Genomic DNA, 922,746 nt, shown 5'->3' with positions numbered 1-922,746 from the left:
TCACGAATGTCTCGATTTTATAAAAATATGACTGGTTTCTCAAAAGATTAAGGAGAGAACAAGATTTATACTAAAATTAAATATTGAATGATCCAATATAAAAAGGGTATTTTGCCAAAAAGGGATGTGAAGAGTTGTAATGAATAAATATTCGATCGCATTTGATGTCGGAGGATTGTTTATAAAATCAGCTGTTTTAAACGACGATGGGGAAATAGTTCCTAACTCGTATGCCATCTTCCCCTCGAAATCAAAAGAGACTAAAGAAGGTATCATTGAACATTTGGTGTTCATCATTAAGCAGCAAACAAATGGAATTTTGGATAAAGACTTCGAAATAACTGGAGTTGGCTATGCATTTCCAGGTCCATTTGATTATGAAAGCGGGATAAGTTACATCAAAGGTATCGATAAATTTGAAGAGATATACGAAGTGAACCTTCGTGATCTATTAATAAATCGTCTTAAACAAGAAAGTTCTTTTCATTCAAAGACAAGTAATGAGTTTCAGATTGTTTTTGATAATGATGCTAGCCTGTTTGCTTTAGGAGAATATGTATCCGGCAAGGCTGGAGGTTACAACAAATCCATCTTTTTAACGATTGGTACGGGGGCAGGATCGGCATTTATGGAAAATGGAAAATTGGTAAAAGACAGACAAGATATACCGGAAAATGGATGGATCTATAATCAACCATTTAAGCAATCCATAGTCGATGACTATATTTCTAAAAGAGGTATCTTAAAACTGGCGAATGAATTAGGCCTTAGTACATCAGACAACGAAGTGGAAACATTAGCCGCTATGGGCAAAAATGAAGACCAGAGGGCAAAGATGGCATTCCGAATGTTTGGAGAATATATAGGAAAAGCTTTAAATCCATATATAAAAAGTTTTAAACCAGATGCGATCATTCTTGGCGGTCAAATTACAAAAAGTAAAGATTTGTTTATGAATGGGGTTTATGAAACGCTTGAGAACAAAACGGTAAACATTGAATGTTCTGAAGAAACCTCACTGAGTACATTTAAAGGTGTAGCAAATCTATTAAAGCAATCTATTAGAAGGAAGGAATAAAATAATGGCTAATTTTAATATGTACCCAGAGATACTAGTATCCAATTCAAATGATCATGCTTGGCAAGATTACGGAAACATTAAGAATGAGCTTAATGGGGCAATAATCAGACTAGGAAAGCAAAAGACTATCGTTACCGTCGATTGTTATCCTGGCGTAAGAATGGAAGAACTAAAAGCTAATCTTGTTTCAGTAATGGAACCTGCCTATACAATTTTTGCAGATGATTTATATTATTCTAGCGATAAAGTAACGGATATGATTAAATTTCATCTAACAACGGATAGAGTATTTGGGAAGATATCGCTTCATAATTTTGGGGATTTTTTAGATGATGAACGTTTGGAAGAGGCTAGAAGTGCTATTAGTAACATTGATAGCGGTTTAATCATTATTTATGGTTCTGGTGCTACTCTTGTATGTGATCCTGATATTCTCATATATGCTGATTTGGCAAGGTGGGAAATCCAAAAAAGATATAGTAATAATGAAATTTCAAATTGGAGAGCAGACAACCATAATGAGGATGCGGTTAGAAAGATTAAAAGAGGCTATTTCTTTGAATGGCCAGTTGCGGACAGACATAAAAGGAAGTTGTTTGAAAAAATAGATTATCTATTAGATACGAACTGCAGCAATGAACCAAAGCTGGTAGAGGGGGCAACCTACTTAGCTGGATTAAAGCAAACAGTCAGCCAGCCTTTTAGAGTGATTCCTTACTTTGCCCCTGGTGTGTGGGGAGGGCAATGGATGAAAGAAAAGCTTGGTCTTGATCCGTCAGTTGAAAACTATGCTTGGAGCTTTAATGGTGTACCAGAAGAAAATAGTCTTTTTTTAAGATACGGGGACGTAAAAATTGAAGTCCCAGCTATTAATGCTGTTTTTAGACATCCAGTTGATCTTTTGGGTGAAAAGGTATATGGACGTTTTGGCGCGGAGTTCCCGATTCGATTTAACTTTTTAGATACTTTTGGGGGCGGAAATCTTAGTTTACAGGTTCATCCATTGGTTGATTATGCGCAACAAACGTTTGGGGTGCATTATACGCAAGATGAAAGCTATTACATCGTTGATGCAAAAGAAGATGCTATCGTTTATTTGGGTGTCAAGGATGATATAAATTCCAATGAAATGATTCAAGATTTAAAACAATCATATGATGAAGGCAGTAAATTTGACGACCAAAAGTATATTAATCAATTTCCAGCTAAAAAGCATGACCATTTTTTAATACCAGCAGGTACTATTCATTCGCAGGGTAAAGATTCCTTGGTATTAGAAATAAGTGCAACACCCAATTACTTCACGTTTAAATTATGGGATTGGGGACGGTTGGGGATGGATGGGATACCAAGACCTGTCCATCTTGAACACGGAATCAATTCTATTCAATGGGAAAGAGACGAGAAGTGGGTCAGTGAAAATATAATCAATTGTCTAGAACAAATAGGTGAAGGCGATGGATGGATCGAAGAAAAGACAGGCTTACACGACAGGCAGTTTATTGAAACTAGAAGACATTGGTTCTCAGGACCAGTCATCCATAACACTGATGGCGGTGTCAATGTTCTCAATCTAATAGAGGGGGAGGAAGCTATAGTCGAAAGCCCTACAAATGCCTTTGAGCCATTTATAGTTCATTATGCTGAAACATTTATCATTCCTGCAATGGTTGGCAGCTATTCGATACGCCCCCATGGTAATAGCGTAGGAAAAGAAATGGGGACAATCAAGGCCTATGTTAGAACATAGCTGAATTTTCGAATAAAGCTAAAGAAAACGCTGTTCGAATTATTAAAGAAAGAGCATCTCGAGAAGGAACATAAGCTTACCCTTGGTATTATTGCAGATTGCATACGTTTGGGTCGCATTTGATTTTAATCCACATATTTGATAGCTCATAACCCACGTCGAAGAGGACATCATTCAATGATGTCCTCAGGCTGTCGAGAAAGTCTCGACAGCCTGGGATCAACCAGAAAGAACTGGTTGATCTCATAATACGAAAGAGCAGTTTAATTAAACAATTAAATTAGAGTATTAATGACTTTTTCGCGATTGATTTGGTTTTATCAGATTTTATCGTATGAAACAGGTGGTAGACACATTAAAATGTCAGGATTTTATAAAGATGTGTCTTTATAAAATAAATACTAGACGTATGGAGTGATCTATTATTACTTCGAATACCCCACAATATGCGGAGATGTTAAGTGAAATACCAATAGTTAATTATTAAGAGGTTTTTTATGAGAGATCATGATTCAGAGTCCGAATTGGAATGGCCGAACCTTGTAGAAACAAAAGTGGAGTAAAAGCCTGAAATCAATTATTTCACGACGTATTATGACTAAGAAAGGCGTGATTATAGAAATGAAAAAAATCTATGTGGTAAACAAAACTCATTTTGACATTGGTTTTACCGATTTAGCAGAAAATGTCTTGCACAAGTATTGCCATGATTACATTCAAAACGCAATCACTTTAGCTGAAGACTTAAGAAAAGAGGGCAAAGACTTTGTTTGGACAACAGGTAGCTTTATTATTGAATATTACTTCAAAAACATGGATGAAGAAGCTTGTAAAAAGCTAGACGACGCCATAAAGAAAGGTTACATTCGCTGGCACGCAATCCCGTGTACGTTTGAATCTGAAACTATGACACCTCAAACTTTACATTACATGACTTCAATCTCAAAGAAGTTAGATGCTCGTTATGGATACAAAACAACAAGCGCAAAGATGACTGACGTCCCAGGACATACTATCGGGATTGTTGATGAGTTATATCGTCAAGGAATTAAATTCCTACACATTGGTGTAAATGGCTCGAGCTCAATTCCAGAAGTTCCAGATACATTTCTATGGAAGAATGGGGAAAGTGAGATAATTGTCTCTTATTCAGACGACTATGGTGGCGTAATCGGAATTGATTGCATAGATAACAAGCTGGCGTTTATGCATACTCATGATAATAGTGGTCCAGGAACAAAAGAGAAAATAAACGTCTTTTTATCAAAAATGGCGAATGAGTATCCAGACTATGAGCTTGAATTGACTTCAATGGATCAGTTTGCAAATGAAATTTGGGAAGTACGTGACCAACTGCCAGTTATTACAGAGGAGATTGGGGACACATGGATTCATGGAATGATGTCTGATCCGAAAATCATTCGTGATTATCGGATTTTAACTAATTACATGTTTGATAACAAAATAGAAAATGATGATGCTAATTTCTATGCGATGTTAGTTCCAGAGCATACTTGGGGAATGGATATCAAACGCTATTTCAGTGACTATATGAATTATGAAAAGAAAGACTTCCAACGAGCGCGTAGTTTAGACCAAATTACGGATCTTGATTTAACCTACGCTTATGGAATTGTTAAAGATGCAACTGTTGGCGAAATGCAATTCACTTATAATGAGTGGACTGATCGTTCGTACAAATTTTATGAGTCTTCATGGAAAGAACAACGCAAGAACGTTGATCGTGCAATAGCTTGTTTGGAGCCTAAAGATCAAAATAACATTAAAAAACTTATCGAAGTTCCATATCTTATCTTTGAAAACCAAGGTATTGAATGTGGTTTGGAAGAATTGATTTCGGTAAACGGGTATCAAGTTATGTTTGCTAGCGATGGTTCAATTAACCACTTAGAAAAGGATGGAACACTTTACTTTGATCAGGACAACAAACTCGGGGTTCTGAACTATACAATTGCTGGGCAAAATGACTATGATAACCTACGTTACAACTATTTGCGTGAATTACAACATAATTGGTGGGCAATTGACTTCTTAAAGCCAGGAATGGAAATTCAAAAACGAATTCAATTGAATGAAAATTTCACACCACATGTTGTGAAATTAGTTATGGAAAATGATTCGATTATTGCAACTTTAAAGTATAGCCAAAGAGCTGTGGAGGAGTATGGTGCTCCAAGAGTTGTAAAGGTTAAATATCAATTTGGAGATAAAGTTGAAATTGCACTATTATTAAAGGATAAAGATGCAATTCGTTATCCAGAAATTTATTCTTTTGACATTACACCACGTTTGAATTCGCCGTACTTAACTAAGATTCGTAAAATTGATACCGTTATTTCACCTTTTGAAGTGGTAGGTCACGGAAATAAGTTGCAACACATGATTGAAGAGTTAATTTACGATGGCAGCGATAAAAAAATCAATATTAAACCTATGGATGCCCCTCTTTTGGGAATCGGAACAAATAACAATCTAAGTTATAACAACAAATACCATCAAGACAACAATAAATTTACGTTTACACTATTGAACACAACATGGGGAACTAATTTCACGATGTGGTATGAAGAAGATATTTTTGCTCGTTTTGAGTTAGTGTTGGGATAACAATTTCCTGCGAACATAATGGGCATACGCCGATGCCTCTTCATCAAAAAAACAGTTTATTCTCTTATCTTGACTGTTTTTTAGGTACATTTAGACCGTTTAAGCGATATTCCTTCAAGATGTGTTTGATAAAGTATTCTCAGGCTAGGTCATCATCACGCTAACGGGACACGATAGCTCAATAACGACACAAAGGCAATCGATCAGTGGATCGGCTGCCTTTGTTCAGCTAACGGGCAGGATAGTTTAAATAATACGACGAAATACTCTCAGCATAGGTGCTTCCATGAATACAATCAGGAAGAAAGAGCTGAGCTGTTAGCAATCCGAATTCATATCATCGGCGGCTCAGGAAGCGGTAAATCCTACATCGCGGAGTTATTGAGCGATAAACTCCATATCCCGCATTACGATCTAGACAATATTTTCTGGGATCATCAATCGAACGAGTATGGCGTAAAGGCACCGGAGGATGAGCGTGACCGCCGACTCAGAGAAATCATCGGTCTCGATTCATGGATCAAAGAAGGTGTATACAGGTCGTGGGTAGCGCCAAGTTTTGATGCTGTAGATAAGATCGTCGTACTGATGACGCCGTTGTCCGTTCAGGAGGAACGGATCTGGGAGCGTTATGAAGAGCGTATTGCGGACATCGTCCCAAACAAGAAGCGAGAGACGCTCGAAGGCATCCACAACTTGTTGGCATGGAATAAAGACTACAATCTGACGAAGCTGCCTAACTTGATCGACCATTGGGAATATAAGGACAAAATGATCCTCGTTCGCGATAATTTGGATCTTCTTGAACTTCAATTGATGTGACTTGTTTTTTCTTTTTTCTTGTTTAACTAACGGGGAACGTTAGTTGAACGACAACAGCGGCAGTCTAAGACTTTATTTATCAAGTCTTGGTCCGCCGCTGCTTCTATTAATGGATCAGTCTAAAACTCATTTTTCAAAAGCTGACGATTTTTCATTTCAAAAACCGCGTTAAATCAACGACTCCAGTCTAATGCTTTATTTTCACCGAACATAAATAACACTGTGCTGGTCATTTAACAAGTTAATTATGGAAATATATATTAAATAATGCATCCAGACTTGAGTGAACACAAATTGCACTTTGCTGTTCTTTACTAAGCTATAAGATAAAGAGAAGCGTTTATATAAATGATGAATCTTACGCAGGATATTGCTAAGCTGAAGGACAAATTGTCCAAGAATATAGCACAGATGAAATTGAGAAAAAACGAATAGGAACTTAACGTATGAATGAGACAATTGCACCGATGTTTGTGTTCCTGGAAAATCGGGAACGATCGTATTTGGTATGTTTTTTACATCCTATCGTGTCCATAACCTCAAGAAATTCGATAACACTGGGGAAGACATGGAGGATTTAATCTCCATCGGCACGATCGGCCTGATCAAAGTCATTGAGAGCTACCGTCCGAACAAAGGGACAAAACTGGCCACATTTGCGGCTCGTTGTATTGAAAATGAAATCCTGATGTACCTTAGATCCTTGAAGAAAACACGGAAAGACGTATCTCTGCACGATCCAATTGGGACAGACAAGGAAGGAAATGAAATCACGCTGATCGATATCCTTGGCTCCGAGGCTGATGATGTCATTAAAGAGGTCGATCTGAAGATTGAGAAGAGCAAGATTTATCGAAATCTCGATATTTTGGATGACAGGGAAAAAGAAGTTGTCGTTGGGCGATTTGGATTGGATACAGGCGGGGGGGCGAACCCGTACGGTACTCACGTACCGCAAGATTTTAAGTTCTGCGCTTCTACCTACTGCAATTCACCGTGATCCCGATCAGTTTGGTGGTCGGATCAGCCTCCTTTGCCTTCCGGTGGTAGACGCCGGAAAGCAGAACGATAGGCTGCCCGGGTAACACCGTGTAGGTTCGCTCCTCCATCGCAATGGCATATCATAGAGCAGCTCGAAATCGTACAGCCTCCTTCTCGGGAACAAGCAAGGTGCGACCCTCTGGAAATGCGCGTAATGGATGGAGGGAGTTCATTCCTGGAAGGGGACTGGCTTGCGGACCAGTGTTGGAGAGGGGGGGCATAGCGGGACAGCTCCCTTACATAGTATTAGACGGAATAACGGAATCGTGCAAAAAGTAACTTTCTTAGCTAAATAAAACTCTCCATCATTCTTATATAATAAAGGTAACAAGGTATCATAACTAGATAAAAGTTATTCTGTAGTAATCCGGTATAATACAAATGTAAGAGAAGGATATGCATGAAGAATGGTAAGTCATCAATGCCCAAGAAGACTAGACGCAGTAGGGAGACTTCGGATTCTCCCAACAAGGAGCTTGGATTAACATAAAATAACCTCCGCGAGTGAGAAGGATAGGATGGATGCATCATGAAAAGGTACGGGGCGGTCGTGATAGGCTGCGGTTATATGGGCTCTCTCCACTTGGACGCGATATTACGACAGGAGCGGGTCCGGTTGATCGGCGTGGCGGATTGGAACCGGGACAGGGCCTCCTTAGTGGCAAGCCAATACGGAGCCGAGTGTTGGAGCACGGATTACCGGGTCTTGATCGAGCGTGACGATGTGGATCTGGTCATTATCGCCACGTACCCGTCATCCCATCTGGAGATCGCAAAAGATTGTCTCGCTGCAGGGAAGCATATCTTATGCGAGAAGCCGATGGCGGGTAATGCACGGGAAACACAGGAATTCATGAAGCTGGCCCGTGGAGCCAAAACCAAGGTCCTGATCGGTCACATCCTTCGCCATAACACCACGTACCAGGCGGTTATGAAGATGATCCGGGAGGGCGCTATCGGCTTCCCCTTGGTCATCCGGTTATCCCAATTGAAGCCCTCCAAAAATTGGGCTTCCCAATTGTCCCTGCTCCGGGACGTCTCGCCGATCGTGGATTGCGGCGTCCATTATATCGATGTGATGCGTTGGGCTACAGGGGCGGAAGTGGTAAGCGTCAACGGGATAGGGCAGCGTCTCTATGAAGAAGTCCCGCCGTACACTTACAATTACGGACTCATGACCCTCCGTCTGTCGGACGGCTCCATCGGTTACTTTGAGACGGGGTGGGGTAAGGGGCTTCCGACTGATAACCGGAAGGAATTCATCGGACCGGCAGGTCGGATCCGCATCATCTACAAGAACGATCGACCGCGAGAGGATCAGCATCTGGGAAATCTGGTTGAGGTCGAAGACCACCGGAAAGGAACGGTTCGGCAGATCAATATGGACTTCTCCGTGAAGCCTACGGGTGCCCAACTGGACTATTTCCTGTCCATGCTGGAGAACAACTTGCCCGCTATACCGACAATGGAGGATGCATGCCGGGCGATGGATATCGCTCTCCTGGCCGACCGGGCAATCCATGAAGGAATTACGTTACCTTGCGCGAAATAAGGCTGGACCAACATGGTGATGGTAACAGGGGATGACCCGGTGTATGATATACACCTGCTGAAGGACTTTATCGTCCACATCCATGTGAAGGACAGCATCCGACATCAGCCGGTCGATCCGAGGGATGTGTACGGTGCCGTCGGATACCAGCCGCTGGATCATCAACGGATTGCAGAGCTTGTAAGCTCCGGAGTCATATTCCAGGAGGTTCCGTTGGGCGAGGGGAAGGTAGATTTTGACGCCTACTTCGCCGCCTTGCAGGAGAGCGGTTACGGGGGGATGCGCCCGAGAGGGATATAGAGCGGGCGGTCTCCTTCATCCGCCAATACATGTAACGGCAGACGGCCGTGCGAAATCTCGGGGATCGAAACTGCGTATTGGAAAACCGGGGAATCGCGGGTTTAAATAATCAAGTTAATTAATGGGGTTGTTTTGCTGTGTTAGCCCCAGTGGGATTCCGAACAGAAGGGAAAGAACCATGGAAAGAAAATTGGAAACCTTAGTAATTTCCCGCCTGACTAATCAGACGGATGGTTCAGATACAGAAGAAGTCCAGATCATCAAGCAGTATCAATGGCTTAAAGGGTATAACCCGGTCGTTACAGCAAGATTAAATTACAGTCAGGAGGATCTGAAGCTTCAGTTTAAGGTTTATGAAAAGAATCCCATACGAACATATAGAAACATGAATGATCCCGTGTATAAGGATAGCTGCATCGAGTTCTTTTTTCAGCCTACTCCTGATTCGGACCAGCGCTATATGAATTTCGAATTTAATGCGAATGGCGCAATTCTCTTGCAGATAGGAGCGGATCGGTATGATCGCTTCCCAATCACTATCAATCCGGCACTTTTCCACGTCCTATGCACCACGGATCAAATCAATGATAAAGGAGAAGTGTATTGGGAATTAAGCTTTTCGATCTCATGGGCTTGGGTACAATCTTATTTTTCGGATTTTCGGGCAGTACCGGGAAAAAGGATAAGAGGTAACTTTTACAAGTGCGGCGACGATACGACCTATCCGCATTTTGGAACATGGAGCAAAGTTCATTCGAACAAACCAGATTTTCATAGAAGCTGTGATTTTGGGATTCTGTACTTAGAGTAACTGCGAAATGCAGCGTCAATGAATAACTTCCGAAGCCGCATATACGGGGTTGGAGGTTTTTTTAGCGAGCGTAGTCGTGCAATTTTATCAGTACCAAATTTAATTCAGCACTTTGTAAATGAAGGTTGGGATTACGTCGATAGTAAGGGGATTGTTACATTTCTCCCGATAGGTGATGATGATGATTTCAATTGGTTATGTGAAACTATTAATAGAAACAACATCTTGAATATTTTAAAAATTAATCAGGCACAAAAAGAAACAATTGGAATTCAACTGTTACGAAGAGATTCTAAAGCCGGATGCGATTTGCTTATATTTAATACGAATGAGATGGTTTTCAGTTTATCAATATATAGGAATAAAATTGTAGTTGAAAGTGATATTGATATTACCGACTTTACTTGGTATTTGGAAAAAGCCTCTTTCCTAGAATGCTCCCTTCAAATAATGTTCAGTCCGTTGTTTCTGTATTTTTTTTTTTTATCAGGAGAAATGCCGGGAGCTGTGATCTCTGGTTCGTCGCCCTGCAAAGCACCCACTAATTCTTCCAGCTTACCTGTTGCTCCCATATCGCCAGCCAGGCTTGAATCGGGTTCGGTTATGGGTTCAACACCCGGGCCGCGTCCATCAAGCGGAGCTTTCTTGTCGTCCTTCATTTGATCGTTTCCTTTCTGTGTAGTTTTTGTATTTCTTTCCAATCCCAATCAAGAAAATATGATATAATGACGTCGTTATTGTAAGTTGCATTTTTAATATGAAAATAGGATGGACAATATGAGGGGATATATTCATAACGTCGATAAAAAACGATTGCTTATTATGATTATCGGCAATGTATTTCTGGGCATGGGAATTAGTATTTTCAAGCTGTCCGGCATGGGGAATGATCCCTTCAGCGGTATGGCAATGGCACTTGCAGAGAGCGTCGGTATAACATATGCGAATTTTTTGATCTTACTGAACCTGCTATTGTTTGTAATCGAATTCATAACAGGACGAAAGTTTATTGGAGTCGGGACTTTCGTAAACGCAATTCTTTTAGGATATATTGCTACTTTCTTTCATAATAATTGGCTATCTCTGTTCGGCGAACCTCATTTGTTATGGCAGCGAGTGGTTATCGTAGCAATTGGCGTGGTGGTATGCAGTTTTGGGGTATCCCTGTATCAGACATCGAAGGTGGGAGTAGCTCCCTACGACAGCTTGTCCCTGATTATGAGAGAGAACTTCCCTAAAATATCTTATTTTTGGCACCGGATGTTTACGGATGCTCTTTGTGCTCTGATTTGTTTCCTGGCAGGAGGCATTGTAGGCTTAGGAACTTTGGTGTCAGCACTTGGTCTGGGACCCATCATTCATTTTTTTGATGTGAATTTTACGGAGAAGCTTCTGGCAAAAAGGCGTACCAATTAAAAAAAATGAATTGAAGAAAGGCGGGGCAGATCAATCTGCCCCGCCTTTACTGTAATTTGAAGGTCCATTCCTAATGAGCGGATGAACTTTTTATTTTATTATTTTTATGGATATCTTCCGTACCACTATCCAAGGCAGTCTTATAGTAGAAGCATTTGTGTTCTATGACTTCCATCGTTTTTTTCAATTCTTCCATCTGCGCTTCTACGGAAGCTTTCCGCTCCAGAAACATGTCATATCTTTGCTGTAAGGTGGAATCCCCCTCAGAGCACCACTCAATGAAATGTTTTATTTCTTTAATTGGCATCCCGGATGACTTCAGGCATTCAATTACCTTTAAAGCGTCCATATCGGATTGTTTGAATATACGTTTACCGCCGGAGGTTCTTTCTATAGAAGGGAAAAGACCTTCCTTGTCATAGTAACGTAGGGTATGTGGTGTCATGTTAAAGGACTCTGCAACTTCACTTATGGAGTATGTCTTCATCATCTATCTCCAATCTCAAATATATTTTGTGCTTGACTTAGAGTTAACTTTAAGTAATAACATATGTTTTGTAAAGCTGACGTTTTAGATTTTATTATTAACCAGAAGAGAGGTTTCACTATGATAAAAGTTAATGCACACGCTACATTCAGTCAGGAAGGTCCATTTAAGCTAACCACAATCGAACGCCGAGAACTGCAGCAGCACGATGTTCTTATTGAGATTAAATACGCTGGTATTTGCCACTCGGACATTCATACTGCCCGCGGGGAGTGGGGACCGGTCAACTATCCACTCGTTCCGGGACATGAGATCGCCGGAATTGTCAGCCAGATTGGTTCTGAAGTCACAAAGTACTCAGTGGGCGACCGGGTAGGGGTAGGTTGTATGGTTGACTCCTGTGGAGAGTGCAGTAATTGCCATAAAGGTGAGGAGCAGTATTGCCTGAGTGGAAATACGGGCACCTATGGAGCTATCGACCGGTACGGGCAGTATACGCAAGGCGGCTACTCCACTCATATCGTCGTAACCGAGGATTTTGTGGTTCGGATCCCTGACAGTATTCCGCTTGATGCTGCTGCACCGCTTCTGTGTGCAGGAATCACCACCTATTCACCTCTGCGTCATTGGGGAGCAGCTCCCGGTAAAAAAGTAGCTGTAGTGGGTCTTGGTGGGCTTGGACATATGGCTGTGAAGATCGCTCATGCCATGGGGGCTGAGGTTACTGTTTTATCACAGTCCCTGAAGAAGAAGGAAGACGGATTGCAATTAGGGGCGGATCATTATTATGCCACTAGCGATCCGGAGACATTTAAACAGCTTGCCGGTTCGTTCGATCTAATCGTAAATACTGTAAGCGCGCAGATTAATATCGATGCCTATCTTTCGCTCCTGGCGCTGGATGGTACATTAGTCAATGTCGGTGCGCCTGCTGATCCTTTAGCAGTAAACGTATTCTCGCTGATCGGCCACCGCCGCTCGTTTGCCGGATCGATGATTGGCGGAATTCGTGAAACGCAGGAAATGCTTGATTTCTGCGCTGAACATAATATTGCATCTGAAATCGAGGTCATTTCTGCTGACCGGATTGATGAAGCCTGGGAGCGTGTGCTTGCTTCAGATGTCCGTTACCGGTTCGTCATCGACATCAGCACGATGGGGAACAACGAATAAGAGACGCCCTCTTTGTTGACATCACATCGTGCATCGGCTTGATTAATGCCATTAAGAGCTATCGTCCCAATAAAGGGAGTAGACGGTCATTCTTGTAGTCTAACAAACATAAAGAACCCAAGCGATTGAATTTTAAATCGCTTGGGTTCTTTGCTTCATTTTCATAGGTTATTTTTTTATCTCAAAATTATGAATTCATCAACTGATATTAGGTGTAGAGTCTCTTATGATGAGTTTGGTATAAATATGAGAAACCTGATAGGGTTGCTTCGGATCATGAATTCGGGAAAGTAGCATTTCGGCTGCTTTGACACCCATCTCATTACTATAAATATGAACCGTAGTAAGATGGGGTTCTACAATGCTTGATTCAGGACCGTTATCAAAACCACAAATGACGATGTCGTTAGGAATGGAAAGCACATTTTTGAGTGACTTCATAAAGGTAACCGCAATATAATCGTTAGCACACACGAAAGCAGAAGGGAGCTCATTTATTTGACTTAGTCTAGTATCTGCCCACTCTGGACTTGAGAAAAATAGTTGATCGTCATCGAGAATGCATTGTGTGAGATCAAGCTGAATCCCGGATTCTATTAGTGCGCGATTAAAGCCCACCCATCTTTCATTAAAACTCCTACAGTGATTATAATCCCCGATGAACCCCAGTGATTTGTAACCGCCCTCAATTAACTTTTTGGTAAGTTGGTATGTGCTGTGTTCGTTCTCCATGAGAAGTACATCTGCTTGGAATTCAGGGTAACAGACATCTGCAGAGCAGTCGATGAAAATAGTTGGAATACCTAGATTTGTAATCAACTTACTATATTCCGAATTGAACAACTCAATACAAATAATTCCGTCTACATTGGAGACATCAAAATTATTTGGAAGAGACAGGGACTCTTGATCAATGTCTCTAATAATGTGCATGGATAAATTATATCCCTCTGCACTGATTCTTTTTTCCATGCCACTGATCAGTTTCGACCCAAAATGGGAAGTGTTAGGTAAGTTTTCTGTCAATAAAGCGATGTTTCCAGAGTTTCTTGATTGAACACTCTCGGTGTCCATAAAAGCAAATTGTTTATATTTTAACTCTATTGCTTTCTTAATTACTTTGTTTCTGGTTTCATCAGGTATACCGTTCGTTCCATTTAGGGCTTTAGAAGCTGTATTTCTGGAGATTCCTAAAGCATCCGCGATATCTTGTATGGTTACTTTTTCTCTGGCCACCTATGTAATTCACCTCTATATTCTTGTTCTTAATATTCGCCACAAATAGTGTACTATTTGCCATTATTCCAACTCTCTTTAATGTATATTAGTTTGCTAAAAATAGCAACATGATATTTACAAATGCACAATTTAGTTTACATTTTATTAGGTTGAATATGTGCAAAAAAATAGCTTTGTTTTCATATTTTAGAGAAAATCATGAGATTAAAGTATATATCCTTATTTAATTTGGCTGTATTTGTAATTATGTAAAATAGTATACGTCATTTATGAACAGAATAATTTGTCATATGCACATAAATATTTTTACAAAATGTATTGACGAACGATTAAGTGTTTGGTAAATTGTAAAAGCAGCAGGACATAAGTGAGATTGAAAGCCCTTACTGCATCAAGATGTAAACATTGATAAGAACGGAGGTAAAGGCATTGCATAACCCAATAGAAGCCGAACACGGAATAACGGTGACGCGTCATAAGAGTTCCTTAATGGATTATTTAAAGAAGCACTACTTTCTTTATATTTTGCTCGCACCAGCTGTGATTCTGACCCTTATTTTTAAATACGGTCCTATGTATGGTGCGATTATCGCCTTTAAAGATTTCAGCCCAATCAAAGGAATCATGGGGAGTGAATGGGTAGGTTTGTACAACTTCGAGAAATTCCTTTCTTCTCCCAATTTCGAAGTAATCTTTTTGAATACGCTTAAATTAAGTTTCTTCGGATTAATTCTGAGTTTTCCAATTCCGATCCTGCTTGCCTTAATGTTGAATCAAATTCGCCGTGCAGGCGTCAAAAAGAACATTCAATTGTTCTTGTATGCACCTAACTTTATTTCTGTTGTCGTTGTGGTCGGGATGTTGTTTATCTTCTTATCCCCAACGGGACCGATTAACCAGTTTTTTACCTGGCTTACAGGTGAACCAATTATGTTCATGTCTCGTCCCGAGTACTTCCGTTCGATTTACATTTTATCTGATATTTGGACCGGAGCCGGTTGGGCATCCATTATTTATGTAGCAGCGCTTGCTAATGTCGATCCTGAGTTACATAATGCAGCCAATCTCGATGGCGCTAATCTTCTACAAAGAATACGCCATATCGATCTGCCAACCATTCGTCCAATTATGGCTATCGTATTTATCCTTGCAGCTGGTGGGATTATGTCCATTGGCTTCGAAAAAGCCTATCTCATGCAAACGGCGATGAACTTACCAACCTCAGAAATCATTCCGACTTACGTTTATAAAATTGGTTTGCAGTCGGGCGATTATGCCTATTCAGCCGCAGTAGGATTGTTTAACTCTATCATCAACATCGTCTTGCTCCTCACAGTTAACTTCACCGTGAAGAAACTGAATGAGGGTGAAGGTCTTTACTAAGAAAGGAGCAACAAGCTATGCCTATTAAACATTCCGGATTAGATCGCTTTATCGTCGTGCTGAACGCGATCTTCCTGACACTGGCCGTACTTATCATCGTACTTCCTTTGATTTATGTAGTGATTGCTTCTTTTATGGATCCATCTGTGCTGCTCAGTAAAGGATTATCATTCAATCTTTCGGACTGGTCATTAGAAGGGTATAAAAAAATTCTTTCTAATCCGGCCATGATCCGAGGTTTTGGAAACTCTGTTTTATACTCTGTTTCATTTGCTATGATTACCGTTCTCGTCTCAATCTGTGCAGGGTACGCACTGTCCGATGACAGGCTCAAAGGAAAAGGGTTCTTCATGACATTGTTTATTATCACCATGTTCTTTGGGGGTGGACTCATACCTACATATCTGCTCGTTAAGAACCTTGGTCTGCTTGATACAGTATGGGCGGTGATCATTCCAGGGGCAGTCAATGTTTGGAACATTATTCTCTCTAGAACTTTCTTCAAAGGAGTTCCGAATGAAATGAAGGAAGCCGCTAATGTAGATGGAGCTTCGGAGATGCGGATTTTCTTCAGTGTCGTATTACCGCTCTCCAAACCGATTGTTTTTGTGCTCGCTCTTTATGCCTTTGTTGGCCAGTGGAATTCCTACTTTGACGCTATGATCTATTTAGATAATCCTAATCTTCATCCACTGCAGCTCGTGTTGCGTTCCATCTTGATCCAGAATCAGGTAGATCCGGGCATGATCAGCGATCAACTCGCCATGGCGGAAATGAAACGATTGTCTGAAATCATCAAGTATGCTGCCATCGTTGTTTCCAGTTTGCCACTCATTGTTATGTATCCGTTCTTCCAGAAGTACTTTGAAAAAGGTGTTATGGTCGGTTCCCTTAAGTAGGAAACAGGCTGCACATAGATAAAGATTAATTCATTCATATCTAATTTGGAGGTCATACCCTATGAAAAGAATTAAGAAATCAAGAGTTTCGACGAAAGCAGCTTCTGTAACTGTACTTGCTTCACTTATGTTCCTTAGTGCATGCGGTGGAGGAGGAGGGGGAAGTGCAGCTAGTAAAGAACAGGACGCCAGCGGTAAAGTAACTTTGAACTTTATTACGCAAAGCTCTCCACTTGCACCAACTGATCCAAATGAAAAACTGATTAATAAACGTCTTGAAGAAAAGACGAATGTTCATATTAATTGGAAGAATTTCACGAAAGACGTATTTGTTGAAAAAAGAAACTTGGCTGTGGCAAGTGGTGATCTTCCTGATGCAATTTTTAATGCGGACTATAGTGACTATGAGCTGCTCAAGCTTGCTAAAGATGGTGCCATCGTTCCGCTGAATGATCTCATCGAGAACAATATGCCAAACTTCAAAAAGGTGCTGGAAGAAGCACCAGAATATAAGAGTATGATTACGGCACCAGATGGCAATATTTATGCCTTTCCATGGATTGAAGAGCTGGGTAGCGGTAAAGAAAGAATCCAGGCGGTAGATAGTATGCCTTGGATCAATGTGGAATGGCTTAAGAAGCTTGGCCTTGATATGCCTAAAACAACAGAAGAATTAAAGGAAGTATTAATTGCATTCAAGACAAAAGATCCAAATGGCAACGGTAAGGCTGACGAAATTCCATTGTCCTTTATTAACAAGCCGGGAGCAGAAGATCTGGCATTTCTATTTGCTTCGTTTGGATTGGGTGAGAACCCTGACCATGCGGTTGTGAGCAATGATGGGAAAGTGATATTTACGGCGGCACAAGAAGACTACAAGGAAGCAGTTTCTTTTATTAACGAGCTGTATAAAGAAGGACTCATTGATATTGAAGCCTACACACAAGACTGGAGTACTTACCTTGCAAAAGGAAAGGATCAGAAATACGGACTTTACTTCTCATGGGATAAGGCCAACATCACCGGAGATAATGACAGCTACGAAGTTATGCCTCCACTTGCTGGACCCGATGGTGAAGTTAACGTAACAAGAACGAACGCGCTTGGTTTGGGAAGAGGTAAGATGGTTGTCACAAGCGCCAATAAGAACTTGGAAACGACAGCGAAATGGGTTGATCAACTCTTCGATCCGATTCAATCTGTACAGAACAACTGGGGGACGTATGGAGATGAAAAACAGCAGAATATTTTCGAATTTGATAAAGAAAAAGGAATGCTGAAACATTTGCCGCTGGAGGGTGCAGCTCCTGTAGAACTACGTGAGAAAACAAGTGTCGGTGGACCCCTAGCTATTCTTGATTCTTATTATGGGAAATACACAACCATGCCGGATGATGCCAAAAGCAGAATGGATATTATCAAGAATATCATGGCGCCAAATATGAAAGCAGAAAACGTAATGCCGAGTGTATTCCACTCCATTCAAGAGCTTGATCGCCTTACGACAATTGAAACAGATCTTTTTGCCTACGTGCTTAGAATGCGCACGGAATGGTACCAAAACGGTAAAATCGAAGCGCAGTGGGATGAATATCTGAAAGAATTGGACCGTCTGGGCTTGCAAGAATGGCTTCAAATTAAACAAGGCGGATATGATAGAGCAACCCAATAACAAATGATTAATATTGTGGGGTGAAGGCCGTGTTCCATGCAGTTACACTGCTATACACGACCTTCATCTATATAAAGAGAGATGATCTTAGAACTAAGATCTTATTACGGGAGTAAAGGAGAAAACAATAATGTCTACGATTGCGAAACAAAATTACCGAGGTGTGTATCATTTTTCCCCTAAGGAAAAGTGGATGAACGATCCAAACGGAATGGTTTATTTTGAGGGTGAATATCATTTGTTCTTTCAGCACCATCCGGGTGGAATGACCATGGGAGCTATGCACTGGGGCCATGCGGTCAGCAAGGATCTTGTTACATGGGAGGAACTGCCTATCGCTCTCGCTCCAGATGAATTAGGTATGATTTTTTCCGGCAGTGCTGTAGTTGACTGGAATAATACGACTGGATTTTTTGAAGGTAAACCAGGTTTAGTAGCGATTTTTACGCATCATTTGGATATGCCAGAAGGCAAGCCAGCCATTCAGCGTCAAAGCTTGGCCTACAGTAAAGATAACGGAAGAACCTGGACGAAGTATGAAGGAAACCCGGTACTTGAACATGATACATTCATAGATTTCCGTGACCCCAAAGTATTTTGGAATCAAGATACGAATCAATGGGTGATGATTGTAGCTTGTGGTCAAACGGTGTGTTTATATCATTCTCCTGATCTAATTAACTGGACATATGCCAGCGAATTTGGTAACGGAATCGGTTCTCATGACGGGGTATGGGAATGCCCAGACTTGTTCCCACTTGCTATTGATGGCGATCATTCGAACACGAAATGGGTGATGCTTGTGAGCATCGGTGCGGATCCCGCTTTTGTGGAAGGGTCAAGAACTCAGTATTTCACAGGGGATTTTGATGGAGAAGTGTTCACGCCAGATGAAGATTCGATAAAAGTTCGCTGGATTGATTATGGAAGAGATAATTATGCAGGTGTAAGCTGGTCCGATATACCGGCTGAAGATGGAAGACGACTATTTATCGGCTGGATGAGCAACTGGATGTATGCTAACAAGACGCCGGCAGAAGAATTCCGCGGCGCGATGACGATTGCAAGAGAACTTCAACTCGAATCAAGACAAGGGGAGATCTTTCTTGTGCAGAAGCCGGTACAAGAGTTGGAATCTGCTCGTGTACAAGTCCTTTCTGTGAAAGAGGCAACGGTGCAAGAAATCAATACTCTTCTTAAGGTGATTCACTTGGAATCTTATGAGATTATAGCTGAGTTTACTCGAGGTAAATCTGTAGGCTTCAAAGTAAGAGTAGGTGCGGATAGTCAAACAATAATCGGTATTAACGGTGAGACAGAGGAGCTTTATGTAGATCGGATGGCTTCAGGTCAGCATGATTTCCACGAACATTTCGTAGGACATCATTCAGCCAAGCTCGAAGCGCTTGATGAGTCAAATGATCTCCGTATTTTTGTGGATCGCTCTTCAGTTGAGGCGTTCAGTAATGGTGGTCAGGCAGTGATTACGGATCTTATATTCCCTGGACTAGAATCTAAAGGTATAGCTGTGTTTGCAGAAAATGAGAATGACTTGCTGATTTCCCTGGATATCTATGAGCTTACTCCCTCTGCTGAGCAAGACAAGAATTAGTCAACGAGAGGAGTCATGTATATGCGTATAGGAGCGATTGAAGCTGGCGGGACGAAGTTTATATGTGGCATTGGGAATGAAAATGGGGAAATTGAAGATCAGATTAGTTTCCCAACAGAACATCCTGAGGTGACGTTGCCCAAAGTTATTCAATATTTTCAAGGCAAGCAAGTAGAAGCTATCGGAATTGGATCGTTTGGTCCGATTGATATTCACACAGATAGCAGGGCGTATGGTTACGTTACAACAACACCAAAGCCAGGGTGGGGAAATTACGATATGCTGGGCACTTTGAAAAGAAACTTTTCGGTTCCTTTTGGATGGGACACGGATGTCAATGCAGCGGCATTTGGTGAAGCCAAATGGGGCGCTGCTCAAGGGTTATCCAGCTGTTTGTACTATACAGTTGGCACGGGTGTTGGTGTGGGAGTGTATTCAGAAGGTAAACTCATTCATGGTCTTGTACATCCTGAAGGGGGTCATGTTCTTACGAGACGCCATCCTGACGATGTATTCCCAGGGGGATGTCCCTATCATGGGGACTGCCTAGAAGGGATGGCGGCAGGTCCTGCTATTGAAGCAAGGTGGGGGAAGAAGGGCCATGAACTTCCTATGGATCATCTTGCATGGGAAATGGAAGCATTTTATATTGCACAGTCGATTACGGGTGCTATATTGCTTAACTCTCCTCAGAAAATCATTCTGGGTGGTGGTGTTATGCAGCAGTCACAATTGTTTCCACTGATCCGTCAGGCTGTGCTTCAGAACCTGAACGGCTATGTCAGCTCAAGTACTATTTTGGAACACATAGATGAGTATATCGTTCCACCAGGACTAGGCCAACAGGCGGGATTATGCGGTGCTCTGGCTCTTGGACTTACAGCACTGGAAAGTCAGATTTCTGCTCAATTGTAAAAGAATATATAGAGGAGGTCAGTGCAGTAATGAATTGGCCTCCTTCTTGTTTTTCAATATTAATGATAGAAAAAGAGGGCAAAGAAGATGAAAAATAAAGGAAAAGTCGCAATATGCTTTCTTATGGCAACAGGACTTGTAATGACTTCAGCAGGCATTTATGTAGCAAATCCCGGGACTGGATGGGCTGCGCTCGCTGAACAGGAGGTAAGCAAACGAGCTAAGGAGGGACTTTCTATTTTTGAAAGCGTAACCAATACAAATACGAATTTGACAGGTTGGCAAATAAAAGGAAAAGGTAACTTGGTGGATACTCCTGAAGGAATCTTACTGTCTTCCGATCCAAAAGAAAATGTAATGGCAATCTCCGAAACGGTGTCAGAGGATTTTATCTATGAAGCTGACGTCATGATCAAGGATATGCAAGCTGACGCGACCTTATTGTTCCGTTCTAATGAAGATGGCTGGGGTTCCTACATGCTCCAAATCGTACCGAATGCAGGTATGATTCGTTTACAAGACGCAAGTGGTGGTGAAGGGAAATTAAAAGAGGAGCGAAAAGTTACAGTCAAGGCAGGCGAAATCTATCATCTCAAGGTGAAAGCAGTGGGTTCATCGCTGAAAGTATATTGGGACAATGCATATAAACCTGTAATTGAGGTTCAGGATAACGCGTATCGTACAGGTAAGCTAGGACTCAATGTATGGGATGGTTCTGTTTTGTTCCAAAACATAATCGTAAGTGATCTGAAAGGAAATCTTGGTGCTGTGGTTACAAATCAAGGACAATGGCAGCCTAATATCAGCGGCAAAAAAGGAATGGTAGCAAACCAGAGTAAGTCACTGCAAATATATAACAAACAAGCTGCTGATTTTGTATATGAAGGTAATATATCTCTTCGTCCTGATTCTGTTGCAGCGCTCGCCTTTCGTTCATCGGCTGATGGAACAAAGGGATATGAAGCTGCCCTTACGAAGGAAGGAAATCAGGTCCGTGTAAGCTTGACGAAAGCTAACGGAACAACCATTGCAAGTTCACAGCATACCTATCCAAGTCAGACCGGAGCAAAACATCACGTAGAGATAAAGGCAAATGGAAACAGAATTCAGGTCTTCCTAGACGGATACACCCCGGCTGCAATCGATCTAACAGATAAAACCTACACCGATGGATATGCAGGAATCGTCGTTAAACAAGGAACGGCTTACTTCCAGGATACTTATGTGACGGATGCTAGCAGTTATTATAATGAAAAATATCGTCCTCAATATCACTATACGCCAATTCGTGGTTCTGCAAGTGATCCGAATGGACTGGTCTACTTCGAAGGAGAATATCATCTATTCCATCAGGACGGAGGCACATGGGCACATTCTGTCAGTAAAGATATGCTGAACTGGAAGCGGCTTCCGATTGCGCTGCCGTGGAATGATCATGGACATGTCTGGTCTGGGTCGGCTGTGGCAGATTTGACGAATGCATCAGGCTTGTTCGGGGATTCAGGAGGTAAGGGGCTAATTGCCTACTACACTTCCTATAATCCCGATGGCCCGAATGGGAATCAGCGTATCGGTCTTGCATACAGCAAGGACCAAGGTCGTACTTGGGAATATTCCAAGGCGCGTCCAATGGTTATCGAGAATCCAGGCGATAATGGAGGGAAGCCCGGAGGTTGGGATTTCCGTGATCCGAAAGTGATTCGTGATAACGACAATAACAGGTGGGTCATGGTTGTATCCGGTGGAGATCATATTCGTTTCTTTACTTCAACGAATCTACTTGATTGGACCCTAACAGATAGTTGGGGATACGGGGACTATGTTCGCGGCGGTGTATGGGAATGTCCAGATTTGCTTCAGCTTTCGGTAGACGGAACATCACAGAAGAAGTGGATTCTGATGATAAGTACAGGAGCGAATTCAAAAACAGGCGGATCAGATGCTGAATATTTTGTGGGTCATTTAACAGCGGAAGGTAAATTCGTAAATGATAATCTGGCAGGCAAAGTATTGCGAACTGATTTTGGAAAAGAATTCTACGCATCAATGTCTTTTTCGAACATGCCAGATCATCGCAGCGTAATGATGGCTTGGATGACAAACTGGGACTATCCGTTTGCTTTCCCGACGACCCATTGGAAGGGCGTATTGTCAATCCCAAGAGAAGTCTCATTAGTGACGACAAAAGATGGGATTCAGCTCGTTCAAAGCCCAATCAAAGAGTTGGAATCGCTGCGTAGTCAGCTGTATTCTACAGCTAATAAAGTGGTGAGTCCTTCTTCTCAGAACCTACTGAAAGGCGTTACTTCTGGTGCATACGAGATTGAAGCTGAAGTAGAAATTCCTGCAGGCAGTCAGGTAAGTGAATTTGGTTTTAACGTTCGTGTAGGTGGAAGTCAGAAAACGGTAGTTGGATATAAACCTAGTGAGAGTCAGATTTTCGTGGATCGGTCTGCATCTGGTTTGACGGATTTTTCGAGTTTATTTAGTACAAGACATGAAGCGCCAATGCAAACGGAGAATAAGCGTGTTAAGATGCGTATCCTTGTAGATGAATCTTCTGTTGAGGTTTTTGGCAACAACGGTAAAGTCGTTTTCTCTGATGTCATTTTTCCGGATCCAGCCAGCAGAGCTTTGAGCTTTTACACCAATGGAGGCAACGTAAAGGTCGTATCTCTGAAGGTGAATCGGTTAGGCTCTGTATGGAATCAGGAGTCCAATTCCGCTACCAAGATAATGATGGATACAAATGATCGTGAACTGAGCAAGGGGCAAAGCGACGCACTCTTGGCAATGGTAGAGAATGGAACGGGTAATGGTGCACAGCCACTGAAATGGAATTCCAGTAACAAAGATGTAGTTGAACTAAACATGGCAGATAACTCACAGGCAACCATTGTAGGAAAAAAAGAAGGCGAGTCTATCATTACTGTCTCTACTCCAAATGGGAAGGCATCAATAAGCGTTTTAGTTAAGGTAACTGATGGTGAATTTCATACGAACTTAAGTGGGTGGACTAAAGATCTATCTGCAGCTTCTTGGGTCATTAGTGAAAATGGAATTCGTGGAAATTACTTGAGTGACGCGAATTATATCGCAGCGAAGCAGGCTGGAGACTTTACTTATGAAGCAGATATGATGTTAGGGAAATCCGGGGGAGCAGGCTCTATGTTGTTCCGCGCCAGCGAAGATGGACGCAGCGGATACTACTTAAATCTGGATCCGAATATGAAGTCCGTACGTCTCTTTTATAAAATCGAAGGCCGTTTTGAAGAGCGTCAAATACTGGCGAAAGTTCCGACGTTCATTCAGCCAGGTCAAACCTATAAAGTGAAAATCGAAGCGAAGGGCCCGCATATTGTAGTTTATGTGGACGGGCAGAAAGTGATCGACCTCCAGGATGGCACTTTTGCAGAAGGTCGCTTTGGATTACATGTATTTGGCGGATATGTTTCATATCAAAACGTTAACGTGAGCGGAGAAACACCTGCCAACTTGACCACATCCAGTCTAGTAAATGCAAAACTACACAAATCTCTCTATACAGCAAATCTTGCAAATGGTGAAGCTGTTACCCTGAAGGATGCAAATGATTCTACGGATCAGAAGTGGGTAATCGTGCCGACGGGGGATGATGCAGGTTCCTATTCCATTCGTACAACAGCCGGTCAGGCGCTTGATCTCGACACAGGGCAAAATAAAATTCAGTTATACCATTATCTCGGATATAACAATCAGCGTTGGATTTTTCACAAAAATGATGATGGTACCGTAAGTATTATTTCTGCTCATCATAAGAAAGCGCTGGAAGTATCAGCGGATGGAACAACATTGTCTCTAAGCGAGCTTGATCCTACTCTTGATCGACAAAAGTGGGTAATTACGAATTAAGATGAGAATGATGGAACTAATGGAAGAGCGGCTAAAATTGGCGGCTCTTCTTAAGAAGTCGATCTTAAGATTGAAACTACGAGTTTCACTTATCGCATATAGCAGCTTATGTGTAAAAATGCTAAATAAGCAGAGCAGTGCTTCTCCCGTTGGGGTAGGAGTGCGGCTCTGCTTATTAACGTTGCTGCAAGTGAATATTTTGATCCGCTGATTCTGCCGCTATGAAAGAGATGAATCTTTAAAGTTGAAATATTTAAAAATCAGGTTGAAAAATGCTATTTTCCCTAATGGAAAATCATGACACAATATCAATAAAGCGCTTACTTCACAAAAACATCCCAAGTTCATGAATACTCTATACCACTTTTTTTAAAAAAATCACGATATTAAATGTCGTATCAACTGGTCAAAATTTCGGATTCGAAGCAAAGGTTGAAATTATTAAAAAAGTTGGTACTAAACGTTTAACTCAATTACTTAGGGGGTCAAACGGTTAGACATATCTAAGTAATTATGAAGGGGGAGAGGGAATTGAGAGTAGGTAAAGTATTCGGGGTAGGTATTCTTTCAACTGCACTAGCATTAAGTGTCATTGGGTGTGCGAAAGACGAGAAAAACACAGCAACCAAGGCAACTGATGCACCTAAAGCATCCGAGAACGCAACTTCCAAGCCTGAGGAGAAGGTCAAGATTATCTATTCGATGTGGGGAAGTGCGGAAGAGGGAAATGTAACCCAGGGAGTGGCGGATAAGTTTAATGCTTCTCAAGACAGAATTGAAGTAGAAGTACAAGCGATCCCTTGGGAAAACTACATGACCAAGCTGAATACAATGGCAACGGCAGAGCAATTGCCTGATACAGGGATGCTCAGGGAAGATGGTGTCGTTCAGTGGTCTACCCAAGGCATGCTGAATGATGTAAATACAATGTATGAAGGAAGCGACAGCAAACCACTGGATAGCTTAGCCTACAAATATCAAGGGAAAACCGTAGCCTATGCGGCTGCCAATGAAATCTTACTCCTCTATTACAACAAAGACATGTTCGACAAAGCCAATGTACCCTATCCTCCAGCCGTTTTGGATAAAGCGTGGACATGGGACGAATTTGTAACAACAGCGAAGAAGCTGACCATTGATAAAAATGGTAAACATCCTGATGAGAGTGGCTTTAATGAGCAGAGTATTGTTCAGTTTGGCGCATCCGTTGAGAACTTACCATGGCAGCTCGAGACCTGGGCGCTTGGTAATGGCGGGGGGTTCTATTCGGGTGATGGGACTGAGGTGAGAATTGGAGAAGACGCCAGTATAGAGGGAATTCAGAAGGTTGCAGATCTTTACTTGAAGGATCATGTTGCTCCGTTGTCTGTCGGACAGACTGATGATGGTATTCAACGAACCATTATCGCGGGAACTGTCGCCATGGCTACTAACGGTGCGTGGAACGTGGGAACTAGTCTGAATAAGGCCAAGGAAGAAGGCCTGAACTATGGCGTTGCTGTATTGCCTTACATGAAGGATAAGGTTACCCTCAACACGGGTGGAGCCAATGTCGTGTTCTCCCAGACTAAGCATCCAAAAGAAGCGATGGAATGGCTGAAGTGGTACAACTCTGAAGAAAATAACTGGGGACTCATTAGTTCAGGAATCTGGATGCCGACGCTGGAGAAATGGTATACGGATGAAACCCTTACCCGTAAATGGGTAGAGAACCCTAACTTCCCTGCTTATGAAGAATACAAATCTGCAGTAGTTGATTATGCTCAATCTTCTGCTGTAAAACCAGCATCGTGGTTCTATACGAATCATACGACGGAGTTTAACACCTTGCTTGGATCGATTCTAGGGGATGTGTGGACTGGAAAGACGACCGCTAAGGATGCTATCACGAAAAACCTCGATGCTTTGAAAGCTGCGAATAAAGGTAGTAACTAAGGTCAGGAAGGATGGCCGCTGCTATGCTCACACACGCGGCGGCCATATTTTGATCATCAGGTGGGGAGAGAAAAATGGAAACTATTAATAAATCTCCGAAGCGCCGTTCACGCATTAATTCAAGTGAGGCACGCTTTGCGTATATCCTGTTGATTCCTGCCTTCCTCGGGCTGATCTTTCTGACGTATCTGCCTCTTGTTGGGGTGCTAGGAATCAGCTTGACGAATTGGACAGGATTGGCGAAACCCAAATTCGTGGGCATCGAGAATTACATAAATCTATTTACCACCGATCCTTATATTAAAGATTCTATTATAGCGACGATCTACTTTGCCATTTTATCAGTAGTTGGAAGTATGATTTATTCACTTTTTATCGCAATGCTTCTGAATCGTAAAATTCCGGCACGAGGTTTTTTTAGAGCGATTTTCTATGTTCCATACGTTTTGCCGGCAGCTGCAATATACGTAGGATGGTCCTGGCTATACGAGGCTAATTTTGGCTTTTTCAACTTTCTGCTCTCCGAAGTTGGTTTAAACAAAGTTTCTTTTATCGCTGATTCCAGCTATGTAGTTCCTTCTCTATCATTGATATCGATCTGGTTATCAGGAAACTTAATTGTTATTTTCTTAGCTGGACTTCAAAATGTTCCGGGCGTCTATCATGAAGCGGCTGAAATGGATGGTGCCAACGGATGGAAACGATTCTTGCACATCACATTGCCATGCATGTCACCCATTATTTTTTACAATTTGTTAATGAGTTTAATTGCTAATCTCCAGATCGTTACGCCGGCTCTTGCATTAACTAATGGCGGACCGGGTAATTCTTCACGTTTTTTGACTTATCTAATGTATGATCAAGCATTTGTAAATTACAAGTTAGGGTATGCTTGTGCGACAACGTTAGTTATTTTTGTTATTCTTGCAGGCTTTACTGGTGTATTATTTAAAACCTCCAACCTATGGATCTTTAATGAAGGAGGCGATGATAAATGAGTGTAGCCACATACGGAAGATTAAAGAGCAAAAAACGTAATAATCAATGGATGAACCTGATCTCGTTTGTCGCTGTCATTTTCTTTACTATACTCGTGCTCTTTCCGATCTGGTGGATATTTCGCACATCGCTCATGTCGAATGCCGAGATATACAAATATCCACCTTCACTGCTGCCAGGAAATTGGTTATTTTCAAACTATGGAGAAACGCTAGAGATATTTAAGTTTTGGAAATATTTATGGAACACCATGATTATTATTGTACCCGCCTGTTTGGCAGGAACCTTTACAGCCACTTTATGCGGTTATGCCTTTGCAAGGCTGCGCTTTTGGGGCAAGAAATTGATTTGGGCTCTTTGTGTCGGTTCGATGCTTTTACCTGCAATGGTTACGCTCATTCCGCTATATATTGGGTGGACGAGGGGCTTAGGAATCCATGATAGCTATCTACCATTGATTTTGCCTTATTTCTGTGGCGGTGGCGCTTTTAATATCTTTTTGATTAGGCAGTTTATCATGTCTATTCCGAGAGAGCTTGATCAAGCAGCAACGATCGATGGTGCTGGATATTTCCGTATTTTGTTCAGTATTATTATGCCGGCAATTAAATCTGCAATGATCGTCGTCGCATTATTTATCTTTATCGGTTTATGGAACGATCTACTTCAACAGATGATTTACATAAACTCAAGCGATAAGTATACGATAGCCTTGGGACTGACCGCTTTTAGAGGCCAACTCAAGCAGGACTGGTCACTGACGATGGCGGCTACGTGCATGTCCTTTGTGCCGGGCGTCATTTTTTATCTGATTGGTCAGAAATATTTCGTAGAAGGAATCACTTTGACTGGATTGAAGAATTAACTCTAATGGCTAAAGATAGCTAGTAGAAGACATGGAGGATTTAATTTCCATCGGGCGCTATCGTTAATTTAGATGATAATTAGAGATTCACGATAGAGCGTTTTACAAGCAACTTGCCAACAAGGAGGTTGCTTTTTTGTTAATATGGACCCCGAGATATAATAGTTAACACTGTCGTATTTAAGGTATGAAGATGAAAACTAGACGACATTAAGGTACAATCATACTTAAAAGGAATACCTGATGAATTGATCCCTACGTTCATCGAGCAGGGGGGCTTATGAGAACAGCAAACGCCAACTTAATGAAGGAAATTAACCTTAACAACGTTCGTCAAGTGATGAAACGTATAAATACAGCCACCAAACCCCAGCTGGCAGCACTGACCAAACTGAGCGTCGTAACAGTAAACTCATTAGTCAAGGAGCTGCACGAGTTAGGTGAGCTGTTCGAAGACTTGACTGTACCATCAAACGGCGGTAGGCCAGCACAAACTTATCGCTACAATTACAACTTCAGCCTCGGGCTGGTTATTTATCTGAAGGATAAAGAGGGACAGGTACTGATTTCAGCCACCGTTGTGAATTTGGAGAACGAGATTCTGGCGAAGGATGAACATATCATTCCAGTCTTCGAAAGACAATTTTTTTGTGATATTATTGAACACTCTATAGCCTTGTATCCTTCTATCAAGGTTATTGGCATAGGCATTCCGGGACAGGTTGTCAACGGCGAAATTAAAGTCAGCAGCCACCATGAGCTGACTGGCTCACGGATGATTCAAGAGATTGAGCAACAATTTGAGTTGCCTATCTTGGTTGAAAATGACGTTAATGCAGCTATCAGCGGATATTGCATGAACCAGGGAGAGGAAGAAGAACAGTACTTGCTCGGTCTTTACTTTCCAAACAGGTACCCACCTGGCATGGGTATCTATCTGAATGGAAAGATCCTTAAAGGTAATCAGGGTATGTCAGGGGAAATAAAATTCCTGCCCGACATGCCTGACTGGAGTCTCGAGATGGGCAAGGACACGTTCATCGATACTACCTGCCGGATTATCCAAACCCTGAATGCTGTTCTTGCTCCGGACAAAATTGTAATATATCAGGATAAGGTGGAATTAGAAATCTGGACATCTGCTTGGGAAGCTTATCAGCTTCGACATCCAATGCCCATTTATCCACAGATTGTTATGCAAGATACATTTCAAGAAGATTTCGAGGCCGGCCTGCGCTGGTTGACATTGAAGTCATTGGAGCCGGATTTGGTCGAGCTCCATTAAGAGGTTGTCCCATATGTCATGAGATGAATGACTTATGGGACAAGCCTCTTTTTTTTAGGTGATCAATATGAGTATTGATCCAATTGCTGATATGCACTGCACACTGATGATACAGCTCCAGATCAGTGAATGGGTTGCTTGACAAAGAAATGCTTATATCGCATACTTCATATATAGACTTTATAAAGTATATTTATTAAGTGTATAAATGTATTTCTTTACGCGTGCAACGAATCATTTTTATCACGAGGGGGAAGCATGCTTGTCTACCTGGTTTTTGATTATTATATATCTGGCTTTTATCAGTCTAGGACTTCCTGACTCTTTACTCGGCTCGGCATGGCCCGTTATCTGGCCCGAGATTGGTTCATCTCTTGGCTCGGCAGGTATCGTGTCCATGATCATTGCGGGAGGGACCATTGTGTCCAGTCTGTTCAGCAAAAGGATGGTCGAGCGTCTGGGTACGGGTAGAATCACATTGTTCAGTTGTTTCCTTACTGCGGTTGCGCTACTTGGATTTTCCATTGCTCCATCGATGCTCTGGTTCATAGTATTTGCCCTACTAACATTGATGTTTTTGAGTACAGAGACGATTAATAGATTGCTGATAAAACCCACGCAAGGGAGGGGATAAAGAGATGGTTTATATCATTTTATGCGCAATCATCTGGGTAGGAGTGTATTTGAATCTAGCCGCATCGAAGGAATCGATGGATGTGAAGCCTATTCGTTCCGTGAATGATCTGTTTGAATAACCAAGGAGCAACGTAAAAAGCATTTGATCCTAGATCAAATGCTTTTTTGATAGTACAAAGACATTATCGTTTCAATTGCATAGTTATACTAGAATGAGGAAGGTTAGCCTTTTGAAGGTAAGTAGGGGCTAACAAGCTCCCCTTGGTTATATAGATTTATCATACAAGTAATCAACACCCCAAATCATTCCGTTACAGGCGGAATAGCTTGGGGTGTTGCATTTTTTATAGCGCTTATAATTATTAATTAAGTAAAACTATTGGTTTTGTGAAATATAGTGACTTACTGTTACTTTTGAAGCAGGAAAATATACATATATATTGAATACAAAACAACAAAGAGGGAGGATGAAAATGTCATACAGAGCAAATGCATTACGTTCGTCATTAACCCTAGCTGTTCCAATTATTTTAGATAGGCATTATCATTCTATAACTATGAAAAATATCGAATCCGCCTGGTTTATAGAGACGCATAAGGAATTGTTAGATTCAACATTCAGCACGATATTAATCAGTATGATAGAGGCACTGTTCTTGGATTCCTTTGGTTACGACCAATACCTAAACCTACTAGAAAAAGAGGGGGTGGAGCGAGGGATTTATACTGCAGAAATATTCGGTGATCATTTTGATATCTTACTTGAAATGAGCAAGGATTTAAACTTAATCGCTCAGAATATGATGTTTAAGATCATTGAAGAGATGGAAGATGATTCTACGACTCGATTGTTTTTTTATAATCGTTTAATGGAAAGCAACTGGACCGGTTTTACGGGCTTTGCAAAGGGATATTTATCTAATAAAAATCAACAGATTGACAATTTGCATGAACAAAAAATTGCTGTTATGGGACAAATGGCAGCTGGTATGGCACATGAAATACGGAATCCGCTTGCTTCGATTAAAGGGTTTGCCCAGCTTGTAAATAACAGGCTATATGAACCGGTGATCAAGACGGATGAATTGCGTGCGTATCTGGATATAACCATTAAAGAGATTGATGCTCTGAACGGATTAGTAACGGACTTCCTAGTACTGGCTCGAAAAGGAGATAGTTCGAAAAATACCGGCGTAGTATATAACGTTATCGAGGTTATACATAGAGTTAATAACATCGTGAATCAACTCATACTTAGTGATGATATTATTCTTTCCGTGGAGTATTCTCTAGAGAAAGTAATGACGTATGGAAACGCCTCTCAACTAGAACAGGTAATCCTTAACATTTTAAAAAATAGTATCGATTCATTCACAGCGTTTAGAGGTAGAATAGACATTACAGTTAGCACCGCTAATGAGACTAACGAAATTATCCTTATTTTTAAAGACAATGGAGAAGGAATTCCACTGGATAAACTAAATCGAATATTTGACCCTTTCTTTACAACCAAGCAAAAAGGGACAGGAATTGGATTATCAATTTGTAAACAATTAATAGAAATGTATGGGGGACAAATTAAGGTAGACTCAGAAGTTCAGGTAGGTACTAGCGTGATGGTTATTTTGCCTTGGGTAAATGATTATCACATTTGAGGCTACGAACAATTTGAATGATTGAATGAAGGATGATAAATGGATCATCAGCTTCGGAGAGCTGATACAGCAAAAATAAACAAGCCTGGCACAGAAGCTCTTCAGGCTTGTTTGTTTTTTTTCATGCTGAAAAGGATCATCCAAACGATACACAGTATCGCTATTCAAAAATACGCGTTCCTTAGAGGACGGTACAGCCTATTCTACTTAACGCTAAGTTGTATCTCTTTTTCTTTTACAAACTTCTCCAGCACTCTAAAATCCTCGGTAACCTTTTTAAATGGTAAAGATTCCAGCGCCTTATCCCGGTAATCCTTTTTCGCAGCAGCAGACAGACGGGAATCAAGTATGCTGAGTACACCAAGGTCAGTCTCACTACGGATCAGTCGCCCGGTTCCTTGTCTTAACCGAAGCAGCATGTCCGGTACAAAAACGTCATTTAAGGGATCCTTCGTCAAAGATGCCTTATATTCATAGACAGGATCGGAAGGAACAGGGAAGGGCAGACGGAAAATAATTAACTGCGACAAATCAGAACCTTCGATGTTCACGCCTTCCCAGAATACACCGGTACTAAGAAGGACGCCTTTACTGCCACGGAATTCAGCGATCACCCCGTCCTGAGACGATCCTTCTCTTTGAACATGCACCGCCCATGCTAGCTTCTCGGATTTTAACTTATTATGAATGTACTTCATATCTTCCTTCGCTGAAAAAAGAACCAATGTCCGTCCGTCCGTTAAATTACAGAGCCTCAGCATTTCCTTGTATGCCGCTTCAAGATAACCTACCTTGTTCTGATGGTTGTAGTAAGGGATGTCCTTAGCAATATACAGCATGGTGTGGTTGTCATAATCAAACGGCGAAGCCTGGCGCTCCATATAATCTCCCTTGTAACCGAGCGACTGCGTCAGGTATGCATATTGTTCCTCTAGTGTTTCTCCGGTTTGGCACATGGTTGCTGACGTTAAAATAACAGATGTTTTCCCGTTAAATAAGCTATATCTTAGGAACTGGCTTATGCCTTTAGGACAGATACTAATAGTGGCCTCACGCTGGGTATTGCTTCCCCAAATCAGGTAGTTATCCTGGACTCCGGCGAGTACATCAAAGAGATCTATAAGTCCGTTCATGGCTTCAAAAAGATTATCGATCTCTCGCTCATGCTTGGAAGTTAAGACGGATAAGCTGAGGTTAAACTCTTTCAAAACCTGAGCCCCCCGCTTTAACGGAATCCCTGTGATCTCCGACACTTTTATCCGGTCATTATCCTGCTTGGCTGTTTGCAGCAAATCCGCTTCTACCTGTTTGAAAATATGACCCACGCATCTTTTTAAAAATTTAAATTGCGGCAAAAGGCCGTTATCTGCGGATTGCTTGAAGAGAATCTGTAAGGTGTCATCCAGAATACGGCAGGTTCCCCGGTATGTAAACTCGAGCGTTCTAGCATCTCTAACCTTTGCTTCCAGATTATGAGCTTCATCAATTACGATCAGAGCTGGCCGTTCAGTGATTAATCCCTTCGTTCCTTCTTTTTTCTTGATCAAATCACGGATGAGCAGGTCCTGGTTGACGATAATAAAATCCATGTCGCTGGCGTCGGCGTTAATCTTCGCTCTCATCTCGTAAAATGAACATGTACTTTTATAATGGCATCGTTCAAATTTACAATCATTCACACAAACATTAGACCATACTGCATCACTAACTCCGCCCTTAATATCTGCTCTCTCATCAATGTCATAATTTACAATACGCTGGGCAAGCGTAGATAGAGGAGAACTTGAATCATCAGGTTGTAACAGGTCTGTTGCCCTGTATCGGCAAGCATATTGCCCCATGCCTTTTCCGACTACGGAGCGAACCAATGTAAATCCGAGCCGGCTTCCGATGAATCTCAGATCTTTATGAATCTGTTCTGAAAGTTGTATGGAGGATGTTGCAATAATGATCGGTTGTCTTGAGACTTGGTTAATGAGCAGGCTGGGAATGAGGTATGCAAAGGACTTACCGATGCCGACTCCAGCTTCAATCATTGCGTTTCTACCATTAATATAAGCATCAGCGATATCCAGAGACATATCTTGCTGGCCGATCCGCTCTTTAAGTCCAATCCTGGGAAATCTATCATACATCCGAAAGATGGCATTGACTAAAGAGGGTTCGATGTCCTTTTTTAGCTCCCGCTTCTGTAATTTATATAGATCACTTAACCAGCTAATAACGACCGCCTCTTTTCAAAATCAATTTTCTTCCAGTCCCAGTTTTTTGGGTGAGGTTGTAATTATCGTAGATGAAGCGCTAACAGTCAAGTGTCAGAATATAAAATAATGATTTTTAACCCTTGTTCTTCCAATCATTAGAGATAGGAAGTGCGTAGGATCACAAAGCATTTATTGGATACGTTTATACTCAATATATTAATTAAATTTGAAATATAAATTACATAAGAATTTGGAGGCTACGGGCATGGATCATTTTACTTTTACAGATATGAAAAAAATAAAGAGAGAAAATTTGGGTGATGCTGTACCTTTAGAGCTTTTCAGAACGATTAGACTTATTGGATTATACCAAGCGTTACCCATGAATGGTAAGGGCACAACGTTGACCATAGGAAGGAAAATTGGGGAAGAGTTTGGTGTTACCTCAGTTAATGAACTATTCGGGTTATTCGAACAAATGAAGATAGGGATCCCAATAATAACCCATGAAGATGACAAGGGAATGTCAATTGCAGTACACGATTGTTTCTGCGAAGGGTTACCTATTATGGAAGGGAAAATGGTATGTGACCTAGAGGGGGCCATTATCGAAGGAGCACTTAGCAAAATACGTGGGAAACGAGTTTCCGTCCGGGAAGTGAAATGTAATGTTCATGGGGATGAATGTTGTGAATACATAGTCAAATATTAAAATTTACGTGATATTTCGATCATATTACGGATGTTTGAATCAGATCTGTAAATGACAGAAGAACAGCGATTCTCCATCCTTGGAGAATCGCTGTTTTGATTTTTTGTTCAATTGTGATTAAGAAGCTGATTTAGGAGTAAACGCTCTACGAATAACCTTCGTCAATTCCATTAGGATGACGGCGCCGAGTGCCAGACCGCTTGCAATCAGCCAATCGGACATTCCGAATGAAGTTGGAATCGAGAAGATTTCTCTAACTCCTGGCAGAACCGCAATCCCGTAAAAGGCAAAGCAGACCAAAACGGCTCCGATGACGTATTTGTTGCTGAAAAACCCAGCTTCAATAGCTGTTTGACTGTTCGAGCGAGCGGCAAAGGTCTGAAGTGTACGAGACAGAATCAGGGTTGTAAATGCCATAGCCACGCCCATATCAGGGGAATGCTGGAGTCCGATATACAGGGATATAATTACGGCTATACCTATAAGTAGACCACGAGTAATAATAGCCTGCATCATTCCTCCGGCAAATATACCTTCCTTCAGTTCTCTTGGATTTCTATTCATCACGTTAGGTTCAGGTTTCTCCATACCAAGGGCAATGGCGGGCAGTGAATCATTCGCCAGATTGATAAATAGAAGCTGAATCGCTGTGAAGGGATTAATCCAGTCGAAGATCAGGGCAAACAGAATGGCGATAATCGCACCCAGGTTGCCTGAAAATAAATAGGCGATCGCTTTTTTGATATTGTCGAATACCGTTCTGCCTACAGACACAGCATTCACAATGGATACAAAATTATCATCGGTCAAAATCATGGCAGCCGCGTCTTTAGCAACGTCGGTTCCACTACCCATAGCAACACCGATATCTGCTTGCTTCAAGGCAGGCGCGTCATTTACGCCATCACCGGTCATGGCTGTGATTTTGCCTTTTCGCTGCCACGCCCGGACAATTCTGATCTTATTCTCCGGAGAGACTCGGGCGTACACACCAATCTGCTCAAGCTTATTATCCAGTTCTTCATCGGACATGGCATCAAGCTCTTGACCGGTTACGGCAATTTCTTTTTCGGTCATAAGGCCGATATCGCGTCCGATCGCTTGTGCGGTTGTCTTATGATCACCAGTAATCATGATGGTCCGAATTCCAGCCTTCTTGGATTCTGCGATCGCGCCATAGACAGCTTCCCGAGGGGGATCAATCATAGCTGTCAAGCCTACGAGCACCAGATTTTGTTCATCCTCAAGCCCCACTTCAGTGACTGTATTTGGTACAGTTTTGTAAGCATAGGCAAGTACACGTAGTGCTCTGCTGGAGAATTCCTCATTGGCTTCAATGAAACGATCAAGAACTTCCGGTGTCATCGGCACTTCTTGTCCACTTAGTAGTACATGCGTACAAAGACTAAAGAGTACATCTGGTCCGCCTTTAGTAATCATTGCTTTTTGTCCGTTAAAAGTGTGTAAGGTCGTCATTAGCTTGCGATCCGAGTCAAAAGGAAGTTCGGCTTCACGAGGGAAATTGTCGCGTATTTCCTTGTAATCTTTATTCATGCTGTTACTGAAGGCAATAAGTGCCACCTCAGTTGGATCGCCTAGTTCTTTACCATCCTCATTAATGTTAGAGTCGTTACAAAGCACGGCAATGTGTAGGAGGCGCCGGGCTTCCTCAGACCATTCTTCGGGCTCTTGATTGAATTGATCACGATCACCTTCCGGTAAAAAGTAATCTACAACCGTCATTTTATTTTGGGTCAGAGTACCGGTTTTGTCCGTACAGATGACACTGGTTGATCCAAGTGCTTCGACGGCTGGGAGCTTACGAATAATCGCATGTTGCTTAGCCATTTTGTTCGTACCTACGGATAAGACAATCGTTACGATCGAGGATAGAGCTTCTGGAATAGCGGCGACTGCCACAGCAACTGCAAACATTAGGGCATTCAGGATGGCTTCCGTGGTATCCACTGTATCATTCGACAGCCAAACACGTCCGGCTTGGATGGCAAAGATCAAAACGGATAGCACGATAATCGCTACACCCAGCTGCTTGCTAAAGGTTTCGAGCTTACGCTGTAGTGGCGTCTGCTTGGTTTCGGCGCTCTCAATGAGTTCAGCGATTTTGCCGATTTCGGTTGTCAGTGCAGTTCCTGTTACTACAAGAGTTCCACGGCCATATACAACCAAAGAACCGCTAAACGCCATATTACGACGGTCTCCGAGTGGAGATTCCTTCGCGATGGTATCCGTATGCTTCTCTACAGCTTCGGATTCTCCGGTCAGCATGCCTTCATTGATCTTCAAGCTTCCCGATTCTATGATACGGCCGTCGGCAGGTACGAAATCTCCAGCCTCCAGTAATACGATATCACCGCGAACAAGCTCTCTGGCAGGGACGGTTTTTAAGGCTCCATCCCGCAACACTTTAGCCTCGGGTGCCGACATCTGCTGCAGGGCATCAAGTGAACTCTCCGCTTTACGAGTTTGGATGACACTTATAACTGCATTGAGAATCAACACGAGGAAAATGATAAGCGACTCCATAACTTGACCCATAACAATCTGGACAATGGCCGCAATAAGCAGTACGACCACCATAGGGTCCTTGAAATTTTCAAGAAAAAGCTTCCAGAGGGGATCTTTTTTCTTTCCTTTTAATTCATTGTAACCATCACGTTCCAGTCGTTTGTCGACTTCTGCCGACGTAAGCCCGTTAGTTGTACTCTGCACTTCCTGTAAACTGTCTGTTACATTCTTGCGGTAATACTCCACTAATGATAGCTCCTCTCCGCTGTGCTGTGTCTTTTTTTAGGTCTCATAAGCTTCGATTTACTGCATAAGTGCACATAACTGCGTGTTCTACACAAGTATGGTATATCAGTTCGTCAAATCAGTAGACTTCAGGACCTATCTTCAAACTTACGATTCAACTTGACGCAAGTTTCAAAATATGGAGCTTAGTATGCGCATATCTAAAAAAAGATCATTCGTAATCGTCCATATTGTGAAATCTTTTTAATGAATAGTATTGGATTACCTATGAAGAAGTCTTAATACATGGGAAGACATAGGGAATTCCTGGATCTTGCGTGTGTTTTCCTATGATTATGGGGGGTAACATCTTTAGTATCAGTATAGTTGTCAATTGTGTCGGAGTTGTAAAATGGTGTAAGCACATATGTAAGCGGTTACAAAAAAGGGGGGATCTTTAAGGAAAAATCTGGCTATGTCTAAGTTACCAATGCTGTTATCTCATTTTAAAGGGCTGGTTCTAGAAAATTTAGGTGAGTACCTAATTTCCAAAATCACTGGAGGAGGAATGCAACAAATGAGTAGAATGTTTAAACAAGTCATCTCGATCTTACTCGCAGCTGCTTTGCTTATTCCGTCTAGCTGGCTGGCTCCGATTACGGAAGCTGCAGCACCCGATGCGACAGTACCATCAGACTCAGTATTGGTATATCACGAGAATTTTGTGAGTGGCAAAGGCATCGCAGGCCAATCAGGCAGTGCTAGTCTTACGCCTGTCACAGATAAAGCATTTGCTGGCAATGCTGACGGAGCGGCTTTATACGTAGGCAACAGAGCAAATAACTATGACGCGGTTGATTTCAAATTTAGTGACATGGGCCTAGAAAACGGTAAAACCTACATGGTGACCGCATCCGTTTATGTTGACGCTGATGTGACTGTACCTAGCGGCGCACAAGCTTATCTCCAAACCATAAACAGCTATGGTCTTTTGGCAAGTGTAAATTATGAAGCAGGTAAAGCGATCACCTTGACTAAAGAATTCACTGTGGATACGAGTAAAGATACGACGCTACGTATTCTATCGGACGAGATTGGTAAAGCCGTTCCGTTTTACATTGGGGACGTCCTCATCACGGCAAAAAAAGCGGTAACAGAAACGGATAAAGAAATTTATCACGAATCTTTTGTGAGTGGCAAGGGTTTAGCTACACAATCAGGTAGTGCTAATCTAACAGCTGTCACCGGTAAGGTTTTTGCTGGTAATGCTGATGGTGCCGCATTATATGTTAGCAATAGAACAAATGACTGGGACGCGGCTGATTTTACATTTAGCGACATAGGCCTTGAAAATGGTAAAACCTACACGGTGACCGCAACAGTGTACGTTGATCCTGATGTGACTGTACCTAGCGGTGCACAAGCTTATATACAAGCGATAGGCAGTTATGCCCTTTTGGCAAGTGGGGATTATGAAGCTGGCAAAGGGATCACTTTGACGAAAGAATTCATCGTAGATACGAGTAAAGATACGAAACTTCGCGTCCAATCGAACGCGATAGGTAAAGCCGTTCCGTTCTATATCGGCGATGTGTTGGTTACAGAAAAGGTGACAGCAGAGCCGACACCAATACCAACACCAGAACCACCTAGAGATCCAGCGTTACCTTTTACCACGGTTACTTTTGAGGATCAAAAAGCAGGTGGTTTTGAGGGCAGAGCAGGTAGCGAAACGCTTACTATTACCGATGATGAGAATCACACGGATAACGGTTCATATGCTTTAAAGGTAGAGGGCAGAACGAGTACCTGGCATGGGCCTTCATTACGTGTGGAGAAATATGTGGACAAGGGCTACGAATATAAAATTTCGTTATGGGTCAAGCTGATCCAGCCTGCAAGCTCCCAGCTTCAGCTGTCTACCCAGGTTGGCAATGGAAGCAGCGCCAATTATGTACAACTCGCACCTAAAACCATCAGCGCAAACGATGGCTGGGTTCAGTTCGAAGGCACATACCGCTATAACAATGTAAGCAGCGAGTATTTGACCATTTATGTGGAAAGCTCAAGTAACAGTACTGCATCTTTTTATATCGACGACATCAGCTTTGAAAAAACAGGATCGGGTCCGGTTGGTATTCAAAAGGATCTGATTCCGATTAAAAATGCTTATGAAGATCATTTTTTGATCGGAAATGCAATATCTGCGGAGGATTTGGAAGGCGTAAGACTTGAACTTCTGAAAATGCATCATAATGTCGCTACGGCAGGTAATGCCATGAAGCCGGATGCGTTGCAGCCTACAAAGGGCAACTTCACGTTCACTGGTGCAGATGAGCTTGTAGATAAAGTGTTGGATGAGGGAATGCAGATGCATGGCCATGTATTAGTATGGCATCAGCAATCACCAGCATGGATGAATACATCATCAGATGCAGACAACAACACGATCCCCTTGGGACGGGATGAGGCTCTAGATAATTTGAGGGCTCATATCAAAACCGTTATGGAGCATTTTGGCGATAAGGTGATCTCCTGGGATGTTGTCAATGAGGCGATGAGTGATAACCCGTCTAACCCAACGGATTGGAAAACTGCACTGCGATCCGCCCCATGGAAGAGTGCTATCGGCGCAGACTACGTAGAGCAGGCATTCCTGGCGGCAAGAGAAGTTCTAGATGCGAATCCTGATTGGAATATTAAACTCTATTACAATGATTATAACGAAGATAATCAGAATAAAGCGCAGGTCATTTACAGTATGGTCAAAGAAATTAATGATAAATATGCGCTGACTCACCCTGGTAAATTGCTTATTGATGGTGTCGGCATGCAAGCACATTACAGCATCAATACAAACCCGGAAAATGTGGAGCGGTCATTGGAGAAGTTTATTTCCTTGGGCGTCGAAGTTAGCATTACCGAGCTGGACATTCAGGCTGGAAGCAACTATCAGCTTTCTGAGAAGCTCGCTAATGCGCAGGGTTATCTGTATGCGCAGTTGTTAAATATCTTCAGAGCTAACGATGAGCATATCAAACGCGTTACCTTCTGGGGTATGGATGATAACACGAGCTGGAGAGCTTCATCCAATCCACTACTGTTCGATAAGAACTTACAAGCCAAGCCAGCTTACTATGGCGTTATCGATCCTGATACCTTCATTGAAGAGCATGAGCCTGAATCGGTTGAAGCTAATCATTCGACCGCTAAATTCGCTGCACCTGTCATTGATGGAACGGTTGACGAGATCTGGAGCCAGACCGCTGAAATGCCGATCAACCGTTATCAAACAGCTTGGCAGGGTGCGAGCGGAGTGGCAAAAGCACTCTGGGATGATCAAAATCTTTATGTCCTGATCCAGGTTAGCGATACGCAGCTTGATAAGAGCAGTGTGAACGCACATGAACAGGATTCGGTTGAAATCTTCGTGGACCCAAACAATGGGAAAACAACGTTCTATCAAGAGGATGATGGGCAGTACAGAATCAATTTTGACAATGAGACTTCATTTAATCCCACAAGCATCGCAGCTGGTTTCGAATCGGCGACTCACATTTCCGGAACAAACTACACGGTTGAAGTGAAGATTCCGCTTCATGGGATAACTCCGGATGACGATACAAAGCTTGGTTTCGATGTACAGATCAATGATGCTAAAGACGGCTCACGTCAAAGTGTTGCGGCTTGGAACGATACAACCGGTACTGGATATATGGACACATCTGTTTATGGTGTACTTACCCTCAAGGGGAAATCTACCGGTTCGGAACCGACGCCAACACCAACGCCAACACCAACTGGTAGTAGCAACACTGGTAGTGCAGTAACAACTCCACAGCCTGTAGCCATTGCAAACAAAGATGGTGTTGTTACGATTACACTGGAGGTGAAATCCGATAAAGAGCGTGCCATAGGTACGATCTCCAGCGACAACTTGAAAAAGGCGCTTGAACAGGCTACAGCAGCGGCAAACGGCAAGAAACAAATCGTGATCGAAGTACCAAAGCAGACGGATGCGAAAGTGTATGATATACAATTGCCAACCCAAAGCTTGATGGGGAAAGAAAACTTTGAACTATTGCTTAAGACGGAAAATGCTACAATCCAAATTCCAAGCAATATGCTGCCCGACTTAACAGACCATGCTGAGCAAGTGTCCATACGCATAAGTAAAGTCTCAGCGGACAGCCTGAGTGCAGCTACCCGCAATTTGATCGGCAGCCATCCGGTTATTGATCTAAGCGTAGTATCAGGCGATAAAGTCATTCCATGGAATAACCCTAACGCTCCTGTCACGGTATCCATTCCGTATACACCGACAGCGGAGGAACTAAGTAATCCGGATTTAATCGTTGTTTGGTACATCGATGATAACGGCAACGTAGTACCGGTTCCGAACGGCCGATATGATGCTGCAACCCAAACGGTTGTATTTCAAACGACCCACTTCAGCATTTATGCAGTAACCTTTGTAAAGAAAAACTTCGGAGACCTGCAGAACGTATCTTGGGCAAAACAAGCCATAGATGTTATGGCTGCTCGCGATGTCATCCAAGGAACGAGCGTGAATAGCTTCTCACCTGCAGATTCAATGAAGCGAGCGGATTTCATTGCTCTTCTCGTGAGAGCGCTTGAACTGAAGGGAACGGGCAAAAGTGCAGCATTGTTCAGCGATGTCCAAAAGACGGATTATTATTATGATGAACTGGTCATCGCGAAGGAACTGGGAATTGCCACAGGCTTTGAAGATGATACGTTCAAACCACACAGTGATATCTCTCGTCAAGATATGATGGTGCTGACTGCGCGGGCACTGGCGGTATCCGGCAAGCAAATCAAGGCGAGCGGAGCTTTGAGTGCTTATCTGGATGAAGTAAGCATCTCCAGCTATGCGAAAGACAGCGCATTATTGTTGGTCAAATTCGGAGTTGTGAACGGAAAGAACGATAGAATTGCGCCTAACGACACGCTTACCCGTGCTGAAGCAGCAGTTATCTTGTACCGCATCTGGAAGCTGTAGGCTAGCTTTGAGAGAAAGTCTTTATAGGCGGTTACAAGAATTATCAAAAAAAACGTAAACGACAGAAAACAGCGATTCTCCCATCCATGGAGAATCGCTGTTCTTGTTTTTGTATAGGACACAACGGATATGGGCTATGCCAGAAATGAGTTCAAGGGGTGCACGAAAGGAGTGCCGGAGCCCGTGTTTATTTGCTTCATTATAGGAGTTGCTTTTTGTTCCTCTGCTTCAGGGTCAAACCTATAGAATTATGGGGAAATCCTCCCTATAATTCAGCTGAACTCGGTGTATTTTATTGAAATTGATCAATATATAGGGAGAAATTCCGTATAATATGCTCATATAACAGCTGTGAGCTAATATATAGGGAGGGTTTCCCTATAACACGTTCCACCTAAGCAAAATGCTCCTCTACATTGGAGTTTTTCTCGCCAAACCACCGAAAGTCTGTGGAAAGTACAACAAGGTGTGCTCCGTAAGCTACAAATTTAAACTAACAGAAACCAACTCATCCAACAGGGAAATTTGTTCGTCGATCAATATAGAGAAGATTTCTCTGACACAGGAGAACTGCAATGCCTTAAAAAGTAAAGCAGACCCTGCAGGTAGTTCGCAGGGTCATGCTCTTCAAAATTTTGGGAGGACAGTTCAAAGGCTATCCTCTGCTTATTTCTTACCTTCTCCCTTGGCATTAAGCATGGCGATCAGCTTATCGCCCTCGACGTCGAGGTTCGGAAGCAGACGGTCTAGCCATTTCGGAAGCCACCAGGCTTTGTCTCCGAAGACGGCCATTACCGCCGGAACGAGCGTCATTCGGATGATGAAAGCATCGATCAGGATGCCGAAGGCCAGTGCGAATCCGATCTGCTTGATCATCGCATCAGGTGCGAAGATGAAGCCAGCGAAGACGGAAACCATGATTACGCCTGCGGCAAGTACGACGCGGCTGGCGAGATCGTAGCCGTGAACGACACTGTCGTTGCCACGACGTCCATGGACGTAAGCCTCACGCATGGAGCTGACGAGGAATACCTGATAATCCATCGCCAGTCCGTACAGAATGCCGGTGACCAGAATTGGCATAAAGCTGAGCAGTGGGCCTCCTGTGTCAAAACCAAACAGGGAGTGCAGCCATCCCCACTGGTATACGGCCGTGGTTAGACCGAAAGTAGCGAGCACACTGAGAATGAAGCCTACCGTCGCCTTGATCGGAACGATGACCGACCGGAAAACAAGCAGCAGTATAATTAGGGATAGAATTACGATGATGCCGATATACACGGGAAATGCATCGGATAGCTTGGAGGACATATCGATGTTGATCGCAGTGAAGCCGGTCACACCAAGTGTTACATCATTTGATGATGCGAGGCTGGAAGCGGGATCGCGCAGATCCTGTACCAGATCTCTCGTTTTTGTATCTGTAGGGCCGGTTTTAGGGATTAGACTGATAATAGCAATATCTCCGGTCGCGTTGACACCCATCGGGGACACCAGCGTGACGTTATCATGCATTTGCAGCTCTTGAACCAGCTTACCAAGCGTCTCCATGGAAATCTTGTCGGACGGGTTGTTTGGTTGGGCCACCAGTAGTAGCGGACCGTTGAACCCTTCGCCGAAGCCCTTGGAGATGATGTCATAGCTCTGGCGTGCTGGAGTGTCCAGATTTGCCGAAGCGCCAGACGGAATACCTAGCTCCATTTTGGTTACTGGAATCGCCGCTGTACCAAGAACCAAGACCACTAGAACAATGATAGCCCAGCGGTATTTTACCGTTGCGTTCGCCCAGCGGTGTGAGAACCCGTGACGGGCTTTGTTCGCGGAAGCTACGTTCTTTGAACGTGCCTTGGCGGTGCAGATCCGTTCGCCGACGAGACCCAGCAGCGCAGGCAGCAGGGTAAGCGCCAACAGAACAGTGATCAGCACGCTGACAGCAGCAACGAGAGCCATGGTTGACAAGAAGCCGATGCCGATGACCAACATGCCGCAAAGGGCGATGATGACGGTCAGTCCGGCGAAGAATACTGCACTGCCGGCGGTGCCGACCGCTCGGCTTGCCGCTTCCTTGGCACTTAAATTCTCATCGAGAATTAACCGCCGCTGCCGGTTCACGATAAATAAGGAGTAGTCGATACCGACAGCCAGACCGATCATGACTGCGAGAATGGGTGTAATGTCATTCATGTGCACAATATTCGAAAGAGCAAAAGCACCGCCGACGCTAATCGCGACACCAAGGAGCGCTGTGATCAGCGGCAGTCCGGCTGCAACAATCGAACCGAGTGTAATAAACAGCACAACTGCTGCGACGGCTACGCCGATCGCTTCCGTAGATCCGATGGACGGTGTGCTTTTGAGCGAATCACTCGGAATGGCTGTGATCCCGGAGCCTGCCTGCTCGACTTCGGTTACAGCCTTAATCACGTTATCTGGTACAGAAGGGGGGAGTGATGTCTGCTGAACAGTGAACTGGAATTGAAACAGGGCGATGCTACCGTCGGCGGACAGCATGACGCCGGGAACTGGAGCACCATCAACGATTAATGGCCCGTAAGGAGCGGCCTGAGCTGCAGCAGTAGCTTGACCCGACACGTCTGTCTGACTCGCAGCCGCCGAAGGGTCCGAAGTGGCAGTTTGGCCACTGGCAGCTGCTGATGGGTCTGCTTCTGCAGCTTGACCCGCAGCCGCCGCGGCTTGCGCGGCCAGTTCAGCAGGATTGATGATATAGTCCATGCTGTAGACATCATTTATAGCCTTCAGAATCAGTGCTGATCTCTCCGACGTATCTAGCCGTTCTCCATCAGGCGCGGTGAAGGCAACGCTCGCCTGACCGCCAGCAGCTGCTGGAAGTTCCTTGACCAGCATATCCAGTACTTTTTGCGATTCAGTGCCTTCAATTTTCATTTCCGAGCTGGACTGGATGCCATTGACACCAAGCAGGGCGCCTATGACACCGAGAATCAGAATCCAGACGGTAAGGAAATACCAGGGCTTGGTATATGCAGATTTGCCCAATCGGTACAGAAATGTAGACATATTATGGTTTCTCCTTTGTATCTCTAAATTAAAAGCCTTTGCGTAAGTAAGTAAACATGGAATTTAGATATTGATCGAACGATATGGCATCGGAGTGTTCATCCTGCGCTTCACCTGGTAGCATGACATTCAGACGTCCATCCAGAATCGGCACGAACGCTCCGTAAACGGCGCCTGCGAGAAGATGTGTATACCCGTCGGCATAACGTCCATGAGTGAACTGTTCGAGCACTTCCTGTGCGGCAATCTGCAGGCGGCGGAATACGCTGAGAATATAAGGCTCCAGTGACTGATACTGATTAGCCAGCGATACGAACTGCCGCAATTGATACAGAAACTCGGAAGTGAACTGCAGCTTGAACAATTTATACAGAGCATCCAGCGGTGTTGCATCTGGTGGCAGATCCTCGAATAGCTTGCTCTGACCCTCTCTTGAAGAGTTGCTGATAAAATATGCGGCTACCGCCTCCTCTTTGCATGAGAAGTAGTTGGCAAAGGTCCGCCGGGAGTAGCCGGCCTTCTGTACAACGTCGTCGACGATGAAGCCGTCCATCCCTAGTTCAAGCGCAAGCTCGAAGGCAGATTTGGCTAAGGCATAGGCCGTAGCTTCTTTTTTTTTGTCGCGCAGCGTCTGTTTGGGGTTCAAGTTCTATGCGATCTCCTTTCTTAAGTACAGAGGACATTCTGTGCTCTATTTTCTATTTTTATATTATTGCCCAAAGGGCAAAATTGCGCAATGGGCAATTTTTTAGAAGCGAGTGGAGGTTACATTCAGGATACAGGGTAGTGAACCGCCCGAGCTTGTAAGCAGGGTAGTTGTCAGACTAAAAAGAGATCAGCGATGATTTACATCGCTGATCTCTTTTGCAGGTTACTTAAAATAGTACTAATTGCTTCTATATATTAAGCTTCTTTAGCAATAATTTTTTTGAGCTTCACTTCGGGTTCTTGCTCCGGATCAGGCACTTGCCCAACACGTTTAATGAAGAAAGAGAGCAGCAGCCCAAGAATGCCGATACCAACAATAACTAGATAGGAATCATTGATACCTTGAATGGAAGCTTCCATAATCATATGTTCTTGTGTTCCGTTCTGTGTACTGCCCGAGGCCAGCATATCCTTCATATGCGTTGTAGTACGGCTCGTCATTACGGTGACGAGTAAGGAAGTTCCCACTGCGCCAGCCACTTGTCGAATGGTATTCGAAATTGCTGTACCGTGCGCACTAAGCTTGGAGGGCAATTGATTTAGCCCTAAAGTTTGTATTGGCATAAGGAGCAGAGCCATACCGATCCGGCGGCCTGTTGACATATATACCAGATACATGTAACTGGTTGAGTCCGTTAAATTAACAAAGCTTAGCGTAGTTGCAATTGTAATCAGTAGACCGATAATAGCGAGCCACTTTGCCCCGAACCGGTCGAACAGCTTTCCGGTTACCGGCATCAATAAACCCATAATGAGCGCACCAGGAAGCAGCAGTAAGCCGGATTCCATCGCTGTAAAGCCACGGGCATTTTGCAGATACAGAGGCAGCAGCATCATATCTGCATACATCACAATTGTAACTGCGATACTGATGACAGTTGTTAAGGAGAACATACTGTATTTGAAGGCCCGAAGATCAAGCAGCGGGTTTTGGGAAGCTAGTTGCTTCCAAGCGAATAAGCCAAGGGAAAGGACACCCAATCCAAGAGACAACAGTACTTCCGCGCTTGACCAGCCTGCGCTGGCAGCACGGCTGAAGCCATACAGCAAGGTGCCAAAACCGATAGTAGAAAGAACTACACCAACAATATCCAGCTTAGGATAGATGCGCTCCGATACATTTCTCAAATAAATAAATCCACATATGATTACAATGACGGTCAAAGGAATCATGCCATAGAACATAGTCTCCCAAGAATAATGCTCCAAAATATATCCGGCCAGAGTAGGTCCAATCGCAGGTGCAAAAATAATAGCTAACCCTACCATCCCCATGGCAGCCCCTCTTTTTTCAGGAGGGAACAGGGTCAAAATAACATTTGTGAGCAGTGGCATGATAATTCCAGCACCAGCTGCTTGAATCATACGCCCGGTCAGCAGAATAGGGAAGTTAGTTGCGAGAGCCGAGACGATCGTTCCAGCTAAAAATATAAACATGGAAGCTTGAAAAAGCTCTCGCGTCGTAAACCGTTGCATCAAATAAGCTGTAATTGGGATTAGAACACCATTAACCAGCATATAGCCTGTTGTCAGCCACTGAGCGGTAGCAGCCGAGATATTAAAATCATGCATTAACTCGGGAACGGCAACGCTCATTACTGTCTGATTCAGTGTCGCAAGAAAGGCGCCCAAAATCATAATGAATAAGATGGGTCCCTTTTTTACGGAACTGCTTGTTACTTCTGTCTTTGTACTCACTCCACTCCATCCTTTCAAATCGTTGATCATGGACTAAATTTACAGTGTGTTGTATAGTTTACAATGCATGAATTAGATTATAAATGAAATTTTCATGTAATCAAGCAACGATTTGCGAAAAAATGTAAAATAGTTTACATTCGTTTTAAATTTGTAGTGTTTTCTCATTAAAAAACAACAATTATTTAAAAATTGTAGTTTACGATATGAAAGTTAAAGATTGGAGAGAGTAAGATGAATAACACAACGCAACGTACAGATCCCCGGGTACTTCGTACACGTCAATTGCTTAGAGATGCTGTGATTGAATTGCTTGAGGAAATGGATATTGAGAAAATATCAGTAAACCGTATTGCAGAGCGGGCTAAAATCAATCGTGTTACTTTTTATCTGCATTATCGGGATCTCCCGGATATGTTGGAAAAGATGGCGGATGAGATGGTGGAGGACATTTTACAAGTCGTCAACAACGATGACAACCATCACGAATCGGTTGAAGAAGAAAATTTGAGGATACTAGAGAGTCTGCTTAAACATATTGCGGAAAATGCAAAATTCTACAAAGTGATACTCACATCGAAACGAAGCCCGATTTTTACAGATCGTCTGTTCAACTTGATGGCGGAAATCATCTCTGCACACCAGGAGAAAAAGGAGGGGGTTGCTGAGCATTCCAAAATACCCATACAGAAGGACATTGCCGTTTGGTACGGTTCAGCAGCCCTAATTGGCACGGTTATTTCTTGGCTTCGAGATGACATGCCCTATACGCCAGTGTATCTTGCCAGACAAATTAGTATGCTGCGTGCGAACTAGTCAAATAAATACGATCGTAAAGAAAAAGCCGTGCATCGCTGCGCGGCTTTTTCTTTACGATCCTCTACAGAGCGGGTAACTCACTGCACACTGAGATTATCCCAGTTGACTTGGAATTCCTTCAGCATGCCTTCTTTGGTCAGCTTGCCACCGAGATACCCTTGGATGCTGCTGGATAATTCCTGCGGCATCCCGTTCGGTAGACGGGTCCAGTTCCAGGTCAGCGCTTGATCCTTATCGGTATAAGCCAGCACCTCGGCGCCCAGAGCTCCAAGATCTTCTTCGGTGCCCTTAATGCTGTCGAGCGCAGGGATGAACTGGAATTCCTTAGTGATATACTTTTTCCCGGTCTCGGAGGTGACCAGCCAATCCAGGAAGACCTTGGCTTCCTCCTTAACGGGGGAGTTTTTATTGATCACCCAATTGCTTGGCACGCCTACATACAGCTTGTCATTGTCTTCTGGGGTGTCGTCAATGGGCATCGGTAGGATACCCAGATTTAGATTAGGATCGATGCCGTCGATCTGTCCTTGCGTCCAGTTACCCTGCTGCATCATCGCGGCTTCTCCGCTCGCTACCATCGTGACTTGGGTATTATAGTCGGTGGAGAGTGGATTTTTGTTGCCGTACTCTACAGTAAGGTCCAGCAGGTCGATCCATTTGGAGAAAACCGGGTCTCCAGCGAAAGTTTTGGTGCCGTCCGTAAGCCCGGCGATAAATGCTTCGGGATCTGGCTGCTGGGCGAAAGCTACGTTCACATTATGATTGCCGAGCACGAACCATTCCTGATATCCATTTGCAAAAGGTGTGATGCCTGCTGCCTTTAACTTCTCGGAGGCTTCGCGCAGAGCGGTTAGAGTTAAGGGTTTCTCGGTGATGCCTGCTTTCTTAAACAGGTCCTTATTATAGATGAAGCCGTATCCTTCGAGATTCATGGGCATGCCATAGAGCTTGCCATCTGCAGTCATTTGTTCTGCTGCAAGGGGCTTTACATCCTTGGCCCAAGCTTCACCGCTTAAATCCTCCAGATATTCCATCCACATATCACGTTCATTGTTGCCACCAATGGTGAAGATATCCGGTTCATCTCCAGATGAGAACTTGGCGCGTAGGGAGGCACCATAATCGGTCCCGCCACCCACGCTTTGCACCTCCAGCTTAATATCGGGGTGTTCCTTCTCAAACTCAGTCTTAAGCGAAGCTAGCGCTTCAGATATTTCAACCTTGAACTGGTAGATATGCACGGTTTTAACTCCATTCGCATTGTCACTGCCACGTCCGCAGCCGGCTGTCAGAGCAGCCAGCAGCAGGGAGCATGCGAGGAGAATTCCACGTTTGGTTCTCATATTCATTCATCCTCTCTGGCTGAAAATAACATGTATCGTTAGCCCTTTACGGAGCCTTGGGCAATGCCTTCAATAATATATTTTTGCATCGCTAGGAAAAATATGACCACGGGCGTAATCCCGAGCACAAGTCCCGGAAGTGCCAAATCCCACTGTTTCGTATATTGTCCGAAGAAGCTATAAGTGGTGATGGGAATGGTGCGAAGCACCGGGTCCTGCAGAATAAGCGAAGGCATCAGGTAATCGTTCCAGATCCACAGGGTATTCAGAATAATGACAGTGACAATAATCGGCTGCATGAGCGGAAGCACAATCCGGAAAAAGGTACCATAAGGACTGTTGCCATCTACTCTCGAAGCTTCCTCAATATCAAGAGGTACCGATTTGACGAAGCCATGGAACAGAAATACAGTCATCGGGGCGCCAAATCCAAGATACGCTAAAATCAAACCTGCGGTTGAATCCATGACGCCCAGACCGCTAACAACTTGCACCAGCGGGATCATGATCGCCTGAAACGGAATAACCATAGCGGCCACTAAAGCAATATAAAGTATGCGGTTATATAAGCTGTTATTGCGAACCATTTTGTAAGCGCACATAGAGCAGAGGAACGCTAGCAGAATATTACTAATCACCGTGATAATAAAAGAGTTCAGGAAGGCACGAGGAAAATTGATAGCTTTCCAAGCTTCGGCGTAGTTGCTCCACTGGAATACAGAGGGCAGCGCAGCGGAATCCGAAAGAATCTCACTATAGCTTTTAACCGAGTTAGCTAGCAGAAAGTAAAACGGTACTAGGAATAGAAGGCCTAGCAGGATCACAATTACTTCGACGAGAAGCAATGGCACATTGAATTTCTTGGCGGTAGTCTCCATTACAGCTCCACCTCTCTTTTCTTGGTTGCTCTAACCTGTAGCAGGGAGATTACGGCCACAATGACGAAGAAAATCATCGCTTTCGCGGAGCCCATCCCGAATCGGCTAATAGTATAGGCCTCATTGTAAATATTCAACGCTACAGATTCAGTAGCTTTGAAGGGACCACCCTTGGTCAGCGACAGGTTAAGGTCGAACAGCTTAAACGACCAAGAGATAGAAAGGAACAGACAAACGGTTACAGCTGGCATAACCAGCGGAATGGTGACATGGCGTAAAGCCTGAAAGCGTCCGGCACCATCCACTTTTGAGGCTTCAATCAGGCTTTTGGGAACGTTGTTGATTGCAGAAATGTAGATGACCATTAGGTACCCTGCATTTTGCCAGACAAATACGATTACAATCGCCCAGAAGGCTGTCCCTCCGGTGCCCAGCCACGGAAGATTAAAGAAGGACCAGCCCGTAGCCTGTCCAATCGAGGAGAACCCTCTGACAAAAATAAACTGCCAAATGAACCCGAGCAAAAGTCCACCGATAACATGAGGTACAAAAAATACCGTTCTCAGGACATTGCGCGTGAATAGCTTGCGGGTCAGCACATAAGCGAGTGCGAAGCCGAGCAGATTGGTCAGTATCAGACCGAAGAAAGTGAACTTCGCCGTGAACCAGAATGAATGAAGAAAGGAAGGGTCCTTTGTGAAGATATGTAGATAATTCCGGAGTCCGGTCCACTCCACATCACGTGAGATTCCGTTCCAACTGGTAAAAGAATAATAGAGTCCTAAAAAGAAAGGAATCAGCACAATCATAAAGAAAAACAAGGAAGTCGGCCCGACAAAAACAAACTGCTGCATCAGGCGTGATCTTTTTCTATGGTCCATCGTTCCTCACCCCTTTTTGTTAATGTAAACTTTTCATTCTATAACCGGATTGGTGATTAAGCGAAACAAACATACTTGAAATTATCGCTGCTCAGAATGATTTCAACACAGGCTTGACAGCCCTTTCAAAGAATCGGTATGGTGGACTTGTCAGACTAATAGGGGGTTGATGCGCTTGTCAGGATTGCTTGGTAATTTTGTTACGCAGATTGGAATATTGGTGAATGATGTTGAGAAGGTAAGTACGGCATATGCGGAGTTTTTTGGACTCGAAAAGCCGGAAATTATCGTTACAGATACAGAAGATATTGCGCAGACCCGGCATAATGGCGTGGCTACGCAGGCGCGGGCTAAGCTAGCTTTTTTTGATATGGGCTCTTTACAGCTGGAATTGATTGAACCGGATCATGAGCCGAGTACGTGGCGGGATTACTTGAATGAACATGGTGAGGGACCTCATCATATTGCTTTTATAGTTGAAGGAATGAAAGAAAAGATAATGCTGCTAGAAGGCAAAGGCTTCCCACTCCAGCAAAAGGGTGAGTATACCGGGGGGCGTTATGCTTATATGGACACTTTCAAGGAGTTAAAGGTGATTGTAGAGCTGCTAGAGAACGATAAGGATAGCGGGGAGGAATTACTATGAATATTATCATTACAGGTGCTGGACGTGGACTGGGTTATGAACTCGTGGCCGAAGCGCTGAAGCGGGGCTATGGAGTTATTGCTGGGGTTCGCCGGCCCGATCAGGAACAAACAGCGCTATCGAAGCTTGCTGAAACCTATGGAGATAAGCTTACCATCGCTGCGCTGGACGTGACGGATGAGGCGGGAATCGCGGCACTTGCTTCGAGTCTACAAGAACAAGGTCGGACGCTCGGTGCCATTATTAATAATGCGGCGGTGCTCAGCGCCCGTGATACATCGATTGAAGCGTTGGATTTCCAAGATATGCTTACAACGATGGATATTAATCTGTATGGACCAATGCGGGTGGTTAAGCATTTCTTGCCGCTACTCACGGAACCTGAATGCTCGATCATCAATATATCGTCGGAAGCAGGAAGTATCACGAATGCTTATCCGAACGACTATCCTTATGGCATTTCCAAAGCGGCGCTCAATATGTTCACACAGCAGCTGCATGTCTATGTAAAAGAACGTGGGATTCAAGTGCTCAGCGTGCATCCGGGGTGGATGCAAACCGATATGGGCGGGGCAGAGGCACCGACAAATCCAAATCATAGTGCCGAGGGGATCCTAGACCTGATCGAGAAGCGAACTACACCGGAAGGTCATTTCATGTTTGTAGATTATACAGGTAAGGATATGAAGATTTAGGTGATATATAGGCTGAACTAAAGTTGCGAACAAAAGGCTCAGTAGTCACTGCGGTGAATCATTGGACTTCCGGCCGTTGTTGTCCCCAGATTTCTTGATTATATACCGCTCTTCGAGGTGGAAATCTCGGGACAAAGGCGGTCAGTAAAGAGAACCTCGGTAATTATGCCGAGGTTCTCTTTTTTGTTTATAGAACTGCTTATTTCTTAAGCAATAAATAAGCGAAATAAGGTACGCCGATTAGCGACACCATAATCCCTGCCGGGATGCCGTCAGGATCGACAAGATTGCGGCCAAAGGTGTCCGCGATCAGAAGCAACCAGCCGCCCAGCAATACAGCGACGGGAATAAACATCTGATTACGCGGGCCGACTAGCGATTTGGCAATATGTGGAGCCATCAGTCCGATGAAGGCGATCCCGCCTGTGACAGAAACCGCGGAGGCGGAAGCTGCAACTGCCGTGAGAATCAGAACGATACGTTCACGTTCGAGATTCAGCCCGACACCAATGGCAGAGACTTCACTTAGGCTGAGCAGGTTGAGTCGCTGTGATTTGTACAGGGTAAAGGGAACTAGTAAGATCAACCAAGGCAGTAAAGCCCAAATGAATGGCCAATCTGTACCCCATATATTCCCTGCGATCCATTTTGCAATAAAATCTACCTTGGCACGATCCGCGGACGAAATGATCACGATCATAACGCCAGACAACGCTAGGGAGAACCCTACCCCAACGAGCACCAATCGAACAGGATCAAGCCCCTTAGTCCGACTATATGAAAATAGATAGATTAATGCTGCCGTAAGTAATGCCCCTATAAAAGCAACCAGCGGCAGCGCATAAATGAATGATCCAGCGCTAACCGGGAAAAAAAGAAAGAAAACAGCGACAGCCACACCCGCACCAGAGTTGATACCAATAATACCGGGGTCGGCTAGATCGTTTCGTGTAACGCTTTGCAGAATGGAACCGGATAACGCCAAGGCCATGCCTGCCAGCAGTGTAATCAGAATCCTCGGCAATCTTACAGAGAATAATACAAAGTCCTCTTTAAAGGTTCCATGCCCGAACAGAACCGGAAGCAGTCTGTCAAAAGATAGGGAAGAGTATCCGATTCCCATGCTGACGATAGCTGTTAGCAGAATCAAACCGGTGCATACACATAGGATAATACGTTGCTTTCGCACGGGTGCAGAGGAAATCATGAGAGTGTTTTACCTCCTTTCCGAACAACAAACAAGAAGAAAGGTAGCCCAAGCATAGCTACGACGGCGACCACTGGCGTCTCATAAGGTGCATGGATTGTCCGTCCAATTGTATCCGCGAGAAGCATGAACGATGCACCCGTAAAGATCGATATCGGCAAAATATACCGGTAATCGGTACCGACAATCTTACGGACAATATGCGGAATCATCAGCCCTACAAAAGCCATATCCCCAATTAGAGCGACCGATGCTCCAGTCAGCAGAATAATAAGAGTGAATAGAATCCCTTTAACCACAGCAAGATTTTGTCCTAATCCGATGGCTACCTCGTCACTTAAGCTAAGAATGGTTAACTGGTTTGAAAATATTAATGCCACCACGATGCCGATGATGATCACAGGTGCAATAGCCTGAAGCTGGCCCCAGGTTGTGCCGATCAATCCACCCGCTGTCCACATGGATACATCCTTGGATATTTTGAAGGCAATGCTTACACCACTTGCGATAGCATACAGAAAGGCAGATACCGCTGCACCGGCGAGTACGATTCGAATCGGAGAGAAGCCACCTTGGCGCACAGAACCTAGAACAAGCACTAGCACGGCTCCTAGGGCAGCGCCAAAAAAACAAGCGATCATGGTACCAAAATAATTCAGTCCCGGCAGAAATACAAACGTAAGAGCCAGCGCCATATTCGCGCCCGAGGTCAGACCGAGCAGGCCTGGGTCGGCTAATGGATTGCGTGTAACCCCCTGCATGATAGCACCGGATACGGCAAAGGCAGCACCGATCAGCATGGCGGCGAGTTCGCGAGGTAGCCGGATCTCACGCAGAATAAGGACATTGTCTGCCTTTGAATTAGAGGTGATGGCAAGCCACAGATCATTGAAAGTGGTTTCTTTAGCCCCGAATAGCATAGCAATCACGAGGCATATAACCATTACCAGCACGCTACCAAGCAGCTTATATAAAAATGGAATGGAAGTTTGCTTCGTAGTCATTATCTTTATTTTCCAAGAAATTGTTGTTCAAAGAATTCCAACTGGTACTCAAGGCTAAGCGGATCGTTAAAATAGAATGCTTTTGCATCAGCCTCGAAAACACGATTGTTTTTGACGGCAGGGATGCTCTTGTAGATTTCTGTATTCTGGAAGGAATTATCTTCATCCGCATTTTTACTGAAAATAACGTAATCGCCCAGATAATCCTTCAGCACTTCTGTCGAGACAGCAAAGAATCCATCCGTTTTGGTGCTTTCTTTTACTGTTTCTGGCATGCCAAGCTTGAAGTCCCCATAGAGGAGTTCAGTTCCGCGGCCAAAGTTATACCCGTATACATACAATTGCTTATTAAAGGTCTCAATAACAGAGACAGTTGCATTATCACCGATCTTCGCTCTGATTTCTTCACCCGCTTTTTTGGTGCGGGCACTAAAATCATCGACCCAAGCTTGAGCTTCTTTTTCTTTGTTCACCAATTTGCCGACTTCCAGCTGTTGGGTTAAGTAATCCACTTTATTATAAGTATAAGTAACGGTTGGTGCGATTTGCTTGAATTTATCGATATTTTTAATATCGGAGAGCCCAATGATCAGATCCGGCTGCAGTTCAATGATTTTCTCCAGACTTTCATCGCTAACCGCTTCTACGTCTTTTAGTTGCTCTTCAAAGCGTGGGTTAGTTTTGGACATTTCATCTACGCCCACAACAGGTATACCCAGTGCCATGACATTACCTGTTAAAAAACGGGTGAGTACAACAACACGCTGAGGATGTGTTGGAACCTCAACAGGTCCATCTTCGGATTGATACGTAAAAGTCGCACTTTCTGACTCCGCAGCAGGAGTAGAAGATGGGCTGTTTGTAGGACTAGCATCATTCTTCGCCTGATTTCCCCCACAAGCACTAAGTGCAATCCCCATAATAAGTACAAACGGAATAAATATCTTTCTCATTAAATAATTCTCCCCTTTTTTGTATGACAGTGTTACTTTGAACAATTCAAACAGTGTAAATCAATCTTCAGCCTATGCCTTAGAGTGATTATGAGAATCATTCGCATTTGTAATCATTATAGGGATCACTTATGTGCCTAACCATGCCTTTTTGTTGGAAAAAAGACTTGGACTATTATTTGCCTCCGAATAAAGCTACCGCTCGTCCTAGTTGTAAGCGAATCGAAGCCGGGTTATAAGGCACCCAATCATCCAGATCAAGAATATGGACTTTCTTCTGCTGCACTGCGGGAAGCTGGCTCCAATAAGGGGATTGAAAGATCGCTTCAGTATGCGCAGTAGAGCCTTTGGCATCGGGAAATACAATGACTAAAATTCGGTCTCCTGCATAATCTGCAAGATCTGAAACCCCGATCGAAATCGAATGGAACTGATCTCCCAATCTTTTTATCTCGTTGTCAATCAAGGTCGGTGCTCTAAGTCCAAGGGATTGGTACATCACATAACCTACATTCCTTGCTCCGTAAACGAGTAGCTCCTCAGGCTTGATGACCAGAATGGTGATGATATCGTTAGCTACTGTGCTGTGCTGTACTATTTCTCGGGCTTCTAGCTCTTCTTGTTCAAAATCCTTCAGCCACTGCTCCGCCCGTTCACTCCGCTGAATGGCTCGGCCGATTAGGCGTAGCTGATCTTTCCAGCCGATTTCGTTCCAAGAGATCTCCATAATAGGTGCTACAGCTCGCAGCTGCCCGGCCTTCAATCCGTATTCCTCCAGATGTTCTTTGGCCGCAATAATCAGTTCAACGTTGGCATCAATTAATAGCGATCTGATCTGTTCAGCCGAGCTGTTTGTATTGATAAACTTCATCGACTGCGGTGGCTCCTGATCCGAAAGATTCAAATATTCACTACTTTCAGAGATGGTAACCGCAGGTTCTAAGCCAAGTAACAGCAAATGGCTTGCATAAGGGGTGAGCATTACGGCAACTCGCTGGAAAGAGCTTCGGCTGTAACCAGACGGAGATGCGCCTGTCTGCAGCTTAAAACGACGACTGAGATAAAATTCATCCTTGTAGCCTACCTTTAGCGCAATCTCCCTAAGTGTGCCTGAACCGTTAAGCAAAAGCTCCTTGGCACTATGAACCCGTAGCCGCGACAGATATTCGCTCTGGCTGAAGCCTGTCACCTGCTTGAACAGTGTTGAATAATGCGAGCTGCTTACACCCGCAATGGCGGCTAAGTGCTCACGTGTTATTTTTTCGCTAAAGTGATTCTCCAGGTAAGAAATGCTCCGTTCCATCGATGGTTGCTCGTTAACTGTATATCTGGCTTCCTGCTGTTCGAGCAATTGTAGAATAATCTGATGAAAAAGCATTTGATTCTGTACATGGCGTGTTTCTCGATCTGGCAGTCGGTGAAGATACAATTCCTTGATACTGGATACAATGGTAGGCTCATAAGGAAACAACAGTATATTTGAACTCGAAGCCATTTCGCTTTTCCGTATCATCGCACCGCCAGGTATAGCCTGAGTCTGCTCTTGAATCCAGATGGTGAGCTTATAGGCATGAAGCGGCTGCTGGAGATTTGTAATTAAAGAGGCATGAGTATTAGCGGGGAGAAGGATTACGCTTCCTTCCGTAAGCTCATAAGTCAGATTATTAACCTCAAGGCTCCCTGTACCAGCGGCAACGGCCATTAATACGGTTAGATTCTCATGAATCTGAACTCTTGGTAGATTTGAGGTCCCATACATCGATTGAATGCTGCCAGCGCTATATAAAGGAAAATGAGATTCGGCCCATTCCGGGATAACGTTATTCAAAATAAGGCCTCCGTTACTTGAATATATTTTCAAACTATAATGCTATGGATCTATGGATTGAACTGTATTATTGACGTCTGCGGAACTAATTATAACATCTTCCCTTTTTAGATAAGCCTGTTAATTATTTGCCCTATATATTCTTTTTAAAAGATTCGTCTGTCCAAGAGAACGCATATTGGATCGAATATACATACTACCAGGTATTCTTTATCCATTATAAAGAGGTGATTAAGATGAAAAAGCAGATAACCTCCACTAAGAAGCGAGAGCTTCTCTCCAGACCTAAGCCCAAAAGTATTCTGAATCCTAAAGCAGCAGCCCAGACCATCAACTTCGCGGTTATTGGGGATAGTCATGTGGGATATGGGAATAGCTCTAGCATTTTTAGAAATCTTTTGCCTAAAGCAGTAAGCAGCGGGAATAAGAGGTTTGTTATTTTTGGAGGAGATAACACGCAAGCGGGAGCGAATCATGGAAATAATGCAAATGCCTATTACAAGGACTTCAAGGATACAGTAACTAGCACGCTCGGAAGTATCCCCTATAAAGCATCGATAGGAAATTGGGAGGCAAGTACCCAGTCCTTATTCACGCAATATTTAGGTGCAGTAGAAGGGCAAATGAATTTCCCTGGGACACAGGGTAAGGTGAAGTACGTGTGGCTTAATTGTGCTCTGGGTCTGTTCACTCCGGGAAGTATAAATATATTGAAAAATTTAGATGATCAGCATTTTTATATTATTGATTTTCATTGGCCTTTAAAAGTGAGCGGGATCACGGTCGATCCTAGCCATGTATTAAGCGCGGCGGAGACTGCTAAGTTTTTTGCAGCTATTCCTACGAAAGTGAGGGATAAGGTGCTAGCTATTTTCACACATCATGGACATTTGTTTTATCGAAAGCTTACTAATATATATCCAGGTTATACAAATACAAAATTCTTTGTGTGCGGATGTTCGGGTGATTATAAATGTAAGCCGAGTGGTGATCGCGGTTATTACAACGCCACATTAACCATCAATGGTACGGCATTGAATGTCGATGCTTTTAAGGTAGCGGTCACTTAGTGAAGAAGTGGATGCGGTTAAAATAAAACGCTAATTTTCGGGAGATAACCGAGATTAGCGTTTTTCTTTTATTAAGAATAGCCCATTAACCATGGAGTCACAGGTAAATAGTAAGTAAGCAGGATTATTTAATATATTTGTATAATAGTTTATATATGTATTGAATAAATTTATTTAGGAGGGCTACCCATGAAAGAACTATTATTTCATTCTTTAGAACAGGTGGGTGTGTCGGCTTACGGTGTAGAGCGTATACGTATAGCAGCTGCACAAATGGTTGAAGACAACATCACGCCGGCACAAGTTATTGTTGCTGCGAGAAAGGGGACGCTACTGGTCCATCAAGCGAACGGGAAATTCGGTCCGGAGCTAGGCGCAGCGGAATTAACTGTAGATGCTATTTATCCACTGTGTTCCATAACAAAACTGTTTACGGCAACCGCTATAATGATGTTAATGGAACAAGGGAAGATTGGTCTAAACAGACCTGTTTCCGATTACATCCCCGAATTTACAGGTGAAGGCAAAACTAAGGTATGCGTACATCACTTATTGACACATACCTCTGGCCTGGAAGGTGAGGTGATTTGGCAGAACGGACAGTTGAAAAAGGAACAAGGAGAGTACCCTCCACATGAACCTAATCAAGATCCAGATCAGCATAAGTACTTATATGGCGGTTATGATGCACCGCTTAGTAACGAACCTGGTACGGTCATGTCTTATTGCGGGTATGGCTATGAGCTGTTGGGTGAAATCATCCGGCGCGTTAGCGGACAAGCTTATGATGTATTCGTAAAGGAAACTATTTTTCAACCGCTTGGCATGGAAAATACATATTATCGTGTACCCATGGACGTGCGGGACAAAGTAGTAAGACGTGCACCAGAAGCAGCGTGCGCGGAATGGGTGGACAGCGAGTATAATTTGAATTCCGTATCTGCGGGGGGCGGCGCTTACTCGACGGCTATGGATTTGGCTGTCTTTGGCCAGATGTTTCTTAACGGCGGGATATATAACGGAGTACGATTTCTTAGTCCAGTAACCGTAAAAGAAATGACCCGCAACCAAATTCCAGGCGTATCCTCACAATATAGAGACGAGGTTTTTCCAGAAGCGTATTGGGGGTACGGATGGGCGATTAATGGTTCGAAGCGTGACGGTGGAGATTTGTTCTCGCCAGAAGCCTATTCACACTGGGGCGCGGCAGGTCCTTTCCTCTGCGTTGATCCGATTTATCAGACAGTTACGGTGCATTTATCCGTAGAGCTAGATCACCAGAAGCCATTTAAAAATATGTATGTGGATTACTTCAATAATACTGTTCTGGCAGCCATCACTGATCTTTAATCCTCTTTTTAGTTTTTTTGTCGTGTCATCTATACTTAAAGCGTGCTTTCCCAGTTTCTTCTAAATTGTTTAGGGGTGGTGCCAGTATATTTCTTAAACACTTTGGTAAAATAGCTCTGGTCATTGAAATGTAGCCTCGTAGCGATATCAGATAAGCTAATGCCCGGTAATTCGATTAATCGTTTGGCTTCTACAATCCGCTCGAATTGAATAAAATCACTGATCGTGAATCCTGTTTCCTTCTTAAATAATAGGGAGAGATAGCTTCTGTTCAATCCAGCGACTTCAGCCAGCTTATCTAAGGAGAGTTCCTCATATAAGTGATTAAAAATATAGTTCTGACAGAGGGCCACGGTGCGCGAAAGTTTCGCCATCCGGCTCTCTTTGACATGGTCGGCGAAATCGCAAAGCGCATTAAGAATAGCATGATCTACAGCCGGAACATCCTTTAGTTCTTCGATATGCTGGATATGAAAGTCGCTGAGGGTATAAGAAATCTCCCAATACAGTCCTCCATCTATAGCTGCACGAGTAGCGAGCGTAATACAGGAGATCGCCAGATTTTTTTTGTTGCGTAAATGGCTCTTCTTGGAGAGAACTCCATAATTGTCTTCAGAGAAGGTTGCTTGGACACGAAGTAGCTCTGCTTTATTTCCATTTTTGATATGGTGAAATAGAGCTTTTTCCAGCATGGGTTCGTGGTGCAGCCATGTATTCTCACGTCGATAGGAAACATCCAAGTCCAGACTGCCTGCGGGAGGCTGTTTATGCTCAAGAGTTCGGGTGTCGAGTAGCAGTTCGCTAAGAGATAACGTCTTTCCGGTGACGAGCGAGTACATCAGCATAGCGGTATGGTAGACTCTCATTTTATTTAGCACGGTCAAGCTGCGGTAGTATTTCATCCATTGCTCTTGAAGCTTTAATGGAACTTCATGGTCACGCATCAGACTTGTCATATTGTCCTCTGAAAGGTGAGTATAAAGTGTAGGACCGATCACAATGCTTCCCCCGTTACTGCTGCCTGAGGGCAGATGGAGAAGGATGTAATTCTCTAGGAAGTTAGTGGTGCGAATGATCGGTATAGAGGCATTTGAGCTATCGTACTTAGAGTTGTTCTCGCTTTTAGTAGAGTCTGCAATTTCTGAAAGAAGCTCATTGAGGTTATGAACCCACGGGGCGCTCTCTGAAGAGGATGGCAGCGCTAGCTCGATTCTCCGATTGGCGTCTAGCAGAAACACAGGAATCTGCAGCGATTCATACAACACTTTACAAATATATTGAGCTCCTTCATGACCATCCAAATGATTCAACATTCTTTCAACCTCCTCGCCCAACCAGAATACCAAAAATACAATGATAATGCCATAAATCTAACATGAAGTAGATTAAAATGGGGATAGTATACATTCAGAGGAGGTATTTTTATGAAAACCAACATTCATGAACTCATATCACAAATGACCCTTGAGGAGAAAGCAGGACTCTGCTCAGGGCTTGATTTCTGGAATACAAAGGGCATTGAACGACTCGGAATCCCCTCTTTAATGGTAACGGACGGACCGCATGGTTTACGCAAGCAAAAAGAGAGCGCCGATCACCTCGGACTCCATAACAGTGTACCCGCGACTTGTTTTCCTTCGGCAGCAGGGATGGCTTCTTCCTGGGATCGGGAGTTAATCGGTCGTGTAGGTAAAGCACTCGGGAAAGAGTGTCAAGCAGAGAACGTTGCTGTTCTGCTCGGACCGGGAACAAATATTAAGCGCTCTCCACTGAACGGCCGTAACTTTGAATATTTTTCGGAAGACCCTTATCTTTCCTCGGAGATGGGTGGGAATCATATCAAAGGTGTGCAAAGTGAAGGGGTAGGCACCTCGCTTAAGCATTTTGCTGCTAATAATCAGGAACACCGGAGAATGTCTGTAGATGCTGTTATTGATGAGCGGACGCTACGGGAGATTTATCTGGCTAGCTTTGAAGGCGCAGTTAAGCAGAGTCAGCCATGGAGCGTGATGTGCTCTTACAACCGGCTAAATGGTGAATATGCCTCTGAGTGTGAGTTTCTCCTGACAAAGATTCTTAGAGAGGAATGGGGCTACGAGGGATTCGTCGTTTCCGACTGGGGAGCGGTTAATGAACGGGTGAAGGCTCTACAAGCAGGACTGGAGCTGGAAATGCCGTCAACCGGAGGCATTGGTGATGCCAAGATTGTCGCAGCGGTGCAAAGTGGGGAGTTGGCGGAAGAAACGTTAAATCTTGCAGTGGAACGGTTGCTTACCTTTGTTTTTAAAGCGGTGGAGAACCGTAAAGATAATGCTTCATTTAATGCTGATGAGCATCACCGTCTGGCTCGTGAAGTGGCGCGGGAGAGCATGGTTCTCCTTAGAAATGAGGAAGGCATTCTGCCGCTGTCAAAGCAAGGAACGATTGCGGTCATTGGCGAGTTTGCTAGAAATCCGCGTTATCAGGGCGGGGGCAGCTCACATGTGAATCCGACGAAATTGGACGATGCTTTTGAAGAGATGAAGGCCCTTGCAGGTTCTGCCGAGCTGCTATATGCGCAAGGATATGAACTGAATCATGACGGGATTAATGAAGCTTTGTTACAAGAGGCACGGGATACAGCGGCAAAAGGTGATGTAGCCGTATTGTTCCTTGGACTTCCGGATAACTATGAATCAGAGGGTTATGATCGTAGTCATTTGTCGCTTCCAGAGAGCCATAAAGCGTTGATCGAAGCAGTGTCTGAGGTGCAAAGCAATATCGTTGTTGTACTCAGCAATGGTTCACCCATAGAAATGCCTTGGATTCATAAAACTAAGGGGATTCTTGAAGGTTATCTAGGCGGTCAGGCTTTTGGCGGTGCAGTGGCAGATTTACTGTTTGGAGAGGTTAGTCCAAGTGGTAAACTGGCAGAGACCTTTCCGATGAAGCTGAGCGATAATCCATCCTTTCTTAATTTCCCAGGTGAAGGGGATACGGTTGAGTACAAAGAAGGCTTGTTTGTAGGCTATCGTTATTATGATAAAAAAGAGCTTGAACCGCTGTTTCCTTTCGGCTTCGGACTAAGCTACACAGCGTTTCAATACAGCAATTTGAGAATCTCCAAGAGCAGCATAAAAGATACCGAGAACATACAAGTTACGACCACCGTCAAAAACACGGGTACTCGCGCAGGAAAAGAAATCGTTCAGCTCTATGTTAGCGATGTGAAGAGCAGCGTGATCCGTCCACTTAAGGAGCTTAAGGGCTTCCAGAAGCTAGCGCTGCAGCCTGGTGAAGAGCAAGAGGTTTCTTTTGAACTGGATAAACGCTCCTTTGCTTATTACAACGTCAACATTGGTGATTGGCATGTGGAAAGTGGAGTCTTTGAGATTGCTATCGGTTCATCTTCGCGGGATATTCGTCTGACTGCTTCTATTGAAGTGGAATCGACTGCTCCGCTTGCATTAAGTTATCATCGCAACAGTACCGTTGGTGATTTGCTGGACAATCCACGCACGGCAGATAAAGTGAAGAAGTTCAGCAGTATTTTTGGCATGGAAGGTGCGATGGATGATAATCCGGAAATGTTCATGGCGATGATGAAATATATGCCGCTACGGGCGCTGGTTGGGTTCGGTCAAGGGAAATACACAGAAGAAGATTTAGCCAAGGATCTGCAAGAATTTAATGCTTTGGCTGTAGATTAGGAGATCAGAAAAGGCCTAGTCTGATCTTTAATAAAAATCTAATATAAGTAAGCCAGTAGTTCATATTACTCATTTATAATATGCACCACTGGCTTTTTTTATATTTCGTGTTCGGCTACCGTGATCCGTAAACTTGATGATTGTGGCATGATTTCATAGGTGTGCTTCAACGCTTTCTAGAAGGAAATCCGTATTCTTTAGAGCGCCACGCTACTAGTAGCGCAAGAATTAATAGAATAAACAGTACCCACGGGAAGGAGCGGACACCAACTGTTTCAATAAGAATCCCACCCATCACGCCGCCACCGCCGATAGCTAGGTTCCATGCCGTCACTAACATCGACTGGGCCACATCTGCACTTTCGCCAGCTGCTTCAGCAACTGCTGTTTGTAGCAAAGTAGCCGCTCCTCCGAACGTCAACCCCCATACAGCAACCACTAGATAGATCACTATGGGTTGGCTGCTGCTAATGCCCAGTGCAATGGATGACAAGGCGAAAGCAACGAGGCTGTTAAGAACCAATGGACGTAGTTTACGGTCGATCAAAATACCGATGACCCAGATGCCAATAAGCGCAGTAATGCCGAAAATAAGCAGTACCAAGTCAACGCGCTGGGTAAGCCCAGCCTGAGTAAGATAGGGTGCAATGTAGGTATACAGGATGTTATGTGCTAGCACCCATGTCAGAACGACAAACAGTACCGGCCGTACCCCTGGAATAACAAAAACCTTGTAGAGAGGGAGCCGCTTATCAGGAGCCTCCCCTGGATAGTCCGGTAGCTTCCAAAGTACCCAGCCGACCAGCATCAGAGCCAGTAGCGACATGATCCCGAAGATGGAGCGCCAGCCCACAAGAGTGCCAAGAAGTGTTCCAGCAGGGACTCCGAGTGCCAGAGCGAGAGGCGTGCCAACCATCGCTACCGCCATTGCTCGTCCCTTGAGTGACTCCGGCACCATGCGCCGGGCATAACCTGCTATCATGCCCCATAAGACTCCAGCGGATACGCCTGCGAAGAACCGAGCTGCCAGCGTAAGTATATAATTGGAAGAAAAAGTGGTGACGGTGTTGAATACGAGAAAACCAAGGATGCACATTAGTAGCAGTGGTCGCCGCCGCCATCCACGCGTCATGGTGGTTAAGGGAATCGCGGCCAACAGTGAACCAAGGGCGTACAAAGTGACAAGTTGACCCGCAAGGGCCTCGGAGACACCAAGCCCATCACCTATTTGGAGCAACAAGCCGGCCGGAATCGTTTCGGTAAGAATACAGATAAACCCCGTCATAGCAAGGGCGAGTAATCCTGCCCATGGTAAATGTTCAGAAGAGGGAGTACTGGAGGCACTTTGTGTGGCAGAAGTTGTGTTTTGGGTCATTGGAGAAGCACCTCTCTTTTAAATTGTAAAAAACTCAATGATACACACTCGAATAGGATTTACTAGACAGAGAGCCTAGACCGGTTCATTCCGGACCAAGGCTCTTTGTGTTCGTTCTTTATTTATTACGTCTATCATAAATGGCATCACAAAGGTCAACGGTAAACTGACCCGACATACCTTCTAGTGCAGTATTAGTAAATGCCACGACGCTGAGCTGTTGCTCGGGATCGACGAACCACGAATGACCATAGGTGCCACCCATACGCCATGTACCCGGGGATTCCGAAGTGTCTGCGGCGACAGGATCCTTCAGTACCGTAATGCCTAGGCCAAAGCCTCGTCCTGGCCAGAAGGCCATTGGTAGATCACCGATCTGGTTGGTCGTCATATCGTGAACCAGAGACTCTGGTAGCAGCGGTGCTCCGCCCTTACGTAATGTTTCCAGCAGCTGCAAAAAATCCCCAGCACTGCCGACCATGCCAGCTCCTCCAGAATGATAGGCAGTATCGTCAAGTGCTCGACCAGGGGCAAGCAGGAATCCAGCCGTTCCCTCCATAAAGGCAATACTGTCGGGATCATGTAAAGGCCGTGGCTCTGGAGTATCATTGGCATAGGAAGTAGCCAGTCGTTCTCGATTGACTGCAATAAAACCCGTGTCGCTCATGCCAAGCGGTTTTGTCACGAGTGAATGTACGGCCTCATTGAGCGGTGCTTCTGTGACCTTTGCAATTACTGCTCCTAGCACATCTGTCGCGATGGAGTATTTCCACTCGGTACCTGGCGTATAGAGGAGGGGGACAGAGGCAAGACGACGCAAGTTCTCTTCCAATGTGATGCCGGACTGATCCATACCATCTGATACCCCTGCTGACTGATAGGAACCATTCTCTTCTTGGAAAAATCGGTAAGAAAGGCCTGCTGTGTGCGTCATCAAATGACGAATCGTCAATGTCGCGAACTCGCCATTCTGCAAACGTGGCCGAAACTCTGGGAGCCAACGATCAACGCGGTCATCCAGCTGTAGTCGACCTTGCGCAACTAATACTAGGGCTGCCGTTGAAACGATAGGTTTGCTAACTGAGGCGAGCCGGAATAAGGCGTCTTCTTGCATAAGTCTGCTCATCTCGCGGTCGGCAAGACCGGCAGCGCGGCTATAAACCAGTTCCCCATCTATCGCCACTTTAATGACAGCACCGACCAGGCGCTTGTCAGCAAGGGTTCGATCAATTACTTCATCGATGCGACCTGATAACCATTCTGTATTTATTTTGTTTGAATCCAATATACTCAACATTCTTCATCCCTTCGGAATAGTTAAAGCCAGGAACACTTTACTATTGTAGGGTTATTATATATAACAAGTTATCTTGATTACATAAGGCAACTAAGTTAAATTAGCCTTATAACGGTTAATTACAAGCTAGTTTATAGGGGGAACCTTAAATTTAAAGGATGTGATTTTGATGGACCATATTGATAAGCAAATTCTTTTTCATCTTCAAAATCAAGCGAGAATTTCTATGACAGAGCTGGGAAAATGTGTCGGTTTATCGCAACCTGCAGTTACGGAAAGAGTTAGGCGTATGGAGGAGAAAGGCATCATCAGCGAGTATCGCACCATCATTTCCCCTGAAAAGATTGGAAAACATGCTGCTGCCTACATGTTATTTCATTCTAGGGATTGTAACGCATTTCTTGATTTCTGCCGCTCCAGTCCTGATGTCGTCGAATGTTACCGTATAAGTGGGGAACACAACTACTTATTGAAAGTAGTAACCGACTCTACACGAGCCCTCGAGGAGTTCGGTAATCAATGTGACAAATACGGTACCTATACGATTTTAATCGTGATGTCATCGCCAATCGATCATAAATTTCTTATACCTTCGCTTGAAGAAGCAAGCATCAACTTGCTGAGTTAGAATTGAACATTACTTCTGCCAGCCCTTCAACGCAAAAAGACTCTTCTATATAAATAGAGGAGTCTTTTTGATTGGAATATTTTTCAGGATAAATGGTTCCACAAATCGTTGTCGGTCCCCTTTACATTCAAATTAATTAGCTAAGACATTGCCAGTATCGCCTAGTTTCCAACGGCAGGTCATTATCAGTTTCTCACCCTCCAGTTCGGCTGTCAGCGTGCCACCCATTTTATTCATCAGACTTTTGGCGATGGAGAGACCCAGCCCGGAGGCTTGAGAAGATCGGGTACGGTCTGCGGTATAGAATCGGTCGAATAAGAGGTTAACATCGCTTCCGGCTAGTTCCTTCGCATCGTTTACTATCGTTAAATCAGCTGTTTCCTGCCGTCGTTCGAAACGGATTTCCACATACCCGGTCGCATGTTTGACCGTATTGACAAGTAAATTCTCGACAACTCTCCGCACAGCGGATTCATCGGCGTATACGGATACATTTTCCTCAGGTAGCCGTATATCCGGTGTAATATTACGATCGTTGAAGGAATCGTAAAATCCGACCAGAATTTCCGAGAGTAGGGCCGTCATCCCAAGCTTTTCTGTATGTAGAGGATAATCTAGCGATTCGATCAAGGAAAGCTCAAAAAAATCATTCAGCAGTGCCTGCAGCCGTTTCGTCCGATTTTTAACGATGGCAACATATTCAAGTTTTTCATCAGGGGTAGTTGACTCATCCTCCAACAGTTGAATATAACCGAAGATGGAGGTGAGGGGTGTACGGATATCATGTGAAATATTCGCTACAGCCTGACGGAATTCTTGTTCGACACGTTTTCGCTGGGCTTCCGCTTCGACGATTAAATCAGATTGACGATTGATTTGTCCCGCAAGCGCCTCAAGCTTCTGGTCGAATAGAGCCACATCGATTTTTTTACCGGTTGCTCGCTCGTTGTAGGTATGCAATTGCCCTGTTATCCGCCCTAGCTCTCGCCTTAACATCAACAAACGGAAAAGCAGGAGAGCTCCTGCCGCAAACAATATGATTGTCAGAATAAGCAACACTCTCCTGCACCTCCTATTTATTATTTGATTTCTTTTCTGTGGAATACGAGAATACCGAGTACCCCGGAAACGGCTATTGTCAACAACGGTACAAGTAAAAGCGCTGGCCAATCTCCACTGTCGATACTGGGCTTACCGATATCGCTCACCAGTTTGAAGATGGAATAATCGTACAAATTACTAAAGAAAGAGATCTTCGAACCTATACCAGCCAAAACCGTATCGATCATAAGGAAGAAAATCATTGAGAAGCCGATAGTTTTGCCGCTGTCGGTTAGGATTACGGTGAACAGCGCCCCGATGGCTGCGTAACCAGCTGTGTACAACAACGTTAGCCCGAGGGCTCGCGGTATAAAAAGTGTAGTGCTTCCTTCCGGCAGATGACCGAAGCCCGAAAGCAGCGTGACTTCGACTGTGCTGACAATAGGAAAGACGAGAGAAATCGCCATGGCCCCAACTGCGAATACGATTAGTTTTGCCGCGAACAGCCGGCCTCTGGTGTTGCCCGAAGATGCGATCGTCTTCATGACTCCTGTGGAATATTCGTTAGAGATGAAGAATCCAGCCAGAATGGCTACGCCGAATTTAATAATGTAGGCATTGCTTGAAATAAAGGTAGTCAGAAATTCAGCGCCGGTGATCTGAGGTTCCCCATTGGACCGATGATCAAAATAATATAGCAATGGGTAAGCAAGCGAGAGGACGGAAAGTGCCAATAGAAAAGTCCAAAATGATCTATTCTTACGGAGCTTGAAAAACTCAACTCTGATCAGATTATACATTTGGATTCCCCCCAATCCGCTTCGTAAAATAACTTTCCAAGTCTTCACCCATAGGCATAAACTTCTCGATCTCTAGGCCTGCAGAGAATAACGCTGTTGATACTTTACCTGGCTGCTCAATGCGGCTATACAACTTGATGGTTCCATCCTGCATCACTTCGAAATCGGTCGTACCCAGCTCGTTCTGAATGACGGCTGTTGCCTTGCCCGGATCATCCACTTTGATAAACAAATACTGCTGACATTTCTCGTTTAATTCCTCCGCAGTGAGTTGTTCAAGCAACTGACCGCGATGAATAATGCCATAATGACTTGCCATTAAATGCAGCTCACTTAGAATATGACTTGAGATCATTATCGTAATGCCAAGCTCACGGTTTAGTCGCTTGAGCAGTTCGCGCATTTCGACGACACCCATCGGATCTAACCCATTGGTCGGCTCGTCCAGAATCAGAAATTCTGGATCTCCCAGCAAGGCGATGGCAAGACCTAACCGCTGCTTCATTCCAAGTGAGAAATTCTTGGCTTTCTTCTTGCCGGCGCCCTGCAGTCCAACTTGCTCTAGCATTCTAGGAACGCAATCTTTGCCGGGAATACCACGTAGAATCCGGTTTGCTTCTAAATTTTCGCTCGCAGTCATATGGGGGAACAAAGCGGGACTCTCGATAATCGAGCCGATTCGCTTACGAGCCTGGATCAAGGCCTGCTCTTCACTGGCTCCGAACAGCTCGATCGTCCCCTGAGTCGGAAAAGCAAGTCCGGTCACAATCCGGATTAATGTTGATTTTCCAGCTCCGTTTTGCCCAATAAAACCATAAATAGAGCCTTTACGGATTGACAAATTGACTTTGTCCAGCGCTGTATGGCCCTTGAACTTTTTGGATAGCTGATTTGTTTTTAATACATACTCGTACATCTCGTCTTGGCCTCCTTTTCGTGATAGACCAAGTATAGAATTGAAAACATAAGAAGAGCTAAAGCCAAATCTTAAGAATGTCTTAAGGCTTGAGCCGATAACCTATGCCCCATACTGTCTCGATAAATTCGCTTCCTGGTGCGGCCTTGGTTAGCTTGCTGCGCAAATTGCTCATATGGACATTGACCGTATTGTCATCCCCGTAATATGGCTCGTGCCAGACCCTTTCGTACAAATTCGCTTTCGTGAACACCTTCTTAGGGGCCGACAAAAGCAACGAGAGAATCTCAAACTCTAGAGCTGTGAGCGTCAGTTCCGCTCCATTTGCCGTAACCGACATCGCATCTCGATGAAGTACAAGACCCTGATGCTGGAGCACGTTAGGCAAAGCCGATTGCGCAATCCGCGAATACAAACGTAGATGAGAATCGATCCGTGCAGAGACTTCCTCAACGTCGAAGGGTTTCGTAATGAAATCATCCGCCCCCGCCCGCAGGGCAGATACCTTGGTCTGGGGCTCACCCTTGGCTGAAATGATAATTACCGACATATCGTCCCGCCCGGCAATCTTCTCAAGTAGTTCCTCTCCCGACATGCCAGGCAGCATCAGATCCAGTAGCAACATGCTCCATTGACGTTGCTCCAGATAGAGAAGTGCCTCCGTTCCCGAGTAAGCAGGTTGGGGGATGTAGCCGCTTTTCTTAATAATGTTGCACAGCAATCGGTTGATGTCGCTGTCGTCCTCAGCAACGAGAATATGTATCGGGTTATTCATTTAATCTCCTTATTCCACCTAAAATAGGTCATTATTCGGATGAATTCCTATTAAATAGGATAGCAGGTTTTAGATTCTGTATCCAGATCCAGCCAATTTCTGCATTTTGGTTATTCAAATCTATATCACCGATTCTGGTGAGTTCATTTTTATATAACAAAGAGACTCTTCTATATAAATAGAGGAGTCTCTTTGCGGTGTTAAGGTATTTAGATAAATAGATTATGACTAGATTGATCGGCTTGACCGAGGTAATAACCTACGCCGCCAATTCCCACGCCGTCGATCAGTTCTTCACGGGTAATGCCCATAAGATCCATGGACATTTGGCAGGCAACGATCTCGACGCCTTGGTCGACAGCCATTTGAATCAATTCTTCCAAAGAAGAGACATTATTGTTCTTCATTACAGAGCGGATCATTTTGGAGCCCATGCCCATCATGTTCATATTCGAAAGTGTTAGCTTCCGACTGCCGCGCGGCATCATCGCTCCGAACATTTTACCGATAATATTCTTGTTCACAGGCACTTTCTCATCCTTGCGGATAATATTGAGACCCCAAAAGGTAAAGAACATCGTCACTTTTTTGCCGCTGGAGGCAGCTCCGTTGGCAATGATGAAGGAAGCGATCGCTTTATCCAGATCACCGCTGAATACCACCATCGTACTTGCATTACTAGTTTGGACGGGTTGTGCTCCTGCTGGTACGGAATCCGCGGTAATGCCTTTGCGCAGATAAGCTTCAATCATGCCAGTAGGCAGCTTCGTTAATTGCAAAAGCGTGTGCTTCGACATGCGAGCCCATGCCTTAATATCTTCATAGAATCCCGGATCGGAAGCCGTTACCTTTAAGACTTGCCCGTCCAAGAGAGGGTCCATGCTCATCTTGACTTGGATCAGCGGCCCAGGGCAGCATAGTCCGCAAGCATCAAGCACGGAATCAGGTGTTAGATCGGATTCTTGTTTGGCAGGGGTGGATACAGATGCGCTGGAGTTGGCTGCGAAAGCTGTAGCGTTGGCATTGCCTGCAGCTGAAGCAGTGTCAGTTCCCGCCGGTGCTCCCGTTGCTGCGATTTCTTTACGGGCTGCTGAAATACCTGCGTTTGGCGTCAGACTATCTTTTTTTTTAGGCGAGTATTTACTCAGTTGATATGTCTTATAGCCTCCGGTCAGATTCTTCACACGGAAACCTTTTTGCTGCAAAATCCGGGAAGCTGTGTAGCCTCTAAGTCCAACTTGGCAATACACCCAAATTTCTTTACTAGGGTCAAGCTCGCTTAGCCGACCACGCAGATCATCCACAGGGATATTAATGGACCCTTCAATATGACCGTTGGCATGCTCGATTTCCGAACGTACGTCAACTAAAATGGTATTGTTGTTGTCACGACCTTCTAAATCCTTAGGATCGAATACTGTAGTCATGCCTTTCAAAATATTTTCAGCAGCAAAGCCAGCCATATTCACCGGATCTTTAGCGGAAGAATAAGGAGGGGCATAAGATAGCTCCAACTCCGTCAAATCAGTGACCGTACCTCTAAAACGAATAACTGTAGCGATATCGTCGATACGTTTATCTACACCACTATACCCCACGGCTTGTGCACCGAGCACCGTACCTTTTGGATCAAAGATCAGCTTCATTGATATTGGAGTTGCCCCCGGATAATAAGTTGCATGAGAGCTTGGATGAACATAAATCACGTGATACGGTAAGCCCAAACGCTGTAATGTTTTTTCGTTATTGCCGGTAGAAGCACCCGTGACTCCAAAAACCTTAATAATAGAAGTCCCTTGTGATCCTTTGTAAGTAGTGCCTAGACCGCTGACGTTGTCCGCAGCAATCCGTCCTTGCTTATTGGCAGGACCAGCTAGTGGAATAGCAGTTTTAGTTCCGTTCACGAAATCAACCACCTCGACCGCGTCACCTACTGCATAGACCTGATCCAAATTTGTCTCCATACGCTCGTTGACTAAGATATGGCCGCGTGGACCAAACTCTAAGCCACTATCCTTCAGGAAAGAGGTATCCGGCGAAACGCCTATAGCCAGTAGAACCATATCACTTTGAAGCACCGTACCACTTGCCAACTGAACCTCTATTTGTTCACCAACTTCTGCAAACCCTTGGACCATATCGGAAAAAATAAGATTAACGTCATGCTCGTCGAGCTCTTTTGCCAAAATTGAAGACATTTCAGTATCGAACGGAGCTAAGATTTGTGGACCCGCCTCGATCAAGCTTACTTCCAGACCTGCTTCTCTGAGGTTCTCCGCCATCTCAACACCGATAAACCCACCACCGATCACAACGGCGGAACGAGTGCCTTCGGCTGCGACTTTGGTTTTGATTTTGTCGGTGTCGGGAATGTTGCGCAGCATGTGAATTTTGGAACTCTCGATACCAGGTAGATTCGGACGAATCGGTTTAGCGCCGGGCGATAAAATAAGCGCATCATAGCTCTCTTCATAGGAGCCTTTTTCTATACTTTCTACTCTTACTTTCTTGTTCACAGGGTCGATAGACACCACTTCACTTTGAATCCGAACATCGATGTTAAAACGTTTATGCATCGCCTCTGGTGTCTGAACCAGCAGCTTGGAGCGATCCTGAATGGAACCTCCGATATAATAAGGCAGTCCGCAATTGGCAAAAGAAATGTACGGATCACGTTCAAACATGATGATATGAGCCTCTTCATCTAATCTCCGAAGCCTGGCGGCCGCTGATGCGCCTCCTGCAACTCCTCCGACAATCAGTACTTTTTTACTCATGATGATTTATTCCTCCCCTAAAAATAGCTGAATTAGATGTTTGATTTTCTCGTCTTTAACAGAATAGTTAATTTCCAGTCCATTACGTTCGGTTTCGACAATGCCTAAGGATCTAAGCTTCTGCAAATGCTGGGATACCGTAGATTGTGGAAGGTCTAGACAGTCCTGCATGAAGCTAACGTTGCAGCTGCCTTTTTCAAGCAGACCTTTAATGATACACAAGCGAACGGGATGAGCGATAGCCTTTAAGGTTTCGGCGGTTTGATTATAGGCTTTGAAATTTTTGTCCATGGTTATGAACTCCTCGCTTTACAATATCCTTATATCGTAATATTATGATATAGTGATATTAAAATCAAGTTATTTTTTAAAAAAGAGAAGGAGAGATGCTCGATGTCTTTTAAAATTTCAAAGGAAATTACCCCTCAGCAAGTGGCGGAACGTCTGAAGAATGGAGAGGCTCCTACGCTGCTAGATGTACGCGAACCCGCCGAATGGGTGGAGGGACATGTGATCGGTGCGAAGCATATTCCGCTTGGGCAGCTGTTAATGCGTATAGATGAACTAGATCCTAATGGAGAGACGATTGTAATGTGCCTAAGTGGTGGTCGTAGTGGACTGGCGTGTGAGCTGCTGAGCGAAAAAGGATATAACGTTGTGAATATGATGGGCGGATTAAGCGCTTGGACGGATGATTTTTTGGTACGGGGGTAACAGCATGAACATGATGTTTAGGATCCTACTGAGTATATTAATTGCTTTTAGTATTGTAAGGTTCTTACGTTCCGCTTGGCCAGTCCGTTCACTCTCCTATGTAGAAGCCCGTGACATTCGCGAATTAGCAGATCAATCACTGGACATGAAAATGCTCGATGTTAGAGATGCCGTAGATTATGAGAAGGATAGTATCCGTGGCTCGATAAATATATCGATCGGGCGGTTAGCCTATGTCTGGCAACATTGTCTATCTACTGACGATTCGGTTCTAATCCTTGCTGATAGTTACTATAAAAGAAACAAAGCTGCGAGAATTCTGTATAAACAGGGCTTTCGAAAGTTATATGCGGTAAATGGTGATTTTTTAGGAAGTAAAAGAACACTCTCCGACATTTCGGTGAAAGGTTGTTGTGAAGGATAATGGATTTAAGCTCATTAATGTCCCGTCTCGGATTTGGTAAAAGCGCAAGTGTAAGTGTAAGAACGTTGAAGGTGGCAGAGTTTCGGAGCGAAATGGAGCAATCCAAAAATAGGCTGCTGATCGATGTCCGCGAACCGGATGAATACAAGAGTGGATTTATTCCGGGGGCGAAAAACATCCCGCTATCTCAGTTGGAAAAGCGGCTCGGTGAGATCCCTAAGGATCGGGATGTGTTGCTCTACTGCCGCAGCGGTATGCGAAGCAAAAGTGCAGCGCGGATTCTGAGTAAGCAGGGGTATACTCGGCTTGCACATTTGCAGGGTGGGGTAAGTAGCTGGAATGGGAAGTTGAGTGGACGGTAACTGAACTAATTCCTCTGAACAAACTCTAATAGAGCTAACTCCAAATGAGCTTACTAAAGCTGGCCTTGCTTTAACGCAACGTACTTAAACCAACTAGCTTTTTTGATGGATTAGTTAAATTTTGCTGGATCTAGCATTGAATGTAGAGTGTTTATTGACAGCATCAGAAAGCGAATACTATACTTTTGAGTAATAGGACGAAGCACGTCCCGTACCCATATTGGGTGCGGGATTTTTTTATGCCAAGAAGGAGGGTGACGTATGGGATTTACGGAGGAGCATCGTAAGTGGGTAGAGGATCATATTAGTAGAAGAACGGGAGAACGGCGGGGGTGATTGGAGCGTGGACATGGCCATGGTGAGCGGATGTTTTTGGAGAAGGTATGGTGGCCTATGATGGGGCATTTCAATGACCTTCATCCTGAATATGAAGTATTGGATTGGCGTAGCAAGCCCTACTTTGTTGATTTTGTGTGGAAGCCTGGCCAGGTTAAGTTTGCGTTTGAAGTTAAAGGCTACGGTCCACATGTGCAAAATACAGACCGAACACGCTACAGGCAGGAGCTGAATCGAGAGACCTATCTGCAAATCGCGGGTTATCGGGTCGTGGCGATTCCTTATGATGATCTGGATGCGAGTCCTGAACTTACGATTACTTTGTTAAGACCATTGCTGATGCCGTACCTCGCTGTGACGATGGAGGAGCAGGAGGAGTTTAGCCGACTGGAGCGTGATATTTTGCGGATTGCGGTTCGCACGAATGAGTGCATTCGACCGGTTGATTTGGTGAGGGAGCTTGGGATTGATAAGCGTACGGCTCGAAAAGGACTGAGTGCTCTCAGCCAAAAAGGAAAGTTTTCCCCAATAGTTTCTCAGGAGAGCGGTAGAGTCTGCAAATATGAATATATCCATTCCTTAAAGGATATTCAGTTATGGTAAGGCAATTAAAATACCCCAGATCCCACTCAAAAGGCTGGAACTGAGCAAAAGAGGGGTAGAAATACCCCAGATGCGACCCAAAAGGCTGGAAATGAGCAAAAGAGGGGTAAAAATACCCCAGGTGCGACCCAAAAGGCTGGAATTGAGCAAAAGAGGGGTAAAAATACCCCAGATGCGACCCAAAAGGCTGGAAATGAGCAAAAGAGGGGGAAAAATACCCCAGATCCGACCCAAAAGGCTGGAATTTAGCGAAAGAGGGCCGAGAACGCCCCGTTATCATCCGCATCACTTCACCAAGGGAGACGAGCGAGCGAAGCACCCCATAAATCTCTAATTTTGACCTGATTTTCACTTAGATTGTTAAGGTGTTACTTATTGAGCTAATCTTCTATGATTATGTTGATAGACCAGATTTGTGTTAGACACAGACAACTACCTCGAGAACATATGAAACCGCTATCAACTTGAATCGAAGGAGCGATTATGATGGAAACAGTGACATCTAAATATCCATTTCAACAGATTGATTTACCCTTAAATGACCGAGTGCAGGATTTGATCTCCAGATTAACGCTTGATGAAAAAGTAAGCCTGATCCCCCAGTATCAAGCGGCCATAGAGCGTTTGGGCGTTGGAGCCTATAAGCATGGTACAGAAGCGGCGCACGGAATCTCCTGGCTTGGAAAAGCGACCTCTTTTCCTCAGCCAAGCGGACTGGCTTGTACATGGAACCCAGAGCTAATGAAGGAAATCGGCTCGGCCATTGGAGATGAAGCAAGAGCATTTTACAAAAAGAATCCAACGGTGAATGGCCTGACGTTATGGGCACCAACGGTGGATATGGAGCGTGACCCACGTTGGGGTAGAACGGAAGAAGCTTACGGTGAAGATCCAGAGTTAACTGGACAACTCAGCACATCACTTGTGCAAGGAATCCAAGGCGATCACCCGGTCTATTTGAAAGCGGTCGCAACGCTTAAACACTTCCTAGGGAACAACAACGAGATCGAACGCGGGAATTGTTCCGCCAGCATCGATCCAAGAAATATGCGTGAGTATTATCTGGAAGCATTTAAGCCTGCTTTTCAAGAAGGTGGCGCGCAGTCTATGATGACCGCCTATAACTCGGTGAATGGCGTGCCAGTTATTCTTCATCCGGCAGTGATGGATGTTGTCAAAGGCGAATGGGACATGGACGGTTTTATCGTCAGTGATGCTGGTGATTTATTCGGGATTGTGAAGGATCATAAGTATTATGAATCTTTTGCACAGTCGATGGCGGAATCTATCAAAAACGGGATTGACAGCGTAACAGAAGAAACTGAAGAGACGATCAAGGTTCTTCATGAAGCACTAGACCAAGGCCTACTATCAGAGGAAGATCTGGATCGTGCACTAACTAACACATTTAGAGTTCGTTTCCGTCTGGGAGAGTTTGATCCCGCTGAAGGTAATCCATACGTTGCAATCGACGATTCCGTAATTCTTAGCAAAAAACATGCCGCACTTTCCTTGGAAGCTGCCAAACAATCCATTGTGCTGCTGAAGAATGATCAGGCAACATTGCCACTGAGCAAGACTGAATTAAACAAAGTGGCGATTATTGGTCCACTTGGCGATGAAGCTTTCAGAGACTGGTATTCCGGCACATTACCTTATGGAGTGACCCCGCTGCAGGGTGTTAGCAAAAAGCTGCCTGGTAAACAAGTTACTTTTGAGAGCGGCGCAGATCAAATCATTCTTACCTCAGCTGCAAACGGCCAAGCCATCGGAATCACGGGTGAGGACGGAAGGCTGGCTGTACAACATGACATAGCAGAGCACGGAGAATTGTTCCAACATACCGCTTGGGGCTGGACTAACAATACTCTGAAGGCGACAAGTCGTGGACAGTATGTAACTTTAAGCGAAGCGGAGACACTTACAGCATCTGCTGATGAAATCTACGGGTGGTTTGTAAAAGAATCCCTGAACATCGTCCCGGAAGCTGAGGGTAAAGTCTCTTTGCGGACTTGGAATGACAAATTGATCTCTGTGAATGCTGAGGATGGCACGCTGCAGGTTGCAGATCAGGACGCAAGTGCGGACGCTCGTCTTTTCAAAAAGAACATCGTTACAAACGGACTGGACGCTGCGGTAGAAGCTGCCAAAGCAGCTGAAGTAGTAGTGGTTTTTGTCGGTAATCATCCACTCCTGAACGGAAAAGAAGAAATCGACAGACCTGATATTGTACTTCCGGAGGAGCAGGAGCGCCTGGTCAAAGCAGTCTATGAAGCGAATCCAAATACAGTGGTAGTTATTGTCGGCAGTTATCCGATTTCTTCCACTTGGATTGACGAGAATATCCCGGCAGTATTGTATACATCCCACAGTGGACAAGAGCTTGGTAATGCGGTTGCAGAAGTGTTGTTCGGAGATTACAGTCCTTCTGGTAAGCTGAATATGACTTGGTTCCGTTCTGTGGAGCAGCTGCCTGAGCTGATGGATTATGATATTATCAAAGGTAAAAGAACCTATATGTACTTTGACGGTAAGCCATTGTATCCTTTTGGTCACGGCCTAAGTTATGCTGAAGTGAATTACAAGAATCTAAATTTGAGCACAAAGGAACTGCAGCAAGACGATACGCTTAATATTTCCGTTCAAGTGGATAATACTGGAGCAGTCGATGGGGACGAGGTTGTTCAGTTATATGTGCAAGCTTTGAATTCCCGGGTCAAACGTCCGATTAAACAGTTGAAGGGTTTTGAAAAAGTGAGCATCGCCGCAGGTCAATCGAATACTATAGAGTTTGCATTACCAGTTACAGAGTTAGCATTCTGGGATGTTACACGCGAACAATATTGCGTCGAAAATGGAGAATACGCAATTCTGATCGGCCGTTCTTCTGCTGATATTAAATTATCTTCAGTAGTAACGGTGAAAGGGGACATCATTCCTTCCCGTAATTTATATAACAACACCAAAGCAGAGAACTATGATGACTACGAAGGCGTATATCTGGACGAATGCAAAGCAGGCGGGGCTTCGGTACATCCGGTAAAAGAGGGCGCTTGGATCGCTTTTAATGACGTATTGTTCGATCATGGAGCAGTAGCAATTGAAGCTCTGGTCTCATCTGCAAAAGGTGGCAGCATTGAGATCAGAACAGGAAGCGCAACTGGGAAACTGGTTGGAACCGTAACCGTCCCTTCTGGTGGAGTTCTGCAACAGTGGAGCACAATGAAAGGCGAAGTATCCGTGGAGACGGGTACTAGCGATGTTTATGTAGTTTTTAACGGTGAGGTGCTTCTCAGCCGGTTTCAATTTAATCAATAATAGAGATGACCTTTGATTATGGGTTGGAGTGTGCTATATGGAGTGTTTGGGATGTCGGATTGCTAACGGAATTGAGCCTAACGTAAAAGTAGTATATGAGAATGAATTTATTACTTGTGTGCTAGATATCGCTCCGTTTAACGAAGGACATCTCCTGATCCTTCCTAAAAAGCATTATTGGGATCTCGAAGAAATCGATTCAGAGACTTCCTATGCGATAATGGACGCATCAAAGAAGCTGTCAATCGTCTTGAAGGATCTATTCAAACCGGATGGTATAAGCATTTGCCAAAATGGCGGGAAGTTTAACGACCTGACCCATTATCATATGCACCTCATCCCAAGATACGAAGGCGATGGATTCGCTTGGAGTGAATCAATACACCCGCACGGTGCTGAGAATTTTTTAAGTCACACGCAAGCAAAGATTATTGGTGTTTTAAAAAAGTAACAATCATAAAAAGGGCATTCCTGAAGCAATATCAGGGATGCCCTTTTCCTTTTGTTATAGAGTAACGCTCTAATCACATCCGCCACCGCCACCAGCATCTCCGCCACCGAAATCTCCCCCGCTGCTGTGCCCGCTATCCCCGCCCCAGCTATGACCGCTGTCATGTCCAGAATGGTGATGGGAGTCGCTCCCGTGATGGTGTTGATGGTGATGTTGGTGATTAGAATGATTCGGGTTATTTGGATCCATCAGATGTGGATGACTAGCTGCCATAAAAGACATGCTGGCGGCGTCATCTCGTCTATTTCTCTCAAATCTGTTACTGTTCGAGCTTGAACCATTACGAACTACGGACTGTATGATTATAAATACAATAACTCCAATAAACAGTATCCCAAAGACCATTAGATCGCCCTCCTAGTTGTTCATTATAAGCTGTATTCTCTTAAATTGTACCATAATATTGAATAAATGGATTTGAAGAAATAAAATCAACGCTTATCTTTAACCTCTCTTCATAATTGCTATGAGTTTGTTCTTTTTTATTTAGAAAAGGTTGATTTTATCACCCCGATTTGCTACCATACGATGTAACTTAATAGTTATTGTTTTCTAGGGTTCCGCAGCTGGTGCACAGCTGGTCTGGTCCGAGGGAAAACGCACGAACAGCATTGTTCGTGTCTACACGGAGGGATAAAAGCCCGGGAGGTATCGTTATAAATGACGATGACCTTCCGGGCTTATTTGTTTGTTTCGTGGGCAATTATAAAGTTAGTGAATTGAAGGAGGGCTTGGAATGAAGAACAATTCAGAGTGGTTAAAGGTAGTTGGTGCAGCTGTTTTCGAGGTCATGTGGGTCATCGGCTTAAAACATGCCTCCTCGATGTGGGAGTGGCTGATAACTGTGGTAGCTATAATAATAAGCTTCTATGTGATGATTTCAGCGAGTACCAAATTGCCGGTCGGCACGGTATATTCCGTATTTGTTGGTCTAGGAACTGCAGGTACAGTAGTTGCAGACATGGTTTTATTCGGAGAACCGTTCAAGTTGATGAAGCTGGTTCTAGTGGTTATTTTGCTGGCAGGCGTTATAGGGTTGAAAATGGTGACCAAAGAAGCCGAAGTAAAGGGGGAGTCTTAAATGGCATGGGTATTTCTGGTCGTTGCTGGTTTATTTGAAATGTTTGGAGTAGCTATGATTAATAGGTTGAATAAACACCGGAATTTCCTGTCGTTCGCGCTGCTCTTTCTTGGTTTCGGAGCAAGCTTTCTGTTTCTGTCTTTAGCTATGAAGAGTCTGCCGATGGGAACAGCTTATGCGGTATGGACGGGGATCGGCGCATCCGGCGGAGCGATTCTGGGGATGATATTGTATGGAGAGGCCAAAGACTGGCGCCGGATCGTCTGTATTATTATGATTCTGGGGGCCGCTGTGGGACTAAAGCTGATAGCTTAGTTAGGTATTCATTCTTTACTTTTTCTCTTCAAAAGAGAGATTAGTTATAAATTGGACACGATTCAGATGTTTAGAAAGGTTCTTATAGGTCGTATAAAGTAAGTATACAATACTTCAATAAGGGGATTTTTAATATGACTAAGGATTCAATCGAACATTTGGCTGAAATCGCAAGAATGAACCAATCTAACCGCATGCTGCTTCCAGATGGAACGTCACTTCCCAGAATTGGGCAGGGAACTTGGAATATGGGTGACGACAATTCCCGTAGGGAGGAAGAGATTGCTGCCCTGCGATTAGGCGTGGAGCTAGGCATGGATTTAATAGATACGGCTGAGATGTATGGGGACGGACGCTCGGAGCTTTTAGTAGGTGAGGCTATTCAAGGTATTCGGGATCAAGTTTTCTTGGTGTCAAAAGTCTATCCACATAATGCCGGGAATGAGCACCTTATCCGCAGCTGTGAAGAAAGCTTGAAACGCTTGAATACGGATCATCTGGATCTTTATTTGCTGCATTGGCGGGGAGATATTCCACTAGAAGAGACTGTTGTAGGTATGGAGAAACTAGTCTCTCAAGGAAAAATAGCAAGATGGGGTGTATCCAATTTCGATGTCGACGATATGAAAGAACTGCTTGGTATTGCTGGGGGAACTCATTGTTCAACCAATCAGATTCTATATCATTTAGGGTCCAGAGGAATTGAAACTGAACTGCTGCCATGGCAGAGAAGTCACAAGATCCCGGTAATGGCTTACTCACCGCTTGCTCAAGCTGGTTCACTTCGAAAAGGAGTCATCGAGAGTGAAGTCGTTCAGGAAATCGCCAGTGCACATCAGGCAACTCCGCTTCAGATTATGCTAGCTTGGACGATGCGTGAAGAGGATGTTATTTCTATCCCAAAAGCTTCTTCTCGTAAGCACGTCATTGAGAATGCTGCTGCAGGCTTGATTACGCTAAGTGACGATGAAATTTGGAAGCTGGACGAAGCTTTCCCAATACCTTCTTGGAAAGTACCGCTAGATATGATTTAAATCCGTTTTATTCACATAAAGAGAAGCCCTCAATCACTGTAAAAGTGTTTGAGGGCTTCTTCTGTCATTTCTTGTGCGATTAGCTGTTCTCAATAATTGTCTGTAGTGTAGTCCGGTCAAGGCCTTCTACCAGTTTGATCAGAAGCTCTTTAGCAGCATCGTAGTCATCACTGTGAATCACTGATGAAGCGGTGTGTATGTAGCGGGAGCATATTCCGATTACTGCGGAAGGAACGCCAATTCCACTAACATGAACCTGACCTGCATCTGTTCCGCCTTGGGATACAAAATACTGATATTTGATCCGGTGGGTATCCGCTGTATCTTGTACATATTCAATCAGACCGCGATGTGTAACCATCGTAGGATCAAAAATACGCAAGAGAGCTCCTTTGCCCAGATGGCCAAATGCCTGACTGTCACCAGTCATATCGGCAGCAGCGCTCGCGTCCAGACCGAAGAAGATGTCAGGTGACAGGAGATTAGCCGCAGTACGCGCACCCCGAAGACCTACTTCCTCTTGTACAGTGGCACCAGCGAAAACGGTATTCGGCAGCTTTTTACCGTGCAATGCTTTAACTAGTTCAATGGCGAGACCTACGCCGTAACGGTTGTCCCAAGCTTTCGCCAAGATTTTTTTGGGATTAGCAAGGGGAGTAAAAGGACAAATCGGCAGAACTTGTTGGCCTGGTCTAACGCCAAAGCTTTCTGCTTCTTCACGGCTGTCTGCACCGATATCAATATACATTTTGCTGATTTCGCCAGTCTTACCACGTTCTTCATTGCTTAGCAAATGGATAGGCGTACTGCCAACAACTCCGGTCAGTGTTCCTTTAGGTGTAATGATATGTAGGCGCTGGGATGCAACAGCAGAGGCAAGCCAGCCGCCAAGTGGTTGAAAACGGATCATACCGGTGTTAGTAATTCCAGTTACCATGAAACCTACTTCGTCAAAATGGCCAGCGACCATAATCTTTGGCCCGTTCTCTTCGCCGCGCAGTACGCCGAACAAACTACCGAGACGATCCTGTACGAACTCTTCAGTATAAGGAGTCATAGCATCCTTGACGTAAGCGCGGAGTTCGCGCTCAAATCCTGGGGCTGAGGGAAATTCGGTAAGTGTTTTGAACATGTCCAATGTTTCTTGATTCATATGAATTCACTCCTTTATTAAAATATAAGAACTCATTTATACATCATTCTTATATTTCTACGAGAAACGGATGTTATCCATAATGGACCACATCGTTATTTCTTCCTGCAACCTAGTATGAACATTCTGGGCTCACTTGTCCATGACAAGAGACAATGAACACCGGGCACGAGCTCCACGAATACTATGCATTAGAGGCTTTGGTGGCAGGAGCCTTAGAAAGGATGCGAAGACGAATGAGGGTTGCGGGCAGCGTACCCAAAAGAAGGGTGCAGGGAGGATTGTCAAGTAGGAGCCTACAAGTAAACGGAACGCGCAGACGATACTGGCGCCACAATCCAAGGGAAAGAGAAGCAGTACTTATTTTTGTTCTCTTCTTACTGTTGATTGTTGTGTTACTGTATTTTTCCTGAACTGGAGGGACATAACGAAGCGGAGGATGGCAAACAATAAGGAAAACTTCTAAGCGAAGAAAAACTTAAGGGGCTTAAAAGTGAGTACTATGATGCTTGTCAGCCCCCTTCGCCTAACTTTCAGGAGGTGCCTCAATGCCGGCGAAAACTAAGAAATCGGGTGTCAAGCTGAAGCTTGACACCCTGACTCCACAAGATTACGAGAAATTGTCCAAGTCCTTTGTTCCTGCCAGGCCCGTATTCAAAAACTGCATACGAGCGTTTATTGCTGGCGGCATAATCTGTGTTATTGGACAAGGTGTTCAGGAGGCTTTTATGGCAATTTTCGATATGAGCTCCAAGGAAGCCGCCAGTCCGACAGTCGCGGTGATGATCCTACTCTCTGTAATTCTGACCAGCTTTGGCGTGTACGACAAAATGGCTCAATGGGCTGGTGCAGGAACTGCAGTCCCAGTGACCGGGTTCGCAAACAGTATGTGCTCTGCAGCTCTAGAGCACCGCGCTGAGGGCCTTGTACTTGGTGTAGGCGGCAATATGTTTAAGCTTGCAGGTTCGGTTATCGTATTTGGTGCCGTAGCTGCTTTCATTATTGGTATCGTCTATCTCTTTTTGGGCGTAGACGGGGGTGCACATACATGAAACAGCTTGGTAGTCAGACCTGGGAGTTCACGAACCGTCCCGTTATTTTGGGTTCTTCCGCTGTAGTAGGGCCAGAAGAGGGAGAAGGTCCTTTAGCTTCAGACTTTGATTTTATATTTGATTCGCTGGAAATGGACGAGAAGACATGGGAGAAGGCTGAGCGTGCTCTTTTCGAGAAAGCCTCCCTGCTGGCTCTGATTAATGCAAATATCGATAAAGAAAAGCTGGAGTTTTTTGTCGGCGGAGATTTGATGAACCAGATTATCAGCAGCTCCTTCGCGGCAAGAAAATTAGGTGTGCCTTATCTCGGAGTCTTTGGTGCTTGCTCTACTTCTATGGAGAGCCTTGCGATTGCCTCAATGATCGTTGATTCTGGAGGCGGTAAGTATGCGCTAGCGGGAACATCAAGTCATAACTGTACGGTGGAGAAGCAGTTTCGTTATCCAACGGAATATGGTTCGCAGAAACCCCCAACGGCGCAATATACAGTTACAGGTTCGGGTTGTGCTGTAGTGGGTCAGAATGACGGTTCGGGTAACTATCCAGTCGTGGTTTCGGCCACGCTTGGACGTATTATGGATCTTGGTTTGACAGATCCTTTTAATATGGGGACGGCTATGGCACCTGCGGCGGCGGATACCATTACTGCGCATTTTCGGGATACAGGTCTATCGCCCGGGCACTATGATTTAATTGTTACCGGCGACCTGGCATCCGTAGGGTTACCTATAGCCAAGACCCTATTGGCTAAAGAAGGAATTCCTATGGAGCAAACAACCTTTGACGATTGTGGTTTGCTTATCTACGACTTGGAGAAACAGAAATATGTGATCGCTGGAGGAAGCGGCTGCGGGTGCTCAGCGGTTGTAACCTATGGTCATATCCTTAAGCGGTTAAAAAAAGGTGAACTTAAACGGGTGCTTATAGTGGCAACGGGTGCACTTTTATCACCTTTGTCTTATCAGCAGGGAGAGAGTATTCCATGTGTTGCTCATGCCGTAGCCATAGAGAGTGGAGGTGAAGCATAATGATGATTTACTTATGGGCTTTTCTGATTGGAGGAGCCATTTGCGTTATAGGGCAGCTGATGTTCGATGTATTGAAGCTGACACCTGCACATACGATGAGTACCTTAGTTGTAGCCGGAGCGATTGCTGATGCTTTTGGTATCTACGACCCGCTTGTGAAATTTGCGGGTGCTGGTGCAACCATTCCGATCACAAGTTTTGGGAACTCCTTGGTTCACGGGGCATTAACGGAGCTGGAGCGGGATGGCTGGATCGGTGTAGTTACGGGTATTTTTGATATTACAAGTGCCGGCATCTCGTCAGCTATTGTGTTCTCCTTTTTGGCAGCTTTAGTTGTACGGCCGAAGGGGTAAAGTTGATGCTATATGAAAAGGTTGTCGTCAGAAAAAGACGGCAATCTTTTTTTGTTATTTTTAAATTGTAGGATGTTTCATCTTATGGTTTTTTTTGTATCCTCACTTCGTGATCTTCAACAATGTACTTTGGGTCCTCTAATCATGTAAAATATAAATAATACTGCTTATTCTGGCTAGGAGGATTATATATGCCCGTACGTCAAGAATCGATGCACACCATGAATGCTGTACGCACTAATTTGGAATCCTGCATACTTGGAAAATCATTTGAAATACAATTATTGTTAACCGCTCTGCTTGCTGGTGGTCATGTATTGATCGAGGATGTACCGGGAACAGGAAAAACCCAGCTAATTCGCGCACTATCAAGATCAATGTCCGGTGAATATCGCCGTATTCAGTGTAATCCAGATATACTTCCGAGTGATATTACAGGTGTTTCTGTCTATCATCCTAGGGATGAGATGTTTCATTTCCGGCCTGGTCCGGTGATGACGAATATTTTACTAGCCGATGAAATTAACCGTGCTACTACGAAGACACAATCTGCACTTCTGGAAGTGATGGAGGAACGAAACGTTACCGTAGATGGTGAGACGTATCCACTTCCGCACCCTTTCATGTTATGCGCTACCCAGAATCCGATAGACTTTGAGGGAACCTATACACTGCCTGAAGCCCAATTAGATCGATTCATGCTGAGAATTAGCCTTGGATATCCTGATGCAGCGACGGAGAAAAATTTATTGCTGAGCCATCAGGAAGGCCAACCGGTGGACAGGCTTTCGCCCGTAACAAGCATGGAACAAATTGCAGGGATTCAGGAAGAAATTCGCGACATCTTCATGAGTGATCCTGTGCTGAATTACTTGTTAGATATTGTGCGGCAGACAAGAGAACATCCACTTGTAATGCTGGGTGCAAGTCCACGTGCCTCACTATCCTTTATGATGGCTTGTAAAGCTTATGCCTTTTTGCAAGGACGAGATTACGTTCTGCCTGATGACGTGAAGATCCTTACTCCATTTGCCTTGGGTCATCGAATATTGCTGCGTCCAGAGTCGCGCCTAGATAATATTAGCGTAGAATCTTTGCTTCAAAAGCTTCTGCAGAGCATTCATGTGCCTGTTACGATGAGGCAATGATATGAGACGTTATTTGTCGTCGGTGGCAGCCATCATTCAGCCCTCTAAGCTTGCAAGCATCCTTGTAATTTGGAGTATTACACTCTTATATGTACTTTTTCAGGGCGGGAAAACAGCATTTATGTTGTTTATCATGGTCTCTGTACTTATTGCATATTTGATTGCTGGAGGTTTAGGAGGCGTTCGGCGAGCTAAGGGCACTCGCAGTCTTTATTCTGAACAAGACAAGGGAGATTTGCTCTCTGCCGGAGGGCATCTTCGTGTAAAACTAAAGGTTACAATCCCTGGGATTTTGCCCTTGCCTTACGTTGTTGTAAGGGAAGTTCTTAAGCGGCATAATGGAGAATCGTGGGTATTTGAAGAAAGTGTGATCCCAAGCCTCAGAGGCATTGGGGAACTAAAGTTTCAGACACCAGCCTTAGAGCGTGGAACATACACATTCGCTAATACGGATATTATCAGCCAAGATATATTTGGGCTTGTCGAGCATAAGGGAACATTTTTATCGGAAGGACAATTTCAGGTTTTGCCTCGTGCGATCTACGTTCCGCGCTGGCAGTTATATGAGAGAAAATCTCGGCTATCTGGGCCGCAGACATCCGTTGTTCAATCTCGGCGTGAAACCACACAGATTAATGGCGTCCGTGACTATGTATATGGTGATCGCTTGACGCGAATTCACTGGAACGCTACTGCTAAGACAGGCTCTTGGAAATCCAAAGAGTTTGAGCATGAGTCGATTCCCAAAACCATTTTAGTCCTTGATGGAAGCACATCAGCTTATATGAATACGAATCAATTCGAACTAGCAGTTTCAGTGACGGCATCACTACTCGGCTTCGGCATTCGGGAGAGAATTGGAATTGGACTGTGTTGTTTGGATAAGACGACGAAGGTGTTCGCACCAGTTGAAGGTGCTGCTGAGCGTCAGAAGATGATTCAATATTTAATCGATCTAAACGCTGAGGGACGCGGTCCGCTTATCTCCCGATTGGAAAAAGGATACCGTATGTTTCCTAAAGGCTCTTACTTCGTGTTAATTAGTCCACAGCGTGGACAGCCTGTACTTGATGCACTACGTTGGGCTGACAGCAGAGGAATGACTGCTTCTCACATTCATGTGCGAAATTCGGCAGAGGTAAATAGAGGTAACGATTGGATAGACGTCCTTAGATCTCGTGGAATAACCGGTTATGGTATTAGCTCGCTTCAAGAGCTTCCCTCAGTGTTAGGAGGGGAAGGATGATATGAGAACCTGGTGGAATCAGATAAAATTCTCTTGGCACCGTTCCGTCGGCCTATTTTGGCTATTGATTATTGCACAGCAGTGGATTTCTTATACGGAACCCATCTGGTTAAATCAAACCACTGCTTCTGTATGGGCTGCCCTATTAACGATCACCGTCATTGAGATTTTTATCCCTGTTAAAGTTCAATTCAGACTGATTATGGAAGCAGTAGCTATTATCTATATCGTTTATCGCATCATTTCTAATTACGGAATTTATGTTCCTGATCCATGGGCTACAACCCTTCTGGATAAGCTCCAAGATATTAGTGTGTATATGGTGCCGTATATCTGGTTTGCTCTTGGTGCCTCTGCCTTGCTGTTGCTATCGTCTTGGTGGGTATCCTCTAAGAAGCGTATCTTATGGTTTATAGGAATGAACATTGTAGCGCTGGCTGCGCTTGATTCCTTTACATCTATTGTATTGTGGCAGGAAGTGGCTTGGACGGTATTTGCGGGTATGGGATGGCTTGTCAGCCAGCACCTGAGAAGTTTTCAGCTACATTATCCGCGTGGATGGGTACATTTGCTGGAATATCCCTCGAAAATAGTCATGAATATCGCAATCGTCTTCTCTCTGGTTATTTTAATCGGTGTGAATATGCCGGATGTAAGGCCTACTTTGACGGATCCTTATACAGCGTGGCAAGAGTGGAATGGAATTGGGAAATCTTCTGGTAAGAGCACAACTGGAACAACGAATTCCAATACGGGCTCAGGTTCCTCTGTTAACAATACTTCGTCTGGCTATAGTCTGAATGATGACAACCTGGGCGGGGGCTTTAACTTCGATTATACCCCGGTGATGACAGTGGTTTCAGATTTGCGTGTTTATATGCGAGGAGAAACACGCAGAATCTATTCTGGAAGTGGATGGTCGGATAAGGATCGATTGAAGCGAGGACCTATAGAAGAGGTGGAGACGGGGAAATCCTTGGAGCAAAGTGTGGCTTCTAAGGTCACTACCCGCACATTGAAACAGACGGTTAAAGTGCTTAACAATAATGAATTTCCAGTGTTATTCGGTGCTTATTCTGTAACTTCGGTGGATTCATTGAATGGTGAGGCAGCCGGGAAAGGTCTTTTCTGGAGAGACCGTGATAGTGAGCTTCTATGGGATATGGATAAGAAGAAACTAGACTATCCTTCGACCTTCGAGCTGACTTCTGAAGTTCCCGTCATTCCTGTTCAGGAATTGACAGCAAAGACCTATGAGGAGCTATACAAAGGTAATGATCTGGAGGAAAGCTTCCTTCAGCTGCCTGATGACTTCCCTCAACGGGTTCAAGATCTGGCCGAGGAAATTACAGCACAAGGAAAAACACCGTATGAAAAAACAGCACTTTTGCAACAATACTTACAACAAACCTTTCCATATACCAACAAGCCGGATATAGCACGTGTTTCAAGTGAGGATTTTGTAGATGGATTTTTGTTCGAGCTGAAGGAAGGTTACTGTGATTATTATTCTACGGCACTAGTCACTATGGCACGTTCCCTAAACATCCCTGCAAGATGGGTTAAGGGTTATGCACCTGGAGAACAGCCAGAAATGCCTATGAATCTGGCGCAGCAGGTGGGTGCGGCAAATAATAATTACACGATTACCAATGCAGATGCCCATTCCTGGGCTGAGGTCTATTTTGGTGAGTATGGTTGGATTCCTGTTGAAGCTACACCGGGGTTTAATGCTCCTCTCCTGACTAAGAATGAGCAAATACCTGAGACAGACCCGGAAGATCAAGATGAAATGGCAGAACCAACACCTGCACCTGTGACTAATGCACAAGCAGATCAAGGCTTCCATGTGGGTTTATGGGTAATTTTGGTGGCAGTGGTTGTATTATTATCCTGGACTATTTTTAAAGTTTGGCATATTCGCTTTAAGCTTCGCTTCTTCGTTCAACAGATGCGAATGGGCCGGCCTTTAACGCCTGATCAGAAAGTTGTGGCTGAAACTGAGCGTTGGGTAAGGTATTTGCATCGTAAGGGAATGATGAAGGAAGAGCATGAAACATTGCGTGAAGCCGTAGTCCGCTGGAGTCAGGAACGACCTGCTGTGGCCAATCATCTTTCTTCACTGCTAACGATGTTTGAACAAGCGAAGTATAGCCCTGATGTTATTGAAGACAAAGACTGGCAGAGCGTGTATACTGAAGCTTTGCGGCTGCGGAGAACGATAAGATCCAAGAAATAGCGTTTATGCAGTAAATCATTGCTATAGATTTATTTGCGTAGCGCATGGAGTATGTTATAGTTTTTTGTATGAAATCGAGGTGAACGTATTGTTTGAAATGTTAGTTCCCAAACTCCGGGTGAATACGGTATTCGATATTTCTCTAGAAGAGCTGTATCGGCAGGGATACCGTGGAATCATTACGGATCTGGATAACACACTGGTCGGTGCCAAAGCGCCTGTGGCTACTCCGGAGCTGTTGTTATGGTTTGAGAAGGTGAAGGAAGTGGGCTTTAAGCTCATCATCGTATCCAATAACAACATGGAACGGGTGTCACGCTTTGCTACACCGCTTAATATTGAATTTGTGCATCAGGCTCGTAAACCGAGTAATGCTCCTTTTCTCAAAGCGATGAAGCAGATGGAGTTGCCACCGGAGCAGACGATTGTGGTGGGAGACCAAATGCTTACAGATGTATACGGCGGCAATCGGCTTGGCCTGTATACCGTATTGGTGCTGCCAATCTCCGTTAAGGATGAAGGGTTCGGCACAAGATTTAATCGTCGGGTAGAGCGAGTTGCTCTGACACGGCTTCGTAAAAAAGGATTGTGGCACGAGGAGGAAAAATAGTAATGAACGAACAAAGTGAAACACAGCGTCCTGAGAAGTGTAGCGGTTGTGGTATCAAGCTTCAGACGGAGCATAAGGATCAACCAGGATACCTTCCGGAAGTCGCACTAGATCGGGACCCTGTGATTTGCCAACGCTGTTTCCGGATTAAGAATTATAATGAGGCTTCATCTGTTTCTGTGAACCAGGATGAATTTCTTCGCTTGCTGAGTGGAGTAGGGGAGAAGAATGCACTTGTTATTCATATTGTTGACATTTTCGATTTTGAAGGCAGTTTGATTTCCGGCCTTCAGCGGTTTGTCGGTAATAACCCAGTTATTCTTGCAGTGAATAAATGTGATCTGCTGCCTAAGGTTACGAACTGGAATAAACTGCGTAACTGGATGCAACAACGCTGTAAAGAAGAAGGATTGCGGACAGCTGAAATCGTACTTTGTAGTGCGAAACGTAATCAAGGCTTTGACCGTTTACTTGAAGCCGTAACAGAACTGCGTGGTGGGCGTGATGTTTATGTAGTCGGTGCTACGAATGTAGGGAAATCCACGCTTATCAACCGTTTGATTTCGGACTATAGTGATTTGGAGCAGGAGTTAACCACCTCGCGTTACCCTGGTACAACACTCGATACGGTCAAAATCCCACTAGATGATGGCCACTATATTATAGATACGCCAGGAATCGTGTATCCATGGCGTTATAGTGAACTAGTTGAGCGTCAGGATCTGGATGCAGTTATGCCAGCCAATCCGTTGAAGCCTGCTGTCTATCAGTTGAATGAAGGACAGACGCTATTTTTCGGTGGACTGGGACGTTTTGATTTCGTACAAGGTCCGCATCAATCGTTCACTTGCTTTATTAGTGGTACTTTAAAAATCCATCGCACCAAACTGGAACGTGCAGATTCCCTTTATGCGGACCATCGTGGTGAAATGTTGTCTCCTCCAGGAAGTGACCGGATGGACAAGTTGCCACCATGGCAACGGCATGAGTTCCGAATTAATAAAGGCAGTCGGAGCGATCTATATATTTCAGGTTTGGGCTGGATTAAGGTCAACGGGACAGAAGGCGCAGTCGTGGCTATCCACGTTCCGCGTGGTGTGAAGGTGCTTACCCGCCCTTCGATGATCTAACGGGGAGGCTATTACAGTGTCTTTGATAACTGCAACCGAGGGCTACAATACCGGGAATATTTTACTGGGCGTAATGGGAGATCCTATTATACAATCAAAATCTCCTATTATGCATGAAGCAGCACTGCAAGCACTGGGAATTCCGGGTGCTTATGTGCCGCTTCATATCCTTCCAGAGAATCTGGAGGATGCGGTGCAAGCGATTCGCACGCTTGGATTCCGTGGGGTAAATGTGACGATTCCGCATAAGGTTGCGGTGATGGCTTATGTGGATCTATTAGATGAAAGTGCGGTAGCCGTTGGTGCAGTCAATACGATTGTTAATAATAACGGGATACTCACCGGATATAATACGGATGGAATCGGTTATGTACGTTCGCTTAAAGCGGAAGCCATTTCTGATTTGTCAGGTACGAAGATAATGGTGATTGGAGCCGGTGGAGCAGCAAGAGGAATTGTTGCCGCACTGCTTCAGGAGAAGCCTTCTTCTATCCTTATCGCTAATCGCAGTGTTGATAAGGCACAGGACTTGGCTGCAGAATGCCAGAGTAAAGGGAATGTGATCGGGATTAGCATGAACGAAGTAGCGGAAACGTTAGATGGTGTTGATGTACTGATCAATACAACCTCCGTAGGAATGTATCCTCATATGGATGAGACACCGATAGATCCTGAACTGCTTCGTGCAGGGATGGTCGTAAGTGATCTGATTTATAATCCACTGCGCACGCGTCTATTGTTAGAAGGACTTGAACGAGGCTGTACGATTCATGGAGGCCTCGGGATGTTTGTCTATCAGGGAGCCTATGCACTGGAATATTGGACAGGGCAGCCTGCTCCTACGGAAATCATGCGACAGACCATACTCCATTGTCTGGGTGGAAAAGAGTAAGAAATGGATTCATCAATTTAGGGTAATAATATATGTTAATTAAGGAGTTATTCATTTATGTTAACTGGTAAACAAACACGGTATCTTCGTTCATTGGCGCATCACCTCGATCCTATTTTTCAAGTGGGCAAAGGTGGAGTAAACGATCACCTCGTACGCCACATTGAAGAAGCTATTGAGAAGCGTGAGCTTATGAAGATTAGTATACTGAGCAACAATATTGAGAATCCCAAGGAAATCGGTGCTGCATTGGCCGAACAATCGGGTTCTGAGCTTGTACAAGTGATCGGAAAGACCATTGTCCTTTACAAGGAATCGCGTGATAACAAAACTATTGAGCTGCCACGCTAATACCTGAAAGCATACTACTGAGGAGGTCGTCCTCTTGAAAGTTGGAATTATGGGAGGTACCTTTGATCCTCTTCATATTGGTCATATGATGGCAGCGGAAGCAGCTAGAGAAACTTATGGACTTCAAGAAGTATGGTTTATGCCTTCACATATTCCGCCTCATAAACATGAGGCAGGGGTATCTGGAGCAGATCGGCTGGCAATGGTGCAGGAAGCGATACACAATCATGAAGCTTTTCGCACATTAGATTGGGAAGTTGTCAGAGGTGGCGTTTCCTATACGTATGAGACCATAAGACGGCTGCAAGAGGCGTATCCGCATTTCGATCTTTATTTCATCATCGGAGCGGATATGGTCCAGTATTTACCGAAATGGAACGAGATTGAAGAGCTTGTGCAGCGGCTTACATTTATCGGCGTAGGTCGTCCGGGAACACCTCTTGATCTAGACGCATTGCCAACTTATATAGCAGAAAAGGTACTGCTAGCAGATATGCCTCTGGTTGATATTTCGTCAACGATGTTAAGAGAACGGGCTGCAACTGGAAAATCCATTCGTTATATGGTACCTGAGGCAGTGTTCGATTATGTTCAAAGGAGTGGATTGTATGGCATACAGCCGCGAAGCTCTGATTGAGGCGGTCTCGACACAAATGCCTGCTAAACGCTGGAAGCATACACTGGGCGTCATGGAGTCATCCATTCAACTAGCGGAGCAATATGGCGCTGATCCTGAGCGTGCGGAGACAGCGGCAATTCTTCATGATGTGGCCAAGTATTGGCCTGTGGAGAGAATGAAGGAGATTATCGAGCAGAATCATCTGAACTTGAATCTTCTGAAGCATGACAAGCAGCTGTGGCATTCAGAAGTAGGTGCCTTTGTAGCAGAGCACGATTATGGGATCACAGATCCAGATATTCTGAATGCGATCCGTTTTCACACCTCAGGTCGTGAAGACATGAGTTTACTTGAGAAAATTGTCTGTCTCGCCGACTATATCGAGCCTGGCCGAGATTTTCCAGGGGTTGATAAGATACGTAAGCTGGCTAAAGTAAGTTTGGAAGAAGGACTAGTCGCTGGATTTGATTCTACGATTAGTTTGCTACTGGAAAAACGCCGAGTGATCTTTCCGTTAACGGTATTGGCGCGTAATGATTTAGTTAGAATATTGGAGGATAAAATATGAGTGTACAACCAAGCAAGCTGTTAGAACTGGCCCTTAAGGCTGTGGAAGATAAAAAAGCAATGAACGTAGTGGCATTAGATCTGCGTACTGTTTCACCGATTAGTGATTACTTTGTTGTATGTCACGGTAATTCGGATACCCAAGTTCAGTCCATCGCCACCGAAGTCCGCAAAGTGGTCCATGAAGCAGGCGGAGTAATTAAGGGGATCGAAGGAATGGATTCAGCACGCTGGGTGCTGATGGATCTTGGAGATGTTATTGTTCATATTTTCCACCGCGATGAACGTGAATACTACAATATTGAGCGTCTGTGGTCGGATGCGAAGGTAGTGGAGACTGTATGAGCCTGATTGCAGGAACTACAGTTACACTTAATGTAGTAAGAGAGGTATCCCCATACGGATTTTTCCTGAATGCAGGAGATCAGGATGTTATGCTGCATTATACTGAGCTTACCGAGAAGGTTAAGACAGGCGATAAAGTTGAAGTCTTTATCTTCTTCGATACCGAGGATCGTCTAGCAGCAACGATGAAGAAACCGTTTCTGACATTGGGCGAAATGGCCTTATTGGAAGTGGCTGATATCCATCCGCGTCTAGGTTGCTTCTTGGAAATGGGTCTCGGACGGCAGCTGCTGCTGCCCATTCGTGAGCTTCCAGAGCTTCCAGAGCTGCGCCCTCAGATCGGCGACTATGTGTATGCGATTATGGAGCATGATAAACAGGGGCGTCTTCGTGCTAAATTAGCTGGAGAACAGGAACTAGCTCCGCTAGCTCTTCCTGCGCCTGAATCCTGGATGGGACAGACTGTGACAGCCCGGGTGTACAAACCGCTGCAGATGGGGACTTTTGTTCTTGTAGATGCTGGGGTTTTAGGCTTTGGTATTATCGGTATGGTCCATTCCTCTGAACGGAGTCGTCTACTACGTCTTGGAGAGCAGTTCGAAGCACGTGTCTCCCATATTCGCGAGGATGGTCGTGTTAACCTTTCTATGGGTCTCCGTAAAGAAGTAGGCATGGATGTAGACTCTGCCACGATTTTGGAATTCTTGCATGCCCGTCCGGGTGGAGCGATGCCTTATTCGGATGCTACACCACCGGATATTATCAAGCAGCGTTTCGGAATTAGCAAATCAGCCTTTAAGCGTGCGCTTGGAAAGCTGATGAAGGAAGGCCATATTACCCAAAAAGAGAATTGGACGTATCTTGCTCCTAAGGAAGAGGAAGGTTCAACCGAGGGAAATGAAGAAACAACCCAATAATTAAAAATATAAAAGACCTTGTGGGGACGCCTAGAGCGTTTAGGCTTGATGGGTCAATAATAGAATCATATTAAATGTTGTAATAGAAAGCGGTGTACTAGTGTCTTCCTATGGGAAATTTGCTTATGTATACGATGAGCTCATGGCAGATATGCCGTATCCTGATTGGATCTCCTTTGCTGAAACCGCATGGAGCAAATACGGTAAGCCTGTAACCGTGGCTGAGCTTGGCTGCGGCACCGGGAGTATCACTATTCCTTTGGCGGGTTCAGGGTATCATATGACCGGAATCGATCTATCTTCAGATATGCTCTCAGTGGCACAGCGCAAAATGGAAGAGCATCCCCAGGGACGGCGTTTCTTGCGCGAAGGTAGTGTTCGTTGGATTAGACAAAACATGAAGGAATGGGAGCTTCCAGAGCTTGTGGATTCTGTGATTTCTTTCTGTGATTGTCTGAATTATGTGCTGGAAGAAGACGATATCAGAGCTGTCTTTGCTAGTACCTTTGCAGGAATAAAGCAAGGCGGCACCTTTCTGTTCGATGTACATCATCCAAACACACTGATCCGTTATGAAGAAGAGCAGCCCTTTATTCTGGACGAACCATCGGTGTCTTATATTTGGACTTGTGAGATGGATGTTCCTCGCCGCGAAATAGAACATCATCTGTCCATTTTCGCTCGCGAAGAGGGACGGAGTGATGTATATCGCCGTTTCGAAGAGACGCATATTCAGCGTGCCTACGATCCCCAGTGGATGAAGGATGAACTGCTTAAGGCTGGATTTAGTGCTGTGAAGACTTACGCCGATTTCGAGTGGATAGAGGCGGATGATGATGCGGAACGTTTATTTTATATTGCTATAAAATAAATATTCAACATACTAAGAGGGGCTGTCCCAAAAGCTATGAAAATAGCTGATGGGACAGCCCTTCTTTTTATGAGTTTGGTGTGGTTCCTGCTATTGAAAACGAGAGGCTAAAAATAAGCAAATAACGTCATCTGAGTCCGTATGCTTCGGGTATGAAGAAGTAGCTGTAATTGCGCCAATATGTATATCTAAAAAACCGGGTAGTGTTTATGCCACCCGGCATCTTCCAATCCTTACCGATGCTCAAACAGATCAATGGCACCCAATACGACATGAGCCAGACCAAATCCAAGTACGCCTGTTGCTGCCATCTTATACTTGCTTCCAAGAAAAGCGGCGCTAGAAGCGGTTACGACGGTTCCAAGAACAGCGGGAATTAGACCTTCACGCATTCGAAACACTCCTTCTCGGTGGTTTGGGAGACAAGGTTATTATGAGTCAAACTCAAAAAAATATACAAAGAAAAAGAAGACCTTAGACCAGTTATTGCTGGTTCTAAGGTCTTTTTGTTTAGGGAATGTTTTACTCTGATAAGGTAACGGCAGTACGAGAAGCGCCAATTTCAACTTCATGAACATCATATAGTACACGCGCCAGTAAGTCCTGGCTATAGTTGCCGAAATGTTTGCCGTAAATGGTGAGCCCGCGTTTGTTTACAGGCTTGTCCGTTACGGCTATCCGGAAAGTAAGCTCGCTCTTGTAATCAAGCTGAATATCATCCAGGGTCACGTCAGAAATCCGGCAACCGTCAATAAAACTACCTTCATTATTGATACGGATCAGTTTGAGCATACCATATTGGTTTAAATGTGGAGGCCACCAGTCTGGATTAAACGTTCCACGCGTGTCTCCGAAATCTCCAGGACTAGTCCAGTAGCCGATTTCAATTCCATTTAAGTAGAAATAAAGATCGGAGGGATAGTTATCGTTAGATCCAGGGGCCTCAGAGCCAATCTCCATCGAGAATTGGATTTCGCGGAACGTTTGATTAGCTTTAAGATAGTTCGGAATTCTATACTCGAGAAAGCCTTCAGCCATCCAAATGATCTCGGATTCAATCCGCTGAGGATCAGCGAAATAACGGGGTTCGTCGAAGTCGCCGATAATGCTGTCTTTGGTAGCAAGTCCGCAGGTCGGAACAGCCTGATAGTTGCTATAATGTCCTACTTGGATTTCTACTTCGTAGAGATTATCAACATCCTTGCTGCGAAGATCAACAATAAGCTTATCCTTATTTAAATAGCAGACCTTCTGAATACCGTGTTTACCCACGGATGTGTTTATCTCGATGAGACCGCTTTCTTCTAACTTTTTAATATGCATCGTGATTGCGCCATTGCTGAGGTTCAGCTTCTTGGCAATTTCATTCAGATTCAGTGCTTGATTGGTAGCTAAAAGTTCGAGTATGAGGATTCTGATTTCAGAACTAAGCGCCTTGAATATTTCAAGACCACTCATTAAATCTTTAATATAGATCATTTTATCAATACCTTCTTCCACATGGTCATAAATGAATACTGTTTTATGAAATTATAAACTAATATAGCATATAAATAAAGCATCCTCCCTTATTTTGTAGAATGATAAAAATAAGGGAGTTTTTTTCCTGTTTTTGTATTTAATCTAATTTAATTTAAAAATTAATGAAACTAATTCACAAGATAAGATGGTTTTACAACAAAATCATGTTATTTTCACTATTTATTTTATAAAAGTATTAAAAGGTTTAAATATAAGTTTACAAGTCTTTTTGTCTATGCTATTTTTAAACTGAAAGTCTTAGAAAAGGACGTGGAAATCATTATGTTAGCTGCAACGCCCCCGATGGGCTGGAATAGCTGGGACTGTTACGGAGCTAGTGTTAATGAAGAAGAGGTAAGAGGCAACGCCGAATATATGGCTGCTCATTTGAAGGAATTTGGCTGGGAATATGTTGTTGTGGATATTCAGTGGTATGAGCCTGGAGCGAACTCTTCGCAATATCGTAACTTTGTACCGTTGGTCATGGACGAGTATTCCAGACTTCAACCGGCAGAAAATCGTTTTCCTTCCGCAAAGGGAGGCAAAGGATTTGCCCCACTCGCTGAATATGTGCATGGATTAGGGTTGAAATTCGGCATCCATATTATGCGTGGAATCCCTCGACAGGCCGTTCATGCGGCAAGTTCCATTCTAGAATCTGAGCAAACCGCACGTGATATCGCACATCCCAATTCTATATGTCCGTGGAATACAGATATGTATGGAGTAGATGCTTCTAAAGAAGGCAGTCAGGCTTACTATGATTCTCTCTTCCAGCTGTATGCCAGTTGGGGTGTAGATTATGTGAAGGTGGATGATATTGCCGCTTCACGTATTTATGGATACCACAAAGACGAAGTTGCCATGATCCGTAAGGCTATCGACCGCTGTGGTCGTGAAATGGTGCTTAGTCTTTCACCTGGACCTGCTCCGGTAGAAGAGGCTGAACACTTAGCTGAACATGCTAACCTGTGGAGAATGACCGACGATTATTGGGATCATTGGCATTTGCTGCGTGGAATGTTCGAGCGCTGCGAAAAATGGGCTCCTTACGTTCAGCCAGGCCATTGGCCAGACTGTGATATGCTGCCGCTAGGTCATCTTGGGATTCGTTCCGTTGATGGCGGGGGAGACCGATTTACAAGGTTTACTCCTGACGAACAGGTTACCATGATGACGCTCTGGACTATTTTCCGTTCGCCTTTAATGTTCGGGGGAGAGCTTAGAGACAATGATGAGTGGACATTATCTTTGTTAACCAATAGGGAAGTGCTTCATCTGCATCATTTTGGTAAGGGTGGTAGACAAGTAGAGCGGAACGAAGAGTATGCGATCTGGACTTCTGAGGATGAACAAGGTAACCACTATGTAGCGTTGTTTAATCTCAGTGACAAAGAGTCGACACTCCAGGTATCGTTCCAAAAGCTAAATGTTTCAGTTCCAAAAACGATACGTAATCTGTGGCAAAGCCATGACCTGGAAGTTACTAATGAAGGGGTTGCGCAGGTTCTTCCACCGCATGGTTCTGCATTGTTAAAGCTTTTATAGAGGAGAGAGATTATGGATACGAGTAGAGAGTACAACAACCCATTGGTGGAGCAACGTGCTGATCCATGGGTATATAAACATACGGATGGATATTATTATTTCACAGCTTCTGTTCCAGAATACGACCGGATCGAAGTAAGAAGATCGACAACGATCGAAGGATTAACTACTGCAGAACCAGTTGTAGCATGGCGCAAGTATGAGACGGGGCCACTTAGTGCTAACATTTGGGCGCCGGAAATTCATTACATAGACGGAAAATGGTACATTTACTTTGCTGCAGCACGGACTACGGAGACGACGGATGGTTTGTTCGATCACCGTATGTTTGCGCTCGAGAATGCATCTGCTGATCCCTTAGAAGGAACATGGGTAGAAAAAGGTCAAGTGAAGACTGCTTGGGAATCGTTCGCTTTGGATGCGACAACGTTTCAGCATAAAGGAAAACTGTACTACGTATGGGCTCAGAAGGACCTGAATATTGAGGGTAATTCTAATCTGTATATTTCTGAAATGAGCAATCCGTGGACACTCACAGGTCCTCAGACTATGATTGCTACTCCAGAGCATGACTGGGAAATTATTGGGTACAAAGTAAACGAAGGCGCAGCAGTACTGAAACGAAATGGTCGTATCTTTATCAGCTTCTCGGCGAGTGCTACAGACTTCAATTATTGCATGGGACTTTTAGTAGCGGATGAAGACAGCGAACTTCTGGAGGCAGCTTCATGGACTAAACTACCAAATCCAGTATTCCAAACGAATGAAGAAAATGGACAATTCGGTCCAGGCCATAATAGCTTTACAGTCAATGAAAATGGGAAAGATGTGCTCATCTACCACTGCCGCAATTATAAAGAAATTACTGGCGATCCTCTTTATGATCCAAACCGTCATACTCGCGCTCAGGTCTTCCATTGGAATGAAGATGGCACGCCGAATTTTGGAGTTCCTGTTAGGGATGCGCAATAAAAACAATCCGTTTTGCAAAAAAAAGAGGGTTACTCATTAGCCACGTAAATGGCCGCTGGGTAACCCTCTTTTTCATATGTTACGTGTTGCTGCTTAAGGTATATATTGTTGCACGATGGAGGTGATTACGCCGTCCTGAATCGTAAGGTGATAAGGAAACTGGCTTAGATCGAAAATATCCGTTTTATTAAATTGATCGATAAATTGCTGTAAGGTAATGGCTTCGTTCCACTGAATGTCTAAGTCCTCAATGTTACCAGTGTGATCAAAGATCTGCATGGTGACTTTTGCGTTATCCGCGATCGGATAGGTTGTCAGTGTATCAACATCATTAACAACATAATATCCGTCTGGAGCCCCGCCAATTTCTGCTGCACCTTCTGGGTCTCTTTCAGCAAAGACTCGGTCAGCATCAGCACCCTGATACCAGTTTATTTCATCGGCTGTAATGGAAAGCTTGCCATTCTCGGATTGAATAGTATGGATATATACCGTCTGTTGCTGAGTCTTGCCACTATCTTGCGCATCTACTCGTGTTCCAACGGTACTTGCAGTAGTAATTAGGGAAAGAAACAATAGAACAACAACCGGTAAAACATACGCTGACTTTTTCTTAAACATTAGAAATCTCCCCCTTGAGATATGTAAAAAGGTTGTATATATCTTATTACCCGCTACGTTTTTTCCTAAACGGGCTATATACTTCTATTACGTTAAACGAGCAGGTTTTGTTGCAATTATTTTAAAATATTTCTGAAAAACGATGCCGGTCATGAATCCACTAAAAATGATAGTAAAAGTTTGTCTCCTCGGGCATATTAAAATGTCAAAACATACAGATTAGGGGGAGCAACGAATGGGTGGAATACTACGGATTTATAGGAACGACTGGCGCAACGTATTTAAGGTTCCTGTGGCCGTGTTCCTGATCGCTGCTTTGGTGGTGTTACCTTCTGTGTATGATTGGTTTAACGTTGCGGCGGTGTGGGATCCCTACAGTAATACCTCTGGCATTAAGATTGCTGTAACCAGTTTGGATGAAGGGACCACTGTGAAGGATAAGAGCTTCAATATCGGCAATGATGTCATGGAAAGTCTTCGGAATAATAAAAGCTTAGGCTGGACCTTCGTAGATGCAGAAGCTGCGCACAACGGTGTGAAGCGTGGAGATTATTATGCGAGTATTGTTATCCCTGTTGATTTCTCCAAAAGAATGACAGGAATCCTCGAAGGCAGGATCGTGAAACCAGAGATTGAATATACCGTCAATGAGAAGATAAATGCGATTGCCCCTAAAATCACAGATAAAGGTGCCTCTTCAATTACAACACAGATCAGTGAGAATTTTACGGAAACCATTAGCGAAACCGTATTTACGGCTTTAAAGCAAATTGATTCAAAATTCCAATCTGAATTGCCTATTATACGCAAGGTTGAAAAAGGGTTGTTTAAGTTAGAGGCAAGTCTCCCCGAGATTGAAACGGCAGGCCAACATGTATTGAAAATTGAGGAGCAATGGCCGCAAATTCATGCATCGGCAACGCGCATCTCTAAGCTGGAGAATAAGCTGCCTGATGTGGAAAAGGCGGGATTGGCTTTAGAAAAAATAGCTGAACATTGGCCTCAAATTGCCAATGTTGCAGATCATTTAGGGGAGCTGCAGGATAAGCTACCCAAAATTGAACAAGCAGCACAGCTAATCGTTCAACTTGATAATCATTTTGGTGAAGTGGAACAAATCATGGACAAGGCGTCGGAAGGTCTTGCGGAAGCAAATAAAGTTGTTAACACTGCCCTAACTGCGCTACCTAAGGCCGACAAAATTGTAACTGCTGGAAATGATTTTGTTCTAGAGCTTCAACAGTTCTTAGAGAAGAGTAATGCTGCATTTGAAGCGGTACCTGCCGCCCTCAAACAAAATATATACCTGCTGCAAAATACGGAGAACGCAGTAGTTCAGCTTGCTGAACTGCTGCAGGGAGAAGATCTTGACCCGCAAGCGGTACGCGAGCAACTTGAGTCAGTTTCCGCTCAGCTGGTGTCGGGAAGTAACGTGATGGATCATACGCTTTCTTTGTTATCGGCACTGAATACATTCTCACCAGGAACAGTAACTAATGCTGAGATTGGCACCTTGAAGGCTGTAAACAATGCCTTGAGCAGACAGACTTCTTTGGTAAACTCACTGGCGACGGATCTACAAAATGAGGGTCAGCCTGATCCGAGTAATGTTAAGCAATTGGGTCTTAAATCTGGCGAAGGGAACGTAGCCATTTCGAAGCTTATTTCCGAATATGAAGCGGCAACTATCCCTGCTATAAAAAATACATTAGAGCAAATATCCACTGCTGCTGAGACTACAGCCACTGCCCTGGAACAAGTTCCGGATCGTCTATCGGCGCTGGGTACCCTTCTTGAGGAGACTATGGCAGCAATCGAGTTCGGACGATCAAGCTTGGCTAGTCTACAGCAGGACTTACCAGCTATTCGTGAAGCGGTACATACAGCAGCTAGCGGTGTCGCAGATAAGACACAGAGCTTTGGTACTTTTGTTCGCGATACACTTCCACTAATTCAGAGCAGCTTGCCTGTTGCAGGAGAAAAAATACAACAAGCTGCAAATTTCGTCCGTCAGGATCTGCCGGCTGTAGAGGAACGGGTGCACCAGATTTCTGATCTGATACGTACAGGTCTCCCCCGTGCGGATAAGGGAGTGGCGGTCGCAGCGGATATGGTGCGAAATGATCTTCCGATACTGGAAGATTCGATTCGTAAAGCGGCAGCCACCATCCGTCAGATCAAAGATGAGGTGGATCTGGGAGAGATTGCTGAGCTGCTCGGAGGGGATATTAAGAGCAAAAGTGAATTTTTGGCCAATCCGGTAGTATTAAAAGAGAATAAGTTATATCCTATTCCGAATTATGGTTCGGCTATGACTCCTTTTTATGTTGTACTTTCCTTATGGGTAGGTGGCACACTCCTAATCTCACTTCTCCGTACGGGAGTGGATACTGAGGGAATTGTGTACAAGCGGTATCAATTGTATTTTGGACGTTTGCTGACGTTTCTTACGGTTGGGATTCTGCAAGCGTTGGTGGCTGTACTTGGTAATATCTTTATTCTGAAATGTTATGTGGTGGACAAGGTGTGGTTTGTCCTTTTTGCAGTATTAATTAGTATCGTATTCGTGACGATTGTTTTTACACTTGTCTCCGTATTCGGCAATGTTGGGAAGGGGATAGCAATCGTATTCATGGTGCTTCAATTCTCAAGCTCTGGCGGTACGTTTCCAATCAGTACAACAGGCCATTTCTTTCAAATATTGAATCCGTTTATGCCATTTACTTATGCGATTAGTTTGATGCGGGAGGCGGTAGGGGGGATTCTGCCGGAAGTGGCGATTCGCGATTGTCTTTATTTGATCCTATTCGGTGTAATAGCACTCTTACTGGCGCTAACGCTCAAAAAGCCGCTGGAGCGTTATATCGAAAAGGCGGCTGAACAAGCCGAAGAATCCAAATTGATTTCTTAAGAAAAAGAGAGGTTGTATCTAAGCCAATTGCTGTGGCTTTTGGTACAACCTCTTTTAGATTATCTCGCTGGAGCGAAATCGGCTACTGGCTTTAGAATCTCTTCAATTCTCTCCAAAGTATCTAGAGATAGAACGGCATCAACAGCTTGGGCGTTCTCTTCCACCTGTGCTGGCTTACTGGCCCCAATAATTGCAGAACTTACACCAGGTTGCCGTAGGGTCCAAGCTAACGCTAGTTGCGACAGCTTCAAATCAAGACTGTTAGCTAGTTCATCCAGCTGTCCGACAACAGTCAGTACATCATCGCGGAAGTAGCTGCGAATGACGCCATTTACCGAATCATCAGCTGCGCGGGTTCCTGCCGGAGGCTGTTGTCCAGGTTTGTATTTACCTGTCAGAATACCTTGAGCGAGTGGGGAAAAGACCACTTGTCCGAGGCCCTCACGCTGACATACCTCAAGTACCTCATCTTCAATGTAACGTTCGAACATGTTATAGATAGGCTGATTGGAAATAAGCGGACGCAGATTTAGTCTGCGCGAAATGCCGGTGGCGTCAGAAATTTGAGCTGCGCTCCATTCGCTCACTGCCGAATACAGAATCTTACCTTGTGCAGTTAGGTCATCCAGCGCGCGTAAAGTTTCCTCCACAGGCGTCTCTCTGTCAAAGCGATGACAAAAATAAACATCAATATAATCGGTTCCTAAACGGCGAAGGCTAGCTTCGCATTGCTCCATGATGTGCTTACGTGATAAACCACGATTATTCACATCATCCCCCATGGGGAAGAATACCTTTGTACTCAGCACATAAGATGATCTTTCATAAGCACGAAGAGCAGCGCCCATTGCTTTTTCGCCTTCACCACGGTTATAAGCATTAGCAGTATCAAAGAAATTGATACCGCATTCAAAAGCTTTGCTGATGCAGGCGTCTGCTGCCTTTTGCTCTGCTGCTGTTCCATATGTAAGCCAGCTGCCTAAGCCGATTTCACTGACTTTTAGTCCTGAATTGCCTAGTCTTCTGTATTTCATTATTTTCTTCCCTCCTTGAGTTGTATATGTTAACTTTACTTGTATCCTATGGAACATTCAACTTGAATGTTTCATGTAAAAGACGAGATCAAGGAGATGAATCGTAGTAATGACTATTCCAACTTCTAAAGCTAAAAAAGTGATTTTGTTTCAGGGTGATTCTATTACGGATGGAAACCGTGGTCGTGATGAAGATCCCAATCATATTCTAGGACATAGCTATGCATATATCATTGGCGGTAAGCTAGGCAACGAACGGGCTGAGCAGAATCTCGTGTTCTATAACCGTGGAATTAGTGGGGATCGGATCTCCGATTTATATGCACGCTGGAATGAGGATGCGATTTACCTTCAGCCGAATATCATCAGTATTTTAATTGGTGTTAATGATCTTTGGAGAACAATGAAAGGGGAACCAAGTGGTATAACGGACCGTTTTGAACGTGCGTACCGTCATGTGCTTGAAGAAACTGGGGAAGTACTTCCGCAAACGAAGCTGGTCTTGTGTGAGCCTTTTATTCTAAATACCGGAGCTCCGGCAGAACAATGGGACGAATGGAAAGAGCGGATTACTCATTATCAGGGTGTTGTTAAGCAGCTTGCAGAGGAATTTAATGCTGTGTTTGTTCCTTTACAGGAAGCATTTGATGCAGGTACTCGTAGAATAGATGCAGCCTACTGGCTGTGGGACGGCGTTCACCCGACAGCGGCTGGGCATGATCTGATTGCTGGGGAGTGGCTGAAGATCGTAGAGAAAAGTGGTCTTTTAAACGACTAGTGAAATAAAGATGCCCCCTTATCTTTATTTATGCACCTACTGATTACTCAGCGGGTGCATAGATAAGAGATATATGATAGTTATTCAGAAACTCGATCCATTCCTCAGAAGGCTTCTCGTCTGTAACGATATAATCCACTCGATCGAAACTAAATAATTTAATGAACGCAGTCCTGTCGAACTTAGAGTGATCTGCGAGCAGAACTACTTTATTCGCCTGCTGTTGCATGAGAATCTTCAATTCACTTTCTTCTTCATTCGAATCGCTGAGCCCACCAGTCATAGACAACGCTTTACAGCTGAATATGGCTACGTCCACATTATATTTTTGAATAGTCTGTGAGGCGGTATGTCCAACGAAGGAGCTAGTCTCGGGGCCTAGTATTCCACCAGTAGAAATTAGCTTTTGCCCAGAATGTTGAAATTCGGATAATACAACCAAAGAATTCGTAATAATCGTCAGATTGTTTTTCTCCTCTATAATTCTCCGTAAAGCCTCAAAAACTGTTGAACTCGTATCCGTCACCAAACTGTCCCCATCATTAATTAATTGGAGGACATGATCAGCTATCGTACGTTTGGCCTCTATATTTACCTGATGTCTACTCACATAGGGAGGGTCCTCATTCGTGTGGGCATTAAGGATTGCACCGCCATAATTTTTCTTGGCAAGTCCTTCCTTGTCCAGTTTATCCAGATCCCGCCGAATGGTCTCTTCCGAGACATTGAATTTTTGCGCCAGCTGAGCGACATGGACTTTCTTTTGTCTATACAGCTCATTAATGATTAGATCCCGCCGTTCAAATGCTTTCATCCGTTCACTCACCTCTATCATCATCTACTTCCTAGTTTACTACATTGTTGTATAAATCAAAGAAATAACCTCATATTCACATAATACCACAGTATAATAATATCAATACCACATAAAACCACATAATTTATCTATAAATATGTTGTTTTATGTTGACTAAAGCGTTTCCATATTTTATGATGAAGGAGAAATAGGTCCATTACCGATGATACTAAGATGATCTTGAGGAGGAACAGCAGTGATAGAAAACTATCCGAAAATTGGCATCCGCCCGACCATTGATGGCAGAAGAAGAGGGGTTCGCGAATCGTTAGAAGCTCAAACCATGGGTATGGCTCAGCGGGTAGCTAAGTTTATTGAAGAGAACTTATTTTATCCGGATGGCCGCCCCGTAGAGTGCATCATTGCCGATTCTACGATTGGTGGTGTTAAAGAAGCTGCTGCTGCGGCTCAGAAATTTGCTGGGGCTAATGTTGGCGTATCGATTACTGTGACCCCTTGCTGGTGTTATGGTTCTGAAACGATGGATATGGATGCCTCAATCCCACATGCGGTTTGGGGATTTAACGGAACGGAACGCCCAGGTGCGGTATATCTAGCTGCTGTTCTCTCTGCTTATGCACAAAAAGGAATTCCGGCGTTTGGTATCTATGGTGAGGATGTTCAGGAGTCTAGCAGTGAGGAGATTCCAGCGGATGTGCAGACTAAATTGCTGCAGTTCGCCAAAGCTGGGTTGGCTGTCGCTCAAATGAGAGGGAAATCCTATTTATCAATGGGTTCTGTTTCGATGGGGATTGCTGGATCGATTGTGAATGAACAGTTCTTCCAAGAGTATCTGGGAATGCGTAATGAATATATAGATATGTCAGAATATGTACGCCGCTTTGAAGAGGAAATTTATGATAAAGAGGAATATAAGCGAGCACTCGCGTGGACCAAAGAAAACTGCCAAGTTGGTGCCGATAATAATCCGAAGCATCTGCAAATAAGTGATGATGAGAAAGAGAAGCAGTGGGAGACTTGTGTGAAAATGACATTGATCGCCCGTGATCTGATGATCGGAAATCCTGTTCTCGCTGAGCTGGGCTTTGAGGAAGAGGCCAACGGTCATAATGCGATTGTGGGTGGGTTCCAAGGTCAGCGCCAATGGACAGATCATTTTCCTAATGGGGATTTCATGGAAACGATACTGAACTCCTCTTTTGACTGGAATGGCAAACGTACACCTTATATCGTAGCGACAGAGAATGATAGCCTGAACGGAGTAACGATGCTGTTCAATTATTTGCTTACGAATACTGCACAAATTTTTGCGGATGTTCGAACCTTTTGGAGTCCAGATGCAGTTAAGCGAGTAACGGGTCATCAATTGGAAGGTGAGGCAGCACACGGAATACTTCACTTGATCAACTCGGGTTCGGCTGCTCTTGATGGCACGGGTGAGCAGACGATAGACGGTAAACCTGCGATTAAACCTTTTTGGGAAATTTCGGAGGATGAGGTAGAAGCATGTTTGAGCCATACCCAATTCCGCCCGGCTTCTCAAGAATATTTCCGCGGGGGCGGCTTCTCTACGGATTATTTAACTAAAGGCGGGATGCCAGTTACTATGGCACGGATGAACTTGGTTAAAGGGCTTGGACCTGTTCTTCAGCTTGTAGAGGGTCACACGGTTGAGCTGCCTGAAGATGTTCATCATACACTGGATCAAAGAACAGATCCGACTTGGCCAACTACCTGGTTTGCGCCTAAGTTAACCAATAGTGGTTCTTTCCAATCAGTGTATGATGTCATGAATAATTGGGGCGCAAATCATGGAGCGATCAGTTATGGGCATATTGGGGCAGATTTGATTACGCTGGCGTCTATTCTGCGCATTCCGGTCAGCATGCATAATGTTGAGGAATCACGTATTTTTAGACCTCGGGTATGGTCGTTATTTGGTACCGAAGATCTGGAGGGAGCAGATTACAGAGCATGTCAGAACTTTGGACCCCTCTATTAAAATCTTCCTGTGAAGCAGGTGTGGTGAACAATGGGTGATACGATTAAGCTTCTAGCCATAGATCTCGGCGCCAGTTCCGGAAGAGTCATGCTGGGGATATATGATGGCGATAAGCTGCAAATGGAAGAAATTCATCGGTTTGAGAATACGCCTGTACAGGTCAACGGGCATTTATATTGGGATACTCTAAGGCTCTTCCATGAAATGAAGCAAGGGGTTCAAAAAGCCTTTAGGCAACATGGAGAACTGACGTCCTTAAGTGTGGATACATGGGGAGTAGACTATGGGTTTATTGATAAAAGAGGAATGATGCTCTATTCCCCCCATCATTACAGGGACCGGAGGATGGAGGTTCACCGTCTCAAATTGGAAGCGTTACTGTCACCGGCAGAGCAATTCCGTATGACCGGTCTTCAGCCAAGTGTGATTAATACACTTTATCAGCTGTTCTCTGATTTTCAGGATAATGATTCTCTTATGGAGACCGCGGATACGATTTTAATGATGCCAGATCTATTTCATTACCTGTTTTCTGGTATAAAAGCAGCAGAAAGCACGATCTGGAGTACAAGCGGCTTAGTGGATGCTGTAACGGGAGAGCTCTCCTCTGAATTATTTAACAGGCTTGGGATTCCGAGTAGTCTAGTTCCACAACAGGTTCATGCGGGAACAGTTATTGGATCTATCCTTCCGATTATTCAAGAGGAGCTTAATATAGGCCCGATGAAAGTGATAGTCGGCGCTTCACATGACACGGCTTCAGCAGTAGCTTCGATCCCTTATACTCGTAAGGATGAAGCAGCATTTTTAAGCTGTGGTACGTGGTCGTTGGTTGGTATGGAGACGCCTGAGCCGGTCATTTCAGAGAAAAGCTATGAATATGGTTTCACAAATGAACGTTGCTACGGTAATTCTAATCGTTTGCTAAAAAACACAACGGGACTATGGATTCTACAGGAGCTCCAAAGGAATTGGGCGAAAGCAGGAGAGAATTTTAGTCAAAGTGAAATGGTTGAATTAGCCCAAACGATTAATGGGGCGCCAGCGATCATTGACCCGAATGACCAGCTTTTCAGCACACCTGGTGTGATGATGCAGCGGATTCAGGAATATTGTGAGCGAACGGGGCAACAGTCGCCTAATACGAAAGCTGAGTTTATACGCGTTATCCTTGAGAGCCTTGCGCAATCATACTGTAGAACGATTGAAGAAATGGAAGAGATCACCGGCAAGACCATCACTATCATTCATATGGTTGGCGGTGGGATTCAAAATGAGTTATTATGCCAGCTCACCGCTGATGCTACGGGTAGAGAAGTCGTTGCAGGGCCAGTGGAGGCCAGTGGAATTGGCAATATCATTGTCCAGCTGGCTGCCCTGGGAAAATTGGAAGTTTCTAAGGCGAAAGAGTTCGTGGCACGATCTTTTACCTTTAAGACATACCAGCCTTCTTTGGTGAAAAACTCTAAAAAATAGGATACGAGGAGAGAACTTATGGATAACTTGGAACAAAAACTACGTTCGCAGATTTGTGATATTGGCAGAAATTTGTTTAATAAAGATTTCATTGCCGCCAATGATGGGAATATTTCAGCACGGTTATCAGAGAATGAAATTCTCACTACCCCCAGAGCGGTAAGCAAGGGATATTTAGAGCCACATATGATTGTAAAAGTAAACTTGCAAGGTGAAGTTCTTGAAGCGGCGGAAGGATACAGACCTTCAACGGAAATCAAAATGCATTTGAGAATTTATAATGAGCTACCTGAGATGAATGGTGTGGTTCATGCACATCCCCCGTATGCTACCGCTTTTGCCATTAAAGGTGAGGCGCTCGATAAAATGATGATGCCAGAGTCGGTTATCATGATCGGGGATATTCCTTTGGCGGAATACGGAACACCTTCAACAGAAGAAATCCCGGACTCACTGATGCCTTTCCTTGGCAAAAAAACAGCAGTCCTGCTCGAAAATCACGGAGCACTTACTTGGGGAACGGATGTTATGGAGGCTTATCTGAATATGGAGAGACTCGAATATACAGCCAAGATTACCTTTATTACACGTATGATTGACGGAGAGAGAGAGCTGCCACAGCATCGGATTGATGAGCTGGTAGCTTTGAGATCTTTTTATGGGAAGTAATGAGGTGCTTGGATGTTGAAAAAAATTCCTAAGCTACTATCTCCGGAACTGGTACGTGTGATGATGGAAATGGGTCATGGTGATGAGCTTGTACTGGCAGATGCTAATTATCCAGGACACTCCTTAAACTCAAAAGTACTAAGATATGATGGTATTGGGATTCCTGATCTTTTGGATGCAATATTGGAATTGCTGCCCCTTGATCATTATGTGGAACATCAGGTGGCGTTTATGGCTGTGGTTGAGGGAGATCCTACGGTGCCGGTGATCTGGTCCACGTACGAGTCGATAATCGCCAAACATGACGCTGAAGCGACGATTAAATATGAGGAGCGGTTTGATTTCTACAATCGTTCTAAGCAAAGTTATGCTGTTGTAGTCACAGGTGAAGAAGCACTTTATGGAAATATTATTATCAAAAAAGGTGTAATCAAGGCCTGATGATCAGCGATTCTGCTTGCGGTATTGCAGAGGTGAGCATTTCGCGATTTGCTTAAACACCCGCCCAAAGTGGGCGATGCTGTCAAAGCCTGTATTCTCTGCAATGGCAGTGACTTTAGTGTTAGTGCTCTGCAAGAGTCGTTGGGCTTCCTTGATCCGAATGTAGTTTAGATATTCAACAATGGTGAAGCCAGTGGTCTGTTTGAATAAACGGCAAAGATAGGTACTGCTGATGAAAAAAGTTTCGGATAGCTGCTCTAATGTAAGCTTTTCAACATAATGTGCCTGTAAATAATCGATCATTTCGTAGACTTTAAGCTGCTTCTCACTGCTCTCAGGAGCGATGGGCTCGCGGCTTATTTCTTGTACTCTGTTCATTTCAATAAATAACTGGATGAGCAGTGTCTGAAGATAGGGGATTTGCTGTGATCGATGCTCTTCTTGTTCTTTTAGCATGGAGAAGAGGATAGATTCGATGGCTCCTTGTTCATGTACTCCGGGACGCAGAAGTAAGCTTTGTGTAGTTAAAAAAGGAATACTTAGGTCGTAGTTCGCCAACGTTTTTTGCAGAAAGTCCTCCTCAAAGTTAATCAATATTCGCTCATGGCGTACTGAGCCCTTAGAAGTGGTGCGATGGAGTTCATTTTTGTTAATAAATATCAAATCACCTTTGCGTAAGGTATAAATCAGATTGTTGATATAATAGCTGCGCTCACCTGCGAGTAAATAATAAATTTCATATGTATCGTGATAATGGTCGGAATCCATGCTGAAGGGTCCGGCTCTTTTGATTTGTTCAATGATAAATGGAGGTTTTAGCTCCTGTTCCATTTCAGATTTGCTCCTTTCAGATAATGAAGCTAATATATGCAAAGTTTCCGTCATATTTGCTAATAACCGCTTAGATTTCGATGTATTTTATACTATAAACTATAGAAAGAAACGGCATCTAAATCAATAGCGATGGAGTGATTCTTGTGTCGAAGAAGAAATATGTATTCGTAGGTACCGGCGGCAGAGCGGAGTTCTTTTATGGAGAGATTACTACAAATTATCGTGAAACTTCGGAAATCGTAGGCTTTTGCGATGTGAATGGGGTAAGAATGGATTATGCGAACCGATTATTGGAAGGGAAATATCAGTATCATGCGGTTCCTACTTATAAAGCTCATGAATTCGATCGTATGATTGAAGAGACTAAGCCGGATGTAGTTATCGTTACGAGTATTGACCGCACACATCATCGTTACATTATCCGGGCGATGGAGCTTGGCTGTGATGTTATCTCAGAGAAACCAATGACGGTGGATGAAGAGAAATGCCAGGAGATTCTTGAGGCTATTGATCGAACGGGGAAAAAGCTGCGCGTTACGTTCAATTATCGCTATGCCCCGCACAATACCAAAATCCGTGAATTGATCATGGATGGAGCCATTGGCGAAGTACTTTCTGTTAACTTTGAATGGCTGCTAAATACACAGCATGGAGCGGATTACTTCCGCAGATGGCATCGGGATAAACGGAACAGCGGAGGGCTGTTGGTTCATAAATCAACACATCATTTCGATTTGATGAATTTCTGGTTGGGCTCTCGTCCGGATACGGTCTATGCCATGGGAGATTTAAGGTTCTATGGCAGAGAGAATGCGGAGAAGCGCGGGGTGACAGAGTTTTATCAGCGTGCCCATGGTAGTAGTGCAGCGGAAAATGATCCCTTTGCGCTTCATCTAAAAGACAACGAGCAGCTTAAGCAAATGTATCTGGATGCCGAGCATGAAGATGGGTACCTGCGAGATCAAAGTGTATTCGGTGATAATATCAGCATTGAGGATACGATGGCAGTCATGGTCAAATACAAAAACAAGACGATTATGAACTATTCACTTAATGCTTATTTGCCTTGGGAAGGCTTCATTGTAGTATTTAATGGGACGAAGGGGCGGATGGAAGTTAAGGTTGTTGAACAGTCCTATGTAAACGCCGGGGGGAAGAAAGAAGATGAAGGGGCACTAAAGGACAAGCAAATCACTGTATTCCCTCATTTTGCGCCGCCTTATGAAGTTGAAATTGAAGAAGGCGTTGGGGGACATGGGGGTGGAGATCCGGTCATGCTCCGTGATATTTTTGAACGACCTGTGGAGGATCGGTTTAATCGTGCAGCTTCCCATGTGGATGGGGCGTTGTCTATTATGACCGGGATTGCAGCTAATCGTTCGATCGCTACTGGACTTCCGGTGAAGGTGGATCAGTTAATCAAATGGTAGAAAGATTAGCAGTTGAAATTTGTCTCTGTCTTCACGTCAATTTACTACTATTTTTAGAATGAGCTAAAAAAGTAAAAATAAAAGGCTGCCTCCAAAGTCATTGTAGATGACTAAGAGACAGCCTTATTTATTTTGACACTAGTATTTATTGTTTGACGACGTTAAAGCCGTCTTTTTGCAATTGAGTCACAATGCCATCATCACCCAGCATGTGTAGTGCACCAACAACGACAAGATAAGTCGCTTTTTTATCACTATTCAAATACTCTTTTACATGCTTCACCATGTTGGCATTCCGATCCGAAACGAGACCCTTATAGTATTCTGGCTCCTTAGCGACCGCTTGTGTCATAGCTACGAGGGATTGTTCATCCCCCTGCATCCACATTTGGGATAATGCATCCAGCGAAGCCGTTGCTGCAGCATTGTCCGTTTGCTTGAGGCTATCGAGTGTATCAAGGAGAAGCTTTTCTTGCAATCCATCTGAGAATTGATTGAACATGTTCAGCTGCAATTGCATATTTTCCAATTCAATGATAGGTTTATTCAATTTGCCTGCCTTCTGTGTGAAATATAGGTCGATACCTGTATCCGGTGTATAATCTGTTGTTTGCATTTGTAGGCTTGAGATACCTTGAGTAACGACCCATGGCTTATAGGAATCGAATGCATTTCCTGCAAGACCATTCGCTTTCAGAAGCGCAACAACTTTGTTATAGGTATCAGCGGATACGTGATCCTTGAGCTTGGTCCCATCTGTATAAGAACCTTTCTCCGTAAGGAACTTTTGCATCTCCGTTTGATCAACCTTGGTTAAGTCAACCTCGACCCCAAGATACTGAGACGCTTCAAAAGCAGCTTCAATTTCTGGGCGTAGCGGGTACATTTTGTCGTTAGCCACATGGATAGAGCCAAGTAGATAGACGGTATTACCGTTGTTCTCCACTTTCCATAAGAATCCGGTGCTCCCTGCAGCCTCGTTATTAGCTACAAAGGTGATGGTGCGCTGCGCCGCATTCCATTCTACCTTATAGCCGATCGTTTCACCGATAAAGCGGACAGGAACATAGGTGACATTGTTGATGGTTTTAGGAGCCACCTCTAGTTTTTTCTTCTCCCCGTTTACCGTTGCTGTGGTGCTGCCGATAGTCAGTGAGAGAGCTAGTCCATTTTTGGTCCCCGTTACGGTTTGGGTCTTTTTATTCCAATTCATATTTACATTAAGCTTCTCTAGAAGTGGACGCATAGGAACCAAGGTAGTTCCTTTTTCTACAACAGGGTTAGAATTGCCTAACTTTACTTCTGTTCCATCAATCCACACACCGACAGGCTTTTCAGCCGCATGGGCAGTGGTAAAGACAGACATAACCATGAAAATGGATAAAAATAATGCACCTAGCTTTTTCATTAATAGGACACTCCGTTTCTAAAAAAAATGAAAGTTGTAAGTCACTTTCTGATTCTAACGTATTTTTCCATAAATAGTTATACGTTTTGTTACTTCGTACAAAAGTCAAAATAATGCACATCAAAGCAAAAATCGCCCCTATTAGATCCTGTTGACTCTCCTTATCATGAAACATAAGAAACGAAGAGCCCGAAGGGAGCAAGGAACTTATGTGGAGCAATGCGATTGAAGATGCGATAGAGAAGGTACGTAAGAATATAGACCGATTCGGGGGCAGATTCCCTCATGTGAGCATGAATGGAACTTACCAGCTCAATAACAATGACGACTGGACCAATGGATTCTGGAGCGGCATGTTGTGGTTGTGCTATGAATATACGCAGGATGACAGCTTTCGTATCGCGGCATCTCATACCGTAGAGGATTTCCGCCGCCGTTTCGCGGCAAAGACGGTGCTTGATCATCACGACATCGGATTTTTGTATTCGTTATCCTCCAAGGCCCAGTGGATTATAGATAAAGACGAATCCGCGCGTCAGTTGACACTGCAGGCGGCAGACTTATTACTGAAGCGCTGGCGCACAGGCGGCGGTTATATTCAGGCTTGGGGACCTGTGGGAGATGCCCAGGAAGGTGGGCGCATCATTATTGATTGTCTGTTGAATCTCCCTCTTCTGTATTGGGCGGAACAACAGACCGGTGATTCCCTATATCGGCAGGTGGCGGTCATGCAGGCGGATAAAACGAAACGTTATCTGGTGCGGGGAGATGACAGCTCCTACCATACGTTTTTCTTCGACCAGAAGACCGGAGAGCCGATTGGCGGTGCTACACACCAGGGTTATACTAACGGATCGACTTGGACACGCGGGCAAGCCTGGGGCGTCTACGGTTTTGCATTATCTTACCGCTATACTAAGGATCCGTTGTATTTGGAAACATCCAAGCGGATGGCCCGCTATTTTCTGGAGCATTTGCCGCAGGATCATGTCGCTTACTGGGACTTTAATGCTCCAGTGTCTGCGGATACGTACCGGGATAGCTCGGCCTCTGCAATTGTTGCGGCTGGACTACAGGAACTGCTGGAGCTAATGGAGGAGGAAGATCCCGAACGGGCTTATTTTCAGCAGGGGTTAATACAGTCGATGACTTCACTTGTGCAGAACTATTCCACGATCGGTGAAGACGCGGAGGGGCTGCTGAAACACGGCTCTTACCATGTACGCGGCGGTCTGTCTCCGGATGATTTCATGATCTGGGGAGATTATTTCTACCTCGAAGCGTTGCTGCGGCTGCAAAAAGGCACCAGGGGGTACTGGTATGAACGCTGATGGCCGAACAACCTCTCCCTATGCTGTCTTTACGCTACTCGACCTTGAGTTACCTGCTCTAGCGCCCGTGAAGGGTGCGCTGAGCCAAGCACGGCAGGATGATGCGCTGACTGAATTGCATCGGTATTTGACTAGTCGGAGCACGCCGGGCTGGCGGGCAGAGGACAGTCGGAAACAGCAGCATATCGATTATATACAGCAATATTGCGCAGATGAGCTGGAAGTCGTAATAAAGGCGGCGGATGAAGTTATGGAGCAGACGTTTCTTTTTCGGTTTCCCTGGGATATGGAGCGCAGCCGCATTCCGGTTACCTTTGAGGAAGAAATTGACTGGCGTTATATTCCGGATAAGGATGTAGAATGGGCTTATATGCTGAATCGCCACCGCTACTGGGTGGCATTAGGACAAGCGTATGAGATAACAGGTAATGAGGAGTATGCGAGAACATTTTGCTGTCAGCTTGAAGATTGGATGGAGCGTAATCCTGTTCCAGACATGCCTACGAATGATACGTTGACTTGGCGCACCATTGAAGCGGGTCTTCGCTGTGCGAACTGGATCAAAGCGCTGTCCTATATACAGGATAGTCCGCTGCTCACACCGACGCTTCTGGCGAAAGTGATGATATCCCTTCATGAACACAGCGAATATTTAGCTTTATCGTTTACGGGTTGGAAGAATATCAGCAATTGGGGCGTTCTGGAGACTTGTGGTTTATTCCAAACCGCGCTCTACTTCCCTGAGTTCACTAGGGCTAAGATTTGGCGACGGCTCGGTGAGGAGAGATTAGGGGAGACGGCTAGAATCCAGGTCATGGCGGACGGTATCCATTGGGAGCAATCGCCCACCTATCACCATGAGGTTCTGGTATGTTTTCTCGACTGCATCCGCTTGGCTCGGATGAATGGACTGGAGCTACAGGATGAACTTCAGCAAAAAGTTCATCAAATGGCCGTCGCTTCCTTGTATTGGTCCAAACCGAATCATCGGCAGCCAATGCTCGGGGATAGCGATGACAGCGATGTCCGTTCGATTTTGACTTATGCAGGTTGGTTGTTCCAGGATTCTGTGCTCCGCTTTGGCGGATACGATCATATGGATTATGACAATGCCTGGTTGTTCGGAACGAGTGGAGTTGAAGGCTACGAGCAGCTGATTGCGGAGGAACCGCCTTACTTGTCGCGCTCTTTCACACATTCCGGTCATTATGTGATGCGAACGGGTTGGGACGAGCAGGACTTGTACCTATATTTCCACTGCGGACCGCTTGGTGGTGGACATGGTCACGCGGATTTGCTACATTTCGATCTGCATGCATTTGGGCGGGATATGCTTACCGATCTGGGCAGATACAACTATAGTGATCACACACCACTTAGAAAAGCGTTAAAAGAAAGCGCTGCCCATAATACGACTACTGTTGACGGAATTGGATTCACTGAAATCACGGATACATGGTCCTTCTCCCAAATTGCGAAGCCGACAGGCAGCAAATGGATCAGCAATCCGGACTTTGATTATGTTGAGGGCAGCCATGATGGTTACCGTCATTTGGATGATCCGGTACACCTGCTAAGGAGGATCATATTCATCAAGCCTTATTACTGGCTTCTGGTCGACAGCTTTAGCTGCCGTCAGGAGCATACGTTTTCCCAGCATTTTCATTTTGCGCCCGGAGCGGTTCAGATGGAAGACGAGACATTCATTTGCCGTACAAAAAATGAGCGGGAAGCCAATCTTTGCATCATTCCCGTTAATGTTAAAGGACTTCAGGGCAAGATTGATGACGGGGTAATCTCCCGCGAATACAATCTGCTGGAACCCAATCAGCATGCCGTTTACTCCCGAACGGGAAAAGGAACGGTATCGATGATGCAGATGCTGTACCCGCAGCCTTCCGGTGGGCTGTTTTGTCCACTGGTTGAACAGGTGCCGATTTACCGCCATACGGGTGAACCTGTGGATGCAGTGCAGGCGGAGGCATGCCGCATCAGCTTCCCTGAAAGGAATGAGGAGCATATTATCGTGATCAGCCACGAGGTTCCATCCAGTCACTTGGATTCCTATGTAGTGGAAGGTATACAAATATTTGGTGAAGTAGTGTTTATTGTTTTCGCAAACGGTCAAAAGAAAGTCACGGTAATCAGATAATGCATGTATACTGGATAACGGGCTGATAGAATAAAAGAAAAGAGCATGAGAGAGGCGCGGAGAAAACATGTTCAAATTCACTTACTATAGACGTATCCAGGTTTCATTTCTTTTGCTGATTTTTATTCCGCTGATTGCAGTATCGATCATCTCCTTTGTGCTTATTCGGGATACGATGGTAGAGAAGTTGCAGCTCAGCAACGATAACTTTCTGAACGTTATGATTGACGAACTAAACAAGACCATTGATGATGTGACATTTGCATCGCATTTTATTGTAAACGATACCAATTTTCGCGCCAATCTGAAGGTCTTTGCAGATACCGAGCGATTGAACACCTATCAGGATTACGTACATTTTACGCAAATTCAGGATGTGTTTTCGCTCATCAACTCTAAGCCGCTAAATAATAACATTCGCATGTATTTGGTTAACCGGAAACACTTTGTGATCTCCTCTGGGACTGAGAATTTATCCGTGATTAATGCCAACATGGACAAGCTGATGGGACGTGTCAATATTCACGAACCGGAGACCTTGCAATGGCTTGGGATGGCTGACAGCGGTTCCGGTAAAAGCAGTAGCTACTATATTGCCAGAGTAATCTATGATAGCCGGGAGAAACAGCAGGTGTCTGTGCTTCTCATCTCGATTCCCGATGCCTATTTCAACAAATTGTTCGGGCCAGTCGAGTTTGGCAAGCTGGCGTTGTTTGATTCCAGAGGAGGTCTGATCGCCGGGAACTCAGAGCTAGCCCCAGATGGCAAGGAAGCTAGAGGGAGTGTGCGTACGGCCAGAGCCATCGACAAATCCAATTGGGAGCTGGTCTATGAAGCTTCAGAGAAAGAATGGTCGGGCCAGATTTCGCGAACTTTTTATAGTGGCATTGGTTTAGTGCTTCTCTTGTTTATTGTCTTTTCGGCTACTTCCATGCTGATTGCCAAAAGATTGCATAGTCCGATCATGAAGCTGCAGCGCGTTGTGCGCCAGTTCGGGATGGGGAATCTTGATGTCAGGCTGGAGGTCAAGGGCAAGGATGAAATCGCTGAGCTAGGGCAGACATTGAATACTATGCTGGATCAACTGCAAGGATTGATTCACGACATCGAGCTGGAGCAAGAACAGAAGCGAGTGATGGAACTTGAGGCGCTGTTTATGCAGATTCGTCCCCACTTTTTGATCAACACGTTGAATTCGATCAAATGTAGCCTTATTTTGGCTAAAGATAAGCTGCACAGCGGGATCATTGATTCGCTAATGAGTCTTCTCCGTGCCTATCTGAAGGTCAATGAACCGGCTACCTTACGGGAAGAATGCAGACTGCTTAGCCATTATATCGACATCATGAAGATCCGCAACGAAATCCCTCTTGAACTGGAGGTCGATCTGGAAGCGGATACAGAGAAGCTCATCGTTCCTAAACTTATTCTGCAGCCTCTCGTAGAGAATGCCATCGTTCACGGTCTAGTTGACCACCCGGCACCGCGTATTGTCGTCCGTGCCCGAACGATCCCTGATGGGATTATGATTGAAGTCGAAGACAATGGCTGTGGTGCAGGGGCAGAAATTCTGGCAGGACTGAACCGCAGATTGCTCTACAAGGACGATGAACAGGATGGAACTTATCAAAGGGTCGGTTTAATTAACGTGGTTCAAAGGCTGAGGCTGACCTATGGTCAGGATACCCGCTTGTCGCTGCATAATTTGCCGCAAGGTGGGGTGTCCGTTTCTCTGTATTTGCCGCAAGGCAATCATCAGGTTAATCTGTCGGAGAGAGAGGGATATTGATGTATAAAGTGATGCTCATAGATGATGATGTTCCTATGCTCAAGGTGCTTCAGCAGATGATTGACTGGGAAGCACATAGCTTGCAGATTGTCGGCAGCACCTATTCCAGTGCCAAGGCGTTATTAATGTTTGAGGAAGTACAACCCGATATCGTGATCACAGATATTGGCTTGCCGCAAAAGAACGGGATTGAGCTGGCCGATTACTTTACCCGGATGAAGCCGGAGGTCAGAATTATTTTCCTGACCTGTCATGAGGATTTCCATTATGCTCAGCAAGCGGTAAAGCTGAAGGTGGATGATTATTTAATTAAGGACCAGCTTACGGACGAGCAACTGGAGAAAAGCCTTGCCAAGTCTGTACGCTTGCTTAAATCGAAGATCGGGCTAATCAAGCATGGGGAAACGGGATACAATAGCCAGTTATTCCGGCAGAATCTGCTGCAAAGGGTGATTGGCGGCGCTCCGCCCGAAACCACGCTAGCCTATGCGACGCAAATCGGCATATCCTGGACGTATCCGTGGTTCATGCTGGGCACGGTCAGCATTCACTTTTCCAGTTTCGAGAAGAGGTACAAGCAGAGCGAGTATCCACTTATTTTATATGCCATCTACAATATAGCCCTAGAGCTGTCCGAAGCGTGTGAGGGGATTACGCCTTTTTTGGAGCAGAAGAATATTGTGATTCTGTATAATTACCGTGTGAATCTGGCGCAGAATGCCAGTCTTTATTTTCATGATTATTTACAGCGATTGTGTTCCGAGTGCTCCCATCTCCTTAAGATTCAACCGGGCATCATCGCAGTCACTGAGAAAATAGAGCTGCAGGCGATCGGACAGATTCATCGGCAAATTGTCCAGGATAAGTGCGAGTTCTATGCGAGTGCGGAATACACAGTTCTGGATACTCTGCAAATCGCTACCCCTCGCTTCCAGCCTGCTCCTCAAGGATTTCTGGATAGTTATATCCCGCAGATGGAACGGGCCGTGATTAAAAATGATCTTGAAGCCATCCGTGGCACTCTTCAGGAAATCGCTAGGACTGCAAAAGTTATGGCTATCCATCCGGGCGATTTCGTCCGGGATTTATCCTTTATGCTCCGAGGTATCGAGCTGATGTTCACTAGCCTAACATTCGATGAGGATCTGTTCGTCTATCTCGTGCAAACCCGCACACTGGAGGATACGATGGAACTGGTGGAAAGAAAGCTTGTGCAGATTACAGGCAACAAACAGCAGGTGGCGGGAACTCCCCCGCAGGAGCCCAAGCTGCAGCTTATCCAGCAATTTATCGATCAGCATCTTGGCGATAACATCACTTCAATTGATATGGCACGTTATCTCTTTCTGGACCCGAGCTATTTCTCGCGTTATTTCAAACGCATGACAGGTCTGACTTTTACGGACTATGTACATCAGCACAAGATGAAGGTTGCGACCAAAATGCTGAAAATCTCCAGCCAGAACCTGGAATCGCTAGCCGTTGGTTTGGGATATTCGGACAGAACCTATTTTTCAAAAGTGTTTAAAAAATATGTGGGAACAACACCGAGTGAATATAAATCCAAACACTCGGTACGCTGAGAAGCGCAATTCTCAACCTACCGAATAGACCAGCCGCCCATCTAGGGCGGTTTTTTTGATGTCGAAAGACAAAGGTCAAAATCTTGCACATCTCGGGTCATAATCACTCCTTCATGCGGGAGGCGGATATATTACTATAATGACAAATCAAATTGTCGAGGTGATACAACGTGGAGGCTGCAAAACAACCTGTGCCAAAAATTCTGCAGGAGAAGCGGAAGTTCTGGACTCCGCAGCGGAAAGAGGCTTTGACCGGGTGGCTGTTTCTAGCTCCGGAAATTGTCGGAATGCTTTTTCTTAATGTATTTGCACTTGGATTCTCACTTTATTTAAGCTTCTCGAAATGGGATCTATTGTCGGGGGTTCAAGGGATCGAGTTTATCGGATTGGATAACTATATCAAAATGTTCCATGATCCGAGCATCATTCAAGCTTTGAAGAACAATGCTATTTATATGATTATGACCGTGCCGATACCGATTGCGATTGCTTTGGTGCTGGCGGCATTGATTCAAAATAGTGTATTTCTTAAAAATTATTTCAAAGTTGCCTTCTTTATCCCTTATATTTCTTCGATTATTGCAATTGCCGCAGTATGGAGCGCATTGTTCCATCCATCCCTTGGACCGATCAATCAGTTCTTGATGGAGCTTGGAATTTCCAGTCCTCCAAAATGGCTGGTGGATCCAAAGACCTCGCTGTTATCGATTGCCATTATCAGTTCTTGGGCGAGTCTGGGTTACACCATTATTATCTATATGGCCGGCTTGACGAATATTTCCGATGAAATCTACGAAGCCGCCGAAATAGATGGAGCCAGCGCACTGAAGAAATTCTTTGCCATCACGGTTCCGATGCTGCGTCCAACCACGTTCTTCTTGCTTATAACCATGCTGATTGGCTCGTTTAAGGTGTTCGACATCATCGCGTTTTTGACCGAAGGTGGCCCGAACAATTCTTCTACCGTGCTTGTGTTCAGGATCTATGAGGAAGGGTTCAAATACTACAACATGGGCTATGCTTCTGCAATTTCCTGGCTGCTATTCGCCGTCATAGGCTTGATCACCGCAGCTACTTGGAAAATGAGAAATGAAGAATAAAGGGGGGGGATTAACATGCAACTGATTAGAAAAAATATGTCCAGAGTGATCACTACCTGCATCATGGGGGCTTTGTCCATTGTATTTCTTATTCCTCTGATCTGGATGATTTCCGCAGCCTTTAAATATGAGAAAGATGTTATGCGCTTCCCGATCCAATGGATTCCCGAGAAGATCAATGTAGCGTATAATTTCAAGATGGTTTGGATGGGACGAGTACCTTTTTCTCATTTCTATTTAAATTCCTTTAAAGTTGCGATTATTACAACCTTAATTACACTTATCATTTCATCTATGTCGGCGTACGCCTTGACCAAAATCAAGTTCAAAGGACGAAATATGGTGTTTCTGGCGCTGCTGTCATTCATGATTATACCTGACCAGGCCACACTGATTCCGCGCTTTCTGCTGATTCGCTGGTTCGGTCTTTATGATACTCATGCTGCAATTATTTTAATGAGTATGTTCTCCATCTACTTCACGTTCCTGCTGCGGCAATTTATGATTGGTGTCAGCGACGAATACATTGAAGCGGCGCGAATTGACGGTGCAGGCCATTTACGGATATTCTGGTCTATCATTATTCCGCTCTGCAAGCCGGTGCTCGCTACGGTGGCGATCATCAAATTTATCTGGACCTGGAATGATTACCAGAATCCGCTGATCTTCTTACTAAATAAGAATTTGTACACTATCCCACTCGGTATGACCCTGTTCCGGGACGATTATTCGAACAACTATGCGATTATGATGACGGCAGCTGTTTCGGCGATCATCCCGCTCGTCATCGTGTTCATTGCCCTGCAAAAGCAAGTCATTAACGGAATCTCCCTTGGCGGCGTAAAGGGCTGACCTGCGGGTGTACGATAGATAGTAAAAGTCAAAAATGTGATCCTACAACAGCAAAATTGTGCACTTGGCCAGTAAAGCGGATGCCTATAATAAGAAATGAACAAGGCACTATACTTAAAATTCAGTGCGGGGGGAAGTAAAATGAAAACAAAGAGCAAGAAAAGATTATCCGTTGTACTGGGCTCCATGCTGGCGGTTTCCTTAACGCTAAGCGCCTGTGGAAATTCCGGAAACTCGGACAAGAATGGGAATGCTGAAGCTGGTACGAATGCCGGGAACACCAAGGTGGACAAGCAAGTCGCCATCAAGTATTACAACTGGGATAATGAAGCCCAGTCGGCTGGTACCGATGCTATGCTGCAGGAATTTATGGATCAGAACCCAGGCATCAAAGTAGAGCATGTGACACTCGTTCCCGGTGATTCTGTGGAGATGCTGAAGAAACTCGACTTCCTGATATCTTCCGGCGAAGCGATTGATGTTGTTCAGGTGCCAAGCTTGGGAGGCGTGCTTGAACGGGCGACTCGGGGAGCACTTGCCCCGCTTAATGAATTCTATGAGAAAGATAACCTCGTTCCTGAGGATGAATATTATGTGAATGCTAAGGTCGACAACAACTATTATGGGTTGCAATATACGAAGAGCAGCAACTACGTGATGCTGAACAAAGATGCACTGGATGAAGCGGGTCTGCCTGTACCTACTTTTGGCTGGACATGGGATGACTACCGCGACTATGCCAAAAAACTGACCAAAGGCGAAGGCGTGGACAAACGTTACGGCACTTATTTCCACACCTGGGAATTGTACATGAACGCTCCAGCTCAAACGATGATGAAAGACCCGTTCGTATATGATGACGGGACGACAATCTTCGCGGATCCGACATATAAGTATTTCTTCCAGCTGCGTAAAGATATGGAGTCTGCTGATAAATCTGCGAAATCTTATGCAGACGCTCTTGCCGCTAAGCTTAACTATCGTACCGAATTCTTCAATGAAGAAGCTGCTATGATCTTGGCTGGCAACTGGACGATTGCTGATCCAGGTAACACCGAGCAGTATCCGCATGAATTCAAGACAGCCTTTGCTCCGGTACCGGTGCCTCCTGCAGGATCGGAACCGAAAGACTATGAAGGCAAATACTTCACCAGCGGCAACATGCTGGCGATGGGCGCAACTTCAAAGAACAAAGAGGCTTCCTTCAAATTGATGAGATTTATGTCGACGGCTGTTAGTGATAACAGACTGGAATTCTCCGGATATAAAAAAGCTGATAATGAGACCTTGCTGACTAAATTGGTCGCTGGTAAAGAAGATATGTATGATATGGATTCACTCAAATACACACTTTTCGATAAAGAAATTCAGTTCCTTGACGGTGCGCAGGTGATGACGACGGCAACTTCCGAATTGACCAAAATTATCGATGACGGCTTCAGCAGATTCATGCTTGGAAATGAATCGATTGATAAGGTGCAGCAATGGATGGTTGATGAAGCAACGAAAATTATCAACGAAAAAGGTGTCATCAAGTAAATAGGCAATAAGCGAGGTATCCCAAGTTGGGGACGGGGCTTTGGAAGGTCATCAACCGGCTTTCCAAAGCCCTTATTTATACATTGGGCTTACACAAATATACGGGAGAGTATAAAAATGATGGAAAGCATTTCTTCAAAGAACAAGTCCGAAGAGCAAGTAGCTTTGCCTTCTAAGGAACAGATGGAGTGGCAGGATCTGGAGCTGGGGATGTTCTGCCATTTTGGAATGAACACGTTTTGCGATCAGGAGTGGGGAGAAGGTAGCGATTCGCCTACGGTCTTTAACCCGCTTCATCTGGATGCCCGCCAATGGGTTAGTGCAGCTAAAGAAGCTGGATTCCGTTATTTTATACTGACCGCTAAGCATCATGATGGCTTCTGCCTGTGGCCGACTGCAACGAGTACTTATTCTGTTGCCTCCAGCCCATGGAAAGAAGGGCGAGGCGATGTTGTCAAGGAGTGCGAGGAGGCTTGCCGTGAATTTGGACTAGGCTTCGGCATTTATTTGTCTCCATGGGACAGACATGAGCCATGTTATGCGGATCCGCAAGCATATGATGATTTCTATTGCTTGCAATTGCAAGAGCTCCTTACGGGCTACGGCCCACTTACGGAGATTTGGTTCGACGGCGCAGGATCTGAAGGCCGTAATTACGATTGGCGGCGGATTATGGATCTGATTAAGCTCCATCAGCCAAGCGCCATGGTGTTTAATATGGGGGCACCAACGATTCGCTGGGTTGGCAATGAGGATGGCGTTGCTCCTTATCCATGCTGGAACACTGCGGATTCCGCGCGGGGTAGCATGTTCAGTGAAGCTTCATTGAACTGGCTTCCCGGAACGCCAAGCTGGGTGCCTGCGGAATGCGATGTGCCCATCCGTAAAGACCGCTGGTTCTGGCATCCTGAGGAAGAGCACTTGCTGCTGTCCCTAGAGCAGCTAATGGACATATATTATCGTTCGGTTGGGCATGGGGCGACTTTGCTGCTCAATGTGGCGCCTGACAACTACGGGCTGCTTCCGGAGGCCGATGTGCAGCGTCTGCTGGAATTCGGTAAGGAGATTCAACGTAGATTCGGAAAGGCACTAGCCGTAACAGCGGGCACTGGAGATCTTATTGAGCTGGAATTGCCTGTAGCTACTGTGATTGACCACGCCGAGATTATGGAGGACATCGCTTATGGCGAGAGAGTGAGCGAATATGTGCTGGAAGCATTCATTGACGGAGCGTGGCTGGAGTTGAAACGTGGCAGCGCGATTGGCCATAAGAAAATCGACGCCTTCCCTCCGATTTGCACAGAGAAAATACGACTGCGGGTGCTCTTAACTACTGCAAGCCCCAAGATCAGACGGCTTGCCGTCTTTCACTGCGGGGAGTCGTTAGAATAGATGTTAAAAAAGGAGGTTGTAGAGTATGAGCCTACTCACTTGGAACGACGGACAATATTTGCTGGACGGACAGCCTTACCGGATCGTATCGGGAGCTATTCATTATTTTCGGGTTGTGCCTGAATACTGGAAAGACCGGCTACTGAAATTGAAAGCCTGCGGATTCAATACCGTGGAGACCTATATCGCCTGGAATATGCATGAACCCAAGGAAGGGGAGTTCGTATTTGATGGCATGGCCGATGTGGTCTCTTTTATTGAACTGGCCGGAGAGCTTGGGCTTCATGTTATTGTCAGACCGAGTCCATTCATTTGTGCCGAATGGGAATTCGGTGGTCTGCCGGCCTGGCTGCTGGCTTACAGTGAACTTCAGCTTCGCTGCTGTGATCCTCTTTATTTAAGCAAGGTGGACCGGTATTACGATGAGCTGATTCCTCGGCTGGTTCCGCTACTGTCCACACATGGCGGGCCGATTCTGGCCGTCCAGGTAGAGAACGAATATGGCAGCTATGGCAATGACAGTAGTTACCTGAGATATATGCGTAATGGACTCCTCAGCAGAGGGGTCGATGTATTGCTCTTTACCTCCGACGGACCAACCGATGAAATGTTGCTCGGCGGAACACTGGAAGATGTGCATGCTACAGTTAATTTTGGCTCCTGTGCAGAGGAATCCTTCCGCAAATACCGGGAGTACCGATCTGAAGAGCCGCTGATGGTGATGGAATATTGGAACGGCTGGTTCGATCATTGGATGGAGGATCATCATGTGCGCGATGCCGAAGATGTAGCTGGCGTTCTGGATGATATCCTGACGCACGGCTCCTCACTCAATATGTACATGTTCCACGGCGGGACCAATTTTGGCTTCTATAATGGGGCGAATCATATCGTCGCCTACGAGCCGACGACTACAAGCTATGATTATGATGCCCCGCTCACGGAATGGGGAGATACGACGGCGAAATTTGAAGCTGTTCGGTCGGTACTGGGCAAACATGGATTTGCACCGACTTGTCCGCTCCCTGAGCCGATTCCGAAGATCTCCTACGGGAAAGTTGCCTTAATGGAAAGAGCGGAACTATTCACAGCTTCCAATTTGGAGAAGTTATCCGAGCCGGTGAACATTGTGTGTGTGCAGCCGATGGAAAAGCTCGGACAATCCTATGGTTTTATATTGTACAGCACTTATGTGCAGGGACCACGGTCCAGGCAGAAGCTTTACATCGAGGGTGTGCGTGATCGGGCGCAGGTTTTCCTGGATGGACAGGTACTTGGGGTCATTGAACGCTGGAATCCGCAGCCACTTGAACTTTCCATTCCTGCCGGAGGAGCGCAGCTGGATATTCTCGTCGAGAATATGGGTCGGATTAATTATGGTCCGCTCATTCGTGATCCGAAAGGAATTCTGGACGGGGTTCGAATCGATAACCAGCTGCAATATAACTGGACGATCCGTACACTTCCGTTAGAACCGGGAACGCTGGCTTCACTTGAGTACAAGGAGCAGACGGTGGAGAAGCAAGAAGCTGCGGCACTTTCGGGTTTGCCCGGATTCTACCGGGGCTGCTTTGAGGCGGAGGAAATTGGCGATACTTTTCTACGGTTCGATGGATGGAATAAAGGGGTTGCCTGGATCAACGGATTTAATCTGGGCCGCTACTGGAACGCAGGACCGCAAAGGGCCCTATATATCCCCGGTCCATTGCTGCGCAAAGGTCGTAATGAACTGGTTCTTTTGGAACTGCACGGCTGTGCGGAGACTTGCGAAATTGAGCTTGTAAATTGCCCTGATCTGGGAAGAACTTCGGCCGTCGATGATGCCGTGCTGAATTTTGTGCAGGAAGATAACTTGTAGACATTATTAGCGTTGCCGTCATAGAAATCATTCCCCTATCCTCTCAGCCATTAGACACAAGAAACCTGCGTTTTCTTTCATTATTTTACAAAAAAATGAAGACGAGCAGTCAATATAAGGATACCTGAAAGGCACTCCTTCGGGCGTGCCTTTATTTTTCGATGCCACATGGTTTTGTAGTATGATGAACACAAGGGAGTTACATGGTTGTTCATAGGCTGAGAAGAAAGTGGGTGTCGCTATGTGGTTTTGTATGATCGCGATGGTCGTGATCTTGATCGATCAGGTCTCGAAAATTTGGATTCGGATGAAACTGGATATCGGAGATAGCTTGTTCTTTGGACGATGGGAGATTACACATTATGAGAATAGCGGGATGGCATTCAGTTTATTCCAAGGTTATGCGTGGTTATTCGGGGTGATCGCCATCTTGTTCGTCATCGGTGTATTCTATTATCGCAGCATGGGTGCCTGGAAAGGCCGATTGGCGGATATGATAGCTGGTTTCTTAGTCGGCGGTGCGGTTGGCAACGGGATTGATCGACTGGTGTTCGGGCAGGTCACGGATTTTATCATGTTTCGATCGGGAAGAAGCATTCTTAATCTAGCGGATTATGCGATCAACATCGGGATGATCATGCTAGTCTTAAATATGGCAGTGAGATTCGTGAAGAAGCGGGTCTGTCACGCGCATTGAGGAATTATTCTCTTATCTTTATAGATTCCTTAGAAGTTCCTGTTACGATGTCTCTGCATGGTAAGAGAACGACGTAATAACAGATTTCGAAGGAGGAGAACATTCAACATGCAAGCAACGAAACGATTAACAGGTATCATTTCCCTGGGCCTAGCATTTTCACTATTACTATCGCCAGTGAGCGCCTCGGCGACCGCGCAGAAAATTACGGGGTCGAAGGAGAATATTCAAGAGATTAAATCTTTGACGTCATCGGACTATAAAGATTTAGCGTTTCTGAAGCCGATCTTGAAAGATAAGACGGTCATTAGCCTTGGCGAGAACTTTCACCGTGTCGCAGAATACAGCAGCATGAAGACAAGGTTGATCAAATATTTACACGAAGAGCTGGATTTTGACGTGATTGCATTTGAGTCGGGCCTTGGGGATTCATTCATGACGTACGATAATGCAGGAACATGGACATCGCAACAAATGATGGAACGTTCAATTTTTCCCATCTGGCATTCCAAGGAGACTCTGAATTTATTCGATTACATCAAGAAGAAGCAAGGGACGAACGATCCCTTATATCTAGCAGGTTATGACATGCAGTTCACATCAGGGTACTTAACGCAATTTATTGCCGGTTGGATTGCCAAGGTAGACAAGGATCAGGGCGAGAATTATTTCAACTTCGAAATGCAAGCGATGACGGATTTCTATAAGGTGCTCAACCAATATGGCATGGACGATAGTCATCCGGAGGCGAAAGCAGAAATCAAGAAGGTGAAGAATGCGTACGAACCGAAATACAAGGCGTTGATCCAATTCATCCAAGAGAACAAAGAACAACTTGCAGCCGCCTACCCTGCGAACCCGCGGATGGTGGATATCGCTGTCAAGACGTTGGAGGATCGGGTCAAATTCATCGAGATGGGGATGTACGATACGAAGGAAAGCTATGAATTCCGTGATAGAATCATGGCTGACAACGTGGAGTGGTTAATGAAGGTGATGTATCCCGGCAAGAAAGTGATTTTATGGGCGCATAACGATCATCTGGCGAAGAATACGTCCAAAATCGAAACGAAAGAACAAGGGAAATGGATTAACAGCTTTACAAGTATGGGAGAATTGCTACATAAGAAGCTAAAGGATAAGGTCTACGTGTTGGGTCTGTACATGAACAGCGGTAAGGCAAGCACGATTACGACACAGAAGATCTTCGATATTCAGCCGATGCCGAAGGGGAGTCTGGAACAACTGATGATGCAGAGCGGTTATAAGATTGCGTTTGCGGATCTATCCAAGCACAAGTCTCCGAACAAAAATAATGCTTGGATGTTCAAACCGATCTATGCAGCCGAGGATGGCATGACGTCCGAGATCATTATGCCGATGTCGATGCGATTCATTCCAAAAGAGCAATATGACGGGATCATCGTCTTCGATAAAGTCAAAGAACCGACAACGAAGCTCTAACTCGGTTATACCTGAAAATTTAATTGTTCCCCTGTCGTGAACACCGTGTGTGCCGCTGCAGGGGATTTTTGGCGCACAAAAAGGTACAATGAGGGGATAAAGCTGCTAGATTGATAGACGCGAAAGGAAATTCAAGAGATGAGAGAAAAGATATTAATCGCCGATGATGAGCGAGAAATCGTCGGATTTATGCGCGATGCGCTTCAGGATGATGGGTATGAGGTATCAGTGGCTTATGACGGCAAGGAAGTGTTCGATCGACTGGGAGAGACGCCCGACTTAATCATCCTGGATATTATGATGCCGCATCTCGATGGGCTCGAAGTATGCCAAGCGATACGTGACCGGGTCTCGTGTCCGATTCTGTTCTTAAGCGCGCGCTCCAATGAAGCGGATCGGATCCAAGGCCTCGCCGTCGGTGGCGATGACTATATCGTGAAGCCTTTTAGCATGCAAGAATTGAAGGCGAGAATAAGAGCGCATCTTCGTCGGGAGCAGCGGAGCCATCTTGATCATCAACCGAAGCTGCTGCACCATGGCGATCTCACGATGGATCTGGACAGCCATCAGGTATTCTACCAGAACCTTCCGATTCCGCTGACCAGCCGGGAGTTCGAATTGTTCCGGCTTCTCTTCATGCATCCGAATCAAGTATTCTCGCGGGAACAAATCTATGAGAAGATCTGGGGATTCGATGCGGAGGGAGAAGCAGCCACAATTACCGAACATATCAAAAATATCCGGGCGAAGCTGGCGTGCGCAGCACCGGAGAAGACCTTTGTTACAACGGTATGGGGGGTAGGGTACAGATTCGAAAGGAAGTAAAGGCAAGTCGAAAACCGCTGCGCAGACAGTTTATGGGCGCATTTACACTCGTTCTTTTCTATAGCTTCATCGGCTCGATGCTGGTTTGGGGCGGTACGCTTTATGCTTTGATTAATCAAACGGACAAGAGCATTCTACCAGCCAACTATTATGAGCAGCAAATTCCCCAGATTCTAGGTTATGTAGATCAGCAAAAAGACGCCTTATTATCTCCTTCAAAGCAGAATGCGTTGGAACATGTTATTCTGACGAAAGGCATGCAGTATCAAATCGTGAATCTGAAGGGGCAAATCGTCTACGGCTGGAAGGGGCAGACTTTCGTCAACAGCCCGGAGGATGTGCTAAGCAAGCTGAACCGTAGCGAGAAACAGGGCGGGAAATATATCAATTACCACCCGATCCTTGATTCGCAGAAAAAATTAAAGGGGATGCTGGTGCTACGATACAGTTTAAGTGTATCCTCCAACAACCCTGGAAACGGGCTGCTCGTTATGCTTATTTTGTGCAGTTTGATCGCACCGTTCTTCTTCATCGTCTTGTTCTCTTTTATTTTCGCGAGAAAATTGGGTAAACGGCTCGAACCGTCGATCGCACGGATCATCGGGGGAGCTAGACGAATCCAGCAAAATGACCTGAATTTCTCCGTCGCAGGAGCAGGTGGGTCGAAGGAGCTGATCGAGCTCTCCGATGCCTTCGAAGAGATGCGGATCGCGCTGGAGCAATCCTTGAAGTGGGAGTGGAAGCTGGAGCAGGAGAGACGCGACATGATCTCTGCGATTGCCCATGATTTGCGGACGCCGCTGACGATCATTCAAGGTCATGTAGACAATTTAATCGAGAGCGGTGCACGCCGTCCCGAACGGCTGGAGAAGTACTTGTTAACCATTCAGAATAGTACGCAGCGTGCGGACAAAATGCTGACGGAATTGCTGTTCATGAATAAAATCGACACGCCTGATTTTGTCCTCCAGTATACGAGAGCGGATTTACTCGCCTTCTGTGAGCGGAAAAAAGATGAATACGCATTGTTATGCCGTGAGAAGTGGATTGCTTTTGACTTCTCTTATGTGAATAGGCGATGCGACCAAGAACAGCAGTTTCTTGTGGATACATCACGGTTGGAGCAAGTATTCGATAACGTGATTACCAATAGCTTGCGATTTACGCCAGTGGAGGGAAGGATCGAGTGGACGGTCATCGTAGAGGAGACGCAGATTACCTTTGACATGAAGGATACGGGGAAGGGGTTCAGCGCTCTTGATTTGCGGCGGATGTTCGATAAATTCTACACGGGGGATCCGTCTAGATCTCTAGACAAAGGTCATTCCGGGCTTGGATTGTATACAGCACAGTTGCTCATTACAAAGCACGGAGGGCATATCGAAGCAGGAAACCGTGTCGAAGGCGGCGCACAGGTGATCATAACGGTGCCATGTAAAAAAGCCTGAAGAAACTCATCATACGAGTCTTCAGGGTTTTTGCTGCAATAATTCGATAAATTTATGGAACGCGCTTGTCTTGAAATGATCCCGTCGATAGATGAACTGTACGGTCACATGGTGGTAATGATCGGGATGGTACTGCACCGAGCCTTCCGATTCGGAACCAGACGAAGCTGTATGTTTCTGAAGATGCGTATGTCAATGGAGAATCGAAAGCTGCAGTCAATTATAGTTCGGTCAATCTCAAGCCCTTGGACTTATCCCGGGTCGAAGTGACAGGCAATTCGATCCGGGAGGCTCAGCAACTCGAGCTGAAAGCGCAATGATTCTGCACAATCTGCTTGCAATCAAGACTGAAAAATAAGCATTCGTAGCTAGGGCTTTGGGACGGTTCAGTAGAACCATTCCAGAGCCCTTTTGACGTTTACAGAAGTCTCCGGATGACCTCTTAAAATTAAACCGATTGTAATGACGTTTCATTTCACCTTGGTTTGTGAATAATAGGGGATTGAATAGAAAGGAGCATTAGAGATGCAGGCGCATATGGATATTGTTCTTCGTACTGTGGTCGCTATGATCATGCTGCTAGTGATAGCTAAGATATTGGGTAAACAAACGATTTCTAATTTGACGTTTCATGATTTCGTGACAGGCATTATATTAGGATCGCTTGCGGCAAACCTGGCTTTTAATAAAGACCTAAAGTCGTCATATATGATCGTGGCGCTCATTGTTATCACTGCTACGTCTTTTCTACTATCTATCATCGCTATAAAGAGTCGTAGAATGAGAAGCTGGATCTCAGGATCACCTACGGTACTTATTGAAAACGGGAAAATTCTTGAAGGGAATATGAAAAAGGTAAGGTATTCGCTAGACTCCTTGGATCAGGCACTGAGGGAAAAAGAAATTTTTAATCTAGAGGTAGTAGAGTATGCCGTATTAGAAGATAACGGAATGGTATCCGTCTTAAAGAAACAAGAGTATCAATATGTTACTCGAAAAGATTTGAAGCTTCTTTCGGTTCCTCAGAGCTTTCCCGTTGAGTTAATTATGGATGGCGTCCTCATTGAAGAGAATCTTGAGAATAATGGACTGACCAAAGAATGGCTGGAGAACGAATTAAGACGGAAGGGGAAACGGATCTCCGACGTATTTTACGGGGTAAGAGGAACGCAGCGGCAGCTCGTTTTTGATTATTATGAAGACGGGATAAACAAACCGATTGATAAAGAATAGATTCATTCATATTGGAGATTGACGGATCGCTGAGGACCGCTCTATAATATTTGTATAATTATTAATTAGTTAATAAAAATATAAATGTTGAAGGGCGGAGTTTATTCATGGCAGATCGCGCAATCCTTAATACAGACATTCGTAAAGGTACGATAAACAAAAATATTTATGGACACTTCTCTGAGCATCTAGGACGTTGTATTTATGAAGGCATTTGGGTCGGAGAAGATTCACCGATTCCTAACACTAACGGTATTCGTAATGATGTTGTGAAAGCGCTTAAAGAAATACAAATTCCAGTACTTCGCTGGCCGGGTGGATGTTTTGCAGATGAATATCATTGGAAAGATGGTATTGGTGATCGCGAAGCTCGTAAACGTATGATCAATACGCATTGGGGCGGCACGGTTGAGAACAACCATTTTGGTACACATGAATTTATGGAATTATGTGAGATGCTGGAATGTGAACCTTATATCAATGGTAATGTGGGAAGTGGTACGGTTCAAGAGATGTCCGAATGGGTAGAGTATTTAACCTTTGGCGGTGTCTCACCGATGTCTGAGCTTCGCCAGCAGAACGGTCATCAAGAGCCTTGGGCTGTCACTTATTTTGGCGTTGGTAATGAGAATTGGGGCTGCGGCGGGAATATGCGTCCAGAATATTATGCAGATCTTTATCGCCAATATCAGACGTATGTACGTAATTACGGGGAGAATCGTATTCATCGGATCGCTTGTGGTCCTAACGTGGATGATTATCACTGGATGGAAGTTCTAATGCGTGAAGCTACACGCTTTATGGACTCGATTACCCTTCATTATTATACGATTCCTGGTCCAGCATGGGAGAATAAAGGGGCAGCAACAGGCTTTGAAACTAGTGAATGGTTTAGCACTTTGGAGAAGGCCCTTCGCATGGATGAGCTGATTACTAAACATGGCGTTATTATGGACAAATATGACCCAGATAAAAGAGTAGGCCTTATCGTTGACGAATGGGGAACTTGGTATGATGTTGAGCCGGGTACGAATCCAGGATTCCTATATCAACAAAATACAATTCGGGATGCCCTTGTAGCTGGCGTAACCCTGAATATTTTCCATAAACACAGTGACCGGGTACGGATGGCAAATATTGCGCAGACCATTAACGTGCTTCAAGCAGTGATTTTAACCGAAGGAGAAAAAATGCTGCTAACGCCTACCTATCATGTATTCAATATGTTTAAAGTCCATCAGGATGCTGAGTTGTTGGAGTTAACAATCGATAGTGGGACTTACAGCTTTGAGGGCAGCGAGATTCCTGAAGTATCTGCTTCAGCTTCCGTAACAGACGCTGGGATCATTCATGTCAGTCTTTGCAACTTGAATCACGCTGCATCAGCTACTGTACCCCTCGAGCTACGTGGCCTTTCCGGGCAGAAGGTTGAAGTGACAGGCACTACGCTCACAGGTAACAAGATAGATGCTCATAATACATTTATTCAGCCAGATGCTGTCGTACCGCAAGCTTTTACAGCCTTTACACTTGAAGGTGATCTTCTTAATGTAGAGCTGGCTCCAATGTCAGTAACTGTGCTGGAGATTACGCCGAAGGCATAAGGTGGTGTTATCATGTCAACAACATCTGCATGCAAGGGGTGTCGTGACGATTATAAGGTTACCGATGCACAGATAGAGCGTATCTTGTCATCATCCATGTTTAAGACAGAGCTTTGTGTTCCAGATGAGGTTTATGCTGAACGGATTTCTCTTTGCGGGACTTGTCCTAAGCTGCATGAGAGTGTGACTTGCGTAGCTTGTGGATGCATTATTCCTGTTGTAGCTAAGCTTAAGGAACGTGGCTGTCCACTGCCTGGTGGCGGATTATGGGGACCCTTCATTGAACATGAAATAAGGTAAAATAAGAGCCGCATTCGACTCTCCAACGGGAGATGAATGCGGCTTTATTCATGGGTATCCGTGTAGAACAGCTCAACGATTAGATCATCATTATAGTTGCCAAAGCCTTTGCCAAAAAGGGTAATGCCGCCAATATGCTCGGCCTCTTCATCGACGGAAAGCTTGAAAGTCCATTGCTTGTTGCGAATGTTCACTTGATCCAGTGTAACGTCGGACAGTTTCAGGCCGTCCATAAACGTGCCTTTAGATGTAATGCGCAGCTGCTTAAGAAGGCCGTATTGATTCGTGAGTGCTGGCCACCAAGCTGGCGTGTATTTACCACGTCTATCTCCGTAGTCACCCGGACTTGTCCAGAATCCAAGCTGTACTCCGTTCAGTGTGAAAGTGATGTCGGAGGGCCAATTATTATTAATGGAAGGCGCTTCGGAGGCAATCTCCATCGTAATGATTAGCTCCTCGGGCTGTTGACTGGAGAGAAGGAAGTTAGGAATTTTATATTCGATATATCCTTTGCCGAACCAGAGAATACCAGCATTCATACGCTCGAGATCCCAGAAATAACGGGGATCATCAAAGCTGCCAATCACTTGCTCTGTAGTGGCAAGACCGCAGGTAGGCTCGATCATGAAGTCGGAATAATGCCCAACAGGAATCTCCTTGCGGTAGCTTTTGCGCTCATTAATTTGTCTGCCTGGAAAGGTGATCTCGGCACTTTCAGCAGCCAGCGTACAGATCTTTTGCAGACCACTTCGTCCAGGTGCCATATGTGTCTGGATAAGTCCTGCAGCTTCTAGCTTACGCACATGCATTGTCATAATGGCGCTGCTCAAATTTACCGCTGCGGCCAATTCCTTGACATTCATTGGGTTCTCGGCAAGCAAGCGCAGCAGGTGCAGACGAACTGAACTGGCTAAAGCTTCGTAGACGGGAAGAGATTCTTCCGACAGGTCAAGTTTCATAGATGGCCTCCAATTTAGTTCAAGACGTATAGTTAATGATTATATTATTTAAATGCTTGTTTTACAATACGAAGGTGAGAAAATTTCTGGACGCTCATTCACTTTGATCGCGTGATTTAAGATAAAAAGAACGGAGCCTGAGGCTCCGCTCTCTTTCCAAATGATGATTCTCTTAATTTACATTTGAGTTATATTCGGTCAGTATTTCGTCTGATTTGAGTGCTCTGCTGTAAATCTTCAGTTCATCAATCATTCCCTTATAAGGTACGTCCCAATAGTTTACGCCAAGAGCGAACACACCATTCTTGTTCTTAAATACATTCGGGAAGCTCTCACCGGAGAATTGCTCAACTCCGTTGAGGTATACCTTCACGGTACCGTTGTTGACCGCAAATGCTACATGCGTCCATTTATTCTCTGGAATCTTCATAGCGGAAACAGCATCATACCACGCCTCGCCAGACCATAGCAGTGTTTTACCTGCGCCGTTCTGTGGAACGAAGCTAATCCAGCTGTTTATCGAAGCAGCACCGAAGAAGGTTGTTGTTGCATCAGTAAGCTGCTCAGGGTTTAACCACATAGATACGGTATAGGTATTGCTGTCAATTAATCCATTAGGTAACCGGATCCCGGAAACCCCGTCAAATACTGCTGCTTGATTAGTGATACCGTTACCGTAAGTGATGTTACCTACAGTTGGAGCCTCGATTTTTATTCCCGTAACCTGTCCAGTACCGACCAATTGGAGGGAGTCATCAAGGTTTCCATCAAAAGCATAATAGGCTACTTTTCCATCCGTAACGTTTACCTTATAGTCTGCTGAGACACCACTGCCATCAGCCGCAGTGGCTGTAATCACTGCTTCGCCACCTACCGTTAGTGCGGTTACGGTTCCGGTTGTAGCATCAACTGTAACGGCGCTAGGATCACTAGAACTCCAAGTAAGTTTCTTATTTCCGGCATTGGTAGGGAATACTTTTACTTGAGGGGTAAAGGTATTCCCCACAGCCACATCCATTTCAGCATCACGGATGGTTATCGTACTTACTTTAATATTACTGTCAGGCTCACCGTTTACCAGCAAGTCTACAGCTTCAGCGGAAAGTGCACTTTCGTAGATACGCAGGTTATCAATCAAACCTTTGTATGGGATATCCCAGTAGTTTACACCCAGGGCGAATACTGCATCTGCACTGTTAAATACATCTGTAAATCCTTTTCCAGTGTACTTCAATACTCCGTTCACATACAGCTTCACAGTCCCGGCATCGTAAGTGAAAGCTATATGCGACCATTGGTTAACTGGAATCTGCATGCCTGCTTCTGCATCGTGGAAGGTTTGGCTACCAAACCACATCCGGGTAGTAGCTCCACCGTTTCCATAAGGCAAGAGACTAATCCAATTCGTATCTGTTGTAGCACCAAAGAAGGCTGTAGTGAATTGAGTCAGTTCTTGTGGGTTAAGCCACATGCCTATTGTGTAGGTGTTGCCTTTAATCAAACCATTTGGTAGGCGAATACCGGAGCTACCGTCGAATTTAGCTGCAAAACCAACTTCACCTGTCTCATAGGTGATGTTCCCACCAGTATTGTTAATCCGATTGCCGGTAATTGTACCCTTATCAGTACGATCTCCGTTCTCTGAAAGATCTCCTTCAAAATCATACGCTGCCACCAAACCGTCTTCCAGTATATTTCCAGTCAGTTCCATTACAATGATAGTAAAGGTCTTAGTTGCAGTAGACTCACCCAGCGCAATCGTAGCAGTAAGTTCAATCGTTGCGTTTCCGAGTCCTTTTTCAGGACGAACAACTGAACCATCGTTTCCTACTACGGCTTCATTGGAAGACGACCACGTAATGACTGTTCCTCTTACGGCCTCAGTTGGGAGCGTAAGATCTTTGTATACTTTACTTGTGTTGCCCAAGCTTAAACTATCTTTAACATTGGATACAATTTGATCTGTACTCAGCAGTTCAATTTGGCTGCCCCAGACGGTAACACCCTTATTGGACATGGCTGTGAAAGTCATAACATTGCTCTGACGAGTGGAATCCCATTGTTTTACGAATACACCTTTGTAGAGATTTTGTACAGTAGCTCCGTTTTCTATTTCATTGATGAGCAGGTCGGCGTAATACTCTCCTTTTAGCTCCCAAGAACCGGTTACGGACCCTGTAATGGTTCCATCACTTCGCAGTTCGATAGCTGTTGTGGATTTAATTTTAGCAGAAGTATCTTTCCCGTGATTCACGAACTGGTAAGCTCCAATAACATCTTCCTGCATAACAGCTGCGATAGTTTCACCAGTGTAACGATGAGGAGAAGTGAGCGGCCATCCATCTTCGTTGGTGAACATTTGATGCACACGAAGCTCATGTGTTTCACCACGCTGCGGGAAGCGAGTGTGGAAGAAGTTGAATATTTTACCCGTCTCTTCATCATAATTGACTGAATTATGGCCTGATGCAACATAGCCGTAAGTTTGGAATTCTGGATCACTATTCACGTTCGTGAACATGAAATTACCAAGAACTTTGTTGCCAATGGCCGAATGATCATTGGTCGTTGCCAGCACTGCACTTTGTCCGGCAGCATCCACATAAGGACCATCCGGATTCATTGAACGGAATTGACGCATATTGTAACCACCGTCGGACGCAAGTCCTCCATAAGTTACGTATAAGAAGTAGTAACCTGTATTCTTGTCGTAAACGATATACGGACCTTCGCCCGATTTGGTCATACCGCCAGAAATATGGGTACCGAAATACCGGTCGATTAGACGTCCATCAGCGGTCGTTCCATCTTTACCCGGATATTTTGGCTCGCCGGTAGCTGGATCGATTTCTAGAATAAATATGCCGCCTGACCATGATCCATAAGTCATCCACAGCTTGCCATCTTTATCGTAGAATAACGTCGGGTCAATTGCGTTTGTATACGTTTTGTTCTTATATGAACCGCCTGCGTCAAACCAATCTGGGTTGGCATCTTCTAATATTCCGTTATCAATAAGCTTTTGAATATTTGTATTTGTCCATTTTTTATTAATTTTGCTGTTAGTATCGTAATCTTCTTCCTTGGTGAAGCCGGAATAAATTACGGTATTTCCATAGGTATAAGGACCTTCAATATTTTGCGAAGTGGCAAAGCAAATCGCTGAGCGGATGTAAGTGGAAGAAGCACTGTAATACATCATGTAAGCGCCAGTGGTTCCGTCCGCATTCTTATAATCCTCATTCCAGAAAACGTCTGGAGCCCATATGGAGAATCCGCCTTTACTGTCAGAATCGTTCTCTCCAGCCCATTTAAAGGATTCTGCCAGATTCGCGGAAAGATCACCAAAGAGTACGTTGCCCGGTGTTGTATAACCATTTGTGAAACGAGTCCAGTTCAGCAGATCATCCGATTTGGCCGCATCGATATGAGACCCGAACACATAATACGTTCCTTTGTCTACAGCCACCGACGGATCATGTACAGAGACATTGGTGAGTGCTGGTGCTGTAGCTCCCGGACTCGGCGTAGCAGTAGGAGTCACTGTAGCTGTAGGAACCGGAGTAGTAGTAGGTGTAGCAACAGCGCCGCCGTCCGATCCACCAGAACCTGAACTACCAGAACCAGACGTTGCCGTAGCTGTCGGAGTAGGTGTTTCAAATTTGATTAAGTTACTGTATTTACTGTCAAAGCTAACCTTCCCGGTGCCTTGGATAGTAATCATATCGTTTATACCAAGGATAAGATTCTTGATTGCTGCACCAGCATCTACACGCAGCTTGGCTAATTGGTTCAATGTAACTTCAGTAATATTGCCTGCGGCTAGATGTAGTGTAGGCACTCCTACCGCTCGTACCTCAGCAGAATCAAAATTTCCTCTCAGCCTGATGATTGAATCGTTCGGGAGCGTATTCTCTATAACGACCCGGCCGAAGCCTGCTCCCGTCAAAGTAGTATCTTCCTCAAGCATTACACCCGAATGTACACGTACACTTGGTACGGCACTCGTTCCTTTAGTAACGACGCGGAGTTTCCCATTACGCTTATCTACAACCATGTCACCTGCATTAGAGTTACTAAGTACGATACTATTTTCGCCGCCGCCGGATACGAATATTGTTCCTTTAACAGTGACGTTATTCAGCGTGATATCACCTTCTGCAATACCTTCGGTAAGATACAGGTTTCCGGAGATGGTGGAGTTGTTCAACTCAACACCCGGGTTACTAATTACCATATTCTGAGTGGTAATCCCCGTATAACTCCCGCTCTTAGAAGTGATTTCCCCGGCCAACTTCTCAATCATACGCAGTGCTTCCGCTCTTGTTACGGCTTTTGCGCCTTTAAAGCTGCCGTCACTATAACCATTCAAATAACCTTCACCAAATAAAGATAATACAGCTTCTTGGCTCCATGAGGGTAAATCTTCAACATCTTTTGGTGCAGAGGTATTTGCAGAAGAATTGAGCTGGAATAGTCTGTACAGCATAACCGCGGCTTCTTGACGACTTACTACCTGTGTTGGTCGGAAGGTGCCATCGCTATATCCTGATACATATCCTGCAGCCGAAGCTTTCTGGATATCGCTGTAATAAGCACCTGACTCCAGTACATCCGTGAAGGCAATTTCTGATTTTTCCTGCAAATTAAAGACCCGATTGATCAATGTGACCCATTCCGCGCGGGTGATCTCTTGATTAGGTTTGTAAACTCCATTTCCATAGCCTGAAATCAAGCCCTTTTCCACCCAGGATTGAAAATCTTTCTGTGCCCAGTGGCCCGAATAATCGACAGCCTGTTGTTGCGTGGATGGTGCGATTGTTTTGGAATCGCTTGCAGAAGCTGCTGAAATGAATGGTGTAGGTACTAGCAGCGTGAGTGCAAGAAGTGAAGCAGTTAGCTTACGAGTTGTTTTCCTCAAATTCATGATCCTCCGATTCTATTGATTAGAGATTGCGGCGGTACGAAAAATGTAAAACGCTTACAATAGAGCAATTAAAAAAACGTTTTTCACAAACCAAAATGGATTTGTTTTATGTTTATACAAACCATATCGTGGAAAACGTTTTATGTTGTTCTCATTTTAAGCATGATATTAGCATATAGTCAAATAGAAATTTATGAAATTATGAATCTATTTATAATTTTATTAACAAAAGGTAGTTGGGTTTGGATAGCATATGAAAAGTACTGTAGATTGCTACTGGAGTTGTGGAAAGTGAAAGAAGGTGGGAAATGTGGGCGATAAAGAGATGGATAGGGGAAAGTGATAACTGGTTCATATCACAGTACAGATAGGGGGGCTAAGGAAGAATAAATACTAATTAGTTGTTCGCCCCCATGAAAGAACCAACCTTGATACATGTGCATACTAGAAGATTTTAAAGGTAATACATTTTGAACATGATATCTTGATCATGATTTCCGAATTTTTTTCCGAAAATTGTAGCGCCTCCGACGTGTTTTGCATCTTCCTTCACTTCGATCCGGAAAGTCCATCGGTCACAGGTCGTATCTAAATCCTCAATCGAAACGGAAGACATGGGGTCACCGTCAATGTATGTTCCATTGTGATTAGTAATTCTAATCGTTTTTAGTAATCCATACTGGTTAATATTGTGCGGCCACCACTCAGGTGTGAATTTACCTCTTGCATCAGCAAAATCCCCAGGGCTTGTCCAAGTACCTAATTCCAAGCCGTTCAAAGAAAAGGTGATGTCTGAAGGCCATACGTCATTGGCAAATGGAAATTCGGAAGAAAGCTCTAGGCTAATTTCAAATTGCTGTAAGGTTTCATCTTTTTTCAGAAAATTGGCAATGTTGTATTGAACATAACCTTGGGTAAACCATAGAATCTCTGCATCGACTCTTTTAGAATCCATGAAATATTTAGGTTCGTCTACTCTGCCGATAAACTCTTTCTCTGTGGCAAGTCCGCATGTAGGCTTCAGATCATAATCCGTATAATGACCAATCGGCACCGATGTCTCATAGGAGGCAAAGGAATGAAAGATTTTTTTAGGGAAGTTAATCTCAATATGGTCGACTCTAAGAATTGAGATTTTTTGCATTCCGGATTTACCAGGAACTTTTTCTGTTTTTATGATTCCTGCATCTTCTAACTTTTTAATGTGTTTTGTTACGATGGGACTGCTTATTTTAAGTTCTTCTGCCAAATCTTTGATGTTCATCTTATTTTTGGAGAGTAACTGAATGATTTTTATTCGTACTTCACTTGCCAAGGCTTCATAAACAACGAGAGAGGACTTGTCTATTTCCAATTGCATTTTATCCACTTCTTTCAAAGTAATTTCATATACTGTAAAGTTTATTAATCTCTATATAAAGTAACACGAAAGGTAACTGAAGTAAATAATATATCACTTTCATCTCGTCTTAATGAACTAAAAGGTTAACTAAGTTTTAAAAAAAATCTATTAAGTTTATTTAAAAGTTATTGACTACGCTTTCAAAGCGACTGTATACTAAGTTTAAGTTAATCGTTTCCGACAAAGTTAATGTGAATGATTATCTTAACATTACAGCTGCAGGGGGAGAGAGTAATGAAAAAGAAATTTGGAGTAGTATTAGCAACGGTTCTAATGTTAACGACAGTGTTAGCAGGATGTGGTGGTAAAGATGATAGTAAGACGATTACGTTCTGGACACCGCTGACCGGTGATGATGGTGCTTATATGGATCAAATCGTTAAAGAGTACAATGCAACGAATCCAGAGATTAAAGTGAAGCACGTTATTACAGCTGATATGTACACGAAAATTTCTACCGTTTTGGCTTCCAGCAAAGGTGTTCCTGATTTAGCAATTATCCACGCTGACCGTGTTCCTGGGTTTGTTAAGCAAGGTGTCTTAGAACCCATGCAAGATACTGTATTACCGGCACAACCTGAACTAAAAGCTGAAAATTACTTACCACAAGCTTGGAACACTGGTAACATCGACGGAACACAATACACAGTACCTCTTGATATCCACAGTAACGTAATGTATTACAATAAAGATTTGCTCAAGAAATATAATGCTGAATCTTTCTTGGATGATAACGTTGTTACGATTGATGAAATGCTTTCCTTACAAGGTAAATTGGATGAAGGCGACTATGTAGTTAATGATGCCTTGCTCGGATGGGTTATCCTGGCTCAAATTCAAAACTTGGGCGGAGATATTCAGGTGGACGGCAAACCGGCTGTTAACTCCCCAGTATTTAAACAAGCCTTTGAAGATGTTAAGAAAATTGCTGATGCTGGTTTGATGACTCCATTTGGTGAAGACGGTTACTTGATGTTCCAATCCCAAAACGTACTCTTCTCCACAGACGGAACTTGGAGTTCTACCGCACATGCTGGAGTTGAAGGTTTGAACTTTGGTGTGACTAACATTTATTCTCCAACCGCTGATAAATTCACGAATAGATCTTCTTCTCACTTGTTCGCTATGCTTAAGAACGATAAGAGAACAGATGAAAAAGAAGTAGGGATTGCTAACTTCTTAGAATATGTGCGTACAAACTCAATGGAATGGGCAAAAGCTGGTCAAAACGTCGCAAGTAACGTAGTTAACCAAAGTCCGGAATACCAAAACTACATGCAATCCTTCTTTACTTCTAATGAAAAAGAAATTGAATCCCTTTACATTTACACATATGAGTACTACCCATACATTGCAGAAGCAGTAGATACTTATTGCGCAGATATCGTTCGCGGTAACGTTGATCTAGATGAGACCTTGGCAACCATGCAGAAGTTTGTAGAAGATAAGATCGCAGAAAGCAGCAGTGCAGCGAAATAAAGCGAAATAGAATAGATTGTACGAAGTAATGTGCCGTACTGTGGTGCATTACTTTGTGCAAAAGGAGAAATGAAATCCTATGAAAAAGAAAATAAACTGGGCACCTGCCTTCTTTGTAGGTCCGCACGTCATTTTGTTTGCTGTCTTCATTTTATTGCCAACGATTTATGGGATTTATGCTTCATTTACAAAGTGGAATTTAATGAGTGACCCGGTATGGGTAGGCTTTGATAACTATAAGGCCATTCTATTTGATGGCAAATCAACGTTTCATACTCAATTTTTCAGAGGTCTGAAAAATACATTGATCTTTGTGGGTCTCTCTGTTCCATTATTAATAGTTATCCCATTAATGGTTGCTGTTGCACTAGAACATAAAAAAGTTAAAATGAAGAGCTTAATTCAATCTATTCTCTATATTCCGGGCTTGATTTCGATTTCTGCGGCTGCACTAATCTGGCTTTTGATCTTTAATAAGCAATTAGGGATTACTGGTAATCTATTCGGATCACAAATTGCTTGGCCTGCAAATCAGCCGTATGCGTGGATTATCATCATTGTAATCACACTATGGGGCGGTATTGGGGGCAACATGATTATTTATCGTGCTTCATTAAGTGGCGTTGCGCAAGAATTATATGAATCAGCCGAGCTCGATGGTGCGGGTTCAATTAAAAGATTCACAAGTATCACCTTGCCATCTATTCGTTTTCCATTAATCTATACCTTTGTTATGACAACTGCCGGAGCCTTCAATGTATTCGGCCAACCGTTAATGATGACTGATGGCGGGCCTCGACAAAGTACACACGTACTCATGATGTATATTCGTCAATTAGCTTTCGGAAACGGTGAATCCATTGCAGGGATGGCATCGGCGATGGCAGTGTTATTGGGATTAGTAATCTTGGTGATCTCAGCGCTGCAATATTATGTAATGAACCGAAATGCTACATAAGGTTCTAGGGAACTAATTGATTAACAAGGAAATGGAAAAGGTAGGTGTACTATAATGTCAAATCAGGCGGTAAATGGCCTAGATAATCGTCCAGTTGTAAATAGAACAGGCAAAGTAAAAGGATCATCCAATGTTAGCATTTCAAAATATGTATCATATGCTTTTTTGCTTATCCTTTGTGTGATTTGGATTATTCCAGTAATATTCGGGATTTCCACGTCTTTTAGATCACAAACGGAAGTGGTTTCTTCAGGCTTTAGACTATTTCCTGAAACATGGGTCTTTGAGAACTATGTTACGATTCTGAACAATACTTCTACAGCCCCAATTCTACGTTGGCTAGGCAATTCATTGTTTATTGCTACAACCCACACAATCCTGGTGGTTATTGTGATTTCGATTACAGGCTTTGGGTATACCCGTATTAACTTTAAAGGAAGAGACACACTGTTCTTTACTTTGCTAGGGATCTCCTTTTTCCCGGGTGTAGTTAACTTAATTCCTTCTTATAAAATTATCGATTCCTTGGGCTGGGTAAACACTTCTTGGGCAATGATCATTCCCGGTCTTGCGGGTATGGGGAATATCTTCTTGGTCAGACAGTTTATGAACGGTATCCCAAAAGAACTAGATGAGTCTGCAAAAGTTGATGGTGCAAGTGACTTTAGAATTTTCGCGCAAATTATATTGCCGTTAGTTAAGCCGATTCTGATTGTTTGCGGATTGTTCTCCTTTACGGGATCTTGGAATGACTTCCTCTGGCCGGTTATCGTGTACACAGATGTAGACAAAATGCCAGTCACAGCTGGGTTGCTCTTGTTACAAGATATCTACGGAAACTATCGTATGATCGGGCAATTAATGGGGTCGGCAATCTTGGCGATCGTTCCAACCCTGCTGTTATTTATATTTGCTCAAAAATACTTCGTTCAATCTATTAACTTGAATTCAGGTATTAAAGGGTAGATCAAATGAACATAGCTTAAATACACCTTGCCTTCTTATAAGGAAGGGTGTGTTTTGGTGACCCATAAAATTAAAAATAAAGAGAGATATAGGAGTTGTCATCATGAGAGAATTCAATGCGAAAAATCCGCTTATTGAGCAAAGGGCAGATCCATGGATCTATAGACATACTGATGGTTATTATTATTTCATAGCTTCGGTTCCGGAGTTTGATAGAATCGAGCTTCGTCGTTCTGAATCCATTCAGGGATTAGCTGAGGCTGAGGGTAAGACCATTTGGGTTAAGCATGAAACAGGCTTAATGAGTGCCAATATTTGGGCGCCTGAGATTCATTATATTGATGGAAAATGGTACGTGTATTTTGCAGCTGCACATACCTCCGATACGAAAGATGGCTTATTTGATCATCGTATGTTTGCCATACAAAACTCATCCGTAAATCCATTAGAAGGTGAGTGGGTGGAAAAGGGTCAAATCAAAACGAAATGGGAATCCTTTGCCCTGGATGCAACCACTTTTGAACACAGAGGGGTTAGATACTACGTATGGGCACAAAAGGATCCCGATATCCCTGGTAATTCTAATATGTATATCTCTGAAATGGAAAACCCTTGGACGTTAAAAGGAGAGCAGGTGTGCATCACCACGCCTGAATATGATTGGGAAAAAATCGGCTTCCTGGTGAATGAGGGTGCGGCAGTTCTTAAGCGAAATGGACGTATTTTCATGACTTTCTCGGCAAGTGCAACAGATCATAACTACTGTATGGGGTTATTAACCGCTGATGAGGATAGTGATTTAATGGATCCGAAATCATGGGTCAAAACACCAGAACCTGTGTTTACAACTTCTGAAGAAAACGGTCAATTTGGACCGGGACATAATAGCTTTACAGTCTCAGAAGATGGCAAACAGGATATCCTAGTGTTCCATGCTAGAAGCTATAAGGAAATTGTGGGAGACCCATTATATGATCCTAATCGGCACGCGCGTGTGCAAGTGATCCAGTGGAATGAGGATGGAACGCCAAACTTTGGTGTCCCTAGACCGGATACGAAATCTTAAAATAATGCTTCTCTAGTGTGAAGAAGCTTATTATATTCTTCTATATGAAAGAGGGACGCTCCAGTAGCCACATGCTATTGGAGCGTCCCTTAATCTTATAATGGAAGATCCCGTCGTCTGAACAGTTCGATCCCTATGGCAAAAGCGAGAATACCGATCAACAGTAACCAACTAGAAACCTGAATAATCTCCACGTTTCCTTGAACGATTTTACCAGGCTGATAGAAGGAGAACAAGGTCATGTAACGTAATCCCTCCAGTTTATCGCTTATTTTGCCTAGCAGATCCAGAGTGAAGAATCCGAAGGTGATAGCGCCGGAAATTCCAAGCGCTTTTTTCTCATCATTACAAACCGAGGATACGAGGAAAGTGAGTCCCCCCACGGCAAAAAACAATAAAAACGCTACGCTATTCAGCTGAGTGAATCGGCCGCTATTAAATTCATATTCACTGCCGAGGAACCATGCTTTACCTAATAATCCGGCGAGTGTGGTTACGCCCATAATCAGGAGTAATGCTGTTGTGAGTACAAGCGCCTGCGTGGTAGCTACTTTTCTCCGCGTAGTTGGTGCTATCAGAAGATAAGCCATAGAGCCACGATCCACAAGTCGAGCCATGAGCTGCGTCGACATTTGTACACATACGATGGATAGAATCAGTACCAGAATAAGTCCATAATATTCTCCTGAGATAAAAGCCTCAGCACTGGTAAATCCGCTGTTTAATCCAAAGGCTTTACCTACACCTTCCGGCATAGCTTTAATGAGGTCATCAATGGCTTTTGTGCTTCCGGCGATCCCCGGATATAGCCAGATCATAAACAGAATATAGAAGGCAGAACCGAAGGCGTAATTCATAATGCCTTTGAGGTTCACCCTCATCATTTCTTTATAGAGTGGAAGATTCATTGCACGGCCCCCTCACGGTCATAGTAGTCCATGAAAATGTCCTCTAGATTCTGCGTGAACACATCCATACTGCGGATATTATATTTCCCGGTCTCCTGAATGAATCGATCATAATTCCCCTGAACGGCAATGCGGACCATATTCCCTTCACGAGCTTCCACCTGCAGGCCGGAGGCGGCGAATTGTTCTGCATCTTCGCGACTCGCGAAAACAACCTCAAACAGCTTCCGCTGCATCGATTGTAATTCGTGGATATTTTTTATAGTGACAATGTGTCCGTCTTTAATGATTGCAGCTCGGTCACAGGTGCGCTCAATTTCTTGAAAGCTGTGAGAGGACATTAGAAAGGTGGTTCCGGCTGCTTTTTCCTCCAATACGAGATCTATAAATACCTTTTGCATAAGCGGGTCGAGTCCCGAGGTGGGTTCATCCAGAATAATAACTTCAGGATTGTGCATGAAAGCTGCGACAATACCGACTTTTTGCTTCATTCCCTTTGACATTTTGCGGATCGGAGTTGAGGCATCAAATTGCAGTCGTTCAATGAGGCGGTCACGTTTAGTAGTGTTCTTCATCCCTTGCATGCCAGACATAAATTTAAGGAAAGAAATGCCTGTCATCCCGTCAAAAAAGTTGATTTCACCGGGTAGATAGCCGATATGCTTCTGGACTGTACCCTGTGCTTTCCATACATCAAGTCCATGGATGCTCGCATTACCTTTGTCCGGCTTCATAAATCCCATGATATGTCTTATGGTCGTAGATTTACCCGCGCCATTAGGCCCCAGAAACCCAAACACCTCACCTTTATTTACGGTAAACGTAACATCTTCGATTCCCTTGCCATTCGAAAATCGTTTGGTTAAGCCTTCAACTACAAGCATGCCGCCACCCCCGCTGCAAAATAATGAACTATTATTAATTGGATATTTCATATGTTATATTATTCCTAGTGAATAGTGAAGTCAATGGAATTATGAAATAATTGATAATAAATATTTCATTAAATTTAAATAAGCGCACTATATAATGAAGTTAAGGGTGAATAGCATGAATGGATTTGAGAAAAGAGCCGCTCAAATAAAACTCAAAATTATGAAGACTACGATGGAAATGCTCAAGAGCTGTGAGCCCAAACGTCTCCGGATCTCAGACATTGCGAAAGAAGCAGGTGTCTCACAGGTGACGATTTATAATTATTTTGGCAGCAAGGAAGCGCTGCTTGGTGAGTCCTTTAAGGATTTTATAGAGAAGGCGATTCGCGAATTTGAAGATTACATTCATGGAGAGCATTCTCTAAAAGAGATTATTGAATACATTATGACGATGGAGAGAGAAACCTACAGTTCATTGTCTCCCACGACTGTGAAGGAGCTTATGATTGAGGATCAGGACATGTTTCATTATCTTGAAGAACGGTATACAAACGACGTTTTACCATTGATGGTTAAGATGGTGGAGGATGGCAAAGCACGAGGAGAAATTTCAAATAAAGTATCCACCAAAGGGATTCTTTCATTTATGGGAATGTACATGCGAAGTTCGGGAGAAATGCTAGATGAAGCCAGCAAACAAGAAGACATAGATGCCTTCCTGGAGGAAGCCATCCATCTCTTCTTTTATGGGATTTGCGGGCGGGAACAGGAGTAGCGTGAGCTTTGTTGCATTAATAGTTGGAGCACTTACCCAATGCATTTAGATCAGTATTGGTTTAAAAAAACAATGAAGTTGCAGAAAGCTATGTTTACAACGAAATTAAATAATTATCATATTTTAAAATTCCGAAAAATGATCGTAGATTACGCTAACAGTGATTTATTAAAAGATTTTGTTCAAATGCGAATAAATAAAATAGTAGATCCATTGTATACTAACCAAGATACTAAGGAGTTTGCCATTTTTAATGGAAAAGCTTCGGGCACTATTGAAGAAGGAACAACTGACGATTTGAAAGCATTTACTTCTAGTGACTTCTCGGCAGGGTTTCTATGTGAATGCAGAGCAGCGGATGAAGGATGCCCGAGGAGCAGCGAAATACATAGGGGGTTATTTAGCGCGACCGGCGATTGCAGAGTACCGGGTGGTCAGCTACGACCACCACAAGGTGCATTACTGGTACGAAGATCACCGAACGGGGAAACGGGTGGATGTGGTGTCGCCGGTGATGAAGTTTATCTACGATCTCGTGCAGCACATTCCACCGAAGCATTTTCGGATGGTGGGTCGCTATAGTCTATACAGCCGGGGGAAAAACAAAGAGTCACAGAAGGTGTTTAATCTGTGGTGGTACATGATCCATAAACAAATCGAGATGACCTTTCCTGTGAAAGAACGAAAGAAGAAGAACTACCGTCAGCGGATGCTGGAGAGCTATGGGCGAGACCCGATGCTCTGTCCATGCTGCAATCACCGGATGTTGAGCCGTGGGAGGAAGAACCAGAGGTATGGATCGATTATGTTTGCGTAGAATGTGGGACGGTAGATCCTGTCCCTGAATTTATAGTGGGAGAGTGTGCCTACGACCTGGAGTCTGGAGAATCCCCAGAGTTTGTCTCTGTAACGGAACCTTGGTGAATAACTTTCTAGCCAGCGGACAAATAACCGCTGGCTAAAAAGTTATTCACCCGTTAGGGTGATTTTGTTCGTATATGTAATTAATCTCACTGCGTTTGTAGTCCCTAATCTAACTGCATATTAAAAAATAGTGTCACAAAATAGCATTACGAGATTGTTATATAGGTAAACAAGAAAGGAGGTGAGCTCTTGCAGCCAACCATCCCCGGGGAAGAGGAAGGAAAATGGAATGCTATTGAAGCGGTTGTAGAACAGGTCAGAGCAGGAGACAAAGAGGCATACAGTGCGATCATCATCCAGTTTGAACGGCAAATGTATACCTACTGCTATTATATCCTGAAAAATCATGCGGAGACGGAAGATGCCGTACAGGAGATCTTTATTCGCGCCTATCAAAATCTTCACCAGTACAGCAGGCAAGTATCCTTCTCAGCCTGGCTGTATAAGATGGCATACCATCATCTAATCAATTTGAAGAAGAGACAGAGCCGCTGGCTTAAGCTGATCGATCATTATAAAGAGCAGCAGCCTGTGCTGCAAATCTCCCGTCATGAGTCAGAGGTTTATGAGCTTTTGACTTTTCTCACAACTGAAGAGCGTCATATTTTACTCCTTAAGGCAGTAGAGCAGTACACCTTTGAGGAAATAGGCGAAATCATGGGCCTCAAGTCCGCAACCATACGGAAAAAATATGAACGATTGCGCCGCAAACTGATGGAATGTAAAAGCCGAAAAGGAGAGATAGCACATGGGACATTCGCCGGAACAAACGGAATTCGCTGAAATGAATGCCATCGAACAAATGATTCGTGAATCGTCTTTACCAAAGAAAAGTATGAGTTATCAAATTATGAATACGATTGGAGCGAGTGAATTGAAAAGAACATCATCCAAACCTAATTTAATGAAAAGAACAGCAGTAGTGGCCGCAGCAGCAGCCATCCTAGGTGCAGGTGTGGTGGGTACGGGATTTGTATCACCGGCAATGGCTTCAACGTTAAAGCAAATTCCTATTGTTGGAATTCTCTTTGAGGGAACCAGCAACGAAGCTTTGGATACTGCCATTAAACAAGGAATCGTAACAGAACCTAACCTGAGTGTAACCCATGAAGGAATCACGCTGAAGGTAGCTAATTTACTTTATGATGGTACCCGGTTGTCCTTCGTTTTGGAACGTGAAGGCGTAGATTTGCCGAATACAGGCTCTCCATACCTTTTTGAAAAAGATGTTGAGGAAAAGGATCAGCTTAAAGGTTATATTAAAATGCCAACGATCCTCGCTAACGGACAAGCCATTGAATATGGCGGAGGCAGCTTTGGCGACTCGCCTAGGCAGAAGAATGCTTATGTAGTTGAAGTGACTAAGGGTCTAAATTTGCCTGACCAATTCGAGCTGACCATTCAGGCGAATGTCACACAGGTGAAAGAAGCTTTTGAATTCAAGATTCCTGTGAACGTGGAGAATAAATCGATTGTTGTGAAACCAGAGGCCTCCAAATCTGACGGACAGTTCAGTTATACCGTTAAGCAACTGGATATTTCGCCGGTGTCCACCCGTTTCGTTCTGGATAGTAAGGGCCAAGTACCACAATCTCCGGGGCAAACCGGTGATTACAGCGCCAGTATGGTCTATTACGAGCTTGTAGACGACCAAGGAAATGTCGTGAATCCGAGCAGATTCGAGTATTTCAACAGCGAACCCAAGACTGAATATCAGATTGATCAACTGTTTTCTCCTTTTGCTGGCACACCTAAAACGATTACAATCAAGCCATTTACTCTTACTGTGAACAACAAGGATTGGAGCGTTGTCGGCCAAGGAAAGAACAGTGTGGGTGAGAAAACATATCTGAAAGATCTGGAATTGACCATTCCTGTTAAGCCTTAATCCATTAGAGAAGGGGACAGTCCCGCAGGTCATCAATAATGACCTGGGGATAGCTCCCTTTTTCTTTTCATAAAAAATAGGACAGGAGCTAATCCATTGAATTCTATGAAACCTGAATTGAGAAAAAAATTCGCTGGAGCAGCATTGGCAGTAACGTTGGTAATGGCAGTCACAGGCAGCGGGTTCCCTTCAACCGTTAGTGCCGAGACCTCCGGGCAATCTGCCAGTTCCAATCTAGCGATTACCCACGAGGGCGTAACGCTCAGTATATCCAAAGTAATGTTTGACGGGAACCGTCTTGACATGGCATTCCGGCAGGAGGGAGGCACTGTGGGTAAGGGGATCATTATTGATATCGCGCAGATCCCGGTTTTGTCTGTTAATGGGAAAAGGATGTTATATCTTCCCTATGTGACGTCTATGCCGGAAGATGAAAGGGCAGCTTTGCTCTCTTTCAACATCCCCAAAGATGGCAAACCGCAGCTCGCGGATGAATTCAAAATGACGATAGAGGTGTACACCAAGAGCGTCAAGGAGCCATTTACCTTTACCGTCCCGGTGAAAAAGCTGAATAGTCTTGCAACCTTGCAGCCGGGTACAACTCAAAAAAACGGGGATTTTAGCTATACCGTGGACTATTTCCAGATGACGCCGTTAATGATGGAACTCAAGCTGCACAGCAGCGGGAAAGTTCCTGGAGCAGCCAAATCCAAAGGGCGTTCAAGCAAGATGTTGTATGACATTGCCGATGAGAAAGGAAATCTAATTCAGGCAACCGTCAGCGACATCGACATCAAGCGACCGATCACAGCAAACATTAAAGAAGACCTGTTCTATGCAGCCTCCTTCAAAGCAGTGCCGAAAACCATCACAATTAGGCCATTTACGTACACCATAGACGCTAAAGGAGACATTCTGAAAGACTCAGGAAAAAAATGGATCAAGACCTATTACAAGGACTTGGAAATGAAGATTGCAGTTGCTAAATAACAATCTTACAGTTGAGGGGGAATTCACGCTGATACCAGCGCGGGTTCCTTTTTTATGCTTGAGGGATTCCAATATAGGTCAATCTCTGGGTGGTCGGCGAACGCTGGGCTGCTCGCTGCAGTGCTCACCCGTGGCCATTCCTGCCTGCAGGAGTGCCTGCAGTTATTTTCGGGCTCCCTGGCTCAGTGCTGGCTCGCGGATCCGCCGCAGATGCTGCTGCTGCAAGTTGCAGCACAACCAGGTTATCGGGTTTTTGATCCGCAGCATCCGGCGCTCTTCCGGAGGCGGATGCACCAGGACCGGCGAACGCCTGGCAGCTCACTACAGTGCCCACCGGTGGCCATACCCGCCGTCTGCAGGAGTGCCTGCCGCAGTTCCCGGACTACCCGGCACGGTGCCGGCTCAGCGATCGGTAGCAGCCGGCGGCTTCCGGATGTGGATACCGCGAACGGCAAACGCAGGGCTGCTCGTTGCAGCGCTCACCGGTGGCCATACCTGCCGTCTGCAGGAGTGCCTGCTGGTTCAAATAGCAGCGGAGGCCACAGGGAAAGTTGAAGTCCAGGATTGTTTGTGGGACGGAAAATAGTACCCTTAAGTCAAACTACAGGATATGAAAGAGGGTCGTAAGAAAGAAGGATAAATTTCAAGAGGAAATGCAAGAGGAAATGCAAGAGATGAAGAGAGAGTTACAACAGATTAAGGGTGAGGCTGAAAAGAAGGAACAGAACTTTATACGCGAGATTGAAAAGCAGCAGTTAAATGCTGAGATTGATAAAGATCGTGCCATATTTGAGACGCAGCGGAAAATGATGGATAAAGAGACTGAACTGCGTGATAAGGTGTCTGATCTTCGAGAGCAAATCTCGGAATTAAGAAGTGGAAAATAGTTTGGAGTATAGATGGCATCCGGTTTGTTTTCGGGATTTTTGATTCTAGAGAGTCAGGAACTGATGGAAATGGATTTATTGTACTCTAATCATAAACAGTAGGAGTTGGACATGAAATTAAAGTCCTTAACTTCCGCTGTTTTTTTATGGGGGGATGCCTTGGTTAGATTTCTCGCTCGACTTTAGGAGAAGCAAGAGGTACGTAGCATCGGATTAGACTATATGTAGCCGTTCGCATCAATATATTTAATTGCCTAAAAGAATCTAGTATGATTATTGCGATGGTAGTTTCGCGTTATGGGTTTAATGGTTTAAACACATGGAAGGCGAAGAGAATGCTTGTTTAGGCTGATAAGCTAACAGCGAGCATGTGATTGATATCAGATTATACTAATTGCTATGTGTGAAAGTGATTAATACGATACTGGAAGCTGCTGAGTAAAACAGTTAAACTCGCCGAGATATAGTTATTTACATTATAAAGGTTAACAGCATCGTTAACTATTCCGCCTGGGGGAGTAGTAAATTCTACTCCGGCCTGCTGCTTCATAGTGGCCATTCGTACAGATCTGCTTCAGTACAACGTATAACAACAAGGGGTGTGAGCTCTTTGTATCGAAATCATATGCAAAGGAAACCCCTGAAATGATATAGCAAAAACCTTGTAGATGAAGTGACGAACGTGTTCAAGCCGATCGCGCATCTCGAATATCAGTCGATCATGCCAAGCGAATTTTTTCTGCCCTTTGGAGGAAATTGGACGAAGACAATCTTTGGTTTCAGTTAGTGCGGTTGCTAGATGCCGTGAAGAGGACAAAAACATAGTCCCATAGAACCTGCGCCCAGCGCGTTTTCTATTTGAAGGGATGAAATTTATTTACTAGCCTAGTCGACAAACCGTCTGCTGAACTTAAAGTAGGATGAAAAGAAAGGAACAGAGTGAGCACCTCATGTAAGAGCTGCTTGATTAGACTGAATGTTTTTATTTCACGCAGTTTTTCAAATAGTACAGAAAGAAGCCTGCACTAATAAAGAGTACGGGCTTCTTTCTAGCAATTTTATCTCTATTCATATAATAATATAAGTATTCATCTATTAAAATATACATTGTTATACTATTATCTTTCGAAAATATTATTAGATAATCAAGTTATAGGTACCAGAATCATTAATTTATTAATATATATCTGCTATACATTAGCGCTAATACTATTATCTATTTTGATCCAATCATAGTCATTGTTTGGCCATCTCATTTTGATTTGATTCAAATCTTTATCGATCTTCCTACGATCATTATATTCTCAATAGGATCGAACATAGTTAAGTAATAGAACTATGATCCTCAATTGACTTAGCCACCACTTCATGAATTTCATCATGGAAAGAGCGGATTCCCTGTCATCCCTACCCACAGCTCGGATTGTTCAAGATGGGCTGCAAGCTGAAGCAGTAAATCTTCCCGGCCTTTAGCAGCCATTACCTGTACCCCCAACGGTAGACCCTCTTGCGACATATGGACGGGAACGCTCATAGCTGGCTGACCCGTCAAATTGGCGAGCTGGGTGAACGGTGTGTAGGTTAGGCTTGGTTTAAACATAGCGTAAATCATTCGCTCTTGTTCCTCTTTCGGCAACTCATGTACATGCAGCAGTTTTTCGATTTCAGCAGAGCTATGCGTTAACTGGCCAATCTTAGGAGCTGAATCCGCATTTGTTGGTGTGATATACAGATCGTAGCGGTTAAGCAGACCTGCCATTTGTGCGGCTGCAATATCCCATTCATCCAGACTATGCACAAATTCTGCTGCAGAGACTTTTCTTCCGGCTTCCCCAAGGACCCAAGTAACGATATCGACTTCACTGGAAGTAATGGAACGTCCCATCATTTTTTCCAGCGATACGAACATCGCTGCCACTTCGCCAGTATTCATCGTATAGTAATTCTCCATCAGCCTAACACCATTTACTGGACTTAGTTTTTCTTCAACTTCATACCCCTCAGCTTCGAGCCATTTTACAGTTTTGAGCACAGCAATGACTGCTTCATTCGTTACAGAAGTGCCTACTGGAGAAGCTGTTGTGAACGCTATGCGCAGTTTTCGCTGTGCTGGCTTGAATAGATCGTCTAAATAGACGCCCGGATATAGTGGTGTTTGAAAAGCAGCCTCTGGCTGCACAACCTGTAGTAGATCCAGCATGGCAGCACTATCGCGTACGGACCTTGTCAATGCAAAGTCAATAGAAGCGCCTTGCCATTGACGACCGACACCTGGTCCTACTGGAGTACGTCCACGGGTGGGCTTCAGTCCGAACAAGCCGGTGAACGAGGCAGGGATACGGATCGAGCCGCCACCATCACTAGCACCCGCTGCCGGAACAATACCAGAAGCTACAGCTGCAGCTGCACCACCACTTGAACCGCCGGGGGAATATTCGGGATTCCACGGATTACGTGCCGGGCCATGAAGGACGTTCTCGGTAATGTTTTTGAGGCCGAATTCTGGTGTATTCGTATGTCCAAGCGGAATGAATCCGCCGTTTCTGATTCGTGCTACGTAGTTCGAGTCACGTCTGGCAATATTGTCTTTCATAAGCAAGGCACCCGAAGTAAGAGGTTCTCCAGCGATAGCTTGGGAGATATCCTTGAGCAGAAAAGGAACGCCGGCAAACGGGCGAGTGCTATCATGAACAGGCATATCGTCAGCTTCCTTAAGAGCAGCTTCTCTACGAGTACGTACGACCGCATTAAGAACTGGATTAACTTCATCGAGCCGAGCGAAAGCGGCTTCGACAAGCTCACGAGGGGAGACTTCACGTGCTTTGACAAGCGAAGCAAGCCCTAGAGCGTCATATGTAGAATAAGAAAAGGACATGATAGATAACCTCTTTCGAATAGGCGTGAATTGCCAGTATTTTATATATAACAATGTATCATTTATCGTCAGTAAAGGACGACCAAGCCCTTTCTTCTGATCCCATTATACATCTCGATAGTAATGATTTGAAAATGGATATCTGACATCTATCAATTCTTTTTTAAGCCCGATTAGGCTATACTTAGTGTTAAATGGATCTTATGGGGTGTACTGATGAACGAAGATAAATATCAGAATGTTGATGGACTAATGGAAGCTTTCCAGCAATTTGCCAGGATGAATTGGCGTAAAACTACAGTCTGGGGATTGAAGCCAAGTGAGGTTCGGATGTTGGTTTCTTTAAAGCTCGGCAAGGAACGGGAAGGGAAGAAGGGCCAGACAGTATCCGATATCAGCAAGTTTCTTAAAGTCACTTCTCCTACGGTTACACAGATGGTCAATAGTCTGATTGCACAGGGATATGTAGTGCGTTCTGCCGATGCCCAGGATCGCCGAATCAGTGAGATCACGCTTACGGAAAAAGGAGAGCATTTGGCCGAAATGGCTGTGACGAAATCCCGAAATACCTTTAAAGGCATGATTGATTATATGGGTAGAGAAAAGACAGATTCGTTAATGGAGCTGTTAAACGAAGTCTACGATTATTTCGAAGAATTGAACGATCAACCAACCGAATCCTAATCTCCTTCACATAAAAAAGAGATGCCGCACAGCCAAAGCTGTTTACGGACATCTCTAATGTATATTTATTTGTGATTAGTGTACAGCAGGTACTGACTTTTCAAGGTTTTTGCCTTCGCTTTTTCCCTCTGCAGTTACCTCTGTTTTTTTCTCACCACTTCGTAACGGAATCTCTTTAAGGAACAGGACAAGCAATGCTGCAATGACTAACAGTGCCGTGCCGCTTAAGAATACAACCGTCAGGGAATCGCTTAGTGCGTTTCGCAGCATCTCAATCAATTGATTGAAGAGCGGCTGGATTTGCTCTGGCAGCGTTGTATGCAGTTCCTTCAGCTTAGGCTGATCTAGCAGCATTTGCGGATTCATAAATGCGGAAAGTTGTTTAGCGGATTCAGGGTCAAGTTTGGTTAAGTCTGGACCCTTGCCTGAGGACACTGCTGCCTCTAGTTTATTCGTTAATGTAGTGTTCATGATGGTACCCATAATCGCGATACCGATGGTTCCCCCTAAATTACGGAACAATGTATTTGTAGCAGTAGCAACCCCTAGCATGGAGGGAGCTACAGCATTTTGTACGGTTAAGGTAAAGACAGGCATCGATAGTCCTAAACCAATCCCGAAGACAATCATGCTGACTACGGCCATCGCAATGTTGCTCATAAAGGCCATTATGATCATGGCTACAACCATAAATGGCATACCCATCAGGGCATAACGCTTGTATTTACCTGATTTGGAGATCCATCTACCCACGAGCGTACTAAGTACAATCATTGCTAATGACATCGGCATATTAATGAATCCGGAGTTGGTCGGGGAGACACCTTCTACACCTTGGACAAAGAATGGCAGATAGATCATTGCGCCCATCATACCAGCATTCATCAGGAAGCCGACAACCATGGAGATGGTTACGATGGAATTCTTAAATAAGGATAATGGCAATACTGGACTTTTAGCTTTTCGTTCAATCAGAATTAAAATAATAACTCCGAGAATAGATGCCCCGAACAAGCTGAGAATCTCTGGGGAACCCCATTCATATTTTGTACCCGCCCATGAAAAGCCGAGCAAGAGTGCAACAATGGTAAGGGAAAGGAAAATGGAGCCTAAGTAGTCAATGGATTCTGAAGTGGAGCGTGCAGTTTTAGGGAACATTTTCCAAATCATAAAGAAAGCCACGATACCGAAAGGCAAGAAGATCCAGAAGATCCATTTCCAAGCCATGTGATCCACCATGAAGCCCCCAAGGGTAGGACCAATTACACTAGAGAATCCAAATATGGCCATCATAATTCCAGTCCACTTGGCTCTCTCTCTAGGAGCGAACAAATCACCTACAGCGGTTACGGTAGCCGACATTAGAATCCCGCCGCCAAGACCTTGAATCCCGCGATAAGTGATCATTTGGAAAATATTTGTCGACAATCCGGACAGGAAAGCGCCTATAATAAAAATAACGATCCCCGCTAAGAGGAATGGCTTTCTTCCATAGATATCGGATAATTTGCCGACAAGTACGGTAGCGATTGTAGAGGTGAGCATATAGATGGTAATTACCCAAGTATAATGTTCAATGCCTCCTAACATCGCAATAATTCGGGGCATTGCAGTACCCACAATGGTCTGGTTGATTGCTGCGAAAAACATAGCCGCCATTAAAGCAATCATAATTGTAACTTTTTTCTTTTGCGAAAGATGCTCCAGAGCTGTTCCTCTCCTTTAAGTTCTATATATTGTAGTTTGGGATTTCATGTCTTAATAATTAGGTAGCCAAACTATCATTTATGTATAATACACAAATTCATCATTTAGCACAACTGTTTAATTATTTAATTTTTATGGAAACAGAATGTGATTTGGACTTGATTTTTTGGAAATAGGTAAGTAATCTAATTAGATTGAGTTAAATTGGAGGTGCCCTATGGATACTCAAAATAGTCAAGAGCAGAAGCTAATCATTGCCTTTGAAAATATTAAACGTTTGACCTCTCGTCCGTCCTCAAAGGAAGTGATTTCGTATAGAGAATTTATGATGATGTATGTCATAAACAATTTAATGAAGCGAAAGAAGCATTCAGACGAAGTCGAAGAGCAGCGGGGAGTCATGATTTCTAGATTAAGCGACTTGCTCCAAATTAGCAGACCTACTGCGACACAAATGGTTAACAGTTTGGAGGAGAAGGGTTACGTGGTGCGAACAACGTCCGATACCGATCGGCGGGTTGTATATATTGGTCTGACGAATAAAGGGGAGCAGATTTATGATTCCCAGATGGCTACTTTTTCAGGTATTTTAAGTGAAGTTACGGAAAAGGTGGGTAAGAAAGAGATCGACCAGTTGATTTTTCTATGTGATCGTTTTCAAGAAGCGGTGCATGAAGTCAGAAGCCGCCAGCTTTTTACTCAATCCGATGAAGATCCGATCGTTATGGATTCCGTATAGCGACCATTACAAAAAAAAGATATTTCGGTGCCTCTGCCCGGAACGTCTTTTTTTAATTATAAGAAAGTATAAGTTTCGCGATATACTTTATCCTTATAATTCTCGCATAAACGCTCACCGTCCTTTAAAGGACGCCGAAGGCGTTTTAGCTTGCAGCATCCAGAGCAAGGAGGAATTACAATCAGAATATTAGCGATTAGCGACATTCACGGAAGCTATTCCGAATTCAACGCATTATTAAAAAAAATAAACTATCGGCCATCCGAGGACAAGCTCATTCTGATGGGGGATTATGTGGATAGAGGTCTCAATAGTAAAGGAATTGTGGATCAAGTTATGGCCCTAAAGCGGGAATGGGGCGTTACTGTTCTAAAAGGCAATCATGATAAAATGGCCTATGACGCGCTCACCAGCGAGGATGATAAACTGGATACGCATTGGCTAAACAACGGTGGTTTGTATACATTGATGAGCTATTGTGAGGCGGATTCTGACTTTTTTAAAGCGGATTTTGGCTGGCATGATTATATGCTGCTGAAAGAAGAAATTAGACAGAAATACAAACATCATTTGGATTTTCTAAGTTCATTGCCACTTTATCATGAGACGGAAGACCATATCTTTGTCCACGCAGGCATTAATCCATTAATAGCGGATTGGAAGCAGCAGGATCCATATGATTTTATCTGGATCAGAGAGCCATTTTATACGAATCCTGTAGTTAGCACTGACAAAACGGTTATTTTCGGTCATACCTCGACGATGGATCTACATGATTCGGAAGACATCTGGTTTAGTCCGCTGGGCGATAAGATTGGTGTGGATGGTGGATGTGCCTATGGTCAACGTCTGAACTGTTTGGAGATTTCTGGAGGGGCATACAGCACACATTTTGTTCGGAATGGGGAGAAGCCTTGAGCTGTCTCTCTTTTTTTAAAATAATAGAAAGTATAAGTTTTTCACCTATCCTTTGTAGAATAGCACTGTATTTAACGCCAACTATGTATAAAATAAAGAATAGGGGGTGTAATAGATGAATGCAAACAACAAATATCATATCCTCATGCAAGGGACTATCAGCAACAATGTGAGCGAAACCTGCAAGGAGTTTGGCATATCCCGGACGATCTATTATCAGTGGTGTAAAGCTTACCAAGAGCAGGGGATGGATGGACTGGCAGAGAAGGAACGAAAGCCGGTAATGCCTAATAAAGTGGATAAGCGAACGGAAAGATTGATCTTACAATACGTTGCCAAATTCCCTGAAGATGGACCCAAGCGAATCTTTTACGAACTGCAGGATGAGGGTGTGAACATAGGGGAGTCAGGTATTTATAATGTGCTGCGTCGAAATGGACTTAGTAAGAGAATAGAACGGGAGGCTTACGCCAAAGAAGTTAAAGCAAAGAAGCGGGACGGCGCGCAAGCGGCTAACAGCAGAGGGTGTAAAGAGAAATCCAAACCTCTGGACTATAGGATGAAAAATCCGGAAAATGCTCATCCCGGGTATATGTGCCAACAGAGTATTAGCTATATGGGAGTGTTCCCGAGGGTAGGAAAGGTGTATCAATACGTGGTCTACGATGCCTATTCCAGATTAGGCTTAGTTAAGCTATATAATCGGAAGTCCGCCATTCATTTTATCGATTTTATGGATTTGAAGGTCATCCCATTGATGAAGACCTTAGAATTCCAAATTAATAATCTGGTTACGAACAAGAGTCGTGAATTTACTACGAACTGGGATAGAGGTAAACATAAATACAGCGATTTTTTACATAAGAACAACATAAATCAAGTAGCTATTACTGCAGATCAGACAGAAGTATTTCAACCCTTACAGCAATTTGCAGCGGTGTTGACGAAAGAGTTCTATCAGCAGGCTTGGTTGGATGATACGATTGATTCCTTTGAGACTTTAGAAAAGCGCTTACACGAATATTTGAGGATCTATAACTTCAGCAGGGTGATCACAGACGGACCTAATCAAGGTAAAATACCATCGGATGTCGCACTTGAGTATGCAGGTCAGCGTGAGACCTTGCCATTATGGTTATTTACAAGGAGATAACGGATGATGACTAATATGAAGTATGAAGACAGAATAGGGATCATCGGTGCAGGGATTTCTGGGGTTACAGCTGCTTACCAGCTCGCGAAAAAAGGATATAACCATATCACTCTCCTTGAGAAGTCAGACCGAGTAGGTGGCAAGTGTCATTCGATTGAATATAAAGGGAAAACCTATGAAATGGGAACCCTAATCGGCTTGCCAACTTATAAACATACGATTGAACTCATGAGGGAGTTTGATCTTATGGATAAGGGGCCACTCTTGGAACGGGGATTTTTTGATACAAATGGGCGAAAAACTACTCAGATTCCTATGGACCAAATTCAGATGTTTACCCAAGAATTCAAACGGTTGCCGGAAATTTTGAAACGTTATAAGTCACTACAAGAACCGGGTTTTCTACACTTACCGGCAGATCTATGTCAGCCCTTTTCAGATTGGTGTACGGAGAATGAGCTATCTGTAATTGGGCAGGTATATATGCATTACTTCAATACTTTTGGTTTTGGGAGTATTCAGGATGTGCCGGCCGCCTATGTATTGAAATTTCTTACTTATGATAATTTATTATCCTTTATTGAGATCACTCACATGATAACCTGGCCTAAGGGAGTCACTGAACTCATTAGAAGAATGGCCGATCAAGTAGAGGATCTGCGTCTGACTTGTGAAGTGCTACATATGGAGCAAGAGGAAAATGGTCAAGTTCGGGTGGAAACAAACCAGGATATCTTTTATTTTGACAGGGTTATTTATACTGCTTCCTTAGAGCATCTGGGCGATATGATTCACTTATCTTCGGTAGACAGAGCATTATTTGAGTGTATAATCTACGAACGGTTTCGGGTATATGCCTACAGAGTGAAGGGGTTGCCGGAGCTTTCTGGGTATATCCCCTGCAATATGAATCCTGAACGCAAGGGACATATGATGGCATGGTATTACAGGTGGGCAGATATGGGAACAACGGATCTAGTTACGGTTTATGTAGCGGAGAATGATGAGATGACAGATCTCGAGATGAGGGAAAAGGTAGAAAATAAACTTCGCGAGCTTGGCGGCGAGAATATCCGTCTGTATATGATGAAGCGCTGGAAGCAGTTCCCCCATGTAGATTCTAATGCGATTCGTGAAGGCTTCTATGAACGGCTTGATCAAATGCAGGGAAGAGATAAGATCTATTATGCAGGAGAAATTATGAATTTTCCTACACTGGAGAACTGTATCGTATATTCGAAATACTTAGTTGAAAGATTTTTTTGATAATGCGTGAGTAGTAAGCCTTGTCCACAAAGAAATTTGTCGGCAAGGTTTTTTGTATTGCATAAAGTATATATTTTGGGCCCCCCGCAAAGTACCTGAGTAAGCATTAAAGCAAAACTCCACTTTGTGGGGGATATTTTACGTTCGAGTTAGGTTTACAGTTTGTAGTTCTGTAGACATAGTTTCTAATAGATTCCCTTACTTGGGGTAGGACCTTGGATGAATTCCAGTCCTATTGATGTGTAAACTCAACTCGAAATGAGACTATGAAAACCTTGATAAATCAACGTTTTGAGCGGTTTGATCGTTCGAAGGAGGATGGGATATATTGGACTCAAGACATAGCTTATATACAAAATATGAAGGAGGAATACATTATGTTTTTATTCGAATCGATTCCTTGGTACTCTGCTCTAATGTGGTTAGTGGTACTTGCAGGATTAATGATTTTCAACGAAATAGCTCGAAGAAGCAAGTGGTTCTCAATTATTCTGTTTATCGTTGTCCCTATTGTTCTTACCATAGCAGTTTGGCCGAATACGGCAGGCGAAGGCTCCAGTACTGGAACATGGTTTCACTGGGTAAAAGTATATTCTGCCTTGGCAGGATGTATAGGGTTTATGGCTATCCGTTATGTTAAAGGATGGGACAAAAATAAATATATATTAATGTTCCCGGCGATTATCCTTGCAGTTAACATTCTTGAAGCAGTTATCCGTGATTTCCAAGTGTACAGCTTGCAAGGCGTGGTGGATGGCGTAATGATGGTAGGTGGTCCTTGGAACATTATGAACGGGATCGCAGGTATTCTGAACATTATTACGATTTCTGGTTGGATGGGTATTGTTATTAGTAAAGACAAGAGTAAGGATATGTTGTGGCCGGACCAGCTGTGGTTCTGGATCATTGCTTATGACATTTGGAACTTTGCCTATGTATATAACGCAGTTTCTGACCATTCCTTCTATGCAGGTGCAGCTCTTCTGATCTCTTGTACAATTCCAGCATTCTTCTTCAAAAAAGGAGCATGGCTACAGCACCGTGCACAAACCTTGGCGATTTGGATGATGTTTACAATGTCGTTCCCGGCGTTTGTTGGCGATTCAAAGTTCTCCGTACAATCTTCTCACAGCGAAACGGCGCTTTGGGTTGTGAGTGCATTATCTTTAGCAGCTAATATTGCAGTGTTTGTCTATCACTTCTATAAAATTACCAAACATAAACGTAATCCGCTTAAGGTGGAAGTGTATACAGATTTAGCGGCTTATAAGACGATTGCCGAAAGTGCAAAATAATAGAAGGTTTAATAGCTTCTTTAAGAATCCGCGCCTAGCGCGGGTTTTTTTTATGGAATAAAATTTATAAAATTTCGAGATTGCGGAGAAATGTGAAACGAATTTATGGGATGGTCTATATTCAACTGGTGGCCATGGGGAGCCCTGTTTTTAATTAAGCACACGCCTCTTTGGGATGTATAACGGGCCGAGCGGACCTTATATCCTTCGAAATGCATGTTTTAGTACAGCTTACGGACAAATGTATGCGAAAAACTGAACACAATGTGCCGACGGTAACGTAAGCGAGCCGAATGTATGTGAAAAACCGAATACAATGTGCCGACGGTAACGTAAGCGAGCCAAATGTATGCGAAAAATCGAATACAATGTGCCGACGCTAATGTAAACGAGCCAAATGTATGCGAAAAACCAAATACAATGTGCCGACGGTAACGTGAACGAGCTGAATGTATGTGAAAAACTGAACACAATGTGCCGACGGTAACATAAGCGAGCCAAATGTATGCGAAAAACCGAATACAATGTGCCTACGGTAACGTAAGCGAGACAAATGTATGCGAAAAGCCAAATACAATGAGCTGATGGTAACGTAAACGAGCCGAATGTATGCGAAAAACCGAATACAATGTGCCGACGCTAATGTAAGCGAGCCAAATGTATGCGGAAAACCAAATACAATGTGCTGATGGTAACGTAAGCGAGCCAGCGCCGTTATCCGCCCCAAGTCACCCGGGAATAGGTTTATTATTAGGGAATAAGTGCAATATGGTCCGTCTCTCGGAACCTCACTACGAAGGTGTATATAGATACGATTATGGAATTACGGATGTACTCAGCTTGTAACTCTACTCTACCTCCAAGGAAGCCGTCAGGCGTTTTTCTTGCGTAAATGCAAAGATCGATCATGATCATCAAGCATAACGCAATCCGCTTAAAGTCTTTTGCCAATACTTTTGATGAACGAATGATTCTATGGTCTGATGGTCTGAAGCTGCATAATTCTGATGAAGTTTATGTTCTCCAAATATGTGAAGGACAGTTGCTGTTTTTTGACTCCTGATTAAAGACTTAAAAGTGTATCTATAGTAAACTGAATGTAAAGTGCCCACGGTATAATGGGTATAATTTGTTGAAAAGCTCTTCGGATGAAGAGTTTTTTCCATTTTACAGAAAAGAATGTGATATGTTATGCAGCTTCGGGCTAGTCTTCAAAAGAAAAGATTGCTGGAGAAATATCTTTCTGGGGAGGGGATGGATTATCGGCAAATTATAGCTTTATTTATTCCAATTCTGATTGACCAGGCCTTCATTATTGGACTTAATCTGGTAAATACCGCAATGATCAGCTCGTCCGGGATGGCGGCGGTCAGTGCAGTGAATATGGTGGATTCGCTGAATATTTTTCTGATCAATGTGTTCGTGGCGGTTGCAACCGGGGGGACAGTGGTAGTCGCGCAGTATAAAGGGAGCGGAAACGACCGGATGGTGTCCCAGGCTACGGCCGCTTCGGTCGCTTCGGTGTCGCTGATCGCTTTGGGAATCGGTCTGCTCCTGATGGGCTTCCATACTCCTATATTGAACCTTTTGTTCGGAACCGCCTCACCCGAAGTGCTGGACAATGCCCGCATCTACCTGATCGGCAGCAGTATTTCATATCTGGGCATCGCGGTGGTTCAGGCGGTATGCGGAGCTCTGCGAGGTGTGGGCAAGACACGGGCTTCTTTGATGCTGTCGCTCATCATGAACCTACTGTATGTTATCTTGAACGTGGTCTTCATTAACCTGTTGCACATGGGTGTGCTGGGGATGACGCTTGCGATTAATATCGCGCGGTATGCAGGTATGGTTTGTGCCCTGGTGTATCTGTTCAAGATGGATACGGCCCTGCGGGTGCGTTTTCGTGACCTATTCCGAATCCCTCTGACCATGCTGCGGAGAATCATGTTCATCGGCGTGCCGTTCGCGGCAGAGCAGATGTTCTTCAACGGGGGGAAACTGCTCACTCAGGTGTTTATTGTCAGCCTAGGCACTTATGCCATTGCGACCAATGCCATTGCCGGCTCGCTGGCTCTGGTGTTTCAAATTCCAGCCAGCGCGCTGTCGCTAACTATTGTAACAGTGGTCGGCCAATGTATCGGGCGGGGGAATGTCTCTGAAGCCAGAAAGTTCATCAAGTCCTTTCTCTGGATCGGGTCCGGCTCTTTGGCGTTGATCGCCTTGATTCTGATGCCGCTATTCCACCCGCTGGTATCGATCTTTTCCCCACCTTCCGAGATCATTGATGATCTGTTTGTGGTGCTGCTGGTGAATTCCATTGCCCAAGTTCCGCTGTGGGCCGTCAGCTTTATTTTGCCGTCCGCACTGCGGGCAGCAGGAGATTCCCGCTTCACCTCAATTACCTCAATGCTGACGATGTGGCTGTTTCGGGTAATTTTTGGATACATCCTTGGGATCGTACTGGGCTACGGTGTCATGGGTGTCTGGCTGGCGATGAACTGCGAGTGGGCCGTTCGCGGGGGCATTTTTCTTCGGCGCTTCAGGGGCGAAAAGTGGTTTGCACACAAGCTGATTTAGAATTGTTATTAAGGATACGTACTGCCTGCGCCAGCTGACGGAAACGTAGCTCTTTTATATTAAAAACGTAAATATACAGCACAGGGCAGCGATTCTCATATTTACTTGAGAATTGCTGCCCTCCGTTTTAGTTATCGACTGCTTGCTTTAGCTGATTATGTTTACAATTGGGTCAGTCGCGATTCTAGAAAATTCTCCGATTCCATTTATTCAGCTTGGCACTGCCTCTTCTGATTTCTGTGCTCGGAATTCCTTCCTTTTGAAACAAATTAAAAGACAAGTCAGTAACAACAAACAGATTAAAGTTGCTGTATGAGTAAAACTACTATTCCAAAACATAATCTGAACATTCATTAAGGAATGGACGCCAATCACGAAAAATAGATTCTTGGTTAAGACATAGAGTAATGAGAATATGACCCCTAGAATTACTAGTACGATAAAATCATAAACAAAATCCATTCCGACTAATCCTGAATAGATCCGATTTGGGATATGTATAGCGGCAAAGATGGATTGTGAGATAAGCATTGCATAACCGATGCGTGAAGTATGGTTATTGACTTTTTTTAATAAGAGATAGATTTGAACTAGCAGAAAGCCCCGAAACAAAACTTCTTCCAGTAAAGCATTTCCGAAAATCTGACCCAGGAATTCACCAAAGACGACGTTCGAATTCGTGAAAATATCATTATTGAATGTTAAACTTGAGTGAGTCAGTAATGTCATACCTAAATCAACAATGTTAATTGCGAGCCAAAATAGAAAAGTGCCGATAAGTCCTGCTAATAATGTATTCCTTTTTAACCCCAAATCCCTCAGCGATAATTTAGCTATTGTACATAAGAAAATAACCACTTCTAACACAAGACCGAACAGATTTGCAGCTAACGTTTCGTTGATCCATCCATTTGTGCTTTCGGCAATAACGCTTAAAGTTCCATTTGCAAAAAGGACAAGGTTAACCGTTAGAGTGAAGAGAATATGAATAAAAATGAGACTGACGATAAAGCGTATTGATGTAGGCTTAACTTTAACAATCGATAGCTCCTCAGTTACTTTATTGCGCAGCATGATTTGTAATCCTCCTTAGGTTTTACCCGAGCATTGCGTATTCTAGAGTATTATTTATAATACATAATTTTCCAAATACTATCTGAGATTTACTATATTCTTTAAGTGCCCGAGTTCACCATTACAAAAATCATATATTCTCACGTTATCCTTAACTCCTCCTCAGATTGACAGATGAAGGGGCACTGGCTATACTTGAAATGTTAAAATGTAAATCGGATAAAACGTTGATGAAAATGAAGTACGCCGGAGGATGGCTTGATCAGAGAACAGGTTCCTTTACGAAAGCATTTCGTAATGGCTGTGAGAACCTTGAAGACAGGCCGGTGGAAAGCTAATTTCGGAGTGTGAGATCACAAACTCACCGGGGGCACCCGTTATCAGCCGCGACAAGGCGATCGCCCTTTAACTTTCCCGTAAATTGGGTCAAGGCGATAACCAGGGTGGTACCGCGATATTAATCGTCCCTGAATTATTCAGGGGCGTTTTTTTGTTTTTATTTTTTAGAAAATTTGTACAATCTGGCGCATGAGCCGAATTAAAAAGATGAGACGGGAGCTGTAAACAATGAAAGCAAGTGAAATTCGTTCCAAATGGCTTAAGTTTTTTGAAAGTAAAGGTCACAAGATTGAACCTAGTGCATCTCTCGTACCGCATAACGATCCTTCGCTGTTGTGGATCAACGCAGGTATGGCACCGCTGAAAGCATACTTCGATGGCCGTGAGATTCCTGAGAATCCGCGCCTGACGAACTCGCAGAAATGTATTCGTACCAATGATATCGAGAATGTAGGGAAGACACGCCGTCACCATACATTCTTCGAAATGTTAGGTAACTTCTCTATCGGCGATTATTTCAAAGAAGAAGCTATCACATGGGCTTGGGAATTCTTGACTGGCAAGGAGTGGATCGGCTTCGATCCAGAACGTATCTCCGTAACTGTGTATGCTGAGGATGAAGAGGCATTCAAGCTGTGGAATGAAAAAGTGGGCTTGCCAGCAGAACGCATCATTAAGCTGGGAGATGAGAACTTCTGGGATATCGGCGAAGGCCCTTGTGGTCCTTGTTCGGAAATCTTTTATGACCGCGGCGAAGCTTACGGCAGCGACATGAGTGATCCAGAAATGTATCCAGGTGGAGAAAACGAACGTTGGCTCGAAGTATGGAACCTTGTGTTCTCACAATTCAACCATAACAAGGATGGCAGCTATACGCCGCTTCCGAACAAGAACATTGATACCGGTGCTGGACTGGAGCGTTTTGCATCCATTCTTCAAGATGTAGATTCCAACTTCGATACCGATTTGTTCCAACCGATTATTCAAAAAACAGCTGAGCTTGCTGGTGTAACATATAAAGATAATGTTGAGCAGGATATCGCGCTTAAAGTTATCGCTGACCATGTGCGTACCGTTACTTTTGCCGTAGGGGATGGAGTACTTCCTTCTAATGAAGGTCGTGGTTATATTATCCGCCGTTTGCTACGCCGTGCTGTTCGTTACGGAAAGACCCTGGGTCTGGATCGTCCGTTCCTGCATGAGTTGACGGAAACCGTTGGTGAGATTATGGGTGTATATTATCCATCTGTTGTCGAGAATCGGGAATATATCGCCAAGATTATCCGTACAGAAGAAGAACGTTTCCATGAGACATTGTCTGATGGATTGGCTATCTTGGGTGAGATCAGCGCTAAAGCAAAAGCAGATGGGCACAGCACGATTGCTGGCGCTGATGCATTTAAGCTATATGACACTTACGGATTCCCATTTGACCTGACTGAAGATTTCGCAGCAGAGCAAGGATTAACTGTAGACCGTGAAGGCTTCGATGTCGCTATGCAAGAACAGCGTGATCGTGCAAGAGCTGCACGTCATGACGGTGGCAGCATGAAGATCCAAGGTGGCGCATTAGCGGATCTGACGGTTAAAAGTGAATTTGTTGGATATAATGACTCGGTAACAGAGTCGAAAATTATGGCTATTGTTGTGGGTGATGAATTGGTCGATACCGCTGGCGAAGGCGTAGAGTGCCAAGTAATTCTTGAGGCAACACCGTTCTATGCTGAAAGTGGTGGACAAGTGAGTGACACAGGTCTGCTTACTGGCGGTTCAGTTACAGCTAAGGTTAAAGGATTGTTCAAGGCTCCACATGGTCAACATGTACATTTGGTAACTGTCGAAGCTGGAGAATTGAAAGTAGGCGAATCGGTTCGCGCTGAAGTGGATCGTGCACAGCGTGAAGATATCGTGAAGAACCATACAGCTACTCATCTACTGCATAAAGCGCTCAAAGAGGTTCTTGGCGGTCATGTCAACCAAGCAGGATCTCTAGTAGAAGGTGCACGTTTACGGTTTGACTTCTCCCACTTCGGAGCGATTACACCGGAAGAACTAAGCGACATCGAGCATCGTGTGAATGCACAAATTTGGCGTGGCCTTGATGTAGTCATTGAGAACAAGCCAATTGATGAAGCTAAGGCTATGGGCGCCATGGCATTATTTGGTGAAAAATATGGAAATATTGTCCGTGTCGTTCAAGTCGGCGATTACAGCCTTGAGCTTTGTGGTGGATGCCATGTATCCAACACGTCTCAAATTGGAATTTTCAAGCTGCTTAGCGAAAGTGGTATTGGTTCCGGAGTGCGCCGTATCGAAGCAGTGACTGGACGTTACGCTTATCAGTTCACTGAGAGCCAACTGGATCTGCTCAAGCAATCTGCGGGTCTACTGAAGTCTTCTCTGAACGACGTTCCAAAACGGATTGAAGCATTGCATAACCAAGTGCGTGAGCTTTCGCGTGAGAATGAATCCTTGCAATCTAAGCTGAGCGCAACATTTGCCGCTGAACTAACAAGCAGTGTGAAGACGGTTGGTGCAGGTACACAGCTTCTTGCTGTTGCTGTTCAAGCAGGAAATATGGACGCTCTGCGTTCTACTGCAGATGAATTGAAATCCAAGCTCCCGGATGCTGTACTTGTTCTGGGTGCTGCCATGGACGACAAGGTGAACTTTGTTGTAGCTGTACCACAGGATCTGGTGAAGAAGGGCTTCCACGCTGGTAAGATCGTTAAAGAAGTCGCAGCAGTATGCGGTGGCGGCGGTGGCGGACGTCCAGATATGGCACAAGCTGGTGGTAAAGATGCCTCCAAGCTTGGCGAGGCACTGGCTAAAGCAGAAGAATTAGTGGCTTCCCTAGCATAAATAAAAATTACGAAACTATTTCTTATTTTAAACGTATTACGAAAAAACATAGCGGTACTGAGAGTTTGACATCAGTACCGCTACTCTTTATTAACAGGTGGTTAGATTTTCATGAATAGTTGTGCTTGACAATAGCTTAAAAGCCAAAAATATCATTATTTTTGTAGAGGAAATGCCAAAAAAAGCGTTATTCCACGCGCAGGATTTCCTCGTTGGGCTATGAATATGTTATGATAAAGGAAGCAAGTGAGCTGCACAGTAGCAACTTTGCGAAGCCGCCCTTTTAGGGTGATTTTGCAGAAGGAAGGTGTCACAAATGGACTCCATGGACAAAACGGTCAAATTCAATGTGAAGGGCGACGAAAAGGAAGCTTCTCCCCAGGAAATATTGCTCGCTGTATACGATGCACTGGTGGAGAAAGAGTATCATCCGATCAATCAGATCGTAGGGTATCTACTTTCCGGAGACCCAGCTTACATTCCGCGTCATAACAATGCGAGAAGTTTGGTCCGGAGAAAAGAACGTGATGAGCTGATTGAAGAGCTGGTTAGATTCTACCTCGTCAATCACAAGGTGGATAATCCCAGATGATGAAGAAGTTAGGATTGGATTACGGCGACCGTAGAATCGGTGTAGCCACAAGCGATGTTTTTGGATGGACGGCACAAGCTCTTGAAACGATTGAGCGCCGCGGTACTGGTAATGAGTTCGAACGTATTCGTGAACTTGTTACGGAGCACGAAATTGGAGAGATTGTCGTTGGTCTACCGAAGAATATGAACGGCTCAGTAGGACCCCGGGGCGAAATCTGCATAGAGTTCGCTGACAAGCTACGGGAGCAATTTGCAATGCCCGTACACCTTTGGGATGAGCGTCTGACGACGGTATCCGCAGAGCGGGTGCTGATTGAAGGGGACGTCAGCCGGAAGAAACGCAAAGGGATTGTGGACAAAATGGCTGCAGCCCTGATTTTGCAAAATTTTTTGGATGCTAACAGTAAAAGGTGAGGGGTGCGAGGATATGACAAACGAACAGATTGGCCAAGAGGAAGAACCGGAAATTATCTATATTCCTGATGAGGAAGGTAATGAAGAGGAATTCGAGGTCATTATGAAGTTTGAGGTTGATGGCTCGGACGCTAAGTACATGATGGTGGTTCCGCTTGATTCCGAGGACGAGGAAACCGATGAGGTTTATGCGTTCCGTTATGTGGAAGAAGGCGACGATCTTCAATTGTTCATGATCGATAATGACGAGGAGTGGGCGATTGTCGAAGAGACTTTCAACACACTGGTTGACGAGTTGGACGGAGGATCTGAGAATGACTGATTTATCCGCTGATCAAGCGGTATGGACTTCGCGGCTTAAGGAAGCCTATGGAGAAACAGTAGAACTGGAAGATGAGCAGGGCAAGTCTTCCATTTACGATATTATCGCCGAATTTGAAGTCGGTGGTATTGGCTATGCGGTGCTGAAAGGCACCGGTAAAGACGTGGAATATGAAATTCTGCGTATCGTTGTCTCTCCTAACGGACTTCCGGAACTAGAGAACATCGTGGACGATGAAGAGTGGGAAGACATCTCTGAGCTATATGATGAGATGACTTTTCCAGTGGACGATGCAGAATAAGCTTTAAACATGTACGTTACATTTATGATGAGTACGGAAGAGGGCGGAGAATTCCGCGCTCTTTTTGCTTGGAATACGATCAATATAATTAAAACAACAATCATGATCATGAAATATGTATTGAATTTTAAGTAGTACACTTTTATACTTTATAGTCGGAAAGTGAGGAACCTGACTTGAAATCCGCAATCCGTACTGTGCTTATTGTTATTCTTTTGCTGGTAGCAGCAGGAGGCGGAGGCGCTTGGTACATTTGGAACGGGATGCAGCCGGTAGAACCTGCAGGACCTGCCGTGACATTTACGATAGATAAGGGCATGGGCAGCGCTGAAATTGCTGATCTGCTCGAACAAAATGGCATTATTCGGAACAGTCTTTTTTTTAAGGGATATTTGAAATGGACCAAAGAAGGTTCCAGCTTCAAAGCTGGTACTTATGTTGCTAGTCCAGGAGACACCTATGACGAGCTCATCGAGAGGTTAAATGCGGGTGATGTTGTTAAGGAAGAGACCGTAACTTTTACGATTCCGGAAGGATATACTGCTGAGCAGATTGCCAAGAAGCTTGCTGAGGCTTGGAATCAGGATGCTGCTATTTTTCTCGAAATAATGGATACCGGTGCGGGCTTGAAGGGAATTGATGTTCTAGGTATCCCACAGAATAAGAACCTTCGTCATCGGCTTGAAGGGTATTTGTTCCCTGAAACGTATGAACTAGCCAAGGATAGTACGCCGCAGGAAGTTGTAGAGGCATTATTGGATCAGTTCCAGAAGAAACTGGACACGATTCCGAATTGGAAGCAAAAGCTAGAAGCACGTGGAATGACACTTCATGAGCTGTTGACAGTGGCCTCGTTAGTCGAGCGTGAGGTTGTGGTAGATAGTGAACGACCACTAGTTGCTGGCGTGATTTATAACCGCTTAAAGAAAGAGCAGAAGCTGGAGATTGATGCTACGGTTCAATATTTGCTCGACAAACAGAAGGAAAGACTGTTATATAAAGATTTGGAAGTTGACAGTCCTTATAATACGTATAGAAATATTGGGCTTCCTCCGGGACCTATTAGTAATCCGGGGCTGGCCTCCATTCAGGCGGCACTTGAACCTGAGGCATCTGAATACTACTTCTATGTGACTAAGAAAGATGGTACACAGGGCCATTTGTTTGCTAAGACCTACAAGGAACATTTAGCCAATATCGAAAAAAGTAAGCAAGAATCGAAATAAAATATTAAAATGAAGAGTGGTGCGGTTGAAATAACTGTACAAGTAGGAGGTACAACATGATTAACAAACCGGAATTGCTGGCGACAGCAGCATCCTTAGAGGAAGCTGCTGCTTTGCTGGATGCCGGAACAGATGCATTGCTCATCGGGGATGACCGTTTTGGCATGCGTCTTGCCGGACATTTCTCTCTGGAGGATACAGCTGCTGTTGTAGAAATGGCACATGCGCGTGGCTGCAAAGTATATGCTGGACTAGGTGGACTCATGTCCAACCTTCTTCTCGAAGAGCTCCCTGCCTATGTGAAGGCGATAGGTGAACTTGGTGTTGACGGTGTTGAGTTCGGTGATCCTGCTGTGTTAACCACAGTGAAGAAGGAAGCACCGGGCATGAATCTGCATTGGAATGCGGAAATGACCTCTACCAATTACGCAACCGCGAATTATTGGGGGCGTAAAGGTGCTACTCGCGTCGTTCTTGCCCGTGAGCTGAATATGGATGAAATGACGGAAATGGTTCCGCTTTTAGAGGTAGAGGCACAGGTTCAGGTTCATGGCATGACCAATATATACCATTCCAAGCGTAAGCTTGTAGAAAGCTATATGTCACATCAAGGACGTCCAAGCGAGGGCGGCAGTCTTGGTAAGGAACGTGGTCTATTTTTGATCGAGGCAGAACGAGATGACCAAAAGTTCCCAATCTATGAAGACGAGAACGGTACACATATTATGAGTTCGGAAGATATTTGTATTTTGGAGGATCTTCATATCCTTATGGCTGCAGGCGTACAGAGTTTTAAGATTGAAGGATTGTTGAAATCAACAGCGTATAATGTGGCGGTTGTTAAGACTTATCGCAAAGCTATTGATCTCTATGTAGCTGATCCAGAAGCATATTCTTTCCAAGAGGATTGGATGGAAGCTATCAGAACGTTGCAGGATCCAGAACGGGAGCTAAGCTTCGGATTTTTCTATAAAGAGCAAGTATATTAAGTTTAATTTAATGAAAGTTTTTTAGTTCCCCGCAAAGACTAGGTGCAGTAAGCATGCACAGACATCACTTTGTGGGGCGATGGAGGGGAGAACAGGAATGGGAACCATGACAAAGCCGCAATACAAGGGCAAACGTTACCGTCTGGACAAACCGGAGCTCCTAGCTCCGGCCGGTAATTTGGAGAAATTAAAATTCGCAGTACACTATGGTGCGGATGCTGTTTATATCGGAGGGCAGAAATACGGTTTGCGTTCAGGAGCAGACAATTTCAGCTTTGAGGAAATGCGTGAAGGTGTTGAATTCGCCAAGAAATACGGCGCTAAGGTATTTGTTGCAACGAACATTTATGCTCACAATGAAGATGTCGCAGGGATTGAAGAATATCTGCGTAACTTATATGAAGTTGGCATTGCGGCTATTATCGTTGCTGATCCGGTCATTGTAGATACAGCACGCCGTTTAGTACCTGGATTAGAGGTACATTTGAGTACTCAGCAGTCTACACTAAACTGGCAAGCGGTATCCTTCTGGAAAGAAGAGGGTCTGCCACGTGTAGTACTCGGACGTGAGACAAGCCTGGAAGAGATCGCTGAGATTAAGAAGCATGTTGACATTGAAATCGAGAGCTTTATCCATGGTGCGATGTGCTCTTCGTACTCCGGTCGATGTGTATTATCCAATCACTTTACAGATCGTGACTCCAATCGCGGAGGCTGCTGTCAGTCTTGCCGCTGGAAATATGATTTGTTCGAGGATGCGCGTCCTGAAGGCACTTGGGTATCTGAAGAAGATCAAGCTGTAGCACAATCTCCGGCCCCTTTGCTTCCGGGTGTAACTCAGATTCCACTGCATCAGCAAGGAGATAATCCTTTCTCCATGGGATCTAAGGATTTGTGCATGCTGGAAAGTATCCCTGAACTCATTGAAGTAGGCATTGACAGCTTCAAGATCGAGGGACGAATGAAGTCGATTCACTATGTAGCTACTGTAGTTAACGCTTATCGTAAAGCTATTGATGCTTACATGGCTGATCCGGAAGGGTACGAGTTGAAGCAAGAGTGGCTGGATGAGCTGAATAAAGCGGCGAATCGTCCGCTTAACACAGGGTTCTTCTATGATACTCCGGATCATGAAGATCATATCTATGAGCCTGAAGAAAAAGCCGCTCCTTATGATTTTGCCGGACTTGTACTAGAATACGATGCTGAGAGTGGAATGGTGCTCATTCAGCAACGCAATCACTTCAAGCCAGGGCAGGAAGTTGAATTCTTCGGACCCAATGATACATTCTTTAAGCAGACTGTAGCGGAATTGTGGGATGAAGCAGGCAACCCGCTTGACGCAGCTCGTCATCCTCTGCAACGTGTCCGCATGAAGGTAGATCAGCCGGTAGCATACTTTGATATGATGCGTAAGAGAAAATCTTAATAAGATACAGGGATGTTCTTTCTATAAGAGCATCCCTGTTTTTCTTTTGACAAAGCTAACAATAAGATATATATATTAGTAACTAACAAATAAATCCAAAAGGAGGGTAGAACGAAGGGAGTTTTTTTGTTTCAGAATACATAGGTTAAAAGTTATAAAAAAAGTATAGTAAAGCTAAGAAAAAAGGCCTAATAAACCGATATATAATATGGTTAGCGCTTTCATATGTCCTCTAATATTAGCGGGTAGATGATCATGATGGGGATCCTGATCAAAATAGTATTAGTGAAAAGCATAAAGAGAGAAGGTTAGAGAGATGAAGAAGAACAATAAAAAATCCGTAAATGTACAGAGCAATGAAGTAGGTATAGGAAAGACATCAAAGTTAGATGCTAAGAAAATGATGTTGGGTTGGGGAAGCCAAATCAAGAGAGTTAATCCTATCCAATCCGTCGGTGTGAAGTTATTTCTAATATTCTTATGTTCCACTGTAATCGTAGTTATGTCACTTGGACTTATATCTTATTCGAAGGCAAAAACAACGATAAAGAATAACGTATCCGAAGCCTACCGCCAGACTATTGTTCAGACTGCTGAGAAGCTGGATATTACCTTGAAGCAATATGAGAATACGGTATTGCAGCTCTTTTTTGATGTGCAGTTGCAAACGGATCTTAGATCAATGGCTACTGCACAAACTGCTTACGAGAAATTTGAAGCAACAAGCTCAATAAGTAAGAAATTGTCCAATCAGACTACAACAGATTCTAATATTCTCAGTGTCGCATTGATTCCCGAGTCACTTGAACAGGAAATTGTTACATCTGGCAGTGGTGGCATTTATTTTGATGGATTACGAGAACAAGAATGGTTCAAGAAAATTGTGGCCGATTCTAAAGAATATAATTCTTATTATTCAGACGCTAACAATAACGACTCTAAAAATATTTGGTTTTCAACCTCTCTTCAAGGAGCGGAAGAAAAAGATATTGCTTTGGTAAGATCTCTTAAAAGTCTGGGAGCAGATAAAGGATACATGATTATGCTTGTGTTGAAGAATACACTGCTGGAAGAATCTTTCGCAAGTGTGAAGCTGGGAGACGGCTCCCGTATTCAACTTGTGTCTCCGCAAGGTACAGTAGTGGCTTCTTCTAATCCCCTAGACGATGGAAAGTCATCGGAGTTTTCTTTTATCAAAGAGAGTAAGAAAAATAATAATAGCCTAGAAGCTAAAGATCCAAACGGAAAAGAAATTCTGGCGGTCTTTAATCCGATGATGCGGGCAGATTGGAAGCTCGCAGGTGTAGTTCCTACAGAAGAACTAGTGAAGGAAGCCCGTCCGATTCTGTTGACGACGTTCATTACGGCTGCCGGTGCGGCATTGCTTGCGATATTTATTGGGATTTGGATGGTTCGTATGATTGCTCGCCCTCTGGCACGATTGAAGGATCTTATGGTTCAAGGTGCAAGCGGAGATTTAAGTGTACGTACAGAATATGTGTCTAAGGATGAGATTGGACAACTATCAGCCTCCTTTAACTTGATGATGGAGCGTATTACTGAGCTTGTATCGCAAACTAGAGAAACTGCACGAGATGTGCTAGAGACCGCTGGCGAGCTTGGAGAAGCTTCGCGTAAGACAGCTATTTCCGCGAAGGAAATAGCAGCCGCTACGGAAGAAATTGCTGGAGGAGCAGGCAGTCTGGCACTTGAAGCTGAACGTGGTAATGAGCTTACAGATGTGATAGCTACGCAAATGCAGACCGTGATTAGTGCCAATAGTGAGATGGATGAGGCAGCACGCGGGGTTGGAGAAGCTAGTGCTCAAGGTGCCAAGCAATTAACGGATTTACTGGATCAAACTAGCCGTACTGGGGAAAAGACAGGTGCGCTTGTAGAACGTGTTAACAATTTGAAAGAAACAGTATTCTCAGTGATTAAGGTGCTGGATGTGATGAAGAGTATCACACAGCAGACGAATATTTTATCATTGAATGCGACGATAGAAGCCGCACGTGCAGGCGAAGCTGGCAAGGGCTTTATGGTGGTAGCAGGTGAGGTAAGACAGCTTGCCGACCAATCGAAGCAGTCTATTGCTCTTGTAGCCGGAATCACCGACAAGATCATAACGGAAATGAACGAAACGGAAGCTGTATTATCTGAAGTGGCACCTCTCTTTAAAGAGCAAATAAGCTCAGTGAAGAGCACGAGCGATATCTTTGTATCCGTAAAAGGACAGATGGATGAGTTCATTACTAGTCTGGAATCGGTGACAACAGCGATCAGTAGCTTGAATCATTCACAGGTTGTGTTGTCGGAAGCCATGGGTAACGTAAGTGCTGTAGCTGAGCAATCATCAGCGACTTCCGAAGAAGTGGCTTCACTCAGTAATGAACAACAAAGTGTAAGTGATCAACTCGTTTCATTGTCAGGTAAGCTGGAAAGTGCTTCAGGACAGTTAAAGGACAAACTGTCATTATTCACGATAAAATAAGTGGGTCCCTAACAAATTTTTATGATTTACATAACAAAACCGCTTCTTCGTTATGAGGAAGCGGTTTTGTTATTGTGTAAAGAAGGACTTCCCCGTATAATAATTTTGTTAGGTAAATAATAATAACAAGTTAGGTAAAAAAGGGTTAAGGAGAAGGACCGTATGAAAGGTAAACGCATCTTTGGCTGGTGGTCCGTTATCGGGGACATGAGTATGGAACGCAAGCTGCTCCTCGTCTTTTTAATAATTATTACCCTTCCGCTTACCTTCATTAGTGTGTTTACTTATAAGAGTTATTCAGAATCTATTCAGGGCAACACCATTGCTTATTCTGAGAAGTTAATCGATCAAATGATGGATGGAGTAGATGATTATATCGAAGATATGAAGCGTATTTCATCTATGCCAGCCTATGTGAACGATATTAAACAAAATTTAATTCGTTCGAACCACTATCATGAGCAGAAAGAGATCATGGGTGGCGAATCAGGCAGTGCTACATTGTTACCCGGAGATTTTGATTTACTGTTGTCCATTCAGCGGGGCATAGAAGGCAACATTTCATTTATTAATAATATTAAGCGAGGCGCGAACACGGTTTATATTTTTGACGCGCATGGGAATGGTTATTATTCTGCCAAGGATGGTGGAGTACGGCTCGACCTCGATCAAAGCTATAAGTACTGGAGTCAGCAGACGAAGGATTCCAGCGGAGAGGCCCTTTTGTTTGGTACCCAATCATTTACGAGTAATTTGCAGAGCACTCGATATGCTTTTACCGTTGTTCGCAAAATCGTGGATGGTTTGTTAAATCCGATTGGGCTGATCGCGGTTGAAGCGAATATTAGCAATTTGGAGAATCGGGTTACGGAGCTGGATAAAGTAACGCATGGCAAATCTTTGATCGTTGATGAGATGGGGATGGTCGTGTACGACAGTGACAAAAAACTTCTTGCCACGGATGTATCTGATTCAGAGCTATTCAAAAGGGTCGATGGGAAATCCGGGAGTTTCTATGATACAGTCAACGGAAAAGATTTTCTAAATATTTACTCAAGCTCTAACAAGACCAATTGGAAGGCCATTATTTCGATTCCTGTAGATGTGCTAATGCGGGATGTGAAGGTAACCCGTAATACAACGCTCGCTGCTACATTAAGTATCATTGTACTTGCGTTAATTATCTCCATTATTCTTTCCTTTGCACTCACTAAATCACTATCGCAGATGATTCAACTGATGAAAAAGGTTCAGGGTGGCGATCTAGATGTGATGTTTAGGGTTAGACGGCGTGACGAGATTGGTCTGCTCGGGCATCAGTTTAATCGAATGTTGGCTCGGATCAGGCAGTTAATTCAGGATATCTACCGAATTGAAGAACAGAAGAAGGAAGCGGAGCTTCACGCACTGCAGAGTCAGATTAATCCTCATTTTATCTATAATACGCTGGAGTCGATCCGAATGACCGCTGAGCTCAATGATGATATTGAAGCTGCGGACATGATCTCAATTTTAGGTAAACTGCTACGATATAGTACAAGTGATTTGAGTGGCAAAACGACAATGAAGCAAGAGCTTGGATATGTACGCAATTATGTTGAGCTGCTGAACTGTCGCTACCCTAATCGTTTCGTACTCGTGATCGACGTACCGAAGGAGCTAGATAATTACTCTATTATCAAGCTGGTCTTCCAGCCGATCATAGAGAATGCTGCTTATCATGGCTTGGATGATAATAAACCACAAATGCATTTAAGTATCCGTTGTGAGATGACTGAGCAAATGCTGTTCTTTCATATTAAGGACGATGGCTGTGGAATGGATAAGATCACTTTGGAGAGATTGAACGATGGGCTGCAGAAAGAAAGTCCTCCTAAGAAAAGTATCAATGGGGGCATTGGTATGAAAAATATACAGCAGCGAGTGCGCCTTCATTATGGAGCGGCTTTTGGAATTGAGGTATATAGTGAGCTTGGACAAGGGACGGATGTTATTTTGTCGCTACCGTTGCTGGAACCGGAAAGATTATCTGACTGAAATAAGAGGAGGCTGTCCGTTGATGGGGATGAGATTACACTGGACTACGCGTACCATACTGCTGCTTCTCATTTTGTTATCGATTAGTGGCTGTGAGAACAACACCAAACAGACGGAATCTACAGTGCCTCCAGTTGGAAACGAGGTGAAGTCTGACTTATCCGGCACCATAGTCATGATGACCAATCGAATAGATCTGATTGAGAATGGAACCTTTCAAGGGTACGCAGACCAATTTAAGCAAAAGTACCCCGAAGCGAATGTTGAATTTGAAGGTTTATCCAATTACGCAACGGACATTCTGGTAAGACTGTCCACCAAGGACGCCGGAGATGTACTTTTGCTTCCTGTGAATCTTCCATCAAAGGAACTGGATTATTTTTTCGAACCGTTGGATGAAGAAACTTCGGCTAGTGAGCGCTTCACTTCTTTTGCTACTTATGATGGTAAGCGATATGGGCTATCTACGGGAACTACCACGGTAGGGATTGTCTATAATAAAAGGTCCTTCGAAAAAGCAGGAATTACCGCGGTTCCACAGACACTGGATCAATTCTACGAAGCTTGCGCTAAATTAAAAGAGGCTGGAATTATCCCGCTGTATATGAATTATGGAGCCGTCTGGCCACTGCGTGAATGGGGAAATAGTCTGGTCAATTATATGACAGGCAACCCTGAGTATCTAAATAATATGGTAAATGAGGATAGTCCATGGCAGCTTGATAATGAGTGGGGGAAATCCATTTCCATTGCTCGAACCTTAATTGCTAAAGGTTATGTAGAGAATGAACTCTTCTCGAACAATTGGGAGATCTCTAAGACTAGACTCGCTAAAGGTCAAGCTGGCATGTATTTACTTGGAAATTGGGCGGTTGGTCAAGTGCTTGATGTGGGGGCTTCACCAGATGATATCGGATTCTTCCCATTTCCTTATGATAATAGCAGTACTCACTATGCGCCGATCAATCCAGACTGGTTCGTGGGTGTTAGCAAATACAGTAAGAATAAAGAGCTTGCTATGGCTTGGTTGAATTTTTTTGTAAAAGAGACTTCGTATTCAGATGATTGGGGATTCCTTCCTGCTGATTATAGTCTGAACCCTTTTATGCCGCAGTACCGTGAATTTCTATCTTATGAACCTAAGCTGGTTTATGGCACGGTACAAAGTGATGCGTTCATCGATCTGGCAAATGGAGCTAAGCTGTCCTTTTGGTCCGGAGATTATATTCAAGAGTTACTTGCTGCGCCTGATTTACAAAAGTCTTTTGACGAATTAAATGCAAAATGGACGGAAGCGCGGGTAGCTACACAGGTAACTTCTCAGCCTTAACTTTAGTTTAACATTAATTTTATTACAATCTCTGGAGGGTTTAATATGGCTAAAAAGGTCACCATGCAAAAAATAGCTGATCATCTCGGTGTATCCAAATTTGTTGTCTCCAAGTCACTTTCTGGTAAAGCTGGCGTTAATGAGACGACCAGAGAACGAGTGATTCAAGCGGCTTCGCAGTTAGGCTATTTTACGCAAAAAAATGCTTTTGTTCAAGGTGTCAAGCGGACTCCTCCGGTAGGGGGGAGTGATCGGAATAAGCAATCTGTGCTTGTATTAATGCCGAATATCCGCTCGCAAACTCAGGATTCCTTGTATTGGGGAAAAATTGTGGACGGTATTGCCCTTGCGCTGGATCAAGAAGGACTTGGAATGGTGATCATCTCTGAGAATCGTGCGGATAATTTCGTGAATATCCTGAACCCAAGCGGGATTCTTGGTTTGGTAGGTGTGGGCGAAATCTCCACTTCTTTACTACTTGAGGTACATCGCATCGGTCTGCCGATGGTGTTGATTGACCATGAAGATCCATTAATTCCAAGTGATACTGTATTCGCGAACAATGTGGATTCCATGGCTCGACTTACTAATCATTTGATGGGGACAGGCCATACACAAATGCATTTTATCGGGAATATTGGATTTTCACGCAGTTTTCGGGATCGGTGGATTGGCTTCCGGAGTGCGCTGGAGGAGAGTGGGATAAGACTGCCTTTGGAAGATGATGCGAATCTCTTTTTAGAAGGGGTGGAGGAAGATGTATTCCAAGAGGATTTTAAAAATTGGGTCATGAAGCGGAAAAAAGCTAAGACACTCCCAACCGCTTTGGTCTGCGCCAATGACAAAACAGCACTTACGGTCAGTGATTTCCTGAAGGCAGAAGGTCTTAATATTCCAGGGGATATCTCGGTCACGGGCTTTGATAATATTGAGGATGCCTCAAGAGGCGTTCCGCCGCTTACTACTGTACATGTCCCTAAAGAAGCGATGGGCCGGGCGGCAGTGGAGAAACTGCTAAGTCGGATTGGGCATCCCTCTGCACCATTGGAGAAGATCCTGATTGCAGCAGACATAGTGCATCGTGATTCTGTGGATATACCGAGAGAATAGAAATTAGCCGATTAAAAATAATTGAAAGCCATGGAATTTTGGTTAGGGGGACTCAGTTATGTCAGAAGCAGTTGCAATACCAAAGATCGAAGGCGAAAATATTCATCTGCGTGGTGTAGGAGAGTCCGATCTGGAGGCCTATTACAAATTTTTACTTGATGATGAGATGGGTCGTCTAACAGGGTCGCAAGGGGGAATCTCTCGCGAGCAAACATCGGCTTGGATTCGAAAGATTAGTGTTCCAGCTGAGGATCGTGTGGATCTTATGATTATCGTCAAGGAAACGGATGAGCTTATTGGAGAAGTGGTTCTGAACGAAATAGATCCGGACAACCGTAGCGCAAATATTCGAATTGGGATTCGTAGTCATGAACATAGAGGGAAGGGTTACGGTACTGAGGCTATGACTCAAATGCTGCGATATGGCTTTGAAGCCTTGAAGCTGCATCGTATCCATCTGGGTGTATATCCTTTTAATCCAAGAGCCATTCATGTCTATGAGAAGCTTGGTTTCAAGCACGATGGTGTGGAGCGGGATGCTCTTTATGTAGACGGAGAATTTCATAACATGATTCTGATGTCTATGCTGGAGGATGAATATCGGGCTTTGTACAATTAAAAAAAGTGAACCTATGGTGAGGAAGACGCTGCGTAAATTCCTCACCAGATTCACGTTAAATATTATTCTGTAATATTTCCAGCCATTTTGAGGCGTTTGGCAATTTCTTTAAAGTCTTCGGGGGAGATTCCTGGGGCGAACTCCTCTTCGACTGCAGGAGCTACGGGGATCGGGAAGCCTTTAGGTGCTCCCTTAATAACTTCAAGAGGGAGGTTATCCTCTGGGTGGGTTCCCTTCCAAATCTGATCGATGGCGCCGAAGTCACTGTCACTCCAGGTGTACAGCTTTGTATGCACACCTTTCTCCTCATATTTATTCGCTTCACTAAACGATTTGTTATTTAACGAAGGAACAGGCACTAGTTTCGTTACATTAACACCTGTTGCGATTTCGATGGCTTTGGCATAAGCGACCACATGGACGCCACCGCGCACTAAGAGGAATCCGACTACAGCGCGTGCAGCTGGATGGTCCGTCATTTCGTAAACTTTCATTTTATGTGTTCTGGCTCCACATTCGAGGAAGAAGTTATGTAGCAGATCTTCCACTAGGTTGCCGCTATTAAATACATTTGCTCCGGTCCATGGATTCCCCGTTGAATCAAAAGGCATAGCACCTTGAGCCCCCGCCAGAAAGTGATAGGATAAACGCGCATCTTTTACGGAACCTAGAGGGGTGGAATCTGGCTCTTTATAACTTGTTGACCCTCGAAGGCATTTGTTGATGGCATGCGAAACTAGCTCCACATGGCCTAGCTCTTCCGCTGTTATACTCATCACCAAATCATAAAAGGGTTTCAGTTTGTCTTTTGAACGGAAATTAAAGGATTGATAGAGATAATTGTTAAGGGTCGACATTTCTCCAAACTTTCCGCCAAGCAGTTCTTGTACAGCGGCAGCAGCATTGGGATCTGGCTTCTCAACTTCAGGAATCTCGATCATGATCTCATCCATACGTTTGAACATTTATATCTCAGCCTCCTTGGAGTTAGGGGATTACTGAGCTATTTTGAGCTTAAACTATAGGAATTAATCATTAAACGGCTAAAAAGTATGGATATTTATCAACAATAAGGGAGTATCCATGAACAGATTTACAAGTCGAAAGAGCATCAGTAAACACTATCAGATACCCACAGTAACGTGCTAGGGGACACAGAATGATCAAAAACGCAGAGCAGCGACCCCTCCATTAAGGAGAATCGCTGCTCTGTTGATTTTTAAGGACTCTGAACTCTTATTTACAGCGCTAAATTACGATCGATGAGGGCGATACGTTGCTCTACACAAGCATAAGAGCGGAGTGGATCTTCTGGTGTGTTCAGTACGTAATCTAACATTTGTTCAACCGTAGTTGTTGCTACATGGATGCGGGTGTCGGAGGAAGCGTAGTAGATATAGATCTCACCGTTATCGCGTGCAATTACACCGTTACAGAATACAACGTTGGAGACATCACCGACACGTTCTTCACCGTCTGGTGCGATGAAATGACCGCCTGGTGAGTGTGTGACTTTGTTTGGCTCCTCCAGGTCAGATAAAAAGGCATAGAGGACGTATCTAAGCCCAGCGGCAGTGTTTCGCACACCGTGTGCGATATGCAACCAGCCTTTTGGTGTTTTGATTGGAGCTGGACCTTGGCCATTCTTAACTTCCTTGATGGTATGGTAGTGGCGCTCATCCATGATTGTCTCACTTGTAATCACGGCATCCTCAATCGTATCCGAGAGTCCCCAGCCAATACCGCCACCGGAGCCTGCATCAATAAAGCCATCCTGAGGGCGAGTGTAGAAGGCGTATTTTCCATCCACAAATTCAGGGTGGAGCACGACATTGCGCTGTTGAGCAGAACCTGTCTTAAGATCGGCCAGACGTTCCCAGATCTTCAGATCCTTTGTACGGACAATACCACATTGTGCTACTGCGCTGGAAAGGTCACCGTGTGGAGCGTCTGGATCTTTACGTTCTGTACAAAAGAGGCCATAGATCCAGCCATCTTCATGGCTTACTAAGCGCATGTCGTAAACGTTGATGTCCGGAACTTCTGTCTCAGGCAACACGACTGGATGATCCCAGAAGCGGAAGCCATCCACACCATTGTCACTTTCAGCTACAGCAAAAAAAGATTTACGGTCATTACCTTCCACGCGGGCAACAAGATAGAACTTACCGTTAAGTTCTATGGCACCAGGGTTGAAAACGCCGTTGACGCCGATTCTTTCAGCGAAGTAAGGATTGGTGTCAGGGTTGAAGTCGTAACGCCAGATTAGAGGAGCGTGCTCAGCGGTAAGCAGTGGATAAGCATAACGGTTATAAATACCGTTTCCATAAGGAAGCTTTTCATTTTTACGGGTGATCAGCGCTTCATAACGTTCTGTTAATTGTTGTTTGCGTTCATGAAATAACGATGACATTATACAGTCTCCTTTAGGGTTGAATTCAGTCGTGCGATCATTTCGAAGCAGGCTCTGCTGTTATGATAAGGGCATTTCCAGGCACTAACCTTGGTTGCGTGAGGGAGAGGCAGATGCTTCTCGTCCACGCCCCAGTACCATTCGCCTAGTTTGTGATCCACCATATATTTATCGATAAAAGTCCAGGAGGCTTGGGCAGCCTCGTTAAATTTGCTGTCACCGGTCAGCTGATAAGCATTATAGAATCCAACAACCGCCTCCGCTTGCGGCCACCAATCTTTATCTTTGCTTAGCAATCCGCTCGGATCAGCTTCATTCCATATCCCGCCATCGGTATCTATACCTTCTGCAAGAACAGCTTCTGCCATGGAGATAGCGACGGTTCGAACACGCTGTAGCAGCTTTTCTTCGCCAAGTATTTCTGCGGCTTCCACAAGCAGCCAGCTGCCTTCGATATCATGTCCATAGGAGATAATATCTGACTTTACATTCCATGCCTCATCTAAGAAAAGATGAAAATGCTTGCCTTCGTTATCAATGATATGGTCCAGCATCGTTTCGATTAGCTCAGCCAGCGTACTCGCCAACTCCTCTGACTTCCATACTCGATAAAGTCCGGTATACGCTTCCAACACATGTAGATGCGTGTTCATTGATTTTTTCTCATTCAAGTCCTTGCTGCTAAGACTGAGGTTATCCGTAATTTGCCATTCCCGAGATAAAGCTTCAACATAACCTTTATAAGTTGAATCATAGCCATATTTCTCAACAAGCCGGAATATTTGAATAGCCTCATCTAACACCTCAGGCCGTCCAGTCGCGTGGTAGAATTCAGCCAATGCGTAGATAGCAAAAGCTTGGCCATAGATCTGTTTTTTCTCCTGAGAAGGTTTGCCTTCAGTATTCACCATCCAGTATAATCCGCCATACTCCTTATCGATGAAATGATCCATCAAATAGGCATAGGCACGCTCTGCCATGGCCAGATATTCTGTCTTGCCGTAGATCCGGTAAGCGCTGGCAAAGGACCAAAGAATACGGGCATTAAGCACAAGGCTTTTATCCGCGTCAGGTGCAATGTTCAGCTGATTGTCGATTTCACCAACAAAACCGCTATTGATTTCGTCCTTCGTCTGTTTCATCCAAAAACTAAGAATATTACCCTGTAGCTCATCCTCAAGCTGGGTCAACCATAATTCTGGTGAATTAATCATTGGTAAGTAGTCACTCCTCACATTACTTATTGATTTTCGAGGTGAAGTAATCGTTGATGATCCCAGCGGCTTGTTTGCCATACATACAATAATCATCATTGTGTTCTGCTTCATGAATTGGATAAAGATGAGTAGGCCAATCCCAAAGCATAAAGCCCTGAACCCAATCTCTGCGCTCACAGCTTTGAAACATTGCCTGATAGAAGTTGCTTTGTTCTGCTTGACTTGGTTCACCCTTCAAGGTCCAATCATTAGGAATCGCCGCACTCCCGCTTCGGCTTGGGCAACCCGCTTCCATGAAAAAGAATGGCTTATTCTGTGATCTCACCACATGCTCAATCCGGTCGAGCTGAGCTTCCCAATCGTTAGCTGGATAATATCCACTTGAAGAAATCACATCGAGCGCATCCCACCAGGTCACGTTATCCTCCTGATACTTATCGCAATTATAAGTAAGAATTCCTGAGTAAACCTTCCGAACCTCGGCAATAAGCGTACGCCATTCGGTTTCTCGTCTATCCGTTTGTACAAGCTCGCAGCCGATACAGAACATCTCACAGCCTGTTTCTTCAGCAATAGCAGCATAATGCAGAATAAATTTAGTATAAGAGCTGAACCACTCAGACCATTTAGGCTCGCAAGGAACATCCTTATCGAAAAAGTTAATGTGAGCACGCCAAGTTCCGTCCGCGCAATTAACGATCGGCTTCAGGCATACCTTTAGCTGCAGTGACTTCGCTTTACTGATGGACTGTTTCACTTCTTCGTCGGTAACGGTTGGCGCCTCCCCATAGGGAATTTCCGTAGAATGAGCGGTAGCTTGAAGCGCACTAAAGGCAATGGCCGTCCAGTTCGCTCCAGTGACTGAAGACATGAGTTCCATCGAACGTTCCGCTTCTTCCGTTTTCCATGAACCACGTGTACCCGAGAAGCCCCAGGTTATGCCTGCAATGTATTCGTTGTTAAATATCATCGAGAATCCCCACCTTACATTGAAAATAGAAAAGAGAATAATTAGTAAAATAATTTTGTTATATAGTTATTATTAATTTGTTAGTTTATAATAACAACTTAATTTAGTTATATACTTTTTCGAAGATGATTTCAAGGACAATTTATAGTTGCAGCTGGGAAATTAGAATAACTTTCGTTATAGTAAATACAAGACTATAAAAGAGTGTAATCGTACATTGACGTAATACATAGGAAGAATTCTATTCGTGATGATGGAGCAATCATAATAACTGGCAGATACAACTGGAGGGAAGTGCTCAAATGATAAATGTTATGATTGCGGACGACGAGGAGGTCATTCGCAGGGGGCTCGAAAAAATCACATCGAGGATGGAGCTAGATGTACATGTAATTGGATCCTACGGTAACGGGGTGGAAGCCTGGGAGCATTTTGAAAAGTTATCCCGAGATGACATTGATCTGCTTATTACAGATATCAAAATGCCTAGAATGGATGGCTTTATGTTGATTGAACAGGTTAGAGGACATATGGAGGATATACCTATTGCCGTTCTTAGCGGTTTTAGTGAATTTGAATATGCCCGCCGAGCAATCCGCCATGGGGTGATGGATTATTTACTAAAACCTATTGATAAGACTCAGCTATATGAATTGCTCAAGAGAGTAGAGGATACAAAGAAAAAGAACGTCACAGAGCAGGAGGAGATGTTCTCTCAAGCGGCAGATGGTGGAGAGCATTACGTAGTTGAACAGACTAAAAGCATACTGGAGAGGGAGTATGATCAGAACTTCGAACTTGAGCGTTTGGCGGAGACCGTCGGTATGAATGCGAGCTACCTCAGCCGGTTGTTTAAAATAAAGACGGGGCAAACCATCACCGATTATCTAATTCGGATTCGTATTACTAAGGCGAAAGAATTGCTGATCGAGCATCCCGACTTAAAAAATTATGAAATTGCCGATAAGGTTGGCTATAGTGATCCGGTTTATTTTAATAAATTGTTCAAGAAAATGTGTGGTATGACACCTAAGGATTATAAAAGTGGCTGTAAATTACCGAAAATGGAACGTGAGTTTTAGTCCTATATAGGAAGCTATTATTTAGGAGAGCGATAAGCTCTCTTTTTTTGTGGTTATTTTCAATAAATTAGATAATAAAAACACCATAATAAAAACAAAAATAACAAATATAAGACCAGAAAAAGCAATTCAAACCATCGTTTTGCGTTAAAAATAGATCTATAATGAGTTTGTAAGCGATATCATCACTTTTTTTCAAGAGTAATTCAGTGAGTTTGATAATAGTGATTACTCTATTAAATTGATGGTGATGATAAAAGTTATTATTTTTGTTATTAAACCAAATTAGAGTCGAATTGAAGAGAGGGGTCGTAAAAGCATGAAAAAAGGCAAAACAATGATGGGCTTGATGGCACTGACACTTATGGCAGGATTGTTTAGCGGTTGTTCCTCAAACAACAACACCAACAATGAAGGTGCTAAAAACACAGGAAGCAATGGATCCTCAACAGAGGCGACGGCAGCTCCGGCTGATGATGCAGCAGACAAGGATATTAAAGGGGATATCACGGTTATTACGCAAAGAACGGATATTGTTGATACCGTATTCAAAGAGTATGCGGCTAAGTTCAATGAGAAATATCCTGATGTAAAGGTAAACTTTGAAGCGCTTGCTACTTACGAAGATCAAATTAAAATTCGCATGAGCACTAGTGACTATGGCGACGTTCTGTTGTTACCTACAAGCATAGCTATTAAAGATATTCCCGATTTCTTCGAACCACTGGGTACACTCGAAGATATGCAAAAACAATATACAGGTGTGGAAGAACGAGCAGTAGACGGAATGGCTTACGGAATTCCAATGACCATCAACTTTAACGGTATTATTTACAACAAACAAGTCTTTAAAGATGCCGGGATTACAGAGGTTCCAAGAACGCCTGAACAATTCTTAACTGCTCTGCAATCTGTTAAAGACAAAACGAAAGCTGTGCCTCTGTACACGAACTACGCAGCTGGCTGGACATTGACCCAATGGGAAGCGGATCTGGCTACAGTAGCTGGTAACCGTGATTATGTGAACATTGGTCAAGTGGCTAGCGACGATAACTATGTTCCAGGTCAACCTCACTATGAGCTGTACAAAATCCTGTACGATGCAGCACAAAAAGGTTTGATTGAAGAAGATCCGACGACTACAGACTGGGAATCTTCCAAAGCGGATCTTGCTAACGGAAAAATCGGCACGATGGTTCTTGGATCTTGGGCAATCGGTCAAATCAAAGGTTTAGCAACGAATCCAGATGATGTTGGCTTTATGCCATTCCCTACGAATGCAGATAAAATCCTTGTACCACTTGCTGGTGACTACAATCTGGGTGTCAGCGTTCATAGTAAAAACAAAGAAGCTGCTAGAGCTTGGGTGGATTGGTTCATTAACGAATCTGGCTACCCAACGACTGAAGGTGGCGGTATGAGCCCGGCTATCGGTGCAGAGCTTCCAGAAATTCTGAAACAATATGAAGGCACTGAAGTAACCTTTGATACACTTGCAGCTGCTAAAGCCGGTGAAGAAGGCTGGTCTGATGAAATCGACAAACAAGCCGAAATCGGTGCTTGGCAACCAGACTTCAAGAAACGGATTATTGAAGCCGCAATTGGCAACAGAAAAGAATCCTATGATGACATCATGAAGGACCTCAACGACAAGTGGAAAGCCGCTCGCGCTAAAGTCACAGCACAGTAACAACTATAAGCTTTCTTAAATGCTATAGGCGGTAGTGGATGTGGGAGGGGATATGCGAACGGGCATTTCCCCCTTCACATTTAAACGAGTCATAAATAAATGAGGATGCTTTTCTGGAGGTGTATCGGGTGTTCAAGTTTTCGAATTTGAGTTACAAAAATCAACGGATTGCCATCATATGCTTGTTCTCATTAGTGCCGATCGTATTACTACTCACATTTGCTTATTATCCAGTAATCAGTATGTTTCGGTACAGCTTCACCAGCTGGAATGGCCTAAGTAAAAATATGGAGTACGTTGGGTTAGAAAACTACAAAACCATTTTTACGAAACCGGAGTATTTTTCCGTATTTAAGGTCAGCTTGTATTATTTCTTCACTACCTTTATTCAGATGGCACTTGCTTTGTATTTTGCAACCATACTGAGCTTTAGTGTTCGCATGAAAAATTTATTCAAAGGGATTTTGTTCTTCCCAACCTTGCTAAACGGTGTAGCGATCGGCTTTATCTTTCTGTTCTTTTTCAAACCAGATGGCACGCTAGATACGATTCTTAACCTGCTCGGACTCAGCGGTTTACAGCAGAAGTGGCTGCTCAATCCGAACTTGATTAACTTCTCGCTCGCAGGTGCGTCACTGTGGAGATACATGGGGATGAACTTCCTGATCTTCCTTGGGGCTATTTCCTCGATCGGTTCGGATATTTATGAAGCTGCTGAGATTGATGGTGCAAACAGATGGCATCAGTTTATGCATATTATTTTGCCAAGTATTAAACGTATTCTGCAATTGAACCTGATTCTTGCGGTCAGTGGCGCTATTGGTGTGTTTGAAATTCCATACGTCATGACAGGCGGATCTAACGGAAGTAGCACATTTGTTATTCAGACAGTCGATGTAGCGTTCAAATATAGCAAAGTTGGATTGGCTTCAGCGATGGCCGTAGTTTTGCTGGGTATCGTTATTGTAGTTACTATTTTGCAGCGCGTTCTGATCAAGGAGGAGAAATAAACTATGCATTCTGTAAAATATACCACTGCTAGTATATTCAAATATCTCACCTTGATTTTGGGAGCACTTGCAGCATTGATACCTATCGTAGTTGTATTTTTTGCCTCATTAAAAACAGGGCCGGAATACGCTTCAACCGGACCGTTAACGCTGCCAGAGAATTGGCTGAATTTCTCCAACTACACTAAGGCTTTTGTTGATGGCAAAATGCTTCTAGGATTTAAAAACACTGTCATTATCGTTGTGATCTCTATCCTGGGTGCAACGCTGACGGGCTCAATGATGGCTTATATTTTATCCCGGTTTAAATTTAAAGGCAGTAAAGTTCTCATCAGTATGTTTCTGATTGCTACCCTGATTCCGGGTGTTACAACGCAAGTGGCAACCTTCCAAATCATCAATCACTTGGGCCTGTTTAATACCAGATGGGCACCCATCGTGATGTACCTCGGTACCGATATTATCGCTGTATATATTTTCATGCAGTTCCTGGATTCGATTTCCGAGTCACTGGATGAATCCGCGATGCTGGACGGGGCTTCGTATTGGACGATTTATTGGAGAATTATTTTGCCACTACTGAAACCGGCAATTGTAACAGTAATTATTGTGAAGGGCGTAAATATTTATAACGATTTTTACACTCCTTTCCTATATATGCCGAAAACAGATCTCCAAACGATCTCCACAGCACTCTTTAAGTTTAAAGGTCCATACGGATCGCAGTGGGAAGTAATATGTGCGGCGATTATGATCGCGATTATTCCGACATTGGTTGTGTTTACCGCGTTACAAAAGTATATCTACAATGGATTTTCGCAAGGTTCCGTTAAGTAAGCTTAGTAGTAGATTTCATAGCAGCACTAGATAAAGTAGCATACTGAAAAGTTGCATACATTTGGAGGGAATACTAATGAATGAAGTGAAATTGGTAGGAGCGAGTGCAGTGAACATCCCGAACATGCCTTGGCAGGATAAGCCTGCTGGCTACGAGAACCCGATTTGGAGACATAATGATAACCCGGTTATCAAAAGAAATCCTGCAAAAGGAGTAGCCCGTATTTTTAATAGTGCGGTTACTGCGTTTGAAGGTAGTTTTATCGGAGTATTTCGTGTAGAAGATAACACAACGCGTCCGCATTTGCGCATGGGACATAGTGTTGACGGTCTAGATTGGGAAATCGATGATGAGCCGATCCGATTTATAGATGAAGAAGGTAACTCTTATCAGCCGCGTTATGCTTACGATCCACGTCTGGTTAAGGTCGAAGATACATTTTATATTATCTGGTGTACAGATTTTTACGGCGCAGCTATCGGTGTTGCTAAAACGCAAGATTTCAAAACATTTACCAGCTTGGAAAATCCATTCCTGCCCTTCAACCGGAACGGTGTATTGTTCCCTAGAAAAATCAACAATAACTTCGTGATGTTGTCCCGTCCAAGTGACAGCGGACATACACCATTCGGTGATGTATTCCTTAGTGAAAGCCCTGACTTTGTATATTGGGGTAAACACCGCCATGTCATGAGTAAAGGTGGCCAAGGCTGGTGGCAAAGTGTCAAGATTGGCGGCGGACCTGCACCGATTGAAACTACAGAAGGCTGGTTGATGTTCTACCATGGCGTTACTGGTACCTGCAACGGTCTTGTATATAGCATGGGTGCAGTTATTTTGGATATAAACGAGCCTTCGAAAGTAAAATATCGCTCGAAAAATTTTGTGCTAACTCCTGAAGAATGGTATGAGGAAAGAGGTTTTGTGAATAACGTTTTGTTCCCATGTGCCACTCTGCATGATGCAGAGACGGGCCGTATCGCCATCTATTATGGCGCTGCTGATACTTATGTAGGCGTTGCATATACAACCGTTGATGAAATCGTCAACTATGTCATCGACACCCATGAAGAGGTTGGCGACGATGCGGGCTTAGGGAAAATTTAATAGGGTGAACAACCTTTGAGGAACAAGTTTTAGGTAGAGTGAAGTTGGGTAGATATTTGGTGGCTGAGCAGCGTTCGAAAAAAGTGTGCGGCGTGTAGTGTGCTGTATTTTGTGTGCTGGGTTCTGCACGTTGCGCGCTTTGTGTTATGTGTTATGTGGCTTGAGCTTTTCATTGCATTCTCTGCAATAGAAACTCTCGATTTCGTCTGAAAAATAGAATCTATTGCACTCTCTGCAATGGATTTCCGCAAAAATCACTTTTATGCTCATTTTCGCTCGAACTGATTGCACAAAGTGCAATAGAAGAAAGACGGACACTCATATGGAGAGATTCTATTGCACAAATTGCACTTAAACTAACCTGTTTGGTGGTTTTTAGTGTAAATAGATGCACATTGTACACTTATTTCAGGCGAGATGGCTCGGAATCGCCATTGTTAGCAATTTTAGTTGTATAGAGTGCAATTAAATGAACAACACAACATACTTAGCTGTAATAGTTGCACAAAGTGCAACTAGCGAGCTCTTGTTATTAGTAGAAACTAACGGAAAACTCACATAAGCGGGTTTTCCGTTTCCATTGTTTTTTAAGTGGAAAAGCCTTAAGGAGGACCTAAATATGGGAAACGACATGACATTGTCACAATTAAAAAAATATAACGGAAGCAGCCCAAAACCAGTCGACTTTGACGCATTTTGGGAGCGGGCTTTGCATGATCTGGATGCCCAGTCACTAGATTATGAGCTAGAGCCTGCGGAGTTCGTCAGCGAGCTGGCGGAATGTTTTCATCTGTATTTTACCGGCGTTGGTGGAGCAAGAATCCATTGTAAATATGTAAGACCCAAGAAAAGGGGTTCAGAAAAAGGTTCTGGTGTCGTGATGTTTCATGGATATTCCTGTGACAGCGGGGATTGGATGGAGAAGGTGACTTATGCGGCCCATGGGATTAGTGTCCTTGCGATGGATTGCCGGGGACAAGGCGGACTTTCCGAGGATAATCTTACAGTAAAAGGCACAACCATTCGTGGACATATTATTCGCGGCATTGACGATCCTAATCCGCACAACCTTTACTATCGTAATGTGTTTCTGGATACAGCGCAGACTGCTCGAATATTGATGTCTATGGAGGAAGTTGATCCAGCACGAGTAGGTGCTTTTGGTTTATCTCAAGGCGGAGCGCTTACTGTAGCTTGTGCAGCATTAGAGCCGCGTGTGAGCATGGCCGTTCCTGTATATCCGTTTCTTTCAGATTATAGACGGGCTTGGGAGCTTGATATCACTACGTCAGCTTATGAGGAAATTAACTATTATTTCCGCTTTTTTGATCCTCATCATTTACGTGAGGACGAGATTTTTAATAGACTGGGTTACATCGATATTCAGAATCTCGCGGAGCGAATTCAAGCCAAAATGTTATGGGTTACAGGGTTATCCGATGTGATTTGTCCACCTTCAACGCAGTTTGCCGCGTACAACAAAGTACTAGCGCCCAAAGAGCTTATGGTTTATTATGAGTACGGTCATGAGTATTTGCCATATCTTTCCGATCGGGTGTTACAAATGTTCATGACCTTGTAAACGATAAGCCAGTAGGCATAACAGACGACAACGGTGGTGAATGATTAGATGAAAGTACAAGTGAAAAAAGAAAAAAGACGATTCCAGCTGCATCCATCCAAATCCATTGGGGTGCGGCTTTTTCTCATCTTCTTTGTTTCGACGATGGTGCTCGTGCTCTCTCTCGGCTACACTTCCTATTCCGTAGCTGAGCATACGATCGAGACGAATGCGCTGTCAGCCAATCAACAGACAGTCGTTCAAACCGCTGAGAAGTTTGATGTGGAATTGTTACGTTATGAGGATGGTCTAGGAAGAATCTTGTACGACAATGAAATTCAAAGTGCACTCAAACAAGGGAATAATCCCACTACAAGTAATGAGGAACGTAAGGTACTATCTAACCAGATTAGTGCGCAGCTAAATGATTGGCTCACGGCATCAAACGGTGTGGAGGCCGTATACCTTATTCCGATGAATGAAGGTTTTCCGATTTCTTCGGCGGGTACCAAAGATAGCGCTTTTATTGAGAGTTTCAGAGAATCCTCATGGTTTAAGCAGCTAGAAGAGAAGCCACAGAGTATATGGATTCCACGTGAATTACAGGGCCAGGAAGGAAATGCATCAGGTGTTTTCCATTTGGCCAAATCGATTGCCGGTGATTCTAAAAGCTCGGGATACATAGTCATTAACGATATTAGAATTAGCGAATTAGAAAATCAGCTTCGTAAAGTGGATCTTGGAACAAGCTCCTACATGCAATTGCTAACGAATAAGGATGAATTGATAGCCTCCTCCCAGCAAGTGGGGACGGATACATATCTGAATCTGGGAGGGACGCTTCTGGGTGGTCTGCAGAATACAGCAGGCTCATTGCCAACAAAGGATGAGAAGGGGAAATCTATATTAGCTGTATACGGAACACTAGAAACCTCGGGATGGAGGTTACTTGGTGTTGTACCGGCTGAGAACTTGACGAAAGACGCACTGCGTATTCTCAAGACTACTTATATTATTGTTGCTGTAGCAGCTGTTATCGCCATTTTAATAGGGTATTGGATGTTCAGAATGGTGTCTCGACCGCTGACCAGACTTAAGAATTTGATGTCAGAGGGAGCCGAAGGGAATCTAGGGGTGCGTACGAATATCACCTCACGTGATGAGATCGGTCAGTTATCCAGTTCTTTTAACATGATGATGGAACGAATAACAGAGCTGGTTATCCATACTAATGAAACTGCTCGGAAGGTACTGGAAACCGCCGATGAGCTTAGCGGTGTTTCGCGCAAGACAGCTGATGCAGCTATGGATATTGCCGCGGCCACGGAAGAAATTGCGGGTGGTGCTGGCAGTCTAGCCTTGGAAGCTGATCGTGGCAATGAGTTGACGGGGCAAATTTCGGTACAGATGGATTTAGTTAATTCAGCTACTCACGAGATGGATCAAACCGCACATAGCATTGGCGAAATCAGTGAGGAAGGCTTCAACAGGTTGAAAGAATTACTTAATGAGACGAATAGGACGGGCCTGAAGACGAATCAGCTTGTGATGAAGGTTAATGAGCTGACAGAAACGGCATCTTCCGTTATGAAGGTTCTTAATGTGATGCAAAATATTACTCAGCAGACGAATATCTTGTCACTGAATGCCACCATTGAAGCAGCAAGAGCAGGTGAGGCCGGGCGAGGATTCATGGTGGTAGCCGATGAAATACGCCAGCTTGCAGATCAATCGAAAGAGTCTATTGCTGTTGTGGCTGAAATAACAGATACCGTTATGAGAGATATGAACGAGACGGTTGTGGTTTTATCAGAAGTTGCACCGCTCTTTAATCAGCAAATGACTTCCGTGCAGAGCACTAGCGATATCTTCGTATCTGTGCAGGATCAGATGCAGCATTTTATCGCCCGTCTGAATGCTGTAACTGTGTCGATGGACAGCCTGAGTCAATCGCAAAAGGTTCTATCCGATTCGATGAGCAACGTAAGCTCAATAGCTGAGGAATCATCAGCTGCATCTCAAGAAGTTGCCTCACTTAGTGGAGAGCAACAAAGTGTAAGTGATCATTTGGTAGAGCTTTCTTTGAAGCTGGAGGATGCATCCTTGCAGTTAAAGGAGAAATTATCGAAGTTCAGCGTGTAGGGTAGCCGTAACAGAATACTAAATTAAAGAACCGCTTATTCCTTTTGGAGAAGCGGTTCTTTGTTTTGAGCGGCATGTAGCGAGTATAAAATAATCCAGATGCATCTGAAGATAGTCTAGATAAGCCATCCCAAACCTCAAGCTATAATATGTCTATCAAATAGGGGGTGAACTGAAGAGATCTTTTTGTTAAACGGTATTGTTAGCGTTTACATATTTTACTGAGGAGGATGGCATGTTGACAAAATATAAAAACAGTTCAAGCTTAAAAGTTAAGAAAATGCCCATAGCTAGAAAGCTGGCCAGTAGCTTAGCAGTCGCTGCGTTGTTATTCTCATCTGTGAATCCAGGGGCGTTTGCCGCTGAAATTACAAATGTTCAAACGGTTGCGAGTTTTAATGACGTAAACGGGCATTGGGCGCAATCACCAATAGGAAAATGGGCGTCAAGCGGAATTATAAATGGATATACGGATGGAACCTTCCTACCAAACGGAAAAGTAACTAGAGCGGAATTTGTGGCAGTGCTCAACCGATTATTCGGTTTTTCACAGCAAACAAGCAATAGCTTTAACGATGTGCCGAACGGGAAATGGTATGCAGCTGATGTGCTGATCGCACGTCAAGCAGGTTACTTTGAAGGTTTTGCAGGTAATCTTGCGAAACCAGATAACTACTTAACGAGACAGGACGCTGCAACCATGCTGGCTCGTGTGTTCGAATTGAATCAGGCAGGGACGGCTTCCCTATCCTTCTCGGACGCTGCTTCTATAAGTGCTTATGCTGCCTCAGCAGTTGGCATCCTTACTCAAAAAGGGGCTATCAACGGGTATACGGATGGTACATTCAAACCAACGGGGTCCATAACACGTGCTGAGGTCGTTAAGATTATTGATGGTATGGCAAAAGGATATTACAATGCTGCAGGTACTTATGATGCCACGGCGATCGCGGGCTCTGCGCTAATTACTGCTTCAGGAGCAATCCTATCTGGTAGCAAAGTAAGTGGAGATTTATATTTAACCGCAGGTATCGGTAACGGAGAGGCTACACTTGATCAAGTAACCGTATCTGGAACCACGTTTGTAAGCGGCGGAGGAATAGACAGTATTCACTTGAAGAGTAGCACTTTGTCGGGTGTAACCATTAATAAGCAAGGCGGAAAGGTTCGAGTTGTAGCCGAAGGGTCCACTGCAATCCAATCTATGGAAATTTTAGTTCCTACCGTTATTGTAATCAATGATGGGGCGAAGGTGGGAACGATCATTATCCGGCCAGGAGCAGAGGGAACAACCATAACTGGTGGGAAAAATGTGACCAGTATCGTGGTACAAACTTCAGGTGTGATCATTGATGGTAAAGAGGTTGGCCAAGGAACAATTACTAATGATGGTAAAGATACTGCCGCTAAGCCAACCAGCAGTCCTGCTACCGGCGGCGGAGGTTCCGGGTCAGGCTCAAATAATGGAGGCAGTAGCACGAAATGGAGCCAAAGCGTTGTTGGTACGATTGGTACAGTGACCAATCCTGGTGGAGAGACCTTAGGATACTCAACACAATCAGGGGTAGCTCTGTTAACCGTAGATGGGTTAGCATTTAAAGATTTGAATAAAAACGGAAAACTCGACAAATATGAGGATTGGCGTCTTAGCACAGAAGTAAGAGCTACGGATCTTGCTTCGCAAATGTCTGTGGAGCAAATTGCCGGACTTATGCTGTACAGTGGTCATCAATCCATACCAGCAGCCTCAGCTTCGGGATTCCGTGGGGGAACTTATGGTGGAAAACCGCTGGCGGAAAGCGATGCATTGGCATCCGATCTAACAGACCAACAGAAAGTATTCTTGACAGAAGATAACTTGCGGCATGTATTGATTACTACGGTTGAGAGCCCTGAGGTGGCTGCCCGTTGGAACAACAATGCCCAAGCCTTAGTGGAGAAGATTGGGCTTGGTATTCCAGCTAATAACAGCTCGGACCCTCGTCATAGCACTGTAGCTAACGCAGAGTATAACGAAGGATCAGGTGGAGCGATCTCGATGTGGCCGCAGGCACTAGGTCTTGCTGCTTCCTTCGATGCCAATCTGACGAAGCAGTTCGGCGAAATTGCTTCTAAAGAGTACAGGGCGCTTGGCATCGCAACAGCTTTATCCCCTCAGGTGGATATGTCTTCGGAACCGCGCTGGACTCGTTTCAGCGGAACATTTGGTGAGGACTCTAAACTGTCTGCTGATATGGCAAGAGCCTATGTGGATGGTTTTCAGACTACACCGGGCAGCAGCGATGGATGGGGCAATGAGAGTGTGAATGCTATGGTCAAACATTGGCCAGGTGGGGGTTCCGGCGAGAGTGGCCGAGATGCACACTATGGGTATGGAAAGTATGCTGTTTATCCGGGAAATAACTTCGATGAGCATCTGATTCCTTTTACAAAAGGAGCATTTGACCTGGAAGGACCGACTGGAAAAGCCGCTGCAGTTATGCCGTATTATACAATCTCATTTAATCAGGATAAGGCGAATGGAGAGAATGTAGGGAACTCGTATAGTCCTTATGTAATCACCGATCTTTTACGGAATACGTATCATTACGACGGTGTAATCACAACAGACTGGGGAATCACAGGCGATGAAGGACCTGTTGAGTTATTTGGTAACCGCCCATGGGGTGTAGAAGAAAATTACACAGTTGCGGAACGTCATTATCGAATCATCATGGCCGGTGTCGACCAATTCGGTGGAAATAACGATTCCAAACCTATCATTGCAGCGTATCAAATAGGAATTGAGAAACAAGGCGAGAAGGTGATACGTACACGATTTGAAGAGTCAGCAGTACGACTACTTACTAATATTTTTAATGCAGGGCTATTTGAGAATCCATATCTTGATGTAGAGGAAACAAAAGCTACTGTGGGTAACAAGGAGTTTATGACAGAGGGCTATATGGCCCAGTTAAAGTCAGTCATTATGCTGAAAAACAAAGATAACCATGTACTTCCACTTAAAAAAGATGAGAAAGTTTATGTTCCAAAAACTTATGATGCAGCTACCAAAACGTATTCGTACCCTGTCAACATTGACCAGTTAAAGAAATACTTTAATGTGACGGATGATCCGGCTCAAGCGGACAGCGCGATTGTCTTTATCAAGAATCCGCAAACTGGCGCAGGCTACAGCAAAGCTGATGTAGATGCCGGAGGTAATGGGTATATCCCGATCAGCCTGCAGTATCGTCCATATACAGCGGAGTATGCACGTGAGACGAGTTTGGCTGGTGATGCACGAGATGTATTGAACCGTTCTTACAAGGGAAAGAAGACTACGGCATCCAATGAGTCTGATCTTGATCTGGTGCTTAATACCAAAAAAGTAATGGGAGATAAACCGGTAGTCGTTTCCCTAACGATGTCTAATCCGACGATTGTTGCTGAGTTTGAAGATCGTGCAGATGCGATTATTGCGAACTTTGGCATTCAGAATCAAGCGATCTTCGATATTCTGGTAGGTGCATATGAACCATCGGCCCTTCTCCCTATGCAAATGCCTAAAGACATGAAGACGGTAGAAGAGCAGTATGAGGATGTATCCCATGATATGAAAGTCTATGTAGATTCCGAAGGGAATGCTTATGACTTTGCCTTCGGGATGAACTGGAGCGGTGTAATTAAAGATGCCCGGACAGCGAAATACAAAAAAGCTGTTGATCCCGGAACTGACCCTGAAGAAGGACTTGTTGCTGCTCCAACAGCTTCTATCCCGTCAGGAACTTATTATGGAGCTCAGACGGTAATGTTGACCGCTCCGAGTGGCGCAACCATCTTCTATACTACCGATGGATCTACACCTGCAGCATCAGTAATGAATACGACCAAGCAGTATAATTCACGGTCTGGAATCAGTATTACGGCCTCCTCAATAGTAAAGGCATTAACGGTTAAAGACGGCAAGACAAGTAAAGTTGCTGAATTCAATTATGTAATTGGAGCGGCATTGCCTACTGCTTTTCCAGAGCCTGGTGTATATAAGAGTGGCCCTAAGGTTACGCTCACCTCAACATCCGGCGCTACAATTTATTACACACTTGACGGCAGTACACCAACTGAAAACAGTACCGTATATCAAGGACCAATTACGATTGTAGGTGCCGATAAAGAGACGGCTACAATTAAAGCCTTGGCAGTTAAAGCTGGTATCCCATCAAGTCCTATAGCTGAATTAAAATACACTATCGACGCAAGTCTGGTTGTACTGACAGACGAAGCATCCATTGATGCCGTTATTGGTGAAATGACGCTTAAGGAAAAAGCTTCGCTGGTTGTCGGTGCTGGTTCAGGCACGAAGGTAGCCGGAGCTGCTGGTGGTTCTTATGAGTTGCCACGTCTTGGGATTCCCAAGTTAATCATGGCAGATGGACCAGCGGGAGTCCGCATCAACACTAAACAGGGTGAAGATACAACATTTGCTACAGGGTTCCCTATCGCCACTTCCATTGCAGCGACTTGGAATGAAGCCATGGCTAACCAAGTAGGTAATGCGATGGGGAATGAGCTACTGGAGTATGGTGTGGATTTATATCTGGCTCCTGCGCTGAACATTCACCGCAATCCATTGGGGGGCAGAAACTTTGAGTATTATTCCGAAGATCCGCTCATCTCAGGAAAAATGACCGCTGCGATTACGAATGGGGTTCAGGCGAATGGGGTCGGAACGACAATTAAGCATTTTGCCGCGAATAATCAGGAAACGAACCGGATGTCTATCGACACAGTCGTTTCAGAGAGAGCACTGCGCGAAATCTACTTGAAAGGGTTCGAAATCGCAGTGGAAGATTCGCAGCCATGGTCTGTTATGAGCTCTTATAACAAAATCAATGGAACGTTTGCCTCCGAAAATCAAGATCTACTGAGCACAATTCTCCGCGATGAGTGGGGGTTCCAAGGTTTTGTAATGACGGACTGGGGCGGGGGCTCGAACCGGGCACAAAATATGATTGCAGGCAACGACCTCATCATGCCAGGAAATGCGGCAGCCATTTCAGCGATTACTAAAGCTGTGAACGATGGCGATCTGAGCGTAGAACAACTGGATGTTAACGTAAAAAGAATTTTGAAAGTCGTAGTGAAATCTCCATCCTTTAAGGGGATCGGACATAGCAACAAGCCTGATCTTGCTGCAAATGCAGTGACCTCTCGTCAAGCCGCAACAGAAGGTATGGTGCTGCTGGAGAATAAAGCTGAGGCGTTGCCTATCGCAGCAGGTACGAATATTGCCCTCTTCGGAAATGCTCAGATTGAAACCGTCAAAGGCGGAACTGGCAGCGGCGATGTCAATGTCGAGCATACTGTATCCATTGTGGAAGGGTTTAGTGACGCAGGCTACAGCGTATATGAACCTTTAAATGTCAGCTATCAAGAATATATTACAGAGCTAAGAAAGAAGCCGGAATACGGTCCAGTGAGCAGCTTTGGCGGCTTGGCCTATCCACCACTTCCGGAAAAGGTATTATCAGCGGATGAGATTAATTCAGCAGAAGCTTCTTCCGAGACGGGCATTATTGTAATCAGCAGAATATCTGGTGAAGGTGCAGACCGGAAAAATGCTGAGGGTGACTTTTTGTTGACAGCGACAGAGCTGGATATGATTGATAAGGTATCAACTGCTTACCATGAGCAAGGTAAGAAGGTCTCCGTGATTCTGAATATCGGCGGTCCGATTGAAATGATCTCCTGGAAAGATAAAGTGGATGCTATTCTCTTGGCTTGGCAGCCAGGACAGGAAGCAGGCCATGCGATTGCCGATGTATTATCCGGAGCTGTGAACCCATCGGGCAAGCTGCCAATGACTTTTCCTACAAGTTATGGTGTAGTTCCTTCCGCTAATAACTTTCCAGGAAATAGTACGGAAGTGAAGTACGAGGAAGATATTTATGTGGGTTACCGTTACTATAATACGTTTGGCAAAAGCAGTGCGGTTGCCTATCCATTCGGATATGGCCTCTCCTATACAACCTTTGGCTACCGCGATCTTAAGATCAGTTCAGATGCTTTTGATTCTGCAGCAGGAAGTGTGACTGTAACCGTGGATGTATATAACAACGGTACAGTTGCAGGTAAAGAGGTAGTTCAGCTATATCTAAGCGCTCCGGGAGCCAATAAACCGGTTCAGGAATTGAAGGCTTTCCAAAAGACAGCGTTATTGAATGCAGGAGAGCATCAGACCCTAACGTTCACACTAAATAGTCTGGATCTGGCTTCCTTCGATGAGAGCAGCCATGCTTGGGTAGCTGATCCAGGTACTTATGCGGTTCGAATCGGTTCCTCTTCCGCAGGAGAGAAGCTGAATAAGTACTTCCAGTTGGAATCGCCAATGACAGTGAAGACCACCAACAGTGTACTGATTCCAGTCAAACCGCTAAATCTTTTGGTTCATCCGGTCATTGCCGATTACGCGCAAGAGGCTTTAACTGTTGCACCATAGTCTTTTCCCTTCGCAAGCAGGAATGACAAAGCTGCCTCAAGCTATAAGTAGCTTGGGGCAGCTTTTTTTGGAATCGGGAATTGACTATATTTACTATAGTATCTATTATTATTTTAATGTAAGCGCATTCTTATTGGCATAAACAATGCTAGAGGGGGAAGAACACCATAAATATACTTCGCCGACCTTTTTATATTTTCATGCTGCTCTTACTGTCCATTTCCCTATGTTTTACTGGCGTGTTTACTGGAAAAGTGTTGTATTACGATCATTTACTAGCCGAACGAAAGCCCGCGCAAAAGCCACTACTACATCTGGTCTTAATTTCGGAAGAATTGGATAATCCCTATTGGCGTGAAATTGAGAAAGGTGCTCAGAGAGCAGCAGCAGAGGAAGGGATTGCGCTGGAATATCTCGGACCCGTCCAAGCAGATAAGAGAGAGCAAATTCGAATCATAGATAAAGCTATTGCATCGAAGGTAGACGGAATATTGACACAAGGGCTTAACGATAAGGAATTTAATCCCATCATTGCTGAAGCTGTTAAACAAGGTATCCCAGTCATTACTATTGATTCGGATGCACCATCTAGCGGGCGGATTGCCTATGTTGGCACTGATAACTACGCGGCTGGATATTTAGCTGGAACGACACTTGTTCAGCAATCGAAGGGTGTAGGTCAAGTTGGGATTGTGACCGGGAGCTTTACCTCTACGAATCAACAGCAGCGGGTTAAAGGTTTTATGGATGCAATTGATGGAGAGTCTGGTATCCATGTCGTACAAATTGAAGAATCAAACATTAATCGGATTCAGTCAGAAGTCATAGCTTTTAAAATCATGAATCAGCATCCAGAGATAGACACTTTTTTGGGTACAAGTTCTTTGGATGGATTGGGGATTGCCCAAATGCTGAAAGGTAAAATTCAGCAGGCGCGGATCATTGCTTTTGATGACTTACCGGAAACGCTTGAATTCATTGAAGAGGGCATCATAGATGCCTCTATAGTGCAGCAACCGTACATGATGGGACGAAAAAGTGTAGAACTGATGGTGGATTATCTAGCAGGGAAAAAGATTGTTACCATCTTTAATACGGATGCCAATGTGGTCCGCAAAGAGGAAATTTCCCGCGGAAAGGGGGACTTCGGGCCATGATTCGTATTAAAAGCAAACTGATGATCTTTTTTAGTGCTTTTATAGTACTACTTAGTAGTGTCTTCGTCTTTCTTTACATAGATAATATCAATATGGCAAGGACATACGATCAAGTTCTGCACCGATTTTTTCTGCTTAATGAGCTATACCAGGATGCCACTGATGTTAATGATGCTATGAACCGGTATGTGCTCCGGAATCGAAGCGGCGATGAGACCCTGAAGCAGTATGAAACTGCCATTATGAAGCTTAATAACAAACAGGATTTACTAGTAGATATTCTACAAAATGATCATAACCAACTGCTCGTTGATAACTATAGCAATATGATAGACAGCTACATGACAGAGAGCCGGCAAAGCCTTATAGCTTTTGATCTAGGCAACCAGGATGCTTACTACGCACACTTAAAACAATCGGGTGAGATTACCCGATATATTCAAGAGACCACATTGACGATTATTAATAGCGAACTGACGGATTACCGGAATGTGTTTGAGCTGATTAGTCGAAAGAATGAGAACTTTAGATATTTAGGTGTTTTTGTTTTTAGTTCGGTAGCCATTTTGTGTATGATTTTTGCATATTGGTTCTCCAATGGAATTACGAAGCCCATACAGCAATTGACGGCTGCGGCGAATCGGATATCTCGCGGGAATTTCGAGGGGGAGGTTACGGTGAATACGCGTGATGAAATGCGCTTTCTCGCAACAACCTTTAATAATATGCGCTCTAACATTCGCGATCTCGTGGTTGAAATCAAACAGAAATCGGAACTCGATCAATTGGTTAAGAAAATGGAGCTGAAAAGTCTGCAAAATCAAATCAATCCACATTTCCTATTTAATACACTGAACATGGTTTCTAAAATGGCTTATGTCGAGAGCGCAGAAAGAACAAGCGAGTTGGTGGATTCCGTTTCGACCTTGCTGCGTTACAATCTGAAGAAGATGAATTATATTGTTCAACTGCGTGATGAGGTGAATATTGTTAAAGAGTATTTGTTTATTCAAAGGATGCGTTTTGATAATAGAGTTGCGTTTACGGATGACATTGAGGAGCGAGCCTTGGATTGCTTGTTACCACCACTGACTTTGCAGCCCTTTATTGAGAACGCTTTCACCCATGGTGTGGAATCCTATGAACAGGGTGGGAAACTGCATCTGGCCATTTACGAGAGTGGTAATGATGTCATCGTAGAGGTACAGGATAATGGCGTTGGAATAGACCCAGAAACGATTGCTCGCTTGAGCGGAGATATTACTTTTTCCGAACATACGCCCATAGATTCAGAGAAAGAAAGGGAGCCTGTGGGGAGCGCTGATTCGAACTCCAATGGAATTGCAATTCGAAATGTACAACGACGGCTGCAGCTTTTCTATCAAAGGAACGATGTAATCGAGATTATGTCCGAGCAGGGAAAGGGAACGACCATCAAACTGAGGCTAACGCGTGTGAATAATAGCAAGGAGGAGATCCTGCATGCTTAAGCTCCTGATTGTGGATGATGAACGTATTGAACGTAGTGCTCTACGGATGATCATCGAGCGGTTTCTACCAGAGATTCGAGTAGTTGGTGAAGCCGAAAATGGTAGGGTAGCTGTAGAGCTCGCCGAACAACTACGGCCTGATGTCATCACTATGGATATCAAAATGCCGGGAATTGATGGAACGGAAGCTGTGTCCTTGATCCATAATAGGTTTCCAGCGATTCGTTTTATTATGATGTCTGCGTTCGATACGTTTGAATATGCACGTAAAGTCATGCGTTATGGTGTGAGGGAGTATTTGCTCAAGCCATATCGGAAGGATCAGATCGTGGAGGTCATCCGCACGATGTCTCATGAGATTGCACGAGAAAAAGAGGATAAACAAAGAACTAATGAGCTGGAGTCCAAATTTAAAGAGACATTATCACTAGTAGAGTCCGAATGGGTTAGTGCTATTTTGATGGATCGAATACAGGAAGTGCAGGTTAGAGATTGGAGCCATACCCTTGGTGTACCAGAATCTTCAGGATTCGCTATCGTATTTGTGATGTCAACGAAGGAGAAGGCATGGAGTGTTCAGGAACGAAGGGAGATATATTCTTGGCTTAGGCATCAGTGTAAGATTAGTTGCTTCTCTCTTGTAGGTCCGATGACAGGAGCTCGTATCCCGGTCTTCATGTTTCCGGATGCGAAATCCCGTTTGCCAATACAGCATATTCATAATGCTAAGGATTTTGCGTCCAATCTGGCTAAATTTGCTTCCCGGCGTTTCCGTTCATTGCAGCTGTCTGTTGGAATCGGAGGTTTAGCAGCTTCTACTGATCAGTTGATAGGCTCTTATCACGAAGCGCTGTTATCAGCCAGTGCTCTTAATGAGGGGGAAAGCTCACAAACACAAGAGGAATGGCTCTCAAATTCTGGTATGAGAGAGGCGGAACGAAGATTGCTTCGTTCTTTAGGTAGTGGACAGTTCCGAGAGATGGAGGAAGATTTCGAGTTTTGGGTAGCGGAACTTCGTCTCTTCTGTAGTGACGAGATCCAGGATATAAAGAGCGGACTACACCGATTATTTACTTTGGCTGATGAGACGCTTAGGGAGAGCGGGCTTGAGCCTTTACCGCAGCTTAGCTTCGGAGAGGTGGAACAGGTAGAGCTGCTGGTAGAGCAAGCCCATTCAAGACTTTTTCTTCAGGCCCGAATGTTGAAGCATTGGTACGATAACAATTCGGCTAGCGCGATTCGTCGGGCTCAGACGTTTATTTCCGACCATTACAGGCGGGAGCTATCGCTTGAGGAGACGGCTGAACATGTAGGGCTGAACCCAAACTATTTTAGCAAAATATTTAGTGATCGCTGCGGCATAACCTTTATTGATTATTTAACTGGCCTGCGAATCAATAAAGCCAAGGAGCTTCTAGCCGATCCTGCGCAAGTGCTGAAAGAGATCAGTATAAGAATTGGATACCGTGATCCTAACTATTTCAGCAGAGTATTCAAAAAGACAACAGGAATGTCACCGACGGAATTTCGGCAATCCATTGGCAGACTGTAAGCAGAAAATAAACGAATACAGCGGGAACTATAGGAAGGAAGAATCTCAATGAAAAGGTCGCTGATTAGTCTGGTATCCAACACGCTCATTGTCAGCTTGCTTTTATCCTCATGTATGAACTTAAGAGAAAAAGATTTGTCTGCATTTTTTCCTGATGAGGAGGCCATGCGATCTAGTGAACCGGTTAACAACATTCAGGAGGCAATAACGAGAAGCGAGGCGGAGTCGGATCATCCGCAGTTGGAAATCTTTAGCTGGTGGACAGGGGCCGGGGAAGAAGCAGGGTTAAAAGCTTTGATCAAGGTATTCAAAGAAAAGTATCCCGGCATTTATGTCTTTAATGCTGCCGTTGAAGGCGGTGCAGGGGGAAATGCCAAGGAAGTACTTGAACGGCGAATGAAGGAGGGGGAACCGCCGGATACCTTTCAGGGAAGGAATATGCTCTGGGCAGCTGAAGGGCGGGTAGAGCCGTTAAATGATCTGTACAAAGAAGAAGGCTGGTATACAGTATTTCCTCCAGAGATCATCGATATGCTTAGTCTTGGGGATGACATTTATTATGTCCCACTTAACATTCACCGTCAAAATGTGCTCTGGTACAATAAATCCATCTTCGCTGATAACAACCTTCAGGTTCCATCGACATTCGATGAGTTTTTTAAGGTGGCTGATCAATTACAAAGAAAAGGCATCACACCGCTGGCTTTTGGAAACAAGGAACCGTGGATGGTTAGCGCTCTTTACACGAATGTCATGCTCGGAACACTGGGGGCCGAGGATTATAAAAAGCTAAGTAAAGGAGAAATCAATACTGACGATCCTCATGTAAAAGAAGGGATGGAGCGGTTCGCCAAGATGTTGACCTATGTGAATGCTGATCATGCTGAACGAAACTGGCAGGATGCGGCTAAGCTCGTTGCTGAGGGAAAAGCGGCAATGAACATTATGGGCGATTGGGTGAATGGTTTTTTCACACATGATCTGAAGCTGAAGGACGGTGTGCAGTTTGGCTGGAACGCTTCACCAGGTACAGAAGGGATATTTAGATTCCAATTGGATGCTTTTGGATTGTCACGCGGTGCTGAGGATCGAGAGTCAGTTCGTGATTGGTTAAGGGTACTGGGATCTGCCGAAGGTCAGAATGCCTTTAATCCGCTTAAAGGTTCGATTCCAGCTAGGCAGGACGTTTCGATTTCGAATTATGACAGCTATAGCCGACAGGCCATGGAGGCATTCCGAAACAGCGCAAAGAACAAGGAGCTAGTATCTGATAGTAGGCTGCCCGCTTCTTTAGAAGCTGAAGCTTTTAAGAAAGCAAAGGAACTACAGTCTAATCCATAAACAATCCTTATATTTCTCGAGAAACGTTTCACACATACTTAATCCGAATATTTCTCCCACAAACACTTACCGTCCTTATAAGGATGGTAAGTGTTTGTGTTTGGAAAATAAATTATTGATTGTGATGTTGCAATGAACATTTTATGGCGATTCTAATGGATGTAGGTAGGACATAATAGGTGTGGAGTCTGCTCAGGAGGGAAGACATTGCGTAATAACAAACATCGGCGTGTATTCAGCGGTCTTCTTATTTTATCTGCGGCTGTAGCCGTGTTGATCCTTAGGCTGGCATGGGTTCAGCTAATTATGAAGGAACAGACGGTTCCTGGAACAAAATATACACTTGCGAAGATGGCGGAAATTCAAAGTGAACGGGAGACTGTACTGGACAGCGGTCGGGGACGTCTGTATGACCGCAAGAATGAGCCTCTTGCGGGGGAAACCATTTGGACGGCGGCTTTTTTTCCACAAGAGGAGATGGCTAAGAAATCTGTGACGAAGGTTGTTTACGAAGAAGCTAAACCCATGCACCGACTGGCGGAGATTCTGGGTGTCAGCTATGAACAACTGCTGAATAAGCGGTCGTCACTTAAAGAACCTTTGCTATGGCCATCTTCAGTGGGAAAAGGACCACTCGCGTTGTCTCAGGCACAGGCAGAAGAAGTGAGTGCACTGGGGATCGACGGAGTAGGCGTGCTCCCTTTCGCACGCAGATATGATGGGATCTCTTCAGGTCGGCAATGGCTAGGCTATTTATCGGAAGCTACTATGCATGCTGGAGCTAAAGCTTCTCCTACGGGTCTTAGAGTTCCTATGACGGGAACGGACGGTTTAGAGAAGACATTAGAGCCTTTGCTTCAAGGGGTAGGACACACGGAAGCATATGTTCAAGTGGATGCGCGTGGGAATCGCCTTCCAGGCAGTCCCATTCAAGTTAAAGCTCCGGGCAATCCTTATTTCCCTCTGTCTTTATATACAACGATTGATAAGAAGCTTCAGGAGGGAATTGAGGAGCTTGCGCTCAAATCCGGAATGAAGGAAGGAGCCATAGTGGTGTTAGATACCGGGACGGGAGATATTGAAGCCATGGTATCTTTACCCTTCTATAATCCAGAGAAGATATCTCCGCAAGGCGGGGAGTGGAACAATCGGGCACTCCAGGCTGCCGTTCCTGGATCGATCTTCAAAATCGTTACAGCCGCCGCGGCCTTAGAAGCGGGTGTAACCTCCGCTGATGAGCTTTTTTATTGTTCCGGGCAATTTGAGAAATATGGATTGTCTTGTCTGACAGGAAAAGGACACGGACCCCTTACGCTGGCGCAAGGATTCGCCGTGTCCTGTAATACTGTATTTGCTGCTCTGGCAGAGCGCTTAAGCGGTATCCAGCTTCAATCAACTGCACTGGCGCTAGGACTCGGTAGAGATATCAGCTGGCAAGCCGAGAAGACGCTTGGGTTTCCACTTCTAAAACCACTTTCCGGAGAGCAAAAGGGTACCATCTTTACTACCTTACTGCCGGATGACAAGGGAGCCAGGGTACAGACTGCAATTGGACAGCGAGATGTACAAGTCACACCCTTACAAGCAGCTAATCTTATTGTAACGCTACTGCATGGAGGTGAAGTAAGGGCACCAAGGATTCTGCAGCGAATCACATTTGCGAACGGGCAGAAGCTGGAGGAGCTGCCGGGACATCTGTCCCCTTCCTCAGCAGGGAGGATTTCTGAGTCTACAGCCCGCCAGTTACTGTCCATGATGCGCAAAGTTGTAACGGAAGGAACGGGAACCCGTCTACAAAGCACACACTGGCCTGTTGCAGGTAAATCTGGGACGGCACAGACGCTGGTTAAGGGCGTAGCACGCAACAATCAATGGTTTATCGGCTACGGTCCGGTGGATCACCCAAAATATGCTGTATCAGTTGCAGTAGAGAATGTCGCTCCGGATAGTCCGCATCTCGCCATTAAGCTGTTCGGTCAGATATTTGATTTATTATCGTCTTCTACAGAAGCTTGAGGCTCCGGAGGAGTAGCAGTGGCCTTGCTCTTAGATGAAGGGCCATTTGCAGCAAAGGGCGAAACGATAAACTCTTCTTGAGGCAAATAGATCCAGCTCTGAAGATATCCTTGTTGAATTAGTTCTTTGATCAGAATAAGCAGAATCGGCGACAGGATCAGACCGGCCATACCGAAAGCGGATGTGGACAGAATGACGAAGGACAGCATCAGAAAAGCAGACGATACGCCAATCGAATTCCCGGTAATCTTCGGTTCAAGCAGCTGTCTTACAATCAATACAATCGCCAGGAGTACGATTAAACCGATTGCTAATGAGGTATTGCCAACAATGAACAGATAGATGATCCAAGGGACTAAAATCGTCGTTACACCAAGGAGCGGCAAGACATCAAATACAGCACAGATAAGCGCCATAGTGATTTCGTTACCGGTCCTTAGTATGAATAAGCCAACCAGTACGATAACAAAGGTAATGCTGATCAGAATAAGCTGGGCTTTTAAATAAGAGCCGATGGCTTTAAAGACGTTGCCCTGCAAAAAAGCGTAAGCAGTTTTAAATGTTTTTGGCATTTTGTCATGGGCAATCTTGCGCCAATCTTTAATCTCCATACTAAGGAAAAATGCTAAAATAATGGCGATCCCAAAATTTGCCATGAAGGAGGAGAAGGATCCGAGCACACCGACCATATATTTTAGAAAAGAAACAAGCCATCCAGTAAGAACATTCGTGGCATCTTTAAAGTAGCCATTTACTTTATCGGTAATATCCGGCGGCAAGCTTTCGATTTTTTGCTGAAGATAGGTTGTGGATTCCACGAAATGTTGTTGCACCACATATGTATACTTAGGAAGATTATCTTGAAAGTGAAGCGCTTGGATGGTGACCAATAGCCCAGCGCCAAATAACGTACCCAGAAGAACGATTAAGAACAGAAGCACTGAGATCGCTGAAGCGAATGGTTTAGCAAGCCCCCGTCGGTTCAAGAAACGGGCAAGCGGTTCAATAAGCAAAAATACAAAAAAAGATAGGAATACAGGTGCAGCTAACTGATACAATTTACTGAAGGCGAACATAACCAGATAGACCGTGAGGACAATTAATCCAATGTCGAAGAACGTGCGCCAATATTTTTTGTATAACGGCAGCATAGATATAAACAACTCCCTTTTTTAATAAGTTGATAGGTCAGCTTGAATACATTGTACATGATTTTACCTAAAAACCGTCTATTTCTTTGATACATGTGTTAAAATAGGGGGTAACGTATTTTTTATCTAACTTCACTTGGCCGTATCACAGGTTCTGCTTGCAGACGTAAGGCGAGCCAAAGTCAACTCTGGAAAAGCGAGGAATTCATATGCAGACTTTGCTGCTCTGGTTATTTTATATCTCATCTTTTTATGCTTTTATCCCGGGTATGATTAGCCGCATTTTTGGTTACCGTGTCTTTCGTAAAGGAACTGGGCGAAATGAGTTCGCGTTGACCTTTGATGATGGACCTGACCCTCGATTTACACCGTTACTTCTGGATTTATTGAAGAAGTATGATGCAAAAGCAACCTTTTTTGTAGTAGGATCTAACGCTGAACGTTATCCGGATCTTATTAGGCGGATACATGAAGAGGGACATCTTATTGGAATTCATAATTATGTTCACAAGACGAACTGGCTCATGCGGCCCGCAACCGTTCGTCGGCAGATTCAGCGCACGAATGATATTATCTACAACATAATAGGCGAGCGTAGTACTTATTACCGTCCACCTTGGGGGATTGTCAATTTGTTCGATATTTCCAAGCGTCGCCAAGTTGAAATTGTTCTATGGTCGGTAATGTTTGGAGATTGGCGTGAGAAGCTTGGTGCGCAGCGTCTCACTGAGAAGATGCTGGCGCGATTGAATCCCGGTGAAGTGATGCTGCTGCATGATAGTGGCACAACGTTAGGTGCCGATCCGGACGCACCTGAGAATATGCTTGTAGCCCTTGAACTGACGCTGCAGGAGGCCCAAAGAAGAGGACTGCGCAGTATTCGAGTGGATGACATGATCAAGATGGCGGAGAAATCACCGATTCGGCGTTTATCCTTTGGTAAACGAGTACTGGTCGGACTCTGGTTGGCTTGGGAGCAGGTATTCCAAGTAATGTTCCAGATCAAGACGATTAATCCGGCCGATCCATTCATGCATTATCGAATGCGTAAATATCAGGGAGAGCCTGTTGAACTTGGTGATGGAACCTTGCTGAGTAAAGGTGATAAAGTCATTGAGCTGCATATTGATAACAGGCAATTATTCGAGTTAGGTATTCATTCTCGTTCTTCTGCTCAACTTGCGATTCGAATGATCCGGAGAATGGAGAAAGGGTTGCCAATGCTGGCAGAAGTTATTGCCGAAGATGTAAACCTCGCGCAAGCCAAAGCACTCTATGGGGTTAGTATGATTAACCGTGGGCCAGAGAAATTCGGCTTTAGTGTACATGATTTGCCCGATGGCATATTCGCACGCTCCACCAAGTTTTACTTAAAGATCCTGTTAAGTGTGATTCATCCAGATGGTGGTGCTAGGCTCAAGGAGCGTAGTGAGGTCCTTGTACCGAAGCTAATCCTGATGCCTGTCTCAGAATTACTCAAGAAGATGAATAAGCAACTGCCTCATGATGAAAGGTCAGTAAGAAAACGTAAACCGCAGCAAGAAGAAGCGTTGTCACTTAATGATTCACTCACAGAAGTGGAATTGCCAGGAGCAACAGTAACGAATTGATTCATGATATTATTTAGTCTTATATAATGAAACGTAATATAGATGCCTCACAAACCAGAAATGGATTGTGGGGCGTTTTTTCTTGTGCCCAATAAAAAAGAGCAGTCCGACCATAGATTATCTAAGGTAGACTGCTCTTGTATGCTAGGAACAACTAGAACTCGGATTTGCTAATTAAATCTTCAGTACTGCACCGTTACTTGCGTTGGTAACCATTTTGGAATAGCGAGCCAGGTAACCAGTCTTAACTTTAGGCTCAAACTCTTTCCAGCCCGTACGGCGAACCGCTAATACTTCTTCGTCAACCAGGAGTTCAATCTTGCGATTGTTGAGGTCGAGTTCAATGATGTCTCCATCTTCAACAAAAGCGATCGGGCCGCCTTCAGCAGCCTCTGGAGAAATGTGCCCGATGCTAATTCCGCGGGAAGCCCCCGAGAAACGTCCGTCTGTAATCAGACCAACCTTAGCACCAAGACCCATCCCCACGATTTGCGATGTAGGAGCTAGCATTTCCGGCATTCCCGGTCCACCCTTTGGACCCTCATAACGGATAACGACTACATGGCCTTCTTTAACCTTACCGTTAGCGATACCTTCGAGTGCGGATTCTTGGGAATCAAAGCAGATCGCAGGACCTTTGTGATATCCACCAACAGAAGCATCTACTGCACCTACTTTAATGATGGAGCCTTCAGGAGCCAGGTTACCGTATAGGACGGCGAGACCGCCTCTTTCGGAGTAAGGGTTATCGATCTTATGAATAACGGAAGTATCTTGGATCTCATGTCCGATTACGTTTTCGGCTAATGTTTTGCCGGTAACCGTCATGCAGTCTCCGTACAGAGCACCTGGTTTCTTCAGCAATTCATTCAAGACGGCACTAACGCCGCCTGCGCGGTCCACATCTTCGATGAAAATATCGGATGCTGGAGCCAGCTTCGCCAAATAAGGAACCCGGTTAGCCACTTCGTTAATGCGTTCAAGCGGATAATCGATACCAGCTTCTTGAGCCAGTGCAAGGGTGTGTAGCACCGTATTGGTGGAGCCACCCATTGCCATATCCAGTGCAAAAGCGTTATCGAGTGATTCTTTAGTTACGATATCTCTTGGTTTAAGGTCTAACTTAATCAGTTCCATCAGTTGAGTGGCAGATCTGCGTACAAATTCTCTGCGCTCATCAGCTACAGCTAGGATGGTACCATTACCTGGCAATGCCAGTCCAAGTGCCTCTGCCAAACAGTTCATGGAGTTGGCAGTGAACATTCCTGAACAAGATCCACAGGTAGGACAACCGAATTGTTCTAATTCAAGCAACTCAGCATCATTGATTTTTCCGACTTGGTGAGCACCTACGCCCTCGAATACGGAGGTAAGGGAGAGCTTTTTACCTTTACTGTCTACGCCGGCTTTCATTGGACCACCACTTACGAACATCGTTGGGATGTTGACACGCAATGCGCCCATCATCATTCCCGGTGTGATTTTATCGCAGTTAGGGATGCAGACCATGCCATCGAACCAATGCGCGGAAACGACAGTTTCCAAGGCGTCAGCGATGATCTCACGGCTTGGTAGTGAATAACGCATGCCGATATGTCCCATTGCGATACCGTCATCAACACCGATCGTATTGAATTCGAAAGGAACGCCGCCAGCTTCACGAATCGCTTCCTTAACGATCTTACCGAACTCTTGAAGATGCACATGACCGGGAACAATATCAATATAGGAATTGCAGACCGCAATAAACGGCTTTCCGAAATCTTCTTCTTTTACTCCGGCTGCACGCAGGAGACTACGGTGTGGAGCACGGTCAAAGCCTTTTTTAATCATGTCTGAACGCATTTTCTTAGCTGCCATATTGACATTTCCCCCCTAAATAAATTGCAATGAAATATAGTGTCGCATTAACGCAATGAACTCCAAAGACCTGCGTATATACGGTTTATAGAATGAACGGGGACGAGCTTCCTAGAGAAGAAGGCGAAGCCGATTCTATAAAAAATGCCGCTGTTTTGGTATAAACGGTTCCCGCCTATAATGAACGGAGAAGTCATTGTTATTAGTGAGTCTATCACAAAGAGCACGTTTTTTCTACCGGACAATGTGAAGTTTCTCATGAGGAGACCAACCTTAAATAGTATAAAAAAACCTATCCGCAAGGGGATAGGTCACTTATAATGAGCGCCTTAAGGCAACACGCTGCAGGGTGATCATCCAGCCAACGGGGGGCTCAACAATAGGATGCAGCAGCCTTTTTACACTTGGTTGGGCTAAGAGAATGGTCAGTAAGATTGCAGAAAGCACCAATAACATGGCACCTATAGAATGGTTGATATAAGCGTACAGGCCAGAAATAGCAGCAAAACGAACGATAAATCCGTGAAGTAGAAAAACATATAACGTACGGGAACCCCAGTCAGTCAGCCGGCTAAGCGAGTAAGGAATCCACCCCATAAACGCTAGTGCAGCAGTGATTTGTAGCCCGTAAACGCCCAGACGATAAATTCCTGCGTACCATTCTTGAAGCCCAAGCTGCATGTAGGTCATACTTCCATAAAGCCAGCCTATCGGCAAGTCTGATCCCCAAGATGCAAACAGAAGGAATAGAAGGATGGAGACTGCGGCAGCGGTAATTTTAATCCATTTTTGAAAAAAGCGAGAAAAGGACTGGAACGAAAAATGATAACCTAATACGAAGAATGGCAGGTATACAAAAGTGCGGCTAATGCTGAACCATACGCCATCAAGCTGTAGGTACCCAACGGCAATTCCAGCGGCGACAGCAAAAATGAATTGAGTGGCAGGCGCCCATTTACGCATCCCGATCATCAGTATACGCCAGAAGGCATGACTTGCCAGGAACCATAAGAGCAAATAGGGGGCGAAAAAGGAATGATGGATACCCTGCACCTGATATATGGTGGCGTCCAGCACAGAGTAGAGGCTTTGAAAAATAATGTACTGCAATCCGATTTGCATGATAATCCGACGGCCTTGTGTACCCGTAAGGTGTTTATTGGCAAAAAAGCCCGTAACAAGTACGAAGAGCGGCATATGAAAGCTGAAGATCCACATATATAAGCTATGCAAGCTGCTCATTGAGCCTATCAATGGTTCTATGGCGTTTCCAACAATTACAGTAACAATGAGAACAAAACGTAAATTTAGAAAAAAGGTCTTTCCAGGCGTGTCTAGCGAGTTTTCCCCTACCATGACTTCCCCCCAAAGATGCTTGATGCTTTAATTTTAAAATACAAGATTTTCTTCAATTGAATTGTGAATTAACTCACTATTGAAAGCGTTGTCATAAGTGCCAAATGTGGCGATGTGTTGAAGGTTGTTAGAACAGTGGGTTTCTACTATAATTTTCTTATATGCAGTAACATCCGGGAGTGGAGCATGTTGAAGAAAAGAATAACTAAGCGTCGTATTGGTTTAATTGTACTAATCATTCTTGTTGTAGCCGGATTGCTGCTTTGGAAATATTTAACTCCGTATGCACCGGCTGAAGAAGCCGAAACTGCACTGATTTCAAGTGGTGGAGTTACAGTTGAACAGAATGAAAACTGGATTTCGTTCGAACCCTCCATTACTAAGGGGGCCTCGATCATATTTTACCCTGGAGCTCTGGTGAAACCAGAAGCTTACTCCCCACTGGCGAAGGGCATTGCTGCTGCGGGGCATCCATTCTACATCGCTAAAATGCCGCTTAATTTAGCAGTAACAAAGGGCGATGCTGCAGAAGAGATTATTCGTGTGCATCCAAAGCAATCTTTTGTTCTAGGTGGGCATTCGCTTGGGGGTGTCATGGCGTCACGTTATGCGATTGAGCATGCGGACCAGCTGGAAGGTGTGTTTTTCCTGGCTTCTTATCCAGATGAAAAAGGTAGTCTGCGTGAGACTACTTTGTCAGTATTGTCGGTAGTGGGTACAGAGGATCAGGTTATTGACAGAGACAGCTACAACAAAGGACGTTCCTATTTGCCAGATAATACGGTTTATAGTTCAATCGTCGGTGGAAATCACGCTCAGTTTGGAAGTTATGGACCACAAAAAGGAGACGGGAAAGCAACCATTTCCGAAGAAGAACAGCAAAAGGACACTGTGCGAGCCATGCTGGATTGGCTTGGGAATATCAGGTAGTCTTCGGTCTTTCCAACAAAGGGAGGATACTTATGCCAGAATTACAGATTAACGATGAATGCATACCCTGTTCAGGAATATTGTTCGACAAAGATGGCACGTTATTGGATCTATTAGCCACTTGGGGGAATTGGGCCGAGCTTGTACTGTGTGGAATGGAAAATCAGCTTGCGATTATGGGAACTAATTTTATCGTGGATCGGAGTAAAGTGCTAGGTACCCAGCATGATGCTGCAGGAAAGTTGATTGGTTATGATCCAGCAGGGCCGCTCACCATGGCTACAGAAGAAGAAAGTTATGGTGTGCTTGCATGGCAGCTATATGCTGCGGGTGTTCCTTGGAATGAAGCGTTGACCCGTGTAAAGAGTATAGCTAAGGACGCTATGTATGAATTACGTAAACGCCGCACGGCACAACCTCTAGAAGGGCTTCTTCCTTTTCTGGAACAGTGCGCGGCTGCATCACTCAAGCTAGGGGTGGTTACCTCAGATGGCGCAAAGACCACTCAGGAGCATCTGGATTGGCTAGGTATTGCTCATTACTTCCATTCGGTAGTTACAAGAGACAGAGTATTAAACGGAAAACCCGCACCTGAAATGGCTGAATTAGCCTGCCGGGAGCTGGGGCTGTCTCCTGAAGTGACGATTATTATTGGTGACAGTAATGCAGATATGCAATTGGGTAAAGGTGCAGGCTTACGCCTCGCCGTTGGAATCTCCAACATGGGTGATGGAAATCACTTGATTGACGCAGATGTGATTATTTCTAGCTATAATGAGCTAAGGATCACCTACTGATCAGCATACTAATGGAAAGGATGTGCTACAACATATGGATCAATTGCAGACACTTGCTTCTTGGATTAAAGACTGTGACAACATCGTTTTTTTCGGAGGGGCAGGTACGTCAACAGAGAGTGGGATCCCGGATTTCCGCTCGGCAGCAGGATTATACCAGACTCAGCACAATTCACCTTATCCGCCTGAAGTGATGCTGAGCCGAACTTTTTTTATGTCCTCACCGGACATTTTTTTTGATTTTTACCGCAGTAAAATGATTCATCCCGATGCTCGTCCGAATGGCGCACATCTGCTGCTTGCAGAGTTAGAACGGCAGGGCAAGCTTAAAGCAGTTATTACGCAAAATATTGATGGCCTACATCAGCTGGCGGGTAGCCAAAAGGTACTTGAGCTGCATGGTTCCATTCATCGTAACTATTGCATGGACTGCTCACGTTATTACGGGCTGGAGCAGCTCCTAAGTACCACTGAGATCGTCCCTCGCTGCCCCGAATGTGGTGGTATTATTAAGCCGGATGTTGTGCTATATGAAGAAGAATTGGACCATTCGGTGCTGGTGAGTTCTGTCGAAGCGATAGCAGCTGCAGATATGCTTATGATTGGTGGAACCTCTCTTACGGTCCAGCCTGCAGCTAGTCTAGTTACTTATTTCCGGGGCAAACGTACGGTGCTGCTGAATGGCGACCCGACACCTTTTGATGATCAAGCTGATCTTCTGATTACAGATCGGATTGGGAAAGTACTCGGCAGTGTAAAGGATCTGCTTGGTTAGAAGGGATAATCTCATCGCTTGTCGGTTGCCAGATTATTATTGCGCTTAGTAGTTTAAAGATAAGGTAGTACAGAAACAGCGCGTAATGAGAGGCAGGGATAAGCAATGGTATATGTAGCAAATGAAGCACGATATGAAGACATGCGTTATAACCGTTGTGGGAACTCAGGTCTTAAGCTTCCGGCAATCTCATTAGGACTTTGGCAGAATTTTGGTGGAATTGATACTTACGAGAATGGCAGAGAAATGATCACTCGTGCTTTTGATCTTGGAATTACTCATTTTGATCTAGCCAACAACTACGGACCACCAGCGGGTTCAGCAGAAGAGCTCTTTGGGAAAGTGCTTGCAAGTGATATGGCTCCATATCGAGATGAAGTGGTGATTTCTACAAAAGCAGGGTACAACATGTGGCCCGGTCCTTATGGCGAATGGGGTTCGCGTAAATATATGCTGGCTAGTCTGGATCAGAGTCTGAAGCGGCTGGGTATAGATTATGTTGATATCTATTATTCGCATCGGCCGGACCCGGAAACACCTCTTGAAGAAACCATGCAGGCGTTAGACCATGCTGTGCGTTCCGGCAAAGCTCTGTATGTAGGATTATCTAACTATACCGCGGAGCAGACGCTCGAAGCGGTTAGAATCTTGAACAGCTTAGGAACGCCGCTCTTAATTCATCAGCCGAGTTATTCTATGCTCGATCGCTGGATTGAGGGTAGTTTACAGGGTGTGCTGGAACAGAGTGGAGTTGGCAGTATCGCTTTTACACCTCTGGCTCAAGGATTGTTAACCAATAAGTATTTAAATGGAATCCCAGAAGGATCAAGAGCGGCCAAACCCTCTGCTGCGTTAAATGAGAGCCGAATTACACCGGATGTGAAGCGCAAGATCCACGCGTTAAATCAGCTTGCTGTTTCAAGAGGCCAGAGTTTGGCGCAGCTTGCACTAGCTTGGACACTACGTGATGGGAAGATTACTTCTGCATTGATAGGGGCTAGCAGAATTAGTCAAATTGAAGAGAATATAGCTGCACTTCAGCATTTGGAGTTCTCGCAGGCAGAATTGGATCGCATTGAGACTATTCTTCAAACGGAGAATGGAACTGGATGAAGACGTAGGTGAAGGGATGAGCTGCATCGATGGAGTTGCTTCAAGATGAGAACAAGGTGAAAGAGTGGGCCGAAGCCAACTCGGAATCTATAGGCTTAAATAGGTCGAAGATTGAGGCTAAGTATATTTGGAATCCTGGAGGGTTTGTAAACCAATCTTATCGCATAACGGATGGTCAAACCTTTCGTCATTTAAAACTCTCGCAAGAACAAAAAGCAGCAGGACTTAAACAGTGGGTTAAGATCAGTGAACATTTGACTTATAATTACAAGGCACCACGGTTGATTAGGGAGATTACACAAGAAATAACATCTGGTTATTCTTATGGTTTAGTGTTTGATTTTATCGAAGGTAAACCATTAAGCTCCATTTCCGATCCACTGCCAGTGGTTGAAAAGGTTCTGAGGTCCCTTCATCAATTACATGCGGATAAAGGAATTAGGATGGCAGTTGTAAGTGAGGATGAGGACTACAATTATGCCGCCGCATTTACTGACGAATACATCAATCGATTTGAAGAAGATCTGCAAATTATTAGAGCGGAAAAGCATTTGCTGGACTTCGTAACGGCGGACACTTTAGATTGGTTCGATACAGAAGTGGAAGCTTTGAGAATTATGGTTAGTCAGCACCCTTCTTTTCAGAGAAAGGCGTCGGACATCGTACACAATGATGTGAATTGGCAGAATATCTTAGTCAATGATAATAATGAATTTTGGATTATTGATTGGGATGACCTTACGGTTTTTGGAGACGCTGCAATGGATTATTCCGTACTACTTTGGCCGCTCTATAAATCAAAAGATTGGACTTACTGTAGGGATCTAGTTATTGATTTAGCAGGCCTTGCAATATTGGAACGGATTGAGTTTTATTTTAGAGCGAAGCTCCTTGATGATGTGATTGATGTTCTCGCTGACTATGTTGAAGCGGAGCAAGTGCCAGAACTGAAGGAAATGGCTCAGAAAAGGGCAAAAGAGATACATCTTCGTGCTTACCCTGAATATCTGAGTCTATATGCAACATAACCGAAGCTAACTGAAAGATCAGCTTAATAAAGGGATTCACATATTGGACTTGCCTAATATGTGAATCCCTTTTTCAAAGGCTTCCCTTACTGATTTGTCTTTTTTACATGTCTAGTCGTTGTGAGACGGTAAGCGGTGGGTGACTGAGCACAAAACCGTTTGAATTGGCGTGAGAAGTATAAAGCATCGGTGAGCCCCACGGATGCTGCTACCTGTTCCACGGACAGCTCGGGCCGTTCACGCAGCAGCTGTCTGGACTTTTCAATGCGCAGCTTCAGCAAGTAGGTCACCGGAGATAATCCGGTCTCTTGCTTAAATACACGGGATAGATAGGCCCGGTTATAGCCAAGAGTATCACACATTTGTTCAATGGATACTGGATGAGCATATTGGGAGGCCATGTAGTGGATCATTTGCTTCACAGTACGCTTAACCTGCGATTCAGCTCCAGGAAGACGGGAGAAGGAAGAGAGTAAATCTGCGGCTTCACCTACAATGAGATAAAGATACCCTAGAGAAGTTAGGTGTGCACTTTCTTTGTTTGCTTTGAAGGCTTGCATGATACTGGAAAGGGCACCTGGGATGACGCTATCACCCGTTGTAGTCACCACAGGTTTTTGAGGTGTAAAGCCTGTCTGCAGCACGAGGCTATCAGCCTCACTCCCAGTAAAAGCTGCCCAGCGATAGCACCAAGGCTGATCTTTATCCGAAACATAACTGACCAGCTGTCCTGGATGAATAAGGAAGCAGTCACCTTTTCCCAGTGCATATTGATGATGTTCAGTACGGAAAACACCTGAGCCAGACTCTATAAAGTGAAGTAAATAATAATCGTAAATCTTAGGGCCAGCTTGATGCATAGGAATCGTCTGACTTTGACCAGCAAACAGTACATGGAGATTTTGTTTATCGTAATATACGGGATTAGATCCTACGGAATAAGTATGCTCCATTTGAGACAGCCTTTCTTGTGTTATTGTCATTTTATGGCTTATAGTTTAGGGTGTATCAATTATTTGTGTAATTATTATATTATGGGAAGTCACATTTATCCATACATTACACACATGATTGCATTATCAGAGGATGACTGATTCTATTATAATGAATACATAAAGAACGCTTTACTTATTCCCACTGGCTGAAGCAGCGAAAGGATGGAGTGGCATTAATGAGCACACAGGAACTTAAAAAGAAATTCATCGAAAAGTACGGGGTAAGCGAGCAAGAAGCTCAAGTATTTTATGCACCAGGCCGTGTTAATCTCATTGGAGAGCACTTGGATTATAACGGTGGATACGTGCTGCCGGCAGCTTTGGAATTCGGAACAACATTGATTGTTCGTCCACGCAGTGACAGCAAAGTGAATTTTGCATCTACTAATTTTCCTTATGAAGCATCTATTGATTATAGTGAAATTGGCAAGGCCAAAACTGGAGAATGGATCGACTATCCGGTTGGAGTAATGGTTGAATTGGAGAAGAAAAACACTCCAGTATCTAAAGGTTACGATCTGCTGTTCCATGGTGATATTCCGAATGGCGCAGGCTTGTCCTCATCGGCTTCTCTTGAAGTCGTGACTGCTTATGCTTTCCTAACTCTCGAAGGCGGCGACACGGATACCGTTGAGATTGCACTCTTGTCTCAGCGTGCTGAGAACCAGTACGTAGGTGTAAACTCCGGAATTATGGATCAGTTCGCAGTTGCTAATGGCAAACGAGATCATGCAATCCTGTTAATGTGTGATACGCTTGAATATAATCTGGTACCTTTCATCACAGGTGCTTACAAACTGGTTATCGGCAACACGAACAAACGCAGAGGACTTGTAGATTCCAAGTACAATGAGCGTCGTCAGCAGTGTGATGAGGCCTTGTCTATTTTGCAAAAAGAAGTTCCTTCACTAGCTTATCTGGCACAGCTCAATCATGAACAATTCGAAGCACATCAAGATAAAATCACAGATGAAATTGTTAGACGCCGCGCTCGCCATGTTGTGGAAGAGAATCAACGTGTACTAGAATCCGTTGAGGTCTTAAAGAACAATGATCTGAAGCAGTTTGGACAGTTTATGAATGACTCACATACTTCCTTGCGTGATTTGTATGAAGTTAGCTGTGAAGAGCTAGATATTATGGTTGAAGAAGCACAGCGTATTCCCGGTACACTGGGTTCCCGTATGACTGGTGCAGGTTTCGGTGGCTGTACTGTATCCTTGGTACATGAAGATGATGTAGAACGTTTCATTCGTGAAGTAGGCGAGGCATATACCACAAGATCTGGTTTGGTTGGTGAGTTCTACGTTTGCGGCATCGGTAATGGTGTCCAAGAATTGAAGGGAGTGTAATCAAATGGCAATTTTAGTAACAGGTGGAGCGGGGTATATTGGATCTCATACTGTAGCAGAGCTGTTGGATCGCGGCGAAGAAGTGGTTGTCATCGACAATCTGCTAACAGGGCATCGTGAGGCGCTACTGGGTGGCAAGCTGTACGAAGGCGATCTGCGTGATAAGGAGCTGCTTGGCAAGCTGTTCGCCGAGAATGAGATTGATGCGGTTATCCATTTTGCAGCAAGCTCTTTGGTTGGTGAAAGCATGAAGGACCCAGTGAAATATTATGACAACAACGTATACGGTACACAATGCCTTTTGGAAGCTATGCAAAAAGCTGGCGTGAACAAAATCGTATTCTCGTCTACAGCTGCAACTTACGGCGAACCGGAAAAGGTGCCGATTGAAGAAACAGACCGTACCGAGCCAGCAAACGTATATGGCGAAACTAAGCTGACTATGGAACGCATGATGGCTTGGTTTGATAAAGTACTGGGTATCAAATATGTAGCGCTTCGTTACTTTAATGCTGCAGGTGCACATGCTAGTGGGAAAATCGGTGAAGACCATCGTCCGGAAAGTCATTTGGTTCCGCTGGTATTGCAAACCGCTTTGAAGCAACGGGAGAGCATCGCCGTATTCGGAGACGACTATCCTACAGAAGACGGTACTTGTGTGCGTGACTACATTCATGTTAGCGATCTGGCTGACGCCCATGTTCGCGCAGTAACTTATCTGCGTAGCGGAAGCAGCAGTAATATTTTTAACTTGGGAAATGGACTTGGCTTCTCGGTAAAACAGGTTATTGAAACTGCGAAGAAAGTTACAGGACTAGAAATCCCTGTAGTTATTCAAGAACGCCGTGCTGGAGATCCGGCAGTACTGGTAGCTTCCTCCGATAAAGCGCGCTCTATCCTTGGATGGAACCCTCAGCATGCTGACTTAGAGAATATCATTCAAAGCGCCTGGAACTGGCATTCTGCCAATCCGCAGGGATACGGAGAATAAGGGGCTTTAGATAGCTTAACTAGAGCATGAGACCCTACTTAAGGAGAATTGAAAATGCACAACGAGAATAAGGTTACGCCTGCTGGCCAGAAAGCCTTACATGCGATTGAGCAGCTAGTTCTGTTTGCACTACGTGAGCAGCTCATTGCTCCATCAGATGAAGACTATAGCCGTAATGTGCTGCTAGATCAGTTCGGATTTAGTGAGCCGTTCGTCGGCGAGATCGATCAAAGTCCACTTACAGGTCCACAGGTTCCACTGGATGCACTGATTGATTATGGTTTTGAAATCGGATTGATTCCAGAGAATAGCGACACTTACCGTGACTTGCTGGATGCCAAGATTATGGGACTCCTAATGGCCCGTCCATCAGACGTAAATGCGGAGTTCAACCGTTTAGCTGCTGAAAAAGGTATCTCCGCGGCTACAGATCGCTTTTATAAATTAAGCATAGATTCCAACTATATCCGGATGGACCGGATTTCCAAGAATGTCTACTGGCTGCAAGATTCGCCTTACGGTGACATCGAGATGACAATCAATTTGTCCAAGCCTGAGAAGAGTCCGAAGGAAATTGCTATGGCCCGCTTGCTCCCGCCGCCGGTCTATCCAAAATGTCTGCTGTGCCGCGAGAATGTTGGGTATGCTGGTCGGGTTAATCATCCGCCGCGCCAGAACCTGCGTGTCATTCCACTTCAGCTGAATAATGAGAAATGGCTCTTTCAGTATTCGCCATATGTTTACTACAACGAGCACTGTATTGTATTCCATCATGATCATGTGCCAATGAAGCTTACCAAGGATACCTTGAAGCGACTACTTAGCTTCGTGGAATCTTTCCCGCACTATTTTATTGGCTCGAATGCAGACTTGCCGATTGTTGGCGGATCGATTCTGACACATGACCACTTTCAAGGTGGACGTCATACCTTCCCTATTCAGAAAGCGCCTAAGGAAGATTCGTTCACGCATGCATCTTATCCGGGTGTCAGCATTAATATCGTAAAATGGCCTATGTCCGTATTACGTTTAAATGGTGAAGATCCAGCGGTATTGCTGGAGTGTGGCAATGCACTTTATGAAGCTTGGAAGGCGTATAGTGATCCTGATGCAGAAGTGTTGGCGTTCAGCGAAGTTGATGGTGAAGTGCAGCCTCATAATACCGTTACTCCAATCGTTCGTCGGGCGGAAGATGGCAGCTTCGAGATGGATCTCGTGCTGCGTAACAACCGGACTAACGAGCAATATCCTGAAGGGATTTTCCATCCCCATCGGGAGATGCACCATATCAAGAAGGAAAATATCGGCTTGATTGAGGTTATGGGACTCGCAATTCTGCCAGGTCGTCTGAAGGAAGAGCTCGATTCTATTGCGAGCATCCTTACAGGAGATCAAGCACTATTAGAAGCGGTGAAGAATGATCCTAGTCATCCACTTGCGCAGCACGCTGCTTGGGTTCAAGAGCTTGTAGAGCGTTTCGGAACGGCATTACAGCATGAAGAAGCCGTCAAGATTGTGCAGAACGAAGTCGGCATCAAGTTTACACATATTCTTGAACACGCGGGTGTCTATAAACGGACTCCGGAAGGGCAAGCTGCTTTCCGTCGTTTCGTGAAGAGCTTCGGCGCGATCTAAAGTTTGGAAAAAAGATGTCCTTAAGCCTGTAGGCTTAAGGACATCTTTTTTTTAGGTTATATATTTGGGGTCCCCGCAAAGTACCTGAGTTTGCATCGAAGCAAAGCACCACTTTGTGGGGATATTTATGTGGCTTGAAGCTAATCCATTTGAATGCGGCAATTCAGAGGTTTATAATACGAGTGAGCAAAACATTCTGAAATAACTAATGGAGGTTTACACATATGCGTAATTTTGATTTTTATAATCCTACCAAGCTGATTTTTGGACAGGGTACGCTGGAAGCGTTGAAGACTGAGGTTCCTAAGTACGGCAAGAATGTATTGTTGATGTACGGTGGCGGTAGTATCAAGCGTAGCGGTCTGTACGATAAGGTAATGGCTGAGCTGAGTGCAATAGATGCTGTGGTTACTGAACTCTCAGGCGTAGAGCCGAATCCACGCCTTTCCACCGTACATAAAGGTGTAGAGCTGTGTCACGAGCATAATATCGACCTCATCCTCGCTGTAGGCGGCGGTAGCGTGTTGGACTGCGCTAAAGCAGTTGCTGTTGGGGCGAAATATGATGGTGACATGTGGGACTTTGTTGAACGTAAGGCAGCTGCTCAAGACGCTCTCCCACTCGGTACAGTGCTGACGATGGCAGCTACAGGATCAGAAATGAATAGCGGCTCTGTAATCACCAACGAAGTGACCAAGGAAAAAATGGGCTGGGGCAGTATTCATGCATTCCCGGCATTTTCGATTCTTGACCCAGAGAATACCTTCACTCTGCCACGTGATCAGACGGTCTACGGCATGGTAGATATCATGTCTCATGTTCTGGAGCACTATTTCCATACTGATGGCAACACACCGGTACAAGACGGCTTCTGTGAGACTTTGCTACGTACGGTGATCGAAACCGCACCGAAGCTTATTGAAGATTTGAATAATTACGAACTGCGTGAGACGATCATGTATTGCGGCACAATGGCGCTTAACGGTATGGTTAGCATGGGTTTTGCAGGAGATTGGGCGACTCACAACATCGAGCACGCAGTATCAGCTGTATACGATATTCCACACGGTGGAGGCCTGGCCATTCTGTTCCCACAATGGATGAAATATAATATCGATACTGATCCTGCCCGTTTCCGCAAGCTTGCTGTAAACGTGTTTGGAGTTGATCCTGCGGGCAAGAACGATAAGGAAATAGGGCTGGAAGGAATTGAAGCGCTGCGTAGCTTCTGGGATTCCATTGGTGCACCGAAGACACTCGCTGATTATGATATTGATGACAGCGAGATCGGCAGTATGGCTGATAAGGCGGTTCGTTTCGGACCGTTTGGTAATTTCCGCAAGCTTGACCGTGAGGATGTAGTTGAAATTTATAAAATGGCTTTGTAAGTAAATTCTTCTACGAAAGAGACCCTTCGTCTTTAGTCTAGAAGATGTTATAGAACGTCAAAGAAGTGATTCTTCCATAATGGATGAATCGCTTCTTTGCGTTTATGCTCTACTGTGGATCTCTCCTTGACATCGTCGCCGATCTCCGCTGCTGCTGACCGGATTTTTCGTACCTTTATCCTCAGAATGGAACTTTTATGGGTAAATATCCAAAGTTTGTGAAACCAATGACCTACTTTATTCGTTTAAAGTAATATGACAGTCCTGAATGAAGACAGGAGGAAGTAAATATGCAAACGCTGTATTTAGGCTGCTTGGCGCTAGGCGTCATATTTGCCATAGTCAGCGTCCTGGTGGGTGATGTGATCGGAGATGCTTTGCATGGAGTCTTTGATTTCGTATCCGTAGATTTTCTGAATCCCACCGTACTGGCAGGAGGAATAACCGTGTTCGGCGGAGCGGGCATTCTTCTAACCCGGTACAGCGCTCTGGAAGCTGGGGCGATCATTGCTTTATCTTTGTTAGCCGCCGCTTTTTTGGGAGTACTTATGTATCTAGGGGTGGTTAAGCCCATGGAAAAAAGCGAAATGTCCAATGGTTTCTCTATGAATGATCTGCCTGGCAAGATCGGGGAAATCACAATTCCTGTTCCCGCCACGGGTTATGGTGAGATTATGGTAAAGTTTGGCGCCGGCAATAGCCTGCATACGGCAGCAAGCTTTGATCATGAGCTGCTTCCGGCAGGGATTAAAGTTGTTGTAGTGGAGGTTAGAGAAGGCGTTGCATTGGTGTCAGAATTCGAAAAGAGAAGAGGAGTGGATCTTTAATGTTCGGTATTCCTGAGTATTTGTTAGTCCCTGCTGTTGTCGTTGCTGTTTTGTTTGTGCTAGGTATCGCATTCTGGGCACGTTACAAAACTGTTGGACCAGATGAAGGGATGATCGTAACGGGGTCGTTCTTGGGGAAAAATCATATTTCAGACGATGGATCTGGTCGTAAAATAAAGATAGTACGTGGGGGCGGGGCATTTATCCTCCCTATCTTTCAGAAGGCTGAATTTATGTCGCTTCTTTCTCATAAACTCGATGTGACGACCCCGGAAGTATACACCGAACAAGGGGTTCCGGTTATTGCTGACGGTGTAGCGATTATTAAAGTGGGTAGCTCGACTGAAGATGTGGCGACAGCCGCTGAGCAATTTATGGGCAAACCGATTGAAGCGCTGAAGAGCGAAGCACAAGAAGTTCTTGAGGGTCATCTGCGGGCCATTCTCGGTTCGATGACCGTTGAGGAAGTATATCGTAACCGTGACCGTTTTGCGCAAGAGGTTCAAGGCGTGGCGGCACGTGATCTTAAGAAAATGGGTCTGCAAATTGTTTCCTTTACTATCAAGGATGTCCGAGACAAACATGGATATCTTGACGCATTAGGTAAACCGCGGATAGCTGCAGTGAAGCGGGATGCAGAGATCGCTGAAGCAGAAGCAGTGCGGGATGCGAGAATTCAAAAGGCAAACGCTGAAGAGCAAGGGCAAAAAGCAGAACTGCTGCGGGATACGAATATCGCCGAAGCCTCCAAGGAAAACCAGCTTAAGGTGGCTGCGTTTAAACGGGATCAGGATACAGCGAAAGCGGAAGCCGACCAGGCTTATCATATTCAAGAGGCACGTGCAAAGCAGACCGTTGTTGAAGAACAGATGAAGGTTGAGCTGGTACGTAAGGAACGTGAAATCGATTTGCAAGCCAAAGAAATTCAAGTTCGCGAGAAGCAGTACGACGCAGAAGTGAAGAAAAAAGCGGAAGCGGATCGTTACGCAGTAGAGCAAGCGGCGGAAGCTGATAAGGCGAAGAGAATGCGTGAGGCAGATGCCTTGCAATATAGTATTGAAACGCAAGCTAAAGCGACAGCTGAGCAGAAGCGTCTTGAAGGTCAAGCGATGGCGGATGCAGAGCTGGCTAAAGGTACAGCGGATGCTGAGGTTATCCGGTTGCGCGGTCTAGCGGAAGCAGAAGCCAAAGAAAAGCTGGCGGAAGCTTTCCAGAAATTCGGCGAAGCCGCCGTGCTCGATATTATCGTCAAAATGCTGCCTGATTTGGCTGGCCAAATCGCGAAGCCGCTGGCATCCATTGATAAGCTTACGGTTGTAGATACCGGTAATGGTGAAGGTGCGGCACGTGTCAGCAACTATGTAACCCAGTTGATGTCTACGGCTCCTGAGATGTTGAAGAGCGTCTCTGGAATTGACGTAGAGGCCCTGATTAAAGGGCTGACGACTAGATCCTCAGGGTCAACTGGAAGCAAGGCTGTTCCGGTCACACCAGTGACCTCCATACAACCTCCAGCAGCATCGGGGGGAGCGAGCAAAGCTTCAACTTCTGTGGCTGAGCAACCTGAGGACTAGTTAAAGCAATAACTACTATAGAATGATTTAACTTAAGGTAAGCTCGGTGATTGCTACCGGGCTTACTCTATGTTTTGGGTCTTAGCTATAGAATAGGAGAGGTGCGCGAGCGTGCAACTAACTTTAGATCATATCCATAAAAGCTTCGATGGTAAACAGGTGATTAAAGATGCAGACTTCACCTTTGAAAGAGGGAAGATCTACGGGCTGCTTGGACGGAATGGAGCAGGTAAAACTACACTTTTCAATTGTTTGAGTGGTGAGATCCAAATGGATAGCGGAGCTGCCTTTATTGGTGAGAAGGATAGTGCCCGTCCGCTTCGTGACGAGGACATCGGATATGTATTTTCCCTACCCATTTTGCCTGAGTTTCTGACAGGTTATGAGTTCGTAAAGTTTTATATGGACATCAACCGTGAAAAGATCGATCCGAATAAAAGCATTGAAGATTATTTTTCAATTATTAAGTTTGAGGAAGAAGATCGACACCGACTGATTAAGGGTTATTCCCACGGGATGAAGAATAAAATTCAAATGCTCTGCTTTATCATTACTCGTCCGCCTTTGATTTTATTAGATGAGCCTTTAACTTCTTTTGACGTGGTTGTGGCTCTTGAGATCAAGAAATTGCTGCGTGAGATGAAGCAGGATCACATCATTATTTTTTCTACGCATATTTTGCAATTAGCCGCTGATTTATGTGACGAGTTGGTTATTCTAAATCATGGAACCCTTCAAGAAATTCCGCGTGAGACTCTGCAAAGTCCAGAATTTGAGGAGCAAATTATAGCTTTACTTCAGGATGGCAACAATGATTAGCACACTTCGCAGCATTCAGAGGATTAGAGGTTCGTCCGGAGCCAATCGGCTGATTTACTATTTCAAAAAGCTGCCTGTTCTTGGCAAACTTTTAAAAGGGGATATTTACTCTAACATTGCACTAAAACAAGTCTTCGCTGGGATAGTACTTGCATTGAAGGTAGTGTGGGGGTTTTTAGGCAAGTTCGCCTATTTGGGAATTGTGATCTATTTGCCAATCGTCCTTACACACAAAGAATTGCCGCTCGCCGAACAGTATGCATTGTTCTTACATATTTTTATAGTTCTGAGCTTTATAGTGGCTGGGGTTTCGAATGTATTTATATTAGAGCCCAAACGGGATAAATATATCTGTGTGAAGCTGATGAGAATTCCGGCGAAACAGTATATGCATGCTACGCTTTTGATTAAAGGGCTAACGTTCTTTATATATTTTATTCCGGCATTAACCGTGTTTGCGGGGATTTTTGGGGCACCGCTATGGCATGGCGTATGGCTAACACTACTGTTAACGGCCTGGAGAATAGTCACCGAGGCGCTAAATCTTTGGTTTTTTGACAAAAAAGAAATTGTGTTAGTTAAAAAGATGAGCTGGGTGTGGTCGGTGATTGGCCTAGGTGGCCTACTTGCCTATGTGCCTCTTTATCTAGGATATGCTTTTGTAAATGATGCGACAGGATTTAGTGTCCCAGTGAGTTTTGTGATTGTTGTACTTGGAGGAATTGCAGCTGTGTATATTGGGAAATATCCTAACTATCGCAGTGCTGTAGATGTCGTTACCAAGATAGATGATCCATTGCTGGATATGAACCGGATGATGAAAGAAGCGAGGGTGGCAGATGTTCAGACCAAGGAGAAGGACTTTTCGTCGGAAGAACTTAAAGGGAAAGCTTTTCAAGGAAAGACAGGTTACGCCTACCTAAATGCTATTTTTTTCTCCAGGCATAAACGCTTGTTGATTCAACCCATCCAGAGGCGTTTAACGATCATTGGTGTGCTCTTTATAGTGGCTGTCCTAATGATGCTTATTTCGCCGGAGACTTCGTCCGAATTTACAGCATATCTGCTCGGTGGACTTCCCTTTTTTGTATTTATAATGAACTATACCTCTATAGGTGAGCGCGTATGCAAAGCGATGTTTTACAATTGTGATCTAAGCTTGTTGCGCTATGGATTCTATCGTGAACAAGCTGCGATTCTAGACAATTTTAAGATTCGTCTAATTAAATTGAGTGGCCTTAATCTTATTCCTGCTGTCGCCATATGTTTAGCATGTACTCTGCTGTTTCTGCTCTCTGGTGCAGATTGGGGTTTGATGGATGCGCTGATCTTTTGGGTAACGATTCTTTGTCTTTCCTTGTTCTTCTCAGTGCACCATTTGTTCATGTATTATATCTTTCAACCGTACAGCACGGAGCTAAACATGAAAAATCCGTTCTTTTTTATCGTCAACAGCATTGTATTGGGACTAAGCGTCGCTTGTATCGGATTTCCAAAAGCATCGTCACTATTTACGCTAGTTGTTCTTGCGGGAACGATTGCTTATATGGTTATTGCCGTGACGTTGGTATACAAGTTCTCCAGCCGAACCTTCCGGGTAAAATAGAATGCGAGTGTTCTTCTAATATCGGAATGTTGATGATATGATGGTAACGAGAGTTTTTTAATCGTACCGTTTCATGTTGCGTTTGCTGCTTGGAAGTCAGGTGTTTAGAGATAAAAGAGGTGGCAAAAATGAGTAGCATAACTGTAGCAAAGGTGTTAAATAACAACGTTATCATTGCGGACCATCCCCAATATTCCGAGGTTGTAGTAATTGGAAAAGGGATAGGTTTTAATCGAAAATTGCATGATCGGATTAACCTATCCTCTGTGGAGAAGATGTTTATTCTCCGCAGCCAAGAAGAACAGGAACAATATAAACAGCTTCTTCCCCAAGTGGATGAGAAGTTGATTGAGATTGTACATGAAATTTTGTTATATATTATGCATAGCAGTAGTCAACCACTTAATGAGCATGTTCATATTGCACTCACTGATCATATCTCATTTGCTATACGGCGTTATGAACAAGACATCCCAATTCATAATCCGTTTCTGTATGAGACTAAGGAAATTTATCCTGAAGAGTATAAGATGGCAGAGTATGCGATTGAGCGGATTAATGAAGGCATGGGCGTGGAATTGCCTGTAGATGAGGTGGGTTTTGTTGCACTTCATATCGTTAGCGCGCTGAGTAATAGACAAATTTCCGAGGTCAGACAGCATTCTCTTTTGATTGGTGATTTGATCGGAATTGTAGAGAATAATCTCGAATATCGAATTCCACGTGATTCACTTGATTATTCGCGGTTGGTGACTCATCTACGATTTGTTCTAGAAAGACTGCGCCGTGGAGAATCAGTGCGGGAGACTTCTACGCTGGATGGTCTTATGAAACGAGAGTATCCCGAAATGTATACCTTGGCTTGGCAATTAACTAAGGTGATTGAGAACCGAGTGCGAATTCCTGTGTATCCAGCAGAGGTCAGTTATTTGACAGTTCATTTGCAACGTCTTGCCCAGAAGAAAGAGGATGAAGTGGGTATGGAGACGAAGCGAGAAATATAAGGATAATGTATAAAGTGAAACTTATACTTTCTTATATTTAAAAAAAAGCTTGTCACTACAAAAAAACGGTGCTACAATATCGGTGTCCTAATTAAAACAGAATACCAAGCGTGTAACTGATTCGATCAGGCATGAGTGATTTACAGTATTTTGGTTGCTAGTCCCCATCTTGGGGTAATCTAACCTTAGCGTTAGATAACAACCTTTATACTGTGTTGCTCATGCCTTTTTTGGCATCTGTTTTACTGAAAATGTGAATAATGAAAGGAAGTGACCATGATGTTCAAAAAGCTTTTCGGCGTTTTACAAAGAGTCGGTAAAGCGCTGATGCTCCCAGTAGCCATACTGCCAGCAGCCGGTCTGCTCCTTGGAATAGGAAACATGCTGGTAAACCCCGATTTTCTACAATACGTTCCGGCACTTGAGAACGATGTAGTTCAGGCAATTGCGAACGTATTGATGAACTCAGGGCAAATTGTATTTGATAATTTATCCTTACTATTTGCCGTGGGTGTTGCCATCGGTTTATCCGGTGGTGAGGGTGTTGCTGGTCTAGCCGCTATTATTGGTTTCCTCGTAATGAATGTTACGATGGGTACTGTAATTGGCGTCAATGATTATGTCCTGAGCCAAGGCGACTTTTCCTATGCTAGCGTCTTAGGAATTCCAACACTGCAAACGGGGGTATTTGGAGGTATACTCGTCGGTATATTGGCATCGTCCATGTACAAACGATTCTTCAAAATCGAACTTCCATCCTACCTGGGTTTCTTCGCAGGTAAACGTTTCGTTCCGATCATGACTGCGGTAACGTCATTGATTCTTGGTCTGGCATTGACCTTAGTTTGGCCGCCAATTCAACACGGTCTGAATTATGTATCACAAAGTATGATTGATACGAATAAAACGCTCGCAGCGTTTATCTTCGGAACAATCGAACGCTCGCTTATTCCTTTTGGTCTGCATCACATCTTCTATTCTCCGTTCTGGTATGAATTTGGTACCTACGTAGATAAAGCTGGGGAATTGGTTCGTGGTGACCAACGGATCTTCATGCAGCAGCTTCGTGATGGCGTAGAATTCACAGCAGGAACATTTACAACAGGTAAGTATCCTTTCATGATGTTCGGTCTTCCAGCAGCTGCTTTGGCCATTTATCATGAAGCTAAACCTCATAATAAAAAACTTGTCGGAGGTTTGATGCTTTCCGCAGCATTGACTTCATTCCTGACAGGGATTACAGAGCCGCTTGAATTCTCATTCTTGTTCGTAGCTCCATTGCTGTTCGCAGTACATGCTGTTTTTGCAGGTTTGTCTTTTATGACCATGCATATTCTTAATGTCAAGATTGGTATGACCTTCTCTGGAGGTTTTATTGATTACGTGCTCTTTGGTATTATCCCGAACCGTACGGCTTGGTGGCTCGTAATTCCAGTAGGTCTTGCCCTTGCCGTAATTTACTACTTCGGATTCCGCTTTGTTATTCGGAAGTTCAATCTGATGACACCGGGTCGTGAAGAGGATACGGGTGAGGTTGAAGATACTAACACAGAAGCCGTCTCTAAAACGGGTGATGATTTACCACGAAACATCTTGTCTGCGTTGGGTGGTAAAGAGAACATCGCTCATCTGGATGCTTGTATTACCCGCCTTCGTGTGGAGGTTAAAGATAAATCAGGTGTGGATAAGACTCGTCTGAAGAAGTTAGGTGCATCAGGTGTGCTTGAGGTGGGTAATAACATTCAAGCGATCTTCGGCACACGTTCCGATACCATTAAATCTCAGATTCAAGATGTAATTAGCGGGAAGACACCTGCACCAACGCCGGTAGCGGCTACGCCACAGCCTGAAGAAGAACAGCAGGCAGGTGAAGCTGGTGAAGCGATTATCAAAGAAGATATCGTCTCTCCGGTAAATGGTGAACTAGTGGATATCACTGAGGTTCCTGATGCAGTATTCTCCCAAAAAATGACGGGTGATGGTTTTGCTTTCTTATCCGATGATGGAAAGATTGCTTCACCGGTCTACGGTAAAGTGTTTAATGTGTTCCCGAGCAAGCATGCGATCGGCATTATGTCCGATGGAGGTAAGGAAGTGCTCGTTCATATAGGGGTTAATACAGTTAAGCTTAAAGGTCAAGGTTTTACAGTTCTAGTCGAAGAGGGCGACCTTGTAGCTGCTGGACAGCCGATCATGGAAGTGGATTTAGAATATGTAAAAGCACATGCACCATCAGTAATGTCTCCTGTTATTTTCTCCAATTTACCAGAAGGCTCTTCCGTAACCTTGAAGAAGCCAGGTAAGGTATCCATTGGCGATAAGGATATTATTACCATTCAGTAAAAGTGCAAGGGTGGACGCTTCCTTTAAACATTAAAGGGAGCGAAGCCTTCACTATAAATTTAAAAATATTCTATTAAAAGAAAGCGAGTTGGATAATATTATGCAAACAACATTCAGAATTATTGATGAAGATGGAATTCACGCACGTCCGGCAACTGCCTTGGTAAATACAGCTACGAAATTCAAAGGTACAGAAGCTTATGCAGAAGCAAAAGGCAAAAAAGTTACATTGAAATCTATTCTTGGCGTATTGTCATTGGGTCTAGAAGCTGGAGACACTTTGTCTCTGATTACTGAAGGTAGCGAAGAAGCTGAAGCTCTGAGCGCACTTTCTGATGTAATGATTAAAGAAGGGCTAGGGGAAATCCATGAATAAAATTTCAGGAATCGCGGCTTCAGCAGGGATTGCAGTAGCCCGTGCTTTTATCCTGAAACATCCGGATTATACAATTACAAAAACTAGTATCAGTGATCCTGAAGCAGAAGTCGCCAAGTTGAATGACGCACTTGCTAAATCAAGTGCTGAACTGCAGACTATTAAAGAGCGTACTTTAGCAGAACTAGGAGAGAAGAAAGCAGAGATTTTTGCATCCCATCTGCTGATTCTTGAGGACCCTGAGCTGATTAATCCCGTAATTGATAAAATTCGTCAGGAATCGGTTAATGCGGACTATGCACTAAACGAAGTAGCTACACAATTCATTGAAATGTTCGAAAACATGAAGAGTGCTTACTTACAAGAACGTGCAGCTGACATGCGTGATGTGACCAAACGCCTGCTGAACCACTTGCTGGGTATTCATTATGTTAGTCCTGCAGAAATCAATGAAGAGGTTATTGTTATCGCTGAGGATTTAACACCTTCTGACACAGCACAGCTAAATCGCAAGTATGTTAAAGGCTTCACAACAAACATTGGTGGACGTACGTCCCACTCCGCGATTATGGCACGTTCTTTGGAAATTCCAGCGGTAGTTGGAACTAAGAATGTCATGACAGAAGTGAATTCTGGGGATCTAGTGATTGTTGATGGTCTGAACGGAGACGTTCTTATTAATCCTAGTGAAGCAGAAGTGGCAGAGTACGTTCGCAAGCAGGAAGCTTACGACTTGCAAATTGCAGAGTGGAAGAAACTTCGTGATAAACCAACGATTTCTGCAGACGGTAAGCACGTGGAGCTGGCGGCTAATATCGGTACACCAAACGATGTCAATGGTGTAATTGAGAATGGTGGGGAAGGTGTAGGCTTGTATCGTACTGAGTTTCTATACATGGGCCGCGATAAGCTGCCTTCTGAGGAAATTCAATATAACGCCTATCGTACTGTGCTTGAGAATATGAAAGGCAAACCGGTAGTTGTACGTACACTTGATATCGGTGGCGACAAAGAACTTCCGTATCTGGATCTTCCAAAGGAAATGAATCCTTTCTTAGGATTCCGTGCGATTCGTCTTTGTCTGGATCGTCAAGATATTTTCCGTACGCAACTGCGTGCTTTACTGAGAGCAAGTGTTCATGGGGATCTTCGCATTATGTTCCCTATGATCGCAACACTTGGTGAATTCCGTGCAGCTCGTGATCTTCTGCTTGAAGAGAAAGCGAAGCTTCGTGAAGAAGGCAAGGAAGTATCTGACAACATTCAGCTCGGCATTATGGTTGAGATTCCTTCCACTGCTGTACTGGCTGACCAGTTCGCAAAGGAAGTTGATTTCTTCAGTATTGGTACGAATGACCTTATTCAATATACAATGGCTGCTGACCGTATGAATGAACGGGTGTCTTACCTGTATCAGCCATACAATCCGGCCATCCTGCGTCTGGTCAAGAATGTAATTGATGCAGCGCATGCAGAAGGTAAATGGACAGGAATGTGCGGTGAGATGGCTGGGGACGCAACAGCGATTCCACTCTTACTAGGTCTTGGCCTTGATGAATTCAGTATGAGTGCAACGTCAATTCTGCCAGCACGTAGTCAAATTTCTAAATTGTCGGCTGCCGACATGAAGGAACTGGCTGCAAAAGCATTGCAACTTGGCACTGCTGAAGAAGTAGCTGCACTTGTTCAAAGCATCACTAACTAACTATTTCCATATGCATTACTCCGTTAAACGTTTTATAACATTCCAACTACTATTACCGACTTCCGATGTTTGGAGGTCGGTTTTTTTGTGTGTATATCGATAATTTTATTTCTTACGTTGGCTTAAGTTCATACGTGAGCGTTATACTCAATTTAGAATAATTAAATTCACTTTTTATTTGCTTTATTACACAGATGTCTATGCCGATAGTAATAGTGATGAGTATAAAGTCGGTAAGGAACCCAAACCTGTAAATATGTCTTACATATAATAATAGTATGAATCCATAGAAAGTTTATACTCCTTTACAGACTTGCAGAGCTGTGCAAGTATTAATATGATCTAAATTGGAAATATTTGGACTTATAAGCATCCCTATAAGTTAGCCAGGGAGCCATAGGATGGTGTTAACTCATGAGTAAAAATGTTATAAATACAGAATTAATGTTAGAGGTCTATGAAGGTAAAGACCTGGGCTTGACGTACTCGGTGGAGTACAGTGTATTTAAAGTTTGGGCACCTACTGCTTTTGCTGTATCTCTAGTTATGTACGAAACAGATGGAAATCAACGTAACATTGGATTTGATCCGAGCTCTACAGATAGTGGGCGTATTATATATATGCAGCGTCAGAACGGCGGAGTCTGGCAGACTAAGTTATCAGGTGATTTAAAAGGGAAATATTATATGTACCGTGCTGTATTTGCTGATGGAAATGTGACGGAAGCAGTAGATCCTTATGCAACAGCCGTATCGGCAAATGGTTTAAGAACAGCAATCGTTGATTTGCGCAGGACCCATCCTGAGCATTGGGAGAAGGACGTTGCTCCTCCATTGCAGCATCCTGCAGACGCGGTTATTTACGAGCTGCATGTGCGTGACTTCTCCTCACATGAGAGCTCTGGCATGTACTATAAGGGCAAATTCAAAGCATTTACTGAATTTGGCTTAAGAGATTCGGAAGGGAATGCAATAGGTATTGATCATCTGGTTGAATTGGGTATCACTCATGTACATCTGATGCCCGTGTTTGATTTCCAGACCGTAGATGAGTTAAGTGTAATAAAGCGTGGTTCGTCCATTGAACATACCGACTACAATTGGGGATATGATCCTCAGCATTATAATGTACCGGAAGGATCATATAGCACTGATCCTACCGATCCAGGTCTACGAATCCGGGAATTTAAAGAAATGGTTCAGGCTTTGCATAGTCGTGGGATTTCAGTAATTATGGATGTGGTTTACAACCACACGTATGCTGTGCAGAAGGGTCCCTTCGAGCCGCTTGTACCAGATTACTTCTATCGCCGTGACTACTTGGGACGTTTATCTAATGGCTCGGGAGTTGGTAACGAGCTGGCTACAGAGCGTCCGATGGTACGCAAATATATTAAGGATTCGTTGTCCTACTGGGCTACGGAGTATCATATTGATGGCTTCAGATTTGATCTTATGGGTCTGATGGATAGTGTGACCATGCGTGAAATAACGGAAGAGCTTCGACTTGAGGTGAATCCTAATCTGCTGTTATATGGCGAACCTTGGACAGGTGGAGATTCTCCACTGGCAACAAAGACGCTAAAAGGTGTGCAGCGGGGGAAAGGATATGCTGTCTTCAATGATAACTTTCGTTCCGCGATCAAAGGTGATAGTGATGGATGGGGACGGGGCTTCATTACAGGGGAATACGGCAAAGAAGGGGCTATTGCAGCCGGAATCAAAGGAGCCATCCACGAATTTACAGACTCCCCAGTGGAATCGGTGAACTATGTAACGGCCCATGACAATTTGAATTTATGGGATAAGGTGCTTACCGTTCAAGGGGGATTTCAGGATGCCGTTTCACGGGCTAATCCTTACGTGAATGTAGATCTGGAGAATATTCTCAGCAATGAGACCGTGCGCCGATCCCTACTTGCAAATGGAATCATCCTGACCTCGCAAGGGATTCCATTCCTGCATGCCGGTGATGAGCTCCTGCGCAGTAAATTTGGAGATCATAATAGCTATCGTAGCGGTGATACGATTAACGCGATCCGCTGGAACATGAAGAGTATGTTTAAGCCTGTATTTCAATATTATAAAGGTTTGATCGAACTGCGGCGTACACATCCGGCATTTCGTCTACATGGTCGGCAGGAAATTGAGCGTTCGCTGGAATTTCTGCGCTGTGATGGGGGGATCGTGTCGTATCTGCTTAGAAATCATGCAGGAGGCGACCTCTGGAACAATATAACAGTCATCTTTAATGCCAATAATGATCGAGTAAAGCTATCTCTTCCTGAAGCTAATAACGGTTGGAACGTGGTAGTGGATCATACCCGAGCGGGGACAGAAGCATTCCGGAAGGTCGCAGGTAGCGAGGTGGAAATTGAAGGCTTGTCGATGATGGTGCTCTATGATGAATGTGGTGAGCCAGCACCGCGGTCCAAAATTATCGAAGTACACTATGAGCGGCCAGATGGGAAATATCAAGGCTGGAATCTTTGGGTTTGGGATACAGGAATTCAGGACGGACAATGCGACTTTCGGTATATGGAGGATGGGCGTGCAGTTGCACGAATTGAGGTCTTGCCAGATACCGATTCTATCGGGTATATATTACGACTTAATGACTGGGAAGAGAAAGATGGGGATGGCGATCGCTTCATTGATTGTTCCAAGGATGACGAGCTGATCAAGGTCATGGTTATAGATCGTGATCAGGAGAATGATGAGATCTCAGATGATCATTTGCAGTTAACCAGTTAAAAAATAAAAAAGAGCTGCTTCAGGGTTAGTTGTACCCTGGAACAGCTCTTTTTGTTGATCTTATGGTTTTCCGATGATCTGGTTGGATAAACCTACATCTAAAAGCTCGTAGTAGAGATTAGCTTCATTCCCTCCATGGTCTTTGGAAAGGTACATAGCTAGATCAGCGGCACGCAGAAGTTCATTAATACTGCCTCCATGCTCAGGAAATAGGGCTACACCAATACTTGCGGAGGTGTGGAAGCTAGATCCATTGTCAATAGACCAAGATTTGTTGAATAACTTAAGCAACCGTTGTAGCATTTCATCTAACATTTCTGGAGAGGTAAATCGGTGCAGTACCACCGCGAATTCATCACCGCCAATCCGGAACGCCTGGCCTACACCTTTAACCGTTTGCAAAAGCTCTCGAGAGAGCAGTTGGAGAAATTCGTCTCCGGCCAGATGTCCTAAGGTATCGTTTAGCTGCTTGAATCTGTCACAATCCAGCAATGCGAGTGCAATATTCTTTCTCCGTTCCTCGGGTTGGTTGATGAGATTCTCCATGTACATTTTGAAATGAGCACGGTTGGGAATCGCGGTTAAATGATCATAGAAGGCTAGCTTATGTAATCGTTCTTCGTATTGCTTCCGTTGTGTAATTTCACGGGACACTAACATAAATTGTGCTGGGAAATTATTGCTTCCCCGAACAGGCGATACCTTCGTTTCCAGCCATACCCATTGCCCTTCAGCTCCACGCATTCGTAGCTCTGAGATACGAGGGGTTCCTTGAACGACACTCTTTAGTTTAGCCCAAGCAATTTCCGGTTCACGAATGTAGTTGGAGAGTGGGTCACCCTTTTTAGGAACATAGCCGAGAATACTTGAATGTGAAGGGGAGCTATACAGTATCAACCCGTTAGGATCAGTCAAAATAATAAAGTCAGACATGGTTTCGCCGATTAGCTGATAGAGTGTTTGTTCCTCCAGCATTTCATTTTTGAGCCAAATGATTTTGCGACCCAGATAAATAATAACTAGAAGCAGTATAAAGAAGACCAATGAGTATAGCGCAAAGAGTGCACTCTTTTTATCTTGGAACCCATCTGTTACTTGTAAAGCGTAGGTGTCTATCAGGTCTTCTGATTGATCTAGATGAGTTCTGACTTCATTTAACTGCATGTTCAGACTTACAGCATGATATGAAGCAGGGTCCCATCCGATTTGCATCCGTTCAGCTATCAATTTACTTCCTGTACTCTTCCATAGGACTAGGGATGTTTCGAAGGCATGGAGCTCGTTCTCTAATTCAGTAAGTATATTTGCCTGTTTCAAATCACTGTAGGGTTTGTTGATAGATTTGATGTCTGAACTTGCTAGGCCTACCCGTTCTTGTGCTTGTTGATTATTGTCCTTAAATTCCTGAATGAACTGATCACGTTCAGCGTCAGTGAGGTTCGAGCTCATGGAGGAGTGGAGAGCGATTGCGGCTTGATGCAGATCACGATCAGCGCTCAGTATGAGCTCAGAGTTCTCAAATACATCTTCATATAAAGAATCTGACATTCTGTTAATGGTGTGATTTAGATAGAGTAAAGCAGCTACACTAATTCCAACCAGTAGAATGGAGATCGCAGCGAAAATAAAGATTAGTTTGCGTGTTACTTTGATATCGAAAAATCCAGCCACGGTCATCTTCTCCCCGCATAAGATGTTTAACAAATCTTATTGCTGCTAACTATAACCTGCGGAACTTCCATTTGTGGCAGGCGTGTTTTATTTTCAGGCAAAGATGTTGAGAGTAATTATGTAAAAAAAAGAGGTGTTGTAACATAGTGGGAATTGAGGCATGGGAAAGATAAATTGTGTGTGGATCGCAGTTTGTAGTACAACAAGTATATAGGACGTCCTACTTATAGAGCAATCGCTTCCTCAAATAAAAATCAATAATAAAAAATTTAAATGATTATGGTATGGGCCTATTGCCTTATCTATATTCAAATCCATAAATCCTATTACCCAACGCCTTCGTAAATGATACCCAGCTTAGCCCCAAAAATATGCGTTCTGTTATGTTAAAAAAGCTGCCTAGTCATAATAATGACTGTGGCAGCTGACTTGAAGTTACTATTCGTTACGTAGTGCATGAATGGGGCGAAGCCGTGCGGCTTTGTTCGCAGGCATCATTCCGAAAATCACGCCGATAAGCAAGGAGAAAACAAAAGATATCAGTACCATATCCCAAGCAATGGATACTGTAAGTGAAGTGTACTTTCCTAGTAACCAACTACCTGCGACTCCAATGCCAACACCGATCACCCCACCCAATCCGCTAAGCACAATGGATTCGATCATGAATTGAGCGAGAATATCGAACTTTTTGGCGCCGATTGCTTTGCGGATACCAATTTCTCTTGTTCTTTCATTAACGGATACGATCATAATATTCATAATGCCGATCCCCCCGACAAACAGAGAAATTCCGGCAATTCCCGCAAGTGCCATTGAAAGCGTAGCTGTCGTAGAATTTACAGTTTCCAGCATCTCTTGAGAGTCAAAGACACTAAAAGCATTATCCGCATAATTAAATTTAGCATCCAGTGTACTCTCTAGTTTATCTTTTACGGTAGCTACAGTGTCTGCTGAAGTCGTCGCAATTGTGATGGAACGTACGCCTTTGCTTTTTAACTGACGTTCTGCAGTAGCTATAGGAATCAATAAGATATCATCGTTGGAGCCACTTAGACTAGAGCCTTTTGCTTCCAAAAGACCGACGATTTTATAGCTGATCCCGTTTAGCTGTACCTTTTGGCCGACAGGATCATCTGTACCGAATAAATCCTCAGCCGTACCTGTGCCGATTAGCGCTACCTTCTGCCGGTACTCCGTATCAATATCAAGCAGGAAACGTCCTGACTGTACATGAAAATCCTTAACGTCCTCATAAGAAGGTGTAATGCCCTCAACTGTAACGCTAACATTCTCAGTATTATGCTTGGCTGTAACGTTGCCACTGATCACAGGAGCTACATTTTCTATCCCCTCTATATCTCCTAGTGCCAAGGCTTCTTCATAGGTGAGGGAGGTGGTAGCCCCACGGCCAGTGATGTTTACCGTCAGTTGATTTGTTCCGAGTCCATTAAGCTGCTCCGTAATCTGAGAAGTAGTTCCCTGCCCCACAGAAACGAGGATGATAACGGATGATACACCAATAATAATACCCAGCATCGTTAAAAAAGCTCTTACTTTACTGCTGTAAATACTTTTTAGAGCCATCCGCATACTTTGAAATAATTTCACCTCGCATTCCTCCGATCTTCTACGAGGTTGCCATCCTGAATACGAATGATCCGCTTTGCTTGCTTTGCAATTTCGAGGTCATGTGTGATTAGGATGATTGTATGACCCTGCTCATTTAATTCTCGTATCATCTGCATGACCTCTTGTCCAGTTCGCGTATCAAGCGCCCCGGTAGGTTCATCTGCAAGTAGAATCGGGGGAGATCCAGCCATGGCTCGCGCAATCGCTACACGCTGCTGCTGTCCTCCTGAAAGCTCAGAAGGTCGGTGATGCATTCTCTCCTCCAAACCAACTTTAAGGAGTGCTTGCTGCGCTGTTTCTCTGCGTTCTCGATGTGAGAGGCCGCGGTATATTAGCGGAAGCTCCACATTCTCGACAGCAGACAACTTGGGGAGGAGATTGAAGTTTTGAAAGATAAAGCCGATCTTCTCATTCCGGATAACTGCCAGCTTGTTGTCGGATAACTTACGAACCTCTTGTCCGTCTAGGAGATAGCTTCCTTCATCCGATACATCCAGGCATCCGAGCATGTTCATTAGTGTTGATTTACCAGAACCGGAAGGACCTATAATCGCTACGAACTCTCCGAAGTCGATTGTAAAGGAAAGATTTTTTAGAACTGTCATAGTTTCTCCGGCCATAGTATAGCCATGGGTCATATTCTGGACTTGGATCAGTGGTGTTAAAGCACTCATCTACTGCCACCTCCGCCACCACCAGGTGCTCCGCCCGTGCCACCAGTACCACCTCCACTGAAGCCACCACCGCCACTAAAGCCGCTACCGCCGAAACCGGCGCCACCCATACCGCCCATGCCACCTTGCATTTGCATCTCAGTACTAGTTGTACCTGTTTTGGTAGAGATGACAGTAGGGATGATCACTTTGTCTCCTTCATTAAGCCCACTGACAATTTCAATACTGCTCTCATCATGGATGCCCACTTCGACGGAAACTGTTCGCTGATTACTATTTCCACGGTTTCTTGTGCCAGCTGCTCCGTTAGGCATAGTACCGCCGCGAGCATCAGGCGCTCCACTAGGCATAGCGCCATCGCGAGCATCAGGAGCCCCGCTAGGCATCGGTGCTTGGCCCTCGCTAGAGGCTTTTGAGGAATCGGTTGAACCCGCTGAACCCGCTGTTAAAGGGAGAGAAACTGTGTACTTGCCATTTCTTTCTTGAACAGCTTCAATAGGTACGGTTAATACATCTTTTTTCTCAGCTGTTGTAACTGAAACTTCTGCCGACATCCCTACAAGGGCGCCTTCGGAGGTGGTTAAGCCAACGGTAACATCGAAGAGGGAGACTCCGTTCGAGACGGTGCCTTCCTTGGCAATCTTAGTAACACTCCCCTTGAATTCAGTGTCGGGCAGGGCATCCAATGAAATGGTAGCAGGCATCCCTATTTTCACTGTAGGAATATCAAGCTCATCCACCTGCACTATGACGCTTAAATTAGCATAATCGGTGATATCGATAAGCTCAGAGCCATCCATCGCTTTTTCACCGCTGGCTATGTTCACTGTTGTAACAGTTCCGTCAATAGGAGCGGTTAGGGGATCAGGAGGGATCATATCCTCTTGTACAGATGCAATTTTTTCGATTTGAGAAGCGATATCCGTTTTCGCTTTTTCAATCGAACGTTTGGCACTGGCCAATTCATCCTCGGAGGCACCTGCCACGGCAAGCTTCTTATACTGCTCCTGCTTGTCCTGAAGATCTGTTTCAAGCGAGGTAAGAGAGGTTTGTTCCTGCTTGAGATTGTCGCTCAAATCATTGCCTTCGAAGGTAATTAATGTCTGACCTTTTTTCACATTTTCGCCTTCTTTGACAAGCACCTCAGCTACGGTTCCAGCGTCCTTCGTTTTCACTTTTCCTGTTTCAGTGGCCGTGACGGAGCCTGCTCCAGATACATTTACTACGATATCGCCCTTCGTAACCGTGGCTGTATTAACGGGCACTTCAGCAGCCTGACTGCTCTTATCAGGTAAAAATGTATACACCAACAATCCGGCTGTTACTACAGCTACTACTCCGATGGTCCAGAGCAACACTTTTTTCTTCTTCATTTCTTTCCTCCATAGATCATCAAATTTCTTTTAACTTAGGCCACCCCTCGCACGTTTACTAAGTGTCGGATGGATTGTAAGCACTAGAATCGGTGTTTGAAGTGGAATTGTTGTTTGAAGTCGTTGACGCTGTCTGATAAGTGACAACATAGGTCCCAGTTCCCAGCAAATTTCGATGACCTTGGAATTCGTCGTATACATTCAATCGGATCGCGCCGCCACCTAGAGTTTTGTAAAGATTGCTTGTGAATGTTGTGGTGTATGACTTGAAGTTCCCTAATGGTAGGTCTGTGCCCAGTGTTAATGTCTTCTCCATCGTTTGTCCGAAGGGGTCGATCAGCTCTAGTACAAGCTTGTGCTCATAGGTACCCGATTCGTAAAGCGTGCTGCTCGACAGGTTGTAGGTTAGGACAGTGCTTAGTGTATCTTTTCCACCAGTGACGGTGGCGACTGCATTTGTAACGGATAGGTTATAAGGGAACGATTCTACATCCAAAAGATTACTTTTTGACTCCACCGCAACATTATTTAGACCCAGTGACACCGTATTGATATAACCCGTTGATTTCCCGCCAGGAGCCGTAAGTTTTCCTTCGGATACCCCTTCACCGATATAAAGAACAAGCTGAGAAGGATCTACTCCAAGTGGAAGCTTAGTCCAGACGGTAACCAGATTTTTTCCGTTAGGGCTCGTGGAAGTGGTAGACTGGTTGACCTCGGCTTCGTAATATTGATTGTCAGGCGTTTTGTAATAAGCTACGAGTTGAGCCTGCTCCGATTTACGTGTTTCCTCACTGTTCATTTCCAGTTCTGTGTACATGATATTGGAGCTCGCACCCTGATAAACCGTTGTCCGGCGCTCTAACACTTCTGCTTTTTTACTTTCAAGGTCAATTTGGAAGGAACTTAGTGCTGCAACTTCCTGAACACGGCTGTCCAACTGATTTGTACTTAAAGAAAGAAAATTATTTTTGCTTTCGCCGGAGGTTTCTTGCAGCGTTATTTTTAATTGATTGAATTGGTAGGTGTAAGGAACATTGGCCACGACATAAACGTCTGCGGATTCATTTGGCCCGAGTATGGTTTGCGTGCTTTCTGTGACAACTTGGGAAGTGCTGCTAATATCACTCTCACCAGCTTTAATGACACTTGTAAATGCAGGAAGCTGCACAGAGGTCGATTTCGTGTTGCGAATATTGATTTTAGCTACAAGCTGATCTTTGTCTGCCCAAGGTAGCCGCTGGATGTTCTCAAGCTTGACAGCAAATGTGCCGTGACTGTTCTCCACCGCGTATTCTGTATCCTGCCAATTGTTAGTTTGGAGTGTGTAAGGAATCTGATAATAGGCCGTAGGAAAAATGATCTTACCCTCTACAGCGGGTTCAGTCATTTGCAGCTGTAGCGTTCCTTGAGCTATCGTTAGCGGAACTTCTGCACTGAGCTCAATTATTTTTTCTTCAAGGGGTTTGAGTGTAAGGTTTGCGAAAGCCTTCGTGTCCACCGGAAATCTGTATCCTTCAGCGGCTTTAACGGTAAACTCATAAGCAGGCAAAGTAATCGCCTTGTTGCCGCTATTTTTTACTTGGAATTGCAGCGTCCACTTCGCGGTGCCGTTGTCGGCATAGACATTGGCGCTTTTTAACTGCGTCTCGACAGTATTATTGTTGATCGTAAGCTTCTTGATGACATTGCTGGCTACGACAAGATCTGGTGTGGTAGCAGCGGGAAGGTTATAGGTGACGATGGGCAAAGCTATTTTTAATGAGGTATCTTCTCCAGCAAACTGCAGAGTCATATTGTCTGTCTTCATATAAGAGGGAATTTCCGTCATGTAGTAGATCGTCTTTTTTTCCTGTGGCTGTACTTTGTAGTTACTGCTCGCATCATCTAGCGTTAATTCAAATACAGATCCTCCTGCAGATGCGAGGTATCCCTTAAGTCCAGGATCACTTAGCACTTTGGTTCCTTGATTGGTTAAGCTCACACCTACTTTGGCGTATACCTTACCGTTATATTTGTAAATTTGCAGACTTTCCGTTTTGGTTGTTACGGGCTGATTATTCAAGGTTATCTTTTTACTTTGGCCTCTAGCGACCGCTTGTGAAAAAGCCACAGGCAAGGTGAAGGTCCCCAGCTTTTTTTGATAATCAGTACTGCTGAAATCCCAACCGAATACTGAAATCTTCACTCCATTTAAAGATGTGGATTTACCGACGTTTGCGTAATAGGTTACGGATTGACTGCTTTTGGAGGGGATAGATTTGATGGTTGCACTGCTGGTTACTGGGCTTCCTTGGATAACGGTTCCTCCGGCAGTAGTTACTTTAGAGAAATAGTCCACAAGATTGATGCTGCTTCCGCTCCCGTTGTTATAGCTGAGGGTGTATGTAAGAATATTGCCGCCATCCTGAGTCAAAAAGCCAACATCGGTCAGCTTCACACTAAAGTTACTCTTTAAAGCTATCGAGCCGAGTTTATCCAGAGTGGATACAGTAGTGGCAGTTGATGTTTTGGTGGATGAAGTAGTCGTTGATGCCGCGTATGCTCCATACGCTGAAGCTTGACTCAGAACTGCTGCGCTAAGTATGATCACAGCTACTTTTATTCTTCGTGCATGCATGTAATTCCCTCCCGGTATGAAAGTCCTTGTATTATGAAGGTGATTTATGATTGAGTACAACCAAGCCTTCTTAATAATGGAAATTATCAAGCTCCGCTGAACGTTAGCTGAAAAAAAGTCCCCAAAATGGCTCTGAACCTTAAAGCCAGCTTAAAGCCAGATAAAAATTGCCCTAATTATGCTTGAACTTGTCAAAACGACAGATTTTGCATATAATAAACAGACATATCTCTTGCATAAAAGAGATACCTGACAATTAGATTGAATTGTGAAATGCAGTGATGGAGAAGAGTACACAGTGCCTGACTTACAGGGAGGAGACGCCGGTGATTGAGAGCGTTTCTAGGATACAGAGCTGTCGAAGTTCACTCCGGAGCAGTTCCTTGAATTCCTTAAGATTGCCTTGTAAGGAAGCGTAGGGGAAACCGGTCACAGACCGTTATTTCTGTATAAAGTGAGATAGGTATCTGTCCAGCCAAAAGAGGGAATGAAGCTCTTAAGGGGAACAGATCAGCTTGTCTAACAAGGGTGGTACCACGGTCTTTTCGTCCCTTACCGGGAGGAAAGGCCTTTTTTTGTTGAACTAGACAATGATTGAAGGGGGCTGTACACGGCCATGAAAGAGAAGTTGGAAGCATTGAAGGTTGAGGCGCTGGCTAAGTTGCAGGAGGTTATGGATCCACAGGTTTTGAATGACCTAAGAGTGAAATATCTCGGTAAAAAAGGCGAGCTTACAGAAGTTCTACGTGGTATGGGAGGACTTAGTGCTGAGGAGCGTCCGGTTATCGGGCAAGTAGCGAATCAGGTGCGTAGTGCCATTGAGGAGATTATTGGAGCGAAGCAAGAGGCTTTTCAACAGCAAGAGACTCAGCAACGTCTGCAGGCTGAAAAAGTAGACGTAACCCTGCCAGGTCGCCGCATGCAGCAAGGGGGCGTTCACCCGCTTAGCAGAGTGGTTCAGGAAATTGAGGATATTTTCATTGGTATGGGCTACCGTGTGGCTGAAGGTCCGGAAGTGGAGACCGATTATTATAACTTTGAAGCCCTAAATCTGCCTAAAAATCACCCGGCACGCGATATGCAGGATTCCTTTTATTTAACGGATGACCTGCTTATGCGTACTCAAACGTCTCCGGTACAGATTCGTACTATGCAGGCTATGAACGGTGAAGTTCCAGTTAAAATCATTTGCCCGGGTAAAGTATTCCGCCGCGATGATGACGATGCAACGCATTCCTTCCAGTTCCATCAAATTGAAGGTTTGGTTATTGGAAGCAACATTCGGATGAGTGATCTGAAAGGCACCTTGCAGCAATTCGTACAAGAAATGTTCGGCCCGAATACAGACATTCGTCTTCGTCCGAGCTTCTTCCCATTCACCGAGCCAAGCGTTGAAGTGGATGTAAGCTGCTTCAAATGTGGCGGCGATGGCTGCAGACTGTGCAAGCAAAGCGGATGGTTAGAAATCCTTGGCGCCGGCATGGTGCATCCAAATGTTCTGAAAATGGGTGGCTATGATCCTGCTAAGTATAGCGGCTTCGCATTTGGTATGGGTGTTGAGCGGATTGCTATGCTTAAATACGGCATCGATGACATCCGTCATTTCTATAACAATGATATGAGTTTTGTAAAGCAGTTCAAGGGCGTTTAGATTTTTGGTGGGCGAGCTGGCTGACGGGTTAGGAGTAATTAGCAATTGGATTACTGATCTTGCTTAATAAAAGACTATTAATAGAAGGAATGGAGAGAAATTTTGGAACTGTAGAAGCGCCAGCGTTCGCCTTTATCCTCGGATTTCTACCGCGAGAAGCGGTTCTAATCAGGAAATCTGAGGATAACAGCGATCGGAAGTCCAATATTTTTCGTAGTGACTGCTCTAAATAGGACGGGTATGAAGCTTTGATCGAGTAATCCTAAATTGTACTACCCCCACAGGAAGCAGATCGAACGGCAAGTAGATAAATACATCTGAAACATAAAGGAAGTGAGCGGACATGAAAGTATCAACCGGATGGTTGGCTGATTATACATCGATTGAAGGAGTAACCGCCGAAAAGCTAGCGGAGAAGATTACCGCTGCCGGCATTGAAATTGACGGAGTAGAGCGCCGCAATAAAGGGATTTCCGGCATCGTAACCGGCTATGTGAAATCAAAAGAAAAGCATCCTGATGCGGATAAACTGAACGTATGTATCGTGGATGCAGGTCAAGGTGAAGATCTGCAAATCGTCTGTGGCGCAAAGAATGTAGCTGCGGGACAAACCGTTCCTGTAGCTCTTGTTGGCGCTAAGCTGCCAGGGCTGGATATCAAAAAAGCGAAGCTGCGCGGGGTATTATCACAAGGGATGATCTGCTCGGCTAAAGAATTGGGACTCAATGATAAATTGCTTCCTAAAGAGCAGCAAGAAGGAATTCTTGTACTTCCTGAAGGTACAGAGATCGGTCAAGATATTTCAAAGTTGCTGGGTCTAGATGATGAAATTCTGGAATTTGATCTGACTCCGAACCGTTCAGACTGCCTAAGCATGATTGGTGCTGCTTATGAAGTGAGCGCGATTCTTGGACGCGACATCAAATTACCAGATCCTGCGAGTGAAATGATTGAGATCAGCGGAGCAGCTGCTCAATCTATTTCCGTTAAGATTGAGAATGAAGAACATTGCAGTCATTACGCAGTTCGTTATATCTCAGGTGTTAAATCTGCAGCATCCCCGCTGTGGATTCAGAATCGTCTGATGGCGGCAGGGATTCGTCCAATTAACAACATCGTAGACATCACTAACTATGTGATGCTCGAATACGGACAGCCGCTTCATGCTTTTGATGCAGATAAAATAGAAGGCGGAGAACTCGGCGTTCGTCTTGCTCATGAAGGTGAAGTCCTGACTACACTTGATGGCCAAGAACGGAAGCTTGAGCCACATATGCTCGTTATCGCTGATGGAGCTAAAGCAGTAGCTCTGGCTGGAGTAATGGGAGGTCAGGATACGGAAGTTACTGCTGAGACGGTAAATCTCGTTCTGGAATCCGCTAAGTTTGACGGAGGAACCGTTCGTAAAACCTCGCGTCAACTGGGACTTCGCTCGGAAGCATCGCTTCGTTTCGAGAAAGAAGTGGATCCAAATGCAGTGATCCCTGCATTGAATCGCGCTGCAGTACTTATTGCGCGTTATGCTGGCGGATCTGTGCATGAAGGAATTGTGCAAGCAGGAACAGTCGCAGGAGAAGAGAAGGTACTTACTTTGTCCTTGGAGAAGCTGAACCGTTATCTCGGAACAGATCTGTCCTTACTAGAAGTGAAGACATTGTTTGGTCGTCTACATTTCAAATGCGGGGATACCGCACAAGGATTGATCGAAGTTCAGGTGCCAACTAGACGTGGCGATATCAGCTATGATGTTGACCTTATCGAAGAAATTGCTCGTCTGTACGGGTATGACAATATTCCAACGACTCTGATTGAAGGTGTTACAACGCCAGGCGCATTGACGCATAAGCAATCACTCCGCCGTGAACTGCGTCGCCTGTTGTCGCATGGCGGTTATCAGGAAGTGATGGGTTACTCCTTCATCCAGCCGAAACAAAGCAAAATGTTCCCTGAGTTATCAGAAGGCTCACAAGCGGTTAAATTGGCTATGCCAATGAGTGAAGAACGCAGTGTACTGCGTACTAGCCTTCTGCCACAACTATTGGATATTGCTAGCTATAATACCAACCGTCGTCAAAGCGATCTAGCGTTGTTTGAAATCGGCAATGTCTTCTTCACAGATGAGGAACAGTTGACTCGTCAGCCGCGTGAACTGCCGGTGCTGGGGTTGTTGCTTAGCGGTAGCCTAACCGTGAAGCAATGGAACGTTTCTGCACAGCCTGTAGATTTCTTTGATTTGAAGGGTGCGCTGGAATCAGTATTTGCTTATTTGGGTCTTACAGACAGAATTATCTACGAGGGAGATAGTCCAGAAGGGTATCATCCTGGACGTTCCGCGTCGGTATATTTAGTCGGAGATGAGGGTCGTGTGAAGATTGGAACTATGGGCCAGCTTCATCCGGAACTGCAAAGAGAGCTTGATCTAGTGGATACTTATGTAGCTGAGATTCTATTGCAGCCGCTGTATGATAACACGCAAAGCCGTCTGCAATATAATGAGCTTCCACGTTTCCCAGGTATGGAACGGGATATTGCAGTAGTTGTAGATTCAACTGTACCAGCAGGCGATCTGCTAGCTTCCATCCGTGCAAACGGAGGAACTTTGCTGCAATCCGTGCAGGTATTCGACGTGTACACTGGTGGCAAGTTAGAGAGTGGAAAGAAGAGTATTGCGATCTCACTGCTGTATCGTCACGGTGAACATACATTGACAGATGAAGAGGTTGGAGAGGTGCATGATAAGCTATTATCAGTCCTTCAACAAACTTTTGGTGCAGAATTAAGAAAATAGCAGGAATTGTGTAAAGCCGCAGCGAATCCATTTAGAAACTGAGATTCGCTGCGGCTTTTTCTGGGTAGAGTGAAATGCGGAGGATATCAGCGAGAGTCTATTGATTACAAGGGATTTTGCCAAATGCTTAAGAAAAAAGCTACAATAGAAACAGTAAGACTAACTTAGAATCCGCACACATACAAAGGAGGGCACAACTGTGGCTATGGACCGGACACGTGTCGCCGTGGAGATATACGGAACTTCCTATAAACTCGTCGGAAGCAGCACTGAATATATGAAACAAGTGGCCCGTTATGTTGACGAACATATGCGCACGATTTCTAAATCACACAACAGACTGGATACGCCGCGCATAGCGGTGCTTGCAGCAGTACATATGGCGGAGCAGGCTATTCAGGTTCAGGATTTTAAAAATGAACTCAACATGATGACAGGTGAACGCAGTGAACTGCGATTGGAAGTATCTCGCCTGCTGGAGGTTCAGCGGGAGCGACAAGAAGAATATGAACGCCTTGAAGCGGCGGCTAAAGAAGAAGCTACACGACTGATTGCTGCGGTTGAAGAAGAGCGCAAGCGTCATCTGGAAATTCAGGAGAATGAGCGTAAAGTACATGCTAACCAGCTGCAAGAGGCAACCCAAGTGGCTGAAGCCGCACGAGAGAAGCTGGAAGAGGAGCTGCTTGCGCGTGAGCTGGAGTTGCAGGAAATGCGGGCAAGTTATGAGGCTGAACAGTCTGCTATGCGTGAGAATCATCGAGAGGAACTAGCGAATGCAGAAGCCATCCGTCTACAGCAGTTGGAAGAGCAGAAGGCAGCGCATTTGCAAGAGCTGGAGAACATCCGTGAGACGCTGACTAAGGAGAATTCAGACTCCTTGTCTGCTCTGGAGCTTGAGTTAACCGAGACCAGATCAACCTTAGAGAAACAGCTTGAGGAAACCAAATCAACATTAGGTAAGGAACTCGAGAAGACGAAGTTGACACTGGGTAAGGAGCTTGAGAGCACGACAACGAAGCTAAGCAAGGAATTGGCTGATGAACGGGAAGCTTTACAACGGGAGCTTGCTAAGAATAAGGAACTTCGTCAGTCACAAGGTACTCAGGAACATAGACATAAGCAAAACATTCAAGAGCTCGAGAAACAGCTGGCTGAGCTTCGTGGTGGAACAGGACAACTTCAGTCTAGACTCCGTTCGGCTGAAGCCAGTCTTAAGAGTGAACGAGATGCTCGTCAGACGCTGCTCGGACAATATGAAGCGGTGGTTAAACGTGAAGAACAGCTCAGTGAGGAGCTGCGTACTGCTACTGAGCTAGGCACGCTGTTGAATGAAGAGCTGGAAGAATTGCGCCAGCGTTATCAGCAATCTCAGAATGAAGCATCAGAGCTGCGGAAGTCACTACAGGAAACGAATGACAATCTGCACCGTGTTCAGGAAGAACTCGCTGGATCTATGGCGGAGGCAGCAAATTGGCAGGAGCTCTCGGATAAACGGATGGAAGATATTAGTGAGCTTGAAATGAACCTACTGGAGACCGAAGAGAAATCTTTGGCGCTTCAAAAGGAGATTGAGATCCTTCGTGGTCAAGCGGATGGTTTAGTACAACAGTTAGATCGGGAAGCTCAGCTTCGTACAGATGCAGAACACGAAACTGCAGCACTCCGTGAACAAGGTGGACAGGTTCAGAAGGAACTATCTGCACTTCGTGAACGCTATGAGGAACTGATCTCTCAATATGATGAAGTGCTGCAAGATGGAGAACGTCTACAGGAAAGATATCAACTGCTGCAAGAAGAAGGCGAAGAGACAGCTCGACGCTTAGAGGAATTGTCTGAAGCTAGCCTTGAGGCCGCTGCTACGGTTGCAGAGCAGCAGGATGTTCTGAGGGAAGCAGAGGCGTACGGCGCTTCATGGAAGCAAAAGTACGAGGAATTATTCGAGCGACAGCAGCAGTGGAGTGATTTGGAAGCGAAGTTGCGTGAAGAGATAGATATTTGGCAGCAGGAGGCCGGTGAGGCTGAGGCTAAGCAGAAATCTATTGAACGTGAACGCAGTGAGGTGCTTCAGCAGCTTGGTGAAGTCGGCGAGAACTATGAATTGGCCCAAGGACAACTTCGTCTGCTACAGGTCCAGTTTGAGATGCATCAGAATGAGCTACAGAAGATGACGGATGAGCATCGTAATCTTCAAGAGGAATATGCCAAGCTTCAGAATGAATATAATGAATGGATTCAACTGATCGAACAGGACAGTTGAATGTCGGATGCAAGAAAGAGGACTGTACCTGATGTGTAGAGAGATCTATTTCAGGTCAGCCCTCTTTGTTTAATATATTCGAAAGAATAAGTTTCACACCATGTCTTATATTTCTCACTTAAATAAAAAGCCGATCGTCAGGGCAATTCCCTACGATCGGCTTTTTAATGATTCATCTATTCCACAATGATTTTTGCGTTCATGCCGCTATGTCCGGATCCACACATAATCGAACAGGTCATTTCGAATGTGCCGGCTTCCTCTGGAACAATTACTTTCGAGGACTTTTTGCTATTAAGCTGGAGTTCGAATTCAGGGATAAGGATACCGTGATTGCCGCTATCATTTTTAAAAATAATTTTGACGGGTACACCTTTTTTAAGATGATATTCTTCCTGATCAAAGCTGTAATTGGTAGCTGTAATTATAAGTTCTGTTTCTGCCTCGATCTCCGGCTCCGATGTGTTAGCATTGCCAGCAGCACTATCATTGCTGTTTCCACAGGCTGTAAGTGCTATAACGAACACAATTGAAAGTAGAATTGCAAATTTTTTAATGATCCAAACCTCCTCCTAAGAAGTCCAAGCATAGTGAAAATGTGACAATTATGTAGACATCATAACTTAAAATTTAAGTAAGCGCTTTGATTAAATGTGAAAAATCCGTGAACAAGGAAGACTGTTCAAACTTTGTCGTAAATTGCAAATAAATGATGAAAATATAACTAAAATTTATTATAATGAAAGCTATTACATTAACGTACAAAAGTAGGGGATACATATTTCAAGCACTAACGATACGCTAAATACGGAGGTTTGGCACCGTAGAATCTTAAAAGGTTATTGGATGGTAGTTATTCTTTTATTAATCTCACAGTTGCTGTTTTTGTCGAATATTGACCGACTTCAAATAAAAACAACTATGGACACGAATCTATGGCACTTATTTATAGGCTGTAATTTACTAATTGTGGTCCTTATGATTACTGCGGAGCTGTGGCTTCGTTATAGTAAACAATCCCCTAAATATGGGGTGGTTAGTTGTGGATTTTTAGTGTCCTACCTTATGTATTTTGTATTAGAGCCTTTTGTCGATGGTGCTCAGATGACGCTCATGATGCCGATTATGGTCGCTCTTATTTATTTTGATCGTAAGCTCCTGTATCTAATGGGACTATTTAGTATTGTGTTTTATGCGGGAGTATATTTCGGGTTGGAACGGCCATTCCTACATAAACCGTTGCTTGAATTCTTAATAGTAGAGTGTGTGTTTATAATATTTGTAGGGATGGCTCTTGCTGTAATTATTCGTGCGCGGGAAGCGCGTGTAAATCTGGAGAGATTAACGAAGGAAGGCCAAGATCTAATGGTGGAGAGGGCTATTTCGGATAAGCTGCTGAAGATAGATGCACTCACTGGACTATATAATCATAAAACCTTTCATGAATATTTGGATTCATTATTGGAGCAATGTGAAAGCAACAATCTTCAACTACAGCTGGCGCTCTTCGATATAGATAATTTCAAGCAAGTTAATGATACCTACGGACATAGGGTTGGGGACCTTGTTCTTAAGGTAATTGCGGACAAGGTGGGCGGTATGATTGAGTTAAATGATTTTGCGGCTAGGTATGGCGGTGAAGAATTCGCTGTGATTTTTACAGACAAAAGTTTTTCAGAGTCTTATGAGGCTGTAGAGAAACTACGGATCAATATTGCTCAAATCGAGCATTTACAGGCTGGAAATAAGCCGATTACTGTCAGCATTGGAATTTGTGATTATCAGCTTGGGGATGGGAAAGAGCTTCTTTTTCGTAAAACGGACAAAGCGCTCTATACCGCTAAAAAGCAAGGTAAGAACAGAGTGGTCAATTGTGCTGAGAGTCATGAAGCGGAGATTGTGTCATATGGATAAAAACAACACAGAACCCTTATTACCGGAAAAAAACCGGAAATAGGGGTTCTGTGTTGTAAATAGCTTTCGTTACTTTGCTGCCTCAAACGGCGTGGATACCGGCAAAAACAAATCAACAATACCGATGACCAACGCCGCCAGGATAGCTCCTAGAATGGAAACGCTGACTCCACTCACTACGAATTGAGCGACCCAGATGACTAATGCACTAACGATGAAACCGACGATACCGCGCCCGAAGGGCGTTGCTTTTTTGCCGAAGATTCCTTCGACAACCCAGCCGAGTAACGCAATCACCAGTGCAAGGATTAGAGCGCTCCAGAAGCCACCAACCGAGAACTGTGGAACAATCCAACTAACGACCATCAGAACAAGCGCTGCTACAATAAAACGACCCACATGACTCAAGAAATTCACTGTACTAACCTCCTTTGGCCCAAGCTAAGGATATGTGCAGTTCTTATTGTGACCTTAATACTTGTTTTTATGCTTTAACCGATACCAAATAGCGAAATTGGCTTGAATTCTGTATAATGGAAACATCTATGAAGGGAGCTGTGACTGTAATTGGACGACAAAATTTTGCATACGCTTGAATATCGCAAGATTTTAAATAAATTAATGCAATATACGCAAACCTCAATGGGGCGAATGACTGCGGAGCAACTAAGACCATCCGGTGATTTTGAAGGTGTGAAGAAGCTACTTCAAGCCACGGACGAAGCGGCTAATGTAGATCGTCTGAAGGGGATTCCTTCATTCGGCGGGATAAGCGATATTCGAGCAGCACTAAAACGTGCCTCTATAGGTGGAATGTTGGGAACAACTGAACTGTTGGCAGTGGGAACTACCATTGGCGGCGCACGAAGAGTCAAACGATTCCTGGCAGCTATGCATGAGGAGGAGAAGATTGAATTCCTATTTTCACTCAGCGATGTTTTATCGGAGCAAAAACATGTAGAAGATGCCATCCGTTTATGTATAGACGAGAACGCAGATGTACTTGACACAGCTAGCTCTGAATTAGCTACGATTCGCCGTGAATTGCGCGGAGGAGAGACCCGAATTCGTGAGAAGCTGGATTCCATGATTCGTTCTTCTTCCGTTGCTAAAATGCTGCAGGATCAGCTGGTAACCATTCGTGGAGATCGGTTTGTTATTCCTGTAAAAGCGGAGTATCGTGCGCATTTCGGTGGCATTGTACATGATCAGTCCGGATCAGGAGCCACTTTATTTATCGAGCCTGAGTCCATTGTGGCGATGAATAATAAGCTGCGTGAAACACGGCTGCGTGAAGAACGGGAGATTGAGATCATATTGCATAGGTTGACAGCGCTTGTAGCTGATATAGCCGAAGAAATGACTTATGATATCGATATTCTTGGTGAGCTTGACTTTATCTTCTCCAAGGCGCGTCTTGCCCGAGATATGAAGGCTACACAGCCTCGTATGAACGATCGCGGGTATTTGAAGCTGCGCAAAGGACGCCATCCGCTTATTCCCGCGGAGCATGTGGTTCCTCTGGATGTTGAGCTCGGCAACCAATATAGCTCCATTATTGTAACCGGACCGAATACGGGTGGTAAAACCGTTACACTCAAGACCATTGGACTGTTGAGTCTCATGTCGATGTCTGGGTTATTCATCCCTGCAGAAGAAGGCAGTCAAATGTGTGTGTTTGATGCCATTTATGCAGATATTGGGGATGAACAGAGCATTGAGCAGAGTCTGAGTACATTCTCCAGTCATATGACGAATATTATTTCCATTCTGCGGAGAATGACTCCCAAGAGTCTTATTCTGCTTGATGAAGTGGGTGCAGGAACGGATCCGGCAGAAGGGTCCGCGCTGGCGATTGCCATTCTGGAACATATTCACCGGACTGAATGCCGTATGGTCGCTACCACGCATTATAGCGAATTGAAAGCTTACGCTTATGAGCGTAAAGGGGTCATCAATGCCAGCATGGAATTCGATGTCCAAAGTCTCAGTCCTACCTATCGTTTGCTGATTGGTGTTCCTGGACGAAGCAACGCCTTTGCAATTGCAGAGCGGTTAGGTCTGCCAGGTGCGATTCTGGAGCATGCACGCGGCGAAGTGAAGGAAGAGGATCTACGTGTAGAGCATATGATTGCCTCTCTCGAAGAGAATCGACTTGGAGCGGAACAGGAACATGAGCGAGCAGAGAGTATCCGCCGCGAAGTAGAGGAATTACGCAGCAGACAGCAGCAAGAGCTGGAGAAGCTGGAAAGTCAGCGAGATAAACGACTGGAGAAAGCGGAGAAAGATGCCAGCGCAATCTTGGAGAAAGCGCGTAAAGAAGCTGAGGAAATTATCAGTGATTTACGCCGCTTAGCTATGGAAGAAGGCGCTTCAGTCAAAGAGCATAAGCTGATTGAAGCACGGAGACGTCTAGATGAAGCCGAACCTTCACCGCGTAAGAAAGCCGCTACTCGTAAGCCTGCTAAGACTCCGCGGACGATTGGTCCTGGTGACGAAGTGAAAGTAGATAGCTTAAACCAAAAAGGTTTTGTAGTGGAATTAAGCGGATCTAAAGAGGCTTTAGTGCAGTTTGGGATCATGAAGATGAAGGTAAGCCTGGATGATTTAGAACTGCTCTCTTCGAAAGCAGCCTCTGTGCCAACGCCCCTTCGGCAGGCGACAACCGTTAAACGCTCCCGTGATGAGAACATTCGTAGAGAACTGGATTTGCGAGGTACGAATTTGGAAGAAGCGATTATGGAGACGGATCGTTTTATTGATGAAGCCTTCTTAGGAAATCTGGGCCAAATTTCTATTATTCATGGTAAAGGCACAGGTGTGCTCCGCACAGGAATTCAAGAATATTTGCGTAAGCACAGACATGTTAAGAGCTATAGGCTTGGAAATTATAATGAAGGCGGCGCAGGCGTAACCGTGGCTGAGCTGCAATAGCGGGATTGCCCGGCAGAAAGAAGGGAAAAGTGTGCAAGGAGATATTGATCTTTTGCTGGGTCATCCGCTAGGTGCCTTGCTTGGTTACTTTGCAGTAGCAATTCTTGGGCTTGTTGTATTTCTGTCTATTTTTGAAATGGTAACGAAATATAATTGCTGGGAAGAAATTCGCAAGGGGAACTTGGCAGTAGCCATGGCTACTGGTGGCAAAATCTTCGGAATTTGCAACGTACTGCGTTTCAGCATTGAATCAGGTGTCTCCATTTATGAGACGATGAAGTGGTCGGTCGTCGGTTTTTTGCTGCTGCTGCTTGCCTATTTTTTATTTGAATTCCTAACCCCAGTGTTCTCTATTGATGAGGAGATCGCTGCAGATAACCGTGCTGTTGGGCTAATAGCGATGCTGATCTCGGTTTCGTTGTCTTATGTGATCGGTGCAGCTATATTTTAAAAAATAGAAAGTTTTGCACCTCCCTACAAAGGATTCCAGATGAAGCTGGACAAGCTTTGAAATGAGCAGCTCCACTTTGTGGAGTATTAGGAGGATATCATGAAGATTCTTACCCGAGTTCTGTTTGTGTCAGCTATTGCTTTTATAGCAGCCGGTATTATTTATTTAATGATGAACTAAATTTAAACGTGAAGTATGAAGGAGATTATTAAGATGGAAACAACTGTGTGCCCTTGGTGTCATACCGAAATCGTATGGGACGAGGAATTCGGACCCGAGGAAAATTGTCCTCACTGCAACAATGAACTTAACGGATATCGTACAGTTACTGTAGGGATAGACGGCATTGAAGAAGAGGAAGAAGAAGTTGTAGAAGAACCTAAACAAGAGGTTATTAATGATGATGATCTTTGGGGAGACGTCGACAAAGACAGTGTAGTTCCTATTTACAACACGCTCAACCAATTCGGTGACGATTATGATTTGAATAAGTATGAAGAGCGTGTATCGGGCATCTTAGCGATTCAGGAAGAAGCTCCGGAATGTACACAATGCCATGAGTTAACTATCCTTGCTGGTAAACAGCTTGTTAGCAACTTCGAGCCGTCTGCACCGGCTACACTAGGTGGACCTGTACTAACATCTCCATTCTCCCTTAATGTGTATGTGTGCCCGTCTTGTTTCCATGTACAGCACAGTCTAGCGCAGGAAGACCGTATTCAGCTCGTACGTAATCTGAGTACCGATAAAGCATAAGCATCCTCATAAAAAGCTTAGTCCTCTTAATGAACATAAGGGGACTAAGCTTTTTTTAAAAAAACCTCAATATTGCTTATTCACGTCCGTTTTCTAAGAAGGAGAAGGTTTGGCTGATCGTGTCAATGAGAATAGATCAAGCTCCGGCCGATGTTTACCCGCAATCGTATCTGTTAATAACTCTGCAGCAATCATGCTGTACACCGTCCCATTGCCCCCATAACCCTCGATGAAGTAACAATGAGGGTACTTGGGATGAGGGCCGATATAAGGAAGCCCATCACGCGTAGAGCCGAATACAGCACCCCAGGAGTATTCTATCTCAATGCCTTTGATCTCAGGAAATAAAGCTTCCAGCTCTTCCAATAACCTTTGACTTTGTGAAATCACTCTGATATCACGGCGCTCTGGATCCGTCAACGGTTCATCTTTTCCTCCTGCAATAATACGTCCCTCCGGTGTTGTCCGAAAATACAAATACGGACGGGCGGTTTCCCAGAGGAGGCTCCGCTCATGCCACTTGGGGAATTCCTTCAGAGGTTTGGTCATCACTGCATACGTATTGATCAGCTCAGCGCCTCGGTCTTTTTTAAACTCCTGCGTTTCATAACCCATTGCAAAAATAACCTTCTTGGCAATAATACGTCCGTTCTCTGTGTGGCAAATTACTCCATCTTCAGTAAACTCATACTGTTTAGCCTCGGTCTGCTCATAAACGTGTACACCATTCATTGCTGCCTTGGCGATCAGGCTGTGAACTGTCCGGAAAGGGTTCGCTTCTGCATCACTGCGTGAATAAAGTGCAGCAGGTTTAGAAAAAGAATACACCGAAGCAATTTCATCCTCTTCCCAGAAATCAGAATCGAATCCGTGAGCAACAAGATTCTTATATTCTTCTCGCAGAGCAGGTACATCATCTGGTGTACTGGCATATAGAAGGCTGCTGCGAGGAATGATCTGGGGATCGATATCGAGCTTGGCTCGCAGATCTAAAATATTTCTAACCCCTGTTTGGCATAGCTGATAAAAGAGCAAGCCGCTCTTTTCTCCAAACGTGTTCATGCATGAGGTTAACGATTTGTCGTTAGATATCTGAAGTAAACCAGTATTGGCATGTGAGCTTCCGCTTCCGACGCGTCTTTTTTCGATCAGAACAGCCTCAGCTCCGCTTAAAGACAAGCGATAGGATGCCATTGCTCCACCCATTCCAGCCCCTACAACCAGGCAATCACAGTGAATGGTATCCTCTAGCGCAGGATAAGTTGGTGGGTCTTGTAAAGTACTTCTCCAAGGTGGGGTGCCGCTATTTAGTCTCATGAAAATGATCGCTCCTTCATTTGTTCCATAATTTAGTATGGGCGGCATTTTACCGTCTCATTCGCAGCATGTTCTTATTTTTGTCATAACTCTCTAGTGCTGTTGGGCAAATAAATGGTGTGCTTTGGCGGTATACTAAAGCCTGTTTGGATCAACTACAAGGAGGGACTACAACTCATGCAATCAATGCAAATGCAGGCACTAAGTGGAAAAGAATTGGAATATATCGCAGACTCCATCTCTAATGAGGACTTGCTTCTTAAGCAATGTGCGGCTACCGCCGCGACAACGCAGAACGAGCAGGTCCGACAAGTTTGTTTGCAGCATATCCAAAATCACACGCAGCACATGGATACACTTACTCAGTTACTCCAGCAGCATCAACAGTACGCACCAACAAGCCCACAATAATTGCATTATTAATCTTAAGGAGGGTATAAAATGAACGCACAGAATCCAGCAGCATTTATGCCAGATGAGGATTTAATGAACACCATTTTGTGTGATTTGAAGCGGACGGTTCGTGAGTATGCGACAGCTGCTACGGAATCGGCATGTCCAGCGGTTCGCCGGGTCTTTAATGAGATGACTATGAACACGCTTCGACTTCAGGGCGATCTGTATACGCATATGTCCCAAATGAATATGTATCCTGAGCCTTCAAAAGCATTGCGCCAAGATGTGGACAAGCAGCTTCAAACTGCACAGCAATTGCAACAAAAATCAGGTCAGTTCGTGCAGCAAAAAACAGGACAAACTGGATCTATTTCTCACAATGCGAACAGCCACCTTCATTCGAATGGACAACATCAACCGTCTCATTTAATGTAACCAAGATGGTTAGCGGATGAAGCATCCTGCCACATAACCTTAAGGCTGACGCCCGTTTATACCGAGAGCTCCGGTATAAACGGGCGTTTTTTGTATAAAAATCCATTTAGCTGAGTAAACCTAGTCTTCTATGCGGATATCATATGGGGTTATTTTGTTTGCAGAGATGCTCAATTCATGTCATATTAGTATTAAACTCTTTTCGCGGGGCGACGCATGAATAGCGCAACGTCATTTGCGAACTATCCGGAGGGAAGGCATGAAGGAAATGAACGAACTAAAGAGGAAAGTGCTGGAACTGCTTAAAGAGGACGCGAGAAGATCTACTGCACTCTTAGCTACGCTGCTTGGCGAGGAAGAAGAAGACGTAAAGACGGCGATTGGGCAATTAGAGAAGGACCATGTAATTGTTAAGTATGCAGCCGTTGTAAACTGGGATAAAGTCGATGACGAGAAAGTGACAGCGCTGATTGAGGTACAGATTACACCCGAACGGGGTCGCGGATTTGAAGGCATTGCCGAGAGAATCTACCTGTATCCACAAGTGAAATCCGTTTATCTGATGTCAGGTGCTTACGATCTTCTGGTAGAAGTGGAAGGCCGAAACTTACGTGAAGTGGCCAATTTTGTATCCGAGAAGCTGTCTCCAATTGATTCAGTACTCTCAACTAAAACGAATTTTACCCTTAAAAAATACAAACAGGATGGGATCATCTTCGAGGAGCATGAGGAAGACAACCGTCTGATGATCTCTCCATAAAGGAAGTAATCATATGATCACGAATAAAACGCAGCTAACTGGAGAAGACAGCAAATCAATGAATTCTTATTTGGCCCCGCTGGTACAGCAAATTCAGCCTTCGGGTATTCGTAAGTTTTTTGATCTGGCTGCAGGCAGCAAGGATATCATATCACTCGGAGTCGGGGAACCTGATTTCAAGACCCCGTGGCATGTCAGAGAAGCTTGTGTCTATTCGCTGGAAAGAGGATTTACAGGCTATACATCCAACGCAGGAATGCCTGAACTAAGGGAGGGTATTGCGAACTATTTGCACACCCGTTTTGCAGTGGAGTATGATCCTGCCAATCAAATTATAGCAACGGTCGGCGGAAGTGAGGCTATCGATCTGGCTCTGCGCGCTTTGATCACGCCGGGCGATGAGATCCTCATACCAGAACCTTGCTATATTTCTTATTCGCCGATAACGGCTATTGGTGGAGGTATTCCTGTAGGTATCGAAACCATCGGAGAGAATGACTTTAAACTTACTGCAGAGAGTTTGGAAGCAAAGATTACTCCACGCTCCAAAGTTCTAATTCTGTGCTACCCGAGCAACCCAACGGGAAGTGTTATGACCCGAGAGGATTGGGAGCCGATCGCCAAGGTTGTAGAGAAGCATGATCTTATTGTAATTTCGGATGAGATCTATGCGGAATTAACGTATGGAATTAATCATGTCAGCTTTGCCTCATTGCCAGGTATGATGGACCGTACGATTTTGGTCAGCGGTTTCTCCAAGGCTTTTGCCATGACTGGATGGAGAATGGGTTATGCTTGTGGTCACCCTGATTTGATCTCCGCTATGCTTAAGATTCACCAGTACACTGTGATGTGCGCTCCTTCTATGGGCCAAGTGGCTGCACTTGAGGCACTGACCAATGGGATGGAAGAGAAGGATCGAATGGTCGATTCTTATAACCAACGGCGGAGGCTGATTGTTAAGGGTTTGCGTGATGCGGGACTGGAGTGCCATGAACCACAAGGTGCATTCTATGCTTTTCCAAGCGTGCGCAAGACAGGACTGACATCTGATCAGTTTGCACAACGATTATTACTTGAATATAAGGTGGCAGCTGTACCTGGAAGTGTCTTTGGTTTAGGTGGTGAAGGTTACTTACGCTGCTCCTATGCTACATCAGTAGCTCAACTGAATGAAGCTATAGAACGCATTGGTGCTTTTGTCACACAACTGGAACGAGAGAGAATGGAATAGAGAAAATTGGACTATAGCCTATCCTATAATCCTATGGTATTATTTTACTTTGAGAGTAATTAACCCCTATAATAGAACTAACAAGGACGTATTTACTCTGGAATTAAGCGTTGCTTTGAAGTTGCTTTTATTACTTTAATGACATTTTGTGGCACGCGCTCAATAATACTTTTAGGAGGGATGATTGTGCTTAGTGCCGATTATTACTTACCTTCCTATGGAGGGCAGTGTTTTTCTGGAAGTGGGAAACTGTCCCCCAAGGGTGATGCTTCTGCTCGCATACTCTCTCTGGAAGATGAAATTAGAATACTCCGTAGCAAAATGGAGCAGCTTTTTTTGCAGGAAAAATCATTCACTTCAGATAATGTGATTGAAATTAGCAGTTTACTGGATCTCAAGATAAATGAATACATGAAGGGGCGTCCAGTTGGAAAATAACGTCGCTACATGCTGTTGAAGAGGACCCTAGGGTCCTCTTTTTGTTGTTCCTTTAAGCTCACACATCGCAACATTGCAGTCACACTTGGAGAGAATATGCCTATACTCTTCATTTGCCATTTTTATATAAGAAAGCTTAAACTAGCATTATGTGATTTGAAGAATGGATAGGAGGAGTAAGCCATGGTGATCTATACACGCACGGGTGATGCGGGTCAAACTTCAGTGATTGGCGGCCGGGTTGGTAAGGACGATGTCCGAGTTGAAGCTTACGGAACGATCGATGAACTGAATTGCTTTGTAGGTCAGGCAAGGAGCCTGATGGAGGACGATCAGTTTGATGATGTACGCGAGCAGCTGCTGGAAATTCAGCATGAGCTATTCGATTGCGGAACCGATCTGGCTTTTATTAAGCTAGGTGATGGTGGTCAATATATGGTAACAAGTGAGATGGCTAAACGGTTGGAGGGCTGGATTGATGAGCTTCAAGCAGAGAATCCACCACTAGAAAAATTCATCCTCCCTGGGGGCAGTCCGTTGGCTTCGGTTCTACATGTGTGCCGTACGGTTTGCCGCCGGGCGGAACGCCGGGCAGTTACACTTGGACGAAATGCAGACATTAACCCGGAAGCGGTTATTTATTTGAACCGGTTATCCGATTATTTCTTTGCACTGGCTAGGACGGCTAATACACGGGCAGGGATTACTGATGTAGAATACATTCGCAGTAAAAAGGTGTTCCGAGACTAATATGACTAGCTATTATTCACCAATTACTTACATTATACCGCCAGAAGAGGATGACTGGTTGCTGAAGACGATCCTGCATAAACGGATGGATGTCTCACGTAAATTGTTGTCACGCCTTAAGCAAACAGAACAAGGGATTACATTAAATGGAGAGCGTGTTTATATCAGCATACATGTTAAGGCAGGCGATATTGTACAGATTCGCATGGAAACAGAGACTTCGGATGATATTTTACCGCAGCCGATTCCCTTTGAAATTCTATTTGAAGATGAGCATCTGCTCGTAGTAAACAAGGCAGCAGGGATCATCGTGCATCCCACACACGGACATTACACTGATACGCTGGCTAACGGAGTAGTTCATTATTGGGCGCAAAAAAATGAACGTTTCCGCTTTCGACCCGTCCATCGTCTGGACCAGGAAACCTCCGGTGTGTTAGTCATCGCCAAGAATCCGTATAGCCATCAGCATATTTCTGAGCAGATGATTGCGGGTACAGTGGACAAACGTTATTCTGCATTTGTTCATGGGGCTCCTGTGGAGCCTTTCGGCGATATAGACGGACCTATTGACCGTGATCCTGAGGAGCCGCATCGACGTATCGTGACACCGGATGGTTATCCTTCTCTGACTCGGTATGAGGTTAAAACCGTATACGCACAAGGTTCAAAAGTTGAACTGAAGCTGGAGAGTGGTCGTACTCATCAGATTCGGGTCCACATGACCTCTATCGGCTGTCCTTTGATTGGTGACAGCATGTATCGTCATGAGCTGTATAATCTACCGGAATTGACTTTAACTCAAAGTGAACAGTTGGAGTCCGTTGCAGCACTAGATGCCTCCATACCACGTCAAGCACTGCACGCGGTGCGTCTGACGTTCAAGCATCCGGTGCTGCTGCAGGAAATGATCTTTGAAGCTCCTTTGCCGCCTGATATGGCGGCCTTGGAGAATGTATTGGAGCAAGGCCCGAAAGCGAATTTGAGGTAAAAATTATCTTAGTGATGTTAGCGAGAGGGCGAATTGGTTCTGGAGAAACGGAGTGTTCGCCTTTATCCTCGGATTTCATCCGCAACAAGCGGACTAAATCAAGAAATCTGAGGATAACAGCGATCGGAAGAATAATTTGCCAGCGTAGCGCACTCATCACTACCATTAAAGGAGAACAACATGAGCAAACTAAAAGTATATCAATATCCAAAATGCAGCACCTGCCGCAGTGCAGTAAAATGGCTACAAGCTCAAGGTCATGAGCTTGAGCTTCAAAACATCGCAGAACAGCCGCCTACCGTTGAGGAGCTGCGTGAATTGCTGGCCAATAGCGGACTTGAACTGAAAAAGTTTTTTAATACAAGTGGTGAAGTCTATAAAGCATTGGGTCTTAAGGACAAAATGGCACAGCTTAGTGAGCAGGAAAAGCTTGAGCTGCTCGCAAGCCATGGCATGCTAAATAAACGTCCGATTGTCACCGATGGCGTTAAAGTTACGGTAGGCTTTAAAGAAGAGCAATACGGCGAATTCTGGAGCAATGCCTGATTTCAGAGTCTAATCCAATCGATGATTGCAGCGATGTTGGGTGGTTAACCCAATAGCAGATAGAAGAATAAATCCTATCATGCTGACTCATCCTTTTTTCTCTTGCTCTGTTTTATCCAGGATAGGATAAAACAGAGCAAGGGGAAATAATAATTCAAAATAGTACCAACGGTAAAAATAGATATTGTTCAGCACATTATTAAATATCAGGCATATCAGTATACCTGCTGTTGGTAAAGAGATGAAATTGCCATGCGCTGATCCGTGCTGAACCAAAATTTTTCCTTCCTGCATCTTTTTTCAAGCCTAGCCTCGTTTGTACTTGGTTTTTCCTCTAATTTGAATAAGTCCCATTCCTGAAGTACCGATTGTTTGTAGAAATCTGCCAACTTCCGCTGGATCTGTTCGTTATGCATTTTAGTTTCAGTTTCTGCCCCCATCACTAATTCTTCGATCCGAGGCCCATGTAATTTCGATTCCGTGCTTGGCTCAGATATGCTTCGACTAGGAGTTTTTAACGCATCCATGATCAGAATCTTGTTGGTTTCCACAGGGTATACAATTTAATTATCGTTGTTTTTTCGCGTACGCAGGCTCCTTAAATTTAACAATTCCTATTTTAAGTATCCCTGCATGTAAAGTGAGTATGTATTTTATATTAATTTAACTAACACAAATCAAATATCGTTTGAACATGTTACATAACATTTTAGATATATAGTTAATTAAAAACGATGTTGAATGAATGGGGGGAAAATGACAGTCAGCCAATTATTACCCTTGAAAGATACTGCTGAGGTGGAAATAGTTGAGTTTCTGCTCGGTAATAATCTGTATGGGACTTATGTACAAAATGTAAGGGAGGTCATTAACGTACTTCCGATCACTCCGGTTCCATTGACACATCCATGCATGCAAGGATTGATAAAGTTTCGAGAAGAAGTAATGACAGTTATTGACTTGGCTAAATGTCTAGGATACTCGTCTGGAAGAGAGAAACGACAGGTGCCGGACAAATACATCATTGCAGAAATAAGGCCAAAAAGTTTGCTTTTCATGTTCAAGCGGCATCAAGAATTCATCGGTTCAATCAAGCAAAGATTGAAACAACAAACGAGAATGTCCAAGGAATGCGCGGAAATAGTCTGGGTGTTGTCCAAATGAAAGATCAGCTGCTTATTCTTTTGGATCTTGAGGGAATAATTGGGAGGTTGTCTGGATAACTCGCAATCGGAATATGTGGCATTTTGTCGAACGATGTATATTGTTCGACTTTTTTTGCATATAATTATAATTATTTGAAATTTATCAGAATCGAGCCAATTATGTATTATATAAGGTGGTAAAACGATGAATCGGGATCTATTACTCAGCTTTTGTCTATTAACCATTTTCACTTTTCTTTTTGAATATTTTTTGATGAGAGTGAATGTGAATCTGAGAAGTGTAACAGGATACACTTGGAAGGTAGGGATTTATCAAGGGCTAGTAGGTGTTATTTTAGGCTATGTCTTTCAAATTCATTATCATAATTTTTTTATAGCTGACTTGAGTACCATCCCTATCCTTATTTCGGCATATATTGGCGGTCCCTTTGCTTCAGCACTCACGGCTGTGCTGATCATTCTTTACCGTTTTATGGACAAGCCCTCAATGATGACAATGATACTGGGCGTAATAGAGTTTTCCATTATTTATACTGTGAGCAATCTATCGGTGACTCATATTCGAAAGAAACAGTGGATAGTCTCAGTCACCGCTACAAATTTTTTGTTGATATTGTTTAATAATTTTATCGACAGCTCACATCCATTACTCGCTAGTCTGGAATTTTTCGCAGTCTATGAGGTATCCGGATTGTTTATCGCTGCAAAGCTATTTTATATGTACGATGCACAGAAGCTAAAGCAACGATTCGATGAGATGCAAAATGATTTATTCGAGATTCTTCACCTTCAGCCCGGATTAATTTATAAATTGACCAAAAAGGATGAGAAATTCAAATTCAAGATTGCGGGAGGTGCATTATTTGCTGAATTGGGAGTCTCTTACAACGAACTCGCAGGGTTAACCCTTGACCAGGTTGAAATCATTCCAGAAGAACAAAAGCTTTACATGCAAAATCAGATAGAAAGGGCCTGGGCGGGGGAACAGTTATCCTTTGAAATGCCATATAGGGAGCATGCTCTTCTCATCACGCTTAAGCCTTTATTCTATGATCATATTGTCGGCTCTGTCATTGGCTCTGTAACAGATATATCCGGGCGTAAACTATCGGAGAAGCAGCTTAAGGAAAGCGAGGAACTATACCGGTCCCTAGTGGAAAGCTCACAAGATTTCATTATCTGGTTTGATGTGCAGGGGCGTATTACATCTGTTAACAGGAAGGTAGCCGAGACGCTTCGCGTGACGCCCGAAAGTTTGGTCGGAACATGGATAACAGATAAGCTTCCAGCAGGGAGACATGTTGAGGCCTGGCTGTATTACTTCAATCGGGTGATCTCCAGTAGAACCATGGAGAGCTTTGAATACAGCTTCAGCTCAGCCAGGAGAGAACACGAGTATGATGTAACTTTTTCACCATACTACAATATCAACCAGGAGGTCATTGGGGTTGTTAGTACTGCTCATGATATTACTCATCTCAAGAAAAGCATGGCAGCTGACGAAGCCAATAAGGCCAAAAGTGAGTTTCTTGCCCGGATGAGTCATGAAATACGCACGCCTCTTAGCGGCATTATTGGACTCACGGAGCTTTTGACCAGGCAGGAGATGACTCTGGTACAAAAGGATTATTTGGACAAAATCCTTTCCTCCTCTCATACCTTACTTGGCATTATTAATGATGTTCTTGATTTTTCGAAGATTGAGGCGGGGAAAATAGAACTGCAAAAAGTTGATTTTAACCTTCATCATTTAATGCAGGAATTATCGGATATTCTTGCTGTGCTTGTAGGTCAGAAGAAACTGAAATTTATTATTGAGACTTCTGCGGATATTCCGGAAATTGTTTATGGTGATCCATTGCGAATTGAGCAAATTCTCATCAATATGATTAACAATGCCATTAAGTTTACTGATAGCGGGTATGTATATGTCAAAGCTGAGCTCGTAGGATATGAAGAAGATATTATTCGTGTGGAATTTTCTGTAGAGGATACGGGGATCGGACTTACGAATGATCAAATTAATCATCTGTTTGAACCCTTCATGCAGGTCAGACATCATTCCAGACAGAAAGGTGAAGGGACGGGGCTAGGACTTCCGATCTGCAAATACTTTGTGGAGATGATGGAAGGAGATATTGAAATCAGCAGTCAGCCTGGGCGGGGCAGCAAATTCTCGTTTGAGATTCCCTTAGAGTACAGACTGTTGAATGATCTTCCTCAGGGAGAGATGATTGAATTTTCGCAAACAAAGGTACTTGTCATCGAAAGCAATAGGGCAGTTAGAAATGGGTTATGCTCTATGCTGGAATCGATGAACTTTCTTGTCCTCGCTTGTGGAAATTTGGATAGTGCAATTACCCACATGCCTGTGGAAGTGATTATAGCGGATTTAAGCATGGAGGACCAGGAAGGACTGAATGATTGGCTCCGGCTCAAGGAGATATTCGTTATGCAGCCGGTCCGTATCGTCGTTATTTCAATAACAACCGTTCGGGATGAAATTATGAAATTGCCGGAGGAACTGCAGCCAGACGCCATTATTTTGATGCCGGTTAGCCGCAACGGCCTGTACCAGACCATGCTTTCACTTTTTCGAAATGAACCGTATTCGCCTTCGGGGATTTCAGATGCTGAGGTTTTTGCCATACCCCAATGCCAGTGGAACATTATACTGGCTGAAGATAATGAAATTAATCAGCTTGTGGTCACCGAGATTCTGAAATCCTATGGCTTTAACGTTACAGTAGCCAATGATGGTAAGGAGGTGTTTCGTTTGCTGGATCAAGGCCGGTGGGATTTGCTCATATTGGACATCCATATGCCTGAGTTTGATGGTGTGGAGGTAACGAAAAAGCTGCGGCAGGACCGCCGGTTTAATGATTTACTAATCATTGCCTTAACCGCAAATACTGTAAAGGAAGAGCATGAAGAGTATTGTCGTATTGGGATGAATGGAGTGTTAACGAAGCCGTTTCAGATTGGTGATCTAATTTTTTTATTGAATAGACAACAAGATTTACACGACTATGAAAAGTCACTTGGAGACGAAGAGTGTTTAGCAAAGGGGTGGAGGCGACTCAGGGGAATTGATTTTCAGGTTATTCTGCAAAGAGTTGGCGGAAAAGAACATATCATGCGTCATATGTTTATCATGTTCTTGAACGAATACAGACATTTTGCTGAACAACTGCGCGACGCCTTGGCCCGACAGGATTTCTTATACACTCTAAGAATGCTCCATACCCTAAAGGGCGTGGCTGGCAACATAAGTGCTGACCGTCTGCTGGCAGCTGCGGAGAATCTTGAAACGGCTCTGGAACAAGGTGCAGATGTTCAGATTGAAATGTATCATTTGGAACGGGAGCTGAAATGGATCATTTTTACTTTGCATTATTTTTTGGACGGGAACACAGTTGTACATTATTTTGAGAGGATTTCAATATGAAGGTTATTCTAATTGAAGATGACAGTATTATCGGCGATATGATAAAGATGTACCTTACGGAGGAAGGTAACATCGTTGACAGAGTGGATACCGGATCCAGAGGGCTTACCCTGGTTGAAAATTCACAGCCGGATATTGTAATTATTGATTTAATGTTGCCGGATCTAAATGGTATGGAAGTCTGCAGGGAGCTGCGCAAAGATTCCTTGGTGCCGATTGTTATCATCTCTATGAATACGGATGTTCTTTGCCGTGTAGAAGCGTTGAATGCCGGAGCTGATGACTATTTGTGCAAACCCTTCAGCATGAAGGAGCTATTGGCGAGGATGAACGCCATTGTACGCAGAACAAGACAAGGTTCCCGCAGGCAAGAAGATCGCGGCAGTATCGGCGAATACAGAACGAAAAATGAAGGGATTATTATTGAACATGAGTTCCGCACAATCAAAGTTCAGGGAAGAAGGGTGGAGACAACCTTTACCGAATTTGAAATTATGAAACTCCTATATAATCATCCGGAGCGGGTGTTCTCTCGTGAGGAGCTGATTATTTATTTGCGTGGAATTCATACTTTAGTGAATGAGCGTTCCATTGATGTACATGTTATGAAGCTCAGAAACAAAATTGAAGCAGATCCGAAAAATCCGAGGTATATAAAAACCGTGTGGGGAATAGGTTATAAGTTTTCTCCATAGAAATTTGAAGATTATGAAGAAAAAACATAGATTATACATACTTATGTTGTAATTGTTTTAACACCCTTCTTTTATCATAAATAGGAGATGTTATATGGTGAAAAAGGGGGCATTAGAATGCGTAATCTAAAAGTAGCAACAAAACTGTTTCTGTTGATAGGAGTGTTTATTATTGCCTTTGGAGGCCAAAGTGCAATTGGATATTCTGCGTTGACACAAATGAATAATAATTCTCACGATATGTATTATGACCGAATGATGCCTGAAGCTGATTTTCTGATATACCGTAGCAACAACCGGGAGCTGGAGTCCACTATGTTCCAGATGATGCAGGAAACATCGGCGCAGGAGGGAGAAGACTTGCTGAATAGATTTGGAGATTTGAAGGAAGAAAACATTCAACTTCTGAACAGACTGCTCACATCGGGAATTGATGCGGAGGAGAAAAAAATCGTGAGAGAGATCCAGGCACAATTCTCTTCCTATATAGAAGGAATGCAGGCTGTACTTGATATAGGAGCTCTCAACCGCAATGAGGAAGCTTACGATTACTATAAAAAAAATGTTGTAGAAGCCAGAGATACAATTACCTCTTTAGGCGTGAAGCTAAAAGACGATCTCATTGCTGGTGCGGACGCAATCAATGAATCGACCAACAAGCAAGCCAAACAAGGTACTATGTTAACGATTATCATATTTGTAATTGCTATCATTGTGAGTAACGTAATCGGAATCGTGATTATTCGCATGATTGTAAAGCCGATTCAACTCGTTCAGAAGCAGATGAGAGAGATGGAGCAAGGGGATTTCAGTGGCGAGGTTCATTACCGTTCCAAGGATGAACTCGGACAGTTAGCTCAATCTCTCAATGCCATGCTGCAGGTGTTAAGAGATTTGTTCGGCCGGATTGCCGAGACCTCACAGCAGGTTGCGGCATTCTCGGTTGAACTTACAGCAAATGCAGAGCAGACAAGCACGGCCAGCGAGAATATTGCAGAAAACGTCGAGGAGGTTGCTGGAGGCTCGGACCACCAGGTTCAGGTAGTTGAGGAAACAGTCAAAACACTGAGACAGATGAGAGACAGCGTTCAGCATATGGAACAGAACGCACAGACGATGTCCGAGTCAGCTGAACAGGCCTCGAACAAATCTATGGAAGGAAATGAAGCAATTGTTACCGCTGTAAACCAAATGAGTTCAATTCATGAGGCGATCGAGGATTTAAGCCGCATTATCCATGGATTGGAACAGCAGTCCGAAGAGATTGGTCAGATTGTTGACGCCATCACAGACATTGCAGCACAAACCAATCTGCTTGCCCTGAATGCGGCCATTGAAGCGGCAAGGGCTGGTGATCAGGGCAGAGGGTTTGCCGTCGTTGCGCATGAGGTCCGCAAGCTGGCAGAACAATCAACAGGCGCAGCCCAAAAAATATCCGCTCTAATCAGCAACATCCAGTCGGAGACGGGCAAAGCTGTACAGTCCATGGAACGGACGGCCAATGAGGTCTCAAGCGGTATAGAAACGGTTAATTCGGCAGGCCAGTCATTTGCTCAAATAGAGGAGTCTGTGGGCAAGGCGGCTGATCAGATTCAGGCAATCTCTTTTGAAATTCGGGATCTGGCTTTGGGGTCGGATCAGGTGTTTCATTCGGTTGAACAAATAAATGTGGCTGCTCAAACATCTGCCGCCAGCACACAGAATATTGCGGCTGCAACCGAAGAACAACTCGCATCTATGGAGGAAATCTCGGTAGCTTGTACCTCATTGTCCTACATGGCTGAGGAATTGCACGACAAAATAAACGAATTCAAGATTTATAAGAATTAAGGTGAATAAAATGCAAGTTTCGATACTGGAAATGGTTATTTCACTTGGAATTTTAATAAGTATTTATTTAGGTGCATTTATATATAGGGTATTCTTACATACAAAGCGAAATATTCGAATAACACCCAGAGAAACGGGTTATGGCATATTCGGAATATTTCAGTTATTCGGGTACTTTGCAGAACTGGCTGGATTTCCAGACAGACGAATGAACGCTGAACGATGGCAGGAATGGCTTGAGGGTGGAAGATGCAGGGTTGAAAAATGCGCGGTGAGTCTGGCAGGTCAAGACTACTATAGGACCTCTGATCCTTTGGTTCAAGTAGCGGAAGAACGTCTGCCGCTGCTTGAGAAGGATCTTCGCAAAGCATTGGCCAATGAAGAATTCCTACTCGTCTATCAGCCCCAGATTAATGTGCGGACGCGGAAAATAGTTGGAACTGAGGTTCTGTTGCGCTGGGATCATCCCGAATTCGGAAGGATCTCTCCTGAAATTTTTATTCCTATGCTGGAGGAGTCAGGCATGATCTCTCAGGTTGGTGAATGGGTACTCCGCTCAGCCTGTGAGCAGATTAAAAAGTGGGAAAATCATTTAACTTCAGCGATCCGCATTTCAGTAAATCTGTCTGTGAAGCAATTGCTGGAAGATAACATTCTGGGTATTCTTTCCGGAATTATACAGGAAACCGGCATAGATCCCCGAAGGCTGGAGCTAGAAATTACAGAAAGTGTATTTCTTGCGCATACGGAGACCATGATTTCAAGATTACGACAAATCAGAGACACAGGTGTAAGCATCGCAATAGATGATTTTGGTACAGGACAGACCTCAATCAGCTACTTTAAGTACTTCCCTATTCAGACACTCAAGATTGACCGGTTGTTCATTCGTGAAATTGTAAGCGACAAGTATGATCAGGCGATCGTCTCTTTTTTGATACTATTGGCGCATAGTCTGAAGATGAAGGTCATTGCTGAAGGTGTTGAGCATATGAGAGAGTTTGAGATTCTTTCAGGCTATCAATGCGATGAGGTTCAGGGGTACTTGTTCAGCAGACCTTTAACAGCAAGGGATTTTGAAGATCTTATGGCGTCGGAAGGAATCTTTACAATAATGCGGGGGGGTAGCGGTAAACTCTTGTAATGCAAATGTATTCCAGGGATTGGATAATGGAGAAACTTCATACGCTCTTATAAGATTGCAGGTTTTCTGATAGAATACTCCTAGAAGCTAAATGCATTCACAAGGAGAGGTTTATACATGAGAGCAGAAACAACGGGCCGTGTAATGCTTGTAGATGGAATGGCTCTGCTGTTCCGGGCCTTTTATGCGACCTCTTATGGAGGATATATTCGCAAGACAAAAGCTGGATTGCCGACGAATGCGGTGTATGGTTTTTTGCAGTATTTTTTCGATGCGGTAAGCACATTTGAGCCTTCTCACGTCGTATGCTGCTGGGATATGGGCAAAGGAACGTTCCGCACCGAGAAATACGATGGATACAAATCGAATCGGATTGAAGCCCCGTTAGAGCTGATTCCACAGTTCGATCTAGTAAAAGATGTAGTAGCTGAGCTTGGGGTGCCGAATATTGGACTTGCAGGCTATGAAGCGGATGATTGCATTGGTACGCTGGCTTCTTGTTACAGTGAAAACTCTGAGGTATATATTTTGACGGGTGACCATGATATGCTTCAGCTCATTGATGAGAATGTTAAGGTCGTCATTATGAAAAAGGGACGCTCTAACTATAAAGTGTATGACCTTGCAGAATTGCTGGAGGAAAAGGGGCTAACCCCTAGACAAGTGATTGACCTGAAAGGCTTTATGGGCGATACCAGTGATAATTATCCCGGCGTAAAAGGGATTGGTGAGAAGACTGCGCTGAAACTGCTGACCGAATACGGAACAGTTGAAGGTGTAATTGAGAATCTGCATCTGCTCCCTAAAGGTGTGCGTACCAAAATCGAAGCAGATCTGGATATGCTGCATTTATCGCGAGAGCTAGCGGAAATCCGTTGCGATGTACCAGTGGTCTGCGAGCTGACGGAAGCCTTGTGGCAACTACAGCGGGAAACAGCTGCGCGCAAATTTCAGGAGCTAGAGTTCGGCAGCTTGATGCATTTGATTGCTGAGGTGCAGGACGAACGAGGAATTGTACAGATTGAGTTAGGCGATTTGGGTTAAAGAAGACATCCTTCATGCAAAGATGCATGGAGGGTGTTTTGTTAAACTATAAGAACGTATAAGTTTCACACTAAACATTATCCTTATCTTTCTCTCTTAAACGCCTTTTGCGTCCTTATAAGGAAGCAAAAGGCGTTTATACTTGTTGTGATAGCGCTTCATTCGACGTATAATTAGGGCTGGTGATTGCTTTTTTTTATGATATTATTCATTTGTGTATGGGTAGCGTTTCAACTTCTAACTAGAGAAAGGGAGATAATTGCTGTGAAGCTATTGGGAGCGATTGAAGCAGGCGGAACAAAGTTTGTATGTGGGATTGGTTATGAGGACGGTACCATTGTTGACCGAGTTAGCTTTCCGACAACAACACCGGAAGAAACGATGGGACTAGTAATAGACTATTTTAAAGAGAAAAATGTAGAAGCATTCGGAATCGGATCTTTTGGACCAATTGATCCCGTACTGGACAGCCCTACTTATGGTTACATAACAACGACACCAAAACCTCACTGGGGACAATATAATCTGGTAGGCACAATGGCTGAGCAATTTAACGTTCCGATCGGCTTTGACACGGATGTGAATGGTGCAGCGCTTGCGGAGAGTAAATGGGGAGCAGCTAAAGGTCTGGACAGCTGTCTTTATATTACGGTTGGGACAGGCATTGGAGCAGGAGCGGTTGTTGGCGGCCAGATGGTCCATGGATTGTCACATCCTGAGATGGGACATATTCTAGTTCGTAGACATCCAGAGGATACGTTTGAGGGTTACTGTCCTTATCATGGCGATTGTCTTGAAGGATTAGCCGCAGGTCCGGGGATCGGCAAACGCTGGGGACAACCGGCAGGAGAGCTACCAGTGGACCATCCGGCATGGGAAATGGAAGCTCACTATCTTGCACATGCACTCATGAACTATGTGCTGATTCTGTCTCCTCAAAAAATCGTAATGGGCGGTGGTGTTATGAAGCAAAGCCACCTATTCCCGTTGATTCGCACTAAGCTGCAAGAGTTATTGAGCGGATATGTTCAACATCCATCGCTTAATGTCGACATCGATAATTATGTTGTCTCACCAGGTCTTGGAGACAATGCAGGGCTTGCTGGAGCGATTGGATTGGCTACATTAGCTCTAGCTAGAAACTAGTATAAAAAGACATTGACTGTTCGGTAATATATGGTATTCTAGGATCTAACAGTATAGCATTTAATGAGGGAGCACCTCTTTCGCGTTTATCGTGAGAGAGGTGCTTTTTTGCGTTCGGGGTCTGATTGAGAAAGGATTTGTTCGCTCCGAAGGAGGCTCTTCCCGGAAGGTTATTGTGCTTGCTGTAATGTTGAGAAAGGTAGGGATGAATATGCAAATTGTGTTTATGAACCGTTTATCCAGAATATCTGGAGTGGATCAAGAGGTGTACGCCCAGTTGTGGATTGGAGAGGAAGAGGGGATCTGGAGTTTGGGCTGGCGTGATTTTTCAGGTGGGGAGAATTACATTGAGAATTTGTGGTATGAAGGTGGTTCATGGAATGAGATGCTCTGTGTATACAGGCATGAGCTAGCAGTGAAGATGGGAGATGGCTATCGACCCTTAATCGATGGGATATTCCACGAGGAGGATAGTCTTACTGGACGTAATCAGGAGCAGCTGAAGCTTCAATATTACAGCGAACATTATGGGAATGAAGCCATTTATGAAGAGTTATGTGCTTGGCGCCGTGGTAAGGCTTCGAGTGAACGGAAGGCGCCCTATATTCTCGCCAGTAATCGTCTGTTGCGCTTGTTAAGTACATTTCTACCGCATACGCCAGAGGAACTGATGCAAATTCCGGGTGTGGGAGAAGGCAAGATAGCGCAGTTTGGGGCTGATTGGCTGGCTATAACTACTGCGGTGGCAAGGGAACATTCCTTCCCTCTAAATTGGGTGCATGAAGTAATTGAAGAGGAGTCTTTCGTATCTTGGCTTTATAAACAGAAAGAAGTCAAATATAAGAAGCAGCTAGAACGACTGCGCTTGCGGAGGATTTTGCTACAGGGGATCGAGAATGGGTTGGGCTTGGAACAGCTTAAGGTGAATAGTGGAGTGAACCGGCGTGAACTGATTGAAGCGGTAGAGGAGCTAGAAAGAGAAGGTTATTCTGTCGAGAAGCTGATCCATGTAGAGCTTGGCAATATGCCGCAGAGTGAGCAGGATGCGATATGGAATGCCTATGTGGAGCTCGGGGATCTTTTCCTAAAACCGGTGTTACATAAGGTGTATGGTGACGATTTTTCCGCTGCTGAAGGATTGGATATTTATTATGAGCGTCTGCGATTGATACGCATCCGTTTCCGTCGAGAGCAGACGCATAAAGTGGGCATGGCGACCAGCTTTTAAATTTGCGCATACCAAAAAGACGAAGGCTTCCTTATACCTTACGGTTACAGGGCCTTCGTCTTGCTTATTCGTCCGGTTCGTTTCATAGCCATTCCTTCTTGCGGAAAACATAGAGCATCCCACAGCCTAAAGTCAACATGACGCCTATAACGCCATAATAGCCATATTTCGTATGAAGCTCGGGCATATGATCAAAGTTCATACCGTAGATTCCGGTAATTACGGTCAGGGGCATGAATATTGTTGTGATCGCAGTAAAGACTCTCATAATTTCATTCGCGCGGTTGGCGATACTGGATTGGTATGCCTCTCGTAAGTTGCCCATGAGATCGCGATACGTCTCAAAGGTTTCAGATATTTTAACCGCATTTTCATAAATGTCGCTAAAATATTTCTGCAGCTGATCATCAATCAGACGGAGGTCTTTTTTATTTAGGGTATTGATCACTTCTTTTTGTGGCCCCAGCATTTTCTTCAACCATAGAATTTCACTTCGCAGACCGATAATTTCACTGAGATGTGACTTCTTGGTATGCATGAGGATATCTTCTTCCAGCTTCTCAATCCGAGCTTCAATTCGGTCGCCGACGGAGAAATAGTTATCAACGACAAGGTCAATTAGCAAGTAAAGGAACATATCCGGTTCACTTACTTCTTGCTCCCAGAGCATAGGCTTCAGGATTCGTAGTTCATTGATCTTTTGTTTCGTGACAGTGATGATGTAATGTCTTCCAAGGAATACATTGAGTGCCCGTAGGAAAATTTCTTCATCGTCAAAGCGAATGCTATTTACAACAATAAAGTAGTGACTTTCGTATATTTCGATCTTTGGACGCTGATCCTCTTCGCTAAGGCAATCCTCAACAGCAAGATCATGTAGGTTGAACAAGGGCTGAAGCAGCTCCAAATCCTCAACATCGGCGTCAATCCAATAGAACCCTTCCGTTGGGGGTGTTAGTGTTTCATCAATTTCATCAATAGGTGTAAAAACCCCTGCATTTACCAGCCGGATTTTCATCTGATTTCACTCCTCCTATCCCCAGGTCTTCACTAGGGACTGCTAAATTAAGCACAGAGAAAAAAATCAGCTTGGCCGGCGGTACAATCAATACATAGGGCCAAATGAAGTTTCGAGGGCATGAAGAAGAACTGCTCCCGCCGCCGGCAAGCTGATGATTATCCTGTGTGGTTGCTCATTCTGTACACATATTTGCGAGCTCGGGTCGCCTTCCATCCTTCTTCTCACCTCTTCTTTTCGTTCAGGTATGAAATACTTGTCTAGTATAACAACGGAGTATGCCTCTTTCAAGCAAATTTATTGTGATTTTGAGGCTTCTTCAGCATTGTATGGACTTGACGAAAAGGAGGTTCATGATTTAAAGTGAATTTTAAAGTAATTTAATTGAATACAGCTAAATCTTATCAAGAGCAGGTGGAGGGACTAGCCCTATGAAACCCGGCAACCGGCGTGTAAACGCACGGTGCTAATTCTTGCGGAATTTCTGCAGACGTCTAATCGTCTTCAGGAACATTCTGGCAGATGAGAGAGGCGCATATGACTGTAGATATGACCTTTCTCGATTTCCGAGGAAGGTCTTTTTATGTTCAGCAAGCCGCAGTGCGGCAAAATAACTAAATTCAGCTAAGGAGTGGAAAGACAATGCCAATTAAAATTCCCGACAGTTTACCGGCGAAAGAAGTACTATCCGGAGAAAATATTTTTGTGATGGACGAAAGTCAGGCTTTCCATCAGGATATCCGTCCACTACGGATTGCTATTCTGAACCTCATGCCGACTAAAGAGACGACAGAGACTCAATTGCTGCGTTTAATTGGAAATTCGCCACTACAAGTTGATGTTACTTTATTGCATCCGCGTTCCCATATTTCCAAGAATACTTCTGCTGAACATTTGAAGAGCTTTTACAAAACCTTTGACGAGATCAGCCACCGCCGTTTGGATGGTTTAATCGTTACAGGTGCTCCTGTAGAACAAATGGAGTTCGAGGAAGTATCGTATTGGGAAGAACTGAAAGAGATTTTTGAATGGAGCAAGGACAATGTGACTTCAACCATGCATATTTGTTGGGCGGCACAGGCAGGCTTATATCATCATTTTGGTGTTCGTAAAGTGGCATTGCCTGAGAAATGTTTTGGCGTCTTCCCTCATACGATTAATCAAAATAACATTAAACTGTTGCGCGGCTTTGACGAGGTATTCCATGTACCACACTCTCGTCATACCGATGTCTCCCGTGAAGATATTGAGAATAACCCAGATCTGCAGATTCTGGCGGAATCCGAAGAAGCTGGTATGTATCTAGTGGCTACAAACGACGGTAAACAAATATTTGTGACCGGACATTCCGAATATGATCCTCTATCCTTGAAATGGGAATATGACCGTGATGTGTCTAGAGGGATGGAGATGGCTTTGCCGAAACATTACTTCCCTAAAGATGATCCAGAACGTACACCTCCAGCAGTGTGGCGTGCGCATGCCAATTTATTATTCTCTAACTGGCTCAATTACTATGTATATCAAGAAACGCCTTATGATATCGACCCGATTGTTTATTAATAATAGCGCTACAATATAAATTAGGAGGCATTAATCATGGATGACAAACTTAGGATTGAAAGTAGACTGGCTCAAATAGGTTCTCAAGAAGATCCTGCCACAGGAGCAATTAATTTTCCGATTTATAATGCAACGGCATTTCGTCATCCAAAACTCGGTCAAAGCACAGGGTTTGATTATAGCCGCACCAAGAGTCCGACCCGTTCAGTGCTTGAGAATGCAGCTGCGGAACTGGAATCTGGAGATGCAGGATTTGCTTGTAGCTCTGGGATGGCAGCGATACAAACGGTGCTTACCTTGTTCGCTCAAGGCGACCATCTGATCGTTTCGCTGGATCTTTACGGCGGTACCTATCGTTTGTTGGAACGGATTATGTCCAAGTTTGGAATCACTGCTTCTTATGTAGACACGAATGATTTGGATGCACTGGAAGCTTCGCGTTGTCCAAATACGAAAGCTGTATTTATTGAAACGCCAACGAACCCACTTATGATGATCACGGATATTGAAGCCGTGTGCACTTGGGCACGTCACCATGGGTTACTTAGCATTGTAGATAATACGCTGCTGACTCCATTCTTCCAACGGCCTATAGAATTAGGTGCGGATATTGTAGTTCATAGCGCTACTAAGTATTTGGGTGGTCATAATGATGTACTGGCAGGCCTGATTGTATCCAAGGGTGTAGAATTATCAGCTGAATTAGCTATTCTACATAACTCTATTGGCGCCGTGCTCGGACCAACAGACAGTTATCAGTTGATGAGAGGCTTGAAGACATTGGCGCTGCGTATGGAGCGTCACGAAAGCAATGCACTAGCGATCGCTCACTACTTATTAGAGCATCCAGCGATTGCGGAAGTGTTCCATCCAGGATTGCCTGATCATCCAGGACATGAAATCCAGAATCGTCAATCTTCAGGCAATACCGGTATTTTTTCTTTCAAATTAAAAGATGCCAGATACGTAGAGCCGCTTCTTCGTCATATTCGTCTTATTGCATTCGCAGAAAGCTTGGGCGGCGTAGAGTCACTTATGACTTATCCGGCTGTACAAACACATGCTGATATTCCTGTGGAGATTCGAAATGCTGTGGGTGTAGATGATCGTTTGCTGCGCTTCTCCGTCGGTATTGAACATGCAGAGGATTTGATTGCTGATCTTGGCCAAGCACTAGAGGCCGCTAGGGCAGAAATTGAGTCCAAGTAACAGGAAGAAATGTTCAATCGAGTGTTAGTGGAGAAATAGAGTATAACTAGCAGTATCGCTTAGTGCGATGCTGCTTTTCTTCTGGATAGGAATTTGCGAAGAATGTAAAAGCATTTTTCAAGCTGTTCAGATTGTGATACGATGAGGAAATGAACTGTTCAATTGTATGAGAAAGGGTTGTCACCTTGAAAAAGAGACAACGTTTTTTCTTCCTGTAATTTTGTGATTCTACCATACCCCTAAGGGTTTAGAAGGAGGATGCGAACGATGAGTGCGATAGATCTTATTTTGGACAAAGCCCTACGGGGTGAACGTCTCCAATTGGAAGATACCATCCGACTGTTCGAGAGCAACGAAATTGAGAAAATGGGTGCAGCTGCAAACACCATAATGGAACGCTGGCATCCAGACCCGATGGCCACGTTTGTAATTGGTCGTAACATTAACTATACGAATGTATGTGATGTCTACTGCCGTTTCTGCGCATTTTATCGCAGACCGGGCTCTGATGAGGGTTATGTATTGCCGGATGAGACGATTTACCAAAAAATCGCTGAGACTATCGCTGTAAATGGTACAGAAATACTGATGCAAGGCGGTACGAACCCAAATCTTCCTTTCAGCTATTATACCGATATACTTCGCGGAATTAAGCAACGTTTTCCTGAGATTACAATGCATTCCTTCTCTCCTGCTGAGATTATGAAGATGAAAGAAGTATCTGGATTATCGCTCGAGGAAGTTGTGCGTGAAATCCATGCTGCTGGCCTGGATTCACTACCAGGTGGGGGAGCGGAAATTCTCGATGATCGCACACGCCGCAAGATCAGCCGACTTAAAGGCTCATGGCGCGAGTGGATGGACGTAATGCAGACAGCGCATAAGGTCGGTATGAATACGACAGCTACGATGGTCATTGGACTTGGTGAGAGTATGGAAGAACGGGCATTACACTTACTTCGTGTGCGTGAGGCTCAGGACGAGTGTATTGCCAACAAATACGATTCAGAGGGTTTCTTGGCCTTTATTTCTTGGACCTTCCAACCGGACAATACTAACCTGAAGTTGGATAGACAAACGCCTGAAGAATATCTGAAGACGGTAGCCATAAGTCGCCTTGTTCTAGACAACATTAAGAACTTCCAGTCCTCTTGGGTAACAATGGGACCAGAGGTCGGCAAGCTTTCCCTTCAATATGGCTGTAACGATTTCGGCAGTACAATGATTGAAGAAAATGTAGTATCTTCTGCGGGCGCGACCTACAAGGTCAATATCGAATCGATTACTCAGCTGATCCGCGAAGCAGGCAAAATCCCGGCACAGCGGAATACACGCTACGATATTCTGCGCGTGTTCGATGATGCTAATGCGAAGATTGATAATGATTTCATCATGCAGAACTAATATATAAATTAAATCAGCGCTTGTTGCTCGTTAATCCGTTTTGTGGATGATTGAGCAGCAAGCGTTTTTTTGTATGGTTAAGATTTCGAAGGTTTATTTTACCTGTGAACATAAATTCATTATTTTATCACATTTTTGTATACACATTATTATCCAAAAGTGATATCATAATCATATCAAAAGAATATCTTATGGGGGTGCTTTTTATGAAGGAGAAGACGCTTCGTCCTGTCAGCGGATTTTGGGTTATCGCATTAATTGCAGTTTGTTTGGCTGGTGGAATCTATGGTGCTGTTCAGGAGTATATTGCAGTACCGGTCATTCTGTTCGTTGTATCAGCAATACTATGTACGAGTATTACGGTTGTACAACCTAATAAGTCGGTTGTAGTCACCTTTTTCGGCAAATATGTAGGGACTATTGCAACGAGTGGACTGTTCGCAGTTATTCCGTTCAGCGTACGTAAGACGGTTTCCCTACGCGTTCGTAACTTTAACAGTGTGAAGCTCAAGGTCAATGATGTTGAAGGTAATCCGATTGAAATTGCTGCAGTTATCGTCTTTAAGGTGATTAACTCCGCTAAAGCCCTCTTTGATGTAGATAAATACATGGCTTTCGTAGAGATTCAGAGTGAAACGGCGCTGCGTCATGTAGCCAGCAAATACCCTTATGATAACTTCAATGAATCTGGGATGTCCTTACGTGCCAATGCAGATGAAATTGCTAAAGAGTTAGCGACTGAGCTTCAAGAGCGTTTGTCCTTATCTGGTGTAGAAGTCATTGAAGCCCGGCTTACACATTTGGCTTATTCAACAGAAATCGCCAGCACCATGTTGCAGCGGCAGCAAGCTTCTGCCATTCTGTCTGCTCGTCAAATCATTGTTGAAGGTGCAGTTGGCATGGTCGATATGGCGATTAAACAGCTTAAAGAGAGCGGTGTAGTGGAGCTTGATGAAGAACGTAAAGCGGCCATGATTAATAATCTGATGGTGGCGATCGTGTCGGAGCGCGGAGCGAGTCCGGTCATTAACGCCGGCTCGTTGTATTAAGGCGGTGCATCATGGCGGCCAAGAAAAGCTTTCCATTGCGGATCGATCCGGATCTGCATGAGGCGTTGGAACGTTGGGCGGGAGAGGAATTTCGCAGTGTAAACGGACATATCGAATACTTGCTGCGTGAGTCTTTGAAACGTGCAGGCCGCTTACCTGGGAAACGCCGAGAAGAGTAACCTGTTAAGGACAGTTCTAGCGCTATTTCCTGGCTGCAGAACTGTCCGTGTAGGTGACTGTTTCCGCGGTTTACAAAATTTTGCCCCCTCTACAGACTTGACTGTCAGAGAGGACAGATTTATAATTACTCCATAATTCACGTTAACAGCTTTGACAAAGATATGAATGGATTGTTCTGGACCGTATCAGAGAGAGGGAACATAGGCTGTAATTTCCTCCGGTATCCTACTATCGATTTACCCCTTTGTAGCTGCGGTTATGAATTCCCTGAAATGGGATAGTAAGAACCGCCGGTTCATGGTCGTTATTCCATGCTTACGAAGGATTCTGACTCGACTCTGCTTTAAGAGCAGATTGAGAGAATCGAATTTGGGTGGAACCACGGGTGCAATCGCTCGTCCCTTTGCGGGACGGGCGTTTTTTGTATGCGTGGATATTTCCGTTTCGAAAAATTTAAAATTGTTGTTTGGCTTAAGGAAATGAAGGAGGAAATTAAAATGGTAAGTATTAAACTTCCGGACGGTTCCGTTCGGGAATACGCAGAAGGTAGTAATATTGATGATGTAGCGGCTTCTATTAGTAGTGGACTTCGCAAGAATGCGGTGGCAGGGAAATTGAATGGTATTGTCGTGGATCTGTCCACTCCGCTAGAGGAAGGCGCATTGATAGAAATCGTAACTTTGGATTCACCAGAAGGCTTGGAAGTTATGCGTCACAGTACTGCCCACTTGATGGCGCAAGCTGTAAGACGTTTATATGGAACAAAGGAAGTTAAGCTTGGTGTAGGTCCTGTTATCGAAGATGGCTTCTACTACGATATGGATTTGGAACATCCGCTTAATCCTGAGGATCTGCTAAAGATTGAAAAGGAAATGGATCGCATTATCTCTGAGAACCTTCCAATCGTACGTAAGGAAGTTAGCCGTAAGGAAGCGCTCCAAATATTCGGTGAGCTAGGTGATCCTTACAAACTTGAACTAATTGAAGCATTGCCTGAAGATAGTGTGATTTCGATCTATGAACAAGGCGAATTCTTCGACTTGTGCCGGGGACCACACTTACCGTCGACTTCTAAGATCAAAGTCTTTAAATTGATGAATGTAGCTGGTGCTTACTGGCGCGGCGATAGCAAGAATAAAATGCTTCAACGCGTATACGGTACTGCTTGGATTAAAAAAGCGCAGCTCGATGAGCATCTTCGTCTGCTTGAAGAAGCGAAGAAACGCGACCACCGTAAGCTGGGTAAAGAGCTTGAAATCTTCACATTTAATCAATTGGTAGGCCAAGGCTTGCCGATCTGGCTGCCTAAGGGTGCTAAACTGCGCAGTATTCTGGAACGTTACATTGTGGATCTGGAAGCAAGTCTAGGATACCAGCATGTATATACTCCGGTTCTTGGTAATGTTGAACTATATAAAACTTCTGGACACTGGGAGCACTATCAAGAGGACATGTTCCCTAAAATGACTATTGATAATGAAGAATTTGTTCTCCGCCCAATGAACTGCCCGCATCACATGATGATTTATAAGAGCTCCATGCACAGCTATCGTGATCTGCCGATCCGTATTGCTGAACTGGGTATCCAGCACCGTTATGAAATGTCAGGAGCATTGACTGGCTTGCACCGTGTGCGTTCGATGACTCTTAATGACTCCCATATTTTCTGCCGTCTGGATCAAATTAAAGGCGAGTTCATTCGTGTAATCGAGTTGATTAAACAGGTATACAGTGACTTTGGTATTAATGACTACCGTTTCCGGTTGTCTTATCGTGATCCTAAGGATACTGAGAAATATTACGCTAATGACGAAATGTGGGAAACTGCACAGCGTATGTTGCGTGAAGTTGTAGAAGAAGCTGGTCTGCCATTCTACGAAGCAGAAGGCGAAGCTGCTTTCTACGGTCCTAAGCTGGATGTGCAGATCAAGACTGTACTAGGCAAAGAAGAAACTCTCTCCACTGTACAGATCGACTTCTTGCTGCCTGAACGCTTTGAATTGGAATATATCGGTGACGATGGTCAGAAACACCGTCCAGTTGTTCTACACCGCGGTATTTTAGGTACTATGGAGCGCTTTGTTGCTTTCTTGTTAGAGAACTTTGCAGGATCACTGCCGCTTTGGCTGTCTCCACAGCAGGTTAAAGTTATTCCTGTTTCGACTGCCTTCGACGATTATGCTAAGGAAGTTACAGACAAGCTGCGTCGCCGTGGTATCTCTGCTGAGGCAGATTTGCGTAATGAGAAGCTTGGCTATAAGATCCGTGAAGCTCAGCTGGAGAAGCTACCATACATGTTCGTAGTTGGCGAGAATGAGATGAATGCCGAGACAGTTTCCATCCGTAAGCGTGGAGAAGGCGATATGGGAGCTAAGCCGCTTCAAGAAGTTATTGAGCTGCTGGCTCAGGAAATTGCTGACCGTGTAATCTCCTAATTACTTGTAATAATCAACACCAAAAGTACGTCTAATAACGACCTCTGTCATATGCCCGTAAGGATCGAAAATTGATCTTTATGTATAAAATTTTGTGAATCGGGAAACCTTCGCTAATAAGGGGGAGGTTTATCACATGAACAAAATGGGCATATTTCAGAGGTTTTGGTGTCTTTTCGTCACAATAGTCCTACTGTTGACTGCTGCAGGTATCATTCCTGAATCCAAGCATCAAGCAGTTGTGGCCAATGGGACAGAAGACACATTACAGCACACAGATATTAGCAAAACGCTTTCGAACGAATTGCAACATACTCAGGCTAACTCAGGTTCAATGAGAACCAAAGATCAACAAGCTATTCTCACCACTGGCCGTGCTACCTTGTTATCAAACGAGCCATATTCCAGCGTACCGATCGTTCCTGCGACAACAAAAAATAAACCAGTAGCTACAAAGTCACCACAGAGCACTAAAGCTCCAACTACCAAAGGGAGTGGGGGTACAGGCTCTTCAAAATCGCCGAATTCTATTCCCGTAGCTGCGCCAGCTCCTGACCAAATTATTACTTCAATGAAAGTGATGGCGACGGGTTATACTGCGGGTTATGAATCAACAGGTAAAACATCTAAACATCCCGAATACGGAATCACCTATTCAGGTGTTAAAGTACGTAGAGATAAGAATACAGTCTCGACTATTGCTGCTGACCCTAAGGTAATCCCGTTAGGGAGTATACTTTATATACCTGGTTATGGATACGGCATCGTCGCTGATACAGGATCTGCCATTAAAGGGCGGAAGATTGATTTGTATTTTGCTACTACGAAACAGGTGTATAAGGAATGGGGCAAAAAATCAGTTGTAGTTCAGCTCATTAAGCGAGGAAACGGTACATGTACAGAAGTGATGCTGAAGAAGCTCACTCAGGCAATTGAGACTTATAATGCTGTACCGCAATCCCTGCTGGAAGAATCCATTTAAGATCTAGCGGTTATACTTCAATGAATTTGGTGGATTGAACTTAATTTCACTTGGTCATGCATAATAGTGACATCACCTTGCCATAATACGGACTGGGGCAGAGCAATAGCCTCATCCGAGATGTTCTCTTAGTAAGCATTATCTATGCTGCATAAGGGATAAGGGAGGTGAATTCCGTGGCTAATAATAAAAAGTCTAAAGTTCAAGAAAACTACAAAACACCGAATGAAAAATACAATGCTGAGTTTGCTGTTGAGAATGACGGCACAACTAAGCAAAGTGGAAATACTTCTAAACCAGCTCAGAAACCGCAACAATAATGCGCTACTGAAGCAGAAGACTGCTGAATAAAGAGACTGTCCCAAATCAGTTTATAACTGAGGGACAGTCTTTTTTTTATATTTCATATATAATGAAGTGAATGGAATATTAACCCATTCGTCTCGGTCTAGAGACTGAGTGGAAGTTCCTTCTCTCGCCGCTGTTTATGAGCGCTTCCTTCCTGTAGACTAAGGCTATAAGATTGAAGAAGAGAGCGTTCCACTAATTTAAAGGGGAAATGGAATATGAAAAGAAGGTTCACAAGTCAGATTTTTGGCGGCTTGATCCTGATAGGGATTGGAGCCATGTTTCTACTTAGACAGTTGGGTTACACCGATTTCAGCTTAGGTTATTTAATCTCAAATTATTGGCCTGTTATCTTGATCCTCATGGGGATGAAGCGACTCCTGGGTACGGGAGACGAACATCAAAAAGGTGGATCTTCACCTATCGGCGGTTTTTTCTTTCTGGCGATCGGAGTGTTCTTCCTTGGACGAAATTTGGACTGGTTCGATATTTCAGCCGGGGATTTTTTCAAAATGTTCATTCCAATCATGCTTATTGGTGGCGGTCTTTATGTGATTTTTAAACCACGAGGTTCAGTACCACCAGTGCCACCTGCGCCACCATCACCACCTGATTACTTTCCTCCAGGAAAAAGCTCGCTAGATGTGGAGCCGCCAAAACCGCTGGATTCCACGCTAGATGAACAATTCGAGCAGAAATTCGGTAAATCTTCTGGAGGGCGAGACTGGAATATTAATCTGCAAAAAGATGAAGAAGAGGATGAGGACGGAACTGGAGCTTTTAAATCCACCGCTGAATCACGTTGGCAGGAGAAACAGGAGCGTCATGAGCGCAGACGTCAGGAACGTCATGAGCGTCATGCTAGAAGACATGGGGAATGGCATGAGGAGTTCCATAAGACAGAGAGTAACAGCAAGGAGTCAACTAATCGCTCTGCTTTTATTGGGGATGTCCACATGGGTCGCGAGCATTTCCAACTGAAGAATACAAATGTCTCGCAGTTTATAGGTGATACTGTACTGGATCTGACGAACGCGCAGATTGCTTATGGAGAGACGAGGATTAATATCTCCGCTTTTATAGGTGACATCAAGGTATACATTCCGAATGATATGGATCTTGGAATCTCAGTGAACAGTAGTTCATTTATCGGTGATATGGAAGTTCTGGATCAGTCTCGGAGTGGATTTATGAGCAGTGTTCAATGCAAGACGCCTTATTATAAAGAAGCGGGCAAAAAAGTCCGCATTAACGTAAGTGCTTTTATAGGTGACATTAAAGTTAAAACGGTGGGTTAGATGGGAACAATCTTCAGTAATACCAAATGGTTGTTGTTGTTTTACTTTTTGCTCACTGGAGCCGTAAGCGCCGGGTTGATGTATGCAGGCACTTGCCTTGGGTATATCGAAGTAATGGATTATCGCATGTGGCTGTACTTATGTCTTGGGATCGTGTTGTTCACTGTTGTAATTGGCTATATGGCAGGGCAGCGCATTCAGCGCCGGATTGATCATCTGGATCTAAATATGCTGCAGGTGGCAAAAGGGAATCTGTCCGTACGTATGCCAGAGAGTGATGATCAGTCTTTTGCGAGAGTGTACCATGAATTTAATGTCATGATGGATACGGTTGAGAACAAGATGCAGCTTCTGCAGCGATTGGGTGAACAAGAGGTTATTGAGAAGGAACAGGCAGCGGAGAGTGCGGTGTTGGAGGAAAGAAGACGTATGGCCCGGGATTTGCATGATACGGTGAGCCAACAGCTTTTTGCCATCCATATGTCGGCTTCTTCGCTGCCTAAAGTGCTGAAGGTTAATGAAGCTCAAGGTCAATTGGTAATGGATCAGTTAATTGCAATGTCACAGATGGCACAAAAGCAGATGAGAGCACTTATTGCACAGTTGCGACCGGTGGAGCTGGAAGGCAGGAATCTTTTCGAAGCACTGGAAAAATGGTTCCCAGATTATTGCCGCCAAAACGGCTTAAAAGGAATGAAGGAGCTTGAGCTGCAAGGAGAATTATCTGAGGCTATTGAACATCAGCTATTCTTGATTATCCAGGAGGCTATGGCGAATATTGTGAAGCATGCTGAAGCTAGACTGGTCAGTTTATCACTGCGTGAAGGGTCAAGACAGGTTGTGCTGAGTATTAGCGACGATGGTCAAGGTTTTGAACATATACAGCAAAAACAGGGTTCGTATGGTCTTACCACCATGCGCGAACGTGCGGAGAAACTGGGTGGACAAGTGGAGATTATTAGCCGTAAGGGTGCGGGAACGACCATACGCGTACATATCCCTAAGTTTGTGCAAGGGAACTCTGAGTTAGAGGAAAAAAGAGCATTAGGAACAGATACAGAGGACGAGGAGGAATAGAGCATGAGCGTCATAAGAGTGTTGCTCGTGGATGATCATGATATGGTGCGGATGGGTCTTAAAACATATCTGATGCTGGAGCCGACGTTTGAGGTTATAGGAGAAGCAGCAAATGGACAGGAAGCGCTGGAGATGCTGCGTGCTGGCGGACATGAAGGCTTACCCGATCTCGTGCTAATGGATCTGATGATGCCTGTGATGAATGGTGTGGAGACTACTCGTGCAGTGCTATCGGAATTTCCTGGTCTCAAAATCGTTATCTTGACCAGCTTCTTAGAGGATGACCTCGTCGTGGACGCTATAGAAGCTGGAGCAGTCAGCTATGTGCTCAAAACCGTATCGGCAGAGGAACTGATCTACGCACTGCAAGGCGCATTTCGCGGTATGCCAGTTATGACAGGTGATGTATCGCAAGCGCTGACACGTGGCATTCGCCAGCGTACCGTGCAAGGCGATTCCTCCGGCTTGACGGAGCGTGAGAAGGAGGTCTTACTGCTCATTGCTGAGGGCAAGACGAATAAGGATATCGGAGAGGAACTACATATCAGCATCAAGACAGTGAAGACGCATGTCAGTAACCTGCTGATGAAATGCGAGCTGGATGATCGAACCCAGTTGGCTATTTATGCTCATCGGAAGGGTTGGGCTCAGGGTTAGGAATTGGTGTTTAAGATGATTTGGAGTAGTTTATGGGGACTTAAAAGTAAGTTATAGCGAAAACTTCCCTTTAATCTTGAGTTTTACACTTGTATACAGGATTATAGGGAAATCCTCCGTATAAATTCCTTGTTTTTCTCATAAATAGCTATGTTGCTGAGAATTATAGTGAGGTATTCCCTTTAAATCTTGATTTCTTGTGGTTTTTGGTTAATTATAGGGAGTTTTTCCCTATAATTATTGATCGTTGTTTGTTCCTTGTTCTTGGACTTCGTTCATGGACGACGTTCTAGGGTTTTGTTCTAGGTTGTATGTTGGAAGTTCGGGCCGCGTTGTTATCCGCGCCCGAGCTTCTTTTTTACTTCCCTGCCTAGGGATTGGGTATCAGAGCGAAAAGTTTACGACCGCCTTTGAAATCATGTTCTACCCGCAGGGTCAATTCATAGGAACATGATTTCAACAGCGGTGTAGCCTGAAACCCAGTCCTGACCAACAGCGTGCGCCTTTTGAACCAAATCCCATCTATTTGCCTATATCTTTTATCTCCGCTTAAATTGTTTTTAATGTGACCTTAAGGTTTAAAGTACAAAATAAGAAACAAGAAAACAAATTAATCCTTGTCAGGCGACAGGATGCAGGAGGTAAATAAACATGGACGATAACAAAAACAACTTTAATCGAGACAATGGACCAGCACCAGATCGGGATTGGGACAATAATAACCATAATAGCAATAATAATCAGTCATCCGAATCCGGATCATCATACTACTATTCTTATGGACCATTTAAATCATTGAACAAAGATGAAAGTAACGTAGACGGAAGTGCTCAGCATTACAACCGGATGGAGCCGGAGCGGGTCGAGATTACACCTCCACAGCCTGTAAAACAACTCCCATATAACAGTTCATATCGCAGTACAGGCTTCGATGGTAATGGCGGTGGACGTGGAGGAAACGGCGGAGGTGGTTCTGAAGGTGGCGGTGGCTGGCAGTTTAATAAAAAGCCAAAAAGCTCAGTGAAAACTATATTTGTTTCCTTCTTAGCGGGTATGGTCGTTCTCTCAGGTTCTATGTTCATGGCAGATCGAGGCAACTGGTTCACAGGGGATGCAACAACCATTGCAAGCTCAGGATCGAATGGAACGGCGAAGACGACGAATGAGAGTGCTAGTACTACACCTAATACTACCACTACATCATTGGTGAAAGGATCTCGTGATGTGACTGGCGTAGTTGATGCGGTTGGACCAGCAGTCGTCAAGATTGAGACGCTAGTGAAATCCGGTTCACGTAATGGAAGTTCATCCAGTCCGAATTTGAGTGATCCGTTCTCTCAATTTTTCTTTGGGGATCAATACGGTGGAAGTGGTTCTTCACAAAATGAGCAGGACTCGAAGTCAGGTTCAAATTCTTCATCGCAGCTCATCCCTTATGGAATTGGAACAGGCTTCATTTATGAGAAATCCGGATATATTTTGACCAATCAGCACGTCATTGAAAATGCCGATGTCATCCAAGTTACAGTGGATGGTGTGACCAAACCATACGAAGCAAAATTGCTAGGTTCTAGCAAAGATCTGGATTTGGCAGTACTGAAGATTGAAGGAGATACTGATTTCCCTACAGTTGCTCTGGGAGATTCGGATAGCTTGAAAGTAGGCTCAGAAGTGGTTGCTATCGGTAACCCGCAAGGCTTCGACCATACAGTAACCTCTGGTGTTCTTAGTGCAAAAGGACGCAGCATCGATATCAACGAAGAAGACGGTAGTGGAACCCGCAACTACAAAAACCTGCTGCAAACGGATGCTTCTATCAACCCTGGTAACTCCGGTGGTCCGTTGCTCAATATGAATGGACAGGTAATTGGTATGAACGTAGCTGTTAGCACAGATTCCCAAGGTATAGGTTTTGCTATCGCTGTGAATACGATTAAAGAAGTCGTAGATAAACTCGAAGCGAACCAAGCGATTCCAAAAGAACCCGTACCATTCATTGGTGCAACGCTTATGACGATTACAGATGAAGTAGCTAAGCAAATGGGCACGGATATTAAAGAAGGTTCTGTAGTTGCAGACATTATCTTTAAATCGCCAGCATATGCCGCTGACTTGCGCCCTTACGATATCATTACAGGTGCAAATGGTACAAAATATGCAACAAATCAAGATCTGATCGCTTTCATTCAAACGTTAAAAGTCGGTGACAAAGTAACGCTTAATGTGGTGCGCGATGGTAAAAACATGGATCTTTCCGTAACAATCGGCAACAAAAATGATTTTGATACGACTACTGGGCAAAGTCAGCAACAATAACACCGGACGGTGAATAACGCGGAAGGGGCAACCCTTCCGTTTTTTGTCTAAACATGGTGTGACTGCTACAATATAAATAAATAGAAATGAACAATGGGGGCTGCTTGATGCGACCGAATATTCTTATTATTGATGATGATGAAAAAATTATCTCCATGCTGCGCCGGGGGTTAGCTTTTGAAGGCTACGATGTAAAGACAGCGGTGAATGGAGCGGATGGTTTACGAGCAATCCTAAGCAGCGATCCGGATGTGGTGATTTTGGATGTTATGATGCCACAGGTAGACGGATTTGAAGTCTGTCGGCGTTTGCGTGAAGGAGGCAGTAATGTGCCTGTTCTAATGCTTACGGCCAAGGATGAAATTGAGCATCGTGTGAAAGGGCTTGATCTGGGTGCGGACGATTATCTAGTTAAACCATTTGCGCTGGAAGAATTACTTGCACGTGTACGAGCGTTACTACGGCGTAAGAGTGAGCAAAGTGGCGGCAGTGAGCAAGCGGTTACTTACGAGGATATTACCTTGGATGTGGATTCACGTGAAGTGACACGCGCCGGCAAGAGACTGGAGCTGACAGCGAAGGAATTTGAGCTGCTACATCTCTTTATGCAGAATCCGAAACGGGTGCTTTCGCGGGATCTGATCATGGATAAAATATGGGGTTATGATTACAGCGGTGAATCTAATGTACTTGAGGTATACATAGCTATGCTACGCCAAAAGACGGAGGAGCATGGCGGTAAACGCCTCATTCAAACGATCCGGGGTGCCGGTTACATTCTAAGAGGTGACAACTAACATGTCTATAAGATTGCGGCTGACTGCTTGGTATTCAGGGATTTTGGCCGTTATGCTGCTGGCCTTATCAGCCGCAATTTACGGTTTTGTCTATTTTAATACGTATGGGGACTTGAAGGATCGTCTGAAGGTACAATCTGAGCAAACGAAACTTTTATTTAGCGTTGATCGCTACAATGGTGAGCTGAAACTTGGCGGAGTCGGTCCTGAAAACTCCAATTTATATACGCAGATTTATACTTATGGCAGTAAAAGCTTGTCACAATCGACAAATATGATTAACTTTGGCCTACGGTTTGATTATCCTGCTAAAGATAAAATTGCAAAAGGATTTCGTAATGTTGTTGTGGACGGCAATCAGTTTTTGATCTACGAGATGCCTATCGAACTAGAGCATTATAATAATAATCCAGTGGCTGTATTACAAGTCGCTGCCTATGTAAATGAGCAGAATAAGCTATTGGAGCGTTTGAAAAATATATTGCTTGTCGGTTCTTTTGCTACCTTGATCGCGGCATTTACCTTTGGTTTATTCCTGGCACGTAAAGCGATGAGTCCTATTGGGAAAGTGATTGAAGCTGCAAACGGTATCCAGACTGGGACAGACCTAAGCTCCCGTATTGAATATGATGGACCTCCGGACGAAATAGGTCGTTTAATTGAGACTGTCAATAACATGCTTGGGCGGATGGAAGGATTCTACACAGAGTTAGAGGATTCTTATGCAGCTCAGCGTCGATTCGTTTCCGATGCATCACATGAGCTGCGGACTCCACTAACAACCATTCGTGGGAATATCGATCTACTGCAAAAAGTATGGGAGCTGGAACCGGGCGAAGGGAAGATGAGCGAGGCTGAAATTCGCCAGCTCTCGATGGAATCGGTGAAGGATATCGCGGACGAGTCTAAGCGAATGAGTCGACTTGTAGCAGATATGCTCTCGCTCGCTCGTGCTGATACAGGGCGAACCTTCGAGATAGAGCCGGTGGCACTGGAACCAATGATGACTGAGATCGCGCGTAGGGCATCCTTCCTGCCTCGTCAAGCGGAGTGGGTTACAGGGGATATGTCCGTCTTAAATGGAAAATATGTTGTGGGTAATAAGGATTATTTACAACAAATGTTATTTATTTTTATTGATAATGCTTTTAAATACACGCCTTCTGGCGAGGTAAGTTTAGATACGATTTTCTATCAGAATCAGGTTGGTATTCGGATCACCGATACGGGGATAGGTATGGATAAAGATGAGGTTCCATATATTTTCGACCGTTTCTATCGAGCAGATGAATCACGTGGAATTACAGAAGGAATTGGGCTTGGTTTATCCATTGCTAAATGGATTATTGACGAGCATGGTGGGTCTGTGGAAGTTGTTACACGCCAAGGCGAAGGAACTACTTTTGTGATCTGGTTGCCGCTTCTCTTTGCTCCGCCGCTGGAATAGGGTATAATTTAAAGTGTGTCCTATTACAGAAGTCAACGAAAGCAGAAAGTTGGTGAAGTCATGGAAGTCATTAAAATTTCTCCCCGGGGATATTGTTACGGAGTAGTCGATGCTATGGTAATGGCACGGCAGGCTGCGCAAAATCTCGATCTTCCCCGGCCGATTTATATACTGGGCATGATTGTTCATAATAGTCATGTCACGAATTCGTTTGAGGACGATGGCATTATTACCTTGGACGGTCATAACCGTCTGGATATTCTCGATAAAGTAGACAGTGGAACCGTTATATTCACTGCTCACGGAGTTTCACCTGAGGTACGCAAGATGGCTAGGGATAAAGGATTGACTACGGTCGACGCTACCTGTCCTGATGTGACAAAGACGCATGATCTCATTCAGGAGAAAGTCGATGACGGTTATGAGGTTATTTATATCGGCAAGAAAGGCCATCCGGAACCGGAAGGTGCTGTCGGCATTGCGCCAGAGCATGTGCATTTAATTGAAAAAGAAGATGAGATTTCAACTCTATCCATTCCTTCTTCACGGATTGTAATTACGAATCAGACCACTATGAGCCAGTGGGACATTAAAAATATTATGAAAAAGCTACTAGAGACCTTCCCAGGTGCTGAAGTGCATAATGAGATATGTATGGCTACTCAGGTGCGTCAAGAGGCTGTAGCGGAACAGGCGGGTCAATGCGATCTAGTGATTGTCGTTGGCGATCCACGAAGCAACAACTCTAATCGTCTGGCACAGGTGTCGGAAGAGATCGCAGGTGTTCCTGCTCATCGGATTTCTGATATCTCAGAACTAAACACCGACTGGCTGAAGGGTGTAAATATTGTGGGGGTTACCTCTGGCGCGTCTACACCTACACCAATTACCAAAGAAGTTATTAATTATTTGGAGCAGTATGATTCCGAGAATCCCGAGACATGGGAGATCAAACGTACTGTGAATATGGCGAAATTACTTCCTCCGGTTAAGAATAAGAGCGCAAGTACTACTTAAGCGCTGTAAGCGAACTTATATATTTGTGTTAGGACAAAAGCGCGTAACCTCGTCTTTCGAGGTTACGCGCTTTTCTATTTAGAAAAAGCGGTTTCATATTATAAATCAGGAAATAGGATTGACGGTAAAGGATTTTTAGAGTAAAATCGCTTTATCGGTTAAAAGCATAAAAGCTTAAAAGCTTAAAAGCGAACACGCGTCGTAGTGTGAGTGTATTGAGCGAAATTATTATAAATTTTAAGTGTAGAGAGGAAGTTATTAAAATGATCGTCATTACATCCAATCAAACGCCAGAAGAGCAGGTTAAAGATATTATTTCAGTTATCGAAAAAGAGGGTCTGCAGGTACATCTCTCTAAAGGTGCAGATCACACTGTTATCGGTTTAGTAGGAAGTGTCACTCCTAAGCTTGCAGAGCATTTGCGGCAAATGAAGGGTGTGGAGAACGTCGTAAAGATCTCCAAGTCTTATAAGCTAGCTAGCCGTGATTTCCATCCAGAGGATACCATTATCGATATCAAGGGTGTGAAGATTGGTGGAGAGAATCTGGTGATTATGGGCGGACCATGCGCCGTTGAGTCTCCAGAGCAGATTGATGAGATTGCCCGTCTGGTTAAAGCTTCAGGTGCTCAGGTACTGCGTGGAGGCGCGTTTAAGCCCCGTACAGGTCCATACAGCTTCCAAGGCGTAGGTGTAGAAGGGTTGACTATGATGGCTGAAGCAGGAAAGCGTCATGGCCTATTAACCATTACAGAGGTTATGACACCAGAGTATGTGGATATTTGTGCAGAGCATGCTGACATCCTCCAGGTCGGTACACGGAACATGCAGAACTTTGATTTATTGCGCAAGCTGGGTACTTGTGGAAGACCTGTCCTTCTGAAACGCGGCTTCAGTGCAACCTATGATGAATTGCTCAATGCAGCGGAGTACATTTTGGCAGGCGGAAATAAGGATGTAATGCTCTGTGAGCGTGGTATTCGTACATTTGAGACTTACACACGCAATACGCTGGATCTATCGGCTATTCCGGTTCTACAAAGCTTAAGCCACCTTCCGGTAATCTCTGACCCAAGTCACGGCACTGGACGTCGTGAGTTAGTTGAACCTATGGCTAAAGCTTCGGTTGCAGCTGGTGCAAATGGTCTAATCATCGAAATGCACACAGATCCGGACAATTCTATGACAGGTGACGGTGTTCAATCGTTATTCCCTGAGCAGTTCGATAATCTGCTTAAGGATCTCGAAAAGCTTGCTCCAATTGTTGGACGTAAGTTTTCAACTTCACCAGAAACCGTTTCGGCGCTATAATTTTTAAGAATATAACAACCTTGGAAGTCCTCTAAACCCGCGGTACAGCGGGATAGTAGGGCTTCTTTGCTATTGGATAAGTTAGAAATGTTATGAATATTAGCGAAAATAATGGATTTCACGAAAGCGTTAGAATATCTTACATTGCTGAAAGAAATACCTGACATAAGCATTGACGATGTTAGGTATGAGATTTATAATGACGACAGCAAATAAAAATGAAACAAGAACATTTGCATACTGTGAGGGGCTTAATGTTCGGAACTTGGGGGAGGAAAAATTCATGTCGGTTGAAAAAGTGTTGCAAACAATTAAAGAAAACAATATCGAGTGGGTAGATTTTCGATTCGTAGATTTAGGTGGCCGTGCTCACCACATTTCTCTGCCTGCTTCTGAAGTGGAAGATGAAACTTTTGTAAATGGGGTAGCATTCGACGGTTCTTCCATCAAAGGATTCCGTGGTATTGAAGAATCAGACATGGTTATGATGCCTGATCCGAACAGTGTGTTCATTGATCCGTTTACAGCTCATCCAACGCTGAACGTTATGTGCGACATTTTCACTCCTGATGGTGAACGCTATGAGCGCGATCCTCGCGGTATTGCTGTGAAAGCAGAAGAATTCCTTCAGAAGAGCGGAGTTGGAACATCAGCATTCTTCGCACCTGAGTCTGAATTCTTTATCTTTGATGATGTTCGTTACGAGAGCGGTATGAACAGCTCCTCATTCTTCGTAGACTCTGAAGAAGCGGCTTGGAATACGGGTCGTAAAGAAGAGGGCGGCAATCTTGCATTTAAAGTTGGCGTTAAAGGTGGATATGTACCTGTAGCACCTGTGGATTCCCAACAGGATATCCGTAGTGAAATGTGTCGTCTGCTTGCTGAAGTGGGACTACGCATTGAGCGTCATCACCACGAAGTAGCAACTGCAGGACAAGCGGAAATTAACTTCCGTTTTGATACCTTGAAGAAAACTGCTGATAATCTCATGACTTATAAATATATTGTACAAAACACTGCACGTCAGTACGGCAAAGTAGCAACCTTCATGCCAAAACCACTGTTTGGCGATAATGGTAGCGGAATGCACGTACACCAATCGATCTTTGACGGAGACACTCCTTTGTTTTACGAAAAAGGCGCTTATGCTAACTTGAGCGAAATGGCTCTTCACTACATCGGCGGTATTTTGTATCATGCACCAGCTTTGATCGCTTTGACTAACCCAAGCACCAACTCCTTTAAACGTTTGGTTCCTGGTTACGAAGCGCCGGTTAACTTGGTATACTCCAAAGGAAATCGTTCTGCAGCAGTTCGTATTCCAGTAGCGGCTGTGACACCGAAGGGCTGTCGTATCGAGTTCCGTACACCGGACTCCACCGCTAACCCTTACCTGGCATTCTCCGCAATGCTGATGGCAGGTCTGGACGGAATCAAAAACAAGATCAACCCACAAGAACTGGGTTACGGTCCTCTGGATAAGAACATCTACGAATTGTCCGATGCAGACAAAGAAAAGATCCGCAGCGTTCCAGGTAGCCTGAGCGAAGCGCTTGATTCTTTGGAAGCTGATTACGAATTCCTTACAGAAGGCGATGTATTTACTAAGGACTTCATTGATAACTATATTGCTCTGAAACGTTCCGAGGCTCAAGAGGTTGCGATTCGTGTTCATCCACATGAATATTCTCTGTACTTCGATCTGTAAGATTGCTCAAATCATTTAAAGCTTTAACAAATAAAGGTGTTCCTAAGTCATGGAAATGACTTAGGAACACCTTTTGTATTGATCCTAACAAAAATGAGGATATCTTTGGCCATTGATATGGCTAAGGATATCCTCATTTTTGCTTCTATAGTTTAATATTCTGCCCAGTAGTTCCGCTTTAATTAAGTAGAGGTATCACTTAGGGATCTATACTAAACCCCGCTCAGGAGCTCCGCAGGATTCTCTTATGATGAGCTCTGGCTCGACGCTGAAAGAGCTCGTGCCTGATTGATTGTTTATTAGATCATACAGCATTAACGCGGCTAGACGACCGATCTTATCTTTATTTTGCTTAATCGTAGTCAAGAGTGGTGTTGTGTAATTGCAGGCTTCGATATCATCACAGCCAATAATCGCGACGGTTCCAGGAACAGCAATAGCAGATTCCTTTAGGGCACGCATAGCCCCAATAGCAAGCTGATCAGAAGCCGCGAATATCGCTCTGGGCAAGTTTCCATTCGAAATCATTCTACGCATGGTCTCATAACCGCTGGCTTCAAAGAAGTTGCTGCCGTTTAAGAACCAGTTTTCGTTGATCGGTAGTCCTAAATCTTCAAGTGCTTTGCGGAAACCACTTTCACGTATATTGGAGATTTCTGACTCAGAGGAGCTGCCGATATAACCAAGTTCTCGATAGCCTAATAAGTAAAAGTGTTCGACCACCTTGGTAGACAACTTAAAATTATCAGACATGATATAACCCGAATTGTCGCCCGACAGCTTTAAATCTACGCCGATGCATGGGATAGAACTATTATCCAATTCACTGATGGAGGTTTCTAGCTCTTGTCCGGTAATAAGTAGGCAGCCATCCACATTAAAATGCAGACAACGGGCAAGATAATCATTAGTATCGCCACTTTGAAATTTTTCGTTAGAGAAAAAGATCAGGTCATAACCTAACAGTCCCATTTGTTTTTTGAAGGAATTTAGAACTTCGATGAAAAAAGGGTGGGTAAAGTCAACGTTCAGCATTCCTGCAAAAATAACACCAATTAGATTCGATGATTTTGTAGCTAGTGTTTTGGCTGAATTGGAGGGAGTATATCCAGTTTCCTTTATAATTTGTTGTACCCTAGTCTTGGTGTCTTCCGAAATATCGCTGTAGTTATTTATGATTTTAGATACTGTCGAAACAGAAACTCCAGCTATTTTCGCTATGTCTTTAATGTTATAGGCCAACTTTAGTCCTCCTTATAATGCGAAATACTCCGTAATCTATGATAAAAGTATAGTTGAGTTAAACTTTTTATGGATTTCAAATATGAATTACGAAACGTTTTCGTAAATGATTTTATAATTATATAGGTAGATAGTCAATGGGATCTTTGGCGATCAAACACATAGATCCTTGATTTTAAAGGGTTTTGGAGGATTCTAGTTCAAAAATAGTTCAAAGATAGAGAATAAAAAAAGACTTTACAAAGATAAATAACGATGTAATAATAAAAACAACGAAACCGCTTTCTGTATTATAATCGCTAAAGTTTCGTAATTTCAGGAATTAAGATGGTGTTTCGTTAAGAGATCATACAAATCATCTGGGGGGTAACAAAAATGGTAAAGAAGCTTTCTGCGGTATTGTTGAGCTCAGCGCTAGTGCTCTCATTAGCAGCATGTGGAAGCGGCAACAACACAAATGGTGAGGCTACTTCGGGCAACGGAACAAGCAAGCCCGCAAACGGTGAGAAAAAGGTTATTAAAATCTTGCACTGGAAACAAGAAAACATTAACAAGGTCATTACAGACATTAATAAGAAGTTTGAAGAGAAATATCCAGAATACAAGATTGAGTACACGACGACAGGTCCGGACGATGAATTTAAACAAGCACAAAGAGCAAGAATTACAGCTGGTGACGTAGACGTCCTTGCCGATTTGTCCGGTATGAGATTGTCTCCTAAAGATTGGACACCAGGTGCGAAAGTGCCAGACTGGCAACAATGGATTGATTCCGGTTTGATTGCTGATCTGAGCAACGAAGCTTTCGTTAAAAACTACAATGCGAATGATATTGCCAAAGCGGGTACTTACAACGATAAAGTGTATGCGATCCCAACCGGTAAAGTAGCAATGTCAGGTTTCTTCTATAATAAAGAAATTTTTGAACAAAACGGTTTGACTGTTCCAACAACATGGACAGAGTTCATCAGTGTTCTAGATACTTTGAAATCCAAGAGCATTGTACCAATCGTAGTGGCTGGTAAAGACGTATGGCCTTTGAAACTGCCAGTGTTCGGTTTGCAAGCTAAGATTCTAGGTGGCGGCGACCAACAAAAATGGATTGAAGGCGTTTGGAAAGGCACTTCGGCGTTCAACGATGCTGAGGCTGTAGAAGTATTGGATAAAATGAAGACCCTTCAAGATAACTACATCATCGATGGTTTCTTGGGTATTGACTATGCAACAGCACCTTCGTACTTCGCAACAGGTAAAGCAGCTATGATTGCTGACGGAACTTGGGATGCACCTACAATCGCTGCGGCAAATCCTGATGTGAAATTCGGATACTTCCCAATCCCAGCTACTGAAGATGCTGCTAAGAACGCTTCTCTTGTCGGCAAATACGATGTAACTTGGTATGCAGCAGAAAAAGGTCCGAACAAAGAAGGCGCATTGAAATGGTTGGAATTCTTCTCTGAACCAGAAAATTACACGGAATATGTTAAGGCTGCCGGATTCGTACCAACACAAGATAACATCGCAACTGGCAGTGACTTCATTGACAACGAACTTGCCCAATACATGGCAGAAGACTTTGAACTTGCTTATGAAATCATAATGATTAACCGCGACAATGTAGGCGAGCACATTGCTGCTGAAGGCGTTCACACTGAATACCTGGCACCAGGCGGCGAATTCAAATCCGCTAAAGAACTTGCAGATGTACAACAAAAAGAATGGGAAGCGGCAGCTCCTAAATAAGCTGTTATCCTAATAAACAGACATCTACAACATACTGTGCACCATCATGTACTACAACATCGGGGTCTGTTCGTACAGACCCCGATCATTTTATTGAATTAGGATTGGGTAGGTGAGAGAAATGTATCCGTTCGGAAAAGGTATAAAAAGATATTTACCGCTTCTGCTGCTTATGATTCCATTATCGTTGTACGTTATTTTTTATTTTGGACCCTCTATGATGACGGTCATTTATTCATTTACAGATATTACTAACGTTCCAGGAAGCAAATTGAATTTCGTAGGCCTTGACAATTATTACAGTGTTTTTAACTCCGGAAATTCAGGCGAACGATGGGATTCCATTATACGAACCGTTTATTTCATGGTCATTGTTACAATCGTACAAAACGGTGTCGGTCTCCTTATGGCCGTAGTGATTAATCAGAAGCTGAAAGGCGATTATTTTTATCGCGCAGTTTTCTTTTTGCCGGTTGTGCTCGGTGTATCGGTAGTTGCACTGGTATGGGGCTTGATGTTCGATCCGCTAAGTGGTCCCGTAAATCAACTGTATGATTCATTGTTCGGTTATAAAGATATGTTCTTTGGAAGCTTCACCCATGCGTTTGGTTATATAATATTCACGCAAATTTGGATGTATATGGGTTACTCCATGCTGATTTTCCTTGCAGGTCTTCAATCCGTTCCGAAAGATCTGTATGAAGCTGGATATATTGATGGAACCACGAAGTGGCAATCTTTTAAGAACATTACGTTCCCACTTATTGCTCCATCGTTCACCATTAATATTATTTTGTCCATTATCGGTGCGATGTCGACCTTTGATATTATTCTCGCAACTACGGACGGTCGCTTTAACACAAGAACGATGGCTTATGACGTGTATAAAGAGACGTTCCGTGGTTCTCTACAGATGGGACTTCCATCCGCGCTTTCTGTGGTGCAGTTCCTTATGATTCTGGTCTTCGTTGTATTTGCAGTTAAACAAATGCGTAAGAGAGAGGTGGAGTATTAATGAAAGATTCCAAAACCGCCAAAACTCTCTCCTATATTCTGATTGCAGTATTGCTTGTTTTGTATATCATGCCACTATTGTTTGTAATAAACATTTCATTCAAGTCTTTTTCGGACTATTTGCTAGACCCGATCGGACTTGTGAAAAGTATTCAATGGGATAATTACAAGGAAGCTTGGTTAAAAGGTAATTTCTCTAATTATTTCATTAACAGTTTGCTGTACACAGTTGTAGCAACAGTGCTAACACTAATCGTGTCGTTATTCGGAGCTTTCCCGGTGGCGAGAAATTATGTGAAGTGGAGCGGGTTTATTTATTTGTTCTTCTTGATGTCACAGTTCTTGCCTAACCCTATGGTTGCACAGTTCAAATTGATGCTTACCTTGAAACAAGAGCTTGGATTTGTGGGCTATGATACGAAGCTGGGTTATATTCTCCTGAAAACAGGAGGAACAGGGATCGTCTTCATGATGTTCGTAGGTTATATTAAAGGGATCAGCCGTGAGATGGACGAAGCTGCAGGTATGGATGGTGCTGGGTATATGCGGTATTTATTCCAGATCATTATGCCACTGATGAAACCTGTTATCGCAACAGGTGTTATCCTGACGGCGATTACCATTTGGAATGACTTTGTAGGTCCAATCATGTATTTGCCAAGTCCGGAACATTATCCAATTACCTTCGGGCTTAAAGAATTCCGCGGTCAATACGGAAACAACTGGCCTATGTTGGCGTGCGGTATCATGATCGTATCTGCACCACTTATCGTCCTGTACACCTTCATTCAAAAGTATATCGTTGACGGTGCATTGGCAGGTGCGGTTAAAGCTTAAGTAGATGTGTAAATGAGAGGATGGGGACAATGGACCGCAAAAAAATTCAAGGCTTTGAATTCACCGGAAAGGACGGGGAGTTCAAGCTTCAGCAACCGGATCATAGTAGTTTCTTATACTTCCCTCTAGTAAATGAGGGGGGGATGATGTCGACTGTAACCCCGAAGCTTCATGGTCAGGCGACGACAGGTCATAATACATTTTTAACACCGCCATTATCTGTTGAAGATTTGCATAATTCACGCGCCTCACGTAATTTCTGGGTTTACGTCGAAGGCAAGGGTGCTTGGTCTGCAGCTGGAAACTCTGCTAAGCAAAATGCAGCGTTCTACACCCCATCTGCTGATGATGCAGTACTTGAGGCTGGATTCCTATGGCATCGTGTGACTCGCAGCAACTCTGAGATGGGTGTCAAAGCTGAGATTACCAGCTTCGTACCTAGCGGTAACGACAAGGTAGAACTTATGAAAGTTACGTTGACGAATACGGGAACAGATGAGCTTACTCTTACACCAACGGCTGTAGTTCCCTTGTATGCCCGTTCCGCAGATGATCTGCGCGATCACAGACATGTAACCTCCCTGCTGAACCGGATTTACACCTCAGCATATGGTGTTGAGGTTCAACCTGCACTATCTTTCGATGAGCGTGGTCATCGCATTAATCACACTTCTTACGGTGTATTTGGTGCAGAAGGTGATGGTAGACAGCCTGATGGTTTCTTCCCGATTCAAGAAGAATTTATCGGTGAAGGTGGAAGTCTTGACTGGCCAGAAGCTGTTATTCTGAATGCTACGCCAGAGATTGGTAAAGGTGGAGGCGTGGATAGAGAGGGTTATGAAGCCGTTGGTGGTCTTCGTTTTGCTTCAATTACCTTGTCTTCTGGTGCAAGTCATTCTTATGTCGTAGTTATGGCAATTGATAGTGATAGAATTAACGTTGAAGCGTTGATGAGTAAATATGGTACATCTGAAGCTTTTGATCATCTGCTAGAGGATACTAAAGCGTTCTGGGCAGACAAAGTGAATATGGTTGAATTTCATACCGGCGACTCGGATGCAGATCAATGGATGAAATGGGTAACCATCCAACCGGTCCTTAGAAGACTGTATGGTAACTCCTTCTTACCGTATCATGATTATGGAAGAGGCGGACGTGGCTGGCGAGATCTTTGGCAAGACTGTCTGGCACTGCTCATTATGGAGCCTGCCGAAGTTCGTAGCCTACTCTTCAACAATTACGCTGGTGTGAGAATTGATGGCAGTAACGCAACCATTATCGGTCAACAGCCAGGTGAATTTATCGCTGACCGTAACAATATCCCTCGTGTATGGATGGATCATGGGGCATGGCCATTTTTAACAACGATGCTCTATCTGGATCAGAGTGGTGATCTTGATTTCTTGTTGCAAGAACAGACTTATTTCCGGGATACGTTTATGAGTCGTTGTAAGGAACGTGATTCTTCATGGAATACCTCTGTAGGCAGTGATCTTAGAACAGTTTCTGGGGAAATCTACAAAGGTACAATTCTGGAACATATTTTGCTGCAAAATCTAGTTCCGTTCTTTAATGTAGGAGAACATAATAATATCCTGCTCGAAGGCGCGGACTGGAATGATGGCCTCGATATGGGGGCGGATCGCGGAGAGAGTGTAGCATTTACATCTTTCTATGCTAGCAATCTATTGGATATTTCCCGGGTGCTGCGTAACCTTAAGACTTCTAAAGGTCAGGAAACTGTTGAATTAGCCGAAGAAATGCAGCTACTGCTGGATACCCTTAACGAGTCTGTGGATTATGGTTCTGTATCAGGTAAGCATGAGAGATTGGATCGATATTATGCTGCCGCACCAAATAAGGTGAGTGGAGTTCGTGTATCTCTCGATATTGATAAAGTAGCTGATGATCTGGAGCAAAAAGCGGAATGGTTATTTAACCATTTGCGTAGCAACGAGTGGGTACAGAGTGAGAATGGCGATGGCTGGTTTAATGGTTATTATAATAACGATGGTGAACAGGTAGAGGGTGAATTTTCTGAAGGCGTTCGTATGACGCTTACGGGTCAAGTGTTCCCGCTTATGGGTCATGCAGCGGCTCCGGAGCAAATTCCACACATTATAGCAGCTGTAGATCGTAATCTGTTTGATGACAAGATAGGATACAGGCTTAACTCCCGTTTCGGTGGGATTCAGCAAAATCTGGGTCGTGCTTTTGGCTTTGCTTTTGGCCATAAAGAAAATGGGGCCATGTTCAGTCACATGACCATCATGTATGGAAATGCATTGTACAAACGTGGTTATGTAAAAGAAGGTCATAAGGTCCTTGAATCTCTTTACAGCTTGAGTACGGATTTCGAAAAAGCTCGCATCTACCCAGGTATTCCTGAATATATTAACGAGCAAGGCAGAGGGATGTACACGTATCTGACAGGCTCCGCAAGCTGGCTCTTGCTAACCATGGTCACTGAAGTATTTGGTGTGAAGGGCAAGCTGGGAGATCTATTGCTAGAACCTAAATTAGTTAAAGAACAATTTGATTCCGAGGGTAAAGCATCAATTAAGACGATCTTTGCAGATCGTGAGTTTGAAGTGGTCTATAAAGCCACTGGAAGCTTTAACTACGGAGAGTACCAAATACACTCCGTTACGTTGAACGGCAGTGAGGTGGCGCTGCAGCGCGGCTCAGGAAGTGCTATTATTCCACGTGAGGATCTACTTGCTCTGCAGACAGAGAAGCTTCACGTGATTGAAGTGACTCTGGCGTAATCTTAACTGAAATTTTTATAAACGTCTGCACCGTTATGAATAGCGGCTGCAGACGTTTTTTTGAAAATTATAAAAACTAAGGTTCTTCATAAATGATATAATGGGGCTAATTTACTTATTTGTTGAATGATTGAAAGGAGTTTGTGAAGGATGGGTTACAGGCTGTCAAATGGCGTATTATCTGTGGATATCGCTGATATTGGAGAAGATTATAAAGGGACTCGTTTTGACTGGACGGGGTTTATCACACAGGTTACGTTAGAAAAGGGTAACCATACGTTTTGTGTGCCAGAGAGCTTGAAGGAAGGCGAAGGTACTGGCGGAAGTGGACTATGCAACGAGTTTGGCATTTCCCGGGCAATTGGGTATGATGAAGCGCCGATCGGAGGCTGGTTTCCAAAGCCCGGTATCGGATTGTTACAAAAGCTGGATTCGCAGAGCTATAGCTTTCATAATAAATATCCACTAACCCCCTTTGCTGTTGATATGGAGGTTAGGGATGATTCGATTACATATACTGTCCAGCCGATGGAAAGTAATGGATACGCGATGCTTTTGACCAAAACGATCTCTATAAAGGACGACCAATTGAAAATTGCATATGAATTGCATAACAAAGGGGATAAGCCAATCCAAACCGAGGAATACATCCACAATTTCGTAGGAATTGATGGTTTGAATATAGGTTCGGATTTTGAGTTGCGCCTCTCGAATGGGCTCAAAGTAGAAGAGCCAGAATCTCAATACACGAATAATTTGCTAGAGGTATCTGGTAATACCCTTACTTGGTCAGAAGAGCCAGACCGGTCATTTTACTGCAAGCTGAGTGGCTGGGGAGGTCCAGAGGCTGAGTTCAATTGGGAGTTGGTTCATAAGCCTAGTGGAACAGGAGTACGCGAGAGCGGAGATTTCCCAGTAGCACGAATGGCGCTATGGGGAGAACGCCATGTGGTCTCACCTGAAGTTTTTGTGAACATTAGTCTTTTACCGCATGAAAGCAAGTCCTGGAGCCGAACTTATCATTTTTTCACATCATGATAAGCAGTAATCAAAGCTTTTATGTGAATAATTATACTTGCTGGTGTGTGAGATTATTGCTATCATAAGCGATATCCATATTGATAGGAGAGAAAGGGTGGGGAGTAGTTTTGAATAAGAGAGCATACAATTTTAATGCCGGACCGGCAGCATTGCCGCTTACGGTACTGGAACGCGCACAAGCGGAGTTTGTTGATTTCCGAGAAAGTGGAATGTCTATCATGGAGATGTCGCACCGTGGAGCAATCTACGAATCCGTGCATAATGAAGCGCAGGAACGTCTGCTTTCGCTCCTCGGCAATCCGAAGGGCTATAAGGTATTGTTCGTACAAGGTGGAGCAAGCACACAGTTTGCTATGATCCCTATGAACCTGATTTCCGAAGGCCAAGTAGGTAGCTATGTTATGACAGGTAGCTGGGCAGATAAGGCTTATAAAGAAGCTAAATTGGTAGGGGGCGCTCATGTTGCTGCTTCTTCCGAAGACAAGAGATTTTTAGCTATACCTGAATTGAGTTCGATTAAAGCTGCGGAAAATGCTGCCTACCTTCACGTTACTTCCAATGAGACCATTGAAGGAACGCAATATGCAGAATATCCGGATGCTGGCTCGATTCCGCTCATCGCAGATATGTCCAGTGATATCCTTTGCCGGCCTATCGATGTCAACCAATTCGGAATGATCTATGCTGGAGCACAAAAGAACCTTGGTCCTTCCGGTGTGACTGTAGTTATTGCTAAAGAGGAATTGCTCGCAGAATCACCTTCTAACATTCCAACTATCATGCGTTACAGCACTCATTACAAAAATAACTCTCTTTACAATACTCCTCCATCTTTCTCTGTATATATGGTTAACGAAGTATTAAAATGGATTGAGGAGCAAGGTGGTCTTGCTGGTATCCATTCCAAGAACCTTGAAAAAGCGGGTCTATTATATGATCACATCGATGGAAGTGACGGCTTCTACAGTGGCGTTGCTGAGAAGAGCAGTCGCTCTATTATGAACGTTACCTTCCGGATGCAATCGGAAGAACTCGAAAAACGGTTTGTTAAAGCTGCTGAACTGGAAGGTTTTGTCGGCTTAAAGGGACATCGTAGTGTGGGTGGCTTGCGCGCTTCCATTTACAATGCAGTTCCTTACGAAAGTGTTAATGCACTTTCTGATTTCATGAACCATTTCCGGCAAACTCAAGGTTAATGAACTCTATCGTAAACCTTCCGCCTATGGGTGGAAGGTTTTCAGTTTGTTTGGAGAAGCTATGGTTATGCACTAGAGTAAAACATCTGGCTATTAAGCCTTTAGAGAGGAAGGAACCATATAATGGCACTCCATATCGTATTAGTTGAGCCGGAAATACCGGCCAATACTGGAAACATTGCGCGTACCTGCGCAGCAACAGGCACTCATCTTCACCTGGTTCGCCCGCTCGGATTCCGTACAGACGATGCTACATTGAAAAGAGCAGGATTGGATTACTGGCACGCTGTTAACATTGAATACCACGACTCTTTTGCTGAGGTACTTGAGAAGTACAGTGAGGGACGTTTCTTTTACGCAACGACGAAAGCGGAGAAGAGATATAGCGATTTTGATTTTCAAGATGGAGACTTCTTTGTCTTTGGTAAAGAAACGAAGGGGCTTTCTGCTGAAATTCTGGAAGCGGGTAAAGAAACAAAAATGCGCATGCCAATGAGTGATGCCGTGAGATCGCTGAATTTATCGAATTCTGCAGCTATTATTGTATATGAAGCCCTTCGACAGCTGGATTTTCCTAATCTTGTTTAGAAAAAAGACATTTTTTTTGTTTTTTTCAGCAGGATTCGACATTTTAATAACGAAATATAATGAATGAGCCGAAATATATAGTAGCTACAAATTATTAGTTGAACAGGAGAGGTGTACGTTAGATATGAAACCTGCTGGTGTAGTTCGCAAAGTGGATCAGCTGGGTAGAATTGTTCTGCCTAAGTCCCTGCGTAAAAGGTATCAGATGAATGAAGGCGACCCGGTTGAAATTTTAGTACAGGGTGACCATATCATCTTGGAGCGTTACCGTCCAAAATGTGTTTTCTGCGGATCAATGGAAGGTGTGAGTGAATATAAAGATCGTTATATTTGCGCTGCATGCCTATCAGAAATGACGCAATTGCCAAGACACGCCTAGGAAGTACATATTTACACATTTAGAATTCTGACAGCCAATAGTTTTCTAAATAAAGAAACTGTCCCATTCGTAGATTTCTCTACTTATGTGGCAGTTTTTTTGTTTCAGGCTTATAAAAAATGCCTCAGAGCCAAGTGGCTGCTGAGACATTTCTTGCTTATAGACCTTTTGTTTTGTCGTCGTTGTAAGATGAGGTAAGGATGCCGACCATAAATAACACAAATACGATAGTTACGATCCAAAAGGTTAATGAGAACGACATACTGGCACCTCCATTAGCAAATGTATTCGTTATCAAGATTATACCCTGCAAATCAATAAAAATAAACGCAAATGTGATATGTTGCATAGACATTTTACTATAATCATTTAAAAAACAGGAAATTTGTTGGTACAGCTCTAAGATTTCCGTCTGATGGCTTGTTGACTACTCTTCCATTGAAGATGAGTGATGACGATCCTCCACCATCCAGATTATAAGCATCCATGACACCCATGTTATATAGCTTGTTCTGAATTTCCTCTAGTCGGGCACCAGAGCTGCCAAGCTCATTATAGCCATCCGCTACAAAGATGAGAAGCTGATCATCCTTATAATTACCGATTACTGTACGTGGCGCCCGATTGGGGGATGTTTTCCACTTTTCCGGGATCGGTACTTTGACGTTGTTCTTAAGTAGAACAGGCACAAAGGTTGCACCAAATACGGGTTCGAGTTGATCTAACTGTGCGCGACTGTAAAATTTCCCGCCGATTAACTGTCCGGACTTGTTCAGACCTACGAAGCTGAGATCCTTGAATGTCGGCTCGAAACCATTGAGATACTTTCCATCAACCACAGTAGTGCTTAAGGGATAGCGTTTTCCGGCTTTATCCGCAAAACCTCCAGCATTAATACCTGCAATAGCACCATGACTTTGTACAGCGTGCATAGTGGTTTCTGCGCCACCAGTAGCTTCCTTCGCAAGACTCATCTGCATCGCAGTTGGATCCTTCAATTTGATCTTCAAAGCATAGGCCTTATAGTTACCTGGATTCAGCTTATACAGCTCGATTCTAATCCGGTCGCTAGTAAGGACCTCCGAAGGTATTCCAAGCTTGGCAGATATCCGGCGGTTATAGATAAGCTCAGGACGGCTCGCTTGAGTCTTCGCTGTCTCGACTAACTTATTCATAGCAGTAGTGGTTCCTTTATATAGCTTAGCGCTAGCGCTGACTGCATCTATGGTGTAGGATGCAGTGCCTTCGGCTAGGGTTAAATCTTTTTTTAGGATAGCTGTTTCATTCAGAGGCCCTGAGATAGGTGCAAATTGTCCTACATCAAGATCCAGCTCGAGCGGTGGTCGATACCACCACATACATATCAGTAAACCTAAAAAAGGTGCGGTCAGAAGCATAAAGAAACGGTTCACTCTTTTGACTGGCGTCATCATTTGATCAGATCCATTTCTTTCTTCAAAGCTTCTAACTGTTTGCTAACTTCGCTCAATTGCGTATATAGCTTGTTACTATTGTCTGTCTTGGCACTTGCATTATCTTTAGTGAAGGTTAATAGTTCGTTAAAACTTTGCACTGTATTCTGCAATTCCTTCACTTCTTCAGTGAGAACGGCAATTTTCGACTCATAGTCGGTCTTAAGAACGGTTAGCTGCTGCTGGCTCTGATTGCTAAGTTCGCTCAGCACTTGCTGCTTCAAATGGTTTGTGTAGCTGTATACAGCATATACACCAATTCCAATCATCACGATCCAGAACAGTAAAAACCATTTTACGGAAGGGCCGCTTCTCACAGCAGCACGGCGCGAGTGTACCGGGGACGTTTCCGCTAGCGGTTGCATTTGATCACCTCGGGTTGGTCTTTTTTTCAAGTCCCCATTCTATCAGACTTTGACTAGTTTCGCAAAAATGTAAGAGAGTGTGAAAACTAGAAAAAGTAATTGCATCCTATTAAACTACTGCGATACAATTTCTATAGATTGGAATTTCTGATAGACGTACTCAAGGTAACCAGCGAGAGAATAAACGAACAAGTCATCATACTTCCTTGCTTGCGTTTAAACCGGAAACGCTGCGGCGCTTTCCTTTCTGGATGATTATATAAAGCAGGGGGTCTGGGCATTAATGATGAAGGTTTGGCAGGTGGTTATTGTGGGGTGTCATCCTACAAGTATGCTGGGGACAAAATTGATTTTGGAAGAGGGAGGAGAGCTAAAAGTTCTAGGAATGTATTCAACTTGGGACGAAGGCGCTTCCATCGTAAGGGAAAAGAATCCCGAGCTAGTGCTGGCAGATTATCATATGCCTGAAGGTAATATTGAGAGTGTGCTGTTAAATATGAAAAAAAGCTCACCAAACTCACATTTTGTCGTGATGACGGATGAGGACGGCAGGGATCTGCTACAGCCCCTCATAGAGCTGGGAGCCAGCGGGATATTCTCGAAAGGAGCTTCTCCTCATCAGCTTTTACAGCTGATCCTGGGTTTACGTGTGGGTTTTCTTTCAATGCCGCTAGAATGGATAGAAAAAGGATCCTGGCCGATTTCGACTTCTAAAGGACTGGATGATGTTCTTCAATTGACGCAGACAGAGATGTTTATTATGGAGCGAATCGTTCAGGGGATTACTTATGATAAAATAGCGCTTGAAATTGCAGTAAGTCGTCGTTCGATTGACAATTACTTGCGCAAAATTTATGTGAAGCTTGATGTTTCGACGCGAGCGCAGGCCATTGAGAAATTTGCTCTCTTTTCAAGACAAAACAGGCAAATCTACGCATAACCCAAGCTATACGACATAATGACGGGAAAGGCGGAATATTCTTGAAATAGAAGAAAGCATATCACGTTAAATGGATAATCGTCCTCGAAAGAGGATAACTTAGCCATTTCTACTTGGTACTAGGGAAGGGGGATTTCGCATGCTTTACCAATTTTCTGCTCGCGCGCACACACTGCTATCGTCACCGCTTCTAAGTATTCGCACCCAAACACGGAGAAGCTCCATGATATCGCTTGCTGAAGAATTACCAGCGGAAGAACTGTTCCCATTATCGCTGCTTGCCGAAGCAGCCTCTACGGTGATATCTGCAGATGCAGGAGCACTTCAATATGGTGATCCTGCAGGGTATGGTCCACTTCGGGAGTGGCTTGCCGGGGATTGGCTCAGAGAAAAAGGGGTAACTGTTACCGAGGGTGGAGTTTTGCTAACAACGGGGAGCCAGCAAGCAATTGATTTGTTGTCGCGGGTGTATATTGATCCGGGAGATCGTGTATTAGTAGAAAATCCGACATCTCCAGGATTTTTGCAAACTCTTCGGATGCAGGGTGCCATCATTATTCCTGTAGAGGGTGACTTGGACGGGCTTCATCCAGATCATTTGCGGAGGCAAATTGAACTGCATAAGCCTAAGATGTTGTTCGCAACACCAAGCTTTACGAATCCAAGTGGCATCCTATGGAGCTTAGAGAGACGGCGTGAGGTGTTGGATCTTTGCATCGCGTATAACATCCTGATTGTAGAAGATGATTCTTATGGTGATCTACATTTCCAGAAGTATGGTGAACATTGGGCCACAAGATATCCATCCTTGTATGCGCTGGAAAATATAAGTGATGGCGGACACGTATTATATATCGGTTCGTTCAGCAAGACCGTTGCGCCCGCGCTGCGGACGGGTTGGGCTGCAGGTAGCCGGGAAGTGATCGGGATGATGGCTGCTGCCAAGCAGATGGCAGACTGGCAATCGAGCGCATTAAATCAGCGGCTCTTGCATCATTTGTTGGATGTGACCGCTTTTGATCTTCGTGAGCATATTGCGCAGCTGAACCGAGAATATAACACCCGACTGAAGTTAATGGTTGAACTGCTAAAACGTCCAGCTTGGAAAGGAAGCTCCTACGACCTGCCGTCAGGAGGTATGTTTCTATGGGTATCTCCACCGGAGGGAATGGATGTTATGGCACTGCTAAAATGTGCGCTAGGTAAGGGAGTGGCATTTTTGCCAGGACCGTTATGTAGCGTAGATGGAAGCGGAAATCACATTCGTCTTAACTTCAGCCATCCCGGCCGGGATGAGCTGCTACTTGGTATGAATCTGATGAGTGAGGCGGTTAAGGAGTTCACGGCTCGGAGTTAGGTGGCTGATCAAGGAATCTGATGGATCGGACGTATAAAAGTAACGCACAGGTTGATGAGCGGTCATATGCGCAGGTAGATGTGTGGGCAGATGAACTGGCAGAATAATGTATGACACACCCTGGAAGTCATAAGGGACAGAGAGGTGCATTAGGCAAGGAGTAGAGTGCGAGGGAGGTCATTATAGGGGATTTCTCCCTATAACTGGCTGATTTATATTCTGGAATGGAGATTATAGGGAATCTCTCCCTATAAATTTCAGAAAAAGCCCTTTTTATGGAGCAATCTATGCTTTTATAGGGAGGAAATCCCTATATATCGGTTTATAGCGCGTATATTGAGGAATTATAGGGATGATTTCTCCTTAATTCAACTTGTCAGTTTGAGATTAATACTTCGAAGGTTAGTTCTATTTCTATGGCTTAACGGATTGGAACACAAAAAGCATCCCGTCGATGGGATGCTTTTTGGCGTTACCTGAACATCGTTACGTGTGCATTAGAATAATAAGTTTAAAGTCCGAGTAAATGATTAGAACCTAATTCAAAGACGAAAATCGAAGTAAAAGATCAAAATAGAAGTAAAAGATCAAAATCGGATAATGATAAAAGTCAGAGTGAAAGATCAAAAGCAGAGAAAAAGATAAAGGCTCCAGCAAAAATTTGAAATTGAAAGAATTTTTTGTTTAGTATAGGCAAGCTAATTACTGTGATGATTGCTGTCATGGGGTACGCCGCCAGTTATAGCGGCGTATTCTACTAGCGCGGCCTGACCGGCTGGGGTCAGGGTATAGCGCCCACGGCTGACACGGTGGAACCAGCCGTAGTAGTTGTGCTGTAGCATAGCGGCGGCGTTCGGTACGCCGCTACGCTTCCGCAGCTCGGCCGGAGAGATCCCGGCCGAGCGGGCGCTTGAGGCAGCGCTAGGGGCACCGCTTCGCGTGCCAGCCGCCGCTGCCTCCCGTGCTGCCGTGTCCCCGGCAGCACGCCTCTCCGGCGCTGAGCTCAGCGCCGGAGCCTGTGCAGCGGTGCTCGCCGCTGCACGTTTGCCCGCTGCGAGCGAAGCCTTCGCAGCGGCCTTCTCGGCAGCGACGGCGGCCTCCGCCGCCGCTGCCTGCAGAGAAAGCGCGACACGCAGCGCTTTCTCACGGTAGGCCGTCACGAGCTTGACGCGCGTGCTGCCGCCGGTGTTGTAGTCTCCGCTGCGCTCGCGGAACTCATAGAGCAGGCGCTCGCGCCGCCGCTTGTTGCTGCGCTGCGCAGGTGGCGTCTCGTCCGGCTCGACGAGCACCTCGACCAGCGGGGCCTTGGTCTTATAAAAAACAACGGTGATCAGCCCGAGACCAAGGCGGCGGCACAGTCCGCTAATCTCGCCCCAGCGCTGGTTTACCGCTCCTTTTTTATCACGGACACGTTCTACTGCGAGATAGACCGTAGGACTGAGCTTTAGCCGTTCCACGCCTTGCAGGAGCAAGGCGAGGTTGAACGATTTTTTCATCTCTACGATTAGAGGCTGCTCTAAATCCTCACGAATACCCACCAAATCACAAGTCCGAACCTCACCCTTGATGCTGTATCCTTGCTTTTCAAAAAAAACCTTCAAAGGAGCATACAGCTCCGTTTCATGTCGTACCGCCATAGTGTCACTCCCGTAGCTCTTTTTTTCGGGTTCTCATTAAGGTTTTACTGCGATTTTATGATTCTCTATTATAGCACAGCAAAAAAGAGGTCAACTATTCCGCGCTTGCCGCATAGGTATGTAATACACTTTTTAACGCTATAGGAGAGCAAGTAGGAGCGCAAGAGGAGGCAGCGAGCAATGGATATTTTTGAGCGAATAGCTTCGTATCGGGCTGAGAACGACCGTTTGGCGTGGAGCGGGACCTTCAAGCAATATATAGAACTTTTGAAAAAAGACCCCTCTCCCGCAAAAACCGCTCACTCCCGCGTTTATGACATGATCAAGTCGCATGGCGTAGAGGACATAAACGGACGCAAACGTTATAAGTTTTTTGAACAAGAGATTTTTGGACTTGATCGTGCAGTCGAAAAGTTAGTGGAGGAGTATTTTCACTCTGCAGCACGCCGGCTAGATGTTCGTAAACGGATTCTGTTATTGATGGGACCTGTCAGTGGGGGGAAATCGACCCTAGTCACGCTGTTAAAAAGAGGTTTGGAACAATACTCGCGGACGGATGCGGGTGCGGTATATGCGGTTGAGGGCTGCCCGATGCATGAGGATCCACTACATTTGATCCCCCTGGAGCTTCGTCCAGAGATTGAAAAAGAACTCGGTGTGCGTATTGAGGGCAACTTGTGCCCATCCTGCCAGATGCGGCTGAGAAATGATTATGCGGGAGATATTGAGCAGGTTAAAGTGGCTCGTGTCATTTTGTCAGAAGAAGAGCGGGTAGGGATTGGTACTTTTAGTCCATCCGATCCGAAGTCGCAAGATATCGCCGATTTGACAGGAAGTATCGACTTTTCGACCATTACTGAATTTGGTTCGGAATCCGATCCACGCGCTTACCGTTTTGACGGAGAGCTGAACAAAGCTAACCGTGGGCTGATGGAATTTCAAGAAATGCTCAAATGCGACGAAAAGTTTCTATGGAATCTGCTGTCACTGACGCAAGAAGGAAATTTCAAGGCTGGCCGGTTCGCGCTAATCAGTGCGGATGAAATGATCATAGCTCACACCAATGAAACCGAGTATAAGTCGTTTATTTCTAATAAAAAGAATGAAGCGCTCCAGTCCCGTATGATTGTGATGCCTGTTCCGTATAACCTCAGAGTATCGGAAGAGGAAAAAATCTACGCGAAGTTGATCGCCCAGAGTGATATGAACCATGTGCATATTGCGCCACATGCGCTGCGTGCCGCTGCTATTTTCTCGATCCTGACCCGTCTGAAAGAAAGTAAAAAACAAGGCATGGATCTGATCAAAAAGCTTCGCATGTATGATGGTGAAGAGGTCGAAGGCTACAAAGAAGCAGATCTCAAGGAGATGCAAACGGAGTATTTGGATGAAGGCATGTCCGGAATAGATCCGCGGTATGTTATCAACCGGATTTCCAGTGCTTTGATCAAAGGTGATCTGCAGTGCATGAACGCACTGGATGTGTTGCGTGCAATTAAAGACGGCCTGGATCAGCATCCATCGATTACAAAAGAGGAGCGGGAGCGTTATTTGAACTTCATCTCCATTGCCCGCAAAGAATATGACATTTTAGCTAAAAGCGAAGTGCAAAAGGCCTTCGTCTACTCCTTTGAGGAGTCCGCCAAGACATTATTTGAGAATTATCTCGATAATATCGAAGCCTTCTGCAATTGGTCCAAAATCCGCGATCCGCTGACGGATGAGGAGATGGAGCCGGATGAGCGGTTAATGCGTTCGATTGAAGAGCAAATCGGTATCTCTGAGAATGCGAAAAAAGCGTTCCGGGAAGAGATCCTGATCCGGATTTCCGCGTATTCACGCAAAGGGAAGAAATTCGAGTACAACAACCACGACCGCCTACGGGAAGCGATTGAGAAGAAGCTATTCACAGATCTCAAAGATATCGTCAAAATCACCACCTCGTCCAAAACGCCGGATGAAAGTCAGCTTAAACGGATCAATGAGGTGTGCGCTAGACTTATTGATGGGCATCACTATTGCCCAATATGCGCTAATGAGCTGCTGAAGTATGTGGGCAGTCTGCTTAATCGGTAAAAGAATACAAGTGAATTTGCGGACCACCATTTGGTGGTCTTTTTTTATGTGATAGATATTTTTTACGTGTATCAATACGTGAGATTGTGTGGAATTAGGCTTTGGTCGCGCATCCGAAAAGTAATGCATGAACCATGAAAAGTAGCAGGGGGAGCCGCCCTTACAGGAAAAAACTGCAAATGTACATTATTATATATGGCAAAGCTCTTTAAATTAGTAATTCCTGCAAATCTGCAGTTTTTTTGCGGTGTAAGTCACTTTCAAATCCCAAGTAGGGAAAATTCCTGTATTTTTGCAGCTTTTGAGCTAGATGAGGACGATATCAATGTAAAAAGCTGCACATTTGCAGTTTTCTATGACAGCTAACTAAAGAAAGTGTTAGATCATACAGCATCATACAGCTCAGCAAAACAGGAACAATCCTACTCGCTTGCAGTTGGTATAATGAAATCACCGTACGGGGGAAGGCTGGTGCTGCACTTGAATTACAGTAAAGATATAGAGAAATGTGTTGAATATATTGAAGCTCATATCAAAGAAAATATAACAGTGGAAGAAATAGCCGCTGAGGTTGGATATTCGGTGTATCATTTTTGCCGAGTGTTCAGCTTATGCAAGGAAATGTCCGTGATGGAATATGTGCGGAGCCGGAAATTATCTTTAGCGTCCATTGAATTGTTTGCCGGTAGAAGAATCATTGATATCGCGCTGGACTATGGTTTTGAGACACAAAGTGGATTCACTAAGGCCTTTCGCAAGGCTTTTGGCTATAGCCCGACACAGTATGCCGCACGGATGGACGGATTTACTAAAGGAAAAACACTAATTGAAATCGGAGGTTTTATAATGAACCCTGTTATTGTTCGCAAGCCTGCATTTAAGGTCGCTGGGTATGGGATCCAAACTAATGTTGCTGGAAGTATGTACACCAAGGATATTGCATCTTTTTGGAGTCATTATGAGGGTGAGAATCTGGAGTCCAAAATGTATAAAATACTAAACCCGCCTAAACACGGAGAAGTCGGCTTATGTATTCCTTCCTCAGATAATGGTAATGCGACTTATCTTCTAGGTGTTATTGTAGAGGACTACTCCAAGGTGGAAGATGATATGTTGACGATGGATGTGCCAGAAGCCGAATATGCTGTGTTCACAACGCCGCCAGTGGATACATCAACGGATACAGAGCAAATACAGTTTGCACAGGTTATAAAAAGCACATGGAAGTATATCTTCGAAGAATGGTTTAAGGATAGTGGCTACGATTATGATGATAGTAAACTGGATTTCGAATTCTATGATGAACGCTGCCACTCGCGTCCGGATACGGTGATGGAGATTTATGTTCCTGTGAAAAAATCGACTGAATGATATGTAAGGGCAAATGCTGCTCGGTGATGATCGTAACTTCGGGGAATGTTTGGACTTTCGGTCGCTGTTGTCTCTGGATTTATTGATTATTCCTTAGCGGATTAAATCCAGAAACAAAGGCGAACGCTACGCTCCTACAGTTCCAAACTTCCCCTACGTTACTTTTACCTTTGCAGCATTTGCAAAGTTCAATTATTCAGTCGATACGGGGTGTCGACGTAAGAAGGTCCGCAGCGGGTTATACGCTGCGGGCTTTCTCATTTATTGTAGGAGGATTGACGCTTATCCCCTCCCGTAGTCTAATAGATTAAATAGACGTGTAACTTGATAATCTCGGGGAGTGAAACAGATGATTAGAGAAGCAAAAGTAGAGGACTGGAAAGACATATCCGAATTATTAGAGCAGTTGGGTTATCCAGAGACAGAAGCATTCATGCAAGAAAAAATAGAAAAGCTAGTCCTGCATCCGGATGAGGAATTATTAGTTTTCGAGGAAGATCATAAAGTAGTCGCTTGCATTTCCATGCATTACATACCTCAATTAGGGCTCACAGGGGATACTGCAATTATAAGCTATCTTGTGGTAAGTAATGCCATTAGGAGCAAGGGAATTGGACGGATGCTTGAGGAATATTGCACTGATTTAGCTAGAAAAAGAAACTGTGACCGAATTCAAGTTCATTGCCACTCCAGAAGAACTGATGCGCATAGATTTTATGCCCGACAAGGATTTACTGAGGCTCCGAAATATTTTTCAAAGATGTTAAATGAATCCGAATAATCAATAGACCAAATAAAGAGCGGCAGACCAGGGACGTACTACGCGTCCAGTTCTGCCGCTTTGTTTTTCAAGTTATAGAGCCTTATTCTCTTTAAATAAACTTCCGCTGCACCTTTTTGCCATCATACGAGAACCGCGCCTTTTTGTCCTCCACGACGGTCTGCAGATGAACGGTGCGCCCCCATAATGAGTAGATATGCGGGAGTGTGCGCTCCAGGTACTTCAGGTCCAGCTCGATACTTTCATAGCGGTGGGTGATAAATAACTCGCCATTCTTCTCGAAGTCGGCATCCTCTATGACCAAGTAAGGTGACCCGCCATTGACTCGAGCGAGTACCAGTTGATCCCGTACGTTTTCCCATGCTTTGTCGGTGATTTTCCATTCCGGCCCTTTTTTCTCAAAAACATAAAGATCGAGGTCGTTCACCAGTTCTTTGGACAGATAGCTGCGGATAAAAGAAGTATCAGACTCCAACTCGCGAACCTCAAATATTTTCTCGCGGTCCCAGCGGCGTTCGATGTCTTCGAAGATTTTTAGACCAAGATAGTATGGATTCAGGCTTTGCCGTGAAGGCTGCACGACGGAGGAATTTAGTTTAGCGTATTCTACGGTTTCTTCTTCGGTCAGATCCAGTTCACGGACGATGCGCTGATGCCAGTACGAAGCCCAGCCTTCGTTCATGATCTTCGTCTCCATTTGTGGCCAGAAGTAGAGCATTTCATCATGAAGCATCGTCATAATATCGCGCTGCCAATCCTCCAAGACGGTGGAATATTGCTGGATGAACCAGACAATATCTTTTTCCGGCTCAGGTGGGAACGCACGATTTCCGGATGATGCTTCCTGTGGTCCAGAATTGCTCTTGTCTAGATTCCATAACTCGTCGTACGGATTAGCTGGTTTGGAGCCACCCGGAGGGGCATCCTTGAGTTCTTTCATTTTGGCTTCCAGCAGATGGGTCTTACCTAGCTTACGCGGCTGAATCAGGCTGGGATCTATATGCTCTTGAATGGCCAGCACGGAATCGATGAAGCGCTCCACTGCATCGGTACCGTAGATTACTGAATAACCGGCGATCCGATCCGCTGTAGCCGACATGCTCTCGACCATATCCCGGTTGGACATGGAGAAACGCATGTTATTTTTGAAAAAATCGCAGTGCGCCAGCACGTGAGCTACGATCAGCTTGTTCTGAATCAGCGAGTTTCCGTCGAGCAGGAAGGCATAACAAGGGTTGGAGTTAATGACGAGCTCGTATATTTTACTCAGCCCGAAATCGTATTGGGATTTCATTTTGTGAAATGTTTTTCCGAAGCTCCAGTGACCAAATCGTGTCGGCATTCCATAAGCGCCGAATGTATAAATAATATCTGCAGGGCATATTTCATAACGCATGGGATAAAAATCCAAGCCGAAGCCAGTAGCTATTTCCGTAATTTCAGCAATCGCCCGCTCCAACGCATTAATTTCTTCGCTTGGCATGATTCTGTGCTCCCTCCTATAATTCTGTAGATCCAACCTGAATAAACCCTCACGAAATGAGGTTTGGCTTCATATAGATGGGTCGATCAATGTAGTTCATATTATGTATATGGGTAGGGGAGGGGCAATATGACGGGAGGGAGAATCCGTTATATATCTTTATGATTTTCTCAAGGTGATTCGTAAGTAGCTTGCAGTTATCAAAATACCATCATATTAATTATCGTGGAGAATTATTAATTCAATAGAAGAATAGAATGGTTATGGCGCACGAGTAGTGAAAGCTGGCGTATCCAAGGTCTGGGATGTGAGTCTCCTTTGAAGCCTAAAGTCGTGATCGCTTTAGACGTGGGAGGAACCTTTATTAAGTCTGGTTTGGTCGTGGATGGAGAATTGCTACAGGCTAGCTGCAAGCAACATCCTTCCTTCGCTGACCAAGATGCCGATGTGATTATAGACCAATTTATTTCTATATTTGAAGATCAATATCAGTTCTATTCCGTTACACTAGGGAAATCCTCAGACTGTACTTGGCGCATCAGTCTCGCCTTTCCCGGGCCCTTTGATTATCAGCAAGGTATCTGTTATATTCAGGGGCTTAGTAAATATGAGGCATTGTATGGTAAGAATGTACGAGAAGTATTATATACCCGGTTCAATACCTTACAACATAAGGAATGGGCGAAGCACCTGCTGCAGGCAGATATTCGCTTTGAGAATGATGCGAAGCTGTTTGTCTTAGGCGTAAGTAGGTTATTTCCAAATGAACGATATATTTCGTTAACTTTAGGGACAGGGCTAGGCTCCGCATTTATTGATCGTGCATCGATCCTGAACGAAGGACCAGGTGTCCCCAAGGACGGTTGGCTTTTTGATAAACCTTTCATGGAGAGCACCATAGATAATGCCTTCTCACGTCGGGGAATTCTTCGCCTGGCTGAGCAGATGGGAGCTCTAGAAAAAGGAATGGACGTGAAGGAACTCGCAGAACAAGCAAGAAACGGGAATAGCTTGTGCTGCAAGGTGTTTGAAGAATTCGGTACACGATTGGCTAGGATGCTAAAGTCCTATGTTATAGACTATCAGCCAAACCGCATCGTTATTGGCGGACAGATTGCCAAGAGCATCGATTTATTTAGTCCCGCCCTCCAGAAGGGATTGGCTGATTCATCTATTGGTATATTTACTTCAGAAAATGTGTTCGAACACACGCTTATCGGAATATCGAGATTATTTGACGATTCCTTAGGATTCAATTGATAATTCAAAGATAACCAGTTACCGATCGATGTCGGTGACTGGTTATTTTTATGCTCCATCTTCGGCCAGAAATTGAGCATTTCATCAGGGATTATAAATGAACTTGTCGGTTCATTTATAGTTCATATTCCAGTGATAGGATTCACAGTACAATAATAAGCGTTGGAAGGTCGTGCAACATGACAAAAGTAAAACAAACCGTAGATTATCCTTTGTATAATGGACAGCCGTATTTCATGCCTATTGGCAAATGGGTAGTGATCCTTGCAAGTATCGTTGTAGGCTATTTAACAATGACAGTAGAGATTCCTTTTCTGCCTAATGAAGTGCAGAGCAAGATTGCTCCGTTTCTATTCACGCTGTTTCCGTTAATCGCATTAGTGTGGGCAACCAAAGGGAAGTTAGGAATTCTCTTCAAAAAGCCTGAAGTAAGTCATGTATTATACGGGATTTTATTCTTTATTATTAATTTCATCGTAACGTTGGGGGTAGCTGCGCTGCTTTCATCGATGGGAGCTGTAACAGTAAATGCGGTGCTAGGTCATGGGGATACCCTTTCAACAGGTGAGAAGCTCTGGACATTGTTCTTCTCAGGATTTCAATTAATTGGCGAGGAATTGTTAACGATCTTGCCATTCCTGGCGATTATGCAGCTTTGCTTTATTGGCTTTAAAATGTCACGCAAGGCGTCCGTGTTTATTGCATTAATCGTAACAGCGCTCATTTTTGGTGCACTACACTTAAAAACGTACAATTTTAATTTTGCTCAGGCCATTCTGGGAATCGGAATCGCTCGAATTATTCTAACGCTTGCTTACATGAAAACAAAGAATATCTGGACATCGATCATTGCACATATTTTAAATGACTGGGCAATATTTGGGACTAGTATGTTAGGTGGCGCAGTAGCAGCACCGTTCCTGATGCATTTCTTGCATTAAGAGCCGGAGAATTTCCGTAGACTCACAAAGAGGTTAAGCATATAGTGCGATAGATATTGAGGAGATTTCTGAGGTACAAAAGCACAGCTGATTGGATATCCAATCAGCTTTTTTTGCTATCTAGTTTAAATTCCTATCAATCTCTCTATCATCAGATATCCCTCTGAAGGGATACCCAGCCCCCGTTATTATTGGTATACTTTAACAAATGATTCTACTTATGGAGTGTTTAAGGAGGTTATGATCGATGAGATCGAGCGGTATTCTTCTGATTTTTATAGCGCTTATAGTAACCGGTTGCTTTAACCAGCCATCCAATGGAGAAGACAAATTCACAACTACCATTAATGAACAAGAAGATGTGATAAACAGCCATGGAATGATTGTTAAGAATCTTAAGAAGCTGGATGCTTTTATCCAAAATAAAGCGGGTAAGCAGCGTGTGGTTCATTACACAATTGAGGGTGATCCGATCTTTAATGACTTGAAATATACTGACCAAGGGATTGAAATGCGGCATGATAATTCCGAAGATACGTTTGGTAGTCCCCAAGTAACCACATACACTTGTCAGAACCTTGTTAGAAACGAAACGGATAAACTTCTGTCGTATACCTTAACGGGCTGCGAGGGCGAACAAGCAAAGATCGAGCTGCTACAGATTTCTTTTGACGTCACGAAACAAGATAAGTTTGAGTTTGTTTTAAAATATGGTGTGAACCAAAAGAACGAAATTAATACGATAGAGAAGAAGTTGGTCAAAGATCTCCAGAATGGGGAAGTAGTCGAGGTTAGTGATTTTGAGCTTTCTGAACAGGAACGTGGACAAATCTATAAAGAAATGGTTCTAGCGAATTACTTAGATGAAAAAGAGTTATCTACCGAGTGTAATCGGAAACCTGTTGTAAGTTACGATTTATCGGTTCAGATTAATAGTGGAGAGCGTCATTATCAGTGGACGGAATGCAAGAATACTGAGGATGACGGTCAGATGACTGAACTAGCCCAAGCGATCATTAAGATCGTGCAGGCCGGAAGCATTTATAAGGAACTGCCTGAGGTTAAGGGGCATTATGAATAATTTAAATAAGTTGAACTAAAACATTCTAAAAAGGAAGAGTGGCGGAGGGGGATTTTGGAACTGTAGGAGCGATAGCGTTCGCCTGAAAGCTTTCCGTAGGAAAGCTCGCTCCGGAAGCATAGGCTCACCGGATTTCAACCGTGAAACACGGTATATAATCAAGAAATCTGGGGACAACAGCGACCGGAAGTCCAAACATTCACCGCAGTCACGTTTACCTTAAAGAAATACCTTAAGTTTTTAACTAATTTTTATTCTCAGATCATTGGAGGCAGCATTCATGCACCGAATATTGTTAATTGAAGATGACGAAGCAATTAGTGAAATGGTTAGATCCTATTTAGTAAAAGAGGGCTATGAAGTGGAAACGGCGTTTGATGGTGAAGTAGCGGAAAGGACATTTCGTACTAGTAATCCTTTTGATCTTGTATTATTAGATCTCATGCTGCCCAAGCGCAGCGGTACTGATATTCTCCAGACGATCCGTGCGACAAGTCTAGTTCCGGTGTTGATCATGTCAGCCAAGGACAGCGATGTGGATAAAGCGCTTGGACTTGGCTTTGGGGCGGATGATTATATTACCAAGCCATTTTCAATGATCGAATTAGCTGCAAGAGTGAAGGCTGCGATTCGAAGAGCGGGTTATGCTACCCCCACCATCCAACCGGAAGCTCCAATTCCTGCGAAGCAAAAAATTTCCATTGGTGGCCTGACTGTAGATTTGGATAATTTCTCTGCGCTAAAGAACGGGGAAGAGGTGAAGTTAACGTCTAAGGAATTTCATATTCTTAAGCTGTTCGTTACGCATCCGGGCAGGGTCTTCACCAAAGCGCAGATTTATGCTAGCGTATGGGCAGATGATTATTTCGGAGATGAGAACGTTATTAATGTACATATGAGAAGATTACGCGAAAAAATAGAAGATGACCCCTCGCATCCAGAGTACATCAAGACGTTGTGGGGGATCGGATATAAGCTGGGAGAGCAGCTATAATGAGCATGGCGTTTAGTGTGGTCATTGTACTCCTGCTCGTCGTCATTGTATGGCAATATCAGCATTCGCGTAAAGCTTCCAGAGACCTGAAATATATTCATGACAAGCTAAGTAGCATCATGGCTGAAGGTTCACACGAAAGACTGCTGTTATTCAGTAGTAATGTGGAGCTGCAAAGTGTGCTGATTGATCTAAATCGGCTGCTCGACATTAATCATAAAGGAAGCATTGAGCGCGTGAAGCTGGAGAAGTCCATGCGTAATATGCTGTCGAACATTTCCCACGATCTTAAGACTCCGCTAACGGTAGTACTCGGTTATATTGAGACGATTCTTCAGGATGAACATATGCCAGCCGAGGAACGGGAACGTATGATGAATACGATTCACCAAAAAGCAAATGAAGTGATCCATCTGATGAACAAGTTCTTTGACTTGGCTAAGCTGGAATCAGGGGATCGGGAAATCAATCTTACACGTGTTGAGGCAGGTGAGGTGTGCAGACGTAATATTCTCTCTTTCTATGATATCCTTAGCGCCAAGGGCAGTGAGGTGGAGATAGAAATCCCTGATGACTCGCTTTATTTCATGGGAAACGAAGAGGCGCTTGACCGGATATTGACCAATTTGTTATCGAATGCGATTGCTTACGGGGATGCCGGAGGCGTATTAGGTTTGAAACTCTATAGTGATAAGAACAAAGTATACATAGATGTTTGGGACAGGGGAAAAGGCATTAGTGAAGTTCACCAGGATAAAGTATTCGAACGGCTCTATACACTGGAGGATTCGAGAAATCGATCATATCAAGGGAGTGGTCTGGGTCTGACGATCACCAAAAGATTAACGGAGCAGATGAATGGTACCATTACACTGGTTAGTCAACCGTTTGTGAGAACAGTATTTACCCTTTCTTTTCGTAGATTAAGCTTCTAAAGAATGAAATTGTGTACAGCTTAAGATTTTTGTAAGAATCGAGTAATAAAAAAGAAAATTCTGCTGTGTACAATAAGAACTAAGGAAGACGAGACGAAAACAAAGGGGAGCACGGAAATGACTACGATACTTCGAACAAGAAATTTAACGAAAACCTACCAAGGCAAAGAAGCCGTTAGCAATGTGAATATGAATATTAAACAAGGTGAAATTTATGGCTTTCTTGGACCGAACGGTGCCGGAAAAACAACGGTCATGAAAATGATCACGAACCTCGTTAAACCGACGAGTGGTGAGATTGAGTTTTTTAATGAAAAAATGACAAATCATTCGTATGAAATGCTCAAACGGATGGGCTGCATCATTGAATATCCAGTGTTTTATGATAAACTCACAGCCAAGGAAAACCTGATCCTGCATGGAGAATATATGGGCTATTATGATCCGCAAGCGATTGGCGAAGCGCTGGAGCTGGTAAAGCTTACGGGTATCGATAAAAAGCCGGTGAAGCAATTTTCGCTTGGGATGAAGCAGCGTCTTGGTATTGCCAGAGCCTTTATGACGAAACCGGAGCTACTCATTCTGGATGAGCCGATTAATGGACTAGACCCTGTGGGAATCAAAGAGATGCGTGAAGTGTTCCGGATGCTTAGCCGTGAATATGGAATGACGTTACTTGTATCTAGTCATATTCTGGGGGAAATCGAGCAGATTGCTGATACTATCGGTGTGATCCGGCAGGGTGCTCTGGTAGAAGAGGTGGCGATGGATTCCATTCGCGGTCAAAATACAGAATATATCGAAGTGGTTACGAATGAGATTAACAAAGCAGTGTACGTGTTGGAGCACAAGCTTGGCCTCAATAACTTCAAAGTACTTGATCATATTACAGTAAGAATCTATGACGGTGGAATCTCACAACGTGATCTGAATAAGGCGTTAGTGCTAGCAGACGTGGAGATTGAGAGCATCAGCAAGAAACAACATACGCTGGAAGATTATTTTTTACAATTGATTGGGGGTGAAGGCGTTGCTTAAATTAATATCTTTGGAGATTCGGAAGAATAAGCTAAAGACTCTTCTTACAGGGGCAGCAATCGTCAATCTCGCTATTCTTGGGTTTATGATTATGGTTTTATTCGTTGATCGAAATGAGAATGAACCGTCGTTCGCTTCTTACGTAGATATGTTTGAGGGTGTGTTCGTTTTTGTTAAGGCTGCTTATATTATTTTCGCTTCCGTTATTATTAGCAAGCTGGTGATTGATGAGTATAAGAACAACACAATTACTCTTCTCTTCATGTACCCTATCTCACGTAAAAAGCTAATGACTGCGAAAATATTGATAGTGTTCGCCTTCACATTTGTTGCCATCATCGTGTCAGACATTGTGGTTGGCGCTATCCTAATAGGATTCAATTCTTTTGTAGGGCTTATTCCGGGTGAGTTAAACCTTCCCATGATCACTTCAGAGCTGATCAAGTTAGGCGCAAACGCATTTTACGCAGCGGGTATTGCTTTGATTCCTTTGTACTTTGGAATGAAGAAAAAATCAGTCCCTGCCACCATCGTCTCGGCTGTGTTAGTTACGTCCCTAATTTCTGGTGGATTTGATCAAGCGCGCTTAGGTAATTTAGCGGCGGTGTCGATCTCGCTTGGCTTGATAGGAGCAGGTATTGCCTATATGGCCATTCGCAATATTGATCATAAAGATATAGCCTAAGATACTTTCAGAAATCCCTCTTAAGAATCTCAGTACGATGTGTAAATCATCGTGGCTGGGTTCTAAAGGGGGATTTGGTGTTTATCTGCGACTGATTAAAGTATATTTGCTATAATGATCAAAATAGAAGAATTTAAAATTTAAGATGATTTCCGTTCATTTTAGGGTAATGATAATGGATGAGAGAGCCTGAGGTGAAATGAATTGTGGATAAAGACTGGACGTCCATTTTAATACGATTGCTTTCGGAAGAGAGCGCTTATAAATCGTTATATGACCATCATCCTAATTTGATATTTGTGTTGGATCGGCAAGGTCGCTGCGTAGGAACGAATCGTACGTTCTATCTAGAATCCAGTGCAGAAGCATCGTTCCAAGATATAGGTCTGACAGCACTTAAAAGAATATACCTTGTTGATGTAGCAAGTTTTGAGGCTGCCCTGCAAGGGAATCCCTCTAGCTTTGAATTGCAAGATCTGAACAATCCCAAAGCGGACGTTGTGAAGGGAAACTTTATTCCTATAACGATAGACGAGGGAATTGTCGGGGTATTCGCGATCATACAAGTGGATAACAGCAACTATCATCATTATTCGGAAGGGTTACATGACTGGCTAAACGCATTAGCAGATTCTTTTCATGCTAAATTATCGGATAAGGTAGAACTAGAGTCAAACTTCAAATCTACTTTTGCTGCTGAAGTCGAAGATAAACGAGCGAACCTTATTCTGAACTCCGTCTCAGCTGGAATATTCGTACTAGATAATATAGGGCGAACGCTCTTTATTAACCGTGAGGGAGCAGATATGTTAGGTTACCAGCCTACAGAATTGGTTGGCCTGAAGCTGATGGAATATATTCATCAAATCCAAGGCGATGGGTCACGTTATTCAACCCCTGATTGTCAGATTAGTCTTACAATTGCAGATGGAATTATCCGCAGGAAAGACGATGAGATCTTCTGGCGTAAGGATGGAACCAGCTTTTTTGTCAATTATCGGGTGTCGCCTCTTATGGATGGGGGGATGATCTCAGGAGCAGTTATTGCTTTTAGTGATATCACGAATGCGAAAGAAATCGTTCGCGCTAAAGAATCTGCAGAACAGGCGGCGCAAGCCAAATCTGACTTCTTAGCGATGATGAGTCATGAAATTCGGACACCGATGAATGGAATGATAGGGATGTCAGATCTTTTACTTGAAACTGATCTTGGAGAAGAACAGCGGGGGTATGTCGAGATTTTACGAAGCTGTAGTTACACGCTTTTACAGATCTTGAATGACATTCTTGATTTCAGCAAGATGGAAGCGGGTAAAATGCCGCTGCAAACCGAATCGTTTGAACTTCGAGAGATGATATCGGACATCATTGATTTATTTACGCCTAAAGCCGAAGAGAAGAAGCTGGCCTTGCGGTGGTGGGCGGATACGAGTGTTCCAACAACGTTACTGGCTGATCCAATCCGTTTGCGACAGATTATTGTCAATCTGGTAGGCAATGCTCTGAAATTCACAGAACATGGGAGCGTTACACTATCGGTTAAGAACATTCCACTTTCGGATTCAAAAGAATATTTATTGGAATTCTCTGTCCGTGATACAGGTGTTGGGATTGCCGATAATAAACTCAATTTATTATTTCAATCCTTCTCACAGCTGCACCCGATCATCAACCGTAAATATGGCGGTACAGGGTTGGGACTCGCTATTTGTAAGCAGTTGGTTGAGCTGATGGGTGGGACAATCTTTGTAGAAAGTGAAGAGAATAAAGGTTCAACGTTCCGGTTTATGTTACCCTTCATAAAAAAAGAGGTCGAGTTAAATTCAACTTCAAATCAGGAGGGGTAAACGCACAAATCCCCGGTTCATTGACTTACGAAGCAATGACCGGAGATTTGCGTTAGATTATTAATCTTGAAGCATATACATGAGACCTACAGTATGTGGGCCACAATGGCTACCAATAACACAACCTGCGTTGAGGATAGCGATCTCATTCACTTGAGTTTTCTCTCGTATCGCTGTCTCTAGATAGCGAGCATCTTCTTCCGCTAAGGTATGAACAACAATGAGCAGCTCTTTATCCATCCGATCGACGTTAACCAAGGCGTTCTGGAGCATTTGTTCCACGGCTTTTTCTTTTTTGCCACGAATTTTACTAGTAGGTACGATGCTGCCGTCTACAAGTCTAAGAACAGGACGAATTTTTAGCAGACTACCGATGAAATTCTGCATACCTGAACAGCGTCCACCCATATATAAGTAATCTAGCGTATCTACCACGAATTCTGTTTCTACAAGATTACGACTCTGCTTCAGCATAGCTGCAATCTCAATGGCACTGTAACCTTTTTCAGCGGCTCTGACAGCTTTCATAACGAGAAGAGCGATGCCTCCACATAAGGTCTGTGAATCAATAACCTGTACACGCCCCTCTGGGAATTCCCCAGCAGCCAAAAGTGCATTCTGATATGTAGAGGATAGTGATGAGGAGAGACTGATATATACAATATCATCTCCACGGCTAATTACCGGATGAAAAGCGGCGATAAAGTCAGCTGGCGAAGGCGCGGCCGTCTTTGGCAATACTCCGCTTGCTGCGACACGGCGATACACTTCTTCTGGTGTGATATCTTCACCATCTTTGTAGGTTCCTTCTTCAAATACTACGTAAAGGGGAACGATGCCGATATTAAAAGTATCCTTCCAGCCTTGAGGCAAATCGGAAGTGCTGTCTGAAAATATTTTTACAGTAGACATGAATTTCTCCTTCACCGATAATCGGACGACAATAGTCATTATTGAATCACATAATCTATTTATTATACCAAGATTAAGCCGATTCTCAAAATGAAATCGTAGAAATTCTGAAAGAAAGAAAGACTATCCGGAATTCCGAATAGTCTAAGTAAGCATTAATTTTTTTTCATAACCGGTATCCAGATCTCGCAGCGATAATCCTCTGCATCAGGTCTTCCCGGAAGGTATAGCTCAAACTCGGGTCCTCCTGTATGCTCATAGCCTGTTGCAGGGAACCACTCCTGAAAGATCCGTGACCATGCTTGCTGAATAGCATTCGGCATTGGCCCTACTGAGGTGAACACAGCCCAACTCGCAGCTGGTATCGTCGTAGAAGCAAAGCCCTGAGCGTCCGTCTCTGGAGAGGCTTCGACAGCAATCCAATAGGAGAAGGTTTCTTTTTCGTGATTAAAATCTTTACAAATACCAAGGATGTCCTTATCAACACCGATCTCAATCAGCTTATCCGACGTACCATTTTCGTTAGCTTCAATCCACAGCTGGGGGATACGGCGTAAATTCTCCCCATCTTTCGTTGTCATTTCCTCTACTAGTCCGATAACATTAAAAGCGTCTCTTGTCTCAATTCTGTAGTCCATTTCTTTATCTCCCTTCAGTGATAGATGGAAGGAGAGTCTAGGGAAGGCTTTGAGCTGTACCCCTGACTCACGCGCAGCAGAAGGAGTAATTCCATGTGCTTTGCGGAATGCTTTGGCAAACGACTCGGGAGAGTCATATCCGTATTTTAATGAGACATCTAGCACCTTAACTTTAGAAATAGCGAGTTCCTGTGCCGCCAGAGTTAGTTTCCGTTTACGGATATAGTCTTTGACTGATACTCCGGTGAGCATGTAGAACATACGCTGGAAGTGAAAAGGGGAGGAATAAGCAACCTTTGCTATATCTTCTATATTAAAGGTTTCCTCCATTTTGCTCTCCATATAATCTAAAGCTTCTTTCATGCGGATAAGCCATTCCAAGCCTGCCATCTCCCTTTGAGTTCATACTATCATGCCACCATTTGCAAATCCTGTTATTCCTTGCTCTCTAATGACAGGTTGCTGATGGAAGAATGATCTTAACAAAATCATCCTATATAGTATAACTCAGGAAGGTGAAGAGAGTCAGCTTTGTAATCTGTACACTCTTGCTTCGTAAGGACGCAGAATTTCTCGTGTGGGTGATTCATCCGGGTAATTTCCAATGATTAAATCAGTAGCGGTGCTCAGCTCAGCGGAGAGATCAACGGTTTGAGGAGCCTCGTTGAAGTTGAGCAGGATCAGCCATTGTTCATCCTCTAAAGTTCTTGTATAAGCATAAAGGTTCTCATGATCAGGCAGTAGCAGCTTATATTCTCCATATACCATAATCGGATTTTTTTTGCGTAAAGCAATTAATTCCTGGTAGTAGTAGAAGATTGAATCAGAGTCTGCCAATGCTTGCTCCACATTAATTTCCTTGTAAATCGGATTTACTTTGAGCCATGGTTCTCCTTCTGAAAATCCAGCATTAGCAGATGCATCCCATTGCATCGGGGTACGGGCGTTGTCTCGGCCTTTGACATGGATAGCGTTTAGAATCGTTTCATGATCTGCACCACCCTCAGTTACTTTTTCACGGTACATATTCAGAATTTCGATGTCTTTATAATCTTCCAGCGTTGTGAATTTTACATTCGTCATCCCAATTTCTTCACCTTGGTAAATATAAGGGGTGCCTTTAAGTGTATGTAGTAAGGTAGCGAGCATTTTGGCAGATATTACGCGATACTTCCCATCATCACCAAATCGTGAAACCATACGCGGCTGGTCATGATTGTTTAAGTACAGACTATTCCAACCCTTGTCAGCCAGACCGACCTGCCATTTATGAAGTATGTCGCGCAGTTTAGTTAATGTCCATGGGGCTACATCCCATTTGCCTCCTGGGCCGGAATCTACGTCCATATGCTCGAATTGGAATACCATTTGAAGTTCTTCACGATCTTCGTCTGTATAAAGAACGGCATCCTCTACTGAAGCCCCTGGCGTTTCCCCGACGGTCATAATGTCATAGCTTGAAAGAACCTTTTGGTTCATTTCATGTAAAAACTCATGGACTCGGGGGCCATTCATAAAGTAATCGCCACCCCAAGCAAGTTCCTCTGGCGCCTCGCCCTCGATTTGGAAGGAAGGTAGCCCTTCTGCTTTAGAAATCAAATTAATGACGTCCATCCGCAATCCATCCACACCCTTGTCGAGCCAGAAGGTAATCATCTTGTATAATTCATCGCGCAGCTTTGGATTGTCCCAGTTGAGATCCGGTTGCTTGCGTGAGAACAGATGTAGATAGTATTCACCGGTAGTCTCATCTAGTTCCCAAGCCGGACCGCTGAATATGGAACTCCAATTGTTTGGACGTTCGCCATTCGGTCCACCTGGACGCCATATGTAGTAATCACGGTATGGATTATCTTTTGACGAACGGGACTCTACGAACCATTGATGTTCATCAGAAGAGTGGTTGATTACAAGATCCATCATTAGCTTAATGCCACGATCATGCAGTCCAGTCAGTAGTTCCTCCCAGTCTTTTAGCGTGCCGAACTCATCCATAATATCTTCGTAATCGCTGATGTCATAACCATTATCATCATTTGGCGATTTATATACTGGTGACAACCAAACTACATCGACACCGAGCTTCTGCAAATAATCCAGACGTGAAATGATGCCTTGCAGATCTCCAATACCGTCACCATTACTATCTTGAAAGCTGCGTGGATAAATTTGATAAACGACAGCTTCCTTCCAAAAGGTTCTTTTCATTAATAATCACTCCTTATATAAGTTATCCATTTAGGAAAAAAATAAAGAGACCCTAAAAAGCTATTGGCTTCAAAGGGTCTCTTGTGGTGTCGGTTTATACTGTGACGGAATTGCTGTCAGCAGTGATGCTGCTTAGTCCGTTCACAGTATATTCTTTGTCATAGATAGTAATAGAAGCTGGAATATCAGTTTCATTCGTAACCGTAACCTGTGCGTCCGAAACGCTTACTTTTAGACGGGAGCCGCGGAACATGATTTTGAAAGAGTACGCTGTCCAGTGACCTGGGTTCGATGGGCTTAGAGTCAGTCTGCCATCATGAACACGTAATCCGCCGAAGCCATGTACGATTGACATCCAAGTACCGGCCATACTAGTGCTGTGTAAGCCGTCTTCGGTATCATTGTTATAGTTATCAAGATCCAGTCTTGAAGTACGCAAGTACATTTCATAAGCCTTATCCTTATATCCTAGTTCGCTGGCTAGAATAGAGTGGATACAAGGGGATAGGGAGGACTCATGAACAGTGATTGGCTCGTAAAAGTCGAAATTCCGTTTTTTGGTATCCAGATCGTAGCGGTCTCCTAGGAAATATAATCCCTGCAGAACGTCTGCTTGTTTAATGAAGCAAGAACGAAGGATACGATCCCAAGACCATTTTTGGTTTAGTGGCAGGTTCTCAGCTGCCAGATCCTTGACTTGAATAATCTCTTTATCTAGGAAGCCATCTTGTTGCAAGAAGATACCCAGTTCTTCATCTGCAGGATAATACATTTTGGCAATGATATCATTCCATTTTGCAGTTTCGCTCTCTTGGAGTCCTAGTTTGTCAACTAGTTCTGCATAGCGTGTGGATTCGTTCTTTTTCAGATAATCCAGAGCTTCTAAGGTATATTCCATAGTCCAGGAAGCCATCCGGTTGGTGTACCAGTTATTATTTACGTTATTTTCATATTCATTAGGTCCCGTTACGCCAAGCATCACGTATTTGTCTTTACGATTGGCATAGTGAACACGTTCTTCCCAGAAGCGGGAGATTTCCACCAGAACCTCAAGGCCATATTGACCAAGATAAGCTTTGTCTCCTGTGTAGTTCACATAGTTGTAAATCGCATAAGCAATGGCACCGTTACGGTGAATTTCTTCAAATGTAATTTCCCACTCATTGTGACACTCTTCGCCATTCATTGTAACCATTGGGTACAATGCGCCTTTTGCGAAACCAAGCTTACGAGCATTTTCCTTAGCCTTCTCCAAATGCTTGTAACGGTAGATCAACAGGTTGCGAGCAATAGAGGAGTCTGCTGTACTGAGATAGAAGGGAACGCAATACGCCTCTGTATCCCAGTAAGTGCTGCCGCCGTATTTTTCACCTGTAAAGCCTTTAGGTCCAATGTTCAGACGGTCATCTTCACCATTGTAGGTTTGGTTTAGCTGGAAAATATTGAAGCGAATCGCTTGTTGTGCTGAAACGTCACCTTCAATAATGATGTCGCTTTCTTTCCATTTCTCTCTCCAAGCTTCTATTTGTTCTGTCAGAAGGGTTACAAAACCAGCTTCCTTAGCAGCTTGCAAAGCAGTTTGAGCGGCATCGACCAATTGTCCAAGACCGTGATTACGCGAGGTTACGTTAGCAACATATTTATAAATGACGACTTGATCGCCAGATTGTACGGATACATTCATTTTGCTGGCTACATATTTCTCTTGTTCAATGGCTTCAGCATCAGCGTTGACTTTCTCACCGTTGATAAGGATATCAAAAGCCATAGCAGAGGTTACATGGAAATCGAGCTTTTTAGTCTTAAGGGTGAGGTGTCCACCTTCAGTGCCTGCTTGCTTCTCAACTTCATTCCAGAATTTCTCGTCGTAGTTGGAATCCTTGTTCTTCACGTCACCGTCGAGATAAGGAGTGATCGTAATCTTGCCTGAGAAATTCACAGGAATGATGGAGTAACGAATAGCACCGATTTCTTGACGAGTCATGCTGACGAATCGGATACTCTCAACTTTAACTTCCTTACCATCTTCGAGTGTGGCAGTGAAACAACGGGAAAGCGTACCTTCCTTCATGTTAAGAACACGACGGAAATCGGAAACCGTACATTTTGCCAGGTCTAAAGGAGTTCCTTCAATGTCGATGTTAATACCGATCCAGTTTGTGCTGTTCAGTACTTTAGCAAAATATTCAGGATAGCCGTTCTTCCACCAGCCGACCCGTGTTTTGTCAGGATAGTAAACGCCAGCCATGTAGCTGCCTTGTAGGCTACTTCCACTATATTGCTCTTCAAAATTAGCTCGACCACCCATAAATCCGTTGCCAAGGCTAAATACACTTTCAGAGATTTCTTGTGTCTGTGGATCAAAGGATTCTTCAATAATGGACCATTCATCAATTGTTAAATATTGTTTCACGATAACCGGCTCCTTTAAATATGTTGTGGGGATATATAATGAACTATATCTCTACTTTGGTGCTTGTGAGTCGCTCCGCTGGCGAAAGGTTGTTCCGATCGCTGTTGTCCCCAGATGCTTAAATTTGAAGAATTAAAGGTGAGCATCTGGGGACAAAGGCGAACGCTAGCGCTTCTACACAATCCTTTCGCCATCTCCACTTCAAGCGTACCTCTAGATATACATATTTCATTTATAAGTGGAATGCAGCAGGGCGAATCACATTAACACTTTCAGTTGATTAATGTTCGTTAGACTTTAAGCAAAAGATTTTTTGAGTTGTGACACACTCATATGAGCGAGCGATGGAACGACGATGTTCGCCGCATTGAGCGTTTCCGGTGAACCAATACCAACGCTGAACATTCCAGCACGCGACGCAGCTTCAATTCCTGCTTCTGCATCTTCGAAGACAACACAGTGTCTAGGATCAGCGCCAAGTGCTTTAGCTCCTAAAAGAAAAACTTCCGGATCAGGTTTAGCAGCACTTGTGTGTGTGCCATCGATGATTGCATCAAAGTAAGGGGTCAATCCGGTATTATTTAATATCGTCATTGCGTTCTTACTAGCAGACCCGAGGGCAACTTTGATGCCATTCTCACGGCACTCTTTCAGAAAATCAAGTGCACCTGGCAAAATCTCTGAGCTGTCCATTTTCGCAATATATTCGACATATCGATTATTCTTTTGTTCCGCAAGCTTAGCTTTCTCTTCTTCATCGATAGTTAGTCCGCCGATTTCCAGCAAAATATTTAGCGAGGCAGTTCTGCTGACTCCTTTAAGACGTTCGTTATCTTGTTCTGTGAAGAGAAACCCTAATCCATCTGCAAGCTCTTTCCATGCGATATAATGGTATTTGGCAGTATCAACGATAACACCATCCAAATCGAACAAGCAGGCTTTAATTTCCGTCATTGTAGTACCTCCTAAAATTTGTGACAGTATCGTGATCCATTGGGTAATCGTATCTGAATTTGCTTTCAATTCGTATAAGCTTTGCTAAAGATGTTAAGTTTATCTTAACCTCAGATTCGAATATTCACCCTGAAAAGAACTGGATCAAGAAGTTTTAGTAATTTAGCGCAAACGTTTGTACAGATTTTCAAAAAATAAATGAAGCGTTGATCGCTTCACTTATTCATTCGGTTTTGTTCTTAGCATGAGAGTACATGGATGACTCTCTCACGATCAAGCGATGTGGAATAACAAATCGGTTTGTATAACCAGCATCGTGATTCGGACTCTTGATATTCTGGATAAGTACCTGAGATGCAGTGTAGCCAAGATGATAAATTCCAATATCAATACTACTGATCGGAGGGCTGGATAATTCAGATAATGGAATATTGTTAAAGCTCACAATAGCGAGATCGTCAGGCACTTTGTATTTCAGCTCATTCAATCCGCGTAAAATTCCGAACGATACCATATCATCCACTGCAACTAGAGCAGTAGGCCGATTAGGCAAATTCATGAAAAAAGACATCGCTCTATATCCGCTATCCTGTAGAAATTCACCTTCTACAATCCATTCATCACGCATTTCAAGACCGCTATTCAGCAGTGCTTTACGGTATCCTGCGAGACGATCGCGAGAAACAATTAGATTAGGCGGTCCACTTACGAAGCCAATACGTTCATGACCCATTGAAATGAGGTGGTTTGTAGCATCATATGCTGCCATCACATTATCGTTATCGACAGATAAAATATTCTCATATCGATCACTTCGGCCTACCAGTACGAATGGATAATCGTTACTCTCTAGAAAATCAATAACAGCATCATCTGTACGAGAGTAAAGTAGAATAACACCATCTACTCGACGACCCTTTAGAAGTCTTGAAACGGCTTCCAATTCTTCCTTCTCGTTTGCTCCGGAGCTAATTAACACGTCGTAGCCGGAACGGCTAGCTTGTGTGACGATCCCTCGGATTAATTCCATAAAAAATAGATTTGAGAACAGCTCTTCAGCTGGTTTAGGAAGACTGAAGCATATACTATTTGTAGTTTTCGACACTAGACTCTTAGCCATCATGTTAGGTGTATAGCCCATATCTTCCATAATAGCTTTGACCTTGCGGGAAGTTTCCAGGCTGATTCTGGGGTGATTGGACAATACCCGGGATACCGTGGAGGGAGATACTCCCGCTTTCTTGGCCACATCCTTAATGGTAACTGTCATAGAAACCTCCTTATGGAACCGTTTGCTTTACACAGTAATATTAATCTAAGAGTTCTAAATTGTAAATAGATAAAGTCATTTGGAAGGGCAATATTGCTACTTTTGGAAAGAGTATTAGAAATTTATGTGTAAAATTGTTTGTTTTCACCAAAAAAGTATGAATGATTTAGCAAGATTGATCTTAATATGTATAAAAGATATCCGATTTCTTTGAGAGGAGCATTTCGTAAATGCAAACGTGTGGCTTAAATTTTTTGGAACAATTTGATTCGAGGAATGGAATTAGAGAGACATTCAAAAAAAAGGACAAATCTTAAATGGGATTATCAGGTTTACTTTTCTTTATTTTTACTTTTATGATAATTTGAGTTCGTTAAACACATAAAAATACTGGTTGACAATACCATAAATACAGCATTAGTATGTAAATCAAAATATAGCAAGCGTTTACATTGGGCGATTTTGGATCGATATCAGTTGTGTTAAGGAATGAATTTTATGTACTTAGGTTTGTGCACGACTTATTGCAAACGTTTGCACTGATTTCATGATTTTTGTGATGTTCTTTTACTTTGATAAGGATGGTGATGCTGTTAATCCGGTTTGACGAGCCGCACACATAGACCTTCTCCAACCACAGAAGGAAGACGCATGATTTCATAACCTCAGAATAATTGGCGGGGTTTGAGAAATTATGTATCCGCTTGCACAAAGAGAATTCATAATTATGGGAGGTTTTACAAAAATGAAAATAAATTTATGGGGTAAGAGGACGTTCGCGATCTTCATGATCGTTGCTCTTGTGTTCTCCAGTCTCGGCTTACACCCAGTTAAGGTTTCAGCAGAAACGACAAAGGTAGTTTTGGTCGGTGATTTGCAATCACAGTTTATTTCTACTGGGGCGGAAAATCCCGGCAAGGATTGGGATGAGACATCAGTAGTCACCCAAATGACTTACTCAGACAATGGGTTGTATTCTTTTACTGGGACTCTGCCAGCAGGAGAATATAATTATAAGGTTGCTCTGAACGATAGTTTTGATGAGAGTTATGGCTACGGAAATTACACCAATCCTAATGGAGTTAATAATAAAGGCGATATCCACATCAAGCTAGAAACAGAAACGACTGTAACCTTTTATTATAATGACATCACTCATAAAATAGCTGATTCTACGTATTACACGCCAATTACGCCTAAATTGACAGGAAACCTGCCAGCAGAGGCGTTGTCCACATTAACAGATCCGGATTTTGATGGTGTGTACAGTAGAGTTGTTACTGTGCCGCAGGGAGATTACACATATAAGGTTTCTGTTCCAGGAGCCACAGAAGCAGAGGATATGTCTTATCCAGAAAGCGATCTAGCGTTGAGCCTACCGTTAGATCTTAAGGTAACCTTCAAGTACAATACTGTAGATCACAGTGTGACCGCAGAATATAAAATCCCTACTGAACCTGTAGAGGTTACACCTGTTCCAGCAGGGCACATTCGTGTTCACTACAAAGCTAGTGATTACACCGATAAGGGATTGTGGTTATGGGGTGATGTTGTAAGCCCTTCTGTTGATTGGGCTATGGGTGCGACCCCTTTTCCTGATGGACAAATGGATTCCTATGGTGCATATGTTGATGTGCCGATTAAGGATGGGGCTAAGAAAATCTCATTCATCGCACTTCAGCGTGCAAGTGGTGCTAAAGATGGAGGAGATAAGAACTTCTCGATTAATACTCCACAAACTAATGAAGTATGGATCACAGAAGGCTCTGATGTAGTTACGCCTTATGAACCGGTTAAGCTTCCGGCAAATACCGTTCGGATCCATTATATGAGATCAGATTCCAATCAAAGTCAGTATGGATTGTGGTTGTGGGAAGATGTAGCAGTTTCACTTAAGGATTGGCCTAAAGATGCAATTCCATTCCAAGCCGATCAAGTAGGTCGCTTTGGTGCTTATATTGATATTCCATTGAAAGAAGCTGCAAAAAAAATTGGGTTTCTCGTAGTGAACCCGTTGAATGGCGATAATAAAGACGGCGGTGACAAAGGATTTACTCTACTGGATCGTTACAACCAGCTGTGGATAAAAGAAGGAGACAACAATGTATATGTTTCACCATTTGGTGAAACACCTATCGGTTTAGTATCTGCTGAAGTGTTGTCGACGAGCAAAATCCTTCTTGGTTTCACGTTAACTGACGGCTTGGATGCAGCAGCATTGAAGAATGAGATTACCGTTAAAGATAAAGACGGTGTTGCTATTCCTGTATCGGCTGTAACCATTACTAGCAAAACTTCAATTGAAGTTGATACAAAAGCCTTTGATCTGGATAAAGTTCCGCTTAGCGTTACTTATTCAGGCAAAACGGTCTCTGCGGCTAGTGGTTGGAGAATGCTTGATGAAATGTACAATTATACAGGAGATGATCTAGGGGCTACGTACAACGCTGACAAAACAGCCACGTTAAAATTGTGGGCTCCTAAAGCTAGCTCGGTTGTCGTAAATGTGTACGATAAGAATGACTCCAACGTGCTTGTGGGCAGTGTTGACTTAACGAGTGGAGATCAAGGGGTCTGGTCGGTTGATTTGAAGCCGACTGATTTGACAGGCACGACTACTAACGATGTAAGAGGATTCTTTTATCAATATGAAGTGACGAATGACGGTGTAACCAATAAGGTCCTTGATCCTTATGCTAAATCAATGGCGGTATTTACTATGGATACCACAGGTGCAGCTGGTGCTGGCGGGGATACAGTCGGTAAAGCGGCTATCGTTGATTTAAGACTGACGAACCCGGATACCTTTGGTTATGCTGATATTAAAGGCTACGAAAAACGCGAGGACGCAATCATTTATGAAGTCCACGTCAGAGACTTTACATCCGATGTATCGATCGAAGATAGTCTGAGTGGCGAAAGATGGGGCTCTTATAGCGCTTTTGAAAAGAAGCTCGATTATATTAAATCTCTCGGTGTAACTCATATTCAATTACTTCCTGTAATGGCTTGGTATTACGGGGATGAGACGAAGATGGGGACTAGAGAAACAGAATATTCCGCTAAAAACAATGAATACAACTGGGGATATGATCCTCACAACTACTTCTCTCCAGATGGTGCTTATTCGCAGAAACCTGCTGATCCTGAGGCACGGATTAAAGAATTAAAAGGTTTGATTGACGCCGTACATGAAGCTGGAATGGGTGTCATTCTGGATGTAGTGTACACACATATGGCTAAAAAAGAATTCTTAAACGACATCGTACCTAATTACTACGCGTTCCAAGATGCAAATGGCAACTTTATCGGAGGTTTCGGAAACAATCTGGCCACTAACCATAAAATGGCTGAGAAGTTGATGGTTGATTCCGTGAAATACTGGTTTGAAGAGTACAAGATAGATGGAATGCGCTGGGATATGATGGGCGATGCGACAGCGGAGGCTGTTCAGAATGCTTATGATGCCGCGGCAGAAATTAATCCGAAGGCACTTTTTATCGGTGAAGGCTGGAGAACATTCGGCGGTGCCGCAGCTGATCCTTCCCTTGCTGGAAAAGGGGCAGATCAGGACTGGATGGATAAAACGGATAGCGTCGGTGTTTTCTCTGACGAATTCCGCAATGAATTGAAATCTGGTTATGGTTCCGAAGGTCAACCTAGATTTATTACAGGCGGAGCGCGTCCAATAGCGACAATCTTTAACAATATTAAGGCGGAGCCCTCAAATACGCCTGCTGATGATCCAGGTGATATCGTTCCGTACATCGAAGCGCATGATAACCTGACGCTGCACGATGTTATTGCACAAACGATCAAGAAAGATCCTGCCATTGAGAAGAATGAGCTTGAAATCCAGAAACGGATTAGACTTGGAAACATGCTTGTTCTAACCTCCCAAGGCACTGCCTTCATTCATGCAGGCCAGGAATATGGGCGTACCAAGCAATGGAATAGCACTTCGGTTCCTCAGGATAAATACACTGAAATGTTTGATAGTGAAGGCAAATCCTTTGGTTATTTTATTCATGATTCGTATGATTCTTCGGATGCTGTCAACATGTTTGATTGGACCAAAGCAACGGATGAATCACAATTCCCAGTACAGAATACGACAAGAAAATATACGTCAGGTCTGATGGAATTAAGAAAGTCTACCGATGCATTCCGATTGGGCGACAAGGATCTGGTTGATTCCAATGTTAACCTAATTCCTGCACCAGAAATGAAGACCGATGATCTTGTCATTGGCTATTCGAACAAAGCTACTGATGGCACAGGTATCTATTATGTCTTCATGAATGGCGATAGCACAGCTAGAACTCTGACTTTATCGGAGGATTTGACGAGTGGTCAGGTGCTTGTTGACAATGATGAAGCTGGTGTTACTGCGGTTAGTCAACAGAGTGGTTTCATTTTAAATGCGAGTTCAATCAAGCTTGATCCTTTGACTGCAGTGATTATCAAAATGGAAGCTGAAGCCGCTACGCTTACTTCTATAGAGACCGATAGTGCAAGCTACACGCTGGCAGCAGGCAATACGCATCAAACAGCTGTTTTTGCGAAGTACGACGACAACAGCAGAAGAAATGTTACGCAATTGGCTACTTATACTTCCAATAAGCCTGAAGTGGCTACAGTAACCAATAAAGGTCAAGTGAAGGCAATTGGTAATGGAACAGCTGTAATTACCATTACTTATGGCGGTATTTCTACAACCGTTACAGTTAAGGTTACGGATAAGAGATATGTTCTGTTTACTTATACCCGTAGTGATAAGGATTATAAGGATTGGAACATCTGGGTCTGGAATACAGGAGTTAAAAATGATCAGATTGATTTTACAACCTTTAAGAATGGCACAGCGAGTGTTTTGATTGAGGTTGCTGAGAATGCGACAAGTGTAGGGTTCGTCATTCGTAAAGGTACCGATTGGTCGATTAAGGACCCCTACGGAGATGACCGTATCATTCCGCTGACGCCTGGTGAATTATTCACTAAAGTGAATGTAACTAGCGGGGTGAAGGAGTTTGATATCAAACCAAGTATTAGCGGTCCTATCCTTAAGGATGGAACGATTACTTTTAGATATCGCGATGATGCCTTGTTCCGTAATGGAAATATGGATGCGATCACAGCTGCAAAAGTAAAAGTGAATGGAAAAACATATCCAATGGTTTATGATTCCGCTAACGAGTGGTTCACTTACACGTTGACTGATTTAGTAGAAGGTACGTATAAGTATACGTTCTTGATCACGAAAAACGGAATCACTACTGAATTTACAGATCCTAAGAATACAGTGAATGATGAATCTATTGTTGTGTATCATATTCCTGACGTTAAGATTACGACATCCGTGAATCCGGAAGCAGTTACATCTAATCAGAATGCGGTTGTAACCATCAATGTAGTGACTTCAGAGGAGGTAACATATTCAGAGGGATACATGGATTTAACCAATCTTGGTGGACCAAGCAAAGTTAAGCTGGATACGGGGCTGATGAAACAGACAGTTGCTGTGAAGGACACGGTGTCAGCGGGGATCAAAAATATTCCGATTACGCTCGTGGATCAGTACGGAAATTCACATAAAGAAAATGCTAAACTCGAGGTAAAAGCGAGAACCTACACAGGTGATAAGCTGGATTTTGATTGGGATGAGGCTCGTATATACTTCGCGCTTACAGACCGCTTCAAAGACGGAGATCCAACAAATAATGAGAATGTAGATAAAGATCAACTGGAAGCATACCACGGTGGTGATTTCCGAGGAATGATCGACAATCTCGATTATTTGCAAGAACTTGGTATTAACACGCTTTGGATTACGCCAATTGTAGATAATATTGATTTTAATAAAGGTGATGGCTTCAAACAATACGGATATCATGGCTATTGGGCCAAGGACTTTACAAAGCTCGACGAGCATCTTGGTGATATGGAGACTTTCAAGGAATTGATCGAAAAGGCACATGACAAGGGCATCAAGATCATGGTCGACGTTGTACTCAATCATACGGGCTACGGTTTAAAGGTTGAGGATAAAGAGCCGACGATTACAGCTGAGGATAAAGCACGTTTTGAAGGAATGCTTCGTACGGATGGTGTATCCGCGGATACAGATCCAATCAAAGGCGAGCTTGCAGGATTGCCGGATTTCAAAACGGAAGATCCAGCCGTTCGTGAAAAAATTATCGCTTGGCAAACAGGGTGGTTAGATAACGCTCGGACGGAACGTGGAGATACGATTGACTATTTCCGTGTGGATACAGTCAAACATGTAGAAGATACAACTTGGAAAGCATTTAAAAATGCACTGACTTCAATTGATCCAAACTTCAAAATGACCGGTGAATACTTTGGCGGAACCATTGATAGCAATGGTGGAATGCTCGAAACAGGCCAGATGGACGGACTGCTTGATTTTGGATTTAATGATGCTGCGAAAGACTTTACTGATGGTAAAGTTAACAGTGTTGATTCCTATTTGCAGGAACGAGAGTTAAAGATTGATAACACGAAGATGATGGCTCAATTCCTGAGTAGTCATGATGAGGATGGCTTCTTGTCTAATTATGTGGATGGAGATAAAGGCAAGCTGAAAATCGCAGCCGCTCTGCAAATCACAGCCAAGGGACAGCCAGTCATTTACTACGGAGAAGAACTGGGGAAATCGGGCAAAAATGCAGGAGACATGTCTAAAGGTGAGTTCAGCGAGAACCGTAAAGATATGCCTTGGGATCAGTTGACTGCAGAAAAGCCACTTCATGATCATTATCAGAAGCTGTTGAATATCCGTGCAAAATACTCCAAAGTGTATTCCAAAGGTACGCGCACGAAGCTGGCAGGTTCAGATGATTTAGGTTATTTAGCCTTCAATAAGTCTTACGATAATGAGAACGTCGTGACGGTTATTAACACTAAGACAAGTGAGGAATCCGTAACGATTCCGGTACCGTTTGCTGCCAATTCATCTGTGAAGGATGAGTACAGCGGTAAAACATACACGGTATCCGAAGATCAAAAAGTAATCATTGATCTACCAGGTAGAGATGATGGGGGTACGGTTATTCTGGTAGAGGCATCGGATGTAACGCCGACACCAACACCAACGGCGTCACCAGAGGCAACACCGACACCAACAGTGTCGCCAGAAGCAACGCCAACACCAACGAAGAGACCAGAAACAACACCAACACCAACAGTGTCGCCAGAAGCAACACCGACACCAACAGTGTCGCCAGAAGCAACACCGACACCAACAGTGTCGCCAGAAGCAACACCGACACCAACAGTGTCGCCAGAAGTAACACCAACACCAACGCCGTCGCCTGAAGTGACAAATTCACCAACTTCTGGAAGCGTGGCAGTTAGCCCAACAACTCCTGCTGATATGCAAGTTGTCAGTGAGGATAGCTTAAAGAACGTGAAAGAGGGTAAGGTAGAGATTGTTATTGCTGCAGGTAAGACAGCGGTATTGTTACCGTTGCAAGCAGCAAAAACATTGGGATCTAATGACCTAGTATTTAAAGTGGGGGATCTATTGGTTACTATCCCTAACAAACTGTTAAGCACAATACCAAGTTTAGCTTCAGGTGTGGATGCGGAAGGTGCTCATATCCTGTTGGAGCTGAAACCATTGGTCCAGTCTGCTACAAAAGCATTAGTCGATGGTTTAAACAAAGAGGTGGGGACCGTAACTTCGCTTTCCGATGTGTTTGAACTGAGACTTAGCATTCTGAAGAAAGATGGTACCCGGATTGTAGTTAAGAAGTTCGATGAGCCAATCACAATATCGTTTAAGATTAAAGGTCAATCGAATAAAGATCTATTGGGGATTTACTATTTAGGCGATAATGGCGAGCTTGAGTACGTAGGTGGACAGCTGAAGGGAGACGTGATATCCACACAAGTCACGCACTTTAGTAAATATGCCGTACTTGAGATTGTGAAGTCGTTTAAGGATGTTCCAACTACTTATTGGGCATTCCATGCCATTCAGTCTCTTGCTGCAAAACAAATTGTTTCAGGGGTTATGACAACCGAATTTAATCCGAAGAGCAATGTTAGTCGTGCGGAATTTACCGCATTACTAGTTCGTGCACTTGGTTTAAATGCGGAAGGGCCGGTTCAATTTACTGATATCAAGTCAGATGCATGGTATTCATCATACGTAGCAACAGCGTCTAAGCTGGGCATTGTTAGTGGTCGAAGCAAGGATAATTTTGCGCCGAATGCATCCATTACCCGTGAGGAAATGGCTATCATGGTGATCCGTGCGCTTGAAGTGAAGTCTGGTAAGAAGATCGAACCAGCAGTGGGTGTCACGACATTTGCAGATGCATCTAGCATTAGCAAGTGGGCAGATAGCTACGTGAAGACAGCAGCAGGTCTAGGGCTTCTGCAAGGCAGAGAGAACAATCAATTTGCTCCAAAAGGGTGGATGACCCGCGCCGAAAGCGCACAGATTATTTATACACTACTGAGCAAGTAAACTGTACTTCGGTGTGCTGATTGATAGTGCACCGAAGTATTAGTAATTGGCTAGTAATGTGACAGTCATTCTTAGTCATCTCTAATAGAAAACAGGGTATCCCACAGCTATCATAGCTAGTGAGATACCCTGTTTTGTTATGTTTTATACGGCCAAAGGCATTTAAATCTAGTTGATTGCTTTAAGTATAGCGAAACCATAAGCAGGCATCTTCACGTTCAGCTTGCCACGCTCAGCACGCACTGTATCGGCCGTGAACAAGTTCTCCCAATTTCGCTCGTCTACGTCAATACGGAACGTTTGAGCGGTCTCTTCGCTATTGATCAGTACAACTATAGTCTCAAGATCCAATCGGCGCTCGTAGGCTATCTTACTGCCTTGTCGACCTGCCTCTAAGAAAGTAAATGTCCCCGTACGAAGTGCAGGTTGTTCATTGCGGATTTGAATGAGCTGACGATAGAATTCGAATAGATCACGATCCTGCTTCTCAGGGTTCCACTCCATGCATTTACGACAACCTGGGTCACCCTCACCGTCCATTCCGAACTCGTCGCCATAATAGATACAAGGAGTACCCATAAAGGTGAACTGGAATAGTGCAGCTAATCGCATTTTATTTTTGTCGCCCTCAGCCAGCGTAAGTAAGCGTGGAGTGTCATGACTATCTAACAGATTGAAGGCAACTTCACTTGCTTGCAGTGGGTAACGCGATAACTGCCGGCCAATAGAGTTGGCAAATCCCTCTGCATCAAGGTTACCGTGAACAAAAAAGTCTAAGACGGCATCAGTGAAGGGATAGTTCATGACAGCATCGAATTTATCACCCTCCAGCCACGGAGCAGACTCATGCCAGATTTCTCCAAGGATGTAAGCCTCAGGATTAGCGCGCTTTACCACCTTGCGGAATTCACGCCAGAAATCATGATCTACTTCATTGGCGACGTCAAGGCGCCAACCATCGATTCCAACTTCTGTAATCCAGAATTCAGCGACCTTCAGTAAGTACTCTTTAACTTCAGGATGTTCGGTATTAAGCTTTGGCATATGTGGTTCAAAGGCAAAAGTATCATAAGTAGGAATCCCCTTTACAACCTGAAGTGGAAACTCGCGAATATGGAACCAGTCTTTGTAAATGGAGTCTTCTCCCTTTTCCTGAACATCTAAAAATGGAGCGAAGGTTCCACCGGAGTGGTTGAATACTGCGTCTAACAGCACACGAATACCACGTTTATGGCAGAGTTCGACGAGTTTTTTTAACGTTGCAATATCCCCGAAATGCGGATCAACTTTCATGTAATCTTCTGTATCGTATTTATGATTAGTAGTTGCAGTGAAGAGTGGTGTGAAATAAATAGCATTGATGCCAAGCTCGTTAAGATGATCCAGATGATCAATAACCCCTTGCAGATCGCCGCCAAAAAAGTTGGTTGGTGTTGGCTCTGCTCCCCATGGCTGAACATCTTTTGGATCAAGGCTAGGGTCGCCATTTGCAAAGCGTTCAGGGAAGATCTGATAGAAAACAGCATCCTTTACCCAGGCAGGTGGAGTGAACACATCAACAGGGTTAATAAATGGGAACTCGAAAAGCTTGTTTGGATTTTCTGGCCGGTTCGTTTGAAAATCATTTTCGGTCATCCAAACCTTCTCGTTATCCTTTTGCAGTAAGAATCCGTATTTCAATCGGCGATAGATGGGAACTGAAGCACATTCCCAATAATCGAACATCGCATCAGAGGTGAAGAGGGTCATGGGAATTAGCTCTTTCGTGGTATCCCAAGTGTACTTATCCCCTGCAAAAGCAAATACTTCTGTTAAATCCCCTTTTTTAGCGCGGAGACGCAAGTGAATCGTACTCTCATTATAGGCATAAGACCAATTTAACCGCGGGCGATGGTACACAGCTTCCAGTAACATGAATAAGTCCTCCTAAAGTTTTGTAAGACCAGCTTCGGCAAAACTACCTCAAAAGCATACGCTTAAGTTTTGTAAGCGATACTTTCCCGAACCATTCACCACAGCGCGTGGGGTTTAGAATGTCGCTATTGTTATTGGTTGCACAATTTTTTATGCAACATGCGCAAATGATGAGGCAAACTTGCACATAACAAAGAGGCACAACCGCCGCGAAGTAGCTTGTCCGAGGTTGTACCTTTCATAAGTAACATTGCCTTTTAGTTATATAGAACAGGAGGCAGACAATAGATGAAATGATTCATGTTGGGTTGCCTCTTAACGATTTGGATTATAGCATGGAATAAAAGGGCTTTCAATACTCTTGTTCAAACCATTGCACAAATTTTCACTTGAGTATATGAGCGTTTCTACTCTCAGATAATTGTAAATCTATAGGAAAAGTGAATTTGTGGGATATGAGGGGCAAATAAAATAACAATTCCATTTTTAAACACATGAATTATCGATTAATTAAAAGATATCATGTGAAAAATGGAGATAAATGCCTATAGTGTTTATAAATTAATGGAAAATGGTCAAATATGGTATGTGCAAACGTTTTTAAAAACAAACGATACTGTTGTATGATGTATTCATGAATGAAGCGCTTTCTTGCACTGCGAATTGCATCTCAAGAAGGAGCGAGCTAAAAGAATAACTTTTTTTTTAGCTTTTCTGAAATCGTTTGCGCAAATTTCTAGCTCTACTATTTTATCATCTTATGCTTTTTTAAAATTGGGAGGGGTTAAAGTAATGAAGTTAAAAAAAGTGATGGTTATCACCGCTGCTGTCTCTATGGCACTGTCCGTTACAGCGTGTGGTTCGAGCAACAATGGGAATGCCGGGGGAAACAATGCAGCAAAAGCTACTAATGCTGCTAACAACACTACAGAGACTGCAGCGCCAGAGACCACAGATGCAGCAGCAACAGAAGAAATTGTACCTGAAGATGGAGCGACACTAGTTGTATGGGAAAGTAAGGAAGAAAGACCATTCGCAGATGAAATTGCTAAGCAGTTCACAGCAAAATATAACGTTCCAGTCAAGATTGAAGAGTTGGCACCACCAGATCAAGTAACTAAACTTACGCAAGATGGTCCTTCAGGATTAGCAGCAGACGTTGTTCTTATCCCTCACGACAACTTAGGTAAAGCGGCAAGTGCGAGCTTGGTTCTTCCTAATGACGTCTTCGGTGAAGAAACAAAAGCTAGCAATACTGAAGCTTCAATTATCGGGTCTTCGTACGATGGCGAATTGTATGGCTACCCAAGAGCAGCAGAAACTTATGCATTGTTCTACAATAAATCACTTGTTAAAGAAGCACCTAAGTCTTTCGACGATGTTCTTGCTTTCAGCAAAACATTCACAGATAAATCCAAGAACAGATACGGAATTATGTGGGAAGTAGGAAACCTGTACTTCAACTACATGTTTATCGCTTCTGATGGTGGATATCTATTCGGTAAGGACGGTACAGATAAAGATGACATCGGACTTGCTAATGAAGGAGCTGTTGCAGGACTTAAAGAATTTGTGAAAATGAAAGAAGCATTGCCAATTAAGAGCGGAGATATCAATAGTGATATCAAACGCAGCTTGTTCAACTCAGGTGATGTAGCGATGGATATCACTGGTCCTTGGGAGCTTGGAGGATACAAAGCAGCTCTTGGAGATAACCTTGGTATCGCACCGATCCCTACAGTAAATGGCAAAACAGCTATTACATTCTCTGGTATCAAAATTTTCGCAGTTAACTCGTTTACTCAATATCCGAATGCTGCTAAATTGTACGCTCATTTTGCTTCAAGCAAAGACGCTCAATTGTTACTGAACAAAACGATCGGTTCTGTTCCTACAAACAACGAGGCGCTTCTTGATCCACAAATCGTTAATGATCCATTCGTGTCCGCTTTTGCAGCACAAGCTAAGAGTTCCCAACCAATGCCTTCTATCCCTGAAATGGGTAACGTTTGGAGCCCTGTAAATGCAGCGCTTCCAGAAATTTGGGATAAGGGTGTAGATCCAAAAGCAGCAATGGACAAAGCCGTTCAACAAATCAAAGATTTGAACAACAGTTCATCGCAATAAGGATCATAAATCACAGTCTTAACAGCATACAGTGAATCAAGCTGCCCGTCGCATGTTTAGCGGAGGGCAGCTTCTTATTTTCACTCGGAGAGGAGAACGGAAGCGAAATGCAGCGACATCGCACGAGGGCCGCAGTACTGTCGACGATTTTCATGGGATTGGGACAAATATATAACCGCCAATTCATCAAAGGAATCATGTTTTTAGTTGTAGAAGCCGCCGCTGTTTATTATTTTATTCAGAATCTTGCTACTGCTCTATGGGGTTTTGTTACACTAGGAGAAAACCCTAGCCGTTTGGTAAAAGTAAAAGGCATCGCTAAGATGGTAGCTGGGGATCACTCGATTTATATTTTGATTCAAAGCTTGATCACCATTTTAATGCTTATCATCATAATCCTCGCTTGGTATTTGAACATTAAAGATGCTTATAAGACTGGAGAGAAACGCGATAACGGTCTTCAGGCAAACACCTTTAAACAAAGTGTTCGCTATATACTGGATTATAAGTTCGCTCAGACGTTCTTGGTCTTGCCGGGTATTGGTGTTTTATTCTTTACGATCATGCCAATCATCTTCATGATCCTGCTGGCGTTTACGAACTATTCCGCACCTGATCATCTTCCACCCGCTAAATTGGTTGACTGGGTTGGATTTCAGACTTTCCGAAATTTATTAGTTCTCAAAACATGGAGCCACACTTTTTATGGTGTATTAACATGGACGATTATATGGGCAGTTCTTTCGACGATCACTACATATTTCGGAGGACTATTGGTAGCCTTATTGGTGAGCCAAAAAGGTATTCGTTTCAAAGGAATGTGGAGAGTTATTCTGATTGTACCTTACGCAGTACCGCAGTTAATCTCTTTGCTGCTCATGCGCAATTTATTTAACGGTCAATTCGGTCCGATCAACCAATACCTTGGGTATTTTGGAATGGGTGGATTACCATGGTTGACAGATCCATTCTGGGCTAAGGTTACCGTAATTATTGTTAACATGTGGGTTGGTATTCCAGTCTCGATGTTACTTATTATGGGCGTACTGACTACAATTCCTCGGGATATGTATGAAGCCGCTGAGGTGGATGGAGCATCAGGTTATCAGAAGTTCCGTATCGTTACGTTACCAATGGTATTGTTCTCCACAGCGCCTACTTTAATTACGCAATTCGCAGGTAACATTAACAACTTTAATGCGATCTTCCTATTGACAGGCGGTAGTCCTGTAAATGGTGATTATCAATATGCCGGTTCCACGGACTTGCTAGTAACCTGGCTATACAAATTAACACTTGATCAGAATAAAAACAACATGGCTTCGGCAATAGGGATTATTATCTTTATCATTGTTGCTTCATTCTCCCTGTACAATTACCGCCGGACGAAATCATTCAAAGAGGAGGATATGATCCAATGAGCAGAAAGATCGCGAACTTTATTCGCTTAAGTGGTAGTTACATCATCTTGATTGCTTTGTCGATAGCGGCACTCTATCCGGCCCTCTGGATTCTGTTTGCTTCCTTCCGGCCTGGTAAATCACTGTACAGTAAATCGTTTATCCCTGAGCAATTCACCTTTGATCACTACAGAGAATTGTTCACGTCACCAAGCTATATGTTTGGAACTTGGTATGCGAATACATTGAAGATAGCTATATTCTCCATGCTTATCGGTGTAGTTCTTACCTTATTAACCAGTTATGCAGTATCCAGATTCCGTTTTAAAGCGCGTAAAACAGCGTTATCTACGGTTCTGATTCTTGGTATGTTCCCTGGTTTTATGAGTATGATTGCCATTTATATGCTCCTTAAGGAGTTTAATTTGCTGGATACGCATATTGCCTTGATTATCGTCTATGCAGCCGGGGCGCCGCTGGGGGGAACCTTTATCGCCAAAGGCTTCCTCGACACGATTCCTCGTTCTTTGGATGAGGCGGCTCGAATAGACGGGGCGAGTAATTTCGGGATCTTTATGCGAGTGATTCTTCCCTTGTCACGTCCTATGATCACTTACATGGCACTGACTCAGTTTGTTGGTCCTTGGGTCGATTTCATTTTCGCCAGACTTATTTTGCGGACAAAGGAGAACTGGACCGTCGCAGTCGGAATGTGGGATATGGTTAACACGAACCAAAACACTAACTTCACCTTATTCTCTGCCGGTGCTGTTCTGATCTCTATCCCGATTATGATTTTGTTTGTATTCTTGCAACGTCTGCTTGTTGATGGATTGACTGCAGGAGCTAGTAAGGGGTAACAATTTCGCTTCATACTAAAGAATGAACTGGGTACAGCCTTTGTACAGAAATGGAAGGCTGTACCCTTTTTCCATCATAGGGAGTGAACTTAATGAAAAAGCTATGGACCCTACAGTTTAGATCAGTTGGGATAAAATTGTTCGTTATTCTTTTCAGCTCCATAGTGCTCTTATCCTCTGTTCTAGGATTGACTTCATATTTTGCTGCCAAAGATATCATTACAGATGAGGTTGCCGCGGCCTCCTCACAGTCTATAGTTCAAGCAGCGGACAAGCTGGATTTTGTCCTAACAGAATACGAAGCGCTCTCAAGGCAGTTTGCCCTCGACTCCACATTAAAAGGTGATTTGGAAAACATAAAAAGTGGAGAACTTACAACGGTAGCCAAAGTTTCCGCAGAAGATCGGATTCGTAGAAAGCTAGACTTAGTTAAAGGATCAGATGAGCGGATGTATGGCGTCAGACTGGTATCTAAGAGCTTGGAAGAAACAGAATCGTATAAATCTACAGGAATTAGTGGCCTTCGTAGTGATGAAGGTATTGCTGAAAGACTGAAACAAATTGCAGATGCTAAAGGGGAGCCAGTGTGGTTTCCGGTTCGTGAGAAGGGCTTCTTTGATTCTTATACTGAACCTACTTTAACTATGGGGAGATTGCTTCGCAATCTTGTACATCCTGAAGCGGAGTATTACATGCTGATCGAAGTTAAAGGCAAGGCAATGACCGAAATGTTGTCTAATCTTCAGATTGGAATTACAGGTGAGATTCGAATTTTGAGCTCAGAAGGTAACATAGTTTATGGTGCGGATCATGCTAAACTGGGTCAACCCTCTTACATAAAAGTATCAGAAGGGCAAGATGTAGAAAAGAAACATTCATTTACAGCAGCCGATGAGAACGGAAGTCCGCAGCTTGTCGTGTATCAGCCTTTAAAGACTGCAAAGTGGACGCTCATGGGATATGCACCCGTTAGTGATTTTACGAAGTCGGCAGATAAGCTTCTTTATATCACGTTCTCTGTGGTGCTGGTAGCTGCCGTGATAGCTCTGCTAATTGGTTATGTTCTTGTTCGTTTGGTTGGGCGTCCACTAGGTAAACTGGCGACCTTAATGGAAGAAGGTGAGCGAGGAAACCTTCGTGTACGAACGAATTTTAAGGGTAAGGATGAGATTGGTCGGCTCGGGCATAGCTTTAACAAAATGATGGAGCAAATTTCTCTGCTTGCAAGCCAGAGTGAAATGTCAGCGGATGAAGTGCTTGGTACTTCAGAGCAATTAGTCAAAGCGTCAGGTACAACATCACTTCATGCCAGAGAGGTTGCATCTGCTACGGGTGAGATTGCACTTGGAGCAGCAAGCCTTGCTGTCGAAGCAGAAAAAAGCCATGCTAATGTCGAAATCATTGGCAGTAAGATGAGTGAAGTAACTGAACTAAATACAGTAATGGACGCTTCGGCGGAACGAGTTATTGAGGTTAGTGATCAGGGGACAGAGCTGATGAAGCTGCTGGTAGAGCAGAGTGAATCTACGGTGGAGATGTTCAATCGAATACAAGAGAACTCCAATAAGCTAAGAGAGAGTACTCATTTAATTCGTAGTATTCTTAGTCCTATGATTGCCGTAAATAAGCAGACCAATATTTTGGCGCTAAATGCCACTATAGAGGCGGTAAGAGCCGGTGCAGCAGGCAGAGGCTTTATAGTGATTGCTGATGAAATCAGACAGCTCGCTAACCAATCGAATGAGTCGATCCAATCGGTCTCCAAGATTACGGAAGAGATTGGTCTACACATTGAGAACACGGTTAAAGATATCAATGAGACCGCTCCAAAGTTCCGTGAGCAGATTTCTTCCGTGCGTGAGTCGTCAACGATTTTTGCGAGTGTCAAAGAGGAAATGGAACACTTCATGGGACATCTTAGTGAATCCTCTGCTTCTATTCATGAACTGATAGAGTTTCAGCGTCAATTAGGTGAATCCATGGCGAGTGTCAGTTCCATTGTACAGCAGACGACGGCTTCGACGCAGGAGGTAGCTTCTATGTCTTCACAGCAATTTACTGTAAGTGAGGAGCTAGTTTCCTTATCCCAAAAGCTGGAGAGCTTAGCAGCAGATCTTAAGCAATCTATGGTTTCTTTTCAAGTATGAGAATTAAATCTTATTAGTAAAAACAATAAAACGAGCAACTCTCCTGTGTAATGGAGTTTTGCTCGTTTTTTTCTAACTTAATGACTTCAAGTAGCTCTTCTTGTCTTAGAAGTAGTTTGAGAGATACACTTGGGTTAACATTTTAATAGAAGAAAGGAGTGATCGATTGACGGATTTTCCTCTAAATCTTAGTGGGAGTCTTTTTCAGCAGGCATTAATTGAAAGAGATTATAGTCCTCATTTTTTTGCTTACTATTATAAACAGTGGAACAACTACAGTATGTCTTACCATCAGCATAATTCAACCGAAATCATGTATTTGATCTCAGGAAGCTGTGTTGTGGATGTCCGTTCAAAAACAGGTGAAGAAGAGAGATTTAGGTTAAAGCGGGGAGAACTGATCATCCTCGATGCAAATGTACCGCACAGACTGATTGTCGAGGATGGGACGCCTTGCCGAATGCTGAATGTGGAGTTTGGATTTATGGAATATACAGGGGTTGCTCCATCTATCGGCAAGCTCGCTCGGAAAGAAGCGGCACTTGCTGAATGGTTACAGATGCCCTTTTCCAGTCTAGTCATGCCTGATCCGGAGGAAATTTATCATGTTCTAAAAGGACTTGTACTAGAGCTTGATCAAAGTGGCGGGAAAGGCGGAAGTATGGTCGACTTATTGTTCTGTGAGCTTCTGCTTCGAGTATCAAGCTTGCGACAGGATCAGCTTCATGCCAGTCAACAGCCTTCGCAGCTCTATGTGCGGCGCAGTATCGAATTCCTGCATCAGAATTACGACCAGAGTATTCAGGTTAAGGATATCGCTGCCGCGGTCAATCTGCATCCCGGATATCTGCATCGTATTTTTAAGTCACATACAGGTAGGACACTCAGTGATTATTTGAATATGCTGCGAATGGAGAAAGCAAAGATGCTGCTGGGACAGAGTGATATTCCAATTGCTGAAATTGCCGATTATGTAGGGATTAGTAGCAGACAATATTTTCATCTCCTCTTCAAAAAATATACTGACAACACGCCCATAGAATATCGTAATTCCATTGAGCGTCATGCTTGGAGTTATGAAGAGATGGATGTTCAATAGATAAGTTAGGATTTTTGACACCTTCCTTCAAAAGAGGTCATGATATTGGTTACGCTTTCTCTAGCGCCCTTGCTACAATGGACAGGAACAATCAATTCATTACCGGAGGCTGATAAGGATGTCATTTAAAGTGTCTTTTATAGGGGCAGGCAGCATTGGATTTACCCGTGGATTGTTGCGGGACTTACTAACCGTGCCGGAATTTAATAATATTGAAGTCTCATTTATGGATATTAATAGCCACAACTTGGAGATGGTTACCGAGCTGTGCCAACGTGATATTAAAGAGAATGGATTAAATATTCAAATCCAGGCAACGACGGATCGAAGAGAAGCCCTGAAGGATGCGAAGTATGTATTTTGTACTATTCGTATGGGTGGACTGGAAGCATTTGCTACAGATGTGGATATTCCATTGAAATACGGAGTCGATCAGTGCGTAGGGGATACCCTTTGTGCAGGAGGCATCATGTATGGTCAGCGCGGGATTGCGGAAATGCTGAATATTTGCAGTGATATTAGGGAAATGGCTGCGCCGGATGTACTCCTACTTAACTATTCGAATCCTATGGCTATGCTGACTTGGGCTTGCAACAAATACGGTGGTGTACGGACGATTGGTCTGTGTCATGGGGTGCAGCATGGGCATGGGCAAATTGCAGATGTGTATGGGCTGAAAAAGTCGGAAGTCGATATTATTTGTGCGGGTATCAATCACCAGACTTGGTATATTTCGGCGAGTCATAAGGGTAAAGATTTGACCGAAGGTCTTTTAGAAGCTTTTGAGAGTCATCCAGAATTCAGCCGCACAGAAAAAGTTCGGATCGACATGCTGCGCCGCTTTGGATATTATAGTACAGAATCCAATGGTCACCTAAGTGAATATGTGCCATGGTATCGTAAACGCAGCGATGAAATTATGGATTGGATCGACCTGGGAAGCTGGATTAACGGTGAGACGGGTGGATATCTACGTGTCTGCACCGAAGGGCGGAATTGGTTCGAAACGGATTTTCCGAATTGGATGAAGGACTCGGCACTGGAGTATACAGTGGAGAATCGCGGAGAAGAACATGGTTCATTTATTATTGAAGGCTTGGAAACGGGCAGAGTGTATAGAGGTCACTTTAATACTGTGAACAATGGCGTGATCTCTAATTTGCCAGATGATGCGATTATCGAAGCACCAGGGTATGTGGATCGGAATGGTATATCGATGCCGCTTGTAGGTGAATTGCCTTTAGGAGCAGCCGCAGTGTGCAACGTTAGTATCTCAGTGCAACGTTTAGCTGTTGAAGCTGCTGTGCACGGCGATGACAAGCTGCTACGTCAAGCATTTATGATGGATCCGTTGGTAGGCGCCGTATGTAACCCGAAAGAAATCTGGCAGATGGTCGATGAGATGCTCGTAGCTGGGGAGCAGTGGCTGCCACAATATAGCGAGGCCATTGCAAAAGCGAAGGAACGCTTAGCTTCAGGAGATCTTATTCCAACGAATGCCAGCAATGAAGGCGCAGCTCGCCTGAAGGTAAAGACGGTGGACGAGATGATGGAGGACCGGGAAGCAGCGAATAGAAATGCCGGTGAATCTGATAAAGGCAAGGATAGAGAGAAGGTTCAATAGGTTGTAGAGTTTACAACTCATTTGGAATATGACTCTTGCCATCTATTTTCTGAGTGGTAATAAAAGTATTGTGGAACGGTTTAGGACAGTTGAATAGATTTCCGTTATGAAAAAAAACCTCCCCTCCCAAGCTCTGGAATGGAGGTTTTTTTATATGGGTAGGACAATAAAACAGGTAGTCTAGCTGTGGGCTATAATCAAACGTAGGAATTATGAATTAACAGTGCCCTTTTGACTGAAGAAGGTCTTTAGCGCCTGGTACACTTCTTTTTTATCTTTAATGACATAATGCATGAATTGCTCGTGCTTCAGATGACGATAAGCGGACATTAGTGTGCTGCTGCGGTTGTACTGATTCACTTCCCCGTAACCAAACATATTGCTTCGTTTTAGCAGTTCTCCAATTAGCTTTACACAGCGTTCGTTGTCGGAGGTGAGGTTATCGCCATCAGAGAAGTGAAACGGATAAATGTTGTACTGCGCTGGCGGGTATCGGCTGTCGATAATCTCAATCGCTTTTTGATAAGCTGAGGAACAGATGGTTCCTCCACTCTCTCCGCGGGTGAAGAAATCATGCTCGCTGACCTCTTTAGCCTCCGTATGGTGGGCGAGAAAGACAATCTCCACCTTCTCATACTGGCGGCGTAGAAAGCGGGTCATCCAGAAGAAGAAGCTGCGAGCGCAGTATTTTTCAAAAGAACCCATCGAACCTGACGTATCCATCATCGCAATAATGACCGCATTGGAGTGAGGCGTTCGAATGTCATCCCATGTTTTGTAGCGCAGATCATCAGGACTTATGCTGTGAATGCCGGGATTACCTCTGCTTGCATTACGCCGAAGGTTCTCCAGCAGGGTACGTTTCTTATCGATGTTGGACATCATGCCTTTTTTACGAATATCGTTGAAGATGATGGATTTAACCTCGATCTCTTCCTTATTCTTGGGCTTCAGATGTGGCAACTCCATATCCTGAAACAAGATGTCCTCCAGATCCTCCAGATTGACCTCTGCTTCCACGGTGTCCTGACCGGGTTGATCGCCTGCTTTTTCCCCTTTGCCGGGCTGTGCCGACTGTGAATCCCGCCCAAGTACATCACCGACCTGACTTTCCCCGTCGCCCTGTCCTACATGCTTTTGCTTACGAAAGTTATAGATAATTCGATATTCATCCAGACTGCGAATCGGAACCTTTACAATCTGCTTACCGCCTGACAAAATAATATTTTCTTCGGTCACGAGATCCGGCAAATTATCCTTGATAGCTTCTCTGACCTTTTGCTGATGACGTTCCTGATCCTGATGGCCTTTGCGATGAAGGGACCAGTCTTCTTTTGAGACTACAAAGGAAAAGGGACCAGATGATTGCGACAGGATGACCACCTCCCATGGAATATAAATATTTATGTTTTGGGGTTGTAACTAAAGTATATTCATGGGGATGGGGGATATGTGATTTCTTATTCACTGATCTCTTCCACAGTCAATATATAACTGTTCGACTGGCTCTCGCCAGTGTATTCACGTCCATCCAGATTGAAGAAGTATGGAGCGGTTACTAGGCCTTTAAGGAAACGACCCAGTACATGTTCACTAACCCTGACAAAATAATGGATGTTTACAGTGGTAGCAGCTTTGACTGTCCCTAGCGACAAGATACCGTTAAATGAAGATTGTGGATTTGGAATCCCATCAATCACAATGCTGCTAGGATCAATAAGACATTCCTCCGGTGTGAGCCGATCAAGGGATACTTCTGCTGGCCAATTCCCACTATTCGTTAGGGAGATCCAGCATTGGACATGTTCTCCTTCTTCGACAAGGGTAGGCTTTGCATGAGTTTCGAGAGAAATGATAGGCAAGACTATTAAGGTAGTAACGATATTGGAACGAGAGGTTTGTCTTACTGTCCGTCCGTCCGGGAGCACAAAAGTATACTGAACACTGCCATGATTTTGGACAGCTGCGTGGGCATGAATGTTTATAGCTGCAGGAATGCTCACTTGAAAGACCACGACCGCTGAAGTTCCGCCTCTTAATGTGCCTAGCTGAATGCCATCAGCAGGACGGGCGCCTTTTTGCATCACTCCGTTTAAGAGAACACTATCCCATACGAAAAGAGTGCCCGAAGGGATAGCATCGGTCAGAACCGCATTTACGGCCAAGTTCCCGCTGTTGGTTACCGTTAGTTCATATCTTAGGTTGTCACCTGGAGCTGCTGTAACATGATCTACTCTCTTGCTGATGGTGACGCCTGCCAAAACAAGTGAGACAACGACGGTGTTACTCTCGGTGGTATTGGGATCGTCGTCGACGGTATAAGTGACAGCTGCATGGTTAGTCAGGTCCAAGGATGAGGGGATCTCAGTAACTCGAACGCGAAAGGTAATATCAATGCTTAGGTCTTTATCAAGTTGACCAATTAATATTCCTTGCGTAGGCTCTGATTCTGGATAATAGACGCCACCTGCAATGACACTCCCTGGAATGAACACAGATCCGTTAGGAATAGAAATCGTTGTGATGATTTGGTTTAATAGGCTGCTACATTCGTTCGTAAGCCGTAATGTATAGGTAATTACATCACCTATAAAAGAGGTCGGAGTGCTTGCAGACAACAAGGTAGAGAGCTGGTAGGAGCGTAAAGAAACTAGTACGGAATTAGAATATAAATCTCCATTAACGATTCTTCCCTCGGGTGTGGCAAAAGAAAAACGGCCCAGTGCTTTATTTTGCAGCACTAGTGAAGAGGGAAGTGAAATGATAACCACTTGAAAGGCGATGCTCACTTGACTCTGCGGAGCAATAGAACCTAGCGGTATGCCCGAAGACGGTGTAGCCCCTGGGAGAGGCACACCGTCTCTAAGCACGCTGTTGGAAATAAAGGATACACCCTCTGGAAGAATGTCATACACGGTTAGCGAAGCATCTGTGTTTCCATTATTAGAAGCTTTAATGGTATACACCAGAGTGTCACCTAAAGAGGCATGGAGTTTGTCTGTACTCTTCAGCAATGAAAGCACGGGGCCCACGACCGGGGTGTTAACGGTATTGGAATAGACAATGCCGTCAACACCCGCTGCCGAGTTGAAGAGTACCATAGATTGATTGGTTACGACAGGTTGGGTACGTGAGCCGGGAATCATAACGCTACTACCTGAACCTGGAAGGTGATGGTTGAGGAAGCGCCAGCAGCAATCGTTCCGATGGCAATGCCGGAAGCCGGGCTGCCATTAGGTCGTGGGGTTCCGTCTACAGTGATGCTGCCTGTTACAAACTGGCTGCCTGCTGGAATAGGGTCAACCATGATGACGTTATTGACTGGTGAAATCCCTAAGTTGGTAACAACAATCGTATAGGTGATGATATCGCCGACAACGGCATCAATAGAAGTAGTGCTCTTAACGACACTTACATCCGGAGAAGAGACAGGGATAATTAGGACATTTGAAAGTGAAGTTCCGGTGAGCAGACGGCCATCTGGTGGTGTGAATGAGAAAGTTGCTGAAGCCTGATTGACTAACTGCTGCGGCGACGGGAGGGAGGCTACTGTAACCTGCAGGGTTATGGTCACTGTTACCGTGCTTCCCGGCGCAACTGCTCCAATATTTAATCCAGTAGACGGGTCGGAGCCTGGTTGTGGCACACCATTAACGAGCACGCTGTTTGGAACGAAAATAGCTCCGCTAGGAATCGTGTCAGTTATGACTACATTTGCTATGAGGTTACCAGTATTAGTCACATTTAAGGAGTAAGTAATCGTATCTCCGACAGTTGCGGCGGTTCTGTCTCCCCCTTTGACTACAACGATGATAGGCTGATACACCGGAATAACAAGTGTATTAGAGAATGAGGATCCCGAGAATGCTCCAGATGTAAAGCTGACGGAAGCTTGATCGGTGAGCGTGGCAGGATTAGGCAGTACATTGACGATAGTGTTGAACGAAATATTGACCGAAACGCCCGGTGCAATTGTGCCGAGCGAGATGCCATTCGCTGGATTGGCATTAGGACGTGGAGTGCCATCAACGATCACACTGCCAGCAACAAACGAAGAACCTGCTGGTATTGGATCACTGATGTTTACGTTGCTGATATTGGCGATTCCGCTATTGGTAACTGTAAGGTTGTAGGTAATTGTATCGCCAACAACGGCATCTGTTGCTGGTGATGACTTAGTTACGATCACATTCGGTGAGGATACCGAAATCGTTGTCGAATTGGAATTGATCGAACTGTTAAACGTCCGCCCATCAGGCAAGGTGTAAGCAAATGCTACCGATGCTTGGTTAATTAGTTGCTGGCTTGCTGGCAGTGTTGAAATGAGTACTGAGAACATAACAGATAGTGTTGCACCTGCGGATATAACACCGAGTGGAATGCCAGCCGCTGGATCTGCTCCCGGAGCTGGGGCACCTTGAATGAGCACACTGTTTGGCACAAATGTTGTTCCAGATGGGATAGTATCACTCAGAGTAGCCAAAGCCCCGTAATTCCCTGAATTGGTTACATTAATCGTGTAGGTAATCGTATCTCCGACGGTCGCTTGAATTGAATTCGAGCTTTTTGCTGCGGCTAGAATCGGTAAGTAAATAGGCGTTGATACAATATTAGAGAAGGCAACATTCGAGAGAACTCCAGAGGTGAAGCTCACCGTTGACTGGTTATTTAGGAGGCCTGAAGGTGGCAATGAGACTGTATTCACTGTGAATGCCACAGTTACAGTTACACCTGGTGCAATACTGCCCAAGGTTACCCCGGTGGAAGGGCTACCCCCTGGACGAGGCACACCATCTACTAATACACTGCCAGATACAAATGTGGTACCCGCAGGAAGTGCGTCTGTGAAGACTGCGTTATTTACCGTTTCGATTCCGTTATTGGTAATTGTAACTGAATAGGTGATCGTGTCTCCAACTGTAGTTGATGTGGTAGGCGTAGATTTTACTACAGCCAGATTTGGTGAAGAGACAGGGATAGTAATTGTATTGGATAGGACGGAACCGCCAAGTGTGCGGCCGTCAGGCAAAGTGAAGCTATACGCTACGGTACCCTGATTGACCAACTGCTGAGGATTGGGCAGTGAGGTGATATCAACAGTGAATATTACTGCAGTAGTAGCACCGGGTGCAATAACTCCAGCTGGAATCCCCGTAGATGGATCTGCTTGCGCTAAGGGCAGTCCATTAATGAGCACACTATTCGGAACGAAGGTGGTACCCGCAGGAATATTGTCCGTAATGATTAAGCTTGCCGGATAGTTTCCTGTGTTACTCACGGTCAGGGTATAGCTGACAGCGTCACCTGTTGTAGCGTTATTCGTACTTGCTGTTTTGACGACCGAGATGTTCGGCTGGTAAACAGGGATGGTAACGGTATTGGAGAAAGTCGAACCGGAAAAAACGCCTGATGTAAAGGTTACGGATGCCTTATTGATAAGTGTAGCAGTAGGAGGAACAGAGGTCACGGTAACACTGTAAGCAACCAGAGCTGAAGCTCCAGGCGCTAAGGTACCAATTGATATCCCCGAAGAAGGATTCAGGTTGGGGAAAGGTACTCCGTTCACGGATACGCTACCCGTTACAAAAGCAGCACCTGCTGGTGTTGGATCATTAAGGATTATGCTATTGACAGCTTCTATACCGTTATTTGAAATATTTACGTTATAAGTGACCGTATCTCCGATCGCTACGGAAGTTGAGGTGGAGCTTTTGACTACCACGATATTAGGAGCTGAGACCTGTAGTGTGACGGTATTAGATACAGCAGTTCCGCTTAAGGGTCTACCGTCAGGCGGAGTAAAGGTGAAGCTTGCAGAAGCCTGATTGCTGATTTGTTGTGGTGATGGCAAGGAAACGATATTAACAGAGAAGCTAACAGGGACACTGGTACCCGGCGCGACATTTCCTACAGCTATGCCGGTATTGGGTGCTGCACCTGGTTGCGGCATGCCTCCTACAATAACACTGTTAGGATTGAAGACAGTTCCAGTAGGAATGTTGTCGGTTAAGGTTACATTTGCAGCAAGATTACCTGCATTACTTACAACCACTGTGTAGATGACGGTATCACCTACAACAAGAGCATCGGCATCACCATCTCCATCGACGGCACTTTTTAATAAGGAGATCTGTGGCTGAATGACTGGTGTGCTAGTAATGTTGGATGAAGAAGAACCGGAGAATACACCGGATGTAAAACTGACGGATGACTGATTATTAATTTGTGATGGTATCGGCATCGTTATCCTCACCTCGAATGTTACGGTAGCTGTGGCGCCTGGACCCAGACTACCGATTGGAATGCCGGCGGACGGAACTGCTAGCGGCTGAGTAATGCCGCCTACAATTACGGTTCCGGGAATAAAAGCTACATTCTCAGGCAGAGGATCGCTGAGAATGATGTTGCTTACAGTAGCTATGCTGTTGTTCGTCAATACTGAGGTGAATGTAAGGATATCGCCCGTAACGGCAGTAGCTGCATTCACACTTTTTACGACACTGACGTTAGGTGCGGATACAGGGACAGAGAGCGTATTTGATACTACATTTCCTCCGAGTTGACGCCCGTCCGGGAGGGTGAAGCTATATGTTGCCGAAGCGGAGTTCAGTAACATCTGTGAAGGAGGTAACGCTGTTATCGTGACCAGAAAGCTTACAGATACGCTGTCACCTGGTGCCAATGGGCCTACAGGGATTCCGGTTACTGGATTATATCCGGGTAAAGGTGTTCCCCCGATGATTACACTGTTCGCGTTAAATAAAGCTTGGGGTGGAAGATTATCAGTTAATAGTAGAGTGGTTGCAATATTCCCGGTATTGCTGATAAGAATCGAGAAAGACAAAGATCCTCCTACGGATGCCTGAGCGGTATTCGCGCTTTTGACCATACTAATAATAGGTTGATACACAGGGGTTACTACCGTGTTCGAAAGTGAAGAACCAGTGAAGGCACCGGATGAGAAAGACGCACTAGCTCTGTTTGTAAATTGTGATGGATTTGGTAAAGAAGAAACATTCACTCTAAAAGAGACAGTAATAGAGCTGCCAGCCGCAATACTACCGATAGATATTCCTGTACCTGGATTTGCGGCTGGTACCGATGAACCGCCAACAATAACGCTGCCTGCTACAAAAGTGCCTCCCGTAGGAATGGGGTCAGAGACGACAACGTTATTCACAGCTACGCTGCTTGTGTTGGACACTTGGACTGTGTAAGTCAGATTCTCGCCGACTGTGACATCAGCAAGGCTTGCGGATTTGGTTAGCGTAATATTTGGAGCGGAGACTGGGATGCTAACGGTGTTTGATTGGCTAGTTCCGGATAAGGATCTACCGCTTGGTAGTTGGTAGGTGTAGCTGCTGCTGCCTTGATTGTTCAGAACAGGTGGTGAAGGCAAAGATTGCACAGAGACAAGAAAGGTTACAGGAACACTAGCCCCTGAAGCTACAGTTCCTAAGTTAATTCCTGTAAGTGGAGAGTCTGTTGGTCTAGCAACTCCATTAACTGTGACACTCCCCGAGACAAAGGAACTCCCTGAAGGAATATTGTCACTGAGGACTACAGATGCCCCGATATTTCCAGAATTCTGAACATTCAACGTGTAGAGAATATTGCCCCCTACAGTGGCACTGGAAACGTTCGAACTTTTGACAATCTGGATTACAGGTTGATATACAGGAGTTGTAGTCGTGTTGGAAAGTGAAATGCCAGTAAAGGCTCCTGAGCTGAAGGATGTAGAGGATCTGTTTAATAGTTGAGCGGGAGTTGGCAATGAGATCACGTTGACCTGAAAGGTGACCGCAACGGAAACTCCAGGCGTGATGGTTCCAATAGAAATTCCTGTACCGGGATTAGCAGATGGCTGTGCCGTTCCACCTACCGTAACACTACCTGAGACTAGTGAAGTCCCAGCAGGGATAATGTCTGAAAGCGATACGTTGGTAACTGCTGCAATTCCATTATTGCTGATAACGGAGGTGTAGAGCAGTGTATCTCCTACAGCGACGTCAGCAAATCCAGCGCTTTTGAGCACTGTTACGTTGGGAGTTGTAACTGGAATAGACAATGAATTAGATGAGGCTGATCCAGCTACGGTTCGCCCATCTGGAACTTGAAAGGTGTAAGTGGTGCTCGCTTGGTCGACCAGTTGTGGCGGTGAAGGGAGACTGTTCACCACTACGCGGAATTGAACGGTAGAGCTGCCTCCAGCAGCTATCGTTCCAATAGCAATACCTGTAGCAGGATTTCCAGCGACAGGTGTTCCATTGACGGTAAAGCTACCCGCAATATATGAGCTGCCTGAAGGAATATTGTCGGTAAGGGTTGTTATAGCACCAATATTTCCAGTGTTGGTGATTTGAAGGGAATAGGTGATCTGATCTCCGACCGTCGCATTTGCAGTATTGGCAGTTTTTACAATGTTAAGAATAGGGGAATATACGGGTAAAGTTACCGTATTGGATGGAATAACCCCGGTCATGATAGGGCCTCCTGCTACACTTTGAAACGTAAAAGCAGCATTGGCGGTATTGGCTATATTTTGTGGACTTGGTGGTAATGAAGTGACTTTAGCTTGATATGTAACCGTTATTGAAGAGTTCAAAGCTAATGACCCCAAGGAGATGCCTGCTGTAATATCAAAGGTGGGTCTTACAACACCGGCTACTACTACACTTCCAGTGACAAAGGTTGAGCCTGCTGGCAGAGCATCTGATAAAACGACGCTAGCTGCACTCGCTGTACCAGTGTTACTGACAGTTACAGTATAAGTTACCGTATCCCCGACTATAGGGCCGGACACATTGGCACTTTTAGTAAGGTTTATTTTGGGTGCATTTATATCTACTTGTATGGCATTTCCATTAAGCACATAAGCGTCACCAGAGGTAGTTAATTGTAAAATCGCTGAAGACTGATTATTTGCAAGTCTGGCTGACACGTCAACATTAGTAATGTCCCAGCCTTGTCGGCCACCGATGATGTTGGTTCCTGGATTCCCGTTCGTCTGATTGCGTGTTCCAAATGTTCCAGTTGTATTGAGATTACCTGTATCATTGTTGATTTGTGATGCGAAAAAGTTGTTAGCAAAGTTATTGGGGCCAGATAACGCTACGAGTGTAGCAGCAGTTGGACCAAACAAGGCCTGGTCGCCTGAACGGTTTGCATCTCCCTCCTGTGCGCTGAATAATGCTCTGCCTCCAAGCGCACCTGTTATTGGTGTTGCGAACCCAGTTATCGTAGTTGAAACCGGGGCTGATGTTGCCTGTACTAGTATTGCACCTGCCCGAAGGGACATATTGCGGAATGGGAGGGCTGTATTCTGGTAGATAACACCTAAAGTCCAGCCGGCATGGTTGGCTGTCGAGTCTCCTGGAATTACAATTGTGCCTACAACGCCGCCTGTAGTATAGGTACCGGCACCACCTTGTTGTATAATGCTGGTTACATTGGCGGAACGGACATATGCAGAAGCACCACCTCCCAAATCGACTACGTTACTCGTTGCAGAATCAGGTGTAACGCTAAATGAAGTCCCGGCAGGGGTAATGAAGGTGACTGGGTTGTTTATCGCCGAACTGAGGTTTACGGTTCCATTTATATAGGTGCCACCCCATATCAGCTCTGCATACAGCACTGTGCTACCTGAAGGAAGGACCAGTATGGCTGCTGAACTATTGCTTGTATAAAGACTAGTCGTTCCGTTAGGGTAAGTTCCAAAAATAGACGATGTATTGACAGTGGTAAAGCCACCGATGCTGTCCTGTGTCCCAGGTACTCCGACTGTATCAGAGCGACTAAGTCCAAGTGTGTTGCCCGTAAATGTGATAGCACCGGTCGCATTGATCGTTGCCCGTACGACTAGTGGAATGATTCTCACCTCCTTCGAGGTTAATTTTCTTTTAAAAAAGTGAACCGTCCCATAGTCAGGACGGCACAGTTAATACCTGTATGTTAGCCTATGATGTAATTCGGGTATAATTGTATGTCCCATCAATAAATTATAGGAAATTTTGTCTATCGTGTGATTTTAGCCTGCGTTTCATAAGAACACGCGGTTCAGCGTAAAGCCCTCTACTCATCAATTCCAGCTCATGAATAGAAATATTTTCTTTGATTACGGTGAAATGGTACATGATTTCATGCACAACATTGGCTTGAAGCGTCTTTAGTATTTCTAGTTCTTCTGTTTCATAAAGAGGATCTTCATAAGGGTATTGATAGAAAAGCTCCATCCGCAGCAATCGATAATCGAACGGCGGCACCGGGATGGGATAGTCAGGAATCGATGGGCATACTGGACCGGACGGGGGCTGGAAAAAGGATCCTGTGAAATACCTCGGAGTATATTCATCAAACTTCTGCTTAAAGGAAGGATTGGACATATGAACAAAACTGTGGGCATACGGGGCCAGTATACAAACAATGGCTTTGTGGGTGCTAATTCTGTGAATTTCCGACATAACCGCGGATAAATCGTCGATATAAGGTAATACACGACTAGCCATTACAAACTCGGCGGTATTGTCCGGCAAAGGGATGCCTTGGCTAATGTCACAGACAATATCTACGTTGGGACCCGCGATGCGATCGATCCCGAGATAACCTGCTTCTTTACTGGATCCGCAGCCGATATCGATTCTCAAGGGGACCACTCCTTAGGGATAAATCAGGCTCAACACTATTGTATTAATCTCGCTTAAGCCTGCATCCGGCGGATGCCTATTAAAGATTGGAAGTTACTAAAAATAACGTATTATGAAACCTTAGCAGAGTTGATACGTTTATAGGAGTAGGCTTATAGAAAATGACTTTGCAAACAACCGCTAAACATAGAGGAGGCAGTCAACATGAAAAAACAACGTTCCTTACCCGCTATAGCTGCAATCGCAGCATTAACGCTAGCCCTAACCGCTTGCGGTGCTACTAATAATTCAGCACAGCCATCTGCAGAACCAAGTGCAACAGCTTCTCCAGTGCCAACAGAGGAGACCACAAGCACACCCGTACCTACAGAAGGTACAAGTACCACTGCACCAACAGAGAATCCAAGTACTCCCGCACCCAAACCTACTGCAAATCCAGAAGCTAAAATTCTTAAAGGAACAGGCGTTTACGTCGGCCAAATAGATAGTCATTCTGTTGAGATTGAGACCAAAGAAGGTCCTACGGCTTTTGAGATCACAGCAGGTATGGAGAGCGTTATTGAGAAGTTAAATACGGATGATCCTGTAGCTTTTGAATATGTTGAAAAAGCAGTGGAAGGCGATGCTACAGTTAAACAGCGTGTACTTTCGAAGCTGTCACTTGCAAAATAAAGAAACGCTATCATTTATGAATAACAAAAGGGCTGCTCCTGATTGATTTCAGGAACAGTCCTTTTGTCTTGGAATTAGAAGTGAACGTTATAGCGTCCCGGCATTGACTAAGAAAATAGTAATAAGCAGCATAAAGAGTAGGATAATCACACCGTTGATGATAGTGCCTATAACGCCGAAAACCTTACGTCTCTTCCGGATGGAAAGCCCAATAATGCCGATGACAACACCAATTACATTAAGAGCTGAAAGAATAATAACAGTCATTCCAAGAAGCATGATGGACTGCGATGATTCGGCTAATAGATTCGAGTTCTCGTTAACCATGGAAGAAGCCTTCATAATAATGAAAACGAAGAGAGCTGCATAACCCATTATGGTCACGAGGCTGATGATGAAAGAAGCAATACCAGGTCCAGAGTGTTGCAGGTCATGATCTACTTTCTGGTACGAATACGACGAACCAGCACTTGGCTGACTCAGATCAGGTTGGGTATTTCCTACCTCTGCTGTAGGCGCGTCAGATTTTGAGAGAGAATTAAGGTCCATAGGTTGCACTCCTTGAGAGATAAGAATGAAATGTTGTTAATATCCACTTTTTCATATTGATGCTAAAAAAGCAACCCCTGATTGTGGCTAATTCGTAAATGGCTGCTGGAAAAAGCAATCGGTAATCGTTTATGATAGAAGAAGTCTAATATTAAGGAGTTGTAATCGCATGCAACGGAAACTTATGGCCTGGGGGGCTGTGCTAGCAATGCTGGCAGTAGGAGTAGGCGCTTTTGGCGCTCATTTATTAAAACCTGTTATTAGCGAAGAATATATGAAGGTATATGAGACGGGTGTACAGTATCATTTGGTACATGCGCTGGGTGTAATTCTGATAGCACTGGCTGTAGGTCAATGGGGAGAAAGTACCCGGTTACGCTGGGCAGGAAGGCTATTAATAGCAGGGACGATTTTGTTCTCTGGTAGCTTATATGTACTGAGCATCTCCGGAATTAAGGTGCTTGGAGCGATTACACCTATTGGTGGTGTATGCTTCATAGCAGGCTGGTTATGTCTGGCTGTGGAAGCATTCTCACGCAGCAAAGAGGCATCCTAAGCAATCAAGTTACAGAAGTTGATAAATAAGCATCCGTTCCATAAAGGGGCGGATGCTTATTTATCTGTAACGTATACGTTTACAGAAATTCGTCGATCTCATTTAAATTAAAGCTGTATACCTGTTTCTCATCCACGTGATAGACACTAATAGAGTTGGCTGCTTCATCAAAATTTAAAATACGACAGGGCATGGACACTTGTTTTCCGTACCGATTCGCTCGTAAACGTACTAATTGGTTGTTCTGAATATACTGTCGAATTTTCCCGTATGCATCAGCTGGCGTCTCAATAGCTGACTGTTGTGCAGGCAATATTGCCTGTTTATCAATCGGTTTATCGAGCTGCTTTTTAGTGGTCTTTGGTGGCAGCTTAAATGAAGTTGGAGGAGCAGAGCTTTGATTCAAAGCTAGTTTGGCAGAACGAAGCAAGCTGTCAATGGTTCTCCCCAATTCAAGACCGGAGTTAATGTTGAAATCTGTGATTTTGTCATTATTGTTCAACATTTCAAGCAGATATTGCAATGCAAGCGGGTTGGTACGGGCATTAATCAGGATGTCGACATTAAATAAATAGTTGCCGTCTGTGTGTTGTAGTTTCTCGTCCATAGATCCCCCAGCTTTTCGTTTGAACATTTCTTTACAATTATAAGAATGTAAATAAACTATAACATTAAACAAGTAATAATCATATACCTGACACTAGAGAAAATGGGACCAAGGTACTGTGTTTTTTACGAAAAGCCTAGGACTACCAACTGCACATCAGCAGGGGGTGAAGCATACATATACATCGTGGTTGGTGAATAAAGGAGGTGCTGCTATTGGTTACTATGGAGCCCATTACCGTAGGTGAACATACGCTGATCGGGGTAGAAGTTAAGCTTCCGAAAACAACGCTGCTCTCAATCAGCACAAGCCGAGGGTATATTATGTGTGGTGCGCTGGATGTTGGTTTGCTCAATGAGAAGCTCAGTGATCGGCATATTATCGCAGCCCGGGCGGTTGGTGTACGTACGCTGTCACAGCTGTTAGCTGCCCCATTGGAGTCTGTAACCATAGAAGCGGAGCGTCTAGGTATCGTACCCGGCATGACGGGTGCGGATGCATTACTTCTCATGGTCTGACTGAACAATCTTACAAAATCCAAAACACAAGAGGCCAATGGCCTCTTGTGTTTTTTTGCAAGAATCAGAATTTGAACATTATAGAGAGCGTCTTTAGTGTAAATAATTTAAACAGTGATTTTATGGAAGTGTTCTCCTTGTTTCGTCTTACATGCTAAGGGGTAAATTAAGAATAGACAAGTTGCTGCCGGATGAAGGATTAAGTAGCCCGGTAAATATAAAGGATAAGGATGGGATCATCTCATGGCTAAAGCATCTAATAAAGTAAATACAACATCACTGGAACAAATTTTGAATCGTCAGGTTGCTAACTTGAATGTATTGTATGTTAAAATCCATAATTTTCATTGGTACGTAAAAGGAGAACAATTCTTCTCTCTTCACGTGAAATTTGAGGATCTATATAATGAAGTGACGCTTCAAATGGATGAAGTTGCAGAGCGTCTGCTAAGCATCAAAGGAAGTCCCGCTGCAACGATGAAAGAATATCTGGAATTGGCAACGATTCAAGAAGCTACTGGTAAAGAGGACACACGTGGTATGGTCCAGTCTCTGATTGAAGACTTCGCTACTATTTCTGAAGAGTTGACAGAAGGCATTGAGCTTGCTGAGGAAATTAAGGACCAGCCTACCTCTGACATGTTTATTAAAATTCGTGGTGATCTTGAGAAACATCAATGGATGCTGCGTTCCTACCTTAGCTAAACGATAAAGTATATGAAATAAGGCTTCCTGCGGGAGGTCTTATTTTTTGCGTTAGGTGGTTACGGAAAATAGCGAAACATGCGGTGCATTAAAGGATAAATAAAAAGAGATATTTGTAAAAAGACAGGGTTTGTTATAAAATTGTTGAGAATCATTGATAATCATTGTGATTCAATTTATAATAATTATAATGTGATATAAAATCTAATTGTGCTGGGAATCAGGATCATCCTGTTTCAATACAACTTTTGATTTCGCAAATCGATCAATGGAGGGAATAATATTATGGCAGCAGATTTTGTCATTGAGGGACTTAAAGCGACGATTGAGGGAAAAGAGATTTTGAAGGGGATTAACCTTCAAATGAAAGGTGGCGAAATTCACGCCATCATGGGACCAAACGGTACAGGTAAAAGTACCTTGGCGTCAGCTCTTATGGGTCACCCTAAATATGAAGTAACTGAAGGAACAGCAACACTTGAAGGTGAAGATCTTCTGGAGATGGCGGTTGATGAACGCGCACGTGCAGGTCTTTTCCTTGCTATGCAGTACCCAAGTGAAATTTCCGGAGTAACAAACTCCGATTTCTTGCGCTCTGCCATTAATGCCCGTCGTGAAGAGGGAAGCGAAATTTCTTTGATTCGTTTTATCCGTCTTATGGAAGCGAAGATGAAAGAACTGGACATGAATCCTGAGTTCCTACACCGTTACCTGAACGAAGGCTTCTCCGGTGGTGAGAAGAAACGTAACGAAATTCTACAAATGATGATGCTAGATCCAAAAATCGTGATTCTGGACGAAATTGACTCTGGTCTTGATATTGATGCTTTGAAAATTGTTGCCGAAGGCGTAAACTCCATGCGGAGTGAAGATCGCGGTTTCCTGGTTATTACCCACTATCAACGTCTCTTGAACTACATCAAGCCTGATTTTGTACATGTTATGATGCAGGGCAGAATTGTAAAATCCGGTGGTCCTGAGCTTGCACAACGTCTGGAAGCAGAAGGCTACGAATGGATTAAAGAAGAACTTGGAATTGAAGACGAAACAGTAGGGCAAGACGCGTAAGAAACGCCAGGAAGGAGGAGAACACTTATGACGACACAGACCATTCTTCCGGTGGATGCCGAGCGCTTGAGCGAATTATCGCATAGTAGCGGCGAACCGGGTTGGCTGAAAGAAAGCCGCTTGAAAGCACTTGAACTGGCAGCTACTCTGACACTGCCTAAATTAGAGAAGACACGGATTGATCGTTGGAATGTGAATAATTATGGTAGCTACAAAGCAAGCGAAACCATTGCTTCACTGAAGGATGCACCTGCTTCCATTTCCTCCTTGATCAAGGATCAGGAAGAAGGCAGTCTGATTATTCAACGTAACTCTGGTGCAGTATATACACGACTAGCTCCTGAACTTGCAGCACAAGGTGTTATTTTTACCGATCTGCAAACGGCTGTTAAAGAGCACGGAGATTTGGTACAACGTTACCTTCATAAGGCGATTCAGCCTGACGAGCATTCTATCGCTGCGCTTCATGCAGCACTATGGAACGGGGGAGTATTCCTCTATGTTCCTAAGAATGTAGTGGTTGAAACTCCACTTCAGGCGGTGCTGTTAACAGATGATGCGGAAGCTTCATTTGTTCCTCACATTCTGATTGTAGCGGATACTAACAGCTCCCTGACATACGTAGACAACTACGTGTCGGATAAAGAGGAAGCTGGCTTGCACAATGGTGCTGTAGAAGTATTCGTGGGTGCAGGTGCTAAAGTACGTTATGCTACAGTGCATCAGCTGGGCGTGGATACAACAGATGTGACTTACCGCCGCGCTGTTGTTGAGAATGACGGAACGATCGAATGGATTGTTGGAGAGATGAACTATGGTGATACAGCAAGTGATACCAAATCTGTGCTCAAAGGTAATGGCTCTAGCTCGGATGCTAAAGTAATTGCTGTAGGTACGGGATCACAGAAACTGAATTACACTACTCAAGCTCAGCATTTCGGCAAAAATACCCCAAGTGACATGATCACTCGTGCGGTTATGCGTGATAATGCTACTTCTATCATCAACGGAATTACCAAGATCGAGAAAGGTGCTACAAGAGCCGACGGTCAGCAAACAGAGAAAGTATTGATGCTGAGTCCAAAAGCCCGTGGTGACGCCAATCCGATCCTGCTGATCGATGAAGATGATGTTACAGCAGGCCATGCCGCTTCCGTAGGACAGGTCAATCACGAGCAAGTCTTTTACCTGATGTCCCGCGGAATTACACGGCATGATGCAGAAACTCTGATCATCTATGGCTTCTTGGCTCCTGTTGTGTCGCAAATTCCACTAGAGGGACTGCGCAATCAGCTCCAATCTCTTGTGGAAAGGAAGTTAGGTCAATGATTAGCAACGCCATCCGGGAGCAATTTCCCATACTGAACCAGAATGTGAACGGCCATCCACTGGTCTATCTTGACAGTGCTGCTACTTCACAGAAGCCTCGTCAAGTGATTGAGGCGGTCAAGTCGTATTATGAGTGGGATAACGCCAACGTACACCGTGGCGTCCATACTCTAGGCAGCCGTGCAACAGATGCCTACGAGGGAGCCCGGGAGAAGCTAGCTAAGTTTATTAACGCCCGCAGCACTAAAGAAATCATCTTTACGCGCGGCACAACCACTGCCCTAAATCTTGTTGCCTCTTCTTACGGGCCATCTGCAGTGGGTGAAGGCGATGAAATTGTCATCACCCTGATGGAGCATCATAGTAATTTGATCCCCTGGCAGCAGCTAGCTAAGAAGACAGGTGCTACTTTAAAATATATACCGTTGCAACCTGACGGAACGATTACGCTTGAAGATGCTGAGAAGACGATTACGGATAAAACCAAGATCGTTGCTATCGCTTATGTGTCTAATGTTATGGGAGTAACTCATCCGATTAAAGAGCTTGCAGCGATTGCTCATCGAAACGGTGCGGTAATTGTCGTAGACGGCGCACAGAGCACACCTCATGTGAAGGTCGATATGCAGGATCTGGATTGTGATTTCTATGCACTTTCCGGACATAAAATGCTAGCACCGACTGGAATTGGGGCTTTGTACGGGAAAAGAGCACTCCTTGAAGCCATGGAACCTATTGAGTTCGGTGGCGAAATGATCGATGATGTGGGTCTCTATGAATCGACATGGAAAGAACTTCCTTGGAAGTTTGAGGGCGGTACGCCGATCATTGCAGGAGCTGTTGGATTAGGTGCAGCCGTAGATTTCTTACAAGAAATCGGCATGGATGAGATTCACAGCCATGAGAAGCAGCTTGCCGCATACGCAGAACAGCGTTTATCTGAAATTGATGGCTTGACCATTTATGGTCCGCGCAATCGTGAAGTTGGCGTTGTGACTTTTAATCTGGGTGACGTTCACCCGCATGATGTCGCTACAGTACTAGATGCGGAGGGAATTGCTATCCGTGCTGGTCATCACTGCTGTCAGCCGCTGATGCGCTGGCTGGAAGCCAGCTCAACAGCACGTGCGAGCTTTTACCTGTATAACACCGAGCAGGATGTAGATCGACTGGTGGACGCTTTAATCAAGACAAAGGAGTACTTCGGCTATGAACTTGGATGACTTGTACAGACGCGTAATTATGGATCATTATAAAAGTCCTAGGAATCGTGGTTCATTTGAAGATGATGCTCTGAAAATTGAACTGAATAACCCAACTTGTGGTGACCGTATTACACTTCAGCTTAAGGTAGAGGATGGAATCGTCAAGGATGCCCGTTATAACGGTGAAGGTTGCTCGATCAGTATGTCATCGGCTTCGATGATGACTGAGGCGATCAAAGGTCAAACGGTTGAACGAGCACTTGAACTAGCTGATAACTTCTCCTTACTGATGAAGGGTGAAGACGTGGATTTTGGAGATTATGAAGACATTGAAGCCCTATCGGGTGTGAATAAATTCCCTGCGCGGATCAAATGTGCAACACTGGCTTGGAACGCGCTTCGTAAAGGAATTGACGAAGAAGAGCAACATAAATAACAGTAGAACAAGGAGGCTGACACCATGGCTAAGAAAGCGCCTGATATGGAAGAGTACCAATACGGGTTCCGTGATGAGCATAAGTCGATATTCCAGTCTGGTAAAGGTTTGACGGCCGAAATTGTTAAAGAAATTTCAGCAATCAAAAATGAACCACAGTGGATGCTTGATTTCCGCTTAAAATCCCTTGAACAGTTCCGTAAAATGCCGATGCCTACATGGGGCGGCAATATGGATGATTTAGATTTTGAGGATATTCAATATTATGTAAGACCTTCCGAGAAACAAGGGAAGACTTGGGAAGAAGTTCCTTCCGAAATCAAGGAAACCTTTGATAAGCTGGGTATTCCTGAAGCGGAACAGAAGTTCCTCGCCGGCGTATCGGCACAATATGAATCTGAGGTTGTATACCACAGCATGCAGAAGAGCCTTGAAGATCAAGGGGTTATTTTTACAGATACCGATACTGCACTGCGTGAACATCCAGAACTTCTTAAGAAGTTCTTCGGGACGATCATCCCTCCAACCGATAATAAATTTGCAGCACTTAACAGTGCAGTTTGGTCAGGCGGAAGCTTCATCTACGTTCCTAAAGGTGTGAAATGTGAAGTTCCTTTGCAGGCTTACTTCCGTATTAACTCCGAGAACATGGGACAATTTGAGCGTACCTTGATCCTCGCTGACGAAGATAGCTTCGTGCATTATGTAGAAGGCTGTACAGCGCCAATCTACAGCACGAATTCTCTGCACAGTGCAGTTGTTGAAATCTTGTGTATGAAGAACTCACGCGTTCGTTATACTACGATTCAGAACTGGGCTCCAAACATCTACAACCTCGTTACTAAACGTGCGGTTGCAGAAGAGAATGCAACGATGGAATGGGTCGATGGCAACATCGGTTCCAAGCTGACTATGAAATACCCTGCGGTTGTTCTTAAAGGCCGTGGAGCTAAAGGTTCAGTACTGTCCATCGCGGTAGCGGGTAAAGGCCAGCATCAGGATGCGGGTGCCAAGATGATCCATTTGGCTCCAGACACAACATCCACCATTGTATCGAAATCGATCAGTAAGCACGGTGGTAAAGTAACTTATCGTGGTCTTGCTTCCTTTGGCCGTCAGGCAGAAGGTGCGAAATCGAACATCAAATGTGATACGCTCATTTTGGATAACGAATCCACTTCGGATACGATTCCTTACAATGAAATCATGAACGATAACATCGTGCTTGAGCACGAAGCAACGGTATCCAAAGTTTCTGAGGAGCAGCTGTTCTATCTAATGAGCCGCGGCCTAACAGAAGCTGAGGCAACTCAAATGATCGTTATGGGCTTCATCGAGCCGTTCACCAAAGAACTGCCGATGGAATATGCGGTCGAAATGAACCGTTTGATAAAATTCGAAATGGAAGGAAGTATCGGTTAACCTTGATCTTCAAGGTTCCGGCTTCATTCTAATAAGTAATACAAAATACGTATTCGCAGTGATCTTGATGCTTTTATGCTCAAGTCACTCGAATACGTATTTTTTATTGGAAATTGAAGTGGGGTTTTCATTCTAGAGGGTTAAATCCAAATTTTATGCAAAAAAGCTTGATAAAAGTTTATTTTGGAGGGGGCGATCACATCAAGGATCATGATGTTTCTTAATTCAACAGCATTAAGGAGGAAACTCGAGTATTTTAAGACAATGATGGTCGTTTATCACCTATATATGGGTCTTTTTTCCGAAATAACAGGATAAACGCTCAATTCTACCCTTTGCCGCTTTAAATTAGGGATGATACACTGCTTAAAGTCACTAAAATTGAAAGCGCTAAAAAATAGCTTTATTTTGTAAAGCTAAGCTAAGTCTATGCTTACGAAGCAGCTTTACTTCGTAAAGCTTTAAGGAGGAGAGATATGGATGTTCTCAGGCAACTGCGAGGCTATTACCGAGAGAAGCTACATTATTTGATTCTTTCGATTGTATGCTTGGCCGCCGCAACTGCAGTGGGGCTAATTACCCCGAATTTGTTAAGGAAGCTCATCGATGAAGTAATTGTTCCACTCAAGTTTAAAGAGGTGCCCGTGTTGGCTCTCAGTGTGTTAGCTGTAGTAATCGTAAAAGCATGCCTGCAATTTGCACATGGTTTTTTTGGAGGGCGGTTAGGTAATTTTCTAGCATATCGGCTACGTAACGCTTGTTATGAGAAATTACAATTTCTATCTTTCCGTTATTATGATACCGCGAAAACAGGAGATCTGATGTCCCGGCTGACCGGGGATTTGGAAGCGATTCGGAACTTTATCGGTTTTGGTTTTGCTCAGTTGCTAAATGTGTTTTTTATGGTGCTCTTTGGTTCTATCATGATGTTCACCATTAATTGGCAGCTAACATTGGTTACTTTGATTACTATGCCATTTCTGGCAGCAGTAGCTTTAAGATTTGAGTCCAAGATTCATCCGGCCTTCCAAGAGATGCGCCTTGCGCTGAGTTCTCTGACAACGGCTGTACAGGAGAATATCACGGGTGTGCGAACTGTCAAATCGTTTGCTAGAGAGGCTCACGAAGTTGAAAAGTTCTCACACCGTAATGAACGTTATAAGAATAATCAGATTTTTGCCGCTGAGCTCTGGAGTAAGTTTTTTCCTGTCATGGAGCTTTTAGCATCGGTAAGTATAGCTATCCTGTTAGGCGTAGGTGGTACACTCGTCATTAACGGGAAAATGTCACTAGGTGAATTGGTTGCCTTCTTCAGTTTGATTTGGTACATCATTGGACCGGTATGGGGTCTAGGCTTTCATATTAATAACTATACACAGTCCAAAGCTTCGGGAGAACGTGTACTTGAAGTACTTAATCAAAAAATTGATGTCAAGGATAAAGAGGATGCCCGTGAACTGGTGCCTTCCGAGGTTAAGGGGGACGTTGCCTTTAATCATGTCACCTTTGCGTACGGGAACAAAATGCCTGCTGTTACTGACATCCATTTTGAAGCTAAATCAGGTGAAATTATCGGATTTCTTGGAGGCACAGGTTCAGGTAAATCCACTATTACTCAACTGATGATGCGTGCTTATGATGTCAATGAAGGGAGTATTACGCTGGATGGCATTGATATTAGAGAGTACAGTGTGCGCAGCCTGCGGTCACAGATTGCCACCGTATTCCAGGAAACATTCCTGTTCTCCTCATCCATCCGCAACAATATTTCGTATGGCTTGAAAAATGTAAGCATGGAGGAGATTATCCGTGCTGCACAGCTGGCAAAGGCGCATGATTTCATTATGGAGATGGCAGACGGATATGACACTGTAGTGGGTGAACGCGGGATGGGTCTCTCTGGCGGACAAAAGCAGCGGATTGCGATCGCAAGAGCCCTGCTTAAGAATCCGCGTATCCTCATCCTCGACGATGCGACCAGTGCGGTCGATATGGAAACGGAACATGAGATTCAAGCGGGATTCCAGGAGGTCATGAATGGGCGTACAACACTTATAATTGCCCATCGGATATCCTCCTTGCGACATGCGGATCAGATCATTGTTATGAACGAAGGTCATGTTCAGCAGCGTGGTACTCATCAGGAGCTAATTGAAGTTCCGGGTCCATACCAAGATGTATACCGGATACAATATGCTGACTATCTGGCCAGAGCTACCGGAAGAGGGGAGGAGTGAGGCATATGAAACTTGAAGCCAAACAGAACACCGCTTCGGGAGCAAAGCGTAAAGCAGCCGAGCAGAAGACACTTGACGAACGTTTCGTGTACAAAGATGATGATGTGATCGACAAAGCGTTTGACTGGAAGCAGTTCACCAGATTATTCAGCTATATGAAGCCTTACGCCAAACAGATGCTTCCACTGGTTTCTATCATGATGATTCTGGGAACCATTACGAAGCTGACCGTTCCTTTCTTGACAAGTTTAGCTATCGACCGTGCTATAGCGCCTAAGGTTGGGAATCCAAGCTTAACACTTCTTTATTCGCTTACGGCAGGTGTCATTGTCTTATATCTCATTCAATGGATTGCAGGTGTGTACCGGATTAAGTACACGAACATCATTGGACAAAGAGTCATTTATGACTTGCGTTCTGACTTGTTCAAGCATATTCAGAAGCTCTCTTTTAACTTCTTCGATAAACGCCCAGCAGGTTCGGTATTAGTACGTGTGACGAATGATATCAACTCACTGCAGGATTTGTTCACGAACGGGGTAGTCAATCTGATGATTGACTGTGTACAGCTTTTAGGGATTACCATTATTCTGTTATTGATCAACTGGAAACTTGGTCTTGCAGTAATGGTTACGGTTCCGATCATGTTCTTTATTTCTACTAAGCTACGGCAGAAGATTCGGATCGCTTGGCAGGATGTGCGGATGAAGAACTCTAGAATTAATTCTCACTTGAACGAATCGATTCAGGGGATCAGAGTCACACAGGCCTATACACAAGAACGTGAAAACATGAATTATTTCGATTTTATGAATACAGATAGTAAAAAGTCCTGGAATAAAGCATCTGCGATGAACCAAGCTTTCGGGCCGATGATCGAGATCACTGGTGGTTTTGGAACGATGATCCTCTTTTGGTTAGGGGCGTATCTCATCCAATCTGGCGAGCTTACTGTCGGTTTGCTGGTAGCGTTCAGTTCTTATGTCAGCAACTTCTGGGACCCGATCAACCGTCTGGGGCAGATGTATAACCAGCTGCTGGTAGCGATGGCCTCCTCAGAACGGATCTTTGAATATTTGGATGAGCAGCCTTCGGTTCAAGATAATCCAGGGGCTAAACCACTAGGAACGATTCGTGGAGATATTAACTTTAATAAGGTTGTTTTTGAATATGAAAAAGGTCGGGCGGCTTTAAAGGGCATCGATCTGGATGTAAAAGCTGGGCAATCGATCGCGCTGGTGGGTCATACTGGCTCGGGGAAAAGTACGATTATTAACCTGATTGGCCGGTTCTATGATATTAAGAGCGGAAGAATTACGATTGACGGTGAAGATATCCGTGAAGTTACTCTAGATAGTCTGAGAAGGCAGATCGGAATCGTGCTGCAGGACACCTTCATTTTCTCAGGAACGATTCGCGATAATATCCGATTTGGTCGACTGGATGCTACCGATGAAGAAGTGGAAAATGCCGCGAAAGCAGTAGATGCCCATGACTTTATTATGAAGCTTCATGGAGGGTATGAGACAGAGGTAGAAGAGCGTGGTAGTGCCTTGTCCATGGGACAGCGTCAGCTGCTCTCCTTTGCCCGCGCACTATTGGCGAATCCACGGATTCTGATCCTTGATGAAGCTACGGCAAGTATTGATACAGAGACGGAGCTGAAGATTCAAGAGGCACTCAAAATCTTACTTCAGGGCCGGACCTCCTTTATCGTCGCTCATAGACTATCTACCATTCGCCATGCGGATAAAATAGTCGTTCTGGACCATGGTGAGATTAAAGAAGAAGGAACCCACCGAGAACTGACATCACGTGATGGTGTGTATAACGGATTAATAGAAGCGCAGTTCCGCTTTCTATAGCAAAGAACAACAGCCCATTCCCCTTGCGAAAGCAAATGAGGAGTGGGCTGTTTTATATCGTACGTCCAATTATTTCGGGCGTTTAGGTAATCTACCCGTTATACGTAGCTCAAACATTTGGGCACAAATATCCTGATGCCACTGTGTATCCGTTGTTTGTTCCGCTAACAGTATTTCATTCTGTAGTCGTGCCATCTCCCAACAGTAAGTGGCATTCACCTGTAGGCATTGCTGTTGTTCCGTTTCTTCGGAGGCTGTAAGCTGGCGTAGACGACTTAGAGTGAACAGCTCGGCAAGACGTTCATGGACTGGAAGCATACTTTTTACCTCCTGGAAATATTTAAACCACATATTAGTCTCGCCAAGAAATTAGTAATTCAATCATCAAGAGATTAATGATAGGAGGGGTACAACTGACTAAGGGTTATGGGCAATGGGAGGATCTGTTGGGGATTTGTAGGAAGGAAGAATTTAGGTAGGTACAGATTAAAGAAGGTAAGGAATTAGGAACCTGGATTCGGAGCTTTCTATTGCATTATTTACAATAGAAAGCACCTTATCCACTCATAAAATAACATCTACTGCACTTTGTGCAACAGTATTAGGAAAATATGCTTATAAAAGACGTTTTCTTTATTTTTGATTGCACAAAATACAACAGAACTACAATCCAGCTCTACGTACAAGAATTCTGTTGCACATAATACAACAGAAAAAATCCCCCGAAAGAAAACGAAGGATCATGGATTTCGAAAGATAGCTTTGAGGCCCCGATTCTTGCGAAGCAAAGAAGGAGCCTCAAAGCGAGGTTACACAAGGCGTTCCTTCTATCCACCACCGCCACAAGTTTACACTAAACTTCTGGTTGTCCAGAGATCGGAACCCTAGGGGCCCTCCCTTTGAAGAAAGGGTTTGGGAAGGGCGAAGCGCCCTAGTCCATGTAAATTTCTACAATGGCAACGTTCCGTTCGCGGGAAAGATCCACGAACATTCCGTCAACCTTTACCAGTGGTCGGAAAATATCGACCAGATTGTTCATAATAATTACGCCAATATCACCTGTGTTTAGCAACACACGCTTGCCGATGAAGTTGGGCATTAAATGCTGGATAAAGGCTTGAACGGTTTTAGCGTTCAGTTTGCCGAAACTTAGATTGTTTATTTCACGCAGGACGGAAATAAGCTCCTGCTTCGACTGATAGACTCGTTTAGAAGTCATCGCACTATAAATGTCAGCTACAGCTGCAATTTGTGCATAAGGATGAATATCAGTTTTGGTTAGACCGCTCGGATAGCCAGAGCCGTCCTCACGCTCATGATGTTGGAGAGCAGCCAAAGCTGTGTAAGAATCGTCCATGGAATTACGTATAATTTCGTAGCCGTACTTAGTATGTAGTTTAATTTCCTCGAACTCATCTGGCGTTAGCTTCCCTGGTTTATTCAAGAGAGAGGGTGAAATTCGGCATTTTCCAATATCAATCAAATAGCCTGCACGACCAATTTCATAGCATTCTTGTTTGGAATAACCAAGCCATATCGCAATATAATAAGAGAGCATGCCCACCTGAAGGGAATGATTGTAGGTATAGTTATCTTCCCGATCTAGCAAAAGCAGGAGGGACACTACATCTTTATGCTTGTCCAAAGTTTGAAGCGAAGGCTGAAGAATGTCGTTTACCACAGATTGGTTGAAGCTTCCTTTTAATAACGCTTCCATATAAAGAGACTCGAAGCCGTCAATCATGGTATCAAAACTAGTGGTCACCGTCTGAATGATTGAAGGTCTGCTGAGGGGGGATACCTCTTCCTCTAACGTCTCGATATCAACATAATCAACTCCAAGCTGCATCAGCTTGGCGATATCATTTATTTGGAGCAGTGATCCTTTTGGTAGTACATGTAAACCCCTAGAACTATACGCGTCCGCGTTAAGGTGATTACCAGGTTTTAGATCCGAGACGTGTACTCTCAATGCCTATGCCACCTTTTATCCGATTTTATCCAGAATATCAACAAAGTTCAGATTTTTCAATCAAAAAGGAGAAAAGATTATTTGTGGATTGTATCGCTAGCTTTTTGATCAGAGTTCACCCAATGTTGGCCCGATTCATTAATGTCTTTTTTCCAAACGGGAACCGTCTGTTTCAATCGTTCAATGGCAAAGCGACTGGCTTCGTAGCAGGTATTGCGATGGGGTGTGGAGACGGCAATGATAACACTTGCTTCCTTTAAACCTACAAGCCCAATGCGGTGAGATATGGCGCAGTTTGCGTTCCAGCGGTTCTTCACTTCTTTACCAATCTCCTCTAGTTTACTTAAGGCCATAGGAATATAGGCATCATAATGAAGTGCGGTTGTACGTTGTTCTCCGGTCATTTCACGTGTAGTGCCGATAAATAATAAGGATGCTCCGTGATTGACGTCAAGAACGGCATTTAGAAGCTTCTCTGCATTTAAAGGCTGGTCCGTTATGCTATAGAGACCATCAGTAGTAGTTTCATATATAGTGCCATTCTCTCCCCCGGAAACTGGAGGAATAAGTGCGACTTCGGAAGACGCTGTGATGATAGAATCATCAGGAGCATACTCCCGGTCAATGGCAATTAAAGAAGCCCCAATTTGGGATGCTGCATTCGGATAAGAGGCAGATAGAAGCTCCTTCAGCTTGCCAGCTGTTAAGGGAATCTCAGTCGCTTGGAAGGACAGAGAAGAAGAGCCGATTGTCTCAGCCAGACCCGCGAATAGTCGGATAGTAATATGCATTTTTATTCTCCTCTGATGTATGATCTGATGTCTTCAATATACCATAATGTGTCTGAAAATGTTATGCTAGGCTCTATAAGATCACGCACCGACTGCTTCATTAAAGAGCAGCCCAAGGGTAGGAGGAATGTTGCTTATGGGGCATGTGCCACAAAGACTGACCATACTTCATACCAATGATATACATAGCCATTTTGAAATGGTAAGTCCGGTGGCAGCGGAAATCGCCGCACAAAGGGCTGCAGCGGGAGAAGAGCCTGTACTGCTGCTGGATATTGGTGATCATATGGATCGTGCAGCTGTTGAGACAGAAGGCACTATGGGTCAGGCTAACATCGACGTATTAAACTTAACAGGATATGATGCTGTAACCATTGGCAATAATGAGGGGCTCACCTTCTCTCAGGAGATGTTGTCATCTATTTTTTCCGGGTTACAGTGTCCGGTAGTATGCTGTAATTTTGTAGAGTCTTCGACAGGAGAGCCACCAAGCTGGATGAAGCGTCATGCAGTTTTGGAGAAGGATGGAATTAGAATTGGAGTGACCGGAGCAACAGCGGCATTTACTTCGTTCTATTCCCTTTTGGGCTGGGATGCTTTAGATCCTGAGACAGCACTCCGGGAACAATGCCTACTTTTAGCGCCACAGGTGGATATTTTAATCGTTCTATCTCATCTCGGACTTCCTACGGATAAAATTCTGGCAGAACGGTTAGAGGGCGTACATGCCATTCTTGGTGGACATACGCATCATCTGTTAGAAGAGCCTATTATGATTAATGGTACTGCCGTATGCGGTGCTGGGAAATTCGGTCGGTATCTCGGGCGTCTACAATTTGAGCGACTAGATCCTCAGTCTGATTTCAGCTTAGTGACGGGTGGATGTATTCCTATTGACCCCCTTCTAAAGGAGGAGGTTATAGGTCCTGCAGTCGCTATTCATTTGAAGCATGGCCAAGAATCTCTTCAGACGATCGCTGCGATTACTGACCGTGAGCTTCCTTTGAACTTACGGGGAGAGTCCCCCTTTGGCAATCTTTTGGCACAAGCAGTACGTAGATTTACAGGAACTAGTATGTCATTAGTTAACACGGGTCAGCTGCTAGGACCATTGCCCGAAGGCGAGGTTACGACAGGGATGCTGCACGCACTTTGTCCTTCTCCCATCAATACTTGCATCATTAAGCTGAAGGGTATAGATATTCGCACAGCTTTGGAACAGAGCCTTACAGAGGAGTTTTATAGTAAAGTCATTTACGGGTACGGTTTCCGCGGGAATCATCTGGGCAGCTTGGCGGTAGATGGATTAAAAATCTTGTACGACCCACTAATGATACCGTATGATAAGAGTGTTGCAGTTTTTGTCGAAGGAAACCCACTGGAGGATGAAAGAGAGTATAATGTTGGTACGCTGGACATGTTTACTTTCAGGGCCGGCTATGAGACGATCGCGAATGGGAAGGATGCTTTGTTTCTATTGCCACATTTTTTGCGCGATCTTTTGCGGATGGAGTTACAGCGTCCAAACAGCCTCGATGAATGCATGCTCACTCGCTGGGAGGCTAAGTCTGAATAAGGCCGACAGCTCATAATCTACACTTATAGACTCCATTTAACAGTGCTAGATTCCCAAAAATAGGAGGACATTATGGACACGATTACAGCTATTATTTTAGCAATTGTCGAAGGAATCACTGAATTTATTCCTGTATCTTCGACCGGACACATGATCTTGACCACGAAGCTATTAGGCTTCGCTGAGCAAGATTCGATTATGAAGACTTATGAAATTGTAATTCAACTAGGGGCGATTTTGGCGATTGCACTTGTTTACCGCAAGCGAGTACTCAATTTGCTAGGGATTGGACGTAGTAGTTCAGGTAGAGGAGGCGTTATACCGGCATCCCGTCTGAACTTAATTCATGTGATTCTCGGGATTGCCCCAGCACTTGCTGTGGCATTTTTTGCCCGCGATTTTATCAAAAGTCTTTTTGGAGCTTCGACTGTACTCTGGGCACTTGTGGCCGGAGGGATTCTAATGATTGTTGCAGAATGGGTGAACAGACGCAAAATACGAATTACTGCTCACGAACTGGATGATTTGTCTTACGGACAGGCGCTCGCGATTGGATTGTATCAGATTATTTCGGTACTTTGGCCGGGCTTCTCCCGTTCCGGGTCTACTATTTCCGGGGGGATGTTAAGCGGGGTCAGCTATAAGGCTTCTGCGGATTTCTCCTTCCTCATAGCCATTCCTATTATGTGTGCGGCTTCCGGGTATGAACTGCTGGATTCGTATAAAAACTTCACAAGTGAGACGATTGGTTATTTTGTAATTGGTTTTCTGATTTCTTTTGTAGTGGCATATTTAGTGGTCATTTTGTTTATGAAATGGATTCAAAAGATTCGATTAACGCATTTCGCGATCTATCGATTTATTCTTGCTGCTGTATTCTGGTTGTTTATTATGCGTTAATGCCCGTTGGCATAGACCTAGACACATCTGATTTTCTTTAAGGTACACCTGTCTGAATTTCCATAGAAACGGTATAGACAAAGCGTGTGACCCAAGGATTTCAATACAGAATAGCATTTTACCGTTAAAGGCAGGAGTGAGTTTAGTGCGTTTAGTATCCGTGAATCAGCTTCAAGCAGGCATGAAATTAGGTAAAAAAATATATAATGATGAAGGTCTAACTCTACTCGCGGACGGGGTAGAGCTTACGGATGCATTGATCAAGCGTCTTGCAAGAATTGATATCGGCTATATCTACATAGAGGATTCTGTCACGGACGATATTGTGATTACTGGTATTCTACAGGATGAGACGCGCAATCAGGCCCTAAAGGTGATTCGTAATCAATTTCAGCAAATGTCTGGGGCTTCAGGAATTACCAAGGGTCTGTATCATCTGGACAAAAAATTTTCTAAGATCATGGATAACATTTTAGACGATATGTCTTTACAAGAAGATCCGATGATCATGCTGATGGATATGCACACTGCTGATAACTATTTATATGTCCATTCCCTGAATGTCTGCTTGTACACTTTAGTGCTAGGTATTGCTCACGGGTATAGTAAAGAGGAACTTCGAGTGATTGGGCTAGGCGCGCTGCTGCATGATATTGGGAAGACACAAATCCCGATAAAAATCGTACAGAAACCCGGCAGGCTCAGTGATGAAGAATTCCGCCACATGCAGGCTCATACCGAGATTGGGTTTCAGATTCTAAAGGAGGAGCCGAATATCCCGCTGCTCGCAGCACATTGTGCCTTGCAGCATCATGAACGCATTGACGGTTCCGGATATCCTCGCGGATTAACAGGGCCCCAAATCCATGAATATGCCAAGTGGCTGGGTGTAGCGGACTCCTACGATGCCATGACCTCCAATAGAGTCTACAAAAAGGCTATGCTGCCACATCAAGCCGTTGAGGCCCTCTATGTTGGTTCCGGTACTTTATATGAGCAGAAGCATTTAGAGTTGTTTAGAGATCGCGTAGCTATCTATCCGCTGGGGCTTACGGTGAAGCTCAGTACGGGGGAGAGCGGGGTTGTGGTCAAAATAGATCCAAGTACGCCTCACAGACCCACCGTACGTGTGCTTACGGGTCCTGAAGGAGAGAAAGTCGTACCGTTTGAACGAAATCTTAGTAAAGCCCTCTCCGTTGTTATTATTGACGTCGCAGAACAAGGCGGTTCTCTGGAAACGCCAAATTGATTATTTATAGCAGCGTGGAGAGAAGATTAGGCTTGTCCGAAGATATGTCGGAAGCCTATTTTTCGTCTCGCTGCTTTTATTTTTTTGAAATGTAGGGCAAGTATAGAAGGCCAGAAAGACATCATAAGTGCAGTTTTTTTGACTAACGTGGTATGATATAGGGTAAGTCATCGTTCTTTCTTCATGATTTTGGGTTAATAATAGGAATAAGATTTAAAGGAGCTAGTGCAAATGAATGTTTTAAGACCATTAACATCTTCACCGAGGGAGCTGTCGCCAAGTTACGATCCATGGGATCCAATCACTTCTCTACGTAAGCATGGCCGCCATGTGCTAACGAGTGTGGAATTCACTGTAACCAATTTATGCAATATGCGGTGTGAGCACTGTGCTGTTGGTGATAGTCTAACCTCCAAAGAAGGAGATATGCTACCGCTTAAAAATATGCTAGACCGTTTAGAGGAAGTTGAGCATCTAGAAACTATTAGTATTACGGGCGGAGAGCCCATGTTCCGCGCGGGAACGGTGGATAATATCATTGTGCCATTGTTGAAATACGCCAAAGAGCGGGGAATCAGATCCCAAATTAATTCTAATCTGACGATGCCGTATTCCCGTTATGAGAAGCTGCTTCCATATCTGGACGTTATGCATATTTCATTTAATTATGTGAACGGTGACGATTTTCATGAAGTCGGTTTTGCGAACAGTGGTCATGCGGTTGCCAAGGAAGCCGCTTACCGGCTATATAATACAATGATTGAGAACTCTCGCCAACTAAGTGAGGATGGTATGTTAATTTCTGCGGAAACTATGATTAATTACCGTACCCACACTAAGCTGCCTGAAATTCATAAGCTGATTCTCGACATGGGAGCAAAACGCCATGAAGTTCATCCGATGTACAATTCGAGCTTTGCTTCCGCTTTGCCAGTGTTATCTTTAAATGAAATGCGGACAGCGATCCATTCGTTACTGGACCAGCGTGATCCAGAGGTATGGATGTTGTTCGGCACGCTTCCGTTTTTTGCTTGCAGCTTCCTTGAAGAAGATCAGAAATTGCTAAGTAGAATGCGTGCAGAGAAGAATGTTACGCTTCGTAACGATCCGGATGGTCGGAATCGTGTGAACGTAAATATGTTTACTGGAGATGTTTTCGTTACAGATTTCGCTGATATCGCAGCCTTTGGTAACATAGACAACCAAAAACTGGATGATATATTTATCGATTGGCAGACGAAGCATCCGCTGAACCAGAAGGTGAATTGTTACTGCGATGCAGCAGGTTGTTGCGGACCTAACCTGTTAGTAGCGGATATGTATTATCCGGAAGTTGATTTCAAAACTAGAAAAGCGATCAATCTGTAGAAATGAGGCGTTGTTAAAGTGGCGCATACGGAATTTGAAGTAGGGAGATTAATGCTTAATCTTTTGCTTGTTCTGGTGCTCGTATTATTGAACGGTATTTTTGTAGCAGCGGAGTTCTCATTAGTTAAGGTCAGGCAGTCTCGTCTGACCCAACTTGTCAGTGAAGGTAATAAAATGGCTGGATATGCACTCAAGGTAAATAAGAGACTGGATTCTTACTTATCTGCCACCCAGTTTGGGATTACACTCGCGTCACTGGGATTAGGCTGGGTCGGTGAGCCGGCCATTTCAGAGCTGCTCGTTGAACCGTTAATGTATAAAATGGGGATTACCGACGGTACTCTGATTTCTACTGTTTCTGTTGTTATCGGATTTTCGATTATTACATTTTTACATATTGTACTTGGTGAGCTTGCACCGAAATCGCTTGCGATTCAAAGAACAGAAGGATCTGCGCTACTACTCTCGGCACCGCTGATGTTCTTCTATAATCTCTTTATGCCTTTTATCTGGATACTGAATGCATCGGCGAACGCATTGCTTCGTTTAGTGGGTGTTGAGCCCGCAAATGAGAGTGAGGCAGCCCACTCGGAAGAGGAAATTCGTATTCTTATGAATCAGAGTGCTAAGAGTGGTGTCATTGATAAAGATGAGATGAAGCTGATGGATAACATCTTTGAATTCTCTGATCTTCTCGCTCGTGAAGTCATGTTGCCTCGTACGGATATGGATGTGCTGTACAGCAATCTTTCGCTCGAAGAAAATATGAAGATTATTACAGAAACAAGACATTCACGTTATCCGGTTGCTTTTGAAGACAAGGACCGTATTATTGGTTTTATTCATATTACCGACCTGCTGTTTGCTCCACCTGAGCAGCAGAATGATCTTACGACGCTGGTTCGACCAATCCTTAACGTGCCGGAATCGATGGAGATTAGCCATACGCTTCGTTTTATGCAGAAGAATAAAGCTCAGCTAACGCTAGTTGTCGATGAATACGGCGGTACAGCCGGGCTACTGACAGCAGAAGAAATTCTGGAAGAAATCGTAGGCGATCTGCATGACGAATTCGAAGATGAGCGTCCGAGTGTGGAACGCAATGGAGATTATATTTCCGTTGAAGGCCGGATGTTGATTGAAGATGTCAATGATCTTACGGGTGTAGTGATCGAGGATGATGAAGTGGATTCCATTGGTGGCTGGTTGTTTAAGGAGCTGGAGGGGAATCCAACCAAAGGAAAACGGGTTAAAGTAGAAGATGTGATATTTGAAGTCGAGGAATCGACAAGATTGCGGATTACTCGAATTAATATCCATCGGGAACCCCCTGTTGAGAACGAAGAAAATCCATCAGAGCCGGACGGAAATAAAGAATAACCTATTGAAAATAGTAAAGTATTGTTCCGGATGTTCAGGGATAAAATGAACTCCTCCTGCTAGAGCTGCATGGCTCATGACAGGAGGAGTTTTTTGTGGACACATAAAGGACATAGCGTTCGACTATGCTAATATTTATAAATGGTTTGAAAGCGGGGTCTAGATTGAAAAAGAAGCTTCTTCTCGTTGAGGATGAAATTCGTATTCGTGAACTGGTGTCTGATTATTTCATACAGAATGATTGGGAAGTACTCGAAGCCGATAATGGAATAGATGCATTGGTTTGGTTTGACTCACTGCTGCCGGATCTGCTGATTTTGGATATCATGATGCCTGCTATGAATGGCTTTGAAGTATGCCGTGAAGTTCGTGAAAAATCAGCGGTACCTATCATTTTGTTAACCGCCAAGTCTACGGATGACGACAAAATCTACGGCTTTGAATTAGGAGCCGATGATTATGTTACAAAGCCATTTAGTCCAAAGGTGCTGGTAGCCCGGGCAAATGCACTTATGAAGCGTGTTGAAGGCTCTCATCAGCCTGAATCCAGCATAATAAAATTTGGTTCCGCGATGTTTAACACCTTAGCTCATCGCTTAGAGGTAGAAGATGCGGAAGTGGAGCTTACCCCTAAGGAATATGATCTTTTATGGCTTTTAATACGAAACAAAGGGATTGTCATTTCAAGGGATACGATCCTTAGTCGGATCTGGGGAATTGAATTTGAAGGAGATTCTAGAGTTGTGGACAGTCATATTAAAAAGCTGCGAAGTAAATTGGGTTATGAATCTCGGTTTATTCGTACGGTGATTGGTACAGGGTACATGTTCGAGGAAGAGGCATGAGAAGACGGGGAATTACATTTAAACTGTTTGTGATGACCGTTATCTTTTTCCTCTGCTTTTATGGCATGGTCATTCTAAGCCAATTGCTGTTGTTTGACAATTTCTATCAGAAGCAAAAAGAGAACCGCGTGGAGAAACATCTTAAGAGCTTTGCTGCAAGATATATAAGCGAGCCGTGGGGAAGCACTCGAACCTCCCAGGAGCTCGTTCGGTTTATGCTGCGGAATAAAACACAAATGGTTATTTTGAAGCTGGATGGAAAAATGAATTCGGAAGATCCATTTCATATAAAGTTAATTGATGATGACGGAAAGAGTATGGTTGTTTCTTTATCCCTATTCATGAATCAGTACGGAGATGCGCTTAGAGCAGCGAACATTAAAGTAGATGATCAGCTCAGCATCGAAGGCGAACTACTGGATGAAGACAGTTCTTCACCCGCTATAATCTACCCTATAAGTATTACAAAAAAAGAGACCGGAACAATAGGGGATACGGAAGAGACTGGGATGATTCACGCTTCAGGTACTGTTACAGAAATTGTATTGCCTGATTTGAAAATATGGAATCCACGCCAGGGAATACTGTTTGAAGCTCTAGAGGAATGGTTTCCTTTGACACCGGCGCAGATAAACGACTTCAAGAATTTGAAAATACAGAAGCAAGACTGGATTGCTCCCTGGAGTGGGAGTCGCAATTCGGTGATTATTTTACCTCTTAAACAAAGTACCGGAGAAATTGAACTACTATTCACAGTCACCTCATTACAGGAAGTCAAGGATTCGAACGAGGCGTTGCGTTGGTTCTTTTTATATCTGGGAATAGGCGGCATTGTTCTGATTTTGGTTCTTTCTCTCTTTTTTTCGAAAATGGTAACACGTCCGCTAATTAAGTTAAACAACATAGCCAAACGGATGGTTTCTCTGGACTTTACAGGGGACACATCGATTCGGCAGAAGGATGAGCTAGGCAGTCTTTCTAATAGCATGTTCACCTTATCACTAAGTCTGGATTCTGCTTTACGAGAGTTAAGAGAGGCCAATCAGCAGCTAGTTGAGGATATGGAGCAGAAACAAAGAATGGAGATCATGCAGCAGGACTTTTTTGCCAATGCCTCCCATGAATTGAAGACACCGCTCAGTATTATCAAAGGTTTTGCCGAGGGACTAGAAGACGGCGTTAGCGCCGGCAAGCAGGATCACTACATTAAGGTGATTATTGAGGAAGCAGATAAAATGGAGTTTCTTGTTAAAAATATGCTAGATCTAGCGCGGTTGGAGTCGGGCACGATTAAACTTCGGAAAACTTCCTTTATGTTAAGTGAACTGACGGAAAAGGTGACGGACAAGCTGGTTCACTTGCTGAGTGAAAAACATTTGGAGGTCATCATTATTCCTGCAAACGAATTACCGATATATGCTGATGTGAACTGGATCGAACAAGTTCTGCTGAATTTTATGACCAATGCTATCAGACATGCGGAAGAAAGAAGTTCTATCACCGTCAATATTGAGAGTCATGCCCAGACTATTGTATTCACTGTTCAAAATATAGGAGAATCCATCCCCGAAGATCAGCTAGAGCAAATCTGGGAACGGTTCTATCGGTCTGAGCCATCTCGCAGTCGAATGACGGGCGGTACAGGTCTGGGGCTTTCCATTGCGAAGCGAATATTAGATATGCACGCTTGTCTTTATTCTGTGAAAAATACGGAGAACGGCGTCAGCTTTACTGTGACCTTTGAAGGTTAAACGGATCAACAAAAATACTACAATGAAAGGGGTGAAATCGTATGAAATTGAATTGGTTGCCTTCAATGTGCACACTTGCAAACTTGGGGCTCGGATCACTATCTTTGTATTTCACGATTCAAGAACGATACAGCCTGGCTTTATTAATGATATTGCTTGCGGCAATTTGCGATGTACTCGATGGATTACTGGCAAGAATACTGCAATGTACCAGTGAATTCGGTAAACAATTGGACTCATTGGCGGATATTATATCATTTGGTTTAGCGCCAACCTTCCTTATCTTATTGTACAGGTTAGAAGATGCTCACTGGATTGGACCTGCAGCTTCAGTTTTCTTTTTGATCTGTGGTGCACTTCGTTTGGCCAGGTTTAATCTATCGGCGCCTTCCAAAGGGTTCGTGGGGATGCCCATTACTGCTGCTGGAGTCATTCTGTCGATGATTTCTTTACTAGATGAACGCATGAAACCAGGACTGGTCATCGTATTAATGGCAATACTGTCTGTAATGATGGTCAGTCGTATTCCATTTCCGTCACTTAAAAAATCCTTCAACAGGAAGTGATACACCCATGCCTTGGATTATTGAGATCATTTCGCAGTACGGATATTTAGCCATATTTGCCCTTATGGCACTTGGGATTATCGGACTTCCTATACCGGATGAGGTATTAATGCTGTTTGTGGGCTATTTATCCTCCGTTATGGTTTTGGATTTTTCACTTTCGGTATTGGTTTGTTTCATGGGATCTATCACAGGAATGCTTATCAGCTATACCATTGGTTTAAGACTAGGGCAACCTGTGGTAGAAAAATTCGGCAAGTGGGTTGGCCTTACACCCAAGCGTTTTGCCAGTATGAAAAGATGGTTTTTGCGGTTCGGCAACTGGGCGATTTTCATTGCCTATTTCATTCCCGGTTTGAGGCATGTATCAAGCTATATCTCTGGAATCAGTGCTATGTCTTTCAAAAAATATATACTCATAACGACTGCAGGAGCGCTAACCTGGTCACTCCTTTTTGTTTCCATCGGCTTTTTTGTGGGGGCTAAGTTTTCCTTTTTATAGCCAGTGGATGATCAGCAATATTAATCGCAATCGAATGGAGCAAGATTTATGAATGTATTGAAGCGATTCTACGCGAATATAACCACCAGGCGTTTTTTTATTCTCGCACTTATCGGGTTGCTGCTGTTCAGTATTCGAGGGATGCTTAATCTGGTGTTGCTGACGTTTTTGATTGCTTTTGTCATGAACAGCTTTCAGACATTGCTTAGTAAACGAATTGGTAAATTTATGAAGGTTAACAGTAAGGTGATTATTGTCATTTTATACCTCGCTTTAATCGCAGTGATTGTACTGGCCCTTGCTAAATATCTCCCTAAAGTATTGGAACAGATTAAGCAATTAACCATCTTCCTTACCAATCTCAAACCAGAAGATCTCCCGCAGAACAAGATTACATTGTATTTGTATGATATGCTCAGGGACCTTAACTATCAGTCCTACATCAAAAGAGGCATCGATTATGTGTTGAAGGTTAGCAACTGGGGTGCGACTTTCGTTATATCGACCATTCTAAGTTTTGTGTTTATTCTGGAGAAGAACCGGGTTGTCAGTTTCACTTCTAGAATGAGAGAGAGCCGAATTGCCTGGTTTTATATAGATCTGGAGTATTTCAGCCGAAAATTCATCGTTTCCTTTGGGAAAGTAATTGAAGCGCAAATTCTCATTGCCTTGTTCAACACCTGTCTTACCATTATTGGCTTGTGGCTGCTTAACTTCCCATATTTATTTGCCTTATCGATCTTGATTTTTCTGCTCAGTCTCATTCCGGTGGTTGGTTTTTTGATTTCGCTCATTCCGCTCCTAATCATCGGCTACAACATCGGCGGTCTGACAACAGTCACTTATGTGCTGGCGATTATTGCGGTATTACATTTTATCGAAGGCTATTTCTTGAATCCCAAGTTGATGTCCACAAAAATGAATTTGCCGATGTTCTACACCTTTATCGTGTTGTTGTTTTCTGAGCATTATATAGGTGTCTGGGGACTTCTTCTTGGCATTCCCATCTTTGTTTTTATGTTGGATATCCTTGAGATTACCCACGAAGATTCGTCAAAAAAGTGAAGTCTAGATCTTAATATTCAATAAGATCCAAGTTATAAGCTGTTTTCGGCACTTTTCCGAAGGCAGCTTATTTGTTGTGCAATTGTATGACAATCTTGCTCCAGTGCTTTTTTTATAAATAACGTTTTATAATGTGTCCTGCTGTCATAAGTTAGCTAAGGGAGTAATAAACAAGGAACAGGAACAAAGGAGGTACGAAAAATGGAATCACAGCTACGGAGGTATACCCCGTTTAGGGGCCCGTTTGATCCTTGCCCACCGGTACCATTCAAGACATATGTAGTTCCACCGAATCAGTTCATTAACTTTCAGCCACCCGATCTTCCGCAGTTTAGTTTACAGGAAGCTTTGAAGTATGGCACGCTCTGGCCAGCACTGTTCAGCCCGTATGAATCTAAGTGCAAAGGAGGAGGAAAGTAGACTATGGAGGCAAACCCTTGCGATCAACGATATTATGAAATGCTTGAACAGCTGCAGACTCTTGATTTTGCCTTGGTGGAGTTAAACTTATATCTGAACACTCATCCAGATGATTTAAGAAGTATTGAACAATTTAATCAGCTGACTCAGGAACGTACCAAGCTAGCGAATCAATTTCAGGAATTATATGGTCCGCTGCAGAATTTTGGTCGCGCTTATTCGAAATGTCCGTGGGAATGGAATCAGGCTCCTTGGCCTTGGCAGGTGTAAGAAGTGTGTACTGTAAGGAACTAAGTTTCTAGAGGAGGGGAAGTTCCCGAATGTGGATATATGAGAAGAAGCTGCAATATCCGGTACGGGTCGGTAAATGTGATATCCGGATGGCGCGTTATTTAAGTGAGCAATACGGAGGAGCCGACGGTGAGCTCGCCGCAGCCCTGCGCTATATGAATCAAAGATACACGATTCCGGATAAAGTTATTGGCGTTTTGAACGATATTTCTACAGAAGAATTCGCCCACCTCGAAATGATTGCCACGATGATCTACAAGCTGACAAAGGATGCGTCGGTATGCGAATTAGAGGAAGCTGGATTAGGACCGCATTTTGCAGCACATGATCATGCCTTGTTCTACAATAATGCCTCAGGCGTACCGTTTACAACAGCTTATATTCAAGCTAAGGGTGACCCGCTGGCAGATTTGTATGAGGACATTGCAGCGGAGGAAAAAGCTCGGGCTACATACCAGTGGCTGATTGATATGACGGATGATGTGGATCTGCAGGATAGCCTTAAGTTCCTGCGGGAGCGGGAAATTATTCATGCGATTCGGTTTAAAGAAGCCGTCCAGATTATTATTGATGACCGGAATCAGAAGCGGGTATTCTGAGGGATACTAAAAAAGAGTAAAGCGACCAATAGGTCACTTTACTCTTTTTAAATTTATACGTCTGCATGTAGTTAAGAGTATAAGGACAGCCTATTGGAGTGTGAGTAAAATCCAGAAGGTGAGCTTATATCTTCTTTACAAAAGGACTGAATTCTTTGAACCAAGCTTCTACTAATTCAAAAAGTGAAAAGAAATTGAAATGGTGGCAGTTAAGCTTATTAGGCGTTGCAGGTACAATTGGAACCGGGTATTTCTTAGGTTCAGGCTTAGCGATTTCTATAGGCGGGCCTGCAGTACTGATCGCTTACATCTTGGCTGCTATTGGAACGTATATAGTATTTGATGCTCTTTCACGCATGTCAGCAGAGCAACCAGAGCAAGGATCTTTTCGTTCCTATGCAAAAAAAGCGTTTGGCAGCTGGGCGGGTTTCTGCAGTGGCTGGGTTTATTGGTTCTCGGAGTTGTTAATCATGGGTAGTCAACTATCTGCTTTATCTATTTTTTCGCGCTTTTGGTTCCCAGCGGTACCTATGTGGATTTTTGCTGCTGGGTTTGCTTTATTGGGCCTTGTCATTGTCTTTTTTGGGAATAAGGGGTTTGACCGGGTTGAGAATGTGTTGGCTGTAATAAAAATAGCTGCTATTCTCATGTTCTTAATCATTGCAGCTTCTCTATTGGTTGGTTGGATAGGCGGAGGGAAGTATACACCGAAGATTCCATTAAACTACTCCGCGCTATTTCCTAAAGGAGGGGTGGGGTTGTGGTCTGCCTTTCTGTTCGCTTTTTATGCTTACGGAGGGATTGAGGTACTCGGAATTATGTCCAATAGACTACAAAAGCCGGAGGATGCACCAAAGGCAGGAAAGGTTATGCTGATCGCCTTGGTTATTGTATACATCTTGTCTATTGGTCTAGCTGTAATCATGGTGCCGTTTAGTGCGTTTAACTCGAAAGAAAGTCCGTTTGTTCTAGCGCTAAGTAGTGATCATTTGGCTTTCGTGCCTCATTTATTTAACGGAGTGTTGATTGTCGCTGGATTCTCTACAATGACTGCTTCACTCTACGCTGTAACTTCAATGATGATTACCCTGGCTCAAGAGGGAGATGCGCCGAAGTTATTTTCTCGGAAGTGGAAGGATAAATATCCTTTTTATGCCCTTACTTTGATCACCGTTGGGATTACGGCGGCAGTGGTGATGTCACTATTGTTACCAGGAAAAGTGTATGAGTATATCACTACTGCGGCCGGTTTAATGCTGCTGTATAATTGGTCGTTTATCCTGCTGTCTTCTGGAAAACTGTTAAAAGGAAGTCGGTTTAGCACGATTAAACGTTGGCTTGGATTGCTACTCATTGGGCTCGCGGTCACAGGTACTCTTTTTCATTCACTCAGCCGCCCAGGGTTATATATTAGTCTGTTGCTTGTCACACTGATCGCCGTTTGTGATTGGATCGTGATACGTGTTCGTAAGAAACGTACAGTTGATACGGATAAGGAACCGAGTAAAGGAAACTTATTGTTAGAAATTCAGGGAATAATAGATTACTCAAAGGGTCTGACAAAAATCATTCGACCCAAAAAAAACAAAACTTAATGAAAAAACAATAACTGAGCGGCTTGTACACCAAAATAAAGCCCAAAGCCAACAAGCGAAAGGCCTGACAGCACGGAAATCGATTTTAAAACACCGGTTGTCAGGACTTTTCGAAACATGCTTGAAGCAGCAGCCATAGATACATCCCAAATCAAAATCCCGAGTACAATAGCTCCGCTATAAATCAACAACTGCTGCATTGGATACTCCATGGCCGCTTTGGCTAAAATGGAACCGTATATCCCTAGCCAAAATAATATAGAAAGCGGATTGAATAAAGACATCAGTAAACCGGACCAATAAGACTTCGTTAAGGATGAATCACTGCTTCTCATACCGGGTTCTGAAAGCACTCCAGCATTTTTTATGCTCTCTATACCCGTATACACCAGCACAAAGAAACCAAATAACCACAAGAATGCCTTAATAAAAGGGGATTCGAGCAGATGGATTACCCCAAAGTAAACTAATAACATGAAAATGATATCTGCACTTATGGCTCCAAGCCCCACTACCCAAGCATGCCAGAAGCCCTTACGAATTCCATTATCCAGTTGAGCGGCATTAATAGGGCCAATAGGTGCGGATAGCGAAAGACCAAGAAAAATATATCCTATGAAAGTATTGATAGCATTCCCTCCTCTCTAATGTTTGTGTGTAGTACTAGCCTATTCAAAAGAAACATTTTGTAGGACAACCAAAAAAGGCCTCCGATTTATCGAAGGTCTTTTCAGGGTATAATCAAATCATGAGAAATGGCTTTATTCACTGTGTTGTAGTAGCTGTTTCAATGATTCCAATCGCATAGCTGTAAAATAGAAGCTCCGCCCCAACAACGGAGCGGAGTTAAACACTTTTTAAGACTTATTCAGACTCTGGTCTTTTTACCTGAAGTGGTGGAGGAATTAACCAGCCTTTTTTCTTGCTCAAATTGAGAATTTTAACGCCTATTGCTGCTTTAGTTAGGTGATATTTTGCAAATAATGCACCGATATCTTCTCTGATAGAAAGACCCATAACCTGGCTACAAGCTACCAATCCTGTAGCAGTGTCAGCAGCAATTTTAGCAGCAATCTCGGGATCTGTGAATCGTGCACCTACAGGAATATCTTCAAGCTTGGCTTCGGGTCTATTCGGCATCGCTGGTACGGAAGCAATCCCGTTATCTGCCAGCAGCGTATCACACTCACTAACTTCAAGCTCAGCTTGATCAATTAATGCGCCTAATACTTTTTTGAGATCATTGTCACCGGCATGATATAAGTAAGCTCGGTAACACGAAAGGGCGCCCTTTGCTACCATCGAAGCTTGCCATACACTAAAGATCTCTCCATAATGCATCGGTTCATCCTTGGGGTTGCCACCTAAAATTCCTGTCATAAGAAAGCTCCTTTATATTTAAATTTAAACGTATGTAGTATGCCCATAAAGGTTCAGATATTGCGGTCGTCTGCTTCAAAAAAATATGAGTTATCCCAAAGCTGAAAAAATTATACAGAAACCTGCTCAGCTGAACAAAATGATATAATTAAGAAACGTGGTTAATGGCAGAAATGATCAGATCTTTGATCAGAAAAGGAGAGAGAGAGTTGAAGAATAACATCATCGAATATTGTTTGAAAAAGAAAGGGGCGACTCAGGAGCATCCGTTTGGGCCTACTCCATTGGTCATCAAAGTGGCTGATAAAATGTTCGCACTTATTTTTGAGGAAACAGGGAGGGTTGTTCGCTTAAATCTAAAATGTGACCCGATCATTGCGGAGAACTTAAGAGAGCAACATGATTGCGTTCGACCGGGATTTCATATGAACAAAAAGCACTGGAATTCAATCATGATCGATGGTTCCTTGCCAGCGTCGGATGTCTTTGACATGATAGACCATTCCTACGATATGGTTGTCAAAAAGCTTCCTAAAAGCCTCCGTGAAGCTATATTGGAAATGAATAAATGAATAATCAAATGAAGGATCGTTTTGCCAACCAAAGTATACCCAAGCTTATTTTCTTATTGGCTATTCCTGCCGTTATAGCTCAGCTAATCAATGCCATGTACAGTGTAGTTGACCGGATGTTTCTTGGAAGAATGGAGGAGGGGGGAACGCTTGCCTTATCCGCTATAGGGATATCTTTTCCGATTATTATGTTGATTTCAGCATTTGCAGCTCTAATCGGAGCTGGTGGGGCACCCCTAGCTTCCATAAAGATGGGCGAAGGAGAACATAAAAAAGCAGAAGAATTACTGGGAAGTTGTTTTACTATGCTGCTGATGGCATCCATAATCCTAACCGCTTTGTTTCTTATCTTTAAGTCGCCATTCTTAACGTTATTCGGGGCGAGTCACGATACATTGCCGCTAGCCGACGATTTTTTAAGCATTTACCTTCTAGGAACTGTGGCTGTGCTCATTTCTTTAGGATTGAATCCGTTCATTGCAGCACAAGGATACGCCAAAACAGCCATGCTCACGGTATGTATTGGAGCGGTTGTGAATATCGTCCTTGACGCCATTTTTATTTTTGAGATGAATATGGGCATTAAGGGTGCAGCGTTGGCAACTGTAATTGCCCAATTTATTTCGGCTATTTGGGTATTAGGGTTCTTAATCTCTAAACGAGCTCATCTGCGCTTGCGTCTATCGAATATGCGCATTAAACCTAAAGAAGCGGCAAGTGTACTTGCATTGGGGCTTTCTCCGTTTATTATGATGTCGACCGAAAGTTTAATTCAAATTGTATTTAACACGTCCTTAGCTAAATTTGGAGGCGATATGTACGTTGCTGCCATGGGGATTATGGGCACGCTGATGCAAATATTTGGGACGTTGTTATCTGGTTTTGCACAAGGGGCACAGCCTATTATTAGCTATAATTATGGAGCTCGCGATTTCGCACGTGTAAAATCTACCATTTTATATTGCAGTGTTTTTTGCGCAGCTTTCGGATTGTCGATGTGGGGCGTGGCCATTTTTGTTCCGAAGCTGCCCATTATCATTTTTACCAATAATCCTGAGCTTGTGGCTCTGACCGCTAGATTAATGAAGATATTTTTCCTTGGCACTTGTATTTTTGGTATTCAATTAGCGTTTCAACAAGTATTTATTGCTTTGGGACAAGCACGAGTTTCTATTTTTATCGCGATCTTGCGTAAGATTATCTTGCTTATTCCATTAGTACTTTTGCTCCCGACATTTATTAGCCCGAAAACAGATGCAGTGATTATTGCTGAGCCTATTGCTGATTTTTGTGCGGCACTGACTTGCTGTGTTTTATTTGGACTCACTATAAAGAAGCTTTTTAAAGATAGGTCTGATAAAGTCGGAATACTGTGAGGATGCCCGCAATGGCGAATAGAAGTCGGTGTTCTGAGGATGAAACTAAAGATTAAGGTTCTTGCTAGCTTCGGCTAGCAAGAACCTTTTTATTTGTGATGCATGAATTCACTCGTTAATCCACCTAAAATAATACTGTTTATACTAATTTATTCATACTGTTTCCAAATAATAGTATTGATAAAATGTAATCAAGAAACATTTTAAATACTAAGGGGAACTTTATGTAATGAGAACAAAATCATTAACCTCCACTTGGACCAGCATTCGCTATGTCCTCTCCACATCATGGATTAACAGTAGACGTTCCATTATTTATTACTCTACTGTAACGCTTCTTTTAGCTGTGCAGCCCTTCCTTTTAATCCTATTCCCAAAATTTATTATAGATGAACTGACGGGACAGCAAAGACCTCAACATTTTATCTTCCTAATTTCACTGATGTTTTTAATACTGACTATCACTAGCTATTTTACAGGATATCTACAAAATTTGGGTTTAACTCAATTAATGAAAGTTGTATTTAAACAGATCCACGCCCACACTGCACAAAATATGAATGTTGATTTCAAAAATACAGAAGATCCCGGTTATCTTAATCAGATGGAGCAGGCCAAGCGTTCTCTACAAAGTGTGCAGAATGGGTTTCAGGGATTTTTTCATACATTTTTTTCATGTCTGGCTGGATTTCTTGCTTTTGCGGGCTATATCACTGTAATTGGAGGATTAAATTTTGCTGTTATTGTTTTTCTAATTGTAAGTATTGGGTGTTCTTATGTGTTTTCCCTACGTGCTAAACGTTATGAGTATGAACATGAACAACAACTTTCGGAATTGGAGAGGAAGAGAAAGTATTATTCGGATATTATGCAAGACTTTACTTTTGGTAAGGAAATTCGGATTAATTCCTTTAACAATACATTGGTCTCCCTATACCATTCAAGTGTTCAAAATAGACAGAAAATTCAGTCCTCAATCAGCAGCTCTTATTTTCAAAGTGAAATATTAGATATTTTGATCCGGTTATTCCGTGAGGGGATTGTATATGGTTATTTGGCGTATCTTTACCTTCATCAGAGGATAACTATAGGTGATTTTGTGATGTACACAACTGCTGTCGCTGGATTTTCTGGCGTTCTTCAGGGATTTATGAAAGATTTAGCCCATCTGCGCACACAGAATTTATACATAGAGGAACTCCGTAACTTTTTAGAGATACCGCAAGATAAGCAGGGGGAAGGAGGTATGCATACACTCCCAACTGGCCCTTATTCGATAGAATTTAAAGAAGTTTCCTTTACTTATCCTGGTACTAGCCAGCCTGTGTTTAATAAAATATCCTTCATCATCCCTCCACATCAACGACTTGCTATTGTGGGTCATAATGGTGCTGGCAAGACAACGCTTATCAAATTGTTATGCAGGTTGTATGAACCCGATGGTGGAGAGATTACGCTGAATGGAATCAATATCAAACATTTTGCTAAAACGGATTACTGGAGATTATTTTCTACGGTATTTCAAGAAATTCGCGTACTCGCTTTCTCATTAGCAGAGAATATTTCTCTAAAAGAACATAGAGAGTCTGACGCTTTAAGAATTCATGACAGTCTTGAAAAAGCGGGACTAAGCGAAAAAGTCGCCTCATTGAAATCAGGTATTCTCACCCCAATGCAAAAGTTTTTAGATGATCAAGGCGTTGAGTTCTCTGGAGGGGAGAATCAAAGAATGATGTTGGCAAGGGCGCTTTATAAGAATGGAGATTTGATTATTTTGGATGAGCCGACTGCAGCAGTTGATGCAATTGCAGAATTCAATCTGTATACAAGATTTAATGAAATGATCGGAGAGAGAACAGCATTATATATTTCCCATCGCTTGTCCAGCACACGGTTCTGTGATCAGATACTGTATATGGAGCAAGGAGAAATTGCCGAAGCGGGTTCTCACAGTGAATTAATGAAACAAAATGGAAGATACAATCAAATGTATCAGATTCAAGCACAATATTATAAAGGGAGTGAATCCTAGCTGATGAATCCATTCCCTGCACTGAAAAAGGATTGGAATGTGACCCTTTACTTTTGCAAGTTAGTACATACCATGTCTAAATCGTACATTCCGCTAATGGTGGTTTCTTCATTATGCAGTGCAATCTTCCCGTTTATAAACATCATTCTTCCCAAATATTTGATTGATGAAATGATGGGAGCCGGCCGCGAAATGTATATTATCCTCTGGATAGGAATTTTGGTGGCAGGTAATGCTGTCTTGGGGCTGCTCCAAAGTTATCTTAATAAACAAATTGAACTGTTTAATTTAGTGGTCATGGATAGTTTAGAGCTACATATTGGAAATCATATTATGGACCTGGATTATGAGAGTTTAGAGAATTCCAAAGTGCTAGATCTTAAAGAACAGGCGCTTGCTCCCATAAGACAGCAGGATGTTATACGTAAAATGTTGGATAGTATGAAGACTTTACTGCAAACAATGCTCTCCCTTTTGGGGCTAACGGCCTTAATCTTTACGCTAAACATTGGAATCATCGTGCTGATTATTGGGATGATTGCACTTAATACCTTTATCTTTAAAAAGTCGCAACAAGCTCAATTCAATTTTCATAAATTATTAGCTCCTCTGAATCGGAAATTTGGTTATTATTCTAAACTGGCCGTTGATTTTTCCATGGCTAAAGATGTCCGTTTGTTTGGGATGGCTCCTTATTTACTGAATAAAGTGGATGCATATCATAATGAAAGCGTTCGTGGTTTTGGAGGGCTTTACGAAAAAGTAGGGAGATATAAGGGACTGGCTAGTGCTAATCTTCAATTGCAAATGGTCATTATCTACGCCTACATGGTTGTGAAAGTAGTTACGGGGAAAATTCAAATTAGTGGTTTTGTTATGTATATCTCCGCCGCCAATAGCTTTTCTACGCAAGTGTCTCTGGGAATGAATGCTTATGTTGATTTTCGCCAAATGTGTAAGTACATTGAGGTGTTTAGAGAATTTGAAAGTCTAAGTCCAACAATGAAAAGCGGAGAAGAGCGTCTTGAGAAACTCATGAATGTTGAGATTGAATTTTGTAATGTGTCTTTTAAATATGCGGGAAGTGAGACCTATTCATTGAAAAATGTGTCAATGACCATAAAAAATGGAGAGAAATTAGCCATAGTAGGTCAAAATGGCGCGGGTAAAACGACTTTTATTAAACTGCTTTGCCGATTGTATGAACCTGATCAAGGAGAGATTCTTCTGAATGGAAGATCTATTCAAGATTATCGATACGATGAATATATGAAAATCTTAGGTGTTGTGTTTCAGGATTATAAATTATTTTCATTTTCTATCAAAGACAACTTATGCGCGAAGGATAGCGAAACATCGGATAAGGAAATGGAAGAAGTGCTTAATCAAGTAGGAGTGGGAGCAAAAATGAAATATTTAGAAAGAGGACTAGATACACAGGTGTTTAAAATCTTTGATGATAGAGGCACAGACTTTTCGGGTGGTGAAAGTCAGAAGATAGCAATTGCTAGGGCTATACTCAAAAAGTCACCTATTCTTATTCTGGATGAGCCTACAGCTGCGTTGGACCCTTATGCGGAGTTTGAGATGTACAACAACTTTAATCTTTTGGCAGCAAATCATACTGTTATTTATATCTCACATCGTTTATCTGCTTGTAAATTCTGCGATAAAATCGCACTTTTTAACAATGGTGAATTGCGCGAATACGGTCCACATGATCAATTGTTGAAAGACAAACAAGAGTATAGTTCGATGTGGAAAGCGCAAGCACAATATTATCAATAGGTTATTGATGATCGAAATCAGAAGCGGCTGTTCTGAAAAGCATATTTCAAACAAAAGCCGGCAAGCTTTCCTTAGGAGCTTGCCGGCTTAGTTCGTGACTTACATATATTGAGACTGGGATACCCAATTATTTAGTTACTCTATTCTTATTACCGAATTGCTGGTTAGCTCGGAGTAGTTAAGTTCAGCAGTGTGGTTCAAGTTCATATCAGCGATGGACAAGCTCTCCTGTAAGGAGATATATACAGCGAACATACCGGCCGCTTTGATCGCTTCTACCCCGGCGACTGCGTCTTCGACCCCGACGCAAAATTGCGGATCTACATCAAGCGCATCGGCGGCGGTCAGGAACACTTCCGGGTCTGGTTTGTTGCGGGCAAGCTTGGCTGCATCTACAATAACTCCGAAGTCATTCTCCATACCTAGAAGGCGGATAACTGTAAAGGCATTTTTGCTAGCGGAGGCAATGCCAGTCTTCACTCCGTGGTCCTTCAGCTCGGCGAGCAATTCAGAAATGCCAGGCAGCACATCGGCCGGGGTTACCTGCTGAATGAGCTGCTGATAAAACTCATTTTTGCGGGCCGCCATCTCCTCCATCTCTTCGGGAGAGTAAGTGTGCGGAATTGCTGCTTGTCCAAGCAGCAATTCCAGTGAAGCTATGCGTGATACACCTTTCAGATTCTCATTGAACTCTCGGGTGAACGGAAGTCCCAGTTCTTTCGCGATCATGCCCCAAGCCTGATAATGATATTCTGCGGTATCGGTAATAACGCCGTCTAGATCAAAGATTACGGCTTGAATTTGAGATGTTGCATTCATTGTGTTTCGCTCCTTATGATTAGGCTTGCAGCGCCTGAGTTACCGGCTTCTCGTTGCCCAGAGTTACCGATTGGCCGTAGAGCGTAAGTTCAAGGGCTTCACCCTCTAGCAATTCAAGCTCCACACCTTCCTCGCGAATGGTTACAGCAATGAGGCGGCCGCGGAAGGTGAGGCGGAAGTTATATTTCTGCCAGCCCGCAGGTAGGGACGGAGCGAGTGACAGGCCATTTTCCTTGAGACGTGTTCCGGCAAAACCGTACACAATGGCCATCCACGTTCCACCCATATTGGCGAGATGTAATCCGTCTTTAGTGTTTCCGTGCGTATTGTCGAGATCGAGCCGCGCCGTCTCGATAAAATAGTTATACGCTTTGTCCTTATACCCGATCTTCGAAGCCATAATGCTGAATATGCAAGAGGACAAGGAGGAATCATGGGTAGTGATTTGTTCATAATAATCGTACGATTTGCGAATAGTTTCTTGTGACTGCTCATCTTCCAGTAAGTAATGAGCGAGTACAGTATCGGCTTGCTTGCAGACCTGATAACGGTACAGCGTGAGTGGATGGTAATGCAGCAACAATGGATGTTTCTCTGGTGGTGTATTCTCGAAATCCCAGACCGCTTTGCGTAAAAAAGTATCATCCTGCGGATTAATGCCCAGCTTCTCGTCGTAAGGAAGCAGTATAGCATTCGCCGCCTTCAGCCAGCTGTCTGCTTCTGGTCCAGTTACATGCAGGCGCACACACAAAGCTTGGAATGCAGCCTCGTCATATTCTTGAAGCCGCGCAAAACTGCGTGCGGCCCATTTTAAATTATGTTTGGCCATTACATTGGTGTAATAGTTGTTGTTCACAAGACATGTGTATTCGTCCGGTCCAGTCACTTCATCGATGTGAAACTTACCTTCGTAGTAATGACCGATCTCCATCCAAAGCCGTGCTGTCTCAAATAGCACCTCGGCGCCGTATTGGAGCAAGAAGGTGTCATCTTCTTCCGCTAGATGGTATTGGATATAGCTGTAGGCTACATCGGCGCTGATATGATATTGAGCTGTGCCGGAGGGGAAGAAGGAGGAACATTCCGTACCTGAAATCGTTCGCCATGGGAACAATGCACCTTGGGCGTGGCCCATCTCTTTAGCACGTTCCCTTGCCTCCTCCAGCTTGGAATACCGGTACAATAGGAGCTGCCGGGCCAAGTCAGGCGAAGTCATCAGGAACACAGGGAACATATAAATCTCCGTGTCCCAGAAATAATGGCCTTCGTACCCTTCACCGGATAAGCCTTTAGCGGAGATGTTGCTATGCGCGTCTCGTCCGGCTGATTGCAGCAGCTGATAAAGGTTGAAACGTATACCTTCCTGAAGCGACAAGTCGTTCTCAATGACTACATCGGAACGCTTCCAGAAGTCAGCCAAATAATGCTCCTGCTGTTCCAGCATATCTTCAAAGGAGAGGTGCTTCAATGATTCCTGTACCTGAATACCGGTATCTACAAGCATTTGTTCATGTCGTAGTGTATCGGTATAGACATTCCATTTGGTCAGCGATAGTGGCCCAGACAAGGAGGCGGTTGCCGTCACTGTAGCGTCGGTTTCTCCAGCCTGAGTTTCAACCTGCCAGTCACCTTCCCATTCATTCCGGGTAACACAGGAGGTCCGCAGGGCCGAAGCCATTGTCTCGTTCTCCAGGCATACATATTCACCCCGAGCTTCGCAAGATACTACGCTCAGGCGTTTGGAATGTCCTGCAGCTACACGCGGGTCATTCGGGTTAGTATAGTTACTAACATCGCCATTTACACGAGAGACAACCCGGATTGGACCGGTGAAATTGACAGGCTCAACAGTCAGATGAATGGCAAAGAGTTCACGGGTAGTGAAAGAAACGAGTCTACGGAAATGCAGCTTGAGTTCTTTACCGGAGGGGGATTTCCAGTGGATTTTACGCTCCGAGTATCCCTTGTCCAGATGGAGTTTACGCTCATAGGCGAGGACATTCTCTGCTGTAAGTGCAAATGGCTCCATATCTTCGCCTATATAAATATTTATCCCTTGGGAATCTATAATATTAACCAGTTTTTGCTGGGTACCTGGAAAGGCGAATAGCTTCTCCCCATAGGGAATGTCAATCACATCGTGAAAGGCGTTCAAATATGTTCCGCGGATACTGCGGATTTCTTTATCGGAATACCCTTCTTCAAAATTGCCACGCACGCCCAAATATCCATTCCCCAGCGCAAAAATACTTTCCAAATTCAGTAGGGTATCTGCCGACAATCCCTGATTGGCAATGCTCCAGCTCATGCTTATGTTTCCTCCCTTGATGGTTATGAATTGAATTTTAAGTCCGAAAGAGCTAGAATTATACTAAATTATTTAGGATATTATCAAAATTTTTAGGTGAGGTTAACAAGTATGGGTCAACTTAAAGGACAACATAAACTGCCGGAATATTGGTCCACACGTTCTGTGGATCTGTCAGAGGGATTTGTCCATCCTCCGCTGGATTATGAACATGAGCTTTTGGAAGCTATCCGACTTGGTGACGAGAACCGGGCACTGGAAGCACTGCATAGAATTAACGCAATGGAAGCTGCTACGCTAGCCCGATATCCGCTGCGCTCCAAGAAAAACGCTATGATTGCATCCTGCACCTTGTTTACACGTGCGATTATCCGGGGTGGTGTTGACCCTGAGACCGCTTTTCAGCTGAGTGATACGTTCATCCGTTCGGTGGAAGCTACGACGGAGCTTGAGGCACTTCATCGATACGAATATGAAATGGTCCTGCAATTCATTACAGTGATGCGCCAGCAGAAGGAGAACCTTCACTATTCACATATTGTCAATTTATCCGTATATTTTATACGCGAGCATCTGTTTCAAGATTTGAACCTTAGCCTGATCTCCCGGCATGTTGGTGTGCATCCCAGTTATTTGTCCGACCGCTTCAAGCGTGAAACGGGTATGCCGCTCACGGAATTTATCAACCGGCGTAGAATTGAGGAATCGCAGTCGATCCTCATTCACACGAATCAGTCTATTTCCGAAATCGCTTTGATGTTTAAATTTTGCAGCCAAAGTTACTATACACAGTTATTTAAAAAATACACTGGCTTGACCCCCAAGCAGTTTCGTCGGGACGGTGGCGCAATTACGAAATGAGAGAAATTGAATCATTAACGATCCCTAAAATTTGCTGTCCATGCTCCCTGGTTGGGTAATGGATAGCTCTTTTTACGTTTCAGCTTCAATAGCCAAACTCGCCTTTGTCCGCTATAAATGAGATTATAAATCCACTAAATAAGTAAGAGAGACGATCAGATGGCCATTTATTTGGAATTCCCACGACTGGATAAAGCCTTTCCTTACCGCTGTATTGAGAACGATGGCAGTATATTAACTACACCACATTGGCATAAGGAAATGGAAATTATCTGGATTGTTAAAGGGAAAGCTTGAAAATAAACGTTTTAAGGCTCTTCCAAATGGTTTGACGCTTAGAATGAAAAGGGGACCAAACGGTTGGAGTGTCCCATATTACGATGTAAGGGATATTTTTGCAGACATTCAAAATTCATTTAGGAATAATCCTGAAATAATGCGGATTAATAGAGAACAAGGGTATGCTAAAGTAAACGATATGTTGATAGAAGAAATAGCTAATAAAATTGGAGGAATCTATAGTGTTTTCAAATAATGATGAAATCGGCCTAAAAAGAGATTTATACGAACAATCAAAACCTGGGATGATCGATACTTCATCGCTAAGCCCTAATTGGTTTACTTTTATTGATCATGAATGGGATGCACTACAAAAAGATTTCTTTGAAAAGCCTCTCGATGGTTTGTTAGTTGATCTAATCTTGATATTTAGAAAAGGGAATCCCAATTACATCAATTTAGGCAGTCTATTCGGCATTGAAAAAAAGAGAGTTGAAGACAAGAAAAAGATTATCTACAGTGTTAATCAGGTGAATCGGAAGGGAAATGACATTACTAATGTTACAATGTTTCTTGATCCTGATATCCATAAAATCACAGAGATTTATATATATGTACAAGTATTACCTCAAATGAATGAACTCAAATGTAGATTAGAGGAGAGTTATTCTGATTTACTTGTTAATGTTAGCAATGAGTTTGTGGTTATTGATAATGATTTTAAATTAATAATTAAAAGTGATTAAGTAAAAATAAATCACAATGCGAGCTAACCACTGTGTTGTGATTATTTTTTTATTAACAGATACATAGGAGGTTATAAAATAACCCGTTATCAAAGATATGGGCATTTGTTATTCAAGATCCCACCCAGTGCCGAAGGAACCCATTATTCAACCGGTAACACACTTAACCTATGTAATACCCGTATAGAGATTTAGTCATTTCCTTTGTACGCACATCAACTCTTGAATTTTATAACTTAAATAATGCAATAGCGTTACGTCTAGCAGGTTGATTATGGTCAGATACCACCATAGTTAACCTGTTTTTTATTATGTTCGCTTTCTTGCGGTTACTTCAAATTTATCGCAATTGTAGATTAACCTGCAGCGATTGATTAAAAAGAACGGAGGGTCAAGCAAAACCCGAGGATTCTAAAAATGCCTTTTATAAATCGATAGACAGTTTTAAAGAGATTGGACGGGTAAAGTTCAGACAGGTGGGAAATCTGATATTTTTGACCCGGATGAATATTTAAGAAATCTTGATAAAGCCGATGAAATGTACGATACTTTTAGGAGTTCAACCACGGATGTAGCATCAATAACAAGAAATACTGGTATGAAGGATAGTAGGGTTCAGAGAATAAAGGAGCATTTGTTTATCAAAGAACATATAAAAGACCATGGTGTTGGGCGCTTTGATGCTGATTATGATATTGCTCAAGCTTGGGAACGACTACAAAAAGGGACGTACAATCAAAGTGATATAGATTTACTAAATCATGAATTGTTTGAGTCGAGATTCGAAGGAATCTTCAAAACAAATTATAGGACAGCACATGATAAAACTTTAGAATCAGGTCGTCCGTGGAATCCATAATAAGGAGGAGACATATATTGGCTTCATTCGTTTTGTTACTTAAGGAAATGGAAGATGAGGAAAAGGTTATTTATAAATTTGGTCCGAATGAGATTGTTATGGGGAGAATTGAATTAAATAAAATAACAAGGAAGTTTGCCGAATTAGACCCGATTCCTGACCCGAACATTTCAACGAAATTTTATTTCGATAGAGCAGCACAAAAGTTATCAGTTTGTTTCATTAGGGAAAATGGACATTTCCCCGATAGAACTACATTTGAATCTTAATGTTAATGAAAACCTTGATTGGCTTCGTGCGTTTCAAGGTTTTTTTCATTGGTGGGACTACCCAGTGCCGAATGAACTTATCATCCACCCAATAACACAAATAACCCATGTAATACCTGTTTGAAGATTTCTCCCTTTCGGTTGTACGCACATAAGATGCTTTAATTTTATAACTTAATAACGCTATTCCGTTGCAATGAACAGGTTGATTATGGTCAGATATCACCATGATTGACCTGTTTTTTATTATGTTCGCTTTCGTACCTTTAAAGAAGGATAGTACGACAACTATAGCAAAGGTGAAAGCAAAGAATAGGACTTTGTCCGCAACTTAATGGACACGTGTAACGATGATTACGATGCAGAAAAGAAGTCTGGTGACGACCAGTCAACATATACAGGTAAGGTAACTAATTTGTTCTTCGATCACGTTTTGTGCGATGGATGCTTTTTAACGACAAGAGGCTCAAACTACCATAGACAGTCTCGAGGGATAACGATTTCCTGCTCTCCATACTCACTGACTACCGTTTTCCGACTCTTTCCGTGGAGACTGTTTGGTGTGAGCTTCGCCCTGACTTCATGCTTGCCATAGCCCAAATGAGTATCCATTTCGGCTTCTAACATCTCCTGAATCGTTTCGGTAAAATAGATCCTTTAAGGCATTCTGCTCATTTTTTGCAGAAACCAAATTACTCTCCTTGATAAACTCCCGCAATTGTTGTTTTGTCCAAAGTCACATGTGTTTCCCCAACCCTTCAATTATTTTCATTTTAAGTACTTCGAAGAATTTCTAACAATGTTAATTGAATAATATAAAGTATCAGATACAAGAATCAATCCTATGGGGGCTATAACAGAACGCTATAGCGTTCAGTTAAACAGGTTGATTATAGGGAGCTACCACAATAATCAACCTGTTTTTGTGCTGTCTACTTATTCTTATAGCAGTAATTAGAATTAAAAAAATTAAAAGAAAGGATTTAAAGTAAAATAATGGGAAGTTAAGCCGATATATTGGTTAGGTGTGCGCTCCAAATACTTAAGTTTTTAAAAATGAAGTAGTACATAAAGACCTGTGGGGTCGAAGAAAGTAGTGCATTGGATGGTCTAAGTGTAAGAACTGGAGGTCATAAATGGCATTGGACAAAATGGTATTTAAAGAAGATGAAGTCGAACGCCTGCAGACAAAAATCAGACAGGTAAGCCAAGATACCAACCGGCTGTACTTGCAGCTGAGAGGTCAGACCAATAACTGGGGTGGTATTCCGCTAGGTTCAGATTTGATACGAGCTCAGACGCTTATCAATGAACTGACGGTAGAAGCTGAAAAGCTTGAAGATATTATTCGTCTTGCACTAAAAGGTGTTCAAGGCGCACAGGATGAGAACAAGAGGCAGGCTAATCAACTTTTCCAGCAGTTTAGCACTCTTGGAAGGATGTTCGGAAAACTTGGGGGAGGCAGTGCAAGTGGGCAGTTTCCGATCCCAACGTATGCCCAGAAGATGGTCACGAAACTGATCACCTCGGTTGCTGCTCTAATGGGACGGGATGAGTTGAATAGCGATCCTTTGGTGCAGAAACTCCAAACAACGGTTAAGAATTCCGAACTGGGAACGATCGACTCTATTGCAGCCCATAGCAAGCTGAAGGATATCTACCAGGCACGGGATCAAATTGCAAAAGCGCAGACCGCATATAAAGTCTATCAAGCGTTTGGAAACAAGGCTCAAATGGACGCAATGCATAAGCTGGCGGAAGACGCACGCCAAAATCTGAAATATCTAGGCATAGACGACGTCCATTACCAAGCAGGTAAGGATCTAAGTGGGTATTTCAAGAAACCAGCGGTTAAGGCGTGTGATTATGATCCGTCAATTACTACCAGCAGCGTACCATTAGTTCAGAATGAATCGTATCTGCTGATGCTCCGAATGGCGATGGAACCAGGAGATCAGGGAGCCTGGGCTAAGCGCCAACTCGTAGGGGAACGACTGAATATTCCGCCGATGGAGCTTCCAGATGGGACACCGATTACCGCATATAACAATGAAAATGAGATAACACTCAACTATTTTAATGCGCATGTATTAAAACCTAACGAGACCAATTCGTTATCGGCATATTATTTGTGGTTGGAATCAACCTACGGAATGACAGAATGGCGGAAAAAAGTGGTACAAGCGGATGCGGTTACGCGGGCATTTGTAGGATCTCTTATCGAGGAAACCGTTATGGGTGTTGTGGATACGGTGACGTTTACATTCCATTTTGTCATAGACCCGGAGAAGACGACACAGGAAATGGCAGATACAGCATCTTATCTCATGCAACATCCAGAAGTATTGGCAGAAGCAGCGAAGAAGATGTATCATAACTTTAATGAGGGAACGCCGGAGGAAAAGGCTTCCATGCTGGGTGCAGCGGCTTCTGTATTGGTACCGGGGCTATCTGTGACTAAGGGTACAAAGGTAGGAAAAGTGGCCGATGGGGTACAAGATTTTGCCACTAAAGCGATGGAAGGCGTGAAAGACCTTAATAAAGTCCTTCAGAATTCCGGACACTTGGCTGAACTCCCGAAATTCAAGCCATTTTTAAGCACGCCAGAAGGTGTGCCTTTCAGTGTAGGAAAGATCCCCCTGGATTCGAATCCACTGCCTAAAACATTTGTGCAGGAGCATTATATAAATGAGATGAATGGGTTTAGGGATGTGAAAGGTGGTAAGATTGAGGGGACGGGACATCCTAATGGAACTCCAAACCCTACACATAATGCTAATGGAGATAGAATTGATAATGTTGATGTTCCAAAAGTAAAAGAACCTTCTTCTGTCTCTGAGTTTATGAGGCAGGAGGATTTGGCGTTTGATATGTATGGGGCATTTAAAAAACTAAAAAATGATACGAGCGACATTACTAGGAATACAGGTTGGAAGGAATCTGATATTCAACAAATTAAGGATCATTTGTTATTTGAAAAGCACAAATTTGATAGTGGAGAAATTAAATCATTTGATCCGAACTATCAACAGGCTTTGGCCTGGGAACGATTAATGAAAGGTAATTATAACAAAAACGATATTTTATTTCTCAATCATGAATTATTTGAATCCAAATATATGAAAAAATATGGGGTAACTTATGAAAAAGCACATGCAGAAGCGCAAAAGAAGTATAATTGGTCAGATAGCGTATATGAATGATTAGGGAGGTGGAATTTTGGCTACTTATGTTCTGTTAGTTAAGGAAGAAGAGACTAAAGATTTTGTAGTGTATAAATTTGGTCCTGATGAAGATTCATTAGGGAAGATAAAGCTAAGTAAATCAGATGGGGAATGTGAGGAAATCGAAAATGTTCCGGGTTCAACTACAAATTTCTATTATTTACGTGCAGCTTCAAAATTAATTAGAATCTTAAAAGAGAGTAACGGTGTTTTTCCAGATAGAACGTCCTATGCTTCTTAAGAATCTGTAGATAACTTGCATAAGCTCCTTTACAACCCTAACAACAAGATCGTACAATACAACCAACAAACCAAACACTAAACAATTCAAACACTTGATAAACTTTCAAAAGCTCTTTCCAACTTGAATCAAGACTAGGAATGAGCTTTTTTTGCATGTCCAAAATCAAAGGATGAAGAAACGAATGGAAAAACATGAACAGTTTGATAGGTATAACTTAATTTAACTAAAGCATTACATAAACAGGTCGATTATGGTCAGATACCACCATGATTGACCTGTTTTTTGTTATTTTCGCTCTCTTGCGGTTTTTTCACATTTACTCGTAAATGTAGATTACTCTGTAGCGGTAGTGAGGGGGAGAAAGACAGAATCACACCTTTCAAGATGGATAGCACGACAACTATAGTAATGTTGTTATGCAAAGAGTAGCACTTTGTCCGTAACATAACGGACACTTGCAACGATGATGACGGTGCAGGAAAGAAATCTGGTGGCAACGAGTCAACATATACAGGTAAGGTAACTAATTACAATTCCGAGGACTTGACTGAATTCCCGAAATTCAAGCCGTTTTTAAGCACGCCAGAAGGTGTGCCTTTCAGTGTAGGGAAGATCCCCATGGATTCGAACCCACTGCCCAAAACATTTGTGCAGGAGCATTATTTAAATGAGATGAATGGGTTTGGGGATGCCAAAGGTGGTAAGATTGAGGGGACGGGTAAAGGTCAGTTAGGGTACACAGGAGGAAGAACTCAAAAGGAACTGGACGATTTAGCAGGCGACCCTTCACATGGTGGTGAGATTAGGGATCAAGGTTTGAAAGAAAGAGAGATAGGAATAGATTTGGAACAACAAGGTAAACTAGGGAAAATAGTACGTGACCCACAAGGAAATGGTGGAACGGAATTTATTGATACAACAAATAACGTTAAATGGGACGTTAAAAGTTTCGTATCTTATCCAAATGGTCATACTTCACCCAAAAAAGGCGCATTCACAGTAAATAACGGGATGAAGGCAATTAATAAAGAACTAGATAAAAGTTACAATGTAATTCTGGATAAAAGAGACATGATTCCTGAACATGTTGAACAGTTAAAAGAGGCAATAGAGAAAGCTGGAATATCAGATAGGATTATTTGGTATCCATAGGAGGGTTAGGTATGACAACTGATATAAAAGAAATTATGATTCGATTAGAATCACACCGTCTTTGGATCGAAACTATTGGAGAACAAGGCGAGAAACTAGGTATAGATGAAATTGATTTGCGAAATGTAGATATGTCACAATATCCATTAGACCAAGCATATATTACAGCTTGTATCTTTGATGGAATGAACTTAAATCACAAAGATTTCTCTTCATCTTTACTAAGTTCATCAACTTTTATATCTACAAATTTAGAAGGGGCAGACTTTTGTAAATCTAATGTCTCGTATGTGAACTTCACAAATGCCAATGTAAAAGCTGCTAGACTTGCTGATAGTGAATGTATTGAGACGGTGTTTGTTCAAGCTGATTTATCAGATGCTAATTTAGTAGCTGGTCTTTTTGATGAGACGGATTTTCGCAATGCAATATTATTTAATGCTGATGTGCGGTTAGCTACGTTTGAAAGAGTATTGCTAAAAGGAGCTAAATTAACTGGGGTTTGTGGGCTAGAAGAGGCTTTTATAAAAAGCATCAATATTGGGACGCCAGAACAACCCAATATTCTAGCAGGTGAAGAAGCTAGAAAATGGTTAGAAGATAATAAGTAGACCCTTTACATCAGTAAGAAAGTAGGTCGTATAATACAACCAACAAACCAAACACTTGATAAACTTTCAAAGCTCTTTCCAACTTGTTTTATGAGTAGGAATGAGCTTTTTTTGCATGCCCAATCTTAGGGGACGGGTAAGATTGATGACATTCCACCTGCCTTCAAGCAAAATGAATTTTCCAGTGCATATGTGGTCGATGGGGTACAAGATTTTGCCACTAAAGCGATGGAAGGGGTGAAGGACCTTAATAAAGTCCTTCAGAATTCCGGTCACTTGGCTGAACTCCCGAAATTCAAGCCATTTTTAAGCACGCCAGAAGGTGTGCCTTTCAGTGTAGGGAAGATTCCCCTGGATTCAAATCCACTGCCCAAAACATTTGTGCAGGAGCACTATATAAATGAGATGAATGGGTTTGGGGATGTGAAAGGTGGTAAGATTGAGGGGACGGGTAATGTTCGTTCTTCTGTAATTAGTTCAGAAATGGAAAAGAAAATATTAGATGGGCAAAGAAAACTTCCTACGAAGAATGAGTTGATCGGTGGCCATTCTCCGCAAATCAATAATGTAAATCCTAATTATGCAGTTCAAGAAATAACAGTTAATGCAGATGGAACAAGAAAAGTTAAGTTTACTACTCAATTTCCTGATGGTAACTTATCTAATATTAAAACGAGTACTTTATTCCCGGATTCATGGAGTGATTCGCAAATTATTAATGGTATAAAAGATACTGGTAATACAGCATCCATTGGAGTTCGTGCCTCGGATGGTGCAACTCTTCATAGAGGAACTGTTAATGGTGTTCAAGTTGAAGTTATTAAAATAGGTGACAATGTTGTATCTGGCTATCCAACAGGTGGGGGAGCTACACAACTTCTAAGTGGTTTTACAGCACCTTAACTTGTAATCTGATCCAAAGGAGTTTTTTAATGTTTACAGAATTTGATGACTATCTTTCAGGATATTTCTCAGATGATTATTGGTATGATGAAGGTTTTTCAATTGCACAGGCGATGCTGTTAAAATTCTCCCCACGGGATTGGGAAGAATTATCAAACGGAGTGTTAAATAAGCCAATAGAGTGGCAAAGAAAGTTAGCATATTGTTTGCATAATGAATCTAGCATGGATGAATTGAATATGTTGTTGAAACTGCTAAGTACTGAAGATGAAGAGTTATTCGAAATATGTATTGATGCATTAAGAAGTTTTACTAGTACTGAAAGTAAAAAACGGATATTAAAAAATCCTTCAATTCTACAGAGGATTTATGAGTTAATCCCCAATTCAGGGGACGCGACAAAAAAAGTATTTGAAGCTTTTCTGGAGAAGATACAAAGCCGATGACGATATTATTGGTGGGGGCTACCCAGTGACGAAAGAATCCATTATTTAATCAATAACACATTTAACCCATGTAATACCCGTATAAAGATTTCACCACTTTATTTGTACGCACATCAGATGCTTTAAAAGTATAACCTAAATAACGCTATTGCGTTACATTGAACAGGTCGATTATGGTCAGATACCACCATGATTGACCTGTTTTTTGTTATCTTCGTTTTCTCTCGGTTTTCTAAATCAAATACATCTGATTACTTTGCTAATGGGTGGTGAAACATAGATCGCAACGATCACGATAGATAGAATGACTACTGATAGTGAGGGGGGCAGAAAAAAGTAGGATGTCGACCGCAACTTTACTGACCGTCGTTACGATAGCTATCTTGTAAATACAATCTGGTGACGACCAGTCAACATATACAGTTGAGGTAACTAATTTGTTCTTCGATCACGTTTTGTTCGATGGATACTTCTTAACGACAAGAGGCTCAAACTAACATAGACAGTCTCGAGGGATAACGATTTCCTGCTCTCCATACTCACTGACTACCATTTTCCGACTCTTTCCGTTGAGACTGTTTGGTGTGGGTTTCGCCCTGACTTCATGCTTGCCATAGCCCAAATGAGTATCCATTTCGGCTTCTAACATCTCTTGAATCGTTTCGGTAAAATAGATCCTTTAAGGCATTCTGCTCATTTTTTGTAGAAACCAAATTACTTTCCTTGAAAAACTCCCGCAATTGTTGTTTTGTCCAAAGTCACATGTGTTTCCCCAACCCTTCTATTATTTTCATTTTAAGTACTTCGAAGAATTTCTATCAATGTTAATTGAATAATATAAAGCATCAGATACAAGAATCAATCCTATGGGGGCTATAACAGAACGCTATAGCGTTCTGTTAAGCAGGTTGATTATAGGGAGCTACCACAATAATCAACCTGTTTTTGTGCTGTCTACTTATTCTTATAGCAGTAATTAGAATTAAAAAAATTAAAAGAAAGGATTTAAAGTAAAATAATGGGAAGTTAAGCCGATATATTGGTTAGGTGTGCGCTCCAAATACTTAAGTTTTTAAAAATGAAGTAGTACATAAAGACCTGTGGGGTCGAAGAAAGTAGTGCATTGGATGGTCTAAGTGTAAGAACTGGAGGTCATAAATGGCATTGGACAAAATGGTATTTAAAGAAGATGAAGTCGAACGCCTGCAGACAAAAATCAGACAGGTAAGCCAAGATACCAACCGGCTGTACTTGCAGCTGAGAGGTCAGACCAATAACTGGGGTGGTATTCCGCTGGGTTCAGATTTGATACGAGCTCAGACACTTATCAATGAACTGACGGTAGAAGCTGAAAAGCTTGAAGATATTATTCGTCTTGCAATAAAAGGAGTTCAAGGTGCACAGGATGAGAATAAGAGGCAGGCTAATTAACTTTTTCAGCAGCTTGGTACTCTTGGAGGGATGTTCGGAAAACTTGGGGGAGGCAGTGCAAATGGACAGTTTCCGATCCCAACGTATGCCCAGAAGATGGTCACGAAACTGATCACCTCGATTGCTGCTTTAATGGGACGGGATGAGTTGAATAGCGATCCTTTGGTGCAGAAACTCCAAACAACGGTTAAGAATTCCGGACTGGGAACGATCGACTCTATTGCAGCCCATAGCAAGCTGAAGGATATCTACCAGGCACGGGATCAAATTGCAAAAGCGCAGACCGCATATAAAGTCTATCAAGCGTTTGAAAACAAGACCCAAATGGACGCAATGCATAAGCTGGCGGAAGACGCACGCCAAAAGCTGAAATATCTAGGTATAGACGAAGTCCATTACCAAGCAGGTAAGGATCTAAGTGGGTATTTCAAGAAACCAGCGGTTAAGGCGTGTGATTATGATCCGTCAATTACTACCAGCAGCGTACCATTAGTTCAGAATGAATCGTATCTGCTGATGCTCCGAATGGCGATGGAACCAGGAGATCAGGGAGCCTGGGCTAAGCGCCAACTCGTAGGGGAACGACTGAATATTCCGCCGATGGAGCTTCCAGATGGGACACCGATTACCGCATATAACAATGAAAATGAGATAACACTCAACTATTTTAATGCGCATGTATTAAAACCTAACGAGACCAATTCGTTATCGGCATATTATTTGTGGTTGGAATCAACCTACGGAATGACAGAATGGCGGAAAAAAGTGGTACAAGCGGATGCGGTTACGCGGGCATTTGTAGGATCTCTTATCGAGGAAACCGTTATGGGTGTAGTGGATACAGTGACGTTTACATTCCATTTTGTCATAGACCCGGAGAAGACGACACAGGAAATGGCAGATACAGCATCTTATATCATGCAACATCCAGAAGTATTGGCAGAAGCAGCGAAGAAGATGTATCATAACTTTAATGAAGGAACGCCGGAGGAAAAGGCTTCCATGCTGGGTGCAGCTGCTTCTGTATTGGTACCGGGGCTATCTGTGACTAAGGGTATAAAGGTAGGAAAAGTGGCCGATGGGGTACAAGATTTTGCCACTAAAGCGATGGAAGGCGTGAAAGACCTTAATAAAGTCCTTCAGAATTCCGGTCACTTGGCTGAACTCCCGAGATTCAAACCATTTTTAAGCACGCCAGAAGGTGTGCCTTTCAGTGTAGGAAAGATCCCCATGGATTCGAATCCACTGCCCAAAACATTTGTGCAGGAGCATTATATAAATGAGATGAATGGGTTAGGGGATGTGAAAGGTGGTAAGATTGAAGTTCCTTATGGAACACAAATTGATAAAGTCGGTAACAAAAAAACACTAAAACCGAATGCAAAGTACACAACACCAGAAGGATATACTTATGAGACAAATGAATTTGGTCGTATTGATAGTGTCGAGGCTGACTTACAACTAGGCAAAGGAACAAGAAATAAATACGCTCAAAGTAATGTGGGAGAAACAGACAGAATCCGAGGTGATTATCCAGAGAGAGATGATGGTGGTCATTTAATAGGTAGTCAATTTAAAGGTTCTGGGGACATTGATAACTTAGTTCCAATGAATTCCCAAATTAATGAAGCCGGTGGGAAATGGCATCAGATGGAACAAGAATGGGCATCAGCGTTAGAAAGAAAAGAAAACGTAAAAGTAAAGATAACCCCCCAATACACTAGTAATGCTGCTAGACCTGATAGTTTTACAGTGGAGTACTCGATAGATGGTGGTAGGACAAAAAAAATTACAATAGAGAATCAAATTGGAGGTTAGTGGAATTATGGAGCAACAGATGGAGCAACTTTATCCCTTGATAGCAGAGCATGTTATAGGTATGATACCTGATGACAGATGGAACGAGATTTACTTGTATGCCGAAATACTGGATGGCTCTAGAGAGGTATTCTTTTATTTCAATACTTCTGAGAATGAGGATTTTATATACTCTCATGATATTCCAGAAAAATATAGCGTGAGTGAAAAAACTTACGATAACTTATTATTAGAATTACAAACAAAATTTAAAGGGTTAAGACAAATATTTATTGATAACGACCAAGAGGCATGGACAAATTTAACCTTAACCTTGAAGTATCCTGGTAAGTTAAAGATTCATTACGATTATGAAGATATAATAGCTTCAAAAGTAACCCCAACTCAAAGACAAATGATTTTTGAGTACCGTTATTTAGGTTTGCTTCCTGAAAAAGAGAAGAATAGACAGTTTGTAGAAAACTATGTTAATAGTCAAGATAAATAGCTGTAGAACCAATCTCACTTTGACAGACTCAAAATATGGGCGGAAATTATAAATATGTCATGTCTAAACATCTTTCTATTAAAGTCCTGACTTCCATCTGGAATCATGATGAGAAGATTTGTAGATTTGGTGGGGGCTACCCAGTGCCGAATAAACCTATCATTCAACCAGTAACACACTTAACCTATGTAATACCCATATAAAGATTTCATTATTTCGTTTGTACGCTCATCAACTCTTGAATTTTATAACTTAAATAATGCAATAGCGTTACGTCTAGCAGGTTGATTATGGTCAGATACCACTATAATCAACCTGTTTTTGTGCTGTCTACTTATTCTTATAGCAGTAATTAGAATTAAAAAAATTTAAAGAAAGGATTTAAAGTAAAATAATGGGAAGTTAAGCCGATATATAGGTGTGCGCTCCAAATACTTAAGTTTTTAAAGATGAAGTAGTACATAAAGACCTGTGGGGTCGAAGAAAGTAGTGCATTGGATGGTCTAAGTGTAAGAACTGGAGGTCATAAATGGCATTGGACAAAATGGTATTTAAAGAAGATGAAGTCGAACGCCTGCAGACAAAAATCAGACAGGTAAGCCAAGATACCAACCGGCTGTACTTGCAGCTGAGAGGTCAGACCAATAACTGGGGTGGTATTCCGCTAGGTTCAGATTTGATACGAGCTCAGACGCTTATCAATGAACTGACGGTAGAAGCTGAAAAGCTTGAAGATATTATTCGTCTTGTAGTAAAAGGTGTTCAAGGCGCACAGGATGAGAACAAGAGGCAGGCTAATCAACTTTTTCAGCAATTTGGTACTCTTGGAGGGATGTTCGGAAAACTTGGGGGAGGCAGTGCAAGTGGGCAGTTTCCGATCCCAACGTATGCCCAGAAGATGGTCACGAAACTGATCACCTCGATTGCTTCTTTAATGGGACGGGATGAGTTGAATAGCGATCCTTTGGTGCAGAAACTCCAAACAACGGTTAAGAATTCCGGACTGGGAACGATCGACTCTATTGCAGCCCATAGCAAGCTGAAGGATATCTACCAGGCACGGGATCAAATTGCAAAAGCGCAGACTGCTTATAAAGTATATCAAGCGTTTGGAAACGAGACCCAAATGGACGCAATGCATAAGCTGGCGGAAGACGCACGCCAAAATCTGAAATATCTAGGCATAGACGACGTCCATTACAAAGCAGGTAAGGATCTAAGTGGGTATTTCAAGAAACCAGCGGTTAAGGCGTGTGATTATGATCCGTCAATTACTACCAGCAGCGTACCATTAGTTCAGAATGAATCGTATCTGCTGATGCTCCGAATGGCGATGGAACCAGGAGATCAGGGAGCCTGGGCTAAGCGCCAACTCGTAGGGGAACGACTGAATATTCCGCCGATGGAGCTTCCAGATGGGACACCGATTACCGCATATAACAATGAAAATGAGATAACACTCAACTATTTTAATGCGCATGTATTAAAACCTAACGAGACCAATTCGTTATCGGCATATTATTTGTGGTTGGAATCAACCTACGGAATGACAGAATGGCGGAAAAAAGTGGTACAAGCGGATGCGGTTACGCGGGCATTTGTAGGATCTCTTATCGAGGAAACCGTTATGGGTGTTGTGGATACGGTGACGTTTACATTCCATTTTGTCATAGACCCGGAGAAGACGACACAGGAAATGGCAGATACAGCATCTTATCTCATGCAACATCCAGAAGTATTGGCAGAAGCAGCGAAGAAGATGTATCATAACTTTAATGAGGGAACGCCGGAGGAAAAGGCTTCCATGCTGGGTGCAGCTGCTTCTGTATTGGTACCGGGGCTATCTGTGACTAAGGGTACAAAGGTAGGAAAAGTGGCCGATGGGGTACAAGATTTTGCCACTAAAGCGATGGAAGGCGTAAAAGACCTTAATAAAGTCCTTCAGAATTCCGGTCACTTGGCTGAACTCCCGAAATTCAAGCCATTTTTAAGCACGCCAGAAGGTGTGCCTTTCAGTGTAGGAAAGATCCCCATGGATTCGAATCCACTGCCCAAAACATTTGTGCAGGAGCATTATATAAATGAGATGAATGGGTTAGGGGATGTGAAAGGTGGTAAGATTGAGGGGACGGGTAAAAAGACAGGGAAGTTAGAACTGTCAGATTTTAAAGAAGAAATAATGAATACCAAGCCTATGAACTCACCTGTTCCTAAAAAGTGGTATGATAAAGGCGGTACTATTTCGTTAGATAAGAGTGGGACTTGGACTTATACTAATAAAGAAGGGATATCAGTTAGTTATCCTAATGGGTATCCTGACTTTTCAGCATATTACCACCCTACTGTTAAACCAGTACCAATTGAAGTTACTGTCCCTAGGAACCCTCAAGAAGACTTTAAAAAAGCTAATTTAGAAGCAGGGCTTAATAAGGATTCTGATCCGCCTGTGCCAGCAAGTAATAAACCTCCTGAAGGTTATTCGTGGCATCATCATGAAGATGGAAAGACAATGATTCTTGTTGATGAAGATATTCATAGAGAGTTTAGACATATCGGTGGTCAGTCTACAGTAAATGGAAAAAATAAAAAAGGAGAATAACCATGGCGAATATGGATCGAGCAAATGAGAAAATAACTATAAATGAAATTCGTGAATTTGAAGGTAAATATGTTCTTAATCTTCCTGAACAGTATATTGATTTTTTGCTTAAATATAATGGAGGCTATCCTGAAACATCTACATTTAAGATTTCTGATGAAGAGGGTGAAAGTGTCGTAAATAAATTTTACGGGATCGGTGATATGAAGGGAAATTTGGCTAAGGTGTTTGAGGTTTTAGATGGTGAGCTACCTGAGGGATTTATTTCGATTGCTAGTGATCCAGGAGGAAACGAGATTTGTATTGGAGTTAGTGAGAAATACTTTGGAAAAATATATTTTTGGATGCATGACATGGAGTCAGATGTAGAAATGGAAAATATGTTTTTTTTGAAAAACAGTTTTAACGATTTTTTTGAAAATTTATATTAAGGATTGTTAATACGAGAAATACCGCCCTTACTATTGGTCTTTTATCCTATTTAGGTTGTTGATGAATAGACCCTACCCAGTGCCGAATAAGTCGGGCGGTTGAGCCTGAGCAGACTTAACCCATGTAATACCCGTATAAAGATTTGGTTATTTTGATTGTACGCACATTAAAGGCTTTATTTTTATAACCCAAATAGCGGTAATCCGTTACATTGAACAGGTCGATTATGGTCAGATACCACCATGATTGGCTTGTTTTTGTTATCTTCGCTTTCTTGCGTTTTTTCAAAATGAGTCGCAACAATGTACATTACCACAACGATAGATATGGTGAAAGGACTTTGTCGCAACTTATAAATTGGGTAAGACGACTACTGTTATTGTAAGGTTGGAAATCTATTGACGGGAAGGTCATGTGTTAAAGGCTAGCCACCGACTCCCTCATCTCTATAATACAAGAGGTAAATCCGTCAAAAGTTTTGCCGGAGGGGGACGCATGAACAACGTACAACTTTTTGTCGATAAAATTTCCGTTGAATATCATGGAGTGACAGTCAACATTTACAATCAACTGACACTTTCATTTCGAAAATGGTCAAACAAAATAATCACTTTACTACGATTTCCTTATATTTTTCAAGAGTTACCAAACTAAAAGCAGGCTATAGAATGCTTGTTTGATATAGTCCGCTCGGATCATGAATATTCTAAAGGTGATGGGGCTACCCAGTGCCGAATGAACTCATCATTCAACCAATAACACATCTACCCTATGTAATACCTGTATGAAAGCTTCAGCATTTCGTTTGTACGCACATCAACGCTTTAATTTTATAACCTAAATAATGCTTTTCAGGTACATCAAACAGGTTGCTTATGGTCAGATACTGCCATGATTGACCTGTTTTTTGTTATGTTCGCTTCCTCACAGTTTTTTGAAGATGCTACGCAAATATAGAATAAGCCGCCCCGATAGAGATCTTGGAGAGGTAAGGAAATAAATCGCACCTTCTAGGATGCATAGCCCGACCATTAATATTGTCAGGACTTATCTGCAAATTGTCCGCAACAAAACCAAGAAGCAAGCCCTCATATGCGTCATGAGAAGGTTTGTAAACATCCCTATAAGGTATATCAAAGATTCGGGAACCAAGCGCAAATGGATGCAAGATGCAATGCATAAGCTGACGGAAGAGGCACGCAAGAAGCTGGAATCCTTGGGTATAGACGAAGTTCAGTGCCAAGCAGGCAAGGATCTAAGCACTTATTTTAAGAAGCCGGCGGTTAAGGCATGTGATTATGATCCGTCGATCACCAATCAAAGTGTCCCACTCATTGAGAATGAAAAATATGCTTTTCTGCTACGATTGTCGATGGAGACGGGGACAAAGGGAGAATGGGCGAAACAACAATTAGCAATGCTGAAGCCACAAGCTACAATAGGACCCGATAACCCGCATGATTCTGTATCGGAAGCAGATATTTTAAATCGGAAAGATCCTGAGGTCATCAAGCGATTGCAGGGTACATACTGGTTCGAACTGTCGATAGAGGAGCAGGATCGGAGATATGCAGAGATAAAGGCTTATTATGAGAAGAGTGAGAAAGAAGCGGCGGATAAAAACCGCCGACTAAGCAGTGGCGTTGGAAACCAGACGATTGCCAATATTTTAGAGGGTGGAAGTAGTATCCTGACCCATGCCATCGATACGGCGTCATTTGGAATGGCAAGAACGATCACCGATTGGATTGTAGGACCGAAACCGAAGGGTTATGTAGATCCTATGGACGATCCCTATGGGAAAAAAGCTGGGCAATTTGTGGGGGACTTAGTGAGTATAGGTCTTCCCTTGAGGTATTTGAATGCTGTGAAAACCCCAGTGCAGGGGGGAATTCACACCAACCTTATTGAAATCGATGGTAGCGGGAGCAATTAGTGGAACAGTGGGCGAAGTCTTTGACGCATTCAATGATTATAGGGATGACGAAAAACAGAGCTTGGGTGAACGGATAGGTGCGGTTGGTATCAATACCGTGATTGCTGGTGTGGGAGATGTCGCGATAACCGCTGGAAGCAAAGTGCTTGCTAATGCGATGAGATTTGTGAGTGGGAAGCTGCCAGAAATAAAGGCAGATAAGTTAGGTAAATATACCCAATGAACAATTCGAATTTAAAGTAAAGGAGATAAAGGAACCCCATATTGAGGGGGCGCCAAAAGCTGATGATTTAAAATATGCTGAGTCTGGAGCAAGAAATATACCTCCAGAACAGTTCTTTAAAGAAGAAGCAATTGCTGAGGAGATGTATGAGAAATTCAAAAATTTAGGGACGAAAGATATAGAAGCTATCGCAAGAAATACTGACTTTCCTCTTAGCAGGGTTCAAAGAATCAAAGATCATGTTTTTAATAGCACACATATTAAAGATCATGGTATTGGGAAGTTTGATCCTGACTATGAACTAGCACAGGCTTGGGAAAGATTAATGAATGGTAAGTATGTAGACTCTGATATACAATTATTGCATCATGAAATTTTTGAATCAAAATTTGAAGGTATATTTAAGACTAACTATAGAACAGCTCATGATAAGACAATAGAATCAGGGAGAACCTGGGATTTGGATAAGAATTATGAGGAGTGAGATTTAATGGCAGTTTTTGTGATAATGCTAAAAGACTACGAGGATGAAGAAAGAGTTGTATATAGTTATGGACCAAGTGAAGAAACAATGGGGAAAATTGAATACGATAAAATAAATGGTTTTATAAATCAACTCTCTCCAATTGACTCTGACAGTTACCCTGATGATTTCTTTTTTAAAAGAGCTGGAAGAAGACTGGCGAGAATGATTATTAAAGAGAATAACAACTTTGTTGAGAGGACAACTATTGAATCTTAGATAGTGGAAATGAAAGTCCTATTTACCAGTCCAACAACAAGATTTTACAATCAGTGCAGCTACTCCATTTATTGAATTTTGAGAATATTGGAGGAAAGATATGAGTGACAAAAAAATAAGTAAACTATCTGAAAAGTTTGAGAATGAAAAAACTGGTGAACAATTCAAAGGTATAACGAATATGATAGATGGCAAATAAAAAAATATGATAGACATAATCATTGAATAAGAGGGCGGATACAATAACTATGCAGAGCTAATTAAAGGTTTAGTGAATGATGGTATAAATCAATTTATTGAAAAGTATAGGAGATAGAAATAAAAGAATTATAGAATGCACTTGATTTCTGATGCACAATACCTTGATTGGATTCGTGCCTTTCAAGTTTTTTTTCAATCAGTAGTGTATATTAAGTTTACATAGCTAAGATTACCCCAGCATTAAAGTGACAGGTATCCAAGTTTTGAAATTAGCATCCAAATAAACATTCAGAGCAAGTCAACATATACAGGTAAGGTAACTAATTTGTTCTTCGATCACGTTTTTTTAACGCAAGAGGCTCAAACTACCATAGACAGTCACGAGGGATAACGATTTCCTGCTCTACTCCCTGACTACCGTTTTCCGACTCTTTCCATTCAGACTGTTTGGTGTGAGCTTCGCCCTGACTTCATGCTTGCCATAGCCCAAATGAGTATCCATTTCGGCTTCTAACATCTCCTGAATCGTTTCGGTAAAATAGATCCTTTAAGGCATTCTGCTCATTTTTTGCAGAAACAAAATTACTTTCCTTTATAAACTCCCGCAATTGTTGTTTTGTCCAAAGTCACATGTGTTTCCCCAACCCTTCTATTATTTTCATTTTAAGTACTTCGAAGAATTTCTAACAATGTTAATTGAATAATATAAAGCATCAGATACAAGAATCAATCCTATGCGTTCTGTTAAACAGGTTGATTATAGGGAGCTACCACTGTAATCAACCTGTTTTTTTGCTGTCTACTTATTCTTACATCAGTGATTAGAATCAAAAAAATAAAAGAAAGGATTTAGAGTAAAATAATGGAAGGTTAAGCCGATTTATAGGTTAGGTGTGCGCTCCAAATACTTAAGTTTTTAAAGATGAAGTAGTACATAAAGACCTGAGGGGTCGAAGAAAGTAGTGCATTGGATGGTCTAAGTGTAAGAACTGGAGGTCATAAATGGCATTAGACAAAATGGTATTTAAAGAAGATGAAGTCGAACGCCTGCAGACAAAAATCAGACAGGTAAGCCAAGATACCAACCGGCTGTACTTGCAGCTGAGAGGTCAGACCAATAACTGGGGTGGTATTCCGCTGGGTTCAGATTTGATACGAGCTCAGACGCTTATCAATGAACTGACGGTAGAAGCTGAAAAGCTTGAAGATATTATTCGTCTTGCAGTAAAAGGTGTTCAAGGCGCACAGGATGAGAACAAGAGGCAGGCTAATCAACTTTTTCAGCAATTTGGTACTCTTGGAGGGATGTTCGGAAAACTTGGGGGAGGCAGTGCAAGTGGACAGTTTCCAATCCCAACGTATGCCCAGAAGATAGTCACGAAACTGATCACCTCGGTTGCTGCTTTAATGGGACGGGATGAGTTGAATAGCGATCCTTTGGTGCAGAAACTCCAAACAACGGTTAAGAATTCAGGATTGGGAACGATCGACTCCATTACAGCCCAAAGTAAGCTGAAGGATATCTACCAGGCACGGGATCAAATTGCAAAAGCGCAGACCGCATATAAAGTATATCAAGCGTTTGGAAACAAGGCTCAAATGGACGCAATGCATAAGCTGGCGGAAGACGCACGCCAAAAGCTGAAATATCTAGGCATAGACGAAGTCCATTACCAAACAGGTAAGGATCTAAGCGGTTATTTCAAGAAACCAGCGGTTAAGGCGTGTGATTATGATCCGTCAATTACTACCAGCAGCGTACCATTAGTTCAGAATGAATCGTATCTGCTGATGCTCCGAATGGCGATGGAACCAGGAGATCAGGGAGCCTGGGCTAAGCGCCAACTCGTAGGGGAACGACTGAATATTCCGCCGATGGAGCTTCCAGATGGGACACCGATTACCGCATATAACAATAATAATGAGATAACACTCAACTATTTTAAGGCGCATGTATTAAAACCTAACGAAACCAATTCAATACTGGCGTATTATTCATGGTTGGAATCAACCTACGGAATGACCGAATGGCGGAAAAAAGTGGTACAAGCGGATACGGTTACGCGCGCATTTATGGGATCTCTTATCGAGGAAACCGTTATGGGTGTAGTGGATACGGTGACGTTTACATTCCATTTTGTCGTAGACCCGGAGAAGACGACACAGGAAATGGCAGATACAGCATCTTATATCATGCAACATCCAGAAGTATTGGCAGAAGCAGCGAAGAAGATGTATCATAACTTTAATGAGGGAACGCCGGAGGAAAAGGCTTCCATGCTGGGTGCAGTGGCTTCTGTATTGGTACCGGGGCTATCTGTGACTAAGGGTACAAAGGTAGGAAAAGTGGTCGATGGGGTACAAGATTTTGCCGCCAAAGCGATGGAAGGCGTGAAAGACCTTAATAAAGTCATTCAGAATTCCGGTCACTTGGCTGAACTCCCGAAATTCAAGCCATTTTTAAGCACGCCAGAAGGTGTGCCTTTCAGTGTAGGAAAAATCCCCATGGATTCGAATCCACTGCCCAAAACATTTGTACAGGAGCATTATTTAAATGAGATGAATGGGTTTGGGGATGTGAAAGGTGGTAAGATTGAGGGGACGGGTAAAAATAAATTACCTAATCGGACAATAGATAGCTTATATGAGAAGACTCAAAATGTTAGAGGCGATATTAACAGAGAAATAGAAAAAATAGGGAATTCCGACGAATACAAAAATCTCTCAAAAACACAGAGAGATAAACTTGATAGAAAACTAAGAAAGTTAAGTAGTGGGAATGTCGCAGTGGCAGATGTAAGCATTCCTGATATTAAAAAAGAATTTCAAGCACACAGTCAGATTCATTCCTCTGATAGCGTTGGTAGTAATGTTGGAGATTTTAGTTCTTCCAAAGTTGATAAGTCATTGGAAACCTATGTTGATGATGGATTTCCAAGATTTAATGACACGGAGGCAAAGATTCTTGAAGATATTGCTTCTCAAATAAAAGACCCTAATGTTAAAGGGCGAATAGATTTGTTTACAGAACTAGATGCATGTCAAAGTTGTTCCAATTTAATTATGGAATTTAGACGTAAGTTCCCAAATATTGAGTTAAATGTCTACTCTAAAAATATGAAATAAGGACTGATGATATGAACATGACAAGTTATGAATCAATAAAATCATCTATAGTTTTAGACTTTGAAGAATATATTGAAGAAGAAGGTTTAAATGTGGCGCAGGTTTCAGCAAAAACTTTGGAAGAGGATTGGAGAATAGTAAACGATAGTTTGTTTACTAAAACATTATATTTTGTTTCTATTACAATAGAGAGTTTGAAATATAAAGAAATTGCTGATTTTATATATTCTAAACTAGAGAGTTATCTGAAAATCACTAACTTTGAAGAGCATATAGATAAATATGACATTGATAAGCTGTTACAAGACATTCAAATCTGTAAACAATTAATTAATAATAAAAGTGAATACACAATCAGGGAAACAAGCGATTCTACTAAATCAAGAGTAGAATACATCTTAGGTTTGAAAGCTGATTAATTGTAGTGTTGTATAGGTGGTTGCTACGAACATAATCATGTGGGGGCTACCCAGTGCCGAATGAACTCTTTATTGAACCAGTAACACACTTATGTCATGTAATACCCGTATAAAGATTTGGTCATTTCGTTTGTACGCACAGTAATTCTTGAAAGGTATAACTTTAATAACGCTAAGGCGTTACATAGAACAGGTTGATTATGGTCAGATATCACCATGATTGACCTGTTTTTTGTTACCTTTGTTATTTGCGGTTTTTTCGACATTACTAGAAACTGTAAAATGCCATATAACGATAGTAATACTGAGAAATAAAAAGCAAAGAGTAGCACTTTGTCCGTAACATAACTGACTTGCAACGATGACGGTGCAGGAAAGAAATCTGGTGGCGACCAGTCAACATATACAGGTAAGATAACTAATTAGAATTCCCAGCACTTGGCTGAACTCCCGGATGAATGGGTTTGGGGATGTGAAAGGTGGTAAGATTGAGGGGACGGGTAAGGGTAAGGGTGGTAGAGCACCTCACCTAAACAACATTGATGAATTTTTATCGGGGAGTAAAACTTTTGATGAAGTTGTTAATGACTATGCTAAGCATTATGTTGAGGTAATAAACACTAAAGGGTGGTCTTGGGAAAAAAGTATTTCTGGAGGAGATAGTTTAACTGGTGGGCAAAAAAAGTTGATAAAAAGTTAAGCCGAGGAATTAAATCTTATACCTAAAATAGAAGTGAGAAAAGTAGATGGTATGCGTTATGGGTTTGCTGATTTTGAGGGTGAAGGCGTGGTAGTACATAGTGATGAGCTCCCAAAAGATTTGTGGAAAAAAGGAAATACAGAACAGTTGACCGGTTAAATGATAATCTTCCAGAAGACATAAGAAAACTGGTTGAGAACGGATCGTATACATGGCACCACACTGAAGTCCCTGGGAAAATGCAATTGGTTCCTTATGGAATTCATAACATTACAACTCACAATGGCGGAAGGTCTACTGGAATGTGGGCAGATGTTGCAAGATAAATAATAGGGAGGAAATTATTATGAAAATAAAAAAAGAGACTATAGTTTATCCTTTACCGTCTGATCAACAGTTATCGAAAGAAGAAGGTTTTTGGAGAGTAGAATTGCCATTAGAATATAAAGAATTTATTAAAATAAATAATGGAGGTGCTCCAGAAATTCGTTCGTTTATTTGTAATGATCATAGCTATGCAATTACTAGATTTTTATGCATTCTTGAGAATCCAACAGAAAATGAGTTTGGAATATTTGATATTGATGCTACTAAATCTCAGCTTGATGAGAGACTAATTGATGATGAGGATTTGGTAGGAGTTGCATTATTACCAGTTGCTGTTTTATTTGCTGGTGATTTTCTATGCTTAGATTTTCGTGAATCTAGAAATAATCCTAAAGTTTGTGTGTGGGATCATGCAAATTCTGGTGAATTTGACCCAGTGAGCTATCATGTTGCAAATAGTTTTGAAGAATTCCTAACAATGCTAACTGAATAAAAAACAATAAGGGCTAACTAGTACCCAATACACCCATCATCCAACCAATTACAGACTTAACTTATGTATTGCCCGAATAAAGATTTAGTCATTTCGTTTTTAAGTACAGTAATGATTGAAAAATTAACGCTAAAGCGTTACATAAAATAGGTCGATTATGGTTTAATACCACCATGTTTGACCTATTTTTTGTGACCTGGAGGAGATAGGGCTTTACTCCTTTTTAACATCTAGTCTAAGCTATAATATTATTACCTTATATTTTCCTATAAATAACAAAATATAGAGTTGAGAGGTTTATGAATGAGAAGTAAGCGTAACTTGATAATGCTGTTATTGTTTGCTTTGACGATTATACTTTCAGCCTGTAATGATAAAAAAGCTGCGATATTGTCCATGGAGAAGTACGGGATCTAGCTCAGCAAGGCGAGGCGTTCTCGTGGAAGGATTTTAAAGGGAATCCCTTTGAAGACGTCGGTTCAGGTTTGTACATCCGCAAATATGAAATCAATGATGACTACCATGTATTAGTTGGTGGCGGAAGTGTTGATGCAGCCCCTCTGTATATAAATCTTGTCAAAAGAAACGGAGAAAAGATCGATATCCGTTATAATGACATCGATCATTTTATCCTCAATTAAATGATGGGCTTTTAGGTTATTCAAATCTTATTCCGTTAGACATTTCATCCAAACGCTCCCAGTCGAGTACAACAATTTCTTGCTTAACTTTATATAAGATCTCCATGTCGGTGAGCCGCTGAATGACACGGTTTAAATGGCGGGGGGTAGTCCCAATCAAAGAGGCTATATCTGGGATATATGGCGTCTGAATTTCTTTTCCAAACTCACGTTGGAGTTGTATCGTTAATAAATAACTTGCAAGTCGTTCCTCGATAGCGCCTAGTAAGTTCGTTCGGGATGGGGATGTGCAGGTTAGAAGCTTGTAAGAAAGATGTTTCAGCAATAAGTCTTTAAAGCTATGGTTATCCATTAGGTCAGACTCAACCTTTTGTTTCGGGATAAATAAGAGAGAGGTTTGTTGTACCGCTTCCACTTGTGATTGGACCACAACCTCCTGCACGTATTCAATGTCCCCGAACAATGACAAGGGTGAGCAGAACCGTAATAACAAGGATTTTCCCGTTCCCACACTAGAAGAGACATTAGAACGCCCCTCCACTTGAAAATAAATTCCGTCCAGCTCATCCCCCTCACGTAAAATGATCTCACTCTGCCCGTAAACACTACATCAGGGAGCCTCTTAAGCGGTTGTCTGTTTGCATTTGCTTAAACATATATGAGATTTGATACCGGGAAATAGTTCGAGTTAGCAGGGATTTCCTACTTTTTTCACGGGTTAATTCCTTCCAGAAGTATGAATTCTCTCCAGTTTGGTAGAAATGGTCTGATGCATAGGGTCTAAAATGGAATATTGGATACAAAAAACTCGTAATTTTAGTCCTGAGAAGTAAGATGAACAAAAAGAAATAAAAAAAGTAAATGTGCCAAATGTCTTAAATTATATCAAAAAGAAAGTACGATGAGGTGACCTTAGAACTGGATCTATATACACTAGTAATTTTACTTTTATGAAAATAATGGTAATTTATTGGGGATCTTTGAACCATTTTAGCAAAAAATGTTATGGAAAATATAAACTATTTAGTCGTCGAACCGATAATGCAGTATGTATCTCCTAAATTGGAAAATAATTTATTTTTTATTTAAAATTTACACTATTTATTCTTGTTAATCCAAAATTCCTATCCAGTGGTGATGAAAAAGATGAGTGCTCAAGAAATGCTAACTAATCAGGTACAAAGAACCCCTCGAATTAAACCAAATTACCCGGAAGGTGAATTGGTTTTGGAGGATCCTGCCCGGCCATCGGGAAAACCAACCTTCTCATGGTTGACGATTATAGTCCCCCCCATCGGGATGTTAGTCATCTCTATATTTATGTCAACATTGACCAGGTCGTTTACCATGCTGATATCAACCATGGGTATGACTGTTCTGACGGTCATGGTTTCAATTTTGAATTATAAATCCAGTGTGAAAAAACATCATGAACAGAACAAAAAACTTGAAAAAAAATATCTCAACTACTTATTCCAGGTTCGTAATGATTTACAAAGTGCCGCCAGTACGCAACGAGAAGCCTATACATATATCCATCCAAGTATTCAATCCTGCGTAGAAATCGTACGGGGGAGAAGCAAGCAGTTGTGGGAAAAAACCGGAATTGAAGATGACTTTTTGAATCTCAGGGTTGGTGTTGGTATCCAGCCGATTGCTCTGGTGCCAATATATAGCTCGAAAGCGAAAGCAATTGACGATGACAACCCACTTGAAGAAATCGCCAGTAAAATATGCGAAGAGATGTATTTTGTGCGAGATATTCCGGTCTACATACCGCTAAGGAATATTAATACGCTCGGAATATACGGCAAACAGCAGGAGGTTCGTGATTTCCTCAATGGTGTTCTAGTTCATTTAACAACACACCAAGGCTACGATGATGTAAGAGTAATATGCGTGATGCAGCCTGATGATCTGCAGCACTGGGAATGGTTGAAATGGTTGCCCCATACATGGAATAAAAATCGAAGCCAGAGAAGTTTGGCTACAACATCCTTTGATGCCTCCAATATTGCGGATGAATTACTTCCAGAGCTTAGAAAAAGAGAAGAAAACAGCACGAATGGTTATGGACTACAGCCAATGCAGACCCCGCATTATGTTTTTCTGGTTTTTGCTCCAGAACTGTGGGACAGCACGGATATGATGAAGTATTTGCTCTCAGGTAATGCTTCACTTGGGGTGACCAGCATTTTTACATCGGAAAAGATTGATGTTGCGCTGCCGCTGAATTCCCAGGCTATTCTGGAAATCAAGGATGGTAAGGGGATGGTTCGAAAAGATACTAATCAGCTGTTAAGTCATTTAGCGGATTATTTTTCTGCCGATTCTCTGGATAAAAAAAATTCAGAGTTTTTTGCCCGTTCCTTGTCTCCGCTCAGAATTAAGGAAGGTCAAAATAACAGCTATATCCCACCAATGGTTACTTTTCTGGAGAGCTTTGAGGTTGAGCAGGTAGAGGATCTAAAGGTAATGGAGCGCTGGTCAAAAAACCAGGCTAACCGTACAATGTCCATTCCTCTGGGGCTCGGGGCAGGCGGGAAATTTCTTTTGTTCGATATGCACGAAAAAAGCTATGGTCCACATGGTCTAGTAGCCGGCACTACCGGATCGGGGAAAAGTGAGCTGCTTCAGTCTCTACTTTTGGGTCTGGCGGTAAATTATCATCCGCATGAGATTGCTTTTGTACTGATCGACTATAAGGGTGGAGGAATGGCTAATGCTTTTCTTGGACTTCCACATCTGGTGGGAACAATCACCAATCTTGGCGGTAATCAGATCAATCGGGCCCTTGCCTCCATCAAAAGTGAGCTTTTGCGGAGACAGCGACTGTTCAGTGAAGCCGGAGTGACCAGCATTGATAATTACATCATTCTTTACCGCAATAAAGAAGTTAACCTTCCCTTGCCGCATTTGATCATAGTGGTAGATGAGTTCGCAGAACTTAAATCAGATCAACCGGAATTTATGAAAGAGCTAGTCAGTGCGGCACGGGTCGGAAGAAGCTTGGGGATTCACTTAATATTGGCAACACAAAAACCTTCTGGCGTAGTCGATGACCAGATCTGGAGTAACTCCAGATTTAAGCTATGTCTGAAGGTGCAGACACCTTCGGATAGTCAGGAGATGCTGAAACGCACGGAGGCAGCAGAGATCAAAGAAAAAGGCCGTGGGTATTTGCAAGTTGGTAATAATGAAGTATTCACTTTGTTCCAATCCTCCTGGAGCGGAGCGCCTTATCAAGCAGGGGAGACAGATCAGGATGGAAGTCCCAAGATGGATATCGTTTCACTAAGTGGTGAACGTAGAGCTCTGATTCCGAAAGCGAAAAACAGTGATCATGCCTCGCAACTGAGTGAGCTGCAGGCTGTAGTTAATCATATAGCTGCGATTTCTGCTGAGCAATCGATCGGAGAGGCCTTTCAGCTGTGGCTGCCTCCACTTCCGGAGACTATGACTTTAGCGGATGTTATGGATCAGAATCAGATCTGGGATGGGCAATCATGGAAGCAGCCAGATCAGAATCTTATTGCCACCGTTGGACGAATTGATAATCCGTCAGATCAGGAGCAATACAATCTGGATATTAATTTTAATCAGGATGGACATTTACTGGTTTATGGAGCGCCGAGCAGCGGTAAGACTACGCTGTTAAAGACAATTATCATGTCCCTCTCCTTGAAATATGAACCTGATTACGTTCATTTCTATATATTGGATTTTGGTACACGTACCTTGGGAGTATTCCACGAGCTTCCACATGTAGGGGATATTATTTTTCCAGAGGACGAACAAAAGCTTGGAAAACTGATCAGTTGGTTGTTGTCCCAATTGGATGAACGCAAACGTAAGTTTTCTCAGCTTGGTATCGGTAATTTGGTCTCTTACAGTGCAGCCACTGGAGAGAAGGTTCCTTACATTGTTATTCTGCTCGATAATTACACAGGATTCTCAGAAGCCTATGATGACTTTATCTTAGAGCTTTCCAAGCTGGTGCGTGAAGGCGGTAATTACGGGATATACTTCGTGTTCGCTGCCAATGCTGTAAACTCTTATCCTTACCGAATCAGCCAGAATATTAAGCAGGCTCTAGTATATCAAATGTCTGATAGATTGGATTATTCCAGTATTCTGGGCAGAACAGAAGGGATGGAGCCAACGAATACCGTAGGGCGCGGACTGCTCAAAGATAACCGGATTCTGGAATTTCATACCGCGCTTCCTGTGGATGGCAGCTCTGATGATCAGATTGCTGCCTCTCTCCGCCGGATTAGTTCGGAGATGAAAGCAGTGGCAGGAGTGAATAACCCTGTGGGGATTTCAGTGATCCCGGACAAGCTTTCACTGGCAGAGCTTTTGGAACGTGTGCCGAAGGAACAACCGCAGGGGAATTATCTGGTACCGCTCGGGCTGGATTGGGATACTACACTTCCGGTAGAGATTAATGTAAAGCAGGTTAGCAATTTTGTAGTATCTTATACTACTCAAAAGCATGTGGACTTTAGATTTAACGCTTTAATACAAGCTCTTGATAAATCGGCAGGCGAAGTAAATATGGAATTCCATCTGTTTGACAGTGGTGTTGTCAGTATACCGAGTCTGAAAGCTAGTTCAACGATTACGCGCTATATGAGTACAGCTGAAGAGTTTTTACAGCTCACACAATCCTTAGTGGATCAGCTGCAACTAAGGAAAAATGATGCCCGGCAAGCTTTTGCAGATGCCCAAAATCGTGAAGAATTTGACGAGGCGGAGTATATTCTGTCTAAGTATCCGCTTCTTGTCATTGTAATGCCACATCTTAAGTCCGCTTTTGATCTGATGGAGAATGATTCACTGGATCATTTGGAGCGGATAGCGAGGTTTGGCGGTGGACTTGGTGTAATGCTGCTGGTCGGCAGCGATTCGTTTGAACTGAATCAAATGCAATTGGTCACTGATTTTGCGGGTGAACTGATTAACAGTGGACATGCGTTGTTGTCCGATGGAAGACCCAATGATCATTTGTCTTATGCTCCACTACTCGAGAATATGGAATACCATGAGCTGAACGAGGTATTGGATAATACTGAAGCGATACTGCTAACTGAGGGGGCCATTTCACGCCTCAAAATGATTACAGAACTATAGATAAGCAGGTGAAAAAAGCGATGAAGCCGGCTCGTGAAATGTTTGAATTGCATCCTTTAGAAATTATCTATTTGACTGCTTTGATAGAAGGAACTAGTTTTCCAGGTCTGGAAATCGATCTCAAAGACGAATCGGAGCGTAATTTACGCTCCCTAATGGATGCTCAGATGAGGTCGCTGGAAGTGAAGGGATATTTAGAGGTTGATTTTGCGGGGCTTGCCAAAGTGAATGAAGTGCTTCATAGAGGTATCGCTGTTGCATCGAGCTGCAAATCTTATTTTTGCCAGCTTATGCATACGAATCAACAGACTTGCAAGGTCTTCTATTTTGTTCAGGATGAAGTTTGGTTTGAACTTGAGCATCAGCCGGAAAGTAACACCTATAAGCTTCAGGAGATTTATGCATTACATGAGCTGATGTATCAGGTCATTGAGAGAATCCCTTTAGTGTGGGAATTGAGCGATAAAGATAAATTACAAAAAGCGATAAATAAAGAAGTGGATTTTGAAACGTGGGTGGGGAAGTCTCTACTAGCAGGTGCATTCATAACTTCCTTGGCAGAAATCCAATGCATTACCGAGGAGGCACAGGTGATTCGCGAACTGAACCTGTTGATTCATGAAGATCAAATGTGGCTGCTGAGCGGGGGGGAAGAAGACGCCAGTCAAACCACGCAATCCTTGTCTACAGTAGTAAATGAATTATGTAATTGGCTGCAAGAAGCTTAACAAATCTGGGGGATCAGACTATGTCAACTGCACTGACTACTTTTGTATTTAAAGGTGAAGGAGAGAAGTATTTGGATTTGGAAGTCTCTCTTTCTATTTCTACAGGGCAATGTATCGAGCTACTTAAGCAAGCCAACTGGCTTCCGGATAACTGGGAATTTAAATGTGAAGCCAGCCGTACGGGCGAAGAATGGATTGAGTTGGGGCCGCATGCTGTTCTCGCAGAGATTATACAAGGGGACGGAGCCATAGTTCGTATTTTGCCCTATTGAGCTGGGAGATCGTAAAGGAGGATTCCTATGAAAAGCGTACACTTAGTCTGCTCACCTGAACTTATAATGCTGCTATCCAGGTCGCTAGAGCATGAGGGTTATGTAATTTCTGGTAAACATTCTACATTACATAGTTTTATAAGTGGTTTCAGTAGCAAGGAAGTCGATCCTTCATCCATTGTAATTATGGAGGGCGGCGCGGGTCTGGGCACACCGGTCAAAGCTGCGGATATAATCAGTTTCATGACGCTGATCCGTAAATATCTTAAACATACGCGGCTGATTGTCCAGTTAGACCCGGCGCTGCAAACGGATATTGAATTTATACGGACCCTGGTAAATATGAACATACATGATCTTCAGTTTACTACGGAATTCCAGGGCGATGATCTTCTGAACTGGATCAAAGAGAAAAAAACTACAAGGGATTATTATCATATCCTGGGTAAAAAGAAAGGCCTTTTTGCATCGTTTAAAGGCTCATCAAGAGCAGCTTCTGACGCGGCAGTGGAAGAGGCACCGTCTGCTCCTCCGAGACCGGTGGAGTCGCTTACCCGTCCACAGCCAGTGGCTGGTTCCAGAACTGTAGCAGATGCCGCCAACAGGAAACCATCCGTTGCTCCTCGCTCTTCAGCAGGATCAACTCCGCCTAGACCGGGGCCTCCGGCCAGAAAGGAGACCCCGTCATTAGCCGAAGCGGAAACGCTGGAGAGTCTGGAACAATCTATTCCGGTAGAAGAAGAGTCGACGCCAGCAGCAAGTACGAGAATTCTGGGCAGCAATGTACCACTTGTCATCGCAGTTTGTGGTGTCGGAGGGGAAGAAGACGTAGGTGCAGCGGCATTTCTGCTGGCCGCGGGTCTGGCAGAACTGGGCTGGAAGCCTCTGGTATGCGGAGATGACAGACCCGAAATCAGTTCGCTTGAACAGATTGTTTTTAAGGGTGAGAAAGAAGATTCGGTTTCTACCATGTTCGAATATGAAGGAGTCACTTTCTATCGCAGAGGGTATTCGTGGGATATTTCGGAGCTTTTGGCCAGTGAGTTCACGCATATCATTCTATGGGTGGATATCCATCGGGAGCGGAAGGGCACCAGCGGACTCGAGCTGTGGTGGAACTCGCAAATTCCTATTTTGGTAGGCAACGGGGCTATGTGGAAGTATGAACTGCTGAAAGAGAAGCTGAACACCCTTAACCCTTTTGAGCGCAAGCGGTGCAGGCTACTGCTGGAAAATGGACATCAGGAAGTATTACAAATGTTGAAAAAGGATTTTGCAGAAATTCAAACGACTCTGATGCCTGCACATCAAGATCCTTTGTATCCAGATAAAGCGGCTGTCGAGTGGGTAATGAAGCTGCTGACCGTTCAGAAAAAGCTCTTTCGCAAGCAAACATTGCTCTGGGGAATTGTTGGGACGGTCTTGTTTGTGACCTTGTTATTAATAGGCATAGGATTTTCATTTGTTCCGGAGAGCCGGTAATTATCAATCAGGAGGCTGGGTATGAATTCAGGTATGGTAAGGGGCATTGCTTTTGATTGCCATCGACTTCTCTCCCCTGCCCAGGAGTGCAGCGATAAGATGAGAGCAGCAATCACAGGAGTGTCAGGTTATTGGGTAGATTTGGGTGGGGAAGAGTTTAAGCAGCATTGTGAGGAATGGATTAAGAAAATGAACGAATTTAAAGCTGCCATAGCCCAAATTGAATCAAATATGATGAAATATGCAGATAAATTACAGGTGGAGGAAGAGAGAGCGGAGGCAGCCAGACTTAAGGAAGCTGAGAGACAAGCCTCCGAACGGGCAGCAGCGGCAGCCGCGGCCGCAAAATCGAAAGGGAAAATCAAATAGGGATGGAAATGAGGTCTTGAAGTGGCAATACGTAAGCGGAAAAAAATACTGAGATATACGATCCTATCAGGTTGTCTTGTTGCCGTTGCCACATCCGGGGTATGGTTTGCAACTTATCGCCATTATAACGCTAAGCTGATCGACGAGCGGGCAGCTTACGAAGAACAGCTGAATGATAAAGATGAAGTCTTGCAGCGCTATATGGATCAATCCCAGACAGCCTATGTTCTGATATCTCCAAAGCTAGCTGGAGAGGTGATTACCGCTGAGGATGTAATGGAAGAGAAGCTACCCAAATTCTCCTCACCGGATAATCTGATCAGTGAGTCTAAAGCGATTGTAGGCAAGTACTTGAAGATTGATGCATTGTCAGGCACAGCGGTAACTACTGAAATGGTACGTGATGAAGCGAGATTGGAGCCATCAGAACGAAAAGAAGAGACTGAATATATTAAACTGCCGCTTCGGTTAACGAAAAAAGATGTCGTAGATATTCGGATAGTTTTCCCAAATGGCGAGGATTACATAGTCGTAGGAAAGAAGTCGCTGAAGGACGTAGATTTAGCGAATCAATATACATTTTTTAATGACAATGAAGAAGAAGCACAGCTCCTGCAAGCTGCCCTGGTGGATGCATACATAAATAACGCAGAGCTGTATATGAAACAGTACGTAGAACCGGAGCTTCAGCCTGAACCTGTAGTCAATTATGTCCCTAATCTGGATGTACTTGGAGTAATTAAGGATAATCCTTTCATTATAGATCAGGCCAAGTGGAGTCTTGCTGCCAATCTTCGTAAGGAACTGGAGAAACGGCTCGAAGTTATGGAGGATGAAGATAGAATTCGTGTGGGAGCACAGGCACCAAGCGGCAGTGGTGTGATCCAGAGAAAGGCTGTTCAGGGAGCGGCGGCAGCAGAGGAAGCTGCGAAAGTTGATGACAGCCAATCCGTGAACGGAGTGATAGATCGGACCAATCAAGCGCCGATCGATTCAAGTGCAGACCAGAGTTCAGCGGGTGTGACGAATAAAGAAGCAACCACAGATGACAGTCTGCTGGAAGGAGAGTGACCGATTTGCACATTGTTGTCGCAGGGGATTGCGAGAAGCACGATTTCATACTGGCAGCGGCTATTCTGTTGAAAAGTTATTTCAACAACGATGTCATGATTATTTCGGATAACAGCAGGAATTATCAGTATTTTGAAGGCGAAGTGTCTGGTATAAAGATTGCTGATTCAAGCGTAGCTGACAAACCGGATATCGTTCTGTATGACTGGCATCATGGGTATCCTGAGGGTCTTGAGGAGGAGATTATTGTCTTCGCAACCACCTATGAACGTCAGGCTATGGAGAACGTAGATATGTTGCTGGATCAGAAACGAATGCCTACTGTACTGCTTATCATAGAAGAAGAATGCGGACTTGGACTGAAGTATGTGGATAAATATTATCCAGTGATTACCTCAAAAATCAGTTACATCAGTAGTGCGGAGCGAAGAATTGATTGGGTCCATGATGGAAGGGTGGATCTTAAGGTAGATAAGGATTTTGCCGAAGCTGTAAATGACTTTTTGATTGAAATTTGCGATGTTCCAAAGCAAGACATCAAGAAGCTGTGGCAGTATGCAAGGAAACGGGGGTAGGTAATTGTGCTTGTAGCTTTCTGGGGACCTGCTCAAGGGCAGGGGAGAACAACTTCGAATATGGCAGCTGTTGCGGCTACCATAGCGCTAGATCATCATATCCGCGTGTTAATGACACATACGCATTTGGAGCAAGGGGTGCTTGAGCATTTGTTCTCACAGACAAGAACAACGCTTCAGTCTGCACAGACCACCGGCGGAATGGATGCGATTGAGAGATTAGTGCAGTGTGGAATGCTGACACCTGAAGGAATTAGAGATCATGCGGAGTCCATTCTTAAGGATCGGTTGGAACTGCTTAGGGGATCTATGAGTACTGAGAAACATGAGACAAAGCTCTTGCTTCCGCATATCTACAAGGATTATCGCAGGTTTTATGATTTGTTATTTGTGGACCTTTCCTCTGAAGATGATCCGGATGTTGTGTCTCTGGTTATGGAGCAGGCAGATTTGATTGTGGTTAACCTAAATCAGAATCAGGTAAGTCTGGATACCTATTTTTTGAACAAGAACAAAGCTCCTGTTCCGAGCCATAAGCCAGTCCTCTATTGTATTGGGGCTTATGAGCGCAGCTCCAGGTTCAATAAAGAGAGAATTATTAAGCTGTATGAATTGAAGAAAAAAGCAGTAGGTGTTATCCCACATCATATTGGTTATATGGATGCTCAAAATGAACGGCGTTTTGTTCAGTTTCTATTGAAGGCAAGAGAGGCTAAATCCCGTTTTCTGGAGTTTAGTGAGGACGGAAACTTCACTGAGGCGGTACGACATATGGGACAGCTTATTCTCCGGATGCTGGAGATTTCTCCAGTATCGGAATTGGATGTTGCGAATGATTAATCTGATTCTGATCTTTGTAGTCCTGATAGCTATTGGAGTGTTCCTCTACTTATGGCTGGGCAGACGTAAGGATGCTGCTCCACCTTCCGTCCAACTGAAATATGATATGAATGAAATCGTGCTGTTTCTGAGAAGGGCTTTTGAGGAGATTATAGCTGCGTCTCTTTATGAAGGAAGTCCAAGTGAGGAAGAATACAACCGTCGGAAGGCGCGGCGAAGAGAATTGCAGAAAGCGCTCCGAAGTTGCATGCACGGCGATCTATCCGCTAAGAAATACGTGAAGCTTTATATGAAGGATCTATTGGTTCAGACCTACGGTCTGGATGAAGGAAATGTAGATAAGATTATCAGCTTCGGCCATACGAATCGATTGACTTCACAGGATTGCTTCGATATCTTGCTTTATGTTTTCAAAAAAGATCATGGTCAGAATGCATTTAATGTAATAGTAAGCAAATATAGCCTGGATACACTGCAAAAGCTGCCTGATGGATCTAAGGGGTATAAGATCACCGAAGAGCAGATTCGCCATATCTATCAGTCCGAGCAGCCGAGATTGTCCATCCAGGACAAGATTGAAATTATTGTTCAGAGAGCTTATCAAATTTATAAGGGGCTCGGCGTTATTGATGAGCTTCGAGATCAGAACATCGACGGAGTCAATGGAGGAACAAGTGGCATGCCTCCTGATGTCGTGCAGACTACAGATTTTCTGGAATATACGAAGCAGCAGCATTTCATACCACAATCCTATGATGCAGTGTGGACTTTCTACCGCGGAAAGTCGCTTCACCTGGAATTCTTAAGTTTTGGTTCTGAGAAGGAGCTTAAGCGGGTTTGCCAAAATATCTATGGGTTTGGTAACCCCGGGCAATTAAATGAATCCAAGGGTTATATCATCAACGATATGGCTGATGGCAGCCGGGTCGTGGTTGTGCGGCCCAAAATGGCTGAAAGCTGGGCTTTTTTTGTCCGCAAATTTAACGATTCACTCGTGGAATTGGATCAGCAAATCCAAGATCAAGGGGCACAGCTTGCGATTGATATGCTTGTTTTTCTCATTCTGGGCCATCAGGTCACAGCCATCACTGGCAGACAAGGCTCGGGCAAAACAACCCTGCTTAAGGCACTGATCAAATATATTGATGCGAAGAATATCCGGATTCAGGAGACTTCCTTCGAGATCTGGGCAAGAAAAATGTATCCGGGTAAAAATATTTTATCCTTTAGAGAAACCCCCTCCGTTAGTGGGCAGGATGGGCTGGATGTGCAGAAAAAAACGGATGGCGCTGTGAATATTGTTGGTGAGGCGGCTACTCATAGTGTGGTCAGTTATGTGATTCAGGCAGCCCAGGTAGCTTCTGAATATACATTATTTACACACCACGGCAAAACACTGCCCAATTTGGTCAGCGCTTTGCGCAATAGTCTTATCGCATCGGGAGCCTTCAGTAATGAGAAAATTGCTGAGGTTCAGGTTGTTGAGGCGCTTGGCTTCAACGTCCATCTGGTCCTGCGTGCTGGGAAAAGATATATCGAACGGATTACAGAGATTATCCCGGCAGATCCACAGTTCGAATATCCTCAGAACTACAAGGATCCTGAGAATATTACGGACAAGCTGGATGCTTTTATGGATACCATGACCGAATATTTTGGCCGGATGACAGATCGGCGTTCCTATGACTATAAGGATGTCATTGTGTGGGAAGCCGGAGAATACGTGACCAAGCATCCGATCAGCAGCCGTAAAATCGATGAAATGCGCAAAAATATGGATGAAGAGGATGCACTAGAATTCGCTGCATTTCTTGAGAAGTATTGGGGGCAATCCGCATGAATCTGCAAAACCTATTATTGATTATTTTGGGAACCTCGGGAGTGCTACTGGTTGTCCTGCTTGTGCTGCTTAACATAGTGCAGCGTAAATTGAAGGGAACACAATATCAAGAGCAAAGGCGACTAAAGGCTCTCCTGCCAACGAGAACAAAGGAAAAAAGATGGTTGGAGCAGGCCCATAAAACTTATCCGGTACTTGATGAACTGCCATTAGTGAAGAAACTTCTTCACCGGATGCGCTCGCGTCTGACCTTGGTTCATGCAGGCAATGAAATCATGATCAGAAGTCGCGCGGCTGCGCTGACGCTAATGATTGTTGCTTGTATTCTGATCATTTCGTTGAGTTCATTCCTCTGGACTTCATCCTGGGTAAGCCGTGCGACTATTATGCTAGTCTCAGTTTATCTTGGAGGTGTCCTTAGTGATCTCTTCATTGGGCGTTTAGTGAAGCAGATGTTATATGACCAATCGTCCATGATTCTGGATATTCGCCATGAATATCATCAGACACATATGGTACAAGTCAGCTTGGAGAATTCTGCGGAACGTTCGAAACCAATGGTAGCCGTGCATGCTCGGCAGATTGCTGGAATTCTGGCAGCGGTGGACCCGGAAGATGAACTGCAGAAATATTATGAGATTGCACCTAACCGTTATATGAAGCAACTGGCTGGGGTGAGTTACAAAATAGGTGAATATGGCGATGCGGATATCCATAAAGGGGAGCGTTCGATTTATCTATCGATGCTTGGCAATATCAGAGAAGAGATTCATATGGATATTAATCGCCGTGAGCGAATCGATCGTTTGTTATACGGTATCGTTTTTGTAGCCATTTCACCGGTATTCATGCTGGATCCGATCCGCAATTGGGCGGAGGGAATGTTTCCTATTGTATCTAATTACTACAATTCGGCCTGGGGGTTATATTCTTTAATCTTACTTTATATCACGTTCATAATATCGTTTATTGCCCTGCGGATTCTCAAAGGTGTGGATGAAGACACTCAATCTATCAAAGATGAGGGTAAGTGGTTAAATCGGATCCTAAAGAACAAATGGATTTTCAAACTGGTGGATCGGATCACGCCGGCAGAACATGAGCCTCTTCATTTCAAGGTAGCCGGTAAATTGAAGGATGCTAACTCTGGGTTGTCGCAACATGCCTTCTTTCTGCAGAAAACATTAGCGGCACTCGTTATCTTTATGCTGATCGTATCGCTTCAATTCTCGATCCATGCCAATATCAAGCATAACATCCTGTATCCCAATAAGCAGATCACCACAGGCGGCAATCAGACAGAATCTCAGAAGATGCTTAGCGAGGAACGGTACGCTTTTGAGCAGACTTTAATTGGAGAACTGGTAGCGAAGGATATTACACCGGATCAGATGTTGCCCTACATTCAGGAGAAAGCGGAGAATAAGTCTTTCCTTCAGAACAATCTGAACCATAATGCCTATGCTGCACAGTTAATGAACAGGGTAGAGCAATATCATGAGGAGTATTACAAATGGTATGAGCTTTTGCTGGCTTTTGGGCTGGCGTTGGCAGGGTTTTATCTTCCGGATGCTTATTTAATCATTCGTACCCAGCTGCGAAAGTGGGAAATGCAGAATGAGGTGGATGGCTTCAATACACTTTCCATGATGCTGTCTCAATTTCCGAATATCAGCGTGTACGAAATGATAGAGTGGCTGCATCGTTACAGCTATATTTTTGAGCGGCAGCTGCTACGCTGTATGCTGGATTATGAGGCAGGAGGCTGGAGTGCTATTGAGAATCTGAAGGAGGACGCACGTTTCGTTCCCCTCGAACGGCTCGCAGACCGTTTGCAGGTAGCAGCCGATCTGATCCCGGTGAAGAAGGCGTTTGATGATATGGATGCGGAGAGGGCATTCGCGATGGATCAGCGCAAGGAGCACTATGAGAAGGTCATCAGCAGGAAAAGTACACTGGGTAAAATGTTCGGGTTCTTGCCGATGCAGGCAACGTTCACCTTATATTTACTGCTTCCCTTCGTCTATATGGCCTTCCAACAGCTGGGTGACCTGACTGTTGTAACTGGCAAAATGTGAAGGAGATACAGGCATGGAGAATATAGCAAGCTTTTTGAAAACAACGATATCGATTCTGATCACGCTGGCCATTATATCATCCGGTCTGTTCTTGTGGGGGAAGACACAACCCGTTGTCGAATTGGCGAATAGCCAGGCGGCGGCACAGGCCAGGGAGCTTTCGGAGCAGCAATATTCCGCATTTGACAATCAGATCGTCAGTGGCTCTCAGATTCTTACGGCTTATCGGAGGTACGAATCGCAGCAGGGCTTCTGCTTATACATTGAAAAACCATATGCCAATGGTCAGAATGAGGCAGAAAGAAGATTTAGCATGAATCCAAACGGAGAAGGTTATTGTCGTGCATTTGATTATTCCGGAGCGAAGTTCAAGGAGGGGACCGAAAGAGGCATAGATGAAGAAGAAATTTCGAATGCTTCTGGAAGATATTATATCAGTCCACAAGCTAGATATAGGGCGAAGCTGATAAAAGACAAAAATGAACGGATTGCAGCTATTTATTTCGTAGCGGAGTAGATACGTCAAGAGCAATAAAATAAAAACTAGCTTCAAATAAGGTGAGGAGGAAACATCATGGAGAATATCTCGACCGGACTTAAATGGGTTATCGGCATTATTGTAACCATTCTGATTATTGCCGCAGGCGTAAGTATATATCTGGTTATCAACAACTACTTCATCCGCGCACAGGAACAGACTCTGGCCCAAACCCAAATGATTAATCAAGCGGAGTTCAACAGCTATGATAACAAGGATGTATCCGGCCAGGATGTGATTAATGCGGCAATGCGGTATAAGGGACGTCCGCAGTTCGCGATTTTGATTAAAACAGGGGAAAATACGACTGGGTTCTATGCGGAGAATACTTATAAATCTAGTTACGAAGAACCTAAAGATACGTCTAATCCGGTAGTTGATTTATCTAAGAATAACAAATATACAAAGGGTGTCAGTGTTTCGACAATGCTTGATCAAACAAATACAGATTCATATAACAGAGATAATTATTTGGTGAATACACTCTCTGTCTTTAAAGCGGTTGTTTATAAGGACAGCAATGAGGAAGTTCGTTTAATTGTTTTTAAACAGAAATAAAAACGATATCGAAAAGGGTGGGTATAGATGGAGAATATTTCTACGGGACTTAAATGGGTTATTGGCATTATTGTCACAATTCTGATTATTGCCGCAGGTGTCAGTATATATCTTGTCATTAATAATTATTTTATTCGTGCCCAGGAGCAGACATTGGCCCAGACTCAGATGATCAATCAAGCGGAGTTCAATTCTTATGATAATAAGGATGTATCTGGCCAGGATGTGATTAATGCGGCAATGAGATATAAGGGGCGTCCGCAATTTTCCATTCTGATAAAGACTGGCGTAAATAAAACAGGTTTTTATGCGAAAAACACATATAAAACTTATTATGCGCCAGCGAAAGCGGCCAGTGGTGAAGACCCGGCATCAGAGCTTGATCTTGGAGATAAGAACAGTGGTGCCGATAACTTTAGTGTATCAGCAATGCTTGACCAGAGCTCAGACCAAGATAACAGTAAAAACTGTAATGTCAATACGCTTTCTATTTTTAGAGCTACCTTACATAAGGACAAAAATGATGAGGTTCGAATTATTGAATTTAATCAGAACCCGGATCATAAATGAAAAATAGCACCCAATTTCTACTAACCCTCTTTGCTTGGATTTTATTCGCCGTAGGTGGATTTACGTTTTTGCGGCAGGAGATGGAGAGTGCTGTTCCAAACAGGCACTATGAGCTGCCGACAGTTGCATCGGCACCTTACAAAGGGACAGGTGATTTGAACAAAATTAGCGGTGAGCAGGTCATCGGTATGATCCCTCCAGCACTGGAGGGGGAATATATTTTATATATCGATGGCATTGCAATTAATGAGGAAACGGACCTTACAGCAGTGGATTTACGTGGAGTGCCTGATGCTGCTTATCAGTTAAGAGTCACGCGAACCGATGAGATGATTACGGAAATCTCCGCCACCCGCTAGAAAGGAGGAGCCGCATGGCAGACGCGCTGAAAGGTGTAATTATAATTATTTTGCTGGCATTTGTGTTCGGAGTCTATCCGGCATTCCGTCAATCCGAAGTTGTAGAAAGGAATACTAAGCTCGCCGCCAATGCGGCTGTGGTGGAATTCGTGGATACCGTTCGTGCTAAAGGGTACGTGGATACTTCCGATTATGAGCTGTTTCTTCATTCGTTGGATGCTTCATATGGTGTTTTCAAAGTGCAAATGGAGTATTACAAAAAGAATTTACAGCCCTTATATACGAATCCTGATGATTATTCTACATTCCAGAACAGCTTTAGTGTCCGATATGACGGATATTTCAGCAAGGATATTTTGGAAATCTTATATCCGCATTCAGGACCTTTACTAGCTGCAGATGATCCAGGTAGAAGGTTTACCATGCATGTAGGCGATCTGTTCAATGTCCGACTGGAATCTGAAGGGACGACACTTGCCTCACGGATGCGATCGCTCTTGTTTCATAGTGAAATGATTCCGGTCAATTTGAAGTATGGGGGGATGGTACGAAGTGAAGCCCCTTAGTGTTGTGCTTATTTTTCTAATTCTGGTCATTCCTCTTGTTCTTATGGGTGACACTCGAGAAGATCTTCAGGTCTTCAATCAGGACATGTATAAACGCTATTCGGATGATTTTCAAGCCGCAGTGGATGATGCTGGTGATTATCTGTCACGACTGGAACAGCAGCCTACTACCACAGCAGTGCACTATGGGCGGGAACGCCAGCTGCAACTGGATCAGGATGTGCTAAGTGTTTTTTACAGTAATTTAGCTTTGAAATTTGGGCTGGAGAACAACCAGACTGAAATGAACAATTTAAAAATGCATATACCCGCATTGGTGATGTTTGGATATAGCGGCTATACGTTGGTTACTCTGGACGACACAGCCAGTGTTGATGGGAAGGATGAACTTAAGCCTGTGAGTTGGCCTGAGCGTCCCTATTACTATAAACTTCGGAACGGAAATTTGCTCTATTTCACTTTGGATGACAATGCGCGGGTATATGATACAGGCTCTAATGAATTTTATGAGGGAGATTACACAGCGCTGACGGCGGAGACGAATCTCGCCCCTCTTACCTCTTTAGATTTATTTCGAGAAGTACGGCAGAGCACGATAACATCACTGGTTGAAAAGGACTTGGCAACAGCCATTAACAGACATTTGGAGCTGGTGAAACGAATGGGCCTATCGGTGCAGTTCACACTACCCAGAGGACTGAAGGATCAATCCATACAGGATGTAGGGATCATGGCTTTTATTCAAGGTTATCCGCTTCCTGGTGGAGAGCTGTTGGATGCGTATTCCTTAGGCAGCGGGGCGGTGATGCGACGAAAGGTTCTGGTAGGCACCCGAAATTCAGCTGGGCGACATATTGCTTACGGTGAAAGCTGTGTACCCTCGGGGGTTACTGTTATAGAAAGTCTATTCGATCCAGAGGAGGCCGCTCGAAAAGGGTATTTTATTGAGGATTGTGCGGTTAGGTGATAGAGAGAATATATAAGTGAATTTTGAGAAAAGAGGGCTTGCTTTGAAGAAAAAAATTATCTTTTTATTCTTGTTTGGCATGATGAGTTTGATTGCATCGAGTGCTGCTTCAGCGGCAGAGTTAATAGGCGGGCCGGATCTGGCAGTTCTGGTGAACGGTAGAAAAGTGAAGTTTAGCGATGCAAAACCCTATATGGATAATGGGCGGGTTATGGTTCCTATTCGAAATGTGGCAGAAAAACTGGGTGCAAAAGTTACATGGAATGCCACGACCCGTACGGCAGGATTTACACTGGCTGACCGTTCTGTGGATATCCAAGTTGGAGCGGACAAGGTTTATGTTAATGGGGCAGCAAAAACTATAGACGCCAAGGCAGTTGAGAAAAACGGGAGTGTCTATGTGCCGCTCCGTTTTGTTTCCCTTGGCCTCGGTGTGGCTTTGGAGTGGGATCAAATAGGGAATTGGGCATGGATAGGTGAGAAAGTAATTCCGACTATGGAAGAGGCGGGGATTAAGCCTGTCCCTATTGCCCCATATAAGAAACTATTTCAGGGAGGAGAACCGTTTTTAATGAAAAATGAATATGAACAGTTGTACTCTACTATAAGTATACTGACGATCGATCAACTCCCCATTCGGGCGGGAAGATTAATATACTATGATATTTGGCCTGTCACAAACGGGAAACAGGAATATATGAGGGCGAGGACCTCTCAGGAAATGATGGGCATCTATTATCTGAGTTCGCAGTTTGAAGCTAAATATAGAGGCTCAATGAGGTACTATATGAAAAACAACTCGGACGGAACCAAGATATTAACGTACAGAGTGCCTTTTGTTGATGATGAATTTATGATAAAGCTGAATCAAATTGAATATATTGGAATCGAAATGTTTGATAAGGAGTCAGCTTCAATAATGTTAAACCCATTTAAGTAAGGGGTGGAAATTGAATGTGAGAAGGCTATTGATTGTTTTATTTTCATTTCTTCTTTTATTTGAAGGCTCTTTATTTGTATCCAATCAACATGCAGCAGCGGGGACACTTCCTACTACAGTGGATACAAATAATCCTAATATATATTATTTTGTAGCTCTGTTTTCTTATGATATTTGGAGAAGATCAGATGGAGTAACCTGGACTTCAGATGGTTATCCCGGTCAGCTTAACAAGAGTATACCGAAATTTGATTATTCCTTTGATTTTCCTGGCCGAAAGATAAAAAGTGTTAAAGTTGCAAGATTTGTTAGTCCCTCCAACTGGAGTAATGGTGAAGAGATATGGAATCATTCCAGGTACTATCAGAAGACTTGGGGATATATTAGCAAATATACCAGCCAAAATTTCATTCCTACTCAATATCCTATTACTGGTTTAGGTACTAGCTCAGTTTCATTTGATGTCAGTTTAGTTGGGGATCTTAATACTTCTTCTAATAATGATGTAGGAGAAGATGTAACTTCAGAGGGGGGACCCGTTGATCCGGGAGTTATCAGTTACCGATATTATTTTCCAAGTATGTTGACGATTGAGTTGGAGCCGGAAGGTGGTAAGGCCATAATTAAACATTACACAACTACGGGACAATCGTTGAACGGAATAAGTGGCTTTACAGACAGAGAGGAAGTATTAATAAAAAACAGTGCTTACTCGTTTACTCATACCTCTGGAAATACTACTTATGAGTATCAGGGGTTCAAAAAAAGTACAGTCGCTGCCCCTAGCGGAGGTACCATTGAAGCGGGTGATCCGTATGGATTCACATATGATGGAAGCTACCCAGTATATTATTTGTCCTTCTATTACAAAGTGAAAGATCCACCTGATCCGGGGGAAGGTTCAGGCGAGTGTACCTATACTATTGAACCGCCTAACAAGATCGCTGCTCCGCAAACGTCATTTATGGAACCCAATGCGAACGGAGTAATTCTTGGTGACGACGCGGCAAATGGACGTCATTTTGATGTGTCATTGGGAATCCCTACATCAGAGAATCTATATGCCAATGCCTGGGCAAAGGACTATTTATTTGAACATACCTTCGCCAATATGGCAGGAGTGATTCGTTATTCTTGCAGTGTAAAGGTTACCTATCCGACGAAGTGGGAGGAAGATCGGCCGAATCTTCCGGGACCGAATGGAACATCGATTCCCCAATCGCCACTTCCTAGAACAGGGAAATTTGATAAAACCTATACCTTTGACTTGACTCCAAAAGAGTACGCGTACTGGCAGGTAGATCAGTTGGCCGTTTATCAAATAGATCAGGCACGTATGGAGAACTATGCGCTGCCTGGAGGAGAAGTCACTCTATATCCTAATAATTATGACTCACCGGCGGTCGAGCTTATCAATAGTATAGAAGTGGAAGACCATGTTGTTCCCCAAGATACGGGAGGGATAAAATTTACGCCAGAGGTGGTAGATGGTGGAGATCGCGAGCCGGGTCCAGGCGATGTTGATGATACAGACAAGCTCATAGCTCTTGCTGAAATACAAACCCAAGATCCTGAGGTGCAGAATGACCGTCTTGTATTTAACGGTGAAACGATTATGGATGATACCGTCTCAATCAAGACTGGACTAACTCCGGGGAGGATTCCTGATCCGCAAATCATAGGAGACGAGGTGCTGTACGAGGGCCAGTTGATGATCAATAGCGGTTTACTCAATCGACAGAATACAACCAGCACAGGTACCATTTATTATACGATGCTGTCGGAGAACGTAGAGGGAAACGGAGATCAGGAATTTTTGATCTCTCCGATAAACTCCGTCACCGTGCACACACCGGTCGTCAACTACTCGCTTCTTCCAGACGATAACCGCCCATTCGATCAACGTATGACACCGGATATGACTAGGGCGGTGCTGATCTTGGATCGGCCGTTCGCCATACATTTTACAGAGAGCGGCCAGCATCTCAATATCCCTGGTTACGGCAACCGGGATTATGCCAAATACACGAAAAACAAGCGGATTCAATTTCCGTTTGGTGTGTTTCAAGGTAGCCAATATTACCCAGAGAACACCTGGATCTACATCCCTGTTGGAACACCGTCCATGACCTTTACTATGCCAACCTGGGTGAATGAAGGCGACTATACCATTCATACGCAGTCTTGGGCTATTAACGCCCCATCAGATGGATCGGATCTTTGTGAGGTGAACTTGAACGGTAATTTGACGAATTACTGCGCATCGGAGAGCTTCAATGTGGGTGTGGTCGGTCGTCTGTTCGATTTTCGGATTTGGGACATTGGGGATTTCCGGTTTGAGAAGGTGTTTCGAACGGGTGTCGGGACATTTGAGCATAGCAACGCGATGTATTATACCGGCGGAAATGATGAGAATGGCATACCGACCGCTTTAACTGGACAGCTACAGTGGCAGCTGCCGATCCGCAAGGGTTCTCACCCCACGGAGCAAAGGACGGTACCACATAACGGCTATTCCTTCCTGTTTGACTTCCGGACCATCGGGAACTTGTGGCAGCCGGGCGAAGGTATCCGGATCGAGCCAAGCTTCTATTTTATTCCTAAAACTGGAGGCACAGCGACACCCGTCGATCTGTACTATGATATTTCCGGCTCGAAGAATAAGATGATCGGCGTCGGCTCCCCAAAGGACAAGCTGAGCTACACCCGGACCTACCGCTTGGCGGATGGCTTGCGGAATATTTCAAGTGGTGAATTATCGATAGCAGCTAGCTATGAATACAACTATATAATGACTCAAGCGGAGCGAGATAAGACGCCTTGGTTTAAGTTCTACAAACAGTATCTAAAGCGAAAAACCAAAATCGCTTACGGTTATGACATGGAAGTCCTGCCCTTTGAATCGCGAACTTTAGTCGGCCCGACCGACATCCCGAATGTAGTTAATCCGATCACAGCCGTCCGCAGCGTACAGCATTGGTACGGGGAGTATAACTTGCCGATTGCACCATATATCCTGCCAAAGGGAACAAACATCGTCACTCTGGCGAATCAATATGGAGGCGCATTAGATGGGCATGAGAAGGAGTTCATCACTGGTGGTTATATTCTGGTGAATTTCCAAATCTATACGACTAAAAATGGAGATGCAGACACTCGTATTTTAGGCTACAAGGCACCGATTGCTAACATGTGGGCGATTGAAGGTCAGATGACTGGGAGCACAGATGAAATGGGGCAAACGTTCTCTTTTTCCTCTGGGGATATCATTCTGTTCGAGTCAGATTATTCTGTGCGAAACGATTATCAGGGACAGGGTAGATAGGACTTGAAATAATAACTAATAAGGAAACTGGAGTTATAATAATGAACTTAAAAGATCTTATAGGTTTGAAAAAGCATTTTTTAAGTTCATTTTTATATAAAAACAATTACTTAAAGGAGAGATTAATGATGGCAACAAGTAAAGTTACACTGAGTTATGATGGATTGGCTGGACAGGCAAAAATTATTAAAAATTACGGTACGGAAGTAGACGCATTGATTAAAAAAGTTATGACTACAATGAAAAATCTTAATAGTGTTTGGGAGGATGAGGCGGCAAGGGATTTTACAGATAAGGTGGAAAAATTGAAACCGACATTTGATAAGTTTGCAGAATCACTTCAGGATCTTGGAGATCATATGAATACTGTATCTACAAAGTATAAAGAGCTTTCAAATGCAGTTAAGAATTCGCAAAAATTCTAGTATAGTTTTTAAGTAAAACAAACTTCATGAGCTCCACTACATAAGAATGCAATTAGCTATGCAGAGTGCTGCATAGCTAATTTTATTAGAAGCAAGCAGGGGGAAGCACATGGCGTTAACGAAGCTTACATTTAACGTAGATGAAGTCGAGCGCCTGCAGACGAAAATAAAACAGGTAAGCCAGGACACCAACCGGCTGTATCTCCAATTGAAAGGTCAAGCTAGTAACTGGAGTGGTATCCCATTAGGATCAAACCAGGTGCAGGCGCAGATAATCATCAACGAACTAACGGTAGAAGCTGAAAAACTGGAAGACATCATTCGAGGCGCGATAAAAGGTGTTCAAGGCGCACAGGATGAGAACAAAAGGCAGGCAAATCAACTTTTTCAACAGCTCGGTGTTCTTGGCGGTATGTTCGAAAGGTTTGGGGGCGGAAGTGCAATAGGGAATTCTTCTATCCCGACGACGGCCCAGAAAGCAGTCACGAATCTGATCACCTCGGTTGCTACTCTGATGGGTTGGGATGAGTTGAAGAGGGATCCTATGGTGCAGAAGCTCCAAGCAACTGTTAAAAATTCAGGACTGGGAACGATCGACTCCATAGCCGCGCAAAGTAAGCTGAAGGATATCTACCTGGCGCGGGATCAGATCGCGAAGGCGCAAACCGCCTATAAGGTATATCAAACATTCGGGAACCAAGCGCAAATGGATGCAATGCATAAGCTGGCGGAAGACGCACGCAAAAAGCTGGAATCCTTGGGTGTGGATGCCGTCCAATACCAGGCGGGGAAAGATCTGGGTGCATATTTCAAACAGCCTGCGGTGAAGGCGTGTGACTATGATCCGTCGATCACGACCAGCAGTGTACCGCTAATGGAGAAGGAAGAATATGCATTTCTGCTGCGAATGGCGGTGGTGGAAGGGCCGAAGGGAGAATGGGCCAAGCAACAATTGGAGCTGATGAAGCCGCAGGCTACGATAGGACCCGTTGACCCGTATAACGCGGTGTCGGAAGCAGACATTTTAAACCGGGACGACCCCAAGGTGATAGAACGGCTGAAAGGGACATATTGGTTCAAGCTTTCCGTCGAGGAGCAGGACCGGAGGTTTGCGGAGGTCAAGGCATATTACGAAAAGCAGGGGAAGGAAGCGGCAGACAAAAACCGTCTACTGAGAAGTGGTGTAGGCAATCAGACGCTGGCCAATATTCTCGTAGGCGAAAGCGATATGGTAGTCCATGCAATCGATACGGCGTCGTTTGGAATGGCCGGGACGGTTACGGACTGGATCATGGGGCCGGAACCGGAAGGTTATGTCGATCCGCTGGATAATCAGTATGGGAAGAAGGCCGGGCAGTTTTTAGGAACAGTGGTCAGTATAGGCCTCCCTGTAAAGTATTTAAATGCAATAAAAACTGGGGGAGCCGTAGGTAAGTTTTCACCAACCTTATTGAGGTCAATGGTAGCGGGAGCGGTTAGCGGAACCGTGGGCGAAGCGTTTGACGCATTCAATGATTACAGGGGGGATGGAAAGCAAAACTTAGGAGAGCGCATAACGGCAGTCGGAATCAATACGGTCATTGCAGGTGCGGGAGATGCATTGATTACGGCAGGCAGCAAATTGGCTGCCAGTGCGGTAAGATTTGTGAGCGGGAAGCTGCCGACGAAAGCAACTCAGATAGAGAATGGAGTTAAAGGGGCAGTATCAGACGCGGGGGGATTTAACAAAGGGAATTTAAAGGACATTTCTGATTTTACCAATGAAATTAATTCACTTTTGTCTAAACATAATATTTCTCTTGGAGAGTTTAATGACCTCCGTCTTAAAGATGTTAGTTTGTTATCCAATAGTGAAAAAATTATGATGAAGTCCATACGAGAGAGTATACCCATGCCTGATAACACGACTATAATGCAAAAGGTTATACCTAATGAAGACATTTCAAAATATCTTGAAGGAACATATAGCCAAGTAGGAGGTTATATTACCAAGGCATCAGATGTAACTCAGTTAGAAGATTATATGAACATTTATAAGAGCCTACGATTAGATTACACTGACACAAAATTTAATGCTGCAACGGATGAAGTCTTAGGGGTCATAAGATTTAAAACACCAGAGTCTTCAAATATAAAAATTCCATATAGCAATGAAATGGGAGGGATTGTTTCCGAGCCACAACCGTTTACTGGAAATGGCTTTACTAAAGCGACAAATGGACAGTCGATTCCAGAGTATAAGTGTGATGGATATTTGTCCCTTTTTGATGGGGCGGAATTATACACAGTAAGTAAAAAAGGTTCAGAAGTCTTATTAGCCACTTACGATGTGATCTTAGGGCAGTTTATAAAAGTTAATCCTTAGGAGGCAGAGATTTTATGAAGGAAAATATATACGCTATATACAATGGAACTGAGTATGAAGCAGGAGTCGTTAATGACCAAGAAGTAGTCTTGCGTTCGGATGACCCGGCAGTTCTAAATCGAGGATTTGTTTTGTACAAAGGAATAAAGTACATCAAAAAAGTTAAGAGAACTGAGTTGACAGATATATATAAGAAATATTATCAAGCAACATATCAGAATTACCAGTTTGTCGTCACTGAGGATTCAGGTGATAAATTGTTAATTATTGCAACCAACATGGATTATAAAATTTGCGAACAACTGGGCATGAAAATGGTAGATAGAGGTGTGTACCAAAAGTGGATTCAAAAAACTGAAGTGGAGTTAAGCATCTCCCGGAAACCGTTATAGATGTCCTTGAGGCATTATAAGCATGTTTCAGTTAAGGGAGGGAATACATGGCATCGACGAAGTTGATATTCAATGCAGATGAAGTTCAGCGCCTGCAGACGAAAATAAGACAGGTAAGCCAGGACACCAACCGGCTTTACCTCCAGTTTAAAGGTAAATCTAGTAGCTGGAGTGGCATCCCATTAGGATCAAACCAGGTGCAGGCGCAGATAATCATCAACGAACTGACGGTAGAAGCGGAAAAATTGGAAGACATCATTCGAGGCGCGATAAAAGGTGTTCAAGGCGCACAGGATGAGAATAAGCGGCAGGCAAATCAACTTTTCCAGCAGTTCGGTGTTCTTGGGGGTATGTTCGAAAGGTTTGGGGGCGGAAGTGCAATTGGGCAGTCTTCTATCCCGACGACGGCTCAGAAAGCGGTCACGAATCTGATCACCTCAATTGCTACTCTGATGGGTTGGGATGAGTTGAAGAGGGATCCTATGGTGCAGAAGCTCCAAGCAACTGTTAAAAATTCAGGACTGGGAACGATCGACTCCATAGCCGCGCAAAGCAAGCTGAAGGATATCTACCTGGCGCGGGATCAGATCGCGAAGGCACAAACCGCCTATAAGGTATATCAAGCGTTTGGAAATCAGACTCAAATGGACGCAATGCATAAGCTAGCGGAAGACGCACGCAAGAAGCTGGAATCCTTGGGTATAGACGAAGTTCAGTACCAAGTGGGGAAAGATCTAAGCGGCTATTTCAAGCAGGCGGCGGTCAAGTCGTGTGATTATGATCCGTCGATTACCACCAAAAGTGTACCACTTATGGAGAATGAAAAATATGCATTTCTGCTACGAATGTCGACGGAGAAAGGCACGAAGGGGGACTGGGCGAAGCAACAATTGGCAATGATGAAGCCACAGTCTACGATAGGACCATATGACCCACATGATTTTGTTTCGGATGAGGATATCTTAAATCGGAATAATCCTGAAGTAATCAAGCGATTGCAAGGTACGTACTGGTTCGACCTATCGATAGAGGAACAGGATCGGAGATTTGCAGAGACAAAGGCCTATTATGAAAAACATGAGAAGGAGGTGGCGGACAAAAACCGCCTACTGGGAAGTGGCGTTGGAAATCAGACAATTGCCAATATTTTAGAGGGCGGAAGTAGTATCCTGACCCATGCCATCGATACGGCGTCGTTTGGAATGGCAGGAACGATCACCGATTGGATTGTAGGACCGAAACCGAAGGGTTATGTAGATCCAATGGATGATCCGTACGGGAAAAAGGCTGGGCAATTTGCAGGGCAACTAATCAGCATAGGACTACCGTTTAAGTATTTAAAAGCAGTAAAGACCCCAGGCATGTTAGGGAAATTCTCACCAACTTTATTGAAATCCATGGTATCGGGTGCAATCAGTGGTACGATAGGAGAAGCATTTGATACCATTAATGATTATCGGGATGATGGAAAGCAAAGCTTAGGAGAACGGATAGCTACGGTTGGAGTTAATACCGTAATTGCAGGTGCGGGAGATGTAGCGATCAGGGCGGGAAGCAAAGTACTTGCAAGTACGATGAGATTTGTGAGTGGGAAGCTGTCGAAGATAAAGGTACCCAATTTTGAAGAGATCAAAAAGAATGTATTGGAGAACATTTGGAAAAGTAAAGCCGCCCGAGAAACCTCAAATTACGGCGAGTATTTAAAGAAAGAGAAGGAATTACTTAAAGAGATAGGGAAGAAAAAGGCTCTCGAGGGGACGGGTAAAGGGGGAGCTAACCTGACCGAACCTTCTTTATCTAATGGAGGTAAACCAAAAGGGAATTATACTAAAGGTGATTCACATGGTGTTAAGAAAGAGATTGAAACAGCAGATATCTTTGCAGATCAGGGATATGACATTGAAATGTTAGATGAAGTAAATGGTGGAAATGGACGTGGTATAAAGGAATCATCAAATCCAGATTTTCTAATTGAAGGTGAAGTATTTGACTGTTATGCACCTACAATAGATACAAATGTGGACAATATTTTAAGAAATATTAGAACAAAGACAAAATCACAGGCAGAGAGAATTGTACTTAATTTAGATGGTTTCACTTCAGAAAAAATAACTGAGATCACTGAAGGGGTTCTAAGGAAAGCTAATCCAAACGGAGATTTAAAGAACTTGCAAGAATTATTAATTGTGGTTGATGGTAAAATCACACGGATATTTGGGGGATAGATATGCATGGATTTTGAATTGTTTTTAGAATCTAATTTGAGTTGTGAATCATTGGCAGAAGTTATTGAAAAAATAATAATTAACATTTTGAACGAAAAGGTATCGATTCACAATGATGAAGAAGAAATAGTTATCGGAACTGAATACTTTTCATTGGCTCTTGAACTTGAGGATATTTCCGACATAAATTTTGTTAGAAATCATTATGACTTAGATGTTAATATTTGCATTAGGGGTCAGTTATTTGGTAACACCTTTTATCAAGGACTAGAAGCTTTGATTAAAGTTATAGGGAAGTTTATAAAACAATGTGGTGGGAATCTGTTGTTTTTAGAAAATGGTTCAGATCAGCTACTTAGAAAAGAGAATGGTCAGTTAATTGTCAATAGTGATTTGAATCAATACCAGATAAAGTACTTAACCCCAAGTCTACTTAGTCTACTTGATCATTCTTATATCGAAGAAAAATTGAAAAAATAGGGTATTTCATCCGACTTTAACGGACTACCCAGTGCCGAATGAACTCATCATTAAACCAGTAACACACTTAACCTATGTAATACCCGATAGAGATTTCGTCATTTCGTTTGTACGCACAATAATGCTTGACAAGTATAACCTAAATAATGCTAAAGCATTACATAAGAAAGGTCGATTATGGTCAGATACCACCATGATTGACCTGTTTTTTGTGACCTTTGTTATCTGCGGTTTTTTCAAAATTTATTGGAACTGTAGGATACCCTTGAGCGATAGTTAAGGTAAGAAAGAAAATCATAAATCAGGACATTTACGATGGATAGATTAGTAACCTTAGTAAGGTCGGTAAAAAAATTAACAACATCTATTGCTACGATAATTACATAGTAAAAACTAACTGATGACGACCATTCGAAATATAAAGGTTAGAATATCTTTTATGCTGACTGGTTTGACCAAAAATATAGTCTGGAAATTCTAAGAAAAATTTTAGTAGGGCTGAACATGTAAGAAATACAAATCTAGATAATCTCACTGTAATCATATATATAATTTACGGGATAATAATCCGATAATAAAAGGATACATCTAATATATTTAGCAATATATTGAATTACATAGAGCATAACTTGTCATCTGTAAAACTACTTTAGGAACCATTATAAAAGTGAAGTGGGGATACAGTGAAAGAGAATATCTACGCGCAATATAAAGGTGGCGAATATATTAACACGGTTAATAGGAGTGAGTTAGCGGAGGTATATAAGTGATGTTACAACAAGAACTAAAAATTGAGCAGTTAGGTATGGAGCTAGTAGGTAGCGGTGTAACTCTAAAATAGGTTAATAAAGGTGAAGCGAGGATGTGTACAACCGTTAATCCTACTTAGTTTTATGTGAGAAATGAATTGTGATTCGTTAATTTTGGATTAAGGAGGAACGTATTGTCAACAACGAAGCTTACATTTAACGTAGATGAAATCGAGCGTCTGCAGACGAAAATAAGACAGGTAAGCCAGGACACCAATCGGTTGTATCTCCAGTTGAAAGGTCAAGCAAGTAACTGGAGTGGTATCCCATTAGGATCAAACCAGGTGCAGGCGCAGATAATCATCAACGAACTAACGGTAGAAGCGGAAAAATTGGAAGACATCATTCGAGGCGCAATAAAAGGTGTTCAAGGCGCACAGGATGAGAATAAGAGGCAGGCAAATCACCTTTTTCAACAGCTCGGTGTTCTTGGCGGTATGTTCGAAAGGTTTGGAGGCGGAAGTGCAATAGTGAAGTCTTCTATCCCGACGACGGCTCAGAAAGCAGTCACGAATCTGATCACCTCGGTTGCTACTCTAATGGGTTGGGATGAGTTGAAGAGGGATCCTATGGTGCAGAAGCTCCAAGCAACTGTTAAAAATTCTGGACTGGGAACGATCGACTCCATAGCCGCGCAAAGTAAACTGAAGGATATCTACCTAGCGCGGGATCAGATCGCGAAGGCGCAGACAGCCTATAAGGTATATCAAACATTCGGGAACCAAGCGCAAATGGATGCAATGCATAAGCTGGCGGAAGAGGCACGCAAGAAGCTGGAATCCTTGGGTATAGACGAAGTTCAGTACCAGGCGGGTAAGGATCTAAGCACTTATTTTAAGAAACCAGCGGTTAAGGCATGTGATTATGATCCGTCGATTACTAGTAGAAGCATACCACTAGTGCAGAATGAAGCATATCAGTTGCTACTACGGACGGCTATGGAAAAAGGGGAGAAGGGAGCCTGGGCAAAAGGCCAACTGGAAGGCATTCAAACCACCATGGAACAGATGATTGCTACTGGAGTAAGTTTGGGTGTACACGTGATGACAAACCAAGGTGGAAAGGCTTGGGGAGATGTTATAAAATTGACTTCATCAGTCGCCCAACTGGATTCCTATAATCTGTTTAGAACGAATAAACCGGAGGGTCAAGCAAAACTCGAGGATTCTAAAAATGCCTTTTATAAATCGATAGACAGTTTTAAAGAGATTGGAACGGGTTTTGTAGGTACATTAAGAACTCGTGCGGATAAGGCCACAGACTCCCCCTATGACTTTTTCAACTGGTTAACATTAGGAATAACAGGAGATATCCCGGTCGGGATATATGAAGCAGCCAAAGATCGATCAGAGCATATGTTTGATTCAAAGGAGAAGTTTGCGAATTGGTTAACACTGGGAACAGTGGAGATGGCGAAAGGAGCATTTAATCCAGACGAAACATGGTCAGCGGATCATTGGCTCAACAGTCTGGGAATGGTAACGTTGTTGTATGGTCCGGTAGAAAAATCTTTGCTTCCTACAGGAGGTGGAGGTCTAAAGCCTCCAAAAGGGTTAGATTCTGTAAAAGGGTTTGAGGTACAAAAACCGTTGCCGGCATTCAGCACAAATGAAGGTTTTCAATTCAAAATAAATAATCTAGATGTAGATACCCCGGCACTTCCACAGACTCCGATGCAAATCAATTTTAAGAATGAAATGGATCGGATTTTAAGAGAGAAGATGGAAGGGAAGAGTGAGAGTAATCATTCAATAAAGGATGTAGAAGTGAAGGCGGTTGAGGGGACGACAAAAGCTCCGAATGATATTATTATAGAAAATGCAAAAAAGATAACTAAATTTGATAATCCTGCTGATCCATTTAGGGATGCCTTTGGTGCAGGTTCCAAATCTCATCCAGAAGAATGGAATAAACTAGTTAAAGAACTAGAAGATAGTGGGGTCGAGGTGGTTTATCGAGAAGGTGCTATGGGATATGGACCTCTAAGAAAAGGAGAACCGGGACAAATCTTGATTGACCCAGATGCCTCCATGAGTGCTTTAAGACATGAATATAGTCACTTTTTAGAAGCTAAATCAAATGGATTTCCTTCCGCTGCTGAATCATATCAGAATTGGGAAGCGAGAATCGCCGATGAGATTAAAGCATACACTATTGAAATTGAAGAGGCTAAAAGGTTAGGACTGGATAATGTTGCAGAAAAACTTCAAAAGAACTTTGAAGCAGAGCAGCAATATATTATTGATAGATATGGTCCTATAGACGAATAAATTTTATGAAGGGAAGATATTATGGCCTCAATAGTTGAATTAGCAGAAGAAATTAAGGCTGATACAATAAAAAATGAAGATTTAATAGTATGCTTGGAAGCTAAGAATTTAAGGGTTGTTGCTATGGCAATGTTCAAATTGATTGAGAGAAATTACTGTGATATAGGAATTGTAGAGAGGCTTGCTGAACTCGGAAAACTCCTAACAGATAGTAAGTTTATTGGACCATGGCAATTCGGACATATTGCAATAGCTACACTATCCCTTTTAAGTCATAAGGATGCAAAGATTAAGTTTAACGAGCTTTTTGAGGGACTTAGTGAGGCTGATAAATTTTTAGTGGATAATTTTATTAAATCAGAATCTTATAAAGCTTAGGGAATATGTTTAGAATTGTAAGATTGGAGTTTACAATTCCAACAACCATATCGTACAATACAAACCAAACACTAACTGATTCAAACACTTGATAAACTTTCAAAGCTCTTTCCAACTTGTTTTATGAGTAGGAATGAGCTTTTTTACATGCTCAAAATCAAAGGAGAAATGAGGAAATGGCAAAACAAGTACAGGCAGTAGGAAACAAAACTGCGTTTGATTACTCAGGCACAAGCAGTGTATCAGGCAATCGTAAAGGAAATGAGAGGTTAATGCCAGAAAGCACGAGAGTTACGGCATCAGGTGAGTTGAGATACTCTAGCAGTTCCGACCCGTAAGTAGCAACAGAAATAAGTAAGCTACTGGAACAGGCTAATTATGATAACCATCTAGCAGATCAGAAGGACGAACAGCCCAGATTGGAAATTCTTCATCGCATAGTTAGCTTGGAAAGTGAAGAATCTAGATTATGGGGGAATGTCCAGCAAAATGAAAAGTGTGTTAGCTCGTCAATAAATGGAACTGGAAGAAACAGAACGAGAAGCTGTATTAATGGTACACCGAGCAAAGGGAAAAATACGGGAAACGGAACAGCTATTGGAATGACAACGAACAAAGTTGACAGAATTGGAGGAGAATAGAGTTGAGTAGGAAGTTCATAAAAGAAATTGAACCATTAGAGGAGATTATTAAGCCGGTAAACGAAGATGGATTTATTGAGATGAGGATGTTATTGAACTAAAGATGGAGAGCTAGACGAATGACGCAACTAAACCCGAAAGCATTAGAAGCAAGCCATAAGTAAGAAAGAGAGTTCGGAACAGGCGGCAAATGAGTTCATACAACCAAAGAGATTTTACCGCAGTAGGACGGAACCACGAGAGCAAACAAATACGAAAGCCCATAGTGACGAAACATGAAGAGTTCTTATGGGAACTGGTGATTCACGAGATCGAAACTATAGCAGAGCTAATACTGATAGCCTTTAATTAACTAATCGTTATCACTCAAACAGGAAGTATTTCAGTTGCATCAGCAGCAGAGGGCAGAGAGTAGAAATTAGAAAGGAGCAATCAGCAGCTCGATGCTCTTGGCGGTAAGTTCGAAAGGTTTGGAGGAGGCAGTACAATTGGGAAGTCTTCTAACCCGACGACGGCTCAGAAAGCGGTCACGAATCTGATCACCTCAATTGCTACTCTGATGGGTTGGGAAGAGTTGAATAGTGATCCTATGGTGCAGAAGCTCCAGGCAACTGTTGAAAATTCAGGATTGGGAACGATTGACTCCATAGCCGCGCAAAGTAAACTGAAGGATATCTACCTGGCGCGGGATCAGATCGCGAAGGCGCAGACAGCCTATAAGGTATATCAAACATTCGGGAACCAAGCGCAAATGGATGCAATGCATAAGCTGGCGGAAGAGGCACGCAAGAAGCTGGAATCCTTGGGTATAGACGAAGTTCAGTACCAAGTGGGGAAAGATCTAAGCGGCTATTTCAAGCAGGCGGCGGTCAAGTCGTGTGATTATGATCCGTCGATTACCACCAAAAGTGTACCACTTATGGAGAATGAAAAATATGCATTTCTGCTACGATTGTCGATGGAGACAGGGACGAAGGGAGAATGGGCGAAACAACAATTAGCAATGCTGAAGCCACAAGCTACAATAGGACCCTATAACCCGCATGATTCTGTATCGGAAGCAGATATTTTAAATCGGAAAGATCCTGAGGTCATCAAGCGATTGCAGGGTACATACTGGTTCGAATTGTCGATAGAGGAGCAGGATCGGAGATATGCAGAGATAAAGGCTTATTATGAGAAGAGTGAGAAGGAAGCGGCGGATAAAAACCGCCGACTAAGCAGTGGCGTTGGAAACCAGACGATTGCCAATATTTTAGAGGGTGGAAGTAGTATCCTGACCCATGCCATCGATACGGCGTCGTTTGGAATGGCAGGAACGATCACCGATTGGATTGTAGGACCGAAACCGAAGGGTTATGTAGATCCTATGGACGATCCGTACGGGAAAAAGGCTGGGCAATTTGCAGGGCAACTAATCAGCATAGGACTACCGTTTAAGTATTTAAAAGCAGTAAAAACACCGGGTGCATTGGGGAAATTCACACCAACCTTATTGAAATCGATGGTATCGGGAGCAATTAGTGGAACAGTAGGCGAAGCCTTTGATGCATTCAATGATTATCGGGATGATGGAAAGCAAAGCTTAGGAGAACGGATAGCTACGGTTGGAGTCAATACCATAATTGCAGGTGCGGGAGATGTAGCGATAACCGCTGGAAGCAAAGTGCTTGCTAATACGATGAGATTTGTGCGTGGGAAGCTGCCAGAAATAAAGGTAGATAAGATGGTAGATATACCCAATGAACAATTCGAATTTAAAGTAAAGGAGATAAAGGAACCCCATATTGAGGGGGGGCCAAAAGCTGATGATTTAAAATATGCTGAGTCTGGAGCAAGAAATATACCTCCAGAACAGTTCTTTAAAGAAGAAACAATTGCTGAGGAGATGTATGAGAAATTCAGAAATTTAGGGACGAAAGATATAGAAGCTATCGCAAGAAATACTGACTTTCCTCTTAGCAGGGTTCAAAGAATCAAAGATCATGTTTTTAATAGCACACATATTAAAGATCATGGTATTGGGAAGTTTGATCCTGACTATGAACTAGCACAGGCTTGGGAAAGATTAATGAATGGTAAGTATGTAGACTCTGATATACAATTATTGCATCATGAAATTTTCGAATCAAAATTTGAAGGTATATTTAAGACTAACTATAGAACAGCTCATGATAAGACAATAGAATCAGGGAGAACCTGGGATTGGGATAAGAATTATGAGGAGTGAGATTTAATGGCAGTTTTTGTGATAATGCTAAAAGACTACGAGGATGAAGAAAGAGTTGTATATAGTTATGGACCAAGTGAAGAAACAATGGGGAAAATTGAATATGATAAAATAAATGGTTTTATAAATCAACTCTCTCCAATTGACTCTGACAGTTACCCTGATGATTTCTTTTTTAAAAGAGCTGGAAGAAGACTGGCGAGAATGATTATTAAAGAGAATAACAACTTTGTTGAGAGGACAACTATTGAATCTTAGATAGTGGAAATGAAAGTCCTATTTACCAGTCCAACAACAAGATTTTACAATCAACCAACAAAATAAGTGCAACTGCTCCATTTATTGAACTTTGAGAATAATGAAGGAAAGATATGAGTGACAAAAAAATAAGTAAACTATCTGAAAAGTTTGAGAATGAAAAAACTGGTGAACAATTCAAAGGGATAACGAATATAATGGAATCATTAGTTGAGTTCCAAGTTATAACTCTATTTTGATATGGGAGTTATATAGTGCCGATCCATCATTTAACCAATAACACATATAACCCATGTAATACCCGTACAAAGATCTCATCACTTTATTTATACGCATATCAGATGCTTAAAAAATATAATGCTAATGCGTTACATTAAGCAGGTCGATTATGGTCAAATACTACCATGATTGACCTCTTTTTTGTCATCTTTGTTACTCACGGTTTTCTAAATCTATAACACCTGTATTAGATTTTGCTTCGCTAGTTGATGGTGAAAGATAGATCCCAACTATCACGAAAGATATAACGACTACTGATAGTGTTGGGGTCATTAAAGAGTAGGATTTTGTCCGCAACTTCATAGACTATGGTTACGATAGTTATCTGGTAAACAAACTGCTGACGACCAGTCAACATATACAGGTAAGGCTAGATTTTAATGCGAAGCTCTAATATGGTCCAATTGTCGTTGTAGATCAATTACTAGAATTGACTTCATCAGTCGCCCAACTGGATTCCTATAATCTGTTTAGAACGAATAAACCGGAGGATCAAGCAAAACCCGAGGATTCTAAAAATGCCTTTTATAAATCGATAGACAGTTTTAAAGAGATTGGACGGGTTTTTTAGGTACATTAAGAACTCGTGCGGATAAGGCCACAGACTCCCCCTATGACTTTTTCAACTGGTTGACATTAGGGATAGCAGGAGATATCCCGGTCGGGATATATGAAGCAGCCAAAGATCGATCAGAGCATATGTTTGATTCAAAGGAGAAGTTTGCGGATTGGTTAACACTGGGAACAGTGGAGATGGCGAAAGGAGCATTTAATCCAGACGAAGCATGGTCAGCGGATCATTGGCTCAATAGTCTGGGAATGGTAACGTTGTTGTATGGTCCGGTAGAAAAATCTTTGCTTCCTACAGGAAGCGGAGGTCTAAAGCCTCCAAAAGGGTTAGATTCTGTAAAAGATTTTGAGGTACAAAAACCGTTGCCGGCATTCAGCACAAATGAAGGTTTTCAATTTAAGATAAATAATCTAGATGTAGATACCCCGGCACTTCCACAGACTCCGATGCAAATCAATTTTAAGAATGAAATGGATCGGATTTTAAGAGAGAAGATGGAAGGGAAGAGTGAGAGTAATCATTCAATAAAGGATGTGGAAGTGAAGGCGGTTGAGGGGACGGGAGAAGCAAATCTAAAAAATATAGATGGCTTTATAAAAGGGAATAAGAAATTTAATGAAGTAATTGAAGATTATGCAAAAATATACAAAGAACAAGTTGATTCAAACAAACCTTGGTCTTGGGATGATACTATCCCTGGTGGGGATAGCTTGTCTGCTGCTCAAAAAAGAAAGATAAAAGAAATGGCAGTAGCAAATGGACATATTCCTGAAATAAAGGTTACAAAAGTTGATGGAATGAGATATGGATCTGCTGATTTTGCCGGTGCAGGTGTAGTTAAAGAGACTGTTCAGCTACCAGAAAAATTTTGGAAGTTATCGGATAAAGAACAGTTTAAGTGGTTAGATGAGCAGATAGGTGGCACGAGAAGAGGAATGACGTGGCATCATACGGAAATCCCTGGTAAAATGGAACTTGTTCCATTTGGTATTCACAATATTACACCTCACAATGGTGGGCGGACGGCAGGTATGTGGGCTGACGCTCCGAGATAATATTTTTTAGGAGGTAGAGACATGGAAGTTAAGGATGAAACTATAATATATCCATTGCCGGATGATGTTCTGCTGAATGAAAAAGAAAACAAGTGGAGAATTAAATTGCCGGATGAATATAAAGAATTTATAAAAAAATTTAATGGTGCTTCTCCTGTAAAAGATAGTTTTATGTGTAACAATCATAGTTATGCAATTGATAGGTTTTTAAGTATCTTGAAGGTAACTGGGGAGAGGGATGATGAATTCTACGATATAGGAGTAGTTAGAACTCAGTTAGATGAGAGAATTGTTTCAGACGAAAACTTAGTAGGTACTGAGTTATTACCAGTAGCTGTTCTATTTGCAGGTGACTTTGTGTGTTTAGACTATAGAAATACTGATGAAACAGAGCCATCTGTTTGCGTTTGGAATCATGAAGAATCTTCAGATTTAGACCCTGTAACTTATTTTACAAGTAACAGCTTTGATGAGTTTCTAAATATGTTAACCGAATGAGTCTTGCAAAAATTTGTTTACGCCTTTTTGCTTCCATTCAAGGGTGGGGCTACCCAGTGCCGAATAAATCCATCATTCAACCAATAACACAAATAACCCATGTAATACCCGTTTAAAGATTTCTTCATTTCGGTTGTACGCACATCAAATGCTTTAATTTTATAACCTAAATAACGCTATTCCGTTACGTTGAACAGGTTGATTATGGTTAGATACCATCATAATTGACCTGTTTTTTGTTATCTTCGTTTTCTTGCGTTTTTTTCAAATTTACTTGCAATTGTAAAATACGCCGCCCCGATAGATAAGCTGTCTAAACCATCGCACCTTCTAGGATGGATAGCCCGACCATTAATATTGTCAGGACTTATCTGCATATTGTCCACAACGAACAACGAATGGACTACTTGCCGCGATGGTTATCGTGCATAAACAAATCTGGTGACGACCAGTTGACATAGACAGGTAAGGAGACGTTTCGGGCTGAGGATACCCAAAGACAAGTGAATCTTTTAATTGAATTAAAACTTTTATTTCAATCATAATCATAAAGTGAAAATTGAGGGGGGATAAAATGAAGGTTGATCCAAACACAATAATACTACCATTACCAACGGAAGATCTGTTTAAAAGAAAAGAAGGATTCTGGAGAATCAAGTTACCAAATGATTTTGTTTCATTTTTAGAAGTGAATAACGGTGGTAGACCAATAAATAGTAGTTTTAAATGTAATAATCATGACTATGCTATAGACAGATTTCTATGCTTATTAAAAACACCCAGAGATAATCAGTTAGGAATGTATGATATTGATGTAACACTAACTCAAATTGAAGATAGGCTTACCGATAACGAGGATTTGATTGGAGTTGATATTTTACCAATAGCGATTCTATTTGCTGGTGATTTTCTATGTTTAGATTTTTGTGAATCTAGAAATAATCCTAAGGTTTGTGTGTGGGATCATGAAAATTCTGGTGAACTTGATCCAATCAGCTATCATGTGGCAGACAGTTTCGAGGAATTTCTAACAATGTTATCTGAATAGAAAGCATGAAGGGCTATCAAAAAGTGTCGAATAAACCTATGATTTAACCAGTAACAACACATAAAACCCATGTAATACTTCTATAAAGATTTAGGCATTTCGTTTGTTCGTGCAGTAATGCTCGAAAAGAATAACGTAAATAACGCTATAGCGTTCAGTTAACAGGTTGATTATAGGGAGCTACTACTATAATCAACCTGTTTTTTTGCTGTCTACTTATTCTTACAGCAGTGATTAGAATTAAAAATTAAAAGAAAGGATTTAAAGTATAATAATGGGAAGTTACGCCAATATATAGGTTAGGTGTGCGCTCCAAATACTTAAGTTTTTAAATATGAAGTAGTACATAAAGACCTGAGGGGTCGAAAAAAGTAGTGCATTGGATGGTCTAAGTGTAAGAACTGGAGGTCATAAATGGCATTGGAAAAAATGGTATTTAAAGAAGATGAAGTCGAGCGTCTGCAGACAAAAGTCAGACAGGTAAGCCAAGATACCAACCGGCTGTACTTGCAGCTGAGAGGTCAGACCAATAACTGGGGTGGGATTCCGCTGGGTTCAGATTTGATACGAGCTCAGACGCTTATCAACGAACTGACGGTAGAAGCGGAAAAACTGGAAGACATCATTCGTCTTGCACTAAAAGGTGTTCAAGGCGCACAGGATGAGAACAAGAGGCAGGCAAATCAACTTTTTCAACAGCGCGGTGTTCTTGGCGGTATGTTCGAAAGGTTTGGGGGCGGAAGTGCAATAGGGAAGTCTTCTATCCCGACGACGGCTCAGAAAGCAGTCACGAATCTGATCACCTCGGTTGCTACTCTAATGGGTTGGGATGAGTTGAAGAGGGATCCTATGGTGCAGAAGCTCCAAGCAACTGTTAAAAATTCAGGACTGGGAACGATCGACTCCATAGCCGCGCAAAGCAAGCTGAAGGATATCTACCTGGTGCGGGATCAGATCGCGAAGGCGCAAACCGCCTATAAGGCATATCAAGCGTTTGGAAATCAGACTCAAATGGACGCAATGCATAAGCTAGCGGAAGACGCACGCAAGAAGCTGGAATCCTTGGGTATAGACGAGGTCCAGTACCAAGCAGGAAAGGATCTAAGCACTTATTTTAAGAAGCCGGCGGTTAAGGCATGTGATTATGATCCTTCGATTACTAGTAGAAGCATACCACTAGTGCAGAATGAAGCGTATCAGTTGCTACTACGGACGGCTATGGAAAAAGGGGAGAAGGGAGCCTGGGCAAAAGGCCAACTGGAAGGCATTCAAACCACCATGGAACAGATAATTGCTACTGGAGTAAGTCTGGGTGCACACGTGATGACAAACCAAGGTGGAAAGGCTTGGGGAGATGTTATAAAATTGACTTCATCAGTCGCCCAACTGGATTCCTATAATCTGTTTAGAAAGAATAAACCGGAGGATCAAGCAAAACCCGAGGATTCTAAAAATGCCTTTTATAAATCGATAGACAGTTTTAAAGAGATTGGAACGGGTTTTGTAGGTACATTAAGAACTCGTGCGGATAAGGCCACAGACTCCCCTTATGACTTTTTCAACTGGTTAACATTAGGGATAACAGGAGATATCCCGGTCGGGATATATGAAGCAGCCAAAGATCGATCAGAGCATATGTTTGATTCAAAGGAGAAGTTTGCGGATTGGTTAACACTGGGAACAGTGGAAATGGCGAAAGGAGCATTTAATCCAGACGAAGCATGGTCAGCGGATCATTGGCTCAACAGTCTGGGAATGGTAACGTTGTTGTATGGTCCGGTAGAAAAATCTTTGCTTTCTACAGGAAGCGGAGGTCTAACAAAAAGGGTTAGATTCTGTAAAAGATTTTGAGGTACAAAAACCGTTGCCGGCATTCAGCACAAATGAAGGTTTTCAATTCAAAATAAATAATCTAGATATAGATACCCCGGCACTTCCACAGACTCCGATGCAAATCAATTTTAAGAATGAAATGGATCGGATTTTAAGAGAGAAGATGGAAGGGAAGAGTGAGAGTAATCATTCAATAAAGGATGTAGAAGTGAAGGCGGTTGAGGGGACGAGTGAAGGTGTAAGTGACAGTAAACCCTCTTATCCAAAAAACATTGATGATTTCTTGTCAGGCAATAAAAAATTTGGTGAAGTATTAGATGATTATGCTACACAGTGTATGCAGAGAAAGTTAATTCAAATGTCCCTTGGAAGTGGAGAAATGTACCAGGGGGAGATACTCTAACACAAAAGCAAATTAAGTTGATTAGAGAACGAGCGAAGGAACTAGAGAAAATACCAGATGTACCTATGAAGCCTGATGTAAAACATCCTGATTTTGAGAAAGCTGATTTAATCATAAAGATTGATGAGAATCCTGTTATTTTACAGTTGCCGAAAGACTATTGGAAGAAGTCTGATCCACAACAGTTCCAATGGCTTGATTCACAACTTCTAGGTGGAAAACGCCCACCTGGCACAACATGGCATCATTCTGAAATTGACGGTAGAATGGAATTAGTACCTTTTGGTATACATAAATCCATAAATCATCAGGGTGGGAGAGCTCCAGGTGGTTGGGCGCATGCTAAAAGATAAGAATAGGAAGGGAGAGAAGTGAGATTGGATGTTAATACGATTGTCCTTCCATTGCCAACCGATGAATTATTAGATATAGTTGAGCGAAGCTTGAGAGTTTCATTTCCTGAGACTTATAGGAGTTTTATTAAGGATAATAATGGAGCTGTGCCAATCACAAATATGTTTAGTTTTAATCAACATGAATATATAATTGAAAAGTTTCTTTGTATATTGAATGATAGTGAGTCTGACCCTATTAATGGATGGTATGATGTTGAAGTTATTATTACACAAATAGGTGATAGATTAACTGATAATGAAGATTTAGTGGGGATGAATGTAGTTCCTATTGCAGCACTTTTTTCAGGGGATTTTATTTGTTTGGATTTTAGAGAAATAGAAGAACCTACTGTAGTTATTTGGTTTCACGAAGAGTCAGAGGAATTTTCACCAGTAACACAAAATGTCGCAACAAATATATCAGAATTTTTTGAAATGCTAAAAGAGTAATACTATTTTAGTTCATGTTAGCACGTGATTGATGATTAGCCCTATTCAGTACCGAATGAATCTATCATTCAACCTTAATACGTATAACCCATGTAATGCCGCAACAAGAGTCTCTTGATTTCCTTTGTACGTACGAAAATGCTTGAAAAGCATAACCTAATTAACGTTATAGCGTTACAAAAACAGGTCGATTATGGTTAGATACTACCATATGAATGACCTGTTTTTTATTATCTTCGTTTTCTTGAGTTTTTTCAAATTTACTCGTAAATGTAGAATATCCTGCAGCGATAGTGATGGTTGTGAACAGTAGAGATGGCGAAGGGAGCATTTAATCCAGACGAAGCATGGTCAGCGGATCATTGGCTCAACAGTCTGGGAATGGTAACGTTGTTGAATGGTCCGGTAGAAAAATCTTTGATTCCTACAGGAGGCGGAGGTCTAAAGCCTCCCAAGGGATTGGATTCTGTAAAAAGTTTTGAAATACAAAAACCGTTGCTGGCATTTAGCACTACCAGACAAACTGTGGAGGGCTTCAGATGCAGAACAATTCAAGTGGCATGATGAAATGATAGGTGGAAATAGACCAGGAATGACATGGCATCACACTGAAATTCCAGGTAAAATGGAATTAGTTGAAACTGGTATACATGATATTGTGCCTCATAATGGAGGAAGAACTACAGGTATGTGGGCAGATGCTCCACGATAATGTGAGAGGAGAGCGAGTATGAATATAAAAGAAGATACAATTGTTTATCCTTTACCAATAGATTCATTATTGGATAAAGAAGAGAGCATGTGGAGAGTTAAATTACCGATAGAATATAAGGTGCTTTTAAAAAAATACAATGGAGGAGTTCCAGAATATCGCTCGTTTTTAATAAACCAACGTTCATATGCAATAGATAGGTTTCTTTGTGTTCTTGAAGAAACAGATAGTAATGAGTTCGGTATATATGATATTGATGTAACATTAACTCGTATTGAAGATAGATTAACTGAAAATGAAGATTTAGTAGGAGTAGAATTACTCCCAATTGCTATATTATTTTCAGGAGAATATCTATGCTTAGACTTTAAGGTTTCTAATGAGATTCCGGCTGTTTGTGTATGGGATCATGAAGAATCAGGTGAACTAGAACCGGTAACGTATTTAGTAAGTGAAAGTTTTGAAGAGTTCCTTGAAATGTTGACGGATTAAAGCATAATGGTTAGGCTATTTCTAAGTTCTTTTCAGGGGCTACCCAGTGCCGAATGAACCCATCATTCAACCAATAACAGACTTAACCCATGTAATACTCGTATAAAGATTTAGCCATTTCGTTTGTGCGTACAGTAATGCTCGAAAAGTATAACCTAATTAACGCTGAAGCGTTACATAGAACAGGTCGATTATGGTCAGATACCACCATGATTGACCTGTTTTTTTGTTATGTTCGCTTTCTTGCGGTTTTTTCAAATTTACTCGCAACTGTAGATTACCTTGTAGAGATAGTGAGGGAGATGAAGACATAATCGCACCTTTCAAGATGAATAGCACGACAACTATAGCAAAGGTGAAAGCAAAGAATAGGACTTTGACCGCAACTTAACAGACACTTGCAACGACGATTACGATGCGGAAAAGAAATCTGGTGACGACCAGTCAACATATACAGGTAAGGTAACTAATTTGTTCTTCGATCACGTTTTGTGCGATGGATGCTTTTTAACGACAAGAAGCTCAAACTACCATAGACAGTCTCGAGGGATAACGATTTCCTGCTTTGCTCACTGACTACCGTTTTCTGACTCTTTCCGTGGAGACTGTTTGGTGTGAGCTTCGCCCTGAATTCATGCTTGCCATATCCCAAATGAGTATCTATTTCGGTTTTTAACATCTCCTGAATCGTTTCGGTAAATAGGCCCTTTAAGGAATTCTGTTCATCTTTTGCAGAAACCATATTACTCTCCTTGATAAACTCCCGCAATTTTTGTTTTGTCCAAAGTCACATGTGTTTCCCCAACCCTTCTATTATTTTCATTTTAAGTACTTCGAAGAATTTCTATCAATGTTAATTGAATAATATAAAGCATCAGATACAAGAATCAATCCTATGGGGGCTATAACAGAACGCTATAGCGTTCTGTTAAGCAGGTTGATTATAGGGAGCTACCACAATAATCAACCTGTTTTTGTGCTGTCTACTTATTCTTATAGCAGTAATTAGAATTAAAAAAATTAAAAGAAAGGATTTAAAGTAAAATAATGGGAAGTTAAGCCGATATATTGGTTAGGTGTGCGCTCCAAATACTTAAGTTTTTAAAAATGAAGTAGTACATAAAGACCTGTGGGGTCGAAGAAAGTAGTGCATTGGATGGTCTAAGTGTAAGAACTGGAGGTCATAAATGGCATTGGACAAAATGGTATTTAAAGAAGATGAAGTCGAACGCCTGCAGACAAAAATCAGACAGGTAAGCCAAGATACCAACCGGCTGTACTTGCAGCTGAGAGGTCAGACCAATAACTGGGGTGGTATTCCGCTGGGTTCAGATTTGATACGAGCTCAGACACTTATCAATGAACTGACGGTAGAAGCTGAAAAGCTTGAAGATATTATTCGTCTTGCAGTAAAAGGTGTTCAAGGTGCACAGGATGAGAACAAGAGGCAGGCTAATCAACTTTTTCAGCAGCTTGGTACTCTTGGAGGGATGTTCGGAAAACTTGGGGGAGGCAGTGCAAGTGGACAGTTTCCGATCCCAACGTATGCCCAGAAGATGGTCACGAAACTGATCACCTCGGTTGCTGCTTTAATGGGACGGGATGAGTTGAATAGCGATCCTTTGGTGCAGAAACTCCAAACAACGGTTAAGAATTCCGGACTGGGAACGATCGACTCTATTGCAGCCCAAAGTAAGCTGAAGGATATCTACCAGGCACGGGATCAAATCGCAAAAGCGCAGACCGCATATAAAGTATATCAAGCGTTTGGAAACAAGACTCAAATGGACGCAATGCATAAGCTGGCGGAAGACGCACGCCAAAAGCTGGAATACCTAGGCATAGACGAAGTCCATTACCAAGCAGGTAAGGATCTAAGTGGTTATTTCAAGAAGCCAGTGGTTAAGGCGTGTGATTATGATCCGTCGATTACTACCAGCAGCGTACCATTAGTTCAGAATGAATCGTATCTGCTGATGCTCCGAATGGCGATGGAACCAGGAGATCAGGGAGCCTGGGCTAAGCGCCAACTCGTAGGGGAACGACTGAATATTCCGCCGATGGAGCTTCCAGATGGGACACCGATTACCGCATATAACAATGAAAATGAGATAACACTCAACTATTTTAATGCGCATGTATTAAAACCTAACGAGACCAATTCGTTATCGGCATATTATTTGTGGTTGGAATCAACCTACGGAATGACAGAATGGCGGAAAAAAGTGGTACAAGCGGATGCGGTTACGCGGGCATTTGTAGGATCTCTTATCGAGGAAACCGTTATGGGTGTAGTGGATACAGTGACGTTTACATTCCATTTTGTCATAGACCCGGAGAAGACGACACAGGAAATGGCAGATACAGCATCTTATCTCATGCAACATCCAGAAGTATTGGCAGAAGCAGCGAAGAAGATGTATCATAACTTTAATGAAGGAACGCCGGAGGAAAAGGCTTCCATGCTGGGTGCAGCTGCTTCTGTATTGGTACCGGGGCTATCTGTGACTAAGGGTACAAAGGTAGGAAAAGTGGCCGATGGGGTACAAGATTTTGCCACTAAAGCGATGGAAGGCGTGAAAGACCTTAATAAAGTCCTTCAGAATTCCGGACACTTGGCTGAACTCCCGAAATTCAAGCCATTTTTAAGCACGCCAGAAGGTGTGCCTTTCAGTGTAGGAAAGATCCCCCTGGATTCGAATCCACTGCCCAAAACATTTGTGCAGGAGCATTATATAAATGAGATGAATGGGTTTGGGGATGTGAAAGGTAGTAAGATTGAGGGGACGCCAAAAGCTGCGAATGTTGGTAGCGTAGTTAAGGACGGAAATAAAATGAAATATACGAACCCAGCAGGAAACGAATTAAATTGGGTTGATCAACATCCGAAAAATATTAGTCGTGATATTGAAACATTCCTTAATAGTCCTAATATAGGTAAAGCGACAGAGGGGAAAGTTGCAAAATTTGTTTCAGAACAAAAAGAAGTTACAGGGTTTGGACAAAAGGTTCAGAGGGCAGATAAAACACCAGCCGGAGATTTTGATGTATTGACAAAAGATGAAATTATTGAAGTAAAAGCTTCTGCTGGTGCTCTGAAAGTGGACCAAATTGAAAAGTATACAAATACAAATCACAAAGATTTTTTGAATCCAGAAAATAGAAAAGTTATTGTATATATTGAAGAGCCGCTAGTTAATCTAGCGCCTGAGCAATTACAAAAATTGAATAAGATTAAGAATATGGGTGCAATCGTAGTAAACTCACTTGAAGAATTGAAAGGAGTTTTAAAGTAAATGGGAACCTCATCATTTTTTTTAGTTGAAAGAGACACATATTCACCAGATAATTTACTATCATCAGTAATGTTAGCCTCGTTTCATTCTGACGCTATGCTTTACTACAGGAATGAAAAGTACTTTACCGAAGAGAATCACTTCAAATATACAACTATAAGTATTATGCATAATCCAGATACTGATGAGAATAAGTTTTTAATATATATTGATGGAGTTAAGAACGATGGACTTGAGTTTTATAATAACGGACAATTTTCAGGATTGGATCCATCACTGAGCTTATATCAGGTTGGTTGTATCGAGGATGTGTATGAAAACGAGAAGTTGCTTTTTAGCTTTGTTTATGAATACTTGAAATTAAATCCCAAACAATATTATTGGTTGGGAGGTTACAATTGGGTTTACAGTTGGGAGGATATGAGAAAATTAAAATCGCTACCGTATGACCCAGATTGGTGTTATAAGAATCCTAAAAACTAGCTTGTGAGGGGTTACAGCTCCAATAACAAGATCGTACAATACAACCAACAAACTAAACACTTAAAAACTTGACAAATGCTTAATAAACTTTCAAAAGCTCTTTCCAACTTGAATCAAGAGTAGGAATGAGCTTTTTTTGCATGCCCAAAATCAAAGGAGGAAGAAACGAATGGCAAAACATGAACAGTTTGAAAGGTATAACCTAATTAACGCTAGAGCTTTACATAGAACAGGTCGATTATGGTCAGATACCACCATGACTGACCTGTTTTTTTATATTCATTTTCCGGTGTTGTAGCTTGCGGTGCCAATCCAATATCCCTCCCAATTAAAGATTTCAAAAGGAGTAAAGCACCCCCAAAAGGGCTTTACTCCTTTTTAACATCTAGTCTAAGCTATGATATTATTACCTTATATTTTCCTATAAATAACAAAATATGAGTTGGGAGGTTTATGAATGAGAAGTAAGCGTAACTTGATAATGCTGTTATTGTTTGCTTTGACGATTATACTTTCAGCCTGTAATGATAAAAAAGCTGCGATATTGTCCATGGATGAAATACGGGATCTAGCTCAGCAAGGCGAGGCGTTGTCGTGGAAGGATTTTGAAGGTTATCCCTTTGAAGACGTCGGTTCAGGTTTGTACATCCGCAAATATGAAATCAATGATGACTACCATGTATTAGTTGGTGGCGGAAGTGTTGATACAGCTCCTCTGTATATAAATCTTGTCAAAAGAAACGGAGAAAAGATCGATATCCGTTATGATGACATCGATCATTTTATCCTCAATTAAATGATGGGCTTTTAGGTTATTCAAATCTTATTCCGTTAGACATTTCATCCAAACGATCCCAGTCGAGTACTACAATTTCTTGCTTAACTTTATATAAGATCTCCATGTCGGTGAGTCGCTGAATGACACGGTTTAAATGGCGGGGAGTAGTCCCAATTAACGATGCTATATCTGGGATATAGGGTGTCTGAATTTCTTTTCCAAACTCCCGTTGGAGCTGTATCGTTAATAGATAACTTGCAAACCTTTCCTCGACAGCGCCTAGTAAGTTCGTCCGTGATGCGGATGTGCAGGTTAGAAGCTTGTAAGAAAGATGTTTCAGCAATAAATCTTTAAAGCTATGGTTATCCATTAGGTCAGACTCAATCTTTTGTTTCGGGATAAATAAGAGAGAGGTTTGTTGTACCGCTTCCACTTGGGATTGGACCACAACCTCCTGCACGTATTCAATGTCCCCGAATAATGACAAGGGTGAGCAGAACCGTAATAACAAGGATTTTCCCGTTCCCACACTAGAAGAGACCTTAGTACGCCCCTCCACTTGAAAATAAATTCCGTCCAGCTCATCTCCCTCATGCAAAATGATTTCATTCTGCTCATAGACACGTAACTGAATTAAAGCATGTTTTGATATCGTAAATACTTGATTTAGATTAAATTGGGTAATGTAATGTGCTATAAGATTTGGATCCTGAATAGTTTTCATTGCGTACTCCTTTTTGGACATCGGTCCTTTCTATTATATACGAACTCGTTATTATAGAGAAAAAGGGGAGGATACAGATGATGAAATTTATTTTTGATTTAGATGGAACCATATGTTTTAGCGGCAAACCTTTGAGTGAACGAATCGTACAAGCCTTGGATACTCTAATTGAAAAAGGTCATGAGGTTATTTTTGCGTCAGCCCGGCCTATTCGTGATTTGTTGCCTGTGTTGCCTGCTCATATGCATCATTTTTCTATGGTTGGCGGGAATGGTGCATTTATTGCAAAAGGTGGAGAGGTTATTTCGACGATACATTTTGACGCGCAAACTTCGGACATCCTCTTGAAATTAATAGAAGAGTTTAATGCAGCTTATTTGATTGACAGTCACTGGGATTATTCATATTCGGGTTCTGATGATCATCCCATTCGGAGAAATGTAGATCCAGAACAACGTGCCAAAAATGTAAGTCCATCTGAGCTGGATGAGCTTGTGAAAATAGTTATTTTGAATAGCCTAAACGGAGAACAGTTATTAGATCAGCTACATAAACTACCTGTTGTGATTTATAGACATGGTCAAGAGGACATTATAGATATTAGCCCTAAAGGCATAAATAAATGGACAGGATTACAACAATTAGGCGTAGAAATGCAGCAATTTATCGCTTTTGGTAACGATGCTAACGACATAGAAATGTTAAGACATTCCGCTCATTCGGTTTGTGTTGGAGAACACACAGAGCTTGGTGAATTGGCAACGGAAAAGGTGAGCAACGAAGAGGAGCAAATTGTTAGAAAAATACTGGAGCTGATGAGTGGGCTGCGGGTCGCTTAGTCCATCAACTGATGATCTTAGCTCGCCGTACGGTGCAGCACATACAGGGAAGCTATAGTTGAAATCCAAAAAACCTGCCGATTAAATCGACAGGTTTGTTAAGTAATATAGATGAGGTTAGATAAGTTCTTGGCGGCGATGTAAATAACGATATAGAATACAACCGGATATTGCGCATATCGCTGCACATAATCCGATAAAACCATAACCGGCTTGAAGTCCGCGTAATAAGCCTATTTGCGTCTCTGCACCGTAAAGCCGCTTTACACCTTCGATCACTGCCCCTATGGCATAGTTACCAATCACGCTACCTACTCCCATTAAAGTGACTGTAAATGTGATGGCGGTGTCGCTGCCATGTGGATATCTTTTCGCGATAAAAGCCATAACCGTTGGATAAATCATCGCAATCCCGATTCCTGCAGCGGCAAATAGAAATGCGAGTTTTTCTCCACCCAAAATTGCGGCAAACGTACACAGGGCAGAGAAGGCTGAAAAGATGATAAGCGATAGGTTAAATCCAATCTTATCAGTAACGGGTCCGAGCAGGAGTCTTGCTAACGAGAAGCAGAGAAAGAAGGTCGACAGCATCCCAGAAGCAGTAACCGTATCCCACAGGTATGCTTTTTCAAGGAAATTTACGAGCCATCCGCCTACAGCAAGCTCCGACACGACTCCGAAGGAAAGGATAAGAACCATTAGCCATAAAGCAGGGTCACGGACAAGTGTTTTTAAGGGAATACGGTCTTCATGTGGAAGATCGTCACCTGGAAAAGTACTCCGTAAGGCAAATAGTATAGGCAGTAAAGATAAGCTAAGCATTATTAGATACATTCCGCGCCAATCCAGAGTATGACCGAATATACTTACTGTCATCAGCCCTGTTGCCATTAGTGGAGCTAACGTGGAACTAAACCCGTAAAAGAAATGGGATAAGTTCATCATCGTCCCGGTATTTTTAACGAAGATACGTGCTCCCAGAATGGCAAGTCCAATCTCAAGCATTCCGTTTCCAATATACATCAGGAAGTATGAAGCCGAGAAGAGGGGATAGCTATGGGAGATGTAAATTAGAACGCCAGAGAATATCATGGATGCGAAAGCGATAATACTGACAGCCTTGATTCCCCACTTACGAACCAATACAGCTGTGAAGGAACAGGCGATTAAATAACCTAGTGCGTTTAGGGATAGAAGGGTACCCAGCTGCTTTTCGTCCAGACTGAAGTCAAACTGAATTCTTGGAATGGCTGGCCCTTTAATATTTTCCGATATCCCAAACACAATAAACCCCAAAAAGATCGTAGCCAATTGCATGGCATAAACCTTATTAAATCCGCCAAAACGCTTTTTCAACGTGAGAACCTCCAGAATCGGGTATCTTTATTGCTCGATGTCTCTGTAGTACTCTTCTTTAAGCTTCTCCCAGTGTTGTTTATCGTCCTCTGTAATTTCTCTTAGCACTCTGCAAGGATTCCCCACTGCGATTACATTGTCAGGTATATCTTTAGTCACGACAGAGCCTGCGCCGATGATTACATTGTTGCCGATATTTACCCCGGGATTGATAACGGCATTTCCGCCAACCCAGACATTGTTTCCAATGGTAATCGGTGTACCGAATTCGAGCAGACTAATACGAACGTCCGCATCTATAGGGTGGCCAGCGGTATATACGCTTACTCTAGGTCCAAAGAGGACATTCTCACCTATCGTTACTTTTGCTACGTCCAGGATAATGCAGTCGAAATTGGCGTAAAAGTTATTTCCGACAGTAATATTGCTGCCATAATCGCAGCGGAAAGGTGGCTCAATATGCAACGATTCACCCGTAGACTCGAATAATTGCTTAAGTAATTCTACTCTATATTCGCCTTGTTCTTCCGTCGTATTGTTAAATAAACGAGTGAGCATTCTGGATCTTTTACTATCTCTAGCTAATTCTTCTCCACCAGCCATGTAAAGCTTTCCTGCAATCATATTCTCTTTGTTTGTTGCCATTCGTAATTCCTCCTGAAGTTCTTGTTGGTTTTAGATCCAATCCATGATGCAAATGTTAGGGTCATAAAAAATACTTACCGCCGCTTCTCAACCAGCTGCAACGAATAGGTCAAGCTTTCCAGCGTGATCGCAATTAATCCGTTCATGTAATAATCATCAGGGTGATCCAGCACAATTAGATGAGGCATATGCTCTTCTGGAATGAATGCCAGACAACTTTGATAGATATGTGGCACATCCTCTTGTCTAACTTGTTCACCTGTGAGCGCAATCGTCTCAGGGTTAATAACTGCCGTCAATGAAGCGATGGTGTGAGCTGCCAATGGGATAAACGTTTCTGTCTGCCCCAAACGAATGAATTGCTCGTCACGAGAGATTCCAAACGGTAAAAATGAGACTTCGCCCGCGAATCTAGTATTGCCTTTGTGGATATGCCCGTCGATCATCATCCCTGCACCTGGAAAGGCACCTTTGATAAAGGTCAACACGACGATGGTCTTATCCTCTTCGTAATCCTGCTGTTTATAGAATCCGTAAACGGTTAGATTCATGTCATTTTCAACTGTGACTTCAACCTCGTATTTCTCTCTGAGGAGTGACTCTAAGGGAGCGTGAATTAAAGTGTTGATATCACAAATATTGATGACGCCTCGGTGAACCAGTCCCGGTATTCCAATACCAACGGCTTTGATGTTGTTATAGGCTTGAATTAGTGTGCCTACTAAATGATCAATGGTTGTAGCGTCAATACTCTCAGTCTTGATATATCCATCATCTACACGTTCGCCAACGGAATTTGTTACTGCATAGGTTAAGGATTGTTGGCCATCTTCAATTTTGGCATAGATGCATGCGATGTAGGAGAAATCGACATTATAGATGAATCTTCGGGCCGGCCGGCCTCCATTCGAAGCCTCCAGCTCCGTCTCAATGACTTCACCTGTCTCCATAAGCTCATTCAGAATATTTCCGCAAGTGGCAATACTTAACCCGGTGGCGGTTGCAATCGTTGATTTGGTTCCTTCTTTCATCGATTTCAAGGCTTGCTTGATAAGCTCCTGATTTATCTTTTTAACACGAATAGAATTGTTTGCGATTTGGTTTATTTTATTCACCTCTAGACTTTTGAAAATAGTTATTAAAAGTGTTATCAATACTATAACTTGGTGTTTCACAAATGTCTATATTAGTTGAACTTAAGATTTTTCTATATAAGGTAATTGTGTGACTGCGGTGAATGCTTGGACTTCCGGCCGCTGTTGTCCCCAGATTTCTTGATTATATACCGTGTTTCACGGTTGAAATCCGGAGACAAAGGCGGGCGCTATCGCTCCTACAGTTCCAAGCTTCCCCTCTGCCACTCTTCCTTTTAGAATGTTTTTAAGTTCAAAATGTCTAGCCAATGATCTTATAATAAAAAATCGTCGCATGTAATTCGCCGTTAGCTGATATTGCATAACTTGGAATACGTCCCGCTTGTATGTAGCCCATAGAAGTATAGAGGAGATTGGAGGGGTCACCTTCTCTTGTATCTAGCACTAATAACGATCGGTCTTCCTGCATAGCTCTTTCTTCAGCCTTTTCCATAAGAGAACGAGCAATACCATTACGACGATAATTAGGGTGTGTCATCAGCTTTGCGATTTCGGCTCGATGCGTTCCGTTTGCTTTTGTACATAAATGTAGTTGTACACTTCCCACGATAATATCATTCATTGTTGCGACAAAAAGAATCACATCGGACGCCAAAACATTGTGCCAATATGATGTAGAGTCTGACGGATCTAAGGGTGGTAAAAAACCAATTGAGGCTCCATCCTCCACCACCTGTATTAGAAGCTTTGAAAGCTCATTAATAGATTCATTAATCGTAAATAATTGTTCGATTCTGACATTGCTAACCATATAAATTCCTCCAGCACTTATAAGTTTAAAAATATAGCGAAATCATAACTGAATACATATAATTTGTATAACGAATTTTATAGATCGTAATCATTAATATTTTGAATCATAGAGGGTGTTATCCATGGACTTATCTCAATTAGAAGCTTTTTTGGCGGTATGCAGAATTCGAAATTTCACCAAGGCCTCAGAACATCTACATATCTCCCAGTCCGCCGTTACCGCAAGAATAAAAGCTTTAGAAAACTCCGTGGGCAAGGTGCTCCTTACACGTGATAACCGGAATGTTAGCTTAACGCAGGCAGGGATATCTTTTGTTCCATATGCTGAGCGGATGCTTCGTTTGTTTGAAGAGAGTAAGGTAACTCTATCCGAAGAACTGGAGAACTATATCATTTTGAGTGGACCCGGGTCCATATGGCATTATTATTACCTGCAGCATATTCTTTCATTTAGACGTGATCATCCCAAGGTAGCCATCAAATTCCTAAGTTATATTGATTCTAGCTATATGATACGTGATCTTTTGCTGGATGGAATAGTCCAGGTTGCTATTAAATATGACCCGCCGGAACATCCTAAGGTGACCAGACATCTCCTGTTTGAAGATGAGATTATTCTGGTCTCCACACAATTAAGAGAAACGCCTGTAAGCAGGGAGGATTTTTTTCAGCGGCAGTATTGTCATTTAGAGTGGGGAGGTCCGTTTCCGGAATGGTTTACTAGTATCGTTGGAGCCGGCTATGTGCCTATGCTTCAGACTGATCACTCGATGATTATGCTGGACATGCTGCTACTAGGGGCGGGCTTTGGATTTCTACCACGATCTATAGCACAACCTTATCTCGATCAACAGAAGCTATTTCAACTTCAATGTGAGTTAGACACGCCGATTATAAAAGCTTACGCTCTTTATTTAACTGAGAATGCAGAAGATATTCGTGTACGGCTTGGGCTGGAGATGCTTGGGGTGGATAGGTAAGTTGTATCTGGATCGTATCTTATTTTAGGCTAGTCAGAACCGTGTTCTGGGTGGCTTTTTTATGTGGAATTATGGATTCTAGTAAAAATGTACATAGTAGGATGCGTCTACTTCATAGGTGATTTCGTTATATGTAGTAGAGTGGAAGATTGGAGGGGAATTGAGATTAGCGAGGACAAATGGATCGTAGAAGCACAGCAAGGGAATGAAGCAGCCGTGGAGTTATTAATTCGGCATACCTATAGTGATGTCTATCGATTTATCAGATGGAAAATACATAATGATGAATTAGCTTGGGATCTTGCACAGACCGTATATGAAAAAGCATGGGCTAAGCTCGACAGCTATCAAAATGAACACGGAAGCTTTCGAGCTTGGCTGATGGCAATCGCACAAAATGTCTGCATTGACTATTTTCGCAGTAAAAGTACTCGGCAAGCAGAGTTGAACCAAAGCATATCTGATGAGATCACAGTTGACGAAGATTTTTTAGAAGGCATATTACTTCGTGAAGAGGTTAAAACGGTATACGCCGCAATCTGCTCACTTCCAGACGATCAAAGAGATGCACTCTTATTAAGGTATAAATATGAATTTACGTTTACAGAAATAGCTGCAATAACCCATGAACCGGAGTCTACAGTGAAATCTAGGGTGAGCCGCTCTTTATTGAAACTACGTGAGCTACTTAAGCAGACCAAGCCAAATGATTTATCCCACCCTTTTAAGAAAGGAGTAAAGAAATGAGCACTCAACGTAACGAACAAGATTACATGAAATTGAATTTACAGCACGAGATGACGTTAGAGGAACTGAATGAGATCGTGACTCATATTAAGTATATTCCTGAACCGCCGCTACTTGACGGTTTTGCAGAAGAAGCAATGAATCGATGGAGAAGCTCCAAGCGAGCTTTACCGGGGCAGGAATCGCCAGTTCCTCTATCGGTTCGGCAACAGATAAAGATTCTTTTTTCACAAGGATGGTGGAGAGAGCTTGTACTTGGCGTGATCTTGTTTGTAATTGGATATCTAGTTCTAAGTGTTACAGAGATGGTCAGTCCTATGTTTATTTTGTCTATTGTGGGTTGCATGCCTTTACTGGTGGTCGTCTCCCATACGGCGCGTAATACACTCTGTGGGATGGGTGAACTTGCACGGAGCTTTCGAATCCCTCTGCATAAGTATGTACAAGCACGCTTCCTTATAGCAGGTGTGATTTCAATACTGCTTAACCTTAGTGTTACCGCAATGGCATTCCCAGTAAGGGATCATGAACAGGTGTTCCGTACAACACTGTTATGGTTTATTCCGATTCTAATCAATGGGGCTGCAGCGTTAGTATTGTCTGGGCAGATCCGTAATTTTAGACATCTGACGACTGTGCTCTCCATGCTGCCTTTTTTTTGGATGCTTCTCTTTTCAGGAGAAGTGGTAGTGAACTGGGCAACCACCGTCCAATTACTTGGATTGATAGGAATCACTATTCTGTCAGTAGTTATTTTTACGGTGGCTATGATCTTTCAATCCAGAATGCTGAGAAAAGGAGGTTTTCTGATTGGAGCTTAAGCTGCAAGGTATAGAACATAATTTCGGCAAGAAGCGGATTCTGAATAGCATTAACCTTACTATGTCTCCAGGTGTGTATGGCCTTCTAGGTCCCAACGGAACAGGAAAAACGACATTGATGCGTATTGTAGCAGATGTTCTATATCCAACTCGTGGAAAGGTACTGCTGAATGAACAGAACAAGGATGAGATGGGGGATTTGTACCGGGCTCAGATTGGTTATTTGCCACAAGATCTGGGGATGTACAATCATTTTTCAGCTCGCGATTTCTTGTATTATGTTGCCGCTCTAAAGGGGCTGTCCAAGAAGGAGGCAGGCGACCGTATAGAGGTGTTGGCTCAAACGGTGAATCTATCTGGAGAGATGGATAAAAAATGCGGAAAGTATTCCGGCGGCATGAAGCGTAGACTCGGCATCGCTCAAGCTTTGCTTAATCATCCGAGCATTCTCATTCTGGATGAACCGACGGTAGGGTTAGATCCTATGGAACGCGTGCGATTTCGAAATCTGATTTCTGAAATTTCAGCTGAGCGTATTGTTATTTTGTCAACTCACATCGTTTCCGATGTCGATCATATCGCCAAGCAGGTGCTTCTGATGGGGCGAGGAGAGCTACTCCGTGAAGGAACGATTAAGGACTTGACCTTTGATTTGGAAGGGGAGGTTTGGGAGGCAGATATCCCTGGACGGATGCTCGCTCAAATCGAAGAAAAGGGTACTGTGGTTAACGTACAGCAGACAGATAACGGATTAGCGCTTCGGGTAGTTAGTAAAGATCCACCATGTGAGGACGCAAGGTTAGTGAATCCTTCACTAGAGGATGTATATATGCACTACTTTCGGAGGGGATAATTCGCATGAGACGTCTGATTATATTTGAGTTCCGTAAAATCATGATTCCTAGAGTCTGGATTTCCATAGCAGGAGGTTTGGCGATTGCAATTTTCTATTTTATCAGCTTCTATCCATCCGGTACAAATAGTCTGTTGGTTGTAAATAAGGAAAAACCCGAAGTTATTGCTGCACATACGGGACCGATTCAACCAGAGTTAGCTCTTAAATACGCACCAAGGCTTAAAGAAGAATATGCCGAGGATAGCGTGGGATCTAAAGAGCAAAAAATGACTCGAATTCTGGAGCAGCGTTATGCAGCTTCGGCTTATAGTCTGGATCTATTCAATAAAAATTTGAACGATTTAAGAGGGCAGAAAGCTCTGCTGGAGAGGCAGGATCAAGGGTCATATGTATTAAAAGATGTTACGAAAAGACTTTCAATGCTGGAAGGAATTCGGCCGCCAGGATTTTATGTGACAAATGACTGGGGATCTCTGTACAGATTTTTTTCAATCCCGGGTGTAGGCAACATGCTGATAGGTCTGATTCTAGTCTTCGCTTTGGCACCACTATATTCCGGTGAGGCAAATTACAGAATGGATTCACTTATTCTATCCAGTAAATATGGAAGATTGAAGATTGTTACTGCAAAATTGTTAGCGGGATTTATAGTAACCGGTGGCTTTGTGACACTCTTTTACGGTGTATGTGTATTATTTTCTTGTTTGCCATTTGGTTTCGTGGGTTGGAATGCGCCCTTGAATAGTTACTTTGTAGAGAGCCCATATGACTTAACCCAGCTTCAGGGCATGCTCTTAAAATATGCCGTAACCTTGCTAGCAGCATGTGGCCTTTTATTATTGACTGCGCTGATCTCCGCTTTGTTTCGGAGCAGTCTAAGTACTCTTGGACTAGCGGCATGTTTAGTCATGTTGCCTTATTTCTCACTGCCAGGTGTTGTTGGTGATTGGATAGATTTTTTGCCATCAGGTGTAATCATGAGCACATCCTTAATCGAAAAATATGTATCTTATAATATTTTTGGTATACCGATATTGCATCTGACCGTATCCATCGTTTCGGTGATAGTTATAGGTGTGATTGCTACGCTACTCCTTCCAAAGGCGTTTGAACGTCGATTAAAGGCTTGAAATGTAGATAGACGCCTACCTAAGTGCCGATTATACTGAGTAACGTCAGTAAACAATTAGAGTGGCGGGACTTTGAGAGATTTTTGTGAGAGCAGCGGGGTAGAATGGTAGAATTACTCGCTGGTGAGAGGAGCCTGAAGGTTGAGGACGATGAAATATCGTGGAATAGTTGGGATGGGGTTGTTTTTTATCCTTGCCTTTTCCCTATTAGTAAGTATTATTTCCCCAACGATTCAGGACCAAGATACCCCGGTGGCCAAGCAGGGCGTACTGGATTTGTCGAGCTGGGACTTTGAGAAACAGGGATTAGTTGATCTAGACGGAGAATGGGAGTTTTATGAAAATAAATTACTGAGTCCTTCTGAGATTCAGCAAAGTATAGATAAGAAATCTACATATCTATCTGTCCCAGGCACATGGAAAGGCAAGATCATAGAAGATGGAATGGACCGTAAAGGGGCTGGCACCTATCGACTTAAAGTGTTGGTCAAAGATTCGGATGAGATTCTTGGTTTGAAAATAAGAAGTATCCGTATGTCTCAAAAGTTATTTATCAATGGGAAGCAGGAAGGAGAGGACGGGGTTCCTTCAACAGAAAGTGAGTCATTTAAGCCAGGGAATACTCCGTATACGGTATTTTTTCAGTCTAATACCCAAGAGATAGAAATTGTAATTCAAGTGTCTAACTTCAACTTTATTACTGGGGGGATCGTGAATTCAATCCCACTGGGCGTGCACACGGATATTACAAAACTGAACAGTATTCAGACGGGTACTGACATTGGAATTATATTGATCCTGGGGATGTTTGGAGCATATCATCTCAGCTTCTATTTCGTTGGGCGTAGAGAAAAGGCCTATTTGCTCAGCGGTTTATATTTGCTTATTCTTTCTTTGAACAATTCTCTATATGGAGAGAAGATATTTCAACAGTTACTACCCCATTTCCCTTTTGAATCAACTTACAAGCTATTGGAAATAAGCCAGTTTGTCGGTTCGATTATCATTATTATGTTTTACTGCTCGGTCGAGTCCCGGTTGATGTCAAGTAAGAGGATGAAGATTGTGTTGTCTCCATTTGTCCTATATCTTCTATCGGTTTTGGTGCTCCCGTATGGTGTACACATTCGTATGAAGTATCTATTCGTAACCTATCTTGGAATCGTTATGGTGGTAATCATAGTCAGAATGATCTATTTATATGTTCGCAGCCAGAGCCAGACGACGGATCGAAAAGAACTATTTTTGTTCATTGGCGGTGCGATTTCGCTCCTGATATTTTTCTTTGATGTAAGTCTTTACTCTGAAAATGTTCTGCAGACCGACTTGGTGGGTAAATGCGGAGTCATTGGTTTTATTGTTTTCTTCAATATTATGTTAGCTGTACGATTCTCAAACACTTATGATAAGACGGAAATGCTGTCCCGTCAGTTGCTAATCTCGAACCAGCTTAAAGATGAATTTCTGATGAACACTTCTCATGAGATCAAAACTCCGCTGCATGGCATTATGAATATGACATCCTTTTTATTAGAAGATGGCGAAGATAATCTGTATCCATTACAGAAACAGAATCTTTGGTTAATTAAGGACACTTCTACAAAACTGTCTATGCTCATTCAGGATTTGATTGATGTTAGTCTTTTGAAGCATGGAGAATTACGACTACAGCAGACAGTGGTTGATCTAAGGGTGGCTTCACAAATTGTATTTGATGTGTTGCAGTTTGAGCTCGCAGGGAAATCTGTGCGATTAGATAATCAGGTAGAACCCGATGTGTGGGTGCTTGCGGATGATAGTCGATTAAGACAAGTCATGTACAATTTAGTTCATAATGCGATCAAGCATACGGATAAAGGATTTATTACCATAAAAGCTTATGTAGAAGGAAATACAGTATCTGTTACGGTGGAAGATTCAGGAACTGGGATATCCCCTGATATGCATACCGCCATATTTGAATATTTTGAACAAGTCGATAAACCACTTCCGCAAGATGGTTACACAGGAATGGGTGTGGGTCTGTATATTAGCAGAAAGCTAATTGAGCGGATGGGCGGTGAGATTCGGGTGGATTGGTCTGAGGTTGGTCAAGGCACTCGAATGATCTTCACCTTGCCCAAAATCGAGCGGATCCCAGGCTACCGCGAAGTAGCAGCTACAGGGGTGGGGCAGCACGCGCATTTTGAGCAGACCTCGCTTGATATAGTGGATCAGAGTGGATATACGATCCTAATTGTGGATGATGAGGCCTCTAACATTCATATTCTGCTGAATATTTTAAGACGGCATCATTACAATGTAATTACGGCGTTTTCAGCGAATGAAGCAATGGACAAAATGGAGCAATACCCTAATATGGACCTAGTTATATTAGATGTCATGATGCCGGGGATTTCAGGGATTGAGTTGTGCCGAACGTTGCGGGTGCGTTACTCCATTCTGGATTTACCTATTTTGTTTGCTACAGTAAAAGACGCGCCAACAGATATTGCGCTTGGCTTCAGGGCTGGGGCGAATGATTATATAACTAAGCCATTTGATGGAGAAACGCTGATTGCGAGAATTCAAACGCTGATTGCAATGAAGACATCGATACAAGAAGCGATACGAAATGAGTATGCCTTTCATCAAGCGCAAATCAAACCGCATTTTCTGTATAACGCACTGAGCAGTGTGATCTCTTTCTGTTATACAGATGGAGAGAAAGCCGCCTATTTGTTATCCATGTTAAGTCAATACATCCGTTATATACTCGATATGGACCGTTCCACTTTAGTTGTACCTTTGCACCGGGAGTTAGAGCTGATTCAAGCCTACGTGGAGATCGAAAAAGCGCGTTTTGGAGAACGGTTCGATTTTATTTTTTATATGGATGAGGGTCTGCGTTCTGTTGAAATCCCTTCCTTATGTATTCAGCCATTTGTTGAAAATGCGATCAGACATGGATTGTTTGAAAAAGAGGGTCAGGGCAGAGTTTCGCTCACGGTTCAAGCAGGTAGTAACTATATGAAAGTTATCATCGAAGATGATGGTGTGGGTATGCCAGATGACTTGCTATATCAATTAACCGGAGACGAGCAGCCGGAAGGCAGTATTGGAATCCATAACATTCGAAAGCGTCTAGGCGCTATACCCGGAGCTACCCTAACCATTCATTCCGACCTTGGGTTTGGGACCAAAGTAACAATGTATTTACCAGCAAGCCTTGGGGGCATGGAGGGAGAAACACGATGATTCGTGTAGTGATTGTTGAAGATGAGAAGCCAATTTTGAATTTGATGAAGGTACTGATCGGTCGTAATCCAGATTATACCATTAGCGGGGCCTTCTCAAATCCATTAGAGGCACTGGAATGCATACCTGATTTACAACCGGATGTCGTGTTTATAGATGTTGAAATGCCTAAGATGAATGGTATTGAGCTGGCAAGCAGAATTCAGAAGCTAATGCATCAACCGGAGATTGTATTTACAACGGCCTACAAGAATTATGCACTGGAAGCGTTCGAGGTTAGTGCACTAGATTATATACTTAAGCCAATAACTCCCGAAGCGATCAACAGGGTTACTGAACGACTTGTTAAACGAATGAGACCTGCGGTGATCCTAGAGCCAAAGAAAACGGGGCCTATGATCCGCTGTTTTGGCGGATTTGAGGTTTGCGATTCAGAAGGTAAGCCCATTCATTTTCGAACACGTAGAGCAGAAGAATTGTTTGCTTATTTCCTATGTAATGCAGGTCGTTATATCAGTAAGTGGAAAATAATGGACTTGTTATGGCCGGATATGCAGGATGAGAGAGGGGCATCCAATTTGTATAATACGATATACCTTTTGAAGAAAATGTTGAAAGAAAAGGGCTTCGGCATGGAAATCCGCAAAATGAATGATGGTTATATGCTGGAGACCGGAAATGAAAGTTATGATGCTCTTGAGTATCAAAGATTTCATTTAGAAATGGCTGAAGGAGAACATAAGACTACGCAAATGGAGCGGCTTTGTATCTTATATCAGGGGCCTCTGCTGGATGGAAAGCCTTATCTATGGAAGATATCGCTGGAGGAAGCATATTGCAAGCATTTCACAACCTGGACTCGTTTGCTAGTGGGCAGTGATTGTGCTGCTCAGGACTGGCATAAAGCCGAGCAACGATTAGAAAAGTTCATAAGCTTATATCCGCTGCATGAAGAAATGAACCAGCAAATGATTGATATTTATGCCAAACTCGGAAATAAAGAAAAGATTGCACGGCTCTATGAGAAATTCGAGATTGCTTATCGTTCGGAGCTGGGCATGGTTCCTTCATCAGAGTTTAAAGAACGTGTAGCTGCATATCTGGCCTAAAATTTGATACGGACTTGGTATTTCAAAAGGCGTATGTTACTAGTATCAATGAATCTTCTATAAGTGAATAAATAATATTTTTTAAAAAGCACCCCTTTACGCTATACGGTATCTATATACTGTTAGCGATAAGGGGATTTTCTTTTTGTAGCTTTTCTTTTATAAGTTTTTTCTACTATCAGCTAACATTTCGAGAACTTAACCGTTATACATACGAAGGGAGGTGCAGGATGAAGCCCGGGCAGCTACATCAGATACTTCAACCGAAAATGTTAGAAATCCAAAAATACTTGATTCGTCTCGGGGCACCTGCAGCCGACGCGGAGGATATCGTACAAGATACGGTATATAAGGCACTTTTGTATATCGATTCTATTGATGAGAACAAATTCAGTGCATGGCTATATAAAGTAGCGATTAATCGTTATTATGATCTGTGCCGCCGCAGCAAACGGATAGTCATTCCTATTGATTATGTGGATGTTCCAGACATGGAACTGCCGGAGGATCATGTGCTGTTAAAAGAGAAACGAGAGGACATCGAACGTGTACTAGATGAGCTTCTTCCTCTCCACAAACAGCTCATTATTATGAAGTACGAGCTGGAGCTGTCCTATCAGGAGATAGCTGAGCTCCTTGGGATCACAACGGATACGGTCAAATCGGCATTGTTTCGTGCCCGCAAGCAATTTCAAAAAAAATACAGAGGTGAAGCGGAATGACGGCTCCATGGGAACAAAAGGATGATCAAAGTCTTTCGAAAATAATTAAGAAAGCAAAACGAAAAACAATGATCCGTAATACGGTCATTTCACTGATCGTGACCATTATAGTATTGTTCGGTGGCATGCTGGGTATCTCTCAACTGACAAGCTGGTTAGCGACTCGTGGTCTGGATGAGGAGAGGATTATGATGGAAATTAGCAGTCCTAATCTTCATGAGCTGAGAACTGAGCTGGATTTAGGCTTTTTATCGGGCAAAGTTGAATTGAGTACGTACAAGGTTGTTGAGGGTGTACCTGTCGTGTGGGATACTAAAAAGCTGGAATTCAGTATGAGCAGCCGCTTTTCTCTGCTTAATAGGGGTTACTCTAGTATAAATGTTCCTGATCCAGTAATGACCAGCCAAAATTATGAATATTACCGAGGATATAACAGTCAAAATGGACAGCGGGAAATGATGTTCTATGTACCTGGGGTGAATTATAACGGAAAGGTGTTGAATGACCTACCTGCACTTGATCAAATGGAACCTGGTAAGCTGGTAGAAATGGCAGTTTCATTTGATAAAAGCTATACACAAGCAGAAGTAGAGAAGATGCTGCCAACAGAGCTGACACAGAAGTGGTATTGGGTAGATACGTATGACAATAAAAAGAAGCTTGAGTTTATTACGAATGACAGCAGCCCGAATAAATATGCATTACCGGAATCAGCGAGACAAGTATACGGTTACGGTGTCAATTGGGAAGGGTTATTTAAACCGAAACCAGAGGATTTTTTACAATCACTAGCATATGGGCTTCAGAAAGAGGGCAAGTATTACGGAGAATTTGAGCGAATCTCGAACTATTTGAAAAAGGATAAAGCGGCACCGGATGCCAGTGACGTACAGCTATTGGGAGTTGTTGTTACAGGAACTGCTAAGGAGCTTCAGAGCCTTAGAGGAAAACCGTATGTAAATACGGCAGTACTCGGCGCAGTTGTGGATAAATATTAGATCGTATAGTAAAAAAGAAGCCCCGGGAACGATGATCCCGGGGCTATTTTGATCATATCACAACCTACCACTTATGCTACGTCCATTTGGCCGACCATAGTTTCATTTCCTTCAAAATTTGATGCAAATCCTCACCTTTTGGAGTTAAAGAATATTCCACTGTTACCGGTACGGTAGGAAAAACATGACGTTCTAGCACACCGTGTTCCTCTAAATGGCGTAGAGTACTAGTCAAAGCACGAGGGCTGACATTAGTGATTTTTCGCTGAAGCGCTCCAAAGCGTTGGGTACCGTCGAATAACTCTCTTAGTACGAGAAAAGCCCATTTTCCGCCCAATACCTCAAGTGTTTTTTCTACATTACATTCAATAGTAAGTGGGGTTTTAGGGATATGATTATTGCTAGATTTAGCTGTTGTCAAGGAATCTCCTCCTGTTTTGGTGCCACTATACTCTTGTATAGTAACTACTCTAGAGATCATATAGTAAACTAAATTTCACTTCTTCCTATTATATACAAACTATTCTAGAATGAATATGTGCGTTAGGCAACTTGCCGAAATCATAACACGGAACTATGGAAGGAGCAGTTATTATGAAATATCGTAGATTAGGTGGAACAGGCCTAAAAGTTAGCGAGATTAGTCTGGGAAGCTGGCTGACATACGGAGGATATGTAGAAAGAGATAATGCTGTTAAAGCCATTGAAACCGCTTACGACCTAGGCGTAAATTTTTTTGATACGGCAAATGTTTACGAAAAGGGTGCTGCTGAGAAAGTGCTAGGCGAGACCTTGCGGAACTATCCGAGAGAATCCTATGTGCTGGCCACTAAAGTGTTTGGCGAAATGGGGACAGGGCCTAACGATCGTGGTCTATCCCGCAAGCATATTACGGAACAATGTCACGCAAGCTTGCAGCGTCTCGGCGTAGAATACGTGGATATTATGTATTGCCATCGTTTTGATACGGAAACTCCAATTGAAGAGACCTTACGTGCGCTGGATGATCTGGTTCGTCAAGGCAAGGTATATTATGTCGGTGTAAGTGAGTGGACTGCGGCGCAAATGACAGATGCGCTAGCTGTAGCAGACCGCTATTTACTGGATCATATTGTGGTTAACCAACCGATTTATAATATGTTCGAACGTTATATTGAGAAAGAAATTATTCCGCTAGGCGAGCGACGTGGCATTGGACAGGTTGTTTTTTCTCCACTGGCTCAAGGGCTGTTAACTGGTAAGTACAACGCGGACATCCCTGAAGATAGCCGTGCGGCTAAGTTGGATCGGTTGAAAAAGGCGATTACAGAAGAGAGGATTGAAAAGGTTCGCCAACTAAGCGGGGTAGCTGCGGAGCTGAATATTTCTGTGGGAAATCTGGCTTTGGCTTGGATTCTGCGTCAGCCTAATGTAGCAAGTGCGCTAGTGGGTGCCAGTCGTCCGCAGCAGGTCGAAGAGAATGTTAAGGCTTCGGGAATAGAACTTTCCGAGGATATTTTGAAGAAAATTGAAGAGATTCTTAACTAGAGATAGATTCTTAACTAGAGATAGATTCATAAAAAAGGAGATATGATCATGGCGAAAGTAGTTGTTACTGGCGGAAGCGGGATGCTCGGCAGATGGGTGGTCCGGCATTTTGTTGAGCAAGGGTATGAGGTTGTGAATGTGGATACGCAAAAATCTCCAGATTCCTTGTGCCAAACGATCATTGCTGATTTGAATAATTTAGGTGAAGTGTACGGCGTACTTGCAGGCGCTGATGCAGTTGTGCATCTGGCTGCGATCCCAGCCGCAAATATAAAGACGAGTGAAGTCACCTTTCAAAATAATGTAGTATCCACCTATAACATTCTGGAGGCTGCTGCTGGACTGGGCATTCGCAAAGCAGTTATTGCTTCCAGTGAATCCTCTTATGGCATCTGTTTTGCGCTTAACCCGTTGGGACCCCAGTATGTACCGATGGATGAAGATCATCCACAACTTCCTGAAGACAGCTACGGTCTATCTAAAGTTGTGAATGAAAAGACAGCAGAGATGTTCCAGCGCAGAACGGGTATACAAGTCGTTTCCCTAAGAATCGGAAATGTCATTGACCCATCGACGTATGAACGTTTCCCTTCCTTCATTCATGATCCCGCGCAGCGTGATCGGATTCTGTGGAGTTATATTGATACACGGGATGTAGCGACAGCTTGCCAATTGGCGATTGAAACGGACGGATTGGGCGCAGTTGCTCTTAATATATGCGCAGATGAGACCAGTATGGCTGTTCCTAGCAGAGAGTTAATGGCCGCACGTTATCCAGAGGTGACGGATTTCCGCCAGCCGTTGGAAGGCCATGAGTCGTTACTCAGCAATGCGAAGGCGAAGAAGCTGCTGAATTGGCAGCCAAAGCACTTATGGCGTGATTACGTTAAAGAATAAATGACGCTCCAGGTTTACTTTTACTATAAATGAGAGTTCAAAAAGTACGGTTTTTGAACATCCTCTATAAGGAGCGTGTGAAATGAGGGTATTATTTATCGGAGGTACGGGACTGATTAGCCAGGCTGTATCCCCGCACGCGGTAGAACAAGGAATAGAGCTGTATTTGTTCAACAGAGGACAAAGAGGCGAATTCGTTCCGGATGGGGCGAAGGTGATTCAAGGTGACATTCGTAATCCGGCGGAGGCTGCCGAAGTATTGCGAGATTATGAATTTGACGTAGTGGTAGACTGGATTGCTTTTACACCGGAACATGTGCAGACAGATATTGATCTGTTTACAGGTAAAACGAAGCAGTACATTTTTATCAGCTCGGCCTCGGCTTATCAGAAGCCACAGCGTAATTATATAATCACAGAAGAGACACCCCTGGAGAATCCTTATTGGGAATACTCGAGAAATAAAATTGCTTGTGAGCAGCTATTGATGGAAGCACACAAGAGCAGCGGATTCCCGGTTACGATTGTTCGTCCTTCCCATACTTACGGAAATTCAGCCATCCCTGCGGCACTCACGAGCGGACAGCATCCTTGGTCCTTGATTGATCGTATCCGTCGTGGCTTGCCTTTAGTCATCCATGGAGATGGAACATCTTTGTGGACACTGACGCATAACTCAGATTTTGCCAAAGGGTTCGTCGGATTGCTTGGGCATCCGGAAGCGATTGGGGAGGCCATTCATATTACTTCTGATGAGGTGTTGAACTGGAATCAGATCTATGCGGCCATTGGGCAAGCGGCAGGTGTGGAGCCGAAAGTGGTTCATATCTCTACAGACTTTATCACAGCCTTCTCCCCTCCAGGGACAGCGGATGGCTTGATCGGCGATCAAGCGGTCAGCAGTGTTTTTGACAATCGTAAAATCAAACGTCTCGTGCCTGACTTCCAGGCTGCCGTTCCTTTCTCTGAAGGGATAAAGCAGTCAATTGCTTGGTTCGAGGCTCATCCAGATCAATGCACGGTTGATGCGGAATGGTCTGCTTTACTAGATCATTTGATCGAGAAACATGGAGTTGAGGCCAAGCCTCTATCCTTTTACTCATAAGATTTGTACGGTTAATATTTAAAGACGGTCTGTTCCTAAGGGAGCAGCCGTTTTTTTTGGGTTTGTCTAGCTCAATGTAAGGTTATGGAATGAATCAGCAAATCATGAATATACTCTCACTACCTTAAATTCCGTTAAAAAGGAGTCCTGGCCATGCCAACACATCCCTTTGTCTCGCGTTTTTTTGTAAACTCAGATGCAAGCCGTGAGAAGTTAATTTATGATTTGCCAGAATCCTGGTGGAGCCGTCCCTTTGAATACGAGTGGTGTATTAACTTTATTTCTCCACATGGTGTGGTGCTGGATGCTGCTTGTGGAATTCCTCATCCCTTGAAATTTTATTTAGCTGGGGTATGTGCAGAGGTTCATGCTTGCGATATGGACAGCAGGGTTATTTACCGGGAGGACATCCTAGATGCGATTACTGATGAGATCGGGGAAAAAGCGGCAAAGCAGGTTATAGCTAGAAGAACGAACAACTTGCATCTTGCTCAGGCCAATCTTGCGGCTCTTCCATATGAGGACGAGAGCTTTGACACTATTTTTTGCATATCAGTGCTGGAGCATTTGACCTTAGAGGATACGGTCGGCACTTTACGGGAATTTCACCGAACGTTGAACGAAGAAGGGCTGCTCGTGCTAACGTTTGATTACCCAACGGTAAACTTAAATCTTATGAATGATTTGCTGCTGCAGGCTGGATTTCAATATTGGGGGGAGACGGATTTTGAGTTGCCTGCAGATGCTGTGTCCACAGATTTGTGGGGTGGGTTACAATGCTTCCGGGCTGTTTTGAAAAAATCAAAGGGATAACAGGTCTTCTTACCCTTAAATTAGTAATCTATTTCCAGTAAGCTAGAATAATAGCTATTATAGATTCCATAATGAGGATAGGAGGCTGTATTTTTTGAGATTAGGGTCGAATGTACTTCGCAGCATGCTACTTACTACACTTCTATTATCACTGATTCTCCCTTCGACGATTGCATCTAGTGCAGCTTCGCCATCTTCAGAACCTATCAGACTTGCTTTTGCTGGTGATATTCTCTTGGACGGTTTTGTGGGTGATCAGATCGCGAAATACGGAGTGAACTTTCCGTTTGTGAAAGTCGCACCTACCTTGCAAAAGGCAGATATCGCCTTCGCGAATCTGGAAACGCCAGTGTCTATTCGAGGGAAGGCAGCAGAGAAAACCTTTGCCTTTAGGTCTAAACCAGCAGTGCTTAGTGGCTTAACCTATGCTGGGATTGACGGCGTTTCTTTGGCTAACAATCACATTTTAGATTTCGGAACAGACGCTATGCTCGATACATTGGTGCATCTGGATCGAAACAAGATTGGCCATACAGGAGCTGGTGAAAATGTAGAGGAAGCGTTCAAACCGTATACAAGGACGGTAAAGGGGAAGAAGATCGCTATCTTAGGTGTAAGTCGAGTGCTTTCAGGCCCTTCTTGGTATGCCGGCAACAATAAACCGGGAGCTGCCTCAGCGTACACTTCGCAGCCTATGCTTACGGCTATCCAGAAGATGTCTAAGGAGAATGATTACACGATTGTGTACATTCACTGGAATGAAGAGTTTAAGGATTATCCTGAACAATACGCCCGCAAGCTAGCCAAACAGATGATTGATAGTGGTGCAGATATCATACTCGGCGCACACAGCCATTGCCTGATGGGCATCGAATACTACAAAAATAAACCGATCTATTATTCACTTGGAAACTTTGTGTTTAATCGTTCAACACGTGGTGGAGAAAAGACACTTCACTCGATGCTGGTGAATTTTGAGATTAATGAGGCCAAGGTGACTAGTAAGATTACGCCAGTCAAAATTATTGGTGGACAGCCGAACTTCATGGACGATTCTTATAATAAGAAGACGATTAAGCTAATGAATAGCCTATCTTATAATGCAATTATTGATGCGAATGGCAGGGTTACGGAGAAGCCATTATAACGATAGAATAGATCGACCAGAGATCACTGGTCGGTTTTTTTTGTAATTAAATTCAATTAATTATACTAAATTTATCCAATATTTGATCTTTCTATTAATAATATGTAATACTTATATTAAATCAGTACATAGTAGAAAGCTGGATTGTCGAAAAAAGTAGATGCATAAAGCATAAATAGTCTGTATTAACTCTACTAAACGTTTCTTTGCTCTGATATACGTCGGAGTGTTTCCAGACTTGATGTATTGGGTAAATGAGGGTATCAATTGGGATACTCTGCAAGCTGATTTGTAATCGCAATGTTGGATATTTATTAATTTCAAGACAAATAATTTGGATCGCTTTACAGCATTTTGTCGAAAGTGTACATATTTTTGTCGAATAATTGTCGATAAATATCATATTTTGTAGAAATAAAATTGACAGGGAATGAATAGCACTTTAATATTAGAGTATAGCGTAATCATTACTATCACTTAGAAGCCTACATAGCTTTTAGCAAAAATGATTATTAATGTGAATTTAAGGGAGGATGTACGATGATGAAAGCGACAGGCATAGTAAGAAAAGTAGATGAATTGGGACGTATCGTAATTCCTATTGAACTACGTAGAACGATGGGAATTGACATAAAAGACCCGCTCGAGATTTTTGTAGATGGAGAGAAAATTATTCTTAGAAAATACGAGCCAACTTGTATCTTCTCCGGAAGCGCAGAGAACCTCATCAATTTCAAAGGTAAAATGGTAAGCAAAGATGTTCTCGATGAGCTGATTTCTAGCTTTGATAGAGTGTAGTCGATAGATTACACATTTTTGCTAAAAAAGAACCGGTACAGCAAGCACGATTTGTGCATGCTGCCGGTTCTTTTTTATGATAGCACAACAAAAAAAGCAGCAAATCCCCTAGAATAATAGGAAACCTACTGCCCACACCACACGATCCTTATTCAGACTCCAGCACACTTTGAATCTTTTTGATAAAGGCTTCATATTGCACAAGGCCCAATTCCATACACAGCTTTTGGTAAGGGGACAGTTTGCAATCTAGTTGCTTTAATTTCTGATCAAGATCATCGTACATTGCCTGCTTTTCTATCAATGCTTGCCGAAGTAGATTATCTATGTTCTCTTTATCGGTCTTATCTCCGAAATACAGATGCATAAAAAAGTCTGAACGCAGAACTTCCTTTTCAGCCGGTGTTTGCAAGTAAGCATGGAACTGATCCAAGCCGGCACGGGTAATGGTAAATACATTTTTGTCAGGTTTGCCTTCCTGCCGTATGGATTCTTTGGTGATTAGGTCCAGCTTCTCCATCTTGCTCAGGGTTGGGTAGATGGTGCCGTAGCTGGCATCAAAGAAAAAAGAAAAGTATTCCTCGAAATGCCGTTTTATCTCATAACCCGAATGAGGTTTTTCACTTAATATCCCTAGAATGACATCTTGTATATTCATGAATCGTTGTCGCTCCTCTCTTTCACCTCCTACCATATCACAACTGCATTTCGCTCTCAATTTGAAAAGGCATAACCAAGGAGGCAAACTAAATAATTATGCATTTGCTGGTACGGGCTCTTGTTCTTGTGATAACTGAGTTTCCTTACGAATGAAGGTTAGGATAATGCTTAATCCAGCTATTGCTGCACCAATGCAGAGTAGATAGAACATATCTTTCCATATACCATTGCCTCCGATAACCAGGTCGAGCATGCCATTTACCGCGTAGTAAGCAGGTGAGAAGGGACCGATCCAGCTATAAAAAGGAGAAAGCACATCACGAGGAATTGTTGCTCCGGAAGCCAACATTTGTATGGAAAGAAGTGCGATATTTAGCCAGGCACCAGCGTCGCCGAGTAGCAGCAGACTGAACTGTGCAAGAATCATGCAGGAGAGAATCACAATGAATTCGAACAGCCACATGAGCAGAAAGCCATGGCTGGAGTGGATCCCGAGTGAGTTAACCATGATAGTCCCCACTAGAGAGGTTAGTACAGCCGTTGCACCCATAATGGCAAACCGGGCTCCAAAGCGATCCCATTTACCAAATTGACCCGATAAGTTGGAAGAAGCTTTTTGCAGATTCATGGCGAGTAGCATAGCTCCGGTAAAGGAGGCAGTAACAATCATTAACGGAACCATAGTTTGTGCAAAATTAGTTGTGGGATGGATGACTTCAACGTTTGCGGAGATTCGGCTGCTTGCCGCACTTTTGATGATCTCTGCTTGTGCTTGTGGCAGCTTCATAGCTTCGAGGGTTTGGTTTAGTGCTGTATTACTGCTTTGAGTGTTCATGGCAGCCGTGACTTTAAGGGCTACAGTCTGCATAACATTGCTAACCATTTGCGGATTAGATTCATTTATGAGGTAACGGAGTTCAGTCTTTCCGGATGGATTTCTAATCGCTCCGGTGAACCCTTGTGGAATATTGATAATCATGCGGATTTCTCTATGCTCAAGGGCTTCCTTGGCAGCTTGTAGTGGAAGGTCCTGTCTGGTTACGAACTGAAGGGACTGGGTAATACCATCGACTACAGGCTGAGCATTCGCACCATCCTCATTCACAATAGCAATGGGTAACCGATCTACCCGATCAGTTACATGGTCATACCCTGTAATCCAGATTAAGCTGAAAAAGACTTGGAACAACAGTGCAGTTATAATCCCGACAATGGTAGCGGGCTGCTTGAGGAAGCGCATGATTAATGGACGTGACATGGTTATCTCTCCTTTATATTTCAACATGGTATATTACAGGCTGTAATATACCATGTTGAAATATAAACTGCAACAAGAAAAGTGGAGAGCATGGACATTCCGAAGTGATATCATATATCATAGGGCTTGTACTGGAAATTTCGTGCAGATGAATGTGCTTACCTGAAGCAAAAGAGAATGGGGAGGAACAACAGATGAGTAAAGAGGTACAAGGAACAGAACTGAACGCGGTTCACTCGGAGTTGAACAAGCCGGAAGCGATTGTTTTTGATATGGATGGAACATTGTTCCAGACTGAAAGTCTTTTATTACCTGCATATCATAAAATGTTCGATATTTTGCGGGAAGAGGGATTATACTCAGGACCAACACCGCCTGAAGAGCTTATTCTAAGCGGCTTAGGGATGCTGCTGGCAGATATTTGGAAGAAGGTTATGCCTGATGCCGATGAGGCGGTGCACCGCCGTGCAGATGAGCTGCTATTGCAGCTTGAGGTCGAAGGACTTGAAGCAGGTGGGACGTTACTGTATCCTCAGGTGGTCGAAACACTGACTGCCCTAAAAGAGCGTGGAGTACGGTTGTTTGTGGCTAGTAATGGGCTGGAGGAATACATTCACAGTATAGTTGTGGTGCATGAGCTTAAAGAGTTATTTGAAGGATTGTATAGTGCCGGTGGTCAAGGCACTGCGACGAAGACAGAATTGCTACGCATTTTGCTGGACAATCATGGAATCAAGAGTGCCTGGATGGTAGGCGATCGCTCGTCCGATGTGGAGGCAGGTAAGGGAAATGCTCAAACCGTCATCGGCTGTGCGTATGCAGGTTTTGGTCGTCAGGATGAGCTGAAGGGCTCCGATGTAATTATCACTTCCTTCGATGAGTTGATAGACTTGTACGACAACGCATCGGTTAGCGAATAGGAATATCGCGATTTATATTTGGTAAACGAATAAAAGGCAAACCTCATCTAAGCAGAGGGTTGCCTTTTTTAATGTTAAGGTTCTAAATGCAGATGCAGGAATAGCTCAAAGCTAAAAAGATATACATAAACAAAGGGGATGATCCGATAGATCATGGAAAGGGGTTATTCCTATGTGATGATAAGGATTTGAGAAGCATGTTAAAGGAGTATGAAAAATGATAATGAGCTTCCTTTTTATTGCTTTAAGCGCTGCACTTGGAGTGGGTATGTGGTTTTTAGTAATAGGTATAGTCTTTTCTATTGGTGGCGGAGACTTATTTATAGTTACTCATTATGATTCCTTATTTTTTTATATTGCTGTTTTTTTGTTGTGTATCGTGAGCTATCTTTTGTTTATAAAACATCTATTAGAGAAGGACTTACAGCTCTTGCTCCATATTTGTGTGGGTACAACTATGCTCTTCTTTTTTCTAACGCCTTGGCTCAGCTAATCAAAATCTTCAATACAACGAGTTTTTCTAATATAAGTTCCTCAGAACATCAGAAGTCATACAACAACCGCACTTTCTGCATATTGCAGAGAGGCGGTCGTTTTGTTGTTGAGTATCAATTTATTCCTCAGTAGTCTTAGCTGTGGTTGGGGCACCTTTGTTATTATATAGCCATAACGCATATTCTAAAGGTCGCACTAGTGCTTTGCGATAGGTGTTGCCGTCCCCTGATCGGGCAAACACTTCACGTGCAGGCTTTGGATTAACCTCCAGCACATAGATTTTTCCTTCTCGATCAATGGCAAGATCCAGTGCAAGTTCACATAAGGCTCCGAAACTTTCTTCCAAGAAGGCAGCGGCATCAAGACCTAACCTTTCGGCTGTTTTCATAACCTTATCGGTTTTATCTTGACTACCCAGCCATTCCTTCAGGAGCGTTTCAGCTCGAACGGCGTGCCCACCGCCATGAAGATTGGAGGTTACGCTTCGCGCCGCACCGACCCTTGCTGCCATACCTGTCAGTTCCCAGACGCCTTGCCCATTCTTTTGAACGAGCATGCGATAATCATGGAAACGTCCACCAGGCAGACGTAGTGGAATCCCCTGTTGGACGAGGAAACGTCCACCAATACACCATTGTCGAACGATGGAATCCAATCGGGAGGCAGAGACCTTTCGGGGTGGAATAATCCGGCGATCTTGGCGACGGCCTTGAATATCAAATCCCCCTTTACTGTCCTTTACCCGCTCAATTCTAAGGATACCGCGTCCACCTGTGCCGTTTGCTGGCTTGATATAGAGTACCGGGCTCTGCTTCAACATTCGGTGCAGATCGGCAGAGGAATGATACAGTAATGTTTCTGGCATATGCTGCCGGAAGCGACTCTTTTGTGAGAACGTTTGGTGTATGGTCCATTTGTTGCGCAGTGGACGATTCAGAAACAGCAGATGTTTATAGCGTTCACGGAAACGAAGCAACTGTTGAAAGCGCGTGCTGCGCTGGATACGGCAACGGTCATAAATCATGTTCGGGAAGGAACGCCATTTGCGTGACCATTTCCCGCTCTTTGGATCAAAGACAAGGGCATGGATCTGCTCTTTGCTGGGATGGACATCCATGGGGGTAAATACAAAAACATCCAAGCCCATTCGATTGCCCTCAATGATCATTCTCCGGTACACGGCCTTTTCTTCAAGCTGCTTGGCTTCATTTATATACAAAGTAAGAATGCCTAAGACGGGCTCTGGCACAGGAGTTCACCTTCTTGTGGAGAGTTTGTAGTACTGACGGTATTCTGTGGTGACCGGATCAATAAAGTTGGCTTGCCAGTAGGGCCACTAGTAAGCGCTACTGCGGCAAGACCAACATTGAAACACATTTTCAGACTGGCTGTATTATCGCTGGCAACACTGCATTCCAGACGGCCTAAACGCTTTAACTGGGCGGCCATAAGGGCGGTGCCGGTATGCCTATTTCGGTATAAGGGATGCACGGCAACGAGACAGGCCTCTTCACCGAAACCGGATACGAAGCTTACTCCTGCTAGCTGGCGCCCATTCTGACCGCGTACGGTGGCGACAAGCAGCGAGACACCCGGCTCTGACAACTGTTCTGGAGTTAATCGGGCCATTACCTTGCAAGCTTGGTTTGTAATCCGACGCTCCCCATGCTCTCTTATAAACTCAAGCAGTCCGGTTAGCCGCGATTTCCACTTTTTAGCATCAGTGTCGTAGATAGAGGATATCTGCATGCTGTGTCACATCCTTTAATGGATTCTATTTGATATGGCGTGCTAAGTGCTGGCCATATTGAAAGATTCGCTCCAAAGAAAGCTTGCGAATCGCAGGCTCATCAAATTTCATCGGCCGGGAGTTTGCCTCAAAGAACCAGAGTCCGCCGTTCTCATCGACACCGAGATCCATCGACATCTCCCCGAGCATAGAATCAGAGGCTCTTTCAATTTGTCTGGCAATTAACAGAGCAGTTGTAGGTACACTTTTTAAGATAGAGGCTGCTCTTTCGGTTCCAAATGTGCTTTCCAGCATGGTGGAGGGCTCCTCGATACTTCCGCCACGAGGTACATGCGTAGTGATGCTGCGGGCACCAGCTAGACGCGCACCTATGCCGGTCATTGCCCAGCCACCTCTGCTGTTTTTCTGCAGAAGTACACGTAGATCAAATGGTCGTCCTCGGTGAGTCGCTAGTTCAATAGCTTGCTGTACGATGTAGCGCGAGTTTCCCTTTTCTTTGCCTATCCGTGCCCAGAGGCGTTCTACTGAGGCAGCTTTGTAGGTCACATTTTTTTTGCCGCTTTGAATTTGCAGCCGATAGGGTAATGTGGTATCTGCACGGTATTTTAAACGCATAATTCCTTTACCTGCTTTGCCATTCTCAGGTTTAAGATAGAGACTAGTATGATTATTTAGCATGGCGATAAGCGTATTTGCACTGCGTAAACGTCTGGTTTTTGGAACATGCTTCGAGGTAGCATACGAGCCTTTCAACCATTCAAATAGACTCCATTTATTGAAAAAATATGGATTATATAGCTTAATGCCTGGATGTTCCAGGCATTGAGCTATTTTGCGTACGACAGCAGGTTTTTCCTCATCCTCACGGGTAGGAATTCGGTTATATATGATTTGTGGAAGAGGTACCGGAATGCTGTACCATATTCTTCCGCTGGATGATGGGACATAACCGTTCACCATCCGTTCCTCGAGCTTCAAGTCACGGACAGTGACGACGTAGACAAGAAATCCCAGTTCCTTGCCTGTGCGAATGATGTCCCGGAAATTATTACGGTTGCCATTAAAATGCCTTACTTTATCGCTGGTTGTCAGTATGGCAATAACGGGTTTTGTTTCATCCGGAATATGGGTGTTCACATCTCATCCCTCCTGCGGAATTTGCTGAGGTATAGACAATGCTCCAGAATGTGCTCGATGGAAGCTTTGCCCTCAGCGCGCAGGGAAGGATGACGGAAGATGGAACGTCCTGGTTTGGCGTTGGCCTCGAACATCCAGATGTCTTCATCCTGATCAATGCCGAGATCAAAGCCAATTTCACCGAGCAAATGACGATGCTGGATTTCTAAGGATTCTGCCAGCTTAATGGCTGTACTCTTCGCACGCTGTAATACTTCATCTGCTCGGCTGCCGAATACACGCCCGAGCGCCTGCCCAGGTGTAAGCAATGCCCCCCCGTTTTTGAGGTGAGTGGTGACACTGCCCCGGCCGGCTTTCTTAGCGCCAATACCGACTACAATCCATTGATTACTGCCGTTTTTATGCATATGGAATCGGAAATCAATGGGGCAGCCATCAATTTCAATCAAACGTATTCCTTGTTGGACGATATAATTTTGCAGGCCTTGACCGTGTCGTGACCGAAGCATACGCATGAGGCTTTCAAAGGTAGTGAAGCGCAGAAGTACGTTTTTTCCACCCTTGCGGTAGCGGGCAAAATATCCTTTTTTCGGCAGATAGGTAAGTCGGTAAATCCCGTGACCCAGGCTGCCTGCGGAAGGTTTGTAATATACAAAATGGTGGTGATCCAGCATTTCCCTCATTTTTTCGGAGGAGGGATTGCTGTGTGTCTCAGGTACGTAACGGTTTGCAGCTCCGTCATTCTCTAGCAACCGATAAATATCGGACTTATTGAAGAAGCTCCAGTTGAAGTAAGGGATTTTCTTGCGCATAAAGCGTTCGCGAAGCTGGTTGATATAAGGTGAAGTCTCCGCTCTCCGACTGGGGAGCCGATTGTAGACGACATCAGGCAGAGGAACCATTTTACGTTCGAATTTGCCGCCTGCGGTTAAGAAATAACCATAGACCTGCTCCTGTTGCCAGTTGATATCACGCGGCATAAAGGCAAATATATAACATTTGTTACTGCCTTCCCGCAGTAATTGCTTTATAAAGCCAGTGCGAGAACCGAAGGGTTGATTTGAAGATGCTGGCCCATCGGTCAAAACACCGACCAAAGGTCCAAGCTGTACCTCGTCGTTTTGCAGATTGCGTAAATAGATACCACCAGATTTCGGAACCTTGATAGCACTCTTTACACCAGTGGCGAGGAATAGATGATTTCCGGCGCGCTTGATGGGCTTGATCATGGTCGGGATGGCATCTTTACCGAGTCTAAGGCGAATGTTCTTCTTCCCGGTTAATTTCAAGCTTTTCATCAGTGCACCTGATACATATACAACTCTTTGGGGCTGCTTAGTAAAATGCACATTGCAAAAAGTGAGACTCATTTATGAATCCTCCTTAGGAACCATTGTTATCATTCTCCCGTTTATAACGGAGCTGTCCGTAGATAGGGATGGTATCCGTCGCTGTGTGAGTAGCAGATGGCGCGCATAAGACAGTGGATTCTCGGCGGCGAGCTTAGCAGCCCGGCGGTCGCCCGTCAGCCGGAATACCGTGCGCCCTGGCTTGGAATTTGCTTCAAGTAAATGAATCCGACCGCTCGAATCAATACCGAAATCTAGGCCGAGTTCTCCAAGCCTACCGCATGCGGCCTCCAGAAGAGGAGGCAAGTATGCAGCTTCTGCAGCAAGCTCCTGCATGATGTCTTTTCCGTCCTGACCATATTCTGCAAGTAAAAAGGGCAAGGGAGGAACCGCAGTTCCACCGCCATGCAGGTTCGAAGTCAGTGAACCATGATTACCCAGCCGAACGGCCATGCCAGTAAGATCCCAGCGACCGAGGCCATTCTTTTGCATCAATACACGCACATCGAACGGTTGCCCCTTACGATTAGTTAGGTGCAGATAAGGCTGTATAATATAGCGGCGTGTGCCGATAAATTCATGAATCCAGTTCAGTCCTTCATCCTGCGAGCTGAATACATATTGAAAGGGTGTATTTGTCCCATCACGCCCTCGTACTCTTATGCCTCCTCCAGAGCGTCTGTTCTGCAGTATGGCATGCAATGTACGTTTGCCATGAGAGCCTGCTTTGGGTTTTAGGAAGACCCCGTATTCTCTTTCAGCGAGCATATTGCTTAACTTGCGTGTACCGGTATAAAGAACAGTTTCCGGCAGTAAAATAGCGGCTCTTCGGTTGCGCTTCAAGATCTCGTATACGCCCCATTTATCAGGTAAACCTCTTGACCAAGGTAGTGAGCGGTGAAGGAAAGAGAGTGCAGACGAGGCTTCTTTTCTTTCTTTCGGACTATTGTAAAAACAACGATTATAAATGATATCTGGTGGTGTAGAGGTCGTATTGTGCCAGCTTCCGTCTTTCCATGTATAACCGGTTATAGATGACCCGTCTGCCGCTACTCCGTCCGGATGAAACACGAGGACTTTAAGGTTGTATCGCGGAGCTGCACGGCATAAATGACTGCAAAATTCTGGCTCGGCAATCGGAGGATTCCCATGGCGACGGCCCGTCATAATGCCGAGGAACCCCATAGCTGTTTCAGTCATTGTGTCCTCCTTATAAACCGGCCAAATAGCGGCAATACAGAATCATTTGCTTGACGGACGGTCTGATTTTTTGATCGTTTAGCGGTGTATTATCGTTCTTGGAAGGTTTGGAGTTGACCTCCAAGAGCCATATTCGTCCGGATTGATCCAGTGCCAGATCGATTCCGAGCTCTCCGAAATGAGCAGGGATAAAGGTTTCTACTCCTCTTGCAATGGCAAGTGCTGCTCTTGGAAGCTGAAGCTGTACGCTATCCTTGGTACCTGGAGGAAGGCTGCTCTTGCTAACGGCTTCACGGACAGTACTGAGACTGCCACCTCTTGCTAGATTGGAGACGAAATGATTGCTTCCAGCGGTGCGAGCGACAATGGAGGTAACGCCCCATTTTCCGGTACCATTCTTCTGTACAAGTGCTCGGAAATCTACAGGACGCTTACCGAGCTCCATCAAAGGTAATCCTTGTTGAATCTGGTAGCGCGTTGTCTTCATCTTGGGAGCAATGGACTGGTACAGTTTAGCTAATGTCGGGTAGCTTTGTTTGCGTGTACCTATAGAGGTAGTAGATAACAAACGGTATCCTCCGCCTTCATCTTTGGAGATTCGGAGAATGCCTTTGCCGAGACTGCCCCGTACAGGCTTTAGAAACACGCTTGGGTATTGGCTACACATTTTCTTTACAACAGCAAAACCGTTTAAAGCATGCGATTCCGGTAAATACCGCTTCAATGAAGGGTCTTGCGCTAAAGCTTCAAATACTTCTGTCTTGTCAAGAAATTTTTCGTTGAAGAAATGCGTTCCATACCGTGATTTTACATCCGCCAAAAAATGCTGTACGCTAGGTTTATTCTCCACCTTTCGCGTCGTTAGCCGATTGTTGATTACATCGGCAATGGGCAGACTCATTTTCCTCCAACCCTCGTTGTATACCCAGCCCTGGATGGAAGAGCTGCTTGTTTCCAGCGCTTCCGGGGTAAAGAAATATACATAGGCGCCTTGTGAGTGGCAGGCATTTGTTAATTCTCGACAGAACATGGTAATGGGTCCAAACAGCCTGTCGAGATTATCTGGATGGTCACGGCTGACGAGTACACCGATCAACGGTCCGAGTCGCAAGGTACGACTTACGGAGCTGTAAGAGGCGTTGAGGGTTTGCCGATGTTTCCATCCGGTCCGCCGCGCCAGTCCTTCGCTTACACGCAGGCTTTCGGATTTGGGAGCCGGGATAATGGTAACCTCCTGCCGGAAAGAGCCGAAAGCCAGCTGGAGCGTTCCGTGAGCCGGGATTTTGAGTCTTTTCATGGATCGTTCGCCAAGCATTATAGCGTTTTCCTGCAGGATGCCCGTGTGGACCGTATGGACCGGGATCTTGAATTGGGACATCGTGGATCTCCTTCCGGTAGGCAGCATGATGCCGGCAATTTGGTAGCTAAGGGTTACATATCATTCATCATATGGAGACATATGACCCTTGGTGATTGACCTACTCTTTAAAAACCTTGCCGCATCATTTCATAAGTCTGACCCAAGAAGCGAAACAAGCATGGGATGAATCAATATTTGGAAACTTAAGCAGTGCTTCCGAAGTGAGTTTTGTACGAAGTAACTCTAGGAAGCGAACGCTAACAAAACTTAAGCAACGCTTTCGAAGTGAGTTTTGTACGAAGACGAATCGAGAAGTAGTGACTTACAAAACTTTTAGGAGGAATCATAATGAGTATTCACGACAAAGCACATGAACTGGCGAAAGCCATTAAAGAAAGCACTGAGGTAGCGGATATCACCAACGCGATGAAACTGGTAGAAACAGATCCTGAAGCCAAGGCAATGCTCGACAACTTCCGCAATGGTCAATTGGAGCTTCAACAACGGATGATGAGCGGAGATATGCCTCCACAGGAAGAAATGGAGAAGATGGAGAAATTATTCGAGGTGCTTAACATGAATCTTGGGATTCGCCGTCTGTTCGATGCAGAACGCCGTCTGAGTGTTGTAATTGAGGATGTAAACAAGATCATTACCGAGAGCTTGTCGCAATTGTATGGCGAATAAACGCTTTTAGTAAGCGGGTATTCACCTGAAAAGTTTGATCAGTGCAATCTAAATAGGGTGTTCCCGAAGCCGGTTGGCATTGGGAACACCCTATTTATTCTTGTGACTAGTACATGAGTAAACTCGCTAATCTTGTTTTCCTTCGATTGCGCAGAGAAGAATACCAGCAGCCAAACCTAGGCGGCGATCAAGCATTCCCTTGGGATCCTCAGAGAAGTCAGCGATGATTTTAGTAACGAATGGATTAAAATTTTGTTTGAAAGTCGGGATCGTTGTATCATTCATCTCGATATTATATTTTTGAGGGATAATAGAGATGAAGCGGCGGAGTATAGCCATCGCGGTGCTATCTTCCTTGATTTTTCCGATTTCCTGATCATGATGATCGAGAATCGTCCATTCATCTTTCAAAATCGATTTGAGTCCCTTACGCCGAAGAGCACCAACGTGTTCGCCAGTCTCCGAATCATGTACATCATAAACAGCACTAAAGTCGATGGCATTGCGGGCTTTTATACGCAGAAGCTCCTTTTGCATAGACTCATCCGTGTACAGTGCAATATCCTCTTTCAACTTGAATGCTTTCATTTGTGAATAGAGTACAAGCTGCTCGGCGTTATCATAAATATGAAGTTTCGCACCCATGATCGAAAATACCTTTTTTCGAATTATGTATTCGGTATGAGTATAAGTTGCATTCAATTCTAAATCGCCCCCTAAATGAAATAATCATCTCATATATAAGCTTTGCTAGCTACATAAATGCATACTATTTTATATAATTTTTTGAGTAGAAGTATATTTTTATGGACTTGTCTCATATTACGGGCTTCATGTTCATAGAGTAGAGATATAGATTCAATCGAATATCTTGTCTACGAGGAGCTGTTAGTAATGAGAAAAAGAAACAAGTTTAAACATGGTGTCTATCTGTTGCTGGCGTTGGCCATGCTTTTGTATGCTCTGCCGAAGTTATCGCTTGCGAATGGGCCTAGCTGGGTATTTGGTTTTGGGGTGGTCTGGTCACTTTTTGCCTTTATGGTCATTGCGGCACATCTGCATTTTATTATCGGTGTTGATGAGGAGAAGAGCAAGCGTTTGGAAGCTGTGCGAAAAGCAAAATTGGAGCAATGGCAGTCCAAATGGAAAGAAGAAACTAGAGTTACACAAAGATCATAGAATTGGGGCTGCGTTCTTAAGTAACTTGATTTGATATTCCCGTGAAAAGTGCTGAATTAGCTAAAAGGGGGGTATAAATCCCCTAGATTCCCGTGAGAAGCGCAGAATTAGCAAAAAGAAGGGTATAAATCCCCTAGATTGCCGTGAAAAGCGCCGAATTAGCTAAAAGAGGGGTATAAATCCCTTAGATTCACAGAAAAGCCCACTAGCTTAAGCCAGTGGGCTTTAAAATTGCCCCGCAAAGCAGGGGGATTAAAGTTATCTTGCACCTGTAAAAGGATTGATCTCATCCGAGAGATCTTTTCCAGCTTTCTTTTCTTCTGCAGATATCCGTTTACCTAGAGCCGCGTAGTACCACACCGCAGGAACGAGAATCGCGAGTATAAAAAGAAATTGCATAAAGTCATCCCCTTTCACCTCTCCATCATAACATATTTTTCCTTTTTTCTTAAGGGACTATTCTCTATTCGCCTACCCACTACCCAGTTTGTCTAACAAACGGGTTACTCTTTACTGGCAGAGCATTCTACTTCAAATACATAACTGGCGCTCCCCTGAGGCCATCTTGCTTGGATTATATACAGATGTTTTCCGCTACCTGCTGCGAGTTGAAAACTGTTATTTTCTACGGAAAGAGCTTCGTCCGGACGTTCCTCACCAGGAAATGAAGCCACAACCTCTAACTCCTTGGGTGCAGATGAGAATTTGAGTTCTACCTGATCACGGCTGATAGCTTTGGGATGTACCTTCTGTTTGGTAACTAATTGATCGTAAGTAGCCATATCTACACAGACGCCTTTGCCATTGTCATTCCAGCAATAAGAGCCTTGAATGGCATCAAACTGTTCACCACCAACAGTAACTTGAACGTTAGGGGGCTGTGGGTTAGTAGTGTCTGCTGGAGAAATCTTATCTTCTTTAACAGTCGATTGGAATAAGTCCAACAGATCTTTTTTGCTGATATCTGAAAGACGATAGTGACCCGTTTGACCCGATTTAATGAGTAACCCACTGTTGCTTCCGACGATCCAAAAAGAGAACTCATAACTTATGCCGTCCTTCATGTTTACGGTGGTTCTGTAATCGCTTGGAGCAATATCTAGTTGTCCTTTATCATATTCAGCAGCAGTTATGGCTTGAACAAAACGTTCCAAGGATGATGCTTCAGAAATAGTCGTCACCGGTTGGTCTTCTTCTATTAAGTTAATAGAAACTATATTTTGTGCATCCAGCTCTATTTGGCTTGATTGTTTTACTTCGGTTCTCGTAGTTCCACAGCCGATCAGTCCTATGAAAAGCAAAGTAATGGTAAATATTATTAACGTGGTCTTGTTCATATCCACAATGCTCCTTTCCTCTTTCTTTAACTCTCAGACTATAAAAAAGAGGAAAAGGTTGCTAAATAACGGGCAATTAAATTCGAATTCGATGCTTATGAATCGGTTGTACTGTGCCATTCTCTCCGTGTATAATGAGTACAGTATAGTACAGATCGGAGTACGGGGGTGTAACAGTTGGAAGGTCAAGGCGATGCAATTACTAAACACGAGCAACTGCTGCAGCATATTGAAAGTCTTAAGGTAGGCTCCAAAATATCTGTTCGTAAGCTTGCAAAAGAAATGTTGGTCAGTGAGGGGACGGCTTATCGTGCCGTTAAGGAAGCTGAGAATCTTGGAATTGTCATTACGAAGGAACGGATTGGTACAGTACGTGTAGAAAAGAAGCCTCGTAACATTTCTGAACAGCTGACGTTTGGTGACGTGGTTGATATTGTGGAAGGTCATGTTCTCGGTGGGGCTAGCGGACTGAGTAAACATCTACATAAATATGTAATCGGTGCGATGAAGGTCGACGCGATGATTCGTTATATAGACGCAGACAGTCTGCTTATTGTGGGTAACCGCGATGATGTTCACTCCTTGGCGCTAGAGCAGGGTGCCGGAGTTCTGGTTACAGGTGGCTTCGGGACGAGTCGTGAAGTGAAGGCATTAGCCGACGAACTGGATCTCCCCATCATTTCATCAAGACATGACACGTTTACCGTGGCATCAATGATTAACCGAGCAATTTTTGATAGATTGATTAAGAAAAAAATTATGCTGGTAGAAGATATTGTCGACAGCAAACCGCGTATGATTACGTTAAAAATTTCAAGCACTGTAGGTGAGCTACGACAGATTTCTGAGGAAACTGGAGAGCAGCGTTTTCCCGTTACAGATGAATGGAACCGAGTGATTGGGATTATCGGCCGACGCGAAGTAGAGGACCTAGCAGAAGGGCAAAGTATTGAAAAGGCTATGGTTCGGAGTCCGGTTACCGCTGCGCTGCATACCTCACTAGCTTCAGCTGCGCAGATCATGATGTGGGAAGGCGTCGATTTTCTCCCCATTGTAGACCGTAACCGCAAATTGGTGGGCTCCCTAACCCGTAAAGAAGTGCTGCAAAGTCTGCGAGATGTCCGTAACACTCCACAGCTTGGGGAGACCTTCGATCATCTCATCTGGAACGGTTTTGCGGATGAGCGGGATGAAGAGGGACGATTGTTTTTTCACGGCTTTATTACGCCTCAGATGGCCACAGACCTTGGTACCATTTCTGAAGGTGTATTGTCTACGCTGATGACGCTCTCTGCGTTTAAGGCAGCTAAGGATATTACAGGAAATGACTATGTATTAGATAATATGTCCACCTATTTTATCCGGCCGGTACAGATCGAACACGCGATTATTGTAATGCCGAGACTGCTCGAAATTAGTCGCCGTACATGTAAGCTTGAAATAGAGATCAGCTATTCGGATACCCTGGTAGCGAAAGCTGTTCTGATGCTGCAATCCATTGATCACGGCTAATAGATAATGAATCACAAACATGCTTAAATAGACTGCCCTCAACGATGATAGTGAGGGTAGTCTATTTTATTCTTGTAATCCTATCAGAGGGATAGTCTAGGCTTTCGACTGGTGTTGTTCCTGGCTACGGCTACGGCTGTAATAACTATAGCTGCGTATTCCTGAGAAGATGTTAAACACACCGATTAGAAGAAAGGCAGCTTCAACAATGATATTAATGGTGGAGCCGCGAAATAGAAACATGGAAATCAGGGAGAGCGTTACGAGCATAGCGCCCAGCATCACATTCATGACAGAGCGTTTTAGCCCCTTATCTTGGGGATTTAAGGCACGGCGAGAGGATAAGCTGTACACAGCGGCGCCGATTACAAAGATCACCAGCAGGATAAACAATAAGTACTTGATAAATAAAACCATGGACAGCCAGCTCCTTTATCATGTCGTGCAAAAGCCTTGAAGTAATTTCCACTTTTGTCTGTCCATTATTGTATCACACGATTGTTGTCAGTTGCGCTTAAAAGGACTGATTTCCACCCAGATTTGCAGAACACCTTCCATGACAAGCATCGTCCGGATTTTGACAGAGTATTCTTTATCCCGCACAATGTAAACTTTTCCATCCAGCAGCAGTCTAACCAGTTTACTGTCTGTGTCAATATCGAACATGCTGCGGCCACGCATGGGCTCCAGATCTGAGCCCATTTGGCTTAGAATTAATTTTACAGTTACGGGGTCAAGGGGGTTATCTTCTTTGGACTTGCTCTCTTCCGAACGGATTTTGATTTCTCTGATTACGGTAGAGGTATTATTGTATTTTTTGAGCGTTTTAATATCTTCCTGATATTGCTCAATGTCTACGCGTAAGTCTTGATTTTGCAGCCACAACACATTATACCCAACATGGAAAATAGCATTGTATATGACGGCTCCTACGACGATCCCCAGCATGAATATAGCGGAAATTTGGGTGAATCTACGAAAACGACTGAATGGTGGAACTCTCACTGGCGTTACCCCCTGCCGCACACCCATTTTACTAGCTCGCTGCCCATATGAGCTCCGAGAAAAGCGAAGGCAATATACATGATTTGCTTGATGGCGGGGGAGAGGTTACCTCCAATCACATTGCTTTCAATGACCCGTAAAGGGTCCATAGTACCCCCTACAGCGGCGGCAAGTGCCCATATTTTAATCCGGTCTGCTACATCTAGCATCGTTTGCGTCGGTGGTTGCAGGGATACTACGGCGCCGATTCCGCCGACCATAGCTCCGCCAAGTACGATGCCGAAGGCGATAAAGAAATCGAGGATGGCTTTGCTCATAAAAATGCTCATAAAGGCCCCTTCCCGGACGAGGCATCTCTAATCGTTGCCTGTCCATGTGCTCTTAATCCATTCTATGGGCGGGTCCCCCTTTAATATGATAAAATAGTTTCATCTTATAGTGCGAGTTCAAAAAGTACGGTTTTCAGCACCGAGAAGATTGAAAGAAGGTAGAAAATGAGGAGCGGAGCGTAGTGGAAGCTACGTGAGCATCGGAAGTTTCGCCTGAATCCAATATTCGATGTCGAGTAAGCTTCTTGGGTTACTTCGTGATCAAAAGCGGACTTTTTGAACAACTATTTATGTTTGATTTTTGTAGTAGAAAGGAAGTGGGATGATGAGCCCTTTCGTGCATTTGCATGTGCACAGCGAATACAGTTTACTGGACGGGGCGGCGCGCATTACCGATCTCGTGCGCCGGGCCGGCGAATACGGCATGAAGTCGCTGGCGCTTACGGATCATGGAGTGATGTATGGGGCGATCCCCTTTTATAAAGCGTGTAAAGAGAATGGAATCAAGCCGATTATCGGCTGTGAAGCCTATTTAACCGCGGGCTCTCGCCGTGAGCGAGGCAGTCGTAAAGATCAACCGATTTATCACCTGATTCTGCTCGTCAAGAATGAAACCGGCTACAAGAACCTGATGAAGCTGATCTCTATCGGTCATCTGGAAGGTCATCACTATAAACCTCGTATTGATATGGAGGTTTTGGCCGCTCATTCGGAGGGGATCATATGCCTCAGTGCCTGTCTTGGTGGCGAAGTGCCGCAGCATTTGTTGCATGGAAGAGATGACGAGGCGCGAAAAGCTGCGCTGCGATATAAGGAGATTTTTGGCGAAGACTTCTACCTGGAGCTTCAAGATCACGGAATTTCCGAGCAAAAGCGAGTAAATCCGAAGCTGATCGCACTTGCCAAGGCCTGTGAGATCCCACTTGTAGCTACGAATGACGTTCATTATTTAGCCAAGGAAGATGCAGAGGTACAGGATGTTCTGATCTGTATTGGAACAGGTAAAACTGTGGATGATGAGGAACGGCTCAAGATCGGAACAGATCAGCTGTTTCTCAAAAGCAGTGATCAGATGGCGGCGTTGTTCCCGCATGTGCCTGAAGCTATCAGTAACACGCTATTGATCGCAGAAAAATGTAATTTGGAGCTTACCTTCGGTCAACACATTCTGCCTGCCTATTCACCAATTCCAGAAGGTAAGGACTCCGCTGCATATTTGCGAGAGTTGTGCTTTAAAGGGCTTGAAGAACGGTATATAGACACACCGCTTTGGGCATCAACTGTGCAAAGAGAAACCGCTGAGAAGCGTCTTGCCTATGAGCTTGGCGTCATCGAGAATATGGGTTTTAGTGATTATTTTCTAATTGTGTGGGATTTTATCGCTTATTGTCATCGTCAGGGGATTGCTACTGGTCCGGGCCGGGGTTCTTCCGCGGGGAGTCTTACCGCTTATTCCCTACGAATCACGGATGTAGATCCGCTTAAGTATAACTTGCTCTTTGAACGTTTCTTAAATCCAGAACGGATCACGATGCCGGATATTGATATCGATTTTAGTGATGAGCGTCGTGATGAGGTTATCGCTTATGTGGTGGAGAAATACGGCAAAGAACATGTGGCACAGATCATTACGTTCGGAACCATGGCTGCACGGGCTGCAGTTCGTGATGTGGGCAGGGTACTGAATTTACCTTATAACGAGGTAGATAAGGCTGCCAAGCTCATCCCAGGACAACTAGGTATCAGCCTTGCTAGAGCACTAGAGACTACTCCAGACCTTAAAGCGCTGTATGATAGTAATCCGAAGATCAAAGGTTTGCTGGATATGGCAATGAAAGTGGAAGGTATGCCTCGTCATGCTTCGACACATGCTGCCGGGGTTGTTATTTCCAAAGGTCCGTTAACTGATGCTGTACCCCTTCAAGAGGGAAACGAAAGTACAGCGTTAACTCAGTACTCTATGGAGCATTTGGAAAGTGTTGGGCTGCTGAAGATGGATTTTCTGGGCCTGCGTACTTTGTCGATTATCGAACGCTGTATGAATTCGATTAAAGAAATGAGTGGCAATGTTCCAGATTTTAAAATCATACCAGATCACGATCCGCTCACCTATGAAATGCTAGGTGCTGGTGAGACGACTGGGGTCTTTCAGTTGGAGTCGGCGGGTGTAAGACGTGTGCTTAAGGATTTGAAGCCAAATGGCTTTGAAGATATCGTATCCGTTCTAGCGCTATATCGTCCGGGTCCGATGGAGTTTATCCCGAAATATATAGCAGGTAAGCACGGTCAGATCGAAGTAGAGTATCCCCATCCTGATTTGAAATCTATATTAGCGGATACCTATGGGATAATTGTGTATCAGGAACAGATCATGCAGATTGCTTCGCTTATGGCTGGATTCTCGCTTGGTGAAGCGGATCTGCTCCGTCGAGCGGTTTCTAAGAAGAAGCGCGAGACGTTGGATAAGGAACGCAGCCATTTTGTACAGGGGAGCTTGCAGCAAGGATATAACGAAACGGATGCGAATGCTGTTTATGATATGATTGTACGGTTTGCAGATTATGGCTTCCCGCGTGCGCATGCGGCGGCTTATGGCGTGTTGGCTTTCCAGACGGCTTATCTTAAGGCGCATTATCCGGTACAGTTTATGGCATCTATGCTGACCGCCGTGATGGGAACCCACCGTAAGGTGGCGGAATATGTACTGGACTGCCGCCGCACGGGCATCGGCGTATTACCGCCGGATGTGAATGAGAGCGGCGTACTGTTTACCCCTGTTCCAGGAGAGGAAACGGGAACAGGGCATATCCGCTTTGGGCTCGCAGCGATTAAGAACGTCGGCACGTTAGCAGTGGAGAATATTATGTCGGTCCGCAAGGAGCGGCCGTTCGACAGCCTGCTCGATTTCTGTCGACGTGTGGATCTGCGGGTCTGCAACAAGCGGGTAGTGGAGTCTTTGCTGCAGGCAGGAGCCTTTGACTGTCTGCCGGGTCATAGGGCCCAGCTGCTGGCTATGCTGGACGAGACCGTTGACGCCGCGACGAAATGGCGCAAGGAGCGAGATGAACTGCAAATTCAGTTGTTCGATGATTTGGTGGAGACGCCGAATTGGGAGATTCGCTATCCGGATATCCCTAAGTTTACAGTAGGACAGCAGCTGGAGATGGAACGTGAGCTGCTGGGGCTGTATCTATCAGGTCATCCGCTCGACGATAGTGCTGAGCTGCTTGAGGAGACGGGTATACAGCGGCTTATGGATCTCGGCGAAGCCGCAGATGAGAGCCAGACGGTTACGGCCGGCATGGTCGTATCCGTTAAGGAAATTACGACGAAGCAAGGAAAATCGATGGCCTTCATCGAATGGGAAGATCAGATCGAGCGCTGCGAAGTCGTGCTCTTCCCCGAGGTGTGGAAGCGAAGCCGCGGCTTGATTGCCAAGGGCGCGCTGCTGGCCTTGCGCGCCAAGGTGCAGCAGGAGGACGAAGGCTTCAAGCTGCTGGCCGAGGAAGTGGCGCTGCTATCCGCGGAGACACTCCGCGGTCTGCTGCAGCGCCGTAGTGCCGCCGCGTCCCGCCCGTATAGCGCGGGACGCTCGGCCTCAGCAGGAGCGCCGCCGCGTGGCGCGGCTCCTGCTTCGCGGGCTAGCGGGGCCGCCACTGGCCCCGCTAGCAGACCTGCAGGCGGCGCAGCTGCGCCTGCAACACCTGCACCGGCCGCTGCGCCAGCGCCGGGCTCAGGCCAGCGTGTCTTTATCAAGATCACGCCGGCCGCCGAGAATGCTGCGCAGCTGTCGCGCCTGAAGGAGCTGCTGCAGAATCATCCAGGCCCAGTAGCGACGATTCTGTTCTACGAACGGGATCAGAAGCTCCTGGCCCTTAGCGATAATTACCGGATTAAGCCTACCGAGGAGCTAATCGCGGCTATCGAGTCTATGCTGGGGGCAGGTACCGTAAGAATAAAATAAGAACAATTCCACCCTTTTCCGCATACATTAGGAAACCACAGGGCGAATCCCTGGGCGGAAAGGGGAATCACATCATGTCCTATCAAATGGCAGTTGATCTGTTGGAACGTAGAGGCGTATCACTTTCTTCCATTGCTGAAATCGTATATATTTTACAATCGGTCTATTATCCCGGTTTATCCAAGGAAGAATGCCTTTCCAGTGTGAAATCTGTATTGGGAAAAAGAGAAGTGCAGTACACGTTAATGACGGGGATCGCACTTGATGAACTGGCAGAGAAAAGACTGCTTCCGCAGCCGCTCCAGGCAGTAATGGAAGCGGATGAATCACTTTATGGAGCGGACGAGACTCTAGCCCTTGGCATCACAGGGGTATATGGGATGATCGGGCTTACAGGATTTGGGTACTTGGACAAAATAAAGCTTGGAATCATTGGTGAATTGAACGATGATAAGGGGAGGATTCACGTGTTCTTGGATGACTTAGTAGCGGGTATCGCTGCAGCTGCTTCTGCTAGAATCGCTCATCGGCAGGAAGGGGCAAAAGTATATCCTCTGGTCACGGACACGGAATAAATGACCCGATTCATTTCGTTTGAACGAGTTCCTCAGTCTTGCTTCCTTTGCCCTACGCCTGTTGCGGGAAAAAAGAAAACTGTGTTATCATAATTCCATTATACGGGATACGGCTGGGAATTAAGATTGGGGAGGCCTTGCAAGGCATGTGGACGGTAATATATATCGCGCCGACCGCCAAAGTGGCGGATATGATTAAGAGTAAGCTGACTGAAGAAGGTTTTTTAGTAAAATGCCGTCCAATCAATATGTCCAAGCAGCAGTTTGAGATATTGGTTCCTTCAGGTGAACTGGAGGAAGTACAGGAAGTCCTTAATCTTATTCTGCATCCCTGAATTTCTATCAAGAGAAAAGTCATGACAGCGGCAAGCTGCATAACGCAAATAAACGGCTGAAGAGGTGCGGGTGTGTTCAAAGATTTATTTCAGAAGAAACGGAAGTACGCGACTATTCCTTCAGAACGTCTGGAGCGAAGCGGCGTGCCTGCAGAAGGCGAACGCCCCAAACGGGAAATTCCAGAAGGATTAATGAGTAAATGTAATAAATGCGGAACGATCCAGTATAGCAAGGAATTGGAAAAGAATCTAAAAGTATGTCCTACTTGTGGTCATCATTTGCGCTTGAACGCCGTAGAGCGTATTGCTATGACGTTAGACCCAGAGGGCTTTATTGAGTTTGATAGTGAAATGTATTCTATAGATCCGCTGAAATTCCCGGGTTATGCCTCTAAACTGGAGCAACAGCAACTAAAATCGGGACAAACTGATGCCGTGATTACGGGTCAAGGGTCTATTGGCGGACATCCAGTGATCGTAGCTGTGATGAATTTCGAATTTTTCTCCGGCAGTATGGGATCTGTAGTTGGTGAGAAGATTACCCGGGCGATTGAAGAAGCCACGGAGAAGCAGCTTCCACTCCTTATTTTCTCTACTTCTGGCGGAGCGAGAATGCAGGAGAGTATTCTAAGTCTTATGCAAATGGCGAAGACCAGTGCAGCGCTTGCTCGTTTCAACGAAGTGGGCGGCCTTTATATTTCTATAATTACGGATCCGACAACTGGCGGAGTATCTGCGAGTTTTGCTAGTCTTGGCGATATTATTATTGCTGAGCCTGGGGCGGTATTCGGTTTCGCAGGACGTATAGTCATTGAACAGACAATTCGCCAGAAGCTTCCGGATGATTTCCAGACGGCTGAATTTAATCTGCAGCATGGCTTGATTGATATGGTTGTGCACCGTAAAGAAATGCGCGCCACACTGACCAAAATTTTGGAATTGCATGATGTGAAAGGGGGATTTTAGGTTGGCAGGAGAGTTGCCTTTTGAAATGCCTCTGGTTGAAATGCGCAAGAAAATTGCTGAGCTAAAGCAGTTTGGCGAAGAGAAAAGTATTGATTTTACGGATGAGGTAGCAAGACTGGAAGAACGGTACCGTGTGCTTGAGGAGGAAGTTTATTCTAATATCTCCCCTTCCCAAAAAATGCATCTAGCTAGACATCAAGGACGTCCGACTTCTCTTGATCTTATGGGGCAGATCTTCACAGATTTTATCGAGCTTCACGGGGATCGAATGTTTGGGGATGATCTTGCAATTGTAGGCGGTATCGCCAAACTTAACGGTGTCCCGGTTACGGTCATTGGCCAGCAGCGCGGTAAAGATACGAAGGAGAATATTTTACGCTTTTTCGGCAGTGCACACCCTGAGGGCTTCCGTAAGTCACTGCGTCTGATGCAGCAAGCGGACAAGTTCAATCGTCCCATTATAACCTTTGTAGATACGAAAGGTGCATATCCAGGCAATACAGCTGAGGAAAGAGGACAATCCGAAGCAATTGCCCGTAATTTACGCGAGATGTCTCAGTTTGGTGTTCCTGTAATCTGTGTGGTTATCGGTGAAGGCGGAAGTGGGGGCGCATTAGCACTGGCAGTTGGTAATAGAGTGCTTATGCTGGAACATGCCATTTATTCGGCGATATCTCCTAACGGTGCTGCATCAATTCTATGGAAGGATGCTTCGAAGGCTGATCAAGCGGCAGAAGCCATGAAGATAACGGCATCTGATCTGCTTGAAATGGAAGTCATCGAAGAGATTGTTCCTGAGCCAAAAGGCGGCGCACATCGTGATTACGAAGTTACGGCAGCTGCAATTAAAGATGCATTATGGCGTCACTTGCAGGAGCTGATTCTTCTGGATAGAGCGGAATTGAAAGAAGATCGTTATCGTAAATTCCGTAAAATAGGTGAGTTTGCTGAAGTCCAGCAGGAGCAGATTTTCCTTGAAGAAGAAGTGGAATCTGAAGTGTGAATCGTGCCTTTCCATTTGCACTTTAAGACATATAACCATACTTAGTGGACCATATTGAATTAAGTGTAAATTATACATTTTATTGGAATTAAAATAATCTCGACGCAATGCCGGGATTATTTTAATTTTTTTGTGCGTTCAGATAATTCGAGCTCAAATTACATCTAAAAGAGCCTACAACATTGATTTTGTGTCTAAGTTGCAGTAATATTCATAAGGGCGTAGTTAAAGGCACATGTGACAAAGTTCCTATTTAATTAGTTAGCCTTGTAGTAGATTTTGTAGTTGGAAAAAGTGAGACAGAGAGAACGAAAAAACGGAGGAAAACCTAATGCGGAAAAGTAAAATTGTATGTACGATCGGACCTGCGAGTGAATCGTTGGAGAATATCAAAAAATTGATTTTGGCTGGTATGAATGTGGCCCGTTTGAATTTCTCCCACGGCGATTTTGATGAGCATGGTGCTCGGATTAAAACGATCCGTCAAGCATCTAAGGAACTGAACAAAACTGTTGCTATCCTGCTCGATACAAAAGGACCGGAGATTCGCACAGGCAAGTTGGAAGTAGAACCGATTGAACTAGTTCAGGACGAGTACCTGACACTAACTACGGAAGAAATCCTTGGCACCCAAGAACGTATTTCCATCACGTACAGCGAGCTTCCTAATGATGTTCAAGTAGGCTCCACCATCCTTATTGATGACGGTCTGATTGGTTTGACAGTTGTCGACATTCAAGGAACTGAAATCAAGACCCGTATTGTAAACGGTGGTACAATCAAGAGCAAGAAGGGCGTTAACGTACCAGGAGTAAACATCTCCTTGCCGGGTATTACGGAAAAAGACACCAACGATATTCTTTTTGGTATCGAACAGGACATCGATTTTATCGCCGCTTCCTTCGTTCGCAAAGCTAGCGACGTTCAGGAAATTCGTGAGCTGCTTTCGAAAAACAACGCTTCTCACATTCAAATCATTTCCAAAATCGAAAACCAACAAGGTGTTGACAACCTTGATGAAATTTTAGAAGCTTCCGATGGCCTGATGGTTGCTCGTGGTGACCTTGGTGTTGAAATTCCAGCTGAAGATGTACCTTTGGCTCAAAAATTGATGATTCAAAAATGTAACGTTGCTGGCAAACCAGTAATCACAGCTACACAAATGCTGGATTCTATGCAACGTAACCCACGTCCTACTCGCGCTGAAGCAAGTGACGTAGCAAACGCTATTTTCGACGGAACAGATGCAATCATGCTTTCCGGAGAAACTGCTGCTGGTAAATATCCAGTAGAATCCGTTCTTACAATGTCCCGTATTGCTGAGAAAGCGGAGTCCGCTCTGGATCACCGTGAAATTTTCTCAAAACAACAAACTTTACAAGAAACTACAGTTACAGAAGCTATCAGCCAATCCGTTGCAATTTCCGCTTTGGATCTGAACGCTAAGGCTATTCTTTCTTCGACTGTTACAGGTCATACTGCACGCGTTGTTTCCAAATACCGTCCTAAAGCACCAATCATTGCTGTTACGACACAAGAAAGAACTATGCGTCAATTGTCCCTCGTTTGGGGCGTAACGCCAGTATTCGGTAAAGTAGCTACTTCCACAGATGAATTGCTTGAAACAGCAATCCAAGGTGGTAAGGATTCCGGTCTGGTTCAAGCTGGCGACCTAGTTGTGATTACTGCAGGAATTCCACTTGGACGTTCCGGTTCCACTAACTTGGTAAAAGTAAGCACAATCGAGTAGTACTCGACTGTTCTTTGCCTGATTCGTAGTTTTTAATTAGCCAAGCCCAAACGCGGTTGGCGTCCCTAAAGGACGGTAAGCGTTTATGCGAGAAATAAAAGAGCTGTCTCAGATGTAGTGAAAATCTACAAATGAGGCAGCTCTTTTTTTTATACTGAATCCATTTATGCTGTTAGTATATACGTTTGACGCTAAAAGAGTCCCCTCGAGGGCTTGGACTGGAAGGAACCGCAACGGTGGTGTTATTCTGGACCATGATCCCTCCATTAGAAAGAGTTAACCTAGGTCGTTTTCCATTGATTCGGCAGCAGTTGAAGCGGGTAGTGCTCACGCGGGCCAGCTTTGCGATGGAACCATCGACCTCAGGAGCCTCCATAATCCATTCGCCGGAGGTCTGCGGACCAGTATATCGCTGAAGCGTTCGGAAGGTCCAATTTCGGCTTAAATTCCGGAGTGTGATAGACCACTTCGTGTGGTTTATTTTTGTGATAGTACCCTTCATATGATCTCCAGGGTATACTGGAAAAGGGATTACGGTCTCGACGTCAGGTAGTATTTCCCACCAGGCGTAATAACGGGCAATCCCATTTACGAATTCATGACCTGTTCCCGTCTGAATAAGGTTACTGTTCTTGAAGCCGTCGATGCCAATCCATGCGGAGGAATAGGTGGATTTGTGGGTTGGTTTTACGTATGGGACGGTCCATTCACCGGAAATGCGATTGAAGGCACCTTTTCTACCAGTAACAGTGTAGCCACTCCAGTTCTTAGATGACCAGCCAAAAGCAGAGCTTTGTCTATTGCTCGCATTAGATTTGTCTGTTAGACAAGGATGATTTACCATGAGAGAGTTATATTTTATGCTCAACTTGTCCACCGCCTTTATAGTACTGCTATATTAAATGCGATGATTACATATGAAGTACGGGTGTTCTGTTAAAATATAAAAATATAAAGTTGGAGGACTCATAGTACAAATGGAAAAATTATCGAAGCTGCGCGGCTTTTATCTATTTTTAGGATTGGCCGGCGGTTCATTTGGCTCTTATCTTTCGCTGCTGCTGGTCCATAATGGACTTAATAGTGGACAGATAGGTATACTAATGGCAACAGGCACGCTAGTTGCAATCACCATTCAGCCGATGTGGGGGATTATCTCTGATCGGTATAATCAGACGCGTTTAGTACTAATCCTAAGTGTGGCGGTTCCGGCCTTACTAGCCGTCTTTTATCGTTCGGAATATTTCATTGTACTTCTTCTGGTGTATACGTGCTCAACGATCTTCTCCTCTACACAGGCTCCTATAGCCGATTCTTACGCGATTTCGGCGGCGAATAGAGCCGGAGCCACTTACGGTAGCATCCGGCTTATGATGAGCATTGGAGCGGCTCTAGGAGCTTATGCAGGAGGGGTGTACGTATCTACCTTCTCTGTATCCACGATATGGCTACCTTTTCTCTTTTTTAATCTGATTGCAGTCCTTATTGCGTTTACATTGCCGAAGCAGGCGGAAGAGAATCATATGATGAGGCAATCGTTTACTCAGGGGGTAAGACAACTGCTGGGGAATCGGGTCTTCCTTGCGTTTTTGGGTGGCAGCTTTCTTGTGAACCAGACGATGGCTGCTTTTGGTACATACTTTGTAATTGCTTTTCAATCGGTTGGAGGGTCTACGCGCTATGCAGGGATTGCGCTCTTTCTCGCATCGGTGACGAATGTGCCTTCCATGCTGTTTGCTTCTAAGGTGATTAAGAGGTTGGGTCGTGAGCGGACCTTGCTCCTTGGGGCTCTTATTTATGTTTTGCGGTGGGGTATTCAGGTTGCTTTTCCTTATCCATCGGTAATGATCGGAGTGCAAGTGCTGCATGGTCTTTCATTTGGGTTCTTTTATATTGCTGCAGTCGAATATGTATCTCAGATCACGTCTAACGAGATGCAGGCCACTGGCCAAAGTGTATTTAATATGGTGTTTGCAGGTTTTTCTGGCATTGTCGGTAATTTACTGAATGGATTCTTGCTCAATCAAGGCGGGGTAGAAGTAATGAATCTGTCTTGTATGTTGAGCTCTATCGCAGGAGCAATGCTGCTGTTCTATGTTGCCAGAAACTCTCGGCGCAAATTATCTACGACGCTATCTTCAGGCGGGGCCCAGGCTTAACGCTTCCCTGCTGCTATGCTGAAAGGAGTATTTATAGATGGAATTAGAACGAGCTGGCTTGCCCAGCCGATGGTATAAGTCGACCCTGCGTGTTCGCTATCAGGAAAGTGATCAGATGGGTGTCGTGTATCATGCGAATTATTTGAACTGGTTTGAGTCTGGTCGTACGGAGATGTTTCGTCAGGTTGGTTTTACTTATCGCGAACTTGAGAAACAAGGCGTCTTACTTCCTGTCACCTCAGCAGATTTGCAATTTAAAAGTCCGGCGCGATATGATGATCTTATCTCCGTGTATGCGCGAATGACTACCTTCTCAGCGTTACGAGTCGTATTTGAGTATCAAGTGCGGAGGCTTTCGGAAGAAGAAGGTGGAAATTCAGAAGATTTATTGGCTACTCTAGGGGAGTTGCGGTCGATGGATCCACCTGGGGAGCTGCTGGTTACAGGCACGACAAGTCATGTTTGGGTGAACCAGGAATGGAGGCCTGCTAGGCTGGATAGAGCCCTTCCAGAGCTCTTTCACGCAATAAAAGAGGCGCTGCGGGAAGAAGGGGGTTCAGTATGATTAGAAGCAAATGGTTATGGGCTGGACTATTTATTATTCCTGCTGTGGAATTATTCGGTTTTATCTACGTAGCAGATCAACTTGGAGCATTTAAAACGTTGCTGCTTATGCTGACCACTTCAGTAATTGGTCTACTAATGATGCGATTTGAAGGTAAGAAAGTGCTGCAGGACAGCAGAACACATATGCAGGAGGGCCGCGTTCCTGGTCGGACGATGCTGGATGGTTTATGTATTTTTTTCGGAGGATTGCTACTGATATTGCCGGGTTTCGTAACCGATATTGTCGGTTTCACGCTAGTATTTCCATTGACTCGGCCTTTGTACCGTATATTTTTGCTGAAGTGGATTGAGAAGAAGATGAAGAATGGCACCTTCACCTTTTACCGTCGGTAGTATACTTTTTACAACAATAACAGAGCGGACCCTGTCATTGCTGAAGGGACCGCTCTGTTTGCTATTTTACGAATTGATGATTATCGGTTCCTATCTTAATCTGCCGCTAACAATGTAGCTGTGCAAAGCTCGGAATACGCCCGCTCGGTTAAAGGCAACAAGGACTACTAGGACAACGGGGCCGATGATCAGCCCTAGCATACCGAACAACTGCAGACCGGCGAACATGCCAATTAACATGGCAAGGGGATCGAGTCCTATGCTGCTGGCGAGCACTTTCGGCTCAAGCACCTGCCGGGTAATAAGAATAACAGCGTAAAGTATGGATAGTCCTATCCCTAGTGCCAGATTGTCCGTCATATAAGAATATAACGCCCAAGGCAGCATCACAATTCCCACACCGAGATAAGGTAGTAGATCCACAAAGCCAATCATTAAGCCGATAGCAAATGCAGACTTCACACCCAGCAGCAGCAGCCCGATTACTACAATGATCGCTGTGATTGAGATGAGGATGACCTGGGCGCGAAGATAACCGAAGAGTGCTCTGCGTAAATCTCTCCAGATATCTGACACAGGCTTTAGGAATACTGTCGGCAGCCAGCCTGTAAGTTTATCATTATGACGCTCCCAACTCGTACTAATGAAAAAGGCAGCAAGGACAACCACGATAAGAATCGTACCCATACTAGGAAGTGCGGAGATCAGTTTCAATATTACATTAAAAAATCCCGTGACCACTTGCGTGACTGCGTAACCTACAGTTTCCGTTGTTCTGCTGATATTGCTGTCAATCGTAGCATGATAGTCAGGATTGTCACGGTAGAATTGATTAATCTGGTTGATGATGTTCTGAATGCTTGCATTCTGGCTTAAGGACATCAGAAGATCCTTCCATTGGTCAGTGTGGAGATTAAAGGTTTGCAGCAAGACGATTAATTCTTTTACGAGTCTTGTAATCATCGCGGTTAAGACTAGTGTGATTCCGCCTATGTAAAATAGCAGCGCGAGTGATACCGCAAGCCAGCTTGGTAATTTAAAGCCTTTAAGAATAAGTACTAATGGATGCATGATATATGCGAGCAGCCAAGCGAGCAACAGGGGGTATAACAGCGGAAGTAATAAATAGATTGCGAGCAGGAGGATGGAAGTTGCCAGAACGACCCACAGGCCGCGCAGCAGTCTTTTTAATACCAAACGATCCATACCGAGACCACACCTTCTTCATTCCTGCATAGACAGGGGAATAAGAGCTCGTCTTCATATATATTCATAGGATCGATTTAAAGACTAGAATGCGGGATAAATATTAGAATGGTCCGGAATCTCTAAACTGAAATGAAAAAATTGAATCAGGGGATTAGAAGTTTTTTTCTATCTCTCTGATAAAATCATTTGATGCGCTCCAAAGCTTCCACATTGTTCACATAACCGACAAAATCCAGTATGATGAATAAAGATACGAAGCATGTTGGTCATACAGCATTCCTGACGGAAATGTTCTTACACGCACTTATTAGATTTTTTAATGCTTTCAATTGGAAATGTTTTCATGGAACTAAGATTGTTTTTATACCTTGTTGGCAAAGGAGAGATATGCTATGACAGCTACCAAAGGCTTGGAAGGTATCGTTGCAACAACTTCATCCATTAGTTCTATTGTGGATGGTGTACTCACTTACCGCGGTTATGATATTGATGAACTTGCAGAACATGCTACCTTCGAAGAAACAGCTTATTTGTTATGGTTCGGCAGTCTGCCGACGGTGCCAGAGCTGGAAGCGCTCAAGCGGGATCTTAGTGCCTTCGCACAGATTCCTGAACAGGTAATCGAGCAAATGAAGCTCTATCCAAAAGACGCCAACACCATGGCAGCATTGCGGTCGGCTGTATCAAGCCTTGCTCTCTATGATGAAGCGGCTGACGATATGAGCAGAGAAGCGAACGAGATTAAGGCGGTAAAATTGCAGGCACAACTCCCAACAATTGTGGCGGCACTGTCGCGTATTCGTAAGGGGCTTGAACCAGTGGCTCCGAAAGAAGGCGTTTCTATTGCTGAGAACTTCCTGTATATGCTGTGGGGAAAAGAGCCGGACAGCGTATCTGTCAAAGCACTTGATACCGCACTTGTTCTTCATGCGGACCATGAGCTGAATGCTTCAACTTTTGCTGGCCGGGTTACAGTTGCGACATTATCCGATATTTATTCTGGGGTCACCTCCGCTATTGGTGCGCTCAAAGGCCCGCTTCACGGTGGGGCGAATGAAGCTGTTATGAAGATGCTAGAGGAGATCGGAAGTTTGGAAGCGGTTGAACCGTTTATCCGTAAGAAACTGGATAACCGTGAGAAAATCATGGGCTTCGGTCATCGAGTATATAAGAATGGTGATCCACGTGCAAAACATTTGATGAAAATGTCGCTGGAGCTTGGCACGATGAAAAATGACACCACCCTTTACGACATGTCCGTAAATATTGAACAATTGATTACCGGGCAAAAGGGATTAAGACCGAATGTTGATTTCTATTCGGCTTCTGTTTATACACAGCTAGGCATAGATCGTGAACTGTTCACTCCTATTTTTGCAATTAGCCGGACTTCAGGTTGGACTGCGCATATTCTGGAGCAATATACAGATAACCGCATTATTCGTCCACGTGCAGAATATACGGGTATGGTTGAACAGAAATACGTTCCAGTAGACGAAAGATAGAAGAGCAGCCTTGCGGGCTGCTCCTAAAGTTTAGTAGAATGAACCCTAGCAATAGTGTTTTAAATTTTTGATTTTAATGATGATGAGAGTTTTGTTCAAATATAAGAAAGTATAAGTTTCACACGATACTTTATGTCTTATATTTCTCGCTTAAACACTTACCGTCCTTATAAGGACGCCGAAGGCGTTTATGCTTCGATGTTTGTCAATGCTATTTAAATCCCAAAAAACTTTAGGAGGAATACACTCAAATGTTGAAACTAGAAAAATTCGATCTACCTACAGAAGGCGAACAAATCACGATTAAAGAAGGAAAACTACAAGTTCCGAATAATCCAATCATTCCTTTTATCGAGGGTGACGGCACAGGCCGTGATATTTGGAAAGCTTCCAAGCGCGTACTTGATGCAGCAGTAACTAAAGCTTATGGTGGCACTAAGCAAATCGCTTGGTACGAAGTATTTGCTGGCGAAAAAGCTTTCAATACATATGGTGAATGGTTGCCAAATGATACGTTGGAAGCAATCCGCGAATATTTTGTGGCGATCAAGGGACCACTTACTACTCCAATCGGAGGCGGTATTCGTTCATTGAATGTAGCTTTGCGTCAAGAATTGGATTTGTATGTATGTCTGCGTCCAGTTCGTTATTTCCAAGGTGTTCCTTCTCCTGTTAAACGTCCTGAGCTGGTGGATATGGTTATTTTCCGTGAGAATACAGAGGATATCTATGCAGGGATTGAATATCAAGAAGGCTCTGCTGAAGTGAAGAAAGTCATCGAATTCCTGCAAAAAGAAATGGGAGTTAACAAAATCCGTTTCCCTGAAACTTCTGGTATTGGTATCAAACCGGTATCCTCCGAAGGTTCGAAGCGCTTGGTGCGCGCTGCAATTGAATATGCGATCAAGCACGGACGTAAGAGCGTAACGCTTGTTCACAAAGGAAACATCATGAAGTTCACTGAAGGTGCCTTCAAAAACTGGGGTTATGAAGTAGCTGAGCAAGAGTTCGGAGATAAGGTCTTCACTTGGAGTCAATATGATGTGATTAAGGAACGTGACGGTGAGGCTGCCGCTAATGCTGCTCAGAAGGATGCTGAAACTGCTGGCAAAATCATTATCAAGGATGCAATTGCGGATATCGCGCTGCAACAAGTTCTGACTCGTCCAACTGATTTCGATGTTATTGCTACGTTGAACCTGAACGGGGATTACCTGTCCGACGCACTGGCTGCACAAATCGGCGGCATCGGCATCGCTCCTGGAGCGAACATTAACTACATTACTGGCCACGCCATCTTTGAAGCTACCCATGGTACAGCTCCTAAATATGCAGACAAAGACGTTGTGAATCCTGGTTCTGTTATTCTGTCCGGCGTAATGCTCTTGGAGCACTTGGGCTGGCAGGAAGCAGCGGACCTGATTTATAAAGGTATGGAAACTGCTATCAACAATAAGACCGTGACTTATGACTTTGCCCGTCTGATGGAAGGTGCAACTGAGCTGAAATGCTCCGCATTTGCAGACGAAATTATTAACCACCTATAGGTTAGATTAGCCTTAGCCAGATAACATTAGCCTTACCTTTATCATTTCTAGGAGGCGAATCTGTGGCGATCAAGCGTTATAAAATTACAGTGGTAGGTGCCGGTTTTACCGGCGCTACTACAGCTCTTATGTTAGCTCAAAAGGAACTTGGAGACGTTGTGCTGCTCGATATTCCACAAATGGAGAACCCAACCAAGGGTAAGGCACTTGACATGCAAGAAGCAGGTCCTGTGCAGAGATTCGACAGTCATATTATAGGAACCTCAAGTTATGAAGATGCTGTAGATTCTGATATTGTAATTATCACTGCAGGGATTGCCCGTAAACCAGGGATGAGCCGCGACGATCTTGTGAATATCAATGCAGGGATTGTAAAGTCGGTATGCGAGAACGTAAGAGATGTGGCACCGGAATCCATCGTAATTATTTTGAGTAATCCGGTAGATGCGATGACTTATGCTGCATTTGAAGCGTTAGGCTTTCCGAAAAACCGCGTAATTGGACAATCCGGTGTGCTGGATACAGCGCGTTACTGCACTTTTATTGCACAAGAGCTGAACGTATCCGTTGAAGATGTACGTGGTTTCGTAATAGGAGGACACGGCAATGATATGGTACCGCTCGTTCGTTATTCTAGTGTCGGAGGCATTCCGATCGATACATTGATTCCTACGGATCGTATTGAGGAGATTGTGAAGCGTACACGTGTGGGTGGCGGGGAAATCGTTGACCTTTTAGGAAATGGTAGTGCGTATTATGCTCCTGCAGCCTCTTTAGTTCAGATGACGGAAGCGATCTTGAAGGATAAGAAACGGATCATTCCGGTTATTGCCTTGCTTGAAGGCGAATATGGTTATGACAATCTGTTTCTGGGCGTTCCAGCTCTTCTTGGTGCGAATGGGATTGAGAAGATCTTTGAACTGGAGCTTACGGCTGAGGAGAAAGCGGCTTTAGATAAGTCCGCAGAGTCCGTACGTAGTGTAACAGCAATATTATCTGTGTAGATTGTGTCAGATGAAAGGGGAGGGTCCCGAAGGCCGTGAAATGGCTTAAGGGCGCTCTCTTTTTTTATATCAACAACTTCAAAGAATGGACACCTAAGTTGCTTTTCTTATTCTAATATTATGGGTATAATTATATGTAACTATTATCACAGTTAAATTGGAGGAGATATGATATGGATTGGAACGTTTTGTTTTTCTTACATATGATCGGGACGCTGGCACTAGGATTTTACCTTGTACTGCCTTTCATCATCGGTCGTGCAGAAAAATTGTCGCCTGCAGCAAAAGAAGGTACGTTAAGTGCAGTTACTGGATTTAACCGCTTTGCACAGTACGGTTTAGTGATTCAACTACTTACAGGTGGTTACATGATGACCAAAGGTGATTATTCTGTAGCATGGATGATCATTATCGTTGTATTGTTGCTAGCAATGTTTGCACTTGGTGGTATTATGAGCAAGCCTTTGCGTCTTGCTGCTGCTGGAATTCGTGAGAACCGTGATGTCAAAGCAGAAACAGGCAAATTGCGTACGCTTAGTGCGCTGCTGTCCGTGTCATTGCTGCTGATGGTATTCTTCATGGTATTTAACGATATTATTTAATCTGTAGCACTATGAGCCCGCTTCCGTAAAGGAGAGCGGGTTTTTTTGTGTTCAAAAAACTTCGGATTGTTTGATTCTCTCAGCCATGTGGTAAGTAACTTTTCATACAGCAATTTTAAAAAATGATAAAGCCGGCGTATAAACGTATACGCTTGAGCCATCCTAAGATGATCAGTTAACTATCAATTACTTAACGAGAGGAGCTAGGATTATGTCAAACGACAAGCAAGCTACGAAAACCTTACCCCCGCAAGAACAGCATCATCAACCAGGAATTGAGAGCGAAATGAAGCCGTTGCCGAAATATGAACCGGCTAATTATAAGGCGGCAGGTAAATTGCAGGGCAAGGCGGCACTTATTACTGGAGGAGACAGCGGGATCGGACGGGCAGTGGCTGTTCTTTTTGCAAAAGAAGGCGCCGATGTAGTTATTTCATATCTGAATGAACACTCTGATGCAGAGGAAACGAAACGCCAGGTGGAGCAGGAAGGTCGCAAATGCATTCTGATTCCAGGAGATATTGGTGTGGAAACCTTCTGTAAAGATCTCATTAAAAAGACGGTAGAGGGCCTCGGGAAACTGGATATTCTCATCAATAACGCGGCGGAGCAACATCCACAAGCTAAGATCGAGGATATTACGTCCGAGCAGCTAGAGCGTACATTCCGTACGAATATTTTTGCAATGTTTTATTTGACCAAAGCGGCTATGCCTCATCTAAAAGCAGGATCAGCTATCATTAATACGACTTCGATTACCGCTTATCGAGGTAGTCCACAATTACTGGACTATTCGTCAACGAAAGGAGCCATTCTGAGCTTCACGCGTTCCTTATCTACGAATCTGGCAGAGAAAGGCATTCGGGTAAATGGCGTTGCTCCGGGTCCAATTTGGACACCGCTTATTCCATCTACTTTTGATGCAAAACAGGTTAGTGAGTTCGGCGGTACGCAGCCTATGAAGCGACCGGGACAACCGGAGGAGCTGGCCCCAGCTTATGTATATCTAGCCTCCGACGATTCGAGTTATGTGACCGGACAAGTTATCCATGTAAATGGTGGCGAGGTCGTAAACGGGTAGACGCTCAGCCAACCAAACCTAGATACTTATTTAAAAAGCTCTAATTCAGGGTTAGCCGAATTAGAGCTTTTTGTATTGATCTTGGGATTTAGTTTCCAGCAGACAGCTCATCGAGCGACATTTCAAAGCTCGGAGCCATATGAGTGAGGAAATAATCTACTTCCTGTAAGCCGAGTCCGCGTAGCTTCGCACCTGTCTGCTCTTTCGCCGCTGCGAATTCACGGTTGCCCGCAGCAACCTCCCAGACACACTTTAGGTAAGCATCCAGTCGATCGGCTGCCTTAACGTAGCTGTGCAGGAGAACGTCCTCTGAATCGGGAGAACTGTCTTCTGGCTGCATGAGCTGCGTGTAAATGCCCTGAAGCTCGGGAGGAATCATACCGGTCAAGCGTTCCGCAGCAATTCTTTCCATTTCGCGGAAGCTGGTAAGTAGCCGAGGATTATTGTATTTCACTGGTGTGGCAATGTCACCCGTGAACACTTCGCTGGCATCATGGAACAGGGCCATAGTTGCTGCTCTTTCAGCGTTTAATGAACGTCCATAATGAATATTACCAATGGAACAGAGCATATGTGTGAGCAGAGCTACATGGAAAGAATGCTCGGCAACGTTCTCAGGTGCGGTGCTGCGCATTAGGCTCCAGCGCTGAATATATTGAAGCCGATATAAATAGGCGGAAAAATGGTAGTTCAATTTTAAAGTAACCCCTTTCATGAGCTGCTAGGTATGATATTATTATACTAATTGTATCAGACTTTTGATAATCTGGATCTGCTGAGAGGAGCTTGAATGAATATGCAGCATTTTGAAGACAGCATTTATAATCTAATTGTTGAAACGTCCACGAACTTGCCGGGTGATGTACGCCGGGCGGTCGCCAAGGGTCGCGCACTAGAGGACAGAGCTACCCGGTCAGGTCTTGCGTTAACTACGATTGCTCAAAATATCGGAATGGCTGAGCAGCAAGTATCACCGATCTGTCAGGATACGGGAATGCCTACATTTATCATTCACACACCTGTGGGAATCAATCAGATTGAGATGAAAAAAGATATTCACAACGCCATTGTACGGGCGACCAAGAATGGTAAGCTTCGTCCAAATTCTGTAGATTCATTGACAGGTGAGAACAGCGGAGATAATTTGGGAGCAGGTACACCGGTCATTCATTTTGAACAATGGGAAGAGGAAAAAATAGATGTCAGACTGATTCTGAAGGGTGGCGGCTGCGAGAATAAGAATATTCAATACAGCCTTCCAGCAGAATTAGAAGGATTGGGCAAGGCAGGCCGTGATCTGGACGGAATTCGTAAATGTATTTTACATGCTGTTTATCAGGCACAAGGGCAAGGCTGTAGCGCTGGTTTTATTGGTGTTGGTATCGGCGGCGACCGCACAACTGGCTATGAGCTGGCTAAGAAGCAGCTGTTCCGCAAAGTGGAGGATGTTAATCCAATAGAGGATCTCAGCAAGCTGGAAGACTATATCATGGAGAATGCCAATAAGTTGGGTATTGGAACGATGGGCTTTGGTGGGGAAGTTTCGCTGCTTGGTTGTAAGGTCGGCGTTATGAATCGTTTGCCAGCCAGCTTTTTCGTATCTGTTGCCTACAACTGTTGGGCTTTCCGTCGCCAAGGTGTGCTGGTTGATCCGTCAACAGGCAATATAGAGGACTGGTTGTACGAGAGCGGTACAGGGATTTCGGTTGATGATGGACGGGACCAGGCGTCGGAAACGGAAGTGGCGGATGCAGGTGAAGACAATGCAGCTACTGGATCTCGCGAAGTCCACCTGACCACACCGATTAGTGAAGAGGATATCCGTAGTTTACGAGTTGGGGATGTAGTGATTTTATCCGGCGAAATGCATACGGGCCGCGATGCACTTCATAAATATCTAATGGATCATGAGGCTCCGGTGGATTTGAACGGTGCAGTTATCTATCACTGTGGTCCTGTAATGATGAAGGACGAGGAAGGCTGGCATGTTAAAGCAGCGGGTCCGACTACTAGTATCCGAGAAGAGCCCTATCAAGGCGATATTATCAAAAAATTTGGAATTCGTGCCGTCATCGGAAAAGGTGGAATGGGTCCAAAAACGCTAAAAGCTCTTCAGGAGCACGGGGGCGTATATCTCAATGCGATTGGTGGCGCTGCACAGTATTATGCGGAATGCATCAAGAAGGTAAATGCTGTTGATTTTATGGAATTTGGCATTCCTGAAGCAATGTGGCATTTGGATGTGGATGGTTTCGCTGCTATTGTAACGATGGATGCCCATGGCAACAGTCTGCACGCAGATGTAGAGAAAGATTCCGCAGCAAAATTAACTCAGTTTAAAGAACCTGTATTTAAATAAGTCGGGTACAGTCCGGTGAAATAGTCATAAAGTGGGGACATCCGCTGCTATGGCTTTTTCTCCGGTTTTATCGAAAATATAAGAATTTATATGTTCCACGCTATAATCTATCCTTATATTCCTCGTGTAATCACTTAGCGTCTATATAGATAGGGACGCCGAAGGTGTTTATGCTTGTCTAAAGGAGGTTTACGAATGGTACCACATTATATTAGAAATGGTCTTCTTAACGTTACTCCGTATTTTATCGTGGCTGGTGCAGATCAATTGATTGATTTTGTTGTGAACTGTTTTGATGCAAGAATTAATGATATGCTGCGGAATGATGAAGGCAAGATTAGACATGCAGAACTTAGAATAGGAGATTCGATCATCGAGGTTTCCGAGGCTAATGAGAAATATTCACCAGTACAGCTCGCTATTCATCTATATGTAAGAAATGTGGATGAGACCTTTCGTAAGTGCTTGGATGCCGGGGCATCCATCATTGAAGAACCATTGGATAAGCCTTATGGAGAAAGAGGAGCGGGTATTAGAGATGCTCAGGGCAATCAGTGGTTTCTTGCAACCTGTATAGAATGAAATCATGATATTTTACAAAAGTAATACAAAGTAACAGTCCAGAGATAATCAACTTGGGCTGTTATTTTTATATAATCTATTATAGTAGGGATTTATGTCACGAAAATAGTAGCACTGGTTTTTTGATGAAAATGAAGTTAGGATAAAAGATACAATGAAAAAGGGAGAGGCACACTTCAGATGAAACCGTTTCGCGCTCGTCTTACGTTTATACTTATGGCCTTAATCGGTATTTCCATGATTGGCACTGGATTTACGATGGCTCATCTGTTTAAGAGCTCCCATATAGCTGCTCTCGAAGAGAACATGTCCCGGGAAATAAATCTACTCGCAGGCACATTGGAATTTGTAGATATGAACGCCACCAATGCCATTCCGTATTATACGGAGCAGGCAGAGCATGTTGCCGAGCTTCTAGATTCCCGGATTACTTTTATCAGTAAGTCAGGTGAAGTTTTAGGGGATTCAGAGAAAAATCCTCTGGAGATGGACAATCACGCCAATCGTGAAGAGGAGATTGTTGCGGCTAAAGAGGGGACTGGACGAGCCATTCGTTACAGCGAAACTTTAGATCGCGAGATGTTATATGTAGCTGAGCGGGTGACCTCAGATCATGGTTTTGACGGTTACATTCGGGTCTCGATGGGACTGGATGCAGTAACGGAAGGGCTTAACCGTGCTTGGATGATTATGGCTGGGGGGTTAGTTGTTTTGTTCCTGGCAGCAACTATTGTCAGCTACAAAGTGGCATCGAGCATGACTTCACCGCTTGAACAAATCACGAGAGTCGCGCGGCGTATTACAGATCTTGATTATGATGCAAGAGTCCATTTGAAGCGTAAAGATGAGGTCGGGCAGCTGGCGACAGCGATAAATGCCATGGCTGACAGTCTTCAAGCTCAGCTTAAGACTATTCGTGATAATGAGGATCTGCTGCAAAGCGTACTGGACAATATGACTGGCGGCATCATAATGATCAATGCGGACGAAGAAATTGCCCTGCTGAACCGAGCCTCAGAGCGGATGCTGGATGTTAGCAACAGTGAAATGGCGGGTCATTCGTACAAGGAGCTAAAGCGTCATTATGAGTTAACACGTCTGCTTGAAGAAGGGGTATCGAATAAAGAACCGCTCCATGAAGAACGAAGTATTTACAATCCGAGAGAGCGGATTGTACGTATGGACGCAGTACCTATGATCCAGGACGGGACGTATAGAGGCATGCTCTTCCTGCTGCAGGAAGTAACAGAGATTCGTCGCCTGGAGCGGATGCGAAGTGAATTTGTCGCTAACGTATCCCATGAATTGAAGACGCCGGTTGCCGCTGTTAAAGGATTTGCCGAGACCTTGCTGGGTGGTGGGGTTAAGGATGAGAAGACAGCCCGTTCCTTCTTGCAAATTATTTATGATGAGAACGAACGCTTAAATCGATTGATTGGAGATATTCTGGAATTATCTAAAATCGAATCTAAACGTGTGCAGCTCGATTGCTCACCTGTTCATATCATTGAATTCTTTGATTCCGTGCTGGGAACCATTAGCAAAGTGGCTGAGAAGAAAAGTATTAGTCTTAACGTAGAGGTTCCTGAGGAGCTGTTCATTGAGGCCGATGAAGATAAACTACGTCAAATTTTTATGAATTTGCTCTCCAATGCGATTAATTACACGCATGAAGGGGGTGGCGTAAAAGTCTATGTTAAGAATATACTGAAGCCAGATGGTTCTGAGAATGTCCAATTTACCGTTACCGATACAGGGATGGGAATTCCCAAAAAGGATCTGCCGCGCATTTTCGAACGTTTTTATCGAGTGGATAAAGCAAGATCAAGAAGTTCCGGTGGAACGGGGCTGGGACTGTCTATTGTGAAGCACTTGATAGATCTGCACCATGGTGTGATTTCGGTTAAAAGTGATCTGGGGATCGGAAGTTCATTTATTATTGAGTTGCCGCTCTTGCAGGAAGAAAAGGCGGATTAGATTTTTGTAAATTCACCTTATTGATTTTACACCAAGTTAACATTGTGGTGATATGATTGTTTTGTTGTTGCTTTGTAAAAATCAAACTATATGGAAGACGGGGGAACCTATGGCTCAACGATTGCTTGTCATTGAAGACGAACCGACACTGGCCCGGCTGCTGTCCTATAACTTAACGCAGGAAGGTTACGAGGTAACAGTAGAGGATCATGGTACGGCAGGATATGATCGTGCGACGAGGGAACCTTTTGACTTGATCGTATTAGATCTGATGTTGCCAGGTATGAATGGCATTGACATCCTTGATAAATTGCGTGGACAAGGTATCCGTACACCTATTATTGTGTTGACCGCCAAAAATGCGGAAGAAGATGTTGTTAGAGGGCTGAAATCAGGTGCTGATGATTATATAACCAAACCATTCGGCGTCTCTGAACTGCTCGCTAGAGTAAGTGCTGTACTTCGGAGGATTTCTGGACTTGCTGAGGAAGCACCTACAGAAACACCTATCTCTGCATCTACCATTATCTTAGGTCAATTAGAGATTTACCCTGAGAGATATGAAGTCTCCCTCGGTGGTCATAGTATTAATTTACGGCCTAAAGAGTTCGAAGTGCTATTATATTTGGCTCGTAAGCCAGGGGTTGTGTTGACGAGAGATGATCTCATGAATGCTGTATGGGGCTTTGATTATATTGGTGGGCAGCGTACGGTGGACGTGCATGTAAGTTCACTTCGTAAAAAGCTTGAACTGGATCCAGAATCCGTTCATATCGATTCGATTCGAGGCGTAGGCTATAAATTAGTGGTTAATAAAAAAAGAGCTCCGGTCATTTAGAGTGACTGGAGTTCTATTTTTTCTATACTTTTCATAAATAAGAAATGCTCGGAGTACTAGTTGGCTTCTGGGGAAATACTGTGATGTGGACCCATTCATCTTACTGATTTTACATTGCGTTAACATTTCTCTCCAACTGTATTTACACTAAAAGCTTATCATGGAGATCGAAGATGATGAGAAGGAGACGTAAACACTAATGAAATCCATCATTGACATAGAGAATCTTGATCTCTACTATGAGTCGTTCCACGCACTGAAGAATGTGAATCTGCAAATCCCGGAGAAACAGGTTACCGCTTTTATTGGACCTTCCGGTTGCGGGAAATCCACGTTGCTTCGCACATTGAATCGTATGAATGATATGATTCCTGGCACACGTATAGAAGGAACTGTAAACATCGGTGGCAAAAATATTTATAGTGATGAGGTAGAGGTGGAAAGCCTGCGTAAGCAGGTCGGTATGGTGTTTCAACAGCCGAATCCTTTTCCTAAGTCGATTTACGACAATGTAGCTTACGGTCCCCGTTTACACGGCATCCGTTCCAAAAGTGAACTGGATGAGATCGTAGAAAAAAGCTTGCGTCACTCCGCCCTATGGGAGGAAGTGAAAGATTTTCTGAAGAAATCTGCCCTTAGCTTGTCTGGTGGACAGCAGCAGCGGCTTTGTATTGCTAGAGCGTTAGCAGTACAGCCTGATATTCTGCTAATGGATGAGGCAACCTCTGCGCTCGATCCTGTATCCACTCTCAAGATAGAAGAGCTTGTTCAGGAATTAAGAAGTGAGTATACCATTGTTATGGTAACTCATAACATGCATCAGGCCGCACGTGTATCCGGTCGAACCGTGTTTTTCTTAAATGGTGTAATTGTAGAGGCGGCGGACACAGAGGTGCTTTTCTCGAACCCTAAAGATTCCCGCACTGAAGATTATATTTCCGGACGTTTCGGCTGATCAGATTTAAAAGGGTGTTCGTCCCTGGAAATGGCAAGCTGACCATACGTTAATGAGGAGGATCGCTCTTATTATGATTCGCAGAAAAGAATTTGATAAAGACTTGGAAGAGCTGCGCAGTCTGCTGCAGCAGATGGGTGAGCATGTTAAGGATGCTCTTGAAGGTGCAATTAATGCATTACAAAATCTAGATACAACGCTCGCACAGGAAGTCGTTGAAGCGGATTTACAGCTGAATGCCATGGAAGATAAAATCATGGAAATTGGCTCACGCTTAATTATTACGCAGCAGCCCGTAGCTAAGGATTTGCGCCGCATTATCGTTGCCTTCAAAATATCAAGCGATTTGGAACGCATGGGGGATCTGGCGATTGATGTAGCTAAAGCGACCATGCGTCTTCAAGGCCAACAGCTGATTAAGCCCCTTGTAGACATTCCTCGTATGGCTGAAATCGTGACAATTATGATCGATGAGGCGATCCAGTCTTACCTGGATGAGAACACTGATCTGGCTTATAAAATGGCACAGGATGATGATCAGGTCGATCAATTGTATGGTGCGATGATCAATGAGTTGTATTCTTATATGGTAACAAAGCCGGAGACAGTATCCCAAGCTATGTTATTGACACTGGTAGGCCGTTATATCGAACGGATTGGCGATCACGCTACTAACATTGGTGAAAGCGTAGTTTACCTGGTTACCGGTAGTCGTCCAGATTTGAATGAGTAGTGTTTTGCAAAAGATGTTCAGTGGCTGGTAATTACAGAGAGTGTTTGGACTTTCGGCCGCTGTTGTCTCCAGATTTATTTTATTTTAACCACCTTTAGTGGTGTAAATCCAGAGACAAAGGCGGGCGCTCTGCTCCTACAGTTCCAAACCTCTCCTCCATTACTTGCACCTTCACATCTTTTGTTTATTTTTAGGTAAATTGAGTAGCCGTCCTTATATTAGGACGGCTACTTGTTGTATAGCCGTTTCTACTTGGACAGGCCATATGTTAAGATGTAAGAAGTAAGCATGAAAAAGGCGAGGTGCACTATGGACAAGTTGATACTTATAGATGGAAATAATATTATTTACCGCGCATTTTTCGCGATGCCCCCGCTAACGAATACAGCAGGGCAACAGACGAACGCGGTGTACGGTTTCACAACGATGCTGCTCCGTTTAATTGAAGAACACAAGCCGACACATATGATTGTTGCCTTCGATGCAGGAAAAGTCACATTTCGGCATGAAGGTTATGAGGATTATAAAGGCGGTCGGCAAAAGACACCTCCCGAGCTCTCCCAGCAGTTTCCACTGCTGAAGGATTTGCTCAGAAATCTGGGTGTACCGCAGTTTGAAATTGGCAATTATGAGGCCGATGATATTATTGGAACCATTTCTCGCCAAGCAGATGAAGCAGGCCGGCAGGTTATGATCGTGTCGGGAGACAAGGATATGCTTCAATTGGCTTCCGAACATACGACCGTTGCGTTGATCCGCAAAGGAGTTACTGAGGTTGAGCTTTATGGACCAGAACAAATTCGTGAGAAATATGATTTAACACCCGAGCAGATCATCGACCTTAAGGGACTGATGGGTGATGCGAGTGATAACATTCCGGGCGTTCCGGGTGTTGGTGAGAAAACAGCGCTCAAGCTGTTGCATCAATTTGGATCGGTAGAAGGTGTATTAGCAGGCACCGGTGAGCTTAAAGGTAAAATGAAAGAAAAACTGGAAGCACACGCGGAAGACGCTGTCATGAGTAAGAAACTGGCAACCATCTATCGTGAAGTGCCTCTTGAACATTCGTGGGAAGATATGATCTTTAACGGAATTTCTGCGGATACAGCAGGACCCGCACTCGCAAAATTAGAATTCAAATCACTTCTGGAAAGGTTGTCACTTAGTGCCTATGCTCCAGTAGCTGATGGAGAAGAGGGTGCAGCAGAAGTAGAAGCTGCTACACTCGATATTTCGATCGTGAGTGAAGATGAACTTGAGGCGCTAAATGAAGCGCTCCCTAGTATTTCGGCACTGCATGTAGAATCCAATGGGGATAATCCGCATCGTGCCGAGGTGATCGGGGTAGGGCTATCTACTCTGGAGCGACATTATTATGTGCCGTTTGAATTACTACAGAAACCAGCGGCTGCGAAGCTACGCGACTGGCTAGGAGATGAGAAGGCTCCGAAGAGCGGATATGATCTTCACCGTGCTGATTTGGCACTGCATTGGCAGGGGATTGCTTTTGCAGGTGCAGCCCATGATGTGCAGCTGGCGGCTTATTTGCTGGATCCGACGGAAGCTAATCAGAACCTAAACGATCTCGCTACGAAATACGGTTTGCCAAGATTGTCACCTGATGAAGATGTATTTGGTAAGGGCGCCAAATATAAAATTCCTGAGCTTGAAATCTTAGGAAATCATGTCGCACGTAAGAGTGCTGCGGTACTTGGCATCGCCCAGAAACAACAGCAGGAATTGATTGAAACGGCGATGACCGGACTGTTCGAGGATCTCGAAATGCCATTATCACGTATTCTTGCGGATATGGAGAAACAGGGGATTGCAGTCAATGAAGGAGATCTTAAAGAGTTAGGAAAAGAATTCGAAGCTCAGATTTCAAAGCTGGTCACCGAAATTTATGAAATTTGTGGCACAGAGTTTAATTTGAATTCACCAAAGCAGTTGGGCGAGATCTTATTTGTAAAACTGGGTCTTCCTGTCGTCAAGAAGACGAAGACCGGATATTCAACAGACGCAGAGGTGCTGGAAAAGTTAGCACCGTATCACGATGTGGTACGTTTGATTCTACAATATCGCACGATTGCCAAATTGCAATCCACCTATGTAGAGGGGCTGCTCAAGGAAATTTCCCCGAAAACAGGGAAGGTGCATACATTCTATCGGCAGACGATTGCTGCGACAGGACGTCTTAGCAGCCAATTTCCGAACCTGCAGAACATTCCAATCCGCTTAGAAGAAGGACGTAAAATCCGTAAAGTGTTTGTTCCATCCGAACCGGGCTGGTCCATTCTGGCGGCGGATTATTCGCAGATTGAACTACGGGTACTTGCGCACATCTCCGGTGATGAGCGGATGAAGGAAGCTTTTCTCCATGATATGGATATTCACACGAAGACAGCGATGGATGTATTTGGAGTTACCGCCGATCAGGTTGATAGCAATATGCGTCGTGCTGCTAAAGCCGTTAACTTTGGTATCGTGTACGGAATCAGTGATTATGGTCTGTCGCAGAACTTGAATATTCCTCGCAAAGAAGCCGCTCAATTTATTGAGCAGTATTTCGAGGTATACCAAGGTGTACGTCGATATATGGATGATATCGTAGTTGATGCAAGGAAACATGGTTATGTAACCACGCTGCTGGAACGCCGTCGTTACTTGCCTGAGATTAATGCGAAGAACTTTAATTTACGTTCTTTTGCGGAACGTACAGCAATGAATACACCTATACAAGGAACTGCCGCTGATATTATTAAGCTGGCGATGGTGCATATGGACAAGGCGCTATTTGAGCGTGGGCTAAAGAGCCGTATGTTGCTTCAGGTACACGATGAGCTTGTATTCGAGGTGCCAGAGGATGAAATGGAGCTCATGAAGACGCTTTTGCCGGAAGTAATGGGTGGAGCATTGCAGTTATCGGTGCCGCTTAAAGCAGAGGTAAGTTTTGGTAGCAACTGGTACGAAGCGAAATAGGCTCCCTTTAAGGTGTGCATATCAGCTATAATGTAGTTGAGGTGAAGACATCATGCCGGAATTACCGGAAGTAGAGACAGTCAAGAGAACACTGAATGATTTAGTTAATGGAAAGCAGATAGAGAGTGTAACCGTCCGGTTGGCCCGGATTATTCAGCGGCCGGATGATATTCAGGCTTTTGCCAACCTGCTCGCAGGTCATAGCATTGTTAATGTTGAACGAAGAGGGAAATTTTTGCGCATCGTGTTAGACGGTTTGGTGCTGGTATCTCATTTACGGATGGAGGGCCGTTACGGACTTTTTTCGAACGAAGATCCACTGGACAAGCATACGCATGTGATATTCCATTTTACCGATGGCACTGAGCTGCGTTACACGGATGTTCGTCAGTTTGGTACAATGCATCTTTTTCAGATTGGTGAAGACCTCCAGCTGCCTCCTCTTAATAAACTAGGACAGGAGCCGCTGGAGCCATCCTTTACGCCGGAGAGGTTTAAGCAGATTGTATCAGGCAAAAGCACAAAAATTAAATCACTGCTGCTGAATCAGGAATATATCGTCGGCATAGGTAATATTTATGTAGATGAGTCGTTACATCGTGCAGGGATACATCCTGAAGTCAGCGCCAAAGATCTTTCGGATGAGCAACTTGATCAGCTACATCACGCTATTGTCAGTACGCTAACGGAAGCGGTAAACGCTGGTGGTTCGTCTGTAAAATCATATGTGAATGGTCAAGGTGAGAGCGGCACTTATCAGCAACAGCTGTTGATTTACGGTCGTAAAGATCAGCCGTGTAACCACTGTGGAACGATGATTGAGAAAACGGTTGTAGGTGGCCGCGGCACGCATTATTGTCCAAGCTGTCAGCGTAAGGTTGAAAACTGAAGAAGTAATTAGGTTGGCACCCACTACTTGTCCCGCCCATATACTGTGTGAAGAATGCTTAATAGAGAACGGAAGCTGAATGAAGTGTATTCTTCAGTGTTCCGGTTCTTCACAGGAGGGATTGCGGGTGCTCAGCCCATTTTTTTCACTAATATTACTAGCTTTTGCTTTGAGTTTGGATGGTTTTGGCGTTGGTATTACATATGGACTGCGTAAAATGAAAATACCATTGCTCTCCATTCTGATTATCTCGCTTTGTTCGGGGGTAGTTATCTGTGTATCTATGCAAGTGGGTGTTCTGCTTGCCAAGGTAGTGTCTCCACATGCAGCTTCTGAGGTTGGCGCTGTTATACTCGTGCTAATGGGGTGCTGGTCGCTCGTCCAGATGTTAATGCAGAAAGAGAAGGAACAGACAGGTGAGCGTAAAGTAGGTAGTGAAGAAAATGTGCTATCCACAGAAGCTCGGGCAGAGGTAGCTGTTGATACTGAAGATGTTGTAGAACAGGTTACCATGGCTCCTGAGCAGGCAAAGTCGGCTGTCTTTTCCCTTGAGTTACGACGATTGGGGATTGTTGTACAGATCTTACGTACTCCGTCTTCTGCAGATATGGATGATTCCGGGAGTATTTCTTCGATGGAGGCTATGCTGCTCGGGATTGCCCTCTCTCTAGATGCTTTTGGAGCTGGACTTGGCGCAGCATTGCTGGGGTTCAATCCGATATGGACATCACTTACAATTGCTCTGTTTAGTGGTACATTTCTATTGCTGGGCATGAAGACTGGATTAAGATTCGCCGGGAACTACTGGATGAAGCATGCTGCTGCACTACCCGCGTTATTATTAATTACAATGGGAATACTGAAGCTATTATGAGGTGAGTACATGATTATTGGCTTAACCGGAGGCATTGCATCCGGAAAAAGCACGGTGTCCGCACTGCTTGTGAGCAAGGGAGCGAGGCTGGTTGACGCGGATGTGATCGCCAGAGAAGTTATGCTCCCCGGTCATGAGGTGCTGGCTGCGGCTGTGAAACAATTCGGAAGCGAGATCCTCTCTTCGGATGGCACACTGAATAGGGGCAAGCTGGGGGACATTGTATTTCAAGACCCGGCGGCCCTGCAAGCCCTGAACAATCTGACGCATCCCGCAATCCGGCGTGAGATTAAAGAACGTATGAACAGCATGGAGGAAGAAGATCCAAAGAAGTTAACAATTGTGGATATCCCTCTTCTTTTCGAATCAGGACTCGAGAACATGTTCCATGAAATACTGGTGGTCTACGTGCCTCGTGAAGTGCAAATCGCTCGATTAATGGAACGTAACGGACTTTCTATAGAACAAGCAGAAGCACGCTTAAATGCACAGATGGATATTGAAGCGAAGCGTAACAAAGCGGACTATATCATTGACAACAGTGGCGAACTTGCGCACACTGAGCAACAGGTTGCTGTTCTTTGGGACAGGCTGGGCTTATCATGAAATGGTTACGTAAAAAAAGAGTCCTTCTTCTGTTATTCATTGGTTTTACTGCGATATTGTTTCTGAGTACGAACTGGATGTCCTGGTTTTATCCGATCCATTATAAAGATGAGATCCGTAAGCACAGCGTTACGTACGATATTGACCCATTTCTAGTGGCTTCGATTATCCGAGTGGAAACGAACTTCAAAACTGGACGAGAATCCAGAAAAGGTGCTATAGGTTTAATGCAGCTTATGCCGGATACCGCCAAATGGGCCCTTGAAAAGGCCAAGCTTCCTGATGTTTCTATGGAGGAACTAAAGCATGAACCATCAGCAAATATTGAATTAGGTACCTGGTATCTTTCAACATTATCCCGTCAATTCGAAGGTAAACCTACAGCGGTTATCGCTGCATATAATGCTGGACCGGGTAAAGTTCAAAAATGGCTGGATGAGGGGATCTGGGATGGAACGGATGCTACGATTAAGGATATTCCGTTTGGTGAAACCCGCCATTATGTACAGCGCGTCAACTATTACTATGATCAGTACACGGATATTTACAACGAATTCTAAAACCGTGTTATGTATAAAAAGAAGCATTAAACGATCTTGCGATCGTTTAATACTTCTTCAGTAAGCTTATGTGGACAGGTTATTTGTATTGACCTGCCAATTGTTGTTCTGCCAGGGTTACAAGACGTTTAGTGATGTAACCACCGATCGAACCATTTTCATAAGAAGTTTTATTGCCTTGGTAACCATCTGGGGAAAGCGTGATTCCGAGTTCTTGGGCAACTTCATATTTAAGTTGTTCCAAAGCACCACGGGAATTTGGAGCTACAAGGTTATTGGAGCTGTTGTTTTGGCTCATTGCTGTTCACCTCCTCTGTTGGTAACTGTATTATGTGCCGGACTTGCCATAATCATTACAATAAAAAAACGGTGATTTCTGGAAAAAATGAAATAGCCCTTTAAAAGCCGGATGTTTAACATACCGGGACTAAAAACATTATGTAATAGGAAGTGATGAAGCTTATGAAATGCCCTTACTGCGATCACACAAATACTAAAGTGCTCGACTCGCGACCAGCGAATGAGAATAAGTCCATCCGCCGCAGGCGTGAATGTGAGCGTTGCAGCAAACGGTTTACAACCTTTGAAATGATCGAGGAAACACCGTTAATCGTGATCAAAAAAGACGGCAGCCGCGAGGAGTTCAGCCGTGATAAAATACTGCGTGGTCTTATCCGTGCTTGCGAGAAACGCCCCGTCTCTGTAGAACGTCTAGAGAAGATCGTCTCTGAGGTAGAGAAATCCCTACGCGGTATCGCCGTAGCTGAGGTGGAGAGCCAACAGATCGGTGAGTTGGTTATGGAGCAGCTCTATCCAGTAGATGAAGTCGCCTACGTTCGCTTTGCTTCCGTATACCGCCAGTTTAAGGACATTAACATGTTTATGAAGGAACTGAAGGGTCTGCTATCTAAGAGCACTGGGGATCTGGACAGATTGTAGAGTTGTGGCTAGTCTAATGACTAAAAAAAGTGTTGACAGCGAAGGCGATTTTTTATATTATATAGGAGTCGCCTACGGCGCTTGGATTTGTCAGAATGACTTAAATACACCGAACTGAATTTTAGAATGTGTGATTACATACATCTGAAAATTACGTTTGGGGCCATAGCTCAGCTGGGAGAGCGCATCGCTGGCAGCGATGAGGTCAGGGGTTCGATCCCCCTTGGCTCCACCAAACTTCATATGGACTCTTAGCTCAGTTGGTAGAGCAGTAGACTCTTAATCTATTTGTCCAGGGTTCGAGCCCCTGAGAGTCCATCCTAAAGAAACGGCAGAAATGCCGTTTTTTTTGTTGTTCAGGAAGCGGAGTGACGATTTATTTGGTTTTGATCGTGGTATAGTTTGGGTAGATAAATCGTACAATGCAAAGAGAGCCGTGCGGAAACACGGCTCCCAGTGCAATAGCCGCTTTTAAGGGCGGCGGCTTTCAGGTATTACGGGCAGAAATAGACCGCATCCTTTGGACTAGGGCGGTCTATTTCTTTTTGAGGTAATTCAGAAGCTCAATGCTAAAAAGGTAGAACAAGTTGAAATGCAGGCTCTCCAGACCTATATTCCTGTTTGGCGCGAGGTATTTAAGAAAGCTTCTACTGCTAAAAAGAAAATGATGCTTAGTACGATCATTGAGTGTGTTAGGGTTTACCGAGATTCAGTAGAACTGACGTTAAAATTGAACATTAGCTCGTTTTTAGCGACTTCAAGTGTAAGTAGTCTAAAAGGTAATGATTATGATTTGAAGGCTGGCAACCAAGTGCATGGCATTCATTATGGAAATCAGTTTTCAGGCATTTTCCAGCCTAATTCATCATCCCACACGGCATCGATATCATCCAGGTGAACATGCCATTCACCACCGTCTACTTTTCTACGTATCTCGGTCAAACATTTCAACCAATGAAATAAATCGTTCAGCAAATCTTCAATCTGATCCGTCATGGACAGCTTGGTAGCGCCAGCGAAGATCTCCGTTGATCTGGACGAATCGAATTTGTACACTGTGAAAGACTCCGCCCGGTCTTTCCCTTCAAAATCCTGATCATAACGTTGGACAATGGCTGTGATAGCTTGTTGTTCGCTTTCTGTTAGGACGTATTCCCTCGTGCATGTGTAATAAATAGAAACACTGATAAGTCATTCCCCCCCAAACATAGAAATGGATGCGATATCCAGTTCCTGTTTATTACCCTCCAAAAGTCGAAAGCAAACTAGGCCAAACCTGCATTCTGGCGCCGCATGAAGGACAATTCATTTCCCCGGCCAAATACGGCAATTGGTTCAAAAAAGAGGAATCGCCAAGCTGATCGGCTCGCTCCGCCAGTATTTGATGTTCCGCTTCAATGAATGCCTCAACGGGAGTAACCTCATGTGCGGCCTGAAGGGGTTCGAATACCGGATCTTCCGCGAATGCTTGTATACGACCGCCTTCTCCGCTCGGCCACAAGTAAGCCTCTTGATTACATGCTCCGCAAACGGCCACATATTCGTCGCCAGCCGTAAAATTCAGAAACATGTTTGCCACGCTCTGGGATTCCCGATAAGCCGCGTCGGCAATGAGAACATATCTTTTTTCGGTATCGCTGCTTATTTCTTGTTTGGCGTAGGCCAACATCTCTGCAACAAGCGAAGCAAGCTCCGCTATCGCTTTTAAGTAAGATTGGTACATCTCCGCGCAAACCTCGTTTCCCGCTTCAGCAGCGAGTTCGTTCCAATCCGAGGGATACGGCTCAGATCTTGTTTTGTCATGACACGACTCGATAATCCCGCAAGTGATGTAGATTTCATGGCGCACTTCCATATTCTTTGATGCGAGAGCAAGTTTGGCCAGATAAGGTACTGCCGCGTAAGTGACGGTATAGATCGTATTTTGGTGATATAAGTGCTCCTGGAATAGCTCGTCGAAAACTTCTTTATCGAAATCAAGCATCAGACGCTCCAACAGTTCAGGTACCATTTCGCCCGACTCGTAAGGACCGGTTAGCTTGCCCCACAGTTCGCTGTTTAATTGTAACAAGAGGAATCACTCCCATCCCTATTCAAGTGGATACATTTTCTATATTATCCTATAAGATCGGCGGGTCCTGAATAGGGCAACGGATATACTCCCCCTCGAGAATAGGGCTTAAAGCCTAGGACGATTCCCCTTAATTCCACATCAAATGCCAAGATTTGTTCATGGGTCTAGTCGTTTTAGACTCCCATGACGGGTAGACGGAGAATGTGCAGGGCGTAGCGTATCCCCCTAGGCTCTATTTCCATAACATGAAGAAAAGCCAATTCTACTGAAATGGCTTTTTTTCTTTTTCACTACTCTTCGAAAGGATCACGATTTTGTACTATTAATTAGCATGAGATATGACAGAAATGTTGGCATGCTTGATTCACCTTAGAAGGCCGAATGTCCACATTTGTATATGTATTGTAAAGACAAGTATATCGATGAAACGAATGCCCCTACTTATAATAAAATTGCTGCAGCAGTTGAGCATGGAGGGTCATGCGGTAAGCTGGAGTAAAATTCGAGCTAATAAACAACGGGGGGGATCTTAGTGCGTTTACGGTATAGGAATATTTTTTTAGTGTTTTTTGTTACCGCTTTCATTTTAGTTGCCGTTTCATCGGAGAAGTCCGACGCCGCAACAGGTAATCTGGCTTTAGGAAAGACGGCTTATTCGTCGTCGAACGAAGTAGACTTTTTCGGGCCTGAGAAAGCGGTCGACGGTGGCAATCGGGATGCAAGCCGCTGGTCTTCGGAAAGAACGGATGACCAGTGGTTCTACGTTGATCTGGGCGAGCCTGTAGAAATTGGAAGAGTAATCATCAACTGGCAGACTCCGGCGGAACAATATCAAGTTCTTGTGTCTGACGATGCGGTAACCTGGAGGAACGTATTCGCGGACAACCGCGTGCTCGTCGCCCGCGGACCAGTCGAGGATACGATCGATTTTGAGCCGACACTGGCGCAATACGTTAAGTTCCAAGGAGTAACGCGACGTCCAATTGAGGATATCTATTACGGATACTCCTTCTGGGAATTCGAGGTATACAAGGGCAAACCGCTGTTGCCGCCTATGATGGATGCGGTCAAAAACAGCATCGTCGTCTCCGAGGGAGACACTCAGCTGAACCTGCCCGCTGTACCGGATGGGTATACGCTGACGCTGGTGAACACGGACAGCTTGCCGGTGATCGACGAGCAGGGCAATATTCATGCGCCGCTTGTGGATACTCAGGTTCAGCTGCTGCTGCAAATCGAGAGCGACAGCGATCCGACATATCTGTTAGCGGATAATGCGTTAGTCACCGTACCCGGTCTCTACGAGCAGACGAGCGATCGGAACCCGGAGCCGCGAGTCATTCCTTCTTTGCGTGAGTGGCTGGGCACAACCGGCGAGTTCCGCTTGACGGATAAATCCAATATCGTCATTCGCGCGGAGGATGAAGCGGCTCTGCAGGGGACGGCCAATATTTTGCGGAAGGACTTGCTTGATTTAACGAAGCTTCCGCTGACGGTTACGGTTGGTTCACCTCAAGAGGGAGACATCTATTTGGTGCTGGATGCCGCGCAAACGGGATTGGGGATAGAGGGCTATGAGCTGAATATCGGCGAATATACTTCCGTCGCTGGCTCCGATCAGACGGGCGTCATGTTCGGCACAAAAACGATCCTTCAACTGCTCGGCCACGATGCCGATCATAAGACGATGCCCAAGGGGCAATCGCGCGATTATCCGAAATACGCGGATCGAGGCTTCATGCTCGATGTGGGCCGCAAGTTTTATACGATCGAATTTTTGCGGGATTATGTGAAGTTGATGTCCTACTATAAGATGAACCGGTTCCAGATTCATCTGAACGATGATGTCGGCGATGTCGGTTACTTCCGTCTGGAGAGCGAGAAATTCCCGGGAGTGACGAGCAAGGACGGCTTCTATACGAAGCAGCAATTCAGAGACCTGCAGCTGCTTGGGATGGAATACGGCGTAAACGTCGTGCCGGAAATCGATACACCGGGCCATTCCGGCGCGTTCATCGCTTACGACCCTAGGTTGGGCAGCAACAATCAGCTGGATATCAATCGTCCGGAGACGCTCGACTTCATTAAAGAACTCTTTGACGAGTATCTCGACGGCAGCAATCCGACCTTCGTCGGCCCGGACGTGCACGTCGGCACGGATGAATATTTCGGCGACGACAAGGAGGCGTTCCGCAGGTACGCGGATATGCTCCTTAACCACATTAACAGCAAAGGCAAGCGCGCTCGTCTGTGGGGCAGTCTGTCCGCATATGACGGCACGACGCCAGTCAGCAACAATGCGACGATGGACATCTGGTATGAGCCGTACGGAAGTGTCTTGCAGGCTATTAAGCTTGGCTACGACGTTGTCAATACCAACACGAACTTGCTCTATATCGTTCCGCAACTGTACCGCAGCTATTTGAATTACGATTTTATTTACAATGAGTGGGAGCCTAACGATTGGCTGGAGACGAAGCTTCCTTATGGGCACCCGCAGGTAAAAGGCGGCATGTTCGCGCTCTGGAACGACGTGTCCGTAGAGAAGGGCGTCTCCATGGCGGACTCGCATCAGCGTATCTTGCCTTCCATGCAAGTGTTGGCGGAGAAGCTGTGGAGAGGCAACCGTGTCGACCGGAACTTTGCAAGCTTCCAGGCGGATGCCGCAAAGTACGTGGACCCGCCGGGTGTTCATCAGTCGCACAAGCTTCAAGTCGACAATGAGCGCAATATCGTTCTCGATTATACTTTCGACGAGGGCTTCGCGGATCGTTCGGGCAACGGCTTTGACGGCAACGCGGTGAATGCAAGCACGGAGAAGGGAATCTTCGGGCAAGCAGTAAGGCTCAAAGGCGGAGCCAGCTACGTGGAAACGCCGCTTCGCACGCTCGGTTTCGGATGGACGATGTCCATGTGGATCAAACCGGACGCTGACAACCCGCAAGGAGCTGTGCTGCTGGAATCTCCGGATGGACAGCTGAGATATAACATCGGGGGCAGTGGCAAACTGGCCATCACGAAAGAAAACTACGTCAGCGAATTCAATTATAAGCTGCCGACCGACCGCTGGACCCATGTCATTATGATCGGCGACGACACGGGGACCTCCATCTTCATTAACGGCAGTGAGTATACGGCTACTCTAAAAGACGGCTCCAAGTTGGAAACGTTCGTATTGCCAGTAGCCAAAATAGGCAGTGAAACGAATGCTTTTAAAGGCTTGATTGACGAACTCATCGTAAGGAACATCTACGTGGACCTGCATGGAAATGTGGCTTTGCATAAGCAAGCCGAATCCTCGCTGCCGGAATCCTCGTCCTACACGGCGGACAAAGCGGTGGACGGCAGAGGGGACACCAGATGGTCCAGCAATTGGGTGGACGATACCTGGTTCATGGTGGATCTGGGTGAAGTGAAGAACATTGATGCTGTATCTATTTTGTGGCAAACGGCTTACGGTTCGAAGTACCGCATTCTCGTGTCCGAGGACAAGGAGAACTGGACGAATGTCGTGAAAGACAACAACGGCGAGATTAACGGCAAGCCGGGACGCGTCGTGACTACCTTCCAAAGCACGCCGGCCAGATACGTGAAGTTCGAAGGCGTATCCAGAGCTACCATGTTCGGCTATTCCTTTGAGGAATTTGAAGTGTACGGCGAGGAATATAAGCTCGGCAATATACGGCCGATTATCGACCTGTTGACGGCTATCGAGGCCTACAAGCTCGTGGAGGACAATTACTCTCCTGAGGGCTGGGCACAGCTTCAACAGGCGATGGTACAAGCGACTGCGGCGATTCAAACCGCCCAGCTGACTCGTCCTGAGGCCGAGCAGGCGTATGCCGGGCTGAGCATTGCGCGCGATCGTCTAACGATCGAAGACGTAATGGGTCTGATCGAGCTTAATGTGAATGAAAGCATTGCCGCGAATCTCTATCTACCGCAGAAAGGACAGCTCGGCACGCGTATCGTCTGGAGCAGCTCGAAGCCCGACTATCTGAATGCCAACGGACAATTGTTGCAACGTCCGTCAGGCAGCGACATGGAGGTCGTGCTGACCGCGACGATCAGCAAGGGAGATGCATCCGCGAAAAAAACGTTCAAGATCAAAATCAAAGCATTGCCTAGCTCTGGTGGCGGAGGATGGGTTCCGACTCCAATAACTCCAGATCCGGAAGAAGGCCAAAACGGCGGTTCGAATCCGGGAGGCGGAGATCCAGGCAATGGCAATGAGAACGGCAACGGCAATGGCAATGGCGGGGAGTCTGGCGGATCGACAACGGTTCGACTGAACGATATTGCGAGCCATTGGGCAAAAGCGTCCATCAAACGGGCCGTTGAGCTTGGATTCGTAGCGGGCTATACCGACGAGACGTTCAAGCCGAATAAGACGGTCAGCAGGGACGAATTCGTCGTCATGTTGGTCAAAGCGTTGAAGCTGCAAGGTACGAACAGTTCGCTGGACTTCGCGGACGCAGGTTCAATTCAAGCTTGGGCGAATCCTTATATTGCGCAAGCCTTGGAATCCGGCCTGATCAGCGGCTATGCGGATGGGACCTTCCGTCCGAAGGCTTCGATTAGCCGAGCAGAACTGGCAGCAATGATTGTTCGCAGCTTGGGCCTGAAGACTTCGGAAGGGCATGAGCTCTCTTATGCGGACGCGGATCAAATCCCGGATTGGGCGAAGCCATATGTGGCAGCAGCCCAGGAGGCGGGAGTAATGAACGGTCGCGGGGACAACCGGTTTGCCCCGGCCGCCTTGGCGACGCGTGCTGAAGCTGTGGTCGTCATTCTGAACATGCTCGATGCGCTTGCAGAATTGCAAGCGCAGGAGCAGAACTAATTATGTATAGAAAGAGAGCGTGAGCTTAAGTGAAAACTAGACGAAGTTTGACTGCTTTGCTGCTTGTCCCGGTCATGCTATTCTCGTTGATATCCTCCGTGTATGCGGAGGATCCGGGCGGAGAGAGTGCCAGCTTTTATAATTTGGTTCAAGGGAAAACGTACACATGGTTGGATCAGCCGGAGGACACTTTCCCGGATGACGGGACGAAGCTGACGGACGGCAATGCCGTAGACACATCCCGTGACAGCGGCAACTGGGTGGGCCACCGCTACAAGAAATCCCGTTCAGTTGTGTTTGATCTAGGCGAGCAAAAAACGATCAAGGACGTGAGCGCGCGTTTCTTGCAAGATTGGCCGAACAACGAAACGCTTGTACCGCTCACCGTTTCATTCTACGCGTCTGACGATGGGGTGAACTGGGGCGTATTGTCTCATAATGCGACTAAATTGTTATGGGGCGATCAGACCAACACCGAGACGTATAAATGGGACGGCAGCCCAGAGACCGGAGTCGTCAAGCGTGGCGATTATACCGAAGGATTGGTTTACGCTCAGTATGTGAAAGTGGTGTTCTCCGTGCATCCGAGGGCGTGGACTATGATCGACGAGGTGACGATAACCGGCGCGGACGGCTTGATCGACGGAGCCCAGCCAGTGCAGCCCGAACCTTATGGTCTCCAGCAACCTGGGGAGGCTACTGGCGGGATTGAAAATTTGGGCTTGCTGTATAACGGGCATTACCCGGATGGTACAGGAACCTGGACGAAGGAACGGGTTATCCCTAATATCAGCTATGTGAACAAGCAGGGAGAGCCTGTCGATTGGCTGTTCGACGGCGTGCTGTATCTGGGTTTGACGTCGGAAAACGGCAGAGGCTTCGGCGCGGTTGAAGCGGCCGGCAAAGCCAGAAGAGTGGAATGGGAATGGTATTTGAATAAAACGTTTAACACCGGCGGCGATATGAGCGCGCTGAACGAGGCGACGGCCGAGGTAGGCGCGAAGCTTGGCGAGCCTGACCGTAAGACGAAGGTTGTTATGATGATACCCGATCCGGGCGAATATCAGTCCGATTTTGGCAGCATTAACGATGAAAATCTGGACTTCAACCTAAGTGTGGTCGGTAATGACGTATCGCTGAACAACCGGGCCAAAGCGATTCAGTGGTGGACCGATGAAGTGCAAGCAAGATGGACGGCTGCGGGCTACTCGAATCTGGAGCTCGTCGGCATGTATTGGCTGGAGGAACAAATAAGCACGCATTCGACTGGCCCGGAGATGGTCAAGAAAGCGAGCGACATCGTTCATAACGCAGACCTGAAGATGTTCTGGATCCCTCATTCTTTGGCTTATAAGAAATTCATGTGGAAGGATGTCGGCATCGATGCCGTATCTCTGCAGCCGAACTATTTCTTCGAGAAAATGGAGTTCTCGCGTCTGGAAGATACAGCGGATATGGCGAAACGGTACGGCATGTCGCTGGAGCTGGAGTTCGATGACCGGATGATCAATGACGCCGTCTTCCGCGAGCGGTTCATCGATTACTTGAACAGCGGCGTGGATACAGGGCTAATGCAGCAAGGGTATAGAGCGTATTATCAAGGCAACAACGCCATTTTCAGCGCGGCGAAAAGCGAGGATCCTGCTATCCGCGTCCTCTACGATTGGCTGTACCAATTCGTGAAGGGCACTTATCAGAAGCAAGACGCCGCTGCGCCTGATGTTATAGCGCTCATGAACGGGGAGCCGATCTCGGAGCATACGATTGTGCCTGATACGACACAGGCCGCCTTCACCTGGGCCATTCCGGGAGATGATGACAGCGGTATCGTCAAAGTAACGGCCAAGTATGACGGCAAACCTTATACGCAAGGAACTATAGTAGATCTGACGGGCAAGCCGGGCAAGCATGTGCTGGAGCTGACGGTGGCGGCTGCCAAATCCAAGACGGTTAAGTTCGTAATAGAAGCTCGTTTGGGCGCTGAAGGTCTATTGGCTCTTGTTGATAAATACGCAGACAACAAGCAGCTTAGCAATGCCGATACGGTACGCGCTATGCGCAACGCTCTGATTATGATGGAGCGTACGCAAGAGAGCGATCCTGAGGAAGCCATAGGCTATTTGCTGGCATTCAATGCGAAGCTGGAAGGGGCTAAAGGCCTTGAATTTGTAACGGAAGGCGCTTATACGGCCCTGAAGGAAGGCGTGTATTACGAGATTGGCAGCATCGCACAAGACAAAGAAGCAGAGGCATCCTCGACGGAAGCCGCAGGTCTAGAGCCTTCTAAGGCGCTGGATGGCGCACCGGGTACGCGCTGGGCGAGCCAAGTGCGCGATACGGCTTGGTTCCAGATCGATCTGGACAGCAAGCAAACCTTCGATACGGTCCGCATCGATTGGGAATATGCGCGCGCGGACCAATACCGTCTGAGCGTCTCGGATGATAAGCAGACGTGGGAGCCCTTGAAAGTCGGCAACAATGGCGTGGTTAAAGCGTCCGACGGCAAGAATACGCTGGTATTCCCGGCAACGACGGCGAGATACATCAAGTTTGAGGGACTGAATCGGGCTACGTTCTACGGTTATTCCTTCTATGAATTCGGCGTGTACAATCTTTCCCAGCGGCAAGAGCTGAAGACATTGGACGGCATACAAGCCGCCGTGGACGCCTCCACGAAGAAAGTTACGATCAATGGGTTAGTCATGAACGGCAAGAAAGAACATTTGTATGTCAAAGTGCTTGACCCAAAAGGCAACATTCAATATACCGGCCAGACGGGCACTGAGGATGACGGAAGCTTCCGCATCGCCTTTACGTTGACCGGAGAAGAGCAAGGACTGTATACGGTCGAGCTTGAAACGGATGACATGACGACTCCAGCGCAGGCCGCCTTCGAATATCGCAAGCCGCCTTCCACTGGCGGAGGCAATGGGGGCAGCATTGGAGGCGGTTCGGCGCAAGATCCGTATACGTTGCAAACGTACGATTCAGTCAAAGCCGTGCTTGTCCCGACATTGAAAGGCAATCAGGCTGTGGCTTCGGTCGGAGTAGCAGATCTGAATGCCGCGATTCTCAAGGCAACAGCCGACAGCAACGGCAACAAGCATATTCGTCTTGAATTGAAGCTGTCGAACGCGGCTGTCAGCTATGCTTTGGAGCTTCCCGCAGCTAATCTGACGAACCAGTCTAATCTGATTCTGCATATCTCCACGCCGTATGCCCAGCTTGCTTTGACTGGCGACATGCTGGCTGGAGTCAAGGAGAATGCCGGAAAGCTGCTCGTTATCGTAAGCGACCATGCAGGCGAGTATCGCGGCAACGAAGCGGCTGGCCGGATCGGCAACAGGCCAATCGTTGAAGTTGCATTGCAACTGGACGGTGAAGCTCTGTCTTGGAACAATGCGAAGGCACCGATTTCCATTGCGATTCCGTATTCGCTTCAAGCGGGCGAGCAAGTTGCTGATCTGCAAGCTTTCGAGCTGACGGGCGACAGCGCGGCGGCAATTGATGGCACGTCTTATGACAAAGACAAGGGCGTACTGCGATTCTCCATCGACCAAGTCGGCGTCTATGCTGTCGGCGGCAAGAAACCAGTTGCGTTCACTGACCTTGGCAAGCATGAATGGGCGCGCGAGGCGATAGAGAAGCTGGCCGAAAGAGGCATCGTCAAAGGGACTTCGATCGAAAATGGCACTTTCAGCCCCGCAAATCAAGTAACGCGAGCTGATTTTATCCTTATGCTGGTGAACATGCTTGACCTGCGCGCCGAGATTACCTCGACGTTCACCGATGTGAAACCGAATGATTATTACTACGATGCGGTGTCCATCGTCAAGCAATTGGGAATCGTTTCGGGAGTGAACGAAGTTAACTTTGCTCCTCGTGACTCAATCAGCCGCCAGGACGCTATGGTTATGCTAACCCGAGCGCTTCAAACGACGGGGGCAATCAAGCCGTCCGCATCCGGTTCAACACTTGAGGGCTTCCGTGATGCGAGCCAGATTGCGCCATATGCTGCGGACAGCGTGGCAACTCTGTTCGAGCATGGGCTGGTTACGGGCTCGGGCGGCTATATGAAGCCGAAGAGTACGACCAGCAGAGCGGAAGCGGCGACGTTCTTGTATCGCGTTCTTCAATTAATCGAGGGGCAGCAGCAGGAGTAGACGCGGGAACAATTGATTAAAGCACATTCCGATTAGTGCGGCAACGCGACCGGAATGTGCTTTTTCGACGATACAGAATAAAACTTCCTGAATCGACGGATGAAGCCGGTAAGCCGTCCCGCGCTTCCGCGATGAACTGCGGGCGCGTGATGGCGCCTCCGACCCCCCACGTAAGCCGCCCCGGCGCGCATGACCGACGCCGCTTCCTCGGGTGTCCTGATGCGCCTTCCGCGACGAACGGTAACGCACAGCGATTCGCTCATCCACCGGACGAGTTCCAGGTCGGGGCCTTCGGACCGAGGGCCATGCGGCGTATAGCCGGATAACGTCGTCCCGATGAAATCCATAGAATGGATTGCAAGTTGTTTTTTTTGGAAAATTTTTGATTGCCTCGGGGTGTCTTTGGTAGTGAAACCAACAACGGCGGGAGAGCGCATCGCTGGCAGCGATGAGGCCAGGGATTCGATCTCCCTTGGCTCCACCAAACATCATATGGACTCTTAGCTCAGTTGGTAGAGCAGTAGATTCTTAATCTATTTGTCCAGGGTTCGAGCCCCTGAGAGTCCATCCTAAAGAAACGGCAGAAATGCCGTTTTTTTTTGTTGTGTGGAGAGTGGAGTGGCTTTTTATTAGGTTTCTTTCATGGAATAGTTTGGAGAGAAAAAATGTGCAATGCAAGCGAGCCGTGTGGAAACACGACTGCCGGTGCAATAGGCGCTTTTCGAAGGATCAAACAGGAAATAGACCGTATTCCTTTGCGAGAGGGCGGTCTATTTTTTTGTGCCTGAGGTAAGATCCGGTGCTCTCTCCCGGTACATCGACAACCTCAAGACCAGGCAATGCTTCATTAAGTCAACAATAGACTCTAGTCGGGACGAGCGACTTAGGTTAATATGAAAGCGCAAACATGTTTTCTGGAAGTCTTGAAAGCTACAATTTAGCAACAGAGCATAAAGGTAATCTGAACGGAGGATAAGATGGAAAACTGGTTGGGTAAATCGTTAAAGCAGAAGCTGAGCTTGTTGATTATTATTTCGGTATTGGTACCGGTGTTGTCTCTGGGACTGTTCTCCTATTATATTGCTGAAAGCTTAACGGAAGAGAAAGCGAAAAGTTCAGGCATGAACACGCTTCGGCAAATTGGGGCCTATTTGGAAAATATGGTGAGCGATGTTGAGAATCTATCACTATTCCTCATCGGCCACCCTGATGTCCAAAGCTATTTGAAAACACCGGAACACGATTTGCTAAAGCAAACCTCGATCGTTAATTTACTTACAACATTATCGATTTCCAAACCATATATCGCCAATGTCATGATCGAATCGAATGAAGATAATAAGCCGTCGGTTTCCTTCAGATCCGTCCTCGAATCAGAATGGGCCGATATTCAGAGCGAATATCCCAGTTATTATGAGAAATATCCTAAATGGTGGTCTCCGGTACATCACTTCGTTACATCGGACGGCAAAGAGGATGTCATTACGATGTCGCGGCCGATTCGCAGCACATCAAAATATTACGATATTGGCATGCTTAAAATTAGCTTGACGCAATCGGTTATCTCTAGCCATTTAAAGCAAGCTGGACTAGAGGGTGAAGGCGTCGCCCTGCTGTTGGACGAACAAAATCGGATATTGGCTGGGCCGGAAGGGTATTCGACTAACAAGAACTTGAACGATTATTTTCCCGGAATAGTTGAATTCAAGGGTAAGTCGGGCTCGTTCGATTACCGAGAAGCGGAGGAGCGGAGTACAGTACTGCACTATCAGATGCCGAATGTAAACTGGAGGCTCGTAGGCATCATTCCGGCAAAAGCTTACAGAGCGCAGAACCAGTATTTTTTAACGTTAACTGCAATTGCAGTCAGCATTTCCATGCTTTTTGTCATCGCTTTTGTACTTGTACTTATTCAAAAGGTGACGAAACCGTTGTCTGCATTAACGAAGTTTCTTAGGAATTCCAGCCCAGACGAGCCGCTGCCGACGCTGCCCGTCACATCGATCGATGAGGTTGGACAATTGATTATTAGCTATAATCGGATGAGCTCGCGAATTATTAATTTAACCGATGAGGTGAAGCTGAGCGAAGCGTTGAAGAAGGAAGCGGATATGTCGGCACTTCAAGCGCAGATCAATCCGCATTTTCTATATAATACGTTATCGTCAGTCCACTGGATGGCGCTAATGAAGGGAGACGAAAAAATCGCGGATATGGTCGGCTCATTGAGTGATTTTCTTCGGTTCAGCTTAAATAAAGGACAGGAATATTGTGCAATCAGCCAAGAAATTTTGCATGTAGATCATTATGTGAAAATCCAGTCCATTCGATATCCGGATAAATTTGATTACGAGGCGAATATTCCGGCGGAGCTGCTCGATATGAGAATGCTGAAGCTGCTGCTCCAGCCGCTAATTGAAAACGCGATGATTCATGGCATTCTGAAAAGAGAGGGTAAAGGAAGCATTATCGTTAAAGCGGTGTCAGCGGGAGAACGTATTACGTTTATCGTTCAAGATGACGGTGTCGGCATGAGCAGGGGAAGATTGGAGCTGCTGAGGGAGAAGATAAGCGCAAACTTGGGTATTGATCCGCTGAAGAATAATGACTCGGCAGGCAGCAGCTACGGATTGCGCAACGTGCATAATCGGCTGCAGCTTCATTATGGGCATGAAGCCGGTTTGCGGATCGAAAGCGTAGAAGGAAGCGGCACTAAAGTTAGTTTTACGATTATACCGCTCCAATCAGAAATCAAATAGGCTACAACCTTTGTGGGAAGGAAGGAGAATCTGTACATGAAGCTGTTAATTGTAGATGACGAAGTCATTATTAGGACCGGCCTTAGCACGGTTATTAAATGGGAAGAGAATGGCATTGAGTTGCTCGCGCCGGCTGCTTCCGCGGAGGAAGCGCTGATGCGCATTCCGATAGAGTGTCCTGACATCATTCTAACCGATATTCGGATGACGGGAATGACGGGATTGGAATTGTCTCGCGAGGTTAAGCGGAATTTTCCTTATATTGAAATTGTTATATTGTCTGGATTCGATGATTTCGCATATGCACAGCAAGCGATGCGGGAAGGAATAAGTGATTATTTGCTTAAAAATAGCCGTCCTGGCGATATTATGACTGCGGTTATGCGCGTGAAGCAGCGTATCGTCAATAGACGGGAGGCTGTGCTTCAAGAATCCATTCATCAAACGGCATACCGTTGGAAGCAACTGGATCGGTTTCTTCGCGGGGACAATCTCCTGACGGAGCGTGAAAGTGAGGAACTGTTGATCTATTATCCTGAGCTGAGGCTCGGATCGGATATGGAGAAGCTAGAGCTATGGCTAGTGACATCTGCATATCCACTGACAATGAAGAAGGAGACGGAAAGTGAAATGAATGAGGCGGCTGCGATGATTAGGGATTCACTTGGCTGTGTCATTCTGGATTGGGACTATGGATGGCTGCTTATTTTCCGCAGGGGGCAGCCGGGCGCGAAGCGATTGGTTAAGGCGTCGATGGAGCGGGCGGAGCGCGTTTATAGCCAGCCTTTTTTTGCAGCATGCGGTGTATGGGCCAGCAATTTGGCAGAACTTAGGGAGTCACTTCGCACCGCCGAACATACCGCCTCGTACCGCTGGTTGGCAGAGGAAGCAAGAATGCTGGCCTATGAGGATATTAAAGACCGGAAAGGAATGCGGACCGTTTGTACGGAAGAAGTGGAGAGTAAGTTAACCGCCGTTCTAAGAAGCGGGAGTCGAGAAGTCGTACAGCAGTGGATTAAAGGTGAACTGGAGAGCATTAGACAGGATGCGGAAGCGACGCCTTGTTCCGTTCAAGCGTATTTGCATTCCTTGATTGTTGGGGGGTACCGCTGGCTAGAGCGTGCAGCAGCATCCGTTGGTCAATCGATGCCAAAGCTTCCACAGATTGAACAGCTGGACATAAAGCTGCTTACTGCGAATCCAGAAGAAACTTTGCAGCAGATGCTGCTTGCAATCCATGCGCAGTATGAACGATTAAATGGCAGCCGGAATGAAGCCATTGACCGAACTGTAGCCTATATCCGCGAGCATCTTGCAGACAGCTTGTCTTTGGCGCAGGTAGCGGCATGCGTACATATGAATCCGAACTATTTTAGCAAGCTGTTTAAACAGGAAACAGGTAAGAACTATATTGAGTATGTAACTGAGGCGAGAATGGAATGGGCTAGCCGTTTGTTGAAGGAAACGCCAGCGAAGGTAAGTGAGATCGCTAAGCGGGTAGGTTACGAGGATATGAAGCATTTTAACCAGCTGTTTAAGCGTTACAGTGGCGAAACCCCTTCACAATATCGTTCAAAATGAATAGACGAAGGTGAAAATATCCCCCGTATGGGCTTAACTTTCCCCCCTACGACTTCTCGTCTGTCTTATCTATACTAGGGTTATCACTAAAGGGGGAATATTTGAATGAAGAAGAGACTTGCGTTTGTAACGACAATTATCTTGATGATTGCCCTTTTGGCAACCGCTTGCAACAATAGCGGGAAAAAAGAGCAGAGCAATGAAGACAACAAAAGCTCTGAAGAAAAAACGAAAATTTCAATATGGCATAACTTCGCGGGTGACGACCTTCGTGCCAAAGCGGTTAGAGACCTGATCGACAAGTATAAAGAGGAGCATCCAGACGTTGAGGTAGACGCGCAAGCGATCCCGGTTGACGGTTATCGTCAACGCCTAAGCACGGTGGCTGCGGCAAATGAAATGCCAGACGTATTTTTCGTATATGCGGGCAGCCAATCCCAAGAGTTCTATGATGCCGGTAAGCTTCAACCGATTACAGAGTTGATGGATAAATACCCAGAATGGAAGAACAGTTTCTTGGCAGGTGCATTCGACCGCTATGAGTTTGAAAAAGGACAAATTTTCACAGCGCCGCTCGGTATGTCAGCAACTTCGTTCATGTATTATAACAAAGATCTTTTCGAGAAGCATAGTGTAAAAGTGCCGACTACTTGGGAAGAGATGATGACTGCAATTAAAACGTTCAACGACAACGGCATTACTCCGATTGCCCTCGGCAATAAAGCGCCATGGGTTGCACAATCGACGATTATCGGTTCGTTGGCTGACCGCGTGACGGGCACGGAATGGTTCTTGAAAGCTGCAGCTCAAGATGGAGCATCTTTTACAGATCCTGTATTCATTGACGCTTTGGGCAAGTACAAAGAGCTCGTTGACAATAAAGCGTTTCAAGATGGCGCAAACAGCATCGACAACACGCAAGCAGAGCAATACTTCATTCAAGGCAAGGCAGCTATGATGATTAACGGCGCATGGTCGCTTACGAATCTTGCAGCATCCGCAACTCCTGAGCAGTTGGCACCTATCGAAGTCACAACAATGCCTGGCATAGAAGGTGGAGCAGGCAAACCGAATACGATTTCCGGTGGCGCAGGCGCAGGCTTCGCGCTTAACAAAAATACAAAAGGCGCACAGAAGCAGGCAGCGCTTGATCTGATCTACGCAGTAAGCGGACCGGATGGCCAAAAGGCGATCGCAGAAAGCAACTCAATGGTTATGTACAAAGTAGAACTGGATAAGTCGAAAGTAAGCCCGCTTTACTTCAAAGCTTATGAATTGGCTGTGAATTCTGAAATTACGCCGGTATATGACGCCTATTTATCTGCTGAAGCAGGCGAAGTGATCAACAACGGTCTTCAAGAGCTTATGATGGGCGGTAAGCCGGAGGATGTAGCTAAAAAACTGCAGGATGCGCAAGCGCGTTCGACTAAAAAGTAATCAGACAAAAGTACGTAAAGGAGGCTGTCGCCATGCCTGCATCATTGCGCAGCAGAAGCTTCGTCATCATGGCGCTGCTTCCTGCACTACTCATCTTTATCATCTTTGCGATCGTTCCGATTTTTTGGTCAGCTTACTACGGTTTCTTTGAGTGGAAGGGACTCGGTGCTGCTAAGCTTATCGGGTTGGATAATTATCGAATGATACTAGAGGATCTAGTATTCTGGAGAGCACTGAAAAACAACCTGATCCTTGTTGTCTCGGCAGTAATAGGTCAAGTATCGGTCGCATTGCTGCTGTCATTGTTCTTGCTCAAGAACACGATGTTCAATCGGTTGATGCGCTCCGCTGTATTTCTCCCGATGGTGCTGTCTACAGTCGTCGTCGGTCTCATCTGGGGCTATATTTATCACCCGCAAATCGGTTTACTGAATCAATTATTGGAGACGCTGGGACTGGAATCTTGGCGCCGGCCTTGGCTAGACGACCCTAAAATCAATATGTTTGCCGTATCGATCCCGATTAACTGGGCGAATATCGGCCCGTATCTTATCATTTTCATCGCTGCACTCCAAAATATCTCTTCAGAAATTGAAGATGCTGCGAAGATCGACGGGGCGGTAGCCTGGAGAAAGCTATTTTTCGTGACGCTCCCGATAATTTGGGGAACAGTTGTTGTAACCATCGTACTGTGCATATCTGGAAGTTTGAAGGCATTCGACCATGTTATCGTCATGACGCGCGGCGGTCCTGCACAATCGACAGAATTGCTCGCCACATATATGTACAATAACACCTTTACGGTATACCGTTACGGCTACGGCTCTGCGGTATCCACAATGATTATTCTGATTAGCGCCGTGCTCATTGGCCTAAATCATATCATCACGAAGAGACGCGGCTAATGGGCGGTCGGCTAATGTTAGCCCGGCCGATGAAGGAGTGAATCGCTATGCAAGCAATGATAGACGCTCGGTCGGAGAAGATGAGAGGCTCGCTGTGGCGTAAGCCGATTTCCGGAATTGCGAAAATCATCCTGTTATTTTATGCCATAATTACATTGTATCCGCTATACTGGTTAGGAATAAGTGCATTCAAGTCAAATCAGGAATTTTTCAATCGTCCCTATTCCTGGCCGCAGCAATGGCAGTTCGACAATATAACCCGGGCATGGGATCTCGGAAATATGGGCCGGGCGGTGCTCAACTCCACAATTGTTACCCTCTCAGCACTGCTGCTGACCATTGTGCTCGGTATGCTTGCAGCTTATGTACTTGCTCGGTTCCCATTCAAGTTGAGTGGCGTTATAAAAGGATTGTTCTTGCTAGGCATGCTCATTCCAATTCATAGCACACTCGTTCCATTGTTTATTTTCATGAACAAGCTCGGGATGCTGAATACGTACTGGTCACTCATCCTACCGTATACGGCATTTGAATTACCAATTGCGATCTTCCTCGGAATGTCCTACATCGTATCCATTCCGAGAGAAGTAGAGGAAGCGGCGATGATCGACGGCAACGGCTGGTGGGGAATTTTCGGACGCATCATTTTCCCGTTGTCCCTGCCGATCGTCGCTACGATTACAATTCTTGCATTTTTGAGGTTTTGGAATGATTTCTCCTTCGCGCTCGTCTTTATTAATTCTCAAGCGTTGAAGACGCTGCCCCTCAGCTTGTCGCTCTTCTCCGATGGATTCGGAACGGACTACAGCTTAACGATGGGCGCGATGTTTATTGCTGCAATACCAACCATTCTCATCTTTTTGATCTTCCAAGAGCAAATTATGAAAGGCATGGTAGCAGGCTCGGTCAAAGGTTAACACCCTTGATCGAGTTTTTGGTGTAATTTTATATATATTTCATTTTTGTGGAGGGATTGATAGTGAAGTTACATTTTATAGGAGAATTGAGCGAGCTTCAATCAGGACTTCGGTTGCTGCTTGCCGAACTTAAGTCAGAATGGTCGGAGGATGGAATTCCCGTTTTAATAGAACCGTCTTCAGGAGAACTGGAAGTGGGTTATGATGGTAAAAGCGCTTATATTCGTTACGGCGCTAAACATCAATTTTTTCGAGGCTTGGGACTGTTGATTCAGAAGATTAGGGGCGGAGAGAGCTTTCAAATTACAGAGCAACAACAATTCGATGTGATCGGTCCGATGTTTGATTTATCGCGCAATGGAGTGCTAACCGTTGAAAGCTTCAAGTTTATGCTGCGTAAAATGGCGCTGATGGGCTTGAATAGCGTCATGCTCTATTTGGAAGACACTTACGAGATAGAAGACGAGCCATATTTCGGCTACATGCGCGGCCGCTACACGGCAGCGGAGTTGAAGGAAATCGACGATTACGCCGATCAATTCGGCATTGAAGCGTTCCCGAGCATTCAAACACTGGCTCATTTGGAGGAGTTTTTGAAATGGGAGCCGGTAAAGGAATATAAAGATACAAAAGGCGCGTTGCTAGTTGGAGCGGAGAAGACCGATCGTCTGGTCGAAAATATGATTGTCAGCATTAGCGCGCCGTTCCGCAGCCGGAAAATCCACATCGGCATGGATGAAGCGGAAGAGCTTGGACGCGGTAAATTTTTGGATCGCAATGGACATATGAACCGTTTTGATATTATGACAGGCCATCTGGAGCGGGTGCTCGCAGTAACTCGACGCTTAGGGTTGAAACCGATGATGTGGAGCGATATGTTCCTGAAGCTGGCTTCAGCTAACGGTGAAGATTATTATGGCCATGAGACGCAAATATCAGAGGACATGTCGAGCCGCATTCCTAAGGACATAGATATGGTTTACTGGGACTATAACCACGTCGAGGAGAAGGACTACGAAACATTGATCGCCAAACACCGGCCGCTCGGTAATAATCTTATTTTTGCGGGTGCTGTGTGGGTATTCAATACGTTCGGCGTCAATTACGGGCTATCCTTGCCGGCGACCGATGCAGCGCTGACGGTATGCAAGAAGGAAGGCATTAGGGAAGTTTATGCGACGATGTGGGGTGACGACGGAATGGAGAGCAATCCGTACATTGCTTTGCTCGGCTTGCAGTTTTATGCGGAGCATGCTTATTCTTCGTCGACGCCGACTGACAAGGCGCTGGCCGAGCGCGTTCGGTTCTGCACCGGCATCGAGGCGGACGCTTACATGGGGCTGAAGTATTTGGACGAGACACCGGGAGCTGCACCAAATAATCAGAAGCAGAGCAATCCGTCTAAGTTTCTGTTGTATCAGGATGTACTGCTGGGGCTGTTCGACAAACAGATTGATGGGCTAGATATGGCGGCTCATTATGCATGGGCGGAAGGCGAAATTGCAAGCCGCAGAAAAGCTGAGGCAGAGCTAGATTACTTGTTTGAGGTGCCACAAAAGCTATGTGCGGTGTTGAAGCAGAAGAGCGAAATCGGTCTTGAGCTGAAGCGGGCTTATGACAGTGGAGACAAGGCAGTACTTAGGCGGATTGCAGAGGATGTTTTGCCCGAAATTTCGCTGGGTGTGCAAAATCTTCGCGCCGCACACCGGAAGCAATGGCTATCGATGTTCAAACCGTTCGGCTGGGAGGTGCTCGATATTCGTTACGGCGGTGTTGTAAGCCGGCTGGATACAGCGAGCATGAGGCTGTTAGAATATGCGGACGGAAAGCTCGAACGGATCGAGGAGCTGGAGCAGGAACGATTGCTGTATAGCACGACGAACCGTTTCACCGACAAAGGTGCAGGCTGGTGCAGCTATTATTACCGTATGGCGTCGCCTAACGTCTTTTTCCATGTGATCAATCCATTCTAGGTTGAAGAATTATTCTCAAGCAAATTGAAATCAAAGGTACTGGTCATGAAGTGATGGTTAGGGGCTCCGTTTTTTGTATATTTAATGTACAAGCAGGGGGAACGAGGATAAAATACGTGGTGAAGACTGTAAATGATTAGATATAAAGAAAGCTGTCGAGACATTCTCGACAGCCTGAGCAGCTCGTGTCCCCATAGAGGGCGAGCTGTTTTTATTTTGTAAATCTTACTATTCGCAGTTGTTCCTTACCTTAGTTTACCAAGCCATTAGTAGCTTGTTTTTCTTTCCATACCATCGTAATTACAAGACCAATAAACATAATGACAGCCGCAAAGAGATATGGATAGTTGATGTTTACATCAAATAATACTCCGCCTAATGCAGGTCCGATGATATTACCAAGGCTAGTATAGGTTGAGTTCATGCCAGCGACAAAGCCTTGCTCTTTTTCAGCCGTTTTTGATAAATAGGTCGTTAGTGCTGGACGGAGTAGGTCAAATGCGAGAAAGATGAAGCAGGTTACTAGCAGAACAGTTAAATAGTTATTGATTATGGTGGAGGCTACAGCTAAGGCTACGCCAGCAATTAAGCAGAGTTGAATGAGCTTTTTTTCACCGAGCTTATCTACCATTTTACCGAATAAAAAGACCTGCACAACCACCCCGAAGATTGAGCTTATTGTAATGATGGTTGCAATATCCCGTGGAGTGAAGCCAAATTTATGATCAGAAAACAGGCTAAACACAGTTTCATATGCCGATAAGCCAAAGGCGAGGACAAACACTATAATAAACGCAATAATATATGCTGGATGAAACGAGCGTTTCAGATCACTGATAAAGTTGGTGTCTTTTTTAAGTTTACTGATTTCCAAAAGCTGCTCTTTGGATAGTGGCTCTTTCAGAATAAATATCGACGAAATACAAGTGATTAAGGCGAAGCCAGCAGCAAAATAGAATGGAGCACGTATACCTAGTTCAGTAATAAATCCTCCGATTCCTGGGCCAATAATAAAACCAATACTAATGGCGGCAGAAACATAACCCATTGCCTTAGGTCTTTCCTCTACTGAGGTGATGTCCGCAACATAGGCTGTGACGGCAGGCATAATGAATGCACCAGCAATCCCACCAAGAATTCTGGCGATATAAAGAACGGATACATGTGTGCCTAAACCAAAGATTAATTCCGATGCACTGAAGAGCACTAAGCCGATAACTATCATTTTTTTTCTGCCGTAAGTGTCAATCCAACGCCCTGCCAGAGGAGACATGAGTAATTGCGCGAATGCAAATGCTGCTACAAGATACCCCATCGTTTTACCTGACAAATGCATAATGTTCATAAAGGAAGGCATAACAGGGACGATCAGCCCAACGCCTAGAAAAACAATGAATATGTTACTTAGTAGAATGAGTAAGACTGTTTTTTGTTCTTTCAATGGTTTCTTCATGAAGTAATACCTCTCTTTGTAGAATCACAGCTGTGAAATACCTCTCCAAAATACGGTCCATGAGGCATTTAGTTTTTCATTTAAACGGATTTCATTATTGCCATACACAAGCTCTAGCATGATCGAATCAACTACACCTAAAAAGGCAAGCGTTGGGATGGAGGCTGCATCTTCCATGATGACTTTGGCATCGATCCAAGCTTGGAATTTACTTTCAAGTACGGGTTGAATCTTTTTCTCTGTGTCGATTACTTCTTCATCAATCGCTGTAGCAAGATGGGGCGGTGGAAAAAAAGAGATACGCAGCCAAAACTTTAACTGCTCGTTCTTTTGAAACATATCAATGACCAATTGCAGATATCCTAATAAATCTGTTTTAGGATTATGAGTCCCTACCTTACTCAAATATTGTAGTTTGGATGAGATTTCTGTCTCTTTGGCATCTTGTAGAACTTGCAGAAAAAGATCATCCTTCCCTTTGAAATGGGCATAAAGAGATTGTTTTTTCATCCCGACTTGCTCAGCAATTTGAGACAAAGAAGCCCCCTCATATCCATGAGTTGTGAAACATTTCAAAGCAATGTCTTTAATTTCTTTACTTTTCAAAAAAATCACCTCGATATTAACGAACGTTCGTCAGTTATACTATCAAATTAAATTATTTTATGCAAATGAATAATGTTTGAAAAGACGATTGACCGAACTAAAAGAGCTGATCCTAAAGTAGAACTTTCTACAATAGTGTCGGCTCTTTTTCATTTTGAATCAGCTCGTAAGCGATGTCGAAAGATGAAAATAAACTCGGATTTATTTGTGAAGTAAATTTGAATGTGTAATATTCTGAGTACTTTTGTCGCCATGCAGGAAGTAGCACAAATTTAAGGGAATATGTTGTTCAATATTCATGGTGAGGTAGAAGTAAGCGTTTATAAGTTATCTTTTAAAGGGGAGGGAACTTATGAGAAAAAATTGGCGGATGTCTAGCACATTAAGGCTTTTTTTTATACTGGTAGTCATTCTGCCGATCATCTTATTCTCCATCATTATTCTAAATATTTATAAGCGAGATATTCTTCAGCAAAATACATCACGATCTCAGCAAACGGCTCAAGCGATCTCCTATTCCGTTAGTCAGGAAATAAGGAGGTTGACGGGACTATTTGCTTCTATCGGTATGGACAGGGATGTGATGGCAAAGCTTTATGAAATTAATCGTAAGAGTGGAGTCGAGAAACAGCAGGCTTACTATGAGCTAAAGGTCTTAATAGAGAAGTACACGGCATCCATCTCAGGACGAGTACTGTCGGTGAACTTCCTATTTAAAGATCATCAATCCTATTCGTACTTAAAGAACTTGAATTTGGATGATTCTTATTTTCGCCAAAAAACGTGGTATGGGCAGGTGCTAAATAATCCCGATAGCGTTCATTTTCTGGGGATGATGCCCAATATTTTATATGGTAACTACAATCCTTACAATATGGTTGCTGCCCTATCTCCAAGTGTAATCAATCCTTTATCCCAGCTAGAAATGATTCTTTTTACGTTTGAGAGTAGTGCCTTTGATCATATTTTGCAGTCACGTGATAATACGGAATCCAGCCTTTTTATCGTCACAGAGGAAGGTCAAATTATCTCATCCAATACCCTTGCCTCTAGAGGGGCGGAATTCCAAATGCACTGGTTCGCAAATCGTGGGCCGCAGGAAAAAGGGTACGTTGTGGATGTTAATGGTGAATATAGAAATTTGATAACCTACGCCAAGATTGATCAGACCGGATGGTGGCTTGTACAGTTTATTCCATATGCTGATCTAACAGCCAATTACCTTAGTGTGAATTATATCGTCTGGGTGTTTGCATTGATGATCATCTTAGCATTTATTCTTGTTTCATTTTACTTTGTATCTAATGTTACTAAGCCGTTAAATGAGCTTCTCCGGCAAATGGATCTGGTTACTGAAGGTGATTTAAACGCTAAATTTATGAGAACCGGCAGCCTGGAGCTAATTAAGCTTGGGCATTCTTTTAATCACATGACGGAGCGTATTCAGGATCTGCTCTACCATCATGAAAGGCAAGAGGTGGAGAAGCGAAAGGCGGAGTTTGCAGCACTTCAGTCGCAGATCAATCCACACTTTTTAATAAATACACTCAATTCAATCAAGTTTATGGCTTTAATCAGTAAAGCAGATAACATACGGAATATGACACATGCGCTAACTCGTCTACTGGCTTCTTCTTTTAATCGAGGTGGAATTCTGACTACGATTGATGAGGAAATAGATCATTTAAAGAATTATTTGTATATCATGGAGATTCGTTTTGGTAGACCCATTCAAACGAGATGGGAAGTAGATGAGGATTTAGCAGGTTATTATATATTGAAATTGCTACTACAACCTATTTTAGAAAACAGTATTATTCATGGACTAAAGAATGTTGACTATCCTGGTATCATCGAAATCATAGTGAGCAAACAAGCGGAAGATCTTCTTATAACTATAGCTGATAATGGTGTAGGCATGTTGGATATGGATGCTCAGGAATATGACAGCGATGGTATACGCCATCAGCATTCTTTCAGTGGTATGGGAAACAGTAACGTTAATAAGCGAATTCAGCTACATTACGGGAGGCGTTACGGTTTAAAGTACGAGAAGAATAAACCTCAGGGGACGATAGTATCGATAAGACTACCGTTGATCGACACGCCGGAGGAAGAGATGCAGGATCAGTTGTTAGGGGAGGGAGGATGAAGCAAAATGCTGGGGAGGATCATAAAAGATCATAGTCCAGAGGGAAAACATCATTCATGTGTAACTTCAGAGGAGGTATGATGGTATAAACTTTTTTCGAAGGCTGTGATTAATAGAAGTGAAAATAATACTCCGTGTGTCTCTAATAGGGATCATTTCTCTTATTTTTGTAGGTGGCTTCTTCTCTTTAAGTAAGTTCAGTCCCAAAGGAGGGGCAATAGAGCAACAACAGGGAAAGGTGAATCTGGATCAACCGATTAAAATAAAATTCGGCATGTGGGAAGCGAAGACAGATATCAAATTTTGGACGGAAAAAGTAAGAGACTACTCTAAAATTAAGCCTAATGTAACGGTTGAAGTAGAGACAATTCCCGATAATAGCGGTCAGTATTTAAAGGTTCGATTAGCAGCCAATGATTTGCCGGATATTTTTTACCTGAAGCCAGATGACCTACTCACTTACAAAGCAGTACTTCTTCCACTGGATGGATTAACCGCAGCAAAAAACAATAAATATCCCGCTAGATTAGATCATTCCATTCTTGGTCTACCACTTGTATCCTTCTCTGAATATGTCTATTACCATCCAAGTATCTTTCAAGAGGCCGGCGTAGAGATTCCGCAAACGATGGATGAATTTATGGATGTGATGATGAAGATTAAAGCGCATGGCAAATATATTCCGATTGCGATTGGCGGGAAAGAGAATTGGACGTTTTATCCTTTCACTGAGTTCGGACCGCCTCTACTATCCAAGGATGAAAATTATTTATCTTCAATCGCACAGACGAAACGTCCTTTCGGAAAAGGTTCTCCTTTCGAGAAAGCAGCAGTGATGATTAAGAAAATAGCAGAAAATGAACTAGCAGGGCCCGATGCACTCAATATTGGTGTGGATCAGGCAACGCTGCTGTTTCAAAATAATAAAGCGGCTATGCTTGCACTCGGTCAGTGGTATCTTAGAGATCATTTATCCAAAATGAAGGATGATAAAGATTTAGATGCGTTCACATTGCCCTGGAGAGAGACAACTTCTGAGCGTTTGCAGGCAATCACTATGCCAGATCAATATATGGCGATCAATAAAAATTCCAAGAATACGGAAGAAGTTAAAGCATTTTTAGAGTGGGTATTTAGCCGGGATGTTTACCAAGTGTATATTAATTATTCGCAAAATTCATCGACAGTGATCAATATTGAATCATTCCTGCCGTTCTTCAACAATGTTCAAGAGAAGCACCCCTTTGAGCCGTTTATGTACCTGGGGATCGATGAGAAGTTTGAAAAAGTAAAAAATGCCATACAGTTTGATGAAAAGAAGGCTGCACAAGAAATTTTTTCAGGTGCTGAGGTGTCCGATATTCAAGAAAAATTGAATGATGATTGGGAGATAGCGGTTGAGGCTTTGAGGTAATCCTATAGATCAATTATGGAGGGATTTATGATGAAATTTAAAGCTCTCATTGTTGATGATGAACCATTAGCTAGGTTAGCCCTCCGGGAGTATATATCCATTGCTTCGACCGAATTTGAGATTGCAGGGGAAGCAGGAGATGGTAAGGAGGCATTAAATATGCTGAAAATCCATCAGGATGTGGATCTAGTTCTGGCAGATATTCAAATGCCAAATATGAATGGAGTAGAGCTACTCGAAGCACTGAATAACACTACTTTTTCGAATCAACCATTAACCATCATGCTTAGCGCATACGGAGATTATTCTTTTGTAAGAGATTCCTTTGTGCTCGGCGCCTTTGATTACATTGTTAAAGCCAAGTTAGATGAAACTTATATTGCACCGGTACTGACTAAGACTGTGGATGAATTGAAGCGGCGGCAAAGCTCCTCAAAGACAGTATCAACCTTAGAGGACGTAGAAGCTTCGATCTGTTCCGTTCTGCATCGACTTTGCCTATCGGATTCTTTAGAAGTGACAGATGATGATATAACACCTTCGTTGGAGCTTGTTCGAAAGCATATGGGGGAAAAAAATCTGGAGGTTGCGCTTCTTAGGTTATCAGATACCGTTCAATTTGAAGATTCACACCGTATGATTATGCAGACGATACGAACGGTAACGAATCGAAGTAGAAGTGAAGGGATCTGCAAAGTATGCAGATATGATGACAGACATTATGTTTTGTTCTTCTCTTTTCCAGAGCAATGCAGCATCATCGCCATTCGTAGATTGACAGACATAATCTTGTCTGAGGTGAGCATGAGATTAAAGCAATTTATTAATTTGAAGTTATCTATGGGCATCAGTGATATTGTGGATGGTCATCAGCAGTGGAACCGATTATTCCGCCAAGCTGAACGATTAGCAGGGTTGAGTTTCTACCAGGGGTACAATCGATTATATTATCCGGAAGCTGAAAGACGTCCATCTATTAAGGAAAGTGACTGGAAAGAAGCATGGTATTTGGCTAGAACCGAAATGCTGAAGTCATTAAGTGATCCGGATTTAATGAAATGGCAGGAGGTCTATGAACACTGCTGTAACTTGTTGATTCAGCGATACCCTTGTTCACCTGAGCTTATCAAATCAGATGTAGTCGATATGACTTGGGAGGCAAGCGCATTAATTTATCAAAAAGGCGTTTCTTGGGAAAAGCTTCATGATAAGCTGCCTTATCCCATCACGGATCATATTTATAAGCAGGAAACCTGGGAGAATACGGTGCATTGGTGCCGACTGTTCTTGGAACATCTGCATCAAAAGCTGCATCCGAAAGATCAACCCAAGGAATGCTTTCTTAGCCCTGTTGTTGCTAAAACGAAAGAGCTCATAGAGAAAAACTTTAACGAAGATGTCCATTTGTCGAATATTAGTCAGATTGTCGGTGTAAGCGAGAGCTATTTAAGCAAACAGTTTTCCAAAGAAATAGGTGTTAATTTCATTCAGTTTCTGACGAATCTGCGAATCGAGAAGGCTAAAAAGGCGCTGGAGAGCGGAATGAAAATATACGAGGTTTCTGAGCAAGTAGGATACGTGAATCCAGAACATTTCAGTCGTATTTTTAAAAAAATCACAGGAATTAGTCCCTTAGCTTATCGCAGAGAGAATGAATAACAAAAATAATCAATGTTGAACAAAATAAATCATGTGTATCCGTTTTCAAAATCCATATGATAGGGGGGAGTTACAATTCACGGGTGAAGGGATGTTCTTATGAGACGCAAACGATTCACATTCGCACTAATCTGTACGTTATGTTCTTCCATGTGGTTGAGTACAGTCCATGCTGAAAAAGTCTCTGACTTCGAGATGCAGACATCAGCTACTGAATCTGCTAATTCTACGTTCACCATTACATTAAAGGGGAAAGATATTCAAGACTTATACGCATATGAAGCTAAATTTAATTTTGACCCGAAAGTGCTTGAGATTGTAAAAGCAGAAACGAAGATCAAAGGCTTTTCTGTATCTCCAATCGTTAAAAACAATGAAATTACGATAGCCCATACCAAGATCGGAAATGTGAATGGTGAAAAGGGTAATTTGGACATTGCCACGATTACCTTTAAAGCTAAAAGGGCTGGTACAACTGCAGTAAAATGGACCGCATTAAAGGTTCTTGATCGTAATCTGAAAGATCAGGAATTCACCCCGAATCAATCCTCAACATTCACCAAGATTTTCAGCGATATCGTCTCACATTGGGCGAAGCAAGATATCATGGAAATGGTCACTAAAGGAATTGTTGAAGGCATGGATGCCGACAGCTTTGCCCCGAATAATAACATCACTCGCGCACAATTCGCAGCTCTTATAGCCAGAGCATTAGATCTTACAGAAGGTTCTGGAAGTAATCCGTTTACGGATGTGAAATCAGGAGTTTGGTACGAAGATACGGTAAAGAAAGCTTATGCGGCCGGAATTATTAGTGGTTTGTCCAAGACGAAATTTGCTCCGGAAAAAAGCATTACTCGTGAAGAAATGACAACGATGCTGATGCGAGCGAAAGCTTATGCTTCCGGTGTAAAGATCGATAGTATAGCCTCAGATTCTACTACTACGTTTAAAGATGATAGTAAAATAAGCCCGTGGGCTAAAGCGTCGGTGGGCTTTGCCTTGAAATCTGGATTAATGAAAGGTAGAACTCAGACTACATTTGCACCAAAAGAATCTGCAACAAGAGCGGAATCAGCCGCTGTTATCAAGCGATTGTTGAATTCCAAGTAATACAAAAAAACATATAATGACGCACCTTCTTATGGAAGGAGGGCTCATTATGGCCTTGTGATGTCAAAAAAATACAATTAAAGGAAATATGTGAATTGATAATGTTCATTCTACTTATATTTAAGTGAAAAGAGGTCGTAGAGATGAGAAAACGTTACAAAGCGGTTAGCTTGCTATTGACGTTGTTGCTAGGGGTACAGCTTGGCTTGCCATCGGCAGCCGTATTCGCGGCTCAAGAATCGGACGTGTATTTCAGAGATTACAATGATGGCAACATCAGCGGATGGGCTGCAGCTAAGGGGACCACTACTTTTTCTGCGGATCAAGGTGCTGTAAAGGCGGTGACACAAGGGGTTGTTATTTTAGCAGACCAAGATTCACCTCAGGTTGCCAATGCTGAATATGAGGTGAAGTTAAAATTTAGTCAGCCTGCCACACGATTTGGACTGGTCTACCGATTCGTCGATAGCAATAACTACAATGTTATCCAATATGATGCGGGTTCTTGGGGCTGGGATGCAATGAAAGGAGGGACGGAATCGTATGGAAATATTACGGCTCCTAGTTTTACCTTTGCTGCTGACCAACAGTATACCCTCAAATTGCGATATGAGAAAGGTAGCGTAGCTTTATCGATCGATGGCAATAACGTGCTTACGACGAGTCTTCCCTCATTATCGACAAGTGCAGGGAAGATTGGACTACGCAGCTGGTTTAATAACAAGACCCTATGGATTGACGATGTGAAGGTAACTCCAATTGTATCCACTGATCCAGTACCGAGGCCGATTACGATTACAGAAACTTTAAGCTCGGATACGATGAAGGTTGAAATCGATAAAGAGTTCCCACGGGTTAAACAATACACATGGTTAGACAGCGGCGCGGAAATGTATGGACAGTTAAATGGATTTAATGAGATAAAAATCAACGAGAAGTCCTATTTCGTAGTCGCTTCTGATTTTAGTATAAAAGCAGCAGATGCCACTCATGGTGAGTCTGCAGCCTACACGCTTCAGATTCCAGAAATTAAAGTGAATCTCAAAGTTGAAATGGAGGTTCAGGATAACATTCTTCAGTTCAAAGTGGCCAGCATTGAAGAGAATGGTACTGAAAAAGTGAGAACGATCGAATTCCCTGATCATGACCTTGTCTCTGTAATTGGAACCCAGCCTACAGCGCAGGAAACGGCTGTCCGGATAACTGGGGGCTGGAACGTTGTACAGGACGAATTTAACGATCTTAAGACAGGAGTAGCAGACGTGAGTGGGGGTCGTGCATACGCATTCGTTAACTCCGACGTCTTAGCTGCGAGTGTAATCACCAATGTAGTAAATGGTTTTGATAAGGTACGTATTAAGGTAGGCGATGATACAGCACTCCATACGAAGAAAGCAGCGTTATCAGGAGGCTCATGGGTTTATCGTGGAAGTACTGTGCTTGATCCGGAGCCACTGCCTTGGGCTAAGGTTGTACTGACTCCAGATGCGAATGGAGACAAAGTTGTTGACTGGCAAGATGGAGCTATTGTATATCGTCAGAATACGGATGCTCCAACCGGCAGTGAAATGATAAGGGACAATATCTCTTATATCAGCATGAACATCGGATCTACTACAACTTCTCCGTTCTTGCGTGCTTTTGATAATGCGAAGAAGATCTCTAATCTCACGGATGGCTTTGGACAGCTGATTCTATTCAAAGGATATCAAGCGGAAGGTCATGATGACTCTCACCCAGATTACGGCGGTCATATCGGTATCCGTCAGGGTGGAGTGAAGGATTTTAATTATATTTTGAGTGAAGGAAAGAAATACAATATCCGCGGCGGTGTACACATTAACGCAACAGAATACGCGCTGGATGCTTTCGGCACCAAAATGGAAAATATGAATCAGCCATTGAGTAAAGGTTGGGGCTGGCTGGATCAAACATTCTATGTTAACAAAACCAAAGATGTGGAATCCGGTGAATTAAAAAGACGTCTGGATATGCTGAAAAGCGACACAGGCGACAACCTATCGTTTGTATATGTGGATGTATATGATGGTGCCGATTACAATGCGAAGAAACTCGCAGATTATATCAACGGTAACGGCTGGATGCTCGGAACAGAATTTGCAGGACCTCTGTTTGAGCAGGCAGCTTGGGTTCATTGGGGAACAGATCCGGGGTACCCGAACCAAGGTGACGATAGCAAGGTTACCCGTTTCCTACGGAATCAATCGCTGGATGGCTTCTTAACAACCCCTTTACTGAAAGGGAATAAGCAGGTAGGGGTGGGTTACTGGCAGAACAGTGCTCCATTCTACAGCTACCAATCAACTAGTGCGGCATTCTTCAATCACAATCTACCAACAAAATATATGCAGCATTTCCCGATCATCAAGATGACCGATAACCGTATTGATTTTGAAAAGAAGGTTGTAGTTGAACGTAAGCAGGACGGTAAGATCCATTTAAGTAAGGATGGTCGTGAAATCGCTATCATGACAGATAGCAGCAACATTAGTGACAGTACGGTCTTTATTCCATGGAGTCCTGAGACAGAAGAAAAAATCTATCACTGGAATCCAGCAGGTGGCCAAACGACTTGGAGTCTTCCAGACTCATGGAGTAACGTAACGACGGCACAGCTATATAAGCTGACAGATTTGGGACATGAGCATGTTGGCAGTGTAGAAGTAACTGGAGGTAAAGTCACACTTACCGCGCAGCCGGGGATTGGTTATGCCCTGTATAAGACAACAGCTGCTGAAGAGCCGGAAATGGTATGGGGCGAAGGGAGTTCGGTAAAGGACCCGGGCTTTGACAGCCAAACATTCGGCAGCTGGAAGAAATCTACCACAGCTGCAAGTGATGATCACATTAAATTTGTGAAGAACAGTAACGCCGATGACCAGCTTCAAGTAAAGGGTCCTGGTGATGCAGTAATTCAGCAGGAGATTACCGGACTTACACCGGGCAAGACGTATTCTGCATCAGTATGGGTGAAAGTGGATGGGAAACGCACCGTGGAAATCGGTGTGAAGCAAGGGGCTGACAAGGTTGTCAATACACTGGATAACACAGAGCATGGCTTTTTAGCCCAGCAGCATAAATATGTGAGCACGAACTTCCAGCGGATTAAGGTTACCTTTGATGCGGTTAGTGAAACCGCAAATCTCTATTTGAATGTAGAAGATGGAAGTTCGACGGTAACCTTTGACGATGTAAGAGTATGGGAGAATCCAACCAAGACAGACGCTGGTAATTCTGTATTGTTCGAGGATTTCGAGAACGTTGATGAGGGCTGGGGTCCCTTCGTTTATTCTAAAATAGGTCCAGTTCGTACGCATTTAGTTGAAAAAGGCGACAATCAGATCATGAATTATGTTCTGGATGGTAATTGGTCGCTTAAAACGAATGAAGATGCAACCGGTGAATGGCTGCGTACATTGCCTCACACGCTCCGAATGAAGGAGGATAACCGTTACCATCTGACGATGGACTACAATTCAGATGAGACGGATATGTACACAGTGGCTATTCGAGTGAAGGAGAATGGGGTAGTTCGTGATCTGGTGAGTGAGAATTTGAAAGAAGGACGCGACACGCTGGATCTATCTTTTACAACCGAAGGGGCGAAAGATGCCTATCTGGCCATTATCAAAAACAAGCTGAACAGTCAGAAGGAGTTAACCGGTACGCTGGTGGTCGATAACATTCGCGTCGATGATGAGGGTGCGATCGTTCCGGAGGAAGGTGTACTTGTTTCGACTATTACACTAACGCCAAATAAGATGGATCTGAACAAAGGACAGTCAAGCACTGTTAGCGCTCAGGTAAAACCAGCAAATGCTCAGGACCGGACACTGCTCTGGACTTCTGACCATCCGGAAATTGTATCGGTGGATCAGGCCGGAAAAGTTACTGCGCTTCAAGCGGGAACAGCCATCATTACTGCTACCGCTAAGGATGGAAGTAAAAAAAGTGCAGCCTCGACGATTAATGTGTATATGCCTAACACGCAAATCCCACAATCGCAAATGACTGCAACGGCCAGTAGCTTCCAGCCTGGAGGTGAAGCAAGTCTAGCACTCGATGGAGATATGTCTACAATCTGGCATACGAAATGGAGCCCGGCACACTTACCGGAATCCATTACTCTGGACCTCGGAGGCAAATATAACATTAATCAATTCAATTATTCACCTAGAGTATCTGGAACCAATGGAACGATTACAAGCTATAACCTGTACACCAGTGTTGATGGAACGAATTTCACAAAAATTGCAGATGGATCATGGTCCCTCGATCAGACCACAAAAATTGTTCGCTTTACAGCTATAGAAGCAACACATTTGAGACTTGAGGCTATAGAAGGCGTGGGTACCTTCGCATCTGCTGCCGAACTCAATGTGTTCAAGACGGAAGATGAGGCAGAGGTAGTAAAAGTCACAGGCGTCGTTATGGATAAAGAACGGCTAGAGATTAAAGTAGGCAGCACAGGCGAATTGAACGCTGTGATAGAGCCTCTTAATGCTTCGAATAAAAAAGTACTCTGGAGCAGCAGTGATGAAGCTGTAGCAACCGTTGAACAGCAAGAAGGTCATGCTTTAGTTAAGGGATTAAAGGTAGGCGAGACCTTAATTACGGCAACGACAATGGATGGGGGCTTCTCTGCGACCAGTCGGGTTATCGTAACAGAAACAGACGGTGAGTTAAAATCTTCCTCTACTTTGACAGCGCCAAGTCAAGTTCAGCCAGGAGAAGTGTTCAAAGTTCAATATGGACTACGGAATCTGTCTGATAAGATTTTTGCGCAGGATATCGCCCTAGAGTATGCAGCGGATGTTATGGAATTCGTTGAGGCGCGTTCGTTAATTAGTGGGGTAAGCGTTATTGATTCAATCAACAGCACCCCAGGTAAACTTCGCTTTATTGTAGCAAGTGAAGGTGCGACCCATGGAATTAGTAACAGTGCAGACGTCCTCGAATTAACCTTTAAAGCGAAGGAAGTTAACCAAACGGTAAATGGGGCAATCGCCGTTAAGAGTGCAATCATTTCAGATGATCAGGGTAAAGAAATTCCGGCAGCGAACTCTTCCGTAAATATCGAGATTGGTAAGAAAGGAACGCAAGGCGACATCAACGGTGACGGTAAAATAACGATCGGGGATCTGGCGATGGTTGCAGCGCAGTATGGCAAGACTTCAGCAAGCCCTGATTGGGAGAAAGCGAAGAAAGCAGATATTGACGGTGACGGCAAAGTCGGATTGGAAGATTTGGTTATTGTAGCACGCAAAATTGTAGAGTAATCAAAGTCATAGGCCAGGTACATGTGTGAGTAACTAAACATGATGTACCTGGTTTTTTTCAAAATTGATGATTTGACTAGTAGGAGGATGACAGATGAAAAAATGGTTGTACGGCTTTACAGTTTTTTGTCTAGTGCTTTACTCTACTCCACTACCATTTGCAGCAGCGGCTGAAGCAGAGAATGCTAAACCAAAAGTGATACCAAGTTTACAAGAGTGGACTGGCGGTAGTGGTTCTTTCAAGATGACTGACAGTTCCAGAATCGTTGTCCCCACGAGTGAATGTTTATGTGAACTACCAGCTACCGCAGAGGTCTTTCAAGAGGATCTTAAAGAATTAACTGGATATGATTTGCCAATTGTTCAAAATAAGCCTGCTTCTAAAGGGGACTTCCTGCTTAGGCTCGATAAGACAGCTGATGAATCGATTGGCAAGGAAGGCTACTACTTTGAAGTAGGAGATTATGTGGAAATACATGCAAACACTGAGACCGGTGTGTTCTATGGAACAAGAACGGCACTACAAATTTTGGAGCAAGATCCTGAGAAGGCAAGCATTGTAAAAGGGGTAGCGAAGGATTTTCCTAAGTATGGAGAACGCGGTTTTATGCTTGATGTAGGACGCAAGTTTTTCACGATAGACTTCCTGAAGGATTACGCCAAATTTATGTCCTACTACAAAATGAATGATTTCCAGCTCCATCTGAACGATAACGAGATTTTTAAGGATAACAGCCGGGAGCATTGGAACAAATATACGGCTTTCCGTTTAGAAAGTACCAAGTACCCGGAATTAACGGCAAAGGATGGACACTACACGAAACAGGATATGCGTGAATTGCAGGACATCGCCAAAATACGGGGGCTTAACATCACGCCGGAAATTGATACCCCCAGCCATGCTCTTTCATTTACAAAGGTTAGACCAGATCTGGTTAAGGATAATTTGCCTGTCGATCATCTGGATATTACACGTCAGGAAACGGTCGATTTCATCAAGGATGTATGGGACGAATATTTAGATGGGGAATGGTTTGATTCAGAAACAGTTCATTTTGGAGGCGATGAATTCGCACCTAATGATCGGACTACGTTTGAGAAGTATCGCGAGTTTTTGAACACGATGAACGAACATTTAAAGAGCAAGGGAAAGAAATCAAGAATGTGGGGCAGCTTGAATGCATTCCCGGGTACCACGGTAGTAGATAAGGATATAGCCGTAAACGCCTGGAATAACGGTTGGCAAGATCCGGTAGCATCGGTGAGAGATGGATTCAAAATTATCAATACGGTGGATTCCACGCTCTACATTGTACCGAAGGCTGGATATTACCATGATTATCTGGATTCTCAGTGGTTGTTTAATAACTGGGACCCAACCAACTTTGGTGGAAATACGAAGCTGCAGGAAGGTGAGCCGAACCTGCTCGGTGCGATGTTTGGGGCTTGGAACGATATGATGGGCAAGAAAGTAAGTGAGGCGGACGTCCACGATCGTGTGAAGAAAGCGATGCCTGTCCTTGCAGAAAAGATGTGGAGAGGCCAGTCCACGGACAGCACATTCACCGAGTTCCAGCAGTTGTCAGCGATGCTAGGCGAAGGTCCTGGAACGAATTTATTACATGAAGTGAATACGGCCACTGATCTTGTTGTTCATTATCCATTTGAAGAAGGCGCGCAGACGGTCTCTGATCAGTCCGGAAATTCCTATGATGCTACATTAGGAGCTGGCGTTACTCGCGTGGATGATGGAAAAACAGGAAAAGGCGTACGGTTTGCAGGGACTTCAGATCATATTCAAACACCGCTTCAAGTAAAGGGCTTCCCTTGGACGGTCTCCACGTGGGTTAAGCTTAATGATCAACAAGAAGCAGATGAAAAAATACTGATGGAATCCGAATATGGTGCAATTAAGCTGAAGCAGAAAGGGACACCAAATGCCGGATTCACCCGAGAGGGCTATGATTACAGCTTTAATACAGCGATTCCTGTTGGGCGCTGGGTACATGTTGCCTTCAGAGGAGATCTAAATGGAACTTCTCTGTATATTGATGGAGATCTAAAAGGCTCTGTTGCTGTAACTACAATGCTACCTGCGGCTATAATCGGCAGTTCATCCAAAGCATTCACTGGACTACTGGATGAATTCAAGATTTTTAATCGGGTACTATCAGGAAAAGAAATTGCGGAGGAAGCAGGATCACCCGCTTGGACCATCAATTTAGCTGCTCACAAAACAGCAGTAGCTTCTTCCGTCGAAGTACCTCAATTTCCGGCTAGTCTTGTAGTGGATGAGGTTGATACGGGTGCTTCTCGCTGGTCCTCTAAATATACCGACAACGAGTGGATCTATGTTGATTTAGGCCAAAGTACTGACATTAGCAAGGTTATTTTCAAATGGGAAAGTGCTTATGCCAAAGGCTATAAAGTTCAAGTATCCGATAATGCGGAGAACTGGCGGGACGTTTACACGACTAACGCTGGCATTGGCGGAGTAGAGATTGTCAAATTCCCAACTGAACAAGCGAGATATGTCCGAATGTTAGGTACGAAGCGAGTGGGAACCTATGGTTACTCCATGTATGAATTTGAAGTCTACGCTCCTAACCCAGAGGATCCTGTAGAAGTTCCAGCGCCTGTGAGATATTCAGCGAGCTTTGAGAATAACTCGCTCGAAGGCTGGGAGCATGTCATCGGTAAAGGTGTCGGACGTATGGAGCTTGTAGAAGCACCTGATCAAGCGGGTGAGCATGCCGTTAAGTTCACCTCCAACAGTGTAAATAATCTGTTTATCGATCAGCAATCTCCGAGCATTGGAGACGGTGAGATCGAGTTTAAGATTACGCCGCAGAGTGATGTTATACGAACGGGTGTTATTTTGCGCTATGTCAATAATGATGCTTGGGCTTCTATAGGCTTTGATCAAGGTGCTTGGTACTGGGTGAACGCTCAGGATTCGTACGGTTTATTGAGCAATGCTCAGGCCGCCAAATTGAAAAAAGGCACAACATCGACCGTAAAAGTGAAGTTTGAAGGGAAACATGTAACGCTGATTATCAATGGAACGACTTATTTCGATGATGCTATTGCACAGATCCCAACAGACGCTGGGAAAATGGGGGCTAGAGTATTCGGTCCTTCAGTTACCGTGTTTGATAATTTTATGTACAGCAATAACGTTCCTGAAGTTCCGGTAACCGGTATCAAGCTGGATAAAGCTGAGATTTCGATGAAGGCCGGAGAAACACAAACGCTAAGTGCCTCCCTTCAACCGGGGAATGCAACAAATAAACAGGTGACCTGGAGTAGCAGCGATGCCGCTATTGCGACTGTTCAAGTTCAAGGCGGGAAGGCTGTCGTAACTGCGTTAAAGGCAGGTACCGCTGATATTACTGCAACTACCGTATCCGGCGGATATAAAGCGGTGAGCAAGATTACGGTGGCAAGGGAGGTTCCAGGTGAAGCAGCAACAAGCTTAGCTGCTCCGCAAACCATTCCTTATGGTCAGAATTTCGATATAACGTTAGGCCTACACAATGTTACAAAGGCGGTGTATGCCCAAGATATCACGATTGCATTCAACGCTTCACTAATGGATTATGTATCCGCTAATGCGTTGGTGGACGGCGTGAGTATCCTTGAGACGAAGAATACAGAAGGCACTGTACGTCTGATTCTGGCTAGCCAAGGTTCAGGGAGTGCGATTAAAGGGGATGTTGATGTAGCTAAGATTACCTTTAAGGCTAAGGATCTGACAGAACCCCAAACCGGACGTATTACTGTAAAGCGTGCAACGCTTGGGGATAGCGATGGACAGGAAATAAGCGCAGCCACTTCCTCGGCTCAGGTGGAGTTTACAACAACAGTGCCAGAACCTTCTAAGGATTTGAATGGTGATGGCAAAGTCAGCATCGGCGATCTGGCTATTGTCGCAGCTAACTACGGAAAGAGTTCTGCAGACCCAGATTGGGATAAGGCGAAACGGGCAGACATCAATAGTGACGGCAAGGTCGATCTGACGGACCTGGTGCTTATAGCTAAAGACATTGTTATCGAATAACAATAGCAACTTGAATCCAAGCGGCAAGACAAGGAATTCAAACTACAGTGGAGGCTGTATCCTGTCTTGCCGCTTCATTTGAATGGAGGGAATGGATTGAGATCAATTTATAATCGCTTTGGTATGTGGATGCTGGCATTGATGATCCTTATGGTTACAGCGCTCATGATTCGCCCGGAAACCGCCCATGGTGCTTCCGTTGGTAACATTTCTGACTTCGTAAAGAAAGATAATAACACGTTTGAGATTACGTCAGGCTCTGACAAGATTAAAGTGATTTTTCAGCGGGAGGATATGTTCCGGATTTGGCTTGGTGTGAACGGGCAATTCAAGGAATTGACAGGAAAAAGCGCGGAAAAGCCGATCGAGCCAATCGTCATCAAGGATGATTTCGGACCTGTTAACGTAAAGTGGTCTGATGAAGGTACGTATTACAAGATGGAAACAGGAAAATTCGTGCTGAGAGCCTACAAAAATCCGTTAAAATTCGCCATGTACAAAAGTGACAACCAAACGGTGGTGTGGGAAGAATCCGCTAGCTTGAACTATAACGGACAGTCAGTCTCACAACAGCTTATCCGGGGTGAGGATGAATATTTCTACGGCGGCGGTATGCAGAATGGATTCTTCAATCATCGTGATCGCAAAATTACTATCGCTAACAACTATGGGGATTGGGGAAGCGGCACGGTTTCGAATCCTGCACCATTCTACTTGAGTACTGCAGGATACGGAGTGCTTCGTAACACTTTTCAAAGCGGTACTTATGATTTTGATTCGACCGTCAAGCTGACGCATAACGAAAATCGGTTTGATGCTTATTATTTCTACGGTGAGACAATGAAAGATATTTTGAACGCATATACAGATCTTACAGGTAAACCATCCTTGATTCCTCGTTGGGGCATGGGACTTGGTGATGCGGATTGTTACAACAGAGATCCAGAAAAGACCTCCGATGTCGTTAACCTTATTGCTAAAAAATATCGGGAAAATGATATGCCTGGAGCCTGGATTTTGCCGAATGACGGATATGGTTGCGGTTATACGGATCTAGGCAACACCGTTGACGAACTACATAAGGAAGGTTTCTATACCGGACTATGGACTCAAAATGGTGTTGATAAAATTGCGCAAGAAGTTGGCGTAGAGGGTACAAGGCTCGCTAAACTCGACGTTGCCTGGGTGGGACCTGGATACGATTTCGCCCTGGGTGCCAGCAAACAGGCGTTTACAGGAATTGAAGATAACTCTGATGACAGAGGTTATGTCTGGTCCGTTGGTGGATGGGCAGGTACCCAGCGATATTCTACCGTCTGGTCCGGAGATCAGTCGGGAAACTGGGAGTATATTCGATTTCATATCCCGTCGATGATCGGGGCAGGGCTATCTGGGATGCCGTACTCAACCGGAGATATTGATGGGATTTTCGGAGGAAGCGCTAAAACCTACGTTCGAGACTTACAGTGGAAGATCTTCACTCCAATCCTGATGAACATGTCTGGTTGGGCAGCCAAAGATAAGCAGCCTTGGGTATGGGGAGAACCTTATACGAGCTATAACAGGGATGCTTTGAAGCTAAGACAGCAATTGACACCATACTTGTATACCTATCTCAATGAGTCTTACGAGTCCGGAGCTCCGATCATGCGGGGAATGATCTATTCTTATCCGAATGATCCGAACTCCAAAGGAACTTTAACACAGTATCAATTCATGTCCGGGGAATCGTTCCTGGTTGCGCCAGTATATACCGACACGACTATGCGAAACGGAATATATCTTCCAAAAGGAAAATGGATTGATTACTGGACAGGAGAAGAACATTACGGTTCGAAAATGTTAGACGAATACAATGCTCCACTGGATCGCTTGCCGCTTCTAGTAAAGGGCGGGGCTATCATCCCGATGTATCCTGAATCGTTATACGACGGTCAGGTTCCTCCTGATCCAATTACTTATGATATTTATCCTTATAAATCGTCAAGCTTTACGATGTATGAAGATGATGGTACATCGAAGGAGCATCGTACAGGCAAATTTGCCAAAACATTAATAACCTCCATCGCTCCTGAGCAAGGGAGTGGAGACTTGATTATCAAGGTTGGAGCAAGTGTAGGTGACTATAAAGGCAAATTGGAGTCACGTAAGAATCAGTTTACAATCCATATGCCAGATCACCCGGAGGCTGTTTCTGTAGATGGAACATCCTATCCTGAATTGCAGTCCAAAGCAGCATGGGATGGAGCAACAAGTGGCTGGTACTATGCTAAGCAAGATAAAGGCGGCATCCTGTACATTAAAACACCATCCATATCCACTGATAAGGAATTTGTTGTGAAAGTCGCAGGCTTTACAGCAGATACGACTCCACTAGTAGATGCTGTCAAAATTGAGCTGCCTCAGGTGGACACAGACCCAAGTCGTATTCCGCAGGAAGATATGATTGCAACTGCAACGAATGCGGCTTCGGATACGCCGGCAGCTAATGTGCTGGATGGCAGCTATGAATCGATATGGCTTTCTTCAGCAAATGCTGGAAGTAAGCAGAGCATCACTTTAGACCTGGGGATTAAACAGTATGTGAATAAAATGAAATACTTGCCAAGACAGTACGGTGGCAAAGATGGCACAATTACAGGTTACAAGCTGTATACGAGTATGGATGGAACCAACTATACGCTCGTAAGCAGTGGACAATGGAATGATGACAAACTAGAGAAGACGGTGAATTTTGATACAGTTGAAGCTGTTTTTGTGAAACTTGAAGCGACAGAAGCTGTTGGGGGTGTCGTATCTGCTGCAGAGATCAATCTGTATCGTGATCTATCACAGCCTTCACCGACAGTGATACCTAAAAATGAGATGACAGCCTCAGCGAAAAGCTTTCAGCCTGGTGCGGAAGCAGCTAAAGCGATTGATGGGGACCGGAATTCCGCATGGCATACGAAATGGGATGGATCCGATAAGCTCCCGCAATCCATCATTCTCGATTTAGGTAAGGTTCGCAATGTTAGCCAATTCCGGTATGCACCACGTCTGGATGCTGGGAACGGAACCATTACCTCATACAACCTTTACGTCAGCACGGATGGAGAATTATATACGAAGGAATCCAGTGGTACCTGGCTCAGAAACAACTTGAAAAAGTACATCCTTTTCGATAGTGTTTCCGCCCGCTATGTGAAGCTTGAAGCAGCTGTTGCACTTGGAGGGTTCGCTTCGGCTTCGGAGGTCGATGTCTATGAGGCGCCGAAGGCAGCTCCTGAAGTTCGATTGATTTCAGAAGGTAAACCTGCTACAGCGGACAGTGAGGATCAAGCGCATCCGGCTGGCCTCGCTAATGATGGGAATGTGGACACATTCTGGTCAGCAGCGGATAAGAACAATAGCCATAGCTGGACGGTTGATCTCGGTATGATGCATTCCATTAAATCCTCCGAAGTTTCTTTTGAACACAGTAACAAGGCTTATCAGTACAAAATTGAAGTTCGGGAAACCGCGAACTCCAATTGGATTACAGTAACGAATCGAACGAATAATCAGGAAACTGGCACCATTCAGGATACATTTGGAAGCCAGGGTAGATTCGCTAGAATTACGATCACCGGACTGCCTGATGCTCAATCAAAGGCTGCTATTCGTGAATTCAAGCTGTTCGGCATCCCGCTGGAAGACGGACAGAAGGTTACTGGCATAAAGCTTGACCGTGAGACACTCTCACTTAAGGCGTTGGACGCACCGGTTCAATTGAAAGCGAGCATTGAGCCTGAGAATGCCGGTAATAAGACAGTTAAGTGGGTAAGCAGTGATCCTGGTGTTGCCGGCGTGGACAGTAAGGGAATGGTCACACCAAAAGGGCAGGGTACGACATCGATTACCGCGACGACGGAAGAAGGCGGATTTACAGCAACAAGTGTGGTGACGGTTACTGGACAAAGCAACCTAACCGAAATTCCGCAAAGTCAAATGAGTGCAGAGGCTACGAGCTCTGAAGCAGGCGAAAACGACCCGAATTTGGCATTGGACGGCGATCCGGATACACATTGGCATACGAAGTGGTTTAACGTTGATCCACTTCCGCAATCGATTATGGTGAATCTGGGCGGAAAGTATACCATCAGCAAGCTAGGATACTTACCTCGGCCGGATGAAGGCAATGGCACAATTACTGCTTACAACGTGTACACAAGCACCGATGGTGTGAATTACACGCTCATGACAAGCGGGAACTGGCTGCGAAGCAAACAGCTCAAGGAAGTAAATTTCGCTCCGGTGGAAGCGACTCACATTAAGCTGGAAGCTGTAAAAGGCGTGGGTGAATTCGCATCCGCAGCCGAGATAACAGTGTATCAAGTGCAGCAGGAAACGGCTCAAGTGCAAGCCGTATTGAGTGCTGATGCATCCGTTACTTCCGGCAAGCCTTTTGTTGTCCGGTATGATGTGAACAATATCTCCGGGAAGGTATTTGCACAGGACATCACCATTCAGTACGATGCTGACCGCATGGATTATGTGTCCGCTAAATCACTGATCCAAGGTGTTGCGATTGTTGAAGAGACAATTAAAACACCTGGAAAGCTTCGTTTGATTATGGCGAGTGAAGGTGCGGAATACGGATTAAGCGGAAATCAACAAATTGCCGAACTGACATTCCAGGCAAAAGAAGTATCTGAGACGGTTACCGTTAATATCAGCGTGTCAGAGGTACTGCTAGGTGATGAAGACGGAGCAGAGACCGCAACTGCTCCAGCTACAATCTCTGTAAAAGTGAAACCAGAACAAACAGGAATATCAGGCGATCTTAACGGCGACGGAAAAGTCAGCATTGGTGACCTGGGTATCGTTGCTGCACACTACGGCAAAGACTCATCAAGTCCTGATTGGCAGCAAGCGAAGCGTGCGGATATGAATGGTGACGGTAAGATCGATATTACAGATCTTGCTCAATTAGCGAAACAAATCGTAACTCAATAACACACGCTAACATCCTGAACAAAATTTAAAAGATGAAGGTGAGAAGAATTTGAACAGTAGTCGATGGTACAAAAAGGCGTTAATGATGACCATTATCGCCGTGGTTTTAAGCTGTGTATCTTTTACGAACCCTGTAGTGAACGCAGATGCATCTGATCCTACACCTTCTGCTACTTTAGTAGGGAGTAAGAAGGTTGTTGCGCCGGGGGAGTCTTTTACCGTGAAGTATGGGATCACCAGTGTCTCCAGTGATGTGTATGCACAGGACATTACCTTTGAATTTGATCCGGCTGTCATGGAATACCTTCCAGGTTCAATCCGCTCACTGCAGGAAGGCGTAATTATTATCAATGAACCATCTACAAGTACTCCCGGTAAGCTACGGGTTCTCTTGGCAAGTTTGGGTAGTCAGTATCCGATTACTAGCGATGCTGAAATTGTTGAACTTGGTTTCAAAGCAGCAGATGTAACACAAGACACAGAGGGAGTTATCCGGCTTACTCAAGCGATAATAAGTGACAGTCAAGGGGAAGAATCCGTGCTCCAACCGGCATCCTTAACCATTCAGATCACAGTAAATACGGGATTACCTGGAGATTTAAACGGCGATGGCAAAGTGAGTATCGGCGATTTAGGAATCATGGCTGCCCATTACGGTAAGGATTCCTCCAGTCCAGATTGGAGTAAGATTAATCACGCAGATCTGAACAAGGACGGCAAAATAGATAATACTGATCTTGCTGCACTTGCGAAAAAGATTGTGGAGTAGTAGGTTGCCTCATTTTTACAATCAGTGGTTGTTATTATGAGAGGGGATCAACGCATGCCAATCGGTAAAAGTAGATTAGTCAGAAAGACTGCAATTCTACTATCTGTATGGATCGCTTGCTCGCAGCTACTTATCAGCATACTTCCGTCTAATGGTGTCTTAGGTCCAAAAGTGTATGCAGATGTTCAGTCGGCAGCTGAAACTGCGCCTGCGGCAGATCAGGATTTGTCATTATGGTATCAAGCACCGGCCACGAACTGGGAGACGCAGGCGCTCCCTATCGGAAATGGTTATATGGGTGGCATGGTATTTGGTGGTGTTGAGCAGGAGCGAATTCAATTTAATGAAAAGACACTGTGGAGCGGTGGGCCTGGAGCAGATTCAAATTATCAATATGGTATTAAAGACGGTGCTCAGCAACATGTTGAGACCATAAGACAGCTTCTAAAAGAAGGGGAAATTAATGAAGCTAAGGCTCTTGTAGGGAAGATTACTGGTGTTATGGGTGCTGGTGATAGTTCTTTCGGAGCGTATCAAGCATTTGGTGACGTGTTCTTAGATTTTAACCGTCAGTCAGCGTATACGGTAACAGCGAGCTCGGATAATCCACAATACGGCGAGCCTATTTCCAATTTAACCGATGGTTCGGTAAATACGAAATGGTATTCAGGTGATGGAGCACCACCTTTTTGGGTGCAGTGGGCATATGAAGAGGCTAAGGTAATTACCGGCTATTCGTTCACTTCAGGGAATGATGTGCCTGATCGGGATCCGAAGAGCTGGACGCTGAAAGGCTCGAATGACGGGCAGCAGTGGACCCCGCTAGATAACAGATCCAATGAAGAGTTTGCAAGCCGCAAACAGAAGAAATCATATACTTTTTCCAATGCTACAGCTTATAAATTCTATAAATTCGATCTTGTAAGCAAGGGCGGAACGAAAATTCAATTGTCCGAGATGGAGATGACAAGCGCATCGGGGAATAGCGGTGCTCAGACGTACTCTGATTATCGACGTGAATTGAATCTTAATGATGCCATGGCAAGAGTGTCCTATACTTCGGGCAATATAAAATACAAGCGGGAGTATTTCATCAGTTATCCGGATAAGGTCTTGGTCATGAGACTGACAACGGAAGAGAATCAGCCGATGACCTTTGATGTTCGCCTTACTGGTGCTCAGCCCTCTAATACCGTTAAGGGTGAAGGAAATAAACTAACGCTAAGTGGGAAGGTACCCAGTAATAAGATGGCATACGAAGCGCAGCTTCAAGTACAGCATGAAGGAGGAACTGTAACAGCGAAGGATGGGAAACTTACTGTGAACGGTGCGAGTGTTGTCACGATCCTGATGACCGCTGCAACAGATTATGCCAATAATTATCCTACGTATAAGAGTGATAAGACGCCAAAAGAAATTGTAGAAGCGAACCTAAACGCAGCATCCGCTAAATCATTCAATCAGTTGCGTGCATCCCATTTGACAGATTATAAGGAACTGTTCGATAGAGTCTCACTTGAACTTGGTGGGGTTGCTACAAATCTTCCTACGAATGAGCTTTTGAATGGTTATAAAACGAATGCTAGTGACGGAGAGAAAAGAAGCTTGGAGGCATTATTTTTCCAATATGGTCGTTATTTGCTTATCGCATCCTCCCGGGAAGGCTCACTGCCTGCTAACCTACAAGGGGTATGGAACCAAGTAAATAATCCACCATGGAACAGTGACTATCATACGAATATCAATGTGCAGATGAATTATTGGCCTTCCGAGGTTGTTAACTTAGCGGAAACCGATATTCCGTACATTGATTATATTGATTCCCTGCGCGAGCCGGGTAGGGAAACAGCCCAAAGACATCATGGAATTGAAGGGGAAGGCTGGGCGATTCATACCGTCAACAACCCATTTGGTTATACTGCGCCAGGCTCTGATTTTTATTGGGGCTGGTCACCGGCTGCTAACGCCTTCATGGTGCAGCAGGTGTGGGATCACTATGCTTTTAGTGGAGATAAAGATCTTTTAAGAGGCCAAGTGTATGACATTATCAAGGAAACAACACAATTCTGGATTAAATACCTGGTCGAAGATTCAGACGGAAGTCTAGTATCATCTCCTTCCTACTCTCCAGAGCAAGGGGATATATCCGTCGGTGTGTCTTATGATCAGGAATTAGTCTGGGAGTTGTTCACACAGTTCATCAAGGCTAGTGAAATATTGGGTGTGGATGAACAGCTGCGTAACGAGGTCATGGAGAAACGAAGCAAGCTATGGATGCCGCAGGTCGGAAGCTGGGGGCAGGTGCAGGAGTGGAAGAATGATATCGATAGTCCAACAGATCAGCACCGCCATATCTCGCATCTGATCGGCTTGTATCCAGGTACGCTTATTAATGAAGTGAATAATCCGGAGTTATTTGCAGCAGCAAGAGTCACCTTGAATTCTCGTGGCGATGGTGGAACGGGGTGGAGTAAAGCGAATAAGATCAATTTATGGGCACGTCTGCTTGATGGTAACCGAGCACATAAACTGTTAGGTGAGCAGCTTAGAGGCAGCACGCTCGACAATTTGTTCGATACACATCCACCGTTCCAAATTGACGGTAACTTCGGAGCAACTTCAGGAATCGCAGAAATGCTTCTACAAAGCCAAACTGGAAGTATCGATTTATTAGCTGCTTTACCAGATGCATGGGCTACCGGAAACGTTAAAGGACTTGTGGCAAGAGGCGGATTTGAAGTGGATATGCGCTGGGAAGGTACGATCTTGAAAGAAGCCTTGCTTACTTCTAAGCAGGGTAATAAGGCTTCTGTTAAATACCCTGGATTTGTCCAATCCAATAAATTCAAGGTCGTTCGCGCAGGAAGCGGGGAATCCATCAACTTCACGGTGAATGGGAACTTGATTGAATTCCCAACAGTGAAAGGACAGCAATATAAGATTGTATCCAGTGTAAAGCCACCAGTGCTTCCAATAAAAGTAGATGATAAAGATCCGTCGATTGTATATACCGGAAAGTGGAGTCCTTACAATGACGCAGGCGATTACAAGGGCACAGAAAGCTATAGTAATCAGCAAGGGGCTTCAGCGTCGTTCACGTTTACAGGAACATCAATTAAATTTATCAGCGCTTTGCAGGCAAACCACGGACATTTCGATGTGTATCTCGATGGAGGGCTAGTCGCTGAGGGTGTTGATGGATATGGTCCATCGACGATGAAGCAGCAGGTATTATTCCAACAATCCGATCTCTCCAAAGGGGAACATACAATTAAGATTGTCGTGAAAGGGGCGAAGAACAACGCCTCTTCGAATACCATTGCGATGATTGATGCTTTCGAATATGTTCCTGTTGAACGGAATGAACCTACTGCAATAACTTTAAGTGGACCTAAGTCGATAAATCAAGGTCAGACCTTTACAGTTGACATGGGCGTTAGCAATGTCACGGATGCGACCTATGCGCAAGACATTCGATTGAAGTACGACGAGAATCTTCTAGAGTACATCTCGGGCGAATCGATGAACGATGGGATACAGGTGTTAGAATCAAAGAATGATCCAATCGGAACCATTCGCCTAATCACGGCTAGTACGGGAACTGGTCTAACCGGTGATGCCAAGGTGCTTGAACTAAACTTCAAAGCAAAGCCAGTGACGAAGTCTGAGTTAGCGAGCATAAAGGTAAGCAGTGCTGTATTTGGTGACGCGAATGGACTGGAGACAGAAGCCGATCTTTCAAATATCGAAGTCGAGATTAAGGCAGATGAGCAGCCGCCGATAAAATCCGGAGACTTAAATGAGGATGGTAAAGTGAGCATCGGTGACTTGGCGATTGCAGCTTCGCACTATGGTAAAGATCAGAACAGTGTAGATTGGCAGACGGCTAAGCGTGCAGATCTTAATAATGACGGAAAGATCGACATTATGGATTTAGCAGCAATTGCTCAAAAAATATTGAATTGAGAGAAGGACACCTGAGTTTTTACTCAGGTGTCCTTCTTTTGTAAACAAAAAAGGTTCTATAGGACAAAAAGTATCAACTCCACATCAAAAGAGATCATGTGGTTACGTTTTTATAGCCTATATAATGGAAAAGTGTTAATGGAATTACAGTCAGAATTGTAAAATCAAGTGCTTAGAGAAGTCGAGCAAGTTTATTCGAGGGGGATAGCCAATGAAAAGCAAGGGTAAAAAGAAAGCGGCATTAAGTCTAGTTATGATGTCCATTGTATTGTCTCTGGCAGGATGTGGCGGGGGGACAAATGGGGCTGAAGCTCCAGCTCCCGAGAAAACAACAGCTGCGACGCAGACTGAGCCAGCGAAGACAGACGAGCCCAAGCCTGAAGAGCCGAAAGTAGCGGGAGACCTCGAAATCCAATACTTTGTCGGTGGTTATGGAGACGGTTGGTGGAAAGAAGTCATTGGTGAATTCAAGAAGAAGTACCCAGATGTCAACATTAAAGAATCCGCAGGTTCACAAATCAACGAGCAAATGAAGCCCCGCTGGATCCAAGGTAATCCGCCAGATGTTGTATACATCGATGGAGCAGGCTCGAACGAAACGCAAATGGTGCTCGACGACCAATTGATGGATATTACAGATTGGGTTAAAGATGCGAAAAATGTGGACGGCGAGCAGCTTACGAGCAACTTGATCGCACCTCCACAAGACTACAGTGGCAAAAACTATACGATTCCACTCGTATTCGGATCATGGGGAACCTTCTATGATGAAACCCTGTTTACTGAAAAGGGATGGGATGTTCCGAAAGATTGGGATAGCTTCCTCGCCACAAGTGAAAAAATCAAAGCGGATGGCGTATATCCTTACATCCATACCGGTAAATACCCATACTACATCGTGGGAGGTCTCTTAAATACAGGTTTTGTATCTGAGAATGGAGACAATCCGCAAATCTTGAAGGATCAAGAAGCAGCAAAAGAAGGTTCTTTCAAAAATGATGCTGTAGCGAATACCTTGAAAAAGATCGTTGATATGAGGGACAAAGGGTATTTCGATAACGCATCGTTCGGTATGAGTCATACAGACTCCCAAATGCTCTTCTTACAGCATAAAGATGCAATGATTCCTAATGGCTTGTGGCTCGAAAATGAAATGAAAAAAGATGTTCCAGAAGGCTTCAAATTTGGATTCATTCCTTCCGTTATGCAAAAGCCAGGCGGTAAATTTGTGGCTATTCCTTACACTAGTAACATTGCAATTGCAAAGAAGGCTAAAAATCCAGATGCAGCAAAAGCATTTATTGAATTTATCTTTACGAAACAAGCCGCAGTTCGTTGGGCTGAGCTGACTGGCGCTTTGATGAACGTCAAGGCAGATCTGGAATCTTCAGGCGCAAGTGATGTTGTTAAAACGGCAATGAAATATTTCAACGGTAGTGACACGATCGTTGCTCCTGTATTTAAATTGGCCGCGGACATTGAGCAGGCTGAGAATGATGCAACCATTGCATTGCTGCAAGGTTCCATTACACCAGAAGAATGGATGGACCGTATGGAGAAGGCGGCAGCCAAAATCCGGAAGTAAGTTCATGACTCTTCTTTCTAAACAATCAGAGGACATACGTGCCTCTGATTGTTCTTTCAAATTTAAGGGGAGGATGGCTTACGCCCATGAAGAACAATAAATTGTGGAAACGTAATTTGTTTATTGCGAGTTTCTTGCTGCCTACGTTTGCTATCTTTTGTTTATTCACTATTTATCCGTTGTTTCGAGGCTTGTACTTAAGCTTCTTCGATTGGTCAGGCGGTTCCGAATCGATGAATTTTATCGGTATTGATAATTATAGACAATTATTCTCGGATGAGATCATACCAAAAGCCATTTCGAATGATTATTTCTTGATTTTTTGGAAGGTCATCTTAATCATGTTATTTGCAACGTTTTTCGCAGTATCATTGACCCGTTTGAAATTGAAAGAATACGGTTTTTACCGAGTGGTGTTTTTCTTTCCGAATATCATTTCCGTAGCCGTTATCGGTGTATTGTGGAGTTTTATATACAATCCCCGTCTTGGATTCCTGAATGCATTCATCTCGTTATTTACAGGAAAACCAGTGGAAACGAACTGGTTAGGTGATTCAAACCTCGCAATGTGGTCACTTCTTCCTCCTAGTGTATGGGCTGGTATCGGATTCTATATGCTGCTCATTATCGCTTCTATTCTAGGTATTCCTTCCTCGCTATATGAAGCAGCCAGTATTGACGGTGCGGGGCAATGGCAACAGTTTACTCGAATTACTTTACCCCTGATTTGGGAGCAATTCAAAACCTCTATCATTCACATCGTAATCACAACACTGAACGGCTCCTTTATTATCGTTAAGCTGATGACGGATGGTGGCCCGGATAATCAGACACAAGTGCTCGGTTATTATTTGTATCAGATGGGCTTCAAACAGTTCCATTTAAGCTACGGGGCAACCATCGGGGTGCTGATCTTACTGTTATCTTTAATCACTACTCTAATTTTGCAGCGCATTCTTCACCGAGAGTCCATTGAAATGTAAGGAGGAAAATACTTTGAACGATAATCCCGCCAAAAAACCACTTCTGCTGATATCAAAAATTGCAGTTCGATTTTTCCTCATCTTGTGGAGCTTGGTAGTCTTATATCCTGTTCTTTGGACATTCCTGACATCCTTAAAGGATAATCAGCAGGTTATGCTCGGGAAACCGTGGGATTTCCCATCTATTTTTCGTTTTGAAAACTATGCAAATGTGTGGAGCAGAGCAAACTTTGGCGACTACTTCCTGAACTCCATTATAGTAACCGTGGCTAGTACACTGTTATCGCTTATTATGGCTGCTACAACAGCATATATATTAGCTCGGTTTACCTTTAAATCTAGAGGCCTGTTTTATTTTGTATACGTTGCTTCAATGATGATTCCAACCACACTCGGATTGATACCGTTGTTCTTTCTTCTCGGAGATATGAATTTGTCCAACTCCTTAGTAGGGCTCACGCTTGTTTATTCTGTCGGAACTATTGGCATCCTTCCATTCGGTATCTTCTTTCTGGTTGGATTTTTCAAGGCACTTCCCCGTGAGCTTGAAGAAGCCGCAACAATTGATGGATCTTCACTATACGGCGTTTTCTTCAAGATCATGTTGCCATTATCGAAGCCAGGGTTAATCACAGTAGGAATTATGAATGCTTTAACGGTGTGGAATGAGTACATTATGGCCACAGTATTGATCAACGATCCAGCGAAATACACCATTCCTGTCGGAATAGCCATTATGCAAGGGGAAATGCAGTACAGAACGGAATGGGGGCCATTGTTTGCGGGTCTTTCCATTTCTATGATTCCCGTCATTGTGATGTATGTGTTGTATCAACGTCAAATTACGGGTGGGTTAACAGCAGGTGCGTTGAAAGGTTAATTATAGGAGGGTTAAGGAAATGCCGAAGAAGATTCTCAGTATCTTCATTACACTTATGATGGTGGCCGGCTTGTTCTCCAGTTTTGCAGCTGCAGCGGATGTAGCTTCTGATCTTCCACAAAAAGATGCAAAATTAACGGAATCCTATGAAATCTATCCATTACCGCAGCAACAAACCGAAGAAGAGACAACCTTAACCATTACACAAAATGTAAACGTTGTTATTGAAGATTCGATTGACCAGCCGACAAGAAAGCTGCTTCAAAGGATACTGGATTCCAAATCACTTCAGGTCACTGAGTCAGGAGCTGTAGTAGCAGGGAAAACAAATATCTTTTTGGGAACTAGAAATTCATCAGGCTATGTAGACAACTACTTCACTCAGAATATTCCCTATGAGGCGGATCACTTCAATGAGCTGGACGCTTATGTTCTTAACGTTAGCACCAAGCAACAGAATAAAGGTGTTATTGCGATATTAGGTAAAAATACGGATGCGGCATATTATGGCCTGGCATCGCTGAAGATGATTTTTGATCAAATTCCTGATCTGCAGGTTCGTAATCTCACCATCGAAGATTTCTCTGATACTCGCTCACGGGGATTTATCGAAGGCTTTTACGGCACGCCTTGGTCACATGAAGATCGAATGAGCTTGATGCGTTTCGGTGGAGAGCTGAAGATGAACTCTTATATTTTTGCACCTAAGGATGACAAGTACCATAACGCGCAATGGAGAACACCTTATCCTGCAGCTGAGCTTGCCAAGATCAAAGAACTGGTGGATGTCGGCCATGAATCCAAGACGCAGTTTGTATGGGCGATTCATCCAGGGTTCAATATGATCAATTGGAACAATTATGATGTAGAACTCCAAACCTTACTTGCAAAGCTTGAACAATTGTATAGTGTAGGCGTACGTCAATTTGGACTATTTATGGATGATATCAGCACATCACAATCGTTAGTGGATAAGGATAAACATGTTAAGCTTATTACGGATGTTGCGAATTGGGTAACGTCCAAGAAAGACGTCAAATCATTAATTTATTGTCCTCCATATTATAATAAAAGCTGGACAGGAACGACTGGCAGACCCTATCTTGAAGCCTTGAGAAATGTGCCAGAGAATGTAGATATAATGTGGACCGGAAACGGTGTTGTTGCCTCTGTTAATGCAGCAGATATGCAGTGGCCCAAAGATGCACATGGAAGAGACCCATATATGTGGTTAAACTGGCCAGTGAATGACTATAAGGATGCAAGACTGCTGCTCGGTAAAGCAGAAGTGCTCATTCCAGGTACACATAATATTTCAGGTGTAGTGTCAAATCCTATGAAGCATGCGGAATTATCTAAGATCGGTATATTCGCGGTTGCGGATTACACTTGGAATGTAGATGATTTTGATCAAGAGGAGAGCTGGCTCGATTCATTTAAGCATATTGCTCCTGAAGTTGCTTCTGAGCTTAATACGATCGCCTATCATATGAGTGACCCATCGCCTAGCGGTCATGGACTTGTAGTAGGTGAATCGGAAAATATCAAAGCTGAGCTAGCGCAATTCTTAAGTGAATACTCAAGTGGTCAGCCGATAGAAACGACGGGGAATACATTGATTCAAGAATTTGATCTAGTATTGGATGCCATCGCGTCGTTTAGAGTAAATAACACGAATGAAAATATGGAAGAAGAAATTGATCCATGGCTAAATAGCTTGCAAAATGTCGTTCTTGCCGATAAATCGGCAGTTCTCTCTGCGATAGCAATCCAGAAAGAGAATGTTGATCAGGCATGGGAAGCACTGGCTAAGGCCACAAGCGCATTAAGCTTATCCAAAACATTCAAAATTGAGAAGCTTAATTCTCCAGATGTGACGGTCGAGGCAGGAGCAAAGCGGCTGGTTCCTTTTGCTGAGCAGCTTATCAATAAACTGGATGCTCAGATTTATACTTTGGTGAACCCGGAATATGTTAAACCTCTAGCTGTAAGCTCTTATGGTTCTCCTTCAGGATTAAACCTGATGGTAGACGGAGATTTAGCAACGAACGTCTATATTCAGACGCTTCAACAGAATGGAGACTGGTATGGTGTTGATTTTGGAAAAACCATTAAAGTGGAAGAAATTGCGATCACACAAGGTAGAAATGATGCGGATCACGATATATTCCAAAGGGGGATTCTTGAGTATTCCGTGAACGGTCAAGAATGGACTGCAATCGGAGAAGAGCGTTCTGGGTATAAAATTTCTGCTTCCGGGCTCAATGTGGAGGCAAGGATGGTTCGATATCGATTGACGCATGCTGGAATACCTGGAGGTAAGCCTGATTTATGGACGGCAGTTCGCGAGTTTTCCGTAAATGCAGGTAAAGATAAGGTAGCCATTTACACCGATGTGACAGAGTTGAAGGATACTCCTGTTATGGTAGCAGATAATTCTGTGCAATTATCGAATATGAATGGAATCACATTAAAGCCATCCCAATATGTTGGAATTAATTTGAAATCCATTGAAGAGATCACGCAAGTTGCGCTTGAAACTTCTAACGGAGAAGTTCGGTTAGAATCCTCAAAGAACGGTGTGGAATGGGAACAGATTAATGAGGGGAATGGGGCGTTTGCTAGTGCTACCTATTTCCGGATCATAAACAAGGGAACTGAGAATATCACTGTAGATTTGACAAGGCTCATGATCAAGCTGAACAAATTCTCTCCACCAATGATTACTCATAATTACGGAAGCATTTATGAAGGTTCTATCAACAACGTGTACAATGCTTCTTTAGAGAACAAGGTTTGGTTCGGTTCGATTCAATCGAAAGGGAAGTATATTCAGATCGACATGGGCGGTGTGGTGAATGTCCAGAATGTAGCTGTCGTGATTGGAGACGGTGAAGGAGATTTCTTCCGTAAAGGAGATTTACAGCTGTCGCTAGACGGAGAGACATGGGATACGATCCATACGTTTACTAATCCGAGCGATCGGAGTTTGAATTTCCCAGAGCACGAGGTGCCTTACCGTTATAAGCGAGTTCAAGTTGACGGTGGCAAGCAAGCCCGATATTTAAGATTAATTTCAACAGAAACACAAGATGCATGGCTCGCGCTCAATGAAATTTTGGTTAATGAAGGAATTGAAAGACCGGGAACTGCCAATCCGGCTATTCAGGCTGAACCTGCTGGAGTTATAGGGAATGAAGCGTCTCTGTCCGTTGATCAAAAGCTATCCACCTTCTATATGCCGGGTACTGGGAATACGGGTTCCTTAAATTATAAGTTGTCGAAGGATACAAAGGTAAAAGAAGTGATAGTTTTGCAAAATCCATCGGATAATTCAAACGCTGCGGTGGCCGTGCGAGATGCGAGTGGATGGCATAAGGTAGGTAACCTGTCCTCATCTTATAATACATTTGATACCTCCAAGTATAGTAATGTGTTTGAAGTGAAGATTCAGTGGGAGGGTTCAACTAAACCCAAAATCCACGAGATCATTACCGTTAAAAAAGACGGGAATGGTGAGGTTGATCCATCGGGTAAGATGACTTCTGTTCTGTCTGGGGTAGACACTGTAGCTGGAGGTAATGACTTTCAACTGGCGTTTGGGGTAAAAAGTGTAACAGATGCTGTATATGCGATGGATATAACCATGAACTATGATCCTAAGCTATTGGAATTCAAGGCTGCTACTTCCTTGCGTAGTGGAATCCAGGTGCTTGAAACTGCTAATCACACACCTGGAAAACTACGACTCCTGGTGGTGAGTGAAGGTGCGGGAAATGCTGTGACTGGCAATCTGCAGCTGTTATCCTTGGATTTCGGTACTAAAACAGTAGCGGAAGCTACAGAGAGTACTATTCAGATTGAAAAAGTGATCGTAGCAGATGCGGAAGGCAAGGAGAGCGAAACTGTTACGTCGAGCCATAAGCTCAAGATAACAGCAGAAGAGCCGGAGCCTGGTATGACTGGTGACATCAATAAAGATGGCAAAGTGTCCATCGGTGACTTAGCGATTGTCGCTGCTAATTATGGCAAGGATACCAGCAGTCCGGATTGGGCTGAGGCTAAACGTGCCGATATCAATAAAGATGGTGTGATTGATTTGAAAGACTTGGCGCTGGTAGCTCGTAAGATAACAGAATGAGTAGTAGCCTTCAACCCATAACAAATTAGCAGATATAATCAAAAGAAAGGAAGTGTCACCGCAGCCATTTCATGGCTTTTGGGACACTTCCTTTTTTTTGCTTGAAGAGTGCTAGCCTAGCTATGCTCCGCTAACTGTACCTCGAAGCCGTCTGGGTCCAGTATATATAAGAATCGCAGATGGGGATTTGGTGTGATCGGTCCACGTGCGACGGGGATGCCTTGGCTTGTCAAATACTCCATGGCATCGTCGAGCGATTCCACTTCGAAACCAACAGAAACGCCGCATTCCGGCTTCAGTGCCGGATCACTACCCTGAATAAGCTCGATTTTGGGCTGATCCACCGTGCCTAACATAACAATTTGTTTTCCTCTACTCTCAAATCTGCGGTCAATGGGAAGCCCCAGAATCCGGTTATAAAAATCAAGGGAAGCCTCCAGATCGCGCACCCTAAGCGTTACCCAATTCATGCTCAACTTCATGATTGTAATGTCCTCCTCTATCTATTTCTATGACTAAGCCGATTCTACTTAATTATACGCTTTCTTGTTCACTAAAAGTTCGTAATATTAAACCTAATTCACGAAGGAATACATAATTGTTAAACGATGCCTTGAATTCTAGAATGATGATATTGGAATTATATTACTTTTTCAAATCCAAAATCATTCTGGGAGGTTGTCATAATGAAGCGTAGGCTTATTTACGTTCTTACGATCCTAGTAATCGTTCTAGGTTCCTGGTTGTTACTGCATAACCAAGAGAATAAGAGCGCTTTAGAAAAGGAAGGAAAAGAAGTGACTAACGTGATTACTACTGACAGTAGTACATCAGCGGCTAAAGTTACTGTCAATAATGGACAAATACCTGTTCAGTACTTGACTCCTGCTTATAAGGTTACTGTGAAAGGAGATATTTTGTATGCGAGCAAGAAGAATGAGACAGATGCCGTAGAACCGCTGAAACTCGATCTGTACGAGCCGTCTGGCGATAATAACGAGAAGAGGCCTGTATTTATTTTCATTCACGGTGGTGGTTATACAGAAGGGAATAAGAACGATGCAGCAGATTTTTCTACGGGATTGGCGAAGCGAGGATATGCTGTATTGTCCGTTGATTATAGGCTGAAAAAAGATCCATTTACTAATTTCAGCCGCACACTTAATGACGCTTATGAAGATATAACCGATGTGATTAAATGGATCAACGATAACGCAGAGATTTACGGGATGGATGCAAGCCGTATTGTTATCGGTGGTGATTCGGCGGGGGGACATCTAGCCATAAATTTTGTCAATCAATATGTATCACAGGATCCTTCCATCATTAAATCTGTATTTTCTATTGTTGATATTTATGGCGGTGATCTGACGAAAAGTGCGGACAGTAAGCTGCCGCCGGTTCTCATCATTCATGGAACGATAGACAAACTGGTGCCGTACCAGCAAAGTGTTGAATTGGCCGAACAGCTGAAAGAGAAGGGGGTGTATCATAATCTACTCACCATGGAAGGTGTCGGACATGACTACAAGAATGATAAATACATCGATGAAATTATGGAGACGACAACACATTTTCTATGGAATGTCATGAATAGTTCTGATCTTGCAAAGCTGCCAGAGAATTCCGGAATTTCGATTGCTTCCGGCGACGCCTTTGATATTAAGCTGCCTGAGGCCTATCGCATTCCTGCGAAGGAGTCGATGAACATCGATTTGCCTGAGGGCTGGATACTTCGTGAGCAGGAGGAGGAAGAAGACAGACTTCGGATACAGGTTCCGGAAGGCTTGGTGCGAGGAAATGATACACTGTTTGTCTCACGAGGCGAAGATCCTAAAACGGCAATGAGCTTCGCTGTCAATGTTAACGTAATCGACCCGCTGACGGTGAAATATGAGACATATTATGATGAAGCTGCCAAGGAATTAAAAACTCATATGGATGTTACTAATCAGTCTAAGAACAATTTCAATGGTTCAGTGGAAGCCGATTATGAAACAGGACGTTCTACTCAGGGGACCTACAACGCCACTGTGGAGAATCTGGAATCAGGAAAGAGTGTCCGGTTAGAGATTCCTGAGCTTGCTAGAGGACAACGGACGCTTAAATCTTATAATGACATAGGTAATCTATTGCAGACGACGTTAGATTCCTTTAACGCGCTCTTGTTGCCAAAACTCAGTAAGCCCGTTGAAATTGATGGTAACCTAACAGATTGGAGTGATCTGGCTCGCTTTGATGTGAAGGATATCAAAATCAATGGTTGGCGAGGTGAGCAGGATATCAGTGCGACCGGTTCCTTAGCTTGGGACGCGGATAACCTTTATCTAGGGGTAGAAGTTATAGATGACAAGCATGAACAGTCGGCATCAGGTGATGCTATTTGGAGTGGGGACAGCATTCAGATTGGGATTGGTATTGCAAACTCAGACGGAACGGTACCCTCGGAGTATCATGAACTAGGTGTGGCTCGGGGAAATACAGGGAATTTACTCAAGTGGCGCTGGCTAACCCCAAGGGGATTCAATATAAATGATGCCCTAGAGCTAAAGTATGCGGTGAGTCGTTCAGATTCAACAACCAGCTATGAATTAGCCATACCCTGGCGTGAACTGAGCCATGACATTACGCAGGTGAAGCAAGGAATGAAGCTTAAGTTTTCGCTGCTGGTCAATGATAATGACGGCGGGGGGCGTAGAGGCTGGCTGGAATACAATAGTGGCATAGGTTCTTCCAAGGATATTAATGCCTTCGGGGATCTGTACCTGATGGATTAAGAGGATCTCATGAAACTATAAGTTTCTGTAACTATCGGGAAAACGGCAGAGATGCCGTTTTTTTATTTTATTGTCGCTCAATGAACGAAAAGATAACAAATAAGTTTTGCATTGACACATCCAACTTTTGACATTATGATATGAATGAAAAAATAATTATTCATTCATGGAGATGCGGAAAGTGGAAGATAAAAAAACAAAGATTTATGATTGTGGGAAAGAGATATTTAGCAATAAAGGTTTTAAGGATACGAATGTCTCGGACATTACAAAAAAAGCTGGAATAGCTATAGGAACCTTTTACAATTATTATCCTTCTAAGGAAAAGCTTTTTATGGATATCTTTCTTGAAGAAAATGCGAAACTCAAAAAAAACTGTATGGAATCCCTTGACATGACCCAAAGCCCTGTGATTGTAATTCGGCAGATGATGGCACTCAATGTGGAAGGCATAATATCCAACCCCATTCTAAAGGAATGGTACAACAAAAGTGTTTTTGGGAAAATCGAACAGCTTTATCGAGAAGAAACCGGCATTCAGGTGAACGATTTCTTATATGACAGCTTCCATGAAATTGTGCAGCAATGGCAAACCGAAGGCAAGATGCGAAGCGATATGGACAGCAAAATGATTATGATGGTCTTCGCCGCCATGATCAATGTGGAGACCCACAAGGAAGAAATAGGACTGGAGTTCTTTCCACAACTACTGGACCATATGATGGAACTAATCATGAAGGGTCTTACAGACTGCCCCAAATAGAACGAATGAGGCAGTTTTTTTATCCCTTAAAATGAATGAATATAATAATATTCATTCAAAAACTGAGAAGAGGGGCATGCGAATGAACATTGTTGTAAGAAGTAAAAGGAAGATCTCAATGTGGATGGTTATATTGATCATCTTCGTCGTGATTGTAGTCATCGTATGGGGAGGGATTCTCTTAGGCGCTCCAGGGAGGCGTGAAGTTCAGAAGCTTACTATCAACGTCATTGATTTTCAAAAGCTGCGTGATGGAACCTATGTGGGAGAATATATCGGCACAAAGGATCATTCCAGAGATACCAAGGTTCAGGCATCAATATCTGAGGGTCAAATTTTAGATATTAAAATACTCAAAGGCGCTTTAGATAAAAATGGAAATCTGCTGAAAATGAAGGGGGGGATAAGCATTGGTGATTTGTTTAGACATGTGATTGAATCACAATCCCTTCAGGTAGACGTTATTAGTGGGGCAACGCTTACCTCTAAAGCACATCTTAAGGCACTAGAAAATGCACTGGAGCAAGCAAAGACGAAATAATTCGTTTCAGGAGGGCTAAGATGAACATTGCAGTCATATCGTATTCATTCACAGGCAACAATGATGCATTAGCTGGCAGTGTGGCTAAAGAACTGTCGTCTGAATATTTTCAGATTTCTGAATCCAAGCAGCGGACATTGAGTTCCATTACAATGGATATGATTTTCAGTAGGATACCGTTGGTACAGCCATCACCTAATGTATTAGTGAAGTATGATTTGATCCTCTTTTTCGGGCCGATCTGGATGGGGCAAGTGGCCACACCACTCCGACCCTATTTAAAGCATTTGAAAACAAACCCGAACAAGTATGGTTTTATTTCAATCAGTGGCGGAGCGGACGGACCCAACACGAAGGTACCAGTCGAACTCAGGAAAAGAACTGGGGCTGATCCCGTTGTATTTATAGATCTGTATATCGCTGACTTAATATCGACGAATCCTAAACCGACACGAAAAGCTACTTCTGCTTACAAGTTAGATCCTGGGGATATCAAACAATTAACCAGTATAGTAGTGAAGAAAATAATGGATGTGACTTAAGTAAGAGTTGACCCATAAATAAACGGCAGAGATGCCGTTTATTTATTTTCTCCTCAACTGGTAGGAATTTGTCTATTATTAAAGTGTCAGTTCAATTCACTAGATGGTATGATAGGAGCGGGAGGGAATTTAAAATGACCAATGAGATAACAAATGAGAACGAAGAAACATTAAACGAGAACGAGGAAATAACCAATGATCCAGAAATGTCTGAGGAGGATATGAATAAGCTAGTGATGGCTGTTCACCATAACGGTCTCGTAGCTTTGAGAGTGCACTTTCAAGACGTTGAAGGACAAGTGTTGAATATGGAGGCCTACGGCCCGGTTTTTGTTTTTCACGTAAAGTCTGAGTTAGACCATGTCTATTCTTGTGGCTTTTTTCTGCGTGAATTGATTGCAAGATTCCAATCGGGTAAGGATCCTGCAGCATGGATGGCTTCATTCTTTGTTGATCTGATGAAGATTGAGGGAGGCAAAACGCTTCCAAAACCGCCTTCAAGTGAAGAAGAAGCTAAAGCGATCATAGACAATGTATTAGTTCCGCAATGTATAAAAGAAATCACCGAAGAATTTGCGCCAGAAGATGTACATGTTGGTCTAGCTTGGAACGAAAAACTAGGTCCGGTTTTCGAGGCTGGATTTCCAGCGATAAGCGATGGGAATAACGTTTGTGCGTTCCCACTGCATTTATTGTTAACGCACTTGCAATTGAATCGGGATCCTTCCGAGCTGCTTGTTCAAGGCATGTATAACATCCGTAAGGAACATGGGTTGGAGTAAAACAGGCTCCGAGCCCTGGCCATCCATAAAACAAAGAAACGGCAGAAATGCCGTTTCTTTGTTTTATTTTATGAGTTCTTACAATCCGTAGAGTCAATTCACTTTAGAAGCGCTTTTGAATTCACTAGTTGTTAGGCCTGTAATGTGTTTAAATACTTTACTGAAATAAACGCAATCTTCCAAATCGATGGGCTTTTGGTACCACAGCCGCCATCGGAGAGCTTTCCTGCAAAGCCATGAGGAGTGCGGTCAACGATTCCGTTGACAACAGAAGCACTTGATTCTATATTATGCACAACACGATATGGATTCTATAGTTATGAATTTAGCATTCCAGCGCGTGAGAATGTATATTTAAGGCTATGATTTAACGTAGTCTTTTAGGAGGTTTTCTAGTGAATATCAGAGCATTGTGTGAAGGGATAAAGCTTGATCCAGCGGCTAGACAGCAGGTTTATGAGTTTCAGATAAAAGAGGATGAATATCTAGTTTATAAACAACATTTTTATTTTGACAGATTTTCTTTTTTTGAATCTGTGAAAGCATCGGAGGGCTATCGAAAGCTACTATTATATTTATTTGTGAGATTCGCAGTAGAAGCTTATGAAGAGTATCGTATTCGTAACATTGAGGATGAGATCTATTATGATACATTCTCAGATATTCAGATCTGGTGCATGCAATGTCTACGTGATTACGGTGAATATGGTATTGAAGAATATAACTGGCTGCAAGAGCATGTTCAGCTTCGTTTATTTCGTTTGGGAAGAATGCAATTTCAACCTTTTGCGATGGACCGCGATTTAGATGTTGATGGTTGTAAAATCTATACCAATCAAATCGTGCTTAATGTGCACATTCCAGCGGGAGAGCCTTTATCCGTTCAAAGTGTCGAGGAGTCCTTTCAGTTAGCCAGAGTTTTTTTCAGAGGTATAACTCCAGTGTTTATTTGTCATTCATGGCTGCTTGATCCGGAATTAAGTGAGATTTTGAACCCAGAATCGAACATTATTCAGTTTCAAAGTCGGTTCTACATTTATGAAGTGGATAAAAGTTCCAAGGAAGCAGAAGAAAGAATATTTAGTAAATTAAGTATGACCCCACAAGCGTACGAAGAGAACACCCAACTGCAACGGCGTGCAAAAGCCTTTTTAATTGCAGGAGGCAAACTAGGAAGTGGCTATGGGATTAAAGTACATAAGTAAGGTTGAAATCTTGGCATATTACGGATAGAGAAGACGTACACTGCAAATGAAGTGATGCGTTAACCTGACTCTGGCTGTAATAGCTGGTTTTGGGGATAGTGCTTTGTTTTATCCAAAAACGAAACCGGTTTCAAATGTACGAGCGCGCCGTGCAATGAAATCAATAAGATCAAAGAGGTGATTCCATTGGGCTGACCCTGGGCAGATATCGTCTTAAGCATTCCTATGTCCTATAATTTTTTTATTTATTAGGAGGAGACGATGATGTTGAGAAAAGGAAAAATGCTAAGTCTATTTCTGCTGTTTACACTCATGATTGCTCTAGTGCCTACAGGTAATTCAAGTGCAGCCTCGAACTGGAATCTGGTATGGAGTGATGAATTTGACGGGAATTCTCTGAATACTGGTAATTGGTCCGCCGAAATCGGCACAGGGAGCGGTGGCTGGGGTAACAATGAACTTCAGTACTATACTAGTCGTCCGCAGAACCTGCAAGTTACGGGTGGAAATCTGGTTATTACAGCGCAAAAAGAATCCTACGGTGGAATGAATTACACCTCTGCACGGATCAAAACACAAGGACTCAAAAGTTTTACCTATGGGAAAATTGAAGCTAGAATCAAGGTGCCTTCAGGTCAAGGACTCTGGCCGGCATTTTGGATGCTTGGATCAAATATTGATACAGTAGGTTGGCCTAAATCCGGTGAAACAGACATTATGGAACGTGTGAACAATAATGCTTTTGTTAATGGGACGGTACACTGGGATGCCAATGGGCATGCCGAGTATGGGCAGGTATCCGGAAATCTGGATTTCTCTCAATACCATGTGTACAGCGTTGAATGGGATGCGAATTATATCAAGTGGTTTGTAGATGGCAACCAATTTAATGCTTTTTATATCGAGAATGGAACGGGAAATACGGAGGAGTTCCAAAAACCCTTCTTTATCCTGCTAAACCTTGCTGTTGGTGGGAATTGGCCTGGAAGTCCAAACGCTTCAACTGCTTTCCCGGCGCAAATGCTGGTTGATTATGTACGTGTGTATCAATCCGCGCCTACCTCAAACATCGTTAGTGGTGGGATTTATACTTTAGCCGACAAGGCTAGTGGCAAGGTTCTGGACGTAGTGGATGTATCCACAGCAAGTGGGGCAAAGATGCAGCAATGGACCAATTACACAGCCAATAATCAGAAATTTAAGGTGGAAAGTACAGGAGACGGCTACTATAAGCTGACAGCAGTGCATAGTGGAAAAGTGTTGGATGTGCCGAACTCATCAACCGTCAGCGGCGTACAGTTGCAGCAATGGGATGACAATGGTACCAACGCTCAGCGGTGGAGCATTGTAGATGTAGGGGGTGGCTACTACAAACTAATTTCTAAAGTGAGTGGATTAGCTATGGATGTAAACGGAGCCTCAACCGCAGATGGCGCAGCGGTTCAGCAGTGGACGGATAACGGAAGCGATGCTCAGAAATGGTTTTTTACTAAAGTGAACTAAAAGGATCTATTATACGATCATGTTTAAGAAAAACGGCAGAGATACCGTTTTTCAGAATGACGAGAAACCCAATTCACTGGATGGCCTTGGGTTTCTCGAGATCCTGCAGCCTCTATCTAATAGGGGCTGTTTTTTTACGTTTAATACGTCGTTGATATTGAATTCTTGTATTGATTACTGTCCCTTTTCTTCTCCTAATCGTTCTAATTAATTTCAATTGAAACAGCGAAAGGGGCGAGATTCTTGTGCGAATAATTTTAATTCTACGTTTATAAATGATTCGTCTATTACTTTTTCGTATGAACCGCCGCTTTACATAGCTGACCTTCCGTCTTCTTCGTTTTAATTTGGCTTTAAAAGCTCTCCAAGGGGTTAGATTTAGGAACTTACGATATAGCGCAAATCCTGAGGAATCTTTATTCCAGCATTTCTCATCCCCGGCAAAATGGACAATTTTATTATTGTAGTCATGATCTGGGATGGCCATGTTAAATGAATTAAAACGGATATCGAGAGGGAGGTAATTCGCTCCAAAAACTGCATTTAGAACATCCTGGTCAGGCATGGTGACATCAGGGAAAGTGCGCAAGAAGTTCAGCATCTCTTGGTACCAGTTCGTATTCTGGCGGATATTATTCAAAGCAAATACGATCACTCCAGAATTAAAATAAATCTCGGGATTCAGCCCTTTGGCGCTCACAATAGATGCAACATCCATAATGCCCTGATCCCAAATCGCCCCTAAATATTTTTCATTCAGCTCGACTTGCCACAGCTCCGCGATGTCTATGTTTACCAATACATCACAATCCAGATAAATAATTTTGTCAGAAGGAATTAACGCGGGAAGCAGCAATCGGTACATACTTGCATGTGTCCACATATCGATAGAATTAATATTGGCAAGAACCTGGAGCATATCTTCGGGTAAAGTAATCGAATAAAAGCTAATCGTATGCTGATGTTTAGTGGTTAATCTGGTGAGCTTTCGCTTGTTAACTTCGGTTAAAGAGGCATCATGTAAAATATGAACATGGATTGGGGAACTTGTATGATGAAAAACTGACGCTAAAACGACACCGGCATGCTCTACATACTTTCCATCCTTATCTTGAAAGGCCAAGGCAATTTCGATCATTTGATTTATCCTCTCTCTACATTAGTGTACGAATGTACCACAGTATACGTTTGCCCTGGCAAGAGGATAAAGGCATTACACCTACGATATTCACCCAATTTTTTTTGCACATAAAAAAACCAAGCTCTGCAAATCAGAGACTTGGTTTGTTAGAACGATTTCTTATTTTCGCAGCTTAATACAGTCTATGTGATGATTGTTATTTTTAAATAGTATAAGATCTGCACGATTTCTGGTAGGTAAAATATTGTGTATCAAATTTTCAAAATTGATTTCTTTCCATATTCTTTTCGAGATCTCGATAGATTCTTCTAGTGATAACTGTGCATATTTTTTAAAATAAGATTGCTCATCTTGGAAGGCGGTATCTCTAAGCTTAATAAACCGGTCAATATACCATTTCTCAATATTATTCACATCAGCATCCACATAAATTGAAAAATCAAAGAAATCAGATACAAAATAGTTTGGCATACTTTGATTAATTGTCAAACTAGTCTGAAGAACATTTAATCCTTCAACAATTAGGATGTCCGGGTTCTCGATCGTAATACATTCATTTGGCACGATATCATAAGTTAGATGCGAGTATACAGGACTTTGAACACCCGAAACACCAGACTTCACTTTAGTTAAAAATGAAATTAAACTACGTGTGTCGTAGCTTTCAGGAAATCCCTTTTTCTTCATGATTCCACGCTTTTCCAGCTCAGCATTGGGAAGTAGAAACCCGTCAGTTGTAACTAAATCTACTTTTGGATGAGAAGGTAATTGAGAGAGGAGCTTCTGAAGAAGTCTAGCGGTTGTACTCTTGCCAACAGCGACACTTCCGGCGATGCCTATGATAAATGGACCTTTTTTAAGATCGTTATTAAGAAAGTGATTTATAGAATCTTTAAATGTATGAGAGGCTTGAAGCTGCAAATGTATCAATTGGGATAGAGGAAGATAGACCTCATTTACATCCTCAATCGAAATTTTATCGTTAATACTTTGGATATCACTAAGCTCTTCTTCTGATAATTGGATAGCGGTGAAATCGCTTAGCTTCTTCCAATCCTCACGTAAATAAAGTGTATATGCTGAATTATTCACCATTAAAGTTTCCACATCCCTGAGTTTTTTAAAGATTCACCTGCACTTAGGTATTATAACCGTTCATTCAACTTGATTCCATTCATAGCAATCGACATTAGTATGGACATTATGGAGAATTCATTTCAATAAATAGGAAAATAAATTAAAATATAGTGAACGAGGAAGAATGGAGTGGAACCATGGGAGTTTTTCGAAAAGTTGAAGTATTAACGGATTACACGCGCAAGGGTACGTTCCAAGAAGAGTCAGAGCCCAGAAAAATCGTGATAAGTATTTATTATCCGGATAAGGATGGTTTGCTCGATAACAACGAATCTGAAATGAAATATATGGATCTTTTCCGGCCCTGTGAACAACATGCAAGAGAAATTCTAGAAGATATTGGAATGAATATGGATATCATAGATGGATTATCTACCTCAATCAGCGAGGGAGCATTGCAACAAAAATCTAAACGATCCTATCCTGTCATTATCTACTCTCCTGCACTAGGCTTAGATAGAGATATGTATATTTACAATATACAAGCGCTGGTAAAGCAAGAATTTATAGTGGTAACCGTCAGTGCTGCTTATGAAGCCATGTTTACAGTTAGTCCAAGTGGAGAATTTATGAATCAATCAGAGGTCATGAGGACAATACAGGCTACAGATTATAGCGAATTACATCACTTAATTTCTATTCGAAAAAAGGATATAAAGTATGTATTAGATCACCTATCCAATCTGAATTCAAGAATGGAAAGTTTTGATATGGACAAGGTTGGCATTGTTGGACATTCAATCGGTGGTGCTACTGCATTAGATTTAACTATGGAAGATGATAGAATTAAAGCCGCAGTTTTATTAGATGCAAGTATGCATTTATATATTGAGAATGAAGTGAACAACAACTCGGTACCCCTACTTGTATTAAGGCAAAATGCTTCTGCTTTAGAATCCTTAAGCATTATTTTACAGGAGAAAATAGCAAATGATTTCATCAAAGGACAAGAGAAGCTTTTTCGGAATTGGAAAGGATATAAATCTTTATTGAAAATACGAGGTGCTACGCATATGTCTTTTAGTGATATGCCTCTTTTTGAGGAGGACGAAGCTTTATATCATAGAACTTGTGGGATTCATAATCAGATAAATGAGCTTGTCGCTAATTTTTTTCAGGAGCATCTATTGAATCAGGGTAATGCTTATTCTACATTCGTTAGTTATAATCATAGTGATTTCTGTGTGATCAATGGCAGTGGAGATGAAATTCTGTAAACTAGCATACAGGATTTCAAGGGATGTTCGTGTGGGTAAGAAGCTATGAGGTCTCTTTTGAAAAATAAGAAAAATGGCCGAGGGCCGTTTTTCTTATCCTTTAATCCCAAAAGCAATCCAGCGCCCATCAACATCTTCAATAACAAATTCCTTGTTATTATAGTCGGTGTTTGCTAATGCTCGGACAATGTTAACACCAGCCGCTTCAAATTCTTTCTCCAACTGCTTTTGCTGTTTCGTAATAAAATAGGCATCGTAACCATAGCCATACAATTCTCGATTAGGAATAACCCTTTGTCCTTGGGATTGAGTAAGGATAATTTCTGTATCATCACGATAGAGGCAAACATGCGGTTCTTCCGTATCTAAATAGGGCACAACTTGAAAGCCTAAGTACTGATTGTAATAAGCAGCGGTGCGCTCAATATTCAGGGTAGGAAAGATACTATGTGATTGTAAAAGCTTTTTGTCCACTTGTGTGATCATCCTTTCTAAGAAAATAGATACCCATATATTACCTTGCGACAAAGATTTCAACAATACGTGGAGTTATTAAACCGCAGGAGACATTCATGGTTGACATCATAGATATTCTATAATAATATACATGCATGAGCATACATTAATTAAATTCTGCTAAAACATGTTTTTAATGTTCATAATAAATTTAGTTTTTTATAAAGAGGAGAGATATCATGAAGAACTTGTTTACCCCTTATGAAATGAAGGATTTGAAATTGAAGAACCGCGTGGTTATGCCTCCAATGTGTCAGTATTCAGTGACTAACAAGGACGGAATTGCTACCGATTGGCATTATAATCATTACGTAAGCCGCGCCATTGGAGGAACAGGATTAATTATTATTGAAATGACCGATGTAGAGCCTGATGGCCGAATTACTGATTTTGACCTTGGCATTTGGTCCGATGAGCAAATACCTGCATTGGCTAGAATTGTTGATGCTTGTCATGCTTATGGGGCAAAAGTAGGTATTCAAATTGCTCATGCTGGGCGTAAGGCTGAAGATGCAGCAGTTCCTGTATCCTCTTCTGCCGTTCCATTTGATGCTGACTCCAAAACACCACGTGCCCTAACGACTGAAGAAGTGAAGGGTATGGTTGAAAAATTCCGGTTAGGCGTGAAGCGTGCGATTCAAGCGGGGTTTGATGTTATCGAGCTTCATGGTGCGCACGGTTACCTTATTCATCAGTTCCATTCACCATTAACGAATCAAAGAACAGATGAATATGGCCAAGATTTGACCTTGTTTGGTACTGAAATCATTCGTGCAGCGAAAAGTGAAATGCCTGAAGGAATGCCATTGATCATGCGTATCTCAGCTCAAGAATATGTAGAGGGCGGATACGGCATTAAAGAAAGCTTGGCATTTAGTAAAGCTTATAAAGAAGCTGGCGCAGATATTTTCCATATTAGTGCAGGTGGTGAAGGTCCTATCGCGGCTGCTGGCAAGCCAGGAACACATGCGGCGTATCAAGTTCCTTTGGCAAGAGAGATAAAAAATGGTTTGAATGTACCGGTGATTGCTGTAGGTAGATTGGATGAACCTGCTCTTGCTAATGCAGTCATTGGGAATGAGGAAGCAGATCTTGTTGCAGTTGGTCGGGGGATGCTGAGAAATCCATATTGGACGCTGGAGGCTGGAGTTGAGCTTCAGCAAGACCCTAGTATTCCTCGGCAGTATGCCTTTGGATTTCCTAGAATTAAAGGCTAAGGACTAACGAAATTAAATGGAATCAGTTGGAAAGACCGGCTTCTTGGAGAAACGGTCTTTTCTCTTTTTTGGATTAAGCTTGGCACAATAGATGTGGAGTGTAGTACTATTATATAGAAGAAAAAATTCATGAATAGTCATACGCTCAGGAGATGAAGAGATAGATGGACAAAATTCTTAACAATGACCTTATCGCGAATTGGTTGACGTTAACGCATATACAAATGAATGTGACGAATGAATTAGAAGTTAATTTGCAAGCGAATCATGGTTTATCTTTAAAAGAGTTCTACTTGTTATTATTCTTGTCGGAAGCCCCAGAGAAAAAACTAAAATTGCAGAAACTTGAATCCATGGTTGGTTTAAGCCAAAGTGCCGTTTCACGTCTAGTTAGCCGGTTTGAAGCCAAGGGCTGCGGAGCTTTAGAGAGAAAAGCATGCGACAGTGATCGCAGAAGTATTTATACCTCCCTAACCTCCATTGGTGAGGCCAAGCTCATCCGTGCTCAAGAAACCTTTAAAGACACGCTAATGACGGCATTCCCGGAAAAAGATGTGGAACAGCTTCTAGCGCAAATGCTTCGTATGAAGCAGCAATCATGAATCAGCTCAAAAAAACCTCTGTTTAGGTAAATGGATCGTATCTCCATTTCCCATGCAGAGGTTTTTGCTTGTGCTGTAATCTATCAAAAGTGTGCCAGCATTCATTAAGCCTTCTATTACCATTACCGCTTAGAAAGCTGGTAATAATTATAACTTTCATTTTCAATCGTAATTTCATTAATTAACTCGAAGTCACATTTCTGTATAACTTTATTTGAGGGTGTATTGTGTACCAGAGCAATAGCGTTTAATACATCGGTAGAAGTGTGCTCAAACAAATACTTAATTAACCACTTGGCAGCTTGTGTGGTATACCCTTTGCCGCGATGATCCTTGGATATGGCATACATGATTTCTCTGTTCGGAGCGGGTAATTCATCCTTCATTCCTGTACAGCACCAACCTATAAACTCATTCGTCTCTTTTAAAATAATGCCTAAACGAAGACGAAGCTCCCCGATATTTCCATCCGCTGAGACCGCTTGTAGAAACTGTTGGTTTTCTTTTATTTCATAGTTTATTAACCAATCTAGCCGTTGTTCTTTAGGGACATTCCAGTCGGGCAGAAATTCTATGATTTCAGGCTGCGTGGTAAGTGCGTGAAACTCGTCTAAATCCTCCACTCTAAACTCTCGTAACAGGATATCTTTACATTCAATTGTAAATAAATCGCGTTTTGTTGTTTCATAACCTACATGGTTATTCATATTTCATCTCTCCTTCATACATTCAAATTCATTTTATCATGAATAAAAGGGTCTATTTGGTAATTTTTAATTATTAAAAAGTTTTCTTTTATTTCACACAAATATTAATTAGTTAATATATTAATTGATTATAAAGTGTGTTATTATGTTTCGTATAAAGGTTAAATGATTCACGGATGGGGCGGTTTTGTCGTAGTAATCAGTAGATTGGTTAGGCTTTTATGATTTCTAATACAAAAGATGACAGGTGATCTTCTATGAACAATGACAACAGTAATAAATCTATTAATGGTAATTTGATAGCGCATTATAAGTTTGATAACCCCGATCATGTGGGTCAAGATTACTCGGGGAATGGGAACGATGGAACCGCTTCAGGGACTAAGCTGCCATCCATACAGACTGTAGCGGGTAGAAGTGCTGTTTCACTAGCGGGTGGAGAACATGGCACATCCTATATTTCTTTGCCAGATGATCTTCTTAAAGAGGTCAGCGACCAAACTGGCCTTACTGTCTCGACATGGATGCATGTAAGTGCTGGCGGGAGCTTATGGGAAAGACTGTTCGATTTCGGCAAAGGCGAGACAGGACCCTATATTTTTTTAACGCGTAATTTCCGGGGGACTTGTTTTGCGGGGGAAGATTTAGTCGCAGATCCTGGTAAATCCTTTGCTGCTGGTGAATGGGTGCACGTTGCCTTTGCGGTCACAGGAACAAAAGGTGGAACACTAAGCAGTGCAGGACCTGTGATGTATATCAATGGTGAGATCGTTGCAGATGGAATGATAAGTCAGACTTCTAGCGGTACATATGCTAAGCTACGCACGTGGTTTGCTACATTTGAGGATCAAGTGAATTATAGTAACAATACGATCGGCAAGTCCCAGTACGCTGCAGATGTAGATTTTGGCGGCTCTCTTTCGGACTTCCGTATATATAAAGCGGGATTAACGCAGGACGAAGTGATTGCGATTATGTGCGAGTCTTTGACAGATGAAGAGATCGTTAAGCTCGCAAAAGATAAATATTTAACCTTCACTAGTTCAATCATCACCAAAGATATCGAATTACCAGCTTCGCTCATGGGTGGAAAAGTTGACGTGTCCTGGGTATCCAGTGACTCAGCAATTATTTCTAATGCGGGAGTTGTAAATAAAACCGTCCATTCTGCTAAAGGTGTAACGCTTACAGCAGTTTTGAAAAAAGGTGACAGTACAGTAGAGAAGAGCTTCACCGTATCTGTGCTCCCAGAAGGTTTGCCACCCTACACCTTAACGATCGATGGAAACCATGAGATTTTGGATGTTAGCGAAGTTTTATATGGCCTTTTCTATGAGGATATTAATAATGCGGCAGATGGTGGAATTTATGCAGAGCTAGTGCAGAATCGTTCCTTTGAGTCGTTTGCTTTTGACAGCTATTCGCATGTATGTGGTGTGCACGGGACTTCAACAGGAAGAAATTATACACCTCTTCATGCATGGTCCGGTGACACGGACAAAATGACGGTTCATCATACAGGCGGCTTGAACGATTTCTTTGGAATCGAAGATAAAGATATGAATGCGCATTATGTGACAGTGGCAGATGGCGCGACGATCAATAACAGAGGCTTTGCGGATTCCAATCAGCACTGCTCAATGTTTATTAAGAAGGATGCTAAGTATAACTTCACGATTTGGGCGAAGGCTGAGGCAGCGGGAACAATCACCCTGCAATTGCTCGACAAAGATGGTAAAGCCATTAGTGATGCAACGGTAGTTGAGGTGAACGGTGACGGTAACTGGAAGAAGTATGGTGTAGAGTCTAAGCTTGTATTAACAGGATCTGAAACTGTACTTGGTCAGCTTGCTTTAACCTTTAACGGTGAGATTTCCATTGATATGGTTTCCTTAATGCCGGAAGATGTTTGGGGCGCTGGGGAAGAAGAACGCTCTGCAACAGCTCATGCTAACTATAAAGGGAATTCCAACTATAGATTGCGAAAAGACTTAGTGAATGCACTTGTTGATCTTCATCCTACATTCTTACGTTTCCCGGGGGGCTGTATTTCTGAAGGCTCTCACATTTGGGAGAATGTGTACGATTGGAAAGAGTCTGTCAACGATATTGAGCTTCGCAAAGAGAACTATAATGTATGGGGCTATATGATGACCATGGGTCTTGGATATATGGAGTATTTTCAATTAGCCGAAGATTTGAATGCAACACCACTTCCGGTTATGGCCTGCGGCGTACTGTGTCAAGCTCGTTCGGATTATGCGAATCCAGCTGGCGGTGCGTTAAGAGATTATTATGTGAAGAACTTTACGGATCTGATTGATTTCGCGATTAGCATGGATTTTGACAATAACGAGTGGGCCGCTTTGCGTAAAAAGATGGGCCATGAAGCAGCGTTTGACCTGCGTTACTTGGGCGTGGGGAATGAAAACTGGGGAACAGAGTTTTTTGCCAACTTCGAGTATTTTAAAACAACGATTGACGAATATATGGTGAAAAACTACCCTGATCATGAACTGACCATTCTTTCTACGGTTGGCGCACAAGCAGATGACGATGCTTATCAGCAAGGCTGGAAATTCCTAAGCGGAAATCTACAGGGCTCGGAACAGATCAGCTTCACGGATGGAACATCGAGTATTGAAGAGACGGTTATCTGGTATGAGAAACAAAAAAACTACATGGATACGATTGCGGACGAGCATTACTACCGTTCCAACGAGTATTTGTTAGAGAATGCGGATCGCTACAATTACTATTACAGAGCTTATAAAGAAGACGGCAGCTTGGACGAGGCTGAAACTTCGAAGGTTTTTGTGGGTGAATATGCTTCGACAGATAAAAATACATTGGCAGGAGCGATTGCTGAAGCGGCGATTATGTCCAGCTTCGAGAATAACTCTGATGTGATTAGACTAGCTGCAACGGCACCTTTGTTCAATAAGGTATTAACAGATGGCACCTACAGATGGACACCAGATTGCATTTGGTTTGATGATGAAACTGTATGGTACACGCCGAACTACTATGTTCAACAGCTGTACGCTAAATATCTCGGCACCAAAGTGGTTGGCACATCGTTCTCGACATATCGCAATGGGGAAAAGGTAGACCTCATTCCTCACGGAGGAATTGAAGTGGCTGCCGGAAAATCATCTGTAGTTGTGAAGCGGGTGAAGGTTACTTCGAATACGGATGACAGCGTTATGTTAGAGCAAGATTTTACACAGCCGCTGCATGAAGCTTGGAAAGTCATTCCTGGTTCTGCCGGATATACGATTGATCCTTCCAAAGGTCTAGTCTTGAAGGCACAGAACAGCGGACTGAATGGATTGTATATTCTCAATGACGCGTGGACTAATTATAAAGTAGAGGTCGTTCTTGAAAAAGCTTCCGGCGAAGATGGCTTCTATGTAGGTGCAGGTCTGACAGACATTTCACCGGAAAATAAAGATGTTATCGAATATGCGATTGGCTATAATGGCGATGCCACAGGAGTCAAGGTGTACAAGCAAGGGATTGAGGCTTATACACTCGGCGATTATTCCTCTAGTACAGCAGCGGGTAACCTTAGAGCTAGTTGCTATGAAGAGCTAGCGGATCATACGGAATATACCATCACTGTTAATTATGGTGGAGCAGATGGCAAGCATTTGATTTGCTCTTACACAGATGGCAAGACAACAAGCAAAGTGCTTGATTATAAGCTCGAAGCGTATAACAGAGAAGTATACAATTCCGTTACTAAAGATGATAAGTATCTCTATGTAAAGCTTGTGAATGCGGATCGTGTAGAGAAAGCAACGAAGCTTGATCTAAAAGGCTTAAACGTAGCTCCTACCGGTAAATGGATTACTTTAACGGGCGATGCTTCGCTAGTTCACACACCTAATGTGAACAGAAAAAATGATGAGAAGGTTACTCCAGTTGAAACGGAAATCAGGTTTGATAAAGACACTGCAATTGTAAATCTAGCTGCCCATTCTGTGAACGTGATTGTTCTGGATCTTATTTAATAGAAAAGATAGCATTCAGCGCGCGCCGATAATACTTCGGCGCGTGTTGTTGTTTAGGAAGGCTTGTAATCGGTTGATGTTTATATAGGGAGAACTGTCCACTTCTTGATGAATCTCTGAATCTAACATACACTGGTGAAAGCACAATCACCCGAATGACTCTCCATCCTGCGATCCTCCCAGAATATTTTTTCAAAATATAAGAAAGTATAAGTTTCACGCTATACATCATCCTTCTATTTCTCGCTTAAACGCTTACCGTCCTTGTAAGGACGCCGAAGGCGTTTATGCTTGCCACACTAATGCTTTCATTTCACGAGAATATAGTTCATATCTTGCCCCTATAGGAGGATGATACAATGATGAAATCATTCAAAACGGACTGGAAGGCGAATCTAAAAAATCCACAAACGATTATGGCTTTGTTTACTTATCGTTTTGGAAATTGGGTGTATTATCGGGTGAAAAGTGGCCTGATCCGCAAACCTTTGTGGCTCCTATATCGAATAATGGATGTGCTTTTTGTTCGAATTGTTGCCAGTGGAGAGCTTCATGCAGAGGCTCAAATTGGTGATGCACTTCATTTACCGCATGGGTTAAATGGCATTATCATTAGTCCTAAAGCGGTGATTGGCAACAACGCTACTATTTTTCACCAAGTGACCATTGGGGGGAGAAATAACTTAGGGGAACCCGTGATTGGTGATAGAGCATTTATCGGAGTAGGTTCTAAGATACTAGGCCCGGTTACGCTGGGGAACGATGTTAATATCGGAGCTATGTCTGTTGTGGTTAAGGATGTGCCGGATAATGCTTCAGCAGTAGGGATTCCTGCCAGAAATATTTTGCGAGATGAACCCAAACCTGAGAATACAAGATAACGGCGGGATGTTCTATTACATAGGGTATCGCTTTATTTTAAAAAGTTACAGGGTATAATTAAAGCATCCAAGAAATCTTGTAATAACCTTCTAGAGATCGGAGTAATGAAATGAAATATAGCAATTTAGAAGAGTGTGTTAATGATTTAGAGAAACATGGACATTTGGTTCGTATTCGTGAAGAAGTGGACCCTTATCTGGAGATGGCCGCGATTCACTTGAAGGTTTATGAAGCTGGTGGCCCTGCATTATTATTTGAAAATGTAAAAGGCTCGAAATTTCGTGCCGTATCTAACCTTTTTGGAACGCTAGAGCGCAGTAAGTTTATCTTTCGGCGTACTTGGAACTCCACACATAACGTAATTGCACTTCGTAACGATCCTATGAAGGCACTTAAGAATCCTTTTAAATATGTAGGGACAGGACTATCTGCGAGAAAAGCATTGCCTATTAAAAAGCCGGGTGGTCTACCAAGTGGTTTTCAGGAAATCAGTATTTCTGATCTTCCGCTGATCACACATTGGCCGGAGGATGGTGGCGCTTTTGTCACTTTGCCGCAAGTGTATTCCGAAGATCCAGACAAGCCGGGCATTATGAATTCCAATCTGGGGATGTACCGTGTTCAGTTGAATGGTAATGATTATGAACTCAATAAAGAGGTTGGCGTTCATTATCAAATTCACCGCGGTATCGGCGTGCATCAAGAAAGAGCCAATCGAAAAGGAGAACCGCTTAAAGTGAGCTGTTTTATCGGCGGACCTCCAGCGCATACGTTATCGGCTGTAATGCCTTTGCCTGAGGGTATGAGTGAGATGATCGTTGCCGGTTTACTTTCGGGACGTCATTTTAGCTATAGCTATGTAGATGGATATTGCATTAGTAATGATGCGGATTTTGTGATCACAGGGGAAATTCATCCTGGTGAGACGAAGCCGGAAGGACCTTTTGGCGATCATTTAGGCTATTACAGCTTGGTGCATCCTTTTCCAGTTATGAAAGTACATAAAGTGTACGCTAAAAAGAATGCAATCTTTCCATTTACGGTTGTCGGCAGACCCCCACAAGAGGATACCGCTTTTGGTGAGTTAATTCACGAGTTAACGGGTGGAGCTATCCGACAAGAAATCCCGGGTGTCAAAGAAGTTCATGCAGTAGATGCTGCAGGTGTTCATCCCCTTTTGTTTGCGATTGGCAGTGAACGTTATACACCTTATCAACAAGTGAAGCAGCCAGCGGAGATTCTTACGATTGCGAATCGGATATTAGGCACAGGTCAGCTTAGTTTAGCTAAATTCTTGTTTATTACAGCCGAAGAGAAACAACCTATCAGCACACATGATGTTGAGGATTTCTTGACGTATATTTTAGAGCGGATTAATCTTCGCAGAGATATTCATTTCTATACGAATACAACGATTGATACCCTTGATTATTCTGGTACAGGACTAAACAGCGGAAGTAAGGTGATTTTCGCTGCGGTTGGGGAGAAGAAAAGAGAGCTATGTACAGAGGTTCCTGACATACTTGAACAACTACAGGGATTTGGACATGCAAAGATGGTGATGCCGGGTCTCGTGGCGCTTCAAGGCTCTAAATTCACTACTTACGCTGAAGCAGCGCAGGAAATGAACAAGCTTAGCGAAGCGATTCAAGTACAGGGAGCACTCCCATCTTGTCCGATGATTATTGTGTGTGATGATAGCGAGTTCTTAAGTGATAGAATTGAGAATTTCCTATGGGCGACGTTCACACGCAGCAATCCTTCTCATGATATATATGGCGTGAACAGTTCAACGGAGTATAAGCATTGGTCATGTGATAACGTGATTATTGATGCGCGTGTAAAACCTCATCAAGCGCCACCATTAATTCCGGATCCAGTGGTTCAAAAGCATATCGAACGATTATTTGCTCCAGGTGGGAGCTTAAACGGTAAGATCTAACCATAACTCAAAGACCTTCTTGGGAAACCAAGGAGGTCTTTTTGCTGTTTTTTGAAATGATTTTACTCATATGAAATTAAAAATGTATAGGTGTATTCTGGGTTTTATGTCCCAGCTTGTCACGAAATCGTAGGATTTTATAACTATAGGCGAGTGATTTGAACGGTTTAGTGTATGATAAACTCTGTTTTTTAAATGTTCATAGTGAAACTTAGGTGGTAGTATCGTGTTGGATATGAGTGCATCTGGAAATAATTATCCAGAAAAGTGTCTGAGCAAGGAGGAGGGGATACACGCACGAAGTGAACTTATATTTGAAGAACGAATGACAATGAAGCTTATTGTAAGCGTTTACTACAAAAGGGCCAGATGCGTACTAAGTTCTTTCAATCATAAGAAAGCGGGTGAAGCACGGAAGATGAAGAGAAATAAAATGGGGAATAAAATACTTATTGTGTTATTGTCGTGGGTCTTCATTTGTTCATCTCTATTTCCCTCTACAACATTTGGAGTGCAACCAGCCAGTGCGGATTCAGGTCCAATAACTTTGCGATATGATTTTGGAACGGCAACAAGTCCTGTAATGAGTGGTTATACAGCTGTGCATGAATCTAAGTTGTATACGAAGGAGCTAGGATATGGTTTAGATCAGGCGGTTGCCTCAAGAAATCGCTCGGGCGGAGATGAACTGACTAATGATTTTGTACTGGGATTGTCCTACGCCTTTCTAGTGGATCTTCCTAATGGGGATTACGATGTGACTGTATTCTCAGGAGATTTATTGGCAGGTACAAGTACAACTAAAACTACGATTACCTTAGAAGGTGTTACGGCTGGTTCAATAAGCAGCAAGCAGGCTGTAAATCAAGCCACTTACCGCACGACTGTCCAAGACGGTCAACTAACCGTTGGCATCACGGGTACAGGGGTCGGCGGGTATTTAAATGGACTTATGATTCAGCAAATCGTGCCGGGTCCACTGCAGGCTCCTGAGGGCTTAGCGGTTACGAATCTCTCGCCCACTGCGGTCTCTCTCGGGTGGAGCAGCGTGACAGAAGCAGTCTATTACAATATATATCGGACAGAGCTTCCTAGCGGGACTATTCAATCGGTAGCTCAAGTTACTGCTAACAGCTACGTGGATTCAGACGTAAATGAAGGCAGTGGCTACATTTATAATGTGTCTGCTGTTAAAGGCAGCGGTGAGGAGTCTGCTTTGAGTGCACCTGTGACGGTAGATGAAATTCCGGGGGCAGAGGTTCCGGCAGCACCAACGGGCCTTTCGATTGTCAGCGTGGGTGCGAGTTCTGTTCAGCTAAGTTGGAACAACGTGGCAGGAGCTACCCGTTATACAATCTTAAGGTCTGATTCAGCAGATGGATCCTTCCAGGAGATTGGCCAGTCGGAGACGGCGACATTTACGGATGTAGCAGTGGATACCTCTAAACGGCAATATTATGGGGTAAAAGCTGCTAATGCCCAAGGAGAATCCCAGTTATCTAACAAAGTGGAAAGTATGGTATACACGCCACCTGTAACATTGCCAGAAGGAAATGTATATTCCTTTGATTTTGGCCCAGGTGCTGCGGCGAAAGGTTATCTTAAGGTCGATGCGGGGGTATCTTATTCCTCTGCGGTTAAGTATGGCTTTACGGATATATCAAAGGTAACTGGTGTAGACCGGGGAACCACTGATCCTTTGCGATCGGATTTGGTGGTCCCTAAGGATACTACCTTTAATGTAGATTTACCGAATGGTGACTATACTGTGTCACTTATCGCTGGAGATAGCGCCGGAGACACAGACATTGGCATCAAAGTAGAATCGATCCAAAAAGTTCAGCAGACAAGTAAAACAGCTGGTCAGTATTTGGAAATGAATTTTGACATCGCTTTGGTGGATGGACAAATGAACTTGGTATTCTCTGGCATGAAGCCTAATATCAATGCACTGGTGATTACTAAGCAGCCAGATCGTCCTGCTAATGAATTGCCTGCAGTTTATATTGCGGGTGATTCAACTGTGCAGACTTACGATCCTTACTGGATACCACAGGCTGGCTGGGGACAAATGATTCCTGATTTCTTTAGTGAGGAAGTAACTTTTAAGAATCACGCTATCGGAGGCCGCAGCTCTAAGTCATTTATTGTAGAGGGGCGGCTGGATGAAGTACTGCGAAAGATACAGCCAGGTGATTATTTCCTTATCCAATTTGGCCACAATGACGCAACGATCAGTGTTCCTGATCGGTATGCCTCTCCAGCAGATTACAAAAATTATTTAAAAACGTATGTCGAGGGTGCCAGACAAAGAGGAGCGACTCCGATTCTGGTGACCCCGATGGGCCGCAGAGATTATAATGCTGCCACGGAAAAATTTAATGTGAGTTTCCCTGAATATGTGCAGGCGATGAAAGAGGTAGCCAATGAGCTGCATGTGGAATTGGTTGATCTTAGCGCGCTAAGTGTCGCTTATTACAATTCGATCGGTTTTGCAGCTACACGCTCTGTATTCCTTCACCTCGATGCAGGGATATATGGTGCTTTCCCGAATGGGTCAGCAGACGATACTCACTTTCAAGAGTACGGAGCGATTCAAATGGCTCGTCTGCTGGCCAAAGGAATAGAGCAATTAAACATTCCACTCTCCAGCTTTGTACAGGACATTAAGCAGCCAGAAACAGTGCCTGCCAAGCCACAAGGTCTTGTGGCGGGAAGTATCAGTAATGCAGGTGCAGTACTGAAATGGGATAAAGTAGAGGGTGCTGATATTTATAAAATCTATCGTAAGCTAGCGTCCGAAGCTGAAACTGCTTACGCATTGGCGGGAACTGCTACTGTTCCAACTTTAACATTAAGCGGAATGGCGGAAGGTAACAGCTACTCCGTTCGAGTAACTGCAGTAAATGGGTTAGGAGAGTCTGAGCCTTCAGATGAAGTTAAGCTGACTACGAAGTCCGCTCAATATCGTTATGATTTTGGACCTGTTGGCTCACCCGTTGCCGCAGGTTATACGGAAGTGAACCGTAATGTACTTTATACAACAGAACGTGGTTATGGCTTGTCCTCAAGTGAAGGTATGAGTGATCGAGATCGCGGTAGTGCAACTGATGCCCTTCGTAGAGATTTCGTGATCTATTTTGGAGGCTCGTATGAATTTAAAGTTGATTTACCGAATGGTTATTATTCCGTTAAGACCTATACCGGAGATTGGATTGGTTCTACCAAGACGAATGTAGCGATTGAAGGCAAAGATTATGGAACAGTCTCTTCAGGTAAGGAAAATATTGCTGAGAAGCTGTATAACCAGATCGCTGTCAAAGACGGTCAGATGAATCTTGTTTTTAGTGGCACAACGGCTCATCTCAATGGACTGGAAATCACACCGCTATTATTAGCCCCAACGAATCTGAAACTGGGTAGTCTGGACTTAAACAATGAGCCTATCACAGCTAATCTTTCTTGGGATGGTATGGATGGTGCGCTAAAATACCGAGTGTATCGTCAGGCAACGGTTGCGAATAGTTCAGAGCTGCTGGGCGATACAACAGAGCCGCTTTACACAGATACCACTGCGGATATCGGTATGGAATACATCTATACGGTAACTTCGGTGGACAGCACGGGACTGGAATCCGTAACATCTAATGCCTTAAAGGTGTCTATGATTGATCCAGCTGTAGCAAAAGCAGCCGTACCTAGTGGTCTAGCAGTACAATCTACGAACAAAAATGATGTGACCTTTACGTGGAATGAGGTATCAGATGCAAGGATGTTCAACATTTATCGTGCGAAATCCGCGGATGGTGAGTTCATTCTAATCGGCAAATCATTCGAAGCTTCATACACAGACACGACCATTTTAAGTACAATTCCTTACTATTACAAAGTTGCCTCGGTAAATGCAGGCGGTATCTCTGATCTTTCCGCTTCGCTGGAAACCTCAGCGGTGACAACGCTATACCGGAAGATGGAAGCGCTGGATCGTGCGCCTGTTGCGGTTAAGACAGATGCGGGTGTTTATATCAGCTGGCGGATGTTAGGTCTGGATTCAGAATCGTTTGGATTCAATCTGTATCGTGGGGAAGAGAAGCTAAATGATTCGTTAATTACACAAAGCACGAACTATCTCGACACTTCCGGTACAGCTGACGCCAAATACAGAATTACATCAGTAATCAATGGAGTCGAAAAAGCGGCTTCGGAAGAATTCAGCGTATGGCAGAAGCAATACCTATCTATCCCCTTGCAAAAACCAGCAGATGATTACACCAAAGATGGTCAGCCTTATACGTATAGTGCAGGGGATGCAAGTGTAGGGGATGTGGATGGTGATGGGGTGTACGAAATCATCATGTTATGGTCGCCTTCGAACAGCAAAGATAATTCCCAGGCAGGTTACACAGGACTAGTCTATATGGATGCTTATAAGCTAGATGGTACACGTTTATGGCGGATAAATTTAGGGCCTAATATCCGTGCTGGCGCGCATTATTCACCATTCATGGTTTACGATTTGGACAGTGATGGTCGTGCTGAGATTATGCTGAAGACAGCAGATGGTACGGTTGATGGTCAAGGTACTGTGATCGGTGATGCTAGTGCAGACTATCGCAATAGCTCGGGTTATGTGCTCCTCGGCAATGAGTATTTAACAGTGTTCGAAGGGGCAACAGGCCGGGCTGTGGATACGGTTAGTTATGATCCGCCGCGTGGTGACGTAGGTGCTTGGGGCGATGCCTATGGTAATAGGGTGGACCGCTTTTTAGCCGCCGTAGCTTACTTAGATGGTGAACAGCCAAGCGTGATTTTCAGCCGTGGATATTACACAAGAACTGTACTTGCAGCGTATAACTATCGCGGAGGTAAGCTAGAGAAGGTATGGCGATTTGATAGTAATGAAGAAGGGTATGGCGATTACGCAGGGCAAGGAAACCATAACCTTTCAGTAGGAGATGTAGATGGTGACGGCAAGGACGAAATAACCTTCGGCGCGATGGCGATCGATGATGATGGATTGCCACTGTATAATACAAAGCTTGGTCATGGGGATGCGATCCATTTCGGAGATCTTGATCCTACCAGACCGGGGTTGGAGGTCTTTGATGTACATGAGCATACCGATTCCAAGTATGGTATTGAAATGCGTGATGCAGCTACAGGGGAAACCATATGGGGTGTGTTCACGGGAATTGATACTGGACGCGGAATGTCAGCAGATATTGACCCGCGTTATACCGGTGAAGAGGTATGGGCTGCAACGATTACCAATGAGGTGCAGATTCCTGTTACAGGCATATATAGTGCACAGGGAGAGCTAATCACGAATAAGCTGCCTTCTTCTACGAATTTTGGCATTTGGTGGGACGGTGATCTTTTACGTGAATTGCTGGATTCTAATCGAGTGGATAAGTGGGATTATACCAACCAGACGACAGCTAATTTGTTGACGGCAACTGGAGCCTCTTCTAATAATGGCACCAAGGCGAATCCAAGCTTGCAGGCGGATCTGTTCGGGGATTGGCGTGAAGAAGTGATCTGGCGAGCAACGGACAGTTCTGAATTACGAATCTATACAACAACGGATATGACAGATTATCGTATTCGCACTTTGATGCATGATCCGATCTACCGACTGGGAGTGGCTTGGCAGAACGCGGGTTATAATCAACCTCCGCATCCTGGATTTTTTCTTGGCGAAGGCATGGAACAACCAGCAGCACCTAAAATTCAATATGTAGGCTCGCCTGTGGAAACAGAGGACACTACGACGCCTGTAATCACTGGTTTACCTTCTATTCAAATGAGTGAATCGGATATCTTGAAGGTACAGGTCGTAGCAGAAGATCCTGAGTCTGGTATTCGTAGTCTGGATATCACCTTTGATGGAAAAGAAGTTGTCTATGGAGATGAGATTCCACTCAAAGGACTTGCGGGATCGCATACGTTTATCGCAACAGCTGTGAATAACGCTGGACTCTCGACGACTGAACAAGTAATTGTGGTCGTAAGTGGACCTCAGAAGGCAACAGGAGTTCCGGGACAACCGGTTCTATCCAATAACAATGGGCAGGATACAGGACTTCTGGATGGTGATTACAAAATCACAATGAACATGTGGTGGGGCAATAACGGTACGGTCTACAAGCTATATGAGAACGGTGTCTTAATAGACACGCAAACCTTACGTGACGACTCCCCAGCCGCACAGACCGCGGTGACTAGTGTTACTGGAAAAGAAAACGGTACGTACACCTATACGGCTGAGCTGACCAATTCTTTTGGCACAACGGTGTCTGCTGCTCATGTAGTTATCGTGAAGGATGCTGCACCAGCTAAGCCGGTGTTGTCCAATGACAACTGGGATGGCGATGGAGAGTATAAAGTGACCATGAATTTATGGTGGGGGATGAACGGCAAAGTGTATCGCTTGTATGAGAATGGAGTGCTGATCGATACACAGACTTTAACAGCAAATACTCCGAATGCCCAAACGGCTTCTACTTCGATCACGAATCGATCTCCGGGTGTTTATGAATACCGTGTAGAACTGATGAATGATCAAGGCGTTAGTGAAAGTACAGTTATGAAAGTCTCGGTAAAATAACTAAGCAATAGTTAAAAAAGCGCCTACGTCGGTAATATCCGACTAGGCGCTTTTTGAGGTTATCTAAGATTTAAAGGATTCTGCAAGACTATTTCCACTATCATCGTCATATGAATCTAAACAACGAATGATAGGGAGGATTGTAATCATGGAATTGACGGATATTATCTCTAAGATTGTGGTAGTCATACATGTTATAGCGGCCATAGTGGGAATTGGACCAGCTTTTGTGCTGCCAATACTGACAAGCTCTGCCAAGACAGGCAGCCAGCTTCGTTTTGTATTTGGCATGATGAAGACAATCAACAGATTCCCTAAAACGGGTGGGATTACCCTGATCGTTACAGGCATTTTGTTAATGATCATTGATAAAATGGGCTTGTCGGTGTTGTGGATCAATCTTTCATTATTATTTTTTATCGTGATAGAAGTCATTATTATTGGATTTGTTGAGCCTCGATTGAAAAAGCTGACCCAGCTCGTGATGGTGAGTGAAGGCGACGAAATCCCTGTAGGCTACACCGCCGCTATGAACAAGATCGCTCCGCTAGAAGCAGCTGTTCATGTGCTCACTATCGTCATTATTATATTAATGGTAGTAAAGCCGGTATAAGATCGAAGCGTCTATTCTCAATGATCTCTTCATAATCGCGAATGAGTCCATCAAAAATGCTCTCCCACGAACGGCCGAGCGCCAGCTGTCGCCCCTCATAACCCATAGCAGCCAGCTTTTGGGGTTGCTCTATACATGCACAAATCTCACGAATAAAAGCATCCGGGGAACGAGGTGGGGCGATTATTCCGGTGCGACCGGGTGTAACCAGATCCTTCACCCCGCCCTCATTTACGGCGAGGACAGGCAGTCCAGAGGCCATGGCTTCAAGGACAACATTACCGAAGGTTTCCGTACTGGAAGGGAAGACGAATAGATCAGCTGAGGCATACAATTGGGCAAGCTCTTCACCGTGTTTGTAGCCCGTAAACGTGACATTTTGCGGCGCCTGCGCCCGCATCTCTGATAATAAGGGACCGTCTCCGACAACTAACCAATGTACCTGAGCTTGCATAGACTCGGGCAATTGCTGCATGGCGAGAGCAAGGGTGTTGATATCTTTTTCAGGAGCAATCCTTCCCACGTACAGAAGTAATATCGGTGCGGTAATTCCGTAACGATCACGGACCTGATGGCTGCGTTTTTTCGGAGTGTAGAGATTGCAGTCAATGCCTCTAGACCAAAGCTTCAAACGTTGAAAACCTTGAGCTTGTAGGGAATCGAGTGTTTCATTGGAGGGAGCGAAGGTAGCATCGCAGGACCGATGAAACCACTTCATGTACTTCCAATAAAGAGGAACAATTTTTTTCATCCGATAATATTCAAGATAGCGATCAAAATGGGTATGATAGGAGGCGACATGAGGCAGGCCAAGCTTTCGCGCATAGCGAAGGCCGCATAGACCAATATTGAATGGAGTAGCCAAATGAAGCAGATCGGGTCGAAAAGCTTTTAGCTCTGACTGGATGGAGGACATATTCGGCAGCGCGAGTCTACATTCCGGGTATAAGAAAAAGGGGATACTGGTAATGGGACGTATGGGATCGGCATAACTGTCTTCAGGAGCAGATTTCGGCGAAAATAGCAGATGCTCGATACCTCGCCGGTTCAAATGAGTGGTTAAGCGCTGAAGCGTAAGTGAGACACCATTCGTTTGCGGAAGAAATGTGTCTGTAAATAAAGCAAGACGCATAGAACCCCTCCCAGGTACTCTTGATGTCTTGATCATAACAGCCCATTATTTCATGGAGGTCAAACGGATGTTAAACAGAATATAAAAATCCACTGCACAAGGTAATGAGGTGTACAGTGGATTTTTTTGTATGAGATCTTATATTTACACTTCTTCATATATCTGCTGTATAAAAGCGATGCTTTCTCTTAGATGCGATTCAGGAGTACTCTCTAAGATGCCCTGAATATGCGGACGCTCGTATTTCATATAACGGAGAATCGGCTCAAACTCAAGCCAGCCCTGACCTACAGGAACAATTTTGATGGATCCATCTTGCACGATAAAATCTTTTAAATGAATGATGGCAATTCGATTTCCTAAGAGCTTCAAAGCTTCCATAATAATAGCTTCCTGATGCAAGTAATTTGTAGGTGACATTAGATTTGCGCAATCCAATATGATCTGAAGATTATTAGAAGGAATCTCATCCAGCAGTCGGCGAGTTAAGGAAGCGGAATACAGCGGATGATGAAGTCCTGCTTCAATACCTACCGTCACACCAAAACGTTCGGCCTCTGCGACCATTAGCTTTACCGAAGTAACGACCTGTTGAAAAGCTTCTTCTGTAAAATTATCTGTGGTATACCCAAGTGCCACACTTCCGGTTTCCGTACCTACTAGACTGGCGCCGAAATCTCTGGCCAAGCGAAGATGGGTATTGAACTCGGCTAACGCTTGTGCCCGTTTGTATGGATCGGTGTCTACAATATTAACGTAACAGCCAAGCACCGCAATCTGAATACCAGCCTGTCTAAAGGCATTTCCGTAATAACTAGCTGTTCCAGGGCTTATAGCAGTCATACTCGGAGTGCTGTCAGGAAAAGATTTCTTAAGTGCAAACTGAATATGAGCGAAATTATAAAACTGAAGCTTCTCAATTAAATCCTTCAATGGAACTTGTGTGAAATCATGTGCTCGAACACCTAGGTGCAGAGGAATACTCATATGATCGATCGCTCCTATTAGTATTGTTGTTTGTGAGGTGCTAATTTATCCCAGTCAAAGGTAACACCAGTGCCTGTTACTTCAGGCGCAACTGCCATCCCATTGTCTTTGTTAATCACTAGCGGACGTGTAGTGTATTGATCGATAGGGAAGCTATGCATTTCGAGATAACCTGCATTTGGCATAGCTGCTAATAAACTAACGTGTAATTCCTGCATCCCATGTGTGGAAACGGAAAGGTTATAGGCTTGTGTTAAGTGAGCTACCTTTAACCAGCCCGTAATTCCGCCTATATTGGAAGCATCCGGTTGAGGGAAATCTACATGGCCATATTGCAGCATGTGATGGAATTCGGTTAATGTTCGCAAGTTCTCTCCGCCTGCAACGGCCATTCCTGTTTCTTCTGCAATACGCGCATAGCCGGCATAATCTTCCGGAATCGTTGGTTCTTCTAAGAAGAGGATATCGTATTTCAAAAATTCACGAGCGGCTTTAATCGCTTTTTCTACACTCCAGCTCATATTCGCATCGACCATAAAGGCCACATCTGGACCGATTAATTGGCGCACCGCAGCCACTCGTTCCACATCTTCAGCTAATGTTTTTTGGCCTAGTTTAATTTTGACAGCCTGGAGGCCCATATCTAGGTATTTTTGATTGTTGAGGAGGAGCTTTTCTAATGGGAAATTCAAATCAATCGCTCCGCCATAACATTTGACCTCATTGCTTGCGCCACCCAGAAGTTTGTAAAGCGGTTCATCTGCTTTCTTCGCACGTAAATCCCATAAAGCGATGTCACATGCTGCAATGGCGAAGCTAGCCAGACCCCCGCGAGCAACATAATGTATTCCCCAGTTCATCTGCTCCCAGATACTTTCCACACAGCTAGCATCCTTACCGATTAAAATCTGAGTTAATTCATTCGCAATTAGTGAGCAGATCGCTTTGCCGCCAAATCCGCCAGTATAGGTATAACCTACCCCTTCACGACCGTCATCGGTTCTAATTTTGACAATGGGAACTTCAAAGTGAGTGTGCAGTCCGTGTTTAGCGTCCTCCATGATTTCCGGCAAAGGGATACGATAGTACTCTGTAATAACTTCTTTAATTAGAGACATCTGTGATCACTCCTTGTAGTAGTTGTTGTAAGTCTGTTAATGGTAAGGCAGTAGATTGTTCAATAGCCTGAACCACAAGTCTGGCGATGTGCTGAGCACCTTGATCAGAGAAATGAGTATCATCCATAACTCCATTTGGGTAATTCGGATGTGCTTTTTCAGGCAAATGCATGAATAACTTTTTGGATTCTTCAACACCTAACGAATGATAGAGCGCTTGCGAAGCTGCGAAAATATCAAGCAGCGGTGTTTGCGTTTCTTCAGCTACCTGCTTCATGGCCTCGGGATAAGCGCCTACAGCAAGCGGGTCAAGCTCTCCATCGGAGTTGAAGCGGCGGCGACTTACAGAAGTAAGTAGAACCGGAGTCCCGCCTAACTGCCGAGCAGCTTCAATATATTGAATTAGGTTGCGGCGATAGTCAGTGTCGGGATCAGTGTAACGCAAAGGATCTTCTTTTTTCTCATCGTTATGTCCAAATTGAATGAAGAGGTAGTCACCGGCCTTGAAGTCCTTAAGGATGTCCTCCAAACGGCCGTCAGTTATAAAGGATTTGGTACTGCGACCATTAATGGCGCGATTCTCGATTCGAACAGAAATTCCAAAATAACCTTGCAGGTATTCTCCCCAGCCAGTCATAGGTTTTTCTCCAGCGCCTTTGATAGCCGCAGTGGAATCTCCCGCGATAAATAATGTGGGTGTCATAGGATCTTCTCCTTGAATGTAGTGGTGTTTACTTAGCCATTTCTCAGAAAGGGAAAGCCATTGCTGGCAATGAGGATGTTCTTTAGCAAGCCCTAAACCATGCCGTCCTTATTTTCCACAGGAACGCTGGCATCATTTGCAATAGTCCATATAAAAGTTGGAGGTGTTATTGAAGTCATCTGTGATTCTGAGAAGTAGGCGTGAAGCTCAGCTTGTGTTGGGCGGTCTCCCAGGCGTTGCAAGGGGATAAAGGGTGAGTAGTGAGGTTTCCAGAGAGAGCTCGGTTTGTTCTGCATGGTTGGAATGTACACGGAAGCTCAACATTATGTTCCAATTCCTCCTTAAAAGGTTATTTGCACACGTTAACATATTTCAGAAAAAAAGAGAGACTCTTTTTTTGATTCCACCTGAACAATAGTTCTCTCTTTTTACATTGATTCGTCAAAGGTGGATTTAAGTTTTGTGCCAGCGTTGTGATCCCGGTATTGTCCGGGTGTCATGCCCTCCTGCTTACGGAAAGAGCGAATGAAGTTCTGAGAGTTGTTATATCTTAATTTGGCTGCAATATCTTTAATGGGCATATCAGTTTCCTTCAGCCATTTTTTCGCCATTTTAAATCGGTACATCGTTAAATATTCGCTGAAATAGTACTGGGTCTCCTTACGGAAGACGCTGCTGATATAGTTGGCATTATAATGCAGACGTGAAGCACATTCTTCTAAAGTTAGATCTGTATCGTAATCATGTTGTATTAAATCGATGATCTTCTCTGAGATGTTGTGGTATTGAGCATTTTGTCTGCTGTTAAAAATCTTGATCATCGGATAAATGACCATGCTCCAAAACCAATCTTCAATCTCCGTTACAGTATGGAGGTCATGCAGCTCCTCAAATATGGAACCATTAGCATGATAAATTTGATTTAAGCTAATACCGGATTCCTGCATCATAATGAGTAAATTATTGAGTAAGCGCGTCAACGGGATCTGGTATTCCTGTGGTGAAAGCTCATGAGCAAAGATAGATTTGAAGAGCAAATGAATGAGTTCTTTTGCTTTATCTGTTTCAGCTAATTTGATAGCATCCAGTAAGTCATTTTCTTTATGAGTAGGGTAGTTCAAATTCAGATAGTGCTTGCCAGAGTTAATATTTTCATACTGGATAATGACACCTTTACCAAGTTTGATCCGATGCTTCAATGCTTCGAGTCCCTCTCTGTAAGCCGTGGATAATTTATCGAAGGTGTTGAAGGGAAGGCTCAAACCAATGCTCACCTGAAGCTTTAGGTAGTTGTTTATTTCCTGCTGCAGCTTCTCCGTTAATGAATATAATGTCTTGTGAAAAGACTCGGTATCACTGTCTGGACTCCCCAATAAGACGACTACTGCATGATCCATAATTACTGGTGCCAGTCGTTGTTCAGGGCAGACTAACTCTTCGATTATATTGTGGGCAGCGAATAATAAGAGATTAAGATCTTTTTTCTCATAGCTGGAATCATCGGCAAAATCAATCGACAACGTAATCACAGCCATCGTCTTCCATTCTTCGAGCTGCTTATGGTAGCCGAATTGTTCCAGCTCTTCGTGCAGATCGCGCTTCTTAACGTTGCCATGGAAAGCATTGATTAGGAAGAAGGTACGCACTTGTTGGATATGCTGACGGACTTCTTTTTCCAGCTGTGATTTGGATTGGAATAAAGAATGAACTTGTTCTCCAATAATCTGAAATTCATTCGTGTGTCTGGATTTAATGTCCGGTTTGCGTTGGCCCATTTGATTGAGTAGTCTTTCAATGGGAGTGTACATCCGTCTTGAACCGATCCATGCCAAGAGAATAGACAATAGAAGCATAAAGCTACACACGAATATCGTAAACAGGCTAATTTTTTTGGATTCTTTCGTTAAACTTTCCATGGATGTGACCGAAAGATAGACCCAGCCATTCATCTGAGAGCGCATGTAAGTGACGGAGTAATCCTTCTTGTGGATCCTGGTCTTAAACTGACCTGAAAGTTTAGATGGATTAGTAATGAAAGAATCTTCTGTAAATCCGCCTTCTTTCATTGGTTTCCCGATCAAGTTGCGGTCCGGATGGAGCAGGAATCGACCTGTCTTATCCAGAACGATAATATCATCGAGTGGCTGTACATCCGAGTTAATGAAATCCTGAAGACTGCAGACAGGAATATTAGCTAAGGCAAGCCCATATTTTTGCAGCTTATTGGTTGGGAGTTTCTTGATAAGACTAATGCTGTAGTTACAGCCTGTGACGTTAATGCTTTCCTCACTGTAAAATATGGAGGACGGGTTCAGGATCCACGAGGTATCTTCGGCAATATTCATCAGGTTGGTGAGCTGCGCATGGTCCTTGTACTCATTTAAGCGATAAACACCAGAATTTTTGATCATCCAATTTTGCTGCTGATTTAATAAGATGACATCTTCCAGCTTCGTATCGAAGGACTGCATATTGCGAATTTCGTTTCTTAAATCATTGTATAAAATGAAATCGGTTTCATTTAAAGGGTTGTTTAGTGCTTTTTTTAATACACTAGAATTGATCACTTGGTTTAATGTTTGATTGACAGTTGTTAACTTATGTTCTACATTTGAGGTGATTTGTAAGATTAATTCCATTTTGCTGTTGTTAACGTTTTTTTGAATTTCTTTTGAAGATGTGAAATATGAAAAAGAACCGATGAACAATACAGGCAGCGTGCTAATTACAAAGGCAAACATCGTTAGCTTACTTAGAAAGCTTAATGGTCTCACGGGACTCAGCACCTTTACTTATGTAGAAGTAGACACTTGATCTAAGTGTATGTAACTTGGTATGAAATAACAATAATCATCTCGTTCTGTGATAATCATTAGCTCTAATTATGCTTATAAATTGTAAAATTTTCAAGATATAGAGTGATAATCCTTACAATACCTAGGAGGCCACAGAAATGTTTAAAGTATCTATGGGTAAAAGGGAAACGCTGTATTTCTGCTTATTTACCATGCTCGTCTTCTCTTTTTTAAGCGCTTGCAACGATAAGGAATCTGCCGAAGCCGGCCCAGTAGTATCTTCCCCTAGCATCTCAATTTTGGCACCCCTTCATTTTCCACAACAGCCTTCGAAAGAGATTATGGCAGAGATCGAAAAACTGACAGGTGTGAAGCTCGATATAAGGTGGGTTCCAGAGGGGGTATACACGGATAAGATGAACACGGCGCTTACGACCAATTCCCTCGGAAAGGTCACATTTGTAAAATTCTCAGACTACAATCTGGTGAAAAATGCTATTCGTTCGGATGCCTTTTGGGAGATCGGCCCCTATCTTCAGGAGTTCTCCAATCTTAAACAACTGAACCCCGCTATTCTTAAGCAGACTTCTGTAGATAGTAAGATCTATGGCCTATATACGGAACGCCCCTCTTCCAGACAGGGGGTCATTATTCGTAAGGATTGGCTCGACAATCTCCATTTAAATAATCCACAGACACTGGATGAACTGTATGAGGTTATGAGGCAATTTACATACAACGATCCAGATCAGAATGGCAAACAGGATACCTTCGGATTAGTCGATCGAAATGATCTTGTGTATGGGGTATTCAAGACATTAAGTTCGTATTTTGGCACCCCGAATAATTGGAAACTAGAGAATCATCAATTCGTTCCTGAATTTGTGACCGCTGAGTATATGAACACCATGAATTTCATGAAGAAATTATATGATGAGAAAATTATTAATCAGGATTTCGCCTTAACGAGCAAAGAAGTACAACGTGATAAGTTCATTAATGGTATTGCTGGTGTATTTATTGGCAGTATGACAGATGTAAAGCGGCTGTCTATTGAAGCTCAGAATTTGAATCCAAAGGCAGAACTTACGTTAATCAATCGGATCGAAGGGCCTGAAGGATATAAGGTGTGGTCGATACCCAATTATAATGGACTCTATCTCTTCTCCAAAAAAGCCATTGCTACGGAGGATGAACTCCGCGAGGTACTCGAATTCTTTGATCGAACCATGGATAAAGATGTAGCGAATATAATGATGTATGGGTTTGAAGGGCGCCATTATAAGCTTGAGGGTGGAAAAATCATTCTTCCCGAGGAAACCTCAGAACTGCGGGTGCAAGAAGTAAATCCGTTATATTCTTTGATGATTGCAGATATTAGTAATAAGAACATTATGGAGGTGGCTCAGAAGGAGCAATTGACCTCACTTGCGGATCAGCTAAGTAAAGATAATGAATCTTTTCTGGTCGACGATCCGACCGTGTCTTTAAGCTCATCCACCTATGATGAGAAAAATGTGGAATTGTCTACAATCATTGTGGATGCTACGTACAATTACATACTAGGCAATATAACCGCTGAGGGATTCCAGAAGGAAGTTGAGAAATGGAGAGCTAGCGGAGGAGATCAGATTATTAAGGAATATGGTGAGGCTGAGCTTGGGATAGAAAAGTAAATAGGTTAGTTTGATCCACTGCGGATGACGCGGTGGATTTTTTTGTGTTATCACCATAATCATTTGCTCAGATCCCTTTAAGAACGGGCTTTTATGGGGAAATGATTGTTTTCGTAACCTTGCCGACGATGTAACGTGGAACTCGTAACCAATACAAATTATGGAGGTCAAAATGGTATGAAGAAGAAATCCTTCACCATGTTGTTGACGGCACTGTTAGCGTTCAGCACATTGTTAGCTGGATGTGGTGGTAACAACAACAATCAAGCAAGTTCTGAAACTGCAAGTGGTGAGAGCACTGCTAAGCCGGTTGAGACAGAAGCACCTAAAGAAGAAGTGAAAGCAGGACCGACAGAAATTAAGATTATGCTTCCATTAAATATTCCAGAGACCCCGCCTGATACGATTAAGCTTGAACTTGAAAAATTGACCAACACGAAGCTGACCTATCAATTTTTCCCGGCTGATACTTATGAAGAAAAACTTAATTCATCTTTCGCAACCGGCTCACTGCCGCAAGTGACGTACTTGAAGAATCAGACAACCTTCATTCAGATGAAAGAAGCGATAAAAGACGGACAATTCTGGGAAATAGGTCCGCTATTAAGCGAGTTTCCTAATTTGAGTAAATTGAAACCAGAAATTCTGAATAACACGAAAGTGGACGGCAAGCTGTACACCTTATATATCGGCCGCCCTCTAGCACGTCAAGGTATCATTTACAGAAAAGACTGGGCTGATAAATTAGGACTTGCTGCACCAGCAAATGTAGATGAATTATTCGAGATGGCTAAGGCCTTCACGGAACAAGATCCAGACGGTAATGGACAGAAAGATACTACAGGTATTATTGACCGTAATGAGTTGACCTATGGAGCTTTCAAAACTGTCTCTTCTTGGTTCGGAACACCGAACACCTGGGGAGAGAAGGATGGAAAATTAGCGCCTGAATTTACATTCGATGAATATTTCGACACGATGGACTTCTTCAAAAAAGCTCGTGATGGCGGATACATTAATCAAGATTTCGCTGCTACCAGTAAAACAGATGCTGTAAATATGTTTAAGGCTGGAAAGGGTGGACTCTATATTGGGGGCTCCATGCAAGATATTGATTCCCTCAATAAAGATACTATTAAGAATAACCCTGATGCTGTTTTGGATGCGCATAGTATGGTTGCAAGTCCAGATGGAAAGTATGCTCAATGGATGATTCCAGGCTATAACAATGTTGTCTTGTTCCCAAAATCTGCTGTAAAGGATGAGGCAGAACTCAAGAAGATTCTTGCTTTCTTTGATCAAATGATGACCCCAGAAGTAGCTAATTTGATGTATTGGGGAATAGAGGGTACTCACTATACCGTTGAAGACGGTAAAGCAAAAGCTACAGATGACAAAGAATTGATTGAACGTGAAGTAAAAGGATATAAGGACAGCGTTATCGGCGAAGCTGAAACCAATGGAATGTACGAGAACTATAACACGCTGCCAGGAAGAATTCATGCGGATCAATTGGTTCTTGAGAATGTCAAGGTGGGGGTACCAGATCCAACAGCTGCGATGGATTCGGCTACGTACACAGAAAAAGGTGTTGAGCTTCAACAGATTATTACCGATGCAACTTATAAATATATCTATGGACAGATCGACAAAGCAGGGTTCGAAAAAGAAGTTGAGAACTGGAAGAACCGTGGCGGAGCTAAGATTATTGATGAGTACAACGCATTGTATAAGAAATAAAACCTAGCTGAAAAGGTTGTTGATTTTGTTTCAACAACCTTTTCTCTTCATAGTCACATGGAGAAATAAAGAGTTTGAATAAAGAAGGAGAAAGGAAGAGAATCATGCAGGAACTCACCGCACAGCCCAGTCCAGCTCCACAAATAAAGCGTGAGACTTACAAGAGCAGCAGTGAACTTAAAAAGCGTCTGTGGAGAAATAAATGGCTCTACGTCATGCTAACACCGGGAGTGCTATATTTTATTATTTTTAAATATTTTCCTATGTACGGACTAATTATCGCCTTTCAAGATTACAAACCTTATCAAGGAATAACAGGAAGTAACTGGGTAGGAATGAAGCATTTCAGCAGGTTGTTCACAGAGCCGGATTTCTTAAATATTTTAGTGAACACACTTGTGCTTTTCGGATTAAACATTCTTATCTATTTCCCAATGCCGATTATTCTTGCCCTGATGTTGAATGAACTTCAAGGCAGCTTTTTCAAAAGAACCTTTCAGACGATCTTCTATTTGCCCCATTTTCTGTCGTTGGTTATCATCGTCTCCATTTCTTTTGTAATGGTTACGATGGATGGAGGAATTATCAACGAGCTACTTTCCTATTTCGGATTTGAAAAAATTAATTTCCTGCTGAATCCTGGATGGTTCAGGCCCATGTATATTATTCAGGTGATTTGGAGAGAAGCAGGCTGGGGAACGATTATTTATTTAGCTTCCATAGCTGCCATTGATCCAGGACTTTACGAAGCATCACGTATGGATGGAGCTGGACGACTCAGACAAGTCTGGCATATTACACTTCCAGCGATTAGAGGCGTAATTATCACATTATTTATTTTGAAAATTGGTTCCGTTCTGGATCTTGGATTTGAACATGTGTTTCTGCTGCTTAACTCCATGAATCGAGAAGTTGCGGAAATTATCGATACGTATGTATATACTGCTGGTCTGAGACAGGGGCAGTTTAGTTACAGTACAGCCATTGGATTCTTCAAATCAATTGTCGGCTTGATCATGGTTATGTTGGTGAATAAAGCATCTAAGAAAATGGGAGAAGAAGGCGTTTATTGATATGTTGTGGGAGGAATAGAAATGGTAGAAGATAAAACAATCAGTGGCAGAATTTTTTCTGCTATAAACTTCACGCTGCTTGCGATCATTGCTTTAATAACTGTGCTCCCCCTTGTTCACGTTGTAGCAGGCTCTTTCACAACGAGTGCAGAACTAGCTTCTAGTAAGTTTGTACTGATCCCAAAGGTATGGAGTCTGGAAGCATACAAGTTCATCTTTTCAACGAATACAATATTTAAAGCCATGGGTGTTTCCATTGGTGTTACGGCAGTAGGTACTTTCCTCAGCTTGTTTATAACTTCTTTGATGGCCTACGCTCTTACCAGAAGAGATCTGGATGGACGTAAAGTGGTTAACTTTATGGTTGTGTTCACGATGCTCTTTCATGGTGGAATGATCCCAACCTTCCTCGTGGTAAAGGAATTGGGACTAATAGACAGTTATGCAGCGCTTATTCTTCCTTCAGCAATTAGTGCGTTTAACATGATCATTTTGAGAAATTTTTTCCAAAATATACCTGAAGGTCTGGAGGAGTCGGCCAAAATTGATGGTTGCAACGACTTCGGAATATTATTTCGAATTGTATTGCCATTATCCTTACCTGCGTTAGCGACTATCGGATTGTTCTATGCGGTTACGTATTGGAATACTTACATGAATGCGATTCTGTATTTGGATGATAGTTCGAAGTGGCCAATACAGGTTCTGCTCAGACAAATTGTTGTCCTTGCCAGCGGTATGGATCACAGCTCTACACTGGATACAACTGTTCCACCGCCAGACCAAACAATTAAAATGGCTGTTATCGTTGTTGCTACTTTACCAATAGTTTGTGTATATCCATTCATACAGAAGCATTTTGCCAAAGGTGCCATGTTAGGTTCTATGAAGGGCTAATAAGAGGAAGAGAGAGATTATTCTTTGGAAGGAGCTTGGAGATGACTGGCAGGATACCAACAACACCAATGGATTGGGCAAAAAAGGCATGCGATTCTTTAATGGATATTTATAGAGCGGGAGAGCTTCCTCCAGCACATCGTTGGCATTACCATCAAGGTGTATTTCTGTGTGGTATGGAGCTTTTGTGGAATGCTTATCAAGAAGACCGCTATATTAACTATATTCAGGAATACGTGGATGATTTGGTAGATGAATATGGTAACTTTTATTTCGCCCGCGATGAGCTGGATGCTGTTCAAGCTGGACAACTGCTGTTTAATCTTCATAAACGGACAGGTAAACTCAAGTATAGCATTGCTGCGGAGAAGCTGAGGAATTTATTGCTTACGTTAAACAAAACCTCTGAAGGTGGGTATTGGCATAAGGATAAATATGCTAACCAAATGTGGTTAGATGGGCTTTATATGGCAGGCGTATTCTCGTTAAAATATGCTAATGTCTATGGCGATCCTAGCTTACGTGCTACAGTTCTCCATCAAGAGATGTTAATGCGTAAGTACATGAAAGATGAGACAACCGGGTTATTGTATCATGCTTGGGACGAGAGTCGCCGGATGCCATGGTCAAACCCGGAGACAGGGTGCTCACCGGAATTTTGGAGCAGATCGCTGGGCTGGTATGGTCTCGCATTGTCGCAATTTCTTGATCTGTTGGCCGTCCAAGACCCAGCCCGAGCTGAATTATCTTCTACTTTACGTGATTTTGTTGATGCCCTTATTCGTTATCAAGATCCGGTAAGTGGACTTTGGTATCAGGTCGTAGATAAGGGGCATGAGCCGGATAATTGGCTGGAGACCTCAGGTTCATGTTTATTCGTCTACACGATTGCCAAAGCAGTGAAGCATGGCATTGTAAGCGATGTGGAAGTCGTTACAGCCGCGGCTAGAAAAGGGTATGAAGGGTTAATCCAAATCATTCAGTGGGATGAGCAGGATAGGTTGATTTTGCCGGACATTTGTATCGGTACTTCGGCTGGGGATTACGAGAGTTACGTCACTAGACCTAAAGTTAAAAATGATTTACATGGCGTAGGCGCGTTGGTGATGGCTTGTGTTGAGATGGAGAGCTTAATCCAAGGGTGATTCGATTGAATTCTTACTAGACAATGACTTGATTCTCTGGGACTGAGAATCAAGTCCTATTATTTTGTGGGAAAGATATTCTTAAATTTAATGATAATCAGGGGGTTGGGATGAAGAGATCACATTGGGCAATCCGCACAGCAGACTCAATCATGGTGAGGACACCAAAGCTTTATGAAGATAAAGGCTACAACGGAAGCTGGACGTATGACTATGGTGTCGTATTGAATGGATTTGAATGGCTTTGGAAGCAAACCGGTGATGCGAAGTATCTGCAATTCATTCAAGATCAGATGGATAACTTTATTCAGGAGGATGGTAGCGTTAAGGGTTATCGCCTAGATGAATACAATATTGATCACATTAACAACGGGAAATTATTATTTACGCTATATAAAGAAACCAAGCAGGAAAAATATAAACAAGCGGCTACCTTATTTAGAAAGCAGCTAGAGACACATCCGCGAACCTCGGAAGGTGCTTTTTGGCATAAAAATATTTATCCCTATCAAATCTGGTTAGATGGTCTTTATATGGGTGCGCCTTTCTATTTAGCCTACTTGCTAGCTTTTGAAGAAGGGCAGGGGCTTGAAGATGTTACGAAACAATTTATCTTGTGTGAGAAGCATACGAAGGATTCGGAAACAGGTCTGTTATATCATGCATGGGATGAACAGCGTCTTCAACCTTGGTGTGACCGCAAGACAGGATGCTCTCCAAACTTTTGGGCGCGTTCACTTGGCTGGTATCTTATGGCTTTAGTAGATGTTCTAGAGTTATTGCCGAGTGAGCATTCCGATTATCCAGAGCTGGTGCGTATTCTAAACGATACTTTATCAGCTGTGAAGAAATATCAGGATCCTGAATCTGGCGTCTGGTATCAAGTAGTGAATCTGGGACAACGCAAAGGAAATTACTTAGAGGCTTCCGCTTCTAGCATGATTGTGTATGCTATGGCGAAAGGTATTCGATTAGGCGTATTAGAGGCTAGTTGGTACGAACCGTTAGATCTCGCCTTCCAAGGACTTATCTCAGAGTTTGTTCTTGAGACCAAAGAAGGATGGGTCAATCTAAATAAGAATTGCCAAGTAGCAGGGTTAGGTGGAGCAGATCAACGCGACGGCACGTTCGCTTATTACATTAGTGAGCCTATTGTCACTAACGACCAAAAGGGTGTCGGTGCTTTCTTACAAGCCTGTGTGGAGTATGAACAATTAAGAGGCTGGATCTGATATAGAATAGGAGTGCTATAAAATGTCCGTATATAATATTGAGGATTTTGGAGCGCTTAAGAATAGCGGGATGTTAGCGACAGAAGCGATTGCGCGTGCGATTGAAGTGGCAAGTGAGGCTGGTGGAGGAACCGTTTATGTGCCAGCGGGTACTTACTTTACGGGTGCGATTGTTATGAAAAGCAATATTGAATTAAATTTAAATCCAGGAGCGATTCTTTCATTCAGTACGAATCCGGTGAATTACCCTGCGGTGGAATGTAGATGGGAAGGGGTGAAGCAGCAGGTTCATACGCCTTGTATTCATGGCAAAGGTTTAGTCAATATATCGATTACCGGAAGCGGAACTATTAATGGTAATGGTAAAGCATGGTGGGATGTATTTCGGAACCGCCCTGAAGAGCTCAAGTACCCCCGTCCGACTTTGATTGGATTTGATAGCTGTCAGCGGGTAACGATTAAGGATGTCTCGCTAGTGAATTCTCCAAGCTGGACCGTTAATCCTGTGGGCTGCTACAATGTGACGATTGATAATCTGTCCATTAATAACCCGGCTGATTCTCCGAATACAGATGGTATTAATCCAGAATCTTGTACGAATGTTCGGATTAGTAACTGTAATATTGATGTAGGTGATGACTGCATTGCTATCAAAGCGGGAACTGAAGATACGAAAGAGCGCATTCCATGCGAGAATATCACGATCACCAATTGTACCATGGTTCATGGGCATGGGGGTGTTGTACTCGGAAGTGAAATGAGCGGAGATATTCGTAATGTAACCATTAGTAACTGTGTCTTTAAACAAACCGATCGTGGCATACGCATGAAATCAAGACGTGGACGCGGAGGGACGATTGAAGATATTCGGATCAGTAATATTGTAATGGAAGACGTCATTTGTCCGTTCACACTAAATCTATACTATTTCTGTGGACCTCGCGGGAAAGAGAAGTATGTGTGGGACAAAAACCCTTATCCGATTACAGATGAAACGCCATGCTTTAGACGAATTCATTTCGCCAATATTACCGCACGTAATGTACATGCATCTGCGGGATTCTTATATGGACTTGCAGAGCAGTATGTATCGGAGATTACTTTTACAAATATTGATATCTCCATGGCACGCAATGCAGTTCCCGGGCATCCGGATATGATGACAGGGATCGAGAACATGAACAATCGCGGATTTTTTCTGGGCAATGCAAGGGATGTGCAATTTCATCAGGTGAGCATCGAGAATCATGAAGGGCCTGCTTTTTATATTGAAAATGGCGAAGCGATAGAGATCATGAATTGTCATTCGAAGAACACGAGCAAGCCAGAAAAACTAGTAGAACAAGTTACAGTTTCGCCTACAGAACAGAATGTGTGTCCGTAAGGGAGGGAACCATGGAGCGTGATAAACTGAAGGAACTGTTGGGCGATCTTCCGTTGGATAAGCCGATTGCCGTAACTGTGATGAACCAAGAGGAGCGGGACGGATATAGTCTGGAATCTCTTTTACTGGATCTTAATGGAATTGAACAAGTGCCTGCTTATGTAGCAATCCCTTTGGATAAGGAAGGGCCGTTTCCACTAGTTGTCTTTAATCATTCTCATGGAGGGAATTACGCGAATGGACGTAACGAATTTGTTCGGAGTAGTTCCTATTTGCAACAGCCCTCTTTTGCTAAAGTCTTAACAGAGATGGGTTACGCTGCTTGCTGTATCGACATGTGGGGATTTAATGAGCGTGGTGGCAGAACTGAGAGTGAGTTAGTGAAGGAAATGCTGTGGCAGGGGCAGGTCATGTGGGGCATGATGCTATATGACAATATTCGTATGCTAGATTACATGTGCCAACGTGAGGATATTGATACGTCACGAATCGCAACAATCGGTATGTCCATGGGTGGTTTGATGGCATGGTGGCTGGCTGCATTAGACGAACGAGTCGGGGTGATTGTCGATATTTGTGGTCAAGTAGATGCACATACCCTAATTGCGGTAAGAGGACTAGATCACCATGGTTACTATTCTTATGTGCCCGGGTTATTGAAGTATTTCACAACGCTCGATATTCAAAAGCGGATCGTTCCCCGCCCGCGAATGAGCCTAGTAGGCAGAAATGATCGGCTATGTCCCACTGAAGGAGTAGCACTCTTGGATAGAGGGCTGTCCGAAGCTTATCAAACGGCAGGGAAATCAGAACATTGGCAACCTGTCATTTCTAGTGGTGGGCATATGGAGACCTTGGAAATGCGGACTTTATGGCAGCAATTTTTGGCGAAGCATCTCTAAAATCCATAGAAAGGAACTTAGCCACCGATGCTAGTAGTAGGCAAAGAATCCTGTTGCGATTATCACACGATTCAAGAGGCGATAAATTCGCTAGAGAGTGAGCCAATTAGCCAAGCAGATACGCTTTATATTTTGTCAGGCATCTATAATGAGACAGTTAGGATTTATCGTTCTTATTTAACGATTATAGGGATTGGCCTCGTGGAAATAACCATGAATCATTATGCCAAAGAGCGTGATGAAGCGGGTGAAGAAATCAATACGTTTGCTACACCAACGTTATTTCTGGGAGGTACCGACCTGGTCTTAGAGAACCTGGTGATTACCAACAGTGCTGGGCAGGGAGAACATATTGGTCAGGCGGTAGCCGTTTATGCACATTGCGACCAAACCGTGTTCAGACATTGTACCTTCAAAGGGTATCAAGACACGTTATTTACAGGACCTTTGCCGCCTGCTCCACGAGAGCGAGGGGCATTCGGAGGCATTCCACTGAGAGATCATCATATCCATTATCGCCAGTTGTATCAGCATTGTTATATAGAAGGAACGGTTGATTTTATTTTTGGCGGTGCAACGGCTTATTTCGATCAATGTGAGATCCGAAGCTTGCGTCATAGCGAGAATCAAGCAGGGTATATAACAGCAGCTTCGACACCCGAGGGACAGTCACATGGTTTTATTTTTAAAAATTGCTTCTTAACAGCAGTGCGTGATATTGCTCCGGTGTATCTAGGACGCCCTTGGCGCGAGCACGCTAAGACAGTATTTGTGGGTTGCAAGATGGGTTCGCATATTCATCCTTTGGGCTGGGATAACTGGAATAATGCCGCCAATGAGCTAACCGTAGGTTATCAGGAATATGGCGTGAAGGATGCTACTAATGTACGAAAGCAACGTGTTCCCTGGGCGGATTGCTATGAGGATGGGGGAGAAGCGCTGGATAAAGCGTTTGTTTTTGCTGGGACGGACTTTTGGAAGTAATACTGTAATTGATTAGTTTATAAAAGAGAGGCAGTCATGGACGAGTGAGATAAAGTCCTAGGCTGCCTTTTTTAAATGAATGAGCTCTTTATCATTTATTCTTTTGTTTTCTTTCAATATATATCCAAAAGTAATAGATCAACCAAAATACCATAGGAACTATTAAAACATAAGGTCTCTGGATTGCTGGAAGAATGTAAAATAAAAATAGCCCAATTAATATCGTTGGTAGCAATAGAATAAAATACTTTTTCGAATGCATTTCTTCTTCCCACCTTTTGTTTAATACTAAAAAAATATTTTGCTAGCTTTGAGTGTTAATGCACTTGTATACCAAGATCACTTAATGGATAGTCACTACTGCCCCAAGTATAAACAATATAATAGCTGATTAGTTGTTCCTCTGCTTTCAATGCTTTGAATTTCAAATCACGATGTTCAATAAAGGTAATGTTATTACTCACTTGCTTTTCAACTACGTAGCTCCACTCATTCTCGCGATACTTTGAATAAAAATTATTTAATTCTTCTAAAGTTAGCTCCGATTTGATTAAAATAGCGCAAAAAAATGGCATTAGATTTTTCTTTGTGGAATATGCAATATAATTGTTAATAAATGGAGTGGTTCATTAAGCTAATGGGTAGGAGGTTTAAGATCAATCTCGGAGAACCATACCACAAATAAGGGCAAGTTTTTTTTTTGGAATTCCTTGCGGCGTATGGGTTTGAATATATGTGCGTAGGTCACATTTCGAAGAAACAAGAGAAAGGTGCATCGGTTCATTTTTTGATTTGTAAAAAGGTGTATATGAAAGTAAACAGATATCTATTTTCAAGCATAAAATTGCCTCATAGAATTAGTCGTAAAGGGGCCGTTTTGAGCTTGGATAAAATGGACACTCGGATCAAGACCATGTACCAGACTTGTTAAAATTCATTTAAACCTAAGAAATGGGGATGAAAGATGAAGCGAAGTCAGAGGTATCCAAGACGAAGTTCCTTGCTGTTATCATTTGTGTTAATCTTATCGATTGTTTTTTCTGTTCAACCATCAGTAGTGAAGGGAGAAGGGGATAGGTCGCCGAAGATTTCGCAGGGGCAGGAGGATCAACAGCCTTTACTTGAAGTTCCTAATCAGCAGGGACAACAAGAAAAGTCCGATCCTGATCTCGAGCAACAACCCCAGTCTAACTTAGAACAGCCGCTTGCCGCTGCTGCTGCAACAGGATATTTCCCACCAAATACCGCGGCATCTGGGAATGTGAAGAACATGGCCTTGCTTTATACTGGATATTACGGTGGACGAACGACATACGAGGGAAGAGAAATCGGCACGTATGACAAGAATACGCTTTTGCCCTATGTTGCGCACTACAACAGTAATAATGTGATGGATGACACCTTTTTCGATTCATTTCTATTTCTAGGAATCAACACATCTGACTATAGAGATTTTGGTGATACAGCGGACCCTGCCAAGTGGACCTATAAGGCGGATTGGGAATGGTATATAAACCGCATTTTCACCTCTAATCAACAGCTCGATGCCCTCAACCAAGCAACCCAGCAAGTTGCAACCACACTAAACCTAACAAATTACAAATCCAAAGTATATATTATGCTGCCTTATCCTAATAGCGAAATCACCAATTTCGGAGATGTCGATAACGACGGAATCAGCGAAAATCTGAATTCGATGCCTAGCAATATGACGAAGGTAACCAAATGGTATATCGACACCGTATTAAGCAGATGGAATCAAGCCCAATACAGCAACCTTGAATTAAAAGGCTTCTACTGGTTCCATGAAGATATTGATCCCGGCAATCCGGGTGAAGTAAATGCAATTAATAACTCTGGTAACTATCTTCATACGCTTGGTCTGAAACTTGCCTGGATTCCATACTTTGGTGCCGGACAAAGCAACAACCGGAATAATTATGCAATCGATTTTAGCATCCAGCAGCCCAATCACTATTTCGTTCCGGAGACTGATTATTCGAGAATGACGAATGTATCGACCCAAGCTCAAACATATAATAAGGGCATCGAAATGGAGTTTGACGAAAGAGCGATGTTCGACCCCGATTTTAAAAACAGATTCGATAATTACTTAAAGGCCGGCGTAGAATACGGATACATGACGGGAGCGGTCAAGGGTTGGTATCAAGATATTTTTGGGATATACAACTTGTATAAAAACAAGAATAACAACGGTGTAAACGGAGTTTATGACGGGAGACAGATGTATGAAGATATCTACAAATTTGTTAAAGGAACGTATACCATTCCAGTTAATCTTGCAAGCGGTAAATCGGCAGTAGCCTCATCCAACCAAAGTTCTTCTCTATCCGCTGCTAAAGCTGTTGACAATTTGCCGGGTACACGGTGGTCAAGCCAACAGTATTCAAGTACAGAGTGGATTTACGTCGATCTCGGGCAAGCTAATAACATCAAACGCGTTAAACTTAACTGGGAGTATGCTTACGGCAAGAGCTACAAAATTCAAGTATCGAATGATGCGGTCAATTGGACCGATGTGTATTCGACAACGACAGGCAACGGAGGTGTAGACGATATAGGCTTTGTGCCTACAACGGCAAGATACGTGAGAATGCACGCAACAGAGAGGGGCACGAGCTATGGTTACTCTATTTATGAGTTTCAAGTATATGGAGACAGCGTCGGATCCGCTACTACAACAAATTTGGCGTTAAATAATACAGCTACGTCATCTTCCAATCAAGAGGCAGCTCTTTCTCCGAATAATGCGGTTGACGGTAACGTGACGACAAGATGGGCCAGTCAGTTTGCAGACCCGCAATGGATTACGATCGACCTTGGGCAGGCTTATAACATAAATCGAGTTATATTGAATTGGGAGCTTGCCTATGGCAAAGGCTACAAGATTCAAGTATCGAATGACACTGTCAACTGGATGGATGTGTATACGACAACGAATGGAGACGGGGGGATTGACGATATATTCTTTACTGCCGTAAATGCAAGGTATGTAAGAATGTACGGAACCCAAAGAGCTTACTCCTTCTATGGCTATTCCTTATATGAATTCCAGGTTTATGGCAAACCGAATCTAGCGTTAAACAAATCGGCAACATCCTCTTCCAACGAGACATCCACATTAACGGCCGATAAAGCGGTGGATGGTAATGTAACGACAAGATGGGCCAGCCTGTATTCAAATCCGCAATGGATCTATGTAGACCTCGGACAGGAAACCCGCGTCAACAATGTCAAACTCAACTGGGAGTATGCTCATGCTAAGGGCTATAAGATTCAGGTGTCGAACGATGCAACCAACTGGACGGATATATACATGACAACGAATGGAGACGGTGGTATAGACGATATCTACTTTGAACCGGTAAATGCAAGGTATATAAGGATGCATGCGACAGATCGAGGCACAGGCGACTGGTATTCTCTTTATGAGTTCGAAGTTTATGGCAGCTGATCCATTAGCATACGTAAAGCCTAATATGGGGTTCTCATCCCAAATAACAAAACACGCCCATGCACGAAACACTGTGCCGGGCTTGTTTAGCTTGGACCCCATCACATGTCAGGCGGAATATATCCAATATCTCGGCTATTAGTTGACCGGATTTGCTGGTGGGCACGTGTCGGCGGGACTGCGTATTTGAAAAAATATGACACTCCCGCAAAGGATGGCTCAAAAACTTGCCGTTACAGACAGCGCGGTGAACCGTATCACAAATAGAGGCAATTTCTCTGAAGAAAAACTTGCAGAAGTCTGTATTTACAGAATGCGGACCATTAAGAGTAGGTCAGTCTTTATGGAGTATATTGTGTAAACAAGCCTATGCGCGCTTTTTTATTGTTATACAACATATGGATTTGGTTTGAATGACAGACTCATTCTTTAAAATAGGGTGTAATCCCTTTTGAATATAGGTTCTCTACTAACTTGAAAAATTCTTCTGACGATAAATCCTTTTGACGCTGGAGCCAAAGACGAAATAAAGAAAGGGCAGTTGTCAGGTAAAACTCAATGAAGTATGGCGTTAAGGATTGGTTTTGCGGAACGTTTAATTCTAATTGATTCAAAGTGATTTCTTTTTTTAAGAGTTTTAAAAAACGGGCACTTCCATAATCACCCAAAAGGGCATTAAGAACCAGGAGATGTTCTTTTTTATCCAGACAATAGAGCGTGTCTTGAACCGTATCCAACGATAGCTCTTTATTTGCCAATTCTTTTTTCATTTCATTCAATAGGTCATTTTCAACAGAGTCTAACAATTCGTAAATGTCAGTAAAGTATTGATAAAAGGTGCTGCGGTTATATCCTGACTTATTCGAAATTTCCTGAATCGAAATTTTCTCAATCGGCTTTTGGCTATATAACTCACAAAAAACTTCTACAAACTTTTGTTTTGTTTTCTCCGTTATTTGGGGTTGCTTTTTCATGTTTCCCTCCTACTAGTGAATAAGAATATCATCCGACAAATCATAAAAAACTGATGGTTGATCAAGGAATAATGAAGATTTATAATCACATCATACAACACGTTGTCGGATAATCCGAAGGGAATATTAATAAGTAGGGGTGGTTTATATGTCAGCAAAACAAGATAGAATTTTAATTTTTGGTGCAGGTGTCATCGGGAGCATGTACGCAATTAAGCTTATTGAAGCTGGGTTTGACGTTAGCTTGTTTGCACATTCGAATAGATATAAATCATTAAGAGAAAATGGCCTGCAGTATATAGAAAAAGGTACAGTTAGATCGATACAAGTGAATGTCATTGATACGCTCGAAAATGACGATGTATACGATTTTATTTTCGTTACCGTTCGTTATGATCGGTCCGAAGCTGCGTTGTTAGCGCTCAAAGATAATCAAAGCAAAAATATAGTTACGATGACTAGTAATTCAATTGGATTTTCTTCGTGGTTGGATATCGTAGGGGATAGACTTTTACCAGCTTTTCCCGGCTTCGGCGGACAGATTAAAGATGGAGTATTGCATGCTCGATTTCTACCAAAGTTTATAGGGGCAACTGCATTTGGAGAAATTAATGGTGTAGTGACAGAACGCATAGAAAACCTTGCAATATTATTTAAAACTGCAAAGCTTCCCTACGTTATTAAAAAAGATATGCAAGCGTATCTAATCACACATTCCGTATCAGACATTGCCATGTTGAGCTTTTTGCATTCTGAGAATAAGATCATTGACAAAAAAACAGCCAGAACTAGAAAGACGGCACACAAAATAACATTCACTTTAAAAGCGTATTTAAGGGCAATACAAAAAGCTGGCGTTTCAATTGATCCACCAATGCTTAAAATGGTGCTTAAATTTCCAAACTTATTTTTGGATCTTTTCTTTATGACATGGCTACGAACTAAAATGGTTAGGGATATGATGTTGCCGGATTATGCGAATAATGCTAATAATGAGATTGTGCAGCTAAGTAATGATTTAATGAAATTTTTAAGTCAACATGATATCAAATCAGAAATACATGTTCAGTAATTAAATTTGTCAATATCCCTTGGGCATGACATGCGGCGGAGGGGGCTTTTCTTTCCCCTACATAACAGCATATTGCACTGCGCCATCGTCACGAAACCTTACAAAAGTGTTAGGTAAATGTCATCTAGATCAATGAATTGTCATCTAGATCAATGGCATCAACCTAGCAGCTCCTCTATACTAACCCATTGATAGGATTATTTTTAAGGGGGAGTTGGTCGTGAGGTTTTTTGAAATGCTGTTATTCTTTTCAAATGTTAGTTTTTTGGCACTCCTGTTCATTTTAAATCAACGTATTCGAAGATCTGCTTTGCTCCTGACAAGCGGAGTAGGCTCTATTTTTTTAGTGATACATTTGCTTGTCGAAGGATACAGGGTTCAGCTTGTATTTTTATACGGATTTACGATCCTGATGCTTATGCTTTCGCTTATAGACGTTTTCATAAAGCCGAAAGTCGTTCGGACTGCCTCGCGAATTCGTAGGGTGCTGGGCCGCCTTTTTATCGTGATTGGGCTAATCGCAACGGGGTGCTTCCTATATGTGTTTCCTGTATTCGACTTTCCGGCGCCAACCGGCGAGTTGCAGGTAGGCACGAAAATCTTTCATTTCATAGACCAAAACCGGGAGGAAACATTTAGCAAAACCTCGACAGGCAAGAGAGAATTGATGGTTCAGGTATGGTATCCGGCTCAAGATGGCACTGGCAAGTACGCTCCCTTTATTCCAGATACCCAGATTTTACGTTATATGGCTACGAACTATGGCCTTCCCGGGTTTACTTTACAACACCTAAAGTACGTATCCAGTCATGCTTATTCGGGGGCTGAAGTCTCTTCTGCACAGACTTCATACCCACTGATTCTTGCGAATCCCGGCTTCGGCTCTTCCAGGTTCCTCCACACGGCGCAAGCTGAATATCTCGCGAGTCACGGATATATCGTGGCAGTGATTGACCACACCTACAATACATTTGCAACCGAGTTTCCGGACGGTCGAATCACGACCAGCACAACCAACGATTTATTCTCGCCTGACCATGATTACCAGACGGAAAGAGATAATCGCGACAAGTTGGGTAAAGTTTTAACCGACGATGTGGCGTTTGTGCTGGACCAATTCGAGCTCATCCAATCGGGGAAGATTCCAAGTCATCTAAAAGGGAGAATTGATCTCGGTAATGTCGGTGTATTCGGTCATTCCATCGGTGGAGCGACGGCCTATGACGCCTCTTATGATCCGCGAATCGCGGTTGGAATAGACTTTGATGGAGGGCTTTATCGTTTGCGTGAAAGAGAGGGTCTGCGTAAGCCGTTTTTGTTCATCAACTCGGAAAGCGAATTTGAAAAATTAAAAATGGTGATGGATAACCGGGTCTACACGGATTCAGAGCTTAACCGTATGGGCTCAACAAGAGAGTGGGAGGATAAAGTAACGGAAGATAAAAAGTTGGAACTTGAACGGATGCGCCAGACAGTCGACGAAGGGGGAAAGATTCTCTATATCGAAAATACGGAGCATTTGAATTTTACCGACGTACAGTTCATTACTCCGATATTCAAAATACTGGGCGTTACCGGAAAGATTGCTCCCGAAAGAGCAAACTCCGTTATTAATGCCTATATGCTTGATTTCTTCGATATGTATCTGAAAAATCAAGGCGGAATCTTAATGAAAGGACCGAATAGTGGCTTTCCGGAGGTGAAGTTCGTAACCTCACTATTATAAATTACGTAACAGGCTACCGATTTTGATAAGCTCCTCTTCAAGTAGACAAAGGTTTAATTAATAACCCTTACTTGAAGGGGAGTTTTTATTTTGTCTAAGAAGAATGATGTTCCCATTCGCTTTAAGCAGTGTTCTGTTAATCCTAATTTGCTTGAAGATCCGACTCACAGACTCGTCAAGCTTGTTGCTATTGAACGGAGGGTATATGAAACAAATTAGAGTCATTGGACCGCAGAATTTCAGAGTCGCAACGACGGAAGTTCCGTTATTGGCACCCGACGAGGTATTGATCGACCTGCAAGCTTGCGGCATCTGGCTGTCGTGATGACCGGCTGCCTACTAGTCTTACTAAGTTATCGTTTCTTACAGTTAGCTATGCTCGCCCTTATTTGGGTTAGTTACTATTTAAGATTAGGTTTTATCTAAACGTGTTATGCCTTCAGACGCTTTACATCCTGTTTAGGCGGAAAACCAAACATGCGGGAATACTCACGGCTAAATTGCGAAGGACTTTCATAGCCTACTCGAAATGCCACATCGGTGGCATCTGCTGACTCGATTAGTAATAACCGGCGGGCTTCCTGAAGTCTCAGATGTTTTTGGAACTGAATAGGGATTGCAGTAACTTCCTTAAAGTACCGATGAAACGAAGAAACACTCATATTCGCTATTTCGGCAAGCTCCTCAATCTTAAAAGAACTAGCATAGTTATTCATGATATGTTCAATAACATCTTTGATTAGATGAGTTGAGCTTCCTTCCATTACAATATGCTCCAATGCAATCCCATTCTGCCCATGTAGCACCCGGTAAAGAATCTCTTTTGTAAATAATGGAGCTAACACTGGAATGTCTTTAGGCTGATCTAACAAACGAGCCAACCTGAGGACGGCGTCCATTAAAGAAGACTCCATCTGACTAACAAACATAGCTCGCTTAGGATTTTCTTTAGCGTAAACTCGAACTTCAGATTCCTGTAAAACCTCTAAAATTTGACTTGGTGTAAATTCAAGCTTGAACCCTAAGTATGGAACATCGGAAGTGGCTTCAGTGACTTGGGCGGTAACTGGCAGGTGAACGGATGCAATGAGGTAATCGGAGGGGGTGTATCTAAAACGCTCCTGTGCCAGCCATACCTCCTTAGCCCCTTGTACCACCAAACATAAGGAAGGTTTGTAAACTCCATGCCTTGGTATGGACGCATTCGAGTCACGCATGAAAAATAAAGAGGGAATAGCAGTTTGGTGAATACCATCTTTTTCTGTGAAATGGTCAATGATTTTTACGAGTTCATTCTGCTGTTTAGTGATTATTTCAGGCATTTGATCCTCTCATTTCCTTATCTCTATATAGTCTGATTATAGTCTATATTCATCTCTTACATAAGTGTTAGTGAGAGGATTAGGCAAACATTTGGCAAGAAAGGGATAACGGTCGCTTTGTCATCAGGTACATAATAAGGATATGCAAACAGAAAGAGGATTTACACTTAATCATTGAAAACTTGGAGGGTAATATTATGCAAAAAGTAGTTTTGAACAATAATGTTGAAATGCCTATACTCGGTTTTGGTGTTTATCAGATTCAAGATGCAAATGAATGTGAGCAAAGCGTTTATGACGCTATTATGGCAGGTTATCGCCTGATTGATACTGCCGCCTCTTATCTAAATGAAGAAGCAGTTGGCAGGGCGATTAAACGGAGTGGCTTGGCAAGAGAGGAATTATTTATCACTACAAAGCTTTGGGTTCAAGATACGGGTTATGAGCGCACAAAGAAAGCATTTCAACAATCACTGAACCGATTACAGCTTGATCATTTGGACTTGTATTTAATTCATCAGCCATTTGGCGATGTGTTTGGCTCATGGCGAGCTATGGAGGAATTATATCGTGAGGGCAAGATCCGTGCTATCGGCGTTAGTAATTTTCATGAGGATCGTTTGATTGATTTAATTCTTCATAATGAAGTAGTCCCAGCTGTAAATCAGGTTGAAACGCATCCTTTCAACCAGCAAATCGAAAATGCGGAATTTATGACTGAAAATAATGTTCAAATCGAGTCATGGGCACCTTTTGCTGAAGGGAAAAATAATTTGTTCCAGAATGAGTTACTGGTATCCATAGCTGAAAAGTATAATAAATCCGTGGCTCAGGTGATTTTACGGTGGCTCACACAAAGAGAAATCGTTGTGATTCCGAAGTCAGTTCGTAAAGAAAGAATTATCGAAAACTTCAATATCTTTGATTTTGAATTAAGCCAAGAGGATATGGCATCCATTGCTACGTTAGATACGAATCAGAGTTTGTTCTTTTCACATCGGGATCCTGAAATGGTGAAATGGATTGGTACTCGTAAACTCGATATCTAACATATTTTCGAATGAACTACTTTGTAATTACTCCAATCTTATGAGATAATAGAGTTTTTCCGTTGATTCTATTTTTCATGGCATAACGTGATATGCCTGATCAAATATTGGAGGTAGGCTTGTTGGCGACACAGTATCCTTTTGAATATGATCGGACCAGACCTTTTATGGAGCAAGTAGGGGAATGGGTCGGCGATGTATTCTATGAAATTCTTCCTGAGGCAGGATTTGAAGTTCGTGATGAACAGATTTACATGGCGTTTCAGGTGGAGCGAGCTTTTGCTGAGAAGAAGACGATTTTTGCTGAGGCAGGGGTCGGTACGGGTAAGACTTTAGTGTATTTGTTATATAGCATTTGTTATGCGCGGTATATGGGTAAACCTGCGATTATCGCTTGTGCGGACGAGTCCTTGATTGAGCAGTTGGTGAAGCCAGAGGGTGATATTGCCAAGCTTGCGAAGCATCTGAATATGAATATTGATGCCAGACTAGCGAAATCTCCAGATAAATATATGTGTCTGAAAAAGCTGGATCATGCTCGCAACAATGATGATGGGAGCTTGCCGCTGGAGAGTTTATATGGTACTTTACCTGATTTTGTACATTCTCATGCACCGATGCAGCAGTTCCATGCCTATGGCGACCGTAGGGATTATCCAGATCTGAATGATGAACAATGGAATAAGATCAACTGGGATACGTTTCAGGATTGTTTTACTTGTGATATGCGTCATCGCTGTGGACAAACGTTGTCCCGTGATCATTACCGGAAATCAAGCGACCTGATCATTTGTTCCCACGATTATTACATGGAGCATGTCTGGACTTATGAAGCGCGTAAACGAGAGGGTCAAATTCCTCTGCTTCCAGAGCATTGTGCAGTTGTGTTTGACGAAGGGCATTTGTTAGAATCTGCCGCCATGAAGGCGTTAGGCTATAAAATGAAGCATGTTGTCTTTGAAGAACTAATCTCTCGTCTGTTACAGAATGAGATTCGTGAAACGCTTGCTGTTCTTATCGATGAAGCGATTATGCAAAGTGAGCAAATGTTTAAACACATTCGTCGTCAATGCCGCACCATTCCTGGATCGGATCGAAAAAGCATTGAGCTAAATGCATCGCTAATCCGTGAGGTGCATCGCATGCGTAGTGTAATTGCCGCTATTGAAGAAGAATTAGTATTCGAAAGTGGACTGTACACGATTGATGAATATCAATTGCGGATTGTGGAAGAACGTTTGGAGACCATAGAGATCGCATTGAGGTTGTTTGAGGATTCAGGTGCATTAATCTGCTGGGCGACAGAAGATAGCGATGGCTTAACGCTGTCGGTCATGCCGCGTAATGTTAAGGAAGTACTTCAAGACAGCTTATTCACGCAAAAAATGCCAATCGTATTCTCTTCGGCTACATTATCCGTGAATAAATCATTCCAATACTTGAAGGATAGTCTTGGGATACACGACTTCCTGTCTTTCTCTGTAGACTCACCTTATGATTATGAGCACCAGATGAGTATCTATGTACCTGAGCTTCAGAGCGGTGATTTTGCTGAGAAAATGAAGATCTCCCTGAAGCTTATCCAGCAGACAGAAGGAAGAGCCCTGTTGTTATTCCGTACTCGCGAAGAACTTCTGCAGTTCAAGCAGCTCAGCTCGCAGAGAGCAGAATCCAGCAAGTATTCTTTCCTCTATGAGGGGGATCAAGAGATCAGCTATCTGATCTCAGCTTTTCAGCGGGATGAGCATAGTGTGCTTTGTGCGGTGACACTGTGGGAAGGATTAGATATACCAGGACCTTCACTATCTAATGTGATCATTTGGTCGCTACCTTATCCTCCGCTTGACCCTGTATTTATGGCAAAACGTGCGGAGACTTCCAATCCTTTTGAAGATGTGGATTTACCTTACATGCTGCTAAGACTTAAACAAGGAATGGGACGTCTGATCAGAACGGGTACGGACCAAGGAATTGTGACGGTACTTGCGGAAGCTGAAGGACAACATCCCGTTCACGAGTATATAACTTCTGTACTCCCGAAGGGAACTAAGCTCCAGAAGCTTGAAGTGTAAATTTAAAAAATTAATATAGGAACACAATTGCTCTTTTGGAGAGGTGGATGCTTCGGCATTCTCCTTCTCGAAGGAGCTTTTTTTTGCATGGATTCAAGCATAAGGAATACTAATCTTACGGATAGTATATTGGTATTTAACTTTCGAGCCATGGCGTATTATTGTTGATTCATGGGGGAAGGGAAATACATACCTCCGTCATCTAGAGATTCATACAAGGGGTGTACACGACATGGGGGATTCACAGGGATTATACCAATCGAACAATAAGAAACAAGTTGGTTTTGCACTTGGCATTGGGTTAACCTTAATCATTGCATTAGTCGCAAAATATTTAGCAGGCTTTCCATTTCTCTCTATTATGGGCCAATTGGTCATTGCCATCTTAATCGGAATTATTTGGCGGGCAACCGTCGGAGTGCCGGGTACGATCACCCATGGCACTGATTTTTCCAGCAAAAAGCTGCTACGTCTAGGGATTATCCTGCTCGGTATGCGGTTGAATTTAATGGATATTGTTGCTGCAGGTCCACGGGTATTTCTACTGGCTGTGATTGTGATCGTATTTACGATCTCTGTTGTATACGGACTTGCCCGACTATTCAAAGTTGATAAGCGACTCAGTATCTTAACCGCCTGCGGAACAGCGATCTGCGGTGCGGCAGCGGTGGTGGCGATTGCTCCACAAATCAAAGCCAAAGACGACGAAACTGCGATTGGCGCAGCGATAGTTGCAATTTTAGGTACAATATTCACGTTGCTATACACATTTTTGTATCCTTTACTAGGCTTATCGAATCTAGGCTATGGGGTTTTCTCTGGAGCTACCTTACATGAAATTGCTCACGTCATCGCAGCAGCAGATGCAGGTGGGAGCGCAGCAGTAGATATGGCGGTTATTGTTAAATTGACTCGGGTGGCCTTACTCGTTCCTGTTGCTATCTTAATTGGGGTTTGGACCAATCGTGCAGAAAGAAAAGTGCAAGGTGGACAGTCTAAAGCCTCATGGAAAAGCATTCCTATTCCTTGGTTTATTCTAGGCTTCTTACTCGTCAGTGGTGTGAATTCATTAGGGATCGTATCAGCATCAGTGGCAAATGGAATTGTAACGATAGCTTATATGCTAATCGCTATGGCGATGGCTGGACTTGGTTTAAACGTTGATTTGGCCGCATTTAGACGACTGGGGATGAAGTCTTTTGCAGCAGGGCTTATAGGTTCGGTCTTGTTGTCCTTAGTTGGATTTACATTAGTTCACTGGTTTGGTCTGGCATGATCTTTTGCATACATTAGAATCGTAAGAAATGAACTACTTCATATCTAAAAATGGTCCTTCTGTGTATCATTTCATGTGGCTGGGTATGCATGATATGGATGGAGGGACATCAGTTGAAATATTGCATAGGGGAATTTGCTTCCATTCTCGGTGTGACTGCGGATACGCTGAGGTTATACGAGAAACATGATATTGTTAGACCCACTAAAGATAACAGCAATAATTACAGATATTTTAATGATTTAGATGCAAGAGATTTGCTTATGAGTAGATGGTACAGAAGTATGGGAATTCCATTACCGGAAGTGGCAAACCTCATGAAGGAGTCTTCTTCAGAGCAAGTTATGGGTAGGATGCAAGAAACAGCGTTGAATTTAGAAGAAGAGATCAAGCAGAAGACGATGCTGCTTAATAAGATGAATGAAATTCATAAAGAACTCAGGGGATTAGAGTCCTCTTTATATTCGTGTAAACTTAAACAACTGCCAGGTATGTACAGACTAAAGCAAACGGATAAGAATGCATTAATAAAAAATGATATGGTTAAAAGCTTGATCAACACTTGGATGGATTTACTTCCTTATGCATTTTATTCTTTTAGAATTGAAGATACAGATAACTTTGTCAGCGAAAACAATAATTTTGATTACAGCTGGGGCCTTACCTTACTAGAGGAAGAAGCGCAAAAATTCGAAATGGATAGCGAAGAATATGCAGAGTATATTAGCCCAAGTCATTGTATCTCAGCTACCATATTATGTCCGGATGAAAAATATATCACGAAGAACTCTTTGCAGTTCATGATCGACTATATTGAGGCTAATCATTATGCCATAACGGGAGATGTGGTCGGGAAATTATTGCTTACTGAGAAAATCGAAGGCCAGAATAGATCTTATTTGGAAGTGAATATCCCAATCCAATAGCGTCTCTTATTAAACATCTGCTCTTTGAGCGGGTGTTTTTTTCTAGTTGGACAAAAAGTATACATTGACCTTGGTGCAGCACCAAGGTTTACACTTCGGTATATAGCCTGTCGGATTACGTTGTTGATTAACAATTAAGTTTGTGAAAATTATCACGTTATCGGTTTCAGGTTAAGAGATTTTAGACACTGGGGGAGAACAGAATGCGTAACAGAAATTTCGTCAAGAAAATGCTCATGTTATCTTTTTGTATGGTGCTGATCGTTTCCATGCTGAGCGGATGTACGGGAAATGGGGAGTCGGCTAATTCGTCGTCATCGTCCTTTAAAGCGGGTACGTTCAGTGGGGAAGCGGAAGGTAAAGAGGGAATTATTAAGGTAGAAGTAACTATGGATGAGCCCGATAAAATTAAAGATATTAAGATTGTAAGCCAATCGGAAACAGGGGGCCTAGGCGATAGCGCACTTGAAAAAATGAAAGAACAAATTCTAGAAGGACAAACCTTGGTGGTTGATGCTGTTAGTGGTGCCAGTCTTTCCAGTGAAGCCATGCTTGCCGCTGTAGAGGATGCCGTAACCAAAGGTGGAGGTAATCTAGAAGTCCTCAAAGCTGGAGGTGTCAAAAAAGCCGGTGAAGGGAAAACAGAAAAACTGGAAACCGACGTTGTTGTAGTGGGCGCTGGAGCATCCGGTGTATCTGCGGCGGTTACAGCAGCTGATAAAGGTGCGAAGGTTATTATTATAGAAAAAACTGGTGTCATCGGGGGAGCAAGTAATCTGTCTTGGGCAGGTAAGTTCTACAACTCCTCTGCTGCTACTAGTAATAGTCTAAAAGTAAATGTGGAAAAAGAAATTGCGGATTGGATTGTCAACAATCACTGGAGAGTGGATGCAGCAGCGATTAGACAATATGTTACTAAATCCGGTGAAACTTACGATTGGTTAGCCGAAAAAGGATATAAAACTAGCTTCCTGAACTTCTTCGGCGAACAATTACATGTGCTGCCGGCTTATGAAACCCGTGAAGAGACCCTTCGGAAAATGTTGTCCGAATCGGTTGAACAACATGGCGGACAAGTGATCACAGAAACGACTGCCAAGAAGCTGATTACGAATGAAGCTGGAGAAGTTACGGGAGTAGTCGCTGAGAAAGCAGACGGTACAACGCTAGAAATTTCAGCGAAGAGTGTCATAATGGCAACGGGTGGTTATGCTGCAAATAAAGAGATGGTTAAAGAGGCTTTTGGTTTCGAAGGGGTTAACGGTGGATTAGGACAAAACGTAGGGGAAGGTCTCGAAATGGCATGGGAAGCTGGAGCCAAGGTACCGGACAACTTCGGTGGACAAATGCTTCACCAAACATTAGCTAGAGCAACACAAGGTCTAAAAGCACAATATGAGCCTTTTGAAGCAAGTTATCCACTAATGTTGACTTATCTTCCGAATTTCATGAATGTAGGTACTTCTGGCGCAAGATTCAGAGATGAAGCAGCGACTCTAACTTCGGTTGCAGCAGCGAACACAAGTGCATTTAATGGACCCTATCATATGGTTATTGTCTCGAAATCCCAATTGGATGCACTTCAGACCAAAGGAATGAACGGTGTTCATGCACCAAGTCTTCCAGGAATGCCACCGGAATTCTATGCTGAATTTGCGGATCAATTTACACTTGAGAACCCTTGGGCAAATGTTGGGAAAGTATTTGATTCGATGGTGGAGAACGGAGATGGCTTCAAAGGAAATACGATTGAAGAATTAGCTACGAATGCAGGAATGGATGTTGACGTGTTTGTAGAAAATTACAATAGTTATAAAGAAGCGACAAAAACTGGTGTTGACTCTGAATTTGGTAAAGCCGCTGAGTATTTAGAACCTATAGGTGAAGAAGGTCCATATTATGCAATCATTGCTGAAATCAATAACTTGGGTTCTGTTGGGGGCTTGCTAGTAAATACAAAGTTCCAAGTTCTGAATGATAAACGGACGCCAGTGAAAGGATTGTTTGCTGTAGGTCTTGAATCTGAAGGCGTGTTGTTTAACGATACTTATGTTGGAAACGGCGTTGGTATTGGGTACTCCTTTACCTCGGGTCGTCTTGGCGGGGAGAGCGCTGCAAAGAGTGCTTTGAAAGCTAATTAACGACAATTTCCCGGAAAATAATTGAAGATTTTTAAAGACGCAGAGTGGAGAGCCCTGCGTCTTTTTTTTGCTGGAGCTTAGAGCCATTCCTCTTTTAACAAAGATTTGAGATGCTCTACGTTTGCTGCCCCAAGCTTGTTAGCGATTCTTTGCTCTAATTCGATTTTGGTGATCATCATTCTTTGATTGCATTCGATACCCTTCTGGGTAAGGATGATGTTTTTGTCACGTTGATTTCCTTTGACCTCCACGGCTTCTACATAGTTGCGGGATAACAGTCCTTGAATACTTTTATGCGTACCCTGTCTTGAAATATGAATAATTCTACTGATTTCCGATATTGTGAGCATTTCATGTTTTTCAAGAACTGCTAGGATATGGGATTCAGTCTTATTAATTTGGTCCGGGTCTTGGTCAGTCACTATTTTACGTAGGGCTAGATGTTTCTCACTAAGTAAATCAATAAGATTCATTTCTTGCAGATGGTTATCCATGTGAACACTCCTAAATCATCGCTCATTAATCCAAGTATAAGTCATTTGTATTCATTGTCAACTTGGTTGACTTAGTTCGAATGGCTGTGATATTGTAATCCAGGTTGACAATACTGAAAGATAAAAGGAGCTTGAAGATGGGAAGAAACAAAAAAGAAGCATTATTATTTACATTCATCATGTGTGCTTTGATGGTGCTGGGAATGAGCATTTACAATGTAGCGCTGATGGAGGGCTGGTCAGGTACGTTAGTTAAAGATGTGATCATCGGCTACGTACCTGCGTTTGTAGTTGCATTTATTCTGGATGTCTTTGTTGTAGGGAAAGTTGCGAAAGGGATCGCACATAAGCTGGTAAAAGAGAATGATCCGATGATCAAAAAAATCATGTTCATCTCCTTTTTTATGGTGACCGGAATGGTGCTGTTTATGTCCTTCTATGGCGCAGTTCTTCATGTAGGGTTCGCCTCAGCACTACCGATGGCTTATCTGTCTGCGATAGGTAAGAATTTCATTGTTGCACTTCCACTGCAAATTCTATTAGTCGGGCCTCTTACACGATTTATATTTGTGAAAATTACTCCTGCTACTGCATAGAGAATGTTTACATCACCATTACGCAAATCTGCAGGTTAGGTAATACTATTACTCTATATTGATAGAAACTATCAATAGGAGTGAAAATCTACTTGAAACCCACTGGTAAAGCTATTGTTTCTCTTATGCTTACAGCTGAGATGTTGTTAGGTTCCGCATGGATGGCAGGTCCAGCAGTGGCTGCATCCGTTCAATCAGGTACGCCTTATACGGCAGACGGTCAATACAATGTGAAGATTCCTCATATTATTGTTAATCAAGTTTATGGTGGGGGTAACACTGCCGATGCATCAGGTGGATTTTTCTCGAAAGGTTACATTGAATTATATAACCCAACTGATTCCGATGTGAGTTTAGTAGGTTGGTCTGTACAATATTCGGATCCTAAGCTCGCTGGGCAATGGAGCAAGTTAGATTTGAACAGAACCATTAAAGCTCATTCTTCTTATCTCATCACCGATGATGCCAACAACAAGGATCACAAAAACGATATCAGTGCCAAAGGCGATCAGTCCTGGCCGGGGATTTATTTTAATAACAAAGGCATGAAAGTTGTTCTGCTAAGCAGTACAGACTTGTTGCAGGTTGTGAATCCATTTCAAACAATGTCAAGTAGTTACGTGGACATGATTGGTGTAGCAGCAAATGATGATAATGCTAAGATAGATGGATACGAGACGGACTATCCTACGGGGAAAGCGGAAGGTACTTCTAAACAAAAGTCCGTTCGACGCGTTGCTTTCGTAGATTCAGACAACAATAAAGCAGATTTCAAACAGATTAGCTTTGATTCCTTAGATGCTTCAGCTTTGGCCTTGGCTAAGCCGCATAACAGCGCAGATGGACAATGGGGAATAAATGTAGGCGATCTTGGCATCGCAACTCAGAATCTTTCAGAAGCAAAACTCGGATCGCCTTATTCGGTAACATTGTCCGTTTATGGGGGAGTACAACCTTATTCTTTTGAAGCTACGGGTTTACCGGACGGACTATCACTGGATGCAGCATCTGGGAATATTAGTGGAACTCCTACGAAAGTAGGGGCGGCCACCGTAAGTATCGCAGTGTATGACAGTTCGGCACCCCGGAAGAAGACAGAAGCTATAGTACCACTGAATGTGGCGGAAGCCGCAGCACCTTTGACTCCAGATCTACTTAGTGTAACTAAGATCGGCGGATACGCTGTAGGCGTGACCAATAAAGATGGCGGCGTGGCGGAGATCGTGAAGTTTAACCGTGATAACGGCAAGTTCTACCTCGTTAATGGTTCATCTCACCCTGCAACAGTCGATATTGTGAATCTCAAGGACCCTTCTAATCCGCAAAAAGAATATAGTATTAATGTAGAACAGCTATCCGAAGTGGATGGATTTACATACGGAGACCTGACGAGTGTAGATATCAACACCGCTACTAAACGGATCGCTGTAGCCATTCAAGAAGAAGATGCTATGAAGAACGGTAAGGTTCTTGTACTCGATTATGATGGTAAAATGTTGGCTTCTTATGAAGCTGGAGTACAACCGGACATGGTGAAGTATACCGATGATGGCCGTTACATTTTGACAGCGGACGAAGCTGAACCACGTACGAATGTCGGTGATCCTGAAGGTAGTGTAACGATCATTGATACGCTCAAGGACACTTCGATTCAGGTGAAGTTCGATAACCCTGATGTAATTGACGATCTTGTCCATATTCGTGGAGTAGCTGATCCGGTAACTAAACAGATTACGGGCAAAGGTGAAAAAAAGGAAGCGATACGTGATCTGGAGCCGGAGTTTGTGGTGCTTTCTGATGACCAGACCATTGCCTATGTAGCGCTTCAAGAGAATAATGCTATTGCTGCCATCGATATTGCCTCCAAGCAGGTTCTAGGGGTTAAAGGATTAGGTTTCAAGGATTTAAGCCTTCCTAACAATGCTCTGGACCTGGTAAAAGATAATAAAGTGAATTTAGAAAATGTTCCATTCTTCGGTACGTATATGCCTGATGGTATAGATCAGTACACGGTCGGAGGTAAAACTTATCTGTTCACGGCCAACGAAGGTGACGCAACGGAATGGGATAGTAAAGTGAACGTGAGCTCAGTCAAAAAAATGAAGGGCTCATTAGATCCGGAATCAGATGCGGCTAAGTTTCTGAATAAAAATAAAGATAAATATGATAGTGTAGAAGTTATGTCTGACATGGGCAATGATGGAATTTACTTGTACGGTGGCCGTTCATTTTCCATTTGGGAAGCAGATTCTATGGAACAGGTCTACGATAGTGGCAGCGACTTTGAAAAGATTACCGGAGAACGCCTGCCAGAATATTTCAATGCAAGCAACAGTAACACGACCATGGATAACCGTAGTACCAAAAAAGGACCGGAGCCTGAGTATGTCAAGGTAGGCAAGGTTGGACAAAAAGCGCTGGCCTTTATTGGTCTTGAGCGAATCGGTGGTCTGATGACTTATGATGTGACGAATCCAGAGGAACCGAATTTTGTGAACTATATTAATACACGTCAATTCACACCTGCGAACACCATTGAAACGGACACTGGTCCAGAAGGTATCGAATTTATTTCGGCAACATCAAGCCCGACTGGATTGCCATTAGTACTCGTAGCGAATGAAGTTGGTGGTACTGTGGCCATTTATCAATTGAATGTATCGAAGGTAACACTGAATCGGACTTCTTTGTCATTGAAGGTTGGCGAAGCTTCAGCAACGCTTGAGGCTAGCGTAGTTCCTGCTGAGGGTGGATCGAATGTGGTAACTTGGAGTTCTTCGAATCCAAGTGTTGCTTCCGTTGATAACAACGGAAAGGTCACTCCCTTGGCAAAGGGAACAGCTGTTATCTCCGCCTATAGCGCAGATGGTTATGGCGTAGCTGAATCTACTGTGACCGTATCCGCAGCAGATCCGGTGATTTCAAATCCGGGACCTGGTACAACGGTAACGACTAAAGATCCAGTTAAACAGGCGACAACACCAGCTGTAACCACAGAAGGTAATAAGATTATCGTAGAGGTTAAGGCTTCAGCGGATGCAGAAGGTAAGTTAGTTGCCTCCGTTACTTTGGATATGGTTACAGAGGGACTTAAGTCTCTGGCGAATAATGCTAATGGTCAGTTGATATTCCGCTCTAAGGTTGATGCAGCTTCAGGTGAAGTTCTACTTAACTTCCCATCGAGTGCTTTTGCGGCACTGACAGGTAGTACTGCAAAGTCAGTTGTAGTTGAAGCAGGAGCTAGTACGATAACATTGGATCGTAATGCACTCTCGGCTGTGCACGCAGCAGCAAAGGGTGAGGACATTAAGCTGTCCATCGGCAGTACGGACACGGATGGGAAAGGCAAAGCTCAAGCTGTGGTTGGCAGTCGTCCAGTAATAAACCTTGCGATTTCAGCTGGCAGTCAGCGTCTCTCTAATCTAGGTGCTGGTTTTGCGACAATAACAGTGCCGTATACACTAGGAGCAAATGAAGATGCTAATGCAGTCGTAGCTTATGATTTGACGAATGCGGGGCAAGCGGTTGTACTAGCAGGCAGTAGCTATAACGCAGCAAAGGGACAACTGAATTTCCAAACTTCACAATTCTCCACGTATGCAGTAGGGTACAACAAAGTGAGCTTCTCTGATATTGGCAGCAGCTTTGCTAAAGATTCTATTACGTATTTGGCAGCTCGTGATGTAATTACCGGCATTGGCGAAGGTAAGTTCGGAGCTAAGAGTCAATTAACCAGAGCAGATGTTACCTTGCTCCTAGCACGATTGGCTGGTGTTAATCTGGGCGCAGAAGAAGCAGGAAACTTCACAGATGTTAAGGCTGACGATTATTATGCGGCAGCGGTAGCGTGGGCTAATCGCAAGGAAATTGTTACCGGAGTAAGTGATGGACAGTTCAATCCTCGGGCAAATGTAACTCGTGAGCAGCTCTCTGTCATGATCGTGCGATTAGCGAAAGCTATGAACTGGACATTGCCTGTAAGTGGCGACAGTTCAGCTTTTGCGGATCAGAAGTCGATAAGCTCTTATGCTCTTGAAGCAGCCGCAGCTGCTCAGCAGGCAGGAATTATTTCAGGCAAGCCTGTTGCAGAAAGTACGGGGCTTAACTTTGCTCCAAAAGATACAGCGACTCGTGAAGAAATAGCTCAAATGTTAGCGAAGCTGTTAAAGCTGAGTCAATCTTAAGCGATCATCATATTTTTTGATGACAATAGAAACGCTCTCCAATGCCTTGATGGGCAAAGGAGAGCGTTTTGTTTTAAGCTCTCTTTTTTACAGGTTCGAGCAGATTTAATACATACTCATTTCCGCTGCCTTTGGGACTATCGTTACGGATATGCTCTTCAAGACATAATCTTGAATCGTGGTCAGCTTGATAATCAAGGTTATTATCCAAAAAACTCATCAGCGCTTGCCATGAGCCGTAGATATCATCACTGCTTTCCGTCATCGCATAGAGACCGCCGTCGAACCGCATCTCTTTAAGTTGGCTTGGTATTTCTACATTTTCAGGAATGGAGGCACAGAATCCATAGCCATAAGGGTTATTCTCACCACTAGGATGCGGATTTGTATTCCCGCCAAATAAACGTGCCGTCCCCAAGAGGTGGCTAGCTTCCAACCATTCCAAGACAGGTAGCATAGCTTCATCCTCTGGGGATGTACTGACTGCAATGTTATAAGCAAGTCTCATAGTTGGAAGTGTAATGAATCTTACATGGATAGGTGGAGAGTGTTTAATTGTTGTCATAGATAAAGCCTCCTCATTCTCATTCAAATCATCCAATGTATTGCATGATTCTTCATTTAGCTCTAATAACAAATGGTTAGTTATGGACTCCTCCGTACGTGCGGATATTAATTGTAATAAGAAGCGGATTTCGCGATCTTTTTGTGTTAGCTTGGATTTCTCATTATGAATTGAAGCGGATTGCTGAAGAAGTGTTTCATACAAGGACTGTACGGACATGTTCTTTAGAACGATTCCGATATCTTTAATACTAATATCCAGCTTTCTTAATAATGCGGTGATACGAATAGCGAGAATTGCGTGCTCATCATAAATCCGCCAGCCCGAGCTAGCCTCACGATGACTTTTAAACAATCCTTGTGCTTCCCAGTGACGCAACGTCCGACTCGTCAGTCCGATTTGCGTAGAAAGCTTATCAATGGTCACAAATTCACTCATAGACAACTCCCGTTCTATAGATTGATAAGGCGCCCTATGGGAAGTATTTTAGCACTTAACGTTACGTCAATTGCAAGGATAGTTGTGAACGTGTACTCGACAAAATTTACATTTCTCATACAAAACTGTGTCCGGTATTTAATGTACAGCTTCTACAATTTAGATATTAGTAAAAAGTACCTATTGCCATATGAGGCTTTATACGGAGGATGATATTGTTGAAGGCTAGGTCTATGCATCTATCAATGAAGTGGAAGTTGATCTTGAGTTTTTCTGCCGTGGTACTATTCTTTCTAGGGGTAGCGCTATACCAAAACTATAAAATCAATCAAGTAGAAATCTCTATGGAAACACAAAAAATGGAGATGGAAAAAAGAATTACAGTATCCACCATTACTCAACTGCTTCAAGAAATGAACAGTGTGGAGACCTCTCTAGCGGGTTCTAGCGATTTAGAGTTTACCCAACCTTTTAAGGACAAGCAGACAAAGCTAATGGAAGAATTGGGTAAAGTGAAGTTTGAAGCAGATTCGCCAGCGTCTAAGGAGTTAGAACAGTTACATAATCAAGTTGGAGGATATACAGGCTATTTTGACGGATTAGTGAATACCCTAAAGGACGAGCAGCTTGATCCCATGGCCGTTCTGGAACGAATAGATGAACTACATACGAAGGCGCTAGCTATGAATAAAGCTATGCTGGAGACCAATGAGAAACTATATACAGCAGCAGCAGAGAACGCAGAAAAGGCTCAAGACTATTCTTTTGATTTGTTAAATCTGACTAGTTCTATGGGGGCTTATGCAGCAATACTAGTATTCATTTTCACACTTATTATTGCTGTTATGCTTATTCGTTCCTTCCTGAACCCTATAAATAAGCTGCAAGTTGCTCTACGTAAAATTGCTGAGGGAGATTTGCGGCAGCAGATTAATTCGCCATATAACGATGAGCTAGGAAGTCTGAGTCATCATTTCGACCATATGGTGTTGCGGGTTCGAGAGATGCTTCAGCAGACCCAATCGGTAGCTTCTTCGCTCGCTACTTATTCGCACTCTTTTCAACAATCTTCATCGATTACCGCTCATACGAACCAAGAAATCGTAAGTACAATACAGGAAATCTCTGTAGGCGCTGAGCAGCAAGCCGGACAATCGGAGCAGAGCGCAAGCTTGATTCAGGAATTGGAAAGGGAAGTTCATGAAATTACGGAATATACTGAGGTTATGCTCTCGACAAGTCAAACGGCTAATCACAATACTCGAAAAGGTTCCGAGTCCGTCATCGCTTTGCGCGAGGTATCAGAGCACTCACGTGAGTCTGTGAATAAAGTATATCTTGCTTTAACCAAATTGAGCGACCAATCGAAGGATATCTCCAGAATTACCAAATCGATTACAAACATTTCAAACCAGACCAACATTCTCTCACTAAATGCAGCGATTGAAGCAGCGCGGGCGGGAGTTTATGGGAAGGGCTTTGCTGTCATAGCAGATGAAGTGAGACAATTATCTGATCAGACCAAAGAGTCCTCCGTACATATCAGTCAGATTATTAACGAGCTGCAAGCAGGGATGGATGAATTTCAGAAATATATGCTGGAGACTAAAGGAAACCTTGAAGAGCAGGATCAAAAAGTGGCAGAAACGTTGTCGTCTTTTGAAGCGATAGATCAGTCGATCGTTGAGATTAGTAAGCAGATTGGGCAAATCCATGACAAGGTAGATATGACACAGACTATGAATCGTAGACTCGCAGAGTCTGTTCACAACGTGGCTGCCATTGCTGAGGAAACTGCGGCAGGGGTTCAGGAAGTGAATGCCTCTAGTGTGCAGCAGGACAACGCGATCCACGACATTGCCCGCCAAGCCGTTGAGATTAATGAGATTTCGCAAAAATTATTCAAGGAAATCAACGTCTTCAAGATTAATTCGGACATAGCAGACGAGATTATCGCTGGGGATGACAGTGACTCACCTGGCGCTGAAACACCTGAAGAACGCTCTTATTTGACAATCTCCGCATAGGGGAAGATTTGATTGACTGCCCGCACATCGGAAGCGACTTGATTCACTAATTCTGTAACGTAAAAAGGTAGCTTAGAGGAGAGATGCTTCTAACTACCTTTTTTGCACTTTAAGTGTATTTAATGCAGCTATTGAAGGATGTGTTTTCCTTAAAGAGTGTTTAGTTGTACTTAGTGCAGTTATTTCTCCGGAAAATGACTGTTGTGGTGTTTAGCTAGTTTTTAATTGCACTGATTACAACTAAAGTCGAACATAAGCTTGGCCGATCCGATTTAGTTGTATAGAGTGCAGTTATCTGAAATGTTCGCAGAGGTTTTGTAAAATGAAAAAGCTACCACCTTCGTAGAAGATATCTACTTAGGGGTAGCTTTTGTCACATAGATGAATGAGTGAAGAGGGCTTGTGTGTGGGAGAAGTTATTACTCGTAGGTTTTGTTCAGAGAGCTAACTAGCTCTGGGAGCCAATTCTTTAGATTGAGAAACTTGTATCCCGCCGACCGGGCTTTTGTCGTATCCATAAACCAGGATTGTTCAATTCCGAAGGGTGACATATGCTCGTCTGCGGTTTGCTTCTGGATGATGGCGTGTTTCTCTGTTTCTTCTTCAATCATTGTGAGAATATCCTTAATTCTAACCGTACCGTCTGAGCAAGCGTTGAACGGTCCTGTCATAGTAGAGCTACAGCCTAGCCAATATAGGAAATCAGCAGCTTCATCCGAACGGATAAAGGAGATATGTGCTTCGGGATTCGGTATACCAATCGGCAACTCATTACGGACATGCTCAATATGAAAATGAAGTCTTCGCGTATAATCATCTATGCCCAGCACAATTGGAAAGCGAACCGCAGCGACTGGAAAGGTAGCCTGCTGCATGAAGACGGCTTCCGCCAGTCTTTTTCCCTCTTGATAGGTGAAATCATTTCGCCCTCCGTGGCGGATAGGGTAAGTTTCAGGATCGAAAATGTCCTCGATCAGCGCTTCTTCGCTGAAATCATAGACGGATAAACTTGAGGTGAGGATATACCGTTTCGTTTTACCATCAAAAATCCGGCGTGCCTGATCCGCTTCGTCCGGTGAATAACAAATATTATCGAACACGACATCCCATAGTGTATCTCCTACCGCCTGAGCGAGCTCGGTTGCTTGGAAACGGTCCGCATGGATACGGTGAACGTGATCTCCAAAGGAATCGCTAGTTTCCCCGCGTGTAAGTATTGTTACGTCGTTTATGGAATCTTGTAGCAATCGTTCAACTAACCTTTTTCCAAAAAAGCGCGTGCCGCCTAAGATAAGAATTTTCCTCATAAAATATCACTCCTAACTAACATTAATGTTTATTTATAAGTCTAATTATAGGTTTCCGTAGAAAGCAGGGGAATTGTACCTTAAAGAGTGATGAGTGGTGATGAATGAAGCATAAAGATATGTGAGGAGATTTCATTAGTGTGATTGTACTTTGTGCAATAGAATTTAAACTATATAGGACATAATTTGATTCTATTGCACTTTATACAATCAAAAGATAATAATCGACTTAAAAGTCACTTTTATTAAGAATCTATTGCAGATAGTGCAGTAGATTCGTTTTTGACCTAACTCACAAAACATACCTATCTCATCAAACTCACACTTTTCAAAACTAATATTTGTTCGGTTATAACGTAACGTAATGTGCTTCATTTAGCTAAGGTTACTCCAGTATTACGAAATAGCGTCACGAAAGACTAAGCCACCATCCGCATTCCTGGCTCGGAATAGTTCCAGCCCATAGAGCTGAATCCGCCAGATTGGAAAGGTTGAACGCTTTGGAAGCTCTGGAAGCTTTGGCTGGACACGGCCATTACAGTGTCTTGACTTTCATCTGCAAGGACAAGCTCAATCAACTCGGCGATTTGTCCTTGTTCATAGGCGGATGCAAGACGATTCAAGGCAATCTGTAGTTCCGTCTCCTGCAGTATGGAGGGGCCGTTAGATTGAAGAAGTTCTTGTCTGACTGCAGGGAGGGCTTGGCGGGCTCGATGCAGAGCAGCTTTGATGGCTCCTTCTGTGGTGTCGAGGATTTCGGCAGCTTCGCTTCCGGAGTGCTCGAATACATCGCGGAGCAGGAACACTGCTTGCTGCAGTGGAGACAGATGCTTCTGTAAGGCTTGAAAAGCAGCCTCAATCTCAAATAAACCATACTCTGCTGCTTCCTCTGTCCGTGGTTGATCCATTTCCAGCACTCGTGACAACGTGGCTTTTCGCCGCATAATATCTGTCCAGGTATTTCTGGCAATCCGCAGGAGTAGCGCCTCAGGATTCGGATGATTCGTTAGCGAGCTGAAATTCGTACGACTTGTATGTTCTGAATTATTGTTCATTTGACTTGTATCGTTCATATCGCTCTTCAGCTTCGAATGTTTGGAAGTCTTCATATAGCCCAGTGCTTTGACCCACGTATCCTGAGCCAAATCTTCGGCTTCCCACGGGGATTGTGTCAGTGTAAGACAATACCGCTTCAGGGCCATTTGCAAAGACGTGGTATGATTCTCATCCGGTTCATGGCCGGCGCTAAGCTTCTCAAGGCTGGTCACTCTGCATAACCCCTTTTCCGGTAAAGTGCTTTCGGTTACTTCTAATAATAAACGAATGAGCTCCAAATTAAGATACGCAATAATAAAAATAATATTTTGCCCGCTTAACGTATCCTATCCATAGACTAATCCGTTTACAGGGTAGATTTCAAATAAAATAAACGGATGGAGGTCGCATACGCATGGCGTACATTCCTTATGTCATTGAACAAACGAATCAAGGGGAAAGATCCTACGATATTTATTCACGGCTCTTAAAGGACCGAATTGTGTTTGTAGGGGCGGAGATTGAGGATCAATTAGCGAATAGTGTTGTTGCCCAATTGCTGTTCTTATCAGCTGAGGATCCAGATAAAGATATACACATGTATATCAATAGTCCAGGGGGCTCCGTAACAGCGGGATTAAGTATTTATGACACAATGCAGCTCATTAAACCGCAAGTAAACACGATCTGCACAGGTATGGCGGCTTCCTTTGGTTCACTTCTATTGTTAGCTGGGGCTAAAGGTAAACGTTATGCGCTGCCGAATAGTGAGATTATGATTCACCAGCCACATGGTGGTGCGCAGGGGCAGGCCAGTGATATTGCGATTAGAGCCAAACGTATTTTGAAGCTACGGGAAGTGCTTGTTCAGATTACAGCGGACCGAACCGGACAGACGGTGGAGAAGGTGCAACAAGACATGGATCGGGATTATTTCATGTCAGCCGAGGAAGCAGTGGAGTACGGGATTATCGACAAAGTTATCACAAATCTGTAAGTCGAAGGAGTGAAGTGAATGATGCTGGAAGCTTTGCAGGGCAAAGAGGTAACCATTTATTTTGTAGATGGCTCTAACGCTAGAAAAGGCATTTTGGAAACGGTAACTGAGAAGTTTATCAAATATCGGACAGAATTTGAGGAGCTTTATATTCCCATGACTTCCGTCTGTTCCATTACACTAGATACTAAAGGACGGGAACGCGCCCGTGTAGGATTTACACAATAACCATTATCAGATTTAAAAATAGGGTTAGGGAAGCTTTCCCTAACCCGTACTTTCACGAATTGCCAAATAATGAGCTACATTTGCATGATGCTGAATACCAGTCTCCCCTTTAATCAGCTTGATTAAAGTTCGGGTAGCAGTCATTCCAATCTCCGTTCCGGAGTATTCCACCGAGGACAGCTTGGGACGAACGACAGAAGCGATAAAGCTATTATCGAATCCGAACACCGCAACATCCTCTGGCACCCGAATACCGTTATCGATCAGAAAATTCATAGCCCCTACAGCTATCCAATCTGTGGAGCAAAAAACCGCAGTAGGTAGTTCCCCGCTATCCTTAATCCGGCGCATAGCGTCACTTCCATCTTCTACGGCCATTCCACTTTCTACTACCCATTCTTCTCTTAAGGTAATGCCTGCATCCATAAGTGCTTGTTGATAGCCGCGATATCGATCGCCACCCACTGCATTATCTCCAGATACCCGGATCATGCCGATGCTTCTATGTCCTTTTTGAATCAGATAAGTAACGGCTTCATAGGAGGCGGTAACATTATCCAGATGGACAGAAGGGATCGAATCAATCTGAGATTGTTCTCCAACTAACACGCAAGGTGACCCGGATTTCTGGATAATCTCCAAATGCTCCTTACTCGGAACCGAGCCTACATATATATAACCCTCAGTCCCCATATGGTGGAATAAGTTCAAATAATGAAGTTCACTATTAACACTTCCGTCTGTTAACCCGACCAAAACATCATAACCATATAGCTCGGCGAGATCACGTATGCCAATATTGAAATCATCAAGCACGGTATTACTGTTCTGCGGAATAATGACACCAATCAGAGGTGTATCCGGTCTACCTGCATCTGAACCGATGATATTAGGGCGGTAATTCATTTGTTTCATGGCTTCCAATACACGCTTACGAACTTCCTCGTTTACCGGTTTGCTGTTATTGACAACCCTTGATACGGTAGCTATTGAAACGTCAGCCATTTTGGCTATATCTTTAATTTTTACCTTCAAGAATATCACCATAACTTTCCAATCTTGTATTCGTTCTAGAATATATCGCAAGCATATCACGGATAGCTTCAAGAATCCAAAAGATTGTTATTGACCAGGAAAATAAAAGATCCTATAATGATCGCATAGGAAAATAATTTCCTTAAATAAACCCTAAATAGATAGTTTTTTAGTCGATAATCTTAAGTTTTATTATGAAAATCACTAATTCGTGAATTGAATAGGAAAATATTTTCCTAAGAGGGTATATGAATACGAAGGAGCTGCATACATTGAACAGAACATGGTGGAAAGAAGCCACAGCGTATCAAATTTACCCACGGAGCTTTATGGATAGCAATGGCGATGGTGTTGGAGATCTGCAGGGAGTCATCTCAAAACTTGATTATTTACAGGACCTTGGCATCAATGTCATTTGGATTTGTCCTATTTATAAATCCCCGAACGATGATAATGGATATGATATTTCAGATTACCAGGATATTATGGCGGAGTTCGGCAGTATGGCCGATTTCGATCAGCTATTAAGCGAGGTTCATGCACGGGGCATGAAGCTGATTCTGGATCTTGTCATAAACCATACTTCAGATGAACACCCTTGGTTTGTTGAAGCACGTTCAAGCAAGGATAATGCTAAACGTGATTATTATATTTGGAGAGATCCTAAGGACGGAAAGGAACCGAATAACTGGGAGAGTATTTTTAGCGGTTCGATCTGGGAGCTTGACCCTGCTACAGAGCAATATTTCATGCATGTCTTCTCCAAAAGACAGCCTGATCTCAACTGGGAGAATCCTAAAGTGCGTCAGGAATTATACGGTATGGTCAATTGGTGGCTAGATAAAGGGATCGACGGCTTCCGAGTGGATGCTATTTCACATATTAAGAAAATTTCAGGTCTTCCTGATCTGCCAAATCCAGATAATCTTCCGTTCGTTTCGTCCGGCGCGGGTCATATGAATCGGGAAGGAATTCACGATTTTCTTCAGGAGCTGAAACAGGAAACATTTGATCGTTATGACATTATGACCGTTGGTGAAGCGAGTGGTGTTAGTGTCGATCAAGCGGAAATGTGGGTAGGCGAGGAGCAGGGCAAATTCAATATGATTTTTCAATTCGAGCATTTAGCTCTTTGGAATAAGAGTGTTACGGGTGGCTTGGATGTTCTGCAGCTGAAATCAGCACTTTCCCGCTGGCAAAAAGGTCTTGAGGGTAGAGGCTGGAATGCATTATTTATCGAGAATCACGACCAACCACGTTCAGTTTCCACTTGGGGAAATGATGGCGAGTATTGGAAGACATCGGCCAAATCGCTGGCTACAATGTATTTCCTAATGCAAGGAACACCGTTTATTTATCAAGGTCAAGAAATTGGGATGACTAATGTACGATTTGATTCCATGGATGATTATGATGATGTGGCGATGAAGAACCTGTATCGTTTAGAGACAGAAGCCGGAAAATCACATGAAGAAGTCATGGAGGTTATCTGGAAGAACGGTCGCGACAATTCTAGAACGCCAATGCAATGGGATGACTCTGAGAACGCTGGTTTCAGTAGCGGCAAGCCTTGGATGAAGGTCAATCCTAATTTCACGGAGATCAATGTGGAACGTGCGAAGCAGGACCCTGATTCCATCTATCATCATTATAAAAAGCTAATCGCACTTCGGGCCGCTAATCCTATTACCGTTTATGGAACCTATGATTTGATCCTGCCTGAAGATGAACGAATCTACGCTTATACTCGTACACTTGGCAATGAGAAATTGCTGGTCATGTCAAACCTGACTTCAGAGGAAGCGCTGTTCGACCTTCCGTTTGATTTGGAATTTGACTCCAGTGAGTTGCTGTTGAATAACTATGAAGTTGACCCTGCCGAGAAGATCGAGACAGTGGCATTACGCCCTTACGAATCGCGTGTGTATATGCTGGTTAACGCACCTGTAGAGCAAGAGGCAATTCGTGAGAGTGTGCCTGCAACAACGGTTTAATTATTTTAATAAACGCAAGAATGCCCCTCGGCCAATGGCTGAAGGGCATTCTTTTTATTAAATATCAATTATTTGCTCTGTTCGCCATCATCCGTAGAAGATAAATCCGGCCGTTGCAGAATATAACTATTAGACATATTCAGGAGCCGCTGAACGGCATCAAATTGCGCTTGTGTCGAACCGCCCTCAGTTTCAGAGCCGTCGATTAGGTTATAGTTATTTCCATCATCGTAATCGACACCAGTCAAGTACAAGCTTGTATCATTAATAAAAGAACCAGTAGGAAGAAAATGTCTAACAGGTAGCAGATTGGTCTGTTGATTCATCAGATCTTCTCCGAAGTGGAGCTGGTCCTTCATAGAAATCCCTAACAGATTAGCTACAGTTGGTAAGATGTCAATCTGACCGCCAGTTTGGGTATACACAGAAGGTTGGTCTATGCCGGGGGCATGAATTATGAAAGGAACGTTGAACATATCGGTATATCCATACTCGTGTCCGACCATTTCCTCCATTAATGATTTCTCATTGCCGTTAAGGGAATACAGGGATACACCTTGATGATCTCCGTAGAAGACAATCACGCTATCGTCCCATAACCCGCTGGACTTCAGTTCGTCTAGAAATTGTCCCATGGCATAATCCGCATAATTTTGGGCTAAAATATAGTCGCCGACTAAGGTCCCTTCGTACCGTTTAGGCAACGTCATTTTAAATTTAGATTCTGGCATTTTATAAGGGTGATGAGCGCTCATAGAAATGACCATCGCGTAAAAAGGATCGTCTTCCGCATCCATTTTGACTAATTCAGGAACGGTCTTGGCATACAGCACCTCATCGGAAGATCCAAATGCGATATGATCATCATCTCCATAGAAGGACTGATCGTAGTATTTATCAAAGCCTAGCACCTTGTATAAGGTTTTGCGGTTCCAGAATTCTACGCTATTGGTGTGAAAGGTGGCCGTGTTATATCCATTAGCTTTCATCAGCTTAGGCAGACTTGGAAGTTCCTTAGTCATATAGTTGGACGAAGTGGCTACTTCGTGATGAGGAACATATAGAGAGGTGTTCACAACAAACTCAGCATCCGATGTTGTTCCTTGCCCCGCATTTGTATAGAAGTTATTGAAATAATGTTCGCTTGAAATAAGTTTATTTAGATTGGGAGTTACTTCCTGTCCGTCAATGCTTAAGCCAAGCAGGAAATTCTGAAAAGATTCCATTTGCACTACAATGAGATTTTTACCTTGAGCCGCTGCCCAATACTTTGGAGAGACTTGCTCCGTAATCCCCTTTGTAGCGTCCACAGACTGCTGCGTAATTTCTTCGCTGTCGATCATTTCTTTCTTTTCTGTGGTGTCGGCAAAAATGGTATATACCTCGTAATTGAGAATCCCCATACGCTCTGCCTTTTTGTTCTCGTTCATACTGGCATGATTCGGCCAAATATTAAAGACACATATCGCAAGTGAAACACTGATGATCCCAAGCAAGGCGGTTCGGTTCATACGCCGGTTCATGCCTCTTTCTTTCCAGATCGCAATATATTTGGGACGGAACATAAAGAACATGAAGACTACAATATCCACAAAAATGAACAAATAGTAAGGATCCAGCAAGGAGTATGTGCTTTCTCCGACCTTGGTTACCTTATCTGCCTGTTCCAAAGCATGGTAAGTAGCAATTACGCCGTAATATTTGTAATACATCAGGACGGCAAAATAAATCACTGAAATTAATAAGTTCACAATCATGTAATACAGAAACTTCCGTTTGGAAGCCATCCACTCAATGAGTCCAAAGACGATAAAGAAGAACGGGATCTCTGTGAGCAGCATGCTCCAATTAGGGCCGTCACTAAATACTACGAACCAGGCCACTGCGCATTTTAAGAGCAGGATGAAGCTAAAAATTAGAAAGGGCTTATTTTTTATTTGAAAATCTTTTTTCACTCGTAATCATCCTCTCTGGTGCAAAACACACTAAAATCCTGCATAACTCTGTATGTTGTGGGAATCCGTTGCAATATGCCGATGCTTATTATGCTCTTGAAGTTTTAGTGTGTCAAAAGACGGACGAGAGACCTAGAGTGCAGCAACAAGCGATTTATGCCATATAAACAGTTAAAATCAGCTTCAATCCTAAACTACAAGTTAAAGCGTATAAATTGATTTAAAAAAGTACAGTTTCTCGCAACTTTACATAATATTCCACAGTCTATATAAGAAGATTGAATACAGTGGGGGTCTCTATTGTTGCAGATCAACAGTTTGACCCTACCGATTCTAAAAGGAGTGATCTTAAGTGGGAAGACAAATTTCAAGCATTAAAATTCAGATAAGACGAATAGGTATTGTAGTTGTTGGGGCAGCTATTATCCTAGCTACAGCCTCACCATTAATAGTAAAAGCGGACAGTGTTGTGAATTTCCCGGATGAAAAGAAGTTATTGTCTGGCATCACTGGGTTGGACGCTGGTGATAGAAGCGCTTATGCCATCACTGCGGATGGAACAGCCTGGGCATGGGGTGGTGGATACGGTTCTATTGGTAATGGGGCAACCACGCCAGCGTATACTCCAGTCAAAATGCGCATCGATCATGTTAAGCAAGTTTCAGGTGGCTATCGTCATAATTTGATGTTGAAAGACGATGGAACAGTGTGGGCAGTAGGGGGGAACGAACATGGACAACTTGGCACTGGAGCGCAGTCCTCGACAGTCCTTCTAGAGCCGGTTCAAGTGAAGGGGCTAACGGATGTGATTTCTGTTTCAGCAGGAGACGCACATAGCTTAGCGCTTCGAAAAGACGGAACGGTATGGGCGTGGGGAGGCAATGAGCAAGGAGAACTCGGTGATAATTCGGGGAAAAACGGGCTAACACCGGTGCAGGTGAAAGGACTACCCTCCATTTTAGCTATAGCTGCAGGATCGAATAATTCAGTGGCACTTGGAAACGGCGGAGAGGTGTGGGTATGGGGCTCATCTAAAACTAGAGGCATTAAAAAGGATGCGGTTCTAAAGCCTACCCTACTTAAAGGCGGCGGGGAGTATAGAGCTGTTGATACTGATGGGTGGAATGGAGTAGCTTTGAGATGGGATGGTACCGTTTGGTTATGGAATAATTACACAGATATGAATCCGGGTGGAACTTTACAGCCGATTCAGATTCCAGGACTCACTGATGTCGTATCGATGACAACGGACTCAGCAGTAAAAGCCGATGGAACCGTATGGCAGTGGACAGTTGGCGATAAAAATAAGATGGATGTTAAACAGATTAGTGGTATTCAAAATGCAGTTTCGATTACCAGCGGGAACAGAAATCATTATGTGCTCTTAAAAGACGGTCATGTTCTTGCATGGGGAACGAATGAATTTGGACAGACTGGGTTGGGGGTTAGAGATTTTATGATTGACACGCCTCAGCCAGTGAAGAAATCGATACAGGTCCTGTTGAACAATAGTGAAATGGATCTGACCATGCCTCCTTTACTGCTCAACAATTCTACTTACGTTCCTTTAAGAGGAATATTTCAGCATATGGGAGTGGATGTACGTTGGGACGTTCCATCGAGATCAGTTATTGCCGTGAAGGAATCTACATCTACTACGCTGATCTTAAATTCGGTTAATGGACAAACGACAGTGAATGGAAAAGTAATAGCCACAGATCAAAAGCCAGTCTTTATTAATGATAGTGTATATGTACCTTTAAGACTGGTGAGTGAAATGTTAGGCGCTAAGGTAGAATGGGATGCCGAAGCTTATGCTGTTCAAATCCATTCAAACCAATAAAAAACAGCTCGAAATTCTTAATCATGATGCTGATGAATATAGGATCAATGGGACAACGTATAATAACCCCAACGATCATTCAATTAGGGTCTTGAAACGGATGGGCATAGGAACAACGGTAATATTGGGACAAAATGGGTAAGAGTATACATTACGGCCTCTTTATATTCATTGCAGTGCTGTTGATCGGAACTGGTGAATGGCCGTTCAGGATGCCGCTAAACCGAACGTCTTAAGGCGGAATTGAAAGGATGGTGAGGTTTCTCATTGAACCTAAAATAAATCGTATGAAGTAGCCCCCTATTGTGATAGAATAATCTAGTTGTCCTAGTTTCCGGAAATTTACTCCATTCCAGCGATTTTCATTAGATATATAGGTGGATAATCGAGGAAATATGAGCATTTAAGAGTATTAACAAGAATCCTTGAAGATTTTACACAATAAACATCATTTTTTGTCGGTTTTTATTGATTTATTCAAAAATATTATGTATAATCAGCCTTGTTGATTTTGCAAATGGAATTTTAGGAGGTTTTTATTTTGGGAAAAGCGTTAATTATTGGCGCTGGCGGTGTTTCCAGTGTTGTTGTTCACAAATGCTGCCAGAACCCGGATGTATTTGAAGAGATCTGCATAGCTAGCAGAACTGTCGCGAAATGTGACGCTCTGAAAGATAAATTAGCCGGAGGCCGCACGAAGATTTCTACTGCTCAGGTCGATGCAGATAATACGGACGAAGTCATTGAACTGATCAAGAGCTTTGAGCCGGATGTCGTTATTAATGTCGCTCTCCCATATCAGGACCTGACAATCATGGATGCGTGCCTGGCAACAGGAGTGCACTATGTGGATACTGCCAATTATGAACCACAAGATACAGCGAAATTTGAATACTCTTGGCAGTGGGCTTACAAAGAAAGATTCGAAAAAGCAGGCCTTACCGCGTTGCTTGGTAGTGGATTTGATCCAGGTGTAACGGGCGTGTTCACAGCTTACGCTCAAAAGCACTATTTTGATGAGATTCATACCATTGATATTGTAGACGCCAATGCTGGTGATCACGGATATCCATTTGCAACAAACTTTAATCCTGAAATCAATATTCGTGAAATTACAGCCAATGGCCGCTATTTCGAGAATGGCGAGTGGATTGAGACTGCACCGCTTTCCGAGAAAAAAGTATACGATCTTCCGGAAATTGGACCAAAAGATATTTATCTTTTGTATCATGAAGAATTAGAGTCTTTGGCCGTTAACATCAAGGGTGTAAAGAAGATCCGTTTCTGGATGACCTTCTCGCAGAATTACCTGACTCACTTGAAAGTGCTTGAGAATGTGGGCATGACTTCTATCGAGCCTATCATGTATGAAGGAAAAGAGATCGTTCCTCTGCAATTCTTGAAGGCTATTTTACCGGATCCAGCTTCTTTGGGACCAAGAACAAAAGGCAAAACGAACATTGGATGTATCATCCAAGGAACTAAAGACGGAAAGCCAAAAACTTATTATGTATACAATGTTTGCGATCATGAAGAGTGCTATGCAGAGGTTGGCTCCCAAGCCATTTCCTACACTACAGGCGTTCCTGCAATGATCGGAGCGATGTTAATTATAAAAGGTATCTGGAAGAAGCCGGGCGTATTCAACGTTGAAGAGTTCGATCCAGATCCATTCATGGAAGCTTTAAATAAACATGGTCTGCCTTGGCAAGAAGATTTCTCGCCAACGCTGTTAGACTAAGGCGCGATAATGGATATAGATATCAGCGCGGTCCCGTCACCATGTTACCTTGTAGATGAAAGATTGCTTACACGTAATCTTGAGATTATGAATTCTGTACAGGAACGCACTGGAGCAAAGATTTTGCTCGCGCAAAAAGGCTTCTCCATGCATTCCTTGTATCCGTTAGTTGGGAAGTACTTGCATGGTGTAACCTCAAGCTCCTTGTTCGAAGCCAGACTTGGCTATGAAAAGATGGGCAAAGAGGTTCATGTGTACGCACCAGCTTATATAGATAGTGAGTTTGATGAGCTCCTTGGATACTCCGATCACATTGTGTTCAATTCTTTTGACCAGTGGAATCGATTCAAGGATCGCGTTAAGAATGCACCTAAGCACATCAGCTGCGGCATTCGAGTGAATCCGGAATATTCTGAGATTGAAGTTCCGCTGTATGATCCGTGCTACAATTATTCCAGAATGGGAGTAACTCTCCCTAACTTCAGACCGGAAGAGCTTGAGGGCATTGATGGACTACACTTCCATACCATGTGCGAACAGAATTCGGATACACTTGAGCGTACGCTCAAGGTAGTCGAAGAGAAGTTCGGACCTTATCTCAAAGGAATGAAATGGCTTAATTTCGGTGGCGGTCATCATATTACACGCCCTGATTATGATCTGGAGACCCTGGTCAAGTGTATTCTACACATGAAAGAGACTTACGGTGTGGAAATCTATCTGGAGCCGGGAGAGGCAGTAGCTCTCAATACCGGATATCTGGTAGCTACCGTTCTCGATGTGATGCATAATGGAATGGACATTGCGATTCTCGATACCTCAGCAGAGTGCCACATGCCGGACGTACTGGCTATGCCGTACCGTCCGAACATTATCGATGCTGGACAACCTGGGGAATATCCTTATACGTACAGATTAGGTGGAATGACTTGCCTAGCGGGAGACGTTATCGGAGATTATTCCTTCAAGGAGCCTTTGAAATACGGCGACAGACTCGTATTCCTTGATATGGCCCATTATTCCATGGTGAAGAATCATATGTTTAACGGTGTGAATCTGCCTTCTATTGTTAGTTACAATGAAGAAGAGGGAATCAAAGTAATCAAACAGTTCGCTTTCGAAGATTTCAGCGAACGTTTATCTTAAGATTAATAAAAAGGTGTCCCGTGATGGGACACCTTTTTTTGATTACTCCTTATTGCATCGTGATGGCGATGCGCTCCTCCTGTGGGAGCCACTCAACAATTGCTCCGAGCTGCTCACTTATAAAGCGAAGTGGCAGATACATCGAACCGTTTACGATGAAGGGTAGTGTAGGAAGATTCACGGATTTATTGTTCACCATTGTCGCTCCAGTTACACCGTTAATACTGATGGCGAGAGCCGGTTTATCTGTAGTGGTTCGTGTGATCATAATTTGTTTATCTATTGTTTTCGCAGCTGTAATGTTCTCTTTATAGGTAATTGTGGCTCCTAATTTTTCGAACAGCGATCGAAGCGGGACGAAATTTTGTCCGTTTCGAGTAATAACTCCATTTGAGAGTGGGATAGATTCTCCGTTTAAGGAGATCGAAATAGGCTTTTGCACTGGAACGGGCCCGGCATGGCTGAATTCATAGTCGCCATAGCCCAGCTGTGCGTCCTTATTGACGCCCCAGCCCCAGAGTGAGCCGTCTTTCTTTTGCATGATGATATGTCGTCCACCTTTCTTTAGGCTACTTACTTCTTTTTCGAGAAGTGTGAATTTTGAATCTGCGGGCATCATTTCGTTTTCAATAGAAGTTTGATAGACGTTTCCTTCCCCGGTTAACGCAACAATAGAGCGCTCTACGATGTAAGCATCAACTACATTCTTGATCCCTTTTAGAAGAATCGGTGGTTGTTCATGATAGGTTGTTCCGTCTGAGGAACCTGTAATGGTAGCGCCCCAGAACCATAATTGAGAGGACCCATCAATGGCTAATAGGCTGTTCTGATTTCCTTTTAAACTTTTAATATTACTGATTCCCTTGAGAGGAGTCGCAGATAGATCTATTGGAGCTCCCTGGTTCTTGTAATAATCTTGGACTGGCCAACTCCATATGGAGCCGTCCTTCTTAAGTGCAAGATTGTTTTTGATTTGAATAATATCCGTTAAATTCTGGATAGTTTCGAAGCTTTCGAAGTCATCGCGTGTAGTAGAAACAGTTCCATCTTTCTTTAAGAACACGTAACGTGTCCAGCTCTTATGAAGATCAGACTCATAGTAACCGCCCACAGCAGCCACGTTATCGACGCCGGAAACCGGTGTGAACGCGGAGGTAGTAAGTCCATCGGATGAAAGGGGGGCGCTTAGAATCGTCCCGTCTCCTTTAAGGGCTATCGTTCTATTTCCCGTCATGAACATATCGACCAGATTTTCTAGCTCTTGAACGGGGGTCACTTTAACAGCTTCAGAGTATGCCGATGTTCTCCATTGCCAGACCGAAAGGTCTTTCTTCATTACATATTGGGAACCAAAGTATGCTTGTACCTCATTCAGGTCATGGATTTGCGTAGGGACGGAGCGATTACCTCCCCATACCCAGAAGGAACCATCTGTTTTGGTCAGATAATCCGCGCCATACGAAGTGAGGTTGGATGTCGTGGTTGTGTTTTCTGCAGCTGCAGCTGCGCTTACGTTACAGGCGAGGCTTAATACTAGAAGAGCACTAACCATGCTGATCCATTTTTTTTTCATAGGAATACCTCTCTTTTTCTTATTAGATAAATTTGATATGTTCACGATATAATCCATTATCTTACATTTAGACGCTAGAACTACTGGAAAAGTTTCTTCATATTTACCCGCTCACAAGAAAGGTCTCATGTGATACAATAATTTAGTCTGTTTTAAATAAAGAAAGTATAAGTTTCACACTATACTTTATCCTTATATTTCTCGCATACACACTTACCGTCCTTATAAAGACGCCGAAGGCGTTTATGCTTGATTAGCTATTGAAAGGTTCGTATCTGAGGAGGAAGTCAGCGTCAATGAGACATGCACCGTTTATTGCAGTGGAAGGCCCAATCGGGGCTGGAAAAACAACATTAGCGTCTATGCTAGCAGAGGAGTTAAATTTACCGATCATTAAAGAGATTGTCGATGAGAATCCGTTTCTAGCTAAATTTTATGAGAACATGGACGATTGGAGCTTTCAACTGGAGATGTTTTTTCTCTGTAATCGGTATAAACAGCTTGAAGATACCGTAACACAATACATAGATAAAGGGATCCCGGTCATTTCGGATTACCATATTTATAAGAACCTGATCTTTGGAGAACGAACGCTGAATGGAACGAAACGTGAAAAGTATCGTCAAATTTATCATGTGCTTACGGATGACTTGCCAAAGCCAAATATTATTCTCTATATTAAAGCCGATTTAGATACGTTATTAACCAGAATTGAAAAACGTGGACGGCCCTTTGAAGAGGGGATGGATACTGCGTATTTGGAGCAATTAATTAAAGATTATGATGACGCGATGGCCGCTCTTGCGATTCAGGAGCCTTCGACCGTTATTATTACCATTGATGGAAATGCAGTCGATTTCGTGGAGAATCCAGAACACTTCACTGAAATTGTCTCTTATATAAAGGAGCTAATGAAATGAATTCATATCATATCCCGGAAAATGCCATAATTACCGTGGCTGGAACTGTCGGGGTGGGGAAATCCACTTTAACAGGCGCCTTGGCCAAAAGACTTAATTTTCAAACCTCGCTAGAGCAGGTCGATCACAATCCTTATCTCGAAAAGTTCTATCATGATTTTGAGAGATGGAGCTTTCACTTGCAAATCTATTTTCTTGCTGAACGTTTCAAAGAGCAGAAGAAGATGTTCGAACTCGGCGGTGGTTTTGTTCAGGACCGTTCCATCTATGAAGATACCGGTATTTTTGCGAAAATGCATGCGGATCAAGGTACGATGTCCAAAACAGACTATGAAACCTACACCAGCTTGTATGAAGCTATGGTTATGACGCCGTACTTCCCGCACCCTGATGTGCTGATTTATATTGAAGGCAGCCTGCCTTCCATCCTGACCCGAATTAATGAACGTGGCCGCGAGATGGAAATTCAAACGGATGTTTCCTACTGGGAGCATATGCATGGCAGATATTCGAAATGGATCAATGAGTTTACAGCTTGCCCAGTGCTTCGTTTGAACATTGATGATTATGATGTAAATGATGAGACTTCGATGTCTGATATTCTTGTGAAGGTGGGCAATGCGATTCGTAAGCCTGCTGATCAAATATAATAATTAATAGTTAGAAGCCCCCAGGATTTGGGGGCTGTTTTTATGAAATCAGAAAGCGAATTAAGCGATATAAACTGAGTTTGAGGGATGATTTGTAAAAATAAAAAAAGACCCAAATCATAGATATGGGTCTAATAGGGAAGTGTCAGTTGTCCTAGTAATAAAATACGAAAAGCAATCCAAGTTGGTGTGGACATTGTAGTATGCTCAAGGGCGGCACCCTATAATTATAGCCCTTTTTTCTGGATATAGATTCCAGTCTAGCGAAAACTAGTTATTGGTCCATGACTAAAATTAATAAGATGCGTACACTGAACTATCTTTATAGGGAGGTGTACGTATTGAGTTGTCCAGACGATAAAAAATGTCATAAGAAAAAAATCGCCACTGTATATCCTTCGAAAAGAAAAAGAAAAGAACATCGTCGAAAAGTTATTAAGAAGATTGTACAAGTCACATGTCCTCCGCCTGAAGTGAACGTTACCACTCCAACAGTCGTTGGTGCTACAGGACCTCAAGGAGCACAAGGAATCCAAGGAGTACAAGGGGCCCAAGGAGTACCAGGACCCCAAGGAGCACGAGGAATTCAAGGAGCAGAAGGACCTCAAGGTCCCGCCGGTGGGCCCCCAGGACCCCAAGGACCGCAAGGTCAACCTGGGCCAGCGGGAGCAATGGGTCCACAGGGTGTAGCGGGACCCGTTGGTCCTCAGGGTGCGCAAGGAGTGCCGGGTACACAAGGAGTCGTAGGTCCTCAGGGATCGCAAGGTTTACCTGGTCCTGCAGGAGCAATAGGACCACAAGGTTTTGTAGGAGCAACCGGATCGACTGGAGCACCTGGGGTACCGGGGGCAGTGGGAGCAACCGGAGCGGCAGGAGCACCGGGAGCCGCGGGAGCAGCGGGAGCGACAGGGGCAACTGGAGCGGCAGGAGCGCCAGGGGTAGCGGGAGCAACCGGAGCAGCAGGAGCAACCGGAGCACCAGGAGCGCCAGGAGCAGCCGGAGCAACCGGAGCACCAGGAGCAGCCGGAGCAGCAGGAGCAACCGGGGCACCAGGAGCGGCCGGAGCAACCGGTGCGACAGGAGTCGCAGGAGCAACCGGAGCGACCGGAGCAGCAGGAGGAGTATTGGGTTTTGCTGATTTTTTTGCCCTGATGCCCCCTGATAATGCAGCAACTGTAGCACCGGGCACAGACGTGAGTTTTCCTCAAAATGGCCCTACCAGCGGGACGACGATTGCACGAACGGGCCCTAGTTCTTTTAATTTAGCGGCAATAGGGACTTATCAGGTGTTGTTTCAGGTTAGTGTAACCGAAGCAGGCCAACTCATCTTGACTCTTAATGGCGCAGATCTGGCCTATACGGTAGTTGGACGTGCGACAGGTACATCAGAAATCGTAGAAATGGCTATAGTGCAAACAACGGTCATTAACACCATACTGACAGTTCGGAATCCTGCTGGCAATTCCACCGCACTTACTATTACTCCTCTTGCTGGAGGAACAAGATCTGTTTCAGCTCATCTCGTTATTACACAATTAGCATAGCGAAATCTCCTACGTATAGATAATTTGGAAGTTTGCCACCTCTAATCAGGTGGCTTTTCTTATGGCATTTGCTGGAATTTCCATTTGACTTCAATTCAGAGTTGACGCAAAATAAGAGGGAGATGATGTAAATTTGAATTTTTCGGGGAGAATTGTACATGAATAATAAATCAGGTCGTCATTCCTTCCGAGAGCGACTGGATCATATGGTGGGTAAGATTCGAACGGATATCCTAAGTGGAGTGCTACAGCCAGGTGCTTATCTGCCAGCAGAGAGTATGCTAGCCAAGCAATTTGAGTTAAGCAATAAATCGGTCAGAAGAGGGCTGGATGTGTTAGTCCAAGAAGGCCTTATCGTCAAAATCGACCGTGTCGGAAGCAAGGTTATGGAGTCTGTGCAGGAGAGAATTCGTATTCATTTTGGCTGCAGTGCCTCGCTGTCCAAGGACTTTCTGCTGGATGATCTAATTGGTGAATTTCATCGACTGCATCCCGGTATTCATATTCTTCCGCTGGCGCTAAATGATTTTGACCATGTGAATTCTGCCGTAGAGATGATCAATAATGGGATGCTTGATGCCGTATCGCTGAATAGCACGCAATTTCAGGAAATGGCTGAAAATGGCTCGGCTGAGCTGCTGGAATCGCTTGATCCTGATCCTGAATTATATCCAATCGCGACAGAAGCTTTCTATCATGAAGAACAGTTGTGTGCTTATCCGATTTCCTTCTCCCCCGTGGTGCTGTGCTACAACAAGGCGCATTTTCGGGAAGCAGATCTTCCTGAGCCGGATAGCTATTGGACCTGGGATGACTTGATTGAGGCGGCTCGTCAGTTGGCAGAGAAACGTGGACGCCATGCTATTTATTTTGTGCCTGCTTCCGAGAACCGTTATTCTGTATTCCTGCTGCAGAGCGGGATTCAAACCGTGGTAGACGGGACCGAACACCGTACACTTAGTCCGGAGACGGCAAATAGTCTCAGTGTGTATAGCCGTCTCGTGAACAACCATCAGATTTTCCCTAAATATCTTGCTGGCAATCATGAGGATGAGACGATTTCTTTGTTTGTCCAAGAACAAGTTTCTATGATTCTGACGACCTTTTTTAATTTAAATGAATTCAAGGCCTTAACGCTGGACTATGATCTTGCTCCGTTACCTAGGCTGAAAACAAAAGATCCGCAGAAGACATTACTGGTCACGATCGGAGCGGCTGTGGTCGGGAATTCACGACAAAAGGAAGCGGCTCGTCAATTCGTTAACTTCCTTGCTTCCGTAGAAGCGCAGAAAATTATTCGGGAACGCACAGTAAGTATTCCAGCTCGAAAGCGGATCGCTGAGATGAGTACGGCGGATCATTTGAATCGTCCTTCGAGATATCTGATGTACAGAGAGCTATTTCCAACCTTCTCCTACCTTAAAGATTTAGGACTTCCTATAGCCGTTCTAAAAAGCTTTCGTAAATTGTTGAACGCTTATTGGTCAAAGATGATTGATGAGGAAACGCTTCATGAGGAATTGAGTCTCTTAATCTCGGAACAGGATGCTGCCGATCAGAAGGTTTAAAAGGTGTTTTTCTGCGAAGGCTGTTCTCTTTAGAATATCAGTAAAGCGTGATAATGGTGCTGGTGGGCCATTATTACGCATTTTTTTAAATAAAAGCAAGCAGAAGTTGTATATTGTGCCTAATCTGTATGAGATCAGAGATGGTTTATTTAAAGCAGTTAAACACGAGTGGTTTTGTAAGCGTTTTCTATTAAATTTGAGGGATTTCAACATTTTGCGACAGGTACATGTTATATAAGATTACACTTATTAGAGATATTTCTTATTATTATATTGACATCATGTAGGCTGGAAAATATAATAAAATACATCAGATGTATATCAGATTAGCGAAATATGAGATCTGTTACTCTGAAATATAAATCAAAAAGAAGTCAGAACAGATGTTTTCGTCTAATTAAAGTAGAAAAAAAGCAGTTGAAAGGAGGATATCCCCTATAAAAGGTAATTTTCAGAGAGATGACTCATTTAAAAATTTATTAATGTATCTTTGATTCCTTCTGATTGATGTTAGTGAATATATCATAATGATTATCTTATTTTTTAGTTATTAATAGGGGGTTGAATTATGAATGTTGCTAAAAGGAAATTAGTTCTGCTGCTGCCTGTCCTGTTGTCATTAGTTACACTCGTATCTGCTTGCGGCGGTTCGAATACTAAGACGGGCAATACCGCAGATCCTACTGCGGAAGTTCAGAAGGCTACGCAAGCTCCCGCTAAGGAAGGTAAAACAGTAGGTGGTCTGCAGCTCCCGATTGTTTCAGATAAGCTTGAACTGTCACTTTGGTCACCCAGCGGCGGCAATTTCAGAGGAACTAATTTTAATGAGAAATTATCCTTTCAGCAAATGGAAGAGAACACTAACATTCATATTGACTTTCAGCATAGTACGGAAGCCAGTGCGGAAGCCTTTAGCCTATTGATGTCATCTGGTAAGCTGCCGGACATTATCTACAATGATCTATGGGGCACGGATTCCGGAAAATATGGTACACAAGGCGCGCTGCTTCCTCTGGAAGATTTAATTGAGAAAAACGCGCCAAACTTCAAGAAAATCCTCGACGACAACCCGGATATCCGGGGACAAATTACTTCGCCTGAAGGCCACATTTTTTACCTGCCTAATCTCGTTCTTGATTCACAGGATCTCACTCAAATGTTCCCGCAAGTACGGAAAGACTGGATCGATAAGCTGGGTCTGTCTATGCCGGAAACTACCGAAGATTGGTATAACATGCTCAAGGCTTTTAGGGAGCAGGATGCCAACGGAAACGGCAAGAAGGATGAAATTCCACTAGTCACAGTCAACTTGGAAAATATCATGATGTTATTCGCGCCTGCCTTTGGCGTCGATTACGGATTCTTCGTGGATAATGGCCAAGTAAAATATGGCCCGAATGATCCTAAATTCAAGGATGTCGTAACCTATCTGCACCGTCTTTACGATGAACAATTGCTTGACCCGAACTATCTGGTAGATACCACATTCCAGACGCTGACTGAGAAGGTGACTACCGATGTGGCAGGGGCATGGTTTGGCTGGTCTGGCTCCTACATGGGGAACTTTACTACCCTAATGGAGGGCAAACATCCAACCTTCAAAATTGCACCAGCCATTCCACCTAAAGGACCGAACGGTGATCAACGTCATGTCTCCTTCCGTTGGCAGGCAGCAGCACACGGATTAGCGGTTTCCTCGCGGACGGAACATCCTGAGGAAGTGATGAAATGGCTGGATTACCAATACTCAGAAGAAGGCATTCTGCTGAACAACTTTGGGGTTGAAGGCAAGTCATATGATCTGGTAAACGGAGAACCGATTTATAAGAAAGAAGTAACTCATCCGACCAATGGCCTCACGAATACGCAAGAGCTGCTGAACCATACGATCGGGGGCGGAAGCTGGGCTACGGTAGCGGATACCAGATATGCTGAACAAATCCGAGAAGCTAACGGGCAAACGGAGAATCCGCTCGAGTTATATAGTGACTATATCGATTTTGATAGCAAGTTGCCTCCAGTCCAATTCACAACAGAGGAAAACGATGTAGTTGTTCCTTTGATGGCCGATATTCAGACCTATGTAGCCGAAACAATCAATGCCATGATCATGGGGCGCCAAAAGATTGAGGACTATGACAAAGTAATGAAGCAACTTGAGAAGATGGGAATTAACGATGTGTTAAAAGAGTATCAGGTTGCATACGAGCGATTTAAAGGGAAATGATTCAACTTGTGAGGAGGTTGTCGTGGGCCGAGCGGTTCAGAGAGTGCTTTGTGACCGCTCGCCACATGACAGCTATGACTAACGCCAGTGTCCGGGAGAGGAGAACTATATGGCTGTACCTGTAAAAGTCGCTAAAGTTGATAGCAGGAAGCTTCCGGTCAAGAGGAGTCCGATTCCCTGGAAGCGGATAGCCTCCAATCGCTATCTTTATCTCATGCTCCTTCCTACGGTTTTGTATTTTCTGATTTTTGAATACAAGCCCATGTATGGAGCGATCATTGCCTTTAAGAATTTCAACCCCTACTTGGGGATCACGGATAGTCCTTGGGTGGGCTTCAAGAATTTCGAAAAGTTTTTCGAAAGCTATTATTTTCTCAGACTGCTTAAAAATACCTTCTTAATGAGTTTCTACTCACTCATCTTCATTTTTCCTGCTTCACTTGCTTTTGCACTGCTGCTCAATGAGCTGCGGCTCAAAAAGCTGAAGTCCTTTCTGCAGACCGTGTCTTATTTGCCGCATTTTATTTCGCTGATCGTTATCTGCGGGATGATTATTGATTTCACCAAGCCCGGAGGCATTATTAACAGCCTGTTGCTTGGCATCGGCCTGATCTCGGAGCCTATTCAGTTCCTGATTCTGCCGGAATGGTTTCGAACGATCTATGTAGGTTCTGGCATGTGGCAGAGCCTGGGCTGGAACTCAATTATCTATTTAGCTGCTTTATCTGGCATCAATCCGAGCCTGTACGAGGCTTCAGTTGTAGATGGTGCAGGGCGATGGAAGCAGCTAACGAATATAACGCTGCCTGGGATTCTGCCTACGGTGTTAATCCTCTTGATTCTGAATGTGGGTACCCTGCTGAATGTGGGCTGGGACAAAATTATATTGCTTTACAATCCTGGAACGTACGTAACTGCGGATGTTATTTCAACATTTGTTTATAGACGAGGTGTGATGGAGGCAAATTACAGTTTTTCTGCCGCAGTAGGATTATTCAATTCCATAATTAACTTCACATTACTCGTTCTAGCCAACCGTATCAGCCGGAAAACAACTGAGAGCAGCCTATGGTGAGCATAAGCTTCCGATACGAGTTTTGTACGATTTTTAGGAGGGTAGACAATGGTTGTGAAACGGAGTATGGGTGAAATCATTTTCGACAGCTGCAATGTGCTGTTTCTAATCTTGTGTTCTTTCCTGTTCCTGTACCCGATGTGGTACGTGCTGGTCTCCTCATTCAGCGATGCTCATGCTATTGCTGCGGGGAAGGTAAGCTTCTTTCCGATCGGCTTTAATCTGGATGCTTACAAGCTGGTATTTGAGGATACGCGAGTATGGACGGCTTACGGAAATACTTTCTTTTATGTAATTGTCGGTACGTTAATTAATCTGGTACTAACTACACTTGGTGCTTATCCTCTGTCCAGAAAGAATCTGGAGGGGAGAAATGTCATTATGGCTTTCATAGTGTTCACGATGTTTTTCAGTGGTGGTCTAATTCCTGCGTATCTGAATGTCCGTGAGCTTGGCTTGTATGATACGCGGTGGGCGCTGCTGTTGCCTGGAGCGGTTAGTGCCTTCAATTTGATAGTGATGCGGACCTTTTTTCAGTCTATCCCTGATAGTTTGATAGAGTCTGCCAAGATAGACGGCGCCCACGATTTCAGAATTTTACTGCGGATCGTACTTCCGCTCTCCATGCCGGTTCTAGCGGTGATGACCCTCTTCTATGCGGTAGGCCACTGGAACAGTTGGTTCTCGGCCATGATTTATTTACAGGATCGGAATTTGTTCCCGCTTCAATTGATATTGAGGGAAATCCTGATTCAATCCTCTGCGCAAAATATGCTGGCCGGCGTTACCCAAGATGAGGTGTTTCGTATTAGTGAATCTATTAAATTCGCTACGATTATCATTGCTACCGTTCCCATTCTAATGATCTATCCATTTTTGCAGAAATATTTTGTAAAAGGCGTAATGATTGGTGCGTTGAAGGAGTAACAGCGATAGAGAAGATGCTGCATGTGACGGAATTGTTTCTGAAGCAGTCGGGAGGAGAAGACATATGAAGGCGGTAATATCTCAGGAAGGACAGATTCGCATGTCGGATGTTCTAACACCAGTCATTGAAGATGGATTTGTACTAGTCCAGACTGAATATTCGGCGATTAGCCCCGGAACGGAAATAATGATGAATGGCCTGCACCGTACGCAACAAATTGTACTTGGATACAGTGCAGCGGGTGTAATCCGAACACGTGGGAAAGGAATGGAACACTGGCCAGAGGGTCTTCGTGTAGCTTGTTACGGCGGACCTTATGCAAAGCATGCAGAATGGCTGCTAATGCCTCAGCATCTGATGGTACCCATTCCTGACCATGTTAGTTCGGAGGAAGCATCAACAGTAGGACTTGGAGCCATTGCAGTACATGCAGTAAGGCAGGTTGCAACGCAGTTTGGGGAGACACTTGTGCTGATCGGTGCCGGAATTCTTGGGCAGTTGATTGCTCAGATTGCTAAGGCGGCAGGATGCCGAGTGATCGTCTATGATTTGCTTACAGAGCGCTGTGAGATGGCTGAGCGCCTTGGAATTAGACATATTGCTACTAGCCCGGAGAAGGTTAAGGAACATCTTGCTAACCTGACGGAGGGCATGGGAGCAGATGCAGTCATTGTATGCGCCGGCGGTAAAACCGGAGACCTTATTGATCAAGCGCTAGAGTGGGTACGGGATCGCGGCAAGGTACTGTTGGTTGGAGATGTTAAGCCTGATTTCTCTCGTGATCTGATGTTCGGTAAGGAAGCCCAAGTGCTGATTTCTAGAGCCGGAGGTCCCGGACGATATGATCCTATCTATGAGCGGAAGGGGATCGACTATCCTTACGGCTACGTGCGATGGACGGAAGGTCGTAATATGGCTGAATATATTCGGTTAATCTCTGAAGGGGACATTCAGGTGAAGCCGTTGATTAGCGCGATATTCCCGGTCGAACGCTGTGAAGAAGCCTTTCGGCGTTATGCAGAGGACCCCGTGGATCTGTTGGGAGCGGTCTTAGCTTATCCTGCAGCAGTCTCTGGATGTGAAACGAAGGTGAAGGAACAGCTGACGAAAGAAGGCGGGAGCAGATGAAGGCGCTGCGGATCGGTGAACCACTGAACGGTCTGGCGGTTTGGGCCTCAGCTTATGGAACATGGCAAGGGGCAGACCGGATCTACGCTGTTTCTTCCGGAAGTCCTTGTATCTTATTTGTTCTAGACCCGAGCGGTGAACAAGCAGTGGAACGTTATGCGCTGGAAGGCTCGGATCATTGCTGGGGTGTAGTCTTAACAACCAGCGGAGTGTATATCGGGGGAAGTGGCATTTTGTACAGGTACACTCATGAGAATGGTGTGGAGAACCTGGGTGAGATGATTCCCGGTGAATTCTATACGTGGCGGTTGGCAGCAGATACGCAAGGCAGGATCTATGGGGGATGTTATCCTGGGGGGAAAGTGTTCCAGTATGACCCAGTGACAGGAGTGTTTAGGGATTACGGTGCTATGGTAGCTGGAGAACAGTATGCGCGTTCTATGGAAGCGTGGAACGGTAAGCTCTATGTGGGAGTTGGTACACAAACCCCGCATATTGTTGTACTAGATACGGAGACGGGAGAACGCTCGGAAATCAGGCTACCAGATGAATGTAAAGGCGAGCAACTGGTTTATGACTTGAACATCGTTCAGGGCAAGCTTTTTGCTCGAATCACACCTTCTGCACGGTTGTATATTTATGATCTGGAACTGCAGGAATGGGGCGACACTTTGGATTATGTGAGTGGCCTTAGTGTTTCGCCGCCGGATGAGCTGGGAAATGTGTACTTCATTAAAGATGACTATTTGCAGCGTTATGATATCCGAACTGGAAGTCTGTTCGTTACTTCGCTAGCAATGCCGGAGCCGGCAGGTGATTATGGCTGGCTGAATAACCATGCTCTAAATAGGAAAAAGCGCTGTTTAACCGGTGTATACAGGGACGGGAGTTGCTGGATTTACGATCCAACGACGGATCGACATATGGTGATGGACTTCGGTCTGCAAGGTCAATCGGTCCATTTGCAGTCCATGACCTACGGACCTGATGATACTCTCTACATCGGAGGGTATTTCGCAGGTGGGCTGGCCAGATTCGATAAGGTAACCAACGAGATCATTTCTTATCGTGGGATTGGTCAGACGGAAGGTATGATAGCTGGAAGTGGTTGTTTATATCTAGGCGTTTACCCGCGGGCGAATATTTTTAAGTATGATCCAGACGAAGACTGGAAGCCGGGAGAGAATCCAGAGCTGCTATTTTCCTTGCAGGAAGAGGAGCAGGACCGCCCTTTTGCTTGGGCTTGGACAGGAGAAGAGCTGGCAATTGGAACGGTTCCTTCTTATGGTCGACATGGAGGAGCATTGACGCTGTACAATCCTGCGAGTGGTGCGCGTGAGGTGTTTAGAAATCTTTTGTCGCAGCAGAGTGTTGTTTCCTTGGCGATTAGTGATCAGCTGTTGTTCGCTGGAGGGTCCGTTTGGGGTGGACTTGGAATTGCTCCTCAGCGTGCAGATGCGTCTCTAATGATTTGGGATATGCAGAAGCGCTGCAAAGTATGGGAAGGCGTACCTGTGCAAGGGGAAAGGGCTATTTCTGCTTTGGTTCTAGATGATGCAGGGTATCTTTGGGGTTTGACGGCAGGTAAGTTATTTCGGTTCGATCCACAGCTGAAGCAAACTATAAAGACTTACTCATTGTTCCCCATGGACTGGAATGTAGTGACTCATTTTTGGCGCAGTGGTAATGAACTGCTTTATAAGGAAGGCATGTTGTACGGCGTGTCGATGAATCGCTTGTTCAAGTTTAATATGCGGAATGAGGAGCTTGAGGTGTTGGATGACGATGCGCGGCTGCTGGCAATGGACCGTGAGGGTGATCTATTTTTTGCAAGAACTACAGCATTGTATCGGATGCACAAGTAAGGTCTGCACTATCCTTGGCGAAGGGTGAGGGATGATGAGAATCTTATATTTTTATAAATTCTGTATTCTAGGTGGGGTAACCACTCAACTTGCAAATAGACTTAAATTTTTGCGGCACCACTCGGAAGTGCATTTTGCTTTTTTGGAAGATTACGGCGGGGCAAGCGCTTTTGATGGATACGAGCATGTCCGAATTCTGGGGACGGTTGAAGAGATTAAGAGCTACATGGAAGTCTATGATTTCGATGTCATTATTACTATTGATACTTACGAGCTGTATGAAGCACTTGGGCCTGTACAAGAGGGAAAGGTTATTATTCATGAGGTACATACCACCTATTCCGAACCCTTACAGAAGTTGGCCGCAACGAAAGATAGTTTGCCTTTTCACTATGTGATCACTCCCTCCGCTTACATGAAGGATTATTTGGACGGTATCGGCATAGCGGGTGCATATCATATTAATAATTGCCTGGATACCGATTTGTTCCGATATGAAGCGGGTATTGAGCAGGAGCCTGCCACTATTTTGTGGGTGGGTAAACTGGATGATCACAAGAACTGGTCGTCCTATTTGAACATTGCTGGAAAGCTGAATGCCAAGATGCCAGAGCTGCAATTTATGCTTGTTGGGGGATATACTGCTCCCGACGAGATCAAGAAACAGCTGATGGTAAAGGTAGAACAGCAGGGGATTAAGCATTTCAAGTGGATTCCCAAAGTGGATTACGATGAGATGCATCGCTATTATTCATCGGTTGCGCAGAATGGTGGGTTATATATTAGTACCACGACCAATGAATCTTTTGGGATGACCGTACTGGAGGCGATGGCCTGCAGGTGTCCGGTAGTGGTTCCGCGTGTAGGGGCGTTGCCGGAATTATTGGATGGTCCGTTAAGTGTTTCCCTATACGAATCAGGCAATGAAGAGGAGTGTGTGGACAGATTGAGCGCACTGCTGGAGCAGAATAGTCTGAGGGAAGGTTTGAAGTCATTGGGAGAACAGAAAGCTAGAACTGCTTACAGCATCGAACAAGTGGGAAAAGAATACATGGAACTACTTGAGCGTTTCAGAGAAGAACGTTTAATTCTTAAATAAGTAGATCACTCCATGGGGCTGTCAACCGAATAAGAGGTGTTGTTGAAATGGAAGAGCTGCAGATCGGTATGGTAGGAATGGACACTTCGCATAGCAGGATTTTCGCGGCGCTGCTAAATGATGAATCTCATCCGCTTTATATTCCGGGTGGCAGGTTACACTGCGGTTATCCGGGGGGTTCTCTTGATTTCGAGCTAAGCTATTCACGTGTGAGACCGATTTGCAGTGAATTGCAGGAGCGCTATGGGGTTGAATTGCTCGATTCTATAGAAGAAGTTGCGGAGAGATCCCATGCGATTCTATTGACTTCTGTAGATGGGAGAGTGCACAAGGAACAATTTGCGGTGCTGGCTCCTTACGGAAAGCCGGTATTCATTGACAAGCCGTTAGCGGTTTCTTCTGAAGATGCGAAGGTGATTGTGGAATTGGCGGAGAGGTATGGAACGCCATTTTTCTCCAGCTCTATGCTACGTTTCGGTGGACCGCTGGTAGCCCTCTTAGAGGATGAAAGTGCAGGTGCTATTCTAGGTGCGGATTGCACTGGACCACTCGATCTACAGCCGAAACAACCGGGGTTATTCTGGTATGGCATACACGCTGCTGAGATGTTATATGCCGCCCTTGGAGAAGGTTGCCATTGCGTACGTGCTGTCAGTAACGATACGCAAGAATGGGTAGTCGGCCAGTGGAAGGACGGGCGAATCGGGACGATCCGCGGAAACCGTACAGGCGGCTCTGATTTCTATATCGTATTGCACCGTGAACGGGGGAGTAACGGAATTAACGCGCTCGGAGCAAATTACAACACAGGACATCAGCAATTACTGAAGAAATTTATAGCTATGGCGCGAGGGGACTGTCCACCAGTACGATCTTCCCTAACACTAGAGTTGATTCGCTTCATCGAAGCGGCCAACGAAAGCCGGGTAAGCGGTGCTGATGTTCGTCTGTAAAGGAAAGCACAATCTGAAAGGAGTGTAGTGTATTGATTAGGACAGCAGTGATTGGATGCGGTGGCATGGGGACTGTTCATGCGGATCGCTACAAGTCCATGCCCGAAGCTGAGCTTGTCGCCGTATGTGACATCGTTGAAAAAGCCGCTGAGGTGCTAGGAACTTTAGTGGGCGTTAGCTATTTTACATCTGTACAAGAAATGCTCGAGCAGGTAAAGCCAGAGGTGGTCAGTATTGCTGTGCCGACTTATTTGCATGTAGAACTGATACGGATTGCGGCTGACCATGGTGCACATGTGATCTGTGAGAAGCCGCTCGCACTCACTTCGCAAGAAGCAGAAGAAGCAATTAGTTACTGTAACGAGCGCGGTGTACGTTTGTTTGTGGGCCATGTCGTTCGTTTCTTTCCTTCTTATAGACAGCTTGCGGAGGGAATAATGCAGCTTGGCAGTGTTCAAGGCGGAATATACCATGCTAAACGGGCGGGTTCACATCCCGGAAACGTGCAAGCGTGGTTTCGGGATCCATTTCTTAGCGGTGGCGTCATTATGGATTTAATGATTCACGACATTGACTACATTCGTGGGGCTTTTGGTGAAGCCCGTGAAGTATATGCGTTCCAGCACCAGTCGGAAGACATAAATTATGCTTCAGCCACTTTCCGGTTCAAGAATGGAACCATTGCACAACTTGAAGCATTTTGGGGGTATCCAGGGCCGTTCCATTCCTCTTTTGAATATGCGGATGCGGAAGGAATCATCTCAGGCGGGACCGGGGATGGCGAAAGTCTGCATATTCGCAAGTCGATAACGACGGGCTCTACATCGGGATTTGTGGAGACGCCTTCGAGTGTGTTGCTGAAGGATCCGTATTATTTGGAACTGGAGCATTTTCTAAGCTGTCTAACAAGTGGGGAAGAACCGATAGTCACTGCGCAGGATGCGCTGGAAGCTGTACGCTGGGCTGAAGCCGCTCAGCAATCGGCAATGACCCATCAACCGGTGAAGCTTGAAGTGAAGGGGGATATTTAATGAGCCGTTTGAATATTGGCATGATCAGTTTCGCGCATGCGCATGCTTTTGACTATTTGGCAAGTTTACTGCACATGTCTGAAGTGACGGTCAGTGGAATTGCTGATGAGGTGCCGGAGCGCACACAGGCGCTCGCAGAACGTCATTCGATTCCCTATTATGCTAACTACAAGGAACTTCTGGAAGATGCGAATATAGATGCCGTAATTATTTGCTCGGAAAATGTCTATCATGCTGAGCTAACCATCGCTTCAGCCCGAGCGGGCAAGCATGTACTGTGCGAGAAGCCGCTAGGTCTGTCAGTGGAAGAAATGGAACGCATGATTTCGGTCTGCTCTGAAGTGGGAGTACAGCTTATGACAGCCTTTCCTTGCCGCTTCCTCACTCCGGTTGTTCGGGCTAAGGAATCACTAGATCGCGGCGATATTGGTGAAATTATCGCTTTTAAAGGAACTAACAGAGGTTCTTTTCCGGGACCTAGATGGTTCTCTGATGAAGCCCTATCGGGAGGCGGTGCTGTTCTAGATCACACTGTGCATGTGATGGATCTGATGAACTGGTTCTCTGGTTCTTCTGTAGAACAGGTGTATGCCTATGCGGATACCTTATTTGATTCAGAGCGCAAGCGGATGATCGATGATGCTGGAATGGTGCATGTAACTTTTGAGAATGGTGTGTTCGGAGTGCTGGATCCTAGCTGGTCACGCAATCCCGGCTTCCCCACATGGGGGGATGTGACCCTAGAAATCATTGGAACTAAAGGTGTCATCTCCATAGATGCTTTTAACCAAAAAAACAATGTATACGGAAGAGCATCTGGCAAAGGGAACTGGTCCTTCTGGGGAGATGACATGAATGAACTGATGCTAAAGGCTTTTGTACAGGCGCTTCTAGAAGGGGTGGAGGTACCGATTTCGGGAATAGATGGGCTCCGATCCACAGAGGTTGCACTTACCGCTTATCAATCTGCTCATGCAGGCCAACCGGTGCGTTTAAAAAAATGAGGATGCTGTAAGCACAAAACTTTGAGGAGGATGGAACCGCCTATGAAGGATCAGGAATTGTTCGATAGCATGTGTGAAAAGCTCTACTCTGCGGTAATCTCTGACACGTTGGATCAATTGGGCTATCGTAATCAGGTGATGCGGGAAAATATCAACCCGATAGATCCTACCTGGATCGTTGCCGGAAGAGCAAAGACCATTCTGTCTGTGGATATTCATCATTTGCCGGAAGATCCGTACACGAAGGAGATTGAGGCGGTGGACAGCGTTAAGCCCGGTGAGATTGTCATCGGCTGTACGAATGAATCGCGGCAGAACGGACTGTGGGGAGAGCTATTGTCTACGGCTTCCAAAATGAGAGGTGGCCGCGGAGCCATTGTAGATGGACTAATCCGTGATACTGCTAAAATTCTGGAGCTTGGTTTTCCTGTCTTTGCTACCGGGACCAAACCTGTTGATTCTCAAGGGCGTGGAATTGTTATCGACTATGACATTCCGGTGCTATGCGGTGGCGTAATGGTCCATCCCGGAGATGTAATCTTTGGTGATCGTGATGGTATCGTTGTGATTCCGGGCGCCATCATCGATGAAGTGTTCCAATTAGCCATGGATAAGGTGACCCGCGAGAATCATACACGGGATGAACTGCTCGAAGGATATACCTTGCGGCAGGTCTACGATAAATACGGGGTGCTCTGAACAAGATTCGAGGGAGTGATATACATGAGGCTGGCTGGCAAAAGAGCGCTAATCACAGGTGCAGCAAGAGGAATTGGACTGGGAATCGCCCATCGATTTCTGGAAGAAGGCGCTCAGGTGGTGTTGCTGGACGGAAGTGAGGGTGAGCTTCTTATTGCACTTGAAACCTTGAAGGATTATGGTGAAAAAGCTGCAGTAGAGATATGTGATCTTCGCGATGTCTCACAGTTAGAACAATCTGTTGCCCGAGCCTTTGAAAGGTTCGGTGGGATAGATATTGTAGTGAACAATGCCGGAATCGCCTTTCGTGAACACTTTCTCGACATCTCGGTTGAGCATTGGAATGCAGTATTTGATATCAACGTAAGGGCGGTTTATTTAATAGGTCAGCTTGCAGCGAGACAAATGATTTCTCAGGGTGGCGGAGGCGCCATTATAAATATGAGTTCCAAAAATGGTCTATCAGCAAGCTCGGAGCTCGCGCATTACAATGCTTCTAAGGCTGCTGTTATACTGCTAACCGAATCGATGGCAGTGGAGCTGGCGGCTTATGGGATCCGGGTAAACGCAGTAGCACCGGGATTTGTGGATACACCCCTCGACCGCAAGCTGCGCGAAGCTTCGAAGCTCCCGGCTTATTCGGAGCATACACCGATGAAGCGGGCGGCAACGATAAGGGAAGCTGCCAATGTATTTCTTTTTCTGGCTTCTGATGAAGCCTCCTATGTAACGGGAGAAACCATTCGTGTGGATGGTGGACATTTGGCTAATGGTAGTGAGCTGTAAATAGAAGAAGGAGTGAACGTATTGGAAATTACAGAAATTCAGGCAGAATTGATGATTGATGCTCAGGCTGAGCTTGGTGAAGGGCCGCATTGGGATGCCGAATCCAAACAGTTGTATTGGGTCGATATAACGGGTAAGAAGCTTAGAATATACGACCCGATCACTGGTGGTGAAGTAGTTCGCTCTTTCGACCAAATGGTCAGTGCAGTTATTCCAACCACTGCGGGAGGACTTGCATTGGCCATGGAGGATGGGGTCTATCTCTCTCAAGCTGAGAATTCTCCTGTCTTATTGACTTCGATAGAAGCAGAGCTACCACTCAACCGATTAAATGATGCCAAATGCGATCGACAAGGCCGACTGTGGGTGGGAACGATAAGCTTGAACAATGATGCGCCGGATTCCGGAGGTTTCTACGTCGTGGAGCCTGATGGTTTCACACACCAATTGTTATCCGGCATCGGCTGCTCGAACGGAATGGCTTGGGACTATTCCCGGAGCAAGATGTATTACATTGATACGCCGACTAGGCAGGTGGATGTATTTGATTACGAGGAAAAGTCTGGAAGGATAAGTAACCGAAGAGTAGCGTTCCAAATTCCTACAACGACTGGCTATCCGGACGGAATGACAATAGATAGTGAAGGCATGCTTTGGGTCGCCCACTGGGGCGGCGGCTGTGTATCACGCTGGAACCCGGAGACGGGTGAACAGCTTGGACTCATTCGAGTTCCAGCACCACTGGTGACCTCGTGTACTTTTGGAGGCAGTGATCTAACGGAACTCTACATTACAACTGCAAGGATAGGGATGCACGAGAAAGAGTTACGTGATTATCCGTTTGCAGGCGGTTTGTTTATGGTTAAGCCCGGAGTGAGCGGCTTGCTGCCCGGAAACTTTCAGGCTAAGGAGTAAGATGAGGAGGCGAAGCGATGCGACTCAAAGATAAGATCATCATAATAACCGGAGCTGGCTCGGGAATTGGAAAAAGCACGGCTGCTTTATTCGCTTCAGAAGGAGCGACAGTAATCATTGCCGATGTCCAAGAGGATTCAGGAAAAGCCGCTGTCACTGAAATAGAGGCGACGGGTGGAAATGCGATGTTCATACCCTGTGATGTAACCGATGCTAGCAGTACTACCGTGATGGCTGATCAAGTCTTTAATACTTTTGGACGTATCGATGTGCTCTTTAATAATGCAGGAATCAGTGGCGTGGGTGCGGTACATGAGGTTTCCGAGGAAGTATGGAAGAGGGTCATGCGGGTTAATGTGACGGGTGTGTTCTTAACCTGCAAGGCTGTCCTCCCTTATATGATGAAGACCAAGAAGGGTTCTATCATTAATATGTCCTCTGGCATCGCCGAAATCGGAGTCGCAGAGCGAGCTTCCTACAGTGCTTCTAAGGGAGCTGTTCTATCTTTAACTAAAGCAATGCAGGTTGATTATGCACCTTACGGCATTCGTGTAAATGCGCTGCTACCAGGTACGATTATGACTCCGTTTGTAGAAGGTTATTTGAAGACTTCTCTGGATCCAGAGGCTTCGGTTGCGGCCATTAAGCGTAGACAGCTTAGCGGTGAGCTTGGCAAACCTGAGGATGTGGCACGAGCTGCACTATTTCTAGCTTCCGATGAGTCTGGGTTTGTAATGGGTTCGCCGCTATATGTGGATGGTGGCCTTGTCTTCGGAAAAAATGCATAAAGTGAAGGAGAGTGTTATAGATGAGGCTAGTTACCTTTTTGCAAAAAGAAGATGATCATATGGGCGTTCTAACCGACCGTGGTGTGGTGGATATTGAGGCGGCACAGACTGCATTATCCACTCGGACGGAGGTTCCAGTAACGGTTAAGCAATTGCTTGATGGTGGGGAGGATGCACTTAACCAACTGAGGATTTTTGTGAATGAGCTGCCTGAAGGAGAAGTGAATCCATCCTGGCTGAAGCAGGAAGATGAGTTAGCATTCGGTCCCTGTGTTAATGATCCTGGAAAAATCATCTGTATTGGCCTTAATTATCGCCGGCATGCGGAAGAGACTGGGATGTCCATTCCCGAATATCCCATCCTGTTCAATAAATTTAACAATACACTAACTGGACATGGCTCAGAAGTTCCGCTTCCGAGGAACAGCCAGAAGGTGGACTACGAGGCAGAGCTTGGCATCGTCATCGGACGAACCGCGAAATATGTGACGGAGGAAGATGCACTGGATTATGTCTTCGGGTATTGTACGGCTAATGATTTGTCGGCGCGAGATTTACAGATGCGGACGAGTCAATGGCTAGCGGGAAAGTCTTGCGATAAATTTTCACCCATTGGGCCTTACTTAGTCACTGCGGATGAAGTAGGCGATCCCAATCAGCTCGATATTCAGTGCACGGTGAATGGTGAACTGCGTCAGAACTCCAACACTTCGGACATGATTTTTAATTGCAAGCAGATTGTCAGCTATGTATCCCAGTGTATAACGCTTTCGCCGGGGGATATTATCCTGACTGGAACACCAGAAGGCGTAGTGATGGGTTACCCTCCAGAGGATCAGGTCTATTTGCAAGCTGGTGATGTGGTCACGGTGCAGATTGAGAAGCTTGGTGCCATTACAAATACGATGGTTAGCGAATAGGAGGGAGTAGGGATGATCTTCGATTGTCATACCCATTTGTTTGGACCGGGAATGGTTTCAGGACCTACGGATGAGGCGATCAAACGGGCTTGGGGACCGAATATGAATATCGAAGCAACCCCCGAGCAACATCGTAGTAATTTGGAAGGATTCTCTGGTGCTATCGTATTGGCCATGGCAGCGCATGCAACAGGACTGGTTGTACCGAATGCGTATGTCGCAGATTACTGTCGTACGGATCCAAATCGGTTATTCGGTTTTGCGAGCGTAGATCCCAATCATCTGGATTGTGTTGCTGAATTTGAGACTGCGATCCGTGAGATGGGATTAAAAGGGCTGAAGCTTGCGCCTATCTATCAGAATTTTTATCCTGATGATCCCCGGCATTATGCCCTCTATGCCAAAGCAGAACAGCTAGATGTACCTATTCTTTGGCATCAAGGAACCTCTTTTGTACCGGAGGGTTATCTGGATGCATCAAGGCCGGCGATGCTGGACCCGATTGCCCGTGCTTTTCCGAAGCTGAAGATGATTGTGGCACATATGGGTCATCCATGGATTGATGAATGTATTTCATTGGTGCGCAAGCATCCTAATCTGTATATGGATGTTTCTGCTTTAGGAAGTAGACCTTGGCAATTTTACAATGCACTGGTGTCTGCGATGGAATATGGGGTTCAAGATAAAATATTGTTTGGGTCGGATTATCCGTTCTTTGGGACACAGAAGATGCTGGATGCTCTGTACCATATCAATGATCTGGCGGAGGGAACGAAGCTGCCAAAAATACCGCAAAAATATATTGAGGACATAATACATCGTCTAACACCGGAAATTCTTGGTTTTATCTGAAACATTTATGCTTGGTCTATAAGCGAGGTTGTTAAAAGGAGATGGGGTCATGGCGGAGTGCAGGGACAGCGAGGAGAGTGTGGCTGAATCCGGTGATAAGTTGAAGAGCGAGGCCTATTTTCAGGAAAAAGATTTATGGGGATTTATCCATCGTTCCTTCACGAAGTCTATGGGGTACACCGAAGAAGATCTCCGCAAGCCAGTGATCGGCATTTGCAACACGTTCAGTGAGCTGAATAAATGCCATTCCCATTTTAATGAATTGGTGGATTATGTGAAGCGTGGTGTTTGGCAGGCAGGGGGAGTGCCGATGGAATTCCCGACGATCTCGATTGGTGAGCCTTATGTGAAGCCTACAACGATGCTGTTGCGTAATTTGATGGCGATGGATACGGAAGAAATGATGAAAGGGCATCCCATTGATGGCGTAGTGCTGCTAGGGGGTTGCGACAAAACGGTACCCGCTCAGCTGATGGCAGCCGCTAGTGCCAATATTCCAGCCATTGTGCTGACAGGTGGCCCTATGCTAAACGGTCGACTGGGCGGCCGTAGCCTTGGAGCGTGCACGGATTGTTATGGCTTTACGCTGGAGCATAAAGCCGGAAATATAAGTGACGAAGAGCTGGCTGTTGCAGAGAATGCAATTTGCCGTAGTGATGGTCACTGCATGGTGATGGGCACAGCAAGCACGATGGCCTCGATCGCCGAAGCGATCGGCATGGCGTTACCGGGCTGTGCGGCTATTCCGGCTCCGGACAGCAGACGCAGGCATATGTCCGAGCGAACGGGCAAGCAGATCGTAGAGCTGGTTCGCCAGGGCATTCGTCCCCGCGACATCATGACTGCAGCGGCGATAGAGAATGCGATCACAGTTACGATGGCGAGCGGCGGATCGACGAACGCTATCATCCATCTTATAGCGATCTCCCAGCGGCTAGGGATGAAACTGCCTTTAGAGACATTTGACCGGATCAGTAGTCAGACCCCGTTTATTTTGAACCTGCGTCCTTCGGGCAAATATCAGATGGAGGAGTATTTCGAGGCAGGTGGTGTACCCGCGCTGATGAAGGAGCTGGAGCCGCTGCTGCATGGGGATTGTTTGACTGTAACAGGCAGAACGGTTGCAGAAAATCTGGTTCAGGCAACGACACTGGACAGAGATGTGATTCGTACCTTGGAGGAGCCGCTGGACAGCCAAGGTGGGATTGCTGTGTTGCGCGGGAATCTGGCGCCGGATGGGGCGCTGATCAAGCAAACCGCTGTATCCGCTCATCTCAAAAAGCATATCGGATGCGCAGTAGTGTTCGAGAGCCCCGCCGATCTCAATAAGCGGATCGATGATCCTGATCTGGTCGTGGATGAGAACAGTGTGCTAGTGCTTAAAAACGCAGGTCCGAAGGGTGCTCCAGCGATGCCGGAGATCGGGCAAATCCCGATTCCACAAAAGCTGCTGAAGCAGGGCATACGCGACATGGTCCGCATCTCTGACGCGCGGATTAGCGGTACTTCCTATGGCGCATTAATTGTACATGCGGCGCCGGAAGCTGCTGTTGGTGGTACGCTGGCGCTTGTGCAGGATGGCGACGAAATTGAGCTGGATATTTCCGCGAGGCGCTTGGAGCTGAAGGTGTCCGATGAAGAATTGGCACGACGTAGGGTCTCATGGCAAGCGCCCAAGCCGCACTACGACAGAGGGTATGGCTTGCTGTTTCATGAGCGTGTGCTTCAAGCGAACCTCGGTTGTGACTTTGACTTTCTTCTCCCTGTTGAGCTTAGAGAAGAGTTGCTGAGCGAGAGGGAATCGGTGCACTCGAAATAATAGCCGAGACTGAAATAATCTAATGCTTGTGAAGATAAAATAGCTGCACTTTATACAACTACAGTATATCGTAATCGTCTCATTTGGACTTTAATTGCACTTCATACAATTAAATCTTATCAAATCGCTGTTTGTAGTCTCATTCTGGATTATTAATTGCAGATAGTACAACTAAATTGCCATATACGGGAACAGGAGTTGTTATAAGTGTACGAAATACACTTATATCGCACGAATTGTACAAATTGTACGAATCGCACGTATCGCACGTATCGCACGCATTGCACGAATCGCAAGTGTCGCGCATGTCGCAAATATCGCACGAATCGTACGTATTTGCGGCTCCGGAAGTGGCTATCGGAGGAATTGCGACCCTTGTGCAGGATGGCGACGAAATTGAGTTGGATATTTCCACGAGGCGCTAGGGCTGTAGGTGTTGGAAGAGAATGAGACCAAGCGTCGGATTACAAGGTAAGCGCCTAAGCTACACTACGACAAGGGTTAGTATGAGTTTACTAGATTGGCTGTATAGACTTAATTTACTGGACTGAGCTGGACTGAGCTTGATTGATTGCTTTAATTGATTTGAATGAGATGATTGCTTTGCTTTGAGTGATTGCATTTTATGCAATAGATTCCGCTCTAGAGAGGCTGGACTTTGATTCTATTGCATTTTGTGCAATGAAATTTCAGGTAATCACCACTAAACGAGCTTATAGCGGGAATCTGATGTATGAAGTGCAATAGATTCATTTTTTAGCGATGAATTTGGAAATTCTATTGCACATTCTGCAATCAGGGAGTTAGTTTTCGATTGTAGCAAGCTGGTTTGTGAATGTAGCTAGTTAGCTTTCGATTGTAGTTAGCTTGGTTTCCGATCACAACAAGCTAGTTTCTAATCTCAGCTAGCCTGGTTCCCAATTACAACTAGCATCGTGTCCGATTACACCAAGCTTTGAGGTCATTTGTGGTAAAAGCAACAAACTTGAGTCAATAGAGAGGAGAGTTCAATGATGCGAACCGTTCAAGAGTTGGAGGAGCGCTTGGCAAGTCCATCGGCAGCCCTGATTGAGGAACTTAGCCAGCTCGATGGAGATATTATGCTACTAGGCGTGGGGGGCAAGATGGGACCCAGTCTCGCAAGGCTAGCGGTGAATGCAATTCGCCAAGCGGGGCTAGACAAGAAAGTTATCGGCGTTTCCCGCTTCTCGAATAAGGAGCTGAGACGAGAGCTTGAAGAGGCCGGGGTCGAGATTATCTCCGCCGATTTGTCTGACGATAAGGCGCTGCAGGCACTCCCTGAAACCCAAAATATTCTCTATATGGCCGGGAATAAATTCGGCACGACCGGGAATGAGCATTTCACTTGGATGATGAATGCCTATCTGCCGGGCCGCGTTGCGGAACGTTTCCGTAATTCACGAATGGTTGTATTCTCGACAGGCAACGTTTACCCTTTTACTCCGGTCAGCCAAGGAGGCGCAACGGAAAGAACTTCTCCGAACGCGAAGGGGGAGTATGGGCAATCCTGTCTGGGCCGGGAGCGTATATTTGAACATTTCTCTCATAAAAATGGAACGCCGATGTTCATTTATCGGCTGAATTACGCCATTGATCTGCGGTATGGTGTGTTACTGGAGCTTGCTCGATCGGTTAGGGAGGGACTTCCCATTGATATCACAATGGGTCATGCCAATGTGATCTGGCAAGGGGATGCGAATGAAATCGCATTGCGAGCACTGCTGCGTTGCAGTTCGCCGCCTAATGTCATGAACATTACTGGGCCTGAGACATTGTCCCTGCGCTGGGCTGCGAATGAATTCGGCCGAAAGTTAGGCATTGAGCCGATTTTTACAGGTGCAGAAGCACCTACTGCACTGCTAAGTAATGCAGCGAAAGCCGCTGCTACCTTTGGCTATCCGCGGGTATCGCTGGCCGAAATGATCGACTGGATTGGCGATTGGGTAGGGCAAGGCGGAGAAACCTGGAATAAACCCACGCATTTTCAGGAGCGGGAGGGCAAATATTAATGACACTGACAAGAGTACCTTTGACTTCGGAATTACATGCCGCGCTTCATGATGGGTTGGCTATTCCCGCACATCCTCTCGCCTTAACTAAAGAGCGCAAGCTGGATGAGCGACGTCAACGGGCACTTACCCGATATTATGTTGCTTCCGGGGCGGGTGGAGTCGCGGTTGCCGTGCATTCTACTCAATTCGAGATCAGGGATCCAGAAGTAGGGCTGCTGGAACCTGTGTTACGTCTAGCTGCAGAAGAGGTGGAACTTGCCCAGCTAAATCGGCCATTCATGAAAGTAGCGGGTATTTGCGGTGGGACGGAGCAGGCTGTTCTTGAAGCGCGCCTTGCTGCAAGCTTTGGTTATGAATCAGGACTGCTCAGTATGGGAGGCTTGCAAGACTTAAGCGAGGAAGAACTGCTGGAACGAACACGCAGAGTGGCGGATGTGATTCCGGTATTTGGTTTCTACCTTCAGCCGTCGGTGGGAGGACGGATTTTAAGTTTTGATTTTTGGAAGGCATTTGCTGAAATAGAAGGCGTAATCGCCATCAAAATGGCACCGTTCAATCGTTATCAAACGCTGGATGTAGTCAGAGCCGTACTTGAATCCAGCCGCCGCGAAGAAATTGCCCTTTATACAGGAAATGATGATAATATTATCAGCGATCTGCTCACGACCTTCCGATTTAAGGTGAACGGCAAGCCCGTTGAGAAAAAAATAGTCGGCGGCCTACTCGGTCACTGGGCAGTCTGGACGAGCAGAGCAGTACAGCTGCTTAATGAGATTAAAAAGGTCAGAAGTGAACCCTCGTTGGCATCCCATTGGTTGACGCTTGGGGCTGAAGTGACGGATAGCAATGCGGCGATATTTGATCCCGCGAATCATTTTCATGGCTGTATCCCGGGTATTCATGAAGTACTTCGCCAACAAGGATTGCTTGAAGGCTTATGGTGTCTAAATCCGGAGGAACGATTATCCCCGGGGCAAGTGGAGGAAATCAACAGAGTGCGCAGAGACTATCCCCATCTGGTGGATGATGGATTTGTGGCATCGCATTTGGAAGAGTGGCTGCAATAACACGTAGTTGTATAAGAGTTAAGGAGGGCGCACTTTCGACAAGTGCGTTCTTTCTTATCCAGAGTGCGATATCCTCCGCCTCATGATACAATAAGGGACAAGTTTATAAGGATGAGGTGACTTTAATTGAAGTATGATTTCGATCGCGTAATTGACCGCCGTAATACACGTTCTTACAAGTGGGACCAGTCCGAGAAGTTGTTTGGTGAGAAGGATATTATGCCACTTTGGGTGGCAGACATGGATTTTGAAAGTCCTCCTGCAGTGAAGGAAGCGATTCTGCGCCGCGCAGAACAAGGGGTTTACGGATACAGTGTACCTAGTGACTCTTATAAAGAAGCTATCACGTCGTGGTTCAGAAGACGGCATGATTGGGAAATTAAACCGGAATGGATTTCGGATTCTCCCGGAATCGTAACCTCCTTAAGTTTTGCTGTAGAGCTGTTTACCGAGCCAGGGGACGAGGTTATTTTACAGTCGCCAGTCTATTATCCCTTCTATGACGTCATCCAAATGAATGATCGCAAGGTCGCCAAGAATCCGCTTGTTATTCGTAATGGACGCTTCGAGATGGATTATGAGCAATTGGAAGGGCTGATGCAAGGTGGAGCCAAGCTGCTGCTTTTATGTAGTCCGCATAATCCGGGTGGTAGAGTATGGGAAAGAGAAGAGCTGCTGAAGCTTGGTGAGCTCTGTCTGCGTTATGGAGTGACCGTAATCTCTGATGAGATTCATTGTGATTTGGCGCTTCCAGGTTATGAGCATATCCCTTTTGCATCCTTATCTGAGGAAATTGCGAATATTACACTAACCACACTTGCCGCGACCAAAACCTTCAATCTACCGGGGTTACAATCTTCTTTTATCGTGTCTTCCAATCCGGAATTGAAGCTTAAATTTGATCGAAAAATGAAAGCCTTGAGTTTACATATGGCTAGCTACTTCGCCCAAGGTGCAGTAGAAGCTGCCTATAATGATGGAGAAGAATGGTTGGATGAGCTTTTAGAGTACGTGTCCGGCAATGTGGACTATGCGATTAGCTATCTGTCGGAGCATTTACCACAGGTCCAAGTGATGCAGCCACAAGGCACATACCTGCTATGGGTTGATTGCCGTGGTCTAAATCTGGATATAGATGGACTTAAACAGCTGATGTACAAAGAGGCTAAAGTTGCTTTTAATGAAGGCTCTGTCTTTGGAACTGAGGGACAAGGTCATCTGCGGATCAATCTAGCTTGTCCTAGATCTATTCTAGTTGAAGCGCTGGAACGCTTTTGCCGAGCAGCTGTAGCTTATACTGCGAAATAAAAGGTATTCCTGAAGCTTGATGATTCCTTCTAAGGGGATCGTCGAGCTTCTTTATTTTGCAAAAAGGTAAAAAGAATAATAAAATGGAGTCCATTACGTCAAGCAGGAGGACTTCAAATGAAATGGGTAGCTCAGCTTCCGTATTATAAGATACAGCGAGAAATTAAGGATGGAGAACAACGAAGTATTACATGCAATCGCTTAATGTATTTGTACAAAGATAGAGTCGTGACTCGTCATCGTGAATTTCCAATAAAAGATATTTTAGATATGTCCTATCGCTCAATGGGAGGTTCAGAGGGGATGTTCTATCTGTATACGAGTAAGGGTGTATATACTTATTTGGTAGAGTGTGATCCTGAAAGCTTTATTCATACTTTTAAAGAACAGCAAATGAATAAAATTGAGCGTACTGGTAGGCCGTGATATGATAATCCATACGACATTGCAGGGTGGGAGAGAACATAAATGAGCAAAACACGAATTATTATTGATGCAGACACAGGTATTGATGACGCACTGGCGATTTTGTATGCCTTACGCGCTCCAAACGTAATTGTAGAAGGAATTACAACCGTTTTTGGGAATATTGATGTCGACAAGGCGGCGGACAATTCACTGCGGCTAATTGAGCTTGCTAAGCCTGGTTATGAGATTCCTGTAGCCATCGGAGCATCCAAGGCACTTGTTCGTGAGCACTCAGGCTACGCCACTCATGTGCATGGTGAGAACGGTATTGGTAATGTGGAAATCGCTCCATCCAGCCAGCGTCCCATTAGCGAAACTGCATCTGAGTTTATTGTTCGGATGGCTAATGAGAATCCCGGAGAAATTGTATTAGTTACACTGGCACATCTAACCAACCTTTCGATGGCGCTTGATATGGACCCTGGGATTAAGAATACTTTGAAAAAAGTAGTAGTGATGGGCGGTACGATCTTCAATCCCGGCAATAGAACACCGGTTGCGGAAGCGAATATTGCTGGAGACCCTGAGGCTGCAGATCATGTATTTACATCTGGACTTCCCGTTATGATGGTGGGTTTAGACGTTACGCTTAAGACGCGGATTACCCAAGAGCATATCGATTTGTTAAACCGTTTTGGACGTGAAGAGAATAAAGCGATCATTTCGTTTATGGAACAATCGCTCACTCATTATTTTAATTTCTATCGTGAAGCGAACTTTTTGATTAACAGTGCACCGCTGCATGATCCACTTGCACTTATGGTTGCGCTGCAACCAGACCTTGTAACTTACAAAGAAATGAATGTTCGTGTGGAGCACAAAGGTGAATTTACATCGGGAATGGTCGTAGCGGATTTGCGGGCTCAGCCAAAAGTGGGTAAACCCATACAAGTTGCTGTGGATGTAGATGTTGAACGAGCAGTGGGAACCTTTTTGAGCGTGTTTATGTAATTCTGTCGAACCTCTACTAATATGAAAAATAATTTCGAAGCTCATAGATGACAATCTATTAATTTTACAATTGGATAATCTTTGGTAAAATGGTAGAAGACATATAAAGAGTTTAAGAGATTACACTTCATATTATGGAAGATGGGAGACTTAACAGTCATGAACAAACGGATTGGCAAATTGGTTTTATGTCTAGCGATTTCGCTAGGCGGCACCACGGCATTATTCCAAAACACTACACAAGCAGCACCCGCAGGTGGAGTTAGTATTGTGCTGGATGGTTATGCACTGCCGTTTCCAGTAGAGCCTGTTGTGATAAACGGAACAACGATGGTTCCATTCCGGGCGATATCAGAAGCGCTGGGGATCAACGTAGAGTGGAATCAAGCGCTTAAGAAAATTACCGCGACCAAGACGAATACAGCGGGTACTAAAGTGGTAACGTTGACCCTTGGTAGTAAAAATGCAGGCGTAAACGGCGAAGTTGTGAAGCTAGGGGTTGCCCCGCAAACGATCCGTAATAACACGATGATTCCACTCAGCTTTTTCGGCCAGCAGTTTGGTGCGGGCGTAGCATGGGATCAAGCAACCAAAACGGTATCGATCACTTCACCAAAGACGGATATGTATAAGCTGGGCTTTTATGCGCTTAGCTCATACAGTGAAATTTCGTTACTTCCTAGCTTCGATGCTGTAGCTTTTGGGTGGAGCGGGATTGATAAAAGTGGACAATTCACCACAACAGGCACTGATTTTAGATGGCCTCAAGCAGCTGGGGATGTAACCCCAGAGTCTATTGTCTCGAATGCAGCAGCAGGTGGCACAGCGCCTTATCTGATGGTCTTTTCTGGTGACACTGCAGCGGAGCTCACGAAGAATCTGGAAGATAAAGCGCTTCAAGAGCAGACGATTACAGGAATCGTTGATCTGGCTACACAAAAGGGATTCCAAGGTATCACACTGGATCTCGAAGGACTGGGTCTAACGGGAGATAAAGCAAAGGTGCAAGCCGATTACAATGCTTTTGTGAAGAATTTGTCTCAAAAAGCACATGCAGCAGGTCTTAAGCTCACGGTTATTCTTCATCCATTAAACAGCTCTTATAAAGGTTATGATTACAAGACGCTGGGAAGCCTCGCAGACGATTTGGTCATTATGGCTTATGATTATTTGCAAGAGAAAAAAATTCCAGAGCCGATGAGTTTAGTTGATGAAGGCATCCGGCTTGCACTTCAGCAAGTGAGTAAGGATAAGCTGATTCTCGGTATTTCCGTATACAGTGAGAATGAAACATCAGTAAATTCCAAGGTTGGACTTGCCAAACGTTATGGACTTAAAGGGATTGCAATCTGGCGTGTGGGCTTGATTGGACAGCCTGTCTGGAATGAGATGGGCAAGTCGGTGGAGTTGTAGGCGGAATTCATTGTCTTCTAGAACACAACGATCAAAAAGAATGGTACCGCGAAGGTTAAACCTATCGCCTCTTTGAAGGTGATAGGTTTTTTCTATTCAGAATTTTATGGTAATGGGATTTCTATTAATCATTTATTTATCAGCGCGGAATTGAGGTGAATCAAATGAACAATGATTACAGGGTTCGTATTCAGACTGTTCTTCATTTTATAGAGGAAAACATAGATCAAGAAATCAACCTAGAGATGCTTGCTGAAATTTCTAATTTTTCAAAGTATCATTTTTCTAGAGTTTTTTCTGCAATTACAAACAAAACACCAATGACCTATCTAACGGAAAGACGTCTAGTTCGTGCAGTCGCTTATCTTGAAACAACGAATAAAACCATGCTAGATATCTCAACTTTATGCGGTTTTAGTTCCATCTCGAGTTTTAATTCATCTTTTAGAAAGCTATTTAAGACAACCCCAAGGGAGATGAGAAGATCCAAGCAAGAACATAGCAATAATCAGTTAATGTCCAGCAATAATCAGGAAGAATTAGCTCCTTCTAAAAATTATGATGTGAATAGCAACAACAATAATAATTTTCTAAGGAGAGTATGGCAAATGAACATTGAAGTAAAAGAACTTCCAAGTTATCAAGTGGCGTATGTAAGGCATGTTGGTAGCTATCTTGAAACGTATAAAGCATGGGCTACACTCAGCAAATGGGTTGCGAAAAACAATTTACCAGCAACAGAATATTTTATCGGCATCTCTTTAGATGACCCTAGCGCAACTGACGAGTATTCTTGCAGGTATGATGCTTGCATAACTATTCCGAGAGAGTTTTCTATAGAAGGCGATTCAGGCATATCCTTCCAAACATTATCTGGTGGTCTTTATGCCCGGTACCAGTTTTATGACACGATTGATAAATTCGCAATTGCTTATCAAAGTGTGTACGGACAATGGCTGCCTAATAGTGAATATGAGCCGGATGATCGATATGCGCTCGAGTTTTGTATGAATGATCCCTATACTGACCCTGAAGGGAAGGCAAAAGTTGACCTTTACATCCCTATAAAGAGTATTGGTGGGGAGTAAACAAACTGGATTTGGTTGTGGAAATTAAATTGATGACGACTGAAGCTGCTGACCTGGATTTCTCAAACACACTTCGACTGTTATATACCTCACATTAACCTAAGCCATAAACCTTTATAATCTCTAAGATTGAACCCTTGAATCAAATCATTATTTTTCAGGAGGACTTTAGAGAATGAGATATAAAGCATTGGAACTAGACAAACCGCTTACTTATGAGCTGGAAGGCTTAGAAATAGGAGTTTCCTCGAACTGTAATTTTCGCTGCGATTATTGTTGTGCGTATAATAGAAATGATGGACAAAGCATCAAGGCTAAAGAGGTTATCCGAATTCTTGAAGAGCTTCCTGGTCTGAAAAGAGTACGCTTATCAGGTGGCGAGGTTACATTAAAGTTCGATGACTGTGTGGAGATTGTAACCTACTGCTCATCCAGAGGGATTCAGACACAGCTCAATTCGAACGGCAGTCTTTTAAATGCTGAACGGATTGATCAATTAGTCGCGGCAGGATTAACGACGATACATATTTCCTTCAATTTTACTACAGCGGACGCCTTCTCTCGTTATTATAATATTCATCCAAGCATTTACGAGAAAATTAGAGAGAACATTACTATGTTCGCGGCAACTAGTGTAGATACGGTGCTGGAAACGCTGTTGTTCAGCGAAACTCAGGATAATATGAAGGAAATTAGTGATCACGTATATGCGATGGGTGTTAGAACACATGAGATTCAGAACAGTATTATCATGGATCATACGGGTTGGAAGTCTATAGCTGCCCGTGAACAATTAAAGAATGCTGTGAGTGAACTGATCGCTATGAAGAAAGAGGATACGACCCTGTATTTCACTTGCATGGACCGGTTTATGGATGCGCTTGGGTTCGAGGAGCAACCGGGCGTTTATTTTCCACACTGCATTGAGGGCAAGAAACAGCTTCATCTACATGGCAATGGAGACATCCTGATCTCTGAATTATGTCATCCCGTTATTATTGGAAACATTTATCAGGGAACCTCACTGAAGGACTTATATAGTAACATGCCAGCGCCTTTGGCTCAGTTCCTGGATAAACTGCCATGCCCAGCACTGGACGCATTGTTTCCGCAAGGGGTTTAAATCGTTAAGCATTGCTATAAAATTACTACTTGGAGCCAATTTATTGAATTGGTTCCTTTTTTGTGTAGTAGATTAATGGAAAGTCCTGTATGATTTCTTTAAGCTTATAGAGACTGCTACAACTTAAATTTGCGGATAAGGAATGTATGACATCCATACATAAGGTGTGCGACACATGCTTACGAATATAAGAAATGGACTCATCAAATCCAATGTTGTTCTCGAAAAAATCATGCCATTATTAACACCTACTGCCATCGTGGTTGGTGTGCTTAATGAAAGCAGACTGCTACCATTCACAGGTCTCGTCCCATGGATATTCGCCTTTATGACATTGATCGGAAGCTTGAAATCCAATCTCAAGGATCTGCTGGGCGTATTGCTGAAACCACAGAAGTTGATCGTGTTGATGATTATTCTTCATATTGTGATGCCGCTCATTGGCTGGCTCGTTGCAAGTGCTGTTTTTCCGGGAGATCCTTACACAGTGACAGGATTTGTACTATTGTTTGCGATCCCAACGGGTGTCGTTAGCGTGGTGTGGGTATCCATATACGGCGGGAACATTGCACTAACTTTGGCACTTATTCTAATCGATACGCTCTTGTCACCGATTGTCGTTCCGGGTACCTTGTATTTGCTCATGGGAGCGAGTGTGGAGATTCAGCTTGGGGAAATGATGAAAGGACTCCTATGGATGGTTGTCATTCCTTCGGTAGTCGGGATGCTTCTGAATCAATGGACAAAAGGCAAGGTGAATACGGTATGTGGACCTCCGCTTTCCCCATTTGTAAAGGTTGGGTTGTTCATGGTCGTTTCTATTAATGGTGCTAGCATTGCTCGTTATCTGAAACACCCGGATAGTAAATTAGCGATTATTATTGGCGTAACCTTCGTAACCGTAGTTCTCGGATATGTAATCGGAGCATTGGTATCGCGTCGTTTCCGCTTTAGCTACGAAGATTCTGTGGCCGTACAATTTAATTCCGGCATGCGTAATTTAAGCGCGGGAGCTGTGCTCGCAGTAAAATATTTTCCTCCGGCTGTTGCACTCCCTGTGATTTCAGGAATGTTATTCCAGCAAATTCTGGCTGCAATGTCTGGTCTGTTTTTACGTAGCAGAACTAAACACCCTTTAACAGATGGTGCAATCACGCAAGTTTCCCCAGCATCCCAGTCAGAACCGCCTATTTCATTTTAGAAATAAAACAGGTCTTAATAACTAGTAAAAAGAAGATGACCGAACTAGTAGAACTAGTTTTTTCTGCATTTATATGCAAAAATTCGACATTTTTTGATATTTTCCGTATTTTCGCTTCGTCAATATTCACTAATTTATCATCATATCCGATAGTAGTTGTATTATTTACAATTGCATTGTTCTCTAATGAACAGTAGTCGGAAGGATGAGGGAAAATGAAGATTCGTCTTAAACTATCACTTATGATGATAGGTGTGACCCTATTATGTATTGCAGTAATGGGGGTTTTTACATATTTAAGGTCAACTCAGGCCATTGTGAGCCTTACTGAGAATTCTATGAAGCAGGTCAATACGAATAAAGCTCAGACCATATCGGCTATGATTTCGAAGGAGCAGAGAAGTATTGAACTTATTGCGGGAAGGTCGGAAATTGTCGAATTATTACTCCAAGCAGGGAATGGTGGCGTCGCCAAGGGGAGTAAGCTACAGAATGAGGTAAATATCAGCCTTCAGGGAATTGTGAAGGATGCTGGGAACCTCGAACATGCTTTTGTCAGTGATATGAATGGCATCGCTGTGGCTGACAGTGATATTAAGCTTATAGGTACGGATTTCAGTGATAGAAATTATACGAAGAAAGTAATGGAGACTGCGGCGCCGGTAATTAGCGAAACACTAAAATCGAAATCTACTGGGGCTTATGTGGTAGGATTTGTACATCCGGTTAAGAGTAACGGGAAGATGATTGGATATGTAGCTTCAGCGGTTTCCGCAGATAGTATGATTAAGTATTTAGCAGATGCAAAAGTAGTAAATACAACGACTTCGTATGCTTATCTTCTCGATGAGAATGGGAATACACTGTATCATCCGGATAAGAAGCAAGTAGGACAACCTGTTGCCAATGATCAGATCATGGCTGTGGTGAAGCGTGTGAAATCTGGTGAAAAAGTAGAAGATAGCCTGCTTAGCTATACATATAATGATGTGGATAAAAAATCAGCCTATACCGTTATGCCTGAGACCCACTGGTTGCTTGGGATAACCGCAAATTTAGATGAAATTGTAAAACCTGTGAATGAGATGAGAAGCTTTAATCTGTTTCTGGGTGCAGGAAGTTTGATTATTGCATTGTTGATTGCTTTATATTTTGCCCAAAAAATCTCTTCACCGATTGCTAAACTGACAGAGTTGATAAATAGAACGGCAGAGCTGAATTTGACGTATGACTCCCAGTACGAGTATCTGACGAAAAACAAAGATGAAACAGGTACGATAGCCATAGCGATGCTCCGAACACGGGTTATTCTTCGTGATATGGCGGGTAGTCTAATCATGATCTCGACCAAGGTGCTTGATAATGCGGAGACTCTTGAAAAGCTGTCTATAGATGTACGGGAGAATGCTCATGATAATTCGGCAACTACACAGCAGCTTTCGGCAGGGATGGAGGAGACAGCAGCTTCAACACAAGAGATGACGGCAGCGATAACTGAAATTGATATTAATGTGTCCGAGATCTCCAGTAATGTGAAGGAAGGCGCTGAAGTTTCCAAGCAGATCAGTGAGCGGGCGATGGTGTTACAAGATGAGGCGATAGAGTCTACGGATAATGCGAAGCGAGTGTATGAATCTGTTCGTATCGATATGGAAAAAGCAATTGAACAGTCGAGTGCGATCTCAGAGATTAATGTACTGGCGGATACGATTCTATCGATTACTAGTCAGACCAATCTGCTTGCTTTGAATGCAGCGATCGAAGCGGCTAGAGCAGGTGAGGCAGGTAGAGGATTTGCTGTTGTAGCTGGTGAAATCCGCAAGTTGGCTGAGAAATCGTCAGAGACTGCGGCTGGGATTCAAGGGGTCGTTTCAGGAGTTTATGCTTCTGTTGAACTAATGAAGGAAAATTCAGAGGCGTTACTAGCTTTTATTGACCAGAATGTTCTTGGAGACTATGAGCGGTTAACGGAGGTAAGTCAGCAATATAACAGAGATGCTACAACAGTGAATTTGCTGATGAATCAATTTGAGACCGCGGCTGATCATCTAAGTATGGCCGTTTCTAGTATTTCTATAGCGGTCAATGAAGTGGCTGCTACAGTAAATGAGGGGGCTATTGGGATTCAGGATATTGCGGTGAAGACGGCTGATATCGTTGAGAAGACATTCCATGAAGTTACGGTGGCTGACGAGAATACCCAAAGTGCCAAGGAGCTACAGGGGCTGGTAGATCGGTTTAAGATCTAAGTAGGATTAAGGGAATCTTTATCCGTCATTCATAAAATATTAAGCTTGTAAGGTTATAGTACATATATAACCTCCCTTAAATATAAACTTTGCCCCGCCGGCCGTCGGCGGGGTCTTTTTTTATGTGAATCTTTTTAAGCGAATACCAGCTTAGCCAGTGATGAGGTAAATAGCTTCATCCAGCGGAACGATAACCTCTGTTTGTTCCACCATATCTTTCAAACGTACCTTATCAACACTTGATTCGCTTTCGCCGATCAGTATAACGTAACGGATGTTTTTGGATGAAGCTGTGGCGAGCTGCTTTTTTAATTTTCTTTTACCGGATACGAGAGTGGTTCTTATAGAGCAGGCACGCAGCTCGGCTGCTGCAATTAAAGCTTGTGGTAGTGTCTCACCAATGGGAATGACCATAATATTTGCTGCTCTATTTTCTTGGATAGGTCGTTCTGCTAGGAGCGCCATGATTGACTCCATACCAAAAGACAACCCTACCGTAGGATATTGAATATCCTCTCTGCCCACTAGCTGTCCGATAATCGCGTCATATCTGCCTCCGCCACCCAAGCTTGAGGCAAAGGAACCAGATGCATCAAAGATCTCGTAAACTGTTCCTGTGTAGAATGAAAGACCTCGGGATAAGAAAGGATCGAAGCGGCAAATCTCCTGTAGTCCAATGTCTTGGATTAGATTTTGTAGGACGAGAACCTCTGACGCACCCGGTTGTGTTGTGAGATTGTATTTGTCGCATAACTGCTCAAAGCCTGGATTATCCATTTCGATAAGCGCTAGAATCGCCGCGATGGTTGCAGGTTCTAGCCCCTTGCCAATCAACTCGTTCTCCACTCCACTAATGTTGATTTTCTCAAGTTTATCAAGGGTAAGCATAACGGATAGTTGCTCTTCCGCAGGTACGCCGATGGACTCTAGAATCTCACCGAGAAAACGTCGATTGTTCCATTTTAGGATGATAGGAATGTCTAGCTTGCGGAACGCTTCGGTAGCCAGTTGCATTAGCTCAGCTTCAGCCTCAGGGCCGGAAATGCCGACCACATCGACATCACATTGCAGGAATTCACGCAGACGCCCACGTTTTACGGGTCCATCTCGGAACACTTTTCCGATCTCATACCGCTTAAAGGGAAACTCTATCCCTGGATTTAAAGCGATCACTTTGGCAAAAGGGATGGTCAGATCATAGCGTAACCCTACCTTGCGGTTGCCTTGATCTGTAAGTTGGTACATTTCCTTAAGAATTTCGTCCCCGCCTGCATATTTTGAAGTTAATAACTCCAATTCATTTAATAACGTCGTATCCATCGATTCAAAATCATAGAGCTCGAACAAGTCCTGCAGCGTATTTTGAATGTTCTTTCTGAGCGCTTGCTCTTGACCGAAGTAATCATAAGTTCCTTTAATGTTTTGCATCATTAGTAGCTCCTTTGAATTGGCATAGTTTAGAAAATAAAAAAACGCGCAGGACCTCTTGGTCCTGCGCGTGATCTATGCCGCAGGGAGGCCAACGCGAGTAGCGTTAGCCTCCCTGAAAAAATTCAGGAGTGCTAACGCTGTTTGTGATAATAATGAAGTTGATTCAGCATGATTGTATTTGTATTCATCAGAACCAATTCCCTTCGAAATTTTGATTACTGCCGATTATAGCCGATCATTTGGAGTCGTGCAAGCAAGAATTTATAATTTGTTCGATTTCTTGTGGGCGAATGGACAAGTTATCAGCTATAATAGGGCTTCGATATTCCTTAAGGAAAGGGAGTTTTTCTACGATGAATGAATCTTTAATTATAGCTCGAACCGAAGATTTTGTTAAAGAACAACTTGGACAAGATACTACGGGTCATGACTGGTGGCATTGCGATAGAGTGCGCAACACCGCCGCTGAAATTGCCCAGATCGAGAGCTCAGATGTATTTGTTTGCACGATGGCCGCCTTGCTGCATGATGTTGCTGACGAGAAGCTTAATCCATCTAAAGAAGAAGGTTTGCTTAAAGTACGTACTTGGCTTTCTTCAAACCTTACAGATGAGCAACAAATTAATCATATTATGATGATTATTGAGACGATGTCCTTTAGTGGTGGCGGGGGAGAACCGATGCATACGCTTGAAGGCCAAGTGGTTCAAGATGCCGATCGACTTGATGCGCTTGGTGCGATTGGCATTGCCAGAACCTTTATTTTCTCAGGGGCGAAAGGTCGTCCAGCTTATGATCCAGAAGTGTCTCCAAGAGATGAATCGCTTCAAAAGGAGTACAGGGATTACAGCAAAGGAACGGCTATCAATCATTTTTATGAGAAGTTATTAAAATTAAAATTCCTGATGAATACAACCTATGGACGCAAGTTAGCAGAAGAACGGCATGATTTTATGCTTAATTATCTGGACCAGTTCTATAAGGAATGGAATCAAGGGAGCCAATAGCTGTTATAATGATAAGTATGCACAAGATGAAGGATCGCGGAGTTTCCGCTTTAACCAGAACAATCGGCATAGAAGAGGTTGAACGATGAGTGAATTGCAATTTAGAGATTATGAGTTAAACGAAGACATTATTAAAGCGCTGGATGTCCTGAAATATGAGACGCCAACAGAAGTTCAAAGTAAAGTGATCCCTGTAGCTCTTCAGCAAAAGGATCTGATCGTTAAATCGCAAACGGGTAGCGGAAAGACGGCAGCTTACGGAATCCCCGTCTGTGATTTGGTGGATTGGGTGGAGAATAAGCCGCAGGCTTTGATTCTAACGCCTACACGGGAGCTTGCCATGCAAGTGAAAGAGGATATCACCAACATTGGACGATTTAAACGGGTTAAGGCCGTGGCTCTTTTCGGTAAGCAGCCTTTTGCTCCACAAAAAATTGAGCTTACTCAAAAAACACATGTTGTCGTAGGTACGCCTGGACGTGTGTTCGACCATATTGAAAGAGGTACGCTTCCGCTAAATCGGATCAAGTATTTGATCATCGATGAAGCAGACGAAATGCTGAGCATGGGGTTCATTGAACAGATCGAAAAGATCATTAAGCAGCTGCCAAAAGAACGAGTGACTTGTGTTTTCTCCGCTACATTACCGGAAGTGATTAAGAATTTGTGCCGGAAATATATGAGCGATCCAACGGAAATTGAGATTCAAGCAAGTGGAATTACAACCGCTACAATTGAACATGCGTTGATCGAAGTGAGACAAGCTGCTAAGTTCTCGCTACTGAGCGATATTATTACGGTGGAGAATCCGGATAGCTGCATTATCTTTTGCCGTACACAAGAACAGGTGAATGCGGTATTTAGAGGGCTGGCTGATTTGGAATATCCCTGTGATAAGATCCACGGGGGAATGGAGCAGGACGAGCGTTTTGAGGTCATGAATGCTTTTAAAAGAGGGCAGTTCCGTTATCTAATCGCTACCGATGTAGCGGCAAGAGGCATTGATATCGAGAACATCACTCACGTGATTAATTACGATATTCCACTGGAAAAAGAAAGCTACGTGCACCGTACAGGCAGAACTGCTCGTGCAGGTAAGACAGGCAAAGCGATCACTTTTGTCACTCCAAATGAGCAAAAGTGGGTGAAGGACATTGAAGGCTATATTGGCTTTAGCATCCCGAACATGAAAGCTCCTTCGGATGATGCCGTTGCTTACGCGAAGGAAGCTTTCGAGCAGAAGATTAACAAGCAGCCTGTCCGCAAGAAGGACAAAAGCGAAAGCTTGAACAAAGAGATCATGAAGCTGTACTTCAACGGCGGCAAGAAAAAGAAGCTAAGAGCCGTGGACTTTGTCGGCACAATCGCAAAGCTTGAGGGTATATCTGCAGAAGATATCGGTATTATCTCGATTCAGGACAATGTGACCTACGTGGATATTTTGAACGGTAAAGGTGCAATGGTACTGCAAGCGATGAGAGAGACGACGGTGAAGGGCAAGCAGCTTAAAGTGCATATTGCGAAGAAATAAGTACGTGAACAGCAGTTTATCGCTAATCACCATTCATAAGTGCCGCCATTGATGCGGTTTAATTAAGAGGGAGTCGTGTTCTTTACGCGGCTCCTTTTTTATTTGTTTTTTACAGATTGAAAATAGAGGATTAATCTATCGGTATTCAGAACTGTTACTAAATAAAGAGGTGGTATAGTGAAAAGTGAATTTAAGAACATTAGGATTAAAGCGATTCTGCAAGTTCTAATTGTTGTATTTTTGCATTTTATAACTATCTAATTTTTGAAGCTGAAAACTGAAGATTGGGATGAAGAAATAGTAAACCAGATGTTCTTAATGTATTCAGCACCAATATTTCTTACATATATTTCTTGCATGAGGGCTTTAAAGACGAGGAAGCTAAGGTACAATATTGCATGGTTAGTTATCAGTACTTTACCTATCATGAGAATTCTATTTTACTTAAAAGAATATCAAGGGAAAAAATCTGCAAATCCTGGTTTCGTTGAATTTGATATTCCTCAGATAGAGCTTATTTATCTATTTCCTGTTAGTTACTTGGGTATCCAACCATGGAAAAGTTTCTAATTATGCTAAGGGATGGATGAGGTTGGTCGTTTGATACCCTGAAGGAAACGGTGAGGCTCTATCGTAAAGAAACTTAGTTTTGGGAGGAGTAATTATCGAATTGGGTGTAGATGAAAATAGTTTGTGCTTGGGCGAGTGTTTAGATTGTGTTTTTGTTTGATTTATAGGGAAAACCTCCCTATAAATCGCCTGAAATCCGCTGTTATGAGCTAATTAGGTGAATTTAAAGGGAGAAATTCCCTAATTGTTGAAATCAGGACCGTAATATCGATGAAATTGGGGAGGATTTCCCTAAATTTCATTCCCAAGAATCCATAGGAAAAAACGCTGTATGCAATTATAATTTGTTTGGTATTAAAGCGAATAAATCATATAAAGGTGATTATTGCTTGGCAAGAACACATGAAGAAGTGGATGGCGTACGTGTGCCCACGACTTCAAAATTCCGGAGCTACTCTAGCGTAGCAGGATCTTTTGCTGACCATTCGGATTTCCTACTTAAAAACAGCCGTTATCGTTTCGCATTATCCAAAGAAAATCCTTATGAGTTTGCTAACGAACTCCAAAGAGCTGGTTATGCGACGGATAGTCAGTATGCCAACAAACTGAAATCGATTATCCGAAAACAAAACTTAGCTTCGCTAGATATGAATCAAGGGATTGACCCCGCAACGGCCAACCCTTTACTGATATCGGGTTTGTTGGAGGAGGCAGTGGGGACGATGGGGCTGGTAGTTTAATTACTGTGACCTTTGGGATTAGTCAATATTATGGTGGGCCGGCAGTTAAAACCCATCAAGAAAAACGTATGGACGGTAAGTATTATACCGTTTATGAAACCATAAACGATCCCACAACCGGAAACCCAATAATTAATTTTGAAAATTACGATCGTGTGGTACTCTCATCTGAAGCGCAAGCTCCAATCATTGAGATAAAAGACATCCCAGAAGCAATTAGTGTAACCATTTATGCACCCAATGAACGAGAATTTTATGTGATGAACGTAGACTATATAAAGGGGACCTATTAATGAATACACAATTGGTTAATCTGCAGTTCAGTGATACTTACCTCATGGTCAATTTCGAGATTACTTTCCAAGAAATTCAATCCTGGTTGTCTATGGCCGGCCACAACACGGATGATGCTTCCCTTTTTCGAGCTTTGTTATTCCCAGAATCATTAGATTCGGACCAACAGACCGAGTTGTGCTGGATTATCCTACACAGATACGAGGATGTTTTCTTTCAAACCAATCGCAACTGGACGGATCCGGAACATCCAGCAACAATGAACAGCGTGCATCAGTTATTGCTTCGCATGATGAACAGCCGCACACTTAATGGTGAAGATAATACGAAGCTGGACCTTTACTTACTCTTGCAGGAAGACCGTCAAGCTGATACACCGTTATATCCTACGCTACATCATCTGTTTGATGTGAAGTGGGGCAGTTCCGCTTCCGCGTAGTGTAGCAATTTGAAATAGCGTTTAATCCTAATAGCAGAAAGAATTTAATTACACCGCCTTCGAAAGAAGGCTTTTTTTGTTAGTCGATACCTTTCAATAAAATAGTGGAATATTAAAATACGCTCTTTTAGTCGGTATGGTATCAACGGAACTAAATGATATATCAAGCGTAATTGTAAATAAAAGGAGTGATTTAATGAGTTATTTTATCGAGTTTTTAAGAACCTTATTTCCTGATTCAACACCCGCTGCAATATCAATTATAGTACAGTGTTAGTTTTTTGGATGTATAAGGAGCTAAGAAGCAACTTTCTTGAAAACAGTAAATCTAATCAATAACGGTAGATAAGGCTCTTGATATCTACTCTGACATTGAATTTGAAATATATAAATACCTCAATGAAAAAAGTGACCTTTTTACAGTAGCTGAAAAGATATCTAAAGCCTCTTCGCTCCTTCCTTATGATTTACTAAAATTATTCATTAAGTTTAAAGAGACAACTAATGAGTCTTTAAAAAGGGAGATGTTGCTTGAATTACATAAAGATATAGAAAAGGAAATCTATAGTTTGAAATTTAAACAAGTTGATCCAGTAACATTCAAGAGTGATAAAAATATAGCCGCAAGTGTTGAATACTACATAAAAACGAAGATTGCACCTTTTGGAATTCCTTTTATTTATACCTACTTTAATTTTGTATTTTTGTTATTACTTATACTGCTCATCGCTTTAATTGATAGCGCCGCGACAGTAACGGAACAAATTTTCTTGATTTCCTTGATTTTCGCTTCATTGTCCTACCTTATGGTTCTATATAATATTATTTCTGAAGGTTTTCTTAAAAGACGATTCCAACGCTCCTATATAAACTGGATTTTATTGTTAATATTTGCACTTGGGATGCCATCATTGATGGTTTTTACTGACGCATGGTTCAGAGGCATCCTCGTCTTTGTATGATATTTATTTATGGTTATTATGCAGGACGAAAGTGTATGAGAGAACGTGCTGTATAAATGGTCCCCGCAATCTGCTTAATAACAACCATACAACTGATGTGAATTATGTTATGGTTCATTCACTTAGAGCTTGGAACAGATGTACCGCGGTGAAGATAAATCAGGGTGAACCGTACCATAAGTGACTGCAAGTTTTATCGGGAAATCTGGAAGTAGGCTTGGTAGGGCGCTTTGCAGGGTATGGGTTTGGGATTGGCTACGTATTAGGCAAGTCGGAAACAACAGGCTGTTGAGAGCTTTTTTGGTTCACAGAAGGATGAGTCATCTGGCTCCCTATATGTATTAAAGTTTGCTTGAATCAGTTTTAGGCTTACAGGAAGTTGTGTTTAAATATAATCATATTTTACCATGTTAGTTCATATCAAGTGTTATACTGTACAGTTATGAATAAGAACGGAACGCTTGTTTGGATAACGGAGAGCGACTAGTAAAATAAAAGAAAAAAGGTAATTTAGCGACTAGTTGCCTATAAGAAAGGGAGTATTTATGCAAATAGAATCGCTTAATTCTAGCGATAAGTTATGGCAAGTCGTTGCTGAGTATGCGCTGAATTGTTCATGGAAAGCAGGAACTACTTTAGCTAAACAAATGAAAGAATTCCATTTTTCAGACTGGGAAAGAGTTTTTGCAGCATTAGATGGTGATCGTATTGCTGGCTATTGCACTTTAGCAAAAACAGACTGCATACCTGATGTTTCCTATACACCTTATATCGGGTTTGTGTTTGTGGGAGAGCAGTACAGAGGCGATCGATTAAGTGAAAAGTTGATTTTATCTGCCTTGGCATACGCTAAGGAACTTGAATTCGATAAAGTATACCTTGTCAGTGATCATGTTAATTTGTACGAAAAATATGGTTTCAAGAAGGTAGATGAGAAAGAGGCACCTTGGGGGGCAATGGAGACTATTTTATGCACTTGGCGTAACGTGCTGCTATCTAGCAAAGGGCCATTCCGCAAGGGATGGCCCTAAAACTTGCAGTTTCAGCTAGCGCGGAGAACCCTATCACAAGTAATGTCGAAATTTATGAAAAAGCTAGTAATTAAGAGATTACATAAGGCTTTAGAGAGAGACCCCGTATATACGTTAGCGTCAAGTACTAGCAAACGAAAACAAGCACACCTTCACAATTAAGATTAGGTGTGCTTGTCATAGCTTGTATTAGTCTATTCTGTTAGTCATTGCAATTTACTTTGTCATAATATTGTAGAGTGTCTGAGCAAATTCCGCTCTGGTTGCTTTATCTACTGGTAAGAGGTTACCGTTTAATCCAGATATAACTCCATTATTCACAAAGTATGTCATGGCAGCAGTTGCATAAGCAGATACTGTATCACTATCTTTAAAGTCTTTCAGTTCATTTGGAGTAGTTCCGGTCGGCAATGCATTAATGCTCTTAAGCGTATTATATGTCAATACAAACATTTCCTGTCGTGTAACTTCTTTTTCAGGTGCAAACATGTTATTGCCCGCACCATCTGTTATACCCAACCGCTTTGCCGCTGCTAGATACCCAGTATAGTACGTGTTTCCAGCGTCACCGAAGTTGTTTTCAGAGTTTTGATCTGGATTGATACCAAAAGCTTTCATTATCATTACCAGAGATTGTGCGCGGGAAACTTTTGTTTCAGGACCAAAGTTCCCATTACCTAATCCATTGGTTATGTCTCTTGCTGCTAAATAGCTTACGGCATCATTGTACCAAGCGTTGGCTGCAACATCGGTAAATTCAATATTGTTGTACCCTACAGCATATTGCGAGAAATGAGGTACACTGAATGTTAGTGTTTGGGTTGTCACATCATACACACCATTTTTCACCACATTAAGTTGGCCAGCAGTATTGATATGGTAAGCTACAACTGCAATTGGCTTCTCATCGGACTTAAGTGCATAAGGTATTGTTACTGTTATGTTTCCACTAAACTCCGATATCGTCTTGTCACCGCTAGTAATATCGAAATTCACAACGGGTCTATCTCCAACTTTGTGCTGATAATCAGCATCTAATGTTGATGGTTCCATCTTCGTAGCAGTAATGGTAACAGTTCCTGTTGCTTGATCGGAGATGCTTGATATCGCATTTCGACCAAATGTCATTGTTCCGATTGGCGTAGATATTGTTAAGGTAACCGCCGTATTAGATGTGAATTTCATCAAGGATTCATTTGATAATGTAACTTTGACTGCTTTAGCATTTGATGGAGCGTCCACATCCAGTTTAATTGCTACTTCAGTATTTACACCTTGATCAGCAGCTTTTGATACAGCTGTTGTGATAGCATCATCAATCAGTTTGCCAGGTACTGTAGTAACTGCTATTCCATTTTCATCTGTAGTTTTCACAGAAGTTACAGTTGTTACCTTGCCTTGAGAAACAGTTGTCTCATAAACGGGAACGGGCTTTGTTGTAACTTCACCACCACCTGATGGAGGTTGGACAACTGGAGGTGAAACCACTTGTTTCTTTAATACGGTAACTCCGATACTTACTTTCAATGAAATACTATTGGTATTTACCAAGTCAGAAGGCAATATTACTTCGCCATTTACTGTAAACGTTTGTTCTGTCTTGACTGAAGGATCGTAATCAGCAGAATTCACATCCCAAGCTACAACTGCATTCATTTTTCCGTTATTAGTTACTAATACAACGGTAGCAGGTAGCTTAAGATCAGCGATTGTCTTTAGAGTTCCGTTAGGCAATCCGGTTATCGCTGTCGGTGCTTGAATGCTTACAAGCTCTATTCCAGGAATCTTCTCAAATTCAGCAGTAATTATTACATCTTGAGCTGGCATTGTAAATGTATCTTCGAGTATCACATTGCCATTTACTTTCAGAGAACCTGTTTTTAGTTGATATCCAGCATCAGGTGTTACTGTCAATTTTACAGTTTGACTTGGTTTTGCTGTCGATAGATCTGATGTTACTGAACCATTAGTCATAACACCAACTGTAATCGTGTAAGGTTCATCTGTATCTTTTACTACTCTAATCGTTTTATCAGCAAACTTCGTCGAATCAACTTCAGATGTTGCTCTAATTGTAAGCTGATCTGCTGTTTCATTTTCGTTAACCATCAGCAATCCGTTGAAAATTTTAGTATCGACATTTTCAGCACCATAAACAGCCCATGTAACGGATGTTGATGCGTCATTTTTTACTGCCACATTAGCAGTGAATTGCTGAATCTTACCAGCCTCAACGAAGTCAACTTGGTCAGGGATTGTAACACTGATTACTTTTGGAAGTAGTTCATTTACTACTAACACTTGTGCTATTCCTGATTTTGTTGTATCAAACGTTGAAGTTGCTTTAACTGTCAGTACACCACCAATTTCTTCGTCAGCAGCAACACGGAGTACCCCGTCACTGATGGTAGTATATTGACTTGAGTTACCGTACACATCCCAAATAACGGTATCACCAGCATTACCTGCGACTTTAGCTTTAAATGTTAGTGTAGTTCCGATCTTTCCATCCACATCGTTAGGGGTTATGGTTACAGAATCAACTACGTGGTCTCCACCCTCTACCAAACGACTTACCACATTATCAAGATCAAACCTTAACTTTTCAAGTTCAGTCTTTGTTACAGCTATTGTAGAAGATTCTACTCCACTGATAATTCCTTTAGTTTTTTCTAAAACATCACTAAAGAGTTTAAAGCTATCAGCTGTATATTGATCTTCAGTGTATGTTTTTTCATATTCGTTACAGACTTCTTTAAGTCTTTGAATATTTCCAATACTACGAAGTGCTAAGGCCGATTCTTCTAATGCAGCTCTATATCCTTCTGCGTCACTCGCTGTAACTGCTGTTGATAGTGCTGCTTTAATAGCGTTTAAAGCTATTGAGAATGGCCCCCATGTAGCGGGAACATAATTGGCTTCATGCAAATTACTATAACGATTGACTAAATCCTTCAAAGAAGCTTGGTCAACATAAAGCTCATTAGTAGGATCATAAGTATATTCTAGTCGTCCTGAGTTAGGTTTCCCATATTGTTTCAGTTCATAATACAGCGTGCCACCATCTTTGGACAACGGAACTCTTGCCTGCCTAATGAAATCTTGGCCTTCTTCTACTTGCTGTGAATGTAAAATAGGTGATTGTGAATCAGCAGTTTCATAAATCTTCATAGAAGTCCCAACATCTAATCCTTCTAAGGTAAACACACCGTACTTACTACGTGTTTGGTTACCCATTAAAGAATGCTCCAGCTTAATTGATGTTGGTAGCTTAATTTCCGTTCCAACTTCAGGCGCATATTCAATACTAGAACGTAAGCTCACCACTCCATTTACATTAGTTGTGTAATACAATCTGCCGCCTTCAGGAATTAATGTTAAATTCTCAAAAGAAGCCACTCCACGATTAAGCTGCTTGTATTTATTGTTTGGTTGTGTAGCTTTTACCTCTGCAATTGGTTGGTCAGACTTCAGGCTGTCATAGATTTTCACGATACCTGTATCATCTGCAACCGTTCCCCCTGATCCGATAGGCATTGCAACATTGTCTAAAACTACAGAATCAGTTGCTCCAACATTATTTTTCACTGTTACATTGCGGTCTAGCAAGGCTGTGGAATGAGGGACATAAGGATTCTCATACAATTCAAATTCATAGATACGAATTGCATGCCAAGGACAGTTATCACTTTTTGTAACGTGAAGCCTAATATAACGTGCTGTAATAGGAGTATCAAGTACACGGTCGGTAACGTCTTGACGGTTTCCGATTACCTCATCGACTTTTGTGTAATTTAATTTTATAACTCTCTGCTTACTAGTAGGGTCATTAGGATCTAAAATAGGTTGTCTATCATCTTTCGCATACTGTAAATCAAACGTGTCGGTATTAAAATCTACGCCCTCACCTGCACCGGCAACGTTAGCATGCTTAACAACCCAACGGCTAATATCCATATCTTTGCCCAAGTCGAAGTAAGCAGATGCAATTGTTTTACCTGAAGCCCATTTACTGTTTGGAATAACACCATCGTTAATTTTGTCAACCTTGCCCCCAGGGTCAAAAGAGCCATCATCAACGACCGGGACGTTCAACGCAATATTAGTACCTTCTACTTGCGCTACTTCGAAACCACCCGTAACAGCTGGCCAGTTGAAATTGAATGTTTTTACCCCGCCAACTGTTCCATTAGCGCTGTATGATGTAATTTCGAAAGTAGTCTGTGCTTCTTCATTGTCTCTTACAAATCTACCTAAATAAAAAGCATCACTTGGTGTTGCGCCAATGAATTCTTTTGTCCCATCAGCGTATACGCGATGGATGGTGTATAGTGACGCATTGGCAGATTTATCCCAATATATTCTTGCTTCTGCTGTTGTATCATTTACATATATTGAATCATCAAGTGTAATTGCAGATGTTGCTGCAGGAGCAGCTTCATTTGTTGTAAATGCAAGTCTTCCGATATTTATAGAATAGTCCTTAACATCCTCATTTGCATTTATTTTCAATGATATCGCAATTGCTTTTTTATCGTGTTTTGATAGGTCGATAGTAGAGGTTGTCCAACCATTCTTCTCTGTACCAGCTGGAACAGGGTAGAATTCGAAATTACTATCGTCATAAGTATCGCCAAAGCATAAACCAACATACACATCGACATCTGAAGCAGGTGTTTTATATGTGATGCTTATCTTACTATTATCAGTGATCTCTAACTGTGAGCTGTATAGCTTTATGTGATTTGCTTGATTTGCGTCTAGATTACCTGATAACTTTAACGATGATCCTCCCCACCAAGCATCTTCATAATCAAAATTAGGAGCTAGCTTAGAACCTTTACTATCAACAATCCAACGCCAAGTTGGTGTTATATCCGTTAGTGAACGGTTATACCAACCCTTTTCCTTACCAGTAACAATACCGTCTTCATAGAATTTCTTACCGTTACCAACTGTGAAATTTGTTGCAAATTCATTTCCTATAATTGGTGTTTGGTCTGCAACAAGATTTGAAAATCCAGGAAAAACACCGAGAGTACGTGTTTTATCTCTAGGATCGAATGCTGGACCTGTCCACAAACGTAGGTCTTCATGGTTCATAAAATCATCGATACTCTTAGAGCTAATGAGTGTTGCGTTAGGCCCTAGAATACCGAGAGATGTTTTTAATTTCCCATCGGGACCAATTAGATTAGTAACATCAGCACCTTTGTCGGTATAAGGGAAGTTCTCCCATGTCGCATGGATATCAAAAGGGCTTCTACCAGCGTCTACGACTGACTTAATTGAAGCATTAATATTTCTCCAGCTCATGTCAAGCCACCAGTCGTTATTTAAGCGTGTATCCCCATCTTGCATCCAATTTTTAACGTCAGATTCACCTAATTGACCTTTCCCGTTATACCAAGCCATAGTAAAGTTATCTGGCTTCTTCTCCTGAATATATGCGAGCATCTCTTTAAGTTTTGCCATGCTCTCTGGACTTGAACTTGATTCTTGATTAATGGTAAAACCATCAAATCCATAATACTGAGCAATTTCAACTAATTTATCGGCAGCAACAAAATTACCTTTAGCGTCCTGTTCCACCAACTGATCAATAAACTTACCACCATATGCACTGTCACCCCAAGGGATGAAAATAGTTCCAGTTGCCTTTACACCGTTTCTATGTGCAGAGTCTATATGCTCTGGTGTCGGTATAGCAATTGGCCCCTCAGCTGACGAGCCTCCCCAATAATTGTTGATATCAACGTATTGGAAATTTGTCATTGCATATGTGTAAGCGCCATCGCCACCCTGTGACGGTGATTGGCTTGCACGTGCACTTGTACCACTAAGAGGGATTATTCTTGCATCGCGTGATGCATTAGGATTGACGGATGGTCCCATCCACCTTTTTGCCAGAGGAACAGCACTCCGATTATATCGGGCATCGGGGTCATTATCAGGAGTCCAATTTTTCAATTCGTCGATTTGGAATGCTGCCCCATAAGGCTGCAATGTTTCATTATGCAAATAGTACTCATTTGATATCGGCAATGGTTCAGGCCAATACCCCAAGGCAGCTTGTACTGGTTGCCCTGTAATCAAAACAGTAGAAAGAGTGGAGCCAACAAGAACACAGCTCAACGCTTTCTTAATAAGAGGTTTTTTCATCTGATTATCTCCTACTTTGTGTATTTTTTGAAGATTTCGTGCTGCTATTTACTCCTATTAGGAGTTGAGAGACACTATTTAATTCTTCATCCTATACGCTAATCAAAGCAAATGACTAGACTTCGTGGGACGTATTCATATCCCAACATCTTACCTAGTACCGCCTTCTGAGTGTTTGTATCAACCCCTTTATGAGATATTATCTAGTGGGCTTCGAGTGCAATAAACCTTAGAATATCTGTACATAAGCAAATCATTCGGTCTCTGAACCAAACTAGTAAGCTATGGTGAAGGGCGAGAGGTTCGAATCCTCAAGCGGCTCTTCACAGCCACAGATGCGTTCCAAGCAAGTACTCTAGACCACTCTGTCACCTTACCTTATTAAGTTGGGTAAAGGAGAGATTCGAACTCTCGGTGATACTGCCGTACCACAAGGGATTCCCCTCTGCAATCAACCACTCTGCCACTTCACCCATAATGGAGGACAAAACAAGATTTGAACTCGCGAGAGCAACTGAAGGCACTAAACCATTGCACATACATCTTGCCCATCACGCCAAATGAAAGCGGTTTCAAAAATTCATTAGTTACATTCTAGCAAATACGTGGATTTTAAGACTACTGTACAAACAATAGAAAGTAGTCAAAAAACTATAGGGTTGACCAAAGTTTTCAATAGTTCTTTCGCTTATACGTCTCTAAGTCAGTTGCGCTGGTTGCCAGAGTAATGGCCCTAAAACTTGCCGTTACAGACAGCACGGTGAACCGTACCATAAGTAGGGGCAAGTTTTTTTGGAAAATCGCGCTGAGGGCTTGGAACGGAGCCTTGAAGGATATGGGTTGAAGAGCGGTCACGCGCAGCAGCGAAGATGGAGCAAACGGACTTTTGCGAGCTTTTTGGAGTTGCAAATTACAAAATAATGGAGGGTTATAAATGAAGTACTTTTACGGAGTATTATCTTTTTTGGGACTCGTCTTGCCCTAATCGCAATTCATCCCTTGGGTCGTGCGCAACGGCCTCGATTTGTCTCTCCTATTTGAAGCCATAACCAGTACGCGTATCGGAGCTTTTGCATGGATGGATGTTTTAGTTACCGCGATCGTGCTTATGGGATTTATTCTATTAGAAGGCACCAGAAAGAAAATGAAATATTTATGGCTGCCGATTGCAGGTACGCTACTGGTAGGTCCTTCACTGGGTCTTCCCTTGTTTTTGTTTCTTCGACAATTACACTTGGAGAAAAACATTCTAAAATAGCATCAAAGATGGGAACGGAAACATGGTTAAACGAATCAGTTTAAAATGTTCGGCATTTCTTGAACGTCATACTTCCATCGACGCAGGAAAGAATGTAATCTCGGATGCAGAGGCATGGATCGTAGACTTCAAAACGTTCTCCAACACATGATCACCTTTCAATTCATTATTGAAACAGATAGCGTGGGGCGTTTGCTTGCTCAGATTGAGGCATCTCCCCTTACTCTTTTTTCAGAGTCATCAACAGAATTAAAGCTGCGTTTAGAAGATTGGGAAACGAAACGTCCGACAATAGAACTTAATGGTTCTTTAGTAGTGTACATCGTAAACGATGGGCCTGATGTTGAAGTTGACGTACCAGCGGTACCAGGCTAAAGGCTTCCTGCAAATGAATTGAAGGGTTGTCTACTATAATCTGTTTTAGTATGAAAGCTTGCCGGTACAGACTGAGTGGAGAACCTTATCATAAGTAGGGCGAATTATTATGCTTTTGAGTATGAATCTTCGCACAATCTCCGTTGTCGGCTTCGGTAAATGACTACTAAATTAATTTGTCATGTGACAATACTGATGACAGCGGTCACTATTAAATACAATTAGTTCCATTATAATAGATCTAGCTAGTGGTGCTAAGTGGTATACCCGGATTGTTCGCGACAGATGAAGGTAAGGCATATGCGGCAGTGAGCTTTGCTGGAGGAACGGGACTTGAAGGTGATCCCTATCAGATTGCAACCGCCGAACAATTGAATGCTGTTCGTAATTATTTAGGTGCTGGTATCTACTTCGAATTGACTAAATATGGGGGAAAGTAAAGTGATAAAAATAAAAAGACTGCAATTATCTATTGTACTTGTGCTTGTAATGACGTTGTTTGTGGTCCCTGTTGCTCAGGCGGCTCCGGTCGGCCAAGTGGCCGAGATTTCTATTATCGTTAATGATAGCGTAATCCCGAGTGACGTCGAACCCGTTGTCCATAAAGGAACCGCGCTTATGCCTTTGAGGGTCCTTGAAGACTCGCTCGGCGTGTCTCTTAACTGGAACAGTTCTACACAAACAATAGCGGTTTTTAAAGGAGATGCATCGGGTACGCTGATTATAGGCGACCCGACCGCCAGCATTAAAGTCGGTGATGTAGAGGAGAAGGTCACGCTCGATCAACCTGCTAAGATCATTCAGAACCGGGTTATGGTACCGGTACGTTTTATTGCCGAATTATTCGGTGCAAAAGTAGTATGGAATTCCACCATGAAAACCATCACCATCAGTACTCAGCCATCGGTTGACCAAGAATCGCAGAATTCTAAAGGCAATGGAGTCAAGGGTGATAAAGGCGATACCGGAGCGACTGGGCCAGCGGGAGCACAAGGCCCAGCAGGACCGGCGGGATCACAAGGAGATCCAGGGTCAGCGGGATCACAAGGAGGTCCAGGGTCAGCGGGAGCACAAGGCCCAGCAGGACCGGCGGGATCACAAGGAGATCCGGGGCCAGCGGGAGCACAAGGCCCAGCAGGACCGGCGGGATCACAAGGAGATCCGGGGCCAGCGGGAGCACAAGGCCCAGCAGGACCGGCGGGACCACAAGGAGATCCAGGGTCAGCGGGAGCGCAAGGCCCAGCAGGACCGGCGGGATCACAAGGAGGTCCAGGGTCAGCGGGAGCACAAGGCCCAGCAGGACCGGCGGGAGCACAAGGCCCAGCAGGACCGGCGGGAGCACAAGGCCCAGCAGGACCGGCGGGACCACAAGGAGATCCAGGGCCAGCGGGAGCACAAGGCCCAGCAGGACCGGCGGGACCACAAGGAGATCCAGGGCCAGCGGGAGCACAAGGCCCAGCAGGACCGGCGGGACCACAAGGAGATCCAGGGTCAGCGGGGACTTCTTTTACCTCGGAAGGATTTTCTGTTACGGGTACGACATACTCAATTGCTAGTAGCACGCTATTTACGAATTGGAGTGAGGCGTCCCCTTATTACGCAAGCCCTGCATTTAATCCTGCTACAGGGATATTTACGGCACCGGCCACTGGCAAGTATGCTATACATGCAACTGTTAACTATAAGACTAACGTTCCAGTTAGTATAAGCTTAGGAAGTGGCATTGATCCATTTTTTACCGTAAAGAAGAATGGCAGCACTGATTTAATAAAAGGTTATATGCCTATCTTGGACGTCAATATAGCGTTAATTTTAACTATAAGGACCGTACTAAGTAGTGCGACGGTGACGCTATCCGGTGATGTAGAGCTGCAAGCAGGTGAGGAAGTTGGATTATATTACGAAGCTGACGGTCTAACCCTTGGTTTCAGTACGGATATAGTATGGTCGATTCATCGGCTATCCTAATACAAGGTTGCATGAGGTGAAGTTGAACCTTTGGTAATAGAAACACATCTTAACAGATATAGAGTCGGGCCATTCTCTTTGGGAGAATGTCTGGCTCTATTTTTGAATAGGACTCTTTAACGAGGATAGTTAAGCAACTGTCTACAACAAATTATTGATCTTTAGGGGTGACTGGTTCAGAGTAGAACTGTTGATATCGTTCCAACAATTTCTTACCATTCTTCTTGACATAGTCTCGTTGCTTTCTAACATTATATCCTTTATAGGAACCATAGAAAATTCCTGAAGATGTGTGTAGATTTACAGCGTTTGATGCCACGCGGTTTGTAGGTTCTGTATTAATTTCTACACTGTCATAAAAGCGACTTCTTTTTGCATCTACAACAGTTGCATTCCAACCTTGCTTGTTTTTAATATCAGCAATCCGTATCCTAGCAACTATTGCTACAACCACTTCTTGCTCATTGTTCTCATCAGTTACAAATGCGTCGATAATATGTTTATTACTAGCTAGGTCAAGAACTTGTGTAATATCAAGTGTTTTTATTTCATTTGATCCGTTCGTCATATAAAACAACCCAACCTTTCATATTCAGATATAAATTGTATCGGAAATATATGGGTAGCTTATTACATCAAATGACGAAGGTAAGCCTGTGATTCAATTTCGGGGCTTTCTCTGACAAAGGAAAAGCCCCTTCCGCTTGTCAATCAGCTTCGTTATCCCTCGTTTGTTTCAAATGAAGAAACAGGCGTAATCGCGATTCGAGCTTCCTGTGCATTTTGACTTAAGAGAGTATACCCCTCCGGATGATCGCCACTTGCGAGTTCATCTTCGATGTAATCATGATCTCGCAGATAAGGTAAAGGAATCCAACTATCATTACATTGAAGAAATGAAAGAGCATCAAGCTGGATTAGATGTGGTTTTACGCGTACGCCAACTGGATGAATTACTGCAATGGGTGCTCGGCTGGGGAGCGGGTGTAATCGTATTGGAGCCTGAATCATTCCGGAATAAGATTCGTGAGGAAGCCCGAAAAATTTCAGAACGCTACTGACATAACGCTGTCAGTAGCGTTGTTTTATTATCGGGTATGTAAACATAAAGGAGTATAGAAAGGATGGTATTTTGTGAATTTTGCTTCTGTACGCATCATTACCGACGATGTGAATCGTCTCGTCGAGTTCTATGAAAAAGTTCTGGGTGTTTCGGCGGTGCACCCCGCGCCTGTTTTTGCCGAACTCGTTATGCCAGCATGTACCCTGGCAATCGGCCACTCCCAAACGGCGCAGCTATTCGGCGCTGGTTCCGTAGTGGCAGCGAGCAATCACACTGTCATCATCGAGTTCCGCGTCGACGATGTCGAAGCCGAATATGCACGCTTGAAGCCAATTGTCTATGATTGGGTAAAAGAACCGACCACGATGCCGTGGGGAAACCGTTCTATGCTGTTCCGTGATCCCGACGGCAACCTTGTAAACCTCTTCGAGCCGGTGACCGAGGAAGCGATTAAACGGTTTAGTGGCAGGCATTGATTAACTGATCTTCATGAGGGTCATGTCGAGGTCGTAGCTAATTAATAGGTTTGTCATGTGGTCCTGATAGTAGTCAAAATATAACTAATTTTGCGTACCTCTCACGGCATAGAACACATCGGAGACAGACTTGCTCTGCTGCCGCAGCACCTGCTCCAGCCATTGACGGTCAACCTGTTGTGTACGAGATTGTCTTCCATGATTTTGCCTCCATAATCAGTTCAACAGGGAACGACTGGACGGCCGCGGTGTGCAGCTTCAGATCTTTGTCGATTTTCAAGCGCGGTCTTGGACACGAGGAAAGAGATGCGAAGAAGGCCAGCAGCGATACGGCGATGAGCTAATGGTTGAGCTTATCGTAAACGCCTTTTAAGGTCATACCATAAGAATGGCCTTAAAATTTGCCGTTACAGACAGCGCGGTGAACCGTATCACAAGTAACGGCAAGTTATTGCTTAATTAGTCTGGATGCAGAAAGACCGACCTGCCTTGCATATGGATAGTCCAGCTGAAAGACCGTGTCCAATTGGCGACGGTGAAGCACGAATTTAGCTAACCCTTTGACCTCAGTATATTCATCAAGGAATGGTTCGAAATAAAATGTGCATTGTGCACATAATTTGTGCGATGCACATAATTTCGAATGAGAGCTGGGTGTAATAACTATGAAGGCAGCAATAGTGAAGAAGAAGGGGACCATTCCCGTAATGGGTCATTTTGATTCCCCTGTTGCGACAGGTGGGCAAGTTATAATTAACGTTTCGGCAACAGCCTTGAGTCGAGTTAGCAAGTTCCGTTCAATGGGTAAGCACTACTCATCAGAAGTTAATTTTCCAATTGTAGCTGGTATTGACGGTGTTGGAACTTTGGAAGATGGGTCTCGAGTTTACTTTGCACTGCCAACGGCACCGTATGGTAGTTTGGCTGAGCAAACCGTTGTCAACGAGAAGCTAGTTGTCCGTTTACCAGATGGTATTGATGATCTCACTGCTGCCGCTATTGCCAACCCAGCTATGTCGTCATGGGCTGCATTGGTATTTCGGGCTGGCTTCAAATCCGGCCAAACGGTTTTGATTAACGGCGCCACTGGGGCATCCGGTAGCTTAGCAGTTCAGATTGCTAAGGGCCTTGGGGCCAAGAAAATCATTGTAACGGGACGCAATGAATCGAAGCTACATTCACTTGGAGCCGATGAGGCCATTGCATTTGATATGACAGCTGACTACGGACAAAAAATGTTTGAAAACGGCCTAATGCCAGTTATTGCTGAAGGTGTTGATGTTATATTGGATTACCTTTGGGGTGATAGCGCATTTGCCATCATGGCAGCTCTTTCTAAGAATAATACGGATCGTGTAATCCGCTTTGTAAGCATTGGAACTTCATCTGGACAAGAAAACATAAATTTACCTTCATCTATTTTACGCTCATCAACAATTGAACTGGTAGGTAGTGGAGATAAGAGTGTTTCTAAAGCTGATATGTTATCCGCTGTTCAAGGTGTTTTTGAGATGGCCGCCGAGGGGGAGATAAAGATTGACACAACAGAGTTTGCTCTAGAAAATATCGAAGAGGCTTGGAATGCTCCGCTTACACCACGTCCAGTAGTAAAGGTGCGATAAAAAGAAATGGAGAATGAAATTTTTAAAGCGCTAATTGATTTAGTTTCCATTATCAATCGGCCAGACCGTGATAAGAAAATGATTGCTGATGCTGGTGTAAATTTGGAGGCAGCAGCCTTTCGCGTCTTTGTTGGTATCGAGCATCTCCAACCGACTAGTGTTGGTGATTTGGCTGCTATGATGGGGAAAAACTATTCGAGTGTTAGTCGGCAAATCGATAAGGTAGAGACCGCCGGGTTGGTTTATACTTATCCATCAAGTTCAGACTCTCGAATTCGTGTGTCTGAATTGACAAAATACGGGGAGGAAATCAATACAATGATTAACCCGCCCGTGAGCGCAATATGCATGAAGCTTTAGCTGATTGGACTTGGGATGAAAAAAACGCATTATTAAATAATTTAAAGCGTTTATTCGAATCGTTGCAAAAGTTCGACTGAGTACTGTTGTTGCAACTTTTTCTCTCCATGTTCGAATGCGACTCTTGTGTTGTATTGTTTAATCATCCAAACTCATAAGTTCAATAGACGTTTCTCTACGACCAAGAAAGGAGCTGCTACGGCAGCTCCTTTCGCATTTTTCGCCGTTAGCCCTGTTACGGTGAACCCTATCATAAGTAGAGGCAAGTTTTTTGAAGAAAAACTCACAGGAGCCTGTGTTTACAGCAAGCCTAGTGGCCGTATCTGTCTAGTACAAAGAGACGATTGCCTGTACGGTTACGTCTCGGAGTTGGGAAGGGAAGAGGCTAGCTGGGGGCAGCGTAATGAAGTCTTGTTGGGTTTTGAAGATTCGTATATTCAGCTCTCCTGAAACTAAAAAAAGCTCATTCTACATCCGGGTGAACTTTTTTATAGAGTGTATAATAATTATTGGGACACAGATACTTCACTCATTAGAGCATGTACATTTTGGTCGTGGTCATGAAAGAACGTCAATGTAGAAGCAGCGATGTTAAAAATGATAGTAGGTACCTAGGTCACAGGACCCGACTCATGTCGTGTGCAGCCTCTCATGCTGGAAATAGATGAGAAGCACGAAAAAATAAGCCTAGTCGCCAATAACATGGAGACTAGGCTTGTTATTCTTGAAAATCTCAGCAGCTGAATCAATCATTCTACAGAAGCTCCAGATAACGTCCCTAAGCGTTATACTGTGCCTGATGCAGCCGGCTGTATATGCCACCGGCATGGACTAACTCTTCATGGCGGCCTTGCTCGGCGATGCCTTCTTCGTTCACGACCATGATCCGGTCGGCATTCTTTATCGTCGTCAATCGGTGGGCGATGACGAGTGTGGTTCTACCCACGGACAGATCCGCCAGCGATTGCTGAATCGCTGCTTCCGTTTCTGTATCCAGTGCGGAAGTAGCTTCATCCAGAATCAAGATTGGCGGATTCTTCAGAAACATGCGGGCGATCGCTAGGCGCTGCTTCTGTCCACCGGACAGCTTCACACCGCGCTCGCCGATCACCGTATCCATGCCATCTGGAAGATTCTGAATGAGATCTTCCAGATGGGCACGCCGAGCAGCTTCCCAGATTTCGGGCAGCTTCGCATCCAGCTTTCCGTAGGCGATGTTTTCACGAATCGTACCCGAGAACAGGAACACATCCTGCTGTACGATCCCGATCTGCTTACGTAACGACTCCAGCTTCATGTCACGGATATCAATGCCATCTATGGTGATAGCCCCGCCTGTGACATCATAGAAACGAGGGAGCAGGCTGCAAATAGTTGTTTTGCCTGCGCCAGAAGGTCCAACAAAGGCAATCGTTTCGCCAGCCTTAACTTTTAGGCTGATATTTTGTAGAACCGGACGGTCTTCGTCGTATCCGAAAAAGACATTCTGGAAGGTAATATCACCGTGTAAAGTACTTACCTCTACGGCATCCGGCTTATCGCTGATATCTGGCTCCGTATCAATAATTTCTAGATAACGTTTAAAGCCGGCAATTCCTTTTGGATAACTCTCGATAACGGCATTGATCTTCTCGATCGGACGGAAAAAGATATTGGACAACAGAATAAATGCCACAAACTCACCGATTTGCAACTCGCCATTGATGAAGAACCAAGCGCCGCTGATCATCACAAGGATCGTAATGAGGCGTGTCATCATATAGCTGACGGATAAGCTTTTGGCCATGATTTTATAAGCGAGAAGCTTAGTTTTACGGAACATTTGGTTATCTACTGCGAATAGCTCTTGTTCATGCTGCTCATTGGCAAAAGATTGAACAACCCGGATACCACCGACATTATCTTCGATACGGGCATTGAAACTACCTACATTTCCAAAAAGCTGGCGGTAGGTGGAAGTCATGTTGCGTCCGAAGTAAATGATCACCCAAGCCATAATTGGAACGATAATAAAAGTAATAATGGCCAGCTTCAGATTAATATCAGCCATAAGTAGGAAAGCACCGACAAGTGTCATGATGGCGATAAATATATCCTCAGGACCGTGATGCGCCACCTCGCCGATATCATTTAAATCGTTGGTGATTCGCCCGATGAGGTGACCTGTTTTATTATTATCAAAAAAGCGGAAGGACAGTTTCTGGATATGATCGAACATTTTTTTACGCATATCGGTCTCGATATTAATGCCAAGCATATGCCCCCAGTATGTAACGATATACTGCATAACTGTATTCAAGGCGTAAATAGCTAGGAGCGCGACACACGCAATAAGAATTAGCGGCCAATCTTGACCCGGGAGCAAATCATCAATAAATTTATTGACAGCTACCGGAAAAGCTAGTTCTAGAAGACCTGCAAAAACAGCGCAGGAGAAGTCCAATATAAATAGTTTTTTATACGGACGATAGTAGGAAAAAAACCTTCGAAGCATTCTGTTCACTCTTTTCTATAAGAATATGTAGGAGATCGAATGAAATTGATTCTCAATTGTCTTGATTATATGGATACTAAAGATGTCATTCGATTTTGTCAATAATAGGGTTATAAAATTACTTAAGGCTTGTAACTTTTATAATAATAGTGGATGATAGGTCTTAATGCCATGTAATAAACATTTTTATATTTCTGGCGTAATCGCTCACCGTCCTTACAGGGATGTCAAAGGCGTTTATGCTTGTTGCAATTTAGGAGGATACATGATGAAAGCATCGCAACGAGAAGGAAACATTCAGAATAGAGGTTTAACAGATACCAAATATGATCGCTGGCTGCTAGTGTTGGGGATTGTGTTTATCGCAGCGGCACTTAGAGCGCCTTTCACATCCGTCGGTCCACTGGTACAAATGATTCAGGATGATCTAGGCTTATCGAACACTTTAGCAGGAGCTATTACTACTCTACCATTGTTGGCTTTTGCCATTTTGTCCCCGTTTGCTCCAAAGCTAGCTCGCCGTTTCGGCTTGGCTAATGTGTTATTAATTGCTATGGTTATGCTTGCTATGGGGATTCTAATCCGGTCGGGTTCTGGAACGGGACTGTTGTTCACAGGTACGGCGATACTCGGGCTTTCTATTGCGGTATGTAATGTACTGCTTCCGGGTCTGATTAAAGGGAAGTTTCCCCACAAAATTGGATTAATGACAGGTGTTTATACTGTCTCAATGAATTTATGCGCTGCCGTCGCTTCAGGTATTAGTGTACCGCTAGCTAGTCAAGCTGGATTTGGCTGGAGAGGGACTTTGGCGATTTGGTTTATGATCGCTGCGCTAGCAACCCTGTTCTGGATTCCGCAAATGCGCAAGCTCGATCAAGGGACTGGGGCCAAGGGGTCGATCTCTAGTGGAAATATGTGGCGTTCTTCGCTTGCTTGGAAGGTAACGATTTTTATGGGCTTACAGTCGTTGCTCTATTATGTCTTCATAGCTTGGTTCTCTGTTCTCCTTGGTGAGCGAGGGATGTCATCAAGCCATGCAGGTTGGTTACTATCACTAATGCAAATGGCCCAGCTGCCGTTTACTTTCTTCGTGCCGTTGTGGGCAGGTCGGATGAAGAACCAACGTATTCTAGTAATCATCACGGCTATTTTGTATTTCATCGGAATCGGTGGCATTTGGTTGGGAAGCAGTGCTTTAATGGCTGTCTGGGCGATCTGTTTTGGGATTGCCGGAGGATTTGCCTTCGGACTTGTGATGATGTTCTTCAGTCTACGGACCAGAAGCACTCAAGAAGCAGCGGAACTGTCGGGAATGGCCCAATCCGTAGGTTACGTGCTTGCAGCAATGGGCCCGGCATTATTCGGATGGCTTCATGATGTAACGAATAGCTGGACGATGCCGCTTGTTTTATTGCTGGGTGCAAGCGTATTGCTGCTGGTTGTCGGACTTGGTGCTGGTAGCGATCGATATGTGGGAGATAGAAGATAGATGGTCATAAAAAGAGTGTATTGGTGCGGACACGCGCCAGTACACTCTTTTTTTTTGTTGCATAGGAAGAAGCCACGCCCTTCATTGTTAGACGCGTTTGTAAGCGACGACCCGGATTCTTCGATAATCCATCACCCAGCGGCCATCCTGAAATAATGTCGGTCTAAGTTTTTGTTCCATATAAGAGAGGACTTCTTCTCGTTCAGATGGTGTTAGGTCACTTAAGATTCCATTAGCAAAAGTGTTCAGCCAGGACTGGAACCCTTGCTCTCCAGCCTCTAGTGGGGTTGGACGGTCGAAACAAAGGGCGAGGTCAACAGTCAGTCCATGTTGTTCTAGTAGTGTTGTATATTGTCCGATGCTTGGGAAGTACCAAGGTAATTGAAGCTTATCACTACACCCTATAGCGGTAAAAGCATTTGGAAGCTCAGTAATGATAGAAGCGATATTGCCCAGCCCACCGAACTCGGCAACAAAACGCCCGCCTGTTCGTAGGCTATCTGTGATAGAAGCAGCTGCTCCGTTCGCGTCGGTCAACCAGTGTAGAGCAGCGTTGCTGAACACGGCATCGACTGGCTGTTCCGCGACATAGTTTTGCCCATCTGCTAAGATGAAGTTTAGCTGGGGATGCTTGTCACGGGCAGTCTGAATCATTTCGGCTGAAGCATCAATACCTGTTACAGTGGCACCACTAGCAGCGATGGCTGCTGCCAAATCACCAGTTCCGCAGCCCCAATCAACAATTTGTTCGCCAGGCTGGGGGCGAAGAAGCTCAATCAAAGACTCTCCAAACTGAGACACAAAGGCCATATCAGTATCATAGGTTCCGGTATTCCACTGCTGGTTCATACGTATTCGTCCTTTCTGGTTTGGAATTACAGTGATATTTCTGATGCAGCACATTCTTTTAATTATGTTGTATCATAACAGTCTCTTATAAGTGAAATATATAAACTGAATAACTGTGATTGGTTATGCCTATGGGTATTTGAATATGTTATATCGCTTATATCGCTTATATCGCTGTTGTTAGATTTATCTGTACATCGATTTAAAAATATGTTGCTATTTATCCGAAAAAAGAGTATATTCTTATGTACAGTGATTATTTCATTGGTGTACATAATGTGCGGTCGTGGCGGAATTGGCAGACGCGCACGGTTCAGGTCCGTGTGGTAGCAATATCGTGGAGGTTCGAGTCCTCTCGACCGCATCATCAAATAGGCTTATACAATTGCTCTTGGGCAGTTGTATAAGCCTATTTTTTATTTCTGGAGAAAGTGATGGTGGTCCAATTCTAGTGGCTTCTAAGTCCGATGCACCCCATGCGTAGTGGAAGGAATAGATTTAATTAGATGGGGTAGATCCAAGTTGAGGAAATTGCGATCATGAACCGTCTATATCCATGTGCTATAGGCTTTTTTTCGTGGTTATGATCGGTTGCGTTTACTAAAAATAGGTATTTTTGTATTGACAATTATATCGGCTTCCGTAATAATGTTATTACGGTAACCGATATATCGCTAACAGTAATAGAATGGAGATGGAATCATGCCTGAAAGCTCAGAAAGAGGAGCCTTAACGGAAGCTGTATTTTACATTTTATTGTCTTTATACACCGCAATGCACGGTTACGCGATTATGCAGAATGTGAAGGATTTAAGTCATGGTCGAGTTGATCTTGGAGCGGGCACTTTATATGGAGCTATCAACACCTTGCTTGAGAAAAAATGGATAAGAGCTATAGAAGGGGAAGAAGGCTCCCGAAGAAAGGAATACGAAATTACTGAATTAGGGAAGACAGTGATTCAGGGGGAGCTTATCCGGTTAGAAGAACTGATTGCCAATGGGAAGAGAATAGCTGGAGGTGAGTCCAAATGAAACATGTGGTTCGTAAGCTGTTTTGGGATTTTGAGAAGGAAGAACAGTGGCTTAATGAAATGTCTGCCAAAGGGTTAGCCCTTTCAAGCTACTCCTGGTGTAAATATGTGTTTACTGACTCGCCTAAGAATGAGTATACGTATAGAATTGAGCTTTTAGATAATGTGCCTACTCATCCGGAAAGCATGGCATACCTCAAGTTTTTAGAAGAAAATGGAGTAGAGTGTGTTAGCAGCTATGTTCGCTGGATTTATCTTAGAAAGAAGTCATCCGAAGGTGCGTTTGATATTTACACAGATCTGGAATCCAAAATAAAACACTTTAAGCGAATCAACACACTATGGAATTCTGTCATGTGGTTAGAGTTCATTGTTGGTTTAGCCAACATTCTCATTGGGCTAACGAATTATTTCACTTCATCCAACAGCATTAGTTTGGTAAATGTTATTCTAGGCGGGCTTTTAATTCTTTTAGGACTTGTTTTTTTTAGAGCTGGCGCACCTATCCGTAAGAAAATTAAAAAGCTTCAGCAAGAGAATTTAATAAGAGAATAGTCCTTATTCTTGTGATATGTATAAACAGCAGTTTTCCTGATTACTCGGGACTTGTTGTTTATTTTTTTGTCTATGACGATAACGCGCAATCTCATTGCTTTTCACCGGCCTATCATTTAGGACTCAACTATCAAGCTTAATTACCGAAAAAAAGGTATACTGGAATAGATTACGAAATTGTAATAAAGTTTGTCCCCATACCAAAAGAGGAGGCTGCACAGGTGTCTGAATTTCTTTTTAAGCAACTATACTTACGGTCTTCTATAGGGGTTGCTGTAGTCTCTCCCAAGGAAGGGACCTTGATTCAATCCAATCCAGCACTTTGCCATATGCTTGGTTACTCTGAAGAAGAGCTTTTAAATATGGGCTATCTAGATCTTATTTATCCAGACGATGTAGCTGATGATGATCATTACGTTATCCTGAACAATCTCTTAGCAGATCCTGGGACCGCAATAGAGTTAGAAAGACGGTTCTTATGTAAGGGTGGCGAGATAATCTGGGTAGCTCAACATATATTTCTGATTCTTCAGGAGAACTCTAGTGAACCCCTTGTCTTGATCTCAGAACTTACGGATATCACAGACCGAAGGCTTGCGGAAGATAAGATTCAGGAAGATCAGCATTTATATAATTTGATCACACAAAATACGCCGGATATGATTTCTTTTGGCGGACCAGACGGTACACTGCACTACGTTTCTCCTTCAGTGGAGTTGTTGCTAGGATATCCTCCAGATGAAATGATCGGTACGAAAAGACCTGAGTATTATCACGCAGAAGATGCCCTTGAAATGACAAAACACGGAAAGCTCTATTCTGATACGGATGTGTATACACGCAGGGCCCGGCATAAAGACGGACATTATTTGTGGATTGAGAGCAGCTCACAGGTGGTACGCGATGATCAGGGGGAAATCAAGCAGATATTAACGATCGGCCGCGATATTACCCAGCGTAAGAAATATGAGGATATGCTGGCGCAAGCCCAATATCTTGCGAAAATGGGATCGTGGGAATGGGATGCGACGAAAACGCGGTTGACGGTTTCTAGAGAGATGCGTAACATTTTTGGCTTTTCGTTGGACGACAGCAATCATTCCTATTTTGATTACAAACGAGTGCTTTCCTGTATTGATCCAGATGATTTTACTAGACTTCAAAAGCTGGTTCACCAGTCTTTAGCGAATGGGACGAATGGCGAAGTTATGGTTAGAATTAAAAGTGCGGATGGAAAATTGAAGTTTCTGGATGCACACTGGGAAGTGACTAAAGATGAGGAAGGAAGAGTGCTACAGATCAGCGGGATTGCCCAGGATGTGACTGAACGTCATCAAATGGAGGAACAGATGCGTGATAGTGAGCAGAATTACCGACTCCTGTCGGAAAATTCAATGGATTTCATTTCACGTAATACAGCGGACGGAGACCTCATCTATCTATATGCATCACCCATTTGCCAGACGATGTTCGGCTATACACCGGAAGAAATGTACGAAACGAGAGGTATTGATTACATACATCCTGAAGACAAGGAGAAAGTGGTGTCCTATCTTAGCAACTGTATGGAAGGGAAGAAGCTCGACCCTGTGACCTTTCGGTTTCTATGCAAAGATGGAACGTACATTTGGACGGAAACAACACTTCGCTATATTTACTCGGAGACCTTTGGAGGACGGGAGCTTGTGTGTGTAACCCGGGACATTGCGGAACGGGCGCGGCATTTTGAAGAAATAGAGAAGTTAAGTAACGAGCATGCTCTAATATTGAATTCGGTATCTGAAGGCATATTTGGTATGAATCTTGAAGGGGATACGATGTTCATCAATCCAGCGGCGATTACTATGCTAGGATACGATCCAACGGAATGGTTGAACAGCAAATTCCATACGATTCATCAGACTTGGCTGGATAATGAGCCATTCTTGGGCATTCAGAAGACGCTGATTCCCTCGCACTTCAATAATCGCTCTTTTGATGAGAAAGAGGGTGTGTTTTGGAGGCAAGATGGTTCCAGCTTTTTGGTCAGATATCACATGACTCCTCTTTTTGATGGAGAAGAGCGGATCGGGGCTGTAGTGGTTTTCCGAGATATCACAGAAGAGAAGGAGATTGTGCGAGCGAAGGAGTCTGCAGAGGAAGCGGATCGGGCGAAATCGGAGTTTCTAGCGATCATGAGCCATGAGCTGCGTACGCCTATGAACGGTATTATAGGAATGGCAGACTTGCTCTCAGGGACAGAGTTAAATGAAGAGCAGAGCTACTACACACAAATCATTACAAGTAGCGGAGAAGCATTGCTTCATATTTTGAATGAAGTGCTGGATTTCAGCAAAATTGAAGCAGGCATGATGACACTTGAACTGCAAATGGTGGACTTGCGTGAAGTGATACAGAACGTTAGTGAGCTATTCTATCCGAAGGTCAAAGAAAAAGGGTTGTTATTAACTATCAATATTGCACCTGATCTTCCATTTGTCATTGTGACGGATGAGGCAAGATTGCGCCAAATTCTCGTGAACTTAGTGGGAAATGCGGTGAAATTTACGGAGACAGGTGAAATTAGTATTTCTGCCAGCCTGGTAGCTTCTCAAAAGTCAGGAAATATTATCGTTAAATTCATGGTTAAAGATACGGGCTTGGGGATCCCGGTTGCCAGTCAAGGGTTATTGTTTCAATCGTTCTCGCAATTGCATCCTTCCATTAATCGAAAATATGGCGGAACAGGACTTGGACTGGCGATTAGCAAAAAGCTGGTGGAGCTGCTCGGAGGAGCGATTGGTGTGAGGAGCTGTGAGGAACATGGCTCAGAGTTCTTTTTCACCGTGGAGGTCTCTTTGCCAAAAGAGGAATGGAATCAGAAGGTTACGCTCCACCCTTCAGTGGATACAGACAAAAGCAATAAACCTAACGCCAGAGCATCTGATACGGGAGAATATGGACCGATGTCTATTCTCATCGCTGAAGATCATCCTGTGAATCAGCAACTGATGCTGGCTTATATGAAGAAGAGGGGATACTTCCCTGACATTGCATCAAATGGCGAGGAAGCAGTTCGAGCTGTGCTGTCCAAGGATTATGATCTCGTCTTTATGGATATTCAGATGCCTATTATGGATGGGATAGAAGCAACAGGAATCATACGTGAGAAGCTCGGGCTGTCTCCCATTATTATTGCGGCCACAGCTTTTGCCAGAAATGAAGATAAAGACATGTGCCTGAGTGCAGGAATGCAGGATTTCATCTCCAAGCCTATCTCCATAAAGGAGCTTGACAGGGTATTAAAAGATTGGTCTACTCGGATTCGTTAAGGATGAGGAGTGTCATTGACAAAAGGGCGTAAGATTAATATATTTGTAATCGTAATTATTACGAATATATTGTCAATGAAAGGATCCATACCTTGTTAAAGATGAAGCGTGGTGATTTTGTAATCATTTTTTTAGCTCTATTCGCAGCAGGTTTGATTTACGGAATCAAGTGGTGGGACACCCATAATGAACAGTATCAACAAGGCGATTTGAAAGCTATAATTACGGTTGATGGTAAGGAATACAAGACCGTTTCTTTGACTAAAGAAGAGCAAATTATAGATATTCAATCGAAGTTTGGTCACAATACCTTAAAGGTATTTGATTACGGGATCCAAATGACATATTCTGACGCTCCTTTGCGAATCGCTTTGGAAATGGGGTTTATTTCTAAGCCAAAGCAGCAAATCATCTGTATACCCGCCCGTATTATGGTTGAAGTATTTAACCCTAACCGATCTGTGAATGATGAGGATGAGCTGGACGCAATTATTTAGTAGGGTTGGCCGTATTCGTCAAAGCTTTCCATGCGGTTATGGAGTCAGCACTCGTGTAAATGTAGGGTGTTGTTGGTTGCGCGATAGGTGTAATTGCTTCTGCGCGTATTTGCATCATTTCTTGGCCTTTGTATTGCACAATTTGAAGCTTGCCCCGAACCTCTATCCAGGTATCAGTGGGCAAGCTTTTTAATTTGCCGGAATCAACCAACATCCCAAACGGAGTAGCATCGGCGGTGCAGCACTGAACCAGAAATCTGCCAATGGCAAAAACATTCTCTGGCGTTTCACTGTCATCGCGGTATAGAAAACCGGAAACGGAAATTTCTTTGCCTTCAAATTGTTGTTTATACATGTCAATAGCGCCTAGTGTTTCAGAAAAAATATCAGAATACACAGGGATAGTAGGCTGCCCATATAAGATCTTAGCTAGCTCGGTTAGCTCCTCATGATAAGGATCAATCGATTCGAATCTAACAGCGTTGGTAGTCTCTGATGGTAAAGAGGAGAACGAAATCCCCTTTTTACTAGCGGCCATACTTCCCAAGGCACGATCAGGAAGAGCAAATCCAAGCAGCAGTGGAAAGAGGAATAATCCATAGAGCGCTGTGCTTTTAAATATGGAATGTGGAAGACGATGCTCGCAGTCACATAGTACGCTTCCCTTACCAAATAAGGCTTGAATGGCCAAGCTGAGCGCCATTAGTGTCAGAGGAATCGGACATAACTGAACCCAGCGTGCTAGCTTAGGCGCTACATAATAATGCAAAGCGTCCTGCTGCACTAAATGCCCAATATAGAGAGCAAAGGCGAGCAGAATGACCGCCCTTAACAAATAGTGAAATCGGATGCTTCGAGAGTCATTCATGCGCTTCCTCCTAACAATGGGGTAAGCATCTGCTTGCCACCTCTATGATTACAGCCATAAGGACATGAGTACGGCTCCGATAAATACGCTCGAAAAGATAAGAAAGAACAAATAAAGAGCGAATTTGGTCTTAAACAGCGAGAGTAACATCAATGAATTTTTGAAATCTAACATCGGCCCAAATACCATAAAAGCGAGCAGTGCTCCTGCTGGAAAAGAATGTACAAAGGTGGAAGCTACAAAGGCATCTGAGGTGGAACAGAGCGAAAGCACAAATGCCAGTCCCATCATGAAAAAATAAGACCCGAGCGGCTTATCTCCGATCGCAGCCAAACTGTCTTGAACCATAAACGTCTGAATGCCAGCGGTCAATAGGCAGCCAATGATTAAGTATTTTCCCATCTCGAAAAACTCATCCGAGGTATGCACGAAGACGGCGGCTAACTTTCCTCCACGAGAATTATTATGATGTGTGTTATCGGTTTCGCGCTGAACGCTAAGGCGTATCGGGGACTTTTTCACCGTTGCATAGATAATCAAGCCTATAATACAGGCGACTACAAAAGCTAGACCCATCCGGGCATAGGCCAGTTCTGAGTGGTTGCGAAATGCCGTCAGTGTTGCTCCATAGACGACTGGATTTAGGATGGGTCCGGATAAAATAAACACGATCGCCACGTAGACAGGCATCCCCTTATGGATTAGTCGGCGGACGAGAGGAATCATTCCACATTCGCATACTGGAAAAATAATTCCGAGCAGGCAAGCGAATAAAATGGCCGGAAGCGCCTGCCGTGGAATCCAGCGGGAGATCATTTCATCTGGGATAAAGACGCGAAGCAGCGAGGATAATAAAGCTCCTGCTAACACAAACGGCAAGGCTTCTAGCAAAATCCCGATAAAGCCGGTTTTGAACGTGTCGATGTACGCGTTGTCTAGTAGCTCCAGGTGATTTGGCACCCATATAAAACCAATGATAATCAGGAATGAGATCGGTAGAAGCAGCGGCAGTAGTTTTAAAGGGGAAAGGGTAGTCAAGGTTCGAATAAGGTGGACCACCGATCTGCCAGCAGTTCCTCATCTAAATTTATCCCGATGAATACCACATAAGGCATTCCGGGGTAACGTGATGCCTCCCAGCTTGTACGCATTCCCGCATATTGGACAAGTTGAACCGGTTCCTGTTCGGACAAAAGGATATGCCCTTTGGCACGGAGCAGGTTGTCACCCCATTCTTGAAAGAAAGCCTCTATCCGCTCTTTGGAAGGCATTACAGTCCCTGCTTGCGGGATGGTTAACGTGATGGCGGTCACTTGGGAAAAAGAAGCATGAGGCTCCTCTTGCCGTTCTTTTACAGCTGTAGCTCCCTGTTCTGAATTCATTTGCTTAAGTGTTGCGCCTTTAAAGGTTTGAGGTGCTCGTTGTGGCGCAGAAGCGATGATTTTACGTGGGATGATTCCTGATAATATCGGAGAAAGGTTGATCTCGCTGTAATGGGTATATACGATTTCAGCCTCTGAATTTTGCTTTCGGACTCCCTTTTCAATTCGCCATAAGGTTTCGGGTTCCACAAGATCGCTCTTATTAACGACAATGAGATCGGCGGTGGACAACTGCTTGCGAAGTGTTCGAACCAGTTGTTTGTCAGAGGAGAGTCTGCTGTTATATTCCAAGGCGTTTTCTGCATCCAATAAGGTAATCGTAAAATGCAATTCGACCTTTTCCTGTAGAGCGGTTTCTTGAAGTGTTTTGGCGATTTCTTCTGGGTTCGCGACGCCAGTAAGCTCGATATAAATAGCATCGGGGCGCGCTCTCAGCAGTACAAGCAGGCTATCTGCCAGATCCTCTTTACGGCTACAGCATACGCATCCATCCAGCAGCTTAGTAACGGTTGTACCCGTATGCTCTTGCAGAATATACCCGTCTACATCTCTCTTACCCAACTCATTCATGACTACGCCAGGATTCAGACCTCTTACCTTGCTCTCCTTCAGCAGGGACAACAGCAGAGTTGTCTTCCCGCTCCCCAGAAACCCGCTCAAAATAATTACTGGTATCTTCATGATCTCCACTCCTGCCTGATTCTCTTGGAATTACAAGAATCATATTTTTATATTTCCATCTATACGTGATTTGTCCGCAAGAAAGACCACAAAATTAAGAGAGTTGGAATTTTTACAAGATCATAGTTGACAGATTGTGAATAAAACGTGTACGATATGTTAATCGTAATTATTACGATTTAAAAAAGGAGATGAAACGATGAGAGTGATCATTACTTTGGCATGTACGGAGACTGGGGATCGCAACTATACCACTACCAAGAATAAACGAAATCATCCGGGTCGTATGGAAATGAAGAAATATTGTCCACGTCTTAAAAAAGTTACATTACATCGCGAAACCCGGTAAGAACCGTAGTATTAAAATTTTGAGCTTTAACAAATTTAGGAGTGTGGTTTATGAAAAAGATTCCCGTTACCGTACTAAGTGGATACTTAGGATCCGGAAAAACAACGCTGTTGAATCATGTTTTGCACAATCGTGACGGGCTCAAAGTAGCCGTTATTGTAAATGACATGAGTGAAGTGAATGTGGACGCCAACCTGGTGAAGTCAGGTAATGTGCTTTCTAGAACGGAAGAGAAATTAGTGGAAATGTCTAACGGTTGTATCTGCTGTACACTCCGCGACGATTTGATTGTCGAAGTACAAAAGCTGGCTGATGAAGGCCGTTTTGATTATATCCTCATTGAATCATCTGGCATTAGCGAGCCTGTTCCGGTGGCACAGACTTTTACTTATGCGAACCCAGAACTGGATATTGATTTGACTTCACTCGCTCAATTGGACACGATGGTGACCGTTGTGGATGCTGGCCGATTCTGGCATGACTTCTCTTCTGGTGATAGTCTGATCGATCGTAATCAAACGGCTGGCGAAGACGATTATCGCGACATTGTGGATTTGCTCATTGATCAGATCGAAACTTGTGATGTGTTATTACTTAATAAGTGTGATCTGCTAGAAGAAGAAGAGCTTAACAAGCTTGAAGCTGTGCTTCGCAAACTTCAGCCGACAGCCAAGCTGATCCGTACGGTTAACGGAGTGGTAGATCCGAAGGAGATTCTTAGTACTGGATTGTTTGATTTTGAAAAAACAAGCTTGTCCTCCGGTTGGATTACGGAACTTAATAAGGAGACACATACGCCTGAGACGGAGGAATACGGAATATCTTCTTTTGTCTATCGCAGGAGAACACCCTTTCATCCGGAAAGGTTAAGCATTTTCTTTAGTCATTGGCCGGAGGAAGTTGTCAGAGCGAAAGGGATTGTATGGGTTGCCGCAGAGGGTGATCTTGCAGCAAGTATCAGCCAGGCTGGACCCTCGATTCAGTTCGGACCTGCCGGCTACTGGCTAGCTACAATGCCTGAGGATCAGCAGCAGGAGGTATTGGAAAGCGAACCTGAAATGAAAGCCAAGTGGGACGAGCGGTGGGGCGATCGAATGAATGAAATCGTGTTTATCGGTGTTAGTATGGACTCAGCACAAATCGAAGCGAGATTGGATCGATGTTTGTTGACGAAAGATGAGTTGAAGCAGGATTGGACAACGTTTAATAATCCACTTCCGTGGCCTGTTGAAGAACTCCTTGCGGCAGTGGCTGAGGAATAGAAATTCAGATGGAAATCCGGAATCCAGGAGGTTGAGGTTCCGGATTTTTGCTGTGCAATTATAGTGACTATGAATTATCATAGAAGGAATATATTTCAATTAAAAATAGAGGTGATGCCCATGAGTTATACAAACACTTTCATACGTGTAGCAGAGGATTGTCCTGAGGAAACGGGAATCCCGCCGATGTCTTGCCGTACACTCCCGCCTGCGCATGTGATTCAATATGAGCTGCTTATTAATGAGCCTTACAAATACAATCATGAAGAGCTTCTGTTTGAGGTTCATGTACGCCATAAACAAATTCCGCTAGAAGATCGTGTGACCCGTAGGGAAGAAATATGGAAGGAGCTATTCTCTAGAAACCATCCATGCCTGCGAGCCTCTCTTCTTCCGAAGCGATTCGGCTGGGGTGTACACTACAACCATGAGGGGAAAATAGCCATTTATGGTAAGGAGTCTCCCGAATATGACTATTATATTTCGTATGCTGATGAAGCAGTGAAGCTGCTGCCAGCGATGCGTAATAAGCGGGAACATGGCTAATAAGGAGGAGATAACTTGTATAAAGCAATTGAAGAAATCACACTTAATACTTGGCCAGCGGAGCAGAGTGTTCTCCTGAATGGCTGGGTTCTGCGCACAGCAGCTGGATATACGAAAAGAGCTAATTCGGTCAATCCGTTATACGGAGAAGGAAGCTCTCTTGCGGATCTTACAAACCAAATTAAGCTTGCTGAGCAGTACTATAAGGATGCTGGACTAAAGCCAGTATTTAAAATAACGCCGTATATCCAGCCTGCGAACCTGGATGAGGCGCTAGCAGAGCGTGGTTACACAGTTGTCGAGCCATCATCTGTAAGGATACTAGACCTGGAGGGATTAGCTGCTCCTGAACTTCGATTTCACGTACAGATTCAGGAGAACTTGACGGAAGAGTGGCTTAATGCCTTCACTGAGCTTGCTGAGCTGTCTGTTGTGAATCAGAGCACCTTAACTAGAATGTTATCCGCTTCTCTTTTTCAGCAGGGTTATATTCTTTTGTTTAATGACGGTGTTCCTACCGCTTGTGGTCTGGGCATTATTCAGAACGGATACATAGGTCTCTTTGATATTATCACTGCTACCGATCAGCGTAGACAAGGTATGGCGGAACAATTGCTCCTTGCATTGCTACACTGGGGAAAGACGCAGGGAGCAACAACCGCTTTTTTGCAGGTTGTACAAGCGAATGCTGGTGCTTCGGCTTTGTATGACAAGCTCGGATTTAAGGAGATATATCAATATTGGTATAGAGTGGTGGGCAATTAAAGCGAAGTGAGGCGATGATGAATGTCCGATTACTGGAACCGGCGGTTCGCTCAGGAAGGAATGGTCTGGGGAACTGATCCAAGCCTTACGGCTTTGGAGGCAAAGGAGCTCTTTCGTAAGCATAATGTGAAGTCTGTACTGGTGCCAGGAGCAGGTTATGGACGGAATACGAAGGTATTCTCCAGTGAATTTGAGACTACTGGTATTGAATTAAGCGGAGCCGCACTTACGATTGCGGCCGAGTGGGACTCCGCATGCTTTTTTATTTCCGGTTCCGTGTTAGACTGCAGTCTCGAGACAAAGGTTGATGCTATCTACTGCTATGACTTGTTACATCTATTTCTTATTGAGGATCGTCGTAGGTTGCTAACAAATTGTCTGGAACAGCTCCATCCCGGAGGTCTGCTTTATTTTACTTCTTTTTCAGATGAGGATCCGAATTACGGCTGTGGAGCATGTTTGGAACCTGCGACCTATGAATATAAAGCAGGAAAGTATGCTCATTTTTTTAGTGAAGCTGATTTAAAACAGCATTTTGAGCACACGGAAATTATAAAGACTGGTACCCATATGGAGATACTTAGAGATCCTCAGGGATCTGCCCATCAATACGTCCTAAGGTCTATATTAGCAAGGAAATCAAACGATCACACGAACTTCCCTTGACCCGGTAACGCCATTTCTTTGAAATTCTTGCATAAATGAGCAAGCTGAGTAGATAATTTTTCACCCTCCATAGGCACCCCATGTCCAGAGAGAACGATATGAGGATCTAGCAACGCAAGTGTGCGGACCGACTTTTCCGCGTCTTCCCAGTCCGTCGTGAAATAAGAGGGTGGGCCGTGCACCACCTGATGCTGGGTAGCTACTGCGAATACGGACTCTTGTTTGACTGTAAGAAAGGTGTCACCAGCAATCAGTACCTTATCTTCTGGTCTGAATAGTGAAATATGTCCAGGACTATGTCCAGGTGTATGGATCCATTTCCAGCCCTTTGCTCCGGGGACGGTTCTGTCTTCGGGTAATGGATGTATGGCTGATCCAAGGTCGATGCCATGATGTGAAAATAATGAGGACACCATACTCATCAGCCCGCCGCCTACGGCCGGATCGGCTGGAGGATAATCCGCTTTACCTGTTAGATAAGGAAGCTCTAGTGGATGAGCATACACGGGTACATTCCATTCCTCAATAAGCTTTTTCACACCCCCGATATGGTCGAAATGCCCATGAGTCAGGATAATTGCCACCGGAGGCTTCTCATACTTCTCCTTAGCATAATCTATAATTCTGTTTGTGTAAGAGCTAAGTCCCGTATCTACAATGATCCAGTCCGAATTGGGCTGGCCGATGAATGCGCAATTTACGAACATGGTTCGTAGTCCGATGACACCGGGGGCCACGTCCCAAGTATCGGTGTAGCCTTCAGATAGTATTCCGTCAAGTCTCATCTTACGCCTCCTGTTCCGTTCTTTAGTACTGAACAATGTACCTAAACAGTAGTATGACCCTTTTTTAAGAAAAAAATATGGCAAAAACCCTTCTCCTAATTAAGGAAGAAGGGCTGGCCTTGAACTTATTAAGCGATAGGATCACATTAGAGCGTTCCGCAGTCTGCAAATAGAATATGTCGTGGAATTCGGAAGAAGGTTTCGGCTTTTTCCTGCAGAGCAGGGGTAGGCAGATGGCTGCTGTGCAACCATTTTCGAAACGTCCCGGGATGAACACCTATCCAAATACTTACATCGGTTACGGAAAAATCGTAAACCATACAGAGGCCGGTTAGAATCACATTGCTGCGAGGGGAACTGGTAATACTTCTTTTCATAAATCGTGAAGGAGTTGGTTGACATACAATTGGACTCTGACGAATCAGTGCTTCATTGAACAAAATGTGGGGCGGGTACCCGAGTAGGCGGCAGGTCTTGTCAATGTTATTGTTGGAAGGGATACGACCTTCGTATACCCAGGCGCTTACGCTGCGAGAGGATATACCAAGATCTTCTGCGAGTCGTGAAAGTTTGATATCCTTAGCCATCAATACAGCAAGTAACACACGGTTTCTAATCTGGCTGCGCTTTGGACGGCGGAATCTTTTTACACGAACGCCTTGTCCAAGATATTTGCGGTTGATCAGAGACCACGCCTGGATATTATGAGTTTCTTGTTGGTTACTAGGCATAATTCCTCCGATTTTTTAAAAATATACTACAACACTTTCATATACATCGGCAATGGTTAATGCTGCTATTTCTGACATCACTTTTTAAGTTTCTTCCAGAACGCGTACGCTTATGATATATTTTTAATATCTAATTACAATATTACAACAGGGAGCGAGATAGAATGATCAAGCATATTGTGTTTTTTAAATTGAAGGACCGGTCCGAAGAAAGCGTTGCGGCAACGGTAGCCGTACTGCGAAATATGGAAGGTAAAATCCCGCAGCTCCTTTCGATTGAAGTGGGTGCTGATATCATTCATTCTGATCGATCCTTTGATATTGCTCTAGTTACAGTGGTAGCTTCACTGGATGATTTACAGGCTTATCAGGTTCATCCGGCGCATAAGGAAGTTATAGCTCATATTAATGAAGTTAAAGAACTTTCAATTGCTGTGGATTACGTAATTTAAGCGATCTACTGATTAACAAGCATCATCATTTTATACCGGAAGCGGTGACAGGAATGCGTGAGCTCGAGTATCCGATGGAAGCGTTAACTTATTTGGTCGTTTTTCTTGCGGCATGTTTCATTATGTTCTTTTGGCTGAAACGCCGCGGCAAACGCGGTAAGTAGGGATAATGCAGATTTCTCTAACTATTTTTGACATGGGGGTATTGCTGTGTATTATGTCAACCGCAAACAAATCGAAACCATTCTTGCTCAAATCCCAGATATAACTACAGGTCTTCGGACTGTAACAGCTTCATGGGATGGCAATACTTTAACCGGACTAATACAAGAACGCTGCCTTCATCTTGCGATAGAGGTGGTTACGGACGTTGGTAGTTGTCTGATTGACGGTTTTATTATGCGTGATGCCGGAAGTTATGAGGATATCATTTCAATCATACATGAAGAAAAAGTGCTAGGTAAAAGTGAGATCTACGAGCGATTGATAGAGCTTGTCGCACTTCGTAAGCCGCTCGTGCAGGATTATTTTGCCTGGGAAAGAGAAGCACTACACCCGCTCACACCAATCCTTTCAGAGGTGCTAGAGAAGTTTGCTGTTGAAGTAGGGAATTATTTGGATCAGGAACTTGGGTCCGGTGTAACGCTATAATAGCATAAGATAGAATCATATAAAATAGGCGGTAGCCGTGAAAGAGAGGGGGTTCCTTTATGATGAAGATGGGGCAGGAAAATGGATCGACAAGACACTTGATTATGACGCTCCTGAAGACGAAAGGACCACTGACCATCGGCGCGCTGGCAGAAGAATTGGGAATTACAGAGATGGGTGTCCGTCGTCATGTGCTTCAGCTGGAGCAGGAGGGACTTGCTAAGACAAAAGTGGTTCGGCAAGCGATGGGGCGGCCTTTACATATGTATTCTTTAACGGAGAAGTCCGAAGAGTATTTTCCAAAAAGCTATCACAATCTGGCTTTGGAGCTTTTGCGTGAATTGGATTATGGCAGTGGATTGGAAGCTGTTAATACATTGTTTGAGGGACGCCGTCGCCGGATGCTCACCCAGTATGCACCGATGATGGAACGCCGGAATTTGGAAGAGCGAGTAGCTGAGTTATCGTCGATCCAAAACGCTGGTGGATATATGGCGGAGTGGAACCGAGAAGAGGATGGTTCGTATGTCATAAAAGAATACAACTGCCCGATTCGCCAGGTGGCTACTCAGTATCGTAAAGCTTGTCAATGCGAGCATAGCCTATTTGAGGAATTGCTGGATGCTAAGGTTACACGAAGTGAATGTATGGCAGAAGGCGGACAATGCTGCCGATACGCAATTGCACCCAAAAATGTAACAGACAAAACTTCTGAAAAGTCGTAATAATTAGTCACAAGACAAACTCCTGCTGCTTATGATATAGCAGATATAGGCATTAGCCCGGTAGAGCGGGGAGCAATGAATTTAAAGGAGAGATGAAACGATGGAAAAGGACACAAAAGGTTTGTTATGGGGAGCTTTAGTCGGAAGTGTGGTTGGATCAGTGACAGCACTTCTGTTCGCGCCTAAGCCAGGTAAAGAGCTGCGCAAGGATATTGCGGAAGGAACAGCTGCTGGCATTGAAAAGGTACAGGGAATTGCCGTTCAGGCTGGAGACAAGAGCGTTGAGCTGTATGACAAAGCAAAGGATTCTATAGGTCATGTAGTCCATGAGGTTCGCGAATGGAGCAAGTCATGTTCGAATGCTGTAGAAGAAGATACTGCTACTGTAGCAGTAAGTGGAATTGCTACGGAAGAAACGATTCAAGAGGCAGCGGCAACTTTGGAAGAGGTAACGGAGTTAGAGGTATCGCCTGTAAATGAAGAAGTAAGCAGTGAAGAAGCTAGTCTTGAAGAAGCACAGCTAGATGACAAGGACAATAACGAAATCGCATAATGAAACAGTGGATGGAGTGTTTGGTTTTACGGTCAAAAAGTACTTATTCTCTTTTAATAGAGCCGCTTTTTCGCATTGGGCGGAAGGTGGCTTTTTTATTTCATTCTTATAGACCTGTTAAATGATGGCAAAAGTCTTGGCTTGAACTAAGAGTCCAAAAGGAGTAATATCTGCAATTGGGGCTGAAAGTCAGGTACATTTTGTTTTCGGCTTACATAAGCTACACAAAACAAGTAGAAGGAAGCGGTGTGTTCGTGCAGCAAGCTATTGCAATATTAGACTCAGGTGTGGGAGGGCTAACAGTTGTCAAAGAAGTGATGAGGCAGCTCCCGCGGGAGAAAATCATTTATTTCGGAGATACGGCCCGAGCTCCGTACGGACCCCGTTCGACCGAGGAAGTAACACTGTTTACAGAACAAATTGTAGATTATTTGATCCAGTTTAATCCTAAAATGATTGTTATCGCTTGTAATACCGCAACAGCAGCGGCACTCGATTATATCTCAGCCAAGGTCTCTATCCCTGTCATTGGGGTGATTCATCCCGGAGCTCGTGCTGCAATTAGCGCGACCAAAAGCGGACATGTCGGCGTGATCGGTACAATAGGAACCATCGGCAGCGGGGCTTATACTAACGCACTAAAGCAGCTGTCTCCTTTTGTTGAGGTTGTAAGTCAAGCCTGCCCAGCACTTGTCCCACTCGTTGAGCAAGGCATGTTCCGCTCTGAGATAAGTTATGAAATTGTAGAGCAGGCATTGGAAGGCATTAAAGATAATAACATCGATACTTTAATTTTAGGATGCACTCATTATCCATTTCTTGTTGAGCCTATTGGAGAGACCATGGGACCGGGAGTCAAACTGATCAGTTCCGCAGATGAGACAGCTCGTGAGATCAGCACGATTCTATATGATAAAGGCAAGCTGTCCATCGGGGATGAAAGTCCAATTCATCAGTTCTTCTGCAGTGGTGATGCTGAAATGTTTCAGCGAATTGCCCGAGACTGGCTTGGAGAACAAATTAAACGTACCCCAGTAGTATGGCAAGTATCCACGTTATAAGCAGAGCAATGTTGAATTGAATAGGGACAAACTCTACGGAGTGTAAGATAAAATAGGCTGGGAAGCATAATTCCCAGCCTATTTTCTTGTGATTCATTTCTCCTTCATGCAGGGTAGTGGCTCTTGCATACAATAGAATTAAGTGCTATTTGCTGCTATTTTTGTATCCACCGTATCAGCAATTTAAGGCCGAGAGGATGAGACCTAATGCGACAATATATTGCAAGCAGGGGAGATACCGTAAGCCGAATTGCCGCCCTGCATGGATTAACCCCTGAGCATGTCATTCAAGGCAATCCATGGGTTGGGAGACAGTCTTATTTATATCCGGGTCAGGTTTTATTCCTGCCGTCTTCGCCGCGTAAAAGGTATGCGGTGCAGGAAGGGGACGATCTTGAACGCATAACCTCATTATTCAATGTGAGTTTAGATGATTTGGAGAAGCTTAATCCAGGTGTGTCCTCAGGGCGCTTCTGTACACCGGGAAAAGTCCTCGTCATTCCGCCTCCGATTCCAGAGCGAGTGGTATTCTTACGTGGAGAGTACGGTCCGGTTGATGTTGAGAACGACATCAGCAGCCTGATTGCACAATATCCTTTTATACAAGCACATCCAATTGGCAACAGTGTGCTCGGCAAGCCAATTCCTGTGCTTAAAATAGGCAATGGAACCCGCCATTTGCATGTTAATGCGGCTCTACATGCTAATGAATGGCTGACCTCGCCTTGCCTGATGTCGTTCATAGAAGAGTATGCAGCAGCTTATGCTAAAGGTTTGGCATGGAATGGTCATCGTCCAGAGGAATGGTACAATAATTGGACCCTATGGGCTGTACCCATGGCTAACCCTGACGGCGTGGAGTTAGTGCAGGAGGGCGTTTTACCAGGCCACCCTTATTATGAGGACCTTATGAAATGGAACGGGGGACGGCGGAGTTTTCGCCATTGGAAGGCCAATATACGCGGTGTGGATCTCGGGGATCAGTTCCCTGCTCATTGGGAAGAGGAACGGGAACGCCGTGGTGTAATCCTGCCCTCTCCGCGTGATTACAGTGGTCCTGAGGCGCTAAGTGAACCTGAGGCAGCCGCTCTAGCGGTACTTGCTGAGAACGCGCCCGGAGAAGCTGCAGTGTCTTTGCATAGCCAAGGGGGAGAGATCTACTGGAATTACCGGGGATATGAACCTCCCGAAAGCCGCGAATTAGCAACACGGTTGGCCGCTGCGAGCAGCTATCGTGCAGTCGAATTAACTGGCAGCGATGCCGGGTATAAGGATTGGTTCATCCAGACCTTTCGTAAACCAGGATTTACAGTAGAGCTGGGGATTGGTAAAAATCCGTTGCCATTGGCAGATTTTGAGGATATGGCGCTAGAAACGGGTCTAATTTTGGGAACGATACTATCCAATGTGAAATAATTATGAAACAATTACAGTAAACTTGCGTAACATAAACCATAGGGTATGGCCGCTGTCGTCACTACACGTTATCCGCGGCTGTATCCTTTTTACTTGGGAGGAGGGTCACTATGAAACTGAAAAAACTGCTGTCACTGAAACAATGGTCTACTATCTTCAGTAGTTCCTGGCGATATGTGATCTCCCCTAAAGTCGCAATAGGGGACAAGCTTTTATTCACAATCCCAGTACTGCTCTATTGGGTGTTGCCGGATTTTATGCCTTTTTTACCGATCGATGATATTGGTGTGACGATGCTTCTTATGGGCTGGTTCGTGTCACGGATGGGACGGAAATACCCGGCACTTCAGGCCGGAAAATGAGGCAGTGAAGTGAGGATCTACCTCGGATTGTGTATCTAATTTGTTAATATAGTTGCTTTTAGATATCATTTACCTTTAAAATAGGTAATTGAGTATTTAATTTAAGTACTAGGAGATGGATGATAGATGAAGGTCAAAATTACCCGCAATGCGGCTAAAGTGATAAAGAAACAAATGGAACTTGAAGGAAACAGCGAGTTGAAGCTTCGCGTAGCGATTACGCATGCTCACGGTGATCATGCTCACTACGGACTGGATTTGGACACGCCTAATGAGAATGATGTTGTAGTCTCGACAGATAAAGAAATCGATGTTATTCTTGATCCGAATCAACCGCTCCTTGATGGTGTGGTCGTTGATTATTTATATCTTCCTGAAGAAGGTTTTGTTATTACTAATCCGTCTAAAGGTAATCACGGCGATCACTAAACGTTTCGCCTTAAATTTGGGACATAAAGAAGGGTTGCTCCATGGCTAACGATATACAAGTGTGCGATGAATGTAATTTTATGAAATTGAAGAGTATCATACCCAAACTGCAAAAGATGGCGCCTGATGCAGAGATCAAGGTCGGCTGTAAGTCGTACTGTGGTCCATGTGGCAAACGGGCCTTTGTATATGTTAATGGTCGTTATGTGAGTGCTCCAACAGAGGAAGAAGTGTTGAAGAAGGTAGAAGCTTTTATCAAGCAACCGGCCGTTCAGAAATAATGCAGAGGTCTTATCCATCAACTTAAAAAGCCCTAAACCCGTGTTGATGACGGAGTTTAGGGCTTTTTGTTTTATAAATGAAATTTTTATGGTGCAGATTCTTCCTTTCGAAGCATCTTGATGCCATCGTATTTCATGATATCGTCTGAGATTTGCAGTCGTTGCTTACTTGTCTCGAATCCGGTACTGCACCCCGCAACGTCAATGGCTTCGCGGCTGTCGAGGCTATAACAGGTGCCGCTGTTGAATTGTCCATTTTCACTTGGAAGATAGGAGCGCTTCGCATCAGCAAAGGCACCGGTTCGCAGTGTCACAAGTCGCTCTTTGCCACTGAACAGATTATTACCCATGAGATAATAAGGATCTTGTGAGATCCCAAGCAGATGGAGTAAGGAAGGTGTGAGATCCAATTGACCAGCCGGATTAGAATCAATCACCGAGGTGTTATTACCCGGCAAATGAATGAGTAATGGAACTTGATGCATGATTTGATGCATGTCGAGCTTACTTAAGCTTTTACCAAGAAATTGTTCGTAATAAGAGGTTTCTTGGATCGAGTTATCATGATCACCATAAAAGGCAAGGATCGTGTTATCCCACAACCCACGCTGCTTCATATCACTCACCAATTCACCTAGAGCTTCATCTGTATAATGAACAGCCTGCAAATAATCTCCGAAGATGGTACCTTTAAACTCCCCGGTATCAAGCCCTTGCTTAGCCGCAGGGAGAGAATATGGGTGATGACTAGATAGTGTAGTCAAAAAAGAGTAAAAGGGCTTCTGGATCGATTCTACAGAATCCATAATATTTAGGGACTGCCGCAGGAATGATTTATCTCCCAATGACCAGCCTAGGGGCTCGTCGATCTTAAAGTCTTTTTTGCTATAAAAATGGTCATACCCCATCGCCTTATACATAATCTGCCGATTCCAGAAGCTTCCTTCATACGCATGGAAGGCATTGGTGCTATAGCCCTTGGACTTTAAAATGGCAGGTAACGTGTCAAATTGATGATCCGGGTAACGGACAAATACTGAGCCGGAGACCAGCGGATACAGTGAACCATTCGAGGCGAAATCCGCATCGGAGGTTCGTCCTTGTGAGGTCTGATGATAGTAATTACTGAAGTAGGTATTCTCTTTGATTAGAGCGTTCAAATTAGGTGTGACCTCTTGTCCATTGATCGATCGTCCCACTACAAAATTCATAAAAGCTTCGGCCTGAATAACAACGATGTTGCTTCCGCTGTATTTTCCAAAGCTGTCGTTAAGAGCACTTTGCTCAGCATTGTGTTCATTGAACCAGAGCTTCATAGAGCTGGCTTCCTTTTGTGAAAGCTCAGGCTGCGGGCCTAAATGATCTTTGGCATACAAGTAAATATCATAACCGTGAAATCCAATTAGTCCAGTAACGTTATACATCGCCAAGCTCCACCAGTTACCAGTGAATAAACCCTTGGCCCACGTAGTGGCGTAAGAGTGGATAGGGCCAAAGGTCAGAATACAGCCTAATACCAATGCAACGACCCCGTTAACGCTCCGTCTTAGTCCTCTCATTAAGCGTGAAGAGGGACGAAAATGACTTGTGCGAGCATAATAGGAAGGCTGTCCATTATTATAGGCAGGCGTGTTCCGACGGAATAACACTACCCAAATGGTGTAAACCAGAAATATCAGCCAATCCGCGAACAAGTAGAGATCAGAGGGACGGAGTAGTGCAAAGATACTTCCGCCAAGTGCATCCATCTGTCCGGCTTGAAAAAGAACGGGAACGGTGATGAAATCCTGAAAGTAGCGATAGTAGACAATATCAGAATAAATAAGTAATGTCAGGAGCACGTTTATGATTATCAGGGCTATCGTTTGTCCACGTCGGGGGAGCCATAACACCCAAAAGGATAACAGCATAACTGAACCGAGAGCAATGAGCTTGTCGAGACGGTTCATATCAATATTAGGAGCATGCAGGCCGCTGTGAAGAAACATTAGCTTAGCGAGCATAAGGACAAGAAAAAGGATATAACCAATATAACGGGAGCGGACAATAGTGATCATTCTATCCGTTATGGATGAGCTGCTCCTACTAAGTGGATCTCGTGACACGTTAAAGCCTCCTAGCACAGAAGTTGAGTATGTAAGAAGAAACGGACACCGTCCTCAATCGAGGTAGATGTCCGTTCTTATACTTCTCGCATAAACGCTTACCGTCCTTTTAAGGACGCCGAAGGCGTTTATGCTTGGCGTAATTGTCTTCCGAATTATTTCGGATTTCTAGGTGGAAGTGGACCCAAGTATTGATAATATTGACACTCAATACGTCCGTTATACAACTTGCGACGTTTGTCCGCTTTACGTCCGTAATATTGTTCGAATTCCTTATAAGGACTAATTGCAAAGAATGACCAAGTCGGTAGATACAGCATCATTTCACCAAACTGGCGAGTCAGCTTCTCCACCTCTTTATCATTACTGATCCGTTCACCATATGGCGGGTTGGTAATGATACAGCCGTATTCGCCTTGGGGTCTTGCTTTGGCGGCAGCCATCACGGTGAAGGTTATTTCTCCGGACAGGCCGGCGCTTTTAGCAGCGGCTTCAGCAATTTCTATAGCAGCAGGATCGATATCCGTGCCGGTTAGCTGCAATGGATAATCGTCTCGTACGGCATCGAAAGCTTCTTCGCGAGCTTCTTCCCACAGATGCTTAGGAATGACTGGCCAATGTTCTGAAGGGAAGGAACGGCGTAGTCCCGGTGCGATATTCCAAGCGATCATCGCGGCTTCGATCAACAATGTTCCCGAACCACAACATGGATCATATAGCGGACGGTGGCCATTCCAGCGGCTAAGCTGTATTAAAGCGGCTGCCATCGTTTCCTTCAGTGGCGCTTCTGTAGCCTGTCTGCGGTATCCGCGTTTGTGAAGAGCAGGTCCGGTGGTGTCTAGCGTAATAAGCGCGATATCGTTTAACAGAATCACTTCGATCACATATCGAGGTCCGTTCTCTGGGAACCAGTCCGTATGATAGGAGAGCTTCAGCTTCTCGACGATAGCTTTTTTGACAATCCCTTGGGAAGCGGGTACACTCGTTAGTTGTGATTTATGGGATCGTCCTTCAACCGGAAATTCTCCATTCTCGGGAATCCAGTCTTCCCAAGGCAGCGCTTTAACACCCTCAAATAACTCATCGAAGGTTTTGGCGGGGAATTGACCCATTTTTACTAATACGCGGTCGGATGTACGCAGCCATAAATTACAGCGACAGATGTCGATATAATCACCACTGAACAATACACGACCGTTCTCGACCGTGGTCTCATAACCCAGTTCGTTTAATTCGCGCGCTACTACAGCTTCTAATCCCATAGGGGCAGTAGCGATTAATTGTAATTTGCTCAAATACTCTCAACTCCGTTTAACTTGTAGATAAATACAAAAAGCCAGTACAATAAGAAAAGCCAATACCATAAGAAAAGCATCCATACAAGTATAGGGGAATGCGGGACACTTCACAATGCCCGGCATTCCATAAACCATAAAATCTTCCCCGTCATCCCTTCATTCGAGAAAACGGGGGATCATCAAAGGAGAATCTTTATGCTTACCCAAGAAGAATACAGTGAACAACTTTATACCGAGGACGAAATCCTGCTTCAGGTAAAAGAAGCTATCGTCCAAGCGGGTATGCCGGAGGTGTCTGTCGAGCCGGGGTACGGAAGACTACTCACTATGCTTGTTAGACTGTCTCGCTCCACGCGTATTTTGGAGATTGGCGCACTTGGCGGCTACAGCGGGATTTGCTTATCTCGCGGCTTTACTGAAGGTGGCACGCTGACTTCACTAGAGCTGAGGGCCGATTATGCCGAGCTTGCTCGCCGTAATTTAGAACTGGCCGGATTCGGTGATTCTACGGAATATAGAATCGGTCCTGCAATGGACAGCCTGAAGGCACTTGAAGCAGAGGGCGCTAAGTTCGATTTCTTCTTTATCGACGCAGACAAGATTAACTATACCAATTACTTGGAATATGCCATCAAGATGGCTAATCCAGGAGCGATTATTGCTGGTGATAATATCTTCCTCCGCGGACGGACGCTAAATACAGATCGAAATGGACCTGCCATTCTGGCTGTACGGCATTTCAATGAAATGATCGCCACCGATGACCGTCTGATCAGCACTTGTCTGCCAGCCTATGATGGACTGGCGTTGGCAATGGTGAAATAGCAGAAGATTAGCGAAATAGCCGTGGCGGAGTAGCTTTGTATAGCTTAACCCGGACCCATACGGTGTTCAACAGCAACAAGCTTCCGGAGATGATAAACAGTCCCTCAATACCAATATAACCAGATAGAAAGCCGCCTATGATAGCTCCCAGCATATTGCCCAGTGACAATGTGCTGCCGTTGAAGCCGAATGCGCGGCTTTCTTTCCCGTCAGGGGTATAAGACCGGATAAGCGCATTAACGCTGGGCAAAAGGCCGCCCATAAAAATCCCCATGAGAAAACGGACAACGATTAGCTGCCACACGCTAGTAACGAATGCTTGCGGAATCAGGAATAGCGAAGCCCCGATTAACGCGTAGGTCAGAATGCGGTGTGCGCCGACTTTATCACTCAGCTTGCCGAGCAAGGGGGAAGCCAGCATGTTGGAGATCCCTGTAACTGCGCTGACCATTCCGGCTAAAAAGGCTATATTCTCAGCAGGCCCATTTAACTTTTCAACATAAAGTGGCAGCAAGGCCATGGGGCTGATCATTGCAAATTGCAGCAAAAAGGTTACACCAAACAGCGCCGGGAGCTGAGGGATCTTGATCAATTCCTTCAAGCCCTCCATTACTGACACCTGTGGCTCTTGTGCCGCTTCTGCACGATCGAATTTCTCTTTAACGAGAAACAGTGCCAGCAGAGAGGCGATGAAGAGCAAGGCGCCAACGACATAAAAGATCGGACGAAATCCGATTAAATCAGCAAGAAAACCACCAATAAGTGGTCCAAGGATGGTACCTGCAACAGAACCTGACTGCATCAGCCCCATCGAAAATCCCATACGTGCTTTCGGAGTAGTACCCGAAACGAGTGCGATGGAAGCGGGATTGAAGCCGGAGATTGTACCGTTTAGCAGTCGCAGTAAGAGCAGCTGCATTGGGGATTGTGCGAAGCCCATCAACACCATAACGATAGCCATGCCAAAGCTGGAGCGCAGGAGCATGATTTTACGTCCATATTTGTCAGCAAGTTTTCCCCATAGTGGCTGGAAAATGAAAGAAGTTAAAAAGTTTGCGGCAAAAATAAGGCCCGCCCAAATTCCAATTTCATGCTCACCCTGAACTCCAAGATCCTTAGCAAGATACAAGGTCAGGAACGGTGTGATCATCGTCATTCCGGCATTTACCAAGAATTGTCCGAACCAAAGCACTAAGAGGTTGACCTTCCATGTCTCCCATTTCTTCAAAGTGCTTTCACTTCCTTTCAAAGAATTTCAGAAAATACATGATTCACAGAAAAATAGACATTTTATCAGTATATCATTTTTTCAGCTTCAAAAGTGCAATACATGTCATAGTAATGTCATAGGATTGTCATTCCACGATCTTCGTTTTGCTTGTTACAACCTTTTAAAAAGGGCATAATAGTAAGTATGCCGATCAAGCATAAACGCCATCGGCGTCCTTATTAGGACGGTAAGCGTTTATTTTAAAAAATCTTATAAAATATAATGGAGATCTTATCATGACCTACAACGACACTTTTATCCGCGCCTGCAGAAAGCAGGATACGGAGCACGTTCCCGTATGGTACATGCGGCAGGCCGGCCGTTATGATCCCGAGTACCGTAAAATCAAGGAAAAGTACTCATTACTTGAAATCTGCAAACAGCCTGAGTTGGCGGCTGAAGTAACCTTGATGCCTGTGCGCAAGCTAGGTGTGGACGCGGCCATTTTGTATTCAGACATTATGAATCCGGTCGCTTCTATCGGTGTGAAATTTGATATCGTCAAAGATATTGGCCCTGTGATCGAGAATCCGATTCGCTCTGCAGCAGATGTCGAGAGACTGAAGCCCATTGATGTTGAAGGCGATCTCGGACATATTTTGGAGACGATTGCAATTCTGGATAAGGAGCTGGACGTGCCCTTGATTACTTTCGCAGGCGCACCGTTTACAATTGCCAGCTATCTGATCGAAGGCAGACCTTCCAAAGGATATATTCGGACTAAAGAGCTAATGTACAGTGAACCCCGTGTCTGGGAAATGCTGATGGACAAGCTCGGCGATATGATTATCGCTTACCTCCGCAGTCACGTGCGTAGTGGTGGAAAAGCGTTTCAATTGTTCGACAGCTGGGTCGGTGCCCTTGCGCCACGCGATTTTGAAAAGTATGTGTTACCGACGGTTTCTCGTATTTTTTCCGAATTATCCGATCTTGATGTACCGAAAATATACTTTCCTGGCGTAAGCTCTGGCGAATTGCTACCGAGTCTTACGAAGCTTCAAGCGGATGTAATCGGGGTGGACTGGCGTGTGAGCTTGTCCGAAGGTCGACGGAGAACAGGTGGGAAGTTTGCAATTCAAGGAAACCTGGACCCGTATTTACTTACAGCGCCGATGGACGTCTTGAAGGAGCACGCGAAAGCGTTAATTGATGAAGGGGTACAAGAGCCAGGATATATCTTCAATCTGGGTCATGGTTTATTCCCGGAGGCTTCTTTAGAGAAGCTTAGAGAATTAACGGAATATATTCACGAATATTCACAGGAAGTATTGAAAGAATCAGCCAAACTGCGTTCTTAAAAATAGCCTATTAAATCTATAAGGGGATGGAATCCGTGACAGCAAAAATAGGTGTTCTCGTCATGTCGTATGGCACTCCTAAAAGCTTAGAAGACGTTGAAGCATATTACACTCATATTCGGCGAGGTAATCCGCCGACAGCGGAGCAGCTTAAAGAATTAACAGATCGCTATGAAGCGATCGTCGGGGGTGTATTCCCGCTGCGGGAGAACACAGACCGTCAAGTAGCTGCATTACAGGCAGCACTAAACGCGGATAAAGCTGGAGCGGATGTTGAATTTGTCTGCTATCAGGGTTTGAAGCATGCCTATCCGTTTATTGAGGACGGCGTCGAGGCTATGGCGAAGGACGGCATTACCCAAGCGGTTGGTGTTGTGCTTGCCCCTCACTATTCAAGCATGAGCGTGGGTGGCTACATTAAACGTGCTCAGGAAAAGGCTGATGCATGTAAAATCAACATGGGTTTTGTGGAGAGCTACCATATGCACCCAGTATTGATCGATGTTCTAAGCCGGAGAGTAACAGCGAAAATAGATCAATATATCGAGGCAGGCGCTACTCGCGATGAGATAAGGGTATTATTTAGCGCGCATAGTCTTCCAGAGCGTATTCTAGCTATGGGGGATCCTTATAAAGATCAACTATTGGAGACCTCAAAGGCTATTGCAGATCAAGCTGGGATAACCAATTGGCAGTTTACGTGGCAAAGTGCAGGACGGACTGCTGAACCATGGCTTGGACCAGATATTCTGGATACACTTCAGCAGCTTAGCAAGGAACAGGTAGAGTATGTTCTAGTGGCACCGATCGGGTTCGTATCCGATCATTTAGAAGTGCTGTATGACCTTGATATCGAGGCAACAGCCGTAGCTTCAGAGCTGGATATGCGTCTTATGCGGATTGAATCATTAAACAGCGATCCTGCGTACATGTCCGTATTGAGCGATGTTGTTCGTACAAGACTGAATCAAATGTCGGCCGGTCAGTCATGACTGGTCCCTCTAGGCGAATTGTTATCATAGGCGGTGGGCTGAGTGGACTCAGCGCCGCCTTTTACATTCGTAAGTTTTACAAAGAAGCTGGTGTGAAACCTGATATTGTACTGCTAGAGAAAGACAAGACTCTTGGTGGGAAGATCGAAACATTGCACCGGGATGGATTTGTGATTGAGAAAGGTCCGGATTCTTTTTTAGCTAGCAAAACAGAGATGATTGAACTGGCTAAGGAATTAGAGCTAGATCACGAGCTGGTGAACACAAATCCAAAGGTAGAGAAGACCTATATACTACAGCGTGACAAGCTTCATCCTATGCCTTCCGGTCTTGTGCTTGGAATTCCTACTGAACTAAAGCCATTTCTATCAAGTGCTCTGGTTTCATTCGGTGGCAAAATACGCGCGCTGATGGACTTGATCCTTCCTCCTAAGCGGAGTAATGACGATGAATCCCTCGGACAGCTGATTGAGCGACGTTTAGGTACTGAAGTGATGGAGAATTTGACCGAACCGCTATTAGCCGGTATGTATGCTGGGGATTTACGCAAAGTCAGCCTACAGGCTACCTTTCCGCAATTTGGAGAAGTAGAGCGGCAGTATGGTGGTCTTATTCGTGGAATCATTAAAGAACAGAATTCCTCCAAGACAAATACGAGCACAAAGAACAGCACTTTTCTGACATTTCGAAAAGGACTACAAAGTCTCGTGCATGGTTTGATTCATGAACTGCATGATGTAGAACAGCGAACTGAAGCTGCGGTGGTCTCTATACATGCTACAGGAACTAATGCTTCTCGTTATGAGCTAGAACTGGAAAGTGGCGAACGGCTGCTTGCGGATGAAATATATATCACCACACCAAATTCTTTTGCTGCCGAACTTTTGCGTCCACATGTGGATGTTTCAGCACTCGATGCGGTAAATTATGTATCGGTTGCGAACTTAGTCATGGCCTTCGACAAGAAGGATATCGAAATTGATGATGCTGGAGCAGGTTTTCTTGTGCCACGTAAGGAAGGGCGCAATATTACTGCCTGTACATGGACGTCAACGAAGTGGCCGCATACGAGTCCAGATGATAAAGTACTTATGCGCTGTCATGTAGGCCGTTCCGGAGATGAGCAGAATGTTCACCTTCCAGATGAGGCTCTTACGGAGCTAGTGAGTAAGGATTTACGAGAAATCATGGGCATTACAGCGAAACCTATATTTACGGAAATTACTCGTTCGGAACATTCGATGCCACAGTATCCTGTTGGACATCTTGACAATCTTTCTAAATTCCATAGGGAGCTTGAGACCAGACTTCCTGGGATATATGTCTTTGGAGCTGGATATGATGGAGTGGCAATGCCCGATTGTGTTAAGCAGGCCAAGCTTACAGCACAAAGCGCTGCTAAGCGCATATCGAATTAATTGTTCATTTACGGGAGAGTTAGAATTATATAATGAACGGTGAAGCGAAGATTTTTTTGCTTCACCGTTTTTGTTTAAATATTAGATTATACTATTTTACTGGACTCTCGTATTTGGAGGGACAGGTGCTAGGTATGCTATAATAGAACCAATTTGAGAGTAGAGGAGATCATAGAAACAATGTATCCGCCGCGATCGCGTTCTAGACAGAAGAACAAACATAAGAGCAAACGTAAGCGCAGAACGGCCTGGATGTGGGTCAATGCAGGTCTACTTCTGATGATTATTGTGGCGCTCAGCTATAGTCTTATGGATGACAGATTCAAGGGAAGTTCTGAGCCACCTCCAGTGGCGCAAATGACGGCTTCGCCTACGCCTGATAGTACTGCTCAGGAGACAGCACCTATAGTGACTGCAACGCCTGAAGCCACGGAGTCTCCCATCCCTTCTCCAACGGTAACTCCGGAAGCTTCACCTACACCAGAGCCAAAGAAAGAAGAAAATGTTGAAACACAGGCGCCTGTACCAACTGAGACCCCTTCGCCAGAGGAAGGTAGCTCCCAAGACGCAGATGGTGGTTCTGTGTCTGGACTTCCGTCAGATGACCAGGCTTCTGGCAATACAGTGACCTTGAATTTTGGTGGAGATGTTATTTTTTCGGGGAAAGCCGGGGAATTGCTCGAAAAGAAAGGTTACGACTATTCGTATGCAGCGCTCGATGGAATGTTCAAGAAGGATGATCTTACGGTTGTGAATCTGGAGACTCCTGTGACCACAGGTGGGGTTGGCGCCGCTAATAAGCAATACGTATTCAAAGGCTCGCCCAAAGCACTAGATGCTCTTAAAGCAGCCGGAGTGGATGCAGTAAATATGGCGAACAATCATACGCTGGATCAAGGGGAGGAAGGCCTGCGAGACACGCTTGGTCATCTCTCGGAAAGAGGCATTCCTTATGTTGGTGCTGGACTTAACAGTAAAGAAGCATTCTCGGCGCAATATTTTGAGCGTAAAGGGATTAAGATCGCCTTGCTGGGGTTCACACGGGTGATTCCTGCATCTGATTGGATGGCGGGAAAAAATAAACCCGGGCTTGCTTCAGTATATGATAGTAGAGAAGGACTTAAAGCGATTGCTGCAGCTAAACAAAAAGCTGATTTGGTTGTCGTAGTTGTCCATTGGGGTAAAGAACGGGTAGAGCAGTTCGATAATACTCAGCAGACCCTTGGACGTAGCTTTGTCGATGCGGGAGCTGATCTTGTCATTGGTGGTCACCCACATGTATTGCAAGGTGTGGAGCCGTACAAAGGCAAGTGGATCGCCTACAGCACTGGTAATTTTATTTTTACGAGATCAACGGTACCTGCCACTTGGGAAACTGCTGTATTTCAGGCGGAATGTAGTAAAAAAGGTCAATGTTCATTACAGCTGAAGCCTATGACTGCTGAGCTAGCTCAGCCCGTGCCCATGAATCAGGTGAACGGACAGCTTTTGCTGAAAAAAATAGAGTCTTTATCTGCTGGTCGAGTTAAGATCAACAGTGACGGCAAAGTGACTCAAGTTACAAAATAGGGTTCCTGGGAGGTCCTTATGATGAACAATTTATGTGTTGCCCATCGGGGATTTTCCGGTAAAGCTCCGGAGAATACATTAGCAGCGATCCGGATGGCCATTGCCATGCCTTTTGTACACTGGATGGAATTGGATGTCCAGCTCTCGAAGGACGGTGTTCCTGTTGTCATTCATGACTTTACACTGGACCGTACAACCAATGGTCATGGTAAGGTGAAGAATATGGATTGGGAACATATCCGGCGTCTCGATGCGGGTAGCTGGAAAGGGCGTTCTTTTCGGGGAGAGCGGGTGCCTTCCTTGGAAGAGGTGCTCTCATTAGCCTCCGGTAGACTTCGTCTCAATATTGAACTGAAAACAGTGGGCAATATGTATCCTGGCATCGAACAGAAGGTGACGGATCTTATTTCCTCTAAAGGCATGCGGGACGACGTGATTTTGACCTCTTTTGACACAGATGTGTTGAAAAAAATCAAGGAAATAGACCCCCGCTTTCGTACAGGCTTAATTTTTGATTCAAGGTTTGGTAATCCTGCTCGAAGGCTGCATGAACTGGAGTGTTCTCTTTTGTCGATTAGCTTCTCGCGTTTAAATCCTAGATTGGCTAAGGTTTTGACGGAGCAAGGTGTGAAGATTATAGCTTGGACAGTGAACAAAGGAAAAGAGATGCGTCGCTTAGCAGATATGCATTCTGATATAATGATTTGTACAAACCGTCCGGATATATGGGGCGATACATTTCTAAAAGTATAAATAATCCTATTCGATGGGAAAGAGAGCTGATTGTCTGTGTGCGCTGCTGTTAATAATTTGTATTGTGTTGGACGGAACTACAAGCTACATGCGGAGGAATTAGGAAATAATGTCCCCGTAGAGCCACTCATTTTTTTGAAGCCCTCACATGCGGCGGTTTCCCTCGATAAAGCAGTCATTCAGCTTCCAAAGGATTCAGGTCAGGTTCATTATGAAGGAGAACTTGTGCTACGGATCGCGCGTGATTATGTACCGGGTATGAGCGTGGAGGATTTGGTGGATGTTATGGCTCTGGGACTGGATTTCACACTGCGTGATGTGCATAATGATCTGCAGAAGAAAGGTCTGCCTTGGACTCCGGCTAAAGGCTTTAAGAACGCTGCTCCACTCACACCTTACATTGCGTTTCCTGACAAGGAAGAGCTGGAAGGAACGGATTTCACGGTTTTAAAAAATGGTGTTGAAGTTCAGCGAGGTAATGTTAAAAATATGATTTTTTCGCTCCAAAAAATTGTCGATTTTATCGCTGCGCGTTACGGGCTGGGTAAAGATGATGTGATATTCACAGGAACACCAGAAGGTGTAGGCTCTACCGTATCAGGAGATTCGTTTGAATTGTACTGGGGTGACAAGCTGATGGGGACTTGCCTGATCGGCTAAAAACATCTGTTGGAGATGAATCTATGTTATGGATTATCGGCGCCCTTGGCGCTTTGTTAGTTGCGGGGGCGGCTTATAGGAAACAATCCTTAAGCCTTTCCGGCATGCTTGCCGCGGTAGCCATGGGGACCATTTATTTTGGTGCTGGAAATGCCTTTTGGTTTGGAATATTGTTGGTTTTTTTCATCTCTTCAAGCCTGTTGTCTAAGCTTCATCATGATAATAAGGCAGAGCTTGAGCTGACTTATGCCAAGACAGGTCGCCGAGATGCTGGGCAGGTCTTTGCTAATGGTGGGCTTGGGATGGTTTTCGTTCTATTGAATGCGATTGTTCCGATGGAACATTGGGAATTTTTATTTATCGGCGTTATGGCAACGGTAACCTCTGATACATGGGCTACGGAGATTGGTACACTCAGCAAGAAGCCGCCTCGGTCTGTCCTGACAGGTAAAATACTTCCTGCCGGTGCCTCAGGTGGCGTATCAAGCCTGGGTACGCTGGCCGCCGCCGCAGGAGGTGCACTTATCGGTGCATCTTCATGGCTGCTACGGATGATATCTGGCATGCCAGATCAATCCTTCTTGTTGCTTACATTGGCAGGACTCACAGGCGGACTTGCGGGTGCGTTCACGGATTCTATTCTAGGGGCAACCGTTCAGCTGATGAATCGTTGCACCGTTTGCGGACGCGAAGTGGAAAGTACACATCACTGCGGTAAAAAGGTTGAATACGCACGTGGCTGGAAGTGGATGACTAATGATGCAGTCAATGCTATTAGCTCTATCGTCGGAGGGGCTATTGCCTTATTGTGTGGGATGATGTTTTAAAGGAGGAACCGATGAGCAGCACGTCCAATCATAAACATACTGCCATTCTGGATGCCGCATACGAGCTCTTCGGTTCAGGTGGATTTTACGAAACGAAGATGTCGGACATTGCGGTTCAGGCCGGAATTGCTAAGGGCACCGTTTATTTATACTTCAAGAGTAAAGAAGAATTGTTCATGGCGGTAACGCGCCGGGATTGTGAGGGATTCCTTCAGCAATTACAGGAAAAGCTGAAGGCTAGTGATACTTTGGCAGGTAAACTGTCAATTATCGCCAAACATCATCTTTACTATTATTATGAGCGTAAGCGACACACGAAGCTCTTTTTCCGCGCACCGAACAATAACCCAGAGCTTGTGGCGTATATGACGCTTTTTATGGAAGAATATATGCAGGCAGTGGTGAAGGTATTGCTGGAGGGCGGAGTGTCTGAGCCTGAGCTTATGGCGCAGTCCTACATAGGGATGTTGGATCGACTGAAGATGGATATTTTGTTCGATCCATCTTTTAAGGAAGAAGATGCGTATAAACGCGCTGGTTTCGCTGCGGGTCTTTTTATTAAAGGGGCTATGGATTACTTGAATTTAGGTCAGGATGATAGACCGGTGGAATAGCAGCTTCATGCTGCGACCGGTTTTATGAAAATATAAGGCAAGCGAGGAAATAGCATGAATATTATGACCGTGGAACATCTTTCCAAAAGTTATGGAGAGAAAGTACTTTTTAGTGATGCTTCATTTGGAATGGACGATCGGGATAAAATTGGTTTGATCGGTGTGAATGGAACGGGTAAATCAACGTTTTTACGTATTATTGCCGGTCTGGATACCCCGGATGGTGGGCAAATTGCGATCGGAAATAATGTTCGAGTGCAGTACTTAGCACAGAACCCTCCTTATGAGCCGACAAATACGGTACTGCAACAGGTCTTCGCCGGAGATGATCCAGATCTTGCTACCATGCGTGAGTATATGGAGATCATGTCTCGCCTTGAAAAAGAGCCAGGTAATGCAGAACTGGAAGGCAAACTGGTGCGGATTGGGCAGGCTATCGATGCAGCAGGTACTTGGCATTTGGAGAGTGAAGCTAAGAGCGTACTTACTAAGCTGGGTATAGTGAAATTCGATGCGCTGATGGATACGCTGTCTGGTGGTCAACGGAAACGTGTAGCACTTGCGGCTGCCCTGATTACGCCATCTGAGCTTCTTATTCTGGATGAGCCTACGAACCATATTGATACGGACTCCGTGGCTTGGCTAGAGCAATATTTACAGAAACGGCGCGGTGCTCTCTTAATGGTAACGCATGATCGTTACTTCCTGGAGCGTGTCGCAAGTGTCATGCTAGAGCTGGACGGAGGACAGTTATACCGTTATGAGGCCAACTATTCCCGTTTTCTAGAGCTAAAAGCCGACCGTGAAGAGCGTGAAGCCTCTGCGGAGCAAAAGCGTAAGAACCTGCTTCGTACGGAGCTTGCTTGGATTCGTCGTGGAGCTAAAGCTCGATCAACGAAACAAAAGGCAAGAATCGACCGTTTTGAGAAGCTGAAAGAAAGTACAGGAAGCAGTTCGAACGGTTCGCTGGATATTTCGGTGGCATCCACACGTTTGGGTCGCAAAATCATTGAAATCAATGAACTGTCGAAATCGCTGGATGGTCGTCAGTTGATTAAAGATCTGACCTATATTGCTGTACCACAAGATCGCGTAGGTATTGTAGGTCCAAATGGTAGCGGTAAATCAACACTTCTGAATCTGATTGCAGGTAAGCTGCAGCCGGATAAGGGAGAGGTTCAGCTTGGTGCGACGGTTAAGTTGGGTTATTTTACGCAAGAACATCAGGATATGGATGACAGCATGCGAGCTATTGAATATGTGAAGGAAGAAGCGGAAGTCATACGTACAGCTGATGGTAGCGTCATTACCGCAGGCCAAATGCTCGAACGCTTCTTGTTCCCTCCTGCGATGCAATGGACGCCGATTTCCAAACTGTCTGGTGGCGAAAAACGACGTCTCTATCTGCTTCGTGTATTGATGGGAGCACCAAACGTATTGCTGTTGGATGAGCCTACGAATGACTTGGATATTGGCACGTTGGCTGTTTTAGAAGACTATCTGGATGAATTCCCGGGCGTCGTCTTTACCGTATCCCATGACCGTTATTTCCTGGATCGGACTATAGACAAGCTGATTGCCTTTGAAAATGGAGAAATTCGGCTTCATGTTGGCGATTATACGGAATATGAAGAATGGCTGGCCAAAAATGTTCCTTCACGCAATGCAGAATCGAACAAAGATGACGGTAATGCAAAGGGTAAAGAGACTACAGAAACAGTCAGTAACACAGCGGCATCATCAGCTTCCAAGACCAAACTCAAATTCAGTTTTAAGGAACAGCGTGAATATGAAGGAATTGACGAGCAGATCGAGCTTGCAGAACAGCGCTTGACTGATATTAGTGCGGAGATGGAAGCAGCGTTTGCTGACTCCGGGAGACTGCAGGAGCTAGTGGAAGAGCAGCGGCTTGCCGAAGCCGAGCTGGAGCGTCTAATGGAGCGCTGGACCTATCTGAATGAGCTTGCAGAGAAAATCGCTGGTAAAGCATAAAACGGATTGTCCATGTGTGACAATAAGGGAGGGCTCAGTTTGGAGAATCAACTTGTGGAAGCTGTAGCCCTGCGAAACGAAGGTAAAGCTAAAGAAGCCAGAGTGATGCTGTTAGAGCTATATGAGCAGAATAGTAATGATGCAGAACTTCTGTATCAATTAGCGTGGACGCATGATGTGCTCGGTCTGGAACGCGAGGCAGTACCCTATTATGAGAAAAGCTTAACACTAGGCTTATCTTTGGAGCAGAGAGTCGGCGCTCTATTGGGACTGGGCAGCACCTACCGAACACTCGGAGAATATGAGAATTCCAAAGCAATATTGGAGCAGGCCATTCAAGAGTACCCAGAGAATAAGGAATTTCCGGTGTTCCTTGCAATGACCTTGCACAATCTCGGAGATCATAGGCTGGCTATGGGGATGTTACTTAAATTGCTGGCTGAAACCTCAGCGGATGAAGGAATAAGAAGTTATAGTAAGGCCATTTCATATTACTCAGATAAGCTGGAGCAAGTCTGGGATTGAATAAAATCACAAAAAGAAGCGATCTCTAATAGCAGAGTATCGCTTCTTTTTGCTTTATTTCGTTCCGTCCACCGCGATCATTTGCACCACGGCACGAGAGTCACCAGGTAAGATGATTTCATCAGCATTCATCTGTGAGGAGCCATCACCATCTAGAAAGATACCTTCGAGACCTTCAGCAGGCACGCTCTGTAGGATGGCTGAACGGAACTCTGCCGCCGTCGAGAGTGTTGGCGTAACAATCAGCCACAGCTTGCCATTATCGTCATACAGCATGCCTGAGCGCATTCGTTTCTCATCCGAATAAGGAAGATGTTCTTTCGCTATCACATCTTCCCAGAGATCCTCATCCTGCAGATTCATACTAATGCCGCCTTGCGCAAAATAATGCTGGCGATCCGTAACGTTCAATTCTTCTCCCGATGAGACGACCTGTACGGAAAAGCTACGACTGGCACCATCCCAGACCAGGGTTCCGCGCGCATATTTAGCGTTAAACCAGCCGGAGCCGTACGCCTTTTTAACACCGTTAGTGGGGATATCATTCATGATAGCAATGGATAGAAGTGCATCTCCATAGAAGAAACCTCCATTAATCCCATAAGCAATCACCTGCTGAAGGGGTGCACCAGCGGCTCTGAGTTTAATATCTTCGGGTGAAAGTGACATCATATAGAGTTGAACATTTTCTGGACTCACGGTCTCTAAATAAGTGTAAGCATGTGGAAGACCATCAAAGGGATTTTCCTTGTGGCTTCTGGAAAACAGGAACATCGAGATTGCTGATGCTGCTATCATGAGCAGCAGAAGTGAGACTATCAGCCATTGTCTACGTCTCCAGAGCTGCTTTAACTTGCCAGTACTTGCCTCAGTTAGTGCCCACATAAGCAGCGAGAAGCTTAGCAGTGTTTACTACAGCTTGCTTATGTGTACGTTCCATGGAGTGGGAGGCGTGTACGCCTGGGCCGATCAGTGCGGCACGAATATTATTGCCGCCTCGAAGGGCAGCGGAAGCATCGGAGCCGTACATTGGATAGATATCAACGGCATAAGGAATAGCAAGTGCTTCTGCCAGCTCAATCAAACGGCCAGTCATAACATAATCATAAGGGCCGGAAGAATCTTTTGCACAGATGGACACATCGGTTTCTTTACAGCTAAGATCGTCGCCCATGGCGCCCATATCGACTGCGATCATTTCATTAATCTCGCCAGGAATCCAAGCTGTGCCATGTCCCACTTCCTCATAGTTGGAGATGAGGAAAGAAAGGTTGTGGAGCGGTTTCCAACCTTCGCGCTTCATGCTTTCCAGCAGGCCAAGAAGGGCAGCAACGCTCGCTTTGTCATCCAGATGTCGGGATTTAATATACCCGCTAGGTGTAATCACCGCACGTGCATCGAAGGAAATGAAATCACCAACGGAGATGCCTAGCTTAAGTACATCTTCTTTGTTAGATACTAGCTCATCAATCCGTACTTCCATGTTCTCCTCTGAACGTTTGAAATCACGAGCATCTGGATATACGTGAACGGATGGATGGCTGGTTAAGATGGTTCCAGTATAGGTTCTGCCTCTGCGGGTATGGATCACACAGTATTCGTTCTCGATGCTGTGCATAGTGAAGCCACCAACAGAGGTCAGTCGCAGTGTACCATCAGATTTTATAGAGCGAACCATGCCTCCAAGTGTATCCACGTGAGCGCTGATGCCGATAGTACGGGAAGGATCTAGGCCTGGGACGGTTAGAATTACGCCGCCTTTTTCATTCCAGCTTAGCGGTACATTTAATGCTGCCGCTTCTTTGGCAACAAGGTTCATTACTTGTGCTGTGAAGCCGCTGGGGCTCGGTGTATCCAGCAATTTTTTTAGGATTGAGAGTATGTAATCTTCGTTTGGTTGAATAGTAATCATTAGTTAAGTCCTCCTGTCAGGCCATCATTGTCTGTGTTAAAAGAATCTAAAGAAGTGTCGGCATCACGAAGTTTGGTTAGCTCAGCATTTAAGCTTTTAATTTGTTTTTGTAGTTTGTACTGGCGAAAAATACCGTAAGAACCCACGATGATTCCACCAATTAACGCGCAGCCCAGAATAACTAGGATCAGCGGTATATTAACTACATCAAAACCGAAATTGACTTGAACGGGATCCACGTTGATGACTGCAAATATGGCTGTTAGCAGCGCAAAGATTAGACCTGCAATTAAAGACCATTGAATTCTCATTGAATTCTTCCTCCTCAGGGGATATAACAGAATAAAATCCCTTGCCCAAATAGGGCAAGGGATTAATGCAATACTAAGCTCTCTGCCTTATTTGGTCAACTGTTCCATTTGAGCGATAACATCTTCGAAGACACTCATCGCTTCGCGAATCGGCTCAGGAGAAGACATATCAACACCAGCTTTAGACAGAATATTAATGGAGTAGTCACTGCCGCCACTCTTCAGGAAGCCGAGGTAACGATCTACCGCAGGTTTACCTTCTTCAAGAATTTGTTTGGCAAAGCTAGTCGCTGCTGAGAAGCCGGTTGCGTATTTATAAACATAGAAGCTGTTATAGAAATGCGGAATCCGCGCCCATTCCATCTCGATATCCTGATCTACAACCATTTCTTTACCATAGTACTTAACATTCAGGTCATAGTAGATGCTCGAAAGATCTTGTGGAGTAAGCGATTCACCTTCTTCAACACGCTGATGAATGATTTTCTCGAACTCAGCGAACATCGTCTGCCGGAAAATCGTTGTCCGGAACTGATCAGCATAGTAGGTGAGCAAATACATTTTTTCTTTAGGATCTGTAGACTTTTTGAGTAAATAATCCATTAGCAGCGCCTCGTTAGTAGTAGAAGCAACCTCTGCTAGGAAAATCGTATATTGCGCATCCCGATAATTCAGAGCGTTATCCGAAAAATACGAGTGTAACGCATGGCCCATCTCATGTGCCAGTGTAAACATACTGTTTAAATTATCATTATGGTTCAGCAGTACGAAAGGATGCGTACCGTATGGCCCCCAGCTGTAAGCCCCGGACCGTTTATTCTCGTTCTCATACACATCGATCCATCCGTTGTCGTAGCCTTTTTGCAGCACATTCAGATAATCTTCACCGAGTGGTTTGAGACCCTCTTTAGTGATTTTCTTGGCTTCTTCATAGGTGATATCTAATTTATATTCATCAACAAGCGGTGCAAACAGATCATACATATGTAACTCATCGACACCCAGCAGCTTCTGACGCAGTTTCATATAACGGTGCATCAATGGAAGGCTTTCGTGAATCGTATCAATCAAGTTGGTGTAAACCTCTTTAGGAATGTTATCACCATAGAGTGACATTTCCATTACAGAAGGATATTTGCGAATTCGTGAGTAGAACACATTTTTATTCACATTCGCGCTAAGCGTTGCTGCGATAGTGTTCTTCTGCTTCCGGTAGGTATCGTAGACTGCCTTAAAAGCATTTCGGCGAACCTCACGGTCGTTACTTTCGAGAAACTTGATATAGTTGCCATGAGTCAGCTCAACTTCTTTGCCATCCTCATCTTTGATCTTAGGGAATTTCAGATCCGCATTGTTCAGCATACTGAAAATATTCTGAGGTGCTTGAGCTAAATTTCCGACCTGAGCTAGCAGTGCTTCTTCAGCCTTAGAAAGCACATGGGCTTTTTCACGTTTCATTTCAGTTAAGGTGAATTTATAAGCGGATAGGTTCGGATCAGCGATGAATTGGTCGAGCTTCTCAACTGGCAACGCCAGAATTTCTGGGGTTACAAAAGATAAGGCTTCACCTGCTTCAATACCAAGCTTTTTCGCTTTGGAGGACAAAGCCTGAGAGTCAGGATTAGCTGTGTCTTCATCTTGACGCATATGTGCATACACGAAGAGTCGTTCAGTTAGGATGGACAGCTTGTCATCCATTTCAAAACATTTTTTTAGAGCATCCGCGGAATCTAGTGTACCCTGAAAATCCGCAGCTTTTTTGATTAAGGATTTAGCTTCAGCAAATTCTGCATCCCAATCCTTCTGAGAAGCAAACACATCTTCAAGCTTCCAACGATTCTCAGCAGGTACTTCGCTTCTTTTCAATAATTTTTCCATAGAAACCCTCCTAGAATGATGAGATGTAGTAGGCATAATCTCCCTCGGCAATACTGTAGATGATAAATCACCCGGTAGCAAGCTGAGCACAAGTAGAAGAGGGATGGACTTGGGTGAAATAGGCATAACATCCTCCTCTTGAAAGTAGAGTCGGCTTATTATGCCCTATTAAGTCCTGATTATTAATATTTAGTCTTCTTTAAATATATGAAAGTATAAGTTATGCCAATAAGCTATAAATAACAAAGATGAAGGCGAACAGAATCATAATGACTGCAGTTAAGGCCATGCCCCGCTTAAACTGCGGCGGGACACGATCCTTGGTCATAATTAGAACTGCGCCTAGACATAAGACTAGGACAACATAAATCGCGATATTTTCTGTGTTCATATTCTGTTATACCTGTTTGAAGGCTGCGATGATATTTTTATACTCTTCTTCATTATCTTTATAAGATTCTTTGTTGAATCGGTTGTTCACCCACTGCATCATAGCTGGACGACTAAGGAAAGTATGTGTTTCTTCTCCCCATTGATCGGAGATTTCGCGAAGTACAATATAACGTCCTTGAACTTCTACCGTCATCATATTCCATTTGTCTGTTTTGTATATTTCATGTTTTTTGATCATTATCATTACCACCCTGGCGATTTTTGGCTTTTGGCTCAATGATAACGCACTGGTCAAGGGAAAAGCAAATTAAATCACATATTTAAAGATCCAGATAGATTGATTTGAGTAAAAGATTGCAGTATAATATAGTTATACGCCATATATGGCGGTTATTTTTAGGAGGTTGTTCAATTGAAAGGTACAGTAAAATGGTTTAACGCAGAAAAAGGTTATGGTTTTCTTCAAGTAGAAGGCGGCGAAGATGTATTCGTACACTTCTCAGCAATTCAAGGTGAAGGATTCAAAACTTTGGACGAAGGTCAAGAAGTAGAATTCGATATCACTGATGGTAATCGTGGACCGCAAGCTGAAAACGTAGTAAAATTATAAGAAACGGCAAAGACAGTTAAGCTGTCTGCTATAAATATATAATTTACTTGGCAAGCCCTTGCAAGAGTGGTTACCAACTATAGAACACAGTTCTTTCGGGAACTGTGTTTTTTTACGTCTAATAGACATCAATTTAGATGAAAGGTCTTTGCATTCCCAAGCGAAGGGATAGCAAAGACCTTTTAATATTTTTGAGTATCAGAAGTGTTCTATTATAGGGAAGCTTTTTTGTTCTTATTCTTGAAATAGCGCATTGAATCTCGATGGGTATCCAATAAATGCTGTCCTAAAAAGCCTACAAAAGCAAGAAGGCTGAAGCCAACCGCTACCATATAGAAGGTGAAGCGTCCTGCTTCCTGATAGATCATTCCACCAAATGTACCACTTAGAAGTCCAGCTGCACTTGACCAAACAACTGTGTAGATTGCAAGACCGGTTGCTCGGAGACGATCAGGAATAATCCGAGTGATATAGCGGACACATGTTACAAAAAAGACGCCAAATGTCAGGCTATGCAAGGCTTGAATCGCGATTATAGAGCCTGGGTGATCGGCGAGCGCCATTAGTAGAAAGCGAAGGGCATACATGAGACTGGCTAAAATTAATAAGGGCAGTTCTTTAAATTTGTCGCCGTATTTGCCGAGTATAAATAATACAGGGATTTCACTTAGTGCTGAGGCAAGTAATGCCCAGCCGATCACTTCCTCACCAGCGCCCAGGTTCTTTAAACTGATGGTGAGAAAAGCTTCGTTCATTCTATGTCCCAGTGCGAGTACAAAGACACATCCGAAGAACCACAGCACTTCTTTTCGCAAAAGGATATCTTTAAGCCCATGCTCTTTCTTGCCTGGTTTGGTAGTAACAGCCTTCTGATTGGGGAGCTCTGGAACAGTTTTTTTGACATCCTTTAGGCCAATTGTAATTAGAAGTGCGATTATAATGATAATAATACATAAGGTAAGACTCCAAGTAGCACCTAAAGCTCTAAGCGCATACCCGACGGTTAAAGCAAAGAAAGAATAGCCTAATGAGCCAAATACACGAATTGTAATGAAGTTTCGGCCGTGTCGCTCCGCAATTTTGATGGCCATTGTATCAGCAAGCGGAAAAACTGGGTAATAGAAGAAGTAGAAAAAGGACAAAATAAGCATAACGGAAGAAAATTCGGTCGCTCTGGCTAATAGAAGTCCGGTAACTAATTGCCCCGCGAGTAAAATAAACATGATTTTTCGAATGGTACCTAGCTTATCGCTCATCATACTCCAGAAGAGATTGGATAGGATGGAGATGAGGGGACCGAGAGAATACAAGTAGCCCACCTGAGAACTGCTAAACCCTAAATGTGTGTAGAATAAAGGAAAGTAGGATACTACAAGAACGCTAGTGCCATAAATCGTAAAAAGAAAGGAACGAAGCCAATTCTGATCGCTGTAAGGGCTTCCGGTCCGTTTTGAAAACATGAAAGTGCACTCCTCTGAGATTGAAATATGGCTAGTATAGCATAAAGCAATGAAGGGTTATGTGTTTTATTCTTGAATTGCGTTATTTCTGAATCTTTCATAATTTTACGAAAGTGATTTTGTTGTTTGTACAAATACGTCTGATCATATTATAATAAGTGGTGATTTGGATAAGGAGACAACAATGTGGAGGCACTATCATTGAGTGAATTAGAGCAAGGCCGTTACCTTAGCCCGCGTGGCCCTATTGGGCTTATGAACAGGGTCTATAAGTACGTGCTGCCAGAAGTGAGAGAAAGTCTGGACTTCTGGCGCCAAGATGCGAATGGGATTCCCGATCCCGAGCTCCGGAAGCAAGCACTTGCCAGCATTGAAACAAAGGAGTTTCACTGCATAGGTGGAGGTATTTATGCCGCCGGCAATTTATCGATGAGACATATACTTATTCCGCTTATTGTTGCTTATCAAACTATCAGTGATTATCTAGATAACTTATGTGATCGCAGTACTTCGCTTGATCCTGCAGATTTCAGGCTGCTGCATCAATCTATGCTGGATGCCATTGATCCAAACGCTGAACCTGTCAATTATTATGCGCTTCGCGATGAACAGAATGACGGCGGGTACTTGTATAGGCTAGTTCGAAAATGCCAGGAGATGATCTCTTTGCTGCCAGGTTATTCCGCTGCTGCAGCGGAGATTCGTGATTTGGCTGTGCTGTATACAGATTTGCAGGTATATAAGCATATCCGCCCGGAACTCAGGGAAACAGCCCTGAAGGAATGGTGGGAGCAGCAGGGTAGCCGTGCTCCGCATCTGCATTGGAACGAGTTTGCAGCTGCAACGGGCTCTACTTTAGGCGTATTCATGCTTTTTCTATCTGCATGTGATCCGAAGCTAAGTAAGTCTTCTTCGGAATCGATTCGAGCTGCATATTTTCCACATGTTTGTGGATTGCACATTATGCTGGATTATTTGATTGATCAGGAAGAGGACCGAGCAGGCGGCGATCTTAATTTCTGCAATTATTATGACGACACGGATACCATGTTAAGTCGGATCGCTTCCATGGTTGAGTGGGCCCGTAAGGATGTACGTGAACTTCCGGAATCATCTATGCATCGTATGGTGATTGAGGGATTGCTGGCACTTTATTTATCTGATCCGAAAGTTAGCGAACAGCGGGAAGTTCGCACTGTGTCTAAAAGCCTGATGAGAGGAAGTCCGCTTACAAGGCTGTTCTTCTTCGCTAATAGCCGCTGGATACGCAATCGTTTTTTGTAACAAGGCTGCGAAGCTTCATCTATACAACGGATGGGGCATTGCACAACTTTAAGGAGGAACAACAGAATGTCAAAAATCAAAAAAATTGCAGTACTGACTAGTGGTGGAGATTCACAAGGTATGAACGCCGCTGTTCGTGCGGTTGTAAGAAGCGCACTTTATTATGGCATTGAAGTTTTTGGAGTTCAACGTGGATATCAAGGTCTTCTGAATCGCGATATCTTCCCTATGGATCTTCGCAGTGTTGGTGACATTATTCAACGTGGGGGAACCATTCTGCAATCTGCAAGATGTCTGGAGTTCACAAAACCAGAAGGTCAGCAAAAGGGTGCAGATATTCTTAATGAAATGGGCATCGATGGCCTAGTAGTTATAGGTGGAGATGGTTCTTATAAAGGTGCTAATAAACTAAGTAAACTCGGTATCAAGACGATGGCATTACCGGGAACTATTGATAATGATATTTCCTACACGGATTACACCATTGGGTTTGATACAGCAGTTGGTGTCGTTGTAGATGCTATTAACAAGCTGCGTGACACGATGTCCTCCCATGAGCGTTCTTCCATTGTAGAAGTTATGGGACGTCATTGTGGAGATATCGCACTACATGCAGGTCTGGCTTCTGGAGCAGAAACAATTCTCGTGCCAGAAATGCCATATGACTTGAATGAAGTTGCGGATCGTATGCGCGACAACTTTGTCAGAGGTAAACGTCACAGTATCGTCATCGTTGCAGAAGGTGTGGGTAAAGGCGAAGATGTGGCCCAAGCGTTGAAAGATCGTCATGCTTCTCTGGATGCACGGGTTACTGTACTTGGACATATTCAGCGGGGAGGAACACCAACACCTGGAGACCGGAACCTTGCTAGCCGTCTTGGTGACTTTGCCGTTCGTAAACTAATTGAAGGTGAGTCTGATAAAGGTTGCGGTATCATCAAGGGAGAACTAACCCTTACAGATATCGATCTTGTAGTGAATACGAAGAAAGACTTTGACGTGGAGTTGTACGAGCTTGCATCCCGTCTTTCTCAATAATTAACATACAAAAAAGGAACAGCTGCGAATTTCGCACTGTTCCTTTTTTTGTATTCTTTTGATCATTAGTGATGTGCTTGAGCGTCTGCATATTGTGTGGCATAACGGCGTTGAACTTTAACAAGCCGAGTCAAGAGCAATGTAGCCCCAATCGCAAGACCGGTGATCAAGCCGATCCAATAACCATAAGCTCCTAGATCCGTATAAGTAGCAAGTACATAGCCTGTAGGAAGCCCTATAACCCAATAAGCTATAAAGCAAATGATGAAGGCTGGATTAACATCCTTATAGCCACGAAGTGCTCCTTGTGTAGGTGTTGCAATCGCATCGGAAATCTGGAAAAAGATCGCATAGATTAAGAAATGCTGAATTAATGATATGACATCAGGTTCATCAGTGTATAAACCAGCTACATGATGGCCGGCAAATAAGAGCAGGAGTGCAGTTGCCAGGGAGAGGATAGCCGCAAGTCCAATTCCCATAATGGCATATTGACGGGCATCCTTTTGCCTGCCGGATCCAGTCTCGAAGCCGACGAGAATGGTAAGGCTCATACAGATACTGAGCGGAATCATATATAACGTAGTTGCAAAATTAATGGCTGCTTGATGAGCTGCAATCGTTACAGTATCGAACCGACTCATCAACAAGGTTACAGCGGAGAAGACTGCAGTTTCAAAAAAAATCGAGAAGCCAATAGGTACACCGATCTTCAGTAGATCTTTGAAGCTTTTTAGCGATATAAAGTAGAACTTTCGGAAGATTCTAAGGCTTGCAAAGGGTTCTACCCGATAAATGAACAGCAGGGCAACCGAAAAAATTACCCAGTAGGTGATAGCTGATGCCACTCCAGCTCCAACACCACCAAGTCGAGGAAACCCGAATTTTCCGAAGATTAGTAAGTAGTTCAAACCAACATTCACGGGTAGGGCTATGAGTGTGATCAACATGGACACTCGTGTTTGTCCCAGAGCGTCTATACAACTACGGAGAACTGTATATCCAAACAGCGGGATAATTCCGAAGGAGATCGCACTTAGGAAACGAAATGCAACATCTCTTACAGTCGGCTCCAGATTCATAAAATTAAGGATAGGTGACAAGGCGAAGCTCCCGATTAGTAAGACAATTACAGAGACGATCAGTGATAACCAGATTCCCTGTGTGACTTGATAGGCTACTTCCTTTTCTTTTTTGCTTCCGATGAGCTGAGAGACGATGGGGGTAATCCCCATAAGTATTCCACTTAAGCCCGTTTGAATTGGGATCCAGAGACTGGTTCCTATCGCCACACCAGCCAGATCGGCTGTACTAAACTTACCTGACATGTTTGTATCAAAGAAGGTTATCGCTGACAAAGCAATCTGTGTAACCAGAATTGGAAATAAAATATGAAAGAATTGTATTGCTTTTTGTTTTAAAGAGGTGGTTTGTATCATCGTTCTTTGCCTCATTCTTTGTTGGTTTTTATTGATTACAGTAAAAGTTCCCTTTTTCTCCATTAAAAGACCCGGCAAATGCCGGGTCTTTATCTTTATATATCATACCTGATTTCAATTATACATAATAAGGGCTATATACATCATTTCTCATAATCGACATCGGAGGTATATCGGTTATTGGCGTTCCAGAGCAGAAACTCCTCTACATTTTCATCTTTTAAAGCGCGGATTTGATCCTCCACCTGTTTTTTACCGTATTTAATATAATGACCTTTTCCGAGCCAGCTTGCTGTAAAATCTTGAATCCAAGGACGAATAACAGGTTTGTAGCTGCCTAGAGGATCAAGCTTCTTATGGGTATCAACCATGGAGCCTTTAATGGTAGCATACGGATCTAAGTCAGGCTCTTTCACTCCAAACCATCCCGTTGAATAATGACTCGGATAAATCATCGGGCTGATGACATCCACATTCTTGGATATTTTAACGAAGTCTTGTCCTATGCCCTCAGCAGGAGCAGATGCGGCATATCCAAAAATATCTACGGATACACGAACACCAAGTGGAGCAAGCTCTGCTTTTGCGTATTTCACAAAATTAGAAATGATATCTACGCGAGAATCGCTAGTTTTGGTGTATTTAAGTGTGTCTGCACGTTTTTCGAATCCTTCAGGAAAGCGCACATAGTCGAATTGAATTTCTTTAAAGCCGAGTTTGACAGCTTCTTTGGCGATATCGACATTGTACTTCCAGACATCTTCATTATAAGGGTTAACAAAGCTATCGCCGCCTTTATTCTTCCATACTGTGCCGTCTGCATTAACAAAGGATAATTGCGGATTCTTTTTGGCAAGTATAGAGTCCTTAAAGACAACAATTCGAGCGATAGGATATACATCATGTTTATTCAATCTTTCCATCAGTTTGTTGATGTCGCCAATAAATGGCTGCGGATTACCGAGTTTCTGAAGTTCAGGATTATCGGTTTTATACGTGATGTAACCTGCATCATCCTTAATGTCGATGACCATAGAATTTAGTTCCGTCTGATCAAGTAAAGAAAGAAGCTTTTCCATTCGTTCTCCACCGGCACTGTATGCGGTAACATAGATGCCTTTTACTTTTGGCGCATCCGGCTGAGGATCTGCGTGTAGCATGCTTTGTGAGTCATTTGCTTCTGCTGTAGCATTTGGAGCTGGAGTTGAACCATTTGAATTATTATTTTGCGTAGCGATGATGGGGGGATTCATGGCGGACTTCAATGCAATTGCCACTTCAGCGTCATGTTGATTCTGTTGCACGCCTACACTTCCCAAGGCCATCATCAGTAGAGCCCAGGTGATGTTCATTCGTATTCTCTCCCTTTATGTACATTTCCTAAATTATATAGGAACGGTTGCTTCTAAAAAGAACAGTGTTGTAATAATGTTGGCTCAGATTGGGTCTGAAAATCCATCCTTCGATGTATATAACCGGGACGCACAGATTCTAAACGTATTGTTAAAAAGTAAATGCCGCCTCAACACGGCAACATGGCCGAACTTAAGGCGGCAACTATCAAGACTTCTCTTGCGGCTTACTCATTGAAGATACGCAGAATTCTGATGTTCACAGATACTGTAATGGATGATATCCATGGCATCTGCAGGTTCCAGAATACTAAGCCCGTCACGCAGAACGATTACGGAATTTAATTCGTCCTGTTTGAGAAACGGCATCATATCAGGATACCACCTCATGACGATTGCTGACAGCTTTACCGTTTCCATTTCCACAAAAATCACCCTTTCCTTTTTCGATAGGTCTGAATGGAATTCAGTAATCATCGGAAAACGAAGTGCTTGGAAAAAAGAGGGGTAAATCTCAATCTTTATGAAATTGTTAGGGTTCTGCGTGATTATAATATATCACAATTCTGTGATTGGTGCATTTTCCAAATTAATACTTTTCATTGCCAGTTTTTATCTTTTTCGGAAGGAGCCCATAACACCAACTGTCTCGACAATATTTACAAATGCTTGAGGATCTGTCGTGCGGATAATACGTTGCAGTTCAGCAAGTTCGTAGCGGGTTGTTACTGTCATTAGCATGTCCTTTTCAACATGAGAATAAGCGCCTTCTGTTTTAATCTTTGTGACACCGCGTTGAAGCCCCATTAGATGCTGAAGGAGCTCATCTGTACGATTTGTTACTATATATACGGTTACCTTTAAATGGCTGATGTGAATCATGTCCAGTACCTTACCAGTTACATATATAGATACCATTGATGCAAGAGCCAAGTTCCAGTTGTTATCAAAATATGCCGCGGCAAGAATAACGAGTCCGTTTAAGCTAACCACCACGTTTCCAACTGGGAAATCGCGGAATTTAGTGATGATGGATCCCAGGATATCAAAACCTCCGGATGAACCACCTGCACGGAAGCTGAAGCCACAGCCAATACCAACCAGCACGCCACCAAATACAGAAGAAAGCAGCATATCAGTAGCTACCAAATATTCGGGAATGATCGTCAAGAACCAGGTTGTTGCCACAACGGATAACATGCTTAGCATAATAAATCTCCGGCCTAGCTGGAACCAACCAGCTACAAGCAATGGAATATTAAAGAGTAAGTACAAGAGGCTTATGTTTAGTGGTGTAAAGTAACCCACTAACATCGAAAGTCCGGATACTCCTCCGCTGAGTAAGCGATGAGGGATTAGAAAAAGATTAAATCCACTGGCGATCAACGCTGCCCCAAAAATAACTGCAATACAATTCCAAATCTGTCTTAACAAGCAAATCCACCTCTATAAATAAATTTAAAAATAAACCATGTATGCAATGAAAAGAAAGGAACCCACTGGTATTCCTACTTAGAGTTGTGATATAATGTACAGGATATTCTTGAGTAGGACGTTACAATGGTATTTTTGCATTGCATCGGATGTAAAGCTACAGTTGCTCAGGTACAATGAAGTACCTGATGAAAGGGAGGCTTTTCGTCCCAAAAGCGCTATATCATGCAGAAAAAAGAGCATGATTGGACAGCATATAAATGTGTTTACCGCTACTTAAGAATACAGACAAGCATGTGGAATGTCCACTGTATAGAAGGAGCATGAATAATTTGAAAACATTCGCAGAATTTGGCTTGGAGCCAAAAGTGCTACAAGCAATCACAGAGTTAGGATTTGAGGAGGCAACACCGATACAGGAGCAGTCAATTCCATTGGCATTGACTGGGTCGGATCTGATCGGTCAAGCACAGACTGGTACAGGTAAGACTGCTGCTTTTGGTATCCCCCTCATTTCGAAGATTAATCGCGAAGACGAAAAAATTCTGGCACTTATCATGGCACCAACACGTGAGTTGGCCATTCAAGTATCAGAAGAAATCGGTAAGCTAAGCCGTTTTAAAGGTCTTCGTTCGTTGGCAATTTATGGCGGACAAGATATTGGTCGCCAAATCCGTGGTCTTAAGAAGAAACCACAAATTATTATTGGTACACCTGGACGTTTGCTTGACCATATCAACCGTAAAACCATTCGTTTGGATGATGTTCAAACTGTTGTATTGGATGAAGCAGATGAAATGCTGGATATGGGCTTTATGGAAGATATTCAGACAATCCTCAAGCTCGTTCCTGAAGAACGTCAAACTATGTTGTTCTCGGCTACAATGCCTCCAAACATTCAACGTCTTGCACAGCAATTCCTGAACAACCCGCAACACGTCTCCGTTATTCCGAAACAAATCAGTGCTCCGCTGATTGATCAAGCATATGTTGAAGTACCTGAACGTCAAAAGTTCGAAGCGCTTAGTCGTTTGATTGATATGGAATCACCTGAGCTTGCAATCGTGTTCGGACGCACGAAGCGCCGGGTTGATGAGCTTGCAGAAGCTTTGCAAAAACGTGGATACTCTGCTGATGGATTGCATGGTGACCTGTCTCAGAACCAACGTGATGCTGTAATGCGTAAATTCCGTGATGGCAGCATTGATGTGCTGGTAGCTACTGACGTAGCGGCTCGTGGTTTGGACGTATCCGGCGTTACTCATGTAATTAACTTTGACTTGCCGCAAGATCCAGAAAGCTATGTACACCGTATCGGTCGTACTGGTCGCGCTGGTAAAGAAGGTACAGCTTGGTCTTTCGTTACTCCACGCGAAATGGATCACCTGCATTTGATCGAACGCGTTACTCGTCACCGTATTACTCGTAAACCATTGCCAACTATGGCTGAGGCTATTGAAGGTAAACAACGCGTAACAGCAGAACGTTTGCTTGAAATGGTTGAGAACGGTGAATTGAATGAGTACAAAGGTATTTCTATTCAATTGCTTGAGCAATATGATTCCGTTCAATTGCTGTCAGCTGCAATGAAGCTTCTGACTGGTGATAAGAAGGATTCTGCAATTGAATTAACTCCTGAAGATCCAATCCGTGCTAAACGTCGTGGCGGTAAGAACGACATTCGCAGTGGCCGCAAACCTAATGGTGGTTATGGTGGTAACCGTGGTACTTCCGGTGGCAGCACTGGTGGATACCGTGGAAACCGTGACAACAACGGTGGCGGAAGTCGTGGTGGCTACAGCAGCGGTGGCAGTAACTATGGTAGTGGTAGTGGCGGTTATGGCGGTGGCTATAAAGGCAACCGTGATGGCGCAGCTAGCCGTGATGGTGGAGCGAACCGCAGTGCGGACCGCAAACCATCTACTCGCCCAAGCAGCACAAGCACGCGTCCAGCAAAACGCGAAGATTTCGATAATTAATACTTGATCAGAACCCGCGGGGGATGATTTATCAAAATATAAGAAGACGAGATGCCGAATAGCGGTTCTCGTCTTCTTTTTGCTGAAATATAAGGGTGTTTATTGAATTAACAGCTTATTTAAATGAAAGTACGAGTGATGATAACGAGCAGGATAAACAATACGAGGATCGTACCAGTGGAAGTCCAGCCGCCGTAGCCAACAGGTGAGGACATACAATAACCTCCTTTAGAATGTGGTGATTTTGGAAATTCTTATGGTCACAATCCCAATATATGGACTTTATAGACTTAATGTATAGACGATGACCTAGAATTCAGAAAGTTGGGCTATGGAAAAGAGTAGGTCAAATGAGGTATAGTTAAGATAAGCAGTATGCAAGAGACAGAGGAGGAAGGGAATTGGAGTTTAAAGGAGCAATGGGTGGTTTATACCGCATCACAGAATGGATTACACGTATCGCAGCTAGTAATATCTTATGGGCACTATGTTCCGCCCCGTTTTTATTTTTTGGATTGATGAAATTGATGATGCTTGGGACAAGCTCAGGTGGAGTAAATGAGCAGCTCACATTGAACTGGGCTATGGGGATTCTGGCGCCATTTACAGTATTTCCTGCTTCGGCGGCTTTATTTACCGTTGTGCGCAAATGGGTTATGGGGAACACGGATGTAGGAACTTTTCGTACGTTTTTTCAGGGGTATAAAGAGAATTATTTAAAAAGTATGCTCGGTGGAATTATCTACACATTGATGTTCGTTATTATGTACGTCGATGTAACGGTTTACATGACACAAATGCCTAACTTCAGAATTGTTGGTATTTTGATGTTAGTGCTCATGATTATTTTATCGGTGTCCATGTTTAACTTCTTTTCTATTGTCGTTCATTATCAAATGAGCTTTAAACAAGTGATGACTAACTCAATATTGCTGACTATAGCACGTCCAATTCGCGTGTTCTCAACTTTGATTGCAGCTGCAGTGCTAGCTTATATTGGTCTTAGATATCCAGCACTGTATTTCATCTGTATTCCAACGTTGATTGCGATGGCTGCTTTCTTTAACTTCTATGCTACCTATAATAAACTGCAATTGCAGGTGGAGCAGAAGAAACTGAAAGAGGAAGAAGAGCGAGAAGCTGCTTTGAACAATCAAGAGGATGACGACGATGACGATGATGATTTTGAAGACGATGTTGAGGATAGAGATGTAAAACGTATTTAACAAAGACGAGTATTAAGCATTGGAAATCGTCAGTAATTTAATTCCAGTGTAAAATAAAGCGCATACAGGTTTACTTTTTCGTTAAAACGCAATATAATAATAACAAATCCTGCGATGTTCGTTACGGTTGCTCGTTGTTTTGAACCAATGATAATGTCTTGGGAGATCTACACGAAGCGCAGCTGAACAGCCCTGTCTATATGACTTGGGGAATTCAAAAACGTTTTCTGCGATCACCCACCTGCTCTAGCAGGTTCAGAAGACACTGTAGCCGGACGGCATAAGCGGGTTTTCTATTGTTTAGGCCAAAGCGCCCTGTATCCCGTGAAAGTTGGGAACGGGCGCTTTTTTGTGTGTCTGGAACAAGGAGAAAGTGAGTAATACCCTTTTGTTCCTGAGACAAGAGTGTTACACTTAGAATAATGAACTTGGGATTTGTAGAGGGGGAAGAATTTTGTCGTTAAAAAGAACCTTGGTCGGTTTATTCCGTAGTCATGATGGAACAAGCGACCGCGCAAAAGATCCGACATTAAAAACGCGTTATTACAATCTTACGAAAGACAAAGCTTGGGAGGAAGTTTCATCAACGCTTAAGAAGATTCCTGGATTCAAGGTGCTTCATGAAGTGGAGTCAGTAGGTGAGATCACTCTGGAGAAGAGAACGGCATTCGGCCGTACACTGGACATTACTGTCTCTGTGCTCAATACCACACCTGTTCGTTGTGGCGTAGATATGTACTCTGCATCTAGAGGTTCGCTAGGTGATTTGGGTGCTAATTACCGTGTCATTCAGCGGTTATATGCGTCCTTGGACAAAAAATTAGGAAAATACAAAGCAGACTAATTTTCAGAGATTCTTACTAAACCTTTTTACTTAGGGATTGTATGAATGCGTTTACGCAAATGTTGACTGCTCTGGATATTATCGATAAATCTTTCTATTACAAAAAAAGCGGGAGAAGGATGGACCTTCTTCCGCTTTTTTCAAAATATAAGAAAGTATAAGTTCTACACCTATACTTTATGTCTTATATTTCTCGCATAAACACTTTGTCGTCCTTGTAAGGACGACAAAGGCATTTATGCTTGCAGTGATAAGTAAGTATTGTCGAAAATGGCCGCTAACTTGCTGTTCTAGAGAATTAGAGCAAACTCTTCACAGCAGCTATAGCATCTTCGTAATTAGGGTGCTCAGTCATTTCACTCAAATATTCAACATAGGTGAGTGTGTTGTTCTTGTCTAGTACAAAAATAGAACGCATATCTAACCGGAATTCTTTGATTAGTACGCCATAAGCTTGTCCGAATGAGGCTGCTTTGTGATCGGATAGAGTGATCACGCGATCGATCCCTGCAGCGCCACACCAGCGGGCTTGAGCAAATGGTAGGTCCATGCTTACCGTGAGGATAACTACATCGTCACCTAGCTCTGCAGCTTCGCTATTGAACCGGCGGGTCTGTGCATCACATACACCAGTATCTAGAGAAGGTACAACACTGATCAGCTTGATTTTACCGGCATAATCACTAAGAGACACTTCTTCCAGTAGATTCTTACTAAGAACAAAATCAGGAGCGGGATCACCAGCTGTAAGCTTGGGTCCTACGAGAGTGATGGGGCTGCTTTTGAAAGTAGCTACGCCTGTTCTTTCTTGCGTCATATCCTTGTTTTCCTCCTCGAATTGTAATATTGGCTCTTACTGCCACAATAAATTATAATCTTATTTACAGGGAGATGTCCAACAGAGCAAGATATAAATGTAAAGGGATGGGTGTAATGATATTTATTCGGTATGAAAATTGGAAAAGTTATCTTCGGTATTACCCGGTAACATGTCTTCTCATTGTAGCTAATGTGATTATGTTTATGCTCATGGCGTTCAATGGTGGATCCACCAATATACAAACACTTGTTGATTTTGGTGCTATAGTTGATGTTAGCCCGTATAAAGAGGAACTGTGGCGTTATGTGGCGGCTATTTTTTTACATAATGGGTTTTCCCATCTATTCTTTAATAGCTTCGCTCTACTGGTATTTGCACCGCCTCTGGAGCGCCTGCTTGGCTGGTGGCGATATGCAATTCTTTATGTGGTAGGTGGAGTTCTTGCGAATTTTCTAACGATTGCAATCAGCAGTCGCTCAGTATTAGAGGTAGGTACGGTCTCGGTAGGTGCTTCTGGAGCAATCTACGCCGTCTATGGCGCATTTTTATACATTGCTGTTATTCAACGGGCGATGATGGACGAAGGCTCGCGAAAGACGTTATACGGTTTGCTCGTAATTGGGATCATTATGTCGTTTGCAACACCAAATGTGAATTGGGTTGCGCATATCGGAGGCTTGGTTTCTGGCTTTTTCCTATATGGACTTATTATTCGTATATTTAAAAAAAGCCTAAGACAGGGGCGATGATGGAGTGGAGCTAAGACAGCTGCAATATTTTCTAAAGGTAGCCCAAAAAGAACATGTAACAAGAGCGGCGGAGGAACTTCATGTAGCGCAGTCTGCGGTAAGCCGTCAGATTCATCAATTGGAGCAAGAGCTTGGGGTTGACTTGTTCATGCAAAAAGGGCGTAATTTGCAGCTTACGCCGGTTGGACAGCTCTTTTGCAAGCGGGTGGATAGTATTCTTAAGGAATTGGAACATTCGGTAAATGAAGTGCATGAATTTCTAGATCCGGAACGTGGAGAGATTCGTATAGGGTTTCCTCACAGTCTTGGAACGCATCTTATCCCGACTATCGTTGCAGAATTCCGCCAGCACTATCCCCATGTTAAGTTTCGCTTTAAGCAGGGCTCTTACCCTTCGCTGATAAAGGACGTATTATCTGGAGAGGTGGATTTAACGTTTATTTCGCCTTTTCCGGAAAATGATGAGCATGTCTCTGGAGATATTGTTATGACTGAAGAGTTATTTGCAATACTTCCTCAGAATCATCAGCTGGCAGGAGAATCTGAGATCCGACTGGAACAGCTTCAAAATGAAAAGTTTGTTCTATTCAGTCAAGGTTATTCTTTGAGACCGATCGTTTGGCAAGCATGCTTGCAGGCGGGATTTCAACCACAGATTGCATTCGAAGGTGGGGAGACTGATACCATACGTGGTTTAGTGGCGGCAGGGATGGGTGTAAGCCTTCTGCCGGAGATGGCGTTCTATCAGACAAATCCTCTCCAGCCAGCTCAGGTAAGGGTTGTGGAGCCTGCTGTGACGAGGACGGTTGGTTTGATTTACCGAACAGATAGTAAGTTGCCGCTGGTTGCACGTTCGTTTCGGACTTTTTTGATATCCTATTTTAAAGCGAGGCAAAATAATACCCCGGTTGGCTCTTAGCCTTCCGGGGTTTCTTTTTGTGCTGTATTTTTCTATTAGTCGCGGTTACCTAAAAAGACGGTAATCAAACGAAGCAGTTCGAGTAAGGAGACTAGCGCGGCGGCAACGTACGTTAATGCAGCTGCGTTTAGGACTTTGGCTACTCCGCGTTCCTCTTCGTTACGAATGTAGCCTTGCTCTACCATGACTTGACGTGCCCGATTGCTGGCATTGAACTCAACTGGGAGTGTCACAAGCTGGAAGGCAACAGCGGCCGAGAAGAAAATGATACCAAGGCCTACAAGATTAAAGTAACCGAATATAAATCCTGCCATAAGCATGAATGGTGCTATACCTGATGCAAAATTAACTACTGGGAACATCCGGTGACGTAGTGTTAACATAGGATAACTTACTTTATGCTGAATGGCGTGACCCACTTCGTGACAAGCGACTGAGACTGCTGCGATAGAACTCTCATAATAAACAGGCTCTGATAAGCGTACAACTCTGTGAATCGGATCATAGTGGTCAGAAAGCGTACCTCTTACAGGCTCAATCGGAACATCGTGAAGTCCATTTGCGTCGAGCATGCGTCTAGCTGCTTCATATCCTGTCAGACCGTTTAAGTTGGCCACCTTGGACCATTTGCTGAATGTCCCTTTAACTCTGAACTGGGCCCATAATGAAAAAATAAAAGCGATAATTACTAATAGATACATTCCCATAGCTGCATTCCTCCACTGTATTGTAAATATGGTATTTACATTGGCGGTCCTTGCGTAAGCAATAGAAGCCGAATCGCCTCCATGCAGGCCACTCCTTGTGGGAGTAAGTTAGAGAGCGCGCGTCTGGCCTGTCCCGGCTTCAGACCGCTTATAATGGGTTCAAGTGCCTTTACTTCACGTTCTAGTCGTTGCATATGCTGCTCAAGCTCGACTAATTTATCGGATACGTCAGTTTCAGGAGTAGCCTCGCTCCATTTGCTCATCATGGATTTGATTTCTTCCAATGAATACTTGTCATGCTTTAATTGATTAATACGTTCTAAGTCGACCAAGGTTTCATGACTGTAAAGTCGGTAATTTTTGGTGCTTCTTGACTCTGGGGAGATTAACCCCAATTTCGTGTAATAATCAATGGTGCGCTCACTGATGTGAGCAGCCTTAGCTAATTCTCCAATTCGATATAGAATCATATCCCCATGCTACCTCGCCTCACTAATCGAATTCGACTGTCCATAAAGGATAGTCGTCTCCTATATTGGTGGTTTCTATTATGCTATCTGTAATGATAACAAACTGGAAACCATACAGTCAAACGTCATACTTTCATAAAGTATATGCATTAAAGAGAGGTTAATTCATGAAATGAAATGCGTTGTTTATATACAATACACTCAAACTCCATGTGATATCAAATTTGAACCGATTATGCTCATTAATAAATCCTAACTATAAACATGACATTTAATGTTATGTTTATTGGAGAATCAATAAGGATAATTCGATAAAAAAGTAATATTAGAGCGGATCTTCACGTAGTTATTTCAATGAATTCATAGCTGTATGGGCCTAGAATACTGAGATAGTCCAAGTGTACTATGGATAATTTGTGAGTTTAGTGAAAATAAAATAAAAACATTCCCAAAAATAGTCTTGTCAATTTACCTGACTTCTGATTATAATGACATTAAGAGTTTCACGCTTTGTTAGAAAATATAACATTGGGGAGTGGGGTAAAAATGAAAAAGAAATGGTTGATGATGTTACTGGCCATGATTACGCTGATGGTTTATCCGGTAAGTGCTTTTGCGGCGGACGGTCCAACAAATGCAGATTTGCAGGTCGGATTGGATACCGCGTTTACCTTCCTGGCATTCATCTTAGTTTTCTTTATGCAAGCAGGGTTCGCGATGCTTGAAGCAGGATCAGTTCGAATGAAGAATGCAGGTCACGTAGCCGGTAAGACGGTGCTGACACTAGCCATTGCGAGTGTATGTTTCTGGGCCGTTGGCTTTGGACTTGGCTTCGGTAACGGTAACGGCTTCTTCGGTACTACAGGCTTCTTGTATGGCGGAGATTCAACAGCATCTTCATTTGAATCACTTGCATTTTCTGATGTTACTTTAAATGTTAAATTCTTGTTCCAAATGGCGTTTGCAGCAGTTTCCTTAGCTATCGTATCTGGAGGCATGGCAGAACGTGCAAAGATCAGTGTGTACATTATATTCGGAATTTTATTCTCAATTGTAATTTATCCTGTCGTAGCACACTGGGTATGGGGCGGCGGCTGGTTGGCTGAGCTGGGAATGCAAGATTATGCAGGTTCTACGGTTGTCCATCTTACTGGTGCCACTGCAGCGGTAGTAGCAACCATATTGCTTAAGCCACGACTTGGTAAGTTTAATAAAGAAGGTAAACCTGTTATTATTCCAGGTCATAACCAAGTATTTACTGTACTCGGTGTGATTATCCTCTGGTTTGGTTGGTTCGGATTTAATCCAGGTAGTGCTTTGTCCCCAATGGGAGGTTTCTTTGGTCACGTAGCATTAACAACGAATATCGCAGCAGCAGCAGGCGGTTTGGCGGCATTAATTGCTTCTTGGTTGTATTTTGGTAAATCTGATATTCCAGCAATGCTGAATGGTGTTCTAGCTGCATTGGTTGCGATCACTGGTGCATGTGCTTACGTTGAACCATGGGCGGCAATCATTATTGGTTTAGTAGCGGGTGCGTTCACATTCATGACTTCCCAATGGCTGGAACGTGCAGGACTTGATGATCCAATCTATGCTTTCTCGGTACATGGTATTGCGGGAATGTGGGGCGCGGTTTCCACGGGTCTATTCGCTGCACCGGATCTTATTACTAAAGGTGCTTTGGTAGGGGAAGCCGGATTGTTCTACGGTGGAGGTTTCCACCAGCTGGGTGTTCAAGTGCTTGGGGTAGTAGGAACATTTGCTTTCGTAGCCGTGCTTTCATTCATTATCTTATATGTAATGAAGGTAACAACAGGACTTCGTGTTACGGAAGAAGAAGAATTGATGGGCCTAGATATCAGTGAGCATGGTACTTACGGATACCCTGAACAAATGAAATTAATTGCAGAAACGGAATCCAAAACCCTTAAACAATAATATGAATCCTCAGATAGGGAGGCGGACCGTGTGGCTTCGATGGAGTTAACAGACGGGTATGATGAAGAAAGCTTTAGTACCATCGTTTTAGCCGGTTCGCCACAGGAACTTAGGGAGAGGCGAATTGCCTGCCAAAGTATTCTACTGGAACAGTTGAATGTAATTCCGATTGAGGAATGGATGTTTCGTGTGAATACAATGCATGATCTTATTGCAGAGACTGCAGTACTAATATGTGAGGCGCAGATGAAAGAGGCGGGCTATGGCCCGCCTCCCTGTGCTTATTCTTTTATTGTGTTTGGCAGTAGTGGAAGGCAGGAAGCTACACTGTGGAGCGATCAGGATAATGGTTTGATCGTTGAGGGTGAACCGGATGGGGAGAAGAATAGATACTTTGAATTTTTTGGAATGATGTTATCCGATCTGCTTGAAAAAGTAGGATATGAGAAATGTGCAGGTAAGGTAATGTGCTCCCAAGGGATGTGGAGGAAGACGTTATCGGAATGGAAGGAGCAGCTGAAGGAATGGAGAACCCAGCTGGAATGGGAGCCAATTCGGTATCTTATCATTTCTTCAGATATGCGCCATGTTGCGGGAAGTAAGGAGTTATCAGCATTGTGGCAAGAGGCTTTCTATGAGGGTTTTATTGACAATGAGGAGTTGTCTGTGGCTGTTCTTCGCAATACAGTCCGCCATAAAGCGACTTTAAATCTGCTGGGACAGGTGTTAACAGAGCGCTTTGGGGATTATGCAGGTGGATTTGACATTAAGTATGGAGTCTATATCCCGGTAGTGAACATTGTTAGACGCTTATCGTTATTGCATCATATTAGAGCTAGCTCGACCTTAGAGCGAATTGAAGAGCTTGAAAGACTTCACAAATATCAACATCTGGATGATATTCGGCGAGCTTTCTTATTGGCGATGCGGATGCGAGTGAACACGCCATTTAGTGTCCAGAATGGCTTGTTAATCAGCAGTGATTATATTGCTGAGAGTGAACTGAAGAATAAGCAGCTGTTGTCTGAGCTGCGTGAAAGTCTGCTGCTTGTTAGACGCCTTCATCGGGCGTTGCAGCGTCAGCTCCGCTCAGCGGAAAGGTGGCGAACATGAGGGAGCCAAGCAAGAATGGAGGATTCTGGAACAACCTGAGACAAGGTGGAATGCCGTCGGCAATCGCTTCGATGAGAGGGGGAGAAACTGCTCATCAGACTGCGCAGCAAATGGCCTACATCCGATCTCTCATGCGTGAGAAGCGTCGTCCTGAGGTGCTGCGTACTCCGCTGTCTGAACTGGAGACGGTTATATTTGATTTAGAGACGACGGGATTTTCTCATCAGCATGGAGATGAAATTATGTCGTTTGGTGCAATTAAGGTTGTTGGAGAGGAAATTAAGGAAGATGAATGCTTTTACACCTTGGTGAATTGTCAGACGGCAATTCCAGAAGATATTACGAGGTTAACAGGGATAACGGAAGAAATGACACAATCCGCCCCATCCTTAATTGATGGCCTTCATAATTTCATGTCCTTTGTGGGGCAAAATGTGCTAGTGGCACATGCAAGCTCGCATGATAAAGCTTTTCTCAATGCCGCGCTATGGAGAACTTCTAAAGTTCAGCTTACACACCGGGTGCTGGACACGATGATGCTTGCACGTTGGCTCGAGCCGCAGCGAAATAACTATACACTCGATGAACTGTTATTTGTCCATGAAATTCCGATTCATGGACGTCACAATGCATTAGAGGATGCCAAAATGACAGCCCGGCTGTGGGTGGCTTATCTTCGCGAAATTTCGGAGCGGGGCCAAGTAGATACCTTAGGCGATTTATATGCTTATTTAAGTAGAACGTGAAGCGGGGCATGAGAGAGTTCAGGGAAAGCTGTTCCTTGTTCATTTGAATACCGCTCAATATAAAATCCATTCAGAAATGGAGAGCAGCCATCTTCAGTTCTGGGAGAACCAATAAGGTAGACCTTAAATTCAGGTCCAAGTGCTGTTAATCCTTTATAATCGGCAACCGAAGGTATAGGTTCTGAATTTGGATGGGAATGAAATAAACCGATGAGTGTCGGCTCATTGTAAAGAACATGAATCCACTCTTCAGGGTGGGGAGTAAATGTGCGCAGCGGGTCTGGCGCTACGTTGCGCATAGGTGCGTAAGTATCGATGAGCATGCCACCCGCTGCGGCAGCACCCAGCAGGACTCCGCATGCTTCATGCGGGTAACTGGACAGCAAGTGCTTCCCCAGCGCTTGCTGTACGGAATATTTCAGTCTTATAGGCTGGACATTTCCCTGTAATGCTGCCATTTGTTCACCCCTCTCTCTTCATTAGGGTTTCGTCGCTGACGATACCCTCTTTTTATTTTTCTTTTTGTCTAAAAAATGGATGGTTTGAAATTGAAGTTAATGAGGGTACAATAGTAGAAAACTATTCCATTCGAAAAGGAACAGATCCCTATGAAAGCAGTAAATAAATTGAATATCACGATAGTGATTCTTATTGTATGTGTAGCTGTGTTTGCGATGTGGCATAATCGTGAGCCGAAGGCTACCGCTGTTTTTGGACAACAAGATGAGCCGCCAATGAAAATAGGACCTAAGGCTGGACTGCTCGCTCCCTCATTTTCACTCCAAGGAACGGATGGGACTACATATGTAGTTGACGGGCCGCGAGAGAAGGCAGTCCTCGTTAATTTCTGGGCTTCATGGTGTGATCCCTGCAAGGAGGAAGCTCCGGAGCTTAACACCATGGCCACTAAGTATAAGGATGTTCTAGATATTTATGGTATTAATGTGAGTAGCCAGGATTATAAACCCAATGCAGAACGTTTTATTAAGAAATACGGTCTTGTGTTCCCGGTTATGTTTGATGTGAAAGATGAGGTGTACAGCAAATATAACGGAGCAGTATTTCCTACCAATGTGCTTATTGACAAGAATGGAGTGATCTCAGAGATTATTCTGGGCATTCTTAGTCCGGAAGAGCTGGAGAAAAAAATTATCAAGCTTACCGAATCATAAAGGATCTCACCAAAGAATTATAAAAGGCCCCCTTCATTACAGTTAAACTGTTGAAGGGGGTTCTTCGTCATATGAATGCTTATGAAAGGTATGAATTAATGATTTACTAGGCCTCTAGGTTCAGTACTTCCAGACTGTTTATTTTCCAGCGAGAGTTGATTCAGAAGTGCGTAGCGCATACTGTCAACAAGCGCTTCCCAGCTGGCTTCAATAACGTTACTGGAGACGCCTACCGTACTCCAAGTGTCTGTGAAGTTCTTGGATTCAATCAATACTCGTACTTTCGCAGCAGTCTGATCCTGCTCATCTATAACACGGACCTTATAGTCGGATAGATGCATTTCCTTCAATTGCGGGAAGTAGGTCTGCAGCGCTTTACGAAGAGCGTTGTCGAGTGCATTGACCGGACCGTTACCTTCAGCAGCGGTATAAAGGTTCTCATTGCCAACCTTCAGTTTAACGAAGGCTTCAGATACAACTGGATGCTCTGCGGTTTTTTCGACTAACATCTTGAAGGATTCAAAGGTAAAGGTTTCGTTCATCTCGCCAGTAGCTTCCCGAAGTAATAGCTCCAGCGAGGCATCGGCACCTTCGAATTGATACCCCTGATGCTCCATCGTTTTGATCTTCTCGATCACCCGGCGAGCTTGCTCGCTGCTTGGATCCAAATTCAAACCCATATCTTGCGCCTTGGAGAGCACATTGCTCTGTCCAGCCAGTTCAGAGACCAGTACACGTTGTTTATTCCCGACAAGCTCAGGAGCGATGTGCTCATAGGTCCGTGAATCACGCATGATGGCGGAGACATGGATTCCACCTTTGTGTGCGAAAGCTGCATTTCCGACATAAGGTTGATTTACCGGCAGATTAACATTGGCAACTTCACTAATATAGCGTGCTGTGTTCGTAAGCTGCGGTAAAGAATCACCAGGAATACAGTGGTATCCCATTTTGAGCTGAAGGGTAGGGATGATGGAACATAAGTTGGCATTGCCGCATCGTTCGCCGTAACCATTAATGGTACCTTGAACTTGCCGTGCTCCAGCACCGATGGCGCTAAGTGTATTAGCTACCGCTAGCTCACAGTCATTGTGAGTGTGAATTCCGAGATTTGCTCCAGGTAGCTGCCCAGCCAGAGCGGTAACAATCTCATGAATTTCAAAAGGCAATGTTCCACCGTTGGTATCACACATTACAAGCCAATCTGCTCCGGCTTCCCGGGCTTTGGACAGAACGGCTGCTGCATATTCAGGATTGTTCTTGTATCCATCAAAGAAATGCTCGGCGTCAAAAATTACTTCAAGGCCTTTGCGTTTCAAGTAGGATATGGAGTCGCCAATCATGGCGAGATTCTCCTCAAGCGTAGTCTGTAATGCAGTGTGTACATGAAAATCCCAAGACTTTCCGACGAGTGTAGCAGCAGGAACTCCTGCATCAATCATACGTTTTAAATTGTCATCGTTTTCGGCCAAGGAATTCTTCCGCCGTGTGCTGCCGAACGCTGTGATTTTGGCGTTCAGATGAAGCTCCTTGACTCTTTTAAAAAATTCAATGTCTTTATTGTTGCTTCCCGGGATGCCACCTTCAATATAGTGCACACCCAGATCATCGAGCTTCTTGGCAATCTTCAGCTTGTCGTCAGCCGACAGACTGATGCCTTCACCTTGGGTGCCGTCGCGTAATGTAGTATCGAAGATGGAGATGGACTTAGACATGAGTGTCCTCCTAAAAGTTTTGTAAGCTTCGTCTTCCGGATTCACTTCGTGCAAAACTCACATCGGAAGCATTGGCAAGGGAAATGAATTTATACATTATAGCATTTTTACGCGGGAATGTAACAAAGAACTTTACAGCTTCTTAAGTTGACCTAACCGCAGCGGAGAGGTATTCTAAATTGGACAATAGAGACCCTGAGGATAAGAAGGTAGATATTGTGCAGAATGTTGATCAGTATTATCCAACGAGTGGCAGGGTTATCCTGCATGTGGATATGAATGCTTTTTATTGCTCGGTACATGAGGCAGAGGATCCTGACCAATTCAGAGGTAAGGCTACTGCGGTTGCGGGTAGCGTTGAATTACGGAAAGGGATTATTGTTACTTGTTCGTATGTCGCCCGCAGATTGGGGATCTCGACGGGTATGCAGGTTCAGAAGGCGCTTCGTATTTGTCCATCGCTTATCGTTATTAAGCCGGACTTCCATTTATACCGCAAATATTCTAATGCGTTTATGCAGATTGCTTATAGCTATACACCATTACTGGAAGCAGTGTCGATAGATGAATGTTACTTAGATATAACCGGCTCCAGGCAATTCGGTACGCCTATGGAAATTGCGGAAACTATTCAGCGCCGTATAATGGAAGAATTGGGCTTGCCATGCTCCATTGGTATTGCTCCAAATAAGCTCCTGGCGAAGATGGCTTCGGATTTAAAAAAGCCAAATGGTATTTCGGTGCTGCGGCTGCGGGATGTACCTAAGATTTTATGGGATAAGCCATGTAATGAAATGTTCGGTATCGGTGGAAAAACGGCAGAGAAGCTCCGTAAGCTGGGAATTTACAGCATTGGTCAATTAGCGGCGTCTGATGAGAAAATGCTGGTTGAAAATTTTGGAGTTATGGGCTCCTGGCTAAAGCGTGCAGGGAACGGCATCGATCATGGGATAGTAAATCCTGAGCGAGAGCAAAGTAAGTCGATCGGACACACCACTACACTGCCGCGGGATGTTATTGGCCTTGCTGAGGTACGCCCCATTTTGCTGAATCTAAGTGATCAGGTAGCGCGGCGCTTGCGAAAGCAAGGGCTTGTGGCTTCAGGTGTGCAGCTTACCATTCGGACACCGGATATGAAGACCATTACTCGTTCGCGACAGCTTGAGGCGCCTTCAGAGAGTGGAGAAGATATCTACAAGTCTGTCTGTGATCTTTATGTTCGACATTGGAATGGTGAGAAGCCCGTTCGACTGCTTGGTGTGACCTTGCAAGGATTGATCGCTAAAGAGGATTCTGCAATTCAGCTGGATTTGTTCGATTACGAACAGCAGCCTAAGAAAGAGTCACTGACCAAGGCTATGGATATGCTTCGCAATAAGTTTGGTGAAAATGCAGTTTTGACCGCTGGGATGTTAAGTGACACCCATTCTGCAAGGCTCCGTAATCATAAGGAGCGAGGCACCTCACTGCAAAAGGATAATCTGTTGTCTGTTGAGTCAGATAAAGATTGATAAAACGTGTCGAAATTGATACTATAGAATGCGTCAGAAATGCAAACGTATTGAAAATCAATTGAAATTGTATTCTTTTTATATTAATATGAGAAAAATAAGACGCTGGTTCAACAGCGCAGCATTGCTTAACGGGAGGCAGAGAAAAAAATGGCTAAGTACACTTGGGTCGAAAAAGACACTTGTATCGCTTGTGGTGCATGTGGCGCAACGGCTCCTGATATTTTTGATTACGATGATGAAGGTTTGGCAGAAGTTATTTACGAAAATGACAGAAACTGCGGTGTGACAGCGATTCCGGACGATTTGTTTGATGATCTCCAAGATTCCTGTGATGGTTGCCCAACCGACTCCATTAAAATTGCGGACGAACCTTTTAACAAAGAAGGTTAATTACTCGATAAAGAGTAACGTGCGACACCAGATAAAGACATCTTCTGCGAACATTTTGTTCGGCTAGGGATGTCTTTTTTGCTGTGTCTGACCGATATTAATAAAGTAGGAATTATAAACTCTCGGAGGTTCCGATGAAGAACTCACAGCACCTCAAAGCATATGTACAGATGCACCCAGATAACAAAATGGCATGGTACTTGCTGGGGAAGGAATACTATAAGAACGGTCAACATGGAAAAGCTAATTATTGCTTCAATCAGGCTGGTGAAGTGTATGAGGCTTTCGAGCATAGTAAGGTACCTGCTGAAATGCTGCGCGAATACGAAGATGGATTGCTGCAAGCGAGTCGCCAGCGTGAGCGCGGCCAACAAAGATTGAGATACATATCACTGGCGCTAATGCTTCTTATACTGTTAATGGTACCTTCAGCAGTGGCTCCGGGTATTGGTGTTACTGAAGAACAAGAAGTCCTTCAAGACACGGCAGCTCCAGAAGTCAAAGATCTGCCAGATCCAAAAGACTCCGTCCAAGAGCCAGTTATTGAGGCGAAAAAAGTGATGTATACAGCGCAAGAAAATGCAACTGAGGCTTCGCAAGGAAAGCTAATGGCGAAAATGCTAATGCGTAAAGAACCTTTTGAAGCTGCTGCGTTAGGGATGGAGCGAGAGGGGAAATGGCTGCTCTGGAAAGAAAAGCTTCCGCTAAATTTCACATTGCAAAAGAATGGAAAGGGGCGGCTGGTATATCAGTCTTACGATCCTAAGGAATGTGCATGTGAGCCGCCAGAGCAAGGGCAACTCGCCAAGGATGGAGCAGAATGGCAGGGTGACCAAGAGGAGCTTGCCACACTATGGAGTGCAATTCGGGCTTATCAAGATGCTAAAGGGAAGCTTCCAGATACATTAGCGGATTTGACGGGATCTTTTCCTGAGAACTGGATAGGTGGGACGAGAACCGTCATGAAGCGGGAATTCAGCCCTCTTAAAGCGGTGGCTAAGAACAAGATGGCATCGGGAACAGAAGACATAGCGGAGCCTTCAAGCTCATCAAACGATGGTGTGAGGACTATACCGACAGCATTAAGTGTGAGTGGAAGTGTTGCGAGTGACGTTCCTTTTTTTGATCAGCCGCTGAGGGTCGTTGTGGATAAACAAAATCATCGGTTGGCGGTAGTCAGCGGTTCTATTATTCTACGAAATTATGCGGTAGGACTTGGCGGAGATAAGACACCAGAGGGGAATTTCGTGATTACAGATAAAGTCGTCAATCCAAATGGTCGAGATGATGGGGATTTCGGCAGCAGAGGGCTTCAGCTTTCGGACAGTAATTATGCTATTCATGGTACGAATGAGCCTGACAGTGTTGGTAAGGATGAATCCCTTGGATGTATTCGAATGGGCCGAGAAGATGTGGAGGAGCTCTTCGCGCTGATTCCTAAAGGTACAACAGTAGTGATTAGTAAAGGGGTTCTGCCTGAAAAGCAGCTTGTGCCGGCTAAACGCTTCAGCTCTACTGCTAAGCATGATCAGACCAACCCCCACAAAGTATACCACTGGCTGAATTAGTTTCCTGCAACGATAAACAGAACGATGATTAGAAGAATTAGTAAAGTTAAACTGACGCCAATCCACATTAGCGCTTTACGGTTAACTTCTTCTTTCTTTTGCTGCAAAGTTGGTGGTTTACGTTTAGTAGACATACTGGGCATACCTTCTTTCTCTCTTAATCGCTGATTACACCTATATTGTAATGCGTTTACAACAAAATTACTATACTCTGCGTTATGTACTCAATATACTCGCACTGTAAAATACTTTTCTTTTGTTCAAGAAAAGGCTAAAATTAAGAAGAAACCTACAGAAACGGGTAGACACGTGGATTAGTGAAGTACCCCTTAAGGAGCGAGAACGGTGTTGTATCGTAATTTTGGTAAACCAATTTTTTTCAAGATTGATCCCGAGAAGGCTCACCATCTCGTCATAGGTGGATTGGATAAATCGTCATCAGTGCCAGGTGGAAGCGCGGCGCTACGTTTAATGTACGGAGTTCCTGAAACGGCGGATTTAGCGGTTGATCTGTTTGGCACGCATTTCCCGACGCCAGTTGGACTTGCTGCAGGTTTAGATAAAAATGCCGATGCGGTAGTCGGATTCTCTTCGATCGGGTTTGGATTTATGGAAGTGGGCACGGTTACCCCTAAGGGTCAACCAGGTAATGATAGCCCTCGTTTGTTCCGTCTTCCTTCGGATGAAGCGCTGATTAATCGAATGGGCTTCAATAATGAAGGGGCTGATGCTATGGCACAGCGTCTGAAGAAAATAAAGAATCGGAGAATTCCTATAGCAGTTAATATTGGCCGGAATAAGATAACTAGTAATGAAGCGGCTCATGAAGACTATCGTCAGTGCATCCGTACGCTTTATCCGTACGGTGATTTTTTTGTGGTCAATATTAGCTCGCCGAATACACCTGGTCTTCGCAATCTCCAGCATGGCAGTGAATTATCGTTCCTGCTGGCTCAAGTGAAGGAAGAAATGGAGATTCAGCGTAAAGCGACCGGGATTACCAAAAGCTTGTTGGTTAAGATAGCACCAGACGTAAGTGATGAAGAGCTGGAGTTTATGGTTCAGACACTGACAGAAGCTGGTATGGATGGTATTATTGCTACGAATACTACATTGAACCGTGATGGACTTAGTCATGAAAAGGCTAATGAGACGGGGGGCTTAAGCGGCAAACCGCTGCGGGACCGCTCAACGGAGATCATTCGCAGTATTTATCGCCAGACGGAAGGAAAGATGCCGATCATAGGATCAGGCGGCATTTTCACCAGTCAGGATGCGTATGACAAGATAAGAGCAGGTGCGAGTCTGGTCGAAATTTATACAGCTCTCATCTACGAAGGACCGGAGGTTAACCGCAAATTGCATGCCGGATTACGGCAGCTATTACGGCGGGATGGATTCAGTCATATCTCTGAAGCAGTGGGCGCTGATCATCACTGAAGGAGACGAAAGGACAGGAGGACGAAGGCGATGGACGGCAGGGACTGGGGAACTTTTTTGCTTCCATATGAACAGACTGTGGAAGAATTGAAAGTTAAATTCAAAACAATGCGTTCGGAGTTGAAGAAAAGAGAGGAATACACGCCGATAGAATTCGTAACGGGGCGTGTAAAGCGGCTGTCAAGCATTCTGGAAAAGGCTAAACGGCTGAATGTGAAGATGGAAGATCTGGAGACGGGGATTGAAGACATTGCAGGAATTCGGATCATGTGCCAATTCGTGGAGGATATCCGCAGAGTGGCCGAATATATCCGGGCCCGTAAGGATCTTGAAGTACTCTATGAGAAGGATTACATCACTAATTATAAAGAGAGCGGCTACCGCAGCTTCCATATGATTATTAAATATCCTGTGCAAACAGCGCTTGGCCAGAAAATTGTGCTCGCGGAGATCCAAATTCGTACGCTAGCTATGAATTTCTGGGCTACCATAGAGCATTCCCTGAACTATAAATATCGGGAGAGTCTACCCGATGAAATGCGTGTTCGACTAAAGACGGCAGCTGAAGCAGCATCGATCCTCGACAGTGAAATGTCCAGTATTCGGGAAGAGATTCTGGAAGCACAGAAGACATTCGAGGAAAACTCGAATATGACCACTCAGATTCTCAAGGCCATTCATCAATTGTATTTCTATCACTTGGTGAATGAGGCTATAGATACGCAGGCTCGCTTTAACGAAATATGGCAGGTTCAGGATATGGAAGCGATGAAGGAACTTCTAGATCATGTGCGGGGACTTCTTTCCGCAGCTAAAAAGGATAGTTTGCCGGATGGCTTATGAACCATTGTACTTGGAATACCTAGTGTACTTTAATCGTGACAGGGATTATTTCGAATGTCACGAGGTACTCGAAGAACTGTGGCTTGCCCAGGAACGAGATCCTTTGTACAAAGCACTTCTCCAAGTAGCGGTAGGGTTATACCATTTTCGCAATCAGAATGTGCGCGGTGCAGCTATTATGCTGAGTGGTGCTTCTGCCAAACTGGAAGAATATCCAGCAGCGACACTCGGTATTAATCTGGCGAAACTCGTGGAGGAAGTGAAAGATTATGTTCGGCGCTTAGCATCATATGATGAGCGGCCATTTTCTTATTACGATCTAACCATAGAGATTATTGATCCGAGTCTAGCGGACCAAGTGGAGAATGCAGCTGTAGCTATCACACCGAATAACCCTCAACGACGTGGTCCTCAGAGACCGACATCCTTTCATCGTAAGTAAAAGATCCTCTATATATGAGTATTGTATAAGGGACACCCGTAGGGGTGTTCCTTGAATCTTTAAACACCTAAATTTTTGCAATACTATCAGGAGGACGGCATCATGGCGGCACAATTGCCCAGTTCTTTCAGCGAGCGTATGATGGACATGCTGGGAACAGATTATAATCAATTTGCGGATTCTTATAAGGAAACCCCATACGGAGGCGTCCGTGTTAACACCTTGAAGATTTCCGTGGAGAGCTTAAAGGCTCTTTCTACTTTAGGACTGGAACCCATTCCTTGGTGTCCGACAGGATTTTATACAGAGAATGGGGCTAGACCTGGTAAACATCCTCACTACCACGCAGGTTTATATTACATTCAAGAGCCGAGTGCGATGGCACCTGTGGAATTGCTTAATATTGAACCAGGTGATCGTGTACTTGATTTATGTGCCGCCCCTGGGGGGAAATCTACACAGATTTCAGCCAAGCTGTTAGGTGAAGGATTGCTGGTTAGTAATGATCTTCATCCAGAACGGACTAAAGCTCTAGCTAAAAATCTGGAGCTGTATGGGGTTCGTAATGGTATTGTACTGAACGAAAGTCCAGATCATATCGCGGCTGCATTCCCGCTTTTTTTTGACAAGATCTTGATTGATGCTCCCTGCTCTGGTGAAGGGATGTTCCGTAAAGATGAAGACATGGTGAAGCAGTGGGATTCAGGTACACCTGCCAAATATGCTTCCATGCAGCGGGATATTTTACGTTCTGCTGCAACAGCATTGGCACCGGGAGGTACACTTGTCTATTCCACCTGTACCTTTGCTACAGAAGAAAATGAGGGAATTATAGCGGAGTTTATTTCTGAACATCCACAGTTCTCAGTGGTAGCGGTAGGAGGTACAGGCTCATTCGCTCCTGGCTTCGGAGAACTCTCAGGTACAGCAAGACTGTGGCCGCATAAGGTGAAAGGCGAAGGACATTTCATGGCTGTATTGCAACATGGGGGAACTAAGCGCTCAATGGAGGAACGTGATCACTTAGAGGTCAAGTTAAACGAATCTGCAAGAGCAAGAACTACTACTCCAAAAAGTGCAGCACACGTTAAATCATCCAATAAATCAGAAGGAAGACGGGGGAAAGAAGGGAAACCCTCTCACAAATCTACTGGTGGCGCTGACCGTGGTCGGCAAGTTTCAGGTGACGAGCAAGCTTTGACTGCGTATGGAAATTTTGTGCGAGATCAGCTTGGTTGGGAACCGCAAGGATATCCGGTTCTGTTCGGTGATCATCTGTACATTTCTCCACTTCCTAAGGAAAGACTAAATGGATTAAAGACGATCCGCCCGGGATGGTATGTAGGACAAATCCGTAACGGAAGATTTATTCCAGGGCATCCAATGGCTACAGCTTTGCATCCGGAAGAAAGCTGCCGAAGTGTCTCACTCTCCAGTACGAATCATGAAGCTATTTCCTATCTTAAAGGAGAGACGTTGTCGATTTCTCAAGAACGTCTCTCTATTAGAATAGGAAGTGCCCAAAAGGGATACGTTCTGGTCTGCATTGATGGCTACAGCGCAGGCTGGGGTAAGTGGCAGGATGGCATACTCAAGAACGAATATCCCGCAGGCTGGAGGTGGATGTAACAATGAGCCAATCAGGTAAGCCCGCCAAAAAACAACGATTAGATAAAGTGTTGTCCCATATTGGAGTGGGGTCGCGCAGTGATATCCGTAAACAAGCTAAACAAGGCTTAATATTGGTGAACGGGACAGTGGTAAAAGATAGTGGGTACCATGTGGATCCTTATGCCGATAAAATAGAGGTAGGGGGAGAGGTTGTTACCTACCGTGAATTCATATATCTTATGATGAACAAACCCCCGGGTGTCCTGTCAGCTACGGAGGACAAGCGGGATCGGACAGTTTTGGATCTTTTAAAGCACGAGTATGCACAGTTTGAACCGTTTCCTGTAGGAAGGCTAGATAAGGATACTGTGGGACTGCTGCTGATCACTAATGATGGGAAGCTTGCCCATGAATTGCTGTCACCACGTAAGCATGTCCCGAAAACGTACGAGGCAACCATCGAGGGCGATGTAGACGCGGATGATGTCGCGGTTTTTGCAGCAGGGGTGGAGCTGGAAGATGGCTACGTTACTTTACCTGCACACTTAACCATTCTTGGAAGAGAGCGCGGCAGCAAAGTGATTTCCCATATTTCACTTATCATCACTGAGGGGAAATTTCATCAGGTGAAGCGTATGTTTCAGGCGGTAGGCAAAAAAGTCACTTTTCTGAAACGTGTATCTATGGGAGAATTGAAGCTGGATGAAAGTCTGCCGCTTGGAGCTTGTCGGGAACTGACGTTAGAGGAACTGGCACTCTTAGGCACAGATGGGTCAGAAGGATAGTAGAGAAAATGATATATAATTTGAATTTGGAAACTTGGGATAAGAGAAGGGAGAGACGGAGGGGAATTTTGGAACTGTAAGAGCGATAGCGACCGCCTTTGTTTCCGGATTTCATCCGCTATTAAACGGTATAAATTAAGAAATCTGGAAACAACAGCGGCTGGAAGTCCAAACATTCACCGTAGTTGCGACTGACACTTAACACAAAAAGCCTCAAGTTCAATATATATAGAAAAAGAAAGACAAGGATGGTGGAGTATGAGATACAAACTGATTGCACTAGATGTGGACGGTACGCTATTAAATGATGATCACCACTTAAGCTCTGAGAATAAGGAAGCTATTGCTGAGGTTACACGTCTTGGCGGTCAAATCGTATTGTGTACGGGACGTAGTCCACAGAACTCGATTCCTTTCATGGAGGAAATGGGGCTGACTGGTTACGTGCTTGGTCACAATGGAGCAGCGACGGTACGAGTGGAAGATCGAGAAGTGCTGCACCAATATGGTATGGATGCACGTGGTCTTGACCCCTATATTGACTATTGCCGTAAGCACAATATTCATTATGATGTGAATACTGCTTTTGATATGTATGTTGATAATGTAGAGAATCTGACTAAAGAAGCTAATTATATGTATGAGCACTTCCGTATTGTGCCAGCGACGCTACCAGCCTGGGAAGATTTCCGTGAACCGGTTGTTAAGTTTACTGTATTTACACAGCCAGAAATCCTTGACGAAGCTGAACGTGAATGGCGTACTTGGGCTCCTGAGTACAATATTTTGCGGAGTGGTGAATTTTTCGTTGATTTGATGCATCCCGAATCTTCTAAGGGAAACGCATTAAGAAATCTCGCTGTGAAGCTGGGAATTCCGCAAGAAGAAGTCCTCTCAATCGGTAATTATTTTAATGATATTTCTATGCTTACCTATGCGGGGATGGGCGTGGCGATGGATAATTCTCCTGTAGAGGTAAAAGCGGCAGCGAATGCTGTTACGGGTTCGAACAATGAGCATGGTGTGCGTGATGCGCTGGTTAAATATTGTTTATCCTAATAATGGAAAGCATAAGGCGGACTTGAGTCCGTTCTATGCTTTTTTTGTTATGAAGGAAATAAAAGAGATACATAACAGAATTGATTCTATCCAAAAAATAACCCGCCCTTAGGATTAACTAAAAAGGGCGGGACAATAGATTAACTTCCTGTATTAAAGTTTAATTTCCTCGTTCCGGCTAGGAGCGCTATATTTATAGATACCAGGGTTCAGTTCGATTTTTTCGTCGAAAGGAATATCTTTGTAGCTATCAATATTAGTTCCTGTAGATATCATGCCCTTAGGTGTAATTTCAGGCACCACTTCTTTGCCATTAATCCGTAACGTAGTTTGGTTAACGCTTTTGAAGTGAGGAGATTTGGATGATGATTCAACAATCAAATTTTCGCCTTCAGTATAGTATGTGAATTCAATGTCTAATCCATCGACATCAAGTGAAGTGAACTGTTTTTCTTCTTTAGGTTTGTTTATTGTGATCCAATTCTTACTGGTATCACGTTTCTCAATGACAGCATCCTTTAATATAAGTTTCATTGGAACATCGGACCAGTTGTTATACCATTCCGGAGATTCAAATTGAAATAAATGCTGGTAGCTTTCGGAATGATCTCCTTTCAAATTCCAACCCCCAGTGATTGTTTTATCACCTATAACCAACTGAGCGGTATTATAGTGGACAATTCCTTTTTTAAGCGAATCATTTTCATCTATTAGAATTTGGATATCCAAAGGGGTAACCACTAGCTGATCTAAGGTTATACCGGTCTTTTCTTGAAATTCAGGACTGTTATGCAGTTTCTTAGTGTAAATCGCCTCACTTGCTTTTTGTCCATCTGCTTTAAAATCGAACTTCCATGTACCTAAAATACGTTTCGCTTCTTCAATGTAACTAAAATGAAGACTAACTTCCTTCCAATCTGATTCAGTTATATTGAAAACCTGTTCAATAAATAAATCCGATCCTTCGTTAGGCATGATGGTTGGAATTGCCTCATTCTCTTGACCTGCAGTACTAACTACCAAATGTGGGTTACCCCGTCCTAAGTCAGATGGTGATGCAGCGACTTTGTAACGGATAATGGTTTGATTGGAAACATGTCGAACGGATTCGATTTGAATGCTTGGATATTGCTTAACTCCAGTATCGATTGTATCCCCTGCTTGATGATTAGATTGTAAGGGAATATTCCGATCACTGTAAAAAATGAGATTCCGTGCTTCAAACCTGTAGTCCTTTTTATCATCCTTTAATGTATCAGGTGTCTCATATACTCCAATGAGTTTCTGGCTTTCAGGATCGTATTCTAAATAACCGTATACCTTTGCCTTGGCACCGGATTCACTAGTCATGATGTTTTCCTCTGTAGCAAATCCAGTATATTGAGATAGATCAGATTTAGTATCAAGTGATAACAGCATTTTCATTTTTTCTCCATCAGTTACAACACCGTTCAAATTCATTGTTACTCCTGAACTGGAAGTTTGAAGATTATACTGTTGACCGATGCCATTATTTAATGCATTGCTCACACTTCGACCACCAATTTTATCCCAATTAATCGTCATACTAGCGAATACAGGAATGGCTACAAGTAAGAGGCAAGAGAAGACGATGCTGATAGGAATAACCTTTTTATTAGACCTAGGAGTATTCTGGGAGGAATGCAGATTTCTTTGACGTGTATATGCTTCTTGTTCTATGGCAGTCCACATCAAATCATAATCCGGTCGGGGAATATGTTTATCTTTTTCAATATAGAGACTCATTACTATTCAGCTCCTTTAGTTGGGTTCCACCCATTCTATTTAGTATTTTAAGTCCCTTGTTCAGTCTGGATTTTACAGTTCCTTCGGGTATGCTCATAACTTTAGAGATCTCGGGTACAGTCAATTCGTTTATAAAACGAAGGACTACTACCATTCTGATTTTGTCGGGAAGCTGACTGTATAACCCTTGTAATTCTTTTTTAGTTTCCTGTCGATCCAAACGTTTTTCTACAGGGTTTGATTCCTCAGACCTGGATAGTAAATAATTACGTACTTCTTTCATCCACCCCGTCTTACGCCTTTTGATCACACTGTTGCACTCATTCGAAGCAATTCGTAAAATCCAAGCTTTCAAGTTTCTTACCTTCGACTTATCCGCTAAGATAACTTTTACAAATACCTCTTGGGAAATATCCTCCGCATCTGCCTGATTTTTCATTAAGTAGTAACAAAAATAATATACTTGTTCTTTATAGAGCTCGAAAATTTCCCGGTCACTCATTTTGCTGCACCCCCTGTCTTTGATGTTCTCATTAATAAGACTTATAAGCGTATGTAATCGTTCATTTTTCATTTTGATTGTAGTATTTCTTCTGAGTATCATAGCGAATTCGAATGGAAGATAAGTTGTTTACAGGTAATTATAACCATGATAAAATTAGCGGTGGGACATGCGTCCGTAAGCTAATTAAAACTAATTGAATGTCCGCGTTAAAGGTAAAATCATCGAAAGATGATGACACAAAGCCATGGGTCTAAAGCCTTTCTACAGAAGGAAATGATCGCCAGGCCGCCATAGGGATATCTTATGAAGCATAAAGGATAGCTCTAAGAATATGTAGTCTATTTTGAGCTCTTTTATTATTTCGATCTATACGGCGTTACATTATCGCAAGGGGCCGAAAGGGGAAGTACATGAACAGTTTTTTCAAAACAATAGGCACTAGTTTGGCAGTAGGTGCTATATTGCTGTCCGGAACGATCGGATGGATGTCTAATCCTGAAGTCGTGTCTGCAGCTACCACAACAGCAGTAACCGCGGATCAAATGATTAGCAAAGTAACGGCAGCCTCTAAAGCAATAAAGAATTTTCACTTAGATGTGATCAAAAAACAGGATATTCAGAGCGGTGGGGTACGTATCAGCAACACTAACACACTGAAGCTGGATATTAATCGACTGCCGAATTTTGCTGCAGCTGGCACCGTTGATAGTAGTCTTTTAGATACATCGTACAGTCTATATGCCAATGACAAGGAGTTTTACTATCTTGTAGACGGAAGTGAACTGATCGATGAATCTGAAGATGAAGGTTACGACGATGACGGCGAGCCAATCGATCCCGATGCACAGTATTGGATTGCACTGGAGAAGATGGAGTGGGATTCTTTTTACTCCAAAGGTCAATACGATCCTGTTTCCATGCTTGATTCGGTTAAAAATTATAAAAAATCTATGAAAGTCAGCACTGCTGGTGCTCAGACCGTCCTGCAGTTCACGGTAACCGATCCGACAGCAGCTAAGGGAATAATCAAACTCTATGACCAGGAGAACCTCTGGGATGGTGAGACAGTTCAACCCAAAAGCGTAACGTGGAAATTATTCGTCAATACTAAGACCTGGCAGACGGAAAAGCTGACAGTCGATCTGAGTTATGTGCTGATAAGTGATGGAGAAAAGGATACATACAACACGAAAATCGAAGCTAAGTATTCCAAGAATAACAAAGGTACAACCATTGTAAAGCCCGCCGAACTAGAATAATAAGGTCGTTTTCATATGGAGCAAAAAGCGCTGTTCAGTAGAACAGCGCTTTTTGCTGTATTCTCTATTTTAATAACGTTTCTATTCCCTCTTTAAGATTGACGTCGTATGCTTCAACATTCGATTCATGAGATTTCGCCATTCTGTTCTTATGTCGGTGTCGCTTCTCTTTAATGCGTCGCGGATGGGGATGATCTCTGTAACTTTCCTACCGCTTTTTATTCTTCGATCTACGCAAGTCGGGATGTAACCTACGTTATTTATACTTGTGTGTCCTCTTTCATCCTTCTTTATTTTAAGCGTAAGAATGATACCGCTTTGTGTATAAGGAATATTCATTAGTTTAGTCGAAACAAAATTTCCCAATGAGTAAATAACAAATTGTTTTTTTCCCCGAAGCGCTAACGGTTGAAGAACATGTGGGTGAGAACCCAGTATGATGTCAGCTCCATTTTTAAAGAAGAGATTGACCAGCTCTTTTTGCCTCTTGTTTGGAGTGTAACGATATTCGCTTCCAAAATGCAGATAAAGCAAGACTAGATCGACTTTCTTTTTTAAATCTCGAATCTCCCGAATGATCTTGGGCGTAGATATCCGGTTAACCAGCCATGGCTTACTCACTGGTACCGGAATTCGGTTGGTTCCTGCTGTGTAGGAGAGGATGCCGATCGTAATTCCTTTGACGTTTTTAATAAGAGCTCTCTTGGATTCTTCTAATGATTTAGCTGTTCCCGTGTGGTCGATTCCATTACGGTCCAGAACTCGTAACGTCCGAACCAGACCCGGGGCACCATAATCCATGCAATGATTGTTGGCCGTTACTAATACGTTGAATCCGGCTTCCTTAAGTGCAGGGGCCAGTTCGTCTGGACATTTGAATATCGGACCGCCTGATCGTGGGCTTTTCCTGCATTCGGGGCCACTTCCAGCAAAGGTGGTTTCGAGATTGCCAATCGTCAAATCAGCCTGTTTTAGATAAGGAGCTACTTTTGCAAACAGGGGGCTGAATGAATAGGTTCCGTCAGGCTGTTTAGCATCCGAAATAATATAACGTTTGACCATTAGATCTCCCACAGCAGCTATTTGTATTTCAGTCATGGATACCCACCTTTTTATTATTTTCATTAGGATATGGCATAAAGTTGTTATGGGTTATTCTTTCTTTAAGGCGAAGTGCAAACATTTGTGTGGCTTTTTATTAAAAATGTGACCCAACGCATAATCACTTTATTTAGATCGTCTAAATTAAAGGTATTCATTTTTTTCAAACTTTCATAATTTGATTCAAATCCTCTTTTTTGTTTGGCAGCCATAATAAAATATGGTTGTTGATAAACATTATCAATCAAACATTGGAGGTTATAGAAATGAGTACACAATTCAAGAAAATCGCCGAGGATATTTACTGGATAGGCAAAATTGATAACCGTCATGTTCCTTTTCATCGCCTGATTCTAGAAAAAGGAACTACCTATAATTCCTACTTATTAAAAACAGGTAAACCGACTGTCATTGATACCGTAGATATGGAATTCGGACGTGAATATGCCGAGTGTCTGGGTGAAATGATTGATCTTCTAGATATTCATTACATTGTCATTAACCATACAGAGCCTGATCACTCTGGTGGACTGGCAGCTCTCGCTGCCAAGGCTGCAAACGCCACGATCGTATGCACCGAGATTGCTGTTCCAGAATTGCAGGAAATGTACAAGCTTCATAGCCGGAACTTCCTGGTGGTGAAAGATGGAGACAAGCTGGATATTGGTGGGAAAACGCTGCTGTTTAAAGAAACACCGTATCTCCATACCGCAGAAACGATGATCACCTATTGTATCGAAGATCAAATCTTATTTCCTTGTGATATTTTTAGCACGCATGTTGCGGTGGAGAATCTATTCAGCGATGAAGCCGGGTTTGATATTACGGAAGATTTCCAGGGCTATTACGCAGCAATTATTCATCCTCACAGAAGATATGTAAGAACACTGTTAGAGGCTGCTAAGGATCTTGAGATCCGGATGATCGCTCCTTCCCATGGGTTTGTGATTCGGAAGGACATACGTAAATATATCGGGATGTACGCCACGTTGAGCCGTGAAACGACGCAAGGAAAAAAGGCAACCATCGTATATACCACCATCAAAAACAGTACCAAGAAGATGGCCAAAATCTTACAGGATTGCTTGCAGGAAAATAATATAGAGACAGAGGTCTGGGATGCAGATAAAAGTAGTGCCACCGATATTCTGAACAGTATAACGTCAGCTGACGCGGTCTTTATTGGCAGCTCCACTAAATACGCGGACATGATTGGGAACCTGGAGAACATTCTGAAAGAATTGCACAATATGAATCTGGAAGGTAAACTTGCTGCAGCCTTTGGCTCCTACGGCTGGAGTGGTGAAGCCATTGAAGTCATTCAGGATTATCTGAATGGAACAAATATGACGGTGCAAAGCACATCTGAGGTTATTAAATCCACGGGGATGACACATGTAGAGTTCCCTGTACGAATCAGATTTTCCCCGAAAGAGCCTGAGAAAGTTCAAAAAATTAAAAACGCGGCTGAATTTGTTTCGGATTTGCTGCTGAGTTCATTTTAGGGAGGAGGAACATAGGATGACAAAACATTACGTTATAGTTGGCGGCGGAGTAGCCGCCGTCCATGCCGCCAAAGCCATCCGTGATCAAGACGCAGAATCGGAAATTTCGATCCTCGGGGAGGAAAGTCAACTGCCCTATAACCGGATTAAGCTGACCAAAGGGCTGTTTACCGACCTGCACAGTGAGAAGGTGCTGATTAAAAAGGAAAAATGGTACCGCGATAATCGTATATCCGTAAAAACCTCGACCCGAATCAGTTCTGTCCACCCGGACCGGCAAATTGTTGTGACAGAAGATGGGCAGAGTGTTTCTTATCATAAGCTTTTATTGTGTATGGGAGCGAAGAATCGTACACTCTCCCTTGAGGGCTTCGGCCTGAACAATGTTCATACCCTCCGGGATATGAACGACGCGGACAGATTGAAAGAAAACCTGCAGGATGGCAGCCATGTAGCCGTAATTGGTGGGGGAGTGCAGGGAATCGAAACCGCTTGGGCGCTGCATGAAGCTGGATATCAGGTAACGGTGATCGAAGCTTTTCACCGGTTGATGGGCAGACAGCTTGATGAGAAATCCTCACAGCTCCTTAAAGAGAACCTTGAACAAGCAGGTGTGAAGGTTATTCTTCAAGCAGATGTGGCGTCTATTACAGGATCAGAGTTTGTTACCGGAATTACGCTGGATGACCAATCTCATTTTTCCTGTGACCATGTAGTCTACTCCATTGGTATTGTACCAAATACGGAACTGCTAAATGGCTCGAGTATTCAAGTCCGGCAGGGCATTATCGTAAATGAACAAATGCAAACAAATGATCCGCATGTGTACGCTGCCGGAGATGTTGCTGAAATTAACGGGCATGTGGAAGGACTGTGGGGCGGAGCGATGGAGCAGGGCCGGATTGCCGGCAGTAATATGGTCGCCAATCTGACTGCGTATCGTAGAGCTGTTCCGGTTACATTGTTTAACGCTTTTGGAGTCTCTTTATTTTCGATAGGCAACGTTGATGAGCGGTATTGCTATACGGTGGTGAACGGAGAAGAAAATGGGGCGTATACGCGTATCTTTGTGAAAGATAACACAATAATCGGTGCGATATCCTGGCAAGGTGCAGCTGCTTCTCTTGGGTATAAAACCGCTGTAGAGTATGGCATCTCCCTTGAGGGGATCGATGTTAACGGGAGTAGCATCGTGGAAATTATGGCTGAAGTACAATCCAGATTGAACTAAACTACTAACTTTATAGGAGATGACAATGATGAAAAAATATATCTGTCTACCATGTGGCTATATCTATGATCCGGCAGTAGGCGATCCTGATGAGGATGTTGTTGCAGGCACTGCATTTGAAGACTTGTCTGAAGATTGGGTTTGTCCTGTATGTGGTGAAGATACAAGCCATTTTGCGCCGGTTGAAGAGAAAAAAACTTCTGCATCTTAAAGGGAAGTAAGGTTTATAAAAAAAATGAACAACAGGGGGGACAGTTATGAAGGAGTATTCTTGCCAATACGCTGCTGAACCTTGTACCCGCAAGGTGCCGATTTTTGCTGCGTTAAGCGATGACGATCTCTCCCGGATCAGTGCCATGATCAAACATCGAAAGTTCACCAAAGGTCAACCGTTAATTCTGGAAGGAGCACCGTCGGATACGCTGTACATTATTCAGCGAGGCCATGTTAAATTATCCAAAATTACTCCTGAGGGCAAGGAACAAATTTTGCACATCTTGACGAACGGGGATTTTTTCGGGGAACTGAGCATTTTTAACAGCGATGAGCTGAGCAATTTCAGTGCTTATGCTCTAAAAGATACTAACATTTGCATGCTGACTCGAACAGATATGGAGCAGCTGATGACGGAAAATCCGGATATTTCACTCCGGCTGCTGAAGAGTGTGACCAAAAGATTAGCCCATACAGAAAATCTGGCGCAGAGCTTGGCGACCAAAGATCCAGAAATACGAATTGCTTATATGATCATGGAACTCGGTGACAAATATGGCAAACAACGTGGTGCTCATATTCATATTGACCTTCCGTTGTCTCGTGAAGAACTGGCCAGTTATGTTGGGGTCACCCGCGAAACCATCAGCAGAAAATTCTCAAGGTTTGAAGATTCAGGCCTTATTGAACTAATTGGAAACAAGCAAATGCTCATTATAGATCCAGCGGGTTTGGAAAGTTATATGGGGTATTAAAATAGTAATTAAAAATCTAAAATGATAAAGCGGCATTTCTACCATAGATTACGGTAGAGATGCTGCTTTTTTTAGGGGCTCGCTTGAATTCCAGCTCGATTATTACTGGATATACCCTAAAGAAAACACAAGCTTACTCATAGAAAATCCATATTGCAAGCGCTTTATTGCAGGTAGAATGAGGTTAGATTCAATCACTATTCGAGGAAATGGAGGAAAGCTGATGCCACATATTGAGATTAGGATGTACGAAGGCCGAACGAGTGAGCAGAAGGAGGAGATCGTTACTGTATTCACACGGGAGTTATCCCGAATTATTGAACGGGAGGAACGGTTTATTACCGTCGAATTTCAAGAAATTCCCTTAGATGAGAATGCTCCAGCGAACCTGCTGAAAAAAGGACCTATAGGAAACGGTTATGAAGGCTAAGTTAACCGGGATTGACCTTATTAACTACAAAGCCGACACGAGAAGGTCACTGCTCTCAAACATGTGGAAATTCAGAGCACTCTATGTGATCGCGATTCCCGGGATCTTGTATTTTATCATTTTCAAGTACTTGCCGTTGGCCGGTTCAGTGATTGCGTTTCAGAACTACAACATTTTTAAAGGCTTTACAGGTAGTGAATGGGTAGGGCTTGAGCACTTTAGGACGATGTTTCAATACCAGGATTTCGGAAGAATCTTAAGCAATACGATTCTGCTAGGCTTGTATGATCTCATATTTGCCTTCCCGGCTCCAATATTGCTTGCGCTTCTGCTGAATGAAATCCGTCTTGTGTTTTACAAACGGTTTTTGCAAACGGTGGTTTATATGCCCCATTTCCTGTCCTGGGTAATTGTGAGCGGTATCGCCTTGGGTATCCTCTCCCCAGGAACAGGGATTGTGAATCAGGTTTTACAAGCCTTCGGCTTCGAACCGATTTATTTTCTTGGTGAAAATTCATATATTCGCACGATTTTGATCAGTTCCGGCATTTGGAGGGATTCCGGGTACGGTACGATCATTTATCTGGCCGCGCTGGCAGGAATAAATCCAGATCTGTATGAGGCTGCTGAAGTGGACGGAGCCGGGCGCTGGAAACAAACCTTAGCCATTACACTTCCATCACTGATACCGACGATTATGATTTTGTTCCTTCTCCATATCGGGAGATTTCTTGATCTTGGCTTCGAGCGGGTATGGGTATTCCTGAACGCGCTTAATACTGGGAACGGGGAGATTCTGGACACTTATATCTATAAGGCGGGGCTGCTGTCTCAGCAATACAGTTATACAACAGCAGTGGGGCTATTCAAGTCGGTAGTTGGACTCATTCTGGTGCTCATCGGCAACATTTTGAGCAAAAAAACAACCGGTGAATCGCTGTATTAATCGCTCTTTATGGAGGTAGGGATGATGAGAGTACGCTATACTCGCGGCCAGAATCTATTTAATGTGTTCAATCTATTGTTTCTAACCGCTCTCGCTTTGGCTATGTTTCTGCCGTTTCTGAATGTGATTGCCCAGTCCTTTAGCAGCTCTGAAGCAATTATTAATGGCAGGGTAGGCTTGCTGCCAAAGGACTTTACGGCGATCAATTATCAGTACGTTTTCAGCGATCATTCCATTTGGCGGGCGTTCGGTGTCTCCGTCTATATTACGGTGCTGGGCACCGCTATCAATCTGATTGCGACAGCGTCTCTCGCTTATCCGGTGTCACGGCCGGAATTCGTAGGACGCAAATATATTGTCATGATGGTATTGTTCACTATGGTATTCAGTGCCCCTCTTATTCCAAACTTTATCCTGATCAAAAATTTGGGTCTTATGAACTCCCTTTGGGCACTTATGATTCCGGGCGCCATCAGCGCTTTTAACTTTTTCGTGATGAGAAGTTTCTTCATGCAGCTACCTCAGGAGCTGATAGATTCCTCCAGAATCGATGGGTGTGGTGAGCTGCGGATCATTGTCAATATGGTACTGCCATTATCCAAACCGGTAATGGCCTCATTGGGGATTTTCTACGCCGTAGGGCACTGGAATACGTACATGAGCGCTCTGTATTATATCAACAAGCCTTCTTTATGGCCTCTGCAGGTGATGTTGAAGAAGCTCTTCGAGACGGACGATATCAGCATTGATCCGGCTTCCTCAGTTTATAGTTCTTTGGCCCACACCTCACCTGAGGGCATTAAAATGGCTGTTATCATTGTCGCTACTATTCCGATTATCATGATTTATCCGTTTCTTCAACGCCATTTTGTTAAAGGAATGATGGTCGGATCCGTCAAATCCTGATCTAATATAGTGTGGTAGAATAGGAACGCGTTAAGCGAGACGAATCGGAAGGTGGTATCCATGGATGAGATGTGTATTAATCGTAGACGACGAGCCCATGATTCGAAAGGGACTGTCTATCATGATCCAGCAATGCAGCGAGCATCCGTATAATATCAAACTGGCTCAGAATGGCGAAGAGGCAATTCAGCTCATTATGGAGGAACAGCCGGATTTTCTTTTTACAGATATCCGCATGCCCAAAGTCGACGGACTGGAGTTATGCCGGCGGTTGTCGGAGATGGAAACGGATATTCAAACCGTTGTTATCTCAGGTTACGGTGATTTTGAATACGCCCGCCAATGTGTGTCTTATGGAGTGAAAGAATATCTCCTGAAGCCCGTGAGCAAAGTGAACCTTCAAAATGTGATCGCCAAACTGGAAGCGTATAGAAAGAAGCTGGAGAGTTTTGTTTCTGTCGCTAAGATTGATGAATGGGTCATGCGTATGGATGATGCCATCTGGACCTTGGATAAAGAGAGGTTGTACCTTGTACTTCAGGAATGGGAAACTGACTTCCTCCAGCGCAAGATGAGCCGAAGTCAGCAAAAAGAGCTTTTGGAAGAGGGCTACGCCTTGCTCGTGAAGAAGCTCCTTGTCAATTCGGTCATACCCGGTAAAAGCGTGTTAGACTTGTCCGCAGCAGCTGGACCTGAACAGTTATTCCACTGCTTCGCAGAAGCGTCAGCAACTATATTGGAAGAACTCCGTAGAAAGCGCAAGGGCAAAGCGAAGGATCCGATAGAGGAAGCTAAAGCATTCATCGAAAAGCATCTCGCTCAGGAAGTATCGCTCGAGGAGGTGGCGGAAGTACTTGGTCTAAATGCCTCTTACTTCAGCCAGATGTTTAAACACTCGACGGGAGAGACCTTTGTACATTACCGCATCAAACGTAGGATGGAGAAGGCCAAAAGGTTGCTTGCCGATGCAAGCTTTCGGATAACCGATATTTCCTATGAGGTCGGGTATGCAGACCATCCCCATTTTACGAAGACATTTAAGAAGTTTACCGGGCTGGCTCCTTCTGAGTATCGCAACCAGCTGGGGATAGATTGATGAGAAAAAGTCTGTCGAACAAGTTGTTTGCCTCCTTTTTGACCGTTATTCTTCTTTCCTTGTCCATGGTTGGATTTATCTCCTATTTTCAGGCTTCGGCTGAGCTGGATAAATCTTCAGAGAAGTCCATTGCCCAAGTCATCCGAAGCGCGTCCTATCAAACGGATTTGTATTTGCAAAATTATGAAAAGGCTAGCGACTCCATCCTGTCTTACAATCAAGTCAAAGAGTTCCTGGATATGGACCCGGAGAATAGCTACTCCTACTATCAATATACGAATGATATTCAGAAGTATTTGTTTCGGTCTTTGTTTATTCTGTATCCCCAGATTAATCTGATATACGTTATCGGTGAACATGGCAAGGCCATTAGCGATGATAACTCAAATCAAGCGCATAGCCTGAAGTTTCATCCGCAGGAACGTTACCGCTTCTTAAGCGAGCATACGCCGGAGAGCGGCCGCATCACCATTCTCAACACGAATGTGATGAATGAAGGGGATAAGAACATTATTACGATGGTCCGCCGGATCAGAGGACTCGCTTCCTATCGCCCGAAAGGTATAGTAGCCATTGAATTTAAGGCAGAGGATCTGGCCCGCATATGGGAGCCTCTTGATCTGGGACAGGGCGGGTCCTATTTTATCATGGACGAATTCGGCAAGCTCCTATATCGGGCAGAAGGAAACAAAAACTATTCTGAGTTATCTGCTGAGCACATTCAGAACGTATTTCAACACCCAAATGATTCTATCGTGGAAAAGGTAGACGGGAAAGAGTATTTGTTCGTGTCGAGAAAATCCGATTATTCCAATTGGCAGCTTGTAGTATCCATACCGGTTGGCGAGCTGCGCAAGCCTATTTCTACCATTCGAACGACCACACTGGTGGTGGGAGCTCTTACGCTTGTTGGCACACTATTGCTTGCCATCTGGTTCGGACGATCCATCACGAAGCCGATCCTGATTCTTAAGGAAGGGATGAGGGAGACGGAAAAAGGCAGGTGGCGCAGGCTTGAGATGAACGGCCGTCAGGATGAGTTGGGGGGATTGATGCGCAGCTACAATCTCATGGTGACCCGGTTGTCTGAAATGATTGAGCGGGTATACGAAGCGGAGCTTACCACCCAGAAGGAGGCTCTGGAGCGTCATCAGGCTGAATTCCAAGCACTCCAGCTGCAGATTAATCCACACTATCTATATAACACTTTAGAGACTATTAAATGCTACGCGGTCGTTCAGGATTCGGATGAAATTACAGAAATAGTGGAAGCTATGGCATTTATGCTGCGCTACTCTATCCAAACCAACCTTGAGGAGATCAGGATTGCCAATGAGCTTAATCATGTTCTGAGCTACATGACGATTCTCAAACACCGGATCGGCAGGGAGTTCGAAATCGACGTTGTGATTCCACCGACGCTGCTACTGGCTAAGATGGTCAGGCTGACACTTCAGCCCTTGATCGAAAATATTTTTCAGCATGCGTTTCCTGAGGGAATTGAAGACAGGCATTATATTCGAATTGACGCCAGAATTGAGGGAGATCGGTTTCTAGTTTTCATAGAGGATAACGGAGCAGGGATGTCCCATGAGCGGCTTGTTAAACTTCGTGAGAAGCTGAATCTGAATCAGCTGGCGGATACGGAAGGAGACTCCCTCTATCATACCGGTGGGATCGGGCTCATGAATGTGCACCGGAGAATTCAAATGGTGTTCGGTGAACAATACGGATTAAGCGTCGAAAGCGTGGAGAATGAAGGTACTCGGTTGATCTTATCCATGCCTGCGGAGTGAGAAAATAGATGTGTTCAGACAAGACTATTACTAGGAGGAAATTAGCAATGAAAATTGACTTAACGGGTAAAATTGCGCTTGTTACAGGATCCAATGCAGGGATAGGCCGGCAAATCTTGCAGACCTTGGCTGCTTCCGGCGCCAAAGTGGCTGTAAACTATTTGCTTGGTTCTGCGGAGGAGACGGTCGAAGGAATCCGTCAGGCCGGAGGAGAAGCTTATGCTTTTCAGGCAGACGCAACAAGTCCAGCCCAACTGGACAATATGGTGAAGGAAATAGAGGAGCATTTTGGCGGAACCATCGATATCCTCGTCAACAATGCGGGCGGTATGATCAATCGGGTCCCCAATACTGAAATGAACGAAGAACATTACAATAAGGTAATGGACGTCAATTTTAAATCATGCGTGTTTGCCTGCAAAGCTGTAGCAGCGGGAATGATTGCCAAGAAAAGCGGAAAAATCATTAATGTATCTTCCCTCGCGGCTCATGACGGCGGCGGACCGGGGGCTTCCGTTTATGCAGCAGGTAAAGCTGCAGTATGGTCTTATACCAAGGGACTTGCCAAAGAGCTGAGTCCTCACGGAATTAATGTAAACGCTATCTCTCCCGGATTTATCGGTCAGACCGCTTTCCATGCCACCTTTACCGCGGATGCGGCAAGACAGGCGACGATTGCGAAGATTCCGCTGGGCCGGGAAGGTGTCCCACAGGATGTGGGCAATGTGGCACTCTTCCTCGCTTCAGAGCTGTCGGATTATCTGACAGGCGAAATTATTGAAATTAATGGAGGCTTGTTCATGCGATGATGAACCTTAAGGAGAAAGCAGATACTTTTTCCTGGGTTGGTCTCGAGGTGGATAAATTGAAAATGGAGCTGGAACCCTTCTGGAAAGAAGAGATTCTGCTCCCGACAGAACCCGGTGGTTGGTGGCACCAATATGTGTGTCCCCAGCATCATACTGAGCTAATCTTCGATGTTATGGAGCGCAATGCGGTTGTCTTTGCTTGTCCGAAGGGCTGCAAGCTGGAAGGTGAACCCTACCGGGGAGCATGGTTGGTATACCGGCATCAGGCGATGGCGCGATATGCACTGCATGCTGCCGCGGTATTCGCCGCAGACGGGGAAGACTTCTATAGCGGCTTAGCCCAGAAGATTCTTGTCGGATATGCAGAGCAGTTCCCCTTGTATCCAGTACATCCCGATGCTCAACCCTGGATGCTCAGTGGCCGTGCCTTTCATCAGGCGCTGACAGAGGCTATCTGGTCCACCACGCTTATTCGGGCCTATCTGCTGCTTGTGGATCATGGAGTAACGTTCACTGGGGAGGAAGAGGTAAAGCTGCAAGTGTTCTTCTCGATGCTGGAGGAGAGTATGGAGCAATACCGCCACATCCTCATTTACGAGAAGAAGAATGCAGAGAGCAATTATACCGCATGGCTGAACGCCAGCCTGGCTTGCATATATGCCGCCAAAGGTACCAGAGAAAAGCTTGCTTCTTTGCTGGAGGGAGAAGGCGGATTTTATCATCATCTGTCCATTGGCGTGAAGCCAGATGGTTTTGAATTTGAAGGCAGCACGTACTACCATATTTTTGTATTGCGAGCTTATCTCATAGCAGCCGAGATGTACGGGCGCTTCGGGGTTGACCTCTATGCTGCCAAAGGAGATCAGGGACAATCCATCCGTGGCATGTTTCAGTTGCTGGTAGAGCTTAGCGGCGATAACGGGGAGCTTCCAGCCGTGCATGATGGTCCTTATGCGCGCGTTCCTTTCGCCCGAGAAATTGCTGAAGTATTTGAAATAGGTATTGCGGTTTACAAAGACCCGAGTCTCCAGCCAATACTGGCGAATGCTTATAGGTATCTATATGGACAGGAATTAAGGACTGGTCTGGAGGCAGTGTTGTATGGAGCAGGTGAGAGTAAGGAACTTCAGACCAGTTACAGAGTGAGAGACTCTGTCCTACTGCCGGATTCCGGATTCGCCGTGCTCCGCCACCCGGGCAATCCGTTGTCCGTTCTGGCGGATTTCGGAGAGCATGGCGGATCACATGGGCATTACGACAAGCTTCATATTACGATTATGCACCGATGGGGGGAGGTTGCTCCCGAGCTGGGTATGGTTCCTTATGGATCTGTTTTGCGCAAGGAATGGTATTCCGAAACCGCGAGCCATAACACGGTCACCATCGGAGGCTGCTCCCAAGCTCCACATACCGGAAGCTGCTGTCAATTCCGCCAGGAAGGCAACGCTACGTACTTATGGATTCGCTCAGACGGCGCCTATGAAGGAGCTGTTCTAGACCGGCATCTTGTTTTGGCCGACGGTTGGCTGCTGGATTGGTTTCATGTTGAGCAGGTGACGGAGCGGAGTCAGGAAGTAGACTTATGGTTTCATCCGACGGGACATTTGCTGTTACCGTTCGACCCTCACCGTGTCCAGAAGGATTCTCCGACAGTCCTTGGACTGGAAGCGGGTTATGGCTCAGTAGAAGTACTGTCCGCAATGAAAAATGAGACGGAATGTACGTTAAATACGGAGTGGAATATCCGTTATGATGGAGTGAGCACCGGCCCGGAGTATGAACTATCCACGAGTACTCTACTGGCGCCCAGCTCCACTATGTATGAAATCCGCACACCGGGTAATGCCGAAGATCCGAGTAGATTGCTAAGAGGCATTATGCTTCGGCACAAAGGTCCGTCGGTTGAATTTATTACGGTTTATCGGGACGGTCACGAACCTGCTGTACTGAAGCTAGTGAGTCAGGTGGGCGAACCGCCCCGAATCCAGATAGCAACAACTGGGCAAGTAGTGGTCTATTGCCTTGACCCTAAGGAGGGACTGATTCAGGAAGAGTCCCGGAATACGGAGGAGTAGAGATGTTAGAACCTTTATTTCAACCTACCAGCGGCGTACTCGACCTGTCATATGGGCCAGATGAAAATACAGATGTTGGAGAGAATCCTCCACGGTTTACTTGGATGCCTGCATGTCTGGAAGAGAGTATGTATGAGCTGCAGATCTCCTCAAACACTGGATTTGAGTCTGAAGGTACGTTGACCTACAGTAGAATTCCCTATAATTTGTTTACCCCGGATAAGCCGTTGGCGCCCGGCTCGTATTATTGGAGATACAGTCTTATCGGGGAGAATGATATCCGTTCCGAGTGGAGTAAAGTAAGAGCTTTTGTGGTGGAGGATGAATTGCCGCTAACGCCACTGCCTTCCCGAACAGAACGATATTCAACTGCTTCCGCCAACCATCCGCGGCTTTGGCTTCAAGCGGAACAACTTCCGTCTTACCGGGAAGTTGTCCGCCAAGACCCCATTTCAACTGGCTGGGATGACTTCCTGAAGCATTCCGTTCTACCCTGGACAGAGCGCGATCTTATTCCAGAACCTGCACCGTATCCAGATAATAAGCGTGTCGCCAAACTATGGCGGCAGATGTATATGGACTGCCAGGAAGTTTTCTATGCTGTCCGGCATCTTGCTATAGCTGGAGTTGTGTTGGAAGACGAGTCGCTTATCGCCAAAGCTAAAGAGTGGCTGCTTCATGCTGCAAGCTGGAACACGGATGGTACCACCAGCCGGGATTACAATGATGAATGTTCCTTTCGCATAGCCGGAGCGTTGGCATGGGGCTATGATTGGCTTCACAGCTCTCTGACGGAAGAAGAACGCCTTAAGGTAAGGCAAGCGCTACTGCGAAGAACCGGGCAGATCGCTTTCCATGTCATCGAACGTTCCCGAATCCATCAAGTTCCTTATGACAGCCATGCGATCCGCTCTTTATCCTCTGTGCTCGTTCCCTGTTGTATTTCCATGTTGGGCGAGGAGGAGAAAGCTCAGGAATGGCTTGATTATACGCTGGAGTATTTCTCCGCCATGTATACCCCATGGGGTGGCAAAGATGGCGGGTGGGCGGAAGGTCCGATGTATTGGACCACTCAGATGGCGTTCGTTACGGAGGCACTCAATTTAATTTGCAAATACATGGCAATCAATTTCTATGACCGTCCTTTCTTTCGCAAAACCGGTGATTTTCCGCTCTATTGCTTCAGTCCTGATACCGTGAGAGCCAGCTTCGGCGATCAATCGTCGCTGGGAGATCCGGTCAATCTCAAGACGGGCTTCAATATCCGCCAATTTGCCGGTTTAACCGGAAATGGGCAGTACCAGTGGTATTTTGAGCAAACTAAGGAACTGAACCCCGACACCCAGATGATCTTCTATAACTACGGCTGGTGGGATTTCCGGTTCGATGAGATAGTTTATCGCACAGATTATCCGCAAATTTCTTCAGAGCCACCGGTGGCTGCAGAACCTCTGAAGTGGTTTCAGGATGTGGGATGGGTCGCCATGCATCATCGGATGGAAGATCCGCAGGAACATATCATGCTGTTGGCCAAGAGCAGCCGTTACGGCTCTGTGAGCCATAGCCATGGGGATCAAAACGCCTTCCTGCTGCATGCCTTCGGCGAGCCCTTGGCTATTGAAAGCGGCTATTACGTTGCATTCAACAGTACGATGCATATGCAGTGGCGCAGGCAGACTCGCTCCAAGAACGCAATTCTTATTGACGGCAAAGGCCAATATGCTGGCACGGACAAGTCGAAGAACATGGCAGCCTACGGCAAGGTGTTGAAGGCGTATAGTACGCCCGGAATCAACTACACGCAAATGGATGCCACCGAAGCCTACCGCGAGAATGTACCCTATATCAAGCGGTATGTGCGGGAAATATTTTTCTTTGATAGCGCTTACTTTGTTATCACTGACAGTGTCGAGCTGGAACGTCCGGGAAAATTAGATTGGCTGTTTCATACGCTGTATCCAATGAAGCTGAAGGATCAATCTTTTAAAGTACATGGTAAAAAAGCTCAGATGGAGGGCAGATTTGTCTATAGTTCCTCGGGAGAAATGGCACTCAGTCAAAGCAATCAATTTACAGATGTAGATCCGAAAGAATGGGAAGGGCTGCCCGAGCATTGGCATTTGACTGCCTCTACCCAAGAGGCTGTAAGCCATCGGATCGTCACTCTTCTGATTCCCCAAAAAGCAGGAAGCCGGGATTACGTATCGTACTTTATGGACGATCAGGACCATGGGGTTCATGTCTACTTTACGAATCAGGGAATTACCCACCGGGTTGAGATCCCAAAAGCTTATTAGCCTTAAAATATCTTCATTTTACGTATACACCCCATTGTACAAGGAGAGGGTTATATTATGAAAAAATGGATTGGCATCTGTCTGGCTACCGTAATGGGTGCTACCGTTATTGCAGGTTGCTCGAACAAGGACAAAGAAGAGACTGCCGGAGGTTCGTCAAATACGCCGCAGAAAACTGAATTCTCGATCTCGATGCGGACGCTGGCTTTTAACTATGTTGAGAAATCCCCCGACTTGAATAAGGACAAATGGGTGAAAAAGCTGGAGGAGATGACAAACACAGACTTGGATATAGTGTTGGTTCCTCATAAAGAGTTCGAGCAGAAAATGGTGCAGATGTTCGCCACTAATGATATTCCGGATGTCGTTCAAGGCTCGGGCGGCGTAAATGGCAAGGAAATGGCTGGTTCCGTTGAAGCTGGTGTGTTCATGCCCTTGGATGATCTGCTGCAGCAAAACGGCCAGAACCTTTTGAAAGTAATCCCGAAGGAAGCTTGGGAGAACGTCACCTATCAAGGAAAAATTTACGCAATACCGGAGTTTCTGTCCAATCCATCCCGCCGTGCGACTTGGATTCGTAAGGATCTGCTGGATCAAACCGGTTTGCAGATTCCAAAAACGGTTGATGAGTACTTGAATGTGTTACGTGCCTTCAAAAAGCTGGGGATAGAGAACCCTTATATGGGCCGTCAAGATTTCAAATATGCTGATGCGTTCTTTGGCGCTTATGATGTTTTTCCGTACCTGACTATGTTCGAGGAAGTAAATGGCCAGATTCAGCCGAAGTTTATGGATAGCGAAAATATGATGAAGGCGTTACAAACCTACAACACCATGTATACAGAGGGTTTGATCAACAAAGAATTCGCTACTATCAACCCGACCAACTACAAGAATGCGATCCTCTCAGGCAAAGCCGGTATGTGGACGATGAATGCAAACGAACTTCTACAATGGGAGCAGCAATTGAAGGCTTCAACGCCATCCGCCAAGCTGGAGATTATTGCTTCGCCAGTTGGACCTGACGGAAAAGGGGGTTCCTATTTGTACGGCTCCGCTACGCGCACCTACTTTATCAAAGAGGGGACGAAGAATGCTGCGGATATTGTGAAATTTTTTGACTGGATGCTGAGTGAAGAGGCAGAAACCTTCTTTACCTTTGGGATCAAGGATGAAACCTATAAGGAAGAGAACGGCAAAATCGTATACACTTCTCCTACGGATTCCGTTGCTGTAGATGAGGAGCGTTACCGTCAGTCTTTCCTCTGGTTGGTGCAGGATACTACGTATAACAAGGGTGCCCTTAATACGACAGAAGAAGGCAGAAGCTTGATCAATGTATATGATACTATTCTGGCTAATGAAGGCCGTGATGGAATTCAATTCGACCCGCGGCTTGATGCCTTGGTGAAGAATCCAGACATTGCACCTAACTCGGACACTGCTCCTCCGGTGCTGCTGACGCATATGGTAAAGATGGTATATGGGAAGGAGCCTATCAGCGACTGGCCGAAGGTTGTAGAAGAGTGGCTTTCCAAAGGCGGCAACGATGTCATCAAAGAAGCTACAGAAAAGTATAATAACAAAGTAGGCGTTACCATGCCACGCAGATAAATTTACCTTCCTGAGGAGCTGACGGTTAAACCGGGCTCCTCTTAAGGTTATAGAAGACGCAAACCATACATATTGAAGTGAGATCAGTATAGAATAGTTAAATATAAAGTTGACCTTCCAGTTCGTTAGATTTTGTTGTAACAATAGTACTGAAAAGGTATTATTAATAAGCAATATATTACATTTTTGAGAATTGACATGGCTTTTCATAGAATACTAGAGGAGTGTGAATGATGTTATCAACTACAGAGCTTAGCAAGCTGCACGAAGCGAATTATAGGGAGGACCGTTTAGAGGCACTTAATCATTTTTATGAGGATCTCTGTAATAAGAAAGTAGCCGATGGCTATATTTATTCTCTTAGTCGTTATGGAAAAATATTTGCTAATGGAGCGGGGGGACGCTTCAGTTACGAAGAAGATAGCGACCAAGAATTAAAAACGGATACAATTTTTCGAATCGCTTCTATTACCAAACTGTTTACGGCAACAGCGATCTGGCAGCTGGCAGATGATGGAAAAATTTTCATGGGACAACCAGTTAGTTCTATTCTTCCGGAGTTTGATGCCGATCCTTTTAAGCCGATTACAATTGCTCATTTACTGACGCATACCTCCGGCATCGCACCTGATCATGGCACTATAAGTGATACCTACTATAAAAGTGCATGGTGGTATATTTATGAATCAGAGCTTGGAAAAGAAAACTGGATTAAAGCTGGACTTTCCTATGGCATTCGTTTTCCGGTAGGGACTCAATGGATGTATTCATCATTCGGATACGTGGTTCTTGGTGCAATTATTGAGAAAATAACAGGTGTTTTTGCAGAAGATTACATAATGGACAACATTGTAAAACCGTTAGGCATGACAGATACTTTCTTTGATATACCGCCTGAGAAAGCTGGTAGGATCGCTATTCGTTCGGAAGAAGCCAAGGAATATCTTCTGAAGCTGCAAAACGGGGAAATTACGGATGAAGAACAAAGGTCTGAGGAAGAAATCAAGACTCCCGGAACGGGTGGGGGACTGTATTCAACCGTTAATGATCTACAAAAGTTCGGAATCATGCTGCTTAACCATGGGGAATACGAAGGTGGTCATATCTTAAGTCGGATGGCTGTTCAGAAAATGACCAAGCGGTTCAATTCTGAAAAACTTCCAAACTACGCATGGGGAGATGGAGGAGCGGATAGACCATACGGTCTTGGGCCAGACCTTCGATATAATGAAAGTACATCTTATTCTGAAGGCACTTTTTTTCACGAAGGATGGGGGTCTTGTTCTTTGGTCGTTGATCCGGTAGAAAAGCTGATTGCCGTTTGGTATATCCCTTTTCATAAAAATATATGGGACGGTAGAGGGATTTTCGGTACAAACAATGTGATCTGGTCCGGACTCGAATAAGAATAAGATTATATGTTGTGAGATATCAAAGATAGGCAGGATGTGACTTATGTTTGAGAAGATAAAGCACCGCTTTCGCGTTATGAGAGCGGTTGCTTTTGTTACTTATAAGGAATGGAGTGCGTACAGAACGCATTCGATGGTTTCTATTTTTGTAGGCCCGGTATATTTTTTAGTGCAGTATTATATATGGAGCGCTGTTTATAGCGGGGAATCCTCTATTAACGGGATGTCGCTCTCTCAGATGCTCTCTTATTTTTGCGCCACGATGTTGATCAACTACTTGACCATGGATTTTGCCGATTGGAATTTACAAATGCTCATTCGCACCGGGAAATTCATTACGTTCTCTTTAAGACCAATGAATCATATGTTCTATGCATTGTCACAGAAGGCAGGGCATAGGGTACTTGGGCTTCTATTTGAATTTATACCCTGTTTAATGATCTTCTTCTTTATTTTTCATATTGATGTTTTACCCGCAAATTTACTATACGCAATGCTATCGATAGCTATGGCGTTCATGATGAATTTTTTCATCCACTATAGTATTGGAATGGTGGCCTTTTGGATGGTGCAATCCTCCAGTATTCGTAACTTTTTCAGTCTTTGTGAGGGGATATTCTCAGGATCACTGATTCCATTAGTCTTTTTTCCAAAATCCTTACAGATGGCTTCCTTTTTCTTACCGTTTCAATATACGACCTTTCTGCCTGCAATGGTCTATACAGGTAGCTATACTTTAGCTGATATAACCTTACCTATTCCTCAAGTTTTGTTGCTGCAGCTTATAGCCGTTATTATTGCCGGAATAGTCTGCCGGGTGTTGTATGCGGTGTCGCTTAAGCATTTTACGGGGGTGGGCGCATGAAACGTATGTTTTTAATATACAAAACTTGTATGAAGGCGAATATAGCTTCTGCTATCACTTATCGTGTTAATTTTATTCTTAATAGTCTTATCATGCTTATAGGGAATGTGTTGTTTCCTCTAGTAACGGTATTCATTTATAATTCGAATGCTTCATTTGAAGGATGGACCTTTAAAGAGGCACTATTAATTCAATCTGTCTTCATTCTGTCTACGGCTTGTGCCGGGATTTTTTTCAACGGAATCATGTGGAATACGATGTCCCATGTAGTGGAAGGAACGCTGGAAGTGGTATTAATTAAACCAACCTCGAGCCTTTTTCTGCTGTTGGCCAGATCTTTTGAGTTCGAAAGTATCGGGCTTTTAGGTGGAGGAGTAGTCATGTTCGTTTACGCACTTAGCGGAATCGATGGGATGACCTTCAGCTCTTGGTTATTGTTCCTGTTATTGTTTGGAGCAGGGATGCTTGTCATGTTTGGCGTGGCGCTCATTGTTGCAGCGATTTCCTTCAAATGGGTGGCGAATTCCCGCTTGCCGGAGATGTTTGAGAGCATTAAGTCTTTTGGACGCTATCCAGGGACGATTTTCCCTAAAGCAGTCGTAGCCGTGAGTTCTTTTCTTTTTCCGGTTTCCATGATTGCTTACTTTCCTGCATCTACACTGCTTGGACGATGGGAAGCTTATTTTTTTATAGCGATTATCCCTTGTGTGTTATTTGCGGCCTTCGGAATTTGGCTCTATACGTACATGCTTCGTAGTTACAAAAGTGCCGGAGGATGAATTTGTATGAAGGAGAATTACATTGGACATTATTACCGTCAAGAATTTAACTAAGCAATATGAAACGTATCACCGTGGACAAGATGCAAAAAGCGTATTTAAAAGTCTGTTTCACCGTGAAAAATCGATTATCACCTCTGTAGAAGATCTTTCGTTCAGTGTTGGAAAAGGAGAGATCATTGGCATTCTGGGGCCAAACGGTGCAGGTAAATCTACGACTATTAAAATGCTGACAGGCGTTCTCTATCCTACATCAGGAGAAATAAATGTTCTAGGATACAACCCTCATAAGCAGAAAAATCAATATGTAAAGCAAATCGGAGTTTTGTTCGGACAGAAATCTCAGTTAATATGGGACATTCCTCCTTTGGATAGCTTTTATATGAATAAGGAAATTTATGATATTCCTACGAATGACTTTCGTACAAGACTAGACCGATTTGTTAGCATGTTTGAGATTGGTGATATTATCACTAAGCCTACGCGCACCCTTTCACTGGGAGAACGAATGAAATGCGAGTTTATTATGGCAATGCTTCATTCTCCGCCAGTGGTTTTTTTGGATGAGCCGACGATCGGGCTGGATGTTATAGCTAAACAAAGAATCAGAGAATTCATTAAGCAAATGAATCAGGAAGGCACCACATTTATTCTAACGACACATGACTTGGAAGATGTGGAGCGTTTGGTACAAAGAGTACTAATTATTCATCAAGGTAAAAAAGTATATGACGATAAGTTCTCCGAACTTCGACTTCATTTAGGCGCTAAAAAAGTGGTCAGGCTTTCTGCAGCTACAACGATTGGAGATATTGACCTGCCTGGGACTCTGATATCGGAAAGAATATCGGATTACGAAGTGGAATTAGAGATCGATACCGAGCAGTGTAAAATGGGTGAGTTTCTTCATATTCTTAGTGAAAAGGTAGAGATTCTTGATATATCCATTAAGGAGATTCAAATTGAAAAGATCATCAGCTCCATTTATGAGATGGATATGGGATAATATTTTCAAGCTTGAGAATGGATCATTTGCAGATTCAGATCTAGCATTGACCATAACTTTTCAGTAATTTCTTTTGCAGAACAAGGATTACTATGGGTAAACCACCATTCAATCACTCCGACAGTCGCCGAACTCAAAAATTGTACGGATATATCCTTACTTAACTTATCTAGGTTTAAATTGTTTTCTAAGAATTGTGTTTTGATTTGATTATTTATCATATCTTGTAATTGGTTTCTAAAGGAGAGCAAAGCTTTGTTTCTTAATAAAGTCTTATAAAAGAGAGCATTCTCCTCCAATTGTTCCAGCGTGCGGAGTAATGATGCCTTAGAGGGATTGGGTTCGGTTTCATCCTCCACTGCGGAGCAGCTTTCGATTAGTTGCTGGAGCTGAGCCGCCAGGCATTTATCCATCAGATCATATTTATCCGCATAATGGGAATAAATCGTTCCGCGGTTTACATCAGCGCGCTCTGCGATTTCGTTAATCGTTATTTTTTCAAAATCTTTTTCAGCCATTAGTTGAATTAATGCATTCATGATGGCTGTTTGGTTTTTTTTAATTCTTCTATCCATGGTAAGACTCCCTTTTTATCAAACAATGTATTGTATTTTGTTGAAAAATCAACAAAACCGATCAAACTAACGATTGAACCCTACCGGAGATGTGATAATCTGATTTTATCGAACAGATGATCGAAATTCAACAAATGTCTAAAAAGGGATAGAGGAGTTAAATATGAGAATATTAGTTTTCGGAGCGGGAGTTTTAGGCAGCTATCTTGCACATGTCCTGGTGCGTGGGGGAAACGATGTCACAGTGCTTGCCAGAGGGAAGCGTGCAGAGCAATTGACGAAAGACGGTCTTGTACTTCGCCATTATTTTCAATGTAAAAACACTATGGATTCTGTAAAAGTCATCTCAGAGCTTCAACCGGATGATCACTATGATCTTATTTTTGTTGTTATGAAATACAATGATTTTCCGGCCGTATTACCTATTTTAGCTAAAAATCAGAGTCAGAATATAATTCTTGTGGGTAATAATGGCGATGCTCAAGAAATGCAAAAGGATCTTCAGGAAATGAGCGATGTAAGAAAAAATATACTCTTTGGATTTCAGCTTAGCGCAGGAATTCGTGAAGCGAGCGGTCGAGTTATCAAAATACATGCAGGTGGGCAAATGGTACTTGGCAGTCTTGACGGTGAGATCCCAATAAAACACTTACTGGAAAAAGCGTTTGAGAACGCTAAGTATAAGCTAACTTATCATGAGGATATGGATGCTTGGCTCAAAAGTCATATCGTGCCTATAGTGGCTTTGAACTCCCTTAATTATCTTCATGACGGGGATTTGAAAAAGGTATCTAAAGATAAGAAGCTATTAAAACAAGCCATTTCAGTAATGGACGAAGGGTTTCAAATGATGGAGAAGCTAGATTATACGATCACTCCGGCAGGGCAAGTTGACTTTATTCGAAAACATAAACAGGGTGTATACTATGGTCTGAAAATAATTCATAAATTACCCTTTATGAAATTTGTAGATGGTTCTTTCAGCGAAATTGCTGCTTTGTTTAATTCGTTTGATAAGTTGAAACAACAAGCAAACATTGCGACGCCCCATTGGGATCAACTTCAAAAACAAGCGATCTCGAAGTTTAATGCAAATGTATAACAATCTTTTTTGGAGGTGTACAATCGATGGCTATATATTTTATACGGCATGGAATAGATGATGAAGGCTATCGTGGGGGTTGGAGTCAACGTGGGCTTGTAGTAGAGGGCTATAGACAAGCCGAACGACTTGGTTGTTATCTTAAGGAAAATCAGTCTAGCTTTAACATCACTCGTATCCTTAGTAGTGATTTGCAGCGTGCGTTAGATACAGCAAATGAGATCGCCAGAGCGCTAAGCTTGCCTGTTGAAAGCAGTCAGTCTTGGAGAGAAACGAATAATGGTGTAATCGCTGGAATGCCCCATGAAATTGCAAATGAACGATACCCGGGTCTCTATTTCTCAGAATTAAGAATGGATGAGAGATTTCCAGGAGGAGAGAGCCCACAGGATTTTTTTACGCGAATTAATACAAGTTTCTCAAAACTATGTAATGAACTGGAGAGTACTGATCCAAAAGAAAATGTAATTGTGGTTACGCATGGTGGCGTAATTAATATTATTTATCATATTTTAAAAGGGCTAACGTGGACCAATAAGAATGACCATTTCCCGACTTCATATACAAGTATTCATAAAATAGAGTATCAAGTAGATAAGTGGGTAGTTACAGCTGAAAATCTTACGGAACATATATCAAGTGATCAGGCTGCTGGTTTGTCCAATTGATTGGGAGGTACAAATATGGGATTATTGAATGCACTGATCGATCAAGCCAAGAACCCGAGAGGATTCGTGGGGAATATCATGATCAAGATCATGAACCAGGCACATTCCAGCATAACAACGTGGGGGCTTAAAAAAATAGAAATGATGAACAACGCACCTATTTTGGACATAGGCTGTGGTGGCGGTCAAACTATACATATGCTTTCAAACCAAAATAAACATCAGGAAATCTACGGCATAGATTATTCTCAGCAAGCTGTGGAGACATCCAATCAAAAAAACAATAAGGCTGTTGCCGCAGGTAAGGTGAAGATTAGTCAGGGAGACGTATCGGCTTTACCGTTCAATGACGGATTTTTCGGGACGATCATGGCTATTCAGACGCATTATTTCTGGCCAGATCTTGAACAAAATATAAGTGAAGTGTATAGGGTGCTGAAGGCAGGCGGAACGTTTGTTATTATTTCTGAGGTCTATAAAATCAATTATCACATGAAACAATACACAAAAAACGAAGAGATAGATCAGTTATTTCAGAAAGTTGGCTTTCAAACGGTAAATATTCACGAGAACAACAAATGGAGATGTTATGCTGGAAAGAAATAAAGCGGCCGCACCGCCCTACAAAGGACGACACAGCCGCTTTAATTTCACCGTCTAATTAGCCGGATTGGTATTAAACGAACAACGAACGGGAAATGATTACGAGCAAGATAAAAAGTACCAAGATCGCTCCAGTCGAAGTGAAGGCTCCTCCATGAAATTCACCCATGTTAATTCCTCCTTACCATATGTCTTTGTTCTCAAGTGCTGCGGCGGGTGTCGCAGCTTTCTGAGATAATGACATCATATGCCAAAGTGGACTGGATGTACTGGTCTATGGCCTATTGCTCGTCAATATGGGCTTTTAAGATGCGAAGTCCTTTAGGAAGATGATTCTTAAGTTGGCCTGCACTTGCTTTGCCCCAACTTATCGGCAATCCATCTAAAGTTACTAGTGTCCATCCATGTAATTCCACCGGTACTGGTAAGCTTTCTCCCCGGAGCCAAGCATGTATTTCCAGCCCCCCACTACTGAGATCAAAACTACGTGTTACTTGTGTGTGCTGAATCGCCATCGCTAGGGCGTGAGCGGGTTCAATCCGATTTTTCTTCAAATGGGCAATATGTAGCCCGGCACGAGGAATACGCAAACCATCCAGCAGCCCAGTATGGAGGTTGCCATTAAAGGATTCAGGCAGTAAATAAAGGGATTCTCCGAACAGCAGAGGGACGCCTTGATATGAGAAACCAGGAAGCTCTAACGAAGCCCAGTCTTGGAATAACTGGTATGCATCGCGAACGGAAGAATTAATTTTTGGGTTGCTTTTGCTTCGACGCTTTTTGGTGCTGCGTTTGGCGTCATCGTTAACGTCGTTTTCGGTGACACTTTGCTTACATAGGAGTGCAACAAAGTGGCCTTCGCCTTTTTCTAAATGTGGCCAAAGGCGCTTGTGGGTGATTAATTCCATATTGGGGTAACGATCCGTCAATCGGGCAATGATCTCCTCATTCTCTTGACGGTTAAAGGTGCAAGTAGAGTAGGCTAGAGTCCCCCCAGGCTTAAGCATAAGGTAGGCGTCTTGCAGGATGTCCCATTGTCTCGCCGCACACATAACCACATGGTCAGGAGACCACTCTTGAACGGCATTTGGATCTTTTCGAAACATGCCTTCTCCTGAGCAAGGAGCATCCAGCATAATTCGGTCAAAAGCAAGTGGAAAGCGCGAAGACAGTTGCTCTGGCGTTGCACAGGTTACGAGGGTATTCTTTATACCTAAACGTTCTACGTTCTCTGCAAGAATTTTTGCACGCTCTGGATGGATTTCATTAGAAATTAAGAGGCCTTGTCCTTGCATTAAACCAGCGATATGCGTAGTTTTACCCCCAGGAGCTGCTGCAAGGTCGAGGACGGTTTCACCGGGTTTAGGTGCCAGCAGTTCAGCTGCGGACATTGCGGAAGGCTCCTGAATATAATATAGTCCAGCAGCATGGTAAGGGTGCCTGCCTGGTCGAGCGGGTTCTTCATAATAATAACCATCAGGGCACCATGGGATAGGTTTCAGATCAAACTGTGAGACTGTGCGTTCTACTGCGACTTGACCTGAATCTGAGATACTTTTCAATGGATTAAAGCGAAGTCCCTGCGTTCGTGGAGCTGAATAACTTTCTAGAAAAGCATTTGCCTCTTGCCCCAGCATTTCTTGTATATATGCGGTGTAAGAGGCAGGCAGCTGTTCTTCCTTCATAGATCATTCTCCTTTTTCTTAGTTGCTGTTTCATGTTTATACCGATAAAATCAAGGTATGGGGAACGTAATCGTACCTGAAATTCTACATATACACAACTATATCATAATTGCCAAGTCTTACTGTACGTAAGGCAATTGTAAAGGGGATGTACCATATGAATTTGCTGCAAGCGCTCTTCTTCCCACCGGAGCAACCCGGTGGTGTATCGTCCATGATCCCTTATCTTCAGGAAAGGTTCCGTTCAAGCCGCTGGGAGATGGATTTGTTTTGGTTACCTAAGCGGATTCGCAACAAGGGACATGAAGAAGTCATATTCGAGACCTTTGATTGGACCCAGTTTGGGGAAAGTCAGATCGTTCAGAAATATATTCAGACCTACCGTGATTATCTATGGTGGACTAAACTACGAATGAGCAAGACATATGATCTTATCCATTCCCATCATCCAATTGCTGGTTTAGCAATGAAAAAAGTATTTCCAAATACTCCGTTAATTCAAACCTTACATTCCAGTTATGAGCGAGAGCTGATTCTGAATGGAGCTATTTCTGAAGGTGGGCTGGAACATCAGTTTCTAGTTTCGCTATACCGCGAACTTGAGCATGTTAGTGATCGGTTAATGACTGTGTCGCAAGCTTTTGCAGAGTATGTGGCGCCTTATATTCTAGATCCTTCTAATATAGGAGTAATACCGAATGGTTTTGATGAGAAAAGGTTTAAGCCAGTCCCGCATGACAACGCTGTACCACAGCTAGTGACTGTGACACGTCTAGTTCCAGCCAAAGGAATTGATACTTTACTCAAGGCCTGTGCTGAGCTTAAAAATCGCGGCCATGAATATGTACTGCATATTATTGGAGATGGACCTTCCCGTGCGGATTTGGAAAACATGGCTAAGCAATTAGGGATTTATAATGAAACAATTTTTTATGGATATACGCTCCATCCGGAAGAATTCATGCCTTTCTTTGATATTTTCGTGCTGCCTTCTCGGGCGGAGGCCTTCGGATCGGTGTTTGCAGAAGCAGCGCTTAGCTGCTTGGCTTTAGTTGGGACGAATGTAGGCGGGATACCGGAGCAGATTGAAGATGGTGTGAATGGCCTGCTCGTCAGTCCTGATGATGAGATTGCTCTTGCTGACGCCTTAGAGAAGGTGATATCTGATCCGGCTTATCGTTATGAGCTTTCTCGTTCAGCTTGGGATAAAGCGAAAAGCTTGTACTCGCTGACTCGTGTCGCTAATGAACTTAAAAAGACATACTTACAGTATCCCTCAGGAACCAAGGGGTGAGCAGCTATGATTCCATTTCGATTTCTACATGCTGCTGACTTACATCTGGATAGCCGTTTTGCTGGGCTGGCGCATATTTCGCCAGCCATTCGTTCTTATTTACGTGAGTCAACCTTCGCCGCCCTTGGGCGGCTTGTCCGCGTTGCCATCCAAGAGAATGTTGATTTTATCGTCATCAGTGGAGATGTATACGATGTTTCTGACGCTTCCTTACAGGGTCAACTGCGATTTCAGGAAGCACTCAAGGAACTGGGTCAGCAAGGAATACACGTGTTTCTGATCCATGGCAACCATGATCCACTTGACGGATTGCGTCTGACTACAGAAATGCCCAGCCATGTAACCGTGTTTGGAGGAGAGAAGCCAGATCTCGCTTCGGCTTACCGTCGCAAAGATGGTCAAGAAGTGGCTATTGTTAGTGGAATCTCCTATCCGACTGCGAAAGTTACGGACAACACTGCAGTGACCTTTTCTCGAAAGGCTGGCAGCCGTCTGTTTCATATTGCTATGCTGCATGGGAATGTAGACGGTGATTTACTGCACGAGACGTATTCTCCTTGCAGTCGTAGGGACCTTATCGAACGGGGTTTTGATTATTGGGCACTTGGACATATCCATAAACGTAGTGTATTGCATGAAAAACCGGCGATTATATACCCGGGCAATATACAAGGACGTAGCATTAAGGAAACCGGACCAAAAGGTTGTTATGTTGTGGATGTTGATGAGGCTGGAAGTGCTACGCCCCATTTTCATGAGCTTGATTATGTTCGCTGGCAGGTACGGGATCTGTCCATTGAGGGATTGAGTAATGAAGCAGAATGGATACAAAGGGTAGAGCAGGTGATTGACGATATCAGGGAGGAACTCCCGGAGCTGATGTCAGTGGTCAGATTTCGTCTGATCGGACGCGGGGACGTACATAAAGTATTAGCTGAAAAAGGAGCGGTAGAGGATCTGCTGTCTGAACTCCAGCGCCGTGAGGCGGTACGTGCTGAGCGTAAAGATTATAAGGGACTTGTCTGGGTGGAAGGATTCGCTGTAGAATCCGGGTTAGCTATTGACCGTGAACGGTTATTAGAGGAGGATAGCTTTCTTGGAGAAATGCTGCGAATTACAGAGCGTACGGAACATTCAGCAGAAGCGCTTGAAGAATTAATAAACAGTGCGCTTAAGCCGCTCATGGAGAATCAGGAGCTGCGACAGCTGCTCTCGGTGACAAGTCAAGAGGAGAAGCTAAGTTGGCTTCGTAGTGCAGCAGAACAGGGAATCACAATGCTCGGTGGAATGGAGGGTGCTCCAGAAGATGAGAATTGAATATTTGCAGATCCATGGCTTCGGACGTTTGCATAACCGAGAGATTGAACTATCGGAAGGAGTTACTATACTCTATGGACGTAATGAAGCAGGAAAAAGCACGACGTTACAGTTTATTCGCTCCATGCTGTTTGGAATTCCAAGTCGTGGTAACCCTACGGAGAGGTATGAACCTATGCAAGGCGGATTACATGGGGGAATACTGAAGGCACGTGATAGTAATGGTGCCCTGTGGACCATTCGTCGCCATACAACTGGTGGTGAGGGCTTAGGAAGAAATGAGAAACTGAACATCACGGTTAACCATCCGAATGGAACAACGCAAGAGCTAGGGCAAGCTGAAATGGAGCGTCTTTTGCTTGGTGGTATCTCTCGGAGCATGTTCCATCAATTGTTCGCGGTCTCTCTCGATGAACTGCAGGAGCTTGCTGCGCTTCAATCAGAAGAGATGGGCAGCTTTCTCTTTCACGCGGGTATGGGCGGTGGTGGAACGATCATGCGTGCGGAACGCCGATTGGTACAGGAAGCTGAGAAGCTGTATAAACCTCGGGGCAAGCTACAGGAAGCTGCTAAAATCGTTCAGGCTATTGAGAAACTAGAGCGTCAGATGGCGGAGAGCCGCTCTTATCTTCCACGTTATAACGGTAATATAGCAGCATTAAAGGTTACGGAATCTGAGCTAGATCAACTGGAACAACAACGTAAGCTTACTGGAGACAAGCTCGTGATGCTTCGCAAAGCTCAGGATGTTCGTGAATTGTGGTTAAAATGGAGCGATGCGCAGCTCGAGCTGCAGGACCTGCCAGCGATTACAACCTTTCCTGAAGATGGAGCGATTCGCTATCAGGCACTTGAAGGTGAAATTCGGAATGCTCAGGGAGCAGTAACTCGTTATGAACGTCTGCAAAGTGAGCTTACGGCTGAGCTGGAGCAGAATCCGCCGAATGCGTTGTTAACAGCGCAAGGGCCTGCCCTGGAGCGGCTGGATCGCCATCGGAGCAGCTATGAAAACCTGCGAGCGGAAAGACAGCGGCTAGAAGGTGAATTGACCGCGCTGAATGAGCATTTGCAGCGAATTCTGCGAGGCATTGATGTCAGCTGGAGCGCGGCAGAGCTGACTGCATTTTCGGGTGCAGCGGCGGATCGTGAAGCTGCACGGAGGTTTGCGGCGGCGTTCGCAAGTTATGATCGCCGCATGGAAGCGGAGGGCGCAGCACGGCAGACGCTGCGTTCCCGCTTGGCCGCTGCCTCAGCTTCGCTGCAGGCAGCAGAACGGGCGTTGGCGCGTGAACACGCTACCGGCGCCGAATCTTTTGCGCAGCTGGCTCCGCGCAGCGCCCGAGAAGTGCTGCAGCTGTGGGACGAGCTGCAGCAGGCGGCCGAGCGCTGGCGCGAAGCGCAGCTCAGCGAAGGGCCGCAGCGCGGCCCCGGCGCCGGAAGTGACGGGCCTAGCGCGCAGCGCATGGCCGCGCTCTACCGGCGCCTGCTGTGGGCTGGGGCAGCACTAACCGTGCTGCTGCCCACAGCGCTGTGGCTGACCGGTGCTCCGCCGGTCAGCGCAGTGCTCGCGATCGGCCTGCTTGGCGCGGCCGATCTGGCCCTTTGGGCCGGCCTCAGCGGAGCGCGCCGGCCGGAAGCGTCCCCGCCAGGGAGTGGCGGGGACGTGGGCACAGCCGCAGCCGAGATGCTGCGGCTGCGGGGGCAGCTGCTCTCCGGGGCGGAGCCGGAGAGCGCCATGCCGGGGCGGCGATCGGCCGCCCCGGGGTCCAGCCCTGACGCAGGCGGGCTGGAAGCCTCCATGAGGGAGCTTCGCAGGCTCATGGAGGCTTGGTCCGCTTGGCGGCAGCGCATTGAACGCTATGCCGCCGAGCGGGATGCCTGCCGCACGGAGCTGGAGACGCTGGCAGGCCAAGAGAAGCTGCTCGCGGAAGAAATGAGCCTGGCAGAGACGGCTTTTACGCAAACTGCTGAGCACTATGAAGAATGGCTGCGTGGGCGCAGATTGCCCGAAGGGTTGTCTCCGGAAGGGCTGCCGGATATCTTCGCTATGGTGGAGCAGGGGAACGAACTGCTGCGCCAAGAGAATAAGCTATCTTTACGTCTGAAAGAGCTGGAAGATGAGTGTAACGTGTTCGAGGAGGAGCTGCTTGCTCTCATTCATGAATCAGGTACTGATCCTTTAGACGAGTCTGGTGTAGCGGCAACTAGCTTTGATATGGATCCGCACGATGGACAGCGACGATCTGCACTAACTTTACTAAGCTGGCTGGAACTTCGAAAAAGAGCTTGGGATGAACTGAAAAAGGACCTGGTTCGCCGGGAAGGCATTCAGTCACGGTTACAAGAGCTTCTGGAAGAGCTTAAGGAGAGCCATAGGGTATTAGGTGAGTTAAGAGAACAGCGTGACCACCTGTTGGACGAAGGCGGAGCAACAGGCGGGGAGGATTTCTTAAGGAGATCGGCTGCTGTACAGCGGCGTAGTGAGCTGAATAAATCCATTCGCCAGTGGGAGCTAGCCATGTTTGGAGGCTGGGAGGATGAGCGAGTTAACGCCTTGCAGTTATTATTAGATCATCATGATGCTTCAGCACTCCAGAAGGAACGTACGGCAGCTGAAGAGCTAGCTGAACGGGAAGAAGAACTGTGGAACACCCTGCTGGAGCAACGAGGAAAGCTGCTTCAGGAAAGGGAGTATTTGAAAGAGCGTTGTATGGAGGACTCTGTTATTCAGCAATTGGAAGAGCAGAGAGCTGCTCTGCGAATCGTGGCTAATAAGTATGCGGTAGCAGCATTAACTGCTGAATTAATCGGAAGAACCCGCCGTATTTATGAACAGGAGAAGCAACCGCAGGTACTTTTGCTTGCATCTGACTATTTCTCCAAGCTGACCGAAGGGGAATACAAAAGAGTAGTTATGACTCTAGGTCATAAAGAACTAAAAGCGGAACACAAAGATGCTGGACTGCTGGACAGCGGTCTGCTCAGCCGTGGGACGGCAGAACAGTTGTACCTTTCCATCCGCTTGGCACTTGCAGAGACGATGTCTCGGCAAGTATCGTTACCACTACTATTCGATGATCTATTCGTCAATTTTGACGAGGCTCGTCTTCATGCTGCGCTTTCACTGCTTGGTGAACTGTCGGTCTCCCGCCAGATTGTGATGATGACCTGTCACAAGCATGTGGCGGAAGCGGCAGCACGAATCATTCCAACAGCAGCAGTTATTTCCGTGTAACTGGTTTTATGGATACAAGGCTGTTCCCTTTTCCACTCGAACCTGATGAGGAATCGCTACGTGGTGGAGTAGACCATGGCGTACGTAGTAGCATGACAGCCCAGACCATCGACAAAGCTCCGAAGATCGGGTAGAACACGGAGAGTAGAGAGCTAAAGCCAAATTGGCTCAATAAATAACAGACCAACATCAGAATCGGCGTAATCAATGCGGGTTTAACTGGAATTCGTTGTTTAAGCTGCATGGTGACACCATAAATGTCGGCGACAAAAGTGCTAAAGATCTCCAAGAAGATCAGCAACAAATATATAGTTTGTACTACAGTACCCAACCGGATGGCGATGTTGCCCATAGGGATTTCAAATTGGAGAATATCAGGCATCTGTGAGCTCATCGCGAAATGCGCGGCGATCAACATAAAGCCGATTCCGGCACCACCAATAATACCGCCCCAGACAAGAGATTTTTCTTCATCAGTATGCCGAGCCATGGGAACTAATACGGCTTGAGCCATACCTAGATTGAAGGCGGTGTAGAGCAGCGGCGACATCCAAGCGCCAAAGATTGTCCGATCCGTTTCTAGGAATAAGAACCGCTGAGCTCCTGGAATTTGAAAGGTATTAAAAATAATGATGAGTGACAGCGTAAGCATTAATGGGACGATCAGACTGTTCATTTGTAGAATACCGGAAATTCCCCGTTTAAGCAGGAAATAAGAACCAACCAGCGTGAGTATTAGCCCTGTTTGATAATGAAATCCAAGATGCTCTTGAAAAATAGCACCCGCGCCTGCAAGCATAATACTGTTGACACCGATTAAGATGACCATCGTGAACAAACTGATGGTGCTTCCGACTTGGTCGCCGAAGAGGTGTCGGTTAAAGTCTTCATAAGACTCTGCTTCTATGCGCCGAGCGATGACCATCATTTTCGTACCCAGCCATATAAACAGTATAGTAGAGAGCAGGATGGTCAGGACTGCCCAGTGTCCGTAACGAGTGAAGAATTTTAATATTTCTTGTCCGGTGGCGAATCCGGCTCCTACAATGGTGCCAATGTAAGTGAATGCGATCTGTAATGTTCGGACATGTGATTTCATGGCTCCCCTCCTAATAGTTTTAAGAACAAAAGAAAAATCATAATGCGTGCTATGCAGGATTGCCTTGTGCACTCTGTATAGTACAGGTTATGATGAGGATCAGTAGGACATGACTTCCGTGATTCATTTGTACGGAACGTCTGCGATTATAAAGGGTATTGGAGGTTCAAAGTCATGGAAGTGTTGAAACAGCGGATTTTGGAGGAAGGTGTCGTCGTTTCGGATGAAGTGCTGAAGCTGGATGCACTGTTGAATCATCAGGTAGATCCGCAGCTTACGATGGAAATGGGACGGGAGTTTGCCGGGAGGTTTGCGGACTGCGGAATTACACGTATTGTGACCGTGGAATCCTCGGGCATTGCCGTGGCATTTGCCACCGCATATGAGTTAAAGGTGCCGTTAGTTTTTGCACGTCGCAAAAAAACACTGTTAGCAGATCCGGACGCACTTTGTGAAAGAGTTCCTTCTTTTACGAAAGGTATTGTTACCGACATTATGTTGTCTCGCCAATTCATCTCTCCAGAGGATAAAATCCTCTTTATCGATGATATTATTGCTAATGGTGATGCAGCACGTGGATTGATTAAGATCATCGAGCGCTCTGGCGCTGAGCTGGTAGGTCTTGGCGTTGTAGTGGAAAAAAGCTTTCAGGCTGGTGCCCGGACGATCAAAGAACAAGGCATCCGACTGGAGTCACTCGTAAGAATTACTTCTCTTAGTGGAGGCACCATTGAATTTGGGGAATAACCCGTTTTTGAGATAAGAACAGGCCTATTTTTCAAACAACTGCTTTTCACCCTATAGATTTTCCTTTATAATAAAATCAGACATAGGGAGGAGGCGTCACAATGGGGAAAGAACCGGTGACTGAGCAATTTTTTATTGATAAATTAACCGAGGCCAAGGATCACTTCGAGCGTGCGCTGGATTGCAAACACACGGAATTCGACGATCTGTATCCCTATATGATTGAACATCCTCAGTTTTTTTGGTACAAACGCTATGTAGCTTGGTCAGAACTTCTGACAATCAAAGGTTTATGTGAGGAACTTTCCTTCCCTTGGAGGGAGAAATTCACAACAAACCAAGTGGAGTATCTGGAGCAACGTGTGATGTCCGCTAAAGTTCTTGATTTCTGGTTCGAGAAGAATGAAGCGCTGATATAAGAATGCTTTAGTAGACATGCAATTGGTCAATTACTTATACGAGACCCAGATGATTTTTCATTTGGGTCTTTTTTCTGGATGAAAATAGGATAAGCTATACAGAGGGAGGGATTCATGATGATTAGCGATGAACAATTGGATGCATACCGAATTTCCGGCGAGAAAATTCGTGTGGTGCGGGACGGCATAGAAAGTAATGATGTAAAAGGGATTGTTCTGGCTTGGGATGATTCGCAGGTGATGATACGTCGTCAGAATAGACGAGTAGTAAAGCTGGATCGGAATTATTTATTCCAACCCTTCAGTGAACCAAGGAAAGAACCTGATAATATATAGTTTCCGCAGCAAAAACAGCTCCTTACCCAAATTGGGTGGGGAGCTGTTCTGCTTACATATAAGCCTCTGACGAATTAAATACTTAAAGCTAGCTGGGAGTCACTTTCTTCTCTGGAGAGTATGGAGAGCTCTGTGGACAGTCCGAGATACGCACGCATTCGCAGCATCATCTCTCTACGGAATCCTGGCCATAATATATTCATCTCACCTTGATATCCTCTACAGGAGTACAAGGCCTCGACTCCTCGTTGATCTTGGCGAACGGTTGTGATCTTCAGATCATGTGAGCTCAATTCACGCGTAACCTCTTGAAGCATTAGTGAGGTTTTCTTAGTGGCACCAGACAAGAGCTCCATATAAAGCTGAGGGGTCTTAAATAGACCACTTTTGCTGATTACACGGCAGTCACGCTCGAAAACTTTATGAATAAACGTTAGCAGCAAATAGCTTCTGACAAGGGACAGTTCTTCTTTAGTAACATCTTCATCAACAATGGATGTCTTCAACTTCGTAGTCGCCATTATAAATCACCTCATTTATATTATGCGAACTTTTGTTCTCATTATACCTTATATTCGGAATTAAAAGCAATAATTATCCATAAAATAATGATCGATAAGAAAAGCTGGAAAATATATTGACGCTTTAATCTCAGCATGGTATGATCTATCTTGTGACCGCAAGTTTGATATGTAGTCATTATGATGTGCGGTCGTGGCGGAATTGGCAGACGCGCACGGTTCAGGTCCGTGTGGTAGCAATATCGTGGAGGTTCGAGTCCTCTCGACCGCATCACAAGAAACTCCCTTGAGAAATCAAGGGAGTTTCTTTTTTTGTGAATATAATCAATCGAAGGTAACTTTAGCATACTCGTATTTAGATCGATAAATATCGAATTAACCCTAATAGAGCGAAGGCGAACAAAACTGTCCCAGCACCAATGCCTGTAATTGCACTGTTTGCGACCTTAAGTTTTTTAGATATGAACAGTGATACGATAGAGATTGCAACCAGAAGTGCTGCTAAAAGGTATAAACTGAAATCGTTAAACACACTTTTTAAGCCAATAAAATGAATCCCTACTATAAAGGCAATCCAAGGAGCAACATAATCATTATACTTACATTTCATCAATATAGAAGCTCCAGCACCAGCCAACAATAATTCAATATAGACAGAAATTAGATAATTATCAAAAGAGGTCTTGTCATTTAATACGGAGGGAGCATCCCAGTTCGTCACACTTAAATAGACACCAATCAAGCAGACGAGAAGGGATACACCAGAAGCTATGCCAATATATTTTCGCCAGCTGGATCTGGGGTTTTCTTGTGCCCAACCAAACCAACTAAAACTAAACATACCGAATATAGAAGCATACATGGCGTAATCCCTCACATAATCCATACAGTACCCCCTATAAATATTAACAATATTCCAGGCAGAGTCTTATACTGTAGACTTCCGAAGCATCCAGAACGATAAGAGTGCATACAAGACCGTCAAGGGCATACTCCACAAGGCAAGTTCAAATGCGGTATGGCTAGCCAACCAATTAAATACATCTACCCACCACTGATAATATGTCATTAACAATCCAGCGACACTGTACAGAATAAACATGACTGCCGCGAAAATGAATAGGCCGCTTCTACCAAATCTACGAAAGATGCTGGATATAACAAATCCCCAATAAAACATATGCAACAAGATCATGAAATAGATCCACAGCTGCTCTAGGACGGTACCATCATTCAAGTATGGTAGGTGAAAATAATGTAGCTGCACACCCCATCCAGATGTTAATTTGGTTTCTATAATAGATAGCAGGAACAGAAGTAGTGAGAAGCCGGCACTTGTTATAACGGCCATCAAGGATGTGCCGAAGAAATAATCTATCCTCCGTAGGCTTAAGCCCAAGGCAAAGGGGAAAGTCTGTACTAAAATGATGATACCTATGACAAACATATAAATAAAGATTGAGACTAGGCCGCCGGTATACATTGGTTCTTGCAGGAAAAAAGCTATGACAAGATTAACCAAAAAGCTGGACAATAATATAATCCAAGGCATAAACAACCAAAACCATTTATCCTTATAGTGCATTTTTAATATCCCTGTCATTTGGTTCATTGCACTGCAACTCCCTTCTCTTGGGATTTTCTGTTTGTAAGATGAACAATTAACTGTTGTAAAGATATCGGGGAGATCTCCAGACCAAGCATCTCAGCACGTGATAGATCTGTTGAGTTTAAGCCAATAACAGTGGCAGAAAGTAATCCGCCAAAGGATTCACGAGAGATGATCTCTTTACCGGTGATTAAATCTTCGACCTTCGCAGCCGCACCGATAACTTTAGCAGCCCGCCCGCGAAGAGCTTCAGCATCCTCATTGATAATCAGCTTACCGTTGTCGATAACAATGACATGCTCTAATAGCTGGCTTACCTCGTCAATTAAGTGTGTAGACAAGACAACTGTTCGCGGATATTCTGAATAATCCTCAATTAGTCTATCGTAAAACAGGCTTCTTGCTACAGCATCGAGACCTAAATAAGGTTCGTCAAAAATAGTCAGCGGAGCGCGGCTCGCCAGGCCTACTACAATGCCCACCGCCGAGAGCATTCCTCTGGACAGCTTCTTTATTCTTCTTTTTAAGGGGAGATTAAAGTCCTTGATTAAGGAGTGGGCGTAGTCCCGATCAAAGTTAGGGAAGAATAACTCGGATACCTCTAGAACATCGATAATACGGTACGTATCCGGATACTTTTGGCTTTCCTTAATAAAGCAAATCTGATTGAGTACGCGGTTATTCTCGTAGGGATGTTCCCCGAACACCTTCAAATCACCGCTTGTAGCAAATAACTGTGCTGTAATCATGTGCATGATCGTTGTTTTTCCTGCACCATTTCTGCCAAGCAGGCCATAGATTTTATTCTTTTCTAAAGAAAAACTAATGTCTTGGATGACGGTTACCTTTCCATACGACTTGGTCAGTCCCTTGATCTCAACGACTTCATTCATGACCGATTATCTCCCCTCTGAATCATCTTCGTTAATTGATCCAACGTAATTCCTAATTTCTCTGCTTCACGGATCATAGTTACAACATATTGCTCATAAAATTGCTCTTTTCTCTTCTCCATCAATACTGTGCGCGCTCCAGAAGCTACAAACATGCCGATACCTCGCTTTTTGTATAAAATTCCTTGGTCGACAAGCAAATTCACACCTTTCGCAGCCGTCGCCGGATTGATCTGGTAAAAAACAGCAAATTGATTTGTTGAAGGAACCTGTGATTCCTCCAAGAGTGTTTCTTCGATGATGTCATTTTCTATGCGTTCGGCGATCTGCATAAATATCGGTCGAGTATCATCCATTAAGCTTCCCATGTATTCACCGCCATGTTCATTGGTTAGTTAGTTATGTAATTAACCATATATGCAACAGACCTATTTGTCAATCATTACTATGTGGATTTTTTGATCCTTTGAGCCCAAATCCAGTGAATTGGCGTATCAGCATAAATAAAAAGGCAGTTCGGATTCACACCGAACTGCCTTTTATTTTAGTTGGATGTCTGCTATGATTTTGTCCTATTAGAAAACAAGAGAAGGGTGAAACTATGAATGAATATGGTCCGGATTTATTTAAAGGTACGGCAGTGTACTATTCAAAATATCGACCGCAGTATCCTTCATCCCTTATTCGGTTCTTAATTCAGAAGTTTTCGCTTAACGGAGAAGGCTGTCTGCTTGATTTAGGGTGTGGTACGGGTCAGCTGGGACTAAGATTTAGTGATTGGTTTGAAGAAATGATAGGTGTAGATACGGAAAGTGGAATGTTGGAAGAGGCTAATCGTCTATCAAAAATCCATAGGGTTGATAACGTTAGTTGGATGCTTGGTAGAGCAGAAGAGTTGCAGAACGTCTGGGGTTCCTTCCGTCTTACCATCCTAGCCAAAGCGTTTCACTGGATGGATAGATCGTCTATTCTTGAAATCCTATACCACAGTTCGGACAATAATGGCGGTCTAGCAATTATTGATACTTTTAATGTAGGGCAAGAGCCATTATCTTGGCAGCTTAAGGTAAATGAAGTAGTGAAACGCTGGTTAGGTAACGAAAGAATCGCAGGAGACAGCATCTATACTCATCCTAAAGAAAGACATGAGGATATTGTTGCGCGATCTAGCTTTAAGGATGTGGAAAGATTGATTTTACCGAGTTATTCAGTGACATGGACGGTGGATTCTATTCTTGGCAATTTGTATTCCACTTCCTATGCTTCAAAGCGTTTATTTGGAGATCACTTGGAACGATTTGAAGCGGATTTGAAATCTTCTTTATTAGAAATTGAGCCTACGGGTAAATTTACTGAAGTGTTATCAGTTTCTGTTATCACAGCTTTAAAGAAGGAAGCAAAATCACAATAAGAATCTCGCATTGATCTCACCAGAGCCGGCTGTGTTAGGCTGGAGTTTCAGAGAGAATGTGTTCTTTTTTAGTATGGATTTCACTTGCTTAGGAGTTAGTGAGGGATTTCTCTGCAGCAATTGAGCAATGACACCAGAGACTATAGGTGTTGAGACACTGGTACCGGACAGCACAAAGTAATTTTTAGCGATCCGCAAGTAAGGAAGCTCGCGATCTAGCTTGGAATGAGGCGCACGAAGAGAGATAATGGTTTCGCCAGGAGCTACGAGGTCTGGTTTCTTTCGCCCTCCCGGTGCAGGTCCGCGGCTTGAATACGAGGTAATCCGGTCGTCCTTTTGTGTGAGCGTGCGACGGTCATCCACTGCACCTACGGTAATTGCAGAAGGGCTAATCCCAGGAGATTCTATCGTCCTGCGTCCAGGGCCGCTATTTCCAGCTGCTATCACAACAGTGAGTCCAGCCTTTATTGCTTTTTCTACGGCTTGGCACAGCGGGTCATCAGCACAAGGTGAATTTACCGTACCCCCTAATGACATCGAAAGGATACGTAGTTTTAGTCGCTTTCGATTCGCAATACACCACTCAATTCCTTTAATGATCGTGGAGTCATATCCGTCACCATTTTTATCAAGTACTTTAACACCAACGATCCCTGCCTTTGGAGCAGGGCTTTTGTATTTTCCTTTACTCATCCATCCGTTGCCTGCCGCGTCCCCTGCGATATGAGTCCCATGGCCGTTATCGTCGTAGGGAAGTTTTCTGTGATTGATAAAATCTTTAAAAGCTACGATACGGTTACAGGGCTGAATCAGATCAGGGTGCCTATACACTCCTGTGTCAAGAATGGCAATGTTGATTCCTTTTCCGGTAAGTCCCTGTTTCTTTTGGACGGATGTAGAACCGATGGATGGTGTCGCTATATAAAGTGATGTTTTTTTAATTCCGTCAACATAGATTTTATCGATTCCATGCCAACTGCACATCTGTTTCAGACAGTTCATCGAAACTCGTGATGATACAGAATTTAGTATGGGGAGATGATGTTTGATAGGAAAGTCGTGTGATTCTAAATGTTTTTTTAATGACTTCAGCTGTGCTGGGGTCATTTTTTGTTTGAATTTGATAATGATAGGAATTTTAGCGGATGTACCGCGACGGACTTGGGAGTGTTGAATTCTTTTTCTTAGCGCCGTATGGATTCTTGAACTATTTTGCTCTAGCCACAATTGTCGGTTCATTTATTAATGGATCACCTCACAAGTGCATTATATGCACCACTGATCCAGTGGGTACGAATCTATGAATCTAGGAATAAAGTACATTTCTAGAATAGTAGGTAAAAGTGAGGTCAAGCATTCCAATTCTTGCATTTACTATCGTATCCTAAAAAGAAAGTGGTGAAGTAAATGGCAATGATTAAGAAGCCAGTCAATAAGCAAGCCGTAATGGCGGCTAAAGCTCTCGCGGCAAAAAGAGTGAAAGCAGCTGCAACCCGGAAGAAACGGAGAATCAGACAGACATTGGACAGATTTGTGGTTCTCGCTACAAGTTTAGGTACGAATAGCACACCTAAAGATTCTTCGGGCTGGACCGCTACATTAAAAAATGGTACCACAACTGTGAACGCTGAGTTCGATGATTTCGGTGTGGTCAGATTTCCTACGATTAGCACATTAACTTCAGTACCTTACCTGCTGACAATAAGAGACGAGAATGGAGTAGTTTTGAAGAGTTTTAACGTCCCAGCAGACCGTGAATTTTTTGTCGCTAGATTTTAGTTTGGACAAATCAGCTTTAATTCTGTAGTAAACAGCACGTGTCGATCCTATATCGCCGCGTGCTGTTTTATTTGTCTTATTTTAGATCATGCAGATTTTAACCATACTTGAATCTCATACACCCACTGAAACATTCCGGTGAAAATGACTGTCTGGATGATGAATGGAACCTCCGTATTATATTCGGCTTTAGCATGTGCAGCGATATTCTGCATCGTTTCCATTCTCTGCTCCTCCGAGCAATAACCATAGAGATAAATTCCTTTAGGTAATATTGAAATACAGTCGGCCTGTTCAGGGTACTTCTCACAAACTACAAAAAAGACAGATGGATTCTCACTAGGCTCTAAAGTAGTCATAATATTTGCACGAAAATCAAAAGCGAATGAATCTCTTGGCTCATCTTCAAGCTGTTGATTTAGCGCATTCTGCAGTTGATGGAAACTTTCGAGGCTGGGTTTCTGTAGGGAGTGGATTTTTACGATCGCTCTTTCTCCCAAAGCCTTAGTTGAAAAATGGGTGGGGGATAGAGGGACATCGGATAAATAAGCTTGATTTTCATATTGTTTTCGTAAAGCTTTAAGCTGTGATTTTGTCTTATTCAGATGCTTGATTTCCTGTTCAATTTCCTCGTCCTTTGTTTTAAGAAAATTAATAATATAATCGAGATTATCATTCGTAAAAACATCTTTAATCTTATGAAGTGGCATATTTTTTTTTTTGCAGAAGTTGATGACATCAAGATAAATAAGCTCTTTATCTGAATAATAGCGATAACCGGAGGAGGGATCTACTTTTGCGGGCTTGAGCAAGTGAATTCGGTCATAATGCCGCAAGGTTTCGATAGTTGTGTCTGCTAGTTTTGCTGTTTCACCAATAGAATAATAGTTGTTCATTGCATCGTTCTCCCGTTGACTCTTGTGTTACACAAGAGATTATAGTGTTCATTGTACTGATTTTTATCTAAAATTTCAAAACAGTGAATGGAGAATGACAAGATGAAGACAACAGAACTCAATGTATTAAAAGATCCAATTTCCAAACTATTTCGCGGTTATGCAATCCCTGGGATCGTAGCTTCACTTTCTATGTGTCTGTACGGAATTATTAACGGAATCATTTTGGGGCGTTTTGTAGGACCTAATGCGCTAGCTGCAGTGAATATGGCTTCACCGATTTTTAATATTATTTCCTGTATAGGGATCTTAATTGCTATTGGAGGAAATACATTAACCGCTATTAGTCTGGGAGAGCAGAACAAGGGGAAAGCCAACCACTACTTCAATAATGCTTTTTACACATTGCTCATGATGGCCGTAGTTATTTTCATAATGGTAGTTTTTTTTCCTCATGTACTGGCTAGAATAGTTGAAGCAAATTCAGTGCTTTTTCCTATGGTTGTTGATTACATACAGACTTTTGGTGTATTTGTCGTGCCTGTAATTTTTAATATTTTACTTGGTATTTCATTGCAATCTATGGGGAAACCTCAGCTTTATATGGTTGGTAATTTACTGAGTGTAGTTTTAAATATCATCTTGGATTTAATTTTTATCTGCGTTTTCGATATGGGGATTACCGGTGCTGCTTTGGCATCTGGGATCAGTGCAACGATTGTTTTTATATTATTTTTCTCGAATTTTATCTCAAAGGATAGCTTTTTAAAAGTGGGTAGATGGAAAGTGGATTTTAAAGCAATCGGAAGGATGATCTATAACGGTTCTTCAGAAGCGATTACGCAATTCAGTGCGGGTTTTTCTTCTATGATCTTCAACTGGATTTTGATCTCTAAATTTGGTGAAATAGGGGTATCTTCATTTGCGGTAGTTCAGTATATCTCACTTGTAGTTAATGCAGTTATCATGGGCATGTCGAGAGGGTTAGGAGCCATTAGCAGCGTGAATTACGGAGCGAAGGAATATAGCCGTATAACGGAATTGATTACCATGGCGATTAAAATAGTGACATTAGTTGGTGTGGTTTGTACAGCGATATTGATTATTTTTAAATCTCCCTTAATTTCTCTTTTTGTAAAAGACAATCTTCAGGTCATGACTACATCAAGTGAAATCATCACATTTTATAGCTTTAATTTTATCTTTGTAGGGGCCAATATTATAATTAACGCTTTGTACACAGCCATTAACAATCCAAGAACATCCGCGATTTTGGCGATTTTACGGTATGCCTTGTTGATGGGGAATTTCTTTATCCTTCCTTTAATGTTTGGTAACATCGGCTTATGGCTTTCCTTTGTAGTGGCAGAGATAATCTGTGTCGTGGTAAGCTATGTTTGTTTGAGGAAGACAATGCAAAAGTGGAGTATCAACCAGTAACAGCAGAATAAAAGAGGAGTTTTGAAGTGAAAAAGTGGTACAAACTTGATAACGCAGCAAAACTATTTCCATCCGTTACAAACACAAAAAACACTTCCGTTTATCGGATCTCAGCGGTTCTGACAAATCCTGTAGATGTGGATGCGTTACAGCAAGCCGCCGATACGGTATTCGACAGATTTCCGATGTTCACTGTGAAGCTTCGCAGGGGTGTGTTTTGGAATTATTTAGAGTCTAGCACGGATAAAATTGTGATCGCTGAGGATCAGCAGTATCCTTGTCGCAACATTGATCCAACTACAAACAATGGATATTTATTTAAGGTTTTATACTACAAAAATAGAGTCTCTGTTGAAGTGTTCCATGCGCTTACGGATGGTAATGGGGCTGTGGAGTTTTTAAAATCACTGCTGTACTATTATCTAATGTATATGGGACATGAAATTGACACTGAGGACCGGATTTTACTCGCTGATTCAGGAGTGGATATCCATGATATGGAGGATGCTTTTCGCAGATACTACAAGGATTGTTATGTTGAATCGGTTAGAAACAGCCGAGCGTACCACATTAAAGGCACAGCTTTCGAACAGTTCGGAAATAACGTGGTACACGGGGTCGTAAGTGCCTCCCAATTGAATGCCCTCGCTAAGCAAAAAGGAAGTACGATCACTGCTTATTTATCCGCATTACTGAGTTATTCTATTTATCAAACAAGAATTAAATATAGCAAAAGTAATGCTCCCGTGGTTATCGCAGTGCCTGTCAATTTGCGCAAAGCATTCCCTTCACGTACTCTTCGTAACTTCTTTGGCGTAGTTAATCTTGGCGCGCGAATTACGGAAGATACCACACTGGATGAATTAATTTTTAGAATGAATGAGATGCTGAAGTATAAAACGGGGAAAGAAAATTTGCAAAATATCATTTACAATAATGTGGCGCTTGAACGGAACAAAGCTACGTTGTTTGTCCCGTTATTTTTGAAAAACTGGTTCGTGAATTTAGGGTTTCATATGCTTGGGGAAAGTAAAAGAACACTGACCTTGTCCAATATCGGCAATATTATGTTGCCACAGCAAATGTACAAGCACGTAGAGCTAATCGAGGCATTAGTCTATCCATCCAATAAAAGCCCTATGAACTGTGGGATCAGCTCAGTCAATGATAAGCTGGTGATCACGTTTACCAGAAATATAGTGGAATCCGATATATTGCAATATTTCTTTTCGACCTTAGCGGGTGAGGCTGGACTTGAAGTTAAAATCTACTCAAACGATTGGGGGATTAGCGAATGACCAAATGTATTCGTTGCAACGTGACGGTTGATAATCAACATTATCGTTGTCCACTATGCTCCAAGCCAATTAAGATCAGGGGAGAGAGCACGACAGAATACCCGTCCTATAAAGAGATCTATCAGGAAACCAAACCATTTACGGTAGCTAAATTGTTCCTCTTTTTGACTATATCTGCGATCGTGCTTTCGATTACAATTAATGCGTTGACCTATCATATCAATCCGAGAATATGGTCAATTATCGTAAGTACAGGTCTTATCTATGCGTGGATCGTTGTTAAAGATACCATTTTATCTAATAAACATATTGGCAGGAAAATTTTATACCACTATGTCATGTTGTCCATTTTCCTTTTGGTGATCGATATATTCGTTGGTTTTAGGGGATGGTCTACCAACTATGCAATCCCACTGTTTGGAGTAGCAGCTACATTTATTATGACTGTGCTCGCAATTGTTCAAAAATCATTATGGCGTCATGATATAGGCTATATTTTATCGATGTTCTTTATTAATTTATGTCCTATGCTTCTGTTTGTATTTAATTTGTCTCATGTCATTTGGACCAGTGTTTTCTCTATCGTATACTCACTCTTAACCATTATTGGGATGATAATTTTTTCTGACCGGAAATTTATAAGCGAAATCAGAAGAAGATTCCATTATTAATAATCGAGATAGATTTATTCCAATCTATAATTAAATATTTAGGTTTATTATGCATATTAACCACGTCCTTTGGATGTGGTTTTTTTGTGGATTTAAGAAAGTGAAGGGTTCATACGACACCGAATTCCTATTTTTCTACAAGAAAGGTTGTCCTTTTTAATGGGATGTTTAAGGCATTTTTGCTAGTTTAAAATTAAAATAAAATTCTTGACACTTCCTAATGATAACCATTATCATAGGAGTGGTAGATGAAAATGAAAATCATTATCACTACTTGGAACGTATAATTATACATACTCGGAGGGATAGATTTTGAAGAAATTATTAGTACTTCTGGTTGTTGCAGCGCTTACTGCGATGACTGCATGTTCGTCCACCAATACAGCGGACAATCAAACCAAGAATGAAGCCGTAACGAATACAGCTGCTAATGAAACGAAAGAAGCAAATGCAGCGAATACAACAGAAGCAGCGAAAACAGCGGATGCTGGAAAGGAATACAGTCTGGAAAATGATGGTGTAGATGAAGCATTGTTCAATGAAGCATTAAACCAGTTTCCAGCCACAGTTCCACAGCGAATTGTAACTACATCTGTACCATTAACAGAAATGCTCTATTTGCTTGGAATCACACCAGTTGGGGTGCCAACCTCCACCAATCCAATCCCTGCTGATTTTGAATCGATAGATAAAATTGGTTCGCCAATGGCACCGGATCTTGAAGTAGTAACAAAGCTTGAGCCAGACTTGCTGCTGGGAGCAGAATCACTTCGAAGCACACTGGATAAGACACTGGAAGGCATGGATTTGCAAAAAGCATATCTACGCACAGAATCCTTCGAGGATTTAAAGCTTAGCCTTAAAGTATTAGGTACTTATTTTAATAAAAAAGATGAGATGAATGCGGCTTTGAGTAAGATATTGGATAAAGAAAATGAGCTAAGTAAATTAGCCGAAGGAAAAGAACTGCCGAGCGTGATGCTCGTTATTGGAACCTCTGATTCCTTCATGGTTATGAGTGAGAAATCTTATCTAGGTAGTTTGGTGAAAAAGCTTGGCGCTGATAACATTGCTACTTCTGTACTTAAAGTTACAGATACTTACTCTCCTATTAATATGGAGAACGTCGTAGCCGCTGATCCTGACGTCATTCTTGTATTGGCTTCAGGTGACCACGGAGCGACAAAGGACAAATTTAAAAAAGAAATAGAGAAAAATGAAACTTGGACGAAGCTCTCTGCTTATAAAAACGACAAAATCCAGATTTTAGATTACAGTGTGTTCGGCGTAACCTCGATCATTAACGCAGAAACAGCCCTAACTGAAATCGCAAAATACTTCTATGAATAATTAAAGGAGACAGCAAGTGATAAATACATCTCGTAGCAGAATAGTTGTTATTGTAACGGTTCTATTAGCGCTCGTTGCAGCGATTATTGCCATCGGATTAGGCTCTGTTTTCATTCCGGTATCAGACATACTAAGCACAATCTTTGGTTCATCGTCTAAGGCGGTGAATGCCACCATCATATGGGATATTCGATTGCCACGTGTGTTACTGGCGATGATCATCGGAGCGAATATAGCGATCTCGGGCGCACTGCTGCAAGCTGTGATGGGTAACCCACTTGCTGATCCTGGATTGACGGGTGTAACTAGCGGCGCGGCTGCATGTGTTCTTGTTATAATGCTTGCTGCACCACAGTATACTGAGTTCATTCCGATTGCCGCTTTTGTTGGAGGGCTAATTGCTGCTGGTATTGTATATGCATTAGCTTGGAGACGAACCGGTATTTCACCGATTACTATTATTTTATCTGGTGTTGCTGTGAATGCGCTTTGCGGAGGACTCATTGGACTATTAACAATCATGTACAGCGATAGACTCCCTGCAGCGGTTCAATGGCTTAACGGCAGTCTTGCGGCAAAAGGGAATAATGCGTTAATGATGGTCTTCCCATATGCGATTGCAGGTTGGATCTTATCGTTCTTTGCTATTCGTAAGGCAAATATCATTCGTCTGGGTGATCAGGTGGCTTCGAATCTGGGTGAAAATGTGAACCGAATTCGTATCCTGCTCTCCTTGCTGGCAGTATTTCTAGCGGCTATTTCTGTAGCAGCCATTGGAATGATCGGATTTGTCGGTCTAGTTGTACCTCATATGGCGAGATTGCTCGTGGGTTCAGATTACAAATATCTTTTACCGATGAGTATGGCTCTAGGTGCATTGGTTCTGTTAATTGCGGATACAGGTGGACGTACCCTGTTTGCACCCCTAGATATCCCTGCAGGTATCCTTATGGCTGTGATTGGCGGACCATATTTTCTATACCTGATGAGAAAGAAGGCGTTCTAACATGTTTACTGTCGATTCCATTTCGATTCGGTATGAGCAGAAAAGCGTGATTAACAACTTCTCTTTTTCCGTAAAAAAGGGTGAGATCGTCTCCATCATAGGACCGAACGGCTCCGGTAAATCCACTTTGCTCAAAGCGGTATCACGGCTAATTCCTTATCACACGGGTACGGTCATACTCGATGGTACGGATCTGAAGACCATGAGCGCCAAACAAGTCGCACGAAAAATGTGCATGCTGAGCCAGAAGAATCAAGCACCGAGTGATATGACTGTGATCGATCTGGTCTCGTATGGCAGATATCCACATAAAAAGTGGTTTGAAAGATTGAACCAAGAGGATATGGACATTGTTCATTGGGCCCTTGAAAAGACACATTTGATGGAGTATAAGCACCGAGCCGTAGCTTCATTGTCAGGTGGTGAATCACAGCGTGCCTGGATTGCAATGGCATTGGCGCAGCGTCCACTCATCATGTGGCTTGACGAACCAACCACGTACTTGGATATTTCGCATCAGCATGAAGTGCTTGAGCTTGTTCGTGAGTTAAATCAAGACATGGGCATGACCGTAGTGATGGTGCTGCATGATCTCAATCAAGCTTCTACGTATAGCGATAGTATCGTTGTAGTGCAGGCGGGTGAGAAGGCGATGTATGGCACACCGAATGAAGTCATGACAACTGATATGATAAGGGATATATACCGGATGGACGCGGAAGTCCAGTATGTGCCCACAGAGAAGAAACCTCGTATTCATTTGTTGAGTACTGTTCGATAGATTCATAGTGTGACACAACCTATTCATGGAGGGATTTTAAATGAAGAAGCCTGTAGATGTGGAGAAAAATAAAGAAAACTACTTGCAATTTATTAATAAACGTAAGAACCTGATTTTGAGTTTGATCGATGATGAAGGTAAGCCCTTTATTAGTTATGCGCCTTTCGTAAAGAAAGACGGCAAGCTGTATATCTATATTAGTAAGATCGCAGAGCACTATGGCTATATGGAAAATAATGATTTTGTGGACGCCTTTCTAATTGCGGATGAGTCTGAAACAAACAATAAATTTGCAACTGAGCGTGTGCGCTGGAGTTGTACCTCAAGCAATATCGGAAATGATGGATATGAGGATATTTTTGAATTGTTCAATGCTGACCATGGTGAGGCCATGCTGAAATTGCTGCGCGGACTGGATTTTTCACTGTTCGAACTAACTCCGCTGAAGGGGCGTTATGTTGTAGGTTTTGGGTTGGCGTTCGATATTGATGTAGATGCAAATGTATTTAATCACGTTGTTATTGATAAGAAGAAAGACGAAGAAGCAGCTGTACAGGGGAGCAAATAGCCGATGACTATTACTTCAGTACTGCCCATCTGGCAAGCGGTTCAAGAGCGATTTCATAAAATGGTGAAGGCATTGCCGGAAGAAGATTTATATCTTAAATTAGGGAATTCATCCATCGGAGGATTGATTTCTCATAATGCCGAGGTAGAATTTATGTTTGCAGAGTGGTTCTTTGGTAGACCTAAACCTCAAGCCGATGACGCAGCATATACTACACTAAGTGAACTGGTGGATCTGCTGTCTGCTTCCAACGAGAATCTGATTGCAGCGATGCGGGAGCTTCCGGAAGATGCTTGGCATGTAAGCGTAGAGTCGTCTTTTGGCACATCTACTCCGCTTGAAGCGGTTGGAAGACTTATGTATCACACAGGTATTCATGCCGGACAGATTTCTCTAATACAGAAAAATGCGATTCGAAGTGAAGTGTTGTAGGTAGAAGAGTAGACATGGGAAAACGGCAGAAATGCCGTTTTTTTGTGTGTAAATAAGGAGTTTTAAATTGATCCCGATTAATTATTGGCTCTATTTTGATACCCTCTGTATTATCTGGATTTTGGTATAATATAGGGAATTCCAAGGGGGCGTATATCATGACGGAATACTTGCGAGGCCAAATGGCCAAGATGGCAAATGTGAATATGGAAACACTGAGGTATTATGAGGAAATGGGTCTAATTAGTACACCTATACGATCGGAAGCCGGCTACCGTCTTTATTCTGAAGAAGCGCTAAGTCGACTTACGTTTATACATAATGCTAAGCAATGTGGATTCACCCTAAAGGAAATTAAAAAGGCATTGTTAAAATCGGAAAGCAGTGGCATTAGCATAGATGATTTTGTGAAAGTTGTAGATAAAAAAATGGATCGAGTCCGCAATGAAATTGCAAAGCAGGAGATAAAGCTTGCTTCTCTCGCAGACCTGAGAAAAAATTTATTAGCCAAGGATAAACATCCTGGAGTACAGTCAACGCTAGAAATCCTGAAAATGGAATCTTAACTTGACCTTGTAGTCACCTACAGGCTTTACACTTTGAGTTGAAAAGACCTGTAGGAGGGATTATCGATATGGAAAAGACGAGTATAGAACAGCTTGCAGCGATCAAAGATTACCTGAAACAAAACAATCGGTTTGAAAGTAAGTCTGTAGAGCATATCCGGCAAGAAATGGTTGAGGCGGCTGCGAATATGCCCAGTCATACGGATGTTACAGTCGAGCGGGTCAGGGTTGGGCCATTAAGCGGAGAGTGGATCATTCCTGTGGAAGCAGCTCCACCTGATGATAAAGTGATTCTTTATTTTCATGGTGGTGGTTTTGTTTCAGGAACCTGTGAGTTTTATCGGGATCTAGCAGCACGAATTGCAAAGGCGAGTTGCATGAAAGTACTAATTATTGAGTATCGCCTTGCACCCGAGTATATCTATCCCGCCGCTAATGAAGATTGTATAGGGGCTTACCGGTGGTTGCTTGCGAACGGATATTCTGCCAGTGATATCGTGTTTGGAGGAGACTCTGTTGGAGCCAGCCTTGCGCTGATGACACTGATTAGTTTGAGAGATGAGGGGAGCGAGTTACCAGCAGGTGCTTTTTTAATCTCGCCGCATACAGATCTTGTTCATTTGGATGGTGAATCGTATCATAGTCGTGCGGAGCTTGATCCGACAGGTAGCTTGGAAGGGAATAAACGGATACTTGAAACATATGTAGGTACTCGAACTGAGTGGGCTTCAATATTATCGCCGTTAAGAATGAGTTTGCAGGGATTGCCTGATTTACTTGTTCAAGTAGGCGACCATGAGGTGCTATTAAGCGATTCAACGAGGTTGGCTGAACGGGCGAGAGGAGCGGGTGTTCATGTGGAACTGGAAATATGGGATAATATGTGGAGTGTTTTTCATTTCTTAGCGTACATGCTCCCAGAAGCAGAGCAGGCGATTACGAAGATTGGTAAGTTTGCTAGGGCGAAGTTGGACGAGTGAGTAAGTAGATGAAAGAAATGAACCTTCTTGAGAAATCAAGGAGGTTTTTTGTTGTTGGGGTATGGTAAGTACTCAGCGGCTGATGAGAATTGGATACTAAAATGTGGATCTTAGTTTGATAAGTTTGTGCACGTATATACTGATAATGATTTTACAAATGACAAAGTAATATTATTGTCAGTTCGTTTTTGAATATTATATGCTATGATAAGTACCATCAGAAATAGAGTGAGGGGAAATACCGATGTCGAATGATCTTCCATTATCTAAAGAAAACATTTTGGATGCGGCTGAACAAGTACTCCGGCGTTTTGGCCCGGATAAGACTTCAGTTGTTGATGTAGCGAGGGTACTGAAGGTTAGTCATGGTACGCTATATAGACATTTTTCCAGTAAAGCAGCTTTGCGCGAATCGGTAACCGAAAGATGGTTGCATCAAAATATTTTAGCCCCATTAAAGGACGTTACTGAGCAATTTGATGGGAATGCCAAAGAGCAGCTACATCTGTGGTTAGATACTCTAATTCACAGTAAACGGAGCTATGCTGTAGATGATTCCGAAATGTTTGCTATGTACGCCTCCGTAACTTTAGAAGCCGTAGATATGATTACCCAACACGTAGATCAATTAATTGGGCAACTCGCACGCATTCTTGAAAAAGGTATACAAACCGGGGAGTTTAAAGCATTGGAATCAGAGGTTATGGCAAGAGCTATTTTTAATGCAACATCACGATTTCATCATCCTGCTCATGCGAAAGAGTGGCAGTCGGGTTCGATTGATCAGGAGTTTGCCTCTGTTTGGGATTTGATGCTTTCCGGAATTTCGTCATAAATTGTTATAGCATATTTCATAATAGAAAAATGATGGACTAAACCTTTTGATGAAGATCGGAAGGTTTTTTTGCGTCTGGAGAACAATTATATTAAATGACAAAAAATAATAATTGTCACTTGTTATTTGCGAGTGTTCGATTTATAATCAGACCAACAAGAAAGGTAAACGAATAGGAGGAATAAAAGATGGATCAGAATTTGGATGGAAAAGTTGCATTAGTGACTGGAGCTTCAAGAGGTATGGGACGGGAAATTGCGGAGAACTTGGCGTTACATGGTGCGAAGGTTGTTGTTAATTATGCAAGCAGTTCAAGCAAGGCAGAGGAAGTTGTGAACGAAATTAAGCAAAAGGGTGGAGAAGCTATCGCTATCCGAGCGGATATCAGCCAAGTGGCAGAGCTAGAACAATTATTCCAAGCCACATTGGAAGCTTATGGACAAATCGATATTCTCGTTAACAACGCAGGCATTATGATCACAAAGCCGATTGCGAGTATGACGGAAGAAGACTTCGACAAACAGTTCGCTATCAATGTGAAGGGTACCTTTTTTGCTTGCCAGCAAGCGGCTAAACATATGAGTGAGAACGGACGGATCATTAATTTCTCGACATCGGTTACAGGCCAGATGTTCCCAACCTACAGCGTTTATGCGGGAACAAAGGGAGCAGTGGAACAATTCACTCGTCAGTTAGCTAAAGAATTTGGACGAAAAGGAATCACGATTAATGCGGTTTCGCCAGGTCCTGTTAATACGGAACTTTTCACAGTTGGGAAGTCAGCTGAAGAGATTGCGAATGTTGGGAGTATGAATTCTTTTGGACGCTTAGGTGAGCCTGAGGACATCTCGAGTGTAGTTCTGTTTCTAGCTAGTAAGGAATCACAGTGGGTTACGGGCCAGACGATTCGTGTGAACGGGGGATTTATTTAAGATAAAAGCCTATAGCATCTTTTTTTATAGCCAGTCTGAAGCAACACTCCTTAAAATAAAAGAATATACAAAAAGAGGAGTGAAACCATGACGCAGATCATATGTTCACCGACTAAATATATTCAGGGGTATGGCGAAATTCGTAAGCTGGGAGATTATTGTTTGCAGCTGAGCGCAAAAAGAGCTTTTGCGATTGTAGATCCTTATATTTTTTCCATGTACAAGGAGGATATCTTACACAGCTTTGAAGTGAACGATATTCCCCTTATAATGCGCGAATTCAAGGGTGAGTGCAGCCATAATCAGGTGGATGAGATAGTGCTAGAACTTGGTCTGAAGGACGCTGGAGTTATCTTAGGAATCGGTGGCGGCAAGACCCTAGATACGGCAAAAGCAGTAAGCCACATGGCGGATCTACCGGTAGTTATTGTACCCACAGTGGCCTCGACGGATGCACCTTGCAGCGCTTTATCAGTGTTGTATACGGACGAAGGTGACTTCGACTATTACCTTCCATTAAAAAGAAATCCTGATATGGTGATCGCAGATATAGATATCATCGCTAAAGCCCCTGCAAGATTGCTGGCGGCTGGAATGGGTGATGCTTTGTCCACCTATTACGAAGCAAGAGCTTGCCGTCAATCAGGAGCGGTTACTCATGCAGGCGGGACTAGCACAATCGCAGCGTTCTCTTTAGCACGTGCTTGTCTGGACACACTTCTTGCTGAAGGTGAATCCGCACTCCTGGATGTTAAACAGGGGATCACCTCTTCTGCAGTGGAACATATTGTTGAAGCTAATATTTACTTGAGCGGCGTTGGGTTTGAGAGCGGTGGGCTTGCTGCAGCCCATGCTATTCATAACGGACTGACCCTGCATGAGGAATGCAGGAATGTGTTACATGGTGAGAAGGTTGCCTTTGCTACGATCGTGCAGTTGGTCTTGGAGAAGGCTTCAGAAGATGAGATCGCTCAGGTCATTGCTTTCTGCAAAAAAGTCGGCCTTCCCGTTACACTTAAGGAGCTTGGGATCACCAGTAGCGAGATCGATAAATTAATGGTAGTGGCAGAAGCTAGCTGCTCCCAGGATAGCCCAATGAAGAATATGCCATTTGAAGTTCAATCTGTGGATGTGCTGGAAGCAATCCTTGCCACAGACAAGCGCGGGCATTAGCAACAGCTCGATTGTAAATTATTGCGAACCCTCCCCGTACATATTTAACCTTCTTGAACCAAACAATGAGAACAATTGTTTAAGACGAAGGAGGCGTTCCTCTTGATGAAGGACAGTCGAAAGGTTAAACGTTACTTACTGAATTGGCTTGCTGTTGCTGCAGTATTGATTACCACAATTGTTCCGGCTACGCCGGCTGTCTCTGCTGCCACGTCTAAAGACAACGCTACAAATACGCAGCTTGAAGAGAGTGCACCCAAACGTGATAAGGTCGCTATCATTATTGACGATTTCGGCAATGGCATGAAGGGGACAGATGAAATGTTCTCGTTACCGATAAAGCTTACTGTAGCCGTCATGCCTTTTTTACCTACATCCGTAAAGGATGCCACCCGCGCCCATGAACGCGGAGATGATGTTCTGGTTCATTTGCCGATGGAGCCGCGCCAAGGTAATCCTAAATGGCTTGGACCAGGAGCCATATTGGCCAAAATGTCCGATGAGGAAGTGCGACAAAAGGTTGAGGCAGCACTCGATAATGTTCCTTATGCGATCGGGATAAATAACCATATGGGTTCGAAAATTACCGGAGATGAGCGGATTATGGCAGTAATCTTATCTGTATGCAAAGAACGAGGATTGTTTTTTGTAGACAGCAAGACCAACTACCGTTCCGTTGCTGGCAATATGGCTTATCGTATGGGGTTGCCACGCGTAGAGAACCATATCTTTTTAGATGACACACATACAGCAAGTCATGTTCTGAAACAAATGGGTCTCGTCAAAGACATGGCGAAGGATCAACGATTTTGTGTAACGATTGGTCATGTTGGTGTATTTGGGAAAGAGACCGCCGCAGGAATCCGCAGCGGTATTGAACAGATGAAAGACAATGTTGAGTTTATAGGGATTTCTGATCTGGTTAAAAACGAGATGAAATGGAGCTCCCAACTTAAACTTCCATAAGATAAGCTACAATACCATCAGCGATGGCTTCAGCGATTTGTTGCTGCCCTTTAGGGGTGCATAACTTTGCGCGGTCAGTCGGACTGCTTACAAAACCCGCCTCAACGATAACAGTTGTGGCGGTTATTTTGTTGAGTAAATAAAAGGGCTTGCCTGGTCTTGGATGAGCCTCGACATCGTAAAGATTGTTTAGCTGATGCTGAATGGACTTAGCAAGCATGAAGCTACGGCCCTCTTGACGGTACAATACAAGTGGACCATGTTTGGAAGGGGAAGGCGCCCAGTTAATATGGATGCTTACCACTACAGTAGCAGGTAATGTCTCAGCGAGCTCTTTACGCTGTGCAAGATCCCGCAGATGTCGAGATTTACTACGCAGCCAGCGGTTCTCATCACTTGGGGCATAATCTCCATTGCGATTTAAAGCAACGTCAAAGCCATCGCTACCCAGAAGTAGAAATAATCGACGTGAGATATCTAAGGTGATATCTTTTTCAAGAATATTACCGTAGGAAGTTCCACCGTCGATGCCTCCGTGTCCCGCATCAATTAGGATCATACGGTGTCCGTGACCTAATAAATGCTGACGGTCATCCTTCATCACGGGTTTCTCTGGTGTCGCAGAGGCTAAGGAGCTGCCCATAAACAACATTAGTAGTCCTAGGGTAGTTAGAGTGATTCGAAAGCCACATAGAGCAGCTGCTGTTCTGGAAAAGGATTGTTTTCTCCAGTTGTTCAAGTGAAACGCCTCCTTGCAAGTGAATAACGTCTTATGGATTCTTTGTTAGATTGTGCTTTAATAGGTAAACCTATTCGACAAATCAGAAGTCTGTAGTTTAGATCCAAGTGGAGTGGTGCACACTAAGACCATGGAACGGATACTGATAATCTGAATTCACTTACATTTTAGGAGGTGTTAAAATGGCTTCCGGTGGCGATGAGCTTGTAAAGTATATAACGGAGAAGGTAGTCGTATATATCGAGGATCCGCGTGCCATTCATGCTCGTAGAGCGGCTACGAAGCAGCCGTGGTCACAGAAATGGTTTGGCATGCTCCCGCTTGGGTGGTCTATCTGGCGAAGTAAGTGGAGTCATGATAAAAAAGACTAAAGGTTAAATAGCAAATAACCTTCCAGTGCCATTATTCATGGGTGGCAGTGGAAGGTTATTTGCATTTGTTTAAATATAGAATTTATATGCTTACGTTATAAATTATCCTTCTATTTCTCGCATAAACACTTACCGTCCTCATAAGGACGCCGAAGGCGTTTATGCTTGTGTTAACGATTATATCCGAGTGCTTTGGTCGTTTTGTCTGGCAGCTTATGCAGTGTTCCATTATTTTGTAGTGCAGTGAGTGGTAAGTATCGTTTTCCTTCAGGGCCTGAGGCCGCGTATACGGTAGTTTTATTGTTCTCAGCTTGACCTTGAGAAGACTGCCAGCTCTGATAGCCTGTAATCATAAACGGTGCCCCGACAAGGTCGTTTCGCCCAGCAGCTTGATAAGCGATGCTTTCCTTAGGTCTGATCAGAAGTGCGATATTGTCGCCGCTCACTGTAGTTAGTTTAGGAGCAGTCAGCCATAGGATATCTTCGTAAGGATCATCTGACCCTCCACTATTGAAGGCCGATAACGGTGATACGTCAGGATTAAGATTAGTAATTACATCTGTTGCTGGAGGCTGCTCTTTAAGGACTTCTTCCGCCTTGCTCAGTGTCCAAGGTAAAATTTGCGGTACGGAAGCATTGATGTAAACCGTCTTTTCGTCAATGGTTATTTTCCAGACCGGTAGAAGTGGTGCATATAAAGCAGTAAGGTTTATTGTTCCTGAAAAAGATGATGTAATGAGACCTTTCTGCACCAAAAACTGGCGCAGATCATTTAAACTGTATGGGAGTCCGTAAGTGCCGGCTCCATATTCACTTAGCATATATCCGCCTGTATCGGTGGCGGAAATGATCATGTATCCGATCCGCTCTTCGCCTTTCATTACATTTACAAGCCAGCCATGTGTACCTGGACCAAGGGGATAATATTCTATCCTTGCATCCTTCCAGGCTGTAAATGGAGCTTCTGCAGCGAGCTTGTTCAGTATAGCCTTAGCGAATTCTTGGACCGTACTGGGTGAAGGTAAGGTACTCATCTTCAATACAGGAATTGCATCCTGCGTGACTGACTGGATCACACTTACTCTGGCCAGCGCCAGTGCTGAAGGGGAACCAGAACTGGATACAAACAGTCCAAAGCTTAGAAGCAGGAGGAGGCATCCTTGACCCGCAAGTTTCAGCCTCCGCCGCAAACTTATTTTCATGGCGTCGATCACCTTTCTTTGTTAAGAAATGTCAGGAAAGTTAAGCTTTACTCTATTGTAGTGGACAGGCTATAAAAAGGCTGTTGCTTGCTGTCGCGCTTGAAGGCGGAAGTTCTCTTGTTTTTTTGCCTGCTTTTAGCGAGTAGGGTCGCATTCTATAGGCTTCGCAGATGAAACAGTCCGTAGGTTATCGCAGAAACTGCAATTTGCGGCTCATATTGCCAAATGGTCTCCTGTCGACGACGGTTATACTGCTCTTGAGTGCCTAAACGTTTTTCTTCATCAGGCTCTTTCAGCAGCTCTCCGTAATAAATATCAATGATAGCCAGCTCGATTCTAAGACGCTCACGTGCCTGTTCTGCCCAAGTGTAATCGAGTTCGGCAAGATGAGAGGTAAGATGAGCCTCTAATAAATCTGTAGCGGCTGTCACTGTTAATTCATAAGGCTGAATATGGACGTTTTCTGGTAAACGGGGGATCATCTCCCGCGAGGCTATCTTAGTGTTAAAGTCATCAATGATGGTCCCTTTTGTCAGCGATATTCCAAGATAATGCAGTTCTTCCCGTTTCAAATCGCAGCTCATCTCCACTTTATAGCAGACGCCGAGCCACGGTTCATAAGCTGCAGAGAAGAGTGTATTCCGCTGCCTGCTACCGGGATCTTCAAATAAGTAAAGGCATTTCCCTTCATCTTGCGCCGCACTCCAAATTTGCTGCAGGCGCTTGCTACCATAGATGATATCTTCACGTCTTATCATACCGGGCCCAATTCGGGGCAATGCAGGTACAATACCGAAGTAGCGGGCTAGGATGCTATCTTCTGGATTTGAGGAGGGGACATGAACCACATTAGATTCAGGTGATGTTGGATTCAATAGATCTGCGCTAGCCTCAGCATCTGTTGTGGCGCCCATCGCTGGGTTTCCGGTAATTGGCGGATTCAATGCTCCGATGCTGTGATTTACCGTTGGCGGAACTTCTATAGCTGCCTGGCTATCGTATTTTTCCGGATCAAATACAAAAGTGAAAGAGAGTGTCTCCGGATCAACACCAGTACGTTCCACGAACCCCCAATAATAAGGTCGATCTGTTAGCATTCTGTCAGCTCTTGGCGATAGCTTTACAGTTACGTGAATGGGCGATACTTCAATAATGGAGCATTCTGTCGCCTCCAGATAATCCATTACATGTTTGCGTACTTCCTGTGAGTTGAGGGTCATGTCGCAGTCTCACTTTCCTTTTTAATACCCTGAGTCAACTCACTTAGGGATTCACCGATATGATCTAACTCATGTCGCAGCTCTTCATCGGAGCGGGATTCGAGCATGATTTTGTATAAACTTTTCTCCAGTGATTCTTTCTTCTCAAAACGCTCCAGAATCACATCCAGCCCGCCAATGACCATTTCGAACATATTGATCTTCTCGTGTAGCAGATGAAGGATATGTTCTTCAATCGTACCTTGTGTGGACAAATTATAGATAACCACGTCATTTTCCTGACCTAACCGGTGCACCCGCCCAATCCGTTGTTCTACTCTCATGGGATTCCAAGGCAGATCGAAGTTGATCATGTGGTGACAGAACTGCAGGTTAATGCCCTCACCACCCGCCTCAGTAGCGATCATGACTTGAGCACGACCGCGGAAGAGGTCCATCATCCAGTCCTTTTTACCACGATTCATCCCGCCGGAATAAGAAACACACATTAGCCCATGTTCGCGGAAATACTGAAGCAAATATTCTTGAGTCGCGCGATACTCTGTAAAAACGATGACCTTTTCATTCATTTCTTGAATGAGAGATAGTGTTGTTTCGGCTTTGGTATTGGTCTTAACCGTACGAAGTGTCTGCAATAGCTCCATCATCCGATCGCGTTTCGGCGAATCAGCAGGCAGCTTCTTGATCAGATTAACTAAAGTGATGAAGACGGCATCCCTACTGCTGCACACCTCACGCTGAAGCGTTACCAAGGAAAGCATGCTGCTAAGATTGCCGCCTGATTCCTGATACTGATCTTTAACAAAAGAAGTGACAGCGTCATATAATACTCTCTCTTCCTGTGAAAGAACTAGCGGAATATTACGGACTTTTCGTTTCGTAAAATTAACTGGACCTTCGCCACGCCGATTGCGGATCATCACCTTCGATAGCTCGTCCCTTAGCTGACCTTCATTCTTAGGTTGGCGTTTATCAACGACGAAATTCGAAGCAAAATCACCCTGATTTCCTAGTTGCCCCGGTTTCAGTAAAGTGATCAAATTAAATAGCTCGCCCAGATCATTCTGAACGGGAGTAGCGGTTAGGAGCAGGCAATATTTTTTGCGTAATTGCTGTACAAATAGATAATTGGTCGATTTCTTGTTCTTCAGCTTATGCGCTTCATCAATAATCAACATGTCATATTCATTTTCCAGCAGCATCTCTTTATGAGGATCGCGCTTCGCGGTATCCATAGATGCGACGACAATCGCATTCCCCCAGGAATATGCTTTTTTCTGTGCAACAGCAGAGATGCCAAACTTGGCATTCAGCTCGCGGACCCACTGCAATACGAGGGAAGCGGGTACCAGAATAAGCACTTTAGAGACTAGACCGCGGACAAGATATTCCTTGAGTACAAGTCCTGCTTCAATCGTCTTTCCTAGTCCAACCTCATCTGCAAGAATCGCGCGGCCCGACATCTCAAACAAAACCTTATGCGCGGTATCGAGCTGATGAGGAAGCGGGGATAATCCGGATAAATGCTTCATGCATTGCAGCTCATCGAAGCTGGTTACTAGACCCGTTTGTTCACCTTGCACAGCAAGCTTGGACAGACGGTAGTCTCCCCATGGACCACCTTTATCTAGTTTGAGTTCTAGATCCTGCAGCCAATTCCGGTCAAAAGAAAGAGGAACAGGCAGTATAGGCGCTGACTTTCCACCTTTGTGAGGTAGAGAATTACGGAATAATTGCGTCATGGTACAGCCTCCTCAGGTGCTATTTCATATCATCATTCGTAGGAGTAGTATGCTCTTAAACAAGAGAATTCATAACCTTCTATTTTTCTTGATAGCCTTTAAAAAAGAGAGTAAAAGCGAGAAAACGCGGCAAGGTTTGCGATATTTCGGCTGCTTAACTCTATTTTCGAAAAAGACCTTCGATACAATATGTGGTATAGTTTAAAAGCTGACGCACACAATATATTGTGACAAAAGCATGAAAATGTTATTTTTTTAAAGTGCGTAGCTGCTATTTGTTATTGACAAGATGAACTTCCTACATACACCCGTAAGACGGAAGATAAGTGTAAGGAAGTTTTTGTTGTGGGTCACAAAATGTACGCCCACACCTGAACTGGAACTAATATTTACTACATTGCGGGAGGTTTTTCTATTGGGTAAAGTGGAACGTAAGCAACGCCTTGAAGGGCTAAGTGAAAAAATATTTTTGGATCGTTATGCTTGGAAGGATGCCGACAGCAATAATGCTAAAGTGGGCGATGTTGTACTCGTTCTAACAAAAGATGATCCGAAGTTTCCCACGAAGGAAGTCGGAGAGATCGTAGAACGTAACGGCAGAATCGTAACCGTGAAGACGCGCAGCGGCGAACTTGTGAAATCAGATGTTGAAAAGCTGACGCTTAATATAGAAAAAACACCAGAGGAAATGTGGGATCGTCTGTCTACAGCTATGGCTTCTGTGGAGAAGACGCCTGAGCTTCAAGAAGAATGGGCGGGTAAATTCCGTTCGATTCTGGATGATTGGAAGCTCGTACCGGGTGGACGAATAGCTGCTGGTGCAGGCGCTAGTGAAGAACTAACCCTGTTCAACTGTTATGTAATTCCTTCTCCAAAAGATAGCCGTGGCGGCATTATGCAGACGTTGGCTGAAATGACAGAAATTATGGCTCGTGGTGGCGGTGTAGGGATTAACCTATCCTCTCTACGTCCACGCCGGGCAATTGTGAGAGGTGTTAATGGTTCTTCCAGTGGTTCTGTATCTTGGGGCGGTCTGTTTAGCTATACCACTGGATTAATTGAACAAGGCGGTAGCCGTCGTGGTGCACTTATGCTCATGATTAATGACTGGCATCCAGATGTGGAGGACTTCATTACCGTAAAGCAAACGATGGGTCAAGTTACGAATGCGAACCTTTCGGTATGTGTGAGCAATAGCTTTATGAAGGCTGTAAAAGAAAATCTGGATTGGGATCTCGTATTTCCGGATACAACAGATCCAGAGTACAACGATGTATGGGATGGCGATCTAGACAAGTGGAAGGCTGCGGGCAAAAACGTTATTCATTATCGCACCGTTAAAGCGCGTGATGTGTGGCGCACCATTATTGAATCCGCTTGGAAATCCGCTGAGCCAGGCGTTGTGTTCATGGAATACTACAATCAGATGTCCAACAGCTGGTATTTTAATCCGATCATTTGTACGAACCCATGTGGGGAGCAAGGACTGCCAGGCTGGGGAGTCTGCAATTTGTCTGCTGTGAACCTGTCCAAATTCTACGATGAGAAGAATCATGATGTAGACTGGGAAGATCTCGCGACTACGACGCGTTATTCCGTACGTTTCTTGGACAATGTCATTGATAAGACGCCTTATCATTTCCCGGAAAATGAAGCGAATCAGAAAAACGAACGCCGTGTGGGTCTCGGAACGATGGGTCTTGCTGAGCTGATGATCAAATTGAACATCCGTTACGGTAGCCCGGAATCTTTGGCGTTTTTGGACAAGCTTTACGGCTTTATGGCTCGTGAAGCATACCTTGCTTCTGCAGAGATTGCTGGTGAGAAGGGATCATTCCTAGCTTTTGACACAGAGAAATATTTAATGAGCGGCTTTATGAAAAATATGCTCGAAACGTATCCAGAGGTTGGTGAAGCGATCCGTAAACATGGCATGCGTAACGTTACAGTGATAACACAAGCACCTACAGGTAGCACAGGTACAATGGTTGGCACCTCGACAGGTATTGAGCCTTATTTTGCTTTTAAATATTTCCGTCAAAGTCGCCTTGGCTACGATGAGCAGTTCGTTCCAATCGCCCAAGAATGGCTTGAAGCTCATCCAGGTGAAGAGCTGCCAGATTATTTCGTGACTTCGATGGATTTGTCAGCTAAGGATCATATTCGTGCGCAAGCAGCGATTCAACGCTGGGTAGATAGCTCGATTTCCAAGACAGCCAACTGCCCGTCTGACTTCACAGTAGAAGAGACGGCTGAGCTATATGAAATGGCTTTCGATTTGGGCTGTAAAGGCGTTACGATCTACCGTGATGGTAGCCGTGATGTACAAGTTCTGCAAACCTCGAAGAAGGAAGATGCAGTAGAAGAGGTAGCTCCAGCAGTTGAAGTTGCAACGACTCCTGAAGCAAATGTTGTAACGGCAAGCCCAGCACCTCAAGCTCCTACTAAAGAGCTGGATAAACAATACAAAAAACGTCCGCAGGTTCTGCGCGGCGCAACCTATAAAATCAACACACCTTTTGGTATGGCGTATATTACGATCAATGATCTAGATGGCACACCGGCAGAAATCTTCCTGAATGTAGGTAAAGCAGGTTCTGATGTCTTTGCGATGGCAGAAGCACTCGGTCGTGTCTGCTCCTTGTTCCTCCGTTATGGAGATCATGGTGAGAAGGTAGAATTGTTGATCAAACATCTGAAAGGTATCGGCGGATCAGGTGCAATCGGCTTCGGTGCGAATCGAGTAGAATCCATTGCAGATGCTGTAGCTAAGGCATTGGAGACTCATGTACTGAATAACGCTCATGATGATCATTTGCCTGCACCGATTGCAGCAACTTTGGAGCTAGAAGATTTCAATGAAGCTTTAAATGCGGAGTTGAAAGCGAGTGTTCCTGCGGCAGCTTCTATTGAAGATGGTCAGGGCGGACATGGCGCGCATAACCATACTTCTGCTTCCCGTGACCTTTGTCCTTCTTGCGGCGGCGCTTCGCTGATTAATATTGAGGGCTGTAAGACTTGCGGAAATTGCGGGTATAGCCGTTGCGGGTAAACGGTAGAGCCAATAAATGTTTTATGGAAAAACTAGAAATGTGACTATGCATAGCTACTAAAAGCAAGCGATCATCGAGAGGAAGTGTTAATCTTTTATCTCAATGGATCGCTTGTTTTTTTATTTATTGATGATGTTATAAGAAACAAAAGAAACAAAAGAAAAAAGAATCAAAAATTATAGATAATCATTGAGAGGTTTTAACTATATGAGTTTGATAATTAGTGTAATTCAAAAGGGAAGTATAATTGTAGATACTAATTTTTTGGAGGAGCAGGTACCCGCACCACATAATAATTTGTTTGGTTTCGAATCATGCAGAAAAACTCTCTGGGGAAATGATTTAATTGGTGAACTCGGATGTGAGTTAATATATTCTTTAAAGAATACTAATATTTTTGCATTTGATGAAGGAATAGAAAAACTGGAAAGTGAATTCCTTATTTTGCTTGATAATTTAGATACTATAGAACTACATACAGAATATGATAAAGAATTTATTGAATTTAGGGTAAGAAATGCTTTGGAAATGATAAAGGTAGTACTTAAAGAAAAAGATAAGGTTGGAATTGCGATTTGGTAAGTCACAACGTATTTACGCGGTGTGTTTGGTCTGTGAACTCTGTGTTCTGACTAAGCTTTTAAACACAAAAACACGCGTACTTGTCTAACACAGGTACGCGTGTTTTTGATATTCCACTATGGTAGGTATTATTTTTACATATCTAAATTTTTGAATGCGTAAGGCAATAAATCCCTTAAACTCAGCTCTAAGATTTCTTTTTTCTCATTGGTTAAATAGACAGGCATGTCGGGCAAACAGAATTCCGATAATACTTGTCTGCAGATACTGCATGGCGGCAGAAAATCCATTGTGTCACCTGCTACAGCTATAGCCTGAAAATCACCTTTAGTATAGCCCTTTGTAATAGCTGTGAAGATTGCTGTTCTCTCTGCACAGTTAGTAGCACCAAAAGATACATTTTCTACATTTACTCCATTAATAACATTTCCATCTTTAAGTAATAAGGCTGCTCCAACTGGAAATTTAGAATAAGGGGCATAAGCAGCTTTCTTTGTGTTACGTGCGCTTTCCATTAATTCTTCTTTATTCATAATACTCACCCTTTTTAAATAAGAATGAACCTTTCGGTCCCCTTATCGCCAACTTTAAGGTTGGCAGGACTTCTAATATTATAGTCAGACCAAATGGTTGTCAACATTAAAATCTAGAAGTTCCGCCTCCATGATGAACTACTCGATAAGTACCAATAGGGAATCATAGCTTTAAAATATAACTAGATATAGTAAATATAAGTTATACATATTAAGCCTGCCATGGTAGCCTTAACTTAAAAGAGACGTGTAGAGGAGTTTTTTATTTTGGGAGCGGCAGAGAGTACATTTAAACAAAAAATATTGAGCAAGAAACCTGGTATTTTAACATATGGTATGACACCACCGAAGGCAAGCCATTCACCAGAAAAGATATCAGAAATTGCACAGAAACAGGTTGAAAGACTTAAAAACGTTGATTTAGATGCTTTAATTCTTTACGACGTCCAGGAGGAAGCAGAAAGAGTTGATCATGAAAGACCTTACCCATATTTACCAACGATTGATCCGGCTGTCTATGGTGATAAATATCTAAGACAAGTGGAGGTCCCGAAAATAATTTATCGGTGCGTCGGTAATGATACAAGAGCTTCGTTCGCGGATTGGATTAAGACTGACGAAAGTGAAGACAGATTTTCCGTGTATGTGGGCGCTTCATCAAGTAAGCAAGAGGTGAAATTGAATTTACCAGATGCTTATAAGCTAAGCAAACAGTTAAATAGTAATTTGAATTTTGGAGGAGTTGTCATTCCTGAAAGACATATAAAAAAGAATGATGAGCATATACGGGTTGTCGAAAAGATTAACAATGGATGCAACTTTTTTATCACTCAGGCAACTTATAATGTAGAGGCATCAAAGAATTTATTGTCTGATTTATATTATTACTATACAAATAAGGGTTTTGAAATGGTTCCTATTTTATTTAATCTTGCACCATGTGGCACAGCGAAAACACTACAATTTATGAAATGGTTGGGGATCAGTATCCCGGGATGGTTAGAAAACGAGTTGAAATACTCGAACGATATTTTGGATAAATCCATTCAGCTATCTCAAAAAATATTTGAAGAACTATTTGAGTTCGGGCTGGAGAAGGGAATTCCAATTGGATGCAGCATTGAAAGTGTTTCAACAACTAAGTTGGAAATTGAAGCATCCATTCAGCTTGCTAAAGATGTAAAGGCATTTCTAGATAAAAAGCTGTTGAGTCTAGAGAGTAGATGATTAATTGTTTTAAGGAGATTAGAAATATTAACGTTATCGCATTGAATTTTCTAACAGTGAATTCTCGTTTAAAATGAAAAACCACAAAAACTTACTATTCATTGAGCCGGTAATCCTTTCTGTTAAGGGTTACCGTTTTTTTATAAGTTAATAGGGACATGATCATCATCTCAATAGCTTGTCTAGTGTCTTTCTTGCATATTATTCTAGTTAAATCCTTCATCGAGGATGGTTATGTCATTGGATAATATGGATCTTCGGGCGTTACCGCATGCTGTCGGTGGTGAGAGATTCTGTACAAGCTACTAGATTTCGGCTACGATTCTTATATAACAGATTGACTGAATGGATGGTAGAAATATGTATTGTAAACTGTCAGAAGCATCACCAATCACCATCGGACTGCTAGCACATGTTGATGCCGGCAAAACCACCTTCGCAGAGCAGCTCCTATACCATGCTTCCGGAATTAAGACTCGGGGGAGAGTCGATCATCAGGATGCCTTTTTGGATAGTCATGAGATGGAGCGGGCACGGGGGATAACGATTTTTGCTGACCAGGCGGTGATGAAATATAACGAACAATCGTATCAGCTCATTGACACACCGGGGCATGTCGATTTTTCAGCTGAGATGGAGCGCGCTTTACAGGTCATGGATTATGCGGTAGTCATCTTAAGTGCTGTGGAGGGCATTGAAGGGCATACTGAGACGGTCTGGCAATTGCTACAGGAATATGGCATACCCACTTTTATATTTATTAACAAAATAGATCGTACCGGTGCTGACGTCCAGCGTGTGCTAAAAGCGTTAAGACAGCAATTTTCGCCGGATATGTTGTATTTGGCAAAAGGTCTAGATCAGAGCATGCTGCCTGAAGAGGTTATTACCGCCGTTGCTGAGCGAGATGAAGCCTTGATGGAGGCATATCTCGAAGACAACATTGATCCTGGGCAGGTATTGGCTACGCTGAAACAAATGGTTAAAGAACGGGTGGTTTTTCCCGTTATGAGTGGAGCAGCTCTAATGGATCAGGGGATTGCGGAATGGATGCAGACGATGCAACTACTAATGGAATCGACTTATGAAGTAAACGCAGTATTCGGGGCACGAGTATATAAGGTGCGTCATGAGCCGCAAGGCACGCGACTGACTTTTATGAAGATATTAGCTGGAAAGTTACGGGTACGGGAGGATCTCTGCTATAGCACTTCAGAACATGAGGAGTTAAGCCAGAAAATCACTTCTATTCGTATCTATCATGGGGGGAAATATACTTCATGCGATGAGGCCTCCGCGGGACAGCTTGTTGCCGTTACGGGCCTAACTGATGCAGCCATTGGACTGGGTATAGGTAATCATTCAGATCAAGTAGAATCCCGTCTTGTGTCAGCGTTGAAATCCAAAGTTGTATTCAATTTGGGGATATCATCCAGAGAAGTGCTACGCTATTTCATGATCCTGCAAGCCGAAGACCCTACGCTGCAAGTGACATGGGAGGACAAGCTGGAGGAGATTCATGTTCATGTGATGGGAATGATCCAGCTAGAGGTACTTCAGCAGGTGGTGTTAGACCGTTTCCAGCTCAAGGTATCGTTCTCCAAGCCAGAGATATTATTCAAAGAGACGATCGCAGACATTGTGATTGGTTGTGGGCATTTCGAACCTCTTAAGCATTATGCAGAGGTGCATCTCCGGCTTGCGCCTGCGAAACGTGGTGAGGGAATTACATATCGCAGTACATGCCATGTTGAGCAGCTCAGCACAGGGTATCAGCATCTCGTCGGTCAGCATTTACTAGAAAAGGACCATCGTGGAGTTCTTACCGGCTCTCCCGTCACCGATCTGTATATAACGCTTTTAACCGGGGCAGCGCATCAGAAACACACTCATGGCGGTGACTTTCGGGAGGCGACACTGCGGGCACTGCGGCAGGGATTGGAGCAAGCGAACAAAATTCTACTGGAACCCTATTATCAATTCAAAATCAAAGTCGATGCAGAGCTGATCGGACGCGTAATGTCTGATATACAGCTGGCCCATGGTGAATTTGACCCGCCAGAAATGCTAGGTGAATCGATGTTTATTCAGGGACGTGCGCCTGTCGCGACGTTCATGCATTATGCAGTAGAGCTTGCTTCATTCACGAAGGGAAAGGGAGCAATCTCGATGAAGTTAGGCGGTTATCAGCCATGTCATAACCCAGAACAGGTCATCGCAAGGATTGGATACGACCGCAGCGCTGATCCTGAGTACACCTCCAGTTCTATGTTCTGTGCAAAGGGAGCGGGATATAGCGTTCCTTGGGATGAAGCGCCTTCGTATATGCATTTGGAGATTCAGGAATAGGAGTGAGAAAGCAGTCTAGGAATTATCCTTCACCCCAATGTTTCTTTGTCCCCATTCAACAACGGATTCAATTAAAGGCACTAATTCTTTTCCAGATGAAGTCAGAGAATACTCAACTCTTGGTGGCACTTCGTTATACTGCTCCCGATGAATGATTCCATAATCTATAAGATCCCTCAGTGAGTTGGTTAAGGTAGTCCCTGTTATTCCATGCAGTCTTCTTTTTAACTCGTTATAGCGTATGTTGTCGTTCTCACTAAGAATGGCTAGGATCGGGAGGTTCCATTTTCCGCTGATTACATGGAATGCGAAGGTTGCAGGACATAATTGATCAAGTCTAAATTCGTATTTCATATATAACTCCTGTCCAATAGTATTATTAAAGATACTTAGTATTAAAAATAAACGTACTTGTTTGAATTTGTATTGGTATTATAATACTCCCATACAAAGAACTTCTACAAGAGGGCACTTTCTTTGATTCTCCAGCGAAAGGTGATTTATATATGAATAATTCAAATATGATGTGTGACCTTAAAACCGGTGTCTGTGGGCCAGGGGATGAAGAGCAAATGGAAATGATCGACTTTAATCTACAGTCCCCCAAAATCACACTTTACTATGCAACAGATCCGATCTGTTCCCACTGTTGGGCGCTTGAGCCGGTACTCAATCGTTTTATTCTGCAGTATGGTCAATATTTTAACGTGAAGACGATTATGGGTGGTTTGCTTTCTAGCTGGCATGGTTTTGCAGATGTCTCCAATGGCATTCAACAGCCTTCAGATGTTGCGGAGCATTGGAGAGAAGTCGGTTTACATTCACGTATGCCTATCGATGGTTCTTTGTGGAAAAACAATCCGATTCTTTCTTCGTACCCGCCATCTAGAGTATACAAGGTTATACAAAATATATATCCGGGTAAAGAAAATGAGTTTTTGCGTCAGGCAAGAGAAGCTGTATTCGCCTTCAATCAGAATATTGGAGAGGAGAAAACATTAGTTGATATAGTCAACAACATTGGGCTAAATGGCGAAGAAATAGTGGCGGATGCTGCTCTTGGATCGGCACAAGATTTGTTAGAGCAGGATTTTGAGTTAGCAGGCAGACTTGGTGTACGTGGATTTCCATCCATTATCATGGTGAATGAAGAAAATAAAGGTGTTAAAATTGTGGGGGCACGATCATTAGAAGCCTATGTCGACGGACTTCAACAAGTTTACAATGGAGATGTAAAAGCTGAAAATGTTCCACCTCTCTCTGAACTTATCAAGGAAGGAAACATTTTGTTCTCCAAGGAAATTGAAGTGTTGTATGATATTGAATCTAGTGATATGGAGTCATTTATAGCCACGGAAATGATAGAGGGGTCATACAGTATTAAGCGGGTTTTAGGTGAATCATACGTTGTATCTTAATTATAATGAAAGAAGCCAGTAACCCAAGATATCTTTGGACTTATTGGCTTCTTTGGCATTCGCTTTGATAAACCAAATAGGAGGAGGAAATAATGGAAAATGATAAATTAAATATCGGAATGATCTTGGGAAGCACCCGTCAATAAGCTAATTTGAATGGGAAGGTGTTCGAGATTTCATTCGGTAATTCTGAGGCGTCAATCCAGTCTCATTACGAAAAACTGATGAAAAATAGCTCGCACTTTGAAATCCGCAGTTCATCGCAATTTCACTAATCGATCGATTAGTTCCTACCAGCATCTCGGAGCTCTTTTGAATACGATATCGCACTAGGTAAGTATTAGGCGTTTGGCCAATGTATGTGCCAAACAACTCGCAACATCTGCTCCTGCAAACAGACCCAGCGGTAGCGATGTCATTCAGGGTTACTCTAAGGTCAAAATGATGATGAATAAATCCTGTCATTTTCCAAACGGCAATCCATGATTGGTCATCATTTATCTGCCCAGGAACCCTCTGTATATGATCTCCGACGTCTGCACATAGTGATGTAGCCAGTGAAAGAAGGCGTAGTGGGTTGCAAGGAATGCTGTTCATTTCTTCATAAATCCGATGTAAGGAATGCAGGATTTCCTTTTCCCACGTGCTTTGTGAAGTAATCATAATATAGTCTTCAGTATTAGAACCGAATTTCTCATCCCAATATACTTTGCCTACATGTGTGTTTATTCCGAGTAGTGAAGGATGAACAGCAACGACAATGAATGTACAATCCAATTTATTGGTGGAGAAACCATAATGCATACGCTTGCTATTAACGAATATTCCGTTACCTCGTTCAATCAGTACAATTTCTCCGTTTACAAAATACTCCATCTCCCCATCTAGCACTAAAATAAATTCCAAGTCCGGATGCCAATGGCATGCTGCTGCATATTTATCGAAATGATTAAGTGCTCCTTTTCGTACGTATAGTGGAAAATCAGGAAGATTATAATTTAGTTCTTCCGATAAATCAGAGAATACTTCCAGCTCTGCACTCACAATCACATCTCCCTCAAACAAAATACGATTTTAATAGAATTATATTTGATTTCGGTGGATAGGACTACTCAGAAATTATACAATTTTGATATTGCACGACAATAATACAAAATCCAAAAGATATTATAAGGAGCCAGAAATATGACGATGAGAGAACGTATTGCCTCCGGTAAACTATTTACTGATTACTGTGAAGGACTGCCTGAAGACAGACTACAGGCAAAAAGAAGAATGCATGCCTTTAATATAACAGCGCCAGATAATCTAGAAAAACGTACACAACTCATGCAAGAGATATTTGGTAAAGAAACAAAGGTGTGGATCGAGCCGCCCTTTTACTTTTGCTATGGTACGAATATTGAGATTGGAGATGGAACGTACATTAATTTTAATTGTAATTTTGTTGACGACACTAAAATTATTATCGGAAAAAATGTTATGTTCGGTCCATCTGTAACGATTGCTACAGTGGGACATCCAATCCATCCAGATTACAGAGGATATATGTATGCTGATCCGGTGAAAATTGAGAACAATTGTTGGATCGGGGCGAATGTTACAATTTGTCCAGGGGTCACAATTGGAGAAAATACCGTTATTGGTGCCGGCAGTGTTGTAACAAAAGATATTCCGGCTAACTCTATTGCTGTTGGTAATCCATGCAGGGTGATGCGCACCATTAATGAACACGACCAAAAATACTATTACAAAGACAAAGAGATCACTAAGGAAGATCTGGATGAAGAAGCACGCTTGAGATGAGAGATAAGCATTTCAATCGTCAATTGCTTAATTTGGTCATTCCGATTGCTTTACAAAACCTCATTTCATCGTTAGCCGTGACAATAGATATATTCATGTTAGGTTTTATAAACCAGTCTACAATGTCTGCTGTATCGTTGGCTGGGCAAATTACATTTGTTTTAACACTGTTTTATATGGGATTGGCTGCAGGAGTAGGTATTTTGACTGCTCAGTATTGGGGAAAGAAAGATTTAATGACAATTGAACGAGTCTTTAGTATCGGATGTACGATGTCTATTATTATATCCGCTATCTTTTTTGGGATATCGCTGTTAATGCCGGATCAATTAATGCGATTTTTCACAACTGACGTCGAGTTAATTCAATATGGATCGAGTTTCTTGCGAGTGATCTCGTTCTCCTATCTGATAAGCGGAATATCTCAAATGTACTTTAGTGTCATTAGAAGCATGGAAAATGCCCGTGTGAGTGCCTGGATCAGTTCTATGTGTCTTATATTGAACATTCTCTTGAATGTAATAAGTATTTTCATACTTTATCCGGGTAATTCAGAAAAGGCTATAGTGGCAGTTGCTTTCTCTACAGTTTTGGCACGTATCGTTGAATTTGGTTGCTGTATCATCCACTCGATCAAATCAAATATAAAGTTTAGGTTACCTTTACGTGACATGCTTCAGCGTAATTTGATTAAGGATTTTTTGAGGTATACACTACCCGTCCAAGGAAATTATATTGTTTGGGGATGCGCATTAACTGTGACATCTGCAATTATTGGACATATCAATGCAGATATGGTCGCTGCAAATTCAGTTGCCTCGGTCGTTAAGAATCTGGTCATTGTATTATGTGGAGGTATTGCAAGTGGTGGCTCCGTACTTGTTGGTAAATATCTAGGCAATGGCGAAATTGAAATGGCTAAAAGAGCTGGGAAAATATTAAATGTATATGCTATTTTGTTTGGCATTGTTGCAGGTATTACTTTGCTATTACTGAAGCCTATAGTGTTTCTACTTGTTAATTTGGATGATCAAGCACAAATATATTTGAGTGGAATGCTTCTTGTCTGTGCTTATTGTTGTATTCCGAAATCGATAAACTCCACGACGATTGGAGGAATATTTGTTGCTGGAGGGGATTCTAGATTTGGCTTTTGGTGTGACACGATTGTAATGTGGGGCATCATATTACCATTAGGATACATGAGTGCATTTGTGTGGCATCTCTCCCCTCTAACGATATTTATTATCATCAATTTAGACGAGGTTATTAAAGCCCCGATTGCCTTAATGCGTTATTTTAAATTTAAATGGCTTAACGATATTACGAGGAATTATGTTCAAAACTAATACATGTAGTGACGGAAAGGAGATTTTTATGAAAATTGAACATATTGCTATGTATGTACAAGATTTAGAAAGCTGCAGACAATTTTATAGTCAATTCTTTAATGCTAAGTCAAATCGACAATACCATAATCCGAAAACGGGATTAAGAACCTATTTTCTCACGTTTGAGGGTGGCGCGAGATTGGAGATTATGAGCAGACCGGATATGATAGAAGGAGTTCATGATCTCTTGCGGACGGGCTTAACTCATTTAGCTTTCAGCTTAGGCAGTAAGGAACAAGTCGATCTGCTGACCAAGCAATTGGCAGAAGCGGGATTTAGAACGTTAAGTGGACCACGGACCACAGGTGACGGATATTATGAAAGCAGTATTTTAGGGCCAGAAAACATTCAAATTGAACTTACTGTCTAAAAACTAAAAGAGGTGAACAATTTGACAGAAGAAGAACGAATATTCAAAGGGATATTATACAATCCAGGTAACATAGAACTAAAGCGTAAAAAGCTTCTCGCCCACAATTTGAGTAGTCAATATAGCCGAACATTTGAGGATCAGACAGAGGAGCGGGAAGCGATATTGTCACAGTTACTTGATAGCATAGGGGAGCATTGTTTTATCCAGGGTCCCATTTTTTTTCATTATGGTGTTCATACAAAAATTGGTGATCATTTTTTTGGAAACTATAACCTTACAGTCCAGGATGATGCACAGGTTACGATAGGTGATCATGTGAGTTTTGGACCTAATGTAACCATCGTTACGCCTATTCACCCATTCGTTGCCTCCGAGCGTAGGCAAATGCTTGATCAAAATGGTGATGCTGCGTCTTTATGCTATGCAAAGCCTGTTAGCATTGGTAACGATGTTTGGCTCTCAGCAAATGTAACTGTATGTGGAGGTGTTACGATTGGTGATCGATGCGTAATAGGTGCAGGTAGTGTCGTGACTCAGGACATCCCAGAAAATTCTTTTGCTGCAGGTGTACCGTGTAAGGTGATCCGTAAAATAACCAATCAGGATAGCATGCGCCATAAACCGGAAATACTTTCAGATTGCGATTTAATCGAGTAGAAATGTAACCTCCCAAACCATAGACCAGATTTTAGATGAAATAGAGACCATTAAGAGGGCGTTATATTATGCCAAAATCAGTAATACTCCGAAAGTCCCCTTTTTCTCAAGTTAAGTGAAAAATATGTTGGTCCTTTAGATTATTTGTAACAGACCCTGTGACAGGTTATAATTTAATTGGTATGACTAAGTAATCGTTATTTAACGACCAATAAAGGGGATTTCAAATGTACAGAACAGTTCAAGATTTTCTAGGAGAATGGGCAAGCGCTTCTGCTGGGACAATTCGCGTTCTTGAATCACTTACCGATGACAAATTAGATCAGGTAATTGTTGAAGGTCACAACTCATTGGGATGGTTAGGTTGGCACTTGGCAACCTGTCCGATGTTTTTTGGTGGTCAGGTAGGGTTAACACTTACTCCAGTAGGCAATCCGAAGGAAGTTCCGGCTCATGCGGCTGTGATTGTTGAAGCGTATAAGAATATTGCGGCTAATATTGCTTCTGAGGTTGAGAAATTAACGGACGAGCAAATGGTTGAGAGTGTACAGACCTTTGCAGGATTAATGCCTCGTGGTGCAATGCTTAGATCGCTTATAGATCACCAGACACATCATCGTGGTCAAATGACTGTTCTCTTACGTCAAGCAGGTCTTCGTGTACCTGGCGTAATTGGTCCTACTCGAGAAGAACAAGCTCAAATGAAATAGTTACTGGTGCTTGTCCCTAGTGATAGCTTGCCGAATAGGGATGGCACTACGAAAAAATCTCGTTTCCTAGACATTTGTCTTGGAAACGAGATTTTTTGTTGTCGGAAGGAGTGTCACTATTATTGCTAAAGAATGCTGTTGCTTTTTGGAGGGGCCGGCGATCACTATCAGCCTGCTTCAATTTGTTGCATATATTCTCTGGGTGAAATCCCCGTCACTTTCTTGAAGACCTTACTGAAATAGAAGGCACTTTCATAACCGAGTTTTTGGGAAATTTCGTAAATACGACCTTCACCGCGCATCATCATTTCCTTGGCCACAGTGATTTTAGTCTCCGTGATATATTCTACATAATTGACCTTAGCGACTTTGGAGAACAGATGGCTTAAATAGTTTGGACTGAAATTGAAGACATCTGCTACTTGATTCAGTGAAAGCTTAGTGCCGAGATTTCTTTTGATGTATTCCTGGACATTTTTGACGATTTGTTCTTTATAGCTTTGTCTTCGAGTAGAGAGAATTTCCGAGCAGCCATCACGGAACTGAATCAACCAGCCGGCGATCTCTTCAATCGTATGCATCTGATAGATGGCCCGGTATCCTTCCGGCTCATTTTCGAAGATATGCTCTACAATATTTTCTCCATCCGCTAGAAGCGAAGTGGCCATATACAGAATATTGCAGGCAGCATCGGTGGCGGGCACCAGTAAGTCAGGTCGGTCTTCGAAGATTTCAATCATCTTGGAGATGATGGTGTATAAAGCAAGGGTATCTAGTTCTTCAAAAGCACGGCGGATCTCCGAACGAGATTCAGAGAAATCAAACAACGGATGTTCCTGCTCTAGAGGTTCATTCTCATCGAAGAAAACAAAAGACCGTTCTTGCACGGCAACTGGCAATGCCTTTCGAGCTGCTAGGTAGCTCTCCCGCATTAAATAAGGGTCCTCGACGGCAAACCCTATGGCACCAATAATCGTTACATTGAAATAGTTATGTAATACGGATGCCATGTCGGTAAGTTGCTTCTCAATGTCAGACATCCAGTGACGGGGATCGACTTCGGGGACAGGTAGAGCAACGGCGAAATTACGTAAGTCAAGACTGGTTACATAACAGGGTTGTATAGAAGTAAGCGTATCCTTTGCCATTTGCACAGTGCTTGAGCATAAGGCAACCAGCTTATCTCCACGGGGAGGGACAGTGTCTGGGCCCAGAATGCGGCAAGTACAGACTAGGTAGGCGGGCTCGGAAAACTCTAACGCCAAATCCTCTTTCTGCAGGAGATACTGGTTCTTATTCTCGAACAGGTTATTGAACAGACGAATGAAGAATTTATCACGCTGCGCCTGAAGGTTGCCACGGTGAACAAGCTTTGGGTAGCTTTCCATCGTCTGGTAACTCTCTAGAAAGGAAATAGCCTTTCGGATGGATTCGGCCAGTGCTTCCGGAGTGAGTTCCAGCTTTACTAGATAATCCGTGGCCTGCACCTCTATAGCTGCGCGTGCGTATTGAAATTCTTCATAACTAGTCAACATAATGAATAGCGGAAGTCGACCATATTTTTGGCGTATCGAAGCGGCAACCTCTAAACCGCTCTTAATTGGCATTTTGATATCGCTGATTACGATGTCCGGGCGGAGAGTGTCAATCATCTCTTCTTCTTGAGCACCGTTGTGCGCGATACCGACAATCTCTATATTATATTGCTCCCATTTCAGCATAGACTGCAAGCCGATACAGACAAGAGCTTCGTCGTCGGCAATTAATAATTTTATCAATTTGACCACATCCTTGCTAGATTTGCCATTCTACTCTTTTTGTATAAATGGTAGAAGGATTTTCATTAGAGTATACTGGCCCATTTCACTCTCAATCGAAAGACCGTAATTCTCCCCAAAGGCTAGCCGTAAACGCTCATTTACACTATGGAGTCCAACGTTCTCGAAAACTCCCCTAGTTCCATCCTCCGATTCACACAGAATGGTGGAGATTTGTTCTTCCTTCATGCCTACACCGTTGTCTTCAATCGTGACCAGGATATCGGCAAAGCCGCTTTTTTTCACCGTGATGAGAATATCTCCTCTACCTTTGGGCTCGATGCCATGGAAGATAGCATTCTCAACCAGAGGTTGTATCGTGAAACGGGGAATCAGGCCGGAGAGCAGTTCCTCATCTTCAATTTCCTTCACCATCGAGACTGTACTGCCATACCGGTATTTCTGAATCAGAAAATAGTCATCGAGCAGGCTTAACTCATCTTTCAGTGGCATTAGTCTCCGGTTGTCTTTGGCGATGCTCCGCAGCAGTCTGGAGAGTGAAGTAGTCATTTCTGCAATGCCGGTAGCATTCTGAATCGTAGCCATCCATTTGATCGAATTCAGTGTGTTGTACAAGAAGTGGGGATTGATCTGACTTTGCAGCATCCTGTACTCTAGCTCCTGTTTCTGCTTCTCGTCAGCGAGCCGGCTATCCATGAGCGCAACAATGTCCTGTGATAGGCGGTTGATACCTCGACCAACATCACCTAGTTCACTGTTCCATTCGATATTGCGGTCCAGCAAGAAGTTGCCCTGGGCAATCTTATCAATTCGCTTCTTTAATTTCTCTACCGGGAGACTGATGTTACGGGTTAAGTACAAAGTAATAATGCCGCTTAAGACGATGACAAGTAAACAAACGCCAAGCATTACCAGAATCCATATATTTGCTTTGGGAGCGAATTGATCATTGGATAAGGTCTGCGACAGAATCACTCCACTCCGAACGGGATAAGAGACCACGATTTGGCTTTCTTCATCCTCCAACTTGATCATGGACAGCTCGGTTTGTGGACCGACAGGCTTATCATCGGTATAGGCCACAGGTTCATACGGCGTAGTCATTGCAGTCACTTTATCGCCAATGAGCTGATAATGATGATTGCCGAGCGTCAACAGCATTCGGGAGTTCTTAGGCAGGGAATACCCCTTCAACTTGTCGGTAATTAAGGAAGTATTAGCTAGTAAGTAGACCGTTCCAATCCGGGCAGCCCCATCTCCGTAAATAGGTAGAATAAAAGGAATTCCGTTCGTGGTGGAGAGCGGGTCCTTAATTACTTGTTCCCACTGCTCCACAGCATCTTTATTTAGTCCGGGAATTTGACCGATATTGTGTACAGTAAGTGGAATTGAAGTGCTGACGGAATTATCCACCTGCAGGAACTTTCCGTTGTTACCCGTAACAATCAAGCGGCGGACATAGCTATTGGACCGATTGATCCGAAAGTCCTCCTGCATGGAGTTAAATACATTAACAGCATCCTTGGCGCTTGCCTTCGGAGATACAAAATAATCAGTGAGTAATGTATTGGTGGACGAGTTGGTGCTATTGGTCATCGCTAATGAGGAGAGATTAATCAAATCTTGTTCAATAATATGGGAAACTAGCTGCAGGTTGAACTCAGTCGCCTGGATGGTTGTTTTACGCTGATAATAGGTAATCAATTCATAGCTGAAAAAGGATAGCAGAGCGGCGATTAGTAGCGCAAAGATGGTCATGATCAGAATAATGCGGCTCTTAATGGTTGATTTTCTTACCGTATTGAACACTCCTCTACAAAATGCAGAAAAAATATAAAGCGGTTTCAAAAATATCTTTCAATTAATGCATGTTCAAAGTTAATCTTCTATTTATAATATGCTTAACTAGTTTACCGATATCCATATTAACACCATAGCATATTCCTGTGATTCCATACAGTGGAAGGCAGAGGTGCTGAGAAATTTACATGTTTTAAATAGGATTTTACAGGTTTGAAGCGAGGAGGAAGAGAAGAACAAAGAAAAGTGAATGAACTGAGTTTGAAAATACATGCCATTCTAGATGGGAAAGTCTTAAACTTTGAAATAGATCGGATGAGCCGATCAGTGTAAACAATCAGAAGGAAAAGGGGATTTTTATATGAAATTGAAAAGATTCTATGGCATGACTTTTGCCACAATACTCTCCCTAAGTGCGCTAGCTGGATGTTCCGGTAATAACAACAACAAAGGCAGTGCTGCAACAGCTGCTCCAGAAACGGGCAATACTGCAAACGCTTCCGCTGAACCGAAACAGGACCCTGTGACCTTGAAATGGGCATTGTGGGATTGGGAAGCCACAGCATACTATCAGCCGTTGATTGATGCCTATAAAGCTGAGCATCCGAATGTAACGATCGAATATGTCGATCTTGGTTCCACTGACTATATGACAATGCTGAGTACACAGTTGTCCGGTGGTGCAGATCTGGATGTACTTACGATTAAGGATATTCCTGGATACTCAAACCTCGTGAAACAAAATCACTTGGAGCCGCTCAAGGGATTCATGGGAGACAAAAACATTGATCCATCCGTCTATGGCGGTACTGTAGAACAGATTGAAGTGAACGATGAAGTGTATGCGCTTCCTTTCCGGAGTGATTTCTGGGTTGTCTACTATAATAAGGACTTGTTTGATAAAGCGGGAGTGGAGTATCCAAGTAATGATATGACATTCAACCAATATGATGAACTTGCTAGAAAAATGACCTCCGGCAGCGGTTCTGAAAAAGTATACGGAGCCCATTATCATACTTGGCGGAGCGCGGTTCAATTGTTCGGTATTCTTGACGGTAAGAACAACGTTGTCGGTGGAAACTACGATTTCCTGAAGCCAACCTATGAACGGATCTTGAAAGAACAGGAAGATGGTATCGTTATGGATTACGCCACACTAAAGACTTCAAGCACGCATTATTCCGGTGTATTCTACAACAATTCCGTTGCGATGATGAACATGGGCAGCTGGTTTATAGCAACTCAAATAGAAAAGGTGAAGAGCGGCGAGTCTCAATCAACCAACTGGGGAATTGTGAAATATCCTCACCCGGATGGTGTGGAAGCCGGTACAACACTGGGTACAATTACTTCCCTGGCTGTAAATCAGAAATCCAAAAATAAAGAAGCGGCACTTGATTTCATGAACTTTGTGACTGGTGAAGAAGGTGCAAAAGTCATTGCTTCCACCGGAACCATTCCAGCGATTAAGAACGATGAAGTTATCAGTTCCATTACTTCGATTGACGGTTTCCCTACGGATGATAACAGCAAAGCGGCACTGACTACGGTTCAGACTTATTTGGAAATGCCAATGCATGAAAAGAGTGCGGACATTGAAGTAATTCTAAACGAAGCCCACGATAACATTATGACCAAAAACGCTTCGATCGACGAAGGCTTGAAGGATATGAATACGCGCGTACAGCAGCTCTTGAACAATTAACCTGAAGAGAGTTGGTGAATTCTAAGGGCGGGTGAAAGCCCGCCTTTTATAGAAAGGTTTGGAGGAGAAAGAATGCAGAACGAAACCATATTGGATACAAAAAAAATTCCTAAACGTCATTTGTCAAAAGGTGTCCGGGAAAACCTGGTAGCGTACAGCTTCATTGCGCCGAACTTTATCGGATTTGCCGTGTTTACACTAGTACCCATGTTTTTCGCCTTTATCCTAGCTTTTGTGAAATGGGATGGGGCCAATCCAATGAAATATATCGGATTGGACAATTTCACCCGGCTTATTAAAGATACAACATTTCATAAAGCATTATGGAATACCATTGTTTACACTATTGGCGTAGTACCGTTCACCATGATTGTTGCGCTGGCGCTGGCGATTTTGCTTAATCAGAAGATCATGGCCCGCAATTTCATGAGAACCGTATTCTTTTTCCCATATGTGGCATCCTTGGTAGCCGTTGCTGCGGTATGGAACTTTATCTTTAGCCCTACGATGGGGCCGATCAACAATATTTTGCATACCCTTACCGGTATCCCACTGGAGGATCTTCCCCGCTGGGCGGCGGATAAACACTGGGCGATGTTCACAGTAATACTGTTCACTGTATGGAAAAACATGGGCTATTACATGGTCATTTACTTGGCAGGTCTACAGGGGATCAACCCTGAATTGTATGAGGCTGCTGAACTTGATGGTGCTAACGCCTGGAGAAGATTCCGCAATGTGACGGTCCCTCAACTGGCGCCTACATCCTTCTTTGTGCTGATGATTCTAGTCATCAATTCGTTCAAAGTCTACGATATTTTTATCAACCTATTTGCCGGCGCTGATAACCAGTTGAACGATTCTACAAGGGTTATGGTTTATCAAATCTACAATACGGCGTTCCGTTCGCTTGATTACGGATATGCCAGCGCCATGGCCATTGTATTGTTTCTGCTGGTACTTGGCATCACCATCGTCCAGTTCCGCGGCGAGAAGAAATACGGACAATAGGAGGATTCAAAAGATATGGTGGGTACAAATAAAGGAATTAGAATCGGCACGATGGTGCTAGTGTATATTTTGTTGTTTGCTACGGTGCTCTGTATGCTTGTTCCATATATATGGATGTTGTCTTCTTCGCTCAAGCTGAACAAGGATGTGTTCTCATTCCCGATGCAATGGATTCCGGCGAATCCGCGCTGGGGAAATTTCGTGGATATCTGGACCCGTATTCCACTGGACCGCTTCATTTATAACACGGCGAAATTATCAATTATCGTAACGATTTTGCAGCTATTGACTTCAAGTTTTGCTGCGTATGCATTCTCCAAACTGCAATTCAGAGGGAAAAATGTTTTATTCCTTGGATATATCGCTACGATCGCGATACCTTGGCAGGCATATATGGTGCCGCAATTTATCTTGATGCGTTACATGGGACTTAACAATACTCATCTGGCAATCATTCTATTGCAGGCATTCTCGGCTTTCGGAGTATTTCTGATGCGCCAGTTCTATCAGGGTGTCCCAGATGAATTATGCGAGGCGGCCCGAATCGATGGCTTGAGCGAATATGGGATTTGGGCGAGAATCATGCTGCCATTATCCAAGCCGGCTTTGTCCACCTTGACGATTTTTACCTTTGTTGCTACTTGGAATGACTTCTTGGGGCCGATGATTTATTTGACGGATACGAAACTCAAGACCATTCAAATTGGACTACGAATGTTCATTTCGCAATATTCTGCCGAGTACGGTCTGATAATGGCTGCAAGTGTGGTTTCCATTATTCCGGTTGTGATTGTTTTCTTGGCACTTCAGAAGTACTTCGTTCAAGGCGTCGCAGCATCTGGTATTAAAGGCTAGACAGGTTTGAACCTGGCAGTTGCAGTTTTCGCATGCTGCCAGTTTTTTTTAGCTTATCAATGAAATGAATGCGCTTTCTTTGTTTGCTGGGCGATAAAGTCAAATCAAGCATGAAACATGCCGAGAGACCATTTATAGCAAAAGGAGGATTAAAGAATGAGCAGAAAACACTCCGTTAGAAAAAAGCTATTCTCAATGATGATGACCACTGCGCTTGTAGTTGGAATGTTTCCGGCACTCCATATGCCATCTGTATCTGCGGCTACGGTGGATACTATTTTCGCAGCCGCCTATATGGGGGCGAAGACATCTGCTGACACTACTTTGCCTGCTAGCATTGACATTGGGGGCCAGTCTGCGACTGTGAAATGGAATATAGGTGAAGATACCTTTGCCGTTCCTTATGACACAGTGACAGTCACGGGTACAGCGAATGGTGGGCCGGTTGTTGCCAATGTAGAAGTTATTCCACCTTCAAGGAATCCGTTGGTTTACTTTGTGGATAGCGGCAGAGGGGGCGATTCCGTAGGTAATGGTCCTACTTCTTCGCCACTGTACGAAGCAGTAAAAACGCTGTCCGGTAGCACATTGCTCAACCCGTCACCAGATCAGAAATATGTCAGCGGAACGACTGCCTGGGGATTTGATGATTCCATCAACAAGGTGAAGAACTCCAAAGACGGAGGACTTACCGATCCTGCAACTGATCCATCCATATGGACAGTAGGACTTCGTGCCGACCCTACTAGCAATCATATTGTATATAAATTAATGGCTCCAGAAGCTGGAACCTATACACTCAGTAGTGGTTTCCATGATTGGTATGGCAGCCGCACTCGAGTAATACAGCCTCAGATCGAATATAAGGATACAAATGGTGCAACAAAGACGATCTCGTTTGCACAATTCAATACTAATGTGACTCCGCTTATTTCCGGCGAATTCACTATTCCCGGTGATATCGACGCTAGTAGCTCTATGACATTGACCTATGCCTATGTTTCCGGTGAGAAACCAATCTTAAGCTGGTTCGCCGTTGCCAAGGGCGGGATTCAAAAAGAGATCGAAGATGCTCGGCAGAACGCAGCTTCCATGGTCAAGGTTCTACTCGACGGCAACGATATTAAAGCGGACAATGTCAACGGCCTAACATTCAAGGGATTTGGCGTACTAAGTGCCAACAGCACCAGTGCCCTGTTGATGGATTATAAGGCTGAGCATCCGGAAGCTTACGCAGAAATGTTGCGGATTCTGTTCGGTGGAGAGCATCCCATCATGACGCATGTAAAAATAGAGATGGGCAATGACCGTAACAACTCTACCGGCCCGGACCCGGCTACTATGCGTACGGCCGATGAACAAGCCAATGTCACTAGGCATCCCGGATTCCAGCTTGCGGCTGACGCCAAGGCTACGAATCCGGATCTCAAGGTCAGCATCCTGCGATGGAGTGCTCCGGCCTGGGCAAGCAACAACGATAAAATCTATACCTGGTATAAAGATACAATTCTTGCTGCTTACCGTGAGTATGGCTATATGGTCGACTACGTCAATCCCCATATCAACGAGCATACGCCGGATTTGACCTGGACCAAACAGTACGCTGAGCGTGTTAAAACAGATAACGAAGGTTTTGCAAGCCCAGTAGAGCAAGCGCTCTATAACCAGATCAAAGTTGTGATCTCTGATGAAGTAGGGATTGGTTCATTTGGCGGCAGTATGGTAAGCGACGCTTCTCTAAGGGATGCGGCTCCGATCGCCGGATATCACTATAACACTGACGACGACAGCGCAGGCAATTTCAAAAAGCTCGCAGAACAATATGATATTGAAGTATGGAACAGTGAGGCGCAGTCCACCTTCAGTAACTCTGCCTTCCGTCCCAACAATAATGTGAAGGACCCTACAGTGGAAGGAACCGGCATCGGCGGTGTTGGCAGTCCACTGGAGATGAGCAATACGATTATTAAAGGATTCGTCAATTCCCGCCGGACGCACTTTATTTATCAGCCGGCCATCGGCTCCTTCTACGAAGGTGGACAATATTCGTTTAAGGAACTACTTAGCGCACGTGATCCGTGGTCGGGATGGATTCATTATGATGCAGGTCTTGTTGCTCTGCAGCATTACAGCTGGTTCGCCAATGTGGGCTGGGAGAACGAGGATAATACGGCAGGGATTTGGAGAGCAGTTCCTAAGGCTAGCTCCACGGGTGCGACAGGCACTAACCCTGTTAGCGGTCGCAACGGTTCTCCTAGCTATATGACGCTTGCTTCACCTGACAGAAGCGATTTTTCAACCGTTATTGTGAACGATAGTGAATATGCCAAAACCTATAAGCTTCAGACGGTAAATATGAACTTTGTGGGTAATCCCTCATTGGAAGTATGGGAGACTCGTGCGGCAGACGCGGGCGAAGCTTTCAACAGCAATTATATGAAATATCTCGGGGATGTCGCTGTTGATGGCAGTGGGGTTTATACCATTCATGTCAAACCATATTCGACATTGACTGTGACCACTCTGAAGAACAAGGACAATGAGGCGTATCAAACACCGTTACCTGTAGAAGGCGACCGCATCGTGCTTGATACCGACGCCACAGGGAGGATTCAAAATACAGCGGACAATATCCTGTACGCCGATGATTTTGACTACTCCAATCAATCCGTTGTGAAGATCGGGGCAGGTGGGCAGAATGCTGGCACCCAAAGCTATATTGAATCCCGCGGCGGTTCCAAAAGTGTGATACCACGGTATACGCACGACCGCAACGGTGCATTTGAGGCGTATCTTCCGGACGGGTCTGACAACTATGTTCTGCGCCAACAGCTGGATACGGAAATTATGGGGCTGGGTGGTACTTGGAACGGTGGAGATCCCGTAACGGCTATCGGTGATAACCGGTGGACGAATTACAAGGCCAGTGTAGATGTTTCGTTCGAGACGAACAGTACGCAGGGCGGAGCTAATTATGCTGCGATTGGCGCACGGTATCAAGGAGGCGGCAGCTCTCACACTATAAACGGCACACCTTATGTACTGAAGTTCTGGTTTGACGGAGGTTGGCAGCTGCTGGTCAATAATAGCGCAGTAGCGAGTGGCAATGTAGTGAGCGGTTCCGGTGGAGTAAAGCTGGATGGATTTAACACCGCACATGATGCCTGGCATAACATTGCCATTCAGGTTGCAGGCGATAAAGTGACTGCCTATTTGGACGATGTGAAACTGGCTTCTTATACTGATCCGAACCCTGAATTGTCTGGTCGGGTAGATTTAGCCAGTGGATATTATCATGTTCGTTTCGATAATCTGAAGGTCGAGACGATTGACGGCTATACGCCATACTATTCCGAATTACTGGATAATCTTGAAATGTATGATTTGGCTGCTACACCAAACCCTAAATTAAAATACGGCGGTTTGTGGAGTCATCAAAACGGGGCTGGTATGTATATTTATCAACGTTCCCTATCTACCAGTCAAGGTGCAGCTGCTACGATGGAATATTCTTTTGAAGGCACCGGGTTAGATATTCTGGGACCGAATAATGGATCGGCTAAGTTAGAAGTGACTGTTGATGAT

The 922,746-nt window shown here is 43.8% G+C and carries 764 protein-coding genes, 6 tRNA genes, 1 other RNA gene, 10 pseudogenes, 3 riboswitches and 1 other annotated feature (1 of these 785 running past the window's edge); of the genes and pseudogenes, 585 read left to right on the top strand and 196 right to left on the bottom strand.

Going from position 1 to position 922,746, the window contains the following annotated elements:
* Positions 1-139 precede the first annotated feature (139 nt).
* The 8 genes and pseudogenes from NSQ29_RS20165 (at position 140) to NSQ29_RS20130 (ending at position 9,985) form a co-directional block, all read left to right on the top strand.
* Positions 140-1,078 carry an ROK family protein gene (locus NSQ29_RS20165; protein ID WP_341125925.1) on the top strand — a complete coding sequence of 313 codons (939 nt, stop codon included), beginning with the start codon at positions 140-142 and terminating at the stop codon, positions 1,076-1,078.
* 4 nt (positions 1,079-1,082) lie between these two features.
* Positions 1,083-2,831, top strand: coding sequence for a class I mannose-6-phosphate isomerase (locus NSQ29_RS20160; RefSeq protein WP_341125924.1), 1,749 nt, complete (start codon positions 1,083-1,085; stop codon positions 2,829-2,831).
* A 594-nt stretch (positions 2,832-3,425) separates the two neighbouring features.
* Positions 3,426-5,459, top strand: coding sequence for a DUF5054 domain-containing protein (locus NSQ29_RS20155; protein WP_341125923.1), 2,034 nt, complete (start codon positions 3,426-3,428; stop codon positions 5,457-5,459).
* Positions 5,460-5,840: 381 nt separating this feature from the next.
* Positions 5,841-6,281 (top strand): hypothetical protein, encoded by a 441-nt coding sequence (locus tag NSQ29_RS20150; protein ID WP_341125922.1) that lies wholly within the window; start codon positions 5,841-5,843, stop codon positions 6,279-6,281.
* A 532-nt stretch (positions 6,282-6,813) separates the two neighbouring features.
* Positions 6,814-7,206 (top strand): annotated as a pseudogene (locus tag NSQ29_RS20145) (sigma-70 family RNA polymerase sigma factor); the annotation flags it as partial.
* Positions 7,207-7,851: 645 nt separating this feature from the next.
* A complete protein-coding gene (locus NSQ29_RS20140) occupies positions 7,852-8,874 on the top strand; it encodes a Gfo/Idh/MocA family protein (protein ID WP_076284373.1) in 1,023 nt (340 codons plus the stop codon).
* Between the two features lie 9 nt (positions 8,875-8,883).
* A pseudogene (locus NSQ29_RS20135) lies at positions 8,884-9,209 on the top strand (TIM barrel protein); the annotation flags it as partial.
* A 143-nt stretch (positions 9,210-9,352) separates the two neighbouring features.
* Positions 9,353-9,985 carry a carbohydrate-binding family 9-like protein gene (locus NSQ29_RS20130; RefSeq protein WP_341049550.1) on the top strand — a complete coding sequence of 211 codons (633 nt, stop codon included), beginning with the start codon at positions 9,353-9,355 and terminating at the stop codon, positions 9,983-9,985.
* Between the two features lie 443 nt (positions 9,986-10,428).
* Here NSQ29_RS20130 and NSQ29_RS20125 read toward each other — a convergent pair whose 3' ends face one another.
* Positions 10,429-10,644, bottom strand: a complete 216-nt coding sequence (locus NSQ29_RS20125) for a hypothetical protein (RefSeq protein ID WP_341125921.1) — start codon at positions 10,642-10,644, stop codon at positions 10,429-10,431.
* Between the two features lie 118 nt (positions 10,645-10,762).
* Here NSQ29_RS20125 and NSQ29_RS20120 point away from each other — a divergent pair, with 118 nt between their 5' ends.
* A complete protein-coding gene (locus NSQ29_RS20120; protein WP_076284368.1) occupies positions 10,763-11,401 on the top strand; it encodes a YczE/YyaS/YitT family protein in 639 nt (212 codons plus the stop codon).
* Positions 11,402-11,471: 70 nt separating this feature from the next.
* On the opposite strand, the gene NSQ29_RS20115 is transcribed toward NSQ29_RS20120, so the two are convergent.
* The gene (locus tag NSQ29_RS20115) at positions 11,472-11,888 is read right to left on the bottom strand and encodes a MerR family transcriptional regulator (RefSeq protein ID WP_042185857.1); all 417 of its coding nucleotides are present in this window, start codon (positions 11,886-11,888) and stop codon (positions 11,472-11,474) included.
* Positions 11,889-12,008: 120 nt separating this feature from the next.
* Between NSQ29_RS20115 and NSQ29_RS20110 the strand changes: the two genes are divergently transcribed.
* A complete protein-coding gene (locus tag NSQ29_RS20110; RefSeq protein WP_341125920.1) occupies positions 12,009-13,061 on the top strand; it encodes an NAD(P)-dependent alcohol dehydrogenase in 1,053 nt (350 codons plus the stop codon).
* 198 nt (positions 13,062-13,259) lie between these two features.
* Here NSQ29_RS20110 and NSQ29_RS20105 read toward each other — a convergent pair whose 3' ends face one another.
* Positions 13,260-14,297 carry a LacI family DNA-binding transcriptional regulator gene (locus NSQ29_RS20105; protein ID WP_076298182.1) on the bottom strand — a complete coding sequence of 346 codons (1,038 nt, stop codon included), beginning with the start codon at positions 14,295-14,297 and terminating at the stop codon, positions 13,260-13,262.
* A gap of 492 nt (positions 14,298-14,789) precedes the next feature.
* On the opposite strand from NSQ29_RS20105, the gene NSQ29_RS20100 reads away from it, so the two are divergent.
* The 13 genes and pseudogenes from NSQ29_RS20100 to NSQ29_RS20040 all read left to right on the top strand — a co-directional run bounded on the left by NSQ29_RS20100 (position 14,790) and on the right by NSQ29_RS20040 (position 32,047).
* A complete protein-coding gene (locus NSQ29_RS20100; protein ID WP_081382700.1) occupies positions 14,790-15,683 on the top strand; it encodes an ABC transporter permease in 894 nt (297 codons plus the stop codon).
* Between the two features lie 17 nt (positions 15,684-15,700).
* Positions 15,701-16,582, top strand: coding sequence for a carbohydrate ABC transporter permease (locus tag NSQ29_RS20095; RefSeq protein ID WP_042125286.1), 882 nt, complete (start codon positions 15,701-15,703; stop codon positions 16,580-16,582).
* A gap of 61 nt (positions 16,583-16,643) precedes the next feature.
* Positions 16,644-18,254 (top strand): ABC transporter substrate-binding protein, encoded by a 1,611-nt coding sequence (locus tag NSQ29_RS20090; RefSeq protein WP_339269580.1) that lies wholly within the window; start codon positions 16,644-16,646, stop codon positions 18,252-18,254.
* A 130-nt stretch (positions 18,255-18,384) separates the two neighbouring features.
* On the top strand, positions 18,385-19,866 hold the full coding sequence (locus NSQ29_RS20085) for a glycoside hydrolase family 32 protein (RefSeq protein ID WP_341125919.1): 1,482 nt from the start codon (positions 18,385-18,387) through the stop codon (positions 19,864-19,866).
* Positions 19,867-19,887: 21 nt separating this feature from the next.
* Complete coding sequence (locus NSQ29_RS20080; RefSeq protein WP_339245972.1) at positions 19,888-20,781, top strand: ROK family protein; 894 nt, start codon at positions 19,888-19,890, stop codon at positions 20,779-20,781.
* Positions 20,782-20,868: 87 nt separating this feature from the next.
* The gene (locus NSQ29_RS20075) at positions 20,869-24,672 is read left to right on the top strand and encodes a GH32 C-terminal domain-containing protein (protein WP_341125918.1); all 3,804 of its coding nucleotides are present in this window, start codon (positions 20,869-20,871) and stop codon (positions 24,670-24,672) included.
* A gap of 7 nt (positions 24,673-24,679) precedes the next feature.
* Complete coding sequence (locus NSQ29_RS20070) at positions 24,680-24,883, top strand: hypothetical protein (protein WP_341125917.1); 204 nt, start codon at positions 24,680-24,682, stop codon at positions 24,881-24,883.
* 320 nt (positions 24,884-25,203) lie between these two features.
* Positions 25,204-26,607: an ABC transporter substrate-binding protein gene (locus tag NSQ29_RS20065; protein ID WP_341125916.1), complete on the top strand. Its 1,404-nt coding sequence runs from the start codon at positions 25,204-25,206 to the stop codon at positions 26,605-26,607.
* 74 nt (positions 26,608-26,681) lie between these two features.
* Positions 26,682-27,605 (top strand): carbohydrate ABC transporter permease, encoded by a 924-nt coding sequence (locus NSQ29_RS20060; RefSeq protein ID WP_341125915.1) that lies wholly within the window; start codon positions 26,682-26,684, stop codon positions 27,603-27,605.
* Positions 27,602-28,471, top strand: a complete 870-nt coding sequence (locus NSQ29_RS20055; RefSeq protein ID WP_149647840.1) for a carbohydrate ABC transporter permease — start codon at positions 27,602-27,604, stop codon at positions 28,469-28,471. Before NSQ29_RS20060 ends, NSQ29_RS20055 begins: the two co-directional genes overlap by 4 nt.
* A 304-nt stretch (positions 28,472-28,775) precedes the next feature.
* On the top strand, positions 28,776-29,756 hold the full coding sequence (locus NSQ29_RS20050; protein WP_371916469.1) for an ROK family protein: 981 nt from the start codon (positions 28,776-28,778) through the stop codon (positions 29,754-29,756).
* Positions 29,757-30,018: 262 nt separating this feature from the next.
* Positions 30,019-30,318: pseudogene (locus NSQ29_RS20045) on the top strand (MFS transporter); the annotation flags it as partial.
* A gap of 547 nt (positions 30,319-30,865) precedes the next feature.
* The gene (locus tag NSQ29_RS20040; protein ID WP_341125914.1) at positions 30,866-32,047 is read left to right on the top strand and encodes a sensor histidine kinase; all 1,182 of its coding nucleotides are present in this window, start codon (positions 30,866-30,868) and stop codon (positions 32,045-32,047) included.
* 203 nt (positions 32,048-32,250) lie between these two features.
* On the opposite strand, the gene NSQ29_RS20035 is transcribed toward NSQ29_RS20040, so the two are convergent.
* Positions 32,251-34,182 carry an ATP-dependent DNA helicase gene (locus NSQ29_RS20035; RefSeq protein WP_339269590.1) on the bottom strand — a complete coding sequence of 644 codons (1,932 nt, stop codon included), beginning with the start codon at positions 34,180-34,182 and terminating at the stop codon, positions 32,251-32,253.
* A 334-nt stretch (positions 34,183-34,516) separates the two neighbouring features.
* Between NSQ29_RS20035 and NSQ29_RS20030 the strand changes: the two genes are divergently transcribed.
* Entirely contained in the window at positions 34,517-34,963 is a 447-nt protein-coding gene (locus NSQ29_RS20030; protein WP_042185883.1) for a V4R domain-containing protein, read from the top strand.
* 117 nt (positions 34,964-35,080) lie between these two features.
* Here the strand turns inward: NSQ29_RS20030 and NSQ29_RS20025 are convergent, their stop codons facing one another.
* Positions 35,081-37,735, bottom strand: a complete 2,655-nt coding sequence (locus NSQ29_RS20025; protein ID WP_341125913.1) for a cation-translocating P-type ATPase — start codon at positions 37,733-37,735, stop codon at positions 35,081-35,083.
* 556 nt (positions 37,736-38,291) lie between these two features.
* On the opposite strand from NSQ29_RS20025, the gene NSQ29_RS20020 reads away from it, so the two are divergent.
* Positions 38,292-42,737 carry an endo-1,4-beta-xylanase gene (locus NSQ29_RS20020; RefSeq protein WP_341125912.1) on the top strand — a complete coding sequence of 1,482 codons (4,446 nt, stop codon included), beginning with the start codon at positions 38,292-38,294 and terminating at the stop codon, positions 42,735-42,737.
* A 666-nt stretch (positions 42,738-43,403) separates the two neighbouring features.
* Here the strand turns inward: NSQ29_RS20020 and NSQ29_RS20015 are convergent.
* The 3 genes from NSQ29_RS20015 to NSQ29_RS20005 form a co-directional block, all read right to left on the bottom strand.
* On the bottom strand, positions 43,404-45,773 hold the full coding sequence (locus NSQ29_RS20015; RefSeq protein WP_341125911.1) for an MMPL family transporter: 2,370 nt from the start codon (positions 45,771-45,773) through the stop codon (positions 43,404-43,406).
* Between the two features lie 28 nt (positions 45,774-45,801).
* Entirely contained in the window at positions 45,802-46,419 is a 618-nt protein-coding gene (locus NSQ29_RS20010; RefSeq protein ID WP_094872232.1) for a TetR/AcrR family transcriptional regulator, read from the bottom strand.
* A 257-nt stretch (positions 46,420-46,676) separates the two neighbouring features.
* A complete protein-coding gene (locus tag NSQ29_RS20005; protein WP_445739168.1) occupies positions 46,677-48,209 on the bottom strand; it encodes a DHA2 family efflux MFS transporter permease subunit in 1,533 nt (510 codons plus the stop codon).
* A 204-nt stretch (positions 48,210-48,413) separates the two neighbouring features.
* On the opposite strand from NSQ29_RS20005, the gene NSQ29_RS20000 reads away from it, so the two are divergent.
* Positions 48,414-48,995 (top strand): TetR/AcrR family transcriptional regulator, encoded by a 582-nt coding sequence (locus NSQ29_RS20000; protein WP_341125910.1) that lies wholly within the window; start codon positions 48,414-48,416, stop codon positions 48,993-48,995.
* 80 nt (positions 48,996-49,075) lie between these two features.
* Here the strand turns inward: NSQ29_RS20000 and NSQ29_RS19995 are convergent, their stop codons facing one another.
* From NSQ29_RS19995 to NSQ29_RS19985, 3 genes are read right to left on the bottom strand one after another with little or no spacing between them, the layout of a single operon-like run.
* A complete protein-coding gene (locus NSQ29_RS19995; RefSeq protein WP_143764054.1) occupies positions 49,076-50,347 on the bottom strand; it encodes an ABC transporter substrate-binding protein in 1,272 nt (423 codons plus the stop codon).
* 32 nt (positions 50,348-50,379) lie between these two features.
* Positions 50,380-51,219, bottom strand: coding sequence for a carbohydrate ABC transporter permease (locus NSQ29_RS19990; RefSeq protein WP_341125909.1), 840 nt, complete (start codon positions 51,217-51,219; stop codon positions 50,380-50,382).
* A complete protein-coding gene (locus NSQ29_RS19985) occupies positions 51,219-52,100 on the bottom strand; it encodes a carbohydrate ABC transporter permease (RefSeq protein ID WP_042185900.1) in 882 nt (293 codons plus the stop codon). Before NSQ29_RS19985 ends, NSQ29_RS19990 begins: the two co-directional genes overlap by 1 nt.
* A 169-nt stretch (positions 52,101-52,269) precedes the next feature.
* On the opposite strand from NSQ29_RS19985, the gene NSQ29_RS19980 reads away from it, so the two are divergent.
* Positions 52,270-52,746 (top strand): VOC family protein, encoded by a 477-nt coding sequence (locus NSQ29_RS19980; RefSeq protein WP_341126793.1) that lies wholly within the window; start codon positions 52,270-52,272, stop codon positions 52,744-52,746.
* Positions 52,743-53,441, top strand: coding sequence for an SDR family oxidoreductase (locus NSQ29_RS19975; protein WP_341125908.1), 699 nt, complete (start codon positions 52,743-52,745; stop codon positions 53,439-53,441). The genes NSQ29_RS19980 and NSQ29_RS19975 overlap by 4 nt, the downstream gene beginning before the upstream one ends.
* A gap of 199 nt (positions 53,442-53,640) precedes the next feature.
* On the opposite strand, the gene NSQ29_RS19970 is transcribed toward NSQ29_RS19975, so the two are convergent.
* The 4 genes from NSQ29_RS19970 to NSQ29_RS19955 form a co-directional block, all read right to left on the bottom strand.
* Entirely contained in the window at positions 53,641-54,648 is a 1,008-nt protein-coding gene (locus NSQ29_RS19970) for a FecCD family ABC transporter permease (RefSeq protein WP_341125907.1), read from the bottom strand.
* Positions 54,645-55,652: a FecCD family ABC transporter permease gene (locus NSQ29_RS19965; RefSeq protein ID WP_076284343.1), complete on the bottom strand. Its 1,008-nt coding sequence runs from the start codon at positions 55,650-55,652 to the stop codon at positions 54,645-54,647. Before NSQ29_RS19965 ends, NSQ29_RS19970 begins: the two co-directional genes overlap by 4 nt.
* Positions 55,653-55,657: 5 nt before the next feature.
* Positions 55,658-56,605, bottom strand: coding sequence for an iron-hydroxamate ABC transporter substrate-binding protein (locus tag NSQ29_RS19960; protein ID WP_341125906.1), 948 nt, complete (start codon positions 56,603-56,605; stop codon positions 55,658-55,660).
* A 175-nt stretch (positions 56,606-56,780) separates the two neighbouring features.
* Positions 56,781-58,433, bottom strand: a complete 1,653-nt coding sequence (locus NSQ29_RS19955) for a helix-turn-helix domain-containing protein (protein WP_341061462.1) — start codon at positions 58,431-58,433, stop codon at positions 56,781-56,783.
* A gap of 236 nt (positions 58,434-58,669) precedes the next feature.
* Here NSQ29_RS19955 and NSQ29_RS19950 point away from each other — a divergent pair, with 236 nt between their 5' ends.
* Positions 58,670-59,503, top strand: coding sequence for a metallophosphoesterase family protein (locus NSQ29_RS19950; protein WP_341061464.1), 834 nt, complete (start codon positions 58,670-58,672; stop codon positions 59,501-59,503).
* 189 nt (positions 59,504-59,692) lie between these two features.
* Complete coding sequence (locus NSQ29_RS19945; protein WP_341125905.1) at positions 59,693-60,853, top strand: serine hydrolase domain-containing protein; 1,161 nt, start codon at positions 59,693-59,695, stop codon at positions 60,851-60,853.
* Positions 60,854-60,888: 35 nt separating this feature from the next.
* On the opposite strand, the gene NSQ29_RS19940 is transcribed toward NSQ29_RS19945, so the two are convergent.
* Positions 60,889-62,166 carry an AraC family transcriptional regulator gene (locus NSQ29_RS19940; RefSeq protein WP_341125904.1) on the bottom strand — a complete coding sequence of 426 codons (1,278 nt, stop codon included), beginning with the start codon at positions 62,164-62,166 and terminating at the stop codon, positions 60,889-60,891.
* A gap of 111 nt (positions 62,167-62,277) precedes the next feature.
* On the opposite strand from NSQ29_RS19940, the gene NSQ29_RS19935 reads away from it, so the two are divergent.
* Positions 62,278-64,542, top strand: a complete 2,265-nt coding sequence (locus tag NSQ29_RS19935; protein WP_341125903.1) for a beta-glucosidase family protein — start codon at positions 62,278-62,280, stop codon at positions 64,540-64,542.
* A 166-nt stretch (positions 64,543-64,708) separates the two neighbouring features.
* Here NSQ29_RS19935 and NSQ29_RS19930 read toward each other — a convergent pair whose 3' ends face one another.
* Together NSQ29_RS19930 and NSQ29_RS19925 are read right to left on the bottom strand one after the other, a co-directional pair.
* Positions 64,709-65,917 carry an MFS transporter gene (locus NSQ29_RS19930; protein WP_340968076.1) on the bottom strand — a complete coding sequence of 403 codons (1,209 nt, stop codon included), beginning with the start codon at positions 65,915-65,917 and terminating at the stop codon, positions 64,709-64,711.
* Positions 65,918-66,035: 118 nt separating this feature from the next.
* Positions 66,036-67,214: a serine hydrolase domain-containing protein gene (locus NSQ29_RS19925; protein ID WP_340968078.1), complete on the bottom strand. Its 1,179-nt coding sequence runs from the start codon at positions 67,212-67,214 to the stop codon at positions 66,036-66,038.
* A gap of 169 nt (positions 67,215-67,383) precedes the next feature.
* Here NSQ29_RS19925 and NSQ29_RS19920 point away from each other — a divergent pair, with 169 nt between their 5' ends.
* Positions 67,384-67,842 carry an Lrp/AsnC family transcriptional regulator gene (locus NSQ29_RS19920; RefSeq protein WP_341125902.1) on the top strand — a complete coding sequence of 153 codons (459 nt, stop codon included), beginning with the start codon at positions 67,384-67,386 and terminating at the stop codon, positions 67,840-67,842.
* Positions 67,843-67,974: 132 nt separating this feature from the next.
* Here the strand turns inward: NSQ29_RS19920 and NSQ29_RS19915 are convergent, their stop codons facing one another.
* From NSQ29_RS19915 to NSQ29_RS19890, 6 genes are all read right to left on the bottom strand, one after another.
* Positions 67,975-68,901 (bottom strand): sensor histidine kinase, encoded by a 927-nt coding sequence (locus NSQ29_RS19915; protein WP_341125901.1) that lies wholly within the window; start codon positions 68,899-68,901, stop codon positions 67,975-67,977.
* A gap of 20 nt (positions 68,902-68,921) precedes the next feature.
* A complete protein-coding gene (locus tag NSQ29_RS19910) occupies positions 68,922-69,683 on the bottom strand; it encodes an ABC transporter permease (RefSeq protein ID WP_341125900.1) in 762 nt (253 codons plus the stop codon).
* Complete coding sequence (locus tag NSQ29_RS19905; protein ID WP_341125899.1) at positions 69,676-70,599, bottom strand: ABC transporter ATP-binding protein; 924 nt, start codon at positions 70,597-70,599, stop codon at positions 69,676-69,678. The genes NSQ29_RS19910 and NSQ29_RS19905 overlap by 8 nt, the downstream gene beginning before the upstream one ends.
* 82 nt (positions 70,600-70,681) lie before the next feature.
* Complete coding sequence (locus NSQ29_RS19900; protein ID WP_076284332.1) at positions 70,682-71,374, bottom strand: response regulator transcription factor; 693 nt, start codon at positions 71,372-71,374, stop codon at positions 70,682-70,684.
* Between the two features lie 209 nt (positions 71,375-71,583).
* Positions 71,584-74,151: an FAD-dependent oxidoreductase gene (locus NSQ29_RS19895; RefSeq protein ID WP_341125898.1), complete on the bottom strand. Its 2,568-nt coding sequence runs from the start codon at positions 74,149-74,151 to the stop codon at positions 71,584-71,586.
* 6 nt (positions 74,152-74,157) lie between these two features.
* Positions 74,158-74,442 carry an ArsR/SmtB family transcription factor gene (locus NSQ29_RS19890; RefSeq protein WP_036675735.1) on the bottom strand — a complete coding sequence of 95 codons (285 nt, stop codon included), beginning with the start codon at positions 74,440-74,442 and terminating at the stop codon, positions 74,158-74,160.
* Positions 74,443-74,544: 102 nt separating this feature from the next.
* Between NSQ29_RS19890 and NSQ29_RS19885 the strand changes: the two genes are divergently transcribed.
* The 6 genes from NSQ29_RS19885 (at position 74,545) to NSQ29_RS19860 (ending at position 80,359) form a co-directional block, all read left to right on the top strand.
* A complete protein-coding gene (locus NSQ29_RS19885; RefSeq protein ID WP_341125897.1) occupies positions 74,545-74,865 on the top strand; it encodes a rhodanese-like domain-containing protein in 321 nt (106 codons plus the stop codon).
* Between the two features lie 4 nt (positions 74,866-74,869).
* Positions 74,870-75,289: a rhodanese-like domain-containing protein gene (locus NSQ29_RS19880; RefSeq protein WP_341125896.1), complete on the top strand. Its 420-nt coding sequence runs from the start codon at positions 74,870-74,872 to the stop codon at positions 75,287-75,289.
* A gap of 17 nt (positions 75,290-75,306) precedes the next feature.
* Positions 75,307-75,651, top strand: coding sequence for a rhodanese-like domain-containing protein (locus NSQ29_RS19875; RefSeq protein WP_341125895.1), 345 nt, complete (start codon positions 75,307-75,309; stop codon positions 75,649-75,651).
* 336 nt (positions 75,652-75,987) lie between these two features.
* On the top strand, positions 75,988-76,590 hold the full coding sequence (locus tag NSQ29_RS19870; protein ID WP_341125894.1) for a hypothetical protein: 603 nt from the start codon (positions 75,988-75,990) through the stop codon (positions 76,588-76,590).
* Between the two features lie 486 nt (positions 76,591-77,076).
* On the top strand, positions 77,077-79,908 hold the full coding sequence (locus tag NSQ29_RS19865; protein WP_341126792.1) for a glycoside hydrolase family 3 protein: 2,832 nt from the start codon (positions 77,077-77,079) through the stop codon (positions 79,906-79,908).
* 37 nt (positions 79,909-79,945) lie between these two features.
* Positions 79,946-80,359, top strand: coding sequence for an HIT family protein (locus NSQ29_RS19860; RefSeq protein ID WP_341125893.1), 414 nt, complete (start codon positions 79,946-79,948; stop codon positions 80,357-80,359).
* A gap of 69 nt (positions 80,360-80,428) precedes the next feature.
* On the opposite strand, the gene NSQ29_RS19855 is transcribed toward NSQ29_RS19860, so the two are convergent.
* Positions 80,429-80,764, bottom strand: coding sequence for a hypothetical protein (locus NSQ29_RS19855; RefSeq protein ID WP_076284323.1), 336 nt, complete (start codon positions 80,762-80,764; stop codon positions 80,429-80,431).
* A gap of 196 nt (positions 80,765-80,960) precedes the next feature.
* A riboswitch (guanidine-I (ykkC/yxkD leader) is annotated at positions 80,961-81,069 on the top strand.
* An 86-nt stretch (positions 81,070-81,155) separates the two neighbouring features.
* Here NSQ29_RS19855 and NSQ29_RS19850 point away from each other — a divergent pair.
* The 3 genes from NSQ29_RS19850 (at position 81,156) to NSQ29_RS19840 (ending at position 82,849) form a co-directional block, all read left to right on the top strand.
* Positions 81,156-81,500 carry a DMT family transporter gene (locus NSQ29_RS19850; protein WP_339801695.1) on the top strand — a complete coding sequence of 115 codons (345 nt, stop codon included), beginning with the start codon at positions 81,156-81,158 and terminating at the stop codon, positions 81,498-81,500.
* Complete coding sequence (locus tag NSQ29_RS19845) at positions 81,501-81,815, top strand: DMT family transporter (RefSeq protein ID WP_042125359.1); 315 nt, start codon at positions 81,501-81,503, stop codon at positions 81,813-81,815.
* Between the two features lie 134 nt (positions 81,816-81,949).
* Positions 81,950-82,849 carry an aldo/keto reductase gene (locus NSQ29_RS19840; RefSeq protein ID WP_339801699.1) on the top strand — a complete coding sequence of 300 codons (900 nt, stop codon included), beginning with the start codon at positions 81,950-81,952 and terminating at the stop codon, positions 82,847-82,849.
* A 79-nt stretch (positions 82,850-82,928) separates the two neighbouring features.
* Here the strand turns inward: NSQ29_RS19840 and NSQ29_RS19835 are convergent, their stop codons facing one another.
* The gene (locus NSQ29_RS19835) at positions 82,929-84,002 is read right to left on the bottom strand and encodes a M42 family metallopeptidase (RefSeq protein ID WP_042185952.1); all 1,074 of its coding nucleotides are present in this window, start codon (positions 84,000-84,002) and stop codon (positions 82,929-82,931) included.
* 548 nt (positions 84,003-84,550) lie between these two features.
* Here NSQ29_RS19835 and spoVAC point away from each other — a divergent pair.
* The 15 genes from spoVAC to NSQ29_RS19760 all read left to right on the top strand — a co-directional run bounded on the left by spoVAC (position 84,551) and on the right by NSQ29_RS19760 (position 97,370).
* Positions 84,551-85,054 carry a stage V sporulation protein AC gene (gene spoVAC / locus NSQ29_RS19830; RefSeq protein WP_341125892.1) on the top strand — a complete coding sequence of 168 codons (504 nt, stop codon included), beginning with the start codon at positions 84,551-84,553 and terminating at the stop codon, positions 85,052-85,054.
* Positions 85,051-86,082 (top strand): stage V sporulation protein AD, encoded by a 1,032-nt coding sequence (gene spoVAD, locus NSQ29_RS19825; RefSeq protein ID WP_076284319.1) that lies wholly within the window; start codon positions 85,051-85,053, stop codon positions 86,080-86,082. The genes spoVAC and spoVAD overlap by 4 nt, the downstream gene beginning before the upstream one ends.
* A 2-nt stretch (positions 86,083-86,084) precedes the next feature.
* Positions 86,085-86,435, top strand: a complete 351-nt coding sequence (gene spoVAE / locus NSQ29_RS19820) for a stage V sporulation protein AE (protein WP_036675923.1) — start codon at positions 86,085-86,087, stop codon at positions 86,433-86,435.
* A gap of 191 nt (positions 86,436-86,626) precedes the next feature.
* Entirely contained in the window at positions 86,627-87,583 is a 957-nt protein-coding gene (locus tag NSQ29_RS19815) for an AAA family ATPase (protein WP_076284318.1), read from the top strand.
* A gap of 1 nt (position 87,584) precedes the next feature.
* Positions 87,585-88,829, top strand: a complete 1,245-nt coding sequence (locus NSQ29_RS19810; RefSeq protein WP_340968114.1) for a DUF58 domain-containing protein — start codon at positions 87,585-87,587, stop codon at positions 88,827-88,829.
* Position 88,830: 1 nt separating this feature from the next.
* Complete coding sequence (locus NSQ29_RS19805) at positions 88,831-91,068, top strand: DUF4129 domain-containing transglutaminase family protein (RefSeq protein ID WP_339269654.1); 2,238 nt, start codon at positions 88,831-88,833, stop codon at positions 91,066-91,068.
* A gap of 88 nt (positions 91,069-91,156) precedes the next feature.
* Complete coding sequence (locus NSQ29_RS19800) at positions 91,157-91,678, top strand: YqeG family HAD IIIA-type phosphatase (RefSeq protein ID WP_042193454.1); 522 nt, start codon at positions 91,157-91,159, stop codon at positions 91,676-91,678.
* Between the two features lie 2 nt (positions 91,679-91,680).
* On the top strand, positions 91,681-92,808 hold the full coding sequence (yqeH, locus tag NSQ29_RS19795; protein ID WP_234540168.1) for a ribosome biogenesis GTPase YqeH: 1,128 nt from the start codon (positions 91,681-91,683) through the stop codon (positions 92,806-92,808).
* A 16-nt stretch (positions 92,809-92,824) separates the two neighbouring features.
* Complete coding sequence (aroE, locus tag NSQ29_RS19790) at positions 92,825-93,700, top strand: shikimate dehydrogenase (RefSeq protein WP_339269659.1); 876 nt, start codon at positions 92,825-92,827, stop codon at positions 93,698-93,700.
* 57 nt (positions 93,701-93,757) lie between these two features.
* Positions 93,758-94,051: a ribosome assembly RNA-binding protein YhbY gene (gene yhbY / locus NSQ29_RS19785; protein ID WP_042185967.1), complete on the top strand. Its 294-nt coding sequence runs from the start codon at positions 93,758-93,760 to the stop codon at positions 94,049-94,051.
* Positions 94,052-94,085: 34 nt separating this feature from the next.
* Positions 94,086-94,688, top strand: coding sequence for a nicotinate-nucleotide adenylyltransferase (locus tag NSQ29_RS19780; protein ID WP_042185968.1), 603 nt, complete (start codon positions 94,086-94,088; stop codon positions 94,686-94,688).
* Positions 94,660-95,238 (top strand): bis(5'-nucleosyl)-tetraphosphatase (symmetrical) YqeK, encoded by a 579-nt coding sequence (yqeK, locus tag NSQ29_RS19775; protein ID WP_341125891.1) that lies wholly within the window; start codon positions 94,660-94,662, stop codon positions 95,236-95,238. The genes NSQ29_RS19780 and yqeK overlap by 29 nt, the downstream gene beginning before the upstream one ends.
* Positions 95,235-95,582, top strand: coding sequence for a ribosome silencing factor (gene rsfS / locus NSQ29_RS19770; RefSeq protein WP_042185972.1), 348 nt, complete (start codon positions 95,235-95,237; stop codon positions 95,580-95,582). Before yqeK ends, rsfS begins: the two co-directional genes overlap by 4 nt.
* Entirely contained in the window at positions 95,579-96,499 is a 921-nt protein-coding gene (locus NSQ29_RS19765) for a CvfB family protein (RefSeq protein ID WP_341125890.1), read from the top strand. Before rsfS ends, NSQ29_RS19765 begins: the two co-directional genes overlap by 4 nt.
* A 100-nt stretch (positions 96,500-96,599) precedes the next feature.
* Positions 96,600-97,370 carry a class I SAM-dependent DNA methyltransferase gene (locus NSQ29_RS19760; protein ID WP_341125889.1) on the top strand — a complete coding sequence of 257 codons (771 nt, stop codon included), beginning with the start codon at positions 96,600-96,602 and terminating at the stop codon, positions 97,368-97,370.
* A 233-nt stretch (positions 97,371-97,603) separates the two neighbouring features.
* Here the strand turns inward: NSQ29_RS19760 and NSQ29_RS19755 are convergent, their stop codons facing one another.
* Positions 97,604-97,762, bottom strand: coding sequence for a hypothetical protein (locus NSQ29_RS19755; protein WP_036675694.1), 159 nt, complete (start codon positions 97,760-97,762; stop codon positions 97,604-97,606).
* A gap of 130 nt (positions 97,763-97,892) precedes the next feature.
* A complete protein-coding gene (locus NSQ29_RS19750) occupies positions 97,893-98,849 on the bottom strand; it encodes an ArsR/SmtB family transcription factor (RefSeq protein WP_042131966.1) in 957 nt (318 codons plus the stop codon).
* Between the two features lie 324 nt (positions 98,850-99,173).
* Between NSQ29_RS19750 and NSQ29_RS19745 the strand changes: the two genes are divergently transcribed.
* Together NSQ29_RS19745 and NSQ29_RS19740 are read left to right on the top strand one after the other, a co-directional pair.
* Positions 99,174-100,439, top strand: coding sequence for a glycoside hydrolase family 27 protein (locus NSQ29_RS19745; RefSeq protein ID WP_445164910.1), 1,266 nt, complete (start codon positions 99,174-99,176; stop codon positions 100,437-100,439).
* Positions 100,440-100,451: 12 nt separating this feature from the next.
* Complete coding sequence (locus NSQ29_RS19740; RefSeq protein ID WP_339269665.1) at positions 100,452-101,411, top strand: glycoside hydrolase family 43 protein; 960 nt, start codon at positions 100,452-100,454, stop codon at positions 101,409-101,411.
* A 93-nt stretch (positions 101,412-101,504) separates the two neighbouring features.
* Here NSQ29_RS19740 and NSQ29_RS19735 read toward each other — a convergent pair whose 3' ends face one another.
* Positions 101,505-102,032: a hypothetical protein gene (locus tag NSQ29_RS19735; RefSeq protein WP_339269667.1), complete on the bottom strand. Its 528-nt coding sequence runs from the start codon at positions 102,030-102,032 to the stop codon at positions 101,505-101,507.
* A 235-nt stretch (positions 102,033-102,267) separates the two neighbouring features.
* Between NSQ29_RS19735 and NSQ29_RS19730 the strand changes: the two genes are divergently transcribed.
* Positions 102,268-104,943: a YhgE/Pip domain-containing protein gene (locus NSQ29_RS19730; protein ID WP_339801733.1), complete on the top strand. Its 2,676-nt coding sequence runs from the start codon at positions 102,268-102,270 to the stop codon at positions 104,941-104,943.
* 59 nt (positions 104,944-105,002) lie between these two features.
* Here the strand turns inward: NSQ29_RS19730 and NSQ29_RS19725 are convergent, their stop codons facing one another.
* Positions 105,003-105,977 (bottom strand): aldo/keto reductase family protein, encoded by a 975-nt coding sequence (locus tag NSQ29_RS19725; RefSeq protein ID WP_339269671.1) that lies wholly within the window; start codon positions 105,975-105,977, stop codon positions 105,003-105,005.
* 109 nt (positions 105,978-106,086) lie between these two features.
* Here NSQ29_RS19725 and NSQ29_RS19720 point away from each other — a divergent pair, with 109 nt between their 5' ends.
* Positions 106,087-106,755 (top strand): SGNH/GDSL hydrolase family protein, encoded by a 669-nt coding sequence (locus NSQ29_RS19720; RefSeq protein WP_076284308.1) that lies wholly within the window; start codon positions 106,087-106,089, stop codon positions 106,753-106,755.
* A 43-nt stretch (positions 106,756-106,798) separates the two neighbouring features.
* On the opposite strand, the gene NSQ29_RS19715 is transcribed toward NSQ29_RS19720, so the two are convergent.
* Positions 106,799-107,569, bottom strand: a complete 771-nt coding sequence (locus tag NSQ29_RS19715; RefSeq protein ID WP_042193458.1) for a DeoR/GlpR family DNA-binding transcription regulator — start codon at positions 107,567-107,569, stop codon at positions 106,799-106,801.
* A gap of 238 nt (positions 107,570-107,807) precedes the next feature.
* Here NSQ29_RS19715 and NSQ29_RS19710 point away from each other — a divergent pair, with 238 nt between their 5' ends.
* Genes NSQ29_RS19710 through fucU form a run of 4 tightly spaced genes read left to right on the top strand, consistent with a single transcriptional unit; the run spans position 107,808 to position 112,160 of the window.
* Positions 107,808-109,574 carry an L-fucose isomerase gene (locus NSQ29_RS19710; RefSeq protein WP_339801738.1) on the top strand — a complete coding sequence of 589 codons (1,767 nt, stop codon included), beginning with the start codon at positions 107,808-107,810 and terminating at the stop codon, positions 109,572-109,574.
* Positions 109,575-109,604: 30 nt separating this feature from the next.
* A complete protein-coding gene (locus NSQ29_RS19705) occupies positions 109,605-111,050 on the top strand; it encodes a rhamnulokinase (RefSeq protein ID WP_341125888.1) in 1,446 nt (481 codons plus the stop codon).
* A gap of 18 nt (positions 111,051-111,068) precedes the next feature.
* The gene (locus NSQ29_RS19700; protein WP_341125887.1) at positions 111,069-111,719 is read left to right on the top strand and encodes a class II aldolase/adducin family protein; all 651 of its coding nucleotides are present in this window, start codon (positions 111,069-111,071) and stop codon (positions 111,717-111,719) included.
* Between the two features lie 12 nt (positions 111,720-111,731).
* The gene (gene fucU, locus NSQ29_RS19695; RefSeq protein WP_076284304.1) at positions 111,732-112,160 is read left to right on the top strand and encodes an L-fucose mutarotase; all 429 of its coding nucleotides are present in this window, start codon (positions 111,732-111,734) and stop codon (positions 112,158-112,160) included.
* Positions 112,161-112,163: 3 nt separating this feature from the next.
* Here the strand turns inward: fucU and NSQ29_RS19690 are convergent, their stop codons facing one another.
* Positions 112,164-112,991: a helix-turn-helix transcriptional regulator gene (locus NSQ29_RS19690; protein WP_339801744.1), complete on the bottom strand. Its 828-nt coding sequence runs from the start codon at positions 112,989-112,991 to the stop codon at positions 112,164-112,166.
* Positions 112,992-113,137: 146 nt separating this feature from the next.
* Between NSQ29_RS19690 and NSQ29_RS19685 the strand changes: the two genes are divergently transcribed.
* The gene (locus NSQ29_RS19685; RefSeq protein WP_341125886.1) at positions 113,138-114,424 is read left to right on the top strand and encodes a Gfo/Idh/MocA family protein; all 1,287 of its coding nucleotides are present in this window, start codon (positions 113,138-113,140) and stop codon (positions 114,422-114,424) included.
* A 145-nt stretch (positions 114,425-114,569) separates the two neighbouring features.
* Here the strand turns inward: NSQ29_RS19685 and NSQ29_RS19680 are convergent, their stop codons facing one another.
* On the bottom strand, positions 114,570-115,832 hold the full coding sequence (locus NSQ29_RS19680) for a TraB/GumN family protein (protein WP_341125885.1): 1,263 nt from the start codon (positions 115,830-115,832) through the stop codon (positions 114,570-114,572).
* A gap of 209 nt (positions 115,833-116,041) precedes the next feature.
* On the opposite strand from NSQ29_RS19680, the gene NSQ29_RS19675 reads away from it, so the two are divergent.
* The 16 genes from NSQ29_RS19675 to NSQ29_RS19600 all read left to right on the top strand — a co-directional run bounded on the left by NSQ29_RS19675 (position 116,042) and on the right by NSQ29_RS19600 (position 136,999).
* A complete protein-coding gene (locus tag NSQ29_RS19675) occupies positions 116,042-117,163 on the top strand; it encodes a glycoside hydrolase family 88 protein (protein ID WP_341125884.1) in 1,122 nt (373 codons plus the stop codon).
* Positions 117,153-119,315 (top strand): alginate lyase family protein, encoded by a 2,163-nt coding sequence (locus NSQ29_RS19670; protein WP_341125883.1) that lies wholly within the window; start codon positions 117,153-117,155, stop codon positions 119,313-119,315. The genes NSQ29_RS19675 and NSQ29_RS19670 overlap by 11 nt, the downstream gene beginning before the upstream one ends.
* Before the next feature lie 67 nt (positions 119,316-119,382).
* The gene (locus NSQ29_RS19665) at positions 119,383-121,104 is read left to right on the top strand and encodes a sensor histidine kinase (RefSeq protein WP_341125882.1); all 1,722 of its coding nucleotides are present in this window, start codon (positions 119,383-119,385) and stop codon (positions 121,102-121,104) included.
* Positions 121,104-122,687: a response regulator transcription factor gene (locus NSQ29_RS19660; protein ID WP_042186011.1), complete on the top strand. Its 1,584-nt coding sequence runs from the start codon at positions 121,104-121,106 to the stop codon at positions 122,685-122,687. The genes NSQ29_RS19665 and NSQ29_RS19660 overlap by 1 nt, the downstream gene beginning before the upstream one ends.
* A 170-nt stretch (positions 122,688-122,857) precedes the next feature.
* Positions 122,858-123,787 (top strand): carbohydrate ABC transporter permease, encoded by a 930-nt coding sequence (locus tag NSQ29_RS19655; RefSeq protein WP_042125419.1) that lies wholly within the window; start codon positions 122,858-122,860, stop codon positions 123,785-123,787.
* Between the two features lie 15 nt (positions 123,788-123,802).
* On the top strand, positions 123,803-124,639 hold the full coding sequence (locus NSQ29_RS19650) for a carbohydrate ABC transporter permease (protein ID WP_042186014.1): 837 nt from the start codon (positions 123,803-123,805) through the stop codon (positions 124,637-124,639).
* Positions 124,640-124,780: 141 nt separating this feature from the next.
* Positions 124,781-126,178: an ABC transporter substrate-binding protein gene (locus NSQ29_RS19645; RefSeq protein WP_341125881.1), complete on the top strand. Its 1,398-nt coding sequence runs from the start codon at positions 124,781-124,783 to the stop codon at positions 126,176-126,178.
* 117 nt (positions 126,179-126,295) lie between these two features.
* On the top strand, positions 126,296-127,570 hold the full coding sequence (locus NSQ29_RS19640; protein WP_341125880.1) for an alpha-L-fucosidase: 1,275 nt from the start codon (positions 126,296-126,298) through the stop codon (positions 127,568-127,570).
* 25 nt (positions 127,571-127,595) lie between these two features.
* A complete protein-coding gene (locus NSQ29_RS19635; RefSeq protein WP_341125879.1) occupies positions 127,596-129,428 on the top strand; it encodes a glycoside hydrolase family 35 protein in 1,833 nt (610 codons plus the stop codon).
* A gap of 253 nt (positions 129,429-129,681) precedes the next feature.
* Positions 129,682-130,125 (top strand): signal peptidase II, encoded by a 444-nt coding sequence (lspA, locus tag NSQ29_RS19630; RefSeq protein ID WP_341125878.1) that lies wholly within the window; start codon positions 129,682-129,684, stop codon positions 130,123-130,125.
* 108 nt (positions 130,126-130,233) lie between these two features.
* On the top strand, positions 130,234-131,589 hold the full coding sequence (locus NSQ29_RS19625) for an erythromycin esterase family protein (protein ID WP_341125877.1): 1,356 nt from the start codon (positions 130,234-130,236) through the stop codon (positions 131,587-131,589).
* A 138-nt stretch (positions 131,590-131,727) separates the two neighbouring features.
* Positions 131,728-132,414 (top strand): response regulator transcription factor, encoded by a 687-nt coding sequence (locus NSQ29_RS19620; RefSeq protein ID WP_076284294.1) that lies wholly within the window; start codon positions 131,728-131,730, stop codon positions 132,412-132,414.
* Positions 132,381-133,862, top strand: coding sequence for a sensor histidine kinase (locus NSQ29_RS19615; RefSeq protein WP_341125876.1), 1,482 nt, complete (start codon positions 132,381-132,383; stop codon positions 133,860-133,862). Before NSQ29_RS19620 ends, NSQ29_RS19615 begins: the two co-directional genes overlap by 34 nt.
* A 525-nt stretch (positions 133,863-134,387) precedes the next feature.
* Positions 134,388-135,095: a DUF421 domain-containing protein gene (locus tag NSQ29_RS19610; protein ID WP_042186028.1), complete on the top strand. Its 708-nt coding sequence runs from the start codon at positions 134,388-134,390 to the stop codon at positions 135,093-135,095.
* A 107-nt stretch (positions 135,096-135,202) separates the two neighbouring features.
* The gene (locus NSQ29_RS19605) at positions 135,203-136,699 is read left to right on the top strand and encodes an alpha-N-arabinofuranosidase (RefSeq protein WP_341125875.1); all 1,497 of its coding nucleotides are present in this window, start codon (positions 135,203-135,205) and stop codon (positions 136,697-136,699) included.
* A gap of 12 nt (positions 136,700-136,711) precedes the next feature.
* Entirely contained in the window at positions 136,712-136,999 is a 288-nt protein-coding gene (locus NSQ29_RS19600; protein WP_042186032.1) for a hypothetical protein, read from the top strand.
* 44 nt (positions 137,000-137,043) lie between these two features.
* On the opposite strand, the gene NSQ29_RS19595 is transcribed toward NSQ29_RS19600, so the two are convergent.
* From NSQ29_RS19595 to NSQ29_RS19585, 3 genes are all read right to left on the bottom strand, one after another.
* Entirely contained in the window at positions 137,044-137,958 is a 915-nt protein-coding gene (locus tag NSQ29_RS19595; RefSeq protein WP_042186033.1) for an ArsR/SmtB family transcription factor, read from the bottom strand.
* 172 nt (positions 137,959-138,130) lie between these two features.
* Positions 138,131-142,879, bottom strand: coding sequence for a LamG-like jellyroll fold domain-containing protein (locus tag NSQ29_RS19590; RefSeq protein ID WP_341125874.1), 4,749 nt, complete (start codon positions 142,877-142,879; stop codon positions 138,131-138,133).
* Positions 142,880-143,339: 460 nt separating this feature from the next.
* On the bottom strand, positions 143,340-144,245 hold the full coding sequence (locus tag NSQ29_RS19585) for an ArsR/SmtB family transcription factor (protein WP_042186035.1): 906 nt from the start codon (positions 144,243-144,245) through the stop codon (positions 143,340-143,342).
* A gap of 276 nt (positions 144,246-144,521) precedes the next feature.
* Between NSQ29_RS19585 and NSQ29_RS19580 the strand changes: the two genes are divergently transcribed.
* The 4 genes from NSQ29_RS19580 (at position 144,522) to NSQ29_RS19565 (ending at position 148,756) form a co-directional block, all read left to right on the top strand.
* Positions 144,522-145,766, top strand: coding sequence for an extracellular solute-binding protein (locus tag NSQ29_RS19580; RefSeq protein ID WP_042186037.1), 1,245 nt, complete (start codon positions 144,522-144,524; stop codon positions 145,764-145,766).
* Positions 145,767-145,845: 79 nt separating this feature from the next.
* Complete coding sequence (locus NSQ29_RS19575; protein WP_042186039.1) at positions 145,846-146,724, top strand: carbohydrate ABC transporter permease; 879 nt, start codon at positions 145,846-145,848, stop codon at positions 146,722-146,724.
* A gap of 54 nt (positions 146,725-146,778) precedes the next feature.
* Entirely contained in the window at positions 146,779-147,690 is a 912-nt protein-coding gene (locus NSQ29_RS19570) for a carbohydrate ABC transporter permease (RefSeq protein WP_042186041.1), read from the top strand.
* Between the two features lie 103 nt (positions 147,691-147,793).
* Positions 147,794-148,756, top strand: coding sequence for a glycoside hydrolase family 43 protein (locus NSQ29_RS19565; protein WP_339801789.1), 963 nt, complete (start codon positions 147,794-147,796; stop codon positions 148,754-148,756).
* 95 nt (positions 148,757-148,851) lie between these two features.
* On the opposite strand, the gene NSQ29_RS19560 is transcribed toward NSQ29_RS19565, so the two are convergent.
* Both NSQ29_RS19560 and NSQ29_RS19555 read right to left on the bottom strand, forming a co-directional pair.
* Positions 148,852-149,664, bottom strand: a complete 813-nt coding sequence (locus NSQ29_RS19560) for an ABC transporter permease subunit (protein WP_340968168.1) — start codon at positions 149,662-149,664, stop codon at positions 148,852-148,854.
* Positions 149,661-150,548, bottom strand: coding sequence for an ABC transporter ATP-binding protein (locus NSQ29_RS19555; RefSeq protein WP_340974782.1), 888 nt, complete (start codon positions 150,546-150,548; stop codon positions 149,661-149,663). The genes NSQ29_RS19560 and NSQ29_RS19555 overlap by 4 nt, the downstream gene beginning before the upstream one ends.
* Before the next feature lie 211 nt (positions 150,549-150,759).
* Here NSQ29_RS19555 and NSQ29_RS19550 point away from each other — a divergent pair, with 211 nt between their 5' ends.
* From NSQ29_RS19550 to NSQ29_RS19525, 6 genes are all read left to right on the top strand, one after another.
* Positions 150,760-151,314: a TetR/AcrR family transcriptional regulator gene (locus NSQ29_RS19550; protein WP_341125873.1), complete on the top strand. Its 555-nt coding sequence runs from the start codon at positions 150,760-150,762 to the stop codon at positions 151,312-151,314.
* Positions 151,315-151,672: 358 nt separating this feature from the next.
* Positions 151,673-152,131, top strand: coding sequence for a transposase (locus NSQ29_RS31585; protein ID WP_445164932.1), 459 nt, complete (start codon positions 151,673-151,675; stop codon positions 152,129-152,131).
* Positions 152,062-152,238, top strand: a complete 177-nt coding sequence (locus NSQ29_RS19540; protein WP_339801801.1) for a hypothetical protein — start codon at positions 152,062-152,064, stop codon at positions 152,236-152,238. Before NSQ29_RS31585 ends, NSQ29_RS19540 begins: the two co-directional genes overlap by 70 nt.
* Before the next feature lie 189 nt (positions 152,239-152,427).
* On the top strand, positions 152,428-153,021 hold the full coding sequence (locus tag NSQ29_RS19535; protein ID WP_042186048.1) for an RNA polymerase sigma factor: 594 nt from the start codon (positions 152,428-152,430) through the stop codon (positions 153,019-153,021).
* Entirely contained in the window at positions 152,987-154,126 is a 1,140-nt protein-coding gene (locus NSQ29_RS19530) for a DUF4179 domain-containing protein (RefSeq protein WP_076284283.1), read from the top strand. The genes NSQ29_RS19535 and NSQ29_RS19530 overlap by 35 nt, the downstream gene beginning before the upstream one ends.
* A gap of 105 nt (positions 154,127-154,231) precedes the next feature.
* Positions 154,232-155,116 (top strand): DUF5643 domain-containing protein, encoded by an 885-nt coding sequence (locus NSQ29_RS19525; RefSeq protein ID WP_341126791.1) that lies wholly within the window; start codon positions 154,232-154,234, stop codon positions 155,114-155,116.
* A gap of 124 nt (positions 155,117-155,240) precedes the next feature.
* On the opposite strand, the gene NSQ29_RS19520 is transcribed toward NSQ29_RS19525, so the two are convergent.
* A complete protein-coding gene (locus NSQ29_RS19520; protein WP_341125871.1) occupies positions 155,241-155,450 on the bottom strand; it encodes a hypothetical protein in 210 nt (69 codons plus the stop codon).
* Between the two features lie 99 nt (positions 155,451-155,549).
* Between NSQ29_RS19520 and NSQ29_RS19515 the strand changes: the two genes are divergently transcribed.
* Together NSQ29_RS19515 and NSQ29_RS19510 are read left to right on the top strand one after the other, a co-directional pair.
* Positions 155,550-155,702, top strand: coding sequence for a hypothetical protein (locus tag NSQ29_RS19515; protein WP_339801808.1), 153 nt, complete (start codon positions 155,550-155,552; stop codon positions 155,700-155,702).
* A gap of 88 nt (positions 155,703-155,790) precedes the next feature.
* Positions 155,791-156,003, top strand: coding sequence for a hypothetical protein (locus NSQ29_RS19510; protein ID WP_339801811.1), 213 nt, complete (start codon positions 155,791-155,793; stop codon positions 156,001-156,003).
* Positions 156,004-157,381: 1,378 nt separating this feature from the next.
* Here the strand turns inward: NSQ29_RS19510 and NSQ29_RS19505 are convergent.
* Complete coding sequence (locus NSQ29_RS19505; protein ID WP_339801814.1) at positions 157,382-158,878, bottom strand: amidase; 1,497 nt, start codon at positions 158,876-158,878, stop codon at positions 157,382-157,384.
* Between the two features lie 216 nt (positions 158,879-159,094).
* Between NSQ29_RS19505 and NSQ29_RS19500 the strand changes: the two genes are divergently transcribed.
* The gene (locus NSQ29_RS19500; RefSeq protein ID WP_042186061.1) at positions 159,095-159,562 is read left to right on the top strand and encodes a MarR family winged helix-turn-helix transcriptional regulator; all 468 of its coding nucleotides are present in this window, start codon (positions 159,095-159,097) and stop codon (positions 159,560-159,562) included.
* 75 nt (positions 159,563-159,637) lie between these two features.
* Here NSQ29_RS19500 and NSQ29_RS19495 read toward each other — a convergent pair whose 3' ends face one another.
* Entirely contained in the window at positions 159,638-161,269 is a 1,632-nt protein-coding gene (locus NSQ29_RS19495) for an MDR family MFS transporter (protein ID WP_341126790.1), read from the bottom strand.
* A 217-nt stretch (positions 161,270-161,486) separates the two neighbouring features.
* Here NSQ29_RS19495 and NSQ29_RS19490 point away from each other — a divergent pair, with 217 nt between their 5' ends.
* The 7 genes from NSQ29_RS19490 (at position 161,487) to NSQ29_RS19460 (ending at position 169,217) form a co-directional block, all read left to right on the top strand.
* Positions 161,487-162,008 carry a MarR family winged helix-turn-helix transcriptional regulator gene (locus NSQ29_RS19490; RefSeq protein WP_340968183.1) on the top strand — a complete coding sequence of 174 codons (522 nt, stop codon included), beginning with the start codon at positions 161,487-161,489 and terminating at the stop codon, positions 162,006-162,008.
* Positions 162,009-162,158: 150 nt separating this feature from the next.
* Positions 162,159-162,926 (top strand): metallophosphoesterase family protein, encoded by a 768-nt coding sequence (locus NSQ29_RS19485; protein ID WP_341125870.1) that lies wholly within the window; start codon positions 162,159-162,161, stop codon positions 162,924-162,926.
* Positions 162,927-163,041: 115 nt separating this feature from the next.
* Entirely contained in the window at positions 163,042-164,079 is a 1,038-nt protein-coding gene (locus NSQ29_RS19480; RefSeq protein ID WP_042186066.1) for a helix-turn-helix domain-containing protein, read from the top strand.
* A 3-nt stretch (positions 164,080-164,082) separates the two neighbouring features.
* Positions 164,083-165,345: an FAD-dependent oxidoreductase gene (locus NSQ29_RS19475; RefSeq protein WP_341125869.1), complete on the top strand. Its 1,263-nt coding sequence runs from the start codon at positions 164,083-164,085 to the stop codon at positions 165,343-165,345.
* A gap of 377 nt (positions 165,346-165,722) precedes the next feature.
* A complete protein-coding gene (locus tag NSQ29_RS19470; RefSeq protein WP_341125868.1) occupies positions 165,723-166,640 on the top strand; it encodes a DUF5692 family protein in 918 nt (305 codons plus the stop codon).
* A gap of 892 nt (positions 166,641-167,532) precedes the next feature.
* Positions 167,533-167,703 (top strand): hypothetical protein, encoded by a 171-nt coding sequence (locus NSQ29_RS19465; protein ID WP_341125867.1) that lies wholly within the window; start codon positions 167,533-167,535, stop codon positions 167,701-167,703.
* A 128-nt stretch (positions 167,704-167,831) separates the two neighbouring features.
* Entirely contained in the window at positions 167,832-169,217 is a 1,386-nt protein-coding gene (locus NSQ29_RS19460) for an MATE family efflux transporter (protein ID WP_341125866.1), read from the top strand.
* Between the two features lie 210 nt (positions 169,218-169,427).
* On the opposite strand, the gene NSQ29_RS19455 is transcribed toward NSQ29_RS19460, so the two are convergent.
* Positions 169,428-170,291: a CPBP family intramembrane glutamic endopeptidase gene (locus NSQ29_RS19455; RefSeq protein WP_341125865.1), complete on the bottom strand. Its 864-nt coding sequence runs from the start codon at positions 170,289-170,291 to the stop codon at positions 169,428-169,430.
* A gap of 567 nt (positions 170,292-170,858) precedes the next feature.
* Between NSQ29_RS19455 and alaS the strand changes: the two genes are divergently transcribed.
* From alaS to NSQ29_RS19385, 14 genes are all read left to right on the top strand, one after another.
* On the top strand, positions 170,859-173,492 hold the full coding sequence (gene alaS / locus NSQ29_RS19450; protein ID WP_076300047.1) for an alanine--tRNA ligase: 2,634 nt from the start codon (positions 170,859-170,861) through the stop codon (positions 173,490-173,492).
* Positions 173,493-173,808: 316 nt separating this feature from the next.
* The gene (locus NSQ29_RS19445) at positions 173,809-174,084 is read left to right on the top strand and encodes an IreB family regulatory phosphoprotein (RefSeq protein WP_042125473.1); all 276 of its coding nucleotides are present in this window, start codon (positions 173,809-173,811) and stop codon (positions 174,082-174,084) included.
* Positions 174,084-174,500: a Holliday junction resolvase RuvX gene (gene ruvX / locus NSQ29_RS19440; protein WP_042193474.1), complete on the top strand. Its 417-nt coding sequence runs from the start codon at positions 174,084-174,086 to the stop codon at positions 174,498-174,500. The genes NSQ29_RS19445 and ruvX overlap by 1 nt, the downstream gene beginning before the upstream one ends.
* A gap of 13 nt (positions 174,501-174,513) precedes the next feature.
* Positions 174,514-174,822: a DUF1292 domain-containing protein gene (locus NSQ29_RS19435; RefSeq protein WP_038569507.1), complete on the top strand. Its 309-nt coding sequence runs from the start codon at positions 174,514-174,516 to the stop codon at positions 174,820-174,822.
* A complete protein-coding gene (locus tag NSQ29_RS19430; RefSeq protein ID WP_076284270.1) occupies positions 174,815-175,123 on the top strand; it encodes a DUF1292 domain-containing protein in 309 nt (102 codons plus the stop codon). The genes NSQ29_RS19435 and NSQ29_RS19430 overlap by 8 nt, the downstream gene beginning before the upstream one ends.
* A 9-nt stretch (positions 175,124-175,132) precedes the next feature.
* Entirely contained in the window at positions 175,133-175,258 is a 126-nt protein-coding gene (locus NSQ29_RS19425) for a hypothetical protein (RefSeq protein WP_341109437.1), read from the top strand.
* 41 nt (positions 175,259-175,299) lie between these two features.
* A complete protein-coding gene (mltG, locus tag NSQ29_RS19420; protein WP_256716346.1) occupies positions 175,300-176,349 on the top strand; it encodes an endolytic transglycosylase MltG in 1,050 nt (349 codons plus the stop codon).
* Between the two features lie 56 nt (positions 176,350-176,405).
* Positions 176,406-177,338 carry a peptidase U32 family protein gene (locus NSQ29_RS19415; protein ID WP_341125864.1) on the top strand — a complete coding sequence of 311 codons (933 nt, stop codon included), beginning with the start codon at positions 176,406-176,408 and terminating at the stop codon, positions 177,336-177,338.
* Between the two features lie 97 nt (positions 177,339-177,435).
* Positions 177,436-178,767: a peptidase U32 family protein gene (locus tag NSQ29_RS19410; RefSeq protein ID WP_341125863.1), complete on the top strand. Its 1,332-nt coding sequence runs from the start codon at positions 177,436-177,438 to the stop codon at positions 178,765-178,767.
* A gap of 316 nt (positions 178,768-179,083) precedes the next feature.
* A complete protein-coding gene (locus NSQ29_RS19405) occupies positions 179,084-181,261 on the top strand; it encodes a methyl-accepting chemotaxis protein (protein ID WP_341125862.1) in 2,178 nt (725 codons plus the stop codon).
* Positions 181,262-181,423: 162 nt separating this feature from the next.
* Entirely contained in the window at positions 181,424-183,298 is a 1,875-nt protein-coding gene (locus NSQ29_RS19400; protein WP_341125861.1) for a cache domain-containing sensor histidine kinase, read from the top strand.
* Between the two features lie 22 nt (positions 183,299-183,320).
* Entirely contained in the window at positions 183,321-184,628 is a 1,308-nt protein-coding gene (locus tag NSQ29_RS19395) for an ABC transporter substrate-binding protein (RefSeq protein ID WP_341125860.1), read from the top strand.
* A 45-nt stretch (positions 184,629-184,673) separates the two neighbouring features.
* Positions 184,674-185,738 (top strand): LacI family DNA-binding transcriptional regulator, encoded by a 1,065-nt coding sequence (locus NSQ29_RS19390; protein WP_341125859.1) that lies wholly within the window; start codon positions 184,674-184,676, stop codon positions 185,736-185,738.
* A 58-nt stretch (positions 185,739-185,796) separates the two neighbouring features.
* Entirely contained in the window at positions 185,797-186,357 is a 561-nt protein-coding gene (locus NSQ29_RS19385; protein WP_340968208.1) for a GNAT family N-acetyltransferase, read from the top strand.
* A gap of 62 nt (positions 186,358-186,419) precedes the next feature.
* On the opposite strand, the gene NSQ29_RS19380 is transcribed toward NSQ29_RS19385, so the two are convergent.
* The 4 genes from NSQ29_RS19380 to NSQ29_RS19365 form a co-directional block, all read right to left on the bottom strand.
* Positions 186,420-187,322, bottom strand: coding sequence for a manganese catalase family protein (locus tag NSQ29_RS19380; protein ID WP_340968210.1), 903 nt, complete (start codon positions 187,320-187,322; stop codon positions 186,420-186,422).
* A gap of 275 nt (positions 187,323-187,597) precedes the next feature.
* Entirely contained in the window at positions 187,598-188,770 is a 1,173-nt protein-coding gene (locus NSQ29_RS19375) for a glycoside hydrolase family 130 protein (RefSeq protein WP_076284262.1), read from the bottom strand.
* Positions 188,770-189,984, bottom strand: coding sequence for an AGE family epimerase/isomerase (locus NSQ29_RS19370; RefSeq protein WP_340968213.1), 1,215 nt, complete (start codon positions 189,982-189,984; stop codon positions 188,770-188,772). Before NSQ29_RS19370 ends, NSQ29_RS19375 begins: the two co-directional genes overlap by 1 nt.
* A gap of 22 nt (positions 189,985-190,006) precedes the next feature.
* Positions 190,007-190,957 carry a glycoside hydrolase family 113 gene (locus tag NSQ29_RS19365; protein WP_340968215.1) on the bottom strand — a complete coding sequence of 317 codons (951 nt, stop codon included), beginning with the start codon at positions 190,955-190,957 and terminating at the stop codon, positions 190,007-190,009.
* A gap of 302 nt (positions 190,958-191,259) precedes the next feature.
* Between NSQ29_RS19365 and NSQ29_RS19360 the strand changes: the two genes are divergently transcribed.
* From NSQ29_RS19360 to NSQ29_RS19290, 15 genes and pseudogenes are all read left to right on the top strand, one after another.
* Positions 191,260-192,039 carry a response regulator transcription factor gene (locus tag NSQ29_RS19360; RefSeq protein ID WP_042186104.1) on the top strand — a complete coding sequence of 260 codons (780 nt, stop codon included), beginning with the start codon at positions 191,260-191,262 and terminating at the stop codon, positions 192,037-192,039.
* 319 nt (positions 192,040-192,358) lie between these two features.
* Positions 192,359-193,729 (top strand): ABC transporter substrate-binding protein, encoded by a 1,371-nt coding sequence (locus NSQ29_RS19355; protein ID WP_340968216.1) that lies wholly within the window; start codon positions 192,359-192,361, stop codon positions 193,727-193,729.
* Positions 193,730-193,857: 128 nt separating this feature from the next.
* Positions 193,858-194,739: a carbohydrate ABC transporter permease gene (locus NSQ29_RS19350; RefSeq protein WP_042186108.1), complete on the top strand. Its 882-nt coding sequence runs from the start codon at positions 193,858-193,860 to the stop codon at positions 194,737-194,739.
* Positions 194,740-194,742: 3 nt separating this feature from the next.
* Positions 194,743-195,576 (top strand): carbohydrate ABC transporter permease, encoded by an 834-nt coding sequence (locus NSQ29_RS19345; protein ID WP_042186110.1) that lies wholly within the window; start codon positions 194,743-194,745, stop codon positions 195,574-195,576.
* Positions 195,577-195,652: 76 nt separating this feature from the next.
* Entirely contained in the window at positions 195,653-196,684 is a 1,032-nt protein-coding gene (locus tag NSQ29_RS19340; RefSeq protein ID WP_341125858.1) for a glycoside hydrolase family 130 protein, read from the top strand.
* A 619-nt stretch (positions 196,685-197,303) separates the two neighbouring features.
* Complete coding sequence (locus tag NSQ29_RS19335; protein WP_042186114.1) at positions 197,304-198,266, top strand: acetylxylan esterase; 963 nt, start codon at positions 197,304-197,306, stop codon at positions 198,264-198,266.
* Between the two features lie 48 nt (positions 198,267-198,314).
* Positions 198,315-200,387 carry a methyl-accepting chemotaxis protein gene (locus NSQ29_RS19330; RefSeq protein WP_341125857.1) on the top strand — a complete coding sequence of 691 codons (2,073 nt, stop codon included), beginning with the start codon at positions 198,315-198,317 and terminating at the stop codon, positions 200,385-200,387.
* Positions 200,388-200,622: 235 nt separating this feature from the next.
* A pseudogene (locus NSQ29_RS19325) lies at positions 200,623-201,255 on the top strand (S-layer homology domain-containing protein); the annotation flags it as partial.
* Positions 201,256-201,894: 639 nt separating this feature from the next.
* A pseudogene (locus tag NSQ29_RS19320) lies at positions 201,895-204,087 on the top strand (glycoside hydrolase family 3 N-terminal domain-containing protein); the annotation flags it as partial.
* A gap of 54 nt (positions 204,088-204,141) precedes the next feature.
* Positions 204,142-206,865 (top strand): glycoside hydrolase family 3 C-terminal domain-containing protein, encoded by a 2,724-nt coding sequence (locus NSQ29_RS19315; RefSeq protein ID WP_341126789.1) that lies wholly within the window; start codon positions 204,142-204,144, stop codon positions 206,863-206,865.
* A gap of 239 nt (positions 206,866-207,104) precedes the next feature.
* Positions 207,105-208,022: a sugar-binding protein gene (locus NSQ29_RS19310; protein ID WP_341125856.1), complete on the top strand. Its 918-nt coding sequence runs from the start codon at positions 207,105-207,107 to the stop codon at positions 208,020-208,022.
* Complete coding sequence (locus tag NSQ29_RS19305; RefSeq protein WP_341125855.1) at positions 208,019-209,512, top strand: sensor histidine kinase; 1,494 nt, start codon at positions 208,019-208,021, stop codon at positions 209,510-209,512. Before NSQ29_RS19310 ends, NSQ29_RS19305 begins: the two co-directional genes overlap by 4 nt.
* The gene (locus tag NSQ29_RS19300; RefSeq protein WP_341125854.1) at positions 209,505-211,064 is read left to right on the top strand and encodes a response regulator; all 1,560 of its coding nucleotides are present in this window, start codon (positions 209,505-209,507) and stop codon (positions 211,062-211,064) included. The genes NSQ29_RS19305 and NSQ29_RS19300 overlap by 8 nt, the downstream gene beginning before the upstream one ends.
* A gap of 48 nt (positions 211,065-211,112) precedes the next feature.
* A complete protein-coding gene (locus tag NSQ29_RS19295) occupies positions 211,113-212,405 on the top strand; it encodes an ABC transporter substrate-binding protein (RefSeq protein WP_341125853.1) in 1,293 nt (430 codons plus the stop codon).
* Positions 212,406-212,612: 207 nt separating this feature from the next.
* Entirely contained in the window at positions 212,613-214,421 is a 1,809-nt protein-coding gene (locus tag NSQ29_RS19290; RefSeq protein WP_339269751.1) for a peptidoglycan D,D-transpeptidase FtsI family protein, read from the top strand.
* On the opposite strand, the gene NSQ29_RS19285 is transcribed toward NSQ29_RS19290, so the two are convergent.
* Positions 214,382-215,572, bottom strand: coding sequence for an AI-2E family transporter (locus tag NSQ29_RS19285; RefSeq protein ID WP_341125852.1), 1,191 nt, complete (start codon positions 215,570-215,572; stop codon positions 214,382-214,384). The two genes, NSQ29_RS19290 and NSQ29_RS19285, sit on opposite strands and share 40 nt — an antisense overlap.
* 209 nt (positions 215,573-215,781) lie before the next feature.
* On the opposite strand from NSQ29_RS19285, the gene NSQ29_RS19280 reads away from it, so the two are divergent.
* Positions 215,782-217,182 (top strand): polysaccharide deacetylase family protein, encoded by a 1,401-nt coding sequence (locus NSQ29_RS19280; RefSeq protein WP_076284250.1) that lies wholly within the window; start codon positions 215,782-215,784, stop codon positions 217,180-217,182.
* A 174-nt stretch (positions 217,183-217,356) separates the two neighbouring features.
* On the opposite strand, the gene ilvD is transcribed toward NSQ29_RS19280, so the two are convergent.
* Both ilvD and NSQ29_RS19270 read right to left on the bottom strand, forming a co-directional pair.
* Positions 217,357-219,042: a dihydroxy-acid dehydratase gene (gene ilvD, locus NSQ29_RS19275; RefSeq protein WP_042125516.1), complete on the bottom strand. Its 1,686-nt coding sequence runs from the start codon at positions 219,040-219,042 to the stop codon at positions 217,357-217,359.
* A gap of 315 nt (positions 219,043-219,357) precedes the next feature.
* Positions 219,358-220,398: an acyltransferase family protein gene (locus NSQ29_RS19270; RefSeq protein ID WP_076284248.1), complete on the bottom strand. Its 1,041-nt coding sequence runs from the start codon at positions 220,396-220,398 to the stop codon at positions 219,358-219,360.
* A gap of 186 nt (positions 220,399-220,584) precedes the next feature.
* Here NSQ29_RS19270 and NSQ29_RS19265 point away from each other — a divergent pair, with 186 nt between their 5' ends.
* The 5 genes from NSQ29_RS19265 (at position 220,585) to NSQ29_RS19245 (ending at position 225,041) form a co-directional block, all read left to right on the top strand.
* A complete protein-coding gene (locus NSQ29_RS19265; RefSeq protein ID WP_341125851.1) occupies positions 220,585-221,328 on the top strand; it encodes an alpha/beta hydrolase in 744 nt (247 codons plus the stop codon).
* A 32-nt stretch (positions 221,329-221,360) separates the two neighbouring features.
* On the top strand, positions 221,361-222,125 hold the full coding sequence (locus tag NSQ29_RS19260) for an HAD family hydrolase (RefSeq protein WP_341125850.1): 765 nt from the start codon (positions 221,361-221,363) through the stop codon (positions 222,123-222,125).
* Positions 222,126-222,159: 34 nt separating this feature from the next.
* Positions 222,160-222,900 (top strand): NAD-dependent protein deacylase, encoded by a 741-nt coding sequence (locus NSQ29_RS19255; RefSeq protein ID WP_076284245.1) that lies wholly within the window; start codon positions 222,160-222,162, stop codon positions 222,898-222,900.
* A gap of 105 nt (positions 222,901-223,005) precedes the next feature.
* Complete coding sequence (gene mgrA, locus NSQ29_RS19250) at positions 223,006-224,013, top strand: L-glyceraldehyde 3-phosphate reductase (protein WP_341125849.1); 1,008 nt, start codon at positions 223,006-223,008, stop codon at positions 224,011-224,013.
* A gap of 29 nt (positions 224,014-224,042) precedes the next feature.
* Positions 224,043-225,041: an aminoglycoside phosphotransferase family protein gene (locus NSQ29_RS19245; RefSeq protein ID WP_341049364.1), complete on the top strand. Its 999-nt coding sequence runs from the start codon at positions 224,043-224,045 to the stop codon at positions 225,039-225,041.
* Between the two features lie 86 nt (positions 225,042-225,127).
* On the opposite strand, the gene NSQ29_RS19240 is transcribed toward NSQ29_RS19245, so the two are convergent.
* A complete protein-coding gene (locus NSQ29_RS19240) occupies positions 225,128-226,024 on the bottom strand; it encodes an AraC family transcriptional regulator (RefSeq protein ID WP_339302279.1) in 897 nt (298 codons plus the stop codon).
* Positions 226,025-226,212: 188 nt separating this feature from the next.
* On the opposite strand from NSQ29_RS19240, the gene NSQ29_RS19235 reads away from it, so the two are divergent.
* The 13 genes from NSQ29_RS19235 (at position 226,213) to pulA (ending at position 244,410) form a co-directional block, all read left to right on the top strand.
* Complete coding sequence (locus tag NSQ29_RS19235; protein WP_042186141.1) at positions 226,213-227,388, top strand: galactokinase; 1,176 nt, start codon at positions 226,213-226,215, stop codon at positions 227,386-227,388.
* A 4-nt stretch (positions 227,389-227,392) separates the two neighbouring features.
* Positions 227,393-228,379: a UDP-glucose 4-epimerase GalE gene (galE, locus tag NSQ29_RS19230; protein WP_042186143.1), complete on the top strand. Its 987-nt coding sequence runs from the start codon at positions 227,393-227,395 to the stop codon at positions 228,377-228,379.
* Positions 228,380-228,433: 54 nt separating this feature from the next.
* Positions 228,434-230,014, top strand: a complete 1,581-nt coding sequence (locus NSQ29_RS19225) for a UDP-glucose--hexose-1-phosphate uridylyltransferase (protein WP_341125848.1) — start codon at positions 228,434-228,436, stop codon at positions 230,012-230,014.
* A gap of 224 nt (positions 230,015-230,238) precedes the next feature.
* Entirely contained in the window at positions 230,239-231,402 is a 1,164-nt protein-coding gene (locus tag NSQ29_RS19220; RefSeq protein WP_340968246.1) for an iron-containing alcohol dehydrogenase, read from the top strand.
* A 290-nt stretch (positions 231,403-231,692) separates the two neighbouring features.
* Positions 231,693-232,229 (top strand): protease, encoded by a 537-nt coding sequence (locus NSQ29_RS19215; protein WP_283910889.1) that lies wholly within the window; start codon positions 231,693-231,695, stop codon positions 232,227-232,229.
* Positions 232,229-233,803 carry a flotillin family protein gene (locus tag NSQ29_RS19210; protein WP_052404202.1) on the top strand — a complete coding sequence of 525 codons (1,575 nt, stop codon included), beginning with the start codon at positions 232,229-232,231 and terminating at the stop codon, positions 233,801-233,803. Before NSQ29_RS19215 ends, NSQ29_RS19210 begins: the two co-directional genes overlap by 1 nt.
* Positions 233,804-233,914: 111 nt before the next feature.
* Entirely contained in the window at positions 233,915-234,622 is a 708-nt protein-coding gene (locus NSQ29_RS19205) for an ABC transporter ATP-binding protein (protein WP_341049357.1), read from the top strand.
* A complete protein-coding gene (locus NSQ29_RS19200; RefSeq protein WP_341125847.1) occupies positions 234,615-236,228 on the top strand; it encodes a hypothetical protein in 1,614 nt (537 codons plus the stop codon). Before NSQ29_RS19205 ends, NSQ29_RS19200 begins: the two co-directional genes overlap by 8 nt.
* A gap of 128 nt (positions 236,229-236,356) precedes the next feature.
* The gene (gene glcT, locus NSQ29_RS19195) at positions 236,357-237,232 is read left to right on the top strand and encodes a glucose PTS transporter transcription antiterminator GlcT (RefSeq protein WP_341049354.1); all 876 of its coding nucleotides are present in this window, start codon (positions 236,357-236,359) and stop codon (positions 237,230-237,232) included.
* A gap of 279 nt (positions 237,233-237,511) precedes the next feature.
* Complete coding sequence (ptsG, locus tag NSQ29_RS19190) at positions 237,512-239,575, top strand: glucose-specific PTS transporter subunit IIBC (protein WP_339271547.1); 2,064 nt, start codon at positions 237,512-237,514, stop codon at positions 239,573-239,575.
* A gap of 100 nt (positions 239,576-239,675) precedes the next feature.
* Positions 239,676-239,951: an HPr family phosphocarrier protein gene (locus NSQ29_RS19185; RefSeq protein ID WP_042131974.1), complete on the top strand. Its 276-nt coding sequence runs from the start codon at positions 239,676-239,678 to the stop codon at positions 239,949-239,951.
* Entirely contained in the window at positions 239,944-241,656 is a 1,713-nt protein-coding gene (ptsP, locus tag NSQ29_RS19180; RefSeq protein ID WP_149645821.1) for a phosphoenolpyruvate--protein phosphotransferase, read from the top strand. The genes NSQ29_RS19185 and ptsP overlap by 8 nt, the downstream gene beginning before the upstream one ends.
* Before the next feature lie 414 nt (positions 241,657-242,070).
* On the top strand, positions 242,071-244,410 hold the full coding sequence (pulA, locus tag NSQ29_RS19175; protein ID WP_341125846.1) for a type I pullulanase: 2,340 nt from the start codon (positions 242,071-242,073) through the stop codon (positions 244,408-244,410).
* 60 nt (positions 244,411-244,470) lie between these two features.
* Here the strand turns inward: pulA and NSQ29_RS19170 are convergent, their stop codons facing one another.
* The 5 genes from NSQ29_RS19170 to NSQ29_RS19150 form a co-directional block, all read right to left on the bottom strand.
* On the bottom strand, positions 244,471-246,081 hold the full coding sequence (locus NSQ29_RS19170) for a diguanylate cyclase domain-containing protein (RefSeq protein ID WP_341125845.1): 1,611 nt from the start codon (positions 246,079-246,081) through the stop codon (positions 244,471-244,473).
* A 438-nt stretch (positions 246,082-246,519) separates the two neighbouring features.
* A complete protein-coding gene (locus tag NSQ29_RS19165; protein WP_156113076.1) occupies positions 246,520-247,692 on the bottom strand; it encodes an ABC transporter permease in 1,173 nt (390 codons plus the stop codon).
* Positions 247,689-248,387: an ABC transporter ATP-binding protein gene (locus NSQ29_RS19160; protein WP_042186162.1), complete on the bottom strand. Its 699-nt coding sequence runs from the start codon at positions 248,385-248,387 to the stop codon at positions 247,689-247,691. Before NSQ29_RS19160 ends, NSQ29_RS19165 begins: the two co-directional genes overlap by 4 nt.
* Positions 248,384-249,760 carry an efflux RND transporter periplasmic adaptor subunit gene (locus tag NSQ29_RS19155; RefSeq protein ID WP_341125844.1) on the bottom strand — a complete coding sequence of 459 codons (1,377 nt, stop codon included), beginning with the start codon at positions 249,758-249,760 and terminating at the stop codon, positions 248,384-248,386. Before NSQ29_RS19155 ends, NSQ29_RS19160 begins: the two co-directional genes overlap by 4 nt.
* A gap of 58 nt (positions 249,761-249,818) precedes the next feature.
* Positions 249,819-252,380: a hypothetical protein gene (locus NSQ29_RS19150; protein ID WP_341125843.1), complete on the bottom strand. Its 2,562-nt coding sequence runs from the start codon at positions 252,378-252,380 to the stop codon at positions 249,819-249,821.
* Between the two features lie 269 nt (positions 252,381-252,649).
* Positions 252,650-252,936 (top strand) — a binding site (T-box leader).
* 60 nt (positions 252,937-252,996) lie between these two features.
* Between NSQ29_RS19150 and pheS the strand changes: the two genes are divergently transcribed.
* The 3 genes from pheS (at position 252,997) to NSQ29_RS19135 (ending at position 259,076) form a co-directional block, all read left to right on the top strand.
* On the top strand, positions 252,997-254,031 hold the full coding sequence (pheS, locus tag NSQ29_RS19145; protein ID WP_042186167.1) for a phenylalanine--tRNA ligase subunit alpha: 1,035 nt from the start codon (positions 252,997-252,999) through the stop codon (positions 254,029-254,031).
* A gap of 343 nt (positions 254,032-254,374) precedes the next feature.
* A complete protein-coding gene (gene pheT, locus NSQ29_RS19140; RefSeq protein WP_339801923.1) occupies positions 254,375-256,819 on the top strand; it encodes a phenylalanine--tRNA ligase subunit beta in 2,445 nt (814 codons plus the stop codon).
* A gap of 205 nt (positions 256,820-257,024) precedes the next feature.
* Positions 257,025-259,076: a hypothetical protein gene (locus tag NSQ29_RS19135; protein WP_445739197.1), complete on the top strand. Its 2,052-nt coding sequence runs from the start codon at positions 257,025-257,027 to the stop codon at positions 259,074-259,076.
* A gap of 176 nt (positions 259,077-259,252) precedes the next feature.
* On the opposite strand, the gene NSQ29_RS19130 is transcribed toward NSQ29_RS19135, so the two are convergent.
* Positions 259,253-259,603, bottom strand: a complete 351-nt coding sequence (locus NSQ29_RS19130; protein ID WP_262495616.1) for a cupredoxin domain-containing protein — start codon at positions 259,601-259,603, stop codon at positions 259,253-259,255.
* Positions 259,604-259,922: 319 nt separating this feature from the next.
* Between NSQ29_RS19130 and NSQ29_RS19125 the strand changes: the two genes are divergently transcribed.
* The gene (locus NSQ29_RS19125) at positions 259,923-260,990 is read left to right on the top strand and encodes a GGDEF domain-containing protein (RefSeq protein WP_341125841.1); all 1,068 of its coding nucleotides are present in this window, start codon (positions 259,923-259,925) and stop codon (positions 260,988-260,990) included.
* Positions 260,991-261,059: 69 nt separating this feature from the next.
* Here NSQ29_RS19125 and NSQ29_RS19120 read toward each other — a convergent pair whose 3' ends face one another.
* Complete coding sequence (locus tag NSQ29_RS19120; protein ID WP_042186173.1) at positions 261,060-261,407, bottom strand: phage holin family protein; 348 nt, start codon at positions 261,405-261,407, stop codon at positions 261,060-261,062.
* 150 nt (positions 261,408-261,557) lie between these two features.
* Between NSQ29_RS19120 and NSQ29_RS19115 the strand changes: the two genes are divergently transcribed.
* The 3 genes from NSQ29_RS19115 to NSQ29_RS19105 all read left to right on the top strand — a co-directional run bounded on the left by NSQ29_RS19115 (position 261,558) and on the right by NSQ29_RS19105 (position 265,131).
* Positions 261,558-263,924: an endonuclease MutS2 gene (locus tag NSQ29_RS19115; RefSeq protein WP_341125840.1), complete on the top strand. Its 2,367-nt coding sequence runs from the start codon at positions 261,558-261,560 to the stop codon at positions 263,922-263,924.
* Between the two features lie 31 nt (positions 263,925-263,955).
* A complete protein-coding gene (locus tag NSQ29_RS19110) occupies positions 263,956-264,375 on the top strand; it encodes a DUF350 domain-containing protein (protein ID WP_042125581.1) in 420 nt (139 codons plus the stop codon).
* 213 nt (positions 264,376-264,588) lie between these two features.
* The gene (locus NSQ29_RS19105; RefSeq protein ID WP_076284226.1) at positions 264,589-265,131 is read left to right on the top strand and encodes a hypothetical protein; all 543 of its coding nucleotides are present in this window, start codon (positions 264,589-264,591) and stop codon (positions 265,129-265,131) included.
* A gap of 93 nt (positions 265,132-265,224) precedes the next feature.
* Here the strand turns inward: NSQ29_RS19105 and NSQ29_RS19100 are convergent, their stop codons facing one another.
* Positions 265,225-266,448, bottom strand: coding sequence for an NAD(P)/FAD-dependent oxidoreductase (locus NSQ29_RS19100; RefSeq protein WP_341125839.1), 1,224 nt, complete (start codon positions 266,446-266,448; stop codon positions 265,225-265,227).
* A gap of 177 nt (positions 266,449-266,625) precedes the next feature.
* Here NSQ29_RS19100 and NSQ29_RS19095 point away from each other — a divergent pair, with 177 nt between their 5' ends.
* The 8 genes from NSQ29_RS19095 to NSQ29_RS19060 all read left to right on the top strand — a co-directional run bounded on the left by NSQ29_RS19095 (position 266,626) and on the right by NSQ29_RS19060 (position 271,998).
* Positions 266,626-266,859: a spore coat protein gene (locus NSQ29_RS19095; RefSeq protein WP_042186181.1), complete on the top strand. Its 234-nt coding sequence runs from the start codon at positions 266,626-266,628 to the stop codon at positions 266,857-266,859.
* A gap of 30 nt (positions 266,860-266,889) precedes the next feature.
* A complete protein-coding gene (locus NSQ29_RS19090) occupies positions 266,890-267,279 on the top strand; it encodes a spore coat protein (RefSeq protein WP_341125838.1) in 390 nt (129 codons plus the stop codon).
* Between the two features lie 259 nt (positions 267,280-267,538).
* The gene (locus tag NSQ29_RS19085) at positions 267,539-268,039 is read left to right on the top strand and encodes an Lrp/AsnC family transcriptional regulator (RefSeq protein WP_042125589.1); all 501 of its coding nucleotides are present in this window, start codon (positions 267,539-267,541) and stop codon (positions 268,037-268,039) included.
* A gap of 13 nt (positions 268,040-268,052) precedes the next feature.
* On the top strand, positions 268,053-269,273 hold the full coding sequence (locus tag NSQ29_RS19080) for an aminotransferase class I/II-fold pyridoxal phosphate-dependent enzyme (RefSeq protein ID WP_042186187.1): 1,221 nt from the start codon (positions 268,053-268,055) through the stop codon (positions 269,271-269,273).
* 249 nt (positions 269,274-269,522) lie between these two features.
* A complete protein-coding gene (locus tag NSQ29_RS19075) occupies positions 269,523-269,711 on the top strand; it encodes an aspartyl-phosphate phosphatase Spo0E family protein (protein ID WP_052404481.1) in 189 nt (62 codons plus the stop codon).
* 183 nt (positions 269,712-269,894) lie between these two features.
* The gene (locus NSQ29_RS19070) at positions 269,895-270,461 is read left to right on the top strand and encodes a cob(I)yrinic acid a,c-diamide adenosyltransferase (protein WP_042186191.1); all 567 of its coding nucleotides are present in this window, start codon (positions 269,895-269,897) and stop codon (positions 270,459-270,461) included.
* Between the two features lies 1 nt (position 270,462).
* On the top strand, positions 270,463-271,452 hold the full coding sequence (locus tag NSQ29_RS19065) for an RluA family pseudouridine synthase (RefSeq protein ID WP_341125837.1): 990 nt from the start codon (positions 270,463-270,465) through the stop codon (positions 271,450-271,452).
* A gap of 180 nt (positions 271,453-271,632) precedes the next feature.
* Complete coding sequence (locus NSQ29_RS19060; protein WP_341125836.1) at positions 271,633-271,998, top strand: arsenate reductase family protein; 366 nt, start codon at positions 271,633-271,635, stop codon at positions 271,996-271,998.
* Positions 271,999-272,213: 215 nt separating this feature from the next.
* Here NSQ29_RS19060 and NSQ29_RS19055 read toward each other — a convergent pair whose 3' ends face one another.
* Positions 272,214-272,549, bottom strand: coding sequence for a hypothetical protein (locus NSQ29_RS19055; protein WP_341125835.1), 336 nt, complete (start codon positions 272,547-272,549; stop codon positions 272,214-272,216).
* Between the two features lie 190 nt (positions 272,550-272,739).
* Here NSQ29_RS19055 and NSQ29_RS19050 point away from each other — a divergent pair.
* From NSQ29_RS19050 to NSQ29_RS19015, 8 genes and pseudogenes are all read left to right on the top strand, one after another.
* Positions 272,740-273,221, top strand: a pseudogene (locus tag NSQ29_RS19050) (chemotaxis protein CheW).
* Positions 273,222-273,348: 127 nt separating this feature from the next.
* A complete protein-coding gene (locus NSQ29_RS19045) occupies positions 273,349-276,612 on the top strand; it encodes a response regulator (protein WP_341125833.1) in 3,264 nt (1,087 codons plus the stop codon).
* Positions 276,609-277,307: a response regulator transcription factor gene (locus NSQ29_RS19040; protein ID WP_340968284.1), complete on the top strand. Its 699-nt coding sequence runs from the start codon at positions 276,609-276,611 to the stop codon at positions 277,305-277,307. Before NSQ29_RS19045 ends, NSQ29_RS19040 begins: the two co-directional genes overlap by 4 nt.
* Positions 277,308-277,424: 117 nt before the next feature.
* Entirely contained in the window at positions 277,425-279,137 is a 1,713-nt protein-coding gene (locus NSQ29_RS19035; RefSeq protein WP_340968286.1) for a methyl-accepting chemotaxis protein, read from the top strand.
* Between the two features lie 10 nt (positions 279,138-279,147).
* Positions 279,148-280,281, top strand: coding sequence for a putative bifunctional diguanylate cyclase/phosphodiesterase (locus NSQ29_RS19030; RefSeq protein ID WP_340968287.1), 1,134 nt, complete (start codon positions 279,148-279,150; stop codon positions 280,279-280,281).
* Positions 280,282-280,398: 117 nt separating this feature from the next.
* Positions 280,399-281,325 carry a 5'-3' exonuclease gene (locus tag NSQ29_RS19025; protein ID WP_042186207.1) on the top strand — a complete coding sequence of 309 codons (927 nt, stop codon included), beginning with the start codon at positions 280,399-280,401 and terminating at the stop codon, positions 281,323-281,325.
* Between the two features lie 264 nt (positions 281,326-281,589).
* Positions 281,590-282,471 (top strand): ROK family protein, encoded by an 882-nt coding sequence (locus NSQ29_RS19020; protein WP_340968289.1) that lies wholly within the window; start codon positions 281,590-281,592, stop codon positions 282,469-282,471.
* A gap of 211 nt (positions 282,472-282,682) precedes the next feature.
* On the top strand, positions 282,683-283,699 hold the full coding sequence (locus NSQ29_RS19015) for an HRDC domain-containing protein (protein ID WP_340974788.1): 1,017 nt from the start codon (positions 282,683-282,685) through the stop codon (positions 283,697-283,699).
* 82 nt (positions 283,700-283,781) lie between these two features.
* Here the strand turns inward: NSQ29_RS19015 and corA are convergent, their stop codons facing one another.
* Entirely contained in the window at positions 283,782-284,717 is a 936-nt protein-coding gene (gene corA, locus NSQ29_RS19010) for a magnesium/cobalt transporter CorA (protein WP_042125638.1), read from the bottom strand.
* 398 nt (positions 284,718-285,115) lie between these two features.
* A riboswitch (SAM riboswitch) is annotated at positions 285,116-285,246 on the top strand.
* Positions 285,247-285,359: 113 nt separating this feature from the next.
* Here corA and metA point away from each other — a divergent pair.
* The 17 genes from metA (at position 285,360) to glnA (ending at position 305,514) form a co-directional block, all read left to right on the top strand.
* Complete coding sequence (gene metA / locus NSQ29_RS19005; protein ID WP_042186211.1) at positions 285,360-286,280, top strand: homoserine O-acetyltransferase MetA; 921 nt, start codon at positions 285,360-285,362, stop codon at positions 286,278-286,280.
* 36 nt (positions 286,281-286,316) lie between these two features.
* On the top strand, positions 286,317-287,489 hold the full coding sequence (locus NSQ29_RS19000; protein WP_340968291.1) for a PLP-dependent transferase: 1,173 nt from the start codon (positions 286,317-286,319) through the stop codon (positions 287,487-287,489).
* A gap of 267 nt (positions 287,490-287,756) precedes the next feature.
* Entirely contained in the window at positions 287,757-288,893 is a 1,137-nt protein-coding gene (gene mqnC / locus NSQ29_RS18995; RefSeq protein WP_340968292.1) for a cyclic dehypoxanthinyl futalosine synthase, read from the top strand.
* A gap of 206 nt (positions 288,894-289,099) precedes the next feature.
* Positions 289,100-289,942: an SPFH domain-containing protein gene (locus tag NSQ29_RS18990; protein WP_042186213.1), complete on the top strand. Its 843-nt coding sequence runs from the start codon at positions 289,100-289,102 to the stop codon at positions 289,940-289,942.
* An 11-nt stretch (positions 289,943-289,953) separates the two neighbouring features.
* Complete coding sequence (locus NSQ29_RS18985) at positions 289,954-290,121, top strand: toxin-antitoxin system HicB family antitoxin (RefSeq protein ID WP_042186214.1); 168 nt, start codon at positions 289,954-289,956, stop codon at positions 290,119-290,121.
* Between the two features lie 498 nt (positions 290,122-290,619).
* Positions 290,620-292,557, top strand: coding sequence for a threonine--tRNA ligase (gene thrS / locus NSQ29_RS18980; RefSeq protein ID WP_076300071.1), 1,938 nt, complete (start codon positions 290,620-290,622; stop codon positions 292,555-292,557).
* 415 nt (positions 292,558-292,972) lie between these two features.
* Entirely contained in the window at positions 292,973-293,539 is a 567-nt protein-coding gene (locus tag NSQ29_RS18975; protein ID WP_371915726.1) for a 3D domain-containing protein, read from the top strand.
* Positions 293,540-293,715: 176 nt separating this feature from the next.
* On the top strand, positions 293,716-293,859 hold the full coding sequence (locus NSQ29_RS18970) for a hypothetical protein (RefSeq protein WP_156114753.1): 144 nt from the start codon (positions 293,716-293,718) through the stop codon (positions 293,857-293,859).
* A 246-nt stretch (positions 293,860-294,105) separates the two neighbouring features.
* Complete coding sequence (gene liaF, locus NSQ29_RS18965) at positions 294,106-295,185, top strand: cell wall-active antibiotics response protein LiaF (RefSeq protein WP_340968298.1); 1,080 nt, start codon at positions 294,106-294,108, stop codon at positions 295,183-295,185.
* Positions 295,186-296,262 (top strand): HAMP domain-containing sensor histidine kinase, encoded by a 1,077-nt coding sequence (locus tag NSQ29_RS18960; protein WP_042186220.1) that lies wholly within the window; start codon positions 295,186-295,188, stop codon positions 296,260-296,262.
* Between the two features lie 3 nt (positions 296,263-296,265).
* Positions 296,266-296,919, top strand: a complete 654-nt coding sequence (locus NSQ29_RS18955) for a response regulator (RefSeq protein WP_042186223.1) — start codon at positions 296,266-296,268, stop codon at positions 296,917-296,919.
* A 651-nt stretch (positions 296,920-297,570) separates the two neighbouring features.
* A complete protein-coding gene (locus tag NSQ29_RS18950) occupies positions 297,571-299,235 on the top strand; it encodes a S1C family serine protease (protein WP_149645836.1) in 1,665 nt (554 codons plus the stop codon).
* 107 nt (positions 299,236-299,342) lie between these two features.
* The gene (locus NSQ29_RS18945; RefSeq protein ID WP_042125657.1) at positions 299,343-300,032 is read left to right on the top strand and encodes a response regulator transcription factor; all 690 of its coding nucleotides are present in this window, start codon (positions 299,343-299,345) and stop codon (positions 300,030-300,032) included.
* A 1-nt stretch (position 300,033) separates the two neighbouring features.
* Entirely contained in the window at positions 300,034-301,479 is a 1,446-nt protein-coding gene (locus tag NSQ29_RS18940) for a sensor histidine kinase (protein WP_340968301.1), read from the top strand.
* 60 nt (positions 301,480-301,539) lie between these two features.
* Positions 301,540-302,496: a 4-hydroxy-3-methylbut-2-enyl diphosphate reductase gene (locus tag NSQ29_RS18935; protein ID WP_341125832.1), complete on the top strand. Its 957-nt coding sequence runs from the start codon at positions 301,540-301,542 to the stop codon at positions 302,494-302,496.
* Positions 302,497-302,759: 263 nt separating this feature from the next.
* Positions 302,760-303,806 (top strand): 3-deoxy-7-phosphoheptulonate synthase, encoded by a 1,047-nt coding sequence (aroF, locus tag NSQ29_RS18930; RefSeq protein ID WP_076284213.1) that lies wholly within the window; start codon positions 302,760-302,762, stop codon positions 303,804-303,806.
* 283 nt (positions 303,807-304,089) lie between these two features.
* Positions 304,090-305,514, top strand: coding sequence for a type I glutamate--ammonia ligase (gene glnA / locus NSQ29_RS18925; RefSeq protein ID WP_042186233.1), 1,425 nt, complete (start codon positions 304,090-304,092; stop codon positions 305,512-305,514).
* A gap of 207 nt (positions 305,515-305,721) precedes the next feature.
* Here the strand turns inward: glnA and NSQ29_RS18920 are convergent, their stop codons facing one another.
* The gene (locus NSQ29_RS18920; protein ID WP_042186234.1) at positions 305,722-306,756 is read right to left on the bottom strand and encodes a LacI family DNA-binding transcriptional regulator; all 1,035 of its coding nucleotides are present in this window, start codon (positions 306,754-306,756) and stop codon (positions 305,722-305,724) included.
* Between the two features lie 375 nt (positions 306,757-307,131).
* Here NSQ29_RS18920 and NSQ29_RS18915 point away from each other — a divergent pair, with 375 nt between their 5' ends.
* The 8 genes from NSQ29_RS18915 (at position 307,132) to NSQ29_RS18880 (ending at position 316,322) form a co-directional block, all read left to right on the top strand.
* The gene (locus tag NSQ29_RS18915; RefSeq protein WP_339269829.1) at positions 307,132-308,499 is read left to right on the top strand and encodes an ABC transporter substrate-binding protein; all 1,368 of its coding nucleotides are present in this window, start codon (positions 307,132-307,134) and stop codon (positions 308,497-308,499) included.
* Between the two features lie 121 nt (positions 308,500-308,620).
* Positions 308,621-309,514, top strand: a complete 894-nt coding sequence (locus tag NSQ29_RS18910) for a carbohydrate ABC transporter permease (protein WP_042186236.1) — start codon at positions 308,621-308,623, stop codon at positions 309,512-309,514.
* Complete coding sequence (locus tag NSQ29_RS18905) at positions 309,514-310,350, top strand: carbohydrate ABC transporter permease (protein ID WP_042186238.1); 837 nt, start codon at positions 309,514-309,516, stop codon at positions 310,348-310,350. The genes NSQ29_RS18910 and NSQ29_RS18905 overlap by 1 nt, the downstream gene beginning before the upstream one ends.
* Before the next feature lie 29 nt (positions 310,351-310,379).
* On the top strand, positions 310,380-313,118 hold the full coding sequence (locus tag NSQ29_RS18900) for a GH36-type glycosyl hydrolase domain-containing protein (RefSeq protein WP_341125831.1): 2,739 nt from the start codon (positions 310,380-310,382) through the stop codon (positions 313,116-313,118).
* A gap of 150 nt (positions 313,119-313,268) precedes the next feature.
* Positions 313,269-314,156: a hypothetical protein gene (locus NSQ29_RS18895; RefSeq protein WP_076284211.1), complete on the top strand. Its 888-nt coding sequence runs from the start codon at positions 313,269-313,271 to the stop codon at positions 314,154-314,156.
* Positions 314,157-314,266: 110 nt separating this feature from the next.
* Positions 314,267-315,355 (top strand): 3-phosphoserine/phosphohydroxythreonine transaminase, encoded by a 1,089-nt coding sequence (serC, locus tag NSQ29_RS18890; protein WP_341125830.1) that lies wholly within the window; start codon positions 314,267-314,269, stop codon positions 315,353-315,355.
* A 123-nt stretch (positions 315,356-315,478) separates the two neighbouring features.
* Positions 315,479-315,943 (top strand): tRNA (uridine(34)/cytosine(34)/5-carboxymethylaminomethyluridine(34)-2'-O)-methyltransferase TrmL, encoded by a 465-nt coding sequence (trmL, locus tag NSQ29_RS18885; RefSeq protein ID WP_042125678.1) that lies wholly within the window; start codon positions 315,479-315,481, stop codon positions 315,941-315,943.
* 124 nt (positions 315,944-316,067) lie between these two features.
* A complete protein-coding gene (locus tag NSQ29_RS18880) occupies positions 316,068-316,322 on the top strand; it encodes an AbrB/MazE/SpoVT family DNA-binding domain-containing protein (protein ID WP_039871533.1) in 255 nt (84 codons plus the stop codon).
* Between the two features lie 365 nt (positions 316,323-316,687).
* On the opposite strand, the gene NSQ29_RS18875 is transcribed toward NSQ29_RS18880, so the two are convergent.
* Positions 316,688-317,755 carry a phosphodiester glycosidase family protein gene (locus NSQ29_RS18875; protein ID WP_341049311.1) on the bottom strand — a complete coding sequence of 356 codons (1,068 nt, stop codon included), beginning with the start codon at positions 317,753-317,755 and terminating at the stop codon, positions 316,688-316,690.
* Complete coding sequence (locus NSQ29_RS18870) at positions 317,752-318,159, bottom strand: hypothetical protein (protein WP_042186244.1); 408 nt, start codon at positions 318,157-318,159, stop codon at positions 317,752-317,754. Before NSQ29_RS18870 ends, NSQ29_RS18875 begins: the two co-directional genes overlap by 4 nt.
* Before the next feature lie 283 nt (positions 318,160-318,442).
* On the opposite strand from NSQ29_RS18870, the gene NSQ29_RS18865 reads away from it, so the two are divergent.
* On the top strand, positions 318,443-319,099 hold the full coding sequence (locus tag NSQ29_RS18865) for a DNA-binding response regulator (RefSeq protein ID WP_042186245.1): 657 nt from the start codon (positions 318,443-318,445) through the stop codon (positions 319,097-319,099).
* 139 nt (positions 319,100-319,238) lie between these two features.
* Positions 319,239-320,456: an aminotransferase-like domain-containing protein gene (locus NSQ29_RS18860; RefSeq protein WP_042186247.1), complete on the top strand. Its 1,218-nt coding sequence runs from the start codon at positions 319,239-319,241 to the stop codon at positions 320,454-320,456.
* 698 nt (positions 320,457-321,154) lie between these two features.
* On the opposite strand, the gene NSQ29_RS18855 is transcribed toward NSQ29_RS18860, so the two are convergent.
* A complete protein-coding gene (locus tag NSQ29_RS18855; RefSeq protein ID WP_341125829.1) occupies positions 321,155-322,093 on the bottom strand; it encodes a DUF2161 family putative PD-(D/E)XK-type phosphodiesterase in 939 nt (312 codons plus the stop codon).
* A 180-nt stretch (positions 322,094-322,273) separates the two neighbouring features.
* Between NSQ29_RS18855 and NSQ29_RS18850 the strand changes: the two genes are divergently transcribed.
* From NSQ29_RS18850 to NSQ29_RS18840, 3 genes are all read left to right on the top strand, one after another.
* Positions 322,274-324,169, top strand: a complete 1,896-nt coding sequence (locus NSQ29_RS18850) for a PrkA family serine protein kinase (RefSeq protein WP_042186251.1) — start codon at positions 322,274-322,276, stop codon at positions 324,167-324,169.
* A 444-nt stretch (positions 324,170-324,613) separates the two neighbouring features.
* Positions 324,614-325,540, top strand: a complete 927-nt coding sequence (locus NSQ29_RS18845; RefSeq protein ID WP_231573406.1) for an AraC family transcriptional regulator — start codon at positions 324,614-324,616, stop codon at positions 325,538-325,540.
* Positions 325,541-325,889: 349 nt separating this feature from the next.
* Positions 325,890-326,321: a GNAT family N-acetyltransferase gene (locus tag NSQ29_RS18840; protein ID WP_234529879.1), complete on the top strand. Its 432-nt coding sequence runs from the start codon at positions 325,890-325,892 to the stop codon at positions 326,319-326,321.
* Between the two features lie 91 nt (positions 326,322-326,412).
* On the opposite strand, the gene NSQ29_RS18835 is transcribed toward NSQ29_RS18840, so the two are convergent.
* Positions 326,413-327,804 (bottom strand): SpoVR family protein, encoded by a 1,392-nt coding sequence (locus NSQ29_RS18835; RefSeq protein WP_341126788.1) that lies wholly within the window; start codon positions 327,802-327,804, stop codon positions 326,413-326,415.
* Positions 327,805-328,122: 318 nt separating this feature from the next.
* On the opposite strand from NSQ29_RS18835, the gene NSQ29_RS18830 reads away from it, so the two are divergent.
* From NSQ29_RS18830 to NSQ29_RS18795, 8 genes are all read left to right on the top strand, one after another.
* A complete protein-coding gene (locus NSQ29_RS18830; protein ID WP_341125828.1) occupies positions 328,123-329,064 on the top strand; it encodes an ROK family protein in 942 nt (313 codons plus the stop codon).
* 179 nt (positions 329,065-329,243) lie between these two features.
* Positions 329,244-330,005 (top strand): CPBP family intramembrane glutamic endopeptidase, encoded by a 762-nt coding sequence (locus tag NSQ29_RS18825; protein ID WP_042186303.1) that lies wholly within the window; start codon positions 329,244-329,246, stop codon positions 330,003-330,005.
* A gap of 247 nt (positions 330,006-330,252) precedes the next feature.
* Complete coding sequence (locus NSQ29_RS18820; protein ID WP_341125827.1) at positions 330,253-331,086, top strand: DUF4362 domain-containing protein; 834 nt, start codon at positions 330,253-330,255, stop codon at positions 331,084-331,086.
* A gap of 280 nt (positions 331,087-331,366) precedes the next feature.
* On the top strand, positions 331,367-332,080 hold the full coding sequence (locus NSQ29_RS18815; protein ID WP_076284202.1) for a response regulator transcription factor: 714 nt from the start codon (positions 331,367-331,369) through the stop codon (positions 332,078-332,080).
* Entirely contained in the window at positions 332,080-333,015 is a 936-nt protein-coding gene (locus NSQ29_RS18810) for a sensor histidine kinase (protein ID WP_341125826.1), read from the top strand. The genes NSQ29_RS18815 and NSQ29_RS18810 overlap by 1 nt, the downstream gene beginning before the upstream one ends.
* A 117-nt stretch (positions 333,016-333,132) precedes the next feature.
* Complete coding sequence (locus NSQ29_RS18805; RefSeq protein ID WP_042186309.1) at positions 333,133-334,053, top strand: ABC transporter ATP-binding protein; 921 nt, start codon at positions 333,133-333,135, stop codon at positions 334,051-334,053.
* Complete coding sequence (locus tag NSQ29_RS18800; protein WP_341125825.1) at positions 334,046-334,738, top strand: ABC transporter permease; 693 nt, start codon at positions 334,046-334,048, stop codon at positions 334,736-334,738. The genes NSQ29_RS18805 and NSQ29_RS18800 overlap by 8 nt, the downstream gene beginning before the upstream one ends.
* Before the next feature lie 206 nt (positions 334,739-334,944).
* A complete protein-coding gene (locus NSQ29_RS18795) occupies positions 334,945-336,585 on the top strand; it encodes a PAS domain-containing sensor histidine kinase (protein WP_341125824.1) in 1,641 nt (546 codons plus the stop codon).
* A 60-nt stretch (positions 336,586-336,645) separates the two neighbouring features.
* Here the strand turns inward: NSQ29_RS18795 and NSQ29_RS18790 are convergent, their stop codons facing one another.
* The 6 genes from NSQ29_RS18790 to NSQ29_RS18765 all read right to left on the bottom strand — a co-directional run bounded on the left by NSQ29_RS18790 (position 336,646) and on the right by NSQ29_RS18765 (position 344,980).
* On the bottom strand, positions 336,646-337,497 hold the full coding sequence (locus tag NSQ29_RS18790) for a DegV family protein (protein WP_076300004.1): 852 nt from the start codon (positions 337,495-337,497) through the stop codon (positions 336,646-336,648).
* Positions 337,498-337,652: 155 nt separating this feature from the next.
* Positions 337,653-338,516, bottom strand: coding sequence for an AraC family transcriptional regulator (locus tag NSQ29_RS18785; RefSeq protein ID WP_188114583.1), 864 nt, complete (start codon positions 338,514-338,516; stop codon positions 337,653-337,655).
* A 144-nt stretch (positions 338,517-338,660) separates the two neighbouring features.
* The gene (locus tag NSQ29_RS18780; RefSeq protein WP_341061575.1) at positions 338,661-340,343 is read right to left on the bottom strand and encodes a glycoside hydrolase family 13 protein; all 1,683 of its coding nucleotides are present in this window, start codon (positions 340,341-340,343) and stop codon (positions 338,661-338,663) included.
* Between the two features lie 94 nt (positions 340,344-340,437).
* Positions 340,438-342,756 (bottom strand): glycoside hydrolase family 65 protein, encoded by a 2,319-nt coding sequence (locus NSQ29_RS18775; RefSeq protein ID WP_340968331.1) that lies wholly within the window; start codon positions 342,754-342,756, stop codon positions 340,438-340,440.
* A gap of 297 nt (positions 342,757-343,053) precedes the next feature.
* Entirely contained in the window at positions 343,054-343,710 is a 657-nt protein-coding gene (gene pgmB / locus NSQ29_RS18770) for a beta-phosphoglucomutase (protein WP_341125823.1), read from the bottom strand.
* A 223-nt stretch (positions 343,711-343,933) separates the two neighbouring features.
* The gene (locus NSQ29_RS18765; RefSeq protein WP_042186323.1) at positions 343,934-344,980 is read right to left on the bottom strand and encodes a LacI family DNA-binding transcriptional regulator; all 1,047 of its coding nucleotides are present in this window, start codon (positions 344,978-344,980) and stop codon (positions 343,934-343,936) included.
* A gap of 745 nt (positions 344,981-345,725) precedes the next feature.
* Here NSQ29_RS18765 and NSQ29_RS18760 point away from each other — a divergent pair.
* Entirely contained in the window at positions 345,726-353,477 is a 7,752-nt protein-coding gene (locus NSQ29_RS18760) for a pullulanase (RefSeq protein ID WP_341125822.1), read from the top strand.
* 168 nt (positions 353,478-353,645) lie between these two features.
* On the opposite strand, the gene NSQ29_RS18755 is transcribed toward NSQ29_RS18760, so the two are convergent.
* A complete protein-coding gene (locus NSQ29_RS18755) occupies positions 353,646-355,391 on the bottom strand; it encodes an alpha-glycosidase (protein WP_341125821.1) in 1,746 nt (581 codons plus the stop codon).
* 792 nt (positions 355,392-356,183) lie between these two features.
* Between NSQ29_RS18755 and NSQ29_RS18750 the strand changes: the two genes are divergently transcribed.
* The 6 genes from NSQ29_RS18750 to NSQ29_RS18725 all read left to right on the top strand — a co-directional run bounded on the left by NSQ29_RS18750 (position 356,184) and on the right by NSQ29_RS18725 (position 364,648).
* Positions 356,184-357,518, top strand: a complete 1,335-nt coding sequence (locus NSQ29_RS18750) for a sugar ABC transporter substrate-binding protein (RefSeq protein ID WP_339269867.1) — start codon at positions 356,184-356,186, stop codon at positions 357,516-357,518.
* 107 nt (positions 357,519-357,625) lie between these two features.
* The gene (locus NSQ29_RS18745; protein WP_042125830.1) at positions 357,626-358,939 is read left to right on the top strand and encodes a sugar ABC transporter permease; all 1,314 of its coding nucleotides are present in this window, start codon (positions 357,626-357,628) and stop codon (positions 358,937-358,939) included.
* Positions 358,936-359,778, top strand: a complete 843-nt coding sequence (locus tag NSQ29_RS18740; protein WP_339269869.1) for a sugar ABC transporter permease — start codon at positions 358,936-358,938, stop codon at positions 359,776-359,778. Before NSQ29_RS18745 ends, NSQ29_RS18740 begins: the two co-directional genes overlap by 4 nt.
* Positions 359,779-359,870: 92 nt before the next feature.
* A complete protein-coding gene (locus tag NSQ29_RS18735) occupies positions 359,871-361,925 on the top strand; it encodes a methyl-accepting chemotaxis protein (RefSeq protein WP_341125820.1) in 2,055 nt (684 codons plus the stop codon).
* Positions 361,926-362,091: 166 nt separating this feature from the next.
* Entirely contained in the window at positions 362,092-363,024 is a 933-nt protein-coding gene (locus NSQ29_RS18730) for an AraC family transcriptional regulator (RefSeq protein ID WP_341125819.1), read from the top strand.
* A 118-nt stretch (positions 363,025-363,142) separates the two neighbouring features.
* The gene (locus NSQ29_RS18725; protein ID WP_341125818.1) at positions 363,143-364,648 is read left to right on the top strand and encodes an alpha-glucosidase/alpha-galactosidase; all 1,506 of its coding nucleotides are present in this window, start codon (positions 363,143-363,145) and stop codon (positions 364,646-364,648) included.
* 210 nt (positions 364,649-364,858) lie between these two features.
* Here NSQ29_RS18725 and yhbH read toward each other — a convergent pair whose 3' ends face one another.
* The 4 genes from yhbH to NSQ29_RS18705 form a co-directional block, all read right to left on the bottom strand.
* Positions 364,859-366,022: a sporulation protein YhbH gene (yhbH, locus tag NSQ29_RS18720; RefSeq protein WP_042193520.1), complete on the bottom strand. Its 1,164-nt coding sequence runs from the start codon at positions 366,020-366,022 to the stop codon at positions 364,859-364,861.
* 86 nt (positions 366,023-366,108) lie between these two features.
* Positions 366,109-367,794 (bottom strand): hypothetical protein, encoded by a 1,686-nt coding sequence (locus tag NSQ29_RS18715; RefSeq protein WP_341125817.1) that lies wholly within the window; start codon positions 367,792-367,794, stop codon positions 366,109-366,111.
* Positions 367,791-374,528 carry a DUF7507 domain-containing protein gene (locus tag NSQ29_RS18710; RefSeq protein ID WP_341125816.1) on the bottom strand — a complete coding sequence of 2,246 codons (6,738 nt, stop codon included), beginning with the start codon at positions 374,526-374,528 and terminating at the stop codon, positions 367,791-367,793. Before NSQ29_RS18710 ends, NSQ29_RS18715 begins: the two co-directional genes overlap by 4 nt.
* A 121-nt stretch (positions 374,529-374,649) precedes the next feature.
* On the bottom strand, positions 374,650-375,294 hold the full coding sequence (locus NSQ29_RS18705; RefSeq protein WP_340968342.1) for a methyltransferase domain-containing protein: 645 nt from the start codon (positions 375,292-375,294) through the stop codon (positions 374,650-374,652).
* Positions 375,295-375,498: 204 nt separating this feature from the next.
* Here NSQ29_RS18705 and NSQ29_RS18700 point away from each other — a divergent pair, with 204 nt between their 5' ends.
* Positions 375,499-375,966, top strand: coding sequence for a hypothetical protein (locus NSQ29_RS18700; RefSeq protein ID WP_076284187.1), 468 nt, complete (start codon positions 375,499-375,501; stop codon positions 375,964-375,966).
* Positions 375,967-376,053: 87 nt separating this feature from the next.
* Here NSQ29_RS18700 and NSQ29_RS18695 read toward each other — a convergent pair whose 3' ends face one another.
* On the bottom strand, positions 376,054-376,515 hold the full coding sequence (locus NSQ29_RS18695; protein WP_052404212.1) for a hypothetical protein: 462 nt from the start codon (positions 376,513-376,515) through the stop codon (positions 376,054-376,056).
* A gap of 169 nt (positions 376,516-376,684) precedes the next feature.
* Here NSQ29_RS18695 and NSQ29_RS18690 point away from each other — a divergent pair, with 169 nt between their 5' ends.
* Positions 376,685-377,071, top strand: coding sequence for a DUF423 domain-containing protein (locus tag NSQ29_RS18690; protein ID WP_076284185.1), 387 nt, complete (start codon positions 376,685-376,687; stop codon positions 377,069-377,071).
* A 79-nt stretch (positions 377,072-377,150) separates the two neighbouring features.
* Here the strand turns inward: NSQ29_RS18690 and NSQ29_RS18685 are convergent, their stop codons facing one another.
* Positions 377,151-377,678, bottom strand: a complete 528-nt coding sequence (locus NSQ29_RS18685; RefSeq protein WP_042186347.1) for a hypothetical protein — start codon at positions 377,676-377,678, stop codon at positions 377,151-377,153.
* 215 nt (positions 377,679-377,893) lie between these two features.
* Here NSQ29_RS18685 and NSQ29_RS18680 point away from each other — a divergent pair, with 215 nt between their 5' ends.
* The 9 genes from NSQ29_RS18680 to NSQ29_RS18640 all read left to right on the top strand — a co-directional run bounded on the left by NSQ29_RS18680 (position 377,894) and on the right by NSQ29_RS18640 (position 388,463).
* Positions 377,894-378,196 (top strand): YunC family protein, encoded by a 303-nt coding sequence (locus NSQ29_RS18680; RefSeq protein ID WP_042186349.1) that lies wholly within the window; start codon positions 377,894-377,896, stop codon positions 378,194-378,196.
* A 243-nt stretch (positions 378,197-378,439) separates the two neighbouring features.
* On the top strand, positions 378,440-378,901 hold the full coding sequence (locus NSQ29_RS18675; protein WP_042125852.1) for a Dps family protein: 462 nt from the start codon (positions 378,440-378,442) through the stop codon (positions 378,899-378,901).
* 285 nt (positions 378,902-379,186) lie between these two features.
* Positions 379,187-379,969 (top strand): Fe-S cluster assembly ATPase SufC, encoded by a 783-nt coding sequence (gene sufC, locus NSQ29_RS18670; RefSeq protein WP_042186351.1) that lies wholly within the window; start codon positions 379,187-379,189, stop codon positions 379,967-379,969.
* Positions 379,970-379,996: 27 nt separating this feature from the next.
* Complete coding sequence (sufD, locus tag NSQ29_RS18665; protein WP_042186353.1) at positions 379,997-381,298, top strand: Fe-S cluster assembly protein SufD; 1,302 nt, start codon at positions 379,997-379,999, stop codon at positions 381,296-381,298.
* On the top strand, positions 381,295-382,521 hold the full coding sequence (locus tag NSQ29_RS18660) for a cysteine desulfurase (protein ID WP_076284184.1): 1,227 nt from the start codon (positions 381,295-381,297) through the stop codon (positions 382,519-382,521). The genes sufD and NSQ29_RS18660 overlap by 4 nt, the downstream gene beginning before the upstream one ends.
* Entirely contained in the window at positions 382,508-382,939 is a 432-nt protein-coding gene (sufU, locus tag NSQ29_RS18655) for a Fe-S cluster assembly sulfur transfer protein SufU (RefSeq protein WP_036684339.1), read from the top strand. The genes NSQ29_RS18660 and sufU overlap by 14 nt, the downstream gene beginning before the upstream one ends.
* Positions 382,940-382,963: 24 nt before the next feature.
* Positions 382,964-384,361 (top strand): Fe-S cluster assembly protein SufB, encoded by a 1,398-nt coding sequence (gene sufB / locus NSQ29_RS18650; protein ID WP_042186357.1) that lies wholly within the window; start codon positions 382,964-382,966, stop codon positions 384,359-384,361.
* Positions 384,362-384,837: 476 nt separating this feature from the next.
* Positions 384,838-386,598, top strand: coding sequence for an ABC transporter ATP-binding protein (locus NSQ29_RS18645; RefSeq protein WP_042186359.1), 1,761 nt, complete (start codon positions 384,838-384,840; stop codon positions 386,596-386,598).
* Between the two features lie 5 nt (positions 386,599-386,603).
* Entirely contained in the window at positions 386,604-388,463 is a 1,860-nt protein-coding gene (locus tag NSQ29_RS18640) for an ABC transporter ATP-binding protein (RefSeq protein ID WP_341125815.1), read from the top strand.
* A gap of 69 nt (positions 388,464-388,532) precedes the next feature.
* Here the strand turns inward: NSQ29_RS18640 and NSQ29_RS18635 are convergent, their stop codons facing one another.
* From NSQ29_RS18635 to NSQ29_RS18625, 3 genes are all read right to left on the bottom strand, one after another.
* Positions 388,533-388,781: a DUF7667 family protein gene (locus NSQ29_RS18635; protein ID WP_042186363.1), complete on the bottom strand. Its 249-nt coding sequence runs from the start codon at positions 388,779-388,781 to the stop codon at positions 388,533-388,535.
* A 613-nt stretch (positions 388,782-389,394) separates the two neighbouring features.
* Positions 389,395-390,435, bottom strand: coding sequence for an HD-GYP domain-containing protein (locus NSQ29_RS18630; protein WP_339246409.1), 1,041 nt, complete (start codon positions 390,433-390,435; stop codon positions 389,395-389,397).
* Between the two features lie 77 nt (positions 390,436-390,512).
* Positions 390,513-391,226 carry a molybdenum cofactor biosynthesis protein gene (locus NSQ29_RS18625; RefSeq protein ID WP_341125814.1) on the bottom strand — a complete coding sequence of 238 codons (714 nt, stop codon included), beginning with the start codon at positions 391,224-391,226 and terminating at the stop codon, positions 390,513-390,515.
* A gap of 136 nt (positions 391,227-391,362) precedes the next feature.
* Here NSQ29_RS18625 and NSQ29_RS18620 point away from each other — a divergent pair, with 136 nt between their 5' ends.
* The 14 genes from NSQ29_RS18620 (at position 391,363) to NSQ29_RS18555 (ending at position 405,333) form a co-directional block, all read left to right on the top strand.
* Positions 391,363-392,802 (top strand): bifunctional metallophosphatase/5'-nucleotidase, encoded by a 1,440-nt coding sequence (locus tag NSQ29_RS18620; protein WP_339269890.1) that lies wholly within the window; start codon positions 391,363-391,365, stop codon positions 392,800-392,802.
* A gap of 72 nt (positions 392,803-392,874) precedes the next feature.
* A complete protein-coding gene (locus NSQ29_RS18615; RefSeq protein WP_341125813.1) occupies positions 392,875-393,702 on the top strand; it encodes an undecaprenyl-diphosphate phosphatase in 828 nt (275 codons plus the stop codon).
* A 145-nt stretch (positions 393,703-393,847) separates the two neighbouring features.
* Positions 393,848-394,951, top strand: a complete 1,104-nt coding sequence (locus NSQ29_RS18610; RefSeq protein WP_341125812.1) for an HD-GYP domain-containing protein — start codon at positions 393,848-393,850, stop codon at positions 394,949-394,951.
* 231 nt (positions 394,952-395,182) lie between these two features.
* Positions 395,183-396,319 carry a radical SAM/CxCxxxxC motif protein YfkAB gene (gene yfkAB / locus NSQ29_RS18605; RefSeq protein ID WP_149645890.1) on the top strand — a complete coding sequence of 379 codons (1,137 nt, stop codon included), beginning with the start codon at positions 395,183-395,185 and terminating at the stop codon, positions 396,317-396,319.
* A gap of 51 nt (positions 396,320-396,370) precedes the next feature.
* Positions 396,371-397,699: a hemolysin family protein gene (locus NSQ29_RS18600; RefSeq protein WP_339248482.1), complete on the top strand. Its 1,329-nt coding sequence runs from the start codon at positions 396,371-396,373 to the stop codon at positions 397,697-397,699.
* Positions 397,700-397,863: 164 nt separating this feature from the next.
* A complete protein-coding gene (locus NSQ29_RS18595) occupies positions 397,864-398,544 on the top strand; it encodes a response regulator transcription factor (protein ID WP_060624606.1) in 681 nt (226 codons plus the stop codon).
* Entirely contained in the window at positions 398,541-400,295 is a 1,755-nt protein-coding gene (locus tag NSQ29_RS18590) for a sensor histidine kinase (RefSeq protein WP_339801989.1), read from the top strand. Before NSQ29_RS18595 ends, NSQ29_RS18590 begins: the two co-directional genes overlap by 4 nt.
* Positions 400,296-400,336: 41 nt before the next feature.
* Positions 400,337-400,861, top strand: a complete 525-nt coding sequence (pssA, locus tag NSQ29_RS18585) for a CDP-diacylglycerol--serine O-phosphatidyltransferase (protein ID WP_149645893.1) — start codon at positions 400,337-400,339, stop codon at positions 400,859-400,861.
* 7 nt (positions 400,862-400,868) lie between these two features.
* Positions 400,869-401,363: a DedA family protein gene (locus NSQ29_RS18580; protein WP_341125811.1), complete on the top strand. Its 495-nt coding sequence runs from the start codon at positions 400,869-400,871 to the stop codon at positions 401,361-401,363.
* Between the two features lie 48 nt (positions 401,364-401,411).
* Positions 401,412-402,428, top strand: coding sequence for an AI-2E family transporter (locus NSQ29_RS18575; protein WP_042186385.1), 1,017 nt, complete (start codon positions 401,412-401,414; stop codon positions 402,426-402,428).
* A 201-nt stretch (positions 402,429-402,629) separates the two neighbouring features.
* Positions 402,630-402,848 (top strand): spore coat associated protein CotJA, encoded by a 219-nt coding sequence (locus tag NSQ29_RS18570; RefSeq protein WP_042186387.1) that lies wholly within the window; start codon positions 402,630-402,632, stop codon positions 402,846-402,848.
* Between the two features lie 3 nt (positions 402,849-402,851).
* On the top strand, positions 402,852-403,118 hold the full coding sequence (locus NSQ29_RS18565; RefSeq protein ID WP_042186389.1) for a spore coat protein CotJB: 267 nt from the start codon (positions 402,852-402,854) through the stop codon (positions 403,116-403,118).
* Between the two features lie 50 nt (positions 403,119-403,168).
* Positions 403,169-403,738: a manganese catalase family protein gene (locus NSQ29_RS18560; RefSeq protein ID WP_042186391.1), complete on the top strand. Its 570-nt coding sequence runs from the start codon at positions 403,169-403,171 to the stop codon at positions 403,736-403,738.
* A gap of 155 nt (positions 403,739-403,893) precedes the next feature.
* Positions 403,894-405,333, top strand: a complete 1,440-nt coding sequence (locus tag NSQ29_RS18555) for an amino acid permease (protein WP_341125810.1) — start codon at positions 403,894-403,896, stop codon at positions 405,331-405,333.
* On the opposite strand, the gene NSQ29_RS18550 is transcribed toward NSQ29_RS18555, so the two are convergent.
* Positions 405,330-405,962 (bottom strand): LysE family transporter, encoded by a 633-nt coding sequence (locus NSQ29_RS18550; RefSeq protein ID WP_341053314.1) that lies wholly within the window; start codon positions 405,960-405,962, stop codon positions 405,330-405,332. The genes NSQ29_RS18555 and NSQ29_RS18550 overlap by 4 nt on opposite strands.
* A 235-nt stretch (positions 405,963-406,197) precedes the next feature.
* Positions 406,198-406,713 (bottom strand): DUF3231 family protein, encoded by a 516-nt coding sequence (locus NSQ29_RS18545; protein WP_076284173.1) that lies wholly within the window; start codon positions 406,711-406,713, stop codon positions 406,198-406,200.
* Positions 406,714-406,922: 209 nt separating this feature from the next.
* Between NSQ29_RS18545 and NSQ29_RS18540 the strand changes: the two genes are divergently transcribed.
* The 4 genes from NSQ29_RS18540 (at position 406,923) to NSQ29_RS18525 (ending at position 412,481) form a co-directional block, all read left to right on the top strand.
* A complete protein-coding gene (locus NSQ29_RS18540; RefSeq protein WP_340968357.1) occupies positions 406,923-407,285 on the top strand; it encodes an MmcQ/YjbR family DNA-binding protein in 363 nt (120 codons plus the stop codon).
* Positions 407,282-408,661 (top strand): MATE family efflux transporter, encoded by a 1,380-nt coding sequence (locus tag NSQ29_RS18535; RefSeq protein ID WP_339269901.1) that lies wholly within the window; start codon positions 407,282-407,284, stop codon positions 408,659-408,661. Before NSQ29_RS18540 ends, NSQ29_RS18535 begins: the two co-directional genes overlap by 4 nt.
* 229 nt (positions 408,662-408,890) lie before the next feature.
* Positions 408,891-410,693 carry an ABC transporter ATP-binding protein gene (locus NSQ29_RS18530; RefSeq protein WP_339801999.1) on the top strand — a complete coding sequence of 601 codons (1,803 nt, stop codon included), beginning with the start codon at positions 408,891-408,893 and terminating at the stop codon, positions 410,691-410,693.
* Between the two features lie 72 nt (positions 410,694-410,765).
* The gene (locus tag NSQ29_RS18525; protein WP_341125809.1) at positions 410,766-412,481 is read left to right on the top strand and encodes an ABC transporter ATP-binding protein; all 1,716 of its coding nucleotides are present in this window, start codon (positions 410,766-410,768) and stop codon (positions 412,479-412,481) included.
* 135 nt (positions 412,482-412,616) lie between these two features.
* Here NSQ29_RS18525 and pgmB (NSQ29_RS18520) read toward each other — a convergent pair whose 3' ends face one another.
* Positions 412,617-413,300: a beta-phosphoglucomutase gene (pgmB, locus tag NSQ29_RS18520; RefSeq protein WP_341125808.1), complete on the bottom strand. Its 684-nt coding sequence runs from the start codon at positions 413,298-413,300 to the stop codon at positions 412,617-412,619.
* Between the two features lie 19 nt (positions 413,301-413,319).
* Positions 413,320-415,608 (bottom strand): glycoside hydrolase family 65 protein, encoded by a 2,289-nt coding sequence (locus tag NSQ29_RS18515; protein ID WP_341125807.1) that lies wholly within the window; start codon positions 415,606-415,608, stop codon positions 413,320-413,322.
* A gap of 111 nt (positions 415,609-415,719) precedes the next feature.
* Here NSQ29_RS18515 and NSQ29_RS18510 point away from each other — a divergent pair, with 111 nt between their 5' ends.
* From NSQ29_RS18510 to NSQ29_RS18485, 6 genes are all read left to right on the top strand, one after another.
* Positions 415,720-416,469, top strand: coding sequence for an AraC family transcriptional regulator (locus NSQ29_RS18510; RefSeq protein ID WP_341125806.1), 750 nt, complete (start codon positions 415,720-415,722; stop codon positions 416,467-416,469).
* Between the two features lie 159 nt (positions 416,470-416,628).
* Positions 416,629-416,766, top strand: a complete 138-nt coding sequence (locus NSQ29_RS18505; protein WP_076301039.1) for an AraC family transcriptional regulator — start codon at positions 416,629-416,631, stop codon at positions 416,764-416,766.
* Positions 416,747-417,004: a hypothetical protein gene (locus tag NSQ29_RS18500; protein ID WP_341125805.1), complete on the top strand. Its 258-nt coding sequence runs from the start codon at positions 416,747-416,749 to the stop codon at positions 417,002-417,004. The genes NSQ29_RS18505 and NSQ29_RS18500 overlap by 20 nt, the downstream gene beginning before the upstream one ends.
* Entirely contained in the window at positions 416,991-417,494 is a 504-nt protein-coding gene (locus NSQ29_RS18495; RefSeq protein ID WP_341125804.1) for a hypothetical protein, read from the top strand. Before NSQ29_RS18500 ends, NSQ29_RS18495 begins: the two co-directional genes overlap by 14 nt.
* Positions 417,495-418,032: 538 nt before the next feature.
* Positions 418,033-418,353 (top strand): hypothetical protein, encoded by a 321-nt coding sequence (locus NSQ29_RS18490; protein WP_076284414.1) that lies wholly within the window; start codon positions 418,033-418,035, stop codon positions 418,351-418,353.
* A gap of 17 nt (positions 418,354-418,370) precedes the next feature.
* Complete coding sequence (locus tag NSQ29_RS18485; RefSeq protein ID WP_076284165.1) at positions 418,371-418,622, top strand: hypothetical protein; 252 nt, start codon at positions 418,371-418,373, stop codon at positions 418,620-418,622.
* A gap of 474 nt (positions 418,623-419,096) precedes the next feature.
* Here NSQ29_RS18485 and NSQ29_RS31580 read toward each other — a convergent pair.
* Positions 419,097-419,340: pseudogene (locus NSQ29_RS31580) on the bottom strand (transposase); the annotation flags it as partial.
* Between the two features lie 418 nt (positions 419,341-419,758).
* Here NSQ29_RS31580 and NSQ29_RS18475 point away from each other — a divergent pair.
* From NSQ29_RS18475 to NSQ29_RS18450, 6 genes are all read left to right on the top strand, one after another.
* On the top strand, positions 419,759-421,825 hold the full coding sequence (locus tag NSQ29_RS18475; protein ID WP_341125802.1) for a hypothetical protein: 2,067 nt from the start codon (positions 419,759-419,761) through the stop codon (positions 421,823-421,825).
* Between the two features lie 16 nt (positions 421,826-421,841).
* Positions 421,842-422,087, top strand: coding sequence for a hypothetical protein (locus NSQ29_RS18470; RefSeq protein ID WP_076287045.1), 246 nt, complete (start codon positions 421,842-421,844; stop codon positions 422,085-422,087).
* A gap of 621 nt (positions 422,088-422,708) precedes the next feature.
* A complete protein-coding gene (locus NSQ29_RS18465; RefSeq protein WP_341125801.1) occupies positions 422,709-423,242 on the top strand; it encodes a hypothetical protein in 534 nt (177 codons plus the stop codon).
* A gap of 11 nt (positions 423,243-423,253) precedes the next feature.
* Entirely contained in the window at positions 423,254-423,853 is a 600-nt protein-coding gene (locus tag NSQ29_RS18460; RefSeq protein WP_341125800.1) for a pentapeptide repeat-containing protein, read from the top strand.
* A gap of 192 nt (positions 423,854-424,045) precedes the next feature.
* Complete coding sequence (locus NSQ29_RS18455) at positions 424,046-424,756, top strand: EndoU domain-containing protein (RefSeq protein WP_341125799.1); 711 nt, start codon at positions 424,046-424,048, stop codon at positions 424,754-424,756.
* 29 nt (positions 424,757-424,785) lie between these two features.
* The gene (locus NSQ29_RS18450; RefSeq protein ID WP_340889548.1) at positions 424,786-425,202 is read left to right on the top strand and encodes a hypothetical protein; all 417 of its coding nucleotides are present in this window, start codon (positions 424,786-424,788) and stop codon (positions 425,200-425,202) included.
* Between the two features lie 496 nt (positions 425,203-425,698).
* Here the strand turns inward: NSQ29_RS18450 and NSQ29_RS31575 are convergent.
* Positions 425,699-425,942, bottom strand: a pseudogene (locus tag NSQ29_RS31575) (transposase); the annotation flags it as partial.
* 418 nt (positions 425,943-426,360) lie between these two features.
* Here NSQ29_RS31575 and NSQ29_RS18440 point away from each other — a divergent pair.
* From NSQ29_RS18440 to NSQ29_RS18400, 9 genes are all read left to right on the top strand, one after another.
* Positions 426,361-426,633, top strand: coding sequence for a hypothetical protein (locus NSQ29_RS18440; protein WP_341125797.1), 273 nt, complete (start codon positions 426,361-426,363; stop codon positions 426,631-426,633).
* Positions 426,634-426,663: 30 nt separating this feature from the next.
* On the top strand, positions 426,664-428,451 hold the full coding sequence (locus tag NSQ29_RS18435) for a DNA/RNA non-specific endonuclease (RefSeq protein WP_341125796.1): 1,788 nt from the start codon (positions 426,664-426,666) through the stop codon (positions 428,449-428,451).
* Between the two features lie 7 nt (positions 428,452-428,458).
* The gene (locus NSQ29_RS18430) at positions 428,459-428,938 is read left to right on the top strand and encodes an antitoxin YezG family protein (protein WP_339246451.1); all 480 of its coding nucleotides are present in this window, start codon (positions 428,459-428,461) and stop codon (positions 428,936-428,938) included.
* Between the two features lie 529 nt (positions 428,939-429,467).
* Complete coding sequence (locus tag NSQ29_RS18425; protein WP_341125795.1) at positions 429,468-431,537, top strand: HNH endonuclease; 2,070 nt, start codon at positions 429,468-429,470, stop codon at positions 431,535-431,537.
* A 2-nt stretch (positions 431,538-431,539) separates the two neighbouring features.
* A complete protein-coding gene (locus tag NSQ29_RS18420) occupies positions 431,540-431,968 on the top strand; it encodes an SMI1/KNR4 family protein (RefSeq protein WP_076287069.1) in 429 nt (142 codons plus the stop codon).
* Between the two features lie 1,100 nt (positions 431,969-433,068).
* Positions 433,069-433,905 (top strand): hypothetical protein, encoded by an 837-nt coding sequence (locus NSQ29_RS18415; protein WP_341125794.1) that lies wholly within the window; start codon positions 433,069-433,071, stop codon positions 433,903-433,905.
* Complete coding sequence (locus tag NSQ29_RS18410; RefSeq protein WP_341125793.1) at positions 433,877-434,128, top strand: hypothetical protein; 252 nt, start codon at positions 433,877-433,879, stop codon at positions 434,126-434,128. Before NSQ29_RS18415 ends, NSQ29_RS18410 begins: the two co-directional genes overlap by 29 nt.
* Before the next feature lie 142 nt (positions 434,129-434,270).
* Complete coding sequence (locus NSQ29_RS18405) at positions 434,271-434,612, top strand: hypothetical protein (protein ID WP_341125792.1); 342 nt, start codon at positions 434,271-434,273, stop codon at positions 434,610-434,612.
* Between the two features lie 6 nt (positions 434,613-434,618).
* On the top strand, positions 434,619-434,870 hold the full coding sequence (locus NSQ29_RS18400) for a hypothetical protein (RefSeq protein ID WP_280788623.1): 252 nt from the start codon (positions 434,619-434,621) through the stop codon (positions 434,868-434,870).
* A gap of 569 nt (positions 434,871-435,439) precedes the next feature.
* Here the strand turns inward: NSQ29_RS18400 and NSQ29_RS31570 are convergent.
* Positions 435,440-435,679, bottom strand: a pseudogene (locus tag NSQ29_RS31570) (transposase); the annotation flags it as partial.
* A gap of 394 nt (positions 435,680-436,073) precedes the next feature.
* Here NSQ29_RS31570 and NSQ29_RS18395 point away from each other — a divergent pair.
* The 7 genes from NSQ29_RS18395 to NSQ29_RS18365 all read left to right on the top strand — a co-directional run bounded on the left by NSQ29_RS18395 (position 436,074) and on the right by NSQ29_RS18365 (position 440,777).
* Positions 436,074-438,197 (top strand): deaminase domain-containing protein, encoded by a 2,124-nt coding sequence (locus tag NSQ29_RS18395; protein WP_341125791.1) that lies wholly within the window; start codon positions 436,074-436,076, stop codon positions 438,195-438,197.
* 17 nt (positions 438,198-438,214) lie between these two features.
* Positions 438,215-438,616 (top strand): hypothetical protein, encoded by a 402-nt coding sequence (locus NSQ29_RS18390; protein ID WP_143759611.1) that lies wholly within the window; start codon positions 438,215-438,217, stop codon positions 438,614-438,616.
* Between the two features lie 454 nt (positions 438,617-439,070).
* Positions 439,071-439,316: a hypothetical protein gene (locus NSQ29_RS18385; protein WP_341125790.1), complete on the top strand. Its 246-nt coding sequence runs from the start codon at positions 439,071-439,073 to the stop codon at positions 439,314-439,316.
* A gap of 33 nt (positions 439,317-439,349) precedes the next feature.
* Positions 439,350-439,475: a hypothetical protein gene (locus NSQ29_RS18380; protein ID WP_341125789.1), complete on the top strand. Its 126-nt coding sequence runs from the start codon at positions 439,350-439,352 to the stop codon at positions 439,473-439,475.
* Positions 439,439-439,642, top strand: a complete 204-nt coding sequence (locus NSQ29_RS18375) for an HNH endonuclease signature motif containing protein (protein WP_341125788.1) — start codon at positions 439,439-439,441, stop codon at positions 439,640-439,642. The genes NSQ29_RS18380 and NSQ29_RS18375 overlap by 37 nt, the downstream gene beginning before the upstream one ends.
* Positions 439,643-439,662: 20 nt before the next feature.
* On the top strand, positions 439,663-440,136 hold the full coding sequence (locus NSQ29_RS18370; protein WP_341125787.1) for an SMI1/KNR4 family protein: 474 nt from the start codon (positions 439,663-439,665) through the stop codon (positions 440,134-440,136).
* 485 nt (positions 440,137-440,621) lie between these two features.
* Positions 440,622-440,777, top strand: coding sequence for a hypothetical protein (locus NSQ29_RS18365; protein ID WP_341125786.1), 156 nt, complete (start codon positions 440,622-440,624; stop codon positions 440,775-440,777).
* Positions 440,778-440,793: 16 nt separating this feature from the next.
* Here NSQ29_RS18365 and NSQ29_RS31565 read toward each other — a convergent pair whose 3' ends face one another.
* Positions 440,794-441,129 carry a Crp/Fnr family transcriptional regulator gene (locus NSQ29_RS31565; protein ID WP_445739196.1) on the bottom strand — a complete coding sequence of 112 codons (336 nt, stop codon included), beginning with the start codon at positions 441,127-441,129 and terminating at the stop codon, positions 440,794-440,796.
* Positions 441,130-441,147: 18 nt separating this feature from the next.
* Positions 441,148-441,366, bottom strand: a pseudogene (locus NSQ29_RS31560) (cyclic nucleotide-binding domain-containing protein); the annotation flags it as partial.
* 557 nt (positions 441,367-441,923) lie between these two features.
* Here NSQ29_RS31560 and essC point away from each other — a divergent pair.
* From essC to NSQ29_RS18170, 38 genes are all read left to right on the top strand, one after another.
* Positions 441,924-445,910 carry a type VII secretion protein EssC gene (essC, locus tag NSQ29_RS18355; protein WP_341125784.1) on the top strand — a complete coding sequence of 1,329 codons (3,987 nt, stop codon included), beginning with the start codon at positions 441,924-441,926 and terminating at the stop codon, positions 445,908-445,910.
* A gap of 20 nt (positions 445,911-445,930) precedes the next feature.
* Positions 445,931-446,638, top strand: coding sequence for a hypothetical protein (locus NSQ29_RS18350; protein WP_341125783.1), 708 nt, complete (start codon positions 445,931-445,933; stop codon positions 446,636-446,638).
* A 20-nt stretch (positions 446,639-446,658) separates the two neighbouring features.
* Positions 446,659-446,910: a hypothetical protein gene (locus NSQ29_RS18345; RefSeq protein WP_341125782.1), complete on the top strand. Its 252-nt coding sequence runs from the start codon at positions 446,659-446,661 to the stop codon at positions 446,908-446,910.
* A gap of 27 nt (positions 446,911-446,937) precedes the next feature.
* On the top strand, positions 446,938-448,392 hold the full coding sequence (locus NSQ29_RS18340; RefSeq protein ID WP_341125781.1) for a hypothetical protein: 1,455 nt from the start codon (positions 446,938-446,940) through the stop codon (positions 448,390-448,392).
* A 21-nt stretch (positions 448,393-448,413) separates the two neighbouring features.
* Positions 448,414-448,761 (top strand): hypothetical protein, encoded by a 348-nt coding sequence (locus tag NSQ29_RS18335; RefSeq protein ID WP_076301096.1) that lies wholly within the window; start codon positions 448,414-448,416, stop codon positions 448,759-448,761.
* A 21-nt stretch (positions 448,762-448,782) separates the two neighbouring features.
* Positions 448,783-449,832: an SAF domain-containing protein gene (locus tag NSQ29_RS18330; RefSeq protein WP_339246477.1), complete on the top strand. Its 1,050-nt coding sequence runs from the start codon at positions 448,783-448,785 to the stop codon at positions 449,830-449,832.
* Positions 449,829-450,407 carry a hypothetical protein gene (locus NSQ29_RS18325; RefSeq protein WP_341125780.1) on the top strand — a complete coding sequence of 193 codons (579 nt, stop codon included), beginning with the start codon at positions 449,829-449,831 and terminating at the stop codon, positions 450,405-450,407. The genes NSQ29_RS18330 and NSQ29_RS18325 overlap by 4 nt, the downstream gene beginning before the upstream one ends.
* Before the next feature lie 6 nt (positions 450,408-450,413).
* Positions 450,414-451,247 carry a hypothetical protein gene (locus NSQ29_RS18320; protein WP_339246480.1) on the top strand — a complete coding sequence of 278 codons (834 nt, stop codon included), beginning with the start codon at positions 450,414-450,416 and terminating at the stop codon, positions 451,245-451,247.
* Complete coding sequence (locus NSQ29_RS18315; RefSeq protein WP_341125779.1) at positions 451,240-453,087, top strand: ATPase, T2SS/T4P/T4SS family; 1,848 nt, start codon at positions 451,240-451,242, stop codon at positions 453,085-453,087. The genes NSQ29_RS18320 and NSQ29_RS18315 overlap by 8 nt, the downstream gene beginning before the upstream one ends.
* Complete coding sequence (locus tag NSQ29_RS18310; RefSeq protein ID WP_339246485.1) at positions 453,084-455,165, top strand: hypothetical protein; 2,082 nt, start codon at positions 453,084-453,086, stop codon at positions 455,163-455,165. The genes NSQ29_RS18315 and NSQ29_RS18310 overlap by 4 nt, the downstream gene beginning before the upstream one ends.
* 13 nt (positions 455,166-455,178) lie before the next feature.
* Positions 455,179-455,682, top strand: a complete 504-nt coding sequence (locus tag NSQ29_RS18305) for a hypothetical protein (protein WP_339246487.1) — start codon at positions 455,179-455,181, stop codon at positions 455,680-455,682.
* A 57-nt stretch (positions 455,683-455,739) separates the two neighbouring features.
* Positions 455,740-456,261: a hypothetical protein gene (locus NSQ29_RS18300; protein ID WP_094870407.1), complete on the top strand. Its 522-nt coding sequence runs from the start codon at positions 455,740-455,742 to the stop codon at positions 456,259-456,261.
* A 27-nt stretch (positions 456,262-456,288) separates the two neighbouring features.
* Positions 456,289-456,831 (top strand): hypothetical protein, encoded by a 543-nt coding sequence (locus NSQ29_RS18295; RefSeq protein WP_094870408.1) that lies wholly within the window; start codon positions 456,289-456,291, stop codon positions 456,829-456,831.
* A complete protein-coding gene (locus NSQ29_RS18290; RefSeq protein ID WP_341125778.1) occupies positions 456,828-457,190 on the top strand; it encodes a hypothetical protein in 363 nt (120 codons plus the stop codon). The genes NSQ29_RS18295 and NSQ29_RS18290 overlap by 4 nt, the downstream gene beginning before the upstream one ends.
* Before the next feature lie 14 nt (positions 457,191-457,204).
* A complete protein-coding gene (locus tag NSQ29_RS18285) occupies positions 457,205-457,756 on the top strand; it encodes a hypothetical protein (protein ID WP_339246493.1) in 552 nt (183 codons plus the stop codon).
* Entirely contained in the window at positions 457,743-458,723 is a 981-nt protein-coding gene (locus NSQ29_RS18280; protein ID WP_341125777.1) for a hypothetical protein, read from the top strand. Before NSQ29_RS18285 ends, NSQ29_RS18280 begins: the two co-directional genes overlap by 14 nt.
* 43 nt (positions 458,724-458,766) lie before the next feature.
* Positions 458,767-459,663 (top strand): copper amine oxidase N-terminal domain-containing protein, encoded by an 897-nt coding sequence (locus NSQ29_RS18275; protein WP_341049224.1) that lies wholly within the window; start codon positions 458,767-458,769, stop codon positions 459,661-459,663.
* A gap of 16 nt (positions 459,664-459,679) precedes the next feature.
* Positions 459,680-462,988, top strand: coding sequence for a DUF5704 domain-containing protein (locus NSQ29_RS18270; RefSeq protein ID WP_341125776.1), 3,309 nt, complete (start codon positions 459,680-459,682; stop codon positions 462,986-462,988).
* A 41-nt stretch (positions 462,989-463,029) separates the two neighbouring features.
* Positions 463,030-463,413: a WXG100 family type VII secretion target gene (locus NSQ29_RS18265; protein WP_341125775.1), complete on the top strand. Its 384-nt coding sequence runs from the start codon at positions 463,030-463,032 to the stop codon at positions 463,411-463,413.
* A gap of 109 nt (positions 463,414-463,522) precedes the next feature.
* Complete coding sequence (locus NSQ29_RS18260; RefSeq protein WP_341125774.1) at positions 463,523-465,778, top strand: hypothetical protein; 2,256 nt, start codon at positions 463,523-463,525, stop codon at positions 465,776-465,778.
* A gap of 14 nt (positions 465,779-465,792) precedes the next feature.
* Positions 465,793-466,170, top strand: a complete 378-nt coding sequence (locus NSQ29_RS18255) for a hypothetical protein (protein WP_076287102.1) — start codon at positions 465,793-465,795, stop codon at positions 466,168-466,170.
* Positions 466,171-466,217: 47 nt separating this feature from the next.
* Complete coding sequence (locus tag NSQ29_RS18250) at positions 466,218-468,395, top strand: CdiA C-terminal domain-containing protein (RefSeq protein ID WP_341125773.1); 2,178 nt, start codon at positions 466,218-466,220, stop codon at positions 468,393-468,395.
* 6 nt (positions 468,396-468,401) lie between these two features.
* Positions 468,402-468,875: a hypothetical protein gene (locus tag NSQ29_RS18245; protein ID WP_341125772.1), complete on the top strand. Its 474-nt coding sequence runs from the start codon at positions 468,402-468,404 to the stop codon at positions 468,873-468,875.
* A gap of 943 nt (positions 468,876-469,818) precedes the next feature.
* The gene (locus NSQ29_RS18240) at positions 469,819-471,954 is read left to right on the top strand and encodes a hypothetical protein (RefSeq protein ID WP_341125771.1); all 2,136 of its coding nucleotides are present in this window, start codon (positions 469,819-469,821) and stop codon (positions 471,952-471,954) included.
* Between the two features lie 21 nt (positions 471,955-471,975).
* Positions 471,976-472,332 (top strand): hypothetical protein, encoded by a 357-nt coding sequence (locus NSQ29_RS18235; RefSeq protein WP_341125770.1) that lies wholly within the window; start codon positions 471,976-471,978, stop codon positions 472,330-472,332.
* Positions 472,333-472,508: 176 nt separating this feature from the next.
* A complete protein-coding gene (locus tag NSQ29_RS18230) occupies positions 472,509-472,670 on the top strand; it encodes a hypothetical protein (RefSeq protein ID WP_341125769.1) in 162 nt (53 codons plus the stop codon).
* Between the two features lie 862 nt (positions 472,671-473,532).
* On the top strand, positions 473,533-475,203 hold the full coding sequence (locus NSQ29_RS18225) for a hypothetical protein (RefSeq protein ID WP_341125768.1): 1,671 nt from the start codon (positions 473,533-473,535) through the stop codon (positions 475,201-475,203).
* A 6-nt stretch (positions 475,204-475,209) separates the two neighbouring features.
* Complete coding sequence (locus NSQ29_RS18220; protein ID WP_280788623.1) at positions 475,210-475,461, top strand: hypothetical protein; 252 nt, start codon at positions 475,210-475,212, stop codon at positions 475,459-475,461.
* A gap of 978 nt (positions 475,462-476,439) precedes the next feature.
* Positions 476,440-477,366 (top strand): HNH endonuclease, encoded by a 927-nt coding sequence (locus NSQ29_RS18215; protein ID WP_081383110.1) that lies wholly within the window; start codon positions 476,440-476,442, stop codon positions 477,364-477,366.
* 21 nt (positions 477,367-477,387) lie between these two features.
* Positions 477,388-477,864: an SMI1/KNR4 family protein gene (locus NSQ29_RS18210; protein WP_076287097.1), complete on the top strand. Its 477-nt coding sequence runs from the start codon at positions 477,388-477,390 to the stop codon at positions 477,862-477,864.
* Between the two features lie 574 nt (positions 477,865-478,438).
* A complete protein-coding gene (locus NSQ29_RS18205; protein ID WP_076287098.1) occupies positions 478,439-478,912 on the top strand; it encodes an SMI1/KNR4 family protein in 474 nt (157 codons plus the stop codon).
* Between the two features lie 414 nt (positions 478,913-479,326).
* On the top strand, positions 479,327-480,763 hold the full coding sequence (locus NSQ29_RS18200) for a hypothetical protein (RefSeq protein WP_341125767.1): 1,437 nt from the start codon (positions 479,327-479,329) through the stop codon (positions 480,761-480,763).
* 13 nt (positions 480,764-480,776) lie between these two features.
* Entirely contained in the window at positions 480,777-481,148 is a 372-nt protein-coding gene (locus NSQ29_RS18195; protein ID WP_341125766.1) for a hypothetical protein, read from the top strand.
* A gap of 65 nt (positions 481,149-481,213) precedes the next feature.
* Positions 481,214-481,501 (top strand): HNH endonuclease signature motif containing protein, encoded by a 288-nt coding sequence (locus NSQ29_RS18190; RefSeq protein ID WP_341125765.1) that lies wholly within the window; start codon positions 481,214-481,216, stop codon positions 481,499-481,501.
* An 18-nt stretch (positions 481,502-481,519) separates the two neighbouring features.
* Entirely contained in the window at positions 481,520-481,993 is a 474-nt protein-coding gene (locus tag NSQ29_RS18185; protein ID WP_341125764.1) for an SMI1/KNR4 family protein, read from the top strand.
* A gap of 315 nt (positions 481,994-482,308) precedes the next feature.
* A complete protein-coding gene (locus NSQ29_RS18180; protein ID WP_341125763.1) occupies positions 482,309-482,557 on the top strand; it encodes a hypothetical protein in 249 nt (82 codons plus the stop codon).
* Between the two features lie 28 nt (positions 482,558-482,585).
* Entirely contained in the window at positions 482,586-482,705 is a 120-nt protein-coding gene (locus NSQ29_RS18175; protein WP_445739167.1) for an HNH endonuclease, read from the top strand.
* Between the two features lie 18 nt (positions 482,706-482,723).
* Positions 482,724-483,197, top strand: a complete 474-nt coding sequence (locus NSQ29_RS18170) for an SMI1/KNR4 family protein (protein ID WP_341125761.1) — start codon at positions 482,724-482,726, stop codon at positions 483,195-483,197.
* 466 nt (positions 483,198-483,663) lie between these two features.
* On the opposite strand, the gene NSQ29_RS18165 is transcribed toward NSQ29_RS18170, so the two are convergent.
* A complete protein-coding gene (locus NSQ29_RS18165; protein WP_341125760.1) occupies positions 483,664-483,939 on the bottom strand; it encodes a hypothetical protein in 276 nt (91 codons plus the stop codon).
* A 445-nt stretch (positions 483,940-484,384) separates the two neighbouring features.
* Here NSQ29_RS18165 and NSQ29_RS18160 point away from each other — a divergent pair, with 445 nt between their 5' ends.
* From NSQ29_RS18160 to NSQ29_RS18150, 3 genes are all read left to right on the top strand, one after another.
* Positions 484,385-486,493, top strand: coding sequence for a hypothetical protein (locus tag NSQ29_RS18160; protein WP_341125759.1), 2,109 nt, complete (start codon positions 484,385-484,387; stop codon positions 486,491-486,493).
* Entirely contained in the window at positions 486,494-486,976 is a 483-nt protein-coding gene (locus NSQ29_RS18155; RefSeq protein WP_341125758.1) for a hypothetical protein, read from the top strand.
* 457 nt (positions 486,977-487,433) lie between these two features.
* Positions 487,434-487,772: a hypothetical protein gene (locus NSQ29_RS18150; RefSeq protein WP_341125757.1), complete on the top strand. Its 339-nt coding sequence runs from the start codon at positions 487,434-487,436 to the stop codon at positions 487,770-487,772.
* A 16-nt stretch (positions 487,773-487,788) separates the two neighbouring features.
* Here NSQ29_RS18150 and NSQ29_RS18145 read toward each other — a convergent pair whose 3' ends face one another.
* On the bottom strand, positions 487,789-488,478 hold the full coding sequence (locus tag NSQ29_RS18145) for a Crp/Fnr family transcriptional regulator (RefSeq protein WP_341125756.1): 690 nt from the start codon (positions 488,476-488,478) through the stop codon (positions 487,789-487,791).
* An 80-nt stretch (positions 488,479-488,558) separates the two neighbouring features.
* On the opposite strand from NSQ29_RS18145, the gene NSQ29_RS18140 reads away from it, so the two are divergent.
* Entirely contained in the window at positions 488,559-489,317 is a 759-nt protein-coding gene (locus NSQ29_RS18140; protein ID WP_341126787.1) for an HAD family hydrolase, read from the top strand.
* 117 nt (positions 489,318-489,434) lie between these two features.
* On the opposite strand, the gene NSQ29_RS18135 is transcribed toward NSQ29_RS18140, so the two are convergent.
* The 4 genes from NSQ29_RS18135 to NSQ29_RS18120 form a co-directional block, all read right to left on the bottom strand.
* Complete coding sequence (locus tag NSQ29_RS18135; protein ID WP_042193534.1) at positions 489,435-490,634, bottom strand: MFS transporter; 1,200 nt, start codon at positions 490,632-490,634, stop codon at positions 489,435-489,437.
* A 66-nt stretch (positions 490,635-490,700) separates the two neighbouring features.
* Positions 490,701-491,318: a sugar O-acetyltransferase gene (locus NSQ29_RS18130; protein ID WP_042186427.1), complete on the bottom strand. Its 618-nt coding sequence runs from the start codon at positions 491,316-491,318 to the stop codon at positions 490,701-490,703.
* 74 nt (positions 491,319-491,392) lie between these two features.
* Complete coding sequence (locus tag NSQ29_RS18125; protein WP_341125755.1) at positions 491,393-492,433, bottom strand: ROK family transcriptional regulator; 1,041 nt, start codon at positions 492,431-492,433, stop codon at positions 491,393-491,395.
* A 280-nt stretch (positions 492,434-492,713) separates the two neighbouring features.
* Positions 492,714-493,223, bottom strand: coding sequence for a GNAT family N-acetyltransferase (locus tag NSQ29_RS18120; RefSeq protein ID WP_341125754.1), 510 nt, complete (start codon positions 493,221-493,223; stop codon positions 492,714-492,716).
* A gap of 124 nt (positions 493,224-493,347) precedes the next feature.
* On the opposite strand from NSQ29_RS18120, the gene NSQ29_RS18115 reads away from it, so the two are divergent.
* The 9 genes from NSQ29_RS18115 (at position 493,348) to NSQ29_RS18075 (ending at position 503,825) form a co-directional block, all read left to right on the top strand.
* Positions 493,348-494,205, top strand: coding sequence for a LysR family transcriptional regulator (locus NSQ29_RS18115; protein ID WP_341125753.1), 858 nt, complete (start codon positions 493,348-493,350; stop codon positions 494,203-494,205).
* 63 nt (positions 494,206-494,268) lie between these two features.
* Complete coding sequence (locus tag NSQ29_RS18110) at positions 494,269-494,952, top strand: RNA polymerase sigma factor (RefSeq protein WP_081392992.1); 684 nt, start codon at positions 494,269-494,271, stop codon at positions 494,950-494,952.
* The gene (locus NSQ29_RS18105) at positions 494,949-495,773 is read left to right on the top strand and encodes a hypothetical protein (protein WP_340968369.1); all 825 of its coding nucleotides are present in this window, start codon (positions 494,949-494,951) and stop codon (positions 495,771-495,773) included. Before NSQ29_RS18110 ends, NSQ29_RS18105 begins: the two co-directional genes overlap by 4 nt.
* Positions 495,763-496,626 carry an ABC transporter ATP-binding protein gene (locus tag NSQ29_RS18100; RefSeq protein ID WP_341125752.1) on the top strand — a complete coding sequence of 288 codons (864 nt, stop codon included), beginning with the start codon at positions 495,763-495,765 and terminating at the stop codon, positions 496,624-496,626. The genes NSQ29_RS18105 and NSQ29_RS18100 overlap by 11 nt, the downstream gene beginning before the upstream one ends.
* A gap of 5 nt (positions 496,627-496,631) precedes the next feature.
* On the top strand, positions 496,632-497,759 hold the full coding sequence (locus NSQ29_RS18095; protein ID WP_076283344.1) for a hypothetical protein: 1,128 nt from the start codon (positions 496,632-496,634) through the stop codon (positions 497,757-497,759).
* 150 nt (positions 497,760-497,909) lie between these two features.
* A complete protein-coding gene (locus NSQ29_RS18090; protein ID WP_341126786.1) occupies positions 497,910-500,996 on the top strand; it encodes a hybrid sensor histidine kinase/response regulator in 3,087 nt (1,028 codons plus the stop codon).
* Entirely contained in the window at positions 500,993-502,105 is a 1,113-nt protein-coding gene (locus tag NSQ29_RS18085) for a response regulator (RefSeq protein ID WP_341125751.1), read from the top strand. Before NSQ29_RS18090 ends, NSQ29_RS18085 begins: the two co-directional genes overlap by 4 nt.
* Positions 502,106-502,335: 230 nt before the next feature.
* The gene (locus NSQ29_RS18080) at positions 502,336-502,827 is read left to right on the top strand and encodes an RNA polymerase sigma factor (protein WP_042186445.1); all 492 of its coding nucleotides are present in this window, start codon (positions 502,336-502,338) and stop codon (positions 502,825-502,827) included.
* Complete coding sequence (locus NSQ29_RS18075) at positions 502,824-503,825, top strand: anti-sigma factor (RefSeq protein ID WP_341125750.1); 1,002 nt, start codon at positions 502,824-502,826, stop codon at positions 503,823-503,825. Before NSQ29_RS18080 ends, NSQ29_RS18075 begins: the two co-directional genes overlap by 4 nt.
* A 76-nt stretch (positions 503,826-503,901) precedes the next feature.
* Here the strand turns inward: NSQ29_RS18075 and NSQ29_RS18070 are convergent, their stop codons facing one another.
* The gene (locus tag NSQ29_RS18070) at positions 503,902-504,246 is read right to left on the bottom strand and encodes a winged helix-turn-helix transcriptional regulator (protein ID WP_076283339.1); all 345 of its coding nucleotides are present in this window, start codon (positions 504,244-504,246) and stop codon (positions 503,902-503,904) included.
* 173 nt (positions 504,247-504,419) lie between these two features.
* Here NSQ29_RS18070 and NSQ29_RS18065 point away from each other — a divergent pair, with 173 nt between their 5' ends.
* From NSQ29_RS18065 to NSQ29_RS18040, 6 genes are all read left to right on the top strand, one after another.
* Positions 504,420-505,352, top strand: a complete 933-nt coding sequence (locus NSQ29_RS18065; protein WP_341125749.1) for an aldo/keto reductase family protein — start codon at positions 504,420-504,422, stop codon at positions 505,350-505,352.
* A gap of 48 nt (positions 505,353-505,400) precedes the next feature.
* Complete coding sequence (locus NSQ29_RS18060; RefSeq protein WP_341125748.1) at positions 505,401-506,249, top strand: NAD-dependent epimerase/dehydratase family protein; 849 nt, start codon at positions 505,401-505,403, stop codon at positions 506,247-506,249.
* A gap of 82 nt (positions 506,250-506,331) precedes the next feature.
* On the top strand, positions 506,332-507,354 hold the full coding sequence (locus NSQ29_RS18055; protein WP_341125747.1) for an SDR family oxidoreductase: 1,023 nt from the start codon (positions 506,332-506,334) through the stop codon (positions 507,352-507,354).
* A gap of 153 nt (positions 507,355-507,507) precedes the next feature.
* Positions 507,508-508,167: a class I SAM-dependent methyltransferase gene (locus NSQ29_RS18050; RefSeq protein WP_339802047.1), complete on the top strand. Its 660-nt coding sequence runs from the start codon at positions 507,508-507,510 to the stop codon at positions 508,165-508,167.
* Positions 508,168-508,291: 124 nt separating this feature from the next.
* Positions 508,292-509,314: a CapA family protein gene (locus tag NSQ29_RS18045; RefSeq protein ID WP_076300917.1), complete on the top strand. Its 1,023-nt coding sequence runs from the start codon at positions 508,292-508,294 to the stop codon at positions 509,312-509,314.
* Positions 509,315-509,854: 540 nt separating this feature from the next.
* Positions 509,855-510,112 (top strand): AbrB/MazE/SpoVT family DNA-binding domain-containing protein, encoded by a 258-nt coding sequence (locus NSQ29_RS18040; RefSeq protein ID WP_042125931.1) that lies wholly within the window; start codon positions 509,855-509,857, stop codon positions 510,110-510,112.
* 148 nt (positions 510,113-510,260) lie between these two features.
* Here the strand turns inward: NSQ29_RS18040 and NSQ29_RS18035 are convergent, their stop codons facing one another.
* Together NSQ29_RS18035 and NSQ29_RS18030 are read right to left on the bottom strand one after the other, a co-directional pair.
* Positions 510,261-510,770, bottom strand: a complete 510-nt coding sequence (locus NSQ29_RS18035; protein ID WP_042186461.1) for a PadR family transcriptional regulator — start codon at positions 510,768-510,770, stop codon at positions 510,261-510,263.
* A gap of 96 nt (positions 510,771-510,866) precedes the next feature.
* Positions 510,867-512,030: a YhgE/Pip domain-containing protein gene (locus NSQ29_RS18030; RefSeq protein WP_341125746.1), complete on the bottom strand. Its 1,164-nt coding sequence runs from the start codon at positions 512,028-512,030 to the stop codon at positions 510,867-510,869.
* Positions 512,031-512,224: 194 nt separating this feature from the next.
* Between NSQ29_RS18030 and NSQ29_RS18025 the strand changes: the two genes are divergently transcribed.
* The gene (locus NSQ29_RS18025; RefSeq protein WP_076283333.1) at positions 512,225-512,950 is read left to right on the top strand and encodes an HAD family hydrolase; all 726 of its coding nucleotides are present in this window, start codon (positions 512,225-512,227) and stop codon (positions 512,948-512,950) included.
* 217 nt (positions 512,951-513,167) lie between these two features.
* Positions 513,168-513,443, top strand: coding sequence for a hypothetical protein (locus NSQ29_RS18020; RefSeq protein WP_042186467.1), 276 nt, complete (start codon positions 513,168-513,170; stop codon positions 513,441-513,443).
* Positions 513,444-513,563: 120 nt separating this feature from the next.
* Here NSQ29_RS18020 and NSQ29_RS18015 read toward each other — a convergent pair whose 3' ends face one another.
* From NSQ29_RS18015 to NSQ29_RS17990, 6 genes are read right to left on the bottom strand one after another with little or no spacing between them, the layout of a single operon-like run.
* Positions 513,564-514,694 (bottom strand): YheC/YheD family endospore coat-associated protein, encoded by a 1,131-nt coding sequence (locus NSQ29_RS18015; RefSeq protein WP_076300900.1) that lies wholly within the window; start codon positions 514,692-514,694, stop codon positions 513,564-513,566.
* Positions 514,676-515,194: a GNAT family N-acetyltransferase gene (locus NSQ29_RS18010; RefSeq protein ID WP_076283330.1), complete on the bottom strand. Its 519-nt coding sequence runs from the start codon at positions 515,192-515,194 to the stop codon at positions 514,676-514,678. The genes NSQ29_RS18015 and NSQ29_RS18010 overlap by 19 nt, the downstream gene beginning before the upstream one ends.
* Before the next feature lie 25 nt (positions 515,195-515,219).
* Positions 515,220-516,332 carry a YheC/YheD family endospore coat-associated protein gene (locus NSQ29_RS18005; RefSeq protein ID WP_340968390.1) on the bottom strand — a complete coding sequence of 371 codons (1,113 nt, stop codon included), beginning with the start codon at positions 516,330-516,332 and terminating at the stop codon, positions 515,220-515,222.
* Complete coding sequence (locus NSQ29_RS18000; RefSeq protein WP_042186478.1) at positions 516,329-517,702, bottom strand: YheC/YheD family endospore coat-associated protein; 1,374 nt, start codon at positions 517,700-517,702, stop codon at positions 516,329-516,331. Before NSQ29_RS18000 ends, NSQ29_RS18005 begins: the two co-directional genes overlap by 4 nt.
* A complete protein-coding gene (locus NSQ29_RS17995) occupies positions 517,703-518,881 on the bottom strand; it encodes a YheC/YheD family endospore coat-associated protein (protein WP_052404216.1) in 1,179 nt (392 codons plus the stop codon).
* Between the two features lie 10 nt (positions 518,882-518,891).
* Positions 518,892-520,259 carry a YheC/YheD family endospore coat-associated protein gene (locus tag NSQ29_RS17990; RefSeq protein WP_076283327.1) on the bottom strand — a complete coding sequence of 456 codons (1,368 nt, stop codon included), beginning with the start codon at positions 520,257-520,259 and terminating at the stop codon, positions 518,892-518,894.
* 330 nt (positions 520,260-520,589) lie between these two features.
* On the opposite strand from NSQ29_RS17990, the gene NSQ29_RS17985 reads away from it, so the two are divergent.
* A complete protein-coding gene (locus NSQ29_RS17985) occupies positions 520,590-520,928 on the top strand; it encodes a YlbF family regulator (protein WP_042186485.1) in 339 nt (112 codons plus the stop codon).
* A 126-nt stretch (positions 520,929-521,054) separates the two neighbouring features.
* Here NSQ29_RS17985 and NSQ29_RS17980 read toward each other — a convergent pair whose 3' ends face one another.
* Positions 521,055-521,630, bottom strand: a complete 576-nt coding sequence (locus NSQ29_RS17980; protein WP_042186488.1) for a hypothetical protein — start codon at positions 521,628-521,630, stop codon at positions 521,055-521,057.
* A gap of 192 nt (positions 521,631-521,822) precedes the next feature.
* Here NSQ29_RS17980 and NSQ29_RS17975 point away from each other — a divergent pair, with 192 nt between their 5' ends.
* Complete coding sequence (locus tag NSQ29_RS17975) at positions 521,823-522,107, top strand: hypothetical protein (protein ID WP_341125745.1); 285 nt, start codon at positions 521,823-521,825, stop codon at positions 522,105-522,107.
* Between the two features lie 258 nt (positions 522,108-522,365).
* On the opposite strand, the gene NSQ29_RS17970 is transcribed toward NSQ29_RS17975, so the two are convergent.
* Together NSQ29_RS17970 and NSQ29_RS17965 are read right to left on the bottom strand one after the other, a co-directional pair.
* A complete protein-coding gene (locus tag NSQ29_RS17970) occupies positions 522,366-522,506 on the bottom strand; it encodes a hypothetical protein (protein ID WP_179085720.1) in 141 nt (46 codons plus the stop codon).
* A 104-nt stretch (positions 522,507-522,610) separates the two neighbouring features.
* Positions 522,611-523,444, bottom strand: coding sequence for a hypothetical protein (locus NSQ29_RS17965; RefSeq protein ID WP_341125744.1), 834 nt, complete (start codon positions 523,442-523,444; stop codon positions 522,611-522,613).
* A gap of 177 nt (positions 523,445-523,621) precedes the next feature.
* On the opposite strand from NSQ29_RS17965, the gene NSQ29_RS17960 reads away from it, so the two are divergent.
* Positions 523,622-524,956 (top strand): DRTGG domain-containing protein, encoded by a 1,335-nt coding sequence (locus tag NSQ29_RS17960; protein WP_076283325.1) that lies wholly within the window; start codon positions 523,622-523,624, stop codon positions 524,954-524,956.
* Between the two features lie 96 nt (positions 524,957-525,052).
* On the opposite strand, the gene NSQ29_RS17955 is transcribed toward NSQ29_RS17960, so the two are convergent.
* The 3 genes from NSQ29_RS17955 to NSQ29_RS17945 all read right to left on the bottom strand — a co-directional run bounded on the left by NSQ29_RS17955 (position 525,053) and on the right by NSQ29_RS17945 (position 526,290).
* Positions 525,053-525,373 carry a YtpI family protein gene (locus tag NSQ29_RS17955; RefSeq protein ID WP_280786982.1) on the bottom strand — a complete coding sequence of 107 codons (321 nt, stop codon included), beginning with the start codon at positions 525,371-525,373 and terminating at the stop codon, positions 525,053-525,055.
* Positions 525,374-525,460: 87 nt separating this feature from the next.
* The gene (locus tag NSQ29_RS17950) at positions 525,461-525,961 is read right to left on the bottom strand and encodes a hypothetical protein (RefSeq protein WP_341125743.1); all 501 of its coding nucleotides are present in this window, start codon (positions 525,959-525,961) and stop codon (positions 525,461-525,463) included.
* Positions 525,962-525,966: 5 nt separating this feature from the next.
* Positions 525,967-526,290, bottom strand: coding sequence for a YtrH family sporulation protein (locus tag NSQ29_RS17945; protein ID WP_042186502.1), 324 nt, complete (start codon positions 526,288-526,290; stop codon positions 525,967-525,969).
* Positions 526,291-526,615: 325 nt separating this feature from the next.
* Between NSQ29_RS17945 and NSQ29_RS17940 the strand changes: the two genes are divergently transcribed.
* From NSQ29_RS17940 to pyk, 6 genes are all read left to right on the top strand, one after another.
* Entirely contained in the window at positions 526,616-530,254 is a 3,639-nt protein-coding gene (locus NSQ29_RS17940; protein ID WP_341126785.1) for a DNA polymerase III subunit alpha, read from the top strand.
* 74 nt (positions 530,255-530,328) lie between these two features.
* Positions 530,329-530,829, top strand: coding sequence for a phosphatidylglycerophosphatase A family protein (locus tag NSQ29_RS17935; protein WP_042186505.1), 501 nt, complete (start codon positions 530,329-530,331; stop codon positions 530,827-530,829).
* A gap of 146 nt (positions 530,830-530,975) precedes the next feature.
* Positions 530,976-531,164 (top strand): hypothetical protein, encoded by a 189-nt coding sequence (locus NSQ29_RS17930; protein WP_042125966.1) that lies wholly within the window; start codon positions 530,976-530,978, stop codon positions 531,162-531,164.
* A 72-nt stretch (positions 531,165-531,236) separates the two neighbouring features.
* On the top strand, positions 531,237-532,130 hold the full coding sequence (gene accD / locus NSQ29_RS17925) for an acetyl-CoA carboxylase, carboxyltransferase subunit beta (protein ID WP_042186509.1): 894 nt from the start codon (positions 531,237-531,239) through the stop codon (positions 532,128-532,130).
* 1 nt (position 532,131) lies between these two features.
* On the top strand, positions 532,132-533,133 hold the full coding sequence (locus tag NSQ29_RS17920) for an acetyl-CoA carboxylase carboxyltransferase subunit alpha (RefSeq protein WP_340968402.1): 1,002 nt from the start codon (positions 532,132-532,134) through the stop codon (positions 533,131-533,133).
* 331 nt (positions 533,134-533,464) lie between these two features.
* Positions 533,465-534,883 carry a pyruvate kinase gene (gene pyk, locus NSQ29_RS17915; RefSeq protein ID WP_341125742.1) on the top strand — a complete coding sequence of 473 codons (1,419 nt, stop codon included), beginning with the start codon at positions 533,465-533,467 and terminating at the stop codon, positions 534,881-534,883.
* A gap of 172 nt (positions 534,884-535,055) precedes the next feature.
* Here the strand turns inward: pyk and NSQ29_RS17910 are convergent, their stop codons facing one another.
* On the bottom strand, positions 535,056-535,751 hold the full coding sequence (locus tag NSQ29_RS17910; protein WP_341125741.1) for a G1 family glutamic endopeptidase: 696 nt from the start codon (positions 535,749-535,751) through the stop codon (positions 535,056-535,058).
* A gap of 109 nt (positions 535,752-535,860) precedes the next feature.
* Here NSQ29_RS17910 and NSQ29_RS17905 point away from each other — a divergent pair, with 109 nt between their 5' ends.
* From NSQ29_RS17905 to NSQ29_RS17895, 3 genes are read left to right on the top strand one after another with little or no spacing between them, the layout of a single operon-like run.
* A complete protein-coding gene (locus NSQ29_RS17905) occupies positions 535,861-537,042 on the top strand; it encodes an MFS transporter (RefSeq protein WP_042186520.1) in 1,182 nt (393 codons plus the stop codon).
* Between the two features lie 37 nt (positions 537,043-537,079).
* Positions 537,080-537,607, top strand: coding sequence for an acyl-CoA thioesterase (locus tag NSQ29_RS17900; RefSeq protein WP_042186522.1), 528 nt, complete (start codon positions 537,080-537,082; stop codon positions 537,605-537,607).
* Positions 537,604-538,002, top strand: a complete 399-nt coding sequence (locus tag NSQ29_RS17895) for an FxsA family protein (protein ID WP_042186523.1) — start codon at positions 537,604-537,606, stop codon at positions 538,000-538,002. The genes NSQ29_RS17900 and NSQ29_RS17895 overlap by 4 nt, the downstream gene beginning before the upstream one ends.
* 90 nt (positions 538,003-538,092) lie before the next feature.
* Here the strand turns inward: NSQ29_RS17895 and ytvI are convergent, their stop codons facing one another.
* Positions 538,093-539,208 (bottom strand): sporulation integral membrane protein YtvI, encoded by a 1,116-nt coding sequence (gene ytvI, locus NSQ29_RS17890; RefSeq protein ID WP_076283318.1) that lies wholly within the window; start codon positions 539,206-539,208, stop codon positions 538,093-538,095.
* Positions 539,209-539,603: 395 nt separating this feature from the next.
* Here ytvI and NSQ29_RS17885 point away from each other — a divergent pair, with 395 nt between their 5' ends.
* The 5 genes from NSQ29_RS17885 (at position 539,604) to NSQ29_RS17865 (ending at position 544,950) form a co-directional block, all read left to right on the top strand.
* Positions 539,604-540,716 (top strand): citrate/2-methylcitrate synthase, encoded by a 1,113-nt coding sequence (locus NSQ29_RS17885; RefSeq protein ID WP_042186527.1) that lies wholly within the window; start codon positions 539,604-539,606, stop codon positions 540,714-540,716.
* 251 nt (positions 540,717-540,967) lie between these two features.
* On the top strand, positions 540,968-542,263 hold the full coding sequence (gene icd / locus NSQ29_RS17880; RefSeq protein WP_341125740.1) for an NADP-dependent isocitrate dehydrogenase: 1,296 nt from the start codon (positions 540,968-540,970) through the stop codon (positions 542,261-542,263).
* A gap of 62 nt (positions 542,264-542,325) precedes the next feature.
* Positions 542,326-543,267, top strand: coding sequence for a malate dehydrogenase (gene mdh, locus NSQ29_RS17875; RefSeq protein ID WP_042186530.1), 942 nt, complete (start codon positions 542,326-542,328; stop codon positions 543,265-543,267).
* 173 nt (positions 543,268-543,440) lie between these two features.
* Positions 543,441-543,869 (top strand): hypothetical protein, encoded by a 429-nt coding sequence (locus tag NSQ29_RS17870; protein WP_042125989.1) that lies wholly within the window; start codon positions 543,441-543,443, stop codon positions 543,867-543,869.
* A gap of 211 nt (positions 543,870-544,080) precedes the next feature.
* Complete coding sequence (locus tag NSQ29_RS17865) at positions 544,081-544,950, top strand: SDR family oxidoreductase (RefSeq protein ID WP_339269975.1); 870 nt, start codon at positions 544,081-544,083, stop codon at positions 544,948-544,950.
* Between the two features lie 88 nt (positions 544,951-545,038).
* Here NSQ29_RS17865 and yfbR read toward each other — a convergent pair whose 3' ends face one another.
* The gene (gene yfbR / locus NSQ29_RS17860; protein ID WP_143764010.1) at positions 545,039-545,644 is read right to left on the bottom strand and encodes a 5'-deoxynucleotidase; all 606 of its coding nucleotides are present in this window, start codon (positions 545,642-545,644) and stop codon (positions 545,039-545,041) included.
* Positions 545,645-545,746: 102 nt separating this feature from the next.
* Between yfbR and NSQ29_RS17855 the strand changes: the two genes are divergently transcribed.
* The 11 genes from NSQ29_RS17855 (at position 545,747) to NSQ29_RS17805 (ending at position 558,302) form a co-directional block, all read left to right on the top strand.
* Positions 545,747-547,309: a fumarate hydratase gene (locus NSQ29_RS17855; protein WP_042193545.1), complete on the top strand. Its 1,563-nt coding sequence runs from the start codon at positions 545,747-545,749 to the stop codon at positions 547,307-547,309.
* A 195-nt stretch (positions 547,310-547,504) separates the two neighbouring features.
* Positions 547,505-547,891, top strand: coding sequence for a VOC family protein (locus NSQ29_RS17850; RefSeq protein ID WP_339269977.1), 387 nt, complete (start codon positions 547,505-547,507; stop codon positions 547,889-547,891).
* A 180-nt stretch (positions 547,892-548,071) separates the two neighbouring features.
* Positions 548,072-549,868, top strand: coding sequence for a two-component system histidine kinase PnpS (pnpS, locus tag NSQ29_RS17845; RefSeq protein WP_341125739.1), 1,797 nt, complete (start codon positions 548,072-548,074; stop codon positions 549,866-549,868).
* Positions 549,869-549,977: 109 nt separating this feature from the next.
* Positions 549,978-550,706 carry a response regulator transcription factor gene (locus NSQ29_RS17840; protein ID WP_042125998.1) on the top strand — a complete coding sequence of 243 codons (729 nt, stop codon included), beginning with the start codon at positions 549,978-549,980 and terminating at the stop codon, positions 550,704-550,706.
* A 199-nt stretch (positions 550,707-550,905) separates the two neighbouring features.
* Positions 550,906-551,661: a phosphate ABC transporter ATP-binding protein PstB gene (pstB, locus tag NSQ29_RS17835; RefSeq protein ID WP_042186541.1), complete on the top strand. Its 756-nt coding sequence runs from the start codon at positions 550,906-550,908 to the stop codon at positions 551,659-551,661.
* Between the two features lie 73 nt (positions 551,662-551,734).
* Positions 551,735-552,394, top strand: coding sequence for a phosphate signaling complex protein PhoU (gene phoU / locus NSQ29_RS17830; protein WP_042186547.1), 660 nt, complete (start codon positions 551,735-551,737; stop codon positions 552,392-552,394).
* Positions 552,395-552,703: 309 nt separating this feature from the next.
* Positions 552,704-555,373 carry a DNA polymerase I gene (polA, locus tag NSQ29_RS17825; protein WP_341125738.1) on the top strand — a complete coding sequence of 890 codons (2,670 nt, stop codon included), beginning with the start codon at positions 552,704-552,706 and terminating at the stop codon, positions 555,371-555,373.
* Positions 555,374-555,425: 52 nt separating this feature from the next.
* A complete protein-coding gene (gene mutM / locus NSQ29_RS17820) occupies positions 555,426-556,262 on the top strand; it encodes a DNA-formamidopyrimidine glycosylase (protein WP_042186551.1) in 837 nt (278 codons plus the stop codon).
* 127 nt (positions 556,263-556,389) lie between these two features.
* A complete protein-coding gene (locus tag NSQ29_RS17815; protein ID WP_076283314.1) occupies positions 556,390-557,136 on the top strand; it encodes an MntP/YtaF family protein in 747 nt (248 codons plus the stop codon).
* A 9-nt stretch (positions 557,137-557,145) separates the two neighbouring features.
* A complete protein-coding gene (gene coaE / locus NSQ29_RS17810; protein ID WP_076300911.1) occupies positions 557,146-557,742 on the top strand; it encodes a dephospho-CoA kinase in 597 nt (198 codons plus the stop codon).
* The gene (locus NSQ29_RS17805) at positions 557,739-558,302 is read left to right on the top strand and encodes a lytic transglycosylase domain-containing protein (RefSeq protein WP_042186562.1); all 564 of its coding nucleotides are present in this window, start codon (positions 557,739-557,741) and stop codon (positions 558,300-558,302) included. Before coaE ends, NSQ29_RS17805 begins: the two co-directional genes overlap by 4 nt.
* 79 nt (positions 558,303-558,381) lie before the next feature.
* On the opposite strand, the gene NSQ29_RS17800 is transcribed toward NSQ29_RS17805, so the two are convergent.
* Positions 558,382-558,600 carry an alpha/beta-type small acid-soluble spore protein gene (locus NSQ29_RS17800; RefSeq protein WP_042126012.1) on the bottom strand — a complete coding sequence of 73 codons (219 nt, stop codon included), beginning with the start codon at positions 558,598-558,600 and terminating at the stop codon, positions 558,382-558,384.
* Positions 558,601-558,764: 164 nt separating this feature from the next.
* On the opposite strand from NSQ29_RS17800, the gene nrdR reads away from it, so the two are divergent.
* From nrdR to NSQ29_RS17785, 3 genes are all read left to right on the top strand, one after another.
* Positions 558,765-559,241: a transcriptional regulator NrdR gene (nrdR, locus tag NSQ29_RS17795; RefSeq protein ID WP_042126015.1), complete on the top strand. Its 477-nt coding sequence runs from the start codon at positions 558,765-558,767 to the stop codon at positions 559,239-559,241.
* Between the two features lie 159 nt (positions 559,242-559,400).
* Positions 559,401-559,476: transfer RNA gene (locus NSQ29_RS17790), tRNA-Ala, on the top strand.
* 10 nt (positions 559,477-559,486) lie between these two features.
* Positions 559,487-559,559: transfer RNA gene (locus NSQ29_RS17785), tRNA-Lys, on the top strand.
* Positions 559,560-560,075: 516 nt separating this feature from the next.
* On the opposite strand, the gene NSQ29_RS17780 is transcribed toward NSQ29_RS17785, so the two are convergent.
* Both NSQ29_RS17780 and NSQ29_RS17775 read right to left on the bottom strand, forming a co-directional pair.
* Complete coding sequence (locus NSQ29_RS17780; RefSeq protein ID WP_231573411.1) at positions 560,076-560,297, bottom strand: hypothetical protein; 222 nt, start codon at positions 560,295-560,297, stop codon at positions 560,076-560,078.
* Between the two features lie 184 nt (positions 560,298-560,481).
* Positions 560,482-561,312, bottom strand: coding sequence for a hypothetical protein (locus NSQ29_RS17775; protein WP_341125737.1), 831 nt, complete (start codon positions 561,310-561,312; stop codon positions 560,482-560,484).
* A gap of 535 nt (positions 561,313-561,847) precedes the next feature.
* Here NSQ29_RS17775 and NSQ29_RS17770 point away from each other — a divergent pair.
* Together NSQ29_RS17770 and NSQ29_RS17765 are read left to right on the top strand one after the other, a co-directional pair.
* The gene (locus tag NSQ29_RS17770; RefSeq protein ID WP_341125736.1) at positions 561,848-566,158 is read left to right on the top strand and encodes an S-layer homology domain-containing protein; all 4,311 of its coding nucleotides are present in this window, start codon (positions 561,848-561,850) and stop codon (positions 566,156-566,158) included.
* Between the two features lie 47 nt (positions 566,159-566,205).
* Positions 566,206-570,321, top strand: a complete 4,116-nt coding sequence (locus tag NSQ29_RS17765) for a DUF4855 domain-containing protein (RefSeq protein WP_341125735.1) — start codon at positions 566,206-566,208, stop codon at positions 570,319-570,321.
* A gap of 32 nt (positions 570,322-570,353) precedes the next feature.
* Here NSQ29_RS17765 and NSQ29_RS17760 read toward each other — a convergent pair whose 3' ends face one another.
* Entirely contained in the window at positions 570,354-570,668 is a 315-nt protein-coding gene (locus NSQ29_RS17760; protein WP_341126784.1) for a hypothetical protein, read from the bottom strand.
* Positions 570,669-570,815: 147 nt separating this feature from the next.
* On the opposite strand from NSQ29_RS17760, the gene NSQ29_RS17755 reads away from it, so the two are divergent.
* From NSQ29_RS17755 to NSQ29_RS17725, 7 genes are all read left to right on the top strand, one after another.
* Positions 570,816-570,888 (top strand) — tRNA-Lys (locus NSQ29_RS17755).
* 410 nt (positions 570,889-571,298) lie between these two features.
* Positions 571,299-573,080 carry a sensor histidine kinase gene (locus NSQ29_RS17750; RefSeq protein ID WP_341125734.1) on the top strand — a complete coding sequence of 594 codons (1,782 nt, stop codon included), beginning with the start codon at positions 571,299-571,301 and terminating at the stop codon, positions 573,078-573,080.
* 36 nt (positions 573,081-573,116) lie between these two features.
* Entirely contained in the window at positions 573,117-574,661 is a 1,545-nt protein-coding gene (locus tag NSQ29_RS17745; RefSeq protein ID WP_341125733.1) for a response regulator transcription factor, read from the top strand.
* A 105-nt stretch (positions 574,662-574,766) separates the two neighbouring features.
* The gene (locus NSQ29_RS17740) at positions 574,767-576,098 is read left to right on the top strand and encodes an extracellular solute-binding protein (protein ID WP_076300799.1); all 1,332 of its coding nucleotides are present in this window, start codon (positions 574,767-574,769) and stop codon (positions 576,096-576,098) included.
* A 32-nt stretch (positions 576,099-576,130) separates the two neighbouring features.
* Complete coding sequence (locus NSQ29_RS17735; protein ID WP_341125732.1) at positions 576,131-577,003, top strand: carbohydrate ABC transporter permease; 873 nt, start codon at positions 576,131-576,133, stop codon at positions 577,001-577,003.
* Positions 577,004-577,059: 56 nt separating this feature from the next.
* Positions 577,060-577,920, top strand: coding sequence for a carbohydrate ABC transporter permease (locus tag NSQ29_RS17730; RefSeq protein ID WP_256716411.1), 861 nt, complete (start codon positions 577,060-577,062; stop codon positions 577,918-577,920).
* A gap of 62 nt (positions 577,921-577,982) precedes the next feature.
* Entirely contained in the window at positions 577,983-579,893 is a 1,911-nt protein-coding gene (locus NSQ29_RS17725) for a beta-N-acetylhexosaminidase (RefSeq protein ID WP_341061730.1), read from the top strand.
* Positions 579,894-580,143: 250 nt separating this feature from the next.
* On the opposite strand, the gene NSQ29_RS17720 is transcribed toward NSQ29_RS17725, so the two are convergent.
* A complete protein-coding gene (locus NSQ29_RS17720; protein WP_042186578.1) occupies positions 580,144-581,346 on the bottom strand; it encodes an MFS transporter in 1,203 nt (400 codons plus the stop codon).
* A gap of 24 nt (positions 581,347-581,370) precedes the next feature.
* Positions 581,371-581,961: a TetR/AcrR family transcriptional regulator gene (locus NSQ29_RS17715; RefSeq protein ID WP_341125731.1), complete on the bottom strand. Its 591-nt coding sequence runs from the start codon at positions 581,959-581,961 to the stop codon at positions 581,371-581,373.
* Between the two features lie 343 nt (positions 581,962-582,304).
* Here NSQ29_RS17715 and NSQ29_RS17710 point away from each other — a divergent pair, with 343 nt between their 5' ends.
* From NSQ29_RS17710 to NSQ29_RS17650, 13 genes are all read left to right on the top strand, one after another.
* Complete coding sequence (locus NSQ29_RS17710) at positions 582,305-584,104, top strand: cache domain-containing sensor histidine kinase (protein ID WP_341125730.1); 1,800 nt, start codon at positions 582,305-582,307, stop codon at positions 584,102-584,104.
* Between the two features lie 118 nt (positions 584,105-584,222).
* Positions 584,223-585,518 (top strand): ABC transporter substrate-binding protein, encoded by a 1,296-nt coding sequence (locus NSQ29_RS17705; RefSeq protein ID WP_143759572.1) that lies wholly within the window; start codon positions 584,223-584,225, stop codon positions 585,516-585,518.
* Positions 585,519-585,545: 27 nt separating this feature from the next.
* Complete coding sequence (locus NSQ29_RS17700) at positions 585,546-587,177, top strand: response regulator transcription factor (RefSeq protein WP_341125729.1); 1,632 nt, start codon at positions 585,546-585,548, stop codon at positions 587,175-587,177.
* Between the two features lie 99 nt (positions 587,178-587,276).
* Positions 587,277-588,290, top strand: coding sequence for an S-layer homology domain-containing protein (locus tag NSQ29_RS17695; RefSeq protein WP_341125728.1), 1,014 nt, complete (start codon positions 587,277-587,279; stop codon positions 588,288-588,290).
* Between the two features lie 143 nt (positions 588,291-588,433).
* Positions 588,434-593,590 (top strand): endo-alpha-N-acetylgalactosaminidase family protein, encoded by a 5,157-nt coding sequence (locus tag NSQ29_RS17690; protein ID WP_341125727.1) that lies wholly within the window; start codon positions 588,434-588,436, stop codon positions 593,588-593,590.
* A 94-nt stretch (positions 593,591-593,684) separates the two neighbouring features.
* Positions 593,685-597,650 (top strand): family 20 glycosylhydrolase, encoded by a 3,966-nt coding sequence (locus NSQ29_RS17685; protein ID WP_341125726.1) that lies wholly within the window; start codon positions 593,685-593,687, stop codon positions 597,648-597,650.
* A gap of 96 nt (positions 597,651-597,746) precedes the next feature.
* On the top strand, positions 597,747-602,627 hold the full coding sequence (locus tag NSQ29_RS17680) for a discoidin domain-containing protein (RefSeq protein WP_341125725.1): 4,881 nt from the start codon (positions 597,747-597,749) through the stop codon (positions 602,625-602,627).
* Between the two features lie 49 nt (positions 602,628-602,676).
* A complete protein-coding gene (locus tag NSQ29_RS17675) occupies positions 602,677-603,396 on the top strand; it encodes a cohesin domain-containing protein (protein ID WP_341125724.1) in 720 nt (239 codons plus the stop codon).
* Between the two features lie 54 nt (positions 603,397-603,450).
* Positions 603,451-607,362 carry a glycosyl hydrolase family 95 catalytic domain-containing protein gene (locus NSQ29_RS17670; RefSeq protein WP_341125723.1) on the top strand — a complete coding sequence of 1,304 codons (3,912 nt, stop codon included), beginning with the start codon at positions 603,451-603,453 and terminating at the stop codon, positions 607,360-607,362.
* Between the two features lie 211 nt (positions 607,363-607,573).
* Complete coding sequence (locus tag NSQ29_RS17665) at positions 607,574-608,947, top strand: extracellular solute-binding protein (RefSeq protein ID WP_339270038.1); 1,374 nt, start codon at positions 607,574-607,576, stop codon at positions 608,945-608,947.
* Between the two features lie 86 nt (positions 608,948-609,033).
* The gene (locus tag NSQ29_RS17660; RefSeq protein WP_042186594.1) at positions 609,034-609,930 is read left to right on the top strand and encodes a carbohydrate ABC transporter permease; all 897 of its coding nucleotides are present in this window, start codon (positions 609,034-609,036) and stop codon (positions 609,928-609,930) included.
* A 13-nt stretch (positions 609,931-609,943) separates the two neighbouring features.
* Positions 609,944-610,810: a carbohydrate ABC transporter permease gene (locus NSQ29_RS17655; RefSeq protein ID WP_341125722.1), complete on the top strand. Its 867-nt coding sequence runs from the start codon at positions 609,944-609,946 to the stop codon at positions 610,808-610,810.
* A 19-nt stretch (positions 610,811-610,829) separates the two neighbouring features.
* Entirely contained in the window at positions 610,830-614,951 is a 4,122-nt protein-coding gene (locus tag NSQ29_RS17650; RefSeq protein WP_341125721.1) for a beta-N-acetylglucosaminidase domain-containing protein, read from the top strand.
* A gap of 116 nt (positions 614,952-615,067) precedes the next feature.
* Here NSQ29_RS17650 and NSQ29_RS17645 read toward each other — a convergent pair whose 3' ends face one another.
* On the bottom strand, positions 615,068-615,433 hold the full coding sequence (locus tag NSQ29_RS17645) for a VOC family protein (RefSeq protein WP_341125720.1): 366 nt from the start codon (positions 615,431-615,433) through the stop codon (positions 615,068-615,070).
* A gap of 204 nt (positions 615,434-615,637) precedes the next feature.
* Here NSQ29_RS17645 and NSQ29_RS17640 point away from each other — a divergent pair, with 204 nt between their 5' ends.
* The 7 genes from NSQ29_RS17640 (at position 615,638) to NSQ29_RS17610 (ending at position 623,064) form a co-directional block, all read left to right on the top strand.
* Entirely contained in the window at positions 615,638-617,728 is a 2,091-nt protein-coding gene (locus NSQ29_RS17640) for an alpha/beta hydrolase fold domain-containing protein (RefSeq protein WP_341125719.1), read from the top strand.
* Between the two features lie 181 nt (positions 617,729-617,909).
* Positions 617,910-618,491, top strand: coding sequence for a TetR/AcrR family transcriptional regulator (locus NSQ29_RS17635; RefSeq protein ID WP_076283286.1), 582 nt, complete (start codon positions 617,910-617,912; stop codon positions 618,489-618,491).
* Positions 618,492-618,609: 118 nt separating this feature from the next.
* Complete coding sequence (locus NSQ29_RS17630; protein WP_341125718.1) at positions 618,610-619,032, top strand: FMN-binding protein; 423 nt, start codon at positions 618,610-618,612, stop codon at positions 619,030-619,032.
* 20 nt (positions 619,033-619,052) lie between these two features.
* The gene (locus NSQ29_RS17625) at positions 619,053-619,574 is read left to right on the top strand and encodes a flavodoxin family protein (RefSeq protein ID WP_341125717.1); all 522 of its coding nucleotides are present in this window, start codon (positions 619,053-619,055) and stop codon (positions 619,572-619,574) included.
* 134 nt (positions 619,575-619,708) lie between these two features.
* Positions 619,709-620,356 (top strand): hypothetical protein, encoded by a 648-nt coding sequence (locus NSQ29_RS17620; protein ID WP_042186601.1) that lies wholly within the window; start codon positions 619,709-619,711, stop codon positions 620,354-620,356.
* Positions 620,357-620,751: 395 nt separating this feature from the next.
* On the top strand, positions 620,752-621,561 hold the full coding sequence (locus NSQ29_RS17615) for an acyltransferase domain-containing protein (protein ID WP_339246654.1): 810 nt from the start codon (positions 620,752-620,754) through the stop codon (positions 621,559-621,561).
* A 261-nt stretch (positions 621,562-621,822) separates the two neighbouring features.
* Positions 621,823-623,064 carry an RICIN domain-containing protein gene (locus NSQ29_RS17610; RefSeq protein WP_427468942.1) on the top strand — a complete coding sequence of 414 codons (1,242 nt, stop codon included), beginning with the start codon at positions 621,823-621,825 and terminating at the stop codon, positions 623,062-623,064.
* Positions 623,065-623,176: 112 nt separating this feature from the next.
* On the opposite strand, the gene NSQ29_RS17605 is transcribed toward NSQ29_RS17610, so the two are convergent.
* Positions 623,177-624,202: a glycosyltransferase family 8 protein gene (locus NSQ29_RS17605; protein WP_339246655.1), complete on the bottom strand. Its 1,026-nt coding sequence runs from the start codon at positions 624,200-624,202 to the stop codon at positions 623,177-623,179.
* Between the two features lie 162 nt (positions 624,203-624,364).
* Positions 624,365-625,300 (bottom strand): type I pantothenate kinase, encoded by a 936-nt coding sequence (gene coaA / locus NSQ29_RS17600; RefSeq protein ID WP_339270052.1) that lies wholly within the window; start codon positions 625,298-625,300, stop codon positions 624,365-624,367.
* Between the two features lie 179 nt (positions 625,301-625,479).
* Here coaA and NSQ29_RS17595 point away from each other — a divergent pair, with 179 nt between their 5' ends.
* Positions 625,480-626,559, top strand: coding sequence for an alpha/beta hydrolase family protein (locus NSQ29_RS17595; RefSeq protein WP_341125716.1), 1,080 nt, complete (start codon positions 625,480-625,482; stop codon positions 626,557-626,559).
* A gap of 93 nt (positions 626,560-626,652) precedes the next feature.
* Here the strand turns inward: NSQ29_RS17595 and NSQ29_RS17590 are convergent, their stop codons facing one another.
* Complete coding sequence (locus tag NSQ29_RS17590) at positions 626,653-627,033, bottom strand: VOC family protein (RefSeq protein WP_341125715.1); 381 nt, start codon at positions 627,031-627,033, stop codon at positions 626,653-626,655.
* Between the two features lie 221 nt (positions 627,034-627,254).
* On the opposite strand from NSQ29_RS17590, the gene NSQ29_RS17585 reads away from it, so the two are divergent.
* Positions 627,255-628,292: an NADH:flavin oxidoreductase/NADH oxidase gene (locus NSQ29_RS17585; RefSeq protein WP_339802183.1), complete on the top strand. Its 1,038-nt coding sequence runs from the start codon at positions 627,255-627,257 to the stop codon at positions 628,290-628,292.
* 164 nt (positions 628,293-628,456) lie between these two features.
* Positions 628,457-628,894, top strand: a complete 438-nt coding sequence (locus NSQ29_RS17580; RefSeq protein WP_081383065.1) for a MarR family winged helix-turn-helix transcriptional regulator — start codon at positions 628,457-628,459, stop codon at positions 628,892-628,894.
* A gap of 122 nt (positions 628,895-629,016) precedes the next feature.
* On the opposite strand, the gene NSQ29_RS17575 is transcribed toward NSQ29_RS17580, so the two are convergent.
* On the bottom strand, positions 629,017-629,601 hold the full coding sequence (locus NSQ29_RS17575) for a GNAT family N-acetyltransferase (protein WP_341125714.1): 585 nt from the start codon (positions 629,599-629,601) through the stop codon (positions 629,017-629,019).
* Positions 629,602-629,858: 257 nt separating this feature from the next.
* On the opposite strand from NSQ29_RS17575, the gene NSQ29_RS17570 reads away from it, so the two are divergent.
* The 5 genes from NSQ29_RS17570 to NSQ29_RS17550 all read left to right on the top strand — a co-directional run bounded on the left by NSQ29_RS17570 (position 629,859) and on the right by NSQ29_RS17550 (position 643,661).
* On the top strand, positions 629,859-633,617 hold the full coding sequence (locus NSQ29_RS17570; protein WP_341125713.1) for an alpha-L-arabinofuranosidase C-terminal domain-containing protein: 3,759 nt from the start codon (positions 629,859-629,861) through the stop codon (positions 633,615-633,617).
* Positions 633,618-633,976: 359 nt separating this feature from the next.
* Positions 633,977-634,498 carry a serine O-acetyltransferase gene (locus tag NSQ29_RS17565; RefSeq protein WP_341053532.1) on the top strand — a complete coding sequence of 174 codons (522 nt, stop codon included), beginning with the start codon at positions 633,977-633,979 and terminating at the stop codon, positions 634,496-634,498.
* A gap of 110 nt (positions 634,499-634,608) precedes the next feature.
* Positions 634,609-636,441, top strand: coding sequence for a UbiD family decarboxylase (locus tag NSQ29_RS17560; RefSeq protein ID WP_341125712.1), 1,833 nt, complete (start codon positions 634,609-634,611; stop codon positions 636,439-636,441).
* A 418-nt stretch (positions 636,442-636,859) separates the two neighbouring features.
* Positions 636,860-643,048, top strand: coding sequence for a rhamnogalacturonan lyase family protein (locus NSQ29_RS17555; RefSeq protein ID WP_341125711.1), 6,189 nt, complete (start codon positions 636,860-636,862; stop codon positions 643,046-643,048).
* A gap of 148 nt (positions 643,049-643,196) precedes the next feature.
* Positions 643,197-643,661, top strand: coding sequence for a DUF2269 family protein (locus tag NSQ29_RS17550; protein WP_339270064.1), 465 nt, complete (start codon positions 643,197-643,199; stop codon positions 643,659-643,661).
* On the opposite strand, the gene NSQ29_RS17545 is transcribed toward NSQ29_RS17550, so the two are convergent.
* The 5 genes from NSQ29_RS17545 to NSQ29_RS17525 all read right to left on the bottom strand — a co-directional run bounded on the left by NSQ29_RS17545 (position 643,633) and on the right by NSQ29_RS17525 (position 650,375).
* On the bottom strand, positions 643,633-644,793 hold the full coding sequence (locus tag NSQ29_RS17545) for a glycosyltransferase family 4 protein (RefSeq protein WP_341125710.1): 1,161 nt from the start codon (positions 644,791-644,793) through the stop codon (positions 643,633-643,635). The two genes, NSQ29_RS17550 and NSQ29_RS17545, sit on opposite strands and share 29 nt — an antisense overlap.
* A gap of 144 nt (positions 644,794-644,937) precedes the next feature.
* Entirely contained in the window at positions 644,938-645,780 is an 843-nt protein-coding gene (locus tag NSQ29_RS17540) for a sugar phosphate isomerase/epimerase family protein (protein WP_341125709.1), read from the bottom strand.
* Between the two features lie 17 nt (positions 645,781-645,797).
* Entirely contained in the window at positions 645,798-646,898 is a 1,101-nt protein-coding gene (locus tag NSQ29_RS17535) for a mandelate racemase/muconate lactonizing enzyme family protein (RefSeq protein WP_341125708.1), read from the bottom strand.
* A complete protein-coding gene (locus NSQ29_RS17530; RefSeq protein ID WP_339270071.1) occupies positions 646,885-647,601 on the bottom strand; it encodes a rhamnogalacturonan acetylesterase in 717 nt (238 codons plus the stop codon). The genes NSQ29_RS17535 and NSQ29_RS17530 overlap by 14 nt, the downstream gene beginning before the upstream one ends.
* 428 nt (positions 647,602-648,029) lie before the next feature.
* The gene (locus NSQ29_RS17525; RefSeq protein WP_042186641.1) at positions 648,030-650,375 is read right to left on the bottom strand and encodes a helix-turn-helix domain-containing protein; all 2,346 of its coding nucleotides are present in this window, start codon (positions 650,373-650,375) and stop codon (positions 648,030-648,032) included.
* Positions 650,376-650,554: 179 nt separating this feature from the next.
* On the opposite strand from NSQ29_RS17525, the gene NSQ29_RS17520 reads away from it, so the two are divergent.
* The 9 genes from NSQ29_RS17520 to NSQ29_RS17480 all read left to right on the top strand — a co-directional run bounded on the left by NSQ29_RS17520 (position 650,555) and on the right by NSQ29_RS17480 (position 661,429).
* Positions 650,555-652,072 (top strand): extracellular solute-binding protein, encoded by a 1,518-nt coding sequence (locus tag NSQ29_RS17520; protein WP_341125707.1) that lies wholly within the window; start codon positions 650,555-650,557, stop codon positions 652,070-652,072.
* 177 nt (positions 652,073-652,249) lie between these two features.
* Entirely contained in the window at positions 652,250-653,812 is a 1,563-nt protein-coding gene (locus tag NSQ29_RS17515; protein WP_042186645.1) for an extracellular solute-binding protein, read from the top strand.
* Between the two features lie 104 nt (positions 653,813-653,916).
* Entirely contained in the window at positions 653,917-654,885 is a 969-nt protein-coding gene (locus NSQ29_RS17510) for an ABC transporter permease (protein ID WP_042186647.1), read from the top strand.
* Between the two features lie 21 nt (positions 654,886-654,906).
* A complete protein-coding gene (locus tag NSQ29_RS17505) occupies positions 654,907-655,782 on the top strand; it encodes a carbohydrate ABC transporter permease (RefSeq protein WP_042186649.1) in 876 nt (291 codons plus the stop codon).
* Between the two features lie 41 nt (positions 655,783-655,823).
* Positions 655,824-656,927: a glycoside hydrolase family 88/105 protein gene (locus NSQ29_RS17500; RefSeq protein ID WP_341125706.1), complete on the top strand. Its 1,104-nt coding sequence runs from the start codon at positions 655,824-655,826 to the stop codon at positions 656,925-656,927.
* A 110-nt stretch (positions 656,928-657,037) separates the two neighbouring features.
* A complete protein-coding gene (locus tag NSQ29_RS17495; RefSeq protein WP_341125705.1) occupies positions 657,038-658,159 on the top strand; it encodes a glycoside hydrolase family 88/105 protein in 1,122 nt (373 codons plus the stop codon).
* A gap of 22 nt (positions 658,160-658,181) precedes the next feature.
* The gene (locus NSQ29_RS17490) at positions 658,182-659,543 is read left to right on the top strand and encodes a glycoside hydrolase family 28 protein (RefSeq protein WP_341125704.1); all 1,362 of its coding nucleotides are present in this window, start codon (positions 658,182-658,184) and stop codon (positions 659,541-659,543) included.
* A gap of 11 nt (positions 659,544-659,554) precedes the next feature.
* Positions 659,555-660,445, top strand: coding sequence for a dienelactone hydrolase family protein (locus tag NSQ29_RS17485; RefSeq protein ID WP_339802211.1), 891 nt, complete (start codon positions 659,555-659,557; stop codon positions 660,443-660,445).
* 27 nt (positions 660,446-660,472) lie between these two features.
* Complete coding sequence (locus tag NSQ29_RS17480; RefSeq protein ID WP_341125703.1) at positions 660,473-661,429, top strand: pectinesterase family protein; 957 nt, start codon at positions 660,473-660,475, stop codon at positions 661,427-661,429.
* A gap of 317 nt (positions 661,430-661,746) precedes the next feature.
* Here the strand turns inward: NSQ29_RS17480 and NSQ29_RS17475 are convergent, their stop codons facing one another.
* The gene (locus tag NSQ29_RS17475) at positions 661,747-661,893 is read right to left on the bottom strand and encodes a hypothetical protein (RefSeq protein WP_341125702.1); all 147 of its coding nucleotides are present in this window, start codon (positions 661,891-661,893) and stop codon (positions 661,747-661,749) included.
* Between the two features lie 500 nt (positions 661,894-662,393).
* Between NSQ29_RS17475 and NSQ29_RS17470 the strand changes: the two genes are divergently transcribed.
* On the top strand, positions 662,394-664,904 hold the full coding sequence (locus NSQ29_RS17470; RefSeq protein WP_339270088.1) for a DUF4855 domain-containing protein: 2,511 nt from the start codon (positions 662,394-662,396) through the stop codon (positions 664,902-664,904).
* A 422-nt stretch (positions 664,905-665,326) separates the two neighbouring features.
* Here NSQ29_RS17470 and NSQ29_RS17465 read toward each other — a convergent pair whose 3' ends face one another.
* Positions 665,327-665,878: a TetR/AcrR family transcriptional regulator gene (locus NSQ29_RS17465; RefSeq protein WP_341125701.1), complete on the bottom strand. Its 552-nt coding sequence runs from the start codon at positions 665,876-665,878 to the stop codon at positions 665,327-665,329.
* A gap of 148 nt (positions 665,879-666,026) precedes the next feature.
* Between NSQ29_RS17465 and NSQ29_RS17460 the strand changes: the two genes are divergently transcribed.
* Both NSQ29_RS17460 and NSQ29_RS17455 read left to right on the top strand, forming a co-directional pair.
* Positions 666,027-666,950 carry a ketopantoate reductase family protein gene (locus tag NSQ29_RS17460; RefSeq protein ID WP_341125700.1) on the top strand — a complete coding sequence of 308 codons (924 nt, stop codon included), beginning with the start codon at positions 666,027-666,029 and terminating at the stop codon, positions 666,948-666,950.
* A gap of 220 nt (positions 666,951-667,170) precedes the next feature.
* Positions 667,171-668,676, top strand: coding sequence for an alpha/beta hydrolase family protein (locus NSQ29_RS17455; protein WP_341125699.1), 1,506 nt, complete (start codon positions 667,171-667,173; stop codon positions 668,674-668,676).
* Between the two features lie 431 nt (positions 668,677-669,107).
* Here the strand turns inward: NSQ29_RS17455 and NSQ29_RS17450 are convergent, their stop codons facing one another.
* On the bottom strand, positions 669,108-669,998 hold the full coding sequence (locus tag NSQ29_RS17450; protein WP_341125698.1) for an AraC family transcriptional regulator: 891 nt from the start codon (positions 669,996-669,998) through the stop codon (positions 669,108-669,110).
* Between the two features lie 197 nt (positions 669,999-670,195).
* On the opposite strand from NSQ29_RS17450, the gene NSQ29_RS17445 reads away from it, so the two are divergent.
* The 5 genes from NSQ29_RS17445 (at position 670,196) to NSQ29_RS17425 (ending at position 677,462) form a co-directional block, all read left to right on the top strand.
* Positions 670,196-671,047, top strand: coding sequence for an aldo/keto reductase (locus NSQ29_RS17445; RefSeq protein ID WP_341125697.1), 852 nt, complete (start codon positions 670,196-670,198; stop codon positions 671,045-671,047).
* Positions 671,048-671,139: 92 nt separating this feature from the next.
* Positions 671,140-673,119: an ATP-dependent DNA helicase gene (locus NSQ29_RS17440; protein WP_341125696.1), complete on the top strand. Its 1,980-nt coding sequence runs from the start codon at positions 671,140-671,142 to the stop codon at positions 673,117-673,119.
* Positions 673,120-673,351: 232 nt separating this feature from the next.
* Entirely contained in the window at positions 673,352-674,395 is a 1,044-nt protein-coding gene (locus NSQ29_RS17435) for a YeiH family protein (RefSeq protein WP_042186676.1), read from the top strand.
* A 113-nt stretch (positions 674,396-674,508) separates the two neighbouring features.
* The gene (locus NSQ29_RS17430) at positions 674,509-675,321 is read left to right on the top strand and encodes a MerR family transcriptional regulator (protein WP_341125695.1); all 813 of its coding nucleotides are present in this window, start codon (positions 674,509-674,511) and stop codon (positions 675,319-675,321) included.
* 203 nt (positions 675,322-675,524) lie between these two features.
* The gene (locus tag NSQ29_RS17425) at positions 675,525-677,462 is read left to right on the top strand and encodes an FAD-dependent oxidoreductase (RefSeq protein WP_341125694.1); all 1,938 of its coding nucleotides are present in this window, start codon (positions 675,525-675,527) and stop codon (positions 677,460-677,462) included.
* A gap of 77 nt (positions 677,463-677,539) precedes the next feature.
* Here the strand turns inward: NSQ29_RS17425 and NSQ29_RS17420 are convergent, their stop codons facing one another.
* The gene (locus tag NSQ29_RS17420) at positions 677,540-677,956 is read right to left on the bottom strand and encodes a MarR family winged helix-turn-helix transcriptional regulator (protein WP_341125693.1); all 417 of its coding nucleotides are present in this window, start codon (positions 677,954-677,956) and stop codon (positions 677,540-677,542) included.
* 137 nt (positions 677,957-678,093) lie between these two features.
* Between NSQ29_RS17420 and NSQ29_RS17415 the strand changes: the two genes are divergently transcribed.
* A complete protein-coding gene (locus tag NSQ29_RS17415) occupies positions 678,094-678,552 on the top strand; it encodes a DUF2798 domain-containing protein (RefSeq protein WP_341061682.1) in 459 nt (152 codons plus the stop codon).
* A 92-nt stretch (positions 678,553-678,644) separates the two neighbouring features.
* On the top strand, positions 678,645-682,736 hold the full coding sequence (locus tag NSQ29_RS17410) for a choice-of-anchor I family protein (RefSeq protein WP_341125692.1): 4,092 nt from the start codon (positions 678,645-678,647) through the stop codon (positions 682,734-682,736).
* A gap of 73 nt (positions 682,737-682,809) precedes the next feature.
* Here the strand turns inward: NSQ29_RS17410 and NSQ29_RS17405 are convergent, their stop codons facing one another.
* Positions 682,810-683,739 (bottom strand): MerR family transcriptional regulator, encoded by a 930-nt coding sequence (locus NSQ29_RS17405; RefSeq protein WP_341125691.1) that lies wholly within the window; start codon positions 683,737-683,739, stop codon positions 682,810-682,812.
* Between the two features lie 245 nt (positions 683,740-683,984).
* Here NSQ29_RS17405 and NSQ29_RS17400 point away from each other — a divergent pair, with 245 nt between their 5' ends.
* Positions 683,985-685,766 (top strand): methyl-accepting chemotaxis protein, encoded by a 1,782-nt coding sequence (locus NSQ29_RS17400; RefSeq protein WP_341125690.1) that lies wholly within the window; start codon positions 683,985-683,987, stop codon positions 685,764-685,766.
* A 419-nt stretch (positions 685,767-686,185) separates the two neighbouring features.
* Here the strand turns inward: NSQ29_RS17400 and NSQ29_RS17395 are convergent, their stop codons facing one another.
* Together NSQ29_RS17395 and NSQ29_RS17390 are read right to left on the bottom strand one after the other, a co-directional pair.
* Positions 686,186-687,073, bottom strand: a complete 888-nt coding sequence (locus tag NSQ29_RS17395) for an NAD-dependent epimerase/dehydratase family protein (protein WP_341125689.1) — start codon at positions 687,071-687,073, stop codon at positions 686,186-686,188.
* Positions 687,074-687,492: 419 nt separating this feature from the next.
* Positions 687,493-688,341: an RNA polymerase sigma factor gene (locus NSQ29_RS17390; protein ID WP_341125688.1), complete on the bottom strand. Its 849-nt coding sequence runs from the start codon at positions 688,339-688,341 to the stop codon at positions 687,493-687,495.
* Positions 688,342-688,523: 182 nt separating this feature from the next.
* Between NSQ29_RS17390 and clpP the strand changes: the two genes are divergently transcribed.
* Positions 688,524-689,105, top strand: coding sequence for an ATP-dependent Clp endopeptidase proteolytic subunit ClpP (gene clpP / locus NSQ29_RS17385; protein ID WP_042186692.1), 582 nt, complete (start codon positions 688,524-688,526; stop codon positions 689,103-689,105).
* Between the two features lie 18 nt (positions 689,106-689,123).
* Positions 689,124-689,333: a hypothetical protein gene (locus tag NSQ29_RS17380; RefSeq protein ID WP_231573413.1), complete on the top strand. Its 210-nt coding sequence runs from the start codon at positions 689,124-689,126 to the stop codon at positions 689,331-689,333.
* Positions 689,334-689,372: 39 nt separating this feature from the next.
* Here NSQ29_RS17380 and NSQ29_RS17375 read toward each other — a convergent pair whose 3' ends face one another.
* Positions 689,373-690,368 carry a LacI family DNA-binding transcriptional regulator gene (locus NSQ29_RS17375; protein WP_341125687.1) on the bottom strand — a complete coding sequence of 332 codons (996 nt, stop codon included), beginning with the start codon at positions 690,366-690,368 and terminating at the stop codon, positions 689,373-689,375.
* 272 nt (positions 690,369-690,640) lie between these two features.
* Here NSQ29_RS17375 and NSQ29_RS17370 point away from each other — a divergent pair, with 272 nt between their 5' ends.
* A complete protein-coding gene (locus tag NSQ29_RS17370; protein WP_341125686.1) occupies positions 690,641-692,362 on the top strand; it encodes a glycoside hydrolase family 13 protein in 1,722 nt (573 codons plus the stop codon).
* A gap of 68 nt (positions 692,363-692,430) precedes the next feature.
* On the opposite strand, the gene NSQ29_RS17365 is transcribed toward NSQ29_RS17370, so the two are convergent.
* Positions 692,431-694,317, bottom strand: coding sequence for an LTA synthase family protein (locus NSQ29_RS17365; protein ID WP_341125685.1), 1,887 nt, complete (start codon positions 694,315-694,317; stop codon positions 692,431-692,433).
* A gap of 352 nt (positions 694,318-694,669) precedes the next feature.
* On the opposite strand from NSQ29_RS17365, the gene NSQ29_RS17360 reads away from it, so the two are divergent.
* The 3 genes from NSQ29_RS17360 (at position 694,670) to nspC (ending at position 699,047) form a co-directional block, all read left to right on the top strand.
* Positions 694,670-696,160: a stalk domain-containing protein gene (locus tag NSQ29_RS17360; protein WP_341125684.1), complete on the top strand. Its 1,491-nt coding sequence runs from the start codon at positions 694,670-694,672 to the stop codon at positions 696,158-696,160.
* A 541-nt stretch (positions 696,161-696,701) separates the two neighbouring features.
* A complete protein-coding gene (locus tag NSQ29_RS17355; protein ID WP_042126167.1) occupies positions 696,702-697,901 on the top strand; it encodes a saccharopine dehydrogenase family protein in 1,200 nt (399 codons plus the stop codon).
* A gap of 9 nt (positions 697,902-697,910) precedes the next feature.
* A complete protein-coding gene (gene nspC, locus NSQ29_RS17350) occupies positions 697,911-699,047 on the top strand; it encodes a carboxynorspermidine decarboxylase (RefSeq protein ID WP_340968599.1) in 1,137 nt (378 codons plus the stop codon).
* 49 nt (positions 699,048-699,096) lie between these two features.
* On the opposite strand, the gene NSQ29_RS17345 is transcribed toward nspC, so the two are convergent.
* Positions 699,097-700,620 (bottom strand): stalk domain-containing protein, encoded by a 1,524-nt coding sequence (locus NSQ29_RS17345; protein WP_341125683.1) that lies wholly within the window; start codon positions 700,618-700,620, stop codon positions 699,097-699,099.
* Between the two features lie 296 nt (positions 700,621-700,916).
* Here NSQ29_RS17345 and NSQ29_RS17340 point away from each other — a divergent pair, with 296 nt between their 5' ends.
* The 30 genes from NSQ29_RS17340 to NSQ29_RS17195 all read left to right on the top strand — a co-directional run bounded on the left by NSQ29_RS17340 (position 700,917) and on the right by NSQ29_RS17195 (position 736,292).
* A complete protein-coding gene (locus tag NSQ29_RS17340) occupies positions 700,917-701,540 on the top strand; it encodes a deoxynucleoside kinase (RefSeq protein WP_341125682.1) in 624 nt (207 codons plus the stop codon).
* Complete coding sequence (locus NSQ29_RS17335; protein WP_341125681.1) at positions 701,537-702,190, top strand: deoxynucleoside kinase; 654 nt, start codon at positions 701,537-701,539, stop codon at positions 702,188-702,190. The genes NSQ29_RS17340 and NSQ29_RS17335 overlap by 4 nt, the downstream gene beginning before the upstream one ends.
* A gap of 341 nt (positions 702,191-702,531) precedes the next feature.
* Positions 702,532-703,734, top strand: coding sequence for a collagen-like protein (locus tag NSQ29_RS17330; RefSeq protein WP_341125680.1), 1,203 nt, complete (start codon positions 702,532-702,534; stop codon positions 703,732-703,734).
* 158 nt (positions 703,735-703,892) lie between these two features.
* Positions 703,893-705,302, top strand: a complete 1,410-nt coding sequence (locus NSQ29_RS17325) for an extracellular solute-binding protein (RefSeq protein WP_341125679.1) — start codon at positions 703,893-703,895, stop codon at positions 705,300-705,302.
* A 568-nt stretch (positions 705,303-705,870) separates the two neighbouring features.
* Positions 705,871-707,529 carry an extracellular solute-binding protein gene (locus tag NSQ29_RS17320; protein ID WP_042186709.1) on the top strand — a complete coding sequence of 553 codons (1,659 nt, stop codon included), beginning with the start codon at positions 705,871-705,873 and terminating at the stop codon, positions 707,527-707,529.
* Between the two features lie 109 nt (positions 707,530-707,638).
* The gene (locus tag NSQ29_RS17315) at positions 707,639-708,604 is read left to right on the top strand and encodes an ABC transporter permease (RefSeq protein WP_341125678.1); all 966 of its coding nucleotides are present in this window, start codon (positions 707,639-707,641) and stop codon (positions 708,602-708,604) included.
* A gap of 48 nt (positions 708,605-708,652) precedes the next feature.
* On the top strand, positions 708,653-709,531 hold the full coding sequence (locus tag NSQ29_RS17310; protein ID WP_042126182.1) for a carbohydrate ABC transporter permease: 879 nt from the start codon (positions 708,653-708,655) through the stop codon (positions 709,529-709,531).
* Between the two features lie 64 nt (positions 709,532-709,595).
* On the top strand, positions 709,596-710,660 hold the full coding sequence (locus NSQ29_RS17305) for a zinc-dependent alcohol dehydrogenase (protein WP_341125677.1): 1,065 nt from the start codon (positions 709,596-709,598) through the stop codon (positions 710,658-710,660).
* Complete coding sequence (locus NSQ29_RS17300; protein WP_341125676.1) at positions 710,657-712,525, top strand: WD40 repeat domain-containing protein; 1,869 nt, start codon at positions 710,657-710,659, stop codon at positions 712,523-712,525. Before NSQ29_RS17305 ends, NSQ29_RS17300 begins: the two co-directional genes overlap by 4 nt.
* 31 nt (positions 712,526-712,556) lie before the next feature.
* Entirely contained in the window at positions 712,557-713,624 is a 1,068-nt protein-coding gene (locus NSQ29_RS17295) for a glycosyltransferase family 4 protein (protein WP_341125675.1), read from the top strand.
* A 47-nt stretch (positions 713,625-713,671) separates the two neighbouring features.
* A complete protein-coding gene (locus tag NSQ29_RS17290; protein WP_341125674.1) occupies positions 713,672-714,577 on the top strand; it encodes a Gfo/Idh/MocA family protein in 906 nt (301 codons plus the stop codon).
* Positions 714,578-714,609: 32 nt separating this feature from the next.
* The gene (locus NSQ29_RS17285; RefSeq protein ID WP_341125673.1) at positions 714,610-715,608 is read left to right on the top strand and encodes a Gfo/Idh/MocA family protein; all 999 of its coding nucleotides are present in this window, start codon (positions 714,610-714,612) and stop codon (positions 715,606-715,608) included.
* On the top strand, positions 715,608-716,612 hold the full coding sequence (locus NSQ29_RS17280; protein WP_341125672.1) for a Gfo/Idh/MocA family protein: 1,005 nt from the start codon (positions 715,608-715,610) through the stop codon (positions 716,610-716,612). The genes NSQ29_RS17285 and NSQ29_RS17280 overlap by 1 nt, the downstream gene beginning before the upstream one ends.
* Before the next feature lie 42 nt (positions 716,613-716,654).
* On the top strand, positions 716,655-717,311 hold the full coding sequence (locus NSQ29_RS17275; RefSeq protein ID WP_052404229.1) for an RraA family protein: 657 nt from the start codon (positions 716,655-716,657) through the stop codon (positions 717,309-717,311).
* Positions 717,312-717,335: 24 nt separating this feature from the next.
* Positions 717,336-718,097, top strand: a complete 762-nt coding sequence (locus tag NSQ29_RS17270) for an SDR family NAD(P)-dependent oxidoreductase (RefSeq protein ID WP_341125671.1) — start codon at positions 717,336-717,338, stop codon at positions 718,095-718,097.
* A 21-nt stretch (positions 718,098-718,118) separates the two neighbouring features.
* Positions 718,119-719,012, top strand: a complete 894-nt coding sequence (locus NSQ29_RS17265; protein WP_341125670.1) for an SMP-30/gluconolactonase/LRE family protein — start codon at positions 718,119-718,121, stop codon at positions 719,010-719,012.
* A 17-nt stretch (positions 719,013-719,029) separates the two neighbouring features.
* Positions 719,030-719,800 carry an SDR family NAD(P)-dependent oxidoreductase gene (locus NSQ29_RS17260; protein ID WP_341125669.1) on the top strand — a complete coding sequence of 257 codons (771 nt, stop codon included), beginning with the start codon at positions 719,030-719,032 and terminating at the stop codon, positions 719,798-719,800.
* A gap of 20 nt (positions 719,801-719,820) precedes the next feature.
* The gene (locus NSQ29_RS17255) at positions 719,821-720,720 is read left to right on the top strand and encodes a fumarylacetoacetate hydrolase family protein (RefSeq protein WP_341125668.1); all 900 of its coding nucleotides are present in this window, start codon (positions 719,821-719,823) and stop codon (positions 720,718-720,720) included.
* 12 nt (positions 720,721-720,732) lie between these two features.
* The gene (locus tag NSQ29_RS17250) at positions 720,733-721,572 is read left to right on the top strand and encodes an amidohydrolase family protein (protein WP_341125667.1); all 840 of its coding nucleotides are present in this window, start codon (positions 720,733-720,735) and stop codon (positions 721,570-721,572) included.
* Between the two features lie 49 nt (positions 721,573-721,621).
* Positions 721,622-723,391, top strand: a complete 1,770-nt coding sequence (locus tag NSQ29_RS17245) for an IlvD/Edd family dehydratase (protein ID WP_341125666.1) — start codon at positions 721,622-721,624, stop codon at positions 723,389-723,391.
* Positions 723,392-724,404: 1,013 nt separating this feature from the next.
* Positions 724,405-725,421 (top strand): NAD-dependent epimerase/dehydratase family protein, encoded by a 1,017-nt coding sequence (locus tag NSQ29_RS17240; protein WP_341126783.1) that lies wholly within the window; start codon positions 724,405-724,407, stop codon positions 725,419-725,421.
* Positions 725,421-726,491, top strand: a complete 1,071-nt coding sequence (locus NSQ29_RS17235) for a dihydrodipicolinate synthase family protein (protein ID WP_341125665.1) — start codon at positions 725,421-725,423, stop codon at positions 726,489-726,491. The genes NSQ29_RS17240 and NSQ29_RS17235 overlap by 1 nt, the downstream gene beginning before the upstream one ends.
* Before the next feature lie 126 nt (positions 726,492-726,617).
* Entirely contained in the window at positions 726,618-727,799 is a 1,182-nt protein-coding gene (locus tag NSQ29_RS17230; RefSeq protein WP_339270165.1) for a MalY/PatB family protein, read from the top strand.
* Positions 727,800-727,916: 117 nt separating this feature from the next.
* Complete coding sequence (locus NSQ29_RS17225; RefSeq protein WP_076283228.1) at positions 727,917-728,225, top strand: hypothetical protein; 309 nt, start codon at positions 727,917-727,919, stop codon at positions 728,223-728,225.
* A 42-nt stretch (positions 728,226-728,267) separates the two neighbouring features.
* Complete coding sequence (locus NSQ29_RS17220) at positions 728,268-729,218, top strand: nucleoside hydrolase (RefSeq protein ID WP_042186741.1); 951 nt, start codon at positions 728,268-728,270, stop codon at positions 729,216-729,218.
* A 159-nt stretch (positions 729,219-729,377) separates the two neighbouring features.
* Positions 729,378-730,631, top strand: coding sequence for a stalk domain-containing protein (locus NSQ29_RS17215; protein WP_341125664.1), 1,254 nt, complete (start codon positions 729,378-729,380; stop codon positions 730,629-730,631).
* 164 nt (positions 730,632-730,795) lie between these two features.
* On the top strand, positions 730,796-731,719 hold the full coding sequence (locus NSQ29_RS17210; protein ID WP_341125663.1) for an AraC family transcriptional regulator: 924 nt from the start codon (positions 730,796-730,798) through the stop codon (positions 731,717-731,719).
* A gap of 175 nt (positions 731,720-731,894) precedes the next feature.
* Complete coding sequence (locus NSQ29_RS17205) at positions 731,895-732,842, top strand: radical SAM protein (protein ID WP_341125662.1); 948 nt, start codon at positions 731,895-731,897, stop codon at positions 732,840-732,842.
* A 232-nt stretch (positions 732,843-733,074) separates the two neighbouring features.
* The gene (locus NSQ29_RS17200) at positions 733,075-734,043 is read left to right on the top strand and encodes a bile acid:sodium symporter family protein (RefSeq protein ID WP_341125661.1); all 969 of its coding nucleotides are present in this window, start codon (positions 733,075-733,077) and stop codon (positions 734,041-734,043) included.
* Between the two features lie 215 nt (positions 734,044-734,258).
* Complete coding sequence (locus NSQ29_RS17195; RefSeq protein WP_341125660.1) at positions 734,259-736,292, top strand: methyl-accepting chemotaxis protein; 2,034 nt, start codon at positions 734,259-734,261, stop codon at positions 736,290-736,292.
* A 150-nt stretch (positions 736,293-736,442) separates the two neighbouring features.
* Here NSQ29_RS17195 and NSQ29_RS17190 read toward each other — a convergent pair whose 3' ends face one another.
* Positions 736,443-737,723 (bottom strand): histidine--tRNA ligase, encoded by a 1,281-nt coding sequence (locus tag NSQ29_RS17190; protein ID WP_341125659.1) that lies wholly within the window; start codon positions 737,721-737,723, stop codon positions 736,443-736,445.
* Between the two features lie 353 nt (positions 737,724-738,076).
* On the opposite strand from NSQ29_RS17190, the gene NSQ29_RS17185 reads away from it, so the two are divergent.
* From NSQ29_RS17185 to NSQ29_RS17155, 7 genes are all read left to right on the top strand, one after another.
* A complete protein-coding gene (locus NSQ29_RS17185; protein ID WP_341125658.1) occupies positions 738,077-738,730 on the top strand; it encodes an HD domain-containing protein in 654 nt (217 codons plus the stop codon).
* 85 nt (positions 738,731-738,815) lie between these two features.
* Positions 738,816-740,261 (top strand): DEAD/DEAH box helicase, encoded by a 1,446-nt coding sequence (locus tag NSQ29_RS17180; RefSeq protein ID WP_076283218.1) that lies wholly within the window; start codon positions 738,816-738,818, stop codon positions 740,259-740,261.
* Between the two features lie 836 nt (positions 740,262-741,097).
* Positions 741,098-741,571, top strand: a complete 474-nt coding sequence (locus NSQ29_RS17175) for a glycoside hydrolase family 73 protein (protein WP_341126782.1) — start codon at positions 741,098-741,100, stop codon at positions 741,569-741,571.
* Positions 741,572-741,576: 5 nt separating this feature from the next.
* Positions 741,577-741,864: a hypothetical protein gene (locus NSQ29_RS17170; protein ID WP_341125657.1), complete on the top strand. Its 288-nt coding sequence runs from the start codon at positions 741,577-741,579 to the stop codon at positions 741,862-741,864.
* Positions 741,864-742,304 carry a hypothetical protein gene (locus tag NSQ29_RS17165; protein ID WP_341125656.1) on the top strand — a complete coding sequence of 147 codons (441 nt, stop codon included), beginning with the start codon at positions 741,864-741,866 and terminating at the stop codon, positions 742,302-742,304. The genes NSQ29_RS17170 and NSQ29_RS17165 overlap by 1 nt, the downstream gene beginning before the upstream one ends.
* A gap of 524 nt (positions 742,305-742,828) precedes the next feature.
* Complete coding sequence (locus NSQ29_RS17160; RefSeq protein WP_341125655.1) at positions 742,829-743,266, top strand: hypothetical protein; 438 nt, start codon at positions 742,829-742,831, stop codon at positions 743,264-743,266.
* A 545-nt stretch (positions 743,267-743,811) separates the two neighbouring features.
* Positions 743,812-744,297, top strand: coding sequence for a GNAT family N-acetyltransferase (locus NSQ29_RS17155; RefSeq protein ID WP_341125654.1), 486 nt, complete (start codon positions 743,812-743,814; stop codon positions 744,295-744,297).
* Between the two features lie 216 nt (positions 744,298-744,513).
* Here the strand turns inward: NSQ29_RS17155 and NSQ29_RS17150 are convergent, their stop codons facing one another.
* Both NSQ29_RS17150 and NSQ29_RS17145 read right to left on the bottom strand, forming a co-directional pair.
* Complete coding sequence (locus tag NSQ29_RS17150) at positions 744,514-750,459, bottom strand: endo-beta-N-acetylglucosaminidase (protein WP_341125653.1); 5,946 nt, start codon at positions 750,457-750,459, stop codon at positions 744,514-744,516.
* Between the two features lie 387 nt (positions 750,460-750,846).
* Positions 750,847-750,933, bottom strand: a tRNA-OTHER gene (locus NSQ29_RS17145).
* 520 nt (positions 750,934-751,453) lie between these two features.
* Between NSQ29_RS17145 and NSQ29_RS17140 the strand changes: the two genes are divergently transcribed.
* From NSQ29_RS17140 to NSQ29_RS17125, 4 genes are all read left to right on the top strand, one after another.
* Positions 751,454-751,717 (top strand): DUF2834 domain-containing protein, encoded by a 264-nt coding sequence (locus NSQ29_RS17140; RefSeq protein WP_339804252.1) that lies wholly within the window; start codon positions 751,454-751,456, stop codon positions 751,715-751,717.
* Between the two features lie 114 nt (positions 751,718-751,831).
* A complete protein-coding gene (locus NSQ29_RS17135) occupies positions 751,832-752,092 on the top strand; it encodes a hypothetical protein (protein ID WP_076283210.1) in 261 nt (86 codons plus the stop codon).
* 272 nt (positions 752,093-752,364) lie between these two features.
* On the top strand, positions 752,365-752,532 hold the full coding sequence (locus NSQ29_RS17130; RefSeq protein ID WP_179086649.1) for a hypothetical protein: 168 nt from the start codon (positions 752,365-752,367) through the stop codon (positions 752,530-752,532).
* A gap of 1 nt (position 752,533) precedes the next feature.
* Entirely contained in the window at positions 752,534-754,060 is a 1,527-nt protein-coding gene (locus tag NSQ29_RS17125) for a stalk domain-containing protein (RefSeq protein ID WP_341125652.1), read from the top strand.
* Between the two features lie 151 nt (positions 754,061-754,211).
* Here NSQ29_RS17125 and NSQ29_RS17120 read toward each other — a convergent pair whose 3' ends face one another.
* Positions 754,212-754,628, bottom strand: a complete 417-nt coding sequence (locus NSQ29_RS17120; protein WP_340968650.1) for a hypothetical protein — start codon at positions 754,626-754,628, stop codon at positions 754,212-754,214.
* Positions 754,629-754,881: 253 nt separating this feature from the next.
* Here NSQ29_RS17120 and NSQ29_RS17115 point away from each other — a divergent pair, with 253 nt between their 5' ends.
* From NSQ29_RS17115 to NSQ29_RS17095, 5 genes are all read left to right on the top strand, one after another.
* Positions 754,882-755,121, top strand: a complete 240-nt coding sequence (locus tag NSQ29_RS17115) for a WYL domain-containing protein (protein WP_445164914.1) — start codon at positions 754,882-754,884, stop codon at positions 755,119-755,121.
* 73 nt (positions 755,122-755,194) lie between these two features.
* On the top strand, positions 755,195-755,599 hold the full coding sequence (locus NSQ29_RS17110; protein ID WP_076283207.1) for a VOC family protein: 405 nt from the start codon (positions 755,195-755,197) through the stop codon (positions 755,597-755,599).
* A 50-nt stretch (positions 755,600-755,649) separates the two neighbouring features.
* Positions 755,650-755,943 carry a hypothetical protein gene (locus NSQ29_RS17105; RefSeq protein WP_341125651.1) on the top strand — a complete coding sequence of 98 codons (294 nt, stop codon included), beginning with the start codon at positions 755,650-755,652 and terminating at the stop codon, positions 755,941-755,943.
* A gap of 321 nt (positions 755,944-756,264) precedes the next feature.
* A complete protein-coding gene (locus NSQ29_RS17100; RefSeq protein ID WP_341125650.1) occupies positions 756,265-757,221 on the top strand; it encodes a quinone oxidoreductase family protein in 957 nt (318 codons plus the stop codon).
* A 6-nt stretch (positions 757,222-757,227) separates the two neighbouring features.
* Complete coding sequence (locus NSQ29_RS17095; protein WP_341125649.1) at positions 757,228-757,581, top strand: MarR family winged helix-turn-helix transcriptional regulator; 354 nt, start codon at positions 757,228-757,230, stop codon at positions 757,579-757,581.
* 152 nt (positions 757,582-757,733) lie between these two features.
* Here the strand turns inward: NSQ29_RS17095 and NSQ29_RS17090 are convergent, their stop codons facing one another.
* Together NSQ29_RS17090 and NSQ29_RS17085 are read right to left on the bottom strand one after the other, a co-directional pair.
* Positions 757,734-757,868, bottom strand: coding sequence for a hypothetical protein (locus NSQ29_RS17090; protein ID WP_341125648.1), 135 nt, complete (start codon positions 757,866-757,868; stop codon positions 757,734-757,736).
* A 491-nt stretch (positions 757,869-758,359) separates the two neighbouring features.
* On the bottom strand, positions 758,360-760,075 hold the full coding sequence (locus NSQ29_RS17085) for an ABC transporter ATP-binding protein (RefSeq protein WP_340968657.1): 1,716 nt from the start codon (positions 760,073-760,075) through the stop codon (positions 758,360-758,362).
* Positions 760,076-760,343: 268 nt separating this feature from the next.
* Between NSQ29_RS17085 and NSQ29_RS17080 the strand changes: the two genes are divergently transcribed.
* Positions 760,344-761,567, top strand: a complete 1,224-nt coding sequence (locus tag NSQ29_RS17080) for a CynX/NimT family MFS transporter (protein WP_081951083.1) — start codon at positions 760,344-760,346, stop codon at positions 761,565-761,567.
* Positions 761,568-761,654: 87 nt separating this feature from the next.
* On the opposite strand, the gene NSQ29_RS17075 is transcribed toward NSQ29_RS17080, so the two are convergent.
* Complete coding sequence (locus NSQ29_RS17075) at positions 761,655-762,416, bottom strand: class I SAM-dependent methyltransferase (protein WP_341125647.1); 762 nt, start codon at positions 762,414-762,416, stop codon at positions 761,655-761,657.
* Between the two features lie 280 nt (positions 762,417-762,696).
* On the opposite strand from NSQ29_RS17075, the gene NSQ29_RS17070 reads away from it, so the two are divergent.
* The 5 genes from NSQ29_RS17070 to NSQ29_RS17050 all read left to right on the top strand — a co-directional run bounded on the left by NSQ29_RS17070 (position 762,697) and on the right by NSQ29_RS17050 (position 767,810).
* Positions 762,697-762,780: transfer RNA gene (locus tag NSQ29_RS17070), tRNA-Leu, on the top strand.
* A gap of 338 nt (positions 762,781-763,118) precedes the next feature.
* Positions 763,119-763,448 (top strand): PadR family transcriptional regulator, encoded by a 330-nt coding sequence (locus NSQ29_RS17065; protein WP_339270205.1) that lies wholly within the window; start codon positions 763,119-763,121, stop codon positions 763,446-763,448.
* A complete protein-coding gene (locus tag NSQ29_RS17060) occupies positions 763,445-764,002 on the top strand; it encodes a DUF2812 domain-containing protein (protein WP_339802355.1) in 558 nt (185 codons plus the stop codon). Before NSQ29_RS17065 ends, NSQ29_RS17060 begins: the two co-directional genes overlap by 4 nt.
* 221 nt (positions 764,003-764,223) lie before the next feature.
* Positions 764,224-767,313 carry a PAS domain S-box protein gene (locus NSQ29_RS17055; protein ID WP_339270209.1) on the top strand — a complete coding sequence of 1,030 codons (3,090 nt, stop codon included), beginning with the start codon at positions 764,224-764,226 and terminating at the stop codon, positions 767,311-767,313.
* 101 nt (positions 767,314-767,414) lie between these two features.
* Entirely contained in the window at positions 767,415-767,810 is a 396-nt protein-coding gene (locus NSQ29_RS17050) for a NusG domain II-containing protein (protein WP_339270211.1), read from the top strand.
* Here NSQ29_RS17050 and NSQ29_RS17045 read toward each other — a convergent pair.
* Genes NSQ29_RS17045 through NSQ29_RS17035 form a run of 3 tightly spaced genes read right to left on the bottom strand, consistent with a single transcriptional unit; the run spans position 767,803 to position 770,741 of the window.
* Positions 767,803-768,678: a TIGR03943 family putative permease subunit gene (locus NSQ29_RS17045; protein ID WP_339270213.1), complete on the bottom strand. Its 876-nt coding sequence runs from the start codon at positions 768,676-768,678 to the stop codon at positions 767,803-767,805. The two genes, NSQ29_RS17050 and NSQ29_RS17045, sit on opposite strands and share 8 nt — an antisense overlap.
* A gap of 48 nt (positions 768,679-768,726) precedes the next feature.
* The gene (locus tag NSQ29_RS17040; RefSeq protein WP_339270215.1) at positions 768,727-769,716 is read right to left on the bottom strand and encodes a permease; all 990 of its coding nucleotides are present in this window, start codon (positions 769,714-769,716) and stop codon (positions 768,727-768,729) included.
* Positions 769,713-770,741, bottom strand: a complete 1,029-nt coding sequence (locus NSQ29_RS17035) for a CobW family GTP-binding protein (protein ID WP_341125646.1) — start codon at positions 770,739-770,741, stop codon at positions 769,713-769,715. Before NSQ29_RS17035 ends, NSQ29_RS17040 begins: the two co-directional genes overlap by 4 nt.
* A 199-nt stretch (positions 770,742-770,940) precedes the next feature.
* Between NSQ29_RS17035 and rpmG the strand changes: the two genes are divergently transcribed.
* The 5 genes from rpmG to NSQ29_RS17010 all read left to right on the top strand — a co-directional run bounded on the left by rpmG (position 770,941) and on the right by NSQ29_RS17010 (position 774,329).
* Complete coding sequence (gene rpmG, locus NSQ29_RS17030; protein WP_060624410.1) at positions 770,941-771,090, top strand: 50S ribosomal protein L33; 150 nt, start codon at positions 770,941-770,943, stop codon at positions 771,088-771,090.
* A 50-nt stretch (positions 771,091-771,140) separates the two neighbouring features.
* Positions 771,141-772,352 carry a GTP-binding protein gene (locus NSQ29_RS17025; RefSeq protein WP_341125645.1) on the top strand — a complete coding sequence of 404 codons (1,212 nt, stop codon included), beginning with the start codon at positions 771,141-771,143 and terminating at the stop codon, positions 772,350-772,352.
* A 120-nt stretch (positions 772,353-772,472) separates the two neighbouring features.
* Positions 772,473-772,898: a DUF6157 family protein gene (locus NSQ29_RS17020; protein ID WP_081382746.1), complete on the top strand. Its 426-nt coding sequence runs from the start codon at positions 772,473-772,475 to the stop codon at positions 772,896-772,898.
* A 15-nt stretch (positions 772,899-772,913) separates the two neighbouring features.
* Entirely contained in the window at positions 772,914-773,663 is a 750-nt protein-coding gene (locus NSQ29_RS17015) for a GNAT family N-acetyltransferase (protein WP_339270222.1), read from the top strand.
* A gap of 21 nt (positions 773,664-773,684) precedes the next feature.
* Positions 773,685-774,329, top strand: a complete 645-nt coding sequence (locus tag NSQ29_RS17010; RefSeq protein ID WP_340968674.1) for a class I SAM-dependent methyltransferase — start codon at positions 773,685-773,687, stop codon at positions 774,327-774,329.
* On the opposite strand, the gene NSQ29_RS17005 is transcribed toward NSQ29_RS17010, so the two are convergent.
* Together NSQ29_RS17005 and NSQ29_RS17000 are read right to left on the bottom strand one after the other, a co-directional pair.
* Entirely contained in the window at positions 774,311-775,114 is an 804-nt protein-coding gene (locus NSQ29_RS17005; protein ID WP_042186783.1) for an MBL fold metallo-hydrolase, read from the bottom strand. The genes NSQ29_RS17010 and NSQ29_RS17005 overlap by 19 nt on opposite strands.
* Before the next feature lie 146 nt (positions 775,115-775,260).
* Positions 775,261-775,845, bottom strand: a complete 585-nt coding sequence (locus tag NSQ29_RS17000) for a helix-turn-helix domain-containing protein (protein ID WP_076283191.1) — start codon at positions 775,843-775,845, stop codon at positions 775,261-775,263.
* A 164-nt stretch (positions 775,846-776,009) separates the two neighbouring features.
* On the opposite strand from NSQ29_RS17000, the gene NSQ29_RS16995 reads away from it, so the two are divergent.
* From NSQ29_RS16995 to NSQ29_RS16955, 9 genes are all read left to right on the top strand, one after another.
* The gene (locus tag NSQ29_RS16995) at positions 776,010-776,297 is read left to right on the top strand and encodes a Dabb family protein (protein ID WP_042126253.1); all 288 of its coding nucleotides are present in this window, start codon (positions 776,010-776,012) and stop codon (positions 776,295-776,297) included.
* 210 nt (positions 776,298-776,507) lie between these two features.
* Positions 776,508-776,948, top strand: a complete 441-nt coding sequence (locus NSQ29_RS16990) for a DUF86 domain-containing protein (protein WP_042186787.1) — start codon at positions 776,508-776,510, stop codon at positions 776,946-776,948.
* A 59-nt stretch (positions 776,949-777,007) separates the two neighbouring features.
* Positions 777,008-777,673, top strand: a complete 666-nt coding sequence (locus tag NSQ29_RS16985; RefSeq protein ID WP_042186789.1) for a helix-turn-helix transcriptional regulator — start codon at positions 777,008-777,010, stop codon at positions 777,671-777,673.
* Between the two features lie 100 nt (positions 777,674-777,773).
* The gene (locus tag NSQ29_RS16980) at positions 777,774-778,226 is read left to right on the top strand and encodes a YtxH domain-containing protein (RefSeq protein ID WP_341125644.1); all 453 of its coding nucleotides are present in this window, start codon (positions 777,774-777,776) and stop codon (positions 778,224-778,226) included.
* Between the two features lie 254 nt (positions 778,227-778,480).
* The gene (gene racE / locus NSQ29_RS16975; protein ID WP_076283405.1) at positions 778,481-779,287 is read left to right on the top strand and encodes a glutamate racemase; all 807 of its coding nucleotides are present in this window, start codon (positions 778,481-778,483) and stop codon (positions 779,285-779,287) included.
* 207 nt (positions 779,288-779,494) lie between these two features.
* Entirely contained in the window at positions 779,495-780,703 is a 1,209-nt protein-coding gene (locus NSQ29_RS16970; protein ID WP_076283189.1) for a M14 family metallopeptidase, read from the top strand.
* 110 nt (positions 780,704-780,813) lie between these two features.
* On the top strand, positions 780,814-781,065 hold the full coding sequence (locus tag NSQ29_RS16965; RefSeq protein ID WP_076283188.1) for a hypothetical protein: 252 nt from the start codon (positions 780,814-780,816) through the stop codon (positions 781,063-781,065).
* A gap of 126 nt (positions 781,066-781,191) precedes the next feature.
* Positions 781,192-781,494, top strand: coding sequence for a HesB/IscA family protein (locus tag NSQ29_RS16960; RefSeq protein WP_042126263.1), 303 nt, complete (start codon positions 781,192-781,194; stop codon positions 781,492-781,494).
* Positions 781,495-781,535: 41 nt separating this feature from the next.
* The gene (locus NSQ29_RS16955) at positions 781,536-781,775 is read left to right on the top strand and encodes a DUF1450 domain-containing protein (protein WP_042126265.1); all 240 of its coding nucleotides are present in this window, start codon (positions 781,536-781,538) and stop codon (positions 781,773-781,775) included.
* A gap of 86 nt (positions 781,776-781,861) precedes the next feature.
* Here the strand turns inward: NSQ29_RS16955 and NSQ29_RS16950 are convergent, their stop codons facing one another.
* Positions 781,862-783,832, bottom strand: coding sequence for an LTA synthase family protein (locus tag NSQ29_RS16950; RefSeq protein WP_341126781.1), 1,971 nt, complete (start codon positions 783,830-783,832; stop codon positions 781,862-781,864).
* Between the two features lie 203 nt (positions 783,833-784,035).
* Positions 784,036-785,175, bottom strand: a complete 1,140-nt coding sequence (locus NSQ29_RS16945; protein ID WP_042186795.1) for a THUMP domain-containing class I SAM-dependent RNA methyltransferase — start codon at positions 785,173-785,175, stop codon at positions 784,036-784,038.
* A 198-nt stretch (positions 785,176-785,373) separates the two neighbouring features.
* Here NSQ29_RS16945 and NSQ29_RS16940 point away from each other — a divergent pair, with 198 nt between their 5' ends.
* Positions 785,374-786,003 carry an O-methyltransferase gene (locus NSQ29_RS16940; protein ID WP_076283186.1) on the top strand — a complete coding sequence of 210 codons (630 nt, stop codon included), beginning with the start codon at positions 785,374-785,376 and terminating at the stop codon, positions 786,001-786,003.
* A 7-nt stretch (positions 786,004-786,010) separates the two neighbouring features.
* Here the strand turns inward: NSQ29_RS16940 and NSQ29_RS16935 are convergent, their stop codons facing one another.
* Positions 786,011-787,231, bottom strand: a complete 1,221-nt coding sequence (locus NSQ29_RS16935) for an MFS transporter (RefSeq protein WP_339802385.1) — start codon at positions 787,229-787,231, stop codon at positions 786,011-786,013.
* A gap of 278 nt (positions 787,232-787,509) precedes the next feature.
* Here NSQ29_RS16935 and hemE point away from each other — a divergent pair, with 278 nt between their 5' ends.
* The 10 genes from hemE (at position 787,510) to NSQ29_RS16885 (ending at position 797,921) form a co-directional block, all read left to right on the top strand.
* On the top strand, positions 787,510-788,571 hold the full coding sequence (hemE, locus tag NSQ29_RS16930) for a uroporphyrinogen decarboxylase (protein WP_042186799.1): 1,062 nt from the start codon (positions 787,510-787,512) through the stop codon (positions 788,569-788,571).
* 35 nt (positions 788,572-788,606) lie between these two features.
* Entirely contained in the window at positions 788,607-789,563 is a 957-nt protein-coding gene (gene hemH / locus NSQ29_RS16925) for a ferrochelatase (protein WP_139328657.1), read from the top strand.
* Positions 789,560-790,981 (top strand): protoporphyrinogen oxidase, encoded by a 1,422-nt coding sequence (gene hemG, locus NSQ29_RS16920; RefSeq protein ID WP_341125643.1) that lies wholly within the window; start codon positions 789,560-789,562, stop codon positions 790,979-790,981. Before hemH ends, hemG begins: the two co-directional genes overlap by 4 nt.
* Positions 790,982-791,161: 180 nt before the next feature.
* The gene (locus NSQ29_RS16915; protein WP_042186805.1) at positions 791,162-792,550 is read left to right on the top strand and encodes a CapA family protein; all 1,389 of its coding nucleotides are present in this window, start codon (positions 791,162-791,164) and stop codon (positions 792,548-792,550) included.
* A gap of 21 nt (positions 792,551-792,571) precedes the next feature.
* Positions 792,572-793,303 carry a glycerophosphodiester phosphodiesterase gene (locus NSQ29_RS16910; protein ID WP_445739195.1) on the top strand — a complete coding sequence of 244 codons (732 nt, stop codon included), beginning with the start codon at positions 792,572-792,574 and terminating at the stop codon, positions 793,301-793,303.
* Between the two features lie 36 nt (positions 793,304-793,339).
* Positions 793,340-793,963, top strand: a complete 624-nt coding sequence (locus NSQ29_RS16905) for a fumarylacetoacetate hydrolase family protein (protein WP_042186808.1) — start codon at positions 793,340-793,342, stop codon at positions 793,961-793,963.
* A 23-nt stretch (positions 793,964-793,986) separates the two neighbouring features.
* Positions 793,987-794,790, top strand: a complete 804-nt coding sequence (locus tag NSQ29_RS16900) for a DUF92 domain-containing protein (RefSeq protein ID WP_339270245.1) — start codon at positions 793,987-793,989, stop codon at positions 794,788-794,790.
* Positions 794,791-794,801: 11 nt separating this feature from the next.
* Positions 794,802-795,404 carry a TetR/AcrR family transcriptional regulator gene (locus NSQ29_RS16895; protein WP_149643945.1) on the top strand — a complete coding sequence of 201 codons (603 nt, stop codon included), beginning with the start codon at positions 794,802-794,804 and terminating at the stop codon, positions 795,402-795,404.
* A gap of 54 nt (positions 795,405-795,458) precedes the next feature.
* Positions 795,459-797,396 carry an ABC-F family ATP-binding cassette domain-containing protein gene (locus NSQ29_RS16890; protein ID WP_339270247.1) on the top strand — a complete coding sequence of 646 codons (1,938 nt, stop codon included), beginning with the start codon at positions 795,459-795,461 and terminating at the stop codon, positions 797,394-797,396.
* A 12-nt stretch (positions 797,397-797,408) separates the two neighbouring features.
* Positions 797,409-797,921, top strand: a complete 513-nt coding sequence (locus NSQ29_RS16885) for a tetratricopeptide repeat protein (protein WP_445739166.1) — start codon at positions 797,409-797,411, stop codon at positions 797,919-797,921.
* 54 nt (positions 797,922-797,975) lie between these two features.
* Here the strand turns inward: NSQ29_RS16885 and NSQ29_RS16880 are convergent, their stop codons facing one another.
* The 6 genes from NSQ29_RS16880 to NSQ29_RS16855 all read right to left on the bottom strand — a co-directional run bounded on the left by NSQ29_RS16880 (position 797,976) and on the right by NSQ29_RS16855 (position 802,653).
* On the bottom strand, positions 797,976-798,806 hold the full coding sequence (locus NSQ29_RS16880) for a hypothetical protein (protein WP_341125641.1): 831 nt from the start codon (positions 798,804-798,806) through the stop codon (positions 797,976-797,978).
* Positions 798,790-799,830, bottom strand: a complete 1,041-nt coding sequence (locus tag NSQ29_RS16875) for a M42 family metallopeptidase (RefSeq protein ID WP_341126779.1) — start codon at positions 799,828-799,830, stop codon at positions 798,790-798,792. Before NSQ29_RS16875 ends, NSQ29_RS16880 begins: the two co-directional genes overlap by 17 nt.
* A 2-nt stretch (positions 799,831-799,832) precedes the next feature.
* Positions 799,833-800,144 (bottom strand): LapA family protein, encoded by a 312-nt coding sequence (locus tag NSQ29_RS16870; protein ID WP_042186819.1) that lies wholly within the window; start codon positions 800,142-800,144, stop codon positions 799,833-799,835.
* Positions 800,145-800,231: 87 nt separating this feature from the next.
* Positions 800,232-802,022 (bottom strand): oligoendopeptidase F, encoded by a 1,791-nt coding sequence (pepF, locus tag NSQ29_RS16865; RefSeq protein ID WP_042186822.1) that lies wholly within the window; start codon positions 802,020-802,022, stop codon positions 800,232-800,234.
* 220 nt (positions 802,023-802,242) lie between these two features.
* Positions 802,243-802,413 (bottom strand): hypothetical protein, encoded by a 171-nt coding sequence (locus NSQ29_RS16860; RefSeq protein ID WP_167348490.1) that lies wholly within the window; start codon positions 802,411-802,413, stop codon positions 802,243-802,245.
* Positions 802,414-802,419: 6 nt separating this feature from the next.
* Positions 802,420-802,653, bottom strand: coding sequence for a hypothetical protein (locus NSQ29_RS16855; protein ID WP_036689271.1), 234 nt, complete (start codon positions 802,651-802,653; stop codon positions 802,420-802,422).
* Positions 802,654-802,827: 174 nt separating this feature from the next.
* Between NSQ29_RS16855 and NSQ29_RS16850 the strand changes: the two genes are divergently transcribed.
* Positions 802,828-803,025: a cold shock domain-containing protein gene (locus NSQ29_RS16850; RefSeq protein ID WP_042126303.1), complete on the top strand. Its 198-nt coding sequence runs from the start codon at positions 802,828-802,830 to the stop codon at positions 803,023-803,025.
* 212 nt (positions 803,026-803,237) lie between these two features.
* Here the strand turns inward: NSQ29_RS16850 and NSQ29_RS16845 are convergent, their stop codons facing one another.
* The gene (locus tag NSQ29_RS16845; protein ID WP_076283175.1) at positions 803,238-804,485 is read right to left on the bottom strand and encodes an MFS transporter; all 1,248 of its coding nucleotides are present in this window, start codon (positions 804,483-804,485) and stop codon (positions 803,238-803,240) included.
* A gap of 201 nt (positions 804,486-804,686) precedes the next feature.
* Between NSQ29_RS16845 and NSQ29_RS16840 the strand changes: the two genes are divergently transcribed.
* Complete coding sequence (locus tag NSQ29_RS16840; RefSeq protein WP_042193615.1) at positions 804,687-805,769, top strand: tetraprenyl-beta-curcumene synthase family protein; 1,083 nt, start codon at positions 804,687-804,689, stop codon at positions 805,767-805,769.
* 66 nt (positions 805,770-805,835) lie between these two features.
* Complete coding sequence (gene pfkA / locus NSQ29_RS16835; RefSeq protein ID WP_042126307.1) at positions 805,836-806,807, top strand: 6-phosphofructokinase; 972 nt, start codon at positions 805,836-805,838, stop codon at positions 806,805-806,807.
* Between the two features lie 65 nt (positions 806,808-806,872).
* Here the strand turns inward: pfkA and NSQ29_RS16830 are convergent, their stop codons facing one another.
* The 4 genes from NSQ29_RS16830 to NSQ29_RS16815 all read right to left on the bottom strand — a co-directional run bounded on the left by NSQ29_RS16830 (position 806,873) and on the right by NSQ29_RS16815 (position 811,032).
* Positions 806,873-808,246: an MATE family efflux transporter gene (locus tag NSQ29_RS16830; protein ID WP_341125640.1), complete on the bottom strand. Its 1,374-nt coding sequence runs from the start codon at positions 808,244-808,246 to the stop codon at positions 806,873-806,875.
* A gap of 143 nt (positions 808,247-808,389) precedes the next feature.
* Positions 808,390-809,598, bottom strand: a complete 1,209-nt coding sequence (locus tag NSQ29_RS16825; RefSeq protein WP_076283173.1) for a putative glycoside hydrolase — start codon at positions 809,596-809,598, stop codon at positions 808,390-808,392.
* 231 nt (positions 809,599-809,829) lie between these two features.
* A complete protein-coding gene (locus NSQ29_RS16820; protein WP_036689649.1) occupies positions 809,830-810,018 on the bottom strand; it encodes a hypothetical protein in 189 nt (62 codons plus the stop codon).
* A gap of 192 nt (positions 810,019-810,210) precedes the next feature.
* The gene (locus tag NSQ29_RS16815) at positions 810,211-811,032 is read right to left on the bottom strand and encodes a YitT family protein (protein WP_283911229.1); all 822 of its coding nucleotides are present in this window, start codon (positions 811,030-811,032) and stop codon (positions 810,211-810,213) included.
* A gap of 332 nt (positions 811,033-811,364) precedes the next feature.
* Between NSQ29_RS16815 and NSQ29_RS16810 the strand changes: the two genes are divergently transcribed.
* Positions 811,365-813,011 carry a DEAD/DEAH box helicase gene (locus NSQ29_RS16810; RefSeq protein ID WP_076283171.1) on the top strand — a complete coding sequence of 549 codons (1,647 nt, stop codon included), beginning with the start codon at positions 811,365-811,367 and terminating at the stop codon, positions 813,009-813,011.
* 119 nt (positions 813,012-813,130) lie between these two features.
* Here NSQ29_RS16810 and NSQ29_RS16805 read toward each other — a convergent pair whose 3' ends face one another.
* A complete protein-coding gene (locus NSQ29_RS16805; protein ID WP_042186834.1) occupies positions 813,131-813,226 on the bottom strand; it encodes a hypothetical protein in 96 nt (31 codons plus the stop codon).
* Between the two features lie 186 nt (positions 813,227-813,412).
* Here NSQ29_RS16805 and NSQ29_RS16800 point away from each other — a divergent pair, with 186 nt between their 5' ends.
* From NSQ29_RS16800 to NSQ29_RS16790, 3 genes are all read left to right on the top strand, one after another.
* Positions 813,413-814,237, top strand: a complete 825-nt coding sequence (locus tag NSQ29_RS16800) for a YesL family protein (protein ID WP_341125639.1) — start codon at positions 813,413-813,415, stop codon at positions 814,235-814,237.
* A gap of 103 nt (positions 814,238-814,340) precedes the next feature.
* A non-coding RNA gene (ssrS, locus tag NSQ29_RS16795) (6S RNA) lies at positions 814,341-814,532 on the top strand.
* Positions 814,533-814,691: 159 nt separating this feature from the next.
* A complete protein-coding gene (locus NSQ29_RS16790; protein WP_042186839.1) occupies positions 814,692-815,081 on the top strand; it encodes a DUF1499 domain-containing protein in 390 nt (129 codons plus the stop codon).
* Positions 815,082-815,379: 298 nt separating this feature from the next.
* Here the strand turns inward: NSQ29_RS16790 and tpx are convergent, their stop codons facing one another.
* A complete protein-coding gene (tpx, locus tag NSQ29_RS16785; RefSeq protein ID WP_042186841.1) occupies positions 815,380-815,898 on the bottom strand; it encodes a thiol peroxidase in 519 nt (172 codons plus the stop codon).
* 116 nt (positions 815,899-816,014) lie between these two features.
* Between tpx and NSQ29_RS16780 the strand changes: the two genes are divergently transcribed.
* Both NSQ29_RS16780 and NSQ29_RS16775 read left to right on the top strand, forming a co-directional pair.
* Positions 816,015-816,650: a rhomboid family intramembrane serine protease gene (locus NSQ29_RS16780; RefSeq protein ID WP_339246907.1), complete on the top strand. Its 636-nt coding sequence runs from the start codon at positions 816,015-816,017 to the stop codon at positions 816,648-816,650.
* Positions 816,651-816,654: 4 nt separating this feature from the next.
* Positions 816,655-817,569 (top strand): LysR family transcriptional regulator, encoded by a 915-nt coding sequence (locus NSQ29_RS16775; RefSeq protein ID WP_042186843.1) that lies wholly within the window; start codon positions 816,655-816,657, stop codon positions 817,567-817,569.
* A gap of 35 nt (positions 817,570-817,604) precedes the next feature.
* On the opposite strand, the gene NSQ29_RS16770 is transcribed toward NSQ29_RS16775, so the two are convergent.
* Together NSQ29_RS16770 and NSQ29_RS16765 are read right to left on the bottom strand one after the other, a co-directional pair.
* Complete coding sequence (locus tag NSQ29_RS16770) at positions 817,605-818,276, bottom strand: zinc metallopeptidase (protein ID WP_042186846.1); 672 nt, start codon at positions 818,274-818,276, stop codon at positions 817,605-817,607.
* Positions 818,277-818,311: 35 nt separating this feature from the next.
* The gene (locus tag NSQ29_RS16765; RefSeq protein WP_042186848.1) at positions 818,312-818,746 is read right to left on the bottom strand and encodes a MerR family transcriptional regulator; all 435 of its coding nucleotides are present in this window, start codon (positions 818,744-818,746) and stop codon (positions 818,312-818,314) included.
* A 546-nt stretch (positions 818,747-819,292) separates the two neighbouring features.
* On the opposite strand from NSQ29_RS16765, the gene NSQ29_RS16760 reads away from it, so the two are divergent.
* From NSQ29_RS16760 to NSQ29_RS16750, 3 genes are read left to right on the top strand one after another with little or no spacing between them, the layout of a single operon-like run.
* The gene (locus NSQ29_RS16760; RefSeq protein WP_341125638.1) at positions 819,293-820,687 is read left to right on the top strand and encodes an ammonium transporter; all 1,395 of its coding nucleotides are present in this window, start codon (positions 819,293-819,295) and stop codon (positions 820,685-820,687) included.
* 39 nt (positions 820,688-820,726) lie between these two features.
* Complete coding sequence (locus tag NSQ29_RS16755) at positions 820,727-821,800, top strand: DUF294 nucleotidyltransferase-like domain-containing protein (RefSeq protein WP_341126778.1); 1,074 nt, start codon at positions 820,727-820,729, stop codon at positions 821,798-821,800.
* Positions 821,797-822,546 carry an exonuclease domain-containing protein gene (locus tag NSQ29_RS16750; RefSeq protein WP_340968695.1) on the top strand — a complete coding sequence of 250 codons (750 nt, stop codon included), beginning with the start codon at positions 821,797-821,799 and terminating at the stop codon, positions 822,544-822,546. Before NSQ29_RS16755 ends, NSQ29_RS16750 begins: the two co-directional genes overlap by 4 nt.
* Here the strand turns inward: NSQ29_RS16750 and NSQ29_RS16745 are convergent.
* On the bottom strand, positions 822,528-823,004 hold the full coding sequence (locus NSQ29_RS16745; protein ID WP_341125637.1) for a M67 family metallopeptidase: 477 nt from the start codon (positions 823,002-823,004) through the stop codon (positions 822,528-822,530). The two genes, NSQ29_RS16750 and NSQ29_RS16745, sit on opposite strands and share 19 nt — an antisense overlap.
* A 150-nt stretch (positions 823,005-823,154) precedes the next feature.
* Here NSQ29_RS16745 and NSQ29_RS16740 point away from each other — a divergent pair, with 150 nt between their 5' ends.
* Positions 823,155-823,718 carry a TlpA family protein disulfide reductase gene (locus NSQ29_RS16740; protein ID WP_341125636.1) on the top strand — a complete coding sequence of 188 codons (564 nt, stop codon included), beginning with the start codon at positions 823,155-823,157 and terminating at the stop codon, positions 823,716-823,718.
* Between the two features lie 95 nt (positions 823,719-823,813).
* Here NSQ29_RS16740 and cimA read toward each other — a convergent pair whose 3' ends face one another.
* Positions 823,814-825,433 (bottom strand): citramalate synthase, encoded by a 1,620-nt coding sequence (cimA, locus tag NSQ29_RS16735; RefSeq protein ID WP_149643956.1) that lies wholly within the window; start codon positions 825,431-825,433, stop codon positions 823,814-823,816.
* Between the two features lie 179 nt (positions 825,434-825,612).
* On the opposite strand from cimA, the gene NSQ29_RS16730 reads away from it, so the two are divergent.
* From NSQ29_RS16730 to NSQ29_RS16720, 3 genes are all read left to right on the top strand, one after another.
* Positions 825,613-826,944, top strand: coding sequence for a DNA polymerase IV (locus NSQ29_RS16730; RefSeq protein WP_371915713.1), 1,332 nt, complete (start codon positions 825,613-825,615; stop codon positions 826,942-826,944).
* Between the two features lie 150 nt (positions 826,945-827,094).
* Positions 827,095-827,337 (top strand): ferredoxin, encoded by a 243-nt coding sequence (locus tag NSQ29_RS16725; RefSeq protein WP_042186857.1) that lies wholly within the window; start codon positions 827,095-827,097, stop codon positions 827,335-827,337.
* A gap of 134 nt (positions 827,338-827,471) precedes the next feature.
* Positions 827,472-828,905 carry a L,D-transpeptidase family protein gene (locus NSQ29_RS16720; RefSeq protein WP_341125635.1) on the top strand — a complete coding sequence of 478 codons (1,434 nt, stop codon included), beginning with the start codon at positions 827,472-827,474 and terminating at the stop codon, positions 828,903-828,905.
* Here NSQ29_RS16720 and NSQ29_RS16715 read toward each other — a convergent pair.
* Positions 828,902-829,039, bottom strand: coding sequence for a hypothetical protein (locus tag NSQ29_RS16715; RefSeq protein ID WP_167348489.1), 138 nt, complete (start codon positions 829,037-829,039; stop codon positions 828,902-828,904). The genes NSQ29_RS16720 and NSQ29_RS16715 overlap by 4 nt on opposite strands.
* A 211-nt stretch (positions 829,040-829,250) precedes the next feature.
* Here NSQ29_RS16715 and NSQ29_RS16710 point away from each other — a divergent pair, with 211 nt between their 5' ends.
* From NSQ29_RS16710 to NSQ29_RS16685, 6 genes are all read left to right on the top strand, one after another.
* Positions 829,251-830,345, top strand: a complete 1,095-nt coding sequence (locus NSQ29_RS16710; protein ID WP_076298537.1) for a quinone-dependent dihydroorotate dehydrogenase — start codon at positions 829,251-829,253, stop codon at positions 830,343-830,345.
* Positions 830,346-830,375: 30 nt separating this feature from the next.
* Positions 830,376-831,188, top strand: a complete 813-nt coding sequence (locus NSQ29_RS16705) for a GTP pyrophosphokinase (RefSeq protein ID WP_042126350.1) — start codon at positions 830,376-830,378, stop codon at positions 831,186-831,188.
* Positions 831,178-831,630: a DUF309 domain-containing protein gene (locus NSQ29_RS16700; protein WP_094872292.1), complete on the top strand. Its 453-nt coding sequence runs from the start codon at positions 831,178-831,180 to the stop codon at positions 831,628-831,630. The genes NSQ29_RS16705 and NSQ29_RS16700 overlap by 11 nt, the downstream gene beginning before the upstream one ends.
* Before the next feature lie 102 nt (positions 831,631-831,732).
* Positions 831,733-833,259, top strand: a complete 1,527-nt coding sequence (locus NSQ29_RS16695) for an RsmB/NOP family class I SAM-dependent RNA methyltransferase (RefSeq protein WP_341125634.1) — start codon at positions 831,733-831,735, stop codon at positions 833,257-833,259.
* A 2-nt stretch (positions 833,260-833,261) separates the two neighbouring features.
* Positions 833,262-834,026 carry a pseudouridine synthase gene (locus NSQ29_RS16690; protein ID WP_341125633.1) on the top strand — a complete coding sequence of 255 codons (765 nt, stop codon included), beginning with the start codon at positions 833,262-833,264 and terminating at the stop codon, positions 834,024-834,026.
* Between the two features lie 258 nt (positions 834,027-834,284).
* A complete protein-coding gene (locus tag NSQ29_RS16685) occupies positions 834,285-835,085 on the top strand; it encodes a Cof-type HAD-IIB family hydrolase (RefSeq protein WP_042186870.1) in 801 nt (266 codons plus the stop codon).
* 153 nt (positions 835,086-835,238) lie between these two features.
* On the opposite strand, the gene NSQ29_RS16680 is transcribed toward NSQ29_RS16685, so the two are convergent.
* A complete protein-coding gene (locus NSQ29_RS16680) occupies positions 835,239-836,852 on the bottom strand; it encodes a DUF4179 domain-containing protein (protein ID WP_341125632.1) in 1,614 nt (537 codons plus the stop codon).
* The gene (locus tag NSQ29_RS16675) at positions 836,836-837,354 is read right to left on the bottom strand and encodes an RNA polymerase sigma factor (protein ID WP_036689341.1); all 519 of its coding nucleotides are present in this window, start codon (positions 837,352-837,354) and stop codon (positions 836,836-836,838) included. The genes NSQ29_RS16680 and NSQ29_RS16675 overlap by 17 nt, the downstream gene beginning before the upstream one ends.
* A gap of 204 nt (positions 837,355-837,558) precedes the next feature.
* A riboswitch (cyclic di-GMP riboswitch) is annotated at positions 837,559-837,650 on the top strand.
* A gap of 117 nt (positions 837,651-837,767) precedes the next feature.
* Between NSQ29_RS16675 and NSQ29_RS16670 the strand changes: the two genes are divergently transcribed.
* Positions 837,768-838,616 (top strand): DUF6612 family protein, encoded by an 849-nt coding sequence (locus tag NSQ29_RS16670; RefSeq protein ID WP_341125631.1) that lies wholly within the window; start codon positions 837,768-837,770, stop codon positions 838,614-838,616.
* A gap of 81 nt (positions 838,617-838,697) precedes the next feature.
* Here NSQ29_RS16670 and NSQ29_RS16665 read toward each other — a convergent pair whose 3' ends face one another.
* A complete protein-coding gene (locus NSQ29_RS16665; protein WP_341125630.1) occupies positions 838,698-839,714 on the bottom strand; it encodes a CapA family protein in 1,017 nt (338 codons plus the stop codon).
* A gap of 269 nt (positions 839,715-839,983) precedes the next feature.
* Here NSQ29_RS16665 and NSQ29_RS16660 point away from each other — a divergent pair, with 269 nt between their 5' ends.
* The 17 genes from NSQ29_RS16660 (at position 839,984) to NSQ29_RS16580 (ending at position 859,452) form a co-directional block, all read left to right on the top strand.
* Positions 839,984-841,222, top strand: coding sequence for an FprA family A-type flavoprotein (locus NSQ29_RS16660; RefSeq protein ID WP_341125629.1), 1,239 nt, complete (start codon positions 839,984-839,986; stop codon positions 841,220-841,222).
* A 16-nt stretch (positions 841,223-841,238) separates the two neighbouring features.
* Entirely contained in the window at positions 841,239-842,453 is a 1,215-nt protein-coding gene (locus NSQ29_RS16655; RefSeq protein WP_341125628.1) for an NAD(P)/FAD-dependent oxidoreductase, read from the top strand.
* 28 nt (positions 842,454-842,481) lie between these two features.
* Complete coding sequence (gene rd, locus NSQ29_RS16650; protein WP_076283155.1) at positions 842,482-842,664, top strand: rubredoxin; 183 nt, start codon at positions 842,482-842,484, stop codon at positions 842,662-842,664.
* A 46-nt stretch (positions 842,665-842,710) separates the two neighbouring features.
* Entirely contained in the window at positions 842,711-843,421 is a 711-nt protein-coding gene (locus NSQ29_RS16645) for a Crp/Fnr family transcriptional regulator (protein ID WP_076298531.1), read from the top strand.
* A 223-nt stretch (positions 843,422-843,644) separates the two neighbouring features.
* The gene (locus NSQ29_RS16640) at positions 843,645-843,851 is read left to right on the top strand and encodes a tautomerase family protein (protein WP_060624355.1); all 207 of its coding nucleotides are present in this window, start codon (positions 843,645-843,647) and stop codon (positions 843,849-843,851) included.
* Between the two features lie 61 nt (positions 843,852-843,912).
* The gene (locus NSQ29_RS16635) at positions 843,913-844,797 is read left to right on the top strand and encodes an ABC transporter permease (RefSeq protein WP_256717919.1); all 885 of its coding nucleotides are present in this window, start codon (positions 843,913-843,915) and stop codon (positions 844,795-844,797) included.
* A gap of 21 nt (positions 844,798-844,818) precedes the next feature.
* Entirely contained in the window at positions 844,819-845,703 is an 885-nt protein-coding gene (locus NSQ29_RS16630; RefSeq protein WP_143759319.1) for a carbohydrate ABC transporter permease, read from the top strand.
* Between the two features lie 64 nt (positions 845,704-845,767).
* Complete coding sequence (locus tag NSQ29_RS16625; RefSeq protein ID WP_076283151.1) at positions 845,768-846,799, top strand: response regulator transcription factor; 1,032 nt, start codon at positions 845,768-845,770, stop codon at positions 846,797-846,799.
* Entirely contained in the window at positions 846,799-848,595 is a 1,797-nt protein-coding gene (locus NSQ29_RS16620) for a sensor histidine kinase (protein ID WP_076298529.1), read from the top strand. The genes NSQ29_RS16625 and NSQ29_RS16620 overlap by 1 nt, the downstream gene beginning before the upstream one ends.
* Before the next feature lie 47 nt (positions 848,596-848,642).
* Complete coding sequence (locus NSQ29_RS16615) at positions 848,643-849,404, top strand: SDR family NAD(P)-dependent oxidoreductase (RefSeq protein ID WP_341125627.1); 762 nt, start codon at positions 848,643-848,645, stop codon at positions 849,402-849,404.
* Complete coding sequence (locus NSQ29_RS16610) at positions 849,401-851,479, top strand: heparinase II/III domain-containing protein (RefSeq protein ID WP_341125626.1); 2,079 nt, start codon at positions 849,401-849,403, stop codon at positions 851,477-851,479. The genes NSQ29_RS16615 and NSQ29_RS16610 overlap by 4 nt, the downstream gene beginning before the upstream one ends.
* A 2-nt stretch (positions 851,480-851,481) precedes the next feature.
* Entirely contained in the window at positions 851,482-853,776 is a 2,295-nt protein-coding gene (locus NSQ29_RS16605) for a DUF4962 domain-containing protein (RefSeq protein ID WP_341125625.1), read from the top strand.
* Between the two features lie 57 nt (positions 853,777-853,833).
* On the top strand, positions 853,834-855,390 hold the full coding sequence (locus tag NSQ29_RS16600; protein WP_341125624.1) for an extracellular solute-binding protein: 1,557 nt from the start codon (positions 853,834-853,836) through the stop codon (positions 855,388-855,390).
* Positions 855,391-855,620: 230 nt separating this feature from the next.
* Entirely contained in the window at positions 855,621-856,796 is a 1,176-nt protein-coding gene (locus NSQ29_RS16595) for a serine hydrolase domain-containing protein (protein ID WP_341062005.1), read from the top strand.
* Positions 856,797-856,845: 49 nt separating this feature from the next.
* Positions 856,846-857,667 carry an ABC transporter permease gene (locus tag NSQ29_RS16590; RefSeq protein ID WP_341125623.1) on the top strand — a complete coding sequence of 274 codons (822 nt, stop codon included), beginning with the start codon at positions 856,846-856,848 and terminating at the stop codon, positions 857,665-857,667.
* A gap of 29 nt (positions 857,668-857,696) precedes the next feature.
* The gene (locus NSQ29_RS16585) at positions 857,697-858,446 is read left to right on the top strand and encodes an ABC transporter permease (RefSeq protein ID WP_341125622.1); all 750 of its coding nucleotides are present in this window, start codon (positions 857,697-857,699) and stop codon (positions 858,444-858,446) included.
* A gap of 22 nt (positions 858,447-858,468) precedes the next feature.
* Positions 858,469-859,452 (top strand): ABC transporter ATP-binding protein, encoded by a 984-nt coding sequence (locus NSQ29_RS16580; protein WP_231573419.1) that lies wholly within the window; start codon positions 858,469-858,471, stop codon positions 859,450-859,452.
* A 5-nt stretch (positions 859,453-859,457) separates the two neighbouring features.
* On the opposite strand, the gene NSQ29_RS16575 is transcribed toward NSQ29_RS16580, so the two are convergent.
* Complete coding sequence (locus NSQ29_RS16575) at positions 859,458-860,027, bottom strand: TetR/AcrR family transcriptional regulator (RefSeq protein WP_341125621.1); 570 nt, start codon at positions 860,025-860,027, stop codon at positions 859,458-859,460.
* Positions 860,028-860,190: 163 nt separating this feature from the next.
* On the opposite strand from NSQ29_RS16575, the gene NSQ29_RS16570 reads away from it, so the two are divergent.
* From NSQ29_RS16570 to NSQ29_RS16560, 3 genes are read left to right on the top strand one after another with little or no spacing between them, the layout of a single operon-like run.
* The gene (locus NSQ29_RS16570) at positions 860,191-861,129 is read left to right on the top strand and encodes a ketopantoate reductase family protein (protein ID WP_339173032.1); all 939 of its coding nucleotides are present in this window, start codon (positions 860,191-860,193) and stop codon (positions 861,127-861,129) included.
* Positions 861,130-861,155: 26 nt separating this feature from the next.
* A complete protein-coding gene (locus NSQ29_RS16565; protein ID WP_339173035.1) occupies positions 861,156-861,797 on the top strand; it encodes a histidine phosphatase family protein in 642 nt (213 codons plus the stop codon).
* 15 nt (positions 861,798-861,812) lie between these two features.
* Positions 861,813-862,403 carry a class I SAM-dependent methyltransferase gene (locus tag NSQ29_RS16560; protein ID WP_341125620.1) on the top strand — a complete coding sequence of 197 codons (591 nt, stop codon included), beginning with the start codon at positions 861,813-861,815 and terminating at the stop codon, positions 862,401-862,403.
* 70 nt (positions 862,404-862,473) lie between these two features.
* Here the strand turns inward: NSQ29_RS16560 and NSQ29_RS16555 are convergent, their stop codons facing one another.
* On the bottom strand, positions 862,474-862,569 hold the full coding sequence (locus NSQ29_RS16555; protein ID WP_197069771.1) for a sporulation protein YjcZ: 96 nt from the start codon (positions 862,567-862,569) through the stop codon (positions 862,474-862,476).
* A gap of 112 nt (positions 862,570-862,681) precedes the next feature.
* Positions 862,682-864,085: an RsmB/NOP family class I SAM-dependent RNA methyltransferase gene (locus NSQ29_RS16550; protein ID WP_341125619.1), complete on the bottom strand. Its 1,404-nt coding sequence runs from the start codon at positions 864,083-864,085 to the stop codon at positions 862,682-862,684.
* Between the two features lie 157 nt (positions 864,086-864,242).
* Between NSQ29_RS16550 and NSQ29_RS16545 the strand changes: the two genes are divergently transcribed.
* Genes NSQ29_RS16545 through NSQ29_RS16535 form a run of 3 tightly spaced genes read left to right on the top strand, consistent with a single transcriptional unit; the run spans position 864,243 to position 869,931 of the window.
* Positions 864,243-865,379: a glycosyltransferase family 4 protein gene (locus NSQ29_RS16545; RefSeq protein WP_042186889.1), complete on the top strand. Its 1,137-nt coding sequence runs from the start codon at positions 864,243-864,245 to the stop codon at positions 865,377-865,379.
* A gap of 6 nt (positions 865,380-865,385) precedes the next feature.
* The gene (locus NSQ29_RS16540; protein ID WP_076283136.1) at positions 865,386-866,696 is read left to right on the top strand and encodes a metallophosphoesterase family protein; all 1,311 of its coding nucleotides are present in this window, start codon (positions 865,386-865,388) and stop codon (positions 866,694-866,696) included.
* A complete protein-coding gene (locus tag NSQ29_RS16535; RefSeq protein ID WP_341125618.1) occupies positions 866,686-869,931 on the top strand; it encodes an AAA family ATPase in 3,246 nt (1,081 codons plus the stop codon). The genes NSQ29_RS16540 and NSQ29_RS16535 overlap by 11 nt, the downstream gene beginning before the upstream one ends.
* Here the strand turns inward: NSQ29_RS16535 and NSQ29_RS16530 are convergent.
* Complete coding sequence (locus NSQ29_RS16530) at positions 869,918-871,030, bottom strand: YkvI family membrane protein (protein WP_042186895.1); 1,113 nt, start codon at positions 871,028-871,030, stop codon at positions 869,918-869,920. The genes NSQ29_RS16535 and NSQ29_RS16530 overlap by 14 nt on opposite strands.
* Positions 871,031-871,204: 174 nt before the next feature.
* Between NSQ29_RS16530 and NSQ29_RS16525 the strand changes: the two genes are divergently transcribed.
* The 3 genes from NSQ29_RS16525 (at position 871,205) to NSQ29_RS16515 (ending at position 872,532) form a co-directional block, all read left to right on the top strand.
* On the top strand, positions 871,205-871,777 hold the full coding sequence (locus NSQ29_RS16525) for a xanthine phosphoribosyltransferase (RefSeq protein WP_076283133.1): 573 nt from the start codon (positions 871,205-871,207) through the stop codon (positions 871,775-871,777).
* Between the two features lie 101 nt (positions 871,778-871,878).
* Complete coding sequence (locus NSQ29_RS16520) at positions 871,879-872,196, top strand: hypothetical protein (RefSeq protein WP_036689410.1); 318 nt, start codon at positions 871,879-871,881, stop codon at positions 872,194-872,196.
* A 117-nt stretch (positions 872,197-872,313) separates the two neighbouring features.
* On the top strand, positions 872,314-872,532 hold the full coding sequence (locus NSQ29_RS16515; RefSeq protein WP_042186900.1) for a hypothetical protein: 219 nt from the start codon (positions 872,314-872,316) through the stop codon (positions 872,530-872,532).
* Between the two features lie 74 nt (positions 872,533-872,606).
* Here NSQ29_RS16515 and NSQ29_RS16510 read toward each other — a convergent pair whose 3' ends face one another.
* Positions 872,607-873,053: a hypothetical protein gene (locus NSQ29_RS16510; protein WP_042186902.1), complete on the bottom strand. Its 447-nt coding sequence runs from the start codon at positions 873,051-873,053 to the stop codon at positions 872,607-872,609.
* Between the two features lie 187 nt (positions 873,054-873,240).
* Between NSQ29_RS16510 and NSQ29_RS16505 the strand changes: the two genes are divergently transcribed.
* Positions 873,241-873,324, top strand: a tRNA-Leu gene (locus NSQ29_RS16505).
* An 84-nt stretch (positions 873,325-873,408) separates the two neighbouring features.
* Here the strand turns inward: NSQ29_RS16505 and NSQ29_RS16500 are convergent.
* Genes NSQ29_RS16500 through NSQ29_RS16485 form a run of 4 tightly spaced genes read right to left on the bottom strand, consistent with a single transcriptional unit; the run spans position 873,409 to position 875,923 of the window.
* Positions 873,409-873,939: a hypothetical protein gene (locus tag NSQ29_RS16500; RefSeq protein ID WP_339246969.1), complete on the bottom strand. Its 531-nt coding sequence runs from the start codon at positions 873,937-873,939 to the stop codon at positions 873,409-873,411.
* Between the two features lie 42 nt (positions 873,940-873,981).
* Positions 873,982-874,665: a hypothetical protein gene (locus NSQ29_RS16495; RefSeq protein WP_042186907.1), complete on the bottom strand. Its 684-nt coding sequence runs from the start codon at positions 874,663-874,665 to the stop codon at positions 873,982-873,984.
* Positions 874,662-875,555 carry an ABC transporter ATP-binding protein gene (locus tag NSQ29_RS16490; RefSeq protein ID WP_076283131.1) on the bottom strand — a complete coding sequence of 298 codons (894 nt, stop codon included), beginning with the start codon at positions 875,553-875,555 and terminating at the stop codon, positions 874,662-874,664. Before NSQ29_RS16490 ends, NSQ29_RS16495 begins: the two co-directional genes overlap by 4 nt.
* The gene (locus tag NSQ29_RS16485; protein WP_042186911.1) at positions 875,552-875,923 is read right to left on the bottom strand and encodes a GntR family transcriptional regulator; all 372 of its coding nucleotides are present in this window, start codon (positions 875,921-875,923) and stop codon (positions 875,552-875,554) included. Before NSQ29_RS16485 ends, NSQ29_RS16490 begins: the two co-directional genes overlap by 4 nt.
* Positions 875,924-876,156: 233 nt before the next feature.
* Between NSQ29_RS16485 and NSQ29_RS16480 the strand changes: the two genes are divergently transcribed.
* Positions 876,157-876,966 carry a class I SAM-dependent methyltransferase gene (locus tag NSQ29_RS16480; protein ID WP_341125617.1) on the top strand — a complete coding sequence of 270 codons (810 nt, stop codon included), beginning with the start codon at positions 876,157-876,159 and terminating at the stop codon, positions 876,964-876,966.
* Here the strand turns inward: NSQ29_RS16480 and NSQ29_RS16475 are convergent.
* A complete protein-coding gene (locus NSQ29_RS16475) occupies positions 876,958-877,968 on the bottom strand; it encodes a S8 family peptidase (protein ID WP_341125616.1) in 1,011 nt (336 codons plus the stop codon). The genes NSQ29_RS16480 and NSQ29_RS16475 overlap by 9 nt on opposite strands.
* Positions 877,969-878,373: 405 nt before the next feature.
* On the opposite strand from NSQ29_RS16475, the gene NSQ29_RS16470 reads away from it, so the two are divergent.
* Complete coding sequence (locus NSQ29_RS16470) at positions 878,374-878,745, top strand: hypothetical protein (protein WP_339270301.1); 372 nt, start codon at positions 878,374-878,376, stop codon at positions 878,743-878,745.
* 86 nt (positions 878,746-878,831) lie between these two features.
* On the opposite strand, the gene NSQ29_RS16465 is transcribed toward NSQ29_RS16470, so the two are convergent.
* Positions 878,832-879,641 (bottom strand): MerR family transcriptional regulator, encoded by an 810-nt coding sequence (locus NSQ29_RS16465; RefSeq protein ID WP_341125615.1) that lies wholly within the window; start codon positions 879,639-879,641, stop codon positions 878,832-878,834.
* A gap of 102 nt (positions 879,642-879,743) precedes the next feature.
* Between NSQ29_RS16465 and NSQ29_RS16460 the strand changes: the two genes are divergently transcribed.
* From NSQ29_RS16460 to NSQ29_RS16395, 14 genes are all read left to right on the top strand, one after another.
* Positions 879,744-881,081 (top strand): MATE family efflux transporter, encoded by a 1,338-nt coding sequence (locus NSQ29_RS16460; RefSeq protein ID WP_341125614.1) that lies wholly within the window; start codon positions 879,744-879,746, stop codon positions 881,079-881,081.
* A 26-nt stretch (positions 881,082-881,107) separates the two neighbouring features.
* Positions 881,108-882,379 carry a hypothetical protein gene (locus NSQ29_RS16455; protein WP_042186921.1) on the top strand — a complete coding sequence of 424 codons (1,272 nt, stop codon included), beginning with the start codon at positions 881,108-881,110 and terminating at the stop codon, positions 882,377-882,379.
* Positions 882,376-883,050 (top strand): DUF6320 domain-containing protein, encoded by a 675-nt coding sequence (locus tag NSQ29_RS16450; RefSeq protein WP_341125613.1) that lies wholly within the window; start codon positions 882,376-882,378, stop codon positions 883,048-883,050. The genes NSQ29_RS16455 and NSQ29_RS16450 overlap by 4 nt, the downstream gene beginning before the upstream one ends.
* A 312-nt stretch (positions 883,051-883,362) precedes the next feature.
* A complete protein-coding gene (locus tag NSQ29_RS16445) occupies positions 883,363-884,400 on the top strand; it encodes an ABC transporter substrate-binding protein (RefSeq protein ID WP_341125612.1) in 1,038 nt (345 codons plus the stop codon).
* Positions 884,401-884,416: 16 nt separating this feature from the next.
* Entirely contained in the window at positions 884,417-885,406 is a 990-nt protein-coding gene (locus NSQ29_RS16440) for a FecCD family ABC transporter permease (protein WP_052404239.1), read from the top strand.
* Between the two features lies 1 nt (position 885,407).
* Positions 885,408-886,187 carry an ABC transporter ATP-binding protein gene (locus NSQ29_RS16435; protein ID WP_341125611.1) on the top strand — a complete coding sequence of 260 codons (780 nt, stop codon included), beginning with the start codon at positions 885,408-885,410 and terminating at the stop codon, positions 886,185-886,187.
* A 40-nt stretch (positions 886,188-886,227) separates the two neighbouring features.
* On the top strand, positions 886,228-886,755 hold the full coding sequence (locus NSQ29_RS16430) for a HugZ family pyridoxamine 5'-phosphate oxidase (RefSeq protein ID WP_149643990.1): 528 nt from the start codon (positions 886,228-886,230) through the stop codon (positions 886,753-886,755).
* A gap of 3 nt (positions 886,756-886,758) precedes the next feature.
* On the top strand, positions 886,759-887,187 hold the full coding sequence (locus NSQ29_RS16425) for a DinB family protein (RefSeq protein ID WP_341125610.1): 429 nt from the start codon (positions 886,759-886,761) through the stop codon (positions 887,185-887,187).
* 158 nt (positions 887,188-887,345) lie between these two features.
* Entirely contained in the window at positions 887,346-887,753 is a 408-nt protein-coding gene (locus NSQ29_RS16420) for a MerR family transcriptional regulator (protein WP_341125609.1), read from the top strand.
* Between the two features lie 68 nt (positions 887,754-887,821).
* Positions 887,822-888,733, top strand: a complete 912-nt coding sequence (locus NSQ29_RS16415) for an alpha/beta hydrolase (RefSeq protein WP_341125608.1) — start codon at positions 887,822-887,824, stop codon at positions 888,731-888,733.
* Positions 888,734-888,977: 244 nt separating this feature from the next.
* Positions 888,978-889,568: a TetR family transcriptional regulator gene (locus NSQ29_RS16410; protein WP_341125607.1), complete on the top strand. Its 591-nt coding sequence runs from the start codon at positions 888,978-888,980 to the stop codon at positions 889,566-889,568.
* A gap of 188 nt (positions 889,569-889,756) precedes the next feature.
* Positions 889,757-890,500: an SDR family oxidoreductase gene (locus NSQ29_RS16405; RefSeq protein WP_341125606.1), complete on the top strand. Its 744-nt coding sequence runs from the start codon at positions 889,757-889,759 to the stop codon at positions 890,498-890,500.
* A gap of 87 nt (positions 890,501-890,587) precedes the next feature.
* The gene (locus tag NSQ29_RS16400) at positions 890,588-891,673 is read left to right on the top strand and encodes a glycerol dehydrogenase (RefSeq protein WP_341125605.1); all 1,086 of its coding nucleotides are present in this window, start codon (positions 890,588-890,590) and stop codon (positions 891,671-891,673) included.
* A 105-nt stretch (positions 891,674-891,778) separates the two neighbouring features.
* A complete protein-coding gene (locus NSQ29_RS16395) occupies positions 891,779-892,639 on the top strand; it encodes a divergent polysaccharide deacetylase family protein (RefSeq protein WP_081382741.1) in 861 nt (286 codons plus the stop codon).
* Here NSQ29_RS16395 and NSQ29_RS16390 read toward each other — a convergent pair.
* Positions 892,626-893,378 (bottom strand): N-acetylmuramoyl-L-alanine amidase, encoded by a 753-nt coding sequence (locus NSQ29_RS16390; RefSeq protein WP_231573420.1) that lies wholly within the window; start codon positions 893,376-893,378, stop codon positions 892,626-892,628. The genes NSQ29_RS16395 and NSQ29_RS16390 overlap by 14 nt on opposite strands.
* A gap of 182 nt (positions 893,379-893,560) precedes the next feature.
* Here NSQ29_RS16390 and NSQ29_RS16385 point away from each other — a divergent pair, with 182 nt between their 5' ends.
* Positions 893,561-893,749: a YqzE family protein gene (locus NSQ29_RS16385; RefSeq protein WP_042186941.1), complete on the top strand. Its 189-nt coding sequence runs from the start codon at positions 893,561-893,563 to the stop codon at positions 893,747-893,749.
* Between the two features lie 170 nt (positions 893,750-893,919).
* On the opposite strand, the gene NSQ29_RS16380 is transcribed toward NSQ29_RS16385, so the two are convergent.
* From NSQ29_RS16380 to NSQ29_RS16370, 3 genes are all read right to left on the bottom strand, one after another.
* Positions 893,920-894,951, bottom strand: coding sequence for a hypothetical protein (locus NSQ29_RS16380; RefSeq protein ID WP_341125604.1), 1,032 nt, complete (start codon positions 894,949-894,951; stop codon positions 893,920-893,922).
* 155 nt (positions 894,952-895,106) lie between these two features.
* Positions 895,107-896,171: a YqhG family protein gene (locus tag NSQ29_RS16375; RefSeq protein WP_339270329.1), complete on the bottom strand. Its 1,065-nt coding sequence runs from the start codon at positions 896,169-896,171 to the stop codon at positions 895,107-895,109.
* Positions 896,168-897,913 carry a DEAD/DEAH box helicase gene (locus tag NSQ29_RS16370; RefSeq protein WP_234541793.1) on the bottom strand — a complete coding sequence of 582 codons (1,746 nt, stop codon included), beginning with the start codon at positions 897,911-897,913 and terminating at the stop codon, positions 896,168-896,170. The genes NSQ29_RS16375 and NSQ29_RS16370 overlap by 4 nt, the downstream gene beginning before the upstream one ends.
* A 415-nt stretch (positions 897,914-898,328) precedes the next feature.
* Here NSQ29_RS16370 and NSQ29_RS16365 point away from each other — a divergent pair, with 415 nt between their 5' ends.
* Both NSQ29_RS16365 and NSQ29_RS16360 read left to right on the top strand, forming a co-directional pair.
* Positions 898,329-900,965 carry an adenosylcobalamin-dependent ribonucleoside-diphosphate reductase gene (locus tag NSQ29_RS16365; protein ID WP_341125603.1) on the top strand — a complete coding sequence of 879 codons (2,637 nt, stop codon included), beginning with the start codon at positions 898,329-898,331 and terminating at the stop codon, positions 900,963-900,965.
* A 208-nt stretch (positions 900,966-901,173) separates the two neighbouring features.
* Entirely contained in the window at positions 901,174-901,548 is a 375-nt protein-coding gene (locus NSQ29_RS16360; protein ID WP_341125602.1) for a hypothetical protein, read from the top strand.
* 134 nt (positions 901,549-901,682) lie between these two features.
* On the opposite strand, the gene NSQ29_RS16355 is transcribed toward NSQ29_RS16360, so the two are convergent.
* Entirely contained in the window at positions 901,683-902,081 is a 399-nt protein-coding gene (locus tag NSQ29_RS16355) for a cytidine deaminase (protein WP_036689594.1), read from the bottom strand.
* Between the two features lie 267 nt (positions 902,082-902,348).
* Between NSQ29_RS16355 and NSQ29_RS16350 the strand changes: the two genes are divergently transcribed.
* Both NSQ29_RS16350 and NSQ29_RS16345 read left to right on the top strand, forming a co-directional pair.
* A complete protein-coding gene (locus NSQ29_RS16350; protein ID WP_341125601.1) occupies positions 902,349-903,308 on the top strand; it encodes a methylenetetrahydrofolate reductase in 960 nt (319 codons plus the stop codon).
* A 360-nt stretch (positions 903,309-903,668) separates the two neighbouring features.
* Positions 903,669-905,657: a translation factor GTPase family protein gene (locus NSQ29_RS16345; RefSeq protein ID WP_341125600.1), complete on the top strand. Its 1,989-nt coding sequence runs from the start codon at positions 903,669-903,671 to the stop codon at positions 905,655-905,657.
* A gap of 15 nt (positions 905,658-905,672) precedes the next feature.
* Here NSQ29_RS16345 and NSQ29_RS16340 read toward each other — a convergent pair whose 3' ends face one another.
* Positions 905,673-906,011: a winged helix-turn-helix transcriptional regulator gene (locus tag NSQ29_RS16340; RefSeq protein ID WP_341125599.1), complete on the bottom strand. Its 339-nt coding sequence runs from the start codon at positions 906,009-906,011 to the stop codon at positions 905,673-905,675.
* A gap of 152 nt (positions 906,012-906,163) precedes the next feature.
* Between NSQ29_RS16340 and NSQ29_RS16335 the strand changes: the two genes are divergently transcribed.
* The gene (locus NSQ29_RS16335) at positions 906,164-907,075 is read left to right on the top strand and encodes a DsbA family oxidoreductase (RefSeq protein ID WP_341125598.1); all 912 of its coding nucleotides are present in this window, start codon (positions 906,164-906,166) and stop codon (positions 907,073-907,075) included.
* Positions 907,076-907,222: 147 nt separating this feature from the next.
* On the opposite strand, the gene NSQ29_RS16330 is transcribed toward NSQ29_RS16335, so the two are convergent.
* Positions 907,223-908,119, bottom strand: coding sequence for an AraC family transcriptional regulator (locus NSQ29_RS16330; protein WP_341125597.1), 897 nt, complete (start codon positions 908,117-908,119; stop codon positions 907,223-907,225).
* Positions 908,120-908,260: 141 nt separating this feature from the next.
* Between NSQ29_RS16330 and NSQ29_RS16325 the strand changes: the two genes are divergently transcribed.
* From NSQ29_RS16325 to NSQ29_RS16305, 5 genes are all read left to right on the top strand, one after another.
* Positions 908,261-908,881 (top strand): DapH/DapD/GlmU-related protein, encoded by a 621-nt coding sequence (locus tag NSQ29_RS16325; protein WP_042186958.1) that lies wholly within the window; start codon positions 908,261-908,263, stop codon positions 908,879-908,881.
* Positions 908,878-910,230 carry an MATE family efflux transporter gene (locus NSQ29_RS16320; RefSeq protein ID WP_341125596.1) on the top strand — a complete coding sequence of 451 codons (1,353 nt, stop codon included), beginning with the start codon at positions 908,878-908,880 and terminating at the stop codon, positions 910,228-910,230. Before NSQ29_RS16325 ends, NSQ29_RS16320 begins: the two co-directional genes overlap by 4 nt.
* 28 nt (positions 910,231-910,258) lie before the next feature.
* Positions 910,259-910,642: a VOC family protein gene (locus NSQ29_RS16315; protein ID WP_339270345.1), complete on the top strand. Its 384-nt coding sequence runs from the start codon at positions 910,259-910,261 to the stop codon at positions 910,640-910,642.
* A gap of 12 nt (positions 910,643-910,654) precedes the next feature.
* A complete protein-coding gene (locus tag NSQ29_RS16310) occupies positions 910,655-911,302 on the top strand; it encodes a sugar O-acetyltransferase (protein ID WP_341125595.1) in 648 nt (215 codons plus the stop codon).
* A gap of 227 nt (positions 911,303-911,529) precedes the next feature.
* Positions 911,530-912,012, top strand: coding sequence for a DinB family protein (locus NSQ29_RS16305; protein ID WP_042186968.1), 483 nt, complete (start codon positions 911,530-911,532; stop codon positions 912,010-912,012).
* Positions 912,013-912,179: 167 nt separating this feature from the next.
* Here NSQ29_RS16305 and NSQ29_RS16300 read toward each other — a convergent pair whose 3' ends face one another.
* A complete protein-coding gene (locus NSQ29_RS16300) occupies positions 912,180-913,790 on the bottom strand; it encodes a response regulator (RefSeq protein ID WP_149644010.1) in 1,611 nt (536 codons plus the stop codon).
* 30 nt (positions 913,791-913,820) lie between these two features.
* Positions 913,821-915,599, bottom strand: a complete 1,779-nt coding sequence (locus NSQ29_RS16295; RefSeq protein ID WP_341125594.1) for a sensor histidine kinase — start codon at positions 915,597-915,599, stop codon at positions 913,821-913,823.
* A gap of 352 nt (positions 915,600-915,951) precedes the next feature.
* Here NSQ29_RS16295 and NSQ29_RS16290 point away from each other — a divergent pair, with 352 nt between their 5' ends.
* The 4 genes from NSQ29_RS16290 to NSQ29_RS16275 form a co-directional block, all read left to right on the top strand.
* A complete protein-coding gene (locus tag NSQ29_RS16290) occupies positions 915,952-917,295 on the top strand; it encodes an ABC transporter substrate-binding protein (RefSeq protein ID WP_341125593.1) in 1,344 nt (447 codons plus the stop codon).
* A 72-nt stretch (positions 917,296-917,367) separates the two neighbouring features.
* Entirely contained in the window at positions 917,368-918,306 is a 939-nt protein-coding gene (locus NSQ29_RS16285) for a carbohydrate ABC transporter permease (protein ID WP_076283100.1), read from the top strand.
* A gap of 15 nt (positions 918,307-918,321) precedes the next feature.
* Positions 918,322-919,161: a carbohydrate ABC transporter permease gene (locus NSQ29_RS16280; RefSeq protein ID WP_081392974.1), complete on the top strand. Its 840-nt coding sequence runs from the start codon at positions 918,322-918,324 to the stop codon at positions 919,159-919,161.
* A gap of 156 nt (positions 919,162-919,317) precedes the next feature.
* On the top strand, positions 919,318-922,746 hold the 5' portion of the coding sequence (locus tag NSQ29_RS16275; RefSeq protein WP_341125592.1) for an S-layer homology domain-containing protein. Its footprint extends 3,234 nt past the window's final position; the window shows 3,429 of its 6,663 coding nt (coding positions 1-3,429); the start codon lies at positions 919,318-919,320; its stop codon lies off the right edge, out of view.

The sequence above is a fragment of the Paenibacillus sp. FSL F4-0236 genome (assembly GCF_038000135.1).
Classification (GTDB): Bacteria; Bacillota; Bacilli; order Paenibacillales; family Paenibacillaceae; genus Paenibacillus_AQ.
Note: the sequence above shows the minus strand (reverse complement) of the source record. Positions and strands in the feature narration are given on the sequence as shown.

What these genes read in the sequence shown, in the direction of transcription:
- NSQ29_RS16480 (WP_341125617.1), top strand. Translation starts at nt 876,157, where the DNA reads ATGAATGAATATGGTCCGGATTTATTTAAAGGTACGGCAGTGTACTAT.
- NSQ29_RS18055 (WP_341125747.1), top strand. Translation starts at nt 506,332, where the DNA reads ATGAGGGTATTATTTATCGGAGGTACGGGACTGATTAGCCAGGCTGTA.
- NSQ29_RS16985 (WP_042186789.1), top strand. Translation starts at nt 777,008, where the DNA reads ATGATGAAGATGGGGCAGGAAAATGGATCGACAAGACACTTGATTATG.
- NSQ29_RS19835 (WP_042185952.1), bottom strand. Translation starts at nt 84,002, where the DNA reads ATGAATCAAGAAACATTGGACATGTTCAAAACACTTACCGAATTTCCC.
- NSQ29_RS16600 (WP_341125624.1), top strand. Translation starts at nt 853,834, where the DNA reads ATGAAAAAATGGATTGGCATCTGTCTGGCTACCGTAATGGGTGCTACC.
- NSQ29_RS17625 (WP_341125717.1), top strand. Translation starts at nt 619,053, where the DNA reads ATGAACATTGCAGTCATATCGTATTCATTCACAGGCAACAATGATGCA.
- NSQ29_RS17025 (WP_341125645.1), top strand. Translation starts at nt 771,141, where the DNA reads ATGAAAAAGATTCCCGTTACCGTACTAAGTGGATACTTAGGATCCGGA.
- NSQ29_RS18065 (WP_341125749.1), top strand. Translation starts at nt 504,420, where the DNA reads ATGAAATATCGTAGATTAGGTGGAACAGGCCTAAAAGTTAGCGAGATT.
- NSQ29_RS17750 (WP_341125734.1), top strand. Translation starts at nt 571,299, where the DNA reads ATGGAAAACTGGTTGGGTAAATCGTTAAAGCAGAAGCTGAGCTTGTTG.
- NSQ29_RS19845 (WP_042125359.1), top strand. Translation starts at nt 81,501, where the DNA reads ATGGCATGGGTATTTCTGGTCGTTGCTGGTTTATTTGAAATGTTTGGA.
- NSQ29_RS18395 (WP_341125791.1), top strand. Translation starts at nt 436,074, where the DNA reads ATGGCATTAGACAAAATGGTATTTAAAGAAGATGAAGTCGAACGCCTG.
- NSQ29_RS19360 (WP_042186104.1), top strand. Translation starts at nt 191,260, where the DNA reads ATGATAAATGTTATGATTGCGGACGACGAGGAGGTCATTCGCAGGGGG.
- NSQ29_RS17685 (WP_341125726.1), top strand. Translation starts at nt 593,685, where the DNA reads ATGAAAAAATGGTTGTACGGCTTTACAGTTTTTTGTCTAGTGCTTTAC.
- sufD (WP_042186353.1), top strand. Translation starts at nt 379,997, where the DNA reads ATGACGACACAGACCATTCTTCCGGTGGATGCCGAGCGCTTGAGCGAA.
- NSQ29_RS20115 (WP_042185857.1), bottom strand. Translation starts at nt 11,888, where the DNA reads ATGAAGACATACTCCATAAGTGAAGTTGCAGAGTCCTTTAACATGACA.
- NSQ29_RS17580 (WP_081383065.1), top strand. Translation starts at nt 628,457, where the DNA reads ATGGACAAAATTCTTAACAATGACCTTATCGCGAATTGGTTGACGTTA.
- pyk (WP_341125742.1), top strand. Translation starts at nt 533,465, where the DNA reads ATGCGGAAAAGTAAAATTGTATGTACGATCGGACCTGCGAGTGAATCG.
- NSQ29_RS16500 (WP_339246969.1), bottom strand. Translation starts at nt 873,939, where the DNA reads ATGGATTATGTGAGGGATTACGCCATGTATGCTTCTATATTCGGTATG.
- NSQ29_RS19925 (WP_340968078.1), bottom strand. Translation starts at nt 67,214, where the DNA reads ATGTTGAGTATATTGGATTCAAACAAAATAAATACAGAATGGTTATCA.
- NSQ29_RS17730 (WP_256716411.1), top strand. Translation starts at nt 577,060, where the DNA reads ATGATAGACGCTCGGTCGGAGAAGATGAGAGGCTCGCTGTGGCGTAAG.
- yfkAB (WP_149645890.1), top strand. Translation starts at nt 395,183, where the DNA reads ATGAATGTTTTAAGACCATTAACATCTTCACCGAGGGAGCTGTCGCCA.
- NSQ29_RS18895 (WP_076284211.1), top strand. Translation starts at nt 313,269, where the DNA reads ATGGGTTACAGGCTGTCAAATGGCGTATTATCTGTGGATATCGCTGAT.
- NSQ29_RS19640 (WP_341125880.1), top strand. Translation starts at nt 126,296, where the DNA reads ATGATGGAAAGCATTTCTTCAAAGAACAAGTCCGAAGAGCAAGTAGCT.
- NSQ29_RS18115 (WP_341125753.1), top strand. Translation starts at nt 493,348, where the DNA reads ATGGACTTATCTCAATTAGAAGCTTTTTTGGCGGTATGCAGAATTCGA.
- NSQ29_RS17215 (WP_341125664.1), top strand. Translation starts at nt 729,378, where the DNA reads ATGAACAAACGGATTGGCAAATTGGTTTTATGTCTAGCGATTTCGCTA.
- ptsG (WP_339271547.1), top strand. Translation starts at nt 237,512, where the DNA reads ATGTTCAAAAAGCTTTTCGGCGTTTTACAAAGAGTCGGTAAAGCGCTG.
- NSQ29_RS19855 (WP_076284323.1), bottom strand. Translation starts at nt 80,764, where the DNA reads ATGGTCTTTGGGATACTGTTTATTGGAGTTATTGTATTTATAATCATA.
- NSQ29_RS17605 (WP_339246655.1), bottom strand. Translation starts at nt 624,202, where the DNA reads ATGATCGAAATTGCCTTGGCCTTTCAAGATAAGGATGGAAAGTATGTA.
- ruvX (WP_042193474.1), top strand. Translation starts at nt 174,084, where the DNA reads ATGAAGAAGTTAGGATTGGATTACGGCGACCGTAGAATCGGTGTAGCC.
- NSQ29_RS18625 (WP_341125814.1), bottom strand. Translation starts at nt 391,226, where the DNA reads ATGCATATTACTATCCGACTATTCGCGGGTCTGGCTGAGACAATCGGC.
- NSQ29_RS17805 (WP_042186562.1), top strand. Translation starts at nt 557,739, where the DNA reads ATGAAATGGTTACGTAAAAAAAGAGTCCTTCTTCTGTTATTCATTGGT.
- NSQ29_RS20055 (WP_149647840.1), top strand. Translation starts at nt 27,602, where the DNA reads ATGAGTGTAGCCACATACGGAAGATTAAAGAGCAAAAAACGTAATAAT.
- NSQ29_RS19560 (WP_340968168.1), bottom strand. Translation starts at nt 149,664, where the DNA reads ATGAATCTTCCACTCTATAAAGAAATGATGAGGGTGAACCTCAAAGGC.
- NSQ29_RS18420 (WP_076287069.1), top strand. Translation starts at nt 431,540, where the DNA reads ATGGCGAATATGGATCGAGCAAATGAGAAAATAACTATAAATGAAATT.
- NSQ29_RS19125 (WP_341125841.1), top strand. Translation starts at nt 259,923, where the DNA reads ATGGTAGTTATTCTTTTATTAATCTCACAGTTGCTGTTTTTGTCGAAT.
- NSQ29_RS19025 (WP_042186207.1), top strand. Translation starts at nt 280,399, where the DNA reads ATGAGAGCAGAAACAACGGGCCGTGTAATGCTTGTAGATGGAATGGCT.
- hemG (WP_341125643.1), top strand. Translation starts at nt 789,560, where the DNA reads ATGACTGGTCCCTCTAGGCGAATTGTTATCATAGGCGGTGGGCTGAGT.
- NSQ29_RS19615 (WP_341125876.1), top strand. Translation starts at nt 132,381, where the DNA reads ATGGGGGGTAGGGTACAGATTCGAAAGGAAGTAAAGGCAAGTCGAAAA.
- mqnC (WP_340968292.1), top strand. Translation starts at nt 287,757, where the DNA reads ATGAGTGCGATAGATCTTATTTTGGACAAAGCCCTACGGGGTGAACGT.
- NSQ29_RS17905 (WP_042186520.1), top strand. Translation starts at nt 535,861, where the DNA reads ATGGAAAAATTATCGAAGCTGCGCGGCTTTTATCTATTTTTAGGATTG.
- NSQ29_RS17075 (WP_341125647.1), bottom strand. Translation starts at nt 762,416, where the DNA reads ATGAACCAGCAGTGGAATACCGGAACCTATGATACTGATATGGCCTTT.
- NSQ29_RS19015 (WP_340974788.1), top strand. Translation starts at nt 282,683, where the DNA reads ATGCAAATTGTGTTTATGAACCGTTTATCCAGAATATCTGGAGTGGAT.
- NSQ29_RS17380 (WP_231573413.1), top strand. Translation starts at nt 689,124, where the DNA reads ATGATGCTGGAAGCTTTGCAGGGCAAAGAGGTAACCATTTATTTTGTA.
- NSQ29_RS19285 (WP_341125852.1), bottom strand. Translation starts at nt 215,572, where the DNA reads ATGCTGCCGTTATACAAAAAATATTGGCGCACGTTCTTCGACATTGGA.
- NSQ29_RS17255 (WP_341125668.1), top strand. Translation starts at nt 719,821, where the DNA reads ATGAGGCTAGTTACCTTTTTGCAAAAAGAAGATGATCATATGGGCGTT.
- NSQ29_RS19305 (WP_341125855.1), top strand. Translation starts at nt 208,019, where the DNA reads ATGATTCGTATTAAAAGCAAACTGATGATCTTTTTTAGTGCTTTTATA.
- NSQ29_RS16670 (WP_341125631.1), top strand. Translation starts at nt 837,768, where the DNA reads ATGAACAGTTTTTTCAAAACAATAGGCACTAGTTTGGCAGTAGGTGCT.
- NSQ29_RS19155 (WP_341125844.1), bottom strand. Translation starts at nt 249,760, where the DNA reads ATGAAGAAGAAAAAAGTGTTGCTCTGGACCATCGGAGTAGTAGCTGTA.
- NSQ29_RS19255 (WP_076284245.1), top strand. Translation starts at nt 222,160, where the DNA reads ATGGATCAATTGCAGACACTTGCTTCTTGGATTAAAGACTGTGACAAC.
- NSQ29_RS17250 (WP_341125667.1), top strand. Translation starts at nt 720,733, where the DNA reads ATGATCTTCGATTGTCATACCCATTTGTTTGGACCGGGAATGGTTTCA.
- ilvD (WP_042125516.1), bottom strand. Translation starts at nt 219,042, where the DNA reads ATGGCAGCTAAGAAAATGCGTTCAGACATGATTAAAAAAGGCTTTGAC.
- NSQ29_RS18860 (WP_042186247.1), top strand. Translation starts at nt 319,239, where the DNA reads ATGCTTTACCAATTTTCTGCTCGCGCGCACACACTGCTATCGTCACCG.
- NSQ29_RS17160 (WP_341125655.1), top strand. Translation starts at nt 742,829, where the DNA reads ATGTTGCTTGAATTACATAAAGATATAGAAAAGGAAATCTATAGTTTG.
- NSQ29_RS17955 (WP_280786982.1), bottom strand. Translation starts at nt 525,373, where the DNA reads ATGGTTTTATTTATCAAGTACTTATTGTTTATCCTGCTGGTGATCTTT.
- NSQ29_RS18060 (WP_341125748.1), top strand. Translation starts at nt 505,401, where the DNA reads ATGGCGAAAGTAGTTGTTACTGGCGGAAGCGGGATGCTCGGCAGATGG.
- NSQ29_RS19365 (WP_340968215.1), bottom strand. Translation starts at nt 190,957, where the DNA reads ATGATATTTAACAACGAATACATTGCAGGCATAACCTGGGGCTTCTCG.
- lspA (WP_341125878.1), top strand. Translation starts at nt 129,682, where the DNA reads ATGATCGCGATGGTCGTGATCTTGATCGATCAGGTCTCGAAAATTTGG.
- pstB (WP_042186541.1), top strand. Translation starts at nt 550,906, where the DNA reads ATGAAATCCATCATTGACATAGAGAATCTTGATCTCTACTATGAGTCG.
- sufC (WP_042186351.1), top strand. Translation starts at nt 379,187, where the DNA reads ATGGCAGCAGATTTTGTCATTGAGGGACTTAAAGCGACGATTGAGGGA.
- NSQ29_RS20015 (WP_341125911.1), bottom strand. Translation starts at nt 45,773, where the DNA reads ATGTCTACATTTCTGTACCGATTGGGCAAATCTGCATATACCAAGCCC.
- NSQ29_RS19030 (WP_340968287.1), top strand. Translation starts at nt 279,148, where the DNA reads ATGCAAGTTTCGATACTGGAAATGGTTATTTCACTTGGAATTTTAATA.
- NSQ29_RS16760 (WP_341125638.1), top strand. Translation starts at nt 819,293, where the DNA reads ATGAAAAAGAAATGGTTGATGATGTTACTGGCCATGATTACGCTGATG.
- clpP (WP_042186692.1), top strand. Translation starts at nt 688,524, where the DNA reads ATGGCGTACATTCCTTATGTCATTGAACAAACGAATCAAGGGGAAAGA.
- NSQ29_RS17000 (WP_076283191.1), bottom strand. Translation starts at nt 775,845, where the DNA reads ATGCCTAGTAACCAACAAGAAACTCATAATATCCAGGCGTGGTCTCTG.
- NSQ29_RS17260 (WP_341125669.1), top strand. Translation starts at nt 719,030, where the DNA reads ATGCGACTCAAAGATAAGATCATCATAATAACCGGAGCTGGCTCGGGA.
- NSQ29_RS17220 (WP_042186741.1), top strand. Translation starts at nt 728,268, where the DNA reads ATGAGCAAAACACGAATTATTATTGATGCAGACACAGGTATTGATGAC.
- NSQ29_RS18580 (WP_341125811.1), top strand. Translation starts at nt 400,869, where the DNA reads ATGCCTTGGATTATTGAGATCATTTCGCAGTACGGATATTTAGCCATA.
- NSQ29_RS18535 (WP_339269901.1), top strand. Translation starts at nt 407,282, where the DNA reads ATGAATAATCAAATGAAGGATCGTTTTGCCAACCAAAGTATACCCAAG.
- NSQ29_RS16530 (WP_042186895.1), bottom strand. Translation starts at nt 871,030, where the DNA reads ATGAAATCACATGTCCGAACATTACAGATCGCATTCACTTACATTGGC.
- NSQ29_RS31585 (WP_445164932.1), top strand. Translation starts at nt 151,673, where the DNA reads ATGAAGGATGCCCGAGGAGCAGCGAAATACATAGGGGGTTATTTAGCG.
- NSQ29_RS18090 (WP_341126786.1), top strand. Translation starts at nt 497,910, where the DNA reads ATGAAATATCGTGGAATAGTTGGGATGGGGTTGTTTTTTATCCTTGCC.
- NSQ29_RS18405 (WP_341125792.1), top strand. Translation starts at nt 434,271, where the DNA reads ATGTATGAGAAATTCAAAAATTTAGGGACGAAAGATATAGAAGCTATC.
- cimA (WP_149643956.1), bottom strand. Translation starts at nt 825,433, where the DNA reads ATGTCTAAGTCCATCTCCATCTTCGATACTACATTACGCGACGGCACC.
- sufB (WP_042186357.1), top strand. Translation starts at nt 382,964, where the DNA reads ATGGCTAAGAAAGCGCCTGATATGGAAGAGTACCAATACGGGTTCCGT.
- NSQ29_RS17800 (WP_042126012.1), bottom strand. Translation starts at nt 558,600, where the DNA reads ATGAGCCAAAACAACAGCTCCAATAACCTTGTAGCTCCAAATTCCCGT.
- NSQ29_RS19650 (WP_042186014.1), top strand. Translation starts at nt 123,803, where the DNA reads ATGCAACTGATTAGAAAAAATATGTCCAGAGTGATCACTACCTGCATC.
- NSQ29_RS17700 (WP_341125729.1), top strand. Translation starts at nt 585,546, where the DNA reads ATGATGAAATTTAAAGCTCTCATTGTTGATGATGAACCATTAGCTAGG.
- NSQ29_RS16355 (WP_036689594.1), bottom strand. Translation starts at nt 902,081, where the DNA reads ATGAATAAAGAAGAATTAATGGAAAGCGCACGTAACACAAAGAAAGCT.
- pheT (WP_339801923.1), top strand. Translation starts at nt 254,375, where the DNA reads ATGAAAGTATCAACCGGATGGTTGGCTGATTATACATCGATTGAAGGA.
- pepF (WP_042186822.1), bottom strand. Translation starts at nt 802,022, where the DNA reads ATGGAAAAATTATTGAAAAGAAGCGAAGTACCTGCTGAGAATCGTTGG.
- NSQ29_RS18040 (WP_042125931.1), top strand. Translation starts at nt 509,855, where the DNA reads ATGATGAAAGCGACAGGCATAGTAAGAAAAGTAGATGAATTGGGACGT.
- NSQ29_RS16695 (WP_341125634.1), top strand. Translation starts at nt 831,733, where the DNA reads ATGGCGGCACAATTGCCCAGTTCTTTCAGCGAGCGTATGATGGACATG.
- NSQ29_RS18715 (WP_341125817.1), bottom strand. Translation starts at nt 367,794, where the DNA reads ATGATTCCCGGCTCACGTACCCAACCTGTCGTAACCAATCAATCTATG.
- NSQ29_RS16335 (WP_341125598.1), top strand. Translation starts at nt 906,164, where the DNA reads ATGAATAATTCAAATATGATGTGTGACCTTAAAACCGGTGTCTGTGGG.
- NSQ29_RS16660 (WP_341125629.1), top strand. Translation starts at nt 839,984, where the DNA reads ATGAGTACACAATTCAAGAAAATCGCCGAGGATATTTACTGGATAGGC.
- NSQ29_RS20095 (WP_042125286.1), top strand. Translation starts at nt 15,701, where the DNA reads ATGCCTATTAAACATTCCGGATTAGATCGCTTTATCGTCGTGCTGAAC.
- NSQ29_RS19700 (WP_341125887.1), top strand. Translation starts at nt 111,069, where the DNA reads ATGGATAACTTGGAACAAAAACTACGTTCGCAGATTTGTGATATTGGC.
- NSQ29_RS17465 (WP_341125701.1), bottom strand. Translation starts at nt 665,878, where the DNA reads ATGAAAAAGCAACCCCAAATAACGGAGAAAACAAAACAAAAGTTTGTA.
- NSQ29_RS20100 (WP_081382700.1), top strand. Translation starts at nt 14,790, where the DNA reads ATGGATTATTTAAAGAAGCACTACTTTCTTTATATTTTGCTCGCACCA.
- NSQ29_RS17935 (WP_042186505.1), top strand. Translation starts at nt 530,329, where the DNA reads ATGTCCTATCAAATGGCAGTTGATCTGTTGGAACGTAGAGGCGTATCA.
- spoVAD (WP_076284319.1), top strand. Translation starts at nt 85,051, where the DNA reads ATGAAACAGCTTGGTAGTCAGACCTGGGAGTTCACGAACCGTCCCGTT.
- NSQ29_RS19200 (WP_341125847.1), top strand. Translation starts at nt 234,615, where the DNA reads ATGATTAGCACACTTCGCAGCATTCAGAGGATTAGAGGTTCGTCCGGA.
- NSQ29_RS19885 (WP_341125897.1), top strand. Translation starts at nt 74,545, where the DNA reads ATGTCTTTTAAAATTTCAAAGGAAATTACCCCTCAGCAAGTGGCGGAA.
- NSQ29_RS19100 (WP_341125839.1), bottom strand. Translation starts at nt 266,448, where the DNA reads ATGAGACTAAATAGCGGCACCCCACCTTGGAGAAGTACTTTACAAGAC.
- NSQ29_RS17290 (WP_341125674.1), top strand. Translation starts at nt 713,672, where the DNA reads ATGGAAGAGCTGCAGATCGGTATGGTAGGAATGGACACTTCGCATAGC.
- corA (WP_042125638.1), bottom strand. Translation starts at nt 284,717, where the DNA reads ATGAAAATCCGGCTGGTAAATGCAGGGGTTTTTACACCTATTGATGAA.
- NSQ29_RS16740 (WP_341125636.1), top strand. Translation starts at nt 823,155, where the DNA reads ATGAAAGCAGTAAATAAATTGAATATCACGATAGTGATTCTTATTGTA.
- NSQ29_RS19815 (WP_076284318.1), top strand. Translation starts at nt 86,627, where the DNA reads ATGCCCGTACGTCAAGAATCGATGCACACCATGAATGCTGTACGCACT.
- tpx (WP_042186841.1), bottom strand. Translation starts at nt 815,898, where the DNA reads ATGACGCAAGAAAGAACAGGCGTAGCTACTTTCAAAAGCAGCCCCATC.
- pgmB (WP_341125823.1), bottom strand. Translation starts at nt 343,710, where the DNA reads ATGACGGAAATTAAAGCCTGCTTGTTCGATTTGGATGGTGTTATCGTT.
- NSQ29_RS19215 (WP_283910889.1), top strand. Translation starts at nt 231,693, where the DNA reads ATGCAAACGCTGTATTTAGGCTGCTTGGCGCTAGGCGTCATATTTGCC.
- NSQ29_RS16675 (WP_036689341.1), bottom strand. Translation starts at nt 837,354, where the DNA reads ATGAGTGACCGGGAAATTTTCGAGCTCTATAAAGAACAAGTATATTAT.
- NSQ29_RS19240 (WP_339302279.1), bottom strand. Translation starts at nt 226,024, where the DNA reads ATGACAATAACACAAGAAAGGCTGTCTCAAATGGAGCATACTTATTCC.
- NSQ29_RS18300 (WP_094870407.1), top strand. Translation starts at nt 455,740, where the DNA reads ATGGAGAATATCTCGACCGGACTTAAATGGGTTATCGGCATTATTGTA.
- NSQ29_RS16685 (WP_042186870.1), top strand. Translation starts at nt 834,285, where the DNA reads ATGAGATACAAACTGATTGCACTAGATGTGGACGGTACGCTATTAAAT.
- NSQ29_RS18290 (WP_341125778.1), top strand. Translation starts at nt 456,828, where the DNA reads ATGAAAAATAGCACCCAATTTCTACTAACCCTCTTTGCTTGGATTTTA.
- NSQ29_RS18900 (WP_341125831.1), top strand. Translation starts at nt 310,380, where the DNA reads ATGGACCGCAAAAAAATTCAAGGCTTTGAATTCACCGGAAAGGACGGG.
- NSQ29_RS20050 (WP_371916469.1), top strand. Translation starts at nt 28,776, where the DNA reads ATGAAGGAAATTAACCTTAACAACGTTCGTCAAGTGATGAAACGTATA.
- NSQ29_RS17060 (WP_339802355.1), top strand. Translation starts at nt 763,445, where the DNA reads ATGAAACATGTGGTTCGTAAGCTGTTTTGGGATTTTGAGAAGGAAGAA.
- NSQ29_RS16980 (WP_341125644.1), top strand. Translation starts at nt 777,774, where the DNA reads ATGGAAAAGGACACAAAAGGTTTGTTATGGGGAGCTTTAGTCGGAAGT.
- NSQ29_RS16900 (WP_339270245.1), top strand. Translation starts at nt 793,987, where the DNA reads ATGTTATGGATTATCGGCGCCCTTGGCGCTTTGTTAGTTGCGGGGGCG.
- NSQ29_RS17135 (WP_076283210.1), top strand. Translation starts at nt 751,832, where the DNA reads ATGGATCGTAGACTTCAAAACGTTCTCCAACACATGATCACCTTTCAA.
- NSQ29_RS18525 (WP_341125809.1), top strand. Translation starts at nt 410,766, where the DNA reads ATGTCTAAATCGTACATTCCGCTAATGGTGGTTTCTTCATTATGCAGT.
- NSQ29_RS16890 (WP_339270247.1), top strand. Translation starts at nt 795,459, where the DNA reads ATGAATATTATGACCGTGGAACATCTTTCCAAAAGTTATGGAGAGAAA.
- NSQ29_RS19960 (WP_341125906.1), bottom strand. Translation starts at nt 56,605, where the DNA reads ATGAGAAAGATATTTATTCCGTTTGTACTTATTATGGGGATTGCACTT.
- NSQ29_RS19510 (WP_339801811.1), top strand. Translation starts at nt 155,791, where the DNA reads ATGAAGAGAGAGTTACAACAGATTAAGGGTGAGGCTGAAAAGAAGGAA.
- NSQ29_RS16950 (WP_341126781.1), bottom strand. Translation starts at nt 783,832, where the DNA reads ATGATCACTATTGTCCGCTCCCGTTATATTGGTTATATCCTTTTTCTT.
- pfkA (WP_042126307.1), top strand. Translation starts at nt 805,836, where the DNA reads ATGTCAAAAATCAAAAAAATTGCAGTACTGACTAGTGGTGGAGATTCA.
- NSQ29_RS18745 (WP_042125830.1), top strand. Translation starts at nt 357,626, where the DNA reads ATGCAGCGACATCGCACGAGGGCCGCAGTACTGTCGACGATTTTCATG.
- NSQ29_RS17235 (WP_341125665.1), top strand. Translation starts at nt 725,421, where the DNA reads ATGACACTGACAAGAGTACCTTTGACTTCGGAATTACATGCCGCGCTT.
- NSQ29_RS19465 (WP_341125867.1), top strand. Translation starts at nt 167,533, where the DNA reads ATGCAAAGATCGATCATGATCATCAAGCATAACGCAATCCGCTTAAAG.
- NSQ29_RS17225 (WP_076283228.1), top strand. Translation starts at nt 727,917, where the DNA reads ATGAAATGGGTAGCTCAGCTTCCGTATTATAAGATACAGCGAGAAATT.
- NSQ29_RS18840 (WP_234529879.1), top strand. Translation starts at nt 325,890, where the DNA reads ATGATTAGAGAAGCAAAAGTAGAGGACTGGAAAGACATATCCGAATTA.
- NSQ29_RS19370 (WP_340968213.1), bottom strand. Translation starts at nt 189,984, where the DNA reads ATGATTAATTCACCAGAATTATGGTTGACCCAGCTTGAGGATGAGCTA.
- NSQ29_RS17445 (WP_341125697.1), top strand. Translation starts at nt 670,196, where the DNA reads ATGCAAAAAGTAGTTTTGAACAATAATGTTGAAATGCCTATACTCGGT.
- NSQ29_RS18560 (WP_042186391.1), top strand. Translation starts at nt 403,169, where the DNA reads ATGTGGATATATGAGAAGAAGCTGCAATATCCGGTACGGGTCGGTAAA.
- NSQ29_RS19385 (WP_340968208.1), top strand. Translation starts at nt 185,797, where the DNA reads ATGTCAGAAGCAGTTGCAATACCAAAGATCGAAGGCGAAAATATTCAT.
- NSQ29_RS18370 (WP_341125787.1), top strand. Translation starts at nt 439,663, where the DNA reads ATGAAAATAAAAAAAGAGACTATAGTTTATCCTTTACCGTCTGATCAA.
- NSQ29_RS16345 (WP_341125600.1), top strand. Translation starts at nt 903,669, where the DNA reads ATGTATTGTAAACTGTCAGAAGCATCACCAATCACCATCGGACTGCTA.
- NSQ29_RS18935 (WP_341125832.1), top strand. Translation starts at nt 301,540, where the DNA reads ATGGAAGTCATTAAAATTTCTCCCCGGGGATATTGTTACGGAGTAGTC.
- NSQ29_RS19505 (WP_339801814.1), bottom strand. Translation starts at nt 158,878, where the DNA reads ATGTCCTTTTCTTATTCTACATATGACGCTCTAGGGCTTGCTTCGCTT.
- yhbY (WP_042185967.1), top strand. Translation starts at nt 93,758, where the DNA reads ATGTTAACTGGTAAACAAACACGGTATCTTCGTTCATTGGCGCATCAC.
- NSQ29_RS17275 (WP_052404229.1), top strand. Translation starts at nt 716,655, where the DNA reads ATGAAGGATCAGGAATTGTTCGATAGCATGTGTGAAAAGCTCTACTCT.
- NSQ29_RS19270 (WP_076284248.1), bottom strand. Translation starts at nt 220,398, where the DNA reads ATGGTAGGGGAAAACTCGCTAGACACGCCTGGAAAGACCTTTTTTCTA.
- NSQ29_RS18490 (WP_076284414.1), top strand. Translation starts at nt 418,033, where the DNA reads ATGTACGATACTTTTAGGAGTTCAACCACGGATGTAGCATCAATAACA.
- NSQ29_RS19430 (WP_076284270.1), top strand. Translation starts at nt 174,815, where the DNA reads ATGACTGATTTATCCGCTGATCAAGCGGTATGGACTTCGCGGCTTAAG.
- NSQ29_RS17990 (WP_076283327.1), bottom strand. Translation starts at nt 520,259, where the DNA reads ATGTCCCAATTCAAGATCCCGGTCCATACGGTCCACACGGGCATCCTG.
- NSQ29_RS18945 (WP_042125657.1), top strand. Translation starts at nt 299,343, where the DNA reads ATGCGACCGAATATTCTTATTATTGATGATGATGAAAAAATTATCTCC.
- NSQ29_RS16755 (WP_341126778.1), top strand. Translation starts at nt 820,727, where the DNA reads ATGGAGTTAACAGACGGGTATGATGAAGAAAGCTTTAGTACCATCGTT.
- NSQ29_RS16915 (WP_042186805.1), top strand. Translation starts at nt 791,162, where the DNA reads ATGTATCCGCCGCGATCGCGTTCTAGACAGAAGAACAAACATAAGAGC.
- NSQ29_RS19040 (WP_340968284.1), top strand. Translation starts at nt 276,609, where the DNA reads ATGAAGGTTATTCTAATTGAAGATGACAGTATTATCGGCGATATGATA.
- NSQ29_RS19890 (WP_036675735.1), bottom strand. Translation starts at nt 74,442, where the DNA reads ATGGACAAAAATTTCAAAGCCTATAATCAAACCGCCGAAACCTTAAAG.
- NSQ29_RS19540 (WP_339801801.1), top strand. Translation starts at nt 152,062, where the DNA reads ATGCTGCAATCACCGGATGTTGAGCCGTGGGAGGAAGAACCAGAGGTA.
- NSQ29_RS18165 (WP_341125760.1), bottom strand. Translation starts at nt 483,939, where the DNA reads ATGGTTTCTGCAAAAGATGAACAGAATTCCTTAAAGGGCCTATTTACC.
- NSQ29_RS18465 (WP_341125801.1), top strand. Translation starts at nt 422,709, where the DNA reads ATGGATTCGAACCCACTGCCCAAAACATTTGTGCAGGAGCATTATTTA.
- NSQ29_RS19950 (WP_341061464.1), top strand. Translation starts at nt 58,670, where the DNA reads ATGAAAAAGCAGATAACCTCCACTAAGAAGCGAGAGCTTCTCTCCAGA.
- NSQ29_RS18430 (WP_339246451.1), top strand. Translation starts at nt 428,459, where the DNA reads ATGGAGCAACAGATGGAGCAACTTTATCCCTTGATAGCAGAGCATGTT.
- NSQ29_RS16410 (WP_341125607.1), top strand. Translation starts at nt 888,978, where the DNA reads ATGTCGAATGATCTTCCATTATCTAAAGAAAACATTTTGGATGCGGCT.
- NSQ29_RS19865 (WP_341126792.1), top strand. Translation starts at nt 77,077, where the DNA reads ATGGAAACAGTGACATCTAAATATCCATTTCAACAGATTGATTTACCC.
- NSQ29_RS20060 (WP_341125915.1), top strand. Translation starts at nt 26,682, where the DNA reads ATGGAAACTATTAATAAATCTCCGAAGCGCCGTTCACGCATTAATTCA.
- galE (WP_042186143.1), top strand. Translation starts at nt 227,393, where the DNA reads ATGGCAATTTTAGTAACAGGTGGAGCGGGGTATATTGGATCTCATACT.
- NSQ29_RS19875 (WP_341125895.1), top strand. Translation starts at nt 75,307, where the DNA reads ATGTCCCGTCTCGGATTTGGTAAAAGCGCAAGTGTAAGTGTAAGAACG.
- NSQ29_RS19645 (WP_341125881.1), top strand. Translation starts at nt 124,781, where the DNA reads ATGAAAACAAAGAGCAAGAAAAGATTATCCGTTGTACTGGGCTCCATG.
- NSQ29_RS17850 (WP_339269977.1), top strand. Translation starts at nt 547,505, where the DNA reads ATGGTACCACATTATATTAGAAATGGTCTTCTTAACGTTACTCCGTAT.
- NSQ29_RS19840 (WP_339801699.1), top strand. Translation starts at nt 81,950, where the DNA reads ATGACTAAGGATTCAATCGAACATTTGGCTGAAATCGCAAGAATGAAC.
- NSQ29_RS16385 (WP_042186941.1), top strand. Translation starts at nt 893,561, where the DNA reads ATGGCTTCCGGTGGCGATGAGCTTGTAAAGTATATAACGGAGAAGGTA.
- NSQ29_RS18415 (WP_341125794.1), top strand. Translation starts at nt 433,069, where the DNA reads ATGAGAAGGTTTGTAAACATCCCTATAAGGTATATCAAAGATTCGGGA.
- NSQ29_RS17100 (WP_341125650.1), top strand. Translation starts at nt 756,265, where the DNA reads ATGAAGGCAGCAATAGTGAAGAAGAAGGGGACCATTCCCGTAATGGGT.
- NSQ29_RS19675 (WP_341125884.1), top strand. Translation starts at nt 116,042, where the DNA reads ATGTGGAGCAATGCGATTGAAGATGCGATAGAGAAGGTACGTAAGAAT.
- NSQ29_RS17900 (WP_042186522.1), top strand. Translation starts at nt 537,080, where the DNA reads ATGGAATTAGAACGAGCTGGCTTGCCCAGCCGATGGTATAAGTCGACC.
- ytvI (WP_076283318.1), bottom strand. Translation starts at nt 539,208, where the DNA reads ATGGATCGTTTGGTATTAAAAAGACTGCTGCGCGGCCTGTGGGTCGTT.
- NSQ29_RS17720 (WP_042186578.1), bottom strand. Translation starts at nt 581,346, where the DNA reads ATGAAGAAACCATTGAAAGAACAAAAAACAGTCTTACTCATTCTACTA.
- NSQ29_RS18250 (WP_341125773.1), top strand. Translation starts at nt 466,218, where the DNA reads ATGGCATCGACGAAGTTGATATTCAATGCAGATGAAGTTCAGCGCCTG.
- NSQ29_RS17280 (WP_341125672.1), top strand. Translation starts at nt 715,608, where the DNA reads ATGAGCCGTTTGAATATTGGCATGATCAGTTTCGCGCATGCGCATGCT.
- NSQ29_RS16405 (WP_341125606.1), top strand. Translation starts at nt 889,757, where the DNA reads ATGGATCAGAATTTGGATGGAAAAGTTGCATTAGTGACTGGAGCTTCA.
- NSQ29_RS20160 (WP_341125924.1), top strand. Translation starts at nt 1,083, where the DNA reads ATGGCTAATTTTAATATGTACCCAGAGATACTAGTATCCAATTCAAAT.
- NSQ29_RS17855 (WP_042193545.1), top strand. Translation starts at nt 545,747, where the DNA reads ATGCAGCATTTTGAAGACAGCATTTATAATCTAATTGTTGAAACGTCC.
- NSQ29_RS19060 (WP_341125836.1), top strand. Translation starts at nt 271,633, where the DNA reads ATGAGCAAACTAAAAGTATATCAATATCCAAAATGCAGCACCTGCCGC.
- NSQ29_RS18210 (WP_076287097.1), top strand. Translation starts at nt 477,388, where the DNA reads ATGGAAGTTAAGGATGAAACTATAATATATCCATTGCCGGATGATGTT.
- NSQ29_RS18695 (WP_052404212.1), bottom strand. Translation starts at nt 376,515, where the DNA reads ATGGACCTTAATTCTCTCTCAAAATCTGACGCGCCTACAGCAGAGGTA.
- NSQ29_RS16745 (WP_341125637.1), bottom strand. Translation starts at nt 823,004, where the DNA reads ATGGCAGCATTACAGGGAAATGTCCAGCCTATAAGACTGAAATATTCC.
- NSQ29_RS16705 (WP_042126350.1), top strand. Translation starts at nt 830,376, where the DNA reads ATGGACGGCAGGGACTGGGGAACTTTTTTGCTTCCATATGAACAGACT.
- NSQ29_RS18760 (WP_341125822.1), top strand. Translation starts at nt 345,726, where the DNA reads ATGAAAATAAATTTATGGGGTAAGAGGACGTTCGCGATCTTCATGATC.
- NSQ29_RS17660 (WP_042186594.1), top strand. Translation starts at nt 609,034, where the DNA reads ATGAAGAACAATAAATTGTGGAAACGTAATTTGTTTATTGCGAGTTTC.
- NSQ29_RS17710 (WP_341125730.1), top strand. Translation starts at nt 582,305, where the DNA reads ATGAGAAAAAATTGGCGGATGTCTAGCACATTAAGGCTTTTTTTTATA.
- NSQ29_RS17435 (WP_042186676.1), top strand. Translation starts at nt 673,352, where the DNA reads ATGGGGGATTCACAGGGATTATACCAATCGAACAATAAGAAACAAGTT.
- NSQ29_RS18095 (WP_076283344.1), top strand. Translation starts at nt 496,632, where the DNA reads ATGAGACGTCTGATTATATTTGAGTTCCGTAAAATCATGATTCCTAGA.
- NSQ29_RS19080 (WP_042186187.1), top strand. Translation starts at nt 268,053, where the DNA reads ATGATCACGAATAAAACGCAGCTAACTGGAGAAGACAGCAAATCAATG.
- NSQ29_RS18690 (WP_076284185.1), top strand. Translation starts at nt 376,685, where the DNA reads ATGCAACGGAAACTTATGGCCTGGGGGGCTGTGCTAGCAATGCTGGCA.
- NSQ29_RS16860 (WP_167348490.1), bottom strand. Translation starts at nt 802,413, where the DNA reads ATGAACACAGAAAATATCGCGATTTATGTTGTCCTAGTCTTATGTCTA.
- NSQ29_RS19575 (WP_042186039.1), top strand. Translation starts at nt 145,846, where the DNA reads ATGAAAAAGAAAATAAACTGGGCACCTGCCTTCTTTGTAGGTCCGCAC.
- NSQ29_RS18425 (WP_341125795.1), top strand. Translation starts at nt 429,468, where the DNA reads ATGGCATTGGACAAAATGGTATTTAAAGAAGATGAAGTCGAACGCCTG.
- NSQ29_RS18050 (WP_339802047.1), top strand. Translation starts at nt 507,508, where the DNA reads ATGCCAACACATCCCTTTGTCTCGCGTTTTTTTGTAAACTCAGATGCA.
- NSQ29_RS16425 (WP_341125610.1), top strand. Translation starts at nt 886,759, where the DNA reads ATGACTATTACTTCAGTACTGCCCATCTGGCAAGCGGTTCAAGAGCGA.
- NSQ29_RS16700 (WP_094872292.1), top strand. Translation starts at nt 831,178, where the DNA reads ATGGCTTATGAACCATTGTACTTGGAATACCTAGTGTACTTTAATCGT.
- NSQ29_RS17520 (WP_341125707.1), top strand. Translation starts at nt 650,555, where the DNA reads ATGTTTAAAGTATCTATGGGTAAAAGGGAAACGCTGTATTTCTGCTTA.
- NSQ29_RS17735 (WP_341125732.1), top strand. Translation starts at nt 576,131, where the DNA reads ATGCCTGCATCATTGCGCAGCAGAAGCTTCGTCATCATGGCGCTGCTT.
- NSQ29_RS20120 (WP_076284368.1), top strand. Translation starts at nt 10,763, where the DNA reads ATGAGGGGATATATTCATAACGTCGATAAAAAACGATTGCTTATTATG.
- NSQ29_RS18315 (WP_341125779.1), top strand. Translation starts at nt 451,240, where the DNA reads ATGATTAATCTGATTCTGATCTTTGTAGTCCTGATAGCTATTGGAGTG.
- NSQ29_RS18205 (WP_076287098.1), top strand. Translation starts at nt 478,439, where the DNA reads ATGAAGGTTGATCCAAACACAATAATACTACCATTACCAACGGAAGAT.
- NSQ29_RS17670 (WP_341125723.1), top strand. Translation starts at nt 603,451, where the DNA reads ATGCCAATCGGTAAAAGTAGATTAGTCAGAAAGACTGCAATTCTACTA.
- NSQ29_RS18400 (WP_280788623.1), top strand. Translation starts at nt 434,619, where the DNA reads ATGGCAGTTTTTGTGATAATGCTAAAAGACTACGAGGATGAAGAAAGA.
- NSQ29_RS16575 (WP_341125621.1), bottom strand. Translation starts at nt 860,027, where the DNA reads ATGGATAGAAGAATTAAAAAAAACCAAACAGCCATCATGAATGCATTA.
- NSQ29_RS18600 (WP_339248482.1), top strand. Translation starts at nt 396,371, where the DNA reads ATGCTTAATCTTTTGCTTGTTCTGGTGCTCGTATTATTGAACGGTATT.
- NSQ29_RS20090 (WP_339269580.1), top strand. Translation starts at nt 16,644, where the DNA reads ATGAAAAGAATTAAGAAATCAAGAGTTTCGACGAAAGCAGCTTCTGTA.
- NSQ29_RS16515 (WP_042186900.1), top strand. Translation starts at nt 872,314, where the DNA reads ATGATTAGCGATGAACAATTGGATGCATACCGAATTTCCGGCGAGAAA.
- NSQ29_RS20130 (WP_341049550.1), top strand. Translation starts at nt 9,353, where the DNA reads ATGGAAAGAAAATTGGAAACCTTAGTAATTTCCCGCCTGACTAATCAG.
- NSQ29_RS17840 (WP_042125998.1), top strand. Translation starts at nt 549,978, where the DNA reads ATGGCTCAACGATTGCTTGTCATTGAAGACGAACCGACACTGGCCCGG.
- NSQ29_RS17005 (WP_042186783.1), bottom strand. Translation starts at nt 775,114, where the DNA reads ATGAGACTTGACGGAATACTATCTGAAGGCTACACCGATACTTGGGAC.
- NSQ29_RS19490 (WP_340968183.1), top strand. Translation starts at nt 161,487, where the DNA reads ATGGATACTCAAAATAGTCAAGAGCAGAAGCTAATCATTGCCTTTGAA.
- NSQ29_RS19570 (WP_042186041.1), top strand. Translation starts at nt 146,779, where the DNA reads ATGTCAAATCAGGCGGTAAATGGCCTAGATAATCGTCCAGTTGTAAAT.
- NSQ29_RS17555 (WP_341125711.1), top strand. Translation starts at nt 636,860, where the DNA reads ATGAAGAGAAATAAAATGGGGAATAAAATACTTATTGTGTTATTGTCG.
- NSQ29_RS18235 (WP_341125770.1), top strand. Translation starts at nt 471,976, where the DNA reads ATGGCCTCAATAGTTGAATTAGCAGAAGAAATTAAGGCTGATACAATA.
- NSQ29_RS19555 (WP_340974782.1), bottom strand. Translation starts at nt 150,548, where the DNA reads ATGCTTGTAGTTGAAGGCTTAACCAAACGATTTTCGAATGGCAAGGGA.
- NSQ29_RS19940 (WP_341125904.1), bottom strand. Translation starts at nt 62,166, where the DNA reads ATGTTGAATCATTTGGATGGTCATGAAGGAGCTCAATATATTTGTAAA.
- NSQ29_RS18120 (WP_341125754.1), bottom strand. Translation starts at nt 493,223, where the DNA reads ATGGTTAGCAATGTCAGAATCGAACAATTATTTACGATTAATGAATCT.
- NSQ29_RS16285 (WP_076283100.1), top strand. Translation starts at nt 917,368, where the DNA reads ATGCAGAACGAAACCATATTGGATACAAAAAAAATTCCTAAACGTCAT.
- NSQ29_RS18740 (WP_339269869.1), top strand. Translation starts at nt 358,936, where the DNA reads ATGAGCAGAAAGATCGCGAACTTTATTCGCTTAAGTGGTAGTTACATC.
- NSQ29_RS19805 (WP_339269654.1), top strand. Translation starts at nt 88,831, where the DNA reads ATGAGAACCTGGTGGAATCAGATAAAATTCTCTTGGCACCGTTCCGTC.
- NSQ29_RS17665 (WP_339270038.1), top strand. Translation starts at nt 607,574, where the DNA reads ATGAAAAGCAAGGGTAAAAAGAAAGCGGCATTAAGTCTAGTTATGATG.
- NSQ29_RS18825 (WP_042186303.1), top strand. Translation starts at nt 329,244, where the DNA reads ATGACAAAAGTAAAACAAACCGTAGATTATCCTTTGTATAATGGACAG.
- NSQ29_RS18530 (WP_339801999.1), top strand. Translation starts at nt 408,891, where the DNA reads ATGAGAACAAAATCATTAACCTCCACTTGGACCAGCATTCGCTATGTC.
- NSQ29_RS18295 (WP_094870408.1), top strand. Translation starts at nt 456,289, where the DNA reads ATGGAGAATATTTCTACGGGACTTAAATGGGTTATTGGCATTATTGTC.
- NSQ29_RS19085 (WP_042125589.1), top strand. Translation starts at nt 267,539, where the DNA reads ATGAAGGAAATGAACGAACTAAAGAGGAAAGTGCTGGAACTGCTTAAA.
- NSQ29_RS18515 (WP_341125807.1), bottom strand. Translation starts at nt 415,608, where the DNA reads ATGAGCTGGAGCATTGCCAATCAGGGATTGTCGGCAGATACCCTACTG.
- NSQ29_RS16635 (WP_256717919.1), top strand. Translation starts at nt 843,913, where the DNA reads ATGTGGAAATTCAGAGCACTCTATGTGATCGCGATTCCCGGGATCTTG.
- NSQ29_RS17650 (WP_341125721.1), top strand. Translation starts at nt 610,830, where the DNA reads ATGCCGAAGAAGATTCTCAGTATCTTCATTACACTTATGATGGTGGCC.
- NSQ29_RS16430 (WP_149643990.1), top strand. Translation starts at nt 886,228, where the DNA reads ATGAAGAAGCCTGTAGATGTGGAGAAAAATAAAGAAAACTACTTGCAA.
- NSQ29_RS18985 (WP_042186214.1), top strand. Translation starts at nt 289,954, where the DNA reads ATGGCGGCCAAGAAAAGCTTTCCATTGCGGATCGATCCGGATCTGCAT.
- NSQ29_RS17200 (WP_341125661.1), top strand. Translation starts at nt 733,075, where the DNA reads ATGCCATTATTAACACCTACTGCCATCGTGGTTGGTGTGCTTAATGAA.
- NSQ29_RS19850 (WP_339801695.1), top strand. Translation starts at nt 81,156, where the DNA reads ATGAAGAACAATTCAGAGTGGTTAAAGGTAGTTGGTGCAGCTGTTTTC.
- NSQ29_RS16830 (WP_341125640.1), bottom strand. Translation starts at nt 808,246, where the DNA reads ATGATACAAACCACCTCTTTAAAACAAAAAGCAATACAATTCTTTCAT.
- NSQ29_RS19965 (WP_076284343.1), bottom strand. Translation starts at nt 55,652, where the DNA reads ATGACTACGAAGCAAACTTCCATTCCATTTTTATATAAGCTGCTTGGT.
- NSQ29_RS18735 (WP_341125820.1), top strand. Translation starts at nt 359,871, where the DNA reads ATGAAAAAGCTATGGACCCTACAGTTTAGATCAGTTGGGATAAAATTG.
- NSQ29_RS19480 (WP_042186066.1), top strand. Translation starts at nt 163,042, where the DNA reads ATGAATGCAAACAACAAATATCATATCCTCATGCAAGGGACTATCAGC.
- NSQ29_RS16545 (WP_042186889.1), top strand. Translation starts at nt 864,243, where the DNA reads ATGAATTTGCTGCAAGCGCTCTTCTTCCCACCGGAGCAACCCGGTGGT.
- NSQ29_RS17150 (WP_341125653.1), bottom strand. Translation starts at nt 750,459, where the DNA reads ATGAAAAAACCTCTTATTAAGAAAGCGTTGAGCTGTGTTCTTGTTGGC.
- NSQ29_RS17315 (WP_341125678.1), top strand. Translation starts at nt 707,639, where the DNA reads ATGGCTGTACCTGTAAAAGTCGCTAAAGTTGATAGCAGGAAGCTTCCG.
- NSQ29_RS20140 (WP_076284373.1), top strand. Translation starts at nt 7,852, where the DNA reads ATGAAAAGGTACGGGGCGGTCGTGATAGGCTGCGGTTATATGGGCTCT.
- NSQ29_RS17195 (WP_341125660.1), top strand. Translation starts at nt 734,259, where the DNA reads ATGAAGATTCGTCTTAAACTATCACTTATGATGATAGGTGTGACCCTA.
- NSQ29_RS16540 (WP_076283136.1), top strand. Translation starts at nt 865,386, where the DNA reads ATGATTCCATTTCGATTTCTACATGCTGCTGACTTACATCTGGATAGC.
- NSQ29_RS31565 (WP_445739196.1), bottom strand. Translation starts at nt 441,129, where the DNA reads ATGGATAACCATAGCTTTAAAGACTTATTGCTGAAACATCTTTCTTAC.
- NSQ29_RS17595 (WP_341125716.1), top strand. Translation starts at nt 625,480, where the DNA reads ATGGGAGTTTTTCGAAAAGTTGAAGTATTAACGGATTACACGCGCAAG.
- pulA (WP_341125846.1), top strand. Translation starts at nt 242,071, where the DNA reads ATGAGTAAAAATGTTATAAATACAGAATTAATGTTAGAGGTCTATGAA.
- NSQ29_RS16450 (WP_341125613.1), top strand. Translation starts at nt 882,376, where the DNA reads ATGACCAAATGTATTCGTTGCAACGTGACGGTTGATAATCAACATTAT.
- NSQ29_RS17965 (WP_341125744.1), bottom strand. Translation starts at nt 523,444, where the DNA reads ATGAACAAGACCACGTTAATAATATTTACCATTACTTTGCTTTTCATA.
- nrdR (WP_042126015.1), top strand. Translation starts at nt 558,765, where the DNA reads ATGAAATGCCCTTACTGCGATCACACAAATACTAAAGTGCTCGACTCG.
- thrS (WP_076300071.1), top strand. Translation starts at nt 290,620, where the DNA reads ATGGTAAGTATTAAACTTCCGGACGGTTCCGTTCGGGAATACGCAGAA.
- NSQ29_RS19185 (WP_042131974.1), top strand. Translation starts at nt 239,676, where the DNA reads ATGCAAACAACATTCAGAATTATTGATGAAGATGGAATTCACGCACGT.
- NSQ29_RS16995 (WP_042126253.1), top strand. Translation starts at nt 776,010, where the DNA reads ATGATCAAGCATATTGTGTTTTTTAAATTGAAGGACCGGTCCGAAGAA.
- NSQ29_RS17560 (WP_341125712.1), top strand. Translation starts at nt 634,609, where the DNA reads ATGAAATATAGCAATTTAGAAGAGTGTGTTAATGATTTAGAGAAACAT.
- NSQ29_RS18620 (WP_339269890.1), top strand. Translation starts at nt 391,363, where the DNA reads ATGGGGCATGTGCCACAAAGACTGACCATACTTCATACCAATGATATA.
- rd (WP_076283155.1), top strand. Translation starts at nt 842,482, where the DNA reads ATGAAAAAATATATCTGTCTACCATGTGGCTATATCTATGATCCGGCA.
- NSQ29_RS19720 (WP_076284308.1), top strand. Translation starts at nt 106,087, where the DNA reads ATGACTATTCCAACTTCTAAAGCTAAAAAAGTGATTTTGTTTCAGGGT.
- NSQ29_RS19235 (WP_042186141.1), top strand. Translation starts at nt 226,213, where the DNA reads ATGAGCACACAGGAACTTAAAAAGAAATTCATCGAAAAGTACGGGGTA.
- NSQ29_RS16420 (WP_341125609.1), top strand. Translation starts at nt 887,346, where the DNA reads ATGACGGAATACTTGCGAGGCCAAATGGCCAAGATGGCAAATGTGAAT.
- NSQ29_RS16625 (WP_076283151.1), top strand. Translation starts at nt 845,768, where the DNA reads ATGAGATGTGTATTAATCGTAGACGACGAGCCCATGATTCGAAAGGGA.
- NSQ29_RS18310 (WP_339246485.1), top strand. Translation starts at nt 453,084, where the DNA reads ATGAATCTGCAAAACCTATTATTGATTATTTTGGGAACCTCGGGAGTG.
- NSQ29_RS19105 (WP_076284226.1), top strand. Translation starts at nt 264,589, where the DNA reads ATGGAAACAACTGTGTGCCCTTGGTGTCATACCGAAATCGTATGGGAC.
- NSQ29_RS19935 (WP_341125903.1), top strand. Translation starts at nt 62,278, where the DNA reads ATGAAAACCAACATTCATGAACTCATATCACAAATGACCCTTGAGGAG.
- NSQ29_RS18335 (WP_076301096.1), top strand. Translation starts at nt 448,414, where the DNA reads ATGAATTCAGGTATGGTAAGGGGCATTGCTTTTGATTGCCATCGACTT.
- NSQ29_RS16845 (WP_076283175.1), bottom strand. Translation starts at nt 804,485, where the DNA reads ATGTTTTCAAAACGGACCGGAAGCCCTTACAGCGATCAGAATTGGCTT.
- NSQ29_RS17995 (WP_052404216.1), bottom strand. Translation starts at nt 518,881, where the DNA reads ATGACTGAAACAGCTATGGGGTTCCTCGGCATTATGACGGGCCGTCGC.
- alaS (WP_076300047.1), top strand. Translation starts at nt 170,859, where the DNA reads ATGAAAGCAAGTGAAATTCGTTCCAAATGGCTTAAGTTTTTTGAAAGT.
- NSQ29_RS17245 (WP_341125666.1), top strand. Translation starts at nt 721,622, where the DNA reads ATGGCGGAGTGCAGGGACAGCGAGGAGAGTGTGGCTGAATCCGGTGAT.
- NSQ29_RS16955 (WP_042126265.1), top strand. Translation starts at nt 781,536, where the DNA reads ATGGCTAACGATATACAAGTGTGCGATGAATGTAATTTTATGAAATTG.
- phoU (WP_042186547.1), top strand. Translation starts at nt 551,735, where the DNA reads ATGATTCGCAGAAAAGAATTTGATAAAGACTTGGAAGAGCTGCGCAGT.
- NSQ29_RS18910 (WP_042186236.1), top strand. Translation starts at nt 308,621, where the DNA reads ATGTATCCGTTCGGAAAAGGTATAAAAAGATATTTACCGCTTCTGCTG.
- NSQ29_RS19605 (WP_341125875.1), top strand. Translation starts at nt 135,203, where the DNA reads ATGGCAGATCGCGCAATCCTTAATACAGACATTCGTAAAGGTACGATA.
- liaF (WP_340968298.1), top strand. Translation starts at nt 294,106, where the DNA reads ATGAAAAGAAGGTTCACAAGTCAGATTTTTGGCGGCTTGATCCTGATA.
- NSQ29_RS18075 (WP_341125750.1), top strand. Translation starts at nt 502,824, where the DNA reads ATGACGGCTCCATGGGAACAAAAGGATGATCAAAGTCTTTCGAAAATA.
- NSQ29_RS17745 (WP_341125733.1), top strand. Translation starts at nt 573,117, where the DNA reads ATGAAGCTGTTAATTGTAGATGACGAAGTCATTATTAGGACCGGCCTT.
- NSQ29_RS17155 (WP_341125654.1), top strand. Translation starts at nt 743,812, where the DNA reads ATGCAAATAGAATCGCTTAATTCTAGCGATAAGTTATGGCAAGTCGTT.
- NSQ29_RS17545 (WP_341125710.1), bottom strand. Translation starts at nt 644,793, where the DNA reads ATGCGTCTTGCTTTATTTACAGACACATTTCTTCCGCAAACGAATGGT.
- NSQ29_RS18815 (WP_076284202.1), top strand. Translation starts at nt 331,367, where the DNA reads ATGCACCGAATATTGTTAATTGAAGATGACGAAGCAATTAGTGAAATG.
- pheS (WP_042186167.1), top strand. Translation starts at nt 252,997, where the DNA reads ATGAAAGAGAAGTTGGAAGCATTGAAGGTTGAGGCGCTGGCTAAGTTG.
- NSQ29_RS19690 (WP_339801744.1), bottom strand. Translation starts at nt 112,991, where the DNA reads ATGGAACAGGAGCTAAAACCTCCATTTATCATTGAACAAATCAAAAGA.
- NSQ29_RS16470 (WP_339270301.1), top strand. Translation starts at nt 878,374, where the DNA reads ATGGCAATGATTAAGAAGCCAGTCAATAAGCAAGCCGTAATGGCGGCT.
- NSQ29_RS17640 (WP_341125719.1), top strand. Translation starts at nt 615,638, where the DNA reads ATGAAGCGTAGGCTTATTTACGTTCTTACGATCCTAGTAATCGTTCTA.
- NSQ29_RS16535 (WP_341125618.1), top strand. Translation starts at nt 866,686, where the DNA reads ATGAGAATTGAATATTTGCAGATCCATGGCTTCGGACGTTTGCATAAC.
- hemE (WP_042186799.1), top strand. Translation starts at nt 787,510, where the DNA reads ATGACCTACAACGACACTTTTATCCGCGCCTGCAGAAAGCAGGATACG.
- NSQ29_RS18635 (WP_042186363.1), bottom strand. Translation starts at nt 388,781, where the DNA reads ATGCTTCCAGTCCATGAACGTCTTGCCGAGCTGTTCACTCTAAGTCGT.
- NSQ29_RS18350 (WP_341125783.1), top strand. Translation starts at nt 445,931, where the DNA reads ATGAAGCCGGCTCGTGAAATGTTTGAATTGCATCCTTTAGAAATTATC.
- NSQ29_RS18545 (WP_076284173.1), bottom strand. Translation starts at nt 406,713, where the DNA reads ATGACAGGAATTTTAGGTGGCAACCCCAAGGATGAACCGATGCATTAT.
- NSQ29_RS17620 (WP_042186601.1), top strand. Translation starts at nt 619,709, where the DNA reads ATGACCAATGAGATAACAAATGAGAACGAAGAAACATTAAACGAGAAC.
- NSQ29_RS16940 (WP_076283186.1), top strand. Translation starts at nt 785,374, where the DNA reads ATGCTTACCCAAGAAGAATACAGTGAACAACTTTATACCGAGGACGAA.
- NSQ29_RS16590 (WP_341125623.1), top strand. Translation starts at nt 856,846, where the DNA reads ATGTTTGAGAAGATAAAGCACCGCTTTCGCGTTATGAGAGCGGTTGCT.
- NSQ29_RS16550 (WP_341125619.1), bottom strand. Translation starts at nt 864,085, where the DNA reads ATGAAGGAAGAACAGCTGCCTGCCTCTTACACCGCATATATACAAGAA.
- NSQ29_RS16510 (WP_042186902.1), bottom strand. Translation starts at nt 873,053, where the DNA reads ATGGCGACTACGAAGTTGAAGACATCCATTGTTGATGAAGATGTTACT.
- sufU (WP_036684339.1), top strand. Translation starts at nt 382,508, where the DNA reads ATGAACTTGGATGACTTGTACAGACGCGTAATTATGGATCATTATAAA.
- rsfS (WP_042185972.1), top strand. Translation starts at nt 95,235, where the DNA reads ATGAGTGTACAACCAAGCAAGCTGTTAGAACTGGCCCTTAAGGCTGTG.
- NSQ29_RS18080 (WP_042186445.1), top strand. Translation starts at nt 502,336, where the DNA reads ATGAAGCCCGGGCAGCTACATCAGATACTTCAACCGAAAATGTTAGAA.
- NSQ29_RS18565 (WP_042186389.1), top strand. Translation starts at nt 402,852, where the DNA reads ATGGAGGCAAACCCTTGCGATCAACGATATTATGAAATGCTTGAACAG.
- NSQ29_RS19990 (WP_341125909.1), bottom strand. Translation starts at nt 51,219, where the DNA reads ATGGAGACTACCGCCAAGAAATTCAATGTGCCATTGCTTCTCGTCGAA.
- NSQ29_RS17400 (WP_341125690.1), top strand. Translation starts at nt 683,985, where the DNA reads ATGAAGTGGAAGTTGATCTTGAGTTTTTCTGCCGTGGTACTATTCTTT.
- NSQ29_RS17210 (WP_341125663.1), top strand. Translation starts at nt 730,796, where the DNA reads ATGAACAATGATTACAGGGTTCGTATTCAGACTGTTCTTCATTTTATA.
- NSQ29_RS18305 (WP_339246487.1), top strand. Translation starts at nt 455,179, where the DNA reads ATGGAGAATATAGCAAGCTTTTTGAAAACAACGATATCGATTCTGATC.
- NSQ29_RS19625 (WP_341125877.1), top strand. Translation starts at nt 130,234, where the DNA reads ATGCAAGCAACGAAACGATTAACAGGTATCATTTCCCTGGGCCTAGCA.
- NSQ29_RS18870 (WP_042186244.1), bottom strand. Translation starts at nt 318,159, where the DNA reads ATGCAACCGCTAGCGGAAACGTCCCCGGTACACTCGCGCCGTGCTGCT.
- NSQ29_RS16475 (WP_341125616.1), bottom strand. Translation starts at nt 877,968, where the DNA reads ATGAACTGTCTGAAACAGATGTGCAGTTGGCATGGAATCGATAAAATC.
- NSQ29_RS19740 (WP_339269665.1), top strand. Translation starts at nt 100,452, where the DNA reads ATGGATACGAGTAGAGAGTACAACAACCCATTGGTGGAGCAACGTGCT.
- NSQ29_RS17870 (WP_042125989.1), top strand. Translation starts at nt 543,441, where the DNA reads ATGGATTGGAACGTTTTGTTTTTCTTACATATGATCGGGACGCTGGCA.
- NSQ29_RS16490 (WP_076283131.1), bottom strand. Translation starts at nt 875,555, where the DNA reads ATGAATGAAGTCGTTGAGATCAAGGGACTGACCAAGTCGTATGGAAAG.
- NSQ29_RS16610 (WP_341125626.1), top strand. Translation starts at nt 849,401, where the DNA reads ATGATGAACCTTAAGGAGAAAGCAGATACTTTTTCCTGGGTTGGTCTC.
- NSQ29_RS18260 (WP_341125774.1), top strand. Translation starts at nt 463,523, where the DNA reads ATGGCGTTAACGAAGCTTACATTTAACGTAGATGAAGTCGAGCGCCTG.
- NSQ29_RS16435 (WP_341125611.1), top strand. Translation starts at nt 885,408, where the DNA reads ATGTTTACTGTCGATTCCATTTCGATTCGGTATGAGCAGAAAAGCGTG.
- mutM (WP_042186551.1), top strand. Translation starts at nt 555,426, where the DNA reads ATGCCGGAATTACCGGAAGTAGAGACAGTCAAGAGAACACTGAATGAT.
- NSQ29_RS16825 (WP_076283173.1), bottom strand. Translation starts at nt 809,598, where the DNA reads ATGAACATCACCTGGGCTCTACTGATGATGGCCTTGGGAAGTGTAGGC.
- NSQ29_RS16715 (WP_167348489.1), bottom strand. Translation starts at nt 829,039, where the DNA reads ATGTCTACTAAACGTAAACCACCAACTTTGCAGCAAAAGAAAGAAGAA.
- NSQ29_RS17305 (WP_341125677.1), top strand. Translation starts at nt 709,596, where the DNA reads ATGAAGGCGGTAATATCTCAGGAAGGACAGATTCGCATGTCGGATGTT.
- NSQ29_RS19445 (WP_042125473.1), top strand. Translation starts at nt 173,809, where the DNA reads ATGGACTCCATGGACAAAACGGTCAAATTCAATGTGAAGGGCGACGAA.
- NSQ29_RS17885 (WP_042186527.1), top strand. Translation starts at nt 539,604, where the DNA reads ATGACAGCTACCAAAGGCTTGGAAGGTATCGTTGCAACAACTTCATCC.
- NSQ29_RS18435 (WP_341125796.1), top strand. Translation starts at nt 426,664, where the DNA reads ATGTTCGGAAAACTTGGGGGAGGCAGTGCAAATGGACAGTTTCCGATC.
- NSQ29_RS20155 (WP_341125923.1), top strand. Translation starts at nt 3,426, where the DNA reads ATGACTAAGAAAGGCGTGATTATAGAAATGAAAAAAATCTATGTGGTA.
- NSQ29_RS17240 (WP_341126783.1), top strand. Translation starts at nt 724,405, where the DNA reads ATGCGAACCGTTCAAGAGTTGGAGGAGCGCTTGGCAAGTCCATCGGCA.
- NSQ29_RS17440 (WP_341125696.1), top strand. Translation starts at nt 671,140, where the DNA reads ATGCCTGATCAAATATTGGAGGTAGGCTTGTTGGCGACACAGTATCCT.
- NSQ29_RS19460 (WP_341125866.1), top strand. Translation starts at nt 167,832, where the DNA reads ATGCAGCTTCGGGCTAGTCTTCAAAAGAAAAGATTGCTGGAGAAATAT.
- NSQ29_RS16305 (WP_042186968.1), top strand. Translation starts at nt 911,530, where the DNA reads ATGTACAGAACAGTTCAAGATTTTCTAGGAGAATGGGCAAGCGCTTCT.
- NSQ29_RS16315 (WP_339270345.1), top strand. Translation starts at nt 910,259, where the DNA reads ATGAAAATTGAACATATTGCTATGTATGTACAAGATTTAGAAAGCTGC.
- NSQ29_RS17515 (WP_042186645.1), top strand. Translation starts at nt 652,250, where the DNA reads ATGAAGAAGAAATCCTTCACCATGTTGTTGACGGCACTGTTAGCGTTC.
- yqeK (WP_341125891.1), top strand. Translation starts at nt 94,660, where the DNA reads ATGGCATACAGCCGCGAAGCTCTGATTGAGGCGGTCTCGACACAAATG.
- NSQ29_RS19095 (WP_042186181.1), top strand. Translation starts at nt 266,626, where the DNA reads ATGCAATCAATGCAAATGCAGGCACTAAGTGGAAAAGAATTGGAATAT.
- NSQ29_RS19425 (WP_341109437.1), top strand. Translation starts at nt 175,133, where the DNA reads ATGTACGTTACATTTATGATGAGTACGGAAGAGGGCGGAGAATTCCGC.
- coaA (WP_339270052.1), bottom strand. Translation starts at nt 625,300, where the DNA reads ATGGTGAATAATTCAGCATATACACTTTATTTACGTGAGGATTGGAAG.
- NSQ29_RS20125 (WP_341125921.1), bottom strand. Translation starts at nt 10,644, where the DNA reads ATGAAGGACGACAAGAAAGCTCCGCTTGATGGACGCGGCCCGGGTGTT.
- NSQ29_RS17095 (WP_341125649.1), top strand. Translation starts at nt 757,228, where the DNA reads ATGGAGAATGAAATTTTTAAAGCGCTAATTGATTTAGTTTCCATTATC.
- NSQ29_RS17530 (WP_339270071.1), bottom strand. Translation starts at nt 647,601, where the DNA reads ATGACACCCACATTATTTATCGCGGGAGATTCCACTGCGGCTATCAAA.
- NSQ29_RS18130 (WP_042186427.1), bottom strand. Translation starts at nt 491,318, where the DNA reads ATGGCAACAAACAAAGAGAATATGATTGCAGGAAAGCTTTACATGGCT.
- NSQ29_RS19150 (WP_341125843.1), bottom strand. Translation starts at nt 252,380, where the DNA reads ATGCATGCACGAAGAATAAAAGTAGCTGTGATCATACTTAGCGCAGCA.
- NSQ29_RS18030 (WP_341125746.1), bottom strand. Translation starts at nt 512,030, where the DNA reads ATGTCACGTCCATTAATCATGCGCTTCCTCAAGCAGCCCGCTACCATT.
- trmL (WP_042125678.1), top strand. Translation starts at nt 315,479, where the DNA reads ATGGCACTCCATATCGTATTAGTTGAGCCGGAAATACCGGCCAATACT.
- NSQ29_RS17340 (WP_341125682.1), top strand. Translation starts at nt 700,917, where the DNA reads ATGAGACATGCACCGTTTATTGCAGTGGAAGGCCCAATCGGGGCTGGA.
- NSQ29_RS19705 (WP_341125888.1), top strand. Translation starts at nt 109,605, where the DNA reads ATGGGTGATACGATTAAGCTTCTAGCCATAGATCTCGGCGCCAGTTCC.
- NSQ29_RS19980 (WP_341126793.1), top strand. Translation starts at nt 52,270, where the DNA reads ATGCGCTTGTCAGGATTGCTTGGTAATTTTGTTACGCAGATTGGAATA.
- NSQ29_RS19995 (WP_143764054.1), bottom strand. Translation starts at nt 50,347, where the DNA reads ATGAATATGAGAACCAAACGTGGAATTCTCCTCGCATGCTCCCTGCTG.
- NSQ29_RS16750 (WP_340968695.1), top strand. Translation starts at nt 821,797, where the DNA reads ATGAGGGAGCCAAGCAAGAATGGAGGATTCTGGAACAACCTGAGACAA.
- NSQ29_RS16525 (WP_076283133.1), top strand. Translation starts at nt 871,205, where the DNA reads ATGGAAGTGTTGAAACAGCGGATTTTGGAGGAAGGTGTCGTCGTTTCG.
- NSQ29_RS19975 (WP_341125908.1), top strand. Translation starts at nt 52,743, where the DNA reads ATGAATATTATCATTACAGGTGCTGGACGTGGACTGGGTTATGAACTC.
- NSQ29_RS16620 (WP_076298529.1), top strand. Translation starts at nt 846,799, where the DNA reads ATGAGAAAAAGTCTGTCGAACAAGTTGTTTGCCTCCTTTTTGACCGTT.
- NSQ29_RS16690 (WP_341125633.1), top strand. Translation starts at nt 833,262, where the DNA reads ATGAGCCAATCAGGTAAGCCCGCCAAAAAACAACGATTAGATAAAGTG.
- NSQ29_RS19355 (WP_340968216.1), top strand. Translation starts at nt 192,359, where the DNA reads ATGAAAAAAGGCAAAACAATGATGGGCTTGATGGCACTGACACTTATG.
- NSQ29_RS18000 (WP_042186478.1), bottom strand. Translation starts at nt 517,702, where the DNA reads ATGAGTCTCACTTTTTGCAATGTGCATTTTACTAAGCAGCCCCAAAGA.
- NSQ29_RS18175 (WP_445739167.1), top strand. Translation starts at nt 482,586, where the DNA reads ATGACATGGCATCACACTGAAATTCCAGGTAAAATGGAATTAGTTGAA.
- NSQ29_RS16665 (WP_341125630.1), bottom strand. Translation starts at nt 839,714, where the DNA reads ATGACTGAAATACAAATAGCTGCTGTGGGAGATCTAATGGTCAAACGT.
- NSQ29_RS20165 (WP_341125925.1), top strand. Translation starts at nt 140, where the DNA reads ATGAATAAATATTCGATCGCATTTGATGTCGGAGGATTGTTTATAAAA.
- NSQ29_RS18285 (WP_339246493.1), top strand. Translation starts at nt 457,205, where the DNA reads ATGGCAGACGCGCTGAAAGGTGTAATTATAATTATTTTGCTGGCATTT.
- NSQ29_RS19265 (WP_341125851.1), top strand. Translation starts at nt 220,585, where the DNA reads ATGTTGAAGAAAAGAATAACTAAGCGTCGTATTGGTTTAATTGTACTA.
- NSQ29_RS20030 (WP_042185883.1), top strand. Translation starts at nt 34,517, where the DNA reads ATGGATCATTTTACTTTTACAGATATGAAAAAAATAAAGAGAGAAAAT.
- nspC (WP_340968599.1), top strand. Translation starts at nt 697,911, where the DNA reads ATGGATATAGATATCAGCGCGGTCCCGTCACCATGTTACCTTGTAGAT.
- NSQ29_RS18440 (WP_341125797.1), top strand. Translation starts at nt 426,361, where the DNA reads ATGGCATTGGACAAAATGGTATTTAAAGAAGATGAAGTCGAACGCCTG.
- NSQ29_RS19000 (WP_340968291.1), top strand. Translation starts at nt 286,317, where the DNA reads ATGGATGACAAACTTAGGATTGAAAGTAGACTGGCTCAAATAGGTTCT.
- NSQ29_RS17050 (WP_339270211.1), top strand. Translation starts at nt 767,415, where the DNA reads ATGAAGCGTGGTGATTTTGTAATCATTTTTTTAGCTCTATTCGCAGCA.
- NSQ29_RS17335 (WP_341125681.1), top strand. Translation starts at nt 701,537, where the DNA reads ATGAATTCATATCATATCCCGGAAAATGCCATAATTACCGTGGCTGGA.
- NSQ29_RS18145 (WP_341125756.1), bottom strand. Translation starts at nt 488,478, where the DNA reads ATGAAAACTATTCAGGATCCAAATCTTATAGCACATTACATTACCCAA.
- NSQ29_RS18220 (WP_280788623.1), top strand. Translation starts at nt 475,210, where the DNA reads ATGGCAGTTTTTGTGATAATGCTAAAAGACTACGAGGATGAAGAAAGA.
- NSQ29_RS19905 (WP_341125899.1), bottom strand. Translation starts at nt 70,599, where the DNA reads ATGTACGAGTATGTATTAAAAACAAATCAGCTATCCAAAAAGTTCAAG.
- NSQ29_RS18225 (WP_341125768.1), top strand. Translation starts at nt 473,533, where the DNA reads ATGGGTTGGGAAGAGTTGAATAGTGATCCTATGGTGCAGAAGCTCCAG.
- NSQ29_RS20040 (WP_341125914.1), top strand. Translation starts at nt 30,866, where the DNA reads ATGTCATACAGAGCAAATGCATTACGTTCGTCATTAACCCTAGCTGTT.
- NSQ29_RS18340 (WP_341125781.1), top strand. Translation starts at nt 446,938, where the DNA reads ATGAAAAGCGTACACTTAGTCTGCTCACCTGAACTTATAATGCTGCTA.
- NSQ29_RS18045 (WP_076300917.1), top strand. Translation starts at nt 508,292, where the DNA reads ATGCTACTTACTACACTTCTATTATCACTGATTCTCCCTTCGACGATT.
- NSQ29_RS18950 (WP_149645836.1), top strand. Translation starts at nt 297,571, where the DNA reads ATGGACGATAACAAAAACAACTTTAATCGAGACAATGGACCAGCACCA.
- NSQ29_RS16555 (WP_197069771.1), bottom strand. Translation starts at nt 862,569, where the DNA reads ATGGGTGAATTTCATGGAGGAGCCTTCACTTCGACTGGAGCGATCTTG.
- NSQ29_RS18025 (WP_076283333.1), top strand. Translation starts at nt 512,225, where the DNA reads ATGAGTAAAGAGGTACAAGGAACAGAACTGAACGCGGTTCACTCGGAG.
- NSQ29_RS17575 (WP_341125714.1), bottom strand. Translation starts at nt 629,601, where the DNA reads ATGAATAACCATGTAGGTTATGAAACAACAAAACGCGATTTATTTACA.
- NSQ29_RS18180 (WP_341125763.1), top strand. Translation starts at nt 482,309, where the DNA reads ATGGCGAAGGGAGCATTTAATCCAGACGAAGCATGGTCAGCGGATCAT.
- NSQ29_RS16380 (WP_341125604.1), bottom strand. Translation starts at nt 894,951, where the DNA reads ATGAAAATAAGTTTGCGGCGGAGGCTGAAACTTGCGGGTCAAGGATGC.
- NSQ29_RS16485 (WP_042186911.1), bottom strand. Translation starts at nt 875,923, where the DNA reads ATGGGAAGCTTAATGGATGATACTCGACCGATATTTATGCAGATCGCC.
- NSQ29_RS18345 (WP_341125782.1), top strand. Translation starts at nt 446,659, where the DNA reads ATGTCAACTGCACTGACTACTTTTGTATTTAAAGGTGAAGGAGAGAAG.
- NSQ29_RS19620 (WP_076284294.1), top strand. Translation starts at nt 131,728, where the DNA reads ATGAGAGAAAAGATATTAATCGCCGATGATGAGCGAGAAATCGTCGGA.
- NSQ29_RS19660 (WP_042186011.1), top strand. Translation starts at nt 121,104, where the DNA reads ATGTATAAAGTGATGCTCATAGATGATGATGTTCCTATGCTCAAGGTG.
- NSQ29_RS16415 (WP_341125608.1), top strand. Translation starts at nt 887,822, where the DNA reads ATGGAAAAGACGAGTATAGAACAGCTTGCAGCGATCAAAGATTACCTG.
- NSQ29_RS19135 (WP_445739197.1), top strand. Translation starts at nt 257,025, where the DNA reads ATGGACCGGACACGTGTCGCCGTGGAGATATACGGAACTTCCTATAAA.
- NSQ29_RS18915 (WP_339269829.1), top strand. Translation starts at nt 307,132, where the DNA reads ATGGTAAAGAAGCTTTCTGCGGTATTGTTGAGCTCAGCGCTAGTGCTC.
- NSQ29_RS18990 (WP_042186213.1), top strand. Translation starts at nt 289,100, where the DNA reads ATGAAGGAGAAGACGCTTCGTCCTGTCAGCGGATTTTGGGTTATCGCA.
- NSQ29_RS18640 (WP_341125815.1), top strand. Translation starts at nt 386,604, where the DNA reads ATGAAACTTGAAGCCAAACAGAACACCGCTTCGGGAGCAAAGCGTAAA.
- NSQ29_RS18810 (WP_341125826.1), top strand. Translation starts at nt 332,080, where the DNA reads ATGAGCATGGCGTTTAGTGTGGTCATTGTACTCCTGCTCGTCGTCATT.
- NSQ29_RS17535 (WP_341125708.1), bottom strand. Translation starts at nt 646,898, where the DNA reads ATGTCTCTAATTAAAGAAGTTATTACAGAGTACTATCGTATCCCTTTG.
- NSQ29_RS18450 (WP_340889548.1), top strand. Translation starts at nt 424,786, where the DNA reads ATGTTTACAGAATTTGATGACTATCTTTCAGGATATTTCTCAGATGAT.
- NSQ29_RS17345 (WP_341125683.1), bottom strand. Translation starts at nt 700,620, where the DNA reads ATGAAAAAAAAATGGATCAGCATGGTTAGTGCTCTTCTAGTATTAAGC.
- NSQ29_RS17740 (WP_076300799.1), top strand. Translation starts at nt 574,767, where the DNA reads ATGAAGAAGAGACTTGCGTTTGTAACGACAATTATCTTGATGATTGCC.
- NSQ29_RS19725 (WP_339269671.1), bottom strand. Translation starts at nt 105,977, where the DNA reads ATGAAATACAGAAGACTAGGCAATTCAGGACTAAAAGTCAGTGAAATC.
- NSQ29_RS19985 (WP_042185900.1), bottom strand. Translation starts at nt 52,100, where the DNA reads ATGGACCATAGAAAAAGATCACGCCTGATGCAGCAGTTTGTTTTTGTC.
- NSQ29_RS16320 (WP_341125596.1), top strand. Translation starts at nt 908,878, where the DNA reads ATGAGAGATAAGCATTTCAATCGTCAATTGCTTAATTTGGTCATTCCG.
- NSQ29_RS17985 (WP_042186485.1), top strand. Translation starts at nt 520,590, where the DNA reads ATGAGTATTCACGACAAAGCACATGAACTGGCGAAAGCCATTAAAGAA.
- NSQ29_RS17395 (WP_341125689.1), bottom strand. Translation starts at nt 687,073, where the DNA reads ATGAGGAAAATTCTTATCTTAGGCGGCACGCGCTTTTTTGGAAAAAGG.
- NSQ29_RS16645 (WP_076298531.1), top strand. Translation starts at nt 842,711, where the DNA reads ATGAAGGAGTATTCTTGCCAATACGCTGCTGAACCTTGTACCCGCAAG.
- NSQ29_RS16570 (WP_339173032.1), top strand. Translation starts at nt 860,191, where the DNA reads ATGAGAATATTAGTTTTCGGAGCGGGAGTTTTAGGCAGCTATCTTGCA.
- NSQ29_RS17895 (WP_042186523.1), top strand. Translation starts at nt 537,604, where the DNA reads ATGATTAGAAGCAAATGGTTATGGGCTGGACTATTTATTATTCCTGCT.
- NSQ29_RS16325 (WP_042186958.1), top strand. Translation starts at nt 908,261, where the DNA reads ATGACGATGAGAGAACGTATTGCCTCCGGTAAACTATTTACTGATTAC.
- NSQ29_RS19970 (WP_341125907.1), bottom strand. Translation starts at nt 54,648, where the DNA reads ATGATTTCCTCTGCACCCGTGCGAAAGCAACGTATTATCCTATGTGTA.
- NSQ29_RS18570 (WP_042186387.1), top strand. Translation starts at nt 402,630, where the DNA reads ATGGAATCACAGCTACGGAGGTATACCCCGTTTAGGGGCCCGTTTGAT.
- NSQ29_RS17180 (WP_076283218.1), top strand. Translation starts at nt 738,816, where the DNA reads ATGAGTGAATTGCAATTTAGAGATTATGAGTTAAACGAAGACATTATT.
- NSQ29_RS19335 (WP_042186114.1), top strand. Translation starts at nt 197,304, where the DNA reads ATGGGAAACGACATGACATTGTCACAATTAAAAAAATATAACGGAAGC.
- NSQ29_RS18685 (WP_042186347.1), bottom strand. Translation starts at nt 377,678, where the DNA reads ATGGACGAGAAACTACAACACACAGACGGCAACTATTTATTTAATGTC.
- NSQ29_RS16765 (WP_042186848.1), bottom strand. Translation starts at nt 818,746, where the DNA reads ATGATTCTATATCGAATTGGAGAATTAGCTAAGGCTGCTCACATCAGT.
- NSQ29_RS20110 (WP_341125920.1), top strand. Translation starts at nt 12,009, where the DNA reads ATGATAAAAGTTAATGCACACGCTACATTCAGTCAGGAAGGTCCATTT.
- NSQ29_RS19895 (WP_341125898.1), bottom strand. Translation starts at nt 74,151, where the DNA reads ATGAGTAAAAAAGTACTGATTGTCGGAGGAGTTGCAGGAGGCGCATCA.
- NSQ29_RS17205 (WP_341125662.1), top strand. Translation starts at nt 731,895, where the DNA reads ATGAGATATAAAGCATTGGAACTAGACAAACCGCTTACTTATGAGCTG.
- NSQ29_RS19730 (WP_339801733.1), top strand. Translation starts at nt 102,268, where the DNA reads ATGGGTGGAATACTACGGATTTATAGGAACGACTGGCGCAACGTATTT.
- NSQ29_RS18790 (WP_076300004.1), bottom strand. Translation starts at nt 337,497, where the DNA reads ATGTCTACTGTAAAAATATTTTCAGACAGCACTTCCGATTTGCCTCAA.
- NSQ29_RS18160 (WP_341125759.1), top strand. Translation starts at nt 484,385, where the DNA reads ATGGCATTGGACAAAATGGTATTTAAAGAAGATGAAGTCGAACGCCTG.
- NSQ29_RS16910 (WP_445739195.1), top strand. Translation starts at nt 792,572, where the DNA reads ATGAACAATTTATGTGTTGCCCATCGGGGATTTTCCGGTAAAGCTCCG.
- NSQ29_RS16585 (WP_341125622.1), top strand. Translation starts at nt 857,697, where the DNA reads ATGAAGGCGAATATAGCTTCTGCTATCACTTATCGTGTTAATTTTATT.
- NSQ29_RS20075 (WP_341125918.1), top strand. Translation starts at nt 20,869, where the DNA reads ATGAAAAATAAAGGAAAAGTCGCAATATGCTTTCTTATGGCAACAGGA.
- NSQ29_RS16820 (WP_036689649.1), bottom strand. Translation starts at nt 810,018, where the DNA reads ATGGAAACGGTAAAGCTGTCAGCAATCGTCATGAGGTGGTATCCTGAT.
- NSQ29_RS17190 (WP_341125659.1), bottom strand. Translation starts at nt 737,723, where the DNA reads ATGATGCAAAACATTAAAGGAACTTATGATTACTTCGGTCAAGAGCAA.
- glcT (WP_341049354.1), top strand. Translation starts at nt 236,357, where the DNA reads ATGAGTAGCATAACTGTAGCAAAGGTGTTAAATAACAACGTTATCATT.
- NSQ29_RS17045 (WP_339270213.1), bottom strand. Translation starts at nt 768,678, where the DNA reads ATGAATGACTCTCGAAGCATCCGATTTCACTATTTGTTAAGGGCGGTC.
- NSQ29_RS16680 (WP_341125632.1), bottom strand. Translation starts at nt 836,852, where the DNA reads ATGAGTCTCTATATTGAAAAAGATAAACATATTCCCCGACCGGATTAT.
- NSQ29_RS18675 (WP_042125852.1), top strand. Translation starts at nt 378,440, where the DNA reads ATGGCTAAAGCATCTAATAAAGTAAATACAACATCACTGGAACAAATT.
- NSQ29_RS19380 (WP_340968210.1), bottom strand. Translation starts at nt 187,322, where the DNA reads ATGTTCAAACGTATGGATGAGATCATGATCGAGATTCCTGAAGTTGAG.
- NSQ29_RS19735 (WP_339269667.1), bottom strand. Translation starts at nt 102,032, where the DNA reads ATGTTTAAGAAAAAGTCAGCGTATGTTTTACCGGTTGTTGTTCTATTG.
- NSQ29_RS19070 (WP_042186191.1), top strand. Translation starts at nt 269,895, where the DNA reads ATGGTGATCTATACACGCACGGGTGATGCGGGTCAAACTTCAGTGATT.
- NSQ29_RS19160 (WP_042186162.1), bottom strand. Translation starts at nt 248,387, where the DNA reads ATGAGTGCTTTAACACCACTGATCCAAGTCCAGAATATGACCCATGGC.
- essC (WP_341125784.1), top strand. Translation starts at nt 441,924, where the DNA reads ATGAGTGCTCAAGAAATGCTAACTAATCAGGTACAAAGAACCCCTCGA.
- pnpS (WP_341125739.1), top strand. Translation starts at nt 548,072, where the DNA reads ATGAAACCGTTTCGCGCTCGTCTTACGTTTATACTTATGGCCTTAATC.
- NSQ29_RS18820 (WP_341125827.1), top strand. Translation starts at nt 330,253, where the DNA reads ATGAGATCGAGCGGTATTCTTCTGATTTTTATAGCGCTTATAGTAACC.
- NSQ29_RS16640 (WP_060624355.1), top strand. Translation starts at nt 843,645, where the DNA reads ATGCCACATATTGAGATTAGGATGTACGAAGGCCGAACGAGTGAGCAG.
- glnA (WP_042186233.1), top strand. Translation starts at nt 304,090, where the DNA reads ATGTCGGTTGAAAAAGTGTTGCAAACAATTAAAGAAAACAATATCGAG.
- NSQ29_RS18875 (WP_341049311.1), bottom strand. Translation starts at nt 317,755, where the DNA reads ATGATGACGCCAGTCAAAAGAGTGAACCGTTTCTTTATGCTTCTGACC.
- NSQ29_RS18765 (WP_042186323.1), bottom strand. Translation starts at nt 344,980, where the DNA reads ATGACAGTTACCATTAAGGATGTGGCCAAGAAAGCGGGAGTATCTCCC.
- NSQ29_RS16605 (WP_341125625.1), top strand. Translation starts at nt 851,482, where the DNA reads ATGTTAGAACCTTTATTTCAACCTACCAGCGGCGTACTCGACCTGTCA.
- NSQ29_RS19220 (WP_340968246.1), top strand. Translation starts at nt 230,239, where the DNA reads ATGCGTAATTTTGATTTTTATAATCCTACCAAGCTGATTTTTGGACAG.
- NSQ29_RS17010 (WP_340968674.1), top strand. Translation starts at nt 773,685, where the DNA reads ATGTCCGATTACTGGAACCGGCGGTTCGCTCAGGAAGGAATGGTCTGG.
- NSQ29_RS18085 (WP_341125751.1), top strand. Translation starts at nt 500,993, where the DNA reads ATGATTCGTGTAGTGATTGTTGAAGATGAGAAGCCAATTTTGAATTTG.
- NSQ29_RS18190 (WP_341125765.1), top strand. Translation starts at nt 481,214, where the DNA reads ATGAAGCCTGATGTAAAACATCCTGATTTTGAGAAAGCTGATTTAATC.
- NSQ29_RS18780 (WP_341061575.1), bottom strand. Translation starts at nt 340,343, where the DNA reads ATGAAAAGAACCTTTTGGAAGGAAGCTGTCGTTTATCAAATTTATCCA.
- NSQ29_RS19330 (WP_341125857.1), top strand. Translation starts at nt 198,315, where the DNA reads ATGAAAGTACAAGTGAAAAAAGAAAAAAGACGATTCCAGCTGCATCCA.
- NSQ29_RS18135 (WP_042193534.1), bottom strand. Translation starts at nt 490,634, where the DNA reads ATGCAATTGGCTACGATCTTTTTGGGGTTTATTGTGTTTGGGATATCG.
- NSQ29_RS17420 (WP_341125693.1), bottom strand. Translation starts at nt 677,956, where the DNA reads ATGGATAACCATCTGCAAGAAATGAATCTTATTGATTTACTTAGTGAG.
- NSQ29_RS19045 (WP_341125833.1), top strand. Translation starts at nt 273,349, where the DNA reads ATGAATCGGGATCTATTACTCAGCTTTTGTCTATTAACCATTTTCACT.
- NSQ29_RS19260 (WP_341125850.1), top strand. Translation starts at nt 221,361, where the DNA reads ATGCCAGAATTACAGATTAACGATGAATGCATACCCTGTTCAGGAATA.
- NSQ29_RS16375 (WP_339270329.1), bottom strand. Translation starts at nt 896,171, where the DNA reads ATGACCCTCAACTCACAGGAAGTACGCAAACATGTAATGGATTATCTG.
- NSQ29_RS16370 (WP_234541793.1), bottom strand. Translation starts at nt 897,913, where the DNA reads ATGACGCAATTATTCCGTAATTCTCTACCTCACAAAGGTGGAAAGTCA.
- NSQ29_RS19435 (WP_038569507.1), top strand. Translation starts at nt 174,514, where the DNA reads ATGACAAACGAACAGATTGGCCAAGAGGAAGAACCGGAAATTATCTAT.
- NSQ29_RS17270 (WP_341125671.1), top strand. Translation starts at nt 717,336, where the DNA reads ATGAGGCTGGCTGGCAAAAGAGCGCTAATCACAGGTGCAGCAAGAGGA.
- NSQ29_RS19225 (WP_341125848.1), top strand. Translation starts at nt 228,434, where the DNA reads ATGCACAACGAGAATAAGGTTACGCCTGCTGGCCAGAAAGCCTTACAT.
- NSQ29_RS19745 (WP_445164910.1), top strand. Translation starts at nt 99,174, where the DNA reads ATGTTAGCTGCAACGCCCCCGATGGGCTGGAATAGCTGGGACTGTTAC.
- NSQ29_RS16395 (WP_081382741.1), top strand. Translation starts at nt 891,779, where the DNA reads ATGAAGGACAGTCGAAAGGTTAAACGTTACTTACTGAATTGGCTTGCT.
- NSQ29_RS16770 (WP_042186846.1), bottom strand. Translation starts at nt 818,276, where the DNA reads ATGGGAATGTATCTATTAGTAATTATCGCTTTTATTTTTTCATTATGG.
- NSQ29_RS18230 (WP_341125769.1), top strand. Translation starts at nt 472,509, where the DNA reads ATGGCAAAACAAGTACAGGCAGTAGGAAACAAAACTGCGTTTGATTAC.
- NSQ29_RS19755 (WP_036675694.1), bottom strand. Translation starts at nt 97,762, where the DNA reads ATGCGTGAAGGTCTAATTCCCGCTGTTCTTGGAACCGTCGTAACCGCT.
- NSQ29_RS17490 (WP_341125704.1), top strand. Translation starts at nt 658,182, where the DNA reads ATGTCCGTATATAATATTGAGGATTTTGGAGCGCTTAAGAATAGCGGG.
- NSQ29_RS17570 (WP_341125713.1), top strand. Translation starts at nt 629,859, where the DNA reads ATGAACAATGACAACAGTAATAAATCTATTAATGGTAATTTGATAGCG.
- NSQ29_RS18140 (WP_341126787.1), top strand. Translation starts at nt 488,559, where the DNA reads ATGAAATTTATTTTTGATTTAGATGGAACCATATGTTTTAGCGGCAAA.
- spoVAE (WP_036675923.1), top strand. Translation starts at nt 86,085, where the DNA reads ATGATTTACTTATGGGCTTTTCTGATTGGAGGAGCCATTTGCGTTATA.
- NSQ29_RS18955 (WP_042186223.1), top strand. Translation starts at nt 296,266, where the DNA reads ATGAGCGTCATAAGAGTGTTGCTCGTGGATGATCATGATATGGTGCGG.
- ptsP (WP_149645821.1), top strand. Translation starts at nt 239,944, where the DNA reads ATGAATAAAATTTCAGGAATCGCGGCTTCAGCAGGGATTGCAGTAGCC.
- NSQ29_RS17945 (WP_042186502.1), bottom strand. Translation starts at nt 526,290, where the DNA reads ATGAGCATTTTTATGAGCAAAGCCATCCTCGATTTCTTTATCGCCTTC.
- NSQ29_RS18390 (WP_143759611.1), top strand. Translation starts at nt 438,215, where the DNA reads ATGACAAGTTATGAATCAATAAAATCATCTATAGTTTTAGACTTTGAA.
- NSQ29_RS18835 (WP_341126788.1), bottom strand. Translation starts at nt 327,804, where the DNA reads ATGCCAAGCGAAGAAATTAATGCGTTGGAGCGGGCGATTGCTGAAATT.
- NSQ29_RS17020 (WP_081382746.1), top strand. Translation starts at nt 772,473, where the DNA reads ATGAGTTATACAAACACTTTCATACGTGTAGCAGAGGATTGTCCTGAG.
- NSQ29_RS18255 (WP_076287102.1), top strand. Translation starts at nt 465,793, where the DNA reads ATGAAGGAAAATATATACGCTATATACAATGGAACTGAGTATGAAGCA.
- NSQ29_RS18700 (WP_076284187.1), top strand. Translation starts at nt 375,499, where the DNA reads ATGAAAAAACAACGTTCCTTACCCGCTATAGCTGCAATCGCAGCATTA.
- NSQ29_RS17295 (WP_341125675.1), top strand. Translation starts at nt 712,557, where the DNA reads ATGATGAGAATCTTATATTTTTATAAATTCTGTATTCTAGGTGGGGTA.
- NSQ29_RS19910 (WP_341125900.1), bottom strand. Translation starts at nt 69,683, where the DNA reads ATGTATAATCTGATCAGAGTTGAGTTTTTCAAGCTCCGTAAGAATAGA.
- NSQ29_RS19280 (WP_076284250.1), top strand. Translation starts at nt 215,782, where the DNA reads ATGCAGACTTTGCTGCTCTGGTTATTTTATATCTCATCTTTTTATGCT.
- NSQ29_RS19550 (WP_341125873.1), top strand. Translation starts at nt 150,760, where the DNA reads ATGAAGACTACGATGGAAATGCTCAAGAGCTGTGAGCCCAAACGTCTC.
- NSQ29_RS17585 (WP_339802183.1), top strand. Translation starts at nt 627,255, where the DNA reads ATGAAGAACTTGTTTACCCCTTATGAAATGAAGGATTTGAAATTGAAG.
- NSQ29_RS18645 (WP_042186359.1), top strand. Translation starts at nt 384,838, where the DNA reads ATGGATGTTCTCAGGCAACTGCGAGGCTATTACCGAGAGAAGCTACAT.
- polA (WP_341125738.1), top strand. Translation starts at nt 552,704, where the DNA reads ATGGACAAGTTGATACTTATAGATGGAAATAATATTATTTACCGCGCA.
- NSQ29_RS18505 (WP_076301039.1), top strand. Translation starts at nt 416,629, where the DNA reads ATGGCCATTTATTTGGAATTCCCACGACTGGATAAAGCCTTTCCTTAC.
- NSQ29_RS17425 (WP_341125694.1), top strand. Translation starts at nt 675,525, where the DNA reads ATGCGTAACAGAAATTTCGTCAAGAAAATGCTCATGTTATCTTTTTGT.
- NSQ29_RS19880 (WP_341125896.1), top strand. Translation starts at nt 74,870, where the DNA reads ATGAACATGATGTTTAGGATCCTACTGAGTATATTAATTGCTTTTAGT.
- NSQ29_RS16595 (WP_341062005.1), top strand. Translation starts at nt 855,621, where the DNA reads ATGATGTTATCAACTACAGAGCTTAGCAAGCTGCACGAAGCGAATTAT.
- NSQ29_RS17550 (WP_339270064.1), top strand. Translation starts at nt 643,197, where the DNA reads ATGGAATTGACGGATATTATCTCTAAGATTGTGGTAGTCATACATGTT.
- NSQ29_RS19595 (WP_042186033.1), bottom strand. Translation starts at nt 137,958, where the DNA reads ATGAAACTTGACCTGTCGGAAGAATCTCTTCCCGTCTACGAAGCTTTA.
- NSQ29_RS17035 (WP_341125646.1), bottom strand. Translation starts at nt 770,741, where the DNA reads ATGAAGATACCAGTAATTATTTTGAGCGGGTTTCTGGGGAGCGGGAAG.
- NSQ29_RS17320 (WP_042186709.1), top strand. Translation starts at nt 705,871, where the DNA reads ATGAATGTTGCTAAAAGGAAATTAGTTCTGCTGCTGCCTGTCCTGTTG.
- NSQ29_RS16560 (WP_341125620.1), top strand. Translation starts at nt 861,813, where the DNA reads ATGGGATTATTGAATGCACTGATCGATCAAGCCAAGAACCCGAGAGGA.
- NSQ29_RS17645 (WP_341125720.1), bottom strand. Translation starts at nt 615,433, where the DNA reads ATGAAGTTGAGCATGAATTGGGTAACGCTTAGGGTGCGCGATCTGGAG.
- aroF (WP_076284213.1), top strand. Translation starts at nt 302,760, where the DNA reads ATGATCGTCATTACATCCAATCAAACGCCAGAAGAGCAGGTTAAAGAT.
- NSQ29_RS20070 (WP_341125917.1), top strand. Translation starts at nt 24,680, where the DNA reads ATGATGGAACTAATGGAAGAGCGGCTAAAATTGGCGGCTCTTCTTAAG.
- NSQ29_RS18510 (WP_341125806.1), top strand. Translation starts at nt 415,720, where the DNA reads ATGGGTCAACTTAAAGGACAACATAAACTGCCGGAATATTGGTCCACA.
- NSQ29_RS17505 (WP_042186649.1), top strand. Translation starts at nt 654,907, where the DNA reads ATGGTAGAAGATAAAACAATCAGTGGCAGAATTTTTTCTGCTATAAAC.
- NSQ29_RS18615 (WP_341125813.1), top strand. Translation starts at nt 392,875, where the DNA reads ATGGACACGATTACAGCTATTATTTTAGCAATTGTCGAAGGAATCACT.
- NSQ29_RS17610 (WP_427468942.1), top strand. Translation starts at nt 621,823, where the DNA reads ATGATGTTGAGAAAAGGAAAAATGCTAAGTCTATTTCTGCTGTTTACA.
- NSQ29_RS18575 (WP_042186385.1), top strand. Translation starts at nt 401,412, where the DNA reads ATGAATGTATTGAAGCGATTCTACGCGAATATAACCACCAGGCGTTTT.
- NSQ29_RS19750 (WP_042131966.1), bottom strand. Translation starts at nt 98,849, where the DNA reads ATGATCTATATTAAAGATTTAATGAGTGGTCTTGAAATATTCAAGGCG.
- NSQ29_RS17185 (WP_341125658.1), top strand. Translation starts at nt 738,077, where the DNA reads ATGAATGAATCTTTAATTATAGCTCGAACCGAAGATTTTGTTAAAGAA.
- NSQ29_RS17495 (WP_341125705.1), top strand. Translation starts at nt 657,038, where the DNA reads ATGAAGAGATCACATTGGGCAATCCGCACAGCAGACTCAATCATGGTG.
- NSQ29_RS19945 (WP_341125905.1), top strand. Translation starts at nt 59,693, where the DNA reads ATGAAAGAACTATTATTTCATTCTTTAGAACAGGTGGGTGTGTCGGCT.
- NSQ29_RS17065 (WP_339270205.1), top strand. Translation starts at nt 763,119, where the DNA reads ATGCCTGAAAGCTCAGAAAGAGGAGCCTTAACGGAAGCTGTATTTTAC.
- NSQ29_RS20080 (WP_339245972.1), top strand. Translation starts at nt 19,888, where the DNA reads ATGCGTATAGGAGCGATTGAAGCTGGCGGGACGAAGTTTATATGTGGC.
- NSQ29_RS18905 (WP_042186238.1), top strand. Translation starts at nt 309,514, where the DNA reads ATGAAAGATTCCAAAACCGCCAAAACTCTCTCCTATATTCTGATTGCA.
- NSQ29_RS19860 (WP_341125893.1), top strand. Translation starts at nt 79,946, where the DNA reads ATGGAGTGTTTGGGATGTCGGATTGCTAACGGAATTGAGCCTAACGTA.
- NSQ29_RS17975 (WP_341125745.1), top strand. Translation starts at nt 521,823, where the DNA reads ATGAGAAAAAGAAACAAGTTTAAACATGGTGTCTATCTGTTGCTGGCG.
- NSQ29_RS19900 (WP_076284332.1), bottom strand. Translation starts at nt 71,374, where the DNA reads ATGAATAACCCGATACATATTCTCGTTGCTGAGGACGACAGCGACATC.
- NSQ29_RS17325 (WP_341125679.1), top strand. Translation starts at nt 703,893, where the DNA reads ATGAATAATAAATCAGGTCGTCATTCCTTCCGAGAGCGACTGGATCAT.
- NSQ29_RS19300 (WP_341125854.1), top strand. Translation starts at nt 209,505, where the DNA reads ATGCTTAAGCTCCTGATTGTGGATGATGAACGTATTGAACGTAGTGCT.
- NSQ29_RS17510 (WP_042186647.1), top strand. Translation starts at nt 653,917, where the DNA reads ATGCAGGAACTCACCGCACAGCCCAGTCCAGCTCCACAAATAAAGCGT.
- NSQ29_RS18170 (WP_341125761.1), top strand. Translation starts at nt 482,724, where the DNA reads ATGAATATAAAAGAAGATACAATTGTTTATCCTTTACCAATAGATTCA.
- NSQ29_RS18105 (WP_340968369.1), top strand. Translation starts at nt 494,949, where the DNA reads ATGAGCACTCAACGTAACGAACAAGATTACATGAAATTGAATTTACAG.
- NSQ29_RS17760 (WP_341126784.1), bottom strand. Translation starts at nt 570,668, where the DNA reads ATGGATTTCATCGGGACGACGTTATCCGGCTATACGCCGCATGGCCCT.
- NSQ29_RS16780 (WP_339246907.1), top strand. Translation starts at nt 816,015, where the DNA reads ATGATATTTATTCGGTATGAAAATTGGAAAAGTTATCTTCGGTATTAC.
- NSQ29_RS19525 (WP_341126791.1), top strand. Translation starts at nt 154,232, where the DNA reads ATGAAACCTGAATTGAGAAAAAAATTCGCTGGAGCAGCATTGGCAGTA.
- NSQ29_RS17460 (WP_341125700.1), top strand. Translation starts at nt 666,027, where the DNA reads ATGTCAGCAAAACAAGATAGAATTTTAATTTTTGGTGCAGGTGTCATC.
- NSQ29_RS16885 (WP_445739166.1), top strand. Translation starts at nt 797,409, where the DNA reads ATGTGTGACAATAAGGGAGGGCTCAGTTTGGAGAATCAACTTGTGGAA.
- NSQ29_RS19375 (WP_076284262.1), bottom strand. Translation starts at nt 188,770, where the DNA reads ATGTCATCGTTATTTCATGAACGCAAACAACAATTAACAGAACGTTAT.
- NSQ29_RS17500 (WP_341125706.1), top strand. Translation starts at nt 655,824, where the DNA reads ATGACTGGCAGGATACCAACAACACCAATGGATTGGGCAAAAAAGGCA.
- NSQ29_RS16360 (WP_341125602.1), top strand. Translation starts at nt 901,174, where the DNA reads ATGAGTTTGATAATTAGTGTAATTCAAAAGGGAAGTATAATTGTAGAT.
- NSQ29_RS19415 (WP_341125864.1), top strand. Translation starts at nt 176,406, where the DNA reads ATGATTAACAAACCGGAATTGCTGGCGACAGCAGCATCCTTAGAGGAA.
- NSQ29_RS16725 (WP_042186857.1), top strand. Translation starts at nt 827,095, where the DNA reads ATGGCTAAGTACACTTGGGTCGAAAAAGACACTTGTATCGCTTGTGGT.
- NSQ29_RS19345 (WP_042186110.1), top strand. Translation starts at nt 194,743, where the DNA reads ATGCATTCTGTAAAATATACCACTGCTAGTATATTCAAATATCTCACC.
- NSQ29_RS20005 (WP_445739168.1), bottom strand. Translation starts at nt 48,209, where the DNA reads ATGATCAACGATTTGAAAGGATGGAGTGGAGTGAGTACAAAGACAGAA.
- NSQ29_RS19400 (WP_341125861.1), top strand. Translation starts at nt 181,424, where the DNA reads ATGAAAGGTAAACGCATCTTTGGCTGGTGGTCCGTTATCGGGGACATG.
- NSQ29_RS19610 (WP_042186028.1), top strand. Translation starts at nt 134,388, where the DNA reads ATGCAGGCGCATATGGATATTGTTCTTCGTACTGTGGTCGCTATGATC.
- NSQ29_RS19680 (WP_341125885.1), bottom strand. Translation starts at nt 115,832, where the DNA reads ATGAAAAAGCTAGGTGCATTATTTTTATCCATTTTCATGGTTATGTCT.
- NSQ29_RS18150 (WP_341125757.1), top strand. Translation starts at nt 487,434, where the DNA reads ATGAGAAGTAAGCGTAACTTGATAATGCTGTTATTGTTTGCTTTGACG.
- NSQ29_RS17415 (WP_341061682.1), top strand. Translation starts at nt 678,094, where the DNA reads ATGGGAAGAAACAAAAAAGAAGCATTATTATTTACATTCATCATGTGT.
- NSQ29_RS16520 (WP_036689410.1), top strand. Translation starts at nt 871,879, where the DNA reads ATGGGGAAAGAACCGGTGACTGAGCAATTTTTTATTGATAAATTAACC.
- NSQ29_RS16400 (WP_341125605.1), top strand. Translation starts at nt 890,588, where the DNA reads ATGACGCAGATCATATGTTCACCGACTAAATATATTCAGGGGTATGGC.
- NSQ29_RS17630 (WP_341125718.1), top strand. Translation starts at nt 618,610, where the DNA reads ATGTGGATGGTTATATTGATCATCTTCGTCGTGATTGTAGTCATCGTA.
- NSQ29_RS18855 (WP_341125829.1), bottom strand. Translation starts at nt 322,093, where the DNA reads ATGGCGGTACGACATGAAACGGAGCTGTATGCTCCTTTGAAGGTTTTT.
- NSQ29_RS19810 (WP_340968114.1), top strand. Translation starts at nt 87,585, where the DNA reads ATGAGACGTTATTTGTCGTCGGTGGCAGCCATCATTCAGCCCTCTAAG.
- NSQ29_RS18010 (WP_076283330.1), bottom strand. Translation starts at nt 515,194, where the DNA reads ATGCAGATATCCTCTATCTACGACACTGATGCTAAAAAGTGGAAATCG.
- coaE (WP_076300911.1), top strand. Translation starts at nt 557,146, where the DNA reads ATGATTATTGGCTTAACCGGAGGCATTGCATCCGGAAAAAGCACGGTG.
- NSQ29_RS19245 (WP_341049364.1), top strand. Translation starts at nt 224,043, where the DNA reads ATGGAGTTGCTTCAAGATGAGAACAAGGTGAAAGAGTGGGCCGAAGCC.
- NSQ29_RS18020 (WP_042186467.1), top strand. Translation starts at nt 513,168, where the DNA reads ATGATAATGAGCTTCCTTTTTATTGCTTTAAGCGCTGCACTTGGAGTG.
- NSQ29_RS17165 (WP_341125656.1), top strand. Translation starts at nt 741,864, where the DNA reads ATGAATACACAATTGGTTAATCTGCAGTTCAGTGATACTTACCTCATG.
- NSQ29_RS16465 (WP_341125615.1), bottom strand. Translation starts at nt 879,641, where the DNA reads ATGAACAACTATTATTCTATTGGTGAAACAGCAAAACTAGCAGACACA.
- NSQ29_RS16655 (WP_341125628.1), top strand. Translation starts at nt 841,239, where the DNA reads ATGACAAAACATTACGTTATAGTTGGCGGCGGAGTAGCCGCCGTCCAT.
- NSQ29_RS16615 (WP_341125627.1), top strand. Translation starts at nt 848,643, where the DNA reads ATGAAAATTGACTTAACGGGTAAAATTGCGCTTGTTACAGGATCCAAT.
- NSQ29_RS18590 (WP_339801989.1), top strand. Translation starts at nt 398,541, where the DNA reads ATGAGAAGACGGGGAATTACATTTAAACTGTTTGTGATGACCGTTATC.
- NSQ29_RS18880 (WP_039871533.1), top strand. Translation starts at nt 316,068, where the DNA reads ATGAAACCTGCTGGTGTAGTTCGCAAAGTGGATCAGCTGGGTAGAATT.
- NSQ29_RS17940 (WP_341126785.1), top strand. Translation starts at nt 526,616, where the DNA reads ATGAGCCCTTTCGTGCATTTGCATGTGCACAGCGAATACAGTTTACTG.
- NSQ29_RS19395 (WP_341125860.1), top strand. Translation starts at nt 183,321, where the DNA reads ATGGGGATGAGATTACACTGGACTACGCGTACCATACTGCTGCTTCTC.
- NSQ29_RS19340 (WP_341125858.1), top strand. Translation starts at nt 195,653, where the DNA reads ATGAATGAAGTGAAATTGGTAGGAGCGAGTGCAGTGAACATCCCGAAC.
- NSQ29_RS18755 (WP_341125821.1), bottom strand. Translation starts at nt 355,391, where the DNA reads ATGTTACTGGAAGCTGTGTACCATCGCCCGCGGTTAAATTGGTCTTAT.
- NSQ29_RS18245 (WP_341125772.1), top strand. Translation starts at nt 468,402, where the DNA reads ATGGATTTTGAATTGTTTTTAGAATCTAATTTGAGTTGTGAATCATTG.
- fucU (WP_076284304.1), top strand. Translation starts at nt 111,732, where the DNA reads ATGTTGAAAAAAATTCCTAAGCTACTATCTCCGGAACTGGTACGTGTG.
- NSQ29_RS19470 (WP_341125868.1), top strand. Translation starts at nt 165,723, where the DNA reads ATGTTTTTATTCGAATCGATTCCTTGGTACTCTGCTCTAATGTGGTTA.
- NSQ29_RS17690 (WP_341125727.1), top strand. Translation starts at nt 588,434, where the DNA reads ATGAGAAAACGTTACAAAGCGGTTAGCTTGCTATTGACGTTGTTGCTA.
- NSQ29_RS16965 (WP_076283188.1), top strand. Translation starts at nt 780,814, where the DNA reads ATGAAACTGAAAAAACTGCTGTCACTGAAACAATGGTCTACTATCTTC.
- NSQ29_RS19035 (WP_340968286.1), top strand. Translation starts at nt 277,425, where the DNA reads ATGCGTAATCTAAAAGTAGCAACAAAACTGTTTCTGTTGATAGGAGTG.
- NSQ29_RS17930 (WP_042125966.1), top strand. Translation starts at nt 530,976, where the DNA reads ATGTGGACGGTAATATATATCGCGCCGACCGCCAAAGTGGCGGATATG.
- NSQ29_RS19670 (WP_341125883.1), top strand. Translation starts at nt 117,153, where the DNA reads ATGAACGCTGATGGCCGAACAACCTCTCCCTATGCTGTCTTTACGCTA.
- NSQ29_RS17405 (WP_341125691.1), bottom strand. Translation starts at nt 683,739, where the DNA reads ATGAGTGAATTTGTGACCATTGATAAGCTTTCTACGCAAATCGGACTG.
- pssA (WP_149645893.1), top strand. Translation starts at nt 400,337, where the DNA reads ATGAAATTGAATTGGTTGCCTTCAATGTGCACACTTGCAAACTTGGGG.
- NSQ29_RS19515 (WP_339801808.1), top strand. Translation starts at nt 155,550, where the DNA reads ATGTGGATACCGCGAACGGCAAACGCAGGGCTGCTCGTTGCAGCGCTC.
- NSQ29_RS17120 (WP_340968650.1), bottom strand. Translation starts at nt 754,628, where the DNA reads ATGACGAACGGATCAAATGAAATAAAAACACTTGATATTACACAAGTT.
- icd (WP_341125740.1), top strand. Translation starts at nt 540,968, where the DNA reads ATGTTGAAACTAGAAAAATTCGATCTACCTACAGAAGGCGAACAAATC.
- NSQ29_RS18750 (WP_339269867.1), top strand. Translation starts at nt 356,184, where the DNA reads ATGAAGTTAAAAAAAGTGATGGTTATCACCGCTGCTGTCTCTATGGCA.
- NSQ29_RS18035 (WP_042186461.1), bottom strand. Translation starts at nt 510,770, where the DNA reads ATGAATATACAAGATGTCATTCTAGGGATATTAAGTGAAAAACCTCAT.
- NSQ29_RS18725 (WP_341125818.1), top strand. Translation starts at nt 363,143, where the DNA reads ATGTCATTTAAAGTGTCTTTTATAGGGGCAGGCAGCATTGGATTTACC.
- NSQ29_RS18960 (WP_042186220.1), top strand. Translation starts at nt 295,186, where the DNA reads ATGGGAACAATCTTCAGTAATACCAAATGGTTGTTGTTGTTTTACTTT.
- NSQ29_RS16895 (WP_149643945.1), top strand. Translation starts at nt 794,802, where the DNA reads ATGAGCAGCACGTCCAATCATAAACATACTGCCATTCTGGATGCCGCA.
- NSQ29_RS18660 (WP_076284184.1), top strand. Translation starts at nt 381,295, where the DNA reads ATGATTAGCAACGCCATCCGGGAGCAATTTCCCATACTGAACCAGAAT.
- NSQ29_RS17450 (WP_341125698.1), bottom strand. Translation starts at nt 669,998, where the DNA reads ATGCCTGAAATAATCACTAAACAGCAGAATGAACTCGTAAAAATCATT.
- NSQ29_RS17300 (WP_341125676.1), top strand. Translation starts at nt 710,657, where the DNA reads ATGAAGGCGCTGCGGATCGGTGAACCACTGAACGGTCTGGCGGTTTGG.
- NSQ29_RS19920 (WP_341125902.1), top strand. Translation starts at nt 67,384, where the DNA reads ATGGACCATATTGATAAGCAAATTCTTTTTCATCTTCAAAATCAAGCG.
- NSQ29_RS16290 (WP_341125593.1), top strand. Translation starts at nt 915,952, where the DNA reads ATGAAATTGAAAAGATTCTATGGCATGACTTTTGCCACAATACTCTCC.
- NSQ29_RS19410 (WP_341125863.1), top strand. Translation starts at nt 177,436, where the DNA reads ATGGGAACCATGACAAAGCCGCAATACAAGGGCAAACGTTACCGTCTG.
- pgmB (WP_341125808.1), bottom strand. Translation starts at nt 413,300, where the DNA reads ATGAATGCAACATCTCAAATTCAAGCCGTAATCTTTGATCTAGACGGC.
- NSQ29_RS19585 (WP_042186035.1), bottom strand. Translation starts at nt 144,245, where the DNA reads ATGCAATTGGAAATAGACAAGTCCTCTCTCGTTGTTTATGAAGCCTTG.
- NSQ29_RS19765 (WP_341125890.1), top strand. Translation starts at nt 95,579, where the DNA reads ATGAGCCTGATTGCAGGAACTACAGTTACACTTAATGTAGTAAGAGAG.
- NSQ29_RS17470 (WP_339270088.1), top strand. Translation starts at nt 662,394, where the DNA reads ATGAAGCGAAGTCAGAGGTATCCAAGACGAAGTTCCTTGCTGTTATCA.
- NSQ29_RS19500 (WP_042186061.1), top strand. Translation starts at nt 159,095, where the DNA reads ATGAACGAAGATAAATATCAGAATGTTGATGGACTAATGGAAGCTTTC.
- NSQ29_RS19565 (WP_339801789.1), top strand. Translation starts at nt 147,794, where the DNA reads ATGAGAGAATTCAATGCGAAAAATCCGCTTATTGAGCAAAGGGCAGAT.
- NSQ29_RS16805 (WP_042186834.1), bottom strand. Translation starts at nt 813,226, where the DNA reads ATGTCCTCACCTGTTGGCTACGGCGGCTGGACTTCCACTGGTACGATC.
- NSQ29_RS19390 (WP_341125859.1), top strand. Translation starts at nt 184,674, where the DNA reads ATGGCTAAAAAGGTCACCATGCAAAAAATAGCTGATCATCTCGGTGTA.
- NSQ29_RS16565 (WP_339173035.1), top strand. Translation starts at nt 861,156, where the DNA reads ATGGCTATATATTTTATACGGCATGGAATAGATGATGAAGGCTATCGT.
- NSQ29_RS16880 (WP_341125641.1), bottom strand. Translation starts at nt 798,806, where the DNA reads ATGTGGGCACTAACTGAGGCAAGTACTGGCAAGTTAAAGCAGCTCTGG.
- NSQ29_RS20085 (WP_341125919.1), top strand. Translation starts at nt 18,385, where the DNA reads ATGTCTACGATTGCGAAACAAAATTACCGAGGTGTGTATCATTTTTCC.
- NSQ29_RS16460 (WP_341125614.1), top strand. Translation starts at nt 879,744, where the DNA reads ATGAAGACAACAGAACTCAATGTATTAAAAGATCCAATTTCCAAACTA.
- NSQ29_RS18215 (WP_081383110.1), top strand. Translation starts at nt 476,440, where the DNA reads ATGTTTGATTCAAAGGAGAAGTTTGCGGATTGGTTAACACTGGGAACA.
- NSQ29_RS17865 (WP_339269975.1), top strand. Translation starts at nt 544,081, where the DNA reads ATGTCAAACGACAAGCAAGCTACGAAAACCTTACCCCCGCAAGAACAG.
- NSQ29_RS19580 (WP_042186037.1), top strand. Translation starts at nt 144,522, where the DNA reads ATGAAAAAGAAATTTGGAGTAGTATTAGCAACGGTTCTAATGTTAACG.
- NSQ29_RS18460 (WP_341125800.1), top strand. Translation starts at nt 423,254, where the DNA reads ATGACAACTGATATAAAAGAAATTATGATTCGATTAGAATCACACCGT.
- NSQ29_RS19930 (WP_340968076.1), bottom strand. Translation starts at nt 65,917, where the DNA reads ATGACCCAAAACACAACTTCTGCCACACAAAGTGCCTCCAGTACTCCC.
- NSQ29_RS20020 (WP_341125912.1), top strand. Translation starts at nt 38,292, where the DNA reads ATGAGTAGAATGTTTAAACAAGTCATCTCGATCTTACTCGCAGCTGCT.
- NSQ29_RS19600 (WP_042186032.1), top strand. Translation starts at nt 136,712, where the DNA reads ATGTCAACAACATCTGCATGCAAGGGGTGTCGTGACGATTATAAGGTT.
- NSQ29_RS16855 (WP_036689271.1), bottom strand. Translation starts at nt 802,653, where the DNA reads ATGATCAAAAAACATGAAATATACAAAACAGACAAATGGAATATGATG.
- NSQ29_RS18385 (WP_341125790.1), top strand. Translation starts at nt 439,071, where the DNA reads ATGAATGGGTTTGGGGATGTGAAAGGTGGTAAGATTGAGGGGACGGGT.
- NSQ29_RS18865 (WP_042186245.1), top strand. Translation starts at nt 318,443, where the DNA reads ATGATGAAGGTTTGGCAGGTGGTTATTGTGGGGTGTCATCCTACAAGT.
- NSQ29_RS17540 (WP_341125709.1), bottom strand. Translation starts at nt 645,780, where the DNA reads ATGAGTATTCCTCTGCACCTAGGTGTTCGAGCACATGATTTCACACAA.
- NSQ29_RS19665 (WP_341125882.1), top strand. Translation starts at nt 119,383, where the DNA reads ATGTTCAAATTCACTTACTATAGACGTATCCAGGTTTCATTTCTTTTG.
- NSQ29_RS19635 (WP_341125879.1), top strand. Translation starts at nt 127,596, where the DNA reads ATGAGCCTACTCACTTGGAACGACGGACAATATTTGCTGGACGGACAG.
- NSQ29_RS18850 (WP_042186251.1), top strand. Translation starts at nt 322,274, where the DNA reads ATGGATATTTTTGAGCGAATAGCTTCGTATCGGGCTGAGAACGACCGT.
- NSQ29_RS17565 (WP_341053532.1), top strand. Translation starts at nt 633,977, where the DNA reads ATGATGAAATCATTCAAAACGGACTGGAAGGCGAATCTAAAAAATCCA.
- NSQ29_RS16280 (WP_081392974.1), top strand. Translation starts at nt 918,322, where the DNA reads ATGGTGGGTACAAATAAAGGAATTAGAATCGGCACGATGGTGCTAGTG.
- NSQ29_RS18805 (WP_042186309.1), top strand. Translation starts at nt 333,133, where the DNA reads ATGACTACGATACTTCGAACAAGAAATTTAACGAAAACCTACCAAGGC.
- NSQ29_RS19090 (WP_341125838.1), top strand. Translation starts at nt 266,890, where the DNA reads ATGAACGCACAGAATCCAGCAGCATTTATGCCAGATGAGGATTTAATG.
- NSQ29_RS17085 (WP_340968657.1), bottom strand. Translation starts at nt 760,075, where the DNA reads ATGCTTCGAAGGTTTTTTTCCTACTATCGTCCGTATAAAAAACTATTT.
- NSQ29_RS16960 (WP_042126263.1), top strand. Translation starts at nt 781,192, where the DNA reads ATGAAGGTCAAAATTACCCGCAATGCGGCTAAAGTGATAAAGAAACAA.
- NSQ29_RS19455 (WP_341125865.1), bottom strand. Translation starts at nt 170,291, where the DNA reads ATGCTGCGCAATAAAGTAACTGAGGAGCTATCGATTGTTAAAGTTAAG.
- NSQ29_RS16970 (WP_076283189.1), top strand. Translation starts at nt 779,495, where the DNA reads ATGCGACAATATATTGCAAGCAGGGGAGATACCGTAAGCCGAATTGCC.
- rpmG (WP_060624410.1), top strand. Translation starts at nt 770,941, where the DNA reads ATGAGAGTGATCATTACTTTGGCATGTACGGAGACTGGGGATCGCAAC.
- NSQ29_RS17970 (WP_179085720.1), bottom strand. Translation starts at nt 522,506, where the DNA reads ATGCAATTTCTTTTTATACTCGCGATTCTCGTTCCTGCGGTGTGGTAC.
- NSQ29_RS17485 (WP_339802211.1), top strand. Translation starts at nt 659,555, where the DNA reads ATGGAGCGTGATAAACTGAAGGAACTGTTGGGCGATCTTCCGTTGGAT.
- NSQ29_RS16870 (WP_042186819.1), bottom strand. Translation starts at nt 800,144, where the DNA reads ATGAGAATTCAATGGTCTTTAATTGCAGGTCTAATCTTTGCGCTGCTA.
- NSQ29_RS19295 (WP_341125853.1), top strand. Translation starts at nt 211,113, where the DNA reads ATGAAAAGGTCGCTGATTAGTCTGGTATCCAACACGCTCATTGTCAGC.
- NSQ29_RS19065 (WP_341125837.1), top strand. Translation starts at nt 270,463, where the DNA reads ATGACTAGCTATTATTCACCAATTACTTACATTATACCGCCAGAAGAG.
- NSQ29_RS16630 (WP_143759319.1), top strand. Translation starts at nt 844,819, where the DNA reads ATGATGAGAGTACGCTATACTCGCGGCCAGAATCTATTTAATGTGTTC.
- NSQ29_RS17480 (WP_341125703.1), top strand. Translation starts at nt 660,473, where the DNA reads ATGCTAGTAGTAGGCAAAGAATCCTGTTGCGATTATCACACGATTCAA.
- NSQ29_RS18200 (WP_341125767.1), top strand. Translation starts at nt 479,327, where the DNA reads ATGGCATTGGAAAAAATGGTATTTAAAGAAGATGAAGTCGAGCGTCTG.
- metA (WP_042186211.1), top strand. Translation starts at nt 285,360, where the DNA reads ATGCCAATTAAAATTCCCGACAGTTTACCGGCGAAAGAAGTACTATCC.
- NSQ29_RS16340 (WP_341125599.1), bottom strand. Translation starts at nt 906,011, where the DNA reads ATGAAATACGAATTTAGACTTGATCAATTATGTCCTGCAACCTTCGCA.
- NSQ29_RS16720 (WP_341125635.1), top strand. Translation starts at nt 827,472, where the DNA reads ATGAAGAACTCACAGCACCTCAAAGCATATGTACAGATGCACCCAGAT.
- NSQ29_RS19475 (WP_341125869.1), top strand. Translation starts at nt 164,083, where the DNA reads ATGATGACTAATATGAAGTATGAAGACAGAATAGGGATCATCGGTGCA.
- yqeH (WP_234540168.1), top strand. Translation starts at nt 91,681, where the DNA reads ATGAACGAACAAAGTGAAACACAGCGTCCTGAGAAGTGTAGCGGTTGT.
- NSQ29_RS18845 (WP_231573406.1), top strand. Translation starts at nt 324,614, where the DNA reads ATGAAATCACCGTACGGGGGAAGGCTGGTGCTGCACTTGAATTACAGT.
- NSQ29_RS17080 (WP_081951083.1), top strand. Translation starts at nt 760,344, where the DNA reads ATGAAAGCATCGCAACGAGAAGGAAACATTCAGAATAGAGGTTTAACA.
- NSQ29_RS17695 (WP_341125728.1), top strand. Translation starts at nt 587,277, where the DNA reads ATGAGACGCAAACGATTCACATTCGCACTAATCTGTACGTTATGTTCT.
- NSQ29_RS19210 (WP_052404202.1), top strand. Translation starts at nt 232,229, where the DNA reads ATGTTCGGTATTCCTGAGTATTTGTTAGTCCCTGCTGTTGTCGTTGCT.
- NSQ29_RS20035 (WP_339269590.1), bottom strand. Translation starts at nt 34,182, where the DNA reads ATGTATGATAGATTTCCCAGGATTGGACTTAAAGAGCGGATCGGCCAG.
- NSQ29_RS20000 (WP_341125910.1), top strand. Translation starts at nt 48,414, where the DNA reads ATGAATAACACAACGCAACGTACAGATCCCCGGGTACTTCGTACACGT.
- NSQ29_RS18265 (WP_341125775.1), top strand. Translation starts at nt 463,030, where the DNA reads ATGAACTTAAAAGATCTTATAGGTTTGAAAAAGCATTTTTTAAGTTCA.
- spoVAC (WP_341125892.1), top strand. Translation starts at nt 84,551, where the DNA reads ATGCCGGCGAAAACTAAGAAATCGGGTGTCAAGCTGAAGCTTGACACC.
- mgrA (WP_341125849.1), top strand. Translation starts at nt 223,006, where the DNA reads ATGGTATATGTAGCAAATGAAGCACGATATGAAGACATGCGTTATAAC.
- NSQ29_RS19715 (WP_042193458.1), bottom strand. Translation starts at nt 107,569, where the DNA reads ATGAAAGCATTTGAACGGCGGGATCTAATCATTAATGAGCTGTATAGA.
- NSQ29_RS18940 (WP_340968301.1), top strand. Translation starts at nt 300,034, where the DNA reads ATGTCTATAAGATTGCGGCTGACTGCTTGGTATTCAGGGATTTTGGCC.
- NSQ29_RS18155 (WP_341125758.1), top strand. Translation starts at nt 486,494, where the DNA reads ATGGGAACCTCATCATTTTTTTTAGTTGAAAGAGACACATATTCACCA.
- NSQ29_RS18475 (WP_341125802.1), top strand. Translation starts at nt 419,759, where the DNA reads ATGGCATTGGACAAAATGGTATTTAAAGAAGATGAAGTCGAACGCCTG.
- NSQ29_RS19530 (WP_076284283.1), top strand. Translation starts at nt 152,987, where the DNA reads ATGGGACATTCGCCGGAACAAACGGAATTCGCTGAAATGAATGCCATC.
- NSQ29_RS17310 (WP_042126182.1), top strand. Translation starts at nt 708,653, where the DNA reads ATGGTTGTGAAACGGAGTATGGGTGAAATCATTTTCGACAGCTGCAAT.
- NSQ29_RS19405 (WP_341125862.1), top strand. Translation starts at nt 179,084, where the DNA reads ATGAAGAAGAACAATAAAAAATCCGTAAATGTACAGAGCAATGAAGTA.
- NSQ29_RS16495 (WP_042186907.1), bottom strand. Translation starts at nt 874,665, where the DNA reads ATGAACCAAATGACAGGGATATTAAAAATGCACTATAAGGATAAATGG.